825 protein-coding genes, 9 tRNA genes, 6 rRNA genes, 18 pseudogenes and 4 riboswitches (2 of these 862 only partly in view) are annotated in these 913,738 nt (G+C 70.7%); of the genes and pseudogenes, 324 read left to right on the top strand and 534 right to left on the bottom strand.

From position 1 onward, the window contains the following. The 4 genes from M2157_RS40475 to M2157_RS40460 all read left to right on the top strand — a co-directional run. Positions 1–966 carry the 3' portion of a SpoIIE family protein phosphatase gene (locus M2157_RS40475; protein ID WP_280867630.1) on the top strand. Its footprint begins 1,467 nt before the window's first position, so 966 of the gene's 2,433 nt are visible here — the last part of the coding sequence; its start codon lies beyond the left edge, outside the window; the stop codon is at positions 964–966. A 58-nt stretch (positions 967–1,024) separates the two neighbouring features. Then, positions 1,025–2,269 carry a SpoIIE family protein phosphatase gene (locus M2157_RS40470; protein ID WP_280867629.1) on the top strand — a complete coding sequence of 415 codons (1,245 nt, stop codon included), beginning with the start codon at positions 1,025–1,027 and terminating at the stop codon, positions 2,267–2,269. A 236-nt stretch (positions 2,270–2,505) separates the two neighbouring features. Beyond that, a complete protein-coding gene (locus M2157_RS40465; protein ID WP_280856175.1) occupies positions 2,506–3,231 on the top strand; it encodes a lysophospholipid acyltransferase family protein in 726 nt (241 codons plus the stop codon). 59 nt (positions 3,232–3,290) lie between these two features. Beyond that, positions 3,291–4,331 carry an NAD-dependent epimerase/dehydratase family protein gene (locus M2157_RS40460; RefSeq protein ID WP_280867628.1) on the top strand — a complete coding sequence of 347 codons (1,041 nt, stop codon included), beginning with the start codon at positions 3,291–3,293 and terminating at the stop codon, positions 4,329–4,331. Positions 4,332–4,390: 59 nt separating this feature from the next. Here the strand turns inward: M2157_RS40460 and M2157_RS40455 are convergent, their stop codons facing one another. The 8 genes from M2157_RS40455 to M2157_RS40420 form a co-directional block, all read right to left on the bottom strand. After that, a complete protein-coding gene (locus M2157_RS40455) occupies positions 4,391–6,004 on the bottom strand; it encodes an alpha/beta hydrolase (RefSeq protein ID WP_280856177.1) in 1,614 nt (537 codons plus the stop codon). A gap of 128 nt (positions 6,005–6,132) precedes the next feature. Further along, positions 6,133–6,900: an urease accessory protein UreD gene (locus M2157_RS40450; RefSeq protein ID WP_280867627.1), complete on the bottom strand. Its 768-nt coding sequence runs from the start codon at positions 6,898–6,900 to the stop codon at positions 6,133–6,135. Further along, complete coding sequence (gene ureG, locus M2157_RS40445; RefSeq protein WP_280867626.1) at positions 6,897–7,574, bottom strand: urease accessory protein UreG; 678 nt, start codon at positions 7,572–7,574, stop codon at positions 6,897–6,899. Before ureG ends, M2157_RS40450 begins: the two co-directional genes overlap by 4 nt. 92 nt (positions 7,575–7,666) lie before the next feature. Beyond that, positions 7,667–8,341, bottom strand: coding sequence for an urease accessory UreF family protein (locus M2157_RS40440; protein WP_280867625.1), 675 nt, complete (start codon positions 8,339–8,341; stop codon positions 7,667–7,669). After that, on the bottom strand, positions 8,341–10,062 hold the full coding sequence (locus M2157_RS40435; RefSeq protein WP_280867624.1) for an urease subunit alpha: 1,722 nt from the start codon (positions 10,060–10,062) through the stop codon (positions 8,341–8,343). Before M2157_RS40435 ends, M2157_RS40440 begins: the two co-directional genes overlap by 1 nt. Beyond that, positions 10,055–10,366 carry an urease subunit beta gene (locus M2157_RS40430; RefSeq protein ID WP_266524609.1) on the bottom strand — a complete coding sequence of 104 codons (312 nt, stop codon included), beginning with the start codon at positions 10,364–10,366 and terminating at the stop codon, positions 10,055–10,057. Before M2157_RS40430 ends, M2157_RS40435 begins: the two co-directional genes overlap by 8 nt. 8 nt (positions 10,367–10,374) lie before the next feature. Beyond that, on the bottom strand, positions 10,375–10,677 hold the full coding sequence (locus M2157_RS40425; protein WP_037782101.1) for an urease subunit gamma: 303 nt from the start codon (positions 10,675–10,677) through the stop codon (positions 10,375–10,377). A gap of 88 nt (positions 10,678–10,765) precedes the next feature. After that, positions 10,766–11,416 (bottom strand): TetR/AcrR family transcriptional regulator, encoded by a 651-nt coding sequence (locus M2157_RS40420; protein ID WP_280856183.1) that lies wholly within the window; start codon positions 11,414–11,416, stop codon positions 10,766–10,768. A 125-nt stretch (positions 11,417–11,541) separates the two neighbouring features. On the opposite strand from M2157_RS40420, the gene M2157_RS40415 reads away from it, so the two are divergent. After that, a complete protein-coding gene (locus M2157_RS40415; RefSeq protein ID WP_280856184.1) occupies positions 11,542–12,528 on the top strand; it encodes an ABC transporter permease in 987 nt (328 codons plus the stop codon). A 53-nt stretch (positions 12,529–12,581) separates the two neighbouring features. Here the strand turns inward: M2157_RS40415 and M2157_RS40410 are convergent, their stop codons facing one another. Beyond that, a complete protein-coding gene (locus M2157_RS40410) occupies positions 12,582–12,860 on the bottom strand; it encodes a type II toxin-antitoxin system Phd/YefM family antitoxin (protein ID WP_059207614.1) in 279 nt (92 codons plus the stop codon). A 70-nt stretch (positions 12,861–12,930) separates the two neighbouring features. On the opposite strand from M2157_RS40410, the gene M2157_RS40405 reads away from it, so the two are divergent. The 4 genes from M2157_RS40405 to M2157_RS40390 all read left to right on the top strand — a co-directional run bounded on the left by M2157_RS40405 (position 12,931) and on the right by M2157_RS40390 (position 15,602). Next, on the top strand, positions 12,931–13,566 hold the full coding sequence (locus M2157_RS40405) for an ATP-dependent Clp protease proteolytic subunit (protein ID WP_280856185.1): 636 nt from the start codon (positions 12,931–12,933) through the stop codon (positions 13,564–13,566). 7 nt (positions 13,567–13,573) lie between these two features. Further along, a complete protein-coding gene (locus M2157_RS40400) occupies positions 13,574–13,879 on the top strand; it encodes a hypothetical protein (RefSeq protein WP_059207616.1) in 306 nt (101 codons plus the stop codon). 337 nt (positions 13,880–14,216) lie between these two features. Next, positions 14,217–14,428, top strand: a riboswitch (cyclic di-AMP (ydaO/yuaA leader). A 3-nt stretch (positions 14,429–14,431) separates the two neighbouring features. Then, positions 14,432–14,905, top strand: a complete 474-nt coding sequence (locus M2157_RS40395; RefSeq protein ID WP_037710218.1) for a C40 family peptidase — start codon at positions 14,432–14,434, stop codon at positions 14,903–14,905. Positions 14,906–14,999: 94 nt separating this feature from the next. Beyond that, complete coding sequence (locus M2157_RS40390; RefSeq protein WP_280856187.1) at positions 15,000–15,602, top strand: DUF6328 family protein; 603 nt, start codon at positions 15,000–15,002, stop codon at positions 15,600–15,602. Here the strand turns inward: M2157_RS40390 and M2157_RS40385 are convergent. Further along, positions 15,538–15,735 (bottom strand): annotated as a pseudogene (locus M2157_RS40385) (LysE family transporter); the annotation flags it as partial. The gene M2157_RS40390 and the pseudogene M2157_RS40385 sit on opposite strands and share 65 nt — an antisense overlap. Positions 15,736–15,850: 115 nt before the next feature. Here M2157_RS40385 and M2157_RS40380 point away from each other — a divergent pair. Then, positions 15,851–16,806: pseudogene (locus M2157_RS40380) on the top strand (LysR family transcriptional regulator). Here the strand turns inward: M2157_RS40380 and M2157_RS40375 are convergent. Continuing rightward, entirely contained in the window at positions 16,778–17,236 is a 459-nt protein-coding gene (locus tag M2157_RS40375) for an ATP-binding protein (protein ID WP_266524626.1), read from the bottom strand. The pseudogene M2157_RS40380 and the gene M2157_RS40375 sit on opposite strands and share 29 nt — an antisense overlap. 213 nt (positions 17,237–17,449) lie before the next feature. Here M2157_RS40375 and M2157_RS40370 point away from each other — a divergent pair, with 213 nt between their 5' ends. After that, positions 17,450–18,310: a helix-turn-helix transcriptional regulator gene (locus M2157_RS40370; RefSeq protein ID WP_280856188.1), complete on the top strand. Its 861-nt coding sequence runs from the start codon at positions 17,450–17,452 to the stop codon at positions 18,308–18,310. A 9-nt stretch (positions 18,311–18,319) separates the two neighbouring features. Further along, positions 18,320–18,541, top strand: coding sequence for a DUF397 domain-containing protein (locus tag M2157_RS40365; protein WP_280856189.1), 222 nt, complete (start codon positions 18,320–18,322; stop codon positions 18,539–18,541). Between the two features lie 38 nt (positions 18,542–18,579). On the opposite strand, the gene M2157_RS40360 is transcribed toward M2157_RS40365, so the two are convergent. After that, a complete protein-coding gene (locus tag M2157_RS40360; RefSeq protein WP_280867623.1) occupies positions 18,580–19,707 on the bottom strand; it encodes an 8-amino-7-oxononanoate synthase in 1,128 nt (375 codons plus the stop codon). Between the two features lie 148 nt (positions 19,708–19,855). Here M2157_RS40360 and bioB point away from each other — a divergent pair, with 148 nt between their 5' ends. The 3 genes from bioB to bioD are packed head-to-tail and all read left to right on the top strand — an operon-like array spanning position 19,856 to position 23,064. Then, the gene (gene bioB, locus M2157_RS40355) at positions 19,856–21,055 is read left to right on the top strand and encodes a biotin synthase BioB (RefSeq protein ID WP_280867622.1); all 1,200 of its coding nucleotides are present in this window, start codon (positions 19,856–19,858) and stop codon (positions 21,053–21,055) included. Beyond that, positions 21,048–22,334, top strand: coding sequence for an adenosylmethionine--8-amino-7-oxononanoate transaminase (locus tag M2157_RS40350; protein WP_280867621.1), 1,287 nt, complete (start codon positions 21,048–21,050; stop codon positions 22,332–22,334). Before bioB ends, M2157_RS40350 begins: the two co-directional genes overlap by 8 nt. A 1-nt stretch (position 22,335) precedes the next feature. Then, positions 22,336–23,064, top strand: coding sequence for a dethiobiotin synthase (gene bioD / locus M2157_RS40345; RefSeq protein WP_280867620.1), 729 nt, complete (start codon positions 22,336–22,338; stop codon positions 23,062–23,064). 7 nt (positions 23,065–23,071) lie between these two features. Here the strand turns inward: bioD and M2157_RS40340 are convergent, their stop codons facing one another. Next, complete coding sequence (locus tag M2157_RS40340; RefSeq protein WP_280867619.1) at positions 23,072–25,285, bottom strand: helix-turn-helix transcriptional regulator; 2,214 nt, start codon at positions 25,283–25,285, stop codon at positions 23,072–23,074. 114 nt (positions 25,286–25,399) lie between these two features. Between M2157_RS40340 and M2157_RS40335 the strand changes: the two genes are divergently transcribed. Next, positions 25,400–26,086, top strand: coding sequence for a triacylglycerol lipase (locus tag M2157_RS40335; RefSeq protein WP_280867618.1), 687 nt, complete (start codon positions 25,400–25,402; stop codon positions 26,084–26,086). A 77-nt stretch (positions 26,087–26,163) separates the two neighbouring features. Continuing rightward, positions 26,164–26,853: a class I SAM-dependent methyltransferase gene (locus M2157_RS40330; protein WP_280867617.1), complete on the top strand. Its 690-nt coding sequence runs from the start codon at positions 26,164–26,166 to the stop codon at positions 26,851–26,853. A gap of 17 nt (positions 26,854–26,870) precedes the next feature. Here M2157_RS40330 and M2157_RS40325 read toward each other — a convergent pair whose 3' ends face one another. Further along, entirely contained in the window at positions 26,871–27,245 is a 375-nt protein-coding gene (locus M2157_RS40325; protein ID WP_057610595.1) for a hypothetical protein, read from the bottom strand. Further along, positions 27,242–27,466: a hypothetical protein gene (locus tag M2157_RS40320; RefSeq protein WP_007380443.1), complete on the bottom strand. Its 225-nt coding sequence runs from the start codon at positions 27,464–27,466 to the stop codon at positions 27,242–27,244. The genes M2157_RS40325 and M2157_RS40320 overlap by 4 nt, the downstream gene beginning before the upstream one ends. Positions 27,467–27,674: 208 nt before the next feature. Here M2157_RS40320 and M2157_RS40315 point away from each other — a divergent pair, with 208 nt between their 5' ends. The 11 genes from M2157_RS40315 to mug all read left to right on the top strand — a co-directional run bounded on the left by M2157_RS40315 (position 27,675) and on the right by mug (position 38,629). After that, a complete protein-coding gene (locus M2157_RS40315; protein WP_280867616.1) occupies positions 27,675–28,487 on the top strand; it encodes an ABC transporter ATP-binding protein in 813 nt (270 codons plus the stop codon). Positions 28,488–28,491: 4 nt separating this feature from the next. Further along, on the top strand, positions 28,492–31,053 hold the full coding sequence (locus tag M2157_RS40310; protein WP_280867615.1) for an ABC transporter permease: 2,562 nt from the start codon (positions 28,492–28,494) through the stop codon (positions 31,051–31,053). Positions 31,054–31,102: 49 nt separating this feature from the next. Beyond that, a complete protein-coding gene (locus M2157_RS40305) occupies positions 31,103–31,993 on the top strand; it encodes an LLM class F420-dependent oxidoreductase (protein ID WP_280867614.1) in 891 nt (296 codons plus the stop codon). 57 nt (positions 31,994–32,050) lie between these two features. Further along, positions 32,051–32,476, top strand: a complete 426-nt coding sequence (locus M2157_RS40300; RefSeq protein WP_280867613.1) for a GNAT family N-acetyltransferase — start codon at positions 32,051–32,053, stop codon at positions 32,474–32,476. Positions 32,477–32,525: 49 nt separating this feature from the next. Beyond that, positions 32,526–33,851: a hemolysin family protein gene (locus M2157_RS40295; RefSeq protein WP_280867612.1), complete on the top strand. Its 1,326-nt coding sequence runs from the start codon at positions 32,526–32,528 to the stop codon at positions 33,849–33,851. After that, complete coding sequence (locus tag M2157_RS40290) at positions 33,848–34,339, top strand: hypothetical protein (RefSeq protein ID WP_280867611.1); 492 nt, start codon at positions 33,848–33,850, stop codon at positions 34,337–34,339. Before M2157_RS40295 ends, M2157_RS40290 begins: the two co-directional genes overlap by 4 nt. Continuing rightward, entirely contained in the window at positions 34,336–35,349 is a 1,014-nt protein-coding gene (locus tag M2157_RS40285) for a hemolysin family protein (RefSeq protein WP_280856203.1), read from the top strand. The genes M2157_RS40290 and M2157_RS40285 overlap by 4 nt, the downstream gene beginning before the upstream one ends. Before the next feature lie 94 nt (positions 35,350–35,443). Beyond that, a complete protein-coding gene (locus M2157_RS40280) occupies positions 35,444–36,217 on the top strand; it encodes an SGNH/GDSL hydrolase family protein (RefSeq protein WP_280867610.1) in 774 nt (257 codons plus the stop codon). A 6-nt stretch (positions 36,218–36,223) separates the two neighbouring features. After that, entirely contained in the window at positions 36,224–36,565 is a 342-nt protein-coding gene (locus M2157_RS40275; RefSeq protein WP_280867609.1) for a DUF4326 domain-containing protein, read from the top strand. A gap of 59 nt (positions 36,566–36,624) precedes the next feature. Beyond that, the gene (gene purB, locus M2157_RS40270; RefSeq protein ID WP_280856225.1) at positions 36,625–38,067 is read left to right on the top strand and encodes an adenylosuccinate lyase; all 1,443 of its coding nucleotides are present in this window, start codon (positions 36,625–36,627) and stop codon (positions 38,065–38,067) included. 13 nt (positions 38,068–38,080) lie between these two features. Then, positions 38,081–38,629 (top strand): G/U mismatch-specific DNA glycosylase, encoded by a 549-nt coding sequence (gene mug, locus M2157_RS40265; protein ID WP_280856226.1) that lies wholly within the window; start codon positions 38,081–38,083, stop codon positions 38,627–38,629. 4 nt (positions 38,630–38,633) lie between these two features. Here mug and M2157_RS40260 read toward each other — a convergent pair whose 3' ends face one another. Genes M2157_RS40260 through M2157_RS40250 form a run of 3 tightly spaced genes read right to left on the bottom strand, consistent with a single transcriptional unit; the run spans position 38,634 to position 40,807 of the window. Beyond that, a complete protein-coding gene (locus tag M2157_RS40260; protein ID WP_280856228.1) occupies positions 38,634–39,080 on the bottom strand; it encodes a hypothetical protein in 447 nt (148 codons plus the stop codon). Between the two features lie 58 nt (positions 39,081–39,138). Next, positions 39,139–39,885, bottom strand: coding sequence for an ABC transporter permease (locus tag M2157_RS40255; protein ID WP_280867608.1), 747 nt, complete (start codon positions 39,883–39,885; stop codon positions 39,139–39,141). A 1-nt stretch (position 39,886) separates the two neighbouring features. Next, the gene (locus M2157_RS40250; RefSeq protein WP_280867607.1) at positions 39,887–40,807 is read right to left on the bottom strand and encodes an ABC transporter ATP-binding protein; all 921 of its coding nucleotides are present in this window, start codon (positions 40,805–40,807) and stop codon (positions 39,887–39,889) included. A gap of 108 nt (positions 40,808–40,915) precedes the next feature. Here M2157_RS40250 and M2157_RS40245 point away from each other — a divergent pair, with 108 nt between their 5' ends. From M2157_RS40245 to M2157_RS40235, 3 genes are all read left to right on the top strand, one after another. Next, a complete protein-coding gene (locus tag M2157_RS40245) occupies positions 40,916–42,085 on the top strand; it encodes a histidine kinase (protein ID WP_280867606.1) in 1,170 nt (389 codons plus the stop codon). Positions 42,086–42,099: 14 nt separating this feature from the next. Continuing rightward, complete coding sequence (locus M2157_RS40240) at positions 42,100–42,762, top strand: response regulator transcription factor (protein ID WP_062046925.1); 663 nt, start codon at positions 42,100–42,102, stop codon at positions 42,760–42,762. Between the two features lie 85 nt (positions 42,763–42,847). Next, positions 42,848–44,005 (top strand): ROK family transcriptional regulator, encoded by a 1,158-nt coding sequence (locus M2157_RS40235; protein ID WP_280867605.1) that lies wholly within the window; start codon positions 42,848–42,850, stop codon positions 44,003–44,005. A 76-nt stretch (positions 44,006–44,081) separates the two neighbouring features. Here the strand turns inward: M2157_RS40235 and M2157_RS40230 are convergent, their stop codons facing one another. Both M2157_RS40230 and M2157_RS40225 read right to left on the bottom strand, forming a co-directional pair. Next, entirely contained in the window at positions 44,082–44,846 is a 765-nt protein-coding gene (locus M2157_RS40230) for a GntR family transcriptional regulator (RefSeq protein ID WP_280856234.1), read from the bottom strand. Between the two features lie 122 nt (positions 44,847–44,968). Beyond that, positions 44,969–45,853 carry an RNA polymerase sigma-70 factor gene (locus tag M2157_RS40225; protein ID WP_280867604.1) on the bottom strand — a complete coding sequence of 295 codons (885 nt, stop codon included), beginning with the start codon at positions 45,851–45,853 and terminating at the stop codon, positions 44,969–44,971. A 166-nt stretch (positions 45,854–46,019) separates the two neighbouring features. Here M2157_RS40225 and M2157_RS40220 point away from each other — a divergent pair, with 166 nt between their 5' ends. Continuing rightward, the gene (locus M2157_RS40220) at positions 46,020–46,850 is read left to right on the top strand and encodes an alpha/beta fold hydrolase (protein ID WP_280856237.1); all 831 of its coding nucleotides are present in this window, start codon (positions 46,020–46,022) and stop codon (positions 46,848–46,850) included. Between the two features lie 45 nt (positions 46,851–46,895). Here the strand turns inward: M2157_RS40220 and M2157_RS40215 are convergent. Next, positions 46,896–47,729: pseudogene (locus tag M2157_RS40215) on the bottom strand (EamA family transporter); the annotation flags it as partial. Positions 47,730–47,776: 47 nt separating this feature from the next. On the opposite strand from M2157_RS40215, the gene M2157_RS40210 reads away from it, so the two are divergent. From M2157_RS40210 to M2157_RS40200, 3 genes are all read left to right on the top strand, one after another. Continuing rightward, positions 47,777–49,234 carry a PLP-dependent aminotransferase family protein gene (locus tag M2157_RS40210; protein WP_280856238.1) on the top strand — a complete coding sequence of 486 codons (1,458 nt, stop codon included), beginning with the start codon at positions 47,777–47,779 and terminating at the stop codon, positions 49,232–49,234. Between the two features lie 133 nt (positions 49,235–49,367). Then, positions 49,368–50,954 carry an alkaline phosphatase D family protein gene (locus M2157_RS40205; protein ID WP_280856239.1) on the top strand — a complete coding sequence of 529 codons (1,587 nt, stop codon included), beginning with the start codon at positions 49,368–49,370 and terminating at the stop codon, positions 50,952–50,954. Positions 50,955–51,121: 167 nt separating this feature from the next. Next, entirely contained in the window at positions 51,122–52,516 is a 1,395-nt protein-coding gene (locus tag M2157_RS40200) for a GNAT family N-acetyltransferase (protein ID WP_280867603.1), read from the top strand. Here M2157_RS40200 and M2157_RS40195 read toward each other — a convergent pair. Further along, positions 52,494–53,672, bottom strand: coding sequence for a PLP-dependent transferase (locus M2157_RS40195; protein WP_280856241.1), 1,179 nt, complete (start codon positions 53,670–53,672; stop codon positions 52,494–52,496). The two genes, M2157_RS40200 and M2157_RS40195, sit on opposite strands and share 23 nt — an antisense overlap. 60 nt (positions 53,673–53,732) lie before the next feature. On the opposite strand from M2157_RS40195, the gene M2157_RS40190 reads away from it, so the two are divergent. Further along, entirely contained in the window at positions 53,733–54,227 is a 495-nt protein-coding gene (locus tag M2157_RS40190) for an Lrp/AsnC family transcriptional regulator (RefSeq protein ID WP_057610572.1), read from the top strand. Between the two features lie 33 nt (positions 54,228–54,260). After that, positions 54,261–55,952 carry a DUF885 domain-containing protein gene (locus M2157_RS40185; protein WP_280867602.1) on the top strand — a complete coding sequence of 564 codons (1,692 nt, stop codon included), beginning with the start codon at positions 54,261–54,263 and terminating at the stop codon, positions 55,950–55,952. Between the two features lie 93 nt (positions 55,953–56,045). On the opposite strand, the gene M2157_RS40180 is transcribed toward M2157_RS40185, so the two are convergent. After that, positions 56,046–56,561 carry an immunity 21 family protein gene (locus M2157_RS40180; RefSeq protein WP_280856244.1) on the bottom strand — a complete coding sequence of 172 codons (516 nt, stop codon included), beginning with the start codon at positions 56,559–56,561 and terminating at the stop codon, positions 56,046–56,048. Positions 56,562–56,631: 70 nt separating this feature from the next. Further along, positions 56,632–57,117 (bottom strand): rhodanese-like domain-containing protein, encoded by a 486-nt coding sequence (locus M2157_RS40175; protein ID WP_280856245.1) that lies wholly within the window; start codon positions 57,115–57,117, stop codon positions 56,632–56,634. A gap of 94 nt (positions 57,118–57,211) precedes the next feature. Between M2157_RS40175 and M2157_RS40170 the strand changes: the two genes are divergently transcribed. Then, positions 57,212–57,658: an Lrp/AsnC family transcriptional regulator gene (locus M2157_RS40170; RefSeq protein WP_280856246.1), complete on the top strand. Its 447-nt coding sequence runs from the start codon at positions 57,212–57,214 to the stop codon at positions 57,656–57,658. Between the two features lie 2 nt (positions 57,659–57,660). On the opposite strand, the gene M2157_RS40165 is transcribed toward M2157_RS40170, so the two are convergent. Both M2157_RS40165 and M2157_RS40160 read right to left on the bottom strand, forming a co-directional pair. Next, positions 57,661–60,654, bottom strand: a complete 2,994-nt coding sequence (locus M2157_RS40165) for an SMC family ATPase (RefSeq protein ID WP_280867601.1) — start codon at positions 60,652–60,654, stop codon at positions 57,661–57,663. Further along, complete coding sequence (locus M2157_RS40160; RefSeq protein WP_280856248.1) at positions 60,651–61,814, bottom strand: exonuclease SbcCD subunit D; 1,164 nt, start codon at positions 61,812–61,814, stop codon at positions 60,651–60,653. The genes M2157_RS40165 and M2157_RS40160 overlap by 4 nt, the downstream gene beginning before the upstream one ends. 256 nt (positions 61,815–62,070) lie before the next feature. Here M2157_RS40160 and M2157_RS40155 point away from each other — a divergent pair, with 256 nt between their 5' ends. The 8 genes from M2157_RS40155 to M2157_RS40120 all read left to right on the top strand — a co-directional run bounded on the left by M2157_RS40155 (position 62,071) and on the right by M2157_RS40120 (position 71,636). Beyond that, entirely contained in the window at positions 62,071–62,469 is a 399-nt protein-coding gene (locus M2157_RS40155; RefSeq protein ID WP_280856249.1) for a hypothetical protein, read from the top strand. A 169-nt stretch (positions 62,470–62,638) separates the two neighbouring features. Further along, complete coding sequence (locus M2157_RS40150; protein ID WP_280867600.1) at positions 62,639–65,026, top strand: hypothetical protein; 2,388 nt, start codon at positions 62,639–62,641, stop codon at positions 65,024–65,026. Between the two features lie 52 nt (positions 65,027–65,078). Continuing rightward, positions 65,079–66,659: a hypothetical protein gene (locus tag M2157_RS40145; protein WP_280867599.1), complete on the top strand. Its 1,581-nt coding sequence runs from the start codon at positions 65,079–65,081 to the stop codon at positions 66,657–66,659. Further along, positions 66,656–67,945 carry a serine/threonine protein phosphatase gene (locus M2157_RS40140; RefSeq protein ID WP_280856252.1) on the top strand — a complete coding sequence of 430 codons (1,290 nt, stop codon included), beginning with the start codon at positions 66,656–66,658 and terminating at the stop codon, positions 67,943–67,945. The genes M2157_RS40145 and M2157_RS40140 overlap by 4 nt, the downstream gene beginning before the upstream one ends. Next, positions 67,942–69,171 carry a lipopolysaccharide kinase InaA family protein gene (locus tag M2157_RS40135; protein ID WP_280856253.1) on the top strand — a complete coding sequence of 410 codons (1,230 nt, stop codon included), beginning with the start codon at positions 67,942–67,944 and terminating at the stop codon, positions 69,169–69,171. The genes M2157_RS40140 and M2157_RS40135 overlap by 4 nt, the downstream gene beginning before the upstream one ends. A 55-nt stretch (positions 69,172–69,226) precedes the next feature. Continuing rightward, the gene (locus M2157_RS40130) at positions 69,227–69,931 is read left to right on the top strand and encodes a vWA domain-containing protein (protein WP_280856255.1); all 705 of its coding nucleotides are present in this window, start codon (positions 69,227–69,229) and stop codon (positions 69,929–69,931) included. A 32-nt stretch (positions 69,932–69,963) separates the two neighbouring features. Then, the gene (locus tag M2157_RS40125) at positions 69,964–70,407 is read left to right on the top strand and encodes a hypothetical protein (RefSeq protein WP_280856256.1); all 444 of its coding nucleotides are present in this window, start codon (positions 69,964–69,966) and stop codon (positions 70,405–70,407) included. 59 nt (positions 70,408–70,466) lie between these two features. After that, positions 70,467–71,636, top strand: a complete 1,170-nt coding sequence (locus tag M2157_RS40120; RefSeq protein WP_280867598.1) for a hypothetical protein — start codon at positions 70,467–70,469, stop codon at positions 71,634–71,636. Between the two features lies 1 nt (position 71,637). On the opposite strand, the gene M2157_RS40115 is transcribed toward M2157_RS40120, so the two are convergent. The 3 genes from M2157_RS40115 to M2157_RS40105 are packed head-to-tail and all read right to left on the bottom strand — an operon-like array spanning position 71,638 to position 73,564. Then, positions 71,638–72,264, bottom strand: a complete 627-nt coding sequence (locus M2157_RS40115; RefSeq protein ID WP_280867597.1) for a YigZ family protein — start codon at positions 72,262–72,264, stop codon at positions 71,638–71,640. Between the two features lie 44 nt (positions 72,265–72,308). Then, the gene (locus tag M2157_RS40110; protein ID WP_280867596.1) at positions 72,309–72,851 is read right to left on the bottom strand and encodes a histidine phosphatase family protein; all 543 of its coding nucleotides are present in this window, start codon (positions 72,849–72,851) and stop codon (positions 72,309–72,311) included. Next, the gene (locus tag M2157_RS40105; protein WP_280867595.1) at positions 72,848–73,564 is read right to left on the bottom strand and encodes a hypothetical protein; all 717 of its coding nucleotides are present in this window, start codon (positions 73,562–73,564) and stop codon (positions 72,848–72,850) included. Before M2157_RS40105 ends, M2157_RS40110 begins: the two co-directional genes overlap by 4 nt. 325 nt (positions 73,565–73,889) lie before the next feature. Here M2157_RS40105 and M2157_RS40100 point away from each other — a divergent pair, with 325 nt between their 5' ends. The 4 genes from M2157_RS40100 (at position 73,890) to M2157_RS40085 (ending at position 78,587) form a co-directional block, all read left to right on the top strand. After that, positions 73,890–74,297, top strand: a complete 408-nt coding sequence (locus M2157_RS40100) for a CoA-binding protein (protein WP_280856261.1) — start codon at positions 73,890–73,892, stop codon at positions 74,295–74,297. Between the two features lie 151 nt (positions 74,298–74,448). Then, entirely contained in the window at positions 74,449–76,086 is a 1,638-nt protein-coding gene (locus M2157_RS40095) for an APC family permease (protein ID WP_280856262.1), read from the top strand. A gap of 86 nt (positions 76,087–76,172) precedes the next feature. Next, positions 76,173–77,390 carry a 4-hydroxybenzoate 3-monooxygenase gene (locus M2157_RS40090; protein ID WP_280856263.1) on the top strand — a complete coding sequence of 406 codons (1,218 nt, stop codon included), beginning with the start codon at positions 76,173–76,175 and terminating at the stop codon, positions 77,388–77,390. A 144-nt stretch (positions 77,391–77,534) separates the two neighbouring features. Then, positions 77,535–78,587: a cation diffusion facilitator family transporter gene (locus tag M2157_RS40085; RefSeq protein ID WP_280867594.1), complete on the top strand. Its 1,053-nt coding sequence runs from the start codon at positions 77,535–77,537 to the stop codon at positions 78,585–78,587. 513 nt (positions 78,588–79,100) lie between these two features. On the opposite strand, the gene M2157_RS40080 is transcribed toward M2157_RS40085, so the two are convergent. Continuing rightward, complete coding sequence (locus M2157_RS40080; protein WP_280856265.1) at positions 79,101–79,658, bottom strand: YbaK/EbsC family protein; 558 nt, start codon at positions 79,656–79,658, stop codon at positions 79,101–79,103. Positions 79,659–79,678: 20 nt separating this feature from the next. Continuing rightward, a complete protein-coding gene (locus tag M2157_RS40075; RefSeq protein ID WP_266524729.1) occupies positions 79,679–80,251 on the bottom strand; it encodes an XRE family transcriptional regulator in 573 nt (190 codons plus the stop codon). Between the two features lie 93 nt (positions 80,252–80,344). On the opposite strand from M2157_RS40075, the gene M2157_RS40070 reads away from it, so the two are divergent. Further along, positions 80,345–81,202, top strand: a complete 858-nt coding sequence (locus tag M2157_RS40070) for an EamA family transporter (protein ID WP_280867593.1) — start codon at positions 80,345–80,347, stop codon at positions 81,200–81,202. 714 nt (positions 81,203–81,916) lie between these two features. On the opposite strand, the gene M2157_RS40065 is transcribed toward M2157_RS40070, so the two are convergent. Further along, positions 81,917–82,705 carry an acyltransferase gene (locus M2157_RS40065; RefSeq protein ID WP_280856267.1) on the bottom strand — a complete coding sequence of 263 codons (789 nt, stop codon included), beginning with the start codon at positions 82,703–82,705 and terminating at the stop codon, positions 81,917–81,919. 105 nt (positions 82,706–82,810) lie between these two features. On the opposite strand from M2157_RS40065, the gene M2157_RS40060 reads away from it, so the two are divergent. After that, positions 82,811–83,344: a gamma carbonic anhydrase family protein gene (locus M2157_RS40060; protein WP_280867592.1), complete on the top strand. Its 534-nt coding sequence runs from the start codon at positions 82,811–82,813 to the stop codon at positions 83,342–83,344. Between the two features lie 3 nt (positions 83,345–83,347). Here M2157_RS40060 and M2157_RS40055 read toward each other — a convergent pair whose 3' ends face one another. After that, complete coding sequence (locus M2157_RS40055; RefSeq protein ID WP_059207663.1) at positions 83,348–83,998, bottom strand: DedA family protein; 651 nt, start codon at positions 83,996–83,998, stop codon at positions 83,348–83,350. Positions 83,999–84,111: 113 nt separating this feature from the next. Next, entirely contained in the window at positions 84,112–85,860 is a 1,749-nt protein-coding gene (locus M2157_RS40050; protein ID WP_280868337.1) for an RICIN domain-containing protein, read from the bottom strand. Positions 85,861–86,355: 495 nt separating this feature from the next. Between M2157_RS40050 and galU the strand changes: the two genes are divergently transcribed. After that, entirely contained in the window at positions 86,356–87,306 is a 951-nt protein-coding gene (gene galU / locus M2157_RS40045; RefSeq protein ID WP_280856270.1) for a UTP--glucose-1-phosphate uridylyltransferase GalU, read from the top strand. A 38-nt stretch (positions 87,307–87,344) separates the two neighbouring features. On the opposite strand, the gene M2157_RS40040 is transcribed toward galU, so the two are convergent. After that, entirely contained in the window at positions 87,345–87,782 is a 438-nt protein-coding gene (locus M2157_RS40040) for a DUF4442 domain-containing protein (protein WP_280858944.1), read from the bottom strand. Between the two features lie 155 nt (positions 87,783–87,937). On the opposite strand from M2157_RS40040, the gene M2157_RS40035 reads away from it, so the two are divergent. After that, positions 87,938–89,236: an MFS transporter gene (locus M2157_RS40035; protein WP_280867591.1), complete on the top strand. Its 1,299-nt coding sequence runs from the start codon at positions 87,938–87,940 to the stop codon at positions 89,234–89,236. Here the strand turns inward: M2157_RS40035 and M2157_RS40030 are convergent. The 3 genes from M2157_RS40030 to M2157_RS40020 form a co-directional block, all read right to left on the bottom strand. Beyond that, positions 89,198–90,043, bottom strand: a complete 846-nt coding sequence (locus M2157_RS40030; RefSeq protein ID WP_280867590.1) for a fused MFS/spermidine synthase — start codon at positions 90,041–90,043, stop codon at positions 89,198–89,200. The two genes, M2157_RS40035 and M2157_RS40030, sit on opposite strands and share 39 nt — an antisense overlap. 102 nt (positions 90,044–90,145) lie before the next feature. After that, a complete protein-coding gene (tuf, locus tag M2157_RS40025) occupies positions 90,146–91,315 on the bottom strand; it encodes an elongation factor Tu (protein ID WP_280867589.1) in 1,170 nt (389 codons plus the stop codon). Between the two features lie 98 nt (positions 91,316–91,413). After that, positions 91,414–91,605, bottom strand: a complete 192-nt coding sequence (locus M2157_RS40020) for a hypothetical protein (RefSeq protein WP_280859081.1) — start codon at positions 91,603–91,605, stop codon at positions 91,414–91,416. Positions 91,606–91,631: 26 nt separating this feature from the next. On the opposite strand from M2157_RS40020, the gene M2157_RS40015 reads away from it, so the two are divergent. Next, positions 91,632–92,399 carry a VTT domain-containing protein gene (locus tag M2157_RS40015; RefSeq protein WP_280856274.1) on the top strand — a complete coding sequence of 256 codons (768 nt, stop codon included), beginning with the start codon at positions 91,632–91,634 and terminating at the stop codon, positions 92,397–92,399. A 44-nt stretch (positions 92,400–92,443) separates the two neighbouring features. Here the strand turns inward: M2157_RS40015 and M2157_RS40010 are convergent, their stop codons facing one another. Then, complete coding sequence (locus tag M2157_RS40010; protein ID WP_280867588.1) at positions 92,444–93,613, bottom strand: thiolase family protein; 1,170 nt, start codon at positions 93,611–93,613, stop codon at positions 92,444–92,446. Between the two features lie 125 nt (positions 93,614–93,738). Between M2157_RS40010 and M2157_RS40005 the strand changes: the two genes are divergently transcribed. From M2157_RS40005 to lnt, 7 genes are all read left to right on the top strand, one after another. Beyond that, positions 93,739–94,209, top strand: coding sequence for a helix-turn-helix domain-containing protein (locus M2157_RS40005; protein WP_280856276.1), 471 nt, complete (start codon positions 93,739–93,741; stop codon positions 94,207–94,209). Between the two features lie 166 nt (positions 94,210–94,375). Next, positions 94,376–95,251 (top strand): undecaprenyl-diphosphate phosphatase, encoded by an 876-nt coding sequence (locus M2157_RS40000; RefSeq protein ID WP_280856277.1) that lies wholly within the window; start codon positions 94,376–94,378, stop codon positions 95,249–95,251. A 5-nt stretch (positions 95,252–95,256) separates the two neighbouring features. Then, on the top strand, positions 95,257–95,775 hold the full coding sequence (locus tag M2157_RS39995) for a DUF1877 domain-containing protein (protein ID WP_280867587.1): 519 nt from the start codon (positions 95,257–95,259) through the stop codon (positions 95,773–95,775). 110 nt (positions 95,776–95,885) lie between these two features. Continuing rightward, positions 95,886–96,065: a hypothetical protein gene (locus M2157_RS39990; RefSeq protein ID WP_266524752.1), complete on the top strand. Its 180-nt coding sequence runs from the start codon at positions 95,886–95,888 to the stop codon at positions 96,063–96,065. 50 nt (positions 96,066–96,115) lie between these two features. Further along, a complete protein-coding gene (locus M2157_RS39985; RefSeq protein ID WP_280867586.1) occupies positions 96,116–97,288 on the top strand; it encodes an FAD-dependent monooxygenase in 1,173 nt (390 codons plus the stop codon). 152 nt (positions 97,289–97,440) lie between these two features. Beyond that, positions 97,441–97,926 carry a nuclear transport factor 2 family protein gene (locus M2157_RS39980; RefSeq protein ID WP_280856280.1) on the top strand — a complete coding sequence of 162 codons (486 nt, stop codon included), beginning with the start codon at positions 97,441–97,443 and terminating at the stop codon, positions 97,924–97,926. A gap of 65 nt (positions 97,927–97,991) precedes the next feature. Further along, complete coding sequence (lnt, locus tag M2157_RS39975) at positions 97,992–99,551, top strand: apolipoprotein N-acyltransferase (protein ID WP_280867585.1); 1,560 nt, start codon at positions 97,992–97,994, stop codon at positions 99,549–99,551. On the opposite strand, the gene M2157_RS39970 is transcribed toward lnt, so the two are convergent. Then, a complete protein-coding gene (locus tag M2157_RS39970) occupies positions 99,475–100,380 on the bottom strand; it encodes a Gfo/Idh/MocA family oxidoreductase (protein ID WP_280867584.1) in 906 nt (301 codons plus the stop codon). The genes lnt and M2157_RS39970 overlap by 77 nt on opposite strands. Positions 100,381–100,500: 120 nt before the next feature. Between M2157_RS39970 and M2157_RS39965 the strand changes: the two genes are divergently transcribed. Continuing rightward, positions 100,501–101,013 carry a DinB family protein gene (locus M2157_RS39965; RefSeq protein ID WP_280856283.1) on the top strand — a complete coding sequence of 171 codons (513 nt, stop codon included), beginning with the start codon at positions 100,501–100,503 and terminating at the stop codon, positions 101,011–101,013. Positions 101,014–101,212: 199 nt separating this feature from the next. Continuing rightward, positions 101,213–101,668, top strand: coding sequence for a hypothetical protein (locus M2157_RS39960; RefSeq protein WP_280867583.1), 456 nt, complete (start codon positions 101,213–101,215; stop codon positions 101,666–101,668). A 12-nt stretch (positions 101,669–101,680) separates the two neighbouring features. Here M2157_RS39960 and M2157_RS39955 read toward each other — a convergent pair whose 3' ends face one another. From M2157_RS39955 to M2157_RS39925, 7 genes are all read right to left on the bottom strand, one after another. After that, complete coding sequence (locus M2157_RS39955) at positions 101,681–102,202, bottom strand: hypothetical protein (protein ID WP_280867582.1); 522 nt, start codon at positions 102,200–102,202, stop codon at positions 101,681–101,683. A 122-nt stretch (positions 102,203–102,324) separates the two neighbouring features. Then, entirely contained in the window at positions 102,325–103,008 is a 684-nt protein-coding gene (ung, locus tag M2157_RS39950) for a uracil-DNA glycosylase (RefSeq protein ID WP_266524768.1), read from the bottom strand. 70 nt (positions 103,009–103,078) lie between these two features. Then, positions 103,079–104,659, bottom strand: a complete 1,581-nt coding sequence (locus M2157_RS39945; RefSeq protein ID WP_280856287.1) for an ABC transporter substrate-binding protein — start codon at positions 104,657–104,659, stop codon at positions 103,079–103,081. 190 nt (positions 104,660–104,849) lie between these two features. Then, positions 104,850–105,614, bottom strand: coding sequence for an SDR family oxidoreductase (locus tag M2157_RS39940; protein ID WP_280856288.1), 765 nt, complete (start codon positions 105,612–105,614; stop codon positions 104,850–104,852). A gap of 12 nt (positions 105,615–105,626) precedes the next feature. Continuing rightward, positions 105,627–106,388 carry a 3-oxoacyl-ACP reductase FabG gene (gene fabG, locus M2157_RS39935; protein WP_069766276.1) on the bottom strand — a complete coding sequence of 254 codons (762 nt, stop codon included), beginning with the start codon at positions 106,386–106,388 and terminating at the stop codon, positions 105,627–105,629. A gap of 154 nt (positions 106,389–106,542) precedes the next feature. Next, positions 106,543–106,959: a DUF3037 domain-containing protein gene (locus tag M2157_RS39930; RefSeq protein WP_280856290.1), complete on the bottom strand. Its 417-nt coding sequence runs from the start codon at positions 106,957–106,959 to the stop codon at positions 106,543–106,545. After that, positions 106,956–107,711, bottom strand: coding sequence for a HipA family kinase (locus M2157_RS39925; RefSeq protein WP_280856291.1), 756 nt, complete (start codon positions 107,709–107,711; stop codon positions 106,956–106,958). Before M2157_RS39925 ends, M2157_RS39930 begins: the two co-directional genes overlap by 4 nt. Positions 107,712–107,802: 91 nt before the next feature. On the opposite strand from M2157_RS39925, the gene M2157_RS39920 reads away from it, so the two are divergent. Then, entirely contained in the window at positions 107,803–108,252 is a 450-nt protein-coding gene (locus tag M2157_RS39920) for a Rieske (2Fe-2S) protein (RefSeq protein WP_280856292.1), read from the top strand. A gap of 4 nt (positions 108,253–108,256) precedes the next feature. On the opposite strand, the gene M2157_RS39915 is transcribed toward M2157_RS39920, so the two are convergent. Continuing rightward, a complete protein-coding gene (locus tag M2157_RS39915) occupies positions 108,257–108,907 on the bottom strand; it encodes a cysteine hydrolase (RefSeq protein WP_280856293.1) in 651 nt (216 codons plus the stop codon). Positions 108,908–109,046: 139 nt separating this feature from the next. On the opposite strand from M2157_RS39915, the gene M2157_RS39910 reads away from it, so the two are divergent. Further along, positions 109,047–109,514, top strand: coding sequence for a pyridoxamine 5'-phosphate oxidase family protein (locus M2157_RS39910; protein ID WP_057610529.1), 468 nt, complete (start codon positions 109,047–109,049; stop codon positions 109,512–109,514). Positions 109,515–109,559: 45 nt separating this feature from the next. Here the strand turns inward: M2157_RS39910 and M2157_RS39905 are convergent, their stop codons facing one another. Both M2157_RS39905 and M2157_RS39900 read right to left on the bottom strand, forming a co-directional pair. Further along, positions 109,560–110,462: a LysR family transcriptional regulator gene (locus M2157_RS39905; RefSeq protein ID WP_280856294.1), complete on the bottom strand. Its 903-nt coding sequence runs from the start codon at positions 110,460–110,462 to the stop codon at positions 109,560–109,562. Between the two features lie 43 nt (positions 110,463–110,505). Then, positions 110,506–110,652 carry a hypothetical protein gene (locus tag M2157_RS39900; RefSeq protein WP_280868383.1) on the bottom strand — a complete coding sequence of 49 codons (147 nt, stop codon included), beginning with the start codon at positions 110,650–110,652 and terminating at the stop codon, positions 110,506–110,508. Here M2157_RS39900 and M2157_RS39895 point away from each other — a divergent pair. After that, positions 110,603–111,491: pseudogene (locus M2157_RS39895) on the top strand (DMT family transporter). The gene M2157_RS39900 and the pseudogene M2157_RS39895 sit on opposite strands and share 50 nt — an antisense overlap. Here M2157_RS39895 and M2157_RS39890 read toward each other — a convergent pair. After that, complete coding sequence (locus tag M2157_RS39890) at positions 111,488–112,819, bottom strand: aminotransferase class I/II-fold pyridoxal phosphate-dependent enzyme (RefSeq protein WP_280867581.1); 1,332 nt, start codon at positions 112,817–112,819, stop codon at positions 111,488–111,490. The pseudogene M2157_RS39895 and the gene M2157_RS39890 overlap by 4 nt on opposite strands. A gap of 36 nt (positions 112,820–112,855) precedes the next feature. Here M2157_RS39890 and M2157_RS39885 point away from each other — a divergent pair, with 36 nt between their 5' ends. Together M2157_RS39885 and M2157_RS39880 are read left to right on the top strand one after the other, a co-directional pair. Continuing rightward, positions 112,856–113,539 carry a pyridoxamine 5'-phosphate oxidase family protein gene (locus M2157_RS39885; RefSeq protein ID WP_280856297.1) on the top strand — a complete coding sequence of 228 codons (684 nt, stop codon included), beginning with the start codon at positions 112,856–112,858 and terminating at the stop codon, positions 113,537–113,539. After that, a complete protein-coding gene (locus tag M2157_RS39880) occupies positions 113,539–114,171 on the top strand; it encodes an FMN-binding negative transcriptional regulator (RefSeq protein WP_280856298.1) in 633 nt (210 codons plus the stop codon). Before M2157_RS39885 ends, M2157_RS39880 begins: the two co-directional genes overlap by 1 nt. 39 nt (positions 114,172–114,210) lie before the next feature. Here the strand turns inward: M2157_RS39880 and M2157_RS39875 are convergent, their stop codons facing one another. The 3 genes from M2157_RS39875 to M2157_RS39865 form a co-directional block, all read right to left on the bottom strand. Then, entirely contained in the window at positions 114,211–115,122 is a 912-nt protein-coding gene (locus M2157_RS39875) for a DMT family transporter (protein ID WP_280856299.1), read from the bottom strand. Between the two features lie 192 nt (positions 115,123–115,314). Next, on the bottom strand, positions 115,315–116,310 hold the full coding sequence (locus M2157_RS39870) for a DMT family transporter (protein ID WP_280867579.1): 996 nt from the start codon (positions 116,308–116,310) through the stop codon (positions 115,315–115,317). Positions 116,311–116,362: 52 nt separating this feature from the next. Then, positions 116,363–116,929 carry a Clp protease N-terminal domain-containing protein gene (locus M2157_RS39865; RefSeq protein ID WP_280856301.1) on the bottom strand — a complete coding sequence of 189 codons (567 nt, stop codon included), beginning with the start codon at positions 116,927–116,929 and terminating at the stop codon, positions 116,363–116,365. Positions 116,930–117,211: 282 nt separating this feature from the next. Between M2157_RS39865 and M2157_RS39860 the strand changes: the two genes are divergently transcribed. After that, on the top strand, positions 117,212–117,640 hold the full coding sequence (locus M2157_RS39860; RefSeq protein WP_280856302.1) for an SRPBCC family protein: 429 nt from the start codon (positions 117,212–117,214) through the stop codon (positions 117,638–117,640). 93 nt (positions 117,641–117,733) lie between these two features. On the opposite strand, the gene M2157_RS39855 is transcribed toward M2157_RS39860, so the two are convergent. Both M2157_RS39855 and M2157_RS39850 read right to left on the bottom strand, forming a co-directional pair. Then, positions 117,734–118,357 (bottom strand): PadR family transcriptional regulator, encoded by a 624-nt coding sequence (locus tag M2157_RS39855; protein ID WP_280856303.1) that lies wholly within the window; start codon positions 118,355–118,357, stop codon positions 117,734–117,736. A 181-nt stretch (positions 118,358–118,538) separates the two neighbouring features. Continuing rightward, entirely contained in the window at positions 118,539–119,429 is an 891-nt protein-coding gene (locus M2157_RS39850) for an alpha/beta hydrolase (protein WP_280856304.1), read from the bottom strand. Between the two features lie 215 nt (positions 119,430–119,644). Between M2157_RS39850 and M2157_RS39845 the strand changes: the two genes are divergently transcribed. After that, entirely contained in the window at positions 119,645–120,457 is an 813-nt protein-coding gene (locus M2157_RS39845) for a PhzF family phenazine biosynthesis protein (RefSeq protein WP_280867578.1), read from the top strand. Here M2157_RS39845 and M2157_RS39840 read toward each other — a convergent pair whose 3' ends face one another. After that, on the bottom strand, positions 120,458–121,258 hold the full coding sequence (locus M2157_RS39840; RefSeq protein WP_057610517.1) for a type II CAAX endopeptidase family protein: 801 nt from the start codon (positions 121,256–121,258) through the stop codon (positions 120,458–120,460). Between the two features lie 187 nt (positions 121,259–121,445). Between M2157_RS39840 and M2157_RS39835 the strand changes: the two genes are divergently transcribed. Then, a complete protein-coding gene (locus tag M2157_RS39835; RefSeq protein ID WP_280867577.1) occupies positions 121,446–123,227 on the top strand; it encodes a substrate-binding and VWA domain-containing protein in 1,782 nt (593 codons plus the stop codon). Positions 123,228–123,248: 21 nt separating this feature from the next. Here the strand turns inward: M2157_RS39835 and M2157_RS39830 are convergent, their stop codons facing one another. Next, positions 123,249–124,766: a glutamate-cysteine ligase family protein gene (locus M2157_RS39830; protein ID WP_280856307.1), complete on the bottom strand. Its 1,518-nt coding sequence runs from the start codon at positions 124,764–124,766 to the stop codon at positions 123,249–123,251. A gap of 524 nt (positions 124,767–125,290) precedes the next feature. Here M2157_RS39830 and M2157_RS39825 point away from each other — a divergent pair. The 3 genes from M2157_RS39825 (at position 125,291) to M2157_RS39815 (ending at position 127,654) form a co-directional block, all read left to right on the top strand. Further along, entirely contained in the window at positions 125,291–125,857 is a 567-nt protein-coding gene (locus tag M2157_RS39825; protein WP_280856308.1) for a hypothetical protein, read from the top strand. A gap of 386 nt (positions 125,858–126,243) precedes the next feature. Further along, entirely contained in the window at positions 126,244–126,438 is a 195-nt protein-coding gene (locus M2157_RS39820; protein ID WP_057610513.1) for a DUF5999 family protein, read from the top strand. Between the two features lie 178 nt (positions 126,439–126,616). Continuing rightward, on the top strand, positions 126,617–127,654 hold the full coding sequence (locus tag M2157_RS39815) for a LacI family DNA-binding transcriptional regulator (protein ID WP_280856309.1): 1,038 nt from the start codon (positions 126,617–126,619) through the stop codon (positions 127,652–127,654). 399 nt (positions 127,655–128,053) lie between these two features. Here M2157_RS39815 and M2157_RS39810 read toward each other — a convergent pair whose 3' ends face one another. From M2157_RS39810 to M2157_RS39795, 4 genes are all read right to left on the bottom strand, one after another. Next, a complete protein-coding gene (locus tag M2157_RS39810; RefSeq protein WP_280867576.1) occupies positions 128,054–129,088 on the bottom strand; it encodes an endo-1,4-beta-xylanase in 1,035 nt (344 codons plus the stop codon). A 55-nt stretch (positions 129,089–129,143) separates the two neighbouring features. Further along, positions 129,144–129,908 (bottom strand): carbohydrate ABC transporter permease, encoded by a 765-nt coding sequence (locus M2157_RS39805; protein WP_280858945.1) that lies wholly within the window; start codon positions 129,906–129,908, stop codon positions 129,144–129,146. A gap of 68 nt (positions 129,909–129,976) precedes the next feature. Continuing rightward, on the bottom strand, positions 129,977–130,975 hold the full coding sequence (locus M2157_RS39800; protein ID WP_280867575.1) for a sugar ABC transporter permease: 999 nt from the start codon (positions 130,973–130,975) through the stop codon (positions 129,977–129,979). 6 nt (positions 130,976–130,981) lie between these two features. Further along, positions 130,982–132,277 (bottom strand): extracellular solute-binding protein, encoded by a 1,296-nt coding sequence (locus M2157_RS39795; protein ID WP_280856312.1) that lies wholly within the window; start codon positions 132,275–132,277, stop codon positions 130,982–130,984. A 1,207-nt stretch (positions 132,278–133,484) separates the two neighbouring features. On the opposite strand from M2157_RS39795, the gene M2157_RS39790 reads away from it, so the two are divergent. Together M2157_RS39790 and M2157_RS39785 are read left to right on the top strand one after the other, a co-directional pair. After that, a complete protein-coding gene (locus M2157_RS39790) occupies positions 133,485–135,437 on the top strand; it encodes an amino acid transporter (protein WP_280856313.1) in 1,953 nt (650 codons plus the stop codon). A gap of 96 nt (positions 135,438–135,533) precedes the next feature. Next, positions 135,534–135,953, top strand: coding sequence for a TOBE domain-containing protein (locus M2157_RS39785; RefSeq protein WP_280867574.1), 420 nt, complete (start codon positions 135,534–135,536; stop codon positions 135,951–135,953). 51 nt (positions 135,954–136,004) lie between these two features. Here the strand turns inward: M2157_RS39785 and gcvP are convergent, their stop codons facing one another. Next, entirely contained in the window at positions 136,005–138,890 is a 2,886-nt protein-coding gene (gene gcvP, locus M2157_RS39780; RefSeq protein ID WP_280867573.1) for an aminomethyl-transferring glycine dehydrogenase, read from the bottom strand. Between the two features lie 176 nt (positions 138,891–139,066). Beyond that, positions 139,067–139,162, bottom strand: a riboswitch (glycine riboswitch). Positions 139,163–139,285: 123 nt separating this feature from the next. On the opposite strand from gcvP, the gene M2157_RS39775 reads away from it, so the two are divergent. Next, positions 139,286–139,663 carry a PRC-barrel domain-containing protein gene (locus M2157_RS39775; protein WP_280856316.1) on the top strand — a complete coding sequence of 126 codons (378 nt, stop codon included), beginning with the start codon at positions 139,286–139,288 and terminating at the stop codon, positions 139,661–139,663. Here the strand turns inward: M2157_RS39775 and M2157_RS39770 are convergent. From M2157_RS39770 to M2157_RS39710, 13 genes are all read right to left on the bottom strand, one after another. Then, the gene (locus M2157_RS39770) at positions 139,579–141,042 is read right to left on the bottom strand and encodes a DNA polymerase IV (protein ID WP_280867572.1); all 1,464 of its coding nucleotides are present in this window, start codon (positions 141,040–141,042) and stop codon (positions 139,579–139,581) included. The two genes, M2157_RS39775 and M2157_RS39770, sit on opposite strands and share 85 nt — an antisense overlap. Positions 141,043–141,100: 58 nt before the next feature. Next, on the bottom strand, positions 141,101–141,760 hold the full coding sequence (locus M2157_RS39765; protein ID WP_280856318.1) for a MerR family transcriptional regulator: 660 nt from the start codon (positions 141,758–141,760) through the stop codon (positions 141,101–141,103). Between the two features lie 263 nt (positions 141,761–142,023). Beyond that, positions 142,024–142,497 carry a bifunctional nuclease family protein gene (locus M2157_RS39760; RefSeq protein ID WP_004002801.1) on the bottom strand — a complete coding sequence of 158 codons (474 nt, stop codon included), beginning with the start codon at positions 142,495–142,497 and terminating at the stop codon, positions 142,024–142,026. Between the two features lie 77 nt (positions 142,498–142,574). Further along, complete coding sequence (locus M2157_RS39755; RefSeq protein WP_280856319.1) at positions 142,575–143,312, bottom strand: MerR family transcriptional regulator; 738 nt, start codon at positions 143,310–143,312, stop codon at positions 142,575–142,577. 18 nt (positions 143,313–143,330) lie between these two features. Then, a complete protein-coding gene (locus tag M2157_RS39750; protein ID WP_280856320.1) occupies positions 143,331–144,236 on the bottom strand; it encodes an FHA domain-containing protein in 906 nt (301 codons plus the stop codon). A 61-nt stretch (positions 144,237–144,297) separates the two neighbouring features. Then, positions 144,298–145,128 carry a DUF881 domain-containing protein gene (locus tag M2157_RS39745; protein ID WP_280867571.1) on the bottom strand — a complete coding sequence of 277 codons (831 nt, stop codon included), beginning with the start codon at positions 145,126–145,128 and terminating at the stop codon, positions 144,298–144,300. A 5-nt stretch (positions 145,129–145,133) separates the two neighbouring features. After that, entirely contained in the window at positions 145,134–145,466 is a 333-nt protein-coding gene (locus tag M2157_RS39740) for a small basic family protein (protein WP_003988855.1), read from the bottom strand. Then, positions 145,463–146,368 (bottom strand): DUF881 domain-containing protein, encoded by a 906-nt coding sequence (locus M2157_RS39735; protein WP_266567477.1) that lies wholly within the window; start codon positions 146,366–146,368, stop codon positions 145,463–145,465. The genes M2157_RS39740 and M2157_RS39735 overlap by 4 nt, the downstream gene beginning before the upstream one ends. Positions 146,369–146,463: 95 nt before the next feature. Beyond that, positions 146,464–148,959, bottom strand: a complete 2,496-nt coding sequence (locus M2157_RS39730) for a mannose-1-phosphate guanyltransferase (protein WP_280858946.1) — start codon at positions 148,957–148,959, stop codon at positions 146,464–146,466. Positions 148,960–149,074: 115 nt separating this feature from the next. Continuing rightward, the gene (locus M2157_RS39725; RefSeq protein ID WP_266567473.1) at positions 149,075–149,683 is read right to left on the bottom strand and encodes a CDP-alcohol phosphatidyltransferase family protein; all 609 of its coding nucleotides are present in this window, start codon (positions 149,681–149,683) and stop codon (positions 149,075–149,077) included. A gap of 109 nt (positions 149,684–149,792) precedes the next feature. Beyond that, positions 149,793–149,909: ribosomal RNA gene (gene rrf / locus M2157_RS39720) — 5S ribosomal RNA — on the bottom strand. A gap of 71 nt (positions 149,910–149,980) precedes the next feature. Further along, positions 149,981–153,103: ribosomal RNA gene (locus M2157_RS39715) — 23S ribosomal RNA — on the bottom strand. Positions 153,104–153,408: 305 nt separating this feature from the next. Continuing rightward, positions 153,409–154,934: ribosomal RNA gene (locus tag M2157_RS39710) — 16S ribosomal RNA — on the bottom strand. Together the 16S, 23S and 5S rRNA genes form the textbook arrangement of a ribosomal RNA operon. A 553-nt stretch (positions 154,935–155,487) precedes the next feature. Between M2157_RS39710 and M2157_RS39705 the strand changes: the two genes are divergently transcribed. Both M2157_RS39705 and ptsP read left to right on the top strand, forming a co-directional pair. Next, entirely contained in the window at positions 155,488–155,937 is a 450-nt protein-coding gene (locus M2157_RS39705) for a PTS glucose transporter subunit IIA (protein ID WP_280856323.1), read from the top strand. Positions 155,938–156,019: 82 nt separating this feature from the next. After that, the gene (gene ptsP / locus M2157_RS39700; RefSeq protein ID WP_280856324.1) at positions 156,020–157,690 is read left to right on the top strand and encodes a phosphoenolpyruvate--protein phosphotransferase; all 1,671 of its coding nucleotides are present in this window, start codon (positions 156,020–156,022) and stop codon (positions 157,688–157,690) included. A gap of 69 nt (positions 157,691–157,759) precedes the next feature. Here the strand turns inward: ptsP and M2157_RS39695 are convergent, their stop codons facing one another. Next, positions 157,760–158,653: a hypothetical protein gene (locus M2157_RS39695; RefSeq protein ID WP_280856325.1), complete on the bottom strand. Its 894-nt coding sequence runs from the start codon at positions 158,651–158,653 to the stop codon at positions 157,760–157,762. Between the two features lie 22 nt (positions 158,654–158,675). Next, positions 158,676–159,884, bottom strand: a complete 1,209-nt coding sequence (locus M2157_RS39690; RefSeq protein ID WP_280867570.1) for an MFS transporter — start codon at positions 159,882–159,884, stop codon at positions 158,676–158,678. Between the two features lie 121 nt (positions 159,885–160,005). Here M2157_RS39690 and M2157_RS39685 point away from each other — a divergent pair, with 121 nt between their 5' ends. Beyond that, positions 160,006–161,325, top strand: coding sequence for an aminotransferase class I/II-fold pyridoxal phosphate-dependent enzyme (locus tag M2157_RS39685; RefSeq protein WP_280856327.1), 1,320 nt, complete (start codon positions 160,006–160,008; stop codon positions 161,323–161,325). Between the two features lie 9 nt (positions 161,326–161,334). Here M2157_RS39685 and M2157_RS39680 read toward each other — a convergent pair whose 3' ends face one another. Then, positions 161,335–163,302 carry an acetoacetate--CoA ligase gene (locus M2157_RS39680; protein ID WP_280867569.1) on the bottom strand — a complete coding sequence of 656 codons (1,968 nt, stop codon included), beginning with the start codon at positions 163,300–163,302 and terminating at the stop codon, positions 161,335–161,337. Between the two features lie 212 nt (positions 163,303–163,514). Here M2157_RS39680 and M2157_RS39675 point away from each other — a divergent pair, with 212 nt between their 5' ends. Further along, positions 163,515–165,881, top strand: coding sequence for a TIM-barrel domain-containing protein (locus M2157_RS39675; RefSeq protein ID WP_280856328.1), 2,367 nt, complete (start codon positions 163,515–163,517; stop codon positions 165,879–165,881). Between the two features lie 3 nt (positions 165,882–165,884). Here M2157_RS39675 and M2157_RS39670 read toward each other — a convergent pair whose 3' ends face one another. Further along, positions 165,885–166,421 (bottom strand): NUDIX domain-containing protein, encoded by a 537-nt coding sequence (locus tag M2157_RS39670; RefSeq protein ID WP_280856329.1) that lies wholly within the window; start codon positions 166,419–166,421, stop codon positions 165,885–165,887. A gap of 135 nt (positions 166,422–166,556) precedes the next feature. On the opposite strand from M2157_RS39670, the gene M2157_RS39665 reads away from it, so the two are divergent. From M2157_RS39665 to glpK (M2157_RS39645), 5 genes are all read left to right on the top strand, one after another. Further along, the gene (locus tag M2157_RS39665) at positions 166,557–166,982 is read left to right on the top strand and encodes a zinc ribbon domain-containing protein (RefSeq protein WP_280858947.1); all 426 of its coding nucleotides are present in this window, start codon (positions 166,557–166,559) and stop codon (positions 166,980–166,982) included. After that, positions 166,979–168,169, top strand: a complete 1,191-nt coding sequence (locus M2157_RS39660; protein WP_280856330.1) for a lipid-transfer protein — start codon at positions 166,979–166,981, stop codon at positions 168,167–168,169. The genes M2157_RS39665 and M2157_RS39660 overlap by 4 nt, the downstream gene beginning before the upstream one ends. A gap of 106 nt (positions 168,170–168,275) precedes the next feature. Further along, positions 168,276–169,928, top strand: coding sequence for a GGDEF domain-containing protein (locus M2157_RS39655; RefSeq protein ID WP_280856331.1), 1,653 nt, complete (start codon positions 168,276–168,278; stop codon positions 169,926–169,928). Between the two features lie 370 nt (positions 169,929–170,298). Further along, positions 170,299–171,024 (top strand): MIP/aquaporin family protein, encoded by a 726-nt coding sequence (locus M2157_RS39650; RefSeq protein ID WP_280856332.1) that lies wholly within the window; start codon positions 170,299–170,301, stop codon positions 171,022–171,024. A gap of 67 nt (positions 171,025–171,091) precedes the next feature. Then, on the top strand, positions 171,092–172,603 hold the full coding sequence (glpK, locus tag M2157_RS39645) for a glycerol kinase GlpK (protein WP_280856333.1): 1,512 nt from the start codon (positions 171,092–171,094) through the stop codon (positions 172,601–172,603). Between the two features lie 71 nt (positions 172,604–172,674). Here the strand turns inward: glpK (M2157_RS39645) and M2157_RS39640 are convergent, their stop codons facing one another. The 5 genes and pseudogenes from M2157_RS39640 to M2157_RS39620 all read right to left on the bottom strand — a co-directional run bounded on the left by M2157_RS39640 (position 172,675) and on the right by M2157_RS39620 (position 181,039). Next, the gene (locus M2157_RS39640; RefSeq protein WP_266525905.1) at positions 172,675–173,280 is read right to left on the bottom strand and encodes an ATP/GTP-binding protein; all 606 of its coding nucleotides are present in this window, start codon (positions 173,278–173,280) and stop codon (positions 172,675–172,677) included. After that, positions 173,261–176,900, bottom strand: a pseudogene (locus M2157_RS39635) (hydantoinase B/oxoprolinase family protein). Before M2157_RS39635 ends, M2157_RS39640 begins: the two are co-directional and overlap by 20 nt. A gap of 279 nt (positions 176,901–177,179) precedes the next feature. Continuing rightward, positions 177,180–177,575 (bottom strand): DUF742 domain-containing protein, encoded by a 396-nt coding sequence (locus M2157_RS39630; protein ID WP_266525907.1) that lies wholly within the window; start codon positions 177,573–177,575, stop codon positions 177,180–177,182. Positions 177,576–177,584: 9 nt separating this feature from the next. Continuing rightward, on the bottom strand, positions 177,585–178,007 hold the full coding sequence (locus M2157_RS39625) for a roadblock/LC7 domain-containing protein (RefSeq protein WP_280856335.1): 423 nt from the start codon (positions 178,005–178,007) through the stop codon (positions 177,585–177,587). Further along, a complete protein-coding gene (locus M2157_RS39620; RefSeq protein WP_280867568.1) occupies positions 178,004–181,039 on the bottom strand; it encodes a nitrate- and nitrite sensing domain-containing protein in 3,036 nt (1,011 codons plus the stop codon). The genes M2157_RS39625 and M2157_RS39620 overlap by 4 nt, the downstream gene beginning before the upstream one ends. Before the next feature lie 430 nt (positions 181,040–181,469). Between M2157_RS39620 and M2157_RS39615 the strand changes: the two genes are divergently transcribed. Next, the gene (locus tag M2157_RS39615; protein WP_280867567.1) at positions 181,470–182,006 is read left to right on the top strand and encodes a hypothetical protein; all 537 of its coding nucleotides are present in this window, start codon (positions 181,470–181,472) and stop codon (positions 182,004–182,006) included. A 12-nt stretch (positions 182,007–182,018) separates the two neighbouring features. Here M2157_RS39615 and M2157_RS39610 read toward each other — a convergent pair whose 3' ends face one another. The 4 genes from M2157_RS39610 to M2157_RS39595 form a co-directional block, all read right to left on the bottom strand. Next, positions 182,019–186,713, bottom strand: coding sequence for a hypothetical protein (locus tag M2157_RS39610; RefSeq protein WP_280856338.1), 4,695 nt, complete (start codon positions 186,711–186,713; stop codon positions 182,019–182,021). Between the two features lie 37 nt (positions 186,714–186,750). Continuing rightward, positions 186,751–187,629, bottom strand: a complete 879-nt coding sequence (locus M2157_RS39605) for a hypothetical protein (RefSeq protein WP_280856339.1) — start codon at positions 187,627–187,629, stop codon at positions 186,751–186,753. Positions 187,630–187,660: 31 nt separating this feature from the next. Further along, positions 187,661–189,190: a hypothetical protein gene (locus M2157_RS39600; RefSeq protein WP_280856340.1), complete on the bottom strand. Its 1,530-nt coding sequence runs from the start codon at positions 189,188–189,190 to the stop codon at positions 187,661–187,663. Positions 189,191–189,347: 157 nt separating this feature from the next. Then, positions 189,348–190,040 (bottom strand): GntR family transcriptional regulator, encoded by a 693-nt coding sequence (locus tag M2157_RS39595; protein ID WP_280856341.1) that lies wholly within the window; start codon positions 190,038–190,040, stop codon positions 189,348–189,350. A gap of 131 nt (positions 190,041–190,171) precedes the next feature. On the opposite strand from M2157_RS39595, the gene M2157_RS39590 reads away from it, so the two are divergent. From M2157_RS39590 to M2157_RS39570, 5 genes are read left to right on the top strand one after another with little or no spacing between them, the layout of a single operon-like run. After that, positions 190,172–191,467: an MFS transporter gene (locus tag M2157_RS39590; RefSeq protein ID WP_280856342.1), complete on the top strand. Its 1,296-nt coding sequence runs from the start codon at positions 190,172–190,174 to the stop codon at positions 191,465–191,467. Further along, positions 191,464–192,285: a putative hydro-lyase gene (locus M2157_RS39585; RefSeq protein ID WP_280856343.1), complete on the top strand. Its 822-nt coding sequence runs from the start codon at positions 191,464–191,466 to the stop codon at positions 192,283–192,285. The genes M2157_RS39590 and M2157_RS39585 overlap by 4 nt, the downstream gene beginning before the upstream one ends. 20 nt (positions 192,286–192,305) lie before the next feature. After that, positions 192,306–193,064 carry a 5-oxoprolinase subunit PxpA gene (locus tag M2157_RS39580; protein ID WP_280856344.1) on the top strand — a complete coding sequence of 253 codons (759 nt, stop codon included), beginning with the start codon at positions 192,306–192,308 and terminating at the stop codon, positions 193,062–193,064. Continuing rightward, positions 193,061–193,672, top strand: coding sequence for a 5-oxoprolinase subunit PxpB (gene pxpB, locus M2157_RS39575; protein ID WP_280856345.1), 612 nt, complete (start codon positions 193,061–193,063; stop codon positions 193,670–193,672). Before M2157_RS39580 ends, pxpB begins: the two co-directional genes overlap by 4 nt. After that, the gene (locus tag M2157_RS39570; protein ID WP_280856346.1) at positions 193,669–194,547 is read left to right on the top strand and encodes a biotin-dependent carboxyltransferase family protein; all 879 of its coding nucleotides are present in this window, start codon (positions 193,669–193,671) and stop codon (positions 194,545–194,547) included. Before pxpB ends, M2157_RS39570 begins: the two co-directional genes overlap by 4 nt. Positions 194,548–194,603: 56 nt before the next feature. Here the strand turns inward: M2157_RS39570 and M2157_RS39565 are convergent, their stop codons facing one another. The 5 genes and pseudogenes from M2157_RS39565 to M2157_RS39545 form a co-directional block, all read right to left on the bottom strand. Continuing rightward, positions 194,604–195,461, bottom strand: a complete 858-nt coding sequence (locus tag M2157_RS39565) for an SGNH/GDSL hydrolase family protein (protein ID WP_280856347.1) — start codon at positions 195,459–195,461, stop codon at positions 194,604–194,606. Positions 195,462–195,474: 13 nt separating this feature from the next. Continuing rightward, positions 195,475–196,638, bottom strand: coding sequence for a glycosyltransferase (locus M2157_RS39560; RefSeq protein ID WP_280856348.1), 1,164 nt, complete (start codon positions 196,636–196,638; stop codon positions 195,475–195,477). Beyond that, positions 196,635–197,768 (bottom strand): glycosyltransferase family 1 protein, encoded by a 1,134-nt coding sequence (locus M2157_RS39555; protein ID WP_280856349.1) that lies wholly within the window; start codon positions 197,766–197,768, stop codon positions 196,635–196,637. The genes M2157_RS39560 and M2157_RS39555 overlap by 4 nt, the downstream gene beginning before the upstream one ends. Before the next feature lie 188 nt (positions 197,769–197,956). Next, complete coding sequence (locus M2157_RS39550; protein ID WP_280856350.1) at positions 197,957–199,375, bottom strand: HEAT repeat domain-containing protein; 1,419 nt, start codon at positions 199,373–199,375, stop codon at positions 197,957–197,959. Positions 199,376–199,677: 302 nt separating this feature from the next. Beyond that, a pseudogene (locus M2157_RS39545) lies at positions 199,678–200,071 on the bottom strand (ankyrin repeat domain-containing protein). Positions 200,072–200,286: 215 nt separating this feature from the next. On the opposite strand from M2157_RS39545, the gene M2157_RS39540 reads away from it, so the two are divergent. Further along, positions 200,287–200,481, top strand: coding sequence for a hypothetical protein (locus M2157_RS39540; protein WP_007380617.1), 195 nt, complete (start codon positions 200,287–200,289; stop codon positions 200,479–200,481). A gap of 40 nt (positions 200,482–200,521) precedes the next feature. Beyond that, the gene (locus tag M2157_RS39535; RefSeq protein WP_280856351.1) at positions 200,522–202,165 is read left to right on the top strand and encodes a hypothetical protein; all 1,644 of its coding nucleotides are present in this window, start codon (positions 200,522–200,524) and stop codon (positions 202,163–202,165) included. Positions 202,166–202,318: 153 nt separating this feature from the next. On the opposite strand, the gene M2157_RS39530 is transcribed toward M2157_RS39535, so the two are convergent. Then, on the bottom strand, positions 202,319–203,818 hold the full coding sequence (locus tag M2157_RS39530) for a PLP-dependent aminotransferase family protein (RefSeq protein WP_057614102.1): 1,500 nt from the start codon (positions 203,816–203,818) through the stop codon (positions 202,319–202,321). A gap of 64 nt (positions 203,819–203,882) precedes the next feature. Between M2157_RS39530 and M2157_RS39525 the strand changes: the two genes are divergently transcribed. From M2157_RS39525 to M2157_RS39510, 4 genes are all read left to right on the top strand, one after another. Then, the gene (locus M2157_RS39525) at positions 203,883–204,572 is read left to right on the top strand and encodes a hypothetical protein (protein WP_280867566.1); all 690 of its coding nucleotides are present in this window, start codon (positions 203,883–203,885) and stop codon (positions 204,570–204,572) included. Further along, a complete protein-coding gene (locus M2157_RS39520; protein ID WP_266525940.1) occupies positions 204,569–205,336 on the top strand; it encodes a glycerophosphodiester phosphodiesterase in 768 nt (255 codons plus the stop codon). Before M2157_RS39525 ends, M2157_RS39520 begins: the two co-directional genes overlap by 4 nt. 54 nt (positions 205,337–205,390) lie before the next feature. Continuing rightward, positions 205,391–206,746: an MFS transporter gene (locus tag M2157_RS39515; protein ID WP_280856354.1), complete on the top strand. Its 1,356-nt coding sequence runs from the start codon at positions 205,391–205,393 to the stop codon at positions 206,744–206,746. A gap of 267 nt (positions 206,747–207,013) precedes the next feature. After that, positions 207,014–207,388: an RNA polymerase-binding protein RbpA gene (locus M2157_RS39510; protein WP_003977404.1), complete on the top strand. Its 375-nt coding sequence runs from the start codon at positions 207,014–207,016 to the stop codon at positions 207,386–207,388. A gap of 94 nt (positions 207,389–207,482) precedes the next feature. On the opposite strand, the gene fxsA is transcribed toward M2157_RS39510, so the two are convergent. The 4 genes from fxsA to M2157_RS39490 form a co-directional block, all read right to left on the bottom strand. After that, positions 207,483–208,049, bottom strand: a complete 567-nt coding sequence (gene fxsA / locus M2157_RS39505; RefSeq protein ID WP_280867565.1) for an FxsA family membrane protein — start codon at positions 208,047–208,049, stop codon at positions 207,483–207,485. 72 nt (positions 208,050–208,121) lie between these two features. After that, a complete protein-coding gene (locus tag M2157_RS39500) occupies positions 208,122–208,916 on the bottom strand; it encodes a polyprenol monophosphomannose synthase (RefSeq protein WP_280856356.1) in 795 nt (264 codons plus the stop codon). A gap of 551 nt (positions 208,917–209,467) precedes the next feature. Next, positions 209,468–211,063, bottom strand: coding sequence for an amidohydrolase (locus M2157_RS39495; RefSeq protein ID WP_280867564.1), 1,596 nt, complete (start codon positions 211,061–211,063; stop codon positions 209,468–209,470). Between the two features lie 62 nt (positions 211,064–211,125). Further along, positions 211,126–211,566, bottom strand: a complete 441-nt coding sequence (locus tag M2157_RS39490; RefSeq protein WP_150943808.1) for an Lrp/AsnC family transcriptional regulator — start codon at positions 211,564–211,566, stop codon at positions 211,126–211,128. A gap of 268 nt (positions 211,567–211,834) precedes the next feature. On the opposite strand from M2157_RS39490, the gene M2157_RS39485 reads away from it, so the two are divergent. After that, a complete protein-coding gene (locus M2157_RS39485) occupies positions 211,835–212,269 on the top strand; it encodes a hypothetical protein (protein WP_280867563.1) in 435 nt (144 codons plus the stop codon). 10 nt (positions 212,270–212,279) lie between these two features. Here M2157_RS39485 and M2157_RS39480 read toward each other — a convergent pair whose 3' ends face one another. Then, entirely contained in the window at positions 212,280–213,374 is a 1,095-nt protein-coding gene (locus M2157_RS39480) for a phosphotransferase family protein (RefSeq protein ID WP_280867562.1), read from the bottom strand. A gap of 30 nt (positions 213,375–213,404) precedes the next feature. Further along, positions 213,405–214,517 (bottom strand): hypothetical protein, encoded by a 1,113-nt coding sequence (locus M2157_RS39475; RefSeq protein ID WP_280867561.1) that lies wholly within the window; start codon positions 214,515–214,517, stop codon positions 213,405–213,407. 138 nt (positions 214,518–214,655) lie between these two features. On the opposite strand from M2157_RS39475, the gene M2157_RS39470 reads away from it, so the two are divergent. Next, positions 214,656–214,892 carry a hypothetical protein gene (locus M2157_RS39470; RefSeq protein WP_280856361.1) on the top strand — a complete coding sequence of 79 codons (237 nt, stop codon included), beginning with the start codon at positions 214,656–214,658 and terminating at the stop codon, positions 214,890–214,892. Here M2157_RS39470 and M2157_RS39465 read toward each other — a convergent pair. Then, on the bottom strand, positions 214,855–216,027 hold the full coding sequence (locus M2157_RS39465) for an acyl-CoA dehydrogenase (protein ID WP_280856362.1): 1,173 nt from the start codon (positions 216,025–216,027) through the stop codon (positions 214,855–214,857). The two genes, M2157_RS39470 and M2157_RS39465, sit on opposite strands and share 38 nt — an antisense overlap. 341 nt (positions 216,028–216,368) lie before the next feature. Here M2157_RS39465 and M2157_RS39460 point away from each other — a divergent pair, with 341 nt between their 5' ends. After that, positions 216,369–217,601 (top strand): glycoside hydrolase family 18 protein, encoded by a 1,233-nt coding sequence (locus M2157_RS39460; protein WP_280867560.1) that lies wholly within the window; start codon positions 216,369–216,371, stop codon positions 217,599–217,601. Between the two features lie 63 nt (positions 217,602–217,664). On the opposite strand, the gene M2157_RS39455 is transcribed toward M2157_RS39460, so the two are convergent. From M2157_RS39455 to M2157_RS39445, 3 genes are all read right to left on the bottom strand, one after another. Beyond that, positions 217,665–218,324: a TetR/AcrR family transcriptional regulator gene (locus M2157_RS39455; protein ID WP_079162921.1), complete on the bottom strand. Its 660-nt coding sequence runs from the start codon at positions 218,322–218,324 to the stop codon at positions 217,665–217,667. Between the two features lie 65 nt (positions 218,325–218,389). After that, positions 218,390–218,530 carry an SCO1431 family membrane protein gene (locus tag M2157_RS39450; protein WP_107104954.1) on the bottom strand — a complete coding sequence of 47 codons (141 nt, stop codon included), beginning with the start codon at positions 218,528–218,530 and terminating at the stop codon, positions 218,390–218,392. Positions 218,531–218,670: 140 nt separating this feature from the next. After that, positions 218,671–220,032, bottom strand: coding sequence for a peptidase C39 family protein (locus tag M2157_RS39445; protein WP_280867559.1), 1,362 nt, complete (start codon positions 220,030–220,032; stop codon positions 218,671–218,673). A 270-nt stretch (positions 220,033–220,302) separates the two neighbouring features. Here M2157_RS39445 and M2157_RS39440 point away from each other — a divergent pair, with 270 nt between their 5' ends. Both M2157_RS39440 and M2157_RS39435 read left to right on the top strand, forming a co-directional pair. Then, positions 220,303–220,923 (top strand): hypothetical protein, encoded by a 621-nt coding sequence (locus M2157_RS39440; RefSeq protein WP_280868336.1) that lies wholly within the window; start codon positions 220,303–220,305, stop codon positions 220,921–220,923. Between the two features lie 432 nt (positions 220,924–221,355). Beyond that, on the top strand, positions 221,356–223,218 hold the full coding sequence (locus M2157_RS39435; protein WP_069761502.1) for an AAA family ATPase: 1,863 nt from the start codon (positions 221,356–221,358) through the stop codon (positions 223,216–223,218). Between the two features lie 44 nt (positions 223,219–223,262). Here the strand turns inward: M2157_RS39435 and M2157_RS39430 are convergent, their stop codons facing one another. The 10 genes from M2157_RS39430 to M2157_RS39385 form a co-directional block, all read right to left on the bottom strand. Further along, positions 223,263–224,339 carry a hemolysin family protein gene (locus tag M2157_RS39430; RefSeq protein ID WP_280867558.1) on the bottom strand — a complete coding sequence of 359 codons (1,077 nt, stop codon included), beginning with the start codon at positions 224,337–224,339 and terminating at the stop codon, positions 223,263–223,265. Then, positions 224,336–225,676 carry a hemolysin family protein gene (locus tag M2157_RS39425; protein WP_280856366.1) on the bottom strand — a complete coding sequence of 447 codons (1,341 nt, stop codon included), beginning with the start codon at positions 225,674–225,676 and terminating at the stop codon, positions 224,336–224,338. Before M2157_RS39425 ends, M2157_RS39430 begins: the two co-directional genes overlap by 4 nt. 179 nt (positions 225,677–225,855) lie before the next feature. Next, positions 225,856–226,314 carry a PH domain-containing protein gene (locus M2157_RS39420; protein WP_280867557.1) on the bottom strand — a complete coding sequence of 153 codons (459 nt, stop codon included), beginning with the start codon at positions 226,312–226,314 and terminating at the stop codon, positions 225,856–225,858. A gap of 14 nt (positions 226,315–226,328) precedes the next feature. Beyond that, positions 226,329–227,186 (bottom strand): ATP phosphoribosyltransferase, encoded by an 858-nt coding sequence (gene hisG, locus M2157_RS39415; RefSeq protein WP_280856368.1) that lies wholly within the window; start codon positions 227,184–227,186, stop codon positions 226,329–226,331. A 44-nt stretch (positions 227,187–227,230) separates the two neighbouring features. After that, on the bottom strand, positions 227,231–227,503 hold the full coding sequence (locus M2157_RS39410; protein ID WP_020117406.1) for a phosphoribosyl-ATP diphosphatase: 273 nt from the start codon (positions 227,501–227,503) through the stop codon (positions 227,231–227,233). 34 nt (positions 227,504–227,537) lie between these two features. After that, on the bottom strand, positions 227,538–228,023 hold the full coding sequence (ribH, locus tag M2157_RS39405; protein WP_057614122.1) for a 6,7-dimethyl-8-ribityllumazine synthase: 486 nt from the start codon (positions 228,021–228,023) through the stop codon (positions 227,538–227,540). Between the two features lie 28 nt (positions 228,024–228,051). Further along, positions 228,052–229,341, bottom strand: a complete 1,290-nt coding sequence (locus tag M2157_RS39400; RefSeq protein ID WP_280867556.1) for a bifunctional 3,4-dihydroxy-2-butanone-4-phosphate synthase/GTP cyclohydrolase II — start codon at positions 229,339–229,341, stop codon at positions 228,052–228,054. Continuing rightward, the gene (locus M2157_RS39395) at positions 229,338–229,979 is read right to left on the bottom strand and encodes a nicotinamide mononucleotide transporter family protein (RefSeq protein WP_280856370.1); all 642 of its coding nucleotides are present in this window, start codon (positions 229,977–229,979) and stop codon (positions 229,338–229,340) included. The genes M2157_RS39400 and M2157_RS39395 overlap by 4 nt, the downstream gene beginning before the upstream one ends. After that, entirely contained in the window at positions 229,976–230,581 is a 606-nt protein-coding gene (locus M2157_RS39390) for a riboflavin synthase (RefSeq protein WP_280856371.1), read from the bottom strand. Before M2157_RS39390 ends, M2157_RS39395 begins: the two co-directional genes overlap by 4 nt. 146 nt (positions 230,582–230,727) lie before the next feature. Continuing rightward, positions 230,728–230,858, bottom strand: a riboswitch (FMN riboswitch). A 232-nt stretch (positions 230,859–231,090) separates the two neighbouring features. Next, entirely contained in the window at positions 231,091–232,263 is a 1,173-nt protein-coding gene (locus M2157_RS39385; RefSeq protein WP_280867555.1) for an ROK family transcriptional regulator, read from the bottom strand. 113 nt (positions 232,264–232,376) lie between these two features. Here M2157_RS39385 and M2157_RS39380 point away from each other — a divergent pair, with 113 nt between their 5' ends. Next, positions 232,377–233,588 carry an MFS transporter gene (locus tag M2157_RS39380; protein ID WP_280867554.1) on the top strand — a complete coding sequence of 404 codons (1,212 nt, stop codon included), beginning with the start codon at positions 232,377–232,379 and terminating at the stop codon, positions 233,586–233,588. A gap of 10 nt (positions 233,589–233,598) precedes the next feature. Here the strand turns inward: M2157_RS39380 and M2157_RS39375 are convergent, their stop codons facing one another. After that, positions 233,599–234,729 (bottom strand): glycoside hydrolase family 6 protein, encoded by a 1,131-nt coding sequence (locus M2157_RS39375; protein WP_280858949.1) that lies wholly within the window; start codon positions 234,727–234,729, stop codon positions 233,599–233,601. A gap of 170 nt (positions 234,730–234,899) precedes the next feature. Here M2157_RS39375 and M2157_RS39370 point away from each other — a divergent pair, with 170 nt between their 5' ends. Together M2157_RS39370 and M2157_RS39365 are read left to right on the top strand one after the other, a co-directional pair. Then, entirely contained in the window at positions 234,900–235,586 is a 687-nt protein-coding gene (locus M2157_RS39370; RefSeq protein WP_280856374.1) for a DUF5995 family protein, read from the top strand. A gap of 7 nt (positions 235,587–235,593) precedes the next feature. Beyond that, positions 235,594–235,767 (top strand): annotated as a pseudogene (locus M2157_RS39365) (LLM class F420-dependent oxidoreductase); the annotation flags it as partial. A gap of 140 nt (positions 235,768–235,907) precedes the next feature. Here M2157_RS39365 and M2157_RS39360 read toward each other — a convergent pair. From M2157_RS39360 to M2157_RS39325, 8 genes are all read right to left on the bottom strand, one after another. Next, positions 235,908–237,623: an NAD(P)/FAD-dependent oxidoreductase gene (locus M2157_RS39360; protein ID WP_280867553.1), complete on the bottom strand. Its 1,716-nt coding sequence runs from the start codon at positions 237,621–237,623 to the stop codon at positions 235,908–235,910. Between the two features lie 40 nt (positions 237,624–237,663). Next, positions 237,664–238,452, bottom strand: coding sequence for a carbon-nitrogen hydrolase family protein (locus M2157_RS39355; protein WP_280867552.1), 789 nt, complete (start codon positions 238,450–238,452; stop codon positions 237,664–237,666). 116 nt (positions 238,453–238,568) lie between these two features. Continuing rightward, positions 238,569–239,789 carry an MFS transporter gene (locus M2157_RS39350; RefSeq protein ID WP_280867551.1) on the bottom strand — a complete coding sequence of 407 codons (1,221 nt, stop codon included), beginning with the start codon at positions 239,787–239,789 and terminating at the stop codon, positions 238,569–238,571. Positions 239,790–239,894: 105 nt separating this feature from the next. Further along, on the bottom strand, positions 239,895–241,301 hold the full coding sequence (locus M2157_RS39345) for an HAD-IA family hydrolase (RefSeq protein WP_280856378.1): 1,407 nt from the start codon (positions 241,299–241,301) through the stop codon (positions 239,895–239,897). 20 nt (positions 241,302–241,321) lie between these two features. Further along, positions 241,322–242,371, bottom strand: a complete 1,050-nt coding sequence (locus tag M2157_RS39340; protein WP_280867550.1) for an ABC transporter ATP-binding protein — start codon at positions 242,369–242,371, stop codon at positions 241,322–241,324. A 3-nt stretch (positions 242,372–242,374) separates the two neighbouring features. After that, on the bottom strand, positions 242,375–243,187 hold the full coding sequence (locus M2157_RS39335; RefSeq protein ID WP_069761486.1) for an ABC transporter permease subunit: 813 nt from the start codon (positions 243,185–243,187) through the stop codon (positions 242,375–242,377). Beyond that, positions 243,175–244,071 carry an ABC transporter permease subunit gene (locus tag M2157_RS39330; RefSeq protein WP_280867549.1) on the bottom strand — a complete coding sequence of 299 codons (897 nt, stop codon included), beginning with the start codon at positions 244,069–244,071 and terminating at the stop codon, positions 243,175–243,177. The genes M2157_RS39335 and M2157_RS39330 overlap by 13 nt, the downstream gene beginning before the upstream one ends. Further along, positions 244,068–245,213 (bottom strand): extracellular solute-binding protein, encoded by a 1,146-nt coding sequence (locus tag M2157_RS39325; RefSeq protein ID WP_280856381.1) that lies wholly within the window; start codon positions 245,211–245,213, stop codon positions 244,068–244,070. The genes M2157_RS39330 and M2157_RS39325 overlap by 4 nt, the downstream gene beginning before the upstream one ends. Positions 245,214–245,427: 214 nt before the next feature. On the opposite strand from M2157_RS39325, the gene M2157_RS39320 reads away from it, so the two are divergent. Both M2157_RS39320 and M2157_RS39315 read left to right on the top strand, forming a co-directional pair. Further along, a complete protein-coding gene (locus M2157_RS39320) occupies positions 245,428–246,168 on the top strand; it encodes a GntR family transcriptional regulator (RefSeq protein ID WP_059207979.1) in 741 nt (246 codons plus the stop codon). Between the two features lie 25 nt (positions 246,169–246,193). Further along, positions 246,194–246,652: a hypothetical protein gene (locus M2157_RS39315; RefSeq protein ID WP_280867548.1), complete on the top strand. Its 459-nt coding sequence runs from the start codon at positions 246,194–246,196 to the stop codon at positions 246,650–246,652. On the opposite strand, the gene M2157_RS39310 is transcribed toward M2157_RS39315, so the two are convergent. The 9 genes from M2157_RS39310 to rpe all read right to left on the bottom strand — a co-directional run bounded on the left by M2157_RS39310 (position 246,645) and on the right by rpe (position 253,777). After that, a complete protein-coding gene (locus M2157_RS39310) occupies positions 246,645–247,097 on the bottom strand; it encodes an Lrp/AsnC family transcriptional regulator (protein ID WP_280856383.1) in 453 nt (150 codons plus the stop codon). The genes M2157_RS39315 and M2157_RS39310 overlap by 8 nt on opposite strands. Positions 247,098–247,107: 10 nt before the next feature. Next, a complete protein-coding gene (locus tag M2157_RS39305) occupies positions 247,108–248,571 on the bottom strand; it encodes an amino acid permease (RefSeq protein ID WP_280856384.1) in 1,464 nt (487 codons plus the stop codon). A 167-nt stretch (positions 248,572–248,738) separates the two neighbouring features. After that, positions 248,739–249,125 carry a hypothetical protein gene (locus M2157_RS39300; protein ID WP_280856385.1) on the bottom strand — a complete coding sequence of 129 codons (387 nt, stop codon included), beginning with the start codon at positions 249,123–249,125 and terminating at the stop codon, positions 248,739–248,741. 15 nt (positions 249,126–249,140) lie between these two features. After that, positions 249,141–249,554: a GNAT family N-acetyltransferase gene (locus tag M2157_RS39295; RefSeq protein ID WP_348541819.1), complete on the bottom strand. Its 414-nt coding sequence runs from the start codon at positions 249,552–249,554 to the stop codon at positions 249,141–249,143. Positions 249,555–249,672: 118 nt separating this feature from the next. Then, complete coding sequence (locus M2157_RS39290; RefSeq protein WP_280858950.1) at positions 249,673–251,115, bottom strand: GuaB1 family IMP dehydrogenase-related protein; 1,443 nt, start codon at positions 251,113–251,115, stop codon at positions 249,673–249,675. A 132-nt stretch (positions 251,116–251,247) separates the two neighbouring features. After that, on the bottom strand, positions 251,248–251,562 hold the full coding sequence (locus M2157_RS39285; RefSeq protein ID WP_280856386.1) for a barstar family protein: 315 nt from the start codon (positions 251,560–251,562) through the stop codon (positions 251,248–251,250). Then, entirely contained in the window at positions 251,559–251,927 is a 369-nt protein-coding gene (locus tag M2157_RS39280) for a ribonuclease domain-containing protein (protein WP_280856387.1), read from the bottom strand. The genes M2157_RS39285 and M2157_RS39280 overlap by 4 nt, the downstream gene beginning before the upstream one ends. A 41-nt stretch (positions 251,928–251,968) precedes the next feature. Next, positions 251,969–253,012 (bottom strand): sugar-binding domain-containing protein, encoded by a 1,044-nt coding sequence (locus M2157_RS39275; RefSeq protein WP_057614141.1) that lies wholly within the window; start codon positions 253,010–253,012, stop codon positions 251,969–251,971. 78 nt (positions 253,013–253,090) lie between these two features. Next, positions 253,091–253,777 (bottom strand): ribulose-phosphate 3-epimerase, encoded by a 687-nt coding sequence (rpe, locus tag M2157_RS39270; RefSeq protein WP_062045012.1) that lies wholly within the window; start codon positions 253,775–253,777, stop codon positions 253,091–253,093. Between the two features lie 134 nt (positions 253,778–253,911). Here rpe and M2157_RS39265 point away from each other — a divergent pair, with 134 nt between their 5' ends. Further along, a complete protein-coding gene (locus M2157_RS39265) occupies positions 253,912–256,068 on the top strand; it encodes an MMPL family transporter (protein ID WP_280856388.1) in 2,157 nt (718 codons plus the stop codon). Between the two features lies 1 nt (position 256,069). Here the strand turns inward: M2157_RS39265 and M2157_RS39260 are convergent, their stop codons facing one another. Both M2157_RS39260 and fmt read right to left on the bottom strand, forming a co-directional pair. Beyond that, positions 256,070–257,488 carry a transcription antitermination factor NusB gene (locus tag M2157_RS39260; RefSeq protein WP_280856389.1) on the bottom strand — a complete coding sequence of 473 codons (1,419 nt, stop codon included), beginning with the start codon at positions 257,486–257,488 and terminating at the stop codon, positions 256,070–256,072. Positions 257,489–258,234: 746 nt separating this feature from the next. Continuing rightward, positions 258,235–259,167, bottom strand: coding sequence for a methionyl-tRNA formyltransferase (gene fmt, locus M2157_RS39255; RefSeq protein WP_280856390.1), 933 nt, complete (start codon positions 259,165–259,167; stop codon positions 258,235–258,237). 281 nt (positions 259,168–259,448) lie between these two features. On the opposite strand from fmt, the gene M2157_RS39250 reads away from it, so the two are divergent. After that, positions 259,449–260,000, top strand: a complete 552-nt coding sequence (locus M2157_RS39250) for a hypothetical protein (protein WP_280856391.1) — start codon at positions 259,449–259,451, stop codon at positions 259,998–260,000. Between the two features lie 189 nt (positions 260,001–260,189). On the opposite strand, the gene M2157_RS39245 is transcribed toward M2157_RS39250, so the two are convergent. From M2157_RS39245 to pyrR, 14 genes are all read right to left on the bottom strand, one after another. After that, on the bottom strand, positions 260,190–262,349 hold the full coding sequence (locus tag M2157_RS39245) for a primosomal protein N' (RefSeq protein WP_280856392.1): 2,160 nt from the start codon (positions 262,347–262,349) through the stop codon (positions 260,190–260,192). Between the two features lie 158 nt (positions 262,350–262,507). After that, complete coding sequence (gene metK / locus M2157_RS39240) at positions 262,508–263,716, bottom strand: methionine adenosyltransferase (RefSeq protein ID WP_266526015.1); 1,209 nt, start codon at positions 263,714–263,716, stop codon at positions 262,508–262,510. 240 nt (positions 263,717–263,956) lie between these two features. Beyond that, on the bottom strand, positions 263,957–265,159 hold the full coding sequence (gene coaBC, locus M2157_RS39235) for a bifunctional phosphopantothenoylcysteine decarboxylase/phosphopantothenate--cysteine ligase CoaBC (RefSeq protein ID WP_280867547.1): 1,203 nt from the start codon (positions 265,157–265,159) through the stop codon (positions 263,957–263,959). A 116-nt stretch (positions 265,160–265,275) separates the two neighbouring features. Beyond that, positions 265,276–265,548, bottom strand: a complete 273-nt coding sequence (gene rpoZ / locus M2157_RS39230) for a DNA-directed RNA polymerase subunit omega (protein WP_003988945.1) — start codon at positions 265,546–265,548, stop codon at positions 265,276–265,278. A gap of 65 nt (positions 265,549–265,613) precedes the next feature. Beyond that, on the bottom strand, positions 265,614–266,171 hold the full coding sequence (gmk, locus tag M2157_RS39225) for a guanylate kinase (protein WP_280867546.1): 558 nt from the start codon (positions 266,169–266,171) through the stop codon (positions 265,614–265,616). A gap of 59 nt (positions 266,172–266,230) precedes the next feature. Next, positions 266,231–266,554 (bottom strand): integration host factor, encoded by a 324-nt coding sequence (locus M2157_RS39220; RefSeq protein WP_003977346.1) that lies wholly within the window; start codon positions 266,552–266,554, stop codon positions 266,231–266,233. A 324-nt stretch (positions 266,555–266,878) separates the two neighbouring features. Next, positions 266,879–267,718 carry an orotidine-5'-phosphate decarboxylase gene (gene pyrF / locus M2157_RS39215; RefSeq protein ID WP_280867545.1) on the bottom strand — a complete coding sequence of 280 codons (840 nt, stop codon included), beginning with the start codon at positions 267,716–267,718 and terminating at the stop codon, positions 266,879–266,881. After that, the gene (locus M2157_RS39210; RefSeq protein WP_280856396.1) at positions 267,715–268,824 is read right to left on the bottom strand and encodes a quinone-dependent dihydroorotate dehydrogenase; all 1,110 of its coding nucleotides are present in this window, start codon (positions 268,822–268,824) and stop codon (positions 267,715–267,717) included. The genes pyrF and M2157_RS39210 overlap by 4 nt, the downstream gene beginning before the upstream one ends. A gap of 51 nt (positions 268,825–268,875) precedes the next feature. Then, on the bottom strand, positions 268,876–272,184 hold the full coding sequence (gene carB, locus M2157_RS39205) for a carbamoyl-phosphate synthase large subunit (RefSeq protein WP_280856397.1): 3,309 nt from the start codon (positions 272,182–272,184) through the stop codon (positions 268,876–268,878). After that, complete coding sequence (gene carA / locus M2157_RS39200; RefSeq protein ID WP_280856398.1) at positions 272,177–273,319, bottom strand: glutamine-hydrolyzing carbamoyl-phosphate synthase small subunit; 1,143 nt, start codon at positions 273,317–273,319, stop codon at positions 272,177–272,179. The genes carB and carA overlap by 8 nt, the downstream gene beginning before the upstream one ends. Further along, positions 273,316–273,906, bottom strand: a complete 591-nt coding sequence (locus M2157_RS39195; protein ID WP_280856399.1) for a hypothetical protein — start codon at positions 273,904–273,906, stop codon at positions 273,316–273,318. Before M2157_RS39195 ends, carA begins: the two co-directional genes overlap by 4 nt. Then, positions 273,903–275,189: a dihydroorotase gene (locus M2157_RS39190; protein ID WP_280856400.1), complete on the bottom strand. Its 1,287-nt coding sequence runs from the start codon at positions 275,187–275,189 to the stop codon at positions 273,903–273,905. The genes M2157_RS39195 and M2157_RS39190 overlap by 4 nt, the downstream gene beginning before the upstream one ends. Before the next feature lie 5 nt (positions 275,190–275,194). Then, the gene (locus M2157_RS39185) at positions 275,195–276,172 is read right to left on the bottom strand and encodes an aspartate carbamoyltransferase catalytic subunit (protein WP_266567309.1); all 978 of its coding nucleotides are present in this window, start codon (positions 276,170–276,172) and stop codon (positions 275,195–275,197) included. A gap of 87 nt (positions 276,173–276,259) precedes the next feature. After that, positions 276,260–276,832, bottom strand: a complete 573-nt coding sequence (gene pyrR, locus M2157_RS39180) for a bifunctional pyr operon transcriptional regulator/uracil phosphoribosyltransferase PyrR (RefSeq protein WP_057614157.1) — start codon at positions 276,830–276,832, stop codon at positions 276,260–276,262. 253 nt (positions 276,833–277,085) lie between these two features. On the opposite strand from pyrR, the gene bldD reads away from it, so the two are divergent. Continuing rightward, the gene (bldD, locus tag M2157_RS39175) at positions 277,086–277,586 is read left to right on the top strand and encodes a transcriptional regulator BldD (RefSeq protein ID WP_007380685.1); all 501 of its coding nucleotides are present in this window, start codon (positions 277,086–277,088) and stop codon (positions 277,584–277,586) included. Positions 277,587–277,770: 184 nt separating this feature from the next. Here bldD and nusB read toward each other — a convergent pair whose 3' ends face one another. The 13 genes from nusB to M2157_RS39110 all read right to left on the bottom strand — a co-directional run bounded on the left by nusB (position 277,771) and on the right by M2157_RS39110 (position 290,737). Next, complete coding sequence (nusB, locus tag M2157_RS39170) at positions 277,771–278,205, bottom strand: transcription antitermination factor NusB (protein WP_057614158.1); 435 nt, start codon at positions 278,203–278,205, stop codon at positions 277,771–277,773. 2 nt (positions 278,206–278,207) lie between these two features. After that, complete coding sequence (gene efp / locus M2157_RS39165) at positions 278,208–278,774, bottom strand: elongation factor P (protein WP_057614159.1); 567 nt, start codon at positions 278,772–278,774, stop codon at positions 278,208–278,210. A 49-nt stretch (positions 278,775–278,823) separates the two neighbouring features. Then, positions 278,824–279,927 carry an aminopeptidase P family protein gene (locus M2157_RS39160; protein ID WP_280867544.1) on the bottom strand — a complete coding sequence of 368 codons (1,104 nt, stop codon included), beginning with the start codon at positions 279,925–279,927 and terminating at the stop codon, positions 278,824–278,826. A gap of 77 nt (positions 279,928–280,004) precedes the next feature. After that, positions 280,005–280,883 carry a Pro-rich N-terminal domain-containing protein gene (locus M2157_RS39155; protein ID WP_280856402.1) on the bottom strand — a complete coding sequence of 293 codons (879 nt, stop codon included), beginning with the start codon at positions 280,881–280,883 and terminating at the stop codon, positions 280,005–280,007. Positions 280,884–281,173: 290 nt separating this feature from the next. Continuing rightward, the gene (gene aroB, locus M2157_RS39150; protein ID WP_280867543.1) at positions 281,174–282,265 is read right to left on the bottom strand and encodes a 3-dehydroquinate synthase; all 1,092 of its coding nucleotides are present in this window, start codon (positions 282,263–282,265) and stop codon (positions 281,174–281,176) included. Continuing rightward, positions 282,262–282,777: a shikimate kinase gene (locus M2157_RS39145; RefSeq protein WP_266526038.1), complete on the bottom strand. Its 516-nt coding sequence runs from the start codon at positions 282,775–282,777 to the stop codon at positions 282,262–282,264. Before M2157_RS39145 ends, aroB begins: the two co-directional genes overlap by 4 nt. Beyond that, complete coding sequence (gene aroC / locus M2157_RS39140; RefSeq protein ID WP_069761458.1) at positions 282,774–283,958, bottom strand: chorismate synthase; 1,185 nt, start codon at positions 283,956–283,958, stop codon at positions 282,774–282,776. The genes M2157_RS39145 and aroC overlap by 4 nt, the downstream gene beginning before the upstream one ends. Positions 283,959–284,141: 183 nt before the next feature. Continuing rightward, the gene (locus M2157_RS39135) at positions 284,142–284,981 is read right to left on the bottom strand and encodes a shikimate dehydrogenase (protein ID WP_280856405.1); all 840 of its coding nucleotides are present in this window, start codon (positions 284,979–284,981) and stop codon (positions 284,142–284,144) included. Further along, positions 284,962–286,704: an endolytic transglycosylase MltG gene (mltG, locus tag M2157_RS39130; protein WP_280867542.1), complete on the bottom strand. Its 1,743-nt coding sequence runs from the start codon at positions 286,702–286,704 to the stop codon at positions 284,962–284,964. The genes M2157_RS39135 and mltG overlap by 20 nt, the downstream gene beginning before the upstream one ends. Positions 286,705–286,826: 122 nt before the next feature. After that, positions 286,827–287,291, bottom strand: coding sequence for a Holliday junction resolvase RuvX (ruvX, locus tag M2157_RS39125; RefSeq protein ID WP_280867541.1), 465 nt, complete (start codon positions 287,289–287,291; stop codon positions 286,827–286,829). Then, a complete protein-coding gene (gene alaS, locus M2157_RS39120; RefSeq protein WP_280867540.1) occupies positions 287,291–289,963 on the bottom strand; it encodes an alanine--tRNA ligase in 2,673 nt (890 codons plus the stop codon). The genes ruvX and alaS overlap by 1 nt, the downstream gene beginning before the upstream one ends. Continuing rightward, positions 289,963–290,289: a hypothetical protein gene (locus M2157_RS39115; RefSeq protein ID WP_280867539.1), complete on the bottom strand. Its 327-nt coding sequence runs from the start codon at positions 290,287–290,289 to the stop codon at positions 289,963–289,965. The genes alaS and M2157_RS39115 overlap by 1 nt, the downstream gene beginning before the upstream one ends. A 10-nt stretch (positions 290,290–290,299) precedes the next feature. After that, positions 290,300–290,737 (bottom strand): DUF948 domain-containing protein, encoded by a 438-nt coding sequence (locus tag M2157_RS39110; RefSeq protein WP_280867538.1) that lies wholly within the window; start codon positions 290,735–290,737, stop codon positions 290,300–290,302. Positions 290,738–290,888: 151 nt separating this feature from the next. Here M2157_RS39110 and M2157_RS39105 point away from each other — a divergent pair, with 151 nt between their 5' ends. After that, entirely contained in the window at positions 290,889–293,051 is a 2,163-nt protein-coding gene (locus M2157_RS39105; RefSeq protein WP_280867537.1) for an AAA family ATPase, read from the top strand. A 30-nt stretch (positions 293,052–293,081) separates the two neighbouring features. Here M2157_RS39105 and rpsD read toward each other — a convergent pair whose 3' ends face one another. The 3 genes from rpsD to M2157_RS39090 form a co-directional block, all read right to left on the bottom strand. Continuing rightward, positions 293,082–293,696 carry a 30S ribosomal protein S4 gene (gene rpsD / locus M2157_RS39100; RefSeq protein ID WP_037714931.1) on the bottom strand — a complete coding sequence of 205 codons (615 nt, stop codon included), beginning with the start codon at positions 293,694–293,696 and terminating at the stop codon, positions 293,082–293,084. 279 nt (positions 293,697–293,975) lie between these two features. Continuing rightward, positions 293,976–295,331 carry a replication-associated recombination protein A gene (locus M2157_RS39095; RefSeq protein ID WP_280856410.1) on the bottom strand — a complete coding sequence of 452 codons (1,356 nt, stop codon included), beginning with the start codon at positions 295,329–295,331 and terminating at the stop codon, positions 293,976–293,978. Positions 295,332–295,377: 46 nt separating this feature from the next. After that, positions 295,378–296,040, bottom strand: a complete 663-nt coding sequence (locus tag M2157_RS39090) for a vitamin K epoxide reductase family protein (RefSeq protein WP_280867536.1) — start codon at positions 296,038–296,040, stop codon at positions 295,378–295,380. A gap of 145 nt (positions 296,041–296,185) precedes the next feature. On the opposite strand from M2157_RS39090, the gene M2157_RS39085 reads away from it, so the two are divergent. The 4 genes from M2157_RS39085 to M2157_RS39070 are packed head-to-tail and all read left to right on the top strand — an operon-like array spanning position 296,186 to position 299,713. Next, complete coding sequence (locus tag M2157_RS39085) at positions 296,186–297,052, top strand: ABC transporter ATP-binding protein (RefSeq protein ID WP_280856412.1); 867 nt, start codon at positions 296,186–296,188, stop codon at positions 297,050–297,052. Then, positions 297,049–297,894, top strand: a complete 846-nt coding sequence (locus M2157_RS39080; protein WP_280856413.1) for an ABC transporter permease — start codon at positions 297,049–297,051, stop codon at positions 297,892–297,894. The genes M2157_RS39085 and M2157_RS39080 overlap by 4 nt, the downstream gene beginning before the upstream one ends. After that, positions 297,870–299,090, top strand: coding sequence for a sensor histidine kinase (locus tag M2157_RS39075; RefSeq protein WP_280858951.1), 1,221 nt, complete (start codon positions 297,870–297,872; stop codon positions 299,088–299,090). The genes M2157_RS39080 and M2157_RS39075 overlap by 25 nt, the downstream gene beginning before the upstream one ends. After that, positions 299,087–299,713 (top strand): response regulator transcription factor, encoded by a 627-nt coding sequence (locus M2157_RS39070; protein WP_280856414.1) that lies wholly within the window; start codon positions 299,087–299,089, stop codon positions 299,711–299,713. The genes M2157_RS39075 and M2157_RS39070 overlap by 4 nt, the downstream gene beginning before the upstream one ends. 75 nt (positions 299,714–299,788) lie before the next feature. Here M2157_RS39070 and hisS read toward each other — a convergent pair whose 3' ends face one another. Further along, on the bottom strand, positions 299,789–301,051 hold the full coding sequence (hisS, locus tag M2157_RS39065) for a histidine--tRNA ligase (RefSeq protein WP_280856415.1): 1,263 nt from the start codon (positions 301,049–301,051) through the stop codon (positions 299,789–299,791). A gap of 11 nt (positions 301,052–301,062) precedes the next feature. Further along, complete coding sequence (locus M2157_RS39060; protein ID WP_280867535.1) at positions 301,063–301,773, bottom strand: MBL fold metallo-hydrolase; 711 nt, start codon at positions 301,771–301,773, stop codon at positions 301,063–301,065. A 180-nt stretch (positions 301,774–301,953) separates the two neighbouring features. On the opposite strand from M2157_RS39060, the gene M2157_RS39055 reads away from it, so the two are divergent. Further along, positions 301,954–302,772 (top strand): peptidylprolyl isomerase, encoded by an 819-nt coding sequence (locus M2157_RS39055; protein WP_280856417.1) that lies wholly within the window; start codon positions 301,954–301,956, stop codon positions 302,770–302,772. Positions 302,773–302,907: 135 nt separating this feature from the next. Beyond that, a complete protein-coding gene (locus M2157_RS39050; RefSeq protein WP_280856418.1) occupies positions 302,908–304,137 on the top strand; it encodes a DUF349 domain-containing protein in 1,230 nt (409 codons plus the stop codon). Between the two features lie 54 nt (positions 304,138–304,191). On the opposite strand, the gene M2157_RS39045 is transcribed toward M2157_RS39050, so the two are convergent. From M2157_RS39045 to pgsA, 15 genes are all read right to left on the bottom strand, one after another. Further along, positions 304,192–306,726: a RelA/SpoT family protein gene (locus M2157_RS39045; protein WP_280856419.1), complete on the bottom strand. Its 2,535-nt coding sequence runs from the start codon at positions 306,724–306,726 to the stop codon at positions 304,192–304,194. Positions 306,727–306,961: 235 nt separating this feature from the next. Next, complete coding sequence (locus M2157_RS39040; protein ID WP_266526071.1) at positions 306,962–307,510, bottom strand: adenine phosphoribosyltransferase; 549 nt, start codon at positions 307,508–307,510, stop codon at positions 306,962–306,964. Beyond that, entirely contained in the window at positions 307,507–308,613 is a 1,107-nt protein-coding gene (gene secF / locus M2157_RS39035) for a protein translocase subunit SecF (protein ID WP_280867534.1), read from the bottom strand. The genes M2157_RS39040 and secF overlap by 4 nt, the downstream gene beginning before the upstream one ends. Before the next feature lie 2 nt (positions 308,614–308,615). Continuing rightward, complete coding sequence (gene secD, locus M2157_RS39030; protein ID WP_280856421.1) at positions 308,616–310,379, bottom strand: protein translocase subunit SecD; 1,764 nt, start codon at positions 310,377–310,379, stop codon at positions 308,616–308,618. A gap of 131 nt (positions 310,380–310,510) precedes the next feature. Next, positions 310,511–311,038, bottom strand: a complete 528-nt coding sequence (gene yajC, locus M2157_RS39025; protein WP_280856422.1) for a preprotein translocase subunit YajC — start codon at positions 311,036–311,038, stop codon at positions 310,511–310,513. Positions 311,039–311,212: 174 nt separating this feature from the next. Then, complete coding sequence (gene ruvB, locus M2157_RS39020) at positions 311,213–312,283, bottom strand: Holliday junction branch migration DNA helicase RuvB (RefSeq protein WP_266526079.1); 1,071 nt, start codon at positions 312,281–312,283, stop codon at positions 311,213–311,215. 25 nt (positions 312,284–312,308) lie between these two features. After that, positions 312,309–312,914, bottom strand: coding sequence for a Holliday junction branch migration protein RuvA (gene ruvA / locus M2157_RS39015; protein ID WP_280856423.1), 606 nt, complete (start codon positions 312,912–312,914; stop codon positions 312,309–312,311). Continuing rightward, the gene (gene ruvC / locus M2157_RS39010) at positions 312,911–313,450 is read right to left on the bottom strand and encodes a crossover junction endodeoxyribonuclease RuvC (protein WP_059207945.1); all 540 of its coding nucleotides are present in this window, start codon (positions 313,448–313,450) and stop codon (positions 312,911–312,913) included. Before ruvC ends, ruvA begins: the two co-directional genes overlap by 4 nt. A 131-nt stretch (positions 313,451–313,581) precedes the next feature. Then, positions 313,582–314,334, bottom strand: coding sequence for a YebC/PmpR family DNA-binding transcriptional regulator (locus M2157_RS39005; protein WP_057614183.1), 753 nt, complete (start codon positions 314,332–314,334; stop codon positions 313,582–313,584). A 49-nt stretch (positions 314,335–314,383) separates the two neighbouring features. Then, a complete protein-coding gene (gene pdxT, locus M2157_RS39000; protein ID WP_280856424.1) occupies positions 314,384–314,989 on the bottom strand; it encodes a pyridoxal 5'-phosphate synthase glutaminase subunit PdxT in 606 nt (201 codons plus the stop codon). A gap of 6 nt (positions 314,990–314,995) precedes the next feature. Then, positions 314,996–315,901, bottom strand: coding sequence for a pyridoxal 5'-phosphate synthase lyase subunit PdxS (gene pdxS, locus M2157_RS38995; RefSeq protein ID WP_280856425.1), 906 nt, complete (start codon positions 315,899–315,901; stop codon positions 314,996–314,998). A gap of 115 nt (positions 315,902–316,016) precedes the next feature. Then, entirely contained in the window at positions 316,017–316,559 is a 543-nt protein-coding gene (locus tag M2157_RS38990) for a hypothetical protein (protein ID WP_280856426.1), read from the bottom strand. 638 nt (positions 316,560–317,197) lie between these two features. Then, positions 317,198–318,367, bottom strand: coding sequence for a glycosyltransferase family 4 protein (locus tag M2157_RS38985; protein WP_280856427.1), 1,170 nt, complete (start codon positions 318,365–318,367; stop codon positions 317,198–317,200). Further along, entirely contained in the window at positions 318,364–319,281 is a 918-nt protein-coding gene (locus tag M2157_RS38980; RefSeq protein WP_280867533.1) for a phosphatidylinositol mannoside acyltransferase, read from the bottom strand. The genes M2157_RS38985 and M2157_RS38980 overlap by 4 nt, the downstream gene beginning before the upstream one ends. Then, on the bottom strand, positions 319,278–320,066 hold the full coding sequence (gene pgsA, locus M2157_RS38975) for a phosphatidylinositol phosphate synthase (RefSeq protein ID WP_280856429.1): 789 nt from the start codon (positions 320,064–320,066) through the stop codon (positions 319,278–319,280). The genes M2157_RS38980 and pgsA overlap by 4 nt, the downstream gene beginning before the upstream one ends. Positions 320,067–320,339: 273 nt before the next feature. Between pgsA and M2157_RS38970 the strand changes: the two genes are divergently transcribed. After that, entirely contained in the window at positions 320,340–322,538 is a 2,199-nt protein-coding gene (locus M2157_RS38970) for an elongation factor G-like protein EF-G2 (protein ID WP_280858953.1), read from the top strand. Between the two features lie 268 nt (positions 322,539–322,806). Further along, a complete protein-coding gene (locus M2157_RS38965) occupies positions 322,807–324,468 on the top strand; it encodes a hypothetical protein (protein ID WP_280856430.1) in 1,662 nt (553 codons plus the stop codon). A 41-nt stretch (positions 324,469–324,509) separates the two neighbouring features. Here M2157_RS38965 and M2157_RS38960 read toward each other — a convergent pair whose 3' ends face one another. Then, positions 324,510–325,070 (bottom strand): HIT domain-containing protein, encoded by a 561-nt coding sequence (locus M2157_RS38960; protein ID WP_266526096.1) that lies wholly within the window; start codon positions 325,068–325,070, stop codon positions 324,510–324,512. 403 nt (positions 325,071–325,473) lie between these two features. Here M2157_RS38960 and M2157_RS38955 point away from each other — a divergent pair, with 403 nt between their 5' ends. Continuing rightward, a complete protein-coding gene (locus M2157_RS38955) occupies positions 325,474–326,088 on the top strand; it encodes a potassium channel family protein (RefSeq protein WP_280858954.1) in 615 nt (204 codons plus the stop codon). 30 nt (positions 326,089–326,118) lie between these two features. Here the strand turns inward: M2157_RS38955 and thrS are convergent, their stop codons facing one another. The 3 genes from thrS to M2157_RS38940 all read right to left on the bottom strand — a co-directional run bounded on the left by thrS (position 326,119) and on the right by M2157_RS38940 (position 329,975). After that, entirely contained in the window at positions 326,119–328,095 is a 1,977-nt protein-coding gene (thrS, locus tag M2157_RS38950; protein ID WP_280867532.1) for a threonine--tRNA ligase, read from the bottom strand. 102 nt (positions 328,096–328,197) lie between these two features. Next, positions 328,198–329,412, bottom strand: coding sequence for a hypothetical protein (locus tag M2157_RS38945; RefSeq protein WP_280867531.1), 1,215 nt, complete (start codon positions 329,410–329,412; stop codon positions 328,198–328,200). Beyond that, complete coding sequence (locus M2157_RS38940; RefSeq protein WP_057614194.1) at positions 329,409–329,975, bottom strand: DUF4365 domain-containing protein; 567 nt, start codon at positions 329,973–329,975, stop codon at positions 329,409–329,411. Before M2157_RS38940 ends, M2157_RS38945 begins: the two co-directional genes overlap by 4 nt. 191 nt (positions 329,976–330,166) lie before the next feature. Here M2157_RS38940 and M2157_RS38935 point away from each other — a divergent pair, with 191 nt between their 5' ends. After that, complete coding sequence (locus M2157_RS38935; RefSeq protein WP_057614195.1) at positions 330,167–330,892, top strand: 3'-5' exonuclease; 726 nt, start codon at positions 330,167–330,169, stop codon at positions 330,890–330,892. A gap of 82 nt (positions 330,893–330,974) precedes the next feature. On the opposite strand, the gene M2157_RS38930 is transcribed toward M2157_RS38935, so the two are convergent. The 3 genes from M2157_RS38930 to M2157_RS38920 form a co-directional block, all read right to left on the bottom strand. Further along, positions 330,975–332,720, bottom strand: coding sequence for a DUF2207 domain-containing protein (locus tag M2157_RS38930; RefSeq protein ID WP_280867530.1), 1,746 nt, complete (start codon positions 332,718–332,720; stop codon positions 330,975–330,977). A 119-nt stretch (positions 332,721–332,839) separates the two neighbouring features. After that, positions 332,840–332,911, bottom strand: a tRNA-Val gene (locus M2157_RS38925). Positions 332,912–332,950: 39 nt separating this feature from the next. Further along, complete coding sequence (locus M2157_RS38920; protein ID WP_266526106.1) at positions 332,951–333,397, bottom strand: SRPBCC family protein; 447 nt, start codon at positions 333,395–333,397, stop codon at positions 332,951–332,953. Between the two features lie 84 nt (positions 333,398–333,481). Between M2157_RS38920 and M2157_RS38915 the strand changes: the two genes are divergently transcribed. Then, a complete protein-coding gene (locus M2157_RS38915; RefSeq protein WP_280867529.1) occupies positions 333,482–335,860 on the top strand; it encodes a hypothetical protein in 2,379 nt (792 codons plus the stop codon). A gap of 68 nt (positions 335,861–335,928) precedes the next feature. Here the strand turns inward: M2157_RS38915 and M2157_RS38910 are convergent, their stop codons facing one another. The 7 genes from M2157_RS38910 to M2157_RS38880 all read right to left on the bottom strand — a co-directional run bounded on the left by M2157_RS38910 (position 335,929) and on the right by M2157_RS38880 (position 343,481). Next, positions 335,929–338,664, bottom strand: a complete 2,736-nt coding sequence (locus M2157_RS38910) for a Tat pathway signal sequence domain protein (protein ID WP_280867528.1) — start codon at positions 338,662–338,664, stop codon at positions 335,929–335,931. A gap of 89 nt (positions 338,665–338,753) precedes the next feature. Then, complete coding sequence (locus M2157_RS38905) at positions 338,754–339,350, bottom strand: hypothetical protein (protein WP_280867527.1); 597 nt, start codon at positions 339,348–339,350, stop codon at positions 338,754–338,756. A gap of 10 nt (positions 339,351–339,360) precedes the next feature. Then, positions 339,361–340,233 (bottom strand): carbohydrate ABC transporter permease, encoded by an 873-nt coding sequence (locus M2157_RS38900; RefSeq protein ID WP_280856436.1) that lies wholly within the window; start codon positions 340,231–340,233, stop codon positions 339,361–339,363. Beyond that, positions 340,230–341,186 carry a sugar ABC transporter permease gene (locus M2157_RS38895; RefSeq protein ID WP_280856437.1) on the bottom strand — a complete coding sequence of 319 codons (957 nt, stop codon included), beginning with the start codon at positions 341,184–341,186 and terminating at the stop codon, positions 340,230–340,232. The genes M2157_RS38900 and M2157_RS38895 overlap by 4 nt, the downstream gene beginning before the upstream one ends. Before the next feature lie 14 nt (positions 341,187–341,200). Further along, positions 341,201–342,490, bottom strand: coding sequence for an extracellular solute-binding protein (locus M2157_RS38890; RefSeq protein ID WP_280856438.1), 1,290 nt, complete (start codon positions 342,488–342,490; stop codon positions 341,201–341,203). A 381-nt stretch (positions 342,491–342,871) separates the two neighbouring features. Continuing rightward, positions 342,872–342,943: transfer RNA gene (locus tag M2157_RS38885), tRNA-Val, on the bottom strand. Positions 342,944–343,019: 76 nt separating this feature from the next. Next, complete coding sequence (locus M2157_RS38880) at positions 343,020–343,481, bottom strand: TIGR02611 family protein (RefSeq protein ID WP_280856439.1); 462 nt, start codon at positions 343,479–343,481, stop codon at positions 343,020–343,022. 191 nt (positions 343,482–343,672) lie between these two features. On the opposite strand from M2157_RS38880, the gene M2157_RS38875 reads away from it, so the two are divergent. Further along, the gene (locus tag M2157_RS38875) at positions 343,673–344,086 is read left to right on the top strand and encodes an SsgA family sporulation/cell division regulator (RefSeq protein WP_004002642.1); all 414 of its coding nucleotides are present in this window, start codon (positions 343,673–343,675) and stop codon (positions 344,084–344,086) included. A gap of 210 nt (positions 344,087–344,296) precedes the next feature. Next, on the top strand, positions 344,297–344,857 hold the full coding sequence (locus tag M2157_RS38870; protein ID WP_280867526.1) for a CGNR zinc finger domain-containing protein: 561 nt from the start codon (positions 344,297–344,299) through the stop codon (positions 344,855–344,857). Between the two features lie 82 nt (positions 344,858–344,939). On the opposite strand, the gene M2157_RS38865 is transcribed toward M2157_RS38870, so the two are convergent. Together M2157_RS38865 and M2157_RS38860 are read right to left on the bottom strand one after the other, a co-directional pair. Next, positions 344,940–345,092, bottom strand: coding sequence for a hypothetical protein (locus M2157_RS38865; RefSeq protein WP_167363017.1), 153 nt, complete (start codon positions 345,090–345,092; stop codon positions 344,940–344,942). Between the two features lie 156 nt (positions 345,093–345,248). Then, complete coding sequence (locus M2157_RS38860) at positions 345,249–345,698, bottom strand: hypothetical protein (protein WP_280868335.1); 450 nt, start codon at positions 345,696–345,698, stop codon at positions 345,249–345,251. A 225-nt stretch (positions 345,699–345,923) separates the two neighbouring features. On the opposite strand from M2157_RS38860, the gene M2157_RS38855 reads away from it, so the two are divergent. Next, entirely contained in the window at positions 345,924–346,445 is a 522-nt protein-coding gene (locus M2157_RS38855) for a DsbA family protein (protein WP_280856441.1), read from the top strand. A gap of 7 nt (positions 346,446–346,452) precedes the next feature. Here the strand turns inward: M2157_RS38855 and M2157_RS38850 are convergent, their stop codons facing one another. Genes M2157_RS38850 through M2157_RS38840 form a run of 3 tightly spaced genes read right to left on the bottom strand, consistent with a single transcriptional unit; the run spans position 346,453 to position 349,191 of the window. Continuing rightward, complete coding sequence (locus tag M2157_RS38850) at positions 346,453–347,280, bottom strand: GNAT family N-acetyltransferase (protein WP_280867525.1); 828 nt, start codon at positions 347,278–347,280, stop codon at positions 346,453–346,455. 49 nt (positions 347,281–347,329) lie between these two features. Continuing rightward, positions 347,330–348,151, bottom strand: a complete 822-nt coding sequence (locus M2157_RS38845) for an aminodeoxychorismate lyase (protein ID WP_280867524.1) — start codon at positions 348,149–348,151, stop codon at positions 347,330–347,332. Then, positions 348,148–349,191, bottom strand: a complete 1,044-nt coding sequence (locus M2157_RS38840) for a chorismate-binding protein (protein ID WP_280856444.1) — start codon at positions 349,189–349,191, stop codon at positions 348,148–348,150. The genes M2157_RS38845 and M2157_RS38840 overlap by 4 nt, the downstream gene beginning before the upstream one ends. Positions 349,192–349,369: 178 nt before the next feature. Between M2157_RS38840 and M2157_RS38835 the strand changes: the two genes are divergently transcribed. The 5 genes from M2157_RS38835 (at position 349,370) to M2157_RS38815 (ending at position 349,837) form a co-directional block, all read left to right on the top strand. Beyond that, positions 349,370–349,442: transfer RNA gene (locus M2157_RS38835), tRNA-Gly, on the top strand. Between the two features lie 39 nt (positions 349,443–349,481). Continuing rightward, a tRNA-Cys gene (locus M2157_RS38830) sits at positions 349,482–349,555 on the top strand. Position 349,556: 1 nt separating this feature from the next. Beyond that, positions 349,557–349,628, top strand: a tRNA-Val gene (locus M2157_RS38825). 34 nt (positions 349,629–349,662) lie between these two features. Continuing rightward, positions 349,663–349,734, top strand: a tRNA-Val gene (locus tag M2157_RS38820). 31 nt (positions 349,735–349,765) lie between these two features. Then, positions 349,766–349,837, top strand: a tRNA-Val gene (locus M2157_RS38815). A 48-nt stretch (positions 349,838–349,885) separates the two neighbouring features. On the opposite strand, the gene M2157_RS38810 is transcribed toward M2157_RS38815, so the two are convergent. The 4 genes from M2157_RS38810 to M2157_RS38795 all read right to left on the bottom strand — a co-directional run bounded on the left by M2157_RS38810 (position 349,886) and on the right by M2157_RS38795 (position 352,653). After that, complete coding sequence (locus M2157_RS38810; RefSeq protein WP_280856445.1) at positions 349,886–350,194, bottom strand: zf-TFIIB domain-containing protein; 309 nt, start codon at positions 350,192–350,194, stop codon at positions 349,886–349,888. An 80-nt stretch (positions 350,195–350,274) separates the two neighbouring features. Further along, positions 350,275–351,213: an aminoglycoside phosphotransferase family protein gene (locus tag M2157_RS38805; RefSeq protein ID WP_280867523.1), complete on the bottom strand. Its 939-nt coding sequence runs from the start codon at positions 351,211–351,213 to the stop codon at positions 350,275–350,277. 785 nt (positions 351,214–351,998) lie between these two features. Beyond that, positions 351,999–352,181 carry a hypothetical protein gene (locus M2157_RS38800; protein ID WP_266526136.1) on the bottom strand — a complete coding sequence of 61 codons (183 nt, stop codon included), beginning with the start codon at positions 352,179–352,181 and terminating at the stop codon, positions 351,999–352,001. Between the two features lie 196 nt (positions 352,182–352,377). Then, positions 352,378–352,653: a hypothetical protein gene (locus tag M2157_RS38795; protein WP_007380750.1), complete on the bottom strand. Its 276-nt coding sequence runs from the start codon at positions 352,651–352,653 to the stop codon at positions 352,378–352,380. A gap of 196 nt (positions 352,654–352,849) precedes the next feature. Here M2157_RS38795 and M2157_RS38790 point away from each other — a divergent pair, with 196 nt between their 5' ends. Beyond that, positions 352,850–354,265, top strand: a complete 1,416-nt coding sequence (locus tag M2157_RS38790) for a serine/threonine-protein kinase (protein ID WP_280868334.1) — start codon at positions 352,850–352,852, stop codon at positions 354,263–354,265. 61 nt (positions 354,266–354,326) lie between these two features. On the opposite strand, the gene M2157_RS38785 is transcribed toward M2157_RS38790, so the two are convergent. From M2157_RS38785 to M2157_RS38745, 9 genes are all read right to left on the bottom strand, one after another. Further along, on the bottom strand, positions 354,327–355,145 hold the full coding sequence (locus M2157_RS38785; protein ID WP_069761407.1) for an RNA methyltransferase: 819 nt from the start codon (positions 355,143–355,145) through the stop codon (positions 354,327–354,329). 64 nt (positions 355,146–355,209) lie between these two features. Further along, positions 355,210–356,451: a uroporphyrinogen-III C-methyltransferase gene (cobA, locus tag M2157_RS38780; protein ID WP_280867522.1), complete on the bottom strand. Its 1,242-nt coding sequence runs from the start codon at positions 356,449–356,451 to the stop codon at positions 355,210–355,212. A 167-nt stretch (positions 356,452–356,618) separates the two neighbouring features. Then, positions 356,619–360,452 (bottom strand): nicotinate-nucleotide--dimethylbenzimidazole phosphoribosyltransferase, encoded by a 3,834-nt coding sequence (gene cobT, locus M2157_RS38775; protein WP_280867521.1) that lies wholly within the window; start codon positions 360,450–360,452, stop codon positions 356,619–356,621. A gap of 377 nt (positions 360,453–360,829) precedes the next feature. Beyond that, positions 360,830–362,041 carry a precorrin-6y C5,15-methyltransferase (decarboxylating) subunit CbiE gene (gene cbiE, locus M2157_RS38770; protein WP_266526142.1) on the bottom strand — a complete coding sequence of 404 codons (1,212 nt, stop codon included), beginning with the start codon at positions 362,039–362,041 and terminating at the stop codon, positions 360,830–360,832. 120 nt (positions 362,042–362,161) lie between these two features. Continuing rightward, on the bottom strand, positions 362,162–362,800 hold the full coding sequence (locus M2157_RS38765; RefSeq protein ID WP_280856449.1) for a GNAT family N-acetyltransferase: 639 nt from the start codon (positions 362,798–362,800) through the stop codon (positions 362,162–362,164). Between the two features lie 146 nt (positions 362,801–362,946). Further along, a complete protein-coding gene (locus tag M2157_RS38760; RefSeq protein ID WP_280856450.1) occupies positions 362,947–363,777 on the bottom strand; it encodes a MetQ/NlpA family ABC transporter substrate-binding protein in 831 nt (276 codons plus the stop codon). Positions 363,778–363,844: 67 nt separating this feature from the next. Then, on the bottom strand, positions 363,845–364,570 hold the full coding sequence (locus M2157_RS38755; RefSeq protein WP_266526148.1) for a methionine ABC transporter permease: 726 nt from the start codon (positions 364,568–364,570) through the stop codon (positions 363,845–363,847). Continuing rightward, the gene (locus M2157_RS38750) at positions 364,567–365,598 is read right to left on the bottom strand and encodes an ATP-binding cassette domain-containing protein (RefSeq protein ID WP_280867520.1); all 1,032 of its coding nucleotides are present in this window, start codon (positions 365,596–365,598) and stop codon (positions 364,567–364,569) included. Before M2157_RS38750 ends, M2157_RS38755 begins: the two co-directional genes overlap by 4 nt. Positions 365,599–365,918: 320 nt before the next feature. Further along, positions 365,919–366,569 (bottom strand): HAD family hydrolase, encoded by a 651-nt coding sequence (locus M2157_RS38745; protein ID WP_280867519.1) that lies wholly within the window; start codon positions 366,567–366,569, stop codon positions 365,919–365,921. A 69-nt stretch (positions 366,570–366,638) separates the two neighbouring features. On the opposite strand from M2157_RS38745, the gene M2157_RS38740 reads away from it, so the two are divergent. Further along, positions 366,639–366,998 carry a hypothetical protein gene (locus M2157_RS38740; RefSeq protein WP_057614223.1) on the top strand — a complete coding sequence of 120 codons (360 nt, stop codon included), beginning with the start codon at positions 366,639–366,641 and terminating at the stop codon, positions 366,996–366,998. Continuing rightward, positions 366,979–367,407 carry a hypothetical protein gene (locus M2157_RS38735; RefSeq protein ID WP_280867518.1) on the top strand — a complete coding sequence of 143 codons (429 nt, stop codon included), beginning with the start codon at positions 366,979–366,981 and terminating at the stop codon, positions 367,405–367,407. Before M2157_RS38740 ends, M2157_RS38735 begins: the two co-directional genes overlap by 20 nt. A gap of 61 nt (positions 367,408–367,468) precedes the next feature. Here M2157_RS38735 and M2157_RS38730 read toward each other — a convergent pair whose 3' ends face one another. The 3 genes from M2157_RS38730 to M2157_RS38720 form a co-directional block, all read right to left on the bottom strand. Continuing rightward, entirely contained in the window at positions 367,469–367,966 is a 498-nt protein-coding gene (locus M2157_RS38730; protein WP_280856454.1) for a GNAT family N-acetyltransferase, read from the bottom strand. A 45-nt stretch (positions 367,967–368,011) separates the two neighbouring features. Continuing rightward, positions 368,012–368,518 carry a sigma-70 family RNA polymerase sigma factor gene (locus tag M2157_RS38725; RefSeq protein ID WP_280856455.1) on the bottom strand — a complete coding sequence of 169 codons (507 nt, stop codon included), beginning with the start codon at positions 368,516–368,518 and terminating at the stop codon, positions 368,012–368,014. Positions 368,519–368,592: 74 nt separating this feature from the next. Beyond that, the gene (locus M2157_RS38720) at positions 368,593–369,759 is read right to left on the bottom strand and encodes a glycerophosphodiester phosphodiesterase (RefSeq protein WP_280856456.1); all 1,167 of its coding nucleotides are present in this window, start codon (positions 369,757–369,759) and stop codon (positions 368,593–368,595) included. Positions 369,760–370,130: 371 nt separating this feature from the next. On the opposite strand from M2157_RS38720, the gene M2157_RS38715 reads away from it, so the two are divergent. After that, positions 370,131–370,802, top strand: a complete 672-nt coding sequence (locus M2157_RS38715) for a lysophospholipid acyltransferase family protein (RefSeq protein WP_280856457.1) — start codon at positions 370,131–370,133, stop codon at positions 370,800–370,802. A gap of 80 nt (positions 370,803–370,882) precedes the next feature. Here M2157_RS38715 and M2157_RS38710 read toward each other — a convergent pair whose 3' ends face one another. The 4 genes from M2157_RS38710 to argH all read right to left on the bottom strand — a co-directional run bounded on the left by M2157_RS38710 (position 370,883) and on the right by argH (position 375,630). After that, complete coding sequence (locus tag M2157_RS38710) at positions 370,883–372,406, bottom strand: MFS transporter (RefSeq protein WP_280867516.1); 1,524 nt, start codon at positions 372,404–372,406, stop codon at positions 370,883–370,885. Further along, positions 372,403–372,969, bottom strand: coding sequence for a helix-turn-helix domain-containing protein (locus M2157_RS38705; RefSeq protein WP_280867515.1), 567 nt, complete (start codon positions 372,967–372,969; stop codon positions 372,403–372,405). Before M2157_RS38705 ends, M2157_RS38710 begins: the two co-directional genes overlap by 4 nt. An 83-nt stretch (positions 372,970–373,052) precedes the next feature. After that, entirely contained in the window at positions 373,053–374,024 is a 972-nt protein-coding gene (locus M2157_RS38700) for an aldo/keto reductase (RefSeq protein ID WP_280867513.1), read from the bottom strand. A 181-nt stretch (positions 374,025–374,205) separates the two neighbouring features. Beyond that, a complete protein-coding gene (gene argH, locus M2157_RS38695) occupies positions 374,206–375,630 on the bottom strand; it encodes an argininosuccinate lyase (protein ID WP_280867512.1) in 1,425 nt (474 codons plus the stop codon). Positions 375,631–375,827: 197 nt separating this feature from the next. Here argH and M2157_RS38690 point away from each other — a divergent pair, with 197 nt between their 5' ends. Both M2157_RS38690 and M2157_RS38685 read left to right on the top strand, forming a co-directional pair. Further along, positions 375,828–376,763 carry a hypothetical protein gene (locus M2157_RS38690; protein ID WP_280867511.1) on the top strand — a complete coding sequence of 312 codons (936 nt, stop codon included), beginning with the start codon at positions 375,828–375,830 and terminating at the stop codon, positions 376,761–376,763. Between the two features lie 122 nt (positions 376,764–376,885). Continuing rightward, on the top strand, positions 376,886–377,473 hold the full coding sequence (locus M2157_RS38685) for a pyridoxamine 5'-phosphate oxidase family protein (protein ID WP_280856463.1): 588 nt from the start codon (positions 376,886–376,888) through the stop codon (positions 377,471–377,473). Here M2157_RS38685 and M2157_RS38680 read toward each other — a convergent pair whose 3' ends face one another. After that, positions 377,474–378,916, bottom strand: coding sequence for a HAMP domain-containing sensor histidine kinase (locus M2157_RS38680; RefSeq protein WP_280867510.1), 1,443 nt, complete (start codon positions 378,914–378,916; stop codon positions 377,474–377,476). It lies immediately after the preceding gene. Continuing rightward, positions 378,913–379,653: a response regulator transcription factor gene (locus tag M2157_RS38675; protein ID WP_280856465.1), complete on the bottom strand. Its 741-nt coding sequence runs from the start codon at positions 379,651–379,653 to the stop codon at positions 378,913–378,915. Before M2157_RS38675 ends, M2157_RS38680 begins: the two co-directional genes overlap by 4 nt. A gap of 150 nt (positions 379,654–379,803) precedes the next feature. Here M2157_RS38675 and M2157_RS38670 point away from each other — a divergent pair, with 150 nt between their 5' ends. The 5 genes from M2157_RS38670 (at position 379,804) to M2157_RS38650 (ending at position 384,668) form a co-directional block, all read left to right on the top strand. Further along, positions 379,804–381,156 carry a ferredoxin reductase family protein gene (locus M2157_RS38670; RefSeq protein ID WP_280856466.1) on the top strand — a complete coding sequence of 451 codons (1,353 nt, stop codon included), beginning with the start codon at positions 379,804–379,806 and terminating at the stop codon, positions 381,154–381,156. A 10-nt stretch (positions 381,157–381,166) separates the two neighbouring features. Continuing rightward, positions 381,167–381,595, top strand: a complete 429-nt coding sequence (locus M2157_RS38665; protein WP_280868333.1) for an FMN-binding protein — start codon at positions 381,167–381,169, stop codon at positions 381,593–381,595. Positions 381,596–381,672: 77 nt separating this feature from the next. Beyond that, a complete protein-coding gene (locus tag M2157_RS38660) occupies positions 381,673–383,055 on the top strand; it encodes a ferredoxin reductase family protein (RefSeq protein ID WP_280856468.1) in 1,383 nt (460 codons plus the stop codon). Between the two features lie 28 nt (positions 383,056–383,083). After that, entirely contained in the window at positions 383,084–383,875 is a 792-nt protein-coding gene (locus M2157_RS38655; RefSeq protein ID WP_280856469.1) for an FMN-binding protein, read from the top strand. Continuing rightward, complete coding sequence (locus M2157_RS38650; RefSeq protein ID WP_280856470.1) at positions 383,868–384,668, top strand: FAD:protein FMN transferase; 801 nt, start codon at positions 383,868–383,870, stop codon at positions 384,666–384,668. Before M2157_RS38655 ends, M2157_RS38650 begins: the two co-directional genes overlap by 8 nt. A gap of 64 nt (positions 384,669–384,732) precedes the next feature. On the opposite strand, the gene M2157_RS38645 is transcribed toward M2157_RS38650, so the two are convergent. The 6 genes from M2157_RS38645 to M2157_RS38620 all read right to left on the bottom strand — a co-directional run bounded on the left by M2157_RS38645 (position 384,733) and on the right by M2157_RS38620 (position 392,211). Then, positions 384,733–385,278 (bottom strand): arginine repressor, encoded by a 546-nt coding sequence (locus M2157_RS38645; protein ID WP_266526190.1) that lies wholly within the window; start codon positions 385,276–385,278, stop codon positions 384,733–384,735. 19 nt (positions 385,279–385,297) lie between these two features. Beyond that, entirely contained in the window at positions 385,298–386,485 is a 1,188-nt protein-coding gene (locus M2157_RS38640; RefSeq protein WP_280856471.1) for an acetylornithine transaminase, read from the bottom strand. Next, positions 386,482–387,390 carry an acetylglutamate kinase gene (gene argB, locus M2157_RS38635; protein WP_280856472.1) on the bottom strand — a complete coding sequence of 303 codons (909 nt, stop codon included), beginning with the start codon at positions 387,388–387,390 and terminating at the stop codon, positions 386,482–386,484. Before argB ends, M2157_RS38640 begins: the two co-directional genes overlap by 4 nt. Continuing rightward, positions 387,387–388,538, bottom strand: a complete 1,152-nt coding sequence (argJ, locus tag M2157_RS38630; RefSeq protein ID WP_280856473.1) for a bifunctional glutamate N-acetyltransferase/amino-acid acetyltransferase ArgJ — start codon at positions 388,536–388,538, stop codon at positions 387,387–387,389. Before argJ ends, argB begins: the two co-directional genes overlap by 4 nt. Next, positions 388,535–389,563: an N-acetyl-gamma-glutamyl-phosphate reductase gene (gene argC, locus M2157_RS38625; protein WP_280867509.1), complete on the bottom strand. Its 1,029-nt coding sequence runs from the start codon at positions 389,561–389,563 to the stop codon at positions 388,535–388,537. The genes argJ and argC overlap by 4 nt, the downstream gene beginning before the upstream one ends. A gap of 65 nt (positions 389,564–389,628) precedes the next feature. Beyond that, positions 389,629–392,211, bottom strand: a complete 2,583-nt coding sequence (locus M2157_RS38620; RefSeq protein WP_280867508.1) for a YfhO family protein — start codon at positions 392,209–392,211, stop codon at positions 389,629–389,631. A 183-nt stretch (positions 392,212–392,394) separates the two neighbouring features. Between M2157_RS38620 and M2157_RS38615 the strand changes: the two genes are divergently transcribed. After that, positions 392,395–392,832: a carboxymuconolactone decarboxylase family protein gene (locus M2157_RS38615; RefSeq protein WP_280856476.1), complete on the top strand. Its 438-nt coding sequence runs from the start codon at positions 392,395–392,397 to the stop codon at positions 392,830–392,832. On the opposite strand, the gene M2157_RS38610 is transcribed toward M2157_RS38615, so the two are convergent. After that, a complete protein-coding gene (locus tag M2157_RS38610; RefSeq protein ID WP_280867507.1) occupies positions 392,819–395,296 on the bottom strand; it encodes an alpha-L-arabinofuranosidase C-terminal domain-containing protein in 2,478 nt (825 codons plus the stop codon). The two genes, M2157_RS38615 and M2157_RS38610, sit on opposite strands and share 14 nt — an antisense overlap. 138 nt (positions 395,297–395,434) lie before the next feature. Between M2157_RS38610 and M2157_RS38605 the strand changes: the two genes are divergently transcribed. Continuing rightward, positions 395,435–395,932, top strand: coding sequence for a DUF6314 family protein (locus tag M2157_RS38605; RefSeq protein WP_280867506.1), 498 nt, complete (start codon positions 395,435–395,437; stop codon positions 395,930–395,932). Between the two features lie 114 nt (positions 395,933–396,046). Here M2157_RS38605 and M2157_RS38600 read toward each other — a convergent pair whose 3' ends face one another. The 3 genes from M2157_RS38600 to M2157_RS38590 form a co-directional block, all read right to left on the bottom strand. Continuing rightward, positions 396,047–396,640, bottom strand: a complete 594-nt coding sequence (locus M2157_RS38600; RefSeq protein ID WP_280867505.1) for a histidine phosphatase family protein — start codon at positions 396,638–396,640, stop codon at positions 396,047–396,049. A 73-nt stretch (positions 396,641–396,713) separates the two neighbouring features. Beyond that, positions 396,714–397,154 (bottom strand): GNAT family N-acetyltransferase, encoded by a 441-nt coding sequence (locus tag M2157_RS38595; RefSeq protein ID WP_280856480.1) that lies wholly within the window; start codon positions 397,152–397,154, stop codon positions 396,714–396,716. 18 nt (positions 397,155–397,172) lie between these two features. Further along, positions 397,173–398,636, bottom strand: a complete 1,464-nt coding sequence (locus M2157_RS38590; RefSeq protein ID WP_280867504.1) for a PLP-dependent aminotransferase family protein — start codon at positions 398,634–398,636, stop codon at positions 397,173–397,175. Here M2157_RS38590 and M2157_RS38585 point away from each other — a divergent pair. After that, positions 398,635–399,546: a DMT family transporter gene (locus tag M2157_RS38585; RefSeq protein WP_280867503.1), complete on the top strand. Its 912-nt coding sequence runs from the start codon at positions 398,635–398,637 to the stop codon at positions 399,544–399,546. The two genes, M2157_RS38590 and M2157_RS38585, sit on opposite strands and share 2 nt — an antisense overlap. A 94-nt stretch (positions 399,547–399,640) precedes the next feature. Then, positions 399,641–399,841, top strand: coding sequence for a DUF1918 domain-containing protein (locus tag M2157_RS38580; protein WP_037715145.1), 201 nt, complete (start codon positions 399,641–399,643; stop codon positions 399,839–399,841). Here M2157_RS38580 and M2157_RS38575 read toward each other — a convergent pair. Beyond that, entirely contained in the window at positions 399,810–401,069 is a 1,260-nt protein-coding gene (locus M2157_RS38575; RefSeq protein ID WP_280867502.1) for a family 10 glycosylhydrolase, read from the bottom strand. The two genes, M2157_RS38580 and M2157_RS38575, sit on opposite strands and share 32 nt — an antisense overlap. A 158-nt stretch (positions 401,070–401,227) precedes the next feature. On the opposite strand from M2157_RS38575, the gene M2157_RS38570 reads away from it, so the two are divergent. Beyond that, the gene (locus M2157_RS38570) at positions 401,228–402,127 is read left to right on the top strand and encodes a 3-hydroxybutyryl-CoA dehydrogenase (RefSeq protein WP_280856484.1); all 900 of its coding nucleotides are present in this window, start codon (positions 401,228–401,230) and stop codon (positions 402,125–402,127) included. A 210-nt stretch (positions 402,128–402,337) separates the two neighbouring features. Then, positions 402,338–402,595, top strand: coding sequence for a hypothetical protein (locus tag M2157_RS38565; RefSeq protein ID WP_280856485.1), 258 nt, complete (start codon positions 402,338–402,340; stop codon positions 402,593–402,595). A gap of 25 nt (positions 402,596–402,620) precedes the next feature. Here the strand turns inward: M2157_RS38565 and M2157_RS38560 are convergent, their stop codons facing one another. The 10 genes from M2157_RS38560 to infC form a co-directional block, all read right to left on the bottom strand. Continuing rightward, positions 402,621–403,166 (bottom strand): NUDIX hydrolase, encoded by a 546-nt coding sequence (locus M2157_RS38560; RefSeq protein WP_280856486.1) that lies wholly within the window; start codon positions 403,164–403,166, stop codon positions 402,621–402,623. A gap of 74 nt (positions 403,167–403,240) precedes the next feature. Further along, positions 403,241–404,581, bottom strand: coding sequence for a transcriptional regulator (locus M2157_RS38555; protein WP_280856487.1), 1,341 nt, complete (start codon positions 404,579–404,581; stop codon positions 403,241–403,243). A gap of 194 nt (positions 404,582–404,775) precedes the next feature. After that, entirely contained in the window at positions 404,776–405,909 is a 1,134-nt protein-coding gene (locus M2157_RS38550) for a PP2C family protein-serine/threonine phosphatase (protein ID WP_280867501.1), read from the bottom strand. Between the two features lie 68 nt (positions 405,910–405,977). Beyond that, on the bottom strand, positions 405,978–408,488 hold the full coding sequence (gene pheT / locus M2157_RS38545; RefSeq protein WP_280856489.1) for a phenylalanine--tRNA ligase subunit beta: 2,511 nt from the start codon (positions 408,486–408,488) through the stop codon (positions 405,978–405,980). Further along, positions 408,488–409,609 carry a phenylalanine--tRNA ligase subunit alpha gene (pheS, locus tag M2157_RS38540; RefSeq protein ID WP_062045212.1) on the bottom strand — a complete coding sequence of 374 codons (1,122 nt, stop codon included), beginning with the start codon at positions 409,607–409,609 and terminating at the stop codon, positions 408,488–408,490. Before pheS ends, pheT begins: the two co-directional genes overlap by 1 nt. Positions 409,610–409,753: 144 nt before the next feature. Beyond that, positions 409,754–410,872, bottom strand: a complete 1,119-nt coding sequence (locus M2157_RS38535) for an ATP-binding protein (protein WP_280856490.1) — start codon at positions 410,870–410,872, stop codon at positions 409,754–409,756. A gap of 48 nt (positions 410,873–410,920) precedes the next feature. Then, positions 410,921–411,766, bottom strand: a complete 846-nt coding sequence (locus M2157_RS38530) for an RNA methyltransferase (protein ID WP_280856491.1) — start codon at positions 411,764–411,766, stop codon at positions 410,921–410,923. Positions 411,767–411,862: 96 nt separating this feature from the next. After that, the gene (gene rplT / locus M2157_RS38525) at positions 411,863–412,246 is read right to left on the bottom strand and encodes a 50S ribosomal protein L20 (RefSeq protein ID WP_020132316.1); all 384 of its coding nucleotides are present in this window, start codon (positions 412,244–412,246) and stop codon (positions 411,863–411,865) included. Positions 412,247–412,347: 101 nt separating this feature from the next. Beyond that, entirely contained in the window at positions 412,348–412,542 is a 195-nt protein-coding gene (rpmI, locus tag M2157_RS38520) for a 50S ribosomal protein L35 (RefSeq protein ID WP_057614273.1), read from the bottom strand. 110 nt (positions 412,543–412,652) lie between these two features. Beyond that, entirely contained in the window at positions 412,653–413,324 is a 672-nt protein-coding gene (infC, locus tag M2157_RS38515; protein ID WP_266526830.1) for a translation initiation factor IF-3, read from the bottom strand. 358 nt (positions 413,325–413,682) lie between these two features. On the opposite strand from infC, the gene M2157_RS38510 reads away from it, so the two are divergent. Beyond that, positions 413,683–414,057, top strand: a complete 375-nt coding sequence (locus M2157_RS38510; RefSeq protein ID WP_280867500.1) for a DUF1844 domain-containing protein — start codon at positions 413,683–413,685, stop codon at positions 414,055–414,057. 13 nt (positions 414,058–414,070) lie between these two features. Here M2157_RS38510 and M2157_RS38505 read toward each other — a convergent pair whose 3' ends face one another. Further along, complete coding sequence (locus tag M2157_RS38505) at positions 414,071–414,802, bottom strand: SseB family protein (RefSeq protein WP_280856492.1); 732 nt, start codon at positions 414,800–414,802, stop codon at positions 414,071–414,073. A gap of 150 nt (positions 414,803–414,952) precedes the next feature. Here M2157_RS38505 and M2157_RS38500 point away from each other — a divergent pair, with 150 nt between their 5' ends. Next, entirely contained in the window at positions 414,953–415,951 is a 999-nt protein-coding gene (locus M2157_RS38500) for a serine hydrolase (RefSeq protein WP_280856493.1), read from the top strand. Positions 415,952–415,964: 13 nt separating this feature from the next. Here M2157_RS38500 and mycP read toward each other — a convergent pair whose 3' ends face one another. After that, positions 415,965–417,149 (bottom strand): type VII secretion-associated serine protease mycosin, encoded by a 1,185-nt coding sequence (gene mycP / locus M2157_RS38495; protein ID WP_280867499.1) that lies wholly within the window; start codon positions 417,147–417,149, stop codon positions 415,965–415,967. After that, positions 417,146–417,949, bottom strand: coding sequence for a hypothetical protein (locus M2157_RS38490; protein WP_280868332.1), 804 nt, complete (start codon positions 417,947–417,949; stop codon positions 417,146–417,148). Before M2157_RS38490 ends, mycP begins: the two co-directional genes overlap by 4 nt. A gap of 1,428 nt (positions 417,950–419,377) precedes the next feature. Here M2157_RS38490 and M2157_RS38485 point away from each other — a divergent pair. Next, the gene (locus tag M2157_RS38485; RefSeq protein ID WP_280867498.1) at positions 419,378–420,580 is read left to right on the top strand and encodes an amino acid deaminase/aldolase; all 1,203 of its coding nucleotides are present in this window, start codon (positions 419,378–419,380) and stop codon (positions 420,578–420,580) included. A gap of 1 nt (position 420,581) precedes the next feature. On the opposite strand, the gene M2157_RS38480 is transcribed toward M2157_RS38485, so the two are convergent. Genes M2157_RS38480 through M2157_RS38465 form a run of 4 tightly spaced genes read right to left on the bottom strand, consistent with a single transcriptional unit; the run spans position 420,582 to position 424,893 of the window. Then, positions 420,582–421,340, bottom strand: a complete 759-nt coding sequence (locus M2157_RS38480) for a DUF2510 domain-containing protein (RefSeq protein ID WP_280856496.1) — start codon at positions 421,338–421,340, stop codon at positions 420,582–420,584. Positions 421,341–421,361: 21 nt separating this feature from the next. Then, positions 421,362–422,144: a 3-oxoacyl-ACP reductase gene (locus M2157_RS38475; protein WP_280856497.1), complete on the bottom strand. Its 783-nt coding sequence runs from the start codon at positions 422,142–422,144 to the stop codon at positions 421,362–421,364. Beyond that, positions 422,141–423,523: an aldehyde dehydrogenase family protein gene (locus M2157_RS38470; protein ID WP_280867497.1), complete on the bottom strand. Its 1,383-nt coding sequence runs from the start codon at positions 423,521–423,523 to the stop codon at positions 422,141–422,143. The genes M2157_RS38475 and M2157_RS38470 overlap by 4 nt, the downstream gene beginning before the upstream one ends. An 11-nt stretch (positions 423,524–423,534) precedes the next feature. Further along, complete coding sequence (locus M2157_RS38465) at positions 423,535–424,893, bottom strand: glutamine synthetase family protein (protein WP_266526246.1); 1,359 nt, start codon at positions 424,891–424,893, stop codon at positions 423,535–423,537. A gap of 95 nt (positions 424,894–424,988) precedes the next feature. Here M2157_RS38465 and M2157_RS38460 point away from each other — a divergent pair, with 95 nt between their 5' ends. Then, a complete protein-coding gene (locus M2157_RS38460; protein WP_266526248.1) occupies positions 424,989–425,726 on the top strand; it encodes an FCD domain-containing protein in 738 nt (245 codons plus the stop codon). 67 nt (positions 425,727–425,793) lie between these two features. Next, on the top strand, positions 425,794–426,483 hold the full coding sequence (locus M2157_RS38455; RefSeq protein WP_280867496.1) for a gamma-glutamyl-gamma-aminobutyrate hydrolase family protein: 690 nt from the start codon (positions 425,794–425,796) through the stop codon (positions 426,481–426,483). Here M2157_RS38455 and M2157_RS38450 read toward each other — a convergent pair. After that, a complete protein-coding gene (locus M2157_RS38450) occupies positions 426,470–427,432 on the bottom strand; it encodes a phosphotransferase (protein WP_280867495.1) in 963 nt (320 codons plus the stop codon). The two genes, M2157_RS38455 and M2157_RS38450, sit on opposite strands and share 14 nt — an antisense overlap. A gap of 65 nt (positions 427,433–427,497) precedes the next feature. Then, positions 427,498–428,424, bottom strand: coding sequence for a LysR family transcriptional regulator (locus M2157_RS38445; protein WP_280867494.1), 927 nt, complete (start codon positions 428,422–428,424; stop codon positions 427,498–427,500). Positions 428,425–428,494: 70 nt separating this feature from the next. Between M2157_RS38445 and M2157_RS38440 the strand changes: the two genes are divergently transcribed. Beyond that, positions 428,495–429,619, top strand: a complete 1,125-nt coding sequence (locus M2157_RS38440; protein WP_280856502.1) for a TDT family transporter — start codon at positions 428,495–428,497, stop codon at positions 429,617–429,619. On the opposite strand, the gene M2157_RS38435 is transcribed toward M2157_RS38440, so the two are convergent. The 4 genes from M2157_RS38435 to M2157_RS38420 form a co-directional block, all read right to left on the bottom strand. Beyond that, complete coding sequence (locus tag M2157_RS38435) at positions 429,531–430,247, bottom strand: helical backbone metal receptor (RefSeq protein ID WP_280856503.1); 717 nt, start codon at positions 430,245–430,247, stop codon at positions 429,531–429,533. The genes M2157_RS38440 and M2157_RS38435 overlap by 89 nt on opposite strands. Beyond that, positions 430,244–430,813, bottom strand: a complete 570-nt coding sequence (locus M2157_RS38430; RefSeq protein WP_266378847.1) for an XRE family transcriptional regulator — start codon at positions 430,811–430,813, stop codon at positions 430,244–430,246. Before M2157_RS38430 ends, M2157_RS38435 begins: the two co-directional genes overlap by 4 nt. A gap of 294 nt (positions 430,814–431,107) precedes the next feature. Then, complete coding sequence (locus M2157_RS38425; protein ID WP_280867493.1) at positions 431,108–433,714, bottom strand: ABC transporter permease/substrate binding protein; 2,607 nt, start codon at positions 433,712–433,714, stop codon at positions 431,108–431,110. Next, entirely contained in the window at positions 433,707–434,756 is a 1,050-nt protein-coding gene (locus M2157_RS38420; protein ID WP_280867492.1) for a betaine/proline/choline family ABC transporter ATP-binding protein, read from the bottom strand. The genes M2157_RS38425 and M2157_RS38420 overlap by 8 nt, the downstream gene beginning before the upstream one ends. Before the next feature lie 195 nt (positions 434,757–434,951). Here M2157_RS38420 and M2157_RS38415 point away from each other — a divergent pair, with 195 nt between their 5' ends. Beyond that, entirely contained in the window at positions 434,952–435,881 is a 930-nt protein-coding gene (locus M2157_RS38415; protein WP_266526833.1) for a 5'-3' exonuclease, read from the top strand. Between the two features lie 93 nt (positions 435,882–435,974). Continuing rightward, positions 435,975–436,820 carry a siderophore-interacting protein gene (locus tag M2157_RS38410; RefSeq protein WP_280867491.1) on the top strand — a complete coding sequence of 282 codons (846 nt, stop codon included), beginning with the start codon at positions 435,975–435,977 and terminating at the stop codon, positions 436,818–436,820. A 68-nt stretch (positions 436,821–436,888) separates the two neighbouring features. On the opposite strand, the gene M2157_RS38405 is transcribed toward M2157_RS38410, so the two are convergent. The 3 genes from M2157_RS38405 to M2157_RS38395 all read right to left on the bottom strand — a co-directional run bounded on the left by M2157_RS38405 (position 436,889) and on the right by M2157_RS38395 (position 439,428). Beyond that, the gene (locus tag M2157_RS38405; protein ID WP_280867490.1) at positions 436,889–437,665 is read right to left on the bottom strand and encodes an ABC transporter permease; all 777 of its coding nucleotides are present in this window, start codon (positions 437,663–437,665) and stop codon (positions 436,889–436,891) included. Continuing rightward, positions 437,662–438,651 (bottom strand): ATP-binding cassette domain-containing protein, encoded by a 990-nt coding sequence (locus M2157_RS38400; RefSeq protein ID WP_280856508.1) that lies wholly within the window; start codon positions 438,649–438,651, stop codon positions 437,662–437,664. Before M2157_RS38400 ends, M2157_RS38405 begins: the two co-directional genes overlap by 4 nt. 186 nt (positions 438,652–438,837) lie before the next feature. Further along, on the bottom strand, positions 438,838–439,428 hold the full coding sequence (locus M2157_RS38395) for a PadR family transcriptional regulator (protein ID WP_280856509.1): 591 nt from the start codon (positions 439,426–439,428) through the stop codon (positions 438,838–438,840). Positions 439,429–439,684: 256 nt separating this feature from the next. On the opposite strand from M2157_RS38395, the gene M2157_RS38390 reads away from it, so the two are divergent. Then, the gene (locus M2157_RS38390; protein WP_280856510.1) at positions 439,685–441,211 is read left to right on the top strand and encodes an amino acid permease; all 1,527 of its coding nucleotides are present in this window, start codon (positions 439,685–439,687) and stop codon (positions 441,209–441,211) included. A gap of 72 nt (positions 441,212–441,283) precedes the next feature. Here M2157_RS38390 and M2157_RS38385 read toward each other — a convergent pair whose 3' ends face one another. Then, positions 441,284–441,865 carry a GNAT family N-acetyltransferase gene (locus M2157_RS38385; RefSeq protein ID WP_280867489.1) on the bottom strand — a complete coding sequence of 194 codons (582 nt, stop codon included), beginning with the start codon at positions 441,863–441,865 and terminating at the stop codon, positions 441,284–441,286. A 1,463-nt stretch (positions 441,866–443,328) separates the two neighbouring features. Here M2157_RS38385 and M2157_RS38380 point away from each other — a divergent pair. Beyond that, complete coding sequence (locus tag M2157_RS38380) at positions 443,329–444,198, top strand: hypothetical protein (RefSeq protein ID WP_280867488.1); 870 nt, start codon at positions 443,329–443,331, stop codon at positions 444,196–444,198. Between the two features lie 164 nt (positions 444,199–444,362). After that, the gene (locus M2157_RS38375; RefSeq protein ID WP_280867487.1) at positions 444,363–445,307 is read left to right on the top strand and encodes an RluA family pseudouridine synthase; all 945 of its coding nucleotides are present in this window, start codon (positions 444,363–444,365) and stop codon (positions 445,305–445,307) included. Positions 445,308–445,323: 16 nt separating this feature from the next. Here M2157_RS38375 and M2157_RS38370 read toward each other — a convergent pair. The 6 genes and pseudogenes from M2157_RS38370 to M2157_RS38345 form a co-directional block, all read right to left on the bottom strand. Further along, a pseudogene (locus M2157_RS38370) lies at positions 445,324–446,807 on the bottom strand (cytochrome P450). A 129-nt stretch (positions 446,808–446,936) separates the two neighbouring features. Continuing rightward, entirely contained in the window at positions 446,937–447,557 is a 621-nt protein-coding gene (locus M2157_RS38365; RefSeq protein WP_280856515.1) for an ATP/GTP-binding protein, read from the bottom strand. Next, positions 447,538–447,960, bottom strand: a complete 423-nt coding sequence (locus tag M2157_RS38360) for a DUF742 domain-containing protein (RefSeq protein WP_280867486.1) — start codon at positions 447,958–447,960, stop codon at positions 447,538–447,540. The genes M2157_RS38365 and M2157_RS38360 overlap by 20 nt, the downstream gene beginning before the upstream one ends. Then, positions 447,957–448,364, bottom strand: coding sequence for a roadblock/LC7 domain-containing protein (locus M2157_RS38355; RefSeq protein WP_007380839.1), 408 nt, complete (start codon positions 448,362–448,364; stop codon positions 447,957–447,959). The genes M2157_RS38360 and M2157_RS38355 overlap by 4 nt, the downstream gene beginning before the upstream one ends. Beyond that, entirely contained in the window at positions 448,361–449,950 is a 1,590-nt protein-coding gene (locus tag M2157_RS38350) for an ATP-binding protein (protein ID WP_280856517.1), read from the bottom strand. The genes M2157_RS38355 and M2157_RS38350 overlap by 4 nt, the downstream gene beginning before the upstream one ends. 271 nt (positions 449,951–450,221) lie before the next feature. After that, complete coding sequence (locus M2157_RS38345; protein WP_280856518.1) at positions 450,222–450,863, bottom strand: TetR/AcrR family transcriptional regulator; 642 nt, start codon at positions 450,861–450,863, stop codon at positions 450,222–450,224. A 1,053-nt stretch (positions 450,864–451,916) separates the two neighbouring features. Here M2157_RS38345 and M2157_RS38340 point away from each other — a divergent pair. From M2157_RS38340 to atzF, 4 genes are read left to right on the top strand one after another with little or no spacing between them, the layout of a single operon-like run. Next, entirely contained in the window at positions 451,917–452,741 is an 825-nt protein-coding gene (locus M2157_RS38340; RefSeq protein WP_280856519.1) for an urea amidolyase associated protein UAAP1, read from the top strand. Beyond that, positions 452,738–453,376, top strand: a complete 639-nt coding sequence (locus M2157_RS38335; RefSeq protein WP_280856520.1) for an urea amidolyase associated protein UAAP2 — start codon at positions 452,738–452,740, stop codon at positions 453,374–453,376. Before M2157_RS38340 ends, M2157_RS38335 begins: the two co-directional genes overlap by 4 nt. Then, positions 453,373–456,966: a 5-oxoprolinase/urea amidolyase family protein gene (locus M2157_RS38330; protein WP_280867485.1), complete on the top strand. Its 3,594-nt coding sequence runs from the start codon at positions 453,373–453,375 to the stop codon at positions 456,964–456,966. The genes M2157_RS38335 and M2157_RS38330 overlap by 4 nt, the downstream gene beginning before the upstream one ends. Positions 456,967–456,998: 32 nt before the next feature. After that, positions 456,999–458,645 (top strand): allophanate hydrolase, encoded by a 1,647-nt coding sequence (atzF, locus tag M2157_RS38325; protein ID WP_280867484.1) that lies wholly within the window; start codon positions 456,999–457,001, stop codon positions 458,643–458,645. Positions 458,646–458,658: 13 nt separating this feature from the next. On the opposite strand, the gene M2157_RS38320 is transcribed toward atzF, so the two are convergent. The 12 genes from M2157_RS38320 to M2157_RS38265 form a co-directional block, all read right to left on the bottom strand. After that, the gene (locus M2157_RS38320) at positions 458,659–461,520 is read right to left on the bottom strand and encodes a DEAD/DEAH box helicase (RefSeq protein ID WP_280867483.1); all 2,862 of its coding nucleotides are present in this window, start codon (positions 461,518–461,520) and stop codon (positions 458,659–458,661) included. Between the two features lie 58 nt (positions 461,521–461,578). Next, positions 461,579–462,469 (bottom strand): diacylglycerol kinase, encoded by an 891-nt coding sequence (locus tag M2157_RS38315; protein WP_280856524.1) that lies wholly within the window; start codon positions 462,467–462,469, stop codon positions 461,579–461,581. A gap of 31 nt (positions 462,470–462,500) precedes the next feature. Further along, complete coding sequence (gene tatC / locus M2157_RS38310) at positions 462,501–463,451, bottom strand: twin-arginine translocase subunit TatC (RefSeq protein WP_280867482.1); 951 nt, start codon at positions 463,449–463,451, stop codon at positions 462,501–462,503. Between the two features lie 48 nt (positions 463,452–463,499). Continuing rightward, positions 463,500–463,787 carry a Sec-independent protein translocase subunit TatA gene (gene tatA / locus M2157_RS38305; RefSeq protein WP_280856525.1) on the bottom strand — a complete coding sequence of 96 codons (288 nt, stop codon included), beginning with the start codon at positions 463,785–463,787 and terminating at the stop codon, positions 463,500–463,502. Positions 463,788–464,045: 258 nt separating this feature from the next. Next, complete coding sequence (locus M2157_RS38300) at positions 464,046–464,240, bottom strand: hypothetical protein (RefSeq protein WP_164428310.1); 195 nt, start codon at positions 464,238–464,240, stop codon at positions 464,046–464,048. A 10-nt stretch (positions 464,241–464,250) separates the two neighbouring features. After that, positions 464,251–464,541, bottom strand: a complete 291-nt coding sequence (locus M2157_RS38295) for a hypothetical protein (protein WP_266526305.1) — start codon at positions 464,539–464,541, stop codon at positions 464,251–464,253. Beyond that, on the bottom strand, positions 464,538–465,575 hold the full coding sequence (locus M2157_RS38290) for a WYL domain-containing protein (protein WP_280856526.1): 1,038 nt from the start codon (positions 465,573–465,575) through the stop codon (positions 464,538–464,540). Before M2157_RS38290 ends, M2157_RS38295 begins: the two co-directional genes overlap by 4 nt. An 18-nt stretch (positions 465,576–465,593) precedes the next feature. After that, on the bottom strand, positions 465,594–466,547 hold the full coding sequence (locus tag M2157_RS38285) for a WYL domain-containing protein (protein WP_280856527.1): 954 nt from the start codon (positions 466,545–466,547) through the stop codon (positions 465,594–465,596). Positions 466,548–466,723: 176 nt separating this feature from the next. Beyond that, complete coding sequence (locus M2157_RS38280) at positions 466,724–467,095, bottom strand: FKBP-type peptidyl-prolyl cis-trans isomerase (RefSeq protein WP_020117713.1); 372 nt, start codon at positions 467,093–467,095, stop codon at positions 466,724–466,726. A gap of 88 nt (positions 467,096–467,183) precedes the next feature. Then, positions 467,184–468,188 carry an FKBP-type peptidyl-prolyl cis-trans isomerase gene (locus M2157_RS38275; RefSeq protein ID WP_280856528.1) on the bottom strand — a complete coding sequence of 335 codons (1,005 nt, stop codon included), beginning with the start codon at positions 468,186–468,188 and terminating at the stop codon, positions 467,184–467,186. A 127-nt stretch (positions 468,189–468,315) separates the two neighbouring features. Continuing rightward, positions 468,316–469,677, bottom strand: coding sequence for a Pup--protein ligase (gene pafA, locus M2157_RS38270; RefSeq protein ID WP_127181046.1), 1,362 nt, complete (start codon positions 469,675–469,677; stop codon positions 468,316–468,318). A gap of 9 nt (positions 469,678–469,686) precedes the next feature. Further along, positions 469,687–470,946, bottom strand: coding sequence for an MFS transporter (locus M2157_RS38265; protein ID WP_280858960.1), 1,260 nt, complete (start codon positions 470,944–470,946; stop codon positions 469,687–469,689). An 88-nt stretch (positions 470,947–471,034) separates the two neighbouring features. Here M2157_RS38265 and M2157_RS38260 point away from each other — a divergent pair, with 88 nt between their 5' ends. Then, positions 471,035–472,051, top strand: coding sequence for a LacI family DNA-binding transcriptional regulator (locus tag M2157_RS38260; protein WP_280856529.1), 1,017 nt, complete (start codon positions 471,035–471,037; stop codon positions 472,049–472,051). A 71-nt stretch (positions 472,052–472,122) separates the two neighbouring features. On the opposite strand, the gene prcA is transcribed toward M2157_RS38260, so the two are convergent. From prcA to arc, 6 genes are all read right to left on the bottom strand, one after another. Beyond that, positions 472,123–472,878 (bottom strand): proteasome subunit alpha, encoded by a 756-nt coding sequence (gene prcA / locus M2157_RS38255; RefSeq protein ID WP_059207842.1) that lies wholly within the window; start codon positions 472,876–472,878, stop codon positions 472,123–472,125. Between the two features lie 60 nt (positions 472,879–472,938). Further along, positions 472,939–473,784 (bottom strand): proteasome subunit beta, encoded by an 846-nt coding sequence (prcB, locus tag M2157_RS38250; RefSeq protein ID WP_059207841.1) that lies wholly within the window; start codon positions 473,782–473,784, stop codon positions 472,939–472,941. Beyond that, positions 473,736–474,341 (bottom strand): endonuclease VII domain-containing protein, encoded by a 606-nt coding sequence (locus M2157_RS38245; RefSeq protein ID WP_280856530.1) that lies wholly within the window; start codon positions 474,339–474,341, stop codon positions 473,736–473,738. The genes prcB and M2157_RS38245 overlap by 49 nt, the downstream gene beginning before the upstream one ends. Positions 474,342–474,390: 49 nt before the next feature. Then, a complete protein-coding gene (locus M2157_RS38240; RefSeq protein ID WP_007380863.1) occupies positions 474,391–474,609 on the bottom strand; it encodes a ubiquitin-like protein Pup in 219 nt (72 codons plus the stop codon). A gap of 155 nt (positions 474,610–474,764) precedes the next feature. Next, positions 474,765–476,276, bottom strand: a complete 1,512-nt coding sequence (gene dop / locus M2157_RS38235; protein ID WP_348541818.1) for a depupylase/deamidase Dop — start codon at positions 476,274–476,276, stop codon at positions 474,765–474,767. 245 nt (positions 476,277–476,521) lie between these two features. Next, entirely contained in the window at positions 476,522–478,288 is a 1,767-nt protein-coding gene (arc, locus tag M2157_RS38230) for a proteasome ATPase (protein WP_057614326.1), read from the bottom strand. Between the two features lie 244 nt (positions 478,289–478,532). Between arc and M2157_RS38225 the strand changes: the two genes are divergently transcribed. Beyond that, positions 478,533–478,838: a ferredoxin gene (locus tag M2157_RS38225; RefSeq protein WP_069761305.1), complete on the top strand. Its 306-nt coding sequence runs from the start codon at positions 478,533–478,535 to the stop codon at positions 478,836–478,838. A gap of 57 nt (positions 478,839–478,895) precedes the next feature. On the opposite strand, the gene M2157_RS38220 is transcribed toward M2157_RS38225, so the two are convergent. The 3 genes from M2157_RS38220 to M2157_RS38210 all read right to left on the bottom strand — a co-directional run bounded on the left by M2157_RS38220 (position 478,896) and on the right by M2157_RS38210 (position 482,593). Further along, positions 478,896–479,474 (bottom strand): hypothetical protein, encoded by a 579-nt coding sequence (locus M2157_RS38220; RefSeq protein ID WP_280867481.1) that lies wholly within the window; start codon positions 479,472–479,474, stop codon positions 478,896–478,898. Between the two features lie 216 nt (positions 479,475–479,690). Further along, on the bottom strand, positions 479,691–480,593 hold the full coding sequence (locus M2157_RS38215; protein ID WP_020117726.1) for a tRNA (adenine-N1)-methyltransferase: 903 nt from the start codon (positions 480,591–480,593) through the stop codon (positions 479,691–479,693). 38 nt (positions 480,594–480,631) lie between these two features. Then, the gene (locus M2157_RS38210; RefSeq protein WP_280867480.1) at positions 480,632–482,593 is read right to left on the bottom strand and encodes a site-2 protease family protein; all 1,962 of its coding nucleotides are present in this window, start codon (positions 482,591–482,593) and stop codon (positions 480,632–480,634) included. A gap of 175 nt (positions 482,594–482,768) precedes the next feature. Here M2157_RS38210 and M2157_RS38205 point away from each other — a divergent pair, with 175 nt between their 5' ends. Together M2157_RS38205 and M2157_RS38200 are read left to right on the top strand one after the other, a co-directional pair. Further along, entirely contained in the window at positions 482,769–483,740 is a 972-nt protein-coding gene (locus M2157_RS38205; protein ID WP_280856533.1) for a RecB family exonuclease, read from the top strand. A gap of 14 nt (positions 483,741–483,754) precedes the next feature. Continuing rightward, entirely contained in the window at positions 483,755–484,426 is a 672-nt protein-coding gene (locus tag M2157_RS38200; protein WP_020141342.1) for a response regulator transcription factor, read from the top strand. A 74-nt stretch (positions 484,427–484,500) separates the two neighbouring features. Here M2157_RS38200 and M2157_RS38195 read toward each other — a convergent pair whose 3' ends face one another. From M2157_RS38195 to metH, 4 genes are all read right to left on the bottom strand, one after another. Continuing rightward, positions 484,501–486,081 carry an ABC transporter substrate-binding protein gene (locus tag M2157_RS38195; protein ID WP_280867479.1) on the bottom strand — a complete coding sequence of 527 codons (1,581 nt, stop codon included), beginning with the start codon at positions 486,079–486,081 and terminating at the stop codon, positions 484,501–484,503. An 82-nt stretch (positions 486,082–486,163) separates the two neighbouring features. After that, the gene (locus M2157_RS38190) at positions 486,164–487,768 is read right to left on the bottom strand and encodes an ABC transporter substrate-binding protein (RefSeq protein WP_280867478.1); all 1,605 of its coding nucleotides are present in this window, start codon (positions 487,766–487,768) and stop codon (positions 486,164–486,166) included. 434 nt (positions 487,769–488,202) lie between these two features. Further along, entirely contained in the window at positions 488,203–488,901 is a 699-nt protein-coding gene (locus tag M2157_RS38185) for an HAD family phosphatase (RefSeq protein ID WP_280856536.1), read from the bottom strand. Between the two features lie 118 nt (positions 488,902–489,019). Continuing rightward, positions 489,020–492,541, bottom strand: a complete 3,522-nt coding sequence (gene metH / locus M2157_RS38180) for a methionine synthase (RefSeq protein WP_280867477.1) — start codon at positions 492,539–492,541, stop codon at positions 489,020–489,022. A 284-nt stretch (positions 492,542–492,825) separates the two neighbouring features. Between metH and M2157_RS38175 the strand changes: the two genes are divergently transcribed. From M2157_RS38175 to M2157_RS38160, 4 genes are all read left to right on the top strand, one after another. Next, entirely contained in the window at positions 492,826–493,599 is a 774-nt protein-coding gene (locus M2157_RS38175; RefSeq protein WP_280867476.1) for an IclR family transcriptional regulator, read from the top strand. A gap of 376 nt (positions 493,600–493,975) precedes the next feature. Beyond that, positions 493,976–494,776 (top strand): MIP/aquaporin family protein, encoded by an 801-nt coding sequence (locus M2157_RS38170; RefSeq protein ID WP_057614337.1) that lies wholly within the window; start codon positions 493,976–493,978, stop codon positions 494,774–494,776. Between the two features lie 83 nt (positions 494,777–494,859). Further along, complete coding sequence (gene glpK / locus M2157_RS38165) at positions 494,860–496,398, top strand: glycerol kinase GlpK (RefSeq protein ID WP_059207830.1); 1,539 nt, start codon at positions 494,860–494,862, stop codon at positions 496,396–496,398. Between the two features lie 55 nt (positions 496,399–496,453). Then, on the top strand, positions 496,454–498,070 hold the full coding sequence (locus M2157_RS38160; protein WP_280867475.1) for a glycerol-3-phosphate dehydrogenase/oxidase: 1,617 nt from the start codon (positions 496,454–496,456) through the stop codon (positions 498,068–498,070). Positions 498,071–498,146: 76 nt separating this feature from the next. On the opposite strand, the gene mtnK is transcribed toward M2157_RS38160, so the two are convergent. The 4 genes from mtnK to M2157_RS38140 are packed head-to-tail and all read right to left on the bottom strand — an operon-like array spanning position 498,147 to position 503,001. Beyond that, positions 498,147–499,316 (bottom strand): S-methyl-5-thioribose kinase, encoded by a 1,170-nt coding sequence (mtnK, locus tag M2157_RS38155; RefSeq protein WP_280867474.1) that lies wholly within the window; start codon positions 499,314–499,316, stop codon positions 498,147–498,149. An 8-nt stretch (positions 499,317–499,324) separates the two neighbouring features. Next, a complete protein-coding gene (locus tag M2157_RS38150) occupies positions 499,325–500,371 on the bottom strand; it encodes an ABC transporter permease (RefSeq protein WP_280867473.1) in 1,047 nt (348 codons plus the stop codon). Between the two features lie 25 nt (positions 500,372–500,396). Continuing rightward, on the bottom strand, positions 500,397–501,917 hold the full coding sequence (locus tag M2157_RS38145; protein WP_280867472.1) for a sugar ABC transporter ATP-binding protein: 1,521 nt from the start codon (positions 501,915–501,917) through the stop codon (positions 500,397–500,399). After that, positions 501,904–503,001, bottom strand: a complete 1,098-nt coding sequence (locus tag M2157_RS38140) for a substrate-binding domain-containing protein (RefSeq protein WP_280856543.1) — start codon at positions 502,999–503,001, stop codon at positions 501,904–501,906. The genes M2157_RS38145 and M2157_RS38140 overlap by 14 nt, the downstream gene beginning before the upstream one ends. 551 nt (positions 503,002–503,552) lie before the next feature. Here M2157_RS38140 and M2157_RS38135 point away from each other — a divergent pair. Genes M2157_RS38135 through mtnB form a run of 3 tightly spaced genes read left to right on the top strand, consistent with a single transcriptional unit; the run spans position 503,553 to position 505,473 of the window. Then, positions 503,553–504,152: a cupin domain-containing protein gene (locus M2157_RS38135; protein WP_280856544.1), complete on the top strand. Its 600-nt coding sequence runs from the start codon at positions 503,553–503,555 to the stop codon at positions 504,150–504,152. Beyond that, positions 504,149–504,868, top strand: coding sequence for an acireductone synthase (gene mtnC, locus M2157_RS38130; RefSeq protein ID WP_280867471.1), 720 nt, complete (start codon positions 504,149–504,151; stop codon positions 504,866–504,868). Before M2157_RS38135 ends, mtnC begins: the two co-directional genes overlap by 4 nt. Further along, complete coding sequence (gene mtnB / locus M2157_RS38125) at positions 504,865–505,473, top strand: methylthioribulose 1-phosphate dehydratase (RefSeq protein WP_280867470.1); 609 nt, start codon at positions 504,865–504,867, stop codon at positions 505,471–505,473. Before mtnC ends, mtnB begins: the two co-directional genes overlap by 4 nt. Before the next feature lie 55 nt (positions 505,474–505,528). On the opposite strand, the gene mtnA is transcribed toward mtnB, so the two are convergent. Next, positions 505,529–506,560, bottom strand: a complete 1,032-nt coding sequence (gene mtnA / locus M2157_RS38120) for an S-methyl-5-thioribose-1-phosphate isomerase (protein WP_280867469.1) — start codon at positions 506,558–506,560, stop codon at positions 505,529–505,531. 240 nt (positions 506,561–506,800) lie between these two features. On the opposite strand from mtnA, the gene M2157_RS38115 reads away from it, so the two are divergent. From M2157_RS38115 to M2157_RS38105, 3 genes are all read left to right on the top strand, one after another. Continuing rightward, the gene (locus M2157_RS38115) at positions 506,801–507,553 is read left to right on the top strand and encodes a nucleoside phosphorylase (RefSeq protein ID WP_280867468.1); all 753 of its coding nucleotides are present in this window, start codon (positions 506,801–506,803) and stop codon (positions 507,551–507,553) included. Between the two features lie 280 nt (positions 507,554–507,833). Then, complete coding sequence (locus M2157_RS38110) at positions 507,834–508,505, top strand: FadR/GntR family transcriptional regulator (RefSeq protein WP_037715364.1); 672 nt, start codon at positions 507,834–507,836, stop codon at positions 508,503–508,505. Positions 508,506–508,771: 266 nt separating this feature from the next. Next, complete coding sequence (locus tag M2157_RS38105; RefSeq protein WP_280856550.1) at positions 508,772–509,782, top strand: PAC2 family protein; 1,011 nt, start codon at positions 508,772–508,774, stop codon at positions 509,780–509,782. A gap of 56 nt (positions 509,783–509,838) precedes the next feature. On the opposite strand, the gene M2157_RS38100 is transcribed toward M2157_RS38105, so the two are convergent. Further along, positions 509,839–510,768: a superoxide dismutase gene (locus M2157_RS38100; protein WP_280867467.1), complete on the bottom strand. Its 930-nt coding sequence runs from the start codon at positions 510,766–510,768 to the stop codon at positions 509,839–509,841. 274 nt (positions 510,769–511,042) lie between these two features. On the opposite strand from M2157_RS38100, the gene M2157_RS38095 reads away from it, so the two are divergent. Both M2157_RS38095 and M2157_RS38090 read left to right on the top strand, forming a co-directional pair. Continuing rightward, entirely contained in the window at positions 511,043–512,761 is a 1,719-nt protein-coding gene (locus tag M2157_RS38095; protein ID WP_280856552.1) for a S8 family peptidase, read from the top strand. A gap of 49 nt (positions 512,762–512,810) precedes the next feature. Beyond that, entirely contained in the window at positions 512,811–513,380 is a 570-nt protein-coding gene (locus M2157_RS38090) for a hypothetical protein (protein WP_280867466.1), read from the top strand. A gap of 65 nt (positions 513,381–513,445) precedes the next feature. On the opposite strand, the gene mshC is transcribed toward M2157_RS38090, so the two are convergent. From mshC to M2157_RS38070, 4 genes are all read right to left on the bottom strand, one after another. Continuing rightward, positions 513,446–514,675 carry a cysteine--1-D-myo-inosityl 2-amino-2-deoxy-alpha-D-glucopyranoside ligase gene (mshC, locus tag M2157_RS38085; protein WP_280867465.1) on the bottom strand — a complete coding sequence of 410 codons (1,230 nt, stop codon included), beginning with the start codon at positions 514,673–514,675 and terminating at the stop codon, positions 513,446–513,448. Positions 514,676–514,776: 101 nt separating this feature from the next. After that, the gene (locus M2157_RS38080) at positions 514,777–515,595 is read right to left on the bottom strand and encodes an SCO1664 family protein (RefSeq protein ID WP_280856555.1); all 819 of its coding nucleotides are present in this window, start codon (positions 515,593–515,595) and stop codon (positions 514,777–514,779) included. Continuing rightward, positions 515,559–516,149, bottom strand: coding sequence for a DUF3090 domain-containing protein (locus M2157_RS38075; RefSeq protein ID WP_266526379.1), 591 nt, complete (start codon positions 516,147–516,149; stop codon positions 515,559–515,561). Before M2157_RS38075 ends, M2157_RS38080 begins: the two co-directional genes overlap by 37 nt. An 87-nt stretch (positions 516,150–516,236) precedes the next feature. Further along, positions 516,237–516,923 (bottom strand): histidine phosphatase family protein, encoded by a 687-nt coding sequence (locus tag M2157_RS38070; protein ID WP_266526381.1) that lies wholly within the window; start codon positions 516,921–516,923, stop codon positions 516,237–516,239. 62 nt (positions 516,924–516,985) lie between these two features. Between M2157_RS38070 and corA the strand changes: the two genes are divergently transcribed. Next, on the top strand, positions 516,986–517,981 hold the full coding sequence (gene corA / locus M2157_RS38065) for a magnesium/cobalt transporter CorA (protein ID WP_280867464.1): 996 nt from the start codon (positions 516,986–516,988) through the stop codon (positions 517,979–517,981). 8 nt (positions 517,982–517,989) lie between these two features. On the opposite strand, the gene M2157_RS38060 is transcribed toward corA, so the two are convergent. Both M2157_RS38060 and M2157_RS38055 read right to left on the bottom strand, forming a co-directional pair. Beyond that, positions 517,990–518,778, bottom strand: coding sequence for a ferritin-like domain-containing protein (locus tag M2157_RS38060; RefSeq protein ID WP_280856557.1), 789 nt, complete (start codon positions 518,776–518,778; stop codon positions 517,990–517,992). 250 nt (positions 518,779–519,028) lie between these two features. Further along, entirely contained in the window at positions 519,029–520,084 is a 1,056-nt protein-coding gene (locus M2157_RS38055; protein WP_266526387.1) for an LLM class F420-dependent oxidoreductase, read from the bottom strand. 176 nt (positions 520,085–520,260) lie between these two features. Here M2157_RS38055 and M2157_RS38050 point away from each other — a divergent pair, with 176 nt between their 5' ends. Further along, complete coding sequence (locus M2157_RS38050) at positions 520,261–521,244, top strand: aldo/keto reductase (protein WP_280856558.1); 984 nt, start codon at positions 520,261–520,263, stop codon at positions 521,242–521,244. Next, complete coding sequence (locus M2157_RS38045) at positions 521,241–523,655, top strand: helix-hairpin-helix domain-containing protein (RefSeq protein WP_280867463.1); 2,415 nt, start codon at positions 521,241–521,243, stop codon at positions 523,653–523,655. Before M2157_RS38050 ends, M2157_RS38045 begins: the two co-directional genes overlap by 4 nt. Positions 523,656–523,717: 62 nt before the next feature. Here M2157_RS38045 and M2157_RS38040 read toward each other — a convergent pair whose 3' ends face one another. After that, a complete protein-coding gene (locus M2157_RS38040) occupies positions 523,718–524,410 on the bottom strand; it encodes a hypothetical protein (protein ID WP_280856560.1) in 693 nt (230 codons plus the stop codon). Positions 524,411–524,457: 47 nt separating this feature from the next. On the opposite strand from M2157_RS38040, the gene M2157_RS38035 reads away from it, so the two are divergent. Continuing rightward, positions 524,458–524,646 carry a DUF5703 family protein gene (locus tag M2157_RS38035; RefSeq protein ID WP_007380901.1) on the top strand — a complete coding sequence of 63 codons (189 nt, stop codon included), beginning with the start codon at positions 524,458–524,460 and terminating at the stop codon, positions 524,644–524,646. Positions 524,647–524,707: 61 nt separating this feature from the next. On the opposite strand, the gene M2157_RS38030 is transcribed toward M2157_RS38035, so the two are convergent. The 3 genes from M2157_RS38030 to M2157_RS38020 form a co-directional block, all read right to left on the bottom strand. Then, a complete protein-coding gene (locus M2157_RS38030; protein WP_280867462.1) occupies positions 524,708–525,514 on the bottom strand; it encodes a chaplin in 807 nt (268 codons plus the stop codon). A 150-nt stretch (positions 525,515–525,664) separates the two neighbouring features. Further along, entirely contained in the window at positions 525,665–525,898 is a 234-nt protein-coding gene (gene chpH / locus M2157_RS38025; RefSeq protein WP_057614364.1) for a chaplin ChpH, read from the bottom strand. A gap of 146 nt (positions 525,899–526,044) precedes the next feature. Further along, on the bottom strand, positions 526,045–527,370 hold the full coding sequence (locus tag M2157_RS38020; RefSeq protein ID WP_266526397.1) for a M20/M25/M40 family metallo-hydrolase: 1,326 nt from the start codon (positions 527,368–527,370) through the stop codon (positions 526,045–526,047). 198 nt (positions 527,371–527,568) lie between these two features. On the opposite strand from M2157_RS38020, the gene M2157_RS38015 reads away from it, so the two are divergent. From M2157_RS38015 to M2157_RS38000, 4 genes and pseudogenes are all read left to right on the top strand, one after another. Continuing rightward, positions 527,569–527,656, top strand: a tRNA-Leu gene (locus M2157_RS38015). A 285-nt stretch (positions 527,657–527,941) separates the two neighbouring features. Then, positions 527,942–531,806 (top strand): annotated as a pseudogene (locus M2157_RS38010) (Pls/PosA family non-ribosomal peptide synthetase). A 77-nt stretch (positions 531,807–531,883) separates the two neighbouring features. After that, positions 531,884–533,260 (top strand): M1 family metallopeptidase, encoded by a 1,377-nt coding sequence (locus M2157_RS38005; protein WP_280867461.1) that lies wholly within the window; start codon positions 531,884–531,886, stop codon positions 533,258–533,260. Next, positions 533,257–533,649 carry a YchJ family metal-binding protein gene (locus M2157_RS38000; protein WP_280867460.1) on the top strand — a complete coding sequence of 131 codons (393 nt, stop codon included), beginning with the start codon at positions 533,257–533,259 and terminating at the stop codon, positions 533,647–533,649. The genes M2157_RS38005 and M2157_RS38000 overlap by 4 nt, the downstream gene beginning before the upstream one ends. Position 533,650: 1 nt before the next feature. On the opposite strand, the gene M2157_RS37995 is transcribed toward M2157_RS38000, so the two are convergent. Continuing rightward, the gene (locus tag M2157_RS37995) at positions 533,651–534,352 is read right to left on the bottom strand and encodes a FadR/GntR family transcriptional regulator (RefSeq protein WP_280867459.1); all 702 of its coding nucleotides are present in this window, start codon (positions 534,350–534,352) and stop codon (positions 533,651–533,653) included. Between the two features lie 158 nt (positions 534,353–534,510). Between M2157_RS37995 and M2157_RS37990 the strand changes: the two genes are divergently transcribed. Both M2157_RS37990 and M2157_RS37985 read left to right on the top strand, forming a co-directional pair. Beyond that, the gene (locus M2157_RS37990; protein WP_280867458.1) at positions 534,511–535,017 is read left to right on the top strand and encodes a gluconokinase; all 507 of its coding nucleotides are present in this window, start codon (positions 534,511–534,513) and stop codon (positions 535,015–535,017) included. A gap of 56 nt (positions 535,018–535,073) precedes the next feature. Beyond that, positions 535,074–536,471: a gluconate:H+ symporter gene (locus M2157_RS37985; RefSeq protein WP_266526436.1), complete on the top strand. Its 1,398-nt coding sequence runs from the start codon at positions 535,074–535,076 to the stop codon at positions 536,469–536,471. A gap of 218 nt (positions 536,472–536,689) precedes the next feature. Here the strand turns inward: M2157_RS37985 and M2157_RS37980 are convergent, their stop codons facing one another. The 4 genes from M2157_RS37980 to M2157_RS37965 all read right to left on the bottom strand — a co-directional run bounded on the left by M2157_RS37980 (position 536,690) and on the right by M2157_RS37965 (position 540,646). Continuing rightward, positions 536,690–537,310, bottom strand: coding sequence for a cytochrome b/b6 domain-containing protein (locus M2157_RS37980; RefSeq protein ID WP_280856567.1), 621 nt, complete (start codon positions 537,308–537,310; stop codon positions 536,690–536,692). After that, positions 537,294–538,022 (bottom strand): molybdopterin-dependent oxidoreductase, encoded by a 729-nt coding sequence (locus M2157_RS37975; RefSeq protein ID WP_266526440.1) that lies wholly within the window; start codon positions 538,020–538,022, stop codon positions 537,294–537,296. Before M2157_RS37975 ends, M2157_RS37980 begins: the two co-directional genes overlap by 17 nt. A gap of 111 nt (positions 538,023–538,133) precedes the next feature. Next, on the bottom strand, positions 538,134–539,666 hold the full coding sequence (locus M2157_RS37970) for an APC family permease (RefSeq protein WP_280867457.1): 1,533 nt from the start codon (positions 539,664–539,666) through the stop codon (positions 538,134–538,136). Positions 539,667–539,695: 29 nt separating this feature from the next. After that, positions 539,696–540,646, bottom strand: a complete 951-nt coding sequence (locus M2157_RS37965) for a hypothetical protein (protein ID WP_280867456.1) — start codon at positions 540,644–540,646, stop codon at positions 539,696–539,698. 471 nt (positions 540,647–541,117) lie between these two features. On the opposite strand from M2157_RS37965, the gene M2157_RS37960 reads away from it, so the two are divergent. The 7 genes from M2157_RS37960 to M2157_RS37930 all read left to right on the top strand — a co-directional run bounded on the left by M2157_RS37960 (position 541,118) and on the right by M2157_RS37930 (position 546,195). After that, positions 541,118–542,011 (top strand): DMT family transporter, encoded by an 894-nt coding sequence (locus M2157_RS37960; RefSeq protein ID WP_280867455.1) that lies wholly within the window; start codon positions 541,118–541,120, stop codon positions 542,009–542,011. Positions 542,012–542,061: 50 nt separating this feature from the next. Next, a complete protein-coding gene (locus tag M2157_RS37955; protein WP_280867454.1) occupies positions 542,062–542,577 on the top strand; it encodes an NUDIX domain-containing protein in 516 nt (171 codons plus the stop codon). A gap of 49 nt (positions 542,578–542,626) precedes the next feature. Beyond that, complete coding sequence (locus M2157_RS37950) at positions 542,627–543,019, top strand: DUF202 domain-containing protein (RefSeq protein ID WP_280867453.1); 393 nt, start codon at positions 542,627–542,629, stop codon at positions 543,017–543,019. Beyond that, the gene (locus M2157_RS37945; RefSeq protein ID WP_280867452.1) at positions 543,016–543,339 is read left to right on the top strand and encodes a DUF202 domain-containing protein; all 324 of its coding nucleotides are present in this window, start codon (positions 543,016–543,018) and stop codon (positions 543,337–543,339) included. Before M2157_RS37950 ends, M2157_RS37945 begins: the two co-directional genes overlap by 4 nt. 149 nt (positions 543,340–543,488) lie before the next feature. Further along, positions 543,489–543,785, top strand: a complete 297-nt coding sequence (locus M2157_RS37940) for a hypothetical protein (RefSeq protein WP_280856574.1) — start codon at positions 543,489–543,491, stop codon at positions 543,783–543,785. A 155-nt stretch (positions 543,786–543,940) separates the two neighbouring features. Further along, positions 543,941–544,975, top strand: a complete 1,035-nt coding sequence (locus tag M2157_RS37935) for a phosphotransferase family protein (protein WP_280867451.1) — start codon at positions 543,941–543,943, stop codon at positions 544,973–544,975. A gap of 5 nt (positions 544,976–544,980) precedes the next feature. Next, positions 544,981–546,195: an acyl-CoA dehydrogenase gene (locus tag M2157_RS37930; RefSeq protein WP_280867450.1), complete on the top strand. Its 1,215-nt coding sequence runs from the start codon at positions 544,981–544,983 to the stop codon at positions 546,193–546,195. An 8-nt stretch (positions 546,196–546,203) separates the two neighbouring features. Here the strand turns inward: M2157_RS37930 and M2157_RS37925 are convergent, their stop codons facing one another. From M2157_RS37925 to M2157_RS37915, 3 genes are read right to left on the bottom strand one after another with little or no spacing between them, the layout of a single operon-like run. After that, on the bottom strand, positions 546,204–546,797 hold the full coding sequence (locus M2157_RS37925) for a TetR/AcrR family transcriptional regulator (protein ID WP_266526460.1): 594 nt from the start codon (positions 546,795–546,797) through the stop codon (positions 546,204–546,206). Between the two features lie 26 nt (positions 546,798–546,823). Further along, positions 546,824–548,491: an AMP-binding protein gene (locus tag M2157_RS37920; protein WP_280867449.1), complete on the bottom strand. Its 1,668-nt coding sequence runs from the start codon at positions 548,489–548,491 to the stop codon at positions 546,824–546,826. Further along, a complete protein-coding gene (locus tag M2157_RS37915; RefSeq protein WP_266526464.1) occupies positions 548,488–549,261 on the bottom strand; it encodes an SDR family NAD(P)-dependent oxidoreductase in 774 nt (257 codons plus the stop codon). The genes M2157_RS37920 and M2157_RS37915 overlap by 4 nt, the downstream gene beginning before the upstream one ends. Positions 549,262–549,374: 113 nt before the next feature. Here M2157_RS37915 and M2157_RS37910 point away from each other — a divergent pair, with 113 nt between their 5' ends. Together M2157_RS37910 and M2157_RS37905 are read left to right on the top strand one after the other, a co-directional pair. Next, positions 549,375–550,607, top strand: a complete 1,233-nt coding sequence (locus M2157_RS37910) for a DUF1343 domain-containing protein (protein ID WP_280867448.1) — start codon at positions 549,375–549,377, stop codon at positions 550,605–550,607. Positions 550,608–550,679: 72 nt separating this feature from the next. Continuing rightward, positions 550,680–551,994 (top strand): annotated as a pseudogene (locus M2157_RS37905) (serine-threonine protein kinase). A gap of 19 nt (positions 551,995–552,013) precedes the next feature. Here the strand turns inward: M2157_RS37905 and M2157_RS37900 are convergent. Further along, positions 552,014–554,800, bottom strand: coding sequence for a penicillin acylase family protein (locus tag M2157_RS37900; protein WP_280867447.1), 2,787 nt, complete (start codon positions 554,798–554,800; stop codon positions 552,014–552,016). A 235-nt stretch (positions 554,801–555,035) separates the two neighbouring features. Between M2157_RS37900 and M2157_RS37895 the strand changes: the two genes are divergently transcribed. Continuing rightward, positions 555,036–555,638, top strand: a complete 603-nt coding sequence (locus M2157_RS37895) for a hypothetical protein (protein WP_280856581.1) — start codon at positions 555,036–555,038, stop codon at positions 555,636–555,638. A 91-nt stretch (positions 555,639–555,729) separates the two neighbouring features. After that, positions 555,730–556,452: a 3-keto-5-aminohexanoate cleavage protein gene (locus M2157_RS37890; RefSeq protein ID WP_280856582.1), complete on the top strand. Its 723-nt coding sequence runs from the start codon at positions 555,730–555,732 to the stop codon at positions 556,450–556,452. Positions 556,453–556,528: 76 nt separating this feature from the next. Here the strand turns inward: M2157_RS37890 and soxR are convergent, their stop codons facing one another. After that, the gene (gene soxR / locus M2157_RS37885; RefSeq protein WP_280856583.1) at positions 556,529–557,050 is read right to left on the bottom strand and encodes a redox-sensitive transcriptional activator SoxR; all 522 of its coding nucleotides are present in this window, start codon (positions 557,048–557,050) and stop codon (positions 556,529–556,531) included. A gap of 106 nt (positions 557,051–557,156) precedes the next feature. Between soxR and M2157_RS37880 the strand changes: the two genes are divergently transcribed. Then, a complete protein-coding gene (locus M2157_RS37880) occupies positions 557,157–557,618 on the top strand; it encodes a MaoC family dehydratase (protein ID WP_280856584.1) in 462 nt (153 codons plus the stop codon). A 4-nt stretch (positions 557,619–557,622) separates the two neighbouring features. Here the strand turns inward: M2157_RS37880 and M2157_RS37875 are convergent, their stop codons facing one another. The 3 genes from M2157_RS37875 to M2157_RS37865 all read right to left on the bottom strand — a co-directional run bounded on the left by M2157_RS37875 (position 557,623) and on the right by M2157_RS37865 (position 560,202). Continuing rightward, complete coding sequence (locus M2157_RS37875; RefSeq protein ID WP_280856585.1) at positions 557,623–558,249, bottom strand: TetR/AcrR family transcriptional regulator; 627 nt, start codon at positions 558,247–558,249, stop codon at positions 557,623–557,625. A 451-nt stretch (positions 558,250–558,700) separates the two neighbouring features. Next, the gene (locus tag M2157_RS37870) at positions 558,701–558,988 is read right to left on the bottom strand and encodes a YiaA/YiaB family inner membrane protein (protein ID WP_266526480.1); all 288 of its coding nucleotides are present in this window, start codon (positions 558,986–558,988) and stop codon (positions 558,701–558,703) included. A gap of 59 nt (positions 558,989–559,047) precedes the next feature. After that, on the bottom strand, positions 559,048–560,202 hold the full coding sequence (locus tag M2157_RS37865; protein WP_280867446.1) for an acyl-CoA dehydrogenase family protein: 1,155 nt from the start codon (positions 560,200–560,202) through the stop codon (positions 559,048–559,050). 76 nt (positions 560,203–560,278) lie between these two features. Here M2157_RS37865 and M2157_RS37860 point away from each other — a divergent pair, with 76 nt between their 5' ends. The 3 genes from M2157_RS37860 to M2157_RS37850 all read left to right on the top strand — a co-directional run bounded on the left by M2157_RS37860 (position 560,279) and on the right by M2157_RS37850 (position 562,695). Further along, entirely contained in the window at positions 560,279–560,920 is a 642-nt protein-coding gene (locus M2157_RS37860) for a TetR/AcrR family transcriptional regulator (RefSeq protein WP_266566870.1), read from the top strand. Positions 560,921–560,966: 46 nt separating this feature from the next. Next, complete coding sequence (locus tag M2157_RS37855; protein ID WP_280856587.1) at positions 560,967–561,674, top strand: winged helix-turn-helix domain-containing protein; 708 nt, start codon at positions 560,967–560,969, stop codon at positions 561,672–561,674. A 70-nt stretch (positions 561,675–561,744) separates the two neighbouring features. Then, positions 561,745–562,695, top strand: a complete 951-nt coding sequence (locus M2157_RS37850) for a DMT family transporter (RefSeq protein ID WP_280858962.1) — start codon at positions 561,745–561,747, stop codon at positions 562,693–562,695. Here the strand turns inward: M2157_RS37850 and M2157_RS37845 are convergent. The 12 genes and pseudogenes from M2157_RS37845 to M2157_RS37790 all read right to left on the bottom strand — a co-directional run bounded on the left by M2157_RS37845 (position 562,681) and on the right by M2157_RS37790 (position 577,258). Next, a complete protein-coding gene (locus M2157_RS37845) occupies positions 562,681–564,009 on the bottom strand; it encodes an MFS transporter (RefSeq protein ID WP_280856588.1) in 1,329 nt (442 codons plus the stop codon). The genes M2157_RS37850 and M2157_RS37845 overlap by 15 nt on opposite strands. 127 nt (positions 564,010–564,136) lie before the next feature. Then, entirely contained in the window at positions 564,137–565,216 is a 1,080-nt protein-coding gene (locus tag M2157_RS37840; protein ID WP_280867445.1) for a Zn-dependent alcohol dehydrogenase, read from the bottom strand. An 11-nt stretch (positions 565,217–565,227) separates the two neighbouring features. Beyond that, the gene (locus tag M2157_RS37835) at positions 565,228–566,616 is read right to left on the bottom strand and encodes an aldehyde dehydrogenase family protein (protein WP_280867444.1); all 1,389 of its coding nucleotides are present in this window, start codon (positions 566,614–566,616) and stop codon (positions 565,228–565,230) included. Between the two features lie 101 nt (positions 566,617–566,717). Further along, positions 566,718–566,948, bottom strand: a pseudogene (locus M2157_RS37830) (DUF3574 domain-containing protein); the annotation flags it as partial. A 275-nt stretch (positions 566,949–567,223) separates the two neighbouring features. After that, on the bottom strand, positions 567,224–568,561 hold the full coding sequence (locus M2157_RS37825; protein WP_280856591.1) for an ABC transporter ATP-binding protein: 1,338 nt from the start codon (positions 568,559–568,561) through the stop codon (positions 567,224–567,226). Between the two features lie 172 nt (positions 568,562–568,733). Further along, positions 568,734–569,237 (bottom strand): annotated as a pseudogene (locus tag M2157_RS37820) (class F sortase); the annotation flags it as partial. A 487-nt stretch (positions 569,238–569,724) separates the two neighbouring features. Next, entirely contained in the window at positions 569,725–570,384 is a 660-nt protein-coding gene (locus tag M2157_RS37815; RefSeq protein WP_280856592.1) for a hypothetical protein, read from the bottom strand. Between the two features lie 101 nt (positions 570,385–570,485). Further along, positions 570,486–571,724 carry an MFS transporter gene (locus tag M2157_RS37810; RefSeq protein WP_280856593.1) on the bottom strand — a complete coding sequence of 413 codons (1,239 nt, stop codon included), beginning with the start codon at positions 571,722–571,724 and terminating at the stop codon, positions 570,486–570,488. Between the two features lie 24 nt (positions 571,725–571,748). Further along, positions 571,749–573,188 carry a citrate:proton symporter gene (locus M2157_RS37805; protein WP_280856594.1) on the bottom strand — a complete coding sequence of 480 codons (1,440 nt, stop codon included), beginning with the start codon at positions 573,186–573,188 and terminating at the stop codon, positions 571,749–571,751. Between the two features lie 138 nt (positions 573,189–573,326). Beyond that, on the bottom strand, positions 573,327–575,564 hold the full coding sequence (locus tag M2157_RS37800) for a molybdopterin oxidoreductase family protein (RefSeq protein WP_280867443.1): 2,238 nt from the start codon (positions 575,562–575,564) through the stop codon (positions 573,327–573,329). Positions 575,565–575,641: 77 nt separating this feature from the next. After that, positions 575,642–576,262: a TetR/AcrR family transcriptional regulator gene (locus M2157_RS37795; RefSeq protein ID WP_280856596.1), complete on the bottom strand. Its 621-nt coding sequence runs from the start codon at positions 576,260–576,262 to the stop codon at positions 575,642–575,644. Positions 576,263–576,565: 303 nt separating this feature from the next. Further along, on the bottom strand, positions 576,566–577,258 hold the full coding sequence (locus tag M2157_RS37790) for a hypothetical protein (RefSeq protein ID WP_280867442.1): 693 nt from the start codon (positions 577,256–577,258) through the stop codon (positions 576,566–576,568). Positions 577,259–577,431: 173 nt separating this feature from the next. Between M2157_RS37790 and hmgA the strand changes: the two genes are divergently transcribed. From hmgA to M2157_RS37775, 3 genes are read left to right on the top strand one after another with little or no spacing between them, the layout of a single operon-like run. Continuing rightward, entirely contained in the window at positions 577,432–578,778 is a 1,347-nt protein-coding gene (gene hmgA / locus M2157_RS37785; protein WP_280856598.1) for a homogentisate 1,2-dioxygenase, read from the top strand. A 27-nt stretch (positions 578,779–578,805) separates the two neighbouring features. After that, positions 578,806–579,555: a GntR family transcriptional regulator gene (locus M2157_RS37780; protein ID WP_280856599.1), complete on the top strand. Its 750-nt coding sequence runs from the start codon at positions 578,806–578,808 to the stop codon at positions 579,553–579,555. A 26-nt stretch (positions 579,556–579,581) separates the two neighbouring features. After that, positions 579,582–580,736, top strand: coding sequence for a type ISP restriction/modification enzyme (locus M2157_RS37775; RefSeq protein ID WP_280856600.1), 1,155 nt, complete (start codon positions 579,582–579,584; stop codon positions 580,734–580,736). Here M2157_RS37775 and M2157_RS37770 read toward each other — a convergent pair. Then, positions 580,733–581,446 carry a TetR/AcrR family transcriptional regulator gene (locus M2157_RS37770; RefSeq protein ID WP_280867441.1) on the bottom strand — a complete coding sequence of 238 codons (714 nt, stop codon included), beginning with the start codon at positions 581,444–581,446 and terminating at the stop codon, positions 580,733–580,735. The genes M2157_RS37775 and M2157_RS37770 overlap by 4 nt on opposite strands. A 63-nt stretch (positions 581,447–581,509) precedes the next feature. On the opposite strand from M2157_RS37770, the gene M2157_RS37765 reads away from it, so the two are divergent. Together M2157_RS37765 and M2157_RS37760 are read left to right on the top strand one after the other, a co-directional pair. Then, entirely contained in the window at positions 581,510–582,448 is a 939-nt protein-coding gene (locus tag M2157_RS37765) for an ATP-binding cassette domain-containing protein (RefSeq protein ID WP_280856601.1), read from the top strand. Then, positions 582,445–583,227 (top strand): ABC transporter permease, encoded by a 783-nt coding sequence (locus M2157_RS37760; RefSeq protein WP_280867440.1) that lies wholly within the window; start codon positions 582,445–582,447, stop codon positions 583,225–583,227. Before M2157_RS37765 ends, M2157_RS37760 begins: the two co-directional genes overlap by 4 nt. 244 nt (positions 583,228–583,471) lie before the next feature. Here the strand turns inward: M2157_RS37760 and M2157_RS37755 are convergent, their stop codons facing one another. The 3 genes from M2157_RS37755 to M2157_RS37745 form a co-directional block, all read right to left on the bottom strand. Next, positions 583,472–583,741, bottom strand: a complete 270-nt coding sequence (locus M2157_RS37755) for a hypothetical protein (protein WP_280856603.1) — start codon at positions 583,739–583,741, stop codon at positions 583,472–583,474. Positions 583,742–583,867: 126 nt separating this feature from the next. After that, positions 583,868–584,692 carry an anti-sigma factor gene (locus M2157_RS37750; RefSeq protein ID WP_280867439.1) on the bottom strand — a complete coding sequence of 275 codons (825 nt, stop codon included), beginning with the start codon at positions 584,690–584,692 and terminating at the stop codon, positions 583,868–583,870. After that, entirely contained in the window at positions 584,689–585,231 is a 543-nt protein-coding gene (locus M2157_RS37745; protein ID WP_062045434.1) for a sigma-70 family RNA polymerase sigma factor, read from the bottom strand. Before M2157_RS37745 ends, M2157_RS37750 begins: the two co-directional genes overlap by 4 nt. A 207-nt stretch (positions 585,232–585,438) precedes the next feature. Between M2157_RS37745 and M2157_RS37740 the strand changes: the two genes are divergently transcribed. The 4 genes and pseudogenes from M2157_RS37740 (at position 585,439) to M2157_RS37725 (ending at position 592,020) form a co-directional block, all read left to right on the top strand. Continuing rightward, the gene (locus M2157_RS37740; protein WP_280856605.1) at positions 585,439–586,974 is read left to right on the top strand and encodes a DUF4331 domain-containing protein; all 1,536 of its coding nucleotides are present in this window, start codon (positions 585,439–585,441) and stop codon (positions 586,972–586,974) included. Between the two features lie 63 nt (positions 586,975–587,037). Then, positions 587,038–588,541: pseudogene (locus M2157_RS37735) on the top strand (tetratricopeptide repeat protein). Next, positions 588,538–590,370 carry a nickel transporter gene (locus tag M2157_RS37730; RefSeq protein ID WP_280867438.1) on the top strand — a complete coding sequence of 611 codons (1,833 nt, stop codon included), beginning with the start codon at positions 588,538–588,540 and terminating at the stop codon, positions 590,368–590,370. The pseudogene M2157_RS37735 and the gene M2157_RS37730 overlap by 4 nt, the downstream one beginning before the upstream one ends. Positions 590,371–590,442: 72 nt before the next feature. Beyond that, complete coding sequence (locus M2157_RS37725) at positions 590,443–592,020, top strand: serine/threonine-protein kinase (protein WP_280867437.1); 1,578 nt, start codon at positions 590,443–590,445, stop codon at positions 592,018–592,020. Positions 592,021–592,027: 7 nt separating this feature from the next. On the opposite strand, the gene M2157_RS37720 is transcribed toward M2157_RS37725, so the two are convergent. After that, positions 592,028–592,822 (bottom strand): SGNH/GDSL hydrolase family protein, encoded by a 795-nt coding sequence (locus M2157_RS37720; RefSeq protein WP_280867436.1) that lies wholly within the window; start codon positions 592,820–592,822, stop codon positions 592,028–592,030. 276 nt (positions 592,823–593,098) lie between these two features. Here M2157_RS37720 and M2157_RS37715 point away from each other — a divergent pair, with 276 nt between their 5' ends. From M2157_RS37715 to M2157_RS37685, 7 genes are all read left to right on the top strand, one after another. Beyond that, positions 593,099–594,307 carry a S8 family peptidase gene (locus M2157_RS37715; RefSeq protein ID WP_280867435.1) on the top strand — a complete coding sequence of 403 codons (1,209 nt, stop codon included), beginning with the start codon at positions 593,099–593,101 and terminating at the stop codon, positions 594,305–594,307. A 148-nt stretch (positions 594,308–594,455) separates the two neighbouring features. Next, positions 594,456–594,851: a hypothetical protein gene (locus M2157_RS37710; protein ID WP_280856610.1), complete on the top strand. Its 396-nt coding sequence runs from the start codon at positions 594,456–594,458 to the stop codon at positions 594,849–594,851. A 1-nt stretch (position 594,852) separates the two neighbouring features. After that, positions 594,853–595,974 carry a GNAT family N-acetyltransferase gene (locus M2157_RS37705; RefSeq protein WP_280867434.1) on the top strand — a complete coding sequence of 374 codons (1,122 nt, stop codon included), beginning with the start codon at positions 594,853–594,855 and terminating at the stop codon, positions 595,972–595,974. Positions 595,975–596,331: 357 nt separating this feature from the next. Next, positions 596,332–597,153: a glycosyltransferase family 2 protein gene (locus M2157_RS37700; RefSeq protein ID WP_280867433.1), complete on the top strand. Its 822-nt coding sequence runs from the start codon at positions 596,332–596,334 to the stop codon at positions 597,151–597,153. After that, a complete protein-coding gene (locus tag M2157_RS37695; RefSeq protein ID WP_280867432.1) occupies positions 597,150–598,139 on the top strand; it encodes a glycosyltransferase family 2 protein in 990 nt (329 codons plus the stop codon). Before M2157_RS37700 ends, M2157_RS37695 begins: the two co-directional genes overlap by 4 nt. Further along, positions 598,132–598,932, top strand: coding sequence for a polysaccharide deacetylase family protein (locus tag M2157_RS37690; RefSeq protein WP_280867431.1), 801 nt, complete (start codon positions 598,132–598,134; stop codon positions 598,930–598,932). Before M2157_RS37695 ends, M2157_RS37690 begins: the two co-directional genes overlap by 8 nt. Then, positions 598,925–602,737 (top strand): polysaccharide biosynthesis C-terminal domain-containing protein, encoded by a 3,813-nt coding sequence (locus M2157_RS37685; protein ID WP_280856615.1) that lies wholly within the window; start codon positions 598,925–598,927, stop codon positions 602,735–602,737. Before M2157_RS37690 ends, M2157_RS37685 begins: the two co-directional genes overlap by 8 nt. A 22-nt stretch (positions 602,738–602,759) precedes the next feature. Here the strand turns inward: M2157_RS37685 and M2157_RS37680 are convergent, their stop codons facing one another. Further along, on the bottom strand, positions 602,760–604,181 hold the full coding sequence (locus M2157_RS37680) for a xylan 1,4-beta-xylosidase (protein ID WP_280867430.1): 1,422 nt from the start codon (positions 604,179–604,181) through the stop codon (positions 602,760–602,762). Positions 604,182–604,348: 167 nt separating this feature from the next. Here M2157_RS37680 and M2157_RS37675 point away from each other — a divergent pair, with 167 nt between their 5' ends. Together M2157_RS37675 and M2157_RS37670 are read left to right on the top strand one after the other, a co-directional pair. Then, positions 604,349–605,443 carry a DUF5925 domain-containing protein gene (locus tag M2157_RS37675; RefSeq protein WP_266526539.1) on the top strand — a complete coding sequence of 365 codons (1,095 nt, stop codon included), beginning with the start codon at positions 604,349–604,351 and terminating at the stop codon, positions 605,441–605,443. A 15-nt stretch (positions 605,444–605,458) separates the two neighbouring features. Further along, a complete protein-coding gene (locus M2157_RS37670; RefSeq protein WP_280867429.1) occupies positions 605,459–606,190 on the top strand; it encodes a DUF72 domain-containing protein in 732 nt (243 codons plus the stop codon). Here the strand turns inward: M2157_RS37670 and M2157_RS37665 are convergent. Further along, positions 606,175–606,546, bottom strand: coding sequence for a GntR family transcriptional regulator (locus M2157_RS37665; protein WP_280856618.1), 372 nt, complete (start codon positions 606,544–606,546; stop codon positions 606,175–606,177). The two genes, M2157_RS37670 and M2157_RS37665, sit on opposite strands and share 16 nt — an antisense overlap. A gap of 71 nt (positions 606,547–606,617) precedes the next feature. Here M2157_RS37665 and M2157_RS37660 point away from each other — a divergent pair, with 71 nt between their 5' ends. Together M2157_RS37660 and M2157_RS37655 are read left to right on the top strand one after the other, a co-directional pair. Beyond that, the gene (locus M2157_RS37660) at positions 606,618–607,547 is read left to right on the top strand and encodes a GNAT family N-acetyltransferase (RefSeq protein WP_280867428.1); all 930 of its coding nucleotides are present in this window, start codon (positions 606,618–606,620) and stop codon (positions 607,545–607,547) included. Then, entirely contained in the window at positions 607,528–608,022 is a 495-nt protein-coding gene (locus M2157_RS37655; RefSeq protein WP_280867427.1) for a DUF402 domain-containing protein, read from the top strand. The genes M2157_RS37660 and M2157_RS37655 overlap by 20 nt, the downstream gene beginning before the upstream one ends. Here M2157_RS37655 and M2157_RS37650 read toward each other — a convergent pair. Beyond that, positions 608,019–608,631, bottom strand: a pseudogene (locus tag M2157_RS37650) (class I SAM-dependent methyltransferase). The gene M2157_RS37655 and the pseudogene M2157_RS37650 overlap by 4 nt on opposite strands. A 140-nt stretch (positions 608,632–608,771) precedes the next feature. Between M2157_RS37650 and M2157_RS37645 the strand changes: the two are divergent. Continuing rightward, entirely contained in the window at positions 608,772–608,906 is a 135-nt protein-coding gene (locus tag M2157_RS37645; protein ID WP_020117828.1) for a hypothetical protein, read from the top strand. Positions 608,907–608,927: 21 nt separating this feature from the next. On the opposite strand, the gene M2157_RS37640 is transcribed toward M2157_RS37645, so the two are convergent. Further along, positions 608,928–609,377, bottom strand: a complete 450-nt coding sequence (locus tag M2157_RS37640; RefSeq protein WP_280856622.1) for a GNAT family N-acetyltransferase — start codon at positions 609,375–609,377, stop codon at positions 608,928–608,930. Positions 609,378–609,517: 140 nt separating this feature from the next. On the opposite strand from M2157_RS37640, the gene M2157_RS37635 reads away from it, so the two are divergent. Next, positions 609,518–610,492, top strand: coding sequence for a lytic polysaccharide monooxygenase (locus M2157_RS37635; RefSeq protein WP_280856623.1), 975 nt, complete (start codon positions 609,518–609,520; stop codon positions 610,490–610,492). Between the two features lie 56 nt (positions 610,493–610,548). On the opposite strand, the gene M2157_RS37630 is transcribed toward M2157_RS37635, so the two are convergent. Continuing rightward, positions 610,549–611,412, bottom strand: coding sequence for an alpha/beta fold hydrolase (locus tag M2157_RS37630; RefSeq protein ID WP_280867426.1), 864 nt, complete (start codon positions 611,410–611,412; stop codon positions 610,549–610,551). Positions 611,413–611,583: 171 nt separating this feature from the next. After that, entirely contained in the window at positions 611,584–612,027 is a 444-nt protein-coding gene (locus M2157_RS37625) for a MarR family winged helix-turn-helix transcriptional regulator (RefSeq protein ID WP_280856625.1), read from the bottom strand. A gap of 97 nt (positions 612,028–612,124) precedes the next feature. Between M2157_RS37625 and M2157_RS37620 the strand changes: the two genes are divergently transcribed. Continuing rightward, complete coding sequence (locus M2157_RS37620) at positions 612,125–612,499, top strand: cupin domain-containing protein (RefSeq protein WP_280867425.1); 375 nt, start codon at positions 612,125–612,127, stop codon at positions 612,497–612,499. 1 nt (position 612,500) lies between these two features. On the opposite strand, the gene M2157_RS37615 is transcribed toward M2157_RS37620, so the two are convergent. The 16 genes from M2157_RS37615 to M2157_RS37540 all read right to left on the bottom strand — a co-directional run bounded on the left by M2157_RS37615 (position 612,501) and on the right by M2157_RS37540 (position 627,804). After that, positions 612,501–613,469 carry a hypothetical protein gene (locus M2157_RS37615; protein WP_280856627.1) on the bottom strand — a complete coding sequence of 323 codons (969 nt, stop codon included), beginning with the start codon at positions 613,467–613,469 and terminating at the stop codon, positions 612,501–612,503. After that, entirely contained in the window at positions 613,466–616,891 is a 3,426-nt protein-coding gene (dnaE, locus tag M2157_RS37610) for a DNA polymerase III subunit alpha (protein ID WP_280867424.1), read from the bottom strand. The genes M2157_RS37615 and dnaE overlap by 4 nt, the downstream gene beginning before the upstream one ends. A 111-nt stretch (positions 616,892–617,002) precedes the next feature. Then, entirely contained in the window at positions 617,003–617,176 is a 174-nt protein-coding gene (locus tag M2157_RS37605; protein WP_280867423.1) for a hypothetical protein, read from the bottom strand. A 16-nt stretch (positions 617,177–617,192) separates the two neighbouring features. Next, positions 617,193–618,320 carry a hypothetical protein gene (locus tag M2157_RS37600; protein ID WP_280856630.1) on the bottom strand — a complete coding sequence of 376 codons (1,128 nt, stop codon included), beginning with the start codon at positions 618,318–618,320 and terminating at the stop codon, positions 617,193–617,195. After that, positions 618,320–619,321 (bottom strand): hypothetical protein, encoded by a 1,002-nt coding sequence (locus tag M2157_RS37595; RefSeq protein WP_280856631.1) that lies wholly within the window; start codon positions 619,319–619,321, stop codon positions 618,320–618,322. The genes M2157_RS37600 and M2157_RS37595 overlap by 1 nt, the downstream gene beginning before the upstream one ends. 25 nt (positions 619,322–619,346) lie before the next feature. After that, entirely contained in the window at positions 619,347–620,429 is a 1,083-nt protein-coding gene (locus tag M2157_RS37590; protein WP_280856632.1) for a hypothetical protein, read from the bottom strand. Between the two features lie 36 nt (positions 620,430–620,465). Further along, positions 620,466–621,326: a phage tail domain-containing protein gene (locus M2157_RS37585; RefSeq protein WP_280856633.1), complete on the bottom strand. Its 861-nt coding sequence runs from the start codon at positions 621,324–621,326 to the stop codon at positions 620,466–620,468. After that, positions 621,323–622,522, bottom strand: a complete 1,200-nt coding sequence (locus M2157_RS37580; protein ID WP_280856634.1) for a hypothetical protein — start codon at positions 622,520–622,522, stop codon at positions 621,323–621,325. The genes M2157_RS37585 and M2157_RS37580 overlap by 4 nt, the downstream gene beginning before the upstream one ends. Before the next feature lie 39 nt (positions 622,523–622,561). Next, a complete protein-coding gene (locus tag M2157_RS37575) occupies positions 622,562–623,395 on the bottom strand; it encodes a hypothetical protein (RefSeq protein ID WP_280867422.1) in 834 nt (277 codons plus the stop codon). Between the two features lie 13 nt (positions 623,396–623,408). Continuing rightward, positions 623,409–623,774, bottom strand: a complete 366-nt coding sequence (locus tag M2157_RS37570; RefSeq protein WP_280858964.1) for a hypothetical protein — start codon at positions 623,772–623,774, stop codon at positions 623,409–623,411. 47 nt (positions 623,775–623,821) lie between these two features. Continuing rightward, positions 623,822–624,112: a hypothetical protein gene (locus M2157_RS37565; RefSeq protein WP_280856636.1), complete on the bottom strand. Its 291-nt coding sequence runs from the start codon at positions 624,110–624,112 to the stop codon at positions 623,822–623,824. Between the two features lie 37 nt (positions 624,113–624,149). Next, positions 624,150–624,725: a phage tail protein gene (locus M2157_RS37560; protein WP_280856637.1), complete on the bottom strand. Its 576-nt coding sequence runs from the start codon at positions 624,723–624,725 to the stop codon at positions 624,150–624,152. A 76-nt stretch (positions 624,726–624,801) separates the two neighbouring features. Then, on the bottom strand, positions 624,802–625,209 hold the full coding sequence (locus M2157_RS37555) for a hypothetical protein (RefSeq protein ID WP_280867421.1): 408 nt from the start codon (positions 625,207–625,209) through the stop codon (positions 624,802–624,804). Then, entirely contained in the window at positions 625,206–625,370 is a 165-nt protein-coding gene (locus tag M2157_RS37550; protein ID WP_280867420.1) for a hypothetical protein, read from the bottom strand. The genes M2157_RS37555 and M2157_RS37550 overlap by 4 nt, the downstream gene beginning before the upstream one ends. A 230-nt stretch (positions 625,371–625,600) precedes the next feature. Further along, positions 625,601–626,683 carry a S1 family peptidase gene (locus M2157_RS37545; protein ID WP_280856640.1) on the bottom strand — a complete coding sequence of 361 codons (1,083 nt, stop codon included), beginning with the start codon at positions 626,681–626,683 and terminating at the stop codon, positions 625,601–625,603. A gap of 233 nt (positions 626,684–626,916) precedes the next feature. Then, positions 626,917–627,804: a slipin family protein gene (locus tag M2157_RS37540; protein WP_280867419.1), complete on the bottom strand. Its 888-nt coding sequence runs from the start codon at positions 627,802–627,804 to the stop codon at positions 626,917–626,919. Positions 627,805–627,893: 89 nt separating this feature from the next. On the opposite strand from M2157_RS37540, the gene M2157_RS37535 reads away from it, so the two are divergent. Then, positions 627,894–628,793 (top strand): alpha/beta hydrolase, encoded by a 900-nt coding sequence (locus M2157_RS37535; RefSeq protein ID WP_280867418.1) that lies wholly within the window; start codon positions 627,894–627,896, stop codon positions 628,791–628,793. 75 nt (positions 628,794–628,868) lie between these two features. Here M2157_RS37535 and M2157_RS37530 read toward each other — a convergent pair whose 3' ends face one another. The 7 genes from M2157_RS37530 to M2157_RS37500 form a co-directional block, all read right to left on the bottom strand. After that, positions 628,869–629,777, bottom strand: a complete 909-nt coding sequence (locus M2157_RS37530) for a S1 family peptidase (protein WP_280856643.1) — start codon at positions 629,775–629,777, stop codon at positions 628,869–628,871. A 207-nt stretch (positions 629,778–629,984) separates the two neighbouring features. Then, positions 629,985–630,770 (bottom strand): DUF1684 domain-containing protein, encoded by a 786-nt coding sequence (locus M2157_RS37525; protein WP_280867417.1) that lies wholly within the window; start codon positions 630,768–630,770, stop codon positions 629,985–629,987. 4 nt (positions 630,771–630,774) lie between these two features. Then, positions 630,775–632,070 carry an NtaA/DmoA family FMN-dependent monooxygenase gene (locus tag M2157_RS37520; RefSeq protein WP_280867416.1) on the bottom strand — a complete coding sequence of 432 codons (1,296 nt, stop codon included), beginning with the start codon at positions 632,068–632,070 and terminating at the stop codon, positions 630,775–630,777. Then, a complete protein-coding gene (locus M2157_RS37515; RefSeq protein ID WP_280856646.1) occupies positions 632,060–633,121 on the bottom strand; it encodes an LLM class flavin-dependent oxidoreductase in 1,062 nt (353 codons plus the stop codon). Before M2157_RS37515 ends, M2157_RS37520 begins: the two co-directional genes overlap by 11 nt. After that, on the bottom strand, positions 633,121–633,882 hold the full coding sequence (locus M2157_RS37510) for an amino acid ABC transporter ATP-binding protein (protein ID WP_280856647.1): 762 nt from the start codon (positions 633,880–633,882) through the stop codon (positions 633,121–633,123). The genes M2157_RS37515 and M2157_RS37510 overlap by 1 nt, the downstream gene beginning before the upstream one ends. 28 nt (positions 633,883–633,910) lie before the next feature. Beyond that, positions 633,911–635,689: an FAD/NAD(P)-binding protein gene (locus M2157_RS37505; protein WP_280867415.1), complete on the bottom strand. Its 1,779-nt coding sequence runs from the start codon at positions 635,687–635,689 to the stop codon at positions 633,911–633,913. Next, a complete protein-coding gene (locus tag M2157_RS37500) occupies positions 635,686–636,543 on the bottom strand; it encodes an amino acid ABC transporter permease (RefSeq protein WP_280867414.1) in 858 nt (285 codons plus the stop codon). The genes M2157_RS37505 and M2157_RS37500 overlap by 4 nt, the downstream gene beginning before the upstream one ends. Positions 636,544–636,937: 394 nt before the next feature. Between M2157_RS37500 and M2157_RS37495 the strand changes: the two genes are divergently transcribed. Together M2157_RS37495 and M2157_RS37490 are read left to right on the top strand one after the other, a co-directional pair. Next, entirely contained in the window at positions 636,938–637,864 is a 927-nt protein-coding gene (locus tag M2157_RS37495; protein WP_280856650.1) for an ABC transporter substrate-binding protein, read from the top strand. A gap of 278 nt (positions 637,865–638,142) precedes the next feature. Further along, a complete protein-coding gene (locus M2157_RS37490; RefSeq protein ID WP_057614474.1) occupies positions 638,143–638,583 on the top strand; it encodes a cell division protein SepF in 441 nt (146 codons plus the stop codon). Between the two features lie 36 nt (positions 638,584–638,619). Here the strand turns inward: M2157_RS37490 and M2157_RS37485 are convergent, their stop codons facing one another. Both M2157_RS37485 and M2157_RS37480 read right to left on the bottom strand, forming a co-directional pair. Continuing rightward, positions 638,620–639,792 carry an acyl-CoA dehydrogenase family protein gene (locus M2157_RS37485; RefSeq protein ID WP_280867413.1) on the bottom strand — a complete coding sequence of 391 codons (1,173 nt, stop codon included), beginning with the start codon at positions 639,790–639,792 and terminating at the stop codon, positions 638,620–638,622. Positions 639,793–639,891: 99 nt separating this feature from the next. Then, positions 639,892–641,493, bottom strand: coding sequence for an MFS transporter (locus M2157_RS37480; protein ID WP_280867412.1), 1,602 nt, complete (start codon positions 641,491–641,493; stop codon positions 639,892–639,894). A gap of 260 nt (positions 641,494–641,753) precedes the next feature. Between M2157_RS37480 and M2157_RS37475 the strand changes: the two genes are divergently transcribed. After that, the gene (locus M2157_RS37475; protein ID WP_280867411.1) at positions 641,754–642,932 is read left to right on the top strand and encodes a mannosyltransferase family protein; all 1,179 of its coding nucleotides are present in this window, start codon (positions 641,754–641,756) and stop codon (positions 642,930–642,932) included. Between the two features lie 237 nt (positions 642,933–643,169). Beyond that, complete coding sequence (locus tag M2157_RS37470) at positions 643,170–644,201, top strand: phosphatase PAP2 family protein (RefSeq protein ID WP_280856654.1); 1,032 nt, start codon at positions 643,170–643,172, stop codon at positions 644,199–644,201. Positions 644,202–644,299: 98 nt separating this feature from the next. On the opposite strand, the gene M2157_RS37465 is transcribed toward M2157_RS37470, so the two are convergent. Beyond that, positions 644,300–644,515: an I78 family peptidase inhibitor gene (locus M2157_RS37465; protein ID WP_280856655.1), complete on the bottom strand. Its 216-nt coding sequence runs from the start codon at positions 644,513–644,515 to the stop codon at positions 644,300–644,302. A gap of 366 nt (positions 644,516–644,881) precedes the next feature. Here M2157_RS37465 and ctaD point away from each other — a divergent pair, with 366 nt between their 5' ends. Further along, positions 644,882–646,573 (top strand): cytochrome c oxidase subunit I, encoded by a 1,692-nt coding sequence (gene ctaD, locus M2157_RS37460; protein WP_280867410.1) that lies wholly within the window; start codon positions 644,882–644,884, stop codon positions 646,571–646,573. On the opposite strand, the gene M2157_RS37455 is transcribed toward ctaD, so the two are convergent. Next, positions 646,521–647,492 carry a YafY family protein gene (locus M2157_RS37455; protein ID WP_280856657.1) on the bottom strand — a complete coding sequence of 324 codons (972 nt, stop codon included), beginning with the start codon at positions 647,490–647,492 and terminating at the stop codon, positions 646,521–646,523. The two genes, ctaD and M2157_RS37455, sit on opposite strands and share 53 nt — an antisense overlap. A 62-nt stretch (positions 647,493–647,554) precedes the next feature. On the opposite strand from M2157_RS37455, the gene M2157_RS37450 reads away from it, so the two are divergent. After that, positions 647,555–648,709: an epoxide hydrolase gene (locus M2157_RS37450; protein ID WP_280867409.1), complete on the top strand. Its 1,155-nt coding sequence runs from the start codon at positions 647,555–647,557 to the stop codon at positions 648,707–648,709. Here the strand turns inward: M2157_RS37450 and M2157_RS37445 are convergent. The 3 genes from M2157_RS37445 to M2157_RS37435 all read right to left on the bottom strand — a co-directional run bounded on the left by M2157_RS37445 (position 648,698) and on the right by M2157_RS37435 (position 651,396). Beyond that, on the bottom strand, positions 648,698–649,501 hold the full coding sequence (locus M2157_RS37445) for a hypothetical protein (RefSeq protein ID WP_280867407.1): 804 nt from the start codon (positions 649,499–649,501) through the stop codon (positions 648,698–648,700). The genes M2157_RS37450 and M2157_RS37445 overlap by 12 nt on opposite strands. Positions 649,502–649,571: 70 nt before the next feature. Further along, positions 649,572–650,867, bottom strand: a complete 1,296-nt coding sequence (locus M2157_RS37440) for an ABC transporter substrate-binding protein (RefSeq protein ID WP_280867405.1) — start codon at positions 650,865–650,867, stop codon at positions 649,572–649,574. Beyond that, complete coding sequence (locus M2157_RS37435; RefSeq protein ID WP_280856661.1) at positions 650,836–651,396, bottom strand: hypothetical protein; 561 nt, start codon at positions 651,394–651,396, stop codon at positions 650,836–650,838. The genes M2157_RS37440 and M2157_RS37435 overlap by 32 nt, the downstream gene beginning before the upstream one ends. A 118-nt stretch (positions 651,397–651,514) precedes the next feature. Here M2157_RS37435 and M2157_RS37430 point away from each other — a divergent pair, with 118 nt between their 5' ends. Genes M2157_RS37430 through M2157_RS37420 form a run of 3 tightly spaced genes read left to right on the top strand, consistent with a single transcriptional unit; the run spans position 651,515 to position 655,442 of the window. After that, positions 651,515–652,000 carry a hypothetical protein gene (locus tag M2157_RS37430; protein WP_280867404.1) on the top strand — a complete coding sequence of 162 codons (486 nt, stop codon included), beginning with the start codon at positions 651,515–651,517 and terminating at the stop codon, positions 651,998–652,000. Then, on the top strand, positions 652,000–654,786 hold the full coding sequence (locus M2157_RS37425) for an ATP-binding cassette domain-containing protein (RefSeq protein ID WP_280867403.1): 2,787 nt from the start codon (positions 652,000–652,002) through the stop codon (positions 654,784–654,786). The genes M2157_RS37430 and M2157_RS37425 overlap by 1 nt, the downstream gene beginning before the upstream one ends. Next, complete coding sequence (locus M2157_RS37420) at positions 654,783–655,442, top strand: ATP-binding cassette domain-containing protein (RefSeq protein WP_280867402.1); 660 nt, start codon at positions 654,783–654,785, stop codon at positions 655,440–655,442. The genes M2157_RS37425 and M2157_RS37420 overlap by 4 nt, the downstream gene beginning before the upstream one ends. 29 nt (positions 655,443–655,471) lie before the next feature. On the opposite strand, the gene M2157_RS37415 is transcribed toward M2157_RS37420, so the two are convergent. Continuing rightward, positions 655,472–656,092, bottom strand: a complete 621-nt coding sequence (locus M2157_RS37415; RefSeq protein WP_280867401.1) for a transglycosylase family protein — start codon at positions 656,090–656,092, stop codon at positions 655,472–655,474. A 400-nt stretch (positions 656,093–656,492) separates the two neighbouring features. Here M2157_RS37415 and M2157_RS37410 point away from each other — a divergent pair, with 400 nt between their 5' ends. Together M2157_RS37410 and M2157_RS37405 are read left to right on the top strand one after the other, a co-directional pair. Beyond that, on the top strand, positions 656,493–657,275 hold the full coding sequence (locus M2157_RS37410; RefSeq protein ID WP_280856666.1) for a hypothetical protein: 783 nt from the start codon (positions 656,493–656,495) through the stop codon (positions 657,273–657,275). A gap of 61 nt (positions 657,276–657,336) precedes the next feature. Further along, the gene (locus M2157_RS37405) at positions 657,337–657,657 is read left to right on the top strand and encodes a hypothetical protein (RefSeq protein WP_280856667.1); all 321 of its coding nucleotides are present in this window, start codon (positions 657,337–657,339) and stop codon (positions 657,655–657,657) included. A gap of 50 nt (positions 657,658–657,707) precedes the next feature. Here the strand turns inward: M2157_RS37405 and der are convergent, their stop codons facing one another. The 5 genes from der to aroH all read right to left on the bottom strand — a co-directional run bounded on the left by der (position 657,708) and on the right by aroH (position 662,174). Beyond that, complete coding sequence (der, locus tag M2157_RS37400; RefSeq protein WP_280856668.1) at positions 657,708–659,186, bottom strand: ribosome biogenesis GTPase Der; 1,479 nt, start codon at positions 659,184–659,186, stop codon at positions 657,708–657,710. A gap of 78 nt (positions 659,187–659,264) precedes the next feature. Then, the gene (locus M2157_RS37395) at positions 659,265–659,966 is read right to left on the bottom strand and encodes a lysophospholipid acyltransferase family protein (RefSeq protein WP_280856669.1); all 702 of its coding nucleotides are present in this window, start codon (positions 659,964–659,966) and stop codon (positions 659,265–659,267) included. After that, positions 659,924–660,610 carry a (d)CMP kinase gene (gene cmk, locus M2157_RS37390; RefSeq protein WP_280856670.1) on the bottom strand — a complete coding sequence of 229 codons (687 nt, stop codon included), beginning with the start codon at positions 660,608–660,610 and terminating at the stop codon, positions 659,924–659,926. Before cmk ends, M2157_RS37395 begins: the two co-directional genes overlap by 43 nt. A gap of 113 nt (positions 660,611–660,723) precedes the next feature. After that, positions 660,724–661,809 (bottom strand): prephenate dehydrogenase, encoded by a 1,086-nt coding sequence (locus tag M2157_RS37385; RefSeq protein WP_280856671.1) that lies wholly within the window; start codon positions 661,807–661,809, stop codon positions 660,724–660,726. Further along, positions 661,806–662,174, bottom strand: a complete 369-nt coding sequence (gene aroH, locus M2157_RS37380) for a chorismate mutase (RefSeq protein WP_062052069.1) — start codon at positions 662,172–662,174, stop codon at positions 661,806–661,808. The genes M2157_RS37385 and aroH overlap by 4 nt, the downstream gene beginning before the upstream one ends. Before the next feature lie 230 nt (positions 662,175–662,404). Between aroH and M2157_RS37375 the strand changes: the two genes are divergently transcribed. The 3 genes from M2157_RS37375 to M2157_RS37365 are packed head-to-tail and all read left to right on the top strand — an operon-like array spanning position 662,405 to position 664,075. Further along, entirely contained in the window at positions 662,405–663,067 is a 663-nt protein-coding gene (locus M2157_RS37375) for a hypothetical protein (protein WP_280856672.1), read from the top strand. Positions 663,068–663,089: 22 nt separating this feature from the next. Then, positions 663,090–663,671, top strand: a complete 582-nt coding sequence (locus M2157_RS37370; RefSeq protein WP_280856673.1) for a DUF6529 family protein — start codon at positions 663,090–663,092, stop codon at positions 663,669–663,671. Beyond that, positions 663,668–664,075 carry a Rieske (2Fe-2S) protein gene (locus M2157_RS37365; RefSeq protein ID WP_280856674.1) on the top strand — a complete coding sequence of 136 codons (408 nt, stop codon included), beginning with the start codon at positions 663,668–663,670 and terminating at the stop codon, positions 664,073–664,075. The genes M2157_RS37370 and M2157_RS37365 overlap by 4 nt, the downstream gene beginning before the upstream one ends. Here the strand turns inward: M2157_RS37365 and M2157_RS37360 are convergent. From M2157_RS37360 to M2157_RS37305, 12 genes are all read right to left on the bottom strand, one after another. After that, complete coding sequence (locus tag M2157_RS37360; protein ID WP_280856675.1) at positions 664,072–665,088, bottom strand: ADP-ribosylglycohydrolase family protein; 1,017 nt, start codon at positions 665,086–665,088, stop codon at positions 664,072–664,074. The two genes, M2157_RS37365 and M2157_RS37360, sit on opposite strands and share 4 nt — an antisense overlap. Then, positions 665,085–665,801, bottom strand: a complete 717-nt coding sequence (locus tag M2157_RS37355) for an NUDIX domain-containing protein (RefSeq protein ID WP_280856676.1) — start codon at positions 665,799–665,801, stop codon at positions 665,085–665,087. Before M2157_RS37355 ends, M2157_RS37360 begins: the two co-directional genes overlap by 4 nt. A gap of 78 nt (positions 665,802–665,879) precedes the next feature. Further along, positions 665,880–666,413 (bottom strand): TIGR03086 family metal-binding protein, encoded by a 534-nt coding sequence (locus M2157_RS37350; protein ID WP_280856677.1) that lies wholly within the window; start codon positions 666,411–666,413, stop codon positions 665,880–665,882. Between the two features lie 273 nt (positions 666,414–666,686). Then, a complete protein-coding gene (locus M2157_RS37345; RefSeq protein ID WP_280856678.1) occupies positions 666,687–667,808 on the bottom strand; it encodes a pseudouridine synthase in 1,122 nt (373 codons plus the stop codon). Continuing rightward, entirely contained in the window at positions 667,808–668,461 is a 654-nt protein-coding gene (gene scpB / locus M2157_RS37340; RefSeq protein WP_280856679.1) for an SMC-Scp complex subunit ScpB, read from the bottom strand. Before scpB ends, M2157_RS37345 begins: the two co-directional genes overlap by 1 nt. Continuing rightward, positions 668,458–669,492, bottom strand: a complete 1,035-nt coding sequence (locus M2157_RS37335) for a segregation/condensation protein A (RefSeq protein ID WP_280867400.1) — start codon at positions 669,490–669,492, stop codon at positions 668,458–668,460. The genes scpB and M2157_RS37335 overlap by 4 nt, the downstream gene beginning before the upstream one ends. Positions 669,493–669,510: 18 nt before the next feature. Next, a complete protein-coding gene (locus tag M2157_RS37330; protein ID WP_280856681.1) occupies positions 669,511–670,074 on the bottom strand; it encodes a hypothetical protein in 564 nt (187 codons plus the stop codon). Then, complete coding sequence (locus M2157_RS37325) at positions 670,059–671,186, bottom strand: ParA family protein (RefSeq protein WP_266566697.1); 1,128 nt, start codon at positions 671,184–671,186, stop codon at positions 670,059–670,061. Before M2157_RS37325 ends, M2157_RS37330 begins: the two co-directional genes overlap by 16 nt. Before the next feature lie 413 nt (positions 671,187–671,599). Then, positions 671,600–672,715, bottom strand: a complete 1,116-nt coding sequence (gene ald, locus M2157_RS37320; protein WP_280858966.1) for an alanine dehydrogenase — start codon at positions 672,713–672,715, stop codon at positions 671,600–671,602. 144 nt (positions 672,716–672,859) lie between these two features. Beyond that, positions 672,860–674,923 (bottom strand): tetratricopeptide repeat protein, encoded by a 2,064-nt coding sequence (locus M2157_RS37315; protein ID WP_280867399.1) that lies wholly within the window; start codon positions 674,921–674,923, stop codon positions 672,860–672,862. Positions 674,924–675,212: 289 nt separating this feature from the next. Next, positions 675,213–675,839 (bottom strand): NUDIX hydrolase, encoded by a 627-nt coding sequence (locus tag M2157_RS37310; protein WP_280856683.1) that lies wholly within the window; start codon positions 675,837–675,839, stop codon positions 675,213–675,215. An 84-nt stretch (positions 675,840–675,923) separates the two neighbouring features. Then, positions 675,924–677,588, bottom strand: coding sequence for a CTP synthase (locus M2157_RS37305; protein WP_280856684.1), 1,665 nt, complete (start codon positions 677,586–677,588; stop codon positions 675,924–675,926). Positions 677,589–678,057: 469 nt separating this feature from the next. Here M2157_RS37305 and M2157_RS37300 point away from each other — a divergent pair, with 469 nt between their 5' ends. Continuing rightward, positions 678,058–679,860 carry a glycoside hydrolase family 15 protein gene (locus M2157_RS37300; protein ID WP_059211809.1) on the top strand — a complete coding sequence of 601 codons (1,803 nt, stop codon included), beginning with the start codon at positions 678,058–678,060 and terminating at the stop codon, positions 679,858–679,860. Between the two features lie 67 nt (positions 679,861–679,927). Further along, the gene (locus M2157_RS37295; protein ID WP_280856685.1) at positions 679,928–681,310 is read left to right on the top strand and encodes an FAD-binding oxidoreductase; all 1,383 of its coding nucleotides are present in this window, start codon (positions 679,928–679,930) and stop codon (positions 681,308–681,310) included. Here M2157_RS37295 and M2157_RS37290 read toward each other — a convergent pair. Then, positions 681,297–682,253 carry an LLM class F420-dependent oxidoreductase gene (locus M2157_RS37290; RefSeq protein WP_280867398.1) on the bottom strand — a complete coding sequence of 319 codons (957 nt, stop codon included), beginning with the start codon at positions 682,251–682,253 and terminating at the stop codon, positions 681,297–681,299. The genes M2157_RS37295 and M2157_RS37290 overlap by 14 nt on opposite strands. 55 nt (positions 682,254–682,308) lie before the next feature. Between M2157_RS37290 and M2157_RS37285 the strand changes: the two genes are divergently transcribed. Next, positions 682,309–683,952 carry a PucR family transcriptional regulator ligand-binding domain-containing protein gene (locus M2157_RS37285; RefSeq protein ID WP_280856687.1) on the top strand — a complete coding sequence of 548 codons (1,644 nt, stop codon included), beginning with the start codon at positions 682,309–682,311 and terminating at the stop codon, positions 683,950–683,952. Positions 683,953–683,970: 18 nt separating this feature from the next. Here the strand turns inward: M2157_RS37285 and M2157_RS37280 are convergent, their stop codons facing one another. The 6 genes from M2157_RS37280 to M2157_RS37255 all read right to left on the bottom strand — a co-directional run bounded on the left by M2157_RS37280 (position 683,971) and on the right by M2157_RS37255 (position 689,950). After that, positions 683,971–685,107, bottom strand: coding sequence for a glycosyltransferase family 4 protein (locus M2157_RS37280; RefSeq protein WP_280856688.1), 1,137 nt, complete (start codon positions 685,105–685,107; stop codon positions 683,971–683,973). Between the two features lie 177 nt (positions 685,108–685,284). After that, positions 685,285–685,998 carry a hypothetical protein gene (locus M2157_RS37275; RefSeq protein WP_280858967.1) on the bottom strand — a complete coding sequence of 238 codons (714 nt, stop codon included), beginning with the start codon at positions 685,996–685,998 and terminating at the stop codon, positions 685,285–685,287. Between the two features lie 44 nt (positions 685,999–686,042). Continuing rightward, positions 686,043–687,761, bottom strand: a complete 1,719-nt coding sequence (recN, locus tag M2157_RS37270; protein ID WP_280858968.1) for a DNA repair protein RecN — start codon at positions 687,759–687,761, stop codon at positions 686,043–686,045. Between the two features lie 161 nt (positions 687,762–687,922). Next, complete coding sequence (locus tag M2157_RS37265) at positions 687,923–688,828, bottom strand: NAD kinase (RefSeq protein WP_069761165.1); 906 nt, start codon at positions 688,826–688,828, stop codon at positions 687,923–687,925. Beyond that, positions 688,825–689,640, bottom strand: a complete 816-nt coding sequence (locus M2157_RS37260; protein WP_280856689.1) for a TlyA family RNA methyltransferase — start codon at positions 689,638–689,640, stop codon at positions 688,825–688,827. The genes M2157_RS37265 and M2157_RS37260 overlap by 4 nt, the downstream gene beginning before the upstream one ends. Positions 689,641–689,647: 7 nt before the next feature. Further along, positions 689,648–689,950, bottom strand: coding sequence for a hypothetical protein (locus M2157_RS37255; RefSeq protein WP_280856690.1), 303 nt, complete (start codon positions 689,948–689,950; stop codon positions 689,648–689,650). 45 nt (positions 689,951–689,995) lie between these two features. Between M2157_RS37255 and M2157_RS37250 the strand changes: the two genes are divergently transcribed. After that, positions 689,996–690,343, top strand: a complete 348-nt coding sequence (locus M2157_RS37250) for an SCP2 sterol-binding domain-containing protein (protein ID WP_280856691.1) — start codon at positions 689,996–689,998, stop codon at positions 690,341–690,343. Here the strand turns inward: M2157_RS37250 and M2157_RS37245 are convergent. The 4 genes from M2157_RS37245 to M2157_RS37230 all read right to left on the bottom strand — a co-directional run bounded on the left by M2157_RS37245 (position 690,327) and on the right by M2157_RS37230 (position 694,390). Next, positions 690,327–691,196, bottom strand: coding sequence for an ABC transporter ATP-binding protein (locus tag M2157_RS37245; RefSeq protein ID WP_280867397.1), 870 nt, complete (start codon positions 691,194–691,196; stop codon positions 690,327–690,329). The two genes, M2157_RS37250 and M2157_RS37245, sit on opposite strands and share 17 nt — an antisense overlap. Continuing rightward, a complete protein-coding gene (locus tag M2157_RS37240; protein WP_280856693.1) occupies positions 691,193–692,230 on the bottom strand; it encodes an iron chelate uptake ABC transporter family permease subunit in 1,038 nt (345 codons plus the stop codon). Before M2157_RS37240 ends, M2157_RS37245 begins: the two co-directional genes overlap by 4 nt. Further along, positions 692,227–693,270 (bottom strand): iron chelate uptake ABC transporter family permease subunit, encoded by a 1,044-nt coding sequence (locus tag M2157_RS37235; protein ID WP_280867396.1) that lies wholly within the window; start codon positions 693,268–693,270, stop codon positions 692,227–692,229. Before M2157_RS37235 ends, M2157_RS37240 begins: the two co-directional genes overlap by 4 nt. A gap of 91 nt (positions 693,271–693,361) precedes the next feature. Next, positions 693,362–694,390: an HAD hydrolase-like protein gene (locus tag M2157_RS37230; RefSeq protein WP_280867395.1), complete on the bottom strand. Its 1,029-nt coding sequence runs from the start codon at positions 694,388–694,390 to the stop codon at positions 693,362–693,364. Positions 694,391–694,462: 72 nt separating this feature from the next. Between M2157_RS37230 and M2157_RS37225 the strand changes: the two genes are divergently transcribed. Continuing rightward, positions 694,463–695,755: a DUF1015 domain-containing protein gene (locus tag M2157_RS37225; protein ID WP_280867394.1), complete on the top strand. Its 1,293-nt coding sequence runs from the start codon at positions 694,463–694,465 to the stop codon at positions 695,753–695,755. A gap of 62 nt (positions 695,756–695,817) precedes the next feature. Here the strand turns inward: M2157_RS37225 and M2157_RS37220 are convergent, their stop codons facing one another. From M2157_RS37220 to M2157_RS37190, 7 genes are all read right to left on the bottom strand, one after another. Then, on the bottom strand, positions 695,818–696,618 hold the full coding sequence (locus tag M2157_RS37220) for a tetratricopeptide repeat protein (protein WP_280868331.1): 801 nt from the start codon (positions 696,616–696,618) through the stop codon (positions 695,818–695,820). Positions 696,619–697,016: 398 nt separating this feature from the next. After that, a complete protein-coding gene (locus M2157_RS37215; protein WP_280868382.1) occupies positions 697,017–697,193 on the bottom strand; it encodes a hypothetical protein in 177 nt (58 codons plus the stop codon). A 195-nt stretch (positions 697,194–697,388) separates the two neighbouring features. Continuing rightward, positions 697,389–697,766, bottom strand: coding sequence for a hypothetical protein (locus M2157_RS37210; protein ID WP_280868381.1), 378 nt, complete (start codon positions 697,764–697,766; stop codon positions 697,389–697,391). A gap of 208 nt (positions 697,767–697,974) precedes the next feature. Further along, a 5S ribosomal RNA gene (gene rrf / locus M2157_RS37205) occupies positions 697,975–698,091 on the bottom strand. Between the two features lie 105 nt (positions 698,092–698,196). Then, positions 698,197–701,320: ribosomal RNA gene (locus M2157_RS37200) — 23S ribosomal RNA — on the bottom strand. A 299-nt stretch (positions 701,321–701,619) separates the two neighbouring features. Next, positions 701,620–703,145 (bottom strand): 16S ribosomal RNA (locus tag M2157_RS37195). Positions 703,146–703,634: 489 nt separating this feature from the next. Beyond that, positions 703,635–704,276, bottom strand: coding sequence for a DNA-3-methyladenine glycosylase (locus M2157_RS37190; protein WP_280856697.1), 642 nt, complete (start codon positions 704,274–704,276; stop codon positions 703,635–703,637). 141 nt (positions 704,277–704,417) lie between these two features. Between M2157_RS37190 and M2157_RS37185 the strand changes: the two genes are divergently transcribed. The 3 genes from M2157_RS37185 (at position 704,418) to M2157_RS37175 (ending at position 706,441) form a co-directional block, all read left to right on the top strand. Next, positions 704,418–705,200, top strand: a complete 783-nt coding sequence (locus tag M2157_RS37185; RefSeq protein WP_280856698.1) for a sporulation protein — start codon at positions 704,418–704,420, stop codon at positions 705,198–705,200. A 43-nt stretch (positions 705,201–705,243) separates the two neighbouring features. Beyond that, positions 705,244–705,783, top strand: a complete 540-nt coding sequence (locus M2157_RS37180) for a YbhB/YbcL family Raf kinase inhibitor-like protein (RefSeq protein WP_280856699.1) — start codon at positions 705,244–705,246, stop codon at positions 705,781–705,783. A gap of 151 nt (positions 705,784–705,934) precedes the next feature. Next, positions 705,935–706,441, top strand: coding sequence for an HNH endonuclease (locus M2157_RS37175; protein WP_123988264.1), 507 nt, complete (start codon positions 705,935–705,937; stop codon positions 706,439–706,441). Positions 706,442–706,506: 65 nt separating this feature from the next. Here the strand turns inward: M2157_RS37175 and M2157_RS37170 are convergent, their stop codons facing one another. From M2157_RS37170 to M2157_RS37160, 3 genes are all read right to left on the bottom strand, one after another. Further along, positions 706,507–707,442 (bottom strand): SPFH domain-containing protein, encoded by a 936-nt coding sequence (locus M2157_RS37170; RefSeq protein WP_266566657.1) that lies wholly within the window; start codon positions 707,440–707,442, stop codon positions 706,507–706,509. Between the two features lie 130 nt (positions 707,443–707,572). Continuing rightward, positions 707,573–708,004, bottom strand: a complete 432-nt coding sequence (locus M2157_RS37165) for an NfeD family protein (RefSeq protein WP_280856700.1) — start codon at positions 708,002–708,004, stop codon at positions 707,573–707,575. A 94-nt stretch (positions 708,005–708,098) separates the two neighbouring features. Then, positions 708,099–708,896 (bottom strand): ABC transporter ATP-binding protein, encoded by a 798-nt coding sequence (locus tag M2157_RS37160; protein ID WP_266524902.1) that lies wholly within the window; start codon positions 708,894–708,896, stop codon positions 708,099–708,101. A 139-nt stretch (positions 708,897–709,035) separates the two neighbouring features. Between M2157_RS37160 and M2157_RS37155 the strand changes: the two genes are divergently transcribed. Continuing rightward, positions 709,036–709,824, top strand: coding sequence for a hypothetical protein (locus M2157_RS37155; protein ID WP_280867393.1), 789 nt, complete (start codon positions 709,036–709,038; stop codon positions 709,822–709,824). 95 nt (positions 709,825–709,919) lie between these two features. Here the strand turns inward: M2157_RS37155 and M2157_RS37150 are convergent, their stop codons facing one another. The 4 genes from M2157_RS37150 to M2157_RS37135 form a co-directional block, all read right to left on the bottom strand. Next, complete coding sequence (locus M2157_RS37150) at positions 709,920–710,159, bottom strand: chaplin (RefSeq protein WP_266524906.1); 240 nt, start codon at positions 710,157–710,159, stop codon at positions 709,920–709,922. A gap of 192 nt (positions 710,160–710,351) precedes the next feature. Continuing rightward, the gene (gene chpE, locus M2157_RS37145; protein ID WP_280856702.1) at positions 710,352–710,597 is read right to left on the bottom strand and encodes a chaplin ChpE; all 246 of its coding nucleotides are present in this window, start codon (positions 710,595–710,597) and stop codon (positions 710,352–710,354) included. Positions 710,598–710,754: 157 nt separating this feature from the next. Further along, positions 710,755–711,396: a response regulator transcription factor gene (locus tag M2157_RS37140; RefSeq protein WP_280856703.1), complete on the bottom strand. Its 642-nt coding sequence runs from the start codon at positions 711,394–711,396 to the stop codon at positions 710,755–710,757. Continuing rightward, complete coding sequence (locus M2157_RS37135; RefSeq protein ID WP_280856704.1) at positions 711,389–712,534, bottom strand: GAF domain-containing sensor histidine kinase; 1,146 nt, start codon at positions 712,532–712,534, stop codon at positions 711,389–711,391. Before M2157_RS37135 ends, M2157_RS37140 begins: the two co-directional genes overlap by 8 nt. Positions 712,535–712,720: 186 nt before the next feature. Here M2157_RS37135 and M2157_RS37130 point away from each other — a divergent pair, with 186 nt between their 5' ends. The 3 genes from M2157_RS37130 (at position 712,721) to M2157_RS37120 (ending at position 715,545) form a co-directional block, all read left to right on the top strand. Continuing rightward, entirely contained in the window at positions 712,721–713,416 is a 696-nt protein-coding gene (locus tag M2157_RS37130) for an SDR family NAD(P)-dependent oxidoreductase (RefSeq protein WP_280856705.1), read from the top strand. Continuing rightward, the gene (locus tag M2157_RS37125; protein ID WP_280856706.1) at positions 713,413–714,489 is read left to right on the top strand and encodes an S-adenosylmethionine:tRNA ribosyltransferase-isomerase; all 1,077 of its coding nucleotides are present in this window, start codon (positions 713,413–713,415) and stop codon (positions 714,487–714,489) included. Before M2157_RS37130 ends, M2157_RS37125 begins: the two co-directional genes overlap by 4 nt. A gap of 300 nt (positions 714,490–714,789) precedes the next feature. After that, positions 714,790–715,545, top strand: a complete 756-nt coding sequence (locus tag M2157_RS37120; RefSeq protein WP_280856707.1) for a transglycosylase SLT domain-containing protein — start codon at positions 714,790–714,792, stop codon at positions 715,543–715,545. A 77-nt stretch (positions 715,546–715,622) separates the two neighbouring features. On the opposite strand, the gene M2157_RS37115 is transcribed toward M2157_RS37120, so the two are convergent. Then, a complete protein-coding gene (locus M2157_RS37115) occupies positions 715,623–718,187 on the bottom strand; it encodes an FHA domain-containing protein (RefSeq protein ID WP_280856708.1) in 2,565 nt (854 codons plus the stop codon). A 251-nt stretch (positions 718,188–718,438) separates the two neighbouring features. Between M2157_RS37115 and M2157_RS49180 the strand changes: the two genes are divergently transcribed. Continuing rightward, on the top strand, positions 718,439–721,522 hold the full coding sequence (locus M2157_RS49180; RefSeq protein WP_348541817.1) for a streptophobe family protein: 3,084 nt from the start codon (positions 718,439–718,441) through the stop codon (positions 721,520–721,522). Positions 721,523–721,817: 295 nt separating this feature from the next. After that, the gene (gene serB / locus M2157_RS37105; protein ID WP_062038830.1) at positions 721,818–723,032 is read left to right on the top strand and encodes a phosphoserine phosphatase SerB; all 1,215 of its coding nucleotides are present in this window, start codon (positions 721,818–721,820) and stop codon (positions 723,030–723,032) included. Positions 723,033–723,106: 74 nt separating this feature from the next. Here the strand turns inward: serB and M2157_RS37100 are convergent. From M2157_RS37100 to M2157_RS37085, 4 genes and pseudogenes are all read right to left on the bottom strand, one after another. Continuing rightward, positions 723,107–723,626: pseudogene (locus tag M2157_RS37100) on the bottom strand (histidine phosphatase family protein). Between the two features lie 65 nt (positions 723,627–723,691). Beyond that, a complete protein-coding gene (locus M2157_RS37095) occupies positions 723,692–723,898 on the bottom strand; it encodes a hypothetical protein (RefSeq protein WP_280856710.1) in 207 nt (68 codons plus the stop codon). A 181-nt stretch (positions 723,899–724,079) separates the two neighbouring features. Beyond that, positions 724,080–724,196, bottom strand: a complete 117-nt coding sequence (locus tag M2157_RS37090; protein WP_088245544.1) for an SGM_5486 family transporter-associated protein — start codon at positions 724,194–724,196, stop codon at positions 724,080–724,082. 48 nt (positions 724,197–724,244) lie between these two features. After that, entirely contained in the window at positions 724,245–725,630 is a 1,386-nt protein-coding gene (locus M2157_RS37085) for a CynX/NimT family MFS transporter (protein WP_280856711.1), read from the bottom strand. Positions 725,631–725,700: 70 nt separating this feature from the next. On the opposite strand from M2157_RS37085, the gene M2157_RS37080 reads away from it, so the two are divergent. Beyond that, a complete protein-coding gene (locus M2157_RS37080) occupies positions 725,701–726,396 on the top strand; it encodes a FadR/GntR family transcriptional regulator (RefSeq protein WP_280856712.1) in 696 nt (231 codons plus the stop codon). Here the strand turns inward: M2157_RS37080 and M2157_RS37075 are convergent. From M2157_RS37075 to fabG (M2157_RS37065), 3 genes are all read right to left on the bottom strand, one after another. Next, the gene (locus tag M2157_RS37075) at positions 726,371–726,724 is read right to left on the bottom strand and encodes a hypothetical protein (protein WP_280856713.1); all 354 of its coding nucleotides are present in this window, start codon (positions 726,722–726,724) and stop codon (positions 726,371–726,373) included. The genes M2157_RS37080 and M2157_RS37075 overlap by 26 nt on opposite strands. Before the next feature lie 153 nt (positions 726,725–726,877). Then, entirely contained in the window at positions 726,878–727,645 is a 768-nt protein-coding gene (gene fabI / locus M2157_RS37070; RefSeq protein ID WP_057618187.1) for an enoyl-ACP reductase FabI, read from the bottom strand. Between the two features lie 5 nt (positions 727,646–727,650). Then, a complete protein-coding gene (gene fabG, locus M2157_RS37065; protein WP_062038814.1) occupies positions 727,651–728,355 on the bottom strand; it encodes a 3-oxoacyl-[acyl-carrier-protein] reductase in 705 nt (234 codons plus the stop codon). Between the two features lie 251 nt (positions 728,356–728,606). Here fabG (M2157_RS37065) and M2157_RS37060 point away from each other — a divergent pair. From M2157_RS37060 to tyrS, 3 genes and pseudogenes are all read left to right on the top strand, one after another. Next, positions 728,607–730,131, top strand: a pseudogene (locus tag M2157_RS37060) (TldD/PmbA family protein). Then, a complete protein-coding gene (locus tag M2157_RS37055; RefSeq protein ID WP_280856715.1) occupies positions 730,128–731,522 on the top strand; it encodes a metallopeptidase TldD-related protein in 1,395 nt (464 codons plus the stop codon). Before M2157_RS37060 ends, M2157_RS37055 begins: the two are co-directional and overlap by 4 nt. A 57-nt stretch (positions 731,523–731,579) precedes the next feature. Beyond that, positions 731,580–732,848, top strand: coding sequence for a tyrosine--tRNA ligase (gene tyrS, locus M2157_RS37050; protein WP_280867392.1), 1,269 nt, complete (start codon positions 731,580–731,582; stop codon positions 732,846–732,848). A 63-nt stretch (positions 732,849–732,911) separates the two neighbouring features. Here tyrS and M2157_RS37045 read toward each other — a convergent pair whose 3' ends face one another. Then, positions 732,912–733,190: a GlsB/YeaQ/YmgE family stress response membrane protein gene (locus M2157_RS37045; RefSeq protein ID WP_266524939.1), complete on the bottom strand. Its 279-nt coding sequence runs from the start codon at positions 733,188–733,190 to the stop codon at positions 732,912–732,914. 246 nt (positions 733,191–733,436) lie between these two features. On the opposite strand from M2157_RS37045, the gene M2157_RS37040 reads away from it, so the two are divergent. Both M2157_RS37040 and M2157_RS37035 read left to right on the top strand, forming a co-directional pair. Further along, positions 733,437–733,835 (top strand): DUF3099 domain-containing protein, encoded by a 399-nt coding sequence (locus M2157_RS37040; protein ID WP_280856717.1) that lies wholly within the window; start codon positions 733,437–733,439, stop codon positions 733,833–733,835. Positions 733,836–734,038: 203 nt separating this feature from the next. Continuing rightward, entirely contained in the window at positions 734,039–734,257 is a 219-nt protein-coding gene (locus tag M2157_RS37035; RefSeq protein WP_057618194.1) for a hypothetical protein, read from the top strand. Here the strand turns inward: M2157_RS37035 and moaA are convergent. The 3 genes from moaA to M2157_RS37020 all read right to left on the bottom strand — a co-directional run bounded on the left by moaA (position 734,254) and on the right by M2157_RS37020 (position 737,373). Continuing rightward, positions 734,254–735,243, bottom strand: a complete 990-nt coding sequence (gene moaA, locus M2157_RS37030) for a GTP 3',8-cyclase MoaA (RefSeq protein WP_280856718.1) — start codon at positions 735,241–735,243, stop codon at positions 734,254–734,256. The genes M2157_RS37035 and moaA overlap by 4 nt on opposite strands. A 157-nt stretch (positions 735,244–735,400) precedes the next feature. After that, complete coding sequence (locus M2157_RS37025) at positions 735,401–737,020, bottom strand: cation acetate symporter (RefSeq protein ID WP_280856719.1); 1,620 nt, start codon at positions 737,018–737,020, stop codon at positions 735,401–735,403. After that, entirely contained in the window at positions 737,017–737,373 is a 357-nt protein-coding gene (locus M2157_RS37020; protein ID WP_266524949.1) for a DUF485 domain-containing protein, read from the bottom strand. Before M2157_RS37020 ends, M2157_RS37025 begins: the two co-directional genes overlap by 4 nt. A gap of 253 nt (positions 737,374–737,626) precedes the next feature. Between M2157_RS37020 and M2157_RS37015 the strand changes: the two genes are divergently transcribed. From M2157_RS37015 to M2157_RS37000, 4 genes are all read left to right on the top strand, one after another. Further along, positions 737,627–739,174 (top strand): S8 family serine peptidase, encoded by a 1,548-nt coding sequence (locus tag M2157_RS37015; RefSeq protein ID WP_280867391.1) that lies wholly within the window; start codon positions 737,627–737,629, stop codon positions 739,172–739,174. A gap of 47 nt (positions 739,175–739,221) precedes the next feature. Next, positions 739,222–740,787, top strand: a complete 1,566-nt coding sequence (locus M2157_RS37010; protein WP_280867390.1) for a S8 family serine peptidase — start codon at positions 739,222–739,224, stop codon at positions 740,785–740,787. A gap of 39 nt (positions 740,788–740,826) precedes the next feature. Then, the gene (locus tag M2157_RS37005; RefSeq protein WP_280867389.1) at positions 740,827–742,149 is read left to right on the top strand and encodes a CoA transferase; all 1,323 of its coding nucleotides are present in this window, start codon (positions 740,827–740,829) and stop codon (positions 742,147–742,149) included. Between the two features lie 111 nt (positions 742,150–742,260). After that, positions 742,261–743,268 carry a CopD family protein gene (locus M2157_RS37000; protein WP_280856723.1) on the top strand — a complete coding sequence of 336 codons (1,008 nt, stop codon included), beginning with the start codon at positions 742,261–742,263 and terminating at the stop codon, positions 743,266–743,268. Positions 743,269–743,285: 17 nt separating this feature from the next. Here the strand turns inward: M2157_RS37000 and M2157_RS36995 are convergent, their stop codons facing one another. The 4 genes from M2157_RS36995 to M2157_RS36980 all read right to left on the bottom strand — a co-directional run bounded on the left by M2157_RS36995 (position 743,286) and on the right by M2157_RS36980 (position 746,760). Next, positions 743,286–744,329 (bottom strand): zinc-dependent alcohol dehydrogenase family protein, encoded by a 1,044-nt coding sequence (locus tag M2157_RS36995; RefSeq protein ID WP_280867388.1) that lies wholly within the window; start codon positions 744,327–744,329, stop codon positions 743,286–743,288. Between the two features lie 36 nt (positions 744,330–744,365). Beyond that, positions 744,366–745,070 (bottom strand): lysoplasmalogenase, encoded by a 705-nt coding sequence (locus M2157_RS36990; protein ID WP_280868330.1) that lies wholly within the window; start codon positions 745,068–745,070, stop codon positions 744,366–744,368. 2 nt (positions 745,071–745,072) lie between these two features. Continuing rightward, on the bottom strand, positions 745,073–745,939 hold the full coding sequence (locus M2157_RS36985) for a sterol desaturase family protein (protein ID WP_280856725.1): 867 nt from the start codon (positions 745,937–745,939) through the stop codon (positions 745,073–745,075). A 107-nt stretch (positions 745,940–746,046) separates the two neighbouring features. Beyond that, positions 746,047–746,760, bottom strand: coding sequence for a VIT family protein (locus M2157_RS36980; protein WP_280867387.1), 714 nt, complete (start codon positions 746,758–746,760; stop codon positions 746,047–746,049). An 88-nt stretch (positions 746,761–746,848) separates the two neighbouring features. Here M2157_RS36980 and M2157_RS36975 point away from each other — a divergent pair, with 88 nt between their 5' ends. The 3 genes from M2157_RS36975 (at position 746,849) to M2157_RS36965 (ending at position 749,010) form a co-directional block, all read left to right on the top strand. Then, positions 746,849–747,832 carry a DEDDh family exonuclease gene (locus M2157_RS36975; protein ID WP_280856727.1) on the top strand — a complete coding sequence of 328 codons (984 nt, stop codon included), beginning with the start codon at positions 746,849–746,851 and terminating at the stop codon, positions 747,830–747,832. 98 nt (positions 747,833–747,930) lie between these two features. Next, the gene (locus tag M2157_RS36970) at positions 747,931–748,164 is read left to right on the top strand and encodes a hypothetical protein (RefSeq protein WP_266524968.1); all 234 of its coding nucleotides are present in this window, start codon (positions 747,931–747,933) and stop codon (positions 748,162–748,164) included. A gap of 48 nt (positions 748,165–748,212) precedes the next feature. Next, entirely contained in the window at positions 748,213–749,010 is a 798-nt protein-coding gene (locus tag M2157_RS36965; protein ID WP_280867386.1) for an SURF1 family protein, read from the top strand. Positions 749,011–749,139: 129 nt separating this feature from the next. Here the strand turns inward: M2157_RS36965 and M2157_RS36960 are convergent. From M2157_RS36960 to M2157_RS36940, 5 genes and pseudogenes are all read right to left on the bottom strand, one after another. Continuing rightward, a pseudogene (locus M2157_RS36960) lies at positions 749,140–749,271 on the bottom strand (helix-turn-helix transcriptional regulator); the annotation flags it as partial. Positions 749,272–749,606: 335 nt separating this feature from the next. After that, positions 749,607–750,554, bottom strand: coding sequence for a hypothetical protein (locus M2157_RS36955; protein ID WP_280856729.1), 948 nt, complete (start codon positions 750,552–750,554; stop codon positions 749,607–749,609). Between the two features lie 71 nt (positions 750,555–750,625). After that, positions 750,626–750,820 (bottom strand): YbdD/YjiX family protein, encoded by a 195-nt coding sequence (locus M2157_RS36950; RefSeq protein ID WP_280856730.1) that lies wholly within the window; start codon positions 750,818–750,820, stop codon positions 750,626–750,628. Positions 750,821–750,822: 2 nt separating this feature from the next. Further along, positions 750,823–752,922 carry a carbon starvation CstA family protein gene (locus M2157_RS36945; protein WP_280867385.1) on the bottom strand — a complete coding sequence of 700 codons (2,100 nt, stop codon included), beginning with the start codon at positions 752,920–752,922 and terminating at the stop codon, positions 750,823–750,825. A 98-nt stretch (positions 752,923–753,020) separates the two neighbouring features. Then, positions 753,021–753,236 (bottom strand): DUF3311 domain-containing protein, encoded by a 216-nt coding sequence (locus tag M2157_RS36940; RefSeq protein WP_280856731.1) that lies wholly within the window; start codon positions 753,234–753,236, stop codon positions 753,021–753,023. Positions 753,237–753,415: 179 nt separating this feature from the next. Between M2157_RS36940 and M2157_RS36935 the strand changes: the two genes are divergently transcribed. The 5 genes from M2157_RS36935 to M2157_RS36915 are packed head-to-tail and all read left to right on the top strand — an operon-like array spanning position 753,416 to position 758,359. Continuing rightward, positions 753,416–754,948, top strand: a complete 1,533-nt coding sequence (locus tag M2157_RS36935; RefSeq protein WP_280867384.1) for a sodium:solute symporter family protein — start codon at positions 753,416–753,418, stop codon at positions 754,946–754,948. Further along, positions 754,945–755,505 carry a sigma-70 family RNA polymerase sigma factor gene (locus M2157_RS36930; protein ID WP_280867383.1) on the top strand — a complete coding sequence of 187 codons (561 nt, stop codon included), beginning with the start codon at positions 754,945–754,947 and terminating at the stop codon, positions 755,503–755,505. The genes M2157_RS36935 and M2157_RS36930 overlap by 4 nt, the downstream gene beginning before the upstream one ends. After that, positions 755,505–755,780, top strand: a complete 276-nt coding sequence (locus tag M2157_RS36925; protein ID WP_057618567.1) for a hypothetical protein — start codon at positions 755,505–755,507, stop codon at positions 755,778–755,780. The genes M2157_RS36930 and M2157_RS36925 overlap by 1 nt, the downstream gene beginning before the upstream one ends. Positions 755,781–755,813: 33 nt before the next feature. Next, a complete protein-coding gene (locus M2157_RS36920) occupies positions 755,814–757,598 on the top strand; it encodes a glycoside hydrolase family 15 protein (protein WP_280867382.1) in 1,785 nt (594 codons plus the stop codon). Between the two features lie 5 nt (positions 757,599–757,603). Further along, positions 757,604–758,359, top strand: a complete 756-nt coding sequence (locus M2157_RS36915) for an SDR family oxidoreductase (RefSeq protein ID WP_280856735.1) — start codon at positions 757,604–757,606, stop codon at positions 758,357–758,359. Positions 758,360–758,365: 6 nt separating this feature from the next. Here M2157_RS36915 and amaP read toward each other — a convergent pair whose 3' ends face one another. Genes amaP through M2157_RS36890 form a run of 5 tightly spaced genes read right to left on the bottom strand, consistent with a single transcriptional unit; the run spans position 758,366 to position 760,717 of the window. Further along, positions 758,366–758,944 (bottom strand): alkaline shock response membrane anchor protein AmaP, encoded by a 579-nt coding sequence (gene amaP / locus M2157_RS36910; RefSeq protein ID WP_280856736.1) that lies wholly within the window; start codon positions 758,942–758,944, stop codon positions 758,366–758,368. 5 nt (positions 758,945–758,949) lie between these two features. Continuing rightward, positions 758,950–759,630 carry a DUF6286 domain-containing protein gene (locus M2157_RS36905; RefSeq protein ID WP_280856737.1) on the bottom strand — a complete coding sequence of 227 codons (681 nt, stop codon included), beginning with the start codon at positions 759,628–759,630 and terminating at the stop codon, positions 758,950–758,952. After that, positions 759,627–760,025 carry a hypothetical protein gene (locus M2157_RS36900; protein WP_280856738.1) on the bottom strand — a complete coding sequence of 133 codons (399 nt, stop codon included), beginning with the start codon at positions 760,023–760,025 and terminating at the stop codon, positions 759,627–759,629. The genes M2157_RS36905 and M2157_RS36900 overlap by 4 nt, the downstream gene beginning before the upstream one ends. Beyond that, entirely contained in the window at positions 760,022–760,216 is a 195-nt protein-coding gene (locus M2157_RS36895) for a hypothetical protein (protein ID WP_266525009.1), read from the bottom strand. Before M2157_RS36895 ends, M2157_RS36900 begins: the two co-directional genes overlap by 4 nt. Positions 760,217–760,252: 36 nt before the next feature. Continuing rightward, positions 760,253–760,717: an Asp23/Gls24 family envelope stress response protein gene (locus M2157_RS36890; RefSeq protein ID WP_280856739.1), complete on the bottom strand. Its 465-nt coding sequence runs from the start codon at positions 760,715–760,717 to the stop codon at positions 760,253–760,255. An 86-nt stretch (positions 760,718–760,803) separates the two neighbouring features. Between M2157_RS36890 and M2157_RS36885 the strand changes: the two genes are divergently transcribed. Then, a complete protein-coding gene (locus M2157_RS36885; protein WP_280867381.1) occupies positions 760,804–761,520 on the top strand; it encodes a nucleopolyhedrovirus P10 family protein in 717 nt (238 codons plus the stop codon). On the opposite strand, the gene M2157_RS36880 is transcribed toward M2157_RS36885, so the two are convergent. The 3 genes from M2157_RS36880 to M2157_RS36870 all read right to left on the bottom strand — a co-directional run bounded on the left by M2157_RS36880 (position 761,517) and on the right by M2157_RS36870 (position 764,642). After that, positions 761,517–762,329: an enoyl-CoA hydratase/isomerase family protein gene (locus M2157_RS36880; protein WP_280867380.1), complete on the bottom strand. Its 813-nt coding sequence runs from the start codon at positions 762,327–762,329 to the stop codon at positions 761,517–761,519. The two genes, M2157_RS36885 and M2157_RS36880, sit on opposite strands and share 4 nt — an antisense overlap. 130 nt (positions 762,330–762,459) lie before the next feature. After that, positions 762,460–762,681, bottom strand: coding sequence for a helix-turn-helix domain-containing protein (locus M2157_RS36875; protein WP_004002281.1), 222 nt, complete (start codon positions 762,679–762,681; stop codon positions 762,460–762,462). 362 nt (positions 762,682–763,043) lie between these two features. Beyond that, on the bottom strand, positions 763,044–764,642 hold the full coding sequence (locus tag M2157_RS36870) for an ABC-F family ATP-binding cassette domain-containing protein (protein ID WP_280856742.1): 1,599 nt from the start codon (positions 764,640–764,642) through the stop codon (positions 763,044–763,046). Between the two features lie 270 nt (positions 764,643–764,912). On the opposite strand from M2157_RS36870, the gene M2157_RS36865 reads away from it, so the two are divergent. Next, positions 764,913–765,326 (top strand): VOC family protein, encoded by a 414-nt coding sequence (locus tag M2157_RS36865; protein ID WP_280867379.1) that lies wholly within the window; start codon positions 764,913–764,915, stop codon positions 765,324–765,326. A 4-nt stretch (positions 765,327–765,330) separates the two neighbouring features. Here M2157_RS36865 and M2157_RS36860 read toward each other — a convergent pair whose 3' ends face one another. The 3 genes from M2157_RS36860 to M2157_RS36850 form a co-directional block, all read right to left on the bottom strand. Beyond that, a complete protein-coding gene (locus tag M2157_RS36860) occupies positions 765,331–766,728 on the bottom strand; it encodes a hypothetical protein (RefSeq protein ID WP_280867378.1) in 1,398 nt (465 codons plus the stop codon). Positions 766,729–766,885: 157 nt separating this feature from the next. Next, a complete protein-coding gene (locus tag M2157_RS36855; protein ID WP_280867377.1) occupies positions 766,886–768,061 on the bottom strand; it encodes an alpha/beta hydrolase in 1,176 nt (391 codons plus the stop codon). Positions 768,062–768,550: 489 nt separating this feature from the next. Next, a complete protein-coding gene (locus tag M2157_RS36850; RefSeq protein WP_280867376.1) occupies positions 768,551–769,240 on the bottom strand; it encodes a class II aldolase/adducin family protein in 690 nt (229 codons plus the stop codon). Positions 769,241–769,433: 193 nt separating this feature from the next. On the opposite strand from M2157_RS36850, the gene M2157_RS36845 reads away from it, so the two are divergent. The 10 genes from M2157_RS36845 (at position 769,434) to cobI (ending at position 783,153) form a co-directional block, all read left to right on the top strand. After that, positions 769,434–770,183: a lysozyme gene (locus M2157_RS36845; RefSeq protein ID WP_280856747.1), complete on the top strand. Its 750-nt coding sequence runs from the start codon at positions 769,434–769,436 to the stop codon at positions 770,181–770,183. A gap of 153 nt (positions 770,184–770,336) precedes the next feature. Then, positions 770,337–771,575 carry an inorganic phosphate transporter gene (locus M2157_RS36840; protein ID WP_280856748.1) on the top strand — a complete coding sequence of 413 codons (1,239 nt, stop codon included), beginning with the start codon at positions 770,337–770,339 and terminating at the stop codon, positions 771,573–771,575. Positions 771,576–771,601: 26 nt separating this feature from the next. Further along, positions 771,602–771,823 carry a hypothetical protein gene (locus M2157_RS36835; RefSeq protein ID WP_020121372.1) on the top strand — a complete coding sequence of 74 codons (222 nt, stop codon included), beginning with the start codon at positions 771,602–771,604 and terminating at the stop codon, positions 771,821–771,823. A gap of 130 nt (positions 771,824–771,953) precedes the next feature. Then, a riboswitch (cobalamin riboswitch) is annotated at positions 771,954–772,097 on the top strand. A 97-nt stretch (positions 772,098–772,194) separates the two neighbouring features. Further along, entirely contained in the window at positions 772,195–773,136 is a 942-nt protein-coding gene (locus tag M2157_RS36830; protein WP_280867375.1) for a cobalamin biosynthesis protein, read from the top strand. Continuing rightward, positions 773,133–774,668 carry a cobyric acid synthase gene (locus M2157_RS36825; protein ID WP_280867374.1) on the top strand — a complete coding sequence of 512 codons (1,536 nt, stop codon included), beginning with the start codon at positions 773,133–773,135 and terminating at the stop codon, positions 774,666–774,668. The genes M2157_RS36830 and M2157_RS36825 overlap by 4 nt, the downstream gene beginning before the upstream one ends. Then, on the top strand, positions 774,665–778,336 hold the full coding sequence (gene cobN / locus M2157_RS36820; RefSeq protein ID WP_280867373.1) for a cobaltochelatase subunit CobN: 3,672 nt from the start codon (positions 774,665–774,667) through the stop codon (positions 778,334–778,336). Before M2157_RS36825 ends, cobN begins: the two co-directional genes overlap by 4 nt. Further along, complete coding sequence (locus M2157_RS36815) at positions 778,333–780,333, top strand: putative cobaltochelatase (RefSeq protein ID WP_280867372.1); 2,001 nt, start codon at positions 778,333–778,335, stop codon at positions 780,331–780,333. The genes cobN and M2157_RS36815 overlap by 4 nt, the downstream gene beginning before the upstream one ends. Beyond that, on the top strand, positions 780,333–780,932 hold the full coding sequence (gene cobO, locus M2157_RS36810; protein ID WP_280867371.1) for a cob(I)yrinic acid a,c-diamide adenosyltransferase: 600 nt from the start codon (positions 780,333–780,335) through the stop codon (positions 780,930–780,932). Before M2157_RS36815 ends, cobO begins: the two co-directional genes overlap by 1 nt. Next, positions 780,926–782,422, top strand: a complete 1,497-nt coding sequence (locus M2157_RS36805; RefSeq protein ID WP_280867370.1) for a cobyrinate a,c-diamide synthase — start codon at positions 780,926–780,928, stop codon at positions 782,420–782,422. The genes cobO and M2157_RS36805 overlap by 7 nt, the downstream gene beginning before the upstream one ends. Continuing rightward, positions 782,407–783,153: a precorrin-2 C(20)-methyltransferase gene (gene cobI, locus M2157_RS36800; protein ID WP_280867369.1), complete on the top strand. Its 747-nt coding sequence runs from the start codon at positions 782,407–782,409 to the stop codon at positions 783,151–783,153. Before M2157_RS36805 ends, cobI begins: the two co-directional genes overlap by 16 nt. Positions 783,154–783,173: 20 nt before the next feature. Here cobI and M2157_RS36795 read toward each other — a convergent pair whose 3' ends face one another. After that, positions 783,174–783,902 carry a ZIP family metal transporter gene (locus tag M2157_RS36795; protein WP_280867368.1) on the bottom strand — a complete coding sequence of 243 codons (729 nt, stop codon included), beginning with the start codon at positions 783,900–783,902 and terminating at the stop codon, positions 783,174–783,176. 27 nt (positions 783,903–783,929) lie between these two features. Further along, entirely contained in the window at positions 783,930–785,552 is a 1,623-nt protein-coding gene (locus M2157_RS36790) for a transposase (protein ID WP_280867367.1), read from the bottom strand. Positions 785,553–785,869: 317 nt separating this feature from the next. On the opposite strand from M2157_RS36790, the gene cobM reads away from it, so the two are divergent. Genes cobM through cobC form a run of 6 tightly spaced genes read left to right on the top strand, consistent with a single transcriptional unit; the run spans position 785,870 to position 792,169 of the window. After that, positions 785,870–786,691 carry a precorrin-4 C(11)-methyltransferase gene (gene cobM, locus M2157_RS36785; protein ID WP_280856758.1) on the top strand — a complete coding sequence of 274 codons (822 nt, stop codon included), beginning with the start codon at positions 785,870–785,872 and terminating at the stop codon, positions 786,689–786,691. Next, entirely contained in the window at positions 786,688–787,917 is a 1,230-nt protein-coding gene (cbiE, locus tag M2157_RS36780; protein ID WP_280867366.1) for a precorrin-6y C5,15-methyltransferase (decarboxylating) subunit CbiE, read from the top strand. The genes cobM and cbiE (M2157_RS36780) overlap by 4 nt, the downstream gene beginning before the upstream one ends. Then, on the top strand, positions 787,914–789,596 hold the full coding sequence (gene cobJ, locus M2157_RS36775; RefSeq protein ID WP_280856760.1) for a precorrin-3B C(17)-methyltransferase: 1,683 nt from the start codon (positions 787,914–787,916) through the stop codon (positions 789,594–789,596). Before cbiE (M2157_RS36780) ends, cobJ begins: the two co-directional genes overlap by 4 nt. Then, positions 789,593–790,183 carry a precorrin-8X methylmutase gene (locus M2157_RS36770; protein ID WP_280856761.1) on the top strand — a complete coding sequence of 197 codons (591 nt, stop codon included), beginning with the start codon at positions 789,593–789,595 and terminating at the stop codon, positions 790,181–790,183. The genes cobJ and M2157_RS36770 overlap by 4 nt, the downstream gene beginning before the upstream one ends. Next, complete coding sequence (locus tag M2157_RS36765) at positions 790,180–791,109, top strand: sirohydrochlorin chelatase (RefSeq protein WP_280856762.1); 930 nt, start codon at positions 790,180–790,182, stop codon at positions 791,107–791,109. The genes M2157_RS36770 and M2157_RS36765 overlap by 4 nt, the downstream gene beginning before the upstream one ends. Beyond that, positions 791,099–792,169 (top strand): Rv2231c family pyridoxal phosphate-dependent protein CobC, encoded by a 1,071-nt coding sequence (gene cobC, locus M2157_RS36760; protein ID WP_280867365.1) that lies wholly within the window; start codon positions 791,099–791,101, stop codon positions 792,167–792,169. Before M2157_RS36765 ends, cobC begins: the two co-directional genes overlap by 11 nt. Here the strand turns inward: cobC and M2157_RS36755 are convergent. From M2157_RS36755 to M2157_RS36710, 10 genes and pseudogenes are all read right to left on the bottom strand, one after another. After that, positions 792,117–794,022: pseudogene (locus M2157_RS36755) on the bottom strand (DUF2264 domain-containing protein). The gene cobC and the pseudogene M2157_RS36755 sit on opposite strands and share 53 nt — an antisense overlap. Continuing rightward, positions 794,019–795,092, bottom strand: a complete 1,074-nt coding sequence (locus M2157_RS36750; RefSeq protein ID WP_280867364.1) for a LacI family DNA-binding transcriptional regulator — start codon at positions 795,090–795,092, stop codon at positions 794,019–794,021. Before M2157_RS36750 ends, M2157_RS36755 begins: the two are co-directional and overlap by 4 nt. 43 nt (positions 795,093–795,135) lie before the next feature. Then, positions 795,136–796,773, bottom strand: a complete 1,638-nt coding sequence (locus M2157_RS36745; RefSeq protein WP_280867363.1) for an extracellular solute-binding protein — start codon at positions 796,771–796,773, stop codon at positions 795,136–795,138. A 196-nt stretch (positions 796,774–796,969) separates the two neighbouring features. Further along, a complete protein-coding gene (locus M2157_RS36740; RefSeq protein WP_280856766.1) occupies positions 796,970–797,857 on the bottom strand; it encodes a carbohydrate ABC transporter permease in 888 nt (295 codons plus the stop codon). After that, the gene (locus M2157_RS36735) at positions 797,854–798,708 is read right to left on the bottom strand and encodes an ABC transporter permease subunit (protein WP_280858971.1); all 855 of its coding nucleotides are present in this window, start codon (positions 798,706–798,708) and stop codon (positions 797,854–797,856) included. The genes M2157_RS36740 and M2157_RS36735 overlap by 4 nt, the downstream gene beginning before the upstream one ends. A gap of 286 nt (positions 798,709–798,994) precedes the next feature. Then, complete coding sequence (locus M2157_RS36730) at positions 798,995–800,086, bottom strand: amidohydrolase family protein (protein ID WP_280867362.1); 1,092 nt, start codon at positions 800,084–800,086, stop codon at positions 798,995–798,997. A gap of 25 nt (positions 800,087–800,111) precedes the next feature. Beyond that, positions 800,112–800,903 carry a PIG-L family deacetylase gene (locus tag M2157_RS36725; RefSeq protein WP_280867361.1) on the bottom strand — a complete coding sequence of 264 codons (792 nt, stop codon included), beginning with the start codon at positions 800,901–800,903 and terminating at the stop codon, positions 800,112–800,114. Between the two features lie 55 nt (positions 800,904–800,958). Next, complete coding sequence (locus M2157_RS36720) at positions 800,959–801,741, bottom strand: amino acid ABC transporter ATP-binding protein (RefSeq protein ID WP_280856769.1); 783 nt, start codon at positions 801,739–801,741, stop codon at positions 800,959–800,961. Continuing rightward, positions 801,738–802,571, bottom strand: coding sequence for an amino acid ABC transporter permease (locus tag M2157_RS36715; RefSeq protein WP_280856770.1), 834 nt, complete (start codon positions 802,569–802,571; stop codon positions 801,738–801,740). The genes M2157_RS36720 and M2157_RS36715 overlap by 4 nt, the downstream gene beginning before the upstream one ends. After that, positions 802,568–803,419, bottom strand: a complete 852-nt coding sequence (locus M2157_RS36710; RefSeq protein WP_280856771.1) for a transporter substrate-binding domain-containing protein — start codon at positions 803,417–803,419, stop codon at positions 802,568–802,570. The genes M2157_RS36715 and M2157_RS36710 overlap by 4 nt, the downstream gene beginning before the upstream one ends. A 174-nt stretch (positions 803,420–803,593) precedes the next feature. Here M2157_RS36710 and M2157_RS36705 point away from each other — a divergent pair, with 174 nt between their 5' ends. The 5 genes from M2157_RS36705 to thpD all read left to right on the top strand — a co-directional run bounded on the left by M2157_RS36705 (position 803,594) and on the right by thpD (position 808,211). Continuing rightward, positions 803,594–804,694, top strand: a complete 1,101-nt coding sequence (locus tag M2157_RS36705; RefSeq protein WP_280858972.1) for an aminotransferase class V-fold PLP-dependent enzyme — start codon at positions 803,594–803,596, stop codon at positions 804,692–804,694. 340 nt (positions 804,695–805,034) lie between these two features. After that, positions 805,035–805,553 carry a diaminobutyrate acetyltransferase gene (gene ectA, locus M2157_RS36700; protein ID WP_280867360.1) on the top strand — a complete coding sequence of 173 codons (519 nt, stop codon included), beginning with the start codon at positions 805,035–805,037 and terminating at the stop codon, positions 805,551–805,553. Between the two features lie 29 nt (positions 805,554–805,582). Further along, positions 805,583–806,854 carry a diaminobutyrate--2-oxoglutarate transaminase gene (ectB, locus tag M2157_RS36695; RefSeq protein ID WP_280856773.1) on the top strand — a complete coding sequence of 424 codons (1,272 nt, stop codon included), beginning with the start codon at positions 805,583–805,585 and terminating at the stop codon, positions 806,852–806,854. Between the two features lie 44 nt (positions 806,855–806,898). Then, positions 806,899–807,309, top strand: a complete 411-nt coding sequence (locus M2157_RS36690; RefSeq protein ID WP_057618254.1) for an ectoine synthase — start codon at positions 806,899–806,901, stop codon at positions 807,307–807,309. 8 nt (positions 807,310–807,317) lie between these two features. After that, positions 807,318–808,211, top strand: a complete 894-nt coding sequence (gene thpD / locus M2157_RS36685) for an ectoine hydroxylase (RefSeq protein ID WP_280856774.1) — start codon at positions 807,318–807,320, stop codon at positions 808,209–808,211. A 37-nt stretch (positions 808,212–808,248) separates the two neighbouring features. Here the strand turns inward: thpD and M2157_RS36680 are convergent, their stop codons facing one another. The 6 genes from M2157_RS36680 to M2157_RS36655 all read right to left on the bottom strand — a co-directional run bounded on the left by M2157_RS36680 (position 808,249) and on the right by M2157_RS36655 (position 814,175). Beyond that, complete coding sequence (locus tag M2157_RS36680) at positions 808,249–809,247, bottom strand: maleylpyruvate isomerase family mycothiol-dependent enzyme (protein ID WP_280867359.1); 999 nt, start codon at positions 809,245–809,247, stop codon at positions 808,249–808,251. A 34-nt stretch (positions 809,248–809,281) separates the two neighbouring features. After that, positions 809,282–809,890, bottom strand: coding sequence for a sigma-70 family RNA polymerase sigma factor (locus M2157_RS36675; protein ID WP_280856776.1), 609 nt, complete (start codon positions 809,888–809,890; stop codon positions 809,282–809,284). Positions 809,891–809,948: 58 nt separating this feature from the next. Further along, positions 809,949–811,001 carry an aminotransferase class V-fold PLP-dependent enzyme gene (locus tag M2157_RS36670; protein ID WP_280856777.1) on the bottom strand — a complete coding sequence of 351 codons (1,053 nt, stop codon included), beginning with the start codon at positions 810,999–811,001 and terminating at the stop codon, positions 809,949–809,951. Between the two features lie 98 nt (positions 811,002–811,099). After that, entirely contained in the window at positions 811,100–811,825 is a 726-nt protein-coding gene (locus tag M2157_RS36665; protein ID WP_266525085.1) for a DsbA family oxidoreductase, read from the bottom strand. A gap of 229 nt (positions 811,826–812,054) precedes the next feature. Further along, positions 812,055–812,663, bottom strand: coding sequence for a DUF1349 domain-containing protein (locus M2157_RS36660; protein ID WP_280867358.1), 609 nt, complete (start codon positions 812,661–812,663; stop codon positions 812,055–812,057). A 45-nt stretch (positions 812,664–812,708) separates the two neighbouring features. Beyond that, complete coding sequence (locus tag M2157_RS36655; protein WP_280868329.1) at positions 812,709–814,175, bottom strand: aldehyde dehydrogenase (NADP(+)); 1,467 nt, start codon at positions 814,173–814,175, stop codon at positions 812,709–812,711. 183 nt (positions 814,176–814,358) lie between these two features. Between M2157_RS36655 and M2157_RS36650 the strand changes: the two genes are divergently transcribed. The 3 genes from M2157_RS36650 to M2157_RS36640 all read left to right on the top strand — a co-directional run bounded on the left by M2157_RS36650 (position 814,359) and on the right by M2157_RS36640 (position 817,161). Beyond that, positions 814,359–815,132 (top strand): IclR family transcriptional regulator, encoded by a 774-nt coding sequence (locus tag M2157_RS36650; RefSeq protein ID WP_007381154.1) that lies wholly within the window; start codon positions 814,359–814,361, stop codon positions 815,130–815,132. 3 nt (positions 815,133–815,135) lie between these two features. Beyond that, on the top strand, positions 815,136–815,606 hold the full coding sequence (locus M2157_RS36645) for a GNAT family N-acetyltransferase (RefSeq protein ID WP_280867357.1): 471 nt from the start codon (positions 815,136–815,138) through the stop codon (positions 815,604–815,606). A gap of 103 nt (positions 815,607–815,709) precedes the next feature. Then, positions 815,710–817,161, top strand: coding sequence for a penicillin-binding transpeptidase domain-containing protein (locus M2157_RS36640; RefSeq protein WP_280856780.1), 1,452 nt, complete (start codon positions 815,710–815,712; stop codon positions 817,159–817,161). A 13-nt stretch (positions 817,162–817,174) separates the two neighbouring features. Here M2157_RS36640 and M2157_RS36635 read toward each other — a convergent pair whose 3' ends face one another. Continuing rightward, complete coding sequence (locus M2157_RS36635; RefSeq protein WP_280867356.1) at positions 817,175–818,578, bottom strand: NCS2 family permease; 1,404 nt, start codon at positions 818,576–818,578, stop codon at positions 817,175–817,177. A gap of 236 nt (positions 818,579–818,814) precedes the next feature. Between M2157_RS36635 and M2157_RS36630 the strand changes: the two genes are divergently transcribed. From M2157_RS36630 to M2157_RS36620, 3 genes are all read left to right on the top strand, one after another. Continuing rightward, entirely contained in the window at positions 818,815–819,381 is a 567-nt protein-coding gene (locus M2157_RS36630; protein ID WP_280856782.1) for a SigE family RNA polymerase sigma factor, read from the top strand. Further along, positions 819,378–820,229, top strand: a complete 852-nt coding sequence (locus M2157_RS36625; protein WP_280867355.1) for a hypothetical protein — start codon at positions 819,378–819,380, stop codon at positions 820,227–820,229. Before M2157_RS36630 ends, M2157_RS36625 begins: the two co-directional genes overlap by 4 nt. A 100-nt stretch (positions 820,230–820,329) precedes the next feature. Beyond that, positions 820,330–822,030 (top strand): rhamnogalacturonan lyase B N-terminal domain-containing protein, encoded by a 1,701-nt coding sequence (locus M2157_RS36620; RefSeq protein ID WP_280867354.1) that lies wholly within the window; start codon positions 820,330–820,332, stop codon positions 822,028–822,030. Between the two features lie 99 nt (positions 822,031–822,129). On the opposite strand, the gene M2157_RS36615 is transcribed toward M2157_RS36620, so the two are convergent. After that, positions 822,130–823,284: a right-handed parallel beta-helix repeat-containing protein gene (locus M2157_RS36615; RefSeq protein WP_280856785.1), complete on the bottom strand. Its 1,155-nt coding sequence runs from the start codon at positions 823,282–823,284 to the stop codon at positions 822,130–822,132. 208 nt (positions 823,285–823,492) lie between these two features. On the opposite strand from M2157_RS36615, the gene M2157_RS36610 reads away from it, so the two are divergent. Further along, complete coding sequence (locus tag M2157_RS36610; protein WP_280867353.1) at positions 823,493–825,691, top strand: family 43 glycosylhydrolase; 2,199 nt, start codon at positions 823,493–823,495, stop codon at positions 825,689–825,691. Here M2157_RS36610 and M2157_RS36605 read toward each other — a convergent pair. The 20 genes from M2157_RS36605 to M2157_RS36510 all read right to left on the bottom strand — a co-directional run bounded on the left by M2157_RS36605 (position 825,688) and on the right by M2157_RS36510 (position 849,093). Beyond that, entirely contained in the window at positions 825,688–826,485 is a 798-nt protein-coding gene (locus tag M2157_RS36605; protein ID WP_280867352.1) for an HAD family acid phosphatase, read from the bottom strand. The genes M2157_RS36610 and M2157_RS36605 overlap by 4 nt on opposite strands. 89 nt (positions 826,486–826,574) lie before the next feature. Next, positions 826,575–827,687 carry a chondroitinase-B domain-containing protein gene (locus M2157_RS36600; protein WP_280856788.1) on the bottom strand — a complete coding sequence of 371 codons (1,113 nt, stop codon included), beginning with the start codon at positions 827,685–827,687 and terminating at the stop codon, positions 826,575–826,577. A 56-nt stretch (positions 827,688–827,743) separates the two neighbouring features. Further along, positions 827,744–828,895, bottom strand: coding sequence for a dienelactone hydrolase family protein (locus tag M2157_RS36595; RefSeq protein ID WP_280867351.1), 1,152 nt, complete (start codon positions 828,893–828,895; stop codon positions 827,744–827,746). Next, positions 828,882–829,910, bottom strand: coding sequence for a pectinesterase family protein (locus tag M2157_RS36590; protein WP_280867350.1), 1,029 nt, complete (start codon positions 829,908–829,910; stop codon positions 828,882–828,884). The genes M2157_RS36595 and M2157_RS36590 overlap by 14 nt, the downstream gene beginning before the upstream one ends. A gap of 1 nt (position 829,911) precedes the next feature. Continuing rightward, positions 829,912–831,039, bottom strand: coding sequence for a pectinesterase family protein (locus M2157_RS36585; protein WP_280867349.1), 1,128 nt, complete (start codon positions 831,037–831,039; stop codon positions 829,912–829,914). A 109-nt stretch (positions 831,040–831,148) separates the two neighbouring features. Then, positions 831,149–832,468, bottom strand: a complete 1,320-nt coding sequence (locus tag M2157_RS36580) for a pectate lyase (protein WP_280867348.1) — start codon at positions 832,466–832,468, stop codon at positions 831,149–831,151. Between the two features lie 35 nt (positions 832,469–832,503). Next, complete coding sequence (locus M2157_RS36575; RefSeq protein ID WP_280856793.1) at positions 832,504–833,298, bottom strand: rhamnogalacturonan acetylesterase; 795 nt, start codon at positions 833,296–833,298, stop codon at positions 832,504–832,506. 115 nt (positions 833,299–833,413) lie between these two features. Then, a complete protein-coding gene (locus tag M2157_RS36570; protein WP_280856794.1) occupies positions 833,414–834,757 on the bottom strand; it encodes a sugar ABC transporter substrate-binding protein in 1,344 nt (447 codons plus the stop codon). A gap of 73 nt (positions 834,758–834,830) precedes the next feature. Beyond that, positions 834,831–836,804, bottom strand: coding sequence for a pectinesterase family protein (locus tag M2157_RS36565; protein ID WP_280856795.1), 1,974 nt, complete (start codon positions 836,802–836,804; stop codon positions 834,831–834,833). 33 nt (positions 836,805–836,837) lie between these two features. After that, positions 836,838–838,337 (bottom strand): glycoside hydrolase 43 family protein, encoded by a 1,500-nt coding sequence (locus M2157_RS36560; RefSeq protein ID WP_280867347.1) that lies wholly within the window; start codon positions 838,335–838,337, stop codon positions 836,838–836,840. Next, the gene (locus M2157_RS36555) at positions 838,334–839,179 is read right to left on the bottom strand and encodes a PmoA family protein (RefSeq protein WP_280867346.1); all 846 of its coding nucleotides are present in this window, start codon (positions 839,177–839,179) and stop codon (positions 838,334–838,336) included. The genes M2157_RS36560 and M2157_RS36555 overlap by 4 nt, the downstream gene beginning before the upstream one ends. Next, entirely contained in the window at positions 839,176–840,330 is a 1,155-nt protein-coding gene (locus M2157_RS36550; RefSeq protein WP_280856797.1) for a Gfo/Idh/MocA family oxidoreductase, read from the bottom strand. The genes M2157_RS36555 and M2157_RS36550 overlap by 4 nt, the downstream gene beginning before the upstream one ends. Further along, positions 840,327–841,610 carry a pectate lyase gene (locus tag M2157_RS36545; protein WP_280856798.1) on the bottom strand — a complete coding sequence of 428 codons (1,284 nt, stop codon included), beginning with the start codon at positions 841,608–841,610 and terminating at the stop codon, positions 840,327–840,329. The genes M2157_RS36550 and M2157_RS36545 overlap by 4 nt, the downstream gene beginning before the upstream one ends. A 503-nt stretch (positions 841,611–842,113) precedes the next feature. After that, a complete protein-coding gene (locus M2157_RS36540; protein WP_280856799.1) occupies positions 842,114–843,010 on the bottom strand; it encodes a carbohydrate ABC transporter permease in 897 nt (298 codons plus the stop codon). After that, on the bottom strand, positions 843,007–843,942 hold the full coding sequence (locus M2157_RS36535) for a sugar ABC transporter permease (protein ID WP_280856800.1): 936 nt from the start codon (positions 843,940–843,942) through the stop codon (positions 843,007–843,009). The genes M2157_RS36540 and M2157_RS36535 overlap by 4 nt, the downstream gene beginning before the upstream one ends. Positions 843,943–844,070: 128 nt before the next feature. Continuing rightward, positions 844,071–845,801, bottom strand: coding sequence for an L-arabinonate dehydratase (gene araD / locus M2157_RS36530; RefSeq protein ID WP_280867345.1), 1,731 nt, complete (start codon positions 845,799–845,801; stop codon positions 844,071–844,073). Next, the gene (locus tag M2157_RS36525; RefSeq protein ID WP_280867344.1) at positions 845,798–846,709 is read right to left on the bottom strand and encodes a dihydrodipicolinate synthase family protein; all 912 of its coding nucleotides are present in this window, start codon (positions 846,707–846,709) and stop codon (positions 845,798–845,800) included. The genes araD and M2157_RS36525 overlap by 4 nt, the downstream gene beginning before the upstream one ends. Further along, positions 846,706–847,362 carry a GntR family transcriptional regulator gene (locus tag M2157_RS36520; RefSeq protein WP_062038543.1) on the bottom strand — a complete coding sequence of 219 codons (657 nt, stop codon included), beginning with the start codon at positions 847,360–847,362 and terminating at the stop codon, positions 846,706–846,708. Before M2157_RS36520 ends, M2157_RS36525 begins: the two co-directional genes overlap by 4 nt. A gap of 161 nt (positions 847,363–847,523) precedes the next feature. After that, the gene (locus tag M2157_RS36515; RefSeq protein ID WP_280856803.1) at positions 847,524–848,279 is read right to left on the bottom strand and encodes an MBL fold metallo-hydrolase; all 756 of its coding nucleotides are present in this window, start codon (positions 848,277–848,279) and stop codon (positions 847,524–847,526) included. A gap of 229 nt (positions 848,280–848,508) precedes the next feature. Then, on the bottom strand, positions 848,509–849,093 hold the full coding sequence (locus M2157_RS36510; protein ID WP_280867343.1) for a TIGR03086 family metal-binding protein: 585 nt from the start codon (positions 849,091–849,093) through the stop codon (positions 848,509–848,511). 133 nt (positions 849,094–849,226) lie between these two features. On the opposite strand from M2157_RS36510, the gene M2157_RS36505 reads away from it, so the two are divergent. Then, the gene (locus M2157_RS36505; RefSeq protein ID WP_280856805.1) at positions 849,227–850,825 is read left to right on the top strand and encodes an MFS transporter; all 1,599 of its coding nucleotides are present in this window, start codon (positions 849,227–849,229) and stop codon (positions 850,823–850,825) included. Here the strand turns inward: M2157_RS36505 and M2157_RS36500 are convergent. Both M2157_RS36500 and M2157_RS36495 read right to left on the bottom strand, forming a co-directional pair. Then, the gene (locus M2157_RS36500) at positions 850,762–851,922 is read right to left on the bottom strand and encodes a hypothetical protein (RefSeq protein ID WP_280856806.1); all 1,161 of its coding nucleotides are present in this window, start codon (positions 851,920–851,922) and stop codon (positions 850,762–850,764) included. The genes M2157_RS36505 and M2157_RS36500 overlap by 64 nt on opposite strands. Then, positions 851,919–852,860, bottom strand: a complete 942-nt coding sequence (locus M2157_RS36495; protein WP_280856807.1) for a 5-dehydro-4-deoxyglucarate dehydratase — start codon at positions 852,858–852,860, stop codon at positions 851,919–851,921. The genes M2157_RS36500 and M2157_RS36495 overlap by 4 nt, the downstream gene beginning before the upstream one ends. Positions 852,861–853,036: 176 nt before the next feature. Here M2157_RS36495 and M2157_RS36490 point away from each other — a divergent pair, with 176 nt between their 5' ends. From M2157_RS36490 to M2157_RS36455, 8 genes are all read left to right on the top strand, one after another. After that, positions 853,037–853,846 (top strand): NAD(P)-dependent oxidoreductase, encoded by an 810-nt coding sequence (locus M2157_RS36490; protein ID WP_280856808.1) that lies wholly within the window; start codon positions 853,037–853,039, stop codon positions 853,844–853,846. A 263-nt stretch (positions 853,847–854,109) separates the two neighbouring features. Continuing rightward, positions 854,110–854,880: a DeoR/GlpR family DNA-binding transcription regulator gene (locus tag M2157_RS36485; protein WP_280867342.1), complete on the top strand. Its 771-nt coding sequence runs from the start codon at positions 854,110–854,112 to the stop codon at positions 854,878–854,880. 119 nt (positions 854,881–854,999) lie between these two features. Then, positions 855,000–856,373: a sugar ABC transporter substrate-binding protein gene (locus M2157_RS36480; RefSeq protein ID WP_280867341.1), complete on the top strand. Its 1,374-nt coding sequence runs from the start codon at positions 855,000–855,002 to the stop codon at positions 856,371–856,373. Continuing rightward, positions 856,370–857,308 carry a sugar ABC transporter permease gene (locus M2157_RS36475; protein ID WP_280856811.1) on the top strand — a complete coding sequence of 313 codons (939 nt, stop codon included), beginning with the start codon at positions 856,370–856,372 and terminating at the stop codon, positions 857,306–857,308. The genes M2157_RS36480 and M2157_RS36475 overlap by 4 nt, the downstream gene beginning before the upstream one ends. Continuing rightward, positions 857,305–858,144: a carbohydrate ABC transporter permease gene (locus M2157_RS36470; RefSeq protein ID WP_020121437.1), complete on the top strand. Its 840-nt coding sequence runs from the start codon at positions 857,305–857,307 to the stop codon at positions 858,142–858,144. Before M2157_RS36475 ends, M2157_RS36470 begins: the two co-directional genes overlap by 4 nt. Then, positions 858,141–859,130 carry a zinc-dependent alcohol dehydrogenase family protein gene (locus M2157_RS36465; RefSeq protein ID WP_266525151.1) on the top strand — a complete coding sequence of 330 codons (990 nt, stop codon included), beginning with the start codon at positions 858,141–858,143 and terminating at the stop codon, positions 859,128–859,130. The genes M2157_RS36470 and M2157_RS36465 overlap by 4 nt, the downstream gene beginning before the upstream one ends. Positions 859,131–859,203: 73 nt before the next feature. Further along, positions 859,204–860,439: a TerD family protein gene (locus tag M2157_RS36460; protein ID WP_280858974.1), complete on the top strand. Its 1,236-nt coding sequence runs from the start codon at positions 859,204–859,206 to the stop codon at positions 860,437–860,439. A gap of 113 nt (positions 860,440–860,552) precedes the next feature. Beyond that, complete coding sequence (locus M2157_RS36455) at positions 860,553–861,314, top strand: class I SAM-dependent methyltransferase (RefSeq protein ID WP_280867340.1); 762 nt, start codon at positions 860,553–860,555, stop codon at positions 861,312–861,314. A gap of 11 nt (positions 861,315–861,325) precedes the next feature. Here M2157_RS36455 and M2157_RS36450 read toward each other — a convergent pair whose 3' ends face one another. The 14 genes from M2157_RS36450 to solA form a co-directional block, all read right to left on the bottom strand. After that, a complete protein-coding gene (locus M2157_RS36450) occupies positions 861,326–861,892 on the bottom strand; it encodes a TetR/AcrR family transcriptional regulator (protein WP_280856813.1) in 567 nt (188 codons plus the stop codon). A 60-nt stretch (positions 861,893–861,952) separates the two neighbouring features. Further along, positions 861,953–862,357, bottom strand: a complete 405-nt coding sequence (locus M2157_RS36445; protein WP_280867339.1) for an NUDIX domain-containing protein — start codon at positions 862,355–862,357, stop codon at positions 861,953–861,955. Positions 862,358–862,376: 19 nt separating this feature from the next. Beyond that, on the bottom strand, positions 862,377–863,246 hold the full coding sequence (locus tag M2157_RS36440; protein WP_280856815.1) for a carbohydrate ABC transporter permease: 870 nt from the start codon (positions 863,244–863,246) through the stop codon (positions 862,377–862,379). Then, positions 863,236–864,237, bottom strand: coding sequence for a sugar ABC transporter permease (locus tag M2157_RS36435; protein ID WP_280856816.1), 1,002 nt, complete (start codon positions 864,235–864,237; stop codon positions 863,236–863,238). The genes M2157_RS36440 and M2157_RS36435 overlap by 11 nt, the downstream gene beginning before the upstream one ends. Before the next feature lies 1 nt (position 864,238). After that, on the bottom strand, positions 864,239–865,540 hold the full coding sequence (locus tag M2157_RS36430) for an extracellular solute-binding protein (RefSeq protein WP_280867338.1): 1,302 nt from the start codon (positions 865,538–865,540) through the stop codon (positions 864,239–864,241). Between the two features lie 166 nt (positions 865,541–865,706). Continuing rightward, positions 865,707–866,690 (bottom strand): D-2-hydroxyacid dehydrogenase, encoded by a 984-nt coding sequence (locus tag M2157_RS36425; RefSeq protein ID WP_280867337.1) that lies wholly within the window; start codon positions 866,688–866,690, stop codon positions 865,707–865,709. 1 nt (position 866,691) lies between these two features. After that, positions 866,692–868,143, bottom strand: a complete 1,452-nt coding sequence (locus M2157_RS36420; protein ID WP_280867336.1) for an NAD-dependent succinate-semialdehyde dehydrogenase — start codon at positions 868,141–868,143, stop codon at positions 866,692–866,694. Between the two features lie 43 nt (positions 868,144–868,186). After that, entirely contained in the window at positions 868,187–869,467 is a 1,281-nt protein-coding gene (locus tag M2157_RS36415; protein WP_280867335.1) for an FAD-binding oxidoreductase, read from the bottom strand. Positions 869,468–869,499: 32 nt separating this feature from the next. Then, entirely contained in the window at positions 869,500–870,339 is an 840-nt protein-coding gene (locus M2157_RS36410; protein ID WP_280867334.1) for an ABC transporter permease, read from the bottom strand. Beyond that, positions 870,336–871,238: an ABC transporter permease gene (locus M2157_RS36405; RefSeq protein WP_280867333.1), complete on the bottom strand. Its 903-nt coding sequence runs from the start codon at positions 871,236–871,238 to the stop codon at positions 870,336–870,338. Before M2157_RS36405 ends, M2157_RS36410 begins: the two co-directional genes overlap by 4 nt. 3 nt (positions 871,239–871,241) lie before the next feature. Beyond that, positions 871,242–872,408 carry an ABC transporter ATP-binding protein gene (locus tag M2157_RS36400; protein WP_280867332.1) on the bottom strand — a complete coding sequence of 389 codons (1,167 nt, stop codon included), beginning with the start codon at positions 872,406–872,408 and terminating at the stop codon, positions 871,242–871,244. Then, positions 872,401–873,498 (bottom strand): polyamine ABC transporter substrate-binding protein, encoded by a 1,098-nt coding sequence (locus M2157_RS36395; protein ID WP_280856824.1) that lies wholly within the window; start codon positions 873,496–873,498, stop codon positions 872,401–872,403. The genes M2157_RS36400 and M2157_RS36395 overlap by 8 nt, the downstream gene beginning before the upstream one ends. A gap of 97 nt (positions 873,499–873,595) precedes the next feature. Then, complete coding sequence (locus tag M2157_RS36390) at positions 873,596–874,276, bottom strand: haloacid dehalogenase type II (protein WP_280867331.1); 681 nt, start codon at positions 874,274–874,276, stop codon at positions 873,596–873,598. A 112-nt stretch (positions 874,277–874,388) separates the two neighbouring features. Further along, a complete protein-coding gene (solA, locus tag M2157_RS36385) occupies positions 874,389–875,543 on the bottom strand; it encodes an N-methyl-L-tryptophan oxidase (RefSeq protein WP_280867330.1) in 1,155 nt (384 codons plus the stop codon). Between the two features lie 278 nt (positions 875,544–875,821). On the opposite strand from solA, the gene M2157_RS36380 reads away from it, so the two are divergent. Then, positions 875,822–877,444 carry a PucR family transcriptional regulator ligand-binding domain-containing protein gene (locus M2157_RS36380; protein ID WP_280867329.1) on the top strand — a complete coding sequence of 541 codons (1,623 nt, stop codon included), beginning with the start codon at positions 875,822–875,824 and terminating at the stop codon, positions 877,442–877,444. An 81-nt stretch (positions 877,445–877,525) separates the two neighbouring features. On the opposite strand, the gene M2157_RS36375 is transcribed toward M2157_RS36380, so the two are convergent. From M2157_RS36375 to M2157_RS36345, 7 genes are all read right to left on the bottom strand, one after another. Next, entirely contained in the window at positions 877,526–878,566 is a 1,041-nt protein-coding gene (locus tag M2157_RS36375) for a LacI family DNA-binding transcriptional regulator (RefSeq protein WP_280856828.1), read from the bottom strand. A gap of 45 nt (positions 878,567–878,611) precedes the next feature. Then, positions 878,612–879,628, bottom strand: a complete 1,017-nt coding sequence (locus tag M2157_RS36370; RefSeq protein WP_280867328.1) for a 1-aminocyclopropane-1-carboxylate deaminase — start codon at positions 879,626–879,628, stop codon at positions 878,612–878,614. Positions 879,629–879,657: 29 nt separating this feature from the next. After that, positions 879,658–880,305, bottom strand: coding sequence for a GntR family transcriptional regulator (locus M2157_RS36365; RefSeq protein ID WP_280867327.1), 648 nt, complete (start codon positions 880,303–880,305; stop codon positions 879,658–879,660). Between the two features lie 93 nt (positions 880,306–880,398). Continuing rightward, positions 880,399–881,979, bottom strand: coding sequence for a TROVE domain-containing protein (locus M2157_RS36360; protein WP_280867326.1), 1,581 nt, complete (start codon positions 881,977–881,979; stop codon positions 880,399–880,401). Between the two features lie 336 nt (positions 881,980–882,315). After that, positions 882,316–882,385: transfer RNA gene (locus M2157_RS36355), tRNA-Met, on the bottom strand. Between the two features lie 47 nt (positions 882,386–882,432). Next, positions 882,433–883,878 (bottom strand): alkaline phosphatase PhoX, encoded by a 1,446-nt coding sequence (locus M2157_RS36350; protein ID WP_280856832.1) that lies wholly within the window; start codon positions 883,876–883,878, stop codon positions 882,433–882,435. 194 nt (positions 883,879–884,072) lie between these two features. Continuing rightward, positions 884,073–885,497: a hypothetical protein gene (locus tag M2157_RS36345; RefSeq protein WP_280856833.1), complete on the bottom strand. Its 1,425-nt coding sequence runs from the start codon at positions 885,495–885,497 to the stop codon at positions 884,073–884,075. Positions 885,498–885,773: 276 nt separating this feature from the next. Here M2157_RS36345 and M2157_RS36340 point away from each other — a divergent pair, with 276 nt between their 5' ends. After that, positions 885,774–887,597, top strand: coding sequence for an endonuclease/exonuclease/phosphatase family protein (locus M2157_RS36340; protein ID WP_280867325.1), 1,824 nt, complete (start codon positions 885,774–885,776; stop codon positions 887,595–887,597). 11 nt (positions 887,598–887,608) lie between these two features. Here the strand turns inward: M2157_RS36340 and M2157_RS36335 are convergent, their stop codons facing one another. From M2157_RS36335 to M2157_RS36325, 3 genes are all read right to left on the bottom strand, one after another. Next, positions 887,609–888,343: an SRPBCC domain-containing protein gene (locus M2157_RS36335; protein ID WP_266525197.1), complete on the bottom strand. Its 735-nt coding sequence runs from the start codon at positions 888,341–888,343 to the stop codon at positions 887,609–887,611. A gap of 3 nt (positions 888,344–888,346) precedes the next feature. After that, positions 888,347–888,943 (bottom strand): helix-turn-helix domain-containing protein, encoded by a 597-nt coding sequence (locus M2157_RS36330; RefSeq protein WP_266525199.1) that lies wholly within the window; start codon positions 888,941–888,943, stop codon positions 888,347–888,349. Positions 888,944–889,005: 62 nt separating this feature from the next. After that, entirely contained in the window at positions 889,006–889,707 is a 702-nt protein-coding gene (locus M2157_RS36325) for an antibiotic biosynthesis monooxygenase (RefSeq protein ID WP_280867324.1), read from the bottom strand. 79 nt (positions 889,708–889,786) lie between these two features. Here M2157_RS36325 and M2157_RS36320 point away from each other — a divergent pair, with 79 nt between their 5' ends. Continuing rightward, positions 889,787–890,758, top strand: coding sequence for a YihY/virulence factor BrkB family protein (locus M2157_RS36320; RefSeq protein WP_280856836.1), 972 nt, complete (start codon positions 889,787–889,789; stop codon positions 890,756–890,758). Between the two features lie 55 nt (positions 890,759–890,813). Here the strand turns inward: M2157_RS36320 and M2157_RS36315 are convergent, their stop codons facing one another. The 4 genes from M2157_RS36315 to M2157_RS36300 are packed head-to-tail and all read right to left on the bottom strand — an operon-like array spanning position 890,814 to position 892,636. Then, positions 890,814–891,350 (bottom strand): DUF3618 domain-containing protein, encoded by a 537-nt coding sequence (locus M2157_RS36315; RefSeq protein WP_280867323.1) that lies wholly within the window; start codon positions 891,348–891,350, stop codon positions 890,814–890,816. After that, the gene (locus tag M2157_RS36310) at positions 891,347–891,766 is read right to left on the bottom strand and encodes a phage holin family protein (protein ID WP_057618328.1); all 420 of its coding nucleotides are present in this window, start codon (positions 891,764–891,766) and stop codon (positions 891,347–891,349) included. Before M2157_RS36310 ends, M2157_RS36315 begins: the two co-directional genes overlap by 4 nt. Before the next feature lie 52 nt (positions 891,767–891,818). After that, a complete protein-coding gene (locus M2157_RS36305) occupies positions 891,819–892,511 on the bottom strand; it encodes a hypothetical protein (protein ID WP_280856838.1) in 693 nt (230 codons plus the stop codon). Further along, positions 892,508–892,636: a hypothetical protein gene (locus tag M2157_RS36300; protein WP_263973619.1), complete on the bottom strand. Its 129-nt coding sequence runs from the start codon at positions 892,634–892,636 to the stop codon at positions 892,508–892,510. The genes M2157_RS36305 and M2157_RS36300 overlap by 4 nt, the downstream gene beginning before the upstream one ends. A 152-nt stretch (positions 892,637–892,788) precedes the next feature. Between M2157_RS36300 and dapA the strand changes: the two genes are divergently transcribed. Continuing rightward, a complete protein-coding gene (dapA, locus tag M2157_RS36295; RefSeq protein ID WP_280867322.1) occupies positions 892,789–893,682 on the top strand; it encodes a 4-hydroxy-tetrahydrodipicolinate synthase in 894 nt (297 codons plus the stop codon). Here the strand turns inward: dapA and M2157_RS36290 are convergent, their stop codons facing one another. The 6 genes from M2157_RS36290 to M2157_RS36265 form a co-directional block, all read right to left on the bottom strand. After that, complete coding sequence (locus tag M2157_RS36290) at positions 893,683–894,909, bottom strand: WD40 repeat domain-containing protein (RefSeq protein WP_280867321.1); 1,227 nt, start codon at positions 894,907–894,909, stop codon at positions 893,683–893,685. After that, on the bottom strand, positions 894,906–895,475 hold the full coding sequence (locus M2157_RS36285; protein ID WP_280856841.1) for a SigE family RNA polymerase sigma factor: 570 nt from the start codon (positions 895,473–895,475) through the stop codon (positions 894,906–894,908). The genes M2157_RS36290 and M2157_RS36285 overlap by 4 nt, the downstream gene beginning before the upstream one ends. A 148-nt stretch (positions 895,476–895,623) precedes the next feature. Next, the gene (locus M2157_RS36280) at positions 895,624–895,839 is read right to left on the bottom strand and encodes a hypothetical protein (protein WP_280856842.1); all 216 of its coding nucleotides are present in this window, start codon (positions 895,837–895,839) and stop codon (positions 895,624–895,626) included. Positions 895,840–895,965: 126 nt separating this feature from the next. Beyond that, positions 895,966–896,955 (bottom strand): 2,3,4,5-tetrahydropyridine-2,6-dicarboxylate N-succinyltransferase, encoded by a 990-nt coding sequence (gene dapD / locus M2157_RS36275; protein ID WP_280867320.1) that lies wholly within the window; start codon positions 896,953–896,955, stop codon positions 895,966–895,968. Between the two features lie 301 nt (positions 896,956–897,256). After that, a complete protein-coding gene (locus M2157_RS36270) occupies positions 897,257–897,805 on the bottom strand; it encodes a TetR family transcriptional regulator (RefSeq protein ID WP_280856843.1) in 549 nt (182 codons plus the stop codon). Continuing rightward, on the bottom strand, positions 897,805–898,125 hold the full coding sequence (locus tag M2157_RS36265; RefSeq protein ID WP_266525221.1) for a multidrug efflux SMR transporter: 321 nt from the start codon (positions 898,123–898,125) through the stop codon (positions 897,805–897,807). The genes M2157_RS36270 and M2157_RS36265 overlap by 1 nt, the downstream gene beginning before the upstream one ends. 271 nt (positions 898,126–898,396) lie before the next feature. On the opposite strand from M2157_RS36265, the gene M2157_RS36260 reads away from it, so the two are divergent. After that, positions 898,397–899,215 carry an AbfB domain-containing protein gene (locus M2157_RS36260; protein ID WP_280856844.1) on the top strand — a complete coding sequence of 273 codons (819 nt, stop codon included), beginning with the start codon at positions 898,397–898,399 and terminating at the stop codon, positions 899,213–899,215. 69 nt (positions 899,216–899,284) lie between these two features. Here the strand turns inward: M2157_RS36260 and M2157_RS36255 are convergent, their stop codons facing one another. From M2157_RS36255 to M2157_RS36220, 8 genes are all read right to left on the bottom strand, one after another. Then, positions 899,285–899,617 (bottom strand): metal-sulfur cluster assembly factor, encoded by a 333-nt coding sequence (locus M2157_RS36255; RefSeq protein WP_028809645.1) that lies wholly within the window; start codon positions 899,615–899,617, stop codon positions 899,285–899,287. Further along, the gene (sufU, locus tag M2157_RS36250) at positions 899,614–900,084 is read right to left on the bottom strand and encodes a Fe-S cluster assembly sulfur transfer protein SufU (RefSeq protein ID WP_280856845.1); all 471 of its coding nucleotides are present in this window, start codon (positions 900,082–900,084) and stop codon (positions 899,614–899,616) included. Before sufU ends, M2157_RS36255 begins: the two co-directional genes overlap by 4 nt. 16 nt (positions 900,085–900,100) lie before the next feature. Further along, positions 900,101–901,357, bottom strand: coding sequence for a cysteine desulfurase (locus M2157_RS36245; protein ID WP_266525226.1), 1,257 nt, complete (start codon positions 901,355–901,357; stop codon positions 900,101–900,103). Then, positions 901,354–902,118 carry a Fe-S cluster assembly ATPase SufC gene (gene sufC / locus M2157_RS36240; protein ID WP_059206187.1) on the bottom strand — a complete coding sequence of 255 codons (765 nt, stop codon included), beginning with the start codon at positions 902,116–902,118 and terminating at the stop codon, positions 901,354–901,356. Before sufC ends, M2157_RS36245 begins: the two co-directional genes overlap by 4 nt. Positions 902,119–902,125: 7 nt before the next feature. Further along, positions 902,126–902,443 (bottom strand): non-heme iron oxygenase ferredoxin subunit, encoded by a 318-nt coding sequence (locus M2157_RS36235; RefSeq protein ID WP_057618340.1) that lies wholly within the window; start codon positions 902,441–902,443, stop codon positions 902,126–902,128. Next, positions 902,443–903,624 carry a Fe-S cluster assembly protein SufD gene (sufD, locus tag M2157_RS36230; protein WP_266525228.1) on the bottom strand — a complete coding sequence of 394 codons (1,182 nt, stop codon included), beginning with the start codon at positions 903,622–903,624 and terminating at the stop codon, positions 902,443–902,445. The genes M2157_RS36235 and sufD overlap by 1 nt, the downstream gene beginning before the upstream one ends. A 61-nt stretch (positions 903,625–903,685) precedes the next feature. After that, positions 903,686–905,110 (bottom strand): Fe-S cluster assembly protein SufB, encoded by a 1,425-nt coding sequence (sufB, locus tag M2157_RS36225; RefSeq protein ID WP_266566365.1) that lies wholly within the window; start codon positions 905,108–905,110, stop codon positions 903,686–903,688. Then, positions 905,107–905,850: a metalloregulator ArsR/SmtB family transcription factor gene (locus M2157_RS36220; protein WP_266566363.1), complete on the bottom strand. Its 744-nt coding sequence runs from the start codon at positions 905,848–905,850 to the stop codon at positions 905,107–905,109. Before M2157_RS36220 ends, sufB begins: the two co-directional genes overlap by 4 nt. A gap of 161 nt (positions 905,851–906,011) precedes the next feature. Here M2157_RS36220 and M2157_RS36215 point away from each other — a divergent pair, with 161 nt between their 5' ends. From M2157_RS36215 to M2157_RS36205, 3 genes are read left to right on the top strand one after another with little or no spacing between them, the layout of a single operon-like run. Then, entirely contained in the window at positions 906,012–906,869 is an 858-nt protein-coding gene (locus M2157_RS36215; protein WP_280867319.1) for an AAC(3) family N-acetyltransferase, read from the top strand. A gap of 10 nt (positions 906,870–906,879) precedes the next feature. Next, positions 906,880–907,803: an ABC transporter ATP-binding protein gene (locus tag M2157_RS36210; protein WP_280856848.1), complete on the top strand. Its 924-nt coding sequence runs from the start codon at positions 906,880–906,882 to the stop codon at positions 907,801–907,803. Continuing rightward, positions 907,800–908,570 (top strand): ABC transporter permease, encoded by a 771-nt coding sequence (locus M2157_RS36205; RefSeq protein ID WP_280867318.1) that lies wholly within the window; start codon positions 907,800–907,802, stop codon positions 908,568–908,570. The genes M2157_RS36210 and M2157_RS36205 overlap by 4 nt, the downstream gene beginning before the upstream one ends. 7 nt (positions 908,571–908,577) lie before the next feature. Here M2157_RS36205 and M2157_RS36200 read toward each other — a convergent pair whose 3' ends face one another. After that, complete coding sequence (locus M2157_RS36200) at positions 908,578–911,922, bottom strand: ABC transporter substrate-binding protein (RefSeq protein WP_280867317.1); 3,345 nt, start codon at positions 911,920–911,922, stop codon at positions 908,578–908,580. 144 nt (positions 911,923–912,066) lie between these two features. On the opposite strand from M2157_RS36200, the gene M2157_RS36195 reads away from it, so the two are divergent. After that, complete coding sequence (locus tag M2157_RS36195; RefSeq protein WP_280856850.1) at positions 912,067–912,972, top strand: hypothetical protein; 906 nt, start codon at positions 912,067–912,069, stop codon at positions 912,970–912,972. Between the two features lie 101 nt (positions 912,973–913,073). Beyond that, on the top strand, positions 913,074–913,738 hold the 5' portion of the coding sequence (locus M2157_RS36190) for a COX15/CtaA family protein (RefSeq protein ID WP_280867316.1). 358 nt of this gene lie beyond the right edge of the window; the window shows 665 of its 1,023 coding nt (coding positions 1–665); it begins with the start codon at positions 913,074–913,076; its stop codon lies off the right edge, out of view.

Raw genomic sequence — 913,738 nt, 5'->3', positions numbered from 1 at the left:
GTCGGCGAGGTACCCGGGCACGGCATCGGCGCCGCCGCCTCGATGGGCCGGCTGCGGACCGCCGTACGGACGCTGGCGGCGCTGGATCTGCCGCCCGAGGAGGTGCTGGGTCACCTCGACGACCTGGTCGCCCGGGCGGCGCGCGAGGAGGGTGTGGGGCCGGAGACGGAGGACACCGACAGCGCCCAGGGCTCCGGATGTGTGTACGTCGTCTACGACCCGGTCGACGGGCAGTGCACGATGGCCGCCGCCGGCCATCCCGCGCCCGCCGTGATCCTTCCCGATGGCACGGTCGCCTTCGTGGACCTTCCGCAGGGGCCGTCGCTCGGCGTCGGCGGTCCCCCCTTCGAGTCGGTCGAGATGGCCCTGGCGGCGGGCAGCACGCTCGCACTGCACACCGACGGGCTGCTCGCCCACGGCCAGGAGTGGGCCGTGGACGCGGGCCGGGACCGGCTGCGCCAGGCCCTGGAGAGGCCCGCGCCCACGCTCGACCTGCGCTGCCGGGCCGTGGTCGACGCCCTGGCCCCCGACCGGCCGCACGACGACGTGGCCCTGCTCATGGCCCGCACCCGGCTGCTGGGGCCCGACCAGGTCGCGGACTGGGACGTGCCCGTCGACCCGTCCCTGGTCGCCGAGGCCCGCAAGACGGCGTCCCGGCAGCTGACGGACTGGGGCCTGGAGGAGTTCGCCTTCACCACGGAACTGGTCGTGAGCGAACTGGTCACCAACGCCATCCGGCACGCGGTCGGCCCGATCCGGCTCCGGCTGATCCGGGGGCGGTCCCTGGTCTGCGAGGTGTTCGACAGCGGCGACACCGCGCCCCATCTGCGCCACCCGCGTACCACGGACGAGGGCGGCCGGGGGCTGCTGCTGGTCTCCCAGTTCGCCCAGCGCTGGGGCACGCGGTTCGCGCCCGAAGGGAAGATCATCTGGGCCGAGCAGTCCCTCGAGGAGCCACCGGACTGACTCACGACCTGTACATACCGTGTGAAGATGGTGCGAACCCGGCGGCGAGGCGGCAGCCATGAGTGACAGATCCAGCGACACCGACTCCATCGACTACTCAGCCGTGTTCCAGGCACTGCCCGGCATGGTCGCGCTGCTCACGCCCGACCTGGTGTACGCGGACGTCAACGAGGAGTTCCTGCGCATGGCCGGGCGCAGGCGCGAGGAGCTCGTGGGCCGCTATCTCTTCGACGTCTTCCCGGACAACCCGAACGACCCCGCGGCGACCGGTATGCGCAATCTGGCCGCCTCCCTGCGCCGGGTGCTGGAGACCGGGGAGCGCGACTCCATGGCCCTTCAGCGGTACGACGTCGAGGCACCCGATCGGCCGGGGGAATGGGAGGAGCGGTACTGGAGTCCCTGCAACGCCCCCATCCTCGGCGCGGACGGCAAGGTCGAGCTGCTCGTGCACCGGGTCGAGGAGGTCACCGAGCTGATCCGGGCCCGCGGCGGCCCGAGCGCCGACCGGAACCGGGTCCTCGAGGCCGAGCTGTACACCCGCGCCCGTGAACTCCAGGAGGTCAACGAACGGTTGCGGCGGGCCCACGCCCGTGACCGCGAGGTCGCGTTGACACTCCAGGAGGCCATGCTGCCCGCCGGCCTGCAGACCTTGCACCACAGGGCCGCCGTGCGCTACCGGCCGGCGGTCGGCACGCTGAACGTTTGCGGTGACTGGTACGACCTCGTCGACCTGGTGGGCGGTCACCGCGTCGGGGTCTCGGTCGGTGACGTGGTGGGCCACGGGCTCGTGGCCGCCGGGGTGATGGGCCAGCTGCGCAGCGCCCTGAGCGCGGCCTCCCGGGTGGCCGGGGGCCCGGCCGAGGCCCTGGACGTGCTGGGCCGGTACGCCCACGTCGTGGACGGCGCCGAGTCGGCGACCGCGGTCACCACGTTCATCGACCTCGACCACGGCACCCTCACCTACAGCAGTGCCGGGCATCCACCGCCGATGCTGGTGCACCCGGACGGCCGGGTGGAGTGCCTGGACAAGGCGACCGACCCGCCGCTCGACGCCTTTCCCGACCCGATGCCCCGGGTGCAGGCCGCGACCACCTTCACCAGCGGCGCCACCCTCGCCCTGTACACCGACGGCCTGGTGGAGCGGCGCCGCGAGGACATCGACACCGGGCTCACCCGGCTCGCCGACTCCCTCGCCCGGCACCGCGAGGACGACCCCGAGACCCTCGCGGACGCGGTCCTGCTGGAGCTGCTGCCGCCCGGCGGCGCCACGGACGACACGGCGCTGGTCATCGTACGGCTGTGAACGCGACAGGATCCGTCCCGGGAATCAAGAGCGGCCCTTTGGCCGACCACCCCCGCGGTTCACGCCACAGCGCCTGGTCGGGTTGCCGTGCCCCGCCCGCCGGCACCAAGCTGGTCCGGCGTTCGGCCCTGTTCCAGCCGTCGGGCCCTGCGCCTACACTGACAGCCCCGCCTCACGCCGGTTGACCAGCCAGAACGCGGAGTTGAGCCGTCCGCCCGACCGAGGAGCGCCCCCTCTTGTTCTACTACCTGCTCAAATACGTGCTGTTGGGGCCGTTGCTGAGACTGGTCTTCCGGCCTCGAATAGAGGGTCTTGAGCACATCCCGGAGTCAGGTGCGGCCATCGTCGCCGGCAACCACCTGTCGTTCTCCGACCACTTCCTGATGCCCGCGGTGCTCAAGCGGCGCATCACCTTCCTGGCGAAGGCCGAGTACTTCACCGGCCCCGGCATCAGGGGCAGGCTGACCGCCTTCTTCTTCCGCAGCGCCGGGCAGATCCCGGTCGACCGCTCCGGCAAGGAAGCAGGCCAGGCCGCCATCCGCGAGGGTCTCGGCGTACTGCGCAAGGACGAACTGCTCGGCATCTACCCGGAGGGCACCCGATCGCACGACGGCCGCCTCTACAAGGGCAAGGTCGGCGTCGCGGTGATGGCGCTCAAGGCCCAGGTACCGGTCATCCCCTGCGCGATGATCGGCACCTTCGAGGCACAGCCGCCCGGCAAGGTCATCCCCAACGTCCACCCGGTGGTGATCCGCTTCGGCAAGCCCCTCGACTTCTCCCGCTACGCCGGGATGGAGAACGAGAAGGCGATCCTGCGGGCCATCACCGACGAGATCATGTACGCCATCCTGAAGCTGTCCGACCAGGAGTACGTCGACCAGTACGCGGCCGTGGTGAAGGCGGAGGAGACGGCCGCGCGCCGGGAGAAGGAGCGCAAGTTCCCCCGGATTCCGCTGAGCTGAGGTCTGCCGTCGGCAGAGCCCCCTGGAAGAACCGGAGTTGACCGCCGTACGGTCGCCGCATGACACGACGTGCAGTGGTGATCGGAGCGACGGGACAGATCGGGCGGGCGGCCGTGGGCGCGCTGGCCCGGGACGGCTGGGAGGTGACGGCCGTCTCCCGGGGCGGCGGACGGGACGAGAGCTGGCCCGCGCAGGTGCGTACCGCGCGGGCCGACCGGGCGGACGACTCGGCGCTGGCCGCAGCGGTCGGCGACGGCTGCGAGGTCCTGGTGGACATGGTCGCCTACGGACCCGCACACGCACGGCAGTTGGTGTCGCTGGCAGACCGGGTGGGCTCGGCCGTGGTGATCTCCAGCGTGTCGGTGTACGAGGACGACAAGGGCCGCAGCTTCGACACCCAGGGCGAGCCGGAGGGCTTCCCCGAGTTCCCGGTGCGGGCGACGGAGGACCAGCGGACGATCGCGCCCGGCGAGGCCTCGTACAGCACCCGCAAGGCCGGCCTGGAGCGTGAACTCCTCGCCGCGGGCGACCGGTTGCCCACGACTCTGCTGCGCGCCGGGGCGATCCACGGACCGCACTGCCGGACCCCGCGTGAGTTGTACTTCGTCAAGCGCAACCTGGACGGCCGGCCTCGGCGCCTCCTGCCGTACGGCGGAATGAGCCGATTCCACCCGGCGAACGTCCACAACATCGCCGAACTCGTCCGGCTGGCCGCCGCGAAGCCCGGCCGCAGGGCCCTGAACGCCGTGGACCCGGACGCCCCGACGGTGGCGGAGATCGCCGCCGCGATCGACTCTGTGATGGGCGTCGAGACGGAGAGCGTGCTGATCGACGGTCCTCCGCCCTCGCCGACGGTGGGGGACACGCCGTGGTCGGTGCCGGCGCCGGTCGTCTTCGACATGTCCGCCGCCGAACGGGAGTTGGGGTACCGCCCGGTGGTGGCGCGGTACGCGGACCGGCTGCCGGAGACCGTCGCCTGGATCGAGCGGCAACTTGCCGGACGGGACTGGCGGGAGGCGTACCCGAAGATGTTCCAGACCTACGGCGACCTCTTCGACTACGCGGCGGAGGACGCGTATCTCGACTCGCTCGGCGCGTGAGGATCGGCCTATGAGAAAAGGCGGCCGGTGGCTCCGGCCGCCTTTTCCCGTGGTGCGTGCTACGGCTTGGGCGTGGCGTGCGGGGTGCACGTCACGTCGGCCTTGTCCAGCTTGCCGGTGAGCAGGTAGGCGTCCACCCGCGAGTTGATGCACGGGTTGACCAGACCGGTCACGCCGTGGGAGCCCGCGTCCTTCTCGGTGATCAGGCGGGAGCCCTTGAAGCGCTTGTGCAGTTCGACGCCGCCCTCGTACGGGGTGGCCGCGTCACGCTCGGACTGCACGATCAGCACGCCCGGCAGGCCCTTGCCGGTCTTGACGTCGACCGGGGTCTGCTGCTTGACCGGCCAGGTGGCGCAGGGCAGGTTCAGCCAGGCGTTGGCCCACGTCATGAACGGGTACTTCTTGTTGAGCGCGGTGTTGTCCTTGTCCCACTTCGTCCAGCTGGTGGGCCACTTGGCGTCGGTGCACTCGACGGCCGTGTAGACGGCGTTGCCGTTCTCCGAGGAGATGTTGCCCGCGGTGTCCGACAGGTCCGGGGCGGCGGCGTCGACGAGCGCCTGGGTGTCACCGGCGACGTACTTGCTGAACACCGTCGCGACCGGCACCCATGAGGAGTCGTAGTACGGGGCGCTCTGGAAGAAGCCGATCAGTTCGGCCGGGCCGACGACCCCGCCGATGGGGTTCTTCTTGGCGGTGGCGCGCAGTTCGAGCCACTTCGCCTGGACCGCGGCACGGGTGGTGCCGAGGTGGAAGGCGGCGTCGTTGGCGGCGACCCAGTCTTCCCAGTCCTTCCAGCGGCCCTCGAAGGCGATGTCCTGGTCGAGATTGGCCTCGTACCAGATCTTCTCCCGGGACGGATTGACGACGCTGTCGACGACCATGCGGCGGACATGGCCGGGGAACATCGTGCCGTAGACGGCGCCGATGTAGGTGCCGTAGGAGACGCCCAGGAAGTTGAGCTTCTTCTCACCGAGCGCGGCGCGGATGACGTCCAGGTCGCGCACGGTGTTGGGCGTGGTCATCTGCGAGAGCATCGCCTTGCCGGTGCGCTCGGCGCAGCCCTCGGCGTACTCACGGGCCAGCTTGCGCTGGGCGCGCTTGTCGGCCTCGGAGTCCGGCACCGGGTCCATCTTGGGCGCCTTCACGAACTCCTGCGGGTCCATGCAGGAGATGGGCGCGGAGTGGCCGACACCGCGTGGGTCGAAGCCCACGAAGTCGTACGCCTTGGCCGCGTTGGCCCAGATCGGGTTCTTGTTCGTGACGCGGAGCGGGAAGCGCATGCCCGAGCCACCGGGTCCGCCCGGGTTGTAGACGAGGGCGCCCTGACGCTCCGCCTTGGTGCCGGTATTGCCGATGTGGTCGACGGCGAGCTTGATCTGCTTGCCGTTCGGCTTGGTGTAGTCCAGCGGCACGCTGACCCAGCCGCACTGGACCGGCTTCGCGATCCCCCAGTCGGCGGGGCAGTCGGCCCAGTCGATACCGGCCTTCGCGGCACGGGCGGCGGCGATCGCGGCACCGACGGACGCACGGTCCTGTCCGTGCCGGCTCGCACCCGCCTGCGTGTTGGCGCCGGACGCGGGTGCCGCGACGGCACCGGATATGAGTGTGGCCGTGATGAGTACTCCGGCCGAACCGAGTGCGGTCGTCCGCCACTTCGGTCTCGTCTCCCTCAAGAGGGACCCCTCCCCGTACGTCGTTTCGATTCGTACGGGGATCCTCCTGGCTATGGAGACTCTGTGAACAGGGGATGCGCCTCTTCTTTGCCAATCCGATAAACGGAAGGGGTCGTTCGCTGGGCGGACTAGGCGCTGAGAGCCGCCAGTGCCTCGTCCAGCACCCGGCGCAGCAACAGGGCGTCCGGGGCCACGGCGGTGACGAGCGCGGCGGGCCCTGCCAACGGTACGACGGCGGCGCCTTCACCGAGCACCCGTGCCGTCACCGGCTGGTCGGCGAACTCGGGCCGTACGACGAGAAGTTGACCGACGGCTCGATGTCCCGCGAGTACGGCCGGCCCGTCCCAGCCGCCCGGCGCGCCGGGACCGCAGGCCAGCTCCTGATCGAGCACGGTGCGTCCCGCGACGCGCAGCACGAGCCGGCTGCTGAGCCTCCCGGGCTCCTCCCCCGCCCGCCCGAGGACCTGCTCCTCGCGCAGCACGAGCCGACTCGTCGCCCCGAGGTCGATCCGCGTGGTGACAGACAGATCGCTGCCACCGGCGGAGATCAACTGCTCGGGCAGCCAGTGGAGTTCGCCCCCTTCGGCGACGGTGAGCCGGACGTCGTAGCGGGCCTCGCCCTTGGTCTGTCCCGGCAGGGCGATGGTGGCCGCGGCCGATCCGAGGCGCAGTCGAGCGCCTTCCCGGATGTCGGCCTCCACGGTGAAGTGGTCGCCGCCCAGGGGCCCGCTCATCGCGCCGACGAGCACGACCCGCGTCTCGGTCCCGCTCCCCCGGGTCCGCCGCAGTGCCAGCGGCCCGTCGCTCTCCAGCACGGGCAGGGCCGTACCGCCGCGTCCGTCGTCCCGCGCGACGATCCGCGCGGTGGCTCGTACCCCCGCCCCGAACGCGGTCATGCCGTCCACGCGGCGAGCTGCGCCCGGACCCAGTCGGCGACGTCCGTGACCCCGGCCTCGCCGCGCAGCGACTGGAGGACGACCGGCAGTTCGGCCCGCTGGGCCTTGGCGTCGGCGGCCATCCGTGCGAGGTCGGAGCCGACGTACGGGGCCAGGTCGGTCTTGTTGACGATGAGCAGGTCGGCGGTGGTGACGCCTGGGCCGCCCTTCCTCGGGATGTCGTCTCCGCCCGCCACATCGATGACGAAGATCTGCGCGTCGACGAGCCCCTTGGAGAAGGTGGCGGTGAGGTTGTCGCCGCCGCTCTCCACGAGGATGAGGTCCAGGGGGCCGACCTCGTCCTCCAGGTCCTCTACGGCTTCGAGGTTGGCGGAGATGTCGTCCCGGATCGCGGTGTGCGGACAGGCGCCGGTCTCCACCGCGGTGATCCGCTCGGGGGGCAGCACGGCTTCCCTGAGCAGGAACTCGGCGTCCTCACGGGTGTAGATGTCGTTGGTGACGACGGCGAGGGACAGTTCGTCGCGCAGGGCCCGGCAGAGGGCGGCGACGGTGGCGGTCTTGCCGGAGCCGACGGGGCCGCCGAGGCCGATACGGAGGGCTCTGCGGGTGCCGTCGGGTCGGTGGGCGTCCGCGCTGAGAGCGGCGGGGGTGTCGTGATGGTGGTCGAGATGCATGTACGGCTCCTGGGGGGGGTCATGGTCGGGTGCGGGTCCGTGGGGCTGGTCGCGCAGTTCCCCGCGCCCCTAAGCAGGCTGCTGTGGCCCTCTTATGATGCGAACAGGCGTACTGCCCATGCCGCGTGCGCCTCTGCTCCGATTTCCAGCAGCGGCGCCGACGCCGACGGCAATGCCTCGACCCCCTCGTCGGCAACCCTCCGCGCTGCCTCCAGCGCCCGATCCGCGACCCGGTCCAGCTCTGGCGCCAACCGGGCGAGTACGGCCGTGGCGTCAAAAGGATCGAGGCTCAGCAGCCGGACCGTCGCACTCGAAGGCCCGCTCACGCTCTCGTACACCGCGCAGTACGCCGCGTCCACGGCCTCGAGGCCCGCCGCGCGGGCCGCCAGCCCCAGGACCACCGGCTGGTGTGCTCCCTTGGGGAACTCCCTTGCCAGGGCGTCGAGTTCGGCCGACGGCCAGGTCGCACGGGCCGCCCGCATCAGCTGGCGGCCCAGCTTGCGTGCGGCCGTCCGCAGTGCGGGGGACGGGGTGCGGGCGTCCGCGGCCTCGTCCAACAGCCGCGGGGCGACGCCGAGCACGGCCGCCGCGGCCAGCGCAGCCGACACCAGGCCCGTCGTGTGCAGCCGCCCCCGGCAGAAGGACTCCAGGGTCTCCGCCCCGGTGACCCGCCCCGCCTTGACGGCCGCCTCGGCCCCGCCGGAGTGCGCGTGCCCTCCGGCGGGGAACCGGCCGTCGGCCAGGACCAGAAGTGCAGCCCTGGACATCAGAAGAGGAAGTAACGCTGGGCCATGGGCAGTTCGGCTGCCGGCGTGGCCTCCACCAGCTCCCCGTCGATGTGTACGGCGAAGCTGTCGGGGTCGACCCGTACGTCGGGCCGCGCGACGTTCTCCCGCATGTCGGCCTTGGTGACCCCGCGCGTCGACTCGATCGCCACGAACCGCTTCCCGAGCTGGAGCCGCTCCGGCAGCCCGTCCTCGATGGCGAGGGGCGCCACGAAGTTGAAGGAGTTGGACGCGGGCGCCCGTCCGATCGCCCCGTACATCGGCCGGGGAAGGATCGGCTGCGGGGTCGGAATCGAAGCGTTCGCGTCGCCCATCTGCGCGTAGGCGATCTGCCCGCCCTTGATCACCAGATGCGGCTTGACGCCGAAGAACGCGGGCTCCCACAGCACCAGGTCGGCCAGCTTGCCCGTCTCCACCGAGCCCACCTCGTGGGCGAGCCCCTGAGCGACGGCGGGGTTGATCGTGTACTTGGCGACATAGCGCCGTACACGATGGTTGTCGGCGCGCCCGTCCCCCGGCAGCGCACCCCGGCGCCGCTTCATGACGTGCGCGGTCTGCCAGGTCCGCATGATGACCTCGCCCACGCGCCCCATGGCCTGGGCGTCGGAGGAGATGATCGAGATGGCGCCCAGGTCGTGCAGGATGTCCTCGGCGCCGATGGTCGTGGGCCGGATGCGGGACTCGGCGAAGGCGAGGTCCTCGGGCACCGCCGCGTTGAGGTGGTGGCAGACCATCAGCATGTCGAGGTGTTCCTCGGCGGTGTTGACGGTGAACGGGCGGGTCGGGTTGGTCGAACTGGGCAGCACGTGCGGCTGGGAGACCACGGTCATGATGTCCGGAGCGTGCCCGCCGCCCGCGCCCTCGGTGTGGTAGGCGTGGATGCCCCGCCCGGCGATCGCGGCGAGTGTGTCGCCCACGAAACCGGCCTCGTTGAGAGTGTCCGTGTGGATGGCGACCTGGATGCCGGTCCGCTCGGCGACGGTCAGCGAGGCGTCGATGACGGCGGGGGTCGATCCCCAGTCCTCGTGCAGCTTCAGGCCGAGGGCGCCCCCGCGGATCTGCGACAGCATCGCCTCGTGCGAGACGGTGTTGCCCTTGCCGAGGAAGCCGATGTTGAGCGGGTACTGCTCCATCGCCTCCAGCATCCGGGCGAGGTGCCAGGGGCCGGGGGTGACGGTGGTGGCCTTGGAGCCCTCGGCGGGGCCGGTGCCGCCGCCGACCAGGGTGGTCACCCCGGACGCCAGCGCCTCGTCGGCGATCTGCGGGCAGATGAAGTGGACGTGCGCGTCGACTGCGCCGGCGGTCAGGATCCGGCCGTTGCCCGCGATGATCTCGGTCTCCGGGCCGATCACCAGGTCCGGGTGGACCCCGTCCATGGTGTCGGGGTTGCCCGCCTTGCCGATGCCGGTGATCCGGCCGTCGCGGATGCCGACGTCGGCCTTCACCACGCCCCAGTGGTCGATGATGACCGCGCCGGTGACGACGGTGTCCGGGGTGCCCTCGGCGCGCGTGGCACGCGACTGGCCCATCGACTCGCGGATGACCTTGCCGCCGCCGAACACGGCCTCGTCACCGGCGAGTCCGGGACCGCCGGAACGATCCTCCTCGACCTCGACCAGCAGATCGGTGTCGGCGAGCCGGATGCGGTCGCCGGTGGTCGGGCCGAACAGGTCGGCGTAGGCGGCACGAGAGATCTCAGGCATCGAGGGCACCTCCGGTCTCCCCGCGCAGCCCCGGCACCACGCGGGCGCCGGTGAGCGGGACGAGTTCCACCTCGACCGGGATGCCGGGCTCGAAGCGCACGGCGGTGCCGGCGGCGACGTTCAGCCGCCTGCCGTGCGCTGCCGCGCGGTCGAACTCCAGGCCCGGGTTGGTCTCGGCGAAGTGGTAGTGGGAGCCGACCTGGACGGGACGGTCGGCGGCGTTGAGGACGGTCAGCCGGGTGACCTCGCGGCCCTCGTTGTAGGCGATCGGCCCGTCGGCGAAGAGGATCTCTCCGGGAATCATGGGGCCCCTCAGACGATCGGGTCGTGGACGGTGACGAGCTTGGTGCCGTCCGGGAAGGTCGCCTCGACCTGGACGTCATGGATCATCTCGGGAATGCCCTCCATGACGTCGTCCCGGGTGAGCAGCTTGCGCCCGGAGGCCATGAGCTCGGCGACGGTACGGCCGTCACGCGCGCCTTCGAGGATGTGCGACGTGATGAGGGCGACCGCCTCGGGGTGGTTGAGCCTGAGCCCGCGGGCCCGGCGCTTCTCGGCCACGTCGGCCGCCACATGGATGAGCAGCCTCTCTTGTTCGTGCGGGGTCAGTTGCACGTCCCACCTCACAGTCCTCGCTCCGGACCGTGCGGGGTCCGGCTGCCGCAGCCCCGGGGCAAAGTCCCTGGTGGCGTGGATCCGCAGGCTAGTTGGATCCGGTTTCAGGCACGTTAACCAAGCTGTGATCCCGCATGCTCATCAACGCCCGTAGACCGTCCCCCAGGGCCTCGGCGGGCGTCGGTCCGAACAGGGCCTGCTGTGCGAGGAAGCCCATCGCGGCCGCCATCATCGTGCGGGCCACGTCCTCCGGGGGCACGTCCGACCGCATGATTCCGGCCTCCTGGTACGCCCCGACGATCCGCGTCCAGGTCTCGCGCACGGCGCCGTAGCCCTCGCGCAGGAGGGCCGCGAGCTCGTCGTTGCGGAGGGTCTCGGTCCACACCTGGACGACCAGCCGCGGGAACGCCGGACGCCCGTCCACGGTCAGGGACTCCTTGGTGGCGAGGACGCGGCTGAGCACGGACGCCACGAGGAGGTCCGGAGGCGGGGGCGGGCTGCTGCGCGTCGCCTCCTCGAAACCCTCGTGGACCTGGCCGAGCACCTCCCCGACGATCGCGGCGATGAGCTCCTCCTTGCCGCTGAAGTAGCGGTAGACGGCCCCGGCCGAGAGGTCGGCCTCCTTCAGGACGTCCTGCATGGACGTGGCGTGGAAGCCGTTGCGGGCGAAGCAGACCGCGGCGCCGTCGAGGATCTGCCGACGCCGGGCGTCGAGGTGTGCCTGGGATACGCGAGCCATGGTCCACAAACTAAAACGAACATTCCTTCTTGACAAGGCGCGGCGACGGCGGGACGGTGTGAACCGAAGCCAAAACGAACGATCCTTCTTTTTAACGGGACCACCAGACCCCGGAGAGGACCCTCATGTCCACCCGTCGCACGATCGCGGTCGTCGTCCTCGTGCCGCTGCTCGCCGCCCTGGCGCTGTGGGCCTTCGCCTGGCCCGCCGCCCGCACCGCCCCTCGCGACCTGCCGCTCGGCGTGGCCGGGCCTGCCTCCGCGACCGCACAGATGGAGAAACAGCTGCGGCGGCACGAGGGCGCCTTCGAGATCCATCGCTATGCCGACGAGGCGGCCGCGCGGGCGGCGATCGGGGACCGGACCGTATACGGCGCGGTCGTCGTGACCGCGCAGGGCCCGGAGCTGCTCACGGCATCGGCCGCGAGCCCGGTCGTGGCCCAGCTCCTCCAGCAGGCCGTGGGCCGGCAGGCGGCCGCGAGCGGCACGGAGGTGAGGACGGTGGACGTCGTCCCCGCCCCGGCGTCCGACCCGCGCGGGGCAGCCCTGAGCAGCTCCGTGCTGCCGCTGGCCCTCGCCGGGATCATCGCGGGCGCCATGGTGACGTTTCTCGGGCTGCGCGGATTCCGCGCGGTGACCGCGCTGGTCGTCAGCGCCGCACTGGTGGGCGTCCTCTCGGCCGCACTGGCCCACAGCTGGCTCGGCGTCCTGACCGGGAACTGGTGGGCGGAGGCCGGGACGTTCGCACTGTCGAGCCTGGCGGTGAGCGCGGCCGTGGCGGGACTCGCCGCCCTCGTCGGCCCCGCGGGGATCGGCGTGGTCGCGTTCCTGGTGATGTTCCTCGGCAACCCGTTCTCGGGTGCCGCCACGGCCCCGCAGTTGCTGCCCGACCCCGTCGGCACGATCGGCCAGTGGCTGCCGCCGGGCGCGAGCGCGAGCCTGCTGCGCTCGGTGTCGTTCTTCGACGGGGCGACGGCGCCCGGGCCCGTCCTGACCCTGACCTGGTGGGCCGCGCTGGGCCTGGGTGCCGTGATCCTCGGGAACGCGCTGAAGGTGCGGGCCAAGGGCTCCACGCGTGCCGCCACCGAGCGTGAACTCACCTCCGTCGGCTGACCGAACCCGCTCTTCCAGGCCCCCGGCCCCGACGGCCGGGGGCGCCCGCGTCGCTACGAGGCGCCGGTCCCCCGGTGATGCGCCGCGATGCCGAACCGCTGCTGTTCGCGGGGAGCGGACGCGACCTCCCGCACGGTCGAGACCGCGCTCACCACCTGCTCCTCGACGGGCTTCTGGAGCTCCTCCAGCTGTTCCAGGTCGGCCGCGGAGACCAGGGCGACCAGCGGCTTTCCATGCCGTGTGACGACGACGCGCTCACCGCCGTACACCACCCGGTTGATCAGGTCGGCGAGTTCAGCCCTGGCTTGCGTCACCGGAATCTCGTAGGCCATACCCCCATCATAACGTCACGTACGTCCTGTACATTTTTTACAGACAGCTTGCCGCGAGGAGGGGTACGCCATGGCCCGACCCACCGCCCGTTACGTCCTGCCCGAGTTCCACGAGCGCACGAGCTCCGGGCACAAGACGATGGATCCGTACTCGAAGCTGCTGGAGGAGCGGATCGTCTTCCTCGGGACCCAGATCGACGACATCTCGGCGAACGATCTGATGGCGCAGTTCATGTACCTCGAGTACCAGGACCCGGACCGGGACATCTCGCTGTACATCAACTCCCCCGGCGGCTCGTTCAGCGCGATGTCGGCGATCTACGACACGATGCAGTACGTCAGCTGTGACGTGGAGACGACGTGCCTCGGGCAGGCCGGCTCCTCCGCGGCCGTGCTGCTGGCCGCCGGCACCCCGGGCAAGCGCTCCGTGCTGCCGGGCGCGCGCGTGGTGATCCACCAGCCGGCGCTGAGCGAGCCGGTCCAGGGACAGGCAAGCGATCTGGCCATCCAGGCCGACGAACTGGTCCGGGTGCGGGCCCGCCTGGAGGAGATGCTCGTCCGGCACACCGGGCGCAGCCCCGAGCAGGTGAGCGTGGACATCGAGCGGGACAAGATCCTGGACGCGCAGGGCGCCCTGGACTACGGACTCGCGGACGCGATCGTCCCGAGCCGCAAGTCCTCGCGCCCCACGCCGGACGCGAGGTGAGCCGTAGATGGTGCCGGACCTTCCACCGCTGCCCGCGCTCACACGCGCCGAGGGCGAGCTGATCGACCGTTATCTCGACGTGGTCGACCTGCTGGGCCGGATCAACCCGGCCCGGCGCGAGGACACCTATGGCGGACTGCGCGCGGCGCAGGCGCTGGTGAGCAGGGCGGCCGAGCTGCGCGACGCGCTCGTGCTGATGCACGGCCGGGGCGAGCGCGAACTGCACGCCGCGACGCTGGCACGCGCGCTTCGGGTTCTGGACGGCGAGCGGCGCACGTCCCGGGTCACCGTGCCGCCGGAACCCGGCAATTGACGCACCGACAGCCTTTCCGGGCGTCCCGCGGTCTGACGGGGCGTCCGGAGGGCCTTTGAAACGGACCAAACGACGTACCACCATTTGCAGGAGGCGCGGCTCCTTTTTCGCGACCCCTCAAGTTGCGCAACGCGCGTAGTACGGGAGCGGAATGAGGAGTTTCTGTGCTGGTCCGGGGGGCCCCGGGGCCCTCGACACCCCTTCGTTCGAAGAGGTGTCCACCCGAACGGGTGAGTGGTGAGTAACAACACAAACCCCCGGTTCCGTTGGGTTTTTGGGACATCCGTGCGCCAAGATCCCTGTCTGACGACAAGCCCCCGCCACAGCGGCGGGGCGGTCCGGGCGGACGCCGAGTCCTGCCGCCGCCCGGATGACCGGTCGACAGAAGTGGATCGGCAGGAGTGGAGGACCCAGGCACGACGGGTCGCCGGGACGGTCACGCCATGACCGGGCCGAGCAGCCCTTGGGGTGAAGCCGCGTCAGCGGCCGGGCAACTTCGCCAGCCCGAATCCGACAGGTCATCCTTCACAGGCGGCTGACGAAGGGTTGCGCATGACTGCGCTCAATCGTGTCCCGTCGCTGATGGTCCGGGCCGGTACGGCCTCGGCCTTCGCCATCGCCGCCGTGGGCGGCTCCGTCGTGGTCCCGGGTGTCGCAGCCGACGCCGCCGCCGCGACGCCGGCGACGAAGGCACTCAAGGTCGCGGCCTCCAAGAAGGGCTCGCCGTACAAGTACGGCGCCACGGGACCCCGCCGCTTCGACTGCTCAGGGCTCACGCTGTACTCGTTCAAGAAGGCGGGCAAGAAGCTCCCTCGTACGGCGGCTCAGCAGTACAACAAGACCCGCCACATCGGCGCGGGCAGCCGCAAGGCCGGCGACCTGGTGTTCTTCCACTCGGGTTCGAACGTCTACCACGTCGGCATCTACGCCGGGAAGGGAAAGATCTGGCACGCCCCGAAGACCGGGGACGTGGTGAGGCTGCAGAAGATCTGGACCAAGAGCGTCTGGTACGGCCGGGTCAAGTGACGCCCCCGAGGGGGTGGCGGCGACCTGACCTCCCGCCGCCCCCTCGGGTCTCCCGGCACGCGTGACACGGGCTCAGGTGGTTACCCGTGGCGTCATGGCCGACCACCGCCCGTGCACCGCCCGCAACGAGACCCCGCTGGAGCGCGCCGACCGCAACTTCGGCGAGCTGCTCCAGGAACTGCGCGTCACCCAGACCGGGGTGCAGATCCTCTTCGCCTTCCTGCTGACCCTGGCCTTCACCCAGCGCTTCCCGTCCCTCGACACCTTCCAGCGCGCCACGTACGTCACCACACTGCTCCTCGCGGTACTCGCGGCGGCCCTGTTCACCGCGCCCGCCGCCCTGCACCGCTCGCTCTTCCAACGCGGTGCCAAGGCCCGCATCGTGCAGGTCTCCTCCCGGCTCGCCACGGTCGGCATGGGGGTTCTGGTGCTCGCGTTCACCGGGTCGGTGCTGCTCGTGGTGGACGTGACGACGGGCCGGGCCGGCGGAGTGGCCGCGGGCGCGGCGACCCTGCTGGTGTGCCTGGGCCTGTGGGGGCTGCTCCCCCGGCTGGTCCGGCGGGCGGGACTCGCCGAAGAACGCAGGACAGCACAGCCGCACCCGGCGCCTCCGTCGGCGAAGCGCGAGGTGGTCAGGCCGCGAGCAGCGGCTCGGCCAGGAGCATCACCCCGAGAACCGTCAGCGCGCCTGCGGTGACCCCGGCGACGGCCCGGGCCGCCCGCGGCCTGCGCAGCCACCTCCCCAGCCGGTCCACGAGCACGGCCACCCCCGGGAACCACACCAGCGCGAGAACGACCACGATCAGCGCGAGCAGCAGCGTCCTGGGCAGCGCCCGGAACAGCGCGGGCACGGCCGTGAGCACCGCGGCAACCCCGGCGAGGGCTACGATCCGTCCCTTTATGCGGGCCGGCCTGCCGCGAGAGAGCCGTCAGCAGGTATGTCGAATCACCTGGGTCTCCCTCAAGCACCCCTTTGGGCAGGCCTCGGTCCGGCTCGCCGCCCTGGATGCCGTCGCGGAGAAACGGGCTCGATCACCCGGGCCGCCGAGCGCCTCGGCTACAGAATGCGCCCACCCTCTCCCGACGGCCGACCAAGCTTCTCGTACGTCGCCACCGCGGCGCGCGGCTCACCGGTGCGGGTGAGTTGCTGGTGGCGCGGGCCCGCCGGGTGCTGGACGAGCTGGACCGGGCCCGGCATGAACTCGCCCGGCTGACCGGCCTGTCCGGTGGCACGCTGAGGCTGGGCACCTTCCAGACGGCGGGCATTCAGCTGCTGCCGCCGGTGCTGAGCACGTTCCGCCGGGCGTACCCGGACGTGGAGCTGTCGGTCGCCTTCCACGAACCCACGGCCGGGATCACCGCGGTGGCGGCCGGCGAGATCGACCTGGCGCTGACGCACGCCTACGAACCGGGCGAGCCCCCCTCCCTGCCGGCCACCCTGAGCGCGGAGCCTCTGATGACCGAGGAGCTGGTCCTCGTCACGGCCTCCGGGCATGCCCTCGCGGGCGGCTCGACGCGGCTGCCGCTGGCGGAACTCGCCGGTGAGCCGCTGATCAGCATGGCGCCGGATCATCCGGCCCGGCGGGAGGTGGAGGCGGTGCTGGCCCGGTCCGAGGCCACGCCGTCGGTGCTGGTGGCGACCCCGGGATACGCCCTGGTGTGCGCGCTGGCCAGCGCGGGGCTCGGGGTCGGGGTGGTGCCGGAGATGGTGGCTCTGACGGCGGCCACTCCGGTGGGAACGCGACTGCTGGCGGCCGGCGCGTCGCCGTACGATCTCGGTCGTCCACCGGACCGGTGAGGCGGCACCTGCGTCGGACGCCTTCCGGGCGCTGCTGCGGGGGGGTCGGCCGCGCGCGGCCGGTGTGAGCTCTGCTACGGCTCCTGCTGCCCCGCCGCCGTGACCGGCTGCACCGGTACCGTCCACGGGAGTTCGATGGAGACGGTCTTGCCGCCTTCCCTGGTGGGCCTGACTCTCAGCTTGCCGCCGCACTCGGCGGCGAGCCAGCGGATGATCACCATCCCCCGTCCGTTGTCCTGCTGGACCGCGGCCGGGAGGCGCTTGGGGAAGCGGGGGTGGCTGTCGGTCACCCCGATGCGCAGGTGTTCGTCACGGTCCAGCTCGATGTCCACCGTGAAGGTGGGTGACTGCCCGAAGGTGTGCTGTACGGCGTTGGTGGTGAGTTCGGAGACGATGAGCCGGACGGTCTCGGCGGCGTCCGTGGTGGACGGCAGCCCCCACTCCGCCAGTGTGCTCAGGACATAGGTGCGGGCCGCGGAGACCGAAGCGGGTTCGCTCGGCAGGGTGACGGATGCTTCCAGGTGGTCTGCCATGGCGACGTCGTCCCTTTCCCACGGGACCGAAGCCCGACACGGTGCGGAGGGTTCGAGTACGGTCCCGGACTGGTGGTTCTTCGTCAGAGTGCCATTACGGAGGCTGTGACGAGTGCCGATCCACCAAGATGTGCATATATCTGTCGCTCAAAGCGGTGAACTCTGCGACGCGAGACCGTATTTGGGCGGCTCGTAAGGAGTAAGGAGTAGCCCATGCAGCACGGTCCCGCGGTGCGCCGCCGGAAACTGGGCGCCGAACTGCGCGCGCTGCGCACGAGTGCGGGGCTCACCAGCGGTGAGGCGGCCCGGCTCGTGGGCTGGCACCAGTCGAAGGTGAGCCGCATCGAGACCGGTGCCAGCGGGGTGAAACCGGCCGATGTGCGGTTACTCCTCGACGCCTACCGCGTGGGGGACGCGAATCTGCGGGAGCTGCTGCTGGTATTGGCGGGCTCCGACGAGAGCGGTGGCCGGCATCACTGGTGGCACGCGTACCGTGGTGTCCTGCCGCCGACGTACCGGGACTTCATCAGTCTGGAGTCCCAGGCGAGCGCGATGCGCACACTGGAGACCTCGGTCGTGCCCGGGCTGCTGCAGACGCCCGAGTACGCCCGAGCGGTGACCCGGGCCGCGGTGGACGGCCTCGACGACGAACGTCTCGACGCGCTGGTCGAGGTCCGGCTGGCCCGGCAGGACATCCTCCGTGCGCAGCCGCCACTGGAGTTGAGCGCCGTGCTCGACGAGGCGGTGCTGCGGCGGGAGGTCGGCGGTCCCGAGGTGATGGCCCGTCAACTGATGAGGCTCGTGGAGGCGGCGCGGCTGCCTCAAGTGCGGCTGCAGGTGCTGCCGTTCACGGCCGGGGCGCATGTGGGGATCACCGGGCCTTTCGTAATCTTCTCATTTGCGCGCACTTCTGATCTGGATGTGGTTGTTCTCGACCACTTGACGAGTAGCCTCTATCTCGAGCGGAAAGAAGACCTCCAGGCCTACACCGAGGCCTTCAACACCCTTCAGGTCCGCGCCCTTTCGCCCGAGGACTCGTTGGATTACCTCGCCGGGATGGGTGCCGGCGCGTAAGGAGGCACCATGTCTGCACTGCCTCGGAACGTCATCTCCAGTACCGAACTGCCCGAGGTGCGCTGGCTGCGCAGCAGTTACAGCACCGGAGCGAACAACTGCGTCGAGACGGCGAGGCCGTGGGCCGGGCCATGTGCCGGGCTGCTCGCCGTGCGCGACTCCAAGAATCCGGACGGACCCGCGCTGCTCTTCTCCCCCGAGAGCTGGGCGGGCTTCACAGCCGCGTTCTGACCGTCAGTCCATCAGGAGCACGGCCGTGTCACGCCGACTCATGGTCGTGTTTCGCCGATCACACGCACAGCGCGTTCGATCTGCTCCTCGGAGAGGTCCGCGCGGGCGGTCAGCCTGAGCCGTGAGATGCCGTCGGGCACGGAAGGGGGCCGGAAACAGCCCACGAAGAGCCCGGCGGCACGGCAGTCGGCCGCCCACTGAACGGCCTCCTCCGGGGAGGGCGCGCGCACCGAGACCACCGCGGCGTCCGGACGTACCGCTTCCAGACCCGCGGCGGTCAGGCGTGCGTGCAGTCCGGTCGCCACTTCGCGCGCGCGTGCGGCCCGCTCGGGCTCACGGCCGAGCAGCCGCAGGGCCGCGAGGGCGGCTCCCGCCGACGCGGGGGCCAGACCGGTGTCGAAGATGAACGTCCGCGCCGCGTTGACCAGGTGCTCGACGACCCGTGCGGGGCCCAGGACAGCACCGCCCTGGCTGCCGAGCGACTTGGACAGCGTGACCGTGACGACCACGTCGTCGGCGCCCGCGAGTCCCGCGGCGTGCGGGGCCCCGCGGCCGCCGGCGCCGAGCACACCCAGGCCATGGGCGTCGTCGACGACCAGGCCCGCTCCGTGCTCCCGGCACGCCCCGGCGAGTCCGGCCAGGGGCGCCGCGTCGCCGTCGACCGAGAAGACCGTGTCGGACACGGCGACGGCGGGCCCGTCGTGCGTACCGAGCGCCTTGCGCACCGCGTCCGGGTCGGCGTGCGCGACGACCTGGGTCGTACCGCGGGCCAGCCGGCAGCCGTCGATGAGTGAGGCGTGGTTGCCCGCGTCGGAGACGATCAGCGAGCCGTGCGGCGCGAGCGCGGTGACGGCGGCCAGGTTCGCCGCGTATCCGGAGGAGAAGACGAGCGCCGCCTCGAAGCCGCAGAAGTCGGCCAGCTCGCGTTCGAGTTCGCCGTGCAGCTCGGTGGTGCCGGTGACGAGCCGGGACCCGGTCGCACCGCCGCCCCAGGTCCGCGCGGCCGCCGCGGCGCCTTCCACGACCTCGGGATGGCGGGCCAGGCCCAGGTAGTCGTTGCTCGCGAGGTCGAGCAGCGGCGAGTCGGCCGGACGCGGCCGCAGGGTCCGTACGAGTCCGGCCCGCCGGCGCGCCGCCGCCTGCTCGTCGATCCAGCCGAACGCCATGGGTCCTCCGGTGCTTTTGTAGACAACGGACAGACCCTAGCGGCAGCAAACGCTACCCACGGTGTGGCAATACCCACACGTCACAACGGGTGTGTTGTGCGATCCCTACCTTGGCCCGAGGCGGGTCCGTAGGACAGGATCGGCTCCCATGGACCTGTTGAACACGCTGGTGGACAAGGGGCTTCGGCGCGAGCTGCCGACCCGCGAGGAGGCGCTGGCCGTACTGGCCACGTCCGACGACGAGCTGCTCGATGTGGTGGCCGCGGCCGGGAAGGTGCGCCGGCACTGGTTCGGACGCCGGGTGAAACTCAACTATCTCGTCAACCTGAAGTCCGGCCTGTGCCCCGAGGACTGCTCGTACTGCTCCCAGCGGCTCGGCTCCTCGACCGGCATCCTGAAGTACACCTGGCTCAAGCCGGACGAGGCCTCCAAGGCCGCGGCGGCCGGCCTCGCGGGCGGCGCCAAGCGGGTCTGTCTGGTGGCCTCCGGGCGCGGTCCGACCGACCGCGACGTGGACCGGGTCGCGGGCACCATCAAGGCCATCAAGGACCAGAACGAGGGCGTCGAGGTGTGCGCCTGTCTCGGTCTGCTCTCCGACGGCCAGGCCGAGCGGCTGCGCGAGGCCGGCGCGGACGCCTACAACCACAACCTCAACACGTCCGAGTCGACCTACGGCGACATCACGACCACGCACACCTACGCCGACCGGGTCGACACCGTGACCAAGGCGCACGCGGCCGGTCTGTCCGCCTGCTCTGGCCTGATCGCCGGCATGGGCGAGAGCGACGAGGACCTGGTCGACGTCGTCTACTCGCTGCGCGAGCTGGACCCCGACTCCGTTCCGGTCAACTTCCTGATCCCCGTCGAGGGCACCCCGCTGGCCAAGGAGTGGAACCTCACCCCGCAGCGCTGCCTGCGCATCCTCGCGATGGTGCGCTTCGTCTGCCCGGACGTCGAGGTACGCATCGCGGGCGGCCGCGAGGTCCATCTGCGCACCATGCAGCCCCTCGCCCTCAACCTCGCCAACTCGATCTTCCTCGGCGACTACCTCACCACCGAGGGCCAGGCCGGCCAGGCCGACCTGGAGATGATCGCGGACGCCGGGTTCGAGGTGGAGGGCGCGGGCGAGGTGACGCTGCCGGAGCACCGGGCGGCGGGCGGCTGCGGGTCCCATGAGGCCGCGGGCTGCGGCTCTCACGAGGGCGCGGGGTGCGGATCGCACGAGAGCCACGAGAGCGGAGGCGTCTGCGGTACGGCGGTCCCGGCCACCGCCGCCAACGAGGCGCGGACCGATCTGGTCGCCGTACGCCGCCGGGGCGCCGGAACGGATCTCGCGCCCAATGCCTGATCTGCCCGGCCTGCCGGTGACGGAGCTGCTGGCGCTCGACCGGCGGCACGTGTGGCATCCGTACGGTCCGATGCCCGGCCGGGTCGACCCGCTCGTCGTGGAGTCGGCGAGCGGGGTGCGGCTGAAGCTCGCCGAGGGCCCGGAGCTGGTCGACGGAATGTCCTCCTGGTGGTCGGCCGTCCACGGCTACAACCACCCGGTGCTGAACGAGGCGGCGCGGGAGCAGCTCGGGCGGATGAGCCATGTGATGTTCGGCGGGCTCACCCACGAGCCCGCCGTCCGGCTCGCGAAGCTCCTTGTCGACATGTCTCCCGACGGCCTCGAGCATGTCTTCCTCGCCGACTCGGGGTCGGTGTCGGTCGAGGTCGCGGTGAAGATGTGTCTGCAGTACTGGCGCTCACTGGGCCGCACGCGCAAGCAGCGCCTGCTGACCTGGCGCGGCGGCTACCACGGTGACACCTGGCAGCCCATGTCGGTGTGCGACCCCGAGGGCGGGATGCACGAGCTGTGGTCCGGGGTCCTGCCCCGCCAGGTGTTCGTGGACGCCCCTCCCGCCGAGTACGAGGAGTCGTACGCCGACGAGCTGCGCGCGGCGATCGGGCGGCACGCCGACGAGCTGGCCGCGGTCGTCGTGGAGCCGGTGGTGCAGGGTGCGGGCGGGATGCGGTTCCACTCCCCCGCGTATCTGCGGGTGCTGCGCGAGGCGTGCGACGCGCACGACGTGCTCCTGGTGTTCGACGAGATCGCGACCGGATTCGGGCGCACGGGCGCCCTGTTCGCCGCGGAGCACGCCGCGGTCACGCCGGACGTGATGTGTGTCGGCAAGGCGCTGACCGGCGGCTATATGACGATGGCGGCGACCCTGTGCACGCCTCGCGTGGCCGATGGCATCTCGCGGGGCGAGGTGCCGGTACTGGCCCACGGCCCCACCTTCATGGGCAACCCGCTCGCGGCGTCGGTGGCCTGCGCCTCGATCGGGCTGCTGCTCGGGCAGGACTGGCTCGCGGAGGTCAAGCGGATCGAGGCGGGGCTGCGGGAAGGGCTGGAGCCGGCTCGTGAGCTGCCGGGCGTGCGGGACGTACGGGTCCTGGGCGCCATCGGGGTCGTCCAGCTGGACCACGAGGTCGACATGAAGGCGGCGACGGAGGCCGCCGTACGCGAGGGCGTGTGGCTGCGGCCGTTCCGCGACCTCGTCTACACGATGCCGCCGTACGTCACGGGAGACGAGGACGTGGCACGGATCGCGCGTGCGGTGTGCGCCGCCGCTCGGGAGGGATGACATGCCGGTACTGGTGATCACGGGGACGGGCACGGAGGTCGGCAAGACCGTCGCCACCGCCGCTGTCGCCGCCGCGGCGCTCGCCGCCGGACGGACGGTCGCCGTCCTGAAGGCCGCGCAGACCGGCGTACGGCCGGACGAGCCCGGGGACGCCGACGAGGTGGGGCGGCTCGCGGGTGCCGTGACAAAGGCCGAAGTCGCCCGCTATCCCGAGCCGTTGGCCCCGGCCACGGCCGCTCGGCGGGCGGGTCTGAAACCGGTGCGCCCTCATGAGATCGCCGAGGCCGCCGCCAAGCTGGCCACCGAGCACGACCTGGTGCTCGTGGAGGGGGCCGGCGGACTGCTCGTCCGCTTCGACCATGAGGGCGGGACACTGGCCCACGCGGCGGAGCTGCTGCGGGCGCCGGTCCTGGTCGTGGCGTCGGCGGGCCTGGGCACGCTGAACACCACGGAACTGACGGCCCGTGAACTGCGCCGCCGGAAGCTGGACCTGGCGGGCGTGGTGATCGGCAGCTGGCCCGACTCCCCCGATCTCGCCTCCCGTTGCAACCTCGCGGACCTGCCGGACGTCTCCGGGGCTCCGCTGCTCGGCGCCCTGCCGGCCGACGCCGGCCGGCTGGCCCCGGCCGACTTCCGTGCCGCGGCGCCGGGTTGGCTGGCACCGCGACTGGACGGGACGTGGGACGCGGAGGCGTTCGGGGTGCGCGAGGCTCCCCCCGGAGGCCTCTAGGAGGCCTTTAGGAGGCCTCGCTCTCCGCGAGGAGCCGTACCAGATCGATACGGGAGCGGATGCCCAACCGGGTGAAGACGCCCCGCAGATGGTGGTCGATCGTGCGCGGGCTGAGGGCCAGGCGGGCGGCGATCTCGCGGTTGGTGGCACCCTCGGCGACCATGCGGGCGACCAGCAACTGCTGGGCCGTGAGGCGTGCGGTGGGATTCACGGCGTGCGTCGGGGCGGCGGGTGCGCCCAGGGCGCGGAGTTCGGCGCGGGCCCGGGCCGCGCAGTGCGGGGCGCCGAAGTGTTCGAAGGCTGCCAGGGCGCTGTGCAGGCGGTCGCGTGCCTCCGTGCGGCGGCGCAGCCTGCGCAGGGCGCTGCCGAACAGCAGCTCGGTGCGGGCGCGTTCGAAGTCGCGGGTGCCGCGCGCGTGCAGGTCGAGGGCGGTGCGGTAGTGCTCGACCGCCTCCTCGCCGGGGGCCAGCAGGGCACGGCAGCGGGCGCTCAGGGCGAGGTCGTCGGGGCTGTGCACGGCCGTCGCCCAGCGGTGGTAGTCGGCATGGGCGCCGCGGGCGATCCTGGTGTCGTCGGTACGGACGGCGGCCTCGACGTAGTGCGGGGTGGCCAGGTGCCGGATGGCCCGGTGGCCGTGGCCGGGGCCGAATCCGGCGAGTGCACGCAGCCGGGCCGCCGCTCCCGCGAAGCGGCCGTCGGTGAGGTCGAGGAAGGCGAGTGCCCACTGGGCGAGGGCGGCGGGCAGGCCGAGGCCCCGGGCGAGGGCGTACGACCGTGCGGCTGCGGCGCGCTCGCGGCAGACGTCGGCGTCTCCCGTGATCGCCGCGAACATGGCGAGGGCGGCCTGGAGATGACAGGCGCCGTTGTCCTGCCCGGTGGCGTACGCCTGGTGCAGGGCCTCCGTCGCCGCGGCCTGTCCGGCTTGTGGACGGCCGGTCCAGAAGTCGGCGTAGGCGCGGAACTCCGTGGCCTGTGCCATGACGGCGGTCGCGCCCCGGGCGCGGGCGGAGTTGGCGGCGCGGAGGGTCGCGGTGGCGGCGCGGGTGTGGTCGCCGAGCATCAGGGCGGCGATGCCGGCGTGGACGAGGAAGGTGGGGTCGCCGCCGGGGCCGCAGCGCCCGGCCGCCGCCCGGAGGAGGTCGCGGGCATCCTCGTACCGCCCCTCGAAGGCGGCCGCGAGTCCGCCGAGCGTGCCGGGCGGCTCGATCCCCAGCCGCCCCGCCACCCTCGCGGCCTCCCGGCAGCGGCGCAGGTCGCCGGTGTAGATGGCGGCCTCGGTGACGCGGGCGAGGAGGTGGGGGGCGGTATCGGCCGGCTCACGTCCATCTGAAGAACCGTTCCCTCTCACCGGGTGGGTCGGTCTCGCCCGGTGCGTCACCGCCGTCAGCAACGCGTCGAACGCCTCCGTCGCGTTCCCCGCCCGCAGCGCGATCACCCCGCCGAGGGCGTCGTCGGCCGTGCCGCTCGCCGCGAGGCGGCGGGCCCGGTCGCCGTCACCGGCGTTCCAGGCGTCCACGGCGGCGCGCGTGAGGAGGCGGGAACGGTCCGAAGGGTCCGGGCTGAGGGCGGCAGAGCGCTCCAGCAGGGCCCACGCCAGGGCGAGTTGGCCGGTGCGACGGGCCTTCTCCGCGGATCCGCGCAGTTCCGCCGCGAGCCGTCCGCTCGGGCCGAGCGCGCCCGCGCCCCGGTGCCAGGACCGGCGAGCGGTCTCGCCGTCGCCGTGCAGCACACGGGCCAGCAGCCGGTGGACGTCACGGCGGTCGGCCGGGGAGCCGGACTCGTACGCGGCGATCCTCGTCCAGGCGTCCCGGAAGACGACCCCGCCCGGCCCCGAGTGCGCCACACCGACCGCTTCCGCGGTCTCCAGCGGGCGGGTGTCGAGGCGGGCGGCGGTGACGGCACGGAGGAAGGCGTGGGTGGCCACCGGGTACTGGTCGGCCGCCGCGAGGAGCAGCAGGAGCCGGGTGTCGTCGGGCAGGGCCCGGATCTGCGCGCGGAGCACGCGCAGCAGAGCCGGGGCGAGGTCGGCGGGTTCGGTCGGGAGCGGGTCCAGGCCGGCCGACTGACGGTCGGTCAGCAGCGTCACGAGTTCGGCGGCGGCGCGCGGATCGCCGTGAACGGAATGCAGCAGCCGTACCCTGACGCCCTCGGGAAGCGCCGAGATCACGTGCTGCGGTGGCGAAGTGCGGGTCTGATGCGGGGGGTTCACCGGAGTCACCACGCCATTCACGTTACTGGCGAGTTAATTGACCCGTAAAGACCGGCGATTTCGCCGATGCGGCGCGCGTAGACCCGCCCGACACTCCTGACAACCCCACCCGTTTCAGGAGGCATCATGCAGCGCTTCGGGCGTCGCATCGCCGCGGCCGCCACGGCCGTGGTCACTTCTCTCCTTCTGGCACTCTCCTTCGCCGCGGTCCCCGCACACGCGGCGACCCACAACCCCGTCGTCTTCGTGCACGGTCTCAGCAGCGACGCGAGCAGCTGGGACGACTGGATCGCCGACTTCGAGGCCGACGGCTACCGCGCCTCCGAGCTGGACGCCTGGTCGTACAGCTGGTCGCAGTCGAACGTGACCACCGCCCAGCAGCTGGCCACCGAGGTCAAGAGAGTGCTCGCCGCCACCGGCGCCTCGAAGGTCGACCTGGTCACCCACTCGATGGGCGCGCTCAGCGCCCGCTACTACCTGAAGAACCTCGGCGGTACGGCGTACGTGGACGACTTCGTCTCGGCCGCCGGCGTCAACCACGGGACCACGACGGCCTCTTGGTGCTCCTGGCTCTACACCTCGTGCGCCGAGATGTACACCGGCAGCTCCTTCCTCACCGCCCTCAACTCCGGTGACGAGACGCCGGGCAGCGTCGCGTACGCCAGTTACTGGTCCAACTGCGACGACGCGCTCACCCCGGACACCACGGCGATCCTGAGCGGCGCCACCAACGTCGAGGTCGGCTGCGTCTCGCACACCGACATGAACAACGACCACGGCGTCTACGAGCAGGTGCGCGACTTCGTGCAGTGAGCCTCCGCAGGGGTGCGACGGGGTTCCGCGGGGGACAATTGCGGTGAGGTCAGTCCTGTCCGGTGAGGGAGGCTGCCATGGCGCCGCGGTCCGCCGGTTCCGGCAAGGTGTCCCGGGACCCCGTCCACCATCCGCTGTTCGCCCGGTACTACGCCCGGGTCAGTGTCACCGCCGAGAGCAGGTGGGGCATGGCCGGGGTGCGTGAACGCCTGCTCAGCGGGCTGTCCGGGCGGGTGATCGAGATCGGCGCGGGCAACGGCCTGAACTTCTCGCACTATCCCGGCACGGTCTCCGAGGTCGTGGCGATCGAGCCGGAGCGCCGGCTCAGGCAGCTGGCGGTGGAGGCCGCCCTGCGCTGCGAGGTGCCGGTCGACGTGGTGCCCGGCGCCGCGGAGGCGCTGCCCGTCAAGAGCGAGGCCTTCGACGCGGTGGTGATCTCTCTGGTGCTGTGCAGTGTGCGCGATGTGCCGCGCGCGCTCGGCGAGGTGCGCCGGGTACTGCGGCCGGGCGGCACCGTACGGTTCTTCGAGCACGGCAGGGGTGGCGGCCCGGCGATGCGCTTCACCCAGCGCGCCCTGGACCGCACGGTGTGGCCCCCGCTGAACGGCGGCTGTCATCTGGCCCGCGACCCGGTCGCCGCGCTGCGGGACGCCGGGTTCGAACTCGGCCCCTACCGACGGGTGCTGATGCCGGAGAAGGGGCCCACGTTGCCCACGTCCTTCTGCGCGCTCGGCACCGCCTGGCGGCCACCGTCGGCGGAGCGCTGATCACAGGGTCCGCCTGATCACAGCGTCCACCTCTGCAACTCGCGCGCGATGTCGTGCAACGAGGCGTCGCCCTTCTTGGCCACCTTGGCGAGGTCACGGACGAGCTCGGGCGAGGTGACGACCCTGAGTCCGCTCGCGACGAGATAGGCGTAGCCGACCGCGCACGCGAAGAGCGCGTTGGTGCGCTCCAAGGCCGGGACGTGGATGAGGAGTTGCAGCAGTGCGGCGGCGCGCAGGTGCGGGCTGTCGTATACGGGGATGTCGAATATCTCGGCCTGGTGCCGTGCCACGGCGGCGACCAGGGCGCCCCAGTCGATGACCTGGGGATCGCCCGGGGTCTTCTGCTCGGCGAGCATCAGAAGCCAGGCGAGATCGATGTGCAGATCGCTCAACGAGTCTCGTGATCCTTGCCGAACTCCTCCGCGAAGACGGATTCGTACTGCTTCATGAAGTCGGCCGCGGCCTCCACGAAGGCCTGGCCCGCCTCACCGGTGTCCTTCATGACCAGCTCCTCGATGTAGCGGTTGACGCTCACGCCACGGGCGAGGGCACGTTCACGGGCGGCGCGGGCGGTGCCCTCGTCCACCCGCACGTTCAACTGAGTCTTCGCCATGCTTCGAAGCTAGCGCCGAACCGCTAGCACCCGCAAGAGGGTCCACCCCGGGGTGGAATGTGTCCCTTACATCGGTATCGGGGGCCCGACCTGGGGTGGAGACCGTCTCGATCGCACGGGGGATACCGGGTGTGGGGTGGATCACATTACGCTCGGCCGGATGGGGCCAGCCGGTCCGCGAGCGCCGTCCACGAGCGAGGAGAGAGCCTTGTCCACAGCTGCTGCCGAGCACGCTCCCGGTGCCGTTCCGGCCGACGGGATCGCGGCCCGCGCCCGCGGTCTGACCAAGGCGTACGGCTCGGGCGAGACGGCCGTGCTCGCCCTGGACTCGGTGGACGTGGACATCGCGCGCGGCCGCTTCACCGCGGTCATGGGGCCCTCGGGCTCGGGGAAGTCCACGTTGATGCACTGCCTGGCGGGGCTCGACACCGTGTCGGCCGGGCAGGTGTGGCTCGGCGACACCGAGATCACGGGGCTCAAGGAGCGCGAGCTGACCAGGCTGCGCCGGGACCGGATCGGGTTCATGTTCCAGTCGTTCAACCTGATCCCGACGCTGAACGCGGCGGAGAACATCACCCTGCCCATGGACATCGCGGGCAAGAAGCCCGACGAGAAGTGGCTGGACCAGGTCATCGACACCCTGGGTCTGCGGGACCGGCTGGGGCACCGGCCGTCGCAGCTCTCGGGTGGTCAGCAGCAGCGCGTCGCCTGTGCCCGCGCGCTCGCCTCCCGGCCCGAACTGATCTTCGCGGACGAGCCGACCGGCAACCTCGACTCACGGGCGGGACTGGAGGTCCTCGGGTTCCTGCGCGAGGCCGTCGACCAGCTCGGGCAGACGGTCGTCATGGTCACCCACGACCCGGGCGCCGCGGCCCACTCGGACGTGGTGCTGTTCCTGGGGGACGGGCGGGTCGTGGACCGCATGGAGCGGCCCACCGCGGAGGCCGTACTGGAACGCATGAAGCGATTCGACGTGATCCGGAGCCAGTCCCAAGGGGCCTCCGAGGCCGGGGAGGCCTGACGCCGTGCTGAAGGCGACGCTCCGCAGTTTCCTCGCGCACAAGGGACGGCTGGTGCTCTCCGCGCTGGCCGTGGTGCTGTCCGTGGCGTTCGTCTCGGGCAGCCTGATCTTCTCCGACACACTGAGCCGCACCTTCGACCGGCTCTTCGCCTCGACCGCGCCGGACCTCACGATCAGCCCCAGGGAGGACCTGAGCGAGGCCATCCCGTCCGGGACGACGGCCACCCTGCCGGCCGCGCTCGCGGACCGCGTGTCCCGGGTCGAGGGGGTCGCCGCCGCACGCTTCGACGCCGAGGACGACGGCATCACCGTCGCCGACTCCGAGAACGAGTCGGTGGGCTCGACCACCGGCGCCCCCACCATCGGCACCGACTGGAACCCCACCTCGCGCAGCCCCGTGAAGCTCACCTCCGGCCACGCCCCGCACGGCCCGTCCGAGGCGCTGCTCGACTCGGAGACCGCCGACCGCAAGGACCTGCGCATCGGCGACCCGCTCACCGTGATCGCGGCACCGGGCTCCTTCAAGGTCCGGATCGTCGGCATCGTCACCTTCACCACCACCAACCCGGGCGCCACGCTGCTGTTCCTCGATCCACCGACCGCGCAGGCCAAGCTGCTCGGTTCCTCGAAGGCCGCCACCGGCATCTCGATCGACGCAGCGGAGGGCGTCAGCAACGACCAGCTCAAGCAGCGCGTGGCCGCCGCGCTCGGGACGGGCAGGTACGAGTACCGGACCGCCGACGAGCAGGCGAAGTCGGACGTCGACCAACTGGGCGGATTCCTCGACGTCATCAAGTACGTCATGTTGGGATTCGCCGGGATCGCCGTCCTCGTCGGTGTCTTCCTCATCGTCAACACCTTCTCGATGCTGATCGCCCAGCGCACCCGTGAACTGGGTCTCTTGCGCGCACTGGGCGCCGACCGGCGCCAGGTCCGCCGCTCGGTGCTCACCGAGGCCACCCTGCTCGGCCTGGTCGGCTCCACGGTCGGGCTCGGCACGGGCATCGGGCTGGCCGTCGGGCTCATCTCGCTGATGAACGCCTTCGGCATGAACATCGAGACGAGCGAGATGGTCATCGGCTGGGGAACACCCGTAGCGGCATACGTCGTCGGGGTGGGCGTCACCTTCGTCGCCGCCTATCTCCCGGCCCGGCGCGCGGCCGGCGTCTCCCCCATGGCGGCCCTCGCGGACGCCGAGATCGCCGGGATCGGAAAGCCGCTGCGCATGCGGGCGATCGTGGGCGGGATCGTCGGCGCGGCGGGCGCGACCGCGCTGGTGGGCTGTGTCACCTCGTCGAAGACGGCGTCCGCGGCCTCCCTGCTGGGCCTCGGTGTCGTCCTGACGCTCCTCGCCACCGTCATCGCGGGCCCGCTGCTGGTGCGGCCGGTGATCCGGGTACTGGGCGGCGCCTTCCCCGCCCTCTTCGGCTCGGTCGGGCGGATGAGCCAGCGCAACGCCCTGCGCAATCCCCGCCGTACCGGCGCCACCGCGGCCGCCCTGATGGTCGGCCTCGCCCTGGTCGGCGGGATGTCCGTGGCCAGCGCCTCGATGTCCAAGTCCTTCGACGACCAGATCGACAAGACGCTGGGCGCCGACTTCGTCGTGCAGAACGGCAACTTCCTGCCGTTCCCGCAGGAGGTCACGGAGGCGGTGCGCAAGACCGAGGGCGCCGGGCTCGTCGTACGGTCGAGGTTCGCCCCCGTCGCCGTACGGCTGCCGGACGGCAAGCGCGTCGAAACCACCGCCGCGGGCTACGACCCGCAGCTCGACGAGGTCGCCCACATCACCTACGCGCAGGGCGACACCGCGGCAGCCGTCGCGTCCGGGCACCTGGCCATGGACCTGGACTTCGGGCGTGACCACGACGTGAAGGTCGGCAGCAGAATCCCGGTGGAGTTCCAGGGCGGGCGCCGGACCGAACTGACCGTGGGCGCCCTCACCGACCAGGACTCCGCGGACGGGTTCGGAACGCAGGGCGGCATCTACTTCGGCCTGTCCACGCTGGAGCGGTTCACGCCGGGCGGCCAGGACTCCGCGCTGTACGTGAACGCCGCCTCCGGCGCCGACCGGTTGCGCGCGGCCCTGGAGAAGACACTCGACCCGTATCCGCAGGTCCAGGTGCGCGACCTCGCCGACTACAAGGACCTGGTCCACAACCAGATCGCCGTCCTGCTGTACCTCGTGTACGCGCTGCTCGGGCTCGCGATCGTCATCGCCGTGCTCGGTGTGGTCAACACCCTCGCCCTGTCGGTCGTGGAGCGCACCCGGGAGATCGGGTTGCTGCGCGCCATCGGGCTCGCCCGGCGTCAGCTGCGCCGGATGATCCGGCTGGAGTCGGTGGTGATCGCCGTGTTCGGCGCGGTCCTCGGGCTCGCGCTCGGGCTGGTGTGGGGGGTGTGCACCCAGCAGGTGCTGGCGCTTCAGGGCATGAACGCGCTGGCCATCCCCTGGGGGACGATCGTGGCGGTGGTCGTCGGCTCGGCGGTGGTGGGCATCGTGGCGGCGCTGCTGCCGGCATTGCGTGCATCGCGCATGAACGTACTGGCGGCGATCGCGCACGAGTGATGGAATCGCGGGGCAGGAAACTCAAGTCGCTTATCGCTGAGGAGAGTTCATGCCCCGCCCGTTTCGCTTCGCCGTCAACCTGACCGCCGCCGCCACCGACGAGGACTGGCGCGCCAAGTGCCGGCAGGCCGAGGAACTCGGTTACGACGTGATCCTGGTCCCCGACCATCTCGGCAAGGTCGCGCCCTTCCCCGCGCTGGTCGCGGCGGCGCAGGTCACCGAGCGACCGCGTGTCGGCACGTTCGTCCTCAACGCGGGCTTCTGGAATCCGGCGCTGCTCGCCCGCGAGGTCGCCACGGTGGACGCCCTCACCGGCGGCCGCCTCGAACTCGGCCTGGGCACCGGCTATGTGCAGTCCGAGCACGACCAGGCGGGGCTGCCCTTCGGTTCGGCGGGCGAGCGGGTGGACCATCTCCGGCGCACGGTGGAGGAGTTGGAGCGGCTGCTGTCCTCGGAGGACCATGTGCCGCAGCCGGTGCAGCGGCCCCGGGTGCCCCTGCTGATCGGCGGCATAGGCAACCGGATGCTGCAACTGTCCGCCGAGCACGCCGACATCGCGGCCTTCACCGGGGCGACCCTGGTGCCGGGGAACACGACCGGCAAGCTGACCCCGACCACCGCCGAGCAGCTCGACGAGCGCGTCGGGCGCTATCTGCAACTGGCCGAGGGACGCAAGGAGCCGGCCGAACTGAACCTGCTCATCCAGATGGTGGTGGTCACCGGCGACCGCGAGGCGGCGGCCACGCCGTTCCTGCACCGCGTCCCGGACCTGACCCTGCAGCAGGCGCTGGATCTGCCCATCATGCTGATCGGCACGGTCGAGGAGATCGTCGCTCAGGTGCTGGCGCAGCGCGAGCGGTACGGTTTCACCTATCTGACGGTGCTGGAGGCCTCCATGGAGGCGTTCGCACCGGTGATGGCGCGGCTGCGCGGCCGGTAACCGTCCGGATCCTGGAATTTCCCGTCCCGGGCGAGGCCGGCGTGGTGGGATCACCGCATGACCGACCTGCGGATACGGGCCACGACGCCCGACGACCTCGACACCGTGCTGGCCTTCTGGAAGCAGGCCGCCGAGGGGACGAGCATCAGCGACGACCGGGACGGCGTGGAGCGGCTGGTCACCCGGGACCCCGAGGCGCTGATCCTCGCCGAGCTCGACGGCGAACTGGTCGGCACGGTGATCGCGGGCTTCGACGGCTGGCGGTGTCATCTGTACCGTCTCGCGGTGCACCCGGAGCGCCGGCGTCGGGGCATCGGGGCGGCGCTGCTCAAGGCCGCGGAGGAGCGGTTCGTACGGCTCGGCGGGCGGCGCGGGGACGCGATGGTGCTGGTGCGCAACGAAACCGCGCAGCACGCGTGGCGCGCGGCGGGGTATGCGCCCGAGGAAAAGTGGCGGCGCTGGGTGAAACCCTTCGCCGGGTAGGACGGGCGATCCTGGGGACCCTGTCCGATCATGGGACGGAGGTGACCCGATGACCGAAGTGCTCCTCCTGCTGGTGGCGATCCTGCTCTCGCTGGCCTGCGGTGCCTTCGTGGCGGCGGAGTTCTCGCTGACCACGGTGGAGCGCGGGCAGCTGGAGCGGGCGGCGGAGCGCGGCGAACGGGGCGCGTCCGGCGCCCTCAAGGCCGTACGACATCTGACGTTCCAGCTGTCCGGGGCGCAGCTCGGGATCACCGTCACCAACCTGGTCGTCGGCATGCTCGCCGAACCGTCGATCGCGGCGCTGATCGCCGAGCCCCTGGAGGCGCTCGGGATCTCGCCATCCACCTCCCGGTCGCTGGCGCTGGTGCTGGGCACCGCGCTGTCGACGGTGTTCCTGATGGTGGTCGGCGAACTCGTGCCCAAGAACTGGGCGATCTCCTCGCCGTTGGCCATGGCCAAGCGGGTGGGCACCGCGCAGAGCTGGTTCAGCGCGGCGTTCCGCCCCTTCATCACGCACCTCAACAACACGGCCAACCGGGTGGTGCGCCGCTTCGGTCTGGAGCCCGCCGAGGAGCTGGCCTCGGCGCGCGGGCCGCAGGAGCTGGCCGCGCTGGCACGGCACTCCGCCCGGGCGGGCGCGCTGGAGGCGGACACCGCCGAGCTGTTCGTGCGGACGCTCAATCTCGCCGACCTGACCGCGGAGAACGTGATGACCCCGAGGGTGCAGGTGATCGCCCTGGACGTCCAGGCGACCTGCGAGGACGTGGCGAACGCGACGCGCGCGACCGGGCTGTCCCGGTTCCCCGTCTACCGCGGCGGTCTCGACTCGGTGGTCGGGATCGCGCACATCAAGGACGTCCTGGCGGTACCGGCCGAGCGCCGGCCCCGCGCCTCGGTCGCCGAGCTGCTGCGCGAGCCGCTGCTGGTGCCCGAGTCGCTCACCGTGGACCGGCTCCTGGACCGGCTGTCCGGCAAGCGGACGATGGCGGTCGTCATCGACGAGTACGGCGGCACGGCGGGCGTGGCCACGCTGGAGGACATCGTCGAGGAGGTCGTCGGCGAGGTACGGGACGAGCACGATCCCCACGAGACGTCCGACCTGGCCGCCGCGGGCACCGACGAGGAGGGCCGGGAGCTCTTCCAGGCGGACGGTTCGGCGCGCACGGACCAGCTCGCGCGCGTGGGGCTGCGGGCGCCCGAGGGCCCGTACGAGACGCTGGCCGGACTACTGGCGACGGAGCTCGGCCGCATTCCGGCCGTCGGCGACTCGGTGCGGGTCGCCGGCTGGCAGCTCGACGTGCTGGACGCGCAGGGCCGCCGGGCGGCACGGGTACTGCTGCACGCACCCCTGACCGGGGAGGCGACCGAGTCATGACCGTCGTCCAGCCGCAGGGGGAGGGGGCCCGCGCGGTGGCCGCCGCCAGGCCGCCGGAGGGAGTCCGAGCGATGACCGCCGCCCAGTCGCCCGAGGGGACCCGCGCCACGACCATCCCCCGACCACCCGAGGCGCGGGTGCTGCTGCACGCGCCCCTCGGCAGGGAAGGCAACCGGATCATGACAGCCGTCCAGTCAGCGGAGGAGGGGGGCCGAGCGATGACCGCCGCCCGGCCGCCGGAGGGGGCCCGAGCCATGACCGCCGTCCAGCCGGCCGAGCAGGGGCCGCGCACCACGACCGCCGTCCAGTCACCGCCGGAGGGAACCCGCACCACGAACCCCGCCCAGCCACCGCCGGAGGCAACCCGCGCGATGACCGCCGCTCCGCTCCCGGAGGGAACCCGCGCCACGACCACCGCCCAGCCACCGCCCGAGGCAACCCGTGACACGCCCGCTCCCCGGCCGTCCGAGCGGAGGGCCGAGGGATGACCGTCGTCCAGTTGCTGATCGGGCTGGCGACTCTCGTCGTCAACGCCTTCTTCGTGGGGGCCGAGTTCGCGCTGATCTCGGTGCGGCGCAGCCAGATCGAGCCCTACGCCGATCAGGGCGACCGGCGGGCGAAGAGCGTGCTGTGGGGGCTGGAGCACGTCTCCGCGCTGATGGCGGCCGCACAGCTCGGGATCACGTTGTGCACGCTGGTCCTGGGTGTGGTCGCGGAGCCGGCGATCGCGCATCTGCTGGAGCCGGTGTTCCACGCGGTGGGGGTGCCGAAGGGCGCGGGGCACGCGGTGTCCTTCGTGATCGCGCTGACCGTGGCGACCTATCTGCACATGCTGCTCGGCGAAATGGTCCCGAAGAACATCGCCCTCGCGGAGCCGGTGCGCAGCGCGCTGCTGCTCGGGCCGCCGCTGGTCACGCTGGCGCGCGGGCTGCGTCCGGTGATCTTCGCGATCAACGCCTTCGCGAACGCCCTGCTGAAGCTGCTGCGCGTGGAGACCAAGGACGAGGTCACGGCGACCTTCTCGGACGCCGAGCTGGCCCGGATCGTGCGGGACTCCGGCGAGGCGGGCCTGATCGACGAGCGGGCGCGGGAGCGGCTGCACGACGCGCTGGAACTGGGGCGACGGCCCGTGCGGGACGTAGTGCTGCCCCTGGAAGGGGTCGTCTACGCGCGCGTGGGCGTCACGCCGGAGCAGCTGGAGGCGCTGTCGAACGAGTCCGGGTTCTCACGGTTCCCGGTGGTGGACGACGGGCGGCGGATCGTCGGCTACCTCCATGTCAAGGACGCGCTGGACGCCTCACCGCGGGACCTGCCGTTCCCGGTGCGGGACATGCGGCCGATCGCGCGGATCCGGGAGAGCACACCGCTGGACGACGTACTGACGGCGATGCGGCGCAGCCGTACCCATCTGGCTGCGGTGCTCGGCGAGGACGGGCGGCTGGCGGGGCTGGTGACGATGGAGGACGTGCTGCGGGAGTTGTTCGGACGGCAGGTGTGAGGGGCGGTTCGGGCGGGCGGCGGGCCTGACTGGCCTTTCAGGGCCCAGGGTGACCGACCGCCGGGTATGTGCACCGGTTACCATTTCTTCCGCCATGCAGACTAATCCCACTTACTCCAGCCTGGTCGCGGTCGGCGACTCCTTCACCGAAGGCATGTCGGACCTGCTGCCGGACGGCTCCTACCGGGGCTGGGCCGACCTCCTCGCCGGCCGGATGGCCGCGGTGACACCCGGCTTCCGGTACGCCAACCTCGCGGTGCGCGGCAAGCTGATCCAGCAGATCGTCGACGAGCAGGTCGACGTGGCGGCGGCGATGCAGGCGGACGTGATCACGCTGGTCGGCGGGCTCAACGACACCCTGCGGCCCAAGTGCGACATGGTCCGGGTCCGCGACCTGCTGACGGAGGCCGTGGAGCGGCTGGCGCCGTCCTGCAAGCAACTGGTGCTGATGCGCAGCCCCGGCCGCCAGGGCCCGGTCCTTCAGCGATTCCGGCCGCGCATGGAGGAACTGTTCACGGTCGTCGACGAGCTCGCCGCGCGCCACGACGCGGTGGTCGTGGACCTGTACGGCGCCCCCTCGCTCTCCGACCCGCGCCTGTGGGACGTGGACCGGCTCCATCTGACGGCCGAGGGCCACCGCCGCGTCGCGGAGGCCGTGTGGCAGACCCTCGGCTACGACCCCGAGGACACGGAGTGGCGTACGCCGATCCCGGCGACGGTCCCACCCAAGTGGGTCGCGCGTCGCGTCGCGGACGCCCGCTTCGCCAGGCAGCACCTGCTGCCGTGGATCGGCCGGCGGCTGACGGGGCGGTCCTCCGGCGACGGCCTGCCGCCCAAGCGGCCCGACCTCGGGCCCTACGAGCCGTAGGACGCCGTGCACACGCGCGTGGTCAACGTCAGGGGCCGTATCCACGAGTACGGCCCCCGTCTCGAACACGCGCCCGCCGACCTCGTCTACGTCGGCCGACGCTGGACCATGGGCGGCTGGGACCTGCCGAGGCACCCGCTGTACAACCCCTTCGCCTACGACACCCCCTCGCGCCGCCGGGACGGCACACGGGCCGAGGTCATGGCGAAGTACCGGGTGTATCTGCTGCAGCGGCCGGATCTGCTCGCTCTGCTGCCCGGCCTTCGCGGCAGGGCCCTGGCCTGCTGGTGCGCGCCCGAACCGTGTCACGCCGATGTGCTGGCGGAGCTCGCGGAAGACCTCTCGTAGGTTCCCACGAACGGGGCCCGGGCGCTGGCCTGCACGAATCGCCAGTAGAATCCGTACACGTGACTTCCGCTCCCGCCAAGCCCCGCATCCCCAACGTCCTCGCCGGACGCTACGCCTCCGCCGAGCTCGCCACGCTCTGGTCGCCCGAGCAGAAGGTGAGGCTCGAGCGTCAGCTCTGGCTCGCCGTGCTGCGGGCCCAGAAGGACCTCGGGATCGAGGTGCCCGAGGAGGCGCTCGCCGACTACGAGCGGGTCCTGGACACCGTCGACCTGGCCTCCATCGCCGAGCGCGAGAAGGTCACGCGGCACGACGTGAAGGCGCGGATCGAGGAGTTCAACGACCTCGCCGGGCACGAGCAGGTCCACAAGGGCATGACCTCCCGGGACCTCACGGAGAACGTCGAGCAGCTCCAGATCCGGCTCTCCCTGGAACTGATCCGCGACCGCAGCGTGGCCGTCCTGGCGCGTCTCGGCAAGCTGGCCGGCGAGTACGGCGAGCTGGTCATGGCGGGCCGCTCCCACAACGTGGCCGCGCAGGCCACCACCCTCGGCAAGCGTTTCGCGACCGCGGCGGACGAGCTGCTCGTGGCCTACGGCCGGGTCGAGGAGCTTCTCGCCCGCTACCCGCTGCGTGGCGTCAAGGGCCCGGTCGGTACCGCGCAGGACATGCTGGACCTGCTGGGCGGGGACGCCTCGAAGCTGGCGGAGCTGGAGCAGCGGATCGCCGGTCACCTGGGCTTCTCGCAGGCGTTCACCTCGGTCGGGCAGGTCTACCCGCGCTCCCTGGACTACGAGGTCGTCACCGCGCTGGTGCAGGTGGCGGCGGCCCCGTCGTCGCTGGCGAAGACGATCCGGCTGATGGCCGGGCACGAGCTGGTGACCGAGGGGTTCAAGCCGGGCCAGGTCGGCTCCTCCGCGATGCCGCACAAGATGAACACGCGGTCCTGCGAGCGCGTCAACGGCCTGATGGTCATCCTGCGTGGCTACGCCTCGATGACCGGCGAGCTGGCGGGCGACCAGTGGAACGAGGGCGACGTGTCCTGCTCGGTGGTGCGGCGGGTCGCGCTGCCGGACGCGTTCTTCGCTCTCGACGGTCTCCTGGAGACCTTCCTGACGGTCCTCGACGAGTTCGGCGCCTTCCCGGCTGTCGTCGCGCGCGAGCTGGACCGCTACCTGCCCTTCCTCGCCACGACCAAGGTGCTGATGGGCGCGGTGCGCGCGGGTGTCGGCCGTGAGGTCGCGCACGAGGCGATCAAGGAGAACGCCGTCGCCTCCGCCCTCGCGATGCGCGAGCAGGGTGCCGAGCGCAACGAACTCCTCGACAAGCTGGCCGCGGACGAGCGCATTCCGCTCGACCGGGCCGGGCTGGACGCGCTGATGGCCGACAAGCTGTCCTTCACGGGCGCCGCGGCCGACCAGGTCGCCGTCGTCGTCGGCCGGATCGAGGAGATCGTCAAGCAGCATCCGGCCGCCGCGGGTTACGCGCCCGGGGCGATCCTCTGACACTTCTCACGCGATGACGCGCTTCACCCCCGAGGAGTTGGAGGCCGCCCGCGACCGTCTCGTACCCGACGTGGTCGCGGACGGTCTCCATGTGCTGTTCTGCGGCATCAACCCCGGTCTGATGACGGCCGCGACGGGGCATCACTTCGCCCGGCCCGGCAACCGGTTCTGGCCGGTGCTCCATCTGTCCGGCTTCACCCCGAGGCTCTTGAAGCCGTCGGAGCAGCAGGAGTTGCTGTCGTACGGGCTCGGGATCACCAATGTCGTCGCCCGGGCGTCCGCGCGGGCGGACGAGCTGAGCGCCGAGGAGTACCGCGAGGGCGGGCGGCGGCTGGCGGAGAAGGTGGCGCGGCTCAGGCCCCGCTGGCTGGCCGTGGTGGGGGTCACCGCCTATCGCGCGGCCTTCGACGACAGGAAGGCGAAGGTCGGGCCGCAGGAGCGGAGGATCGGGGAGACGCGCGTGTGGGTGCTGCCGAATCCGAGTGGTCTCAACGCGCACTGGACGGCGGCGACGATGGCGGAGGAGTTCGCCCGGCTCCGGCTGGCGGCGGGGGACGGCTAGCGGGTCAGACCGGGTCGATGTCCGAGGCCACGGCCAGGACGTGGACCTCGTCGGTGTGGTCCCGGTAGCCCACGCCGAGGGCGATCCAGCGCTCCGAGCCCGGGGGCTGCCAGAGGTCGAGGTCGTCCGTCATGATGCTCGTCGTGATCCAGGGCTCCGGTATCTCCTCGCCCCGCTCGAAGCGCAGCCTGAGCGTGCCCATTCCCCAGGGCAGCTGCTGCCTGCCCCAGCGGTCGTCCAACTCCTGGGCTATACGGCCCTTGAGGGCGTAGAAGTCCCCCACGATCGCCATCCGCGGCGCCGCGTCGCCGTCCCGCATCCCATGGCTCACCTCTAGCGACTCGATGCGGTAGCCGGGCCCCGACAGGTAGGCGTCCGACGCGCCGTCCGCCGCGGCCAGGTCGCGGGCGCACAGCGCGTCGATCGCGGCGAGGTACTTCGCACCGTCCATGTGATCCAGTAAACCGGCCGCCACTGACATTTGGCGGAGCGTCAGGCGACTCGTGTGGTCAGGCGTCCCGGCGCCGCAGGCTCCAGGCCCCCGCGGCCAGGGCGGCGGCCGCCCAAGCCGCCGTCACGGCGAGTCCCGTCCACGGTCCCAGAGGTCCGTCATGCGTCTCGTACAGGACGATCTGTCCCGCCCGGTCCGGCATGAAGTCGGTGGCCCCACCGGCCACATCGCCGATCACGAAGGAGACGACCAGAATGAACGGGATCAGGAGCGAGAGCGCTGCCACCCCACTGCGCAACACTGCCGCGAGACCGGCCGCCAGCAACGCCATCAGGGTGAGGTAGATCGCGCAGCCGACGACACCGCGTACTTGTTCACCGGTGCTGAGACCGCTCGCCGCCTCACCCAGCCCGGCACGTGCCACGACGAGGGCGGCAAGGGCGGTCACCAGGCCGACCACGAGGGTGGGTACGGCGATGGCCGTCGCCTTCGCCGCGAACCACCGCCCCCGCCGCGGCACCGCGGCCAGCGACAGCCGGAGCCCACCCCCGTGGAACTCCGACGACACCGCCATCGCTCCGAAGGAGATGGCCGCGATCTGGCCCGGCCCGACCCCGGACAGCGCCATGAACAGCGGATCGAATTCGGGGTCCGAGGTCTCGGAGACCCCGGCGATCGCGGAGAACGCGGTGGTCGCCGCGAACAGGGCGAGCAGCGCGCCGAGGAGCGAGCGCAGCGTACGGATCTTCAGCCACTCGGAGCGGAGGACCGGGGCGAAGGAGCGCGGGATGGATGGGGACGACATGTCAGGCCTCCTGCGGCTGTGCGGTGAACTCTGTCTCGGTCGCGGTCAGATCCAGGTAGGCCTGTTCCAGAGTGGCTTCCTGTGTGGCCAGTTCGAGGATCGGCACGCGCGCGGCCGAGACGATGCCGCCGATCTCGTCCACCCGCGCGTGCTGCACCGTCCAGTGCCCGTCCTCGTGCTCCACGGCGTCGTGACCGTGCCGGGCGAGGGCGCTCTTGAGGGCGGTGGGATCCGTCGTGCGGATGCGGACGCCGGGCTTCACGCGTGCGTCGATGAACTCCCGCATCGGTGTGTCGGCGAGCAGGCGCCCCCGGCCCAGGACGACGAGGTGGTCGGCGAAGGACGCGGTCTCGTTCATGAGGTGGCTGGAGACCAGCACCGTGCGGCCCTCCCCGGCCAGCCGGCGCAGCAACTCGCGGATCCAGACGATGCCTTCGGGGTCGAGGCCGTTCGAGGGCTCGTCGAGCATGACCACGCCGGGGTCGCCGAGCAGGGCGGCCGCGATGCCGAGCCGCTGCCGCATGCCCAGGGAGTACGTCTTCACCCGGTGCCTCGCGACCGAGGCCAGCCCCGTCTGCTCCAGCACCTCCTCGACCCGGCGGTCGGGAATACGGTTGCTCGCCGCCAGCGTGCGCAGGTGGTCGCGGCCGGCGCGGGAGCCGTGCGCGGCCTGGGCGTCGAGCAGGGCGCCCACATGACGCAGGGGTTCGTCGAGTGTGACGTAGGCGCGGCCGCCGATCGTGGCCGTCCCGGAGGTCGGACGGTCGAGGCCGAGGACGAGCCGCATGGTGGTGGACTTTCCGGCGCCGTTGGGCCCGAGGAAGCCGGTGACACGGCCGGGGAGGACACGGAAGGTGACGTCGTCCACGGCTCGTCGGGTGCCGAACTCCTTGGTGAGGGCTTGGACTTCGATGCTGGTCATGGCAGCAGCCTGTCCGGTGCCGCGGGGGCGGGGCCTCCCCCACGTGTGGAGATCGTCTCCCCCGTGCGGGGGAGGCCCGTTGTCGGTGGCGGCTGGCACGATGACCAAATGGTCCGCTTGCTGCGCCCGTTCGGCCGGGCGGTGACGTACACCCGATGGCTGCATCTGTTCATCGCCGTCGTGTGGCCGGCCATGTGGATGTTCGTCGAGGAAGCGTGGTGGACCTGGCTGGTGGCGGCCGTGACGCTCGCGCCCGCAGGGCTGGTGCCCGCGATGCGCACCGTGGAGGGGCTGCAGGCGAGGCTGCTGCTGACAGGGCACCGGCACAACAGCGAGAGCAGCGACATCGTCGTCGCGCCGTCGGCGTCCTGGAGCGACCGGGGACGGCTGGTCGTGTGGCTGGAGGCGCGTCTGCTGCTCGGCTACGCGACGGCGATGCTCAGCATGCAACTGCTCATCAGCTCGGTGGACCTGGTGGCGTCGGCCTTCGGCCATGACGTCGACGAGGGCGTGCTGATCCTCCTCGACGGCCACCGGTGGTGGCACGTCCTGCTCGCGCCGCTGTCGCTGGCCGCGCTGGCGGGGACGGTGGTCGGCTCGGGCAGTCTGATCACCGCGCTCGCGCTGCGGCTGCTCGGCCCCTCCCCCGCCGAGCGCCTGGCCGCCATGGAGGAGCGCACCGAGCAGCTCCTGGAGCGCACCCGTATCGCGCGCGAGCTGCACGACTCCATCGGGCACGCCCTGACCGTCGCCGTCGTCCAGGCGGGCGCCGCGCGGGCGGCCGGCGATCCGGCCTTCACGGAGCGTGCCCTGGACGCCATCGAGGAGACCGGCCGGGCCGCGCTGGAGGACTTGGAGCGCGTCCTCGGCATCCTGCGCGAGTCCGACCGGCCGGTGAGCGGCCGCCCGACGCTGACGGACGCCGACCGGCTCCTGGAGTCCGCGCGCGCGTCCGGCGCCAAGGTGGACGCCGAGCTGACCGGCCCGGTGGACACCGTGCCCGGGCCGGTCTCCCGGGAGGGCTACCGGATCCTCCAGGAGTCGCTCACCAATGTGCTGCGGCACGCGGGGGCCGTCCCGGTCCGGATCCGTATCGAGGTCACGGACGAGGCCCTCGCCCTAGAGGTCCGCAATCCGCTGACGGCCGACATACCCGGCCCCGGTCGGGGCAGCGGGCTGCGCGGGATACGCGAGCGGGCGGCCCTGCTCGGCGGCCGCGCGCAGACCGGGCCCGACCGGGGTGACTGGCAGGTGCATGCCGAGCTGCCGCTCCGCTGATCTACGCTGACGGGATGCCGGTCACCGTTCTCCTCGTCGACGACGAGCCCCTCGTACGCGCCGGTCTGCGGGCGGTGCTCGAGGCGCAGCCCGACATCGAGGTCGTCGGCGAGGCGGCCGACGGGGCGGCGGTGATCCCCCTCGTGCGGCAGCTGCGGCCCGACGTGGTCGCCATGGACGTACGGATGCCTCTGCTGGACGGCATCGAGGCCACGCGCGCGGTGCTGCGGACGGTCGAGGAGCCGCCGAAGATCCTCGTGGTGACGACGTTCGAGAACGACGAGTACGTGTACGAGGCGCTGCGGGCCGGTGCCGACGGGTTTCTGCTGAAGCGGGCCCGGCCGGCCGAGATCGTGCACGCGGTGCGGCTGGTCGCCGAGGGTGAGTCCCTGCTGTTCCCGGCCTCGGTACGGCAGCTGGCCGCCCAGTACGGCGAGGAGGGCGGCAACCGTGCTGCGCGGGCCGCGATGGAGCGGGCCCAGCTGACCGAGCGGGAGGCCGAGGTGCTGCGGCTGATGGCGCGCGGTCTGTCCAACGCGGAGATCGCCGCGCGGTTGATCGTCGGCACGGAGACCGTGAAGTCGCACGTCAGCGCCGTCCTGGCGAAGCTGGGGGCGCGGGACCGAACGCAGGCGGTGATCGCGGCGTACGAGTCGGGGTTCGTGGCGCCGGGGTGAAAGGTGAATCGGCCGGCAGGGCGGCAGGGTGGCGGAGCGACCTGTACCATCCGCCCCACACGCGCGCGAGCTGGGAGGACGGACGTTGGGGCGACTGACCGGTGGGGATCCCTCGCTCCTGCGAAGAATCAATTCCGCGGTGGTGCTGCACGCGCTGCGCGCCACGGACTGCGCGACGCTGACCGAGATCACCCGGGTGACGGGCCTGTCCCGGCCGACGGTCGAGGGGGTCGTCGAGGGGCTCATCGAGAGCGGCCTGGTGGTCGAGAAGGCGGCGGACGAGAGCGTCGCCCGTCGGCAGGGGCGGCCCGCGCGGCGGTTCCGGTTCCGGGCCGAGGCCGGACACCTGCTGGGCCTGGACATCGGGCCCCACCGGGTCGCCGCGCTCCTGTCCGACCTGGACGGCCGGGTGCTCGGCGCCGTGGCCAAGGACGTCGACGAGGCGGCGTCCGCCGACGAACGTCTGGAACGGCTGCGCACCGCTGTCGCCGAACTGCTGCGCCGGGCCGGGGTCGCGCGCGACTCGCTGTGGGCCGTGGGGGTCGCCTCGCCGGGGATCGTGGAGGCGGACGGGACCATACGGCTGTGCGCGGCGCTGCCCGAGTGGACGGGGCTGCAGCTCGGCGAGCGGCTGAGCCGTTCCTTCAAGTGCCCGGTACTGGTGGAGAACGACGCCAACGCGGCCGCGGTCGCCGAGCACTGGAAGGGCTCCGCCACCGAGTCCGACGACGTGGTGTTCGTGCTGGCCGGGCTGAGCCCGGGGGCCGGTTCGCTGATCGGCGGGCGGTTGCACCGTGGGTACGGCGGGGCGGCCGGGGAGATCGGCGCGTTGCATCTGCTGGGCCGCGAGGTCACCCCCGAGACGCTGCTGTCGACCACGGACGAGCCCTTGCACCCGCTCGACGAGCAGGCGGTCGCCGCGGTGTTCGCACAGGCCCGTGAGGGCGACCAGCGGGCCCGGGCGGCCGTGGACCGGTTCATCCAGCGGCTCGTCCACGACGTGGCGGCGCTCGTCCTGGCCCTCGACCCGGAACTCGTCGTGGTCGGCGGCTGGGCGGCCGGCCTGGACGGCGTACTGGAGCCGCTGCGGCGCGAGTTGGACCGCTACTGTCTGCGGCCGCCGAAGGTCACCCTGTCGCTCCTGGGCGAGGCGGCCGTGGCGACGGGCGCGCTGCGACTGGCTCTCGACCACGTGGAGGAGCAGCTGTTCGCGGTGGAGGGCACGGTCACGGCGCGGCGGTGAGCCGTCCGGTCCCGTACGGCGGGCCGACGACAAGCGGCGGTGCCCAGGACCGAGGTCCGGGGCACCGCCGCAGTGCTCAGGAGGCCCGGCGTTCCGGGCCCTCGTGGATCTCCACCGCGCCGGAGTCCCCGAAGGTCAGCCGGCAGGTGTCCGCACGGTAGGTGGCCACCGAGACGGCCGCGGTGCGGCCCCCCGCCAGGTAGCGGGTGGTGACGACGAGGACCGGGGCTCCGGGCAGGCGGTCCAGCTCCTTCGCGTCGTCCGCGCGGGCCGAGCCGAGTTCGACGGCGTTCTCCCGGCTCTCCAGCTCCAGACGCTGCAGTTCGCGCAGCACGGCACGCGCGCGTGCCGCCCCGGACGGCGTGTCTATGGCGGAGAGCTCCGGCACCGACGCCTCGGGGATGTACAGCAGCTCGGCGGCGACGGGCTGACCGTGGGTCATACGGGAGCGGCGCACGGTGTGCACCGGCTGCTCGCGGTCGGTCCCGAGGGCGTCCGCGACGGCCGCGGGCGGCACCGCGGCGGCGCAGTCGACGGTCTGCCAGTCGTCTCCGGCCGCACCCGGCCAGGCGTGCTGCTCGGTGCCGACGGCCACGCCCACGCGCGGCGGTGCGACGGTCGTACCGACACCGCGGCGGCGCTGCAGCCTGCCTTCCAGTTCCAGCTGCTCCAGAGCCTGGCGGAGCGTGGCGCGGGCGACGCCGAAACGGGCGGCGAGATCGCGCTCGTTCGGCAGGATCTCGCCCACGGAGAATTCGGAGTCCAGTGCCTCACTGAGCACGGTCTTGAGATGCCAGTACTTCGGTTCCGGCACCGTTTCGAGCTGCGTGGTGGTCCCCACCCTGTCCTCCGCAATCGCCGTGGTCCCGCGGCGTTTTAGCGCCCTTGTTTATTAAAGGTTGTTGCACTTCTCTGCGACCATAGGGCGGCCCCCACCCTTGGTCAAGACCAATCCTCGATCCCTCAGGCAGCAGACAGGGCGCGCAGCTTGTCGGGGTTGCGGATGATGTAGACGGACTGGATGCGGCCGTCCAGGATGTCCAGCTGGAAGACGGAGTCGGGCTTTCCGGCCGACAGGACGAGCACCGCCGGTCCGCCGTTGAGCTCCAGGAAGCGCCATGTGATGTCCGTGACGCCCCGTTCGGCGATGCCGACGAGGAAGCGGCCCACGTGATCGGCCGACTCCAGGACCCGCAGCGGCGCCTTGGTCTTGCCTCCGCTGTCCCCGACGAGCCGGACGTCCGGGGCGAGCAGCGACATCAGCCCGTCCAGGTCGCCCCCGCCCGCGGCGGCGAGGAAACGCTCCGTCAGATCGCGGCGCCGGGCCGGGTCGACCTCGTAGCGCGGCCGCCGTTCCTCGACGTGCCTGCGGGCCCGCCCCGCGAGCTGCCGTACGGCGGGTTCGCCGCGGTCGAGCATGGCGGCGATGTCGGCGTACGGGTAGCCGAAGGCCTCCCTGAGGACGAACACCGCCCGCTCCAGCGGTGACAGCGACTCCATGACGACCAGGACCGCGAGGGAGACCGAGTCGGCGAGGACGGCCTGCTCGGCGGTGTCGGGCACGGTGTCCCCGAAGTCGGTCTCGTACGGCTCGGGCAGCCAGGGGCCCACATACGTCTCGCCGCGCGCCTTGACCTGGCGCAGCCGGTCGATCGCCAGGCGCGTGGTGACGCGGACCAGGTAGGCGCGCGGTTCGCGCACCTCGCTCCGGTCGGCCGCCGACCAGCGCAGCCAGGCTTCCTGCACCACGTCCTCGGCGTCGGTGACGCGTCCGAGCATGCGGTAGGCGACGCCCATGAGGACGGGACGGTGTTCTTCGAAGACATCGGTCTCGGTGTCAGTGGCCACGGGTTCATCCCAACCCAGACACCGGTTCGTGTCCAGGCGATATCGGCGAGCGGCGGGCCCCGAGGGATCCGAGGGTCTACCCGCCAGTAGCAATTGCTGACAAGCTGTCTACAGCGCGTCCGCCGTGTGCCCGCCTCAGCCCGTGAGCCGCCGTCAAGGAGCCCTCATGTCCACCACCGTCTCCTTCAAAGTCCCCTCCGCCGCCGGGCCGCAGCCCGTGACCGTCTCCTACGCGCGCGTGGGCCGCGGTGAGCCGCTGCTCCTGCTGCACGGCATAGGTCACCACCGGCAGGCCTGGGACCCGGTGGTGGACATCCTGGCGACCGAGCGCGACGTGATCGCCGTGGACCTGCCGGGGTTCGGCGCGTCGCCGGGGCTGCCCGAGGGGCTGTCGTACGACCTGACCACCACGACATCCGTGTTCGGGGCGTTCTGCGAGGCCCTGGAGCTGGACCGCCCGCACGTGGCGGGCAACTCCCTCGGCGGTCTGCTGGCCCTGGAACTGGGCCGCGAGCAGCTCGTACGGTCCGTCACCGCGCTGTCCCCCGCCGGGTTCTGGTCGCGGGCCGAACGGCGCTACGCGTTCGGGGTGCTGCTCGCGATGCGGCACATCTCGCGGCGGCTGCCGCTGCCGATGGTCGAGCAGCTGTCGCGCAGCGCGGCCGGCCGCACGGTGCTCACGAGCACCATCTATGCGCGCCCGGGCCTGCGTTCACCCGAGGCCGTGGTCGCCGAGACGCTCGCCCTGGCGCGGGCCACGGGGTTCGACGCGACCCTGCGGGCCGGTACCGCCGTCCAGTTCGGCGACGACGTCCCGGGGCTTCCGGTCACGGTGGCCTGGGGCACCAGGGACATGCTGCTCGTGCGCCGGCAGGGGGTGCGGGCCAAGCAGATCATTCCCCGGGCCCGTCTCGTGCGGCTGCCCGGCTGCGGCCACTGCCCGATGAACGACGACCCCGCTCTGGTCGCGCGCGTCATCCTCGACGGCAGCCGCTGAGTCCGTCCGCCGTCGGCTCAACGCGCCTGATCCGAGGGCGACTCCGGTGCCTACCAGAGCGCTGCCGACGGCCTGGGCGGCGCCGTAGGAGCCCGTTCCGACAAGGGGCGCGGTGAAGGCGGCCGCGACCGGGATGAGCCCGGAGAACAGCGTGGCGCGCTCCGCGCCGATCCGCTGCATGCCCATGTACCAGCACACGAACCCGACGACGGTGACGACCGCCGCCTGCCACAGCAGCGCGGCGGCCTCGGCGGTGTCGGGGCGGCGCAGCCACGCGGTGCCGTCCAGGAGCAGTCCGGCCACCGCGGCCTCGACGGCGGCGACCGCGCAGACGGAGGCGGACAACAGCCGTGGCCCCAGGGGCCGCAGCACGGGTACGGCGAGCACCGCGAAGCCGACCTCACCGGCCAGCGCGCACACGGAGAAGGCGATGCCCGCGCCGTCCGTACGGCCCCAGCCCTGCACGGCGAAGGCGCCCAGGGCGACGAGCGACGCGCCCCGCAGGACGCGGCGCCGGGGTCGGCGTCCGTCGAGCAGCGGCACGAGAACGGCCACCAGCACGGGCGCGCAGCCCACGAAGACGCCCGGGACGGCCGGTTCCGCGGTGCGTTCGGCGGCGATCACGGCGAGGTTGAAGCCGACCATGCCCACGGCGGCGAGAAGCGCGAGCCGAGCCCATTGACGGGGCCCGAGTGCCCGCAACCGTGACGCGGCGCCCCTCGCGGCCGGCGGAACGAGCAACAGCGCGGCAAGACCGTAGCGCAGGAACTGGCCGCCCGCGTACGGGTAGTCGCCGAGCAGGCTGTTGGCGGTGAAGGACGCTCCGACGAGGACGCAGGCGAACGCGGCGAGCAGGGAACCGCGCGTGGTGGTGTTCATGGGAGTGACGCTAGGAAGGGCGGCGGTCCGGTTTAAGGTCCATTCCCATGACGTCATCGCGGACCAATCCGCAGGGACGGCCGACCGTATCGGAATCCGCCGGGTCGCCCGCCTGGGAGCTGCTCCTGCCCGCCGTCTCCGCGCCGGCACGCACGCGTGGCCGTTCCCTGCAGGCGGCACTGCGGGAGGCGGTGCGGTCCGGACGGCTCGTGCCGGGGACGCGGCTGCCGTCGAGCCGGGATCTGGCGGCCGACCTCGGGGTGTCCCGTGGGCTGGTCACCGAGGCGTACGAGCAGCTGACGGCGGAGGGCTATCTGCGCAGCGGCCGGGGTGCGGGCACCTGGGTCGGCGGTGCCGTGCGGGCCGCCCACCCACGCGCGCGTGACCTGGCCCCGCGCACTCCGGGCAGCCGCGCCGACTTCGTGGCCGGGACGCCCGACCTGTCGTTGTTCCCCCGCACCGCCTGGGCCACGGCACACCGCGGTGTGCTGGCGGAACTGCCGCACCAGGACCTCGGTTATCCCGACCCGCGCGGGCTGCCCCGGCTGCGCGCCGCCCTGGCCGAGCTGCTGGCCCGCCGCCGGGGCGTGGTCGCGGATCCGGAGCGGCTCGTGGTCGTCTCCGGCGTGGCGCAGGCGACGACGCTGCTCGGATTCGCGCTCCACGCGCGCGGGTTGCCGACGGTCGGCGTGGAGGATCCCGGGAGCCCGCAGCACGACGACCTGTACGCGGCGGCGGGCGTCGCCACCGTTCCCGTACCGCTGGACGAGGACGGAATCTCCCTCGGCCACCTGTACGACTCGGGCGTGCGGGCCCTGGTGACGACGCCCTCCCACCAGTTCCCCACCGGCATCGCCTACTCCGCGCGGCGCCGTGCGGAACTGCTCGACTGGGCACGTTCGGTCGACGGCTTCGTCCTGGAGGACGACTACGACGGCGACTTCCGCTACGACCGGGCCCCCGTCGGCGCGCTCCAGGGGCTCGACCCGGATCGTGTGGCCTACGCGGGATCGGTCAGCAAGTCCCTCGCTCCCGGTCTGCGGCTGGGCTGGCTGCTGGTGCCGGAAGCGATGGCCGACGAGGTGGTCGAGCGGAAGCGGACCATGGACCTCGGTCATCCCACGATCGACCAGGCGCTGTTCGCCCGGTTCGTGGAGCGCGGCGACTACGACCGCCAACTGCGCCGCTGCCAGCGCGCCTACCGGGAGCGGCGCGACGCGCTGGTCGCCGCGCTGGACGAGCACCTCCCCGGCACGGAGGTGTCCGGCATCGCCGCCGGGCTGCACGTCATCGCCACGCTGCCGCCCCGGTACGGCCCCCAGGAGAGGTTCCTCGCGCGCCTGGCGGCGGCCGGTGTGACCGTCCGCCCGCTGACGGACTACGCACACGCGCGTGCCGAGCCCGACGAGAAGCGGGGTGTGCGCCTGGTCCTCGGCTACGCGCACCTGCCCGAGACGCGGATCCGGGACGGCGTACGCCTGATGGCCGAGGCCGCGCGCGACTGACCCGGGCCATTTCGCACACGGGTTCCCTTGTTCCCGCGGCCAGTTGTTCACTTGGGGTTTGCGTGTGCGCTGCGGTGTCCCAGTAGTTCTGGCATCGCACACCGGCCGGAATCCCGTCCTTGGAGGCGCATCCATGTCACACCGTCCGTTCCCCGGCCGCCGCAGCGTTCTGCGCGGCTCCCTGGCCGCGTCGGCCGCCCTCACCCTGCCCGCGGTGTCCGGAGCCGCACCGGCCTTCGCCCTCTCCGGGCGCCCCGGGGCGGGCTGGGGGGTGCAGACGGGAGACGTGACCTCCGACTCCGGCCTGGTGTGGGTGCGTTCCGACCGTCCGGCCCGGATGATCGTGGAGACGTCGGCGACCGAGTCGTTCCGCAACCCCCGCAGATGGCACGGCCCGCTGCTCGGCGCGGACACCGACTTCACCGGTACGACCCGGCTGCGCGGCCTGCCGCCGGGCGAGCAGATCCACTACCGCGTGCTGCTGGCCGACCCCAACGACCCGCGCCGCACCGGCGAGCCGGTCGCCGGCACCTTCCGCACGGTGTCCCACAAGCGCCGTGACGGGCTGCGGTTCCTGTGGTCCGGCGACCTTGCCGGGCAGGGCTGGGGCATCAACCCGGACTTCGGCGGCTACACGATCTACCGGGCGATGGCCAAGCTCGACCCGGACTTCTTCCTGTGCAGCGGCGACAACATCTACGCCGACGGCCCGATCTCGGCGACCGCCGCCCTGCCCGACGGCAGCACCTGGCGGAACATCACCACCGAGGAGAAGTCCAAGGTCGCCGAGACCCTGGCCGAGTTCCGCGGCAACTTCCGCTACAACCTGCTCGACCACAACCTCCGGGCCTTCAACGCCCAGGTGCCGTCCGTCATCCAGTGGGACGACCACGAGGTGCGCAACAACTGGTACCCGGGCCAGACGATCCTCGACTCCGACGCCCGCTACACCGAGAAGAGCGTCGACGTCCTCGCGGGCCGGGCCCGGCGCGCGTTCAGCGAGTACTTCCCGATCTCCACGCTGCGGCCGGGGGCCCGGGACGGCCGGGTGTACCGGGTGCTGCGCCAGGGTCCGCTGCTCGACGTGTTCGTGCTGGACATGCGGACGTATCGCAACGCCAACTCGCCCGACGACCAAACTGTGGACCCGCAGGGCATCCTCGGCCGGGAGCAGCTGGAGTGGCTCAAGCGGGAGCTGTCGCGCTCGAGGGCGGTGTGGAAGGTGATCGCCTCCGACATGCCGCTCGGCCTGGTCGTGCCCGACACCACGGAAGGCAAGGCGAACATCGAGGCGGTGGCGCAGGGCGACCCGGGTGCCCCGCTCGGACGCGAGCTGCAGATCGCCGAGCTGCTGCGGTACATCAAGCACCGGCGGATCACCGGCACGGTGTGGCTGACCGCCGACGTCCACCACACCTCGGCCCAGCACTACCAGCCGTCGCGGGCCGCGTTCACCGACTTCGAGCCGTTCTGGGAGTTCGTCTCGGGTCCGCTGAACGCGGGAGCCTTCCCGGCCAGCGCGCTCGACGGCACCTTCGGCCCGGAGCGGGTGTTCGTGAAGGCGCCGACCGCCGCCAACGTCTCCCCCGCGGGCGGCTACCAGTTCTTCGGCGAGGTCGACATCGACGGCCACAGCGGTGAGCTGACGGTACGTCTGCGCGAGCAGGACGGCACGGTGCTGTTCACGCAGGTGCTCCAGCCGGGCCAGGTGGGCCAGTAACCGCCGACGTCGCTCAAGACCGAACAGTTGAAAAAGGTACAAAAAGCGCAGAACCACGCTTTACCGATCAGTCACAATGCGTTCGTGATCACGCAACACCGTTCCTCCACAGTGGCTGCATGACTCGAGACATGACTGACGTGACCCGTGCAAAACACGGTCGCCCCGTGCACCACTGGCGGCGCGACGTGATCGAACTCGCGGCCCTGTTCACGGCCGTCGCGGTGGCCGACACCGTCGCGAACCTGATCGGGCACGGCCCCGACGGTTCCGCGCTGCTGGTGATCTCGGCGGTGACCCTGGCCGCCACGGCCGGATTCCACACATGGTGGGCACGCCGCCACGGTCACGCGCCCCCGACGGGTGATACCGGCACCCGGCCGCTGCCCCTGGGGGAGCAGGCCGGGCCGTCGGAGCAGCCGTCGCGCACCTCGGACCCCGTGGCCGCGGAGAGCACGCTGTGGCGGATGCGCACCACGGTGAAGGACGCACCGGGCTCGCTGGCCGCCCTCTGCACGGCTCTCGCCGCGCACCGGGTCGACATCCTCAGCCTGCAGACCCACCCGCTGGCCGAAGGCACGGTCGACGAGTTCCTGCTGCGTGCCCCCGGTGCGCTGGAGGGCTCCGAGATCACCCGGGCGGTCGCACTGGCCGGCGGCGCCGACACCTGGATCGAGCGGGCCGACACGCACGATCTGGTGGACGCCCCGACCCGGGTGCTGGGCCTGGCCACCCGGACCGCGCTGGACGCGGCGGAACTGCCGCTGGCGTTGCGGCAGTTGCTGGGCCGGTGCACGATCCGGTCCTTGCCGGCCGTTGCGGTGGGAGGCGGTCGCGGCTCGGAGAGCGTGCCCGTGGAAGGAGTTCTGGAGGACACCGTGATGCGGTTGCGGGCGCCGGAAGGCGGAGTGATCACCGTGGAGCGGCCGTATCTGCCGTTCACGCCGACGGAGTTCGCCCGGGCCCGGGCTCTGGTCGAGCTGGACGCCCGGCTGGGTCCGCGGGTGCCGCGCAGCCAGGACGTACTGACGCTGCCGGAAGGCCACGACATCACCGTGCGCCGTGCCGACACCGGGGACCTGGAAGCCGCGGTGGCGATGCACGAGCGGTGCTCGCCGCGGACGTTGACCATGCGCTACCACGGGCCCGTCGGTGACGCCGACCGCTATCTCAACCACCTGCTCAGTCCGCGGTTCGGCCGCACCCTCGCCGTGCAGACGGCGTCTGGGCGGATCGTGGGGCTCGGGCATCTGCTGTGGGACGGCGACGAGACCGAGGTGGCGCTGCTCGTCGAGGACGCGTGGCAGCGGCGTGGGATCGGCGCGGAGCTGCTGGAGCGGCTGGTGGCGCTGGCTGTCGAGGCCGGGTGCGAGAGTGTGTACGCCGTGACCCAGTCCTCCAACACGGGGATGGTCGCCGCGATGCGCGGGCTGGGGCTCCCCCTCGACTACCAGATCGAGGAGGGGACCCTGGTGATCACCGCGCGTATCGCTCCGCAGGGAGAGCCGGAGCCCGCCATGGGAGCCGCGGAGCCACAGGTCAATACAGGCCCGCGCCCCTGACCGGACGCTCCAGTGCTGTGTCCAGATCCGTCCACAGGTCCTCCACGTCCTCCAGGCCCACCGACAGACGGAGCAGTCGGTCACTCACGCCCGCGCCCCTGCGGTCCTGCGCGTCCACGATGCGGTGGCTGATCGACGCCGGGTGCTGGATGAGGGTGTCCACGCTGCCCAGGCTCACCGCCGGGGTGATCAGGCGGACCCGCTCGATCACCCCGTGCGGGTCGCCGTCGACCTCGAAGGCGATCATCGCGCCGCCGATGCGCGGGTAGTGGACTTTGGTGACGCGGGGGTCGGCTGCCAGGCGGTGGGCGAGTTCGGCGGCGTTCGCGGAGGCCGCCCGCACCCGTACGGGAAGCGTCGCCAGCCCTCGCAGCAGCAGGTAGCCGGCGAGGGGGTGCAGGACGCCGCCCGTCGCGAAGCGGACCTGGCGCAGGTGCCCGGCGAACTCCTCGTCGCAGGCCACCACGCCCGCCATCACGTCCCCGTGGCCGCCGAGGTACTTGGTGGCGCTGTGCAGCACCAGGCGGGCGCCTTGTTCCGCGGGGCGCTGGAGCACCGGCGTGGCGAAGGTGTTGTCCGCGAGGAGGGGCACGGAGCCGCAGGAGTGGGCCAGGGCCCGCAGGTCGATCTCGGCGAGGGTGGGGTTGGCCGGGGACTCGACCAGGACCAGGCCCGTGTCCGGGCGCAGGGCGTCGGCGACCCCCGCCGGGTCGGTCCAGGTGACCTCCGTGCCGAGGAGTCCCGCGGTCAGGAGGTGGTCACTGCAGCCGTACAGAGGGCGTACGGCGACGACGTGGCGCAGGCCCAGGGAACCCCGTACGAGAAGGACGGCCGTGAGCGCGGCCATGCCGCTGGCGAAGGCGACCGCGGCCTCGGTCTTCTCCAGCCGGGCCAGGGCGGTCTCGAAGCGGGCGACGGTGGGGTTGCCGAGGCGTCCGTAGACGGGCGGGCCGTCCGGCTCGGCGCCGGTCGCCGCGAAGGCGTCGATGCGGGCCGCCTCGCCGCGGCTGTCGTAGGACGGGTAGGTCGTCGACAGGTCGATGGGCGGGGCGTGCAGTCCCTGCCGGGCGAGGTCGTCGCGGCCGGCGTGGACGGCCTCGGTGGCCAGTGCTCTGAGCGGCGTACGGGAGGCGGTGGCGGTGCGCGCTGAGTCCATGCCCGCAAGGGTGAACACCGACCGGCGTTCTCGTGCCGCACCCCGTGCTACGTTCGGCCGATGGCCGAATCTGTCGTACTGGACCCGGTGGACCTGCATCTGCTGCGGCTGTTGCAGAACGACGCCCGGACCACCTACCGCGACCTCGCCGCGCAGGTCGGTGTCGCGCCGTCGACCTGTCTGGACCGGGTGACCCGGCTCCGCCGCTCGGGCGTCATCCTCGGTCATCAGCTGCGGCTGGATCCGGGAAAGCTCGGCCGGGGCCTCGAGGCGCTGCTGTCGGTGCAGGTCAGGCCGCATCGGCGGGAGCTGGTGGGACCGTTCGTGGAGCGCATCAGGGCGCTGCCCGAGTCGCGGACCGTCTTCCACCTGACCGGCCCCGACGACTATCTCGTGCATGTGGCCGTGGCGGACATGACGGATCTGCAGCGGCTGGTGCTGGACGAGTTCACGTCCCGGCGTGAGGTGGCCAGGGTGGAGACCCGGTTGATCTTCCAGCAGTGGGAGTGCGGACCCCTCCTGCCGCCTGCCACGCCGACAGCGGAATCGGGGTGACTCCCGCGAGGTCTCCGTATGAGGATGGACCGCATGTCTGAGATTCAGAGCCCGCTGCCCCGTCAGGTCGCCGACGCCTACGTCGACGAGCTCATCGCCCTCGATCCGATCACCGGCACCTATCTGGGTGTGAAGGAGAGTTCGAGCAAGCTTCCCGATACCTCGCCGGCGGGCCAGGAGGCGCTCGCGGAGCTTCAGCGGGCCACGCTCGCGAAGCTCGACGAGGCCGAGCGGCAGCCCGGCGCGGACACTGACATCGAGCGCCGGTGCGGCCGGCTGCTGCGGGAGCGCCTGACGGCCGAACTCGCCGTGCACGAGGCCGACGAGGGTCTGCGCGCGGTCGGCAACATGGCCACGCCCGCCCACTCGATCCGCGAGGTCTTCTCCGTCACCCCGACGGAGACGGAGGAGGACTGGGCGGCGATCGCGGAGCGGCTGCGGTCGGTACCGACGGCGTACGCGGGCTACCGCGAGTCCCTCGCGCTCGGTCTGGAGCGCAAGCTGTACGCGGCGCCGCGTCCGACCGCCACCTTCGTCGAGCAGCTCACCGAGTGGGCGGACACCGATGGCAACGGCCGTGGCTGGTTCGAGGACTTCGTCTCGGCGGGCCCCGAGGCGCTGCGGGCGGAGCTGGACGAGGCCGCCCGCGCCGCGACCGCCTCCGTGGTGGAGTTGCGCGACTGGATGCGGGAGGTGTACGCGCCGACGATCGAGGGCGCCTCGAACACGGTGGGCCGGGAGCGGTACGCCCGCTGGGCGCGCTACTTCAACGGCACGGACCTCGATCTGGACGAGGCGTACGCGTACGGCTGGTCCGAGTACCACCGGCTGCTCGCCGAGATGAAGCGGGAGGCGGAGAAGATCCTGCCCGGCGCCGGGACGCCCTGGGTGGCGCTCGCCCACCTCGACGAGCACGGCAAGCACATCGAGGGAGTCGACGAGGTCCGCGACTGGCTCCAGGGCCTGATGGACCAGGCGATCGACTCGCTCGACGGCACCCACTTCGAACTCGCCGAGCGGGTGCGGAAGGTGGAGTCCTGCATCGCTCCGCCCGGTGGTGCGGCGGCGCCGTACTACACGCCCCCGTCGGAGGACTTCTCGCGTCCCGGCCGCACCTGGCTGCCGACCATGGGCCAGACCCGTTTCCCGGTCTACGACCTCGTCTCCACCTGGTACCACGAGGGCGTCCCCGGCCATCACCTCCAGCTCGCCCAGTGGGCCCATGTCGCGGAGAACCTCTCCCGCTACCAGGCGGCGGTGGGCGGGGTCAGCGCCAACGCCGAGGGCTGGGCCCTGTACGCGGAGCGGCTGATGGACGAACTGGGCTTCCTCACGGACCCGGAGCAGCGGCTCGGCTATCTCGACGCGCAGATGATGCGGGCCGCCCGCGTCATCGTCGACATCGGCATGCATCTGGAACTGGAGATCCCGGCGGGCTCCCCCTTCCACCCGGGTGAGCGCTGGACCCCCGAGCTGGCGCAGGAGTTCTTCGGTGCGCACAGCAGCCGTCCGGCGGACTTCGTGGAGAGCGAGCTGACCCGTTATCTCACCATCCCCGGCCAGGCGATCGGCTACAAGCTGGGCGAGCGGGCCTGGCTGCTGGGCAGGGAGAAGGCCCGCGAACGGCACGGCGACGCCTTCGACCTGAAGGCCTGGCACATGGCGGCGCTGTCGCAGGGCTCTCTGGGCCTGGACGACCTGGTGGACGAACTGGCGCGGCTCTGACGCTCGGGATCAGGTGGCCGACTCGGACCCATGGTCCGAGTCGGCCACCGGCCGTAGCGGTTCACACGCCGGCGTCGCGCACGTGAAGGACGCTCAGTCCGGGAGCCGGCGCAGCTGGACGAGACCCAGCCAGGTCTCCGGCCCGGGCCGTACGTTGGCCGCGCGTACCGCGTACCGGCCGGGAGCGAGCGAGACCTTCAAGTGATCGGTGTTCACGCAGTCGTTGCCGGGCCAGGCCGCGTCGAAGAGGACGACCGGGCCGGGTACCGACCAGTTCACCTCGTCCTCCCAGACGGCCGTGGCGAGGGCGGCGGGGACTTCGGCGAGGAGTTCGTCCTCGGAGTCGGCGGCGCACCACCGTACGAAAGTGTCGTGGTCAGGGAGGTAGGAGGTCGAGGCGGGCTCGTCCCCGAGGACCAGGGCGGCGGCGTCGCCGACCGGCAACAGGCCCACGCAGCCGTCCACTTCACAGGCCCGGTCGTAGTCGGAGGCCGTCTCGTCGCCGTCGGCGCCCGCCCAGAACGGCAGCACCGTCTCCGGCACCGCTATCAGCGGGCCGCCGCCCGACTCCACCCACTCCACCGCGCCCGGCTCCGCGTATCGCACCATGCGCCAGAACCTACACGCACAGGAACCTCAGGGTTGCACCTGCACAGGAAGCCCACCGGAATCCCCAGGCTCAGCAACCGCAGTCCTCCGAGCCGGCCGGGGCGGTCAACGAGTCGGCCGCGCGCCGCTCCCGGCCCTCCCAGGTCTCGAACTCGAAGCCCTCGCGCACCCAGTACTCGAAGCCGCCGAGCATCTCCTTGACCTGGTAGCCGAGTTCGGCGAGGGCGAGCGCGGCGCGGGTGGCGCCGTTGCAGCCCGGGCCCCAGCAGTACGTCACGACGGGCACGGACCTGTCGAGAAGTTGTGCGGCCTGCTCGGGGACGAGGGCGGTGGGCAGGTGGAGCGCACCCGGGATGTGGCCCTGGTCCCAGGCGGCGGTGGAGCGGGAGTCGAGGACGACGAAGCCCGGGTCGCCGTCGGCGGCGAGCGCGGCGGCGACGTCGGACACGTCGGCGTGGAAGGCGAGGGCGGCCCGGAAGTGGGCGGCGGCCTCGGCCGGGGCGGCGGGGGCGACGCGCAGGACGGGGTTCAGGGTGAGCGAGTCGGTTGTCGTCATGGCCAGAAATCTACGGTTGGCGATCGACTACCTGAAGGGAGATTCCACGGCGTGCGCCTTGCTAGGCCGGGGATTCCCCTGGTATTCCTCGGGCATGACCACGTATTCCCCGGACGCCACCGACTGGCGCATCCTCGACGTCCTCCAGCGGGAGGGCCGGGCCAGTTTCACCGAGCTCGCCCGTGCCGTGTCGATGTCCGCGAGCGCGGTCACCGAGCGGGTGCGGCGTCTGGAGGAGGCGGGGGTCATCCAGGGGTACGCCGCGGTCGTCGACCCCGACCGGCTGGGCCTGCCGATCCTGGCGTTCGTCCGCCTGCGGTACCCCAACGGCAACTACAAGCCCTTTCACGACCTGGTCGCCGTGACGCCCGAGATCCTGGAGGCGCACCACGTGACCGGCGACGACTGCTTCGTCATCAAGGTGGCCGCCCGATCGATGCGTCATCTGGAGGAGGTGTCGGGCAAGATCGGCACGCTGGGCTCGGTGACCACGAGCGTCGTCTACTCCTCCCCGCTCCCCCGGCGGCCCCTGGGACGCTGACCTCAGCCGCCGCCCCGCTGCTTCAGCACCGACCCCGAGCGCCCCTTCACGACCTCCAGCTGAGCGTGGATCCGCCGGCGCAGGTCGGCCACATGGCTCACGATGCCCACGCTGCGGTCGCGTTCCCGCAGTGAGTCCAGGACGTCGAGGACCTCGTCCAGGGTCTGGTCGTCGAGGCTGCCGAAGCCCTCGTCGATGAAGAGGGTGTCGAGCCGGACCCCGCCGGCCTCGTCGGTGACGACGTCCGCGAGGCCCAGGGCCAGTGCGAGGGACGCGAAGAAGGTCTCTCCGCCCGACAGGGTCGCGGTGTCCCGCTCGCGTCCGGTCCAGGCGTCGACGACGTGCAGTCCCAGTCCGCTGCGGCCGCGTCCGGTGCGGTCGTCGGAGTGGACGAGGGTGTAGCGGCCGGAGGACATGCGCTGCAGGCGCGCGGTCGCGGCGGCCGCCACCTGCTCCAGGCGGGCCGCGAGCACATAGGCCTCCAGTCGCATCTTGCGTTCGTTGTCCGCGGAGGTGCCCGCGGCGAGCGCGGACAGCCGGGCCACCCGGTCGTACTCCTCGCGCAGCGGCGCCAGCCGCCTGAGGCCGGTGGCCGAGCGGGCGGAGAGCCGGTCGAGTTCGGCGCAGCGCCGGGCGGCCGCGTCGAGCGCTGAGGCGGCCTCGCGGACCCGGCGGCCCGCGTCGGCGGCGGCCCGCTCCGCCCGCGCCACGTCGGCGGGCGGCTGCCGGGCGGCGTCGGCGGTGTCGGTCTCGGCGAGTACGGCGCGTACGGCGGCCTCCTCGGCCTGCCAGGCGTCCAGCCGGTGCTGCAGGTCGCGGTGGGCCGTCTCGTCGAGGAGGGCGGCGGCCGCGGCCTGCGGGGTGTCGAAGCCGGCCCGGAAGGCGGCGTCGGCGAGCCGGGCGTCGGCGTCCTTGAGCCGCTGGGCGGTGTCCTCGGCGACGCGCGCGGTGTCGGCGGCGTCGGTGAGCAGTGCGGCCTGCCGCTCCAGCTGGGCGGCGCGGGCGGCCACGCTGTCGGCGGCGCCGCGCGCTTCGGTCAACTCCGCTTCCAGGGTGGTGCGTTCCCGGTCCAGGGCGTCCCTGCGGGCGCCGCGGGATGCGGTGCGCACGGCGGCGTCCTGCTGGGCCGACAGCCGCTGTTCGCGCTCCCGCTCGGCCTGCCGCAGCTGTTCCGTCGCGGTGTGCAGTGCCGAGGCGGCGGTGCGGGCCCGGGCGTACTCGTGCTCCAACTCGTCCGCCTGGACAGCGAGTTCCTCGGTGGAGGTGTCGCCGGCCTCACCCTGGGCGGCAGCCAGGGCCCGCTGGACGAAGGCGAGCCGGCGCTCGACCTCGGCACGCTGTTCGTCGGCGTGCTGCGAGGTGGCGAGAGCGCGCTCCTCGGTCTCCCGGTCGACGTGTCCGGCGTCCTTGCGAGCGGGGGCGGGGTGCTCGGTGGCGCCGCAGACCGCGCAGGGCTCGCCGGCGGTGAGCTGTGCGGCCAGCTCGGCGGCGATGCCGTTCAGCCGCTGCTCCTTGACGTCCAGCCAGTCGGCGCGGGCCTTGAGCGCGCGGTCCGTCGCGTCGATGACCTGCTGCTGGGCGTCGTCGGTGTCCCGGGCGAACTGGTCGCGCTGGCGTGCGGCGGCGAGCCGCTTGCGGGCGGGCTCCCGCTGCACGTCCAGCTGTTCGGCGCGGGTGGCCGCCTCCTGGGCGGACTCAACGCTGTGCAGAAGACCCGCGCGGGCCTCCTCCCATCCGGCCAGCCATGCCTCGGCCTCCTGGAGAACCTCCTCGTCGGAGCGCTCCTGGCGGTCCAGGTCGGCGCGTTCCGCGACGAGTTCGGCCAGGCGCTGTTCGGCGCGCCGGGACGAGTCCAGTCCGCCCAGCTCCTCGGCCGCGCGGCGTGCGGCGGCGGCGAGTCCGGCGGCGCCCGCCCCCGCGAAAGTGTCCGGCAGCAGCCCACGCGCGCGTGCCTCGGCGACGGCAGCCCGGCGGTGTTCCGCCTCTGCCTCTTCCCGCAGCTCCAGCGCGGGCGCCACCGCCTCCGCCTTGCGGGACCGCTCCATCCTGGCCTGCGCCTGGTGGTAGCCGTCGGCGCGCTCTTCGAGCAGCGCGGCCCGCTCTCGCGCCTGGGCGAAACGGCGTTGCAGCCGGTCGACTTCGCGTACGTCGGCCAGGGCGCGCTCGGCGGCGGCCTGGGCGGACTCCGCGGCACCGAGTCCGCAATGCGAGATCGTCAGCTGCTCACGGGCGGTGCTGCGGGCCACGGCCGCCGCGCTCAGGACGGCCTCGGCCAGCCCCGGCTCGCCGGGCGCCAGCTCGGGCAGCTCCATGGCGTCACCGGCCGCCTGCTGCATGCGGTGCGCGTCGGCCAGCAGTGCGGCATCCCCCTCACGCACCTGCGCCTCGGCGGCACGGCGCCGCTCGGCCAGCCGCTTCTCGACCTCGGCGAACCGATGGGTGTCGAAGAGCCGTCCCAGCAGCTTGCCGCGCGCTTCGGCGTCGGCCCGCAGGAAACGCGCGAAGTCGCCCTGGGGCAACAGCACGACCTGGCAGAACTGCTCGCGGCTCATGCCGAGCAGCTGGGTGATCTCCTCACCGATCTCCTGGTGGGACCGGCTCAGGTCCTTCCACGCCCCGGCGGCCCCGTCGTACTCGCGCAGCCAGCTCTGCGCCTTGTCGAGCGTCGTACCGGATCCGCGCTTCTTCGGCCGCTCCCAGGGCGGTTGCCGGGTGATCTCCAACCGGCGCCCGGCGACGGTGAGTTCGAGGCGGATCTCCGTGCGGCTGCTCGAAGCGGCGTGATCGCTTCGCAGAGTCATGCCCTGTCCGCTCTGCCGGGCCCCCGGAACGGCGCCGTACAGCGCGTAGCACACGGCGTCCAGCACCGACGTCTTGCCCGCCCCCGTCGGCCCGTGCAGCAGGAACAGCCCCGCGGCCGACAGCTCGTCGAAGTCGACCGTCTGGGAGCCGCCGAACGGCCCGAAGGCCGTGATGTCCAGCCGGTGCAGCCTCACCGCGCCACCTCCCGCACGGCCTCGTCCGTGCGCACGGCGTCGAACGCGTCCCGAAGCACGGTCTGTTCACGCTCGTCGGGACCGGCGCCGCGCACATGTGCCACGAAGTCCTCGGCGATCTCCTGGTCGCTGCGTCCGGCCAGCCGCCGGGCGTACGACACATCGGGGTCGTCCGGGGTCCGCTCGGGGTCGAACACGAGGCTGAGCGTGTGCGGGAAGCGCTCACAGAGCCGGGCCATGGGTTCCGCCGGGCGGACCGGGTCGGTGAGGGTCGCCTCGACCCAGGCCTCCTCCTGAGGCACGAGCCGCGGGTCGGCGAGGAGCTCCTCCAGCGTCCCCCGGATCCGGGCCAGCGCCCGCGGCACCGGGCAGTCGACGCGCTCGGCGGTGACCGCGCCCTCCGCGTCCAGGTCGACCAGCCACATGCTCTTGCGGTGGTCGCTCTCCGAGAAGGAGTACGGCAGCGGGGAGCCGGAGTAGCGCACGCGCTCGGTGATGGTCTGGCTGCCGTGCAGATGCCCGAGGGCCGCGTAGTCGACCCCGTCGAAGACCCCGGCGGGCACGGCGGCCACCCCACCGACGGTGATGTCCCGCTCGCTGTCGCTGGCCTCGCCGCCGGTGACGAAGGCATGGGCGAGGACGACGGACCGCGTCCCCCGCGCGCGCGTCGCGAGGTCGGCGCGGACGCGGTCCATGGCGGCGGCGAGCACCGCCTCGTGGCCCGCCTTCTCCACGCCGAACTCGTCCTTCACCAGGGCGGGTTCGAGATACGGCAGCCCGTAGAAGGCCACGTCACCATGGACATCGGGGAGGACCACGGGAGTCCCGCACGCCGCCGGTTCGGTCCGCAGATGGATGCCGGCGCGTCCGATCAGTCCCGCGCCGACACCCAGGCGGCGGGCGGAGTCGTGATTCCCGGAGATCATCACCGTCGGCACACCGAGGTCGGCGAGCCGGTGCAGGGCGGCGTCGAACAACTCGACCGCGGCGAGCGGCGGCACCGCCCGGTCGTACACGTCCCCCGACACGACCACCGCGTCCACCCCGTGCTCCCGCACGGTCGAGACGAGGTGACCGATGAACTCGGCCTGGGCCCCGAGCATGTTGACCCGGTGGAACGCCCGGCCGAGATGCCAGTCGGAAGTGTGCAGCAGCCTCATGATCCCCGAGACTAACGGCCGGGTCTGACATCACGGGCGGTTACTCCCGTAATCGTCCGCCACCGCGCTCTTTGTACCCGCCCACCGCATTCAGGCCAACTCGCCCGCCTGGGCAAACCCTTGGCGGAACGGGCTTCGCGTGCCGGACCGGGAGAGGGTTCAGCCACTTTCGGCCAATGTGAAAAGAAGCACCACCGGCCCCTCGCCGCTCCCCTACATTGACATGCCTGTTCAGCGGAAATTCGGGGGATATGCAATGGATCCGGTGACGGCCGTCGCGGCTGCGGGTGTGGCTCTCGTGGTGAAGGGAGCGCTGGAGACGGCGGGGCAGGAGGCGGGCAGGTCCGGCTGGGCCGGCGGTGCGCGCCTGATGGATCGGATCCGCGCGCGGTTCCGGGGCAACGCGGACGCCGAAGGCGCGCTCGACCGCGTCACCGGCTCCCCGGACGACGAGAACGCACAGCAGGAACTGGAGCGTCAGCTCGCCGCGCACATGCTGCTCGACTCCGGGTTCGAGACGGAGATCCGTCGGCTGGTCGACGAGGCCGTCGCAGCCCAGGGCCGGTCCGGCGCGCAGATCAGCGCCGCGTTGATCAAGAACGCCCAGGTGTTCAACGGCAAGGTCGAAGTACAGGGCGACTGGACGACGTCGTAACGCATGAGGCCCAGCGGGGCGCATCGGCCCCTGCCGTCATGCCCTTTCCGGTGGCCTCCTCTGCCCCGTCCGTCCTCCCGCGCGTCCGCGCGCGTACCGCGCCGCGGCCGTGCCCGGCGGGCGCGTCGAACGAGCCCAGCAGCGACCAGCCGAAAGCCGAAGAAACACCATGAGCGAGGACACCTCATCCGACAGCTCGCGGGCCGGAACCCGGGCCGCGGAGCGCAGGGAGGAAAGCGCCAGGCACGGCTCCCGGGAGCCGTCCGGAGCCGGCAGGGACCCCCGTCGCGAGAAGGCGGATGCCGGGGAGGCCGGCCGGGACTCCGGTGACGACAAGGGCGCGGCCGAGCCGAAGAAGGACGACAGGGCGGCCGAGCCCGAGCCGCGCACGGACGCCGAGCAGCACGACGGACCGGTCAGCGAGAAGGACGCCCTGCGGTCCCTGGTGGAGGGCGGCGGACACGCCGACGCCGAGCGGACCGAGGCACTGCGCGCGGGTGCGCTCGCCGACGAGATCGCCCGGCGGCTGAACGCCGACGCCTCCGGCACCCGTATCGGCACCCTCGCGCTGTTCAACGAGACCGTCAGCTTCGGCGGTGGTTTCCACACCGGCGGCGCCCGTACCGGCGGGGCGCGGCCCGGCGGGGTCTCCGTGCTGACCATGGACGCGGCCGAGATCACCGATCACACCGAGCTGTTCGTCGCGCCCGAGGACTACGGCGAGGCGCTGGACGCCCTGTGCGAGCGGCGGGTGCTGGTGCTCACCGGAGCGCCGGGCAGCGGCCGGGAGGCCGTGGCCGTGAACCTGCTCGAGGAGGCCCTCGCCATGGGCGGCGAGGGGGCGGGCTGCCGGCGGCTGCTGACGCCCGCGGCCGTCCTGGAGGCCGGCTGGGAACCGCCGGTGAAGCACTCGGGCTATGTCGCGGCACTCGACGACGGGTCGCCCGTGGTCGAGAAGTTCACGTCCGCCCTTCTCAGCGGGCACTCGCACGGGACGGCCCAGTGGGCCGCGGTCGTCGCCACCCTGCGTGCCTCCGGCTGCTACCTCGTACTGACCGGCGGACACGACCTGGAGGTCCTCGCCACCGGACCCGGCGGCGACCAGGTGGCCCGGCATCCCCTCGCCCCCGTCGACCCGCTGGCCGTCGTCGAACGCCGGGTCCTGGGCCACGGCGGCAGCCCGGACGCGTACGCCGACCTGCACGCGCTGCTGGAGCGCACCGGGACCGCGACGGCACTGCGGGAACAGCCCGCGGCCCGCAACGCGGCCCGGCTGGCCTCGGTGATCCGCGCGGACGGCGACGTGGCGGCCGCGGTGGCCCAGCTGCGGGATCCCAGCGAGCAGGTGCGCGCGTGGTTCAACCGCTACCGCGCGCCGGACGCGGTGGCCTTCGCACTTGCCGCGGCCGTCCTCGAGGAGTGCGGCTATCTCACCGTCGCGGACGCCGCGGTGAAGCTTCGCGCCGCTCTCACCGAGCCCGAACTAGCCCCGCCCGACCTGCGCTTCGGGGACCGGCTCGGCTACGAGCAGCAGTGGATCCGGCTCGACGTACCGGCGGAGGGCGGCTTCGGCGCGCCCCGGGTCCGCTTCCGCAACGTACTGCTGGGCCAGGTCATCCTCGCCTACGCCTGGAACCTCCTCGACGGCCGCCGGGACGCCGTACTCGACTGGTTGCGCCGCCTGTTGAGCCACCGTGACCTGGAGGTGCGCGCCCGGGCCTCGGTCGCGGCCGGGGTGCTGGCGCTGGCCGATCCGCACTATGCCGTGCACCGCTTCCTGACCGCGTGGGCCGGCAGCACGTCGTGGCCGCTGCGGCAGGCCGCCGCCACCGCGCTCGGCGTGGCGGGCAGCCGTCCGGAGACGGCGGAGCCGGTGTGGGAGCTGCTGCACCAGTGGGCGGGGGGCGACGCCTCCGCCTACCAGCGCCGCCTGGCCGGCACGGCGGCGAACGCGGTGGGCGGACTGCTCGGCCGTACGGCGCCCGACAAGGCCGTGGCCGTGCTGCGCAGCGCGCTGGACCGGGAGGACGACTGGGGCACGCTGCCGTCGGTGGCGTGGGGCGGGGTCCATCTCGTCCACCAGGGGCGGACCAGGGCGGTGCTCGACGCCTACCTGGAGTGGTCCGAGCCGCAGGACCTGTCCCCGATGGTCGTCAAGGCGCTGTCGGCGTTCGTGTTCGCGGTGTCCCAGCCGTACCAGGAGCCGGTCCTCGACTCCGCCGACGCACGCGGCCACGCGCGCGTGCCGGGCGTACCCGTGCTCCTGAGCGAACTGCCGCTGCATCGCGACCGGCTCACGGAGCTGTGGGCACGCGCCCTGGCGCGCAAGCCCGTGCAGGACTCGGCGCTGGAAGCGCTGCACGAATGGATCGACGACTACGCCGACAAGAGCCCCGGCTCCCTCGACGCCATCGGCACGCTGCTGGTGGCCGTCGCACGCCGGCCCGGACGGCACCGCGAACGGCTGACGTGGTGGCTGGAGAGATGGGCGCGCGACCGCGAGAAGCCGTCGGCCGGCGCCGGCCGGCTGCTCCGCACGCTCGAGCGCGCGCGGTGAACCGCACCGCACCGCCCACATGCCTGACAGCACTGGAAGGAGAGGGGGAGACATGGAGGAACAGACCTACGACCCGGTCCTGAGCGAGGACGACGTGCCCAAGTGGCGGCTGGTGAACCCGCTGCGGCCGCCAGTTCCCGGCCGGGCCCTGGTCCTCGTCCGGGAGAGCGGCCCCTCGCTGACGATCCGCAGTGGCGAGGAGATCCGTTCGTCGCGGTTCGGGGCGTACCGCAGTGTGTTCACCGTCGACATGACGGAGCACCGGCTGATCCTGGACATCCCGCTCCTCAGCCGTGACGCCACGTTCTCCTTCCGCAGCCGGGTGGACCTCGTGTGCCGGGTCGCCGACCCCGCCGAGGTCGTCTCGCGCGGGATCCGCGACATGAGCGGAGCGCTCTACGGCTATCTCCGCAAGACGCTGCGCTCGGTTGCCCGGGACTACGACATCGCCGAGTTCCACGAGGCCGAGATGGCGCTCAACGCCGCTCTGGCCGGGTTCAGCGGCGACGACGCGATACGGCTGCGCAACATCCAGGTCGAACTCCTCGTCGACGAGGACGAGATCGCCGCCAGCGGCCGGGAGTTCCGGGACGTGGTGCGCGAGACCCGGCTGGACGGCATGCGCCGCAGGCGGCACCTGGACATGATCCGCGAGGAGGGCGTCGACGGCCTGATCGCCGAGATCATGGAGAAGGAGGGTCCGCGGGCCGCGCTCGCCTGGATCGAGAAGGGCGAGGCGGAGAAGCGGGAGGTCCGCCGCGAGGTCATGCGCATGGTCCTGGAGCGCGGTGACGCCGACCGGGAGCCCTTCGAGCAGGCCGAGCTGGAACGCGCCGTCCTGGACGAGGTGCTCCGCGACGGCGACGGTCTGTTCGAGACCGCGACGCGGCGCGGACGCTTGCGCGGCAGCCTCACCCGCGCGCTGGAGCCCGGCCCCGACGCGCGGGACGACGACCTCGACCGGGGCGGGCGCGGTGGGGAGCGCGAGCCGCTCAAGGGCGAGGTGCTCAGGGAGCCGTACGACGACTCCGAACGCCGAGGCCGGGGCGCGGGGCCCGTCCGGGACGAGGGCGGCACACCGCGCTCGCGTCTGTCGGGCAGCGGCGGCCGTCGCACGGGTTCCTCTCCTTCCGCCGGTCCGCCCGAGGACGAACCGCTGCCGGCCGACCCCGACGGACGCCCCTGGGACGGGCCGCGCCGCTCGGGCGGGACGGAGGAGAGCGGGGGCACGGCACGGCCCTGGCGGGAGCGGGGCTCCACCGGGGCCGGGGACGACACCACCGGACGGGCGGAAGGCGCCCCGAGGCCCAAGGGCTTCGGCCGACGCGACGATGACCACGGCACCGGGGAAGGCGCCAGGAGCGACCACGGGTTCGGCCGCCCGGACGAGGACCGCGGCACCGGGGACGGCACCGCGGGCGACCGCGGCTTCCGCCGCCCGGACGAAGACCGCGGCACAACGGACCGCCGTGGCGATGGCGGTACCGGCAGCCGGGCCGACGGCAGCGGTGGCGGTGGCGGTGGCAGCCGTACGGATCCCGCCGCCCCGAGGGTGAGCCGGGTCCGTGGGACGGCCAAGCGGCCCCGCACCGACGGATCGGGCGGCGGAGCACACGACGGGGAGCGGCGATGACCGACCACCACGACCACTCGGCGCGGCACGCGGCCCCCACCGGGCTGCCACCGGGCCGTTCCTCGGCTCCGGCGACCCCGTGGCCCACCCCCTCCCGTCGGCCACCGCCTCCGCCCCCACCGCCGGCCCCGCTCGGGTCTCCCCTCGCGCCGGACCTGCCGCGCCCCGCGGACCACGAGGGCGCCGCGCCCAGGCCGCCCGTGCCGCAGCGGATCTGGTGTGTCGACCACGACCGCATGGGGCTGCTGGCGATGTCCGTGTGGACCGAGCGGGTGCCCGGCCGCGGCGAGGACGCGGATCCGTTCGTCGCCTACCACCAGGACAGCAAGCAGGGCATGCTCGCCGTCTTCGACGGATCGGGCGGCTCGGGGGCGGCACCCGTGTGGCAGGCGTCCGACGGCGAGTCCCGCACCGGCGCCTGGGTGGGCGCGCGGGTGGCGCGGCTGGCCACGGACGTCTGGTTCCACGCCGTGTCGGTGGAGGACGAACCGGCCGAGCCGGAGACCCTGCGCGAGTACCTCCGCTACTTCCTGGACCATGCCCCGCAGCGCCGCAGCAAGATCAGCGGCACCATGCGCCGTCAACTGCCCACCACGCTCGCCGCGCTGCACTACCGGGTGGTGCGCGTCCAGGGCGAAGTGGAGCTGGAGCTGCGTCCGTTGTGGGCCGGTGACTCGCGTGCCTACGTGCTGAGGCCGGCGGCCGGTCTCCAGGTGCTCACCCGCGACCACACCCGGGAGAGCGACGCGCTGGAGCTGCTGCGCTCGGACCCGCCCATGACCAACCTGGTGTGTGCGGACCGGGAGTTCGAGATCGACGGCCGGCGGCTGACGTATCCGCTGCCCTGTGTCCTGGTGACCGCGACCGACGGGTTCTTCGGCTATGTGCACACCCCGGCCGACTTCGAGGCGCTGCTGCTGCGCACCCTGATGGAGGCCGGCACCGCCGACGAGTGGGCCGACCGGATCCGGCGCGAGGTGCAGGCCTACACGGCGGACGACGCCTCGCTCGCCGTCGTGGCCCTCGGCTACCGCGGATTCGCTGATCTGCGGGACCGGTTCGCGGCCCGTCTGGACGACTTGACGGACCGTTACATCCGCACCCGGCCCCGCGGTCTGGACCGGCTCTCCCCCGCCCCGGGCGAGGCGGGACCCGGTCCGGCGCCCTCTGCGGAGGACGCCGCAGAGCTGCCGGCCAGGGTTCGCACCTGGCAGGACGCCACCTGGCACTCCTACCGCGCCGGCTACGAGACCCATCTGCCCCTGGCACCCGAGGAGCGCGCATGAAGAAGGGCGATGTCATCGGGGGCTACCGCCTGATCAGCGAGCCCACGAACGCCAACGGCGGCAAATGCATGTGGGCGTTCGCCGAGAAGGACGGCGACCAGTACTTCATCAAGCGGTTCCTGGAGCCCAAGCGCCCCCGCGACGACGCGGCCGACTCACCGAGTGTGCGCATCCGGCGCCAGCTGTCCCAGGAGTTCGAGGACCGGCACCGGACCATCATGAAGCGGCTGCGGCCGGACGCGCGGGGCGGCGGCAACCTGGTGCTGGCCACCGACTTCTTCCACCAGGGCAGCACCTACTACAAGGTCACCGAGCGGATAGACACCTCCAGTCTGGAGAAGCCGCAGGCCCTGGAGCCCCGCCACAAGATGGTGCTGCTCAAGACGCTCGGCAACAGCCTCAAGCAGCTGCACGACATCGAGATCGTGCACGGCGACCTCAAGCCGCTGAACGTGCTGGTGCAGAAGCGTGACGGCGCCGCCTTCCACACGGCGAAGCTGATCGACTTCGACGACTCCTACGTCTCCGGCAGCCCGCCCGAGCCCGACGACATCGCCGGCGACTCGGTGTACGGGGCGCCGGAGTGGCGCCGCTACATGCAGCGCGACGGCTCGGCCGGACCGGAGCATCTGACCTGCGCGGTCGACGTGTTCGCGCTCGGGCTGATGACCCACGTGTACCTGACGGGCGAGCTGCCGCACCACGACAAGCGGTACGGGTCACCGGCGGATGCCGTCAACGCGGGCGAGCACCTCGACCTGGACACACGGCTGTCGGACGAGATGCTCGGCCTGCTGCGCTCGATGACCGCCCGCGCGCCGGGCGGCCGGCCGCGGATGGACGGATTCCTCAAGGCGCTGTCCGACCCGAAGGTGTGCGCCCTCCAGCACCGGCGTCCCAGCACCGCCAAGCCCAAGTCCCCCTCGGCCAAGCCCGCTTCGGCCAAGCCCGGTTCGGCCAAGCCCGGTTCGGCGCCGGACACCGCGAAGCCGTCCGGCCCGCGCACCAGCCGGATCAAGACCAACCTCGCGTCGACCCCGCGCCCGCGCACCGCGACGCCCCCGCCCGAGCCGACCCGGCCGGCCGCCGGCGAAGCCAAGCCCGCCGCCAAGCCCGCCGCTCCCCCGACGGCCCCGGCACCGTCCGCTCCCGACACCGCCGCGGAACGCCCTTCCCGCGTCCGCATCAACCTCGGCGACCGGCGACCGCGCCCTGGCTCGTCATGACCCCCCGCCCACCGGCGACCGACGCACCCCGCCCGTACCACCCAGGAGACTCCGTATGAGCAACAACGAGCAGTACCAGGGGAATCTGCAGTACGCCGTCGACATCGTGCTGTGCATCGACGCGACGGGCAGCATGTACCCGGTCCTCGACAACGTGAAGTCGAGCGCGCTCCAGTTCCACGACCGGCTCAACGACGTGATGGCCAAGAAGGGCAAGGCGATCAGCCAGCTGCGGCTGAAGGTCATCGCCTTCCGGGACTTCGGCGACGATCCCTCGAACGCCATCGAGCAGACCGGCTTCCTGCGACTGCCCTCGCAGTCCGGGGACTTCGAGGACTTCGTCCGCGGTATCGACGCCGGCGGCGGCGGTGACTACCCGGAGTCGGGTCTGGAAGCGCTCGCCCTGGCGATCAACTCGCCCTGGGAGACAGGCCTGGACCGCAGGCGCCACGTCATCGTGATGTTCACCGACGCCCCGGCCCACCCGCTGGGCACGCACTCCTCCGTGCCCTCGTACCCGGCGGCCATTCCCAGCAGCCTCGACGACCTGTTCGAGCAGTGGGGGTACGCCCGCAGCCAGACCGCGGTGATGGAGCAGTCCGCGAAGCGGCTCGTGCTGTTCGCGCCGGACCAGGCGCCTTGGTCCGACCCGATCGCCGAGGAGTGGGACCTCACCCTGCACTTCGCCTCCAAGGCCGGTCAGGGGCTGGAGGAGTTCGAGATGGACGAGATCATCGAGACGATCGCGAACAGCCTGTGAAGCCCGACCGGTCTGTGCACCCCAACCGGCCCGTGAACTCCGGCCAGCCCGTGACGCTCGACTGGCCGGAGTTCCGGTTGGCATGCCACAGCGACGGCTTTCTGACCTTCGACTGGAGCCGGTACAGCTCCATCAAGTCGGAAGCGCGGCACTGCACACACGTACGGCTGCTTCCGCAGGGCCCCGACGGGCTGTCCCAGTGGGTCTTCCATCTGCGCTTCCCCGAGGGCCCGACGCCCGGGCTCCTGGTGGTCCGAGTGGATGTCGCGGCGGACCGGCTGGAGGAAGCGGAGCAGTACACCGACCTGCTGCGCCGGCGCTTCGGCATCCCGGAGCAGCCGCCCGACACCGCCGAGGAGGCCGGGTGGCAGCGGGTGCCGGTGGACTCGCCGGAGTGGATCGCCGCACCCGCGGGTGCGGCGTCGGAGGAGTTGTTCGCGGCCGTCTCGGCCCGCATCGACGCCGACACAGGATGACGGCACGGGACTGACCTGGGGCCCGAACCCCAAGATCCCCAGGACCGTGACGGACACGAGTGACGAGTGAGGAGGGCGGCGCGGAGGTGGTGGCATCGGCCAACTGGCGCTGCGCGGACTGCGACACGTTCAACGGGCCCGCGGAGGCGTCCTGCACCGTCTGCGGCGAGGCCCGGCGGGACTCCGCGGCGAGCGCGGCAACCAAGACGCCCAGGGCTTCCGAGGCAGCCAAGGCGCCCGCGGCGTCCAAGCCCGCCGCGAAGAAGGCGAGCGCGCCCCGGCCGCCGGCGAAGCGGCCCGGGAGTGCCGGGCGCCCGACCGCCGACTGGCGCTGTTCGGAGTGCGACACGTACAACGCGCGCACGGACGTGTCCTGCCTCACCTGCGGCACCTCCTGGAAGGCGGCGGCGAAGAAGGGCACCCCCAAGTCCCCGAAGTCCCCCAAACCGTCGCCCTCCGGGGACGCCTCCGCGAAGAAGACCGCGCCCCGCAAGCCACCGGCCAAGAAATCCCCGCCCCGCACCGGCACCGGGGGCGCGGGGGCCTCTTCGACGTCCCGGCCGAGGCCGGCGTCCTCGCGTCCCGGCACGTCCGGTGCGTCGACCCGGCGCACCGGTGCCGCGTCGAGCGGCACCCGGCCCCGTACCGAGGAAGGCGTGTTCTTCCCGTCCTCCCCCAGCACCGGGTACCGGCCGACCACCCCGACCACCACCCCCGTCCCGCCGCCGCGCCCGGCGCCGGTCTACGCGCCGCCTCCCCGGCCGGTCTACACCCCGCCGCGCAAGTCGAAGAGCGGCGGCTGCGTGGGCGGCTGCGTCGGCTTCGTGGTGCTGCTCTTCCTGCTGGGCCTGTTCGCGAAGGGCTGTGACGGCGCCTTCGACTCCTCGGACTCGGGCGGCACGAACGACACCACCGTGGCCGAGACCTGCCCGGCCCGCATCGCCGACCGACTCCCCGACGGCGACGGCGCCGAGCTGGTCGAGGCGTTCCGCACCTCGAACAAGCAGATCACCCTGTGCCGTACGACGTCCGGGACGCTGTACTACTACGGCGAGTTCAGCGACCGGCGGGAGGCGGGAATCGCCATGGAGGCGGAGCGGACGAGCGAGGGCTACGAGGCCCGCAACGGCCCCTACCGGTACGAGATACACGGCAATGTCGTGACCATCTACCAGTCGGGCACGCAGATCGGCGAGGAGGACCTGACGCCTGAGCCCTCGCCCACCTGACTCACGCGTCCCCGTAGGCCTCCCCGCCCAGCTCGAACCCGGCCGTCCCCGCGGTGGCGTCGGCGAGCCACCCCCGGAAGGCGTCCACGTCGGCGTCCGGCAGCCCGATCTCGATGGTGACGGCCTCGCCGTACCACACGTCCCGCACCTCGCGTCCGGTCGAGTGCAGGTCGTTCTGCACCTTGCCGGCGCGCTGGTGGTCGACGGTCACCGTGGCGAGGCGGAACCGGCGGCGGGTGAGGGTGCCGACCGCGTCCAGGGCCTCGCCGACCGCGCCGCCGTACGCCCTGATCAGGCCGCCCGCGCCGAGCTTGACGCCGCCGTAGTAGCGGGTGACGACGGCGACGACGTACCGCATGTCGCGGCGCAGCAGCATCTGGAGCATGGGAACGCCTGCGGTGCCGCCGGGTTCGCCGTCGTCGCTCGCCTTCTGGATCGCGGCGTCGGCGCCGATGACGTACGCGTAGCAGTTGTGGGTGGCGTCGGCGTGCTCCTTGCGGACGGACGCGATGAAGTCCTGGGCCTCCTTCTCGGTGGCCGCCGGGGCGAGGGCGCACAGGAAGCGGGAGCGGTTGACCTCGGTCTCGTGCACACCCGCGCGGGCCACTGTGCGGTACTCGTCCTGCATCCGGTCAGCCTAATCCGTCGGTGAGGGCGTCCCGACGGGCCGGCTCATGGCCTTCTGCCCCGCGGCACCATCACGGACGTGAGCAGTGCCGTCCCCGGCTCCAGGGTCCGCCAGGACGTGCCGTGCCAGGTCAGCACCGCGATCGCCGAGGTCGGGAACTTCACGCGCACCACGTCCAGAGCGTCGTCGAGGCTGTCCCCGGCCAGCGTGAGGACGAGTTCCTCCAGACCGGGGTTGTGTCCCACGAGGAGCAGCGTCACGACCTGGGGAGGTGCCTCGTGCACGGCCGCGAGCAGCTCCGGTACGTCGGCCCCGTACAGCTCCGGGTCGAGGCGTACCGGCGGTGGGGTGCCCCACTGGGCGGACGCCAGCTCCCAGGTCTGCCGGGCGCGTACGGCGGTGGAGCACAGGGCGAGGTCGGGGAGCAGGTCGGAGGCGGCGAGGGCGCGGCCCGCCTCGGGCGCGTCCCGGCGGCCGCGGGGTCCCAGTGGGCGGTCGTGGTCGGCGACGCCCTCGGGCCAGGCGGACTTGGCGTGTCTCAGCACGACCAGGCGGCGCAGCGGGCCCGCTCCGGTGCGCGCCGTCACGCCGGGGATCCCAGGTCGCGGGTGAGGTCGAGACCGAGCAGCCGGTCCGCGTGGGCGTACGTCTCGAACCGGGCGCCTTCCGGCAGGTCCGACTCCTCGACCCACCGCAGCACCTTCAACACCTCGGGTACGTCCAGGTCGTCCTCCCAGGCGGTACGGAGCCGTCCGCGCACCTCGTCGGGGACGGGCCGTGACGGATGCCGTGCCCAGGCGGCGACGGCCCGGCGCCAGCGTGCGAGGGTGTCGTGGGCCTCGCCCAGGATTTCCTCGTCGAGCCGTGCGGGCGTGCTCCGGGGCGGGACGAGCAGGGCGAGGCGGACCACGGCGGGGTCGGCGCCCTCCGGAATGTCCGGCGTCTCGACGGGCGCGACGGCGACCCGTACGCCGTCCGGAGCCGCGCCGCCCTCTGCCACCACATGGACGACCTGGGACTCGCCCCACCCGGGGCCGACGTCCCGGCGGTCCTCGAAGGGCCGGATGCCCAGGGCGGCGGCGCCCGCGTGCAGCTCCGCCTGTTCACGGTCGCCGCTGAGCAGCGCCCACACGGGCGTGCCGCCGATTTCCAGGGCCCTGACCAGGAGATCCGCGACGAGCAGGACTCGGAGAGCGGAGATGTCGTAGCCCCGTACATGGGCTTCGACCCGGGTCAGGCCCCTGCGGGCGACGACGGCGTCTACGGGCCGGCCGGTCCGGGCGTCGGTGATACGCAGCACGGGCCGAGCGTAGGCGGACGAAGGGCACCGCGCAGGTGACTGACCGGTATTCCGGACACGGGTACGGGATTCAACCACCCACAGCCACTCCCTCGGCCCATTCATCGACGTGCAGGGGGTGGAAGGTCTTCGGACTCGTGGCCCTGATCCAACGTCCATGAACCGGACTTCTCGCCCTGGCCGCAGACCGTGCGGGACTGGCCGAAAGCCCCCGCGACAGGCAGTCGATGGACCGGCGTCCAGACAGGACCGCCCGGAATCAAACCGCGCCCGCCGGCTGTTTCCCGATCACAACAGTCCTCGTATCCAGAGCAAGGAGCCGAGCGTGCACGGCGACTCAGCAACTGTCCGCAGGATCCTCACCGAGCTCGGCGACACCTGGGCGATCGTCGGCCTGTCGTCCAACCAGCGGCGCGCGGCCTACGGCGTCGCCGAAGTGCTCCAGCGCCACGGCAAGCGGATCGTGCCGGTCCACCCCAAGGCGGAGACGGTGCACGGCGAGCAGGGGTACGCCTCCCTCGCGGAGATCCCTTTCGACGTGGACGTCGTCGACGTGTTCGTGAACAGCGACCTCGCGGGAGCGGTCGCCGACGAGGCCGTGGCCAAGGGCGCGAAGGCCGTCTGGTTCCAGTTGGACGTCATCGACGAGGCGGCCTACGCCCGCACCCGCGCCGCCGGCCTCGACATGGTCATGGACCGGTGCCCGGCGATCGAGATCCCCCGCCTGCACTGATGTCCTTCCCGAATTCCTGAAACGCTCGCAAGGAATTCCCCGTAAAGAAGTCAAATATACGACAACCGCCTTTAAGCCAAAGGCGGTTGATTCGTAACCTGGGGCCGCTCACACAGTAAATGTATGTAATTCGTGAGAGGCCCCTTAATTTATGGTAAGCGTCGATTCAGCACCTGAGACAAAGGGGAAGCCGGGCGGCGGCCTGCGGCGGGACGTGGGACTGATCGGCCTCATGTGGGCCTCGGTGGGGTCCATCATCGGCTCGGGCTGGCTCTACGGCGCCGAAAAGGCGGTCGTCATGGCCGGCCCCGCGGCGATCATCTCGTGGATCATCGGCGCGGTCGCCATCGTCCTGCTGGCCCTGGTGCACGCAGAACTGGGCGGCATGTTCCCGGTGGCGGGCGGTACCGCACGCTATCCGCACTACGCTTTCGGCGGCCTGGCCGGAATGTCCTTCGGCTGGTTCTCCTGGCTCCAGGCGGCGACCGTGGCACCGATCGAGGTCGAGGCCATGATCGGGTATGCCGGGCACTGGAGTTGGGCGAAGGGCTTCCAGCACGCCGACGGCACGCTCACCGCCAGTGGTCTCGCGGTCGCCGTGTTCCTCATGGCCGTGTTCGTCGCCGTCAACTTCCTCGGCGTCCGAGTACTCGCGTTCACCAACAGCGCGGCCACCTGGTGGAAGATCGCGGTGCCGCTCGCCGCCATCTTCGTCATCGCGATCGGCAACTTCCATCCGGGCAACTTCACTTCGGAGGGATTCGCGCCGTTCGGCGCCAAGGGCGTGCTGAGCGCGATCAGTTCCAGCGGCATCATCTTCGCGCTACTGGGCTTCGAGCAGGCGATCCAGCTCGCCGGCGAGAGCCGTGACCCGAAGCGGGACCTGCCCCGGGCGACGCTCGGCTCGGTCGCGATCGGCGCCGTCATCTACGTCCTGCTCCAGCTGGTGTTCATCGTCGCCCTCCCGCATTCCGCCTTCGCCCACGGCTGGGCCAAGCTGAACTTCGAGGGCATCAGCGGACCCTGGGCCGGCCTTGCGACCCTGGTGGGCCTCGGCTGGCTGAGCGTGATTCTGTACCTCGACGCAGTGGTCTCCCCCGGCGGCACCGGCTTGATCTACACGACCGCGACCTCCCGCGTCTCCTTCGGTCTGGCCAAGAACGGCTACCTGCCGAAGGTGTTCGCCCGTACCGACCGGCGAGGCGTGCCGTGGTTCGGACTGATCATGTCCTTCGTGACGGGCGTGGTCTGCTTCCTGCCCTTCCCCAGCTGGCAGGAGCTGGTCGGCTTCATCACCTCGGCGAGTGTCCTCATGTACGCCGGCGCGCCGCTCGCATATGGCGTGTTCGCCGAGCGGATGCCTCACCTGGAGCGCCCGTACCGGCTCCCCGCCGGCAAGGTGCTCGCCCCGCTGTCGTTCGTGGTGGCCAACCTGATCATCTACTGGGCGGGTTGGGACACCCTGTGGCGGCTCGGGGTGGCCATCGTCCTCGGCTACCTCCTGCTCGGCGTCTACGCCTGGTACGCGGTGGCCAACGAACTGCCCGACGCTCCCCGGCTCGACTGGAAGGCCGCACAGTGGCTGCCGGTCTACCTGCTCGGTCTCGGCCTGATCTCCTGGCAGGGCGGCTTCGGCGGCCAGGGACACCTGGGCCTGTGGTGGGACATGCTGGTCGTCACCGCCTTCTCGCTGGTGATCTACTACTGGGCGAAGGCGACCGCCTCCCGACCCGAGGACATCGAGCGGAGCATCGCCGAGGTCGTCGTCACCGAGGCGCCCGCGCACTGAGGAGACACTCCGGACGGGGCGCCTCCGCGTGTGGAGGAGCCCCGGCACCGCTCCCGCCCTCCCCAGGGCACCGACATAATGTTCGGGTGACCTCCGCCTCCCACGCCAACTCCGGTGCTCCACAACGCTTTCCGGTCGTCATCGTCGGCGCCGGACCCGCCGGACTCACCATCGGCAACGTCCTGCGAGCCGAGGGTGTGGACTGCCTCGTGCTGGAGGTGGAGACCCGCGAGTTCATCGAGCAGCGGCCGCGGGCGGGCGTCATCGAGGAGTGGGCCGTTCGTGCTCTGCAGCGGCGCGGCCTCGCCGACGCCCTGCTGGAGCGCGCCCAGTTGCACACCGAGTGCGAGTTCCGCTTCGCGGGCGACCGCTTCCGCTTCGCCTACGGCGAGCTGACGGGACAGCACCACTTCGTGTATCCGCAGCCGCTGTTGGTGACGGACCTGGTGCGCGAGTACGCCGACGTACGGGGCGGCGAGATCCGCTTCGGCGTCCAGGACGTCCAGCTGCACGACCTGGAGACACCCCGGCCGTCGGTGTCGTACACCGATGCCGCCACGGGCGAACGGCAGCTGGTCGGTTGCGAGTTCGTGGCGGGCTGCGACGGGGCCCGCGGGGTGACCCGCACCGTCCTCCCGGAGACCGCGAGCATCGCCCGGCACGACTACGGCGTCGGCTGGCTGGCGCTGCTCGCCGAGGCGCCGCCGTCCTCGGACTGCGTCCTGTTCGGCATCCACCCGAACGGTTTCGCCGGGCACATGGCCCGCAGCCCCGAGGTCACCCGCTACTACCTGGAGTGCCCGCCCGGCGACGACCCCGAGAACTGGTCCCACGACCGCGTCTGGGCCGAACTCCAGCAGCGGCTGGGCGCGGACGGCACCCCGCCGCTCACCGAGGGCCGGCTGATCGAGAAGCGCGTCCTGGACATGCACAACTACGTGGTCGAGCCCATGACGTTCGGCAGGCTCTTCCTCGCCGGGGACTCCGCCCACCTCACCGCGCCCATAGCGGCGAAGGGCATGAACCTCGCCCTGCACGACGCCTTCCTGCTCGGCGACGCGCTCGTCGCCTACCTCGGCAAGGGCGACGGCAGCGGCCTCGACGCCTACTCGGAGGCCTGTCTGCGGCGCGTGTGGGACTACCAGGAGTTCTCGCAGTGGCTCTCCGAGGTCTACCACGGCACTTCGTCGGGCGACGAGTACCGAGCGGGCACCACCTTCGCCCGCCTCCGCCGCCTGTTCACCTCACCTGCCGCCGCGGCGGCCTTCGCGGAGCAGTATCTCGGTACGGCGGCCACGTACTGACCTCTCAGTCGTGCACCGGCCGGTCCCTGAGCCGGTGGTCGGCCACGTTGCCGGTACCCATAGATGCATGCGTGCGCGCATACGCACATAATGGCTTCGTGGGCGCGGTACGCCCACCTCGGCGCGCACCGGAAGGGGGCCCACGTGAGCAACCACGAGCACGGTCACGGTCCTGGTCACGGCCATCCGCATGGGCACGAGGGCGAACGCCACGGCCTCCGCCACCGCCTGGCGCACGTCCTCACCCCCCACTCCCACGAGACCGCCGACAAACTCGACTCCGCCCTGGAGTCCTCCGCCCGCGGCATGCGCGCCCTGTGGGTCTCGCTGGCGGTGCTGGGTGTCACGGCCCTGATGCAGGCGGTCGTCGTGGCCGTGTCCGGGTCCGTGGCGCTGCTCGGCGACACGGTGCACAACGCGGCGGACGCGCTGACCGCCGTACCGCTGGGCATCGCCTTCGTGCTGGGCCGGCGCGCGGCCACCCGCCGTTTCACGTACGGCTACGGCCGTGCCGAGGATCTCGCGGGCATCGTGATCGTGCTGACGATCGCCGCGAGCGCGGCCTTCGCGGCGTGGGCGGCGATCGACCGGCTGCTCGATCCGCGTCCCGTGGCGCACCTCCCGGCGGTCGCCGCGGCCGCGCTGGCGGGCTTCGCGGGCAACGAGTGGGTCGCCCGCTACCGCATCCGGGTGGGCCGGGACATCGGTTCGGCCGCACTGGTGGCGGACGGACTGCACGCCCGCACCGACGGGTTCACCTCACTGGCCGTGCTCATCGGGGCCGGCGGCTCGGCCCTGGGTTGGCAACTCGCCGACCCGATCGTGGGCTTGGCGATCACCGCCGCGATCGCGCTGGTGCTGCGGGACGCGGCACGTGAGGTGTTCCGGCGCGTGCTGGACGCCGTCGACCCGGAGCTGGTGGACCGGGCCGAGGGTGCGCTGCGGGAGGTCGAAGGTGTGTGCGGGGTGGGTGAGTTGAGGCTGCGCTGGATCGGGCACCGGCTGCGGGCGGAGGTGGCGGTCGTGGTGGACGGGGAGATGACGGTGCGTCAGTCGCACGCGGTCGCCGTCGAGGCCGAGCACGCCCTGCTGTACGCGGTGCCCCGCCTCACCGCAGCCCTGGTACACGCCGACCCGGCACCGGTCCCGGGCGAGGCGGACCCACATCACGCCCTGGCCCACCACGCGCCGGCCTGAGAGCAGGACCCTCCCGGCCGAGGCCAGGCCCTCCGCCCTCAGATCAGCCCCCCCCGATCCGAGGCCAGGACCCTCCGGCCCGACGCAAGCGACCCCGCCAGCCCGAGGTCAGCACCCCCGACCCGAGGCCAGGACCCTTCGGCCCGAGATGAGGACCCCACCGGCGTGGCCGCCGCCGAGCACCGCGTCGGGGCACGCGGCACGCACTTCGGGCAGGCACCCGAGGCCAGGGCCCTCCAATCCGAAATCAGGACCCCTCCAGCCAGAGGGCGTGCCCGCCGCCGAGCACTCCGCCGCGGTGCGCGGCACACACTCCGCGCAGGGCTGGAGAGTGCTGGATGCCAGCATCCCCGGCCTTGGACCAGGACCCCACCGGCGCCCGATGCCAGGACTCTCCGGTCCGACATCAGAACCCTCCAGCCCGAGACCAGGACCCCACCGGCCCGAGACCGGCACCCTCCAGCCCGAGGCCAGGACCGCACCGAGCCCGAGGTCTAGCCGTTACCCGTCTGATCAGGCGATGCCGAGTCCCTCCAGCACCACCGCGCCCGGCAGTTCCGCGAAGGCCTTCCCCGGTACCAGCAGCTTGCCCCGTCGGCGCCCGCTGCCGACCAGGACGTACGGCAGGTCGACCACGGCCGAGTCGACCAACAGCGGCCAGTCGGCCGGGAGTCCGATCGGGGTGATGCCTCCGTACTCCATGCCGGTCTCCCCCGTAGCCGTGTCCATCGAGGCGAACGAGGCCTTACGGGCGCCGAGTTGGCGGCGGACGACCCCGTTGACGTCGACCCGGGTGGTGGAGAGCACCACGCATGCGGCGAGCGTGGTCTCGCCACCGCGCTTGCCCGCGACGACCACGCAGTTCGCCGACTGCTCGAGGAGCTCCCGGCCGTAGTGCTCGACGAAGACCGCGGTGTCGGCCCACTGCGGGTCGGTCTCGACGTACACGATCTGCTCGGCGGGGACGCTGCCGCTCCAGTGGCGTACGGCGTCGGCGACCGGGCGGGTCAGCTCGTCGAGGGCGGCAGGGGCAGGGATGGCGTGGTCGAAGTGTCCGATGGGTGCGTCCATGGCGGCACGCTAACAGCCGCTCACGGCACGGCCGGCACCGAGACGGCCAGCATCCACTGCGCGGGAACCTCGCCCTGATTGGCGTACACATGCTCGGCGTTGGCCTCGAAGGTGACGCTCGCCCCGGCGGGTACCCGGTGCTCGACACCGTCGACCGTCAGAGTCATCTCGCCCTCCGTGACATGCAGGATCTCGACCGTCCCGGCGGGGTGCGGATCCGACCGGCTGCTCTCGCCCGGCATCATCCGCCACTCCCACATCTCCAGCGGGCCGGGGGCCTCCGCGCCCGCGAGCAGCCGGCTCCAGCTGCCCGCGTCCGTGCTCCACAGCCGCACGACCTGCTCCGGCGGGACGATCCGCACCTTGGGCCCCTGCTCGTAGTCGAGCAGCGTGGTGATGCTGATGCCGAGCGCGTCACCGATCTTCACGACCGTGCCGAGGCTGGGGTTGGTCCGGGCCTGCTCGATCTGGATCAGCATGCCGCGGCTGACCCCGGCTCGGGCGGCGAGCGCGTCCAGGGTGAAGCCGCGCTCGGTCCGCCAGCGCTTGACATTGCGCGCCAGGGACTGGGTCAGCAGGTCGAGGTCCGACACTTCACGTCCAATATTCTGTATGACACGGTGCAACTGAATGAACTACGGTGGGGTGCACCCGATCGTTCACCGAACTGTACTGCGAGGCGACCCGTGACAGCATTCTTCGCCCTGGCCACCAGCCTGTTGTGGGGCCTGGCCGACTTCGGCGGCGGGGTGCTGACCCGACGGCTCCCGGCGCTCACGGTGGTGGTGGTCTCGCAGGCGATCGCCGCGGCCGTGCTCGGCGGGATCGTGGTGGCGACCGGCGGCTGGAGCGAGGCGGGGCCCCGGCTGTGGTTCGCGTTCGCCGCCGGTCTGGCGGGACCGGTCGCCCTGATCTGCTTCTACAAGGCGCTCGCGCTGGGTCCGATGGGTGTCGTCTCTCCGCTGGGCACGCTGAGCGTGGCGGTCCCGGTCGGCGTGGGCCTCTTCCTCGGCGAGCGTCCCGGGCTCACGCAGGCCGCGGGCATCGCGGTGGCCGTCACCGGAGTGATCCTGGCGGGCGGCCCCCAGTTGCGCGGCGCCCCGGTGCAACGCCGGGCGATCGTCCTCACCCTGATCGCGGCTCTCGGCTTCGGTACGGTGTTCGCCCTGATCGCGGAGGCGTCCACGACCGTCACCGGCCTGTTCCTCGCCCTGTTCGTGCAACGCCTGGTCAACGTGGCGGTGGGCGGCGCGGCCCTGTACGTCTCGGTGAAACGGGGCACGCCCGCGCTCCCGACCACCGGCTTCCCCTGGTCCTCCCTCCCCGCGCTCGCCTTCATCGGCCTCGCGGACGTGGCGGCGAACGGCACGTACTCGGTGGCCGCCCAGCACGGCCCGGTCATGGTGGCCGCCGTCCTGGCCTCGCTTTACCCGGTGGTCACGGCCCTGGCCGCCCGCGGCTTCCTCAGCGAACGCCTCCGCACCCTCCAGGCAACGGGCGCGGGCCTGGCCCTGCTCGGCACCCTGCTCCTGGCGACTGGCTGACTCCGTCCTGACTACCCGGTGGTCACATCCCACACCGGACACAGCTCCCTCCCCAGCAAACGCCCCGCGTCCTCCCGGCAACGAGCGCAGCCCTGGCCCTGACCGGCACCGTGCTCCTCGCGACCGTCTGACCCCCAGCCCGGCGAGCGTCGCCACCGCCCCTGATCCAGGCCGCCCGGCACGTTGACCTGCTTCGCCGTGGCCCACTACCCGGTGGACCCGATAGACCTGAGGCCACATCCCACGCCGGGCACAGCTCTCCCGGCAGACGCCGAGCGCCCTCCAGGCAACGACGCGACCCTGGCCCCGGCCGACATCCTGCTCCTCTCAAAGGAACTGACCCGACGCCGGTCGGCCCAGCCGACAGAGCCCGCTCGCGGCACCCCTCACCCCACCCGACTCAGCGAGCTCCCCCGCCAATCGGCCCAGCCGAGTCCGAACGGGCAATCCGACCCACCGTCAACCCAACCGCCCACCAAGCCCGCGACGCCGCCCGGCCCGGCACTCAGGGCCCAACCCGCCCACCAGGCTCCCCCGACACCCGCCCCAGCCAACCCGCCGCCCCCACCGCAAGCAAACCCGGCACACCTTCAGCCCACCCGAGTCAACGCGCCCTCCTCCAGCCCGCCCCTCAGCGCACCCCACTCAACGCGTCCCCCGGCCACCCCGTCCCTCAGCCCACCCCACTCAACGCGTCCCCCGCCGCCCCATCCCTCAGTCCAGTCCGGCAAGTCGCCCCGCCGCGTCCTCGTCCAGTTGGGCGAGTTTCGCCGCCGTCTCCTCGTCCAGCCCGGCCAGCGCGTTGAGCTGTTCCGCCGTGGCTCCCTCGGGTATCGGTACCGGCGCCGGGGTCCTGAGCGGCGGCTGCCAGCCGTCCTCGGCGGTCCAGCGCCGTACGACACGAGCGGGCGCCCCCGCCACCACCGCGTGGTCCGGCACCACACCCCGCACCACGGCCCCGGCGGCCACGACGACGTTCCGCCCGATCCGCGCACCGGGCAGGATCACCGCCCCGGTCCCGATCCAGCACCCCGGCCCGATCTCCACCGGCTCCATCCGCGGCCACTGCTTGCCGATGGGCTCGTGGGGATCGTCGTACGAGTGATTGGTGGACGTGACATAGACGTACGGCCCGAAGTAGCAGTCGCTGCCGATGGTGACCGTGGTGTCGGCGATGACATGGCTGCCGCGCCCCAGCACGACCCCGTCGCCGATGCGCAGGATCGGCTCCGGACCGAGGTCCAGGTCGGGCATCAGGCCGGCGGTCAGAGTGACCTGCTCGCCGACGATGCAGTGGGAGCCGACATGGATCCACGGTTCACCGAAGACCGTGCCGAGCGGAAAGGCCAGCCGGGTGTGCACCCCCAGCGCGCCGAAGCGGAAGCGCCCCGGGCGCTCGGCGGTGACGGAGCCCGTGCGCTGCACCCAGGCCCAGCCCGCGTGGACAGCACGCTGGACCAGACGGCCCCGCCAGGATGAGAACGTGTTCTTGCTCTTCGGCACGAGCACACCGTACTGAGCGCACGGCGCACAGATGAGATGGAGGGCTTGTGATCTTCGCCCCACCCGGTGGCGTACGGTTCGGCATATCGCGAACCAGGAGGCGAAATGGCGCACAAGGCGTTGATCACGGGCATCGGCGGTAAGGAACCGAAGATCGACGGGCAGGCCTTCGTGGCGCCCACCGCGTCGGTGATCGGTGACGTGACGCTGCAGGCGGGGGCGAGCCTCTGGTACGGCGCGGTGGCCCGCGGCGATGTAGAACGCATCTCAGTCGGCGCCCAGAGCAACATCCAGGACAACTGCACCCTGCACGCCGACCCCGGCTTCCCGGTGACGATCGGCGAGCGCGTCTCGGTGGGACACAACGCGGTGGTCCACGGAGCGACGGTCGAGGACGACTGCCTGATCGGCATGGGCGCGACGGTGCTGAACGGCGCGGTGATCGGGGCGGGTTCCCTCGTGGCGGCCCAGGCACTGGTACCGCAGGGCATGCAGGTGCCACCCGGTTCGCTGGTGGCGGGCGTGCCGGCGAAGGTGCGGCGGGAGCTCACGGAGGAGGAGCGTGAGGGAGTCACCCTGAACGGAACGCTCTACGCGGATCTGGCCCAGGCGCACAGCGAGGTGCACGACAAGCCGTGAGCCTCAGTCGGCGGCCGGGACGGTCTCCGGTTCGGCCGCCTGCATCTGGGCCGTCGCCTTCGCCGCCCTGCGCTTGAGCACGAGCATCGAAGTGAGCCCGATCAGCACGGCCAGCACGAGTCCGAGCCACGAGAACCGCTTCAGCCACGACTCGGCGACGATCCCCACGTAATAGATGACCGCGGTCGTCCCGCCCGCCCAGATGATCCCGCCCAGCACGTTGGCGATCAGGAACTTCCAGTACGGCATCCGCAGCACACCGGCGAGCGGCCCGGCGAAGATCCTCAGCAGCGCGACGAAGCGGCCGAAGAACACCGCCCACATGCCCCACTTCTCGAAGGACCGCTCCGCCGTGGCGACATGGCCCTCGCTGAAGTGCCTCGGGAACTTGTTGCCGAGCCAGGTGAGCAGTGGCCGACCGCCCTTGCGCCCGATCGCATAGCCGATGGAGTCACCGACGACCGCCCCGACGCTGGCGCACGCACCGAGCACCACGGGATTGATCCCCGCGTGCTGCGAGGACAGCAGCGCGGCGGAGACCAGGATGATCTCGCCGGGCAGCGGAATGCCCAGGCTCTCCAGGCCGATGACCAGGCCCACCAGGGCGTAGACGGCGGCCGGGGGCACGGTGTCGAGCCATTCCTGGACGTGCAACGCCGGTTCCTCCTGAGTCGCGTTCCCGGCGTGCGCCAAGTACCGACGCACGCCGTGGCAGCCTACCGGGTCACGAGAACCGACGTACGGAGCAACAGCTCACCTTCGGTCTCCTACGGCAGTGCGTTCCCGAGCGTCGAGGTGAGAGGCGCCGTCACCGAGGTGGCGGTGTCGACGACCGCACCCACCACCGCCCCGGCCCGCTCGGCCGGCGCGGCCGGAGTGGCCGGCTCGGAGTCGCTGTCGTCGACCTGGGCGACCCGTGTCCCGTACTGCTGCGACGGGGTTCCGTGCTGGTCCGAGGGCCGGCCGGGGCTGTCTTCGGGACGGCTGTCGGGGTGGTCGTCGGAACCCGAGGGCGGGGCGGGGGCGAGGTGGGGTGCGACCGGATCCTCGTCCGGTCCCCCGGAGGGCCGGCCCGTCTCCGCGTCCTCGGGCGACCGCGTGCCCTGTTGTGCCGGCGCGCTCTCGTCGGCGAACTCCAGCGTCCACCTCTGCCCCTGCGAGCCGTTCCGCCCGGTGACGACGACGGTCTCCCCCTTGCCGGGCGCGACCAGGAGCCCCTTCCCGCGGCGCAGCAGCAGTTCGCCCCGCACGGTGAGGTCGTAGCGGACCTCACCGGCGTGGGTCAGGCAGTCGGCGACCACGACCGTCCGCTTCTCGGTGTCCGAGTCGAGGCAGAGCCTGGGATCGGCCGCGCTGCGCAGCAGTCCGTCCTCCTGGTACGACCACTGCTGGGATCCGGCGGAGGAACACTCCGTCAGCACGGCCTTCGTACCGGCCGCGGTCCGGGCTTGGTGGGCGTCCTGGGTGTCGAGGCACAGGCCGGCGTCGGCGTTGCGGAGCCTGCCGTGGCCGACCTCCACGGGGTTGCCCATCGAGGCCGTGGACGGGGACCCGGCGCCCTGGGAGACCGTCGACGGAGTCGGCCGTACGGTGTTCCCGCTCACCGCGCCCCAGGTGGCGCCGGGCGTGGGAACACTGCCGTCGTCCGACCAGCCCTTGGCCACGAGCACCGTGGCGAGCAGAACCAGGGAGGTAAGACCGGCGCCGACGAGAACGGCACGGGCGCTCTTGCGCGGCTGCGCGAGGAGGCCTGCGGGGACGGGGCGGTGGCGGCCGCCGGGCTTTGCGCGGGCCGCGCCGGGCGGGGCCGGGGCCGGACGCTCGGCGGAACGCGCGGGCCGCGAGTCGAGATAGCGGTGGGCGCCCCAGCCGAGCACCGTCTCGGCGAGCAGCACCTCCAGACCGCCCTCGAAATGGCTGAGCTGTTCCGCGGCGTGACGGCAATACCGGCAATCCGTCAGATGTTTACGGACATCGGGCAGAAGGCCCCCGCCCCGACGAATCGGTACATCCAGGAGACGATTGTAGAAGCGGCATTCACTGGTGGGCGCGAGTTCCCGGTGAGCACGGACACAGCCCGTTCGGAATTGCTCGCGCGCCTGATCGAGGGCGGCCGCCGCACGGGACGCGTCCACACCCAGCAGACCGGCCGGTACGGATATGGGTTCGGCCTCGACCTCACTGTGCCACAGCAGGCATTGAGATGCGCCGGGAAGGGCCCTGAATGCGCGCTCGGCGAGCTGCCTTCTTTCAGGGGTGGCGGACCTCGCCGCACGTAGACCGCGGCCGCCGATTGTCTTGCGAAGTTCCGGCAGTACGGCGGAGATTTCGTCGTCTGCGGCCCACTCCTTGACGAACTCCCTCACCGCAACAAGAAGTTGGGGGCGCAGCGCGCCGTCACCCGCCCGGCCGAGCACCCGGTGAAATGCCGCCGCGGCCGCCATCGACGCCGAACCCGACCAGGAGGCAAGGCAGATGACCGAGTATTCGTAGGTCGCCTGCCAGTGACGCGTCATCAACAGCGCGACGGCATGGCCGTCCACGCTGTTCTCTCCCAGCCGGGCCAGAAGATGGCGGTCGGACTCCGCCGGACTCGATCCGGGGCGTGGAGGGTAAGGGGGTCGTGGGGGGTAAGCGGATTGCACGGGACCAATTCCTTCCAAGCCGCAGGACGGCATGGGATATGCGCGTCCTCGGAAAGCAGGCGCCTGATTGGTGCATACCTATGCCGCATCAGATGCGACCCGGTTCATCCCGGGGGGCGCTCACCTTCGCACAATTGATGTACAGCAAACAAGAAGGTGGAGTGACCCATGTTCAAAAAGAGGACGGTTCAGAAATGTTACCGCCGGTATCCGCACCCGTATTCGAAAATTAAGCGGTGCGCGGGACTCAAGTTGTGAGCGCGGTCCGGTGCTTGGCACACGAAATCTCCCACTCCGGCCGGGTCCACAGCAGGCTCCCAGGCGTCTCCCGGTGGGTTCTCATCCGGGTGACGCAGCATGATCGGCATGATCGTCCCCCACACGACCGACACCACGGTCCCCACCCGCACGGTCCGCAAGGCAGTCGTCCCGGCTGCCGGGCTCGGCACCCGATTCCTGCCGGCGACCAAGGCGACGCCGAAGGAGATGCTCCCGGTCGTCGACAAGCCGGCCATCCAGTACGTCGTCGAGGAGGCCGCCGCGGCCGGGCTCGACGACGTCCTGATGGTCACCGGCCGCCACAAGCGGGCCATAGAGGACCACTTCGACAACGCCTTCGAACTGGAGCAGGCCCTCGCGGCCAAGGGCGACGCGGTACGCCTCGACGCCGTGCGCGATCCCGCGCGCCTGGCCAACATCCACCACATCCGCCAGGGCGAGCCGCTCGGCCTCGGCCACGCGGTGCTCTGTGCCCGCCGCCACGTCGGCGACCAGCCCTTCGCCGTCCTCCTCGGCGACGACCTGATCGACCCGCGCGAGACCCTGCTCAGCACGATGCTCGACGTCCGCGACCGGTACGCCGGGAGTGTGGTGGCCCTCATGGAGGTACCGCGCGAGCAGATCCACCTCTACGGCTGCGCGGCCGTGACGCCCACGGAGGAGAAGGGCCTGGTCCGCGTGACCGGCCTGGTCGAGAAGCCCTCGGCCGAGACCGCGCCGAGCGCCTACGCGGTCATCGGCCGCTATGTCCTCGACCCCGAGGTCTTCGACGTCCTGGACCGCACTCCGCCGGGCCGCGGCGGCGAGATCCAGCTCACCGACGCCCTCCAGAACCTCGCGGCCGACGGCACGGTCCACGGCGTCGTCTTCGACGGCCTCCGCTACGACACCGGCGACAAGGCGGACTACCTCCGCACGGTGGTACGCCTGGCCTGCGACCGCGACGACCTGGGCCCCGAGTTCATCGACTGGCTCAAGGGGTTCGTGGCGGAGTTCGAAAGCGGCGAGGGGGCGGGGCGGAGGCGGTTGGCGGCCTGAGGGACGGAAAGGCGCCCCTCAGGCCCCCGCTCAGCCGCTCAGCCGTTCGGTCGAAGCGTCCACACCACCGTCATCTCGCCCGTGACAGCCCCGTCCGCGCGGCGGATCTCGATCGTGACCGGGAACTCGGGGCGTTCCCCGGCGTCGAGTTGGGCGACGACCTCGGAGGCCGGGCGGCCCAGGGTGGCCGTGGCGGTCACCGGGCCCATCGCGAGCTTGCGGTAGGCGATCTCCGCGTTGACGGCGAGCGGCACCGCGCGCGAGAGCTGGTCCCCGAACGCGGCCAGGACGACCGCCCCGCTGGCCGACTCGGCGAGCGTGAACATCGCCCCGGCGTGCGGTCCGCCCACGTGGTTGTGGAACTCGCCCTGGTCGGGCAGGGCGACCACGACCTTCTCCGGGCCGGTCTCCAGGAACTCGATGTTCAGGGTCCGCACCATCGGCACGGTGGCGGCGAGCATCTCGCCGACGGACATCTGGTCTGCGCTCATGCCCGGGATGTTACCCACGAGTAAATCGCGCTGACCAGGCCCGGCACCAGTGATCGGCGTCTCCTTCCGGACATGGCCGCATCCCGATCTGTCCTGGAAAGGGTTTGGCAAGGCAGCCCCCCGGCGGCGATAGTCGGCCGGTGACCCCCACCGCCGCCTCCCGCCGTGCCCGCAGACCCGCCTGGGCGAGCCGCAACTACGGCCTTCTGACCGCCGCCGCGTTCGTGACCAACCTCGGCAGCAACGGCGCCCTGATCGCCGCCGCGTTCGCCGTACTGGAGGCGGGCGGCGACAGCGGCGACGTGGGCCTGGTGGCCGCCGCGCGCACCCTCCCGCTGGTGGTGTTCCTGCTGATCGGCGGCGCGGTGGCGGACCGCCTGCCCCGGCACCGGGTGATGGTCGCGGCCAACACCCTCAACTGCCTCTCCCAGGGCGCGTTCGCCGTCCTCGTCCTAGCCGGCGAGCCCCGGCTCTGGCAGATGATGCTGCTGACCGCGCTCGGCGGCACGGGCCACGCGTTCTTCAGCCCGGCGGCCGAGGGCATGCTGTTGTCCTCGGTGAGCGGCGAACAGGCCGGCCGTGCCTTCGCGGTGTTCCGGATGGCGATGCAGGGCGCGGCCCTGGGCGGTGCCGCGCTCGGCGGTGCGTTGGTCGCCGCGGTCGGCCCCGGCTGGGTGCTCGCGGCAGACGCGATGGCCTTCGCGGTCGCGGGTTCGCTCCGCGCCTTCCTCGACGTGAGCCACATCCCGGCGCGCGAACCGGGCGCCGGGATGCTCGCCGACCTGCGCGACGGCTGGCGGGAGGTCGCGGGTCGGCCGTGGCTGTGGGGCATCGTCGTCCAGTTCTCCGTGGCCAACGCGGTGCTCGGCGCCGCCGACGCGGTCTACGGCCCGCTCGTCGCCCGGGACGACCTGGGCGGGGCGGGCCCCTGGGGTGTCGCCCTCGGCTTCTTCGGCGCGGGCACGGTCGTCGGCGCCCTCCTCATGACCCGCTGGAAGCCGCACCGGCTGCTCTTCGTGGGCATCCTGTGCGTGTTCCCGATGGCGCTGCCGTCCGCCGCGCTGGCCGTACCGGTGTCGGTACCCCTCCTGTGCACGGCGATGTTCGTGGCCGGCGCGACCGTCGAGGTGTTCGGCGTCTCCTGGATGACCGCCCTGCACCAGGAGATACCCGAGGACAAGCTCTCCCGGGTCTCGGCCTACGACTGGTTCGGCTCGGTCGCCCTCATGCCGCTCGCGGCGGCGCTGGCGGGCCCGGCGGAGTCGGCGTTCGGACGCACCGCGGCCCTGTGGGGCTGCTCGGGCCTGATCGCGGCGGTCACGGCGGCCGTCCTGTGCGTCCCGGACGTCCGTGACCTGCGCCGGAGCACCAAGCAGGTCACCCAGGCCACCACGAACGACTCAGCCGATGCCGAACGCCCCGTCGGGGGGCTCGGGTGACGGCACCGCCTCCTCGTCCCGCACCGGCCGCGCCGCCCCCATGAACTTCCGCAGCCCGGCGCCGTGTTCGACCCGCGCGGGAAAGGCGTCGGCCGCGGTCCGCCGGGCCAGGGCCGGTGTGTCGAGGGGCAGGTGCGCGGCGACGAGCACCGCGTTCCCGAACCGCCGCCCCCGCAGTACCGCGGGCTCGGCGATCAGCACGAGCTCCTCGAAGACTTCGGCGAAGTTGGCGAGTTGGGACCGCAGAAACGCGAAGGGCGCGGCGTCGGCGAGATTCGCGAGATAGACCCCGCCGCTCCTGAGCACACGCGCCGCCTCACGGGCGTACTCCAAGGACGTCAGATGGGCGGGAACCCGCGACCCTCCGAAGACATCGGCGACCAGCACATCGGCGGAGCCCGCCGGGGCGCTTTCCAGCCATCGCCGCGCATCGGCCGCGTGCAACGCGATCCCCGCCCCCTCCGGAAGCGGCAGATGCTCGACGACCAGCTCCAGCAGAGCCCGGTCGGCCTCGACGACGTCCTGCCGGGAACCCGGCCGGGTGACCGCCAGATACCGCGGCAACGTCAGCGCACCCCCACCGAGATGTACGACGTCCAGCGGCCGCCCCGCCTCCCCGACGCCGTCCAGCACATGCCCGAGCCGCTGCGCGTACTCGAACTCCAGATGCGTCGGCTCGTCGAGATCGACGTACGACTGCGGAGCCCCGTCCACGGTCAACAACCAGGCCCGCTCCCGATCGACATCGGGCATCAGCTTGGCGAACCCGTGATCAACGGTACGGGCGACGGGCAGGGACTCGGTCATCTGCTCATTGTGCCTGTGCCACAGCGCCCCTTCAGGGGCGCGGGGAACTGCGCGACCAGCCACGACGGCCCCGCAGTCCCCCCCCACATACCGCAACCACCCTCACACGACGGCTGTCACAGTCCCCGCCCCCACGGTCCGCCCACCCTCACGGATGGCGAACCCGAGTCCCGCCTCGAGCGGCACGTCCCGTCCCAACTCCACGGACATGACGACCTTCTCTCCAGGCCGGGCGACAGCGACCTCACCGAGGTCGACATCCCCCACGACATCCGCCGTGCGGATGTAGAACTGCGGCCGGTACCCGGTGGCGACAGGCGTCGTACGCCCGCCCTCCCGCGCCGACAGCACATACACCTGCGCGATGAAGCGACGGCTCGGCACCACACTGCCGGGCGCGGCCACGACATGCCCCCGCCGGACCGCGTCCCGGGGAACGCCCCGCAGCAGCAACGCCACGTTGTCCCCGGCCTGCGCCTCCTCCATCGGCTTGCCGAAGGTCTCGACCCCGGTCACCACCGTCTCCACGGCGGCCCCGAGCACGTCGACCCGGTCACCCACCCGCACGGTGCCCCGCTCGACCGCGCCGGTCACCACGGTCCCCCGGCCGGTGATGGTCAGCACGTTCTCGACGGGCATCAGGAACGGCGCGTCCAGATACCGCTCGGGGATGGGCACATACGTGTCCACCGCGTCGAGCAGCGCCTCGATCGACGCCGTCCAACGCGGGTCCCCCTCCAGGGCCTTCAGCCCCGAGACCCGTACGACGGGCACCGCGTCGCCGCCGTAGCCGTGCGCGGTGAGCAGCTCACGGACCTCCAGCTCGACGAGCTCGACCAGCTCCTCGTCGGCCGCGTCCGCCTTGTTGAGGGCGACCACCACGTGGTCGACGCCCACCTGCCGCGCGAGCAGCACGTGCTCGGCGGTCTGCGGCATGATCCCGTCGAGCGCGGAGACGACGAGGATCGCCCCGTCGAGCTGCGCGGCCCCGGTGACCATGTTCTTGACGTAGTCGGCGTGGCCCGGCATGTCCACGTGGGCGTAGTGCCGGGTGTCGGTCTCGTACTCGACGTGCGCGATGTTGATGGTGATCCCGCGAGCGGCCTCCTCCGGGGCCCGGTCGATGCGGTCGAACGGCACGAAGGTGCCGCTGCCGCGCTCGGACAGGACCTTGGTGATGGCGGCGGTCAGGGTGGTCTTGCCGTGGTCGACGTGACCCATCGTGCCGATGTTCAGGTGCGGCTTGGTGCGCACGTAAGCGGTCTTGGACATGGCTGTACCTCGAAGCCTCTTCGTGTTCGTGGAAGAACGGGACCCCAAGGACTCGCCGACCCTCCCCCTGCGGGGTCCGCCGGACTGTCCGGGAAGGGTCAGCTTCGGGCGCCGTCTGCGGCGGCCAGGAACACGGGAACGGCAGCCTTCGGCGCATCCGCGACTGCGGATGCTGCGAGAGCGAAGGCGTACCGGAACATGACGCAGATCATGTCCCACGCGTCGTCCCACGTCGAACGGTTTTTGTCACCGCCCGTCAGCGCAACCGGCGGCACCCATACGGCGATCACACATCCATGTCGGTTACCGTCACTGGATGCTCGATGCCACCACCCGCTCTGGGGGCACCGCCACGGCCACTCCCCCGGCCACCGCCACGGAGCTCGCTCTCCCCGTCCCCGCTCCGGTGGGTCTCACCTCCCGTTGCACGAGAGTGCTGCTGTCGCCGTGGTCCCGGTTGTCCCTGCTCGTCGTGCTGCTCGCGGGCGCCGCGTCCACGGTCCTGCTCTTCGAGCCACAGAGACTGCTCTCCGACGGCTGGCCACCCCAGCTCGGCGGGGTCGCGGCCGCGGTCGTGTTCGGGGTGGCGTACGGGCTGTGCACCGTGGCGTTCGTGCCTCGGCCCCTGCTGAATCTTGCCGCCGGCGCTCTCTTCGGTTCGCAGCTCGGGCTCGCGTCGGCCCTCGCCGGCACGGTGCTCGGGGCGGGGATCGCCTTCGGCCTGGGCCGCATACTCGGGCAGGACGCCCTGCGGCCGCTGCTGCGGGGGCGGTGGCTGAAGGCGGCGGACGGACAGCTCAGTCGGCACGGGTTCCGGTCGATGCTGGCGGCCCGGCTGTTCCCCGGGGTGCCGTTCTGGGCGGCGAACTACTGCGCCGCGGTCTCCCGGATGGGGTACGTCCCGTTCCTCGTCGCGACGGCGCTCGGATCGATTCCGAACACCGCCGCGTACGTGGTCGCCGGGGCGCGGGCCTCGGCGCCGACTTCGCCCGCTTTTCTGATCGCCATGGCGGCGATCGCCCTGCCGGGGCTGGCGGGGGCGATCGTGGCGTGGCGCAAGCGGCATCATCTGCGACGCCCTTGAGCGCTTGACGGGGTGGGGCCGAGCGCGCCTCTGAAGGGCCCTCGTCACACCCTTTCCAAGATCATCGCATTGGCCAGTCCGCCTGCCTCGCACATCGTCTGCAGGGCGTAACGGGCCCCGCGTTCCCGCATCGCGTGCACCAGCGTCGTCGTCAGGCGGGTGCCACTCGCGCCCAGGGGGTGGCCCATGGCTATCGCGCCGCCGTGGACATTGACCTTGGACAGGTCCGCACCCGTCTCCTGCTGCCAGGCCAGGACCACGCTGGAGAACGCCTCGTTGACCTCGAAGAGGTCGATGTCGTCGAGGGTGAGGTGGGCTCGGCGCAGGACCTGCTCCGTGGCGGGGATGACTCCGGTGAGCATGAGGATCGGGTCGGAGCCGGTGACGGCGAAGCTGTGGAGGCGGGCCAGCGGGCGCAGGCCCAGCCGTTCGGCTGTCTCGCTCGACGTGATGAGGACGGCCGAGGCGCCGTCGTTGATCGGGCTGGCGTTGCCCGCGGTCACGTTCCACCCGATCTGCGGGAAGCGTTCGGCGAAGTTCGGGTCGTAGTAGGCGGGCCGCAGACCGGCGAGGATCTCGGGGGTGCTGCCCGGGCGTACGCACTCGTCGCGCGAGACACCGTCCATCGGCGCGACCTCGGCGTCGAAGAGGCCCTTCTCCCACGCTGCGGCCGCCTTCTGGTGCGAGGAGACGGCGAACGCGTCCATCCGCTCGCGCGTGATCGACCACTTGGCGGCGATGAGCTCGGCGCTGATGCCCTGCGGGACGAGGCCTTCCTTGTAGCGCTCGGCGACCCCGGGACCGAAGGGGTCCTTGCCCTCCGGAACGTTCGACCACATCGGCACCCGGCTCATCGACTCGACCCCGCAGGCGACGACGAGGTCGTACGCGCCCGCGATCACCCCCTGCGCGGCGAAGTGCACGGCCTGCTGGGAGGAGCCGCACTGGCGGTCCACGGTGGTCGCCGGGACCGTCTCCGGGAATCCGGCCGACAAGGCCGCGTACCGGGTGGTGTTCATGGCCTGCTCGCCGACCTGGTCGACGGTGCCGCCGATGACGTCGTCGATGAGCGCCGGGTCGACGCCGGAGCGCTCCACGAGGGTGCGCAGGGTGTGGGCGAGGAGTTCGACGGGGTGCACGTGCGCGAGGGTGCCGTTGGGCTTGCCCTTGCCTATGGGGGTGCGTACGGCTTCGACGATGACTGCGTCACGCATGGTGCGGGCCTCCATCAATGCGGGCGATTACCAGTGAGTAGGAAATCCAAACCCACCATAGCCTTGTGGGTTGGAAAATCAAACCCTTGAGTTGGAGAACCAAACCCTCCCCTAGACTGGGCATCATGGCCGCCACCCGAGACCCGCGCCCCTGCTCCATCGCCGATGCCCTGGCGCTCGTCGGCGAGAAGTACTCCCTGCTCGTGCTGCGGGAGGTCTGCCTGGGCAACGGCCGCTTCGACCAGCTCGTGCGCAACATCGGGGCGCCGCGGGACATCCTGGCCACCCGGCTGCGCCGGCTCGTCGACGCCGGGATCCTGACCAAGCGGGTCTACAGCGAGCGACCGCAGCGCTTCGAGTACCGGCCCACACAGGCGGGGCTCGAACTGGAGCCGGTGCTGCTGACGCTCATGGCGTGGGGTGACCGGCACCTGCGCGAGGACGACGACCGGCCCATGGTCCTGGAGCACAGCTGCGGCCATGAACTGACGCCCGTCGTCGCCTGCTCGGCCTGCGGCGGCACGGTGGTGCACGAGGACCTGACGTCCCATCCGCAGACCCCGGGCTGGACGGTGGCGGGCCCGACGGCCGCGTAAGCACTGGTCGGTCGCCCGCCCGGGGAGGCCGCCCGCCCCTGGCCCGCCCCTGTGGCCGGCCTGTCACCGCGGGGCGCTACGCTGCCCTCGCACCCCGATCACCGCGCCCGGTGATGTGGCGCGCCCGACTCCCCTCACACGACCAGCACTTGGACGCCGTAACTTCATGTCTTGGTTTGAATCACTCGTCCTCGGACTCGTCCAGGGGCTGACCGAGTTCCTTCCCGTCTCCTCCAGTGCGCATCTGCGCCTGACCGCGGCCTTCTCGGGCTGGAAGGACCCAGGGGCGGCCTTCACCGCGATCACCCAGATCGGCACCGAGGCCGCCGTACTGATCTACTTCCGCAAGGACATCGGGCGGATCATCTCGACGTGGAGCCGTTCGCTGGTCAAGAAGGAGCTGCGCAGCGACCACGACGCCCAGATGGGCTGGCTGGTGATCGTCGGCTCGATCCCCATCGGTGTGCTGGGACTGCTGTTCAAGGACCAGATCGAGGGACCGTTCCGCGACCTGCGCATCACCGCCACGATGTTGATCGTCGTCGGCATCGTCATAGGCGTCGCGGACCGGCTGGCGGCACGCGACGAGAACGGCGGGCGGCATCGCGCGCCCAAGCAGCGCAAGGGACTTGAGGACCTCGGCGTCAAGGACGGCCTGATCTTCGGCCTCTGCCAGTCCATGGCCCTCGTCCCCGGCGTCTCCCGCTCCGGCGCGACGATCAGTGGCGGTCTGTTCATGGGGTACAAGCGCGAGTCCGCCGCGCGCTACTCCTTCCTCCTCGCCATCCCCGCCGTACTGGCCTCCGGCCTCTTCGAGTTGAAGGACGCGATGGAGAGCGACCACGTCTCCTGGGGCCCCACGATCTTCGCCACGGTGATCGCCTTCGTCGTCGGTTACGCGGTCATCGCCTGGTTCATGAAGTTCATCTCGACCAAGAGCTTCATGCCCTTCGTCTGGTACCGCATCGCCCTGGGCATCGTCATCATCGCCCTCGTCACGATGGGCGCCCTGAGCCCCCATGCGGCGGAGTCCGCGGGCTGACAGGCATGGCCCTCACCCAGCAGTTCGCGAGGGTCGCACCGGACTACCTGGACCGCTGCCGCGCCTCGGCCCTGGACTCGGCGGGCGGGGTACCGAACTGGGACCCACCGGCCGAGGACCTTCTGGACGCGGGCTGGGGGGTGTGGGGCCTGATCCGCCACTGCCGCGCGTCAGGAGCCGCCCCCGGCACGGCGGCCCTGCTCGAACGCACGGTATCCGGCGATCCGGACGGCGATGTCGCATTCCTCGACCACGACGAGGTGTACGACGGCTTCGCGGATCCGCCGCGACTGCTCGGGCCCACTGCCGTCGCCGACATCGCCCACGGGCTCGACGCCATCGACGCGGCCGCCCTGCTCGCGGACCTGCCGGACTCCCCCGCCGAGGCGGCGGCCATGTGCGGCTTCGGCCCGGAGTTCGCCGGGGACATCCGCGCCCACCTGGCCGCACCCCTCGCAGCGGTGCGGCAGTTCTACCGCGAGGCCGCCCTTCGCGGATGGTGCGTGGTCGTCTGGGTCGACTGACCCCGGCACCGGCACCGGGGCGTGCGCCCCGAAAATCCGTGACCAATCACATATGTTCTGCGTAGCCGTCCGGTAGCGGACTGTCAGTGCTTGCGCCTAGGCTTGTGCGCATGTCCCCCGATTCCCTGACCCGTGGTTCCGCGCGGTCCGCTGCCGAGGTGAACGAGCAGATCCGGGCGCTCTGGATGCGCGCCGGCGGCACGCTGTCGGCACAGGAGCGCGCGGAGTACGAGCTGTTGGTGGTCGAGTGGGCGGCCGCGATCCGCAGTGCCGTCATCGAGGCGGCCTGAGCCCCCCTCCGCCGACACAGCCGGTACGACCGTCGAAGTGAGGTCATGCCATGAGAGCGATCGTCGTGGGCGCGGGCATCGGAGGACTGACCGCGACGCTGAGCCTGCGCCGGGCAGGCCATGAGGTGACGCTCGTCGAGCAGTCGCGGCAGCTCAGCGAGATCGGTGCCGGCATCCAGATCGCCCCCAACGCCACGCGCGTCCTACGCCGCTTGAACCTGCTCGACGCCGTCGCGGAGCCGTCCACGCGGCCGGCCCATGTGAGCTTCCGCACCTGGTCCGACGGCTCCGAGATCTGCCGCTATGTCATCGGCCGTGAGGCCGAGGAGGAGTTCGGGGCGCCGTACCTCCAGGTACACCGGGCCGATCTCCAACAGGCCCTCTCCGCCGCCGTACCGCCCGAGTCGCTGCGCCTGGCCACCCCCGTCGTGGGGATCGACCAGGACGACACCGCGGCCCACGTGACCACGGCGAGCGGTGAACGTCTGGACGCCGACCTCGTCGTGGCCGCCGACGGCATCCGCTCAGCCGCCCGCCAGTGGCTCTTCGGCGCGGACGAGGCGGTGTTCTCGCACACCGCCGCATACCGGGCCCTGCTCCCCGCCGCCGAGGTCACCGACCTGGACCTCCCGGAGTACGCGGGCTGGCTCGGCCCGGGCCGCCACGTCGTCCACTACTGGCTGCGCCGCGGCGAACTGCTCAACGTCGTCGCCGTGTTCGTGACGGACCACGCGGCCCAGGAGTCGTGGACCGCCCGGGCGGAACCCGGCGAACAGCTGCGCACCTTCTCCGGCTGGGACCCCCGGCTGCTGACCGTCCTCGACCGCGCGGGCCAGGTCCTGCGCTACGGCATCTACACGCGCGCCCCGCTCACCCGCTGGCACATCGGCCGAGTCACCCTGCTCGGCGACAGCGCGCACGCGATGGTGCCGTTCCAGGCCCAGGGCGCGGCCCAGGCCGTCATGGACGCGGCCGTGCTCGGCGACTGCCTCACCGGCACGGCACCCGACGAGGTGCCCGAAGCGCTCGACCGGTACGTCCGCAGGCGGGTCCCGGCCGCCACGTCCGTGCAGGCCGGTTCCGCCCGCGCGGGCCACGACTACCACCTGCCGGACGGCCCGGAGGCCGAGGCGCGCAACGCCCGCCTTGTCGCCCTCGCGGCCGAGAACAGGTTCGGCCCGCACTCGGCGGCCTGGCCGGTGGACGTCCTGGCCGACGGCTGACCACCCACCCTCGACCAATCCCGTCCCCCGATCACCCCGTCTCCCGATCACCCCATCCCTCGACCATCCCTCCCACCGACCACCCCGCCCCGCCGTCCGAATGTCACCGCACGCCCCTTGGCGCGGCCCGCCCCATGCCCAACACTGAGCCGATGACGCAGCGTGTGGAGCTCGCGACCGTGATGGACCGGCTGGCCGTGGACGCACTTGTCACCGACTACGCCGTGGCCGTGGACGACGGCGACTGGGAGGCGTACCGAGGACTGTTCACCTCCGACGGGCGGGCCGACTACCGCTCGGCGGGCGGGGTCGAGGGAGACGCGCGCAAGGTCGCCGCATGGCTCGCGGAGAGCCTGCGGCTGTTCTCGATGCGCCAGCATCTGATCGTCAACCGCCGCGTCCGGTTCGGCACCCTGGACCAGGACACCGGCGACACGGCCCGCGTCCAGGCCGACTACATCAACCCGATGCGCCTCGCCGACGACGGCACCGCCTCCACCGCCCCCGACTTCGTCTGCGGCGGCCGCTACGCCTTCACTGTGCTGCGCACGGACGACGGCTGGCGGGTGCGCGAGGTCGTCGTACAGGAGAAGTGGCGGCGACTGCCGGACCCGCGGCCCTCACCTGTGATCAACTGAGCCGACACCCTCGGGGTGGTCCACCACACGCACACTGGAGTCACCCACGGGGTAGGAGGCGCCGTATGAACACGTTCGGCCACTGGCTCGCCTCCCCGTGGCGGCGCTCGATCGTCGCCGCGGTGGCAGGCGCTCTCCCCGTACTCGCGTTCCCGGCACCGTCCCTGTGGTGGTTCGCCTACGTGGCCCTCGTCCCCTGGATCGCGCTGATCCGCTCGGCTCCCACGGCGAAACGGGCAGCGTACGACGGCTGGGCCGGCGGTTTCGGGTTCATGGTGGGGATGCACCACTGGCTGCTGCCGAGCCTGAGTGTGTTCATCTTCGTCATCGGCGCCCTGCTCGGCGCGCTGTGGGCGCCGTGGGGTGCGCTGGTGCGGCATTTCCTGGCCGGGACGGCCTCGCGCGGCCGGATCGCCGCGGCGCTCGCCGTGCTGCCGTCGGGCTGGCTCGGTATCGAGCTCGTCCGCTCGTGGCAGGGGCTCGGCGGCCCGTGGGGCGTGCTCGGCTCCAGCCAGTGGCAGGTGGAACCGGCACTGCGGCTGGCCTCGGTGGGCGGGGTGTGGCTGCTCAGCTTCCTGATCGTGGCCGTCAACGTGGCGGTCGCCGTGTTGGTGACGATCCGTGAGTCCAGGGTCCCCGCGGTGGCGGGTCTGGTCGCCACGGCCGCCGTGACCTCGGCGGCCTGGATGTGGTCACCGCGCCCCGACACCGCGGGGACGACACGGATCGCGGTCGTCCAGCCCGGTGTCATCGACGGCCCCGACCGGCGCTTCGCTCGCGAGGAACAGCTGACCCGCGACCTCGCCGGGCAGGACGTCGACCTGATCGTCTGGGGCGAGAGCAGTGTCGGCTTCGACCTCGGGGACCGGCCCGACCTGGCGAAGCGGATCGCGGCGCTCTCCGAGGAGACCGGCGCCGACATCCTCGTCAACGTGGACGCCCGCCGCTCCGACAAGCCCGGCATCTACAAGAGTTCGGTGCTGGTGGGCCCCGACGGACTCACCGGCGACCGCTACGACAAGATGCGGCTCGTCCCCTTCGGCGAGTACATCCCGGCCCGCTCGCTGCTCGGCTGGGCCACCTCGGTCGGCAAGGCGGCGGGCGAGAACCGCAGGCACGGTTCCGAGCAGGTCGTGATGGACGTCGGTCACGGGCTGAAGGTCGGGCCGATGGTGTGCTTCGAGTCGGCGTTCCCCGACATGAGCCGCCATCTCGCCGAGGCCGGCGCCCAGTTGCTGATCGCCCAGTCGGCGACCTCGTCCTTCCAGCAGAGCTGGGCCCCCGAGCAGCACGCCTCGCTCGCCGCCCTGCGCGCCGCCGAGACGGGCCGCCCGATGGTGCACTCGACCCTGACCGGCGTCTCCGCCGTCTACGACGCGAGCGGACAGCGCGTCGGCCGGTGGATCGGCACCGACTCCAGCACCTCGGGCGTGTACGACGTACCGCTGGCGACCGGGACGACGCCGTACGTCCGCTTCGGCGACTGGCCGGTGCACGCGGCCCTGCTGATCCTCGCCGTGTGGTGCGCCGCCCAGCTGGGCCGGCGGTTCAAGCGGAGCGCTCCTGAACCGCGTGTACCACCCGCTCGCACAGCTCATGGGTCGCCAGCGCGTCCCGGGCACTGAGCACCTTTCCCGCGCGCACGGCGTCCAGGAAGGCGAGCACCGCCTGCTCGATGCCGCGCTGCCGGGCCACCGGCACCCAGTCGCCGCGCCGCCGCACGGTCGGCTGGCCCTTGTGGTCGATCACCTCGGCCAGGTTGATCACCTGCCGCTTGGTGTCCTGTCCGGACACCTCCAGGATCTCCTCGGCCGAGCCGCTGAGCCGGTTCATCATCCCGAGCGCGGTGAAGCCGTCCCCGGCGAGCTGGAGCACGACGTGGTGCAGCAGTCCGTCCTCCACGCGCGCGCGTACCGTCACGTCGTCGACCGGCCCCGGCGCCAGGAACCGCAGGGTGTCGACGACGTGGATGAAGTCGTCGAGGATCATCGTGCGCGGCTCCTCCGGGAGCCCGATCCGGTTCTTCTGCATGAGGATCAGCTCGCGCGGATGGTCGGCGCACTGCGTGTACCCGGGGGCGAACCGCCGGTTGAACCCGACGGCCAGACTCACGTTCCGCTGCTCGGCGAGCGCCACCAGCCGTTCGGAGTCAGCGAGTTCGTAGGCGAGCGGCTTGTCGACGTACGTCGGTACGCCCGCCTCGAGCAGCCGCGCGACGATGTCGGGGTGCACGTCGGTCGGCGCGTGCACGAAGGCGGCGTCGAGGTCCTGGGCGAGCAGCGAGTCGAGGTCCTGGTGTCGTTGTCCGCCGGGAAGGTGGAGACCGTCGGCGACCCGGATCAGCGTCGCCGGCGTCCGCGTCTGCACGTGCAGTTCGACGCCGGGCCGGCCGCCGAGCACCGGCAGATACGCCTTCTGCGCGATGTCACCGAGTCCGATGCAGCCGACCTTCACGAGGACTCCTCCAGGTTGTCCGGCCAGGGCCTTGCCCGAAGCATACGGCGGCCGCGACGGCCCCGGCCGACGACCGGGAATTCGCTGGTGGTGAGGGGTGAGCTGGGTCAGGATGCCAGCATGACGACTCAGCGCGCCGAACCCGCGACCACCGCCGACGAACGCAGCATGCTGGAGGGCTGGCTGGACTACCACCGGCAGACCCTCGCCTGGAAGTGCGAAGGCCTGACCGACGCCCAGCTCAGGACCGCCTCGGTGGAGCCGTCCACGCTCTCCCTGATGGGCCTGGTGCGGCACATGGCGGAGGTGGAGCGCAGCTGGTTCCGCCGGGTCCTGACCGACGAGGACGCGGCGCCGATCTACTACACCGAGGCCGACCCGGACGGCGAGTTCCGTCTCACCGAGGCCGACACCTGGCAGGAGGCGCACGACACCTGGCAGGCCGAGATCGAGAAGAGCCGGCAGAACGCGTCCCGCTTCGGCCTGGACGACATCACCGTGGGCAAGCACCGCCGGACCGGAGAGCGGTTCAACCTGCGCTGGCTCTACACCCACATGATCGAGGAGTACGCCCGCCACAACGGCCACGCCGACCTGATCCGCGAGCGCATCGACGGCGTCACCGGCGATTGACGTCAGCACCGGGAGGCCTGAGCACACCGTACGGGGGCGGAGATCACCCGTGCGGGGCAACCTCCGCCGGTCCGCTGTCGCCGAGGTCGCCCGAACCAGCAGAGTGGCGCGAGTGCATCGAACCACGACTACCGCAACGCTCCTGGTCACCGTGGCTGTCTCGGCCCTCACCGGCTGTGTGACGGTCCAGCGTCCACCTGTGTCCGGGCCGCCGCCGACGACGGCACCGTCACGGCTGCCGGGACCGGGGGACGCCCACCCGGACGGTCAGGCGCAGCCGCAGATCGTGCAGGCCCCGGCCCAGGAGGCACTGTCCATGATCGACCCGTCCCGGTCCTCGAAGCCGCAGGGAACCGCGCCGCGCGACAGCGCCCCGGGGACCGCAGCGGCCTCCGCGCGGCCGCAGTCCCGACAGCCCGCACAGGGGCGTCCAGGACATCCACAGCATCCCGCCCGCCCGGCACATCCCGAACCCCGGCACCCGGACGCCGGGCACTACCGGCAGCCCCGGGTCGAGATTCCGGACGTGGCCAGGTCGGTCCCCAAGTCGGTCCCCAAGGGCCCGAAGGACGTCTGCGCTCTCGGCAGGAAGTACGGCGGCTGGCAGGAGGGCAGCCCCGAGTCGGTCATCTGCGACCAGGCGTACGGGCGTTGAGGCACGCCGGTCTCAGGGCCGCTGCCGCGGCGGACCCCACCCTCCGTCAGCGGCGGATCCGCCCTCGCCGAGCCGTAGCTCCAGCCTGCTGATCGCCGCCCGCACACCGTCGCTGTAGTTGTCCTCCCCCAGGGCGTCCGCCGCCCTGCGGGCCCGGCGCAGATGGGTGCGGGCGGCGTCCGTGCGGGCGAGCCGCACATAGTCGGCGGCCAGGTTGAGGTGCAGCGAGGGATACAGGGCGCGCACGGCGAGCGCGCCCTCGTGCCGGCTCAGCCGGTCCTCGGTGAGTTCCTCCGCGGCCGTCAAGGCCCGGAGGTCCCAGGCGAGTTCATCGCAGGGGTCGTCCTGGGCGTCGGCCATGTAGTGCGCCAGGGTGCAGCGGTGCAACGGGTCGCCGTCCTCGCCGATCTCCGTCCACAGGGCCAGGAAGCGGTGCCGGGCCTCCTCGCGGTCCCCCGCGTGACACAGCATGACGACCTGCCCGATCCGTGTCATCACGGTGTCCGGCGCCGCCTGCTCCTGTCGCTCCGTCAAAGCGTCCTCCGGGCCCTTGTCAGCTGTCGTCCCCTGTCCGTCCCGACGCTAGCCGCCGCATCTGACAATCGAGGTCAGGCGGGACCGGGCCGGGGCCGCGCGGCACCGGCCCGGCGGACGGGTCAGCCGAGGTTCGGGATCGTCCAGTCGATGGGCTCGTGGCCCTGCCGGGCGACCGCCTCGTCGATCTGTGTGAACGGGCGGGAGCCGAAGAACTTCTTCGCCGACAGCGGCGAGGGGTGCGCGCCCTTGACCACGACGTGCCGGCTCTCGTCGATCAGGGGGAGCTTCTTCTGCGCGTAGTTGCCCCACAGCACGAAGACGGCCGGGTCGGGCCGCTCGGCCACCGCGCGGATCACCGCGTCGGTGAACTTCTCCCAGCCCTTGCCCTTGTGAGAGTTGGCCTCGCCGGAGCGGACCGTGAGCACCGCGTTGAGCAGCAGGACGCCCTGCCGGGCCCACGGCATGAGGTAGCCGTTGTCCGGGATCTCCAGGCCCAGCTCCTCCTTCATCTCCTTGTAGATGTTCCGGAGGGAGGGCGGGGTCCTGACGCCCGGGCGGACCGAGAAGCACAGGCCGTGGCCCTGGCCCTCGCCGTGGTACGGGTCCTGGCCGAGGATCAGGACCTTCACCTGGTCGTAGGGCGTCGCGTCGAGGGCGGCGAAGACCTCCTCGCGCGGCGGGTAGACGGGACCCTTCGCCCGCTCGTCCTCGACGAACTCCGTCAGCTCCTTGAAGTACGGCTGCTGCAGTTCGTCGCCCAGAACCCCGCGCCAGGACTCGGGCAGCATGGCGGTGTCGGTCACGTCAACGTCCTTACGATGTGCGGTCACTTGCAGGCTTCAGAACCTACAGGCGACCACTGACAGCGCGCCGCTACCAGCTGGTCTTCCAGTACAGCTCCCACATCGTCATCATGGTCGCCGGGTCGATGACCTTCTCGAGACCGGAGATCTCCTCGTTCGCGGCCACGTACTGCTTGCCCTGCCACAGCGGCACCAGCCGGGTGTCGTCCACGAAGACCTGCTGGGCCTCCTCGATCTGCGGCCCCACGGCCCCGCGGTCGCTCTCCGCGCGCGACTCGGGCAGCAGCTTGCCGGTGATCTCGGGGGCGTCGTACGGGGTGCCGAGCGCGTTCTGCTCGCCCACGAAGGGCGCGATGAAGTTGTCGGCGTCGTGGAAGTCTGGGAACCAGCCGCGCCCGAACACCGGGTACTCACCCTTCTGGTAGCCCTCGACGTAGGTCTTCCAGGGGCGGCTCTTGAGGGTGATCTTGAAGAGACCGGAGGCCTCCAGCTGCCGCTTCAGCTCCTGGAAGGCGGGCTTGGTCGTCGAGCCGTAGCGGTCGCTGGTGTACCAGAGGGTCAGCGGGACGCGCTCGGTGATCCCCGCGTCCCTGAGGAACCGCTTGGCCTTGGCCACGCTGGGGTCTCCGAAGTCGTCGAAGAATCCCGTGGTGTGGCCGGTGAGTCCGGCCGGGACCATCGAGTACAGCGGCTCGACGGTGTCCTTGTAGACGAAGTGCACGAGTGCCGGGCGGTCGACGATCTGGGCGACGGCCTTGCGGACCGCGGGCTTCGCGGACCAGGGGTCGCTGGGGTTGAACACCAGGTAACTGATCTCGGTGGTGGGGTTCTCCAGGAGCTGGAGCCCCTCCTTCTGCTGGTTGGTCTCGATGTCCACGGTGTCGGAGGCCCCGAGACCGCGGTACACGACCGAGATCTCCTTGTCCTTGAGGGCCTTGACCATCTCGTCCGACTGCTTGAAGTAGCGGATGGTGACGGCGTCGTTCTTGAGGTCCGCTATGCCCTTGTAGTTGTCGTTGCGGACGAGCTCGGCCTTCTCGCCCTCCTGGTAGGAGTCGAGGCTGTAGGGCCCCGAGCCGCTGATCTTCCCGTCCTTGCGGATCGCGGTCGCGGAGTACTCCGCGGGGTCCACGATCGACATGGCCGGCGTGGTGAGGATCAGGGGGAAGGTGGCGTCGGGCTGGGTGAGGTGGAAGACGACCTCGCGGTCGCTCTTGACCTGCACCCGGGAGAGCGTTCCCAGCAGGCCGGCGGGCCCGCCGTTGAGGTTGATCTTCTTGATCCGGTCGATGGAGTACTTGACGGCCTTGGCGTCCAGCGTGTGTCCGTTGGAGAACTTCAGACCCTCGCGCAGCGTGCAGCTGTACTCGGTGCTCGACGGGTCCGTGAACTCACAGCTCTCGGCCGCGTCGGGTTCGGGGTCGGATCCACCGGGTGAGTAGTTCAGGAGCGTCTGATAGACGTTGCGGAACAGTTCCCAGGAGTTGTCCCAGGAGGCCGCGGGGTCCAGCGTGGCCGGGGCGCTGGTGGTCCCCACGATGATCGCCTTCCCGCCGTCGGAGGAGTCCGAGGAGAACACCCCGCATCCGGCCATCGTGGATATGGACACGAGGGCCGCGAGGGGCGGCAGGTATCGGTTCCGCATGAACACGCGCTTGCTCCTCGAAATGCCGTGCCGAGAGTCGGCAAAACATACCGCAGCGCCACGCACACTCAACCGGTTCGTTCACAGCGAGCTTGATCACCTCGGCGTGATGACCCTGTAAATCCCCTGTGAGGCTTTTGTGCGTTCGACACGGGCGCCCTCGGTGTCAACGGGCGCCCGTGCCGAGACGACGGGGTCAGCTCACTCCGGCGTTGAGGAAGATGCCGCCGTCGACGACGAGCGTCTGGCCGGTGACCCAGTCGGACTGCGCCGAGGTGAGGAAGGCCGCGGCGCCGCCGATGTCGGAGGGCACGCCGAGCCGGGCCAGCGGGTAGGACGCGGCGGCCTCCGCCTCCCGGCCCTCGTACAGGGCCGACGCGAACTTGGTCTTCACGACGGCGGGGGCGATCGCGTTGACCCGCACCCCCGGCGCGAACTCGTGCGCGAGCTGCTGGGTGAGGTTGATCAGCGCGGCCTTGCTGACGCCGTACGCGGCGATGAAGGGCGAGGGCGCGATGCCCGCGACGGAGGCGATGTTGACGATCGCGCCGCCGTTGTCCTTCTGCCAGGCGTGCCAGGTCTTCTGGGCGAAGCCGAGCGCGGAGATCACGTTGGTCTCGAAGACCTTGCGCGCCACACCCAGGTCGAGGTCGGCGATGGGCCCGAACACCGGGTTGGTACCGGCGTTGTTGATCAGATAGTCGACGCGCCCGAAGGCCTCCATGGCGCGCTCGACGGCGGCGGCCTGGTGCGCCTCGTCGTGCGCCTTGCCCGCCACGTGGACGGCACGCTCGGCGCCGAGCTGCTCGACGGCCTCCTTGAGGGAGTCCTCGGTGCGGCCGGTGATGACCACCCGGTCACCGCGTGCGACGAGCGCCTCGGCGATGCCGTAGCCGATGCCGCGGCTGGCGCCCGTGATGAGCGCGACCTTGCCCGAAAGCTCGGGGAGTTGCGAAGTCATGGTCCCGTTTCCCTAGTCGAGCGGTCCGCCGGCGACGTACAGCACCTGGCCGGAGACGAATCCGGCCGCCTCGCCCGTGAAGAAGGCGATGGCGTTGGCGATGTCGTCGGGCTCGCCCACGCGCGCGACCGGGATCTGGGTGGCGGCCGCGGCCTTGAACTCGTCGAAGCCCATGCCGACCCGCTCGGCGGTGGCGGCGGTCATGTCGGTGGCGATGAAGCCGGGGGCGACGGCGTTGGCGGTGATGCCGAACTTGCCGAGCTCGATGGCGAGGGTCTTGGTGAAGCCCTGGAGACCGGCCTTGGCGGCGGAGTAGTTGGCCTGACCGCGGTTGCCGAGGGCGGAGGACGAGGACAGGTTGACGATCCGGCCGAAGCCCGCGTCCACCATGTGCTTCTGAATGGCCTTGGTGACCAGGAACGAGCCCCTGAGGTGCACGTTCAGAACGGTGTCCCAGTCGGAGACGCTCATCTTGAACAGCAGGTTGTCGCGCAGCACGCCCGCGTTGTTGACGAGGATCGTCGGCGCGCCGAGCTCCTCGGCCACGCGCGCGATGGCGGCCTGCACCTGGGCCTCGTCGGAGACGTCCGCGCCGACCGCGATCGCCCGGCCGCCGGCCGCGGTGATCTTCTCCACGGTGTCCTTGCAGGCGGCCTCGTCGAGATCGATCACGGCGACCGCGCGACCCTCGGCCGCCAGTCGTACGGCGGTGGCGGCGCCGATGCCGCGCGCGGCACCCGTGACCACGGCTACCCGCTGCTCTGTGGTGGACATTGCTGGTTCTCCTCGCCCTTGAGAAATCGACCTGGGGAAATCGACCTGAGAATGTACGGCCCATTCGGTGAGCGACCGCTTAGTACCTTCAGCAGACGTGACGCTAGAAGCCATGGCACGCGGTGTCAACGTCCCACGTGCCGGGTGTGATCCATTACCTGACCAGCAGGTCGAGCAGACGCTCCGGTTCGGCGGCCGGATCGGTGGTGAGCCCGGTGTGCACGGGGCCCGGCTGGACGACGGTGGAGCGGGGCGCGATCAGCCAGCGGAAGCGCCGTCCGGCGTCGTCGCGAGCGGCCTGCCCGGCCCCCTCGCCGCCGCCGCAGACCCCCTCGACGGCGTGGAGCGCGGCCCGGACACCGGCCACGTCCGCGTCCGGGTCGAGCGCCCGCAGCCGGGCCTCGTCGAGGTGGGTGCGCACGCCGACGTAGGCCTTGGCGCGGCAGTACACGAGCACGCCCGCGTTGATGCACTCGCCGCGCTCGACGCGCGGCACGACCCGCAGCAGGGCGTACTCGAAGACCTCGCGGTCGTCGGTGCGGCCGCCCCTGATGATGTGGCGCTCGGTCACTGGATCCCCTCGATCCGCTCGTGGACGACGGCCGCGCGCGCGAGCAGCGGCCGTGCGTAGGTCCGCCGGAGTTCGTCCGGCGACTCGAAGCCGGGTTCGCCGGCCAGCCAGGCGTCCGGGATCTCGGCGGTGACCTCGGCGAGGAGGTCCTCGGTGACCCGGGGGGCCAGTTCGGCGGCGGCCGCGGCGACATCCGGTGCGAAGGACTTCAGGACGTGGTCCGAGGCGTCGTAGGGGCGGGCGGCGGACTTCTCGGCGCCGGGCCAGTTGTGCTGCCAGATCATGGTCGCGCCGTGGTCGATGAGCCACACCTCGCCCCGCCACCACAGCAGGTTGGGGTTGCGCCAGGAGCGGTCGACGTTGTTGACCAGCGCGTCGAACCAGACGATCCGGCCGGCCTCCTCCGGGCCGACCGGGAAGGCCAGCGGGTCGAAGCCGAGCGCTCCGGAGAGGAAGTCCATGCCGAGGTTGGTGCCGCCGCTGGACTTCAGCAGCTCCTGCACCCGCTCGTCGGGCTCGCCGAGCCCCAGGTCCGGGTCGAGGTCGAGCGTCACGAGCCGCGGGACCCGGAAGCCGAGCCTGCGGGCGAGCTCCCCTGCCACCACCTCGGCGACCAGCGTCTTACGGCCCTGACCTGCGCCGGTGAACTTGATGACGTACGTCCCGCGGTCGTCGGCCTCGACGAGCCCCGGCAGCGAGCCGCCCTCACGCAGGGGCGTGATGTAGCGGGTCGCGATGGCTTCCTTGAGCATCGCCCCAGGTTACTGGGGGGTGTCTGAACAACGGGCACTCCGGGGCCGTACCTCAGGGCAGTTCAAGGATTCCGTGGAAGGGGACGTCAGCATGGCCAGCGAATCGATTCATCCCGCATCGGCCCCCAGTCGCCGGGTCGTCGTGGCGGCGGTCGGCGCGGCAGGACTCGCCCTCACCCTGAACGCGTGCGGGTCGGAGGACGACTCTTCCTCGTCGTCGTCCTCCTCGTCGTCGTCGGACACTGCCGCCGGCGGCAGTGTCCTCGCGAAGACCTCGGACATCCCCGAGGGTGGCGGCAAGATCTTCAAGGACTCGGGTGTGGTGGTCACCCAGCCCACGGCGGGCGAGTTCAAGGCGTTCTCGTCGAAGTGCACCCACCAGGGGTGTGCGGTGACGGGCATCACCAACGGGGTCATCACCTGTCCGTGCCACAAGAGCGAGTTCTCGGTGACCGACGGCAGCGTGAAGAAGGGTCCGGCGACCCAGCCGCTGCCCGAGGAGAAGATCACCGTCAGCGGCGACTCGATCTCGCTCGCATGAGAGGTCAGACGCGCCCGGGGCGGCGGGGTCGTCCCAGACAGGTCAGCATCTCGTCCGTGGTGGCGAGGGTGGCCACGAGGGCGAGCGTGTGACGGATCATCGCCGGGGTGTAGTCGGAGGGCACCCCGGCGATGGCGTCCGTCACCACCACGACGGTGTAGCCGCGGTTCACGGCGTCGAACACGGCGCTCGGGACGGCCACGTTGGCGGAGACACCGGTCACCACCAGTGTGCGGCAGCCGAGGTTGCGCAGGAGCGCGTCGACCTCGGTGCCCTGGATCGGCGACAGGCCGTGCAGCCGTCGTACGACGAAGTCCTCCTCGCTCACCTCGATCGGGGCCGCCACCCGCACCGCGGTGGTCCCGGACAGCTGCTGGACGGGCAGGCGTTCGGCGGCACGGAAGAGCCGGGCGTTGCGGTTGGTGCCGCGTCCGTCCGGACGGCGTTCGGCGATCGCGTGGATCACCTGGACCCCGTTCCCGTGCGCGGCGGCGACCAGTCGGGCTACGTTGGCGAGGGCACCCGAGGTCCGTGCCTCACGGGCGAGTTCGGGCAGCGCGCTCTCCGGTCCGACGACGCCCTGCTGGCATTCGACGGTGAGCAGGACAGTGCTCTCGGGAGCGAGGAGTTCGCTGAGTTGTTCGTACGACGGCACGGTTCCCCCTGGTCGCCGACGGCCCGGAGCCGGTGACAGTAGCCACCATTGCGTCGGGACGGAAGACGACCCATCCTTTTCTGACGTGATGTCAGAGGATCTCTCCTCTGACACGACGTGAGAGAAAGAGGGGGGACGCATGACCGTCACTCAGCGCCGTGGCCGGAAGATCATGATGACGCCGGGCGAGCTGGACGAGTTCCTGACCAGCCAGCGCACCTGCCGGGTCGCCACGGTCTCCGCCGATGGCGCTCCGCATGTGAGCACGCTCTGGTTCGCCTGGGACGGCACCTCGTTGTGGCTGTACTCCGTCGTGCGCAGCAAGCGCTGGACCGATCTGCGCCGCGATCCACGGGTCGCGATCGTGGTCGACACGGGTGAGGAGTACGACGAGCTGCAGGGCGTGGAGTTGTCCGGGACCGTGGACTTCGTGGGCGAGGCTCCGCGCACCGGAGAGCTGCGCGCGGAACTAGACGTCCCGGAGACGCTGTTCGCCCGCAAGAACTTCCGCCTGGAGGAGATGCCGCACGACGGCCGGCACGCCTGGATACGGCTGACCCCCGAGAAGATCGTCTCCTGGGACTTCCGCAAGCTGGGCCCGGCGTAGGGCTGTCCGGCGGACGAGACCGAATACGGGGGGAGAAAAACGTGCTCAAACGGCCTCCCCCGCCGCCGACTTCAGCGCCTCGACCGCCGCCCGGATCGACGGGCGGCGGTCGGCGTCCGCGCGCCACACGGCGTAGATGTGCCGGCTGACCGACTGCCGTACGGGCACGGTCCGCACGCCCGCCGGGATCGGCCCGCGCCCGAGCCGGGGCGCCACGCACACGCCCAGACCGGCGTCGACCAGCGCGAGTTGGGTCGGATGCTCCTCCGCGCGGTGCGCGACGCGGGGTTCGATGCCCTTGGAGCGGAGGGTGTGCATCAGCCACTCGTGGCAGAACTCGCTCTCGCCCCAGGTGACCCAGTCGTCGTCGGCGAAGTCCTCCAGGTCGACCTCGTTCCGGTGCGCGTGGCGGTGGGTCGCGGGCATCGCCACGTCGGCCGTGTCGTCGACGATCGAGGCCTTCACCAGCCCGTCGGGCATGGGCAGCGGCTTGTTGTACCAGTCCAGGACGACCGCGAGGTCGTAGTCACCGCGGATCACTGCGAGGACCGCTGATTCCGGCTCCATCTCGCTCGAGCTGAGCCGCAGGCCCGGATGTGCGGAGCGCAGGCCCGCGATCGCGGCCGGGAACAGTCCGCGTGCGGCGGTCGGGAACGCGGCGAGTCTCAACTCCCCCACCACCTGGCCGCGTTGGGCCTCCAGGTCGGACTGGGCGAGTTCCACCTGGGACAGGATGCGTGCCGCGTGGTCGGCGAGGAGCCGGCCGGCGTCGGTGAGCCGCACCCCCCGGCCGTTCTTGGCGAGGAGCTGCTGCCCGACCTCGCGCTCCAGCTTGGACATCTGCTGCGAGACGGCCGAGGTCGTGATGTGCAGGCCCTCGGCGGCGCCGCTGACCGAGCCGTGCCGGGCGAGGGCGTCGAGGGTGCGCAGGCGCTCCAGGTTCAACATGTAAGCAATACTACGAGATATCTCGCTCGAAAACTCGCTTGTGCTACGAGATCATGTACCGGATCGTGGTCGGCATGACCACCGCGACCGTCACCGAAGCCCCGCCGCGGACCACCCGCCGCCCCGCCCTCGACTGGCGCCTGCGCTTCGGCGGGCTCTCGCTGATCTGGGGATTCAGCTTCCTGCTCATCAAGGTGGGCACCGAGGGGTACGCACCCTTCCAGGTCACGCTCGGGCGGCTGGTGTTCGGGACGCTGGTGCTCGCGGCGGCGATGGCGGTGCGGCGGGAGCGGCTCCCTCGCGGGGTACGGACGTGGGCTCACCTGGCGGTCGCGGGTTTCCTGCTCAACGCACTGCCGTTCTCGCTCTTCGCCTACGCGGAGCTGACGATCCCGTCCACGCTGGCGGGGATCTGCAACGCGACCTCGCCGCTGTGGGGGATGGTCCTGTCCGTCGTCGCACTGTCCGAGGACCGGCCCACGCGCGTGCGGGTCGCCGGGCTCGGGCTCGGATTTCTGGGGGTGGCTGACGGTTCTCGGGGCCTGGCAGGGGTTCAGCGGGCTGGACGGCAGGGGGACGGCGATGGCCCTGCTGGCCTCGCTCAGCTATCCGATCGGATGGATCTACGTGCGTCGGACGCTGGCCGGTGTGGGGTACTCCCATATATCCCTGATGGGGGCGCAGTTGCTGTTGGCCACGGTTCAACTGGCGGTTGCCACTTCGCTGTTCTCCGGGATTCCCACCCATGTCGATGTCCTGCCGCTGCTTGCGATCGCGGCGCTGGGCGCGCTGGGGACGGGGCTGGCCCTGCTGGTCCAGTACGGGCTGGTCGCCGAAGTGGGGCCGACCACCGCGCAGATGGTCACGTACTTCATTCCGGTCATCGCCACGGGAGCAGGGGTCGCGGTGCTCGGCGAGTCGTTGAGCTGGTCGACGCCCGTGGGTGCGGTGATCGTGCTCGCGGGGGCGGCGCTCACTCAGATGCGGTTCCCCGCGCACGCCCCTGAAGGCAGCTCACCTTCCCCTTAGACATGGCTCCGGGTCAACGACGGACCCAAGGCCCTCGCGATGGCGTCCGCCAGGTGGGGCACCTCCGCGGTCGTCAACGTCGATACGGTCACGCGGATCCCCTGCGGTGCGCTCATTCTGAAGCGGGCGCCCGGGGCCACGGCCCATCCCGCGTGCAGGAGGCGGGACACCGCACCCGTCTCGTCCGGGACCGGGATCCATACGTTGAGGCCGCTGCGGCCGTGGGCCTCGACTCCGCGTTCCGCGAGTGCGCCGATCAGCCGGTCGCGGCGCTCGCGGTACGCCGCCGCCACCTCCGCCGTGTCCAGTACGCCCTCGGACCACAGGTGCACCACCGCCCGCTGGGTGATGCGACTGACCCAGCCGGGACCCAGGCGGTGGCGGCCGTGGACGCGGTCGACGGTGACCTCGTCGCCGGTGAGGACGGCCAGGCGCAGATCGGGGCCGTAGGCCTTGGCCACCGAGCGGACGAAGGCCCAGTGGCGGGTGACTCCGGCCAGGGGGTACAGGGGCAGGTCGACGATGCCGTGGCCGTGGTCGTCCTCGATGAGGAGGATGTCCCGGTGATCCTCCAGGACGGCGCGCAGGGCACGCGCACGCGTGGCGGTCACCGAGGCGCCGGTCGGGTTCTGGGCCCGGTCGGTGATGATCAGGGCTCGGGCGCCCGACTCCAGGGCCCTGCGTACGTCGTCGGCGCGGGGCCCCTCGTCGTCCACACCCATCGGGGCGACGCGCAGGCCGAGTGCCGGGACCAGGTCGAGGAGGCTGCCCCAGCCGGGGTCCTCCACGGCGACCGTGTCGCCCGGCTTGAGGTGGGCGGCCAGGACGCGCTCGATCACGTCCAGGGAGCCGGAGGCGACGGCGAGAGGGCCCACCGGAACGCCGTCCGCGTCCAGCGCCTCTCGCGTCAGCCGCGACAGCTCCGGGTCGACGGTCGCCTCTCCGTACAGCACCGGCTCCCGGTCGCCCTGTTCGGCGGCGGCGGCGAAGGCCGGCGCCAGCGGGGGCAGCAGCGCCGGGTCCGGGTTGCCGTTCGCCACGTTCCGCACGCCCTCCGGGACCTCCACCCGGATGTACTCGCGTCCCGTGGTGGCCGGCTTCGACCGCACCCGGCTGCCCCTTCTCCCGGCGGTCTCGATGACCCCGCGCTCACGCAGGGTGCGGTAGGCGGCCGCGACCGTATTGGGATTCACTCCGAGCTCCACAGCCAACTCCCGCATGGGAGGCAGCAGTTGCCCGGGGGCCAGCTCTCCGGCACCCACCGCGCTCTCGACGCTCGCCGCAATCTCGGATGCACGTCGGCCTTCGATCCGATATTCTCCTAGCACAAAGCAGATTATGCACTAGTGCAATGGAGACCGCAAATGCAGGGGACCACCGCGACCACGCCGGAGCCGACCGCCTACGCGCCGACCGACCGCACCGTCCCGACACGCTCCCCCAACCGGGCCTCGTACGACAGGGAACTGGTGCACTCGATACTCGACGAGGGCTACGTCTGCCACCTCGGCTTCGTCCGGGACGGCGCCCCCGTGGTCCTGCCCACGCTGTACGGCCGGGTGGGCGAGCGGCTCTACGTCCACGGCTCGACGGGTTCGCGACCGCTGCGGATGACCGGCCAGGCCGACCCGGGGTTGCCGGTCTGCCTGACGGTCACGCACGTCGACGCGCTGATCCTGGCCCGCTCGGCCTTCCACCACTCGATCAACTACCGGTCCGTGGTGGTGCACGGACTCGCGTACGACGTCACGGACCCCGAGGAGAAGCGCCTCGCCCTCGACGCGCTGGTCGACCACGTGGTGCCGGGACGCGCACTCGACTCCCGCCCCGCCAACAAGAAGGAACTGGCCGCCACCGCCGTCATCCGCCTCGACCTGGACGAGGTCTCCGCCAAGCTCCGCACCGGCGGGGTCAACGACGAGCCCGAGGACCTCGCCCTCCCCCACTGGGCCGGTGTGGTCCCGCTGCGCAAGGGCTACGGCACCCCGGTCGCCGACGGCGGCCTGGCCCCCGGCACCGAGGTCCCGGACTACCTGGCGGTGCTGTGATGCTGATCCATCCCTGGGACGCGGTCCGCGACGACGCCGAGTGGCAGCAGTGGCTGTCCGTCCACGACTTCGGGCAGCTCGCCGTCAACGGCCCTGCGGGCGAGCCCCCGTTCGTCCAGCCGCTGCATTTCGCCTACGACCCCTCGCGGGGCGAGGCCCTGACGCACCTCGCGCGGCCCAACCCGATGTGGGGCGCACTGGAGGCGAGCCCGGACGTCGTACTGAGCGTGGTCGACGACTACGCGTACATCCCGGGCCCCTGGCAGGCCGATCCGGACGTGCCGTCCGAACACGGCACGCCCACGAGCCTCTACGCGGCGGTCCAACTGCGTTGCCGGGCCCACGTGGTGGACGACCCGGCCGAGAAGGCCGTACTCCTGAACCAGCAGGTCGGTCACTTCCAGCCGGAGGGCGGCACCGCGCGGGTGGCGGCGGACGAGGTGCCGTTCGGGAGGCAGCTGCCGGGGATTCGCGGGCTGCGGCTCGAAGTGACCGGTGTGCGGGCGAAGTTCAAGTACGCAGGCAAGCGGACGGCTCAGGTGCAGGACCGGATCGCGCAGGGGCTGGCGGACCGGGGCGGCCCCGGGGACGTGGCGGCGCGCGATCACCTGCTGCGGCGGCAGCGGGCCTGAGCGAGGGGGCCCTTCGGACGGAAGGGCCCCCTCGGTTCGTCATGCGGGCACACGCGCCTCCGTCACCGCGAGCCCCGCGACCGCGCCCAGCATCAGCAAGGTGCCGACGACGGTGGTCGCAGTGAGGCGCTCACCGAACAGCACGACGGCCAGCACCGCCGCGCTCACCGGTTCCAGCAGCATGATCACGGAGACGGTGGTGGAGCGGACGACCGCCGCGGCCGCGAAGTAGAGGGCGTAGGCGAGAGCCGTGGGGACGGTCGCCAAGTAGACCAGCAGGACCAGGAGCAGGGCCGGTCGGGACGTGTGCGGGACCAGGCCCTCGGCCGACGCGAGGGGCAGCAGGCAGAGGCCGGCCACCGCGAACACCCCCACGGACGTTCCGGAGGACTCCGCCCGGGCCGCGCGCGTGATCAGGGTCATCGCACAGCAGCCGGCCGCCGAGAGCAGTCCGAGCAGCACGCCCAGGGGACGCACGGAAGCCTCCGCGCCGCCCAGCATCAGCACCACGAGTCCGGCGAGGGCTCCGGTGACGGCGACGACTCCGCTGCGCCCGAGCCGCTCCCCCAGGGCGAGACGTGCCCCGAGCGCGATGATCACGGGGCCGGCGCCGAGGGTGACGACGGTGGCCACGGCGAGCCCGGTGGACCGTACGGCGGCGAAGTAGGCGGTCTGGAACACCGCGAGACCGACGCCCGACGCACCGACTCGCAGCGCTGTGCGGCCGAACGGTTCCGAGACGGCCGTACGCGCGCGTGGCCGTAGGAGACGGACGGCGAGCAGTACCGCCAGTCCGGCCGTGCAGCGCCAGAAGGACAGGGACACGGGGCCCAGGTCACTGGTCCGATAGGCCACCGAGGCGACCGCTCCCGCGGTGCCCCAGGTGGTACCGGCGACGATCAGATAGATGAGGCCTCGCCCGACGGGCAGGCCTGAAGAAGCATGCGACACGTGTTCTCTCCGCAGATGCGCCGAGGCGCGGAAGTTCGGAAGAGGACGCCCGCTCGGTGACGGGGTCCGCGGACTTCGTCTGCGGGCAGCACCGTTCAGCCCGGCGGCACGGCCGGGCGTGGTGTCCGGAGGGCCCGCCTCAGGCGGCCGGCGGAGAAACGATGAACGTCTGCGTGTGCATGAGCCGGGAGCCTAGGCGGCGTTCTCCCGGGTGGACAACCGACTTTCGGCGCCGCCGGCCGCTACCGGTTCCACGGAGCCCTTGGCCGGGGTCGAGGACTGCGCGATGAAGGCGCCGAGCAGGACGACGGCGCCGCCCACGATCTGCGGTGCCGAGAGGTGTTCGCCGAGCAGCACCCAGGCGAGGACGGTCGCGACGACCGCTTCGAGACAGGCCACGACCCCGGCTGTCGCCGGTGAGAGCCTGCGCACCGAGACCACGCCGGTGACGTAGGCGAGGACGGTGGCGATCAGCACGATCCAGCCGAGCAGCAGGCCGGCCGCGACCGGGGTGCCGTTCATGTCGGCGCGGTGCGCGAGGACGGAGAAGTCCATGGTCCAGGGGCGGGCCACGACGGTCAGGACGGCGGTCCCGACGAGAAGGCCGTACGCGATCACGCCGAGCGGGTCGGGGGCCTCGCCGGAGTCGCTGCCCTGGTCGGACAGGACGAAGTAGCCGACCTGGCAGCAGGCGGCGCCGAGCGCGAGGAGCAGTCCGAGGGCGTCGAAGCTCAGACCCGACCAGACCTCGACGACACACGCCAGCCCGCCGACCGCGAGGACCACGCCGAGCGCGGCGGCGCGGGTGACGGGCCGCCGCTGCACGAACCGCACCCAGCCGAGCACCAGGGCGGGGGCGAGGTACTCGACGAGCAGGGCGACACCGACGGGGATGCGGGAGATCGAAGCGAAGTAGAAGGCCTGCACACCGGCCACGCCGAGCAGCCCGAAGCCGGCGAGCAGAGCGGGACGGCTGCGCAGCAGCGCGCGGTGGCGGACGGCGAGCGGCAGCATCACCAGGGCGGCGCCCGCCACCCTCAGCCACACCACGTGCAGCGGATCGAGGCCCGCCTCGATCAACGGCTTGGCCGCCACCCCGGATCCGCCGAAGGCGAGAGCGGACACCAGCGCGAGACCGAGTCCGACGCCCTTGCCCTCACTGGCCCTGCTGCTCTCAGACGTATGCACCGCCCCATGATGACAGGGGACGACATGAGCGTCACCCCCGATGACTCCTGTCTCAGCGGCTGGACCTCGGCGGACCGCCCCACAGATCTCCGGGCAGACGGTCGTCGATCCGCGCGGACACCGCACGGGCGTCGATTCCCGCCCGGGTCAGCACCTCGACGGCCCGGGACTCGGGGTCCACCAGGATCGCCGCGAGCAGATCGATCCCGCGGGCGGGTCCGTCGGCGCGGTGGGCGGCCCGGGCGCAGGCGTATTCCATCGCGCCCGCGGCGAGCGGCGAGTAGCCCTCGGTCGTCGTCACGACGGGGACGGCGCCGGAGTCCTCGATGGTGCCCTGCCAGCGCAGTCCGTAGCCGATGCTGCGCTGCACGAGATAACCGAGGAGCCTCGGCAACTGGGGTTCCGCGTCGAAGACGGCGTACGCCTCGGCGTCGGCGTCCAGCAGTGAGTGCAGCAGATGGGCCGTGTCGATCTGCCGATCCCCGTCCCGCAGCGCGCGCCTGCGGGCACCGGACACCACCGCTGTCAGTTCCGCGCTGAGCCTGACATCGTCGTCCGGACTGACCGGCGGCAGGCCGCTCTGTTCGCGGGCCGACTGCCGGGGGATACGGGGGTGCACATCCCCCACCTCATCAGCCCCACCGCATCGGGTCATCCCCGAGGGGAAGCATCTTTGCGTCCCACGGAGAGCGGACCCCCGAGCCGGAATCTCCTCCTTACGGATGAGATCAAGCGTTTCCGCTCCGGTGGGCGTGCGCCGTTGTCGTGCGCTCCCTGCGCGCTCTCGTCGACAGGTGGGCCGAACGCACTCCACGCTTTCTGACGGTTCATCAGTATTGAATGTTGCGCCCCCTGCGGCTACTTTCCGCGACACCACAGCCCGACACGAAGAGGTGGCCGCATGGCGGAAATCAGCGCGGAGGCACGCATCCCGGCACCCGCGGAGAAGGTCTGGGCCCAGCTCACCGACTGGTCCGCGTACGGGGAGTGGAACGCGACGCACACCAGCTTCCCCAAGGGCGGCCCGACGGTTCTCGAACCGGGCGGAACCTTCCAGGAGAACATGAAGCTGATGGGCTTCCCCGCCGAGGTCGAGTGGACCATCGACCAGGTGGAGCCGGCCCGGCTGTTCGCCATCCGCGGCAAGGGCCCGATGGCGGTGAGCGTCGCCACGCGCTACACCCTGACCCCCGACGGCGACGCCACCACGGTCCGCATCGACGGCGAGTTCACGGGCGCCGCCGTCTCGCTGATGGCGGGCAAACTGAAGGACTCGGGGACGGCCGCACTGAACGAGTCGCTGCGGAAGCTGGCCGGACTGGTGCAGTGAGTGCCGCAGAAATGAATGCCGGACGCAGGAAGGCGCCCCGCGGATCGCTCCACGGGGCGCCTTCTGATCGCCCTACGACGGCCCGGCCTCGCCTCAGTCCTCGTCGGCGAGGATGAGGTACAGCTTCTTGCGGGCCTCGTTGATGACGGCCAGCGCCTTCTCGCGCTGCTCCTTGCTGCCGGTCTTCCAGACCTGGCCGAAGGCCTCCATGAGACCGAAGCCGGCCTGCCGGATCTCGCCGAGCGCCTCGAAGTCGATGCCACGGGAGGCTTCCTCCCACGGCGCGTCGGGGCCCTCGTCGGCCGCGGTACGGCCGGCCTCGGTGAGCGCGAACAGCTTCTTGCCGCCCTCGGTCTCACTGGCGATCAGCCCCTCGTCCTCCAGCAGCTGGAGGGTGGGGTACACCGAGCCGGGGCTGGGCTTCCACGCCCCGCCGCTGCGCTCGGCGATCTCCTGGATCATCTCGTAACCGTGCATGGGCCGGTCCTTGAGCAGGGCCAGGATCGAGGCCCGCACGTCACCGCGCCGCGCCCTCCCCCTGGGTCCGCCCCGACCCCTCGGCCCCCAGGGCCCGGGGCCGAAGCCCGGCCCTCCGAAGCCGGGGCCACCGGGGCCGCCCGGACCGAAGGGCCCGAAGGCACCTCGCAGGCTCTCGGGGCCACCACGGCCCCCACGACCGGCTCCACCATGTCCACGCTCGAATCCGTGGGAACGCATCGCAATCACTCCATTCCATCGTTGATCTGTCGCGATGCCTCAACGATATATCGGAACCGATCGCATGGCAAGGCCCACGGGTCGGCCTGGGGCCCCCGCCCCAGGCACACGAGGTCAGGAGGGTCGCGGCCCACAAGACCGCCGATCCGGAAGTGCTCCACGTCCTCGACGGACGGGAAGGTCACCTCAAGGCGTCGCGCAACGCGGTGGCCATCAGGTCGATGGCTTCCTTTCCGGCCGGCACCGGGCCGGTGTGGGTGAAGTAGTGGTCGACGCCCTCGAAGACGCGGTGGGTGACCGGGACGCCGGCGGCCTCCAGCGCCTTGGCGTAGGCGTCCCCCTCGTCGCGCAGGCGGTCGTTCTCCGCAGTGATGACCAGGGCGGGAGGAAGACCCGCGAGGTCGTCGGCGAGGCCGGGCGAGGCGAGAGGGCGGGCGCGGTCGGCGGGGTCGGGGACATAGGCGGCGGTGAAGATCCGCATGAGCTGCGGAGTGAGCAGCGGCTTGTCGATGAGGGACCGCTTGGTGGCCGGATCGGCGACCTGGTCCAGCGGTGCCGAGTCGAGGATCTGGAGCCGGGGCGAGAAGGTGCCTTTTTCCCTGGCCAGGCGGCAGACCGCGGCGGTCAGGTTGGCCCCGGCACTGTGTCCGCCCACGGCGAGCCGCGAACCGTCCCAGCCACCGGTGGCGCCGTTCTCGGCGACCCACGCGGTGACGTCGTAGGCCTGGGTGACGGGCGTGGGGAACGGCCGCTGCGGCGAGACCGCGTAGTCGACGTTGATCACGACGCAACCGGCCGTTGCGGCTATGTAGCGGCAGATGTGGTCGTCCTGCTCGGGCCGGGCGACCACGAACCCGCCGCCGTGGAAGTTGACGTACACGGGGGCGGGGGTGTCCGTGGTGGCCGGCGGACGGTAGACGGTGCACGTCACCGGTCCGGCACCGGTCTCCACGTGGAGGCTCTCGGTGCGCGCCGGGACGTCGGTGAAGCGCAGGTCCTTGTGTACGCGGGACATCACGCGACCGAGCAGGAGCTGGATCCCTCTGGCCTGGATTCGGGGGCTGAACGACATGACTGAACACCCATCGCTGCAAGGTTAAACTAACAGGATTCCTGATAATGGATGCTCGCCACCAAGAGCGCAATGGGTGGAGGGCCACTCCCCCGCCGCCCGGCCCGCGGACCCCGTGACGAAGCCAGGACGTGACCCGGATCGGCACGGAAATCGGTCCAGCGACCCCGGATTGGCCTTGTCCAGGCCTCAAGATCACCTCGTACCGTCGGGCCATGCGCATCCGAATCGTCGACGCCTTCACCGCCCGCCCCTTCACCGGAAACCCGGCCGGGGTCCTGCTCCTGGACGACGCCTTCCCGGACGACAACCGGCTCCAGAACATCGCCCTGGAGGTCAACCACGCCGAGACCGCCTTCGCCCACCGGCTCCCCGGGGACGACGAGGCCGACTGGGCGCTGCGTTGGTTCACGCCCGCCACCGAGGTGAACATGTGCGGCCACGCGACGCTCGCCACGGCCCACGTCCTGTACAGCACGGGCGCCCACGAGGGCCCCGTGCGGTTCGCCACCCGCAGCGGTGTGCTCATCGCGACACCGGGCGAGGACGGCTCGATCACCCTGGACTTCCCGACCGCCCCGCTGACGCCGGTCGAACTTCCCGAGGGGGTCGACGAGGCGCTGGGCGCCGAGCCGCTCACCGCCTTCGACACCGGCCCGAACATCGGCGACCTGCTGCTCGAACTGGCCGACGAGAAGACCGTCCACGCCCTGCGCCCCGACCTCAAGGCCCTGGCCGCCTATTCGGAGCGCGGCATCATCGCCACCGCCCGCGCCGAGAACCCGGACCTGGGCTACGACTTCGTCTCCCGCTGCTTCTTCCCGAACGTCGGCATCGACGAGGACCCGGTCACCGGCAGCGCCCACACCGCTCTGGCCCCCTACTGGTCGGAGCGTCTCGGCCGTAAGGATCTCACCGGGCTGCAGGCCTCGCCCCGCTCCGGCCGGGTCCGCACCGGGCTGCGCGGCGGGCGCACCCTGCTGACGGGCAGTGCGGTCACGGTCATCGAGGGCGAGCTGCTCGCCTGATCACGCGGTCGGCAGCCAGCCCACCTTGCCCGCGAGGAGCGCGTAGCCCACGAACGCCCCGATGTCGAGCAGGGAATGCGCCACCACCAGGGGGCCCACACGCCCCCACCTGCGGTACAGGTAGACGAACACCACGCCCATCACCATGTTGCCGATGAAGCCGCCGATGCCCTGGTAGAGGTGGTAGCTACCGCGCAGTACGGAACTGGCCACCAGCGCGGTGCCCGGGGTCCAGCCCAGCTGGTGGAGCCGGCGGAGCAGGTAGCCGACGACGATCACCTCTTCGAGGATCGCGTTCTGCATCGCCGAGAGGATCAGCACGGGGTACTTCCACCACACGTCGGGCAGCGCCTCGGGCACCACGGTGAGGTTGAAGCCCAGACCACGCGCGGCCAGGTAGAAGGCGATACCGGTACTGCCGATCACGGCCGCTATCCCGGCCCCGCGGGCAAGGTCGGGCCCGGGCCGGGTGCGGTCGAAGCCGAGGGTTCTCAGGCTCTGCCCCTCGCGCAGCAGGAGGTGCGCGACGAGCAGCACGGGCACCAGGGCCGACGCGATCCCGAAGAGCTGCCAGGCGAGATCCAGCCAGGGGCGGCCGGGTGCGGCCGAGGCGTTGAGGGTCGCCGCCTGGTCCTTGAGACCCCCTGGTTTGGTGACCGACCCGACAAAACTGATCAGCGCGGACACACCGCTCGCACCGAGCGAAAGCCCCAGAACGAGCAGCGTCTCGTCACGGAAAAATCTCCGTGAGAGCGCCCTCTGCGGAAAAGAATCGGCCACTGCCCCTTCCTCCGCCTGCACACCTGCCTCCAGTTGAGTAATCCAGCCTCATCCCCATCCCCGCCCCGCTAGGGTCCTTCGAAAGAAGTTACGAAGATCGTGCGCAAGGCCGTCGGGGGGACGGACGCCGTACGGGGGCGTGCCTCCCTCTTTCCTGCCGTACACGGCCGTGCCGGCACGGAGATCGACAGGGGAGGGCACCACCGTCATGGGACGTCACAGCTTGCCCGATCAGTATGGGGCGGGCGGCAGCGACCCCCGTCCACGCGCGCGCCGCCGTACCGTGGCCATCGCGACGGTCCTCGTCCTGACCGTCGCCGGCGGTACGGCCGCCGCCGTCCAGGGCGGCCTGCTCTCCTTCGGCTCCTCCTGCCGGGACGAGGCGGTACGGCTCAAACTCGCCGCCTCCCCCGATGTCGCCCCCGCCCTGCGCAGCGCTGCCGAGCGGGCCCACGACGAGAACCTCACCTCCGACGGGCGGTGCGTCGACATCACGGTGACCGCGCGCGAGTCGTACAAGGTCAGGGACACCCTCGCGGCCGGCAAGGACCCCGGCGTGCAGGTGTGGGTGCCGGACTCGGACGTGTGGGTGGAGCAGATCTCCGCGGACGGCGACGCGACGGAGGTGGCCCGGGTCGGCAACGTGGCCTCCAGCCCGGTGGGGATGGCGATGGTGCCGACCGCCGCGAAGTCGCTGGGCTGGCCGAAGAAGACGTACGACTGGCTCGGACTCGCGGGCGCCACCCTGCGGGACGACTCCCTCAAGCTGGGCGCCGCCGACCCCGCGCGCAGCGCGACCGGGCTGCTCGCCCTCACCCGGCTCACCAGTGCGGCGGGCCAGGCCGCGGGCGGGGAGACGCAGGCCGCGGCGATGATGAAGACGCTCTCGCAGCGCATCTCCGACAGCGACGGCCAGCTCGTGGAGACGCTGCCGCGAGACTCCTCGGGCACCGAGCAGGGCAATCCGAAGCGCAATCAGGCGCTGGTCCTGTCCGAGCAGGCGGCGTTCGCCCACAACTCCTCGGCGGAGGCCGGGGACGGGCTGGACTTCTTCTATCCCAAGGACGGTTCACCGCGGCTGAACTACCCCTACGCGCTGGTCGACGGGGCCCGACTGACCACCGACGAGAGCCGCGCGGCGATCCGCTTCATGACCTACCTGCGCAAGCCCGAGCAGGAACAGCTGCTGACGGACCGGGGGTTCCGCACCTCCGACGACCAGGTGTCGAAGACGCTGGTCGCGAAGGCCGGTGGCGAGGTGCCGCAGCCGTACACGGAACCCGCGGGCGAGCCCGCCTCGGCGGCGGCGCTCCAGGAGGCGCTCGGCACCTGGACGATCACCGTGCAGAGTGCGCGGATCACCACGGTCGTGGACGCCTCCTCCTCCATGTCGGAGGCCGTGCCGGGCACCGGCCGCTCCCGGATGGACGTCACCAAGGCGTCCCTCCTCCAGGCCCTCGCGACCTTCACCCAGGAGGACGAGATCGGCCTGTGGAAGTTCTCCACCAAGCTCGACGGCGACAAGGACTACAAGGTCCTGGTACCGACGGACCGTCTGGGCGCCAGCGCGGACGGGGCCGGCACCCAGAGAGAGCGGCTGTCGGCGGCGTTCGGCGGCCTGGAGCCGGTGCCGGGCGGAGCGACGGGGTTGTACGACACCACGCTCGCCGCGTACGAGGCGGCGACCTCCTCCTACGCCGAGGGCAAGTTCAACGCGCTGGTCGTGCTGACCGACGGGGTCAACCAGGACCCCGGCAGCATCTCGCGCGGAGCGCTGGTCTCCGAACTGGAGAAACTCTCCCGTCCCGAACGCCCGGTACCCCTGATCGTGATCGCGGTGGGACCCGACGCCGACCGCGCGGAGGCCGAGCAGCTCGCCGAGGCCACCGGCGGTTCCGGCCAGCAGGTCAACGACCCCGCCCAGATCCACACGGTGATCCTGAAGGCGATCGTGGCCGCGGGCGCCCAGGGCGGCAGCGCCGGCGACTGACTCGGCGCGTCACCCAGGCCCTCACCCCAGCGGCACCGGCTCCGGCAACCCCACCGGCCAGGTGTGCACCGGCTCTCCCTGGTGCATCAGCTCGCCGTACCGCCGTGTCGTGGCCGCCAGTGCCGCGTCCCGCGACAGTCCCGCCTCCAGTGCCCGGTGGAACGTCGCCGCCTGCCAGGACGCCCCGTTGGCCCGGCGCCGGCACCGCTCCTCGATCACCCCGAGGTAGAGGTCACGGTCGGCGGGCTCGACGCCCCACCCGGCGAGGCCCGCGTCGGCGAGCGGCAGCAGTTCGTCGCGTACAAGGGTCACCGCGTCGACCTCGACCGTGCCGCCGAGGCGACCGCGCCGGGGCCAGACCATGCGCGCGTCGATGCCGTACCGGCAGGCCGCGTCGAAGTTGGCCGCGGCCGCCTCGAAGGGCAGTCTGGTCCACACCGGCCGCGGCTCCTCGGCGAGGGCGCGGATGAGGCCGTAGTAGAAGGCCGCGTTGGCGATCACGTCCGTGATGGTGGGGCCGGCCGGCAGCACACGGTTCTCGACGCGCAGGTGCGGGACACCGTCGGCGATGCCGTATACGGGCCGGTTCCAGCGGTACACCGTGCCGTTGTGCAGGACGAGTTCGGCGAGCGAGGGCACCCCGCCCTGGTCGAGGACCTCCAGCGGGTCCTCCTCGTCGCAGATGGGCAGCAGGGCCGGGAAGTAGCGCAGGTTCTCCTCGAAGAGGTCGTGCGCCGAGGAGATCCACCGCTCCCCGAACCACGTACGCGGCCGCACCCCCTGGGCCTGCAGCTCCGGCGGACGGGTGTCCGTGGACTGCTGGAAGAGCGGCGGACGGGACTCGCACCACAGCTCACGCCCGAAGAGGAAGGGCGAGTTGGCGCCGACGGCTATCTGCACGCCGGCCACCGCCTGCGCGGCGTTCCACACGTCGGCGAAGCGTCCCGGCGTGACCTGGAGGTGCAGTTGCACGGAGGTGCAGGCGGCCTCCGGGGCGATCGACTTCGACGTGCAGGTGAGGCGTTCCACGCCGTCGATGTCGAGGACGAAGTCCTCACCGCGGGCGGCCACGATCTGGTCGTTGAGCAGCGTGTAGCGGTCGACGTCGGACAGGTTGGAGGAGACCAGGTCGTCGCGGTCGAGGGTGGGGAGAATGCCGATCATCACGATTCCCGCGTCGACCTCGCCCGCTTTACGGTCCGCATACGCCAGCGAGGTCCGGAGTTCCTCGGCGAGCCGGTCGAATACCCTGCCGCCCAGCCTGTGTGGGGCTATGTTGACTTCCAGGTTGAACATGGCGAGTTCTGTTTGGAAATCTCGGCTTGCGATGCGTTCGAGGACCTCTCCATTCAGCATTCTCGGCATACCGTCGGTGCCGACCAGATTCAATTCGATCTCCAGCCCCATCAGGTTCTGGGGACGATCGAACCGCTGCTCCGCCAGGAGCCGCTCCAGCCCCGTCAGGCACCTGCGGAGCTTGTCGCGGTAGCGCTGGCGATCGGACAGGTCGAACCGGCCTGCCACGACCTTCTCCCCCATCGAAGGGTCCCTCCTCGATGCGTCATGAGTCAGGTGGGATGATGCCCAGCCGGAACGATCGGTAACGTCCCGCGTCGGCCCCGAGCGCGCTACCCTGTCGGAAGTGACCGGTGGCACATTCACTCGGCATGGAGCACTCAGCAGTTTCGAGTGCCCCGAAGAACTCGTGAAAAACGCCGACGAGAATTGGCCGACCACTTCCCGAACATTTCCCGAGGTCACCGCCGCGAAGAGTCACGGTATCGGGATCATTCTCGCGTATCGCCGACCGAATGGCCCCTTGCCCCGCGCGATGGAAGCGGCTAGACGAAACACTGTCTGAACACATGTCGTATAAACTTCGCGAACAAGGCAGAGGGTTGGCACCCGCGGTCCTGGATCCTGCCGTCAGGTGACGCACAGCAGTCCCACCCGCACCCGCGTCACCGGACCCCGGCCCCCGCCTCTCTGACCTTCGTGAGCTGACAGCGCCGTCCGCCCCCGCCCTCGCGCCACCATGCCTGTCGAATGAGAGGCGACCCACCATGCCGCTGCATGTACCCCCGGCTCCCGCCCCAGCACTTCGCTCCGTCCTCACCGCACTCGCCTCGCCCACCGCGGTCCGCGAGGCCCGGACCCCCTCCCTGCTCCGCGCCCAGGGACCCGTCACACCCGAGCTCCCCCTACCCGTACACGTCCTGGACGGCACCGCCACCCGGCTGACCGGGTGGCGTTTCCTGATCCGCTGCGGCGATCGCTCGGTGGCCGCGGCCGAGACCATGCTGACCCCGGACGGCTGGGCCTTCTCGCACTTCTTCGAGGGCCCCTACATCGCGTCCACCGAGCGGGCACTGCGTCAGGCGGAGGTGATGCAGCAGCCGTACCAGCCGCGCCTGCTGTCGATCCCGGGCCTCTACATGCTCGCGCTGTGGCTGCACGGCGACTGCGCGGCGGACGCCGCCACGGGCCGCCTCGCCGCCACCGACCTGCTCGTCCCACTGGCGCCGGCCCCGCCCGGCATCGCCGCCCACCGCCCGCACCGGGCAGCCGAGCTGCTCCCGGTACTCGCCCATCGGGTGACTCCGGCCCCGCTCCTCGGCTCGCCCGCCTGAGTTCGTCCGCTCGAGTCGCCCACCACCTCGTGCCCCGCCCCGAATTCCGGGTAGCGGGGTACGACTCCGTTTCCGGTGCCATTAGGGTCGTACAAAATCCCCAGGGATCACACAGAAGACCATTTGCTCGTACGAGCGCACAATTGCTCGGACGAGCCCAACTCGGGTCTGACTCCAGGTGGACTAGCCCTATCCGGCCACTGCGAACCATCCGAAGGGACAGTGCAGTTGGGATGAACCGTCCGGCCGGGTGAAGCGTCTCCAACCTGTGAAGAAGTGGTGATGCGAAATACCTGCGGATTGACGCCCGTAGGGCAACACTGGGTTCCGACTGAGTTATCGCAACGGGGGACGTCATGACCACAACACAGCGAAAGATCCCACCAATGTGCCAGCACCAGCCACCGTGTCCCACCGCCGCCTCCGCCGACCGGGAGTCCGCCCGCCTCGTGGCGCACCACCCGGAGCAGGGCTGGAGCCTGCTGTGCAACGGCGTTCTGCTCTTCGAGGACACCGGTGAGCTCCTGCCCGACGGCCGGGTCATCGCCCCGCACCGCCCCCTCGCGGTGGCGGCCGCCTGAAAACGCCCGGGCGGCCGCCGTACCGCCCGGAGACCTGAGGGGCCGGCTCGCAGCGACTGTCTGCGCACCGGCCCCGACGCATGTCCAACGGCGATCACTCCCTGTGACGCCTTGTGCAGGAACCCGCTTTTCCGGAAGACTCCTGGAAGTTTCGAGACGTTGACGCGGAGGTGGGCAAGTGAGAGCAGGCGAGGCGGACGCCGGGCCCCGGGGCAGAATCACCATCACGGAGATCGCCCGACAGGCCGGGGTCTCGGTGCCGACGGTGTCCCGGGTGGTCAACGGCCGGTCGGACGTGTCCCCGCACACCCGCGCCCGCGTCGAGGAGCTGCTCCAGAAGTACGGCTACCGCAAGCGCCCCGCGGCCCCCGGCACCCGCGCCGCCCTGCTCGACCTGGTCTTCAACGACCTCGACAGCCCCTGGGCCGTGGAGATCATCCGGGGGGTCGAGGAGGTCGCCCACGCGGAGGGCGTCGGGACCGTCGTCTCCGCGATCCACGGCCGCTCGGGCGACGCACGCGAGTGGATGCGCAATCTGCGCGCTCGCGCCTCCGACGGGGTCGTCCTCGTCACCTCGGCGCTCGACACGGTCCTGCACGACGAGCTGCGCGCCCTGGGCGTCCCGCTCGTGGTCGTCGACCCGGCCGGCTCCCCCGCACTGGACGCCCCCACCATCGGCGCCGCCAACTGGTCGGGAGGGCTCGCGGCCACCGATCACCTGCTGTCATTGGGCCACCGCAGGATCGGCCTGATCGCGGGGCCGCCCCGGCTGCTGTGCTCGCGGGCCCGCTACGACGGCTACCGCGCCGCTCTCGAGGGCGCCGGGCTCACCCTCGACGAGTCCCTGGTCGTGCCCGGCGACTTCCACCCGGAGTCCGGCTTCGCCGGCTGCGAGAAGCTCCTCGACCTGCCCGAGCCGCCGACCGCCGTCTTCGCGGCCAGCGACCAGATGGCCCTCGGTGCGATCGAGGCGCTGCGGAGACGCGGGCTGAGGGTGCCGGAGGACATGAGCGTGGTGGGTTTCGACGACCTTCCGGAAGTCCGCTGGTCGTCGCCCCCACTGACCACCGTGCGCCAGCCACTCGCCGACATGGGCAAACTGGCCGTCCGCACGGTCCTCAAACTCGCCCGCGGCGAACGCCCGGACTCACCGCGCGTGGAGCTGGGCACGGAACTGGTGGTGCGCTCGAGCACCACACCACCGGCCATCCGCTGACGGGCGCCATCCCGGCAGACACCGACACGCCCGCCGCACCCCACACCACCAGCCATCCCCTGACGGACCACGGCCCATCCGGCGAACCGAGCCACCACCCCGACAGACACAAACACGCCTGCCGGACCGGCTGGGCAGACCCTCGGGCGGACCACCCGAGGCCACCCGCACCCTGCGAAGCGGCCCCGCTCGGAGAGAGGCCCCCCGGGAGGCGGGCCGGGACCTTGGCCCGCCGCCGCCCCCGTCGGCGACCCACCGCGGCCCCGGCAGGCGGCGGCCGAGCGGCCCGAGCCGGCCACCGGCGCGGCCGATCCGAGTCGCCCGGAGCGGGCTCTTGGGTCAGAGCCCGGCGGAAGCGCGTGGACGAACCGACGGGAGTCCTCGTAGCGCCGCCGTCCCCTACTTCAGCGCCGCCCGGATCGCGTAGTACGCCGGCTTCGGCTGGAGCTGCTCGTCCCAGGGCAGCGCGGCCCCCTGGCCCTCGAAGAAGGCGGGTATCCAGCTGTACTTGTCGGTGTAGTCCCAGATGGTGATCCCGACACACCGGCGCACCGCGAGACAGGCATCGGTCAAGTCGGCGTACCACTGGGCCTGTTGGGCCAGCTTCTCGTCGGTCGCCGGCAGGATCATCCGGATGTCGACCTCGGTGAGCGCGGTGTCGAGGCCCAGCTTGGAGAAGCGGCGGAGGTTGTCCTCCAGCGTGGTCGGATAGCCGTACTGGAGCGCCAGGTGGGCCTGGAGACCGATGCCGTCGAGCGGGACGCCCTGCGCCTTCAGCTCCTTGGCCAGGGTGTAGTAGGCGTCGCTCTTCGCCCCGATCCCCTCGATGTTGTAGTCGTTGAGGTAGAGCTTGACCTTGGGGTCGGCCTGGCGGGCCCAGCGCAGGGCGTCGGCGATGTAGCCGGGGCCGAGGGTCTTGTAGAAGACGGTCTCCCGGTAGGTGCCGTCCTCGTTGAAGGCCTCGTTGACGACGTCCCAGGCGAAGACCTTGCCCCGGTAGTGCCGCACCTCGGTCTGGATGTGCTTCTTCAGTACGGGCCTCAGCTCGGCCGCCGTCCACTCGCGCGAGGTGATCCAGTCGGGCAACTGGCTGTGCCACACGAGAGTGTGGCCGCGCACCTTCTGGTGGTTCGCGCGGGCGAGGTTCACGATCTCGTCGCCGTTGGTCCAGTCGAAGACCCCCTGCTCGGGTTCGGTGGCGTACCACTTCATGCCGTTGCCCGGCGTGATCTGGTCGAACTCGCTGCCGAGGATCTTCTTGTACGGCTCGTCGACGAGTTCGGGGTTGTCGGTGGCACTGCCGAAGTACCGGCCGTGGCGCTGGGCGAGGTCGGCGAGGGTGGACGGTTTGCCGTGGGCCTGGGCGGTGGGAGCGGCGGCCGCGACCACCACTGCGGCCAGGACTCCGGCGAGTCTGAGACGGTTCTTGCGCATGGTGCGACTCCTCACGTGCGGGGGTGGGTGAGCCGTGATCTTCGAAACGCCGGGGTCAGCCCTTCGTGGCACCGGCGGTGAGTCCGCCGACGAGCTGGCGCTCGGCGACGGAGTAGAAGGCGAGGGCGGGAACCATCGCCAGGACGAGATAGGCGAAGACGCGGGCGTACTCCGCGGAGTACTGGCCCTGGAACTGCTGCACACCGATGGGGAGCGTCCACCACGTGTTGTCGGTGAACACCAGCAGCGGCAGCATGAAGTTGTTCCAGCTGGTGACGACGGCGAGCACCGAGACGGTGCCGAGCGCGGGCCGTGCCATCGGCAGCAGGACGCGCCAGAAGAACCCGAACGGGCTGCACCCGTCGAGAGTGGCCGCCTCCTCCAGCTCACCGGGGATCTCCCGGAAGAAGGCGCGCAGGATGATGATCGTCATCGGCAGCCCGAAGGCGGCCTGCGGCAGGATCACGCCCAGCGGGTTGTCCAGCAGGCCGAGCGAGCGCAGCAACAGGAACAGCGGCAGCACCGCCACCGCGAAGGGGAACATCAGCCCCATGGTGAAGAGCGTGAACAGCGCCTCCCGTCCACGGAAGGCGAACCGCGCGAAGGAGAACGCGGCCAGCGCGGACGCGGCGACCACCAGCACCGTCGTACCGACCGCGATCAGCGTGCTGCTGCCGAGCAGCCGCCAGAAGTCGCCCCCGGCGAGGATGTCGGTGTAGTTGCTGGTCAGCCAGCGCTTCGGCAGCCCGAAGGGATTGCTGGAGAGCTCGTCGGTGGACTTGAACCCGGACAGGACGGCGTACACCAGGGGTACGACCATCACCGCGCCGACGGCGACGAGGATCACGTGCAGGGGCAGGGTCCGTGCGGTGGTGGTCTTGCGAGCGGTCACTTGCCGTCCCCCCTCATCGTCGTGGTGGCCCCTTCGAGGTCGCGGCGGAGCACGAACCGCTGGTAAGCGAGGGCGAAGACGAGGCAGATGCCGAACATGACCACGCTGATCGCGCTGGCGTAGCCGACCTGGTAGCGCTTGAAGCCGTACTGGAACATGGTCACGGCCATGGTTTCGGAGTGGTGGTCGGGGCCGCCCTGGGTGACCACCCACACGAGGTCGAAGAGCTGGATCGAGCCGATGACGGACAGGAAGATGCTGATCCGCAGAGTGGGCGCGAGGAGCGGCAGGGTGACGTTGCGGAACCGCTGCCAGGGGCTGGCGCCGTCGATGAGAGCGGCCTCGGTCAACTCCCGTGGGATGGACTGGAGTCCGGCCAGGTACAGCATCATGTGGAAGCCGAAGTACTTCCACATCATGACCAGGAAGAGCGTCGCCATGACGTAGGAGGGATCGGCGAACCACAGCCCGCCCACGCCGTCCAGGCCGACCGCTCCGAAGATGTGGTCGGCGAGTCCGGAGTCCGGGGCGAAGACCATGCTGAACAGCACGCCGGTGATCGCTTCTGACAGGACGTAGGGCGCGAAGAACAGCATCCGGTAGACGGCCCTGCCGCGCAGCTTCTGGTTGAGGAGGACCGCCATGACGAGCGCGAACGGCAGTTGGAACGCGAGGGACAGCACGACCAGGACCAGGCAGCGCCACAGGTCGCCCAGGAAGACCGGGTTGTCGAAGAGCTGGGTGAAGTTGTCCGTGCCGACGTAGTCGGAGGGCATGCCGAAGCCGCCCCAGCGGAAGAAGGCGGCGTACAGGGCGAACAGCATCGGCAGCAGGACCATGCCGATGAACAGCACCAGGGCGGGCAGTTGGAAGCCGACCGCGGTCAGCCAGTGCAGTACACGCCGCCGGCCCCGCCCCCGGGCCCTGACTGATTCCGGGGGCGGGAGATCGGTGCCCGGACCGCTCCGCTTGTCTGCGAGGAACGTGGAGGTCATCGCGGGCTACTGCTCTTCCTTCGCGGTCTGCGTGATCGACTGGGCGACCTGTTCCGGGGACTTGGAGCCGGCGATCAGCGCGGCCACGCTGTCGTTGACCTCCTGGCCCACGGCGGGCGCGTACGCCTGGTCGAGGTAGAGCTGGAAGCCGGTGGCGGCCTTCAACTGCGCCTGTACGAGCTTGAGGTTGGGGTCGGTCATGGCCTTCTCCGCGTTCGGGAGCACGGGAAGGACGCTGGTCTTCTTGACCAGTTCCAGCTCGGTGGCCTCGGAGGCGAAGAACTTCAGGAAGTCGACCGCCGCCTGCGGGGCACCCCGGCGCAGGGCGTGTCCGCCGCCTCCGCCGAACACCTCGGTGATGGCGCCCTTGCCGCCCTCGACCGCCGGGAACGGGAAGAAGCCAAGGTCGTTGCCGAGACCCTTGCCGGAGTCGGCCTGGACGGACGGGGCCCACTGGCCCATGAGTTCCATGGCCGCCTTGCCGTTGCCGACGGCCGCCGCCTGGCCGGTGGGGGTGGAGTAGGCGGCGTTGAGGAACCCCTTCTGGAAGGGCTGGAGGTCCACGAGTTCCTTGAGGTGCCGACCGGCCTCGACGAACCCCGCAGCGGTGAAGTCCTTGTCCTCGCTGGCCTTCTGGAGGGCGTCGATGCCGGCGGTGCGCATCGCGAGGTAGGCCCAGTAGTACATGCCGGGCCACTTCTCCTTGCCCGCGAGGGCGATGGGCGTGATGTTCCTGGACTTCAGCTTGCTCACGGCCTCCAGGAACCCGCCCCAGGTGGTGGGCGGCTCGCTGACACCGGCCTTCTTGAAGAGCGCCTTGTTGTACCAGAACCCGATCATGCCCATGTCGAACGGGATGCCGTAGACCTTGTCGTCGAGGATGTACGGCTCCTTGGTGACCTTCAGAAGACCGTCGGCCCACGGCTTGGTCCGGTCGGTCAGATCCTCGACGAGCCCCGCGTCGACCTGCTGCTTGAGGACGCCGCCGCCCCAGGTGTGGAAGATGTCGGGGAGCTTCCCGGAGGCGGTCAGCGCCGTCATCTTCGACTTGTAGGCGTCGTTCTCCAGCTGGACGATCTTTATCTTGACCTTGGGGTTCGCGGCCTCGAACTTCTTGGCGAGCGCCGCCCAGACACTCTTCGCCGGCTCGGTGGTGGAGATGTTCCACCACTCCACCGTGGTCGTCCCGTCGGACGATCCTCCGCCCGAGTCGCCGCCGCAGCCGGTCAGTGTCGTCATGCCCAGACCGGCCGCGGCGGATGCCGCCAGAAAGCCACGGCGGGACAGTGCCGGGTCGCCCATGATGCGCTCCTTGGGTACGGGACGGAGCCGTCCTTGTCCGTCCTGCGGTCCGAAAGTTTCGGAGTTGATCCAGAAAGCTTCGCTGCTGCCGCACCCTAGAGACAGCTGCCAAACGGTGGCAACCCCTTGTGCACAGGGAATGTTGAGGAGTCGAACCAGTCGAAGGCCACGGCACCCTCGCTGACGTACGTGCCGATGGTCCGGCCGGTGCAGCCCGTCGTCCGTCTGCGTGGGGCGACGGCGGCCGTCGCCTGCGAACGAAGGGGCACCGTCGATGCCGTGGGCGAGCACGTCGGGGCCCCAACGCACGGCCTTCGCAGACCTGTTGGGAGCAGCACGCGGTCGGTTCGGATCTCGGCGGACAGGGTGCGCGGTTCCGGGCGATCGGGCTCGCCTCTCCCCCAGCCACCTCGACATCGTGGTGCTGCGCCCTCATCCACGCGGGCGGACAGGCCGACGCCGCCGTCACGGCGTCCGGGCGGGCGTGCGGCGACAGGGCAGTTCGGGGCGCCTCTCAGGGCGACCGGGGAAGGAGGTCCGTGGCGTACAGGGTCAGGCGTCCGGGGCGGTTCGTAAGCTGGATCGGACGCCGGTGCGGGTTGGTACACCCCCTCGGCGACCAGGAGGCCCCAGCGACCCGTTGGCCCGAAACATTCGATCTATCCGGCGAACCTTACGGAAGGCGGCTGTGCGAGGATGTTCGGGCGGGAACAAGGCCACACCGGACCCCGCTCACCTGCTCTGTGCCGCACGGCTTCGTGACGTGGTCGTCGGCCCGCGGCTCCAGCGCAGCCGCCTCCCCGTGCAGTAGTCCTGCGAGGACCCGACGACCTCGCCGTCCCACCGGCCGCGGAGAAGGCGAGGGTTCGTCCGGACGCACCCAGCACACCTTTGACGGCTCCCTCACGGCCACGAAGACGGCCGTCACCTGAACTCCTACGTCGATACGGGCACGCTCGACACGCCCCTGCCCATAACGCTGCGTGTCCACCCTGCCCCACCTGTCCGTACGGGTCCACGGGGCAGATACGCCCCTCACAGCTGCACCGTCGCCCGTCACAGACCTTCGCAGACCGAGTCTTAACGGAAGCTTGACGCCCTGGCGCCCTCCATCCATGGGCCCAGGCATCACTCTCCGCTTACGCTGGTCCCCGCCGTCAGCCGGGCGGCCGGAACCCCGCTGAGCCGCACCGCAGGAGCGCCCCCGATGGCCACCACCGAACACCCTCCTTCCAGTCGCCTGCGCTCCTGGATGCTGGAGGGCCTGTCCGACATGGGCAGGGACGGCGGCCACACGGGCCCCCACGCCGCACCGGAACCGGCCCATCAGGGCCAGCGCTGGTGGCGGGTCATGTGCCTGACCGGCGTCGACTACTTCTCCACCCTCGGTTACCAGCCCGGCATCGCCGCCCTCGCGGCCGGCCTGCTCTCCCCCATCGCGACGATCGTCCTCGTGATCGTCACCCTCGCGGGCGCTCTGCCCGTGTACCGCCGGGTGGCCGAGGAGAGCCCCCGCGGCGAGGGTTCGATCTCGATGCTGGAACGGCTGCTGTCGTTCTGGCAGGGCAAGCTCTTCGTCCTGACCCTGCTCGGCTTCGCCGCCACCGACTTCCTGATCACCATCACTCTGTCCGCGGCTGACGCCTCCACCCACCTGATCGAGAACCCGCACCTGACCAGCACTCTGCACGACCACAAGATGCTGATCACACTGTTCCTGGTCGCCCTGCTCGGCGCGGTGTTCCTCAAGGGCTTTCTGGAGGCGATCGGCGTCGCGGTCGCCCTGGTGGGTATCTACCTCGCCCTCAACGTCGTCGTCGTGTTCGTCGGCCTGTGGCACGTCATCACCGCGGGCCATGTCGTCACCGACTGGTCCAGCGCCCTGACGGCCGAGCACGGCAACGTCTTCGTGATGATCGGCGTGGCCCTGATCGTCTTCCCCAAGCTCGCCCTCGGCCTCTCCGGCTTCGAGACCGGCGTCGCCGTCATGCCACACGTCAAGGGCGACGCGGACGACACCGAGGAGAACCCCAAGGGGCGGATCCGCGACACCAAGAAGCTGCTCACCACCGCCGCCATCGTGATGAGCTGCTTCCTGATCGCCACCAGCTTCATCACCACCCTCCTCATCCCCGAGAAGGACTTCGAGTCGGGCGGCCCGGCCAACGGCCGCGCCCTGGCCTACCTCGCCCACCACTACCTCGGTGGCGTCTTCGGCACGGTCTACGACGTCTCGACCATCGCCATCCTGTGGTTCGCCGGCGCCTCCGCGATGGCCGGCCTGCTCAACCTGATGCCGCGCTACCTGCCCCGCTACGGCATGGCCCCGCACTGGGCCCGTGCCGTGCGCCCCATGGTCGTCGTCTTCACCCTGATCGCCTTCCTGGTCACCTGGATCTTCGACGCCGACGTCGACGCCCAGGGCGGCGCATACGCCACCGGAGTGCTGGTGCTGATCAGCTCGGCGGCGATCGCGGTGACCATCGCCGCCCGCAAGGCCGGGCAGCGCAACTGGACCGTCGGCTTCGCCGTCATCTCCGCCGTGTTCCTCTACACGACCGTCGTCAACGTCATCGAACGCCCCGACGGCGTGAAGATCGGCGCCTGCTTCATCGCCGGCATCATCCTGGTCTCCCTCCTGTCCCGCCTGGCCCGCGCCTTCGAACTCCGCGTGACCGACGTGACGCTCGACGACATGGCGGAACGTTTCATCCGGGACATGGCCAGCCGCAAGATGCGCTTCATCGCCAACGAGCCCGACCAGCGCGACAAGGCCGAGTACCGCGACAAGATCGAGCAGATCCGCGAGGACAACGACATCCCCGGCGAGGACTTCGTGTTCGTGGAGGTCACGGTCCTGGACCCGTCGGAATTCGAGGCGAGCCTGACGGTCCGGGGCGAGGTTCTCCACAACCGCTACCGCGTCCTGACCCTGGAGTCCTCCTCCATCCCCAACGCCCTCGCCGCCCTCCTTCTCCACGTCCGCGACACCACCGGCTGCACTCCCCACATCTACTTCGAGTGGACCGAGGGCAACCCCTTCGCCAACTTCCTCCGCTTCTTCCTCTTCGGCCAGGGCGAGGTGGCCCCGGTCACCCGAGAGGTCCTCCGAGAAGCAGAACCGGACCGCCCGCGCCGCCCCCGAGTCCACACGGGCTGACGCCGTCGCACACCGGGGCGCGCCCGCGATCCGCCCCGAACGGCGCGACCGCACACCTCCCCGCCACGGCCCATCACACGCCCTACGTTGATGCCCATGACCCTGAGCATCCGCAACCAGCTCCCCGGCACCGTCACCACCGTCACCCCGGGCGAGGCCATGGCAACGGTCACGATCCGCCTCGACGGCGGCCAGGACCTCACGGCCGCGATCACCCTCGAGTCCGTCGCCGAACTCGGCCTCACCCAGGGCTCGCCCGTACGCGCCCTGGTGAAGTCGACGGAGGTCTCCCTCGCCTCCGCCCCGGTCCAGAACGTGTCCATCCGCAACCAGCTCCCCGGCACGGTCACCGCCGTCGTCACCGGAGCCGCCATGGCCACCGTCAAGATCGCTGTCGAGGGAGGCGTCATGACCTCCGCGATCACCGCGGACGCCGCGACCGACGTCGCCCTCGCCGCCGGCGCCCCGGTCGTCGCCCTGATCAAGTCGACAGAAGTATCACTGGCCACGGCGTAACGGACGTAGCGGAAAAGGGCCCCGCCGAAACGGGGCCCTCATCACCTCGGGTCAGTCCTCGTACGCGTCCAGCGGCGGGCACGAACACACCAGGTTCCGGTCGCCGAAGGCCTGGTCGATCCGCCGTACCGGCGGCCAGTACTTGTCCGCGACCGACACCCCGGCCGGGAAGACGGCATCCTCGCGCGAATATGCGTGCGCCCACTCACCGCCCAGCGCACCGGCGGTGTGCGGAGCGTTCCGCAGCGGGTTGTCCTCGGCGGCCCACTCCCCCGAACCGACCTTCTCGATCTCCGCGCGGATGGCGATCATCGCCTCGCAGAACCGGTCGAGTTCGGTCAGATCCTCGGACTCCGTAGGCTCGATCATCAGCGTCCCCGCCACCGGGAACGACATGGTGGGGGCGTGGAAGCCGTAGTCGATGAGCCGCTTGGCCACATCGTCGACACTCACCCCGGTCGCCTTGGTGAGCGGCCGCAGATCGATGATGCACTCGTGCGCGACCAGCCCGCCGGGGCCGGTGTAGAGCACCGGGTAGTGCGGCTCGAGCCGCTTGGCGATGTAGTTGGCGGAGAGCACCGCCACCTGCGTGGCCCGCTTCAGCCCCTCACCGCCCATGAGCCGGACGTACGCCCACGAGATCGGCAGGATGCCCGCGGAACCCCAGGGCGCGGCCGAGATCGGCCCCACGCCCGTCTCCGGGCCGGCCGCGGGCTGCATCGGGTGGTTCGGCAGATACGGCGCCAGGTGCGCCCGTACGCCGACAGGACCCACACCCGGGCCACCGCCGCCGTGCGGGATGCAGAACGTCTTGTGCAGATTCAGGTGGGAGACGTCACCGCCGAAGTGCCCCGGCTTGGCCAGCCCCACCAGCGCGTTGAGGTTGGCGCCGTCGACGTACACCTGCCCGCCGGCCTCGTGCACCTGCGCGCAGATGTCGGCGACGTGCTCCTCGAACACGCCGTGCGTCGAGGGGTACGTGATCATGAGCACGGACAGCTCGTCCCGGTGCTGCTCGATCTTCGCCCGCAGGTCGTCGACGTCGATCTCGCCGTCCCCGGCGGTCTTCACGACGACGACCTTCATCCCGGCCATGACGGCGCTCGCGGCGTTGGTCCCGTGCGCCGAGGACGGGATGAGACACACGGTCCGCTGCTCGTCACCGTTCGCCCGGTGATACCCGCGTACGGCGAGCAGCCCGGCCAGCTCGCCCTGCGACCCGGCGTTCGGCTGCAGCGACACGTTGTCGTACCCGGTGACCTCGGCGAGCCGCTCCTCCAGCTCCCGGATCAGCGTCAGATAGCCCTGCGCCTGCTCGGCGGGCGCGAAGGGGTGCAGCTGCCCGAACTCGGGCCAGGTGACCGGCTCCATCTCCGTGGTCGCGTTGAGCTTCATGGTGCAGGAGCCCAGCGGGATCATGCCGCGGTCGAGCGCGTAGTCGCGGTCGGCGAGCCGACGCAGGTAGCGCAGCATCGCGGTCTCGGAGCGGTACTGGTGGAAGACGGGGTGGGTGAGGAAGTCGTCGTCGCGCAGCAGCGCGTGCGGCAGCGCCTCCTCGGTGGCCGCGTCCAGCGCCTCGATGTCGGCATCGACGCCGAACGCGTTCCACACGGCACCCACCTGGGCCCGCGCGGTGGTCTCGTCGCACGCGACGGACACATGGTCGGCGTCGACGAGGTGCAGGTTGACGCCGTTGTGCCGCGCGGCGGAGACGACCTCGGCGGCCCTCGCGGGCACGCGCGCGGTGAGCGTGTCGAAGTACGAACCGTGCACGACCTCGACCCCACCGGCCGTCAGGCCCGCGGCAAGGATGGTCGCGTACCGGTGCGTCCGCCGCGCGATGCCCTTGAGCCCCTCGGGCCCGTGGTAGACGGCGTACATCCCGGCCATGACAGCGAGCAGCACCTGAGCGGTGCAGATGTTGCTCGTCGCCTTCTCCCGGCGGATGTGCTGCTCACGTGTCTGCAGCGCGAGCCTGTAGGCCTTGTTCCCGTCGGCGTCCACGGACACACCGACGAGCCGCCCGGGCAGGCTCCTCGCGAACTTCTCGTGCACGGCCATGTAGCCGGCGTGCGGCCCGCCGAACCCCATCGGCACACCGAACCGCTGCGTGGTACCGACCGCGATGTCCGCCCCGAGCTCACCCGGCGACTTCAGCAGGGTCAGCGCGAGCAGATCGGCGGCCACGGTCACGAGCGCGCCGAGCTCATGAGCCTGGTCGATGAGCGGCTTGATGTCGCGTACGGCCCCGGAGGCACCGGGGTACTGGACGAGCACCCCGTTGATCTCACGTCCGGCGACCTCGGCCGGGATCCCGTCGCTGAGGTCGGCGACCACGACCTCGACACCGGCCGGCTCGGCCCGGGTCTCGATCACGGCGATGGTCTGCGGCAGGGTGTCGGCGTCGACGAGGAAGAGCCCCTTCTTGTTCTTCCCCATCCGGCGGGACAGAGCCACGGCCTCGGCCGCCGCGGTCCCCTCGTCGAGCAGCGAGGCGCCGGAGGTCGGCAGCCCGGTGAGGTCGGCGACCATGGTCTGGAAGTTGAGCAGAGCCTCGAGGCGTCCCTGCGAGATCTCCGGCTGGTACGGCGTGTAGGCGGTGTACCAGGCCGGGTTCTCCATGACGTTGCGCAGGATGACGGGCGGAGTGAAGGTGCCGTAGTAGCCGAGTCCGATCATGGAATCGAGCACCTGGTTACGGTCGGCCAGCGACCGCAGCTCGGCCAGCACCTCGGCCTCGGTACGCCCGCCCGGCAGCTCCAGGGCATCGGCGTTCTTGATCACATCCGGCACCGCGGCGGCGGTGAGCTCGTCCAGCGAGCCGTAGCCGACCTGCGCGAGCATCTTGGCCCGCGCCTCGTGATCGGGGCCGATGTGACGCTGCTCGAACGGGATGCCCTGTTCGAGCTCGGAGAGCGGAATGCGATGGGCGGTCATTGCGGAGGCCTCCTGGTCTGACACGACCTGCGAGGGGTACCCCGGCGCGGGTACCCCGACGGCCTCCCCCTCTGTCATCTCAACCTGAGAGCTTCACCGGGCCGCCCGAGGGCCGCCGGCTTGCACCGTCGGTGAGAGCGGAAGCTGTCGACACCCGCCCTGCTTTCCAGAGTGACCTCGTCCGCGCGGTACGTGAGCCTGAGAGATTCCGGGGAGGATTTGCTCCTTCGGCGCCTCCGATGTTGTCTGGAGGACTCTCCCGCGCGGGGTCAGCAGCCGCTGGCAAGCCTACCAGCGAGGCCACCGCACGCGTCTTCGAGTGGCCGCACACCCCGATGTGCTCTTTCGTAGTGCTTACGACCGCTTCGGATGAGTTGCGACCAAGTGGAGGGCCCGTGCTGACCGACATCGATCCGCGCAACCTGATCGGCCGCAAGGCGTTCGACCGCAACGGCACCAAGATCGGCACCGTCGACGAGGTCTACCTCGACGACGCGACCGGCGTGCCGGAGTGGGCCGCCATACGCACCGGTCTCTTCTCCCGGGACGCCTTCGTCCCGCTGGGGCCGAGCCAACTGGTCGACGGAACCCTGCACGTCCCCTTCGACCGCGCCCTCATCAAGGACGCCCCCGACTTCGGCGTAGGCCGCCACCTCTCCCCCGACCAGGAACTCCAGCTCTACCACCACTACGGTCTCGACGTGGCCGCACCGCCCCCGTTCCCGGACCGGGACTTCGGCAAGCTGGCGGGCACGGAGGACGCGGAGGCCTGAGCGCCTGGCACATCCTCTGTCACGGGCGGTGAGGGGGAACCCGACGCCTCCACCAGCGGCAACGGCTCAGCGGGCTCCAGCGCGGGATCCTCGACGAGAAACGTCCGCACTCGCCCCGGCTCCGAATCCGGCGTCTCGAACCGCACGGTCACCCGCCCCAGCCCGCTCCCCTGCACCCACCCATGCCCGTACTCGGCATGCCGCACATCATGCCCGGCGACCCACCGCCGCTCGACAGCCGCCGCCTCCCGCTCCTGCACCGGCGCGTCGTCCGCCACCTCCTCCACGGACTGATCCACTCCCTCCCCCGCGGCCTGGGCGAACAGATCCTCCTGAGTGAAGTCGGCGAGTCCGCTCACCCCCACCCCCAGCAACCGCACACCCCCCGTGGAGTCCACGCCGTCCAGCAACCGAAGGGCCGCCTCCCGCACGACCGCCGGGTCATCGGTGGGCCCCCGCAAGGTCTCGGACCGCGTCAACGTCGAGAAGTCGTAGCGCCGCACCTTCAGCACGATGGTCCGCCCCGACAACCCGGCCCCCCGCAGCCTCCGCACACACCGGTCCGCCAGCCGCTGCACCTCCAGGCTCACCCGCACCCGGTCATGGATGTCCACGTCGTAGGTGTCCTCGACCGACACGGACTTGGTCTCCCGCTCAGCCACCACCGGCCGCTCGTCGTACGCCAGCGCCATCGCGTACAGCCCGTGCCCATGGGCCTTCCCGAGCAGTCGTACGAGCTCGTCCTCGCCCGCCTCCGCGATCTCGTCGACCGTATGGATCCCGGCCCGTCTCAGATGATCGCCGGTCGCCGGCCCCACTCCCGGCAGGATCCGCACCGACATCGGCCCGAGAAGCGCCCGCTCGGTCCCCGGCTCGATCACCACCAGCCCGTCCGGCTTGGCCTGCTCGGAAGCGATCTTCGCGAGCATCTTGGACGCGGCCAGCCCCACCGACCCCGTGAGCCCCGTGACGGCCCGTATGTCGGCCCGCAGCTTCGCCCCGGCCAGCCGCGCCGACCCCTCGTCCCAGGCCGCTCCCCCGGCCTCCAGATCCACGAACGCCTCGTCCAGGCTCAGTGGCTCCACCAGCGGCGACAGCTCCCGCAGCAGCCCCATCACCTGCTCGCTGATCGCCTTGTAGAACCCGAAGCGCGGCACCAGATACGCGGCGTTCGGCGCGAGCCGTCTCGCCTGGGCCATGGGCATCGCCGAGTGCACCCCGAACGCCCGGGCCTCGTAGGACGCGGTGGCCACCACACCCCGCGGCCCCAGCCCGCCCACGACGACGGCCTTCCCGCGCAGACTCGGCTTGGACGCCTGCTCCGCCGAGGCGTAGAAGGCATCCATGTCGAGATGCAGGATCGTGGGCGCTTTTCTCACATGTCCGATGCTGCCCTACGCCACTGACAATGCCCCGCCCGAGAGAGCGGGGCAGGCTTCAGACCGCCCGGTTGCGCCGCCGCGCCAACTCGTCCGCGGGGTTGTGCCCGATGAGTGTCTCCCCGGTGTCGATGCGCTCCCCGTGCAGCTGTGACAGGGCGCTCTCGACATCCCGCCACACGACACCCACGGCGATCCCGAAGATGCCCTGACCACCCTGGAGCAGTGCGTGGACCTCGTCGGGCGAGGTGCACTCGTAGACCGTGGCGCCGTCGCTCATGAGCGTCATCCGCTCCAGGTCCTGGAATCCCCGCTCACGCAGGTGCTGGACCGTGGTGCGGATGTTCTGCAGCGACACACCCGTGTCGAGGAACCGCTTGACGATCTTCAGGACGACGACGTCCCGGAAGCTGTAGAGCCGCTGCGTCCCCGAACCATGGGCGGGCCGCACGCTCGGCTCGACAAGGCCGGTGCGGGCCCAGTAGTCGAGTTGCCGGTAGGTGATGCCGGCCGCCGCGCACGCCGTTGGGCCGCGATAGCCGATCTGCTCGGACGCCATGGACGTCGCCCCTCCGCTGCTCGGCACGGCCGCCGGTCGCTGCGGAGCGTGATCGGCCGCGCTGCCCTGAAAAGGGCTGCTGTGAAGCGGGTACGGACCGCTCGCCCCGAGACTCCGTCCGGGGGCACCCCCAGCCGTACCGTCGCCGCTGCTTCTCACGCCGACCTCCGTCCTTGACCTGCCTTCTCGACGGTAGGCAGTCACCAGGGGTGCGTCAACGATCGCCACACTCGGCACGCCGAGTGATAATCACCCTAGGAGTGGTTTCCCGAACCCAACCGCGGGGAAAGGCTAGCCGAATGCGCTCCGGGCGGGCCGCAGGACGCTCTCACGCGCCGGTGGCAAATGCCGGCATTTCCGTGAGGAACGGACACGGCCGACCCGTCACGGACCACTGATCCGCCGGATCGGCCGCGGCCGCCTCACTGACTGCTGGTACCGAAGTCCTCCGGGGAGATCTGGTCGAGGAACTCGCGGAACTTCTCCACTTCGTCCTCCTGCTCGTCCGGAATCGCGATGCCGGCGTCGTCGAGCACTCCGTCGCTGCCGTAGATCGGCGTCCCGGTGCGCAGGGCCAGCGCTATGGCGTCCGACGGCCGCGCGCTCACCTCGACCCCGCTGGCGAACACCAGCTCCGCGTAGAAGACGCCCTCACGCAGGTCCGTGATGCGCACTTCGGTGAGCTCCTGACCGACCGCTTCCAGCACGTCCTTGAACAGGTCGTGGGTCAGCGGTCGTGCGGGGGCCATGCCCTGCTGCGCGAAGGCGATCGCAGTCGCCTCCCCCGGCCCGATCCAGATGGGGAGGTAGCGGTCGCCTCCCACTTCACGCAGGAGCACGATCGGTTGGTTGGAGGGCATTTCGACCCGGACACCTACGACATCGAGCTCGTTCACACAGCAACCCTAGGCCGTGCCCGGGACGTTTGGGTAGTCGGGCAGGAAACGGGGGACGATCCGATGCCCGGCCACCGTCAGGGCAGGCGTACCCCGAGCGCGGTCTGCACGAGCGTCGCGTGCAGCTTCACCGTTAGCCCCGCGAGTTCCTTGGCGCGCGCTTCCGCGTGTGCGCGGGTCTGCGGGTTGCGGTGGCGTTTCAACGGGGCCACGACCTGGTCGACCAGCCCGGCCTCACGATCGGCGGCGGCCTTCATCGCACGCAGATGCCGCGGCTCGATCCCGAACCGGCCGAGCTCGACGACGAGCGCGGCCACGGTGACCGCCTCGGCGTCGTAGGCACCGTCCGGAAAAGGCGTGATGAGTCCGTACGACTCCCACTCCGCCAGCTCCGACTCGCCGATCTCGGCGGCGGCGAGCAGCTCGGCCCGGCCGATCCGGGCCGCTGTGGGGCCTTCAGGGACCTCCAGGAGCGTTTCTCCGTCCCGCTGGCGGCCGACCGTGGGCAGCGCGACGGCCTCGCCTCGCTCCATGGCGTCCAGATGCTCTCTGATCACCTTGAGCGGCAGATAGTGGTCCCGCTGCATCCTCAGGACCTGACCGAGACGCTCGACGTCCCGCTCGCTGAACTTGCGGTACCCGGAGGGAGTCCGCTGCGGCTCTATGAGGCCCTCGGACTCCAGAAAACGGATCTTGGAGATCGTGACTTCGGGGAACTCGTCGCGCAGCACGTTCAGCACCGTGCCGATGCTCATCAGCCCACTGTCCGTCGCGGCGGTGCCGTGTCCGGCACCGCCGCTCGGTGTTTGAAGCATGGACCTTCCCTGGGAGGGTCAGTAGCCCTGCTGGCTCGCGTAGAAGACCAGCCGGTACTTGCCGATCTGCACCTCGTCGCCGTTGTTCAGAGCGACCGAGTCGATCCGCTCACGGTTGACGTACGTGCCGTTGAGACTGCCCACGTCGGACACCGTGAACGAGCCGTCCTGACCGCGGCGGAACTCCACATGCCGGCGCGAGACCGTGACGTCGTCGAGGAAGATGTCGCTCTGCGGGTGACGGCCGGCCGTGGTCAGCTCGCCGTCCAGCAGGAAGCGGCTGCCCGAGTTGGGTCCACGACGCACGACCAGGAGCGCCGAGCCCAGCGGCAGCGCGTCGACGGCAGCCTGCGCCTCCGGGGAGAGCGCCGGCATCTGCGTCTGGCCGGTGACCTCGGAGTCGTACGCCTCGAGTCCCGAGATGGAGATGGTGGAGGTCGTCTCCGAGGGACGCTCGGGCACGGCCCCGGCCCGCAGCGGGGCGCCGCAGTTGGAGCAGAAGCGGCTGTTCTCCGCGTTGCGGTTACCGCACCTCGTACACACCAGGGCCGACATAGGGGAAAACCCTCCACCCGTACTTGAGGTTGACGGCTGCCCGAAACCTATGCCGCCGGACTGGGCAGGGTCAACAGACGGCACGCCCTGACCTCCGGAAATGTCGCCACCCTGGCCGCCCACCTGGTCCCGGAACAGCGGGCGCTGGCCCTCGGCGTCGGGCTGTGCGCGGTGACGAGCGGTCGCGTTGTCGCTACCTTCTCGCGCGCTCTTGCCGAACAACTTCGCAAACAACTTCACGGGCGATTCCCCTTGACCGAAACAGACCCGCCCGTGGGGCAGGACGAACCCTGATTGAACACACCGGTCGACCCGGACATCCTCACAACGTCCGTTTCCACCAGACAGTTTCCACCACGCACCACCCATTCGGTGCGGCGACCCCCCGCAACCTCATGCCCTGGCCGGACGCCCCCCATGCACCCCCGGTTCACCGGGGGGACGACCGAGCGTAGTCAGGCCGCTTCGCCGCTCGCAAGGCGTCCACGACGATCTTGTCCGACTGCTCGACGCTCACGGTGGCCTGCTCCTTCTCAAGAGTCTGCACCACGCCTCCAGGGATGTTGAGCGCCGGTTCGAGGTCCTGCGGATTGCCGATGACCTTGAAACGAAAAGGCGCGGTGATCTTGTTCCCGTCGACACTCACGCTCTTGCCCGAGTCCGACAGAAAGGTGTTGGCGACGACCCGTACGCCATTCACCTGGATCGCCTCCGCGCCTGCCGCGCGCAACTCCTGGATCGCGTCGAGCAGCATGTCCGCCTCGACCGTCCCCTTGGTGTCGTCGATCGTCATCGTGATGCCCGGCCCCTGCGCGGCCACCGTGCCCGCGAGGATGCCGAGTTGCCGCTCCTTCTCAACCGTCTGCTTGCGGGCCTCCTCGGCCTGGTCGGAGCTGTTCTCCAGCTCGTCCCGCTGATTCTCGAGGCCCTGCTTCTCGTCTTGAAGACGCTGTGTACGGTCGCCCAGTTCATCGAGGATGCGTACGAGATCCTCCTGCCGCGCCCCCCGCAGCGCGCTGTCGCTGTCGCTGTTGGAGGCCACCTGGACGGCGAGGCCGAATCCGAGGCCGAACAACAGCACCGCGACGATGAGTTGGGCCCGGGTCACGCGCGGCGGCCACAACCCCTGCACCAGCCGCTGACGGCCGGTGAGCCCCGGCTCCGGCGCCGGGGTCTCCGCCTCCTCGGGAGGGGCCGCCGGGAGTTCCTCGGGCAGTTCCTTGCGCAGCTTGTTGCCGGGCGTCTCTTCCTGTTCGCTCATCGGCCTCACGCCCGGAAGACGTGTCGACGGATCGCCGCGGCGTTCGAGAAGATCCGGATGCCGAGCACGACGACGACACCGGTCGAGAGCTGGGCGCCCACGCCCAGCTTGTCGCCCAGGAACACGATCAACGCGGCCACGACCACGTTCGACAGGAACGACACGACGAAGACCTTGTCGTCGAAGATGCCGTCGAGCATGGCCCGCAGACCTCCGAAGACGGCGTCCAGCGCCGCCACCACGGCGATCGGAAGATAAGGCTCGACGACCGCCGGAACCTCAGGCCGGACCAAGAGGCCGGCCACGACTCCCACGACGAGGCCCAGTACGGCGATCACGATGTGCCCTTCTCAGTTCTCGGCTCTGCTGTACGTACGATCACACTCGGTGCGGCCGGCAGCCGGAGGTCGTCCTCCACGGAGATGGCGGTCCGGATGCCGTAGTTCTCCTGCAGGGCGTGCAGATACAGCCCGTCGGCACTGTCCTGGAACCTGGTGCTCAGCCGCTGCCCGTCCCCCACCGCAAGCACCGTATACGGCGGAACCAGCGGCTTGTTGTCGACCAGTATCGCGTCACCCGCGGCCCTGATCGCCGACAGCGCGGTCAGCCGCTGTCCGTTGATGGAGACGGCCTCGGCGCCCGACTCCCACAGCCCGTTCACCACTCGCTGCATGTCACGGTCGCGTACCCGCCCGGTGTCGGAGAACCCCGACGTCTCACGCGGATTCCCGTCGCCGCCCGTGCTGGCCTCCTTGGCGTCGTTCACGACCAGTTTGACGCCCGGGCCGTGCACCTCCACTGCGCCCGACAGGATGCCCACGAGGTCGGCCTGGCCGCTGTCGCCGCTCTGCTTGAGCGCCTCGCGCTGCCGCGTGCTCACGTCGTCACGCAGCTGGTCGACGCTCTCCTCGAGCTTGTCCGCCGTCTCGGTCTCGCGGTCGATACGGTCGATGAGCTCCTCGCGCTCCTTGGCCACGACCGGAGCCGCCACCCGCGCCTGCGCCGCCCCCACGGTGACCACGAGAGCGGCGAGGACCAGGCCGACGGCCAGCCCCAGCCTCGCCCGCAACGTCTTGGGCAGCCCGCCGTCACCGGCGGCCTTCTTGCGGGCCGCAGCCTCGGCGTACCCGTCGTCGAGGCTGTGGTCCATGACGTTGGTGAGCAGCGACATGGAGGCGTCCGGGCGCGTGGGGCGCGTAGGGGTGCTCCGAATGGGGGGCTGCTGCGGCATGCCGCACATCGTCGCACGTCGCGGCCCCTACCTCCGAATGGCCCCATCGGCGTGCCGGACAGGCCCCCTTGGGGACACCTGTCCGGCACGCACGCGTGCGTGTCTCAGCGGCCGGCGCTGTCCACGACCGCCGACCACTCGTCCAGCAGGGCCTGCGCGGACGCGTCATCGGGCCCCTCGGCCCACAGATGGGTGACCGCCTCCGCCGGGTCCGGCAGCACCATCACCCAGCGTCCGTCGGTTTCCACGACCCGGACACCGTCGGTCGTATCGACAAAGCGATCGCCCGCCGCCTCCACGACCCTGCGCATCACCAGTCCCTTGACGGCCCACGGGGTCGCCAGGTCCCGCTTGAGGACATGCGCCCGCGGAATCCGTGCGTCGATCTGGCTGAGCGTGAGCTGCGTCCGCGCCACCAGCCCGATCAGCCGTACGAAGGCCGCCGCACCGTCGAAGACACTGCTGAACTCCGGGATGATGAAGGCGCCCTTGCCGTCACCACCGAAGATCGTCGAGTCGTCGCGGCCGACCCGGGTGAGGTCGTCGGGCGAGGTGGTCGTCCACTCCACCTGCGTGCCGTGGTACGCCGCCACCTGCTCGGCGATCCGCGTGGTGGTCACCGGCAGCGCCACACGGCCGCTGCGCCGCTCCGCGGCGACCAGGTCGAGCATGACCAGCAGCGCCCGGTCGTCCTCGATGATCCGCCCCTTCTCGTCCACGAGGGACAGCCGCTCACCCACGGGGTCGAACCGCACCCCGAACGCGGCCCGCGCGGACGCCACGATCTCACCCAGCCGCACCAGACCCGACCGCCGAGCGTCCGCCGTCTCCGTCGGCCTGGACTCGTCGAGCCCAGGGTTGATCGTCAGCGAGTCCACGCCGAGCTTCCCGAGCAGACTGGGCAGCACCAGACCCGCGCTGCCGTTCGACGCGTCGACGACGACCTTCAGCCCGGACTCGGAAATCCCGGTGATGTCGACGTTCCGCAACAGTGAACCGGTGTACGAATCGAAGACACTGGCCGGGAAGTGCAGGTCTCCGATCTCACCCGGGAACGCGCGCCGGTACTCCTGCCGCGCGAACACCCGGTCCAGCTTTCGCTGACTGCCCTGCGAAAGGTCCGCGCCCCGCCCGTCGAAGAACATGATGTCCACGGAGTCCGGTACCCCGGGCGTGGTCCGGATCATGATTCCCCCGGCGCTACCGCGAGCGGTCTGCTGCCGCGCCACGGGCAGCGGTACGTTTTCCAGGTCGCGTACATCGATGGCGCTGGCCTGCAGAGCGGAGATGACCGCCCGCTTCAGTGCCCGCGCGCCACGGGAGTGGTCCCGGGCGGTCGTGACGGTCGACCCCTTCTTGAGGGTCGTCGCGTAGGCGCCGGCGAGCCGCACCGCGAGCTCCGGGGTGATCTCGACGTTCAGGATGCCGGAGACACCTCTGGCGCCGAAGAGATGCGCCTGGCCCCTGGACTCCCAGATGACCGAGGTGTTGACGAAGGCGCCGGCCTCGATGGTCTTGAACGGGTAGACCCGCACATTCCCCTGAATAATCGATTCCTCGCCGACGAGGCACTCGTCACCGATGACCGCGCCGTCCTCGATACGGGCGGCGCGCATGATGTCGGTGTTCTTCCCGACGACACAGCCACGAAGATTACTCTGCTGCCCGACATACACGTTGTCGTGCACGACGGCCTTGTGCAGAAACGCGCCGCTCTTCACGACAACGTTCGAGCCCACGACGGTGTGCTCGCGGATCTCGGCGCCGGCCTCCACCTTCGCGTAGTCCCCGATGAACAGCGGACCGCGGAGAACGGCATCGGGATGCACCTCTGCACCCTCGGCCACCCAGACGCCCGGGGAGAGCTCGAAGCCGTCGATCTCGACGTCGACCTTGCCTTCCAAGACGTCGGCCTGTGCCTTGACATAGCTCTCGTGCGTACCGACGTCCTCCCAGTAGCCCTCCGCGATGTAGCCGTAGATCGGCTTGCCTTCCTTCATCAGCTGCGGGAAGACATCACCGGACCAGTCCACGGGCACATCGGGCTCGACGTAGTCGAAGACCTCGGGCTCCATGACATATATGCCCGTGTTCACCGTGTCCGAGAAGACCTGCCCCCAGGTCGGCTTCTCCAGGAAGCGCTCGACCTTGCCTTCCTCGTCGACGATGGTGATGCCGAATTCGAGCGGATTGGGCACACGCGTCAGACAGACGGTGACCAGCGCACCCTTTTCCTTGTGGAAGTTGATGAGCTCGGTGAGGTCGAAGTCGGTCAGAGCATCACCGGAGATGACGAGGAATGCGTCGTCCTTCAACGCCTCTTCGGCGTTCTTGACGCTTCCGGCGGTACCGAGTGGCTTCTCCTCATTGGCATAGGAGAGCTCCATTCCGAGCTCTTCACCGTCACCGAAGTAGTTCTTGACCAGTGAGGCCAGGAACTGGACGGTGACGACGGTCTCGTTGAGCCCATGCCTTTTGAGCAGCCGCAGCACGTGCTCCATGATCGGCCGGTTTACCACCGGCAGGAGCGGCTTGGGCATGCTTGAGGTCATGGGACGAAGGCGTGTGCCTTCGCCTCCGGCCATCACGACGGCCTTCATGTCGGAAGCGTCCTCCTTAAGAGACGACGGTCTAGCCGACTTCACCCGTCCAGATTGTCCCGCACTTTTCTGCCGGGGGCCATCGAGCCGCCACGGCCGTGCCAATGGGCGGGGTTCAGTCGGCCTTGGCGTCCGCACGGACCAGGCGGCGGACTTGTACCACGTAGAGCACTCCTGCCCACCAGTACAGCGTTGTACCCCATCCTGCGAACGCCCATCCGAAAATAGCAGCGAGTGACGAGATCCATCCAGTTCCGTCACTGAGCAGGAGCAGCGGGAAGGCGTACATCAGGTTGAAGGTGGCAGCCTTGCCAAGGAAGTTCACCTGCGGCGGGGGATAACCGTGGCGCCTGAGGATGCCCACCATCACCAGGAGAACCAGCTCTCGCAAGAGCAGTGCAGCCGTCAACCAGATTGGCAGAATCTCGCGCCAGGTGAGACCGACCAGAGTCGAGAGAATGTAGAGCCGGTCAGCCGCGGGGTCGAGCAGCCGGCCAAGACTGCTGATCTGGTTCCACCGTCGGGCGAGCTTGCCGTCCAGGTAGTCGCTGATCCCGCTCAGAGCCAGTACCAGCAACGCCCAGGTGTCACTCTTAGGCCCTCCGAACTCGGGCCTGAGGATCAGCCACAGGAAGAGCGGCACCCCAACGAGCCTCGCCATGCTGAGGATGTTGGGGATGGTGAGGACCCGGTCCGTCTGGACGCGGGTCTCCTGGACCTCCACCCGGGGGCCTCCTGTGGGAAACGTGCCAACGATGCCCCCTGACCCTACCTCAACGCAAAAAAGCTCTGGCTCTTGGGCTGTGTGCCCAAGAGCCAGAGCTCTAAAAGGAGTTCGGCGGTGTCCTACTCTCCCACAGGGTCCCCCCTGCAGTACCATCGGCGCTGTAAGGCTTAGCTTCCGGGTTCGGAATGTAACCGGGCGTTTCCCTCACGCTATGACCACCGAAACACTATGAAGTTAGACCGGAAACACAACACGGTCGTTGCCTCAGAACTAACACAGTGGACGCGAGCAAATATGGACAAGCCCTCGGCCTATTAGTACCGGTCACCTCCACCCATTACTGGGCTTCCAGATCCGGCCTATCAACCCAGTCGTCTACTGGGAGCCTTAACCCCTCAAAGGGGGTGGGAATACTCATCTCGAAGCAGGCTTCCCGCTTAGATGCTTTCAGCGGTTATCCCTCCCGAACGTAGCCAACCAGCCATGCCCTTGGCAGAACAACTGGCACACCAGAGGTTCGTCCGTCCCGGTCCTCTCGTACTAGGGACAGCCCTTCTCAATATTCCTGCGCGCGCAGCGGATAGGGACCGAACTGTCTCACGACGTTCTAAACCCAGCTCGCGTACCGCTTTAATGGGCGAACAGCCCAACCCTTGGGACCGACTCCAGCCCCAGGATGCGACGAGCCGACATCGAGGTGCCAAACCATCCCGTCGATATGGACTCTTGGGGAAGATCAGCCTGTTATCCCCGGGGTACCTTTTATCCGTTGAGCGACGGCGCTTCCACAAGCCACCGCCGGATCACTAGTCCCGACTTTCGTCCCTGCTCGACCCGTCGGTCTCACAGTCAAGCTCCCTTGTGCACTTACACTCAACACCTGATTACCAACCAGGCTGAGGGAACCTTTGGGCGCCTCCGTTACTCTTTAGGAGGCAACCGCCCCAGTTAAACTACCCATCAGACACTGTCCCTGATCCGGATCACGGACCCAGGTTAGACATCCAGCACGACCAGACTGGTATTTCAACGACGACTCCCCCCGAACTGGCGTCCGGAGTTCAAAGTCTCCCAGCTATCCTACACAAGCCGAACCGAACACCAATATCAAACTGTAGTAAAGGTCCCGGGGTCTTTCCGTCCTGCTGCGCGAAACGAGCATCTTTACTCGTAGTGCAATTTCACCGGGCCTATGGTTGAGACAGTCGAGAAGTCGTTACGCCATTCGTGCAGGTCGGAACTTACCCGACAAGGAATTTCGCTACCTTAGGATGGTTATAGTTACCACCGCCGTTTACTGGCGCTTAAGTTCTCAGCTTCGCCACACCGAAATGTGACTAACCGGTCCCCTTAACGTTCCAGCACCGGGCAGGCGTCAGTCCGTATACATCGCCTTACGGCTTCGCACGGACCTGTGTTTTTAGTAAACAGTCGCTTCTCGCTGGTCTCTGCGGCCACCCCCAGCTCGAGGAGCAAGTCCTCTCACCAGTGATGGCCCCCCTTCTCCCGAAGTTACGGGGGCATTTTGCCGAGTTCCTTAACCATAGTTCACCCGAACGCCTCGGTATTCTCTACCTGACCACCTGAGTCGGTTTAGGGTACGGGCCGCCATGAAACTCGCTAGAGGCTTTTCTCGACAGCATAGGATCATCCACTTCACCACAATCGGCTCGGCATCAGGTCTCAGACTATTGCCAGGCGGATTTACCTACCTGACGTCCTACACCCTTACCCCGGGACAACCACCGCCCGGGCTGGACTACCTTCCTGCGTCACCCCATCACTCACCTACTACAAGTCTGGTTCGCCGGCTCCACCACTTTCCATTCCCCGAAGGGTCCGGAACGGCTTCACGGACTTAGCATCGCCTGGTTCGATGTTTGACGCTTCACAGCGGGTACCGGAATATCAACCGGTTATCCATCGACTACGCCTGTCGGCCTCGCCTTAGGTCCCGACTTACCCTGGGCAGATCAGCTTGACCCAGGAACCCTTAGTCAATCGGCGCACACGTTTCCCACGTGTGTATCGCTACTCATGCCTGCATTCTCACTCGTGAACCGTCCACCACTGCCTTCCGGCGCGGCTTCACCCGGCACACGACGCTCCCCTACCCATCCATACGGGCGTTGGCCCTATTGCATGAATGACACGACTTCGGCGGTACGCTTGAGCCCCGCTACATTGTCGGCGCGGAATCACTAGACCAGTGAGCTATTACGCACTCTTTCAAGGGTGGCTGCTTCTAAGCCAACCTCCTGGTTGTCTCTGCGACTCCACATCCTTTCCCACTTAGCGTACGCTTAGGGGCCTTAGTCGATGCTCTGGGCTGTTTCCCTCTCGACCATGGAGCTTATCCCCCACAGTCTCACTGCCGCGCTCTCACTTACCGGCATTCGGAGTTTGGCTAAGGTCAGTAACCCGGTAGGGCCCATCGCCTATCCAGTGCTCTACCTCCGGCAAGAAACACACGACGCTGCACCTAAATGCATTTCGGGGAGAACCAGCTATCACGGAGTTTGATTGGCCTTTCACCCCTAACCACAGGTCATCCCCCAGGTTTTCAACCCTGGTGGGTTCGGTCCTCCACGAAGTCTTACCTCCGCTTCAACCTGCCCATGGCTAGATCACTCCGCTTCGGGTCTTGAGCGTGCTACTCAAACGCCCTATTAGGACTCGCTTTCGCTACGGCTACCCCACCCGGGTTAACCTCGCAACACACCGCAAACTCGCAGGCTCATTCTTCAAAAGGCACGCAGTCACGACGCACAGAGTAAACTCTGCACGCGACGCTCCCACGGCTTGTAGGCACACGGTTTCAGGTACTATTTCACTCCGCTCCCGCGGTACTTTTCACCATTCCCTCACGGTACTATCCGCTATCGGTCACCAGGGAATATTTAGGCTTAGCGGGTGGTCCCGCCAGATTCACACGGGATTTCTCGGGCCCCGTGCTACTTGGGTGTCTCTCAAACGAGCCGCTGATGTTTCGACTACGGGGGTCTTACCCTCTACGCCGGACCTTTCGCATGTCCTTCGCCTACATCAACGGTTTCTGACTCGTCCTGTCGCCGGCAGACGACAGAAGAGAGATCCCACAACCCCGAATGCGCAACCCCTGCCGGGTCTCACACGCATACGGTTTGGCCTCATCCGGTTTCGCTCGCCACTACTCCCGGAATCACGGTTGTTTTCTCTTCCTGCGGGTACTGAGATGTTTCACTTCCCCGCGTTCCCTCCACATACCCTATGTGTTCAGGTATGGGTGACAGCCCATGACGACTGCCGGGTTTCCCCATTCGGAAACCCCCGGATCAAAGCCTGGTTGACGACTCCCCGGGGACTATCGTGGCCTCCCACGTCCTTCATCGGTTCCTGGTGCCAAGGCATCCACCGTGCGCCCTTAAAAACTTGGCCACAGATGCTCGCGTCCACTGTGCAGTTCTCAAACAACGACCAGCCACCCATCACCCCGCCCTCACAGGCGAGTTCACTGGGGCCGGCATCGAGGGAAATCATTCCCTCAGACACCCAACAGCGTGCCCGACACCCTCGCCACTCGTGATCAGCTTTCCACGCTCCGAAGAGCAGTACTGGCAGCCCGAGATGACTGAAAGTGCCGAATAATCAACGTTCCACCCATGAGCAACCACCGCAGAACGTGTGCCTGCGTAGTGGCCTCTGACCTCACCCCGAGGGGATCGGTGAGAAGTGCTCCTTAGAAAGGAGGTGATCCAGCCGCACCTTCCGGTACGGCTACCTTGTTACGACTTCGTCCCAATCGCCAGTCCCACCTTCGACAGCTCCCTCCCACAAGGGGTTGGGCCACCGGCTTCGGGTGTTACCGACTTTCGTGACGTGACGGGCGGTGTGTACAAGGCCCGGGAACGTATTCACCGCAGCAATGCTGATCTGCGATTACTAGCAACTCCGACTTCATGGGGTCGAGTTGCAGACCCCAATCCGAACTGAGACAGGCTTTTTGAGATTCGCTCCACCTCACGGTATCGCAGCTCATTGTACCTGCCATTGTAGCACGTGTGCAGCCCAAGACATAAGGGGCATGATGACTTGACGTCGTCCCCACCTTCCTCCGAGTTGACCCCGGCGGTCTCCTGTGAGTCCCCATCACCCCGAAGGGCATGCTGGCAACACAGGACAAGGGTTGCGCTCGTTGCGGGACTTAACCCAACATCTCACGACACGAGCTGACGACAGCCATGCACCACCTGTACACCGACCACAAGGGGGGCACCATCTCTGATGCTTTCCGGCGTATGTCAAGCCTTGGTAAGGTTCTTCGCGTTGCGTCGAATTAAGCCACATGCTCCGCTGCTTGTGCGGGCCCCCGTCAATTCCTTTGAGTTTTAGCCTTGCGGCCGTACTCCCCAGGCGGGGAACTTAATGCGTTAGCTGCGGCACCGACGACGTGGAATGTCGCCAACACCTAGTTCCCACCGTTTACGGCGTGGACTACCAGGGTATCTAATCCTGTTCGCTCCCCACGCTTTCGCTCCTCAGCGTCAGTAATGGCCCAGAGATCCGCCTTCGCCACCGGTGTTCCTCCTGATATCTGCGCATTTCACCGCTACACCAGGAATTCCGATCTCCCCTACCACACTCTAGCTAGCCCGTATCGAATGCAGACCCGGGGTTAAGCCCCGGGCTTTCACACCCGACGTGACAAGCCGCCTACGAGCTCTTTACGCCCAATAATTCCGGACAACGCTTGCGCCCTACGTATTACCGCGGCTGCTGGCACGTAGTTAGCCGGCGCTTCTTCTGCAGGTACCGTCACTTTCGCTTCTTCCCTGCTGAAAGAGGTTTACAACCCGAAGGCCGTCATCCCTCACGCGGCGTCGCTGCATCAGGCTTTCGCCCATTGTGCAATATTCCCCACTGCTGCCTCCCGTAGGAGTCTGGGCCGTGTCTCAGTCCCAGTGTGGCCGGTCGCCCTCTCAGGCCGGCTACCCGTCGTCGCCTTGGTGAGCCATTACCTCACCAACAAGCTGATAGGCCGCGGGCTCATCCTTCACCGCCGGAGCTTTCAACCACCACAGATGCCTGCGGTAGTGGTATCCGGTATTAGACCCCGTTTCCAGGGCTTGTCCCAGAGTGAAGGGCAGATTGCCCACGTGTTACTCACCCGTTCGCCACTAATCCCCACCGAAGTGGTTCATCGTTCGACTTGCATGTGTTAAGCACGCCGCCAGCGTTCGTCCTGAGCCAGGATCAAACTCTCCGTGAATGTTTACCGGTAATCCGGTCGACACACACGAGAGCGGAACAGTCAGGCGGAATAAGCCCGACCGTTCACAGCGTCCTCGCTGTGTTTTTTCAAAGGAACCTCGCCCCAGCAGATGCTGGAGACGGGGTATCAACATATCTGGCGTTGATTTTTGGCACGCTGTTGAGTTCTCAAGGAACGGACGCTTCCTTTGTACTCACCCTCTCGGGCTTTCCTCCAGGCGCTTCCCTTCGGTGTTTCCAAACTCTATCAGTGTTTTTCCGGCCCTCTGACCACCGTCCTGCAAGCATGCAGAAGATGATCCAGAGTTAGGATCTGACAAGTTGGGTGCTGCCAGGCTGGGACGCTCGGTGGCGCCGCTCGGCCTCAAGCAGGGGTACGACTGTACACGGGGCCGCGAAGAGGGTGCAAATCACTTGGGCTGGTGGTCTAGACCACTTAGCGCTATCTTCGAGCGGAACCCGTACTTCACATGCCATACGCTGCTGGACAGCGCCGTCCGGGACAGGCAGTGACGGTGCATATACGCAGCTCCACCCCTGGGAGGCTTCCCATGACCACCGTGACGTCCCCTCTTGCTGGACGCACCATCGGATTGGCCGCCGTGCCCGATCCGGTCTTCTCCGGGGCCATGGTCGGCCCGGGTACGGCGATCGATCCCGTGCGCGAACCGTCCGAGGCCGTCGCGCCCGTTGACGGTGTGATCGTCTCTCTCCACCCCCACGCGTTCGTCGTCGTGGACGAACAGGGGCACGGCGTGCTCGTCCACCTCGGCATCGACACCGTGCAGCTCAACGGTGAGGGTTTCGAGCTGCTGGTGAACAAGGGCGACACCGTCACGCGCGGTCAGGCGATCGTGCGCTGGAACCCGGCCGCCGTCGAGGCCGCCGGCAAGTCCGCGGTCTGCCCGGTGGTGGCTCTGGAGGCCACGGCCGAGGCCCTCTCCGAACTCCGTGAGGACGGCGACGTGAAGGCCGGCGACAGTCTCTTCGGCTGGAAGTGACGTCAGTGCCGTCCCGCGACGGCAAGTAGAGACGACAACCACCGCGGCGGCGGGACCCGCCGCACTATCGGAGACGGGTGAGATGGAGACAACGCTGCGAGGCGTCGGTGTGAGCCACGGTGTGGCGATCGGCGAGGTTCGGCACATGGGAACGGCGGTGCTGGAGCCGCCTGCCAAGCAGATTCCGGCGGAGGACGCGGAGCGTGAACAGGGGCGCGCCCGCAAGGCCGTGGAGGCTGTGGCCGCCGACCTGATGGCGCGCGGCAATCTGGCGGGGGGCGAAGCCCAGGCGGTGCTCGAAGCGCAGGCCATGATGGCCCAGGACCCCGAGCTGATGGCAGACGTGGACCGGCGTATCGCCGTCGGCAGCACGGCCGAGCGCGCCGTGTACGACGCGTTCGCCGCGTACCGCGAGCTGCTGGCGGGCGCGGGTGAGTACCTGGCCGGTCGCGTCGCCGACCTCGACGACGTGCGGAATCGTATCGTCGCCCGTCTGCTCGGGGTGCCCATGCCGGGCGTCCCGGACAGCGACGAGCCGTATGTCCTGGTGGCGCGTGATCTCGCGCCTGCCGACACCGCTCTGCTGGACCCGACGCTCGTTCTGGGTTTCGTCACCGAGGAGGGCGGGCCGACCAGCCACAGCGCGATTCTGGCGCGGGCGCTCGGTGTGCCGGCCGTTGTGGCTCTGCCGGGTGCCGGTGAGCTGGGCGAGGGCACGGTCATCGCTGTCGACGGCAGCACCGGTGACATCTTCGTGAACCCGAGCGAGGAGAAGAAGGCCGAGTTGGAGTCCGCTGCCGCCGAGCGGAAGGCCGCGCTCGCCGCGTCGACGGGTCCGGGTGCCACAGCCGACGGCCACAAGGTGCCGCTGCTGGCCAACGTCGGTGGTCCGGCGGACGTGCCCGCCGCGCTCGAAGCGGGAGCCGAGGGCGTCGGTCTCTTCCGTACTGAGTTCCTCTTCCTCGACGACAGCAAGAACGCTCCGTCCGAGGAGAAGCAGGTCGACGCGTATCGCCAGGTCCTCGAGGCGTTCCCCGAGGGGCGTGTGGTCGTCCGTGTGCTGGATGCGGGCGCGGACAAGCCGCTGGACTTTCTGACGCCGTCCGACGAGCCGAACCCGGCGCTGGGTGTGCGTGGACTGCGGACGCTGCTCGATCACCCTGACGTGCTGCGGACTCAGCTGACGGCGCTTGCGAAAGCCGCCGAGGGCCTGCCCGTCTACCTCGAGGTCATGGCCCCGATGGTGGCGGATCGCGCCGATGCCAGGGCGTTCGCCGACGCGTGCCGTGCGGCAGGGCTGCAGGCGAAGTTCGGCGCGATGGTGGAGATTCCCTCGGCCGCTCTGCGGGCGCGGTCGATTCTGCAGGAGGTCGAGTTCCTTTCGCTGGGGACCAACGATCTCGCGCAGTACACCTTCGCCGCCGACCGTCAGGTGGGTGCGGTGTCGCGTCTGCAGGATCCGTGGCAGCCTGCGCTGCTCGACCTGGTCGCGCTTTCCGCCGAAGGGGCGAAGGCCGAGGGCAAGAGCTGTGGCGTCTGTGGTGAGGCCGCGTCCGACCCGCTGCTCGCCTGTGTGCTGACCGGTCTGGGGGTCACCTCGCTTTCCATGGGTGCGGCGTCCATTCCTTATGTCCGGACGACGCTGGCGAAGTACACGCTGGCGCAGTGCGAGCGTGCTGCCGCAGCCGCACGGGCCGCCGACAGTGCCGAGGACGCGCGTGCCGCGGCTCAGGCGGTGCTGTCGGGCGAGTAGCCGGACCGAGATGTCGGCTGATGGTTCCTGGAGGGCGCTCCACCCGTGGGGGGAGCGCCCTCTTTGTGTTCAGTGACTGTGGCGCGACGTCTGTCCTTCCGGTCCGAGGTCGGGGGGCACGCAGTAGTCGACGTCCGATTCCGGGGAGATCAGGTCGCCGGAGTCGACATCAGTGCAGTAGGCGTCGAAGACTTCTCCGGCGGTGAGGGGTTCGAGTCCGTCGCCGCACAGACGCCAGCCGTAGATGCGGTCGGTTGTCCCGGGGGCGCTGGTGCGCATGACGAGTCCGCCGGGGCTCTGGGTGGCGATGCCGAGTGCGAGGACCGTGGTGAATTCGAGGGCTTCGGCCTCGTCGAGTTGGACGGCCCCCTCGGTGTTCTCGTCGGAGTGGAGGACGGCGACGAGGGTTTCCGGGGTGGCGGTGACGCTGCAGACGAGGTGGTGTTCGCCCGGCAGGGCTGTGTCGAGGATCCGGACGAGGAGGTGGGAGGCGCGGGTGAAGGCCGCGCGACCGATGTCCTCCCCGCAGGAACCGCAGGCGCCGAGGCGGGCGAGGAGGGTGGTCGCGTACTCCCAGGTGGCCTGGCGGACGGCTTCGTCCACGAGGGCGGGCACGAGGTCGGTGAGGGGCTGGCCCTCGTACGGGAGCGTCGGTCCGGTGTTGGCGAGTTCTGCCGTGAAGCGTGTTCGGCTCGACGGGATGTCCGGGTTGAGGCCGGTCTCCTCGCAGAACTCGGCGTACTCCTGGGGGTCGAAGAGGGCGACGGTGGTGTGGCTGCCCTGTGAGGCGCGGGTCCTCAGAAGGTCTTCGACCTGTTCCAGGTAGGTCGCGTGGTCGTCGAAGGTGAAGCTGCGGTAGCGCCGCATGGCGCGGAAGTCGTGTTCGTCGGTGAGCAGGCCGATGGTTCCGGCGATTTCGCGGCGCAGGACGCGTCGCATTGTCTGGTGGTCGGTGTGCGCCATGTTTCCCCCTGTGCGCAGTCGATCAATTCTCACTCACAGTAACCGGCGGCACTGACAATGAGGCCGGGGCGAGGCGCACCCGGACCAGCCGGTGCTGGATTGTGCAGGTCAGGGCTATGAATGTGCCGAAGGCGGCCCATCCTGCCGGGCCGGTGGCGATGGCCGCGGTGACTGCGAGTGGCCCGAAGGTGCGCTGCACGGCCTGGGCCAGGCCGTGGACGCCGAGGTAGGTGCCCTGGGCGGTCTCGGGGGCGAGGGCGACGGAAAGTTCCCAGGAGATGGTGGCGTGCAGCATCTCGGCCATGGTGAAAGCCGCTGCCGCGGCAGTGAGGAGCGCTGTGGCGGTGACGGCTCCGCCCGTGGCCGCGAGTGCCATGGCGATGCCGCCCAGGGCGAAGGTGGCGGAGAGCGGCAGGAGGAGGTTCCGGGCAGTTGCCGTGGTGGTGCCGAATCGGGCGAGGGGCACCTGGAGTGCCACGACCATGACGTTGTTGAGGACCATCAGGAGCGGTGCCAGTCCGTTCGGTGCGTTGCTCTCGTGTGCGATCCACAGGGGCAGGCCGACCTTGAACACCGCGTCGTCGAGGAAGAGGACGGTCTCGGTGGCGACGTAGGCGAGATAGGTGCGGTCCCGCCAGGGGGTGGCCGGCCTGGTCGTGGGGGCCGGGTGCTTCGAGGTGGTGACGGTGCGGGAGGAGGACGGGGGCTCGCCGCAGCGCAGGGTGAGGAGTGCTGAGGCGACGAAGGACAGGGCGTCTCCGGCGAGGAGCCATTGGTAGGCGGCCGTGGTGCCGAGCGCCAGTGCTGCGGCGGCGGCGAGGCCGCCCAGCGCCCAGCCCGCGTTGGCCACGGTTCGGTGGAACGCCTGGTAGCGGACGCGGTCCGGGCCGGCGACTCGGGTGGCGTAGAGCTTGGTGAGGATGCTCGCGGCGCGGTCGCCGAGGCCGCCCACCGCAGAGAAGGCGATGAGCAGGGCGTAGTTGTCGGTGGTGAGCAGTGCGCAGGAGGCCGCGGCACGTATGAGCTGGACGGTCAGCAGGACCCGGGTGATCGGGAATCGGTCGGCGAGCTTGCCGCCCATCGGTGCCCCTGCGATGCCGATGGCACCCGCGGCGGCGGCGAGCGTGCCGACCTGGGCCAGGGAGAGCTCGGAGACGTACGTGAAGTAGAGGACGGATACGGAAGCCCACAGTCCGCTGCCGATGCGGTCGACGAGCGCGATGGCGAGCATTCTGCGCCCGTCGCGACCTCCGGGAACGCTTTTCGACCATGCTGTCGCGCGCCGTACCCGATGCACTGCTCCCCCCTTGCCCGCTTGCTTTTCATTTACGTACTGATACATACTCTGCATCGTGGCAACACAATATGGGATCAGCGGGACGACGGCCAAGGGAATTGCGGCGTCCGCCGAACGAGCCGTGGCTGAGGGCTCCTTGGCCCCCGGAGCCGCACTGCCGCCGGTGCGGCGCCTCGCGGACGACCTCGGCGTGAGCCCGGGGACGGTCGCCACGGCGTACAAGGAACTGCGGCAGCGCGGGATCGTGGTCACCCGGGGGCGGGGTGGGACCGTGGTGGCACCGGCCCCGGCGGTGGCGTCCCGTCGGCCGCCCAAAGTGCCCGATGGCCTGCGGGACTTGGCGGGTGGTCACCCCGATCCGCGGCTGCTCCCCGGGCTGGTGCCCCCCTCCCGGCTGTCCCCCGGCGCTCGCTCGCACCGTTCGACGCCCCGGCTGGCACGGCTCGAGGACGCCGTACGCGCGTGGCTGCGGCCCGAGGGCGTACCCGTGGAGCACGTGACCTTCGCACATGGGGCGCTGGATCTGGTCGGACGGCTTCTCTCCGTGGAGCTACGGCCCGGTGATGCCGTGGCCATGGAGGATCCCGGGTATCACCACCTGCTGGATCTGGTCACGGCGCTGGGGATGCGCATGGTCCCTGTTGCCGTCGACGACGAGGGAGTGTTGCCCGAGGCCGTACGTGAAGCGCTGCGGGCCGGGGCGCGGGCGCTCGTGTGCAGTCCGCGGGCGCAGAATCCGTACGGCGGTCGCTTCTCCGCCGAGCGTCAGGAGGCACTGCTGGGTGTGCTCCGGGCACACCCTGAGGTGCTGGTCGTGGAGAACGATCACGCTTCCGCCGTCGCCGACGCCCCCCTGCGGACGCTGACCGGCGCGGGGCTGCCGCGCTGGGTGCATGTGCGGACGGTGAGCAAGTTCCTGGGGACGGACCTGAGGTGGGCGGCCGCCGCGTGTGATCCGACCACACTGGGTCGGCACGACGGGCGGCTGTTGCTGACGTCCGGCTGGGTCAGTCATCTGCTCCAGGAGACGGTGTACGGGCTTCTCACCGACGAAAGCACGCGCGCGTTGGTCTCTCGTGCCCGGGAGACCTATGCGCTGCGCCGGAACGCTCTTGTACGGGAGCTCGGTGACCGGGGCATCGAGGCGCACGGGTCGAGCGGGATGAATGTGTGGGTGCCCGTCCGGGACGAGTCGGCCGTGGTGAACGGGCTGAGGTCGTACGGCTGGTGGGTCGCGGCCGGGGCCCGGTTCCGGCTGTCGTCCGGTCCGGGTGTGCGGATCACGGCCGCTGAGCTGGAGCCGGCCGATGCGGCGCGGCTGGCCTCGGACTTCGCCGGCGTGCTGGGTGAGTCCGAGGCCACCTACGGTGGGTGACCCGCTCCGTCAGGCGCGTTTGCGGGCCAGGTCCTCGTAGAAGTGGAGCAGTTCGAGGTTGTCGATGGAGCCCGGGTTGACCGCCTTCTCCAGAGGGGTGCCTTGGAGGAGGCGCTTGACGGGGACCTCGATGCGCTTCCCGGTCAGGGTGTGCGGGATGCCGGGGACCTCGATGACCTCGTCCGGGATGTGGCGAGGTGAGAGGTTTTCGCGGATCGTCGCCTTGATGCGGTCGAGGAGTGCCTGGTCGAGGGCTGCTCCCGGAGCCAGTTGCACGAACAGCGGCATCCAGTAGCCGCCGTCGGGCTGCTCGATACCGATGACCAGGGACTCCTTGATCTCGGGGAGTCGTTCCACGGCCTCGTAGATGTCGGCCGAACCCATGCGGACGCCCTGGCGGTTGAGCGTCGAGTCGGAGCGGCCGTGGATGACGACCGAGCCGCGGGAGGTGACGGTGATCCAGTCGCCGTGTCGCCACACTCCGGGATAGGTGTCGAAGTAGCTGTCGTGATAGCGGCTTCCGTCGGGGTCGTTCCAGAAGTGGATCGGCATCGACGGCATGGGATTGGTGACGACGAGTTCGCCCACCTCGTCGATCACGGGCTTGCCGCTCGGGTCCCAGGACTGCAGGTCGGTGCCCAGGCTCGGTGCCTGGAGCTCGCCGATGTACACGGGCAGGGTCGGTACGGCGCCCGCGAAGCACGAGCACACGTCCGTGCCTCCGCTGACGGAGGCGATCCACAGGTCCTCACGGACCTCGTCGTGCAGCCAGCGGAAGCCGTCGGGCGGAAGCGGTGAGCCGGTGGTGGCCACGCACTGCACCTTGGAGAGGTCGAAGTCGCGGCCTGGGTGCACGTCGGCCTTGCGGCAGGCCATGACGTACGCGGCCGAGGTGCCGTAGAGGGTGGCGCCGGTGCGTTCGGCGACCCGCCACTGGGCTCCTGTGTCGGGGTAGCCGGGGCTTCCGTCGTACAGCACGACGGTCGTGCCCGTGAGGAGGCCGGAGACGAGGAAGTTCCACATCATCCAGCCCGTGGAGGTGTACCAGAAGAAACGGTCCTCAGGGCCGAGGTCGCAGTGCAGGCCGAGCTGCTTGAGGTGCTCGACGAGGATGCCGCCCTGGGACTGGACGATCGCCTTCGGCAGGCCTGTCGTGCCCGAGGAGTAGAGCACCCACAGGGGGTGCGCGAAGGGCACCTGTTCGAAGACCGGCTCCGTGTCCGCGCTCGTGAGGGCATCCCACTCCAGGGCGCCTTCGGGAGCCTCGGTGCCGAGGAGCGGGATGTGGACGACGGCGCGCAGGGAAGGCAGTTCGCGGCGGAGTTCGGCGACCGTCTCACGGCGGTCGTGCTCCTTGCCGCCGTAGCGGTAGCCGTCGACGGTGAACAGGACGACCGGTTCGACCTGTTGGAAGCGGTCCAGGACGCTGCGGGCGCCGAAGTCGGGGGCGCAGGACGTCCAGACGGCGCCCACCGCGGCCGTGGCGAGCAGGGCGACGACGGCCTGCGGAATGTTCGGGAGGTAGCCGCTGACGCGATCTCCGGGCCGGAGGCCGAGGGCGCGCAGCTCCGCGGCCAGGGAGCCGACCTGGCGGCGCAGCTCGGACCAGGTCACCGGGCGCGGCTCATGGGTCTCGTCGACGTACAGGAGGGCGGGTTCGTCCGCGCGGGGCTCGGCCGCGCGCAGGGCGTGCTCGGCGTAGTTGAGGGTGGCGCCGGGAAACCACTCGGCGCCGGGCATCGAGCGGTCGCCCAGCACGCGCGCGTACGGCGTCGAGAACCGTACGTCGAACCATTGGGTGACTGCTTCCCAGAACGGCTCCAGCTCGTCCACCGACCAGCGGTGGAGGGCCTCGTAGCCTCCGTCGGCCGGGGCGCCGTGGCGTTCGGCCGCCCATGCCTGGAACCTGGTGACCTGGGACCTGGCGATGCGCTGCGGATCTGGCTGCCAGAGCGGCTGGGGATTCACGGTCGACATGGGGGCTCCCGGACTGTGCGCGTCGTGTGCGTCTCCCGCGCACGGGCCAGGGGTGTGCGCGTGACGCGGCTGACAGGGACGATGCCATGTGATCAACTTCTACGCCAGGGTGCGCCCCACATAGTCCGTGTCGTGAAGATGTGGCCCCGGCACGGGTGAACGCCAGTTGAACGGCACGCGCAGGTGAGTCAGTGAGTGGCAGGGTGAGCAGCATGAACGGTCGTGACCTGGTGCGTTCGGTGAAGGCGGTTGGTTCGGCGGGGGCGCCCCAGGGGTTGCGCACCGTGCGCGCCGCGTGGCGCAGGAGGCGCACCGACGCCCTCGGGCTGCCGGCGCGGGGGGCCGAGCGGGCGCGGGTGCCGGGGCCGATGCGGGACGTCGAGCCGGGCCCCGGTGGGGGTGTCATACGGTTCAGCCGCTCCGAGCTGCGGATCGTCGTCGCGGTGAACGGGGTGGTCTTCTGGGGGTGGGACGGGGCCGAGCCGGAGCCGTCGTACGCGCTCGCGGGCCGCTGCCCGGAGCCGGATCCCCGGGCGGTGCTGGAGCCGGACAAGGACGGCGGCTGGCGGGTCGTGGCCGAGCGGGCGACGGTCGTGGTGTCGCGGCACGGAGCGGTCGAAGTGCGTACGCCCGGCGGGGTGATCCTGCGCCGGGATCTGCCGCCCCGCTGGTGGGAGCCGGTGGGCGGCGGCGAGGCGCGCTGGATGCAGCGGTCGGAGGTGGCCGCCGACGCTCGGTTCTTCGGGCTGGGGGGACGGGCGTCGGGGCCTCGGTTGCGGGACGGGACGTATCGGCTGTGGAACACCGACCCGGGCCGGGCGTTCGGGCCGGGAGACGATCCGCTGTACGTCACGATGCCGGTGCAGCTGGTGGTGGCCGATGCCGCCACCCATCTCGTGTTCCACGACACCTCGTGGGACGGCACCGTGACCCTGCGGGAGGGCGAGGAGGGCGCCGGTTCCGGGCACGACCAGGTGGGGATGTCCGAGCTGCGGATGGCCGGCGGTCCGCTGCGCTGCTGGGTGATGGTGGGCACTCCCGCGCGCGTGCTGCTCGCCTGGGCCTCGCTGAGCGGTGCGCCCGCGCTGCCGCCGTCCTGGGCGCTCGGCCATCATCACGCCCGCTGGGGCTTCGGCAGTGAGCAGGAGGTGCGGCGGATCGTCGCCGGGTACCAGGAGCGGGCGCTGCCGCTCGATGCCGTCCATCTGGACATCGACCACTACGACGAGCACCAGGTGTTCACGGTCGACCAGGAGCGGTTTCCCAAGCTGCCCCAACTGGCCGAGGAACTGCTGCGGGACGGGATCCGGCTGGTGTCGATCGTCAACCCGGCGGTCAAGGCCGCGCCCGGCAACGCCGTCCATGACGGCGGAACGGCCGAGGACGCCTTCGTGCGGGACGCGTCGGGGCGGCTCGTGGAAGGGGTCGTGTGGCCCGGTGAGGCGGTCTATCCGGACTTCACGCACGCACGCGTGCGTGCCTGGTGGGGTCGCCTCTACCAGGAGAGGCTCACGGCGGGGTTCACGGGCTTCTGGCACGACATGAACGAGCCCACGTCCTTCAACGCGTTCGGTGAGACCACCCTGCCGCGATCGGCCAGGCACTCCCTGGAGGGCCGCGGCGGTGACCACCAGGAGGCTCACAACGTCTACGCGCTGTGCATGGCCCAGGCCGGATACGAGGGTCTGCGCGACCTGGTGCCGGACGAGCGGCCCTTCCTGTTGTCGCGTTCCGGATGGGCCGGCATACAGCGATACGGCGGCACCTGGTCCGGTGACGTGGCCACCGGCTGGCCGGGCCTGCGGGCTTCGCTGTCGCTCGTGATGGGACTCGGGCTGTGCGGGGTGCCGTACTCGGGGCCCGACGTGGGCGGCTACGACGGGCACCCCTCGCCCGAGCTGTATCTGCGCTGGTTCCAACTCGGCGCCTACCTGCCGTTGTTCCGTACACACGCGAGTCTGCGGGCAGGGCGCAGGGAGCCGTGGGAGTTCGGGGCCGACGTGCTGGAGCACGCGCGCGTGGCGCTCGTGGAACGCCGGAGGCTGCTGCCGTACTTCATGACGCTCGCGCAGTTGGCCCGGCGTACCGGTGCGCCTTACGTCCGGCCCGTGTGGTGGTCCGCGCCCGAGGACCGTGTCCTGCGGGACTGCGAGGACGTCTTTCTGCTGGGTGACTGCCTGCTCGTGGCACCGGTGCTCGATCCGGGCAGCGACCGGCGTGCGGTTCAGCTGCCGCGGGGGCGCTGGTACGACACGGCTACGGAACAGGTCTACGAGGGGCCGGGACAGGTGCTCGTCGACGCCCCGCTGTCGCGGATCCCGGTACTCGCGCGCGCGGGCGCCGTCATTCCGGTGCGGGGGGACGACGGCGGTCTCGAACTGGAGGTGTGGGCGCCCGCCCGGGGGCGGAGCGGGGGCGGGCTGGTCGTTGCGGATGCGGGCGACGGTTGGGACGAACCGGAGATCGAACGCTACGTCGCCCGCTGGGAGGGCCGGAAGGTGGTCGTTCAGCGGGAGGGCGAGGACGGCGTGAGCGAGCCGCCCCACCCCGTGCGGCTGCGCGGGCTGGGCGCGCGCTGAGGATCAGACGTAACGGCCCTCGAACCAGGCCCGAACGACCAGTGTGTGCAGCGGGAAAGCGAGCTCCTCCGGCCTGCGCAGGAGGTGCCAGCCCTCCGTCTCGTCCGTGGCGGCGGGCTGCGGGAGGCCGTCGGCGGGACGCTCCGGCAACACCCCGAACAGCAGCAGGTGCCCGTCGGGCGAGCTCAGCGCGTCGACGAGCCGTACGTCGCGGCTGGCCGCGTCGATGCCGGTCTCTTCCTTGAGTTCGCGGACCAGGGCGTGCCGCCAGTCCTCACGGTCGTCGAGGTAACCGCCGGGCAGGGCTATACCGCCGCGCGCGGGGGCGATGGTGCGAGTGATGACGACCAGGGCGGTGCCCTGTGTGTCGTACACGGGCTGGAGTGCGACGGCGACCGGCAAGGGGTTGCGGTAGGCCACCGTGTTGCAGGCCGGACAGGTGCGGGGCCAGCCCGTGACGCCCTCTCCGTAGGGCGCTCCGCAGCTCGAACAGTGGGAGTCGGGCGCGAAGTTGGGGGTGGAGTGCTGAGTTTCGGACACGCGGCGGACTGTATCTGATCATCGCATGCTCCGGTTCCGTTGGGCCCTCTGCCTCTTTGCGGCCGCCCGTGCGACACTTCTGACGTTCCGTCAGATCCGGCCCGGGGAGGGGTCTTGCCGCGCACACGCACACCTGTGGTCACCGGGTGGTTCGCCGGTGAGGGGGACGACTTCACACTTCTCGGAACCCGCTGCTCCGCCTGCGCGTCGGTCTTCTTCCCGCGCGAGGACAGCCACTGCCGCAACCCCGGATGCGACAGTGGCGATCTGGCGGAGATTCCCCTGTCGCGGCGCGGTCGCGTCTGGTCGTACACGGACAGCCGGTACCGGCCTCCGTCACCGTATGTGACCGATCCGGAACTTCCGTGGGAGCCGTACACGTTGATCGCTGTGGAGCTGGCCGCTGAGCGGATCGTGGTACTGGGGCAGGCGGTTCCCGGGGTCACCGTCGCCGACCTGGCGGTGGGCGCGGAGGTGGAGGTCGTCCCCGGTGTGCTCCATGAGGACGGCGAGACGGTCTGGACGACGTGGCACTGGCGGCCGACGGGGGTGACGGCATGACGGAAGAGGTGGCGGTGCTCGGCGCGGGCATGCACCCGTGGGGCAAATGGGGGCGCGGGTTCGTCGAGTACGGCGTGGCGGCCGCCCGCGCGGCACTGGCCGACGCGGGCCTCGAGTGGCGGGACGTCGGCTCGATCGTCGGCGCGGACACCGTGCGGGGCGGTTACCCGGGTTATGTGGCAGGGGCGACCTTCGCCAAGGCGCTCGGCTGGCAGGGGGCCCGTGTCGCCAGCGTGTACGCGGCGTGCGCGTCCGGGGCGCAGGCGGTGGCCGCCGCGCGGGCACAGATCCTCGCGGGACTGGCCGACGTGGTGCTCGTGGTGGGTGCCGATGCCGCACCGAAGGGGTTCTTCCGCCCCGCGGGCGGCGACCGGCCCGACGATCCGGACTGGCTGCGGTTCCGGGTCCTCGGCGCGACCAATCCGACCTACTTCGGGCTGTACGCGCGGCGGCGCATGGCCGTGCACGGGGACACGGTGGAGGACTTCGCTCAGGTCAAGGTGAAGAACGCGGCCCTGGGGGCGCTGAATCCGTATGCGCGGTACCGCAAGCGGGTGAGCGCGGAAGAGGTGGCGGCCTCCGCCGTCGTGGCAGATCCGCTGCGGCTGCTCGACATATGCGCCACCTCGGACGGCGGTGCGGCGCTCGTGCTCTCCAGCATGGAGTTCGCGCGTCGTAGGGGTGTGGCCGAGCCCGTGCGGATCAGGGCGGTGTCGACGGTGACGCCGACGTATCCGAACACCGTGCTGGACCTGCCGGACATCGCGACGGACTCCGCCGCCGCGGTCGAGCCCGCCGCCGGGACGTTCCGTGCGTCGATCGCGCGCGCGGCCTACGAGGAGGCCGGTGTCGGGCCGGAGGATCTCTCCCTCGCCGAGGTCTACGACCTGTCGACGGCCCTGGAGTTGCAGTGGTACGAGGATCTCGGACTGTGCGGGGAGGGCGAGGGCGCGAAGCTTTTGCGCGAGGGGGCGACGGCGCCGGGCGGACGCATACCCGTCAACACGAGCGGCGGACTCGCCTCATTCGGCGAGGCGGTCCCGGCCCAGGCGATCGCCCAGGTGTGCGAACTCACCTGGCAGTTGCGGGGCGACGGGGGTGCCCGGCAGGTCGAGCACGCGCACGTGGGGATCACCGCCAACCAGGGCCTGTTCGGACACGGGTCGGCGGTGATCGCCATGAGGTGATCGGAGGGAAAGGGGTTTCTCATGCGCTGTGTGAGCGCCCCGGAATCCTGCGTGAACGTCTCATGAACTGCGCTTAAGCGTGCACGAATGACGCCATCATGCTCCCGTGCGCTCCTGGACGGACACTCTCCGCTTCGCCTTCCAACCGGTGGTCAATCTGGCCACCGGCGGAGTCGCAGGGCTGGAGATACTCGCCCGTCCGGAGACCGGCGACATCCTGGCGGAGGCCCGCCGCGACCCCGAACTCGACGGTCGGCTCGCCGTGTTGGCGCTACGGGCGGCAGTGCGCAGGGAAACCCTGCTGCCGCTGCACGTCAACGTGTTCGCGGGCACGCTCGCCGACCTCGGCGGCCTCACCCCGCTGCACCATGCCGTACGTGAGGCGGGGCGGCTGCCGTGGGAGGTCACGATCGACGTGGGTCCGCCGTACACGCATGTGCCGCATCAGGGGCTGCTGGAGGCACTCTCCGAACTGCGGGGACAGGGCTTCCGGATCAGCGCGGACGGTGTGGGGGACGGGGACGTACCGCTGAGACTGCTTGTCGACATGTCGCCCGATCTCGTGAAGCTCGACGCGTCGCTGCTGGTCCGGCCCTCGGCAGTACGGGCGATGCGGACCCTGTGCGACGAACTCGGGGCGCTCCTGTGTGTCGAGGGAGTGGAGACGGAACTGCAGTACGGGGCCGCGCTGTCGGCCGGCGCGCAGCTGGCGCAGGGCACGCTGTTCGCGCCGCCGTCCCGGCTTCCCGCGGCGGAGGTGTACGTTCCGCCCCGCTCCCCCACTGACGCGTCGCCACCGCGGTCCGGTCCTTCGGTACGGGAGTTCGTGCGCCCCGCCGCGCTGTTGCCGGCCACCGCCTCCGCGGGTCAGGTGCGGGCGCTGCTGACCGGGGCACCCGACGTGTCGGGGGTACTGCTCGTGGACAGGAACGGGGTGCCGTTCCGCTCGGTGCACCGGTCGCGTTTCCTGCTGTCGATGTCGGGCCGCTACGGACACGCCCTGTACGCCGAACGCCCCGCGGCGAAGCTCGGCGATCCACCACGGACGGTGGGGATCGACGCCACCGCGTGGGAGGTCCTGGACGTGGTCGCCGTGGGCGACCGGGACCGCACGTCGGACGACGTGGCCGTGGTCGACCGGCACGGCCGCTGCGTGGGTGTCGTACGGCTCGCGGATCTCGTACGGGCGCTGAGCGAGACCCGTGTGGAGGAGGCGGCCGGGCTCAATCCGCTGACGCGGCTGCCGGGTTCGGACGCGATCACGGGCGAGGTGGACCGGCGTATCGCGGCCGGGCGGACGTTCGCGCTGAGCTGGCTGGACGTCGACCACTTCAAGCAGGTCAACGACGGGGCCGGGTTCGCAGCGGGCGACGAGCTCATCCGCGCGGTGGGACGGTTGCTGCAGCACGCGGCGACCGGCACCGCGCGCGTGGGGCACATCGGCGGGGACGACTTCCTGGTGCTGGCGGCCCCGGAGGAGCTGGCTCCGCTGGCCGCCGCCGTGCTGGACGCTCCCTGGGCGGCGGGCGGGCGGCCCGTGACACTCTCCCTGGCCACCGTGGAATGCCTGCCCGGCAGTGTGGCGGACCACAGGGAGGCGGCCGCGTGTCTGGCGCCGCTGAAGAAGGCCGCGAAGGCGCTCAGCGGGGCCAGTTGGGTCGTGGGGCGGGCAGGGCTGCCCGGGCACGAGATCCGGCGCGCAGCGGGCGCGGAGGCCGCTTCGACGGGGTATGCGGTGGCGGAGCCGGGGAGGGGCTGAGGGCACAACCGGGAAGGCCCCTTTCGGCTCGTGCCCGTCTCAGCGGCCCAGCGCCCGTTGCTCGGGGCGGTTCGACAGCCCGTCCCAACCGTTGCCGTCGGCGACCTTGACGCCCCCCGGGGCCCGGTGAACACTTCCGGTGTCAGTCGACATCGCCGTACATTCTCGGCGTATCCAGGCACCACGCCGCGCGGGCCCCCACGAGCTCAGGCCCATTCCCCCACGGGCGATTCGGCTGCGACGGCACGCTCGTCGCGGACGCCGGGCGGGGCGCGGGATTCTCCCTGCCTTCGGCAGTTCGCCAAGGGAACCGCAACCCTGCACGGAGGACCGGGGCGGGAACGTCCCGGGCCAGGGCCTAGGAGCCGCCATGAGCAACGGAGACGTATTTCTCGGTGAGGTCATCGGTACGGCGATTCTGATTCTCTTCGGCGCCGGCGTGGTCGCTGCCGTCGTACTCAACTATTCCAAGGCGAAGGACTCCGGCTGGGTCGTCATCGCGTTCGGCTGGGGCTTCGGCGTGCTCGCCGGGGCGTACACCGCCGCACCGCTGTCCGGCGGACATCTCAACCCCGCCGTGACCCTCGGGATCGCCATCGACACCGGGGACTGGGACCAGGTTCCCCTCTACATCGCCGGTCAGATGGTCGGCGCGATGCTCGGGGCGGTCCTGTGCTGGCTGGTCTACTACGCGCAGTTCCAGGCCAACGCCGAGGAGGAGATCGCCCAGCCGACGCTCGGGATCTTCTCCACCGCGCCCGCGATCCGCAATCCCGTGGCGAACCTGGTCACCGAGATCATCGCGACGATCGGCCTGGTCCTGCCGATCCTGGCCTTCGGCCTCACCAAGGGACTCGGCGAGTCCGGTACCGCGGTCCTCGTCGTCGCCTTCCTGGTCGTCGGCATCGGTCTGTCGCTCGGCGGGCCCACCGGATACGCCATCAACCCGGCCCGTGACCTGGGCCCGCGCATCGTCCACGCCCTGCTGCCGATTCCCCACAAGGGCACCTCGGACTGGAGTTACGCGTGGATCCCGGTGGTGGGACCGCTGATCGGCGGGGCGCTGTCCGGGGTGATCTTCAACGCAGCCTTCTGAACACAGCTCGTGTGAACACAGCCCTCGTGAAACGCAGCCTTGTGCAGGAACCGACGAAGGGGACGTCATGACGGACAAGTTCGTCGCCGCTATCGACCAGGGCACCACCTCCAGCCGCTGCATCATCTTCAACCAGGACGGCGCGATCGTGGCCGTCGACCAGCGCGAGCACCGCCAGATCTTCCCCAAGCCCGGCTGGGTGGAGCACGACGCCACCGAGATCTGGTCCAAGGTGCAGGCCGTCGTCGCCGGGGCGATCGCCAAGGCCGGGCTGCGGGCCGACCAGCTCAGCGCGCTCGGCATCACCAACCAGCGCGAGACGACGCTCCTGTGGGACCGCGCGACGGGCAAGCCCGTGCACAACGCGATCGTGTGGCAGGACACCCGCACCGCGGCGCTGACCAGGCAGCTCGGCGGCCCCGACGGGCAGGACCGTTTCCGCGAGCAGACCGGACTGCCGCTGGCCACCTACTTCTCGGGACCGAAGGCGGCCTGGCTGCTGGACAACGTGCCGGGGCTGCGCGCACGCGCCGAGAACGGTGAGATCGCCTTCGGCACCATCGACTCCTGGCTGATCTGGAACCTCACCGGCGGCACGGACGGCGGGCAGCACGTCACCGACGTGACGAACGCCGGACGGACCATGCTGATGAACCTGGAGACCCTCCAGTGGGATCAGTCCATCCTGTCCGCGATGAACGTGCCCGACGCCGTGCTGCCCGAGATCAGGTCGTCCGCCGAGGTCTACGGCACCGCGGTCGGCCAACTGGCGGGCGTGCCCGTGGCGTCCGCGCTGGGCGACCAGCAGGCCGCCGTGTTCGGGCAGGCCTGCTACGACGTGGGCACGGCCAAGAACACCTACGGCACGGGCTCCTTCCTGCTGCTCAACACGGGCAATCGGCCGGTCCCTTCGAAGAACGGGCTGCTGACGACGATGGGCTACAAGATCGGCAGTGAGGCGCCGGTGTACTGCCTGGAGGGGTCGATCGCCATAACGGGCGCCCTGGTTCAGTGGTTCCGCGATCAGCTCGGCATCATCCGTACCGCCGACGAGATCGAACCCCTGGCGGCGAGCGTCGAGGACAACGGCGGCGCGTACATCGTGCCCGCCTTCTCCGGCCTGTTCGCGCCCTACTGGCGCTCCGACGCGCGCGGTGTCGTCACGGGTCTCACGCGGTACGTCACCAAGGCGCACCTCGCGCGCGCGGTGCTCGAAGCGACGAGCTGGCAGACGCGCGAGGTCGTGGACGCCATGTACCAGGACTCCGGGGTGCAGATCACCACCCTGAAGGTGGATGGCGGCATGACCAAGAACAACCTGCTCATGCAGCACCAGGCCGATGTGCTCGACGTGCCGGTGGTCCGGCCGAAGGTCTCCGAGACCACGTGCCTGGGTGCCGCGTACGCGGCCGGGCTCGCCACAGGCGTGTGGAACGACCTCGACGAGCTGAAGTCCCACTGGCAGAAGGACGTCGAGTGGACGCCGAACATGGAGGCGTCCGTCCGGGACCGTCAATACCACAACTGGCGCAAGGCCGTGGAGAAGAGCTTCGGCTGGGAGGACGACGGCGAGAACTAGGCACGCGCGCGTGGTGCCGAGAAGCCGCGGCCCGTACCCCTGTCGGCGGGGGTACGGGCCGCACCCGTGTCTCAGGTGGTGACGGTCTGGCGGCGCCGCGCCGAGTACGCCATGGCGTGCTGGACGACGCCTACCAAGACGTCCTTGACCGACTGCTTGTGCCGGGCGTCGCACAGCACGATCGGGACGTCCTCGTCGAGGTCGAGGGCCTGGCGTACGTCCTCCTCCGGGTAACGGATCGCTCCCTCGAAGCAGTTGACGCCGACGAGGAAGGGTATGGAACGCCGCTCGAAGTAGTCGACGGCCGCGAAGCAGTCCTCCAGGCGGCGGGTGTCGGCAAGCACGACGGCTCCGAGGGCACCTTCGGAGAGTTCGTCCCACATGAACCAGAACCGTTCCTGCCCGGGTGTACCGAACAGGTACAGCACCAGGTCTTCGCGCAGGGTGATGCGCCCGAAGTCCATGGCGACGGTCGTGGTGCGCTTGCCCTCGACGCCGCTCGTGTCGTCGACCGGGCGTCCTGCCTCGGTCAGCAGTTCCTCGGTGCGCAGCGGCCTGATCTCGCTGACCGCGCCCACGAACGTGGTCTTGCCCACGCCGAAGCCGCCGGCCACCAGGATCTTGAGCGTGACGGGCTCGACCGGGGGCTTGCCGCGCTCAGAACGCCCGAAGATCATTGGCCTCTTCTCCTGCTTGCTGGGGGGGGTGTTGGGGTCGACGGCGGGCCATAGCCTCCGCCGCCGGGGGTCTCGATGACGAGTACGTCGCCGGGGCCGACGTCCGCCGAGTCGCGACCGCCGAGTTCGGTGACCGTACCGTCCGCGTGTTCCACGCGGTTGGCGCCCAGCGCACCGGGCTCGCCGCCCGCCATGCCGTACGGGGGCACCCTACGGTGCTGGGACAGGGTGGAGACCTTCATGGGCTCGTGGAACCGGATGCGGCGCACGGCGCCGTCTCCGCCGTGCCACATTCCTGCGCCCCCGCTGCCGGGCCGCAGCGCGAACTCGTCGAGCCGTACGGGCAGTCGCCATTCCAGGACCTCGGGGTCCGTGAGCCGCGAGTTGGTCATGTGGGTCTGGACCACGGGCGCGCCGGGGAAGCCGTCGCCCGCGCCGGACCCCGAGGCCACGGTCTCGTAGTACTGGTGGCGTTCGTTGCCGAAGGTGACGTTGTTCATGGTGCCGGAGCCCTCGGCCTGAACACCGAGCGCGGCATACAGGGCGCCCGTGATGGCCTGCGAGGTCTCCACGTTGCCCGCGACGACGGCGGCCGGCGGTTCGGGCGCCAGCATGGAGCCGGGCGGTACGACGATGTCCAGCGGGCGCAGACAGCCGTCGTTGAGCGGGATGTCGTCGTCGACGAGCGTCCGGAACACGTACAGGACAGCCGCGTTGACCACCGCGAAGGGCGCGTTGAAGTTGGTGGTCAGCTGGGCGGACGTACCGGTGAAGTCGACGGTGGCGGAGCGGTTTTCGCGGTCCACGCGCACGCGGACGTGGATGACGGCGCCCGAGTCGGTCTCGTAGGCGTACTCGCCGTCGTCCAGGGCGTCGATCACCCGGCGCACGGCCTCTTCGGCGTTGTCCTGGACGTGCTTCATGTACGCCTGGACGACGTCGAGACCGAAGTTCTCGATCATGCGGCCGACTTCGTCGACGCCCTTGCGGTTGGCGGCGATCTGGGCGCGGAGGTCGGCGAGGTTGGTCTTCGGATTGCGGGAGGGGTACGGCGCCTCGGTGAGCAGGCGGAGGGTCTCCTCCTCGCGGAAGCGGCCGTTCTCCGCGAGCAGCCAGTTGTCGAAGAGGACGCCCTCCTCCTCGATGGTGCTGCTGTCGGCGGGCATGGAGCCGGGGGCGATGCCGCCGATCTCGGCGTGATGGCCGCGGGAAGCGACGTAGAAGAGGATCCTCTGATCACTCTCCGTGGTCCTCGCGTCGAACACCGGGGTGATCACGGTGACGTCGGGCAGGTGGGTGCCGCCGTGGTACGGGTCGTTGACCGCGTAGGTGTCCCCGGGGTTCATGGACGGGCCGCGCCTGCGGATGACCTCTTGGACGCTGGTGCCCATGGAGCCGAGGTGGACGGGGATGTGTGGGGCGTTGGCCACCAGGTTTCCGTCCGGGTCGAAGAGGGCGCAGGAGAAGTCGAGGCGTTCCTTGATGTTGACGGACTGGGCCGTGGACTCCAGCCGGGCGCCCATTTGTTCGGCGATGGACATGAAGAGGTTGTTGAAGACCTCGAGCAGAACCGGGTCGGCTTTTGTGTCGAGATCGGAACTCTCCGTAATCACCACGCGTTCCATGACCAGATGCCCGTCGTCGGTCGTCGCGGCCCGCCAGCCGTCGTCGACGACGGTCGTCGCACTGGTCTCGGTGATGATCGCGGGGCCGGTGACGGTCTCGCCGGGAGGCAGGTCCTCGCGGCGGTGGAGGGGGACGTCGCGCCAGGTGCCAGCCGTGTGGAGGCGGACGGTGTCGGGGGCGGTGGGATTGCCCTGGTAGACGGCCAGGGCGGAGAGATCGGGGGGTTCGGTGATGCCGGTGGCTTCGACGGAGAGGGCTTCGACGACGAGCGGGCGGTCGAGGGTGAAGGAGTACGTGGCGCGATGGCGTTCCTCGAAGGCGTGCCTCATCGCGGTCGGCTCGGTCAGCTCGACGGTGAGGGGGGTGTCGGTGCCGTCGTAGCGGAGCTGGGCGCGGCGGGTTACCTGGATCCGGTTCTCGGGGACGTCCTCGGCGCGGAGTTCGGCGCGGGCGGCGCTTTCCAGGTCGTCGGCGGTCTTGAGGACGCCGGACATGGCGGCGGGCTCCAGGGGTGCCTCGACGGACTGTTCACGCATGGCCGTGGTGTCGGCGAGTCCGATGCCGAGCGCGGAGAGGACACCGGCCATGGGCGGCACCAGGACCGTGCGCATGCCGAGCGAGTCGGCGACCATGCACGCGTGCTGGCCACCCGCCCCGCCGAAGGTGGTGAGGGCGTAGCGGGTGACGTCGTGGCCCTTCTGGACGGAGATCCGCTTGACGGCGTTGGCGATGTTGGCGACGGCGATCTGGAGGTATCCCTCGGCGACCTGTTCGGGAGTGCGGTCGTCACCGGTCCGCTCGCGGATCTCGCGGGCGAGGGCGGTGAAGCGGTCGCGGACGAGTTCGGCGTCGAGGGGCTGGTCGCCGTCCGGGCCGAACACCTTGGGGAAGTGGGCGGGTTGGATGCGGCCGAGCATCACGTTGGCGTCGGTGACGGCGAGCGGGCCGCCGCCCCGGTAGCAGGCGGGGCCCGGGTCCGCGCCCGCCGAGTCCGGCCCTACGCGGTAGCGGGAGCCGTCGAAGTGCAGGACCGAACCGCCGCCGGCCGCGACGGTGTGGATGTCCAGCATGGGGGCGCGCAGCCGGACACCGGCGATCTGGGTGGTGAAGACGCGCTCGTACTCGCCCGCGAAGTGCGAGACGTCGGTGGAGGTGCCGCCCATGTCGAAGCCGATGACCCGGTCGAAGCCGGCCAGTTGGGACATCCGGGCCATCCCGACGATGCCGCCGGCGGGGCCGGAGAGGATGGCGTCCTTGCCGCGGAACTGCCGCGCTTCGGCGAGGCCGCCGTTCGACTGCATGAACATCAGCCGCACGCCTTCGAGTTCGTCGGCGACGTGCCGGACGTATCGGCGCAGTACCGGCGACAGGTAGGCGTCGACGACGGCGGTGTCCCCGCGCGGGACGAGCTTCATCAGCGGGCTGACCTCGCTGGAGAGCGAGATCTGCGGAAAGCCGATACGGGCGGCGAGCCGGCCGATCGCCTGCTCATGGGCGGGGTGGAGGTGGCTGTGCATGCAGACCACGGCGACGGCCCGGATCCCGTCGTCGTACGCCTCCTGGAGGGAACCGGCGAGGGCGTCCAGGTCTGGGGCGCGCAGCACCGTGCCGTCGGCAGCGACGCGCTCGTCGGCCTCCACGACCCGCTCGTGGAGGAGTTCCGGCAGTTCGATGCGGCGGGCGAAGATGCGGGGGCGGTTCTGGTAGGCGATGCGCAGGGCGTCGCGGAAGCCGCGGGTGATGACGAGGAGGGTACGTTCCCCCTTGCGTTCCAGCAGGGCGTTGGTGGCGACGGTGGTGCCCATGCGGACGGCGTCGACGGGTTCCCCGGAGCCGTCCAGGAGCGTGCGGACCCCGGCGACCGCGGCGTCAGCGTAGCGGGCCGGGTTCTCCGAGAGCAGCTTGTGGGTGAGCAGGCGGCCGTCGGGGCGTCGCGCGACGATGTCGGTGAAGGTGCCGCCTCGGTCGACCCAGAACTGCCAGCCTGTCGTCACGTCCGTCTCCCCGATCGCACTGCTCGCAACCGTGTCCGCGGGCTGGTGGGCGGCCGTCCGCGGATGGTCGTCGACGATCAGTCAGATCATATCGGCAGGGGTGTTCCGGCGCCCGCCACGGACCGGTGGGGGCTCCCGGCGCGGGTCCGTGCCACGTCCTCGGTGTTCCCCGAGGTCAGGCGCGCGCGGTGGGCGCGCCGGGCCGCGCCGTGCCCGGACACCGTCCGGGCACGTCTCCCGGCACTGACGGCGCGGCCCCAGGGAGGGCCGGCCAGTCGGTCACAGGGCTCTGAGGCCGTTGATCACGTCGCGCAGGATGCTCTCGTCCGGGAGCTCGGCGGGCGGCACCGGCCGGTTCACGTGGACCCACTCCGAGGCCACGAGGTCGCCTATGAGGACCCGTACGACCCCGATCGGCAGGTCGAGTTCGGAGGACAGCTCGGCGACCGACTGGGGGGTGTCCCGACACAGGTCGACGATGTCCACGTGCTCGGGGGACAGCGAGTGGTCCCCTTCGGGATCGACCGTATGGGATTCGGCCACGACGACCGCGATGAGGTCGAGACGGTGCTGCCCGGCACTCGTGGTGCGGCCGCGTGTCATGGCATACGGACGGACCACCGGTCCGGCCTCGTCGTCGAACCAGTGGCTTCTTCCCTGACCGTCTGTGCTCATGCCATCTCACTACCCGCTCTGAGGCAGATCGGTGCGTGGGGCGGCCCCGAGATGCACACCGACCCGCTTGACCAGGAGCGTCATCTCGTACGCGACGAGGCCCACGTCCGAGTCGGCGTCCGAGAGGACGGCGAGGCAGCTGCCGTCGCCGGCGGCCGTCACGAACAGGAAGGCGTCGTCCAGTTCCACGACCGTCTGCCGGACGTTGCCCGCCTCGAAGTGCCGGCCCACGCCCTTGGCAAGGCTGTGGAACCCGGACGCCACGGCCGCGAGATGCTCGCTGTCCTCGCGGGTCAGGTCCTGGGACACGCCGGTCGGGAGGCCGTCGCTGGAGAGCACCAGGGCCTTGCGGATGCTCGCGACGCGGTCCACCAGGTCGTCGAGGAGCCAGTTCAGCTCGCCGGACTTGTCGGTCGCCTTTGGTGCGGTCATCGACCGTCCCCCTTAGTCGTTCGTTGTGGTGCTGTGCCGCCTGGCAGGTCGTCGCCCACGGCGTTCTCCTCACGGCCACGCTGCCAGCCGCGCTGGAGCGAGGCCATTCGGCTGCGTACCTCGTCGGCGTCCCGTTCGGCGGGCTCCGCCTGGTTCTGGGGGCGCCGCTCCGGGGCCTGTTTGAGCTGCGGGGCCAGATTGGCCTGACGTACCCGGCGGGGCAGCGGGGCGGTGCCGGGGGCACCGTCCTGGGACCCGCGTGCGGCGCCGAGGGGTGGTCTGCCCGCGCCGGATGCTCCGGAGGCGCCGCGGGCGGACTCACCCCAGCCGGGACGTACGACGCCGTCCGGGGCGGAGTCGGCCGGGCCGCCCCTGCCGAGGGCGCCCGGAGCGGGTGCGACGGGGCCGAGAGCGGGTGCGTCCGGCCTGCCGGTGGCACCGGTGGCGGAGTCACCCGAGTCCGGGCCCGTGCCGCTGGACGCGATCTCGGCACGCCGGGTGCGTCGGGGCAGGACCGGAGCGCCGGACGGTCCGCCGGGTTCGCGGCTCGGGGATGCGGAGGAGGTCGGTGTTTCCGTCAGCTCGTCGAGGCGGTCGGCCACGCCGGTGCCCCGGCGCAGGGCCGCGGCGCGGCGGCGGCTCGGCAGCGTGGGAGGTTCGGAGCGCGCGGGCCCCTGCCCCGCCGCGGGGGTCGCCGGCCGGGACGCGCCCGGGCCGATCGCCGGTGGCTCGTCCGTCTCCTCGCGTCCCGTCCGCTCGCCGGTGACCGGGCGTCCGTGGGAGGTGACCAGCTTGGGAGTGCGGCGGCGGGACAGTGACACCGGGGCGTCCGGGCCGCCGTCGCCGATGTCCGCCCCGTCGGTTCCCGGGGCTTCGTCGTCGACCTGGGCCAGGGAGCGGCGCGGGCGGAACAGTCCGCCACGCTCGCTGTCCTCGGAGTCGAGCACACCCGGGAAGTCGTTCAGGGCGTCCAGGTCGACAGGGGCTTCCAGTTCGACCGGGCCGTCCAGGATCGCGGGCGGCCTGCCCTCCAGTTGGGCCGGTCCCCGGGTGAGCGAGACGCGCTGGGCCTCCTCCAGTTCGGCCTCCTTCGACGGCCGGGGGCGGTCGAGACGGAAGCCGATGCCGTTGGTGTCCGGGACGTCGTCGGTCAGCAGCGCGTCGGGAATGAAGACGACGGCCGTCGTGCCGCCGTACGGCGAAGGCTGCAGCGAGACCCTGACGTTCTGCCGCTGGGCGAGCCGGCTGACCACGAACAGACCGAGCCGGTCGGTGTCGGAGAGCTCGAACTCCGGTGTCTCGGCGAGCCGGAGGTTGGCGTCGAGCAGTGCGTCGGCGGCCATGCCGAGTCCGCGGTCGTGGATCTCCAGGGTGAAGCCGTTGGCGACGCGCTCGCCCAGGACCTGGACGGCGGTGTGCGGCGGGGAGAACACCGTGGCGTTCTCCAGGAGTTCGGCCACGAGATGCGTGAGGTCCGCGACGGCCGGGCCGGTCACGGCCACCCGGGGCAGCCTGCGGACCTCGATGCGCTCGTAGTCCTCGACCTCTGCGACGGCGGCGCGGACGACGTCCATGAGCTGGACGGGTTTGCGCCACTGCCGGGAGGGCGCCGCGCCGGAGAGGATCACCAGGCCCTCGGCGTGCCGGCGCATACGGGTGGTCAGGTGGTCGAGGCGGAAGAGGTCGGCGAGTTCGTCGGTGTCCTCGGTGCGGCGCTCCATGGTGTCGAGCAGCGTGAGCTGCTTGTGCAGCAGGACCTGGCTGCGGCGGGCGAGGTTGACGAAGACCTCGGAGACCCCGGCGCGCAACTCCGCCTGCTTGACGGCGGCTTCGACGGCTGCGCGCTGCAGGGTGTTGAGGGCCTGGCCGACCTCACCCATCTCGTTCTTGTCGTACTCCAGGCGCGGGACCTCGGTCTCGACGTCGACCTGTTCGCCCACGGAGAGACGGCGCATCACGCTGGGCAGCCGTACGCCGGAGGCCTCGTGGGCCTCCAGGCGCAGTTGCCTCAGGTCGCGGATGAGTGTGCGGCCGACGCGCACGGACAGCACGAGCGAGAAGAGCAGGGCGACCAGGCCGAGGACGCCGACGACGGCCGCCTTGATGATCACGCCCATCGCGTCCGGCCGGACGCGGTCCTGGAGGCGGTCGCCCGCCTGGTCGTCGAGCTTGGCGAGTTCGTCGAGCACACTGCCCGCGGCGGCGTCCCAGCTCTTGGCGCTGACGTTGCCGTCGCTGCCGGGATCGGCACCGGCGACGGACTGCTCGGCGGAGCGCAGCGGGGCGGTGCCGGCGTTCTTCCAGAAACGCTCGTACCGCTCGCGTTCCGACGTCGGCAGCACTCCCAGGTTGATCTCGTACAGCAGGGTCCGCTGGGCGACGAGGTCGGAGACGTCACGGATCTCGTCGTGAGTGAGCTTGCCCACCACCAGGGCGGAGCCGAGCAGGGCGTCCTCGCGGGAGAGCAGTTCGCGGGCCCGGGTGATGTTGACCAGAGCCCGTGCCTGCTTGTCCAACTCGACGCTGTCGACGCCGTCGAGGGTGGCGAGCAGGTCGTAGGCGGGGTCGACGAGGCGGTTGTACTGGTAGAAGGCCTGGAGACGGGTGACCGTGCCCTCCTCGACGCTGCGGCGCAGTGAGTCGATGCCGTCGAACTCGTCCAGGACAGCGGTGAGGCGTTCGTCGTCGTCCTGGTCCAGTCCGTCGCGGACATCGGGGTCGCGCGAGTTCTGCCGGAACTTGGCGATGGCGTCATCGGAGGCGTTCCTCGTGCTGCGCAGCGCGGACAGGGCGTCCGACGCGCGCGGATCAGCCAGATAGACAAGCGTCTGGCGGCGTTCCTGCTGGAGCACGCGCACGGTGTCCTCGATGGGATAACCGAGCTTCTCCGTGACGGTCGACACCTGGAAGAGCTGGGCGACCTCACGTCCCGTCAGCACCGTGGCGAAGCCCCACACCGCGATCAGGGACACCAGCGGCACGAGAAGCAGTGCCACGATCTTCCGGCGGATCGACTTCCCGCGAAAGCGCATGGCCTCCCCCAGCTCGACCCCCGCCGGCCGGGGGTACATATGTACGTCAACAAACGGCGCGAGCCTACTACCGACGCACACGTAACTCGAAGTTGCATCCGGAACCCGAACTTCCGCTCCGGTATGGCGACATGTGGAGTTGTCCTCCCATTGCGGGAGATTGCCTCCTGCGTTCAGGTGGTACACGTCCGACCGGAACCGATCGGCCAGGACGGGTGGTTGGCTGGATTTTTTCGTTTCTTTGACGTGGTGCGGGAATCTTGAAGAGGTCTTGTTCGTCATTCTCTTCGGGAAATGGCGGTGGATTCGGCCACAGGAGCCGCATCTGCAACTGGGCGGCGTAAAGCAGCGCAAGCCGGGCAGCCACCTTGAAGCCCGGTCCACAGACACCGGGACGAGAGGTCTGCCGGCGGTGGGGAGTGACACGGTGATGGGCACGGCGGAACGGCAGGAGGCGCCGGGAAGCGGCGTGGAGACGGCGGGTCCGACGGCGCCCCGGCGCCGGGATGCGCGGCTTCACGACATACCGGCGGGGTCGGACATGCCGAGCGGGCGCGGCGCCGCCCGGGAGGAGCCGTACCAGCCATTGTGGGTCGAGGAACCCGCGCGCAGGCGTCGGCTGCCGGATCCGGTGCGGACCTCCGCGGTGCGGGCGGTGCTCATCATCGCCGTGACCCTGCTTCAGGCGATGGTGGCCTTCCTGTGCACCCTGGCCGGTTCCTGGCTGGCGTTCCCGATGGTGCTCAGCAGTGTGGCCAGCACCGTGGTGGCCACCTGGGGCGCCCTGGACGTCTGGGTGACGCGCCAGGTGTGGAGCCAGCGCAACGGCGTGGTGTCGACCCCGAGCAGCACGGCGCGCGCACTGCGGCGTGAGCGGCGCAAGGCCCGCCGGCAGGCGCGCCTTGCCGAGCGGGCGCAGGAGCGGATACGGCGACAAGGCGGCACAGGGCGGCTGTCCCACCCCTGAGCGGTTGCCTCCTCACGGAGTGACCGGCGCCGGACGCTTGAACATCCGGGTCGCCGTGATCTCGCTGCGTACCGCCTCGCCCGCCTGAGGCTGCTGAGGCAGGCCCGGACGGAGGTGTTCCTCGACGCTGATGTACTTCAGGCCGGCCCTGAGGTCCGCGTCGTTGCGCAAGCGGATGACCAGCGGGAACTCTGCGAGTGCCGTCGTGTCGAACAGGCCTGTGGTGTACAGGAGTTGGACACCCAGCGCGTCCGACACCGCCCGCTGGAGCTCCAGCAGATACGTCGCGTTGGCGCGACCGATCGGGTTGTCCAGGAACAGCGTGCCGGCGTGCCGGTGCTTGTCCCGGCCCCGGTCGTTGGAGCGCAGGGCCGCCATTGTGCAGTACAGCGCGATGGCCGCGGTGAGGAGCTGCCCGCCGGAGAACACGTCGCCCATCTGCCCGACGGGCACGCGCTCGGCGCGCAGCACGGCGTCCGGCTTGAGGATCTCCACGGCCACGCCCTTGGGCTGCAACGCCGCGGCAACTCCCCGCAGCAGCAGGGACATTCCGTCCCGCCGCAGGTCGGAGTTCTTCTTCACCGCGGCCCGGGTCGCCTCGTCGATGACCTCGCCGAGCCGCTCGGTCAGTGTCGCCTGGTCGGGCTCCTCGAAGCGGATCCGCAGGAACTCCTGCCCGGACCACTCGCCGAGCCCCTCGGGCAGCCGGGACAGCCGCTGGGCCGACCTGAGGGTGGCCAGGGCGGACTCCACGAGACCGCGCAACCGGTCCACGATCGAGTCCCGGTTCCGCTCCAGCTGGGCCAACTCGTCGGTCAATACCCGGAGTCGGGGCGCGAAGGCGTCCGCCCACTTCTGTGCGTGCTCGGGCAGCGCGGACGCGGGCAGCTCGCGGATCTGCTGCCGCGCGGGGGTGCGGACCTGCTCGTAGCGCGTGGAGTTGGCGTGCCGGACGAGTACGTCGCTTGCCTCGCGCACGGCGGCCTCGGCCGCGGAGAGGTCGGCGGCGCAGCCACGCAGCGACCGGCGGGCCTCGGCGGCGGCCTGACGGGCCTCCTCGGGGCTGCCCGGGTACGCCTCCGGCTCCTCCTGCTCGTCCTCCATGGGGTGCTCGCGCAGCAGGTCACGGAGCATCGCGGCGATCTCGTCGAAGCCGCCCGCCGCGTCCTCGGCGGCCCGGTGGGAGCCGAGCAGTTCCGCGTGTGCCTCCCGGGCCTGCGCCAACGCCTCGGTGCGGGAGGCGAGTTCGGCGGTGGCCGTGCGCAACAGCGCCTGAGCGTGCTCGGCGTCGCGCGGCTCCAGCTCCGGCGACAGCCCGGTGTGCGCTTCACCGTCCTCGGGAGCGTGCCGCTCGGCCTCGCCGCGCAGCCGCCCGAGTTGCTCGCTCGCGGTCGACACACGGGTCTCCAGGAGCTGCACCAGCTCCTCCGCACGGGCGGCGGCGGCCTGCCGGGAGGGCCCGTCGGATCCGTCGGGCGACTGGAGCAACTGCGCCGCGCGCGTGCGGACCTTGTTGCTCAGCCGGTCCAGTTCGGCCAGGGCCGCGCTCTCGTCGCTCTCCGCCCGCGCCTGTTCGGCCCGCAGGTCGGCACCCACACCCACCTTCTCGTACAGCTGGGAGGCGGCCCGATAGGCCTCGCGGAGCGCGGGCAGGGACGCCTTGGCGGCGTCCGGGTCACTGTCCGGTACGTCGTCGGGGGCACCCGCGATCTCGGCGCGCTCGGCGCGCAGCGCACGGGCGGTGCGACGGGCGTCGTCGGCGGCCCGCTGGGCGCCGCGCCGGTCCTCGTCGGCGGCGCGGGCGCGCTCCAGACAGGTCTGGGCGCGGGCCTCCGACTCGGTGGCCTCGTCGGCCAGTTCGCGCAGCTTGACCTGCCAGCCGGCCCGCTCGCGCAGGCGGTAGGCCAGCCCGGCGAGGGCGTCGGCGGCGCGCCGCGCCTTCTGTGCGGCCTCCTGCCGCTCGTCGCGCGTCTGCGCGGCCTCGGCGGCGGCTTCGTCGGCCTCGGCCCGCACGGTGCGCGCCTCGGCGAGTTCGGCCTCCGACTCCTCGGCGAACGCGCGTGTGTCCCGGGCGGCCTGCGCCAGCTCGACGAGGCGGCCGGCCGGACAGCCGGTACGCCAGGAGGCGAGCCGGGCGGACAGCTCGCGGTCCTTGGCGAGGCGGGCCGCGAGCGAGCGGATCTCCTCGTCCCGCTCGCCGGCCCGCGCGCGCAGCGTCTGGCGCTCCTCGTCGGCGGCGTGCTCGTCGTGCATGGCCGGGTTCGGCGGTACGAGGAAGACGTTCCCGCTGTCCGACTCGGGGGCCGGAGTGGGTGCGAGGAGGGCAGCCGCCGTACCCACGGCGACGGCGGACCGGGGAAGCAGTGCCGCGTCGTTCAGGACCTCGCGGGCGCGTGCGTGCGTTTCGGGGTCGGTGATGATCACGCCGTCGACCAGTTCGGGCCTGGCGGCCAGCACGCGCGCGTGGTCGGCGGGGTCGACGGCCTGGGCGAGATAGCGCCAGCCGGGCAGGGCGGGGATGCCGTTCTCACCGAGGAACTCGACCGTGGCCAGCACGTCCGGTCCCGGCGGCAGCAGCCCGCCGTCACCGAGCGCGCCGAGGATCCGTGCATCGTCGGCGGCGGCCGTACGCAGCTCGAAGAGCTGGCGTTCGGCGGAGGAGACGGAGTCGTCGAGCAGTTCACGCAGTTCGTCGGCGAAACGGTCGAGGTCCTCGGGGTTCAGACCGTCGTCGGCGAAAGCACCCGGGGAGCCGGCGTGCGGGTCGGTGCTCTGTCCGGCACCGGCACCCTCGCGCCCGGCCGCTCCGTTGGCCTTCGTGCCCTCGGCCGCCGTCCGCGGGCCGGGCACTCTCCCGAAGGCTCCGGTCAGGCTCAGGATCTCCGCCAGCCGCTCCTCGCCGGCCAGCCCCTCGGCGAGCCGCCGCTCGGCCTCGTAGGACCGCGCGGCCGCGGTGGCCGCGTCCTCCGCGCGGGCGGCCGTGAGCTCCGCGCGGGATTCGGCGGAGGCTGCCTCGCGCGCGTGCTCGGCGGCTCGGTGTGAGGCCTCGCGGGCGGTGTCCCAGGCGGCGACCGCGGTCTTCTCGGCGTCGCTCGCGGCGAGGGCCGCGCGCGCGGGGTCGGCGTCGGGCGCGCTGTCGTCGAGCCAGCCCGCGCGGACCGCCTCGGCGGTCTCCTGCTCGACCTCGCTCAGCCGCTGGCGCAGATGCCCGATCTCGCTGCGGGCACGCTGCGCCTCGGTCGCGGCCGAGGTGGAGTCCCGGTACGCGGACTCGCCGACCTCCTGGAGGGCGGCGGACCGCTCCTCCTCCTCGTTGGCGAGGGCCTCGGCACTCTCGGCGGCCGCGTGCAGGGCCCGGACGAGATCGACTGCGGCCTTGGCCCGGGCGGCGAGCGCGGGGGCCGCGTCCCGCTCGGCCTCCTGGATGGCGGCGGCCACGCGCGCGATCCGGTCGGCTGCGGCACGGTGGCGCAGGACGGCTTCCGCGGCCTGCCAGGCGGAGTGCAGCGTGCGCGCTTCGGCGAGTTCGCGCTTCTGGGCGGCGGCCGACTTCTCGGCGGCGGCGAGCGCCAGGGAGGCGTGCCGGTAGGCGAGTTCGGCGGCGATCAGCGCACTGCGCTCCCGGCCCGCCTCGGCGTGTGTGACGGCGTACGCGGCGGCGGTGACCCGCTGGGCGAGGTCGGCGGCCCGCACCCGCTCCTGGACGCCTCGTGCGGACAGCCGTCGGGCCAGTGTCCGGGTGCGGCGTTCGGCGCCCGCGTGGATGTCGCGCGCGCGTGAGCGCGCCTCGGCGGCCTCGACGATCCGGCCCAGCAGGTCCACGGACCCTGCGGTGAAGTCCCGTTCGGCGATCAGTTCGGCGCGTCGCCCGAGCTTGTTGCCGAATCCGCCGACCAGGTCGGCGAGCCCGTCGGTGTCGCGGGTGTCGGTCACGGCACGCAGCAGCAGGTCGGTGAAGTCGGAGTCCTTCTTCACGGCGAAGAGGCCGGCGGCCTCGCCCTCGTCGGCGTTCATCTCCCGCTGGTACCGGAAGAGTTCGGGGTCCAGGCCGAGGTCTCCCAGGTGCTCGATCCACCGGTCGTGGATCTCCTCCCAGTGCACCTCCAGATGCGGATACGCCTTGCCCGCCTCGGTGATGGCGTCCCGGAAGCCCTTCATGGTCCGGCGACGGCCCTGTGCGGCCGACTGGCCCTCGGCGGGCGGCCGTACGGCGGTGGACTCGGCGACGGGCAGGTTGTCGAGGCTGAGCCCCGGTCCGGGCCGGAACGAGTACCAGGCCTCGGCGAACTTCCGCGGGTCGTTGGAGACCTGGCGCCCCCGCCACTCGCTCACCTTGCCGACGACGACACACTCGCCGGTGAGGGTGTGCTGCCACTCCAGGGCCACATGCCCGCAGTCGTCCGCCAGCAGGAACTTCCGCAGGACACCGGAGCTGGCACCGCCGAGCGTGTTCCGGTGGCCCGGCAGCATCACCGAGAAGATCAGCTTGAGCAGCACCGACTTACCGCCGCCGTTCTCCAGGAAGAGCACCCCGGCCGGGGCGGGCCGGCGGGGCGGGCCGACGGGCTCCTCCTCGAAGAACTCCGCCTGGGTGGGCGCGGGGTCGGGCACTTCCGCGCCGACGCCGCGCAGGTCAAGCACGGTGTCGGCGTAGCGCGCACCGGCAGGACCGATGGAGTAGAGGCGGACCCGGGACAGCTCGTACATGGCGGACTCTCGTAAGTCTTCGGCAGGTCAGGGACGTTCAGGAGTGGAACGGCAGCCCGGCATCGGCCACCAGCTCCAGGTCGTCGCGGTCCTCGGCGGGCAGCAGGGTCGGCGTGCCGTCGGTGACCGGGACGACACCCAGCTCCAGGAGCTCGGCCATGGCGGCGCTTCCGGCCATGTCCCGCACCTGGAGCTGGTAACGAGCCGTGGTCCGGTAGGTACCGCCGTTGTCGTCCCCGGTGCGCTGCAGGAACCCGGAGTCGGTGAGGAAGGCGGCGGCCTTGCCCACGATGCCGGTCGTGGACCCGGCGAGCCGGCGCGCGTCCTTGGTCGCGCCGGCAGCGCTGCGTCTGGCCCAGATCCGCCAGGCCGCCTCGAGGCCCGGCGCGTCCGTGGCCGGGTCGGTGTTCTCGCCGATCTCCTCGGCCCGCTCCTCCAGCCGACGGCAGGCCTGCCGTACGAAGGCGTCGACGCCGTTGACCGAGACGCGCCCGATGTATCCGTCGTCGGCGAGGTCCTCGGGCCGGGGGAACGCCATGGCGGCCACGGCGAGATGGGCGAGGCCGTGCAGGAACCGGTCCCCGCCGTCGGCGGACGTACGACGCGCGTAGTCCCCCATCCGGACGGCGAACACGGAGTCCTCGGCGGCGGTCACGGCCATGCCCGCGCGTGGGGACACCTCGAGGACGACCAGCCCGAGTCCGGCGGCGACGGCGTCGGCGAGCCGTGCGAACGGGGGGTCCTCCCGGTAGCGACGCAGCAGTTCGGCGTACTCCTGATCCCGCGCGGGCTGCAGTTTGGGCTGCAGGCCGAAGGCGACGAGCCGAGCGGCGTCGGCGGCGTCGGCGGGGGTGACGGCGGCGGGCGCCGACGGGATCGGGGCCTCCGTGTCGCTCCACTCGACATGCTCACTCACGACTTGGGCTCCTTGTCACGCTCTTGCTCACTCATGCTGCCTCCGTCCGGTCCGCCGCCATCCCCACGGCGTCCAGCAGGGCTGTGCCGACGATGAGGTCGGCGCCACCGAAGTCCGGATCGTCCAGTTCCGTCCCGTCGTCCACCGCGAAGAGCAGCTTCTCCTCGCCCTGGCGGTAGGCGGTGCCGACGGCGGGGCTCGCCGCGTGGACCGCCAACAGGGCCACCAGGTAGGCCAGATCGAAGCCGCCGGTCCGGCGGGCCTCCGCGAGTAGTCCCGAGAGGCGTCGCGGGGCGTCGGCCGGCAGGTCCAGCAGCTCCTTCGCGGACGCCAGTTGCTCCTCGCTGAACCGGCTGTCGTCCGGCGTGGCGATGAGGTCCGGCTCCGGCATCTCCGCGCCCAGGTGCTCCCGCTCCATCGGCGGCGTCAGCAGTATGTCGACGAGATCACCCACCCGGACCGACACCGGCGTGCGCAGGCCGGTCCCGCGCGCGAAGAACGCGTCGGTGACCCGGGTGGCCTGCTCCAACGGCAGCGGCAGCACCGGCGCGACGAGATGGCCGTACAGATCGATCCCCGCCGTCGTCATCGGCGTGGCGAAGGCCTGCCGGTCCTGTTCGGCACGGAACAGTGGCCCCGCTTCGAGGAGCCGGGACTGGAGCTGGGTGTGGCGCCGGATGCAGTCCTTGACGATGTCCACGAGCTCGGCGGCCCGCCGCTTCTGCTCGGCGTCCTCGGACTCGTCCCGCGCCTTGCGGATGTTGGTCAGGATCGCGTTCTCGTGGCGGTACCGGTCGGCGACGTGGTCGAGGGCCTCGGCGATCATGTCGGGCACGGAGTTGAGCCAGTCGACGGCCCGGACATTGCGGCGGGTGGCGTCCAGTGCCCTGCGCAGGGTCTCGGAGTACTGCACGGTCCGGTACCGGGCCTGCTCGGCGGCGAGCTGGGCGTCGGCGAGGCGGCCGCGGCTGATCAGCACCTCCAGCTTGACCTCGGCGGCGATCTGGGCGCTGGTGACGTCGGTGTCGAGGGCACCGACGAGGACGTTGACCGCTTCGTCCGTGGTCCGGAGGTACACCGAGCCGCCGGGCCCCGGCACCTCCTCGATCAGCTTGAAGTCGTAGTCACGCCGGACATAGGTCCCGTCCGGTGCGAAAGTGCCGTAGACCGCGCGAAAACCGCGGTCGACGCTGCCGACGTTGATCAGGTTCTCCAGGACCCAGCGGGCCACGCGCTCATGCTCGGCGACGGGACGCTGCGGGGCCTGGGCGGCGATGCGAGGGATGAGGCGGGCGACTATCTGGTCGTGGTCGGCGCCGGTGTCGAAGTCCATGTTCAGGGTGACCAGGTCGATGGCGGAGAGGGCCACCTCCGCCATGCCGTACACCGAGTACTCCCCCGCGAGATTGGCCTTGCGGGTGTCGAGGTCGTGGAGCGGCGCGGTGCAGGCGAGCGCGCGCAGCCGTCGCGCCAGTCCCTCGTCGGCGGCCGGGCCCGGTGCGGGGCGCGGCCCCGCGCTGAACTGGGGCGGAACGCTGTCCGTCGTCGCAGGCGAAGTCACGGTGCACAGACTAGGTCCTCGGTCTGACAACTCCCCAAACCGTGCGGATCGCCTCCGGCGGTTGGACGGGGGACTACCGGTTGTGTTGCGTCGGCAGGCCGATGGGGGCTTGTCGCGCCCGCGCGGCGGAGCCGCATATCGATACAGCCCCGCGCCCCTACGGGGCGCTCACTCTGCGCAGGTAGACATCGACCACTCGTTCCAGCGAGTCGCGCAGATACACCGCCAGCAGCTTTTCGGCCTCACCCTTGTCGCCCGTCTGAAGTGCCCCGAGGATCTGCTGGTTGCGGGCCAGGTACGGCTCGTGGAGGGCCTTGGGGTCGTCCGCGACGTGGAAGGCGAGCCGCAGTTCGGCGAAGACACTGCGCATCAGTTCGTCGGTGCGGTCGCTGCCCGCGAGGGCGACGAGTTCCCGGTGGAAGTGGATGTTGGCCGTGCCCAGCGCTTTCCAGTCACCTTCGCGTACCGCTCGCTGCCCCTCCACGACAGCCTCGGCGAGCGCGTCCAGGGCATACGGAGGCTCGCCCAGCCCGCGGACGACGGCGCACTCCACGAGGGCGCGGGTCCGGTAGATGTCCTCCACGTCCTCGACGGCCAGGACCCGGACGAACACGCCTCGGTTCAACTCGTGGACGAGCAGGCGCTCATGGGTGAGCAGGCGGAACGCCTCGCGCAGTGTGTTGCGGGACACACCCAGAGCCCCTCCGATGCTGTCCTCCGACAGCCGGGTCCCTGGCGGGAAATACCCCTCGGCGATGCGACTTCTGAGGATGTCCGAGACCCGCTCGGCCGTGCTGGTGCGGCCCAGGAGGGCACGGTCGTCGGCCAGTCCGCTCAGCTGTTCTGCCATGCCCGGAATTCAATCGCAGTCACGAGAACGAAACAACACGGGTATTGAAGGATCGTTGAACGATCCTCTACGGTGCTCTACACCGCACGGCTCAGCTCCGCATCCTCCGTCCCCCCTCCTGCGAGGTGCCCATGAGCACGACCCCGCCCCCACAGACCCTGACCGATGACCCCACAGCGACCGAACGCCCCGCGGAAGACGGGGCGTTGGGCTGGTTCCGCGCTCTCGGTCCGCGCGGCCGCCGCGCCTTCGCCGGCGCGTTCGGCGGCTACGCCCTCGACTCCTACGACTACTTCACGCTCCCGCTGAGCATGGTCGCGCTGGCCGCCTACTTCGGCCTGGACAGCGGCCAGACCGGTCTGTTCACCACCGTCACCCTGCTGGCCTCCGGCATCGGCGGAGCCCTGGCAGGGGTGCTTGCCGACCGGGCCGGCCGGGTCCGGGCACTGATGATCACGGTGATCACGTACGCGATCTTCACCGTGGCCTGCGGTTTCGCGCCCAACTTCGAGTCACTGCTGGTCTTCCGCGCCCTCCAGGGCCTCGGGTTCGGCGGCGAATGGGCGGTAGGGGCGATCCTGGTCGCCGAGTACGCGAGCGCCAAGCACCGGGGCCGCACCCTGGGCGCGATCCAGAGCTCCTGGGCCGTGGGCTGGGCACTGGCCGCGATCGTGTACACGCTGGTCTTCTCGGTCTTCGACGCCGACACGGCCTGGCGCGTGATGTTCTGGACCGGCGCGCTGCCCGCGCTGCTGGTCGTCTGGATGCGGCGCCAGGTCCAGGACGCCCCCGAGGCGATCGCGGTGCGCGAGAAGAGCGCCGGGAAGGGCTCGTTCGCAGCGATCTTCAAACCGGACCTGCTGCGTACGACGATCTTCGCGGGGCTGCTGTCCACCGGAGTCCAGGGCGGCTACTACACGCTCGCCACCTGGGTACCGACGTACCTCAAGAGCGACCGCGGACTGTCGGTCGTCGGCACCGGCGGCTATCTCACGTTCCTGATCTCCGGCGCCTTCCTCGGCTATCTGACCGGCGGCTACCTCACCGACCGCCTGGGCCGGCGGCGCAACATCTGGCTCTTCGCCCTGCTGTCGGCCGTCTGCATCGTGGCGTACGGCAACATCCCCAGCGGAGCCGACACCTGGCTCCTGGTCCTCGGGTTCCCCCTCGGGTTCTGCATGTCGGCGATCTTCAGCGGCTTCGGGTCCTATCTGAGCGAGCTGTACCCGACGGCGGTGCGCGGTTCGGGACAGGGCTTCACGTACAACGCGGGCCGCGCGGTCGGCGCGGTCTTCCCCACCACCGTCGGCTTCCTCGCCGACAGCTGGGGCGTGGGCGGGGCGCTGGTCTTCGGCGCCATCGGCTACGGCATCGCGGCACTGGCCCTGCTCGGGCTGCCGGAGACCCGTGGAAAGGAACTCGCGTGAACCGTACGGAAGACCGCCCCCTGACCCTCGTGGACGAGCACGCGCACGCGTGGAGCCCGGCCCAGGCGCGGACCCGCTTCCGTGCGGGCCTGACGGGCCCCACCGCCGGAGTCGCGGCCGGACACACCCAGGTCAACCTGATCTCGGTACCCGCCGACTGGGCGTACGACATGCTGCTGTTCTGCCAGCGCAACCCCAAGCCGTGCCCGGTCCTCGACGTCACGGACGCCGGCGACTGGACCACCGTCCTCGCGGACGGCGCCGATCTGCGCACCGATCTCCCGCGCTACCGGGTGTGGGAGAACGGCGAGTTGGTGGACGAGCCGACGGACGTGCGCGCGCACTGGCGCGACGACCTGGTCTCGTTCCTGATCGGGTGCAGTTTCACCTTCGAGTGGGCACTTTCCGAGGCGGGCGTCCCGATCCGGCACATCGAGCAGGGCCGGAACGTTCCCATGTACGTGACCAGTCGACAGTGCCGTCCCGCGGGGCGGCTGCACGGACCCATGGTGGTGTCCATGCGTCCGGTGCCGCCGCAGCACCTGGCGGCCGCGCTGAGGGAGAGCAGTCTGCTCCCGGCGGTGCACGGAAGCCCCGTGCACTGCGGCGATCCCTCGGCGCTCGGCATCGACGACCTCGACCGCCCCGACTTCGGCGATCCGGTGGAGGCCGAACCGGACGACATCCCGGTGTTCTGGGCCTGCGGAGTGACCCCGCAGGCCGCGGTGATGGCCTCGCGCCCGCCGTTCGCCCTCACCCACGCACCCGGGCAGATGTTCCTGACGGACGCCCGCGACGAGCAGTACCGAGTGGCCTGAGTAGGAGACGCGAAGCTTCCATGACGACGATCGATCTCAACGCCGACCTCGGCGAGGGCTTCGGCCGCTGGCGGCTGACCGACGACGAGCAACTGCTGTCCGTCGTCACCAGCGCCAACGTGGCCTGCGGGTTCCACGCCGGGGACGCGGTCACCATGCGACGGGTGTGCGAGCTGGCGGCCGCGCGGGGGGTCCGGATCGGCGCCCAGGTCTCCTACCGGGACCTGGCAGGGTTCGGGCGGCGCGCGATGGACGTGCCGTCCGCCGAACTGACGGCCGAAGTGGCCTACCAGATCGGCGCCCTGGAGGTCTTCGCCCGGGCGGCGGGCACGCGCGTGTCGTACGTCAAGCCGCACGGCGCGCTCTACAACCGGGTCGTCCACGACGAGGAGCAGGCCGCCGCGGTCGTCGACGGCGTGCTCCTCGCGGACGCCACGCTGCCCGTGCTCGGCCTGCCCGGCTCGCGCCTGTTGGAGGCAGCCGCCAAGGCGGGCCTGGAGGGCGTCACGGAGGCCTTCGCGGACCGCGCGTACACCGAGGAGGGCACGCTGGTCCCGCGCGGCCAGGAGGGCGCGGTGGTCACCGATCCGGAGACGGTCGTGGCACGCTCGCTCGGCCTGGCCCGGGATCGCATGGTCACCACCCGCTCCGGCGCCCGCATCGAGGTCGAAGCCCGTTCCCTGTGCCTGCACGGGGACACGCCGGGCGCGGTGGAGCTGGCCCGCCGGGTCCGGGAGCGGCTGGAGACGTCGGGCGTGCGGGTGGAGGCCTTCGTATGAGGGCACTCCCAGTCGGAGACGCCGCCCTGCTCGTCGAGGTGTCCTCGGGCGACGAGGCCCAGGCGCTGCACGCGGAGCTGGTGCGGCGCCGCGCGGAGGGCTCGCTGTCCGTCCGCGAGATCGTCCCCGCGGCCCGCACGGTCCTCCTCGACGGCCTCACCGACCCGGCCCGCCTGGCCGCCGAACTCACCGCCTCCGAGGTACCGCCCGCTCCCCCGCGCGCGCGTGAAGTCGTCGAACTCCCCGTGCGCTACGACGGCCCCGACCTGGCCGACGTGGCCGCGCACTGGGGTGTGTCCCCCGAGGAGGTGGCCCGCATCCACGCCGGCACCGAATTCACCGTCGCCTTCTGCGGATTCGCTCCCGGTTTCGGCTACCTGACCGGCCTGCCCGCCCGCTACGACGTCCCACGCCGGGCCACCCCTCGTACGGCCGTCCCGGCGGGCTCGGTGGCGCTCGCGGGCCCGTACACCGGCGTCTACCCGCGGTCGTCGCCGGGTGGCTGGCAGCTCATCGGGACCACGGACGCCGTGCTGTGGGACCACGCGCGCGTGCCGGCCGCGCTGCTGTCGCCGGGTACGCGGGTGCGCTTCGTGGGTGCGGCATGACGGACCGCGCCCTCTCCGTCGTCCGGTCCGGAGCCCTGACCACGGTCCAGGACCGGGGCCGCCCGGGCCACGCCCACCTCGGCGTGCCCCGCTCGGGCGCCCTCGACGGCCCCGCCGCGGCGCTCGCCAACCGTCTGGTCGGCAACCGCCCTGAGGCAGCCGTCCTGGAGACCACCCTCAACGGCTGTGCGGTACGCCCCCGTTCGACGGTCACCGTGGCCGTCACGGGCGCCCCGTGCCGGGTATCGGTGGACGGCCGCCCGGCAGCCTGGGGCGCAGCCATACGCGTGCCGGCCGGAGCGCTGCTGACCGTCGGAACGGCCGTCTCGGGGCTGCGCAGCTATGTGGCCGTCTCCGGTGGAATCACCGTGGAGCCGGTCCTGGGCAGCCGCTCCACGGACCTCCTGTCGGGCCTGGGCCCGGCCCCCCTCACGGACGGCGCGGTACTGCCCCTGGGCACCCCGAACTCCCTCCACGCGCGCGTGGACACGGCGCCGCAGCCTGCACCCCCCGCGGAACTGGTCCTGCGCGTCACGCTGGGCCCGCGGGACGACTGGTTCCCCCCGGAAGCGGTACGGGCCTTCACCTCCCGCACGTTCCAGGTGTCCTCGGCGAGCAACCGCATCGGCCTGCGCACGGAGGGGCCCGCCCTGGAGCGGAGGCTCAATGGCGAACTCCCCAGCGAGGGCATGGTCCTGGGCGCTGTCCAGGTCCCACCCGACGGCAGACCGGTGGTCTTCCTGGCCGACCACCCGACCACCGGCGGCTACCCGGTGATCGGAGTGGTCCGCGAGACAGACCTGCCGGCGGTGGCTCAGGCGGTACCGGGGACTCCGGTGCGCTTCATAGAGGTACGTAGGCGCCAGATGTATTGACCCTCAGGAGGGAAGCTGCGCGACCGGCCACGACGCGCGCGCACCCACCGGACCGCTCAAGCCGCCTCCACCTGCTGCTCGCCCGACGCCACCGACAACGCGGCCAACGCCATGGAGACCGCGTGCGCGGCCCGCAGGTCGAGCCGCCCGCTCGTCCCCCGCGCGCGGTGCCGCAGCTCGTCCGCGGCCAACGTCACCAACTGCGGCAGCAGATCCGTGCACCGCCGCACCACCCACCCGGTCCCCGCCGTGGCCAGCCACCACAGACTCGCCGACTTGGTGGGCACGGGAAACTCCTGCTCGGCCGAGGGCGCCACTCCGGACGCGACCGCCCGCTCCACCAGCAATTCATGGAACCGCACGGCCAGTTGCCGGTGCCCTCGCTCGCTGGGGTGCAACCGGTCCGCGCTCCACATCGCACGCTCGGTGGTCCAGGCCCCCTCAGCGGCGTGCAGGTGCAGGGCTCCGTACCGCTCGGACAGGGCGTGGACCACGGCGTTCACCGCCCGCTGGCGCCGCGCCAGCGGCCGCGCCAACGCCCCGGGCAGACCCAGCATCGTGCCCGGGTCCGGCAGACACGCCGTGAGCAGCACCGCACCCTGTGCGCGAAAGGCCGCGTAGATCGTGTCGAGCCGGGCGGCCACCGCGTGGATGTCGAAGGTGCAGCGCAGCGTGTCGTTGACGCCGACGACCACGGACACGACGTCCGGCCGCAGGGCGAGCCCCGCGGGCAGTTGCCGTTCCAGCACGTCCCGGGTCTGCGCTCCGCTCACCGCGAGGTTGGTGAAGTCCACGTCCGCCTGGGAGAGCCCGTCGGCGAGCAGCGCGGCCCAGCCGCGCCACGCCTCCCCGACCGGGTCCCCCACGCCCTCGGTGAGCGAGTCACCGAGGGCGACGAAGCGCAGGCCTCTCATGACGCGCCCCCGTTCATGCCACGCCTCCGGGCACGGAGCGCCGTACGAGGACCTCCGCGTCGTGCGCGGCGAGGAACGCCCGCACCGCCGTGTCCCAGCTGAAGCACTCCGCACGCGCGCGTGCGACCCCGCGGCGTTCGGCCTCGGAACGTTCGAGCAGCATGTCCACGGCGTCCGCGAAGGCCTCCCCGCGGTCGGCGGCGACGGCCCCGGCCGATCCGACGACCTCCGGCAACGCGGAGGAGGCGCTCACCACCACCGGCGTACCGCACGCCATGGCCTCCAGCGCGGCGAGCCCGAAGGTCTCGGCCGGTCCGGGGGCCAGGCACACGTCGGCGGAGGCCTGGAGCGCGCCGAGCAGTCCGGGGTCGGAGACGTGCCCGAGGAAGGTGACCGGCAGCCCGCGCTCCCGGGCCCGCTGCTCCAGGCGCGACCGCAGCGGCCCGTCCCCGGCCACCACGAGCACCGCCCGCCGACCGCGCCGTACGAGCGCCTCCACGGCGTCCAGCGCGGTGCCGGGCCGCTTCTCCACGGACAGCCGGGTGCAGGTCACCAGGAGCGTCTCGTCCACGCGCGCGTAGCGGGCCCGCAGTCCCGCGTCGTGCAGCGCCGGGCGCCGCTCGACCAGATCGACGCCCAGGGGGGCCCGTACGACATTGCGCGCGCCGATCCGCACGAACTCCCGCTCGGCGAACTCCGTGGTGCACACCACGCGCGCGTACGTGTGCGCCGTACGGACATTGAGGGCGTCGGCGGCACGCCGGGCCGCTCCCTCCGACAGGCCCCAGGTACGGAGCACGCCGTCGGCGGTCTCGTGGGAGACCATCACGGCGGGGACCCGGGCGCGCCTGGCCCATTTGCCGGTCCACCTGAGGGTCGTACGGTCGCAGACCTCCAGGCGGTCGGGGGCGAGCTCCTCCAGGAGCCGGGCCACGCGCCGCTTGTCGGCGAGGACGCGGTAACCGCCGGTACCGGGCAGCAGCGGGCCGGGCAGGGTGATGATCCGTCCCTGCTCGGTACGGCGGTCGCTCGCGCGGTCGCCCGGCACGATGAGCACGGACTCATGTCCCGCCGCCCGGTAGCCCTTGCCGAGCTCGCGCAGGGCGGTGCGCAGACCGCCCGAGGCGGGAGCGACGAAGTTGGCGAGGCGGACGATCCGCAGCGACTGTCCGCTCATGCCGCCACCGCCGTCTTCCGGCCGGTGAGCACGGCGGCGTAGTGGCCGATCAGCTGGTCGCCGACGGCCGCCCAGGTGCGCCCCTCGACCATGGCCCGCGCGGCGACTCCGAACGAGGCGCGCATCTCGGGGTCGGCGGCCAGGGAGCACACCGCGTCCCGTACGGCGGCCGGGTCGCGCGGCGGGACGAGGAACCCGGTGCGCCCGTGGGCGACCAGGTCCAGCGGGCCGCCGGCGGCGGGCGCGACGACGGGCACACCGCTCGCCATGGCCTCCTGCACGGTCTGGCAGAAGGTCTCGAAGGGGCCGGTGTGTGCGAAGACGTCGAAGGAGGCGAAGATCCGGGCCAGTTCGTCACCCATACGGCGGCCCAGGAAGACCGCGCCGGGCAGGGCGTGCTCCAGGTTCGGCCGGGTCGGCCCGTCGCCGACCACGACGACCTTGACGCCCTCGAGACGGCACGCGTCGGCCAGCAGCTCGATGTGTTTCTCGGGCGCCAGCCGTCCGACGTAGCCGACGATCATCTCGCCGTTCGGGGCAAGCTGCCGACGCAGCGCCTCGTCACGCAGGTCGGGGCGGAAGCGGACGGTGTCCACGCCCCGCGGCCACAGCTTGACCCGGGGCACGCCGTGCGCCTCGAGGTCGTGCAGGGACGCGCTGGACGGGGCGAGGGTGAGGTCGGCGGCGGCGTGGACGGAGCGGATACGGCGCCAGGCGGCGGCTTCTCCCGCGTGCACGTAAGTGCGGGCGTATCCGGCGAGGTCGGTCTGGTAGACGGCCACGGCGGGGATGCTGAGCCGGGCGGCGGCGGCCATGCCGCGGACGCCGAGGACGAAGGGGCTGGCCAGGTGGACGACATCGGCACGGTGCTCGACGATCGCCGCGGCCACGCGCCGGCTGGGGAGGGCGACGCGGACCTGGGGATAGCCCGGGAGGGGGAGGGAGGGGACACGGACGACGGGGCACGGCGCGAGGGCGTCCCCGCCGTTCCCGGGGCCGGACGCGGTGGCCGGCGCGACGACGAGCGGAAGGTGACCGCGATCTACGAGGTGCCGGGCGGTCTGGAGCGCGCAGTGGGCCACGCCGTTCACATCGGGGGGAAAGGATTCGGTCACTATGACGACACGCATACGGGTGTTCTCGCCGCACTGGACGTGGCCGCGTCAACGTGGATCTTTGCGAGCGATGAACGTCCCGTGAGCGTTCCGCTGCACACCCGAGCAGGTCAGGCGGCGTCCATGCCGACCTGACCCGCGGGCCACCCCGAGTTCACCATGCGGGTGTGACAGGGCCCGGAGGTGCACACCCGAGGGTGGTTTCACATGGCCGCGGTGTCCGGTCCGATACGGCTGCGGACGGCCGTCTGGACCTCGGCCTCCTCGGCCGGGTCGGCGGCCAGCCGGCGCAGCCGCTCGACGACCCGGGCGTCTCCGGTCTCGGCGTGCCGGGCGGCGATCTCGCGGGTGGTCTCCTCGCAGTCCCAGAGGCATTCGACGGCGAAGCCGGTGGCGAAGGAGGGGTCGGTGGCTGCGAGCGCGCGCGCGGCGCGGCCACGGAGATGGGAGGAGGCCGTCTCCCGGTAGATGTGGCGCAGCACGGGCGCGGCGCAGGCGATGCCGAGGCGTCCGGTGCCGTCGACGAGGGTCCACAGGGTGGGGGCGTCGGGGCCCTCGCCCCGTACGGCCTCCCGGAGGGCCGCGAGCACCAGGTCCCGGTCCTGGGCGCCGCCCAGGCAGGCGAGCATGCGTCCGGCGGCGGCGCCCAGCGGATCGGGCCGTCGGGCCCAGCCACGGGCGCGGTCGACGGCGGCGATGCTGCGCATGCGTTCGAACGAGTCGAGGGCGGCCTCCACGACGACCGGTGAGCCGGTGACGACGGCCAACTCGATCAGATCGAAGGCGTCGGGATCATTGCTGTCGGCGAGATGGCGCAGAGCGGTGGACCGGGCGCCGTCGCTGCCGTCCTTGGCTGCCGCGAGGATCTCGGGCCGGTCCTCGGGGCCCGCGACGGCGGACAGACAGCGGGCGGCGGGCACATGCAGCGCGGCGCCCCGCTCGACGCCCTGCTGGGCCCACTCGAAGACGGCCTGCACGCTCCACCCCGGGCGGGGCCCGGCGGGTCGCATCTGGCGTTGCCAGCGGTCGAAACAGCCGGCCTCCTGAGCGGCACGCACACGCGTGGAGACGGATTCGCGGGGATCGTCGGCCCACAGCCGCCACGGCCTCGGCTCGAAGGCGTCGCGGACGACGGCGGCCAGCTCGGCCTCGCCCTCGGGATCGGTGGCGAAGCGCGCGAGCACGGGCGCGGCGAGGGCACGCAGACCGGCGTCGTCGTCCCGCAGCGCCAGTTCGTCCAGTGCCCAGGCCCAGTTGGAGCCCGAGGCGGCGTACCTGCGCAGCAGTTCGAGCGCGTCGCGCCTGCCGTAGGAGGCGAGGTGGCCGAGGACGGCCAGGGCGAGGCCGGTGCGTGACTCCTCGGTGTCGAAGACGTCGTCCACCTCGAAGAGGTGTGCCTCGATCTCGTCCAGCTCGCCATTGAGGTCGAGGAAAAGACGGGCGTAGTACAGCGAGCGGTTCTCCACCTGCCAGTCGTGGCGGGGATCGCGCAGCACGCAGTGGTTCAGGGCCGCGAGCGCCTCGGCGCGCGGGGCGGTGAGCGCGTGCAGTGTGCCGTCGCCGCGGCCCCGCTGGAGCAGGCCGAGCAGCGTACCGCTGGGCGCTATGACCGGATCGAACATGGGAAACAGCCTCACATCAAGCGTCGACGCAACCGGGGGACGTGCATTACCTGGCCGCGTGACAACACGTCGGGGCGCCCGCCGTTTCCTGCTTGCTGTAAGCCATCTTCCTCTGCCTCTCGTCGGTGGCCCATGCGGACCCGCATCACGGTCCGCGCGGTGCGGCATCACCTGCCCTGCCATCACGTCCGTGAACCACGACGTCATGATGACTCGGCACTTCCATCTGCCGCGACCGAAATTTCGGCGGCCCTGTACCGCCTCCCCCGTTATTAGTGTTTTCGCTGGTCAGAACATACGGATCAGTGTGCGCCGAACAATTCGAGCAGTTCCGCCCTGCCGAACATCCGGGCCGTGTCCAGGGCCGAGGGGGTGCCCTCGGCCGGATCGGCGCCGCCCTCCAACAGGGCCTTGATGACGTCCGTGGAGCCCTTGAAGACAGCCCCGGCGAGGGGCGTCTGCCCCCGGTCGTTGACGCCGCCGGCCGCCGCCCCCCGGGCGACTAGCGCACGCACCGCGTCCGCGTGACCGTGGTAGGCGGCGAGCATCACGAGTGAGTCCCCGCGGTCGTTGGTGAGGCCTGCCGGAACACCCGCGTCGACATACGGCCACGAGAGCCTCGGTCTGTCCCTGCCGGGCCAGATCGAAGATCTTGGTCGCCAGCTCCACGACCTCGGGGTCGGGGGCTTCAGTCATCGGCCGATCCGCCTCTCATGCAACCGTTCAGGTGAATCGCAAGGGTACTGGCTCGCGGGGCACATGACCCGAAGTGCCGGAGGTAAGGATCACACGACTCTGCCAACCAAGTGAAATCTCAGGAAATTCATCCGTTTGCACCTTTTGTCGTATGGATACATGCTGTGATCCTGGAAGTACTCATGGTGACTGTCCCCACGAACCAGGAGCACCAAATGATCCTCTCCATCTCGGGCGTCGTACTGCTCGGCATCGTCGTCTTCATCTTCTTCCGCAAGGACGGGCTCAAGGCCTCGCACGCCCTGATCTCGGCGTTGTTCGGCTTCTACCTGGCCAGCACCGCCATCGCCCCGAGCATCAAGGCCGGCGGCGAGAGCCTGGCGAGCCTCCTCGGCGGCATCAAGTTCTGACGCCGCCCCTCCCGTCCGTACGCACCTCCAGGAGACAGCAGTGGCCCGCCGCCCCCTCCCCCGCATCCTGAGCACAGGCAGCGCGCAGATCGCCCGGAGCCGGGAGCTGGCCCGGACGGCGGCCGACAGCGCCACCGATGTCCTCCACCCACTGATCACGATGACACGCGGTCTGCGCCGGCTGGCCTCCGCCGGGCGGCGCAAGTGGGCCGAAGCCCCCAAGGACAAGCGCGGGCCGCTGCTTTTCCTGGTGGCCTCGGTGGTCCTGGTGGTGGCGCTCGTTCCGTACGGTCCGCTGCTCGCCGTCATCAGCCTGATGGCGGCGGCGGCCTGGCAGGGCCGGGACCGCGAGCCGCGGGAACCGGAAGGACCCGACGAGTCGCAGACACAGCGCCTGCAGTCGCTGTACGAAGCGCTCGTCCCGTACTTCTCGGCGGCCGAGGACCCGGCCCCGCTGTACGCGCACGGCGGCGAGTGGGAGAAGGCCTTTCCCGCGTACGACTTCGACGGCACCGGTCGCATCACCCACCTGCTGATCAGCTACCCGGCGTACTTCGCCGACGGCGAGGCCGAGGCCCGGGCCCGCGTCGAGCAGCTGCTGCACGCCAAGTCGGGCCGCGGCCGCGAGTACCACTTCACCTGGGACGAGGAGGGCAACCAGCTCACGGTCAACGTCCTCGCCCCGCTGCCCACCGACATCGCCGCCCAGCGTTTCGTCACCGCCCCGGGTGAGACGGTCCTCGGCTTCACCGACCCCACCCAGGTCCAGCGCACCCTGCCGCTCGGCTACGGCGACGGACAGCGCGACGTCCCGCCCGTCGTCTGGCGCACCGGCATCCGCTCCACCGAGCCGCACCTGCTGGTCATGGGCCAGCCGGGCAGCGGCACCTCGACCCTGCTGCGCTCGATCGCGCTCCAGGCCCTTCAGTACGGCGATGTCGTCATCGTCGACGGCGGCGCCACCGGCGAGTACGCGTGCCTGACCGGGCGGGACGGGGTCCTCGCGGTCGAGTGCGGACTGGCGGGAGCACTGGCGAGCCTGGAGTGGGCGGCGACCGAGACGGAGCGCCGTCTCATCGCGACCAACCGAGCCCGTCAGGCCGGCCGGCCGTCGCCGGACGACACCAAGCGCCCGCTGTGGATCCTCCTCGACCGCCCGAGCGCCTTCGCCCACCTGGCCGCCGCGGACGGCCGCAAGGATCCGCAGTCCCTGCTCCAGGTCCCCCTTCGGCACGGCCGTGCGGCGAATGTCACGGTGGTGGTGGCCGATCAGTTCGACGGCGCGGAGGCGTTGAGCGATCCGGTACGGCAGCACACGCGCGCGCGTGTCGTGCTGGGCCCGGCGACGCCGGACCAGTTGGAGGCGTTCCTGGGGGCGCCCCCGCACACGACCCCGGCGGCGCAGGTCCCGCCCGGCCGCGGGTACGCCCGGCTGGGGACGGGACCGGTCCATCGTCTCCAGGTGCCGGCGACTCCGGACCCGTACGACGACGCGACGAGCGAGGCGGACCGGCAGGCGGTGCTGGCGTTGTTGCCGGCGCGGACGACTCCGGCCGATGCGGAGACGGTCCCCTTGGAAGGCGAGCCGGTCCCCTCGGAAGCGGAGCCTGAAGTCGCCCCATCGGAAGCAGCGCCGGTCCTCTCGAAAGCTGAGCCGGAAGCGGTGGCCGCGGAAGCACCGTGACCCTCAGCGGTTGCCCTGGCTCTCAGCGGTTGTCGGGCGGCTGCGGGTGCGTGGGGGCTGATCGCGCAGTTCCCCGCGCCCCTGGGCAGGTGCGGTTACCGTCACTCGCACAGTGCCGAGGCTGCGACCACCGCGACCAGCCGCCCGCTCCGTTCACGCAACGAACGTACGCGGCGCCTCCCCGCCCCCGGACCCGCCGCTCTCCACGACCCGCGCCGCCGCAGCCAGCCGCGCCGCGGCCTCGTCGGCCACCGCTCCCCCGACGGTGAACGGCAGCCGCACATAGCCCTCGAAGGCCCCGTCGACCCCGAACCGCGGTCCTGACGGCACCCTTACGCCCACCCGCTCGCCCACCTCCGCCAGGCGCGAGCCGGACAGCCCCCCGGCCCGCACCCACAGCGTCAGGCCACCCTGCGGCACCTCGAACTCCCATGACGGCAGCTCCCTGCGCATCGCCGCCACCAGCGCGTCCCGGTTCTCCCGGGCCTGTCCGCGCCGCAGTTCCACGGCCTGCTCCCACCCCCCGGTGCTGAACAGCCAGTTCACGGCCAGCTGCTCCAGCACCGGCGTGCCCAGGTCGGCATAGGCGCGCGCGGCGACCAGGCTGCGGATCACGTCCGGCGCCGCCCGCACCCACCCGATCCGCATCCCCGCCCAGAACGCCTTGCTGGCCGAGCCGACGGTGACCACGGTCGAGCCGGCCGGGTCGAACGCGCACACCTGCCGCGGCATCGAGACGTCCTCGTCCAGCCACAGCTCGGTCATCGTCTCGTCGGCCACCAGCACGGTCCCGGCGGACCTTGCCGCCTCCACCAGCCGCCGCCGCTGGTCCTCGTCGGCCAGCGCACCGGTCGGATTGTGGAAGTCGGCGACGACGTAGGCGATCCGCGGCGCCGCGTCCCGCAGCACCTGCCGCCAGCGGTCCACGTCCCAGCCGGTCAGCCCCTCCGCCATCGCGACGGGCACGAGCCGGGCGCCCGCCTCCCGCATCAGCTGAAGGATGTTCGCGTAGGAGGGGGACTCCACCGCGATGCGCTCACCCCGGCCGCCGAACAGATGGCAGATGGCGTCGATCGCGCCCATCGCCCCGGTCGTGACCATGATCTGCTCGGGCATCGTCGGGATTCCGCGCGCGGTGTACCGCTCGGCGATCATCGTCCGCAGGGCCGGAAGGCCCGCCGGGTAGTCGCCGTGCGTATGGGCGTACGGCGGCAGTTCCTCCAGGGCACCCTGCACCGCCCGCGTCAGCCACGGCTCCGGCGCGGGCAGTGCCGCGCAGCCAAGGTCGATCATCGAGCCGAGGGCCTCGGGCGGGAGGGGCTCGAGGCCGCGCGCCGGGAGGGGATTGCCGGCCGGGACCGCCGTCCAGCTGCCCGCGCCGCGCCGGGACTCCAGGAAACCCTCGGCCCGCAGCGCCTCGTAGGCCGCCGCCACGGTCGTACGGCTGACGGACAGGGAGAGGGCCAGTTCGCGTTCCGCGGGCAGGCGGGCGGCCACCGGGACACGGCCCTCCAGGACCAGCAGGCGGATGCCGTCGGCGAGCGCGCGGTAGGCCGGCGGGCGGCGCGTGCCGGGGCCCGCCGGACGGTCCTGCTGGGAGTTGAGCAGCCGGGCGAGCTGCGCCGCACCCACCGCCGAGGTCCACTGCGCCACTGAAATCAGTCCACCTTCCCCGAATTGGCCATGGATGGTGTGTCATCCCAAGCCACAGGGTGTCATGCATCAGGCCACTACCACCACAGGGGGACCCGCCTTGTCCACGCAGAGCCGTCTCGGACGACGGTTGATCCAGCTGTACGTCGGACTCGCCCTCTACGGGGCCAGCTCGGCGCTGCTCGTCGAGGCGGGCCTGGGCCTGGAGCCCTGGGGCGTGCTGCACCAGGGCCTCGCCGAGCTGACGGGCCTGTCCATCGGTGTCGTCTCGATCATCGTGGGCGCGGCGGTACTGCTCCTGTGGATCCCGCTGCGTCAGCGGCCGGGCCTCGGCACGGTCTCCAACGTCTTCGTGGTCGGCATCGCCATGGACGCCACCCTCGCCGCGGTCCCCGAGGCGCACGGTCTCGCCGTACGGATTCCTCTCCTGCTGGCCGGCATCGTCCTCAACGGCGTGGCCACCGGCCTCTATATCGCCGCCCGCTTCGGTCCGGGCCCCAGGGACGGTCTCATGACCGGGCTGCACCGGCGGACGGGACGCTCGATCCGGCTGATGCGGACCGCGATCGAAGTGGCTGTCGTGGTCACGGGATTCGTCCTCGGCGGCACCATCGGCATCGGGACCGTCCTCTACGCGGTGTCCATCGGCCCACTCGCCCAGCTCTTCCTCCGCATATTCGCCGTCCCCCCGGCATCCGACGGCAGCACGGTCGTTGCCACAGGGCAACCGCGGGGAGCGATACTGCGTCCGTGACCTCGCGGATACGGCACCCCTACCTCGACCATCCCGGCCCCATCCCCTTCGCCCACCGGGGCGGGGCGGCGGACGGTCTGGAGAACACCGCGTTCCAGTTCCGGCGGGCGGTCGAGGCGGGCTACCGGTATCTGGAGACCGACGTCCACTCCACCGCGGACGGCAAGCTGGTCGCCTTCCACGACGCGACCCTGGACCGGGTGACCGACGGGGCGGGCCGGATAGCCGACCTGCCCTGGGCGGACGTACGGCACGCGCGTGTGGCGGGCAAGGAACCGGTGCCGCTGTTCGAGGAGCTCCTGGAGACCTTCCCCGAGGCCCGCTGGAACATCGACATCAAGGCCGGGCCCGCCCTCCAGCCGCTTCTGGACCTCATCGAGCGCACCGGCACCTGGGACCGCGTCTGCGTCGGCTCCTTCTCCGAGGCGCGGGTGATGCGCGCCCAGCGGCTGGCCGGACCGCGCCTGGCGACGTCGTACGGCACCCGGGGTGTGCTGAACCTGCGGCTGCGCTCGTGGGGAGTTCCGGCGGCACTGCGCCGCTCGGCCGTCGCCGCGCAGGTGCCCGAGACCCAGTCCGGCATCCAGGTGGTCGACCACCGCTTCGTGCGCGCCGCCCACGCGCGCGGGCTGCAGGTGCACGTGTGGACCATCAACGAACCGGATCGCATGCACCGGCTTCTGGACCTGGGCGTCGATGGCATCATGACCGATCACATCGACACACTGCGCAAGGTCATGGAGGAGCGGGGCGTCTGGGTCTGACCCGTCCCGTCCCCGGGCCGCGTACGGCACCTTCACGGGGAAGCGAGGGCACGGGTGGGCACCGACACCGTGCGGGCGGGCTCGGCGGACGAGGCCGCCGACCGGCGGCGCGAGCAGCGCGGCTGGTACTTCTACGACTGGGCGTGCTCCGTCTACTCGACGAGCGTACTCACCGTGTTCCTCGGCCCCTATCTGACGTCGGTCGCCAAGAACGCGGCGGATCCGGACGGCTACGTCCATCCGCTGGGCGTCCCGGTGCGGGCCGGCTCCTTCTTCGCCTACTCGGTGTCCCTGTCGGTGATCGTGGCCGTGCTGGTGATGCCCCTGGTGGGGGCCGCCGCCGACCGCAGCGGCCGTAAGAAGCCGCTCCTGGCGGCCGCCGCCTACACCGGGGCCGCCGCGACGACGGGCATGTTCTTCCTCGGCGGCGACCGGTATCTCCTCGGCGGGGTCCTGCTGGTCGTCGCGAACGCCGCGGCGGCGGTCGGCACCATGCTCTACAACTCCTACCTCCCGCAGATCGCCCCGCCCGAGGAACGCGACGCCGTCTCCTCCAAGGGCTGGGCCTTCGGCTACGCGGCGGGCGCCCTGGTCCTGGTCGCGAACCTCGTTCTCTACACGGGCCACGACTCCTTCGGCCTCTCCGAGAGCGCCGCGGTCCGCATCTGTCTGGCCTCGGCCGGGCTGTGGTGGGGCGCCTTCGCGTTGATCCCGCTACGACGGCTGCGGGATCGCCGCTCCCTCGAAGAAGGACCGGCGGAAGCGACCGCACCCGGCTTCCGGCAGCTGGCGGCCACCGTCCGCGGCATGCGCCGCCACCCGCTCACCCTCGCCTTCCTGCTCGCGTACCTCGTCTACAACGACGGCATCCAGACCGTGATCTCCCAGGCGTCGATCTACGGCTCGGAAGAGCTGGGTCTCGGGCAGTCGACGCTCATCGCGGCCGTGCTCCTGGTCCAGGTGCTCGCCGTGGCGGGGGCGCTGGCGCTCGGCCGGCTCGCCCGGGTGTACGGGGCCAAGCGCACGATCCTCGGATCCCTGGTCGCCTGGGCGGTGATCCTGGGCGCGGGATACTTCCTGCCCGCCGGCGCACCCGTGTGGTTCTTCGTCCTGGCTTCCGGTATCGGACTCGTCCTCGGCGGCAGCCAGGCCCTGTCCCGCTCGCTGTTCTCGCATCTCGTCCCGCCCGGCAAAGAGGCCGAATACTTCTCGGCGTACGAGATGAGCGACCGCGGCATGAGCTGGCTGGGCCCGCTCCTGTTCGGGATCACCTACCAGCTGACCGGAAGTTATCGGGACGCGATCATCTCGCTGGTGGCCTTCTTCGTCATCGGATTCGCCCTGCTCGCACGGGTTCCGGTGCGGCGGGCGATCAGCGACGCGGGCAATCCCGTACCCGAAAGGATTTAGCGTTCAACACCAAAGCGCTGTAGTGTACGCGTTTGGCCTGCCAGGCGTACCGTTACTGCGCGTCAAAGATGCTGAAACGCTGGGTCACATCTGCCAGCAGATGTGACAAACCGGGCACTGGTGGGTACAACAAGGGGCGGCTACGACGGCGATGCATTGCCCGGGACGGGACCCGGAACGGGAATCTTTACCGCCGACCGGACGTTGACCGGATGACGACGACAGCGACACCTGTCCTGTGGGCGACAAGCCCGGGAGGCACGATTCATGAGTGAGCGAGCTCTTCGCGGCACGCGCCTCGTGGTGACCAGCTACGAGACGGACCGCGGCATCGACCTGGCCCCGCGCCAGGCCGTGGAGTACGCATGCGAGAAGGGCCATCGGTTTGAGATGCCCTTCTCGGTCGAGGCGGAGATCCCGCCGGAGTGGGAGTGCAAGGTCTGCGGGGCCCAGGCACTCCTCGTGGACGGCGACGGCCCTGAAGAGAAGAAGGCCAAGCCCGCGCGTACGCACTGGGACATGCTGATGGAACGACGCACACGAGAGGAACTCGAAGAGGTCCTCGAGGAGCGTCTGGCGGTTCTGCGTTCCGGCGCGATGAACATCGCTGTTCATCCCCGGGACAGCCGCAAGTCGGCCTGAGCGGGAACACAGCGCATACAAGTAACCGCGGGCGCGGTACGTGATTCACGTACCGCGCCCGCGGTTTGTGCTGCCCTCGGCTGCCCGCGACCGCTCAGCGCGTGAGCGGCGGTCGTGGCTCCTGCGGGGTGTCGTCGCCCGGCTCCTCCCGGACGATGACCTCGCCCTGGACCACCTTGCCGTCCGGGCGCTGCATACGGGCCTGCTGGAAGGCACCACCCAGAGTGCCCGGACCGGCCTCGCGCAGCTTGCGGTCGAAGGTGCGCTCGGCGTACCGGCCGATGGCCTTCTGGACCGGCGGGATCAGCAGGAGCAGGCCCACGGCGTCGGAGATCAGGCCGGGGATCATCAGGAGCAGGCCGCCCAGCATCATCAGGCCGTTGCCACTGCTGCCGGAGCTCGAGGGGGCCCCGCCCCGCTGGAGCGCCTCGTTCAGGTTCTGGAAGGCGCGGCGGCCGGCCCGCTTGATCACCACCGAGCCGACCACGAAGCCCGCGACCAGCAGCAGGAACACCGCGAATCCGCTCGCCGCGCCCGCGACCACGGTCAGCAGCCAGATCTCCAGCACCAGCCAGGCGGCGAGGCCCAGCGGCAGGAAGGTGCGCATTCGGGAGCGGCGGGGCCGGGCGGGGTACGTGGGAGTCGGAGCGCCTGTCGTCATACGTCCAGTGTGCCTGGGTGCGGCTCAGCACGGGATAAGGGGACGATCAGCCGCGGCTGTGAGGCCGTGGCACTACGGCTGTGCGCGCTTTCCCCGCGCCGTGATCCGGCCGACCCGCTCCCCCACACCCCAGGTGGTGACCCGCCACAGGGCCTCCACGAGGATGTCGCGGCTCATCTTGGAGTCGCCGAGTTCGCGCTCCACGAAGGTGATCGGCACCTCGACGACGTGGTAACCGGCCCTGACCGCGCGGCGGGCGAGGTCGACCTGGAAGCAGTAGCCCTGGGAGGCGACGTCGTCGAGGCCGAGGCCCTCGAGGGTCTCGCGGCGGAAGGCGCGGTAGCCGCCGGTGATGTCACGGAGCGGAAGGTCGAGGGCCACGCGTGAGTAGAGGCTGCCGCCGCGGGAGATGAACTCGCGGGACTTGGGCCAGTTCACGACCCGGCCGCCGGGCACCCAGCGGGAGCCGAGGACCAGGTCGGCGTTCTTGAGGGCGGTCAGCAGGCGGGGCAGTTCCTCGGGCTGGTGGGAGCCGTCGGCGTCCATCTCGACCAGGACGCCGTAGCCGTGCTCCAGGCCCCAGTGGAAGCCCGCGAGATAGGCCGCGCCGAGGCCCTCCTTGCCCTTGCGGTGCAGCACCTGGACCTGGTCGTCCTCGACGGCCAGTTCGTCGGCGAGCTTGCCGGTGCCGTCAGGGCTGTTGTCGTCGGCCACGAGGACGTGCGCCTCCGGGACGGCCTTGCGCACCCGGCCGACGATGGCCTTGATGTTCTCCGCCTCGTTGAAGGTCGGAATGATCACCAACGCCGTGCCGAGCGGGCCGAATCGCCTCTCCTGGCCCGTGAGGGTCCCGTCGCCGTCGTTCACTGCTGCCCCTTCGAGTCATTCCGCAGGCGTCCACCATAGTGCGCACGGCCTGCGATGACGTGACAAGGCGTTCGTATGCTGGTGTCGTTTTCTCAAGAGTGGGGTAAGGCTAATAGTTTCGGCCATTATGGCGGGATCGCAGCCCTCGCTGCGGATGGGGGCCCGGCGCTCTTCGGGCCGACCTGGGGCCCGCTGGCTGCGGGTCGACCGAAAGCCGTTGTCTACTGAGCGCCCGGGCCCCACCCGGGTCACACCTCCCCGGCCGGACGGAACGTCCCCTCGCCGTGGCGCGAGCGCTGGGCCTGGCTCCCAGTGACGGTGTTCCGGTGCGGTACACCGTCCCTGACCCAGCGGCGCTGCGACGACTGGGCGGAGATTCCCCGGTCGGGCGTCCGGTGGTGGACCCGGCCGAACCTACCGGCCCCCTGCCGTCGGCTGTCAACAGTCGTTTGACCTGCAGGTCTGTCGCCAACGCCCTGGTCAGAGCGGAGGATGCGCAGGTCGCGCGACAGCGCTGCGGCGGGCGATCCGTACCGCGCCACCCCCGGAGATCACTCGCCCGGCCGTACGAAGACCGTCCGTCCGCCGACCACGGTCCGCAGGCAGACGGGGAGGTCACGGCCCGGCGTCAGGTCGGGCAGGCCGGGGGTGCCGGAGCGAGGGTCGGTGGACCAGCGGGAGACCCGGTCGTCGGGGGCCTGCACGACCAGTTCGTCGGTGCGCCACACGGCGTAGTCCGCGGGGGCACCGGGCACCAGGACCCCCGCGTCGTCCCGGCCGATCGCCCGCCAGCCGCCGCGGGTGTGCGCGGTGAAGGCGGCGCGTACGGAGACGCGGTGCTCGGGGGTGTGGTGGAAGGCGGCCGCGCGGAGGGTGCCCCACGGGTCGAGGGGGGTGACAGGGCTGTCGGAGCCGAAGGCGAGCGGGACACCGGCGCGCAGGAGGGCCGCGAAGGGGTTCAGACGGCTCGCCCGCTCCCGGCCCAGGCGTCGGGCGTACATGCCGTCCTCGCCGCCCCACAGGGCGTCGAAGGCGGGCTGGACGGAGGCGGTGAGACCGAGCTCGGCGAAGGCGGCGACGGCCTCGGGGGTGAGCATCTCGACGTGCTCGACGCGGTGCCGGGCGGCACGGACGCGGGCGAGGCCGAGCTTCTCCGCGACGGCGCGGACGCCCTCGACCACGGCGCCCACCGCCGCGTCGCCGATCGCGTGGAAGCCGGCCTGCAGGCCCGCCTCGGTGCAGGCGGTGACATGGTCGGCCACGGCGGCGGCGTCCAGGTAGGCGATTCCGGTGTGGTCGGCGTCGGTGTACGGCTCGTGCAGGCAGGCCGTGTGGGAACCGAGGGCGCCGTCGACGAAGAGGTCTCCGGCGGCGCCGAGCGCACCGAGCTGCCGTGCCTTGGCAACGCCTTCCTCGGCCCGCTCGGCCCAGTAGCCGACCACCCGCGGGCCCGGCTCCTGGCTCGCGAGCCGCAGCAGCCCGGTGAAGTCGTCCTCGGAGGAGATCTCGGGGCCTGCGCATTCGTGAAGCGTGCCGATGCCGAGGGAAGCGGCGTGGGCGAGGGCGGCGCGCTGCGCCGCGGTGCGCTGGGCGGGCGTGACGGAGCCGAGTGCCGTGGCGCGCACGGCGTGGTGGGCGTCGGCCGTGAGAGGGCCGTCCAGGAGCCCCAGGGACGTCATGTCGAGGAGTGCCGTCGTCACGACCGCCGAGTGGACGTCGATGCGGCTCAGATACAGCGGGCGGCCATCTGTCGCCTCGTCGAGCTCCGCGCGCGTGGGCGGGCGTCCGCCGGGCCAGCGGGCGGCGTCCCAGCCGTGACCGAGCAGGACGCGGTCGTTCGGGCGGGCGGCCGCGAAGTCCCGTACGAGCGTCAGGGCCGCGTCCAGGGACGCGGCGCCGGTGAGGTCGAGGCCGGTCAGGGCGAGGCCCGTGGCCGTGATGTGGACGTGGGCGTCGGTGAACGCGGGGGTGACCAGGGCGCCGTCCAGGTCGACGATCTCGTCGACGCCGTCCGCGAAGGCGTCCGCGGCCCCTTCCGAACCCACCCAGGCGACCTGCCCCCGCTCCACGACCATCGCTGTCGCGAACGGGTCGGCGGGGCTGTGGACCTCGCCACGGCGGAGGAGGACGGTCTTCGGTTCACTCATGGGGACAGTTTCGCAGGGGGCCGCGCGCCGTCGGAGTGCGGGTGGACGCGGTACACCTTCGTTCAGATGCGCGGCGGGCGCGCCTCGTACGGGGTCGACAGGACCACCGTCGTACGCGTCGAGACCCCCGCCAGGCTCCTCAGCCTCGCCAGCAGCTCCTCCAGTTCGTGCGGGGTCGCCACGCGAACCTTCAGGATGTAGTTCTCGTCGCCCGCCACGCTGTGGCACGCCTCGATCTCGGGGACGTCGGCGAGGCGGTCCGCGATGTCGTCGGGGGCGCTGGGGTCGAACGGTTTCACCGAGATGAAGGCGGTCATGGGCAGGCCCACCGCCTCTGGGTCGACCACCGCGGCGTACCCGCGGATGACACCACGCTGCTCCAGCCGCCGCACCCGCTGGTGCACGGCCGAGGTGGACAGGCCCGTGGCCTTGCCCAGGTCCGTGTAACTCATCCGCCCGTCCTTGACGAGCAGCTGCACGATTTGTCGGTCCAGCTCCTCCATGGCGCAAGAACCTACAGTGCGCCTGATCTCCTCCGATACCTGAGCGCCCCAGGTCATGCCCGGTTCGTGATGTGACCGAGGGGCGCCTGTGAGTCGCCTGAGGGACAAAACGACCGCCACGGGCATCTGCGAGCGGCATGTGACGAAGGCCACACCCACCGAACGGCCTCCGTGATGTTCTCGTGATTACCGCGATGACGGGACGGGAAGTGCTTGCTGTGGTCGAGGCCGCAGTGCCTTCACGGCCCAGTCCGAGGGGGAGAACCCAATGCAGAGTCTTCAGCGTCCTGGTCGCGCCGCGCCCAAGCGCCTCCAGGCGGTTGTCCAGTCCGAGCCGGAGGGCGTCGAACCCGACGCTCTCGACGACGACTTCGACGCGTACGACACCTTCGAGATGTACCGGGTGATCTGCCCGGACTGCGCGCAGCCCATCGCCCTGCTGGCGGACGAGGAGGTACTGCCCGAGCACGCGCTCTGCGCCTCGCCGTGGAACCCCTTCGGCCTCACGGTCTGCACCGGTACGGGCCGCAAGGCCTCCGAGGCCCGGTCGGCGGACGAGTCGGCGGAACCCCAGGAGCAGGACACCGCCCTCCTGTTGACGCTCCCTCAGGGACTCGACTGGCGGACCCAGCCGTTCTCGCACGTCGGCGGCCCGGCTTCGCGCCCCATGCGCGTGCCGGTGATGCGCCGTCAGGCCGCCTGAGCGCTCTCGCTCAGTCCCAGTAGCTGCCCTGCACCATGGCTCGCAGGCTGCCGTGGTGCAGGATCAGTGTGTCCGGGTCCGCGGGGAGGTCCACCTCACCGAAGAACACCTGGCGGTGGGCGATGCGCAGCATGACGATCGCGTGCCGCAGCGCGGCGTACAGCGTGAAGAAGTCCATGTCGCGCGGTGCGTGGCCGGTGAGTCGGGCATAGCGGGCCTCGACCTGGTCGCGGCGCAGGAAGCCGGGCAGTCCGCGCTGGCCGAAGGCGACCGTCAGGTCCTGGAAGAAGCGGTGCAGATAGACGGTCCAGCCGAGGTCGACCTCGCGCGGGGCCAGGGCCGCCATCTCCCAGTCCAGGACGGCGACGGGGTCGAAGCCGTCGTAGATCACGTTCCCGATGCGTGCGTCGCCCCAGGTGAGGACGGGCGGGCCCGGGTCGGGCGGCCAGAGCTGCTCCAGCCGGTCGAAGGCCTGCTCGATGAGAGGTGAGCGGGCGAGTCCGTCCACCACCCAGTCGTAGTACGCGCGTTGGGCGGTGACATGGCGGCGCAGTGCGTCGCCCTCGCCGGGCAGTTCCAGGAACGCCGCTTCGTGCACGGGGACTTGATCGTGGAGGCGTGCCAACAGCCCGACCGTGGCGGCCTCGAGGTGTTCGCGCTCGGTGTCGCTCGCGACGTGCAGCCAGTTGCCCTCGTAGGTGTAGGGCATGACATCCGGCGGTACGCGCCCCTGCACGCGCTCCATGACGAAGAACGGTGCCCCGAGCGGGCCCGGATCTTCCTCCAGCCACTGCACCTTCGGGACGGGAAGGTCAGAGAAGCGGGCCACCACTTCCATCGTGCGGTACTGGCGGACCATGTCGTAGACCGGGAAGACCGTGTACGCCGACGGATCCGCGGCGAGCCGCAACGCGCAGGAACGCAGGGGTGTTTCGGGGTGCTCGATGTCGAAGAGCAGGGTCTCGCTGGACAGGCCGTTCGAGGCGGGCACCGTCACGCCGACGGCCTTCGCGCCGGGCAGGCGGGTGCCGAGCCAGGCGGTGAGTCGGTGGGCGAGCTCCTGCGGATCGCGGGTGGTGGTGCGGGGACGGGGTGCCGTGGCCACGTCGTCAACTCCCTGGTGTCCGGGACTGCCTCACGGAGCCACCGAGTCGAAGCCGGTGAAGCCGCTCGGGTCGTGCCGTCCGAATGATCCGTGCTCGAAGATGCCGTGGCCGGTCCGGCCGTCCAGCCGGAAGCGGGCCGCGTGGTCGGTGACGCCGAACGCGGCCAGGGGGTGCGGCTCGGCGAGGTCGTAGGTGCGGCGGTCGGTCCAGTCGCGGCCCTGCCAGGTGCCGTGCTGCCAGTCCTCGGCAGGCGGGTAGCCGGCGCCGAGCGCGAGCGGTGAGGAGGTGAGGACCTCCACCTCCAGCTCCATGGGTTTGCGGATGTCACCGAGGTGGACCAGGGCGCGTTCCGGGTGGCGGGTGCCGGGGCGGTAGGTGATCTCGGGCTGGGGCCAGCCGAGTTGGCGGTCGCGGTGACCCGGGCGGACCAGGGTCGCGTCGTTGAGCGAGCGGTGGCCGTCGGCGTCCTCCTGGACGATCACCATGAGGAAGCGGTCCTCGAAGCGGACCGGACACCAGATCCAGTGAAAGCCCGCGGTCGGATGCTCCTCGGCGAACCGGCCGCCCTCCTCCCCCGGCACCGGCCGCACACCCCAGCTGCGGTCCCGGGTCCCGGTCCAGCCCCGCACGCGCAGCTCGCGCCCGCCCACCCGGATCCAGCCGTCGCAGTGACCGGCCTGCACGAAACGCCTTCCCTCCAGAGTGAGCCGGCCGCCCCGCCGCTGGAGGTGGTGCGGTTCCCAGAGCGCCGGGAAGTCGGCACTCCAGTTGATCTCGTACGACAGCCCGTCCGGGTCGTCGGGGGCCGCCTCGCAGCTCAACACGAAGTCGCGCAGTGGGCGTTCGACGAGGATGCGCAGCGGGCCGACGGCCAGGTCCGTCCGCGAGTCGTCCCGCAGGGCGTCCGAGGCGCGCACCGCGTGCAAGGCCTCGCCGAGGCGCAGGGTGGCGTAGGCGTCGATCACCCCGAGATTGGGGTACACACCGAGTCCGAGGATCAGCAGGGCGCGTCCGTCGTGGTCGAGGACGTGGAAGATGCAGCGGTCGTAGGCGTTGCGGTCCCCCGTCGCGACGTACTTCATGGACAGGGGTACCTGGTGCACGGGGTACTCGTCCAGCGGTACGGGGCGGTCGTCGGCCATGGCCAACCTCCCTGTCGGCAGTTGGCTGACGGTATGTCAGACCGCTGTGACTGGCCAGATGTCCGGCCGGACGTCCGCGAACTCACTCTCGATTGCGGGGAGGGGTGACCCTGCCACCGGCTTCCGCGTTGCCCCGGTATGACCCGTACGTATGCACCGGTCGCAGAATCGGTTCCGTCGGCTCCGTCCGCCTTCCGCCCGGCCCCGCCGCCGCCCCAGGACCCGCCCATCTACCGAGACCTGATCCGCGCCTGGGCCAAACGCGGCCGCACCCTTCCGGGACGCCACGACCCCGAGTGGGTCCGGCTCGCGGCGCCGCAGGTCAGAACGGGTCAGTTCAGCGGGTCTCCGGACCCGCTAGGTGACGGGCGATGACCATCCGCTGGATCTGGTTGGTGCCCTCGACGATCTGCAGGACCTTGGCCTCGCGCATGTACCGCTCGGCCGGGAAGTCCGCGGTGTAGCCATAGCCGCCGAGGACCTGGACGGCGTCGATGGTGACCTTCATCGCGGTGTCGGTGCAGTGCAGTTTGGCCATGGCGGCCTGTTTGGCGAAGGGCCGTCCGGCGTCGCGCAGCCGCGCCGCCGCGAGGTACAGCGCCCGGCCCGCCTCGATCTGGGTCGCCATGTCGGCGAGCATGAAGCGCAGACCCTGGAAGTCGGCGATCGGCCGCCCGAACTGCTGACGCCCGGTGGCATAGCCCACCGCCTCGTCGAGGGCCGCCTGAGCCACTCCGATCGCGCAGGCCGCGATGCCGAGCCGACCCGAGTCGAGGGCGGACAGCGCGATCGCGAAGCCCTGCCCCTCGTCGCCGATGCGCCGGCCGTCCGGGACGCGCACACCGTCGAAGTGGACCTGGGCGGTGGGCGAGCCCTTCATGCCCATCTTCTTCTCCGGCGCCGCGGCGCTCACGCCCTCCGCGTCGGCGGGCACCAGGAAGGCGGTGATCCCGCGCGGTCCTTCCTCGCCGGTGCGCGCCATGACGGTGTAGAAGTCGGCGACGCCGCCGTGCGTGATCCACGCCTTGGTGCCGGTGATCACCCAGTCCTCGCCGTCCCGGACCGCTCGGGTGCGCAGCGAGGCCGCGTCCGAACCGGACGAGGGCTCGGAGAGGCAGTAGGCGCCGAGCAGTCCGCCGCCGAGCATCGCGGGCAGGTGCTCGACCTGCTGCTCCTTGGTGCCGTAGGTGGCGAGCGCGTAGGAGGCGAGGGTGTGCACGCTGACACCGAGGCCGACGGTGAGGCGGGCGGCGGCGAGTTCTTCGAGGACCTGGAGGTAGACCTCGTACGGCTGGTCGGCGCCGCCGTGTTCGGAGTCGTAGGGCAGACCGAGCAGGCCGGCCCGGGAGAGCAGGGTGAAGACCTCGCGCGGGAAGTGCCCGGCGCCTTCCTCCTCGGCCGCCTTCGGGGCGATCTCGTGCTGCGCGATGTCGCGGACGAGCGAGATCAGATCCCGGGCCTCGTCCGTGGGCAGTTGCCGGTCCACCGGCTGCGGGGCGCGGTCGGGCATGGCGACGCTCTCCTCCCTGTAGGGCGCTGACGGACGCACGCCGTGGGGTGGGGCGGCTCCGCCGGTCTCACTGGACGCCGGTCGCTGCTCGCGTCTCCCGGGTCACGGAAGCTGCTGACCAGCGGCTGCGTCCTGTGAGTATGCCCGATCGGAGACACCCGGTCACTGGTTAACGACCGCTTACTTCAAGATAGCCCAGGGCGCCGACAGTCGGCGAGGAATCGGCCCCGAATTGGTCCGAACCATTGACGCGGTGGTCTAGTCCTCCTACTGTTCCGGCAACGCTTTCCGCGTTCATGCCAATCGGCTGGCGTTCCCCTCTCCCCCACGAGGAGACACCGATGCACTTTCCCCACCGCGCCCGTTTCCGGGCGCTGATCTCCGCCGCGTGTTGCGCGGTCCTCGGCGCGGGCCTGCTGGCGGGCGCGGGCAGCGCCACCGCCGCCGCGCCCCAGGCGAGCCCGAAGGCCGCCGGCTCCAAGGTCGTCGGGTACTTCACGGAATGGGGTACCTACGACCGGAAGTACTTCGTCAAGAACATCGAGACCTCCGGCTCGGCGGCGAAGCTGACCCACATCAACTACGCCTTCGGCAACGTCACCGCAGGCAAGTGCGCGATGGGCGACGCCTACGCGGCGACCGACCGGACGTACACCGCGGCCGAGTCCGTGGACGGCGTGGCCGACACCTGGGACCAGCCGCTGCGGGGCAACTTCAACCAGTTGCGCGAGCTGAAGAAGAAACACCCCGGCCTCAAGGTCCTCTGGTCGTTCGGCGGTTGGACCTGGTCGAGCGGCTTCGGCGAGGCCGCCCGCAACCCGGCCGCGTTCGCGCAGTCCTGCTACGACCTGGTCGAGAACTCCAAGTGGGCCGACGTCTTCGACGGCATCGACATCGACTGGGAGTACCCGAACGCCTGCGGCAACACCTGTGACACCAGCGGCAGGGAGGCGTTCAAGAACCTGATGGCGGCGCTGCGTTCGAAGTTCGGGAGCGGGGCGCTGGTCACCGCCGCGATCACTGCGGACGCCACGGCCGGCGGCAAGATAGACGCGGCGAACTACGCGGGCGCGGCACAGTACGTCAATTGGTACAACCCGATGACGTACGACTACTTCGGCGCCTGGGACGCGACCGGCCCGACGGCTCCGCACTCCCCGCTGAACTCCTACTCCGGCATCCCGCGGGCGGGTTACTACACCTCGGCCACCATCGCCAAGCTCAAGGGGCTCGGCATCCCGGCCTCGAAGCTGCTGCTCGGCATCGGCTTCTACGGCCGCGGGTGGACCGGCGTGACCCAGTCGGCGCCGGGCGGCACCGCGACGGGCCCGGCGGCCGGCACCTACGAACAGGGCATAGACGACTACAAGGTGCTGAAGTCCAAGTGCCCGGCGACGGGAACGGTGGCCGGCACTGCGTACGCCAAGTGCGGCAACAACTGGTGGAGTTACGACACCCCCGCGACCATCGCGACGAAGATGACGTACAAGAACCAGCAGGGCCTGGGCGGCACGTTCTTCTGGGAGCTGAGCGGGGACACCTCGGGCGGCGAGCTGATCCGGGCGATCAACTAGCCAAATCCGTGCAGGACTTGGGGCGGGGGACCACGAGCCTCCGCCCCAACCGGTCGTCGGACGTCAGCCGTCGCGGCGAGCCGGTGCCGGAGCCGGATGGGTCGGATCCATCTCCTCGATGGCGCGCATCGAGGCGCCGAGCGTCTTCACCAGGAGGTCGCGCATGGTGTCGCGGGAGAGCTGGGGCGGACCGTCGATCCAGTCGAGGGTGGCGCCCTCGACGCTGCACACCCAGGCGAGCAGGCCCATGCGGGCCAGCGGAGAGATGTCGGTACGGCCGTACGCCCCGTCGGCGATGGTCGCGACGATCGCGTCGCGCACCCCGTCCCGGATGGCGTGCACCTCGGTGTCGAAACCGACACCGCCGCTGACGACGGTGCGGTAGGCCGCCTGGTTGTGCTCGGCGTAGCGCAGATAGCTGTCCAGAGTGCGCTGGACGCGATCCACCTGCTCCATTTCGAGGCCGCTCGCCGCATAGGTGACCAGGTCGGCGACGGAGTCCTGGATGATCGCCAGGTAGTAGCCCCGCTTGGACTGGAAGTAGTAGTAGATCAGCCCCTTGGCGACATGCGCCTGGCGGGCGATGTCGTCCATGGAGAGCGCGTCGTAGGACGTGTCCGCGAACAACTTGCGCCCGATGGCGATGAGTTCGGCGCGGCGAGCGACCGAGCGCTCGGTGCCGCGGGCCCGCGGCCGGGCTTCACGCTGATCACTGATATTCAAATTTCGACCCTGGTCTCGGGCTGGCGGCGGGACATCCGCAGTATGTCAGTCAACTGCGGATCCGGTCACAGCAGACCGAGCTGCGTGACCAGCATCGCGATCACCGCGACGAGGGTCCAGCCCGCGACATGCTCGAGGATCTTCGGACCGTCGTCCTTGGGGCCGCCGGTACGGGCGCGGGCGGCTGTGGCTGAGTGTGCGGTCATGGCGTCTCGCTGATCTCGGATGTACTGGTCGGAATCCCCCGCCGATTCGTCCACCTTGCCATTTCCGGTCGCTTTTGCGGCCGAGAGCTTGGTCACAGCGAACGGCCCCCGACAGGTGCCGGGGGCCGTGCCGAGGCAGCTCAGCGCACACCCACCGCCGCGAGCGCCTTGCGCTGGCGCGCGGTCGGACGGGCCGGGAAGTACAGATAGCAGACGCCTCCGGTCCCGGAGACGACCTTGCCACTGGCGTTGTACCGCTTGGTGCGCAGCCAGATGTTCTCCCACTCGCGCCGCTTGTAGACGCGCCGCACCGCCGCGTCACTGGGCGAGGCCGGGTCGTTGGCGATCACATCGCCCTCGGCGGTGAAGCCGATCACGGTCATCAGATGGCCGGAGGTGCCGTAACCCGCCCCCGTGAGCTCCTCCTTGAGGAACGACTGGGACGTTATGGCCGGAATGCCGGCAGCGATCAGCGTCTCCAGGTCGGTGAGTGAGCCGAGCCGGGTCACCACGCCCTGCAGGTCCTTGAAGGTGGCCGCGTAGGCCGCGTTGAAGGGCCAGTTGCCGCAGCCCGCGTACTGGTAGTCGTAGGTGTACCGGGCCGCGTGGCAGACCTGCGGGTCCGCGTACGACGGGTCGACCCAGGCCAGTTGCTCCTCGCTGAGCCGGCCGCCCCAGTACTCGATGATCATCTGCGAGGAGGTGGGGCTGCACCAGGCCTCGCCGCCGTTGTCGTACTCCGGGTACTGACCCGCGTGGATCTCCTGCGAGTAGCGCGGGACGATCAGCTCACGGGCGAGACCGGGCGCGGAGGCCGGGACGGTGAAGCGGTCGGGGACGTCCGAGCCCATCGCGCCCAGCCGCCAGACGGTCGGCGTGGTCTTCGTGCCGGGCTTGCGGTACAGGGTCAGCCGCAGCCGGTACGACGACAGGCGCAGCCCCGTCGACGGGTCGTCGATGGCGAAGGTGTCCGTCCAGACCGTGCTCTTGTCGTCGGTCTGGTCGTCGACCGAGGTGCGCTTGATGTCCCCGTCGCCGGCCGCCCAGCGCCCCATCACGTACCAGGGGGTGGCCGTGCCGTCGGAGTACGTCCCCTCGAGCTCGATCTGGATCCAGCTGCCGGCCGGGGTGCGGGCGTTCCAGGAGGCGATCACCTCGGTCGAGGGCACGGCGAGCTCGTGGACCGGGGAGGTCCAGGTCGCGTACTCCCAGGTGGCGGTGGTCCCGGTGTGCGGGTCGGTGTACTCGGTGGTGCCCGCGGGGGCGCCGATCACGACGCCGGGGCGGCTGCCGGCGACGGCACGGGTGCCCTTCGCGGTGCCACTGCGCCAGTCGCTGTACGTGGTCCAGGCGTGGTTGTCGACCAGGCGGGCGGCAGTCTCGTCGGGCGCCGCGTCGGCCGCGCTGCCGGCGGCGGCCGCGGGGCCCGCGCTGCCGGCCACCGCGGCGGCGACCGCGACGGCCAGAACGGTTCTGCGGGACGGCTGTTCGGCTCTGCTCATGGGTGGGAAGACCCCCAGGGTGTCCGAGTCGGGGCGGGTCCAATGCACGGTTGTGCGCCAACTATGGATGAGGCGGCATGCTCCTGCCAGCACTTCGGCCCATGCCACGCCCACGAATATTGGTCTCGTCCACTGGCATGACCTGGGAACCTGTGGTTCCGCCGCCGGGGTCGCGCCGTCATTAGACTGGCCGCGCCCAGCCATCCGCCCCTTCGCCCGCGCCTTCGTCCGTCCCTTGGCCCGTCCCTTCGCCCGCCACCAGGAACCGTCATCCACGACCTCGCCTCCCGGCTCCGCCGACTGTCCCCGTCCTGCGGTCCGGTCCGCCTGATCGCCGTCGACGGGCACGCCGGCTCCGGAAAGACCACGTTCGCCGGACAGCTGGCCGACGCCCTCGGCGGTGCGCCGGTGCTCCGCCTCGACGACATCGCCAGTCACGACGAACTGTTCGACTGGACCGGACGGCTGATGAGCGAGGTGATCATGCCGCTCGGCCGCGGCGAGACCGCGCACTACGCCATCTACGACTGGCACGCCCGCCGCTTCGGACCGTCCCGCGCCCTGCCGCCCGCGCCGGTGATCCTCCTGGAAGGGGTCGGCGCGGGCCGGCGCGCGCTGCGGCCGTACCTGGCGCGGCTGCTGTGGATGGAGCTGCCCCGCGAGGAGTCCTGGGCACGCGGCCGCTCCCGGGACGGGGCGGAGCTGCGGGAGTTCTGGGAGGGATGGGTCGCGGCGGAACAACGGCATTTCGCCGAAGACCCCTCCCGGCCCTTCGCCGACCTCCTGGTACGGCAGCGCCAGAAGGGATATGCCATCACCAAAGGGCCTGCGGGGACCGTTGGACCGGACCGCGGGATCACACACGGTGACGACCCATCGGCGATGTGTTGAAGCCGTGAAGACCCCTTGGCAGGAACTTGCCTGAGTCGCCCAACTCCGCTTGACCGAGGGGCCGTACAGGTCTTACGTTCTGAATGTGCGGCCGTTCGAGGCCGCCCGCAGTCGCGAAGCCCCCGGTTGTTCCCCCGTGATCGGGGGCTTCGTTCTGCCCTCACACGGATTTCCGGACGCCGTGAGGCGCGATTCGCTCACCCTCGGTCACCATCCGCCGTGCGCCTCATCTGCTCCCACCTCGTCAAACGGCCTGTGCGGCACCCTACGGCGGGCGACACCACCGCAGGTACGATGCCCTCGGTGCGACCTACGGACGACTGCTCTGCGCACCGTTGCAACTCCGGTCCGCGGCACAGCGGTTGAACGAAGGCGGCCACCGGGCGTCGGCCCGGTGGTGAAACCACGGGGGCACGGTTTGTGGGGGACGTGATGGATTTCGGCACGCAGGGCCCCGAGGCCCCGGCCGACCTCGCCTGGCTGCGAGGGGTGGACGCCTACACGATGGGCGCCTATCCGCAGGCCGAGGAGGAGTTCCGGGCCGCGGTGCGAATCGATCCGGGGATGGCCGACGGCTGGCTCGGACTGCACGCGCTGCGCGTCGACACGACGACCGCGCTGCTGCGGATGTTCCGGCACCGCGAGCGTTTCGGCGAACAGCGCGCCCGGCACCGGCGCACGCTCAACTCCTGGTACTGGCTGGGCTGGTGGGTGCAACCGGTGCTGGAGAGCCCGCGCGACCTGCTTCTCGCGCACGCCTCGCACTGGCTGGACGGCCGCCATGTCCCCGAACTGGACCGGGCCCTCGCGGGCCTGCCCCCGGTGGACACCGACCACCAGGTCCGCTTCCTGCACGCCTGCCGTGCCTATCTCGTCAAGGACTGGGAACAACTGGTCCGGCACACCGACCCGCTGATCGACGACGCCATGCTCGGCATCGAGGCCGGACTGTTCGGCGGCATGGCCCGGGTCCGCCTGGAGATGTACGGCCAGGCCGAACCGCTGCTCTCGGCGGCCCTGATGCGCTGCCGCAGCGAACAGCCCCAGCGCAAGGAACTGCGGTACTGGCTGGCCAGGGCGCACGAGGGCACGGGCCGGTCCGCGGCCGCCCTCCCCCTGTACCGGGCCGTGCACCGCGTCGACCCCGCCTTCATGGACACCTCGGCCCGGCTCGCCGCGATCGCCGAGGGCGACGGGTACGACGACTCCGCCGACCTCGCGGCGATCACGCTCACCGGGTTCGGGCAGGACATGCTGGAGGGGCCCGACGGGATGGATCCGCTGTTCGGCATCGAGGGGCGGGAGCTGAAGCTCTCCGATCCGGAGCCGCCGACCGGTCCCCTGCCCTCGATGACCGACCCGGCCGGACGCGAGAGGTCCGGCCCACCCGTGGGGCCGCTGCCCGCCGGGCCCACCGATCCCGTCTTACTGGAGGAGGCCCTCACCGAACTCGAGCGCATGGTGGGGCTCGAACCGGTGAAGCGCCAAGTCAAGGCGCTCTCCGCCCAGTTGAACATGGCCCGGCTGCGCACCGGGCAGGGCCTGCCCGTCCAGCCGCCCAAGCGTCACTTCGTCTTCTCCGGCCCCTCCGGAACGGGCAAGACGACGGTGGCCCGCATCCTGGGCCGCGTCTTCTACGCCCTCGGACTGCTCGGCGGTGATCATCTCGTCGAGGCGCAGCGGGCGGATCTGGTCGGGGAGTACCTCGGCCAGACGGCGGTGAAGGCCAACGAACTCATCGACTCGGCCCTCGGCGGGGTGCTCTTCGTCGACGAGGCGTACTCGCTCTCCAACTCCGGTTACGGCAAGGGGGACGCGTACGGCGACGAGGCGCTCCAGGTGCTGCTGAAGCGGGCCGAGGACAACCGGGACCACCTGGTCGTGATCCTGGCGGGCTATCCGGAGGGCATGGACCGCCTGCTGGCCGCGAACCCCGGACTGTCGTCCCGCTTCACGACCCGCGTCGACTTCCCCTCGTACCGTCCCCTCGAACTCACCTCCATCGGCGAGGTGCTGGCGGCGGAGAACGGCGACATCTGGGACGAGGAGGCGCTGGACGAGCTGCGCTCCATCGCCGGGCATGTGGTGGACCAGGGGTGGATCGACGAACTGGGCAACGGGCGGTTCCTGCGCACGCTGTACGAGAAGAGCTGCGCGTATCGGGATCTTCGGTTGTCGACGTATCCGGGGATGCTGAGCCGGGACGACTTGTCGACGTTGCGGTTGCCGGACTTGATGCAGGCGTACGGGGAGGTTCTGTCGGGGCGAGGGCCGCAGGATCCGTCGGCGATGTGAGTTGTGCGGCTGCGGGCCGGTGGGGGCTGGTCGCAGCCGAAGAACTACGACGCCAAAGCCTCCTCGCTGCTACGGGGCTCGGTCACCCGCACCTCCGGCACCTCCCGGTGCGCAGGGTCCCGTACCTCACCGACCAGCAGTTCCAGTACGTCCTCCAGCGCCACCAGACCCAGCACCTTCCCGGACCCGTCCGCCACCTGGGCCAGGTGCGTGGCCGCGCGCCGCATCACCGTGAGGGCGTCATCCAGCGGCAGGTCGGAGCGGAGCTTCGTCATCGGCCGCCAGATCTGCTGGGGCACCGCCCGCTGCGAGTCCTCCAGATCCAGTACGTCCTTCACATGCAGATACCCCATGAACGCGCCGTTCTCCGCGGCGACCGGGAAGCGTGAGTACCCGGTACGGCCGGTGAGTTCGATGATCTCGCCCGGGGTCACCGAGGGACGCACCGTCACCAGGGACTCGCGCTTCAGCAGGACATCCGTCACCGGGCGGGAGCCCAGTTCCAGCGCGTCCTCCAGGCGCTCCTGCTCCTCGGGGTCCAGCAGGCCCGCCTGGCCGGAGTCCTCGACCAGCCGGTTCAGCTGTTCGCTCGTGAAGACGGCCTCGACCTCGTCCTTGGGCTCGACGTGGAAGAGCCGCAGGATGGCCCGGGCGCAGGCGCCGAGGGCGATGGTGATCGGCCTGCAGAGGCGGGCGAAGTAGACCAGGCCGGGGCTGAGCCACAACGCGACCTTCTCCGGGGCCGCCATCGCGAGGTTCTTGGGGACCATCTCGCCGATGACGAGGTGGAAGAAGACCACCGCGGCCAGGGCGATGACGTACCCCAGCGGGTGGATCACGCCGTGCGGAAGGTGGATCCACTCGAAGACCGGCTCCAGCAGACTCGCGACCGTCGGTTCGGCGACCGCGCCGAGGGTCAGCGAGCACACCGTGATGCCGAACTGGGCCGCCGCCATCATCTGCGGGAGCCGCTCGAGGCCGTACAGCACCTGTCGGGCCCGCGCCGTGCCGAGCGGCTCGATCTGGCTGCGGCGCACGGAGACGAGGGCGAACTCGGCGCCGACGAAGAACCCGTTGGCGAGCACGAGCAGCGCCGCGAAGAGGAGTTGGAGCACGCTCATCGGGCGGCCTCCATGACGTTGACCGCGGGGACCAGACGGACCAGGCGGACCCGCTCGGCGCGGTAGTGCCCGACCTGGCGGACGGTGAGCCGCCAGCCGGGCAGCTCGGCCCGGTCGCCGACGGCGGGGATGCGGCCGAGCAGGTCGGCGACCAGCCCGGCGACGGTCTCGTACGGCCCCTCGGGCACGTCGAGGCCTATGCGCTGGAGGATGTCGACCCGGCAGCTGCCGTCCGCGTCCCAGGTGAGGCGGCCGTCCTCCGGCGGGGCGGGGGCCAGTTCGGGGCCTTCCTTGGACACGTCGTCGTGCTCGTCGCGGACCTCGCCGACGATCTCCTCGACGATGTCCTCCAGGGTGACCACGCCGGCCGTGCCGCCGTACTCGTCGACGACGACGGCGATGGGCTGCTCACTGCGCAGCTGGGCGAGGAGCGGCTGGACCGGGAGTGTCTCGGGCACCAGCAGCGCCGGGCGGGCGATGCGGGAGACGGGGGTGCGCAGACGGTCCTGGACGGGGACCGCCAGGGCGTCCTTGAGGTGGGCCATGCCGACGATCTCGTCGATCTTCTCGCGGTAGACCGGGAAGCGGGACAGGCCGGTGGCGCGGGTGAGGTTGACGACGTCCTCGGCGGTGGCCGAGTCCTGGAGCGAGCTGACCTTCACGCGCGGGGTCATGACGTGCTGGGCGGTCAGCTCGGCGAGCGACAGCGTGCGGACGAAGAGGTCCGCGGTGTCCTGTTCCAGGGCGCCGGCCTGGGCCGAGTGCCGGGCCAGGGAGACGAGCTCGCCGGGGGTGCGGGCGGAGGCCAGTCCCTCGGCGGGCTCGATGCCGAGCGCGCGGACGAGGCGGTTGGCGACCGCGTTCAGGCCGGCGATCACCGGCCGGAACAGCCGGGCGAAGGCATGCTGCGGGCCGGCGACGAAGCGGGCGACCTGCATCGGCTTGGACACCGCCCAGTTCTTGGGCACGAGTTCGCCGATCACCATCTGCACGGCGGAGGCCAGCAGCATGCCGACGACGACGGCCACGCCGGAGACCGCGCCCTCGGGGATGCCGATGGCCGTGAACGGGCCGTGCAGCAGTTCCGCGAGCGCCGGTTCGGCGAGCATGCCGACGACGAGCGAGGTGATGGTGATGCCGAGCTGGGTGCCGGAGAGCTGGAAGGACAGCTCCTTGAGCGAGTCGGCGACCCGACGGGCCCGCCGGTCGCCTTCCGCGGCGGCCCTTTCGGCGTCCGTGGCCTCGACGGTGACGAGGCCGAACTCGGCCGCCACGAAGAAGCCGTTGGCGAGAATCAGCAGAAACGCCGCTCCGAGGAGCAGCAAGGGGATGGTCATGCCGCCGCCTCGATATGCCGGGAGGGGGCGGCGCAGGTACTACAGGACGATCCGTCCATCGCTGGAGGGAGTCACTCCTCGGGTAGCAGGAACAACGAGAGGCGGAGGCGCAAGGAAAACGCCTCCGCCAACAGATTAATCAAGACATGGCCGACTGCGGCAGGGTGAAAGCCCTCGAGTCAGCCCTGATCTTCGTCGGAGCGGGCTGTGGAGCGGGCTTCGGCGAGCGCTCGCAGGGCCTTCGCGTCGGCGATGGCCTGCTGCTTCGCGATGCCCGGCTGGATGCCGAGGGCGGGCAGGCTGGTGCCGTCGCTGAGGTTGAGGAACACCCACGGGTCGCCCGGTCGGAGGTTCACCTGGATGATCTCGGCCCATTCCAGACGCCGCCTGCCGGCGATGTTCTGGACGGTGACACCGGACTCGTCGGCGACGACCTTGACCCTGGCCAGCAGGAACAGCACACCGGCGAGCAGGGCCGCCGTGAAGATGAAGCTCAGGCGCTCGCCGGGTCCCAGCTGCTCGAGAAGCAGCGCGATCACCGTGATCGTCACGAAGATCGCGACGCCCGCGGCGAGCAGCACCGCGCGCGTGCGGCTCGGCCGGAACGTGACGGGAAGGGTGGGCAGTTCGGAGGACATCTGCGGTGCGCCCCTCAGAGACGGCAGGCGTGGATGGCCGTCGTCAGGATGGCCCGCGCGCCGATGTCGTACAGGTCGTCCATGATCCGCTGCGCCTCCTTGGCGGGGACCATCGCGCGGACGGCGACCCAGCCCTCGTTGTGCAGCGGGGAGACGGTCGGGGACTCGAGGCCCGGCGTGAGCGCGACGGCCTTCTCGAGCTGCTCGACGCGGCAGTCGTAGTCCATCATCACGTACGTCCGGGCCACCAGGACGCCCTGGAGGCGGCGCAGGAACTGCTGAACCTTCGACTCGGCAGCCTCCTCGCCGTCGGCGCCGGTGCGGCGGATGACGACGGCCTCGGACTTCATGATGGGCTCGCCGAAGACCTCCAGGCCCGCGTTGCGCAGGCTGGTGCCGGTCTCGACGACGTCGGCGATGACCTCGGCGACCCCGAGCTCGATGGCGGTCTCGACGGCGCCGTCGAGGTGGACGACGGAGGCGTCGATGCCGTTGTCGGCGAGGTGTCCCGCGACGATCCCCTCGTACGAGGTGGCGACCGTCTTGCCCTTCAGGTCCTCGACGCCGTTCGCCTCACCGGGCTTGGACGCGAACCGGAAGGTGGAGCGGGCGAAGCCGAGCGGGAGGATCTCCTCGGCGTCGGCCCCGGAGTCGATCAGCAGGTCGCGGCCGGTGATGCCGATGTCGAGCTGGCCGGAGGAGACGTAGATCGCGATGTCCCGGGGGCGGAGGTAGAAGAACTCCACGTCGTTGACCGGGTCGACGATCCGCAGTTCCTTGGACTCGCGGCGCTGCTGGTAGCCGGCCTCATGCAGCATCTCCCCCGCGGGGCCTGACAGGGAACCCTTGTTGGGGACGGCGATGCGCAGCATGAGGTCGGCTTCCTTTGCTCTGAGGGGTTGATTCGGCGAGTGGCTTACAGGTGGGCGTAGACGTCGTCGAGGGAGATCCCGCGCGCGACCATCATCACCTGGACGTGGTACAGCAGCTGCGAGATCTCCTCGGCGGCCGCCTCCTTGCCCTCGTACTCGGCGGCCATCCAGACCTCGGCGGCCTCTTCGACGACCTTCTTGCCGATGGCATGGACGCCCTTGCCGACCAGTTCTGCGGTGCGGGAAGTGGCGGGATCGCCGTTGGCGGCCTTGTGCTGGAGCTCGGTGAAGAGCTCCTCGAACGTCTTATTGGACATGGTGGCGCCCACTTTACGCGTAAGCCCGCACCACCTAACGCCACGGTTCAGATACTGAGCGGAGGGTGGCCGCCGTGGCCACCGCGGCGGTCACCGCCTCGTGCCCCTTGTCCTCGTTGGAGCCCTCGATGCCCGCGCGGTCCAGGGCCTGCTCCTCGGTGTCGCAGGTGAGGACGCCCATGCCGACGGGGACGCCGGTGTCCACCGAGACCTGGGTGAGGCCCTGGGTGACGCCCTGGCACACGTACTCGAAGTGCGGGGTGCCGCCGCGGATGACGACGCCGAGGGCGACGATCGCGTCGTAGCCGCGGCCCGCGAGGACCTTGGCGACGACCGGGAGCTCCCAGCTGCCGGGGACCCGGAGCAGGGTCGGCTCGTCGATGCCCAGGTCGTGCAGGGCGCGCAGGGCGCCGTCCACCAGTCCGTCCATCACCTTCTCGTGCCACTGCGCCGCGATGACGGCGACCCGCAGGTCACCCACGTTGCGTACGGACAGCTCCGGTGCGCCCTTGCCGCTCACGTTCTTCAGTCTCCTCGAAGTGCTGGTGCTACTGGTTGCTGCAGGTGGACACGGGGGTGGTGTCCAGCCAGGGCAGGTCGTGGCCCATCCGGTCCCGCTTGGTGCGCAGGTAGCGGAGGTTGTGCTCGCCCGCCTGTACGGGCATCGGCTCCCGTCCCGTGACCTTGAGTCCGTGCCGCAGGAGGGCATCGGACTTGTCCGGGTTGTTGGTCATCAGGCGCAGGCTGTGGACGCCGAGGTCCTCCAGGATCTGCGCGCCGGCCCCGTAGTCGCGGGCGTCGGCGGGCAGGCCGAGTTCCAGGTTTGCGTCGAGGGTGTCGTGGCCCTGTTCCTGGAGTTCGTACGCCCGGAGCTTGGAGAGCAGGCCGATGCCGCGCCCCTCGTGGCCGCGCAGGTAGACCACCACTCCCCTGCCCTCGGCCTGGATGCGCTCCAGGGAGGCGTCGAGCTGGGGACCGCAGTCGCAGCGCAGGGAGCCGAAGATGTCGCCGGTGAGGCACTCGGAGTGGACGCGGACCAGGACGTCCTCGCCGTCGCCGATCTCGCCGTGCACCAGGGCGACGTGCTCGACGCCGTCGACGGTGGAGCGGTAGCCGTACGCCCTGAAGGTGCCGTGGGCGGTGGGCAGCCGGGTCTCGGCCTCGCGGCGGACCGTGGGCTCGCTGGTCCGGCGGTAGGCGATCAGGTCCTCGATGGAGATGATCGTCAGGCCGTGCTTGCGGGCGAAGGGGATCAGCTCGGGCAGCCGGAGCATGCGGCCGTCCTCGCCGGCGATCTCGACGATCGCTCCGGCCGGGCGCAGTCCCGCGAGCCGGGCGAGGTCGACGGCGGCCTCGGTGTGGCCGTTGCGGGTGAGGACGCCGCCGTCCTTGGCGCGCAGCGGGAAGATGTGGCCGGGCCGGACGAAGTCGGTGGGCTCGGCGGCGCCGCTCGCGAGGAGCTGGAGCGTGGTCGCGCGGTCGGAGGCCGAGATGCCCGTGGTGACACCGTGAGTGCCGGAGGCGTCCACGGAGACGGTGAACGCGGTCTTCATCGACTCGGTGTTGTCGTCGACCATCTGCGGCAGCTTGAGCCGGTCCAGTTCGTCGCCCTCCATGGGGGCGCAGATCAGGCCGCGGCACTCGCTCATCATGAAGGCGACGATCTCGGGGGTGACCTTCTCGGCGGCGACGACCAGGTCGCCCTCGTTCTCGCGGTCCTCGTCGTCGACGACCACGATGGGGCGGCCGGCCGCGATGTCGGCGATGGCCTGCTCGACCGGGTCCAGCGCGAAGTCCTCGAAGCCGTCGGTGCTGTACAGGACGGGTGCGGCGGTCATGCGGGCGCTCCTTCCAGGGCGGGCTTTGCGGACTCACGGGAGCGCAGCCACCAGTCGCGCATGCCCCACAGGACGAGCGCGCCGTAGATGACGTAGACGAAGCCGGAGAAGGCGTAGCCGTTGGCGAAGTTCAGCGGGACGCCGACGAGGTCGACGAGGAGCCAGGCGAACCAGAACTCGACCATGCCGCGAGCCTGGGCGTACATGGCGACGACGGTGCCGACGAAGATGTAGGCATCCGGCCAGGGGTCCCAGGACAGGGTCGGGTAGGCCTTGAAGAGCAGGGCGACCGCGACGGTGCCGACGGCGGCGGCGCCGATCATCGCCCCGCGCTCGGTCCAGGTGGCGAACCGGGGGGCGATGTGACCGTCCGCGGACCGGCCCCTGTGGCGGTTCCACTGCCACCAGCCGTACAGCGCGACGACCATGACGACGGCCTGCTTGCCGGCGCTGCCGGTGAGGTGCCCGTAGAAGGCGCCGAAGAGGATGAGGCCGGAGGCGAACTGCACCGGCCAGCTCCACAGGTTGCGCCGCCAGCCGAGGGCGAGGGCGATCAGGCCGAGGATGTTGCCGATCATGTCCGACCAGAGGATGTGCTGGCCGAACAGGGTGAAGGCCTCGGTGTTGAGGGAGTTCACTTCCCGGCCCCCTGACTGCTCGCGAGCAGGCGCTCGACGTACTTGGCGACGACGTCGACCTCGAGGTTGACCGGGGCGCCGGGCTGCTTGAGGCCGAGCGTGGTCAGGGCGAGGGTGGTGGGGATGAGACTGACGGTGAAGTAGTCCGGACCGGCGTCCACGACGGTGAGGCTGATGCCGTCGACCGTGATGGAGCCCTTCTCCACGACATAGCGCGTGAGGTCCGCGGGCAGGGAGATCTTGATGATCTCCCAGTGCTCGGAGGGCTTGCGCTCCAGGACCTCGCCGGTGCCGTCCACGTGCCCCTGCACGATGTGCCCGCCGAGGCGCGCGCCCACGGCGGTGGGACGCTCGAGGTTGACGCGGGAGCCGACGCCCAGGGCGCCGAGGCTCGATCGGTCGAGGGTCTCGGCCATGACGTCGGCGGTGAACTCGTCGCCCTCGTGGTCGACGACGGTGAGGCAGACGCCGTTGACGGCGATGGAGTCTCCGTGTTTCGCGCCCTCGGTGACGACGGGGCCGCGCAGTCGGAAGCGACAGGCGTCGCCGAGGTTCTCGACGGCGGTGATCTCGCCCAGCTCTTCGACGATTCCGGTGAACACTTCCCGGGTCCTCCCTGCCTCATGGGGCACGGACTCCGGGGCTGTCGATGACGACAGAATGAACGAGCCGAGGCACCGGGGGCGACGCCGGACGCACCCGTCCCGAAGGACGGACCGATACGGCGGCGCGCACGAATGCCCGCCCGCCGCGCACTGCCTCCCATCCGGACTTTAACCGTCGGTCCAGGAATTTCACCTGGTCAACCGGCCGCTGGAAGCGGCCGGGTCGCGGACTGTAACCGCCGGTTCGGACTTTCACCGACCCCGGAGTGCGCTGCTTCTGGTACAGAGCCAGTGTGCCACGCCTGATCGACGTCCATATGGGCGAAGAGTGTGGGGTGGCTCACAGACAGTACCGATGGACATCTCGGGCCCGGACTCCCAAGTGGCGGATGGCGCAGATCCATTGACTAATTGGTCTAGTCCTTTTTAGGGTCGTCCTGCGTGGACACCCGTAGAGACGGGCCCGGCGGCGGTGACGACGGCCCTTGCCCGCCGCCGGGTCTTCTTCAGCGGGGTGCGAACAACTCGTCCTGAGCCCTGTCTCTCGCCGTGAGCAGGGCTCCTCGCAGGACCGCTTCCCCGCCCAGCCTGCTCGCTCTCACCTCCGTGGCCAGAGGCGACATACGGCGGACCCGGCTCTCCACCCGTGCCGCGAGGTCCGCCCCGCCGGCCTGGCCCACCTCGCCGCCCAGGACCAGGCAGCCCGGGTCGAGAATGGCCACGACCGACGCGACTCCTATGGCCAGGCGGTCCGCGAGGGCGTCGAGGAAGTCCGCCGAGCCCCCGGTCACCGCCTCCCGCACCACCCGCGCGGCCGGCGGCTCATGCCCGTCCGCCCCGACCGCCGGCCCGTGCCGCTCCGCCAGTCGCACGATCGCCGCCGACCCCGCGAGGGAGTGGAAGCCCCCCTCGCAGTCCACCGCGGACGGCAGTCCCACGGTCCCCGGCACCGGCAGGAAACCGATCTCCCCGGTGCCGCCCGATGCTCCCCGGCGCAGGGTGCCGTCCAGGACGACCGCCGCGCCCGTGCCGTGGCCGAGCCACAGCAGGACGAAGGTGTCCCGGTCCCGGGCAGCCCCGTCCCGCTGTTCCGCCAGCGCCGCGAGGTTGGTCTCGTTCTCGACGTGGATGCGCGTCTTCGGGAGCCGCTCCTGCAACGCCAGCACCAGTCGCCGGTGCCATTCGGGCAGGCCGCCGGAGTCGCGGAGTTCGCCGGTGGCCGGGTCGATGAGGCCGGGGGCGCCGATGGCGACGGTGTGGAGCTCCTGCACCCCCGCCTCCTTGGCCGCGCGTTCGACCAGCGTGACCGCCCGCTCGACCGCGGGCCCGGTCCCCGTGTCCCCTCCGATGGGCACCGACGCCTCGGCCAGCACCCGGCCCAGCAGGTCGGAGACGACGACGGAGACACCCTCGGTGCGGACGTCGAGAGCCGCGAGGTGGGCCTGGTCGGCGACGATGCCGTACAGCCTGGCGTTGGGGCCGCGGCGTTGCTCCCCCGACTCCCCGACCACGTGGATCAGTCCGGCGGCGGCGAGGCGCTCGACGAGGTCGGCGACGCTCGGCCGGGACAGTCCGGTGAGCTGCTTCAACTGCCCTGCCGTCAACGGGCCCTCCTGCTGGAGCAGACGCAGGGCGAGCCGGTCGTTGATGGCCCGGGCGGTGCTCGGGGATGCGGGCATGCCGGGAATCCTCTCAGATCCGCAGTGCCGAAAGTGCGCTATCTATCAGGCAGGGTTCCTGATAGTTTACGGCGGCGGCACGGGACGACGAGGATCCGGGGAGGGGCCCGACAATGAGCGATGTGGTGCACGCGTCGGCAGAGGTACGGCGGGCCCGGTACGCCGTGGCCGCCGTGTTCGCCGTGCACGGGGCGGTGACCGGTTCGTTCGCGACGCGGGTGCCGTGGATCCAGGACCATGCCTCGGTGGGCGCGGGTCAACTGGGCTTCGCCCTGGCCTTCACTGCGTTCGGCGCGTCCTGCGCGATGCCGCTGGCCGCCCGGGTCAGCCACCGCTTCGGCAGCCGGGCGGCCCTGCGCGGCCTGATCGTGTTGTGGACGCTGTCCCTGGTTCTGCCCGCGCTCGCGCCCAACCTCTACACGTTGTGCCTGGCGATGTTCGTGTACGGCGCGAGCGCCGGTATGGCCGACGTGGTCATGAACGCGCTGGGCGTCGAGGTGGAGAACCTGCTGGGCAAGTCGATCATGTCCGGGTTGCACGGCATGTGGAGCGCGGGCGCGCTGCTCGGCTCGGCGGGCGGCACGCTCGCCGCGCATCTGGGCGCTGACGCACGTGTGCACTTCGCGCTGGCGACGGCCTGCCTCACCGTGCTCGGTGTGCTGGCCTGCCGGTGGGTCCTCGACGTGCAGGCCGGTGCGGACGAGGAGCCGCCGCCCCGGTTCGCGCTGCCCCCGAAGTCGGCCCTGTTGATCGGTACGGTCGGTTTCTGCGCGGTGTTCGCGGAGGGGGCGAGCCTGGACTGGTCGGCGGTCTATCTCAAGGACCGGCTGGACACCTCGGCGGGACTGGCCGCCGCCTGCACGACCGGCTTCATGCTCACCATGGCGGTGGCCCGGATCGCGGGCGACGCCGTGGTCAACCGCTTCGGGTCGGTCCGCACGGTCCGCCTGGGCGGTGTCCTGGCCGCGGGCGGCGGGCTGCTCATCGTCGTCGCGGACCATCCGGCGGTGGCGATGACCGGCTTCGCCCTGATGGGTCTCGGCATCGCGGTGGTCGTGCCGCTGTGCTTCGCGGCGGCGGGGCGCAGCGGGCCCAATCCGAGCCAGGCGATCGCGGGCGTCGCGACCATCACCTACACCTCGGGGCTCATCGCGCCGAGCCTGCTGGGCGGGGTGGCCCAGGCCACCAACCTGACGATCTCCTTCGTCCTGGTGACCGTCCTGGCCGGCGGCCTCGTCTCCTTCGCGGGCGTGCTGCGCGCCGGAGACCGCGACCGCCCGAAGCTGAGCCCCACGGCGGCGGCAGTTCCCGACCGACGGTCCTGAAGCCGTCGCTCTAGGGCGAGGCCAGGTCATAGGCGTACGACGGGCTGAACGTGCCCGGTGTCCCCTTGCAACCGTCCGATTCCCCCGGAAGCTTCACCCACAGGTAGGCGTCGATCCTCGGCTCACCGGTGTTCAGGGTCGGTGCCCGGCCGATCTTCCGGCCGGCCGGGTCGCACCACTCGCCGTCGGGCGGGGCACCGTTGCCGTTGCGGCTGGTGTCGATGACGGCGCCCAGGCCGGGCGGTCCGTCCAGGGCGTCGAGGATCTGCCGGTCGTAGGCGATCTCGGCAGCCGTGGTGTGGAAGTTGGAGACATTGCTGAAGATCCCGTCGGAGGAGGCGGCCGAGGCGGCGCCCGCCTGCTTCAGCAGGGCCGCCTGCTGGGCCGCCGGACGCCAGCCGGAGTGACCGGCGTCGTAGTAGACGCGTGCCTCGGGGTTCGCGGCCTTCAGGACCCGGCCCGCGCGGGCCAGCGAGGCGAAGCGGTCAGCCCTTCGAGCGGCCGGGAGGCACTCCGACTGGGCGATCGAGTCGGGCTCCAGGACCACGACGACCTCGCCTGAGCCGAGTCCGGCGGCGAACCTGTCGATCCAGGCGTCGTACGCCCCGAGGTCCGGCGCCCCGCCCTGGGAGGCGCCGCCGCAGTCACGGTCCGGGATCGCGTACGCCACGAGCACCGGGACCCGGCCCTGCGCGGCACCGCCCGAAGTGACCGCGCGGACCCTGGACGTGATGGTCGCCGGGGCGTAGTCGGCGAACCAGACCGCGGCCGGCCGGTCGGCGATGCGGGACTCTATGACAGCGGCACGCCGGTCGCGCGGGTTGTCCTGCACCCAGTCGAGCACCTGGGAGGAGGGGTGGCGGTAGAGGCGGGTGGCGGCGGTGGTCCGGGCCTTCGTGGAACCGGGGCTCGCCTTCCTGGGGGACGGGGACGCGCTCACCTTCGCCGAAGGCGAGGCGGACGCGGAGGCGGAGTGAGCGGCCGGCTCGGACGCCGGCGGTACGACGGGCAGCGAGTCCGGGCCCGGGGAGCCGCTGACGAGCCCCGGCCGCGCCTCGTCGGAGCCCCCGCGGTCGTCGAGCGCGGAGAGCATCCCGGTCGCGGTGCCGACGGCGACCACCACGGAGGCCGCCGCGACCATCGCGCCGCGACCCATGGCGCGCCTGCGCGCGGCCCGGCGCGCGGCCAGCCGCTGGGCACGTAGGCCTGACACCCTGTCGCCCCCCCCTCGCGGCGGGAACGTTCCCCCGTTCTGGGGAAGCGTCGGGCCCGCCGGTACCCCGGCCAGCCTAGGACTGGGACCCTGCCGCTATGGCGCAAATGGAACAGTTCACCACTTCCCTCGACGCGGTCGTCTCCCGTATGCGCGCCCTGGAGGAGGACCTTCCGGACCGGGACGGCGTAGCGGTCTTCAACCGCGTCTACCTCGCCGTCACCGAGGCGGTCGACCGGTGCGTCGACGGCGGCAGGTTCGCGGACGCCCGGGCCGCGATCACGCTGGACGTGCGGTTCGCCGAGCGTTATCTCGCGGCGGTGGACGCGGTCGCCCGCGAACGCCGTCCGCCGGCCTGCTGGCGGCCCCTGTTCCAGTTCCGCCGCCATCCCGGCGTACGACCACTGCAGTTCGCGCTGGCGGGCATCAACGCGCATATCGGCCACGACCTCGCGCTCGCCGTCGTGGACACCTGTCGTAGCCTCGACTGCGAACCGGCCGACGTGGAGGACGAGTTCGACCGCGTGGGTGATCTCCTCGTCTCGCTGGAGGAGCGCATCCGCGAAGATCTGATGCCGGGCCCCGACCTCCTGCAGATCGCCGACCCGCTCACCCATCTGCTCGGCGCCTGGAGCCTGGAGCGCGCCCGCGAGGCCACCTGGACCGCGGCACGGGCCCTGTGGGCGCTGCGCGGACTGCCCGACGTGGCCGAGGAGTTCACCGAGCGCCTGGACACGGCGGTGGGATTCGCGGGCCGCATGCTGCTCACTCCGCTGCGGGACTGAACGACTCGCGGCGACCGGGCGGGCCGAACTCGGCACCGGCGTCCTGGTGGCCCCGCCGCCCAGCCCGTCTCAATGGGCCGAGCCCCTCGCCACGTTGGACACGGCGGGCGGCGGCCGGGTCCCGGCCGAGATCATCGACGTCTGCCGGGCTGTGTGGTGCCCGGACCCGGTGCGGTACGAGGACCGCCAGACACGCACGCCGCCTCGGCCGCCGCCCGTCTGGTCCTTGTGGCAGCGCCGACTCCGGGGCTGGACGCAGGACGCCCAGGAACCCAGGGACGTCGCAGCCGAGCCGTACAAGAAGGCGCGCGCCGCCGGGTTCTAGTCGTCGGGGAGTTCGACCGGCGCGATCTCCTCGTACACGTCCCCCGGGCCCGGGTTGGTCGCGTCGGTCCCGCCGCCGAAGTGGTGCATGACGCCCCAGACCGCGTTCAGCGCGGTCTGGATCGCGCCCTCGGCCCAGCCGGCCGTCCAGGAGATGTCGTCGCCGGCGAGGAAGATGCCCCGCTTGTCCTCGGGCAGGCCGTCCTGCATGAAGTGCGTGAACAGGCGCCGCTGGTAGCGGTAGTGGCCGGGCAGGTTGGCCTTGAACGCGCCCATGAAGTAGGGCTCGTTCTCCCAGGAGACGGTGACCGGGTTGCCGATGACGTGCTTCCTGATGTCGACCTTGGGATAGATCTCGCCGAGCGACTTCAGCATGACCTCCATCCGCTCGTTGGCGGACAGCGGGAGCCACTTCAGGCTGTCGTCGCACCAGGTGTAGGAGAGGCAGATGACGGCGGGCCGGTCCGGGCCGTCGTCGAGGAGGTAGGTCCCGCGCGTCATACGGTCGGTGAGGGTCATCGACATGACGTCCCGGCCGGTCGGGTTTCCCCTGTCGTCGACGGCCTTGTCGAGCCAGAACGGCCGGTCGACCGGGACGAAGAGCTTGGAGGACTCCATGTAGTGGGTGCGCTCGATCGCCGTCCAGTGGTCGATCGGGAAGAGCGAGTCGTCGCAGGCGATCTTGGAGAGCAGCATCCAGGACTGGGCGGTGAAGATCGCCGCCGCATAGGTGCGGATGTCTCCTCGAGCGTCCGTCACGGTGATCCGGTTGCCGGCCGTGCGGTGCAGGCGGGTGACCGCCGGTCGGGGCTCGCCGCCCTGGTGCAGTGTCGCGAGCGAGGTGCCCTGCGCCCAGTGCACGATCTTCTCCGGCTCGCGCTCCCACAGCCTGAGCGGCAGCTGCTGCGAACCCCCCACGATCCCCCGGTGGTGGTCGTCGGCCTCGGTGTAGACGACGCGCAGGATCTCCAGGATGGAGTTGGGGAAGTCGGTGTCCCAGCCGCCGGTGCCGAAGCCGACCTGGCCGAAGATCTCCCGGTGCCGGAAGGACCTGAACGCCTCCGAGTCGCAGAGGAAGCCGTAGAAGGTCTGGTTGTCGAGCTTCTCGACCAGCCGTGCCCAGATCTCGCGGATGCGCGGCACGTCCCGCTCGCGCAGCGCCCGGTTCATGTCGGTGAAGTCGGCGCCCTCTTCGAGGCACCTGTTCCAGGCCTCGGCGACATCGCGGTAGACCTGCGGGAGATCGGCAATCGTCTCGGCGTAGTGGGACTCGCCCTTGAGGTCGACGACCGTCGAAGGGGTCGCCTCCGCGAGGGGGTTGGGGAAGGGGCGGGTCTCCAGGCCGACGAGGTCGATGTAGTGCTGGAGCGCCGTCGAGGAGGGCGGGAAGCGCATCGCGCCCATCTCGGCGGTGAGTCCCTGGGTGCCCTGGCCCTCGAAGCCCACGGTCCGCAGCCGCCCGCCGATCCGGTCGGCCTCGTACACCACCGGCTTGAGGCCCATCTTCATCAGCTCGTACGCGGCCACGATGCCGGAAAGACCGCCGCCGATCACCGCGACCTCGGTGCCGTGCTCGGTCGCCGGTATCTGACCGAGGCCCGCCGGGTGGGCGAGGAAGTCGTCGTAGGCGTACGGGAAGTCCGGCCCGAACATGGTGATCGGCGGCTGCTGCTCGTCTGCGTGCTCGACGGCGTTGGGCACGGTGGACGTCATGGGGTACGGACTCCTTGAAGCGATGAGGGTGGTTCGGACGTCAGACGAGGGACCCGTAGAGGTCGGGGCGGCGGTCCGTCAGATACGGGTTCGCCGCTCGGGAGGCGGCCAGCAGGGCGGGGTCGGCGTCGGCGAACACCAGCTCCTCGCCGCGTCCGGCGCGGGCACGGGCCACCCCGTCGGGGCCGGCCAGCGTGGAGAGCCCGACGAACTCGAACTCCCCTTCCTGGCCGACCCGGTTGACGTAGGCGACGTACATCTGGCTCTCCCAGGCCCGCACCGGCACGAGGGACTCGGCGACGAACTCGAACGGGTGCATCTGGGCCGTCGGCACGAGGAGCAGGTCGGTGCCGGCGAGGGCGTGGGCGCGGACGTTCTCCGGGAACTCGACGTCGTAGCAGATCATGAGGCCGACGGTGAGTCCGCCCAGCTCCGCCTGGATCACCGGCTGTTCACCGGGCTCGAAGTGGTCGCGCTCGAAGCAGCCGAAGAGGTGGGTCTTGCGGTAGTTCGCGAGACGGACACCGTCGGCGGAGATCAGCTGGGCGGAGTTGTGGACCGCGTCGGCGACGCGTTCGGGATAGCCGTACGCGATCGCGACCCCGTGCCGCTCGGCGATCTCCGCGACCGTGTCCGCCGAGTCGCCGTCGGCCGGTTCGGCGAGGCGGGCGATGTCGTCGCCGATCGCGTATCCGGTGAGGAACATCTCCGGCGCGGCCAGCAGCGCGGCGCCCGAGGCGGCGGCCCGGCCCGCGGCCTCGTCGAGGACCTTGAGGTTCCCCTCGACGGAGCCGGGGCGGCCGGAGCTCTGGAGCAGGGCGGTGCGCATGCGTGATCCTCACCGGGCGGAAGGTGGTCATGGGGGCCGCAGAGAGGGGCCACCTAGACGGTACGGGCGGCTCACCAGGGCGGACAAGGAGGAGCCGTTGCGCGCCGGTAAGCGTTTCATTGCGTGCGTGGGCGGTCCCCCGGCGATTCGTTGCGTGCGCCGCCGCCCCGGCCCAGCACCAGCGCCGTCACGAGGTACGGCACCGAGAGGATCACGAACACCGTGCTGTGTGCCAGGGACGCCCCGAGCAGGGTGTACACACCGAACACGGCGACCGTGACCAGTTCCGTGCCCAGGCTCGCCACCGAGGTCAGCGTGGCCCGGCGGGCGTCGTCGATGCGGTGCTGGAGCCTGACGTCGGCGAGCACCTCGGCCAGCTGGAAGCCCGCGAAGGCGAGGCCCACGAGGACGATGCCGGCGGGGGTGCGGACCCCGGCGCCCACGGCCAGGGCGAGTGCGGCGCCCGCGATCAGGGCGCCGAGGCCCCGGGTGCCCAGGCGTTCGGCCGGTCCGGCGAACAGGCTGCCGACCGTGACGAGCGCCCAGACCAGCAGGACCAGATAGGGCACGGTCGCGTCGGCCACACCGAGGTCGCGGATCAGCAGCGAGACGTACTCGTCGAGCGCGCCCCACACCGCGGCGACGGCCGGGACGAGCAGCAGGGCGCCCTGGACGGCCCGGTCCCCACGGGCCTCGGCAACCCCGGCCCGCAGGGTCGCCGCCCAGCGCGTGCTCCCCTTCTCGGCCGGCACCCGGTGTTCCGGCAGCCGGGTCGCCGTCACCGCGGCCAGCAGACAGGCCAGGACGCTCGCGGCGCCCACGGCCTCGTAACCGCCCAGCGCGAGGACCGGTCCGGCGAGACCCATCGCCACGACCGTGGCCAGCAGCCGGGCCGCCCGGGCCCGCCCCATCACGCGCGCGTACCGCTCGGCGGCCCCGAGCCGCTCCAGCTCGTCGTACACGAGGGCTTCCAGCGCACCGGACCCGAGCGCGCCTCCGGCGCCCCACAGAATGAAGCCCACCGCGAAGGCCCCGTACGACGGGACGCTCACCCACAGCGTGAAGCCGAGGGCCGTGAGCAGCGGGCCGATCCACAGCAGCCTGCGGCGCGAGACGGTGTCGGCCCAGGCGCCGGAGGGCACCTCGAGGACGACGGCCGTGAGCGACCACAGGGCGAACAGCGAGGAGATCTGCCAGAGGGGCAGGCCGGTGTCGGCGAACAGCAGCGCGTACACCGGGTAGAGCAGGACGAGGTCGTCGAGGAACGCGTAGCCGTACAGCGTGGTCGTCAGCCGGCGGGCGCCGGTCGCGGGCACACGTGCGGGTGAGAGTGTCATGAGGCCTTCCCGGAAGGGCGGTTCGGACGTCGTCGGAACGGTGTCCGAGGCGGCCCTCGGGAGGCACGGCTGGTGGATCAATGTCGCCAGGTCATGGCACCGATGTTAGACAGTCCCGGGCCCGCTGCCCAGCGAAAATGTGGTGATCACCGCGGCGTGGTCGGACGGCCAGTCGTTGTCCTCGACGTCCGGCCAGGTCCGCGGGGTGCCGCTGACGTACGTCCGGGAGTGGAGAACCCGCAGGCCGCGGTGGAGGACGTAGTCGATCCGGTCCTGCGGCTCCGGGTGAGCGTGCACCGGCGACCAGGTGTGGCCCGGGTCCCGTGCGGCATCGGGACGGGCCTGCCGGAAGGAGTCCCCGAAGCCCGCCTCCGCCGCCGCCCTGGTCACCGGCCACGCGACGTCCGGCCGGTCCAGGTGCGAGGGGCTGTTGAAGTCGCCGACGAGGACGACGGGCGCCGCGCCCGAGATCCGGCGCAGGGTGTCCCTCATCTGCCCGGTCCGCACCTGCTCATGGGCGAGCGGCTCGGACTCGTAGGGCCCGTAGTGGTCGGCGTCGAGGTGGGCCGTCCAGACCTCGACCTCCCGGTCTCCTACGGCGATCCGGGCCCCGGCGGCGCCGTAGAAACCGACGTCCGGGTCGCCCAGCACGGCCGTGATCGGGAGCCGGCTGATGATGCCGAGGTTCGGTCCCGCGCTGTGGTGGTGCCAGCCGAGCGCCTCGGCGAGTTCCCCGGCGGCGCCGCCGTACGTCTCCTGGAGCCCGACCACGTCCACGTCGGTCTCCGCGATGACCTTGAGCTGCTTGGCCCGGTGGTCGCGGACCTTCGTGCCGCCGTACCAGAGGTTCCAGGTCATCACGCGGAGCCGGTACGGCAACAGGGAGCGGAGCCCGTCGACGGTGACGCCCTCCAGGCTGGCCAGGACGGTCCGGCCGGGCGCGGCCTCTATGGGGGCGAGCGAGGGCACCGCGAGCACCGCGCAGCCCGCCGCTTCCGCCGAGGCGACGCCGGTCTCCGTGTCCTCCACCGCCACGCAGAGTGCCGGATCGACGCCGAGCGCGTCGCACGCGGCAAGGTAGGGGTCGGGCGCGGGCTTGGTGTGGGCCGTGTCGTCGGCGGTGACGGAGACCGCGAAGCGATCGGCGCCGAGCGCGTCGAGCACGGTGTCGGCGACGGCCCGGGGGGACGCGGTCACCAGAGCCGTGGGGACGCCCTCGCGGGCCAGGGCGTCGAGCAGGGCGAGGGCGCCGGGGCGGGGCACGATGCCGGTGCGGACGCGGTCCGCGAACTCCCGGTGGAGGGTCTCGGCGAGGTCCGCGGCGACTGCGCCCGTGATCGCGGCCAGCCAGGCGGCCGTGTACTCGACCGGGCGGCCGAGCACCTCGGGCCGGTCGGCCTCGGTCAAGGCCCGTCCGGCGACCTGCTCCACCGCCTCCCACCACAGCCGCTCGGTGTCGACGAGCGTGCCGTCCATGTCGAACAGGACGGCCTGGAGCGGGAGTCGGTTCACGGGTGCCTCTTTCTGGAAGATCAGGACGTACGTTCGGCCACGAGCACCGGCCGTTCCGGCAGCGACACGCTCACCGCGGCACCGGCTGTGAGCTCGGCGGCCTCGTGCGCGGGCAGATCGGCCTTCACGGCGGAGCCGTCGGCGAGCCGGACGGTGACGCGGACGGCCGCGCCCAGGAAGGAGGTCGCGACCACGCGGGACTTCCCGTCGGCCTCGGCCCGTACCCGCACGGCCTCCGGCCGCACCAGCACGTCGATCTCGGTCGCGGACGGCACCGGGCCGTCGACCGGCAGCCGCTGCCCGAGCACGTCGACCGTGCCGTCGGCGAGCCGTCCCGGGATCCGGCTCATCGTGCCGACGAACTCCGCGACGAAGGCGGTGGCGGGGCGGCCGTACAACTCGCTCGGCGTCGCGCACTGTTCGAGCTTCCCGGCGTGCATCACGGCGACCCGGTCCGCCATGGACAGGGCCTCCTCCTGGTCGTGGGTGACGAACAGTGTGGTGATGCCGAGCTCCTGCTGGAGCCGCCGGATCTCCTCGCGCAGGGTGAGCCGCACCTTGGCGTCCAGCGCCGACAACGGCTCGTCGAGCAGCAGCACGCGAGGGCGCAGCGCGAGCGCCCGGGCGAGCGCGACCCGCTGCTGCTGACCGCCGGAGAGCTGGTGCGGATATTGCCCGCCCTTCTCGGCGAGACCGACCAGGTCCAGCAACTCGGCGGCCCTGGAGCGCCGTTCGGCCGTCCGGACCTTGCGCATCCGCAGTCCGAAGGCCACGTTGTCGAGCGCGTCGAGATGCGGGAAGAGGCTGTACGACTGGAAGACCATCCCGGCGTCCCGGCGGTGGGCCGGGACCCGGGTGACGTCCTCGCCGTCCACGAGCACTTCGCCCGAGTCGGGGTGTTCGAAGCCGGCCAGCATCCTGAGCGCGGTGGTCTTGCCGCAGCCGGACGGGCCGAGCAGGGCGACGAGCTCACCGGGCTGGACGGTCAGGTCGAGGCCGTCGAGGGCGACGGTCGGGCCGAACTCCCGCCTGATCCCACGGAATTCGACGGTTGCCGCTGTATCAAGCATGGATCATCCCCGGGAAGTAGTACGGGTACGGCCGCCGAAGCCGGCCAGGACGAGGAGCAGCACCCACGTCACGAGCAGGCTGAGCACGGACACGGCGACGGACAACTGGGCCTGCGAGCCGCTGACGTTGACGATCCACACGGCGAAGGGCCTGAAGCCCAGGAGCTGGGCCACGGTGAACTCGCCGAGCACCAGGGCCAGCGTGAGGAAGGAGGCGTTGAGCAGGGCGCCGCGCAGATTGGGCAGTACGGCCCGGACGAGGGCCTGCGGCCAGCCGGCACCGCAGCTGCGGGCGGCCTCCACGAGGGTGCGGACGTCGACGGCGCGGAGCCCGGCGTCCAGTGCCCGGTAGACGAACGGCAGCGCCATCACGACGTAGGCCAGGACCAGGACGAAGGGGAAGTCGGGATTCTGGATCGCCACGAAGGTCTCGAACAGGGGGGTGCGGGAGAGGTGGTCGGGCCCCCACTTGAGGACCGTGCCGAGGCCGGCGACGAACGCGATCGGCGGGACGACGAGCGGCAGTGAGCACACCACCTCGACGAGCGGCCTGAGCCGGGGCGCGCCGAGCCGCAGCGCGACCATCGCGGGCACCATCAGCAGCAGGACGACGGCGATGGTGGCGAGGGCCAGCTCCAGCGAGAGCAGCAGGCTGGAGACGAAACCGTCGGTGGAGAAGATCTGTGTGTACGCGTCGAAGGTGATCCCCTGGCCGGGTACGTCGACGGTGAAGACGACGGACGCGGCGAGCGGCACCAGGAAGTACAGTCCGGCGAGGCCGAGCACGCCCCACCGCCACAGGTTCAGGCGAGCCATCGCGCACTCCTCCGCTGCAGGGGCAGGTACACGGCCATGACCAGGCCCGCGACCAGGACCATGTCGAGGCTGAGGGCGAGCGCCACGTTCTCCTGGCCGACGAGCACGTTGCCGGAGATCGCGTCGGCGATCTGGAGGGTGACCAGCGGGATGGAGCTGCCCACCATCGCGGCGGCGGTGGCGTACGCGGCGAAGGCGCTGCCGAAGAGCAGCACGAACCCGCCGAGAAGCGTGGGCAGCAGGACGGGCAGGGCGACGAAACGCCAGTACTGCACGCCCGTTGCCCCGTTGTTCTGCGCCGCCTCGCGCCACTGGCTGCGCAGCCCGTCCAGGGCGGGCGTGATCGTGAGCACCATGAGGGGGATCAGGAAGTACAGGTAGACGATGACGAGGCCCCAGAAGCTGTAGAGGTCCCAGCCCTTGTCGGTGAGGCCCAGCTGCCGGGTCAGCACGCCGGCGTTGCCGAGCGTGGCGACGAAGGCGAAGGCCAGTGGGACTCCGCCGAAGTTGGCGAGCACTCCGGACGCGGTGAGCACCGCCTCGCGCAGCCCGCGGAAGCGGGAGGACACCACGGCCTGGGCCAGCGGCAGACCGAAAAGAGTCGCCAGGGCGGCGGACACGGCCGACAGCTTCACGCTGCCGAGCAGCGCGGTGAGATACGCGCCCTTGAGTGAGGCCGTCAGGTTGTCGACGGTGTACGAAGTCGCCCCGGTGGCCGGGTCCTTGGCGGTGAACGCGCCGTCCAGCATGGCGATGGCGGGCAGCCCGAAGGCGACCGCGACGAACGCGAGCAGCGGGACGACGGCGATCCAGCCGAGGGACCGGCGCCGCCGCTTCACCTGAGCGGCGGGCGCCGTGTCCACCCGTACGGCGGTGGCCGTCATCCGGAGACGGCCTTCGCCCAGCCCTGTCCGAGGACCGTCTTGGCCTTGTCCTGCTGGGCCTCGGTCGGGAAGGACGGGGTGCCGGAGACCTGGGGCAGCTTGGCGGCGGCCGTCTTGTCGAGGGTGCCGGCCTTCTCCATTGCGGTCATCAGGGCCGGGCGGGCGTATCCCTTGAGCCACAGGTTCTGGCCCTCGGTGCTGTAGAGGTACTCCTGCCACAGGCGGGCGGCCGCGGGGTGCGGGGCGTCCTTGTTGACGGCCTGGGAGTAGTACTGCGAGAACTGGCCGTCTCTCGGCACCGACACCTTCCAGTCGACGCCCTTGGACTTGAACTCGTCGGCGTACCCGGCGTTCAGGTAGTCCCAGTCGATGCTGATCGGTGTCTCGCCCTTCTCGACGGTGGCCGGGGTCGACTCGACGGGCGTGTAGTTGCCGTTCTTCTTGATCTTGGCGAAGAAGTCGAGGCCGGGCTGGATGTCGTCGAAGGAGCCACCGCTGGCGAGCGAGGCCGCGTAGACGCCGCCGAAGGCCGAACCGGACTTGGTGGGGTTGCCGTTGAGGGCGACCTGGCCCTTGTACTGCGGCTTGAGCAGGTCGGCGAAGGTGGTGGGGCAGGTCTTGACCCGCTTCGCGTCGCAGCCGATGGAGATGTAGCCGCCGTAGTCGTTGTACCAGCGGGCCTGCGGGTCCTTCTGCCCGGTGGGGATGTCCCCGTACGACGCCACCTTGTACGGCGCGAGCAGGCCCTGCTGGGCGGCGCTGAGGGCGAAGGAGCTGCCGAGGTCGAGGACGTCGGGCGCCCGGGTCTGCCCCTTGCGCGAGGTCACGGCGTTGATCTCGTCCTGGCTGGAGCCGTCGGGGTTCTCGACGGAGATCTTGATGCCGTACTTCTTCTGGAAGCCGTCGATGAGGGCCCCGTAGTTGGCCCAGTCGCGGGGCAGCGCGATGGCGTTGAGCGTGCCCTCCTTCTTCGCCGCGGCGACCAGCTTGTCCATACCGCCGAAGTCGGCGGCTGAGGTGGCGGTGGCGGCGTTCTTGCCGTCGGCGGTGGTGGACGCGTTGTCGGGGGCGGCGCCGCACGCGCTCAGGGCGAGGGCGGCGAGGACGCCGAGGGCGGCTGTTCTCGGCAGGGACACGGTCACGGCTTCTCCAGGGGACGCGCGAGGGTGCAGGAGCCAAAGGGAGATAACTTGTCTGAACAAGTTGGCCTCAGTAAGGCTGCCGCTGGTGTCGCGCCGGTAAACACTGGCGAAACGCTGACCCCGAATTCCCGCACAATCTGAGCCCTCTCCATACCCTTCGGGATGTCGACTACCCTGGTCACGCTGTGCACAGAGACCGACTCAGAGGGGAAGCATGGGGGCGCGTCACGAGGAGATCGCCGACGAACTGCGTCGGGCGATCGACCGCGAGGAGTACACCGTCGGCAGTCTGCTGCCCGCCGAGACGGAGCTCGCGGCGCACTACGGCGTCTCGCGCGGGACGGTCCGCCAGGCGGTCGCGGCGCTGACCACCGAGGGCCTGATCGGCTCCCGGCAGGGTGCCCGCCGCGTGGTCCTGGCCAGCCGCCGCAGCCAGAGCTTCGCGGAACTCAGGAGTTTCGCCGAATGGGCCCGGGCGATGGGCCGTGCGGCGACCGGCCGGGTGGTGGCACAGGAGTACCGTCCGGCCACGAAGGAGGACTCGGTGCGCCTCCAACTGGCCATGGGCACACCGGTGTTGCATGTCCTGCGGGTGCGCGGACTCGATGGCGAACCGGTGTTGCTGGAGCGGACGGTGTACGCCGACTGGATCTCCCCGACCGTCGAGTCCATCGAGCCCGAGTGCCCCTCCGTCACCCAACGCCTGTACGACGACACGGGTCTGGTCTTCGCCTACGGGGAACACGTCATCGACGCGGTGGCGGCGGGAGCGCAGGACGCGGAGCTGCTGGAAGTCCGCCGCACGAGCCCGCTCCTGAGGGTCCGGCGGGTGACCACCACCCGTGAAGGACGCCCGGTCGAGTGGTCGGACGACCGCTACCGTTCGGACGCGGTGAGCTTCAGCGTGCACAACTCGATCGGCAACAACGCGCTGGCGCGGAAGACCGCGGAGTAGGGTTCCCGCCCGACAGGAGGTTCCGTTGGACATCGGTATGTTGCCTGCGGTCGACGAGCATGCGGTGATCGTCTCGGCGACGGCCGTCGAGGTCTGGCACGCGCTCGGCGAGACCCTGGAACAGTCCTTCGGCCGACCGCGCTCCGCCCGCTACGCCCGTCTCGTCGGAGTCGTCGACCGTACGGCGTCCGGACCCCGGCCCCTCGTCGAGGCGTCGGCCTTCCCCGGGTTCCGGGTGGCCCACGCGGTCCCGGGACAGGAGCTGGTCCTCGTCGGGCGGCACCACTTCTCGACGTACGCCCTGGTCTTCCGCCTGGAGGAGACCACCCCGGGACGCACCCGACTGCGGGCCGAGACCCGGGCCCGGTTTCCCGGACCCGGCGGTGCCCTCTACCGGCTGCTGGTCATCTCCTCCGGTGCGCACGCCCTGCTCACCGGGCGGCTGCTGGCGGCGGTCCGGCGCCGTGCCGAGCCGGTCAGGTAGGCGAGCCCGAGGAGAAGCGGCGCAGCAACGGGGAGAGGACCAGGACCGACTTGGTGCGCTCCACGAACGGCTCCCCCGCGATCCGCTCCAGGACCCGTTCGAAGTGCCGCATGTCGGATGCGAAGACCTGGACGACCGCGTCGGCCTCTCCGGTGACGGTGGAGGCGGCCACCACCTCCTGGTAGCGCTCCAGACCGCGCTGGATGGTCTCCGGGGAGGTGTTGCGCCGGCAGTAGACCTCGACGAACCCCTCGGTCTCCCAGCCGAGGGCCGCCGGGTCCACCCGTACGGTGAATCCGGTGATGGCCCCGGTGGCGCGCAGCCGGTCCACGCGGCGCTTCACGGCGGGCGCGGACAGGCCGACGATCTGCCCGATGTCCGCGTAGGAGCGGCGGGCGTCCTCGGCGAGGGCGTGCACGATGCGTTCGTCGAGTTCGTTCAGCACGGTGGGTGGATCAGCCTTCGGGTGTTGCGAGTCGGGAACGGCGGTGGCCGTATCCGAAGTAGAACACGAGCCCGGCGGCCATCCAGACCCCGAAGACCACCCAGGTGACGGTGGACAGGCTGCCCATCATCCAGACGCAGAAGCCGAAGCCGAGGGCCGGGAAGACCGGCGAGAGCGGGACGCGGAAGGTGCGGGGCATGTCGGGCCGGGTCCGGCGCAGCACCACGACGGCGATGTTGACCAGGGCGAAGGCGAAGAGCGTGCCGATACTGGTGGCGTCCGCGAGCTGGCCGAGCGGGATGGCCGCCGCCAGCACCCCGCAGAACAGGGACACGATCACCGTGTTCGCCCGGGGCGCGCCGGTCTTCGGGTGGACCCGGCCGAACACCTTCGGTACGAGTCCGTCCCTGGACATCGCGAAGAGGATGCGGGTCTGGCCGTAGAGCACGGTCAGGACGACGCTCGCGATGGCGATGACCGCGCAGAACGCCAGCAGGGTGCCCCAGAAGCTCTGCCCGGTGACCTCCCGCATGATCTGGGCGAGGGCGGCCTCGGAGTCGTTGAAGTGCTGCCAGGGCTTCGCGCCGACCGCGACGGCGGCGACCAGCACGTACAGCGCGGTCACGATGACCAGCGACAGCATGATCGCGCGGGGCAGGTCGCGCTGGGCGTTCTTCGCCTCCTCACCGGCCGTGGAGGCGGCGTCGAAGCCGATGTACGAGAAGAAGAGCGTGGCACCTGCCGCACTGACCCCGGCCATCCCGAGCGGCATGAAGTGCTCGTAGTTGCCGGAGCGGAAGCCCTGGATTCCGATCGCGCAGAACAGCGCCAGCGCGGCGATCTTCACGACGACCATCACGGTGTTGGCACGGGCCGACTCGCGGGCCCCGCCGAGCAGGAAGGCCATGGCGACGAGGACGACGATCAGCGCGGGGAGGTTGAAGACACCGCCGTCGCCGGGCGGGGCGGACAGCGCGTCCGGGATGGTGACGCCGATGGTCCCGTCGAGGAGCTCGTTCAGGTATTCGCCCCAGCCGACGGCCACGGCGGCGACCGAGACGCCGTACTCCAGGACCAGGCACCAGCCGCAGATCCAGGCGACCAGTTCGCCCATGGTTGCGTACGCGTACGAGTACGAGGACCCGGCGACCGGGATGGTGCCCGCGAGTTCGGCATAGGAGAGGGCCGAGAAGAGGGCGGTGAGGCCGGCGATCACGAAGGAGAGCGTGACGGCGGGACCTGCCTTCGGCACGGCCTCGCCCAGCACGACGAAAATGCCGGTGCCCAGGGTGGCGCCGATGCTGATCATCGTCAGCTGCCAGAGTCCGAGGGAGCGCCTGAGGGCCCCTCCCTCGCCCTGGCCGCCCTCCGCGACCAGGCGTTCCACGGGTTTGCGCCGCATGACGCGCGCGCCGAGCCCCGGGGTGGGGGCTTCTTGGGTGCGGTGGTGCGTGGGTGCACCTTGGTCGAGCACGCGCTGACTCCTTCGTCGCTGCAGGTGAGTACAGCGCAGCACCCTACGAGCCCGGACGTCACAGTCGTAATGCAGCAACCTTGCACGCACTCGCAAGATCGTTGCGTTCCGGGCCGATGGGCGGGCGTTCGTTGCGCGTGCCCCCGACCGGTGCCCGTCAGCCCTCGTCAGCGGTCCTCCGGCTCCCCCGCCACGGCCCGCGCCTCAGCCACATCCGCCTCGTCGAACCCCATCTGGCCGGGCTTGCCGTATGCCTCCCGCTGGGCGTCGATCCAGCGGGTGTGGGCCTCCCACGCGGCTTGTTTGCTGGTGCCCAGCGCGGCCCCGATCTGCGACCAGGAGGCGCCGGCCTCGCGGGCCGAGCGCACGGTCAGCTGACGGCCGTAGGAGGCCTTGCGGGCCACGACCTCGCTCAGCGCGAGGAGTTCGAGCAGTTCGGCCCGGTCGGGGGCGTCCGTGGCCCCGCCCAGCGCCTCCCGCATGCGCAGCTCGTCGAGCCGGGAGACGGCGGTCAGCAGGGTGTACTGCGGCTCGATGCTCTCGGGTGTCGTCATGCTCCCAGATTCGCGTCAGGCAGGCTTGACGTCAAGGTGGCCTGACGAAAGGTCTCGGACGAGAAACGTGCAGGCGTCCACACACTCACGGGTCGTGCCGCCGTGGTCCTGGTACGACCAGCGGTCCAGGTAGTCGGTCACCGGCCGGTAGCCGAGCCGCGCGTACAGGCCCGCCGCGCGCGGGTTGTCCTGCCCGACCCCGATGCCCACGGTCGTCAGACCCCGCGTCCGGGCCAGTTCCTCGGCGGCCCGGACCAGCTCGGTGCCGATCCCCCGTGAGCGCAGCTCCTCGGGCCGGACCGCGAGACCGCCGATCTCGGGGCAGTCCAGGGTGACCTCGGGGGCGGCGACGGCATCCGCACGGCGTCGGCGATCGCGCGCGAGCTGGGCCGCCCGGCGTGGAAGGACGTGGCCTCCGGGCGACCCCACCGGTCGAGCAGCGCGACATCGCCGCTCCGGCAGACACTGATCTCCCTACGACGACCGTAGGGACCGGGAAGGCGAACGGCCCCCGATTTTCCACGGGGGCCCTGCGCGACGGACGGACTCAGCTCCAGCTGGCGTGCAGCGGCTTGCCCTCGGCGTAGCCGGCCGCGCTCTGGATACCGACGACCGCCTTCTCGGCGAACTCCTCGAGGGAGCCCGCACCGGCGTAGGTGCAGGAGGAGCGGACGCCCGCGATGATCGAGTCGATCAGGTCCTCGACACCCGGGCGGGACGGGTCGAGGAACATCCGGGAGGTGGAGATGCCCTCCTCGAACAGCGCCTTGCGGGCGCGGTCGTAGGCCGACTCCTCCGACGTGCGGTTGGCCACGGCACGCGCGGACGCCATGCCGAACGACTCCTTGTAGAGGCGGCCGTTCGCGTCCTGCTGGAGGTCGCCCGGGGACTCGTAGGTGCCGGCGAACCAGGACCCGATCATCACGTTGGACGCACCGGCGGCCAGGGCCATGGCGACGTCGCGCGGGTGGCGGACCCCGCCGTCGGCCCACACGTGCTTGCCGTACTTCTTCGCCTCGGCGGCGCACTCCATGACCGCGGAGAACTGCGGCCGGCCCACGCCGGTCATCATGCGGGTGGTGCACATGGCGCCGGGGCCCACACCCACCTTGATGATGTCCGCGCCCGCCTCGACGAGGTCGCGCACACCCTCCGCGGCCACGATGTTGCCCGCGACGATCGGGACCTGCGGGTCGAGACCGCGCACCAGCCTGATCGTGTTGATCATCGACTCCTGGTGGCCGTGCGCCGTGTCGATGACGAGGGTGTCGACGCCCGCGTCCAGCAGCTGCTTGGCCTTGGCCGGTGCGTCGCCGTTGATGCCGACGGCGGCGGCGATGCGCAGCTTGCCGTTCGCGTCCACGGCAGGGGTGTACAGCGTGGCCCGCAGGGCGCCCTTGCGGGTGAGGATGCCGGCGAGGCGGCCGCCCTGGTCGACGGCGGGGGCGTAGCGGCGGTTGGCCGCGTCGAGGCGGTTGAAGGCCTCACGCGGGTCGATGTCGGCGTCCAGGAGCAGCAGATCCCGGGACATGACGACCTCGAGCTGCGTGAAACGGTCGACCCCGGTCAGGTCCTGGTCGGTGACGACACCGACGGGCCGGCCGTCCTGGTCGACGACCACACCGGCGTTGTGCGCGCGCTTGGGCAGCAGGGCCAGCGCGTCGGCGACGGTCTGGTGCGGGGCCAGCACGATCGGGGTGTCCAGGACGTGGTGGCGGCTCTTCACCCAGGAGACGACCTCGGTGACGACCTCGATCGGGATGTCCTGCGGGATGACCACGAGGCCACCGCGGCGGGCCATGGTCTCCGCCATGCGACGCCCGGCGATGGCGGTCATGTTGGCGACGACCAGCGGGATCGTGGTGCCCGTGCCGTCCGGGGAGCTGAGATCCACCCCCTGCCGCGAGCCGACGGCGCTGCGGCTCGGGACCATGAAGACGTCGTCGTACGTCAGGTCGTACGGGGGCTGGATGTCGTTGAGGAAACGCACGTGCTGCACATCCCAGTCGATCAGAGGTGGCCCCCGGACAGGTCAGCCAGGGGGAAAGAGCACGTACTTCATTCTCCCATGCCGGGCGGATCGCCACCCACGGGCGAATCGTCCAGACCAGACGGAGGGGCCTTAGGACGAACCTCCAAGGGCGAGTGCCACGGTGAGCGCGGACGCCTGCGAGAACACCTCGCGCGCGGTCGCCCACTCGTCCGGCCGCGCCCCGGCGTACCGGTCCCAGTTCCGTACGACGACGACGATCTCCTCTTCGGCAGCGTCGTCGGAGCCGTCCTCGGACCACAGGCCCGGGTCGGAGAGGACGTCGGCCAGCGCGTCCCAGTTGCGACCGAACCAGTCCGGCAGCCGCAGGTCCCGGACGCAGCGGTCCATCAGGCCCGCCTTGTCCGCGACCCCGTCGAGGTCCAGCGTGACCACGCGTGCCGTCATCTCAGTACCGCCCTGAACGAGTCGTAGTGATCATCGGTGTAGTAGATCTCCCCACCCTGCCCGGTGACGATGCGCCGGGCCCCACGATCGCGCGAGCCCGGCGTCGGGACGGTGTATTCGTGGTAGTAACCGCGCTGGTGCGCGGGCAGCAGCCGCTCGAAGTTCCCGAAGACGGAGCCGTCCTTGGCGTACGGGAACGGGCCGCCCCTGTCGATGAGTTCGAGGGTCTGCCGGGCCTCGGCCGGGAGCTTCGACTCCTGGACGGTGGCCGGGCCGCCGCCCCGCGGGGAATCATTCTCGGTGGCCGAACACCCCGTCAGGACCAGTACGCACAGAAGCATTCGGGAGACGAACCGCAGCAGCATGCGCTCGATGCTGCCACGGCCCGTCCCCTCATGACCTTCCGTCAGGGTCCGTCCGGATCCGACCTGTTGAGCGCCGGCTTAGGCGTCGTCCCCGCCGTCATCAGGTAGTCCGCGGCGGAGGTGTCCGTCACCAGGCTGGTGACGAGTCCCGACCGCAGCACCGCGTCGATCGCGGCCGCCTTGCGCTGTCCCCCGGCGATCGCGACGACCTCGGGGATACGGCGGAGCTGGTCGGCCTTGACGGTGATGCACCGCTCGCCCAGGTCACGCCCGACCCGGCGCCCTTCGGAGTCGAAGAGGTGCGCGGACATCTCGGCGGCGACCCCGAGCGAGGCGTAGTGGCCGCGCTCCTCGTCGCTGAGCATGTCGTGCACCGTCGAGATGCCCGGCTCCCAGGAGCCGATGGAGACACAGGCGACCGTGACCTTGTCGAAGTACTCGAAGGCCCGGGCGATGCCGGTCTGGTTGCGCAACGCGGCCGCGGTGGCCGCGTCCGGCAGCAGCATCGGCGCGTAGATGGGGTGGGCGTCCCCGCCGGACACCTGGGCGGCCCGCCGCACCGCCTCCACCGAACCGCGCTCGGCGGTCCCGGCGTCGTACACACCCGTCAACTGCACCACCGTGCACGGTGGCAGCCGGTCGAGGGCGGCCGCCATGTGGATGGTGGAACGACCCCAGGCCAGGCCCAGGATGTCGCCCTCGTCGACCAGTTCGCCGAGCAGGTCGGCGGCCACTTCTCCCAGGTTCTCGGGGTCCGGCGAGTCCTGGGCCTCGGCCGGGGACTCCACCACGACGGCGTGCCTGAGGCCGTAGCGGGCGCGGAGCGCGTCGGAGCGCTCGGCGTCCAGCTCGGCCGGCACGCGGATCTCGATGCGTACGAGATCCCGTTCGAGGGCGGTCTCCAGGACCCGGGCCACCTTGAAGCGGCTGACGCCGAACTCCTCCGCGATCTGGATCTTGGACTTGCCCTCGAGGTAGAAGCGGCGGGCCATGGCCGCCGCCTGCACCAGCTCAGCGGGTCCCATCCGCATGGCTGACCGGCCAGCCGACATACCCGACACGGCGATCTCCTCACTGCTGTTCACACTCTGGATTCGCCGTTCATCCTTGCAGATCCGGCGCACTTGATCAGCCCTGATCGAAGCCGTTCACGTTCCCTTGGCTCAGTGGTCGCACGCCCACGAAGCCTTAGCGGTCGCCCCCTCGGCCTGATTGCGCAATACACGTACCGCCTCGGCCGGGTCGGACGCCCCGTACACCGCGGACCCGGCGACGAAGACATCGGCGCCCGCGTCCGCGCAGCGCTCGATCGTGGACGCCGAGACGCCACCGTCGACCTGGAGCCACAGCTCAAGCCCGTGCTTGCTGATCAACTCGCGGGTGCGGCGAATCTTGGGGAGCATGATGTCGAGGAAGGCCTGTCCCCCGAAACCGGGTTCGACCGTCATGATCAGCAGCATGTCGAGCTCGGGGAGCAGGTCCTCGTACGGCTCGATGGGCGTCGCGGGCTTCAGCGCCATGGAGGCGCGGGCACCCTTGGCCCGGATCTCCCGGGCGAGCCTGACCGGAGCGGCGGCCGCCTCCACATGGAAGGTGACGGAGGAAGCCCCCGCCTCTACGTACTGGGGCGCCCAGCGATCGGGGGCCTCGATCATCAGATGGCAGTCCAGCGGGGTGTCCGTCGCACGGGCCAGAGACTCTACGACCGGCACACCGAGCGTGAGGTTCGGGACGAAATGGTTGTCCATGACGTCGACGTGGAGCCAGTCGGCTCCCTCGACCGCCTTCGCCTCGTCCGCAAGGCGGGCGAAGTCGGCGGACAGGATGCTGGGATTGATCTGCGCGGCCATGCCCCAAGCCTCCCATGCCGGGGCGCGAAGGAGCGCGCCGGTCCAGACCTAAGCCGTTCATCGGATGTTGTGGACGACCTGTGCGTGCCATGCTGGGCGGCTGATCGGCTCGACAGGTGGCGCCGGGGGTGGCCATGACCGGGAATCGGGGCATCGCGCACTTCGTCTGCGGACGGCGTGCCAAGTGGGCGGTACTGGCGCTGTGGTTGGTGGTGCTGTTCCTGACGGCGCCCCTGGCCTCCAAGCTCACCGACGCCCAGGACAACGACGCGGCCTCCTGGCTGCCCGGCTCCGCGGAGTCGACCCAGGTCCTCCAGATCTCCGAGGACTTCAGGCCGGAACAGATCCCCGCGGTCGTCGTCTACGCGCGCGACAGCGGCCTCACGCCGCAGGAGCGGGCCGCGATCGCCAAGGACACGGCCGAGATCAAACAGCTCACGGCACACGGCATCCGCGGCTCGGAGACCCGTGGCCCGATCTACGACCGGCAGAGCGACCCGCGCGCGGCCCAGATCCTCGTCCCGATCACCATGGACGAGAAGGGCTGGGAGGAGATCGCGCCCGCGGTCGACTCCATCCGTGACGTCGTGGGCGAGGGCGGTGACGGCCTCGCCGTGCACATCACCGGCCCCGGCGGCACGTCCGCGGACTTCTCCGAGGCCTTCGAGGGCATCGACTCGACTCTGCTGCTGTCGGCGATGGCCGTCGTCATCGTCATGCTGCTCATCACCTTCCGCAGCCCCACCCTGCTCCTGGTCCCGCTGCTCTCCGTGGTCGCCGCGCTGTTCACCGCGCAGGCCTTCATCTACCTGCTCGCCGAGCACGCGGGTCTGACGGTCAACGGCCAGAGCGCCGGCATTCTGACCGTGCTCGTCTTCGGCGCGGGGACCGACTATGCCCTGTTGCTGGTCGCCCGCTACCGGGAGGAACTGCACCACCACGAGGACCGCCACGAGGCGATGGCCCTCGCCCTGCACCGCGCGGGCCCGGCCGTGCTCGCCTCTGGCGCGACCGTCGTCCTGAGCATGCTGGTCCTGCTGACCGCCGAGATGAACTCGACCCGGGGTCTCGGCCCGGTCGCCGCGATCGGTGTCGCGGTCGCCCTGCTGGCGATGATGACCCTGTTCCCGGCCCTGCTGGTGATCTTCAGCCGCTGGATCTTCTGGCCGGCCATCCCGCACTTCGGCGACCCCGACCGCATCGAGACCGGCCTCTGGGCCCGCGCCGGCCGCCGTATGGCCCTCCGCCCCCGGATGGTCTGGAGCGCCACGGCAGCGGCCCTCGTGATCTGCTCGCTGGGCCTGATCCAGCTGCGCGCCGAAGGCATCAGCAACGCCGACGCGTTCACCGGGAAACCGGACTCGATCTCCGGCCAGGAGGTGTCCGCGAAGTACTTCCCGGCGGGCAGCGGCGATCCCCTGGTCGTCGTCAGCAACCAGGCCCAGGCCCAACAGGTCGGCGAGGCGGTCGCGGGAACCCGGGGAGTCGTGCCCACGTCCCTCGGCCTGCCACCGGGCACGAAACCGTCGTTCGAAGGCAAGGTCCTCTTCGAGGCGACGATGACCGCCCCGGCCGACAGCGAGGCCGCGAAACAGACGGTGGAGCGGGTCCGGGACGCCGTCCACGCGGTCCCGGACGCCGACGCCCAGGTCGGCGGCGGTACGGCCGCCCTGCTCGACATGGACAAGGCGACCACGCACGACAACATCCTGATCATCCCGCTGGTGCTCGTCGTGGTGATGCTGATCCTGTGCGCCCTGCTGCGTGCCCTGATCGCCCCGCTGCTGCTGATCGGAACGGTGATCCTTTCCTTCGCGGCGGCCCTGGGCATCAGCGCCCTGGCCTTCCGCCATCTCTTCGACTACGCGGGCGAGTCCACGGACTTCCCGCTGTTCGTCTTCGTCTTCCTGGTGGCCCTCGGCATCGACTACAACATCTTCCTGACCACCCGCATCCGCGAGGAGGCGGCCCACGGGGGCACCCGCGCGGGCGTGATCACGGGTCTGGCCGCGACCGGCGCGGTCATCACCTCCGCCGGTCTGGTCCTGGCCGGCACCTTCGCCGCCCTCGGCACCCTGCCGATGGTCGCCTTCGCGGAGATCGGCTTCACGGTGGCGCTGGGCGTCCTGCTGGACACGTTCATCGTGCGGTCGGTGCTGGTGACGTCGTTGTTCCTGGACGTGGGGGCAAAGGTGTGGTGGCCGCACAGCCTGAGCAAGGAGGAGCCGGCCGACCCAGGGGCGCGGGGAACCGAGCGACCGGCCACGACGGCGCCGCGGACACCCGACTAGATCACCCCGTCCTACGGATGACCGCCAGATACATCGCATCGGTCCCGTGCACATGCGGCCACAACTGAACGTCCGGGCCCTCCCCCAGCTCCGGCACACCGGGGAACAACGGCCGCGCATCGACGAGCTCGGCGGACGGCCACTGCTTGAGCACGTCATCCACCACGGCCCGAGTCTCCGCGAGGTGGGGCGAACAAGTGGCGTACCCGACGACCCCGCCGACCCTGACGGAGTCCAGCGCGGTGCTCAACAACCCCCGCTGCAACGGCCCGAACCCCTCCAGATCCTCGGGCCGACGCCGCCACCGAGCCTCCGGCCGCCGCCGCAACGCCCCGAGTCCCGTACACGGCACATCCATCAGCACCCGGTCGAAACTCCCCGGCCGCCACGGCGGCCGGGTCCCGTCCGCGGCGATGACCTGGTACGGCCCGGGATTCCCGGCGAGCGCCTTGGCGACGAGCCCGGCCCGGTGCGGCTGCTTCTCGGAGGCGAGCAGCATGGCCCCCCGCTCGGCGGCCAGTGCGGCCAGCAGCGCGGCCTTGCCGCCCGGCCCCGCGCACCCGTCGAGCCACTTCTCGTCCCGCCCCTCGACAGGCACGTTCGCGAGGGCCAGCGCGACGAGCTGACTCCCCTCGTCCTGCACCCCGGCCCGGCCTTCCCGCACGGCGTCGACGGCACCGGGCTCACCGCCCTCGGACAGCCGTACGGCATACGGCGACCAGCGCCCTGCCACGGCTGACTCCTCGCGAAGCAGTTCCTCGGCGGTGGACCGCCCCGGCCGGGCGACGAGGGTCACCTCGGGCCGCTCGTTGTCGGCCTCCAGCAGCCGCTCGATGCCGGCCCGCCCGCCGCCGAGGGAGTCCCACAGCGCGGAGACGACCCAGCGGGGGTGGGAGTGGACGACGGCGAGATGGTCCTCGGGATCGTCCTCGTAGGGCGGAGCCACTTTGGCGACCCACCCGTCGAGGTCGTGCTGCGCGACCTTGCGCAGCACGGCGTTGACGAACTTGGCCCGTCCGTCCCCGAGCACGACCCGCGCGAGCTCGACGGAGGCGGACACGGCGGCGTGCGTCGGGATGCGCGTCCCGAGCAGCTGGTGCGCCCCGAGGCTCAGCACGTCGAGCACCGGCGGATCGACCTCGCGGAGCGGCCGGTCGACACACTCGGCGATGATCGCGTCGTACGTCCCCTGCCGGCGCAGTGTCCCGTACACGAGCTCGGTGGCGAGCGCCGCGTCCCGCGTCTCGAAGCTGCCCTTCTCCCGCGCCTTCCGCAACAGCGGCGGCAGGACGAGGTTGGCGTACGCGTCCCGCTCGTCCACGGCCCGCAGCGCCTCGAAGGCGAGGATGCGGACGGGGTCCTTCTGGGGCCGACGGTAGGGCTTGCCGGCCTTGGCGGGCCGACGGGGCTGGTCGCTCACGAAAAAGGTGCTCCGGGTTCAAGGTCTGGTGACGCCCCAAGCGTACGTCCGCGGGAGGCGACGTCACCCTTCGAGGGCCCGGGTGACCGCGAGGCGGGACGTCACATGCCGGAGCCGAGTTCCCGCCCGATCCCACCGACCACCACCACGCGACGGAGCATGGCCCCGGGCATCCGACGCCACCGGCCTGAGCTGTTGCAACCCCATCAGGCGCCCCGAGGACTCACGCCACCGGCCACCGACCCAACCACGAAATCCGCCGACCACCGCCGCACGACGGGAGCTCGGCCCCCGACACTCCGACGCCACCGCTGTTGCAACCCCATCAGGCGCCCCGAGGACTCACGCCACCGGCCACCGACCCAGCCACGAAATCCGCCGACCACCGCCGCACGACGGGAGCTCGGCCCCCGACACTCCGACCACCGACGCCACCCATCGCGACTCCCGCCACCTGCCCGCACGACCCGCCAATGACACAGGCACCCCTGGGACCCACGCCACCGGCCACCGACGCACCCACCCCGAACCGCCAACCACCGCCGTACGACCGGAGCCCGGCCCTCGGCACCCCGACAACCGACGCCACCCGACCCGCAGGCGCGCCTTCGGCAGGCCTCCTTCACGCTCGCCGTCCTGACCACCGTCGGCAGCCTGGTCCGGCGCCATCGGACCGTGCTGGAGACCGGCGCCCTGCGGCCGGGCCGTCGCCGATCAGGCCAGCCGGCCACGCTGTCGTCGACGCGTCACCCGCCGACGGTCTCCCCGTCCGAGATCCTGACGCCCCGTGCCCAGTCCGCGGCCTTCATCGGCTTCTTCCCCTGTGCCTGCACCCACAGCAGCTCGACGCCGTACGACCCGGTACCGACGTGGACGCTGTTCTTGCCGACGGCTAGCGACCCGGCGGCCAGATCCGTCCGTTCGGGCACCGGCTGGACCTGGATGAGCTTGAGCCGCTCGCCGCGGAAGGTCGTCCAGGCACCGGGCGAGGGGTGACATCCCCGCACGAGCCGGTCCACCCGCAGGGCAGGCGCGGCCCAGTCGACCCGCGCGTCCTCGACGGTGATCTTCGGGGCGACGGTGATGCCCTCCGACGGCTGCGGCACCGCCTTCAGCGTGCCCTCGGCGATACCGTCCATGGTCGCGGCGAGCAGCCCGGCACCGGCGAAGGCGAGCCGGGTCAGCAGGTCACCGCTGGTGTCGGTGTGCCGGATCTCCTCGGTGACGGTGCCGTAGACGGGCCCGGAGTCGAGCCCTTCCTCGATGAGGAACGTCGAGGCGCCCGTGATCTCGTCCCCCGCCATGATGGAGTGCTGCACAGGAGCGGCCCCACGCCAGGCGGGCAGCAGCGAGAAGTGCAGGTTGACCCAGCCGTGGGCGGGGATGTCGAGGGCGACTCGGGGCAGAAGGGCGCCGTAGGCGACGACGGGGCAGCAGTCCGGGGCGATCTCACGAAGCCGCTCGAGGAATTCCGGATCCCGCGGCTTGACGGGCTTCAGCACCTCGATCCCCGCCTCCTCGGCCCGCTCCGCGACCGGGCTCGCGACCAGCCTGCGCCCCCGCCCGGCCGGCGCGTCCGGTCGTGTGACGACGGCGGCGACCTCATGCCGCCCGGAGGCGATGAGAGCGTCCAGAGCGGGAACGGCGACCTCGGGGGTACCGGCGAAGACGAGCTTCATGGGTGGACAGGGCCTCTCGGACGGGTGACTCGGACGGGTGACGACGGCAACACACAAGTCTATGGCGAGCTCCGGCCGCCGCACGGCCGGAGAGGGACCCCACAGGCGAGGCCCGTGTTCCCGATCAAGGCGCGAACTCCCCACCCCCGGCGCACGCATATGCCGGTACGCCCCCACTGCGTGACCAGCGGAGCGTAAACGCGTTGGTCAAGAAAGAGTTGACCACAACGGGCCGCGATCGCGGCCCCATCCTTTTCAACGCCGGTTCGAGAGGCTTGTTCATGGCCGACCACGCAACCCACGACGCCCAGGCTCGGGCCAGCCTGCACTTGCTGGTGCGGGACATCGAGCGGGTCCGCCGGCAGGTGGACGCACTGCGCACCCTGACTGCCCAGTTGGGCAACGTCTACCGCCCGCGCCGCTCCGGCCCCTCTACGGGCTTCGTCGTCTACGGACGCGCCCCCGCCCCCACGGTCCGTCTCGCGCAGGAACTGCGGGACAGCGTCGAGACCCTGGTGACGGCCGCGGTCGACTTCGACCGCTCGCTCGGCTTCTCGTGGGACGCGGTGGGCTCCGCCCTCGGCGTCACCAAGCAGGCGGTCCACCGTCGTTACGGCGCCCGCCGCGCCGCGGCCCAGGCGACAGCCGAGGCCGAGCGGGCCACGGAGACGTCGGCGACCCGCACGGTCAGTGTCAACACCGGTATCCCCACGGTGCCTGCGGTTCCGACGGTCCCCGCGGCCCGCTCGATGCCGACCCAGCCCACCGCGGGCAGCCCCACCCTCCGCGAAGAGGCAAGACCCACCGCCTTCCCCGGCCCGCGCAACGGCTGACCCGCTCCCCTTCTCTGCCCTCCCACCCCACGACAGGGAGGGCAGACGCATGTCCTCACGCCCCCGACGCACGCGCGCCCAGCGTCCACCGCGGATCGCCGAGGCCTTGCGGCTGCGACCACACGATCGCGTGGGCCCCTGCCCTCGTGTGCACATCGTCCGGTCCGTCTCCGCACCCGCCCCCGACCGTCACCCGATGTCGGGCGGATCAATCCGCACCCACACCGCCCCCTCAGCTCCATTCCCGCCCCGAGCCATCCGCGTGGCCTGCGCCGACTTGAGTGCGGACGCCAATGCCGCCCCCCTTCCCGGCGGCACCCGCACCAGCACCCGCTCCCACCGCTCCCCGACCGGTGGCGCCCCCACCCTCCGAGGTCCTCCCGCCACCGTCACCGGCAACGGCACGGGCCCCAACACCTCAGCCTCACCAGGCAGTTCCACGGCCGCCAGGAACTCGGAAAGCGCGTCCCCCGTCCCGGACACCGCAGCCATCCGCGACACCGGCGGAAACCCCAACTCGGCCCGCTCCCCCAACTCCCGGACCGCATGCCCCACGGGGTCCCACCGCACCAACGCCTGCACAGGCCGCTGCGTGGGCTCGGCGACTACCACCACCGTGCCCCCGGCCTCCTGCGGCCGCACCAGCGCCGACGCCCCGATCCACCGCCGTAGCGCGTCCTCCCCGGCTCGCAGATCCGGCCGCCCGAGCATGGCCCACCCGTCCAGCAACAGGGCTGCCGCATACCCGCCCTCGGCGACCGGCTCCGCCCCCGGCGTGCTCACCACCAGCGCCGGTGCCCCCGGCACGGTGTCCAGCACATGCTCACGCCCGGACGTCCGCACCGGAACAGCCGGAAACGCCCGCCCCAACTCCTCCGCGGTACGCCGTGCCCCCACCACCTGCGCCCGCAACCGGAAGCCCCCGCACTCCGGACAGTGCCAGGCCCCCTCCTCGCGCCCACACCACCCGCACCGCAGCGCCGCCCCGGACTCCTGCCCCTCCAACGGCCCGGCACAGTGCCGACACCGCGCGGGCTCCCTGCAGTTGGCGCAGGCCATCCGCGGCACGTAGCCCCGGCGCGGCACCTGCACGAGCACCGGCCCGTGCCGCAAGCCCTCCCTGACGGCCTGCCAGGCGAGCGTCGGCAGCCGGGCCGCCCGAGCCGCCTCGTCCCGCGCGAGATCCTGGTCCCCCACGGTCCGCACCAGCGGAGCGACGGCCCGCACCTGCTCCCGCGAGGCGACGAGCGGCCGCGCCCACCCGCTCTCCACGAGCTGCGCGGCCTCCACCGTGCAGCTCCAACTCCCCAGCAGAAAGCCGCACTTGTCCTGGGCGGCCCGCAACAGCAACACCTCACGCGCATGCGGCTGCGGGGCATGCGGCTCGCTGTGACTGTCGTCGCCGTCGTCCCAGAGAACGACGAGCCCCAGGTCCCGCACCGGGGCGAACATGGCGGCCCGTGTCCCGACCACGGCCCGCACGGACCCTCGCCGCACGGCCAGCCACTCCCGGTACCGCTTCTCGGGCCCGGCGTCGGCGGTCAGGACCGCATGCCGCCCCTCCCCCAGCACCGAGGTCAGAGCGGCGTCGACCCGCGCGACGGCTCGCCCGTCCGGCACGACGACCAGTGCGCCCCGCCCCGAGGCCAAGGCCGCGGCAACGGCCCGCGCCAGCTCCTCACTCCACTGCGGCCCGGGCAGGGCGTTCCACACCGCGCGCGGTGCACCCCCCGAGGCCAGCGACTCCAGAAACGCGTCCCCACGCTCGTAGCGCCCCCAGGTCCCCACCTCGGGCGCCGCGGGCGGCGGCAACGGCTCGGGCGAAGGCCGTTGCTCCGCCCGGGCGCTACGCGGCGGGACGGCAAGCTGCAGCACATCCGCCAGACTCCCCGCATACCGGTCGGCGACGGCCCGAGTGAGCCCCAGAAGCTCCTCACTGAGTACCGGCTCCGGCGAGACGACCTGAGCGAGCGCCGCCAGCGGCCCGGAGTAGTCCGACTCGGCAAGCCGCTCGACGAGAAACCCGTCGATCAGCCCCCCGCCCTCACGCCGCCCGTCCCGGACCCGCCCACGTCCGGCCCCGAACCGCACCCGCACCCGCACCCCCGGCTGTGCATCCGCGTCGAGCTCCTCGGGCACGGCGTAGTCGAAGTACCGGTCAAGATGCAGCACCCCCTTGTCCACCAGCACCCGCGCGACCGGCAGCTCCTTGGCCAACGCGGCCCCCCGCCACGTCCGCGGCTTGGCCCGCGGCACCTTGGCGTTCCTCACACTCTCCCGAATCAAGGCAAGCTGCTCGGGCTGCGCTCCTTCGGCGCCACCGTCCACGGACCCGTTCTCGCTGCTCACGCTTGCATTCTTACCAAACTGCACTGACAACTGACGCCGCCCGAACCCGGAGGGGCCCGTTTCCGCGGGCGCGCGCGTCCGGCCGGTGACGCGCCGAGGCCCGGCACCCCAAGGGGACACCGGGCCTCGCGGCAAACCGCAGGGGCTTACTTGTGGACTTACAGGCCCGCGGCCTTCTTCAGCGCCTCCACGCGGTCCGTCTTCTCCCACGTGAACTCGGGCAGCTCGCGGCCGAAGTGGCCGTACGCCGCCGTCAGGGAGTAGATCGGGCGCAGCAGGTCCAGGTCGCGGATGATGGCGGCCGGGCGGAGGTCGAAGACCTCGTCGATGGCCTTCTCGATCTTCTCGGTGTCGATCGTCGCGGTGCCGAAGGTCTCCACGAACAGGCCCACGGGCTCGGCCTTGCCGATGGCGTAGGCGACCTGGACCTCGCAGCGGGAGGCGAGACCCGCGGCGACGACGTTCTTGGCGACCCAGCGCATGGCGTACGCGGCCGAGCGGTCCACCTTGGACGGGTCCTTGCCGGAGAAGGCGCCGCCGCCGTGGCGGGCCATGCCGCCGTACGTGTCGATGATGATCTTGCGGCCGGTCAGGCCGGCGTCACCCATCGGGCCGCCGATCTCGAAGCGACCGGTGGGGTTGACCAGGAGACGGTAGCTCTCCGTGTCCAGCTTGATGCCGTCGTCCAGGAGCGCCTTCAGCTCCGGCTCCACGACGAACTCGCGGATGTCCGGGGCGAGCAGGGAGTCCAGGTCGATGTCGGAGGCATGCTGCGAGGAGACGACGACCGTGTCGAGACGGACGGCCTTGTCGCCGTCGTACTCGATGGTGACCTGCGTCTTGCCGTCGGGCCGCAGGTAGGGGATGGTGCCGTTCTTGCGGACCTCGGAGAGGCGCTTCGCCAGGCGGTGCGCCAGGAAGATCGGCAGCGGCATCAGGGTGGGGGTCTCGTCCGTCGCGTAGCCGAACATCAGACCCTGGTCGCCCGCGCCCTGGCGGTCGAGCTCGTCCTCGTCGCCCTCGACCCGGTTCTCGTACGCCGTGTCGACGCCCTGCGCGATGTCCGGGGACTGCGCGCCGATCGACACCGAGACACCGCAGGAGGCGCCGTCGAAGCCCTTCTTCGAGGAGTCGTAACCGATCTCCAGGATCTTGTCGCGCACCAGCTGGGCGATCGGCGCGTAGGTCTTGGTGGTGACCTCACCGGCCACGTGCACCAGGCCGGTCGTGATCAGGGTCTCGACCGCGACCCGGGACGACGGGTCCTCCTTGAGGAGCGCGTCGAGGATGGTGTCACTGATCTGGTCAGCGATCTTGTCGGGGTGGCCCTCGGTCACTGACTCCGAGGTGAACAGACGACGGGACACAACGCTCCCTGGGGTTGCAGCGGCTGCTGGCTGATCATTGGCGGACGGGCTCGGGGGCTGCGCCCGGCATCGTCCGAGAACAGTTTATCGGTCGTGCTCGGCCACCGGCTCCCCCGTCTCGCCACTCGGGAGTGCCGTGACCTGCGGCACGGGCATTGTGCCCAATTCCGAGCGGGCTTGACCAGGGGCGCCACACCCCTGTCGCAGAGGTTTGAGGGGACCGAGAAGCGAATGAAACATTCACACGAGGCGCTGTGCCACCAGGTCCCACACGGTTTCGGCCAGGAACTCCTTCGGACCGTGCGGTACCGGGGTCTCGCTGCCGTCGGCACCCAGCACCACCGCCTCGTTCTCCTCCGACCCGAAGGTCTTGCGCTCGCCCACCTCGTTGACGACGAGGAGGTCGCAGCCCTTGCGCCGCAGCTTCGTACGACCGTTGGCCAGGACGTCGTCGGTCTCGGCGGCGAAGCCGACTATCACCTGACCGGGACGGGCGCGCTCGGCCGAGATCTCGGCGAGGATGTCCGGATTCCGCACCAGGACGATCGGGTCGGGGTCCTGACCGTCCTTCTTCTTGATCTTTCCGGCCGCGTACGTCTGCGGGCGGAAGTCCGCGACCGCCGCCGCCATGACGACCGCGTCGGCGTCGGCCGCCGCCTTCAGGACCGCCTCGCGCAGCTGCACGGCCGTCCCCACGGGGACGACATCCACGCCCGCCGGGTCCGGCATACCGGTGTTCGCCGCGACCAGGGTGACCCGGGCGCCGCGCGCGGCCGCGGTGCGGGCGAGGGCGTAGCCCTGCTTGCCGGAGGAGCGGTTGCCGAGGAACCGGACGGGGTCGAGGGGCTCGCGCGTGCCGCCGGCGCTCACGACCACGTGCCGGCCCTTGAGGTCGGGCTCGGTGACGCCCCGGGCCAGCACCCGGCGGCAGACCTCGAAGATCTCGGCGGGTTCCGGCAGCCGGCCCTTGCCGGTGTCGACGCCGGTCAGCCGGCCGACGGCCGGCTCGATCACGATCGCACCGCGTCGGCGCAGTGTCTGCACGTTCTCCTGGGTGGCCGGGTGCTCCCACATCTCGGTGTGCATGGCGGGTGCGAAGACGACCGGGCAGCGGGCCGTCAGGAGGGTGTTGGTGAGGAGATCGTCCGCCAGGCCGTGCGCCGCCCTGGCGAGGGTGTCCGCGGTCGCCGGGGCCACGACCACAAGGTCGGCGTGCTGCCCGATGCGGACGTGCGGGACCTCGTGGACGTCGTCCCAGACCTCGGTCGAGACCGGTTTGCCGGAGAGGGCGGACCAGGTGGCGACGCCCACGAAGTGCAGTGCGGAGGCGGTGGGGACGACGCGGACGTCGTGGCCGGACTCCGTGAGCCTTCTCAGCAGCTCACAGGCCTTGTACGCGGCGATGCCGCCACTGACCCCCAGCACGACCTTCGGCTTGTCCACCGTCTCTCCCCGGCTCGGCAACGTACGAGTGCGACGTACGGGTCCATCACACACCACAGGCCCGACAGTCGCGCTGCCGGGCCTGTGGATAAGTCAGCGAAAAGCTGAAAGTACTACTACTGCGCCGGGCCTTCGACGGCCTCGGACGTCAGCAGACCCGCGTTGATCTCACGCAGGGCGATCGAGAGCGGCTTCTCGTGGACATGGGTGTCCACCAGCGGACCGACGTACTCAAGCAGGCCCTCACCGAGCTGCGAGTAGTACGCGTTGATCTGGCGGGCCCGCTTGGCCGCGTAGATCACGAGGCTGTACTTCGAGTCCGTGGCCTCGAGGAGCTCGTCGATCGGCGGGTTGATGATGCCCTCGGGCGCGGAGATGGAAGAGGACACGCTCTACCTTCCGATGGATGGGAAAGATTCAGTGCGAAGGATCAAGCCTCGATGAACAGGCGGGATCACACCACATCCATCAAGGCTAGCAGCTCGCGCGCCACTTCCTCGACGGAGGTGTTGACCAAGGTCACATCGAACTCGGGTTCAGCCGCCAGTTCGACCTTCGCCGCCTCAAGGCGGCGTTCGATCACCTCGGGCGGCTCGGTGCCACGTCCGGTGAGTCTGCGCACGAGCTCCTCCCAGGAGGGAGGAGCCAGGAACACCAGCTGGGCGTCCGGCATGGACTCACGGACCTGCCGGGCACCCTGGAGGTCGATCTCCAGCAGGACGGGCTCACCCGCCTCCAGCCGCTCCAGCACGGCCGCACGCGGCGTGCCGTAGCGGTTGCCGGCGAACTCCGCCCACTCCAGCAGCTCACCGTTGGCGATCAGCTTGTCCATCTCCTCGTCGGTGACGAAGAAGTACTGGACGCCGTGCTTCTCGCCGGGGCGGGGCTTGCGGGTCGTCGCCGACACCGAGAGCCAGACCTCGGGGTGTTCCTTGCGCATATGGGCGACGACCGTGCTCTTGCCGACCCCTGAGGGGCCGGAGAGCACGGTCAGCCGCGGACGTTCACTCATGCAGCGATTATTCCAGCAATCCCGGAGTGCCCGGGACTCCCTTCCCGGAGTGACCCGGTTCAGGAACCGGTGCTGCCGAACTCACGCTCCAGCGAAGCGATCTGGTTGGAGCCGAGGCCGCGTACACGACGGCTCTCGGAGATGCCGAGTCGCTCCATGATCTGCTTGGCGCGGACCTTGCCCACGCCGGGCAGGGACTCGAGCAGGGCGGAGACCTTCATCTTGCCGATGACGTCGTTCTCCTGGCCCTGCTTGATGACCTCGTGAAGGGAGGCGCCGGAGTGCTTGAGTCGATTCTTGACCTCGGCCCGCTCCCGGCGAGCCGCGGCGGCCTTTTCGAGCGCGGCTGCGCGCTGTTCAGGGGTAAGGGGCGGAAGAGCCACGCCTACGTCACCTCGGATGTCGAACTTGTCGGATACGGACCGGTGAGGAACCTAGTCGCCCCACACCTGGGGAGCCACGAGCAACACGCTTGCCCGTTCACTCTGCGTCGGAGACTAGCGGGCAAGTCCGCCAGAGTCAGCGAGAACAGCGGAAAAGTCCTGGTCAGCCTCCGTCAGGTCGGACATTTCTGACATAATGCCCCGGATTTGAGGATGTATTCAGACTCAAGCGGGCCTCGCACCACGCGTCGACGTACTCGAACGGGGGTGTCGAACATCCGCGACGACCGTCGCGTACGCCGCATCCGGTCCTCGACGGACGCCTCAACCCGTCGGCAACGCGGACCTGATCTCGTCCGCGAACCGCTCGGCGGACGCGCGCAGCGCACTGACGTCGGGACCGTGCCTCAGCACGCCCCTGCTGACGTTCGGGACGACATTGCGGATCGCCGTCCCGAAGACCCCGGGGAGATCGGCCGGAGTGGCCCCCTGGGCCCCGACGCCGGGAGCGAGGAGCGGACCGTTGATGTCCAGGTCGTAGGACGACAGATCGCCGAGCGTGGCTCCGACGACGGCGCCGAAGGACCCCAGGGGCTCCTCCCCCGTGTTCTCGGCGGCCAGATGGGCCAGCATGGTCGCGCCGACGTTCCGGCCGTCCGCGCGGACGGCGTGCTGGACCTCGGCGCCCTCCGGATTGGACGTCAGCGCGAGCACGAACAGTCCCGCGCCGCTCTCGCGCGCCAGCACGATGGCCGGCGAGAGCGAGCCGTAACCGAGGTACGGCGACACGGTCAGCGCGTCCGAGAACAGCGGGGAGTCCTTGCGCAGGAAGGCCTCGGCGTACGCGGCCATGGTCGAGCCGATGTCACCGCGCTTGGCGTCCATCAGGACCAGCGCGCCGGCCGCGCGGGCCTCCTGGACGGTCTTCTCCAGTACGGCGACGCCGCGTGAGCCGAAGCGCTCGAAGAACGCGCTCTGGGGCTTGAACACGGCGACCCGGTCGGACAGCGCCTCCACGACCGTGCGGCTGAACCGCTCCAGACCGGCCACGTCGTCCTTCAGACCCCACTCGGTGAGCAGGGAGGCGTGCGGGTCGATCCCCACGCACAGCGGGCCGCGCTCGTCCATGGCTCGGCGCAGGCGGGCGCCGAAGGGCTCGGTCATACCGTGGTCTTCCTCACGTCGGCGCCGACCGCGTCGGCGAGGGTGGCGTACGGGCTCGTGCGCAGGCGCGCGGCGAGCCCCTTGTGGAGGCCGCGAGCGTAAAACGGACCCTCGTAGATGAACGCGCTGTAGCCCTGGACCAGCGTGGCACCCGCCAGGATGCGCTGCCAGGCGTCCTCGGCGTCCTGGACGCCACCGACGCCCACCAGGGTGATCCGGTCGCCCACGCGCGCGTACAGGCGCCTCAGGACCTCCAGGGAGCGCGCCTTGAGGGGTGCTCCGGAGAGGCCGCCCGTCTCCTTCACCAGGGCGGGTCCGGATTTCAGGCCGAGTCCCTCGCGGGCGATGGTCGTGTTGGTGGCGATGATGCCGTCCAGGCCGAGTTCGACGGCCAGGTCGGCGACCGCGTCGACGTCCTCGTCCGCGAGGTCGGGCGCGATCTTCACCAGGAGCGGGACGCGACGGGAGGCCACCCTGCGGTCGGCGGCCTCACGGACAGCGGTCAGGAGCGGCCGCAGATGGTCGACCGCCTGGAGGTTGCGCAGGCCGGGCGTGTTGGGTGACGACACGTTCACGACCAGGTAGTCGGCGTACGGCGCCAGCCGCTCCGCCGACTTCACGTAGTCGCCGATCGCCTCGGTCTCCGGGACGGCCTTGGTCTTGCCGATGTTGACGCCCACCACGGTCTTGAAAACAGGCTCACGGGAGGCCAGGCGGGCCGCCACGGCCAGCGAGCCCTCGTTGTTGAAGCCCATGCGGTTGATGAGCGCGCGGTCCTGCACGAGGCGGAACAGCCGCTTCTTGGGATTGCCCGGCTGGGCCTCCCCCGTCACCGTGCCGATCTCGATGTGGTCGAAGCCCAGCATCGCCATGCCGTCGATGGCGACCGCGTTCTTGTCGAAGCCCGCTGCGAGGCCGAAGGGTCCGTGCATGCGCAGCCCGAAGGCCTCGGTGCGCAGCTCCTTGTAGCGGGGTGCGAGGGCGGCCGCGACGAACGTGCGCAGGACGGGGACGCGGGCGGCGAGGCGGATCCACCGGAAGGCCAGGTGATGGGCCTTCTCGGGGTCCAGGCGTTTGAAGACGAGGTTGAAGAAGATCTTGTACATGGTGTCCTCACCAAGAGGGGGACACCGTTTCCGGTGTCCCCCTCAGGGCTGCTAGTCGCGGGCCGCGGTCAGGTGTTGCGCGTGTTCCTGGAGCGAACGGACGCCCACATCACCGTGGTTGAGGGCGTCGATGCCCTGAACGGCGGCGGCGAGCGCCTGAACCGTCGTCAGACACGGGACCGAGCGCGCCACGGCCGCCGTACGGATCTCGTAGCCGTCGAGGCGGCCGCCGGTGCCGTACGGGGTGTTGACGATCAGGTCGACCTCGCCGTCGTGGATGAGCTGGACGATGGTCTTCTCGCCGTTCGGGCCGGTGCCCTCGGACTGCTTGCGCACGACGGTGGCGTTGATGCCGTTGCGCTTGAGGACCTCGGCGGTGCCGGAGGTGGCGAGCAGTTCGAAGCCGTGGGCGACCAGCTCGCGCGCCGGGAAGATCATCGAGCGCTTGTCGCGGTTGGCGACCGAGATGAACGCACGCCCCTTGGTCGGCAGCGGACCATAGGCGCCCGCCTGCGACTTGGCGTACGCCGTGCCGAAGACGGAGTCGATACCCATGACTTCGCCGGTGGAGCGCATCTCCGGGCCGAGGACCGTGTCGACGCCGCGGCCGTGGATGTCACGGAAGCGCGACCACGGCATGACGGCCTCCTTCACGGAGATCGGCGCGTCCAGGGGGAGTTCGCCGCCGTCGCCGTGGGCCGGCAGCAGGCCCTCGGCGCGCAGTTCGGCGACGGTCGCACCCAGCGAGATCCGGGCGGCGGCCTTGGCGAGCGGCACGGCGGTCGCCTTCGAGGTGAAGGGGACGGTGCGGGACGCGCGCGGGTTGGCCTCAAGGACGTAGAGGATGTCACCGGCCATGGCGAACTGGATGTTGATCAGGCCCCGGACGCCCACCCCGCGCGCGATGGCCTCCGTGGAGGCCCGCAGGCGCTTGATGTCGAAGCCGCCCAGCGTGATCGGCGGCAGTGCGCACGCCGAGTCGCCGGAGTGGATGCCGGCCTCCTCGATGTGCTCCATCACGCCGCCCAGGTAGAGCTCCTGGCCGTCGTAGAGGGCGTCGACATCGATCTCGATGGCGTCGTCGAGGAAGCGGTCGACCAGGACCGGGCGCGAGGGGCTGATCTCGGTCGACTCGGCGATGTAGGCCTCGAGGCGGGTCTCGTCGTAGACGATCTCCATGCCGCGGCCGCCGAGGACGTAGGAGGGCCGTACGAGGACCGGGTAGCCGATCTCGTCCGCGATGGCCTTGGCGCCGGTGAAGGTGGTGGCGGTGCCGTGCTTGGGGGCCGGCAGGCCCGCCTCTGCGAGGACACGGCCGAAGGCGCCGCGGTCCTCCGCTGCGTGGATCGCCTCGGGCGGGGTGCCCACGATGGGCACGCCGTTGTCCTTGAGCGCCTGCGCCAGACCCAGCGGGGTCTGCCCGCCCAGCTGCACGATCACGCCCGCGACCGGGCCGGCCTGCTGCTCCGCGTGGACGATCTCCAGGACGTCCTCGAGCGTGAGCGGCTCGAAGTACAGCCGGTCGGAGGTGTCGTAGTCGGTGGAGACGGTCTCGGGGTTGCAGTTGACCATCACCGTCTCGTACCCGGCGTCGGACAGCGCGAAGGAGGCGTGCACGCAGGAGTAGTCGAACTCGATGCCCTGGCCGATGCGGTTCGGGCCGGAGCCCAGGATGATCACCGCGGGCTTGGTCCGGGACGCGACCTCGCTCTCCTCGTCGTAGGAGGAGTAGAAGTACGGCGTTTTGGCGGCGAACTCGGCCGCGCAGGTGTCGACGGTCTTGTACACCGGGCGCACACCGAGTGCGTGCCGCACCTCGCGCACCACGTCCTCGCGCAGGCCCCGGATCTCGCCGATCTGCTGGTCGGAGAAGCCGTGCCGCTTGGCCTCGGCGAGAAGATCGGCGTCCAGACGCTCAGCGGAGGCCAGCTCGTCCGCGGTCTCCTTGATCAGGAACAGCTGGTCCACGAACCAGGGGTCGATCTTCGTGTACTCGAAGACCTCCTCCGGCGTGGCACCCGCGCGGATGGCCTGCATGACGGTGTTGACCCGGCCGTCGGTGGGCCGTACGGACTCCTCCAGGAGGGCGGTCTTGTCGCCGGGCTCGCCCACGAAGGTGAACTGGCTGCCCTTCTTCTCCAGCGAGCGCAGTGCCTTCTGGAAGGCCTCGGTGAAGTTGCGGCCGATCGCCATGGCCTCGCCGACCGACTTCATGGTGGTCGTCAGCGTCGAATCCGCGGACGGGAACTTCTCGAAGGCGAACCGGGGGGCCTTGACCACCACGTAGTCGAGCGTCGGCTCGAAGGAGGCCGGGGTCTGCTCGGTGATGTCGTTCGGGATCTCGTCCAGCGTGTAGCCGACGGCGAGCTTCGCGGCGATCTTGGCGATCGGGAAGCCGGTCGCCTTGGACGCGAGCGCCGAGGAGCGGGACACGCGCGGGTTCATCTCGATGACGATGACGCGGCCGTCCTCGGGGTCCACCGCGAACTGGATGTTGCAGCCGCCGGTGTCGACGCCGACCTCGCGGATGATCGCGATGCCGACGTCGCGCAGCACCTGGTACTCGCGGTCGGTCAGCGTCATCGCGGGGGCCACCGTGATCGAGTCGCCGGTGTGCACGCCCATGGGGTCGAAGTTCTCGATGGAGCAGACGACCACGACGTTGTCGTGCTTGTCGCGCATCAGCTCCAGTTCGTACTCCTTCCAGCCGAGGATGGACTCCTCCAGGAGCACCTCGGTGGTCGGCGAGAGCGTGAGGCCCTGTCCGGCGATGCGGCGCAGCTCCTCCTCGTTGTGCGCGAAGCCGGAACCGGCACCGCCCATGGTGAAGGACGGCCGGACGACGACGGGGTAGCCGCCGAGCGTCTCGACACCCTGCAGGACGTCGTCCATGGAGTGGCAGATGACCGAGCGAGCGGACTCGCCGTGCCCGATCTTCTTGCGGACCTCCTCCACGACGTCCTTGAACAGGTCGCGGTCCTCGCCCTTGTTGATCGCCTCGACGTTGGCGCCGATCAGCTCGACGCCGTACTTGTCGAGGGTCCCGGCGTCATGCAGCGAGATCGCCGTGTTGAGGGCCGTCTGGCCGCCCAGGGTGGGCAGCAGGGCGTCGGGGCGCTCCTTGGCGATGATCTTCTCGACGAACTCCGGGGTGATCGGCTCGACGTAGGTGGCGTCGGCGATCTCCGGGTCGGTCATGATCGTCGCCGGGTTGGAGTTGACCAGGATCACCCTGAGGCCCTCGGCCTTGAGGACCCGGCACGCCTGCGTGCCGGAGTAGTCGAACTCGGCGGCCTGGCCGATGACGATCGGGCCGGAGCCGATGACCAGGACGGACTGGATATCGGTGCGCTTAGGCACGCTGGCCCTCCATCAATGATACGAACCGGTCGAACAGGTAGGCGGCGTCGTGCGGGCCCGCTGCCGCTTCGGGGTGGTACTGGACGGAGAAGGCCGGCTGGTCGAGCAGCTGGAGCCCCTCCACGACGTCGTCGTTCAGGCAGACGTGGGAGACCTCGGCACGGCCGAACGTGGTCTCGCTGACCTTGTCGAGCGGCGCGTCCACGGCGAATCCGTGGTTGTGCGCGGTGACCTCGACCTTGCCGGTGGTCCGGTCCTGCACGGGCTGGTTGATGCCCCGGTGGCCGTACTTCAGCTTGTAGGTGCCGAAGCCGAGCGCGCGGCCGAGGATCTGGTTGCCGAAGCAGATGCCGAACAGGGGCGTCCTGCGCTCCAGGACGGCGGTCATCAGCGCGACCGGGCCGTCGGCCGTGGCCGGGTCGCCGGGCCCGTTGGAGAAGAAGACTCCGTCGGGGGCGACGGCGTAGACGTCCTCCGCGGTGGCCGTGGCCGGCAGGACGTGCACCTCGATGCCGCGCTCGGCCATGCGGTGCGGGGTCATGCCCTTGATGCCGAGGTCGATCGCGGCGACCGTGAACTTCTTCTCACCGACCGCGGGGACGACGTACGCCTCCTTGGTGGCGACCTCCTCGTAGAGCGAGGCGCCCTTCATGTGCGGCTGGGCCTGAACGCGGGCGACGAGCTCGGGTTCGGCGGCGATCGCCTCGCCGGAGAAGATCCCGGCGCGCATCGAGCCGCGCTCGCGCAGGTGGCGGGTGAGCGCGCGGGTGTCGATGCCGGAGATCCCGACGATGTCCTGCGCGACCAGTTCGTCGTCCAGGGAGCGCTTGGCGCGCCAGTTGGACGGCACGCGCGCGGGGTCGCGCACGACGTAGCCGGAGACCCAGATGCGGCTCGACTCGTCGTCCTCGTCGTTCCAGCCGGTGTTGCCGATCTGCGGGGCGGTCGCGACGACGATCTGGCGGTCGTACGACGGGTCGGTCAGGGTCTCCTGGTAGCCGGTCATGCCGGTGGAGAAGACGGCCTCGCCGAAGGTCTCCCCCACGGCCCCGTAGGAGCGGCCGCGGAAGATCCGGCCGTCCTCCAGGACGAGTACCGCGGGAGCCTTCGAGGCCCCCCTTGTGGAGGTGGTCATCGTGCGCCTTCCGTTTCCGTCTTGTTGATCATGGAGTTAATGGCGTCGACCCAGTCGGTGTGCTCGGCCGCGTGGTCGGAGCGGAACCCCGAGTCGATCAGACGCTCGCCGTGGGCCCAGGTCACCACGAGGAGCCCGCCCTCGGTCAGGACCTTGCCCGCGATGCCCTTGCCGAGCACCGCCTCCCGCAGGGCCTCGCGCGGGATGAAGAAGTCGGTCGCGCCGGGGCGCACGACGTCCAGTCCCGCGTCCGTCAGCGTGAGCTCGACCCGGCTGCGGGCGCCCAGGCCGTGCGCCACGATCCGGTCGAGCCACTGCCCCGCGGTGGTGGAGCCGTGGTAGCGGCCGCTCATGCCCAGTCTCGCCGGGCCGGGGTCGTCCGGCGCGGTGGGGAGTTCGGGGAGGTCGCCCTGGAGCGTGCCGCGCCACTTCCAGCCCTCGCGCATCAGCCAGTAGACGAGCGCGACGAAGAGGGCCAGGCCGACGAGCCAGCCGACGCGGGCCGCCCAGTCGGTGACCTCGGCCGACTTCTTCTCGGCGGCAAGGCCGGTGGCGAGTCCGGTGGCGAGCAGAGTTGCAGGTGTCACGTGAGCTTCCCGTCGACGAGCGTGGCCTTGCCCCGGAGCCACGTGTGCGTGACACGGCCCGGCAGCTCACGCCCCTCGTACGGAGTGTTGCGGCTGCGCGAGGCGAAGCCCGCGGGGTCCACGGACCCACGGTATTCCGTGTCGACGAGCATGAGGTTGGCGGGCTCACCAGCCGAGACGGGACGCCCGTGCCCCTTCGCCTGACCGATCTCGGCGGGCTTGAAGGACATGCGCTCGGCGACCCCGGCCCAGTCGAGGAGCCCGGTGTCCACCATGGTCTCCTGCACCACTGACAACGCGGTCTCCAGGCCGACCATGCCCATGGCGGCCGCGGCCCACTCGCAGTCCTTGTCCTCGTGCGGGTGCGGGGCGTGGTCGGTGGCGACGATGTCGATGGTGCCGTCGGCCAGGGCCTCGCGCAGGGCGAGCACGTCCCGCTCGGTGCGCAGCGGCGGGTTCACCTTGTAGACCGGGTTGTACGACCGGACCAGCTCGTCGGTGAGGAGCAGGTGGTGCGGGGTGACCTCGGCGGTGACGTCGATGCCGCGGGACTTGGCCCAGCGGACGATCTCGACGGACCCGGCGGTCGAGAGGTGGCAGATGTGGACGCGGGAGCCGACGTGCTCGGCGAGCAGGACGTCCCGGGCGATGATCGATTCTTCGGCCACCGCGGGCCAGCCCCCGAGCCCCAGCTCGGCGGAGACGACGCCCTCGTTCATCTGGGCGCCCTCGGTCAGCCGCGGCTCCTGGGCGTGCTGGGCGACGACCCCGCCGAAGGCCTTCACGTACTCCAGCGCGCGCCGCATGATCACGGCGTCGTCGACGCACTTGCCGTCGTCGGAGAAGACGGTCACACCGGCGGCCGACTCGTGCATGGCACCGAGCTCGGCGAGCTTGCGGCCCTCCAGGCCGACGGTGACGGCGCCGATGGGCTGCACGTCGCAGTAGCCGTGCTGCTGGCCGAGCCGGTAGACCTGCTCGACCACACCGGCGGTGTCGGCGACCGGGAAGGTGTTGGCCATGGCGAACACGGCGGTGTAACCGCCGGAGGCCGCCGCGCGCGTGCCCGTCAGCACGGTCTCGGAGTCCTCGCGGCCCGGTTCGCGCAGATGGGTGTGCAGGTCGACGAGGCCCGGCAGGAGCACCTTCCCGGCCGCGTCGACGACCTCGGCGCCCTCGTCCGAAAGCCCCGTGCCGACCGCCTCGATGACATCGCCGTCGATCAGCACGTCCTGCGGCTCGCCGCCGAGGACCTTCGCACCACGGATCAGGATCTTGCTCATGTGACTTACTTCTCCTCGATACGGGTGTGGGAGACGGCGGGCTCATTGCCACCGAGCAGCAGATACAGAACTGCCATCCGGATGGAGACTCCGTTTGCGACCTGCTCGACGACGGTGCAGCGGTCGGAGTCGGCGACCTCGGCGGTGATCTCCATGCCGCGGACCATGGGGCCGGGGTGCATCACGATGGCGTGCTCCGGCATCCGCGCCATGCGGTCGCCGTCCAGGCCGTAGCGCCGCGAGTACTCGCGCTCGGTGGGGAAGAAGGCGGCGTTCATCCGCTCGCGCTGCACGCGCAGCATCATCACCGCGTCGGACTTGGCGAGGGTGCTGTCGAGGTCGTACGCGACCTCGCACGGCCAGGTCTCGACACCGACCGGCACCAGGGTGGGCGGGGCGACGAGGGTGACCTCGGCGCCGAGGGTGTGCAGCAGGTCGACGTTGGATCGGGCGACCCGGCTGTGCAGGATGTCGCCGACGATCGTGATGCGCTTGCCGGAGAGGTCCTGGCCGATCCCCGCGTCCCGTCCGACGAGCCGCCGGCGCATGGTGAACGCGTCCAGCAGGGCCTGGGTGGGGTGCTGGTGGGTGCCGTCACCGGCGTTGATGACGGCCGCGTCGATCCAGCCGGAGGTGGCAAGGCGGTACGGCGCCCCCGAGGCGCCGTGGCGGATGACGACGGCGTCGACACCCATGGCCTCCAGGGTCTGGGCGGTGTCCTTGAGGGACTCGCCCTTGGACACGCTGGAGCCCTTGGCGGTGAAGTTGATGACGTCCGCCGAGAGACGCTTCTCGGCGGCTTCGAAGGAGATACGCGTGCGTGTGGAGTCCTCGAAGAAGAGGTTGACGATCGTGCGGCCGCGCAGGGTCGGCAGCTTCTTGATCGGCCGGTCGGCGACCCGGGCCATCTCCTCGGCGGTGTCGAGGATCAGGACGGCGTCGTCGCGGGTGAGGTCGGCGGCCGAGATGAGATGACGCTGCATCTTTCAGGCTCCGTAAGGCAGTTCAGGATCGGGAGATTCCGGGCAGGCGAGGGCACGCCGGAAGGGGCGTACCCGGTCCGTCTGCTGCTAGGTCTGCTTCACACCGAGCAGCACGGTGTCGCGACCGTCCTCCTCGGCGAGCTGGACCTTGACCGTCTCCCGCAGCGACGTGGGGAGGTTCTTGCCGACGTAGTCGGCGCGGATGGGCAGTTCGCGGTGGCCTCTGTCGACGAGGACCGCGAGCTGCACCGCGCGTGGGCGCCCGATGTCGTTCAGGGCGTCCAGGGCGGCGCGGATGGTGCGGCCGGAGAAGAGCACGTCGTCGACGAGGACGACCAGGCGGCCGTCGATGCCGTCACCGGGAATCTCGGTGCGGGCCAGCGCACGCGGCGGGTGCATGCGCAGATCGTCGCGGTACATGGTGATGTCGAGCGAACCGACCGGAATCCTGCGGTCGGTGATCTCCTCGAGCTTGACGGCGAGCCGCTGGGCGAGGAAGACGCCTCGGGTGGGGATACCGAGGAGCACCACGTCGTCGGCGCCCTTGGCGCGTTCGACGATCTCGTGGGCGATACGGGTCAGCACGCGCGCGATGTCGGGGCCTTCGAGAACGGGCCGGGCATCGGACGCCTGGTGGTCGGAAGTGTCCTGCTTGTCCATAAGAAACGGACCTCCTTCTCCGCCTCACGGGACGGACCTTAAAGGACGTCGGATTTGCGCCATCCACGGTAGCAGGCCGGAACGACCTCCCTGATCACCCCCTTGGCCCAATCAGCCACCACTCTCCCGGAAGAGTCGGTGTGGACCATTCGGCTTGACGCAGAAGAGTCACGCTGCGTAACCTCACAGTGAGTTACCAGACGCGCGGCTCGAAACCACTGCGGCCGCGTCGATCCAGTGTCCGGGGAGCCATATGTCCAGCGAATACGCCAAACAGCTCGGGGCCAAGCTTCGGGCCATCCGCACCCAGCAGGGCCTTTCCCTCCACGGTGTCGAGGAGAAGTCCCAGGGACGCTGGAAGGCGGTCGTGGTCGGTTCGTACGAGCGCGGCGACCGCGCGGTGACGGTCCAGCGTCTTGCCGAGTTGGCGGATTTCTACGGCGTTCCGGTGCAGGAGCTGCTGCCCGGCACCACTCCGGGCGGGGCCGCCGAGCCGCCGCCGAAGCTGGTCCTGGACCTGGAGCGGCTGGCCCACGTCCCGGCCGAGAAGGCCGGCCCCCTCCAGCGGTATGCGGCGACCATCCAGTCCCAGCGCGGTGACTACAACGGCAAGGTGCTCTCGATCCGCCAGGACGACCTGCGCACACTCGCCGTCATCTACGACCAGTCCCCCTCGGTCCTCACCGAGCAGCTGATCAGCTGGGGCGTGCTGGACGCGGACGCGCGTCGCGCGGTGTCCCACGAGGACAGCTGAGCCGCTCCCAGCCTCAGCAGAAACGTGCCGCCGGGGTGGCCGGAACTTCACGGTTCCGGCCACCCCGGCGGCTTTCTGCGCGCCTGGTGGGCTCTGCGCGCACGGATACGCCTGAGGGCCCGCAGCGGTCTCGCTGCGGGCCCTCAGGCGTATCGCGCCTCTTACGCCTCGTTCCGACGCAGTTCTACGCCTCGTCCCGGCGCAGCGAGGGCTTCAGGTCCTTGAGCCGGCCCAGCAGGCCGTTCACGAACGAGGGCGACTCGTCCGTGGAGAACTCCTTCGCCAGCTGCACCATCTCGTCGAGCACCACCGCGTCCGGAGTCTCGTCGGCCCAGATCAGCTCATGGGCGCCCAGACGCAGGATGTTGCGGTCGACGACCGGCATCCGGTCCAGCGTCCAGCCGACCGAGTACTGCGCGATCAGCTCGTCGATGCGCTTCGCGTGCTCCGCGTAGCCCTCGACCAGCTGCATCGTGTACTCGCTCACCGGCGGCTGCCGGGTGTCTTCCCGGGAAAGCCGGATCCAGTCCGCGAGGACCGTCAGGACGTCGACTCCGCGCTGGTCGCCCTCGAAGAGGATCTGGAAGGCGCGCTTGCGGGCCGTGTTGCGGGCAGCCACGGTTAGCTGTTCACCCGGCCGAGGTAGTCGCTCGTGCGGGTGTCGACCTTGATCTTCTCACCGGTGGTGATGAAGAGCGGGACCTGGATCTGGTGACCGGTCTCCAGGGTGGCGGGCTTGGTGCCGCCGGTGGAACGGTCGCCCTGCAGGCCCGGCTCGGTCTCCTGGACGACGAGCTCGACGGCGGCCGGCAGCTCGACGAAGAGCACCTCGCCCTCGTGCTGCGCGACGGTGGCGGTGAAGCCCTCGATCAGGAAGTTGGCGGCGTCGCCGACGGCCTTGCGGTCGATCATCAGCTGGTCGTAGGTCTCCATGTCCATGAAGACGAAGTACTCGCCGTCCATGTACGAGAACTGCATGTCGCGCTTGTCGACAGTGGCCGTCTCGACCTTGACGCCGGCGTTGAACGTCTTGTCGACGACCTTGCCGGACAGCACGTTCTTGAGCTTGGTGCGCACGAATGCGGGGCCCTTGCCGGGCTTGACGTGCTGGAACTCGACGACGGACCAGAGCTGGCCGCCTTCGAGCTTGAGCACCAGGCCGTTCTTGAGGTCGTTCGTGGAAGCCACGGTTGCGGAATCTCCTGGACTGACGTGGACGACCCCGGCGCACGCACTCCTACAGCGCGAGCAGCTCCTTGGTCGTGATGGTGAGTAGCTCGGGTCCGCCGTCCGCCTCGGGGCGTACGACGAGCGTGTCATCGATCCGGACGCCGCCCCGTCCCAGGAGGTGGACTCCCGGTTCGACGGTGACCGGCACGCAAGCGTCCAGTTTACCCATGGCCGCGGGGCCCAGCTGCGGGTCCTCGTCGATTTCCAGTCCCACACCGTGTCCGGTGAGGGTCGGGATGCCTTCGTGGTGGCCCCCGGACTCCAGTACCTGACGGGCCGCACGGTCCACGTCGCGGTAGGCCGCACCGGGTGCCAGCGACTCGCGTCCGGCCCGCTGAGCGGCGAAGACGAGGTCGTACAGCTCGATCTGCCAGTCGGCGGGGGACGTACCGATGACGAAGGTACGGCCGATCTCGCAGCGGTATCCGCGGTAGTTCGCGCCCAGGCAGACGGAGAGGAAATCGCCCTCCTCGACACGGCGGTCGGTGGGACGGTGGCCGGGGCGGCCGGCGTTCGGGCCGGTACCCACGGACGTGGCGAAGGCCGGGCCGTCGGCGCCGTGATCGACCAGACGGCGCTCCAGTTCGAGGGCGAGGTGCCGCTCGGTGCGGCCGACGAGGATGGACTCCAGGAGTTCTCCCAGTGCCTGGTCGGCGATCTCGGCGCCGATACGCAGGCAGGAGATCTCCTCCTCGTCCTTGATGACGCGGAGCTGTTCGACCGCGCCCGCGAGGTCTGCGAGGCGCAATCGCGGGACGACCGAGCGGATGGCTCGGTGGCGGCCGACGGTGAGGTGGTGTTCCTCGACGGCGAGGGAGCCGGCGTGCTGCCCCGCCGCGAGGTCGGCCGCGGCGACGGCCGGGTCGCCGGCGGCGCCGGGGAGGGTGTGGATCCGCAGGGCCTCGTCGGGACGGCCGTCCATGCGGTCGTCCAGCGGACCGGGGCAGAGCAGGACGTCCTCACCGGCGCCGAGCAGGAGGACGGCGCCGCGGGGGGCGGTGCCCGCGAGGTAGCGGACGTTGGCGGGGCGGGAGATCAGCGCGGTGGCGCTGCCGCTGGCTTGGCAGCGGGCCCTGAGCTTCGTTCTGCGGGTGACGTACACCTCTGACATGACACGAGCGTAGGAGTCATACGAGTGCGGCGCCGTTCGGGAGAGGCCGAGTGGGGGTTCGTCGCCGGCTCCTGCGATCACCAGCTCGGTGGGCTCGCGATCGACCGCGCCAGCACGTCGTCCAGGACCCTCGCCGTCTGGGCCACGTCCATCTGACTGTTGTCGATGATCGGCAGGCCCGAGCCGTACCACCCGGCCATCCGGCCGTGGATCCGGGCGACCTCTTCGTCGGTCAGGCGGCGGTTGCCCGACCGTTCGGCGTTGCGCTCCAGGACGATCTCCAGGCCGGGCAGCAGGACCACCGGCAGCAGCCCCGGACCGACGTGCCGCTTCCAGCCGCCGAGGCCGACCACCGGACGGTCGGGGAAGACGGCGTCGTCGAGGATGCAGGAGATGCCGTTGGCCAGGAAGTTGCGGGCGGCGAAGCCGCAGGTGCGGCGGGCTAGGCGGTACTGGGCCTCGGAGTGGTCGTTCCAGCCGGACTGGGGGTCGGCGAAGCCCGAGCGGACCCACTCGCGCACGTCGTCGAGGCTGATGTGGGCGGTGGGGACCCTGCGATGGTCGGCCCAGTACTTGGCGACGCTCGTCTTGCCGGCGCCCGCCGGGCCGATGAGCAGCACGGCGAGGGTGGTGCCCGCGGGATCGGGCACGGCGGCGGGCGAGGTGCTGGGGGCGCCCACGGGGGCGCCGGGAGGCAGCGGCACATGGCCGGTGGTGTCCGGAACCGGCGCGGGTGAGTGCTGCGGTGCGGGCGGGACCGGAGAGTGCTGCGGCGTCGGCGGAACCGGGGCCGGGCTGAAGCCGGGTGCCGGGGGCGGTGGGGGCACCGGGGCGGAACCCTGGTGCGTACCCGGGTGATGCGGTCCCGGGTGGTGTGCGGCCGGCGACCAGCCGGCGGCGGGTCCGTGCCCCGGCTGATGGGGCGGCGGCAGCGGAGAACCCACTGCGTGCTGCATCCGGTGCCACTCCGTCTCGTCTTTTCGGCTTGCTCGCCTCCGGGGCGCTCGCGTCGGTGCCGGGAGCCCGACCGTGCTCGGCCCGAAGGCCTGTGCTCGCTCGTCCTCTCGTCTCCGACGCGCCCCTCCGGCTCACTCGCGGCAGGCTGATCGGCGCTGGTTACGGGGTGGTACATACCCCGCTCGTCACCGAACGGTACCGCCCCCGGCCCTCGTTTGGTGAAACGGCCGGGGGCGCCCCGAAGTGCCCCTGTCGCAAGGCGAATCAGGCGGAACGCCCGTCGCGGGACTTACTGGCCGACCTCGCCGTACGCGGCGAGCAGGACCGCCGGGTCGGGGCCCTCCAGGACCGTGGGCTTGCCCAGTCCGTCGAGGACGATGAACCGCAGCAGATTGCCGCGGGACTTCTTGTCGACCTTCATGGTCTCCAGCAACTTGGGCCACTGGTCGTAGCGGTAGTGCAGCGGCAGGCCGACCGATTCGAGCACCGTGCGGTGGCGGTCGGCCGTCGCGTCGTCCAACCGGCCCGCCAGACGGCCCAGTTCGGCGGCGAAGTGCATGCCTACGGCGACCGCGGCGCCGTGCCGCCACTTGTACCGCTCGTTCTTCTCGATGGCGTGGGCGAGCGTGTGGCCGTAGTTGAGGATCTCCCGGAGGCCCGACTCCTTGAGGTCGGAGGAGACGACCTCGGCCTTGACCCGGATCGAGCGCTGGATGAGCTCGGCGGTGTGCGGGCCGGCCGGGGTGCGCGCGGCCTGCGGGTCGGACTCGATGAGCTCCAGGATCACCGGGTCGGCGATGAAACCCGCCTTGATGATCTCGGCGAGTCCGGAGACGTAGTCGTTGACGGGCAGGGAGTCCAGCGCGGCCAGGTCGCACAGGACGCCGGCGGGCGGGTGGAAGGCGCCGACGAGGTTCTTGCCCTCGGCGGTGTTGATGCCGGTCTTGCCGCCGACGGCCGCGTCGACCATGGCGAGCACGGTGGTCGGGATGGCGATCCAGCGCACCCCGCGCAGCCAGGTCGCGGCCACGAACCCGGCGAGGTCGGTGGTGGCGCCGCCGCCGACGCCGACCACGACGTCGGTGCGGGTGAAGCCGGACTGTCCGAGCGCCTTCCAGCAGTAGGCGGCGACCTCGGCGGTCTTGGCCTCCTCCGCGTTCGGGACCTGGATGGCGACGGCCTCGAACCCCTGTCCGGCGAGGTCGGCGCGCAGCGCGTCACCGGTGTCGGCGAGCGCCTCGGGGTGGACGATCGCGACCCGCTGCGCCTTCTCCCCGATCAACGCGCCGAGTTCACCCAGGAGTTGACGTCCCACCAGGACCTCGTACGGCTCGCTGCCCGCGGTGCCGCCGACCTGGATGCGCGTCACTGCCTCGCTCATGCTTCCTTCAACTCCAGTGCGTCCAGCGCGTTTTGGGTGACTTCTTCGGGGCTGCGGCCGTCGGTGGCCACGACCGCCGTGGCGATCGACTCGTACAGGTGACGGCGCGCCTCCATCAGCTCGCGCCACTGCTTGCGCGGGTTGACCGCGAGCAGCGGACGCGCGGCGTTCAGGCCGGTGCGCTTGACCGCCTCCTCGACGTCCATCGAGAGATACACCACTTGCTGCCCGGCCAGCAGCGCGCGCGTGTCGGCGTCCAGGATCGAGCCGCCGCCCAGCGCGAGGACACCGTCGTGCTCGGCGAGCGCCCGCCGCACGGCGGCCTTCTCGATCGCCCGGAAAGCCGGCTCGCCCTCGTCGACGAAGATCTCCGCGATCGTGCGGCCCTGCTCGGCGACGATGTCGTCGTCGGTGTCCCGGTAGCCGACGCCGAGCCGCTCGGCCAGCAGCTGCCCGACGGTGGACTTGCCCACGCCCATCGGACCGACGAGCACCACCTGGGGACCGGTCATCGGATGGCCAGGTTCTCGAGGTAGGACCGCACATTGCGGCGGGTCTCGGGCACGCTGTCGCCGCCGAACTTCTCCGCCACCGCGTCCGCCAGGACCAGGGCGACCATGGCCTCGGCGACGATGCCGGCGGCCGGGACCGCGGACACGTCGGAGCGCTGGTGGTGGGCCTGCGCGGCCTCGCCGGTGGTCACGTCGACGGTCTGCAGGGCGCGCGGCACGGTGGCGATCGGCTTCATCGCGGCCCGCACCCGCAGCAGCTCACCCGTGCTCAGTCCGCCCTCGGTCCCGCCCGAGCGGCCGGAGACGCGCCGGATGCCCTCGGGCGAGTTCACGATCTCGTCGTGCGCCTTCGAGCCCGGCACCCGCGCCAGCTCGAAGCCGTCGCCGAGCTCGACACCCTTGATCGCCTGGATGCCCATCAGCGCACCCGCCAGGCGGGCGTCCAGCTTGCGGTCCCAGTGCACGTGCGAGCCGAGGCCCACGGGGACGCCGTACGCCAGGATCTCGACGACTCCGCCGAGGGTGTCGCCGTCCTTGTGGGCCTGGTCGATCTCCGCGACCATCGCCTTCGACGCGTCCGCGTCCAGGCAGCGCACCGGGTCCGCGTCGAGCTTCTCCACGTCGGCCGGGGTGGGGTACACGCCCTGCGGGGCCCTGGCCGAGGCCAGCTCCACGACATGGCTGACGATCTCGATGCCGGCCGTCTCCTTCAGGTACGACCGGGCCACCGCGCCCAGCGCCACCCGGGCCGCCGTCTCCCGGGCGGAGGCCCGCTCCAGGATCGGCCGGGCCTCGTCGAAGCCGTACTTCTGCATGCCCGCGAGGTCGGCGTGGCCGGGCCGCGGGCGGGTCAGCGGCGCGTTGCGCGCGAGGCCCGCCAGGATCTCCGGGTCGATGGGGTCGGCCGACATGACCTGCTCCCACTTGGGCCACTCGGTGTTGCCCACCATGATCGCGACCGGGGAACCGAGGCTGAGGCCGTGCCGGACACCGCCGAGGAAGGTGACCTCGTCACGCTCGAACTTCATCCGGGCACCGCGGCCATAGCCCAGCCGCCGCCTCGCCAGGTGGTCCGCCACCATCTCCGTGGTGATCGGCACGCCGGCGGGAAGGCCCTCCAGCGTCGCGACGAGTGCGGGACCGTGGGACTCCCCCGCGGTCAGCCAGCGCAACCTGCTCAACGGTGCTCCTCAGTGCTCGCGCCCTGGTACTGCTCTGCTTACGCGCGTCCTCGCGTACGGCAACGGCGCGACCAGGTGCGCGGCCCCGGCCCGCCACCTCCGATCCTCCCACGTTCGGCGCCGGGAGCCGGTCACAGGTCCAGCAGACGGACGTGGACACACGTACAGCTGCACCGAAGGAGCTCAGCGAGCCGCCGACGCATGTTCGCCCGCCTTGCGCATGGCCTCCACCGGCGCGGGCCTGAGACCCGTCATCTGCTCGACCTGGAGCACCGCCTGGTGCACGAGCAGGTCGAGGCCGCTGACCACGGCCCCGCCGATCATCGACCAGCGGGCCGCCAGCTCGGTCGGCCACGGGTCGTAGAGCACGTCGAAGAGGGCCGCGGGGCGCTCCGGTACGGCGTGGGCGAGAGCGTCCGTCGCCCCGGCGGGGGTGGTCGCGATCACCAGGGGAGCGTCCAGGGCCTCGGCCGCGTCCGCCCAGTCCGCCGTGCGCACGTCGACGTCGAGACGCTCGCCCCACTGCCGCATCTCGGCGGCCCGGGCCTCGCTGCGGACATAGGCCACGACCTGGCCGGTGCAGATCCGGGCGAGCGCGGCGAGCGCGGAGGAGGCGGTGGCGCCGGCGCCGAGGATCGCCGCCGATTCGACCTGTTCGATGCCCCGCTCGCGCAGGGCGGCGACCATCCCCGGGATGTCGGTGTTGTCGCCGAGGCGGCGGCCGTCCTCGGTGAACACGACGGTGTTGACCGCCTCCACCGAGGCGGCGGTCTCACTGATCTCGTCGAGCAGCGGAATGACCGCCCGCTTGAGCGGCATGGTCACCGACAGCCCGGCCCACTCGGGCCCGAGCTGCTCGACGAACCCGGGCAGTGCGGCCTCGTCGAGTTCGAACCGGTCGTACGACCAGCCCGTGAGCCCCAGCTCCTCGTAGGCGGCCCGGTGCAGGACCGGCGAGAGGGAGTGGGCGATGGGCTTTCCGAGGACGGCGGCCCGGCGGGCGTCAACTGCCCGTGCTTGCATCGAACTTGTCCTTGAGCCTCAGGAATTCAGCGTGGGTCTTGGCGAATTCGGTGGTCTTCAAGCCGTCGGTCGCGACGAAGTAGTACCAGCCGTCGTCGGTCGGATTCAGCGCGGCCTTCAGCGCGACGTCGCCCGGATTGTCGATCGGGCCGGGCGGCAGACCCTTGTTCGTGTACGTGTTGTACGGGTCCTTGTTGCTCTTGATCTCCGACTCGGAGATGCGGATGTCGCTCTCGTTCTTCAGGTAATTGAAGGTCGAGTCGAACTGCAACAGACCGTAGGTCTCGGGGTTCGCGAGGTTGAGCCGGTTGTAGACCACTTCCGCCATCTTGCGGTAGTCGTCCTCCGTCTTTCCCTCGGCCTGGACGAGGCTCGCGACCGTGATGACCTGCAGGGGATTGTCCAGCTTGAGCGCCTTGGCCTTCGCCTCCAGGTCGTACTTGCCGTATGTCTCGGCGGCCTGGGTGACCATTTCCTTCAGCACCGTCTCGGGCTTCATGCCCTTCGCGGCGGGATAGGTACCCGGATAGAGGAAGCCCTCCAGCGGGTCCTTGATGTCCTCGTTGTCGTTCGCCCAGCTCGGCAGCCCGAGGCTCTTGTATTTCTTTTCGGCGATCTTCTTCGTGGTGCCGGAAGCAAGATCGAGTTTCTCGTCGATCCTCGTGTAGACGGTGAGGTTGCGCAGTCCCGGAGCGACCAGCACGTTGTTCTGGCTCTTCCGGTCGAGCATCATCACGACGGCGCTCTCGGCGGACATCTCCTTCTTCAGCAGATAGGCGCCGGCCTGGATCGCCTTCCCCTTGGGGTTCTGCTCCTGGGCGGACACGAAGGCGTCGACGCTCTTCACGACACCCGCGTCCTTCAGCAGTCGGCCGATCGCGTACCCGCCCGCGCCCTTGGGGACCTGGACGGTGACCATCTCGCTCGTCCCGTCCCCGGCGTAGTCCGGGGCCGCGCCGAAACGATTTTGGTAGAATTGGTACCCGAAGTAGCCGACGCCTGCCGTGCCGCCGCCGAACACCAGCAGGACCACCAGACAGGCGCACCCGCTCTTGCGCTTCTTGCCGCCCTTGCCGCCGCGCCCGCGCCGGTCGCCGCGGCCGTCCTTCGGGTCGTCGGAGTCGTCCGCGCTGTCGTCGTCGCCCGCGAAGAAGGCGTGTTCTCCCTGGTCCGGGCCCGGATCCCAGTCGATCTGCGGCTCCGGCTCGGCCCGCCGACGGCTCGGCGGCTCCGGCGGCGGATACGCGTCCGGGCTGCCGTAGTAGTCCTGCTGCTCAGCGCCGTACGCGGCGGCGGCCTGCTGTCCGTACGGGTCCGAGGGATCGGCGGGGTACGGCACCTGCGCCTGCGTGCCGGTCGCCCAGCCGTTGCCGTTCTGGTCGTACGACTGCTGCGGCCCGCCCTGGTACGCCTGCTGGTCGTACTGCTGCTGGCCGTACTGCTGCTGTTGGCCGTACTGCTGGTTGTACTGCTGGTGCTGGTCGTACTGGCCGTCGTGCTGCTGCGGGTACTGCTGCTGCGCCTGACCATAGGCGGGCTGCCGGCCGTCGCCCCAGCCACCGTTGTCGTACTGCGGCTGCTGCTGCGGATAGTGCTGCGGCTGGCCGCCGTAGGGGGACTGCTGACCCGCATGGGTCTGCTGCCCTTCCCATCCACCGTCCCCGTTCAACGGGTCCTCGGGATGCCACGGTTCGGAGCCTTCGCCCCGGCCATACTCAGTCATCGATCCCCTAGAGCCGCGAGGCGGCGGTCTCCTTCTCTCACCATCCGGCTACCGTTTCGCCTCTTTCTGTGCGGTGACTGTTCGAATGTCGCCGCATCGCGCGGAACGTTACCGTACCGCGATCAGATGACCACTTCGACGCCCTCGCCGGGTGCTTTACCTGACACCCGTTCGGATTCCAGCGCCTGCTGAAGGATGATCACGGCTGCTGCCTGGTCGATGACCGATCTGCCCTTTTTGGATTTCACTCCGGATGCGCGCAGTCCCTGACTGGCCGTCACCGTGGTCATCCGCTCGTCGACGAGCCTGACCGGGACGGGCGCGATCCCCCGGGCGAGCTCCTGGACGAAGCCGCGGACCTTGACCGCGGCCGGGCCCTCGCCCCCCTTGAGGGAGCGAGGGAGGCCGACGACCACCTCGATCGGTTCGTACTCCTCGACCAGCTGCTTCAGCCGACGATGAGCTGCCGGGACGTCCCGGCCCGGGACCGTCTCCACCGGAGTGGCGAGGATCCCGTCGGGGTCGCACGAGGCGACCCCGACGCGGGCGTCCCCGACGTCGATCGCGAGTCTGCGGCCCGTGCGCATTACTTGGCCGACTCCCCGACCATGCGCTCCACGGCGTCCACGGCCTCACCGATCGCGGCCGGGTTCTGGCCACCGCCCTGGGCGACGTCCGGCTTGCCGCCACCACCGCCGCCGAGGGTCTTGGCGGCCGTCCGGACCAGGTCACCGGCCTTGAGCCCGCGCTCACGGGCGGCCTCGTTGGTGGCGATGACCGTGAGCGGCTTGCCGTTGTTCACCGTGAAGAGGGCGACCACCGCGGCCCGGCCGCCCTGGATGCGCCCACGCACGTCGAGGACCAGCTTGCGCAGGTCGTCGGGGGTCGTGCCGTCGGGGAGCTGACCGGTGACGACGGCGATCCCGCGGACGTCCTTGGCGGATTCGGCGAGTCCGGCGGCGGCCTGGAGCACCTTCTCCGCGCGGAACTTCTCGATCTCCTTCTCGGCGTCCTTCAGCTTGCCGAGCATGGCGGAGACCTTCTCCGGGAGCTCCTCCGGACGGCCCTTGATCAGCTCCTGGAGCTGGGCGACGACGGTGTGTTCACGGGCGAGGAAGTTGTACGCGTCGACACCGACGAGCGCCTCGATACGGCGTACCCCGGAACCGATGGACGACTCGCCGAGCAGCTTCACCAGGCCCAGCTGGGCGGTGTTGTGCACGTGGGTGCCGCCGCACAGTTCCTTGGAGAAGTCGCCGATGGTCACCACGCGGACCCGCTCGCCGTACTTCTCGCCGAACTCGGCGATGGCCCCCTGCTTCTTGGCCTCGTCGATGCCCATCACGTCGGCGCGGACGTCGAGCTCGCGGGCGAGCACCTCGTTGATCTTCTGCTCGACGTCGGTCATCACAGCCGTCGGAACGGCGGACGGGGAACCGAAGTCGAAGCGGAAGCGGCCGGGCTGGTTCTCGGAACCGGCCTGGGCGGCCGTCGGGCCGAGCGCGTCGCGCAGGGCCTGGTGGGTGAGGTGGGTGGCCGAGTGGGCGCGGGCGATGGCCGTACGGCGGCGGTTGTCGATCGAGGCGTGGGCCTTGGCCCCGACGGTCACCTCACCGAACTGCACGACGCCCTTGTGGACGTAGACGCCCGGAACGGGCTTCTGGCAGTCGCGGATCTCGATGACGGCGCCGGAGTCGACCTTGATCTTGCCGGTGTCGCCGATCTGGCCGCCGCCCTCGGCGTAGAACGGGGTGCGGTCCAGGACGATCTCGACCTCGTCGCCCTCGGTGGCGGCCGGGGAGGAGGTTCCGTCGACGAGGATGCCGACGATGGTGGACTCGCCCTCGGTGTCGCTGTAGCCGATGAAGTCGGTCTCGCCGACCTTGTCCGCGATCTCGCGGTAGGCGCCCGCGCCGGCGTGACCGGTCTTCTTGGCCTGGGCGTCGGCCTTGGCGCGCTCCCGCTGCTCCTTCATCAGGCGGCGGAAGCCGTCCTCGTCCACGGACAGGCCCTGCTCGGCGGCCATCTCCAGGGTGAGGTCGATCGGGAAGCCCCAGGTGTCGTGGAGCAGGAACGCCTTGTCGCCGGACAGGACCGTGCCACCGGCCTGCTTGGTCTCGGTGACGGCGGTGTCGAGGATGTTCGTGCCGCCCTTGAGGGCCTTGAGGAACGCGTTCTCCTCGGCGACGGCGACCTTCTCGATCCGCTCGCGGTCGGTGACGAGCTCGGGGTACTGCTGGCCCATCATGGCGATCACGGTGTCGATCAGGTCGAGCACGACCGGGCCGGTGGCACCGAGCAGACGCATGTTGCGGATGGCGCGGCGCATGATGCGGCGCAGGACGTAACCGCGGCCCTCGTTGCCGGGGGTGACACCGTCTCCGATGAGCATCACGGACGTGCGCATGTGGTCGGTGACCACGCGCAGGGAGACGTCCGAGTCGTGGGCGTCGCCGTAGGCCACGCCGGTCAGCTCGGTGGCCTTCTTGATGACGGCCATGGAGGTGTCGATCTCGTACATGTTCTGCACGCCCTGCAGGATCATCGCGAGGCGCTCGAGTCCGAGGCCGGTGTCGATGTTCTTGCTGGGGAGCTCGCCGAGGATCTCGAAGTTGTCCTTGCCGATGCCCTCGCCGCGCTCGTACTGCATGAAGACGAGGTTCCAGATCTCCACGTACCGCTCGTCGTTGACGGCGGGGCCGCCCTCGACGCCGAACTCGGGGCCGCGGTCGTAGTTGATCTCGGAACAGGGGCCGCAGGGTCCGGGGACGCCCATGGACCAGTAGTTGTCCTTCATGCCGAGGCGCTGGATGCGCTCCTTGGGCACGCCGATGAGCTCGTGCCAGATGCGCTCGGCCTCGTCGTCGTCCTTGTAGACGGTGATCCAGAGCCTCTCCGGCTCCAGGCCGTAACCACCCTTGTCCTGGGGGCTGGTGAGGAGCTCCCAGGCGTACTTGATGGCGCCTTCCTTGAAGTAGTCGCCGAAGGAGAAGTTGCCGCACATCTGGAAGAACGTGCCGTGCCGGGTGGTCTTGCCGACCTCTTCGATGTCGGGCGTGCGCACGCACTTCTGCACACTGGTGGCGCGCGCCCACGGCGGCTTGACCTCACCGAGGAAGTACGGCTTGAAGGGCACCATGCCGGCCGGGACCAGGAGCAGAGTCGGGTCGTCCGCGATGAGCGACGCCGAAGGGACGACGGTGTGCCCGCGCTCCTCGTAGAAGCTCAGCCAGCGGCGGCGAATCTCGGCCGACTCCATCAGTGGTCCTCATTCCGGTTGTACGAATGCGTTGTGTACGTCGAGTTCTCGATGGCGGCGACCCGCCTGGGTGCCGGGAGTTCGGGACTGTCGCGGATACCGAGGGCATCCGTCAGCTCGGCCTCCCGCTGGGCCATGTTGTCCCGGACGTCGAGCGCGAAGCCGACCGCGCGGTCCTTGAGACGGGCACCCGTCTCGATCGCCTTGTTGGCCGCTGTCACGGCAAGGTTCTCGGGGGTCAGATGCTTCAGCTTGCGATTCACCTTGGTGGTGGCCCAGACACCGGTGGCCACGCCCGTGGAGAACCAGAAAGTACGGCGGAACATCTCTTGAGCCTCAGTCCTTCTTCCCGCGGCCCCGGGAAACCGCCCGGCCCACGATCACGGTACGCCGGGGCGTCTTGGCGGGCATGTCGTCGTCCTTGCGGCCGCTGATCGCGCGGCGCACGCCGTAGCCGAAGGCCGCGACCTTGACCAGGGGGCCGCCGAAGGTGGAGGCGACGGTGGTGGACAGCGCGGAGGCGTTCGACGTGACCTCCTGGACGTCGGAGGCGATCGCGTCGACCCGCTCGATCTGGGTCTGCGCGGAGCGCACCGCGGTGGAGGCATCGGCCAGCAACGGGACGGCCTGGTCGGTCACGTCCGCCACGAGCTTGGTGGTCGCCTTGAGCGTCTGGGCCAGCCTCGCCAGCGCGACGGCGAGGAAGGAGACCAGAATCGCCCAGAAGACGGCCACCAGGATCCCGGCAACCTCTCCACCGGACACTGTGTGCACCCGCTCCCTGAAACGTGCTGTCTATGAAAAAAGTCTCCGCCGAGCCTATCGCGCCGGGGACGGCGCTCCGCACCGGATCACCCCTCGCCCGCACGCGGGCCGTCCACGGTGGTTGTACGGAGTGAACACGCTTGAGTACGCTCCGTGTTCCATGCGCAGTCATCAGCCGGACGGCACCGAGGTGAACGGCAATCTCCCCCTGGAGCTCGACGCCTTCGTCGGCCGGCGCGCGGAACTCCCGGCGCTGGCACGGGCGCTCGACACCTCGCGGCTGGTGACGGTGACGGGCCCCGGCGGTATCGGCAAGTCCCGGCTCGCGGCGCGGGTGGCGGGCGGGCGGTGCGCGCCGCCCGACGGGGTGTGGCGCGTCGAGCTGGCCGCCGTACGCGATCCGGAGTTCGTCGACTACGCCGTCGTGGAGACGCTGGGTCTGACGGACCACACCACGAGGCTGCCGCGCGAGACGCTCCTCGAGCACCTCGCCGGGCGTCGGCTCCTGCTGGTCCTCGACGGTTTCGAGCATCTGGTGGACGCGTGCGCGGCTCTGGTGGTCGACCTTCTGGGGCAGGTGCCGGGCCTGGCCGTCCTCGCCGTGGGACGCCGACCGCTGGCCGTGGCCGGCGAGCAGGTGTTCGCGCTGGGACCGCTGAGCGAGGACGAGGCCGTGGAGCTGTTCGGGGAGCGGGCCGGGCGGCAGGGGGCGACGACCGGCGACGATCCGCACGTACGGCAGCTGTGCCGGCGTCTGGACGGCATCCCGCTGGCGATCGAGCTGGCCGCGGGCCGGCTGGGAGCGCTGTCCCCTGAGCAGTTGCTGGAGCGGCTCGACGACCGGTTCCGGCTGCTGACGGGCGGTGGCCGGGACGCCCTCCCCCGCCATCGGACACTGCGCACGGCGATCGGCTGGAGCCATGAACTGTGCACGCCCGAGGAGCGGTTGCTGTGGTCGCGGCTCTCGGTGTTCGCCGGGCAGTTCGATCTGGAGGCCGCCGAGTACGTGTGCAGCGGCGACGGTCTGCACTCCGACGACGTCCTCGACGTCCTGTCCGCGCTGCTCGCCCAGTCGGTGGTGGCCCGTGAGGAGACCGCGACCGGCGTGCGCTACCGCATGTTCGACACGGTTCGTGCGTACGGCGCCGAGTGGCTGGAGGCGATGGGTGACGCGGTCCGGCTGCGCAGGCGGCACCGCGACTGGTACGTGGGCCTGGCGACCTGGTGCGAGCTGGAGTGGTTCTCCCCGCGGCAGAACGAGGTGGCCGCACGGATCGAGGCGGAACTGCCGAACCTTCGCTGCGCCCTTGAGTACTGCCTGACCGAGCCGGACGGGGCGGAGCTGAGCCGGCATCTCGCGGGCTCCCTCTGGTTCTGCTGGGTCGGCTGCGGCCGGATGTCCGAGGGGCGGCACTGGCTGGAGCGCAGCGTCGAACTGGAGCCCGGCCATGAGCCCGCCCGCCTGAAGGCCCTGTGGGTCCTCGGCCATGTGGCGATCCTCCAGGGCGACACCGTGCCGGCGCTGGCGGCGCTCCAGGAGTGCCGGGAGGAGGCGGAGCTCTCCGCGAGTGCGACGGCGGCGGCGTACGCCGAACACCGCACCGGCTGTCTGGCGCTCGTCTCGGACGACATGCCCCGCGCGGACGGGCTGCTGCGCTCGTCGCTGGAGCACTACCAGGAGCTCGGCGAGCTCAACAGCAATGTGCTGATGGCGCAGGTCGAGCTGGCGATGGCGCGCGCCTTCCTGGGCGATCTGCCGGACGCGGTGCGGCTGTGCGAGGACGTCCGTCAGGTGTGCGAGGACCACGGCGAGCGGTGGGCCCGGTCGTACGCGCTGTACGTCCTGGCGTACGCGGCCTGGAGCGAGGGGGATGCGGCACGCGCGCGTGAGCTGCTCACCGACTGCCTGGCCTGCGCGCACGCCTTCCACGACCTGCTCGGCTCGGTCCTGTCCATCGAGCTGCTCGCTCTGGTCACCGTGACCGAGGGCGATCCGGCCGAGGCCGCGGTGCTGCAGGGCGCGGCGGCCTCGCTGTGGCCGTCGGTGGGCCTGCCCCTGTTCGGCTCGGCCTACTACAACGCCCCGCACGGGCTGTGCGAGACGACGGCGCGGGAGCGGCTGGGCGACGAACGGTACGAGGAGTGCGTACGACAGGGCCGGGCGCTCGGCCGGGACGCCGTAGTGTCCCGGGCGCTGGGCCGCGCCCGCCCGCTCGGGGGACTGCCGGCGCCGCGGGGTTCCGTGCCGCACGCGCGAGCGGCCCTCGACATGCAGCAACCCGCCGCCTCGCCCACCCGGAAGGGCGGGGAGACGGCGGGCTGAAGTGGTGCGTGTCCTACGGCCTGCCGGTGATCAGCGGGCGTAGTACTCGACGACGAGCTGCTCGTCGCAGATCACCGGGATCTCCTTGCGGTTCGGCTCACGGTCCAGGCGGAAGGCCAGGGCGCGGAGGTTCACCTGGAGGTAGCGCGGGGTCTCGCCGTCGGGGGCGAAGCCGCCCTCACGGGCGATCGAGAAGAGGGTCTTCTCGCGGCTGCGCTCGCGAACCATCACGACGTCGTCGGGACGGACACGGAAGGACGGCTTGTCGACCTTCTGACCGTTGACCTCGATGTGGCCGTGAACGACCATCTGGCGGGCCTGGTAGATCGTGCGGGCGATGCCCGAACGCAGGACCAGCGCGTCGAGACGGCGCTCGAGCTCGATGACCAGGGCCTCACCGGTCTTGCCCTGGGTCTTGGCGGCACGCTCGTAGGCGCGGACGAGCTGACGCTCGGACACGTCGTACTGCGCGCGCAGACGCTGCTTCTCGAGCAGACGGACCTTGTAGTCCGAGTTCTGCTTGCGGCCACGGCCGTGCTCACCCGGCGGGTAGGGGCGGGCCTCGAAGTACTTGACGGCCTTCGGGGTCAGCGCGATGCCGAGGGCACGCGACTTCTTGACCTTGGGGCGGGGCTGGTTCGCCACTGTCTCTCATTTCCTGGTTTTCGGCTTGTCAGGGTTGAGGGAGGTCGCATCCGCAGCCGGGGAAACCCGCCGGGTCCTGGAAGAACCTGGTGGGCAGCCGCTCCCTGGTCTGGGCACAAACGTGCAGCACGCGAGTGGCCCACCTACCGCTGGCGGTGGTGGGCTGCCCGCGACACCATTCGAACGGTGCGCGACGCTCCTGGAACCCGCTGGGGGTTCCGGCTGACCGTCCCGTTCTGACTGCACGGGACACAGCGCTTCGAGGATTCTACAGGGTGCTCACGGCCGCTTGCGACCGAGGTGCTTGCGGGTCCACTCCACGGCGTCCGCGTACCGGGCCTCGGCGCCGTGCCGGGTGGGTTCGTAGTACTCGCGGTCCTTGATGGCGTCCGGGGCGTACTGCTGCTCGGCGATCCCCTCGGGCAGGTCGTGCGGGTAGACGTACCCCTGCGCGTGCCCGAGCTTGGCGGCGCCCTTGTAGTGCCCGTCGCGCAGATGCGGCGGCACCGGCCCGGCCAGCCCCTTGCGTACGTCCTCCATGGCCGCGCCGATCGCCGTCGTCGCGGCGTTGGACTTCGGGGCCAGGGCGAGGGCGATGGTGGCGTGGCTCAAGGTCAGCGCGGCCTCGGGGAAGCCGATCATGGCGACGGCCTGAGCTGCGGCGACCGCTATGGGCAGGGCGTTCGGGTCGGCGAGGCCGATGTCCTCGCTGGCGGAGATCATCAGCCGGCGGGCGATGAAGCGGGGGTCCTCACCGGCCTCGATCATGCGGGCCAGATAGTGCAGCGCCGCGTCGACGTCGGAGCCCCTGATGGACTTGATGAGGGCGCTGGCCACGTCGTAGTGCTGGTCGCCGTCGCGGTCGTACTTCACGGCCGCGCGGTCGACCGTCTCCTCCAGCGTGGTGAGGGTGATCTCCGGCTCGCCCTTGTCGAGGGCGGCCCCGGCCGCGGCCTCCAGGGCGGTCAGGGCACGCCGGGCGTCGCCGCCGGCGATCCGCAGGAGGTGATCCTCGGTGTCCTCGGGAAGGGTGACGGCGTCCTTCAGACCCCGCTCGGCGCTCAGCGCCCGCTTCAGCAGTCCTCTGACGTCGTCGTCGGTGAGGGGTTCGAGGGTCAGCAGCAGGGACCTGGACAGCAGCGGGGAGATGATCGAGAAGTACGGGTTCTCGGTGGTCGCCGCGATCAGGGTCACCCAGCGGTTCTCGACCGCGGGGAGCAGGGAGTCCTGCTGGGCCTTGCTGAAGCGGTGGATCTCGTCGAGGAAGAGGACGGTCTCCTTGCCGAAGCCGCCGGTGGCCCGGCGGGCGCCCTCGATGACCGCGCGGACCTCCTTGACGCCGGCGGTGATCGCGGAGAGCTCCACGAAGCGCTTGTTGGTGGCCTTGGAGACGACGTACGCCAAGGTCGTCTTGCCGGTGCCGGGCGGGCCCCAGAGGATCACCGAGGACGGTCCGGCGGGACCGCCACTGCCCTCGCCGACCAGTCGGCGCAGCGGCGAACCCGGCTTGAGCAGGTGCTGCTGGCCCACCACCTCATCGAGGGTGCGCGGGCGCATCCGGACCGCCAGGGGGCTGCCGGCCGGGTCCTTCTCCTGGCGTTCTTCTGCCGCGGCGGTGAACAGATCGGGCTCCACGTTCAAAACCCTATGTCACGCCACTGACAACGCCGTCGGCCGTCGGTCAGGCCCAGAGCCTGTCGCCCCAGCGGGTCAGGATCAGCATGGCGATGATGCCGCAGTGGGTGACCGGCAGGACCCAGGTGAACTCGGCCAGGAAGCGCTTGAGCCAGCCCGGGGACGGCAGCAGGTCGTTGCGGATGTTGAACGAGGTCACGTACCAGAACATCGTGATCGTCGCGACCCAGGCCAGCGAGCACCACAGGCACAGCGCGTTGATGCGGTACAGCGACTGGAACTGCAGCCAGGTGCAGAAGACCACGCCGAAGAGCGTGCCGAAGTTGAAGGTGAGCCAGTACCAGCGCGGGAAGGTGGCGCGGGTGAGCAGGCTCATGCCGACACAGATGACGATGCCGTAGCAGACGAGGCCGAGCATCGGGTTGGGGAACCCGAAGGCGGCGGCCTGCTTGCTCTCCATCACGCTGCCGCAGGAGACGATCGGGTTGAGGGAGCAGCTCGGCGTGAACGTCTTGCCGCTGACCTTGCCCTCGAGGATCTTGAACTTGTCGATCGTGATGACCCACGCGGCGAGCAGACCGGCGGCGCCGGTGATCACCAGCAGCAGCGCGAAGGCGCGGCTGCCGCCCACCGTCCGGGGCGCGGCGTCGGCGCTCGCCGACGAGGGCTCGGGCTCCGTGGAGACGTCTTTCACTGTGGTCTTGCTCATCACGCCGATCCGTCTGCTTGAGAGTTGGACCTTCTTCGGGCAGGGGCCATTGTGCCGCACCTGGAGGCTTGTCCACCGTTCGGTGGACATAAGGAAGTACGCACGGTCGTCCCTGAGCGTTCGGTTCCGGCCGATGCTCACCGGCATGACCACACACGCGAACGAACTCGCGGTGGACGTTCGAGGGCTGCGCAAGCAGTACGGCGACGTGACCGCGGTCGACGGGATCGATCTCGGCATCCGCAGGGGCGAGGTGTTCGGCCTGCTCGGGCCCAATGGCGCGGGCAAGAGCACCACGGTGGAGATCCTCCAGGGCAACCGGGACCGGGACGCGGGTGAGGTGTCCGTGCTCGGCTCGGACCCGGCGCACGGCACGCGCGCGTGGCGTTCACGTGTCGGAATCGTCTGGCAGGACGAATCCGCGCCCGCCGAGTTGACGGTCGCGGAAACCGTCCGGCATTTCGCCCGCTACTACCCGCGGCCGCGGGACCCGGAGGAGGTCATCGGTCTGGTGGGTCTGGAGGCCAAGGCCGGCAGCCGGATCAAGGCCCTGTCGGGCGGGCAGCGGCGGCGGCTCGACGTGGCGCTGGGTGTGATCGGCGGCCCCGAACTGCTGCTCCTGGACGAGCCGACGACCGGTTTCGACCCGGCGGCCCGGCGCCAGTTCTGGGACCTGATCCGCAAACTGTCCGACGAAGGCACGACGATCCTGCTCACCACGCACTACCTGGAGGAGGCCGAGTCGCTCGCCGACCGGCTGGCCGTGATCTCCCGGGGCAAGGTGGTCGCCGAGGACGAGCCCGCCGCTCTGCGGGAGCGGTACGGCACCGGCGCCACCGTCGAGTGGACCGAGCCGGACGGCGCTCCGCGCGCGGAGCACACCGACACCCCGACCAGGACGGTCGCCGCGCTGATGCGCCGCTTCGACGGCGAGATCCCGGGACTCCAGGTCAGCCGCCCCACGCTGGAGGACGTCTACCTCCGGCTCACCGGACAGGAGGACGCGCGATGACCACGACCGCCGTACGGTCCCGGACCCATGCTCGTGCCGGGAGGCTGCCCGGAGTCTGGGGGCTCGGGCTCCGGCGGGGCGCCCTGGAGATCAGGCAGTTCTTCCGCCAGCGCGACCACGTGGTGTTCACCTTCGCCTTCCCGGTGGTCTTCCTGTTCCTGTTCGCGTCGATCTTCAGCGACGACGTGGAGGGGGCGGGCATCAAGGCCTCGCAGCTGTACGTGCCGGCGATGATGGCCGCCGGCATCATGTCGACGAGCTTCCAGTCGCTCGGCATCTCGATCGCCGTCGAGCGGGACGAGAAGGTGCTGCGCAGGCTGCGTGGTACCCCGATGCCGCCGGCGGCGTACTTCCTGGGCAAGATCTGGCTGGTTCTGGTCACCGGCGTCCTGGAGACGGCGATCCTGCTGCTCGTCGGCACGACGCTGTACGACATCGATCTGCCGTCGGACGCCGGCAAATGGTTCGCGTTCGCCTGGATCTTCGTGCTCGGCCTCACGGGGTGCGCGCTGCTCGGCATCGCGATCAGTTCGGTGCCCGACTCCAGCAAGAGCGCGAGCTCGGTGGTCGTCCTGCCCTTCCTGGTCCTCCAGTTCATCTCCGGGGTGTACATCACGATCGACACGATCCCCGACTGGATGCTGAACATCGGCGCGCTGTTCCCCCTGAAGTGGATGTGCCAGGGGCTGCGCGGGGTGTTCCTGCCGGACTCCGCGCAGGTCCTGGAGCAGGCCGGCGGCTGGGAGTTCGGGCGCACCGCCCTGGTGCTGGGGGCGTGGTGCGTCGGAGGATTGCTGCTGTGTCTGCTGACCTTCCGGTGGAAGAACCGGCGCGACGGGTGAACGGTCCGGCGGACGCCGGGGGCGCGTACTCGTGGGAGCGTTCCTTCCGGCTCTGGGACACCTACTTCGCGCTGATCTGGCTGGCCACCCTGGTGTTCGTGCTGGGTGCGGGACACCCCGGGTGGCCGGTCCGCGTCACGGCGGCGGCGCTGCTGTTGCCGCTGGTCCCGATTTTCGTACGGGTCGGTCGCCCCCTGCTCCGGCAGGATCCGCCCGACGCGCGCAAGGCCCTCACCTACCTCGGCGCGATGATGGCGCTGTTCCTTCCCTCGGCGATCCTGGTCGGCGAGACCCGGCTGATGACCTTCGCTCTCGTCCCCCAGTGCTTCATGACGCTGCGCACGCGGTGGGCTCTGACCGCCGTGGCGGTGATCAATCTCGCCCCCGTGGCGGGCTGGGCGCTGCTGTGGTGGCCGAGCGACCAGGACGTCTTCTTCAACGGGCTGTTCGCCGTCGTCACCCTGGTCTTCTCGGTGGCCGTCGGCAGTTATGTCATCCGGATCATCGAGCAGAGCCAGGAACGAGCGGCTCTGATCGCCGAGTTGGACACGAGCCGGCACGAGGTCTCGCGGCTGTCCGCGGCGCACGGGGCACTGACCGAGCGACAGCGGATGGCCCGGGAGATCCACGACACCCTCGCGCAGGGCTTCACCAGCCTGCTGATGCTGATCCAGGCCGTCGAGGCCGAGCTCGACCACGACGTGCCGCAGGCCCGCCGTCATCTGGCCCTGATGGACGAGACGGCCCGGCAGAACCTCGCCGAGGCGCGGGCCCTGGTCGCCGACGGCACCCCCGCCGACCTGGACGGCGCGACGCTGCCGGACGCCCTGTTCCGGCTGGCGGCCCGGCACTCCGCGAAGCTCGCCGTGACCGGCCGGGTCCGTCCGCTGCCCGCGGGCGCCGAGGTCGTCGCCCTGCGCTCCTGCCAGGAGGCGCTCACGAACTGCCGTAAACACGCGGGGAGTTCGGCGACCGTGACCATCGACCTCGGCTATGCCGACGAGAGCCTCACCCTGTCCGTAAGGGACGACGGTCACGGCTTCGACCCGGGGGCCGCCCGCGACGGCTACGGTCTGGCGGGGCTCCGGGCCCGGACCACCGAGGTCGGCGGGACGGTGCGGGTGCGCAGCGCGCCCGGCGGCGGCACCACGGTCACCGTTCGTCTGCCCGTACCGCCCCCGAGGAGCTGTTCATGATCCGGATCATCCTGGCCGACGACCACCCGGTCGTCCGGGAGGGCCTGCGGGCGATGCTGAGCGCGGAACCGGACCTGGAGGTGATCGCCGACGCGTCCAGCGGGCCGCAGGCGGAGGCGCTGGCGGCGGAACTACGGCCCGACATCGTGCTGATGGACCTGCGGATGCCGGGCGGCCCGGGCGTGGAGTCGATCGTACGGATGACGGAGGCGGGGCTGCCCTGCCGGGTGATCGTCCTGACGACGTACGAGACGGACCGGGACATCCTGCGGGCCGTTGAGGCGGGGGCGGCCGGCTATCTGCTCAAGGACCTGCCGCGGGGCGAACTGGCGGAGTCCGTACGGGCCGCCGCCCGCGGCGAGACGGTCCTGGCGCCGACCGTCGCCGCCCGACTGGTCGACCAGCTGCGCACCAGGCCGGAACGGCCCCGGCTCTCGGAGCGCGAGACAGCGGTGCTGCGTCTGGTGGCGGAGGGCTGCACGAACGCGGAGATCGGGCGCAGGCTGTTCATCGGCGAGTCGACGGTCAAGACCCATCTCCTGCGCGTCTTCGGCAAGTTGGGAGTCGACGACCGCACCGCCGCGGTCACCAGCGCCCTGCGGTACGGGCTGCTCGACCAGTAAGCCGCAGGCGTCGCGGGCGCGGCGAGACGAGAAGGGCGCCGGCCTTTTGACCGGCGCCCTTCTCCCGTGGGCCTGTCAACCGAGCCTGGACTCCAGCTCCGCCACGATCTCGTTGACCCCGATCGCCGACTGCTCCCCGGACTCCATGTCCTTGAGCTGTACGACGCCCTCGGCGAGGTCGCGTTCACCGGCGACGATCGTGTAGCGGGCGCCGCTGCGGTTGGCGTTCTTCATGGCGCCCTTGAGGCCCTTGGCGCCGTAGGAGAAGTCCGCCGCGATGCCCACCTTGCGGAGCTCGGTGACCTTGGCGAACAGGATCCGCCGGGCTTCCTCCCCCAGCGGGACCGCGAACACACTGGTCGTCGAGGGGAGTTCGAGCTCGACGCCCTCCGCCTCCAGGGCGAGGACCGTGCGGTCGACGCCCAGCGCCCAGCCCACGGACGGCAGGGCCGGGCCGCCGATCATCTCCGACAGGCCGTCGTAGCGGCCACCGCCGCCCACCGCGGACTGGGAGCCCAGACCGTCGTGGACGAACTCGAAGGTCGTACGGGTGTAGTAGTCGAGGCCGCGCACCAGCTTCGGGTCGTCCTCGAAGGACACGCCCGCCGCCGTGATCAGCTCACGGACCTCCTCGTGGTACGCCTTGCAGGCGTCGCAGAGGTAGTCGCGCAGCAGCGGGGCGTCCCCGAGCTGCTTCTGGACCGACTCCCGCTTGTCGTCGAGGACGCGCAGGGGGTTGATCTCGGCGCGGCGGAGCGTGTCCTCGTCGAGGTCCAGGCCGCGCAGGAAGTCCTGGAGTGCGGCCCGGTACACCGGACGGCACTCCTTGTCGCCCAGGCTGTTGAGCAGGATGCGGAAGTTGCGCAGCCCCAGCGAGCGGTACGCCTGGTCGGCCAGGATGATCAGCTCGGCGTCGAGCGCCGGGTCCTCCGCGCCGATCGCCTCGGCGCCGACCTGCGAGAAGTGCCGGTAGCGGCCCTTCTGCGGACGCTCGTAGCGGTAGTACGAGCCGGAGTACCAGAGCTTGACCGGCAGGTTGCCCGTCTTGTGCAGGTTGGCCTCCAGCGCCGCGCGCAGCACGGAGGCCGTGCCCTCGGGGCGCAGGGCCAGCTTGTCGCCGCCCTTGGTCTCGAAGGCGTACATCTCCTTGGTCACGATGTCGGTGGACTCACCGACCCCGCGCGCGAACAGCTCGACGCTCTCGAAGCCGGGCGTCTCGATGTAGCCGTAACCGGACGAGCGCAGCGGCGCGGCGATCGCCTCACGGACCGCCAGGAACTTGGCGCTGTCCGGCGGGATCAGGTCGTACGTGCCCTTGGGGGCCTGAAAGGTGCTCACGAAGTCTCTCGTCACATTCCTCGTCGGGGAGCCTCGGAGGAGGCTCCCTGGCCGGCGGCCACCTCCCGCAGATACGGGTTGGTGGCGCGCTCCTGGCCGATGGTCGTCTGGGGGCCGTGGCCGGACAGCACCACGGTCGAGTCGTCGAGCGGCAGGCACACGCGGGCCAGCGAGTCGAGCATCTCGGCCATGTCACCGCCGGGCAGGTCGGTGCGTCCGATGGAGCCGGCGAAGAGCAGATCCCCCGAGAAGAAGACCGAGGGAATCTCGGCCGTCTCGGGCATCCGGAAGGTCACCGACCCCTTGGTATGGCCCGGCGCGTGCGCGACGGACAGCTCCAGGCCCGCGAGCTCCAGCCGCACACCGTCGGTCAGTTCCTTGACGTCGTCCGGCTCCCCCACGGTGATCTCGCCCATGAGCGGCATCCCGATGGAACGCCCCAGACCCATCGACGGGTCCTTCATCATGTAGCGGTCCTCGGGGTGGATCCACGCGGGCACTCCGTGCGCGCCGCACACGGGGACGACCGAGGCAACATGGTCGATGTGGCCGTGGGTGAGGACGACGGCGACGGGCTTGAGCCGATGCTTCGTCAGCGCTTCCTCGACTCCCTCGGCGGCCTGGTGGCCCGGGTCGATGATCACGCACTCCTCACCGGCGGCGGGGGCGACGAGATAACAGTTCGTCCCCCAGGCCCCGGCGGGGAACCCGGCAATGAGCACGATCGTCCTCGGTTTGTCTAGGTACGGGCGGTCTTCCGGGCGGCTGCCCCACTGGTCAGAGCCTACCGGCGCTGCCGATTCCTCAGCGAACCCATATACGGTACGGGGCACACGCAGGCGGTCGGTTGACAGGACGCGTGCGTACCGGTCGGCGTACGAGACGCATGAGGAGAGAACCCCGTGGTCACCCAGGAACAGCGGAAGCGGCAGCTCGCGCGGGAGAAGTTCTTGCGGCAGCAGCAGCGGCGCACGGCCGCGCGCCGCAAGGCCCGTGTACGCAACTCTGTGATCGGGTCGGTGCTCGGCGTGATCCTGGTGGGCAGCCTGGCGCTCTACACGTCCGGGGTCATGAAGGACGACGACAAGGCCAGCGCGAGCGCGGAGACGACTCCCAGCGCGGCGCCGACCAGCAAGGCGCCGGACCCGTGCGAGAAGGCGGCCCCCGGCAAGGTCGAGACGCAGACCTGGAAGAAGGAGCCGGCGATGTCCATCGACAAGTCGGCGAAGTACACCCTCGGCCTCGCGACGACCTGCGGTGAGATAGACATCGCGCTGAAGGCGTCGGCGGCCCCGCACACCGTGAACTCGTTCGACTTCCTGGCGAACAAGGGCTTCTTCGACCACACCAAGTGCCACCGGCTCACCACCAACGGCATCTACGTCCTGCAGTGCGGCGACCCGACGGGCTCCGGCAGCGGCGGACCGGGCTACACCATCCCGGACGAGAACCTGAAGGACAAGAGCCTCAAGAGCAACGTCTACCCGGCGGGCACCGTCGCGATGGCGAACACCGGGCAGGCGCACACCGGCGGGAGCCAGTTCTTCCTCGTCTACCAGGACAGCCAGCTCCCTCCGAGCTACACCCCGTTCGGCACCATCTCGGAATCCGGTATGAAGGTGCTGAAGAAGATCGCCGCGGCCGGTGAGAGCACCGGCGCGGGCGACGGCGCGCCGAACGCGACCGTCGTGATCAACAAGGCGACGGTCACCAAATCCTGACCGCCAAGTGCGGAATTTCGGTCGCGCGGGATGCGGACAGGCAACCCGCCGGTCGCCTATGTTGGCCGTGACGAAACTGTGGACGATGCCCGGGGGCGCTGAAGCCTCTCGCAGGCATCATGTGGAGGAGGCGCTGTGAGCAGCGACCCGTGGGGCCGCGTCGACGAGACGGGGACCGTGTACGTGCGTACGGCCGACGGCGAGCAGGTCGTCGGTTCCTGGCAGGCCGGCTCCCCCGAGGAAGCCCTGGCCTACTTCGAGCGCAAGTACGAGGGCCTGGTTGTCGAGATCGGCCTCCTCGAGAAGCGAGTCAAGACCACCGACCTGTCGGCGAAGGACGCTCAGGCGGCCATCGACCACATCCGCGAGCAGGTCGACGCGCATCACGCGGTCGGCGACCTGGACGCGCTCAAGGTGCGGTTGGACAAGCTCGTGGAGACCGTCGACAAGCGCCGCGAGGAGCGCAAGCAGCAGCGCGCGAAGCAGTCCGACGAGGCCCGGCACGCCAAGGAGGCGCTGGTCGTCGAGGCGGAGGAGCTGGCCCAGTCCGACCAGTGGCGGGCCGCCGGTGAGCGGCTGCGCGCGCTGGTGGACACCTGGAAGGGTCTGCCCCGCCTGGACCGCAAGTCGGACGACGAGCTGTGGCACCGCTTCTCGCACGCGCGCTCGGCGTTCTCCAAGCGCCGCAAGGCCCACTTCGCGTCGCTGGACGCGCAGCGCGAGGACGCCCGCAGGACCAAGGAGCGCCTGGTCGGCGAGGCCGAGGCACTGTCCGGGTCGACGGACTGGGGTCCGACGGCGGCGCGCTACCGCGAGCTGATGGCCGAGTGGAAGGCGGCCGGCCGCGCCCAGCGCGAGCACGAGGACGACCTGTGGAACCGCTTCCGCGGCGCCCAGGACGTGTTCTTCGCGGCCCGCAGCTCGGTCTTCGCCGAGCGGGACGCGGAGCAGACCGAGAACCTCAAGCTGAAGGAGGAGCTGGCCGAGGAGGCCGAGAAGCTCCTGCCGATCGACGACCTGAAGAGCGCCCGCGCCGCCTTCCGCGCGATCAACGAGCGCTGGGAGGCCATCGGTCACGTACCGCGGGACGCCCGGCCGAAGGTCGAAGGCCGGATGCACGCCGTCGAGCGCGCCCTCCAGGAGGCCGAGGAGACCGAGTGGCGCCGGACCAACCCGGAGGCACGCGCACGTGCCGCGGGTCTGACCGGCCAGCTCCAGGCCGCCGTGGACAAGCTCAGGGGTCAGATCGACCAGGCACGCGCCCAGGGCAACAACGCCAGGGCCGACAAGCTGGAGCGTGAGCTGGAGGGCCGCCAGGCGCTCCTGGACCAGGCGCTCAAGGGTCTCCAGGAGTTCGGCGGCTGAGGCCGTACGGCAAAGGGCCCCGCACCTTGGGTGCGGGGCCCTTTCACGTGTCTGCTACGACCGGTTCCGCGCCGAGGTCACGCGGTACACGTCGTACACGCCCTCGACTCCCCTGACCGCCTTCAGGACGTGCCCGAGGTGCTTCGGGTCGCCCATCTCGAAGGTGAAGCGGGAGGTGGCGACGCGGTCGCGGGAGGTCTGGACGGCCGCGGAGAGGATGTTGACGTGCTGGTCGGACAGGACGCGGGTGACGTCGGAGAGGAGCCGGGAGCGGTCCAGGGCCTCGACCTGGATGGCGACCAGGAAGACCGAGGACTGCGTGGGCGCCCACTCGACCTCGAGTATGCGCTCGGGCTCGCGGGACAGTGACTCCACGTTGACGCAGTCGCTGCGGTGAACCGATACGCCACTACCGCGGGTGACGAAGCCGATGATCGGGTCGCCCGGGACGGGGGTGCAACAGCGGGCCAGCTTGACCCACACGTCCTCGACGCCCTTGACGACGACGCCCGGGTCGGTGTTGGAGCGCCGCTTGCGACGGCCGCGGCTCGGCGGGACCGCCTCGTCGATCTCCTCGGTGGCCGCTTCCTCGCCGCCGAGCGCGGAGACGAGTTTCTGCACGATGTTCTGCGCGGAGACGTGCCCCTCGCCGATCGCCGCGTACAGCGCGGAGATGTCGGAGTACCGCATCTCGTGCGCGAGCGTGACGAGCGAGTCGCCGGTGAGGATGCGCTGGATCGGCAGGTTCTGTTTGCGCATCGCCCGGACGATGGCGTCCTTGCCCTGCTCGATCGCCTCGTCGCGGCGCTCCTTGGAGAACCAGGCGCGGATCTTGTTGCGCGCCCGCGGCGACTTCACGAAGTTCAGCCAGTCCCGGGACGGACCGGCCCCGGGTGCCTTGGACGTGAAGACCTCGACGAGGTCGCCGTTGTCCAGGGTCGATTCCAGCGGTACGAGGCGGCCGTTGACCCGGGCCCCTATGGTGCGGTGGCCCACCTCGGTGTGCACCGCGTAGGAGAAGTCCACCGGTGTGGCACCGGCCGGCAGCGCTATGACGTCGCCCTTGGGGGTGAAGACGAAGACCTCGTTGCGTGACAGGTCGAAGCGCAGGGACTCCAGGAACTCGCCGGGGTCCTCGGTCTCCTTCTGCCAGTCGAGGAGCTGGCGCAGCCACGCCATGTCGTTGAGGTGGTCGTCCTTGCCGGTGGTCCGCGGCTGGTCCGAGCGCACCTTGGAGGTACCGGCGACGGCCTCCTGCTTGTACTTCCAGTGCGCGGCGATGCCGTACTCGGCGCGGCGGTGCATGTCGAACGTACGGATCTGGAGTTCGACCGGCTTGCCGTTGGGCCCGATGACCGTGGTGTGCAGCGACTGGTACATGTTGAACTTGGGCATCGCGATGTAGTCCTTGAACCGGCCGGGGACCGGGTTCCATCGCGCGTGCACGGTGCCGAGGGCGGCGTAGCAGTCGCGGACGGTGTCGACGAGGACTCGGATGCCGACCAGGTCGTAGATCTCCGCGAAGTCGCGGCCGCGGACGATCATCTTCTGGTAGACGCTGTAGTAGTGCTTCGGTCGCCCGGTGACGGTGGCCTTGATCCGGGCCGCGCGCAGGTCGGACTGCACCTCGTCGGTCACTATGGCCAGGTACTCGTCGCGCTTGGGTGCCCGCTCGGCCACCAGCCGTACGATCTCGTCGTACATCTTGGGGTAGAGGATCGCGAAGGCGAGGTCCTCCAGCTCCCACTTGATGGTGTTCATGCCGAGGCGGTGGGCGAGCGGAGCGTAGATCTCCAGCGTCTCGCGCGCCTTCTTCTCCTGCTTCTCGCGCTTGAGGTAGCGCATGGTGCGCATGTTGTGCAGGCGGTCGGCGAGCTTGATGACCAGGACGCGGGGGTCCTTGGCCATCGCCACGACCATCTTGCGCACGGTCTCGGCCTGCGCGGCCTCGCCGAACTTGACCTTGTCCAGCTTGGTGACGCCGTCGACGAGCAGGGCCACGGAGTCGCCGAAGTCGCGGCGGAGCTGGTCGAGGCCGTACTCGGTGTCCTCGACGGTGTCGTGCAGCAGGCCCGCCATGAGGGTGGCCGGGTCCATGCCGAGCTCGGCGAGGATCGTGGTCACCGCGAGGGGGTGGGTGATGTACGGGTCGCCGCTCTTGCGCTTCTGGCCGCGGTGCCAGCGCTCGGCGACCTGGTAGGCCTTCTCGATCTGGCGGAGTGTCGACGTCTCGATCTTCGGGTCGTTGCTGCGCACTATCCGCAGCAGGGGCTCCAGAACCGGGTTGTACGGGTTGGAACGCTGGACGCCGAGGCGGGCGAGACGGGCACGGACGCGGTTGGAGGAGCCGGTACGGGCGGGCTGGCCCGCGTTCGGACGGGCCGCGGGGGTGGCCGACGTGGAGCGCTCGGGAGTGGCGGGCTTGGGCCGGGGCGGTTCGGCCGGCTTGTCGACGGGCGCCGACTGGGCGTGCTCGACCGGCCCGCGGGCGTCGTTCGTCGCGCTCTTCGCGTCCAGCGCGGGCTTGGCCGCGGGCGCCGAGGCGGGCTCGGGCTTGGCGGCGGTGAGTGGCTGGGCCTCGTCTGGCAAGAGGACTCCTCGTGCGCGATCCGGGTCCCCCGGTCAGGCTCCGGAGACCCCATGGTAGCGATCCTGCGCCCCGGGATCGCCTTCAGCCCGATGTGAGAGACGTCTACACGTGCAACAAGAGGGGCTCTCGCATGATTCCTGAGGGTGGCCCGGGTGCCGTGGCGGACAGTGCCCGGCTCACATGCGAACGGCCGCCCCGAAGAGGGACGGCCGTTCGTGCGGGGCTCGCTGTGGGTCAGACCTTGAGGAGTGACTCCAGCGGGGCTCCGGCCAGGGCGGGCTCCAGGCGGGCGCGGCCGCCCAGGAAGCCCAGTTCCATCAGGACCGCGAGGCCGGCGACCTCGGCGCCCGCTCGGCGGATCAGCTCGATCGAGGCCTCGGCGGTGCCGCCGGTGGCCAGGACGTCGTCGACGATCAGGATGCGGTCGTCGGCGGACAGGTCCTCCGCGTGCACCTCGATCTCCGCCGAGCCGTACTCCAGGTCGTACGCCTGGCTGAGGGTCGCCCCGGGGAGCTTGCCCGCCTTCCGCACGGGGATGAAGCCGAGGCCCGCGCGGATCGCGACCGGGGCGCCGAGGATGAATCCCCGGGCCTCCAGGCCGACGACCTTCGTGGCACCGGTGTCCGCCGCGACCGCCGCCAGCGCGTCGGTGAGCGCCGAGAACGCCGCCGGGTCCGCCAGGAGCGGGGTGATGTCCTTGAACATCACTCCCGGCTCCGGATAGTCGGCCACATCACGGATACGGCTGAGCAGCAGCGCCGTGATGTCGGTGAGTTCGGTCATCGGCGCTTCCCCGACGGACGGCCACGGCCCCGGCCCCGGGACGCGGGCTGGGTGCGCGGACCGACGACCGCGTGGGCGGCGTCGTCGTCCGGCTCGTCGGAGACGGGACGCGCGTCGGCCATCTCCTCCTCGACGGACGCCTGGGCACGCTTGGCCAGGACCCGCTTCCTGAGGGCCTTCATCGCCGGCTCGCGCTCCTTGAGGTCGGCGACGAGCGGCGTGGCGATGAAGATCGAGGAGTACGCACCGGCGGCGAGACCGACGAACAGCGACAGCGAGATGTCGTTGAGCGTGCCCGCGCCGAGGAAGCCGCCACCGATGAACAGCAGGCCCGCCACCGGCAGCAGCGCGACCACCGTGGTGTTGATCGAGCGGACCAGGGTGCTGTTGATCGAGCGGTTGGCGATGTCGCTGTAGGTCCAGCGGTTCTGCTTGGTGATGTCCTTCGTCTGCTCCTTGAGGGAGTCGAAGACGACCACGGTGTCGTAGAGCGAGTAACCGAGGATGGTCAGCAGACCGATCACCGTGCCCGGCGTGACCTCGAAGCCGACGAGGGCGTAGATGCCCACGGTGATGGTGATGTCGTGGATCAGGGCGACGAGCGCCGCGATGGCCATGCGCCATTCGAAGGCGATCGCCAGATAGATCACGACGAGGACCATGAAGATCGCCAGACCCTGCCAGGCCTTGTTGGCGATCTGGTCACCCCAGCTGGGTCCGACCAGGTCGGCGGCGATGGTCTCCGGGTCGACCTTGAAGTCCTTCGCGAGGTCGTTCTTGATCTGGTCGGACTGCTTGGTGTCCATGCCGGCGATCTGGATGCGCAGCGTGCCGTTGCCGAGCTTCTGCACGACGGCGTCGTGGCCGGAGGCCTCCTTCGCGTAGTCCTCGGCCTGGGAGACCGAGACGCTGGTCTTCTCGGTGGTGAAGACCGCGCCGCCCTGGAAGTCGATGCCCATGTTGAGGCCGCGTACCGCGAGGCCCACGATCGCCGTGATGGTGATCAGGATCGAGATGCCGTACCAGAGCTTGCGGTGACCGATGAAGTCGTAGCTGATCTCGCCGCGGTGCAGTCGGGCGCCGAGGTTGCCGAGTTTCGACATGCTCACGCCTCCTTCGTCTCAACGGGGGCGGAACGGCGGGTGCGGCGCAGCGGCGGCTTGGCACCCAGACTCTTCGGGTCGAGGCCGGACCACTTGCTGCCGCTCGCGAAGAACTTCCGACGGGCCAGCAGCGTCATCAGCGGCTTGGTGAAGAAGAAGACCACGACGACGTCGAGCACGGTGGTCAGACCGAGCGTGAACGCGAAGCCCTGGACCTTGCCGACCGTCACGATGAACAGCACCGCGGCGGCGAGGAACGACACGAAGTCGGAGACCAGGATGGTGCGCCGGGCACGCGGCCAGGCCCGCTCCACGGCGGGGCGCAGCGAGCGTCCCTCGCGGATCTCGTCCCTTATGCGTTCGAAGTACACGATGAACGAGTCCGCGGTGATACCGATGGCGACGATGGCACCGCACACGGCCGGCAGGTTCAGTGCGAAGCCGATGGCCGGACCGAGCAGCGCCATGAGCACGTAGGTGAGGATGCCGGAGACGAGCAGCGAGGCCATCGCGACGAGGGACAGGCCCCGGTAGTAGGCCACCAGGTAGATGACGACCAGGAGGAGGCCGATGGCACCGGCGAGGAGACCGGCGTGCAGCTGGTCACCGCCGAGCGCCGCGGTCACCGTGGTCACGCTCTGCTCCTGGAAGGAGAGCGGGAGGGCGCCGTACGACAGCATGTTGGCGAGGTTCTGGGCCTCGTCCTGCGTGAAGCTGCCGGAGATCTGGGCGTTGCCGCCGGTGATCGAGGAGCTGACGTAGGGGCTGGAGACGACCTCGCCGTCGAGGACGATGCCGAACTCGTTCTGCGGCTGGGTGTTCTTCGCGAGCTGGGCCGTGATGTCCGCGAACTTCTTGGAGCCCTTGCCGTTGAAGGTCATGGTGACCTGCCAGCCGGCGGCGGTCTGGGTGTCGAAGACCGCCTGGGCCTTCTTGACCTCGGTGCCGTCGACGGCGGCGGGGCCGAGCAGGTACTTGTACCAGACGCCGGAGATCTCGCCGCAGCCCACAGTGGTGTCGGCGGGCTTGGCGCCGTCGCCGGCGGTGTTTCGCTGCGCCTTCTTGGAGCAGTCCAGAGCCGTGTACTGGGCCTGGAGCTTGGCGTCGGCGGAGGAGGTGTCGGTGCCGCCGCTCGCGGGGGCCGACGGGGACGCGGAGCTCGACGCGCTCGCGGACGCCGACGGCGTGGAGTCCGCCTTCAGCGCGTCGGTGACGGCGCGGCCCTGCGAGGTGGCGGAGGCCGACGGGGAGGACGACGAGGTCGCCTTCTCGCCCGTGGAGCCGGACTTGCTCGCGGAGGGGCTCGGCGACGCGGTCGAGGAGCCGCTCGCGGACGGGCTCGGCGAGGTGGCCGCGGCGCTGCCGGTGGCCTCCTGGGCCAGGACCGGACGGAAGTACAGCTTGGCGGTGGTGCCGACCTGGTCGCGGGCCTCCTTGGAGTTGGTGCCCTTGGGGATGTTCACGATGATGTTGCGATCACCCTGGGTCTGCACCTCCGCCTCGGAGACGCCCAGGCCGTTGACACGACGGTTCATGATGTCGACCGCGGTGTCCATGTTGGCCTTGTTGATCGCGGACCCCTGGTCGGCCTTGGCCTCCAGCGTGATGCTGGTGCCACCGGCAAGGTCGATGCCGAGGCGCGGGGTGGTGTGCCCGGAGAGGAACATTCCACCGGTGAGCGCCACGATGGCGATCAGGATCAGGGCCAGCGCGCGCCCTGGCTTGCTCTGGGCACTCGCGCTCCGGCCCCTTTTGGGTGCTGCCACCTTCTCGTACTCCCTCTCGGGCCGCTCTCGCGCCGGATCGGCGGGCGGGCGGCCATGACTGGTGTCGGGATCCCGTGCGAGCCGCGCAGATCCGGGGCGCGCGGAGCTGGTCCACGCGCCCCGGAGTGCGACTACTTCGCGTCGGAGTCGCCGTCGGTCTTCTTCGGCTCGTCGTCCGACTTCGCCTCGACTGCCTCGGTCTCGGCGTCGGCCTTGGCGGGCGCGTCGTCGGCGGGCTCCTCGGCCGTGTCCTTCTTACCGAGGTCGACGGACTTCTCGTCGGAGGCGGCGGCAGCTTCGTCGGCGGACTCGTCGGTCTCGGTGAGGGAGGAGGCGTCGTCCGGGACGACGTCGGAGTCGGACTTCAGGTCGTGCTCGATGCCGTGGACGATGCGGTTGTACTCGTCGTCGGTCAGGACGGCACCGATGGCGTTCTTCGCGAAGAGAAGATCGATGCCGGGACCGGCGTCGAGGAGGACCGTGTCCTCGTTGACCTCCTTGACCGTGGCGTACATGCCCCCGATGGTGCGGACGCCGCTGCCGGGCTGCATGTCGTTCCGCATGCTCGCGGCCTGCTGCTGCTTCTTCTTGGCCGAGCGGGTCATCAGGAACATGGCCCCGATGAGCACGATGAACGGGAGGAGGGTCACGAGACTCACGGGTCGGTACTTCCTTCACGCGACCGCGATGTGAGCGGCCTGATGGTTGGGGGTATGTCTGCCGCCGACAAAGGCGGCATCGGCGGAGTCTAAGCGAGTCCGCGCGCAGTGAACAACGCTCAGCATGGCACCAGGGTTCCTGACCCGGCCAATGCCCTCGCTGTCACGATCGCGTCACGTCCCGAACAGGTCCTGTTGTCCGTTTCCTGTGGACGCCGAGCCAGGCGGGGTGAGGCCGAGATGTGCCCATGCGGCGGGAGTGGCGACCCGGCCGCGGGGCGTGCGGGCGAGGAGCCCCTCGCGCACGAGGAAGGGTTCGGCGACCTCCTCGACGGTCTCGCGCTCCTCCCCCACCGCGACCGCGAGGGTGGACAGGCCGACCGGGCCGCCGCCGAAGAGCTTGAGCAGGGCCACCAGGACTCCGCGGTCGAGGCGGTCGAGGCCGCGGGCGTCGACCTCGTACACCTTGAGCGCTGCCGCGGCGATGTCGCGCGTGATGACTCCGTCGGCCTTGACCTGGGCGTAGTCCCGGACGCGGCGCAGCAGACGGTTGGCGATACGGGGCGTGCCGCGGGAGCGGCCCGCGATCTCGGCGGCGCCGTCGGAACCGATCTCGACGTCGAGCAGGTTGGCCGAACGGTGGATGACGCGCTCCAGCTCGGCGGGTTCGTAGAACTCCATGTGCGCGGTGAAGCCGAAGCGGTCGCGCAGCGGAGGCGGCAGCAGGCCCGCGCGCGTGGTGGCGCCGACCAGGGTGAACGGGGGCAGCTCCAGCGGGATGGCGGTGGCGCCGGGGCCCTTGCCGACGATGACGTCGACGCGGAAGTCCTCCATCGCCATGTAGAGCATCTCCTCGGCGGGCCGCGACATGCGGTGGATCTCGTCGAGGAAGAGGACCTCGCCCTCCTGGAGGGAGGAGAGGATCGCCGCGAGGTCGCCGGCGTGCTGGATGGCGGGGCCGCTGGTGATCCGGATCGGGGCGTTCATCTCGGCCGCGATGATCATCGACAGGGTGGTCTTGCCGAGGCCGGGGGCGCCGGAGAGCAGCACGTGGTCGGCGGTGGCCCCCCGCGCGCGTGCCGCCCTGAGCACCAGGTCGAGCTGTTCGCGCACCTTCTCCTGGCCGATGAACTCGTCCAGGTCCTTGGGGCGCAGGGCGGCCTCCACCGCCTGGTCCTCACCGTCGGCGGACGCACCGACGAGCCGCTCGGAGGCGGTCGCGTCGGTGGTGTCGTCCCAGTTCATGTCGTGTGCCTCTGTGTCGGGTGGGTCAGCGGGCGCGGTTCAGGGTCTGGAGGGCCGCCTTCAGCAGCCGGCCGACCTGCGGTGTGCCCTCGGCCGCCTCTGCCTGCGGGGTGACGGCGGTGACGGCCTCGTCGGCCTCGCGCGTGGCGTATCCGAGGCCGATCAGGGCGGCGTGCAGCTGGTCGCGCCAGCCCTGGGTGACCGGAGCGCCGATCGCGGGCGCGCCGATCGGCTCGCCCAGCCGGTCCTTCAGCTCAAGGAGCAGCTTCTGGGCGCCCTTCTTGCCGATGCCGGGCACGGCGATGAGCGCCTTTTCATCGCCCGTGGCCACCGCTCGGCGCAGCGCGTCGGGCGAGTGCACCGCCAGCATGGACTGGGCCAGCCGCGGGCCGACTCCGCTCGCGGTCTGGAGCAGTTCGAAGACCTGGCGCTCGTCGTCGTCGACGAAGCCGTAGAGAGTGAGGGAGTCCTCTCGTACGACCAGGGAGGTGGCGAGCTTGGCGGGCTTGCCGAGGCGGAGCGTCGAGAGCGTGTTCGGCGTGCACTGCACCGCCATGCCGACACCGCCGACCTCGACCACCGCGGCGTCGGGAGCGAGTGCGGCGACCGTGCCGCTCACAAAGGCGATCATGCCGTACGGCCTTTCCGTGCTGTGGCTGCGTGCAGGGCGACGGCCTGCTGGAGTCGGTTCTGGGCGGGCGCGCGCCAGATGTGACAGATGGCGAGCGCGAGGGCGTCGGCGGCGTCGGCCGGCTTGGGCGGCGCGTCGAGCCGCAGCAGGCGGGTGACCATGGCGCCGACCTGGGCCTTGTCGGCGCGTCCGCTGCCGGTGACGGCGGCCTTGACCTCGCTCGGGGTGTGCAGGGCGACGGGGATGCCGCGGCGGGCGGCGCACAGCATCGCGACGGCGCTGGCCTGAGCGGTGCCCATCACCGTACGGACGTTGTGCTGGCTGAACACCCGCTCCACGGCGACGCATTCGGGCCGGTGCTCGTCCAGCCACTGCTCGATGCCCTGCTCGATCGCGACGAGGCGCTGCCCCAACTCGGCGTCGGCGGGCGTGCGTACGACCCCGACGCCGATCATCGTGAGCGGCCTGCCGGCAACGCCTTCAACCACACCGACACCGCACCGCGTCAGTCCGGGGTCCACCCCGAGTACGCGCACGCTCACCCCGCCCTTCGATCTCCTGTTTGTGCAGGCTATCGGGTGCCACCGACAACGGGTGCCGGCAACGCCCGGCAACGCGACGGGCCGACGGGGGTGTCCCGTCGGCCCGTTCGAAGCTGAGCGTCGGCTCAGGCGTCGACCTTCTCCATGACCTCGTCGCTCACGTCGAAGTTGGCGAAGACGTTCTGGACGTCGTCGCTGTCCTCGAGGGCGTCGATCAGCTTGAAGATCTTCTTGGCGCCTTCCTCGTCCAGCTCGACCTGCATGGTCGGGACGAAGTTGGCGTCGGCGGAGTCGTAGTCGATGCCGGCGTCCTGAAGGGCGGTGCGGACCGCGACCAGGTCGGTGGCCTCGCTGATGACCTCGAAGGACTCACCGAGGTCGTTGACCTCCTCGGCGCCCGCGTCCAGGACGGCGCCGAGCACGTCGTCCTCGCCCAGCTCGCCCTTGGGGACGATGACGACGCCCTTGCGGTTGAAGAGGTACGACACCGAGCCCGGGTCGGCCATGGAGCCGCCGTTGCGGGTCATGGCGACGCGGACGTCGGAGGCGGCGCGGTTGCGGTTGTCGGTGAGGCACTCGATGAGCACCGCGACACCGTTCGGGCCGTAGCCCTCGTACATGATCGTCTCGTAGTCGGCGCCGCCGGCCTCGAGACCGCCGCCGCGCTTGACCGCGGAGTCGATGTTCTTGTTCGGGACCGACGACTTCTTCGCCTTCTGGATGGCGTCATAGAGAGTCGGGTTGCCCTCGATGTCGACGCCGCCCATCCGGGCCGCGACCTCGATGTTCTTGATCAACTTCGCGAAGAGCTTGCCGCGCTTGGCATCGATCACGGCCTTCTTGTGCTTCGTCGTAGCCCATTTAGAGTGGCCGGACATCTGCCTGTCTCCTTCGCGTAACCCATACACACAACGAACGCCAGAGATCCTACAAGGACTCCGCCGTCCGGTTCGCGCGCACCATGTCGACGAACAGGGAGTGCACGCGGTGGTCGCCGGTCAGTTCCGGGTGGAACGACGTGGCGAGCGCGTTGCCCTGGCGGACCGCGACGATGTGGCCCTCGTGCTCGGCGAGCACTTCGGTCTCGGCGCCGACGGACTCGACCCAGGGGGCGCGGATGAAGACGCCCTCTACAGGATCGCCCTCGACGCCCTTCACGTCGACCGCCGCTTCGAAGGACTCGTTCTGACGTCCGAAGGCGTTGCGGCGCACGATCATGTCGATGCCGCCGATCGTCTCCTGGCCCGAGCGCGGGTCGAGGATCTTGTCGGCCAGCATGATCAGGCCCGCGCAGGTGCCGTAGACAGGCATTCCGGCACGCACACGCGCGCGTAGCGGCTCCATCACTCCGAAGAGGACGGCCAGCTTGGAGATGGTCGTGGACTCGCCGCCGGGGAGGACGAGGCCGTCGACCTCGGCGAGTTCGTCGGGGCGCCGCACCGGCCTGGCCACGGCGTCGGCCGCGGCCAGGGCCACGAGGTGCTCCCGGACGTCGCCCTGGAGGGCCAGGACGCCTATGACAGGAGTGCTCATGAGTGGTTACCAGCCGCGGTTGGCGTAGCGCTCGGTCTCGGGGAGGGTGTCGCAGTTGATGCCGACCATGGCCTCGCCGAGGTTGCGGGACGCGTCCGCGATGATCTTCGGGTCGTCGTAGAAGGTGGTGGCCTTCACGATGGCGGCCGCGCGCTTGGCCGGGTCGCCGGACTTGAAGATGCCGGAACCGACGAAGACGCCCTCGGCGCCGAGCTGGCGCATCAGTGCGGCGTCGGCCGGGGTGGCCACGCCACCGGCGGAGAACAGCACGACCGGGAGCTTGCCGAGTTCGGCGACTTCCTTGACGAGCTCGTACGGGGCGCGCAGCTCCTTGGCGGCGGCGTACAGCTCGTGGTTGTCGTAGCCGCGCAGGCGGGCGATCTCGTTCTTGATCTGGCGCAGGTGGCGGACGGCCTCGACGACGTTGCCGGTGCCGGCCTCGCCCTTGGAGCGGATCATGGCCGCGCCCTCGGCGATGCGGCGCAGGGCCTCGCCCAGGTTGGTGGCGCCGCAGACGAAGGGCGTCGTGAAGGACCACTTGTCGGAGTGGTTGACCTCGTCGGCCGGGGTGAGGACCTCGGACTCGTCGATGTAGTCGACACCGAGGGACTGCAGGACCTGGGCCTCGACGAAGTGGCCGATGCGGGACTTGGCCATGACCGGGATCGAGACGGCCTCGATGATCTCCTCGATCATTGTCGGGTCCGACATACGGGCCACGCCGCCGTCCTTGCGGATGTCGGCCGGAACCCGCTCCAGGGCCATGACGGCCACGGCGCCCGCGTCCTCGGCGATCTTCGCCTGCTCGGCGTTGACGACGTCCATGATCACGCCGCCCTTGAGCTGTTCGGCCATGCCGCGCTTCACGCGCGCGGTGCCGGTCTCGGGGGCCTGGTTCTCGGTGCTGGACACGGGTTGACCTCGCAGAAGTGAAAGGGATTACTGCAGCACCGAGGAAACGTCACCGGACCAGGCCACAGCAAGGGCCAATGGAGAGGCGGTGGATCGTTTTGGTGCAGCCCTGGTCCTAGGCTGCCCGGTCGACCAGGGCCGCGGGCGGCTCGTCGTCCATCTCGAAGGCCATCGGGAAGGGGGCGTGACCGGCCAGGCGGAACCAGCGGACCTTGCGGTGCTGGCGAAGGCGGCGGGCGGCGCCGACCGCGTCGTTGTGGAAGCGGCGAGCCATCGGGACCCGTCGTACGGCCTCGGTGAGTTCGTGGGCCGCCGCCTCTCCCCCGGGCGCCTCGCGGACCGCCTCCACCTGGGCCGGGTCCGCGAACACGGCCCGCAAGGCCTGGCTCAGGTCGCTCTCGGCGACCTCCCGCTGCTCCTCCTCGGCCTGCCGGGCGGCGTGCGCGGCCTCGTACAGGACGATCGACGCGGCCGGGTCGAGCACGCCCGCGGTGGCCAGTTCCTGGGCCACGGAGGCGCGGCGGAGCAACTGCGCGTCCAGGCCCGCGCGCGTGGCGTCGATCCTGGCGTGCAGCCGGTCGAGACGGCCTGCGGTCCAGCTCAGATACAGGCCGATCGCGACGAGCGCGACGAGAATCCAGATGAGGGTGGGAGTCACGGGCAGCAAGGCTATCGGGGCGGGTTCGGGCGATGCGGGTCAGGCACGGGACGGACACACCCGGCCGGTATGAGGGCCCGCCGGAGGGTATGCCTCACCGGCGCGAGATCGGTCGGCAGAGAGGTGGGGCCCGGCGCGGCACGGGCTGAGCCGGGCACGCCGGGCCCGGCGCGGCACCCGTCGTCGGCGAGCCCGGCCCGGGTCGTCGGCCACGACGTCGTGGCCGACGATAGGGACCCCGCACGGCACGAGGCCGTCCGCGGCGGGACGGGACCGACACGGGGAGGGGTCGGTCTCGGCGGAAGGGCCCCGACGCTGCACCAACCGACCGGGCGAGACCGGACCACCCTCCCAGAACAGCCCCCTGCCCGTATCCGGTCATCGGCGTTCCGGCCCCGCACGACGGCCCCGGCCGAGCCCGCAATCCCATGCGTCGTCGTCGGTGAACCGGGCAGTCCCGCACGCCGGCCCTGCCCGCGTCAGCGGCCTTGCCGGGCGACCGCGGGCGAACCCGCGCCCCGTGCCCCACCGGTCCACGTCAGGCGAGTCGCCGGTCGCGGGCAGCCGCGCCGCGTCGGTCGTACCGTCGCCCCTAAAGCCCCCGCCAACCCCAGCCGCGCAACACGCCCGCGCGGCGGTCAGTCTCGGGCGAGTCCGAGTCGGGCCCGCAATCCCGGGCCCCGGTCGACGTCCGCCGCGGCCACCGCCGCGGCGCCCGACGTGACCGTCTCGTAGACCGACAGGATGTCCGCCCCGACGGTCGACCAGTCGAAGCGCCGGACGTGCGCGCGGCCGCGCTCTCGCAGTTCGGTCAGCCTCGCCGGATCCCCGAGGAGCCGTAGCGCCGCCGCCGCCAGCGCGTCCGCGTCCTCGTTGGCGAAGAGTTCGCCCGCCGCGCCCTGGTCGAGGACCTGGGTGAAGGCGTCGAGGTCGGAGGCGAGCACCGGGGCGCCCGCCGACATGGCCTCGACGAGGATGATCCCGAAGCTCTCGCCGCCGGTGTTGGGGGCGACGTACAGGTCGACGCTGCGCAGGAAGCGGGCCTTGTCCTCGTCGCTGATCATGCCGAGGAACTCGACGCGCGGGCGGAGTTCGGCGGGCAGCGACTCGACCGCCTCCTCCTCGTCGCCGCGCCCGGCCACCAGCAGCCGGGTCCCCGGACGCTCGGCGAGGATCTTCGGCAGCGCCTTCATCAGCACCGGCAGGCCCTTGCGTGGCTCGTCGATGCGCCCCATGAAGCCGATCGTCTCGCCCTGCCACTCGGGCTTCGGCTCGGCCTTGGCGAAGAAGTCGACGTCGACGCCGTTCGGGATCACCACGGCGTCGCCGCCGAGGTGCTCGACGAGCGTGCGGCGGGCGTACTCGCTCACGGCGATCCGGGCGCTGATCTTCTCCAGGGCGGCCTGGAGGATCGAGTACGCGGCGACCATGACCCGGGAGCGCGGGTTCGAGGTGTGGAAGGTGGCGACGATCGGGCCCTGCGCGGCCCAGCAGGTCAGCAGGCCGAGCGACGGCGAGGACGGCTCATGGATGTGGACCACGTCGAACTCGCCGTCGTGCAGCCAGCGGCGCACCCGTGCCGCCGACAGGAAGCCGAAGCTCAGTCGGGCCACCGAGCCGTTGTACGGCACCGGAACCGCGCGGCCGGCCGAGACGACGTACGGCGGCAGCGGGGTTTCGTCGTCGGCCGGGGCGAGGACGGACACCTCGTGGCCGAGACGGATGAAGTACTCGGCGAGATCGCGGATGTGGAACTGGACGCCACCGGGCACATCCCAGGAGTACGGGCAGACGATGCCGATTCTCACGGTCGGGCCCCGTCCGACGGTCGGGGCTCGAGGTCCTTCAGCCACAAGCGCTGCAGCATGTGCCAGTCCTCCGGGTGATCGGCGATCCCTGTGGCGAAGGCATCGGCCAGCGCCTGTGCCATGACAGACGTCTTTTCGGCTCGCGTACCTGTCTCGGGCACCTCGACCGGGGGATGCACCCTTCCCCGCATGACGGGCGAGTCGTCGTACCAGAGTGTCACCGGCAGCAGCAGCGCGCCCGTCTGCTGGGCCAGCAGGGCCGGGCCCGCGGGGATGCGGGTCGCCTCGCCGAAGAACCGCACCTCGACTCCGGACGACGACAGGTCGCGCTCGGCGACCAGACAGACCAGGCCGCCGTCGCGCAGCCGCCGGGCCAGCGTGCCGAAGGCGGTGCCGCCGCTGTGCGGGAGCACCTCCATCCCGAGGCCCTCGCGGTAGGCGACGAAACGGTCGTACAGCGTCTCCGGCTTGAGCCGCTCGGCGACCGTCGTGAACGGGGTCTCCAGCTTGGTGGTGACCCAGGCGCCGGCGAGGTCCCAGTTGGCCATGTGCGGCAGCGCGAGAATGACGCCCTTGCCGGCCGCGAGCCCCTCGGTCAGATGATGGAGGTCCTTCGCGTCGAAGGCGCCCTTGATGCGTTCCCTGCTCCAGGCGGGCAGCCGGAAGGACTCCATCCAGTAGCGCAGATACGAGCGCATGCCCGCGCGCGAGAGCTCGGCGAGGCGCTCGGGGCTCGCGTCGGGCACCACGCGCGCGTAGTTGCTCTCCAGTCGGAGCACGCCCTTGCCGCGCCGTTTCCAGGCGAGGTCGGCGATGCTCCGGCCGAGGCGCACGGCGACCGGCTCGGGGAGTTTCTTGACCACGCCCCAGCCGAGGCCGTACAGCGAGTCCGTCAGCCGCTCCTGGGCGCTCACTTCGCGGCCTCGCTCCCTTGCTCCTGCGTCTTCTGCTTCTCCTCGACGGCGGGCGGCTCTCCGCCCCCCGCACCGACTCCGTCCGAACCCACGCCACCCCCGGCGGTGTCCGACTCCGCCGCTCCCGACTCGACGGCACCCGGCTCGTCGGCGGCGGCCTCGGCCTCCGCCGACTCCCGGCGGACCGTGACGACCCGCTGGATCAGCGTGACCAGGCTGCCGACGGCGACGATCCACAGCGCGACCGGCAGCAGGTACTGGATTCCCGGCACACCGAACTTGTGCAGGCCCGCCAATCCGGCCGCGACCAGTGAGATGACCAGCCGCTCGGCGCGCTCGACGAGGCCGTTGACGGCGACCGGCAGCCCGATCGACTCGCCACGGGCCTTCGTGTACGACACCACCTGGCCGCTGGCCAGGCAGAAGATGGAGACCGCGCACAGCGCGATGTCGTCGCCGCCCCCGGCGTACCAGAGGGCGAAGCCGCCGAAGATCGCGCCGTCGGCGACGCGGTCGAGGGTGGAGTCGAGGAAGGCGCCCCAGCGGCTGGAGCGGCCGAGCTGGCGGGCCATGTTGCCGTCGACGAGGTCGGAGAACACGAACAGCGTGATCACGACCGTGCCCCAGAAGAACTCGCCCATGGGGTAGAAGACCAGCGCGCCCGCGACCACTCCGGCGGTACCGAGGAGCGTGACCGTGTCGGGGCTGACGCCCCTTCTGATCAGAAATGTGGCGAACGGCGTGAGAACACGCGTGAAGAATGCACGCGCGTACTTGTTCAGCATGGCCTTCCCGACGGTCGGTGTGGCCGGCTCGGCCCCTGCTGGCCACCGGCTGGCCCATCGTAGCCACGCGCGCGTGTGGGCGACGGCCGGGCACCCGGAGCCCGTGTCACGGGCCCGCGGCATCCGGGGCGCGGCGCGATCGCGTCCTTCGTATGGACGCACCGTGACGGGAGTGGAAAGCTCGAAGGACCGCGGGCGTCACCGGAGCCGCACCGCACGCGGGTCCGCATGTCCGCGCCCACAGAGACCTCACCGTGCACGGGAGGCAAGGCCATGGGCGACAAGGCGAACGCACACCCCGGAGCCGCCGGCAGGGCAACAGCGGCCGACCACCCCGCGTCCGTACGGAATGTGGTGCTGGTCGGCCACTCCGGTTCGGGCAAGACGACATTGGTGGAAGCTCTCGCACTGACGGCGGGAGCAGTGAACCGGGCGGGCCGCGTGGAGGACGGCGGCACCGTTTCCGACTACGACGAGATCGAGCACCGGCAGCAACGCTCGGTGCAGCTCTCCCTGGTGCCCGTCGACTGGGACGGGTACAAGATCAATCTTCTGGACACCCCCGGATACGCCGACTTCGTCGGGGAACTCAGGGCCGGTCTGCGAGCGGCGGACGCGGCCCTTTTCGTCGTCTCGGCCTCGGACGGGGTGGACGGCTCCACACGCATGGTGTGGGAGGAGTGCGCGGCAGTCGGCATGCCCCGGGCGATCGTCGTCACGCATCTGGAGGCCGCCCGGGCGGACTTCGAGGAGATGACGCGGATCTGCGCGGAGGCCTTCGGCGGCGACGACCCCGACGCCGTACTCCCGCTCTATCTGCCGTTGCACGGCCCGCAGGGGCCCGACGGGCACGCGCCGGTGACCGGCCTGACCGGTCTGCTGTCGCAGAAGGTGTTCGACTACTCGTCCGGGGAACGCAAGGAGACAGAGCCGGGCGAGGACCTGCTGCCGGGCATCGAGGAGGCCCGCAACCGGCTGATCGAGGGGATCATCTCGGAGAGCGAGGACGAGACCCTCATGGACCGCTACCTCGGCGGCGAGGAGATCGACTTCAAGACGCTCGTGGAGGACCTGGAGCGGGCCGTCGCGCGCGGGGTGTTCCACCCTGTCCTGGCCGCCGCTCCGGCTGCCGAGGGCGCCCGGCAGGGGCTCGGCACGGTCGAACTCCTGGAGCTGGTCACCGGCGGTTTCCCGACGCCGTTCGAGCACCCCACGCCGGGCGTCACGACGATCGACGGCAAGCCGCGCGAGATCAAGGCGTGCGACACCGAGGGGCCGCTGGTCGCGGAGGTCGTGAAGACCGCGTCCGATCCGTACGTCGGCCGGATCTCGCTGGTGCGGGTCTTCTCCGGCACCCTGCGCCCGGACGCGACGGTCCATGTCTCCGGCCATGGGCTGGCCGACCGCGGGCACGAGGACCACGACGTCGACGAACGCATCGGCGCGCTGTCCGCCCCCTTCGGCAAACAGCAGCGCTCCCTCTCGCACTGCATCGCGGGCGACCTGGCGTGCGTGGCGAAGCTGAGCCGCGCGGAGACCGGCGACACCCTCTCGGCCAAGGACGACCCGCTGCTCATGGAGCCGTGGGAGATGCCCGACCCGCTGTTGCCGCTCGCCATCCAGGCGCACAGCAAGGCGGACGAGGACAAGCTCTCGCAGGGCCTCTCCCGGCTGGTCGCCGAGGACCCGACCATGCGTCTCGAACAGAACCAGGACACTCACCAGGTCGTCCTGTGGTGCCTGGGCGAGGCGCACGCCGACGTGGCACTGGAGCGACTGCGCAGCCGCTACGGCGTGCAGGTGGACGTCGTACCGCACCGGGTCTCCCTGCGCGAGACGTTCGCCGACAAGTCGAGCGGGCGCGGGCGCCATGTGAAGCAGTCCGGTGGGCACGGGCAGTTCGCCATCTGCGAGATCGAGGTGGAGCCGCTGCCCGGCGGCTCGGGCATCGAGTTCGTGGACAAGGTCGTCGGTGGCGCGGTGCCACGGCAGTTCATCCCGTCCGTGGAGAAGGGGGTACGGGCGCAGGCGGCCAAGGGGGTCGCCAGCGGCCATCAGCTCATCGACGTACGGGTGACGCTGCTGGACGGCAAGGCGCACTCCGTGGACTCCTCGGACGCCGCGTTCCAGACGGCCGGGGCACTGGCCCTCAGGGAGGCCGCGGCCGACGCGAGGATCCATCTGCTGGAGCCGGTCGCCGAGGTGTCCGTCCTGGTCGGCGACGACTACGTGGGTCCCGTGATGAGCGACCTGTCCGGTCGGCGCGGCCGGGTGCTCGGCACCGAGCAGACCAACGGCGGGCGCACGCTGATCAAGGCCGAGGTGCCCGAGATCGAGATCGGGCGGTACGCGGTGGACCTCAGGTCGCTGTCGCACGGTACCGCGCGCTTCAGCCGGTCCTACGCGCGGCACGAGCCCATGCCGCCGCAGATCGCAGAGAGGATCCGTGAAGAGGCGCGCGCCGCCTCCTAGTTGGCACCGGGCCACGACAAGTGGCCGTCCACGCCGCACACGCGGTCGTCGGCGCCGCACAAGTGGCCTCCAGGGCCGCACACATGGCGTTCCGCGCCCCACAAGTGACGTTTGTGGAACGCTCCCCTCCGAATCGGCGGGCGGCTTCGGCCGTCCGCCGACGGATGTCAGCACGTACAGATACGCTGATGACCTGATCAACAGGTGTGCGAAGCAAGGAAGTCGGGAAGGCCGCAGTGGGTGACACCAGCGGCGATCGGGGGCGGGAATGACCGTTGACAGCGGTTACGCGGACTTCTTCGGTCCGCAGGTGCCGCGCACGGGCGACGAGGCGCAGACGGCGACGTTCGCCCTGGCCTCGGCGGCCTATCGGGACAATCCGGTGGAGGAGATCCTCAAAGCCAACAACGAATGGCACGAGTCGGCCGTCAAGGGCGGTCGCAGCTGGGCGAAGATCTTCCGTCCCAACCTGGGCGAGGCCTTCTCCACGGCGGTGATCACCCGCATGCTCGGCAAGGGCCGCAAGCCCCTCATCCAGTCCTTCGGCGCCGAGCCGCAGGTCGTGGTCGAGCACTGCCTCGCGGCGAACAACATCCGCCGGGACCGGGACAACTGGCTGACCGCAGTGATGGTGCTGTGCGGTGTGCTCTTCCTGCCGGGGCTTCTCGTCTGGCTGCTGGTCTTCACGCTGCGCACCACCATCGCCAAGCGCGAGGACAAGCAGGCCGGAGCGCTCGGCACCGCGCTGCTCGTCGCGATGGGCGCGCTCGCCGTGCTCTTCCTGATCAAGATGCCGTTCGGAGGGTTCTGGGGCTGGTACGCACGCGCGTGCGTGGCCCTCCCCGTGGTCGGCTGGTTCTGGGCCAAGCAGATCTGCGAGCGCACCGCGAGGGATCTGCGGGAGCGCTGGGCCAGTCTGCTGGCAGGCAGCAGCGTCGGCGCCAAGGTGCCCGAAGCGGTGCCGAGCAACCCCGGCGAGACCGCGGCCGAGCAGCTGCGCCAGTCCCTGGCGATGCTCAGCGCCGAGCAGCAGTCCAACTCCGTCTTCTACGCCGGTCCCAAGGGAATACTCGGCATGGGCACCCGGTGGGGCAGCTGGCAGCTGGCCGAGGACCTGGTGTCCGCCGACCCGACCCGGGAGATCCACCCCTTCCGCAGCTGGGACGTCATCCGCTCCATCCACGACCAACTGCGCATGCTGGAACGCAACACCATCAACACCGGAGGCTTCCCGAAGCCGTCCGTACGCCACTGGGTCGTCACCCCTGTCGCTGAGGGCGCGAAGGAGGTGTCCCGGCCCGGGGGCACGGACGTGGACGCCTACCAGGTCAAGACCCACGCGATACAGGACATCTGCAACAAGCAGCAGTTCGGCGGCGGCGACCGGCACTACCTGGGGGTCCAGTGGACGCTCTGGGAGGGGCAGCTGGTCCTCACCATGCTGATCACGGTGACCGTGCTGCACGAGACGCTGCGCATCGAGGTCACCGGACACGCCCTGGGGCCCGTGCACGGGCTGTTCACCTCGAAGCCGGCGGCCAAGGAGAAGGAAGTCGCCAAGCAGCTCAGGTTCTGGGAGACCAAGAAGATCAAGCTCCCGCTGGTCGACGCGGACGAGGTGGTCCGCCTCACCGCCCGGGCGCCCCTGACCCGCTACCCCCCGCTGCTCAACTGGCTCGGCGGCTCGCTCACCCTTCCCGAGCCCTTCGGCCTGCGGCACGCCTGGGCGGACCGGCCGTGGCGGCACCGCTTCATGGCCGACGACGCGCTGCGCGCCGCGACACCGGTACTGAGGGTCGTGCACTCCGCGGCGCTCCGGGTCCTGTCGGACAACGGCGTGGACACGGAGAAGTTCGGCACGCGGGCGGGCTTCCTGAGCACGCAGGTCCAGGACGTGTCACCGCGAAAGGCGGACGTGTACGACGCGTAGGTGCGAGGACGGGGGCCGCGCGTTCGCCGGCCCCCCGTGCGTCACTCGCTGGGCCAGGCCTCCGCCAGCATCTTGCGGGTGTCGCCCAGCAGCTGCGGCAGCACCTTCGTGTGGCCGACGACCGGCATGAAGTTCGTGTCGCCGCCCCAGCGCGGGACGATGTGCTGGTGGAGGTGGGCGGCGATGCCGGCCCCGGCGACCGTCCCCTGGTTCATGCCGATGTTGAAGCCGTGCGCCCCGGAGGCCGTCCGCAGGGCCGTCATCGCCTGCTTGGTCAGCGCGGCCAGCTCAGCGGTCTCCGGCTCGGTGAGATCGGTGTAGTCGGCCACATGACGGTAGGGCACGACCATCAGGTGGCCGCCGGTGTAGGGGTAGAGGTTGAGCACCGCGTACACCAGCCGACCGCGCCGGACGATCAGGCCGTCCTCGTCGGATTTGGCCGGAATCGAGCAGAAGGGGCAGCCGTCGTCGGCACCCGGGCCGGTCGGCTTGTTCTCGCCCTGGATGTAGGCCATCCGGTGGGGTGTCCACAGTCGCTGGAACGCGTCCTGCGTCCCGACTCCCAACTGCTGCTCCGGCTCACTCGTCATGCAGTGCAGCATATGACTTCGCCCGTTCGCGCCGTGTCGGCGGGGTTGTGGGAAAAGCGGCCCGGGCCAAGCTGGACGGGTGGACGACGAAAGCCGCGGAGCCGGCAGCGCGGACTCCGGCGGGAGCGACGGCACCGACGGCACCGAGGCTCAGGAGACGCGCAGCGCCGGCCTCCGCGAGCCTCGCCCGCCCGACGCGCACAAGACCCCCCGCGAGCCTCACGACGCCCACCAGGCCGACACCGACGCCAACAGGACCGGCACCGACGCCAACGACCCCGACAGCGCCCACACCCGCGCGCCGGACAGCACCGAGCGCCGCTCGGCTCGCCACGCCGATCCCCGCACCACCCACCCCTCCGGTCCCAGCAGTCCCCACGACCCCGACACCCGCCAGGCCCGCTGGGAAGCCCGCATGGAGGTCCCCCTCGCCCTCGCCTCACTGGGCTTTCTCTCGGCGTACGCGCTCCGCGTCCTGGCCCACCTCCAGACAACCGCGCTAGACCTCTGCCTGGCGGTGACTCTGGCCGCCTGGGCGCTGTTCGCCGTCGACTACGCGGTGCGCTGGCGCCTGAGCGGGCAGCGCCTGCGCTTCGTACGGACCCATGTGCTGGACACCGTGGTCCTGATTCTGCCGCTGCTGCGCCCGCTCAGGGTCGTGAAGATGTACGAGACCGTGCAGCGCCGGCACGGACGGCCCCGGCTCGCGCTGCACGCGCGGGTGATCGCGTACGCCGGTCTGGCGGCCCTGCTGCTGGGCTTCACCGGTGCCCTCGCCGTCTACCAGCAGGAGCACGACGCGCCCGGTGCGAGCATCCGCACCTTCGGGGACTCCGTCTGGTGGACCTGCGCCACCCTCGCCACCGTCGGCTACGGCGACGTGGTCCCGGTCACCCCGCTCGGACGCCTGATCGCGGTCGGTGTGATGGCCATCGGGCTGGCCCTGCTCGGCGCGGTGACGGGGACCTTCGCCTCCTGGCTGCTCCAGGTGTTCGCGCGGGAGGACGACGAAAGGCCCCCGGGAAGCTGAACCTCCCGAGGGCCTCGCGCGAAACGGGCGTCAGACCTGCGCCCGCTCCTCCACGACCTTGACGATCTTCGCGATGGCCTCGTCGAACGGGATGCCGTTCTCCTGCGAGCCGTCGCGGTAGCGGAAGGACACCGAGCCGCCCGACATGTCCTCGTCGCCCGCGATGACCATGAAGGGCACCTTCTGCTTCTGGGCGTTGCGGATCTTCTTCTGCATCCGGTCCGAGGAGGAGTCGACGTCGACCCGCAGCCCCTGCTTCTTGGCGGCCGCGGCGAACTTCTCCAGGTACTCGACGTGCGCGTCGCCGATCGGGATGCCGACCGCCTGGACCGGGGCCAGCCACGCCGGGAAGGCGCCCGCGTAGTGCTCCAGGAGCACGGCGAAGAACCGCTCGATGGAGCCGAACAGCGCACGGTGGATCATGACCGGACGCTGCTTGGAGCCGTCCGGCGAGGTGTACTCCAGCTCGAACCGCTCCGGCAGGTTGAAGTCCAGCTGGATGGTCGACATCTGCCAGGTACGGCCGATGGCGTCCTTGGTCTGGACGGAGATCTTCGGGCCGTAGAAGGCGGCGCCGCCCGGGTCCGGGACCAGGGGCAGGCCCTGCTTCTCGGCGACCTGGCGCAGCGTCTCCGTGGCTTCTTCCCAGACCTCGTCCGAGCCGACGAACTTCTCCGGGTCCTTGGTGGACAGCTCCAGGTAGAAGTCGGTCAGGCCGTAGTCGCGCAGCAGGCCGAGGACGAAGGTGAGCGTCTTGTCGAGCTCCTCCGACATCTGCTCACGGGTGCAGTAGATGTGCGCGTCGTCCTGCGTGAAGCCACGCGCACGCGTGAGGCCGTGCACGACGCCCGACTTCTCGTACCGGTACACGGTCCCGAACTCGAAGAGGCGCAGCGGCAGTTCGCGGTACGAGCGGCCGCGCGCGTCGAAGATCAGGTTGTGCATCGGGCAGTTCATGGGCTTGAGGTAATAGTCCACGCCCTCGTCGAGCTGCATGGGCGGGTACATGCCGTCGGCGTACCAGTCCAGGTGCCCGGACTGCTCGAAGAGCTTTCCCTTCGTCGCGTGCGGGGTGTAGACGAACTCGTAGCCCTCCTCCTCGTGGCGGCGGCGCGAGTAGTCCTCCATGACCCGGCGGATGATGCCGCCCTTGGGGTGGAAGACGGCGAGGCCGGAGCCGATCTGCTCCGGGATGGAGAACAGGTCGAGCTCGGAGCCCAGCTTGCGGTGGTCGCGCTTCTCGGCCTCGGCGAGGAAGTCGAGGTGCGCCTTCAGCTCGTCCTTGGTCGGCCAGGCCGTGCCGTAGATGCGCTGGAGCATGGGGTTCTTCTCGCTGCCGCGCCAGTAGGCGGCCGCGTTGCGCATCAGTTTGAACGCCGGAATGTTCCGGGTGGAGGGCAGGTGGGGACCGCGGCACAGGTCCTTCCAGCACAGGTCGCCGGTCTTGGCGTCCAGGTTGTCGTAGATCGTCAGCTCGCCGGCGCCGACCTCGACGTCGGCGCCGTCGTCGGAGGACGCGGAGCCCTTGAGGCCGATCAGCTCCAGCTTGTAGGGCTCGTCGGCCAGTTCCTCGCGAGCGGACTCGTCGGTCACCACCCTGCGGGAGAACTTCTGTCCCCGCTTCTGGATCTCCTGCATCTTCTTCTCGATGGCCTTGAGATCCTCGGGCGTGAACGGCTTCTCGACGTCGAAGTCGTAGTAGAAGCCGTCCTTGACCGGCGGGCCGATGCCCAGCTTGGCCTCGGGGAAGAGCTCCTGCACGGCCTGCGCCATCACGTGCGCGGTGGAGTGGCGCAGGATGTTGAGCCCGTCCTCGGAGGAGATCTCGACGCCCTCGACCTCCTCGCCCTCGGACAGGACGTACGCGAGGTCCTTGAGCTCGCCTCCCACGCGCGCGGCGACGATCGAGCGCTCGCCGGCGAAGAGCTCGGCGGCCGTAGTGCCCGTCGTCACCACGCGTTCTTCCCGCTCGGAATCGCGTTGGATGATCACACGGACGTCTGACACCGGTCTCTCCTGACTGAAGGTGGGTGCGGCGCCATACCGGGAGCGCGCGCAATAGGGGATCGTACCGACCCCGCCCCCACCTCCGCGAAATCAGTCCCGGTCTCAGTCCCCTCCGCAGGCCTCCTCGAAGAAGTCGAGATTCTCCTGGAGGGACTTCATCAGCCGGTCCCGCTCGGCCTCGTCCACCTGCACGGGCACGACCCCGGTGGCCCCGGTGAGCCTGCGGAAGCCACCGCGGCTCTCCAGTCTGCCGTGCACCCTGACCGGCAGCCCGACGAGGTGGGCGTGCCCGGCGATCCGGTACGCCTCCTCGTCCAGGGTCAGCCTGAGGTGCGGGATCTCGGCGCCGGCGATCACCCGCAGCCGTACCGACCCGTCCCCGCGCGGCCCCGACCTCTGCATCCGCACCACCGTGCCGGTGATCCGCACCGGGACGGAGGGCTCCTCGCGCAGGAAGCGGGCCCCGGCCTCGCGCAGCACGGGCAGATCGCCGGGCGAGAACTCCACGGCCTCACCGGACGCCGCGCATCCTTCGGGGACGCCGGCCGCGGGCGCCCACTCGACGGCGATCCGCGCGCCCTCCGTGCCGCGTACCAGGGCGATCAGGGCCTCGGTGAGCTCACGGCTGACGCCTGCCTCGACGGCGCTGTCGAAGGCGTCCATGCCACCGGCGGCCCGCTGGTAGTCGATGGCCTCGCGGGTGGCGTAGAGGGCCTGGTGGAGGCGGACGGCGAGGGGGCGGGTGGTGCCGACGGGCACGAAGGCGGTGAGTCGGCGGCCACCGGCAGCCGAGCCGACCAGGACGTTCTCCAAGGACGCGGCTGCCGTACGGCGGTAACGGGCGCCGTAGTAGCCGGCACGCGCGCGTGTGGCGAGCGCTCCGGCCAGCAGGGTCTGGCGGGCGGCGGCGCGCAGTTGCTCCTCGACGGTCCAGGACGTGGCGTCGGCGGGGCCGGTCGGGACGTCCCGCCACCAGCGGATCTCGTCGCTGGGCACGGCGAGGCCGACGAGCACCTCGCGCGCGGAGGGCGTGCCGCTGCGGGAGAGGGCGACGAGGGCCTCGCCGAGGAGGTCCTCGCTGTCGGGGAAGGCGCGGCTCTCGGGCACGAGCAGGCTGGTCCCGCTCGCACCCGGCCCTGGTGGTGTCCAGCGGCCGTAGCGGCCGGGGGCGCCGCCGCGCCGCTGCCAGCCGTGCCGGTGCAGCAGGGCGCTCAGGACGGCCGGGTCGACTTCCTCGGGGGTCGGCGAACGGTCCCAGTGGGCCTCCGGGTGGGGCCGTACCGCACGCAGTGGTTCCTCCAGCGGGCGGTGGGTCATGGTCTGCCTCCCGTCCCGACCCGCGTCATGATCTCGCACAGCGCCCGGTCGTCGAAGATGCGGTTGGTGGGGATCCGCACGGTGGTCCGGGTCCGGCCGGTGATCGCGTGGCCGGCCAGGTTGACCCAGTAGCAGCAGTGTCTGAGGTCCAGGCGGTCGTGGCCGGCGCGCAGCCAGTCGTCCTGGGTGCGCGGCACGAGCATGACCACCAGGATCTTGTGGACCGACACCGGCGTGCGGGCGAGTTTGCGCAGATGGTCGTTGTCGAGTGTGAAGGAGAAGAAGCGGCCCGGTGGGTTGGGCGCGACCTGGTAGGTGCACTTGAGCTGCACCTTGATGGTGACCTCGTCGTCGACGGTGTGTCCGGGCGAGCCGTGGCTGACGTGCCAGTCGATGCCGTTGTCCGGGAAGGGTTGCGACAACGAGCAGCCGGCCGCCGCCGCGACGGCGTGCAGATAGCCCACCTGCAGTGTCTCCATGCAGGCGGTGGTGGCGAGCGTGCCGCGAAGAGGGCCCGTGCGTTCGGGCAGCAGCCCGCCCCGCTCGGGCTGCGCTATCGCCATGACCAACAGCCTTCCAAGCCAAGTGACATGCCCACACATGGGCCACATGAATCCCGCGCCGAGCCGCTGAACTGCAAAGACCCGTACTCCTGTTGTGTCCTTCCGGCGTACGGCGCAAACAGCCCGGGTATCACCAAACGGGCAGAAGACGGGGCGTCAGCTGCCGTGGGTGAACGAGGGGTTGTGAAGCTATGACGTGCTGGTACGAAGGGCCCCTGGCCGCTTTCGACACCGAGACCACCGGCGTGGACGTCGAGACCGACCGGATCGTGTCGGCCGCCGTCGTCGTCCAGGACGCGGCGGGCACCCGGCCGCGGGTGAGCCGGTGGCTGGTCAATCCGGGTGTGCCGGTGCCCGCCGGGGCGACGGCGGTGCACGGGCTGACGGACGAACATCTCCAGCTCAACGGCCGTTGGCCGGCGCCGGTGATGTTCGAGATAGCCGAGACGCTGGCCGAGCAGGCGGCGGCGGGCCGTCCGCTGGTGGTGATGAACGCTCCGTTCGATCTGACGCTGCTGGACCGGGAGTTGCGCCGCCACCGCGCCTCGTCCCTGGACCGCTGGCTCGATTCCGCACCGCTGCTGGTGCTGGATCCGCGGGTTCTCGACAAGCATCTGGACCGCTACCGCAAGGGCCGCCGCACCCTCACGGACCTGTGTGAGCACTACGGCGTCGAACTGGCGGGCGCGCACGACGCGGCGGCCGACGCGCAGGCCTCGCTGGATGTCGTACGGGCGCTGGGGCGCCGCTTCGCCGCCCGGCTGGAGCGGCTGGCACCACCGGAGCTGCACAACCTGCAGGCGGTGTGGCACGCGGCCCAGGCGCGGGGCCTGCAGGCGTGGTTCGCGCGCAGCGGGTCGGAGGAGTCGGTGGATCCGGCGTGGCCGCTGCGCCCGGATCTGCCGGCGGCGGCGTGACGGAACCGGCGGCGGAACAAGGCGGGGCGTGGCACGGGACCCTGCGTGACATGGCAGGGCCCCGCTCCGGGCACCCAGGCACTCACCAGGAGCCGCCACCTCCGCCGCCGGCGCCACCGCCGACGTCTCCGGAGGAGGAACCCCCGCCGCTCGAGCCGCTGGATCCACCGGAGCTGGAGGGCGGGCTGGCCGCGGACAGGACGACGGCGACGAGCAGGACGTCGGTGAGGTCGAGCGAGAAGCGCCGCCCCGCGGTCGGTCTCGACGTGGCAGCGTCGACGGCCTGTTCCCAGGCGGACTCGACGCCCAGCGCCACCGCCCAGGCCGCGTAGCGATCCGCCCGCTCTCCGACGGGCAGTTCGCCGGGGCAGCTGCTCGGGTCGGCCAAGTAGCGCCGGAACGCCTCGACCTGGAGCCAGAGGGCGGTGCCGCGGGGGGTGCGCCGGTCCAGCTCCCAGGAGCGTGCCGCGACGGCGATGCCGAGGCCGGCGACGACGGCACCCGCCAGCAGGACGGGCGTTCCGGCCGCGATCCGACGGCCGTTCAGGATGCCGCCGGTGATCACGAGGGCGAAGCCCAGGAGCAGCGCCACCACATCGAGCGCGCCCCATCCGAGGACGCGCTTCTTGGCCGCCATGTCCCACAGGCCACTCGCTGTGCGCCAGTTCTCCAGCTTTCCCGAGAGGTCGTCCCAGCCCTGTCTGAACCAGTGGTCGCGAGATCCGAGGGCCAGACTGCTGCGGCCGGAGAACATCTTGCTCAGGACGTCCTTCACCTCCCGGTCCATCCGCTCCCCGGAGTCGCGCCGCCGCAGGACCGGGTGCTTCTCGTCCCCCTGGATGGTGAGGTGCCCGTCAGCCGCGGCGGTGAGCAGCCAGGCCACCTTGTGCCGTTTGTCGACGCTCTCGGTGAGCAGGAGCCCGCCCTGCGCCGGAGTCAGCTCCTCGGGTGGTGTGGCGGACGGGATGACAGTGCGGGCGAGCCGTTCGACCTCGACCCGGCGTACTCGCCCGCCGTCCTCCGCCAGACGGTCGCGCCCCACGATCCGCAGCGCACAGATGGTCAGCGCGGCGCAGGCCAGCGCGACGGCGAGGAAGAGACCTCCGTTGCGCATCGGATGCGGAAGGGTCGTGCCCACGGCCTTGCCGGAAGGCGCCGCGGGCAGGGCAGCCGCACCGGTGAGCCTGGTCTTCGCGGGGGTGGCGTACAGGGTGAGGCCCTCGCTGCCCTTGAGTTCGTCGAGCCGGACGACGAGGTGCCCCGGTTCACTCTGCAGTGCCGTGCAGGGCCTGCCCTTGTCCCAACTGCCGTGCCGGCAGCGCAGACCGCTGAACCCGTGGGCGTCCACGACGTGGATCTCCACCCGGGATCGGTCGACCTTCCAGCCCGTGCCGACCGCGTCCCACGCGAGTCTGCCGCCCTTGACCACCTCGGGGAGCGTGTACTGGATGCGGTAGCGGTGCACGCCGCTGACCAGGCGGTCGGGGTCGCCCACCTTGAGCCGGTCGGCGAGTTGCTCCTCGCCCGTCACGTCCCGGTAGTAGTCGCCGTACGTGTCCTCCCAGGGGACCTTGTGACCGTCCAGGCTGACGCTCACGTCGTCCCCCTCGAAGGGTGAACCCGGCACGTCCCGGTAGATGCCGTGCGAGTCCCCCGAGTGCCCGAAGTCGTAGTCGATGACCTCGGTGATCCGGGCACTGCCGTCGGCACGTATCTCGGCGCCGACCCACATGGAGTTGACCCGCTCCCTGTTCGCGAGGGTCTGCGCCAGAGCGGCGACCCCACCGAACACCGCCAGGACGACAAGCATGACGACCAGAGACCGCACCCTGCGCCGTCGTATCGAGACCGCCTTCCGCGGTCTCCGTCTAACTGTCCCACCACTCATGCCGCCCCCCAACTGGACACAAAAAACCGGCCTGCGAATGCAGACCGGTCTTTTCCGGGTGGGCGATACTGGGTTCGAACCAGTGACCTCTTCGGTGTGAACGAAGCGCTCTCCCACTGAGCTAATCGCCCGGGAACGCACTGAACAATACAGGTCCCCGCGGGTTTCCTTCAAACCGCTTCCAGGTAGGCGACGAGCCCCCGCCGTCCGGCGCGCATCATCAATCGGTGGTTGGCCAGGAAGACCGGCCGTCCGGGCACGGCGAAGCGCCGGAGCAGCGGTTTGTTCACCTCGGTGACCTGGTCGTAGTGGGCGAGGCTGCCGTCCCCGTCCGCGGTGATCGTCCAGCGCGCCCAGCCGTCGAGATCGCCGTCCATCGCGATCTCCAGCACCCCGGCCTCAGGATCGCGGCGCACCTCGCGCGCGGTGAAGACCAGGTCGTACGGCAGCACGGCCCGGATCGTGATCACGCCGCTGGTGTCGTCGAGCCGTCGCACCTCGCGCACCTGGGGCCACCAGCGCGGATACTCCTCGGCACGCTCCAGCACGTCGTAGACGACGGCGGGCTTCGCGGGCAGGGACCACTGGCTGCGGAAGCGGTATCGGGTCCAGTCCATGGAGAGAGTCTGGCATCGGATCCGAGTAGGTTTTGAGTACGCGTACTCATGTCGCGCCGCGTGACCCAGCCCACACTTCAGGGCATGACGCACATCCCGCCCCCGGCCGAGGAGCTCCGCCTCCTCGACGCCGAGCTGTGGCAACTGGACGCTCGCCGGGCCCAGTTGCTGGCCCGCCGGGCCTGGCTGGTCGCGGCGCTCCAGCCGAACTGGCAGGCGCCGCAGCCGACCGGGCCGAGGCCCGCCGCATCCCCTCGCCCCGAGGCGAGCGCACCGAGCGTGCAGAACGTGCTCCTGCTGCTCGGCGGTGTCCTGCTCACGATCGCCGCGATGGTGTTCACCCTGGTCAGCTGGGGTCACCTGGGGATCACCGGCCGGACCCTGGTCCTCGGGGCGGTCACGATGGCCGCGCTCGCCGCACCGCTCCCGCTGCTGAAGCGCGGGCTGCGCTCGACGGCCGAGTCCGTGGCGGGCCTGGGGCTGGCACTGACGGTCCTGGACGCGGTCGCGCTGCACGGGGCCGTCTTCCCGGAGACCTCCGGGGCGCCGTACACGGCGGTCGCCTCGGCCCTCCTCGCGGCGCTCTGGACGGCGTACGGCCTCCTGCCGGGCGCCACGGACCTGCGCCTGCCCCGCCCGGCCGCCCTGGTCGCGGCCCAACTCCCGCTGTTCTTCTGGGCGATCGCGGCCGACGCAGGCTCCTACGGTCTCACGGCCGCGCTCCTGGTGACGGCCGGTTTCGACGCGGTTGTGGCGCTCCGGACGACGCCCCGTTCCGTACGCGTGGTCGCCGCGATCGGCGCGTACGGAGTGGGCGCCTGGGGCGCACTGGCGGCCGGCTTGCTGACCTGGACAGCCTCCGGCCCGAGCGCCGCCGCCCGTGCGGCGGCGCTCCTTCTCCTCGCGAGCGCGATCGCGCTGGCCGCCGCGTGGCAGGGCGGTCGCACGGCAGCGCGGGCGAACGGGCAGGCCCTCGGGCTCGCCACCGTTTCCGGGCTCCTCGCGGTGGTCGCGCTCGGCGGCACGGCACGGTCCCTGCTGCCCGAACTGTGGACCGTTCCGGCCCATCTGGCCTTCGGAATCGCCCTGTTGGCGGCGCTCAGGCTCGACCGGCTGCCGGACGCGGTACGGCGGGGTCTGGCCTGGGCCGCCGGAGCCGTACAGGCGCTGTCCCTGCTGTGGGCCCTGCCGGCCGTCGGCGTCGTCGTGCTGGGCCCGCTCGCCTGGACCTCGCGGGCGTGGACCGGTGCCCCGTCGGACGCTCGCAGCGCGGTGACCGTCGACGTGACCTGGCCGCCGCACGCGGAGGCGGCACCGCTCGTCCTGGCGGCCGTCGCGGCCGTACTGGCCCTGGCGGTACGGGACACGGCCTGGCGGCCAAAGGCGACGGCAGGCGCGCTGGGCCTGGCCTGGGCCACCGCGATCACCCTCCCTGCCGTGCTCGAACTCCCCTACGTCGCGGGCCTGTTGATCGAAGGCGCCACGACGGCCGGAATCCTCACGGCAGCCGTGTTCCCACGGCAGCGCCTCACCGCCCTGGTCCTGGCACTGGGCACTTCCGCGAGCCTCGCCTGCCTCGCCCTCGCCTCCCAGACGGCGACGCTCACTGTGCTCAGTGGCCTGGTCGCGCTGTTCACGGCGGCCTCATGGCGCCTGGCGCCCTTCACCGCCCCCACCGCTCTCGCCTACGGTGCCGCGCTGGCCGTCGCGATCGGATCCGCCGCGGACTGGTCGCCGCCGCACACCGCCCTGCTGGTCCTGGTGGTCCCCGCGGCCGCGGCCCTCCTCACCGGGCGCCTCGGCGACTCGAAGGCCACCGTGCCGGCCGAGGCGGCCGGAGCAACGGCGGGAGTCCTCGCCATCGCACTGGCGGCGACGGACCTGCCCCTGCTCGCCACGGTCCTGGCCCTGTGCGGAGTGATCACCGCGGGCACGGCGATCCGTAGCGACCGCCGCCCCGTCGGCTACGCGGCCGCGGCCCTGTTCCTCGCGGCCACCTGGGTCCGTCTGGCGGCCTGGGAGGTGGACACCCCGGAGGCCTACACCCTCCCGGTCACGATTCCCGCGCTGCTGGTCGGTGCCCTGCGCCACCGCCGCGACCCGCAGACCTCGTCCTGGACGGCGTACGCCCCAGGTCTGGCCGCCACTCTCGTACCGAGCCTCTTCGCGGCCTGGGGCGACCCGCACTGGACGCGCCCTCTGCTGCTCGGTGTGGCGGCCCTGCTGGTCACCCTGGCAGGCGCCCGCCACCACCTCCAGGCCCCGCTCCTGCTGGGCGGCGCGGTACTGCTCCTGGACGCCCTGCACGAACTGGCCCCGTACATCGTCCAGGTGACCGACGCCCTCCCCCGCTGGGTGCCCCCGGCCCTGGCCGGCCTCCTACTCCTGGCCCTGGGAGCGACGTACGAACAACGCCTGAGGGATGCCCGACGAGTGCGGAGCATCCTGACCAAGATGCACTGAAGCGCCCCTTCAGGGGCGCGGGGAACTGCGCGACCAGCCACAACGGGCCCGCAGTTCCCCACGAACCGTTACGGCATCCTGTCCCCGAGCAACGCCAGGTTCTCGATGGCGGCGAGCCCGTACAACGCGGTGTCATTCGTCGACACCCAGGCCGCCTCACTACCCGACACCAGGGAGGCCGGACCGCTCAACGCCTCCGTCTTCCAGGGCGCGGACTCCTTGTACCCGTCGGAGTTGTAGAACTTCTCCCACGCGCGCGTGGCCAGCTTCGCGTCCCCGGTCTTCACAGCCGCGTACGCGTCCAGCCGCGAGTGCCCCTGGAACAGCAGCAGTGACCCGAAGTTGGACCCGTAACGTGCCGCCTGCTCGGCCTTGGTCGCGTTGAAGTAGCGGCAGTAGTCGAAGTACGCCTCGTTGAACTTCGGCATGTCGACGAGGTCGATGAGCTCGGCGCACAGCTCGTTGAGCCCGAACACGGCGGAGAGGTGCGAGACGCCGACGACGGGCGCCGAGGCCACCGCGAACTTGCCCGTGTCGAGGTCGTACAGTCCGCTTCCCTGCACAAAGCCGTTGGGCTGGGCGGCGATGCCCTCCATCGTCGACAGCACGCGGGCCTTGGCCTTCTCCCACTTGGGGCCCTTGCGCTCCCACTCGGTGAGCCAGGCGGAGACCAGCCCGCTCCAGTCCGTGCCGAAACCGACCGACAGGGCGTGCCGGTCGGGCGTGTAGGGGTCGGTGCGGACCTTGCGCAGCGGGTCGAGCACGAGGAACGTCTCGTCGGAGTCCACGTTGGCGTGCATGAGGTCGCCGACGCGCTCGTCCGCGGTGAGGAAGTAGTAGTAGCGCCGGTACGTCGTGTTGGCGATGCGCTGCTGCTTGGCGCTGTCGGCGTAGTGCTGCACACCGTGCCGGGTGCCGAGTCCTGCCCACTGCCCCAGGTGGTACACGTCCACTTCACCGGTGTGCCGCGTCATGGCCTCGGCGAACCGGAAGATGTCCGCGCGACCCGACCTGATGTACGCGAACCAGAGCCAGAGGTCCGGCGACAGCTCGGAGTTGTCCCAGGCGTAGCCACCGATGTCGTACCGCCACTGGTGCCTGACGGTGTCATAGGTGTGCATGATGTCGCCGTAGTCCCAGAAGCCGTACCAACGGCGCTGCTCCACCTGGTCCTTGTAGTAGGTGAAGAGGAAGTCGAGGTGGTCCTCGATCTTCGCCTTGGCCGGGGTCGAGCGGTCGGGCTCGGAGTACAGGCCCGGCCCGAAGACCTTCGCCTTGATGAGCTGCTTGGGCGGTGCGGCGAGCTGGGGCAACACCCTGACGGCCTCGACCTGTCGGGCCAGGGCCTGCGGCGACGGCGTCGACTCGTTGGCCCAGAACAGCAGTTCCGACGTGCGGGCGATGCCGTAGGGCGTGCCGAACTCCGGCTCGTAGTCCTCGTAGGTGATGTTGAGGCCTTCGAGCTGCTCCGCGAAGGTGTCCTGGCCCATGCCGTCGTGGTAGAAGCGCAGGTCCATGGGCTGCGCCTCGGGCGACCAGAGCCAGAGGGTGACCTCGGCCTCGTCGGTCTGGGCGTCGCGGATGTCGAGCTGGGCGGGGTGCTTCTCCCAGAAGTCCCTGAGGCCGAAGGAGAGTCCACCGCTGACGCCACCGACGTATCCGAAGCCGGAGGCGCGCCTGCCGCCGCCGGCGCCGACCCAGCCGTGTCCCTTCTTGGTGCGCTTGCGCAGGGTGAAGCCGTCGGCGGAGAGCTGGGAGAGGGTGTAGTCGCCCCACTCCGGGATGTACTGGAGCCGGGTGGTGACCCGCTGGTCCCAGGTCGCCGGGTCAGGCAGCTTCTCGCCCGCGTACTGGGCGGCCTGGACGGCGGCACCGGGGTCACGGCGCAGACCGGTGATGCCCTTGACGGCCTCGCGCAGCAGACCGGTGCCCTCACCGCCGATGCGGATGTGCCGGTCGTAGGACTGGTCGCGCATCGGCACGGTGAAGCGGACGCCGAGGCCGCGGATGAAGTCGCCGCTCGCCTTGCCGGGTTCCTGGGTGCCGTCGTAGGTGATGGTGTGCACCATGCGGAAGGAGTCGGCGCCCGCGTAGAAGTAGAGCCGGATCGAGAACGGCAGCCAGCTCCGGCTGCCCTTGCGGTGCTTGCCGTCGATCTTGACGACCGCGCGGACCGGGCCCGACTGCTCGACGGTGACCTCGGAGACGGCCCCCTCGAAGCGCTCGGTCTTGACCGTGCCCTGGTCCTCGTCCTCGATCTCGGGCTGGCGGATCAGCACGAGCCGCCCGTTCCTGGCGATCTCCGTCGAGCCGCGGGTGACCGACTTGATGAGGGTGGCGCCCGACTTGCCGATCCTGGCGGTGATGACCCCGGTGGAGACGGTGATCGTGCCGCCGCTCTTGTCGACGGTGACCTTCTTGTCGGGTACGGCGGCGTCACCGGCGCTCAACGACAGCTTGCCGTTGCCCGAACTGACCGCGTGGGCGGTCCACTTGAGCGAGCCGTCGGGCCAGTAGGCGATCGGCCAGGACTGAACCGGCACGGCCTTGCCGTCGGCGTCCGTGACCGCGAACTTCTGGTCCTCCTGATAGACACCCTTCGGCCAGGGGACACCGACGGTGGAGCCGGGCGCGGCACCGAGGCCGCCGTCCTCCAGCCAGTCCAGGGTCACGGGAGAGTCGTCGGCCTCGGCGGCTCTCGGCGCGGCCTGCGCGTCCTTGGCTCCCAACGCCCAGCTGAACTGCGCGGCGGCACCGGCGACGGCGGCGGCTTTGAGGATGGACCTGCGGGGGATGGGGGACATGGCCATTCCTTCCATGTGCGGCTGGTCAGGGGCATGACAGAGAGAGGTACGGCGCCCGGGGCGCCGACCTGGATCGGGGGCACCGCGCGTCAGCGGCGCCGGTAGCGCTCCTCCACGGCGACGGCCGCCGCCGCGACGGCCCCCAGGACCGGGACCGCCAGCGGCGCGACGAACCCTGCGGACAGGGCCACGACGGCCAGACCGGCGACGATCAGGAAGGACCCGGCGGGGTCGCGCAGGGTCCGGCGTACGGCGTCCGCCAGCAGCGCCCGCCAGGAGGCGCCCGGCGCCCAGACCGCCGCCGCGCGCAGCCCGGCCACCGCGAGGCCGATCAGCGCGAACAGTCCGACTGCCCCGACGAGAGGGCCACCGGGGATGCCGGCCCGCGCGGCCTGGACGTCCACCCAGACCGCGGCCGCCGCGACCCACCCGGCGACCCCGACGAGCCACCCGCGCCGTACCGCCGTACGGAAGTCCGCGACGAACTCCCGCCAGCCACCGCCCTCATGGCCCGTACGACGCCGCAGATGCCGTGCCCCGGCGGCGAAGGCCGCCGGGTAGGTGACGAGTCCGAGACAGGCCACCGCGATCCACACGCCGGTGAGCAGGGTCTCGGCGAAGAGAGCGAAGCGCTCGCCGCCGAACACGGATGCCCTGCGACGCGCCTTCACACGCGCTTGCGCCATGCTGACCGCCTCACTTCAGTCCGGACGTCGCCATGCCGTCGATGAGGTAGCGCTGGAAGGCCATGAAGAAGGCGATGACCGGCACCAGCGCCACCAGGGACATCGCGATCATGCTGCCGTAGTTGGAGATGCCCTCCTGGTCGCGGAACATCATCAGACCGAGCGAGACGGTGTACTTTTCGGGGGTGTTGAGGTAGATCAAGGGCCCCATGAAGTCGTTCCACGCGTTGATGAAGGTGAAGATGGCGCTGGTGATGAGGGCCGGGCGGCACAGCGGCAGCACGATCGACCAGTAGGTCCTCAGGTGCCCGCAGCCGTCGAGCTTGGCGGCCTCGTCCAGCTCGCGCGGCAGTCCGCGCATGAACTGCACCATCAGGAAGACGAAGAAGGCCTCCGTCGCCAGGAACTTGCCTGCCACGAGCGGCACCAGCGTGTCGACGAGCTCCAGCTTGCGGAACATCACGTACTGCGGGATGAGCAGCACGTGATACGGCAGCAGCAGCGTGCCGATCATCAGCGTGAACAGCAGGTTCCGCCCGGCGAACCGGATCTTGGCGAAGGCGTACGCGGTCAGTGAGCTGGAGATCACGACACCGGCCACGGCCAGGCCCGCGTACATCAGCGAGTTCGTGAAGAAGCTGCCGATGGAGATGCCGGAGATGCCGTCGGCGAGACCGGAGAAGTTCGCCCAGACCGGCTTGGACGGCAGCAGGTCGATGCTGGCGATGATGTCCTTGCTCGGCTTGAACGAGGCGCCGAGCACCCAGATCACGGGGTACAGGACGACCGCGAGGACGGCGAGCGCGCCCACGTGCCAGGCGATCGATCCGGTGCGCCGCCGCTCGTTCGCGGTGCGCACGACGGGGGTGCTGACAGTGGTCACTTGGCGGCCTCCTCGTAGTGCACCCACTTCTTCTGCGACCAGAACAGGACCGCCGTGACCAGCGCCACCGCGACCACCAGCGACCAGGCCATCGCGGAGGCGAAGCCCATCTGGGCCTCCTTGAAGCCCTTCTGGTAGAGGTAGCAGGTGTAGACGAGCGTGGCGTCGGCGGGCCCGCACCGGGTGTCGGAGACGACATAGGCGGAGCCGAACACCTGGAACGCGTGGATGGACTCCAGCAGCACGTTGAAGAAGAGCACCGGGGAGATCATCGGCAGCGTGATGTTCCAGAACCGGCGCAAGGGGCCGGCCCCGTCCACCTCGGCGGCCTCGTACAGCTCCCGCGGGACCTGCTTGAGACCGGCCAGGAAGATGACCATCGGCGCACCGAACTGCCAGATGCTCAGGGCCACCAGGGAGTAGAGGACGTAGTCCGGGTTGCCGATCCAGCCGCCCACCTCGACGCCGAAGATCTTCTGGGTACGGTCCACGATCGCGTCGTCGGAGAACAGCGCCCGCCACACGAAGCCGACGGAGACGCTGGCGCCGATGAGCGAGGGCATGTAGAACGCGGCCCGGTACAGGCCCTGCCCGCGCCGGCTCTGCGCGAGCAGCAGAGCGACGCCGAGCGCGAGCAGCAGCTTGAGCGGAGTGGCCACGACGACGTACTTGAGTGTGACCTCCACCGACTTCTGCCAGCGCGGGTCCTGGAACATCGTCGTGAAGTTGTCGAAGCCCACCCATTCGGGCGGTGTGAACAGGTTGTACCGGGTGAACGCGTAGTACAGCGACGCGATCATCGGCCCCGCCGTGAGCAACAGGAATCCCGCGATCCACGGCGACATGAAGAGGTAGCCGGCGAGGTTCTCGCGGCGCCGCCCGCGCCGCCCGGCGGCGGGAGCGGCGGGCCGCTTCCCGGCCGGGCGCACGGGCGCTTCCTTGACGAGCGTCATGGTGGTACGTCCCCTCAGCCCGCGAACGCGGCCTTGGCCTCACTGAACAGCGACTTGGCGGCGTCGGCCGGCTTGGACTTGCCCTGGGCCACCTCACCGCCCAGACGCAGGAACGCCGCCTCGATGACGTCGGCGCCGGACGGGTGCGGGGTGATCTTCCCGAGCACACCGGCCTTGGCGACCTCGTCCTCATAAGCCGCGACACCCTTGTTGTTGGGGTCGGTGGGCTTGAACGCGTCGTACTGCTCGGTGGTGGCGAGGATCCCGCGGTCGTAGCCCATGATCTTGCCGACCTCGGGGTCGTGGACCATGAAGGAGATGAACTGCGCCGCCTCCTTGGGGTGCTTGGTCCCGGCGAAGGCGCTGAGCATCAGCGAACCGAGGTACTGGCCGGTGTCCTTGCCGTCCGTGGTGGGGATCGGCGCGAGCCCGTAGTCCGACTCGCCCTCGCCCTCGTAGCGGATGGAGAAGTTGTCCCAGGTGAACTCGGACGCGGCGAGGCCCGCCGAGAGACCCGACTTGGGCTTGACCTGCTCGATCTTCTTCGGGTCGGCGACCAGCCCGGACTTCACGCGCTTGTAGCCGTCCGTCCACCACTGCGTCAGGTCGTCCTCGGTGAAGCCGAGGTCGGAGTCGGTGAAGAATGCCTTGCCGTTCTGGCGCAGATACAGGTCGTAGAGGTACATGATGCCGAAATAGCCGGTGTCGCCGGCGATCTTCAGCTTGTCCTGGATGGTCTGGAGCGCGGCGAAGTACTCGTCCCAGGTCCAGCCCATTTTCGCCTCTACGCCGGCCTTCTCGAAGGCCTTGAGGTCGATGACGAGTGCCATGGTGTTGGCGCCGACGGGGATGCCGAGCTGCTTGCCGTCGACCTGACCGTTCGCCAGAACGCCGTTGCGGAAGTTGTCCAGGCTCAGATTCCCGGAGTCCGCCTGCGACTTGAGATCGAGCAGAACACCGCGCTTGTCGTACTTGCGGAGGAAACCGACCGCGTTCTGGAAAACGTCCGGCGGATTTCCACCGGAGGCCTGGGTCTGGAACTTCTCCCAGAACGCTTCGTAGTCGGTGAATTCAGGCTTGATCTTGATCTTCGGATACTTCTTCTCGAAGAGCGCGATGGTCTTCTTGATGGCGATGGTGCGCGGCTCGCCACCCCACCACGCATAACGCAGTGTCACCGTTCCGTCTCCGGAACTGCCGCTGTCACCTCCGCACCCGGTCGTCGCGGCCAGCCCCAGCGTCGCCGCCGTAGCCCCGGCCGCCTTCAGGATCGTTCGCCTCTCAACATTCCTGCTGGTTCCCACAGTCGAGCCCCTCCCCGCAGCGTCGCCGCCTGCATGAATCGTTTCAAGTAAGCGCTTGCTGGCACAAGCTACGGAGGGCCCGGGAATGCGTCAATGATTCGGACAGGAATTTCTTCTGAGTCTGGTGAGACGTCGGCGCGCCTCCAACAGCCGGGCGGCGCCAGGGAACTGACGACTGCCCAGGTGAGAGACATGGGATCGACCCGTCGAACGGAACGCAGGCTGCCGTACGGGATCGTCGGGCGGCCGAAAAAGTACGGGCGGCGGGGAGGCGTCGCTGCGGACGGTCACGCGGGCGAGCCGGCGACCCCGGCCTTCACATCGGTCCCCGCACACGCCGACGGCCCGTCTGCGCTCTCACAGACGGGCCGTCGGTCCGGGTGGGCGATACTGGGTTCGAACCAGTGACCTCTTCGGTGTGAACGAAGCGCTCTCCCACTGAGCTAATCGCCCGGACGCAGGAAGAAGATTACCCCATGTCAGGGGGTGCCCGTGACCAGCGGTGACAGCCCGGGCACCGCCGCGCGGCTCACTGGTTCTTGATGTTCCAGGGCATCTCGAGGCCGAACTTCCAGAGGTAGACCCCGAGGATCGCGGCCACGATCACGAGGCCGATCACCGTCAGGATGATGTTGCGCCGCCGCACCTTGGGATCGAGGGCGCGCTGCGCCGCCTCGGTCACCTTGCGCTTGGTCCAGCGGAGCACGAGCTGGGCCCAGACGAACTCGGTCGCCCAGATCGCCATACCGCCGAAGATCACGACCCACCCGGGTCCGGGCAGCGGCAGCATGATGATGCCCGCCACCACGACCGCCAGGCCGATGACGAAGATCAGGACCTGCCAGCTCAGATGCAACAGGCGACGCGCCTTGATGAAATCCGGCGCCCGCGAGCCGAGCCCCTGCCCGTCCTTCGTCTCGTCCGTCTTCTCGCCGGTCTCCTTGTCCGCTGACACGGCAACCTCGCCCGGCTCGTCACTCCCCGTATTCATACAGCCAAACCCTACCCGAGAGAAACCAGTCACCGGAATGGTCGTACCTCTCGAAGAGGCGCTCGGCCGGAAGAGTTACGTAAACGCACGCAAAACACTCAGAGGGGTTTACAACGGCACCGTAGGTGGCATGTCGATTTCGCCGACGTGCGAATCCCCGAGCGCACACTGAGCGAAAGGCCCTGGCGCTTATGAACACCACGGTCAGCTGCGAGCTGCACCTGCGCCTCGTTGTGTCGAGCGAGTCCTCCCTGCCTGTCCCCGCAGGCCTGCGGTACGACACGGCCGACCCCTACGCCGTGCACGCCACCTTCCACACCGGAGCCGAGGAAACCGTCGAGTGGGTGTTCGCCCGCGATCTTCTCGCGGAGGGCCTCCACCGGCCCACCGGAACCGGCGACGTCCGAGTCTGGCCGTCGCGCAGTCACGGTCAGGGCGTCGTCTGCATCGCCCTGAGCTCCCCTGAGGGCGAGGCATTGCTCGAGGCCCCGGCGCGGGCCCTGGAGTCGTTCCTGAAGCGAACGGACGCCGCCGTGCCCCCCGGCACGGAACACCGCCACTTCGACCTGGATCAGGAGCTCTCGCACATCCTGGCGGAAAGCTAGGGGTGAGGCCCCACAGAGCCGCCCGGCGCCGTCCACTCGGGGAGACGGCTCGGGCAGGTACAACCGCATAGGGAACGACAGGTGCCGTGGCTGCGGAGCGCTCCGCAGCCACGGCACCTGTCGTGCTACCCGTCACCGAGGCCCGGCGAGCCACTACCATCGGCCAGCATCGGCGGGCGTTCGCCCGACCCCCAGGCCAGGGAGCGAATCGTGCTGATCACCCACGACACCCGGTGCGCCCTCGACACCGTGGTCGATCTGGTGAACACCGCACCGGAGGACGACGCGGCGCCGGACGGACTGCCGGATGTCGCGGCGCTCGAGGATTTCGTACAAAACCACGAGATCAGTGATGTCGGGGTGCTCTCGGAGTTCGATCTGTCCGCCGTGCGCAAGATCCGCGGCCGGTTCGCCTCGGTCTTCGCCGCCCCGGACGCCCGGGCCGCCGCCGCGCTGATCAACGATCTGGTCGCCGCCGCGGGCACCACTCCCCAGCTCACGGATCACGACGGCTACGACTGGCATGTGCACTACTTCGCGCCGGGCGCCTCCGTCGCCGACCATCTGGCGGCCGACTGCGGGATGGCACTGGCGTTCTTCGTGGTGGCCGGCGAGCAGGAGCGGCTCCGGCGCTGTGAGGCGCCCGACTGCCGACGGGCCTTCGTCGACCTGTCCCGCAACCGCTCGCGGCGCTACTGCGACAGCCGGACCTGCGGGAACCGTCTGCATGTGGCCGCGTACCGGGCGCGCCGCAAGGAGGCCGCGGGCTGAGGTCCCGGCGGCGGGGCCGGCGCCCTGGCGGGGTGGTCGACGTGGTCCCCGGCGGGTGGCGCCGGGGACCCACGGGTACGGCTCAGAGCAGCAGCAGGTCGTGCAGCGCAGCCATGAGCAGCAGACACCCGATCACCGCAAGGAAGATCATCAGCGGTGGCTGGGAGAGGGCGAAAAGGCATCCACGCGGCTCGTCCTGAGGCGGCGCGGTGTCGCTCTGTTCGGTGTCCAGCATCTCGCGGCGATGATGGCGCAGTCGACGCCTCCGGCGCGATCAACACGCCCGGAATGGGCGGGAGTTCGCCGGATTCCGTGATGTCCGTTTCGAGTCGTGATCGCTTACGGACGGGTACGGATCCCACTGCGAACGTTTCAGTTCACCACGCGACCGTCATATGCCGTGCTTCTTCAGGATGGCCTCGATGTCACTGAAGTCGTCCGCGGCGGACCCGGTGGCCCGGGGCTTGTCCGCGGGGCGGGTCGCCGGGGTGCGGACGGCCGGGCCGAGCGAGGGTGCCGAGGCCGCGGGAGCCACCGCCTCCTGCTGGGCGCCGCGGGCCGCCTTGCGCTCCTTGCGGGTGCCGCCGCGGCGGCGCTCCACCGCACGCGTGGTCGAGAACAGCACCCATGACAGGCCGAGCACGCCGAAGCCCGCCCAGGCCGTCGGGCTGAAGGCGGTGTCCGCGAGCCAGTCGACGACGCCGGTCATGACCAGGCCGAGCGGGAGTAGCGAGTAGGCGGCGATACGGGTGGCCGCGAGGAAACGCTTCCGGTACGCGGTGACCGCCGCGATGCCCAGGCCGGCCGCGGCGACGGCGGAACAGACGGTCTCGGCAATCATCCGGTCCTCCAGGCGGTGCTCGATCGGCAACGTGCCGCTTCGTCCCTATCCATCCTGCACCTCCCGACCCCCGCCGGGCCATGCTCCGGCAGGACATCAGGGACATCTCCGGGTCACCTCCTCCCGAGGTGCCGGTCAAGGTCGTACCGACGAAGCAGGCGGACGCCGTCGTGGACGACCGGGGCCGATTCGGAAGGGTGGCCCGGAGCTGGGAGACTGGTGCCCATGAGCGACCCCTCCCCCGCCCGTCCCGCCGTGCCCGTTCTCGATGTCTGGTGCGAGCTGCAGTGCCCGGACTGCCGTGGCGCGCTGGACGATGTCCGGGCCCTGCGTGCCCGTTACGGCGACCGGCTGGAGCTGCGGCTGCGGCACTTCCCGCTGGAGAAGCACAAGCACTCCTTCGCCGCCGCGCAGGCCGCCGAGGAGGCGCTGGAGCAGGGCAGGGGCTGGGAGTTCGTCGAGGCCGTGCTGGGGCGGGTGGCGGAGCTGGACCGTGCGGGAGAACCCTTCCTGGTCGAGGTCGCCCGTGAACTGGGGCTCGACGCCGAGGAGTTCGACACCGCGCTGATCGACGGCCGGCACATCCTGATCGTGGACGCCGACCAGGCCGAGGGCAAGGCGATCGGCGTGAGCGGGACCCCGACGTACGTCATCGACGGCGAGCGTCTCGACGGCGGCAAGAGCCAGGACGGGCTGCGCGAGCGGATCGAACAGATCGTGGACCGGCTGCTCGCCGGGCAGGAGTGAGCCGGCCTCAGAGCAGGCTCTTGTACATCGAGTAACCCACCGTCTCGTAGCCCAGCGACTCGTACAGCCCCTCTGCCGGTGTGTTGCCCGCGAAGACGTTGAGGGCCAGGACCGTTCTGCCGGAGGCGATCGCCTGGGCCTCGGCCAGCAGCATCAGCGAACGGCCGTGCCCACGGCCGCGGAAGGCCTCCTCGGTCTCGACGTCGTAGACGAACGCCTTGTCGCCGATGAACTCCACCCACAGGACGCCGACCCGGACCCCGTCGTGCTCCAGCACGCTGAACAGCGCGTTCTCGGTGGCGAGGCCGCGCTCCGTCAACCGTTCGTTGTCCCTCTCCGACCGCGCCCTCGCCTCGGTCTCGGGCACCCCGCGGTCGGCCCAGTCCCGGGTGTACTCCGCGATGCCGCGCTCCGCCCACAGCCCGAACTCGGCCTCCGTCATGGGTCTGCCGCGACTGCCCGCGGGCAGTTCGGGCGCGGTGGCGCCGAGCCGCTTCTCCATGCCGCGGTTGCGATGGACGTACCCGAGCATGGTGGCGAGCCGCAGCGCGGGCTCGGCGTCGGCGGGGACCCTGATCTCCAGCTGCCCGCAGCCCCAGCCCCGCGCCACCTCCTCGGCGGCGAGCGCGGCGACCGTGCCCCGGCCGCGCCGGCGGTCCGGTTCCTCGATCCGCAGATCGCGGATCTGGGCCACGGCCGGCCCGAAGGACGGATGGGTCGCGAGGTGTATCGCCCCGACGGGACGGCTGTTCACGCACACCGTGTAGTGGCGGGACAGCGCCCCGTCGGAGCCGCGCTGGAGCGGCTCGACCGGCCGCAGGGTGGTGGTCATCACCGGAGTTCTACCCGCTGCAGCGCGCCAGGTCAGCTCAATATCCCGGGCTTTACGGATCGAGGTCGTCCCCGGCCCGCTCCTCGAAGATCCGCAGGGCCTTCGCGGTCACCGGACCGGGCGCACCCGGCAGTTCGCGCCCATCTACGCGATGGACGGCCTGGACGTCCCGCAGAGTCGAGGTGAGGAAGACCTCGTCGGCCCGCTCCAGGACGTCGAGCGGCAGCTCGGTCTCCTTGGCTCCGGTCCATTGCACGGTCAACGCGCGCGTGATGCCCGCGAGACAGCCGGAGGCGAGCGGCGGGGTGTGGATCTCGCCGTCGAGCACGACGAAGACGTTCGACCCGGTGCCTTCGCACAGCTGTCCGACCGTGTTGGCGAACAGCGCCTCGGAAGCGCCGTCCGCACGCGCGCGTGCGAGTGCGACCACGTTCTCGGCGTACGAGGTGGTCTTGAGTCCGGTGAGAGCGCCGCGCTCGTTACGGGTCCACGGGACGGTGATCACGGCGGTGGAGTCGGGTCGCCGGGCGGACTCGCCGAGGGCGACCACGAGGGTCGGCCCGTGCTCTCCCCGGTCGGAGCCAAGTGGTCCATAGCCACCGGTGTAGGTGATGCGCAGCCGCCCGAGCGGCATGGGATTCGCTTCGAGTACGGCGGCACAGGCGCGGCGGACTTCGTCGTGATCGGGGTCGGGCAGCCCCAGGCCCCGCGCCGACAGCGTCAGCCGGTCGAGATGCCGGGTGAGGGCGAAGGGACGGCCGTCCACCGCCTTCAGCGTCTCGAAGATGCCGTCGCCCACGGTCAGCCCGTGATCGAAGACGGAGACGCGGGCGGTCTCGGTGTCCTGCAGTCCGCCGTCGAGCCAGATCTTCACGTAAAGGTCCCTCCACTCACCTCGTACGTCCCCGACGCTACCGTGAGCAGCCGGGACGCCTTCAGCTCGGTCTCCCGCCACTCCCCCTCGGGGTCGGACCCCCAGGTGATACCGGCGCCGGTACCGAAGCGCAGCACTCCTTCGGCACGGTCGATCCAGAAGGTACGGATGCCGACGGCCAGCTCCCCGGTACCCCGGTCGGCGTCGACCCAGCCGACGCCTCCGCAGTACGGCCCCCTGGGCGCGGTCTCCAGGGCGTCGATGATCCGCAGGGCGCTGGACTTGGGTGCGCCGGTGACCGAGCCGGGCGGGAAGGCGGCGTCGAGGAGTTCGGCCCAGCCGGCGCCCTCGCGCAGCTCGCCCCGCACGGTCGACACGAGGTGGACGAGACCGGGGTGCTTCTCCACGGCGCACAGGTCGGGAACGGTGACGCTGCCCGTGGCGCACACCCGCCCCAGATCATTGCGGACCAGGTCCACGATCATCACGTTCTCGGCGTAGTCCTTGGCCAGCAGGTCGTCCTCGGTCCGCCCGGTCCCCTTGATCGGCCCCGACTCCACGATCCGGCCCTCCCGGCGCAGGAACAGCTCGGGGGAGGCGGTGGCGATCTCGACCCCGTGTCCGGGCAGCCGGATCGTTCCTGCATAGGGCGCCGGGTTGCCGCGGGCCAGCAGCGCGGTCAGCGCGTCCACGTCGGCGCCGGGTGCGAGGGGCGCGGTCAGTACACGGCAGAGGTTGGCCTGGTAGACCTCGCCGGTGGCGATGTGCGCGCGGATCCGCCGGACACCCTCCATGTACGCCGTGCGGTCCAGCGATGACGTCCAGTCACCGGCCAGGGGCCCCGGCCACGCTCCGGTCCGCGGCGCGGGCACCGGCTCCAGGCGTACGTCGGCGAAGCGGGCGCAGGTCAGACCGCCCTCGAAGTCCGCGGCGACGGCCCAGAAGCCTGTGGAGTCCAGAGCGGCGGGATCGCTGGTGACATCGAGGAGACCGGTGGCGACGCGGTCACCGAAACGGGCGAGAGGAGCGAGGTCGAGCACGGTGTCGAGTCTATGGCGGGTGTCCTGCGGGTGACCCGGCCGTGTCCCTCAGACCACCCTGACCAGGTACGTCGACATGCGCACCGCAGCACGCTGCGCAAACGCGTTTTTGTACTGGCCCCGGAATCCGCTAGAGTTCAACTCGTCGCCGGGCCGCGAGAGCGGAACGAAACGACAAGCGGACGTAGCTCAGTTGGTAGAGCGCAACCTTGCCAAGGTTGAGGTCGCGAGTTCGAGCCTCGTCGTCCGCTCGATGGAAACAGGGGATCTTCCCGAGCCCCTGCACTCCTGGTGGAGTGGCCGAGAGGCGAGGCAACGGCCTGCAAAGCCGTCTACACGGGTTCAAATCCCGTCTCCACCTCCAAGGACGATTAGCTCAGCGGGAGAGCGCTTCCCTGACACGGAAGAGGTCACTGGTTCAATCCCAGTATCGTCCACTGGATCTTCGGCAGATCATCGAAGGTCTGACCCGCGCGATTAGCTCAGCGGGAGAGCGCTTCCCTGACACGGAAGAGGTCACTGGTTCAATCCCAGTATCGCGCACGCAGTGTTCACGATCTTGATCGTGGTTCCCGCGCGATTAGCTCAGCGGGAGAGCGCTTCCCTGACACGGAAGAGGTCACTGGTTCAATCCCAGTATCGCGCACACACCGAAGCCCCCGGCCCTGCGGCCGGGGGCTTCCTCGTTGCTCGGTCAGCTGGAGAACAGCATGTGGCCGAAGCCGCGGTTGCGGTGGCCGCCGTGATGCCCACCGTGGCCGCCGTAGTGACCGCCTCCGTGCTGCGGCGCGCCCCAGGCCGGTGCGCCGGGCTGGGCCGGGTACTGCGGAGCGGCCGGCGGTGGCGGAACGGCGGGGCCGCCGCCCCACTGGCCCTCCAGACGGGTCAGCGCCTCCAGCTCGCCGTAGTCGAGAAAGATCCCGCGGCAACCGCTGCACTGCTCGATCTGGACACCGTTGCGGTTGTAGGTGTGCATCGGTGCGTGACACTTCGGACACTGCATCGTCGGCTCAACTCCTCGCCCGTTGGTCCTGCTTCGCGTTACGCCAGGACAGACTCCGTCCGGCCCTGGTCGGTTGCACCCTACTTCGCGACACCGCCCGCCAACTGCGGCGGGGCAGAACCCATTCGGTCACAGGCGTCGACGACCGCCTGCTCCACGTCGTCCAGCGCACGGTCCGCCTGGGCCGCCTTGGCGATCGCCCGGGCCGCCGTCTGCACGGTGAGGGCACGGGCGGCGACGTCCAGGGCCGGCCACGGGTCGCCGTCGGCGGGGACGGCGGGGCCGCCTGCCGCTCGGTAGGCGCCGAGGAAGCGGGACCAGTCGTCGGGCGACAGCAGGCCGCAGGCGTACCAGGCGGCGGGGCGGGCGAGGTCCCAGGCGGGTTCCCCTACACCGAGATCGTCGACGTCGATGAGGTGCCAGGGGCCGTCGGGGGCGGGGTGGCGGACGAGTTGACCGAGGTGGAGGTCACCGTGGCAGAGGGTCGTCGTGTCGGACATGGGGGTCTCGGCGCGGGCCCAGGCCGGGAGGGTGCGCCAGGCGCGGAGGACGGGGACGGTGTGCCTTCGGTGGGGGGCGGCGAGGAGGCGGGCGACAGCGAGGGCGGCTTTGGCGGGGCCGCGCATGGGGGGCAGGCCGGGTGGGGCGGGGGTCCGGTGGAGCTGGGCGAGGAGGGTGGCGGCGGACTCCCAGGGGGCGGCGTCGGGGTTCTCGGGGTCCACGGGTTCGCCGTACGGCCAGAAGGTGACGAGTCTGCCGTGCAGGTCGACGGGGGTCCTGCCGAGTGGGGGCAGGAGTATGCCGGGGAGATGGGCGGCTGTGGCGAGGCGGGGGGTCAGGTCGGCGGGGGCGGTGTCGGGGGCGTGGGCCTTCGCGACGGTGTCCGCGTGCCGGACGACTGTGGCGTCGGGGCGGTCGGCGAGGGTTACCGCTCCGCAGGGGCACGCCGACTGCTCGCGGGAGTGAGCCTCGGTCCTGGCCCTGAGGGTCAACTCGGTGAGCAGGGGGTGGGTGGTCACGGGGCTCCCTGGGCGGCGGGTGGTCTGTTCGCGAGCGTAGCCGCTGCGCTGGGCTTGAGCTGGGCGCCTACGGGGGTGCCTCGCTGGGTCCTTGGGCGGGTGCGGGCAGCTGCGCTGGGCTTGGGCGGGGCGCCTGCGGGGGTGCCACGCCGGGTTCTTGCGCGGGTGCATGCCGGTGGGAGCTGGTCGCGCAATTCCCCGCGGGCAGCTGCACTGGGCTTGGACCGGGCGCCTACGGGAGTGCCACGCCGGGTCCCTACGCGGGTACAGGCCGGTGCGGGCTGGTCACGCAATCCCCCGCGAGCAGCTGCACTGAGCTTGGACCGGGCGCCTACGGGAGTGCCACGCCGGGTCCCTACGCGGGTACAGGCCGGTGCGGGCTGGTCACGCAATCCCCCGCGAGCAGCTGCACTGAGCTTGGACCGGGCGCCTACGGGAGTGCCACGCCGGGTCCCTACGCGGGTACAGGCCGGTGCGGGCTGGTCACGCAATCCCCCGCGGGCAGCTGCACTGGGCTTGGACCGGGCGCCTACGGGAGTGCCACGCCGGGTCCTTGCGCAAGTGCAGGCCGGTGGGGGCTGGTCGCGCAGTTGCCCGCGCCCCTGGGGAGTTGCAGTCATCCACGTCAAGACGGGCCGTTCGCCACCCCGGCCGCCGGGCAAAGCAATGCCGGCGCAGCTCCCCAGCTGCGCCGGCATTTTGCCGTCCGCCGCACCCCCGTCCCCACGGGGTTTCATGGGTTGATGTCCCCGCCCGGACCGCTCTTCCGGGCCTGGGGTCGCCGCTCAGCGCCCCAGCATCACTCCCACGGACGACGCCTGTGTGGCCACTGTCTCCCAGCCGTCGAAGACGACGAGGAGCAGGACCGCCAGAGGAAGGGCCATGAGCGTCGCCACCAGCGGGTGACGGCGGCCCGTACGGCGGGGTTTGGATGTGCGGGACAGTGTCCGCGGTGCCGTAAGAGCCATGGTCCCTCTCCTGACCGTTCTGTTGTCGTTGGCAGCGGCGGGTGTCTGACCTCGGGGGACGAGTGCTGCACCCGCCGCTTGACCTCAAATCTAGGCGTCAGGGGCTCTCCGCACGTCATGCCCTCGTACCGATTGCCGGGCCTCCCCGAGGATGAGCCGTGACCAGCGGAGTACTCCCGTGGGTGGAGACGGGGACCTAGGTCTCCGGGTCTTCCCGGAGGGGTCGTCCGGTCTGCCCGGCTTTCTCCGAGCTGTCCTCACGCGGCACCGGCTGCTCCACGAGAGCGAGCACCCGGGTCGCCATGAACCGGGCCGTCCGCACCACCGATCCGTTCCTCGTGACTTCGCTCACTTCCACGACGCCTCGTCGGACCGCCGTCTCCACCCGGCGGCCTGCCCTGCTCGCCACCACCTCGTATGTGCGCGTCGTGTCCCCTGCGTCCACGACTATCTCCACGCGATCACCCTTCACGGGTTCAATCCCCCTTCTGCGACAGGTGGTTGGGATCACACTGCCACCGAAGTCCGCCCGTCCTCCGGCTCCCTGACCACCCCTCAAGTCTCCCACCCGGCACTGACAATCCATCGGGACGAGAGGGCGCGGCCTCTGCGCGCGGCGGCCCGCGGAAACGTAAGCTGTGGCTCGTCACACGGACCGGGCAGCGGGGATGAACATGGCGATGATGCGCCTGAGGCGCGAGGACCCGCGCGTCGTCGGCTCGTTCAAGCTTCACAGACGGCTCGGCGCGGGCGGAATGGGCGTCGTCTACCTGGGCTCCGACCGCAAGGGGCAGCGGGTCGCACTGAAGGTCATCCGGCCCGATCTCGCGGAGGACCAGGAGTTCCGGTCGCGCTTCGCGCGCGAGGTCTCCGCCGCGCGACGGATCCGCGGCGGCTGCACCGCCCGGCTCGTGGCGGCGGACCTGGAAGCGGACCGTCCGTGGTTCGCCACCCAGTACGTCCCCGGCCCCTCCCTCCACGACAAGGTCGCCGACGAGGGGTCCCTGGGCGCGGCCGAGGTCGCCGCCATCGGGGCCGCCCTCTCGGAGGGGCTCGTCGCCGTGCACGAGGCGGGGGTGGTGCACCGTGACCTCAAGCCGTCGAACATCCTCCTGTCCCCCAAGGGCCCGCGGATCATCGACTTCGGTATCGCCTGGGCGACCGGGGCCTCCACCCTCACCCATGTCGGCACCGCCGTCGGCTCCCCCGGCTTCCTCGCGCCCGAGCAGGTGCGCGGCGCCGCGGTGACGCCGGCCACGGACGTGTTCTCCCTGGGCGCGACCCTGGCGTACGCCTCGATGGGCGACTCGCCCTTCGGGCACGGCAGTTCCGAGGTGATGCTGTACCGCGTGGTGCACGAGGAGGCGCAGCTGCACGGCGTGCCCGACGCGGTGGCCCCTCTCATCCGCGCCTGTCTGGCGAAGGACCCCGAGGAGCGGCCGAGCACCCTCCAACTGTCGCTGCGGCTCAAGGAGATCGCGGCCCGCGAGGGACAGGGCCTGCCGGATCTGCGGCCGCCCGCCCCGCGCGCGGGCGAGGCGGACCGGCCCACCGGACGCATCGCCGACACCTACCCGGAGCGGGCCGCCCAACGTCGCCCCCAGGGTCAGCCGGGCAGTCCCAGCTCCCAGGGCACCCCTCCGGCCCGCGGTTCCGGGCAGGCCCGGGGCCAGGCCCCCGCGCGCGGAGGGGTCCCGTCACGCGGCGGCAGCACCCCGCGCGGCAACGGCGTGCCCTCCTCCCGCCCGGGCCCCCGGTCCACCCCTGCCTCCTCGCGGAACACCACCCGGTCCGGCAGCGGAAGCCGCCCCGCGCCGCGCAACGGTACCGGTCGGCCCTCTCCCAGGAACAGCAAGACGGGACTGCGCCCCGCGAACCCGCGTCTCCTGCGTCAGCGGCTGTTCGTGTTCGTCGTCGTGACGCTGCTCGTGGCCCTGGGCATCGCCGCGGCTCAGGGCTGCCAGGGGCCGCCGCGCGGACTCGGCGGCGACAGCGGTGTCGTACGGGAACAGCGGCAGGGACAGGTGCACACGCCGCCGGCCCAGGAACCGCCGCTGCGGTCGGCCGGTGACGGGACGGACTGAGTCTTCGCCGGGATCGCCGTCACGGGAAAGCACCCCGGGCGGAGCCGGCCCGAGCTGCCGCTCAGCCCTGTGGGCGCCCCGTGGCCACGGCGTAGAAGGCGACCGCGGCCGCCGCGCCCACGTTGAGGGAGTCGACGCCGTGGGCCATCGGGATGCGGACCCATTCGTCGGCGGCGACCAGGGCCTGGGTGGTCAGTCCGTCGCCCTCGGCGCCGAGCATCAGCGCGACCCGGTCCATCCTGTGCGGGGCGGCCTCGTCCAGGGTCTTGGCCTTGGCGTCCGGGGTGAGGGCGAGGAGGGTGAAGCCGGCCTCGCGGACCGACTCCAGGCCCTTGGGCCAGGAGTCGAGGCGGGCGTAGGGGACGGAGAAGACCGCGCCCATCGAGACCTTGACGCTGCGGCGGTACAGAGGGTCGGCGCAGTCGGGCGACAGCAAGACCGCGTCCATGCCCAGTGCCGCCGCCGAGCGGAAGATCGCGCCGATGTTGGTGTGGTCGTTGACCGACTCCATGACCACCACCCGGCGGGCGGTCTGGAGCAACTCGGCCGCCGTGGGCAGGGGTTTGCGCTGCATGGAGGCGAGCGCGCCGCGGTGCACGTGGTAGCCGGTGACCTGTTCGGCGAGCTCCGGGCTGACGGCGTAGACCGGGGCCGGGAGTTCGTCGATGACGTCACGCATGACATCGACCCACTTCGCGGAGAGCAGCATGGAGCGCATCTCGTAGCCCGCGTCCTTCGCCCGGCGGATGACCTTCTCGCCCTCGGCGATGAACAGGCCCTCGGCCGGCTCGCGTTTGCGCCGCAGTTCGACGTCGGTCAGGCCCGTGTAGTCGTGCAGGCGCGGGTCGTCGGGGTCCTCGACGGTGATGAGATCGGCCACAGGGTGATACTGCCTTGTCCGGGGAGCGGTGCCAACGGCTGGGAACAGGTTGTGTTACCCCGGGTTACTCCGAGGGCTCCGACATCCGCGGTCCCACGGCGACGACCTCGCCTACGACGATGACGGCCGGAGGCTTCACGTCCTCGGCGACCACCACCTCACCGACCGTCGCCAGGGTGGCGTCGACCCGGCGCTGGGCGGCCGTCGTGCCCTCCTGGACCAGGGCGACCGGGGTGTCCGGCGACTTGCCGTGGGCCACCAGGGTCTCGGCGATCCGGCCGATCTTGTCGACGCCCATGAGGATCACGAGGGTGCCGGTGAGCTTGGCGAGGGACGCCCAGTCGACGAGGGATCGCTCGTCGTCGGGGGCGACATGGCCGCTGACCACGGTGAACTCGTGGGCGACCCCGCGGTGGGTGACCGGGATGCCGGCCGCGCCCGGGACCGAGATCGAGCTGGAGATGCCGGGGACGACGGTGCAGGGGATGCCGGCCTCGGCGAGGGCGTGCAGTTCCTCCATGCCCCGGCCGAAGACATAGGGGTCCCCGCCCTTCAGCCGTACGACCGACCTGCCCTGCTTGGCGTGCTCGATCAGGGCGTTGTTGATGGCCTCCTGGGCCATGAAACGGCCGTACGGGATCTTCGCCGCGTCGATGACCTCCACGTGCGGCGGGAGCTCGGCGAGGAGGTCGCGGGGGCCTAGGCGGTCGGCGATGACGACGTCGGCCTCGGCGAGGAGGCGGCGGCCCCGGACCGTGATCAGGTCCGGGTCGCCGGGACCGCCGCCGACGAGGGCGACGCCGGGGGTGCGGGTGCGGTGGTGCGGGGCGACGAGGGTGCCGTCGCGGAGGCCCTCGACCACCGCGTCCCGGATGGCCGCGGTGTGGCGGGGGTCCCGGCCCTTGGCGTTCGTCGTGAGCACGGCGACCGTGACGCCCTCGCTGTGGCCCGTCGCCGGGGTCCAGGCGGTGGCGGCGTCGGCGTCGTCGGAACGGACGCACCAGACGCGGTGGCGCTCCGCTTCGGCTGAGGCCCGCGCGTTCGCTTCCGTGTCGCCGGTGGCGATCAGGGCGTACCAGGCGTCTTCCAGGTCGCCTTCCTGGTAAGGCCGCCGGGCCCAGGTGATCTCGCCCGCGTCCGCCATCGCCTCTACGGAGGGGGTCGCCGAGGGGGATACCAGGAGGATGTCCGCGCCCGCTGCGATCAGGGCCGGGAGGCGGCGCTGGGCCACCTGGCCGCCGCCGAGGACGACGACCTTGCGGCCGGTGAGGCGGAGGCCTACGGGGTAGGCGGGGTTTTCGGCCATGAGGGTGCGGCTCCTCTTTACGGCGGTGCAGTGGCCCTGACGTGCGGATTTTACGGGGTGCGCGGGGCGGGCGGCTCAGGTGTCCGTTGGCTGGGCGTCGTTGCCGGGCGCGGACCCACGTGCGAGGGGGACCCGGGGACCTGGTCCCCGGGTCCCCCTCGCAGCGCCTACTTCTCGGTCACCCCTGCGGAATCGAAGGTCGCCACCTCATGCATCGCCCGCGCCGTGCTCTGGACCAGGGGGAGGGCCAGCAGGGCGCCCGTGCCCTCGCCGAGGCGGAGGTCGAGGTCGACCAGGGGGCGCAGGCCGAGCTTGTTCAGGGCGGCCACGTGGCCGGGTTCCGCGCTGCGGTGGCCCGCGATGCAGGCCGCGAGGACCTCCGGGGCGATCGCGCGGGCCACCAGGGCGGCGGCGCCCGCACTGACGCCGTCCAGGATGACCGGCGTGCGGAGGGAGGCGCCGCCCAGCAGCAGGCCCACCATGGCCGCGTGTTCGAAGCCGCCGATGGCCGCCAGGACGCCGATCGGGTCCGCGGGGTCCGGCTGGTGGAGTTCGATCGCGCGGCGGACGACCTCGGTCTTGCGGGCCAGGGTCTCGTCGTTGATGCCGGTGCCGCGACCGGTCACGTCGGCGGGGTCGGTTCCCGTGAAGACCGAGATCAGGGCGGCGGACGCGGTGGTGTTCGCGATGCCCATCTCGCCCGTGAGGAGGGCCTTGTTGCCGGCGGCCACCAGGTCACGCGCGGTCTCGATGCCGACCTCGATGGCCTGCTTGGCCTCCTCGCGGGTCATCGCAAGGCCGGTGGTCATGTCGGACGTGCCGGCACGGACCTTGCGGGGCAACAGGCCTGGCGTGGCCGGGAGTTCGGACGCCACGCCGACGTCCACCACACACACCTCGGCGCCCACCTGAGCGGCGAAGGCGTTGCAGACCGCGCCGCCACCGAGGAAGTTGGCGACCATCTGGGCCGTCACCTCCTGCGGCCAGGGGGTGACGCCCTGGGCGTGCACGCCGTGGTCACCGGCGAAGATCGCGACAGCCGCGGGCTCCGGAATGGGCGGCGGGCACTGCCGCGAAAGCCCGGACAGCTGGGCGGAGATGATCTCCAGCATGCCGAGCGCGCCGGCCGGCTTGGTCATCCGCTTCTGCCGCTCCCAGGCCTCGCCGAGCGCCTTGGCGTCCAGCGGGCGGATCTGGGCGACGGTCTCGCCGAGCAGGTCGTGCGGCTCCTCGCCGGGCAGGGCGCGGCGGCCGTACGTCTCCTCGTGCACGACCCACGACAGCGGGCGGCGCTTGGACCAGCCGGCCTGCATCAGCTCGGGCTCGTCCGGGAACTCGTCGACGTACCCGACGCACAGGTAGGCGATGACCTCCAGGTGCTCGGGGAGCCCCAGCGCTCGGACCATCTCGCGCTCGTCGAAGAAGCTGACCCAGCCGACGCCGAGGCCCTCGGCGCGGGCCGCGAGCCAGAGGTTCTCCACGGCGAGCGCGGCGGAGTACGGGGCCATCTGCGGCTGGGTGTGCCGGCCGAGGGTGTGGCGGCCGCCGCGGGTCGGGTCGGCGGTGACGACGATGTTCACCGGGGTCTCGAGGATGGCCTCGATCTTCAGTTCCTTGAACTGCTTGGCCCGGCCCTTGGGCAGCGACTTGGCGTACGCGTCACGCTGGCGCTGGGCCAGGTCCTGCATCGCGGCGCGCGTCTCGGCGGAGCGGATGACGACGAAGTCCCAGGGCTGCGAGTGGCCGACGGAGGGCGCGGTGTGGGCGGCCTCCAGGACTCGGAGCAGCACCTCGTGCGGGATGGGGTCGCCGCGGAAGCCGTTGCGGATGTCGCGGCGCTCACGCATGACCTTGAGGACGGCCTCGCGCTCGGCGTCGTCGTAGGCGGGGGCGGCGGGGCCCGTGGACTGTCGAACTTCTTCCACGGCGGCCGTGCTCACTTCTTCCTGGACTTCCTGGACTTCGTGGTCTTCCTGATCGGCCGCCCGGGTGTCCAGGTCGTCCGCCTGCTGTGCGGGTTCGGGGTCGCCGACCGCCTCACGCGGGGCCGGGACCACGGGTTGCTGTGCGTCGTCCGTGGGGAGCGACAGGGGGTGCGGCGGGGTCGGCGCGAGGTGCGGGGTGGTCGGCACCGAACCGTCCACCGGCACGAACTCGCCCAAGGGCTCGCCCGTTCGGGGCTCCAAGGGGACTTGGGCGGGCAGCACGGCGGGGGCCTCGGCAGCGGCGGGGTACGCGAACTGGGTCTGCGCATCGGCGAGTTCCGCCGCGAGCGGCTGGGCTGCCGGCGTCTGCGGGCCCTGCGGCGCCTGGTCCGGGGCGGCCGGGAAGCCCTCCTGCGCGACCGGGTCCGACGGCTGGAGCTCGTCGGCCGGAGCCGCCGGCTCCATCGCCTGTACGTCGATGTCGGCCACGTCCGCCGCGAGGGGCTCCGGCGCTTCCTGGGCGGAGGTGTCGGCCGGCCCTCCGACGGGGCCCTGCGGGGCGGGCTGGACGGGGTCCGGGGCCGGGACGAGGTGAGGAGCCTGCGGGACCTCGGCGGGCAGAGCGGCCGGGACGGGTTCCTGGGTCCACTCCGGCGCCGGTGCCGCCTGTTCGGCGGGCGCCGCCTCCTCGACGGCGAGCGGCTCGGGAATCTCGGCCGCGGGGTCGTCCTCCGCGGGCGGGGAGGGGACTTCGTCGGGTGCGGTGACGGCATCCATCGGCTGCGGGACCTGCTCGGCCTCCACGGGTGCCTGGAGCACTACGTCTTCACCGACGAGGGGTGCGGCTTCCTCCAGTACGGCCTCGACTTCCGGAGCTACGACAGCTTCCTGGGAAGCGTCCGCCTCCTGAGCCGTGCCGGTTTCGGCGTCCTCGGCAGTCACCGCTTCCGAAGCGACCGCTTCCTGAACGGCGACGGCCTCCGGCTCGGCCACTACTTCCTCGGCGACCGGCGTGGTGGCGTCGGCGTCAGCCGCAGCAGCGGACGCCTCCACGACAGGCACGGGCACGGGCACCGGCTCGGCTTCAGCGGCGTCGACCGCGTCCGCCACGGCCACCGCGTCCTCCGTGGCACCGACGACGAGGCCATTGGCCAGCGCCTGCTCGGCCTCGGCACCGGCATCCTGGACCGCCTCGGCCACCGGCCCGTCGGCCAGGACCTGTTCCGCGGGCATCTCCGCACTGGCAGGAGCGAGCTGAACGCCGTCAGGCAGAGAGCCGTCTGCCGGCAGCTGCCCCTCGCCCCCGTCGGGCTGAACTCCGTCAGCACCGGAACCGTCGGCCAGGACCTGACCCGCCTCGGCGACCGGGGTCTGCACGGGCTCCGGCGCGTACACGGCCTCAGGGGCCTCAGGGGCCTCCACGGCATCCGGCGCCGGGGTCTCGGGAACCTCGTACCCCACGGCCTCCGCCTCGGAAGCAAGAGGGGGCACCGCGGCCTGGGCGGAGCCCACCGGCTCCTGGGCCGGAACAACCGTTTCGGCAGCCGGGGCCACCGTGCTCACCGGCGTCTGGACGGCGGCCTGGGCCGGGGCGCCCCACGGGACCGCGCCCTGCGGCTGCGGCACGTCGAAGTACTCGGGGCCGGGCATGGCCGCGGCCGGCTGCCGTACCGGTGCGCCCGCGGGGCCGCGGTCGGCGAGGGAGCGGACCGGGCTCGCGGAGGCGTCGGGGATCGGCGGACCGAGGTGCAGCGGCCGACGGGGCGTGATGGGCGGGATCGGCGTCGAGGGAGCCTGCTGCTGGGGCGTGCGGACGGCACTCAGATCGTGCGCTCCGCTGTCGCGGCCGGACATCTCGTGCGGGCCCGGCTCGTGGACGGTCTCGACGACCGGCTCCGGAGCGGGCGGGGCGACCTCGTTGCCCCACGGGCTCTGGGCGCCCGGCAGCAACAACAGGTCTTCGTCCTCGGCGGTGGTCTCGGAGAGGTAGGTGTACGCACCAGGGACGCCCGGCTGTTCCACCGTGCCTGCGTTCTCCGCCAGCCCGTCGCCCGGGACCTGGCCGGTGTCGGTCATGCGTACCCCTCGCCCATCGGTTAGTGCTTCTACGACCAGCTCGCCGGGGACGGCGCACCGACCGCCCCCGCAGTGAAGAACGAGCGTGCGTGCCCAGCGGCACGAACGGCCCGCCGAGAAAGACGACAAAGCCATTAACTGGCATTGTCCCGGCCGTTCCTCCGTCGCGACAGGTTGATCCGCGACAGCCCGCTGTGGACTGCGCCACGTTGCGCGTCCTCCGGTTCTGCCGTACCACACCCACCCCAAAACGGGCGCGCTTTCCGGACATTGACGAACGAATGCCGGTCGGCCAGGAGCGGTACAACAGTCGGCCAGCCTACCGCGCGCAGTACGACAACCGGATCACGGGGACGGCGAAGCAACGACCGGCGGCGTCAGGCCGTACGGTCCGGGAGAACCCCGCTGAGCAGGAACGCGACACTCCGTTCCGTCTCCGTCCAGGCCCGGGTGTCGAGTTCGACGGACTGGAGGAGGGCGCACTCGACGCGGTAGCCGTGTTCGGTGAGGTCCCGGCCGACGAGTTCGGCCTCGTCACGGGTGGCCGCGTGGGCGACGATGCGCTGCGGGCGCCGGTCGGCGACCGCGGAGACCACGGCCACTCCCCCGCCACCGACGCGGACGACGTCCGGTTCGGGCAGGTTCTCCAGGACGTGCGGGGCGGTGCCGGGGACGATCTGGACCTGGAGTCCGAAGGCGCGGGCGTTGGCCTCGGTGCGCTCGCAGGCCCTGAGATCGCGGTCGACGGCGATGACGGCCGCCCCGGCCCGGGCCGCCTCGATGGCGAAGGCGCCGCTGCCGCAGCCGATGTCCCACACGAGGTCGCCGACGCGCGGTCCCAGCCGGGCGAGTTGGGCCGCGCGGAGCGGCTCCAGTTCGCCTTCGCCCATGAGGCCGCCGTAGGACTCGGCGGGCAGGGTCCAGCCGCGCGGCGCGGCGGACGGGTCGCGCCCTGCGATCCATCCGCCGCCTTCCGTCACGGCGGCCGTGCCGCCGATGACGATGACGAGGTTGGGGTCGCGCCAGGTGTGGTCGGCGGCCTTGTCGGAGGTGACGACGGTGACCTGTTCGCGGTCGGTGCCGAGCTCCTCGCAGATGACGAAGGTGCGGTGGACGCCCTCCATCAGCAGGCCGAGCTCGGCGGGTCCGGCGCCGGGCGAGGTGAGGACGGCGACCTTGGTGTGGGCTCGGCACACGTTCACCGCGCGTCGCAGGGTGCGCCGGTGGGCGACGACCACCTGGGCGTCGTCCCAGGGCATACCGGCTCGCGCGAAGGCGGCGGCGACCGAGGAGACGCCGGGGACGACCTCGACCTCCAGGCCGAACTCGGGTGCGCGCAGCGTCCGTACGACTCCGAAGAACCCGGGATCGCCGTCGGCGAGCACGACCGCGGTGCCGCGGTGGCCGGTGATGCGGCGGGCGGCGAGGGCGACGCTGCCGAGGCGGATGCGCTCGGCGGCGGGCGGCACCTCGGGAAGTGCCAGATGGTGGGCGGCACCCGCGACCAGCGTGGCGGCGCCGAGGGCGGAGCGTGCCGCGGCGGTCAGCGGCGAGCCGTCCCAGCCGATCACCGTGACCCGGTCGGCCATCGTCTCTCAGTCTCCAGGGGGGTGTGCGCAGGCCGTCGTCGGTGGGCAGCCCGCGGGCTGCTCCGTGAGGGTACCCGCTGCGCCTCGGAAGCGCTTTCGCCGGCCTGAGCGCGAATCCGGTCAGTTCCAGTCGGAGTACGTCGTGAAGCCGTCCGAGTCGGCCAGCTGATCGCCCGCTCCGTCGAGGTCCTCGGGCAGCAGGCTCCACACGATGAAGTCGGTGCGGACGTCGCTCCAGGTGCCGTCCTCGGCGCGGACGTGCGCTATGCAGGCGTTTCTCAGGACGCCCTCGCTGATACAGCCGATCTTCTGGGCGACCTGCTGGGAGGCGGTGTTGTCGGCCGCCGTGCGCAGCTCGATCCGCTCGAACTTCTGGTCGGTGAACAGCCAGTGGGCGGTGGCGAGCGCGGCCTCGGAGGCGTAGCCCTCGCCGCGGGCCCACGGGGCGATGATGTACGACAACTCCGTGGAGCGCACGTGCCAGTTGGTCTTGGCGAGCTGGACGATGCCGACCAGGCGCTGGGTGAGGAATTCGGTGACGGCGAAGTCGAGTCCGCGGCCGGCCTCCCGCTCGGACGGCGCGTACTGCGTGATCCAGCCGCGCGCCTGTTCCTCGCTGTAGGGCTGGGGCACGTCGGTCCAGGCTCCGACCTGCTCGTCGTTCATCATCTCGGCCAGTGCGGGCACGTCGTCCTCGTCGAGAGGGCGCAGCACCAACCGCTCCGTGCTGATGGAGATGTTGGGGAAGGTGCCAGTCATGCGCCACTCCGTAACCGTCGGAAAACCTGCAGGGCCTGCTGAACTGCCCAGCATGCAGCATGAAAGCACCGAACCGCATCACGGGGCCCACACCTGGTGACGGAGTGGACCCCGTGCGTGGCGATACGTCGTATACGCGCCGGTGATCAGAAGGAGGCGAGGACGGAACCGGCGTACTTGTCCTCGATGAACTTCTTGACCTCGGCGGAGGTGAGCAGCTCGGCGAGCTTCTTCACGCGCGGGTCGTCCTCGTTGCCGTCCTTCACCGCGAGGAAGTTGCCGTACGGATTCTCCTTGGCGGACTCCAGCACGAGGGCGTCCGATGCGGGCTTGAGGTCGGCCTCGATGGCGTAGTTGCCGTTGACGACGGCCGCGTCGACGTCGTCCAGGGAGCGCGGGGTCTGGGCCGCCTCCAGCTCCTTGAACGTGAGGTTCTTCGGGTTCTTCGCGATGTCGGAGGGGGTCGCCTCGTTGCCGACGCCGTCCTTGAGCGTGATGATCCCGTTGGCGTCGAGCAGCTTGAGGGCACGGGCCTCGTTCACGCTGTCGTTGGGGACGGCGATCGTCGCACCGCTCTTCAGGGCGTCGGCGCTCTTGACCTTGTGGGAGTAGAGGCCGAGCGGCTCCAGGTGGACCGTGACGACGGGCACGATGTGGGTGCCGCGCTTCTTGTTGAAGTCGTCGAGGTACGGCTGGTTCTGGAAGTAGTTGGCGCCGACCGAGCCGTCCTCCGTCGCCGTGTTCGGGGTCACGTAGTCCGTGAACTCCTTGACCTCGAGGTCGAGGCCCGCCTTCTTCGCCAGGTTCTCCTTGACGTAGTTCAGGATCTCGGCGTGCGGGGTGGGGCTCGCGGCGACGACCAGCGGTCCGCTGGTGTCGGAGGCGGAGTCCGCACCGGACGAACCGCAGGCGCTGAGCCCGAAGGTGAGGGCTCCGGCGGCGAGGACGGCGGTGGAGAGCTTTGTGGCGTTACGCACGAAAAGTGCCTTTCCTTTTGGGTGCAGCGAACCCCGCGTACGGGTGCACGGGGAAATCGGGGGTGTCTCAGACGGTCTTGGTGTCCGCCGTGGAGGCCTTCAGCAGCCGCAGCTTCGGCGCCGGGCCGGAGCGTCCGCCGCGACTGTGCAGCGAGCGGGCGGCGTAGTCGCCGGCGAACTGGATGAGCGAGATGACGACGGCGAGGATCGCGACGGTGATCCACATGAGCTGGGTCTCGAAGCGCTGGTAGCCGTAGCGGATGGCGATGTCGCCGAGGCCGCCGGCACCGACCGTGCCGGCCATCGCGGAGTAGCCGATCAGGGCGACGACCGTGGTCGTGGTGCTGGCGATCAGCGAGGGCAGCGCCTCTGGTACGAGGACCTTGCGGACGATCGTCCAGGTGTTGCCGCCCATCGACTGCACGGCCTCCACGAGCCCGCCGTCCACTTCGCGGACAGCCGTCTCGACGAGGCGCGCGAAGAAGGGGATCGCTCCGATGGCGAGCGGCACGATGGCTGCCTCGCGGCCGATGGTCGTCCCGGTGATCGAGCGGGTGAAGCCCATCAGCGCGACCATCAGGATGATGAACGGCATCGAGCGGGCGACGTTCACGACCTGCCCGATGACCTTGTTCGCGACGACGTTCTGGAGGAGTCCGCCGCGGTCGGTGAGGACGAGGAGGACACCGAGCGGAAGGCCGCCCACGACGGCGATGAGCGTGGACCAGCCGACCATGTAGAGGGTGTCCCAACACGCCTGCTCCAGCAGGGGCTGCATCTCGGACCAGGTCACTCGACACCTTCCTTCACCAGCTGGGGCGCGCCGACGACGTCGATCTGAAGTCCCTGTTCGCGCAGGAAGCCGACCGGCACGACGTTGTCCTCGTAGCGGCCGGGCAGTTCGATCCGCATCCGGCCGACCTGGAGGCCGCCGACGGTGTCGATGGCGGCGCCGAGGATCGATATGTCGATGTTGTAGGTGCGGGAGAGCTGGGAGATGACCGGCTGGGTGGCGGCCTCGCCATGGAAGGTGACGTCGATGACGGTCCGGTCCTCGCCGGTGGCCTCGCCGCCGACGGGGAAGAGCGCGGAGGCCAGCTCGGAGCCGGGGGTCGCGAGCAACTCGCCGACCGTGCCGGACTCGACGATGCGGCCGTTCTCCATCAGGGCGGCCGAGTCGCAGACCGACTTCACGACGTCCATCTCGTGGGTGATGAGCAGGACGGTGAGGCCCAACTGCCGGTTCAGGTCGCGCAGCAGCTGGAGGATCGAGCGGGTGGTCTCCGGGTCGAGGGCGCTGGTGGCCTCGTCGGACAGAAGCACCTTGGGATCGCCGGCCAGGGCACGGGCGATGCCTACGCGCTGCTTCTGGCCGCCGGAGAGCTGGGCCGGGTAGGCGCCCGCCCTGTCGGCGAGTCCGACGAGGTCCAGCAGCTCAAGTGCCTTGCGGGAGCGCTCCTTGCCGGACTTGCCGAGGATCTCCAGCGGCAGCTCGACGTTGTCCTGGACCGTCCGGGTGGACAGCAGGTTGAAGTGCTGGAAGACCATGCCGATACGGCTGCGCGCCTGCCGCAGCTCCCTGCCGGCACGGGGTCCGCGGCCCGCGAGGGCGGTGAGGTCCTGTCCGGCGACGGTCACCGTGCCGGCGGTGGGGCGCTCCAGCAGGTTGACGCAGCGGATGAGCGAGGACTTGCCGGCGCCGGACTGGCCGATGACGCCGTACACCTCGCCTTCGCGGACATGGAGATCGACGCCGTCGAGGGCGGTGATCTCTCGCCCGCGTGAGCGGTAGACCTTCGTGAGGCCTGTTGTCGTGATCACTGGGGTTTCCGTCACTGTCGAGTACGCGGGCGTGGGTGTGCCCCGGTACGGGAGAGAAGTCGTGCGCGGGCACATGGGTCACGTACGGCGTTCACGGCGTACGGACGTGCCGGGGCGGCTCGCTTCGGGGCGCGAGCTCAGGGGGTGGTGCGGGGGCCCTCTAACAGGCGCACATTCGACACATACAACGAGCACCGGGCGTCATGGTCGCCTCGGTCGCAAGGGTGCGGCAGCTCGTCGTGGTCATGCGATCAGTAAAGCAGACGTATGGGAGCGACCAAGAACCCCTTGTCCGAATGACGGACAACGGTGGACACGTTTCAGGACAGGACGGAGATCTCCACGCTTCCGCCGGTGACCAGTGCCGACAAGGCCGACAGATTCTCGACCACCAAGTCGGCATCGAGCTCATGGGCCTGATGAGTTGTGGTCAAGGCCACGGTGGTCATTCCGGCGGCCCGGCCGGCGCGCAGGCCCGCGGGGGCGTCCTCGAAGACGACACAACGGGCCGGGTCGACGCCGAGGTCACGCGCGGCGAGCAGATAGGGCTCGGGGTCCGGCTTGCCGCGGGTGACGTCGTCGGCGGCGACCAGTGTCTTGGGGAGGATGCCGACCGCTTCGAGACGGGCCTCGGCGAGCCGGCGGGTGGCGGAGGTGACGACGGCCCAGCGGTCGGCGGGCAGGGCGTCGAGGAAGACCCTGGTGCCGGGGAGCAGATGGACACCGCCGTTGGGTACGTCCTCCACCTCCAGCTGTTCGATCCGCGCGAGGGCCTGCGGCACGACGTCGGCGGGGAGCAGGTCGGCGGCTATCTCGACGGCCGGCCGTCCATGCAGTTCGACACGGGCGAACTCCTCGGCGGTGATGCCGAACTCCTCGGCCCAGCGCGTCCAGCAGCGGTGGACCGATTCCAGGGAGGAGACGAGGGTTCCGTCGTTGTCGAACAGGAGGGCTTCGGCATGGATCTTCATGCCGTCGACCCTACGGTGCCGTGCGGGGGCGGCCGCATCAGGCCTTTTGGACCGTAATAGGCTCGCCGCATGTTTGATGCCCTGACGCTGGTGACCGGCGTCGCCGCGCTGCTGCTGGCCGCCTGGTGCGGCTGGGCCGCGTACCGTGATCAGCCGACCAAGGACTGGCACTTCATCGGGATGGCCGTGGTGTCGGTGCTGGCGCTGGTCCAGCTGGTGATCGGGATCGTGCAGCTCGCGCGGGGCGAGAAGCCGGAGCAGGGGACGACGATCTTCGTCGCCTATCTGCTGGGGGCGTTCGCGTGTGTGCCGGCAGCGGGGATCATGTCGCTCACGGAGCGGACGCGGTGGGGATCGGTGACGGTTGCCGCCGGCGGTGTGGTGCTGGCCGTTCTGGAGGTGCGGCTCTATGACATCTGGGGAGGCTGACGTGAGTCGGCGACGGCTGACGAGTGGGCCGGGGACGCTGCTCGTCTGGCTGTACGGGGTGATGGTCGTCGGGGCGGTGTCTCGGTCCGCCGTGCAGATCTCCACGGAGTTCGACCGGGCGCCGCTGGCGTATTCGCTGTCCGCGGTGGCGGGTGTCGTCTACGGCTTCATCACGTACTCACTGGTGCGCGGCGGTGAGACTGCCCGTAAGGCGGCGCTGGTGTGCTGTGTCGTGGAGCTGCTGGGGGTGCTGACCGTGGGCACCTGGACGTTGGTGGAGCCGTCTGCGTTTCCGGATGCGACCGTGTGGTCGGACTTCGGGATCGGGTATCTGTTCATCCCCGTGCTCTTGCCGCTTTCCGCCATTTACTGGTTGCGGAAGGCTGCGCCCAAGGGGGATGCCGCCTGAGGTCTTCGGGCGGCATCCGGTCAGCCGTGGCTGGTCGCGCAGTTCCCCGCGCCCCTAAAAACTATGCAGTTGCTGCATATGTGCCTGCGGGTTTCTCCAGGACGATCATCGGGACCCCGTCCGCGCCCTCCGACGTGCCCACCGTCTGGTAGCCGACCTTGCGGTAGAGGCGGAGGTTGCCCTCGCTGCGGTGGCCCGTGAAGAGGCGGAAGCTGGTGGCGCCGCGCTCCTCCGCCAGGGCGGATTCGGCCGCCCGGAGAAGGCGGGCGCCGATGCCGTGGCCCTGGAGGCGGGGGTGGACGCAGAGTTTGCCGATGGCGGCCGAGCCGTCCTCGGTGACGCGGCCGCGGACCGAGCCGACCACCTCATCGCCCAGGCGGGCCACGAAGACGCAGTCCGCGGCCACCTCCGCGCGGACCGAGTCCAGGCTCTGGACCAGCGGATCGATGCGGTAGTTGCCGTACAGCGCCGCCTCACTCTGGAAGCACAGGTACTGCAGCCTGAAGATCTGCTCCGCGTCCTGCTCGGCCGCCGCAGAGATGGTCACGCTCATGCCCATGTGCGCACGCCTCCCGCTCACCTGATCGCCTGTCGTCCCCCACTCCTATCCCCGCCCCCGGCGTGTCGCAACCTCCGGTGTGAGCAATCTGCGAAGACATCCCAGGCATCTGGAACGTTCCGGACCAAGACTGCCCTGTGAGATACCCAACTCCCCCGCGATCTCCCGGTAAGTGAGGTCCCGCGGGGAGAGGAGGGCCGCCATGAGCGAGGGGCAGCGGCCGGGCAGTCGGCGCACCGCGTCGTGCAGGGCCCTGCGGCGGGCCGCCGCGAGGGTGAGCTGTTCGGGGGTGCGCTCGTCGTCGGCCACGGGTTCGGTGTCGTACGGCCGTTCCAGGCGGGTCGTACGACGGCTGCGGCGGGACTCGGAACGGACGGCGCGGCGGAGCCAGCCGGGCGGGTCGAGGGGCGGGCCCTGGGTCTCCAGATGCTCCAGGAGGCGGAGCCACACCGCCTGCTCCAGGTCGGCCGGTTCCGTACCGGTGGCATGTGCCTCCGCGGAGGCCTCGGCGGTCAGCAGCGGGCGCAGGGTCGTGACCAAGTCGTGCGTCATATGCGGTACGACCCGGCCGCCCGGGCCGGGGTTGCCCGGGCGGCGGTAAGTCACCCCGATCGGGGCACGGTGGCTCAGCCGTTGACGAAGTCCGCGCGGGCGAGGACGCCCGTGTCCGCGTTGTCGGTGAAGACGCCGTCGATGCCGGTGGCGAAGTACCTCTTGAAGGCGCCGAAGGCGTCTCCGTAGGCGTCCGCGTCCGTGCCCCTGCGGTACTCCGCCGGCAGGAAGGGGTTCTCGTTGCGCATGGTGTAGGGGTGCAGGATCAGTCCGACCTTGTGGGCGTCGGCCACGAGGGTCGTCTCCTTGTCGAGACTGCCGTCCGCCTTCTTCGTGATGACCAGGTCGAGGGTCGGGCCGATGCCCTGGGCGTAGCCCGCGATCTCCCTGAGGCCCTTGGGGGTGATCAGGTCGGCGACGGTGCGCGGGTCGCCCGTCGCGACGAAGTCCCAGGGGCGGGTGGTCGCGGCGGACAGGAGCACGACGAGGGGGTTGTCGACCAGCTTGTTCAGGCGCTGGATGCTGGTCGGCTCGAAGGACTGCAGGATGACCGGGGAGTTCCGCTTGTCCTTGCCGTGCTGGTGCAGGAGCTTCGCGACCCGCTCCTCGAGCCCTAGGCCGAGGCCCCGGAAGTAGGTGGGGTGCTTGGTCTCGGGGTAGATCCAGACCTGCTTGCCGCGCTTGCGGGTCTGCTCGTCCTGCCACTTCAGGACTTCCTCGAAGGTGGGGATGGACCAGCGGCCGTTGTAGAGCGTGTTGTGCGGGCGGTTGGCCGGGATGCGCTCGATCGCGCGGAGCGTCTTGAGCTCGGCGAGCGTGAAGTCCTCGGTGAACCAGCCCGTCGTGGAGACGCCGTCGAGGACCTTGGTGGTCCTGCGGCCGGCGAACTCGGGGTGGTCGGCGACGTTCGTGGTGCCGCCGATCTCCGGCTCGTGGCGGCAGACCAGGTGCCCGTCCCTGGTGGGGACGAGGTCGCCGGCCTCGACGATGTCGGCGCCCAGGTCGAGGGCCAGCTGGTAGGAGCCGAAGGTGTGCTCGGGGCGGTAGCCGCTGGCGCCCCGGTGGCCTATGACCGTCGGCACGGGCAGGCTCTTCAACCCGCCGGCGTGCCCCGTGGACCCGGCTCCGGCGGCTCTCGCCGTACCGGACAGGCCCAGGACCGCTCCCCCGGCGCCGAACATCGCGGCCCCGAGAAGTGCCCGCCGTCCGGTGCCGTCCGTGTGCTCGTCCTGCGATCCCATGTGGACCCCTCCTGCCGTCGCCTCTTCGATGCGGGCCGATCGTAGGTGCGTGTCCATGACGGACGGGAGACCTCCGGCGGAACACGCGGGTGACGCGGGATGTCGCATGGGAACAGATGTCTGACGATTCGTCGGCTTCGGGACCGGACGGCGGGGTACGCGTCGATCGGGGCGACCTCCGTCACATCGTTCCGCCCTGGTTTCCGGGAGGCAACGGGGTCCATCCGCAGGTAAACGAGTGTCAACAGTGCGTAAGACATCGGTGAACCGCGGGCGGTCGATGTGCGCGATCCCCCGAGCCGCGAGTAATGTCCTCACCTGCACAGACTCATACAGTTTCCCTGGCCGTTCTCTTGACACCGGAGGGCCCGTTGTCCCGCTTCGCGCTCATCAAGGCAGTGCTCGGACCGATCATGCGCCTGATGTTCCGCCCACAGGTGGAGGGCGTGGAGCACATCCCGGGCGACGGTCCCGTCATCCTGGCCGGCAACCACCTCACCTTCATCGACTCGATGATCCTTCCGCTGGTGTGCGACCGGCAGGTGTTCTTCATCGGCAAGGACGAGTACGTCACCGGCAAGACCCTCAAGGGCCGGCTCATGGCCTGGTTCTTCACCGGCGTCGGCATGATCCCGGTGGACCGCGACGGCGGTCGCGGCGGAGTCGCCGCGCTGATGACCGGCCGGCGGGTGCTGGAGGAGGGGAAGGTCTTCGGGATCTACCCCGAGGGAACGCGGTCGCCCGACGGCCGGCTCTACCGGGGGCGCACCGGTATCGCCCGTCTGACGCTCATGACGGGGGCACCGGTGGTTCCCTTCGCGATGATCGGCACGGACAAGTTGCAGCCGGGGGGTGCGGGGATGCCCCGCCCGGGGCGGGTCACGGTCCGCTTCGGTGAGGCGATGGAGTTCTCGCGCTACGACGGCATGGACCGGGACCGGTATGTGCTGCGGGCCGTGACGGACTCCGTGATGACCGAGGTCATGCGGTTGTCCGGGCAGGAGTACGTGGACATGTACGCCACCAAGGCGAAGGCCGCGTAAGGGTTCGTTGCCGGGTGCGGCGCCGTCGGGGCTGGTCGCGCTCACGCGGCGGAGCCGCAGATCGATACAGCCCCGCGCCCCTAAGGGCGGCTGTCGAGCCGTTGGTCCTTCAGCATGAACCACGCGGCCACTGCCGTCGCGAGCAGGACCGCTGCTCCGGCGCCGGCGGCGAGGGCGAGGCCGTCGACGAAAGCCTCTCGGGCCGACGCCAGAAGGTCCTGAGCCGAGTTCGCCGGCATGCCGGACGCTGCCTCCACGGCGCCGCCGAGTGACTCGTGTGCGCCTTCCGGTGTGCCTGCCGGAGACGCGAACTCCCGGTACACGCCCGTCACGATCGAGCCCAGTACCGCGATGCCCAGGGCCGCGCCCAGTTCGTACGCCGTCTCCGAGACCGCCGACGCCGCTCCCGCCTGTTCCTTCGGGACGCTCGACAGGATGACGTCCGCCGTCACCGTGAACGAGAAGCCCGCGCCCACGCCGACCACCAGCAGGGCGGCGCCCAGCATGGGGTAGCCCGTGGACTGGTCGAGCAGGGTCAGTGACGCCAGGGCCAGACCGATGGCCGCGAGGCCGCCCGCGACCACCGCGCGTACCGAGTAGCGGCGCGCCACCGTGCCCGCGACCAGGCCCGCCGCCACCGCGCCCACCGCTGCGGGGAGTTCGGCCAGCCCCGCCTCCAACGGGCCTCTGCCCTGGACGAGTTGCAGGTACTGGGAGAGGAAGAAGACCAGCCCGGAGAGGCCGAGGATGGTCAGGAGGTCGGCCAGGACGGCGCCGCTGAAGCCGTGGTTGCGGAAGAGGCGCATGTCCAGCAGGGGCGCGGGGAGGGTGAGCTGGCGGCGGACGAAGGCGTACAGGGCCGCCGCTCCGAGGGCTCCGGCGGCGACCGGCTCCCACGTGATGCCGTGCGCGGCGGTCTCCTTGACGGCGTAGACCACTCCGATCATGCCGACCAGGGACAGCGCGACGCCGGCCATGTCCCAGGGGCCCGGGTTCGGGTCGCGGGACTCGGGCAGGAACCTGATGCCGACGACGACCAGGACCGCCATCACGGGCAGGTTGATCAGGAAGACCGAGCCCCACCAGAAGTGCTCGAGGAGGAAGCCGCCGACGATGGGGCCGATCGCCGTACCGGCGGAGGCGGCCGCGCCCCAGATGCCGACGGCGAGGCTGCGTTCGCGCGGGTCGTGGAAGAGGTTGCGGATCAGGGCCAGGGTCGCGGGCATCAGGGTCGCGCCGGCGACGCCGAGCAGCGCCCGCGCCAGGATCAGCAACTCCGGTGTCGTCGCATAGGCGTTGAGGACCGATATCGCGCCGAACGCCGTCGCGCCCAGCAGCAGGATCCGCTTGCGGCCGATGCGGTCGCCGAGGCTGCCCATCGACACCAGCAGGCCCGCGATGACGAAGGAGTAGACGTCACCGATCCACAGGAGCTGGGTGCCGGTGGGCTCGAGGTCCTCGCTGATGTACGGGGTCGCGAGGCCGAGGACGGTCGCGTCGACGGCCACCAGCAGCACGGCGAGCACCAGGACGGACAGCGCGAGCCAACGGCCGGGACGCTTCACCGCCTCGGTCGCGGTCGCCGGCTGCAGGGTGCTGGTCATGATTCCTCTATCGGTCGTGCGGAATGACGTAGTGCGCCACCGAGCAGCAGCTCGACGGTCATGTGGTGGAAGTCCTTGGGGGCGCCCTTGCCGCTCTGGAGCAGCCAGACGGCGGAGGCGAGCAGGCCGAACAGGGCCTCGGTGAGCCAGACGGGCGTGAGGTCGATCCGGAACTCGCCGCTCTGCTGGCCGCGCCGGAACAGGGCGGAGATGCGGGCGTCGATCCGGGCCCAGCCGTCGTGCTGCTCCTCGCCCTCGAAGAGCTGGTTCTCCGTGTAGAGGAAGGCGAGAAGTCCGGCCGCGGGTTCGGCCTCGCGGACCAGGCGCCGTACGGCTTCGCTCGCCGGCCCCTCGTCCAGGCGCGCGGCGTCGAGCGCTTTCTCGCACTCCTCGATGCCGAGCGATTCCAGTGCCCGTACGAGCGCGTCGCGTCCGGCGAAGTGGCGGTGCAGCGTGGCCCGGCTGATCCCGGCGGACTTGGCGACCTCGTCCATGGTCGCGGTGGATCGGCGCGTCAGCAGGGCCGCGGCACTGCGCAGCACGTGGTCACGGTCGACAGCCATGAGACAACCATAACCCATATGAGACATTGATGTCTCACCACGGGCACGGCTGTCTCATGCGCGACCGCTGATCAGAGGTCTCGTCAGTGCCAGGGCAGCCCGCGGCGGCGCTCCCAGTACGCGCCCGGCTCCTCCGCCAGCCCCGCCAGCCGGGACAGCTGCTCGTCGTCGAGGTCCACGACGGCCGCGTGCAGGTTGGACGCGAGCTGGACGGTGGTGGCGGCCCCCGAGAGGACGACTCCGGCCCAGGGCTGACGGAGGACGAGCGCGAGGGCCACGGCGTCGCAGCCCAGGGAGGTTTCCGCCGCTACGGCCTTCAGGGCGTCCGGGGCGTGCGGCTCGGCGAGCCTGCCGTTGGCCATGCCCTCCTTGACGATCACCGTGAGGCCCGCGTCGTGGGCTTCGGCGAGGGCGGGGGCGGCCGAGGTCTCCAGGGCGTTGTAGGTCGACTGGACGGTACGGAAGAGCGGCTCGCCGTCGACCGTCACGGCGAGGGCGGCGCGGATCGTGTCCGCCTGGGCGGGGCCGCTGGTGGAGAAGCCGATCGAGATGCCCTGGGCGGCCGTCTCGGCGAGCCTCGCGTGGAGTTCCTTGTCGGTGAGGGCCGGGCTGTCCGGGGTCACCGAGTGGATCTGGTAGAGGTCGAGGCGGTCGCCGAGCAGTTCGGCGGATTCGGCGCGCTGGCGGTCGTAGGTCTGGACGCTGTGGTCCTTGACCTCGTGGTGTTCGGCGTCGGTGGTCCAGTCGGCGGTGTAGGTGTAGCCCCACTTGCTGCCGACGACCACGTCGTCGATGCCGGGGTTCTTGTCGAGCCAGTCCGCGAGGAACTCCTCGGAGCGGCCGTAGGAGCGGGCCACGTCGAAGTAGCGGACGCCCTGGAAGTAGGCGGCGTCGAGGAGTTCGTGGGTGCGGGTGCGGAGGGTCTCCACGCTGCGGTCGTCTCCGAGGTCTTCGTCCCGGCCGAGGTTGATGTAGCCGGGGCGTCCGACGGCGGCGAGGCCGAGTCCGATGTGGCAGGTGGGGGTTGTCGCTGCGGCCAGTCGGGCGAAGGGCATCGCGGGCTCCGTTCGGTCGGGTCCGGTACGGCTGTCCGACCAACGTAACCCGCGATGACCTTCGGTGACGGAACCGCGCGCCCAAGAGCTCGGTGGGTACCGGCTTGTGGGCGGGCGCGGGTCCGTCGTGGCTTGTCGCGCTCACGCGGCGGAGCCGCACATCGATACAGCCCCGCGCCCCTTAACTGCGTTCTGCCCACCGGTGCTGAGCGGCCACGTCCGCCTTCACTTCCGCCAGCTGGACCGCCACCGCGCTCGGGGCCGTGCCGCCCCTGGCGTTGCGGGAGGCCAGGGCGCCGGGGACGTTGAGCACCGAGCGCACCTCCGGGGTCAGGTGGGCGGAGATCTTGGCGAACTGGTCGTCCGTCAGATCGCTCAGTTCCTTGCCCTCGGCCTCCGCCGCCTTGACGCACTCGCCGGCCACCTCGTGGGCCACCCGGAAGGGGACGCCCTGCCTGACCAGCCACTCGGCGATGTCGGTGGCGAGGGAGAAGCCGGCCGGAGCCAGTTCCTCCATGCGCTCGCGGTTGACCGTGAGGGTCGCCATCATGCCGGTGAAGGCGGGGAGCAGGACCTCCAGCTGGTCGCAGGAGTCGAAGACCGGCTCCTTGTCCTCCTGGAGGTCGCGGTTGTAGGCGAGGGGCAGGGCCTTGAGCGTGGCCATCAGGCCCGTCAGGTTGCCGATCAGGCGGCCGGACTTGCCGCGCGCCAGCTCCGCGATGTCCGGGTTCTTCTTCTGCGGCATGATCGACGAGCCCGTGGAGAACGCGTCGTGCAGGGTCACGAAGGAGAACTCCTTCGTGTTCCAGATGATGATCTCCTCGGCGATCCGGGAGAGGTTGACGCCGATCATCGCGGTGATGAAGGCGAACTCGGCGACGAAGTCACGGGAGGCCGTGCCGTCGATGGAGTTGCCGACGCTGCCGCGCTCGAAGCCGAGGTCCTTCGCGACCGCCTCCGGGTCCAGGCCCAGGGAGGAACCGGCCAGGGCGCCCGAGCCGTACGGAGAGACGGCCGTGCGCTCGTCCCACTGGCGCAGCCGCTCCGCGTCCCGGGACAGGGACTGGGCATGGGCCAGGACGTGGTGGGCGAACAGGACCGGCTGGGCGTGCTGGAGGTGGGTGCGGCCGGGCATCGCCACGTCCGGGTGGGCCTCCGCCAGGCCGATCAGCGCGTCCTGGAGCTCGGCGATCAGGCCGCCGATGATGCGGGCGTGGTCCCGCAGGTACATGCGGAAGAGGGTCGCGATCTGGTCGTTGCGCGAGCGGCCCGCGCGCAGCTTGCCGCCGAGGTCGGGGCCGACACGCTCCAAGAGGCCCCGCTCCAGGGCCGTGTGGCAGTCCTCGTCGGCGATCGTGCCCACGAAGGAACCGTCGGCCACGTCGGCTTCGAGCTGGTCGAGCCCCGCCTGCATGCGCTGGAGCTCGTCCTCGCTCAGCAGTCCCGCCTTGTGCAGCACGCGCGCGTGGGCACGCGAACCGGCGATGTCGTAGGGCGCCAGCCGCCAGTCGAAGTGGACGGACGCGGACAGCTTGGCCAGGGCCTCGGCGGGACCGTCGGCGAAACGGCCGCCCCAGAGCCGGACGTCACCGCTGTTGCTGCTCACTTGCGTTGCTCCTCACGGCTGCACTCAACGTTATGCATGATTATGCAGAGTCCTGCATGATTCGTCAATCCGAGGTCCGGTCGGCGAGGAATTTGCGCTCCCTTTGAACACGGGAAACCGCTTGCCCGTACTTCCCGCCGAACGCAGGCGCCGCGTTTGTCAACGAAGACCACCCCGACCCCGAGTGAGGCATCCGCATGTCCAGGGCTCTTCCTAAGTACAACAAGCGCCGCGTGGCGATCATTGGCGGCGCCGCCGCCGTGGCACTGACCGGGGCGATCGTCGCCGGTTCCGCCCTCGCCGGGGAGACCTCCAAGAGCGGCACCGCCACCGCCCGCACGCTGGCCGACGCCGGCAGCATCACGTGCCCGGACGTGGCCTCCCAGCTGCCGGAGATCCCGGCCACCGCGCAGGCCGAGGTCGACCGCAACCTGACCCTGCTCCAGACCCAGATCGACGAGGCCAACAAGCGGCTCGTCGACACCGTCGGCCAGGGCGGACCCAACTTCGTCCAGAACGCCATCCTCGGCCCGCTGGAGGACAAGCGGATCGCCACGGTCAACCGCATCGCCACCGCCATCGGCCGTACGGCCGACAAGCCGCAGGGCCTCGACGCCCTGGCTCCCTGCGCCCTCAACGGCGGCGGTGCCGCCGGCGCGGGTGAGGAGGCGGGCGCGGGTGCGGAGGCCGGGGCCGGCGCGGAGGCGGGCGCGGGTGCGGAGGCCGGGGCCGGCGCGGAGGCGGAGGCCACGCCGAGCGAGGCGGCCTCGGAGGCGGCAGGCGGCGCCGAGGACACCGGGAACGCGGAGGGTGCGGGCGACGCGGGTGAGGCCGCCGGCGCGGGCGCCATCTCCTGCCCGGACGTGGCCTCGCAGCTTCCCGCGATCCCCGCCACCGCGCAGGCCGAGGTGGACCGCAACCTGGCGCTGCTCGACACGCAGCTCGCCGAGGCGAACAAGCGGCTCGTCGACACCGTCGGCCAGGGCGGTCCGAACTTCGTCCAGAACGCGATCCTCGGCCCGCTGGCCGACAAGCGGAACTCGACCATCGACCGCATCGCGATCTCCATCGGCCGTACCGCGGAGAAGCCGCAGGGCCTCGGCTCCCTGGCCGCCTGCACGCTCACCCAGTGAGGTGACAGGCGCTGTGGCCGCCCCGCGTGAGCGCCGGCCGGGGCGGCCACGGGCGTCCTCCCGCGAGGGGAACGCCCGAATTCCTTAGACAGGCGAAAGATCTGCGCCCATAATGCGTGGACATGGGAAAGACCTATGAGCGCATAGACGGCCGGCTCCGCTCGTTCATCGAGGCGCAGCCCCTCTTCTTCACCGCGACCGCGCCCCTGTCCGGCGACGGCACGGTCAACCTCTCCCCCAAGGGACTGCGCGGCTCCTTCGCGATCCTCGACGAACTCACCGTGGCCTACCTCGACTTCGCGGGCTCCAACGCCGAGACGGTCGCGCATCTGCGGGAGAACGGCCGGATCACCCTCATGTGGTGCGCGTTCCAGGGGCCGCCGAACATCGTCCGGGTGCACGGGCGCGGTGAGCCGGTCTTCCGGGACGACCCGCGCTTCGAGGAACTGCTCTCCCACTTCCCGGACATCGACCCGACGGCGCACGGTCTGCGGGCGATCGTCGTCGTGACGGCCGAACTGGTCCGCGACTCCTGCGGTTACGCGGTGCCGTACATGGCGTACGAGGGCGACCGCGAGCTGCACGGCAAGCGGTTCGCGCGCGAGGACGACGCCTCGCTCAGCGAGTACTTCAGCAAGAAGGAGCACATCGCCACGAGCCTGGACGGCCTGCCGGGGCTGCCGTTGCCGTTGCCGCCGTCCACGATCTGATCACGCGTCACCGATCCGGACGGTGAACGTCGTCGATCCCGGCCCGCTCTCCAACGTCACGCTACCCCCGTGCGCCTCCACCACCGCCGCCACGATCGACAGCCCCAGGCCCGCGCCGCCGGTCTCCGCCTTGGTGCTGCGGTCGGCTCGGGTGAAGCGTTCGAAGACGCCTGGCTGGATGTCCTCGGGAATGCCGGGGCCGTCGTCGTGGACCTTCAACGACGCCGTGGTGCCGTCGGTCTCCAGGGTCACCGTCACCTTGGTGCCGGCGGGGGTGTGCAGCCGGGCGTTGGACAGCAGGTTGGCCAGGACCTGCTGGAGGCGGTGTGCGTCGCCCGTCACCGTGACCGGGTCCTCGGGGAGGTCCAGTTCCCAGCGATGACCGGAACCCGTGGCCCGCGCGTCCGTGAGGGCGTCGAGGACCAGACGGGTGAGGTCGACGGGGGCTCTCTCCAGGGGGCGGCCCGCGTCCAGACGGGCCAGCAGGAGCAGGTCGTCGACCATCGCGCCCATGCGGGTCGACTCGGCGGCGATGCGTTGCAGGGCCCGGGTGATCTCCGGCGGCAGCGGGCCGGGGTGCAGCAGGGCGAGTTCGGCGTGGCCGCGCACCGAGGCGACCGGGGTGCGCAGTTCGTGGCTGGCGTCGGCGGCGAAGCTGCGCAGCCGTTCCTCGCTGGCGTGGCGTTTGGTGAGGGCGTCCTCGACATGGCCGAGCATGCGGTTGAAGGCGCCTGCGACCCGGCCCACCTCGCCGCGCGGGTCGGACTCGGGGGCGCGGGGCGGAAGGGCCACCTCCCCGCTGGCCAGCGGGAGTTCGCTGACCCGGGTGGCGGTGGCGGCGACCCGGCTGAGCGGGCGCAGGGACCAGCGCACCCACAGGGCGCCCGCGACACCGGCGGCGGTGAGGGCGGCGCCGAAGACGATCCCGGCGACCAGCTCCAGGCGGTGCACGGCGGCCTCGACGGGCTCCAGGGGCATCCCCGTGATCAGGACATCGCCGTCCAGTCCCCGGGTGGCGATCACCCGGTAGTCGTCCAGGGCGGAGAGGCCGACGCTGTGGCCCCGGCCGTCGGCCGGGACGGCCGCGAGCCGCTGCCGGTCGGCGGCGGTCAGGGCGACGTTCAGGGTGCCGGTGGGGCGGACCACCGCGGCATTGGTGACCGTGCCGTCCACCAGCCGGGCGCCGAACGTGCCCGTGGCCTGTCGGCGGGTGTCGGCGTGCTCGTCGCCGTCGTGGTCGTCCTTCTTCGGCTCCTCCTTATGCTCCAGGCTGACCGCGAACCTGTTCCCGGCCTCGGTCAGCTGCTCGTCGAGCCTGCTGGTGAGAAAGCCGTTCAGCTCCACGACGGCGGCCAGCCCGACGGCGGCACAGCTCACCGCTAGGAGCACCAGGAGCCCGAGGGTGAGCCGGGCCCGCAGCGTGTGCGGCCGCAGGCTTCTCATGGCGTCACCGGTTTGATCACGTACCCCGCTCCGCGCACGGTGTGGATCATCGGCTCGCGGCCGGCGTCCACCTTCTTGCGCAGATACGAGATGTACAGCTCGACGACATGGGCGCGGCCGCCGAAGTCGTAGGACCACACCCGGTCGAGGATCTGCGCCTTGCTGAGCACGCGGCGCGGGTTGCGCATGAGGAAGCGCAGCAGCTCGAACTCGGTCGGGGACAGTTCGATCAACTCGCCGCCGCGGGTGACCTCGCGGGCCTCCTCGTCCATGACCAGGTCGCCGACGGTCAGCCGGGGGCCCTCGTCGAGCTGCCGGGCCATGCCCGCGCGGCGCAGCAGTCCGCGCAGCCGGGCGACGACCTCCTCCAGGCTGAAGGGCTTGGTGACGTAGTCGTCGCCGCCCGCCGTGATGCCCTTGATGCGGTCCTCGACCGCGTCCCGGGCGGTCAGGAAGAGCACGCACACGTCCGCCTTCACGGTGTGCAGGGCGCGCAGGACCGCGAAGCCGTCGGTGTCCGGGAGCATCACGTCCAGGACGACGGCGTCGGGCAGCAGCTCCCGGGCCGCGGCCACCGCCGAGGCGCCGTCGCCGGCCGTGCGGACCTGCCAGCCCTCGTAGCGCAGGGCGCCGGAGAGGACCTCGGCGAGGTCCGGGTCGTCGTCGACGACGAGGACCCGCAGCGGGGTGCCGTCGGGGCGGGTGAGAGCGGGGCGGCCGGAGCGTGCGGTGTTCATGACCTCTCCAGGATCACCCCTGGCCGGGGCGGCGGGGGTCCCGGGAAGCTCTGAGTTTCCTCTGAGTGCGCTCTGCGGGGTGCCCGTTCAGAGGGTCCTGAGAGGTTCCCCTCGCACAGTGGTGTCCCGGACAGGCGAAAGGACGCACCTATGACCACCGTGTACGAGCGGCGGGCCGCACCGGCCGTGGCGCCGCCCGCGCGCCGCTCCCCCGCGGGTGCCGTGCTCGCCCTGCTGTGGGCCGGGGCGGCGGCCGTGATCGCCCTGTGGTGGGCGGACACCGGTTCCGTGGTCGGTACGGCCGGGTGGCTGACCGGCGCCGGGCGGATCGCCGGGCTGCTGTGCGGGTACGCCTGCGCGGTGCTGGTGGGTCTGATGGCGCGGGTGCCGGTGCTGGAGCGGCAGGTGGGTTCGGACCGGGTGGCCCGCTGGCACGCGATGGCCGGGCGCTACACGGTCTGCCTGCTGCTCGCGCACATCGGGCTGATCCTCTCCGGGTACGCGGCTCAGGACGGCGCCTCGCTGTGGCACGAGACCGTCACGGTGGTCCTGGACTATCCGGAGATGCTCAAGGCGACCGCCGGCACGGTGATCCTGATCGCGGTCGGTGTCACCTCCGCGCGAGCGGTGCGCCGCCGTACCGGCCACGAGTTCTGGTACTACGTCCATCTCCTCACCTACGCCGCCGTGTTCCTCGCCTTCGGCCACCAGCTGGCCCTCGGGAACGACTTCAACGGCAACACCGCGGCCACGGCGGCCTGGTACGCGCTCTACCTCGGTGTCGCGGCCCTGGTGCTGTGGTTCCGGATCCTCGCGCCGGTGCGGCTGAACCTGCGGCACCGGCTGCGGGTGGAGTCCGTGCACCAGGAGGCACGGGGCGTGTGGTCCGTCGTCGTACACGGCCGGGAGCTGGACCGACTCGGCGCGCGGGCGGGGCAGTTCTTCCGCTGGCGGTTCCTCGCCGCGGGGCTGCGGTGGACCTCGACGCCGTACTCTCTGTCGGCACCGCCCCGGCCCGACCGCATGCGGATCACGGTCAAGGCGCTCGGCGACCACAGTACGGCCCTGGCCATGCTGCGGCCGGGCACGCGGGTGTGGGCGGAGGGGCCGTACGGATCACTGACCGCCGAGCGGCAGACCTCGTCCAGGACTCTGCTGATCGGGGGCGGGGTCGGCATCACCCCGCTGCGGGCGCTGTTCGAGACGCTGCCGGGCGAGGTCACCCTCCTGTACCGGGCGCGCACGGTCGAGGACCTCGCGCTGGGCGGGGAGTTGGAGGCCGTGGCGCGGTGGCGCGGGGCGAAGGTGCACTACCTGCTCAACGGGCCGGAGGGGCAACGTCCGCGTATCACCGCCGAGTCGCTGCGGGCGGCCTTCCCCGGCCTGGCCGGTCACGACGTCTACCTCTGCGGCCCGCACGGGTTCGCCCGGGAGGTGTACGAGGAGCTGCGCGCCGCGGGAGTTCCCGATGGCCGTATCCACCACGAATCCTTCGAGCTGTGAGGCCTCACCCGTGCACGCGTTGAAGAAGAACCGCCCGCTGCGCCGGATCCTGCTGGCGAGCGCCGCCACCGTCTCCGGCATGGTGATGCTGCTGTCGCTGAAGCCGCACACCTCGCCCGCTCTCGCGGTGACGTCCGGGTCAACGGCCCCCGCGGTCAAGGGAACCCGCACCGTCACCGGCGACTCCGTCCAGACCCGCTGGGGTCCCGTACAGGTCCGCGTCACCGTGAAGAACGGCAAGCTCACCGACGTGACCGCCGTCGCCTATCCCACGGACAATCCCCGGGACCAGGAGATCAACAGCTACGCGCTTCCGCGGCTGCGGACCGAAGCGCTGCAAGCCCAGAGCGCCGACATCGACACGGTCTCCGGGGCCACCTACACGAGCGACGGTTACCGCCAGTCACTCCAGTCCGCACTGGACTCCGCGGGCAGCTGAACACACCGGCGTCACGGCACGTATCTGAGGACCAAGGGAACACGCCCACCCCCCTTGCCCCCGTCCCCGGAGGAAACGTGACCACGACGCTCGCAGGCGGCCGCGCCGCCCGCCGCCAGACGATGCGCCGCATCCGCCCGCGCCGTTCCCCGGCGACCGTCCTGCTGCTCGCCGTATGGGCGGGCGCGGTTGGTGTGCTGTGGCTGTGGTGGCACAACACACCGTCCGTCGCCGACGACAACAGCAAGATCCTCAACGCGGGCCGGATCACCGGTCTGCTGGCCGGCTATCTGATGGCGCTCGTGGTGCTGCAGATGGCCCGGGTGCCCGCGCTGGAACGCCGGGTGGGCTCCGACCGGGTCGCCCGCTGGCACGCGATGACCGGCCGCTACACCCTCTGCCTGGTCGTCGCCCACGTCTTCCTGATCATGTGGGGTTACGCCCTGCAGGCGGGCAAGGGGCTCGGCGACATCGTCCAGCAGACGATGGACTCCATCAACCAGCTGCCGGACATGGGCAAGGCGGCCATCGGCACCGGTCTGCTGTTCCTCATCGGCCTGATGTCGATCGGCGGGGTGCGCCGCAGGATCCCGTACGACACCTGGTACCACGTGCACCTGCTGACGTACGCGGCGGTCTTCCTGACCTTCTGGCACCAGCTGACCACCGGCAACGACTTCGCGGTCGAGCCGGTCGCCAAGACCGTCTGGTACGCGCTGTACGGCACGGTCACCGCGCTGGTCGTCTGGTACCGGATCCTCACGCCGATCAGGCTGAACCTGCGCCACCGGATGTATGTCGAGGCGGTCGTCGAGGAGACGCCGGGTGTCGTGTCCGTGCTGATCGGCGGGCGCAAGCTGCACCGGATGGGCGCGGAGGCGGGCCAGTTCTTCCGCTGGCGCTTCCTCGCGCCGGGCATGCGGTTCAGCTCCCACCCGTACTCGCTGTCGGCGGCGCCCCGGCCGGGCATGCTGCGGATCACGGTGAAGGCGATCGGCGACCACAGCGAGCGGCTGCGCGAGCTGGTGCCCGGCACCAAGGTGTGGGCCGAGGGACCGTACGGCGCGCTCACCGCCCAGCGCCGCAGCCGGGGCAAGGTGCTGCTGGTGGCCGGCGGGGTCGGCATCACGCCGATGCGGGCCCTGTTCGAGACGCTGCCGGGCGCGGCCGGTGACATCACCCTGCTGTACCGGGCCAACACCACCCAGGACCTGGCCCTGTGGGACGAGCTCGCCGCCATCGCGGACGAGCGCGGCGCCCGGCTGATGTACGCGGTCAACAGTCCGGACGGGGAGCGCCCGGACATCTCCGCGGAGTCCCTCCAGCGCAAGCTCCCCGACATCGACAAGCACGACGTGTTCATGTGCGGGCCGAACGGTTTCGCGCAGTCCGTGTACGAAGCACTGCGCGGCGCGGGTGTGCCCGCCCGCCGCATCCATCACGAGTCGTTCGAGATGTGACGACGGTAATTCAGGAGCTGTTGAAGCGATGAGGAAGTCTCACCCCGTCCGTCGAGTCGTGCTCGCGACCGCCGCCACCGTCTCCGGTGTCGTGCTGATGCTGTCGCTGAAGCCGTCCTCGGACCCGGCGTCCGCCCAGGCGGGCGGAACGATCCCGCAGCAGACGGCGGCAGCGCAGGAGTCGGCCCAGGGCGGCGCCGGGGCGGCCGCCGGCGGCGCGGTCACCGGGGACGTGGTCCAGACCCAGTACGGTCCCGTCCAGGTCCGTATCACCGTCAGTGGCAACAAGATCACCAAGGCCGAGGCGGTCCAGGCGCCCAAGGGCGGGGAGAGCGACGCGAAGACCGCTCTGTCCATTCCGAAGCTCACCCAGGACACGCTCGCCAAGCAGTCCTCGCAGGTCGACACGGTCTCCGGGGCGACCTATACGAGCGAGGGCTACAAGAAGGCGCTCCAGTCGGCGATCGACAAGGCGAACGAGGCGGCCTCACAGGCGCAGCCGTCGGCTCAGCCGTCCCAGACCGCGGGCGGCAGCGCCGGGGCGGCCGCCAAGACGGTGACCGGTGCCGTGTCGCAGACCCAGTACGGCCCGGTCCAGGTCCGGATCACGGTCAGCGGCGGCAAGATCACCAACGCCGAGGCGGTGCAGGCGCCCAAGGGCGGGGAGAGCGACCAGAAGACGGCGCTGTCCATTCCGAAGCTCAACCAGGAGGCCGTGGCGGCCGGCAGCGCGGACATCGACTCGGTCTCCGGGGCCACCTACACCAGCGAGGGCTACAAGAAGTCGCTGCAGTCGGCGCTGGACCAGGCCGGTGGCTGACACGGTGGCCGAGTCGGCACAAGCTCCCGCCGCGGTGCGTCACGCGGAGGAGGTCATGGGGACGGTCTTCTCCTTCGACGTCCGCGGCGGGGAACCCCTTGCCGTGCAGACGGCACTGCGGGAGGCGGTGGCGGAACTGCACCGCGTGAACGAGGTGTTCAGCACCTACCGCGACGACAGCCAGGTCTCCCGCCTGGCCCGCGGCGAGCTGACGGTCGCCGAGTGCGACCCGGACGTGGCCGAGGTGCTCGAACTCGGCGCCGAGGCCGAGCGGTTGAGCGACGGCTGGTTCAGCCTGCGCTACGAGGGCCGCCTCGACCCCACCGGCATCGTCAAGGGCTGGGCGGTGGAACGCGCGGCCCGTCGTATGGCTCTCGCGGGGGCGACCGGGGTGAGCGTCAACGGCGGCGGAGACGTCCAGCTGCTGGGCGTACCGGGCCCGGAACGCCCGTGGCGCGTCGGCGTCTCGGACCCCCTGCGCCCAGGGGGCCTCGCGGCAGTGGTCTCGGCGGCGGGCGCGGCCGAGCTGGCCGTGGCGACTTCCGGCACGGCGGAACGCGGCGCCCACATAGTCGACCCCCGCACGGGCCACTCCGCGGTGACCGACCTGGTGGCGGTGACGGTGGTGGCCCCCACAGTGACCTGGGCGGACTGCTGGGCAACAGCAGCTTTCGCGATGGGTTCGAGAGAGGGCCTGGCGTGGCTGGAGAGCCTGCCGGACGTGGAGGCGCTGCTGATCACGGCGGGCGATGAGGTGAGGTGTACCGGGGGCCTCGCAGCCAGGCTCGGGTGATTTTATTAGGGGCGCGGGGAACGGCGCGACCAGCCCCCACTCACCCGCACCCGACGAACAACCTTCAGTGCCCGTTCTGAGCCAACCGCAACAAATGCTCAGCCAGCGCCTGACCCCCCGTAGGGTTCCGGCTGATCAACATCAACGTGTCGTCACCGGCAATGGTGCCCAGAATGTCGTGCAGCTCGGCCTGATCAATCGCCGACGCCAGGAACTGCGCAGCCCCCGGAGGAGTCCGCAGCACCACGAGATTCGCCGAAGCCTCCGCGGAGATCAGCAGCTCCTGAGAGAGCCGCCGCATCCGCTCCTCCTTGGCGGACTCCCCCAACGGCGCCCGAGGGGTCCGAAAACCCCCCTCACTGGGCACCGCGTAGATGAGATCCCCGTCGTTGTTACGGATCTTCACCGCGTTCAGCTCGTCGAGGTCCCGGGAGAGCGTCGCCTGCGTGACGCTCAGCCCGTCGTCGGACAGCAGCTTGGCCAACTGGCTCTGTGACCGAACCGGTTGCCGGTTGAGGATGTCCACGATCCGGCGGTGGCGCGCGGTACGCGTCTGCGGCACGGCAGGCCCCGCGGCGCCGTTGTGCTCGTGATCCTGCGCATGACTCATCGTCGTCTCATTCTCCGGATCATCCGTCTCCCTCGGCGACACCCAGGATGCCGGGGAGAGCCTGAACAAGCGCGTCCACTTCGTCGTCGCCGAGGTTCAGCGGCGGCATCAGCCGTACGACATCGGGGGCGGGCGCGTTCACCAGGAATCCGGCCTCCTGAGCCGCCTGCTGCACCTTCGGCGCGAGCGGCTCGGTGAGCACGATACCCAGGAGGAGCCCCGCACCCCGGACATGGGAGATCAAGGGGTGTCCGAGTGACTCGATTCCGTCCCGCAGCCTCTCGCTCTGCTGCTTGACGTTCTCCAGCAACCCGTCGCTCGCGATGGTGTCGAGGACGGCGAGACCGGCGGCACACGCGACCGGGTTCCCGCCGAACGTCGTCCCGTGCTGCCCCGGCTGCAGCAGTTCCGCGGCCCGCCCGAAGGCGACGGTCGCGCCGAGCGGCAGTCCGCCGCCGAGCTGCTTGGCGAGGGTGACGACGTCCGGGAGGACGCCCTCGTGGGCCTGGTACTCGAACCAGTGTCCGGTACGGCCGATGCCGGTCTGCACCTCGTCGAGGACCAGCAGCGCGCCCTTGGCCGCCGTGATCGCCCGGGCCGCCTTGAGGTAGCCGGCCGGGGGCACCACGACGCCGTTCTCGCCCTGGATCGGCTCGATGACGACGAGCGCGGTGTCCTCGGTGACCGCGGCGGCCAGCGCCTGCGGGTCGCCGTACGGCACATGCGTGACGTCGCCCGGCAGCGGCAGGAAGGGGGTCTGCTTGGCGGGCTGGCCGGTGAGCGCGAGGGCGCCCATGGTCCGGCCGTGGAAGCCGCCCTCGGTCGCGACCATGTGGGTGCGCCCGGTCAGCCGGCCGATCTTGAAGGCCGCCTCGAGGGACTCGGCGCCGGAGTTGCAGAAGAAGACCTTGCCCTCCCGGCCGAAGAGCTGGAGCAGCCGTTCGGCGAGGGTGACGGTCGGCTCGGCCATGAAGAAGTTGGAGATGTGGCCGAGGGAGGCGATCTGCCTGCTGACCGCCTCGACGATCGCCGGGTGGGCATGGCCCAGCGCGTTGGTGGCGATGCCGCCGACGAAGTCGAGGTACTGCTTGCCCTCGGCGTCCCAGACCTTGAGTCCCGCACCGCGGACGAGTGGGAGGCGCGGGGTGCCGTAGTTGTTCATGAGCGAGCCCTGCCAGCGCTGGGTCAGCTCCTGATTGTCGGTCATACGGCATCCCCCTCTTGTGCGTCCGGCACGACCATCGTGCCGATCCCCTCGTCGGTGAAGATCTCCAGCAGGATCGAGTGCTGGACCCGCCCGTCGATGACCCGGGCCGTGGTCACGCCGTTGCGCACGGCGTGCAGACAGCCCTCCATCTTCGGGACCATGCCGGAGCTCAACTCCGGCAGCAGCTTCTCCAGTTGGGAAGCCGTGAGGCGGCTGATCACCTCGTCGCTGTGCGGCCAGTCCTCGTAGAGGCCCTCGACGTCCGTGAGGACCATGAGGGTTTCGGCGTCAAGAGCAGCAGCGAGTGCCGCAGCCGCCGTATCAGCATTGACGTTGTAGACATGTCCGTCGTCCTGGCTACGGGCGATCGACGAGACGACCGGGATACGGCCGTCGGCGAGCAGTGCCTCGATGGCGCCCGTGTCGATCGCGGTGATCTCGCCCACCCGCCCGATGTCGACCAACTCTCCGTCGATCTCGGGCCGGTGCTTGGTGGCGCTGATGGTGTGCGCGTCCTCGCCGGTCAAGCCGACGGCGAGGGGCCCGTGTTCGTTGAGCAGATTGACCAGCTCGCGCTGCACCTGCCCGGCCAGCACCATCCGTACGACGTCCATGGCGTCCTCGGTGGTGACCCGCAGGCCGGCCTTGAACTCGCTGACGATGCCGTGCCTGTCGAGTGCGGCGCTGATCTGCGGGCCGCCGCCGTGCACGACGACCGGCTTGAGCCCGGCGTGGTGCAGGAAGACGACGTCCTGGGCGAAGGCGGCCTTCAGGTCCTCGTCGATCATGGCGTTGCCGCCGAACTTGATGACCACGGTCTTGCCGTTGTGGCGGACCAGCCAGGGCAGCGCCTCGATGAGGATCTGGGCCTTGGGCAGTGCGGTGTGCTTTCGAGTAGTGCTCATGACGAGTACGCGCTGTTCTCGTGGACGTAGTCGGCGGTGAGGTCGTTGGTCCAGATCGTGGCGGTCTCGGACCCGGCGGCGAGGTCCGCCACGATGTGCACCTCGCGGTAGCGCATGTCGACCTTGTCGCGGTCCTCGCCGACGCCGCCGTTCTTGCACACCCAGACGCCGTTGATGGCGACGTTGAGCCGGTCGGGCTCGAAAGCGGCCTTCGTGGTGCCGATCGCGGAGAGCACGCGGCCCCAGTTGGGGTCCTCACCGTGGATCGCGCACTTGAGGAGGTTGTTGCGGGCGATGGAGCGGCCGACCTCGACGGCGTCGTCCTCGGTGGCCGCGTTCACGACCTCGACCTTGATGTCCTTGCTGGCGCCCTCGGCGTCCCGGATCAGCTGCTGGCCGAGGTCGTCGCAGACGGTCCGTACGGCCTCGGCGAACTCCGCGTATTCCGGGGTGACTTCGGAGGCACCGGAGGCGAGCAGCAGCACGGTGTCGTTGGTGGACATGCAGCCGTCGGAGTCGACGCGGTCGAAGGTGGTCCGGGTGGCGGCCCGCAGGGCCCTGTCCAGGGCCCCGCTCTCCAGGTCCGCGTCGGTGGTGAGGACGACCAGCATGGTGGCGAGGCCGGGGGCGAGCATGCCCGCACCCTTGGCCATGCCGCCGACGGTCCAGCCGTCCTTGGTCACGACGGACGTCTTGTGGACGGAGTCGGTGGTCTTGATGGCGATGGCGGCCTTCTCACCGCCGTGCTCGGACAGTTGAGCCGCGGCGGCCTCGACTCCCGGCAGGAGCTTGTCCATCGGGAGCAGGAGGCCGATGAGCCCGGTGGAGGCGACGGCCACCTCACCCGCGCCGATGTCCAGCACCTCGGCGACCTTCTCGGCGGTGGCGTGTGTGTCCTGGAAGCCCTTGGGGCCGGTACAGGCGTTGGCGCCACCGGAGTTGAGGACCACGGCCGACAGCCGGCCGCTCTTGAGGACCTGCTCGGACCACAGCACCGGCGCGGCCTTCACACGGTTGGAGGTGAAGACGCCGGCGGCGGCGCGGCGGGGCCCGGTGTTGACCACGAGGGCCAGGTCCGGGTTGCCGTTCTCCTTGATTCCGGCGGCGATGCCCGCCGCCTGGAATCCCTTGGCTGCCGTGACGCTCACGGTGCGACTCCGATCGTGGAAAGACCGAGCTCCTCGGGGACACCGAGGGCGATGTTCATGCTCTGGACGGCACCGCCCGCGGTGCCCTTGGCCAGGTTGTCGATGGCGCTGATCGCGATGATGCGGCCCACGGACTCGTCGAGGGCGACCTGGATCTGAACGCCGTTCGAACCGTAGACGGACGCCGTGGCGGGCCACTGGCCCTCGGGGAGCAGATGGACGAAGGGCTCGTCGGCGAAGGCCTTCTCGTACGCGGCGCGGACGGACTCGGCGGTGACGCCGGGCTTCGCGGAGGCGCTGCACGTGGCGAGGATGCCGCGGGGCATCGGCGCGAGGGTCGGTGTGAAGGAGACCCTCACCCTGGAGCCGGCGGCCGCGCTGAGGTTCTGGACGATCTCGGGCGTGTGCCGGTGGCCGCCGCCGACGCCGTACGGCGACATCGAGCCCATGACCTCGCTGCCCAGCAGGTTCGGCTTGGGTGCCTTGCCCGCGCCGGAGGTGCCGGAGGCGGCGACGATCACGGCCTCGTTCTCGGCGATGCCGGCGGCGTAGGCCGGGAAGAGGGCGAGCGTGACGGCGGTCGGGTAGCAGCCGGGCACCGCGATGCGCCTGGTCCCGGTGAGCCGGGCGCGGGCACCCGGCAGTTCGGGAAGGCCGTAGGGCCAGGTGCCGGCGTGCGCGGAGCCGTAGAACTTCTCCCAGTCGGCCGCGTCCTCGAGCCGGAAGTCGGCGCCCATGTCGACGACGAGGACGTCCGGGCCGAGCTGTTCGGCGACGGCGGCGGACTGTCCGTGGGGCAGAGCCAGGAAGACGACGTCGTGTCCGGCGAGGACATCCGCCGTGGTCTCCTGGAGTACCCGGTCGGCCAGCGGCAGCAGGTGCGGCTGCAGGGTGCCGAGCCGCTGTCCGGCGTTGGAGTTGCCGGTCAGGGCGCCGATCTCGACCTCGGGGTGCGCCAGGAGCAGCCGCAGGACCTCACCGCCCGCGTATCCGCTCGCTCCGGCCACCGCCGCACGTACCGCCATGTCATCCTCCTCCTGGATGGCATGACTATACGTTTCGCTGCACGTTTATGCAACCACATGCATACTCACGCCCTCCGCCGACGCAGGGCCCCGAACGCGCCGAGCCCGGCGAGAGCGACGAGCGCACCGCCCCCGACCGCCGTCCCCAGCCGCAGACCGGGCGGATGGAAACTGCAGGTGACACTCGACGAGGTGCCGTCGAGCGGCACGGCGATCAGCCCGTGGTACTCCTGCGCGGGTACGGCGGCCGCGTCACCGGCGGCGCAGCGCCAGCCGGCGATCCGGGGCGCGGCCACGACGGCGACGCCCTCGCTGCCCGCCGGGAGCTGGGCCCTGATGGTGCCGCCGGAGCCGGAGACGGTCACCTTGGTGGCGCCGGTGGCCTTGAGCTGTCGTACGACGGTGTGCAGGCGGCCGGTGTCCAGGCAGCCGACCGCCTGGTCCGGCACGACGCCCATCCGGTTCGGGGACAGCTCGATCGTCAGGCGCCCGGAGTCCGGGACCGTGCCGAGCCGCTGCATGGCGGCGATCTTGGTGAGGGGATGGTAGTCGGCCCTGAACCGTCCCGTCAGGCCGTGGGCAAAGGGGCCGGTGAGCCGCGCGGTGCCCGCGAAGTACGGCGCCCAGAGGTAGACCTCGCTGCCCGCCCGGCACCGGGCGGTGATCGTCGCCCTGCCGCCGATGCGCACCCCCTGCCGCTGGTCTGTGCTGCGGTCCGGCCGCTTCCCGGCGCCGTTGAGGACGGTGATGCGGGGCAGGGTGTAGACGCGGGCGCCCAGCAGCAGCTCCTGGTTGCGGTACGGCGACGGCCCGAAGGCACCGGTCGCGGCGGACGGCCGTACCGTCACCACGGGCGGGACGTCCTCGCGGGTCACGGTCTCCCCGGTGCCGTCCTGCGGGAACCAGTTCTGGTGCGGGTCCGGCGGGGAGTGCACCCGGGCGCCGACGGAGAAGAGGACGTCCGTCACCGCGTTGTCGAGGCTCTGGAGGCTGCGGCCGCCGGAGGTCCAGCCGCCGCCGAGGGCGGTGAGCGTGCTGCTGAGCACGGCGGAGGTGTGGCTGCTGTAGTACTGGGCGCCCTGCCCGCCGACCTCCAGCGGGTCGTTGCCGACGGTCTGTTCCCGGCCAGGGTCGGTGCGGTAGTGGGGCCAGCCGTCGGCCTGCGCGACCGCGTCGGCCTGGTCCTGCTGCCGGGCGCCCCAGGGGGCGTAGTCGTCCATGTGCCCGAACCGCATCCGGGTGGCCACGGCGTCGGTGGCGGTGGCCTCGCCCAGCTGCGCCCCGACGAGCAGTACGGCGGCGAGCGCCGCCGGGGCCATGCGCAGTACCGGTCGCTTGCGGCCCAGCAGGATCAGCCCGAGCAGCGCGCCCAGGGCCGCCATCAGGAACACCGGCCAGGCGAAGGAACGGACCAGCTGACTCCCGCTCGCGACGACCGCGATCAGCGCGAGCAGTCCGGCCGCCGCGCCCAGGGCCCGCCGGTCGAGGGGGCCGTAGGAGAGCGTGTGCCAGGCGGCGATCACCAGCAGCGCGCACACCACGAAGGTCTGGCGGTACGAACTGCCCTGCGGTTCGGCGAAGGCGTGCCAGAGCAGATGGGTCGGGCCCCACTGCATCGACACGGTCACGACGAGCACCAGCAGCGTCCACCCCGCGCGCACCCGGCGGGGTGCCGCACGGTGGAAGGGCAGGGCGAGGGCGAGCAGCAGGGCCGTGGTGCCGACGAAGAGGGCCGGGGAGCCGAAGCTGTACGTCGTCGGCAGCAGTCGCGCCAGCAGGTCCTCCGCGCCCACCGGAGCGAACCGGGTGAAGCGGCCCTCGGAGGCGTGCGCGCTGCCGAAGTACACGACCGTCACCAGGGGTGCGGCCAGGCCCATGCCGAGCGCGAAGGTCGAGGCGGCCCGGCCCGCGGCGGTGAGCCTGCGGCGGCGGGGCAGGTCGGCCAGCCACAGGCGCAGCAGGAACACGAGAGCGGCGGCGAGGGTGGCCATGTACGCCGTGTAGAAGTTGGCGATCCAGGCGGCCGTCACGACCAGCACCCCGACGAGCGGGCGCCTGCCGCTCAGGACCCACTCGCCGACCAGGCACAGCAGCGGCAGGGCGATCAGCCCGTCGAGCCACATGAGGTTGTACGAGGCGGTCGCCACGGTCCATCCGCACAGGGCGTAGGACGAGCCCAGCAGGCCTGCCCCCCACCAGCGCCCGGGGCGCAGCCTCAGCAGCAGCCAGGCCATGGCGGCACCGGCGCACGCGATCTTCAGCACCGTGATCACGTACACCGCGAGGTCGATCTCGTCCCTCGGGAACACCGCCACGAGCAGGGCGAACGGGCTGGTGAGGTAGGTGCCGAGGTCGGGCAGGAAGCTGGTGCCGAATCCCGACTGCCAGTTGACGAGGAGCCCGCCGGTGCCGCGCCCGTGCAGCAGGTCCCACAGGTGCGCGTGGAACGGCACGTACTGGTTTCCCAAGTCGTTGACGTTCCGGGTGCGCGGCCCGAAGGGATAGCTGCGGGCTACGGCGTCGGCCGCGCAGAGCACGACGACGGTGATCGTCGCCGCCAGCAGAGCGGCCTGCCCCGGTCCGGGCGGAGGCCGCTCACCTATGTGGTCGTCCGCGGTCTTCGGTTCGGGCGGGATGGTCAGTCGCACGCCCTGTTTGCTGGTCAATTCAGGCCCCCGTCCGGGGCGTTCACCCCGTGCGTTGTTGCTGCGCCGATTTAGACGAGGGGTGCATACGGTTGGTTGTCCGACCGCCGATGGCGGTGAAGTGAACTCCGTACGACCCGGAAGCCAACGGCGGCCGAGGGGGATGTACGGGCGGAGGGAGCTGACATGAGCGAGAGCACCACCCGCGAGGAGCGTTTCGCGCGCGGCCTGGAGATGCTGGGGAGCGTCAATCCCGAGGTGGGACAGCTGGTCGTCGACTCACTGGCCGACATCAGCCCGGAGATGGGCCACCAGGTCATCGCCTGGGGGTTCGGCGAGATCTACGCCCGTCCACAACTCGCGCCCCGTGACCGCCAGTTGGTCACGCTGGGCATGCTCACCGCGCTCGGCGGCTGTGAGACCCAGCTGGAGGTGCACATCAACACGGCCCTCAACGTGGGCCTCACGCCCGAGCAGATCGTCGAGGCGCTGTTGCAGTCGGCCGGCTACTGCGGCTTCCCCAGGGCCCTCAACGCCACGGCCGTGGCGAAGAAGGTGTTCGGCGAGCGGGGGCTGCTGCCCGTCGGACAGCAGCCCGCCGACCCGTCGGCTACCTCTGCCTGATCCTCAGGAAGGTGATCGAGTTCGCCGGGAAGGTGTACGAGAACTTCCCGGCGACCCCGTCGAAGGTGGACTTCACCGGGGCGACCGCGGTCGCCGTCTCACTGTTCACGGCGTCCGGGCCGGCCGCCAGCGTGGTCACCCGGGCCTTGGAGGCGACCTTGGCGCCGCCCAGGTCGATCGCCGTGCGGGCCGCCGTGTTCTGGGCGTTGACGACCTTGACGATCAGGTCACCGGTCTTCTGGTCCTTGGTCACGACCTGGCGGAACGGCTCGGCCGGCTTGTCGTCGGTGAAGCTGCCCCACTCCTGACCGTCGAGGTAGAGGGTCACCTGACGGCCGCGCACCTTGACGTCGATGTCGTAGGTACGGCCGGTCTCGACCGACCCGGCCTTGGAGATCAGCGTCGACTTGCCGCCGTCCACGGCCTGTTCGACGGCGGACTGGGTGTTGTTCCAGCCGCCGATGTTCCACCAGTAGTAGTTGCCGGTGTCCTTGACGCCGAAGGCGACGAGGAAGCCCTCCTTGCCGGCCTTCTTGGTGGCCTTCACCTTCAGGTCGTAGTCGTGCCAGGACGGGTCACCAGCCGAGACCATGGTGTTCTCGGCGTTCACGTCCGTCTGCACGTACTGCCCGTCCTGGACGCTCCAGCTGCCGCCGCCGGTGTGGGTCCACCGCGAGGCGTCACCGCTGAAGTCGTCGGTGAGCAGGGTGTTCCCGTCGGCACCGGTGACCCGGACATCGTCGTACGCCGCCGTCGTCGCCCACGTCGAGAGGCCCACGGCCCCGGTGATCGGGGCGAGCAGTGAGGGCGTGCCGGTGGCCGTCGAGGGCACCACGCGGTCGCCGACGTTGGTCATGAACAGCTTCTGGACCTCGTAGTTGGCGGAGTTCCAGGAGGCGTGGTTGTTGAACCAGATCAGGTCCGGGCGCCACTGGACGTAGTCCTCGTTGGCGAACAGCGGGGCGTAGGAGGCGAGTTTGACGACGTCGGCGTTGCGCTCCAGGCCGGTCATGAACGCCGCCTCGGTGAGGCCGTTCTTGAAGGTGTTGCCCTGGGAGGCGTACTCGCCGAGGAAGACCTTCGGGCCGTTCCTGTCGTAGGAGTCGTAGCGCTCGTTGTTCTGCAGGAACCACTGCGGGCTGTTGTAGTAGTGCTCGTCGACCATGTCGACCTTGGCGTCCTTGTTGAGCTGCCAGGCCGTGTCGAAGGTCGTACCCGAGTCGTCCGGGCCGGAGTTGGAGATGACCTGGATGTCCGGGTGCTTCGCCTGGATGGCGGCGCGGAACTCCTTGAACCGGGCGAAGAACTCGTTCGGCAGGTTCTCCTCGTTGCCGACCTCGATGTGGGTGAGGTGGAAGGGCTTGGGGTGGCCCATCTTCGCCCGCACCTTGCCCCATGTGGAGCTCGCCGGTCCGTTGGCGAACTCGATGAGGTCGAGGGTGTCCTGGATGTGTCGCTTGAGCAGTGCCTCGTCGACGACGGCCTTGTTCTGACCGCAGCCGGTCACCAGCGCGGGGACCACGGGCAGCGGCATGGCGCCGATGTCCTCGGAGAGACGGAAGTACTCGTAGTAGCCGAGGCCGTAACTCTGGTTGTAGCCCCAGACGTTGGCGTTGGTCGCGCGCTGCTCGACCGGGCCGATGGTGTCCTTCCACTGGTACGAGCGCTGGCGCTGCCAGCCGGAGGCCGCGCTGTAGTCCTCCATGGACCCCGTGTTCACCAGACAGCCGCCGGGGAAGCGCACGAAGCCCGGCTGGAGGGCGGCGATCTTCTCGGCGAGGTCCTTGCGCAGCCCGTTGGGTTCACCGCGGTAGGTGTCGCGCGGGAAGAGGGACACCATGTCGAGGGCGGCCGCGGCGGAGGAGGCCACGGTGAGGCGGCCGTCGGAGCTGGTCCCGGTCGCGGTGAAGGTGGCCCTGTACTGGGCCCAGCCGTCCTTCGTCACGGTCACCTTGCGGGCGGTGGCGAGCGTCCCGTCGGCGTCCTGCAACGAGACCGTGAGAACCGTGCCGGCGTCCGCGCGGGCCCACACCGAGAAGTCGTACTTCTTGCCCTCGTCCACGTGGATGCCGGTGTTGTATCCGGCGTTGGTGACGGACGAACCGGCGCCCAGGGAGAGGTAGTTGCGGTTGCGCTCGCCCAGCCGTCCGTCGTCGTTCACCACCTGCCCGGCGCCGGAGACCGTCCACGAGGTCAGCGGAGTGTACGAGGAGTTGTCGGCGGTGGAGTACTCGAAGGACCGGTTCTGCACGAGCTCGGCATACAGACCGCCGTCGGCGGCCCGGTTGATGTCCTCGAAGAAGACGCCGTACATCGTGTCGTCGATCTTCGGGCCCCGGGCGGCCGGGTCGACGGTGATCGCGTAGTCGGTGACGTCCTCGGCATGGGCGGGGGCGGGGACCAGACCGGCGGCCACCAGGAAGGCGGTGGCTCCGAGACCGAGTCTCCAGCGGGTGCGTGACATGAATACTCCGCGGCTCTCTGTCGAAGGTGACGTTCGAAATACCAAACGATGATCAGCACTTCGAACGGCAAGATAGGGAGGGTGCCGGGGAGCGTCAACGGGTCGCGCGGGACCGAAAGTGTCGGAAGTGAGGGACGGATGGGCGAGTTCTGGCCAGTGGCGGATGTGCTGGCGTATCTGTCCGGGAACTGGCGGACCGAGCGAACCGTGCGGGATCTGGCGAGCGGAGACGAAGGGGAGTTCTCCGGTACGACCGCTTTCGGCCGACTGGAAGACGGCGGACCGCTGTCCGAAGACGGTGGCCTGCTGTCCCAGGAGTCGGGCATCTTCGTCTGGCAGGGCGTCCCGCGCCCCGCGGAACGCACACTCCGCTACCTGCCGGGCGGGACACCGGGCGCGGCCGACGTCCGCTTCTCCGACGGGCGGCCCTTCCACGACCTGGACCTGACGACCGGCCACCATGTCGCCGACCACCCCTGCGCGGCTGACCTCTACCGCGGCGAGTTCAGCGTCCTGGACGTGGACCACTGGCGCACGGTGTGGCGGGTCGGCGGCCCGGCGAAGGACCTGGTCCTGACGACCGACTACAAGCGCGAGCCCACCGGCGGCCACGCGGGCGGCATGCCCGACCACTGACCGCGCAAGCTCACCGGCGGCCACCCGCACACGACGGCCGACGACTCGACGCACGGGACCGCCCGGCGGCCACCCGCACACGACGGCCGGCGGCCTACGCCGCCAAGCCCCTGGCTACGCCCGCGCGGGGTGAGCCGGGGCACCCTCGAAACGGAGGTTCCACCGGCCGGCCCTGCCGGTCACGGTGGTCGCCGACAGCGGACGCACGTCGATGTTCCAGTAGGTCGACGGCGGGGCCTTCAGCGCGTAGACCAGGGCGGCACGGATCACCGCCGGTTCGGCGACGGCGACGATACGGCCGCCGTCGCCGACGGGCCGGGTGTCGAGCCAGCCGCCGACGCGGGTGATGAAGTCGAGCAGTGACTCGCCGCCGTGCGGGGTCGCCCGCGGGTCGGCGAGCCAGGCGTCCACGGACTCCGGTTCGCGGGCCATCGCCTCGCCGAGGGTCAGCCCGCGCCAGCGCCCCATGTCACAGTCGCGCAGGGCGAGTTGCACCAGAGGGGAGTAACCGAGGGCGTCCCCGGTGGCGCGGCTGCGCGGAGTGGGCGAGCAGTACCGCAGCTCGGCCGCCGCGAGCGGCAGCAGGTCGGGCGCCACCCCCAGCACCTCGTCCCAGCCCGCCTGGTCGAGCGGACGGTCGTCCTGGAACCGCTCGGCGAGCAGCGAGGAGCTGCGCGCGGCGGCGACGAACGTGACCCGAAGTTGCATGCGGCGATCGTGAGCCGCGGAAGTGCGCAGGTCAAGAGGCGTTACCGGGGAGTTACCCTGGGTGCGCCGGGGCTCACTGCCCGAAGACGAGTGCCATCCAGTGATCCGGCTTGGCGAGCGGCGCGAACCCCAGCTTCTCGTACACCCCTTGGGCGTCGTGGGTGGCGAGCAGAATGCGTTTGAGGCCGTAGGGCCGCAGGTGCTCGCGCACGGCACCGACCAACGCCGTACCGATCCCCTCGCCCCGCACGGACCGGTCCACGTACACATCGCACAGCCAGGCGAAAGTGGCCAGATCGGTGATCACCCGGGCATAAGCCACCTGATCCCCCGATTCCACCGAGTACACCCCGAAGTTGAGCGACCCGGCGATCGCCCGGTCCTGCTTCTCCCGCGGTCGGCCGATCGCCCAGTACGCGTCGGTCGACAGCCAGTGGTGCACCCGCCCGGCGTCGATGCGGTCGGGGTCGGTGGAGATCTCGTAGCCCTCGGCGAGGGGCGGGGTGTCGGTCATGGGCGTGACGTTGGCAGGTCACGGAAGCCGGAGTCGAGCACTTTTCGCCGGGAGCACCTCCTCACAGGCCGTGCGGAGGCGCCGTACCCCTTCCGCGATCTCCCCCACCCCGGCCACCGCCGCAAAGCTCAACCGGACGTGGCCCGCCGGGGGTTCAGCGCTGAAGTACGGGCGGCCGGGGGTGATCGCGACGCCCGCGCGCAGGGCCGCGGAGGTCAGGGCGGTCTCGTCCGTGCCGTCCGGGAGGCGGAGCCAGAGGTGGTAGCCGCCCGACGGGATGTGCGGGAGGGCGAGTTCGGGCAGGTCGAGACGGAGGGTGGCGGTCATGGTGTCCCGGCGGGCCTTCAACTCCGCCGAGATCGTGCGCAGGTGACGGGGCCAGGCCGGGGAGCCGACGAGTTCCAGGGCCGCTTCCTGGAGCGGGCGGGGAACGAAGAAGGTGTCGACGATCTGGATCGCGCGGAGCCGCTCCAGTACCGGACCACGGGCGGCGAGGGCGCTCACCCGGAAGCTGGGCGAGGTCGCCTTGGTCAGCGAGCCGACATGCACGACGACTCCGTCGGGATCGTCGGCGGCCAGCGGACGCGGCAGCGGGCCGGCGTCCTCGTGCACGAGCCGTCGTACGAAATCGTCCTCGACGACGAAGGCGCCGGCCTCGCGGGCGATGCGCAGCACCTCGCCCCGGCGCTCGGGGGCCAGCACCGCGCCGGTCGGATTCTGGAACAGCGGCTGGCAGACGAACACCCGTGCGCCGGTCGCCCGGAAGGCGTCGGCGAGCAGGGCCGGTTTCACGCCGTCCGCGTCCACCGGGACGGGGACGGGGCGAAGGCCGGCGGAGCGCGCGATCGCCAGCATGCCGGGATAGGTGGGCGACTCGACGAGCACGGGTGCGCCGGGCGGGGCGAGCGCGCGCAACGCCGTCGTGAGCGCCGACTGGCCGCCCGCGGTGATCAGCACCTCCGCGGCCGTGACCGCGCCGCCGATGTTCCGCGCGAACCACTCGCGCAGTTCGTGCAGACCCTCCGTCGGCGGTCGGCCCCAGGCTCCGGGGCGGCGGCCGGCGCGGGCCAGGGCCGCGGACATCGCGCGCTCCGGCTGCAGGGAGGGGTGCAGATAGCCGCCGTTGAACTCGACCACCCCGGGCGGCGGGGCGGCCAGCGAGACCAGGACACCGGACGCGTCCACCGAGCGCGGTACGAGGTCGGCGGAGCCGTCCGCGCTGAGCGCGACCTCCTGCCAGGAGGTGTCCCCGGCCGGAGCGGCGGAGGTGCGCGCCGCCGCCCGGAAGGCACCCGCGCCCGGCCGGGTGACCACCAGCCCCTCGGCGGCGAGCTGGGCCAGGGCACGCGAGACGGTCACCGGGCTGACCCTGAACCGGTCGACCAGTGCCCGGCTCGACGGGAGCTTTCCACCCGGAGGGTAGCGGTCAAGCTCTCTCCGCAGCTGTTCTGCCAGTTCGGTGACGCTGCTACGCTCTTGCATGAGAGTACAGAGTAGCGCTATCACACCGACAGGGATAGCGGTCCCCGCTCCCACCAAGAGCTTCGGCACCCTCCAGGCCGCCCTCGGCGTCGCCGCCTTCTCCCTCACCTTCCCCGCCACTGCGTGGGGCCTCGAGGGCTTCGGTCCCTGGTCCCTCGTCGCCGTGCGCAGCGTCCTCGCGGCCCTCATCGCCGGGGGCTGTCTGGCGGCGCTGCGCGTCCCGATGCCGAGCCGCCGCGACCGGCCGGGGCTCGCCGTCGTCGCCGCCGGGGTGGTGGTCGGCTTCCCGCTGCTGACCACCCTGGCCCTGCAGACGTCGACCACCGCGCACGCCGCCGTCGTGGTGGGTCTGCTCCCGCTGACGACCGCGCTGCTGTCGGCCCTGCGCATGGGCACCCGCCCCTCGCGCACGTTCTGGACGGCCGCCCTCGTGGGCGCGCCCGCAGTGGTCGCCTTCACGGTGCAGCAGAGCGGAGGCGCCCTGACCACCGCCGACCTGTATCTCTTCGCCGCGCTCCTGGTGTGCGCCGCCGGCTACACCGAGGGCGGCCGGCTGGCCCGGGTCATGCCCGGCTGGCAGGTCATCGCCTGGGCGCTGGTGCTGTGCCTGCCGATCGGCGTGCCCGCGGCGGCGCTCGCGCTGTCGTACGAACCGGTGCACCTCACCGCGCACAGCGTCGCCGGGCTGCTGTGGGTGGCGGCGGGCTCGCAGTTCCTCGGCCTGGTGGTCTGGTACCGGGGCATGGCGGCGATCGGGATCCCCAAGGCCAGCCAGTTGCAGTTGGCCCAGCCCCTGCTCACACTGGTGTGGTCGGTGCTGCTGCTCGGCGAGCACCTGACGGTGGCCGCCCCGCTGACGGCCGCGGCGGTGCTCGTGTGCATCGCCGTCACCCAGCGGGCGCGGGGCTGAAGGGCGCGCACGCGCCGGTCCCAACCGCGTCCCCGCGCCGTAAAATCGGGGCCACGGACCGCTGCTCCCGCACTTGGTGAGGAGGCCCCAGACGATGCGTGCAACCGTGGGCGACCAGCTTGTCCAGCACGGCAGGGTGGTCGGACAGCAGGACAAGGTCGGCGAGATCGTCGAAGTGATGGGTCAGGAGGGCAACCCCCCGTACCGCGTCCGCTTCGAGGACGGGCACGAGGGCGTGTGCTCACCCGGCCCCGACACCGAGATCAGGCACCGGTTCCAGCAGATGGGCCGGTGACACGGCGCGGGGAAGCCGCCGGCACCTGGTAGTGGTCGGCGACCACCCGCGCCATCGCCCCGATCGGGTCGGAGGAAACCTCCCGCGCGGCGAAGAAGACGTGTCCGCGCACCTGCTTGCAGTCGCGCGCGAGCGTGAGGTGCCGGGACAGTTCCGCGGGGTCCTGCCAGGCGGCGGGCTGCGCCGGATCCCCCGCCTTGTAGAGGGCCTCGCCCAGGTACAGCTTCGTCCTGCTCCCCTGCGCCTGCTTCGCCCACCAGGGCACCAGCTTCGCGTAGTCGGCGGCGGCGAAACCGATGTTCCAGTAGAGCTGCGGCACGAGGTAGTCGATCCAGCCCTCGCGCACCCACTTGCGGGTGTCCGCGAAGTTGTCGTCGTACGACTGCACGCCCGCGCGCGTGTCCGAGCCGAGCGGGTCCGTGGCGGCGTTGCGCCACACCCCGAAGGGGCTGATGCCGAACTGTGCGGTGGGCCGGATCCGCTTGATGCGGGCCGCGGTCTCCAGGACCAGCCTGTCGATGTTGTCCCGCCGCCAGTCGGCCCGGTTCGGGAAGGCGCCGCCGTACGCGTCGTAGGCGGCGTCGTCGTCGAAGGTCTGGCCGGCCACCGGGTACGGGTAGAAGTAGTCGTCGAAGTGGACCGCGTCCACCGGGTACCGGTGCACCGCGTCGAGGATCGCGTCCTGGACGAAGGCGCGGACCTCGGGAAGCCCGGGGTTGTAGTAGAGCTTCCCGCCGTACGTCACCACCCAGTCCGGGTGCCGGCGGGCGGGGTGGGAGGCGGCCAGCCGGGTCGGGTCGCTGTGGTTGGCGATGCGGTACGGGTTGAACCAGGCGTGCAGTTGCAGGCCCCGCCGGTGCGCCTCGGCCACGGCGGTGCCGAGCGGGTCCCAGCCGGGGTTCTTGCCCTGGGTCCCGGTGAGGTACTGCGACCAGGGCTCGTACGGCGAGGGCCACAGGGCGTCGGCGGTGGGCCGTACCTGGAACATCACCGCGTTCAGGCGGTCCGCCGCCGCCCGGTCGAGGTGGGCGATCAGCTCCGCGCGCTGCTGTGCGGCGGTCAGCCCCGGCTTCGACGGCCAGTCCCGGTTGGACACGGTGGCGAGCCACACGCCCCGCATCCCGGTCGCCGCCCGCCTCGGATGCCGCGGTGCCGCCGCCGCTCCCGAGGCCGAGGTCATGGTCGACAGCGCGGCCAACGCGAAGGCCCGGCGCGACAGACGCCCCATGTGCACACTCCCCCAACACCATGGATCCGCTCGGTCACGGATCGTCTCCGCGCCCCAGAATGCCCGACGGATGTCGGACCCCGACGATCGATCATCGATACTTGGGAGTAACGTGCACGAACGGAGCAGGAACCGGACAACGGCCGACCTGCCACCAGGTGAAGATCAGCGAAAGGGACGAAGTGACGGACTTCCCGGCGGGAGACATCGCGCGCGTCGGAGTGGTGGGCTGCGGCCAGATGGGGGCGGGCATCGCCGAGGTGTGCGCCCGCGCCGGCCTGGACGTGAAGGTCGCCGAGACCACCGGCGAGGCCCTGGAGATCGGCCGCACCCGGCTGTTCAACTCCCTGACCAAGGCCGCCGAACGCGGCAAGATCACGGCGGACGAGCTGGCGGAGACGCAGGCACGTCTGAGCTTCACCACCGACCTCGGCGAGTTCGCGGACCGCGACCTGGTCATCGAGGCCGTCGTGGAGAACGAGCAGGTCAAGACCGAGATCTTCCAGGTGCTCGACCAGGTGGTGACCCGCCCGGACGCGATCCTGGCCTCCAACACCTCGTCCATCCCGCTGGTGAGGCTGGCGGTCGCCACCTCGCGGCCCGACCAGGTCGTCGGCATCCACTTCTTCAACCCGGCCCCGGTGCAGAAGCTCGTCGAGCTGATCCCGGCGCTCACGACGTCCGAGGGCACGCTGGCCCGCGCCCAGCAGTTCGCCGAGAAGCTGCTCGGCAAGCACGCGATCCGCGCCCAGGACCGCTCCGGTTTCGTGGTCAACGCGCTGCTGATCCCGTATCTCCTGTCCGCTATCCGGATGTTCGAGTCGGGCATCGCGAGCCGTGAGGACATCGACAACGGCATGGAGCTGGGCTGTGCCCACCCGATGGGCCCGCTGAAGCTGTCCGACCTGATCGGGCTGGACACCGTCGCCTCGGTCGCCTTCTCGATGTACGAGGAGTACAAGGAGCCGCTGTACGCCGCTCCCCCGCTGCTCCAGCGCATGGTCGACGCGGGCCGGCTCGGCCGGAAGTCCGGCTCGGGCTTCTACACCTACGACTGACCCGCACCCTGTCCGTTCCAGGGTGCTGATGACACAGTGCTACGAACACGGGCCCGGCACTCCTCCGAGTGCCGGGCCCGTGTCATTCACACACCGTGTGCGCTCCGGGCCCGCATATGCCCGTCGCACACTCTCCCCACGCGCCCACCAGGCGAGTTGACTCTTCATGCGCATGCAAGGGATGTGACGACTACGGAAAGGAGCGGACTTGTGACCGCCGAACCGGAGCATCCCGTGATCCATGGAGAACTCGCAGAGTTACGACGCCGCCTCGATGTCGCGTACGCACGCGTCGAGGGAGGCCTCGCTCTGCTCAGTCACCGTACGGAGGAGACGGACAAGGAGATCGACGATCTGAGCGCACGGATCATCGCCCTGGAGCACGCCCGCTGGCCGCTTCCCGCGGTTGCGGCGATCACCGCCGTGGGCGCGCTCGTCGTGGCGATCTGGCAGGCCGTCGGCCACTGAGGCTTCGGGACGCTCGGGTGGGGGATCAGGGCTGAGAGTCCTGACCGAGCCTCAGATGGTGCAACAGGAGTAACGCGGCCGCCATGTTGGCGGCCGGGACCTCCCCACGGGCGACCATGTCGGGAACGAGCTTCAGGGGGACCCATTCCCGGCGGTCCGACTCGAAGTCGTCCACGGGGTGCCCGATGTACTCGCCCTCGTCGGCCCAGTAGATGTGGTGCCGGGCGTCGGTGAGCCCGTTGGAGGGCTCCACGCTCATGAGGTGCTGGAGCGGGCCCGGTCGCCAGCCGGTCTCTTCCTCGAGTTCCCTGGCGGCCGCGACGGCGATGTCCTCGCCGTCCTCGACCACACCCGCGGCGAGCTCCCAGCCCCAGCTGTCGGTGATGAAACGGTGGCGCCACAGCAGGAGGACCTCGTTGGCCTCGTTCACCACCGTGGCGACGGCTACGGGACGCAGTCGTATCAGGAAGTGGTCGAGATGCCGGCCGTCCGGCAGCTCGACATCGGCGAGATTGACGCTGAACCAGCGGTTTTCATACACAGTTTGTTCGTTCTGTTTCGTCCACTGCACGGTTCTGCCACCTTCCGTCGAGTAAGTGGCAATATCGCAGCAGGGACTGTGGCTGTCGGCGTACGCGTGCCCTCCTACAGCGGTACGCGCAGTGCGCCGTCGATCAGTTCGGCTGCCTCGGCGGTGCCCGCGCAGCCGCTGCGGACCAGATGTTCGCGGACCGCTCTGAGTCTGTCGCGCAGGCGCTGGGACTCCATTCCCCGGGCCTGTTCCGCCATCTGTACGGCGGTGGCCACCGCCTTGTCGGTGTTGCCCTGACGCAGTTCGATCGTGCTGAGCATGGCGAGGCGGTGCACCCGGCCCCGGTCGTGGGCCGGGTTGTCGACGGCGGCCGCGGCGTGCGCGGCCGCCGCCGCGAGCTCGCCGAGGCTGAGAAGCGCCTCCGCCACCTGGACGTTGACGAGGCCCGGCTGGACATAGCCGGTCTCGTCGGGCTCGTATCCCCGCCGGATGCGTTCGGCGGCCTGCTCGGCCCGCCGGATGCAGGACAGCGCGGTCGTGCCGTCGCCGAGGTGGGCGTACGCCTTGGCCTGCATCGCGTAGAGATCGCAGGCGAGTGCCGGGGTGATGTGCTTGCCGGCGGCCCGCAGCGCGGCCTCCGCGAAGGCGACGGCCTGGCGGTACTCCCGCATGAACAGGGCCTGGTTGACCAGCAGCGCGATGACATACGCGCCGAGTCCGCGGTCGCCGCTGGCCTTGGCGAGCCTGAGGGCCTGGTGGAAGTAGCGCTGGGCGAGGCCGTGGGCGTCGGAGTCGTAGGCGCAGATCCCGGCGACGGCGACCAAACCGCCGGTGGCGCGGTGCAGTTGACGGCCCGTCTCGTCGGTGTAGCTGCCGCGCAGCAGCGGGGCGGCCTCGGCGTTGAGGAAGCCGACGATCCGGGTGCGGGTCGCTATACCGCCGGCCTTGCGGTACATCTGCTCGTAGTGGGTGCGGGCCGCGCGGAGCATCGCGATGTCGGAGTGGGTGACCCGGTGCCGGCCGCCTCGGGAGACGTCGACGTCCTCGGGCGGGTTCTCCCACTCCCACACGGGCATGACGGCGGGGGTGCCGGTGACCGCGGGGGCACCGAGGATGTGCGGGCGCTGCTGTTCGTCGGAGCGCCACAGGGCGGTGGCCCGCTCGACGAAACCGGACAGCGAGGTGCCGTGCGGGGCGGAGGGTTCGCCCGGCACGCCGAGGCCGATGTCGTCGAGGGTGACGGGGCGTTGGAGCCGGCCCGCGAGCACCTCGCAGATCAGGTCGGGCACCTGACCGCGCGGGCGCTGGCCCTTCAACCACCGTGCCACGGCGGTGTGTTCGTACCTGAGCGCGAGGCCGCGTGCCCTCCCGGCCTGATTCACATGTGCGGCAAGCCCCGCGTGCGAGATCCCGGCTTCGTCGAGGATCGCGTCGAGCAGAGTGTTGGGCTGCATATATGCCCCCCGGGTGGCTCGGTTCCGTCAGATTAGTGGGTTCGTCTTCACACGGGGTGTGAACGGAGTGCTCGAATCCGCAGGGTGTGCGCACTGTCGCGGAGAGTTTCCACCCGGTTGACTGAAATACCTCGCAAGAGGCCGGCCGGGCCGCCGGCTCCCCCTCGTACAGTGCGGTGGCCCGGCCGTGGGCTTCAAAGGTGCGTCGTGGCTGGTCGCACGGTTCCCGAGGTAGCTGAGTGTTGCCGTTCGTTTCTCAGCACGAGGAGGGCGACGTCGTCCGTCGGGGTGCCGCCCGTGTGGTTCAGGAGAGCGGTGAATACAGCACCCAGGACGACATCGGGAGCACCCCGCGCAGCCTCACGAAGTACCTCCGGCAAGGAAAAGAACCGGCCATGAGCGTCCCTCGCATCCTCCGCACCGTCCGTGTGCAGGACCAAAGTCTCGCCCGGTAACAGGTGGCCGCACTCCAGGGGCTGAAGGTCCCACGGCAGCCGAAAAGGGCCGAGGGGCGGCAAGGGATCCGCACACGACAGAGGCTCGACCCTGGTGCCACTCAACAGGTACGGCCACAGGTGGCCGCAGTTGAGGGCATTGAGCCCACCGTCCCTGCCGATCTCCAGCAGCAGTACGGTGACGAACTCCTCGGCGACCGTGCCGTCACGTTCGGCGCGCTCCCTCAGGTGCCGGGCGAGCGCGCGGTCCAGTCTGCGCAGCACCCCGGCGAGTTCGGGCTCGTCGTGGACGGCCTCGCGGAAGCTGCCGAGGACCGCGGCGGCCGTACCGATGGCGGCGAGGCCGTGGCCGCGGACGTCGCCCATCACGACCCGTACCCCGTGTTCCGTGGCGACGGCCTCGTACAGGTCGCCGCCGATGGTGGCGCCGCGGTCGGCGGACATCTGGGCCGCGGCCACCGTGAGCCCGTCGATGCGCGGGGGCAACGGCCGCAGCAGCACGCTCTGCGCGGCGCCCGCGACCTGGCGGGCCTGTCTGAGCTCACGCAGCAGGGCACGCCGGACATGGACGATCAGTCCGGTGCCCACCGCGAAGAACACGGCGCTGCTGGCGACCCGCGCGCCCAGGCCGTTCTGCTCCGCAAGCGGGCAGGTCAGCTTGTACGTGATCGCGACGGCACCCCACACGGTGGGCAGCCCGAGCGTCAGCACACGGCGCGACTTCCGGTGACCACTGCGGACCACGAGGCGAGCGGCACGCCCCACACGAGGCACCGCAGCCCTCAAGCACATCATGCCGATGGCCCCCCAACTAGGCCCTGCACACGCAATCGGACCGGCCTCGAAAGGCCGGTCCGATTCTGTCGACCGCATGGGCCGAAAGGGCCAGATCACCGGGGGAACTCACCCTATCGAGTGAGGTGACCGCACTCCCCGGAGACTCAGCCCCGGAGCACGGCTCCCGTACGCTCGCCGGCGAGGGCAACCGCCGCGTCCCGGGCCGCGGAAGCCTCGTCCACGGTCAGGGTCCGGTCCCCCGCACGGAATCGCAGCGCATAGGCCAGCGACTTCTTGCCGTCCCCCAGCTGCTCCTCGTTCTCGTACACGTCGAACAGCCGGATCCCTTCGAGGAGTTCACCCGCACCCTCACGCAGCGCGGTCTCGACCTCGGCGTGCGGCACGAACTTGTCGACGACCAGGGCGACATCCTGCGTGGCCACCGGGAACGTGGAGATGGCCGGCGCCTGCGGGGTGTCGTCGCCGACCGCCTCGAGGACATCCAGGTCCAGCTCCATCGCGGAGCTGCGCGCCGGCAGGCCGAACGCCTTGACCACCCGCGGATGAAGCTCACCGGCGTGACCGACGACCGTCTCGGCCCCGTCCACGACGACCACGAACTCGGCACAGCGCCCCGGGTGCCACGGCCCGTACTGACCGCCTCGCACGACCAGTTCGACGCCTGCCTCACGCGCGACCAGACGCCCGGCCTCGACCGCGTCGGCCCAGTCGGCCGGACGGCCCCTGCCCCACCAGCCGGCCTGCTCCCGCGCACCGGCGAGCACCACGGCCACGTGCCGCGGCTGTTCCGGCAACGCGGCGTCCAGTTCGGCGATCTCGGAGTCCGTGGGACGCCGGTCCACCGGCAGCACCGCGGCGACCCGCTGCTCCGAGCGCGGCAGGAAGACCAGCCCGGTCTCGAACAGCGCGAGGTCGTGCGAACCCCGCCCGTCGTTGCGCCGCAGGGCACCGAGCAGCCCCGGCAGCAGCGACGTCCGCAGCGCGGGCTCCTCGTCGTTCAGCGGGTTGGTCAGCCTGACGACACGGCGAGCCGGGTCGTCGGCCTCCAGGCCCAGCTGGTCGAAGACCTGCTCGGAGACGAAGGGGTAGTTCGGCGCCTCGACGTACCCGGCACCTGCCAGCGCCCGCCCGGCCCTGCGGTGCAGCCGCTGGCGGTGGGTCAGGCCACGGCCGGCCGGCGGCCTGGGCAGCGTGGAGGGCAGGTTCTCGTAGCCCTCCAGCCGGATGACCTCTTCGGCCAGGTCGTTGATCTCCTGGAGGTCGGGACGCCAGGACGGCACGGTGACGATCAGCTCGTCCTGCCCGTACACGTCGCAGCCGACCTCCTGGAGACGGCGTACGACGGTCTCGCGGCCGTAGGAGACACCCGCGACCTTGTCCGGGTGGTCCGCCGGGACGCTGATGGTGTGCGGGGCCGACGGGGCGACGACCTCGGTGACACCGGCCTCGGCGGTGCCGCCCGCGAGCAGCACCAGCAGGTCGACCGTGCGCTGTGCGGCAGCGGCGGCGGCCTGCGGGTCGACACCACGCTCGAAGCGCCGGGACGCCTCGGAGGACAGCTTGTGGCGACGGGCCGTACGCGCGATGGAGACCGCGTCGAAGTGGGCGGCCTCGATGACGACGTCGGTGGTGCCCTGAGCCTCGGAGTGGTCGGCGATCTCGGTGTTGGCGCCGCCCATCACGCCGGCGAGGCCGATCGGACCGCGCTCGTCCGTGATGACCAGGTCCTCGGCGTGCAGCTTGCGCTCGACGCCGTCGAGGGTGACGATCTGCTCGCCCTCCTCGGCCCGGCGGACGCCGATGGTGCCCCGGACCAGGGTGCGGTCGTAGGCGTGCAGCGGCTGGCCGAGCTCCATCATCACGTAGTTGGTGACGTCGACGGCGAGCGAGATCGGACGCATGCCGACCTTCTGCAGACGGCGCTGGAGCCAGAGCGGGGAGCGCGCCTCGGGGCTGAGGCCGGTCACCGTACGGGCCGTGAAGCGGTCGCAGCCGAGCGGGTCGGAGACCTGCACCGGGTAGCCGAAGGCGTTCGGGCCCGGGACGTCGAGCAGGGCCGGGTCGCGCAGCGGCAGGCCGTAGGCGATCGCGGCCTCGCGGGCCACGCCCCGGATGGACAGGCAGTCGCCGCGGTTGGCGGTGACGGCGATGTCCAGGACCTCGTCGACCAGTTCCAGGAGCTCGATGGCGTCCTTGCCGACCTCGGTCTCCGGCGGCAGCACGATGATGCCGTGGCTGCCGTCGTCGCCCATGCCCAGCTCGTCGCCGGAGCAGATCATGCCGTGCGAGGTCTTGCCGTAGGTCTTGCGGGCGGAGATCGAGAAACCGCCGGGCAGGGTCGCGCCGGGCAGCACGACGACGACCTTGTCACCGACCTGGAAGTTCCGCGCACCGCAGACGATCTCCTGCGGCTCGCCGGTTCCGTTGGCCTGGCCGACGTCGACCGTGCAGAAGCGGATCGGCTTCTTGAAGCCCTCCAGCTCCTCGATGGTCAGCACCTGGCCGACGACCAGGGGGCCCTTGAGGTCAGCGCCGAGGTGCTCGACGGTCTCGACCTCGAGCCCTGCGGAAACGAGCTTGGCCTGGACGTCACGGCCGGTTTCGGTCGCCGGCAGGTCGACGTACTCCCGCAGCCAAGAAAGCGGGACCCGCATCAGATCTCCATCCCGAACGGCCGGGTGAACCGGACGTCACCCTCGACCATGTCTCGCATGTCCTCGACGTTGTGGCGGAACATCAGCATCCGCTCGATGCCGAACCCGAAGGCGAAGCCGCTGTACTTCTGCGGGTCGACGCCACAGGCGGTCAGCACCTTGGGGTTGACCATTCCGCAGCCGCCCAGCTCGATCCAGCCCTCCGAGGAGCAGGTACGGCAGGGGCGGTCGGGGTTGCCGACGGACTCGCCGCGGCAGACGTAGCACACCATGTCCATCTCGGCGGACGGCTCGGTGAAGGGGAAGAAGTTCGGGCGCAGCCGGGTCTTCATGCCCTCGCCGAACAGGGCCTGGACCATGTGGTCCATGGTGCCCTTGAGGTCGGCCATGGTCAGGCCCTCGTCGACGGCCAGCAGCTCGACCTGGCGGAAGACCGGGGTGTGCGTGGCGTCCAGCTCGTCGGTGCGGTAGACGACGCCGGGACAGATCACGTACACGGGCAGCTCACGGCTCAGCAGCGAGCGGATCTGCACGGGCGAGGTGTGGGTGCGCAGCACGACGCCGGACTCGGTGCCCCCTTCGGGGCCTTCGACGAAGAAGGTGTCCTGCTCGCCGCGGGCCGGGTGGTCCGGGCCGATGTTGAGCGCGTCGAAGTTGAACCACTCGGCCTCGACCTGCGGGCCCTCGGCGACCTCGTAGCCCATGGCCACGAAGACGTCCTCGATCCGCTCGGAGAGCGTGGTGAGCGGGTGGCGGGCGCCGGCCGGTACGCGGTCGTACGGCAGCGTGACGTCCACCGCCTCCTCGACCAGCACGCGCTGGTCGCGCTCGGCCTCCAGCTCGGTCTGACGGCCGGCGAGGGCCTTGTTCACCGCGCCCCGGGCCTGGCCGACGAGCTTGCCGGCGGCGGCCTTGGCGTGCGGGGGCAGGGCGCCGATCTCGCGGTTGGCGAGGGCCAGCGGGGAGGTGCCCCCGGTGTGGGCGACCTTGGCCTCCTGGAGCGCGTCGAGGGAGTCCGCGGCGGCGAAGGCGGCGAGCGCCTCGTCCCGCATGCGCTCGATCTCTTCCGGTTTCAGGGCCTCGACCTCTACAGGGTCGTACGACTTGTTCGGTGCCGACATCTCTTCCCGTGCTTCCGATTGGCTGGCTGAAGGTCCCCGTCACCGATTCACTCGGAGGGCCGTCCATGGGACACAAAGGTGCCAAAGGCCGAGTCTAACGGGGTGGAGGAATGCGAATGCGCCCGCGGGCGGCTCGGGCGGATCTCAGGTGAGATAGGCCGGAGCGCTCACGGGCAACGTAAATCGGAACTCGGCGCCGCCCTGGGGGGCGCGGCCGACCGTGATGGTGCCGCCGTGGGCTTCGACGATGCCCTTGACGATGTAGAGCCCGAGGCCGGTGCCACCGCGCTTGCTGCCCCGCCAGAAGCGGGTGAAGACGCGGTTCATGGACTCCTCCGGGATGCCGGCGCCCTCGTCGCTCACGGTGACCGACGTGCCGGTGTCCTCCCCTTCGCGGGGGGACGCCGAGGGCGTGATGTCAATCGTGACGGTTCCCTCGCCGTGCCGCACCGCATTTTCCAGCAGGTTGCTGAGCACCTGGTCGATCTTGTCGGGATCTGCCCACAGGGCGGGCAGCGGCTGTTCGAGGCGGAGCAGGAACCGGTCGGCGGCGAGGCCCGCGGCGACGTAGGCCTGGATGTGGCGTCCGACGGCGGCGCCGATGTCGACGGGCTGGCGCCTGACCTCCAGGCGCCCGGAGTCGATGCGGGAGATGTCGAGGAGCTCGGCGATGAGCCGGGTGACCCGGTCGGCGTCCGCGTCGACGGTCTCCAGCATCAGCCGTTTCTGGTCGTCGGTGAACCTCTCCCACTTGGCGAGGAGGGTCGCGGTGAAGCCCTTGACGGAGGTGAGCGGGGACCTGAGTTCATGGGCCACGGTGGCGATCAGCTCGGCGTGGCTGCGCTCGGTGCGGCGGCGGGCCTCGGTGTCCCGGAGGGCGACGACGACCCGGTGGACGGGCCCGGTCGGCCGGGTGCGCACGTACTGCGCGGAGACGAGGACCTCACGGCCGCCCGGCAACAGCAGATTCCGTTCGGGCTGCCGCCTGCGGATGGCGAGGCCGCCGTACGGATCGGTCAGCTGCCACCAGCGTCGTCCCTCGAGGTCCTCTAACGGAAGGGCCTTCTCCAGCCGCTGTCCGAGGGCGTCCTCGGCGGGGAGGGCGGTGATCCGGGCGGCGGCGGCGTTGAAGCAGATCACTCGGCCCTGCTCGTCCGCGACGACGAGACCGTCGGGCAGCTGGTCGGGATCGATGCCGAGTTCGGCGGCACCACCGGCACAGGCTCCGGACACGTCCTGGGCGCTCCTCGTGCCGACACTCATCCCCGTACCCCACCTCTCCGACGGCGCAGGGCCCCCGAGCTGGTCACCCTACTGGTTCTCGGTGACGGAGCGGCACCCTCCGGGGGCGCGCTGTGCACGGGCTGACGCATAGAGACATACGGCGGCCGCGGTGGCGAGGTTCAGGCTCTCGGCCTTCCCGTGGATCGGGACGCGCACCACGGCGTCCGCGAGTGCGCGGGTCTCCTCCGGGAGCCCCCAGGCCTCGTTGCCGAACACCCAGGCGGTCGGCCCGCCCATGGTGCCCTGGTCGAGCTCGGCGTCGAGGTCGTCGGTCCCGGCCCCGTCGGCGGCGAGGATCCGCACACCGGCCCGCCGGAGCCCCTCGACGGCCTCCTCCACGGGCACCCCGACCGCGACGGGCAGGTGGAAGAGGGAGCCCACGGAGGCCCGTACGGCCTTGGGGTTGTAGAGATCGACGGACGCGTCGGTCAGTACGACGGCCTCGGCACCGGCCGCGTCGGCGCACCGCAGCACGGTGCCGGCGTTCCCGGGGTCCCGCACGTTCGCGAGCACGGCGACGAGTCGGGGCCGGGCGGCGAGGATCTCCTCGAAGGGGGTGTCGAGGAACCGGCAGATCCCGACGAGCCCCTGCGGGGTGACGGTCGTCGAGATGTCGGCGATGACGTCGTCGGCGGCGAGGTGCACCCGGGCTCCGACGGCCCGGGCCTCTCCGATGATGTCGGCGTACCGTTCCGCCGCCTCCACGGTGGCGAACAGCTCCACCAGACCGTGGCCGGCGGCCTCCCGCACCGCCTGCGGCCCCTCGGCCAGGAACAGCCGCTCCTTCCCCCGGAAGTTCCGCCTGGCGAGCCGCCGTGCGGCGGAGACCCGGGGGGAACGGGGGGAGATCAGCTCGGGGGTGACGGGGGGCATGCTCTTCACCTTCGGAAGTGTCCGGGAAACAGCGGACCCGCAGGCATCACAGCCTGCGGGTCCACACAGTCACGTCGGCCTAGGGCCGGCGCAGCGTCACGCGGCCTTGGGCGCGTTCACGTCCGCCGGCAGAGCCTTCTGCGCGACCTCGACGAGCGCGGCGAACGCCGTCGCGTCGTTGACCGCCAGCTCGGCCAGGATCTTGCGGTCGACCTCGATGTTCGCCGCGTTCAGGCCCTGGATGAAGCGGTTGTACGTGATGCCGTTGGCGCGGGCAGCGGCGTTGATGCGCTGGATCCACAGCCGACGGAAGTCACCCTTGCGCTTCTTGCGGTCGTTGTAGTTGTAGACCAGCGAGTGGGTGACCTGCTCCTTGGCCTTGCGGTACAGGCGCGAACGCTGACCGCGGTAGCCGGAGGCCGCCTCGAGGATCGCCCGGCGCTTCTTGTGGGCGTTGACTGCCCGCTTGACGCGTGCCACTTGTTAACTCCTTGTAGCGGGGCCGTGGTTGGACTCACACGGCCCGGTATCGATGGGGTCCCGGTCCAGACGTACGGCGCTCAGTGAAGGCGCCGCGTACGTCACTTGCCGAGAAGCTTCTTGATCTTCTTGGCGTCGCCCGGGGCCATCTCGGCGTTGCCGGTGAGGCGCCGCGTCAGGCGCGACGTCTTGTGCTCGAGGTAGTGGCGCTTGCCGGCGCGCTCGCGGAGCACCTTGCCGGAGCCGGTGATCTTGAAGCGCTTGCTGGAACCGCTGTGCGTCTTGTTCTTCGGCATAGCGCCGTTCTCTCCTCGTCGGTGGCGCTCCGGTGCCCGGTCCTGAAACCGGGCACGGTGAGCGTCGCTCTTGTATCGGTTTGTGTCCTGGGGACTCGCGTCCCCCGGGGTCACGCCTCGGCGGAAGCCTCTGCCGGGGCCTCGGCCTCGACCTCGGCCTCGTCCTCGACGTGCTCGCCCTCCGCGGCGTTCTGCGACTTGCCGGGGTTGGCCTTCGCGTCTGCCTTGCGGGCTTCCTGCGCCTGGCGGGCCTCGGCCATCGCCTCGGTCTTCTTCTTGTGCGGACCGAGAACCATGATCATGTTTCGGCCGTCCTGCTTCGGATTCGACTCGATGAAGCCGAGGTCCTGGACGTCCTCCGCGAGACGCTGCAGCAGTCGGTAGCCCAGCTCGGGCCGGGACTGCTCGCGACCACGGAACATGATCGTGATCTTGACCTTGTCGCCCTGCTTGAGGAACCGGACGACGTGACCCTTCTTGGTGTCATAGTCGTGCGGGTCGATCTTCGGCCGGAGCTTCATCTCCTTGATGACCGTGTGCGCCTGGTTCTTGCGCGCCTCACGGGCCTTCATGGCCGACTCGTACTTGAACTTCCCGTAGTCCATGAGCTTGCACACGGGCGGACGGGCGTTCGCCGCGACCTCGACCAGGTCCAGGTCGTACTCCTGCGCAAGCTCCAGTGCCTTGGCCAGGGGGACGATGCCCACCTGCTCGCCACTGGGACCGACAAGTCGCACCTCGGGAACGCGAATCCGGTCGTTGATGCGGGGCTCGGCGCTGATGGATCCTCCTCGGTTAGCACCACACGGCGGTCTGGCGGACAGCCGCGTATGTCTTTTCGTCTGACCTAACCGCACCGAGGAACAAAAAATGCCCCGGCGGATCACAGACGGGGCTCCAACACTGCCGGAGCACCGCCGCGATGACGCGGGGCGCACTTTCGGGCGACTCCATCGTCCGTACGGAACGATGGTGGCCGCCTGACCGGGGTGACCCGCCGTCCCTGGGGATGGCCGGGTGGGAGATCGGAGCCTCCACTTGTGGGCCGGACACGCGAATGTCCAGCCGGTCGTTACACAAGGTTAGCAGCAACCCGGGGGTGGTGCGAACCGCCGTGCGCCGGGCCCTATCGTGGGGGCCATGAGTGACACCCCTCCCGCGTCTGCCGGCTCTCCCGGCTCCCCCGACTTCGACGAGATGACCCGCGACATCGCCGAGGTCCCCGCCGTCGAGGTGATCGTGACGGTCGCCGTCAACCTGATGAGCGCCGCCGCGGTGAAGCTCGGTCTGACCGAGGAGGGCGACAAGTACAAGGACCTGGACGAGGCCCGCAAGCTGGTGGCGGCCCTGGCCGGCCTCCTGGACGCGAGCGCGACCGAGATCAGCTCCTTCCACGCGGCCCCGCTCCGCGACGGTCTGAAGTCCCTCCAGCTGGCCTTCCGCGAGGCGTCCCTCGTCCCGGACGAACCGGGCCAGGGCCCGGGCGAGAAGTACACGGGCCCGACCTACGGCTAGCTCACCCTCACGCTCACCCTCGTACGTACAAGGGCTCGCCCGGAGGCGTGGCACCGGCCGGCAGGACTGCCAGGTCGAGGCCGCGCACCAGGCGGGCCCTCAGTGTTTCGTCGGCGGCGAGGCGCCGCGCGACGGCGTGGACGCCGGCGTCGTGCGGCACGGTCGGCTCGAAGACCAGGGCGAGGGTGCCGTCGGCCCGGCCCGGGCCGAGATAGGCACGCAGCACCGCGCCCACGTCGGCGACCGCGGCGCGCACCGCGTCCACGACCGCCGGGTCGGCGAGCGGGTCCGTGGTGGTCCGCCCCTCGGCAAGGGCGAGCAACGCGGAGCCGGTCAGCTCGAAGGGCACCGGCCCCGCCAGATCCAGTACGACCGTGTCGGCATTCTCGTGCGCGGCGGCCTGCAGCGCCTGGTGCAGGGGTACGGCGACGGGGCGGGCCTCGGGGTCCCAGCGGGCCAGCGACGCGGTGGAGGTGAAGGCCGGCAGGGCGGTCCGGGATCCGGCCTTGAGGGTGGGGACGGCCATGTCGCTGGTCTTCTCGCGGCGCAGCCCGTTCTCGTCCTTTTCGACCTCCCCGAGCACGGCCACCACGGGGACGAGCAGCCGGGCGCCCTTGAGGGCGTCCAGGACCGGGCCCACGGCGGCGCGGTCCTCGGCCCAGGCCGCGAGCGCCGTGCTCAGCCGGGGATCGGCGGAGCCGTCGTCGTCGGAGAAGCCGGGGTCGGGAATGTTCTTGTTCGCCACGGTCACCGACCCTATAGGGGGCTTGCTGCTGCGGTTGTGCGGGCCCGGAAACCCGCCCGTGACCGATTTCACGGGTTTCTCAGAGTTCGCTGACACAGCTCTAACGTCCGTCTAACGGCCCGCACAGTCGGCGGCCCGACGATCGGCGGCATGGAGTCCTCAAGAGCCGACGGCCGCCGCGCCCGCAGGTTCCCCCTGCGGCCTTTGCTGTACACCGCGCTCGCCTGCGTCGCCGTCGCCGGCGTCTCGGCCGGGGGGACCGTGTACGTGAAGGCGCAGGCGCACTCCGGGGGCGGCACCGTATCGTCGGCGCCGACGCCGTCGTTCTCGTCCTCCCCGGCGGCCACGACTGAGGAGGCGGCGGCTGTGGCGGAGCCGGTGGTTGATTTCGACGAGCGGCTGTCCGACGCCATGAAGGCGGTGAGCGTGACGGGCGACGAGAAGGTCTCGACGGCGGTCCTCGACCTGGAGTCGGGCGACAGCGCGGTTTACGGCGACGGGGCCTTCGACACGGCGAGCATCGTGAAGGTCGACATCCTGGCGGCGCTGCTGCTCCGGCACCAGGAGGCGGGCACACGGCTCAGGGCGCGGGAGAAGGCGTACGCCACCACGATGATCGAGAACAGCGACAACGCCTCGGCGTCGGCGCTGTGGGACATCATCGGGCAGGCATCCGGGCTCGACGCCGCCAACAAGAAGTTCGGGCTGACCGGCACGGAGGGCGGCGACGGGGCGCTGTGGGGACTGACCCAGACCACGGCGGCCGATCAGCTCACCCTGCTCCAGCAGGTGTTCGGAGACGACTCGGAGCTGAGCGAGACCTCGCGGTCGTACCTTCAGGGGCTCATGGGCCGGATAGCGGCCGACCAGCAGTGGGGGGTGTCGGCCGCGGCCGACGGCTCCAGGTGGGCGCTGAAGAACGGATGGCTGCCGCGCAGCACGACCGGGCTGTGGGACGTCAACAGCATCGGGCGGGTGACGGTGGACGGCCACGCGTATCTGGTGGCCGTGCTCTCGAAGGGGAGCTCCACCCAGGCAAAGGGGATTTCGCTGGTGGAGGCGGCGGCGAAGGCGGCGGTGTCGGTGTTCACGGGAGAGGACGCCCCGGCGTCCGCGTCGGCGAACGCCACGAGTGCGGCGGCCCGCTGAGGCGTCGCCCCGCTCAGAAACCCTCGTAGGACCGGCGAGGGCCCCGGCGGCCGCGCCACAGGACCACCCCGGTGATCAGCAGGGCCACGCCCAGGCCGCCCGCGAGCGGGGCCGCCCAAGTGGCCGTGTCACTGTCCGACTTGGCTGCATCCGGGCCGGAGCCGAAGTACTTCTCGCCGTAGGACGCCGGCTGCAGGCCCTCCGGCTTCAGGCGGGCCGCGGCCTTCAATGCTGCCGCGGGGTCGACGAAGCCGAAGCCGCGGGAGTCGTCGCGGCCGCCCGAGGGGGCGTTGCGGGCCGTGTCCTCCAGGAGCTTCTTTATCTGTGCGGGCGTCAGGTCCGGGTGGGCGGCCTTGACGAGGGCGACCGCGCCCGAGACGAACGCGGAGGCGGCGCTGGTTCCCCAGCCCTCGTAGTACTTGTGGTCGGGGTCGGCGATGACGACGTCGTCACCGGGGGCCGCGACCGTGGCGTACCAGCGGCGGGTGGAGAACGAGGCGCGGGTGCCGAACTTGTCGACGGCGGTGGCGGCGATCACGCCCGGATAGGCGGCCGGGTAGGAGATGTGGTCGCCCTTCTCGCCGCCGTTGCCCGCCGAGGCGACGACGACGGCGCCCTTCCCCAGCGCGTACTGGACGGCGTCGTCCTCCCCGGCCTCGGGGTGCGCGGAGGCGGAGTCGTCGCCCAGGGAGAGGTTGATGACGTCGGCGCCGTGGTCGGCGGCCCAGCGGATGCCCTCGGCCAGGGCGTTGCCGCGGGTGTTGCGGGCCCTGGAGCGGGCCGGGTCGCCGTCCTCCAGGATCACGCGGACAGGGAGGATCTTGGCCTCGGGGGCGATGCCCATGACACCGTCGCCGTTGGCCACGCCGTGTCCGTGACCGGCGATGATGCCGGCCATGGCGGTGCCGTGCCGCGCCCAGGGCCGCTGCCCTCGCACGGCTCCGAATCCGATCATGTCCTTGCCGGTGAGGACGTTGCCGACGAGGTCGGGGTGGTCGTTCTCGACGCCGGTGTCCAGGACGGCGACGGTGACGCCCGCGCCCTTGGTGGTCTGCCAGGCCTCCTGGGTGTGCATGGCCTCCAGGGCCCACTGCTTGGCGCGGATTCCGTCGGCGTGCGCGGCGGTGGGCGGGACGAGGGCGACGGAGGCGGCGAGGAGGACGCTCAGGAGACCTGCCCGGCGGGTCGTGACGCTCATGAGGACTGCTCCGGGGGCGAGGTGACGGTCTTGCGCAGGGCGCGTTCGACACGGTCGGCCAGCCCCTGGGCCTCGTTGCCGAGACCGGCCTGGGCGGCGGGGGTGGTGTCGCCGGACTCCATGGCCTTCTCGGCGGGCTCCGGGGTGTCGACCGTACGGCCGTCCGCCCAGCCGGAGACGGCGAACGCGACCACGGGGGCGTCGGTGAGGACGGAGATCGTCCAGGAGGCCCGCTGCGCCGCACCGAAGTCCGCGGCGAGGGTGTTCTTCGCGGCGTACGGGAGGGGCATCAGGTCGGTGCGGTCGGCCAGGCCCTCTCGGGTGAAGCGGGTGTCGAGTTCGCGCATGGCGGTGGCGTCGGCGTCGGTGAAGAGGAGGCCGACGGTGGTGACGTAGCTCTGGGTGGCGTCCGTGTAGGTGGCGCGCAGGAGGCGTTCGCAGCCGACGGGGGCGAGAGCCTTGCGCAGCAGGGGGTCGAAGGCGTTCGTGCAGCCGCTGTCGGGGGCGACGGCGATCCGCGTCCAGGTGCGGTCGGCTCCGCCGGGCCCGGCGCCCTGGCCGTCCACGATCGGCGGGAACAGCTGGTCGACGGGCACGCTGTGCCACAGCTCACCGGCCTGGGCGAACCTGTCGCCGCCGCCTTCGTCCCCGGAGTCCCCGATCAGCCAACTCCCGGTCACGGCACCGCCGATGAGCCCGAGCCCGAGCACGGCGCACGCGGCCACGGCGGCGATCCGGGGAGGAATCCGCACCGCCCACGACCGCTCCTTGTAGCCGACCTCGGGCTCCCCGAACGACACGACCGGCCGCCCGTCGCCGGGCGTTCCGGCAGGCGGGGGCAGGGGAGCGCTCCAGGAGAGGGCGGGGTCGGGCGCGAGGGAGGTGGCCGACGATTCTGTGGACGTCGGGGGCGTGGAAGGCCGGCTGGTGGGCGCCGGGGGCGTCGGCGGACCCGCGGGCGGGGGAGGCACGGTCGGCGGACCCGCGGGCGCCGAGGGCGTGCGCATGGCACCGGCGCCCGACGCCTCACGCGTGGGGCGCGGCGGGAATCCGGGGCGGGCGGGCGCACCCGGCCGTGCGGCGGCCTGCGGCCCTGCGGCGGCACCGGGACGGTTCGGATCGGCTCCGGGACGACCGGGACCGGAGCCTGGGCGGGCGTCGGGCACGGGCGGTACGGCGGTGCCGCCGGAAGCCCCCCTCGACGCGGAGGACGCGGACGCCGAGCCGGTCCGCCCGTCACGAGCCGCCGGCACCGGCCGCATCCGGAAGGTCGTCTCGGACGCGCTCTCGGCGGGGGCGGCGGTACGACGCGGGGGCACGGGGGGCTGAGAACCGGGCCGGGGCGGCACGACACCGGACACCGACGGCGAACCCGCCGGAGGGGTGTCCGGGAAGCGGGCCGAGGCCGGGGGCGGGGGCGGGGTGCTGCCGGGGAACGGGGTGCCCGAGTTCCGGGTGTCGGAGGGGGCGCCGGTGGGGTGCGGTGGCGTGGCGCCGGAGCCCGTGTCGTCGGTCGTTCGTATCGGTGGCCGACCGGTGGCACCCGTTGCCTGGGACCGCTCCCCGCCCGGCACGTCGGTCTCCCGTCGCGCCGCAGCGGTGGCGTCCTGTCGGCCCGGGTCACCGGATGCCTGGCGACCCGAGGTGTCCGGACCGCCGGACATCCGTGCGCCGCTCTCCCCGGACCCCTGCCAGTCGAACCCGCCGAACGTCGCCCGACCCTGCGCTGCCGGGCCTCGTCGGCTCCGCTCGCCGAACGCCTGCCAGTCGCTGTCCTCGTTCATCCGCCCGCCCGGCTCGACGATCTCCCGCCGGCCCGGCTCGACGGCTTCCGGGCGCCCCGACTCCTCGGACGGCTCCGAGCCCGGCCCGTCCTCGCCCGCCGTCGGCGGCTGGGCCGGCCTCGGTGGGGTCGTCGGGCGTGGAGGAATCGAGGCGCGACGTGCTTCGGTGCTCATGCACCCCCCGTTTCCTCATGTCCGGGCCGATCGGTCGTGCGCGGGCCCTCGTCGGAGTCGCCGGCAGGGAAGACAGCCGTCCGGGCACGCATACCCGCACGGAAGGGCCGGCATCCCGGCGCGGCGGCGACGGGGGGCGTACAGCCCTGCGTGCGTGCGCGTCACTCTACGGGTTGTTCCTGGGCGAACGGGAACCAGTCCGCCAGGCCGGGGGCATCTGCCCGGAACGTCCCCCTACCCTGCGGTAATCCTGTCTGGCAGGCTGCGTTCATGACTGCGCGCGCCGCCGACCGGGCCCGTTACGACCAGGCCACCGCCCATATCGACGCCCCACTCGCGATCGTGGACCTGGACGCCTTCGACGCCAACGCGGACGATCTCGTCCGCCGGGCGGCGGGGAAACCCATCCGCGTCGCCAGCAAGTCCGTGCGGTGCCGGGCGCTGCTCGAACGCGTCCTGGCCAAGGACGGCTTCGCGGGGATCATGTCGTTCACCCTCGCCGAGTCCCTGTGGCTGGCCCGGGGCGGCTTCGACGACATCCTGCTCGCCTACCCCTCCGCCGACCGCGCCGGATACGCCGAACTCGCCGCCGATCCCAAGCTCGCCGCCGCCGTGACGGTGATGGTCGACGACCCGGCGCAGCTCGCCTTCATCGACGGGGCCCGCGCGGGCGGCTCCGAAGTCATCCGGGTCTGCCTGGAGTTGGACACCTCGCTGAAGCTGCTCGGCGGCAAGGTGCGGGTCGGTGCCCGGCGTTCGCCGCTGCACTCCCCCGCCCAGGTCGCCGACATGGCACGCGCGGTGGCCCGGCGGCCCGGGTTCAAGGTCGTGGGGATCATGGCCTACGAGGGGCACATCGCCGGTGTCGGGGACTCGGTGGCCGGACGGCCGTTGCGTTCCCGGGCCGTCCGGCTGATGCAGGCCACCGCCCGCCGGGAGCTCGCCGAGCGGCGCGCCGCGGTCGTGCGCGCGGTGCGGGCCGTCGTACCGGACCTGGAGTTCGTCAACGGCGGGGGCACGGGCAGTGTGCAGCACACCGCCACCGAGGACGCCGTCACGGAGATCGGCGCCGGGTCGGGGCTGTACGTCCCGAGGCTGTTCGACAACTACACGTCCTTCAGCGGGCGTCCGGCCGCGCTCTTCGCCCAGCCCGTCGTGCGCAGGCCGGGGGTCGGCGTCGTGACCGTCCTCGGCGGTGGCTACCCGGCCTCCGGCGCGGCCGGACCCGACCGGCTGCCGGTGCCGTATCTGCCGGAGGGGCTGAAGTACGACCCGCAGGAGGGGCCCGGCGAGGTGCAGACCCCGCTGCTCGGCGCGCCCGCGGACGATCTGTTGCTCGGCGACAAGGTGTGGTTCCGGCACGCCAAGGCCGGTGAGCTGTGCGAGCGGTTCGAGAGGCTGCACCTGATCGAGGGGGACGCGGTGACGGCGACCGTTCCGACGTACCGCGGGGAAGGTCACACGTTCCTCTAGGTCAACGGCCGAGCGACCGGATCCCGTTGGTGATCCGGTCCATGTCGGCGAGCGGCGGCCCGTCAGGACCCGCGTCGAAGGCGAAGCGGACGACGACGGCGTTCCGGGGTCCGCCGGGGGCGGGCGTGAAGGCCAGCGACTGGACGTAACCCTCGGCCCCCTGGGCCGTCTTCACCCGCCAGCGCACCTGGTATCCGGTGCATCCGGCGACGGCGACGGGCTCCGATCCGACGACCCGGTGGGTGCGGATGCCGGCGTAGGAACTGTCGGCGGCCTGCCGTATGTCCTTCTTCGCGAGGGATGCCGGGGACACCCCGGGGGTCGCGGGCAGAGTGCGTGTGAAGACCCTGCCGCCGTCGGTGGTCATCACGACGTTGTCGCGGGTGACGTACTTCGCGGGGACCCAGCCCTCGGGCAACGGCAGGCTGATGCCGTCGAGTTCGTCGTCCAGGCGGGACGGGGCCGGGGAGGCCGTGGAAGGCGGGGGCGTCGCGACCGTCGGTGCCGTGTCCGCCACGACGTCGTCCCCGTCGCCCCGGGCGAGGGCGAAGGCCCCGCTGACGATCGCGGCCACGAGGACGACTCCCGAGGTCGTCAGGGCCACGGCCTTCGCGCGCCCCGAGGCCCCGCCGGCCGGCCGCGGCGGGCCGGGGCCCGCCGGGGCGCGCCGGTGGTCCGTCCAGGCCGTCCCGTCCCACCAGCGCTCCAGGTGCGGAGCGTCGGGGTCCGGGTACCAGCCGGGCGGGAGCGTCCTGCTCATGGGGGCACTGTAGGGCGAGACCTACAGCGGTGTGACGTACGCCCCCGAGATGCCGCCGTCCACGAGGAAGTCGCTGGCGTTGACGAAGGAGGAGTCGTCGCTGGCCAGGAAGGCGACGGCGGCGGCGATCTCCTCGGCCTCGGCGAACCTGCCGACCGGAATGTGCACGAGCCGGCGCGCGGCCCGCTCGGGGTCCTTGGCGAACAGCTCCTGGAGCAGCGGGGTGTTGACCGGGCCCGGGCAGAGAGCGTTCACGCGGATGCCCTCCCTCGCGAACTGCACGCCCAGTTCGCGGGACATGGCGAGCACGCCGCCCTTCGAGGCGGTGTAGGAGATCTGCGAGGTCGCCGCGCCCATCCGGGCCACGAAGGACGCCGTGTTGATGATGGAGCCCTTGCCCTGGCGCCGCATGTAGGGGATCGCGGCCTTGCAGCACAGGTAGACCGAGGTCAGGTTGACCTCCTGGACGCGCTTCCAGGCCTCGAGGCCGGTCTCCAGGATGGAGTCGTCGTCGGGCGGGGAGATGCCCGCGTTGTTGAAGGCGACGTCGACGCTGCCGTAGGTGTCGTACGCCGTCTTGAACAGGGCCTCGACCTGCTCCGGGTCGGTCACGTCGACCTTGACGAAGAGCCCGCCGACCTCGTCGGCGGCGGCCTTGCCGCGGGGCTCGTCGACGTCGGCGCAGACGACGTTGGCGCCCTCGGAGGCGAGCCGGCGGGCGGTGGCGAGACCGATGCCGCTGCCGGCTCCGGTGATGACGGCGGTGCGGCCGACGAGACGACGGCACACGATCTGATCGGTCACTGTGCGGGGCCCTCCGTGCTGATGAAGACGTTCTTGGTTTCGGTGAAGGCGGTCAGGGCGTCCGGGCCGAGCTCGCGGCCGAGTCCGGACTGCTTGTAGCCGCCGAAGGGGGTCCAGTAGCGGACGCTGGAGTGGGAGTTGACGGACAGGTTGCCCGCCTTGACCGCCCGGGAGACGCGCAGGGCGCGGCCGAGGTCGCGGGTCCACAGGGAACCGGAGAGGCCGTACGGGGTGTCGTTGGCGAGCCGGATCGCGTCCTCCTCGTCGGTGAAGGGCAGCAGGACGGCGACCGGGCCGAAGATCTCCTCGCGGGCGGCCTCGGAGTCGGGCGCCTCGCCGGTGAGGACGGTCGGCGCGAACCAGAAGCCGGGCCCGTCGGGCGCGCTGCCGCGCAGGCCGGGGGCGTCGGCGGGGACCAGTGCGCGTACGCGCTCCAGCTGCCGGCGGGAGATCAGCGGGCCCATCTGGGTCTTCTCGTCGGCGGGGTCGCCCACGACCACGGCGTTCACCGCCTCGGCGAGCAGTTCGAGGACCTCGTCGTAGACCGACTCCTGGACCAGGATCCGGGTGCGGGCGCAGCAGTCCTGGCCGGAGTTGTCGAGGAAGGAGAAGGGGTCGACGGCCGTGCGCAGGTCCGCGTCCGCGAAGACGATGTTGGGGCTCTTGCCGCCGAGTTCGAGGGTGACCGGCTTGACCTGGCGGGCGCAGCCCTCCATGACGGCACGGCCGGTGGCGGTGGAGCCGGTGAACACGATCTTCGCGACTCCGGGGTGCTCGACGAGGGCGGTGCCCGCGACCGGGCCGTGGCCCGGCAGCACCTGGAACAGGCCCTCCGGGAGCCCTGCCGCCAGGGCGAGTTCGGCGAGCCGCAGGGCGGTGAGCGGGGTCGTCTCGGCGGGCTTGAGGACGACGGCGTTGCCGGCGGCGAGCGCGGGCGCCGTACCCCAGGCCGCGATGGGCAGGGGGAAGTTCCAGGGCGCGATGACCCCGACGACACCGAGCGGTTCGAGGATCGTGACGTCGAGTCCGCCGGGGACCGGGATCTGGCGGCCGTTCAGCCGCTCCACTCCCCCGGCCGCATAGGCCAGCAGATCACGGACGTTGCCCGCCTCCCAGCGGGCGTTGCCGAGGAGGTGACCGGCCTCGCGGACCTCCAACCGGGCCAGTTCCTCGACGTGCTGGTCGACGACGTCGGCGAACCGGCGCAGCAGCCGGGCCCGGTCGGCGGGCGCGAGCGCGGCCCACTTCGCCTGCGCCTTCGCGGCGCTGGCGACGGCCGCGTCCACGTCGGCCGCGGTGGCGGCGGGGACGGTGGCGACGACCTCCTCGGTGGCCGGGTTGAGGACGGTCAGCTCGTGCTCGTAGGACGACGGGGACAACGAAGTACCTTTCACAGACGTTCGAAGGAGCGGCGCAGCTCCCAGTCGGTGACCGCCGCGTCGAAGGCTTCGAGCTCGACGCGGGCCATGTTGCGGTAGTGCGCGACGACCTCGTCGCCGAAGGCGGCCTTGGCGATCGGGCTGTTCTCCCAGAGCTCGGCGGCCTCGCGCAGGGTGGTGGGGACGTGGGCGTAGTCGGCGGTGTAGGCGTTGCCGGTGCAGACCTCCGGCAGCTCCAGCTTCTGCTCGATGCCGTACAGCCCGGCCGCGACCAGCCCGGCGACCGCGAGGTACGGGTTGACGTCACCGCCGGGCAGCCGGTTCTCGAAGCGCAGGGAGCGGCCGTGTCCCACGACCCGCAGGGCGCAGGTGCGGTTGTCGTGGCCCCACGCCACGGCCGTGGGGGCGAAGGAGCCCGGCTGGAACCGCTTGTAGGAGTTGATGTTGGGAGCGTAGAGGAGCGAGAAGTCCCTGAGGGCCGCCAGCTGCCCCGCGAGGAAGTACCGCATCACGTCCGACATCCCGTCCGGGCCGGCCATCGCGTTGTTTCCGGCGGCGTCGGCGAGCGAGAGGTGGATGTGGCAGGAGTTGCCCTCGCGCTCGTTGTACTTGGCCATGAAGGTGAGCGACATGCCCTCCTGGGCGGCGATCTCCTTGGCACCGGTCTTGTAGACGGCGTGCTGGTCGCAGGTGACGACGGCCTCGTCGTAGCGGAAGGCGATCTCGTGCTGGCCGGGGTTGCACTCACCCTTGGCGGACTCGACGGTGAGCCCGGCGGCCGCCATTTCGTTGCGGATACGGCGGAGCAGGGGCTCGATGCGGCCGGTGCCCAGCACCGAGTAGTCGATGTTGTACTGGTTCGCCGGCGTCAGCCCTCGGTAGTTGGCGTCCCAGGCCTGCTCGTAGGTGTCCTTGAAGACGATGAACTCCAGCTCGGTGCCGACCTGGGCGGTGTAGCCGAGTTCGGCGAGCCGCTCCAGCTGGCGGCGCAGGATCTGGCGGGGCGCGGCGACGACCGGGGAACCGTCCTCCCAGGCGAGATCGGCGACCAGCAGGGCCGTACCGGCGTTCCACGGCACGCGGCGCAGGGTGCTCAGGTCGGGGCGCATGGCGAAGTCGCCGTACCCCCGGTCCCAGGACGACATCGCGTAGCCGTCGACAGTGTTCATCTCGGTGTCGACGGCGAGGAGGTAGTTGCAGCCCTCGGTGCCGTGGTGGAGTACCTCGTCGAGGAAGAAGCGGGCGGCGAACCGCTTGCCCTGGAGCCGGCCCTGCATGTCGGGGAAGGCCAGGACGACGGTGTCGATCTCACCGCTCGCGACGAGGGCGTGCAGCTCCTCGACGCCGAGCGGGGGTGTGCGTTCTGCCACGGGAGAGCTCCTTCGGCTGCTGCGCGTTTTTCCGACCGGGCCGGGAGCCATAAGGTATTGCTCTGAACCATTGCTTGGGAAGGGGGCTCGGCCATATGTCGGTGGACGCTGACGGCGGCCCGGACGACCGGTTGACGCCGGTGCTGCGGCCGGTCAGGGCGGGCAACGGCTTCGAGGAGGCGCTGGAGCAGATCCTCCAGGTCGTGCGGCTCGGCCTGGTACCGGGGGGCGGGCGGCTGCCGGCCGAGCGGGAGCTCGCGGAGCGGCTCGGGATCAGCCGGGTGACGCTGCGCGAGGTGCTGAAGGTGCTCCAGGACCAGGGGCTGGTGGAGTCGCGGCGCGGGCGGTACGGCGGCACGTTCGTCCTGCCCCGGGCGCAGGACGCGGTCGGCGAGGAGGAGCTGCGGCGCCGGATCGCCGAGGCGGACATCGAGGACGTGCTGCGCTTCCGGGAGGTCCTGGAGGTGGGCGCGGCGGGTCTGTGCGCGACGCACGGCCTCACCGACCAGCAGGCGCAGCGGCTGCGCGAGGCCCTGGCGGCCACCCAGGAGGCCCCGCTGGCGGACTACCGGCGCCTGGACACGCTGCTGCACCTCACGCTGGCGGAACTGTGCGGCTCACCCACGCTGACCGCCCAGTACGCGGCGGTACGGGCCTCGGTGAACGACCTCCTGGACTGCATCCCGCTCCTGGTCCGCAACCTGGAGCACTCCCAGCGGCAGCACGCGGCGCTGGTGGAGGCGGTGCTGGACGGGGACGCCGACGGGGCCCGGGAGATGATGCGCGAGCACTGCGCGGGCACGGCGGCGCTGCTGCGCGGTTTCCTGGCATGACCTTGATTCTTGACACCACCAGGCGCAAAGGTATGGGCGTGGGCCATTGCAAGCCTGGGAGGGCCGTGTGACCGTACGACCGCTGATCGGTGTCAGCACGTATCTGGAGGCCGGCGCGCGCTGGGGCGTCTGGGAGCTGGAGGCGGCACTGCTGCCGGCGGGCTATCCGCGACTCGTCCAACGCGCGGGCGGTCTCGCGGCGATGCTCCCGCCGGACGCCCCGGAGCACGCGGCCGCGACGGTGGCCCGCCTCGACGGTCTGGTCGTCGCGGGCGGCCCGGACGTCGAGCCGGTCCATTACGGCGCCGCCCCCGACCCCCGCACGGGCCCGCCCGCTCGCGCCCGGGACACCTGGGAGCTGGCCCTGATCGAGGCGGCGTTGTCGGCCGGCGTCCCCCTCCTGGGCATCTGCCGCGGCATGCAGCTGCTGAACGTCGCCCTCGGCGGCACGCTCGTCCAGCACATCGACGGCCACGCGGAGGTGCCGGGAGTCTTCGGCCGGCACCCGGTCAAGCCCGTACCGGGCACGGTGTACGGCGATCTCGCCCCGGAGGAGACCTCCGTGCCGACCTACCACCACCAGGCGGTGGACCGTCTCGGGGAGGGCCTCCTGGCGTCGGCGTACGCGCCGGACGGCACGGTGGAGGCCGTCGAACTCCCCGGCCCGCCCTGGGTGCTGGGTGTGCAGTGGCATCCGGAGATGGGCACGGACCTGCGGGTGATGCGGGGGCTGGTGGCGGCCTCTAGCGCCCGGTGAGCCGACGCCGGAGCCAGGCCAGGGCCGTGTCGCCCTGTGCCCGCTGGAAGGCCCGGACGGTGGGAATGCCGGGCGGCGGGGGCAGCAGGGAGTGGTACAGGAAGTAACCGGTCACGGCCGCGAGGGCGGTGGTGACGGCGTCCGGGTCGGCGGTCGCGCCCAGCGGATGTGCCGTGAACAGCTCCTCCGGGTCCGGGCCGCCCTGGGCGCGGACGCACGGCAGCATCACCAGCAGGTCGAACCAGGCAGTGGCACGCAGGGCGTGCGGCCAGTCGACGAACACGGTACGGCCGGCGTCGGTGAGCAGGATGTTGTCCGCCCGCAGGTCCCCGTGGGCGAGGGTGTCGCCGGTGACCGCGTCGGGCCAGGGGGCGGCGAGTTCGGCGAGACGGGGCAGATGGGTGGCGGTCCAGGGGCCGAGGCGTTCCGCGAGGCCCTCGTGCTCACCGTCCAGGAGTCGCTGCCAGCCGTCGAAGGCGCGGACGAGGGCCGTGGCGGCGGGCGGGGCGTCGAGCGGGGACGGGGTGAGGGTGCGGCTCAGTTCCGCCACCGCGTCCAGGACGCGCTCCAACTCGGCCTTCTGCCACGGGATGTGGGGCTGGCGGCCGGGGACGTCCTCGTACACGAGGGCCACCCAGGTGCCGTCGTCATAGGTGCCGAGCAGGCGGGGCGCCGGGACCGTCGCGGGGAGCGCGGCGGCGTTGCGTGCCTCGGCGCGGTGCAGTTCCGGGCTGTGGGGGTTGGTGTCGCCGCTGACGGCCTTGACGAAGGCCCGGTGGCCGGTGGCGGAGCGGACGCGGGTGGCGGCGCCCGGGGAGAATCCGCCGGGCTGGGTGGTGGCGTGGGTGACCCGTCCGCCGAGCACGTCCGCGACGGCGTCGCGTACGGCCCGGGGGAGGTCCTCCCAGGGGGTGCGGACGCCGGTGGCGGGCGGGGCGGTGGCGGTCATGCGGTTCATGGTGCGGGTCCGCTGTGCCGGCTCGCCAAGGGTTTTCGCCCCCGTGAGGAGACGTCCTACGCCCGCGTCAGCGACAGCAGGTCCCTCGCCGGCCCCACCGGCCGGTGCCCCGTGGGCCACACCGCCCGCAGGTCCCGCGCCAGGGACACCCCCTCCACCGGCACCCGCACCAGTCGGCGCATCGTCAGCTCCTCCCCCACCGCGAGCTCGCTCAGGACCGCAGGACCCGCTCCGCTCACCACCGCCGCCTTCACCGCCGTGGTGGAGGAGAGTTCGATCAGCGGGCGGGCCAGGCCGCCCAGGGCCGCGTCCAGCACCTGCCGCGTGCCCGAGCCCTTCTCGCGGAGGATCAGCGGGGTCGCCGCCAGTTCGGTGGAGGCCACAGGGCATCGGCGGCGGGCCCACGCGTGTCCCGGGGCGGTCACCACGATGAGGTGGTCGTGGGCTATCACCACCGAGTCGAGGCCGGGAGGGACCGTCAGGCCCTCCACGAAGCCCAGGTCCGCCTCGTCCGACAGCAACCGCTCCGCCACCGTCGCCGAGTTCCCCGCATGCAGGGACACCGCCGTGTCCGGCCGCCCGGCACGCAGCGCCAGCAGCCACCCCGGCAGCAGATACTCCGCGATCGTCATGCTCGCCGCCACCCGCAGCCGGGAGTCGCGCCGGACCCGCAGCGCCTGCGCCCCCGCGTCGAAGGCCTCCGCCGCCGCCACGATCCGCCGCGCCCAGTCCGTCACCAGCGCCCCGGCGTCCGTGAGCCGGGAGCCGCGGGGCGAGCGGTCGACCAGGGCCACTCCCAACTGCCGTTCCATCGAGCGGATCCGGCTGCTCGCCGCCGGCTGGGTGATGCCGACCTCCCGCGCCGCCCCGCCGAGGCTCCCGAGCCGCGCCACGGCCAGCAGCAGCTCCAGCGCCCCGAGATCCGGTACCCGGTGGGCCAGCCCGCCGCCCACCGCCGCCCCTTGCTGATCCACACCGCTCATAAAGACAGCTTATGCCCTCATAGAGCCATACTCCCTGGTCGCGGCCCGTCCCGAACGACACCGTGGAGACATGGTCACCGCCGTCCGTCATCTCGGGCCGAACTGGTACGCCTCCGTCATGGGCACCGCGATCGTCGCCACCGCCGGCATCGCGCTCCCCGTGCACCTCCCCGGCCTGCGCACGATCTGCGCGGCCGTCTGGCTCCTGTCCCTCGCCCTGCTGGTCACCCTTCTCTGCGCCCGCGCCCTGCACTGGCGCCACCACCGCGACCAGGCCCGCGCCCACCTCCTCGACCCTGCCATGGCCCCCTTCTACGGCTGCCTCGCCATGGCCCTGCTGGCCGTCGGCGGCGGTGCCCTCACCGTCGGCCGGTACTGGATCGGGACGACGGCCGCGGTCGCCCTGGACGCCGTGCTGTTCACCGCGGGTACGGCCGTGGGGCTGGCCGCCGCGGTCACCGTGCCGTACCTCATGGCCGTACGGCAGAAAGCCGACCCGCGGCAGGCCACGCCCGTGTGGCTGCTCCCACTCGTCGCGCCCATGGTGTCCGCCGCGCTCGGGCCGCTCCTCGTGCCGTATCTCCCGGCCGGTCAGCCGCGCGAGACCCTGCTCCTCGCCTGCTTCGCGATGTTCGGGCTCAGCCTTCTCGCGACCCTGGCCATGCTGCCGCTCGTCTTCGCCCGGATCGTCACCGGCGGGCCGCTCCCCCTCGCCCTCACCCCGACCCTCTTCCTGGTCCTCGGCCCGCTCGGCCAGTCCACCACCGCCGTCGGCAAGTTCGCGGACGTGGCCCCCGGTGTCGTGGCGGCCCCCTACAGCCAGGGTTTCGGCGTCCTCGCGGTGCTGTACGGCGTTCCCGTCATGGGGTTCGCGCTGCTGTGGCTGGGGCTCGCCACCGCGCATGTCGTCCGTGCGCACCGGCACGGGATGCGGTTCGCGATGACCTGGTGGGCCTTCACCTTCCCGGTGGGCACCTGTGTCACGGGGGCCGAGGCACTGGCCCGGCACACCGGACTCGTCGTGTACGACTGGCTCGCCACCGGTCTCTTCGTCGCTCTCGTCGCCGCCTGGGCCACCGCCGCCCTGCACACCGCGCGCGGAGTCGTCAGCGGCGCGCTGCTCTCAGGGCCTCGCCCAGCGCCCGTGGCGCCTCTGCCAGTGAGGGTCCGTACCACGTCAGGTGCCGTCCGCTGACGAGTGCGCAGGGCAGGCCGGGGAAGGCCTCCGGGCCGTCCTCGGGGGTGAAGCGGTACGGCTCGTCGGGGAGGACGACCACGTCCGGTGCCGCCGCCCGCAACTCCTCCAGCGGGACACGTGGATAGCGGTCCTCGTGGCCGGCGTACACGTGGTCCACGCCCAGGCGGGACAGCACGTCGCCCGCGAACGTGTCCCGGCCCAGCACCATCCACGGCCGCCGCCAGATCGGTACGACGGCGGTCCTGCGGCGCACGGGGGGCGCGAGCGCCGACCAGGACTCCTCGGCCTCGTCCAGCCAGCGCGGCCGTACGACGCCACACGCCTCGGTCACCCGGGCCAGCTCCCGGAAGGCCTGCGGGACGTCCCGGACCTCGGTGACCAGGACCTCCAGACCCGCCTCCCGCAGAGCGGCCAGATCCGGCTCCCGGTTCTCCTCCTCGTTCGCGATCACCAGGTCGGGGGCGAGGGCGGTGATCCGGTCGAGCTTCGGGTTCTTGGTGCCGCCGACGCGGGTGACGGCGAGGTCCGCCGGATGGGTGCACCAGTCGGTGGCGCCGACCAGGGCGCCCGGTGCCGAGCGGGCGATCGCCTCGGTCAGCGAGGGGACCAGCGAGACGACTCTCACCGCCGGGGCCGGTCCCGGACCGCCTCGATGTGTTCGGCCACGGCGACGACGACCACACGGGTGTCCGCCACGGTCGCCCGCCAGCGGTGCCGCACCCCGCCGGTGAGGTACAGGGTGTCGCCGCGGCCCAGCCGGTAGGCGCGCCCCTCCGCCTCGACATCCACCGCGCCGTCGGCGACGTACATCAACTGGTCGTTGCGGTACTGGAATTCACGCCCCGCGTCATGGTCGCCGGTGAACTCCTGGGCGTGCATCTGGTGGTGACCGCGCACCAGGGAACGCATCCGGGGTGCGTAGTCCGGCTCCGGCCCCTCGGCGTGCACGACGTCGACGCTGCACGCCGGGTCGGCGGCGGCGAGGAGTTCGACGGCCGTGGTGCGCAGGGCGTCGGCGACCTTCTCCAGGGAGCTGCGGCTGGGACGGGCGCGTTCGTTCTCGATCTGGCTCAGGAAGGGGACCGAGAGGCCGCTGCGCTCGGCCACGACGGCGAGGGTGAGCTCCAGCGCGCGGCGCCTGCGGCGCACGGCCGCGCCGACCCGAAGGGGCTGTTCTTTGTGGTCGCCCATGGCTCCGGCTCCCTCCTACGCTCGTCGGTCCTGTGACACGTCCCCTGATGAGTTGTCTGCACCCTACGCATGTTCGGCAAACCGTTTCATGCGGCCGTCACATCGATGTCACACGGCGTGCGACCGTACCTCACACTTCACGCCAGCCGAACGGCCCCCCGGTGGATCACCAGGGGGCCGGAAGCCGGGCCCTCACCCGTTGGCCGCCGCTCAAGTCCCCTTGTCGGTGGCGAAGTTCGGGCGATGGCGTAGCTCTATGTGGTTGGCCGGATCCTTACCGTGCTTCCGGAGCGGTTATGACGGTGTCATCCGCCCGACCATCCCAGGGTGCTCCTTGAGCCAGGCGGCGACCGCCTGCTCCTCGTGACCCTGGCCGTACTTGTTGATCTCACCCTCCAGGGTACCGAGCTCGTCCTCGCTCATATGGAAGCCCTTGATCCACTTGGTGAGCTGCGGATACTGCGAGGGGAACTTCTCGTTGGCGATGGTGCGGATCGTGTTGCCCTCGCCGAAGAGCTTCTTGTCGTCCTTCAGCTTGGTGAGGTCGTACTGGCTGTAGGCCCAGTGCGGGGACCACAGGACGACGGCGACGGGCTGCTTCTTGGCGTAGGCGCGCTTGAGCTCGGCCAGCATCGCGGGCGTGGAGCCGTCGACGACGTCGTACTCCTTGTCGAGGCCGTAGCCGGGCAGGACCTTGTTCTTGAGGAGGTTCATCTCGCCGGTGCCCGGCTCGATGCCGATGATCTTCCCGTCGAACTGGGAGGCCTTGCCCTTCAGGTCCTCGTAGGACTTCACACCCTTGACGTACGACGGCACCGCGACCTCCAGCGAGGTCGGCTCGTACCAGGTGCCGAGGTCGGTGAGTCTGTCCTTGCTCTTGTCCCAGTAGTTCTTCTGGGCGTACGGCAGCCAGGCGTCGAAGTTGAGGTCCAGGTCTCCGGAGGCGAGACCCGTGTAGACCGGGCCGACGTCCATCTGCTTGAGGTTGAGCCGGTAGCCGCGCTTTTCGAGAACGTTCTTCCAGAGGTACGTGACGGCGATGTCCTCGTCCCAGGGGAACCATGCCACGTTCACCGGGCGCTTGGTCTCGGCCGCCGTCTTCTGGACGGGGGCCAGCTTGTCGACCAGGCCGGGGTGCTGCTTCAGCCAGGTGCGCACGGCGTCCTGCTGCTTGCCCTTGCCCGCCTTGTTGATCTCGGCCTCCAGGCTGGTGAGCTGCTTCTCGTCCAGCTTGAAGCCCTTCAGCCACTGTCCGACGACCGGGTTCTCCTGCGCGAAGCCCTTGCGAGCCACCGTGTGGATGCCGTCGCCCGAGCCCCAGGCACCCTTGGGGTCCTTGAGCTTCTTCAGGTCGTAGTCGTTGTACGCCCAGTGCGGCGACCAGAGCGTGACGACGATCGGGTCCTTCTGCGCGTACGCCCGCTTGAGCTCGGCCAGCATGGCGGGCGTGGAGCTGTCGACGACCTTGTACTCCTTGTCGAGGCCGTACGCCCCCAGGACCTTGCTCTTCAGCAGGGCCATCTCACCGGCGCTCGACTCGATGCCGGTGATGTTCCCGCCGAACTGGGAGGCCTTGCCCTTGAGGTCGGCCAGGGAGTTGATGTCCTTCATGTACGACGGCACGCTCAGCTCGAGAGACGTCTTGTCGTACCAGGCCCCGAGGTCGTCGAGCTTGCTGCCGTACTTCTTCCAGTACTGCTCGTGGGTGGTCGGCAGCCAGGCGCCGGTCATGAAGTCGGCGTTGCCGGAGGCGAGGGAGGTGTAGAGCGGCCCGGCGTCGAACTGCTTGGCGTCCACCTGGTAGCCGCGTTCCTCCAGGATCTCCTTCCAGAGGAAGGTGGAGGCGACGCCGTCGTCCCAGGGGACGTAGCCGATGCTGATCTTCTTGCCCTGGCCGACGTCCTTGCTGCCGGAGACGGCCGTGGCCTCGCCCGAGGTGCCGCCGAAGATCCCCATGCCGCCCGCGACGAGGGCGAGGACGACGACGCCGATCACGGCGACCTGCGGACGGGGGCGGTAGGACCAGATCCTGAGCCCCTGGGTCGTGCGCGCCTTGGCGGCGGCGCGGCGGCCCAGCGGGGAGACCTGGGTGCCGAGCGCGCTGGTCATGCGGTCGAGGTAGATCGCCAGGATCACGATGGCGACACCGGCCTCGGAGCCGAGGCCCACGTTGAGCTGGCCGATGGCCTCGTTGACGTCGCCGCCGAGGCCGCCGGTGCCGACCATGCCGGCGATCGCGGCCATCGACAGGCCCAGCATGATGACCTGGTTGACGCCCGCCATCACGGTGGGCAGCGCGAGCGGCAGCTGGACGCGCAGGAGGGTGTCGCGGGGGCTGGTGCCGAACGCCTCGGCGGCCTCGACGAGCTCCTTGTCGACCTGGCGGATGCCGAGTTCGGTCATGCGGACGCCGGGGGCGAGCGCGAAGATCAGGGTGGCGACGATGCCCGCGGAGGCGCCGGTGCCGAAGAACAGGATCGCCGGGATGAGGTAGATCATCGCGGGCAGCGTCTGCATGAAGTCCAGGACGGGCCGGACGAGTCCGCTGACCCGGTTCGAGCGGGCCGCCCAGATGCCCACGGGGACGGCTATCACCAGCGCGATGATCGTGGCGACGAGGACCAGCGAGAGGGTCGTCATCGCGTCCTCCCACAGTTCGAGGGAGTCGATGAAGGCGAATCCCGCGAAGGTGAGGAGGCCGGCCAGGGTGCCGCGCAGCCAGAAGGCGATCACGGCGAAGATGCCCGCGAGCAGGAGGGGCTGGGGCGCCTGGAGGACGGCGTCGATACCGTCGTAGGTGCCGGTGAAGACGGTCTTGAGGAAGTCGAAGAGCCAGGACACGTGGTCCAGCAGCCAGTCGACGGTGTCGTTGACCCAGTCGCCGAGCGGGATCCTAGGCATGGGCCACCTCCGCGTCGCCGAGGAAGCCGAGCAGGCGCTGCTGCGGCACCACGCCGACGAGTTTGCGGTGCTCGTCGAGGACGGCCACCGGATGCGCCGACCGGGCGCTCATCGCGCAGAGCTCGGTGAACGGCGTGTCGGGCGTCGCGGTCTCACAGTCGCTCGCGCAGCCGCAGTCCGCCTCGTCGCCACGCACGTCCGTGTCCATGACGGCGGACGCGGTCAGGACGCGGGAGCGGTCTACGTCCTTGGTGAAGGAGGCGACGTAGTCGTCGGCGGGCCGCACGAGGATGTCCTCCGCGCTGCCGATCTGGACGATCCGGCCGTCGCGCATGACGGCGATCCGGTCGCCCAGGCGCATGGCCTCGTTGAGGTCGTGGGTGATGAAGACGATCGTCTTCTTCAGGGTCTGCTGGAGCTGCAGGAGCTGGTCCTGCATGTCCCGGCGGATCAGCGGGTCGAGCGCGCTGAAGGACTCGTCCATGAGGAGCAGGTCGGCGTCGGTGGCGAGGGCGCGGGCCAGGCCCACGCGCTGCTGCATGCCGCCGGACAGCTCGTCGGGCCAGGACTTCTCCCAGCCGTTGAGGCCGCACAGCTCCAGGGCCTCGGTGGCCCGCTCGATGCGCTCGGCCTTGGCGACGCCCTGGACGGCGAGGCCGTAGGCGGCGTTCTCCAGGACGCTGCGGTGCGGGAAGAGCGCGAAGTGCTGGAAGACCATGCTGATCTTCTTCGCGCGTACGGCGCGCAGTTCGCGGTCGGTGAGCGCGGTGAGGTCCTGGCCGTCGAAGCGGACATGGCCCGCGGTCGGCTCCAGGAGGCCGTTGAGCATGCGCAGCAGCGTGGACTTGCCGGAGCCGGACAGACCCATGACGACGAAGATCTCGCCCGGCTCCACGGTGAAGGAGGCGTCGATCACCGCGGCGGTGGTGCCCTCGGCGCGCAGTCCCTCCCGGTCGGCGCCCTCACGCAGCCGCTCGACGGCCTCGCCCGCACGTCTTCCGAACACCTTGTACAACTGCTCTGCCTCAAGCCTTGATGACACGCGTGCCTCTCGTCTCTTCGACCACTGGGGGGGAGACGAAGGGCCGCGACAGTTGAAGGTGCAACCTGCCTCGCTCCGAGGCGGCGCCTGCCCCGATGCCTTTCGGCCAAACGCACCGGTGGTCCAGTTCACAGGACGCTCACACGCGCCGGACGAGGCGAGGGACGGCGGCCGGTGTCGGTGCCGTACGGCATGATGCGAAGCGTGACCGGACGACTGATGCTCCTCGACACCGCCTCTCTCTACTTCCGTGCCTACTTCGGCGTGCCGGAGTCGGTGAAGGCACCGGACGGCACACCGGTGAACGCCGTGCGCGGCCTCCTCGAATTCATCGACCGCCTGGTCAAGGACCACCGGCCCGACCTGCTGGTGGCCTGCATGGACGCGGACTGGCGCCCCCAGTGGCGGGTCGACCTCATCCCCTCCTACAAGGCACACCGCGTCGCCGAGGAGCACGAGAGCGGTCCGGACGAGGAGGAGGTGCCGGACACGCTGTCGCCGCAGGTGCCGGTCATCGAGGCCGTCCTGGACGCGCTCGGCATCGCGCGTGTGGGCGTGGCCGGTTATGAGGCGGACGACGTGATCGGCACGTTCACCGCGCGGGCGACGGGCCCGGTCGACATCGTCACCGGCGACCGCGACCTGTACCAGCTGGTGGACGACGAGCGCGGGGTGCGCGTGCTGTATCCCCTCAAGGGCGTCGGCACGCTGCAGCTGACCGACGAGGCCTGGCTGCGCGAGAAGTATGGCGTCGACGGCCGTGGGTACGCGGATCTGGCGACACTGCGCGGCGACCCGAGCGACGGCCTGCCGGGTGTCCCCGGGATCGGCGAGAAGACGGCTGCCAAGCTGCTCGCCGAGTTCGGCGACCTGGCCGGCATCATGGCCGCGGTCGACGACCCGAAGGCGAAGCTCACACCGTCGCAGCGCAAGCGGCTCGACGAGTCACGGCCGTACGTCGCCGTGGCACCGAAGGTGGTGCTGGTGGCAGGTGACGTCCCGCTGCCGCAGGTGGAGACCGCGGTTCCGCGCACACCGCGCGATCCCGCGGCGCTGGAGAAGCTGGCTGACCGGTGGGGGCTGGGTGGATCATTGCAGCGGTTGCTGGCGACGCTCAGCGCATAAATATTGCCCACCCTTTCCACGAGTGGCATGCCATCACCAGGGGGGTTGATGCTAACTTAGGTAAGCCTAAGCGTAGGGAACTTGGAGGCCGCCATGGCAGAAGGACCGGGACGCAAGCCGCGGAAACCTCACTCCGCACAGGTCGTCCGCACCGAACGCCTCACCCCGCACATGCAGCGCGTGGTGCTCGGCGGCGACGGACTCGCCGAGTTCGCGGCGGACACCTGCACCGACCACTACGTCAAGATCCTGTTCCCGGCCGAGGGCGCGACCTACCCCGAACCCTTCGACATGCAGCGGATCCGCGAGGAGTTCCCGCGCGAGCAGTGGCCCGTGACCCGCACCTACACCGTGCGCCACTGGGACGCCGAACACCGCGAGCTCACCCTGGACTTCGTGATCCACGGCGACGAGGGCCTCGCCGGCCCCTGGGCGGTGCGCGTCCAGCCCGGCGAGACCGTGCGCTTCATGGGCCCGGGCGGCGCCTACGCTCCCGCCGCGGACGCCGACTGGCATCTCCTCGTCGGTGACGAGAGCGCGCTGCCCGCGATCGCCCGTTCCCTGGAGTCGCTGCCCGACGGCTCTCGGACGCACGCCTTCATCGAGGTCTCCGGGCCCGAGGAGGAGCAGAAGATCGACTCCGACGTGGAGGTCGTGTGGCTGCACCGCGGCTCCCGCCCGGTCGGGGAGTCGCTGGTCGAGGCCGTGCGCGCGCTGGAGTTCCCGGAGGGCCGGCTGTGCGCGTTCGTGCACGGCGAGGCGCACTTCGTGAAGCAGCTGCGCCATCTGCTGCGCGTCGAGCGCGGCGTCCCGCGCGAGGACCTGTCGATCTCCGGCTACTGGCGCTTGGGCCACAACGAGGACGGCTGGCAGGCCTCCAAGCGGGACTGGAACGCGCGCATCGAGGCGGAGCAGGAGGGGGCGGCGCCGGCCGCTTAGGCTTACGGCCGCTTGGGCTCGGTCGTGAAAGGGGCGGCGCCTTCGAAGGTGCCGCCCCTTTCACGCGTTCACACCGACCGCTGGTACGACCGGAAGGTCCGGATCGACAGCCACACCGCCACGACCGCCAGCCCGATCAGCGCTCCCCCGCGGCTCAGCACGACGCCCCAGTCGGGGTCCGCGGACAGGGCCGAACGGCCCGCCACCATCGCCCAGTTCAACGGGTTGAAGTCGGCGATGTGCCGCATCCAGGCGGGCATCTGCGAGGGCGCCATGAAGGCGCTGGACAGGAAGGTGAGCGGGAGCAGCAGGAAGGTGTTGATCCCGATGATCGACTCCCGTTCCCGCACCAGCATGCCGAGCGCGTTGGACAGCGCCCCGAAGACGGTGCCCAGCAGGACCGAGGCGAGGACCAGGACGGCGATCCCGGCGATCCCGCCCGGGTAGTCGGCCCCGCCCAGCAGTCCGAGCAGCACGATGACCACCGACTGGAAGGCGGTGACGAGGCCGTTGTTGACGACGTTGCCGTTCATCAGCGCGGCCCGGCTGATCGGAGTGGTCAGGAAGCGGTTGAGGGTGCCGCGCTGGATCTCGTCCAGGGTGGTCATCCCCGCCCACATGTTGGAGCCGAGCGCGCTCATCACCACCACACCGGGGACCAGGTAGTCCAGGTAGGACGTGGTGCCGAAACCGCCGAGCTCGACGACCTTCCTGAAGAGGCTGCCGAACAGGAACAGCCAGATCACCGGCTGGACCAGGGTGATGATCGCGTAGGCGGGCTGCCGTACGAACACCATGAGTTGACGCTGCGTCATGTACCAGGTCTGGGAGACGGCCATGCTCATCGGGCACCCACCAGGTCTTCGGTCTCCGAGTAACGGCGGCCCGCGTAGCGCAGGTAGACGTCGTCGAGCGAGGGACGGGCGACGGTCGCGGTGGCGACCCTGACCCCGGCCCGCTCGAGGGCGGCGAGCAGGGCGGGTACGGCGGCGGCCCCGTCGTCGGCGCGGACGCTGACGCGGTGCCCGTCGGCCAGCACCTCGTGCACACCCGGCACCCCGCGCAGGGCGCCGGTCAGCAGTGTGCGGCCCGCGTCGCCGAGCGGCTCGCCCAGCTCCAAGTGCACCGCGTCACCGCGCAGTTCGCCCTTCAGCGCGTCCGGAGTGCCCTCGACGACGATCCGGCCCCGGTCGACGACGGCGACGCGCTCGGCGAGCCGGTCCGCCTCTTCGAGGTAGTGCGTGGTGAGCAGGATCGTCAGCCCCTCCTCACCGGCGAGCCGGCCGATCTCGTCCCACATCGCGCTGCGCGCCTCGGGGTCGAGTCCGGTGGTCGGCTCGTCGAGGAAGAGCACCTCGGGGCGGTGCACCAGGCCGAGGGCGACGTCGAGTCGGCGTCGCATGCCACCGGAGTAGCCCTTGACCGGGCGCCGGGCGGCGTCGGTGAGGGTGAAGCGGTCGAGGAGCTCCTCCACCCGGCGTTCGAGCGCGGCGCCCCTCAAGCCGTAGAGCCTGCCCTGGAGTCGGAGGTTCTCGTGGCCGGTGGCGACCGGGTCGGCGCCGGAGCCCTGGGCGACCACGCCGATGGCCCGGCGGACCCGGTCCGGGTGGCGCAGCACGTCGTGGCCCGCGACGGTGGCCGAGCCGGAGTCGGGGCGGGCCAGGGTGGTGAGGATCTTGACGGTGGTGGACTTGCCGGCGCCGTTCGGGCCGAGCAGGCCGAAGACGCTGCCCCGCTCGACGACCACGTCGATGCCGTCGAGGGCGGTGACCTCACCGCCGTAGGTCTTGATCAGTTGACGCGCCTCGATCGCGGGCGCACGGGTGTTCATGACAGGTGCTCTCCTGGGTGAGCGGATCCGGTGAAGGGATGACAACTGATCCGCGTGAGGAGCACCGGGCTATCCTGGGCATGCCGCACCTCGATCGCCTGGATGTGCCTCACGGCGGATTCAGTTCGGGGTTCGAGGCCCCGGCGGGCTGCTGCAACAGCCGTGCCGGGGCCTGTTCTCGTCAGGTCATGGTGCGTGGAACGCCTTCCACTCCTCGATGCCGGGCAGCGTGCCCTTTCTGAGTTCGTCGAGGAAGCCGCGGACCCACGCCGCCTCCGCCTCGACCATGTGGAGCTGGTACTCGTTCTCCACGAGGAAGAGCCGGGGCAGCGTCTCGTACAGCTTCTCCAGAGCGCCCCGGCTGCTCGCGATCTGCACCTCCAGGGCGTCGAGCCGTTGCTCCAGCAGCGGCACCACCTCGTCGGGGTGCAGCACACCGAGCAGCGAGAGCGCGGTCTCGAAGATCGGGTACTCCTTGGCCGGGAAGGCGACCAGGTCCGACATCCACTCGGTCATCTCCTGGCGTCCGGCCGCGGTGATGCCGTAGACGGTCCGCTCGGGCCGGTTGCCCTGCCGCTCCACGTCCGTGACCTCGACGTACTCATATTTCTCGAGGCTCTGGACGACGGTGTAGAGCGAGCCGTAGTTGATCTTCGTGCTGGCGTCCTTGCCCTGCCGGCGCAGGGTCTGGGCGATCTCGTAAGGATGCATCGGCTTCTGCCACAGCGTCGCCAGCACGGCGAGCGCCAGGGGGTTGCGGAGCTTGCGACGCCCCATGACTCCACCTCGCATCCGAACCTCGTATCCGAATATCCGCGACCGAACATATCGCGACCCACAAGGGCAGTCAATAGACACGATGTATCGCGTATGGAGGGCCCGCGCAAGGGCGTGAGGACTTGGGAGCTGCTTCGACATGGCTGCGTCACGCACCCGAAACAGCGCCTCCTTAATTTCTGTCACCCGACAGGAATTCAGCTCCCGCACCGCTGTTCCGCTCTCCGCCCTCATGCCGCCGAAGGCAGGTGCCGCCGTGACGACAGCCAGCCCCTCCGACGTCCGTCCCGATCCCCCGCACTCCTCCTCCCCCGACGACCGCTCCCTCACCGAGTTCGGCTACCACCAGGAACTGCACCGGAGCCTGGGCCGGTACGCGTCCTTCGCGGCGGGGTTCTCCTTCATCTCGGTCCTGACGACCGTCTTCCAGTTCTTCGCCTTCGGGTACGCGTTCGGCGGCCCCGTCTTCTTCTGGGCCTGGCCGGTGGTACTGGTCGGGCAGTTCCTGGTGGCGGCCTGCTTCGCGGAACTGGCGGCGCGCTACCCGCTGTCCGGCGCGATCTACCAGTGGTCGTCCCGCCTCGCCACCCCGGCCTTCGGCTGGTTCGCCGGCTGGATCATGGTGATCGGGCAGATCGTCGTGGTCGCGGCGGCGGCACTCGCCCTGCAGATGGTGCTCCCGGCGATCTGGTCCGGCTTCCAGCTGGTCGGCACCGACCCGGCGCCGACCTCGGCGGACGGGGCGGCCAACGCGGCACTCCTCGGCGTGATCCTGCTGGTCCTGACGACCGTCGTGAACATCCTCGACAACCGCGTGCTGTCCCTGGTCAACCGGGTCGGCGTCACCGCCGAGATCATCGGCGCGGTCCTGATCATCGTGCTCCTGCTGACCCACTCCGAGCGCACGCCGAGCATCACCTTCCACACCACGGGCGCCGCGCAGAGCGGCCTGCTCGGGGCCCTGCTGGTGGGCTCGTTCGCGGCGGCGTACGTGATGATCGGCTTCGACAGCGCGGGCGAGATGAGCGAGGAGACACACGCCCCGCGCCGCACCGCGCCCCGCACGATCCTCACGGCCCTCGGCGCGGCCGGCGTGCTCGGCGGCCTGCTCGTCCTGGGCGGCCTGCTAGCCGCCCCCAGCCTCACCGACGGGCACCTGTCGGTCGACGGCCTCAGCTACGTCCTCACCAGCAGCCTGGGCGACGGTGTCGGCAAGGCCCTGCTGGCCGACGTGGTGGTCGCGATCGCGGTGGCCACCCTCGCCATCCAGACAGCGGCCTGCCGCATGCTCTTCTCCATGGCCCGCGACGGCCAACTGCCCTTCGCGGGCCGCCTCGCGCGGGTGAACCCCCGCACGGGCATGCCCACCGCCCCCGCTCTGGTCGTCGGCATCCTGGCCGCCGCACTGCTGCTCCTCAACTTCGCTTCCCCGGAGGCGTTCCTGGCGATCGGCACGACCTGCATCGTGATGCTCTACCTGGCGTACGCGATGGTCACGGGCCCGCTGCTGATCCGGCGCGTGCGAGGGGAGTTCACGTCGGAGGGCACGGACGAGACGGGCGCCCGCCTGTTCTCCCTGGGCCGCTGGGGCGTCCCGGTCAACGCCCTGGCCCTCCTCTACGGCCTCCTGATGACCGTCAACCTGGCCTGGCCCCGGGCAGAGGTGTACGACCCGGCGGGCGGGCACTGGTACTTCCAGTGGTTCACGGTGCTGTTCCTGGCCGCGACGCTGGCAGTGGGCGTGGCGTGGCGGGCGGTTCGCGGGCGTACGCCGACGGGGTAGGGGGCGGCCCCTTGGCGGACCCCCATCGGTCCCACTTGGCAGCCCCTCTTGGAAGCCCCTCTTGGAAGCCCCTCAGTCGCCCCGGACACGCGCATGCAGATGCATGTCGTGCCAACCGTCCGGATGCAGAACGGCACTTCGCTTGGTCCCTTCCAGAACGAAGCCCGTCTTGGTCGCGACACGACACGAGGCCTCATTACGGACGGCGTGCAGGAGCTCGAGACGGTGGAACCCGATGTCGTCGAGGGCCCAGCGCGACAGGACGACCGTGGCACGCGCCGCTACACCCCGCCCACGCGCCACCACGGTCGTCCAGTACGCCATCTCGGCCTGCCCGTCGACGAGATTGATCTCGCGCAGCGCCACCCGGCCGAGCAGCAGCTCGGTGTCCGCCTCCACCACGGCCCACTGAGCGGTCCTCTCCTGGGCCCAGGCCTCCCGCCACTCCTCGATCCAGCCGCCGACCTCGTCCACGGAGTCGGCGGCACGGGCGTGCCACTGTTGCATCACCGGGTCCTGGAACGCGGCGTGGACCGCGGGCGCGTCCTCGGCCCGCCAGGGACGCAGGAGCAGGCCGTCGCCGGTGGAGAGGGTGGGCTGGGCGGTGCTGGAGAGGATGCCTGGTGCGAGGACCGGGCCGGTGAGGAACGGCATGAGCCGCATCCTGCCAACCGCACGGAGTCCGTCCCAACGAGTTTTTACCCTCGACGCCGATCAGACACGGGCCCGGCGCCCACCCTCGCGCCGAACCCCTGTCACGTCCTGGGCGCTCGAGCCGGACAGCCCGCCCCCGGACGAACTTGCTCCCCAACAGCCGCAAACGAGGGTGGTACCCGCGGCGCACCGACAGGCTGGAATGCGCGGCCGTGCATCCGGCGGCCAGGGGATCCGCTCCGTGCGCCGGGGCTGCGCCCCCTTTCCCACGGCCGGAAATCGTCGCATGGTGCGAAGTGGTGGGCTGTCAGGTGAATCGCCGGCAAGAGCGGCGTCGCACCCCGGGCCCGTGAGGATGGTGGCCGGATGCCTGCGAGGGTCGGCGGTGCGGCTCGGGTGCGTGCTCCGCGCAACGCACCGATGTGGTCGGCGCGATGGACGCGGTCGTACGCTAGTGCGAATCAACTCGGGGCGACGGCCCACCTCCTGCCGACCCGGCTGTCCGGAATGTCACCGAGAACCGTGAACCGGCTCCCACCCGACATGCCCCGCGCGGCGGCCCGCCACGGCACCTCACACCAGCGCCAACTCGCCCCGCACAGTTGACGAAACCCAGGGCGGCACTGGAAGGTAGGGATGATCCACGACCTCGCCTGCGACAACGCTGTCGTGGCGGTGGTGGCCACGGATTGTCTGCGCCGTCGCGCGGTCTCCTCGAAGGTCACGCCAGCGAACTGCCCGGCATGCCGTTGACGAGGCTCCGCTCGACCGATGGCCGGCCCAGGACGTGCACGAGTCAGCAACGCCGCAGTCGCAGCGTGTGGAGCACAACGCACAGTTCATGAACTTGGTCGACTCCGCCACCCGGAGGGCATCATGAAAGACTCTGCTCGTGCCCAGTTGCCTCGGTCCGCTCCCTTGACCGAGCAGACGCCGCAGGTGGTGCTCGCGCCTCTGGCCAGCACGTCGGTCCGCTGGCCCAGCCCGACCGGGACCATGGTCGGCTGGCAGCCACCGGGTCCGCCCGAGCAGAGGCGCCACCCGCCGACCCGCATCAATCCTGCAGCGAGATTGACCGGGAGGAGGGGCCCTCAGGACCGTGGCAGCCCCCCTGACGGCGCCGAAGGTCGCGGGGCCCCCACTGGACTCGCCTGAGGCGCTTCATCTCGTCCGGCTCGCCGTATACATCAATTCGGTTGGTCTCCGGACAAGAATCCTGAGGCAGCGACACCCGCGGGCACCAGGCATCGACGACCACTCGCCCGTCTGGGCCGATAAGCATGCCGAGGCAGAACTGGGAGAGAATAATGCCCCAGAACGTAACCATCAACTTGCCCATTCCTCCCCGACTGAACACCGGTTTGGTAGCCGCCAGGGACCGCAATCTGGAATGGATGCGTCACCAGAAACTAGTGCTGGGACATAGGGCCACTCAGCGCTACATATTCTCAGCAGTAGCGGACTTGGCCGCCTACAGCTACCCGGACGCCGAAGGTGATGACCTCGACCTGGCCTTTGACACCATGGGCTGGTTCTTCCTTTTCGATGATCTGTTTGATGTGCCCGAGGGATGCAAAGCCGATGCGGCCGTCGACGTGTGCCAGCAACTCATCACGCTCATCACCCGTCCCTCGCAGCGGGAAACCAACCACGATGCGCCTCTCGTGAGCGCCTTCGCGGACATCTGGCGTCGAGCCAAGATGGGGATGTCCGAGGAATGGCAGCAGCGGGCCGCTCACAATTGGATGGATTACCTGACAGGAAACCTCACTGAGGAAGTCGATCGCCGCACATGGATCCCCGAGGACTTCGCCACCCGGATGAGGGTCGGGCACCGCACACTGGGGCTCATTCCCTCGCTCGACATGGCCGAAAGGGTGGGACACTTCGAGATCCCACAGATCATTTGGCATAGCAGTCATTTGGAGTCGATGCGACGAGCAGCTGTCGATGCCGTCAAACTCATCAACGAGGTGATGTCCCTCGAGAACGACGACGCACGAGGCGATCCCAACCTGGTGCACTGCCTCATGCGGCAACGCAATTGTTCCCGGGCGGAAGCCATCAGGCTGGCCATCACCCTCGTTCAGACAACAGTCAGTCAGCTCTTTGAGCAGATGAAGCTGGTCCCCCTGTTCTGCGCCCGGCTCGGCCTCACGAGCACGGAGTCAGAGAAGGTCCAACGTTATGCGACCGCGCTGTTCACATGGATACGCGGCAGCTACGACTGGAGTCGCAGCAATGGTCGTTATTCCCCACGCACGGCCGGCGCGCTGAGCCCGAACATGACCGGCCAGCTTCACCCCGCAAACCTCACAACGGTGTCTCGATAACTTCCCATTACCGGCGATCGGGGTTCACAGGCGATCTTCGAAACAGCACCCATCAGACGCGTGCCACGCTCGGCACCAGCCAAGGGACGCAGGGAAGGCGCAACCTTCTGCTGGGAGCCCCACCTCGACCTCACTGTCAGAGGCCCCTCGTAGGCTTGGTCCTGATGAGACGCCGTACTCCGCCCCCGCCCTCTCCCCTGCCGCAGCGCGACGGGGTCGATCCGGTGCGGGTGCGGTTGCCGATCGGTGAGGGTTGGGCGACCGTGCGGGATCATCTCGTGGCGCGGCTCGCGGCAGGGGCCGAGGTGATCGACGGACTGCTGGAGGCGGGGCGGGTCGTGGATGCCGCCGGGCATCCGGTGACGCGCGACATGGCGTACGTGCCGGGGATGTTCGTGTGGTTCCACCGGGAGCTGCCCGACGAGGAGCGGGTCCCCTACCCGATCGACGTCATCTACCGGGACGAACACGTAGTCGTGGCCGACAAGCCGCACTTCCTGGCCACCACCCCGCGCGGCAGCCATGTCGCCGAGACGGCCCTGGCGCGGCTGCGCCGGCAGCTGGGCATCCCCACATTGGGCGCCGCGCACCGGCTGGACCGACTGACAGCCGGCCTGGTGATGTTCACCGTGCGGCCCGAGGAGCGCGGCGCCTATCAGTCGCTGTTCCGGGACAGACGGGTGGCGAAGGAGTACGAAGCCGTGGCCCCGTACGACCCGGCGCTGCCCCTGCCGCGCACCGTGCGCAGCCGGATCGTCAAGGAACGCGGAGTCCTGGCGGCCCGGGAGATCGAGGGCGAGCCCAACGCCGTCAGCCGGATCGAGTTGCTGGAGCACCGGGGCGAGCGCGCCCGGTACCGGCTGACGCCGAGTACCGGGCAGACGCATCAGTTGCGGGTGCACATGAGCGCTCTGGGCGTGCCGATCCTCGGCGACCCCCTCTATCCAGTGGTCACCGACCCCATTGCGTCCGGCGACTTCCGGCGTCCGCTCCAACTGCTGGCACGGGTGCTGGAGTTCACCGATCCGATCACGGGACGCGAGCACCGGTTCGTCAGCCCTCGCGTGCTGCGGGCGTGGTCGTCGTACGACGAATGGGCTGCCGGATAGCCTCAGGCCGGTCGGCTCACTCGCCGCGCCACCAGCGCAGGAAGCGCCGGAACACACCAGGCCGACCAGCCGGTTCGGGCGTCGGCATCGGCGTCGGCTTCGGGGCGGTGGTGGGAGAGGTAGCCTCCAAAGGCGCCGTCTTCGGCTGGGGCGTGCTGACCAGCCAGTCGCTGGAACGCTGCAACGCCAACGGGTGCGCGGGCCGCGCCATGACGTCCTGCTGGGGCTTGGCCTCGAACTTCACCGGCAGTTCCACCAAGTGCCGGTTCGAGATGGATGCCCACCAGCCCAGCTCGTCCTCGTCGCAGGCGAGTTGAACGTCAGGCAGGCGGGTCAGCAGTGCGTCGACGCCGACCTCGGCGATGACACGGCCGATGTCCTGACCCGGGCACTCATGAGGGCCGCCACCGAAGGCCAGGTGGGAGCGGTTGCCCTGCATGTGGGCCTTGGGGTCGGGCCGGACTCGTGGGTCTACATTGCCCGGCGCGATGCCGAGGATGAGGGCGTCACCCTTACGAATGCGCTGGCCGCCCAGCTCAGTGTCCTGCTTGGCGACGTAGGGAAGGACGGTGCTGAACGGCGGCTCGTCCCAAAGGGACTGCTCGACGGCTTGGGGCACCGTCATCTGGCCGCCGTTGAGTTGGGCGCGGAACCGCGGGTCGGTCAGCACCACACACGCATCACGTTGGCGATCAGGTTGGCGGTGGCTTCGTAGGCTGCCACCAGGATGATGCGCAGGTGCTGGCCGACCTCGTCGTCGGTGAGATTCGCCGGGTGGTTGATCAGGTGGCTGGTGAAGTCGTCCCTCGGTTCGGCCCGGCGGCGGGCGGTGAGCCGCATCAGGACGTCCATGAGGTATGCGTTGCTGGCGATCGCGGTCTCGCTGCCCTTGGGCATGTCACGAGCGGCCTGCACGATCTGATCGTTGTACTCCTCGGGCATACCGAGGATCTCGCACATCACCACCATCGGCAGGTGCTCGGCGAACTGGCCGACCAGGTCGGCCCTACCCTCCCGGCAGAACTTGTTGACGAGTTGCTGGGTCGCTCGGTTGATGTAACGGCGGATGCCTCGGTGATCGATGGTCGACATGGCACCGGTGACCGCACCGCGCAACCGCAGGTGCTCGTCGCCCTCGGCGTGACTGCAGATGGGTTGCCAGGCGAAGTGCGGCATGAGCGGATGGTCGGGCTTGACCGTGCCGTCCTGCAGGGCTGACCACAATCGGGTGTTTCGGCAGAACTGAGAGGGGTTGCGCACCATGTGCAGGTTCTCGGAGTGACCGAGCACCATCCAGATCGGCACATCAGCGTGAAGCAGCGCAGGAGCCACAGGTCCGTGCTCCGCGCGGAGCTCCTCGTACACGGACTCCAGGTCCTCCGCCCCAGGGCCGTACAGCCGACGCAGTCCGCCGATGCCGATGCCGTGTGCGGGGCAGCCGGGGGGAGGGGCGGCCATGGGGTCGTCCGTACCGGTCGGGGAAAGGGATTCAGGCGTCACGATGGTCGCTCCGAAGCTGAGATCGATCTGGTGTACAGGAAGTGATGGGCTGCCCCGGTCCGAGTGGTTCGAGTGAAGCCGGGAGCGTGGCAGAGGGCGGCCGGCGGTACGACACTGCCGGGCCACCCGTCACACAGGAGCCTTCTCCAAAGCCAGCGAATGAAGGAACTGCAACAACGTCATCAGCACGTCCCGGCTGGACGCCCGCCGGCGTGCGTCGCACTCGACGATGGGGATGTCCTCGCTGAGGTCGAGCGCGGTGCGCAGGTCGTCGAGCGGGTGGCGGGGGCCGTCGGGGAAGGTGTTGACGGCGACGACGAAGGGCACGCCGCGCTCCTCCAGGCGGTCCATGACGTCGAAGCTGACTTCGAGGCGCCGGGTGTCCACCAGGACCACCGCGCCGAGTGCGCCTTCGAACAGGCCGTTCCACAGGAACCAGAAGCGCTCCTGGCCCGGGGTGCCGAAGAGGTAGAGGACCAGCTGGTCGGTGATGCTGATACGGCCGAAGTCCATGGCCACGGTGGTGGCCGTCTTGGTCTCGGAGCCGTAGTTGTCGTCGACCCCGATGCCGGCCTGGGTCATGGTCTCCTCGGTGGTCAGCGGTTTGATCTCGCTGACCGAGCCGACCATGGTCGTCTTGCCCACGCCGAAGCCGCCCACGATGACGATCTTCACCGCGGCTTCGGCGGTCTGGGGGAGGTGGTCCTCTGTTCGCGGACCGGGGATGGTGTCAGAGCCTTTGAAGTCCATGCATCACCGCTTCGAGGAGGGAACGGTCGGCCAGCGCCTGGCGGATGACCGGGGCGCGGGCCGTCACCAGTTCGGCCGTCAGCAGCTCGGTGAGCAGGACGGTCACCACGCTGAACGGCAGGCTGAGATAGGCGGACAGCTCGGCCACGGACAGGGGGGCCGTGCAGAGCCTGAGCAGCGCCGCCTGCTCAGGCGTGGCGGAGGGCGGCGGATCGGCGTGCGCCACGATTAAGGTGACCAGGTCGAGTTCCGAGCGCTCGGTTCCGTCGGGGCCGGTGATGACGTACAGCCGCTCGGGGTTCTTCTTCGGTCCCTCGGGTGGGTCCTGGCCCTCCTGCGGGGGTTGCGGCGTCGGTTCTTGACTGGCCTTGGGGAATCGCCGTCGGCGTTGTGGAGGAGTCATACGGTCTGCCCGTTGCGCCGGGGCGGACTGGTGAGGTGCGCGCCGATGCGGACGACCAGGTCGCTCATGCGGGCGCTCATGTGGCCGGGCTCGGTGATGATGTCGGAGAGCACCGCGAGATAGGCGTTGGGGCCGGCGGCCATCAGATAGAAGTAGCCCCCGTGGATCTCGATGAGGACCATCTTCATCTTGCCGTCGCTGCCGGGGATCTCCCCGGCCACGGCGCCCGCCAGGCTCTGCAGGCCCGCACAGGCGGCGGCGACGCGGTCGGCGGTGTCCGGGTCTCCGCCGTGCCGGGCGATGCGCAGGCCGTCGGCGGAGAGCACCACGATCATCTGGATGCCCGGTACGCCTTTGGCGAGGTCCTGGAGCATCCAGTCGAAGTTGCCTCGCTGCTGGATCACTTGAGGTTCCCCTCGTCTTCGGCCTCGGTACGGGCCGGTTCGTCGGTCGGCTGGGTGACTGTGGAAGAGGTGGGCCGCTTGAGGCCGTCCATGAACGCCTGGACCCACAGGCCGGGTGGGGTGTCGTCCGGCTTCTGCTCCGGCTCCGGCTCGCGCTGGGCCGTCGACCAGATCGTCGGGCGCCCTTCCCGCTCGGCGCGTTCGATCTCGGCCTGCTCGGCGTAGCGCTGGGTGAGCGAGGTCTTGACCCGGCTGCGGCGCTGCGGCAGCCCGTTGGCCGTCCACTCGGTGACCTCCGGGACGTCGTCCTCCATGGAGACCGGTGTCGTGAACTTGGGGCTGGTGGGGCGGCGCTTCTTGATCGTGCGCTTGGGGCCGGGCAGGGCGCCCAGTTCGGCCTTGGGCACGGCGGTGGCGCCGATGCCGTGGGCGAGCCCGACGCCGGGCTCGTCGGTGAGCATGTCGCTGGGCACGACGAGGATGGCGCGTACGCCGCCGTACGCGGAGGCACGCAGGGAGACCTGCATGTCGTACGCCTGGCAGAGCCGGCCCACGACGGCGAGGCCGAGTCGCGGCGACTCACCCAGATCCTGGAGGTCCACACCGGCCTTGGCCCGCTCCAGCATGCCCTCGGCCCTCAGCCGGGCCTCCTCGCTGAGGCTGACGCCGGCGTCCTCGATCTCGATGCAGACGCCGGTCTGCACCTCGGTGGCGGTGACATGCACCTTGCTCTGCGGCGGGGAGTACCGCGTGGCGTTGTCGAGGAGTTCGGCCGCGGCGTGGATGACCGGTTCGACGGCGGTGCCCTTGACGTTGACCTTGGCGATCGAGGACAGGTCGATGCGCCGGTACTCCAGGATCCGGGACATGGCGCCGCGCAGCACGCTGTACAGCGCGACGGGCTCCGGCCACTGACGTCCGGGGCGGCCGCCGCCGAGGACGGAGATGGAGTCGGCGAGGCGGCCGATCAGCGCGGTGCCGTGGTCGATGCGCAGGAGGTCGTCGAAGACCTCGGGATTGCGGCCGTGGTCCTCCTCCATCTCCCGCAGTTCGTTGGCCTGTTGGTGGACGATGGCCTGGACGCGACGCGCGATGTTCACGAAGGAGCGCTGCGCGGCGTCACGCATGATCTCCTCGGTGTCGACGATGGTGAGCACCGTCTTGAGCAGGCGGATCTGCGCCTCGGGAAGGTTCGCCCACGCGGGGTCGACATCGCCGAGTTGGCGAATCACCTCTCCGGGGGAAATTCCGCGGCGCAGCCAGTCCAGCGCTGTGGGCGCGATCTCCTTCGCGAACCGGGTCAGGTCCTGGTCCTGGTCAGCGATGCGCCGCTGCAGATCCGCGGTCTGACGGGCGTGTTCGAGACGCTGGTCCCGCAGTTCGCGACCGCGCCGGACGGCTTCGGCCGCCACCGCGATCACCAGCAGTGTGGCGATGGCGCCGCACCAGCCGACAGCGGCCCGGGCGGGCTGCTGCACTGCCGCGACGGCGGCCCCGGTCGCCGCGGCCATGACTATGGCGGGGAGCAACAGTACGCGCGCATACGGCAGTTCACGGCGTCCTGGGGGGGATTGAACACTCACCATGTGGGCCCTCTGAGACGTATCGACGGGGAGTCGCACATATAGGGAACAAGCGCACGAATACACATCAACTCGGTGCGCTGCGGGCGAGCTTAGTCCGACCGGATCATCGCCGTGTCATATTCAGCAAGCACCTGAAACGGGCATTACGACTGGAGTACCCTCGGCCCATTTAAACGCTCTGGCACCATTCGAACACGGCCAGTTATGTCGTACGTGCGTACGAGACCCGCTCACCGCGACGGGTGAAGATCGGCTTCCGGTCGGGCCGGACTCAGATTCCGGCGATGCGCAGGGCCGCGTCCGCGGTGGCCTCCGCGAAGACCGAGACAGGGCGCTCGGGGTCGGAGCGGTGGATGAGGATCACGCTCTCGATCAGGCCGAACAACAGGTCCGTGCGCAGGTCGAGCTCGTTCTTGGCGAGGGCGCCGCCCGTCGGCGTGGCGGCGAGCAACTGCCGGTAGGCGTCCTTGAGTTCGGCGCGCACGGCATGGAAACCGGCGAACCGCTCGGCACGCACCTCGGGCAGCAGATAGAGCCCGCCGAGATTGTGCGGCCCGCCGCACAGCACCTCGGTGTCCGCGCGGCACAGCTCCCACAGCCGGTTCTCTGCCGGGACCGTGTCGTCGGCGAGCAGCTCGCGGGCGTACGCCAACGAGGGCGTGACGGTGGACTCCAGGAGCTCGGCGAGGAGCTCCTCCTTGCCGGAGACGTAGTGGTACATGGACGCCTGCCGCATGCCCGCGCGCTCGGCGACCGCCCGGGTGCTGGTGGCGGCGTAGCCCAGGGAGGTGAACAACTCGGCTGCGGCGACGAGGAGTTCGTCACGCGGCGCCAGCCCGCTGTCCGGCCGCCGAGCGGCCCGCGGCCTGCCGACCCGTCGCCCGGACTCCGCCGCACCGCTTGTCGTACCCATGCGTTCGATCCTCGCACACGGGGCGCGGGGATCCGCAGGTGATCCACAGGCGCCGGCCGGCCGCCGGCATCCCGGCACGCTCCAGCCCCCAGGGCGCGAGGCTCTCCGCGTGACCCACAGAAGCCGGCCCGGCCACCCAAACCCCGGCACGCTCCCCCTGGGCCGCGAGGATCGCCGCGAGATCTACGAGCATCGAGCCGGCCACCAACACCCCGGCACACCCCAGCCCCCATGATCCCGGGGATCGCCGCGGGACCCCACAGGCACCCTCCGGCCGCCCACACCCCGGCACGCTCCCCCTGGGCCGCGAGGATCGCCGCGTGATCTACGAGCGTCGAGCCGGCCACCAACACCCCGGCACACCCCAGCCCCCATGATCCCGGGGATCGCCGCGGGACCCCACAGGCACCCTCCGGCCGCCCACACCCCAGCCCTCATGGTCCCGGGGATCGCCGCGTGCTCCAACGGGCGCTGACCGGCGGTCGGCACCCCAGCACGCTCCACCCCAGGGGCGCGAGGACCTCCGCGTAACGACGGACGCCGACTGGCCGCCGGCCCACCGGCACGCTCCACCCCAGGGGCGCGAGGACCTCCGCATAACGACGGACGCCGACTGGCCGCCGGCCCACCGGCACGCTCCACCCCAGGGGCGCGAGGACCTCCGCGTAACCACGGACGCCGACTGGCCGCCGCTTCACCGGCACGCCCCAGGGCCCGGGGATCTCCGCGTAACCCACCGGCGCAGTCCAGCCACCAACACCCCGGCACACCCCATCCCCCAGGGGCCCAGGGATCTCCGCGTGACCCACACGCGCCGACCGGCCACCAACGCCCCGTCACGCCCCACCCCCCTCCAGGGCCGCGAGGCCGTATCGACTTCCCGCTCCGCCGTGCGGCCGCACCCCGCCCCACCGCCCCACCGCCCCGCCCCCCCACGACGCCCCTGTGAGCCCCCGGTAACCCGCTGGCAACGCCCGAGCAACCCCTCCGACCCGCTCCGCCCCTAATTTCTGTCGAACGACAGAAATAACCCCCGCAGCCGGAGGTCCCGCCATGGCCACGCAGACCACGTACGGAGCCCGAGACCACGCCCGCGCCCAGGAGGGCACCCGCGCCGAGGCCATGCCCGTCGTCCCGGCCGGCGACTGGCCGGACCCACCCTGCGAGGCGGGCCACCTGGTGTGGGCGGAGACCGTCGCGGGCGGCAACTACACCCACCGCGTCCTCGGCCGCGGCACCGAACTGCGCCTCACCGACCCGCACGGAGACGCCTGCGCCCACCTCCTCCTGTACGCGGAGGGCCGCCCCTGGGAGCGTCTGAACGTCGCCGACACGGTCAAGGTCCAGTGGAACGCCTACCTCGGCGAGGGCCAACTGCTCCTGTCCGACCAGGGCCGCGTCCTCGCGAGCGTCGTCTCCGACACCTCCGGCCGCCACGACGCCCTCTGCGGCACCTCCACCCTGGTCCGCAACACCGGGCGCTACGGCGACGGCACCCCCCAGAGTCCCTCCCCCGCCGGCCGTGAGCTCTTCAAGCTGGCAGCCGCGAAGAACGGCCTCGAACCCCGCGATCTGCCCCCGTCCCTCTCCTTCTTCCAGGGCGTCCGGATCCGCGAGGACGGCACCCTCGACTTCACCGGCTCAGTGGGTCCCGGCGGCAGCGTCACCCTTCGCGCCGAACAGGACCTGACGGTGCTGATCGCGAACGTCCCGCACCCCGCCGACCCACGGCCCGACTACACATGCACCCCCCTGGAAGTCCTCGCCTGGCGCGCCGAACCCACCCGTGCCGGCCACGCCCTCTGGGACGCCACTCCCGAAGGCCGCCGCGCCTTCCTCAACACCGCCGAATTCCTCGCCTCGAAGGGACACGCATGAAGACCGTGGTTCCGGCCCGCGCCGCCTGGTCCCGCGTCATCCGCGAGGGCGAGACGCTCACCATCACCGACCTGCACGGCAACCAGGCCGTCGACTTCCTCGTCTACGACGCCCACGACACGTCGGTCCGCTACAGCGCCCCCGACACCATCCAGGCGCAGGGCGGCATCTTCCTCACCACGGGCAGCGTGCTGATGTCCGGAGAGCACACCCCGCTGATGACGGTCACCGCAGACGACGTGGGCCGCCACGACACCGTCGGCGGCGCCTGCTCCAAGGAGTCGAACACCCTGCGCTACGGCCATCACACCTGGTCGCAGCACGCCTGCGTGGACAACTTCCTCGCCGAGGGCGCGAAGCACGGTCTCGGCAAGCGCGACCTCGTCTCCAACATCAACTGGTACATGAACGTGCCGGTCGAGAAGGACGGCACTCTCGGCATCGTCGACGGCATCTCCGCGCCGGGCCTCTCGCTCACGCTGCGCGCCGAGCGCGACGTCCTCGTCCTGGTCTCCAACTGCCCCCAGATCAACAACCCTTGCAACGGCTTCGACCCGACACCCGTGGAGATGACGATCGAGGCCGCGGAGACGACGATCGGGGCCGCTGAGAAGACGATCGGGGCCGCACGATGACCTTCGACACCCTCCTCGTCGCCAACCGGGGCGAGATAGCCGTCCGGATCATCCGCACGGCCCGTGAGCTGGGCCTGCGGACGGTCGCGGTGTACTCCGACGCCGACCGCGCCGCACCTCACGTCCGGCTCGCCGACCAGGCCGTACGCCTCGGCCCCGCACCCGCGAAGGAGTCGTACCTCGACACCGACCTGGTGCTGAAGGCGGCCAAGGACTCGGGCGCGGGCGCGATCCATCCCGGTTACGGCTTCCTGTCCGAGGACGCCGCCTTCGCCCGCCGCTGCGCGGACGCGGGGATCGTGTTCGTCGGTCCCACGCCCGAGCAGTTGGAGCTCTTCGGCGCGAAGCACACGGCACGGGCGGCGGCGGAGGCGGCCGGGGTGCCGCTGGCACCGGGCACGGGGCTGCTGCCCTCGCTCGAGGAGGCCCTCGAATCCGCGGCGGCCATCGGCTATCCCGTCATGCTCAAGGCCACCGGCGGTGGCGGCGGCATCGGCATGTCGGCCTGCCACTCCGCCGACGAACTGACCGACGCCTGGGACCGGGTGCAGCGCGTCGCCGCCGCCTCCTTCTCCTCCGCCGGTGTCTTCCTGGAACGGCTCGTGGAGCAGGCCCGCCATGTCGAGGTGCAGGTCTTCGGCGACGGCGAGGGCAGGGTCGTCACCTTCGGCGACCGCGACTGTTCCCTCCAGCGCCGCAACCAGAAAGTCCTGGAGGAGGCGCCGGCACCGGGTCTCCCCTCGCACGTCCGCGCACAACTCGCGGACAGCGCTCGTGAGTTGTGCGCCGCGGTCGGCTACCGCTCCGCGGGAACCGTCGAGTTCGTCTACGACGCCGCCCGCGAGGAGGCCTACTTCCTCGAGGTCAACACCCGCCTCCAGGTGGAGCATCCGGTCACCGAGGAGATCTACGGCGTCGACCTGGTCGCCTGGATGCTCCGCCTGGCCCGCGGCGAGCGGGACGTCGTACGCGAACCGGACCCGCCGCACGGCCACGCCGTCGAGGCACGCATCTACGCCGAGGACCCCTCGCGTGAACACCGGCCCAGCGCGGGGCTGTTGACGCGGGTCGAGTTCCCCACCGGGGTCCGTGTCGACGGCTGGGTGGAGACCGGCACCGAGGTGACGACGTCGTACGACCCGATGCTCGCGAAGATCATCGCGTACGGCCCCGACCGCGCCCACGCCCTCCGGCGGCTGGACGAAGCCCTGGAACGCACCCGCGTCGACGGCATCGAGACCAACCTGGGCCTGGTCCGGGCCGCGCTCGCGGACCATAGCCTCGCCAGGGCGACCCACTCGACGGCGACCCTGTCCCAGGTCCAGGACCCGACCCCGCGCATCGAGGTCATGGCCGCCGGCACCCTCACCACCGTGCAGGACTGGCCGGGCCGTACCGGCTACTGGCAGGTCGGCGTACCCCCGTGCGGCCCGATGGACGACCGTTCCTTCCGGCTCGGCAACACAGCGCTGGGCAACCCGGAAGGTGCCCCCGGCCTCGAATGCACCTTGCAGGGCCCGTCGTTGAGGTTCACCCATGCCACGACCGTCTGCGTGACGGGCGCTCCGGCCACGGTCGCCGTCGACGGCACCCCGGTCGCCCAGTGGGTGCCGGTGACCGTGCCCGCGGGCGGTGTCCTGGAGGTCGGCACACCCACCGAACACGGTCTGCGGACGTACGTCCTCTTCACGGGCGGCCTCGACGTCCCGGCCTTCCTCGGCAGCGCGAGCACCTTCACGCTGGGTCGCTTCGGCGGTCACGGCGGACGGGCGCTGCGGACGGGTGACGTCCTGCACGCGGGCCGCCAGGCCGAGGACGTACAGGCCGCTCTCGGCGTCCACGGGACATCGGGCGCGGAGACTCCGCCCGAGGGGACGCTGCTCGCAGAGGCCCAGGCCGAGGGGACACCGGTCGAGGACCGCCCCTCCTACACCTCCACCTGGCACATCGGCGCCGTGGAAGGTCCGCACGCCGCCCCGGAGTTCTTCACCGAGGACGACATCCGCGACTTCTACGCCGCCGACTGGAAGGTCCACTTCAACTCGGCCCGCACCGGTGTCCGCCTGGTCGGGCCCAAGCCCCGCTGGGCCCGCAGCGACGGCGGCGAGGCCGGCCTGCACCCCTCCAACATCCACGACACCCCCTACTCGGTCGGCGCGGTCGACTACACGGGTGACATGCCGGTGCTGCTGGGCCCGGACGGGCCCTCCCTCGGCGGGTTCGTGTGCCCGGCGACCGTCATCAGCACCGAGCGCTGGAAGCTGGGCCAGCTGCGCCCGGGCGACACCGTGCGCTTCATGCCGGTGGACGTCTCGGGCGAGCCCCGCCCGGCGATCGTGGACGGCGGTGTCCTCGCCCGCGACGGTGATGTGACGTACCGTCGCAGCGGCGACGACAATCTGCTGGTCGAATTCGGCCCCATGCACCTGGACCTGGCTCTGCGCATGCGTGTCCACGCGCTGATGGACGCGGTCGCCGAGCAGGGCCCCGACGGCATCACCGACCTCACCCCCGGCATCCGCTCCCTGCAGATCCAGACGGACCCCAGCCGCATCGCCCAGGACGAACTCCTCGCCGTCGTACGGGAGATCACCGCGTCCCTCCCCCCGTCCGACGAACTGGTCGTCCGCTCCCGCACGGTCCACCTCCCCCTCTCCTGGGACGACCCCGCCACCCGCGAGGCGATCGCCCGCTACATGGCCGGCGTTCGCGACGACGCGCCCTGGTGCCCCTGGAACATCGAGTTCATCCGCCGCGTCAACGGCCTGGAGTCGGTGGACGACGTCTACCGCACCGTCTTCGACGCGGAGTACCTGGTCCTGGGCCTGGGCGACGTGTACCTGGGCGCCCCGGTGGCCACCCCGCTCGACCCGCGACACCGCCTGGTGACCACGAAGTACAACCCGGCGCGCACCTGGACGGCCGAGAACTCGGTCGGGATCGGCGGAGCGTATCTCTGCATCTACGGCATGGAGGGCCCCGGTGGCTACCAGTTCGTGGGCCGTACGACCCAGGTGTGGTCGCCCTGGCAGCAGCGCGGCGCGTTCGAGCCGGGCTCGCCCTGGCTGCTGCGCTTCTTCGACCGCATCAGGTGGTATCCGGTGGACGCGGACGAACTCCTGGAGCTGCGGGCCGACATCACGTCCGGACGTTTCGTTCCCCGCATCGAGGAGGGCACCTTCTCGCTCGCCGCGTACCAGTCCTTCCTCGCCGAACACGCCGAGTCCATAGCGGAGTTCAGGTCCCATCAGCAGGAGGCCTTCTCCGCGGAGCGGGACGCGTGGGAGGCGGCGGGCGAGTTCGCGCGGGCAGCGGAGACGTCCGCACCGGCCGCCCCCTCTGCCGCGGTGACGGTCCCCCCGGGCGGGCGTCTCATCGAGGCCGAATTCGCCGCCTCCGTATGGCAGTTGAACGTCCAGCCGGGCGACCAGGTGGCCGCCGGACAGCCGCTCCTCGCCTTGGAGGCGATGAAGATGGAGTCCAGGGTGCACGCGCCGACCGATGGCGTGGTCGCGGAGATCCTGGCCAGGCCGGGCGACCAGGTGGAGGCGGGGACGGCACTGCTCGTCCTGGCCCCGCCCGCACAGTGAAACGCGGTCGCACAGTGAAAGAGGAGCGAGCCATGTCCACCACCGTCACCCGGGTCCGTGCCGCCTACGACCGCATCGAGGCCGTGGACCGCCCCGAGGTCTGGATCGACCTGCGCCCGCGGGAGGAGGTCAAGCGGGAAGCCCGGACGATCGACGAACGGCTCGCGAAGGGTGAGCAACTCCCCCTCGCGGGACGCCTGTTCGCGGCCAAGGGCAACATCGACGTGGCCGGCCTGCCCACCACGGCGGGCTGTCCGTCGTACGCCTACCGTCCGGAGGCCGATGCCCCGGTCGTCGCCGGTCTCCGCGCGGCGGGCGCGATCGTGCTCGGCACCACGAACCTGGACCAGTTCGCGACGGGCCTGGTCGGCACCCGTTCCCCGCACGGCGCGGTCCGCAACGCGTACGACCCCGCCAGGGTGAGCGGCGGCTCCAGCTCCGGCTCGGCCGTCGCGGTGGCCCTGGGCATCGTCGACTTCGCCCTCGGCACCGACACGGCGGGCTCGGGCCGGGTCCCGGCCGCCTTCAACGGCATCGTCGGCCTCAAACCCACCCGCGGTCTGGTCCCCACGGCCGGAGTCGTCCCGGCCTGCGCCTCGATCGACTGCGTGACGGTGTTCGCCCGCACCCTGCGGGAGGCCGAGCAGGCCTTGTCCCACATGGCGACCGGCACGGTCCCGTCCCTCCCCGGGCGCCGCCCCGGCCCGTGGCGGATCGCTGTTCCCGCGCGCGAGCAGCTCGGCGAACTGGACGAGGGCTGGGCTCAGGCGTACGAGGCAGCGGTGGCGCAGCTCGCGGCGGCGGGCGCGACGCTCCGCGAGCTGGATCTGTCGCCCTTCACCGAGGCTGCGGCGATGCTCTACGAGGGCGCCTTCGTGGCCGAGCGCTACACAGCGGTAGGAGCCTTTGTCGACAAGGCGATAGAGGCGGACGACGACTCCCTGGACCCCACGGTCGCCGGCATCATCACCCGGGCCCGCGACCTCCCGGCCCACCGGCTCTACGCCGACTTGGACCGCCTGGCCGCGCTCCGCACGCGCGCGCTGGCCGAACTGGCCGACGCGGACGCCCTCCTCCTGCCCACCACCCCCGGCCACCCCACGCTCGCCGAGGTGGCCGCCGATCCCCTGGGTGCCAACGCCCGCCTGGGCCGCTTCACCAACTCCACGAACCTCTTCGACCTGGCCGCGGCCGCCGTACCGGCGGGCGAGGTGAACGGCCTGCCGTTCGGCGTGATGCTGATCGGCCCGGCGTACACCGATGAGCGGTTGGCGAGGATCGCGAGCCTGCTCCAGCCGGAGACCCGGCTCGCGGTGATCGGCGCGCACCTGACGGGCCAGCCGCTGAACCCCCAGCTCCTGGCGCTGGGCGCCCGCCTGGACCGTACGACCACAACGGCGCCGGTCTACCGCCTGCACGCCCTGCGGACGACGCCACCCAAGCCGGGCCTTGTCCACGTGGGCGAGGGCGGCGCGGAGATCGAGACGGAGGTCTGGAAGATGCCTGCGGCGGGCCTCGGCCGACTCCTCTCCACACTCCCCCGCCCCATGGCCCTGGGCAGCGTGCGACTGGCCGACGGCACTGATGTCCCCGGCTTCCTCTGCGAGCCGTCCGCTCTCACGGACGCCGAGGACATCACGTCATTCGGAGGCTGGCGGTCCTATCTGAACGCCGAGTAGGCCGACCGATCCGTCACCCCACCGACGAGTAGGCCACAACCCCCCGCAGCAACAGATCAACAGCCTTCCGCGCGTTCTTCGCGACGGTGGAAGACCCACCCCCCGACACCGGAGCCGCAGCCGAGATCTGTCCCAGCACATCGATCACCTGCTTGCACCACCGCACGAAGTCCCCGGCAGGCATCTCCGCCTCCCGCAGCACCTCGTCGAGCCCCTTCCCGCTGGCCCACATGTACGCGGACCAGGCGAACCCGAGATCCGGCTCACGCTGCCCGACCCCCTCGGTCTGGTTGATCCGGAAGTCCTCCTCGAGGGCGTCGAGCCGCCCCCAGATCCGCACCATCTCACCGAGCGCCGCCTTGGCCTTGCCGGACGGCACCTTGGGCGCCATGGCGTCGTCGCCGACCCGGGACTCGTACACCAACGCCGAGACGCACGCGGCCAGTTCGGCAGGGGCGAGCCCCTCCCAGACCCCTTCCCGCAGGCACTCACTGGCCAGGAGATCGAGCTCGCCGTACAACCGGGCCAGCCGCTTGCCGTGCTCGGTGACCTCGTCGGCCCGCAGATAGTCCAGCTCGGTCAGCAGTGCCACGATCCGGTCGAAGGTGCGGGCGATCGTGTTCGTACGCCCCTCGATGCGCCGCTCCAGCTGCGAGGTGTCCCGCAGCAGCCGGTGATACCGCTCGGCCCAACGGGCGTGGTCCTCACGGTCGTTGCACCCGTGGCAGGGATGCGCCCGGATCGCCGTCCGCAGCCGCGCGATCTCACGGTCGTCGGCCGCCTGGGAACGCTGCTTGCGGGCCCGCTCCGGCGGAATGTGCCCCGCCTTGGTACGCAGCGCGGACGCCAGGTCCCGACGGGACTGCGGTGAGCGCGGGTTGAAGGACTTCGGGATCCGCATCCGCTCCAACGCCTCGACCGGCACCGGGAAGTCCATCGACGCGAGCCGCTTGACCTGCCGCTCGGCGGTCAGCACGAGCGGGCGCGGGCCGTCGTGGTGCTCGAAGCCCCGGTGGCCGTTGGACCGCCCGGCGGGCAGGCCCGGATCCAGCACGAGCGCGAGACCGGCGTACTTGCCCGTCGGCACATGGATGACGTCGCCCGGCTTGAGCTTCTCCAGCGCCACGGCAGCCTCGGCGCGCCGCTGTGCGACTCCCTGTCGGGCCAGCTCGGTCTCGCGGTCCTTGAGTTCGCGGCGCAGTAGCGCGTACTCCTCGAAGTCGCCGAGGTGGCAGGTCATGGAGGCCTTGTAGCCGTCGAGGCCCTCCTCGTTGCGCTGCACCTGGCGCGAGATCCCGACGACCGACTTGTCGGCCTGGAACTGCGCGAACGACGTCTCGAGCAGCTCACGCGAGCGGTGCCGGCCGAACTGCTCGACGAGGTTGACCGCCATGTTGTACGACGGCTTGAAGCTGGAGCGCAGCGGGTAGGTGCGCGTGCCGGCCAGTCCCGCCAGGTGCTCCGGGCTGCTCCCGCGCTGCCACAGCACCACCGCGTGACCCTCGACGTCGATGCCGCGCCGCCCCGCACGCCCCGTCAACTGGGTGTACTCGCCGGGAGTGATGTCGGCGTGCTGCTCGCCGTTCCACTTGACGAGCTTCTCCAGCACCACCGAACGCGCGGGCATGTTGATGCCGAGCGCGAGTGTCTCGGTCGCGAACACGGCCTTGACCAGGCCGCGCACGAACAGCTCCTCGACGACCTCCTTGAAGGTTGGCAGCATGCCCGCGTGATGGGCCGCGATGCCGCGCTCCAGGCCCTCGAGCCACTCGTAGTAGCCGAGGACATGGAGGTCCTCGGTCGGGATGGACGCCGTGCGCTCCTCGACAAGGGCGCGCACCTTCCCGCGTGCCTCGTCGTCGTTGAGCCGCAGCCCCGCGTACATGCACTGCTGTACGGCCGCCTCGCACGCGGCGCGGCTGAAGATGAACGTGATGGCCGGCAGCAGGCCCTCGGCGTCCAGCCGCTCGATGACCTCGGGCCGGCTCGGCGTCCACACCTTCGACCGCTGCCGCCGCTCGCGCTCCCGGTCGGCCTCGCGCATCGCCCGGCCGCGTCTGCGGTCCTGGTACGACGGCCGCTGGGCCTCCATGCGGGCCAGCCTCGCGAGGTCGGGGTTGACGGCCTTCTTGCTGCCCTCGCCCTCCTCGAACAGGTCGTACATCCGGCGCCCGGCGAGCACGTGCTGGAACAGCGGCACGGGCCGGTGCTCGGAGACGATCACCTGGGTGTCGCCGCGGACGGTGTCGAGCCAGTCGCCGAACTCCTCGGCGTTGGACACGGTCGCCGACAACGACACCAGGGTCACCGACTCGGGGAGATGGATGATCACCTCTTCCCATACGGCGCCCCGGAAGCGGTCGGAGAGGTAATGCACCTCGTCCATCACCACGTACCCGAGGCCGAGGAGCGTCTGTGAGCCCGCGTACAGCATGTTCCGCAGTACCTCGGTGGTCATCACGACCACGGGGGCGTCGGAGTTGACGCTGTTGTCGCCGGTGAGCAGGCCGACCTTGTCGGCGCCGTAACGGCGGCTCAGGTCCGCGTACTTCTGGTTGGACAGTGCCTTGATGGGGGTCGTGTAGAAGCACTTCTTGCCCTGCTGGAGGGCGAGGTGGACGGCGAACTCGCCGACGATCGTCTTGCCGGAGCCGGTGGGGGCGGCGACCAGCACGCCCTTGCCCGCTTCGAGAGCCTGGCAGGCCTCGATCTGGAAGGGGTCGAGACCGAAGTCGTACATCTCGCGGAAGCCCGCGAGCGCGGTGGCCTGCTCGGCTGCCCGCAGGCGGGCTGCCGCGTACCGCTCGGCCGGTGAGAGGTCCTCTGTCATCGTGCTTTCGAGCGTACCCGGCGGCACTGACAACAGGACGATCATTATCCGGATCGGAGTCCGCGAAACCTGCTCTTCACGCAGTTCACGGGCCCTCCGCAGTTCACGGGCCCACCACGGACACCGCGCCGCGGACACAGCGCGCGCTCAGCGGCAGCGGCCCGAGCGGCTCGCCGTCCGCGTAGCCCGTGACGTCCTCGGCGGCGATCTCGACCCGCGCGGCTCTCAGCACGGTCACCTTGGGGTGGTCGACGTGGGTGCCCCGGTACACGCTCGGGAACACCCGCAGCAGGGTCGTACGGCTGCAGTCCCCGACCACGGTGATGTCGAAGAGCCCGTCGGTGAGGTCCGCGCCCGGGCAGATCCGCATGCCACCGCCGTACGACGATCCGTTGCCGACGGCCACCAGGGTCGCCTCGATCTCCCGGACGTCGCCGTCGTCGAGCGTGATCCGGTACGGGACGGGCCGGAAGCCGGCCAGTTCGGCGAGCATCGCGAGGTCGTACTTGAGGCGGCCCGTGGGCCATCTCATGCGGTTGCCGCGGTCGTTGACCCGGGAGTCGAAGCCGGAGGCGAGGACGGTGCCGAACCAGTGGTCACCGACCCGGCCCAGGTCGGTGTCGTGGACCCGGCCCTCCTTGAGGGCGTCGGCGATCAGCCGGCCCGCGGCGGCGGGATCGCGCACCGGCAGGCCCAGGGTGCGGGCGAAGTCGTTGCCGGTACCGACGGCGACCAGACCGAACGGGGTGCGGGTGCCTGCCACGGCCTGGAGGGCGAGGTTCGCCATTCCGTCGCCGCCCACGGCCACGAGTGCCCCCGTGCCCTCGTCCACGGCGGCACGCACGCGTACGAGGGCGTCGGCGGCGTCCTCCCCGAGCACCGTCCGCACCGCGAAGCCGGCCGCCCGCAAAGCGGAAGCGGCCGGCTGCGCCGCGTGGGCGCCCCGGCCGCGGCCCGCGGTGGGGTTGACGAAGAGGGTGATCTCGCTGGTCACGGAAGTGACCTTACGAGCCGCTTCTCGCTCGTCAGGTCACGTCGTCATAACCGTTGACCCGGTCCGCGCCCGACTGCTCGGGCAGCGCCCGGCTCGCGGAGACGGTCTCGACCTCGCCGACGTCCTCGGGGGTGAGATCCAGGTCGGAGGCCTCGTCGTCGGCGGGGCCCTCGGCCTCGCGACGGCGCTTGCGCCGGTCGTTGAGCAGGGAGAAGGCGGTCGCCCCGAAGTACAGGACCCAGATCGGCGCGGCGAGCGCCAGCATCGTCAGCGGGTCGGTGCTCGGTGTGGCGATGGCCGCGAACACGGTGATGGCCATGATCATGCCGCGCCACCAGCCGAGCATCCGCTTGCCGGTGATCAACCCGGTGAGGTTGAGGAAGACCAGCAGCAGGGGCAGCTCGAAGGAGAGGCCGAAGACCAGCACCATGCGCAGGACGAGGTCGAGCAGGTCGTCCAGCGGCAGCAGGTTGGAGGTGCCGCCCGGGGTGAAGCCGATCAGCACCTGCGCCGTGGTCGGCAGGACCGAGTAGGCGAAGTAGGCGCCGACGAGGAACAGCGGGGCGCCCGTGCCGACGAACGCGTAGGCGTACTTCTTCTCGTGCCGGTGCAGGCCGGGTGCGACGAAGGCCCACAGCTGGTAGAGCCAGACCGGCGAGGCCGCGACGACACCGGCCATCAGCGACACCTTCAGGGCCAGCGTGAAGGGCGCGAGCAGACCGTTGATCGTGATCTCGGCGCACGGCTTGGTCGACTGTGTCGACTTGGCCAGTTCCGCGAAGGACTTGTCACAGCCGACCGAGTCGAGGATCGGCTTGGTGATCAAGTTGATGATGTCGTTGTAGAAGAAGGCGGCGACCACCGTGACGATGACGATGGCCAGTATCGCCTTCGCGAGCCGGTTGCGGAGCTCACGAAGGTGATCCGCGAGAGGCATCCGCCCCTCGGGATCCCTCTCCTCTTTGCGGGCAGACTTCAGCAACCCACGTTCCCATCTCGTGCGGGCGGGCCGGAGGTCACCGGCCCCGCGTCAGCGCTTGGTCGTGTCCGTCGGCTCGGTGACCGGGCGCGAGCTCGTCACGTCGCCGGGCGCGGCCTGGATGGTGCGCTGCGCAGGGGTCTGCTCGTCGTTGTTGGGCGGGCCGGCCGGAGTGGCCGTGCTGTTGCCCTCGTCCTTCATCGCCTTGGCCTCGCTCTTGAGGATGCGGGCGGACTTGCCGAGCGAGCGCGCCATGTCGGGAAGCTTCTTCGCGCCGAACAGAAGGATGATGACGACGAGGATGAGAATGATCTCGGGGGCGCCGAGCCTTCCGAACATAAGTCTTTACCTTCTCACCGAGGCGGCTTGTGGGGTGCTGTCCGACCGGTCGGACATGTGTCCGATCAGTCGTGCTGACAGCGATCGTAACGCTCAGGGGTGAACGCCTGGCAATCCCTGTGCGTACTCCCGGTTCGCGGCCGAGCCTCGTTATCCGGACCGCGACCAGCAGCGTACCTGCCGACCCGGCCAAGGTGACAGGGCGAAGTGGCCCAAAACGCATGCGCCGCTCGGCTCACACCCAACTCTCAGCCGTACTCACAGTGAGTCCACAGAACGGGCCGTGCTCACCGCCGCCCGCTCCAGGTCCTCCGCGGCACGGTTGATACGCCGCGCGGAGTCCGTGACCTGGCGCCCCAGACGCTGCGCCTCCAGAAAGACCCGGACGGCGAGCACACCCAGGACGGCGAGACCCACGAAACCCACTGCTACCGCGAACATCGGCCAGAACATGGCACCGAGCCTAGAGGGTGGAGTGCAGCCGCAGCGTCCGGACCCCGCCGCCGGTCAGCAGTTCCACGATCCGCTCGCCGGCGGGCTTGCGTACGGCCGCGCCGCACTCGGGGCAGGTGAAGGAGTAGAAGGTGGCGCGGCTGGTCGCGCCGATGGCGAGGCGCAGGGCGGCGGCGGCCAGCTCGAACCGCTCCCGGCAGTCCGGGCAGCTCGCCCTGAAGGTCACCGGAGCCGCGCTTCTCATCCCCGCGAAGGCGGCAGCCACCGTCATGCCCGCACCGGACGTCGCCGACTCGCTCAAAGCCCCTGCTCCTGCCTGTCGTACCGACCGTCGCGCACCCGCGCCCCCGGGGTGTCCTGCGCCTCGACCCCGTCATAGGCCGCCAGCGCCTCGCGGGCCGCCTCGCGGGCGCTGTCGGCGAGGTCGCGCGGCGAGACGATCCGGCCGTCGCGGCCGAGCCGGAGCGCCAGCCTCCGAAGCGATGCCGGGTCGGGGGTGCGCAGGGTAATACGCAGCCCGCCGTCGGAAAGCTCATCCGCACTGTCGTGCGGGTAGTACTCGGCGACCCAGCGGCCGCCGGGGCCCACCTCGACGACCACCTCGGGGTCCTCGGCCGCGGGCTGCACGAGCCCCTCGGACAGGTCCCTGAGCTCGACCTCGGGCGGCGCGGACGTCTCGTCGAGGATCTTGATCTCGGCGACCCGGTCGAGCCGGAAGGTGCGCCGCGCCTCGGAGCGACGGCACCACGCCTCGACATAGGTGTGGCCGACGCTGACCAGGCGGATCGGGTCGATCTCGCGCTCGGTGAGCTCGTCGCGGGCGGGCGAGTAGTAGCGGATCCACAGGCGCCGGCGCTCGGAGATGGCCCGGTCGACGTCCGCGAAGACCCCGCCCTCGGACTCGAAGGTCACCGACAGCCGCGCGCTGGCACCGGCCGTCTCACCGGCCGCGGTCTCCACCTTGGCGGTCGCCCGCAGCAGCGCCTGCCGGTCGCTCTCCCTGAGGCCGGGCAGCGTGGACACCGCGCGGGCGGCCACCAGCAGCGCGGTCGCCTCGTCGGCGGCGAGCCTGAGCGGCTCGGCCACGTCATCGGGGTTGTGCCACCAGATCCGCTCCCCGTCGGTGTCGATGTCGAGCAGATCTCCGCCGCGGAAGCTGGTGCCGCACATGGGCAGCACATCGAGGTCGGAGACCAGCTCGTCCTCGGTGATCCCGAAGGCGCGGGCGACGTCCTCGACCCGGGCGCCGGGGCGCTCCCTGAGATAGGTCACCAGGGAGAGCATCCGCCGGGTCTGGTCGATGGCGTTCGCCGGCCTGACCGGTTTGCCTGCCATGATCTCTTCCGCTCCCCCTCAGCCCTTGGCCACGGCACGCAGCCGGTCCACCACGTCGGCCCGCAACTCGGCGGGCTCCAGGACCACCACGTCCGGACCGAACTCCACCAGCCAGGCGTCCAGACCGTGGCCGTACGGAATCTCCAACTCGTCCCAGCCGTCGCCCAGTTCCCGCACCGAGGTGGCCTTCGCCCGCAAGGGGTACCCGGCACCCGTGCGCAGCCGGATCAGCGCGCTGCGGTCGGCGGTCTCCCCCGCCCAGCTCGCGACGGTCTCGCGGACGGTCACGACGTCGGGGACCGGGGCCGTGTAACGCGTGCCGCGTGAGCGCACCTTGCCGGTGATGCGGGAGAGCCGGAAGACCCGCTCGGCACCCCGGTCCCGGTCGAATCCGGCCAGGTACCAGTGGCCGCGCCAGCACTCCAGCGCCCAGGGTTCGACATGGCGGGGCTCGGGGCGGGCGGCGGTGGCCTTGCGGTAGTCGAAGACGACCGGGCGGCGGTCCCGGCAGGCGAGCATCAGCGGCTCGAAGGAGGCCTCGTGCACCGGGATGCGCGGCTCCAGGGCGCCGTGCGCCTCGTACGGGTCGAAGTCCTCGGGCAGCCCCGCCGCGCGCAGTTTCTGCAGGGCACCGCTGGCCGCGCCGGCGAGCCGGGCCTGCTGCCACACCTTGGCGGCCAGCCCCAGGGCGGCGGCCTCCTCGGCGTCGAGGGTGACGGGCGGCAGCCGGTTGCTGTCGCGGCGCGCGAGGTAGCCGACTTCGCCGTCCAGGTTCTCAACGGTCTCGATCACGAGCCCGAGTTCACGCAGATCGTCCTTGTCGCGCTCGAACATCCGGTTGAAGGAGTCGTCGGAATTCGCCTCCAGGTAGGCCTCGATGGACTCCCGAAGCTCACGCTTGCTGAGCGGCCGTCGCGTCCCGAGCAGACACAGCGCCAGGTTCATCAGCCGCTCGGCCTTGGCAATGGCCATCGACGCCCTTCGCCTCCCTATGGTGCTTACGGACGATGACCGTACCGCCCCGAAGGAGCAGGGCAAAAGCCGAGGGCCCATGCCCGGACAGGCATGGACCCCGGTTGATCAGGTCCGGTCGGAAGTCGTACGACGATCCGACCGCGACGCGATCCCTTATGACTCCGGTACGACGATCAGACGCCGAGCAGGTCGACCACGAAGATCAAGGTCTCACCGGGCTTGATCGCCGGGGTCGGGCTCTGGTTGCCGTAGGCGAGGTGGGCGGGGATGGTCAGCTGGCGGCGGCCGCCGACCTTCATGCCCTGCACGCCCTGGTCCCAGCCCTTGATGACCCGCCCGCCGCCCAGCGGGAAGCGGAACGGCTGACCACGGTTCCAGCTGGCGTCGAACTCCTCGCCGGTGCTGAAGGCGACGCCCACGTAGTGGACGGTGACGGTCTGGCCGGCCTGCGCAACCTCGCCGTCGCCCTCCCAGATGTCCTTGATCTCCAGGTCCGCCGGGGGCTCGCCGCCCGGGAAGTCGATCTCGGGCTTGTCGATGCTCACGTCACTCGCTCCTGCTGGTTCACGGAAAGGCAACAGGGACCAGTCTTACATCCCCGCGGCCGGGACCTTCGCGCATGTCCCCCGTGCGTCACATCTTCGCCAGGATGTCCACGGTGAAGACCAGCGTGGAGTCCTTCTCGATACCGCTGCCGGCCGGCGGCTTGTCGCCGTAGCCCAGCTTCGGCGGAATGGAGATCAGCACCCGGCTGCCGACCTTCTTGCCGGTCAGGCCCTGCGCCCAGCCCTTGACGACCTGCTGGAGCGAGAACGACGCCAACTGCTTGCGGCTGTACGTCGAGTCGAACTCCTTGCCGGTGTCCCACACCACGCCCTTGTACTGCACGAGCAGGGTGCTGTCGGCCGCCACCTCGTCGCCGTCGCCCTCGATGACGTACTCCGACACCAGTTTGGTGGGCGCGTCCGCCTTGGGGATCTCGATGGAGGGGGCCTTGCCGTCGGTGTTGGTGCCCACCTTGGGCAGGTCCGCGTCGCTCTGCGCGACGTTCTTGCCCTTGGCGGAGCTCTTCGCGTTGAACGTGTCCTGGACGTCGACGACGAACACCAGCGTGTCGGTGCCCTTGATACCCGCCTGCGCGTTGCCCTCCTTGCCGTACCCCCAGGTGGGCGGGATGGAGAACTGGACCCGGCTGCCGGCCTTCTTGCCCGTCAGGGCGTACCGCCAGCCGTCGATGATGCTGTTCTGCGCGAGCTGGATGACCAGCGCCGTCTTACGGTCGTAGGAGTTGTCGAAGACCTTGGCCGTGCTCCAGACCTGTCCGAGGTAGTGGGCCTGGATGTAGTCGCCCTCGGCGATGGTGGTGCCGCCGCCCGCGATGACCGTCTTGACCGCGAGATCCTTCGACGGATCGCCGCTGCCCTTGGCGACCGTCGGCTTCTCACCGAACTTCGTGCCCGCCGTGATCGCCGGCAGCGGACCGTCGACGATCTTCGGCGGCGGCGCCTGCGAGGCCGAGGACGACGCCGAGGGTGACGCGCTGTCGCTCGCCTTGCTCGAGTCGGACTTGTCATCACCGCATGCGGCGAGTGTGGCCAGTCCTGCGGGAACGGCAATGAGGAGTGAGCGTCGGCGCACGGTGGGGGCCTCGTAATCGGTCGATCTTGTTGATGGCGTCCGCGCAACTCTACGGCGTGAGAAGGGCGCCGTACGTGAAACGTACGGCGCCCGTGTTGCGTTCCGACACTGATGTGGAACGCGTCGATCACATTCCGGCGATCAGTTTCTCGACCCGGTCGTCGACCGAACGGAACGGGTCCTTGCACAACACAGTGCGCTGCGCCTGGTCGTTGAGCTTGAGGTGAACCCAGTCGACGGTGAAGTCCCGGCGCTGTTCCTGGGCCCTGCGGATGAAGTCACCGCGCAGCCGGGCCCGAGTGGTCTGCGGCGGAACCGACTTGCCCTCGAAGATCTTCAAGTCGTTGCAGATACGGGCGGCTTGGCCCTTCCTCTCCAGAAGGTAGTAGAGGCCACGACGGCGGTGAATGTCGTGATACGCGAGATCTATCTGCGCGACCCGCGGGTGGGACATGGTCATGTTGTGCTTGGCCCGGTACCGCTCGATGAGCTTGTACTTCATGACCCAGTCGATCTCGGTGCCGATCCGGTCGAGGTCCTCGGCCTCGATCGAGTCCAGCGTGCGGCCCCACAGCTCCAGGACCTGCTCGACGGTGCCGGTACGGATGCCCCGGCGCTCACAGAAGTCCACGGCCTTCTCGTAGTACTCGCGCTGCACCTCCAGCGCGGAGGCCTCCCGGCCGCTGGCCAGACGCACCTTGCGCCGACCGGTGATGTCGTGGCTGACCTCGCGGATCGCCCGGATCGGGTTCTCCAGGGTCAGGTCACGCATCACGGTGCCCGCCTCGATCATGCGCAGCACCAGGTCGGTCGCACCGACCTTCAGCAGCATGGTCGTCTCGGACATGTTCGAGTCGCCCACGATGACGTGCAGGCGGCGGTAGCGCTCGGCGTCGGCGTGCGGTTCGTCGCGGGTGTTGATGATCGGCCGGGAACGGGTCGTCGCCGAGGAGACGCCCTCCCAGATGTGCTCGGCCCGCTGGCTGACGCAGTACACGGCGCCCCGCGGGGTCTGCAGAACCTTGCCCGCGCCGCACAGCAGCTGGCGGGTGACAAGGAAGGGAATGAGGATGTCCGCGAGCCGGGAGAACTCCCCGTGGCGTGCGACGAGATAGTTCTCGTGGCAGCCGTAGGAGTTGCCGGCCGAGTCCGTGTTGTTCTTGAAGAGGTAGACGTCGCCCGCGATTCCTTCCTCGTGCAGGCGTCGTTCGGCGTCCACCAGGAGTCCTTCGAGAATGCGCTCGCCCGCTTTGTCGTGCGTGACCAGTTCGGTCACGTTGTCACATTCGGGTGTCGCGTATTCCGGATGTGACCCGACATCGAGATAGAGGCGGGCGCCGTTTCGCAGAAAGACATTGCTGCTGCGGCCCCATGACACGACACGGCGGAAGAGGTACCGCGCCACCTCGTCGGGAGACAGGCGTCGCTGTCCCCTGAACGTACACGTGACGCCGTACTCGTTCTCCAGCCCGAAAATGCGGCGGTCCATGAGTGAACATTACGCCCGATCCCCCGAGCTGAAACGGGGTTCGGCAGCACGGTTTGGATCATTTTCCGATGAAGACGCAACCACCGCCCGCCCCGCGGGAGCTGTGAGGACGCCTCCCGTGACCAGCAGAACCAGCAGCGACACACCCCCTGCGACACCCGGCACGGCGAAGCCCCACAGGGCCCCGCCCCGCTCGACGACCGGGCCCGCGAGTCCCGTTCCGACCGAGGCACCGACCGTGAACGTCGTCACGAGCCAGGAGAATGCCTCGGTGACCGTCCCGGCAGGCGCGTGCCGGTCGACGAGGACGAAGGCACAGGCGATGACGGGCGCCAGGAACACACCCGCGAGCACCACCAGCAGCGTCATGGCGACCGCTCCCGGCATCAGAGTGAGCGGCAGGTAACACACCGCCAGGAAGCCCACCAGGACCTGGAGTCGCCGCGCGGGCTCACCGGCCCACTGCCGCGCGCCGTACGCCATGCCGCCCACAAGGGCGCCCAGACCGATCCCGGCCATCAGCCAGCCGTACACCGCGTCCCCGCCGTGCTCGTCCGCGTACGGCACGGAGGCGACCGTGATGGACCCGAGCGCGACGCCGACGAACAGGAACGCGCCGAGCATCGCCAGGAGTCCCGGCGAGCGCAGCGCGCCGAGCCAGTGCGCCTCCCGCGGTGCGGAGCGCCACGCGCGCGAAGGCGGCGACACGACGACCGAGAGAGCGCCCAGCACCCCGATGACGTTCAGCACCAGCAGTGCCGCCTGCGCCGACCACAGCGACGCGCACAACGTCACCAGCAAGGGCCCCACGGTGAACATGACTTCCTGCGCCACGGCGTCCATGGCGTACGCCGTGTGCACCTGGTCCTCCTTGCGCAGCACGCTCGGCCACAGGGCCCGCAGGCCGCCCTCCAGGGGCGGTGTGAAGAGCCCGGCGGCGGCCACAGCCGCGTAGGCGAGCGGGAGCGGGTCGGTGCCGTTGAAGGCGAAGAGAGCCATCGCGAGGGCCGACAGCACGGCAGCAGGGAGCTGGACACGGGGCTGGCCGTGAAGGTCGACGAGCCGCCCGAGCAGCGGCTGCCCCACGGCGTTGGCCACGCCGTACACGGCCGCGAGACCGCCGGCGAGGCTGTACGTGCCGCCCTGCGCCCGGACGAACAGCACGATCGCGATCGCAGCGGTGGCGTTCGGCAGCCGGCCCACCAGGGTTCCCGCCAGCAGGCGCGCCGCGTGCCTCGCCCTGAGGATCTCCAGGTATCCCGCGGCCATGTCCCGCCTCCAAGTCATACGTATAACGCTGACTCCCATACGTACCATGTGCGCTGTTCGGACGTCCAGACGAAGGAGCGGACCCACGGTGGCACGCAGCAGTACGCGCCCGACCAGCCGTGACGTCGCACAGGCGGCCGGGGTGTCCCAGGCGGCCGTCTCGCTCGTGCTCGGCGACAAGTGGCGCGGCCGGGTCTCCGAGGCCACCGCCGAGCGGGTCAGGGAAGCCGCCCGCGACCTCGGCTACCGGCCCAACCTGGCCGCCCGCAACCTCCGCCTCGGCCACACCCGCACGGTCCTGCTCGTCGTCCCGGCCCTGACCACGGAGTTCTTCGCCGGCGTCTACACCGGCGCCGCCCGCGTGGCCGCCGACCACGGCTTCGGCGTCGTCCTGTACCCCTCCCCCGAAGGCATCGGCCCCGCCCGCGACCCCTTCGCCTCCGCCCAGGCCGCCCTGGACGGCGTCATCGCCTCCTCCATGGCCGCCGACGCCCTCACCGCCATCCGCGGCGACCAGCTCCCGCTCGTCATGCTCGACAGCGACCCCTCGGGCAGCCTCGGCGCCGCCACCGTCAACCTCGACATCACCGACGGCATCCGCCAGGTCGCCGCCCACCTCCTGGACCTCGGCCACCGCCGCTTCCTGCACCTCGCGGCCGACGTGCCCTCCTGGACCTTCGAGATCCGCGCGCGCGAACTGGCCGCACGGCTCGACACGGTCCCCGGCACCTCCGTCCGCACCGCCCACGCACCCATCTCGATCGACGGCGCCCTGACCGCCACAGAGGCCGCCCTCGCCACCCCGGGCCCCCGGCCCACCGCCCTCGTCTGCGACGACGACAAACTCGCCGCCGGCGCCTACAAGGCCGTACGACGACTCGGCCTGCGCATCCCCGACGACATCTCCGTCACCGGCCTGGACGACCTCGGCCTCGCCACCGCCATCGACCCGGAGCTGACGACCGTACGACTGGACGCCGAGCTGTTCGGCGAACGCGGCATGGAAGCCCTCCTGGCCGTCCTGGAAGGCCGCACACCGCAGGCGGGGGACATCCCCGTCGAGTTGGTCGTACGAGGCTCCACGGCCCCGCCCAGCACCCCCTGAACGCCCTGTGCCCCGGCCTGGTGATCGGCCGGGGCACAGAAGGGGTGATCGTCGGGCGGGACGCCCCGGGACTACTCGTCCTCGGAACCCTCCGCCTCATCCGCGCTCTCCGCCTCGGTGGACGCACCGCCGGCCTCCAGCAACCGACCGAGCTGACGCCCCACGATGCGCTTGAACTTGCGCTGCTGGGGACGCGTACGGTCCAGCACCGCGACCTCCAGCCGCTCCGCGGGGATCTCCCGCTCACTGCCGTTCGTGTCACGGGACAGCGCCTGCACGGCCAGCTTCAGCGCCTCCGCCAGGCTCATGCCGTCCTGGTGACGCTGGTCCAGATAGCTGCTGATCGTCTCGGCGTTGCCGCCCACCGCGACCGAGCCGTGCTCGTCCACGATGGAACCGTCGTGCGGCAGCCGGTAGATCTGGTCGCCGTCCGGCGTCTCACCGACCTCGGCCACGACCAGCTCCACCTCGTACGGCTTCTCACCGGCCGAGGAGAAGATCGTGCCCAGCGTCTGGGCGTACACGTTGGCGAGACCACGGGCGGTCACGTCGTCACGGTCATAGGTGTAACCACGCAGGTCGGCATACCGGACGCCGCCGATCCGCAGGTTCTCGTACTCGTTGTACTTGCCGGCGGCCGCGAAGCCGATCCGGTCGTAGATCTCACTGAACTTGTGCAGCGCGCGGGACGGATTCTCGCCGACGAACACGATGCCGTCGGCATACTGCAGCACGACCAGGCTGCGACCACGGGCGATGCCCTTACGGGCATACTCCGCCCGGTCGGCCATGGCCTGCTGGGGGGAGACATAGAACGGCGTCGACACCGGTTATCCGTCCCTTTCTGTGGAAGTCACTGCGATCACCTTGAACAAGACGGGTGGCGCCTAGAGCAACGCGGCCCGCGGGCCGTCGGGCTGCTCCAGCCGCCGCTCGAGAATCGAACGGGCGATCTCGGAGGACTCGTCGTCGGTGAGCCGGCGGAAGCCGTCCTCGGTGATCACGGTGACGATCGGGTAGATCCGGCGCGCGACATCGGGACCACCGGTCGCCGAGTCGTCGTCGGCCGCGTCGTACAGGGCCTGCACCACCAGCATCGTGGCCTCGGCCTCGCTCAGACCGTCGTGGAAGAACTTCTTCATGGCACCGCGCGCGAAGATCGAGCCGGAACCGGTGGCGGCGAAGTGGTGCTCCTCGGAACGGCCGCCGGTGACGTCGTAGGAGAAGATCCGCCCCCTGCCGCGGTCCACGTCGTACCCCGCGAACAGCGGCACCACGGCCAGCCCCTGCATCGCCATACCGAGGTTGGAACGGATCATGGTGGACAGCCGGTTCGCCTTGCCCTCGAGCGACAGCTGGGCGCCCTCGACCTTCTCGAAGTGCTCCAGCTCCAGCTGGAACAGCTTCACCATCTCGACGGCGAGACCGGCGGTGCCGGCGATCCCGACGGCGGAGTACTCGTCGGCGGGGAACACCTTCTCGATGTCGCGCTGAGCGATGACGTTGCCCATCGTGGCGCGACGGTCACCGGCGAGCACGACACCACCGGGGAAGGTGACCGCCACGATCGTGGTGCCGTGCGGCGCCTCGATCACACCCTGCATGGGCGGCAGCTGCCGGTTGCCCGGCAGCATCTCCGGCTGGTGCTCGGACAGGAAGTCCATGAAGGACGACGACCCAGGCGTCAGGAAGGCAGCTGGTAGACGCCCGGTGCTACGAGTGTTGGCTTCCACGCGATTCCTTCCACGTAAGCAGCAGCCCGCCTTATGGCATCGGGCCGATCCTTGAACTGCCCCAGTGCGGCATTGCAGCTGAAGCACAGTACGCCTCGGACCCTACCCGTCTTGTGGCAGTGATCCACATGCTCGGGCACAGCCGCCAAACATATGCAGCAGACGCCCCCTTGAGAGGCGATCAACTCGTCACGCTCGGCTTCGGTGAGGCCGTACTGACGCTTCAAATGGTCTCGCCGACCCCGAGCTGCGCGGCACGCCTTGCAGCGCGTCGACAACCCGTCCGAGGCCGTCGCGTTGCGATGCCATTCGCTCCACGGCTTGATGTCTCCACACGTGCGGCAGAGCTTGTGCCCGTCCGGGACGTCAACATGCTCCCGGACCGACTTACCCATGGCCTCCCGGCGCCGCCGGTAGTGCGTGGCGCTGTACTCCGCCACGCACTCCCGGCAGTGCACCTGGAGGCCGTCACGCCGATTCCTGTCACGCGCAAAGGCCGCAAGAGGTAGATCCCGCCCGCACTTCCTGCATTCCTTGGCGTCGAGCTCTTCAGCCACTCAATTCCCCCGCAACCTTCACTTCGAAGGCAAAGTGACTTATCAGCCTCTACTCTCCACCTTTTTGCACGAAGCTCCGCACGAAATCCTCGGCATTTTCCTCGAGTACGTCGTCGATCTCGTCCAGGACGGAGTCCACGTCGTCGCTGAGCTTCTCCTGGCGCTCCTTGAGGTCCTCGGAACCCTGCGTCTCCGCAGTCTGCTCCTCGACCTCCTCGGTGTTGCGCGTGGCCTTCTGCTGTCCGCCGCCGGTGTCCTTGGTCGCCATAACCCCTCACCCCGCTCGGTTCGACGTTCTTGATCAGACCCTACAAGCAGGGTCTGACATCGGCCCCGCAGTTCCTACAACGTACGGGGGCCATCTCGATGATTCCCTCTGGCCGGGCTTTCCACCCTGTCGGACTGCTCGGCCCGAGGACCCGCTCAGCCGCCCGACAGCACCCTGACCAGGTCTTCTGCCGTGCGACAGCGGTCCAGGAGCTCCTTGACGTGATTTCGCGTTCCGCGAAGCGGTTCGAGGGTTGGGACCCGTTGGAGCGAGTCCCGGCCCGGGAGGTCGAAGATCACCGAGTCCCAGGAGGCCGCGGCGACGTCGTCGGCGTACTGCTCCAGGCAGCGGCCGCGGAAGTACGCGCGGGTGTCCTCCGGGGGCTTGGTGCGGGCTCGCTCGACCTCGTTCTCGTCCAGCAGGCGCTTGATGCGGCCGCGGGCCGCCAGTCGGTTGTAGAGGCCCTTGTCGGCGCGCACGTCGGCGTACTGGAGGTCCAGCAGGTGCAGTTTCGCGGCGTCCCAGTCGAGGTCGTCGCGGCGCCGGTAGCCCTCCATGAGTTCGCGCTTGGCGACCCAGTCGAGCTCGCCGGCGAGGCTCATGGGGTTGTTCTCGAGGCGGTTGAGGGTGTCCTCCCAGCGGGCCAGGATGTCCTTGGTCTGGTCGTCCGCGTCGGCGCCGAAGCGTTCTTCGACGTATTTGCGGGAGAGCTCGTAGTACTCCATCTGGAGCTGGACCGCGGTGAGTGTGCGGCCGCTGCGGAGGGTGACCAGGCGCTGGAGGGTGGGGTCGTGCGACACCTGGTGCAGGGTCCGTACCGGCTGGTCGACCGCGAGGTCCACCGCGATGAAGCCGTCCTCGATCATGGACAGGACGAGGGCCGTGGTGCCGAGCTTGAGGTAGGTCGAGATCTCCGAGAGGTTCGCGTCGCCGATGATCACGTGGAGGCGGCGGTACTTCTCGGCGTCGGCGTGGGGTTCGTCGCGGGTGTTGATGATCGGCCGCTTGAGGGTGGTCTCGAGGCCGACCTCGACCTCGAAGTAGTCGGCGCGCTGGCTGAGCTGGAAGCCGTGTTCGTGTCCGTCCTGGCCGATGCCGACGCGGCCGGCGCCTGCGAAGACCTGGCGGGAGACGAAGAAGGGCGTGAGGTGGCGCACGATGTCCGAGAAGGGGGTTTCCCGCTTCATCAGGTAGTTCTCGTGCGTGCCGTAGGAGGCGCCCTTGTTGTCGGTGTTGTTCTTGTAGAGGTGGATCGGTTGTGCGCCCGGGAGCTGGGCGGCACGCTCGGCGGCCTCGGCCATGATCCGCTCGCCGGCCTTGTCCCACAGGACGGCGTCCCAGGGGTTGGTGACCTCGGGAGAGCTGTATTCGGGGTGCGCGTGGTCGACGTAGAGCCGTGCGCCGTTGGTGAGGATGACGTTGGCCAGGCCGATGTCCTCGTCGGTGAGCTGGCTGGAGTCGGCGGCCTCGCGGGCGAGGTCGAAGCCCCGTGCGTCCCGCAGCGGATTCTCCTCCTCGAAGTCCCAGCGGGCCCGGCGGGCCCGGTGCATCGCCGCCGCGTAGGCGTTGACGATCTGGGATGAGGTGAGCATGGCATTGGCGTTGGGGTGGCCGGGGACGGAGATCCCGTACTCCGTCTCGATGCCCATTACTCGCCGTACGGTCATGCGGCCCTCCTTGCCCGGCGGCGCCCTCGGTCGGGGGCGCCGCTCAAGTACCGCTGGCGCTCCGGTGCGTGTGCGGTGCCCGTCCCCGCACTGCGCGACTCGGCGGTACCGAAGAGCCTAGAACGGCTCTGCGCTGGTGGGGAGATCATTTGCGTCATTGCCTTGCTCGCCTTTGGTCCGGTTAGTTGCCTGAAAAACAGTCGGCTGCGGGTACCCCGGTGAGGGCACCCGCAGCCGCCCTGTCTTTACAGGTACTGACCGGTGTTCGCCACCGTGTCGATGGAGCGCCCGGTGTCGGCGCCCTGCTTTCCGGTGATGAGCGTACGGATGTAGACGATCCGCTCGCCCTTCTTGCCGGAGATGCGGGCCCAGTCGTCGGGGTTGGTGGTGTTGGGCAGGTCCTCGTTCTCCTTGAACTCGTCCACGCAGGCCTGGAGGAGGTGGGAGACGCGGAGACCCTTGGCGTTGTGATCGAGGAAGTCCTTGATCGCCATCTTCTTGGCGCGGCCCACGATGTTCTCGATCATGGCGCCGGAGTTGAAGTCCTTGAAGTAGAGGACTTCCTTGTCGCCGTTGGCGTAGGTGACTTCCAGGAAGCGGTTTTCCTCGGATTCGGCGTACATGTGTTCCACGGCCGTCTGGATCATGCTCTGGACGGTGGTGGCCTTGCTGCCGCCGTGCTCGCCGACGTCGTCGGAGTGCAGCGGGAGGCGCTCGGTGAGGTACTTGGCGAAGATGTCCTTGGCGGCCTCGGCGTCGGGACGCTCGATCTTGATCTTCACGTCCAGGCGGCCGGGGCGCAGGATGGCGGGGTCGATCATGTCCTCACGGTTGGAGGCGCCGATCACGACCACGTTCTGCAGGCCTTCCACGCCGTCGATCTCGGCGAGCAGCTGGGGGACGATGGTGTTCTCCACGTCCGAGCTGACACCGGAGCCGCGGGTGCGGAAGAGGGATTCCATCTCGTCGAAGAAGACGATGACGGGTGTGCCCTCGCTGGCCTTCTCCCTCGCACGCTGGAAGACGAGGCGGATCTGCCGCTCGGTCTCACCGACGTACTTGTTGAGGAGCTCGGGGCCCTTGATGTTGAGGAAGAAGCTCTTGCCGGTGGCCTGGCCGGTGACCTCGGCGACCTTCTTGGCCAGCGAGTTGGCGACGGCCTTGGCGATGAGCGTCTTGCCGCATCCGGGGGGTCCGTAGAGCAGGACGCCCTTGGGCGGGCGCAGTTCGTGCTCCTTGAACAGGTCCGGGTAGAGGTACGGGAGCTCGACGGCGTCTCGGATGGCCTCGATCTGGCCGCCGAGTCCGCCGATCTGTTCGTAGCCGATGTCGGGGACTTCTTCGAGGACGAGTTCCTCGACCTCGCTCTTGGGCACGACCTCGTAGACGTAGCCGGAGCGCGGTTCGAGGAGCAAGGCGTCGCCGGGGCGGATGGTCACGTCGAGCAGCGGTTCGGCGAGCCGCACCACCCGCTCCTCGTCCGTGTGGCCCTGCACCAGGGCGCGCTCGCCGTCCTCGAGGATCTCCTTGAGGGTGACGATGTCGCCGACGCTCTCGTACTCCATGGCCTCGACCACGTTGAGAGCTTCGTTGAGCATCACTTCCTGGCCGCGCCGGAGCTCTTCGAGTTCGACGCTGGGGCTGACGTTCACCCGCAGTTTGCGGCCGCCGGTGAAGATGTCGGCGGTGCCGTCCTCGTTCGCTTCGAGGAAGACGCCGAAGCCGGCCGGCGGCTGTGCGAGCCGGTCGACCTCCTCCTTGAGGGCCACGATCTGGTCGCGGGCCTCACGGAGCGTGTTGGCGAGTCGCTCGTTCTGGGCGGACACGCCGGCCAGGTTGGTCTGCAGCTCGACGATCCGCTCTTCGAGAATCCTCGTGTGTCGCGGAGAGTCGGCGAGCTTGCGTCGCAGGACGGCGATCTCCTGCTCAAGGTAGGCAATCTGCCCGGACGGGTCGTCGGACCCTCGTCCCGGGCGGATGCCGCGGTTCATGTCGTCGTCGTGGGCTGCCACGGTCCTCACCTCCTCCAAGGGGAGCTGGACGCTTCCAGACCCTACCTGGGTGGGTGTCGATTGAAACCCCTAGATCACAAAGACTGTCGAGGTGTGTCCGATCTTCACCCTTGCGCTCTCCCTCACGCCAGGGGAATACCCACCGAACAAGATTGGAAAGCTGCCGAAGGTAGGGTCGAAGTGTTCAACACCCGTCAGAGCTGGCCGGATTCCCGTTCGGCCCGGCGCATAAACGGCAGGAGAGATGAGAGTGCAGCAGGAGGTCGGGGCCGACGGCGAGACCCTGGAGGTCTGGATCGACCAGGATCTCTGTACCGGTGACGGCATCTGTGCCCAGTACGCGCCCGAGGTGTTCGAGCTGGACATCGACGGTCTGGCCTATGTGAAGGGCTCGGACGACGAGCTTCTGCAGGACAGGGGCGCCACAACGCCCGTACCGCTGCCGCTTCTCAACGATGTGGTCGACTCGGCGAAGGAGTGTCCTGGCGACTGCATCCATGTACGTCGAGTTTCGGACAGGGTCGAGATCTACGGACCGGACGCAGAGTGACGACAAAGCCACCGTGCGTGACCGCTGTCTGATTTCTCACAGATGTGATCGCTTCGGTCAGACGGTGTGCGTGCCCGCGGGGGTCGAGCGGACGAACGCGCCGTCCTTCCACTGCCACTTCGCCTTGTCCTTCACGTCCGGACAGCAACTGGGTACGTCGGACGTGGAGTAGCCGAGCAGGGTCGCGAGGACGCTGCCGTCGCTCACCGTGAAGTCGGTGACGGTGTTGCGGGTCTTCGGGCTCAGCAGGGTGGCGACGACACGGGGTTCACCGGTGTCCTTCGCGCGTGTGATGACGTAGACGGCGTCGGGCGGGGTGCCCATGGGGGCGTCGCAGTGCACCACGACGACTGTTTCCGGCCGTCCGTCGCCGTCGAGGTCTCCGGAGACCTGTTTCTGGATCTTCGCCTTGACGGGTCCGCAGTCGATCGGGAAGTGGACGTCCGCGGGATCGGGGGCGGTCGCGACCACGGGGGCGGTTCTGGCCTCGTGGCCGGCCGCCTGGGCCGCCGTTGCCGGGTTGGGCTGCAGGACCGAGGAGAAGGCCACGACGCCTGCCACGGCGGTGGCGGTGGCGACCCAGTGGATCGGGCGGGTGTGCGTGTGTGCCAGTTCCGGGACGGCGGATTGCTGCACTAGGAGCGTCTCCTGTGAGGGCGTGCCGGTGGGGGTGGGGTGGCCAGCATGGTGCCACACGTCACAGGTCGGGGAAACGGCGGGGTGGGTACTTGTCCGGGTTGCCGTACGGCGGTTTCCGTCGCTCCCTCAACACGAAGGCGCCGGGGTGGAGTTCCCCTGGTCTGCGGGAACTCCACCCCGGCGCCTGTACGTTGACTGCGGCACGGGGCCGCCCTAGCGGCCGGAGCCCCCGTCGGCGTTGGGGCCGGTGTAGTCCTCGCCGTAGGCGCCCTTGGCGGGGCGGCGTCGGCGCATGGGGGGCTCGACGCCGTCGGCGAGGCGGCGGGCGGTGAGCAGGAAGCCGGTGTGGCCGATCATGCGGTGGTCCGGGCGGACGGCCAGGCCTTCCACGTGCCAGTTGCGGATCATCGACTCCCAGGAGGTCGGCTCGTTGAAGGAGCCGATCTCGCGGATGGACTCGACGGTCCGGGCGAGCTGGGTGGTGGTGGCGACGTAGCAGCACAGGATGCCGCCGGGGACGAGCGCCTTGGAGACGGCCTCGAGGCACTCCCAGGGGGCGAGCATGTCGAGGATGACGCGGTCGACGTCGGCGTCGGAGAGGTTGTCCTGGAGGTCGCCTACGGTGAGCTGCCAGGCGGGGTGCGGGCCGCCGAAGTAGCGCTCCACGTTCTGCTGGGCGATCTCGGCGAAGTCCTCGCGGCGCTCGTAGCTGTGCAGCATGCCCTGGTCGCCGATGGCGCGCAGCAGGAAGCTGCTGAGCGAGCCGGAGCCGACGCCGGCTTCCACGACGCGGGCGCCGGGGAAGATGTCGGCGAAGGCGAGGATCTGCCCCGCGTCCTTGGGGTAGACCACGGCGGCGCCGCGGGGCATGGACAGGACGTAGTCGGGGAGCAGGGGGCGCAGCGCGAGGTAGGCGACGTTACCGGTGGTGCGGACAACGCTGCCCTCGGGTGCGCCGATCAGCTCGTCGTGCGGGAAGGAACCCTTGTGGGTGTGGAAGTTCTTTCCCTCTTCGAGCGTGAACGTGTAGTGGCGGCCCTTGGGGTCGGTCAGCTGAACCTGGTCCCCGACCTTGAAGGGCCCGCGCCTGCGGGCGGCACCGGTCGGTTCGGACATGTGAACAGCCTACCGGTCCCCGGAGGGGCCGCCGACCACTAGGACGGTCTGGCCATGGCCTTCACGAAGGCGCGTTCCACGTCGGCCGCGGACAGGACGCCGTAGATCTCGCCGGTCTGCTCGACCACGAGGTATTCGGTGGCGGGGGTCGCGCGCAGGGTGTCCAGCAGGTCCTCGCCCGCGAGCTCCGCGGAGACGCGCATGCCGTCGGTGAGGTCCTGGGCGAGGCCGCTGACGGCGACCCAGGGTCGGCGGTGTTCGGGTACGCCGACGATGGCGGCCTCGCGGACGAGGGAGAGCGGGGTGCCCTCGGCGTCGACGACGACCAGGGCGCGGGCACCGGCGGCGTTGGCGCGGCGCAGGGCCTCGGAGAGGGGGGTGTCGGTCTCCACGGGGACGGCGCGGCGGGTGAGGGTGCGGGCGCGCAGGTCGGGGAGGTGTTCGCGCAGGCGTGCCATGCGCAGGCTGTTGCCGGCGCCGGTCCAGATGATCGCGGCGAGGATCGCGGCGAGCAGGGCGTCCATGACCGTGTCCATGCCGACGTTGTCCTCGGCGGAGGAGCCGAGCGCTCCGGACTGGGTGAGCAGGGGGAGGCCGATGAGGACGCAGACGGCGAGGGCGCGGCCGACCCAGGCGGCGGCGATGGTGCCGCTCATGGGCCTGCCGGTGATCTTCCAGACGACGGCGCGGAGCATGCGGCCGCCGTCGAGGGGGAGGCCGGGCAGGAGGTTGAAGGCGGCCACGATGAGGTTGGAGACCATCAGGCCGGCGAGCAGGACGCCCGGGACGGTGCCGGGTTCGACGGGCTGCATGGCGAGGTAGAAGAGGCCGGCGAGGATCAGGGAGAGCAGCGGGCCGACGAAGGCCAGTACGAACTCCCGGCCGGGGGTCTCGGCCTCTTTCTCGATCTCGGAGACGCCGCCGAAGAACTGGAGCTGGATGCGGCGGACGGGGAGCTTGAAGCGCAGTGCGGCGACGGTGTGCGCCAGTTCGTGGATGAGGACGGAGGCGTAGAAGGCGACCGCGAAGAAGAGGGAGACGAGGTAGCGGGCGGCGCCGAGCTCCGGCAGCACGCGGTCCAGCTGGCCGCCGAACACCCAGGTGATGAGCGCGGCGACGAGGAACCAGCTGGGGGCGACGTAGACGGGCACACCGAAGGGGCGTCCCATCAGCAGGCCGCCGCGGGGCTGGGGGGACGGGGGCGGGGGGTTCTTGGGGGCGCCGGAGTGGGCGAGGGTGCGGTGCTCGTCGTGGAAGGCCGCAGGGGTGTGGCCTGCGTCCGGCCCTTCGGGTTTGTGCGGGTCGGCGGGGGGTGAGGGCTGTCGGTGACCGCCCTGGGTGCGGTCGTGCCCATCAGCCGCACTCGCGCCCTCGCTTGCCGACGCGTCGGCCTCCGGGGCGGGTACGGGGGCGTCGGACGGGCGCCGACTCTCCCCGGGCTCAGCGCCCGTCTCCGGGAGACCGCCCGCCGCGTGAACTGCGTCGGCTTCAACGGGGCCGCCGCCGGCCTCGGAAGGGTCGTCGGCCGCTCGTGCCACGGGGCCGGTGTCGTCGGCCGTTGACGGTTCCGACGGGCGCCGACTCCCCTCGGGCTCGGTGGCGGTCTCCGGGCCGCCCGCCGCGGAGGCAGCGTCGGCTTCGACCGGGTCGTCGGCCGCTCGTGGCGAAGGGCCGGTGTCGTCGGACATCGGCGGTTCCGACGGGCGGCGGCTCCCCTCGGGCCCGGCGCCGGCCTCGGAGGTGGTCGCTGGCGGTTCCTGGGCGGGGTTGTCATCCGCGGTGGGTCGGTCGGCCGGGGCGGCGTCAGTGGCCCCGCCGGGTCGGGGTGTGTCGGCGTCCTGTGCGGAAGCACCGGCGGGGTTCGTGGTGGACGCCCCGGTTCCGTTCTCGTGCGGGTCGGGGGTCGTGGGGTCGGTGGTGTGGGCCGTGTGCCCTGCGTGGGGCTTGGCCGGCCGGTCCTTGCCGGACCGCGGCTGCCCGCTCCCGCCGCTCTCGTCCACGATGTCCCCTCGTTCGAAGCGTCTTCCGCGCCTGCCGTGCGGAAGGGTCTCGGGTCGATGGTATGCGGCGGTCGCGACGCGTTCCGCCCCGGCACCCCCCGTGTTTCCTCAGGGGGCACGGCGGTCACGGCCGCGAGTGGGTCACTGTCAGTGGCGGGCCGTATGGTCTGTGGTCATGGAGACGAGCACCGAGGACACGGCGGAAGCCGCGAGCGGCGACCCGGGGGCGGCGGTGGAGCCGGTCACGGCCGAACCGACGGCAGAGGGTACGGCGGAGGGGGCTGTAGAGGTATCGCGGCCTGCCGCCATAGCGCCGGCCTCCCTCTCCCCCTCTCGTGCCAATGACTTCATGCAGTGTCCGCTGCTCTACCGGTTCCGGGTGATCGACCGGCTTCCGGAGAAGCCGAGCGAGGCGGCGACCCGGGGGACCCTGGTGCACTCGGTCCTGGAGCGGCTCTTCGACGCCCCGGCCACCGAGCGCACCGCGCCCCGGGCCAAGTCGCTCGTCCCCGGCCAGTGGGACCGGCTCAGGGAGAGCCGGCCCGAGGTGGTGGAGCTGTTCGCCGACGATCCGGACGGCGAGCGGCTGGCGCTGTGGCTCGGTGAGGCGGAGCGGCTGGTCGAGCGGTGGTTCACGCTGGAGGATCCGACACGCCTGGAGCCCGCGGAGCGGGAGCTGTTCGTCGAGGCGGAGCTGGACTCGGGGCTGAGGCTGCGCGGGATCATCGACCGGGTCGACGTGGCGCCGACCGGTGAGGTGCGGATCGTCGACTACAAGACCGGCAAGGCGCCCCGGCCCGAGTACGCCGAGGGCGCGCTGTTCCAGATGAAGTTCTACGCCCTGGTGGTGTGGCGGCTGAAGAACGTGATCCCGCGCCGGCTCCAGCTCGTCTACCTCGGCAGCGGTGACGTGCTGACGTACGACCCCGTCCTCGCCGACCTGGAGCGCGTCGAGCGCAAGCTGCTGGCGCTGTGGGAGGCGATCCGGCAGGCGACGGAGACGGGCGACTGGCGGCCGCGCCCGACCAAGCTGTGCGGCTGGTGCGACCACCAGGAGCACTGCCCGGAGTTCGGCGGCACTCCCCCGCCCTACCCACTGCCGGTGACGTCCGAGATCGGTGAGCAGGGCAGAATGGGGCCGGACTAGCGAAGGAGACTTACGTGGCCATCCGCGTCCTACTGGTCGACGACCAGCCGCTGCTGCGCACCGGCTTCCGGATGATCCTGGAGGCCGAGCAGGACATCGCGGTCGTGGGCGAGGCCGGAGACGGCCTTCAGGCTCTCGACCAGGTACGGGCCCTCCAGCCCGACGTGGTCCTCATGGACATCCGTATGCCTCGGATGGACGGTGTCGAGGCGACTCGGCAGATCACCGGGCCCGGGCGGGACGGCCCGGCCAAGGTGCTCGTGCTGACCACCTTCGACCTCGACGAGTACGTGGTGGAGGCGCTGCGGGCGGGGGCCAGCGGCTTCCTGCTCAAGGACGCCCCGGCCAACGAGCTCGTGCAGGCGATCCGGGTGGTGGCCGCGGGTGAGGCGATGCTCGCGCCGAGCATCACGCGTCGGCTCCTCGACAAGTACGCCACGCATCTGCCGTCCGGCGACGAGCCGGTGCCGGACACGCTGCACACGCTCACCGACCGCGAGGTCGAGGTGCTGAAGCTGGTGGCGCGCGGGCTGTCCAACGCGGAGATCGCCGCGGATCTGTTCGTCAGTGAGACCACCGTGAAGACGCATGTCGGTCACGTCCTGACCAAGCTGGGGCTCAGGGACCGGGTGCAGGCCGCGGTGTACGCGTACGAGAGCGGGCTGGTGCGTCCCGGCGCGCAGTAGCGGGAGCGGTACGAGCGAAGAGGGCGTCCCCTGCCTGACTGGGGGCGCCCTCTTCGTGTCTGCCGGCCGTCGGATCAGCCCTTGCTGAGCTCCCAGAAGCGGAACACCGTGGAGGCGTCGAGGCAGTACTCCAGGCCGTAGACGTCGTCACGGACGACGGCGTACTGCTTGGCCTGCCAGACCGGCAGGACGGGGACGTCCTCGGCGACGATGTCCTGGAGCGTGCCGAAGGGGTCGTCCGTCGCGGAGCGGTCCGGCTGGGCAGCGGTCTCCGGGATGAGCGAGCCGGTGATCTCGTTGTTGCTGTAGTTGTTGTCCAGCACGTTGCCCTTGCCGAAGAAGGGGGCCGTGAAGTTGTCGGCGTCCGGGTAGTCGGGCACCCAGCCCTTGACGTAGACGCCGTACTTTCCGGCGGCGATGTCCTTCTCGTACTGGTCGAAGGCCACGGACTTCACGTCGGCGTCGAACAGGCCGCTGGCGTTGAGCTGCCGGGCGATCGTCTTGAGTTCCTGGTCGGTGGCCGGGCCGTAGCGGGACGGCGTCGACCACAGGGTCAGCTTCACCTTGCCGGTGATGTTGTCGTCGGCGAGGGCGGCGGCCGCCTTGGACTTGGAGGGCTGGGCGCCGTAGGTGTCGAAGAAGGCCGTGTTGTGGCCCGCGACACCGGCCGGGATGATCGAGTAGAGCGGGGTCGCCGTGCCCTGGTAGACGTCGTGGATGAGGGCTTCACGGTCGATCAGGTAGGCGATCGCCTTGCGGACGCCGAGCCGGCCCGCGACCGGGTCGTCCATGTTGAAGACGAGGTGCTGGACCTCGGCGCTGGTGCCCTCGACGACCTCGACACCGGAGTCGGGCGAGGCGTTCTCGATGTCGGTGATGTCCCCCGCGGTCAGGCCGCGGTAGGCGATGTCGACCTTCTTGTCGGTCAGGGCGGTCTTCAGGGCGCTCTGGTCGCCGTGGAAGAACTTCAGCGTGACGCCGGAGTTCTGGGGGTCGGCGGTGCCCTTGTAGTTCTCGTTGACGGAGAACACGGCCTGGTCGTCGTCGAACGAGTCGAGCTGGTAGGGGCCGGAACCGACCGCCTTGCCGTCCTTGCGGAGGCTGTCGGCGTCGTACTGCGTGTGGTCGACGATCGCCCCGGCGCCGGAGGCGATCTTGCTCGGGAAGGTGGCGTCCGGGGTGTTGAGCTTGAAGACGACCGTCTTCTCGTCCGGTGTCTCGACCTTGTCGAGCATCGGGAACATGATCGCGGGACCGGCGTCGTCGTTGATCTTCAACGTGCGGTCGAAGGAGAACTTGACGTCCTCGGAGGTCAGCGGGTCGCCGTTGCTGAACTTGAGGCCGCCCTTGAGCGTGCACTCGTACACCTGGGTCTTGGTGTCGGTGAACTCGCAGCTCTGGGCGGCGTCGGGCTCCGGTTCCGTGCCGCCCTTGGGGAAGCTGAGCAGCGACTGGAAGACGTTGTTGAACAACAGCCAGGAGCCGGGGTCGTAGCCGGAGGCCGGGTCGGTGGCGAGGACGTCGTCGGACATCCCCATGACCACGGAGGAGCCGCCCGAGCCGGAGTCCCCCGACTCCGTGCCGCAGCCGGTCAGCAGACCGGCGCCCAGGCCCGCCACGATGGGCAGGACCTGCCACTGGATGCGCTTGTTCACGTGCGAGTGCCTTGTCGTCGATTCTTGTGGAATCCCCGGGCCTGTCCGCCGAGACCCGGGGTGCTGGAGGCGTCGCGGACGGTCAGCCGCTCACGCCTCGGCCGAGTTCCCACAGCTGCAGCGTCGACGAGGAGTTGAGCGCGTAGGCGGTGCCCGTGACGTCGTCGCGTGCGGCGACGTACTGGTTGCCCTGCCACAGCGGGAGCACGGGGACGTCGTCGGCGACGATGTCCTGGATCTTGGTCAGGCTTCCGGACGCGGCGATGCGGTCGGCCTCGCGGCGGGAGTCCGGGATCAGGGTGTTGCGGATCTCGCTGTTGTCGTACGGCGATCCGAGGAAGTTGTCCTTGTCGAGGAACGGGGCGAGGTAGTTGTCGGCGTCGGGGAAGTCCGGGAACCAGCCCATGCCGTAGACGTCGTACTTGCCCTTCTGCTCGGCCGGGCGGAAGGTGGCCCAGGGCGCGCCCTGGATGCTGACATCGAAGAGCCCGCTGTCGTTGAGCTGCTTCTGCAGGTCCTCGAACTCCTCCTTGGTGGCCGAGCCGTAGTGGTCGGTCGTGTAATGGAGGGTCAGCTTCACCGGGGTGGTGATGTCGGCCTGGGCCAGCAGGGACTTGGCCTTGGTGACGCTCGGGTCGCCGTACTTGTTGAAGAACGCGTTGGAGTGGCCGGTGATGGTGGCCGGGACCAGCGAGAAGAGCGGCTGGGCCTGGGTGCCGTAGACCTTGGAGACGAGTTCGCTGCGGTTGATGAGCTGAGCCATCGCCTGGCGCACGGCACGGGACTTCACGGCCGGGGCGTTGGTGTTGAAGGCGAGGTAGCGGATCTCCAGGCCGGCCATTTCGACGAGGTCGACGTCGCCGCCGGACTCGTCCGAGAGCTTGTTGATCTGCTGCGGCGACATGGTGCGGGTGATGAGGTCGATGTCGCCCTTTTCGAGGGCGGTGCCCATGTCGTCGGCGTCCGGGTAGGAGCGCAGTTCGACCTTGTCGTTGTTCACCGTCAACGACCCCTTGTAGTTGGGGTTCTTGGTGAACACGGCGTCGACGAGCTCGTCGTTCTTGACGTCGGGCTTCATGGTGTAGGGGCCGGAGCCGTCGACGTCGAAGCCGTCGCGGAGCTTGTCCTTCGCGTAGTCGTCGGGGTTGACGATGCCGGCGACCGGGGTCGACAGCTTGTACGGGAAGGTGGCGTCGGCGGTCTTGAGGTGGAAGATGACCTCGCGGTCGCCCTTGGTCTCCACGGTGTCGATGGTGGACAGCAGGGCGAAGACGCCGGAGTCCGCCTTGAGGGCGCGGGCGCGGTCGATGGAGTACTTCACGTCCGCCGCGGTGATGGCATCGCCGCTCGCGAACTTCAGGCCGTCGCGCAGGGTGCAGACGTAGCGTTCGTTGCCGCTGTCGCTGAAGCCGCAGGACTGGGCCGCCTCGGGCACGGGGTCGCCGTCGCCCTTGGGCTGGATCATCAGGGTCTGCACGGTCTGGCGCAGGACGTTCCAGGTGCCGACGTCGTAGGCGTAGGCGGGGTCGAGCGGCGCAGGAGCTTCCTTCGTGGCGGTGAACCGGTCCGTGGTGCCGACAGCTATCGCGTCACTTGCGCCGCTGCCGCTGTCGGAGCCGCCGCAGGCGGCGAGCACCGGCGCGAGCAGACCGATGACGGCCGGCAGCACCAAAGTCTTGCGGTTCATGCTCGAGTTTCTCCACAGCTGTTCAGTCCGTGTACCCGGCATGCATGGGTGGTGCGGCGGATCACGGGGTTAGGGCGATGTTCTCACCAGGAGATTAGTCCGCACCTGCAGGAGGGTTCGCAGCCACCGGAGTTGGGCTTCCATCACACAGCGGAACCGGGTGTGGACGCACCGAAAACCCGTCAGGGGAAGGATTGGTGCAGGGTTTCACCAATCGGGACACATGGGCGCGTCCGCACCCCTCGAAACGGGGCGTCCGGCACAGCCTCGGTCACCTGTCGAGACCCCGCCGAGTGGGGAACCTCACACCCGTAACAGGACGGCGGCGGACCGGAATTCGGCCATCCGGCGTGCTTCGAATTATTGCGACAGGGACCTCGGGAATTACCGCGTTATCCGCGCTGCACGCTGGGTGAACAGCTGAGGCATTTCCGTCATCGAAGGGTGATCAGGCCGCGCAGAAATGTCAGGTCGACCTCTTCGAGGGAGCCGACGACGGTGCGTCCGGGGGCCTGGGCGATGGGAGCGACCGAGGGCACGACCACGACCTGGCAGCCGGCGGCCTCGGCCGCTGCGACACCGGTGGCGGTGTCCTCGACCACCGCGCATCTGGCCGGATCGGCGCCGAGTCCGGCGGCGGCGAACAGGTAGGGGTCCGGGTGCGGCTTGGTGCGCGGCACCTCGTCCCCGGCGACCGTGAGGGCGAAGTGCTGGGGGCCCAGGGAGGTGAGGACCCGGTCGATGATGCGCCGGTGCGAGGCGGAGACCAGGGCGGTGGGGATCCGGTGCGCGGACAGCTCGGCCAGCAGCCGGGTGGCCCCGGGCATCAGGGGCAGGGCGTGGCCGATACGGTCCTCGAAGCCCTGGTTGAGCAGGACGGTGAGCTCGGCGAGCGTGATGTCGGCGCCGGTGGCCTCGATCAGGAAGCCCGCGCTGCGGGTCATGGGGCCGCCGACCACGACATGGCGCCAGGAGTCGTCGAGGGTGTGGCCGAGGCGCGCGAAGATCTCGACTTCGACGTCCCACCAGAAGCCCTCGGTGTCCACCAGGGTGCCGTCCATGTCGAGGAGTACGGCCTGGAGGGCGGAGCCGTCTGCCGTACGGGTCAATGGCGCGGGGACCGTGCTGGTCATCCACGTACCTCCTTGAGGGACGAGCAGGCCGGTTCCCACGAAGGGAACCGGCCTGCTGTGGACCGACCAGTGTACGACTTATCCGATCAGTGTGCTCGGCGAGCCGGGATGCGGCGGCTCAGCGGGCGTTGAAGTACTTCGCCTCCGGGTGGTGGATGACGATCGCGTCGGTGGACTGCTCGGGGTGGAGCTGGAACTCCTCGCTCAGGTGGACGCCGATGCGCTCGGGCTGGAGCAGGTCGGCGATCTTGGCGCGGTCCTCCAGGTTGGGGCAGGCGCCGTAGCCGAGGGAGAAGCGGGCGCCCCGGTACTTGAGGGCGAACATGTCCTCTACGTCGGCGGGGTCCTCGCCGGAGAAGCCGAGTTCCGAACGCACGCGCGCGTGCCAGTACTCGGCGAGCGCCTCGGCCAACTGGACGGACAGGCCGTGCAGTTCGAGGTAGTCGCGGTAGGCGTTGGCCTCGAAGAGCTTGGCGGTCTGCTCGCCGATCCGCGAGCCGACGGTGACGACCTGGAGGCCGACCACGTCGGTCTCCCCCGACTCCTCCGGGCGGAAGAAGTCGGCGAGGCAGAGCCGGCGGCCGCGGCGCTGGCGCGGGAAGGTGAAGCGGGTGCGCTCGTTGCCCTCCTGGTCCAGGATGATCAGGTCGTCGTCCTTGGACACGCACGGGAAGTAGCCGTAGACGACGGCGGCTTCCAGCAGGTTGTCGGTCTGCAGCCGGTCCAGCAGACCGCGCAGCCGGGGCCGCCCGTCGGTCTCGACGAGCTCCTCGTACGTCGGTCCCTCGCCGGTGCGGGCCTGCTTGAGCCCCCACTGGCCCTTGAACAGGGCACCTTCGTCGAGCCAGGAGGCGTACTCCTTGAGCTGGATGCCCTTGATGACACGGGTGTCCCAGAACGGCGGGGTGGGCACCGGGTTGTCGGTGGCCACGTCGGAGCGGACATGCCCCTCTTCGGGCCGCTCCTCCTCGACGGTCACGGCACTCGCGCGCACCCGGCGCTGCTTGAGCTCGGGCAGCTTGGCGCCGGGCACGCCCCGCTTGACGCCGATGAGGGCGTCCATGAGGCGCAGGCCCTCGAACGCGTCGCGGGCGTAGCGGACCTCGCCCTGGTAGATCTCGTGCAGGTCCTGTTCGACGTACGCCCGGGTCAGCGCGGCTCCGCCCAGGATGACCGGGAAGTCGGCGGCCATGCCGCGCTGGTTGAGCTCCTCCAGGTTCTCCTTCATGATCACCGTTGACTTGACCAGCAGGCCGGACATGCCGATGACGTCGGCGCGGTGCTCGGCGGCGGCCTCCAGGATCGCGGAGACCGGCTGCTTGATGCCGAGGTTGACGACGTTGTAGCCGTTGTTGGACAGGATGATGTCGACGAGGTTCTTGCCGATGTCGTGGACGTCGCCGCGGACGGTGGCGAGCACGATGGTGCCCTTGCCGGCCTCGTCGCCCTCGACCTTCTCCATGTGCGGTTCCAGGTAGGCCACCGCGGTCTTCATCACCTCGGCGGACTGGAGGACGAACGGCAGCTGCATCTGGCCGGAGCCGAACAGCTCGCCGACGACCTTCATGCCGTCCAGGAGGGTGTCGTTGACGATGTCGAGGGCGGGGCGGGACTGGAGGGCCTCGTCGAGGTCGGCCTCCAGGCCGTTCTTCTCGCCGTCGATGATGCGGCGCTTGAGGCGCTCGTCCAGGGGCAGGGCGGCCAGTTCCTCGGCGCGGCCCGCCTTCAGGGACTTGGTGGTGGCGCCCTCGAACAGGGCCATCAGCTTCTGGAGGGGGTCGTAGCCCTCGGCGCGGCGGTCGTAGATGAGGTCGAGGGCCGTCTGGACCTCTTCCTCGCTGAAGCGGGCGATGGGCAGGATCTTCGACGCGTGGACGATCGCCGAGTCCAGGCCCGCCTTGACGCACTCGTCGAGGAAGACCGAGTTGAGCAGGACGCGGGCGGCCGGGTTGAGGCCGAAGGAGATGTTGGACAGACCCAGCGTGGTCTGGACGTCCGGGTGGCGGCGCTTGAGTTCGCGGATCGCCTCGATGGTGGCGAGGCCGTCCTTGCGGGACTCCTCCTGACCGGTGCAGATGGTGAAGGTCAGGGTGTCGATGAGGATGTCCGACTCGTGGATGCCCCAGTTGCCGGTCAGGTCCTCGATGAGCCGTTCGGCGATGGCGACCTTGTGCTCGGGGGTGCGGGCCTGGCCCTCCTCGTCGATCGTGAGGGCGATCAGCGCGGCGCCGTGCTCCTGGGCGAGCTTGGTGACCTTCGCGAAGCGGGACTCCGGGCCGTCGCCGTCCTCGTAGTTGACGGAGTTGATGACCGCGCGGCCGCCGAGCTTCTCCAGACCGGCCCGGATGACGGGGACCTCGGTGGAGTCCAGGACGATCGGCAGGGTGGAGGCGGTGGCGAAACGGCCGGCCAGCTCCTTCATGTCCGCCACACCGTCGCGGCCGACGTAGTCCACGCAGAGGTCCAGCATGTGGGCGCCCTCGCGGATCTGCTCGCGGGCCATCTCCACACAGTCGTCCCAGCGGGCCTCCAGCATGGCCTCGCGGAACTTCTTCGAGCCGTTGGCGTTGGTGCGCTCGCCGATGGCCAGGTAGGAGGTGTCCTGACGGAACGGGACCGTCTGGTAGAGGGAGGCGGCGCCGGGCTCGGGCTGTGGGGTGCGCTCGGAGGGCGTGAGGTCGCGGACGCGTTCGACGACCTGGCGCAGGTGCTCGGGGGTGGTGCCGCAGCAGCCGCCGATCAGGGAGAGGCCGTAGTCGCGGACGAAGTTCTCCTGGGCGTCGGCCAGGCCCTCGGGATCGAGCGGGAAGTGCGCGCCGTCCTTCGTGAGGATCGGCAGGCCCGCGTTCGGCATGCACAGCAGCGGGATGCGGGAGTGCCGGGCGAGGTACCGCAGGTGCTCGCTCATCTCGGCCGGGCCGGTCGAGCAGTTCAGGCCGATCATGTCGATGCCGAGCGGCTCCAGCGCGGTCAGCGCGGCGCCGATCTCGGAGCCGAGCAGCATGGTGCCGGTGGTCTCGAACGCCATGGAGACCACCAGGGGCACATCGGCGCCGGTCGCCTCCAGTGCGCGGCGGGCGCCCAGTACGGAGGCCTTCGTCTGGAGCAGGTCCTGCGTGGTCTCGACGATCAGGGCGTCGGCGCCGCCGGCGAGCAGTCCCTCGACGTTGGCCTGGTAGCCGTCGCGGATCGTGGCGTAGTCGATGTGGCCGAGGGTGGGCAGCTTGGTGCCCGGCCCGACCGAACCCAGGACCCAGCGCGGGCGGCCGTCGCGGGCGGCGTACTCGTCGGCCGCCTCGCGGGCGATCCGGGCACCCGCCTCGGACAGCTCGTGCACGCGGTCGGCGATGTCGTACTCCGACGCGGCCGTGTGGTTGGACCCGAAGGTGTTGGTCTCGACGCAGTCGACGCCCACCGCGAAGTACGCGTCGTGGACGGAGCGGACGATGTCCGGGCGGGTCACGTTGAGGATCTCGTTGCAGCCCTCGAGATTCTCGAAGTCCTCAAGAGTGGGGTCCTGGGCCTGCAGCATGGTGCCCATCGCTCCGTCGGCGACCACCACTCTGGTGGCGAGTGCCTCACGGAGCGCGGACACACGGGTCCGGCTGTCGGCGGAAGGGGTCAGTGGCGACGAGGCCATGAAGGGGCTCCCTCAGTTGCGACGGCTGTCGGCTTCAGGCGCCCGCGAGACGTCCCACGCCGGGCGCACCACGCCAGGGTAGCCGGGTCCCCGCCGGGATGTTCGGCACGTCCACGGGACGGACGAGGTTGGCGGCCAGGTCACCAACGGGATACCAGTGACACAACAGTTGCCGACCGACCATTAGCGGGAGGTCGGCATGGACCGGTAGTGTTCGACATTGCCGAACAGCGGCAGCGGCGCCGTAACACTCGGGTGTCGAAGCGGACGGAGGCAGGACGGCGATGGCACGGAACATCCAGTCGCTCGAACGGGCGGCCGCGATGCTGCGGCTCCTCGCGGGCGGCGAGCGGAGACTCGGCCTGTCGGACATCGCCTCGTCCCTGGGCCTCGCCAAGGGCACCGCGCACGGCATCCTGCGCACCCTCCAGCAGGAGGGGTTCGTGGAACAGGACGAGGCCTCCGGGCGGTATCAGCTGGGCGCCGAGCTGCTGCGCCTGGGCACCACCTATCTGGACGTGCACGAGCTGCGCGCGCGGGCGCTCGTCTGGACGGACGACCTGGCCCGCTCCAGCGGCGAGAGCGTCCATCTGGGCGTGCTGCACCAGCACGGCGTGCTCATCGTGCACCACGTCTTCCGGCCCGACGACAGCCGGCAGGTGCTGGAGATCGGGGCCATGCAGCCCCTGCACTGCACGGCGCTGGGCAAGGTGCTCTCGGCGTACGACCCGGTCGCGCACAGCGAGGCGCTGGAGAGCGACCGCAAGGCGTTCACCGACCGGACGGTGTGCGAGCTGGAGGAGTTCGAGCAGATCCTCGACGTCACGCGCGCGCGTGGGTACGCGGCGGACGTGGAGGAGACCTGGGAGGGTGTCGCGTCCATCGCCGCGCCCATCCACGACCGGCGGCGCATGCCGGTCGGCGCGGTCGGCATCACGGGCGCCGTGGAGCGGCTGTGCCGGCCCGAGGAAGAGGGCGCGCTGCGCCCGGAGCTGATCGCGGCCGTGCGGGACTGCGCCCGCGCGGTCTCGCGGGACCTGGGCGCCGGGCGGTTCTGAGAGGTACGTGGGAGTCAGCGGGCGAGGGCCGGGCGTCGGGCGACGTCCCGGCCCTCGCCGTACGCTGACACAACGGGCATACCGTCCGGTCGGCACACAGCGTGTCCGGCGTCGCGCCCTGCGCAGTCACCCCACAAGATCGACAGCTCACAGCGATCAATAACGATCGCGTTTTCGATAACAGAACCCTTGACGTGCGCGTAACGCCGGAGCAAGACTCCCGTCCATCGGTCGGCATTGTCGAACACCTACCGGCAATACGCGCTAGAGTGTGACAACGCCAAGGGCCGGCATCGCTCTCACCCCCGAGGGCAAGCTCGAACCTCCGGAGGGACCCGGGGTTCGGTCCCCTGGACGAAGGACAAAGGAGTCGCGGGTGTCCAGCTCCGACATCTTCATCGGCGAGACCATCGGTACCGCCATACTCATCCTGCTCGGTGGCGGCGTGTGCGCCGCCGTCACGCTGAAGGCCTCCAAGGCGCGCAACGCCGGCTGGCTCGCCATCACCTTCGGGTGGGGCTTCGCCGTTCTGACGGCCGTCTACACCTCGGCGCCGCTCTCCGGCGCCCACCTCAACCCGGCCGTCACGCTGGCGCTCGCGCTCAAGAAGGACGGCATCCCCTGGAGTGACGTCCCGATCTACTGGGGCGGGCAGCTGCTCGGCGCCATGATCGGTGCGGCGCTGGTCTGGATCGCCTACTACGGCCAGTTCCACGCTCACCTGACCGACAAGGAGATCGTCGGCGCTCCGGGCGCGCAGGCCACGACCGCCAAGGCCGTCGAGGCACAGGAGAAGGGCGCCGGCCCGGTGCTGGGCATCTTCTCCACCGGCCCCGAGGTCCGGGTCGCCTGGCAGAACGTCGCCACCGAGGTCATCGGCACGATCGTGCTGGTGCTCGCCGTTCTCACGCAGGGTCTCAACGGTGACGGCAAGGGCCTGGGCACCCTGGGCGCCCTGATCACCGCGCTCGTCGTCGTCTCCATCGGTCTGTCCCTCGGCGGCCCGACCGGGTACGCGATCAACCCGGCCCGTGACCTCGGTCCGCGTGTCGTGCACGCCCTCCTGCCCCTGCCCAACAAGGGCGGCTCCGACTGGAGCTACGCCTGGGTCCCGGTCGTCGGTCCGCTGATCGGCGGCGCGATCGCTGCAGGCATCTACAACATCGCTTTCGCTTAGACCATCTGACGCAGTCGCAGAGCAAAGCCGTAGTAGATCAGTCGTAACCAGTCCCCTTACTCACGGAACCCCGGGAGCACACAGTGACCGACGCCCACACCGCCGGCCCCTTCATCGCCGCCATCGACCAGGGCACCACCTCCAGCCGCTGCATCGTCTTCGACAGGGACGGCCGTATCGTCTCGGTCGACCAGAAGGAGCACGAGCAGATCTTCCCGAAGCCGGGCTGGGTCGAGCACAACGCCACCGAGATCTGGACCAACGTCGAGGAAGTCGTCGCCGGAGCCATCCAGAAGGCCGGCATCACCCGCGACGACATCAAGGCCATCGGCATCACCAACCAGCGCGAGACCACTCTCCTCTGGGACAAGAACACCGGTGAGCCCGTCCACAACGCCATCGTCTGGCAGGACACCCGCACCGACGCCCTGTGCCGGGAGCTCGGCCGCAACGTCGGTCAGGACCGCTTCCGCCGCGAGACCGGTCTTCCCCTCGCCTCGTACTTCGCCGGCCCGAAGGCCCGCTGGCTGCTCGACAACGTCGAGGGGCTGCGTGAGCGCGCCGAGCGCGGCGAGATCCTCTTCGGCACCATGGACAGCTGGGTCATCTGGAACCTGACGGGCGGTGTGAACGGCGGTCACCACGTCACCGACGTCACCAACGCCTCCCGCACCATGCTGATGAACCTCCACACGCTGGAGTGGGACGAGAAGATCGCCGAGTCCATCGGTGTGCCGCTGTCGATGCTCCCCGAGATCCGCTCCTCCGCCGAGGTCTACGGCGAGGTCACCGGCGGCAAGCTGGGCGACCTGCTCGGCGGCATCCCGGTCGCCTCGGCGCTCGGTGACCAGCAGGCGGCCCTGTTCGGCCAGACCTGTTTCGCCGAGGGCGAGGCCAAGTCGACGTACGGCACCGGCACGTTCATGCTGATGAACACCGGTGACAAGATCATCAACTCGTACTCGGGACTGCTGACCACGGTCGGCTACCGCATCGGCGACGAGGCACCGGTCTACGCCCTGGAGGGCTCGATCGCCGTCACCGGTTCGCTGGTGCAGTGGATGCGCGACCAGATGGGCCTGATCTCCACCGCCGCCGAGATCGAGACGCTCGCGCTCTCGGTCGAGGACAACGGCGGCGCGTACTTCGTGCCGGCGTTCTCCGGGCTCTTCGCCCCGTACTGGCGCCCGGACGCCCGCGGTGTGATCGCCGGCCTCACCCGGTACGTCACCAAGGCGCACATCGCCCGTGCCGTCCTGGAGGCCACCGCCTGGCAGACCCGTGAGATCAGCGACGCCATGACCAAGGACTCCGGTGTCGAGCTGGCAGCTCTCAAGGTCGACGGCGGCATGACCTCCAACAACCTGCTGATGCAGACGCTCTCGGACTTCCTGGACGCCCCCGTGGTGCGCCCGATGGTCGCCGAGACCACCTGCCTCGGCGCCGCCTACGCCGCCGGTCTCGCCGTCGGCTTCTGGACCAGCACCGACGACCTGCGCGCCAACTGGCGCCGGGCCGCCGAGTGGACCCCCAACATGGCCGCGGAGAAGCGCGACCGTGAGTACAAGAGCTGGCTCAAGGCCGTCGAGCGGACCATGGGCTGGCTCGAGGACGAGAACTGACGAGAGCGCTCACCCAAGCTCATCTCGAAGTTCTGATGAGGAGTAAGAACCCCACATGACCAGTCAGTCCACCCTGCAGTCCGTGCCTGCCCTCGGTACGCGCCCGGCCTCCGGCTCCCACCCGAGCCGCGCCGAGACCCGGGAGCAGCTCTCCAAGGCGTCGTACGACCTTCTCGTGATCGGCGGCGGCATCCTGGGCATCTCCACCGCCTGGCACGCCGCGCAGTCCGGCCTCAGGGTGGCACTGGTCGACGCCGGCGACTTCGCCGGCGCCACCTCCTCCGCCTCCTCCAAGCTGCTCCACGGCGGTCTGCGCTATCTGCAGACCGGCGCGGTGAAGCTGGTGGCGGAGAACCACTTCGAGCGCCGTGCGGTCTCCCGCCAGGTGGCTCCCCACCTGGCGAACCCGCTCACCTTCTACCTCCCCGTGTACAAGGGCGGGCCGCACGGCGCCGCGAAGCTCGGGGCGGGCGTCTTCGCCTACTCCGCGCTCTCGGCGTTCGGTGACGGCGTCGGTCACCTCCTGTCCCCCGCCAAGGCGGCGCAGGACGTGCCCGAGCTGCGCACCGAGAATCTCAAGGCCGTGGCCGTGTACGGCGACGACCAGATGAACGACGCGCGCATGGCGCTGATGACGGTCCGCGCGGCCGTCGAGGCGGGCGCGGTCGTGCTCAACCACGCCGAGGTGACCGGCCTCAGGTTCACCAAGGGCCGGGTGACGGGCGCGGATCTGCGCGACCGGCAGTCCGGTGACGAGTTCGGCGTGAACGCACGGCTCGTGCTGAACGCGACCGGGCCGTGGGTGGACCACCTGCGCAAGATGGAGGACCCGAACGCGGCTCCGTCCATCCGCCTGTCCAAGGGCGCGCACCTGGTCCTGAAGCGGACGTCTCCGTGGAGGGCCGCGCTGGCCACCCCGATCGACAAGTACCGGATCACCTTCGCCCTCCCGTGGGAGGACATGCTCCTGCTCGGCACGACCGACGAGGAGTTCGAGGGCGACCCGGCCGAGGTCGCGGTCACCGAGAAGGACACGGCCCAGATACTCGACGAGGCCGCGTTCTCCGTCCGCGACCAGCAGCTGTCCCGCGATCTGATCACGTACTCCTTCGCCGGTCTGCGTGTGCTGCCGGGCGGCCCCGGCAGCACGGCCAAGGCCAAGCGCGAGACCGTGGTCACGGAGGGCCGTGGCGGCATGCTGTCCGTCGCGGGCGGCAAGTGGACGACCTTCCGGCACATCGGCCGTACGGTCATGCAGAAGCTGGAGGCGCTGCCGGGCGCTCCGCTCGGCGACGACTACGAGCCCATCGCGTCCCTGCCGAAGAAGCTTCCGCTGCCCGGTGTCGCCAACCCGCGCGCGATCGCGCACCGCCTGCTGGTGGACAACCCGGCACCGGGTCCGCGCATGGCCGCCGACACGGCGAAGCATCTGGCCACGCATTACGGGTCGTTGGCCTTCGACATCGCCCGACTGGCCAACGAGAGCCCCGAACTGGGTCAGCGGGTGCATCCGGACGCGCCGGAGATCTGGGCGCAGGTCGTCTACGCGCGGGACAACGAATGGGCCGAGACCGCGGATGACGTGCTGCGGCGCAGGACCACGTTGACGATTCGCGGGCTTGCCACGGACGACGTCCGGGCGAAGGTGCAGGATCTGCTCGACAAGAAGTGAGCGGTGACACGGAAAGGGCGGCCCCTCGACGAGGGGCCGCCCTTTTCTCGGAAGCCGCAAGTCGATGCGGCCCCGCCTACATGGCCTCTACGACCGCCCGCACTGACTCCACCACGGTCAACTCCCGGCGCTTCACGATCAGTTCGCGGCCGATGAGCAGAGCCCTGCGTGACGCCTGGACCGGGTCCTCCAGCGTCGTCAGGTCGGTCAGGTGGGCGAAGCCGATGATCCTGCGGATGATTTCCGTGCCCGCGTAGCCGAGGGACTCCGTCCAGACCTTCCCCAGGAAGCGGTCCAGGTAGGCGTCGTCGAAGAACGTGTCCACCCGGGTCGGCCACAGGCGGCGGAACTCCGTCTCGAACGCCTCCCAGGACAGCCGGAGTTGGTCGGCGTGGTCGGTCAAGCCGCCCAGCGCGCGGGCCCGTTCCTCCGAGACCAGGGCGTTGGCCCAGTACAGGCCCAGGTCGAAGCCGATGGGGCCCACGAAGGAGAACTCGGGGTCGAAGACCCGTACCACGGGGGCGCCGTCACGGGTGCCGACCATGACGCTGCCGGTGTGGAGGTCACCGTGGAGGAGGGCCTGGGCGCCGGTCATGAACAGGTGCCTGAGCTCGGCCACCTCCGTGCGGAGCTCCGCGTCCGCCCGGAAGGACAGCGCCAGGTCGGCCACGCCCTCGTGCCAGTGGTTGTGTTCGTGTTCGATGTACGGCTCCGACAACACCACGTCTTCCGTGATCTTGCAGAGCTCCGGGCTCACCGAGGCCGCGATCTGCGCCTTGCGCTCCGCCGACGGCATGCCGAAGTCGCTCGTGGCGAAGGAGAGCCGGGCGACCAGTTCGCCGATGCGGGCCGAGGTGTGGGGGCCGTACGACGCTCCCTCGTTCAGGAGGGTGCGCAGGACCTCCAGGTCCGACATGTCCTCCATGACGAGTGCGTAGTTCTCGGAGTCGTAGCCGTGAATCGACGGGATCTCGTCGGGGGCGACCTTCGCGATCTGCTCGTAGGCGCGGGCCTCGGCGTCGGCGCGGTCGGGGTTCATCGGCCAGGACGGGCCCGCCACCCGCACCCAGGGCAGGGCCTGCTTCACGGCGAGGCTGCGGGTGCCGTCCGCCGAGGAGGCGAGGAAGACCCGGTTCATGTTGCCGTCGGAGACCTCCCGTACGGCGATGTCGCCCAGGTCCTCCCAGTGCCCGCGCTCGCTCAGGTACGCCGGGATGTCGTCGGTCTCCAGGATGCGGTAGCCCATGTGTCTCCTCAGGACGAACGGCGCTTGGACAGAGTGAAGCTGAACACCAGGGCGAGGATGAGGACCGCGCCCTCGACGACGTCCTGGGTGTAGTACGGCAGGCCCTTGATGGTCAGACCGGTGGTGATGATGCCGATGAGCACCGCGCCCAGGGCCGTGCCCCAGACGTTCGGGCGGCCCCGCCCGAGCACGGAGGTGCCGACCAGCGCCACGGCCACCGCCTCGAGCAGCTGGGAGGTTCCGGCGGAGACGTCGCCCTGGCCGATGCGGGCGGCCAGGATCAGGCCGCCGATCGAGGCGAGGACGCCGGAGAGGACGTAGGCCAGGGCCCGGTACGCGCCGACGCGGATGCCGGCCAGGCGGGAGGCCTCGGGGTTGGCGCCGATGGCGTACAGCACGCGGCCCCAGCGGGTGCGGGCGAGGAAGACCCAGGCGGCGACCGTCAGGCCGCCGAAGACGAGGACCGAGATGGGGATGCCGAGGACCGTGCCGCGGTCGATCTTCAGGAAGCCGGCGGTGAATTTGCCGGGGGCCGTGGTGCCGTCGTCCAGGGTCATGCCGGGGGTGATGGACTGGCCGTCGACCAGGATGAGCTTGCTGCCCTGGATCACGAACATGGTGCCGAGGGTGGCGAGCATGTCGGGGATCTTCAGTACGACGATCAGCAGGGCGTTGAGGAGGCCGGCGAGGGCGCCCGCCGCCAGCACCGCGATGATGGCGACCGCGCCGACCTGGTTGAAGACGACCATCGTCTGGGCGGCGACCGAGACGCCGAGGCCCGCGACCGCGCCGACGGACATGTCCATTCCGCCGACGGCCATGGTGAGGGTGACGCCGAGGCCGAGGATCGCGGCGACGGAGACGTAGCGGAGGGTGTCGAGGAGGGTCGCCGACTCGCGGAAGGAGCCCTCGCTCAGCGCGAAGTACAGGAACAGCGCGACCGTGACGAAGATGAAGCCGTACTTGATGACGGCGTTCTGGACGCGTACGGCGGTCGAGCTCGCCGGGGCGGTCGCCGACTTCGTGGGGACCTCGGTGCTCTGGGTGGTGGTCATGGCGTAGTTCCTCAGGGAGCCGGGGTCACACGGACGCGGAGATGGTCTGGATGACGCGGTCGCGTTCCGCGTCCTCGCCGTACGCGTCGAGGTGGATCTCTCCGGCGGCGAGCACGACGACCCGGTCGGCGATCTCGAGGACCTCGTCGACGTCGGCGGACAGCACGAGTACGGCGGCGCCCTCGGCGGCGAGGGCCCTGGCACGGCGGCCGATGTCCCGGCGGGCACCGATGTCCACGCCTCGGAACGGCTCGTCCAGGATCAGGACACGGGGTGTCTCGGCGAGCCAGCGGCCCACGACGACCTTCTGCTGGTTGCCGCCGGAGAGTTCCTCCACGGTGCTGTGCTCGTCGCGGGCGACGACGCCGAGTGCCTCGATGGTCTCGCGGCCGAGGGCGTCCTCCCTCGACCGCTGGACGAGACCGGCCCGGGACAGCGACTTCAGGAACGGCAGCGAGATGTTCTGGGCCAGCGACCAGCCGGGGACGAGCGCGTCGGCGTGCCGGTCCTCGGGGACCAGGTGAATGCCCGCGCGGATCGCGTCGGAGGGCCTTTTCGGCTCGTACGGCCTGCCGTCCAGTTCGGCGGAACCGGTCGCGAAGGGCTCGGCGCCGAACAGGCCGCGGGCCAGCTCGGTCTTGCCGGCGCCCAACAGTCCGACCACACCGGTGACTTCGCCCGCGCGGAGGTCGAGGTCGAGAGGTGCCCGGCCCGCGAGGAGTCGGACTCCTCGCAGGGACAGGGCGACATCGCCGAGAGCCGCTTCCCGCACCGGCCGTGCCGTCGTCACCTCCTGCGCCTGGGCCAGCATCGCGCGCAGGGCGCTGTCCCAGTCGAAGGGTTTGGTCTGGTCCTCGGTGAGACGGCCGTCCCGCAGGACGACCAGGCGGTCGGCGAGCGCGTCGATCTCGCCGAGGCGGTGGGAGACGTAGAGGACCGCTATGCCGTCGTCCCGCATCTTCTCGACGAGTGCGAAAAGGCGTTGGGCCTCGGCGGCGGACAGGGCGGAGGTCGGTTCGTCGAGGATCAGCAGCCGGGGGCGGGTCGCGAGGGCGCGGGCGAGGATCAGCAACTGGCGGTCGGAGATGCCGAGTTCGCCGACCTCGCGGCGCAGCACGGAGTCGCTCCAGCCGAGATCGAGACCTGCCTGGATCTCGCGGGCGCGCGCCAGGACCCGGCGCCCGTTCAGGAACGGGTTCCCGCGCTTCTGCGCCAGCTCCTCGAAGACCAGGTTCTCGGCGACCGAGAGGCCCGGCACGATGCCCTCGCCGATGCGCTGGTGCACGGTCTGGATGCCCAACTGCCGGGCGGCGAGCGGGGACTGGAGGGCCGCGGTCTCCCCCGCGACCCGTACCTGGCCCCCGTGGCCGGTGTGCACGCCCGACAGGATCTTGATCAGCGTGGACTTTCCGGCGCCGTTCGCGCCGAGCAGCGCGACCACACTGCCCGGGGCGATGTCGAGGGTGACGGAGGCGAGCACGGTCTTGCCGCCGAAGGCCATGCTGACGTCGGTGAGACCGACCGCGGGCGTCTCAGTGGGCGACATTCGAGATCCAGTCGGCGGTCGAGACCTGCGACAGGTTCAGCGCGGGCAGCGCCTGACGCAGCTGGTCCATGTTCTCGATCTTCTTCTCGCGCAGGAAGTCCTGGGTGATGGCGACGGCCGGGAACTCCACCGAGCTCTTGTGGAGTTGACCGGCCAGCTCCAGGGCGGCCGTACGGACGACGGCGGCGCCGACCGCGGACGGATCGGTGCCCGCCGTGGCGACCCACGGGCTGTCGGCGGCGGTCATCTGCTGGATGTCGGCGTTGGAGACGTCCGCGCCGAAGACCTTCACCTTGTCCTGGAGCTTCTTGTTCTGGACGGCGAGGACCGTGCCCTTGGCGAGTTCGTCGTAGGGGGCGAAGACGCCGGTCACGTCCGAGTGCTGGGTGAGCGCGGCGGAGACCAGGGGAACGTTGTCGGTGGCGGTGGAGTCGGTGACCTTGCCGACCTTGAACTGCTGCTTCCAGCCCTGCGCGGCGAGTTCCTTCGCCCAGACGGTGTTCCGCTTGTCCAGGGCCGCGTAGCCGGCGACGTTGACGTACCCGACCTTGGCGTTCTTGCCGAGGTCCTTCGTCATCACGTCGAGGACGGCCTGGGCCATGCTCGCGTCGTCCTGCTCGGTGCTCACCACGCCCTTGGTGGGGGTCTCGACGTCGTAGACGACGACCTTGATGCCCTTCTTCACGGCCTTGTCGATCTCCGGCTGGATCGTCGCCGGGAAGCCGTGGTCGATGATGATCGCCTGGGCGCCGGAGTTGATCGCCGAGGACAGGTCGGTGGCCTGCTTGGCGTTGTCCGCCTGGGCGTCGTACACGGTCAGGTCGATACCGAGGGCCTTGGCCTGGGCCTTGGCGCCGTTGCCCCACTGCTCGAAGTAGTCGCCGGCGCCGCTCTGCCGGACCAGGGCCACCTTGACCGCGCCCGCGCTGAAGGGGGCGGGCTTCTTGCCGGTGGCCGCCGAGGCCGAGGCGGCGGTGTCGTCGGTGTTCGTCGACGCGTCCGTGGACTGCGAGCAGCCGGAGAGCACGAGGGCGGAGACGGAGGCCAGCGAGAGCGCGGCGAGCGGGAGGCGGGCACGGGACACGAGGGGCTCCAGGTACGAGGTGGGAAGACAGAGGGAGTGCGGGTCCCGGAGCGAGGGAAAGGAATGCGCCACCGATGTCAGGGGTGGCGAGGGCGCGCGAGGGCTCCGGGAGGGGTCAGCGACAGCTGGCTGTGGTCGACCGGAGCAAGTCCACGTACAGCCGCCGCACGAGCAGCAGCGTCTTCATACGCTGATCATGAGAACGTTTTCAGCCACACGTCAAAGATATGGAACCGCTTTCTCACCAGGTGAGACAACGACTACGTCACACCGGACCGCCTTCCTGCCTGGAGTTACCATCGCAGGACCGGCACCCGACCCGGCACCGTGAGGCCCGATGACGACTCCCCCACTCTCGACTCCGCTCGAGCGGGGGCACCCCCATGGCGCGAAAGCGACGTGTATGCCCCGCATGCACCGCTGTCCCTGCGCGCCGTGTCGCGGCTGACCGACCGCCGCCGACCGTCCTCCGCCGCCCCTCTTCCTGCCCCGCCCGTCCGGTGCTTGTCTCGGTATCCGGACTTTCCTTCCAGACTCCTGGAGTTGCTCCCATGACGCTGCTGACCACCTGGTCCGAGTCCGGCCCCGAGACCCTGGTCCGCCGCACCTCGGACCCCGCCGAGATCGCGGAGGCGCTGAAGCCGATCGGTGTGCGCTACGAGCAGTGGCCGGTCCGCGAGGACGTTCCGTTCGACGCCGGCAGCGAGACGGTGTTCGCCGCCTACGGCCCCGAGATCGACAAGCTGAACGCCGAGGAGGGCTTCACCACCGTCGATGTCCTCGGTCTGCATCCGAGCGAGGACCCGGAGTTCCCGGCGAAGGCCAAGGCGGCCCGCGAGAAGTTCCTCCAGGAGCACACGCACGACGACGATGACGAGGTCCGCTTCTTCGTCTCCGGCTCGGGCATCTTCTACCTGCACGTCAACGGCGAGGTGCACGCGGTCTTCTGCGAGAAGGGCGATCTCCTCGGCGTCCCGCGCGGGACCACCCACTGGTTCGACATGGGCACCAACCCGTCCTTCACCGCGATCCGCTTCTTCCACGAGGAGGACGGCTGGATCGGCAACTTCACCGGCTCCACCATCGCCTCCCGTTTCCCGGACTACGACACCATCGCGGCGGGCTACGAGGCCGACAGGGCCGCCGCATGACGTTGCGCCACGCCGTCGACGCCGTGGTGCTCGACATCGAGGGCACCACGAGCGCCACGGGGTTCGTCGTCGACGTGCTCTACCCGTACGCGCGCTCACGGTTCGCGGCACTGCTCTCCGAGCGGTCCGGCGACCCCGAGGTGGCGCGGGCCGTCGCCCAGGTACGCGAGGCGATCGGCGAACCCGGGGCCGACGCCGTGCGGGTCGAGAAGGCGCTGAACGCCTGGCTCGACGAGGACCGCAAGGCGACCCCGCTCAAGACCCTGCAGGGCGTCATCTGGGCCGAGGGCTTCGCCCGCGGCGACCTCGTCTCGCACTTCTACGACGACGTCGTACCGGAGTTGCGCGCCTGGCACTCCTCGGGCGTGCGGCTCTACGTGTACTCGTCCGGGTCCGTCGCGGCGCAGCGGGCCTGGTTCACCAACAGCCCTGCGGGCGACCTCACTTGGCTGCTCTCCGGTCTCTATGACACCGAGAACGCCGGGCCCAAGCAGGAGGCGGAGTCGTACCGCCGCATCTCCGCTTCGACCGGCATCGCGCCCGCGAAGCTCCTCTTCCTCTCCGACCGCCCCGGCGAGTTGGACGCGGCCCGTGCGGCGGGCTGGCATGCCGTCGGGATACGTCGGCCCGGGGAGCCGTACTTCGAGCAAGGCGTCGGCGACCACGCTGCGGCGGGGACGTTCGACGAGATCACCGTTTCAAGGAGCACTTCGTGACCGCCGACATCAGCGCACTCGACCTCGAGGAGGCGGGGGCGGTCCTCGCCGCCGAGTCCGCCCGTTTCGCCTCTTTCGGCTGGATGCGGGGGACGTCCGGGAACCTGTCCGTGGTGCTCTCCCGTGATCCGCTGCGGCTCGCCGTCACCGCCAGCGGCCACGACAAGGGTGAACTGACGCCCGCGGACGTGGTGCTGGTGGACGGCCGGGGCGCCGCGGTGAACGGCGGCAAGCCGTCGGCGGAGGCCGAACTGCACGCGCGGGTCGCCACGTTGACGGGGGCGGGCGCCGTGGTGCACGTCCACACGGTCGCCTCCGTCGCGATGGGGCACCGGCACCCGGGCGGGATCGTCTTCAAGGACCTGGAGATGCTGAAGGGCGTCGGCCAGCCGGCCCACGACGTCGAGGTGCCCCTGCCGGTCATCGCCAACAGCCAGGACATGAAGGTGCTCGGGGACCGCCTGGAGGCGGCGCGGGACCCGCGGATGCCGGCGGTGGTGGTGGCCGGGCACGGGCTGTACGTGTGGGGTTCGGATCCCCGGCAGGCCCGGCATCACACCGAAGTGGTGGAGTGGCTGCTGGAGTTGGAGCTGACTGCCCGCTGACCCGACGGAAGGGATCCCCGGTGCCGGGGATCCCTTGCGCTGTTTCGGGGGGGGGCTACTTCAGTCGGTCGCCCGGGAGTTCGCCCGCCGAGACCTCCAGCACGCCCCGCTCGGTCACCAGGCCGGTCACCAGGCGCCCCGGGGTCACGTCGAAGGCCGGATTGTGGCCGCGGGACTGTGCTGGTGCCGTCCGTATCCCACCCCACTCCAGCACCTCAGTCTCGCCGCGGAGCTCGATGTGGATCTCGTCGCCGGTCGCGGTGGAGCGGTCCACCGTGGTCGTCGGTGCCGCCACCAGGAACGGGATGCCCGCGTCGGCGCAGGCCAGGGCGACGCCCACGGTGCCCACCTTGTTCGCCGTGTCGCCGTTCGCCGCGATGCGGTCCGCGCCGACGATCGCCGCGTCGACCTCCCCGCGCAGAATCGTTCCTGCGGCGGCCCCGTCCACCTGGACGTAGTGCGGGATGCCCTCCTGGACCAGCTCCCAGGCGGTCAGCCGGGATCCCTGCAGCAGGGGACGCGTCTCGTCGGCGTAGACGACCTCCAGGCGTCCGCGCGCGTGCAGTTCACGGATGACGCCGAGCGCCGTCCCCCATCCGGCCGTCGCGAGCGCGCCCGTGTTGCAGTGCGTCAGGATCCTCAACGGCCGGTCCACACCGACCCGTTCGAGCAGCCAGTCGGCGCCGAACACGCCCATCGCGCGGTTCGCCGAGACGTCCTCGCGCTGGACGGCCGCGGCCTCCTCGAGCACCGCGCCGAGCCCCTCGCCGAACCGGGTCATGACCCGGTCCACGCACACCATGAGGTTGACGGCGGTGGGCCGGGCCTCCCGGACGCGGGCGACGGCCGCCCGCACCTCGGCCTCCGACCATCCCTCCCGCTTCCCCTGCAGGAGAGCCAGCGCGACGCCGTAGGCCCCCGCCGCCCCGATCGCGGGCGCGCCCCGCACCACGAGGCGCTGGATCGCGTCGACCAAGGTGTCCACATCGCGGACATCCCTCGTCTCGGCGCGGTGCGGCAGCAGCGTCTGGTCGATGAGCGCGAGGCCGGATCCGGTCCATTCGACAGCGCGCAGTTCCTGGGGCATTTCGGGGCACTCCTGATGTTCCGGTGGGTCTCGCCACCGTACATGACCTGGGGGAACCACAGTTCGAGACAGTCGTACAGATGTACGAAAAGCGGGGGTGGCACTCGGACTGGCCATGAATCTGCTCGCCGTGGGCCTCACCGGCTTCCTCTTGCGTACGGTCTTCGGTGTGCAGGCACTCTTTTGACGATCCGTCACCGGCCCGCCGCCTCGCCGTGTCCGCCCTTCCGGAGCCACCTCATGAGCCAGGACCTGCTGCCCGTCACCCGCATACCCCGCACCGGGCTCCCGGCGCGCGCGGTCGTCGTCGGTGACCCCGCCCGCGCGGCCACCGTCGCCGCCCTCCTCGACGGCGCCGAGGAGGTGTCGTTCCACCGCGAATACCGCGTGTTCAGCGGCAGTTGGAAGGGCGTGCCGGTCACGGTCGCCTCGCACGGGGTGGGCGGCCCCGGTGCGATGCTGCTGTTCCAGGAGCTGGCCGACGCGGGGGCCGGCACGATCCTGCGGTTCGGCACGGCGGGCGCGATCAAGCCCGGGATCTGCGACGGCGATCTCGTCATCGCGGAGGCGGCCGTACGGGACGACGGGGTCACCCAGCAGCTGATGCCGCCCGAGTACCCGGCCGTCTCGGCACCCGAGGCGGTCCTCGCACTCCAGCGCGCGGCCCGTGAGACCGGGGCACCGCACCACCGGGGCATCGTCTGGACACGGGCGGCCTTCCAGCCCGGGCTCCTCCCCCTCTTCTCCTACGACGGCGCCGGGCTCGCGGCGATCGAGATGGAGCTGTCGGCGCTGCTGGTCGCCGCCTCGCTGCGAGGGCTCGTCGCCGGTGGTGTGCTCGTGATCGACGGGGCGAACGCGGACGAGCTGGTGGACCAGGAGGGCACCAGCGTCTACGACCCGCACCGGGAGGTCGTCGCGGCCGGTGTCGAGCGGGGTGCGGTGGTCTCCCTGGAGGCACTGCGGCTGCTCGCCGAGGGGGACACGCTGTGAACATCGACCCGTGCTGCACGGCGACCTGATCGTCCTGGACCTGGACGCGCCGCATCTGCGGCCACTGCACGACCCCTGGTCGACACGGCGCACGCGGCGCACTCGGCGGACGTCCGTGACACCGTCGTGGACGGGCGGATGCTGATGCGGGACCGGGAGCCGCGCACGCTCGACGAGCGGGCCGTGATCGCCGATCTGGAGGCGCTCGTCTGAGCAGACCTCATAATGAGCTGAGACATCCGACGTCTCAGCGCAATGCGGGGCGAGAAGGAGGCCGGACATGGCTGTCACCGACGAGGCGATCGAGAAGATCAAGGGCATGATCGTCTCTGGCGCGCTGCGCCCCGGCGACCGGCTCCCCAAGGAGAGCGAGCTCGCCTCCGAGCTGGGGCTGTCCCGCAACTCGCTGCGCGAGGCCGTGCGGGCGCTGTCGCTGATCCGCATCCTGGACGTACGGCAGGGCGACGGCACGTATGTGACCAGCCTGGATCCGCAACTCCTGCTGGAGGCGATGAGCTTCGTCGTCGACTTCCACCGCGACGACACGGTCCTGGAGTTCCTGGCCGTGCGCCGCATCCTGGAGCCGGCCGCCACGGCGATGGCCGCCTCCCGGATCAGCGAGCAGCAACTGGACGCGCTCTCCGCCCAGTTGGACAAGCTCGGCGACAGCCCGTCGGTGGAGGAGCTGGTGGCCTGCGACCTGGACTTCCACCGCGGGATCGTGCAGAGCTCCGGAAACTCCGTACTGTGCTCGCTGCTTGACGGACTGTCAGGTCCCACCACCCGGGCCCGGATCTGGCGCGGACTGACCCAGGAGGACGCGGTCAGCCGCACCCTTCACGAGCACCGCGCGATCCTCGCCGCCCTGCGCGACCGGGACGGCGAGGCGGCCCGGTCGTGGGCGACGGTGCACATCGCGAGCGTGGAGCAGTGGCTGCGATCCACTCTGTGAGTTTCGCGGCGGGGACCGTGGGGGTGGGTGTCCTTTTGCGGGTGCCGGCTCGTTGTGGCTGGTCGCGCCCACGCGGCGGAGCGGCATATCGACACGGCCCTCGCCCCTGAGGTCGGGACAACCCCCGGGTGAGAGGCCCGGGTGTTTCAGGGCGGCGAACGGGGCAGTGATCCGTTCACTCCCCCGTGCGAGGGGGCTGCGGGCGCCCCCGCCGGACGCCGTAAGGTTGGTGCGTTAAGCGAGGGCACGTCGGAAGGAGGCGCTGGGTGATCGAGCTCGAGGGGGTTCCCGAGCTGATCGACCCGGTCATGGTGGCCGCGTTCGAGGGCTGGAACGACGCCGGCGACGCCGCCTCCACCGCGGTCGCACATCTGGACAAGGAGTGGAAGGGCGAGGTGTTCGCGGCGCTCGACGCCGAGGACTACTACGACTTCCAGGTGAACCGCCCCACCGTGTGGCTGGACGGCGGAGTGCGCAAGATCACGTGGCCGACGACAAGGTTGTCGGTGGTCCGCGTCGGCGGCGACAAGCCGCGCGATCTGGTACTCGTCCGAGGCATCGAACCGTCGATGCGATGGCGCTCGTTCTGCAACGAGCTGCTGGGCTTCGCCCACGAACTGGGCGTGGAGCTGGTGGTGATCCTGGGCGCGCTGCTCGGCGACACCCCGCACACCCGTCCGGTTCCGATCAGCGGGACCACGTCCGACGCGGACCTGGCCCAGCGGATGGACCTGGAGGAGACCAAGTACGAGGGCCCGACGGGCATCGTCGGCATCCTCCAGGAGGCCTGCACCCACGCGGGCGTGCCCGCGGTGTCCTTGTGGGCGGCCGTACCGCACTACGTGTCGCAGCCGCCGAACCCGAAGGCGACGCTGGCCCTCCTGAACCGTCTGGAGGACCTGATCGACGTACGGATCCCGCTGGGCGAGCTGGCCGAGGACGCGCGCGCCTGGCAGGTGGGCGTGGACCAGCTGGCCGCCGAGGACACCGAGGTCGCGGAGTACGTCCAGACGCTGGAGGAGGCCCGGGACACCGCGGAGCTGCCGGAGGCCTCGGGCGAGGCGATCGCCCGGGAGTTCGAGCGGTATCTACGGCGCCGGGACGGCGGCCAGCCGGGGCAGCCGGGCGGTCACGCGACCGCGGACGGCAGTGACAGCGCGGCCTATCTGCGGGACAGCCCCAGCGGTCGAGCGAAGCCTCCCAAGCCGCCGAAGCCGGAGGCAGAGGCCGAGACGGAACCGGAGACGGACGACGAGGACTCGTCGTCGGAGGACTGAGCCGAGGACCGGGCCGGTGAGGGCGGTGCGCGGGACGCGCACCGCCCTCGGCCGTGTCAGACCTGCCGCACCGCCACCGCGTCGTACTCGGTGGTGGGCGTCGGCTCCACGTCGAAGCGCGCGTTGGGCAGATACAGGCGACTGCCCCAGGCCGCCACCGTCGTCGGGATGCGGAAGCGCGGGTCGGTGATCCGGGTGATCGCGGTGCCCCGGGTGCCGGCGTCGTTCAGCCGGAACACGTCGATCGCGTTCTGCTGCTGCTGGACGGCGTAGAGGATCCGGCCGAGCAGGAGCAGGCCGTCGCCGTTGGGCAGTTTCGCTGCGCCCAGGTCGACGGCGCGGGCGGCGCCGGTGCGCGGGTCGACCCGCATGAGGCCGCCGCCGTTCGCGAAGGCGTTCACCACGAGCAGGGCGCGGCCGTCGGGGGTGCGCTCGATGCCGTTGGCCGTGAAGTCGGGGCCCTGCTGCCATTCCCCGGTCAGCGGTACGGTCGCCACCGCTCCCTTGGCCAGCTTGTAGAGCACCGGCTTGAAGGAGTCGGTGAACCAGGCGGCGCCCGGGGTGAGGATCACGTCGTTCACGAAGGTGCCGCCGGTGGCGTACACCTGTTCGGTCTCGCCGGAGCGGGCGTCGACGGTCCGTATCTCGCCGCTGTCGCCGCCGGCGAGGAAGAGTCTGCCGTGCCGGTCGATCTTCAGGCCGACCGTCGGACGTCCGGCGCCCTTGGCGACGATCCTGCCGCGGCCGGTGGCGAGGCTGGCCCGGTAGATGTCTCCGTTCGCGAGGGAGCCGAAGTAGGCATACGGCTCGGAGCCGATGGTGATGCCCTCGGGCTGGAAGCCGTCGGGGAGGGGGAACTGCGCGGGCCACGCGGCCTGCCGGGTCTCGGCCGCGTGCGCGGTGCCGCCGAGCACGGCTGCTCCGGTCAGCGCGGCGGTCGTGGTCAGGAGTGTGCGACGTGCGAAGGAACGGTCTGCGGGTGCCACGGTGCGTCCTTCCGCGAGGGGGCCGGCGCACGGCCGGCCGAACAGACGAGCGAAGCTCCCACCCCATCACATGACGGCTGTCTCCACAGCCTTTGGCCGGATTGTGACGGGACATCGGTTTCCGGACGGATTGCACCCGTTACCCAATTCAACTTGTTTCCAAACCGAGTTGGTGAAACAGGGCTGGACGAGCCGCCGTTGCGGTGCTTGGTTGTCCCCCGGAAGGCACTGAAGGCACCCGCAGAACCCGCACGGACGAAGGGAGCGGTACCCGATGACCGAGCAGGTACAGCCGCCACAGGGCCCGGGAGCCTCCGGGCCGGGCCCCGACGGAGCGGGATTCACCTACCGGGGAGCCGAACAGGAACTGATCGTCGTCGCCCGCCCCGAGGCCCGGCTGCGTGCCGGGGCCGAGGGCGTCCGCTCCGCGGCGGGCGCGGACGTGTCGGCCCTCAACATGTTCCTCAGCGACGAACAGCTCGCCCTGGAGCCGCTGTTCGGCAGCGAGGAGCGACTCCAGCAGTCGGCCGTCCCGGGCGCCGAGGACGTGTCCGATCTCGCGCGGTTCTACCGGGTGCGCGGCGGACAGGACCGGGCGCAGGAACTGCGGGCGCGGATCGCCGCGCTGCCGGGCATCGACACGGCGTACGTCAAACCGCCCGCCGTGCCCGCGACGGTGGACGACGACCGCCGGCTGAAGGAGGGCGCGCCCGTCACGCCCGACTTCACCGGCCGGCAGGGCTATCTGCGCCCCGCGCCCGAGGGGATCGACGCCCACTGGGCCTGGCAGCGCCCCGGTGGAACGGGTCAGGGGGTGACCGTGATCGACGTCGAGGGCGCCTGGCAGCTGGGCCACGAGGACCTGGCGGCCAAGCTCGCCGGCGTGGTCGTCGGCACCCCGCTGACCGATCTGGCCTGGCGCAACCACGGCACCGCCGTGATCGGCGTCATCGGCGGTGATCAGGGCGAGCGCGGAGTGACCGGGATCGTTCCGGAAGCGGTGACGGCGGCCGCGTCCTTCCAGGGGATCGGCACCGCCGCCGCGATCCAGGCGGCGGCCGACCGGCTCGGCCCCGGTGACGTCGTCCTGGTCGAACTGCACCGTCCGGGACCGCGGTTCGACCACGAGATCCGTGACGATCAGAAGGGCTACATCGCGATCGAGTGGTGGCCGGACGACTACGCGGCCATCCGGTACGCGACCGGCAAAGGCGTTCTCGTCGTGGCGGCCGCGGGCAACGGCGGCGAGTCCCTCGACGACGCCGTCTACGAGCGCCGCCCCGACGAGTTCCCCGAGTGGTGGCGCAACCCGTTCAACCCCTCCAACCAGTCCTCCGGTGCCGTCCTGGTCGGCGCGGGCGCCCCGCCGCCCGGCACGCACGGCCGCGACCACGGCCCGGACCGCTCACGCCTGGCGTTCTCCAACTACGGCGCGCGCGTGGACGCGCAGGGCTGGGGACGCGAGGTCACGACCACCGGCGGCTTCTGGGACAAGCCCGGCGACCTTCAGGGCGGGCCCGAGGAGATCGCCTGGTACACGGACACGTTCTCCGGGACGTCCTCCGCCTCCCCGGTGGTGGTCGGCGCGCTGGCCGCGCTGCAGGGCATGCTCAAAGCGGCCGGCCAGCCGCCGATGTCCCCGGAACGCGCCCGTGCGGTGCTGCGCGCCACGGGCTCCCCGCAGCAGGACGCACCGGGCCGTCCCGCCTCACAGCGGATCGGCAACCGTCCCGACATCAAGGCGGCGGTCACCCGGCTGCTGCCGGAGGCGGTCGGCTCGGGCCAGGCCGAGAGGTACTGGGACGAGCTCCTGCCCTATCCCCGTGAACTCCCGCCGCGTCTGAGGCTGTTCGTGGCCGGCGCCTGGCGCAACCTCAACCACCCGTCCCCCGAGATCCGGCAGGCGGTGCACACCGCCTTCGCGAGCGGACGGCCCGACGTCCGGGTGTGGTTCTCGGACGACGAGATCGTCGGCCTGGTGATCACCGGCTGACGGTCCGGCACGGCACGTCCCGTCACATCAAACGGAAGGTGACACACGCATGAGCATCACCCCGCAGATGGGCCAGCACGGACAGCAACAGGGTCAGCAGTTCCCGACGACCTCGCCCTACCAGCAGCAGGGCTTCGGACAGCAGGGCGGCCAGCAGGGCTTCGGCATGGGCGCCGGCTCCATGGAGCAGCTCCAGCAGCTCGGTCAGCAGCAGCCGTTCCAGCAGCTGTTGCAGCAGCTGGGCGGCCAGCAGCAACAGCAGCAGCCCTTCGGGCAGGCACAGCAGCAGGACCAGCAGGCGCAGCAGCAGGAGCGTCAGGTGCAGCAGGAGCTGACGCAGCTCGCGCAGCAGGTGGTCCAGCAGATCGTCCAGCAGGTGCAGGCGCAGGCCCTCGCCTCCGGTGTGGCGAACGGCTTCATCGACATCGTGCACCCGCTCCAGGGCCAGCCCCAGCAGGTCTTCCTGCGGATCAACGGCCAGTTCCGGGTCCTGAACAACCCGGGCCCGCAGATCCACCAGCAGATGCAGGAGGCCTTCGCGTTCGGCCACCAGGTGATCGGCATCTGGGACTCCCAGTCCCCGAACGTCCTGCGCAGCGTGCGGATCCAGCGGATCTGACCGGCGGCTGAAAGACAAAGGGGCGCTTCCTCACCGCGGAGGGAAGCGCCCCTTTGCGTACGGCCTTACAGCGCGACGCCGAGCAGCGCGTCCACCGCACGTGTCACCACGCCCGGCGCGCCCATGTCGGCTCCGCCCCGCTCCTCCTGCGCGACGGCCCAACGGTCGACGGCGGCCAGCGCGGTGGGGGCGTCCAGGTCGTTCGCGAGGGCCTCGCGGATCTCCTCGACCAGCGTCTCGGCGGACGGCCCGTCGGGCCGGGAGACGGCGGCACGCCAGCGGCCCAGCCGGTCCACGGCGTCCTGGAGGACCTGGTCGGTCCACTCCCAGTCGGCCCGGTAGTGGTGGGCGAGCAGCGCCAGCCGGATGGCGGCGGGGTCGACGCCCTCGCGCCGCAGCCGCGACACGAAGACGAGGTTGCCCTTCGACTTGGACATCTTCTCGCCGTCGAGGGCGACCATGCCGGCATGGACGTACGCCTTGGCCATGGGGAACTCGCCGGTCAGCACCTGGGCGTGGGAGGCGCCCATCTCGTGGTGCGGGAAGGCGAGATCGGAGCCGCCGCCCTGGACGTCGAAGGTCATGCCCAGGTGGTCGAGAGCGATCGCGACGCACTCGATGTGCCAGCCGGGGCGTCCCCGGCCGAGCGAGGCGCCGTCCCAGCTGGGCTCGCCCTTCCGGGCGGCCATCCACAGCATCGGGTCCAGCGGGTTCTTCTTGCCCGGACGGTCCGGGTCGCCGCCGCGCTCGGCGGACAGCAGCCGCATGGCGGCCGCGTCGAGGTTCGAGACCTTGCCGAAGTTCGGGTCGGACTCGACGGAGAAGTAGACGTCCCCTTCGAGCTCGTACGCGGCACCGGCGTCCCGCAGCCGCTCGACGAGCGGCACGATCCCGGGTATCGCCTCGACCGCGCCGATGTAGTGCTGCGGGGGCAGCATCCGCAGGGCGGTCATGTCCTCGCGGAAGAGGGCCGTCTCCTTCTCGGCGAGGGCGGCCCAGTCGAGGCTGTCCCGCTCGGCGCGCTCGAGGAGCGGGTCGTCGATGTCGGTGACGTTCTGGACGTAGTGAACCTGGCGCTTGGTGTCGAGCCACACGCGCTGCACGAGGTCGAACGCGTTGTAGGTCGCCGCGTGCCCTATGTGGGTGGCGTCGTACGGCGTGATGCCGCAGACGTAGAGACGGGCGACAGGACCGGGGTCGAGGGAGACCAAGCCACCGGTCGCGGTGTCGTGGATCCTCAGGTCGCGGCCCTGACCAGGCAGGGCGGGGACCTCGGAAGCGGGCCAGGCATGCATGTCATGAGCCTAACCGGACGGATGTTCCGTATACGAACCGGACCGGGCCGGATGGCCGGTAAGGCCTTCTTGCGCGGTACGGGCCTGTGTGCAGTGTGCTGCTAAACGGGCGGCCAGGGAATGGCCGGCCACTCACCGCTCGGTTCCGGGTGCTTCCCGGAGTCCAGCAGCGCGTCGACACGCGCGCGCGTGGCGTCGAGTTCGGCGGCGGTGATCAGTACGGCGAGACGCCGGGCGAGCGCTCCCGAGGGGCCGAGCGTCTCCTTGAGGCTCTTGAGGACGTCGACCGCCTCTCCCGTCAGGGGTTCCCCGGCCCAGCCCCACAGGAGCGTGCGGAGCTTGTTCTCGGTGTTGAAGGTCACTCCGTGGTCGATGCCGTAGAGGTGACCGCCCTCGGCCGGCAGCAGATGGCCGCCCTTGCGGTCCGCGTTGTTGATCACCGCGTCGAGGACCGCGAGCCGGCGCAGCCGCTCGTCGTCCGCGTGCACCAGGAGCGCGGTCCTGCCTTCGTCGACCTCGGCGAAGCCGATGGCCTTCCAGCCGGGCTCGGGTTCCTCGGCGTCGACCAGGGCGAGCAGTTCGCTGCCCGGCACGCCCTCGATCCACAACTGGCACATGCCCTCGCCGTAGGGTCCGTCCCGCAGCACGGTGGGCGGCACCAGGCCCCAGCCGGTCGCCTCGGACACCTCGTACGCGGCGACCTCGCGCTGGGCGAGGGTGCCGTCCGGGAAGTCCCAGAGGGGCCTCTCGCCGCGGACCGGCTTGTAGACGCAGAGGGCCTCCTGGCCGTCGTGGGAGACGGAGCAGTGCAGCACCGCGTTGGACGCGTCCCGGATCTGGCCGCGAACCGTCAGCTCACCCCTGGCGAGCAGCTCTGCCGTGGTCACGCTCCGCGGCGGTATCCGTTCTGGCGCGGACATACGTGTCCTTCCGGGTCGAGCGGGAGGCTGCACAGCGGGCACGGCGGCCGCCCGGCGTTGACGACGTCCAGGGCACGCTTGGCGAAGGCCCTGGCCTGCGCGCCGGTGAGCCGGACCCGCAGCATCGGGGGTCCGTTCTCCTCGTCCTGGAGGAGCTTCTCCTCGGCCTCGGCGAGGTCCTCCTCGGACTCGGCCTCCAGCTCCACGAGGGCCTGCGCCTCGACGATCATGCGCTGCTCCTCGCCGTCCCAGGCGAGGGCCATGGTGCCGACCCGGAACTCCTCCTCGATGGGGGTGTCGAGGGGGGCGGTGTCGGCGACCTCGGTGGGCGACACCGCCGGCACCGGGGCGCTGCCGCCGCTGCGCCGCACGACCTCGTCGAGGAGTTCTTCCATCCGCTCGGCGAGAGCGGCCACCTGCGTCTTCTCCAGGGCCACGCTGGTCACTCGGGGGCCGGCCGTGGCCTGGAGGAAGAACGTACGGCGCCCGGGCAGTCCGACCGTGCCGGCCACGAAGCGGTCCGGCGGGTCATAGAGGAACACCTGACGGGACACGTCCTGTCTCCATTGGATTCGTGAGTACGGGAACGTCCATGCGTGAACGCGCTTGCGTGAACCGCTTCACCCTACTGCGCCCGACGATCACGGTGCGCCCGCACCACCACCGACCGGGGCGTCACCGCCCGCGGCCTCCTCGCGCGGCACCAGGGACGCGAAGTCACCGGTGTCGCCGAGGCGGACGAGAAACGGCCGCAGACGTGTGTACCGGATGACAGTGATGGAACACGGTTCGACAGAGATCCTCTGGAAGAGGTCGAGATGAAGTCCCAGTGCGTCCGCGACGAGCGACTTGATGATGTCGCCGTGCGAGCACATCAGATAGACGGCGTCGGCTCCGTGATCGCGCTCCACGCGCGCGTTCCACTCGCGTACGGCCTCCGCCGCGCGCGTCTGCATCGCTCGCATGGACTCGCCGCCGGGAAACGCGGCCGCCGACGGATGCGCCTGGACGACCTCCATGAGCGGCTCGTCCCCCAGCTCCGCGAGCTTGCGGCCGGACCAGTCGCCGTAGTGGCACTCCCCGATGCGTTCCTCGCTGTGCGCCGGGAGGCCGGGCCGGGCGTCGAGCAGCGGCTGAATCGTTTCCTGACAGCGCTGGAGGGGGCTGGCGACGACTTCGGAGATCGGCACTCCTTCGAGCCGTCCGGGCAGCGAGGCGGCCTGTGCGGTGCCGCGCTCGTCGAGGGCCACCCCGGGCGTCCACCCGGCGAGCAGCCCCTCGGTGTTCGCGGTGGATCGTCCGTGCCTGACAAGGATCAACGTGGGCATGCGGCCCAGAGTAGGCGTACGCCGGACCGCGGCGTCCTTCGAGCGACGGGAGAACACACTCCGTGATCGTTGACTGTGCCATTTACCGGGAAGGGCATCGCTCGGAGGGGCCCGAGGACCTGTCCGACGCGCTGGACGAGGCGCGATCGGCGGGCGGGTTCGTCTGGATCGGCCTGCACGAGCCGACGGAGAAGGAGTTCGACCTGGTCACCCGGGAGTTCGGACTGCACCCACTGGCGGTGGAGGACGCTCTCAAGGCACATCAGCGGCCCAAGCTGGAGGTGTACGACGACTCGCTGTTCGTGGTCCTCAAGCCGGTGCTGTACGAGCCGGAGAGCGACACCGTCTCCACCGGCGAGGTCATGCTCTTCCTCGGCGACGCCTTCGTGGTGACGGTCCGTCATGGCGTGGGCTCACCGCTGAAGGCCGTGCGGGAGCGCCTCGAGCAGGAGCCGCAGTTGCTCGGCAAGGGGCCCACCTCGGTGTTGTACGCGGTCGCCGACGCCGTCGTGGACCACTACCTGGAGGTGGCGACGGAGCTGGCGAACGACCTGGAGGAGCTGGAGGCGGAGGTCTTCTCGCCGGACGGCGGCGGCTCACGGCACACCGCGTCCCGGATCTACACCTTCAAGCGGCAGATCCTGGAGTTCCGCCGCGCCACCGTCCCGCTCTCGATGCCCCTGACCCGGCTCGCGGGCGTGGGGGCGTACGGCGGGACGGTGCCGTTCGTGAACGACAGGGCGCAGCCCTTCTTCCGTGACGTCAACGACCACCTCGCGCGCGTGAACGAGTCGGTGGAGGGCCTGGACCGGCTGGTGTCGGACGTCCTGTCGGCGCATCTCGCGCAGATGAGCGTCCGGCAGAACGACGACATGCGGAAGATCTCCGCGTGGGCGGCCATGGCGGCGGTCCCCACGATGATCGCGGGGATCTACGGCATGAACTTCGACCACATGCCGGAGCTGCACTGGGTGTGGGCGTATCCGGCGGTGATCGCGCTGATGGGCGTTCTGGAAGTGCTGTTGTACCGGACGTTCAAGCGCCGGGGCTGGCTGTAGGGGGGTCCTCAGGCGAACTCGGGGGCCGAGGTGGCGGGTCCGCCGAGGGCGTCTCGGCGCTCCGGCGGCTTCAGGGAGACCATGCGGCGCCAGCCCGCGGCACGTTCGTAGACGTAGACGCCGTGGATGCCCGCCGCGAGGACGGCGGACTTCGCCCGGGACCAGCCGAGGATCCTTCCCATGTGGGCCATCACCGCGAGGCTGACATCCCGGTAGACGCGGATCTCGGCCAGCGCGCACTCCCTGAGCGTGTGCCGGATGGCGTGGCCGTGGCCGGCGTGGGTGAAGCGCAGCAGTTCCTCGTGGCAGTACGCGAGGTGGTTGTCCTCGTCGCCCGAGATCATCTTCACCGCCCGGCCGAGCTCGGGGTGGTCGGCGAAGTGCTTGCGCAGCAGCTCCATCTGCTCGGAGGCCCGCTGTTCGGTGACCCTGCTGTGGGCGAGGTAGGTGACGATGTCCTGCACGGTCAGCGGCTCGTCGCTCTTGAGCTTCTCGTGGGCGAGGCCGATGCCGTGCTTCTCCAGAAGCATCGTGTAGTCCGTCTCGGGCGGTACGGGCACGGGTTCGAGACCGCGTTTCCTCATCAGGGCGTTGAAGATCCGCCCGTGCTTGTCCTCATCGGCGCCGTGCCGGGTGATCTTGGGGGCGAGCGCGCGCTCGCTCGACGGCACCAGCGCTGCGATGCGGGCGTTCTCCCAGCCGCCCTGCGACTCCCCGCTGGCCGCGATGGAGCAGAACAGCCGGAAGGACTCGTCGTTGTCGAGGATCTCCTGGAACAGACTCTTGGCCGAAAGCATCGTGGGGCACCTCTCTGCCGGACTCGCGGCAATCCGCAAAGAAAGAGTCAAATGCGGCGCGAGGGGTGCTGCAACAGCTGTGTCGGACAACTCCGCCGAAAGGATGACGTCCGGGGTCGCGAGGGGCGTAACCGCGAAGGGCACGCGCGCGTTGAAGCACATGACGGCCGTGGCGGGGAAGACCCCCGAGCCCCCACCACGGCCGCGGAAACCTCACGCGGTCGAACCGTGTGTCCGTGCGCAGGCGCCGTTATGCGAGCCCGGCCCGCTCCAGGGCCTCGGTGCCGGCCCTGAGTGAGGCGAGCCGCTCGTCGAGCGTGAAGCCGGCGGGGGCCAGGGTGAGCGTGGTGACGCCGGCCGCCGCGTACTCCCTCATCCGGTCCGCGATGCGGTCCACGGAGCCGAGCAGCGTCGTCTTGTCGATCAGGTCGTGCGGGATGGCGGCGGCGGCGCCGTCCTTGTCGCCGCCCAGGTACTTGTCCTGGATCTCGGCGGCCGCCGCCTCGAAGCCCATGCGCTGGGCGAGCTGGTTGTAGAAGTTCTGCTTGCGGCTGCCCATGCCGCCCACGTACAGCGCGGTGTAGGGGCGGAAGGTGTCGGCGAGCGTGGTCACGTCCTTGTCCTCGCCGAGGGCGAGCGGGAGGGTCGGGGCGATGTCGAACCCGTCGAGGGTCTTGCCGGCCTTCTCCCGCCCGGCGCGCAGATGCCGGATCGCGGTGTCCTCCAGGTGCTCGGCGGAGGGGAAGATCAGCAGGGCGCCGTCGGCGATCTCGCCGGTCTGCTCCAGGTTCTTCGGGCCGATCGCGGCGATGTACAGCGGGATGTGCTCGCGCTCGGGGTGCACGGTCAGCTTGAGCGGCTTGCCGGGGCCGCCGGGCAGGGGCAGTGTCCAGTGCTGTCCCTCGTAGGAGAGGCGCTCGCGCGACATGGCCTTGCGCACGATCTCGACGTACTCACGCGTGCGTGCCAGCGGCTTGTCGAACTTGACGCCGTACCAGCCCTCGGAGACCTGCGGTCCCGAGACGCCGAGGCCGAGCCGGAAGCGGCCGCCGGAGAGGGAGTCGAGGGTGGCGGCGGTCATCGCGGTCATCGCCGGCTGGCGGGCCGGGATCTGGAAGATGGCCGAGCCGACGTCGATGCGCTCGGTCTGTGCGGCGACCCAGGTGAGCACGGTGGCCGCGTCCGAGCCGTAGGCCTCGGCGGCCCAGCAGACGGCGTATCCGAGCCGGTCGGCCTCCTGGGCGACGGCGAGATTGTCCGCGTCCATTCCGGCGCCCCAGTAGCCGAGGTTGATCCCGAGCTGCATGGCCGATTCCCCTTACCGATCAGTAACGTCCTTGTCGGCAGACCTTAGCGCGGCAAGGCGCGCCGGGGCAGGTCGCGGCCCGTGCCGATGAGTGGACGGCGATCACCGCGCACCTGTCGCAATCCGTTGTCCACAGGCCCCCACGCGACAGGTTCTGGCCAGTAATCTCGGCGTTCATGGAGCAGAGGCATCTCGGCCGTACCGGCCTGCGCGTGTCCCGCATCGGACTCGGCACCCTCACCTGGGGCAGGGACACCGACGAACACGACGCGGCGGACCTCCTGAAAACCTTCTGGGAGGCGGGCGGGACGCTGGTCGACACGGCGGACGTGTACGGCGACGGGGAGGCCGAGTATCTGCTCGGACGTCTCATAGAAGGCCTGGTCCCGCGCCGGGACCTGATCATCTCCACCAAGGCCGGCAGCGTGCCCGACCCGGACATCCGCGTCGACTGCTCGCGCGGGCACCTGCTCTCCGCGCTGGACGACTCACTGGCCCGGCTCGGCACGGACTACGTCGACATCTGGAACATCCACTCCTACGACCCCTGCACCCCGCTGGAGGAGACGCTCCAGGCCCTCGACCTGGCCGTCAGCAGCGGCCGCGCCCGCTATGCCGGGGTGTCCAACTTCTGCGGCTGGCAGCTCGCCAAGGCGGGCACCTGGCAGCTGGCGGCCCCCGGGACGCGCACTCGGCTGGCCGCCACGCAGCTGGAGTACTCGCTGCTGCAGCGCGGGATCGAGCGGGAGGTACTGCCGGCCGCGCTCGATCTGGGCATCGGGCTGCTGCCCTCCTCGCCGCTGGGCCGCGGTGTCCTGACGGGCAAGTACCGCAACTCCACTCCGCCCGACTCGCGGGGTGCCTCGGAGCATCTCGCGCCGTTCGTCGCGCCCTACCTCGACGACACCGCGAGCCGCATCGTGGACGCGGTGACCACGGCGGCCGACGGGCTCGCGGTGACGCCGCTCCAGGTGGCCCTCGCATGGGTCCGGGACCGGCCGGGAGTGGCCGCGCCGATCGTCGGCGCGCGCAACTCGCAGCAGCTCACGGCGGCATTGTCAGTGGAGGCCCTTAGTCTTCCTGACGAGATCTGCCGGGCGCTCGACGATGTGTCGGTGCCCGTGCACCGCTATCCCGATCACGACTGGAGCACGCTGTGAGCACGGAGCCGGAGCCCACGGAGAAGACCGAGCCGGGGACGCGGGGCGCCGCGCCGGAGCCGGAGGGCGCGGGGGAAGCGCCGGGCCGGGCGACGGACGATGTCGCGGCGAGCTCCGGGGGCGGCGAGGCGGGGGCGGGCGACAGCGCCGGGGCCGGTGAGGGCGGCGGTGGGACGGGGGCGGCCGGGGGCGAGGCCGGTGAAGGTGTGAGTGACGGGCCTGCCGGCGGCGAGGAAGCGAAGGCCGACGCGGGCGAAGGCGGTGACTCCGCCGACGGTGACGCGGACGGCGCGGACAAGGCGCAGTTGTCCGAGGCCGAGGCCGAGTTGGCGGCCCAGCGGCTCGAGCGGGAGCGGATCGCACGGCGGAAGGCCGAGAAACAGCAGCCCGTCGAGAGCGGAGCCAAACTCAGCGGGAAGGCGGCCGATCTCCTCGCGGCCGTACGGGCGGTGGAGAGCGGGGCGAAGCCCGTGGCCGCCGTCTTCAGGGAGCCGGAGCCGCCGCGCCGGCCCGCCCAGGAGCCGGTGCGGCCCCGGCCGGTGTCGGCGCAGGCGACGGGGGCCGGCGGTGCGGTCGGTGTCACCGGTTCCGTCGGCGGGGCCGCGCCGGAGACCGTGGAGGCCGTACAGCGTGTGCTGGCCGAGGGCGGGGCGCCCACGGCCCTCGCGTCGCAGGTCGCCGGGGTCCTCGGGGAAGGGGCCGACGAGGAGTTGCGGGCGGATCCCTGGCAGTTGCTGCGGGTGACGGGCGTACGGCCCGAGCAGGCCGACGGGTTCGCGCGGGAGCTGCTCGGCGCGGAGTGCGCGCCGGACGACGAGCGGCGGGGGCGGGCGGTCACCGTCTGGCTCCTGGAGCAGGCGGCGCTCGCCGGGCACACCGCGCTGGAGATGCCGGCGCTCACCGCCGCGCTGGCCCAGCGGGGCGTGCCGGACGCCGAAGCGGCCGTACAGAGCACGATCGCCGAGGCCGAGGCACTGGTCTTCCAGGACGCCCTCGACCCGGCGGCCCCGGAACCCGCCGAAGAGGCCGAGGACACCGAGGAGGGTGCGGAGCGGCCGGTCCGGATCCTGGTCGGGCTCGAGCGCTACGCCCTCGCGGAGGAGAGCCTCGCCGACGGTCTGGCCCGGCTGATCAACTCCGTGCCCAAGGAGGACGGTTCGGCCGAGGACTGGGAGCGTGCCGCCGCGTCGGCCAGCGGTTCGGCCGCCGAGCTGATCCGTGCGGTGGCGGCGGGCGGCCTGGTCCTGCACACCGGCGGCCAGGCGTCCCTGGCGGAACCCGCGGCGCTGCTGACAGCGGCGCGAGGGCTGGGGCTGCGGGCGTGGGCGGCCACGCACAGCCCACTGGGCCGGGACCGCTTCAGCGACCTGCTCCGAGCCGACCGGCCGAGCGACGACCTAGGCTCGGACGGGGCCGCGCACGAAGAACCCCGCACCGGCACCCCGGCCGGCACCCGGCCCGTCGCGACCGTCGCCGGGCTTCTCTCCGGTGCTGAAGGGCCCGGTCGGGATGGAGACGGGGCGTTCGATCTCGACCTGCTCGTGGTGCTCGACGCGCCTCAGCTGGACGTCGAGACGGCCGCGCTGCTCGTGGAGTCGCTGCCGGACGGGGCGCGGCTGGTGCTGGGCGGAGATCCGGCGGTGCTGTGGTCAGCGGGGCCGGGACGGGTGTTCGCGGATCTGCTCGCCGCGCGGATCTGTCCGCAGGTCGCCTCGCGAAGGCCGGACCCCGGCCCCCTGGGCGAGCTGGTCTCCGGTATCGGCATCGGTGAGCTGAACCAGGTCGAGGCCCCCGGCAAGGAGGTCGTGATCGTGCCGGTGCGGGACGCGGGCGAGGCCGTGCACCGGACCGTGCAACTGGTCGCGGACTCGGTGCCACGGGCGCTCGGGGTGCCCGCCGAGGAGACCCAGGTGATCACACCGGGCCACGGCGGCGCTGCCGGCACCCGTGCCCTCAACGCGGCCCTGAAGGAGCGCCTCAACCCCGGCCCGGGCCGCTTCGGCGGATTCGACCCCGGTGACCGCGTCGCCTACTCCCCCGCACCTGGCCGTACGCTCCCGGGCCGTGTGGTCGGGGCCGACGCGGACGGCCTGCACCTGACCTGCGCCGGCGAGCCCGTGGTCGTGCCGAAGGAGCGCGTGGAGCAGTCCGTGCGCCACGGCTGGGCCCTGACCGCCCACCAGGCGGTGGGTTGCCGCTGGCCCGCGGTGGTCGCGGTACTGCCCGGCGACGCCACCCAGGCCCTGTCCCGCCCCTGGGTCTACACGGCGTTCGGCAGGGCGGACCGCCATCTGTCCGTGGTCCAGGGCGCGGAACAGGCCCTGCCGAGGGCGGTGGCCGAGATCCCGGCCAAGCCGCGAACGACTCGGCTGCCCGTCCTCCTCAGGACACAGACACCGACAGCCGGCTGACTCCGCCCGAAAACGGAGCGCGGCCCCGGAGATCATTCCTCCGGGGCCGCGCCTCATGCGTCTCAGCGACGATCCACGTCCAGCGGTTCCAGGTCCTCGTCCTCGAGATCGGCCCCGTCGGCCTCGTCGTCGACGTCGTCCTCAAGGTCGTCCTCAAGGTCGTCGTCGAAGACCGCGCTGACGTCGAACCGGCACACCACCCGCTCCACGTCGACCTGCTCGAACGGAGCCTCCAGCCACTCCCCCGGCTCGGCCGGTTCGTCCGCCGCGGTGACCCACAGCGTGGAGTCGCCCTCCTCGAGACCGAACTCCTTGTGACGGGATGCGATCTCGTCGGGCTCGAACTCGCCGAACAGCACCCCCAGCGCGCCGTGCACCGTGCCGGAGGCCTCCGCACGGACAGCGTCGTCGGCCGCCTCGACCCGCTGGGCCTGCGCCAGCAACCGCTGCGGCTCCGCCACGGCGTAGTCACGGCGGATCAGCACGCTCAGCGCGTTCGGCTCCTCCGGGCCCGTGTACGCCGGGGCGTCCTCCGCGCCGGGAATCTCGAAGGGGGTGACCTCGTCGTAACGGTCGTAGAGCAGCTCGTCGTACACCTCGGCGGCCGCGGCCAGTTCGTTGAAGGCCTCGTAGACGCCGGGGTCGTCCTCCCCCGACCTCCGTTCGACCGCGGCCAGGTGGCGGTCGAGCGCGGTCTTGACCGCCTCGGCGGCGGCACGTACCTCGGCAGCGGTGGGCTGCACAGCATCAGACATAGGGCAGACGCTATCCGTACCGGGCCCCGGCCCGCACAATAGATGCGATGCCGGAATACGAATTTGTCGACGTGTACGTACCGCGGGGGGTCTCCCGCAAGGACGCCACACGTCTGCTGACGGACCATGCCGAGTACGGACACTGGGAGTTGGACCGACTGAGCCTGATGCGCGATGGCAGCCGCAGGGTGCGGTTGCGCCGGCGGATCATCCGCCAGGTGCGTGCCACGTGGTGAGACAGGACGAACGGAGCGGGCCCCGCCGCGGCGGGGCCCGCTCCGTTTCACACGGTGCGCCCTAGGCCGAGGCCCGTGCCCTGCGGTACAGCACCGTGCCCGCCAGGAGCGCCCCGGCGCCCACCGGGAGGGCCAGGCCGATCGGCAGGTCGCTGCCGGTCCGGGCGAGCTGCGCGCTGCCCAGGGGCTGGGTGACCGTCTGGGTACCGGGGTGGTTGCCGCCGCCCGGCGTCTGGTGACCGCCGCCGGGTGGGGTGGCCGGGTTTCCGGGGTTTCCGGGCTCCACCGGATTGCCGGGGTCGCCCGGGTTGCCGGGCTGTTCCGGCGATCCGGGCGGAGTCTGGTGGCCGCCGCCGGGCGGGGTGTGCCGCCCGCCGCCGGAGCCGTTTCCGGAGCTGTTTCCGGAGCCGTTTGCGCAGTCGTTGTCCATGGCGGGGTTGCCGATGCCGATGAGGTCCACGCTGTTGCCGCAGGCGTTCACCGGAACGTGGATCGGCGCCTCCACGTGGTTGCCCGAGCCCACGCCGGGTGAGCCACCGGTGTGTCCGCCGGCGTGCGAACCCCCGGAGCCGCCGGAACCGGAACCACCGTGCCCGCCGTGTCCGTGACCCCCACGACCGCCGCCGCCCTTGTTGGCGCAGCTGTTGCCCATCGCGGGGTTGAGGACCCCGACGACGTCCACGGTGTTGCCGCACACGTTCACCGGCACGTGCACCGGCACCGACACGGTGTTGCCCGACAGCACGCCGGGAGAGTTCGTGCTTGATCCGCTCGCGCCCGAGTCGGCGTGGGCGGCGCCTCCTGCCGCGGCGATCACGCCGGTCGCGGCCGCCACTGTCATCAGGCCCTTGCGGGTGACTTGTCGCATCTGCTGAATTCCTGCTTTCGACCTTTGTCTCGAAATGCCGCCGCATCGCGGTTCTGTTTCTTTTCGAAAAGGCCGGTCGGCCCCGGAACGCATGGCGCGCGCTCCGGGGCCGACGGGCTCACCCCTCTTTACCGAGGGCGAGGCACGACGTCACTTGTTGATGCAGGTGTTGCCGAAGGCGGGGTTCAGCAGGCCGATCACGGAGACCGTATTGCCGCAGACGTTCACCGGCACGTGCACGGGAACCTGGACGACGTTGCCGGACAGAACACCCGGGGAGCCCACAGCGGCACCCTGAGCACCCGCATCGGCGACGGCAAGGCCCGCGCCCGCGAGAATCAGGCCACCAGTGGCAGCCGCAGCGGCGACGACCTTCTTGATCATTATTCCTCCTTGTTGGCAAAGCGACCCCAAGTAGCGGATCGCATCACCTGTAACGAGGAGGGAGTAATGGGGATACGAGCTTATGAGCACATTCACTCTTCCCGACCGATGTCGCACGAGCGGCCGAATTGCCGCGTCAACTCGCGTCAACTTGCGTCGATGAACCGGTCGAGCACCCGCACGCCGAACTTCAGCCCGTCCACGGGCACCCGCTCGTCGACTCCGTGGAACATCCCGGCGAAGTCCAGCTCCGGGGGCAGCTTCAGCGGCGCGAATCCGAAGCCGCGGATGCCGAGCTCGTCGAAGGACTTGGCGTCGGTGCCGCCGGAGAGCATGTAGGGGATCGCCTTGGCGGCGGGGTCCTCGGCGACCAGCGCGGACTGCATGGCGTCCACCAGCGCGCCGTCGAAGGTGGTCTCGACGGCCTTGTCGGAGTGCACGTCCTCCCGCTTGACCTTGGGCCCGAGGATCTTGTCGAGGTCGGTGAGGAACTCCTCCTCGAAGCCGGGCAGGAAGCGCCCGTCGACGTGCGCGGTGGCCTCGCCCGGGATGACGTTGACCTTGTAGCCGGCGCCGAGCTGGGTGGGATTGGCGGTGTTGCTGAGGGTGGCGCCGATGAGCTTGGCGATGCCGCCGAGCCTGGCGAGCGTGCCCTCCATGTCCTCCGGGTCCAGCTCGGTGCCGAGCGCGTCGCCGAGCTCGTCGAGGAAGGCGCGGGTGGTCTTGGTGACCCGGACCGGGAACGTGTGCCGTCCGAGCCGCGCGACCGCCTCCGACAGTTCGGTGATGGCGTTGTCCCGGTGGATCATCGAGCCGTGCCCGGCGGTGCCGGCCACCGTCAGCTTCATCCAGTGCATGCCCTTCTCGGCCGTCTGGATCAGGTAGAGCCGCCGCTGCTCGCTCACCGTGAAGGAGAAGCCGCCGACCTCGCTGATCGCCTCGGTCACGCCCTCGAAGAGCTCCGGGTGGTGGTCGACGAGGTACCGGGCGCCGAACTTGCCGCCCGCCTCCTCGTCGGCGAGGAACGCGAGGACGATGTCCCGGGGCGGCCTGCGCCCACTGCGCAGGCGGTCACGGACGACCGCCAGGGTCATCGCGTCCATGTCCTTCATGTCGACGGCGCCCCGCCCCCACACGCACCCGTCGGCGACCTCGCCGGAGAAGGGGTGGTGGGTCCAGTCCTGCGCGTTGGCCGGGACCACGTCGGTGTGTCCGTGGATCAGCAGCGCGGGCCTGGACGGGTCCTCGCCCGCGATCCTGGCGACCGTGGAGGCGCGGCCGGGGTGCGACTCGAAGATCTGCGGTTCGAGGCCCACCTCGGCGAGCTTCTCCGCGACGTACTCGGCCGCCTTGCGCTCACCCGGGCCCGAGTGGTCGCCGTAGTTGCTGGTGTCGATCCGGATCAGCTCGCGGCAGAGGTCCACGACCTCGTCCTCGCCGGTGACGCCCCTGGCCGTGTCCGTGTCGCTCACGCTGTTCCTCCCGCTGTCACTGCTGGTGGTTCCCCTCATCCTCCCCCCGCGGACCGGTCCTCCCCAAGACCGGACCCGGCCCGTCACACGCCGTTCACGCGGGGCCGGGGAAGGCGACGGGGGGTGATCGGGGTCCTTCGAAAGCCTGGTAATGTTTCCTTCGTCGCCGCGAGGGGAACCCCGCGCGACAGACACCTTGTCCGGGTGGCGGAATGGCAGACGCGCTAGCTTGAGGTGCTAGTGCCCTTTATCGGGCGTGGGGGTTCAAGTCCCCCCTCGGACACCAGCCGAATCCCCCCGGCCGCTCAGCGGCCGGGGGGATTCGTCGTATACGACCCCTCGTTCGCTGTATGTGGGGCATCTCTCGCTCGGTGTAAAGATCACCAGGTCAGAGGCGCGCGGCGGAGCTGCCGCACCCCTCGAACAGCCGTCCCCAGTGGCCGTTTCGGGGGGTCGAACCTAGCGTCGTACTAAAATTTCCGGCTTGTTACGAGCTGGAGCCGGACAACCCCAGGCAGACCTGCGGCCCGCCAGCGCCCCGGAGGGCTCCGGGATCGAGACGCGAGGACCGATGGCAGCGATACACGAGAGCAGTGCTCTCGGCCTGCTCAACGAAGAGCTCAGCGCAGAGATCCGCGAACAGTTCGGCGACACCGCCCGTTTTTCCGGGGGCCCGGCCGCCTCCCCACGCACGCTCGTCGACGTCTTCGACGCGTCCGTGCGGTCCTACCCCGACGAGCTCGCCCTGGACGACGGGACCACCCGGCTCACCTACCGTGCGCTGGCCGTCGAGGTGGAGCGGCTGCGGCGGCGGCTCGCCGGGGCCGGGGTCGGACTCGGCGACCGGGTCGGCATCCGGGTCCCGTCCGGCACCAATGACCTGTACGTCGCGATCCTCGCCGTGCTGGCGGCGGGCGCCGCGTACGTCCCCGTCGACGCCGAGGACCCCGACGAGCGGGCCGAGCTGGTGTTCGGGGAGGCGGAGGTCCGGGCCGTGGTCGGCGCCGGGCACGAGCTGACCGTCCACGGGCGCTGCGACTCCCCCGCCGCCCGGCCCGGCATCGAGCACGACGCGTGGATCATCTTCACCTCCGGCTCCACCGGCAAGCCCAAGGGCGTCGCCGTCTCGCACCGCAGCGCGGCCGCCTTCGTGGACGCCGAGGCCGCCCTGTTCCTCACCGACGATCCCATCGGTCCCGCTGACAGGGTCATGGCGGGGCTGTCGGTCGCCTTCGACGCGTCCTGCGAGGAGATGTGGCTGGCCTGGCGGTACGGGGCCTGTCTGGTGCCGGTGCCGCGTTCGCAGGTCAGGAGCGGGGCCGATCTCGGGCCCTGGCTGGTCGAGCAGGAGATCACCGTCGTCTCCACGGTGCCGACGCTCGCCGCGCTGTGGGAGCCCGAGACCCTCAACGACGTACGGCTGCTGATCTTCGGCGGTGAGGCCTGTCCGCCCGAGCTGACGCAGCGGCTGGTGACGGAGGGGCGCGAGGTGTGGAACACCTACGGGCCCACCGAGGCGACCGTGGTGGCCTGTGCCTCGTTGATGAGCGGCGAGGAGCCGATCCGGATCGGGCTGCCGCTGGACGGCTGGGAGCTGGCCGTCGTCGACGAGGCCGGCGAGCCCGTGCCGATGGGCGCGAGCGGGCAGCTGGTGATCGGCGGGGTCGGCCTGGCCCGGTACCTGGACGCCGACAAGGACGCGGAGAAGTACGCGCCGCTGAAGTCGCTGGGCTGGGAGCGGGCGTACCGCAGCGGTGACCTCGTGAAGGCGGAGCCCGAGGGGCTCGTCTTCCTCGGCCGGGCCGACGAGCAGATCAAGCTCGGGGGCCGGCGGATCGAGCTGGGTGAGGTCGACGCGGCTCTCCAGGCGCTGCCCGGGGTCGCGGGAGCGGCCGCCGCCGTCCGCACCGCCCGCAGCGGCAACCAGCTTCTCGTCGGGTACGTCGTCACGCAGGACGGCTGGGACCACGCCGCGGCCGTGGAGAAGCTGCGGGCCGAACTGCCCGCCGCGCTCGTGCCGTTGATCGCTCCCGTCGGCGACCTGCCGACGCGGACCTCCGGCAAGGTGGACCGCAACGCGCTGCCCTGGCCGCTCGAGGGGCTCGAAACCGGCGGCCCCGCGGAGGAGTTGTACGGCACCGAGGCCTGGCTCGCCGAGCAGTGGGCGGAAGTCCTCGGCATCCCGGTCTCCAGTGCCCGCGACGACTTCTTCGCGATCGGCGGCAGCAGCCTGGCCGCCGCCCAGTTGACCACCCGGCTGCGCACCCGCTACCCGAGCGCGGCCGTCCTCGACATCTACCAGCAGCCCACGCTGCGGAAGTTGGCCCGCCACCTGGAGAAGTCCGCGCAGGACGACGGGTCCGCGCGGGTCATCGCACCGGTGCCGCTCAAGGCCCAGGTGATCCAAACCCTCGTCCTGCTCCCCCTGTTCACGCTGCTCGGACTGCGCTGGCTGGTGCCGCTCGCCGCGCTCGGGAACGTCCTGCCGTACTCCTGGCTGCCGAGCACCTCGTGGTGGCTGGTCGGGGCCGGTGCCCTGCTGCTGTTCAGCCCGCCCGGACGGCTGGCGATCGCTGCGGGCGGGGCGCGCGTGCTGCTGCGCACGGTGCAGCCCGGCCGCTATCCGCGCGGTGGCGGCGTCCACCTGCGGCTGTGGACGGCCGAGCGACTCGCCGAGTTCACCGGAGCGACCTCGCTGACCGGCTCCTGGCTGGAGCGGTACGCGCGGGCGCTGGGCGCCAGGATCGGCCCGGACGTGGACCTGCACTCGCTGCCGCCGGTCACCGGCATGCTCAAGCTGGGCCGGGGCGCCGCCGTCGAGTCCGAGGTGGACCTGTCCGGCTGGTGGCTGGACGGCGACCGGCTGGAGATCGGCCAGGTCAAGGTCGGTGCGCACGCCGTCGTCGGCACGCGCAGCATCCTCTTCCCCGGCGCCCGGGTCGGCAAGCGGGCCGAGGTGGCGCCGGGTTCGGCGGTCACCGGGCAGATCCCGACCGGTCAGCGCTGGGCGGGCGCGCCCGCGGTCAAGCTGGGCAAGGCCAAGCGCAACTGGCCGAAGGAGCGGCCGGCGCGGGGGACGTACTGGCGGGTGATGTACGGCCTGGCCGGTCTCTTCCATGAGCATGCTCCCGGTACTGGCGGGTGGCGCGGCCTTCCTCGTCGCCCGTCCGTTCCTCGCCGCCTACGCGCCCCTGAAGGGCGCCGCCCTGGCCCTCGTCCCGGCCACGCTCGCCTTCGGGCTGGCGTACGCGCTGCTGATCCTGGTCGCCGTACGACTGCTGAGCCTGGGGCTGCGCGAGGGGACGTATCCGACGCACAGCCGGGTCGGGTGGCAGGCGTGGACCGTCACCCAGCTGATGGACCGCTCGCGCGAGACGCTGTTCCCGCTGTACGCCGGGCTGGTCACCCCGGTGTGGCTGCGGCTGCTCGGGATGCGGATCGGGCGCGGTGCGGAGGTGTCGACGGTGCTCGCGCTGCCGAGCCTGACGACGGTCGGCGAGGGCGCGTTCCTGGCCGACGACACGCTGACCGCGCCGTACGAGCTGGGTGGCGGCTGGGTCAGGGTCGGGCGCGCGGAGATCGGGCGGCGGGCGTTCCTCGGGAACTCCGGGATGACCGCGCCGGGGCGCACCGTGCCGGACGGCGGGCTGGTGGGCGTGCTGTCGGCCACGCCGAAGAAGGCGAAGAAGGACACGTCGTATCTGGGCCTGCCGCCGGTGAAGCTGCCGCGCAGTGCGGCCGACAGCGACCAGAGCCGGACGTACGAGCCCTCGGCGGGGCTGCTGTGGGCGCGCGGTCTGGTGGAGCTGTGCCGGATCGTGCCCGTGTTCTGCTCGGCCTGGCTGGCCGTGCTGACGGTGGCCGCGCTGTGTGTGCTCGGGCCGTGGGCCTGGCTGCTGGCGGGAGCGGTGCTGCTCGCGGCCGGTGCGGCGGCGGGGCTGGTGTCGATGGTCGCGAAGTGGCTGCTCGTGGGGCGGCACCGCAGGGGGGAGCACCCGCTGTGGAGCGGCTTCGTGTGGCGCAACGAGCTCGCGGACACCTTCGTCGAGGTGCTCGCGGTGCCGTGGCTGGCGGGCTCCGTGCCCGGAACGCCGGTGCTGACGGCGTGGCTCAGGGGGCTCGGCGCGCGGATCGGCAAGGGCGTCTGGGTGGAGAGCTACTGGCTGCCGGAGACCGATCTGGTGACGCTGGAGGACGCGGCGACCGTGAACCGCGGCTGTGTGCTCCAGACCCACCTCTTCCACGACCGGATCTTGCGGACGGATACTGTGGTGCTCCGTGAGGGTGCCACGCTGGGCCCTGGCGGGATCGTGCTGCCCGGCAGCACGATCGGGGCCCGCACCACGCTGGGCCCCGCGTCGCTCGTCATGGCCGCGGAGTCCGTCCCGGACGACACCCGCTGGCTCGGCAACCCGATCGAGGCATGGCGGCCCTGAACGCGGGCCACTCGGAGACGGTGAGCGGTGTACCGGTGGATCCGAGTGGGAACGCAGCGCAGGGAGCAGAAGCGGCAGTGGCAGTTCAGCAGGCGGCGGGTTCGGACCCGTACTTCCCGGACCACGGTGACGCCCGGTACCGGGTGCACCGCTACGAGCTCGCCCTGGACTACCGCCCGGGCCCGAACCGCCTGGCCGGGAGCGCCCGGATCAACGCCATAGCGGGGCGCTCGCCGCTCGCCGAGTTCATGCTCAACCTGTCCGACTTCAAGATCGGCCGGGTGCGGGTGGACGGCCGGCAGGCGCACTACACGCACCGGGGCGGGAAGCTGCGGGTCCGGCCGGCGAAGCCGGTGCGGCCCGGGGCCGCGTTCACCGTCGAGGTGCACTGGTCGGGCAATCCCAAGCCGGTCGGCAGCCCCTGGGGCGGGCTCGGCTGGGAGGAACTGGAGGACGGTGCGCTGGTCGCGAGCCAGCCGATCGGGGCGCCGTCCTGGTACCCGTGCAACGACCGGCCCGCGGACAAGGCGTCGTACCAGATCTCGGTCACCACGCCGTCCGCGTACGCGGTGGTGGCGGGCGGCAGGCTGCTGACCCGTACGACCAAGGCGTCCACGACGACCTGGGTGTACGAGCAGGCCGCGCCCACGTCCAGCTATCTCGTCGGGCTGTCGATCGGCAAGTACCAGACGGTGCTGCTCGGTGACCCGGGGCCGGGCGGGGTGCCGCAGCACGGGCACATCCCGGCGCATCTGCTGCCGGAGTTCTCCCGGGACTTCGCGCGGCAGCCGCAGATGATGGAGCTGTTCCAGGAGCTGTTCGGGCCGTATCCGTTCGACGAGTACGCGGTCGTCGTCACGGAGGAGGAGCTCGATGTGCCCGTGGAGGCCCAGGGGTTGTCGCTGTTCGGCGCCAACCACGTGGACGGCGCCCGGGGTTGGGAGCGGCTGGTCGCGCACGAGCTGGCGCACCAGTGGTTCGGCAACAGTGTCTCCATCGCGGACTGGCGGCACATCTGGCTGAACGAGGGGTTCGCCAAGTACGCCGAGTGGCTGTGGTCGGAGCGCTCGGGGGGCCGCACGGCCCAGCAACTGGCCGCCGCGGCACACCGGTTGCTGTCCTCGCTCCCCCAGGACCTGCGCCTGGCCGACCCGGGCCGCAAGTCGATGTTCGACGACCGGCTCTACGAACGCGGCGGGCTCACCGTGCACGCGGTGCGCTGCGCGATGGGTGACGAGGCGTTCTTCCGGATGCTGCGCGGCTGGGCCGGGCTGCACCGGGGCGGGGCCGTGACCACGGCGACGTTCACAGCCCATGTCAACCGGTTCGCGGACGAGCCGCTGAACGGCCTGTTCGAGGCGTGGGTGCACGGGACGGCGCTGCCGTCGTTGCCGACGGTGATTCCGGCCCGGCCGGCGCATCCGCCCACCAACACCGGCACGGTGCAGCCGTGACCCGGCGTGTCTCCCGGCAACGGCCCCCCTGTCCTTGCGGCCTCGAGGAGACGTACGACAACTGCTGCGGGCGCTACCACCGGGGTGAGTCGGCTGCGCCCACCGCCGAAGCGCTGATGCGTTCGCGCTACTGCGCTTTCGTGAAGCGCGACGAGGCGTATCTGTTGCGCACGTGGCACCCGCGGACCCGGCCGCCGGGCGTCGATCTCGATCCCGGCATGCGCTGGACGGGCCTGGAGATCCTCGGCACGACCGACGGCTCGGCGTTCCACGGCACGGGCACGGTGACGTTCCGCGCCTCGTTCAAGGGTGGCTCCCTGCACGAGCGCAGCCGTTTCGAGCGCGTCGGGGGAGCCTGGGTGTACGTCGACGGGGAGTTCCTCGACTGACCTACGGCGCGAGGATGTCGAGTTCCTGGAGGGCGCCCTCGGCGATCTCGCGGGTCAGCTCCTCCGCGTGACCCGCGTCGCCCTCGCGGATCGCCTCGGCGAGCCGGACATGGAGGGTGACGGCGGCCGGGTCGGGGTCCTCGAACATGACCTCGTGGCGGGTGCGGCCGGTGAGGACCTCGGCGACCACGTCACCGAGGCGGGCGAACATCTCGTTGCCGGAGGCGTTGAGGATGACGCGGTGGAAGGCGATGTCGTGGAGGAGGTAGCCCTCGAGGCGGTGGCCCTTGGAGTTGGCGACCATGCCGAGGGCGCGCTCGGTGAGTTCGGCGCACTGCTCGGCGGTCGCGTGCTTCGCGGCCAGGCCCGCCGCCACCGGCTCGATCGCCGAGCGCAGCACGGTCAGTGAGCGCAGTTGGTGCGGCCGGTCGGCGCCGGCCAGCCGCCAGCGGATGACCTGGGGGTCGTAGACGTTCCACTCGGCCTTGGGGCGGACCGTCACGCCCACGCGACGGCGGGACTCGACCAGGTGCATCGACTCCAGGACCCGGACCGCCTCGCGCATCACCGAGCGTGAGACGTCGAAACGCTGCGCCAGTTCGTCCGTGCGCAAAACGCTGCCCGGCGGGTAGTCGCCCGCTGTGATGGCGGGGCCGAGGGTTTCCAGTACGCGGCCGTGCAGCCCCCTGCCCGGTGTGCTCATGCACTCAGAGTACGGGGCGTGTCACACCAAGAAAAAGTCAGACTTATTCATCACAGACTCTTGAATTCGTCGTACCTAATCGGTTTCAGTTGCGTGTGCATCAGTCGGCATGAGTCGGCATCAGATGTCGTGGACGACACGCAGACAGTGAGGCAGCGATGAGTACCCCGAAGGTCGTCGTGGTCATGGGCGTCGCGGGCACCGGGAAGACCACCATCGGTCCCCTGCTCGCGGCCCGGCTCGGCGTTCCCTACGCCGAGGGCGACGACTTCCACCCGCCGGCCAACATCGCCAAGATGTCGGCCGGCACCCCGCTCACCGACGAGGACCGGTGGCCCTGGCTGGACGCCATCGGCTCCTGGGCGCACGGGCGGGCGGCGCTCGGCGGGGTGGTCAGCTGCTCGGCGCTGAAGCGGTCGTACCGCGACCGGCTGCGGGCCGAGGCGCCCGGGGTCGTCTTCGTGCACCTGGCGGGCGACCGTTCCCTCATCGAGGACCGGATGTCGCACCGGCAGGGCCACTTCATGCCCACCGCGCTGCTGGACTCGCAGTTCGCCACGCTCCAGCCCCTCCAGGAGGACGAGGCCGGGGTCGTGGTGAACGTGTCCGGCAGCCCGGAGGAGATCACCGGGCGGGCCGCGAAGGCGCTCGCCGAACTCCCGTAACACCCCTTTTTCATCCTCTTTCCGAAGAACATCCCCCGTACCTGCAAGGGACCCCCGTGACCAGACTCAGCGTCGAGATGCTGGCAGCGGACGCACCGGAGCCGATCACCTCGGCCGGTCACGCTCAGCTGGGCATCGCCGTACTGGCGGGCATCGCCGTCATCGTTCTGCTCATCACCAAGTTCAGGCTCCACGCCTTCCTGGCGCTGACCCTGGGCACGCTCGTGCTCGGCGCGGTCGCCGGAGCGCCGCTCGACAAGGCCATCACCAGCTTCACCACCGGTCTCGGCACCACGGTCGCCGGCGTCGGTGTACTGATCGCCCTCGGTGCGATCCTCGGCAAGATGCTCGCCGACTCGGGCGGGGCCGACCAGATAGTCGACACGATCCTCGCGAAGGCGGGCGGCCGTTCGATGCCGTGGGCGATGGTTCTGATCGCCTCCGTCATCGGTCTGCCGCTGTTCTTCGAGGTCGGCGTCGTGCTGCTGATCCCGGTCGTGCTGATGGTCGCCAAGCGCGGCAACTACTCCCTGATGCGCATCGGCATCCCGGCCCTCGCCGGTCTCTCCGTGATGCACGGCCTGGTCCCGCCGCACCCCGGCCCCCTGGTCGCGATCGACGCGGTGAAGGCCAACCTCGGTGTGACGCTCGCGCTCGGCGTGCTGGTGGCCATACCGACGGTGATCGTCGCCGGTCCGCTGTTCTCGAAGGTCGCGGCCCGCTGGGTGGACGTCCCGGCGCCCGACCGGATGATCCCGCAGCGTGCCTCGGAGGACTTGGAGAAGCGCCCGGGCTTCGGTGCCACCCTGGCCACGATCCTCCTTCCGGTCGTCCTGATGCTCTCCAAGGCGCTGGTCGACATCGTGATCGACGACCCCGACCACTCCGTGCAGCGCGTCTTCGACGTCGTCGGCTCCCCGTTGATCGCTCTGCTGGCCTCGGTGCTCGTGGGCATCTTCACGCTGCTTCGCCCGGCCGGCTTCGGCAAGGAGCGCCTCACCCCGCTCATCGAGAAGGGCCTCGCGCCCATCGCCGGCATCCTGCTGATCGTCGGCGCCGGCGGCGGCTTCAAGCAGACCCTGATCGACTCCGGTGTGGGTCAGATGATCCTGGAGATCTCCGAGGACTGGTCCATCCCGGCCCTGCTCCTCGCCTGGCTGATCGCGGTCGCGATCCGTCTGGCGACCGGCTCCGCGACGGTGGCCACGGTCTCCGCGGCCGGCCTGGTCGCGCCGCTCGCCGCGAACATGTCGACGACCCACACGGCCCTGCTCGTCCTCGCCATCGGCGCCGGCTCCCTCTTCTTCAGCCATGTCAACGACGCCGGGTTCTGGCTGGTCAAGGAGTACTTCGGCCTGGACGTCGGCCAGACCATCAAGACCTGGTCGATCATGGAGACGATCATCTCGGTGGTCGCGGGCGGCCTGGTCCTGCTGCTCTCGCTGGTCATCTAGGCGTACGGCGGCTGCGGCGCCCCCTGTCGGCCTAGGGCCTGTCCGGCGGATCAGGCCGACTTTAAGCAAGGGTGCCTGATCAGTGCGGGTGAGCGGGGTCTGGTGCGTGCAGCTGCAAGGCGGAGGAGGGAGTCGACGCGGAGCGTCGGCGAGTGACGACAACGCCGCAGATGCGCGCACCAGACCCCGCGACGTCGGCATGATCCGCCGGACAGGCCCTAAGGCCGCCACAGGGGGTGTTCGCGTTCCGCCCACTCCCGGCTCACGTCCCCGGTCCTGAGGCCTCTCCTCGCCTCCGGGTCGCCCAGCGCCATGCCGATGTGGCCCGCGAGGACGATGCCGATCGTGAGGGCCAGCCAGTCGTGGACGAAGGTCGCGCTGGTGCGCCACTGGATCGGAGTGAGGTGGGTGAACCACATCAGCAGGCCCGTGCCGAGCATGACGAGGCTCGCGCCCGCGATCCAGGCGGCGTAGACCTTCTGACCCGCGTTGAACTTGCCCGCGGGACGGGACGCGCGGCGCTTGTCGCGGTGCCACGCGGCACGCAGCCAGACCCGGTCGTGCGGGCCGAAGCGGTTCAGGAAGCCCAGGTCGGCGCGGAAGGCACGGGAGACCAGGCCCACCAGGGCCGGTACCGGCAGGGCCAGGCCCGCCCATTCGTGGACGCGGACCACCAGCTCACGGCGGCCGACGAGTTCGGCGAGCTGGGGGAGGTAGAGACAGGCGGCCGTCACCACGCAGATACCCATCAGTGCGGCGGTCGCGCGGTGGACCCACTTCTGGCTGCGGCCGAAACGCCGGACACGTGCCTGCGGTGGGGCGTCAACTCGTAGGCTCATCGTCCCGCCCGTTCGATCGGCCCACCCAGGCGTCCACGTCGTAGCCCCGGTCCTCCCAGTAACCCGGCTCCACGTCCTCGGTGACGGTGATGCCGGACAGCCACTTGGCCGACTTGTAGAAGTACATGGGGGCCACGTAGAGGCGGACCGGGCCCCCGTGGGAGTGGCCGATGTCCTTGTCCTGCATGCGCAGGGCCACCAGGACGTCCGAGCGGCGGGCCTGGTCGAGGGTGAGGCTCTCGGAGTACGCCCCGTCGAAGCAGGTGAAGCGGACGGCGCCCGCCTTCGCGGTCACCCCGGCGGCGTCCAGCAGCCGGGACAGCCGTACGCCTTCGAACGGCGTGTCCGGGACCCGCCAGCCCGTCACGCACTGCACGTCCTTGACCATCCGGGTCTGGGGCATCGCCCGCAGGTCGGCCAGGGTGTACGTCCGCGGGCGCGAGACCAGACCGTCGATCTTGAGCTGGTAGTTCTCGGCGTTCTTGTGCGGCACGGACGAGGTCACCGAGTAGTAGCGGAAGCCGCCGCCGTTGGGGAGCAGGCCCGTCAGGCCGGTGGGGTCCTTGTCGGCGGCGCTGCCGAGGAAGGCCTCCATGCCGCGTTGCAGGGTGGGCGCGGCGACCACGCCGAGCGCGCCCAGGCCGAGGGTGCCGAGGAGGACACGGCGGCCGATCGGCGTACCGCGCTGCTCCTCGGGCTGTTCGGAGTTCACGTACTCATTCGAACACCCGCGAGGCCTGCGGGACCAGGAATCGCGGGTGCTCGTCAGACTTCCGTAACCACTTCTCACCCGCATCTCAGCGAGCCCCCGGTTCGCGGAGGGCTACGACGCCTCCTCCGCCGCCTTCTCCAGCTGGAACGCCTCGTTGCCGAGCCCGATCCGGGCGTGCGCCTCGGGCCTGCGGGCCCGCAGGATCAGTCCCTGCGCCAGGCCCACCACCACGGCGAGCCCGATGATGCCGGGCAGCAGCCAGCTCAACGAGGAACCGGGGCCCGCCCCGACCAGGACGTCGAAGTCCTTGACCGTGTAGACGGCGATCACCAGCAGGGCGATGCCCGCGAGGGCAGAGGTGACCAGCCGCCAGGCCTGGGCGCCCACCGCGCCGCGCCGGACGAAGAAGGCGATCACGGAGGCGGAAGCGGCCGCCATCAGCAGGATCACGCCGAGGGAGCCGATGTTGCCGAACCAGGTGAACAGGTGCAGGACCGGCACGGTCGGGTCGCCGGTGGGCTTGTCGTCGGCGATCGCGAAGACGACCACGACCACCACGGACACGGCGGTCTGGAGCAGCGAGCCGGTGCCGGGCGCGCCGCTCGCGCTGTTCGTGCGGCCGAAGGCGGCGGGCAGCAGGCCCTCGCGGCCCATCGCGAAGGCGTAGCGGGCGACCACGTTGTGGAAGCTGAGCATGGCCGCGAACATGCCGGTCACGAACAGCACGTGCAGGACGTCGGTGAACGTGCCGCCGAGGCGGGACTCGGTGAGCCCGAAGAGCAGTCCGGCGCTCTGCTTCTGCGACTCGGCGACGACCGCCGAGGGCCCGGTGGCGACGGTGAGGGCCCAGCTGCTGAGCGCGAAGAACACGGCGACGCCACCGACGGCCAGGAACATCACGCGCGGCACCAGGATGTGCGGCCGGCTGGTCTCCTCGGCGTACACGGGCGCCTGCTCGAAGCCGAGGAAGGCGGCGATGCAGAAGCACAGGGCGGTGCCGACACCGGCGCCGCTGAGGGTGTCCGGGTTGAAGGCGTGCAGGGACAGGCCCTGGGCCGCGGGGTCGGCGACCGCGGCGACGTCGAAGATGACGACCAGGGCGACCTCGACGATGAGCAGGACACCGAGCACGCGCGCGTTGACGTCGATCTTCAGCCAGCCCAGCGCGCCCACGACCAGCGCGGCCACCAGCGCCGGTATCCACCAGGCCACCGACAGGTCGGCGTAGGTGGCGAACAGCCCGGAGACCTCGAACCCGAAGATGCCGTAGATGCCGACCTGGAGGGCGTTGTAGGCGACCAGGGCGACGAGGGCCGCGCTCGCCCCGGCCGTGCCACCGAGTCCGCGCGAGATGTAGGCGTAGAAGGCGCCCGCGTTGTGGACGTGCCGGCTCATCTCGGCGTAGCCGACGCTGAACAGGACGAGGACCAGGCCGAGGACGACGTAGAGGAGGGGCTGGCCGACGATCCCCATCACCGCGAATGTGGTGGGCATGACACCCGCGACGACCATGAGGGGGGCGGTCGCGGCGAGGACGGAGAGCAGCAGGCCTCCGGTGCCGAGGCGGCCGGCGCGCAGCGCGCGGTCCTGCCCCTTGAACGTACTGATCTCTGGTCTGCTCTTGCTGGAACTCTCGGTGGCCATGGGGACCGTCCTTCTGGGGTTCGGGGGTGCTACACCGTGCCGAGCGCGCTGTCGCGGGCGGCAAGGAAGGCGGAGTACGGCTCGTGGTCCGGATAGGACCAGGGGGCCGGGGTGGGGCGTTCGCCGATGCGGTGGAAGAGGGCGGCGGCCTCGGCGCCGCGGCCCTCGCAGACCTTCGCGTGGGCGAGGAAGTTGAGGTCGACCAGGCGGCGGGGGTGGCCCTCGTGCTCCCATTCCAGCCACCAGTCGAAGGCCGACTTCATCACCTGCCGGGCCCGGCGTCCGGTCCAGTGGCCGGAGGCGGCGGGGTCGCGCGGCTCATGCCCGGCGCCGGCCAGGGCCCGGTAGCGCTCGGCGTGCGCGATGACCGGCAGGATCGCGAGCGGGGAGTCGGCGGGGGCCTGCTCGGCGGCCCAGTTCGCGAAGTCGTAGACCTCGTGCAGCGGGTCGGGGCCCGTGTCGGCCCGGCGCTCGGCGAGCCGGGCGACCATCAGATGGTGGGCGTGGTGGTGGTCGGCGTGCCGCTGCCGGATCTCGCCGAAGACGTCGGCCACCTCGTCCGCCGCCCCGAGGTCGCGCTCCAGCAGGAGCAGGCCGAGCCAGGGGGTGGGGTCGGCGGGCGCGCGGCGGGCCGCTTCCCGGCAGGCCGCGCGGGCCTCGGCGGGCTTTCCCTTGCCCCGCCGCACCCGCTGGACCAGAGCGAGGGCGAGCAGTACAGCGGCGTCCGCGGAGTCCGGCTCGGCCACCAGCCAGTCCCTGGCCCAGGCGTCGCTGTACGGCTCGGCCGCGAGAACCGTGATCCGGTGGCCGCGCCGGTCCCACTCGTCACCCGTCCGGGCAAGCAGCGCCCGCGCCGCCTGCCACCTGCCCTGCGCCAACGAGGCGCGCGCGTCGATGAGTTCGGCGTCGTCGAGGGCCGCGTCGAAGGCCTGGGCGGCGCGTTTTCGACTGCGGCCGAAGGATGGCGGTGGCGGGGACACCGTGTGGGTTTTCCTCACGGAACATGACGCGTGACGGGTGGGGCGGAAGGGTGAGACGAAGGGGGTGGGGCGGAAGGGGCGCCTGGGCGGGTGCGGGCAGGCCGACCGTCGATGTGGGCAGGTCGGCGGGCCGATTCGCACCGCCATCGACTGATCACGGACAGCCAACCGCCCGCCAATGGTTTGCGTCAAGGGCCGAAGGCGCGTTACACGCGTCAACTCTCCATACCTGAGAGGAAGTTGTGGCGAAGCGGTGCTGGTGGGACCGGGTCAAGGGCCCGCGTCTGTGGCGTACGCCATGGCGCCGCGCTTCCTCGCACCGCACCATGGCAGGAACCCCCGCCGCCGAGAAGAGTTCGGCGGCCGAGTCGACAGCCCGGATACGGGCACTCCCAGGAGCAAGCCGGACGCTGGGACGCTACAGTCGGCGACAACCACCCCGCCGCCGGCCGGACGATCGAGGTACCCAGCGTGTCGGTTCTGGTTCTGATTCTCGCCGTGAGTGCTGCCTGCTGCCTGGGCTTCGGCTTTGTGCTGCAGCAGAACGCGGCCCGTCAGGCCCCGCTGAGCGACTTCCTCTCGCCCCGGCTCCTCCTCGACCTGGTGAAGGTGCCGCGCTGGCTCGGCGGCATCGGCCTGATGGTGGCCGGCATGGCCCTCGGCGCGATCGCGCTGGGCCACGGCGAGGTCTCCCTGGTCGAACCCCTCCTCGCCACGAACCTCCTCTTCGCCCTGGCCCTCTCCCGCAAGCAGACGAAGCAGCCGCTGGGCCGCCAGGGCTGGGCGGGGCTCGCACTGCTCGCGGGCGGGGTGACCGCGTTCATCGTGGCGGGCGAGCCAAGCGGCGGTACGGCGGTCACCGACCCCTTCCGCCACTGGCTGATCATCGGCGCCATGATCGGCCTCGCCCTGCTGCTCACGACCTACGCCAAACGCTCCCGCCTCAGCTCGGGCCCGGTCCTGCTCTCCCTGGCCGCCGGTCTGCTGTACGGCGTCCAGGACGCCCTCACCCGGGTCAGCGGCCAGCGCTTCTCCGAGGGCGGCCTCGCCGAGCTGCTGACCGCCTGGCAGCCGTACGCCGTGCTGGCCCTGGGGGTCACCGGGCTGATCCTGGTGCAGAGCGCGTTCGAGACCGCGCCCCTGCGGATGTCACTGCCCGCACTGACCGCGGCCCAGCCGCTCGCCGGGATCATCTGCGGGGTGGGCTTCCTGGGAGACCGACTGCGCACCGACACCGCCGCGCTGACCTGGGAGGCGCTGGGGCTCGCGGCCGTCGTCGCGGGCATCGTGCTGCTGGGGATGCACCCGGCGATGCCGCGCGGGGCCGCCCGGCCGGAACCCGCGCGCGACCTCCAGCCGAGCTGACCCGCGCCCGCCGGGCCGGACGGCCCGGGCGCTGCTGCTTGGATGGGGGCATGAGCGCTGCTGACGAGATCCTCGACATCGTCGACGAGAACGACAACGTCGTCGCCCAGTCCCCCCGCGGCGAGGCCTACGCCGAGGGGCTGCGCCACCGCTGCGTCTTCATCCGGGCCACGGACGCCCAGGGCCGCCTCTTCGTCCACCGCCGCACCCCGACCAAACTGGTCTTCCCGTCGCTCTACGACATGTTCGTCGGCGGCGTGGTCGGCGCGGGCGAGTCCTACGACGACGCGGCCCTGCGCGAGGCCGAGGAGGAACTCGGCGTGAGCGGGCTGCCCCGCCCGGAGTTCCTCTTCAAGTTCCTGTACGACGACGGGGCCGGCCGGACCTGGTGGTCCGCGGTCTACGAGGTCCGCTGCGAGCTCCCGGTCAGCCCCCAGGCCGAGGAGGTCGCCTGGCACGACTTCCTGCCGGAGGACGAGGTGGAGCTGCGCCTGCGGGACTGGGAGTGGGTGCCGGACGGGCTGGCCGCCCACGAGCGGCTCAAGGCGTACCGGTCGATGGGTTGAGCGGGCCCTCACCACGTCGTTCGGGAACCCGGCGGATAGGCTCGTGCGCGTGATCGATTTCGCACGGAACGTCCGCGTCTGGTTCGCCCCCGAGGAGGTCCGGCAGGACGGCCGCACCCCCGACTACCGGTTCTCGCTGGCCAATGAACGCACCTTCCTGGCCTGGCTGCGTACCGCGCTCGCACTGATCGGCGGCGGCTTCGCCGTGGACCAGTTCCTGCCGGATCTGCGCTGGGGCTGGCGGGTGGGCCTGGCACTCGTGCTGCTCGCGGCCGGCGTGCTGTGCTCGTTGCGGGCGGTCAATCACTGGGTGCGGTGCGAGCGGGCGATGCGGCGGGGCGAGGATCTGCCGGTGTCCCGGTTCCCGGCACTGCTGAGCCTGGTGGTCGCGGTGGTGGCCGTGGCCATGGTCGTCGTGGTGCTCGTCGGGTGGGAGGGGTGAGCGAGGCCGCCGCCGCGGAGCGGGACCCGGGGCTCCAGCCCGAACGCACCCGGCTCGCCTGGCGCCGTACCACCCTCTCGGGCACCGTCTCCGCGGTACTCGCCGTGAAGACGGCCCTGCACGGCGGCCCGTCCCCCGGCACACTCCTCGCCTGCGCCCTGTGCTGCGCCCTCTGGCTGGGCTTCCTCTACCTCGCCCACCACCGCATCCGCACCCTGACGTCGTCGGACACCCCGAGGGCCCTCACTCCGCGGCACGCGACGGCGGCGGTCCTGTGCACGGTGGCGCTGGCGGCGTGCGGGGCGGCGCTGGTGTTCTGAGCGGCTCGGCGCCCCACACCCGGGCCCGGCCGTGCCCACCCCCGCCTTACGGGGTACCCGTACGCCACGCAGGCCCGAATATCCGGATACGCACCTTTCGCGTGACAGCCTGTCCGACGTCATCGCCCGTCGCTTCGAAGGTGAGCACCATGACCACCCTCCACCATGAACACGCCTCGCACGCGCACACCCACGGACCGGACTGCGGACACACCGAGGTGCCGCACGAGGACCACGTCGATTACGCGCACGACGGGCATCTGCACCGCGAGCACGAGGGCCACTGGGACGAGTGCGAACCCGGCGGACATGTCTCGCACGACGGTCACGAGCACCGGCACGGCCAGGACTGCGGACACGAGAGCGTCCTGCACGGCGACCACGTCGACTACGTCCACGACGGCCACCGGCACGCCGCCCACGAGGGCCACTGGGACGACCACTGACCCGACCGGAAAGCACCGCCGACAGCTCCCCGACGCACCACGCGGGGAGCTGTCGGCCTATCGTGGTCCGGATCACGTTCCCCTCCCCCTCTGGACGACATACCGACCAGTCGGCATGATGGTCGGGACCGTTCACGCGCGCGTAAGGAGCACAGATGAGCCCCGACCATCCACCAGGACTCGATCTCGACCGGCTGCGCGGCCTGCTCGACCGTGAGCGGCCCGGCCTGGTGCACGGCCCCCTGACCGGCCGGCTGATCGAGGGCGGACGGTCGAATCTCACCTACGCGGTGTCGGACGGCACGTCGAAGTGGGTCGTACGACGGCCCCCGCTGGGCCATGTCCTGGCCACCGCGCACGACATGAAGCGCGAACACCGGGTCATCAGCGCCCTGCACCCCACGGAGGTGCCGGTGCCGAAGCCGGTCCTGCTGTGCGAGGACGAGGAGGTGCTCGGATCGCCCTTCTACGTCATGGAGTTCGTCGAGGGCACCCCGTACCGCACCGCCGACCAGCTCGCCCCCCTCGGGCCCGAGCGCACCCGCGACGCCGTGCTGTCCCTCGTCGACACCCTGGTCGAGCTGCACGCGGTGGACCCCGCCGAGGTGGGCCTCGCGGACTTCGGCCGCCCGGAGGGCTTCCTGGACCGCCAGCTGCGCCGCTGGGGCAAGCAGCTGGACGCCTCCCGCAACCGCGACCTGGCCGGCATCGACGAGCTGCACGCGACCCTCGGCCGCCGTCTCCCGCAGTCCCCCGCGGCCACGGTCGTCCACGGCGACTACCGCCTCGACAACGTCCTGATGGGCGACGACGACGAGATCCGGGCGATCCTCGACTGGGAGATGTCGACCCTCGGCGACCCGCTCACCGACCTCGGCCTCCTGGTCATGTACAGCATGCCGCTGGGCGCGCCCGACTCCCCCGTCTCCACGACCGCCGAGGCCCCGGGCCACCCGGATCCGGCCGAACTGGTCGCGCGGTACGCCGAGCGCTCCGGACGGGACGTCTCCGCGGTGTCCTGGTACACCGCGTTCGCCTGGTTCAAGCTCGCCGTGATCCTGGAGGGCATCCACTACCGCTACACCCTGGGCCAGACGGTCGGCCGCGGTTTCGACCGCATCGGCGACCTCGTCCCGGTCTTCATCCAGCACGGTCTGACCACGCTTCAAGACGGCATCCAGGAAGGCTGATCCGCATGGACTTCGCGTTCGACGCACGCACCGAGGAGCTGCGCGCCAAGCTGCTCGCCTTCATGGACGAGTACGTCTACCCCGCCGAGGCCGTCGCCGAGGAGCAGCGCGAGCGGCTGGCATCGCCGTGGGACACCCCGGCCGTGGTCGAGGAGCTCAAGGCGGAGGCGCGCGGGCAGGGCCTGTGGAACCTCTTCCTGCCCGACGCCGAGTACGGCGCCGGCCTCACCAACCTCCAGTACGCCCCGCTCGCCGAGATCACCGGCCGCTCCCCGCAGCTCGCGCCCACCGCGCTGAACTGCGCGGCGCCCGACACCGGCAACATGGAGGTGCTCTCGCAGTTCGGCGACGAGCAGCAGAAGAAGCAGTGGCTGGAGCCGCTGCTGGCCGGTGAGATCCGCTCGGCGTTCGCGATGACCGAGCCGGAGGTCGCGTCCTCCGATGCCACGAACATCACCACCCACATCGAACGGGACGGCGACGAGTACGTCGTCACGGGCCGCAAGTGGTACATCTCCGGGGCGATGAACCCCGACTGCAAGATCTTCATCGTGATGGGCAAGACGGACCCGGACGGCGAGGACATCCGCCGCCAGCAGTCCATGATCCTGGTCCCCCGGGACACACCGGGCGTCACGGTGAAGCGGGCGATGCAGGTCTTCGGCTACGAGGACCACTCCCACGGCGGCCACGCCGAGGTGATCTTCGACCACGCGCGCGTGCCGGCCTCGAACCTCATCGGCGAGGAGGGCGGCGGCTTCGCCATCGCCCAGGCCCGCCTCGGCCCCGGCCGGATCCACCACTGCATGCGGCTGATCGGCATGGCCGAGCGGGCGATCGAGCTGATGTGCCGCCGCGCGGTCTCCCGCGACGCCTTCGGCAAGGCGCTGGCCCAGCAGGGCGTGGTCCACAACTGGATCGCCGACGCGCGCGTGACCGTCGAGCAGCTCCGCCTGCTGGTCCTGAAGACGGCCTGGCTGATGGACACGGTCGGCAACAGGGGCGCCCACACCGAGATCCAGTCCATCAAGATCGCCACGCCCCGCGCGGTCGTCGACATCATCGACCGGGCGATCCAGCTGCACGGCGCGGGCGGAGTCAGCCAGGACTTCCCGCTGGCCGAGCTGTACGCCGGCGCCCGCACCCTGATGATCGCGGACGGCCCGGACGAGGTGCACCAGCGCTCGCTCGCGCGACGGGAGCTGAAGAAATACCTCTAGGAGGCGCTCTACGGGCGCAGGGACCGCAGGAGGAGGTCGGCCAGGTGGTCGGCGACCTCCTGCGGGCCCATCGGGCCGTCCGGGCGGTACCAGGTCGACAGGTGGTGGACGGACCCGAAGTGGTAGTCCACGACGAGATCGGCCGGGGTCGCCTTCGAGAAGACGCCCGCTTCCTGGCCCTCCTCGATGAGCGCGCGGAAGCGTTCGTGGTACTTCCGCCGCTCGGCGCGCACCTGCTTGTTCTTCTCGGGGCTCAGGTGGTGCATCGAGCGGAAGAAGATCATCGCGTCGTCGAGGTTCTCGATCGTGGTGACGACGACGTCGGCGGCTGCCGCCCGCAGCCGCTTCTCGATCGGCTCGTCGGCGTTGGCGAGCGCGTCCAGGCGTTCCTGCTGGACGCGCAGCACGCGCGCGTACACCTCGTGCAGGAGGTCGTCCTTGGAGCCGAAGTAGTGGTACAGCGCCCCCTTGGTGACGCCGGCCGCCTCGACGATCTCCTGCACGGAGGTGCGGTCGTAGCCCTGCTCCGCGAAGAGCCGGGTGGCGGCGGCCAGCAGCCGCTGCGGGACGGGCGTACCGTCTCCGTCCGTCGTCCTGGGCACTGTGCCGCCACCTGCCTTCCGAGAGGTCATGCGCTGTTGTGCGGTGGGGAACGGAGTTCCCGCCGGAGGATCTTCCCACTGGCCGTCTTCGGCAAGTCGGGCAGGATCTCCACCTGCCGCGGGTATTTGTAGGCCGCCAGTCTCTCCTTGCAGTACGCGGCGAGCGCATCGGGGTCGGTTTCCGCACCCGGACGGAGGCTGATGTACGCCTTGACGGTCTCCCCGCGGTACCCGTCGGGCACCCCGACGACGGCCGCCTCGCGCACCGCCGGATGCGTGTACAGCACGTCCTCGACCTCGCGCGGCCACACCTTGAAGCCGGACGCGTTGATCATGTCCTTCTTGCGGTCCACGACGTACAGCCAGCCCTCGGGGTCCATGAACCCGATGTCACCCGTGCGCAGCTCGCCGTCCGGGAAGGTCTCGGCGGTCGCCTCCGGCCGCCGCCAGTAGCCTGGCACCACCTGCGGCCCGCGCACGACGATCTCGCCCTGCTCCCCGAAGGGCACCTCGACGCCGCTGTCGTCGACGATCCGTACGACCGTCTCGGGCCCCGGCACGCCCACGGCGAGCGTCCCGGACACCGGGTCGACGGGCGCCTCCCGCTCCGGCGGCACGGAGGCGCAGGGCGCGGAGCACTCGGTCAGCCCGTAGCCGTTGCGGATGTACGGCCCGAAGCCGGCCCGGAACTTCTCCACCAGGGCGGGCGGCAGCGGCGCCCCGCCCGAGGAGATGTTGACGAAGGACGAGAAGTGCTCACGGGTGACGTCCGGGTGGGCGGCCAGGGCCATGAAGGCGGTCGACGGGCCGACCGTGTAGTGCGGCCGGTGCTCGGCGAAGGCCTCCAGGACGACACCCGCCTCGAAGCGGTACGCCAGCACGAGCGTGCCCACGCTGTTCAGACACGCCCCGAGCTGGCAGACCATCCCGGTGATGTGGAACAGGGGCGCCAGCGCGAAGTACACGGGCGCCTCGGGCAGGCCGAGCCCGGTGCGCTGCCGCTCGGCGTTGTACATGATGTTGCCGTGGGTGTTGGTGGCGCCCTTGGGCGTGCCGCTCGTCCCCGAGGTGTAGCTGATGAGCGCGATGTCGGAGGGTGTGACGTCCCGTCCTTCGGGCGCCTTGTGCCCGGCCCCGGCGACGGCGACCAGGTCGTCGGCGTCCTCGGCCTGCGGCAACCGCTCGAAGGTGAGCACGCGCGCGTCCCCGCGGGTCTGGAAATCCAACTCGCACCCGGTCAGCACGATCCGCACCGCCGAGCCGGCCGCCGTCTCGCGCAGATACGACTCCCAGGCCCGGTCGGAGCAGATCAGCGCGGTCACCTCACCGTCCCGCAGGACATGGCCGACCTCCCCCGACTTGTACATGGGGTTGACGGGCACGACGACCGCGCCCGCCTTCCAGGCACCGAGCAGCGCGAGCACGAACAGCGGGGAGTTCTGGAGCAGGACCGCCACCCGGTCCCCGCGCTCCAGACCGCGCGCGGCGAGGTGCCCGGCGACGGAGTCGCTCAGCTCGTCGACCTCGCGATAGCTGAGCCGTCCGTCGAAGTAGGCGAGGAAGGGCCGCTCCGGTGCCTCGGCGACGGCCCGCCGCAGGGTGTGCACGAGCGAGTCGTCGGGCTCGATCGGCCCGCGCTGGGCCTCGCTGAGCAGCGCCAGCCAGGGCTTGGCGGCGTAACGGGACTCGCTCATCGGACCTCCTCCCACTTGCGCTGGAGGTGGTTCATGCCGGCCAGCCAGCGATCGGGCTCGGCGGCCCGCGCCTGGTAGTACTCGGCGACCTCCGGGTGCGGCAGGATCAGGAACCGGTCCTCCTCGATCCCCCGGAACAGCGCCTCGGCCACATCCTCCGGTTCGACGGCGGTCGGCTGGAGCACCAGGTCCCCGGCGGTGCCGGTGGCCGCGAGCATGTCGGTCCGCACGCCCTGCGGACAGATCGCGTGCACCTTGATCCCCCGGTGCCGGTACGTCAGCGACAGGTACTCGGCGAAGGCGTACGCCCCGTGCTTGGTGACGGCGTAGGGAGCGGCCCCGATCATGGTCAGCAGCCCCGCGGCGGAGACGGTCGACACGAACCGCCCGCTCCCCCGCTCCAGCCACCCCGGAAGCAGCGCGTGGGCGGCCCGCACGTGCGCCATGACGTTCACGTCCCAGGAAGTGGCCCAGCCGGTCTCGTCGAGCGGCTCGTCGGCATTCCCTCCGCCGAAGGCGACACCGGCGTTGGCGCAGTACACGTCGACGTTGCCGCCGAGCGCGTCGCGGGCGTCGGAGACGACGGCGGAGGCGTCCCCGGCGACGGCGATGCCCCCGATCTCCTCGGCCACGGCCTTCGCGCGGCCGGCGTCGAGGTCATTGACGACGACCCGGGCCCCTTCCGCAGCAAACCGCCGGGCCAGCGCGGCCCCGATGCCACCTCCCGCTCCGGTCACAACCACTCCGGCACCCTGCAGGGCTTCCACCATCGGTCTCCTTCGACTGCGGCTCGACTGCGGGCCCAGACTAACCGGTCGGTATGTTGAAGGAAAGGGTGAGGGAAACCTCCCCACAACGCGCGGCAGCGCCTACCGTGCACCTCATGCGCCTATCCAGACGAGCTCTCCTCGCAGCGACAACGGCAGCAGCCTCACTCACCTCAGCGCCACCCGCCTCCGCGGCCAAGCCCCGAAGGCGAACCGGCTTCGAGAACCTCGCCGCATCCGGCTACGAACAGCTCAGCGGCGAGCGTATCGGCATCGTCACCAACCCCACCGGCGTCACCCGGGACGTCCAGCACATCGTCGACGTGATGCACGCCGACCCCCGCGTCGACCTGACCGCCGTCTTCGGCCCCGAACACGGCTTCCGGGGCACCGCGCAGGCGGGCGGCTCCGAGGGCCGCTACGACGACCCGGCGACCGGGCTCCCCGTCTACGACACGTACCTCAAGAGCGGCAGGCCCCTCGCCGACATCTTCACCGCCTCCGGCGTGGACACGATCGTCTTCGACATCCAGGACGTGGGCGCGCGCTTCTACACGTACATCTGGACCCTGTACGACTGCATGGAGGCGGCACAGCTCGCGGGGAAGCGCTTCGTCGTCCTGGACCGCCCGAACCCGGTCACCGGCCGTGCGGCCCAGGGCCCGGTCCTGCACAAGGAGTTCGCGACCTTCGTGGGCAGACAGCCCATCTCCCAGGCACACGGAATGACCGTGGCGGAGCTGGCCCGTCTCTTCAACGGTGAGTTCCTCACCTCGCCCGTCGCCCTGGACACGGTCCTGATGACGGGCTGGAAGCGCTCGGAGTTCTACGACGCCTGGAACCTCCCCTGGGTCCCCCCGAGCCCGAACATGCCGACCCCCGACACCGCCCTGGTGTACTCCGGCACCTGTCTCTTCGAGGGCACGAACCTCTCGGAGGGCCGCGGCACCACCCGCCCCTTCGAACTGCTGGGCGCGGAAGGCCTGGACGGCCGCTGGGCCGCCGCCGCCAACGAACTCGGCCTGCCCGGCGTGCACTTCCGGGAGGCCTACTTCGCCCCCACCTTCTCCAAGTTCCAGGGCAAGACGGTCGGCGGCGTACAGATCCACGTCCACGACCAGCCCGCCTACGACCCCGTCCGCACCGGCATCGCCCTGCTCGTGACCGCCAAGAAGGCCTGGTCCGGCTTCGGTTGGCGGGCGGACAACTGGATCGACAAGCTCACCGGCTCCACCCGGGTCCGCACGATGATCGACGCCGGCGCCGGTGCCGACGAGGTCGTGGCGGGCTGGCGGGAGGAGCTGACGGCTTTCCGACGGATTCGAAAAAATTACCTCCTCTACGGATGAGCCGTGGAGTATGGCCAACTTCGCCCGGTAGTAGGACGATGCGCACCACTACGGGGGACGAGGGGGTCGGCGATGGCGGATCCGGCGATGAGTGTGACGCCGTACTGGGAGCTGACGTTCGACGCGGACGGCGACCCGGACACCGGCCGGCGGGACCGGCTGCTCGCGGAGGTGGTGGACCGGGGCGTCAAGGACGTGGTCGTCTTCTCGCACGGCTGGAACAGCGACCGCTCGGGGGCGACCCGGCTCTACAGCCGCTTCTTCGCCCCGTTCCCGCAGCTCGCGCCGGCGGCGAGGCTCGGGTACGTGGGGGTCGTATGGCCGTCGATGCGGTTCTCCGACGAGCCGATCCCGGACTTCCCGCGGTCCGTGGCCGCGCGAGATGCCGCCGCGTCCGGTGCTCGACAAGGACACCCGGCACGCACTGCTCGAGACCTTCCCGGGCCGGGCCACCGTCATCGACCAGTTGTCCCGGCTCCTCGATCAGCAACCTCCTGAGGAGGCCGAGCTGGAGGAGTTCGGGCGGCTGGTGCGGATGCTGGTGGACGTCGTGCCCCCTGGGCCGCAGGCGTTGTTCGCGGCGGACACGCTGGCCGAGGGGGTGCCGCAGGACGAGCCGGTGATCTTCGCCGGGTCCGCGGCGACGGTGTGCGAGGAGTTCGCGCGAGCCCTCGCCCATCTCGAATCCCCGGACGGAGTAGAGGGGTTCACGATTCCCAACCCGTGGGACGGGGCGCACGAACTGCTGCGGCAGGGCACGTACTACGCGATGAAGCGGCGCGCGGGCACGGTGGGCGAGCGCGGGCTCGGCCGGGTGATCGGGCAGCTCGCGAAGGCGGCGCCCGGGGTGCGGGTGCACCTGGTGGGGCACAGCTTCGGGGGCCGGCTGGTGTCGTTCGCACTGCGCGGGCTCCCGGAGGGGGTGCGGACGGTCAAGTCCGTCACGCTGCTCCAAGGGGCCTTCTCGCACTACGCGTTCGCGACCCGGCTGCCGCACGACACGCGCGCGGGAGGTGTGCTCCAGGGACAGCAGAACCGCGTCGACGGACCGCTCGTGTGCTGTTTCTCCGGCCATGACTCGGCGCTCGGCACCCTGTATCCGCTGGCCTCGCGCATGGCGGGTGACGCCCAGGGCGTGGCGGCCTTCGACCTCGGCCGGACCCTGGGCGCCAAGTGGGGGGCGATGGGCCACGACGGCGTGCAGGCGGTGCCGGACACACCGTCCGTCAAGCTGGCCGACGCCCTCAGGAAGCTCCCCGCGAAGGGCTGCGTGAACGTCGACGCGGCGGCCGTCGTGAGGCGCGGCGGTCCGCCCTCGGGCGCGCACAGCGACATCTGCCACCGCGAACTGGCCCAACTGGTGCTGGCGGCGGGCCGTATCCGCTGACCCGCCGCCGGCCGTCGGCCTAACGGTGCGAAGTGAACTCCACCACCTGCTGGAAGGTCGGACGGTTCTGCCAGCTGATGTTGTAGTGCTTGATGCCTCCCAGGGTGCGCTGCACGATCGAGTCGGCGCACCACTGGTCGCCCGCCGAGCACAGGTCGTCGCCGGGGTAGACCTGGGCCGCGGTCTTGCCGGCCGCGGTCTTCAGGGTGCTGATCAGGATGTCCCGGCAGGCGCCGAGGCTGCCGCCGCCGCAGTACTTGTCGGCCAGCGGACCCCGCACGCTCTCACCGAGCACCGCGCGGACGTCCTTGTCGACGTAGCTCCACCAGCCGTACTGGAAGGAGCTGCCCGCGTGTGCGCCGGTGGGTCCGTGCGCGGCCGAAGGGGATTCGTCGACGGGCAGGTTGGCCTGGAAGGCGGTGTACAGGCCGGTGCCGAGGCCCGGTTCGAAGATGCCCTGTGCCAGCAGCGGCCACCATGCGTCCAGGATGCGGATCGCGTCGGCGTCGGAGTACTTCTTCGAACCCGCCGACGTCTCGGTGCGCTTGCCGCCGGCCGTCAGCCACGCCTGGAGCTTGCTCACCGCGGCCGCGGCCGTGGAGTCGGTGACCGTCGAGCTGTTGATCACCTTGAGCAGATCCGGGAGGACGTCCTCCGCGCGCAGGTCGGCGAGGGACGCGTCCGCCATGGCCTTCACCAGCGAGGCCCGGGTGACCCCGCCCGCGGCGACCAGCTTCTTCACGCGGTCTTCCAGCAGATTGCCGCGATGCACGGACCCGTCGCCCCAGGAGGCCGTCGCGTAGTCGAGCGCCTGCTTGTTGTTCCAGGAGATGTAGTAGTCCTGGTCGAGCGAGTTGGGGTGCGCGGAGGCAGGCGTGTAGTCGGCGGTGTTCGTCGTCGGGTTCCAGTTCCTCCACTCGTACGCCGCCTGCGCCCACACCGGGAACTCGGCGTCGACGCCGGACGCGCGCACCGGGTTGTTCCCGCTGTTGTAGTACGCGGTGTGCGTGGAGTCGGCGTAGAACCAGTTGAAGGTGTAGTTGATGTGCTGCACCGCGCTCTGGAAGGTCTGCGGGCTCTTGACGTAGTCCGGGTCGTTCAGCATCTGGAAGCCGATGATCGAGTCGGCCTCGTGGAGGTAGGAGGAGCGCAGGGTGGTGTAGGCGACCTTCTTGCCGCCGACGGTCGCCCGGTACTCGACAGGACCGTACTTCGTGCGCCAGACCCTCATGGTGTACGAGCCCGCGGCGGTGCCGTCGGCCGTGGTCGGGGCCCAGGAGTTCTTCTGCTCGATCTTCTCCATGGCGGTGCAGGTGCCGTGGTAGAGGTAGTGGTAGTCGTCCTGGCACAGCTCGACGGCGTAGGTGTCGATGATGTCCTGGCCGGAGGTCGTGGCGGACCACGAGTAGTCCTGGCCGCGGCCGAGTTCGACGTACATGCTCAGGCCCGCGAAGGAGGCGCCGCGGGCGCTGATGCCGGGGCCCTGGATCTCCTGGAGCATGAGGAGCTGGGGCGCGAAGTAGCCGGTCTGCGGTCCGAAGACGGCGACCGGGTGGCCGCTGGCCGTGTACTTGCCGCTGACGACAAGGGCGTTGGACATGCCGCGCTTGGCCGAGGTGAGCGCGTTCGCGGTCGCCGTGGCGGAGGCCGCGCTCGCGCTCTGGTCGCCTCCGGTGCCCGTGGCGTCGTAGACCAGTGGTTGGGTGGTCACCGAACCGGCGTCGGGCAGCGCCTCGCCCTGCGCGTTCGCGGGCTTGGCGGCGTACGGGAAGCTCTCGCCGTTGTGGACGGTGAGGACGGCCTCGGGGTCGTTGCGCTCGCGGAAGGACTCCCAGACCTCGGTGCCCTTCGTCACGCCGTAGTGCTCCTGGGCGGCCAGCAGCGAGATCGCGTTGTTGACCTCGCCGCCGCCCCCGGAACCGAACAGGGCGCCGATGACGGAGGCCAGCGCGACCAGGTCGGTGATCTTGAAGTGGTCGATGGTGCCGGCGTTGGTGACGGAGTCCTTGTGGCCGGTCAGGACGTACTCGCCGGGGAAGTAACGGCCGCTGTCGGAGGCGTCGATGTAGGAGTTGATGCCGGCGAGGTAGGCGTTGGCGTCGGCGAGGGCCTGCTGGCCGCGGGCTCCGTTGTTCGCGACGGCGTTGTCGATCTGCGCCTGGAGGTCGGCCTCGCTGTAGGGGGCGTTGCGCCAGAACTGTTGTTCCAGGCCCTGGTTGGAGGGGTCACCGCCGGCGAAGGCGGTGAGCCGGCCGCGGCCGACGTGCCGGAAGACGTCCATGAGCCACAGCCGGTCCTGGGCCGCCGCATAGCCGGCGCCGAACTCGGTGCCGTATCTGGTGGTACCGGTGATGTGCGGCACACCCGTCTTCTTGTCACGGACGATCTTCACGTCGGTGCGGCCCGCGGGACTGAGAGTGGAGGCGACTTGGTCGGAGGGGACCCCGAACGAGGCGTCGTTGAAGAACGTGTTGATCGTGGAGTTGGTGAGCGTCGGGTAGCCCTTGGCCAGGTTGGCGTAGGGACCGAGCTGGTCCTCGGCGTGGTCGGGCTGGGTACCGAAGGCCTGGTTGAGGAGGACCTGCGCGAGGGTCGCGTTGCCGTTCTCGCCGGGCGGCAGGATGTCGGAACACTGGCCGCCGCAGTAGTCGTTCGCCGCCGCGGCCTCGGCGGCCGACGCCGTCTGGGCGAGCGGGGACAAAAGACCGGCAATCAGGACGCATATGGATGCGGTCTTCAGGAACCCGGTGAGTCTGCCGGGAGTTCTCAGTCTGTCGAGTGCGGTGCGTGAGGTGCGCCGTGGCATGGCAGCTCCAACCGACGGGGGGTGTGGCCGGACGTTACCGCCGGTATCCCCGAGATTGAAGATGAACATGTGTCAAGTTTTGGCAGGGGTTCTCGAGCTTATGGGGGGCATCGGAAATCGGATGGAGCCAAATCGCTTGTCGATACGTCTATTCGGCAACGTCGTGCGAAGTCCGCACGGCGACGACGCCGAAGTGACCGAAGTACAGGTGCAGGTGTGACGGAGGTGCAGGGCGATGGCCGGTTTCCGGAGTCTGGCGAGACAGGTGCGAGACCCGCGGTGCGATCTGGCGCTTCGGCGCTACTCGCTGCGCAAGTGCCTTGAGCGGTTCGCTCCTTACGGGCACAGGGCGACCTGGGACCACTTGTGCTCCCGGGCGGGATTCGGTCCCGAGGACCGCTCCCCCGACCCAGTGCGGCTCGTGGCCGCACTGGAGGAGTTGGAGGAGGCGCGTTCGGTCTGGCTGGCCTACGAGGTCGAGTTCGCCGAGCGGCGCAAGAAGGAGAAGCACGACGGGTTGCGCAGGCCGGGCAGTGTGGACGACTGGCACCGGCTGACCTGGGGCGGTTTCGGAGTCGCATGGTGCGACGATCCCCGGGTGCATCCCGATGACTCGCTGGCCGAGGTGCTGCGCAGGCTGATCTCCGCGCTGGAGCGCGAACCGGGCGCGGTGTGCCCGGTGTGCGACGGAGAGCGGCTCGTCTGGAAGTACGAACTGGACCACGAGCCCTCGACCGGACCGGTCTGCACGGACTGCGGGATCCTGGTGCCGCGGCCCGTGCTCACACCCGACGCCCTGGCGGACGCCAGGCGCGGACGGTTGCTGATGTCGGCCTAGAGCGTGTGAGCGCACCGGGGGTGCGCCGGGGATGCCGCACCCCCTGTTCTGACGGGCTTGAACCGTCGGTGCCGCCTGGCACCATCGAGGAATGGTGCAGGTGTGTCTCAACGGCCCGCGCGGGGCCGCCGACGGAACGGCGGTGCCGCTCACCCCCGAGTCCATGGCGCAGGCGGCGGCCGAGGCCGTCGCTGCGGGCGCCACGGACATCCATGTCCACCCCAAGACGCCTTGCGGGCGGGACAGTCTGTCGCCGCGGGTGGTCGCGGCGACACTTGAGGCGATCCGTGCACGGGTGTCGGTCCCGGTCGGAGTGACCACCGGCGCCTGGGCGGAACCGGACCCCGCGGCCCGGCTCGCCCGGGTCCGGGACTGGACGGTGCTGCCCGACCACGCCTCGGTGAACTGGCACGAGCCGGGTGCCGAGGAGATCGTCGCCGCGCTGATCGACCTGGGGGTCGGCGTGGAGGCCGGTATCTGGTCGGCGACGGAGGCGGCGGCGAGGTTCACGGTGTCGCCGCTCGGGCCGAAGGTGCTGCGGGTCCTCGCGGAGGTGACGGACACGCAGGCGGCGGAGGCGTCCGCGCGCACGCTCCTGGCCGAGCTCGGGCCGTCGCACGGCCGCCCCGTGCTGCTGCACGGCGAGGGCGCCGGCGCCTGGCCGGTGCTGCGGTTGGCAGGCCGGCTGGGCCTCGCGACCCGAGTGGGCCTGGAGGACACACTGGTCCTGCCGGACGGCCGACCAGCCCTGTCCAACGCTCAGTTGGTGGCCGAGGGACTGGTCCAGTACGAGTGGGCCCAGCGCTCGTCGTAGGGCAGGCCGAGGAGTTCGGCATGCCGGGATGCCGGTGCCGTGTGCCGGGCGGGTGGCCCACTGCCCGTACGACGGCTCAGCAGCGCTTGTCCGTCGTCTCCTGCGGCTCCGGCTCCCGGCGCCCGTTGTTCCGTCGGCCACCGCCCTGCTCCACCAACAGCCGTGACCCCGTCAGCCGGTCGCCGAACACATCGTCCGGGTTGGACAGCACACAGGTGTCGAGGGAGAGACAGCCGCAGCCGATACAGTCCGTGAGGTGGTCGCGGAGGCGGTTCAACTGCTTGATGCGTTCGTCGAGTTCGGAGCGCCAGGCCTCGGAGAGGCGGGCCCAGTCCTCGCGTGTGGGGGTGCGTTCCTCGGGGAGTTCGGAGAGGGCGTCGCGGATCGTGGCCAGCGGGATGCCGACGCGTTGGGCGGCCCGGACGAACGCGACACGGCGCAGCGCGTCACGGGAGTAGCGGCGCTGGTTGCCCGTGGTGCGGCGGCTGTGGATCAGGCCCTTGGACTCGTAGAAGTGCAGGGCGGAGACGGCGGCACCGCTGCGGGCGGCGAGCTGGCCGACCGTGAGTTCATGGATCTTCTCGGGAATCTGGGGCACCCCTCGAACCCTACCCATGCCGTGACCCTCGCGGTCCGTTGACAGGGGGTCCTCGGGCGACCATGCTAAGCAGTCGCTTAGACATTTGTGGCGAGGAGGCCGGGACATGGCAGAGCCGAGGATCTTCACGGGCGCGGACGACCTGAGGGGGGCGGTGGGCGAGCAGTTGGGGTACACCGACTGGCTGGAGGTCGACCAGAAGCGCATCGATCTGTTCGCGGGGGCCACCGGCGACCACCAGTGGATCCATGTCGACCCGGAGAAGGCCGCCGCGGGTCCCTTCGGCACCACGATCGCGCACGGCTATCTCACCCTCTCCCTGCTGCCGCTGTTCGGACCGCAGCTGATCAAGGTCGAGGGCGTGAGGATGGGCGTCAACTACGGGACGAACAAGGTGCGTTTCCCCGCACCGGTACCCGTGGGCTCCCGCCTGCGCGCCACGGCGCAGATCACCGGCGTCGACGACGTGGCGGGCGGTGTCCAGGTCACCGTCGCGTTCAGCGTGGAGCGCGAGGGCGGCGACAAGCCGGTGTGCGTCGCGGAGTCGGTGTCCCGGTACTACCTGTAGGCGGCTACTTGGTCGCGCCCACCATCCGCAGGACGAGGTCGGCGTCGAGCGCGCCGACCTCGTCGGGCGTCCAGGGGCCGTCGACGTTGAACCAGCGGGCCACGTCGATGCAGAGCGACATGACGGCGAGGGTGGTGCCCCGCACGTCGAGCACGTCGAACTCGCCGGAGGCCACGCCGTCCTCGATGATCCCGCGGATCTCGGCGTCACACTGCCGGCGCAGCGCGAGGATCTCGGCGCGGGCGTCAGGGCCGAGCGAGTCCAGTTCGTACTGGACGACCCGGGCGGTGGTGCGGCCGCCGGCGTGCCAGCGGACGAAGGAGCTCACGGCGTCCGTGAGCCGCTCGGTGGCGCTGGCTTCGCGGCGGGCGGCGACCTGGAGGATCTCCAGTGCCTTCGCGTGGCCGATCCTGCTGATGCGGTGGAGCAGCTCTTCCTTGGTCTTGTAGTGGATGTAGAGCGCGGCGGGGCTCATGCCGGCCCGGCCCGCGATGTCCCGGGTCGTGGTGGCGTGGTAGCCGCGCTCGGCGAACGCCTCCACCGCGGCAATGAGCAGCCGCCGCGCCGCGTCGGGCGTGACCTCGCCCCACGCCGACGTCTCGCCGCCGGCCGTCTCCTCCGCCGTAGTCATCGCACGCCCCTCTCCACTGTCAGAACCCCCACCATACCGCCGAACCTGAGCGAGCGCTTAGCCACCCCGCGCTGCGCGGGCTGGAGCGGAGGGATACGGGCGTGCTTGAGCAGCGGGGCGGGGGGCCGGAGCAGCGGGGGTGCGGGGCGGGCACGAGCGGGGGCGCAGGACATGAGCCGTAGCAGCAGGGGTTGGTGTGCGGGGCCGGGACAGAGGGGTGTCGGGCGGGCTGGAGCAGCACGGGTTGGTGCGCGGAGCCGGGACAGGGGGGTGCTGGGCGGGCCGAACAGCGGGGCACAAGGCGGGGGCCGGAACAGCGGACGCAGGGCGCGAGCCGGACCGCGCGGCGCAAGCCGCAAGCCGGAGCAGCTAAGCGTGGGCCCCGGACCGCCCCCACCCTCGGCCACTCGAAGCCGACCCCCAGGTCAAACCCCCTCCCGGCCCGCCCCCGTCACAGCTTCTCGAAGGGGTCGTGTTCGGCGAGTAGTTTTTCCAGGCGGGCCTGGTCGACGCGGCTGACGATCTGGCCGGCCTCCTGGCGGTCGCGGATCACCTTGGCCAGGGTGAAGGCCGAGGTGACGAGGTACAGGACGGCGATCGCGAGGAAGCCGCGCACCCAGGAGTCGGCGTTCAGGCGGAAGATTCCGACGGCCGTGGCGGCCATGGCCACGGCGAAGGAGGCGACGGCCTGGCCGTAGAAGGCGGCCGTGTTCTGCTGCTTGACCGGTGTGTCACTCATGGCCAGAGTCTCGGCCGTCCGTGACCCCGGCCACATCCGCTCAGGTACTCAGACGGTACTCAGAACGCCGAGACGCCCGTCAGCGCCCGCCCGATGACCAGCTTCTGGATCTGGCTGGTGCCCTCGTAGAGGGTCATCACGCGGGCGTCGCGCAGCAGTTTGCCCGCCGGGTACTCGTCGATGTAGCCGTAACCCCCGAAGACCTGGAGGGCGTTGTTCGCGGCCCGCACGGCGGCTTCCGAGGCGAAGAGCTTGGCCTTGGAGGACTCGACGACGAAGGGCAGCCCGCGGTCTATCAGGTCGGCCACCCGCCAGGTCAGCAGCCGGGCCGCGTCCACGTCGACGGCGATGTCACTGATCAGCTCCTGGACGAGCTGGTGCCCGGCGATCGGCTTGCCGAACTGCTCGCGTTCACCGGCGTACCGGACCGCCGCGTCCAGCGCGGCCTGGGCGATCCCCACACAGCCCGCCGCCACCGACATCCGCCCCTTGGCCAGCGCGGACATGGCGACGGAGAAGCCCTTGCCCTCCTCACCGACCATCGCGGAGGCGGGCACCCGCACGCCCTCAAGCACCAGTTCGGCGGTGGCCTGTCCCCGCAGGCCGAGCTTGCCGTGGATGGTGCGGCGGGTCAGACCCGGCGTGTCGGTGGGCACGAGGAAGGCGGAGACACCCTTGTGCCCCGGAGCCTCGGTCGACCGGGCGAACAGCAGCACCACGTCGGCCCACGTCCCGTTCGTGATGAACATCTTGGTGCCGTCGATGACGTAGTCGTCACCGTCCCGCACCGCGCGCGTGGTGAGGTTTCCCGCGTCGGACCCGGTACCGGGCTCGGTGAGGCCGAAGCAACCGACGTACTCGCCGGAGGTGAGGCCCGGCAGCCACCGCCGCTTCTGCTCCTCGCTCCCCCGTGCGGCGATCGTCTTGGCCACCAGCCCCAGCGAGACGGAGACGATGCCCCGCACGGACGAATCACCGCGCCCGAGCTCCTCGGTGACCAGGCAGTACGCGAGATGGTCGCCGCCCGAGCCGCCGTACTCCTCGTCGATCGTCAGCCCCAGGAACCCGACCCCGCCGAGCTTCTTGACGATGGCCCGGTCGACCTCCTCGGCGCGATCCCAGGCGATGACGTGGGGGGCGATCTCACGGTCCACGAACTCCCGCGCCAGCCGCCGGACGGCAGCCTGCTCCGCACTCAACCCCAGGTCGACCACGAGATCACCTCACTTGAGAACCGCGCCTTTAAATTAGCACTGCTAGTTTCTGGTCCGCAGCCCTACTATGTGCGCCATGGCCCGACCGCGCAAGCCCCTCCTCAGCACCGACCGGATCGTCGAGACGGCCCGCGCGCTCGTGGACGCGGAAGGCCTCGCGGCACTGTCCACGCGCCGGCTGGCGGCGGAACTCGGCGTCAGCGGCCCGTCGCTCTACAACCACTTCCGCACCAAGGACGAGATCCTGGAGGCGGTCGCCGACTCGGTGAGCGCGCAGGTCGACCTGTCGATGTTCGAGGACGGCCGCGCGTGGCGGACCGCGCTGCACGACTGGGCCGTCTCCTACCGCACCGCCCTGCGCGACCACCCCAACATCGTCCCGGTCCTGGCCCGGGGCCCCGGCCGCCGCCCCGCGGGCCTCCGGCTCGCCGACGCGGTCTACGGCGCGATGGTCGACGCGGGCTGGCCGCCGGCGCAGGCCACGTCCATCGGCGCGCTGATGCGGTACTTCATCATGGGCTCGGCGCTCGGCTCCTTCGCGGGCGGATTCGTCGACGACAAGAGCGCCTACGACCCCGCGGACTATCCCCATCTCGGCCAGGCGCACCTTCTCGCCGAACAGCAGGAGAAGATCGACGAGCGGGCGTTCGAGACGGGGCTCAGGGCACTGCTGGACGGCCTTGCCCAGCAGTACGAGCAGGTCGGACCGACCGCGTAGGCATATTTCGGTGGGCGCCGAAGTATCCGTCCACGATGCTGGACCCATGACCAAGGACCCGCAGGCACCTCAGTTGGCGAGGCTCGCCGCACTGATCGCCGACGAGACCCGGGCGGCCTGTCTCCTGGCCCTGCTCGACGGCCGGGCCTGGACCGCGGGCGAGCTGGCCCGCCACGCGGGTGTGGCAGCCTCCACCCTGAGTGAACACCTGGGCAAGCTGGTCGCGGGCGGGCTGCTGACGGAGGAGCGGCAGGGGCGCCACCGGTATGTGCGGCTGGCCGACGCGAGGGTGGCCCACCTGGTGGAGGACCTGGCGGCACAGGTCTCCCCGGACGCGGTCCCACGCCCGCGGAACCTGCGGGAGTCGAGCGCGGGCTCGGCGATGGCCCGGGGACGCACGTGCTACGACCACTTGGCGGGGCGACTGGGCATCGCGGTGACGGATGCGCTGACGTCCCGTCAACTCCTGCGCCAGGACACGGGTTTCGCCCTCACGGACGCGGGGCTGGCGTGGTTCGGGGCCACGGGCATCCCTCTCGACCGAAAAGGCCGGCGCCCCCTGGCCCGAGCCTGCCTGGACTGGACCGAACGACGCCCGCACCTGGCAGGGGTGGCGGGCGCGGCCCTGTGCCGGCACGCCCTGGCCGAGGGCTGGTGCGTACGCATCGGCTCGGAGCGAGCGGTGAAGGTGACAACGACAGGAGAACGGGCGCTGACCGATCTCCTGGGAATCGACGCGGAGACGCTGCGCTGAGGCCACCAGGGACAACCCGTCCGAAATCCGCGAGCCCCCGCACCCTCCCCTACCTAACCTCAGGAGCATGATGAACCACCGCCGCACCGAACTCCTCGCAGCCGGCGCAGCCACCGTCACCGTCATCCTGTGGGCCTCCGCCTTCGTCTCGATTCGCAGCGCGGGCGCCGCCTACTCCCCCGGCGCCCTGGCCCTGGGCCGACTCCTCTCCGGCGCGCTCGCTCTGGGCGTGATCTGCCTGATACGCCGGGAGGGTCTCCCCCCACGCTCCGCCTGGCGCGGCATCGCCGTCTCCGGCGTCCTGTGGTTCGGCTTCTACATGGTCGTCCTGAACTGGGGCGAGCAGCAGGTGGACGCGGGCACCGCGGCCCTGGTCGTGAACATCGGCCCGATCCTGATCGCCCTGCTCGGCGCCCGGCTGCTCGGAGACGCGATGCCGCCCCGCCTGCTGGCAGGAATGGCGGTCTCCTTCGCCGGCGCGGTCACCGTGGGCCTGTCGATGTCGGACGACGGCGGCGCCTCGGTACTCGGTGTGATCCTGTGCCTGCTCGCGGCGATCGCCTACGCCGGCGGAGTCGTCGCGCAGAAGCCGGCACTGGGCTCCGCCACCCCGCTGCAGGTGACGACGTTCGGCTGCTTCACCGGCGCCGTCGTCTGCCTCCCGTTCGCCGGCCAACTGGTGTCGGAGGCGGCCGACGCCCCGGCCTCGGCGACCCTCAACATGGTCTACCTGGGCGTCTTCCCGACCGCCCTGGCCTTCACCACCTGGGCCTACGCGCTCGCCCGTACGACCGCCAGCCGCATGGGCGCGACCACCTACGCGGTTCCCGCCCTGGTCGTCCTGATGTCCTGGCTGGCCCTCGGCGAGGTCCCGGGTCTGCTCACGCTCGCGGGCGGGACACTGTGCCTCGCAGGCGTGGCGGTGTCCCGCTCCCGAGCGCGGCGGACGGCCGCGGCCCCGGTGACCGCACCGGAGCCGCAGCCGCAGCCGCAGCCCGAGAGCGCCTCAGACCCCGCGTGAACGCGCCCTGCTCGCAAGCACCTTGATGCAGAGCAGCGCGATCACCGAGAGACCGATGATGTACCCGGACACCGCCATCGACGTGCCCGTGGTCTCCAGCAGCAGCACCATCAGGAAGGGCGCGAGCCCACCGCCGAGCACCGCGGCGATCTGGTAGCCGAGGGAGGCGCCGGTGTACCGCATCTCCGGCGTGAACAGCTCGGCGAACAGGGCGGCTTGAGGGCCGTACATGATGCTGAGGAAGCATCCGGCGACGAATGTGGAGACCGCCAGCCACAGCAGCGACCCGGTGTCGATGAGCAGGAACATCGGTATCGCCCACAGGGCGATGCCGACCGCGCCGAGGCCGTAGATCCGGATCCGGCCGAGGCGGTCGGAGAGCGCCGCGGCGGCCGGGATCAGCACCAGCTGGGTGAGACTGATGCAGAGCGAGACGGTGAGAACGGCACTGCGCTGCATGCCGAGTTCGCGGGTGGTGTAGTCGAGGACGCCCGTGATCATGATGTAGAAGGTCGCGGTGTTCACGGCGAAGGAGCCGCCCGCGAGCAGCACCGTGCCGAGGTGGTGGCGCAGGATCGTGCGCAGCGGGGAGTTCTGCCCGCTCTTCTCCTTCGCGGCCAACTCCCGTTCCGCCTGCCGGAATTCGGGGGTCTCCTCGACCTTGGCGTGGATGTACCAGGCGAGTGCGAGGACGAACAGGCCGATGAGGAACGGGACGCGCCAGCCCCAGGCCGCGAACCCGGCGTCCGTGGTGAACGCCCCGGCCAGCAGGAACACCGTGTTGGCGGTCACCACGCCGATGGGGACGCCGAGCTGGACGACGCTGCCGTAGAGCCCGCGCTTGCCCTCGGGGGCGTACTCGGTGGCCAGCAGCATCGCGCCGCCCCACTGCGCGCCGACCGCGACGCCCTGTACGACGCGGAGGAGGACGAGCAGGATCGGGGCGGCGACGCCGATCGTGTCGTACGTCGGCAGCAGGCCGATGCCGGTGGTGGCGACGCCCATGAGGGTGAGCGCGAGGACCAGCATCGGCTTGCGGCCGCGCTTGTCGCCGAGCTGGCCGGCGACGATGCCGCCGATCGGGCGGGCGAGGAAGCCGACGGCGAAGGTGGCGAAGGCGGCGAGGACGCCGGCGGTGGAGCTGCCCGCCGGGAAGTACAGATCGCCGAGAACGAGGGCGGCGGCTATGCCGAAGACGAAGTAGTCGTACCACTCGACGGCGGAGGCCAGGGCGGCCGCGGTCGCGACGCGACGGCGGTGGGGAGTCGCCGGCGCTGCTACGGAAGTGGGGTGAGCGGAAGGGGCCGTGTCCATGCTGTGCACACTCCGGTGGGTGCGTGGGGACGTTGGCGGCTGAACATACTGACCGGACGGTATGGGGTCAACGGTTGTGCGGGAAGGTTGCCCGGAGCACCCGAGGTGGGGTCCGGGCAACCCTCGGTCAGAACACCACCAGCGCCCGGCCGCCCTTGCCCGCCAGCATGTTGTCGAACGCCGCCGGAATCCCGTCCAGCGCGATCCGTTCCGTCACCAGGGCGCCGAGGTCCAGGCGGCCCGCCCGTACGTGCTCGGCGAGCACGGGGAGGTCCTCGGCCGGGTTCGAGTTGCCGTAGACACAGCCCGCGAGGGTGCGGCCCCAGTGGAAGATCTCCAGGGCGTTGAAGCTGACCTGCTGGTCCTTTCCGCCGATGCCGACGACCGTCGTACGGCCGCCGCGGCGGGTGGAGTCCCAGGCCGTGCGGATGGTCGTCGCGCGGCCCACGCACTCCACGGCGACGTCGACGCCCTGCTTGCCGGTGAGACCCCTGATCTCCCGGGCGGTGTTGTCGGAGGCGATCACGTAGTCGGTGGCCCCGGCCGCGCGTGCCAACTCCTCCTTCTCCGGGGAGACATCGACGGCGACGATCCGCGAGGCGCCCGCGATCCGGGCCGCCTGGAGCGCGGCCAGGCCCACTCCTCCGACTCCGTACACCGCGACCGTCTCGCCCTCCCGGACCCGGGCCGCGTGGTGGACGGCTCCGTAGCCGGTGAGGACCGCGCAGCCCAGCAGAGCCGCGTCGGTGAGCGGGATGCCCTCGGGGAGGGGCAGGAGGCAGGACTCGGAGACGACCGTCTCCTCGGCGAACGCGGCGACGTTCAGGCCGGGGTGGAGGTCGGCGCCGTCCGCGGTGTGGGCGTAGACGTCGGCGGCGCCGTTGAGCGCGTTGGCGCACAGCCAGACCTCGCCGAGCGAGCAGGCGTGACAACTACCGCAGGAAGGAGCCCAGTTGAGGACGACCCCGGCGCCGGGCACCACCCCGGTGACCCCCTCCCCCACGGCGACGACCGTGCCCGCGCCCTCGTGGCCGAGGACGGCCGGGACGGGGACGCGCATGGTGCCGTTGGACAGGGACAGGTCGGAGTGGCAGACCCCGGCCGCGGCGAGCCGGACCCGGACCCGGCCGGGGCCGGGGTCCGGCAGGTCGATGTCGGTGACCTCGAGGGGAGCGCCCACGGCGGGAAGAACGGCGGCACGAACCACGGGAAGGCTCCTCAGAACTGGAGGGACTTGGTCTGGAGGTACTCGGAGAGACCGTGCGAGCCGAGCTCGCGGCCCACCCCGGACTGCTTGTAACCGCCGAAGGGGGCAAGGGGGTTGAAGCGGCCGCCGTTGATGTCGACCTGGCCGGTGTCCATCCGCCGGGCGAAGGCCACCGCCTCCGACTCGTCGCCGGCCCAGACGGCGCCCGCGAGGCCGTAGACCGTGCCGTTGGCGATGCGCAGGGCGTCCTCCTCGTCCTCGTAGCGCAGGACGGACAGGACCGGGCCGAAGATCTCCTCCTGCGCGATCGTCATGTCGGGGGTGACGTCGGCGAAGACGGTCGGGCTGACGAAGTAGCCCTGTTCGCGCGGGGATTCGGCGCCGCCGGCGACCAGCCGGGCGCCCTCGGCCACGCCCTTCTCGATGTAACCGCGCACCCGTGCCTGCTGCTTGGCGCTGACGACGGGACCGATGCGCTCGCCGTACTTCGCGGCGGCCGCGGCGGCGAGTTCGACGGCCTCGTCGTACTGCTCGGTGTGCACCAGCATCCGGGTCCAGGCACTGCAGGTCTGGCCGGAGTTGGACATCACGTTGGCGACGCCGACGTTGACCGCCTTGGCGAGGTCGGCGCTCGGCAGGATGACATTGGCGGACTTGCCGCCGAGTTCCAGGGCGACCTTCTTCAGGGCGGCTCCGGCGGTCGCGCCGATCTGCCGTCCGACCGCGGTGGAGCCGGTGAAGGAGATGAGGTCCACGTCCGGGTGCTCGGCGAGCGCCTGCCCCGCGACCGGGCCGAGGCCGGTGACCAGGTTGAAGACGCCGGCCGGGACGCCGGCCTCGTGGACCGCCTCGGCGAAGAGCTGGGCGACCAGCGGGGTGTCCTCGGCGGGCTTGAGCACGACCGTGCAGCCCGCGGCGAGGGCGGGGGCGACCTTGGCGACGATCTGGTGCAGCGGGTAGTTCCAGGGCGTGATCGCGCCGACCACGCCGATCGGCTCCTGGTGGACGGTGGAGTTGCCGACCTTCTCCTCGAAGGGGTGCGTGGCCGCGAGCTCCGCGTAGGAGGCGGCGACCGCGACGGGGACGGCGGCGTGGACGTTCTGCGAGAACTTCAGGGGCGAGCCGAGCTCGGCGGTGACGGTCTCGGCGATCTCGTCCTTGCGGGCGGCCAGGACGTCCCGGAGGGCGGCCAGGCGGGCGGCCCGCGCGACGGGAGCGGTCGCGGCCCAGGCCGGGAGGGCGGCGCGGGCGGCCCGTACGGCGAGGTCGACGTCCTCGGCGGTACCGGCCGGGACCCTGCCGACGACCTGCTCGTCGGCCGGGTTCACGACCTCGATCAGGTCCGGGCCGGTGGCCGGGCGCCACCCGCCGTCGATGTACATGCCGTCGTGCGCCTTCATGGTGCGTCCTCCCGGGCTGGGCCGTGCGTGTTGTCGTCCGGCTCATAAACTAGCGACGATAGTTTTTTCGCGCCAGAGCGGGACCGGACCGTCCACGGACATCAGAAGTCGGCGCGGGCCCGGTCGTCCACCCGACCCACGGATTCCTGCCCGAACGTCTTCTCGTACGCCCGCCGGATCTCCTCGATCCTCCGGTCGCTCGCGGCGGCCTGTCCCACCGGATACAGCAGGATCAGCTCGTACGACCGCTCCGTCTCGATCCTCCCGCTCACGTCCCGCCACTGCCCACGCCCGGCCTGCACGGTCAGACCGTCCGGGAAGCCGGGCGTGACACACGGGCGGGCAGACCCACCTCAGCCAAAGCCCGGGCGCACGGAGGCGGGACCAGGAGACGGCGGCCGGACGGCAGAGCGACGACAGGCAGGGCCGCGGCGGACGGACGCGGCACGGCAGACGACGACCAGGGCCCGGGCACGGTGGCCGGGTGACAGAGCGGCGACGGTCAAGGCCGCGGCGGACGGACGCGGGGCGGCGGCGCGACGGCGGGCGGAGGCGGAGCGGCTGTGGGCCGTATGTCGAGCCGCACCAGCCCCCCCCATCCGGCCCCTCACTCGTCCAGGTCCGGAAGGTGGTCCGGGGACGGGCAGATTCGTTCTCCGTGCTGGTCGAAGACGAAGAGGTGGGAGATGTCGACGAGGAGGGGGACCTGCATGCCGCGGCGGAGGTCGAGGTCCGGGGTGGTGCGGACCACCAGGTCGCCGGGGAGGCGGGCGTCGGACGGGGTGGGTTCGGGGCCGGCGTCCGGCGGGTCCTCCAGGACCACCACCGGGCCCGCCCGCAGGGAGCCCGCGCGGTCCCGCAGACGCTCCAGGACCGTGCCGTCGCGGCGGCGGCGCCGGGGCGGCCGTGGAGCGGGTCGCGGGGCCTCCAGGTCCGGGACGAGGGCCGGGCGGGAGCCGGTGTTGAAGTGGACGAGGACCTCGTGGCCCTGGAACTCCACGTGCTCCACCAGGCCGGTGATCGGCATCTCGCCCGGACGCGCGGAGGTCCGCTTGGCGATGCGGATCGCCTCCGAGCGCAGGCCCACGATCACCTCGCGGCCCTGCTGGACGCGGAGCAACTGGTGGTCCAGGGAGAGGGGTTCCGGCAGCCGCAGGTACTGCTTGCCGAGGCTGATGGTCATCGCGCCGTCCAGCGGAGCCCGGACCAGGCCGCGCAGCAGGTTGATGCGCGGGGTGCCGATGAAGGCGGCGACGAAGACGTTGCGCGGCAGCGCGTACACCGAGCGCGGGGTGCCGACCTGCTGGAGAACTCCGCCGCGCAGCACGGCGACCCGGTCGCCGAGCGACATGGCCTCGGCCTGGTCGTGCGTGACGTAGACCGTGGTGACGCCCAACTCCCGGGTGAGGCCGGCTATTTCGGCGCGCAGGTGGTTGCGGAGCTTGGCGTCCAGGTTGGACAGCGGCTCGTCCATCAGGAAGGCGGAGGGGTGGCGGGAGATGGCCCGGCCCATTGCCACCCGCTGGCGTTCGCCGCCGGAGAGCTGGCCCGGGTAGCGGTCGAGGAGGTCCTCGATGCCCAGCATGCGGGCGGTGGCGTCCACGCGTGCGCGGGGATCCTCGTTGGGGGCCTCGATGCGCAGCGGGAAGCCGATGTTCCCCCGGCTGGTCATATTGGGGTAGAGGGCGAAGTTCTGGAACACCATCGCCATCCGCCGCTCGGCGGGCAGCAGGTCGTTGGCGTACTCGCCGTCGAGTCGGAGCTCGCCCCCGGTGATCTCCTCCAGACCGGCGATCATCCTGAGCACGGTGGATTTTCCGCAGCCGGAGGGGCCGAGCAGGACGAGGAACTCGCCGGGCGCGATGTCCAGCGAGAGCCGGTCCACCACCCGGATTCCTCGGGTGTAGGTCTTGCTCACGTCGTGCAAGGAGATGGCGCGTGTCATGACGGTGCCCCCGAGGGCTGAATCAGGCGCTGGTGCTCCGCGGTCGAGAGGCCCCGGGCGGGTCGTACGGGGCTGTGAGTCACGGAAGTTAACGGAATGCGCCCGGTCGGGGGAAGAGACTGGGCGGGATCGGGCGCTCCGGTCCAGCCAGTGAGAAAACGGACGGCCGGATTCAGCGGGCCGTCGCGCTCTTCGTCGGCCGCGGCTCACGGGTCTGGGTGAGATGGGCGAACACGACGACGTTGCTGGTGTAGCCCGTCCGCCACTTGAAGAGTCCACCGCAGGTGATCACGCGGAGCTCCGGGCGCCGGGCCGGGCCGTAGACCTCCTTGTCGGGGAAGCCCTCCTTGTCGAAGACCTTCACCCGGTCCACGGTGTAGACGGCGGTACGGCCGTCCGCTCGCCCCGCCTCGATCACTTTGCCGGGCTTCACCTGGGCGAGCGCGGCGAAGACGGCGGGGCCGGTCCTGGTGTCGCGGTGGCCGACGGCGATCGCCGTGCCGGGCTCGCCGGGCGTGGGGCCGCCCTGGTACCAGCCCACGAGTTTCGGTTTGTCCACCGGCGGTGTCGCCAACTCCCGTCCTCTGTTGAGCCCGAGGCCCGTGATGGGGGCGTCGATGCCCAGGGACGGGATACGGAAGGACGTCGGCCGGGACCGGGGCAACTGGCGGAGCGGGGACGTGCGGGTGGACGTGGGACGGGCGGAGGGGGCCGGCCCACGAGTCACCTCGACGCCCGGCCCACGGGTCACCTCAGCGCCCGGCCCACGGGCCACATCGGTGTCCGGACCGCGGGTCACCTCGGCGTCCGACCCACGGGCCACCTCAGCGCCCGGCCCACGAGTACCCTCGGCGTCCGACCCACGGGCCACATCGGCGCCCGGCCCACGAGTACCCTCGGCGTCCGACCCACGGGTCGCATCGGCGCCCGGCCCACGAGTGCCCTCGGCGTCCGACCCACGGGTCGCATCGGCGTCCGGACCGGCAGCCACATCGGCGTCCGGCCCGGCGGCCGCCACGGTGTCCGGACCGTAGGGCCCGCCCGGCGCGGTCGGGTTGTGGTCACCCGTGCACCGGACCCCCACCGTCACCAGGACGACCGTGAGCAGGGCCGTCCTGGTGAGGCGGTAGGCGCGGGTCCGGTACCAGGGCCTGCGTCTGCGCCTACGCGGCGCCATTGGGCCGACGGCGGTTCATCCGGAAGTACGCGACACCGCCGACCGCCACCAGGCCGACGGCTCCCGCGGCGGTCACCGGCGCGAACGCGGCCGCGGTGTCGACGAGACCGCCGCCGCCCGCGTGCACACCGCCCTTCGGGCCGTTGGGGTCGTTCCTGCCCCAGCCCGCGCCGTCGCTCTGCCGGTCCTCGATCTGGTCACCCGCCCGGCGCTCCCCGCCGTGCCTGCCGTCGTGGCAGTTGACGCGGAAGACCTTCTCCTTGGGGACGCCCGCCACGATCCAGGTGATCTTGTACTGCCCGTCCGCCATCCCCAGCGGGTCGGTGTGCCCGGCGCCCCCCGCGAGCTGGATTGCGCCGGTGACGGTGGCGGCGCTGGGCAGCGGAGGCTGGGGCGTGATGGTGTAGGCGATGGTGGTGAGGATGTCGAAGTTGACGGCATCCAGGTAGAACTTGCAGACCTTGGGATCATCCTTCGAGACGCCGAAAGGCACGCCCACGCGGTGGATCCTGATGTCGCCGTTCTCGCCCACGGCGGACGCGGTCGGCGCCGCCACCCAGGACGCGCCGGCCGCGGCGAGGGCGGTGAGGACGACAGTGGCGCCCGCGCGAACGCGGAAGGTACGTGGGAGTGTCAGGGTGGGCATGCGCGCTCCTCCGATTCAGACGATTTACATACAAATCGCTCTTTCGGCAGGACTCTCCTTTATGCGCGCAGCGGTCGGGCGCATCGACGCCCGGCGCGCCGTCAGATATCACTCGTGCGGCGCAATCCCGGGCGTTTCGGCCGCTTTCCCGCGTCCGGTCCGGTCTTTTCGGGCCGTCCCGGCGACCGCAGCGCCACCCCCGCCGACAGCAGCAGCAACGTCCCGAGCATCACGAACGGCGCCGCCACGCCCGCGACCCCCGCGACCAGGCCCGCGGTGGCCGGTGCGGCGACCTGACCGAGGCGGTTGCCGGTCAGCCGCAGGGCGAGCGCGGTGGAGCGGGCGCCGTCGGGGGCGGCCTGGACGACCGTCGTCATGGACAGCGGCTGTCCGACGCCGAGGCAGAAGCCGAGCACGGCGAGCAGGACGGCCAGCGCCCACACCGGGACCGGCAGCGCGATGCCCGCGCACAGCAGGGCCGCCAGCAGACACGTCACGGTGAGGAGCAACGCGCGCCCCAGCAGCCGTAGCAGAGGAGTCAGCACCAGACGGCAGGCGATGGTGGCGGCCGCGCGCAGGCTGAGCAGCAGGCCGATCACCGAGGGGGCGATGCCCCGGTGTTCGCCGACCACCGGAAGGTACGCGGTGAGGATGTCCGTGGCGGACAGCACGGACAGGCTCACGAAGATGCCCCCGGGCACGCCCCGGGACCGCAGGATGTGCCCGACGGGAACCCGGTCGCCTTGTCCGGTACGGGACTTGGCCGCCGTGTCACGGTGCTCGATGCGCCACAACGACGTGCACGCGACCGCCGCCCCGGCGCCCGCGACGAGCAGCGCCAGCGCACTCGTGCCCGCCATGTCGGAGCCGCCGATCAGCGCGCCCGCCGCGATCGGGCCGACCAGCTGGCCGAGGGAGGCGCCGATGGTGAAGTGGCCGAAGTTGCGGTCCTGTTCGTGCGGGGCGGACTGGCGGGCGACGAGCGACTGGGCGCCGATGACGAAGCAGAGGTGGCCGAGGCCCATCACCCCGCTCCAGACCGCCATCGCCCAGAGCGAGTCGGCGAGGCCGCTGAGCGCGCAGCCGCCGGATATCAGGACCACGCCGACGGGCAGCAGCGGCGCACAACGCCCGTGATCCGTACGGCGGCCCAGCGGGACCGCCGCGAACAGCGGGAGCAGCGCGTACACACCGGCGATGACACCGACCGCCCGCTCGTCCGCGCCCAGCGCGAGAGCCCGGTAGGAGACGGCGGGCCGGGCCATCGACACCGCCCCCTGCGCGAAGCTGAAGGCGATGACGAGGCGGAGCAGCCAGCCGCGGTTCCCACCGGGCGTCATGGTTCAAGTCCTCCGTGAAGTAGGTCAGATGATCCCGAAGAGGATGCCTGCCCCGAGGATGATCAGACATGTGAGCGCCGCCCACTTGACCACGAACCTGGTGTGGTCGCCGAACTCCACCTTGGCCATGCCGACCAGGACGTACACGGCCGGGACGAGCGGGCTCGACATGTGCAGCGGCTGGCCGACGAGGGAGGCGCGGGCCATCTCCAGCGGGGTCACACCGTGCGCCGCGCCGGCTTCGGCGAGGACCGGGAGGACGCCGAAGTAGAAACCGTCGTTCGACATGAAGTAGGTGAGCGGGAGGCTCAGGATGCCGGTGACGAGGGCCATGTGCGGGCCCATGCCGTCGGGGATGACGTCCACCATCCAGCGGGCCATGTGGTCGACCATGCCGGTGCCCTGGAGGACGCCGGTGAAAACGGCGGCGGCGAAGACCATGCCGGAGACGTTGAGGACGTTGTCGGCGTGGGCGGCCAGGCGGGCCTTCTGGTCCGGGATGTGCGGGAAGTTCACGGTGAGCGCGAGCGCGGCGCCGATCAGGAACAGCACCGGGATCGGCAGCCACTCCATGATCATGGCGGTGAGCAGGGTGAGCGTGAGCAGCGCGTTGAACCAGTAGAGCTTGGGCCGCAGGGTGGCCCGGTTCGGGTCGAGGACCTGGAAGCGCTCCGCGTCGCCGGCCTCGTCCTCGGCGTCGGTGCCGGAGCCACCGGTGGCCACGGGGGTCTTCGAGCCGGAGCCGGAGCCCGAGCCGCCGGCACCCACGAGTACCGTCTCGGTCTCCTCGACCTTCGTCTCGACCTTCTCCCCGGCCTTCTCGTCCACCAGGATCTCGTCCAGGGTGAGCACGCCCAGCCGCTTGCGCTCACGCTTGCCGAGCACGTACGAGAGGATGAAGACGCCCAGCAGGCCGACGGCCAGGGCCGGGATCATCGGGACGAAGATGTCGCTGGCGTCGAGCTTCAGCGCGGTGGCGGCGCGGGCCGTCGGGCCGCCCCACGGCAGGGTGTTCATCACGCCGTTGGCCATGGCGGCGACACCGGTCATCACGACCAGACTCATCTTCAGGCGCTTGTACAGCGGGTACATCGCCGAGACGGTGATCATGAAGGTGGTCGAGCCGTCGCCGTCGAGGGAGACGATCGCGGCGAGGATCGCCGTGCCGACGACGATCCGCATCGGGTCGGCCTTCGCGAATTTCAGGATTCCGCGGACGACCGGATCGAAGAGGCCGACGTCGATCATCACGCCGAAGTAGACGATCGCGAACATGAGCATCGCCGCGGTGGGGGCGAGGCTGGTGACGCCGTCGATGACGTAGTCACCGAGCTTGGCGCCCTTCCCGACGAAGACGCAGAACAGTGCCGGGATCAGTACGAGCGCCGCGATCGGCGACATCTTTTTCATCATGATCAGGACCAGGAAGGTCGCGATCATGGCGAAGCCGAGGATGGTCAGCATGAGTGGATACCTAACGTTCGCCCTTGAACTCCCACCGGAGTCGGCAGTGCGATGACGTTAGGACCCGTCAAGCAGCGTTAACAAGACGTTGACATGCGAGCAATAAGCGCAAAACTGCTGGTCACAGCTTTGCGCTGCTCACAGGGCCGCTACAGGGGCCAGTTTTATCGGTACGCCGTTGAGGACCGCGTTGCCCGAGAGCGGGTCGAGCAGGCTGCCGTCGAGGAGCTGGTTGACGTTGACGCCGGGGTCCTTGAGGGCGTGGCTTAGCCGGGTGCCGGGCCGGTTGTGGCCCCAGCCGTGCGGCAGGCTGACCACGCCGGGGCGCACGCCGTCGGTGACCTCGGCCTCGGTGACCACCTCTCCCCCGGCGCCCTTGACCCGCACCGCGGCACCGTCCTTCAGCCCGAGCCGCTCGGCGTCCTCGGGGTGGATGTGCAGGGTGCAGCGGTTGGTGCCGCCGGTGAGGGCGGGGACGTTGTGCATCCAGCTGTTGTTGGAGCGCAGGTGCCGGCGGCCGACGAGGACGAGCCCGTCGGGCTGGTGCCGCAGGGCCTCGCGCAGCCTGGGCAGGTCGTCCGCGATGGGCTGCGGCAGCAGTTCGACCTTGCCGCTCCTGGTCTTCAGCGGCTGCGGCAGCCGGGAACGCAGCGGTCCGAGGTCGATGCCGTGCGGATGCGCGAGCAGCTTGGTGAGGCTCAGCCCGTCGGGTCGTACGCCGAAGCCGTCGCCGTAGGGGCCGAGGCGCAGCATCATGTCGAGCCGCCGCTCGGGGCCGGTGTCGCCGGCGAGTTCGGCGCTGAGTTCGCCCGGCTCGCGGCCGTGCACGGGCGAGTGGGCGTCCTTGACGGCCTTGCCGAGGGTCTGGCCGATGACCAGGTCGTCCACGGCGGACGGGTCGGCGCCGTGCATGCCGGTCGCGGCGAGGATCAGCCGGGCGAGGATCTCGGTCTCCGCCATCCGGCCGGGCTCCAGCGGGACGGCGGGGCGGGTGTAGCGGACCTGGTTGCGCACGGCGAGGGTGTTGAACGCGAAGTCGTGGTGCGGGCTCTGGGAGGGCGGGGGCGGCGGCAGCACGACGTGGGCGTGGCGCGAGGTCTCGTTCAGGTAGGGGTCCACGCTGACCATGAAGTCGAGCGAGCCGAGGGCCTTGTCGAGCCGGTCGCCGTCGGGGGCGGACAGCACGGGGTTGGCGGCGACGGCGATCAGCGCGCGGACCGGCTCGCCCTCCGCGGTCGCGGTGTCGATCTCCTCGGCGAGCGCGGAGAGCGGCAACTCGCCCTTGGCCTCGGGGTGCCGGCTCACCCGGGAGTGCCAGCGCCCGAGCGCGAATCCGTGGCTGGGGCCCGCGGGCCGGGGCGTGCGGTCGGTGGCCGCCTGCGGGAAGAGCGCGCCGCCGGGCTGGTCGAGGTTGCCGGTGAGGATGTTCAGCACGTCGACGAGCCAGCTGGCCAGGGTGCCGTGCGGGACGGTGCAGCTGCCGATGCGGCCGTATACGGCGGCCGTCGGGGCTTCGGCCAGTTCACGGGCGAGGGCACGCGTCACCCCGGCGTCCACGTCACAGGCGTCGGCGACGGCTTCGGGAGTGAAGTCGTGTACGGCTTCCCGGAGTTCGTCGAGCCCTTGGAGGTGTGAGGTCAACTGCCCCGTGTCCACGAGGCCTTCCTCGAAGAGCACGTGCGCCACGGCGGCGAGAAGCAGCGCATCCGCACCGGGCCGGATGGCGATGTGCCGGTCGGCGAGCCTGGCGGTGCGGGTGCGGCGGGGGTCGATGACGGTGAGGGTGCCGCCGCGGGCCTTGAGCGCCTTGAGCTTGCCGGGGAAGTCGGGGGCGGTGCACAGACTGCCGTTGGACTCCAGTGGGTTGGCGCCGATCAGCAGCAGATGGTCGGTGTGGTCGAGGTCGGGCACGGGGATGGCGTTGGCGTCGCCGTACAGCAGCCCGCTGGAGACGTGCTTGGGCATCTGGTCGACCGTGGACGCGGTGAAGACGCCCCGGGTGCCGAGCCCGGCGAGCAGCACCGGCGGGTAGAGGGCGCCGGCCATGGTGTGCACGTTGGGGTTGCCGAGGACGACCGCGACGGAGTTCGCCCCGTGCCGGTCGACGACGCCCCGGATGCCGGCGGCGACCGCGTCGAAGGCCTCCTCCCAGGTGGCCTCGCGCAGCTCGCCGTCCCGTCGGACGAGGGGCGTGCGCAGCCGGTCGGGGTCCCCGTCGACGGCCCCGAAGGACGCCCCCTTCGGGCAGATGAACCCCTTGCTGAACACGTCGTCACGGTCGCCGCGGGCGCCGGTGACCCGGGTCCCCTCGACGGTGAGCGTCAGACCACAGGTGGCCTCGCACAGGGGGCAGATACGCAGAGCGGTGCGGGACACGGGTCCTCCCGGGGCAGCGGTGCCTGTCCAGGTGAGCATACCGACCGGTAGGGATGGAGGGGAGGGGTTGTGGACGGTCAGTCCAGAACCCGCGCCAGATAGGCGCGCAGCAGCTCCCGGGCCTCCTGGATGATCCGCTCGTCCCCCTCGGGGGCCATCCGGAAGGCCAGGTGGACCAGGGTGTCGGCGGTCTCCACGGCGATGAGGAAGGTGCGGCGCAGGTCGTCGTCCGGTTCCCGGGAGAGGTAGCCGGAGAGGAGCTCGGTGAGGCGGTCGGCGACCCGGTGGTTGGGTTCCGCGTGGCGGGCGCCGACGGGGATCTGGTTGCCGAAGTCGACGAGGGAGAAGCCGGGGGCGGTGCGTTTCATGGCGAGGTACTCGTCGAGGACGACGTCCATCGCGGTACGCCAGCCTCCTTCCTCGCCCGACTCCTTGAGGCGGTCGGTGACGCCCTCCGTGAAACGCTCCAGGTTGCGCTGGGCCAGCGCGTCGACCATCTGCCGCTTGTTGCCGAAGAAGCGGTAGACGGAGCCGATGGGCACGCCGGCGCGCTGGGCGACGGCACGCGTGCTCAGGGCGTCGTAGCCGACCTCGTCGAGCAGGTCGGCACAGGCGTCGAGGATTCTGGTCAGCCGTTCGGCGCTGCGCCGCTGCACGGGGGCGCGGCGAAGCGAGGTCGCTTGGGGCACGGGCTTCATGATGCCTTTCCGCCGTGGTCCGGTGAACCCTGCCACCTGGTACGGGGCCGGGGGCCTGCGGCACTCATCGGCCGCCGCCGACGCTCGTCGCGAGCCGCGCGTGGGAGGCCGCGCCGCCCTCCGGTCCCGGGACACCGCCGGCCGCAGTAGCCATGGCCTGCACGTCCCAGGCACCTCCACTCGTACCCGTGACGAGGCGCGAGTCCGAAGCCGCACCACCAGCCCTCACACCACCCTCCGGTCCCAAGACACCGCCGACCACACTCGCCACGACCCGCACCCCCCAGGCACCCTCACTTGCACTCATGGCCGCCACCAACCCGAAGCCGCACCACCAGCCCTCACACCACCCTCCGGTCCCGGGGCACCGCCGGCCATGCTCATGATCGGTCGCGAACCGGAAGCACCGCCGCCCGCACTCGTACCGGCCCCTGATTCCGAGCCGCCGTCCGTGCCCCTCCCGGCCTGCGGGCTCGACGCGCCGTTCCCCGTCGGTCGTGGTTTCGAGGCCGTGACGTCCGCCGTGCTCTCCACCGGGTCGCCGTCCACGGCCCACACGGTGCCGTCGTCGGCGTACAGCCGGGCGGTGACCTTGTGGGTGCCCTGGGGGACGTACGCGGCCGCGAGGCGGCAGGACGGGGCACGGAGGGTGGTGACGGGACGGTCGTCCACGAAGACGACGGCGACGCCGCGACCGGAGACCGCCTTCGCCCTCGTCCCGGCGGGCGAGAAGGTGAAGTTCTCGACGGTCAGGCGCACCGACCAGCTGTCGTCGCTGTTCGGCTGCACCTCTATGCCCACGTCGGGGGCGTTGTCCTTGTCCACCTCGCGGTAGTGCCGCCCCTCCTCATCGGTGTCGTCGAGGACCTTGCCCACCGGTGAGACCGACTGTCCGTCCTTGCGCTCCTGCGCCCCACTGGCGCCACAGCTCACGGATCCGGTCATCAGCACGACACAGACCGCGAGCAGGGCGATGAGTCCCCGCGTCCACGACATGCCGGGGAGCGTAGAACACAGGTCCGACACCGCGAATCCCCCTGGGGTCTGGTTCTCGCTCTCCTCCCTGAGGAGGTCACGGCGGGGAAATCGGTTCCACGGAACGGCCTCTTGCGCCGACGAAAACGCAATCCTACGGTGTTCCATAGGAATCAGAGCGCAAGGGAGCGATCATGAGCGGGGACACAGCGATCACGCGCGGCGACGCACGCAAGGCCGCCGAGGGCCTGGCCCACCTCTCCGGATTCGGCAACGAGCACGCGTCGGAGGCCGTCCCGGGCGCCCTGCCCGAGGGCCGCAACGCCCCGCAGCGCGCCCCCCTCGGCCTGTACGCGGAGCAGCTCAGCGGTACGGCGTTCACCGAGCCCCGCGCCCACAACCGCCGCTCCTGGCTGTACCGGATCCGCCCGTCCGCCGCGCACCCGGCGTTCACCCACACCCACAACGGCCGGATCCGTACGGCCCCCTTCACCGAGTCGGTCCCGGACCCGAACCGGCTGCGCTGGGACCCCCTGCCGGAGCCGGCCGAAGGCACCGACTTCCTCGCCGGTCTGTGGACCCTCGGCGGCAACGGCGACGTCACCCAGCGCGCCGGTATGGCCGTGCACCTCTACCACGCCACCGATTCCATGGACCGCGTCTTCAGCGACGCCGACGGCGAGCTGCTGATCGTCCCGGAGCGCGGAGGGCTGTTGCTGCGCACGGAGTTCGGACTGCTGCATGTGGAGCCGGGCCATGTGGCGCTGATCCCTCGTGGGGTGCGCTTCCGTGTGGAGCTGCTGGACGAGTCAGCCCGGGGTTATGTGTGCGAGAACTATGGGGCGCCCTTCCAGCTCCCCGACCTCGGCCCGATCGGCGCCAACGGGCTGGCCAACCCCCGCGACTTCCGGGCCCCCGTCGCCGCCTACGAGGACGTCGAGGGGCCGGTCGAGGTGGTCAACAAGTTCTGCGGCAACCTCTGGACCGCGACCTACGACCACTCCCCGCTCGACGTGGTCGCCTGGCACGGCAACCATGTGCCGTACGTCTACGACCTGCGCCGCTTCAATGTCATCGGCAGCATCTCCTACGACCACCCCGACCCGTCGATCTTCACCGTGCTGACGTCCCCGTCGGACACCCCCGGGCTGGCCGGCGTCGACTTCGTCGTGTTCGCACCGCGCTGGCTGGTCGGCGAGGACACCTTCCGGCCGCCGTACTTCCACCGGAACGTGATGAGCGAGTACATGGGCCTGATCGAGGGCGCCTACGACGCGAAGGCCTCAGGAGAAGGGGGCTTCGTGCCCGGCGGCGGCTCACTGCACAACATGATGTCGGCGCACGGGCCGGACCGGGAGACGTTCGACCGGGCGAGCGCGGCCGAGCTGAGGCCGCAGAAGGTCGACGACGGGCTCGCGTTCATGTTCGAGACGCGCTGGCCGGTGACGCTCACCGCGCACGCGGCCCGTGCGGATCACCTCCAGCCGCACTACGACGACGTGTGGCGCGGCCTCGAACGTCACTTCCGCCCGTTGCACTGACCGATCCGCGGAAGGTACGGATAGCCCGTGACCTCCTTCGCCCCGGACTCGATCGTCCTGAACCGCAAGCTGCCGCTCTGGTACCAGGTGTCGCAGTCCCTGCGCGCCTCGATACTCGGCCGCTCACCGCAGGACCCGCTCCGCCTGCCCACCGAGGAACAGCTGGCCGGCCACTACGGCGTGAGCGTGCTGACCATGCGGCAGGCGCTGAAGGAGCTGGAGGACGAGGGGCTGATCAGCCGCCACCGCCGCCGGGGCACCTTCATCGAGCCGGACGCCCGCCGGGGCACCCCGGTCCGGCTGCTCGGCTCGGTGGACGCGATCGTAGCCCAGCAGTCCGGCATGACGACCGAGCTGCTGGAGCACGGCAAGTCGCCCGTGCCGCCCGAACTCGCCGAGTACTTCCCGGACTTGGACGAGGTGGCGGCATACCACCGACTGCGCAGCGACGAGCAGACGGGCGAGCCGACCAACCACGCCCGCAACTACGTCCGCCCCGAACTGGCCGCGCGCATCGACCCGTCGGACCTGGCGCGCCGGCCGATGACCAAGGTGCTGCGAGACGTCGTCGGGGCGGACATCAGCCGCATCACGGACACCGTGGAGGCGCGGCTCGCGGACCCGGAGACCGCCCGGCTGCTCCAAGTCCCGCTGCTCAGCCCGATCCTGCACTACACGGGGGTCACCTACGACACGGACGGCCGGGTGCTGGACGCGGCGGTGATCCACTACCGGGGCGACCGGTTCTCGTTCACCGTCACCCTGGACGCCACGTGACCGCACTGTCTGTCACAGGTCGTACGATGCCCAGCGTGACGCACGACGACGCTCCGCCGCTGGCGGACCTCATGCCGTGGTCCGTCGCACCGCCGCGGCTCGGCCGGGGGTGGCCGACGGGTCCCGACGCGGCATCCCTGAAAGCCCGCTGGGACGCCCTGCTGAAGGCTCAGGGACCCGACCGGGAAGCCCTGTTCGAGCCCACCCGCTCCCGCACCCTGCGCTCGGCGGTCGGGCAGCTGCCGGGGCGGACGGGCGGCACGGAGAGGCTCGCGCGCGCCACCGGTCCCTGCCCGGAGCCGGTACGGGTCCTGCACGCGCCCTTCGACGAGCAGTGGCTGATCCCGGACCACCGGCTGATCGACGCGGCCCGGCCCGAGCTCTGGCGGGTGGCGGACGAGGCCCAGGTGTTCGTGGTGGAGACACCCACGGACGGTCACGGCCCCCAGCTCCTGGCCACCTCCCTCCTGCCCCTGCTCCGCCCCGGCCGGATCCGCCCCCTGTACCGCCGCCCGGGCGGCACGGAGCCGAACCTGACCCCGGGGCTCCTGAAGCACCTGCGGTCGCGCCTGGGGATCGCGGTGGAACCCCTGGACGTCCTCGCCTGGATCCTGGCGGCGGTCCGCCCGGACCTCACCGTCCCGCTCACCGACGACCCCGAACTGTGGTCCCGCGGTGTGGAGTCGGGCCACCGCGTCCTCTGGCTGATGCGCCGCGACGGCGACCGCCCGAAGCTGCCCGGAGGCCGCCGCCCCTACGTCCGCGCCCCCCTGCCGTCCCGCCCCCTGACCCTGGACTACGACCGCGACGAGGAGGCCCTGCTGCTGGACGAGGGCCGCATCTCCCCGGTACCGCCGAAGGCCTGGGACTTCGAGGCGGGCGGAGTGCGGGTCCTGGAGCAGTGGTTCACGGCCCGGGTCACGGAACCGGAGCCGGGCACGCTGTCCGCGATCCGTCCGGCGACGTGGCCGCAGCCGTGGACATCGGAGCTCCTCGAACTGATCACCGTGCTGGCCCTGCTGGCGGATCTCCAGCCTTTCCAGGACGAGCCGACGCCCCGGATCACGGCGAGCGACCTGCGCGCGGCGGGGGTACTGCCCGTCCCGGACTCGGCACGAAGGCCTGCCTCGGTCCTGGACGGGCACGAGGAGGGGCCGGAGGGGCAGCTCGCCCTGCTCTAGGTTCTGGGTGCGAAGCCGTCCAGGACCCGCTCCAGCATCCGCTCGAACACCGCGTCCAGATCGATCGGCCCCGCGTCCTCCATGAAGGACGCCGCCAGCCGCGGATACGCCCCCGAGGCGACCTGACTGCCGAGATACGCGATCCGCACCGCGTTCTCCTGCTCCTGCGACCATGGCAGCGACCGCACCCGCTCGGCCGTGGACAGCTCGTTCGCGACGTACGTCGTCACACACCCGTTGAGCATCGCGACCAGCTCGATCTTCGTGCCGTTCGGGGCGTCCAGCGGGTCGAGGCAGGCGAGGCAGTGCTCCAGGTAGCGCAGGGCGTTGGGGCTGAAGCCGTACACCCCTGACATCAGCCGCACCATCCAGGCGTGCCGGTGCATGAGCGCCTTGGTCTGGCGCGCGTTGCGGAGCATGTCGGCCCGCCAGTCACCGGTCGGCTCGAACAGCTCGTGCTCTCCGCTGACCGCGTCCACCATCAGCTCGTACAGGTCCTCCTTACGGGGGACGTAGTTGTACAGCGACATCGTCCCGCAGCCCAGTTCGGCCGCCACATGCCGCATGGACACCGCGTCCAGACCCCCGGCATCCGCGAGCCGCACCGCCGCGGCAGCGATGTCCGCCCTGGTGAACGCGGGTTTGGGCCCACGCCCCGTCCGCTCAGGGCGCGCCCAGATCACTTCGGGTACGGCCGCTCGGCCCGCCATCGATCATCACCTCGGCCACCATCCTAGTTACGTACAGCGTACGTAGTGCGCTATGGTCCTGCCATGACTTCTACGTACGCTGTACTTAGTGAAGGTCTGGAAAAGCGGTTCGGGGAGGTCCATGCCCTGCGCGGTCTCGATCTCGCGGTCGCTCCGGGCACGGTCTGCGGCATCCTCGGCAGCAACGGCGCGGGCAAGACCACGGCCGTACGACTGCTGACCACGCTGCTGCGGCCGGACGCCGGCTCCGCGCGGGTCGCCGGACACGACCTCGTCCGGGAACCGGAGGCCGTACGGCGCGCCATCGCCGTCACCGGGCAGTACGCCTCGGTCGACGGGGACCTCACCGGGCGGCAGAACCTCCGGCTGTTCGCCCGGCTGCACCGGGTGCGGGGACCGGCCGAGCGGGCCGCCGAGCTGCTCGACCGCTTCGGGCTGACCGAGTCCGCCGACCGGGCCGCGTCCACCTACTCCGGGGGTATGCGCCGCCGTCTGGACCTGGCGGCGAGCCTGATCCGCCGCCCCGAGATCCTCTTCCTCGACGAACCGACGACCGGCCTCGACCCGGCCAGCCGCAACCTCATCTGGGACGCCGTGCGCGACCTCACGGCGGACGGCACGACCGTGCTGCTGACCACGCAGTACCTGGAGGAGGCCGACCAACTCGCCCATGACATCGCCCTGGTGGACAAGGGGCGGGTCGCGCACACGGGTTCGCCGTCCCAGCTCAAGGCGTTGATCGGGGCACACGTCGAGATCGTCGTCGCGGACGCGGGCGTCCTGGCGAAGGCGGCCGGTGTGCTCGACCAACTCACCGGTGGGGAGCCGTCGTTCGACCTCGTCCGGAACTCGGTCGGAGCGGTCACCCGGGACACCACGCTCACGCTGCCGAGGCTGGTGCGTGAACTGGACGCGGCGGGCGTGCCGTTGCTCGACGCGAGCATCCGGCCGCCGACCCTCGACGACGTCTTCCTGCGACTCACCAAGGAGGTTGCGGCATGAGCACGTTGGCCCACGACGGCACCGCGATGCTGGGCCGTCAGCTGCAACGGGTCCGGAACACCCCGGGGCTGCTGATCCTGACCCAGACCATGCCGATCACCATGCTGCTGTTCTTCGGCTACGTCTTCGGCAGCGCGCTGGCGATGCCGGGCGAGGAGTACCGGTCCTTCCTGGTGCCGGGCCTGCTGGTGGCGACGGCGGCGAACGGCATCATGACCGGGATGTTCCAGGCGGCCCAGGACGTCCATAGGGGCGTGACGGACCGGCTGCGCACCCTGCCGATCAGCCGGGCGGCCGTACCGCTGGGGCAGTCGGTCGCGGACGTGATGGTCACCGCCGCCGGCATGGTGCCGTTCCTGCTGGTGGGGCTCGCGGTGGGCTGGCGCGTCGAGAAGTCCCCGCTGCAAGCGGTGGGCGCCATGGGGCTGTTGCTGCTGTTCCGGTTCGCGACCACCTGGATCGGCATCTTCCTCGGCCTGCTCACCCGCAACGAGGAGGCCGCCGGCCAGCTGGGCGGTGCGACGTTCGTCCTGCCCCTGCTGTCCAACGCGTACATCCCCACCGAGGGGCTGCCCGGCTGGCTGCGCACCCTCGCCGAGTGGAACCCGATCAGTGCGGTGACCACGGCTTTGCGGGACCTGTTCGGCAACGCCCCGGTGCCGGAGGGCGCCGCCTGGCCGGTGGCCCATCCGATCGCCGGGTCACTGATGTGGTGTGCGGTCCTGCTCGCGGTCTTCGCGCCGCTTGCCGTACGGCGCTACGCCCACGGCGAGGGCTGAACGCCTCTTGCCGGGAGGGGAGTTCGGGCCCTGCCGGGGCCCGGGCCGACCTCGGAGTGCATGACACGTCTGGTGTGCTTGTGGACTGAGGTGGGGACGTACCCCGCGCTCGACCGAACTCACCTGGATCGTGCTGCATGCCGTGGGGATGACGGACGGGAGGGCAGCACGACGCCGGGGTGGTGCGACCGGCCGAGCGCGGGTCGGGACGTCCGAGCCCAGGGGGCCCGGCGAGCCGTACGGCTCAGCGCCCGCCGAACAGCGAACGGCGCAGTCGGCGCAGAGGCGCGAACAGCGAGACGCGGCGCACCCGCGCACCCCTGTCACTGCGCTCCTGCTTGGCGGTGTCACGCGCGGTCAGCTCGCGCATCAGTGACGTCGCCTCGGCCGCCTCTCGCTGTGGGACGGCAGGTCCCGACAGCACCGAGAGATGGCGGTCGAGGCGCGAACTGGTCGCGCTGCTCCCGCAGGTGATCGCAGGGACCCTCGCCCTGCGCACTGTTATCTGTTCCATGTCACTCCCCACCCGTACGAGTCCACCCGGCCCGGGCAGGGTAACCCTATCGCCCCGTCGGGGCACACGTGTATCGGCGTCACAGGATTCACCTTCCCCGTAAGGGTGTTGACGACCCCTCCATGATTACTCTCCGAATCCAACCGATTTCAGGGCGAGTTGGACAACTGGCTGGGTAGTGGGCTGCGGGGAGCCCCCGTCGGGCTCGACGGTCACAGCGAGTGATGTCGCGGACTTGTCGAGTCCGGTCGCGACCAAGGGCGTGTCGGCGGCGAAGAGCCCGAGGGAGCGCGGTTGCTCGTTGGGGCGCATGAGCCATAGCTGGCGCACGCGGCCGCTCGGGGGCGCGCTGTATCCGCTCAGGGTGACGACCGCGCGCCCCTCCGATACGGAAGCGATCACTCCGATCGTTCGGCCCTGTGCGTCCTGCCCCCGGGTCGCCGCTGCGTCCGCGGCCTGGAGAACGTGGGCGATCTCACTGGCCTGGGCCTTCTGCGCGTCCAGTTCGTCCTGTGTCCGGTTGGCCTGGACGGCGAACAGCGAGGCGACGACGAGAGCCGCGGCCGCGGTGGCCGTCGCGAACGGTACGAACAGGGGACGCCTCTGACGCTTCCTGGGCGGCGGCTGGGCGCCCCAGACATGGGGCGGCAGCTGCGACTTGCGGGCCCGCACCGGCTCCGGCCGCGCTCGGGCCGGCTCCGGCTGTACGGCGGGCTCCTGCGGGATGGTGCGTACGGCGGCCAGCACCCGGTCGCGCATCGCCATCGGCGGCGGAGCGGCGGCCGACCACGCGAGCCGTACCGCGTCCTCGGACAGCGCACGCACTTCCGCCGCACAGCTGTCGCAGTCCTTGAGGTGCCTCTCGAAGCGGGCCCGCTCGGCGGGCTCCAGCGCGTCGAGGGCGTACGGGGCCGCGAGGGAGTGCAGATCTTCCCGGCGGAAGAGGCTCATGCCACACCTCCCAGGCACTCCCGCAAGCGGGTCAGTCCGTCACGCATCCGCGTCTTCACCGTTCCCAGCGGCAGTGACAGCCGCTCGGCCACTTCACGGTACGTGTAGCCGTCGTAGTAGGCGAGGGTGACGGACTGGCGCTGGAGTTCGGTCAGCCGCTCCAGGCACCGGCGCACCCACTCGCGTTCGAGGCCCGCCTCGACCTCCTCGGTCACCTGGTCGAAGGCGGGGTGGTGGGACCGGCGTGCCTCGCGCTGCTCGCGCTCACCGGCCGCGCGGGCGCTGCGCACCCGGTCGACGGCGCGGCGGTGCGCGAGGGTGAGGACCCAGGACAGCGCGCTGCCCCGGCGCGGGTCGAAGCGTGCGGCGGACCGCCAGAGTTCGAGCAGCACCTCCTGCGACACCTCCTCCGACTGCGCCGGATCACGCACCACACGCCGTACGAGCCCGAACACCGGCCCCGCCACGAGCCCGTAGAGCTCCTCGAATGCCTTCTGGTCCCCGCCCGCCACGAGCATCAGAAGCTCGTCCGCTTCCAACTCGTCGCCCCCTCCCGCAAAGCCGCACCTGGGCCGTCCCGTCCCACGAGGTATTCGCAACGAACACACCTCCGGATGGGGTTACGGATCAGAACGCCGAAAACGCGGGTCGAGCAGCAGAAAAGAAGTTTTGAGATTCGACCAATCCGACCCGACCACCACTCCGAATCACCGGACGTCAGGCAAGTTGGACTGAGGACGGACGGCATGACACCTATCTCCAGGAGTGGCTCGGGACGCAGGAGTCTCGCGACCCTCGTATGTGCTGCGCTGGCCGCCGGAGGGCTCGCAGCCGCCGGTGTGGCCACGCTGGAACCGGGGGCGGCCTCCGCCTCCAGTCACCGGGAGGCCCCGCTGATCTCGGGCGACCCCCAGTACGACAACACGGACGTCTACGCGTTCGTCAGCCCCGACAAGCCCGACTCGACGACGATCGTCGCCAACTGGATCCCCTTCGAGGAGCCCGGCGGCGGCCCGAACTTCTACCAGTTCGCCGAGGACGCGCAGTACGACCTCCACATCGACAACAACGGTGACGGTCAGGGCGAGCTGCTGTACCGGTTCACCTTCAAGACGCACGTCAAGAACAAGAAGTCGTTCCTGTACAACACGGGCGCGGTCGAGAGCCTCGACGACCCCGACCTGAACGTCACGCAGACGTACGACATCGAGCTGTTCCAGCTGAAGAACCAGAAGGTCAAGTACAAGACGAAGATCGCCGACGACATCCCGGTGGCGCCGTCGAACGTCGGCAAGGCCTCCATGCCGAACTACGAGAAGCTGCGCGACCAGGCGGTCTACAAGCTCCCCAACGACTCGACGTCGTTCGCCGGCCAGGCCGACGACCCGTTCTTCGCCGACCTGCGCGTCTTCGACCTGCTGTACGGCGGGAACCTCACCGAGGTCGGCAACGACACGCTCAAGGGCTACAACGTCAACTCGATCGCCCTGCAGGTCCCGACGGACATGATCACCGAGTCCTCGCACCAGCCGGTCGTGGGCATCTGGTCGACGACCCAGCGCAAGAACGCGCAGGGGTACTACTCCCAGGTCTCGCGTCTGGGCAACCCGCTCGTCAACGAGGTCGTCAACCCGCTGAAGGACAAGGACAAGTTCAACGCGTCCGCGCCGTGGGACGACGCCCAGTTCCTGAAGAACGTGACCAACCCCGAACTGCCGAAGCTCATCGAGGCGATCTACAAGATCCCCGCCCCGAAGGAGCCGCGCAACGACCTCGTGGACGTGTTCCTCAAGGGTGTGAAGGGGCTGAACCAGCCGCCCCACGTGCGCCCCGCGGAGGAACTGCGCCTCAACACGTCCATCAAGCCCACCGATTCTCCGAAGCGGCTCGGTGTGCTTGATGGCGACAACGCCGGATTCCCGAACGGACGGCGGCTGACGGACGACGTGATCGACGCGTCGCTCCAGGTCGTCGAGGGTGAGCTGGTCGGGTCCAAGAACGACCTCGGTGACGCCGTCGACAAGAACGACAAGGACTTCGAGAAGTCCTTCCCGTACGTCGCCCTGCCGACCGAGGGCTCCCGGGGGCCGCTCGCCAAGGGGACGACCTCGGGCAACGACGTCCGCAACCAGCTCGGGGACGCGCTGTCCCCGGCGGGTGCCGCCGGCTCCGGGGACGACATGACCCTGATCGCGGGCTCCGCGGGCGCCGGTGCGGCCGGGATCCTGCTCATCGGGGCCGCGCTGATGTGGTGGCGCCGGATGCGGCGACGGGCGTACTAGGCGCCTCCCTGAAAAGCCTGCAAGTCCCCTTCACTGGCGCGGCCCGCACGCTCATCCCCCACGGTGCGGGCCGCGCCGCACCACACGATCACGAGCCAATCAGGAGAGGGCATGTCCGGGTCTACGACCGACAGCGCACCCGAGAACGAGCACAGCGGATCGCCGGAGACCGTGGAGCCCTCTGCCGACTCCGAGGATCAAAGGGTCGCCGCCGTGCGGCGGGTCTCGGAGGCCGGGCGGCGCTGGCGGGCCGTTCAACTCGCCGGGTGTGCGGCTCTGTTGGCGGTCGCGCTGACCGGTGGGTCGATCGCCTTCGGGGCGCTGCGGGACGGTGGCACCGCCACCGTGGCCAGTTCGTCGTCGGCGGTCTCGCCCGGACTCATGGCCGGTGGGGACCTCGACGCGGCCATCGGGGCCGTTCAGGCCCATCTGCGCGGTCAGCCCAAGGACTTCGGCAGCTGGGCCACCCTCGGACTCGCCTATGTCGAGCAGGCGCGGACCAAGGGTGATCCCTCCCGGTATCCGCAGGCCCAGCAGGCGCTCAAGAAGTCCCTCGAGTTGAAGGCCGACAACGAGCAGGGGCTCGCCGGCCTCGCCGCACTCGCCGCCGCCCGGCACGACTTCAAGGATGCCCTGGCCTACGCCGACCGGGTGCTGAAGCAGAACCCCTACAGCGAGCGCGCCCTGTCCTCCCGGATCGACGCCCTCGTCGAACTCGGCCGCTACGACGAGGCGTCGAAGGCCGCCGACCTCGCCGACGAACGACGGCCCGGCATCCCGGTGTTCACCCGCTACGCGTACGTCCACGAGCTCCGCGGCGACGTCCGTACCGCCCGCACGGTCCTGGAGCGGGCCCTGTCCACCGCGACCACTCCGGGAGACATCGCCTACGTGGCCACCGCGCTGGGCCAGCTCGCCTGGAACCAGGGCGACTACGACACCGCCCTGACCGACTACGCGCGCGCCCTCGCCGCCGACGACGCCTACCTTCCCGCTCTGGAGGGCCGGGCCCGTGCCCAGGCCGCGAGCGGGGACCGCAGCGCCGCGATCAAGGGCATGGAGGCCGTCGTGGCCCGGTATCCGCTGCCCGGGCCGCTCGTCGGGCTCGGGGAACTGTACGAGGACCGGGGCGCCGACGGCGACGAGGCGAAGGCCAAGGACCAGTACGCGCTCGTGGACGCCTGGACGGCCCTCGCCCGGGCCAACGGCGTCAACGCCGACCTCGACACCGCGCTCGCCGCCGCCGACCACGGCGACAAGGCCTCCGCCCTGCGCGCCGCCCGCGCCGAGTGGGCGCGCCGGCACACCGTGCACACCGCGGACGCGCTCGCCTGGGCCCTGCACGTGAACGGGCGCGACAAGGAGGCCCTGCCGTACGCCCGGCAGGCCACCGCCACCGGCTACCGCAACGCCTCCTTCCTCTACCACCGCGGGATCATCGAACTCGCCGCGGGCGACCGGAAGGAAGGCAGGAGTCATCTCGGCTCCGCCCTGAAGCTCAACCCCGGTTTTCTCTCCCCTCGGCGCCCGCGAGGCCCGCAAGGTTCTCAAGGAGGCGTCCAAGTGAGGCCCCGCCGTCTCTTCGCGTCCGTCACGGCCGTCCTGACGGCGGCTTGTGCGCTCGCGCTGCTCCCTTCCAGCAGCGCGAGCGCCCACCCCCTCGGCAACTTCACCGTCAATCGGTACGACGGTCTCGTCGCCGGCCCCGGGGTACTCCACGTCGACCATGTCGAGGACCTCGCCGAGATCCCGGCCACCCAGGCCAAGCCGGACATCGAGAGGCTCGGCATGACCGAGTGGGCCGCTCAGCGCTGCCGGAAGGCGGCGGAGGGCGGCAAGGTCACCGTCGACGGCCGTACGGTCGCCCTGACCGTGCGGGCCGGCCACGCGCGCGTGCGTCCCGGTCAGGCCGGCCTCGACACCCTCCGCGTGGAGTGCCGGCTGACCGCCCCGCTGCCCGAGGACGCCACCGTCTCTCTCGGCTTCCACAGCGCGGGCACCGACTCCGGCCCCGGCTGGCGCGAGATCACCGCGCGCGGCGACCGGACGACGCTCACGAAGTCGGACGTGCCCACGAAGTCGGTCTCGGACGAACTGACCACCTACCCGCAGGAGTTGCTCTCCTCCCCCGCCGACACCGTGACCGCCTCGCTGCGCGTGCGGCCCGGCGGTCCCGCCCTCACGGAAGAGCAGTCGGACGCCCCCGCCGCCTCCGTGCTGCCCCGCGGCGCCGACCGCTGGACCCGCGCCCTGGACTCCCTGGTCGCCCGGCACGACCTCACCGTCGGCTTCGCGGCGCTCGCCCTGCTCATCGCGGTCGTCCTCGGCGCGATGCACGCACTGGCCCCGGGGCACGGCAAGACCCTGATGGCCGCGGTGGCGGCGGCTCGCGGTGGCAAGGCCCGGATGAAGGACGTCCTGCCGCTGGCCGCCTCCGTGACCGTCACCCACACCCTGGGCGTGGTCGCGCTGGGTCTCCTCGTCACGGCCGGCTCGGCGGCGGCCCCCTCGGTGATCGCCTGGCTGGGCATCGCGAGCGGGGTGCTGGTGACCGCGGCGGGCATCACGCTCCTGCGCCGGGCCCTGCGCACCCGCGCCCACCAGCACGGGCACACTCACGACCACTCGCACGAGGCCGGGAAGCCCGAGGAGCGCTCCTTGGTCCTGGTCGCCGCCCACACGGAGACCGCCCCGGCGACGGCAGGGGCCCAGCCCCGGACGCACGCACCCGCACCCGCCCACACCCACGACCACCCGCACGGGCACGGGCACACTCACGAACACACCCACACGCACGACGCCGGGAAGCCCGAAGAGCGCTCCCTGGTCCTGGTCGCCGCCCACACGGAGACCGCCCCGGCGACGGCAGTCCCGGCGACGGCAGGGGCTCAGCCCCGGACGCACGCCCCCGTGCCCGCCCACACCCACGACCACCCGCACGGGCACGGTCACACCCACGCTCACGACCACCACGACCACCCGCACCCCCATCCCCACCCCCACACCGTCGAACACACGCACGGCGGCTTCACCCACACCCACGCCGTCGCCCCCACCCTCCGCGGCACGATCCTCCTCGGCTTCGCCGGTGGTCTCGTGCCCAGCCCCTCCGCCGTCGTCGTGCTCGTCGGTGCCGCCGCGCTCGGACAGGCCTGGTTCGGTCTGCTGCTGGTCGTGGCGTACGGCGTCGGACTGGCCCTGACCCTGACCGCGGCCGGATTCGCCGTCGTCAGGCTGGGCAGTGGAGTCACACGGCTGCTGGACAGGCGCCCCCGCCTGGCCGCGAGCCCGATGACCGCCCTGGTGCGCAGGACCGCGCCCCTGATGTCGGCGTTCGTCGTGGTGGCTCTCGGGGCAGGATTGGTGCTCAAGGGGGCGGCATCCGCACTCGGCTGAGCTACTTTTGTACAGAATCGTGCAACATCACGCGGAGCGGAGATTTCGCCCGGATGCGAATGGGGGACGCCCGTGTCCGAAGAACCGGGCAGTGAACGACTGATCGCGGGCCGCTACCGACTCCTGTCCCCGCTCGGCGAGGGCGGCATGGGAACCGTGTGGCGCGCCCGTGACGAGGTGCTGCACCGCGAGGTCGCCGTCAAGGAGGTGCGCGCGCCGCACGGACTGGCGACGTCCGAGGTCGAGCGGCTGTACGCCCGCCTCGAGCGCGAGGCGTGGGCGGCTGCGCGGGTCGCCAACCGCAACGTGGTGACGGTGTACGACGTGGCCACCCAGGACGGCCGCCCGTGGATCGTCATGGAGCTGGTGCGCGGCATCTCGCTCGCCGAGCTCCTGGACGCGGAGGGCCCCCTCAGCCCGCAGCGGACGGCGCACATCGGCGCCGAGGTGCTCTCCGCGCTGCGGGCCGCGCACGAGGCCGGGGTGCTGCACCGGGATGTGAAGCCCGCCAACGTACTGCTGTCGAACGACGGCCGCGTGGTGCTCACCGACTTCGGCATCGCCCAGGTCGAGGGCAGTTCGGCGCTGACGATGACCGGCGAGGTCATCGGCTCGCCCGAGTTCCTCGCCCCGGAGCGGGCGCTGGGGCGCACTCCGGGGCCGGAGTCCGACCTGTGGTCGCTGGGCGTGCTGCTGTACGCCGCCGTCGAGGGCAACTCCCCCTTCCGGCAGACCACCCCGCTCAGCACCCTGCGCGCGATCGTGGACGAGGAGCTGCCGCCGCCGTACCGGGCCGGCCCGCTCACCCCGGTGATCGAGGGGCTGCTGCGCAAGGATCCGGCGGAGCGCCTGCCGGCCGACCGGGCCGAGCAGGAGCTGCGGATCATCGGGGCCGGGGGCACGCCCCGGGCGGACGCCGTGCAGGGGGCGCCGTACGCACCGACCATGGCGGCGCCCTTCCCGCAGGAGCCGCCGACGAGCCCATACCGTCCCGCGCCCACGCCGGCCTCCACCCCCGTCACGACCTCCGGGCCCCCGGAACGCAACCGCCGCACGGCCGCCGTCCTGATCGCGGGGTTGGTGGTCCTCGCGCTGGCGATCGCGGGGCTGACGTACGGGCTGCTGAACCGTGACAACGGCGACAAGGGCGGGGAGACCGCCAAGGACACCGGTCCGGCGGTGAGTTCACCCGCGCAGACCAAGACGGACGAACCCAGCGACACCCCGTCCCCGAGCCGGAGCGAGAGCACCACGAGCGCGCCGCCGCCGCAGTCGGTGAACGTCTCGCTGTCCGGTTCGAACACCGACTACACGGGCAGCTGTCCGCCGGACAAGTCGGCGGCGCCCAACTTCACGGCCACCTTGACGGTCGGCCGGCTCCCGGCGACGGTGACCTACCGCTGGGTGTCGAAGAACGGCTCGGTGAACGGCAACTGGAAGACGCTCACGTTCCCGGCCGGTGGCGGCAGGACGCAGGAGGACAGACGGTTCGTCACCACCGAGGACGACAGCGGGACGTTCGAGGACACCATCAGCGTGGAGGTCCGCGACCCCGTCGAGGAGACGTCCAACTCGGTCCCGTTCTCGCTGACCTGCGTGACGGAGACCCCGTCCGACACGGACGAGGCCTCCCCCACCGCATCCCCGTGAGGGGCGGTCAGGCCGCGCTGTTCAGCACCGGAAGGTAGCCGCCGGACTGGCCGGCCGCCGTCGGGTGGTAGGACTCGCCGATGTTGAGCAGGTTGAGGCTGTGCAGCCAGGCGCTGCCGGAGCAGAGTTCATGGCCGGTGAAGGTGGGGCGGACGTCTGCCCAGGCGAAGCCGTGGTTCGCGGCCCGCTTGGAGATCGCGGTGTCGAGGTAGTCGGCGGCGTCGTTGATCGCCTTCCGCTTGGTCTCGGAGAGGCCGAGGCAGGTGACGCCGAGCTTGTAGAAGCGGGGGTAGCCGAGGACGACCACACGCGCGTTCGGGGCCCGGCTGCTGATCGCCGAGTAGACGTTGTCCAGTTGGCCCGGGAGCGTCGAGTCGACGTACGCCTTCGCGGTGTTGATCCGGGAGAGGCAGGAGCTGTCGGACTGGAGCACACAGGTCGTCATGACGTCGGCGAAGCCGGCGTCGTTGCCGCCGATGGTGATCGAGACCAGGGCGGTGGCCGAGGTGAGCGGGGTCAGCTGACTCGCCAGAACATCACCCGTTCGGGCGCCCGAGCAAGCCGTGAAAGCGAAGGACGAGGGTGAGTTGGCGGCCGCCCAGAGGTAGGGGTAGGCCTTCGTGCTGCGCTTGCACTCGCCGCTTGAACTGATGTAGCCGCCCGCGCCGACACCCGAGGAATAGGAGTCGCCCAGGGCCACATAGGGGCCTTCGGCGGCGTGGGCGGTGCCTGTCCCGGTGAGGACGGCGGCGAGGGCGAGGAGGAGCGAGCCGACGTACGCGGCAAATCGGGAACGTCTCATGGAACCTCCCTTTAGCAGGATCTCTGCCACATCTGTCGTAGCAACGACGCGAATCAACGGGAAGTGTCCATGCCAAAATCGGCAATGATTTCGTGGACATGACAGGTTTGTTGACTCCTCCTCAACTCCCTTGTTCTACCCCCGTAGATGGCCCAGCCTTTACCCCAGCCCGGAGCGGAACGCGACGCTCCTGGTCGTGTGCGCAAGCACGCGCACACCCCCCACGGACGCGCGCCCCACCCAGGCGCGCGTCGCCCATGAGGAGGACTCCCTCGTATGGCACAACTGCGCGCAAAGAAGTTCCGGTTCGCCGCGATAACCACCCTGGCGACCACCGCCCTCGTCGGCGGGCTCACCGCCCTGCCCGCCGAGGCCGCACCGGCCGAGGGCAGGGTCCTCGCCTCCGGCTCCCCCACGGCCGTCAAGGACAGCTACATCGTCACGCTCAAGAAGCAGGCGGGCTTCAAGTCCTCGTCCGGTGAGGGCAAGGGGCTCATCAAGGAGTACGGCGGGACGGTCGGGAAGACCTTCGGTTCCGCGCTCAACGGCTACACCGCCACGCTTTCCGCGACCGAGGCGAAGAGACTCGCCGCGGACCCGTCGGTGGCCTCCGTGGAGCAGAACCAGACCGTCCACCTGGCCGACACCACGCAGTCCTCCGCCCCGTGGGGCCTGGACCGCATCGACCAGTCCGCGCTCCCGCTCTCCGGCACGTACACCTACCCGGACACCGCGGGCAGCGGAGTCACGGCGTACGTCATCGACACCGGCGTCCGCATCACCCACAGCCAGATCAGCGGCCGCGCCTCCTACGGCTACGACGCCGTCGACGGCGACACCACCGCCTCCGACGGCAACGGCCACGGCACCCATGTGGCCACCACGATCGCGGGCTCCACCTACGGCGTCGCCAAGAAGGCGAAGATCGTGGCGGTGCGCGTGCTCGACAACGCCGGTTCCGGCACCACCGCCGGCGTCATCGCGGGCATCGACTGGGTCACCGCCAACCACTCGGGCCCCTCGGTCGCCAACATGTCGCTCGGCGGCGGCGCCTCCAGCACCCTGGACACCGCGGTCAGGAACTCCATCGCGAGCGGCGTCACCTACGCCATCGCGGCCGGCAACAGCAGCGCCAACGCCTCCTCGTACTCCCCGGCCCGCGTCACCGAGGCGATCACGGTCGGCGCCACCACCAGCACCGACGCCCGGGCCAGTTACTCCAACTACGGCTCGGTCCTGGACGTCTTCGCCCCCGGCTCCTCCATCACGGCGGGCTGGTACACCAGCGACACCGCGACCAACACCATCTCCGGTACGTCGATGGCGACCCCGCACGTCGCGGGCGCGGCCGCGGTCTACCTCGCCGGCCACACCTCGGCCACTCCGGCCCAGGTCGCCACGGCCCTGGCCAACGGTGCCACGTCCAACGTGGTCACCAGCCCCGGCACCGGCTCGCCGAACAAGCTCCTGAAGCTCGTGCCGTAGTACCCGAACAGGTGGCCCCCGCAGGTGTCTCTCACCTCCGGGGGCCACACCCGTGTCCAAGTCCGTACCAGTCGGCCTTGACGGCTCCCACGGCACTGCGCGACATTGAAGCCCGGCATCCGGCGCTTTCTGGGGGGAAACGTCGCCCATGCACACGACACGTATCGGAACATCCTCGAAGGCGTCGGGCAGAGACCTGACGCCGTTGCTCGCGGGCGCCGCGACCGCCGTGGGGGGATTCGGCGCACTGCTCGCGTTCTCCGGCTCCGACTCGCCGCTGCGCGCCCCGCTCACGCTCTTCTTCCTGCTCGCGGCACCCGCCGCCGGCATTGCCGCCGCACTGCGCGGCTTCGATCCGTTCGCCCGGGTACTGGCCTCGCTGGCCGGCTCGGTCGTCCTCAACATGCTGGTGGCCCAGGGCATGCTGGCCACGCACCGCTGGTCGGCGCGCGGCGGCGTCATGGCGATGGCCGTGATCAGTGCCCTCATCCTGCTGCTGGTACTGATGCGGCGGCGCCGTACGGCGAAGGGTCAGGAAGCCTGACGTGGACATCAGCGTGTACCGCCCCGGCGAGCTGAGCGCCGCCGACCGGGCGGCATGGAGCGCGATGCAGTCCAAGGCCCATCTGCACGATTCGCCAGGGCTGGCGAACCCGTTCCTGTCCCCCGAGTTCGCGCTCGCGGTGGGCCGGTGCAGGCGGGGCGTGCGGATCGCCGTCGTACGGGAGCAGGGCGAGCCCGCCGCGTTCTTCCCGTTCCAGAGAACCGCCGCCGGTGTCGGCCGGGCCGTGGGCCTCGGCATCTCGGACGCCCAGGGGCTGGTGCACCGGCCCGGATTCACCTGGGAGGCCCGGGAGTTACTGCGTGCCTGCGGGCTCGCCGTCTGGGAGTTCGACCATCTGGTGGAGGGCCAGGGGCCGTTCGAGGCGGAAGCCTCCGGCAGGTTCCCCTCTCCGGTCATGGACGTCGACCAGGGGTACGAGACGTATCTGGCCGGGCTGCGGGAACGCTCACCGAAGTTCACCCGCACCACACTCGCCAAGGAACGCCGGCTGGCCCGCACGGCGAGCGACGTGCGCTACGTCCATGACGAGCACGACCCGGCCGCCCTGCGCGTCCTGATGGGCTGGAAGTCCGCGCAGTACCGCAGGACCGGCCGCAGCGACCGGTTCGCGCACGAGTGGATCGCCCGGCTGGTGGAGCAGTTGTTCCACACCCGGTCCGAGCCGTTCGCGGGGATCCTGTCGGTGCTGTACGCCGACAGGAAGCCGGTCGCCGCCCACTTCGGGCTGCGCACCGAGCGCGTCCTCGCGTGCTGGTTCCCGGCGTACGACCCGGAGTACGCGAAGTACTCCCCGGGCCTGATCCTGCATCTGCGCATGGCCGAGGCGGCCGCCGCCGACGGCGTCGCGTACCTCGATCTGGGCCGGGGTCAGAAGGAGTACAAGGACTCCCTGAAGACACGGGAACTGACCGTGTCGGAGGGGTGGGTGACCCGTCGGCACCCGGTCGCGGTCGGACACCGCGTCCGCCGGGTTCCGGCGCGGGCACTGCGCAACGCCGTGGTGGCGCGGCCGGAGCTGTTCGAACCCGCCGACAGGCTGCTGAAGAAAGTGGGAAAGATCCGCTCCGGTGCGACTGTAACGGTCAAACCAACAAAAACGTGAGGCCTCGTTCCAGGTCTTGCCATACGGGTTCAATCGTCAATACCGTCATACATCACACCCGCACCGTCCCGTCATCGAGCGGCTCTAGGGGAGGGCTCAAGGACCGCGACGGGGGCGCGGGGCGCGGTAGGGGGGTGCCGTGCTCGGTGACCGTACTGGTGACCGAGTCGTGCCGCGCGACCGGCTGTCGTTGCAACAAGCACAGCACGACGGCGGTCGGCCAGCTTTGCCAGCTCACCCGGCAGGTACGGAGATTCCTTCCGGCATGCCGTGAGTGAGAACCCCCCTTTCGAACCGGAGCAACAAGCCGGACCGCCCAGGGGCGGGCGGTCCACCGGACGAGAGGGAACCAGACTCATGAGTTCAGTTCTGCGCCCGGCGACTGCGGGCCAGGATGTGCCGACAGCCAGCCAGTACCGGCCCATCTCCACTCACCTGGCCATCACGCCACCCGTGAGTGTCGTCATACCCGCCATGAACGAGGCGGAGAACCTTCCGTACGTCTTCAAGACGCTGCCCGACTGGATCCACGAAGTGGTTCTGGTGGACGGCAACTCCACGGACGACACCGTCGCGGTGGCCCGCGAGCTGTGGCCCGAGGTGAAGGTCGTGAAGCAGCACGGCAAGGGCAAGGGGGACGCCCTGATCACCGGGTTCGAAGCCTGCACCGGTGACATCGTCGTCATGATCGACGCGGACGGCTCGGCCGACGGCAACGAGATCGTCTCCTATGTGTCCGCCCTCGTCTCGGGCGCGGACTTCGCCAAGGGGTCCCGCTTCGCCAACGGCGGCGGCACCGACGACATGACCTTCATCCGCAAACTCGGCAACTGGGCGCTGTGCACCATCGTCAACCGTAAGTTCGGCGCCCGCTACACGGATCTCTGCTACGGGTACAACGCCTTCTGGCGGCACTGCCTCGACAAGATCGACCTCGACTGCACAGGCTTCGAGGTGGAGACCCTGATGAACATCCGGGTGGTCAAGGCGGGACTCAAGGTGCAGGAGATACCGAGCTACGAGTACCTCCGCATCCACGGCGCGAGCAATCTGCGGGCCGTCCGGGACGGGTTCCGGGTGCTCAAGGTGATCCTCGGGGAGCGGTCGAACCGGCGTGCGCTGCGCCGCCGCGCCCACTACTCGCCGATGCTCGACTCGCGCCGGGGAGAGGTGTCTTGAGCGATCCCGACATCTCCGTCGTGATCTGCGTGTACACCGAGGACCGCTGGGAGGACATCCTCGCGGCGGTCGCCTCGGTGCGTACGCAGTCGTACCCGGCCCTGGAGACACTGCTGATCGTCGACCACAATCCGGTGCTCCTGGACCGCCTGACCAAGGAGTACAAGGAAGCCCAGGAGGTCCGCGTGTTCGCCAACGCGGGCCCCCGGGGCCTGTCCGCGGGCCGCAACACCGGGATCGCCGCCTCGCGCGGCGAGGTGATCGCCTTCCTGGACGACGACGCCGTCGCCGAGCGGGACTGGCTGCGCCACTTCGCCTCCGGATACGCGGACCCGCGGGTCATGGCCGTCGGCGGCCGTACGATGCCGATCTGGGCGTCGGGACGCCGGCCCGCCTGGTTCCCCAAGGAGTTCGACTGGGTGGTCGGCTGCACCTACAAGGGCATCCCGTCCGGCCTGGTCCGTGTGCGCAACGTCCTGGGCGGCAACGCCTCCTTCCGCCGCACCGCCTTCGACGCCGCGGGCGGCTTCGCCACCGGCATCGGGCGGGACGGCGACAAACGCCCGCTGGGCTGCGAGGAGACGGAGCTGTGCATCCGGCTGAGCCGGGCCAGACCGGACGCGGTCCTGCTGATCGACGACCGGGCGGTGATCCACCACCGGGTGCCCGAGGCGCGCGAGCACTTCGGGTACTTCCGCACGCGCGCGTACGCGGAGGGCCTGTCGAAGGCGCTCGTGGCCCGAAGTGTCGGCGCGGACAAGGGACTTGAGTCCGAGCGCCGGTACGCCACCCGGGTGCTGCCGGCCGGGGTGGTGCGCGGGCTGCGGGATGCCGCGCTGTCCCGGCCGGGCGGCGCGGGGAGGGCGGGCGCGATCGTCGCCGGGGTGCTCACCGCGGCCGGCGGGTATGTGGTCGGCACCGTCCGGGCGCGGCGGGGCGGAGCCACGTTCACGGTCGCGGACATCGAGGGGGAGAGAGATGGCTGAGCGGCCCGTACCGATCCTCATGTACCACGCGGTCGCCACCGACCCGAACGCCGCCACCCGCGTGCTGTCGGTGTCCCCGGAGGCCTTCGCCCGGCAGATGGAGATCCTCGCCGAGTCGGGGCTCACGCCGGTCAGGACCGCCGATCTCGCCGCCCGTTGGCGCGAGGGACGGCCGCTGCCCGAGCGGCCCGTCCTGATCACCTTCGACGACGGCTACGAAGGCGTCCACCGCCACGCCCTGCCCGTGCTCGCCAAGCACGGCTTCACGGCCACGGTGTTCGTCTCCACCGGCTGGATCCGCGGTGCGTACGACACGGGCGGCGGCCTGGACACCATGCTGGACTGGGACCAGGTCCGCGAACTCGCCGCGGCGGACGTCGAGATCGGCGGCCACACCCACACGCACCCGCAGCTCGACCAGCTCGAGGACGGCGCGCTGCGCCACGAGCTGATCCACTCCCGGGAGATCGTCACCGACGAACTCGGCACCGCGCCGGCCTCGCTCGCCTACCCGTACGGCTACTCCAGCCGCCGGGTGCGCGAGGCGGTACGCGAGACGGGGTACGGCCAGGCGCTCGCCGTGAACAACGGCCTGGCGCGCCGGCGCCAGGGGCCGTACGCGCTCACCCGCCTCACCGTGCGCCGCAGCACCACGGCCGAGGAGTTCGAGCGGCTCGTCCAGGGCCGTGCGATCGCCCGGGACTTCGCCAGGGACCGTGCCCTCACCAAGGGGTACGCGTTGGTCCGAAGAGCACGACAGGTCCGCCGGAAGGTCTCCCGTTCCCGTGTCTGACACGACGACCACGACCGAGCCCGAGTCGACCGCGGCGAAGGCGCCCGAGCAGTCGGGGCGCCGTCTTCGGCTGCCCGGCCTCGGCAGGGGCGCTGGGGGCGGCAACCAGCTGTTCCGCAACGCCTACGCCCTGATGCTCAACACCGGTATCTCGGCGGTGCTGGGCCTCGGCTTCTGGCTGGCGGCCGCCCGCTACTACTCCGAGGCGGCGGTCGGCCAGGGATCCGCCGCGATCGCCGCGATGAAGCTCCTCGCGGGACTGACCGCGGTGACCCTGACCGGGGCGCTGGCCCGCTTCATTCCGGTCGCGGGCCGCGCGACCGTGCGCCTCATCGCCCGTACCTACGCGGGCAGTTCGGTGATCGTGGCGATCGCCGCGGCCGTCTTCCTGCTCACCCTGGACATGTGGGGGCCGTCGTACCGCTTCCTGCACGGGACGGTGAACGGCCTCGGCTTCATCGCCGCCGTCGTCGCCTGGAACGTGCTCACCCTGCAGGACGGGGTGCTGACCGGGCTGCGCAGCGCGCTGTGGGTGCCGGTCGGCAACACCGTGTTCTCGGCGGTGAAGCTGGGACTCCTGGTCGCGTTCGCGGTGGCGATCCCGACGGCCGGTGTCTTCGTGTCGTGGGTCGCGGCGATCGCCGTCTCGGTGCTGCCGCTGGGCTGGATGGTGTTCCGGCGTCTGGCGCCGCGCCATGTGAAGGCCACCGAGGACCACGCGAAGCCGCCCTCCCTCAGGGAGATCGGGCGGTTCCTCGCGGGCGACTACACCGGCTCGCTGTTCTCGCTCGCCGTGGTCTATCTGGTCCCGGTGATCGTGGCCTCCCAGGTCAGCTCCCAGGACAACGCGTACTTCTACATCACCACGACGATCGGCGGCACCTGCAACCTGCTCGCCATCAACATGGGCGCCTCCCTGACCGTCGAGGGCTCGCACGATCCCTCCCGCCTGGCCGCCAACACCCGTGCCGCGCTGAAGCGGATGGCGCGGATCATGCTGCCGGTGGCCGGCGTCCTGTTCTTCGGGGCGCCCTGGATCCTCGGCGTCTTCGGATCGGGCTACGCGGACGCGGCCACCCCGCTGCTGCGCTGGTTCGCCGTCGGCGCGGTGCTCCGGGTCGTCATGGAGACGTACTTCGCGGTGCTGCGCGCGCAGAGCCGCACCTCCGGACTCGCCTGGCTGCAGGGCCTGTTGTGCTTGCTGGTGCTCGGTCTGACGTTGCTGCTCCTGCCCCGCATGGGGCTGACCGGAGCGGGCGTCGCCGAGATCTCCGCGCTCGCGGTGATCGTCGCGATCGCCGCGCCCAAGCTGTACCGGACGATCCGGCACGCACCGGCCGCCGAGGTCCCCGCGAGCGCGGCTCCCGACGGGGACCTCGCCGACCTCGGGGCGCGTGAGGTAACGGCCGCCGGCCGCACCCGCCGCCCCGGCTGGGCGCTCGACCAGGACACCCTCGCGCTGGGCATCCACGTCGACTTCGACCACCAGGAACGCCGTCCCGACGTACGCCCGGGTCCCGGTACCCCGCCCACGGGCACGCCGGTGCGGGGCGTGACGCGCGACCGGCCGACATGGGCGCTGCAGAAGCCGCCCGATCTGGGGCTGCCGGTGGAGGAGAGGGAGCCGGGCTCCGAGTCCTCCCTCGGGCCGTCCGAGGCGGAGGTGGACGCGCCGTTCGAGGTGTCCTTCGACGCCGGCGAGGAGGTCGACGTACCGCAAGAGCCCGCCGTACCGCAGGAGGCGCCGCAGTCCGGGGAGCCGCCGCGGCCCCTGTCCTGGCGGGAGCGGCTGCAGCCCACCTGGATCGGTGTGTTCCTCGGTTGCCTGCTGGCCGTCGCGCTGCTCCTGTACTGGGTGCCGGCCGTCGGCCTGGGCGAGGCCGACCTGGACCGGATGGGCGGGCTCGGGCTGATCTCGATCCTGCCGATGCCCACGCTGGCCGGCGCGGCGCTCCTGGTCGTGGTGTTCGCCTCGCTGCTCTGGCTGGGCCGTGAGCACAAGGCGCTGCTGCTGGTCACGCTGGTGGCGACCGTGTTCTCGCTGCACGCGCTGCCCGCGGTGATCGAGGTCGAGCCGCGGTTCGCGACGGCCTGGCAGCACCTGGGGTTCATCGACTACATCGACCGGACCGGCTCCGCGGTGCCCGACCTGGACGCCCGCTGGAGCTGGCCGGGCTTCTTCGCGGTGGCCGCTTTCGTGGCGCAGGCCTGCGGGGTCACGGACTTCACCGAGGTCATCCGCTGGTGGCCGACGGCGATCCAACTCCTCTATCTGGTACCGATGTTCCTGCTCGTACGGCACATGCGGGCGAGCTGGCGGGCCAAGTGGACCGGCATCTGGATCTTCGTGCTCAGCGGCTGGGTCGGCCAGGACTACTTCTCCCCGCAGGGCTTCACCTATCTGCTGTACCTGGTGTTCGTGGCGGTCCTGCTCGTCTGGTTCCGCGCCCCGCGCGTGATCTGGACGAAGCGGCGGCCCGGCGAGGCCGAGGTCGAACCCACGAACCACCGCCAACGGGCCGTCCTGCTCGCGGTGTTGATCGGTCTGTTCGCGGCGAGCGTGCCCGCCCACCAGCTCACCCCGTTCGTGATGCTCGGCGTGCTGACGGCGCTCGTCCTGATCGGCCGCAGCGAACTGCGCGGTCTGCCCATCCTGTTCGCCGTCATGGTGACCGCCTGGATCGGCTGGATGGCCGAGCCGTACTGGTCGGGTCACTTCGACGACCTGTTCGGCGGGGTCGGCGGGGTCGGCGGCAATGTGTCCTCGTCGGTCTCCGGCCGTATCGACGGCGGCAGTTCGACCCACAAGCTGGTCCTGTACGTGCGCGTGCTGCTGGCGGGCGGGGTCATGGCTCTGGCCTGTTACGGCTGGTGGCGGCGGCGCGACCACAAGTACCGGGAAGCCGCGCTGCTCGTCCTCACCTTCGTGCCGTTCCTCGGCTTCGGCATGCAGTCGTACGGCGGCGAAATGGCCCTGCGGGTCTTCATGTTCGCCCTGCCGGGCGCCGGTCTGCTGGCCGCACTGGCGCTCTTCCCGCGCACCGGGGTCACCGCGAAGGAGCGCGAGAAGGACCGGGTCAGCCTCGCCCCGGTGGCCGCGCTCATGGCGGGTCTGCTGCTCATCGGCGGCTTCCTGGTCGCCCGTTGGGGCAACGAGCCGTTCGAGCGGATCCAGCCCGGCGAGGTCGCCGCCATGGACTACGTCTACGCGCACGACGATCCGACGGTCCGGGTGCTGTGGCTGTCCAACGACACGATCAACAATGTGACGCCGGCGATGCCGTGGGGCGCGAAGGACATGGAGAAGGTGTCCTATGTGCCGACCCTGGCGCCGACCGACCCGGTGCTGGTGTCCGGGCTGGTGAAGTCGCTGAAGGACGCGGGACCGAACTCGTATCTGATGGTCAACGTCAGCCAGGTCACGTATCTGCGTCTGGACGTGGGCTATTCGAGGACGTGGGAGCCGAGGCTGCTGGACAACCTCGACAACCGCAAAGAGCTCAAGCGGGTCTTCACCAACGACGACGTGACCATGTACGCACTGCGGGACCAGCCCGCGGGCAAGGTCCCGAAGGCCGATCCCGGGCCGATCGGGCCGCAGGTGACCTGGACGCCCTGGTCGGTGGTGGGGGCGCTGGCGGCGCTGGCGCTGATCCTGCTGCTCTCGGCCCGTGAGGTGGTGCGGGTCGCGGTGCGGCCGGGCGTGCGGCAGCTGCGGTGGCTGCAGAGCAGCTTCTGGTTCGCGCTGCCGCTGCTCGCGGTGTTCCTGGCGGCGCTGGTGCAGCGGTTCCTGACGATGAAGTGACGCCTTTCGGAGGTCAAGTGGCTCAGCGGGTGAGCCACTTGACTTCATACGCCTGCATGTCGAACTTCTTCCCGTCGATCTCAGCGCTGATCTGCCGATTCAAGGTGTTCACCACCAGGACGGTCTTGTCGGTGGCGAGGACGCGGACGTTGGGCACGTCGCCGGCGGCGACGGAGACGTTCTCGTAGGCGCTCCCCGGCGGGAAGGCCTTGCCGAACCGGCTGACGAGGTCGAACATCGGCAGCTTTTGACCGCCACCGCTGCCGCTGGTCGGTGTCCAGAGACAGCCCGCGCAGTCCGTGCCCTTCTCGTTCTCCGGGTTCCAGTAGAAGGCGGACGTGGTGCCGCCCCTGGCCAGCGCGATCATTCCGGCGGCCTGCACCGCGACCCGGCGGTTCTCGGACCAGCCCTCGCGTTCGTCCCGGCTGTCGGCGGGCTCGACGTAGTACTCGGCCCACCACAGCGGCAGGTTGCCGGTCTGCTGCCGCACCCACCGGCTCACCGCGGTGAACTTGTCGGTGGCCGCGAACTCGTTCGGCAGCAGCTCGTCGTCGTTGGTGTAGCTGGAGCCGTCCACGACCACGAAGTCGGCGCCGGCCTTGTTCCTGTTCCAGTAGTCGAAGGCGTCGAGGATCCGCTGGTCCATGGCGCCCCAGGCCCCCTTGAGACCGGCGGAGGCGTCCTCGGAGCGCGGGTCGACGCTGTCCATCACGAGATACGGTCCGCCCACCATGATCTTGGGGTTGACCTTCTTCAGCGCCTTGTAGACCAGGTTGTAGAGCTGGGTGTAACCCTCGTAGTCCCAGCGGGCCTTCGCGTCGTTCCAGAAGCCCTTGAACTCGTTCCAGACGATGAAGTGGCGTACGTCCGGGTAGCGCTTGGCGACGGTCGCGGCGAGCGCGGCGTAGTCCTTGAAGTGCTCGGGATCCGGCGCGGTCTCCAGTGCCGCCTTGCTCCAGTCGGTCTTGCCGACGCCCGCCTCGCCGCCCTTCATCCAGTCCGGAGCGCAGCACAGGGTCACGATCGGTGTGGAGCCCGAGGCACGGATGAAGTCGATGCGCCGGTCCAGGTCCTCGAAGTCGTAACGCCCCTTGACCGGCTCGGGGTTGTCGGCGCCCCAGCCCATGATGTGCTGGTTCTGCGGGACTCCGCCGGCGTCGGCCAGCAGGCCCTCGACGCGCTCGGTGGCGGCGGAGCCGCCCTCGTCGGCGCTGAACTGGGTGTGTGTGAACCCCCAGCCCACCTCCGGGGTGTCCGCGTCCGGTGTGCTCGTCGGAGTGCCGTGGACCTTGTCGCCGTTGCGCGAGGTGCCGTCGGTGCCCGCGCCACTGCCAGGAAGCGTGTTGAGGAGGGTCACGACCAGCGCCAGAGCCACCGCGCCCACACCGAGCAGAGCGGTGAGCCGCCACCGCCGTGCCCCCGAATTCCACCCATGACGTCCCATTGAGGGCAACGGTATCCGCGAACACGCCTGTGCGGGCAGATGTCGGAGATGCACAGCTCCGTAACAGGAGGTTGAGGACAGACCGGAAACACGGGACAGCCGCGACACAACCGGCGCACCACGGAAACCGGGTGCGTATGGGGGTTCTGTGCCGGATCATGGGCGCCATGTCTGCCAACCCACACGACGCTCTGCCGATCCGGCTCAACGTCGACGACAGCGACTCACCGTCCGACGTCGTCGACGCGCTGTTCCTCGGCCGCTTCGCGACGGGCGAGCAGCCGTACTCCCACGCGGCCAACATCGACCGGGTCCGCACCGGGGCCACGCTCCTGCCGGCGGGCGCCCGGGTGCTGCGCGTCGCCCGCGACGACGACCGCAGCGCGACGCTCGCCGAGGGGGACGGCTGGACCCTGCTGATCTCCCGCTGGAACCGCGGTGCCGACGTCACCGTCACCGCCACCGACCCCGAGCTGGCCAAGAAGGTCCTCGACCAGGCCACCGACGGCGCGGCGGACGAGCCCGAGCCCCAGCCGGAGAACGTGACGATGGGCTTCTGGTACGTCTCCCCCAGGCGCGGCCCGCACCGCACGACCCGCCAGATCTCCGCGGGCACCTGGGACGAGGTCCGGGACAACTACACGGCACCGGTCGCGGACGCGATGGACAGCCTGATGAAGACGACCCCGGAGGACATCGCGGGCCGTCTGCTCCTGCTCCACGGCCCGCCCGGCACCGGCAAGACCTCCGCCCTGCGTACGCTGGCCCGCTCCTGGCGGGACTGGTGCCAGGTGGACTGCGTCCTGGACCCCGAGCGGCTGTTCAACGACGTCGGCTATCTGATGGACATCGCGATCGGCGAGGACGACTCGACGGGCAAGGGCCGCTGGCGGCTCCTGCTCCTGGAGGACTGCGACGAACTGATCCGCGGCGAGGCGAAGCACACGGCGGGCCAGGCCCTGTCCCGTCTGCTGAACCTCACCGACGGCCTGCTGGGCCAGGGCCGCAACGTCCTGGTGGGCGTCACGACCAACGAGGACCTGGAGCGCCTGCACCCCGCCGTGGTCCGCCCCGGCCGCTGTCTGGCCCGCATCGAGGTGGGCCCGCTGACCCGCCGGGAGGCGGTGAGCTGGCTCGGCGCCGAGGAGGGCGTGGGCCGGGAGGGGGCCACGCTGGCGGAGCTGTACGCACTGCGCCGGGGGACGTCACCGACGGCGGTGCCGGAGCCGCGGCCGGGGGCGGACGCGGGCCTGTACCTGTAGTGCTTTGATGGGTGTATGACCCTGTTCGTCGGCACGTCGGGGTGGCAGTACAAGGACTGGCGGGGCGTCCTCTACCCCGCCGACGCCCCCATGCGGCTCTGGCTGGAGCGATACACGGAACACTTCCCGACGGTCGAGATCAACAACGCGTTCTACCGGCTGCCGGCCCGGGAGACCTTCGAGGCGTGGCGGAAGCGGGTGCCGGGGGACTTCGTGGTCGCGGTGAAGGCGAGCCGGTACCTGACCCACATCAAGCGGCTGAAGGACCCGGAGGAGCCGGTGCACCGCCTGATGAGCCACGCGGAGGGGCTGGGCCCGCGTCTGGGCCCGGTGCTGCTCCAGCTTCCCCCGACCCTGCGGTCCGACCCGGAGCTGCTGGACGCCTGCCTGGCCTGTTTCCCGACGTCGACCCGGGTCGCGGTGGAACCCCGCCACGAATCCTGGTGGACACCGGAGACCCGAAAGGTCCTGGAGACCCGCGGCGCGGCCCTGTGCTGGGCCGATGTCCGCGCCCGCCCGGTGACCCCGCTCTGGCGCACCGCCGACTGGGGATACGTCCGCTTCCACGAAGGCCGGGCACAGGCATGGCCGCACTACGGCAGACGGTCCCTGGAGACCTGGGCCGAGCGGATCGAGAAGACCTGGTCCGGGAACGAGGACGTGTACGTGTACTTCAACAACGACCCGAACGGTGCCGCCGTGCGGAACGCGCAGCTGTTCACCTCGCTGTCTCAGCCCGCCCCGTAAGCCGCCCGCAGCGCATCCCGTACGGCCGCCAGCGCGTCGCTCTCCGTAAGCCCGAGTCGCCTGGCCCGCTCGACGTACGCCTGGGCGGCCGACGCCAGCTCCCGTTCCGCGGCCGAGCCGGCGGCGGCCACGAACGTGCCGTTGCGCCCCCGTGTCTCGATCACCCCGTCACTCTCCAGCGCCCGATACGCCTTGGCGACGGTGTTCGCGGCGAGCCCGAGCGACTCGGCGAGCCCGCGCACGGTCGGCAGCCGGTACCCCACCGGCAGCACCCCCGCCCGCGCCTGCTCGGAGATCTGCACCCGCACCTGCTCGTACGGCGGCGCACTGTCGTCAATGTGGATCTTCAAGGTCACGAGCCGATTGTCCCGCACCCTCCGGAAAATGAGAGGCACTCGTGCGACGCCCCCACGTAACGTGCGCCTTCATGACCGTGATCGTGCGCGATCTGCGCCCCCAGGACCCGGCCGACGTGGAGAACTTCGCGCACGCGCGGCATGTGTCCCTTCCCCACGTGCTGTGGACCCCGGCCGGCGTCGTTCACCGTACGATCCACACCCACCCGGACGCCCACTACCGCTCCCTCGTCGCGGAGGAGGGCGGCGAGGTGATCGGCACGGCCCAGGTCGGCCTCGCCCACGACAGCCCGGAGCCGGGCCACGGCTACCTCAACGTCTACGTACGCCCGGACCGCACCCGGCGCGGTGCCGGCGCCCTCCTCGTCCGCACCGCGGAGGAGCATCTGGTGGCGCACGGCGCGACCAGGCTGTACTCCTGGGTGCTGGACGAGCCGCAGAACCGCACGTTCGCCGAGCGGCACGGCTACCGGGCCAGCCGCTCCGCGCACTTCCTGCGCCTGGACCTGACGAACGGCACGCTGCCCCCGCTGGGGACCCCTCCCCCGGGCGTCGAAGTGCGCACCGCCGCCGACTTCGCCGCCGACCCGCGCCCCTTCTTCGAGCTGGACGCGGAGACGGTGGGAGACGAACCGAGCGACGTGGACACCGAGTTCACGGACTACGACATGTGGATCGAGGAGAACTGGAAACATCCGCTCCTCGACCATGCCCTGACCACGATCGCCTTGGTCGACGGCCGCCCCGCCGCCTTCAGCGTCGCCCACACCGACGGCGCCGGCCGTTATGCCACGGCCATGACGGGAACCGCCCGCGCCTTCCGTGGCCGGGGCCTCGCCAAGCTCGCCAAGAACGCCTCCCTGCACCGCGCCCGCGCCGCCGGCTGCACGGAGGCACTCACCGGCAACGACGCCGGCAACGAACCCATGCTCGCGATCAACAAGTGGTTCGGATACGAGATCTGCGCCACGGAGGTACGTCATGTCCGTGAACTCACCTGAGGCCCGGCAGCGTGTGGAGGTCGTCCTGCTCAAGGCGGGCCGCACGAAGATCCGTTACGAGGCCGAGCTCCTCACCGACGACGGCACCCGCATCACCGTCCGGGCTCCCTGGGCGGGCGAGGGCGTCCGCGACTTCGGCTTCGTCCGCTTCGAGCCCGGCGACGTCTTCACCGAGCACTACTGGCGGGACCGCTGGTACGCCGTCAAGGAGGTCCGCTCCTCGGACGGCACCCTGAAGGGCTGGTACTGCGACATCACCCGCCCTGCGTCACCGAACGGCGCCGAGTTGGTCGTGGAGGACCTGGACCTGGACCTGTGGGTCTCGGCCGACGGGACGGACGTGCTGCGCCTGGACGAGGACGAGTTCGAGGAGAGCGGTCTGGCGGAGACGGACCCGGAGGCGGCGTCAGCGGCACTGGCAGCTCTGGACGACTTGGAGGCCATGGCCCACGCGGCGAACTTCCCACCCCTTTAGTCGCTCCTCACCACCACCGCATACCGCTCGTCATGCACGTCCTTCCCCCACAGCAGAGGGTCCCCCGACAGCCGTTCCACCTGTACATGACCGCCCAGCGGAGCCGCCAACCCGCTCACCACCTCGGCCGGTATCCCGGCCTCCCCCCACACTCCCTCCACCAGTACCAACCGCCCACCCGGCCGCAGCAACCCCCACCACCGCAGCAGCACCCGCCCCGGATCCGGCAACGCCCACAGCACATGTCGGCCAAGGACCACATCGAATCGCTGCTCCCCCACCGGGGGATGCGCGGCGTCACCGATCAGGAACACCGCGTCACGTCCGGCGAGCTTGGCGCGCGCCAGCTCCACCATGGCCGGAGAGAGATCCACCCCCGTCACCCGATGCCCCTGCTCGGCCGCGAGGAGTGACAGGCTCCCGGTCCCGCACCCGAGATCGAGGACGTCGGACGCCCCTCCCGCGCAGCCACCCCCGCAGCCGCTCGGCCCAAGCGCCCCTTACCTCGGGGTCCCGCAACCCGTGATCCGGCTCCTCGTCGAAGGACCCCGCTTCGGCGTCCCAGTCCACGTCCGCCGCCCCACCCCTGCCGTCACTGTTCTCCGTCATGCGCCCAAGAGTGACACCCGCCACTGACACTCGAATCGTGACAGCCGCCACTGACAGACCGGCAACCGATGAGGAACTCTCCACAAAAGGGTCTACCTCCGTGAGAACGCGGAACTCGGTAGGCACTGAAGGAGGCAGTCATGCGCCGTACCACCGTGCAGAAGCCCCTGAAGAGGACGGACGCCCGGCGACTCCCCGAGGAGGCCGACGAGCGCCCCGCGGGACGACCCGAGGTCCGCAAGGACATCGCGCGGACCTGGTGGCCCGACGGCTGACGGCGGCAGGCGTGCCCCGTATCAGACCAGTCGCTTGCGGTAGTGGACGCGGTCATAAGGCCCGTCCACTCGCCGTTCCACGACCTCATAACCGAACTTCGGATAGATCTCCTGGTTCTCCCACATCATCGCGTTCGTGTAGAGCCTGACCTCGGGCAGCCCCAGCGCACGCGCGTGTGCCTCGACGAACCGCAGCAGCCGTCCTCCCACGCCCTGACCCTGGGCGTCGGGGCGGACGGCGATGTTGTCGAGGTAGAGGTGGTCGGGGTGCTCCTCGACCACCACGAGTCCGACCACCGGGTCGCCGGTGACGAACACCTGCCCCGCGGCCACGTTCGCCGCGTGGTCCCGCTCCATGGGCTGCGGTACGCGTCCGATGCGCTCGATGTAGTGCTCGTACGCCGCGTCGGTCAGGGCTTTCACGGTCGGTACGTCGGCCGCGACGGCGGGTCGGATCTCCTCGTTCGTCATGGGCGCACGCTAACTGTCTGATCTCCGTCTCAGCACTCCCTTAAGAGGGCCATAAAGATCGCCACGGCCCGTCACAAGCTGGGGATTTCACGGTTTCTTTGATCCGGCACCCATCAGTACCGGTTCCGAGGAGATCCCCCATGCCCGCACGCCGCAAGGTCGCAGCCGTCGCCGTCGGCCTGACCCCGCTCGCCCTGACCGCACTGGCCGCCGGGCCCGCGTCCGCGCACGGCTCGATGAGCGGCCCGGTCAGCCGGGTCGCGCAGTGCTACGCGGAGGGCCCCGAGAGCCCGACGTCGGACGCGTGCGGGGCGGCGGTCGCGGCGGGCGGCACGCAGGCGCTCTACGACTGGAACGGCGTCCGCATCGGCGACGCGAACGGGCGCCACCAGGAGCTGATCCCGGACGGCAGGCTGTGCAGCGCGAACAACGACGAGTTCAAGGGGCTCGACCTGGCCCGCGCCGACTGGCCGGCGACGAGCGTGAGCAGTGGGTCGTACACCTTCAAGTACCGCGTGACCGCTCCGCACAAGGGCACCTTCAAGGTGTACCTCACCAAGCCGGGCTACGACCCGGCGCAGCCGCTGGGCTGGGACGACCTGGACCTGTCGAACCCGGTCGCGACGGCCACCGACCCGGTCGCCTCGGGCGGTTTCTACACGTTCTCCGGCACGCTCCCGGAGCGCTCCGGGAAGCAGCTCCTGTATACGGTCTGGCAGCGCTCGGACAGCCCGGAGGCGTTCTACTCCTGCTCGGACGTGACGTTCGGCGGCGACTTGGGTGGCACGGCGAGCAGTCCGACCCCGGCCCCGAGCGCCTCCGCTCCCTCCGAGGAGCAGATCCAGGACGGCACCGGCAAGTCGACGGTGGAGCACGGCGGGCACGGTGACGACGACGCCAGTACGCCGGCGGAGCCGGTGGCCGAAACGGCGAGCGTTCCGGCCAACGACGTGAAGGCGGCGAGCACTTCGCAGAACCTCGCCGAGACGGGTGGGGACGGCAGCACGTCGTATCTGGCGATGGGCGGTGCTGCCACGCTCGCGGCCGGCGCGGCGATCCTGTTCGGTTCGGTGCGGCGGCGCGCGGCGAACGGCGGTGCACGGCAGGGCCGTTGACCGAACGATCTCCGGGGCCTGACCGGCGGCTCAGGCCGGACAGGCCCCGGCATCGGTCAACTGAACGCCGACGCGCAGGTGGTGGGGGTGGCGTGGGTGGGATCGAGGGCGTTGGCCACCTCGTGGAAGGCGATCCGGTCGAACAGCCCGATGGCCACGTGCTCGGAGAGATCGAGCGCGCACAGGTCCTGCAGCAGGACGTTGTGGACGCCGGATCCGCTGAGGAACTGGCTCCGGTACGGCGTGACGACCTCGTCGTACTTGGTGGCGAGGACGGTGTACTTGACGCCGGGGACGGTGTCGCCGCCTTCGTTGAGTCTGGTGAGGAAGGGGGAGCCGACGACCTGGTCGGCGAGGGCCGGGGTGTGGGTGGTGAGCAGGTCCTGGATGCCCGGGAAGTACGGCATCAGGTTGGCGATGCCGGACAGGGTGGTTCCGTGGTTGTCGGGGGCGATACCGACGAGGGCGTTCACCTTGGCGGCTCCGCCGAGGAACTTGAGGTAGTAGCGGGGCATCAGGCCGCCCTGCGAGTGACCGACGAGGTCGGTCTCGGGGGCGCCGGTGGCGGCGAGCACCTTGTCGACGAAGGTCTTCAGCTGCTCCGCCGACTTGTCGATGGGGCCCAGGCCGTGGAAGAGGGGTACTCCGGAGAGTTGGCCGTAGTCGAAGGAGAAGACGCAGTAGTCGCGGTTCTCCAGGTAGGGGGCGAGGGCCAGCCAGTTGTCCACGGAGTTGGCGAAGGTGCCGTGGACGAGGACGACGGGGCGGGGGTGCGCGGCGGAGGGCTTGCAGGTGTAGTCGTTCCAGCCGCTGCTGGGGGCGGCGGCCGCCTGGGCGACTCCGGCGGCGGGGACGAGGGCGACCGCGGCGGTCAGGAGCAGGGCGGCCAGGGGTCTGAGGGCTCGTTTCCAGGGCAGCATCGTGTGATCTCCTTGCGGCTCAAGGGAGTTGCGATGGCCTTACGCCCTGTGATCCGGATCACGAGGATGCTGTTCAATTCGAAAGTTACGGACGAGTAGTGCACTTGTGAAGTTACGCGTCAGTAAAAACTTGCAGTGTTAACCGCGCCGCCTGCATCTACTGATGAACCGTCACCAGGTGGGCCTGATGGGACCATGGGGAGCAATGCGCCCCAATCGGTCGCACAGCGCGCGCACATCACTCTCACCGAGTACATCGGTCCACGACCGCACGGCCTCCGCTGCGGCCTCCTCTGCCGCACGCGTGCAGGCCCATCCCCGCTCGGTCAGCACGACCAGCCGGGCCCGCGCGTCCCCGGGATGCGGCCGCCGCTCGGCGTACCCCTTGCGCACGATCTCGTCGACCAGCTGGCTCGCGGCCTGCTTGGTCACGCCGAGATGCCCGGCCAGCTCCGTGACCGTGGCCCCGTCCGGCGCGAGCCGCGCGAACGCGAAGCCCCAGGCGGGCCGCGCCTCGAACCCCCGGGCGACGACCCCCTCGTTGATGCGCTGGGTCAGGTCACCGGCGGCGGCGAGCAGGGCGGCGGCCAGGGCGAGGGCTTCGGAGTTCTGCACCCAGGCATTGAAACACCCTTGACGAATTGGTCAAGCAGCTTGACCATGGAGACATATAGTCAACCTGCTTGACCATCTCTGGACCCGGAGGTCCCGCATGCCCGTAGTCCGCTCGTCCGATGCCGTCACCCACGAGATCCACGGCGCCCGTTTCGTCTCGTACGCCACTCCCCTCAGCGGCGCCAAGGAGCTCTGCGCCTGGCGCGGCGAGATTCCCGCGGGGACGAAGGCGCCGGCTCACACCGTCAACCGCGAGGAGATCTTCCACCTGCTCATCGGCGAACTCCTGATCACTCTCGACGGCACCACCCATCGGATCACCGCGGGCGACACGGTGATCGTCAACCCCGGCGCGATTTTCGCCGTCGAGAACCGGACCGATCACACGGCCCTCACCTGGGTCACCACCTCCATCGGCCTGGAGGCGACACTGGCCGACGGCACCCGTATCACTCCGCCGTGGGCCAACTGACCTACGCGGCCAGGGTTCCCGGGAGTACCGCCAGCGGCCCGAACCTCGCCCGGGCCCGGTCCGCGGCCTCCTCGATACGGCGGAGCTTGTCGTCCGTGGGGTCGAAGGTGAGCTGGTGAGAGGCCTGTTCGGCGGGGTCGAGGCCCTCGGCGCGCAGGGAGATGGAGCGGACTCGGGCGCGCTGGAGACCGAGGGCCTCGTACATGTCGTACGCCGCCCTGGTCAGGGCCACCGAGTGGGCGGTGGGTTCACCGAGGGTGCGGCTGCGGGTGGTCGCGGTGCGGTCGGCGTAGCGCACGGTGAGGGTCAGGGTGCGGCAGACCTTGTCGAGGGCGCGCAGCCGGGCACCCAGTTCCTCGGCGGCGGAGAGCAGGGCGCGGCGGTGCCGGTCGGGGTCCAACTCGTCGCGGGTGAAGGGGCGTTCGGTGGCCAGGGAGCGTGAGACGCCGTTCGGGACCACCCGGCCGCGGTCCACGCCGTTCGCCTTCTCGTGCAGTTCGCGGCCGGCCTTGGCGCCGACCAGGCGCTGGAGCGTGGACAGGGGTGCGGCGGCGACCCGGCCCAGGGTGTCGAGGCCGTACTCGCACAGGACGCGGGCGGTGGCGCCGCCGACGCCGGGGAGCGCGGCGACGGGCCGGCCGGCGAGGAAGTCCGCCACCGCGTCCCCGGGGACCGCACAGGTCACCCCGGGCCGGGCGTCCTTCAGCGCCATGCGGGCCAGCATCGGCCCGGGTCCGGCGCCGATCGCGCAGTCGACGCCGTGCAGGGCGAGGGCGCGGACCCGGATCACCGAGGCCAGTTCGACGGCGTCCCGTTTGAAGTACCGTTCGGCGCCCCGCAGATCGGCCAGTGCCCGGTCCGGCGGCAGCGCCTCGACGACCGGCGTGAACTCCTCGAGGAGGCCGAGCAGTTCGGGCAGGGCCGCCTCCCGCGTCGGCGGCAGCTGGAAACGTACGCAGAGGATGGTCATCCCGCACTCCCCGGGCTCTGGTGCCACAACTTCCGTATCTGTGAGGGCTCTTGACCCGCCGGTCGCAGATCGGCCCATGGATGCAGTTCGTATCCCGTCGGCATTTGGATTCGCCTGCCGCCGGTCGGATCCGCGGCCGCGTCTCCGTCCGGGACCGGCACCGGCTCCGCCAGCCGTGCCGCCACCGCGTCCAGGCCTTCGCTGTCCCGCAGTTCGACCAGTTCGGCGAGGTTCCAGGCGGCCGCGCCCACCACGCTGAGGCTGCGCGGGCCGCGCCGCTGCACCACCCCGCGCACCAGCAGCAGCCAGGAGTGGAAGACGGTGTGGGCGCAGGCGTCGTGGGAGTCGTCGAAGAAGGCGAGGTCGACCAGGCCGGTGCCGTCGTCCAGGGTGCTGAAGATGACCCGCTTGCCGGACCGGATCGGCGGTGTCTGGGTGGCCGCCTTGGCCCCCGCGACCAGTACGGCCTCACCGTGCCGCGCCTCCCGCAGCCGGCGCGCGCTGACCACGCCCAACTCCGTCAGGAACTTCTGGTGGTCGTCCATCAGATTGCGTGAGACGTCCATCGACAGCACTCCCAGCTCGGCGCTGAGTTTCTCCACGGAGGAGAGATCCGGCAGCCCGACCGAGGCCGTCTTCCGACCGCCGGACAAGGGGAGTTGGGCCCCACGGCCGCCGCGTGCGCCCCGGTGCAGCTCGGTCAGGTGCAGTTGCAGATCACGCCGGTTGGCGCCGAAGGCATCCAACGCCCCTACTTGCGCAAGGCGTTGAGCCACCGGACGGCTCGGACGCGCCCGCTCCCAGAAGTCCAGCAGTGAGGCGTACGGCTGCCCCTCGGCGATCCGTGCCGCCTCGGCCTCGCTGATGCCGTGCACGTCGGAGAGGGCCAGCCGAAGCCCCCACACGACAGAGGATTCAGACACCAGTTCGATCCGATGTGCGACTCCCGACTCGTTCACGTCCAACGGCAGGATCGGCACCCCGCGCCGCCGCGCGTCCGCCAGCAGCAGCCGCTTCGGATACATCCCGGGGTCGTGCGTGAGCAGCCCGGCGTAGAAGGCCGCCGGGTGGTGCGCCTTCAGCCACGCCGACTGGTACGTCGGTACGGCGAAGGCGACCGCGTGCGCCTTGCAGAAGCCGTACGACCCGAAGGCCTCGACGATCTCCCAGGTCCGCTGAATCGTTTCCGCGCTGTATCCGTTCGCCGCCGCGTGCTGCGCGAACCAGAACCGGATCCGCCCCTGCGACTCCGGGTCGGACAGCCCGCGCCGCACCCGGTCCGCCTCGCCGCGCCCGCACCCGGTCATGATGTCGACGATGTCGATGATCTGCTCGTGGAAGACGACGACCCCGTACGTCTCCTTCAGCGGCCGCTCCAGATCCGGGTGCGGATACCGGACGGGCGCCCGCCCGTGCCGTGCCTCGATGAACGGCCGCACCATGTCGGCGGCGACCGGACCGGGCCGGAAGAGCGAGATGTCGACGACGAGATCGTGGAAGGTGGCCGGCTGCAACCGCCCGACCAGGTCCCGCTGCCCCGGCGACTCGATCTGGAAGCAGCCCAACGTCTCGGTGGACCGGACGAGTTGATACGTCGCCGGGTCACCCGGCGGCACGGCGTCCAGGTCGATCCGCTCCCCCGTCGCCCGCTCCACCTCCGCGACCGCGTGCGCCATCGCCGACTGCATCCGCACGCCCAGCACATCGAGCTTGAGCAGCCCGAGATCCTCGACGTCCTCCTTGTCGAACTGCGACATGGGAAACCCCTCGCCGCTGGTCGGCATGACCGGCGTACGGCGGAGCAGGGTCGCGTCGGAGAGCAGCACCCCGCACGGATGCATGGCGATCCCCCGGGGGAGAGCGTCGAGCGCCTCGACCAGCTCCCACATCCGGCCGTATCTCTCCTTCTCGGCTGCCAGTTCCTTGAGTTCGGGCAGTTCCGCCAGGGCCGCGCGGGCGTCGCGCGCCCGGATGTGCGGGAAGGACTTGGCGATGCGGTCGATGTCGGCGGGGTCCATGGACAGGGCCGCCCCCACGTCCCGGATCGCGTGCCGCACCCGGTACGTCTCCGGCATCGCGACGGTGGCGACCCGCTCGGTCCCGAACCGGCCGATGATCGCCCGGTAGACCTCGAGGCGGCGCGCGGACTCCACATCGATGTCGATGTCGGGCAGAACGAGCCGCCGGGTGGACAGGAACCGCTCCATCAGCAGCCCGTGCTCGACGGGATCGGCGTGGGCGATCCCGAGAAGGTGATTGACCAGGGAACCGGCGCCCGAGCCACGGGCGGCCACCCGAATCCCCATGTCCCGCACGTCGTCCACGACCTGAGCGACCGTCAGGAAGTAGGAGGCGAAGCCGTGGTGGGCGATGATGTCCAGTTCCTCGTGCATCCGCTCCCAGTACGCGGGCTTGCCCGCGTACCCCTTCAGCACCATCCCGGCCGCCGCCCGCGAGGCCAGGGCCCGCTGGGCGGTGCGGCGGCCCGCGCCGACGAGGTGCGGCTCGGGGAAGTGGACGGTGCCGATCCCGAGGTCGTCCTCGGGGTCGACCAGGCACTCGGCGGCCGTCGCCTGTGTCTGCTCCAGCAGCCGGTGAGCGGTGTCGCGCCGGAAACCCGCGGCCTCGACGATCCGTTCGGCGGCCGCCAGCATGGCCCCCACGTCCTTGAGCCAGGCCTCGCCGGAGTCCAGTTCCTTGACGGCGCCGACGGGGACAAGGCGGCGGGCGGAGTCCAGGACGTCGGCGACCGGGCCCAGGCCGGCGTCGGCGTACCGTACGGCATTGCTGAGCACGGGGCGGATCCGCTGCTCGGCGGCGAAGCCGACCGTACGGGCGGCCAGCCGCAGGGAGCCCGGTCCCGTGCCCTTGCGCCCGTGCCAGACGGCTTCGAGCCGCAGGGCGTCGCCGTAGGTCTCCCGCCAGGGAACGAGCAGCCGGGCGGCCCGGTCGGGGCGGCCGGCGGCGAGGGCCCGGCCGACATCGGAGGCGGGCCCGAGCAGCACGGTCAGCCCGTCCCCCCGGTTCTCGGCCCGGGGCAGCAGTGGCGTGCCCTTGTCCGAGTGCGCCACCGTGACGAGCCGGCACAGGTCGGCCCAGCCGCGGGCACCGTCCCGGGCGAGAAAGGTGACACGGGGAGCCGACTCGTCGACGAAGGCACCTCCGCGCACGGGAGCACGGCGCCGTTCCTGTCGTACGGGCTCGGCCTCCTCCACGGCCAGCCCCACCCCGAACAACGGCCGCACCCCCGCCTTCGCACAGGCCTTGGCGAACCGGACCGCACCCGCGAGGGTGTCCCGGTCGGTGAGGGCGAGGGCGTCCATCCCCCGCTCGGAGGCGCGCTCGGCGAGGCGCTCCGGGTGCGAGGCGCCGTAGCGCAGGGAGAACCCGGAGACGGTGTGCAGATGAGTGAAGCCAGGCATCCGCACCTCCCGCTGTCGAACATCAGTTCCCTATCGCCTCACCTCCACCATAGACCAAAAACCGAACGTGTGTACGACGACGATCCGATCACCTCTCACCTGCGGAAACGGCTATTCGGACCCGGATGTGCCGGTCTCGGTGGATTCCTCGGCGAGGTGCTCGGCTGCGGCCGTCGACTGGCCGCCTGCGGACGTCGCGCGCTGCGCGGTCTCCAGGGCGTGGAGGCGGCGTTTGATGTCGCGCAGCTCGGTGAGGAGGGTGTCGGGGCGGTTGATCCTGGTCACGGGGTACTCCTCCGGTTCATGGGGTGCTGGTGGCGGGGGTGACGGTCAGCTGGACCTGTTCCTCGCCCGCGTCGTTGCCCGGGGTGACCTCGATCCCGGTGATCCGCACGCCGAACCGGGTGCCCTCGGGAAAGAACACGTCCTTGATGACGACCAGGGCGTCGTCGCCGACCTGATAGGAGCCGAGTACGGGATCCAGGTCGGCGCGCACGGTCAGCTCGGGCAGGACGACGGGGGCGGAGACGGCGGCGAGGGCCGACCGGGCCTGGGAGCGCAGAAGGTCCGCGTCGGTGAGATGGACGTAGGAGACCTCGGTCTCGGTCAGCGGGCGCCCGGTGCCGGGGTCCTCGGCGACCGCGACGAGCTGGTCGCTCTCGCCCTGCTCCCCGAGGGCGAAGATCCGGTTCGCGGTGGAGGCGCCGTCGGCCGGCCAGGTGTAGCCGATGAGGTTGGCGCCGTACTCCCACACGTGCGGGGTGCCCTGCTGGCCGAGGTGCGGGGTCCCGACGCGGAGTCTGCGCACGGGACGGCCGTCGCTGCCGTACGCCATGTCGAACAGGAAGTCGGGGCCGTCCTCCAGGCTGGCCAGTTCACGCAGCGCCTCACCGGTGCTCTTGAGGTCGCTGCCGGGGTAGAGGAGGGTGCGGGTGATCCCGGAGCGGGCCGTGGACTCGGGGCGGACCCGGATGTCGCCGCCGGGGTGCGCCTGGGCGATGGCGACGAGGTCGCGGGCGATGTCGCACTGGTCGCGGTCGGTGAAGGGGACGTTGACCGAGGCCAGGTCGGGGGCGGCCGGGTCGAAGTCGGCGGGCAGGACCCGGCGGTGGTCGAAGTAGGACAGGAAACCGGCCGCCCCGATCTCCAGGTGCTGGTCGGCGGAGGTGTACTTGACGGTCCAGATCACCCCGCCCCAGACGAGCACGCCGCCCCGCTCGACGTAGAGGGCGGCGCGGCCGGGCTCGGTGAGTTCACGGGGGCGGTGGACACCGATCCGCGGGTCACCCAGCGGCAAGCGGGCGCGGAACTCGCCGGCTTCGTTGAGCTCGGTGCTGAACGTGGCGTCGTACAGGGGGAGTTCGTCGGTGATGGCACCGGTGGCGAGGTCGGCGGTGTAGTAGGTGTAGCGGGTCGGGGTGCGGGTCACTAGCCCACCAGCCAGGTGGTGTTGAGGTAGATCAGCTGGTTGGCCGGAAGCGGGGAGTCCTGGGGATACAACGCGATGCCGCCGTCCGGACGGAGCATGAGTTCGAGGCCTCGCGTGGTGCCACCGATCACCGTGTACCAGTGGTGCCTCACCGCCGGGCGGAAACCGGCCGGGACGGCGATGAGGGAGGTGCCGTTGGTCGAGAGGGCGATGGAGGTCTGCAGGGCGCCGCGCAGGTGGACGGTGGAGCCGACACGGCGGACGGCCGGAGTCTCGTTGTTGTACACGTTCCAGTTGGGAAGGAGGGGAAGGGTGACCCAGCCGGTGTCGTCGTTAACCGCCCGCCAGCCCGCCGAACTGTCGTACCACTCCAGGTGGTTGGTGTCCCAGCGGTGGATGTACATACCGGTGTAGGGGTACGTGGGGCGCCCGCTCTCGCCCCAGACCCGCAGGATGCCGCCGGCCGCGGAGGTCCAGGGGCGCAGGTCGTCGATGTCGGCGGCGGCGATGGACGTGGCGTTCTTCGGGACCCTGATCCGGGCGAGTGGGATGAAGTCGCCGTTCACCGGGGGGTCGGTGGGGGTGGCGGCGGCCGTTCCCTTGACGAGTTCGACGGTCATGGCGGTGGCGGTGTCGCCGTACTGCGTGTCGCGCTGCCGGGCGACGACCAGGTCGTTGCGCGGGTTGGCGGTGTCGGCGGGGTTCGTGCCGAGGACGTCGAGGGTCTTCTGCTGGCCGAGGGTGACGAGGTAGGCGCCGGTCGCGGTGGCCCGGGTCCCCTGGATCACCCCTTGGAAGGGAGCGACGGTGACCTTGCCGGAGACGGTGGCGGTGGCCTGGACCCGGCCGGGGTCTCCGGTGGCCGGCCGGATGCCGCTGCGGGCCTGGACCGGCCCGGCCCCGGGCGCGGCGAACACGCCCGTGGCGAGGCGGGCGTCCTCGGCGTCGACGACCCCGCCGGAGATCCAGCCGGAGTCGCGTTCTGGGGTGGGCGTGCTCATGGGGATGCCTCTTCCGGTCGGGGAGTCACGGGACGGGGAACGCCATCACGCGCAGGCCGGTGTAGTGCGCGGCGGGTGAGAACACACTGGCGGTACCGGTCGTCATCCCACCGCCCCGGGCGACGTACTGCGTCAGCACCAGCGGTGTCGCCGCGGGCAGCAGCCGGTGGCCCTGAGCGACGCTGGTGGTGATCCCCGTGGGGCCGCCGTGGAAGCAGGCGAGGGACACCGGCGTGCCGTCCTGCACGCGCACGACATGGTCCCAGCGCTCGTTGGCGCCCGAGGTCTGCGCGGTCAACTGCCCGGTGACCAGGAGCATTCGGGGGTATGGCGCCGCCGGCACGGTCACCTGGTTGAAGGTGTACCCGGTGGCCCCGGCCGAGCCGGTGGTCAGCGGCCAGCCCGTGTCCGCCGGCCCGAAGAGCTCCACCGCCCCCGTGACCGCGGGACGCCATGCCGTGCCGGTGCGGACCAGGTCGAGGCCGCTCTCCAGGTCGTACAGCCGCTGTCCGGAGTAGCCGTCGGCCGGGAGCGACTCGTAGGACTGCAGCGGCAGTACTCCGCCCGCGGCCACGGTGAACACCCGCAGGTCCTTGATGTCCGCCTGGGTGATGGAGCCCGCGTTCGCCCGCACGGTGATCTGCGCGAGAGGCAGGTAGTCGTCGGTGAGCGCCGGCGCGACCGGGGTCGCCGCGGGCGCCCCGGCCTCCACCTGCACCACCATGCCGTCGCTCTCGTCGCCGTACTGCCGGTCGGTCTGCCGGGCCACGACGAGGGCGATCCGGGCGTACGACGAATGGGCCGGGGCGGCGGTGAGCACGTCGAGGGTCTTCTGCTGGGCGAGCGTGATCAGATAGGCACCCGCGGCGGTCCTACGGGTGCCCTGGACGACCCCCTGGAAGTGCCGGACCGTCACATGACGCGAGGGCGTGGCGGTCGCCTCGACGTTGCCGGGCCTGCCGGGGCCGGGTCTGATGCCCGTGCGGGCGGCGATCGGGTTGCCGGGGTCGGCCGCCGCCGAGGCGAGCACGCCGGTGGCGAGCCGGGCGTCCTCGGCGTCCACGACACTTCCGGAGAGCCATCCGGAGTCGCGCTCGAACTCATCCATGCGGGTGGTTCCTTCTCATAGCTGAGGCGGGCGGGGTCAGAGCCAGGCGTCGCGCCACTCGGCGGTCAGCCGGGCGGCCGGGGCGTAGTCGCGGGCGCGGAAGAGCACGGGCGTCGCGCCCGGCCGCAGCGGGAACCAGTCCGAACCGGGCAGCAGCGTCGCCCGCCGGGAGGCCGTGCCCTGGAGCAGGACCGAGCGCGCGTCGGTGTCGACGACCAGGAACTCGCCGTCCTGGAGGGTGAGTTCGAAGGCGAGTTCCTCTCCGGTCTCGGTGTTGCTGATCACCGGCTGCACGCAGGGCCCGGCGATCCGCCAGACGGGCCAGGTCGGGACGGTGCCCTTGTTCTCGAGGAGCAGCCGGCCGCCGGAGGAGCCGCTGCCGAAGTCCAGGGGAAAGGTGAGGGGGAAGGCGACACCGCCGCTGGAGGAGGGCAGTGGGCAGGTGCTGACATTCAGGCCGTGGGAGTACCGCAACGGGTCCGGCGCGGTCATGGTCAGGGAGAACTCGAAGGCTCCGGACTTGCGGTCGACGATCTTCGTCTCGGCGGTGAGGCGGACCAACGCCCGCCGGACGCGGTGCGGTTCGGTGACGACGAGCGGCAACAGCGTGCTGCCGTCGGCGAGTACGGCGGCCAGCCGGTCCTTGGCCGCTTCCCGTACGGCGCGTTCGGGCGCGATGGCCATGCCCTCCAGGGTGACCACGCGAGGGCCCCGGTAGGAGGGGGCGTCGAACGCGCCGTGCCGCTCGGGGCGGTCGGTCAGGGTGAGCCGGACGGGCGGGGTGGCGGCCCAGCCCTGCTCGCTGGTGACCCACCACTCGACGCCGTCGTCGTCGACGGTGTTCCCGGCCCAGCCGTCCACCTCGAACACCGGCTGCTGGAGCTGCCGTTCGGTCATCGTTTGGCCGCCCAGGCGAGTTCGCGGGCGGTGATCCGGCCGATCTCGTACTCGGACTGTCCGGGGCGGGGGTGGACGTTGACGGTGACGGGCCCGCTCGCCGGGGCGACCCCGGTCCGGGCCGACGCCCCGCCGACGACTCCGGCGAGGCTGTAACCGGGGCCGATCACGCTGCGCGCGGTCGCGGTGGCAAGCCGACCGGCGGCCCCCGCCACTCGGTTTCCGGCGCCCTCCATGCCGAGGGCGAGCCCTTCACCGACATCCCCGCCGAAACCCATCATCACTTTGGACGGGGACGAGATCCCGAGAATGCTGCGAATGGGCCCGGGAATGGTGTTGATGATGAAGTTCTTCACCGTGTTGAGAAGGGCCGAGGCCGAGTTCTTGATGCCGTTGATGAGCCCCATGACGAGGTCGCCGCCCAAGCCCATGAGCTTGCCCGGCAATTCGGCGAAGAAACCCCAGATCTTCCCAGGAACCCCCCGTAGAAAATCAACAACGGCGTTCCACTTGTCGACGATCCAGTCCCGCACCGTCCCGACCGCCTCCTTGATCCGGTCCCAGTGCTTGACGATCGCCAGGACGGCGATCCCCACGGGCCCGGTGAGGATGGCGACCAGCAGGGGCCAGTTGGCCTTCAGCCAGTTGACGACGTTCTTCCCGGCGTCGATCAGCCAGTTGATCGCGACCGACGCCCCCTTCATGACCGTCCCCACCACCTGCCCGATCACCTTGAACGCCGCCTGCATGACGGCCTGCACGGTCTTGGACTGCATCGCCATGTCGATGAGCTTGGTGATGAGCGGCATGACGAGCGCGAGAATGGCACCGAGGATGTTGGCCTTCATGGCGGTGTTGAGCCCGCGCTGGGCGGTGGTGGCGGTACGCAGCCCTTGGCTGAACCGGGAGAAGAGCCCACCACCCGACGCGGCACTCCGCCCCGCCCGCTGCACGTCGCTCGCGGCCCTGGTGGCGGCGGTCCGCACCTGGTTGAGACCGGCGCTCGCCTGCCCGGCCCCGGTCCGCAGCCGCCCGGTGGCGGTACTCGCCTGGGTCGCCGCGCTCCGCAGCCGGTCGACCGAACCGCTGGCCCCGGTCACGGCGGTCCGCATCCGCGTGACGGCACCGCCGGTGCTGGTGGCCGCGGTGCGCATCTGGTTCAGCGCCCGGGTGACCGATACGAGTGACGTCTGCATGGTGGGTTGGCTCCGTCGCTGTCGCTGTCGTGCGGGTCGTCATCGCCGCAGGGTCTGTTCGAGGGAGTTGAGGTCGTTGCGCAGCCCTTGGATCGACCGCCCCGCACCCCGCGCACTGCCCTCCAGCTCACGAACCCGCTGCAGGCCTGCCCTGACCTGCCGGTCCAGATTGTTGGCCTTGAGCCGTAGGGACTTGCTGCGCTGGTCCGCGTCGTTGGCGACCTGACTGATCCTGCTGATCCTGGTCTTGAGAGCGGTGATCTGGCCGCGTACCCGTTGATCGTCGGTGTGCTGGGTCCGGAGGATGCCGTTGACCGCGTTCCGGAGCGCAGTGACATGGGTGTTCAGTTCCTGGGTCTTGGTCCGCCCGGATTTGCTGCGCTGATCACCGTCGTTGGCGACCTGGCTGACCCTGCCGAGCTTGGTCTTGAGGGAGGAGAGCTGTTCGCGCAACTGCCGGTCGGCGGAGGTCAGGCCGGCGAGCTGCCTGTCCACTTCTTGCTCCCGCTTGTGCTGGGCGCGGTCCTCCAGGAACTTGGTCAGACTGTATTCGTGCTTGAAGAGGCCGTACTCGAACTGTCCGACGAACACGTCGGCCTTCAGACCGGTAGCCTCCACCTTGGCGCCGGTGACCGGCACGTTGTCGGCATGCCATTTGGGGTCCAAAAGCTTCTTCTGTGCGGCGTCCTGCTGCTCTTTCCAGGCGGCGATCTCGCCTTGTACGGCCTTCTTGAACCCTTCCGGAACACTCGAATCCTTCGCGAACTGTTGCGCGAACTGTTCTTTGAACCGCGCAGTGAAATTCTCCGTGCCCTCCAGGATCCCGACCCGAGTGGTCAGCCTCTCGACCAGGACCCTGATGTCCTCAGCCACGCACCGCTTCCTCTCAACTCGGTGAACTCAGGAAGGCCATGATCTGGGCTGCCGACGCCCCTTGCTCCACGGTCGGCCCAGCCTCCTGCTCAGGGCTCCCGGTACCGCCCTCCCCCGGCCGCGGCACCGCCTCCGGATAAGCCGCCGGCTCCGTGTCCTCGTCACGATGGACCGTCGCGAACATCCAGTTGGCGACCGCCAGATGGTCCACGACCGCCGCGAGCAGATGATCCGTGACCGTCCAGTCCGCCTGTTCGCCGTGGACCGCTCGGGCGAAGGACGAGTCGGCCGGGAGGTGTTCGGTCAGGACGCGCAGGCGGCGGGAGGAGAGTCGGCCCCGGTACCAGTCGAGGAGGTCGACTCCGTAGTGGCGGAGCAGGTCCGCCTCCAGCGCCTCGGCGTGCTCGTCGACCAGCGCACCGAGGCTCAGCCTTCCCCCAGCGTCATGCCCGTCTCGTTGCCGTACGCCTCCAGGATCGCGGAGACGTCCTGAACACTGGTGTCGTACTTGCAGAAGCGCTCGAACTGCTCCTCTCCGAGCAGCAGCGCCAGCAGTCCGTCGATGTCGTTGTCCTCCAGCGCGGCGATCTGCTTCGCGATGCTGCGCGGGAACTCGGTGGGCAGCCGGAACACATCCCCGTCCACCTCGAACTCCCAGTTCTTTCCGACCGCCTCGAGGCGCTGGGCGCGGGCGGCGTTGACGTTGAAGGGTGCCATGTCGGTGGAGCTCCTTGCTGCGTGAGGAACGAAGGGGTCAGGCCGCGCTGAAGCTCGGGTCCTTCATCAGGAAGGTCGCCAGCGGGGCACCGTCCACCGTGGCCAGCGCGGTGAAGGTGACGCCGAGCTTCACGGGGGCGGTACGGACGAGGGCGAGTTCCTCCGTCTCGGTCACCTGGCCGCGGGCGACGATCATGCGGTACTTGACCTCGTCGCCGTCGGTGAACTCCAGCCCGAGCATCCGCTCGTCGAACTTCGGCTCGGCCGCCAGCTCGTACTTGTAGAGGCCGGACCCGGTCGCCGTCTCCTTCACCTGCCCGCCGCCGAAGAAGAACGGCAGGGTGTCCTCGTTCAGCTGGAGGAGCTGGAACTTGAAGCTGAGATCGCGGTCGGAGTAGACGAACCGCGCCGAGCTGACGCTCTGCCAGGTGTCCACGGGGTCCAGCTTGTCCTTCTTGGAGATCTTGACCCCGTCGGTGGTGGTGTAGCCGAGGTCCTTCCAGGCGGCGCCCCAGGCCGCACTGGTGTCGGCGGGAGGTGCGGTGGCGAGCGGGGCGATGAGAACACGGCCACTGCCCGCGACCCGGATCTCCTTGGCGTTCGTTCCGGCCATCACTGCTCCTTGCTGGGAGATGGACATGACGTGCTGCTGTGGGAGTACGGCGAAGACATGCCGGCGATACGGCCCTTCAGGCCGGGCGGACCACCAGCCGGGTGGTCGAGACGTAACGGTTGGCGGCGGCGTGCCGGTAGTCGGGCAGCCAACGCGGACCGTCCTCCTCGACGACGTCCACGACGGTCGCCCCGCCGTACTGCGCCCCCCGGAGCTGGAGCATCAGGGAACGTGCCACCAGGGAGACGGTGTGGGCCGCCGCCTTGGAGGGGCCGTACACCTCCAGGTCGACCAGCGGATTGTCGAGTCGCGGGTCCTCCGCCCAGGCGCCGCCCATCCGGGAGACCAGTACGGCGCGCTGCGAGCCGTCGAACCCGGAGGGCGGCGCGACGTCGACGACGACACCCGCCAGCTCGCTACGGTCCTTGAGCAGGTCGACGACCAGTTGCTCCACGTCCGGAAAGGTGATGTACGGCTCGCTCATCGCCCGGACCCCGGCTCCTCGCCGCCGCCCTCGGAATCCTCTGAGTCCTCCGCGGGCCGCGCGATGACGCCGAGCAGTCCCCGCGCGGTGGGTTCGTCGACGTCCACGACGTCACCCGGCCCGTGCCCGTTCCACCAATAGGTCAACTGGATCTTCTGCACAGCGTTTCCCCCGAAACGATCGGCTGTGAAGGGACCTGACGGAAGATCAACTTCCGTCGGTCAAAAGGAAGTTGACGCCCCAGGAACCGCAAATGTAACGGCCGCCCCAAGCGCAGCGTGAGCAACTTGCGGTCTCGAACAGGTAACGATGACAGGGGGCTCGCGCGCACACCACACACGCGAAAGTCCCGCCCCCACACAGGGACGGGACTCCACGCACCACCGAACCGTCAGCCGATCGACGCCCCGGTCGCCGACAGCGCCTCCGTCACCGGCTGGAAGAACGTCTCCCCGCCGGAGGTGCAGTCACCACTGCCACCGGACGTCAGCCCGATCGCGCTGCTCCCCGAGAACAGCGACCCTCCGCTGTCCCCCGGCTCCGCGCACACGTCGGTCTGGATCAGCCCGTTCACGATGTCGCCGTTGCCGTAGTTCACCGTCGCGTCCAGCCCGGTGACCTTGCCGGAGTGCACCTGGGTCGTGGACCCGCTGCGCGTCACCGACTGACCGACCGTCGCGGCCGCCGCACCCGTGATCGCCTGCGAGGACCCGTTGTAGAGGTCCACCTCGCTGGGGTGATCGACCTCCGCCGTGTACTTCACCAGCCCGTAGTCGTTGTCCGGGAAGCTGGACAGCGAGTTGGTGCCGATCTCTTTTCCGCTCGAGTCCGACCACGTCGAGATCGCCTCGGTGCAGTGCCCGGCGGTGAGGAAGAACGGCTCTCCGCCCTTGACCACGTTGAACCCCAGCGAGCACCGCCCGCCGGAACCGCTGATCGCGTCACCACCCGCGATGAAGGGCTTGAACTCCCCCTTCGTGCGCTGGAGTTCGGCCACCGATCCCAGCCCGTCGACCACCTTCGTGAGCTTGGTCCACTCGGCGGCGGAGACCGTGCGGTCGGCGGTGACGACGACCTTGTTGGTCGTGGGATCCGTCACCCAGGACGTTCCGGGGATGGTCGCGTCGCTCGACAGCGTCGTACGCGCGCTCTTCAGCTCGGCGAGGGAGTTCGAGACGATTCTCGCCGAGGCGCCGGCCGCCGACACGGTCCGTGCCGCGTCCTCGTCGAGCACGTTCACCACGAGACTCTTGGTCTTCGCGTCGTAGAACGTCCCGGCCGCGTCCGCGCCGAGATCCGCCCCGAGCGTCGAGGCGAGCTTTCCGGCCGCGAGGGCCGAGAGGGTCTTGACTTCGGGCGAGGCCGGCGACTCGCTGGCGTTCGCAGTCTGCAAGGTGACTCCCGCGGCGACCAGCGCGGTGATGCCCGCACCTGCCACGACGATCCGGCGCCTGGGTATGCGTCGATGCTTCAACTCGCGTCCTCCTGTGGGGGGTCGGCCCGGGAGATTGTGGGGACCTCGCGGGCCGGAAGGCTGGTTGACGAGCCCTTACTCTTCCGAACCCCACAGGGAGCGCACAAGGGTGACTTCCGGACGCGCGTAGAACGCGGTTGTGCGCCCCTGCCATTTTTGACAGTCCACGGTCACCCCAGGCCATTCACGCTGCAAACACTACGAGCGAGTAACCCTCCATCAGCCTGTGAGGTCTAGTCCTGTCCTGAATTCGCCCCTGCGGGGCCCGGATCCGGCCGGGATTCAAGAGACGCACGTTGCTCCTGCAGCGATTGCTCCACTGGCTGCCGCACCGGTTGCTGCGGAGCCGGCGCAGCGCCCCCCTGCTGCGCCCTCTCCAGAAACCGCAGCAGCTCGACGGGGAACGGCAGCACCAGCGTCGAGTTCTTCTCCGCCGCCACCGCCACCACCGTCTGCAGCAACCGCAGTTGCAGCGCGGCAGGCTGCTCGGACATCTCCTTGGCCGCCTCGGCCAGCTTCTTCGACGCCTGGAGCTCCGCGTCCGCGTTGATGACCCGGGCCCGCCGCTCCCGGTCCGCCTCGGCCTGCCGGGCCATGGACCGCTTCATGGTCTCGGGCAGCGAGACGTCCTTGATCTCGACCCGGTCGATCGTGACCCCCCACTCCACCGCCGGGCTGTCGATCATCAACTCCAACCCCTGGTTGAGCTTTTCGCGGTTGGACAGCAGATCGTCCAGCTCGCTCTTGCCGATGATCGACCGCAGCGAGGTCTGCGCCATCTGCGCGACCGCGAACCGGTAGTCCTCGACCCGGACGACCGCCTCGGCCGGCGAGGTCACCTTGAAGTAGACGACGGCGTCCACCCGCACCGTGACGTTGTCCCGGGTGATGCCCTCCTGACCGGGCACCGGCATGGTCACGATCTGCATGTTGACCTTCCGGAGCTTGTCCACGCCCGGAACGATCATCGTGAACCCCGGCCCGCGCACTTCCGACCTGAGCTTTCCGAGGCGGAAGACCACGCCCCGTTCGTACTGCTTGACGACCCGCGCGGCCGCCATCACGTACACCGCTCCGGCGGACACGAGCGTCACGCCCGCTGCCACCAGCTCCTCGACCATCGCGACCCCCAGGGTCCGAACCAGGCGCTCAAGGTGTGTACTTCGACGGTAACTCCGCTGTGTACACGAAGGGGAGACGGAGGACACAGGTGGTCCACGGCATCAGGACACAGGACGGCCGCCGGCTGACGGTCGAGGAATACGGCGACCCGGACGGCACACCGGTGGTACTGCTGCACGACACCCCGGGCTGCCGCTTCGGCGTCGTACCCCGGGACGTCGTCGCCGCGCACCCGCACATCCGGTTCATCGCCTACGACCGCCCCGGCTACGGCGACTCGGACCGGCTGCCCGGACGCCGCGTGGCCGACGCCGCCCGGGACGTGGCGGAGCTGGCCGGCGCCCTCGGTCTCGGCCGCTTCTCGGTGCTCGGCCACTCCGGCGGCGCCCCGCACGCCCTGGCCTGCGCCGCGCTGCTGCCCTCCCGGGTACGGCGGGCGGCGGCGCTGGCGTCACCCGCACCGCCGGACGCACGGGATCTGAGCTGGTTCGACGGCATGGCCGAGTCCCACGTCGAGGAGTTCACCCGGGCGCTCACCGACCCGCTCGCCTTCGCCGGCCGCCTCGCCGCCCGCGCCGCCGACATCCGCCGCGACCCGGCGCAGCTGCTCGTCTCCCTGCGCGACGGGCTCACGGACTCCGACCGGCGGATCGTCTCCGACCGGGCGGTCGGCGAGATGCTGCTGCGCACCTACCGGGAGGCGGTGCGCGGTTCGTCGTACGGCTGGCTCGACGACGACCTCGCCCTGCTCAGCGACTGGGGTTTCGACCCGGCGGCCGTCATCCGGCCCGTGCTGCTGTGGCACGGCGCCCAGGACAGGTTCTCCCCGGTCGGCCACTTCACGTGGCTGGCGGACCGCATCCCCCGCGCCCGTCCCGTCCTCCAGCAGGACACCGGCCGTTTCGGAGCGCTGGAGGCCCTGCCTGCCGTACTGGACTGGCTCTGCGCACCACCAAAGAAGACCACGTCGAAACGGACCACGTCGTGATCGCAGCGAACCCCCGTACGGCAGATGCGTACGGGGGTCCACCGGGTGCCGGCTGCGACGCGGGCCCTTGCGGGCCTAGAAGACGCTGACGCCGTAGGCGCTCAGGGCCTCGGTGACCGGCTGGAAGAAGGTCGTGCCGCCGGAGGAGCAGTTGCCGCTGCCGCCGGAGGTGAGACCGTAGGCGACGCCGTTGGTGCCGTACAGCGGGCCGCCGGAGTCGCCGGGCTCGGCGCAGACCGTGGTCTGGATCATGCCGTAGACGACGTCACCGCCACCGTAGTTGACGGTCGCGTTGAGCGCGGTGACCCGCCCGCTGTGGATGCCGGTGGTGGAGCCGCGGCGGGTGACCGTGGTGCCCACGGTCGGGGTGGCGGCCCTGGTGATGTCGACGCTGCCGACGGTGCCGGAGATCGACGAGGTCGGGTAGCTGGACGAGTAGCGGACGAGGCCGTAGTCGTTGGTCGGGAAGCTGGACCCGGCCGTCGAACCGAGCGTGGTCGTGTGCCCGGAGTTCGACCACCAGGTGCCCGCGCCGTCGGTGCAGTGACCGGCGGTCAGGAAGTAGTAGGTGCTGCCGCTGCGGACGTTGAAGCCGAGGGAGCAGCGCCAGCTACTCGCATAGATGGCGTCGCCGCCGGAGATCAGCTTGTTGAACTTGCCCGGGGTCCGCTTGATCGTGAGCGCGTCGGCGTTGCTGCCCGCCTGCTCCTTGATCTTGGAGATCTCGGCCTGCGAGACCGTGCTGTCGACGGTGACGACCACACGGTTGGTCTTGCTGTCGACGGCCCAGGCGGTGCCCGGGATGTCGGCCTTGAGCACCGAGCTGCTGGCGCTCTTGAGTTCGGCGGTGCTGAACGGGGTCGCAGCGGTCGCGTTCGCGCTGGGGACCGCGATGGCGGCCGCGGCCACGAGGCCGGTGGTACCGGCGATCAGCCGGGTCCGTCTCGCAATGCCACTGCGGGGGGTGGTGCGCCTGATCCTCACGTTTCGTTCCCTCCCAGGGGAAGTCGGGGGCCCGCGTGGGGTCGGGGCCCGTGAGGCGCAGTCAGCGGTTCGGCCGTCCGGATTTCGAACACGCCGTGCCCCTGACAAGCGCTGAGGGGGAGTATTCGGCCGAACGGACGGTAGGCGCAAGGGCGCCTTTCGGCCGTCAACCTTTGAACCACCTTTGCGGTCCGGTGAACCGGCCGCTCACCGGGCCGGGTTGCGCTCCCCCGCGGCGACGGCGACCGCCAGGGTGTTCCCGGGCGGCGGGAACGGGCAGATGAAGTGGTCGGCGAAGGCGCAGGGCGGCAGGAGCGCCCGGTTGAAGTCGACCGTCGTACGGCCTTCGGGGTCGGGCGCGGAGGGGTACAGGAACCGGAACCGGTAGCTGCCGTCGCCGCTCGTCGTATCGCCGAAAACCGCCCACAGCGAGCCGTCGTCCCGGACCGCGGCCTTCAGCGTCAGTTCCTGTCCGTCGAGCACGAACGTCACTTCGCCGCCGAGCCCCAGCCCGCGCTCGACCCCGTCCGCGCTCGGCACGCGCACGGTCCGCCGCGCGTCGTACGGCGTGAAGCGCCCCGGCACCGACCAGCGCGGATCGTACGGTGTCGCCTCGATGCCGCGGAACGCCCGCCGGGCCGGGGCGGCGGGGTCGAAGTCCCGTACGCCCCATACGCCTTCGCGAACCAGCACGACCAGCCGGCGCTCGCCGTACGCCACCCGGGCGGTCTCGGTCGGACCGAGGTCGGCGCTCAGCCGTACCTGGCCGTCGTAGGGCCGCCCGTCGACGGTCAGGCCGTCCGCCCCGGTCGCGGTCAGCGTCACGCCGTCGTCCGCGGGGGCCCAGGTGCCGGGGAGGCCCGGGAGCCGGCCGTCCGGATGGTCGTCCAACCAGTGGGTGCCGATGAGCGCGAGCGGCCCATAGGGCTCGGCCACCGCTTCGACGCGGTGCTCGTGCCACAGCTTCCAGGCGTCGGACGCGTCGGTGGTCATGTGATCAGCCTTTCCGTACGGGGTCGGGGAGCCCGAGGTGCGAGCGCAGGGTGGTGCCCTGGTATCCGGTGCGGAACGCGCCACGCTCCTGGAGCAGCGGGACCACTTCGTCGACGAACGCGTCGAGGCCGCCCGGGGTGAGATGGGGTACGAGGACGAAGCCGTCGGCGGCCTCGCGCTGCACGAACTCGTCGAGCTCGGTGGCCACCGCGTCCGGGGTGCCGATGAGGAGCTGCCGGCCGCCCGCCTCGATCACGGTCTGCCGGATCGACAGGCCCTTCTCCCGGGACAGGGCCGCCCACTTCTCGGCGATCGCGACCGTGTCGCCGCGCCGGGTCCGCCCCTGGGTGAGGGAGGTATCGGCCACCGGGTCGATGTCGGGCAGCGGGCCGTCCGGGTCGTAGGAGGACAGATCGACGCCCCAGATCTGCTCCAGCGTGAGGAGCGCGGTCTGCGGGGAGGTCTGCTGCCGTCGGATCTCGGCGGCCTTCTCCTGGGCCTCGGCGGCGGTGTCGCCGAGCACGACGCCGATCCCGGGCATGATCTTCAGGTCGTCGGGCGTACGGCCGTACCTGGCCAGGCGGCGCTTCACATCGGCGTAGAAGACCCGGCCCTCCTCCAGCGAACTGTGCCGTGCGAAGACCACGTCGGCGGCGGAGGCGGCGAACTCCCGTCCCTCGTCGGAGTCCCCGGCCTGGATGACCACCGGGTTCCCCTGCGGGGAGCGCGGCACGGTGAACTCGCCTGCGATGTCGAAGTGCCGCCAGCGGTGCGCGAACGGCCGCGGGAGCCCGTCCGGTGTCCAGGAGTCCCACAACTCCCTTGCCGTTTCGAGGAATTCGGCGGCCCGCGCATAGCGTTCGGCCCGGTCGAGGAAGCCACCGCGCCGAAAGTTCTCCCCGGTGAAGGCGTCGGAGGAGGTCACCACGTTCCAGGCAGCCCGGCCTCCGCTCAGGTGGTCCAGGGTCGCGAACCTGCGGGCGAGTTCGAACGGCTCGTTGAAGGTCGTGTTGACCGTGGCGGCGAGCCCCAGGTGTTCGGTGACGCCCGCCAGCGCGCTGAGCACGGTGATCGACTCGGGGCGCCCGACGACGTCCAAGTCGTGGATACGGCCCTTGTGTTCGCGCAGCCGCAGGCCCTCGGCGAGGAAGAAGAAGTCGAACAGTCCGCGTTCGGCGGTGCGGGCCAGGTGCTCGAAGGACGAGAACTCGATCTGGGACCTCGACTCCGGATCGGCCCAGACGGTGGTGTTGTTGACGCCCGGGAAGTGCGCGGCCAGATGCATCCGCCTACGGCTCATGACGCACTCCCGTTGTGGCGTACTGGTTGGCGGGCCTGGCGAGGCCGAGGTGCTCCCTGAGCGAACTGCCCGGGTAGAAGGTGCGGAACAGTCCGCGGTGCTGGAGCAGTGCCACCGTGCCGTTGACGAGCCGTTCCAGGTCGCGCAGTGGTTCGACGGGCGTGAGGTGGAAGCCGTCGACGACGCCCTCGCCGTGCCAGGTGGCGATCAGTTCCGCGAGGTCCACGGGGCCGCCGCGGTAGAGCGGCCCCTGCGGGGTCTGCCGGGGGCCGCCCCCGCCGTGCCCCGGCTCGGCCGCGTGCTCGCCGTCGCCGAGGTCGACGAGGAGGCCGGCGAGGATCCGCAGCTGGTCGGGGTGCCGCCCGAAATCCACTGCCATGGAACGGAGTTGGTCCCGTGCAGCGGCGGCCTGCATGGCACTCGAGGCGCGGACGAGGGCCACGTCGGCGTACCGGGCGGCGGTCCTGCGGGCGGGAGCGTCGGTGGCGTCGACCACGCGGACCGGGTGGCCCTGCGGGGGCCGCGGCACGATCGAGGGTCCCTTGACGGAGAAGGACGTGCCCCGGAAGTCGACGTGGTGCAGCTTGTCCCGGTCGATGAAACGGCCGGTCGGCACGTCCCGTATCTCGGCGTCGTCCTCCCAGCTGTCCCACAACCTTGCGGCCACGTCGGCGACTTCACCGGCCTCCTGCCACAGCTCGCCGGCGGGCGCCGCGTGCCGGCGGCCGAAGAGGCGGGCCTCGCCCTCGGTGGTCGACACGTCGATCCGCCAGCCGGCCCGGCCCCGGCTGACCCAGTCGAGGGTGGCGACGGCGGCCTGGACGTGGAAGGGCTCGGTGTGCGTGGTCGTGACGGTGGGCACCAGGCCGATCCGGCTGGTGGCGGGCGCGAGACGGGCCAGCACGGCGAGCGCGTCGGGACCGGGCCGGGCGAAGCTGTCCTCGAGCGTCACGAAGTCGAGCCCGCCGCGCTCGGCGAGCCGGGCGAGGGTGAGGTAGGAGGCGGCGTCGTAGGCAGACGGCTGGTCAACGGCGGCGGACAGATGCAGCATCACAGCACCTTCGAGAGAAAGGAGCGTGTGCGTTCGTGCTGCGGGGTGTCCAGCACGTCGGCCGGCGGGCCCTGTTCGACGATGCGTCCGTCGTCCATGAACACGACGGTGTCGGCGACCTCGCGGGCGAAGCCGATCTCGTGGGTGACGACGATCATCGTGGTGCCCTGGCGGGCCAGGTCCTTGATGACGTCGAGGACTTCGCCGACCAGTTCGGGGTCGAGCGCGGAGGTCGGTTCGTCGAACAGCAGCAGCCGGGGTTCCAGCGCCAACGCCCGTGCGATCGCGACCCGTTGCTGCTGTCCGCCGGACAGATGTCTCGGGTAGGAGTCGGCCTTGTCGGCGAGCCCGACCCGGTCCAGCAGCCGCCGCGCCGCCTCCACGGCCTCCTTCCGTGGCCTCTTCAGGGCGGCCACCGGGGCCTCGACGACGTTGTCCAGCACGGTCAGATGCGGGAACAGGTTGAAGTTCTGGAAGACGAAGCCGATCCGGGTGCGCTGTCTGAGCACCTCGCGCTCGGGCAGCTCGTACAGCTTGTCGCCGCTGCGCCGGTATCCGACCAGCACCCCGTCCACGCTGATCGCGCCCCGGTCCACCTTCTCCAGGTGGTTGACGGTGCGCAGCAGCGTCGACTTGCCGGAGCCGGACGGGCCGAGGATCACGGTGACCTCGCCGGTGTGCACGGCGAGGTCGATGCCCTTGAGCACCTCCAGTGATCCGAAGCTCTTGTGGACGGACCTGATGTCGACCATGACACTCATCGCTGAACTTCCCTGTCTTCCAGGTGGCTTAGGCGGCAGCACGACCGGCGAGCTCGCCGAGGAACAGCAGCGCGGCCCGCGCGGTCGCGTCGTTCTGCCGGAACGCGGGCCCGCCGGTGCGCGGCCGGGTGAAGGCGCCGGGAGTACGGCCGTCGGTGTGCGGGCCGAGCGCGAAGCGCCGTGGGTGGGGCCGTCCGGACCGGTCCAGGACCCGCCCGTCGGCACGGTCCACGCGCAGCAGCCCGTCCGGGCTCTCGGCGGCCCCCTCGGCGTGCAGCTCGCGCAGCAGCGGATCGAGGGCCCGCCGCACGGTCGGCTCGGGCAGCCGCGCCTCGACCAGCGCCCGCGCCTCCACCGAGAAGCCCGGCACAGTGGGGCTCGACGCCCGGAACACCCCGTCCCCGGCGTGGACTTCCATGTCGGCCCCGACGAACCTGAGCACTCCCGCCCGGGACAGCGCGAGCAACTGCCGCAGCCGGGGCCCGGGCGGTCCGGAGGCCAGATAGCTGAAGAACCCGTGCCACCATCCGCCGATGTCCCCGAGCCGGACCAGCTGGCCGTAGACCGAGAGCAGCCCCAGGAAGACGGCCAGGTCCGGGCTGTACGAAGGGTCATGCCGTCGGCTCAGGTCGGCCTCGACATACTCCCGCAGCCCGTCCTGGAACTCCTCGTGCGTCGCGTACCGCACGCCCTCCAGCGGCCGGTCGAGCGCCGCGAGGTCGAGCCGGTCACGGGGGTCGGGCACGGCGGAGGCGACGAGAGCCTGGATGTCCGTCCTGCTCCCGGCCGCGTACTTCTCCTCGAAGTCGGTCCAGGACATCGCGGTCCGCTCCGGATGCACGGTGAACAGCCGGTGGTAGTGCGCGAACCCGAGCTCCTTCTCCACCAGCGGCCACACGTCCCGCTCGCTGTATCCATCAGCGGCCCCGCCGCGGGCGAAGCCCTCCGGCCGGGCGAGCAGCCCGTCGATCTCGGCGGGCCCCAGGAAGCGGGGCAGTGGAGGCCGCTCGCCGGTCCAGTCGTAGCCGATCTTCGAGTGGTACGGCACTCCGCGCCGCGATCCGACGTAGAGGACCGGCTCGCGCCCGGACGGGACGTAGGTGTCCCCTTCGTGCCGTCCGCCGCGTCCCTCGGTCAGCAGCACCATCAGGTCGACGAAGGCGAGCCCGAAGCCGCGGACCAGGACCGGTTCCCCGGGCGCGAGGGCGGACAGATCGCTGTCGGCGGTGAAGTCGGGCGGGAGGTGGACGAGACCGTGCTCCTCGGCGTACGCGGACAACGCGCTCTGCTCCTCGTCCAGTTCGGCGTCCAGATGGCCGAGGGCCAGGACGACGAGGTCGGCGAGGAGAGGATGCGGCCGGCCCTCCAGCCAGACCTGCTGCCGGCCCTCGCGCGGACCGCTGACCCGCACGGCACGCCTCGGGTGGTGATGGACGACGACGCCCTCCGGCAGCGCGGCCACCGCCTGCTCGTGCACCCAGCGCAGATAGGCACCCTGGAGCGGCCGGTCGGCGAAGACGCGGCCGTCGATGGCGGCCCACTCGTGCAGGGTGGGGCCGGGACGCACGGGCCCCGCCATCTGCACGGTCTCGTCGGTGAACATGGTGACGTCCTCGGCGTGCGAGTTCATCCACAGCAGAGGTGACTGGGCGGCCCGCCAGATCCGTCCGGCGCCCGGCGGATGCGGGTCCACCAGATGCACGTCGAACCCCGGACCGTCGTACAGCTCGGGCGCGTTGGCGGCGATCCGCTCGATCAGACCGGTCCCCCGCGGCCCGGCTCCGACGATCACCAGCGAGCGCCTCATCGGGTGCGCTCCGAGCCTCGGGCGTAGTGCTTCTCCAGGTGGTGCTGACCGACGCCGAGCACCGAGGTGACGACGGTGTACCAGACGGTGGCGACCATCAGCAGGGGGATGACCTGGTAGGTGCGGTGGTAGACGAGCTGCACGGAGTAGAGCAGGTCCTGCACGGCGATCACGCTGACGATGGAGGTGCCCTTGAGGGTGCCGATCAGCATGTTCCCGGCCGGCGGCACGATGGAGCGCATCGCCTGCGGCAGCACGATCCGCCGCCAGCGCCGCCAGCGGCTGAGCCCGAGCGCCTGCGCGGCCTCGATCTGCCCGCGGTCGACGGAGAGGATCCCGCCGCGCACGACCTCGGCGGCGTAGGCGGCCTCGTGCAGGGTCAGGCCGATGACCGCGACGGTGACCGGGCCGAGCAGGTCGACCGTCCGTACTCCGAGGATGTGCGGGTACAGCGCCCCGATGTTGAACCAGAGCAGCAGCTGCACCAGGATCGGGATCGACCGGAACAGCCAGACGTAGCCCCAACTCACGCTTCTGAGCACCGGGTTGGCGGAAAGCCGGGCCGCCGCGAGCAGCGCGCCCAGCACGAAGCCGAGCGTCATCACCACCGCGGTCAGCCAGAGCGTGAGCCACAGCCCGCGCAGCACCGCGTCGGTGGTGAAGTAGTCCGCGACGACGTCCCACTGGAAGGCGTCGTTGCGCAGAACGGAGTTGACGGCGAGCGCGAGCAGTACGAGAACGGCGACGGCGGCCGTCCACTGGCCGAGGCGGCGGCGCGGGACGATCCGCAGGGAATCCGCGTGCTCCGGTATGCCGGGCGCGGCGGAGGCTTTGGCGAGGGTGTCGGAGGACATGCGAGGGCTCCGTGGCATCGAGTTGGTAGAACTCGGACGGTTGCCTTCACACGGGTGCGGCCTAGCCCCTCAGCACGGCCGCCCTTCGAGACTACGGGTGCGTTTCCCCTCGCTGTCAAGGCTGTCCACACTGTGAGCCGTACGTCTCAAGTCAGTTGACGGCAAACCGGATGCCTGTTCCACTTACCCCATGCATCCACAGCAGTGGCTGGTCAAGCGCTCCCACATCGACTTCGGTCGCGTGTGGTCCTCTTCCTGTTGAGCTGACCCACTGCGCGCCCTGATTCCTCAGGGCGCCTTTCGCGTTCTCCTTCCTCGCTTTGCGCATCCTCCTCGCCTTCACACGCGCCCTCCCCTCACCCCGCGTTTCTCGCTTCCAGGAGACCGCCCCACCGTGCGCCCACTCACGCATGCCCGAAACAGACTGCTCATCCCCTTCGCCCTCATCACCGCGGGCACCCTGCTCCTGACCGCGTGCGGTTCCGGCGCGGACGACACCGCCACGGCCTCGGCCCGGGCCGACGCGATCCCCACCACCGACGTCGTCTCCGCGGTCAAGAAGAACGACGCGGCTGCCGGGCTGCTGCCGTCCGGCACCACGAGCCTGACCCTCGCCGTCAGCGTCTCCGGCCAGCCGCCGGGCACCTCGATCCTGGACGACGGCAAGACCCTGGCCGGCCAGGACGTCGACTTCGCGAACGCGGTCGCCAAGGTCCTCGGCATCAGGCTGAAGACCGAGCAGGCGAGCTTCGAGGCGATCCTGCCGGCCCTCGACAGCGGCAAGTACGACCTAGGCGTCGGCAACTTCGGCGTGACCGACGAGCGCCGCAGGACGATCGACTTCGTCACCTACATCAACGACGGCCAGGGCTTCGCCACCCGCAGCGACAGCAAGCTCACCAGGATCACCGACCTGACCCAGCTGTGCGGTCTGAACGTGGCGACCGGCGCGGGCACGACGTTCGAAGCCACGCTGGAGGACAACAAGCACCTCTGCAAAAAGCCCTACAAGGTGCAGACCTACAACGAGCAGGGCGCGATCTGGTCCTCACTCCAACAGGGCCGCAGCGACGTCGTGATGTCCACGATCAACGGCCTGCGTTACGCGGTGGCCCACCAGCAGGGCGTGAAGTTCCTCAACGAGTACCACCGCCTCGACGTCGGTTTCGCCTTCAAGAAGGGCACGCCCCTGGCCAAGGCGTTCCAGGCGGCGGTGAATGTCCTCATCAAAAACGGCACCTACGCCAGGATCCTCAAGAAATGGGGCACCGAAGGCTCGGCGACGACCGCCTCCCGCATCTCCCCACCCGAACTGAAGTAACGCCCTGACCTGAGGCTTCGTCAAAGCCAAGGGCTGCCGACCCCGTTCACCCGTACGTCCCACCTCTCACCCGTACGCCGTGAAGAATCATATTTCACTCACAGTCAGCAGCCGTATGGGACACGACCCTTGGGGTACCTGGCCTCTCGACGTATTCGCTGTGCACCAGTACCGTCACAAACCCCCCGCGCGGCGGCTATCCACTTGGCGCGCGATCCGCATCATGGATGACCATAGGGATACAGAAGCAAGAGAGACCGCTGTGAGAGGAGGCGTCCATGGGATCGGTGCGCAAAGCGAGTGCCTGGCTGGGCCTCGTTGACGACAACGATGACGAGCGTTACTACGACGACGACGGATACTCCGAAGGGACCGAGCCCGGGGATGCCTGGGTCACCGACCCGCGGGTCAAGGTGGCTTCGGACGTCGCCGAGGAGAAAGGCCGCCGGATCGGCACGGTGACCCCGGACAGCTTCCGGGACGCCCGTGCCATCGGCGAACTGTTCCGCGAAGGCGTTCCCGTCATCATGAACCTCACCGCGATGGAGGCCTCCGACGCCAAGCGCGTCGTCGACTTCGCGGCCGGGCTGATCTTCGGACTGCGTGGTTCCATCGAGCGCGTGTCCACCCGGGTGTTCCTGCTGTCCCCCGCCAACACGGAGATCGTGAACGGCGACCCGGCCGCGCACCGCACGGACGGCTTCTTCAACCAGAGCTGAGGCAGGGCCGCTCGCCGGCCCTGCCCCGCGCAGGGTCTACCGGAAGGCATCCAGTCCGGTGAGCGCCTTGCCCAGCACCAGCTGGTGCATCTCCACGGTGCCTTCGTACGTCAGCACCGACTCGAGGTTCGTCGCGTGCCGCATGACGGGGTACTCGAGGGAGATCCCGTTGGCCCCGAGGATCGTCCGCGCCGTACGGCAGATCTCGATCGCCTCGCGGACGTTGTTGAGCTTGCCGAAGCTGACCTGCTCGGGACGCAGGCGGCCGGCGTCCATGCGCCGCCCCAGATGGTGGGCGAGCAGAATCCCCTTGTGCAGTTCGACCGCCATGTCGGCGAGTTTGGCCTGAGTGAGCTGGAAGCCCCCGATCGGCCGCCCGAACTGCTCCCGCGTCTTCGCGTAGTCGACGGCGGTCTCGAAACACGACCGCGCCGCCCCCATGGCCCCCCACACGATCCCGTACCGGGCGTGCGACAGACAGCTGAGCGGCCCCTTGAGCCCGGCGACCTCGGGCAGCACCGCGTCGCCGGGCAGCCGTACGTCGTCGAGGACGAGCTCACTGGTGACGCTGGCCCGCAGCGACCACTTGTGCTTGATCTCGGGCGCCGAGAAGCCCGGTGTGTCAGTCGGCACCACAAAGCCGCGGATCGCGTCGTCGGTCTGCGCCCATACGACGGCCACCCCGGCGACCGACCCGTTGGTGATCCACATCTTGCGCCCGTTCAGCACCCAGTCCGTGCCGTCCTTCTTGGCGTACGTCCGCATGGATCCGGGGTCGGAGCCGTGATCGGGTTCGGTGAGCCCGAAGCAGCCGATGACCTCACCGGCGGCCATCCGCGGCAGCCAGGTCCGCTTCTGCTCCTCGCTGCCGAACCGGTGGATGGCGTACATGGCGAGAGAGCCCTGCACCGAGACGAGGGACCGGATCCCGGAGTCGGCGGCCTCCAGCTCCAGACAGGCGAGCCCGTACTGCACGGCGGAGGCACCCGCGCACCCGTAGCCGCTCAGGGACATCCCGAGGGCGCCGATCTCCCCGAGCTCACGGGCGAGGTCCCTGATCCCCGGCAGCTCGCCCCGCTCGTACCAGTCCGCGACATACGGCAGGACACGGTCGGCGGCCCAGGTCCGCACGGTCTCGCGGATCGCCAGGTCCTCCGGCTCCAGCAGGTCGTCGATACCGAGGGGGTCGGCGGGGTCGAACGGGGCCATGAGCACATCCTCCGGGAGCCAGCTCAAAACTAGCAGCGCTAGTTACGCTTCGCGGCTGACGTTACGACGCGATGTCCCGCACGTCCAGATGCCGCGGTGTCAGGCCGAGACGCGGGACTCGGCGACCTCCCGCGGCGCCGGGAGCTCCACCGCCGTCGGGGTCTCGCCGCACTGCATCGCACGCGGCAACCGCAGCGCCATCACCGCGCCCAGCAGCAACAACCCCGCGCTCACCAGCAAGGTCACGTGCAGCCCGTGCACGAAGGAGTCCCGGGCGGCCCGGCGCAGGGCCACGCCCGCGGGTCCACCGAGGTGTCCGGCGACCTCGTAGGCTTCGCCCAGGGAGTGCCCGGCCGACTTGGACGCCGCCTCCGGGACACCCGGCACGCCCGAGAGGCCGGGCGTGTACGCCGCGTTCATCACACTGCCGAGCAGCGCTATGCCGATGCCCGCACCGAGCTGGTACGAGGTCTCGCCGATCGCCGCCGCCCCGCCCGCCTGCTCCGGGGGCGCCTCGCTGAGCATCGACTCGTACGCCCCGAAAAGCGTCGTCTCCAGACCGAACCCGAGCAGGACGAACCCGAGCAGCAGCAGGCCCGTGTTGTCCGCGTCGCCCATCGCGGTCAGCAGCAGGACGGCCACGGCCGTGAGGCAGAACCCGGCACTGACCATCCGGCGCGGCCCGAACCTCCGCAGCAGACGCGCTCCGGCCAGCCCCGCCGCCATCGCGGCGATCGTCAGCGGCAGCAGCCGTAGACCGGTCTCCAGCGGGGACAGGTCAAGGACCAGTTGGAGATACTGCGCCGCGATCAGTTCGAGCCCGACGAGGGCGAGCATCGCCAGGACGATGCAGCCGACCGAGGTGCTGAACGCCGGGCGCGCGAACATCCGCAGGTCCACCAGGGGATGCGTGAGCCGCTTCTGGCGCCGTACGAACGCGACGAGCAGCACCGCGCCCACGACCAGCGGCACCGCGGTGAACACGTCGAGCTCCCCGCCGCCGAGCTGCTTCACGCCGAGGACGAGACCGAACAGCCCGGCGGCAGCCATCAGGGCGCCGACGACGTCCCAGGGACCGTGTGCGCCGCCCTTCGACTCGGGCAGCAGCAGGCGGCCCACCGGCAGGCTGACCAGCATCAGCGGGATGTTGACGAGGAAGACCGACCCCCACCAGAAGTGCTCCAGGAGGAAGCCGCCGAGCAGTGGTCCGACGGCCGCGCCGACGGCGGCGACCGCGCTCCAGATGCCGATCGCGAGCGCCCGCTCGCGCCGGTCGGGGAAGACCTGGCGAAGGATCGAGAGGGTGGCGGGCATGATCATCGCGCCGCCGACGCCGAGCAGCGCCCGCGCGAGGATCAGCACCTGAGCGGTGTCCGCGAGGGCGGCGACACCGGAGGCGACGCCGAAGAGGGCGTAGCCGAGGAGGAGGACCCTCCTGCGGCCCACGCGGTCGCCGAGCGTGCCGAAGAGGATCAGCAGCGAGGCGCAGACGAGGGGATAGACGTCGACGATCCAGAGCAGCTCTATCCCGCCGGGCTTGAGGTCCTCGGTGACAGCGGGCACCGCCACGTGCAGCACGGTCGCGTCGAGGGCGACCAGGAGCAGGCTGACGCAGAGGACGACGAGGACGACCCAGCGGTTTGCACCGGCCCCGGCCGCCCGACGGCGCAGCGCTTCGGCGGCCGTGGTCGTCCTGGACATGTACGTACCTCCCAGATGTTCCCTGGCGTTCGGCGGGCACACGGGGTGGGGACTCCCCATGATCTCGGCCGGAGAGGAGCGGTGTCTCCGGCCCGCGCAGCGAACGGCGGGTGACACGTCAGAGTACGCGAGTTCGTTCGTCGGCCCAGTGGCGGACCTCTCAGACTTCACGTGGAACACGTGTGGCGTACACCACGTTCTCATCCGGTCCCATGCCCCGGCGGGCGTGCCGGTCCGGCGCGCGGTCGATAATCGGGCCCGTGACCGATCTTGGAACGCGCACCGAACCGGCCCTGCGCCGAGCCGCCCCGGCGCTGCTCGGCTATGCGGCCGTACGCGCTCTGGGCCTCGTCACCCTGGCCGTGTGGAGCGCGGCCCGCGACAAGAGCGCGTACACCCTGCTGACGGCCCGCTGGGACGCCCTCTGGTACACGAGGGTCGCCGAACTCGGTTACGGCTACGAGGTGCGGCTGCCGAACGGCGACGTGCACTCGAACCTGGCGTTCTTCCCGCTCCTGCCCTGGCTGGAGCGGCTGCTGTCCGCCGTGACACCGCTGTCGCACGCCGACGCGGGCTTCGCGGTCTCCTTGCTCGCCTCCCTGTTCGCGGCCTGGGGCGTCTTCGCAGTGACGGATCACGTGTACGGCGGCCGGGCCGGCGTCTGCGCGGTCCTGCTCTGGGCCGTCCTGCCCGTCGGGATCGTCCAGTCGATGGCGTACAGCGAGTCCCTGTTCACCGCGCTGGCCGCCTGGTCGCTCTACGCCCTGCTGACCGGCCGCTGGCTGATCGCGGGCCTGCTGGCCTCACTGGCCGGCCTGACGCGTCCGGTGGGCCTCGCAGTGGTCGCGGCGGTGTGGGCGGCGGGGATCGCCGCCTTCCTGCGGGACCGACGGGACCGCGCCGCGTCCGGGTCGGAGCGGGTCACACCGGCCGGGGCGACCACGGCCACGCAGGCCGCGGGCATGGCCCTCGCGCCCCTGGGCGCGGCCGCCTACGTCCTGTGGGTCGGTCACCGCACCGGCAGAGGGCCGCTCGGCTATCTCGACGTGCAGGCGGGGTGGCGCAACGGATTCGACGGCGGATACGCCTTCGCCCGGTTTGTCGCCGACAAGTTCACGTCGTTCCCGTCGGCCCTCGCCGGCGTGGGGCTGATCGTCGGGGTGGGGCTGGTCGGGTGGCTGTACGTCACCTGTGTGCGGCAGGGCCAGCCGCTGCCCCTGCTGGTGTACGCCGGGGTCGTCACCGCGCTCGCCCTGTGCGCGTCGAGCTACTTCGGCTCGAAACCGCGCCTGCTGATGCCCGCCTTCCCCCTGTTGCTCCCCCTCGCCCTGGCCCTCGCGCGGGCAAGGACCCGCAGGTCAGCCGTGATCGTGGCGGTGATCGCCGCCGCGTCCGCCCTGTACGGCGCCTTCTGGCTGAACGGCTCCGGTCCGCCATGATCGACTCCGGAGCGTCGTGAGCACCCGGAGAATTCCGTCCCATGATTCGGTGAACTAATTCATAAGGGCCAATAAACCCGACCCCGGAATGATCAAAGGAATTGAAGGACGCAGCCGCCCGCTTTTGCGGAATCCCTGGAAATAAACCCCCGGCTGAGAGGAATCCCACATCACATCGTCATCACAAAGCCGCTGATTCGACAGGGAACAGAGCTCACTCGCTGTAACGTCGATTGGGTGCGTACCGAACGAAACCTCACCCGTCTGGACCGGGTGTTCGCCAGGCTGGACCGTGAGCCGGAACGACCGGCCCACCTCAGCGTGCCCAGGGCGAGCCGGCACCGGACCGTCCTGGTGATCGCCGCCCTGGCCTTCTACCTGGCGATCGTGTGGCTCGTGGTGACCACCTCGTGGCTGGTCCGCCTCGACTGGCAGGTCATGTTCTTCCGGCCCTACCAGCAGTGGGCGTCCATCCACTGGTTCGTCGACTACTACGTGGTGCTGGGCCAGCGCGGCCCGACCGCGGTCATGGTCGCGGCCTGGCTGGGCTGGCGTTCCTGGCGGCAGCACACCGTGCGCCCGCTGCTGACCCTGGGTGCCTCGCTGCTGCTGCTGAACATCACGGTCGGCGCCGCCAAGTACGGCATGGGAAGACTCGGACCGCACTACGCGACCGTCATCGGCTCGAACGAGATGGGCCTGGGCGGCGATATATTTCCCAGCGGCCACACCGCCAACGCCGTGGTGACCTGGGGGATCCTGGCGTATCTGGCCTCCACCCCGAGGGCCCGCCGCTGGCTTTCCGCCATCTCCGCGGTGACCTCGCTGGGCGTCGGCATGGCCACCGTCTACCTCGGTACGCACTGGCTGAGCGATGTCCTGCTGGGCTGGGTCGCCGGTCTGCTGATCCTGCTCGCACTGCCCTGGTTCGAGCCGCTGATCGCCCGCGCCGAGACCTACGCCTTCGACCTGCGCGACCGCTGGCGGGCCCGCGGCGGCGCGAAGACCCCGGCCCCGGTCACCCCCGTCACTGCGCCCGCTCCGGCCCGCCTCAAGCCGCTCACGGCCCCCCAGAACGAGACGGCGGCCCGCGAGGCCACCACCCCGGCGCGTGCCCCCAGGTCACCCGTCTACCTGGCCCCGGGCCCGCACACCAGCCGCTCGGAACGCACCCCGGTCACGCCGGTCGGCAGCCGCCGCCCGCCGCAGTCGGACCGGATCGTGCGCGGCACGCCCTCCCCGGCCACCCGGCCGGTGACCGGCGGCTGATCCCGCCCCGGACACGGCGGGGCCGGTACGCACCACCACCCAGCGCATGACGCAGGCCCCGGTTCCGCGCGAGGGAACCGGGGCCTGCGTCATGCGGTTCAGCCCTTCCAGGCCCGCGCCACGCGGCCGTCCTTCACCTCGAAGTTGAGCCGGCCCTGGCGGTACTCCATCGTGATGATCGCCCCCGGCGGCAGTGATCTGACCGTCGGCCAGCCCCGCTCACGCGCGATCCGCTCGGCGGAGGCGGAGTCGAGGCCGACGTAGGTGTCCGGGCTGTCCTGGGGTTCGGCGGGCGGTGTCGGAATGGGTGCCATACCGCCACGCTAGGCCCTGCCCGGCGGCCGCGGAAGTCCGGATCCCGCACGCCTCCTGTCACGCTTCTGTCACAGGCTCCCGACACGCGTTTCCCTCGCGCTGCGTCACCCGGACGGACGTTTCCCTCGCCCTTCCGCAGGTATTCGAACGCAATTCCCGCGTGTCGTACGACTTACCGGAATGAGCCATGAGAAGGCTTGTCCGAGAACCGGCCCGGGCCCCTTTGCCCACTGAATCCGGACAGGGCCACGGAAGCTGACTCCGCATAGGAAATACACGGTTCCGGCACAGAACCCCCTTACGCCCTCTGTCGCCGCGCACGACCGCGCGAGCATCATGGCGTGAGCCGAGCGAAGGGGCGAGCGATGGGGACGCAGACCGTGCACGCGACGGCACGACCCGTGCGGACCAAGGGGCGCGGGCGGGTGGTCGTCGACTGGTTGACCACCACCGACCACAAGAAGATCGGTCACCTCTATCTGATCACGTCGTTCGTGTTCTTCCTGGTCGGCGGCGTGATGGCCCTGCTGATGCGGGCCGAGCTCGCCCGGCCGGGACTGCAGATCATGGACAACCAGCAGTACAACCAGTTGTTCACGATGCACGGCACGATCATGCTGCTGCTGTTCGCGACCCCGAGCTTCGCCGGCTTCGCCAACGAGCTGATGCCGCTCCAGATCGGCGCCCCGGACGTGGCCTTCCCGCGGCTGAACATGCTGTCCTACTGGTTCTTCCTGTTCGGTGGCCTGATCGTGCTGGGTTCGCTGCTCGTGCCGTCCGGGCCGGCCGCCTTCGGCTGGTTCGCCTACGCGCCGCTGAACGACTCCGCGCACTCCCCCGGCATCGGTCCCGACCTGTGGATCATGGGCCTGGCGCTGGCCGGCTTCGGCACGATCCTCGGCGCGGTCAACTTCATCACCACGATCATCGGGATGCGCGCGCCCGGCATGACCATGTTCCGGATGCCGATCTTCACCTGGAACACGCTGTTCACGTCGATCCTGATCCTGATGGCGTTCCCGGTGCTGGCGGCCGCGCTGCTGGTCCTGGAGGCGGACCGGCGCTTCGGCTCGCAGGTCTTCGAGGCGGGCAACGGCGGGGCGCTGCTGTGGCAGCACCTGTTCTGGTTCTTCGGGCATCCCGAGGTGTACATCATCGCGCTGCCGTTCTTCGGCATCATCACGGAGATCATCCCGGTCTTCAGCCGCAAGCCGATGTTCGGCTATCTGACGCTGGTCGCGGCGACGATGTCGATCACCGGTCTGTCGATCGTGGTGTGGGCGCACCACATGTTCGTCACCGGCGCGGTGCTGCTGCCGTTCTTCTCCTTCATGAGCTTCCTGATCGCGGTCCCGACGGGCGTGAAGTTCTTCAACTGGACCGGGACGATGATCAAGGGCTCGCTGTCCTTCGAGACGCCGATGCTGTGGGCGACGGGCTTCCTGGTGACGTTCCTGTTCGGCGGCCTGACCGGGGTACTGCTGGCCTCGCCACCGCTGGACTTCCATGTGTCGGACACCTACTTCGTCGTGGCGCACTTCCACTACGTCGTGTTCGGCACGGTCGTCTTCGCGATCTTCGGCGGGCTGCACTTCTGGTGGCCGAAGTTCACCGGGAAGATGCTCGACGAGCGGCTCGGCAAGATCCAGTTCTGGACGCTGTTCGTCGGTTTCCACACCACGTTCCTGGTGCAGCACTGGCTGGGCGCGGAGGGCATGCCCCGCCGGTACGCGGACTATCTCGCCGCGGACGGCTTCACCGCGCTCAACACGATCTCGACGATCGGGGCGTTCCTGCTGGGCGCCTCGACGCTGCCGTTCCTCTACAACGTCTGGAAGACCGCCAAGTACGGCGTGAAGGTGGAGACCGACGATCCCTGGGGCTACGGCCGTTCCCTGGAGTGGGCCACCTCCTGCCCGCCGCCGCGGCACAACTTCACGGCGCTGCCCCGGATCCGCTCCGAGTCCCCGGCGTTCGACCTGCACCATCCGGAGTACGCGGCCCTTACTCCGCAGCCCGAGCCAAAGAGCGAGCAAGCCGGTCGTGAGCCGTCCTGATCGCCTCGGTCAGCTCGGCCGGCTCCAGCACCTCGAACTCGAAGCCCGTCATCATCACGTGGATCACCATCACGTCGAGACTCGAGGCCCCGGTGTGCAGGAGGCAGCTGTCGGGCCCCTCCGCCTCCAGCACCCCGGCACTCGGCGAGATCCGCTCGGCGGCCCGTTCCTTGGGCACCAGCAGCCGCACGACCGCGTGTGAGGCGTACACGCGCGTGGAGACGCCTCGCGAGACGTAGGCGGCGAGGTCCTCGGCGGGCGGGGTGCGCGGAGCGAACCGGGGACCGTGCGGCGGCCTGGGGGTGATCCGGTCGACCCGGAAGGTCCGCCAGTCGTCACGGTCGACGTCCCAGGCGACCAGATACCAGCGCCGCTCGCTGCACACCAGGCGGTGCGGTTCGACGGTACGGCGGCTGGAGGCGCCCCCGTGATCGCTGTACTCGAAGCGCAGCCGCTCGGCGTCCCGGCAGAGGTTGGCGAGCTCGGTGAGGACGCCCGGGTCGACGGCGGAGGGCTGGGGGCCGCGCAGCATCGGCACCGTGAAGGCGTTCAGGGCACCCACCCGGCGGCGCAGCCGGCTCGGCAGGACCTGCTCCAGCTTGGCGAGGGCCCGTACGGAGGTCTCCCCGATCCCCTCGATGCCCTGCCCCGCGGCCGTGCGCAGGCCGACGGCGACCGCGACGGCCTCGTCGTCGTCCAGGAGCAGCGGCGGCAGCTCGGCGCCCGCGCCCAGCTGGTAGCCGCCGCCGGTGCCCGGGCTGGCGTTGACGGGGTAGCCCAGCTCGCGCAGCCGGTCCACGTCCCGGCGCACGGTGCGCGGGGTGACGCCGAGGCGGTCGGCCAGGTCGGCGCCCGACCATTCGCGGTGGGCCTGCAGGAGCGAGAGCAGGCGCAGGAGTCGTGCCGAGGTCTCCAACATGAAATCGAGTCTGCCAGCCATTGCGGACAGTTGTTGTCCGCAAGCCTTCCTACCTTGGACTCATGGCAGACAACAGCGCGACCACAGAGACCCGTGAGATCCGCCCCTTCCGGATCGACATCCCTCAGGCGCAGCTCGACGACCTGCACACCCGCCTGGATCTCACCCGCTGGCCGGACGAGCTGCCGGACGCCGGCTGGGAGTACGGCGCCTCCCTGCCGTATCTCCGCGATCTCGCCGCGTACTGGCGCGGTGCCTACGACTGGCGCAAGCACGAGGCCGCCCTCAACGAGCTCCCGCAGTTCGTCACCGAGATCGACGGTGCCCAGGTGCACTTCCTGCACGTCCGCTCCTCCCGGCCGGACGCGCTCCCGCTGATCCTGACGCACGGCTGGCCGGGTTCGATCGTCGAGTTCCTCGGTGTGATCGGCTCGCTGAGCGAGGACTTCCATCTGGTGATCCCGTCCATCCCCGGCTTCGGCTTCTCCGGGCCGACGCGCGACAAGGGCTGGAACGTCAACCGGGTCGCCCGCGCGTGGGCGGAGCTGATGCGCAGGCTCGGCTACGAGCGCTACGGCGCCCAGGGCGGCGACCTGGGCGCGCTGATCTCCCCCGCGCTCGCCCGGGTCGCTCCCGAGTCCGTGGTCGGTGTCCATGTGAACGCCGCCTCGGTCGGGTTCATCCCGCTCGGCCCGGTCGACGAGGAGGCGCAGCAGGGGCTGACCGACCGCGAGCGGCACAGCCTTGCGAGCATCGCCGAGTTCACCACGGACGGCTTCGGCTACAACGCCCTGCAGTCGACCCGTCCGCAGACCCTCTCCTACGCCCTCACCGACTCGCCGGTCGGCCAACTGGCGTGGATCATGGAGAAGTTCCAGGCATGGACGCATTCCTCGGCCACGCTGCCCGAGGACGCGATCGACCGGGACACCCTGCTCACCAACGTGATGCTGTACTGGCTGACCGGCACCGCCGGTTCCGCGGCCCGCATGTACTACGAGAACAGCCATGTGCCGGACTGGTTCCCGACGGCGACCTCCGGAGTGCCGACCGCGGTGGCCAACTTCGGCGAGGACGTGGCGATCCGCCGCTGGGCCGAGCAGGCCAACACCCTCGTCCGCTGGACGGAGTTCGACCGCGGCGGCCACTTCGCGGCCCTGGAGGTCCCCGAGCTGCTGGCCGGTGACGTCAGGGAGTTCTTCGGCTCACTGCGGTGAAGGGCACGCGGTGACGGACACCGACAGGTCGTTGTCCCGCGTGTAGTACGGCCCGGCCTCCACCGGGCCGTACGCCGTCTCCACGCGTGCGCGTGGATAGGTGAACACGGGCTTCTTGTCGGCGACGTCGTCGAGCAGCCGCGCGATCCGCACCCGCGGCCCGCTCTCGCCGTGCGGCCGCAGCCACAGGTCCCAGACTCCGGGCCCGAGCTCCGCGTACGTCACCGGGAAGCCGAACCGAGCCTCGTCGGCGGCGACGTCGCAGCGGCGGGCGGGACCCGGGGAGTGCCGGGGGCGCACCTCGGCGTGGGCGTCGGGGGTGAACCAGGTGCCGTACAGCCGCCCCCGTACGGTCAGTCCGGCGCCCTCGACGCGCAGCTCGCCCGCCTCCGCGTGCGGGGCGCGCAGCCAGCTGCGGACGGTGAGGTTGCCCTGCCGCGTCGCATAGGGGATGCGGACGGCGACATGGCCGCGGGAGCCGCTCGGGGTGCGGGCGGTGAGCGCGCGCAGGTCGGTGGCGCCGGGCGCGAGGCGCAGGGGCTCGTCGTCGGCCACGCGCGCGTACGCGTCCCAGCGGCCCTCGGGCAGGGCGACGGTGCTGGGCAGGGCGGCGCGCAGCCTTCCGTCGGCGGTCGGGGCCAGCGGCAGACCGACCTCCTCGTGTCCGTCGCGTCGGCGCAGCACCAGATGGGCCGTACTGCTCGCCCCGCCGGCGGTGACGTCGAAGGTCAGTCCGCCCGCGGAGTCGGCGACACAGTCGGCCCGCAGCGATACGCCCCGTCCGGCGGGCATGGTCCTCCCGTGGTTCATGGTGTCCGGTCAGACCGTCGTGGGCGCCCTTTGGTTGCGTGCGGCCGGTGACTCATTGTCGATAGGCCAGTTGCGGAACGTCGAAGCAGGTGCGGTCCATGTCGCCCTGGGAGACCCAGCCCCGGCCGTCCACCCAGCGGGCCACCGACAGGCAGGTCCGGCGGGACTCCGGCGGCTCGGCGAGGCGCTCGAAGGTGACGGGGACGAGGAGGCCGTCCGCCGTGTGGTCCCGGCTGCGGTTCATGTAGGCGTCGACACACGCGCGCGTGATGCCTTGTGCCGCTGCGCATGCTTTCGCGGCGTCCGTGAACCACATCGCGGCCGCCCAGCCCTCCAGCTGCCACTGGGAGTGCGTCTCGAGGCTCTTCGTGGCCTCCCTGAACTCCCGTACGGCCGCATGGTCCGTGTCCTCGTAGTTGCGGCTGGATCCGGTCGCCCACAGGGCGTTGCGGCAGCGCGGGGCGTCCTTGTAGTCGTCCGGGACGGTGGAGGTCCAGTTCTGCACATTGGTGACCTTGGCGGTGACCTCGACGCCGGCGGCGTCCATCGCCTCGCACAGCTGGGCGTTGCCATGGCTGTCGACGGCGTCGAAGACCAGGTCGGCGCCCTGCTCCTTCAGGTCGGCCGCCACGGCACGGAAGTTGGGCAGCGCGAAGTCGACCTGCTCGGTGACGACCTTGTACCCCTCGGCCTTCAGGCCCTGCTCGACGAGCCGGGCGTAGGCGGCGGACGCGGCCTGGTTGTACGACACGACCGCCGCGGTACGGGCCCCGTGCTCGCGCTTGAAATAGCGGTAGACCTCGGTGCCGCCGTACTGCCTTCCGCCCCAGCCGGTCGTGCCGCGCCGGGGCGCGAGACTGCCGTAGATGCCGTAGAGGTGCGGCCAGGTGTCGTAGGCGGCGCCGATGGGCTGGCCTCCGATGTCGGGCACGCTCGCGTGGGAGACGCCGGAGGCGCCGGCGTAGTCGAGGGCGGTGGTCGCGACCAGGGCGACCACCTTGTCCTCGTCGATCAACCGGTGCACACAGGTGTTGTTGCCGACTCCGCTGCCGCCGTCGTCGCACTCGCGCACCTCGATCCGGCGGCCGTCGACGCCCCCGCGCGCGTTGAGGCGCTCGAAGTACGCCTTGGCGCCGTCGCGCGGACCGGTGAAGGCGCTGCCGCCGACCGGGCTGGTGGCGCTGGTGACGATGCCGACCCGGATCGGGGTGTCGTCCCGGGCGGGGGTCGCCCGCTCCCGGTGCTCGAAGTCGCTCTCCGGCAGCCGGCTGCCGCACGCCGTGCCCACCGTGAGCAGCAGGACCGCGAGCGCGGCCTCAGCAGCCCGGAAGAGCCGACGCCGTGGCATTGCCGCTCAACTGGACCAGCGCGCACAGGGTGTTGACCGACACCTTCCAGGTGCCGTCCTGTTCGACCGCCGTTCCGGAGGCGTCCGGCAGGGCGGTGGCGCCGTTCAGCATCAGGGTGTACGTCACGTCGGCCGCGGTCGGCTTGGTGAACCCGACCTTCGTGACCTTCGCCTGCACCTGTCCGCCACGCTGGTCACCGCTGAATGCCTGGAGCACCGGGCCCATCTCGTCGCCGTTCTCCAGGACGGCCTGTTTGTCCTTGGTGGGGGTCTTCGGGTCGAAGAACTTCTCCCAGTTCGCCTTGATCTCCCGCTGGGCGGCGGCCGCGTCGGCGGGTCCGCTCGGCGAGGGGGGCGCGGACGGTGTGGTCCGCTCCACGGAAGGCGTCGGCGGCGGGCTCTCGCTGCCGCCGCCGCTGTCGTCGCTGCACGCCGTGAGGGCCACGGCGAGGGCGAACCCCACCGCCATCAGCCCCCGGCTGCCGTTCCCCCACTTGCGGTCGCTCCCGAGAACCATCTGGCTCACCACCGGGTGTCGGTCCGGGCCAAGTGCGCCCGGTGCTTTCAGGGTCAGCTTCCAGAAGGCATAGTGCAAGCGATTGGCGGACTTGGACAGCGGCCAGGCACGCGACATGTGGGAGCCAGAGATGCGGACAGCCCGACTGCGGACCGTGCACCCCGTCCTGTGGGCCGGCTGGGCCGCGCTCGCCGCGGGCGCGGTGCTGTGCGTCGTCGGCTGGTACGGCGTCTCGGGCGAGCGTTGGGCCGAGCGGCAGCTGCCCTACCTCGCCTCCTGCACGGTGCCCGGCGCCGCGCTGATCGTCGCCGGGGCGGTGCTCCTCACCCACGGCCGGGGCGCGCTCGCCGCCGCGCGTGTGGAGGAGCTGTACGGCCTCCTGGTCGCCGCAGAGCCCGCGGAGCCCGCTGAGGCCGACGAGTCCGGCACGGCGGCCGGCGCGCCCCTGGCGGTCAGCGGGGACCTGCTGATGGTGCCCGGTGGCACGCTCTGGCACCGCGCGGACTGCCCGCTGGTCGCCGGGAAGGTGGAGTCGGTCCCGGTGGACGCCAAGCTCCTGGCGAGCGGGGAGCTGGGTCCCTGTCCGATCTGCGAGCCGGTCGAGGAAACCGACTGATGTCGTCGCTGACCTACGACCTCACTCTCGCCGGGTTGTCGGTCGGCAGCGCGGCCGCGCTCACGGGAGTCGGCCTGATCGTGACGTACCGCGCGACCGGGGTGCTGAACTTCGCGCACGGGGCGATCGCGATGGTGTGCGCGTACGCGCTGCGGCAGTGCGTGGTGGAGTGGGGCTGGCCGCTGTGGGCCGGGGCGGTGGTGACCCTGCTGATCCTGGCGCCGGTGATGGGCGTGGTGCTGGAGCGTTTCGTCTTCCGGCCGCTGTCCGTCCTGGGCGGCGATCCGGCCCAGACGCTGGTGGCCTCCATCGGGGTCTTCGTGCTGCTGGTGGGCGGGGCCGCGCTGCTGTGGGGCCAGGGCGCTCGGGACGACGCTCCGGAGTTGGTGTCCGCGGATCCCTGGGGGCAGCTGGCGGTCGTCCTGGTCCTGGCGGCCGGCGTGGGCGCGGTGATCCGGTGGACGCGCTTCGGACGGGAGCTGCGGGCCGTCGTGGACGACCGCGGGCTGGCCGTGCTCGGCGGGATCGACGCCGACCGGGTGGCGGCGGCCGGCTGGGCGTTCGGAGCGTTCACCGCGGGCCTGACGGGCGTCCTGCTGGCCCCGTACGTCCGCCTGGACCCGTACGGGCTGCCCCTGCTCGTCATGGAGGTGGTGGCGGTGGCGGTGGCCGCGCGGATGCGCAGCCTGCCGGTGGCCGTGGTGGTGGCGCTGGGCATCGGGGTGGCCCAGAGCCAGCTGACCCGGCTGCACCCCTCGGGCCGGGCCGAACCGTTGCTCCAGGCGGTGGGGGCGAACCTGTTCGTCGTGGCCCTCCTCGTCGCGTGCCTGGCACTCCCCCGCATCGGCGCCCGGGACGCGCTCCCCCGGACGGCCACCGCGCGCGTGCCGACGCCTCAGGGCGCATGGATCGTCGCCGTGATCCTCTTCCTGATCCCGCTGGGTTTCGCGGGCTCGGACCTGCACACCTCGGTGCAGGTCCCGGCGCTGGGCGTCGTACTGCTCTCCCTGGTGGTCGTGACGGGCCGGGGCGGCCAGATCTCCCTCGGGCAAGCGGCCTACGCGGGCCTGGGTGCCCTGTTCACAGCCCTGCTGGCGGCGGGGCGCTTCCCGGGCCTTCCCCGGCTGCCGGAACTGGCGGCGCTGGCGCTGGCGGTGGTCCTGGTGGCCCCCCTGGGCCTCCTGACCGGCTGGCCGGCGATCACCCGCCGGGGGCTGGCGCTGGCCCTCGCGACCTTCGCGGTCGGCGTCGGCGTGAGCCGCTTCGTCTTCGCCCAGCCGTACGCCACGTCCGGCCTGTCCCTGGACCGCCCGGCGGGCTTCGGGGGCGACCGCGCTTACTACGTCCTGGAGTTGGCCCTGCTGACGCTCGCCCTCCTGACGACCCACGCGTTGCGCCGAGGCCGTACGGGCAGGGCGCTGGCCGCCATGCGCGACCACGAGTCCGGAGCGTCGGCGGCAGGCGTCCGGGTCCCCGCGCTGAAGCTGCTCGCCTTCGTGGCGGGCGCCGCCCTGGCCGCCCTGGGCGGCGGAATGCTCGGCATGGGCCTGCGCGCCTTCGACCCCACCGCCTACGACCCCGTCCGCGGCCTTCTTTGGTTCGCGGCGGTGGTCGTCCTGGGCGCCGACAGCACCCTGGGCGCCCTGGCCGCGGCGGCTCTCCTGGTCGGCCTGGACGCGGGGGCACGGGGAGGGGTGGCGGCGGCACTGATCGGGGTACTGGCGGTGCTGGTGGGGCGGATTCCCGGGGGGCCGTACGAGGCGGTGCGCAGGCTGCGGCCACGACGGGAGGCAAGACTGACGGCGACGGGCCTCCAGGCACGGAGACGACTGCAACGGGTGCTGCGGACCGCGGCGCCCCCGACGGCGGCATCGGGCACTGGCGCGACGCACGGCCAGGAGCCGAGCACCGCTCTCCCCGCCGCTACGGCGAACACCCCGACGGCGGGTCCCGGCACCGCCCGACCCGGCATGCCCCGCCGAGCGGATCCCGACGGTGCCGGACAAGGCACGCCCCGTCGGAGCCAACCCCCTCCACCGCACGCCGCCGACGGCGCTTCACGCCCACCAGGGCCACCGGCCGAGGGCCGGGCGGTTCTCACCACGCACAACCTCCAGGCCCGCTACGACGGCTTCACCGCCCTCGACGGCGTCGACCTCACCGTCCCACCCGGCAGAATCACCGCGCTCATCGGCCCCAACGGCGCCGGAAAGACCACTCTCTTCCACTGCCTGGCAGGCACGGTCCGCCCCTCCCACGGCCGGGTCCGCTTCGGCAACCGCGACATCACGCGCCTGCCCGCCCACGCCCGGACCCGCCTGGGTATCGCCCGCACCTTCCAACAACTCGCGGTCTTCCCCACATTGACCGTGGCCGAGAACGTCCGGGTGGGCGCCGAGCAGGGCAGGACGACGGACCCGGCCGCAGTGGACCGCGCCCTGAGGCTGTTCGGCCTCGACGGCCCCCTCAGCGACGCCCGCGCGGCCGACCTCCCCACCGGCACCCTCCGCCGGGTGGAACTCGCCAGGGCCCTCGCCGGCACCCCGAGCGTCCTCCTCCTCGACGAACCCGCCGCCGGCCTCGACACCGCCGAGGTGACCGCCCTGGCCCGCGTCCTCAGGGCCCTCGCAGCCGACGGTACCGCCCTCCTCGTCGTCGAACACGACCTCGACCTGGTCGCCGGCCTCGCGGACGTCGTGCACGTCATGGCCGCGGGCCGCATCATCGCCTCCGGCCCTCCGGCCCACGTGCTGGACACCCTCGACGCCCGGGAGACCGCCGTATGACAGCCGTCACGGCCATCTCCCTGCGCCACGCGCGCGTGCGCTACGGCCCCCTGGAGGCCCTGCACGGCATCACCCTCACCGCCCCGGGCCCCGGCCTCACCGTCCTGCTGGGCCGCAACGGCTCCGGCCGTACGACGACTCTGCGCGCCCTGGCCGGAACAGTGCCGCTCACCGACGGCAGCGTCGTGTGGGACGGCACCGACGTGACCCGCCTACCGGCGTACGAGCGGGCCCGCCGCGGTCTGTGCCTGGTCCCCGAACGCCAGTCGGTGTTCGGCTCCCTCACGGTCCGCGAGAACCTCGAACTGGCCGGCCCCGCCCACGACCTGGCCCTGGACGCCTACCCCCAGCTCGCCCACCTGCTCCCCCGCCGTGCCGGCACCCTCTCGGGCGGCGAACAACGCATGCTCGCGGTCTCCCGGGCCCTCCTGGCACGCGCACGCGTGGTCCTCGTCGACGAACCCGCGCAAGGCATGTCCCCCGCGGTCGCGGCCCGCACGTACGAACTGCTGGCCGCACTGGACGCGTGCGTGGTCGTGGCCGAGCAACGGCTCCCACCCGCGCTGCACGGCAGGACGGCGATCGTGTACGAACTGCGGCGCGGTGTGGTCGTGTTCAGCGGAGAGGCGGCGGAGCTGCGGCGCGAACGGGGCTGACCACCCCGTTCGCGCCCACGGGGGAGCTCTCAGATCGCGAGGCGCTGGCCGGGCACGATCAGGTCGGGATCGGCGCCGATGACCGCCTTGTTGGCGGCGTAGACCTTCTGCCAGGTGGTCCCGTGCCGGGCGGCGACCTTGCCGAGCGTGTCGCCCGAGCGGACGGTGTAGTCGCCACGGGACGCGTTGCGGTTGGTGTGGCTCTCCGAACGGGTCGGCGTCTTCGCCGGCTTGGAAGGAGCGGCCTTGGTCTCGGACGAGGCGGCGGGCGCGCTGCCGTACGCCCCGGCGCGTGCCGAGCAGGTCGGCCAGGCGCCCCACCCCTGGGCGCGCTGCACCTTGGTGGCCACCGCGATCTGCTGCGCCTCGGTGGCCTGGTCGGCGGTGGGCGCGTAGGCCGTACCGCCGTAGGCGCGCCAGGTGCCGGCGGAGAACTGGAGTCCTCCGTAGTAGCCGTTTCCGGTGTTGATGTGCCAGTTCCCGCCGCTCTCGCACTGGGCGATGCGGTCCCATACTCCGCCGTCCGCCGCCGCGGAGTTGCCGGCCGCGGCCAGCAGTCCGAGCGGGGCGAGCAGGGCGGCCCCGGCCAGGGCCGCGGTGGTTCGGGTCTTACGAGCGTTGTCGCGCGTGGTATCAGCACATTCGGACATGAATTTCCCTCTCGAAGGACTCGGGGTCCCGAGCGGTGCTCGTTGCACACGGCGGAGAAATGTAGAGAGCCTGTGGAGGCGTCAGCAACCAACGCCCTGTCCTTCCAGGCCGGTTGGCCGTTACCGCGAGTATCAGCATTTTTCGGCCACCCACTTCATTCGCTGATTTCCTGATTTGTCGACCAGTCACCCAGTCGATCTGTGACCCACTTCACGCAACCAACTTCCTTGCGTTTCCAACGACTTGACACTGAGTGCCCGATTCCGTGGCCGAGGTGACCCTGCGCGGTGGATGGTTCGATTCCGTTCGCCCTGGGGCGTGACTCCCGCCACAGATCGCCCGTTGTCTTCTTCATGAGCCCGGGACCCACCCGGGCACCGCTTCCCGAGGGAGTCACCCGTGCCGCGCATGCTCGACGTCAGCGACGAGGTTCGCGCCGAGATCGGCGACGAAGAAGCCGACCGGCTGCTCGCCGGAGAGAACGCCCCCGGCAGCTACGACTGCACGTCCTGCCGCACCCAGGGCGACTCCGCGCAGGAGCGCACCAGCACCGTCCTGTTCATCGGCGACGAGACCGCCGTCCTGGCCTTCGCCCACGCCAGCTGCCTGCCCTCACAGGTCGTCCAGGTCACCGAGGAGCAGCTCCGGGGCGCGGTGAAGTCCATCACCGGCGACACGGTCGATCTGGACCCGGACAAGGTCGTACCCGAGCAGGCGGTGCTCGGGGTGACCAGCGGGCTGATCCTGATCGCCGGGGAGCTGCACCCGGCGCTGGTCGTGGAGCCGACCGGGCCGATCGTGCGGCCGGGCGCGACGGGGCTCGGCGACGACTTCCTGCCGCTGCTGATCGAGCAGGGGTTCATGCCGCTGACGGCGATCGAGTCGGTGCCGTCCGTTCTGCACGGGTGGTCGGTACTGCTTGCGGTGGGCCAGCTGCACGCCGTGCTCCAGCCGTCGCCGAACGGCGGGCAGCCGGTGGCCTGGTGGCAGGCGCACCAGCCGCTCCAGGTCACCGAGACCTGGCGGGCCGCCGCCAACAAGCACCAGCAGGTGCTGATGTTCGCGGCCCCGGTGGGCTCCATCGGACGCCAGCCCCGGGAGGACCTGCTGCGGGACGCGCTCGACAAGGCGGCGGCGAACGGCAAGCTGGTCGCGGCCGCGATGCCGCTCGCCGGGACCTGACAACCGGCTGAAGGATCACGCCGGACCGCATCCCCGAGGTCCCGGTGTCGTTTGGACATACGTGCACCCATACGACGCTCCGCGCCGGTTTCCCGGCGGACCATCGGCCACGCCGATCTACGACGCGCTCTACTCCGAGTACGTCAAGACCTTCCGTACGCTGCCGGGTGACCGCAGCGGCGAGGAGGAGCTGGGCTTCACCGCGTTCGGGAACACCCCGCACGCCTCGGGCTCGTTCAGCAGCTCGTACAGCGCCTACAGCACGGGTGCGTTCAGTGCCCGCCAGCAGTCGCAGTGGCAGCGGGTGGGACACCTCGGGCAGCAGCACACCGGGATGCGCCACGTCCCGGCGGCGCTGCCACCTCCGCGCAGAGGGGTCTGACGCATGAGGAAGGGCGGCCCCGATCGGGGCCGCCCTTCCTCATGCGTCCGTCACTTCTTCTTCGCGCCGCGCTTCTCGCGCACCCGCACCGAGATGTGGATCGGGGTGCCCTCGAAGCCGAACTCCTCACGCAGCCGGCGCTCGATGAAACGCCGGTAGCCCGCCTCGATGAACCCGGAGGCGAAGAGCACGAACCGCGGCGGCTTGGTGCCGGCCTGGGTGCCGAAGAGGATGCGCGGCTGCTTGCCGCCCCGGATCGGGTGCGGGTGGGCGGCCACCAGCTCGCCGAGGAAGGCGTTGAGGCGGCCGGTCGGGACCCGCGTCTCCCAGCCCGCCAGAGCCGTCTCGATCGCGGGGACCAGCTTTTCCATGTGGCGGCCGGTGCGCGCCGAGACGTTGACCCGCGGCGCCCAGGCGACCTGGCCGAGCTCGGTCTCGATCTCCCGCTCCAGGTAGTAGCGGCGCTCCTCGTCGAGGGTGTCCCACTTGTTGTAGGCGAGGACGATCGCGCGGCCCGCGTCGACGGCCATGGTGACGATCCGCTGGTCCTGGACAGAGATGGACTCGGAGCCGTCGATCAGGATGACCGCCACCTCGGCCTTCTCGACCGCGGCGGCGGTGCGCAGCGAGGCGTAGTAGTCGGCGCCCTGCTGGAGGTGGACCCGCTTGCGGATACCGGCCGTGTCGACGAACTTCCAGGTGACACCGCCGAGCTCGATGAGTTCGTCGACCGGGTCACGGGTGGTGCCGGCGATCTCGTTGACGACGACCCGCTCCTCGCCGGCCACCTTGTTCAGCAGCGAGGACTTGCCGACGTTCGGGCGGCCGATCAGGGCGATGCGGCGCGGCCCGCCGATCGCGGTGCCGAAGCTCTGCTCGGGGGCCTCCGGCAGCGCCTCCAGAACGGAGTCGAGCATGTCGCCGGTGCCCCGGCCGTGCAGCGCCGAGACCGGATGCGGCTCACCGAGCCCGAGGGACCAGAGGTAGGACGCGTCGGCCTCGCCGCTCGGCCCGTCGACCTTGTTGGCGCACAGCACCACGGGCTTGCCGGCCTTGCGCAGCAGTCGTACGACCGCCTCGTCGGTGTCGGTCGCGCCGACCTTGGCGTCGACGACGAACACGACGGCGTCGGCGGCCTCGATCGCGTACTCGGCCTGGGCGGCCACGGAGGCGTCGATGCCGAGGACGTCCTGCTCCCAGCCGCCGGTGTCGACGACCTTGAAGCGGCGCCCCGCCCACTCGGCCTCGTAGGTGACACGGTCGCGGGTGACGCCGGGCTTGTCCTCCACGACGGCCTCGCGGCGGCCGATGATGCGGTTCACCAGAGTCGACTTGCCGACATTGGGGCGGCCTACGACGGCGAGCACGGGCAGCGGACCGTGCCCGGCCGCCTCGATGGCCCCCTCGACGTCCTCGAGGTCGAAGCCCTCTTCCGCGGCGAGCTCCATGAACTCCGCGTACTCGGCATCGCCAAGCGCTCCGTGGTCGTGCTCTTCGGAAGAGCCCTCGGAGTGGATGTGGTCGTTCATGAAGTCCGTACCTCGTTCATCGTGGTGATCGGTGGACCCCCGGTTGTTCCGCCGGATTGATCCACTACTCAGTGTCGCCTAGCGCCCGGTCAGGCGCCTGGCGTTTTCCAGGTGGGCGCTGAGCTGCTTCTGGATGCGCTCGGTCGCCTCGTCGAGCGCCTTGCGCGTACGCAGTCCGCTGCCGTCGCCCGCCTCGAAGGGGTCGCCGAAGACGACGTCGACCCGGCTGCGCAGCGGAGGCAGCCCCCTTATCAACCGTCCCGGCTTCTCGGAGCTTCCCAGCACGGCGACCGGAACGACCGGTGCCCCGCTGCGCACCGCGAAGTACGCGAGCCCGGCCCGCAGGGAGGCGAAATCGCCCTCGCCCCGGGTGCCCTCCGGGAAGATACCGAGCACCCCGCCGGCCTTGAGGACATCGAGGGCTCGGGTGATCGCCCCGCGGTCGGCCACCGAGCGGTCCACCTTGACCTGCCCGATGGCCGTCAGGAAGGGATCCAGCGGGCCGATGAACGCTTCCTTCTTGATCAGGAAGTGCGTCGGCCGGGGTGACACGCCCATGACCATCGGGCCGTCGATGTTGTGGGAGTGATTGACGGCGAGGATCGCGGGCCCGGTCGCGGGCATCCTCCAGGCGCCGAGCACACGCGGCTTCCACAGCCCGTACATCAGCCCGACGCCGATCCGCCGCCCGACCTCGGCGCCCTTCCGCGAAGCCACCCTGCCGGAGGAGTCCGTACTCACTTCCCGGCCCGCTTCTCCTCGACGAGGGTGACGACACACTCGATGACCTGCGCGAGGGTGAGCTCGGTGGTGTCCACCTCGACCGCGTCGTCCGCCTTGGCGAGCGGCGAGGTCTTCCGGCTGGAGTCGGCCGCGTCCCGCTTGATCAGGGCCTCGCGAGTGGCGTTGACGTCGGCACCCTTGAGCTCCCCGCTGCGGCGCGCGGCGCGGGCCTCGGGCGAGGCGGTGAGGAAGACCTTGAGGTCGGCGTCGGGCAGCACGGTCGTGCCGATGTCCCGCCCCTCGACGACCATGCCCTTCTCCGCCGAGGTCGCCAGCGACCGCTGCAGCTCGGTGATCCGGGCCCGCACCTCGGGCACGGCGCTCACCGCGCTGACCTTGGAGGTGACCTCCTGGGTCCGGATCGGACCGGCCACGTCGGTGCCGTCCACCGTGATCGTCGGGTTCTCCGGGTCGGTGCCGGAGACGATCTCCGCCTTGCCCGCCACGGCGGCGATCGCGGAGGGGTCGTCGATGTCGATCCCGTTGGTCACCATCCACCAGGTGATCGCCCGGTACTGGGCCCCGGTGTCCAGGTAGCTCAGACCCAGCTGCGCGGCGACAGCCTTCGAGGTGCTCGACTTGCCCGTGCCGGAGGGGCCGTCTATGGCGACAATCACGGGCTGGGCGGCGCCGTTTTCCACGGGGGGACACCTTTCGGGTGCGGTCTGGCGAGTGGTGTGGGGACGCGACGGTGCCCCGCACAAGGTTACTGGGTGCGCGTCACTCGTCCGGACGCCCTCGTCTCGAGGCCGGCCTACTGCCGGATGGCCCAGCCCCGCTCCCGCAACGACGCCGCCAGCACCGGCGCCGCCGACGGCTCGACCATCAGCTGCACCAGCCCCGCCTGCTGCCCGGTCGCATGCTCGATCCGCACATCCTCGATATTGACCCCCGCCCGCCCGGCATCCGCGAAGATGCGGGCCAGCTGCCCCGGCTGGTCGTCGATGAGCACGGCCACGACCTCGTACACCCGAGGAGCGGACCCGTGTTTGCCGGGCACCCGGACCTGCCCGGCGTTCCCCCGCCGCAGCATGTCCTCGATCCCGGACGTGCCCTCGAGCCGCTTCGCCTCGTCCGCGGACTGCAACGCCCGCAGCGCCCGCACCGTCTCCTCCAGATCCCCGGCGACATCGGAGAGCAGATCGGCCACCGGCCCCGGGTTCGCGGAGAGGATGTCGATCCACATCCCGGGATCCGACGCGGCGATCCGGGTCACATCCCGGATCCCCTGCCCACACAGGCGTACGGCGGCCTCCTCGGCGTGCTCGAGCCGCGCGGCGACCATGCTGGACACCAGGTGAGGCATGTGCGAGACAAGCGCCACAGCACGGTCGTGGGCGTCGGCGTCCATGACCACCGGCACGGCACGACAGTGCGAGACCAGCTCCAGCGCGAGATTGAGCACCTCGGTGTCGGTGTCCCGGGTGGGGGTCAGCACCCAGGGTCGCCCCTCGAAGAGATCGCCGGAGGCGGCCAGCGGTCCGGACTTCTCCCGCCCGGACATCGGATGCGTACCGATGTACGAGGAGAGGTCGAGCCCCAGCCCTTCCAGCTCCCGCCGCGGCCCGCCCTTCACGCTGGCCACGTCGATGTATCCGCGAGCCACCCCGCGCCGCATCGCGTCGGCGAGCACCCCGGCCACATGCGCGGGCGGTGCGGCGACGATCGCGAGGTCGACGGGCCCCGCGGGCGCCTCGTCCGTACCCGCTCCGAGCGCGGCGGCCGTACGGGCCTGCTCGGGATCGTGGTCGGCGAGGTGGACGGTGACGCCCCGCCCCGCCAACGCCAGCGCGGCGGACGTCCCGATCAGTCCGGTCCCGACGACGAGTGCGGTCCTCACTGGGCGATGTCCTTGCGCAGGGCGGCCGCGGCGCCGAGGTAGACGTGCGCGATGTCGGCGCGGGGCCGGTCGGACTCTATGTGCGCGAGAACACGGACGACGCGGGGCATGGCTCCCTCGATGTCGAGTTCCTGGGCGCAGATCAGCGGCACATCGGCGAAGCCGGTGCCCAGCTTGCGGGCCGCGGCCGCGGGAAAGTCGCTGTGCAGATCGGGCGTGGCCGTGAACCAGATGCTGATCAGGTCGTCCGCGGTCAGCTCGTTCCGCTCCATGATGGCGGTGAGCAGCGCCCCGACCTGCTCGTCCATGTGGCCGGCCTCGTCCTTTTCGAGTTGGACGGCGCCCCGGACCGCTCGTACCGCCACGGCGTTGCTCCTTGCTGATGTTCGTTCGGCTCCTGGCCATCCAGCCTAGTCAGCCCGCGAGGGGCGGGTGCGCGGCGCCCGCACCCTGAGATGGCTTCCCGGACCGTGCCAATGTCACCCGAATGTCCCAGTTCCGCTACTTGGGGTGAGAACACCCCTGTGCGCCTCTGGACTCGGGGCCCCGGGTCCGCTCTGATGGCAGGAAACTCGCCTCGGGGGAGGCCCCATACATGAAGCGTTCCGGACCGTTGCTGACACTGCTCACGGGATTGCTGGTCGGCCTGTTCATGCTCTCGCTCAACGCCACGACGGGAGAGAAGCCCACGTCGGCGTCCGTGAAGCCGTCACCGAGCACCAAGGCGTCACCGAGCACCGCACCGGCACAGACGTCCGCGCCGCCCAGCCCGTCCCCGTCACGGACCCCCGTGCCCGAGGGCGTCTACACGGGCCGTACCGACGACGACTCGTCCGCGGTCGCGATCACCGTGCGCGACGACAAGGCGATCGCGTACGTCTGCGACGGCCACAACATCGAGTCGTGGCTGCAGGGTGAGGTGAAGGACGACGGCAGTCTGCGGCTCACCGGCAAGGGCGGCGCGAGCCTGGACGGCACGGTGAAGGGGACCAAGGAGATCCGCGGCACGGCCAATGTCGGCAGCGGGAGCTACGCCTTCACCATCGGCAAGGCGAAGAAGTCGTCCGGGCTCTACCGGGCGAACAGCACGGTGGCCGGCGCGAAGATCGAAGGCGGCTGGATCGTTCTTCCGGACGGCGAGCAGGTCGGCATCCTCAAGCGCGACGGCAAGCCCTCCCCGGCACCGAAGATCGACCCGGAGACCGGTGCGGTGACGGTCGACGGACAGCAGCTCACGGCCCGTCCGGTAACCCCCTGACCTCCGCCCGAGGGAGCCGATCATGACCGTCGACCCTAACGCGGCCACCCAGAGCTGGCCCTCGCCCGAACCCGAGCGCCGTCCCGGCCCGGCCCGCTATCTGATCCCCGCCCTCGTGGCCGCCGCGGTGGCCGTCGCCCTGGGCGCGTACGGCAAGGTCCACGACCCGACGGGGACGGCCTTCAACCTCGCCGGCTTCAGCAGCACGGGCGCGGTGAAGTCGTGGCTCGCGACGGTCGCGTTCTTCTTCGCGCTCGTGCAGCTCGTCTCGGCCCTGATGGTGTACGGCAAGCTGCCGGGCCCGAGCTGGTCCGCCACCCTGCACCGCTGGTCCGGCCGCGTGGCCTTCCTGGTCGCGGTGCCGGTCGCGGTGCACTGTCTGTACGCGCTGGGCTTCCAGTCGTACGAATCACGCGTTCTGTGGCACTCCCTCCTGGGTTGCTTCTTCTTCGGTGTGTTCAGTGCCAAGATGCTGCTGCTCCGCTCGGAGCGACTTCCCGGCTGGCTGCTGCCGATCGTGGGCGGGCTCGTCTTCACCGCGCTCACGATCCTCTGGCTGACCTCGGCCCTCTGGTTCTTCCGCACCTTCGGAGTCACGACATGACGCACAGCCCGACGCGGCGCACGATCCTTCTCACGACGGGCGCGGCCGCGCTGACCGTCGGCTGCGGCGAGTACGGCAACGAGAACAGCGACTCCGGGTCCAGTTCGGTGGAGGCCGGCACCGAACTGGCGAAGACCAGCGAGATCCCGGTCGGCGGCGGGAAGATCTTCAAGGACGAGAAGGTCGTCGTCACCCAGCCGAAGGAGGGCGAGTTCAAGGCCTTCTCGGACATCTGCACCCACCAGGGCTGCCAGGTGACCAGCGTGTCCGGCGGCACGATCAACTGCCCCTGCCACGGCAGCAAGTTCAACATCACGGACGGCTCGGTGGCCAACCCGCCGGCCAACAAGCCGCTGCCCGAGAAGCAGATCAAGGTCAGCGGGGACTCGATCCAGCTCGCCTAGGCGTCCCAGAGCGCCCCGAGTGTCACCAGCTCGCTGCCGTACTCGATGCGGTCGGCCCACTCGGCCGGCCAGGCGTCCGCCCCCAGGTGGGCGCCTGCGAAGGCGCCCGTCAGGCAGGCGATCGAGTCGGAGTCGCCGGAGCTGCACGCGGCCCGCCGCAGGGCCGTCAGCGGCGCGTCGGGGAACTGCAGGAAGCACAACAGCCCGGTCGCCAGGGCTTCTTCGGCGATCCAGCCCGCCCCGGTGGCCAGACACGGGTCCTCCTCGGGCGAGGCGGTGCGCACGGCGTCGTCGAGCCGGTCGAGGATCGCCAGGCACTCGTCCCAGCCCCGGGCCATGAACTGCCCGGGCGTCGCATCGTGGCTGTGAGTCCACAGGTCGCCGAGCCAACGCTCGTGGTACTGCCCCCGGTTCACCAGGGCGTACGTCCGCAGCAGCCCGACCAGTTCGCCCGGCTCGGCTCCCTGCAGGAGCAGCCGCACGCCACGCGCGGTGAGGTCGGAGGCGGCGAGCGCGGTCGGGTGGCCGTGGGTGAGCGCGGACTGCAACTGGGCGGCGCCCGCGCGCTGTTCCTCACTGAGGCCGGGGACGAGTCCGACGGGTGCCACGCGCATGTTGGCGCCGCAGCCCTTGGAGCCGATCTGGCTGGCGTGCTGCCAGGGCAGATCGGTGCGCTCCAGCAGGTCGCAGGCCCTGAGACAGGTGTTGCCGGGGGCGCGGTTGTTCTCCGGGGAGCGGTTCCACGCGATGAACTCCCGACGGACCGGTTCCGCCATCTCGGGCCCGAGCACACCCCGGTCCATCGCCGCGCGCAGCCCCCTTCCCACCGCGAGCGTCATCTGGGTGTCGTCGCTGACGACGGCCGGCGTGCACAGCTCCATCTCCCGCCACGGCCCGCACTTGGCGAGGATCGACCGCACGTCGTTGAACTCGGTCGGGAAGCCGAGGGCGTCCCCGAGGGCGAGGCCGACGAGTGTTCCGGTGGCGGCGCGTTTGGTCAGGATCGTGGTCATGCGGGGCGTCCTTCCGGGGACGGTCGGAGGAGAGGGGGGTGCAGGGCGGTGGCCGGTCCCGCGCGGTAGAGCGCGGCCGGTTTGCCGCGGCCGCCGGTCAGACGTGCGGCGCCGGGGACGGCCTCGACGAAGCCGGGCGTGGCGAGCACCTTGCGGCGGAAGTTGGGCCGGTCGAGGGTGGTGCCCCACACGGTCTCGTACACCTGCTGGAGCTCGCCGAGGGTGAACTCGGGCGGGCAGAAGGCGGTGGCGAGGCAGGTGTACTCGAGCTTGGCTCCCACGAGTTCATGGGCGTCGGCCAGGATGCGGTCGTGGTCGAAGGCGAGCGGCCCCGCCTTGTCGTACGGCACCCAGCGGGCCTCGGCCGCGTCGCTGCCGCCGTGCGGCTCGGGCGGGTCGGGGAGCAGCGCGGCGAACGCGACGGAGACGACCCGCATCCGGGGGTCGCGGTCGGGCTCGCTGTAGGTCCGCAGCTGTTCCAGATGCAGCCCGGAGACGTCCGACAGCCCGGTCTCCTCGGCGAGTTCGCGCCGGGCCGCCGTCTCCGCGGACTCGTCCGGGTGCACGAACCCGCCGGGCAGCGCCCAGTGTCCGGCGTACGGCTCCTGCCCCCGCTCGACGAGCAGCGCGTGCAGGGCGCCTTCCGCGACGGTGAGGACGGCGAGGTCGACGGTGACGGCGAAGGGTTCGTGGGCGTACTTGTCGTAGTCCACTCGCGCCCGCCCCCTTTATGGTCATCATGACTAATAGTCCTTACGACTATAAAGAGCGCGAGCGTGTTCCACAAGCCCCTAGAGGCGCCGCCCCAGGAAGGCGAGAAGCCGTGTCTCAGGCCGCGCGCGGGACGGCACGGCGACCGGTTCGGCGAACCGCACGCCCCGGTCCTCCTCCCCCACCACGCACTGGGCGACGGAGAGCAGTTCGGCCGCGAGGCCCTCCGGAATGGGCCACTGCTGTCCGCAGGCCCGGGCCACGTCCCACCCGTGCACGGTGATCTCGACGGCGCCGACGGCGGCCATCACCCGCACGTCCAGCGGCCGTTCACCCACCAGCACGTCCTCCGGCGGGCCGGCGGCCCAGGCGCCGAGCACGGCACACGCGCGCGTGCGGAAGCCGCAGACCCGGTCGGCGTGCGGGAGCAGGCCGATCCGCCCGCCGGTCAGCCCCTCGTACAGCGCGTCCAGGGAGTCGTCGAGATGGCCCAGCAACTCCTCGAGATTCCACTCGGCACACGGCGTGGCCCTGCCGAGGCTCACGGCCTTCGTCCCCGCCACGCTGCCCAGCGAATAGGCCAGCGAGCGCTCCAGCAGTTCCCCGGCGCTCATGACAGCGCCTCCGCCGGACTGCCGCAGCAGCCCCTCAGCGGCCCCACAGGGCTCTCCTGGGCCCGCGGGGATCTGCCGGACCGGGAAGGCCGCTCAGGGCCCTCCAGCACTGCCTGACACGCCTCGTCACGGATCCCGGTCCTCGCGTCCATCCCCACTCCGTCCATCCCCGCTCCTTCCGTCACGGATACAGACCGCGGGGAGGGCGAAAACGCATCGGCCGGCCCCGGAGACTTCCGGAACCGGCCGCACGCGCGTGTGTGTCCGTGGGGACTACAGGTCGACTTCCTTCATCAGCATGCCGACCTCGGTGTTGGACAGCCGCCGCAGCCAGCCCGACTTCTGGTCGCCCAGGGTGATGGGCCCGAAGGCGACCCGCACCAGCTTGTCGACCGGGAAGCCCGCCTCGGCGAGCATGCGGCGGACGATGTGCTTGCGGCCCTCGTGCAGGGTGACCTCGACGAGGTAGTTCTTGCCGGTCTGCTCGACGACCCGGAAGTGGTCCGCCTTCGCGTACCCGTCCTCCAGCTGGATGCCGTCCTTGAGCTGCTTGCCCAGGTCGCGCGGGATCGGGCCCACGATGTGCGCGAGGTAGACCTTCTTCACGCCGTACTTGGGGTGGGTCAGCCGGTGGGCCAGCTCGCCGTGGTTGGTGAGCAGGATGACGCCCTCGGTCTCGGTGTCGAGCCGCCCCACGTGGAAGAGCCGCGTCTCACGGTTGGTGACGTAGTCCCCGAGGCACTGCCGGCCCTCGTTGTCCTCCATCGTCGAGACGACACCGGCGGGCTTGTTCAGCGAGAAGAACTGGTACGACTGCGTCGCCACGGTCAGGCCGTCGACCCTGACCTCGTCCTTCTCGGGGTCGACCCGCTTGCCCTGCTCCAGGACGATCTCGCCGTTGACCTCGACCCGCGCCTGCTCGATGAGCTCCTCGCAGGCCCGGCGCGAGCCGTAGCCCGCGCGCGCGAGGATCTTCTGCAGCCGCTCGCCCTCCTGCTCGGCGCCCGGGAAGGTCTTCGGCGGCTTCACGTCCTTCTTGCCGGCGTACCGCTCACGGTTGCGCTCCTCGGCCCGCGCCTCGTACTCGCGGGAGGTCGCCGGCACCGAACGGCCGCGCCCGGTGCTCTGGCCCTGCTTCGGCCCGCCCTTGGCACCGCCGCGCGCGGAGGCACCGCGCCCGGACTTCGGTCCCTCGTGGGTGGCGTCGGGGCCCACGTCGTAGCGACGCTCCTCGGGACGGGGCCTCTTCGGCCGGCCCCCCTGCTTGTCGTCGCGGTCGTTCCCGGCCCCGCGGTAGTTACCGCGGCCACCGCTGCTCCCGCCGCGGCCGCCGCTGTTGCCACCACGGCTCCCGCCGTTGTTTCCGCTGCTGTTCCTGCCGCTGCTGCTTCGCATCAAAGTTCCGTCTTGTCGTCTGCGTCCTCGGAATCCGGGGCGTCCGGATCGAACGACGGTACGGCTTCCTGGGTCTCGGCCTCGATCGCCTCCGCCTCCGGGAGGAAGGGCGCGAGCTCCGGGAGCTCGTCCAGACCGCGCAGGCCCATCCGCTCCAGAAAGTAGTTCGTCGTCACGTACAGGATCGCACCTGTTTCGGGTTCCGTGCCCGCCTCCGCGACCAGACCCCGCTGGAGAAGGGTGCGCATCACACCGTCACAGTTCACTCCGCGCACCGCGGAGACCCGGCTGCGGCTGACCGGCTGGCGGTACGCGACCACCGCCAGCGTCTCCAGCGCCGCCTGGGTGAGCCGGGCCTGCTGGCCGTCCAGGACGAACCGCTCCACGGCCGGGGCGTACTCGGCGCGGGTGTAGAAACGCCAGCCACCTGCGACGTACCGCAACTCGAAACCGCGCCGCTGCACGGTGTAGTCGTCGGCCAGTTCCCTGAGCGCCCTGGCGATCTGCCGCTTGGGCCGCTCCAGGATCTTCGACAGGTGCTCCTCGGTCGCGGGCTCGTCCACGACCATCAGGACGGCCTCCAGGGCCGGCTTCAGATCGAGGTCGGCGACGCCCGGCGGCCCCGCCGGCACCTCGTAGGTGTCCTCGCTCACGCCTTGTCCTCCTTGGGCGGCTCGGGCGGTCGGTCGAACTCGTCGGTCACCACCGGCTCGGCCTCCCCCGTACCGCCGGTCCACCGCACGACCAGCTCCCCGAGCGCGGTCTCCTGGTCCAGCGCCACGGCCTTCTCCCGATACAGCTCCAGCAGCGCCAGAAAGCGCGCCACGACGGTCAGGGTGCCGTCGGCATCCTCCACCAGCAGACGGAAGCTGGCCTCACCGAGCTCCCGGAGCCGCGCGACCACGATCCCCGCCTGCTCCTGGACGCTCACCAGCGGCGCGTGGATGTGATCGACGTACACCTGCGGCTTGGGCTTCGGCTGCATCGCCTTCACGGCGAGCTTCGCGAATCCCTCCGCCCCGATGCTGATGACGACCTCGGGCAGCAGCTCGGCGTGGTGCGGTTCCAGTCCGACGGTACGGGGGTAGCGCCGGGCCTCCTCGTCGAGACGCCGGTTGAAGATGTCGGCGATCTGTTTGTAGGCGCGGTACTGCAGCAGCCGTGCGAAGAGCAGGTCCCGCGCTTCGAGGAGTGCCAGGTCGGCCTCGTCCTCCACCTGCGCGGCCGGCAGCAGCCGAGCCGCCTTGAGGTCGAGGAGAGTGGCGGCGACGACGAGGAACTCGGTCGTCTCGTCGAGATCCCAGTCCGGGCCCATGGCGCGGATGTACGCCATGAACTCGTCGGTGACCTTGGAGAGCGCCACCTCGGTGACGTCGAGCTTGTGCTTCGAGATCAGCTGGAGCAGCAGATCGAAGGGTCCCTCGAAGTTGGCCAGCCGAACCTTGAAGACACCGTCGGAGGCTTCCCCCCGCTCGCCGGTCCCGGCGGGAGCCTCTGCTTCGGCGACCGGCTCGCTCTCGGCCTCGGCCAGGTCGCTCTCCGCCTCGGCCAGGTCGCTCTCCGCCTCGACCGGCTCGCTCTCCACCTCGACCGATGAGGCGACCGGCTCGGCCCCCGGCCCCCGGCCGAGCACACGCCGACGGCCGGCGGAGCCGCCGGGCACGGGAACGTCGTTCGAGGTCATAGCCCCCGCAGGCTACCGCTACCGCCCACGCAGCCGGCGGACGAGAATGCTCGCGTCCCCGCGGGACTCCAGATCCGCCAGCACCACGGCGACCGCCTCGCGCACGATCCGACCGCGGTCCACCGCGAGCCCGTGCTCACCCCGGAGCACCAGACGCGCGTGCTCCAGATCCATGAGTTCCTCGGCGGAGACGTACACGGTGATCTTCTCGTCGTGCCGCTCCCGCCCGCTGGGCCGTCGTGAGGGAGAGCGACCGCGCTTGCCGCGCTGCTGACCGGAGGCCTGGGCAGAACCTTCCTGCGCCTCCTGACGTGGCCCGGAGCGCTCCGCGGTGACGGCCCGGCTGCGGGACTCGCCCGCCTCGGCGTCGGCCGCGACATGCTCCGCCCCGTCACCGTCCCCGCCCTGCGCGGGCACGGAGTGCGGCGCGTCCTCGGCCGCCGACCCGTCCGGCTCCCCCGCGGGAGCCGGCACCCTGGCCTCGCCGTTGGTCCCCCGCCGGGGAGTGGACGCCTGGAGCGCCATCCCCCCTGTCGTACGGAACAGTTCGTCGGCCCCCGGCAGACTCACTCGGCGTGACACCGGGCGAGCACCTCCCTGGCGAGCTGGCGATAGGCGGCGGCACCGACGGAGTTGGAGGCGTAGGTGGTGATCGGCTCACCGGCGACCGTGGTCTCCGGGAAGCGGACCGTGCGCCCGATGACCGTGTGGTAGACGTGATCGTCGAACGCCTCGACGACGCGCGCGAGCACCTCACGGCTGTGCACGGTGCGCGAGTCGTACATCGTGGCGAGGATCCCGTCGAGCTCCAGGTCCGGGTTGAGCCGCTCCTGGACCTTCTCGATGGTCTCCGTCAGCAGTGCGACACCACGCAGGGCGAAGAACTCGCACTCCAGAGGCACTATCACCTTGTGCGCGGCCGTCAGGGCGTTGACCGTGAGGAGGCCGAGCGAGGGCTGACAGTCGATCACGATGTAGTCGTAGTCGGCCATGAGCGGCTTCAGGGCCCGCTGCAATGTCGACTCGCGGGCGACCTCGGAGACCAGTTGGACCTCCGCCGCCGACAAGTCGATATTGCTCGGCAGCAGGTCCATGTTGGGGACCGCGGTCTTCAGCAGGACCTCGTCGGCCGCCATGCCCCGCTCCATGAGCAGGTTGTAGACCGTGAGGTCGAGCTCCATCGGGTTGACACCGAGACCCACCGACAGCGCGCCCTGCGGGTCGAAGTCCACGAGCAGCACGCGCCGGCCGTACTCCGCGAGCGCGGCACCCAGGTTGATGGTCGACGTCGTCTTGCCCACGCCGCCCTTCTGGTTGCACATCGCGATGATCTTCGCGGGGCCGTGGTCGGTCAGCGGGCCCGGGATCGGGAAGTACGGCAGCGGGCGCCCGGTCGGGCCGACGCGCTCACGGCGCTGGCGGGCCGCATCGGGCGCGAGCGTGGCCGCGTACTCCGGATCGGGCTCGTACTCGGCGTCGGGGTCGTAGAAGTGCCCCTCGGGCAGTTCGTCGTAGTCGGCGAAGTGGTTGTGGGGCGCGCCACTTCCGTCGCCGGCCATGGCGTTCACGTGATGGCCATCCATGCTCTGGTGTGCTGTCCGCACGGTCTGCGGACTCTGACGGGCTGCGAAGGTGCGCACCGCGACGGAGCCGACAGCCTCGAACCCCGCGGGGCTCTGGGCCCCGGCAGGCATTCCTGGTTGACCACCCCCGGGAGAAAATGTCGACTCATTCACAAGTCGTCTTACCTCCTTGGAGACCAGGAAACTTCTAGACAAGGTCAGCGTGGCACCATGCCGACGGTTGGCGACTCTATGGCGTGTCGGGTGTTCACAGCAACACAATCCGCCGGACCCGGCAGGATGTGTCGGCAATGAAACATCCCGCTGTCAAGGGCGTACGGCAGTCGCACGGCAGGTTTCGCCGGTGTACGAATCGGTTCAAGGGTTACGTTCGACGCGAGTTGACCGAGAGTCGCAAAGTGACCATACACACATCCGGCCGGACCTTGTGGGGCAAGGTCCGGCCGCATGTGACTCGTTGACGCGCCTTGTTGACGTATCGCCTTTACGAAAAGGTGACTTAGCCATCCGAGCAGGTCACGGCTTTAGCCGAGCAGCGTCTCGAGCTCCACGTGCTCCAGGCCGTGCGCCTCCGCGACCTCGCGGTAAACGACCTTGCCGTCATGGGTGTTGAGCCCCTTGGCCAACGCCGGGTCGCGGCGCAGCGCCTCCACCCAGCCCCGGTCGGCGAGTTCGACGATGAAGGGCAGCGTCGCGTTGGTGAGCGCGTAGGTGGAGGTGTTGGGCACCGCGCCGGGCATGTTGGCGACGCAGTAGAAGACCGAGTCGTGCACCTGGAAGGTCGGCTCGGCGTGGGTGGTCGGACGCGAGTCCTCGAAGCAGCCGCCCTGGTCGATCGCGATGTCGACAAGGACACTTCCGGGCTTCATCCGCGAGACGAGCTCGTTGGTGACCAGCTTCGGGGCCTTGGCGCCCGGGATGAGGACGGCGCCGATGACGAGGTCGGCGTCCAGGACGGCCTTCTCCAGTTCGAAGGCGTTGGACATGATCGCCCGGACCTTGGTGCCGAACACCTTGTCGGCCTCGCGGAGCTTGTTGATGTCGCGGTCGAGCAGCGTGACGTGGAAGCCCATCCCGACGGCGATCTGCGTGGCGTTCCAGCCGGAGACCCCGCCGCCGATGACGACGGCCCGCGCGGGCTGGGTGCCGGGGACACCGCCGGGGAGGACACCGCGGCCGCCGACCGAGCGCATGAGGTGGTAGGCACCGACCTGAGGGGCGAGCCGGCCCGCGACCTCGGACATCGGGGCGAGCAGCGGGAGCGCACGCGAGGGCAGCTCGACGGTCTCGTAGGCGATCGCCGTGGTGCCGGACTCGATCAGCGCGTCGGTGCACTCCTTGGAGGCGGCCAGGTGCAGGTAGGTGAAGAGCGTCTGGTCCTTGCGGAGGTGGTGGTACTCCTCGGCGACGGGCTCCTTGACCTTCAGCAGCAGGTCGGCGGTGGCCCACACCTCGTCGGCGGTGTCCAGGATCCGGGCGCCCTCGGCGACGTACTCCTCGTCCGGGATGGAGGAGCCGACGCCGGCGCCCCGCTCGATGACGACCTGGTGGCCGTGGCGCACCAGCTCGTGCACGCCGGCGGGGGTGATGGCCACCCGGAACTCGTTGTTCTTGACCTCGCGGGGGATGCCGACCTTCACGTGGATCACGGTCCTTGGCTCAGAGTGTGTGGGGCAATACAACACATACCCGGGCATGCATGAGCACACCAGGAGACACCGCAGGAGAAGGTGCGGCAGAGCCAGTCTAATGAAGGTGTTCCCGCTGTCTAGCCTTTCATTGCATCAATCTTCCGCGGATGTACTACGGATTTCGCAGGCGTCAGCGTCGTGTTTCGGCTCGTCGACCTGCTGAGACCCGGGTTCCTCCTCGGAAACCTCCTCGTCCAGCAGCCGCTCGGCGGCGCCGCGGTGCAGCTGGGCGGAGGCGGGATCGCCGAGACGGTCCAGCGTGTCGGCGAGCCGCAGCTGGAGCGCGGCCTGCAGCCGGACGTCCTCTGCGCGCCGCGCCCACTCCACTGCCTCCTGGCAGGTACGCAGGCACTCCTCGGGGTGTCCGGCGTACTCCTGGACGCGGGCGAGTTCGCTCAACGCCCGTGCGTGTGCGGCCACATCGCCGTTCTTGCGGTGTCCGGCGAGCGCGGCCCGCCAGTTCCGGACCGCCTCGCCGTAGCGGCCCGCGTAGGTGTGCGCGGCGGCGATACGGCCGTACAGCCGGGCGGCCTCCGCGCGCTCGTCCCGGGCCAGCCGCTGGGCCAGGGCCCGGCCGAACCAGTCGGCGGCCCGGTCGTAGTCCCCGAGTTCCAGATGCGCGCCGCCTACGGATTCCATCGCGCGGCCGGTCGCGTACGGGTCATTCGCTTCCCGTCCGGCGTCCAGGGCCGCCCGGTAGCGCGCCAGTGCCTCCCGGGTCCGGCCGGTCTGGGCGTCCAGGTCGGCGAGGTTCAGCAGGGCGGCGGCCTTCTCGCGCGGCAGAGCACGCCGCTCGGCCACGTCGAGGACGAGGCCGTGGACGTCGTAGAGGTCGGGGGCGGCGGCCTTCATGCCGAAGTGGGCCACCATCGCGCGCACGAGCTGGGACATCAGGCGCCGGGCCAGGGTGTCGAGCTCCCCGTCGGCGACCGCGTGGCGGGCCGCGGCGAGCAGGGCCGGCCTGCGGACGCGCAGCCAGTCCTCGGCCGCCCTGGGGTGCGGGAAACGCACCGAGGGCGGCATCCCCTGGAGCTTCTCGCGGGCGTCGGGGCTGTCGGTCTCGGTGATCGCGCGGGAGGACTGGAGCAGCCGTACGGTCCGCTCCAGCATGCGAGCCCGGGCCAGCTGCAGCTCGGCCGGGCGGTCCTGGGTGTCGGCGAGGGCCTTGAGCAGGGGATACAGGCAGCCGGGGACCTCGTACTGCGGCAGCGGTGACTCCACGGCGTGCAGCAGACCGAGGGAGACGAAGTCGTCCAGGGTGGAGCGGGCGCCGCCCACCGAGCAGCCGGCGAGCGCGGAGGCGGTGTGCGGATCGACGAGGCCCGCCGGGGCCAGGGAGAGCAGTCGCAGTATCCGGGCGGCCGGTTCGGGAAGGGACGTGTAGACGAGCTTGAAGACCCGGCTGAGGGGACTCCCTTCGTCACCCTCCGTGTGCAGATGCTTGGCCAGATCGGCGACGGCCGCCTTGGGGCGGGCGGCGAGCCAGCCGCCCGCCAGCATCAGTGCGGCGGGGTGGCCCTGGCACTCCTCGACCAGGCCCTCGGCGGCGCGCGGGTCGACGGTGATGCGGACCGACCCGGTGTGCCGGGACAGCAGCTCCAGCGCGGTCTTGGTGTCGAGGCCGCCGAGGGTGCACGGGCGAACGTCCGCGATCCCGGTCAGCGGACCTCCCGAAACGGCCACGACCAGGCATTCCGGAGCGTCCGGAAGCAGGGCGTCCACCTGTTCCGCGGCCACCGCGTCGTCGAGCAGGAGCAGCGAGCGACGGTCGGCGAGCGCCTCGCGCAGCACCGCCGTGAGGTCGTCCTCGGCGGCCCCGGCGGGCGCCGCCACGTCGAGCGCGGTGAGCAGTTCACGGGCGGTGTTCCCGACCGGCACGGGGGTGCCGTCGGGCTCGCTCAGCCGGGCACGCAGCAACCCGTCGTCGTAACGGTCAGCTACCGCCCGGACGAGTTCCTCGGCGAGTGCGGTACGGCCGGATCCGGGGCGCCCCGCGATGAGCAGCACCCGCGCGCGGGGTGCTTTCCTGCCGGAGAGCGTGTCGAGCCCCGCCCGCTCGATGTCGGCGAGCAGCTCCTTCAACTCCCGCGTCCGCCCCAGGAATTGACCCTCGTCCGACAGCCGTACGCCGCCTGTGTCCACCGCCTGATCCGTCACGGGCCACACTCCCGTCCCACCGCACGCGCAAAAGCCCGCCGGTGACCCCGGTTCGGGCTTTTCAGAGCCTAGTTCACCCTGTGCAACGGTCCTGGCAGAGCGCGGCGGTGGGGCCGCGAGAGTCCCTCAATCGGATCAACGGTTCATATGATCACCGGGTTCAGCAGTTCCGGTAGTAGGGGCGCGGGGCTGTATCGACATGCGGCTCCGCCGCGTGGGCGCGATCAGCCACAACGAACCCGCACCCCGCAACGGACCGCTACGACAACGGCGCGACCCGAAATGACCGTCACGCCTCGAACGGCCGCGCAGCCCACTCCGCCTCAGCCACCCGCAACCCGTCCACCCCGCCGGAGGCCCGCGCGGCGACGAGCGAGAGCACCCCCACCACCAGGCAGTTGTTGTGCAACTCCCCGGCAAGCACCCCCCGCACCAGCTCGGACACCGGCACGCGCGCGTACTCCAGATCGATCTCCTCGTCCTCGACCGCGAACCGCTCCTCCTCGGCCTCGGACAGCCCCCGGGCCAGGAAGATCCGGATCGCCTCGTCGCACCCCCCGGGCGAGGTGTAGACATCCGTCAGCACCCGCCAGTCCTCCGCCTTGACGTGCGCCTCCTCGTACAGCTCCCGCTGGGCCGCGTGCAGCGGATTCTCACCGGGCACGTCCAGCAGCCCGGCAGGGATCTCCCACAGCTTCTGCCGTACGGGATGCCGGTACTGCCGGATGAGCAGCACCCGGTCCTCGTCGTCGAGGGCGAGGACGGCCACGGAACCCGGGTGGACCTGGTAGTCGCGGCGGACCACCGAACCGTCGGGCATGACCACCTCGTCCGTGCGGACGGAGGTCTTGTTGCCCACGAAGGGGGTCTCCGTCGCCCGGATCTCCCACTCCTCCGGGGCATCCTTGATCGTCATTCCCTGTCCTTCCCCACGTGCGCAAAAGAAGCCGGGGCACTCGCCTTTGAATGCGTGTGCCCCGGCCACCGTACAACTGTCGTGCTAGTTGGAACTCTGCCGCTCGACCGCGGCCTTCACCAGGCCGGCGAACAGCGGGTGCGGCCTGGTCGGACGCGAGCGCAGCTCGGGGTGGGCCTGCGTGGCGACCAGATACGGGTGGACGTCGCGCGGGTACTCGACGTACTCGACGAGCTTGCCGTCCGGCGAGGTGCCGGAAAACAGGATGCCCGCCTTCTTCTCGAGCTCGGCGCGGTAGGCGTTGTTCACCTCGTAACGGTGACGGTGCCGCTCCTCGACGTACTCCTTGCCGTCGTACACCTCACGGACGATGGAGCCCTCGGCGAGCTTGGCCGGGTACATGCCGAGTCGCATGGTGCCGCCCATGTCGCCCTCACCGGCGACGATGTCGAGCTGCTCGGCCATGGTGGAGATGACCGGGTGGCCGGTGGCCGAGTCGAACTCGGTGGAGTTGGCGTCCGGGATGTCGGCGAGGTTGCGCGCGGCCTCGATCACGATGCACTGCAGGCCCAGACAGAGACCGAGCAGCGGGATCCGGTTCTCGCGGGCGTACTGGATCGCGCCGACCTTGCCGAGCACACCGCGGTCGCCGAAGCCGCCCGGGATGCAGATGCCGTCGACGTCACCGAGCTGCGCCGCGGCACCGGCCGGGGTCTTGCAGTCGTCCGAGGTGACCCACTTGATCTTCACGCGGGCCTTGTTGGCGAAACCGCCGGCGCGCAGGGCCTCGGTGACCGAGAGGTAGGCGTCGGGCAGGTCGATGTACTTGCCGACCAGGGCGAGGGTGATCTCGTGGTCGGGGTTGTGGACGCGGTCGAGCAGGTCGTCCCAGGTCGTCCAGTCCACGTCGCGGAACGGCAGGTCCAGCTTGCGGACGACATAGGCGTCCAGGCCCTCGCTGTGCACGGTCTTCGGGATGTCGTAGATCGAACGGGCGTCCGGGCAGGCGACCACGGCGGCCTCGTCGACGTCGCACATCAGCGAGATCTTGCGCTTGATGGCGGTCGGCACCTCGCGGTCGGACCGCAGCACGATGGCGTCCGGCTGGATACCGATGTTGCGCAGGGCCGCAACCGAGTGCTGGGTGGGCTTCGTCTTCAGCTCTCCCGACGGGCCGATGTACGGCAGGAGGGAAATGTGGACGACGAAGACGTTGTCACGGCCGACCTCGTGCCTCACCTGGCGGACCGTCTCCAGGAACGGCAGCGACTCGATGTCGCCGACCGTGCCGCCGACCTCCGTGATCACGACGTCCACCTCGTCCGTCGCCATGCGGCGGATGCGGTGCTTGATCTCGTTGGTGATGTGCGGGATGACCTGCACGGTGTCGCCCAGGTACTCACCGCGCCGCTCCTTGGCGATCACCGTGTTGTACACCTGGCCGGTGGTGACGTTGGCGGAGCCGTCGAGGTCACGGTCGAGGAAGCGCTCGTAGTGGCCGATGTCCAGGTCGGTCTCGGCGCCGTCGTTGGTGACGAACACCTCACCGTGCTGGAAGGGGTTCATCGTGCCGGGGTCGACGTTGAGGTACGGGTCGAGCTTCTGCATCACGACGCGCAGGCCCCGCGCCTTGAGCAGCATGCCAAGGCTGGAGGCCGTCAGACCCTTGCCGAGCGAGGAGGCGACACCCCCAGTGACGAAGATGTGCTTGGTCGTCGTGGCTGTGCTGTTTCGAAAAGCAGCGGTCATGGCCAAGAGGGGGCTCCCGTGGTCGCGATCTTGAGGTGCGGTTCGGGGGTCAGACGCCCACCGGTCCACGGGCTACCAGGGTATCAGCGCCTCGGGGAGATGGCTTCCGGCCACGCTCCGCGCACACGCCGACACGGACCCGCACCACCACACCCGTTTCTCACCCGTTGCTCACCCGTTCGGCGCACCCGCGTTGCCCGGAGCGGCACGCAGATCATCTACGTGCGTCGTATCCTGCTCGGACACTCGCTGCCGAGCCCGGCCGGAAACTCGGGACCACCCCCACCCGTAAGCGCCGGAACAACGAGAGCTCGTCAGTTCGTTGAGCAACAGTTGTCGTTTTGCCTCACAGCGGCAGGACTGTTTTGCTTCACCGCTCAACGACGCATTACAACGACCCCCTTGACCGCACCAAGCGACAGCCCCCTTTCCTGCAGGGGGTGACGTGGCCGTTCGACTGGAGTTGCACGTGGCCGGGCGCATCGAAGATTACGCACTCATCGGAGACATGCAGACCGCAGCCCTGGTCTGCCGGGACGGCACGGTGGACTGGCTGTGCCTGCCCCGCTTCGACTCGCATGCCATCTTCGCCGGCCTGCTGGGCACCGAGGAACATGGATTCTGGCGGCTCGGACCCGCCCACGCGGCCGACGCGGCGCCCCCCACGGCGGCCCGGCGCAGCTACCGCGGCGACTCCCTCATCCTCGAATCCGAGTGGGACACCCCGCGCGGCACGGTCAGAGTGACCGATTTCATGCCCCCGCGTGACGGCGCCCCGCAGCTCATCCGGATCGTGGAAGGCGTCTCGGGCCGCGTCCCGATGCGCTCGGCCCTGCGGATGCGGTTCTCCTACGGCCGTGTCGTCCCGTGGGTCCACAAGCACGAGGGGCGCACGGTCGCCGTGGCGGGCCCGGACTCGGTGTGGTTCGACACCGACTGCGAGACCTACGGCAAGTCCCTGACGACGTACTCGGACTTCACGGTCGCCCCGGGTGACCGGATCGCGTTCACCATCTCCTGGGAGCCCTCGCACAAGCAGCCGCCCCCGCTGCCCGAGCCGGAGCAGTCGCTGGAGGCCACCGAGGACTTCTGGCGTGAGTGGGTCGAGCACTGCACGTACCACGGCCCCTACCGCGAGGCCGTCATCCGCTCGCTGATCACCCTCAAGGCGCTGACGTACGCCCCCACCGGCGGCATCGTGGCCGCGCCGACGACCTCGCTGCCCGAGGACGTCGGCGGCGTCCGCAACTGGGACTACCGCTACACCTGGCTGCGCGACGCGGCCATCACCCTCTCCTCGCTGCTGCGCACCGGCTACCGCGAGGAGGCCCGCGCCTGGCGCGAGTGGCTCCTCAGGGCAGTCGCCGGCGACCCCGAGAACCTGCAGATCATGTACGGCATCGCGGGCGAACGGGAGCTGGGCGAGGCCGAGCTCGACTGGCTGCCCGGCTACGAGAACTCCGCCCCGGTCCGGGTCGGCAACGGCGCCGCGCACCAGCTCCAGCTCGACGTGTACGGCGAGGTCACCGAGGCCCTGCATCTCGGTCACATGACGGGCCTGGCCCGCAACGACTACGCCTCCCTGCTCCAGCTCAAGCTGATCCGCTACCTGGAGCAGCACTGGGACGAGCCGGACGAGGGCATCTGGGAGGTGCGCGGCCCGCGCCGGCACTTCGTGCACTCCAAGGTGATGGCCTGGGTCGCCGTGGACCGCACCATCAAGCTCATCGAGTCCGGTGACGCGGACGGCCCGCTGGAGAAGTGGCGCGAACTGCGCGACGACATCCACCGGGACGTGTGCGAGAAGGGCTACGACAAGGAGCGCAACACCTTCACCCAGTCCTATGGCTCCAAGGAGCTGGACGCGAGCCTGCTCCTCATCCCGCAGATGGGCTTCCTGCCTCCGGACGACAAGCGCGTGATCGGCACCATCGAGGCGATCCAGCGCGAGCTGTCCACGCCGGACGGCTTCATCCTGCGCTACCCGACCTCGAGCGGCGACGAGAACGTCGACGGCCTCCCCGGCGACGAAGGGGCCTTCCTGGCCTGCTCGTTCTGGATGGCGGACGACCTCGCGATGATCGGCCGCGTGGACGAGGCGAGGAAGCTCTTCGAAAAGCTGCTCTCGCTCCGCAACGACCTCGGTCTGCTCGCCGAGGAGTGGGACCCGCGGCAGAAGCGCCAGGTGGGCAACTTCCCCCAGGCCTTCAGTCACGTCCCGCTCATCGACACGGCCCTGCGCCTGACGGCGTCGGGCGCGTACGGCGGCTGAACAGGACCTGAGCGCCGGGCCCGCCTAGGCTGGGATCCATCAGCCCCTGCACGGAAGGGGGCGCCTCATGGCATCCCCGTCGAAGGCGGGCGCGGCACTCTCCGCGCTGCGCGAGGATCTGGCCGGCGACGTGTTCGCCCCGGAGGATCCGGGCTACGACGAGGCCCGGGCCGTCTTCAACGCGATGATCGACCGCCGGCCCGCGGTGATCGCGCAGTGCGTGAACGAGGACGACGTCGTACGGGCCGTCCGCTTCGCCCGTGACCTCGACCTGCCGGTCGCGGTGCGCGGCGGCGGTCACAGTGTGGCGGGCATGGCGGTCAACGACGGCGGACTGGTCGTCGACCTGCGCCACATGCGGGCGGTCACCATCGATCCCGCGGCCGAGGCGGTACGCGTCGCCGGCGGTGCCACGATGAGCGACCTGGACCGCGCCTGCCAGCCGCACGGCCTCGCCACCACCGGCGGCCGGGCCTCGACCACCGGTGTCGGCGGTTTCGTCCTGGGCGGCGGCAGCGGCTGGCTCGACCGGTGGTGCGGACTCGCCGTCGACAATCTGCTCGGGGTGGAACTGGTCACCGCGGACGGCGAGCGCGTCTACGCGAGCGCCGACGACCACCCGGACCTGTTCTGGGCCCTGCACGGCGGTGGCGGCAACTTCGGCATCGCCACCGCGCTGACGCTGAAGCTGCACGAACTGCCCGAGTTCTCCATCGCCCTGCTGCTGTACCTCCCGGAGTTCGGCCCCGAGGTCACGCGCACCTTCCGCGACGTCATCGCGGCAGGACCGGACGAGGCGTCCGGCGGCGTGCTCTATTTCACCGCCCCGCCCGAGGAGTTCGTACCGCCGCACCTGGTCGGCACCCTCGTGTGCGGCGCCCTGCTGACGTACGCCGGCGGGGAGGCGGATCTGCGCAAGACGGCCGAGCCGCTGCTGGCGCTGCCGCATGTGACGGAGATCGTCGGGGCGATGCCGTACGCCGATGTCCAGTGCATGATCGACGATCCGCCCGGGATGCGGAACTACTGGTCGGCGGAGTACCTCACCGGCGCGCCGGACGACTTCGTGGACGCGTTCTGCGCCCGCGCGGACGCCCTGCCGGTGCCGACCGGCACCCAGCACGTCCTCTTCCCGCTCGGTGGGGCGATCGGGAACGGGCCACGCGAGTTCCCGGTGCCGTACCGGGACGCGCAGTGGGTCGTGCACCCCTTCGGGATCTGGGAGGACCCGGCGGACGACGAGCGCTGCGTCCAGTGGGTCCGGGACGTACGCACCGAGGTCCAGCCGTGGAGCACCGGCGCGGTCTACCTCAACTTCATCGGCGACGAGGGCGCGGACCGGGTGGTGGCCGGTGTCGGCACCGAGAACACCCGGCGGTTGTCCGAGGTGAAGCGCCGGTACGACCCGGACAATGTGTTCCGCTTCAACCACAACATCAGTCCGGCCTGAGCGCCGTCAGCGTGCGCTCGCCGCCAGGGTCGCCCGCCGTGGCCGGCACCAGCGCTATCTCGTCGAGCCCGGCCTGCGTATAGGCGTCGACACGGGCCCGTACGGCGTCCAGGTCGCCCACCAGTCCGACCGTGCCCGCGGCCGCCGCGGGCAGGGCCCGCACCAGGGTCTCCCGGTCCGCCCCGTTCGCGGCGAGCTCCACCGCCTCCCCGAACCCCGCCTCGGCGAACACGTCGCTGTAGCCCGGCACGGTGAGGTATCCGGCGATGCTGCCCAGCACCTGCGTGAGCGACTCCGGGTCGGGGTCGACGGCCGCGGGCAGCCAGGCGGCGAGCGTGGGCGGCGTACGGCCCGCCTTCCGGGCCGCCGCGTCCAGCGCCGCGCGCAACGCCCGCACCTGCTCCGGGGAGACCACGTCCAGCAGCATGCGGTCGGCGTGCGCGGCGGCCGTGGCGATCGCGCGGGGCCCGAACGCGGCCACCGTCAGCGGCCCGCCGGGCGGCGGCAGCCGCCTGCGGAAGGTGCTGCCGGGCACGACCGGTTCGCCCGGAGAAGCGTGCAGAAACCGTCGTACGGCTGCCGCCTGCTCCTCCAGTACGGCGGCGGGCCGCACCCGGGGCCGGTCGTGCACGCCCTCGACCACCCGCTTGCTGGACGTGCCCAGCGCCACCCCGACCGGCCGGCCGACGAGTGCCGCGACCGAGGCGGCGCCCCGGGCCGAGGTGTACGGGTCGCGCACCGACACCGGGACCGGGCCCGCGGTCAGCGCGACCCGCTCGGTGGCCCGCCCGATCGCCGCGGCGAGCACGAACGCATCCCACGTCGGCCCTTCCCCGGCCCACACCTCCCGGAATCCGAGCCGGTCGGCGGCCCTCGCCACCCTGAGCGGCTCCTCGACCGGACTGTCGTCCTCCCGTGCCACGGCAACCACGCTGATGTCCATGCACCGGCCGCTACCCCGCCGCGGCGCCGGGCACGCCTCGGGTAGCGTCCGGCTCATGGACAGCGCTACGAACAGCGGTTTCGACACCCAGGGCGCCGGGATCACCGTGCAGCGCGCCCTGGAGCTGCCCGGTCTGCGCAGCGGGCTCCCGGAGATTCTCGCGGGCGCGGACCGGCTGCACCGGACCGTGCGCTGGGTGCACGCGGGCGAGGTCCCGCACATCGCTTCGCTGCTGAAGGGCGGCGAGCTGCTGCTGACCACGGGTTACGGTCTCGGCACCCGTCCGGCCGAACAGCGCGCGTTCGTCCGCACCCTGGCCGAGCGTGGCATCGCGGCCCTGGTCGTCGAGCTGGGCCCGCGTTTCACCCGTCTCCCCGCCGCCCTGGTCGACACCGCCCGCGCGACCGGACTTCCGCTCGTCCAGCTGCACCGCGAGGTGCCGTTCGTGGCGGTCACCGAGGAGATCCACACCGAGATCGTCAACGGCCACTACGCGCTGCTCCAGCGCGCGGAGGAGGTGCACCGCCGCTGCACGGAGGCCCTGCTGGGCGGCGGCGGTGTCCCGCAGGTCCTCGGCATCCTGGCCGACTTCAGCGGCAACCCGGTCTTCCTGGAGACGCCGGACGGCAGGCTCCTGTACGCCGCCGGGGAGGGCCCCGAGGGCGCCGACCCGCTCCAGGTCTGGGAGGGGCTGCGCGGCCAGCACCAGGACACACCGACGTCCGGCTCGGTCCTCGTGGACGTGCCCGGGGGCGGGCCCGGCGCGGGTTCGGTACGGGCGCGGCTGGTCCTGCTTCCCGTACGGGCACCGCTGGCACCCGTGCACCGCATGGCGGCCGAGCGCGCGGCGGGCATCCTGGCCGTCGTCCTGATGCAGGCCCGCCAGGAGGAGGAGCTCGCGGCACGCGGACGCGGCGACTTCCTGACCGACCTCGCCGAGGGCCGCATCACCTCGCAGGACGCGCCGGCACAGGCGCGCGTGCTGGGCTTCAGGCCGGGCACCGGCCCGCTGCTGCCCGTGGTGATGCGACTGGGCGACACGCTCTCCACCGCTGGGGGAGGCTGGGCGGTCCTTGCCCGGGCCGTCTCCGAGGAGCTGGCCTCGCTCGGCGTGCCGGTCCTGCTCGGCGTACGGCCCGTCGAGGGCCGGGTGCTCGTCCTGCTCGGTCTGCGCGCGGAGGCGGAGCGGTCGGCGGTGGCGGACCGGGTCGCGGCGGCGCTGCGGGCGGGCGTGGAGCGGGCCGGGATGCAACGCCCGGGCACCCAGCCGCCGATCGTGGTCGTCGGAGTCGCCGGTGGCTGGGCGGCGGCCTCCGCGGGCCTGCGGCACGCGGCCGAGACGGCGACCGCGGCGCAGGGCCTGCCGGACCGCCCCTGGTACGACGCCCGCCGTCTCGACATCGACCTGCTCCTGTGGCGGCTGCGCGACCACCCGGACCTGGCGGCCTTCGTGGACCGCGCCATCGGCCCGCTGCGCGCCCACGACAACCGCTCCAAGCCGCCGCTGCTGCCCACCCTGCAGACCTATCTCGCGCACGCGGGCCGCAAGGCGGAGACGGCCCGCGAACTCCACCTCAACCGGCAGACGCTCTACAACCGCCTCGCCCGCATCGGGGAGTTGCTCGGCACGGATCTCGACGACCCGCAGACGGTACTGGCGTTGAGCCTGGCGCTACGGGCACGCCGGCACGTGCCCTAGCCCGGGTCGGGCGGGCTGTCAGATGAGCGGCCGGGGCTGGGTCAACTCGTCGTAGACACTGAGCACTTGCGCGACGGTCTCGTCCTCGGTCGGCCAGGTCGCCGCCTGCCGCGCCCCCCGCTCCTTCAGCAGCTCCCGGTGCTCGGGATCCCCGAGCAGCCGTACGACGGCCTCGGCGAGGGCCTCCGGGTCGCCGTACGGGACGAGTTCGGCCGCGTCGCCGACGAGTTCGGGGATGCCGCCCACCTCGGTCGCGACGAGCGGCACGCGCGCGTGGAAGGCCTCCTGGGCCAGGAGCGAGCGCGCCTCCCAGCGGCTGGGCAGGAGCGCGAGATCGGCGGCGGCGAGCAGTTCGAAGATGTCGTCGCGCCGCCCGATCAGCCGGACGGGCAGCCCCTCGTCCTCGATACGGCCCTGAAGGACCGCCCGCAGCGGTCCCTCCCCCGCGATGACGACCAGCGGCACGGGGTCGAGAAGGCGCCACGCGCGTGTGGCGTCCAGCAGGGTCTCGTAGCCCCGATGCCGGTCCAGGGAGCCGACCGCCATCAGCAACGGTCGTCCGGTGGCGCCGAGTTCGGCCCGCACCTTGGGCCGCAGCCGGTCGGGATCCTCCTGCTCGACGACTGCGCGCGGTCCGGGCAGGGCGACGGCGGCGAGTCGCGCGTCCCGGGCACCGGTCCTGCGCGCCCGGTCCACGAGCGCCGAGGTGGACCCGAGCACCACGGAAGCGGCCTTCACGACCCGGCGTTCGAGAAGGCGCACGAAATGGGCCCGCGCGCCCTCGGCGTACGCCCGGTCGTGCCAGGTGACGACGAGCGGAGTGCGCCGCCCGCTGAGCGCCAGCACCGCGCGGAACGAGGCGTGCAGCCCGTGCGCGTGCACCAGATCGGCGTCCGCGCACGCCGCCCGCAGCACGGCCACGGAGGTGGGGTCGCTGCTGCGCGGTACGTGCACGTGCTCGGCACCGGCCCCGGAGAAGTCGTAGGCCCGATCCGCCTCGGCGGGGGCGCACACCGTGACCCGCACGCCCCGCGCGACAAGCCCCGAGGTCAGGGAGCGCACATGCGCGCTGCTGCCGGCATTGCCGCCGCCCAGCACCTGCACGGTGCGCAGCGGCGACTGGCCGTGCGGTGAGTGGCTGCTCACGGGGGTCACGTGGCCGGGGCTCCTGGTTCGGGTCGGACGGTCACGAGGAAACGTACAGAAGGTGTCGAGCGGAGGGGTGTACCGCGCGCTTCCTACGCGTGATGGCTTCTCTGCCAAGGATGCCAGGACGTACGGGTGTTCCGTGAATGCGGAGAACGGGGGAACGGCGTGTGCGGCGAGTCGGGGTCACTCACAAGAGTGACGGGACGCCTGTTCCGGCTTGAAGGTGCCCGCAGCCGACACACGACTCACCGCACCCCCACATGCAGCGGCAGCGACAACCGCGGCCGCATGCGCAACCAACCCCGCCCGCCCGTTGCCCTCGACCACCGCGGCCCCCAGGGCCGCTCCCAGCGCATGCGCCCCCGCATCCCCGATCATCACGCGCTCACCGAGGTCGTCCGGCAGTACAGCCCCCGCCGCTCCCACGGCGACGGCGGCCAACTCCGACCGCACCATCCCCGGCACCCCGAGTGCCACCACCGCGCCGGCCGCCCGACCCGGCCGTACATCCACGAGGTTGACGAAATGCGCGGCCCCGGCGATCACCACACCCGCGAGCACCTTGTCGGCGAACCGCTCCTTCATCAGCGCCCCCGCGACCAGCCCAGCCGCCGATATCCCGAACAACTTGACGGCCCCGCTGGTCACCTCACCGTCCCGCAGCGCGGCCAGATGCGCCCGGAACCCCCGCCGATGGTCCCCCGCGACGTCGTCGTACGCCCCACAGAGCCCCGCGACGGCCACCGCCACCCCCGCGGCGGGCCGCACCCGCCCGGCCCCGATCGCCGCGGCCAGCGCGGTCGCAGGCCCGGCGTACAACTCGACCGTCCGACCGGCGTAGTTCGTCCGCTCCCACCGCTCGCGCCCGCCCGGCGCCGTCGCCCGGAGGGCGGCCATCCCGACGCGGGTCAGGGCGGCGGTGATTCCCAGGGACGTACCCCTCACGCGTCCGCCCGAGCTGTGGCCAGCAACTCCTCCGCATGCGCGCGGGCCGTCTCCGAGTCCTCCTGTCCGGCGAGCATCCGGGACAGCTCCCGGACCCGTTCCTCGCCCTCCAGGACCTTCACACCGGACCGGGTGACAGACCCGTCGTTCGTCTTCTCCACCAGCAGCTGCCGATCGGCGAAGGCGGCGACCTGAGGCAGATGGGTCACGACCACGACCTGCGCGGTCTTCGCGAGCCGCGCGAGCCGCCGCCCGATCTCGACCGCCGCCTTGCCGCCGACCCCGGCGTCTACCTCGTCGAAGAGATATGTCGGCACAGGGTCCGTCCCCGCGAACACGACCTCGACGGCCAGCATCACGCGCGAGAGCTCACCGCCGGACGCGCCCTTGGCGATGGGCCGCGCCGGCGCACCCGGATGCGGGGCGAGCAGCAGCTCGACCTCGTCCACACCGGCCGGCCCGTACGCGACCGCGCGCCCGCCGACCTCGACGCCCTCAGGGTCCTCGGTCTGCCGGATGGCGAAGGACACGCGCGCGTGGGGCATCGCCAGCGAGGCCAGCTCTGCGGTCACCGCGGCTGCAAACCTCTCCGCGGCCTCCGTACGCGCATCCGTCAGCGCCTGCGCCAACCCGCCCAGTTCGGTCCTGAGCGCGTCCCGCTCGGCGGTCAGCTCGTCGATCCGCTCGTCGTCGCCGTCCAGTTCGGTGAGCCTCGCGGCACTCTGCTCGGCCCAGGTGAGCACGGTGGCGACGTCCTCGCCGTACTTCCGCGTCAGCGCGGTGAGGGCGGCCCGCCGTTCCTCGACGGCCGACAGCCGCAGCGGATCGGCGTCCAGGTCGTCGGCGTACCCCGCCAGCTCCCCGGCCACATCGCCCAGCAGGATCCCGATCTCCCCGATCCGGTCGGCGAGCGCCGCCAGGGCCGGATCGTGCGACCGTACGGCTTCCAGAGCCCGCTGAGCGCCCGCCACGAGCGTCGCCGCATCGATGCCCTCGGGGTCTTCGGGGTTCCCGGCGAGGGCGGCATGAGCAGCCGTGGCAGCCGACGACAGAGCCTCGGCGTGCCCGAGCCGCTCGGCCTCCTCGGCCAGCTCGACGTCCTCCCCTGACCGAGGCTCCACGCCGGCGATCTCGTCGAGCCCGTACCGCAGCATGTCGGCTTCCTGGGCCCGCTCACGCGCGCGCGTGACGATCTCGTCCAGTTCGACGGAGACGGCCCGCAGCCGCCGGTAGGCCTCGGTGTACTTGGCCAGCGGCACGGCGACGGCATCACCCGCGTACCGGTCGAGCGCCTGCCGCTGCCGGGTCAGCTTGAGCAGCCCCTGCTGATCGGTCTGGCCGTGCACGGCGACCAGCTCGTCGGCGAGCTCGGCGAGCACCCCCACGGGCACGGACCGCCCGCCCAGGTGCGCCCGGGACCGTCCTTCGGCGGAAACGGTACGGCTGATCAACAGCGCCCCGTCGTCGAGCTCCGCCCCGGCCTCCTCGGCCCGTACGACGACGGAGTCGCCGGCGGACACCGTGATCCGCCCCTCCACCACCGCCTTCTCGGCCCCGATCCGCACGAGCGCCGCGTCAGCCCGCCCACCTAGCAGCAGCCCCAGGCTGGTGACCACCATGGTCTTGCCCGCACCCGTCTCACCGGTGACAGCGGTGAACCCGGGCGACAACTCGACGACGGCGTCATCGATGACTCCGAGCGACCGTATCCGCATCTCTTCCAGCACGGTGAAGACCTTACGAGGTCGGGGCGGGCGAGTGCGAGGTGCCCTTGTCACCCGGGGGAGTGTCAGGCCTTCAGGGGCGCGGGGAACTGCGCGAGCGACCACAAACAACCCGCACCCGCACACGCTCCGCCACCACCCCCAACAGCCGGTTAGTGCGGCGCCCCCCGCCACCCGGAAACGGGCAACGCGAACTTGGCCACAAGCCGGTCGGTGAAGGACGCATGGTGCAGCCGAGCCAGCCGCACCGGCACAGCCCCCCGCCGCACCTCGACCCGCGCCCCCGGCGGCAACTCGAACGTCCGCCGCCCGTCGCACCACAACACACCCGGCGGAATGTGAGGCAGCAACTCCACGGCCAGCACCGAGTTCGGCGAGGTCACCAACGGCTTCGCGAACAACGCGTGCGCGGAGATCGGCACCATCAGCAGCGCCTCCACCTCGGGCCACACCACCGGCCCACCCGCGGAGAACGCATAGGCCGTGGACCCTGTAGGCGTGGACAGCACGATCCCGTCACACCCGAAGCCCGTCACCGGCCGCCCGTCGATCTCCAGCACGACCTCGAGCAACTTCTCCGCGCCGGCCTTCTGCACGGCCGCCTCGTTCAGCGCCCAGTCCGTGTGAACGATGTCCCCGTTCCGGTGAACCACGACATCGACGGTCATCCGCTCCTCGACCTCGTACGCCTTGGTCACCACCCGGTCGACAACCTTGTCGAGATCGTCCCGCTCGGCCTCCGCGAGGAACCCGACACTGCCCAGGTTGACGCCCAGCATCGGCACCCCGGACGCCCGGGCGAACTCGGCGCCGCGCAGCAGCGTCCCGTCGCCGCCGAGCACGATGAGCAACTCGCACCCTTCGAGGCACTGCGGAGTCGCCTCCTTGACGAGCTGCACCTCGGGCGGCAGCGGCAGGTCGGCCGCCTCGTACTCCAGGACGCGCACGCCGATCCCCGACTGCATCAGCCCCTTGACGACCAGCTCGGCACTGCGAATGGCCGCGGGCCGCCCGGTGTGGGCGAGCAGGAAAACAGTACGAGCTCGGTTCTGGCTCAACGCGGCCCCTCCGCAACTGCACGGTCGACATCGGCCGGGTCCAGGGCGGGCGCCCCGGCACGCAGCCACAGAAAGTATTCGACATTTCCCGAGGGTCCGGGCAACGGACTGGCCGTGACCCCGTTCACCCCGAGCCCGAGTTCCGCCGCCTTCGCGGCGACACCGCGCACGGCCTCGGCCCGCAGCTGCGTACTGCGTACGACTCCCCCACTGCCCAGCCGCTCCTTACCCACCTCGAACTGCGGCTTCACCATCATCACCAGATCGGAGTCCGGCTTCACGCACCGCACCAGGGCGGGCAGTACCAGTCCGAGCGGGATGAAGGACAGATCCCCCACGACAAGATCCACTGGTTCCCCATCGATCGCTTCGAGCGTCAACTCGCGTACGTTCGTACGGTCCTTGACGGTGACGCGTTCATCGCTTCGGAGAGACCACGCGAGTTGTCCGTAGCCGACGTCGACGGCGACCACGTGCGCGGCACCCGCGCGCAGCAGCACATCGGTGAAACCGCCGGTGGAGGCCCCGGCGTCCAGCGCCCGCCGCCCCTCCACGACGAGCCCCCGCGGCACGAACACCTGAAGGGCGCCCGCGAGCTTGTGCCCACCCCGGGACACGTAGCCGGGATCGCTGTCGTCGCTCTGCACCACGATCGCGGCCGCGGTCTCCACCTGGGTGGCGGACTTGGTCGCGACGGTCTTGCCGACGGTGACCCGCCCGGCCGCGATCAGCTGGCCGGCATGCTCGCGCGAGCGCGCCAGCTTCCGGCGGACCAGCTCCGCGTCCAGACGGTTGCGTGCGACTCCTGCCACGTTCGGTTCAGCTCCTAGTGCCATACGAGGGCGAGGGCGCCCTCTGGTCATACGACGGTGAGGGCGCCGGAGGTCCCGGGCGGGCGTCGAGCGCGGTGAGCGCGTCGCGCAGCCCCCGGTGTACATCCTCGTACACCTCGATGTGTCCGTCCGTGGCGAGGTGGTCGGCGTCGCCCAGCCGCTCGAGCTGAGCGTCCACCTCGGCGTTGCCGGTCGGGGTGCGGGGCACGTTCAGAGGGGCGGGGGCAGCCGGGTCGTACCCGGGTTCGACCGGGCCCTCTTGTGAAGGCTCTGGAACTGCGTCGCTCATGCCCAGACGCTACCCCGAACCGCTGGGGTACCGTCGTCGATCGCGATGGCCACGATCGAGGAGTGCCGCGCCGCACTCGAGAAGCTCTCCGACAACATGCGGAACGCCGAGGGGGACGCCGCCACGGCGGCGTCCATGGACCGCTCGGTCAGCTGCCGTATCACCGATCTCGACGTCACCTTCGTCGGCCGCATGACCGGCGGCCGGATCGTGGTGCACGACACCCTGCAGGGCCCTCCGAAGGAGAAGGCCGAGATCAGGCTCACCATGTCCGGTGACGACCTGGTGGCCCTGGTGAACGGCGAGCTGAACTTCGCCAAGGCCTGGGGCTCGGGCCGGGTGAAGCTGGAGGCGGGCCTCAGGGACCTGTTCCAGCTCAGGAAGCTTCTGTAGCGGCCTCCACGCGCACGCGTGCCTTGCGCGCCGCCGGCACCACCAGCGGCGTCCCCGTCTCCGGGTCGTCGATCACCTGGCACCGCAGCCCGAAGACCTCCTCGACCAGCTCGGCCGTGACGATGTCGTTCGGGCGCCCCTCGGCTATGATCTTCCCGCTCTTCAGCGCGATGAGATGCGTGGCGTACCGGGCGGCGTGGTTGAGGTCGTGCAGGACGGCCACCAGCGTGCGGCCCTGCTCCTCGTGCAGCTCGGCGCAGAGGTCGAGGACGTCGATCTGGTGCTGGATGTCGAGGTAGGTCGTCGGCTCGTCGAGGAGCAGCAGCGGGGTCTGCTGGGCGAGCGCCATCGCGATCCACACCCTCTGCCGCTGACCGCCGGACAGCTCGTCGACGTACCGCTCGGCGAGTTCCGCGACCCCGGTCTGCCGCATGGACTCCTGTACGACCCGCTCGTCCTCGGTGGACCACTGGCGCAGGATGCCCTGGTGGGGGTAGCGGCCGCGGCCGACCAGGTCGGCGACGGTGATCCCGTCGGGCGCGATCGACGACTGCGGGAGCAGACCCAGAGTGCGGGCGACCTTCTTCGCCGGCATGGACTGGATGACCTGCCCGTCGAGCAGCACCTTGCCCCGGCTGGGCCTCAGCATGCGCGACAGGGCCCGCAGGAGCGTGGACTTGCCGCACGCGTTGGGGCCGACGATCACCGTGAAGGAGTTGTCGGGTATCTCCACCGACAGCTGCTCGGCGATGACCCGCTGGTCGTAGGCGAGGGTGACGGTGTCGGCGGACAGGCGGTTCACGGTGCTCCTTGGGTTGTTCAGTCCGCTGGTGAGGACGGTCTCGGTGCTCATATCCGGCCCGCCCTGCGCTCGGTGACCAGGAGCCAGAGCAGATAGACGCCGCCGAGGACTCCGGTGACCACGCCGACGGGCAGCTGGTCCGCGCCGAAGACCTTCTGCGAGACCCAGTCGGCGGTGACCAGGAGGGTGGCGCCCATGCACAGGGACGGCACCAGGTTGGGGCCGGGCGAGCGGGTGAGGCGGCGGGCCAGCTGGGGTGCGGTGAGCGCGACGAAGCTGACCGGTCCGGCGGCCGCGGTGGCGGCGGCGGTGAGCAGGACGGCGGCGACTAACAGCAACAGCCGTACGCGCTCGACACGCACCCCCAGGGCGTTCGACACGTCGTCGCCCATCTCCATCATCCTCAGGCCGCGCGCGTTGGCCAGGACGAGCGGGACGAGGACGGCGCACAGCCACAGCAGCGGCCAGACCTGCGTCCAGTCCCGGCCGCTGAGCGAGCCGGTCATCCAGACGACCGCCTGGGCCGCCTCGGTGAGGGTGGACCTGGTCAGCAGATAGCCGTTGACCGCCGTGACGATCGCCGAGATCCCGATGCCGACCAGGACCAGGCGGTAGCCGTGCACGCCCTGCTTCCAGGCCAGCAGATAGATGGCGAGTCCGGTCGCGAGTCCGCCCACGAGCGCGCCCACGGTGACCTGGGTCGCGCTCCCGGAGAACAGCACGATCATCGTGAGCGCCCCGGCCGTCGCCCCCTGGCTGAGCCCGAGCACGTCCGGACTGCCCAGCGGATTGCGGGAGATGGCCTGGAACAGCGCGCCCCCGAGCCCGAGCGAGGCGCCGACCAGGAGCCCGACGAGGACCCGCGGCAGCCGCAGCTCGTTGATGATGAACTCCTGCCCGGCGTTACCGTTCCCGAACAGCGTCTTCAGCACGTCCCCGGCGGGGATCGGGAAGTCGCCGGTGCCGATCAGCACGACGCTCGCGGTGAGCGCGGCAAGGAGTATCAGGCCGACGACGACGGTGGCCCGGACGTCCAGCCGCAGGGAAAGCCCGCCGGGGGTCCTGATGGCACGGTTGGTCCTCACAGCTGTGCCGTCCTCCGCCGTCGTACGAGAAAGATGAAGACCGGCCCGCCGATGAGCGCGGTGACGATGCCGACCTGGAGCTCCGCGGGCCGGGCCACGACCCGGCCGATGACGTCGGAGCCCAGCAGCAGCACAGGCGACAGGATGGTCGCGTACGGCAGGATCCAGCGCAGGTCGGGGCCGGTGAAGGAGCGCACGATGTGCGGCACCATCAGGCCGACGAACACGATCGGTCCGCAGGCGGCGGTCGCGGCCCCGCACAGCACGGTCGCGGAGAGCATCGCCAGGGCCCGGGTGCGGTTGAGGTTGGCGCCGAGCGCCTTGGCGGTGTCGTCGCCCATCTCCATCGCGTTGAGCGGGCGGGCCAGCGCGAGGGCGAGGAGCGAGCCGACCGCGAGGAACGGCAGCACCTGCAGGATGGTCGAGTTGTTCGCCGAGGACAGCGAACCGACCGTCCAGAAACGCATCTTGTTGAGTGCCTGGTCGTCGGTGATCATCACGGCCTGGAGATAGCCGTACAGCGCCGCGCTGATCGCCGTACCGGCCAGCGCGAGCCTGACCGGGGTGGCACCGCGGCTCCCACCCAGGAACCAGACCAGGGCGCCCACCGCGGCCGCACCGAGAAAGGCGAACCAGACATAGCCGCTGAGCGAGGTGACCCCGAAGAAGGTGATCGCGGTGACGACCGCGGCGGACGCGCCCGCGTTGATGCCGAGCAGCCCGGGGTCGGCCAGCGGATTGCGGGTGAGCGCCTGCAGCACCGCTCCGGACAGACCGAGCGCGGCACCGGCGAGCAGACCGAGGACGGTCCGCGACAGCCGGTCGGCCACCACGACGTCGCCATAGGTCCCCGTGTCCTGGAACAGGCCGTGCCAGACCTGTTCCACGGACAGCCCCTTCGCCCCGACCGCGATGCTCGCCGTCGCGACGAACACCAGGATCACGACGGACACGAGGAGCCCAAGGACTCGTATCGCCCGGCGGGTTGGGGGCGCGGGGGCGGTCTCCGCGCGCTGTTCGGGGGGACTGTCGACCAACACGCAGTTAGGTTAGCCTACCCTGCCAACCGGCCACGATCCCGAGGTCCGGAACGTCCCCGGACCCACAGGATCGCCTGCCCGCCCCTACGACTCACAACCCCAGCCTGGCGAGCGCCTTCCCTCCGTCCAGCTCGCACACACCGTCTCCGGCCGCCGTCCAGGCCGCCGCGCACAGCGCCCGCAGCCCGTCCAGGGTCTCGCCGTCACCGTCGAGTTCGAATCGCTCCTCGCCGGCCCACGCACTCCAGCCACCGCACCGGAAGCCTTCTCCCGCCTGGGTGACCTCGGGCTGCCCGGTGAGCATCCCCCGCAGATCGGCGTCCACATAGGTCGGCCGGTGCTGCGGCGGCGCGGCCAGCAGCTGGGCGCCGTCGGTGACGCCGGTGAGCACGAGCAGCGAGTCCACCTCGCCGTTGAACGCGCCCTCGATGTCCGTGTCCAGCCGGTCCCCGACCACCAACGGCCGCTTCGCACCGGTCCGCAGGATCGTCTCGCGGTGCATGGGAGGCAACGGCTTGCCGGCGACCTGTGGCTCGGCACCGGTCGCTATCCGCACGACCTCCACCGCGGCTCCGTTGCCCGGTGCGATCCCGCGCCCGCTCGGAATCGTCAGGTCGGTGTTGGACGCGAACCAGGGCACTCCCCGCGCCACGGCGTAACTGGCCTCTGCGAACCGCCCCCAGGGCAGGTCCGGCCCGCCGAAGCCCTGCACGACCGCCGCCGGATCGTCGTCCGCCGACTCCACGGGCTCGAGCCCCCGCTCGCGCAGCGCGACCCGCAGCCCCTCGCCACCGATCACGAGGACCCGGGAACCGGCCGGCACCTGCTCGCTGATCAGCCGCGCGACCGCCTGGGCGGAGGTGATGACGTCATCGGCGCCCGTCGGTATCCCCAGCTCGGTGAGGTGCTCGGCCACGGCGTCGGGCGTACGCAGCGCGTTGTTGGTGACGTAGGCGAGGTGCATACCCCCCTCGCGCGCGGTGGCGAGCGAGTCGACGGCGTGCGCGATCGCGTTGCCACCCGCGTACACCACCCCGTCGAGGTCGAGCAGTGCGGTGTCGTACGCCTTGCTCAGGGCCTGCCCATTGCCCTCGGGCCTCGTCCTCACGCCCTGGCTCATTCCGCATCGCTCCTCGTTCGACGGCTTTCCCCCGATCATCCCCCATGCCACTGACACCCGTACGATGCCGGGATGAACACAGCAGGTCACCCGGAAGCAACGGCGCGCCGAGGCCTGGAACTCACCCCGTTCCGAGGCCTGCGCTACGACCCCGACCGGGTCGGCAGCCTGGCCGCCGTGACATCCCCGCCGTACGACGTCGTGGTCCGCCCCGACGGCCTGCACCAACTCCAGTCCAACGACCCGTACAACATCGTCCGCCTGATCCTCCCGCAGGCGACGACACCGGCCGAACGCAACGAGCAGGCGGCCCGCACCCTGCGCGGCTGGCTCTCCGAGGGCATCCTGACGGCCGACCCCGAGCCCGGCCTGTACGTGTACGAACAGCGCGACGGAGCCGGCCTGCTCCAGCGCGGGATCATCGGCACCCTGCGCCTGTCGGAGCCGTCGGAGGGCGTGGTCCTGCCGCACGAGGACGTCATGCCGCACGTCGTCGCCGACCGCGCGGCCCTGATGCGCGCCACCTCGGCGAATCTGGAGCCCCTCCTCCTCACCTACCGCGGCAACGGCTCGGAGTCCGTCACGACGACCGCGATAGAACGCATGGCCGTGCGGCCTCCGCTCCTGGCCACCACCACCGAGGACGGCTACCGCCACCGCCTGTGGTCGATCACCGACCCGGCCGAAGTGGCCCGCATCCGGTCGGACCTGGCCCAGCACCAGGCCCTCATCGCCGACGGCCACCACCGCTGGGCGACCTACCGCCGTCTACGCGCGGAGCACCCGTCCCCCAGCCCCTGGGACCACGGCCTGGTCCTCCTCGTCGACACGGCCCGCTACCCGCTTCGCGTCCGAGCCATCCACCGCCTGCTGCACGGCGTCCCGGTGGCCCGGTCCCTGGCGCTCCTCGACGGCCTCTTCCGCGTCCAGCGCCTCGACGTGCCCCTGGCCGAGGCCCTGGACACCCTCGCCGACTCGGCCTGCGTGGGCAACGCCTTCCTGCTCGCCGGAGACGGCGCCTTCCACCTCGTGGACCGCCCCGACCCGGACCTCCTGTCCCGCACGGTCCCCTCGGACCGCCCCACCGCCTGGCGCACCCTGGACGCCACGGTCCTGCACGCCACACTCCTCGCCCACGTCTGGCACATCCCCGAGGACGACCCCACCCGCATCGCCTACATCCACGACACCGCCGCCACGGTCGAGAAGGCGGAACGCGACGGCGGAACGGCCGTCCTGATGCACCCGGTACGCGAGGAGGTCGTACGCGACCTCGCCCGCCAGGGCGTCACGATGCCCCGGAAGTCGACGTCGTTCGGCCCGAAGCCGGCGTCGGGGCTGGTCCTGCGCGCACTGGACGTATGACGCACGAAGGGGCGGGATCCCGGGATCCCGCCCCTTCTTCACTGCTTCACTGACCGCGTGTGTCAGTCCTTGAGGTCGCCGTCTTCGACGTCGTCACCCTCTGCGCCGTCTTCGTCCTCGTCTTCCACTTCTACGACTTCTACGACCTTCTCGGCGGCCTCGCTGTCGGCCTGCTCCTCAGCCTCGTCGAAGGCGTCGACGAACTCGACCCCGTCCATCTCGGCGAGCCGGTCGGAGGCGTCCGTGCTGCCGTCCTTGTCGGACTCCACGGCCTTGGCGAACCACTCCCGCGCCTCACCATCCCGACCGGCCGCGAGCAGCGCGTCGGCGTACGCGTACCGCAGCCGCGCGGTCCACGGCTGCACCGAGTTGGAGGCCAGCTCGGGACTCTGCAGCGTCACGATGGCCGCGTCCAGCTGCCCCATGTCACGCCGGGCACCGGCGGCGACGAGCCGCATCTCCACCTGCCCGGCCTTGTCGAGCTTGTGCACCTCGGGCGCCCCGGCCATGTCCAGCGCCTTCTCCGGCCGCCCGAGCCCACGCTCGCAGTCGGCCATGACCGGCCACAGCTCCACGTTCCCCGTCATCCGCCGCGCGGCCCGGAACTCGGCGAGCGCCTCGCTGTACTTCTGGCTGGCGTACGCCGCGAACCCGGCCGCCTCTCGTACGGCGGCGACACGCGACGCCAGCCGCAGGGCCACCTTGGAGTAGCCGTAGGCACCCTCGGGGTCTTCGTCGATGAGCCGGGCGACCATCACCAGGTTCTTGGCGACATCCTCCGCGAGCCCCTTCGGCAGGCTCTGGAGCTCCTGCCGTACGTCCTTGTCGATCTCGTCGCCCGTGACGTCCTCGGGGATCGGCAGACGCTTGATCGGCTCACGATCGCGGTCCCGCTCGTCGCGGAAACGCCCGCCGCCACGACGGTCGTCGCCACCGCGCCGGTCGTCCCGTCCACGGAACCCACCGGGCCGCCCACCACGGTCGTCCCTACGGGGCCCACCGCGCCCGCCACGGTCGTCACGCCGGTCGCTGTCCCGACGGAAGCCGCCACGGTCGTCCCGGTTGTCGTCCCGACGGAAGCCACCGCGGTCGCCTCGGTTGTCGTCACGCCGGTTGTCGTCGCGCCGGTCGTCGCGTCGGAAGCCACCACGATCGCCGCCGCGGTCATCGCTCCGACGGTCATCCCGCCGATCGTCACGGCGCTCGTAACTGCCGCGGTTGTCGTCACGGCGGAAGCCACCGCGGTCGTTGTCGCGACGCTCTACCCGCTCACCCCGGTCGCCTCGGTCGTCACGGCGGAAGGCAGGCCGGTCACCATCGCGACGGAACCCACGGTCGCGGTCCCGATCGTCACGGCGGGGACCAGTCGGCCGGTCGTCGCGCCGGAACGCGGGGCGAGGCCCACGGTCGTCCCCACGAGGGCCACGGTCGCGGTCATCACGCCGGCCATAACCACCGCCACGATTGTCCCCACCACGGCTGTCACCACCGCGGTTGTCGCCACTGCGGTTGTCGCCACTGCGGTTGTCGTCGCGACGGAAACCACCACGATCACCGCGGTCGTCTCGGCCCCGGTACCCACCGCCGCGGTTGTCGTCACGGCGGAAGCCACCGCGGTCGTTGTCGCGACGCTCTACCCGCTCGCCCCGGTCGCCTCGGTCGTCACGGCGGAAGGCAGGCCGGTCACCATCGCGACGGAACCCACGGTCGCGGTCCCGATCGTCACGGCGGGGACCAGTCGGCCGGTCGTCGCGCCGGAACGCGGGGCGAGGCCCACGGTCGTCCCCACGAGGGCCACGGTCGCGGTCATCACGCCGCCCGTAGCCACCGCCACGATTGTCGCCACCACGGCTGTCGCCACTGCGGTTGTCGTCACGACGGAAACCACCACGATCGCCGCCGCGGTCATCGCTCCGGCGGTCGTCACGGCGGTCATCCCGCCGGACGAAGCCGCCACCGCGGTTGTCGTCACGGCGGCCGTAGCCGCCACCGCGATTACCGCCGCGCTCATTGCCGCCACGGTCGCCGGCACCGCGGTTGTCGTCGCGGCGGAAACCGCCACGGTCACCACTGTCCCGTCGCCGCTGGTCGCGCTCCGGTCGGTCGTCGGGAGAGTTGGTGGACATGGTGACTCCTGTCTTCGGTACTGCAAGCATTCTAAAAACAAAAGGACCCCTGGTCCCAGCGTGAACGCTGGGACCAGGGGTCCTCCAAATATTGTTCGGCGGCGTCCTACTCTCCCACAGGGTCCCCCCTGCAGTACCATCGGCGCTGTAAGGCTTAGCTTCCGGGTTCGAAATGTAACCGGGCGTTTCCCTCACGCTATGGCCACCGAAACCCTAATGGTTTCGAGCGAACAAGCACACTTTTCTGTTATGCGTTCTAGCTCAAAGCCGACAACGGTCGTTGCCTCAGAACTAACACAGTGGACGCGAGCAAATATGGACAAGCCCTCGGCCTATTAGTACCGGTCACCTCCACCCATTACTGGGCTTCCAGATCCGGCCTATCAACCCAGTCGTCTACTGGGAGCCTTAACCCCTCAAAGGGGGTGGGAATACTCATCTCGAAGCAGGCTTCCCGCTTAGATGCTTTCAGCGGTTATCCCTCCCGAACGTAGCCAACCAGCCATGCCCTTGGCAGAACAACTGGCACACCAGAGGTTCGTCCGTCCCGGTCCTCTCGTACTAGGGACAGCCCTTCTCAATATTCCTGCGCGCGCAGCGGATAGGGGACCGAACTGTCTCACGACGTTCTAAACCCAGCTCGCGTACCGCTTTAATGGGCGAACAGCCCAACCCTTGGGACCGACTCCAGCCCCAGGATGCGACGAGCCGACATCGAGGTGCCAAACCATCCCGTCGATATGGACTCTTGGGGAAGATCAGCCTGTTATCCCCGGGGTACCTTTTATCCGTTGAGCGACGGCGCTTCCACAAGCCACCGCCGGATCACTAGTCCCGACTTTCGTCCCTGCTCGACCCGTCGGTCTCACAGTCAAGCTCCCTTGTGCACTTACACTCAACACCTGATTACCAACCAGGCTGAGGGAACCTTTGGGCGCCTCCGTTACTCTTTAGGAGGCAACCGCCCCAGTTAAACTACCCATCAGACACTGTCCCTGATCCGGATCACGGACCCAGGTTAGACATCCAGCACGACCAGACTGGTATTTCAACGACGACTCCCCCCGAACTGGCGTCCGGAGTTCAAAGTCTCCCAGCTATCCTACACAAGCCGAACCGAACACCAATATCAAACTGTAGTAAAGGTCCCGGGGTCTTTCCGTCCTGCTGCGCGAAACGAGCATCTTTACTCGTAGTGCAATTTCACCGGGCCTATGGTTGAGACAGTCGAGAAGTCGTTACGCCATTCGTGCAGGTCGGAACTTACCCGACAAGGAATTTCGCTACCTTAGGATGGTTATAGTTACCACCGCCGTTTACTGGCGCTTAAGTTCTCAGCTTCGCCACACCGAAATGTGACTAACCGGTCCCCTTAACGTTCCAGCACCGGGCAGGCGTCAGTCCGTATACATCGCCTTACGGCTTCGCACGGACCTGTGTTTTTAGTAAACAGTCGCTTCTCGCTGGTCTCTGCGGCCACCCCCAGCTCGAGGAGCAAGTCCTCTCACCAGTGATGGCCCCCCTTCTCCCGAAGTTACGGGGGCATTTTGCCGAGTTCCTTAACCATAGTTCACCCGAACGCCTCGGTATTCTCTACCTGACCACCTGAGTCGGTTTAGGGTACGGGCCGCCATGAAACTCGCTAGAGGCTTTTCTCGACAGCATAGGATCATCCACTTCACCACAATCGGCTCGGCATCAGGTCTCAGACTATTGCCAGGCGGATTTACCTACCTGACGTCCTACACCCTTACCCCGGGACAACCACCGCCCGGGCTGGACTACCTTCCTGCGTCACCCCATCACTCACCTACTACAAGTCTGGTTCGCCGGCTCCACCACTTTCCATTCCCCGAAGGGTCCGGAACGGCTTCACGGACTTAGCATCGCCTGGTTCGATGTTTGACGCTTCACAGCGGGTACCGGAATATCAACCGGTTATCCATCGACTACGCCTGTCGGCCTCGCCTTAGGTCCCGACTTACCCTGGGCAGATCAGCTTGACCCAGGAACCCTTAGTCAATCGGCGCACACGTTTCCCACGTGTGTATCGCTACTCATGCCTGCATTCTCACTCGTGAACCGTCCACCACTGCCTTCCGGCGCGGCTTCACCCGGCACACGACGCTCCCCTACCCATCACAGCCGCCGTTGGGCGTATTGCTGCAATGACACGACTTCGGCGGTACGCTTGAGCCCCGCTACATTGTCGGCGCGGAATCACTAGACCAGTGAGCTATTACGCACTCTTTCAAGGGTGGCTGCTTCTAAGCCAACCTCCTGGTTGTCTCTGCGACTCCACATCCTTTCCCACTTAGCGTACGCTTAGGGGCCTTAGTCGATGCTCTGGGCTGTTTCCCTCTCGACCATGGAGCTTATCCCCCACAGTCTCACTGCCGCGCTCTCACTTACCGGCATTCGGAGTTTGGCTAAGGTCAGTAACCCGGTAGGGCCCATCGCCTATCCAGTGCTCTACCTCCGGCAAGAAACACACGACGCTGCACCTAAATGCATTTCGGGGAGAACCAGCTATCACGGAGTTTGATTGGCCTTTCACCCCTAACCACAGGTCATCCCCCAGGTTTTCAACCCTGGTGGGTTCGGTCCTCCACGAAGTCTTACCTCCGCTTCAACCTGCCCATGGCTAGATCACTCCGCTTCGGGTCTTGAGCGTGCTACTCAAACGCCCTATTAGGACTCGCTTTCGCTACGGCTACCCCACCCGGGTTAACCTCGCAACACACCGCAAACTCGCAGGCTCATTCTTCAAAAGGCACGCAGTCACGACGCACAGAGTAAACTCTGCACGCGACGCTCCCACGGCTTGTAGGCACACGGTTTCAGGTACTATTTCACTCCGCTCCCGCGGTACTTTTCACCATTCCCTCACGGTACTATCCGCTATCGGTCACCAGGGAATATTTAGGCTTAGCGGGTGGTCCCGCCAGATTCACACGGGATTTCTCGGGCCCCGTGCTACTTGGGTGTCTCTCAAACGAGCCGCTGATGTTTCGACTACGGGGGTCTTACCCTCTACGCCGGACCTTTCGCATGTCCTTCGCCTACATCAACGGTTTCTGACTCGTCCTGTCGCCGGCAGACGACAGAAGAGAGATCCCACAACCCCGAATGCGCAACCCCTGCCGGGTCTCACACGCATACGGTTTGGCCTCATCCGGTTTCGCTCGCCACTACTCCCGGAATCACGGTTGTTTTCTCTTCCTGCGGGTACTGAGATGTTTCACTTCCCCGCGTTCCCTCCACATACCCTATGTGTTCAGGTATGGGTGACAGCCCATGACGACTGCCGGGTTTCCCCATTCGGAAACCCCCGGATCAAAGCCTGGTTGACGACTCCCCGGGGACTATCGTGGCCTCCCACGTCCTTCATCGGTTCCTGGTGCCAAGGCATCCACCGTGCGCCCTTAAAAACTTGGCCACAGATGCTCGCGTCCACTGTGCAGTTCTCAAACAACGACCAGCCACCCATCACCCCGCCCTCACAGGCGAGTTCACTGGGGCCGGCATCGAGGGAAATCATTCCCTCAGACACCCAACAGCGTGCCCGACACCCTCGCCACTCGTGATCAGCTTTCCACGCTCCGAAGAGCAGTACTGGCAGCCCGAGATGACTGAAAGTGCCGAATAATCAACGTTCCACCCATGAGCAACCAGCATCAGACAGTCGCTGATGTACTGGCCTCTGACCGAGCGAACTCGGTAAGAAGTGCTCCTTAGAAAGGAGGTGATCCAGCCGCACCTTCCGGTACGGCTACCTTGTTACGACTTCGTCCCAATCGCCAGTCCCACCTTCGACAGCTCCCTCCCACAAGGGGTTGGGCCACCGGCTTCGGGTGTTACCGACTTTCGTGACGTGACGGGCGGTGTGTACAAGGCCCGGGAACGTATTCACCGCAGCAATGCTGATCTGCGATTACTAGCAACTCCGACTTCATGGGGTCGAGTTGCAGACCCCAATCCGAACTGAGACAGGCTTTTTGAGATTCGCTCCACCTCACGGTATCGCAGCTCATTGTACCTGCCATTGTAGCACGTGTGCAGCCCAAGACATAAGGGGCATGATGACTTGACGTCGTCCCCACCTTCCTCCGAGTTGACCCCGGCGGTCTCCTGTGAGTCCCCATCACCCCGAAGGGCATGCTGGCAACACAGGACAAGGGTTGCGCTCGTTGCGGGACTTAACCCAACATCTCACGACACGAGCTGACGACAGCCATGCACCACCTGTACACCGACCACAAGGGGGGCACCATCTCTGATGCTTTCCGGCGTATGTCAAGCCTTGGTAAGGTTCTTCGCGTTGCGTCGAATTAAGCCACATGCTCCGCTGCTTGTGCGGGCCCCCGTCAATTCCTTTGAGTTTTAGCCTTGCGGCCGTACTCCCCAGGCGGGGAACTTAATGCGTTAGCTGCGGCACCGACGACGTGGAATGTCGCCAACACCTAGTTCCCACCGTTTACGGCGTGGACTACCAGGGTATCTAATCCTGTTCGCTCCCCACGCTTTCGCTCCTCAGCGTCAGTAATGGCCCAGAGATCCGCCTTCGCCACCGGTGTTCCTCCTGATATCTGCGCATTTCACCGCTACACCAGGAATTCCGATCTCCCCTACCACACTCTAGCTAGCCCGTATCGAATGCAGACCCGGGGTTAAGCCCCGGGCTTTCACACCCGACGTGACAAGCCGCCTACGAGCTCTTTACGCCCAATAATTCCGGACAACGCTTGCGCCCTACGTATTACCGCGGCTGCTGGCACGTAGTTAGCCGGCGCTTCTTCTGCAGGTACCGTCACTTTCGCTTCTTCCCTGCTGAAAGAGGTTTACAACCCGAAGGCCGTCATCCCTCACGCGGCGTCGCTGCATCAGGCTTTCGCCCATTGTGCAATATTCCCCACTGCTGCCTCCCGTAGGAGTCTGGGCCGTGTCTCAGTCCCAGTGTGGCCGGTCGCCCTCTCAGGCCGGCTACCCGTCGTCGCCTTGGTGAGCAATTACCTCACCAACAAGCTGATAGGCCGCGGGCTCATCCTTCACCGCCGGAGCTTTCAACCACCACAGATGCCTGCGGTAGTGGTATCCGGTATTAGACCCCGTTTCCAGGGCTTGTCCCAGAGTGAAGGGCAGATTGCCCACGTGTTACTCACCCGTTCGCCACTAATCCCCACCGAAGTGGTTCATCGTTCGACTTGCATGTGTTAAGCACGCCGCCAGCGTTCGTCCTGAGCCAGGATCAAACTCTCCGTGAATGTTTACCGGTAATCCGGTCGACACACACGAGAGCGGAGCGACCACCGGAATAAGGCGGTCGCTCACAGCGTCCTCGCTGTGTTTTTTCAAAGGAACCTCGCCCCAGCAGATGCTGGAGACGGGGTATCAACATATCTGGCGTTGATTTTTGGCACGCTGTTGAGTTCTCAAGGAACGGACGCTTCCTTTGTACTCACCCTCTCGGGCTTTCCTCCGGGCTTTTCCCTTCGGTCTTGCGTTTCCGACTCTATCAGATCCTTTCGGGCCTGATTCCCTGTCGGCGGGGCCTTTCGACATTCACTACGTTAGCCGATTCCCTCGGCAACTCATAATCGAGTCCGCGAGTTCGAATTCAAGCGTGCGAGCACGCCGAAATCGCCCCCGCTGAGGGGATGTCGTAGGTAGTGGTTTGGCCGCTCTCGGCTGCTGGCGATCGCCGTAACCGGTTCAAGCGGCTCGTGCCACGTTACGCATCTTCCAAGAGCGAGTCAACTTGAGCGGCGCCTCGGCACATGCGCCCGATAAGGGCTCACCGTCGGGTCGTTGTCGATCCAGAACCGCCAGGGGTGCACGCCCCCGTCGCCGGCCACTCCGGTCCGCGGACCGCTGAGTACCTGGTCGGAGGCGACCGGGGTGCCGGCGAGCACCCTCAGCGGGGTCTCCGTCGACTCGCAGGCATCCGTGCCGTCCAGGGCCCGGTCCACGCCCAGGGCCGTGGCCAGGCGGGCCGGTCCTTTGGCCAGTTCCTTGTCATTTCGGGCCGAGAGTCGACGTTTGCGGGCCAGATCCGCCCCTTCAAGGACCTCGCCGGCGCGGAGCAGGACGGCGCTCGCCCGGCCCTCCGGTCCGCACACCAGGTTCATGCAGAACCACATGCCGTAGGTGAAGTAGACGTACACATGCCCAGGCGGACCGAACATCACGCCGTTGCGGGCCGTGCGGCCGCGATAGGCGTGGGAGCCCGGGTCGTTCGGACCGTCGTAGGCCTCGACCTCCGTGAGGCGCACCGTGATCGGACCGTCCGAGGTCGTGCGGACGAGGGTGCGGCCGAGGAGGTCGGGGGCGACTTCCAGTACGGGGCGGTCGAAGAACTCTCGTGGCAGTGGCGTACGGTCCGGGGGCGTGATCATGGCGTACGAGCGTAGTCCAGACGGGTGTGTGCCAAGGGTGGCCAAGGGTCCGTCCGCTTGCCAGGGTGAGGGCCCGGAACCGACTGCGGCCGGTTCGCGTTTGTAGGGATCAGGAATCCGCGCGTTCTTAAGAGGAGAGACATGGCGTTCAAGAAGCTGCTCGCGAGCCTGGGGGCCGGCGGGGCTTCGGTGGAGACGGTGCTGACCGAGGTCAACGTCGTCCCGGGTGGTGTCGTCCAGGGCGAGGTGCGGATCCAGGGTGGGTCCGTCGACCAGGAGATCGAGGGGCTGTCGGTCGGGCTCCAGGCCAAGGTCGAGGTCGAGAGCGGCGACCAGGAGTACAAGCAGGACGTCGAGTTCACCAAGGTCCCGCTCGGCGGTGCCTTCACGCTTCAGGCGAACGCGGTGCACGCGGTGCCGTTCGGTCTGGAGATCCCCTGGGAGACGCCGATCACGGTGATCGACGGCCAGCCGCTGCGCGGCATGAACGTCGGTGTGACCACCGAGCTGGCGATCGCGCGTGCCGTGGACTCCGGTGACCTGGACCCGGTCAGCGTTCACCCCCTGCCCGCGCAGAAGGCGATCCTGGACGCGTTCGTCCAGCTCGGCTTCCGTTTCAAGAACGCGGACCTGGAGCGCGGCCACATCCGTGGGACGCGGCAGCAGCTGCCGTTCTACCAGGAGATCGAGTTCTTCCCGCCGCAGCAGTACCGCGGGCTCAACCAGGTCGAGTTGAGCTTCGTCGCGGACGGCAACGCTATGGACGTCGTGCTGGAGATGGACAAGAAGCCGGGGCTGTTCAGCGAGGGCAGTGACACCTTCCGGTCCTTCCAGGTGGGTCTGCACGACTACCAGAGCACCGACTGGGCCGCCTACCTCAACCAGTGGCTGTCCGAGGTCGGCAGCAAGCGCAACTGGTTCTAGGCTCGGAACCACTGACTCCAGTACTCGATCAGGAGGTACCGAGGTGACCGAGCTCAAGCGGCGGCCGCTCCCCCACGACTTCCACCCGCCCGTGCCGTCGTTCACGGTCACGAGCGAGGACGTCGCCGAGGGGGCGACGCTCAAGGACGCTCAGGTCTACGCGGCCGGCAACACCTCTCCGCAGCTGCGCTGGGAGGGCTTCCCGCCGGAGACCAAGAGTTTCGCCGTGACCTGCTACGACCCCGACGCGCCCACGGGCAGCGGGTTCTGGCACTGGGTCGTGTTCGACATCCCGGCCTCGGTGACCGAGTTGCCGGTGGGTGCGGGCAGCGGCAAGTTCGAAGGGCTGCCGGAGGGTGCCGTACAGGTGCGGAACGACTACGGGTCCAAGGACTTCGGTGGGGCCGCGCCGCCGGCCGGGGACGGACCGCACCGGTACGTCTTCACCGTGTACGCCGTGGACCAGGAGAAGCTCGGGCCCGATTCCGATGCCTCTCCCGCCGTCGTGGGCTTCAACCTGCGATTCCACGCGATCGCGCGTGCTCAGCTCATCGGTGAGTACGAGGTGCCCGCCGAAGACTGACGTTCATTGAGCGTTTGCCCGCCTCTGGTCTTGGAATTGATCAGAGGCGGGCACTTTTTATTGCGTTGTCCATCTCGGCGTGCCCGGCCAGAGTTGATCCAAGCCCAAGCCCGCCAAGGGGTGGGACGGTGCGCACGGGAGGTGGGCTGGTATGCGGGACACGCTGGTACTCAACGCGAGCTTCGAGCCGCTGTCGACGGTGACGTTGAACCGAGCCGTCGTTCTGGTGCTCCAGGACAAGGCCGTCGTCGAGCAGTCCCACCCCGAACTGCGCATGCGCGGAGCCGCGGTCGACATACCGGCGCCCCGGGTGATCAGGCTCTGCAGGTATGTACGGGTGCCCTTCCGAAGACAAGCTCCATGGTCTCGGCGGGGTGTTCTGGTGCGTGACCGGCACAGGTGCGCGTACTGCGGGCGGCGGGCGACGACCGTGGACCACGTGGTGCCGCGGTCTCAGGGTGGTCAGGACACTTGGCTGAACACGGTGGCATCCTGCGCGGAGGACAACCACCGCAAGGCGAACCGGACTCCGGCGGAGGCGGGGATGCCTTTGCTGCGGGAGCCGTTCGAGCCGACTCCGGCTGACGCGATGCTGTTGTCCCTGGGCCACGAGGACTTCTCGGCTCTGCCTGACTGGTTGGCGCGGGACGCCGCATAGTCCGTACGGCAGTGGGGGCCCCTTCGCCACGAAGGGGCCCCCACTGCCGTACGGACATCTGTGTGTCAGTCGATCTTCGGGGTCTCCCGGCGGTCCGAGCCGGAGTTGCCGCCGTTGGAGCCGCCGCCCATACCGAAGTTGCCCATGGCTCCGGAGAGGCCCTTGAGGGCGTCGCCGATTTCGCTGGGGACGATCCAGAGCTTGTTGGCGTCGCCCTCGGCGATCTTGGGGAGCATCTGGAGGTACTGGTACGACAGGAGCTTCTGGTCGGGGTCTCCGGCGTGAATCGCTTCGAAGACCGTGCGGACCGCCTGGGCCTCGCCCTCGGCGCGCAGGGCCGCGGCCTTGGCCTCACCCTCGGCGCGCAGGATCTGGGACTGCTTCTCACCCTCGGCGGTGAGGATCGCGGCCTGGCGCGTACCTTCCGCGGTGAGGATCGCGGCGCGCTTGTCACGGTCGGCGCGCATCTGCTTCTCCATCGAGTCCTGGATGGAGGTCGGGGGCTCGATGGCCTTCAGTTCCACGCGGTTGACACGGATGCCCCATTTGCCGGTGGCCTCGTCGAGAACGCCGCGCAGGGCCGCGTTGATCTCCTCGCGGGAGGTCAGGGTCCGTTCCAGGTCCATGCCGCCGATGATGTTGCGGAGCGTGGTGACGGTGAGCTGCTCGATGGCCTGGATGTAGCTGGCGACCTCATAGGTCGCGGCCCGGGCGTCGGTCACCTGGTAGTAGATGACCGTGTCGATGTTGACGACCAGGTTGTCCTGGGTGATCACCGGCTGCGGCGGGAACGGCACGACCTGTTCACGCAGGTCGATGCGGTTGCGGATGGTGTCTATGAACGGGACGACGATGTTGAGGCCCGCGTTGAGTGTCCGTGTGTAGCGGCCGAACCGCTCCACGATCGCGGCACTCGCCTGCGGGATGACCTGGATCGTCTTGATGAGGGCGATGAAGACCAACACCACCAGGATGATCAAGACGATGATGACCGGTTCCATCGTGCTCCCCGTGCCCTTCTCTGCCTCGGCGTTCTCGGAAGATCTTATGGTTGTTGAAGATCTTGCTGGTCGAGTCTGACAGACCGTCGTACAACTCGTGGTGCGTTCGGTTCAGTTGCATCCTGCGAGGTCACATGACGATCGCCGTGGCTCCCTCGATGTCCACGACATCCACTTCCTGGCCCACTTCGTAGGCCCGGCCGGTGTCGAGAGAGCGGGCCGACCAGACCTCGCCGGCGAGCTTGATCCGGCCGCCCGCGTTGTCGACGCGTTCCAGGACGACGGCCTGTTTCCCCTTCAACGCGTCGACGCCCGTGACGAGTTGGGGTCGCTGAGAGCGGTGCCGGGTCGCGATGGGCCGTACGACGGCGATGAGGGCCACCGAGACGACGGCGAAGACGAGCACCTGGACGACGATGTCACCGCCGAGTCCGGCCGCGATCGCGGCGGCGATGGCGCCCGCCGCGAGCATGCCGAACTCCGGCATCGCGGTCACCACGAGCGGGATTCCGAGCGCAGCCGCGCCGACGAGCCACCACACCCATGCGTCGATGTCGTTCACATGGGTCATGGTAGGTGCGGGGGACCGCCGCGGACAGGGCGCGATGGAGCGGGAACGGGCTTCTTACCCGTGTTTTTGCGGGGACTTCACGTGATCACGACAGAGGCAGGCCCTGCGCGGTCCAGCGGTCGCCGACCTGCTCGACGACGAGGGGGAGGCCGAAGCAGAGGGAGAGGTTGCGGGAGGTGAGTTCGAGCTCCAGGGGACCCGCGGCGAGCACCTTGCCCTGGCGGATCATGAGGACGTGGGTGAAACCGGGGGCGATCTCCTCGACGTGGTGGGTGACCATGAGCATCGAGGGGGCGATCGGGTCGCGGGCGAGTCGGCCGAGGCGGCGGACCAGGTCCTCGCGGCCGCCGAGGTCGAGGCCGGCGGCGGGTTCGTCGAGGAGGAGGAGCTCGGGGTCGGTCATCAGGGCGCGGGCGATGAGGGTGCGCTTGCGCTCGCCCTCGGAGAGGGTGCCGAACTTCCGGTCCAGGTAGTCGGTCATGCCGAGGCGGTCGAGGAAGGCGCGGGCGCGCTGCTCGTCGATGTCCTCGTACTCCTCCTGCCAGCCCGCGGTCATGCCGTACGCCGCCGTCAGCACGGTCTCCAGGACGGTCTGGCGCTTGGGGAGCTTGTCGGCCATGGCGATGCCGGCCATGCCGATGCGGGGGCGCAGTTCGAAGACGTCGGTGCCGGGCTTGCCGAGGGTCTCGCCGAGGATGGTGGCGGTGCCCTTGCTGGGGTAGAGGTAGCTGGAGGCGAGGTTCAGGAGCGTGGTCTTGCCGGCGCCGTTGGGGCCGAGGATGACCCAGCGCTCGCCCTCCTTGACCGACCAGGAGACCTGGTCCACCAGAGCCCGGTCCTCACGGACCACGGATACGTCCTGAAGCTCCAGAACATCGCTCATGAGCGCGTTGTCTCCCCTTGCAGTGTGACCGGTGTCGGCGTCTCGGCTGTCGCGTGCGCGTTTTGGGCGCAGCCCTCGAAGAAATCTACGCCACTGGTCGGCCGCTCCCATCCATCGGTCCGGTCCTTAGGCTGGGGGCATGCTCTCGGAACCGCGCTCTGGACGCCTTGCCGCTTGGGGAAACGGCCTTTTGGCCGGACTTGTCTCGCCGGACGACGCCGTGCTGGCGATCGTCGGTGACGATGCCGTGCACCGGGTCGAAGGGCTGCCGGGTGAGACGGCGGCCGTCGGTCTGACGCTGGCGCTGGGGCGGCTGCGGTCGCTCGGCGTGACGGGACTGCGGGTCGCGCTGCCCGCGCCCGGGCATCCGCTGGGGTTGAGCGGGCCGCCGGAGTTCAATGCGCGGGCGTTGGACGCGGAGGAGGCGGTGGTCTGTCACGGCGCCGCGCTGGGGCTGGTGCCGGAGGTGTACGAGGCCGGGCCGTCGGGTGATGTGCATGTCGAGGTGGTGTGGCAGGTGCTGCCGGTGCGGGAGGCTCCGCCGGCGGATGTTCCCTCGCTGGGCGAGGCCGAGCGGGAGCTCGCGGAGGCGCTCCGGGAGGCGACCGAGGTGTTGTCGGGACTGGATCTGGCCGGCTCGGGGCCGGTGGCGGAGGCGGCGATCGATGCGTACCGTGCCCGGGCCGAGCGGGGGCGGGAGGTTCTGGCGCCGGGGTATCCGCCTCGGGCGGTACGCGTGTTGGAGCTTGCTCAGCGAGTGGGGTTGCTGGTGTCGCTGGCCTATGAGAACGGGCACGGCGGTGCGGTCAGCTCCGCCGAGATGCGGGCTCGGGGGGAGGCGTTGCGGCCGGTCGAACGGACGGGGCGGCGGGCGCAGGTTGCGGCTTACAACGCATATGTGGAGGAGTTGGAGCGAGGGGTGCGGTGAGCGGGTGTGCGCGGCCAACCCCCACCTGCAGAGGAAACACCAAGGGCCCCACAAGTCGCCGTTGACTTGTGAGGCCCCTCGGTTCAGACCCGACGTCAGTCGTTCGCACCCGCGTTGCCGAAGGCCGGGTTCAGCAGGGCGATGAGGTTGGCGGTGTTGCCGACCACGTTCACCGGGACGTGCACCGGGGCCTGGACGAGGTTGCCCGAGCCGACGCCCGGCGACTTCACGGCCGCGCCGTCGGCACCCGCGTCGGCGACAGCGGCACCGGCAGCGGCACCCGTGGCGATACCGGCGACGGTCAGGGCCACGGCAGCCTTCTTGGCGATGTTCATGAGAAGCGTTCCTCCTGCGTTTGCGAGTCCGACCCGGCCGCGGGTCGTGCGCTGATCAACGCAGAAGAGAGAAGGGACGGTACGGAGATACGAGCAGGAGTGCCCGTTCGGATCATTCGCACGACAAACGGACCGGCCTCCCGGGTGCGGGGCGCACCCGGAAGGCCGAAGTCACTGCCCGCTCGGGGGAAGTCAGCGGTTGACGCCGAGGTTGCCGAAGGCGGGGTTCAGCGCGCCGATGACGTTCACGCTGTTGCCGACCACGTTCACCGGGACGTGCACCGGGGCCTGGATGAGGTTGCCCGAGACGACGCCGGGCGAGCCCACGGCCTTGCCGTCGGCGTGCGCGCCGTCGGTGGCGGAGGCCATACCGGCACCGGCTGCGACCAGTCCGCCGGCCACCATCGTCACGGCCGCTACCTTCTTCAGGTTCTTCACTTCTAAGCCCTCCCTAGCGATTGCCGCGGCAGTCGCCGCAGCACGCACTGGAGAACGGCGGAGACCCACGAAGGATGCGCCATCCGGGGGACATTCCCACGACGGTATGAATCTCAGTCCGGAGTGGAACCCTCCGTATTGCCATGTGTCTCGTGGATCAACCGGCCACTCCGTGACGAACCGCCCACAAGGCCGCCTGTGTCCGGTCCGCCAGGTCGAGTTTCATCAGGATGTTCGAGACGTGTGTCTTGACGGTCTTCTCGGAGAGGACCAGCGCCCGGGCGATCTCCCGGTTGGAGCGGCCGTCCGCGATCAGCCCGAGCACCTCGCGCTCCCGCTCGGTGAGCGAACCACCTCTTCCCTGGCCGGAGTTGTTCTCCTCCTGGGACAACAGGGCGCCCGCGACCTCGGGTTGGAGCAGGATGTGGCCGGCGTGGACGGAGCGGATGGCTCCGGCGAGGGCGTCGGGGTCGACGTCCTTGTAGACGTATCCGGCGGCGCCGGCGCGCAGGGCCGGGACCACGGTGCGCTGTTCGGTGAAACTGGTGACGATCAGCACGCGCGCGGGGTTGTTCAGTTCGCGGAGTTTGCGCAGGGCCTCGATGCCGTCCATGCCCGGCATCTTGACGTCCATGAGGACGATGTCGGGCTTCAGTTCCTCCGCGCGCTGGACGCCCTCGGCGCCGTCGGCCGCCTCGCCCACGACCTCTATGTCGTCCTGCACTTCGAGGAAGGTGCGCAGACCCCGGCGGACGACCTGGTGGTCGTCGACGAGCAGGACCTTGATCGCGTCAGCCACCGGGTACCTCCATCTCGATCGTGGTGCCCTTGCCGGGCGCCGATTCCACGGTCAGCGTGCCGCCGACCCCGCTGGTGCGGTCCCGCATGGAGACCAGACCGAGGTGGCGTCCGGCTCGGCGTATCGACTGCGGGTCGAAGCCGCTGCCGTCGTCCGTCACGCGCAGGACGGCTCCGCCGCCGCGCCGGTCCACGGTCACGTCGACGTGGGCCGCGCCCGAGTGCCGCAGTGCGTTGTGCAGGGCCTCCTGGGCCACGCGGAGCATGGCCTCCTCCTGGGCCGCGGGCAGCGCGCGGAAGCTGCGGGCGGCGAAGGTCACGCGCGCGGTGTGAGCGCGGTCCAGGACCTGGACGTGGGTACGGAGGGTGGCGGTCAGGCCGTCCTCGTCCAGGGCCGCGGGGCGCAACTCGACCACGGCGGCGCGCAGTTCGTCGGTGGCCTCGGCGGCGAGCGTGGCCACCTGCTGCATCTCGTCCTTGGCCCGGGTGGGGTCGCGGTCGACGAGGGCGGCGGCGGCCTGGGCGGTCAGGCGCAGGGAGAAGAGCTTCTGGCTGACCGCGTCGTGCAGTTCGTGGGCCAGCCGGGAGCGCTCCTCGGCGATCGTGAGCTCCCGGCTGCGTTCGTACAGGCGGGCGTTGGTCAGGGCGATCGCGGCGTGCTGGGCGAGGATCGAGAGCAGTTCCTCGTCCTCCTCGGTGAAGCCGCAGCTGCCTTCCTGCCTGGGACAGTTCTTGTTGGCGAGGAAGAGCGCGCCGATGACCTCGTCGCCGTCGCGGATCGGCAGGCCCAGAAAGTCGATCAGGTCGGGGTGGGCGGACGGCCAGCCCTCGAAGCGGGGGTCCTTGCGGACGTCGGCGAGGCGCTCGGGGGTGGCCTCGTGCAGCATCGCGGCGAGGATGCCGTGCTGGCGCGGGAGGGGGCCGATGGCCTTCCACTGGGCGTCGCTGACACCGTCGACCACGAACTGGGCGAAGCCGCCGTGGTCGTCGGGGACGCCGAGGGCGGCGTACTGCGCGTCGAGCAGCTCGCGGGCCGAGGCCACGATCGTCTTGAGGACGTCGCGCACCTCGAGGTGTCTGCTCATGGCCAGCAGCGCGGAGCTCACCGCGGCGAGGCCGGACCGGGGGCCTTGACTCATGCCCTCAGAGTACGGGCGGGGTGTGACAGCGCGGATCGGACCTGTGACGGCCCCCGACTAGGGCGAACGACCTAGGGCGAAGGGCCTCGCCGCTTTGCGGCCCGCGTCCGAGGCGGCCGGGACGGCCCCGTTCCTACGTTGGGAGCACGCCGATCAGGAGGCGTGGAGGACGAGGGGACGTGTGTCATGCCGGTAGCGATCATCACGGGGGCCTCGAAGGGGCTGGGACGGGCGCTCGCCGAGGCCCTGGCGGCGCGGGGCTGGGACCTGGTGCTCGACGCGAGGACGGCGGAGGTCCTGCAGGAGACGGCGGCCGCTGTCGCCGGGCGCGGCACCCGGGTGACGGCTCTGCCCGGGGACGTGACGGACCCGGCGCACCGCTCGGAGCTGGTGGCCGCGGCCTGGCGGCTCGGTGGTGTGGATCTGCTGGTGAGCAATGCGAGCGCGCTGGGTGCCGAGCCGCTGGCCCGGCTCGAGGAACTGTCCCTGGACGGGCTGCGCCGCGCGCTGGAGGTGAATGTGGTGGCCGCGCTGGGGCTGGTCCAGGAGGCGCTGCCGCTGTTGCGGGCGTCGGAGTCCGGCACGGTGGTCACGGTGAGTTCGGACGCCGCCGCCGAGGCGTATGAGACGTGGGGCGGCTACGGGGCGTCGAAGGCCGCCCTGGACCACCTCGCGGCGGTGCTGGGCGAGGAGGAGCCGCGGCTGCGGGTGTGGGCCGTCGATCCCGGGGACATGGCGACGGACCTGTACACAGCGGCCGTACCGGACGACGGGGATCCGCGGCCGGAGCCGGCGAGCGTGGTGCCGGCCTTTCTGCGGTTGCTGGACGAGCGGCCGGCGAGCGGCCGCTACGGGGCGCCCTCGCTGCTGGAGGGGCGATGACACTCGCGGTGGCCGTACCGGAGGAGCTGTCGGCGCGGTTGCCCGCCGAGCAGCGCGGGCCGGGGCTCGACCGGGACGCCGTACGGCTGCTGGTGTCGCGGGGTACGGCGGTGTCGCACCACTCGTTCGGGGAGCTTCCGCGGCTGTTGCGGGCCGGGGACCTGCTCGTCGTGAACACCTCTCCCACGCTGGCCGCGGCCGTCGACGGGCGGATCGGGCACGCGCGTGTGGTGGTGCACTTCTCCACGCGCGGGGACGACGGTCGGTGGGCGGTCGAGCTGCGGGATCCAGACGGGAGGGGGACCACGCGTGCGCGTGCGGGAGGGCCCGCGGGGACGGAGGTGCGGCTGCCCGGGGGCGGACGGCTGGTCCTGGAGGAGGCGGTGAGCGAGCGTCTGTGGTGGGCGCGGGTGTGCGGCGGGGAGGTTCCCGGGCTGCTGCGGGAGCACGGGCGGCCCATTCGTTACTCCTATACGGAGCGGGACCAGCCCTTGTCCGTCTATCAGACGGTGTTCGCGCTGCCGTCGCCCGACGGGTCGGGCAGTGCGGAGATGCCCAGTGCGGCACGGCCCTTCACCGCGCGGCTGGTGGCGGAGCTGGTGAGCCGGGGTGTGCAGTTCGCGCCGGTCACGCTGCACACGGGGGTGGCCTCGGCGGAGGCGCACGAGCCGCCGTATCCGGAGCGGTTCTCGGTGCCGGAGGCCTCCGCGCGGCTGATCAACGCGGTGCGGGCCGGGGACGGCAGGGTCGTCGCCGTCGGGACGACCGCTGTACGGGCCGTGGAGTCGGCCGCCGGGGCCGACGGGGTCGTACGCGCGCGTGCGGGATGGACGGATCTCGTCGTGACCCCGGAGCGCGGGGTGCGGGTGGTGGACGGGCTGCTGACCGGGCTGCACGAGCCGGAGGCCTCGCATCTGCTGATGCTGGAGGCGGTCGCGGGGCGGGCGGCGATCGACCGCGGTTACGAGGAGGCGCTGCGCCGGCTCTACCTGTGGCACGAGTTCGGGGACGTGCATCTCCTCCTCCCGGACGGGGACCCTCACGCAGAGCATTGCTCCAGCAACTGCCAGTGAGAGTACTGTGCGGGCGATGTGAGCCCGCACATAGGGCCCAGATCACGTACGAAGCGACATAGGAGACAAAGGCTTCCCCGGTGAACGGGACAGACGTTCCAGTCTGTCCCGTTTTGTCATCCCCAGGTCCACTATCCAGGGTCGTACGTCACACCTTTGCCCGGGTGTTTTGCGCCAGCTAAGAATGGCCAACGTCGCTCAGCGCCGCGGGTTCCGTCCGCGGCGTTCGTGCCGGAAGCACCCGTGTCCTTCGTCGGACAGCGAGCGACCTCCCGCGCTATTCGAAGAGGTCCATTCCGCATGCCCAAGAACCCTTTCACCCGTGGTCATAGTCGCGCGCTGACCAAGCGCCACAAGATCGCCGTCGCCGGCGTCGCCACGCTCGGTGCCGCCGCCGTCGTGTTCAGCGCGGTTCCGGGCAACGCGGACACCACGACGTCCGAGGCCACCGTCTCCTCGGCCCCGGTGAAGTACTCCTCCGAGCAGCTCAAGAGCCGCCAGGCCGACGTCAGCGAGCAGCTCGCCGCCAAGGCCCTGCAGAGCAAGGCCGCCGCCGAGGCGAAGGCAGCGAAGGCGCACGCCGACGCGAAGGCCAAGGCCGCCGCGGCCGCCGCGAAGAAGAAGGCCGCGCAGGCCGCCGCCGCCAAGAAGGCCGCGCAGGCGCGCAAGGCCAAGGAGGCCGCGAGCCGGGCCGCGCAGCGCGCCAAGCTCAAGGCCGCGACGCACAAGAGCTACGCCAACAACCTTGACGGCTGGATCAAGGAGTCCCTGGACATCATGAAGGCCAAGGGCATCCCGGGCAGCTACAACGGCCTGCACCGCAACATCATCCGGGAGTCCTCGGGCAACCCGAACGCGATCAACAACTGGGACATCAACGCCATCAACGGCATCCCGTCGAAGGGGCTGCTCCAGGTCATCCCGCCGACCTTCAAGGCGTACCACGTCCCGGGCACGTCCTGGAACATCTACGACCCGGTCGCCAACATCACCGCCGCCGCGAACTACGCGGCCGACAGGTACGGCTCGATGGACAACGTGAACAGCGCGTACTGAGGCCGCGCGGACCTCTCGTAACGCACAAGGGCGGCACCCTCTCGGGGGTGCCGCCCTTCACCGTCGTACGACAGTGATCACTTGCGCATGACCTCGGGCTCGTGGCGGCGCAGGAAGCGGGCCACGAAGAAGCCGCAGATCACGCCGATGGCGATGAGGGCGATCATGTCGAGGCCCCAGACGCCGACGGTGTGGTTCCACAGCGGGTCGGTCGAGTCGCCCGGTTTGACGGGCGGGTTGACCTGATTGAAGTCCAGCGTGGCGCCCGCGGCGGCGACCGCCCAGCGGGACGGCATGAGGTAGGAGAGCTCGTTGACGCCGATCGTGCCGTGCAGGGTGAACAGACAGCCGGTGAAGACAACCTGGATGATCGCGAACATGACCAGCAGCGGCATGGTCTTCTCGGACGTCTTCACGAGCGCGGAGATGATCAGGCCGAACATCATCGAGGTGAACCCGAGGCCCATGATCGGCAGGCACAGCTCCGCGAGGGTGGCGCTGCCGAGGACCAGGCCCTCCTTCGGGAGATCGCGGCTGGCGAAGCCGATGAGGCCGACCATCAGTCCTTGCAGGATGGTGATCACGCCGAGCACGAACACCTTGGACATCAGGTACGCCGATCGGGACAGGCCGGTGGCGCGCTCCCGTTCGTAGATGACCCGTTCCTTGATCAGTTCACGGACGGAGTTGGCGGCGCCGGCGAAGCAGGCGCCGACCGCCAGGATCAGCAGGACGGTGGTGGCCGTGCTGTTGGGCTCGGGGAGTTTGGTCCTGGGGTCGACCGGCTTGGGCAGCAGCGGGTCGCCGAAGTCGATGAGCAGGCTCACCGCGCCGAGGACGAGCGGCAGGATCACCGTCAGGGCCAGGAAGCCCTTGTCGGACGCTATGACCGAGACATAGCGGCGCACGAGTGTCCCGAACTGGCCCATCCAGCCCTGCGGCTTCGGCGGTTTCATCGCCTGCATCGGTGGCAGCTGTACGGACTGTGCGGCGACGGCGTCGATGTCCGCGGCGTACATCTGGTAGTGCTGTGAGCCCTTCCAGCGTCCGGCCCAGTCGTAGTCGCGGTAGTTCTCGAAGGCGGAGAAGACGTCGGCCCAGGTGTCGTAGCCGAAGAAGTTCAGCGCCTCCTCGGGTGGGCCGAAGTAGGCGACGGCGCCGCCGGGCGCCATCACGAGGAGCTTGTCGCACAGGGCCAGCTCGGCCACGGAGTGGGTGACGACGAGGACCGTACGGCCGTCGTCGGCGAGGCCGCGCAGCAGTTGCATGACATCGCGGTCCATGCCCGGGTCGAGGCCGGAGGTCGGCTCGTCCAGGAAGATCAGGGACGGCTTGGTGAGCAGCTCCAGGGCCACGGAGACGCGCTTGCGCTGGCCGCCGGAGAGGGAGGTGACCTTCTTCTCCTTGTGGATGTCGAGCTTCAGCTCGCGCAGCACCTCGTCTATGCGTGATTCGCGCTCGGCGCCGGTGGTGTCGGCCGGGAAGCGGAGTTTGGCCGCGTACTTGAGGGCCTTCTTGACGGTCAGCTCCTTGTGCAGGATGTCGTCCTGCGGGACCAGACCGATGCGCTGGCGCAGCTCGGCGAACTGCTTGTAGAGGTTGCGGTTGTCGTAGAGGACGTCGCCCTGGTTGGCGGGCCGGTAGCCGGTGAGTGCCTTGAGCAGCGTCGACTTGCCGGAACCGGACGGTCCGATGACCGCGATCAGGGACTTCTCCGGGACGCCGAAGGAGACGTCCTTGAGGATCTGCTTGCCGCCGTCGACCGTGACGGTCAGATGGCGGGCGGAGAACGTCACCTCACCGGTGTCGACGAACTCCTCGAGGCGGTCACCGACGATCCGGAACGTGGAGTGGCCGACGCCGACGATGTCGCTCGGGCCGAGCATCGTCGAGCCGCCCTTGGGGATCGGCTGGCCGTTGACGTACGTGCCGTTGTGGGAGCCGAGGTCGCGGATCTCCATGCGGCCGTCGGGCGTCGAGTGGAACTCCGCGTGGTTGCGGGAGACCTGCAGGTCGGAGACGACCAGGTCGTTCTCCAGGGCACGGCCGATGCGCATGATGCGGCCGATGGTGAACTGGTGGAACGTGGTCGGGCTGCGGTCGCCGTAGACCGGCGGCGCGCCCGCGCCCGCGCCGGGGCCCTGCTGCTGCGGGATCTTCTGCGGCGGCTGGTGCGAGTACGGCTGCGGCTGCTGCTGGGGCTGTGGCCAGCCGGACTGCGAGGCCTGCTGCGGGGGCTGGTGAGGGGCCTGGTGTGGGGACTGCTGTGGTGTCTGCTGGGCCCAGCCGGGGTTCGCGCTCTGCGCGACGTACGGCTGCTGCCGGGGCTGGGGCTCGGCGACCGGGGCCGCGGTGCCGGACAGGCTCAGCAGCGGGCCGTCGCTCGCGTTGCCGAGGTGGACCGCCGTGCCGGGGCCGATCTCCGTCTGATGGATCCGCTGACCCTGCATGAACGTGCCGTTGGTGCTGCTGTGGTCCTCGATGACCCAACCGCGCCCGCTCCAGCTGATCGTGGCGTGACGCCAGGAGACCCTGGCGTCGTCGAACACGATGTCCCCCTGCGGATCGCGTCCAAGGCTGTACGACCTGGACGGATCGAGCGTCCAGGTACGTCCGTTCGCTTCCAGTACGAGTTCCGGCACTCCAAGCCCCACTGAGTAGTCCCCCGCATTGCCCCCGTCACAGGGAGTGTAGGGATGTCGAACATCGTCGGGAACTATTTCAGGATCCCCCTCCTGACCGAAAGTTGAGCCCCGAGAACACCACGTTCGCGCGCTTCGGCCGGTTCCGTTGACGGGGTTGAAAGCGACCCGGAGAGTGGGTAATCCACGCGAGGGGGACAAGCGCGGCCTCGGCCGCGCCGCGGATCGGGGGGTCTGCCATGAGTGCGTCCATGAGCGCCGAGACCACGCAGCACCGCGTCAGGCTGCCGTGGGGCGACATCCTGCTGTCCGCCATAGCCGCCGTGAGCTGGGCGTTGATCGGGATGGCGGGTGCGGCCGCGCTCGGTCTGCATCTGCTGGAGGCCGATTCCGCGGCCTCGCTGGGCCCGATGACCGCGGCGGTTGTGGCCCTTGCGGCGGGTGGTTCGGTGACACCCTCCGGCGACGTGTCCGCGTTCGGGCTGACGGGAGCGGAGGCGGCCACCGCCATCGAGATCACGCCATTGGGCGTCAGCCTGGTCGGCGCGGCGCTTTTGTCATGGTTCTTCCTCCGGTCCCTGCGGGGCGCCGGGGCGGTGATCGCGCCGTCGGAACTCCTCGCGCGCGCGGGCTCGGTGGTCGCGCTGTTCACGGCGATGATGGGCGGGCTGGCCTGGGCGGGGCACGACGTCATCACGATCGACGGGGGCGCGCTGGGGCTCGACAAGCTGCCCGGTGCGGGCGGGGGCGGGGGCCTCGACATCCCCGGGCTGGGGGACGTCGGGGACATCGGCGGACTGCTGCCCGACCAGATCGGCGACCTCGTCGACGCGAAGGCCGCGGTCGGCTTCACGGTGGACGCCGTGCCGACGCTGCTCGGCGGGCTCGGCTGGTCGGCCGGGATCCTGCTGGTCGCGTTGCTGGCGTCCCGCCGCACGCCGCTGCCGCGCGGCTGGGAGGCCGTGCACCGCGTGGTACGGCCGGCCGTGTCCGCCCTCGTGACGGTGCTGATGGTCGCGGTGGCCGCGGGGCTCTCGGCGGCGGCGTACGCGGCGATCGGCGACGACCACCCCAAGCGGATCGCGGGAGCGGCGCTGCTCGGGGCGCCGAACGGGGTGTGGCTGGGCATCCCCATCGGCCTGTTCGTCCCCTTCGACGGCAGGGCGACGGGGGTGCTGACGAACTTCCTCCCGGACCCCCTGGACCGACTCCTCACCTCGGACTCCGACCAGTCGGTGTCCCTGGGGCGCTTGGCGGAACTGGACGGGCGGGTGTGGCTCCTGGGGGTGGGGGCGGCGCTGATGATGCTGCTGGCGGGGGTGCTTACCGCTGTGCGGACGCCGGTGGGGGTTTGGGGCGGCCGGGCGGATGGGGCGGCGGGGGCGGTTGGTGCTGGGGCGGGTGGAATGGCGGGGCCGGTTGGTGGGGCTGCTGGGTCGAGTGTGGTTGGTGGGGCGGGTGCCGGGCGGGGGTGGGGTTCCGGTTCTGCGGGGGCGGCTGGGGCGGGCTCTGAGGTCGTACGGGATCCGGGGGCCCTTGGTTTCGCGGGGCGGTGTGCGGTACGGCTGGGGATCGCCACGGCTTTGGCACTGCCGTTGCTCGCCTGGCTGACGGAGGTGTCGGTGGACGCCTCGCTGTCGGTACTGGGGTTCGACGCGTTCGGCGCCGGCGTCCGACTGCGGGGGCAGCTCGGTATGGCGCTGCTGCTCGGGGCGCTGTGGGGCGCGGCGGCGGGGGCCGCGGGGGCGTTGCTGGCCCGCGCCACGGGGGCGGCGGGGTCCCGGGCGGCAGGCCTGGCACTGGGTGACTTGGCGGGGGGCGGTGCGGGGGCGGGGGCTGTGGGGGTGCAGGCGGCTGGGCCTGGCGGGGGTTCGCGGTATGGCGGTGCGGGTGGGGCGTATCAGCGGACGGATGGGCCGTATGGGAGTGGGGGCGGGCCGGGTGGGAGTGGGGGTGCGGCTTACGGGAGCGGGGCCGGGCCATATGCGAGCGGGGGCACGGCTTACGGGAGCGGGGCCGAGCCGTATGCGAGCGGGGACACGGCTTACGGGAGCGGGGCCGGGCCGCGTCGAGGTAGGGGTGGGGCCAGGGAGTACGAGGAGGGCGGGTCCGGGGCGTACGACAGCGGGTCGACGTCGCACGAAGGCGGGATGGGGTCGTACCGGGGCGGGGTGGGGCCGTCCTACGACGACGGTGGGTCCGAGGCCTATGAGGGCGGGCCTGGGTCGTATGGCGGTGGGGCGGAGCGGTACGGCGGTGAGGCGGGGGGCCACGGCGGTGAGGCGGGGGGCCACGGCGGTGCGGCGGGGCCGCATGGCCGGGAAGCGGACCCGCATGGCCGGGAGCCGGGGCCCCACGGCCGGGAGCCGGGGCCCCACGGCCGGGAGCCGGGGCCCCACGGCCGGGAGCCGGGGCCCCACGGCCGGGAGCCGGGGCCCCACGGCCGGGAGCCGGGGCCCCACGGCCGGGAGCCGGGGCCCCACGGCCGGGAGCCGGGGCCCCATGGCCGGGAGCCGGGGCCCCATGGCGGAGACGCAGGGCCCTACGAGGGTGGACCGGGGCCTTATGGCGGTGAGCCGGGGCCCTACGTCCCGGGTACGCCTCATCGGCCTCCGAACCCCGCGACGAACCCGTATCTGCGGGTGCCGGATGAGTTGCAGGGGCCTGAGGATGCGCGGCCCGGTGGCGAGGGTTGGCGAGGACAAGGGCCTGAGAACGGTCGGCGAGAACCGGGCGGTGAAGGCGGCGGGCAGGCGCCTGGGTCGGAGGACGGTTGGCGGACACCGGGCCGTCAGGGCAGTGGGCGCACGCCGCGGCGTGCGGGTAGTCGGGAGGAACCGGGGCGAGGGGGGCCGGGAGCGTCGGGCATGGGGTGGTCTGGTGGTGGGGCGCCGACCGCCCCGGGTCCGCAAGGGGCCGGTGGGTACGGGCGCACCGCGAGGGCGGACGGGCCGGGCAGCAGCTCTCGACCACAAGACGGGCCCAGCAGCAGCCCTCGACGACAGGACGGGCCCGGCGGCAGGCCTTCGCAGGACAGGCCGGGCGGCAGCCCTCGGCCGCCGCAGGATGAGGGGCCGCCTTCCGAGGAGAGCTCTCGGCCGTCCGACGAACCGCCTCGGCCAGGCGGATCGCCCCCGCCCGACAACGTCTACGGCGCCCCCACTATGGCCCGCCCGATCGATCAGCCCCCTCGTTCACCGCAACGGCCTCCCAGGCAGCGCCCGGGTGGCCGTCGATCGTCCTCCGGCGACGAGGGCCGTCAGTCGCCACCACCGCCTCCTCCCCCTCCCCCACCACCGCCGCCGCCGCCGGGGAAGCCGAAAGGGCGGCGCTGACCGGGCGCCTGTCTCAGGAGCCTGGTCAGAGTGCAGGGCTGTGCAGTGAGAGGGCGTGGTCGACGACCGGGCACTCCCGGCGAGAGCCGGCCGTTCCCGCCGTGCGGTGAGGTCGTTCGAAGCCGGCGGGGCCAAGTCGCTTCTGCCCTTGTCCACCTCGGTCCCTCAAGCCCCCGCAGCGAAGCCTTGTCCCGTATGTAAGGATCTCGCCACCTGCCCGACACCGACTGTTCCGTGTCCGTCAGACGGACCGCAGGAGCAGAAGGCACTGGGTGCCGGATACGGTGGGAACACCATGAGCGCTTCGCAGACCTCGTCCTCCGACGTCCCCACCCTTCTCGTCAAGATCTTCGGGAAGGACAGGCCGGGCATCACGGCCGGCCTCTTCGACACCCTCGCCGCGTACTCGGTCGACGTGGTCGACATCGAGCAGGTCGTCACGCGTGGCCGAATGGTGCTGTGCGCGCTCGTGACCGCGCCGCCGCGCGCGCTGGAGGGCGACCTGCGGGCGACCGTCCACAGCTGGGCCGAGTCGATCAAGATGCAGGCGGAGATCATCTCCGGTCTCGGCGACAACCGGCCGCGAGGGCTGGGGCGTTCCCTGGTCACCGTGCTCGGCCACCCGCTCACCGCGGAGGCCACCGCCGCGATCGCCGCGAAGATCGCCAAGGCGGGCGGCAACATCGACCGTATCTTCCGGCTGGCCAAGTACCCGGTCACGGCCGTCGAGTTCGCGGTGTCCGGCGTGGCGACCGAAGCGCTGCGCACCGCGCTCGTCACGGACGCCGCCAAGCTCGGCGTCGACGTGGCCGTCGTCGCGGCCGGTCTGCACCGCCGGGCCCAGCGGCTCGTCGTCATGGACGTGGACTCCACGCTCATCCAGGACGAGGTGATCGAGCTCTTCGCCGCGCACGCCGGCTGCGAGGACGAGGTCGCCGAGGTGACCGCGGCCGCGATGCGCGGCGAGCTGGACTTCGAGCAGTCGCTGCACGCGCGCGTGGCGCTGTTGGAGGGGTTGGACGCCTCGGTCGTCGACAAGGTGCGCTCCGAGGTACGGCTGACGCCGGGCGCCCGCACCCTCATCCGTACACTGAAACGGCTCGGCTTCCAAGTCGGTGTCGTCTCGGGCGGATTCACCCAGGTCACCGACGATCTGAAGGACCGGCTGGGGCTGGACTTCGCCCAGGCCAACACGCTGGAGATCGTCGACGGGAAGCTGACGGGCAAGGTCACCGGAGAGATCGTGGACCGCGCGGGCAAGGCGCGGCTGCTGCGCCGGTTCGCCGCCGAGGCGGGAGTACCGCTGTCCCAGACGGTGGCGATCGGCGACGGCGCCAATGACCTGGACATGCTCAACGCGGCCGGACTCGGGGTCGCCTTCAACGCCAAGCCTGTGGTGCGGGAGGCCGCGCACACCGCGGTGAACGTGCCCTTCCTGGACACGGTGCTGTACCTGCTGGGCGTCACCCGCGAAGAGGTCGAGGCGGCGGACGCGCACGAGGAGGACTGACCCGGCGCATCGGCAGGGCCCGGCACCGTGACGGTGCCGGGCCCTGCCGTGTCACGTGCCGATGGGGGTCGCCGTCAGTCGGACGGTGCCCAGTAGTCGGCGAGGGTGGCCACGCCCGGCTCCAGGGTCTTCCAGGGGCCGCTGAACGACAGCACGGCGAACGCGGCGGCCGGGAAGCCGCGTGCGCTCATCCGCTGGCGGGTGTCACCCTCGGCGGCGCCGGCGAGGACGTCGGCGAGACCCTGCACACCCGGGTTGTGGCCGATCAGGACGACGTTCTGCACGTCGTCCGGGGTTTCGTTCAGCACGGCGATCAGCTCGCCGGGAGAGGCCTCGTAGATCCGCTCCTCGTAGACCGTTTTCGGCCGGTGCGGGAACTCCTGCACGGCGAGCTTCCAGGTCTCACGGGTCCGGGTCGCGGTGGAGCAGAGGGCCAGGTCGAAGGGGATGCCGGAAGTCGACCAGTCGTCGTCCGGCCTCCGCTGATTCTTTGCGGCCACGGTCGGCGAGCGGCCGCTCATGATCGGTCACCTGCGGCCAGTCGGCTTTCGCATGCCGGAAAAGGACAATCCTGCGGGGTTCTGCGACGCTCATGGGATCCAGCTTCGCATGAAACAGGCCATGGGGCGCAGGGAGTTGACGGGCGGCTTTATGGGTGCTCAGCGGGCTATCAGCTGCTGTACGCGCTCCAGGAACCGGGTGACGACCGGGTCGCCGGAGGCCGCGTGCGCGTCGGCGGGGTTGAGGATGAGGGCCAGGAGCACCACGAAGGCGAGCGTCGGCAGGGCGAGGGCCCACCAGGGCAGCCGGATGTCGACGCCGCCCCGGGACGCCGGGTGGGGCGGGGTGTGCGTTGGGGCCGACATGAGTGCCTCCGCTGTCTTCGAGTGGCCGGTGGGCGGTGACCGGTGCGGTGCGGTCACATCTCGAAGTTACGGAACCGGGGGCCGTCAACCCATCCGGAGATCCACCCAGTTGACCCTGACACTCACCCCCTAGGGGACCGGGGGTTAACCCCACCGTCGAATCAGGGAACGGGTGCCCGGATCAGGGCGAGGCGATCGTCGCGATGATCGCGATGACGATGAAGATGGCGAAGAACGAGCCGAAGACCAGCAGCATCTTCTTCTGGCCGTTCTGGGGATTCGGATCGAGCACTGGCATACGGCCAGTCTCGCACCCCGGTCTCTTACCAAGGCTGCGGGGGTGACCTCAGCGGGCCGCCTCGTCCTCCACGGTGCGGTCGCGGCCCGCGAGCACCCCGACCGCCATCTGCGGGACCATCAGGCCGACCATGAGCGCGATCGGCAGGCCCCAGCCGCCGCTGTGCTGGTACAGCACGCCCACCAGGAGCGGTCCGGGGATGGAGATCAGATAGCCGGTGCTCTGTGCGAAGGCGGACAGCTGGGCCACGCCCGCGCCGCTCCTGGCCCGCATCCCGACCATGGTGAGGGCCAGCGGGAAGGCGCAGTTGGAGACGCCGAGCAGGACGGCCCAGGCCCAGGCGCCTTCGGCCGGGGCGAGGTACAGGCCCGCGTATCCGGCGAGACCGCAGGCGCCGAGCGCGATCACGATCGGGCCCTGGTGCCGCAGCCGCGTGGCCACGCGCGGGATGACGAAGGCCAGCGGGACGCCCATCACCATCGTGACCGCCAGCAGCAGCCCTGCCGTGCCGGCGGACACGCCCGCGTCCCGGAAGATCTGCGCCATCCAGCCCATGGTGATGTAGGCGGCGGTGGCCTGGAGCCCGAAGAACACGGCGAGCGCCCAGGCGGTCCGGCTCCGGGTGATCCGCAGCGTGGGCGGCTCCACGCGCGCGTGCACCTGCCGGACCGGCCCCGCCCCGTCCACGCGCGCGTGGACATGCCCGGAGACCCCTTGCGCGGCCTCCCGCTCCGCCGGGGCGGCTGCCCGGTCCCGTACGAGCGGGATCCACGGCAGTACGGCCGCCGCGGCCAGGCCCGCCCACACCGTGAGCCCGGACTGCCAGCTCCCGCCCAGTGCCTCGGTCACCGGCACGGTCACGGCGGCCGCGGCCGCGGTGCCGAGGGCGAGGGCCATCGAGTACAGGCCGGTCATGGAGCCGACGCGGTCGGGGAACCAGCGCTTGACGATGACCGGCATCAGGACGTTGCTGACGGCGATGCCCATGAGGGCGAGGGCGCTGGCGGCCAGGAAGCCCGCCGTGGAGCCCGTGTACGGCCGTATGAGCAGACCTGCCGTGATGGCGACCATGCCCGCGCACACCACGGCAGCCGCGCCGAAACGGCGGGCCAGACGCGGGGCCATGACGCCGAAGACGGCGAAGCACAGTGGGGGCACCGAGGTGAGCAGGCCGGCCACGCTGCCGCTCATACCGAGTCCGTCGCGCACCTCTTCGAGGAGGGCGCCGAGGCTGGTGATGGCGGGGCGGAGGTTGAGGGCGGACAGCACGATGCCGACGACGACCAGGCGCGCCGCCCACGCGCGCGTGGCGGGCACCGCGGGTCCCTCCTCCGGCGCGGCAACGGAATCGCGTGAACCGCCTGTGTTCGCGGGGCCGGGTGCGGTCGTGGACTTCAGTGTCCGGGTTTCCTCGCTTGCCATGCCACCCATCATAGAATCATGGGATGATTGGTTGTCCATCCCCGGGGCGTCCTCGTTCGTCCCGCCCGTGCGAAGGTGTGCCATGCCCCTGAGCCATCCCCGCCGCTCGGCGCTGTCCGAGCAGGTCATCGCCGCGCTGCGCAACCAGATCACCTCGGGCGAGTGGCCGGTCGGCTCCCGGATCCCGACGGAGCCCGAACTGGTCGAGCAGCTGGGGGTCGCCCGCAACACGGTCCGCGAGGCGGTCCGCGCGCTCGCGCACAACGGTTTGCTGGACATCCGGCAGGGCTCGGGGACGTACGTCGTGGCTACCAGTGAGCTGGCCGGCGTGATGCACCGCCGGTTCGCCGACGCGGACCCGCGGCACATCGCCGAGCTGCGTTCCACCCTGGAGTCGTCCGCGGCGCGGCTGGCGGCCGAGCGGCGCACCGAGAAGGATCTCAAGCAGCTCGACGCGCTTCTCGTCCGGCGCGATGAGGCCTGGGCGTCGGGCGACACGGAGGCCTTCGTGACCGCGGACGCCACCTTCCACCTGGCCGTGGTGGCCGCCTCCCACAACGACGTGATGACCGAGATGTACGCGGATCTCGGCGAGGTGCTGCGGGACTGGCTCCGTGAGGACGTGGGCGAGGAGCTGACGCCGGAGACGTACATGGACCACGCCCGGCTCGTCGACGCGATCCGCGCGGGCGACGCGGCGGCGGCCGCCGAGGAGGCGGCCGGTTACCCCTTCCTGTGCCGTCCGGGACGGTTCAGCGCGCCAGCTTCCGGTGGCTGACCCACACCGAGCGGACCTCTTTCCAGCACCGGCCGGTCAGCCGCACGGTCTGCGCGGGCCCGGCCTCGACCTCGGCGCCGTCGCTGTCGAGGTCCCACCAGCGCTCGCACTCGATGTGCAGGCGGACGCCGTCGGGGCGCGGATAGGGGTTGTGGCAGTAGGTGGTCACACGGGAGCCGGTGACCCTGCTGCGGCAGGAGGCGCCGAACAGCTCCGAAGCCGCGGCGCCGGGCGCTTCCGCGCGTGCGTGCGACATCGCTTCGTACGACAAGGAGATCACGAGACAGACGGCTGCGGTCACTGAGGCCAGACTGCGGGACAGGCGCACAAGGGGACCTCCTCGGCCGTGCTGGGGAGGGAATCGCGAGGTGAACGCGTAATCCAGGGTGCCCAGTTGCAGGCCGTGCGCGCCCGGCCTGGTAGGCCGAACGGGGGACGCCCCGCTCCCTGGGGGAACGGGGCGTCGACGACGTATGGGAGATCAGGCTCCGATGGCGTGCAAGCCGCCGTCCACGTGGATGATCTCGCCGGTGGTCTTCGGGAACCAGTCGCTCAGCAGGGCGACGATGCCCTTGCCGGCCGGCTCCGGGTCCTTGAGGTCCCACTCCAGCGGGGAGCGGTTGTCCCACACGGCGGCCAGGTCGCTGAAGCCCGGGATGGACTTGGCGGCCATCGAGGCGAGCGGGCCCGCGGAGATGAGGTTGCAGCGGATGTTCTGCTTGCCCAGGTCGCGCGCGACGTAGCGGCTGGTGGCCTCCAGGGCGGCCTTGGCCGGGCCCATCCAGTCGTACTGCGGCCAGGCGTACTGCGCGTCGAAGGTGAGGCCGACGACCGAGCCGCCGTTCTGCATCAGCGGCAGGCAGGCCATGGTGAGCGACTTCAGGGAGTACGCCGAGACGTGCATGGCCGTGGCCACGGACTCGAACGGCGTGTTCAGGAAGTTGCCGCCGAGCGCGTCCTGCGGCGCGAAGCCGATGGAGTGCACGACGCCGTCGAGGCCGCCGAGCTCCTCGCCGACGATGTCGGCCAGCCGGCCGAGGTGCTCGTCGTTGGTCACGTCGAGCTCGATGACCTTGGTGGGCTTGGGGAGCTTCCTGGCGATGCGCTCGGTCAGCGTGGGCCGCGGGAACGCGGTCAGGATGATCTCGGCGCCCTGCTCCTGGGCCAGCTTGGCGGCGTGGAAGGCGATGGAGGACTCCATCAGCACACCGGTGATCAGGACGCGCTTGCCCTCGAGAATTCCGCTCATGGTGTTCAGTGACCCATTCCCAGTCCGCCGTCAACGGGAATGACGGCTCCAGTGATGTACGAGGCGTCGTCCGAGGCCAGGAACCGCACCGTCGCGGCGACCTCCTCGGGCTGCGCGTAACGACCGAGCGGCACCTGCTTCACGATGCCCTCACGCTGCTCGTCGGTGAGCACCTTGGTCATGTCGGTGTCGACGAAGCCGGGCGCGACGACGTTGAAGGTGATGTTGCGCGAGCCCAGCTCACGGGCGAGGGAGCGCGCGAAGCCGACCAGGGCGGCCTTGGAGGCGGCGTAGTTGGCCTGGCCGGGGCCGCCGTAGAGACCGACGACCGAGGAGATCAGGACGACCCGGCCCTTCTTGGCGCGCAGCATGGCGCGGTTGGCGCGCTTGACCACGCGGAAGGTGCCGGTGAGGTTGGTGTCGACGACGGAGGTGAAGTCCTCCTCGGACATCCGCATCAGGAGCTGGTCCTTGGTGATGCCGGCGTTGGCGATCAGCACCTCGACGGGGCCGTGCTCGGCCTCGATCTCCTTGTAGGCCTGCTCCACCTGCTCGGTGTCGGTGATGTCGCACTTGACGGCAAGGAAGCCGGCCGGCGGCTCACCCGAGCGGTACGTGATCGCGACCTTGTCGCCGGCGTCGGCGAATGCGCGGGCGATGGCGAGGCCGATGCCCCGGTTGCCTCCGGTGACGAGAACCGAGCGGCTCAACGGATCACCCTTTCCATAGGGGTCTGACACACCCGCCCGAACACGTGGATGGCAGGCGGCTTCCCCGAAAACCTATCGGGCCGGTCGCCGTCAGGGACATTCGGGCACCGACAGTGGCTTACGGGACTCGCTGTCGGGTCCCTACAGAAAGTTGCCGGCAGCGGTCACAAACGTGTGGTCCGGGCACCGGTCGCCGCGACATGATCGGGGCAGCCCCTCGCCCACCCTCATGCCGACAGGAAGAGACCCAGGTGCCTCATACCATCGACGAAGCCTTCACAGCGCTTCCCCTACGTGCCCTCGCCGACGCCGCGCTGGCACGCGCGCGTGCGCTCGGCGCCGAGCACGCGGACTTCCGGTTCGAGCGGGTGCGCAGCGCGTCCTGGCGCCTCAGGGACGCCAAGCCCTCCGGGACCTCGGACACCACCGACCTCGGGTACGCGGTGCGGGTCGTCCACGGCGGCACCTGGGGCTTCGCGTCCGGTGTGGACCTGACGCTGGACGCCGCCGCCAAGGTCGCCTCGCAGGCCGTGGCCATGGCGAAGCTCTCCGCCCAGGTGATCCGCGCGGCCGGGTCCGACGAGCGCGTCGAGCTGGCCGATGAGCCCGTGCACGCCGACCGTACGTGGATCTCGTCGTACGAGATCGATCCGTTCTCCGTGCCCGACGAGGAGAAGGCGGCACTGCTCGCGGACTGGAGCGCGCGGCTGCTGGCGGCGGACGGGGTCAACCACGTCGACGCCTCGCTGCTCACCGTGCACGAGAACAAGTTCTACGCCGACACCGCCGGCACGGTGACCACACAGCAGCGGGTCCGGCTGCACCCGCAGCTGACGGCGGTGTCGGTCGACGAGTCCAGTGGCGAGTTCGACTCGATGCGGACCATCGCGCCGCCGGTCGGCCGCGGCTGGGAGTACCTCACGGGCACCGGCTGGGACTGGGAGAGCGAGCTGGAGCAGATCCCGGAGCTGCTCGCCGAGAAGATGCGGGCGCCCAGTGTCGAGGCGGGCCTGTACGACCTCGTCGTCGACCCGTCCAACCTGTGGCTGACCATCCACGAGTCCATCGGCCACGCCACCGAGCTGGACCGCGCGCTCGGCTACGAGGCGGCCTACGCCGGCACCTCCTTCGCCACCTTCGACCAGCTCGGCAAGCTCAGGTACGGCTCCGAGCTGATGAACGTCACCGGTGACCGCACCGCCGAGCACGGCCTCGCGACCATCGGCTACGACGACGAGGGTGTCGAGGGCCAGTCCTGGGACCTGGTGAAGGACGGCACCCTCGTCGGCTACCAGCTGGACCGGCGGATCGCGAAGCTGACCGGGTTCGAGCGCTCCAACGGGTGCGCCTACGCCGACTCCCCCGGGCACGTGCCGGTGCAGCGCATGGCCAACGTGTCGCTCCAGCCCGACCCGGCCGGGATGTCGACCGAGGACCTGATCGGGAGCGTGGACCGCGGCATCTATGTCGTCGGCGACCGGTCCTGGTCGATCGACATGCAGCGCTACAACTTCCAGTTCACCGGCCAGCGGTTCTTCAGGATCGAGAACGGCCGGATCACCGGGCAGCTGCGAGACGTCGCCTATCAGGCGACCACCACCGACTTCTGGGGCTCGATGGCCGCGGTGGGCGGGCCCGCAGACCTATGTCCTCGGCGGCGCCTTCAACTGCGGCAAGGCCCAGCCCGGCCAGGTCGCCTCCGTCTCGCACGGCTGCCCGTCGGCCCTCTTCAAGGGCGTCAACATTCTGAACACCACGCAGGAGGCCGGTCGATGAGCGCCCGCACCAGCAAGCCGCACGAAATCGTCGAGCGGGCCCTCGCGCTGTCCCGGGCCGACGGCTGTGTCGTGATCGCCGACGAGCAGTCGACCGCCAACCTGCGCTGGGCGGGCAACGCACTCACCACGAACGGCGTCACGCGCGGGCGCACGCTCACGGTCGTCTCGACCGTCGACGGCAAGGAAGGCACCGCCTCCGGCGTGGTCTCCCGGTCCGCGGTGACCGCGGACGAGCTGGAGCCGCTGGTGCGGGCCGCGGAGGCCGCCGCGCGCGGTGCCGCGCCCGCCGAGGACGCCCAGCCGCTGGTCACGGGCGTACCGGAGTCCCCGGACTTCACGGACGCGCCCGCCGAGACCTCCTCGGCCGTCTTCGCCGACTTCGCACCGGCGCTCGGCGAGTCCTTCGCACGCGCGCGTGCGGGCGGCCGCGAACTCTACGGCTTCGCCAACCATGAACTCGTGTCGACCTATGTGGGCACGTCCACGGGGCTGCGACTGCGCCACGACCAGCCCAACGGCACGCTGGAGCTCAACGCCAAGTCGCCGGACCGGACCCGCTCGGCCTGGGCCGGACGCTCCACCCGGGACTTCAAGGACGTCGACCCGGCGGCGCTGGACGCCGAGCTCGCCGTACGCCTGGGATGGGCCGAGCGGCGCCACCAGCTGCCGGCAGGACGGTACGAGACGCTGCTGCCGCCGACCGCGGTCGCCGACCTGCTGATCTACCAGCTGTGGTCGGCGTCGGGCCGGGACGCGGCCGAGGGGCGGACGGTGTTCTCCAAGCCGGGCGGCGGCACCCGGGTCGGCGAGAGGCTGACCGAGCTGCCGCTGACCCTGCGCAGCGACCCGAACGAGCCGGGCCTGGAATCAGCGCCCTTCGTGGTCGCGCACTCCTCCGGGGGCGATCAGTCGGTGTTCGACAACGGTCTGCCGGTCGCCGCCACCGACTGGATCCGACAGGGCGAGCTGGCGCATCTGATGACGACCCGGCACAGCGCCGGCCTGACCGGGCTGCCCGTCGCCCCGGCGGCCGGCAGCCTCGTCCTCGACGGAGGCTCGGAGCTGTCGCTGGAGGAGATGGTCGCGAACACCACGCGCGGGCTGCTGCTGACCTGCCTCTGGTACATCCGCGAGGTCGACCCGGCCACCCTGCTGCTCACCGGGCTGACCCGGGACGGCGTCTACCTCGTCGAGAACGGCGAGGTGACCGGCGAGGTCAACAACTTCCGGTTCAACGAGTCGCCGGTCGGCCTGCTGGGCCGGGCGACGGAGGCGGGGCGGACGGAGAAGACGCTGCCGAGGGAGTGGAGCGACTACTTCACCAGGGCCGCGATGCCCGCGCTGCGGGTGCCGGATTTCAATATGAGTTCTGTCAGTCAGGGCGTATAACCTCGTAGCCGGTAGTCACTCGACTGCCCGAGGACCTTTCGAGGAGATACGAGAACCGTGACGGACATCGTCGACGAGCTGAAGTGGCGTGGGCTGTGGGCCCTGTCCACTGACGAGGACGCTTTGCGCAAGGCGCTCGCGGACGGTCCCGTCACGTTCTATTGCGGTTTCGACCCCACGGCGGCCAGCCTGCACGTCGGTCACCTGGTGCAGGTCCTCACCATGCGCCGGCTCCAGCAGGCGGGCCTGCGCCCGCTGGCGCTGGTGGGCGGGGCGACCGGTCAGATCGGCGACCCCCGCCCTACGGCCGAGCGCACGCTGAACGACCCGGAGACGGTCGCGAACTGGGTGTCCCGGCTGCGCGCGCAGATCGAGCCGTTCCTGTCCTTCGAGGGCGAGAACGCCGCGGTCATGGTGAACAACCTGGACTGGACGGCCGGCCTGTCGGCCATCGAGTTCCTGCGGGACATCGGCAAGCACTTCCGTGTCAACAAGATGCTCACCAAGGACTCGGTCGCGCGCCGGCTGGAGTCCCAGGAGGGCATCAGTTACACGGAGTTCAGCTACCAACTGCTCCAGGGCATGGACTTCCTCGAGCTGTACCGGCGGTACGGCTGCACGCTGCAGCAGGGTGGCAGCGACCAGTGGGGCAACCTCACGGCGGGGCTCGACCTGATCCACAAGCTGGAGCCCGAGGCCGAGGCGCACTGTCTCGCGACGCCGCTGATGGTCAAGGCGGACGGCACCAAGTTCGGCAAGACCGAGGGCGGCGCCGTCTGGCTCGACCCGGAGATGACGACGCCGTACGCGTTCTACCAGTTCTGGCTGAACGTGGACGACCGGGACATCTCGACGTACCGGCGCATCCTGTCCTTCAGGTCCCGTGAGGAACTCGAGGAGCTGGAGAAGCAGACCGAGGAGCGTCCGCAGGCCCGGGCCGCGCAGCGGGCGCTGGCGGAGGAGCTGACGACGCTGGTGCACGGCGCCGACCAGACGGCCGCCGTGATCGCCGCGAGCCGTGCCCTCTTCGGGCAGGGGGAGCTGGCGGAGCTGGACGAGAAGACGCTGGCCGCGGCGCTCTCGGAGGTGCCGCACATCCGGGTCGCCGAGCTGGGTGCCGTCGTGGATCTGTTCGCCGAGGTGGGACTCGTGGCCAGCAAGTCGGCCGCGCGGCGGACGGTGAAGGAGGGCGGGGCCTACGTGAACAACGTCAAGGTCTCGGCCGAGGACGCGGTTGCCGCCAAGGAGGACCTGCTCCACGGTCGCTGGCTGGTGCTGCGCCGGGGCAAGAAGAACCTGGCCGCGGTCGAGGTCACCTCGGCCTAGGTCCTGAGCACGGCAGAAGGGGGCGCCTCTCCCGTTGGAGGGCGTCCCTTCGTCGTACGGCTCTCAGGTCCGGTGTTTCCTCTTGCCCAGCGTCGCCATGTAGAGCATGTCACCGAAGCCGACGATGATGATCGCGGCGATGAGCTGGAAGACGTGGCGGCTCCAGTCGATGCCGGGAGTCTCGTCCACGCCGAACCCACGTGCCATGGCATTGCCGGCGACGGCGCCGAGCATGCCGAAGATGGTGGTCAGCCAGAGGGGACTGTGCTGTTTCCCGGGGATGATGGCCTTGGCGATCAGGCCCAGCACGAATCCCACGATGATCGCCCACAACCAGCCCATGGCTGCCTCCTCGTACGGCTCGACATGAGCACTACGGTCAGTGTCGGTCCGCTCGGGCTACGCCGCACGCCGGGTGCGGCCGTACGTGCCGGGAGCGAGCCCGTTCGCCCAGGCGGGAGGTGCCCCGGTCTCGTAGGCGGCGCAGACGCGGCGTAACGTGGGAGTTGTCCGGGCCCGGTACCTCCACCGGGTACGGAGCGGATGCGGGGACGGGGAGAGTCCGATGCGGGCGGATGGTGGAATGTGATGCGGAAGCAGCATGGCGGCGGCAGCGCCCAGGTGTTCCGGATCACCGGAGCCAGGACGAGCCTTCAGGAGGACGTGCGCGGACGTCAGCGCCGGTACGTCATCTCGATGACGGTCCGTACGATTTCCGTGGTGCTCGCGGCCACGCTCTGGAACGTCGAACGGCACGTCGCGATCGTCGCGCTGGTGCTCGGGGCGGTTCTGCCCTATATCGCCGTCGTCATCGCCAACGCGGGGCGGGAGAACGCGCCCTCATTGCCGTCGACCTTCGTGACCGCTCCCACGCCGCCGATGATCATGCCGCCACGAGCCGAGGACGACTTCGCGGAACCCGTGCCGGAAGCTGGTGCGGGCGGGGCCGCGTCGGGTGCGCGCGGCGAACCGCGCGAGCGGAACTGAAACACCAAGCTCAAGGAAAGCTCAGATCAATCATGTTGTTCCAGTGCCGTACGACGGGTTACCCGTGACATACTTCGTACGCGCTCCGCATCCCCCGTCGGAGCGACAGACCGACGCCGGGCAGCTCCCCCCGTGGCTGCTCGGCGTCGCCTTTTCTCCGCTTGTTTTCCCCGCTCGCTTTCCCCGCTTGTGAGACGAATTCCGTGAGTGACGAGACCCCGATCTGCTCCGCGAAGGGCTGCCGCGCCGACGCCGTGTGGGTGCTCGCGTGGAACAACCCGAAGATCCACACGCCGGAGCGGCGCAAGACGTGGCTGGCCTGTGAGGAGCACCGGGAGCATCTGTCGCAGTTCCTCGGGGTGCGGGGCTTCCTCAAGGATGTCGTGAAGTTCGAGGACTGGCAGGCGCCCGAAGGGGCCTAGCCGCCGATCGCCGACATCGGCCGGTCCGGCTGGACGAACGACGGGTCGTCCAGGCCCGCTCCCGCCTTCTTGCCCCACATCGCCTCGCGCCAGATGCGGGCGATCTCCTCGTCCGGGGCGTCGGAGCGCAGTGCTGCCCGGAGGTCTGTCTCCTCGCGGGCGAAGAGGCAGGTGCGGACCTGACCGTCGGCCGTGAGGCGGGTGCGGTCGCAGGCCGCGCAGAACGGGCGGGTGACCGAGGCGATGACGCCCACTACGTGTGGACCGCCGTCCACGATCCAGCGTTCCGCGGGGGCCGAGCCGCGCTTCTCCGAGCCCTCCTCGGTGAGGTCGAATCGGGTGCGCAGGGAGGTCAGGATGTCCCCGGCGGTGATCATGCCGTCGCGCTTCCAGCCGTGCTGGGCGTCCAGGGGCATCTGCTCGATGAAGCGCAGTTCGTAGTCGTGCTCCACCGCCCAGGCGAGAAGGTCGGGGGCCTCGTCGTCGTTCAGTCCGGGCATCAGGACGGAGTTCACCTTGACCGGGGTCAGGCCCGCCTCGCGGGCCGCGTCCAGGCCCTCCAGGACGTCCTGGTGGCGGTTGCGGCGGGTGAGGGTCTTGAAGACGTCCGGACGCAGGGTGTCGAGGGAGACGTTGACCCGGTCCAGGCCGGCGGCCTTGAGGGCGGCGGCCGTGCGCTTGAGGCCGATGCCGTTGGTGGTGAGGGACATCTGGGGGCGCGGCTCCAGGGCCGCGACGCGCTCGACGATGCCGACCAGGCCGGGGCGCAGCAGAGGCTCACCGCCGGTGAAGCGGACCTCCTCGATACCGAGGGAGGTGACGGCGATGTCGATCAGGCGGACGATCTCGTCGTCGGTGAGCAGATCGGGCTTGGCCAGCCACTGCAGGCCCTCTTCCGGCATGCAGTACGTGCACCGCAGATTGCAGCGGTCGGTCAGTGAGACTCTCAGGTCGGTGGCCACCCGGCCGTAGGTGTCGATGAGCACGTGGGCCCCCTCCCTCGTCGCGGATCAGTGCCGACTCCATCGGTTTCCGTCACTTGCGAGCCTACGTGACGTCGCTGACAACGACAGTGCCCGATCCCACGACGTACGAAGCGGCCGTGTCGTAGAGATCTACGACACGGCCGCTTCAGGGGGCGTGTCAGTGGGCGCCGGTACCGGTCAGCGACCGGACCTCCAGCTCCGCGAACTTGCCCTTGTCCGGCTCCTCCTTGGAGAGGTAGGTGCCGATGATGCCGAGCAGGAAACCGACCGGGATCGAGATGAGGCCCGGGTTCTCCAGCGGGAACCAGTGGAAGTCGACGTCCGGGAACATCGAGGTGGGCTTGCCGGAGACGACCGGCGAGAACAGCACCAGGCCGACCGCCGTGACGAGGCCGCCGTAGATCGACCACAGGGCGCCGGAGGTGGTGAACCGCTTCCAGAAGAGGCTGTAGATGATCGTCGGCAGGTTTGCCGAGGCGGCGACCGCGAAGGCGAGCGCGACCAGGCCTGCGACGTTGAGGTCGCGGGCGAGGGCGCCCAGCAGGATGGAGACCGCGCCGATGCCGACGGTCGCCCAGCGGGCCGCACTCATCTCCTGCTTCTCGGTGGCCTGACCGCGCTTGATGACGTTCGCGTAGATGTCGTGCGCGAAGGACGACGAGGAGGCCAGGGTGAGGCCGGCGACGACCGCGAGGATCGTGGCGAAGGCGACCGCCGAGATGGTGGCCAGCAGGATCGCGCCCCAGTTGGAGTCGACGCCGCCCAGATGCAGTGCCAGGAGTGGCGCCGCCGTGTTGCCCGCCTTGTTGGAGGCGATGATCTCGTCCGGCTTGATCAGGGCCGCGGCGCCGAAGCCGAGGGCGAGGGTCATCAGGTAGAAGGCGCCGATGAGGCCGATGGCCCAGATGACCGACTTACGGGCGGCCTTGGCGGTCGGCACCGTGTAGAAGCGGATCAGGATGTGCGGCAGGCCGGCGGTGCCGAGGACCAGGGCGATGCCGAGCGAGATGAAGTCCAGCTTGGTGGTGCTGGTCGCGCCGTACTTCAGACCGGGCTCCAGGAAGGCCGAGCCCTTGGCGCTGTTGTCGGCGGCCGAGCCCAGCAGGTCGGAGATGTTGAAGTTGAACTTCAGCAGGACCAGGAAGGTCAGCAGCAGGGCGCCGGCGATCAGCAGGACCGCCTTGACCATCTGGACCCAGGTGGTGCCTTTCATGCCGCCGATGGTGACGTACACGATCATCAGGACGCCGACCAGGGCGACGATGCCGATCTTGCCGCCGTCGCTGGTGATGCCGAGCAGCAGGGAGACCAGGACGCCCGCGCCCGCCATCTGGGCAAGCAGGTAGAAGATCGACACCACGATGGTGGAGGTGCCGGCCGCCGTGCGGACCGGGCGCTGGCGCATCCGGTACGCGAGGACGTCGCCCATCGTGTAGCGGCCGGAGTTGCGCAGCGGTTCGGCGACCAGGAGCAGGGCGACGAGCCAGGCGACCAGGAAGCCGATGGAGTACAGGAAGCCGTCGTAGCCGAAGAGGGCGATGGCGCCCGCGATGCCGAGGAAGGACGCGGCGGACATGTAGTCGCCGGAGACGGCGAGGCCGTTCTGGAAGCCGGTGAACTGGCGGCCGCCCGCGTAGAAGTCGGAGGCGTCCTTGGTCTGGCGTCCGGCCCAGACCGTGATGACGAGGGTCGCGAGGACGAAGACCGCGAACAGGCTGATGATCAGCCCTCGGTGCTCGCTGGCCTCGCCGGCCGCCAGGGTGATCGCGGGGCTCATGCGCCGCCCTCCATCCGGGACTTGATCGCCTCGGCCTTGGGGTCGAAGCGTGCGGCAGCGGTGCGCGCGTACCACCAGGCGATGAGGAACGTGGTGAGGAACTGGGCGAGGCCCAGGACCAGGGCGATGTTGATGTTGCCGACGACCTTGGTGCCCATGAAGTCGCCCGCGTAGTTGGACAGCAGGACGTACAGCAGGTACCAGGCGATGAAGCCGACGGTCAGCGGAAAGGCGAAGGAGCGGTAGGAGCGGCGCAGTTCACCGAACTCCGCGCTCTCCTGCACCTCGGTGAACTCCTCGGTGGTGGGGAGTTTATGGGTCTCTTTCGAGGGTGGCGGTGCGTCGGTGGACACGGAGTCTCCTCGCGTTGCGGGTGCGGTTGTGACGGGGACCGGGGGCGAGTGTCCTCGCGTTCCCTGCCCAAGGTCACGGCGGCACGCTCGGACCGGTTCAACTCGCTTTGCTTCTTTCCGAACTCACCTTGGGGAAGTCATTGCTGGCCAGCGACTTCGGGAGATAGCTTCGGCCTGCACCACCCGTCATGTACCTGCCCGAGCGACACCTGTGTCTCGGGCCGGTTTCGTTTCCGGATGATGTGGAGACCCCATGTCCCAGCCGCGTTCCAGACGTTCCATACGTTCGAGGAACCGTCTCGCGCTCGCCGTGCCCGTCGTGCTGTCCCTCACGGCCTCGCTCGGCTTCCTGCCCTCGGCGGCCTCGGCCGCCCCTGCCACGGAGTCCGTGGCACCGGCAGCGGACGCGACGAACCTGTCGTACGTCGTCAACACCAAGGTGGACCACCGCACGATCGCGTCGGTGAAGAAGGCGATACCGACGGCCGGCGGCACCGTCGTGATCGCGTACGAGAAGATCGGCGTGATCGTCGTCCACTCCTCCGCGCCGGACTTCGCCCAGAAGATCCGCAAGGTGCGCGGGGTGCAGTCGGCCGGCGCCACCCGCACCTCGCCGCTGACCCCGGCGGGCACGACGGACGAGGGCGCGGTCCAGGTGCTGTCGGACGCGCAGGCCGCGAAGGTCGCGAAGAGCTCGGCCGCCACGCCGGACAGCGAGCCTCTCGAGGCCGATCAGTGGGACCTGCGCGCGATAGGCGCCGACAAGGCCGCCAAGATCAACCCGGGCAGCCGCAAGGTGACCGTCGCCGTGATCGACACCGGCGTCGACGACACCCACCCCGACATCGCGCCCAACTTCTCCGCCGGACAGTCGGCCAACTGCGACGGCGGTGTCCCGGACACCACTGCGGGCGCCTGGCGGCCGTACACCGCGGACGACTACCACGGCACGCACGTGGCCGGTGAGATCGCCGCGGCACGCAACGGTGTCGGCGTGGCCGGGGTCGCGCCCGGCGTGAAGGTCTCGGCCATCAATGTGACCGACCGGAGCAACGGGCTCTTCTACCCGGAGAGCGTCGTGTGCGCGTTCGTGTTCGCCGCCGATCACGGCGTCGAGATCACGAACAACAGCTACTACGTTGATCCCTGGCTGTACAACTGCATGGACGATCCCGATCAGCGGGCCATCGTTGATTCGGTCAACAGGGCGCAGCTGTACGCGCAGCACAAGGGCACGCTCAGCCTGGCGTCGGCGGGCAACTCCAACCACGACCTGGACTCCGACGCGATCGTCGACGCCTCCAGCCCCGACGACTCCACTCCGGTGGAGCGCACCGTCGATCCGCACGAGTGCTTCGACGTGCCGACGCAGCTGCCCGGTGTCGTCACGGTCAGCGCGACGGGCGTCAAGAACCTCAAGTCGTACTACTCCTCGTACGGCAAGGGGGTCATCGACGTCGCGGCACCCGGTGGCGACCGGCTCTACCAGATCCCGGACACGCCGTCGCAGAACGGCCGCATCCTGTCCACCCTGCCGAACGGTGAGTACGGCTTCCTGCAGGGCACTTCGATGGCCTCGCCGCACGCCGCGGGCGTCGCCGCGCTGCTGAAGTCGACGCATCCCAAGGCGAGCCCGGCCCAACTGCAGGCACTGCTCAAGGCGCAGGCGGACGCCACGAGCTGCCCGGCCTCCTACGACCAGAACGGCGACGGCACACAGGACGCGGTGTGCGAGGGCGGCACCCGGGCCAACGGGTTCTACGGCTTCGGCATCGTCAACGCGCTGCGCGCGGTCAAGTGACCCGCGCGCCCCGCTTGTCCCGCATACGAACTGGAGAGACTCTCATCATGTCAGCGCCCCACTCGCGCCATCGTCGCGCGCTCGCGATCCCGCTCGGTATGGCCATGGCGACGGCCATGGCGTTCCTGCCGGGCGCCACGGCGTCCGCGGCCGGCCTGCCCGGCACCGCGGCCGGTGTCACCGGTGCCGTCAGCGACGTCCTCGCCGCCGCCGACGCGGACGGGACGGCGCTCAGCTACGTCGTCAACGTCCGCCCGGGGCACGGTCCTTCCGCCCAGGTGAAGAAGGCCATCGCCGCGGCGGGCGGCACGATCGTGACGTCGTACGACCAGATCGGCGTGATCGTCGTCCACTCGTCGAACGCCGACTTCGCCAAGACGATCCGCAAGGTCCGCGGGGTCGAGTCGGCGGGCAACACGCGCAACGCGCCGCTGCCCGCGCAGTCGACGACCGACGAGGGGACGCCGAAGGCGCTCGACTCGGCGCAGCTGGCCGCCGCGCAGGCCGCCGCCGACGCCGGCCAGGACCCGCTGGAGTCGTTGCAGTGGGACCTGCCCGCCATCAAGGCGGACAAGGCGCACGAGAAGTCGCTCGGCAGCAGCAAGGTGACCGTCGCCGTGATCGACACCGGCGTGGACGACACCCACCCGGACCTGGCGCCGAACTTCGACCGTGCCGCGTCGGTCAACTGCGTGACGGGAAAGCCGGACACCGCCGACGGGGCGTGGCGGCCGAGCGCCGCGGAGAGCCCGCACGGCACGCACGTGGCGGGGGAGATCGCGGCCGCCAAGAACGGCGTCGGTATGACGGGGGTCGCGCCCGGCGTGAAGGTGGCGGGCATCAAGGTGTCCACGACCGCCGGCTACTTCTACACGGAGGCCGTGGTCTGCGGCTTCGTGTGGGCGGCCACCCATGGGGTCGACGTCACCAACAACAGCTATTACACCGACCCTTGGTACTTCAACTGCACCGACGACCCGGACCAGAAGGCCCTCGTGGACGCCATCACCCGGGCCACGCGGTACGCGGAGAAGAAGGGCGTCGTCAATGTCGCGGCGGCCGGCAACGAGAACTACGACCTCGCGGCCGACGAGATCACCGACCCGGTCTCGCCGAACGACGGCACGCCCTCGGACCGGGTGATCGACCCGTCGAAGTGCTTCGACATACCGACCCAGCTGCCGGGTGTGGTGACGGTCGCGTCGACCGGCGCCAAGGGCATCAAGTCGTCGTTCTCCAACCACGGCCTGGGTGTCATCGACGTCGCCGCGCCCGGCGGTGACTCGACGGCCTACCAGACGCCCCAGCCGCCCGCGACCAGCGGGCTCATCCTGGGCACGCTGCCCGGCGGCAAGTGGGGCTACATGGCCGGTACGTCGATGGCCTCGCCGCACGCCGCGGCCGTGGCCGCCCTGATCAAGTCGACGCACCCGTACGCTCCGCCGGCCCTGGTGAAGGCGCTGCTGTACGCAGAGGCCGACGCCACGCCGTGCACGGATCCCTACGACATCAACGGCGACGGCAAGGTCGACGCGGTGTGCGAGGGGTCCACGAACCGCAACGGCTTCTACGGCTGGGGCACGGTGGACGCACTGGACGCGGTGACGAAGTAGATCCATATATTGATTCCGTCAATACTGCATAGTGCAGTCATGACAGGAATCAAGTTTGTGGTGCGGGAGGGCGCTCTTCAGGGGCGCCTTCCCGCACAGCAGTTGGCGCGGACCTGTGTGGGTGAGTGCGCGCTGGCCGCCGCCGAACTGGGGGCGCGGCGGGCCGGGCTCGCCGAGGTGCCGACGGTGCGGGTGGACGACGGGGCGGTCGCCACCGCCTTCCTGAGCGAGCGTCACCTGTTGATCAATGGGCGCGCTCCGGTCAACTTCGCACCAATGTCCCGGTTCTGGCGGACGGCGGACGGGTGGGTCCGCACGCACGCGAACTATCCGCACCACCGCGCGCGACTGCTCCAGGCACTGGGGGTGCCGGAGGACCCGGCGGCTGTGGAGGCGGCGCTGGCCGAGCGGTCCGCCCTGGACGTCGAGGACGCCGTGCACGCGGCCGGAGGTCTCGCCGTCGCCCTGCGCTCTCCCGAGGAGTGGGCCGCGCACCCGCAGGCGGCCGAGGTGGCGAAACGGCCGCTGGTCGAGCGGGGGCGGCTGGACACGGCACGCGTGCGTGCGTTCGCGCCGATCGGCACCACTCCCCTGCTGCCGGCCGCGGGCCTGCGCGTCCTGGACCTGACGCGGGTTCTCGCGGGACCGGTCGCCACCCGGACCCTCGCCCTGTTCGGCGCGGACGTGCTGCGCCTGGACTCGCCCCGGCTGCCCGAACTGGCCGACCAGCACGCCGACACGGGTTTCGGGAAGCGGTCGGCGACGCTCGACCTGGCCGCCGACCGGCAGACGTTCGAGGAACTGCTCGCGGCGGCGGACGTGGTCGTCACCGGATACCGGCCGGGCGCGCTGGACCGGTTCGGGCTGTCACCCGAAGCGCTGGCGGAGCGGCGGCCCGGGGTGGTCGTGGCGCAGTTGTCGGCGTGGGGCGGGTACGGGCCATGGCGTGAACGGCGGGGCTTCGACAGCCTCGTGCAGGCGGCCACCGGGATCGCGGTGCTGGAGGGTTCGCCGGACCGGCCGGGCGCGCTGCCCGCGCAGGCCCTCGACCACGGGACGGGTTATCTGCTGGCGGCGGCCGTGCTGCGGGCGCTGACCGAGCAGTCGTACGAGGGCGGGAGCCGGTTCGTGCGGCTGGCGCTGGCACGGACGGCCAAGTGGATGACCGACGGCATGGACGGCACCGCGGCGCGCGACGCCGTGAGCGAGCCGTACGACGGACCTGAGCCCTGGTTGGCGGAGACGGACAGCGCGCTCGGGCGGCTGCGATACGCCCTGTCGCCGGTGTCCTTCGACGGCGGTCCGCAGGACTGGGCGCGGCCACCGGTGCCGTGGGGAACGGATGCCGCGCGCCTGCGCTGAGCGGGCCGGAACCGACCGTGGCACCGGAAACGTATGTATGGGTGGAATGCCTCACCACCACTTGTTTCACTGCAGTTGCCCGGTTCTGTCCGTTGTGGTCAAGATCGTGGGGTGACCTTGATAAGACCCACCTCGGAGGCGACCGACGCGAGCGGCCCCACCGGGCGTCCCGGCACCGGCCGGGCGGTCGCCGTCCTCGTCCTGGCGGTACTGGCCGTAGCGATACCGCTGTTCGGGCCGTCCGCCGCGCTGCACGGCACCGGGGAGGCCGCAGCGCCCGGGGCCGGCGGGGTGGCCCTGTTGCGGGCGGTGCTGTTCGCGGCGCTGTGTGTGCCGCTGGGCGAGCTGTTCGTGGGCCTGCTGGCCCGCTCCGTGCCCGCTGCTCCGCCGGACGCGCCGCGCTCCTGGGCACCTGGTGCGGCCGCCGCGGGTTTCCTCGCCGCGCTGGGTCTGGCGTCGGTCGTGGCGACCGGCAATCTGGTGCCGCACAGCCTTTCCGAGATCAATGTCGGCGGTCTGTACGAGTCGCGGGACGGCAAGTTGGCGCTCCTGGAGGTCAACGCGTTCCTGGTGGCCGGCCTGTGCGCCCGTTCGACCCGCCCGGCCGCCCAGGTGTGGCCGCTGGCGGCCGTGGTGGTGGCGGAGGCCCTGCGCGCGCATCCCCCGACCCAGCACAGTCCGTTGACCGGCTCCGGGCTGACGCTGGTTCATCTGACGTGCGCGGCGCTGTGGGCGGGCGGACTGCTGCAGGTGCTGCGGACGCTGCGCCGCTGGGGCCCCGCGGAGCCGGGCGCGGCGCTGCTCGGGCTCTACGCGCGTGTGGCGGCCGTTCTGCTCGCCGCCATCACCGCGACGGGTGTGTGGAGTTCGCTGCGCCGGATGCCGCCCGGCACGATTCTGGAGCAGCTGACGGACACGGCTTACGGGCGCACGCTGCTCGCCAAGGTGCTCCTCGTGGCGGTCGTCGCCGCTCTCGCCCTGTGGGCCCGGATCCGGCTGCACCGCGCCCCCGCGTCGCTGACCGCCTGTGCCCCCGCACGTGCGGAGGTCGTCGCCCTGGGACTCGTGGTCGTGGTGTCGGGGCTGCTGACGGCCCTGCCGCTGCCGATCCGCTGGTGAAAGCTGCTCGGGGGGCGCTAGTTGGTGACGAGGACCTTGAGCGCGGTGCGCTCGTCCATCGCCTTGTAGCCGGCGGGGACGCCCTCCAGGTCGACGGTCATGTCGAAGACGGGTGACGCGTCGACGGTGCCGTCCAGGACGTCGGGGAGCAGCTCGGGGATGTAGGCACGGACCGGCGCGACCCCGCCGCGCAGGGCGATGTTCCGGTCGAACAAGACGCCGAGGTCGACGCCGGTGCCGCTGCCGTGCGGCACACCGACGAAGCCGATGGCACCGCCGTCGCGGGTGATGCCGACAGCCGTACGCATGGACTGTTCGGTGCCGACGGCCTCGACGACGGCGTGCGCGCCCTGGCCGCGGGTGAGTGCGCGGACGGCCTCGACGGCCGCGTCCCCGCGCTCCGCGACGACGTCCGTGGCACCGAAGCGGCGCGCGATGTCGGTGCGGACCTGGTGACGGCCCAGGGCGATGATCCGTTCGGCGCCGAGCCGCTTGGCGGCGAGCACCGCGCACAGGCCGACGGCTCCGTCGCCGACGACGGCGACCGTGGCGCCCGGGCGGGCCCCGGCGCCGAAGGCCGCGTGGTGACCGGTGCCCAGGACGTCGGAGAGGGTCAGCAGGGAGGACAGCAGGTGGTCGTCGGAAGCCGCCTCCTTGGGCAGCCGTACGAGGGTGCCGTCGGCGAAGGGGACGCGCACGGCCTCGCCCTGGCCGCCGTCGTAGCCGACGGAACCCCAGAATCCGCCGTGCTCGCAGGAGGTGGTCAGGCCTTCGCGGCAGTAGTCGCAGACGCCGTCGGACCACATGAAGGGCGCGACGACGAGGTCACCGCGGCTGAGGGTGCCGACCTCGGAGCCGATCTCCTCCACCAGGCCGAGGAACTCGTGGCCGATCCTTTGGCCCGGCTGCCGGGCCGCCTCGCCGCGGTAGGCCCACAGGTCGCTGCCGCAGATGCAGGCGCGCAGCACCCGGAGCACGGCGTCGGTGGGCAGTTGCACCACGGGCTCGGGCACGTCCTCCACGCGCATGTCGTACGGGGCGTGGATGGTGGTGGCGCGCATGGCGAGGATCCTTCTCGTGCGAGGTCGTGAGGGCGCTCAGGGGGTGGTCGAGCGCATCTCACCGTACGTCGCCAGGGGTCCCGGGCGCGCTTCGAGGGCTCGTAGCGTGCCACTGGCCAGTAGGAACTGCGCGGCAAGATAAGTGAGCATGATCCAGAACTCGGGCCGTGGCAGCTGGGGCCAGTCGGCGACGCCGGTCGCGATGAGGGTGTCCGAGAGGAGGAAGAGCGCGCCGCCGAAGCCGGTGAGCGCGCCGAACCGCACGGCCGACGCGCACGCCATGGTCGTGAGCAGAACGCTGTAGCCGGCGACGGGCAATCGCAGTCCTGCGGGCAGGTCCGGCCACAGGGCCACGACGGTGACGACGAGCGCGGTGGCGTAGGCGGGCGCGAGGCGGCCGACACGCGCGCGTGGGCTGCCGTACGCCTGGAAGAGCGCGAGGTAGCAGACGTGGCCCGCCGCGAAGGAGGCCATGCCGGCGAGGAAGGCGGGGTCGGCGTCGGACAGCAGCAGGACGTCGCCGCCCCAGCCGCACAGGAGGGCGGCGACCAGGAGCCGGGGCGCCGCGGACGCGACGGAGTAGGCGGCCAGGAGGGGCATCAGGAGGGGCTTGGCGACGGTGTGCCCGGGAGCGAAGCCGGTGGCCAGGGAGGTGAGGTCGACGGTGGCGGCGAGGGCGAAGACCGCGAGGAGTGCACGGCGGGTGCGGTGGGTGCCGTGGGTCCCGTGGGCGCTCGGGATTCTCACGCGGGCACGGTCTCCTCGGCCGTCTCCGGTATCGGTGCCGGTGCCCAGCCCGGCCCCCTGAAGACCCGTCCCGCCCGCTCGCGCCAACTCCGTGCTTTCTTGACGTCCTTGATGATCGCCACGTACTCATGTGTGGCCACCTTGATCGGGTTGAACGTGTTGATGTTCTTGGTCAACCCGTAGACGGGCCGTTCGGTCTCGGCGACGAACGAGCCGAAGAGCCGGTCCCAGACGATGAGGATCCCGCCGAAATTGCGGTCCAGGTAGCCGCCCTGGGAGGCGTGGTGGACGCGGTGGTGGGACGGGGTGTTGAAGACGAACTCGAACCAGCGGGGCATCTTGTCGATGCGTTCGGTGTGGATCCAGAACTGGTAGACGAGGTTCGCCGAGGAGCAGAAGGCGAGCGCGGCCGGGTGGACGCCGGCGGCGACGAGGGGGACGTAGAACGGCCAGACGGTCAGCGTGGTCCAGGGCTGGCGCAGCGCGGTGGTGAGGTTGAACTTCCGGCTGGAGTGGTGGACGACGTGGCAGGCCCACAGGATGCGGATGACGTGGTGGCCGCGGTGGGACCAGTAGTAGAAGAAGTCCTGCCCGAGCAGCATCAGGGGGACCGTCCACCACAGGACGGGGACGCGGAGCGGGGTGAGTTCGTACAGGGCCGTGTAGAGGGCCACGATCGGGATCTTCCACAGGAAGTCGAAGCCGAGGCTGCCGAGTCCCATGCCGATGCTGGTGGCGGCGTCCTTGGTCTCGTAGCCGGCCGCGTCCTCGTCGGGATGGACGCGGACGCTGATCATCTCGATGACGGTGAGCAGCACGAAGGCGGGTATGGACCAGACCACGACGTCGGGGAGGTTCGGCATGCGTGCACCGTAGAACCGCCGGTCGGGCGCGGCTAGACGTTGTTACCCACAAGTATTACCGGTGGTACGCGCTTGCTTATTGGCGATCTCCACCAAGCGCCTCCGCGTCAACTGACCCCCGCCGCCCCCAACGACATCCCCACCCCGTACGTGACCGCCATCGCCAACACCCCGCCCCCCACGTTCCGCACCACCGCCCGCCCAGGAGCCGCCGCCCCCAACCGTGCGCTGCTCCAGCCGGTCAGTACCAGCGCCGCCACCACGGACACCACGGTCACCGGCACCCGCCATCCCGACGGTGGCAGCACGATGGCGAGCAGGGGCAGCAACGCCCCCGCCGTGAACGCCAGGAAGCTCGCCCAGGCCGCATGCCAGGGGTTCGTCAGTTCGTCCGGATCGATGCCGAGCTCCACGCGCGCGTGAGCCCGCAGTGCGTCCCGTTCCGTCAGTTGTTCCGCCGCCTCACGGGCCACGTCGCGCGACAGACCCCGTTCCTCCAGAAGGTCCGTCAACTCCTCCAGCTCCGCCTCCGGCTGCTCCCTCAACTCCCTTTTCTCCACGGCCAGCGCGGCCATCTCGGAGTCGCGCTGGGTCGACACGGACACGTACTCCCCGGCCGCCATGGACATCGAGCCCGCCAGCAGGCCCGCCAGACCCGCCGTCAGCAACGCCGCGCGGTCGCTCGTCGCACCGGCCACGCCGACGACCAGTCCCGCCGTGGAGACGATGCCGTCGTTGGCGCCGAGGACGGCCGCGCGCAGCCAGTTGAGGCGGGCGCCGAGCGTGCCGCCGTGGGCCTCGTCGTGCGTCGGTTCGGTCATCTCCGGAGGATGGCACCCCGGTCGTCTCGAGCCGGGCACCGACGCCACCGTGAGGGACTGTCAGTCGCGGCCCGTATCCTCATGAACCATGCTCGAAGACCAGACGACCGCAGCGTCCTCCCCCACGACGTGGCCGTCCGTGTATCCGCAGGGATACGCGGTCGTCGACGTGGAGACCACCGGCCTGGCCCGGGACGACCGGATAATCTCCGCCGCCGTCTACCGGCTGGACGCGCGCGGCGAGGTCGAGGACCACTGGTACACGCTGGTCAATCCGGAGCGCGATCCCGGCCCGGTGTGGATCCACGGGCTGACGAGCGAGGCACTCGAAGGCGCGCCTCTCTTCCCGGACGTCGCCGACGAGTTCTCGGCCCGTCTCGACGGTCGCGTGCTCGTCGCGCACAACGCCGTCTTCGACTGGCAGATGATCGCCCGTGAGTACGCGCGCGCCGGACGGGTGCCGCCGGTGAGTCAGCGGCTGTGCACCATCGTCCTGTCCAAGGAGCTGGGGCTGCCGCTGCCCAACCACAAGCTGGAGTCGCTGGCGGCGCACTTCGGCGTCGTACAGCAGCGGGCGCACCATGCCCTCGACGACGCGCGCGTGCTCGCGGAGGCGTTCCGGCCGAGTCTGCGGGCGGCGGCCGCACGAAGTGTGCGGCTGCCCCTGCACGAGTGCCGGCCGCTGACGGAGTGGACGGACCGGGCGGTGCCCAGGCAGTCGGCAGGCTACGGCAGTTACGGGCCGACGAGTTGGCGGCCCGCGCGCAAGCGCCCCGCGTGTCCCTACCCCAACCCGGGGCGCTACGAGGACGGCAAGCCGCTCAGGCAGGGCATGCGGATCGCGTTCTCCGGGGACACCTCGATCGAGCGCGACCTCCTGGAGGACCGGGCGGTCGAGGCCGGACTGCATGTCGCCACCAGCATCTCCCGGCTGACCAGTCTGCTCGTCACGAACGACCCGGACTCGGGCACGTCCAAGGTGGTCAAGGCCCGGCAGTTCGGCACACCGGTCGTCGACGAGGCGGCCTTCGGGCAGCTTCTCAGGGATGTGGAGCCGGCGTCGGAGGGATGACCGTACGGAAGGGCCGGACCGTACGGACGGGTGATTTGCCGTACGACTCGCCCCGCGCCGACTCGCCCGCGCGGCGAGGACGGCCCACCCTGTGGCGCATGGCGACTTGCGAAGTTTGCGGCAATAACTACGGCATGACCTTCGAGGTGCACGCACAGGGGGCGGTGCATGTCTTCGACTGCTTCTCCTGTGCGATCCACCGGATGGCACCGATCTGCGAGCACTGTCGTGTGCAGATCATCGGGCAGGGTGTGGAGGTCGAGGGCCACTGGTTCTGCGGTGCGCACTGCGCCCGCGCGGAGGGAAGGGTGGGCATCGTCGACCGGGTCTGACCACACCCCTGTGCGAACACCCCGCGGTCCGAGTTGTACGGTCGTGGGGTGTACCGCTTCCTGTTGTCCCGGCAGTGGGTGATCCTCATGCTGGTCGCCCTGCTTCTCATCCCCACGATGATCAGGCTGGGCATCTGGCAGATGCACCGCTACGAGGAGCGCACCGCCCGCAACCAGCTGGTCTCCGACGCGATGTCCGCGAAGCCGGTGCCGGTGGAGCGGATGACCTCGCCGGGACACACCGTCACCACCCACGACCGGTATCGCAGCGTGACCGCGAAGGGTCACTTCGACACCGACGACGAGGTCGTGGTCCGGCGCCGCACCAACTCCGACGACGAGGTCGGGTACCACGTCCTGACCCCCTTCGTCCTGGACGACGGCAAGGTGCTGCTGGTCAACCGGGGGTGGATCCCCTCGGACGGGCCGAGCCAGACCGCGTTCCCGAAGATCCCCGCTCCCCCGAAGGGTGAGATCACCGTCACGGGGCGGCTGATGCCCGACGAGACGACCGCGGCGAGCGGAATCAAGAACCTCAAGGGGCTGCCCGACCGGCAGGTCATGCTGATCAACAGCGAGCAGGAGGCCGAGCGGCTGGGCGCCACGGTGCTCGGCGGCTACATCGCCCAGACGGCACCCGAGCCGAAGGGCGACATCCCGGAACTGATCGGCGGCGACCCCGGCAAGGAGGACGCCGCGCTGAACTACGCCTACGCCATCCAGTGGTGGCTGTTCTCCGTCGGCGTTCCGATCGGCTGGGTGGTCCTGGTGCGGCGGGAACTCCGCGACCGGCGGGAGAAGGCGGAGCAGGAGAGCACGACCAAGGCGGAGCCGGCCGCGGTGTGACCCACCGGCCCGCCCCCACGCCGGCGGCAGTGTGGCCAACCGGCCCTGCCCCGCGCCGCCCGCAGTGATCGTCGGTCGGCCCGGCCCCAGGTCAGCCACGGCGTGATGCACCCGATCGCGGTCGCACCCCAGGACCTGCGCGGACGCGTTGATCGGCCGGCCCTGCTCCAGCCACGTGTACCAGGTCACACCGACGCCGGAAAGCTGGGCGACCTCCTCGCGGCGCAGTCCGGGGGTGCGGCGCCTGAGCCCAGGCGCCATGCCCACGCCCGCCGGAGTCACCCGGGCCCGCCTGCCGTCAGCCGCAGGTGACGCACCGGCCGGACCCGACGGCGCTGACCGCACGTGATCCACCAGGCCATCCCCGCGTCAGCCACGGCGTGATGCACCCACCCGGGCGCGCGCCACAGCGCCGACAGCGGCGTGACGCACCGGCTCGCCCCGCACGCAGCGCCGGCCACCACGTGACACCCCCGCGCACCCCCGCAACGCCGGCCACGATGCCACCGGCCCCGTACCCCGGACCGCCGATCACGGCGTGACCAGTCGGCCCGACGTCAGCACACGGGCCACGTGCCCCCACCGCAGTGCCCCCCTCACCGTTCCGGACGGGCGGGGTCCCGGTCCCGCCAATAGAGAAACGTGCGCTCCGGCTCGGGCAGGAGCTCCCACGGATGTGGGGTCATATGGCGGCCGATCCGGCGGAACACGGGTGCCGTGTCGGACGGGCGGTGTGCGCGGACGAGGGCGAAGGCCAGGATGTTGAGGTCGGCGACGGCCTCGGCGTGCGGTGCGGTGGCGGTGTGGAACCAGTCGGTCAGGGCCGACTCGATCTCGGCGCGGGACAGGGGTTCGTTCCAGTGGCTGTCGGCCCCGAGGGACGTCTGCCGCTGCCGGTGGGCGACGAGTTCGACGCGGGCCGCCACGGGGAGCAGGGCGAGGGGTGATCCGTGCGGGGCGCGGGCGGCACCTTGCCGGGCGAAGTCCATCATGTCGGCGACCGAGCCGTGTCCGCGAGGGGACAGATAGCTCAGCAACCGGTGGTAGGCGCCCCGGTGCCACGGGGCACGGGTGACGGCCTCGGTCCAGACGGGCACGGCGTCCCGGGTCGGCACGGCGAGGGAGTGCATCAGGCCGAGGAGGGCCAGCCAGGGTGTCGGGTCCTCGGGGCAGACCTCGGCCGCACGCAGACACGTCCGCTCGGCGTCCCGGACGGCGGTCCACCCGTCGGCCGGGGCTCGCCGTACACACCGGACACAGGCCCACAACGCCAGCGCGTTCCCGTCACCGGGCCGTTCGGTGAGCCACCGCTCGGACACCGAGACCGGCAACAGGTCCGCCAGTACGGACATCCGGTGCCACCGGCGATCCCAGTCCCTGCCCGTGTCCCGCAGCAGGTCGGCGACCGGCTGCCAGAGCGGCCGGCTGGAACCCGCGCCGAGGCCGTGCAGCTGAGGGGTGGGCCGGAGTTCGGTCAGTGTCGCGTGCAGCGCGGCGTCGTCGAGGGCGGGGTGGACCAGCAGGGCGGTGCGGCGTCTGAACATCTCGGTCCCGAAAGGTGAGTGGGGCGTACGGGGCGGGCGGTGCGCCCGCCCCGTGGTCCACGACAGCTACGTCAGCAGCACCGCCCCTGCGGGTGAGCCTCCCGGTGCCGGGCGCGCAGCACCTCGTACTCCCGTCGGGTCGGTACCGGCGCGAGCGGATGGTGGCGCAGATGCCGCTCGCGGTAGCGGTCGTACTCCGCCTCCCCGGTCAGCTCCCGCAGGTACCACCGGAGCGCCCGCGCCCACCGCCGCGCTGTCGCGGTCACCGTCACGAGCGCACTCCCACGAGCTCCTCACGGCCCTGCGCGGGCACATCGATCCGCGACTCGACGTACGGCGCCTCGGTGGTCGGCGACGCCCCCGGGGCCCGGACGGCCCGTGTGCACACCACCGCCGCGTTGACGAGCACGACCGCGACCAGCAGCAGGAACAAGGCGATGAGCACTCCGTCGACCGTGGAGTTGGTGACCACCGTGTGCATGTCGTCGAGGGTCTTGGCGGGCGCGAGCACCTGGCCCGCGTCGATGCCGTCCGCGTACTTGGCCCGCTGGGCGAAGAACCCGACCCGCGGGTCGTCGGAGAAGATCTTCTGCCAGCCCGCGGTGAACGTGATCGCGACCACCCAGGCCAGCGGGATCCCGGTGACCCACGCCCAGCGCAGCTTCCCGGACTTGACGAGGACGGTGGTGCACACGGCCAGCGCGATCGCGGCCAGCAACTGGTTCGCGATGCCGAACAGCGGGAAGAGCTGGTTGATCCCGCCCAGGGGGTCGGTGGCGCCGGTGTAGAGGAAGTAGCCCCAGGCCGCCACCACCAGAGCACTGCACAGCCAGATGCCCGGCTTCCAGTTGACCCGGCCGACCGGCTTCCACACGTTGCCGAGCATGTCCTGGAGCATGAAGCGGCCGACGCGCGTACCCGCGTCCACCGTCGTCAGGATGAACAGCGCCTCGAACATGATCGCGAAGTGGTACCAGAAGGCCTTCATGGCGGTACCGCCGAACACCCCGGAGAAGATCTCCGACATGCCGACCGCGAGGGTCGGGGCGCCTCCGGACCGGGCGATCAGCGACTGTTCCTCGACCGCCTTGGCGGCCTGGGTCAGCTGGTCGGGCGTGATGGTGAAGCCGAGGCCCGCCACCGCGTGCGCGGCCGACTCGGCTGTCGTGCCCAGCAGTCCCGCCGGGCCGTTCATCGCGTAGTACAGGCCGGGCTCAAGGGTCGCCGCCGCGATCAGCGCCATGATCGCGACGAACGACTCCATCAGCATGGCGCCGTAACCGATGAGACGGACCTGCGACTCCTTCTCGATCAGCTTCGGCGTCGTACCGGAGGAGACCAGCGCGTGGAAGCCGGACAACGCGCCACAGGCGATGGTGATGAACAGGAACGGGAACAGCGAGCCCGCGAACACCGGCCCCGCGCCCGATGTGGCGAAGTCGCTCACCGCGTCCGCGCGCAGCACCGGGGCGGCGACCACGACACCCACGGCCAGCAGCGCGATCGTGCCGATCTTCATGAAGGTGGAGAGGTAGTCGCGGGGGGCCAGGAGCATCCAGACCGGGAGGACCGACGCCACGAAGCCGTAGCCGACCAGGCAGAAGACCAGGGTCGTCGGGCTCAGGGTGAAGGTGGAGGCCAGCGAGGAGTTCTGGACCCAGCTGCCGCCGGCGATCGCGAGCAGCAGCAGCGCGACGCCGATGAAGCTGGTCTCCACGACCCGGCCGGGGCGGATGCGGTGCATCCAGAAGCCCATGAACAGGGCGATCGGGACGGTCATCGCGACGGAGAAGGTGCCCCACGGGGAGTGCGCGAGGGCGTTGACCACGACCAGGGCCAGCACGCCCAGCAGGATGATCATGATGGCGAAGACCGCGACCAGCGCGGCCGCGCCGCCCGCCCGGCCGATCTCGTCCCGGGCCATCTGCCCGAGCGACTTGCCGTCCCGCCGCATGGACAGGAACAGCACGACCATGTCCTGTACGGCCCCCGCGAAGATCACTCCGGCGACGATCCACAGCGTGCCCGGCAGATATCCCATCTGGGCCGCCAGCACCGGGCCGACCAGCGGTCCGGCGCCCGCGATGGCCGCGAAGTGGTGGCCGAGGAGCACCCGCTTGTCGGTGGGGTGGAAGTCGACGCCGTCCTCCAGGCGTTCGGCCGGAGTGGCGCGGCGGTCGTCCGGCTTCAGGACGCGGCGGGCGATGAACCGGGAGTAGAAGCGGTAGGCGATCGCGTACGAGCCGAGCGCGGCGACGACCAGCCAGACCGCGGAGATCTTCTCGCCCCGGGCCAGCGCGAGCACGCCCCAGGCGACCGCGCCGAGCAGCGCGACGACGGCCCACAGCAGGATCGACCGAGGTGACATACATGATTTTTCAGGCGCCTTGAGGGCAGGCTGAAGGACGGTCTCGGGCATGGCGGCTCCTCACCGGAAACGGTGGAACGGGAAAGGCAGACAGAGACTCAGCGGCGATGTCGGTCCGTCAGCGCATACGCGGCCAGCAGGCACAGACCGCACCCCGGCACCCAGGCGAGCTGGTACCAGTAGAAGAACGGCGTGCCCGCCAGGCGCGGCTCCGCACCGGCGTACATCGGGACCCACAGCAGTCCCGCGGTGGGTGCGAGAAGCAGTACGGCGATCGCGACGCGCCGTAGCCGGTGCTGACCGGTCCGTGCCATGACCTGCGCTCCTCTCCCCATCGCTGTGGGTCTGTGCAAGAGTTGCCCACCTGTCGCAGACGGTTGACAGCGAATGTCCAGAAGATTTCCCGCCGGTTCCCTGTCCTCCGAACCGGCCGCCCGCGCAACTCTTGCGCGAGGGTCCAGCCATACCTGCGGGCACACCAAGGACGGTGACCATGGCCGACAGCGCCATGACCGCGACGTTCCTCGCCGTGATCGGCGGAGCGTCGCTGCTCGCCGTGACCGCGCGCCGCCTGCACCCCAGCGACCGGCTGCCGTCCCTGGAGGGCTGGGCGCTGGCCGACCGCAGTCTCGGGCCGGTGTGGACCTGGCTGCTGCTCGGCGGCACGATCTTCACCGCGTACACCTTCACCGCCGTACCGGGACTGGCGTACGGCAACGGCGCGGCCGCCTTCTTCGCGGTGCCGTACACGGTGATCGTGTGCCCGATCGCCTTCGTGCTGCTCAGCCGGCTGGGCGAGGTGGCCCGCCGGCACGGATACATCACCGCCGCCGACTTCGTGCGCGGCCGCTACGGTTCGGCGCCGCTGGCCCTGGTGGTCGCGCTGACCGGGATCCTCGCGACGATGCCGTATCTGGCGCTGCAACTGCTCGGGATACGGGCGGTGCTGACCGCGGGGGGCGTGTATCCGCGGGGCGCGACCGGTGACCTGGTGATGGTGGCGCTGTTCGCGGGCCTCGCGGTGGCCACCTACCGGCACGGGCTGCGGGCACCCACCGTGATATCCGCCCTCAAGGCGGTCGCCGTCTTCGTCTCGCTCACCGCCGTCACCTGGCTGGTCCTGGAACGGCTCGGCGGACCGGGCGCGGTGTTCGACGGGGCCGCAGACCGTCTGGGCGGACCGGCCCTGCTCCTCTCCCCCGAACAGCAGCCCGCCTACGCCACCCTCGCCCTCGGCTCCGCCCTCGCCCTGCTGATGTACCCGCACGTCCTGACCGCGGGTTTCGCCGCCGACAGCCCCCGCACCCTGCGCAAGGTCGTCGTGGCCCTGCCCGCCTGGACCGGGCTGCTCGCGCTCTTCGGGTTCCTGGGCATCGCGGCACTCGCGGCCGGGGTGCGGGCGCCGGAGGGCGGCGCCGAGACGGCCGTACCGATGCTGGTGGACCGGTTGATGCCGGGGCCGCTGGCCGGGCTGGTGTTCGGCGCGATCACCGTGGGGGCGCTGGTCCCGGCAGCGGTCATGTCGATCGCGGCGGCCACCAGTTTCGTGCGCAACGTCTACGTCGAGTACGTGCACCCGACGGCCACGCCCAAACGGCAGGTGCGGATCGCCAAGGCGGTGTCGCTGACGGCGAAGGTGGGCGCGGTGGCGTTCGTGTTCGGGCTGCGCGACCAGGACGCCGTCAACCTCCAGCTCCTCGGCGGGGTCTGGATCCTGCAGATCTTCCCGGCCGTCGCCGTGGGCCTGTTCACCGGGCGGCTGCATCCGCGGGCGCTGCTCGCCGGGTGGGGCGCGGGCATGCTGGCCGGCACCTTCCTCGTCGTCCGCGAGGGCTTCTCGTCGCTCGGCGGCGGGCCCTTCCAGATCTACGCCGGTCTCGTCGCCCTCCTGATCAACCTGACCGTCGCCCTGGCCGGAACCGCGGCCCTCGAACGGCTCGGTGTCCCGCGCGGCGCCGACCTGACCGACCTACCGTCGCGCCTGACCGTCAGGCGGCGCCCCGAGACGGGAGCGAACAACCCGTGAGACAGCACCTGAGACACGGCACCCCCGGGCCCGTCCCGCTCGCCCCCGCGGCGGCCGACCCGGCCGAGCTGGAGCGCGAGGCCGGTGTGGCCCGCCTTTTCGAGCTGCACTACGCCTCGATGCTCCGCCTCGCCGTCCTGCTCGGCGCCGACGACCCGGAGAACGTGGTCGCCGAGGCCTACTACCAGATCTACCGGAAGTGGCGGCGGCTGAGGGACACCGAGGCCGCGGAGGCCTATCTGCGCTCCACGGTCTGCAATCTGACGCGGATGCGGATACGCCACCTCCAGGTCGCCCGCCGACACGTCGAGGCCCCGGCCACGGAACTCGTCGCCTCCGCCGAGAGCACCGCGCTCCTCCACGACGACCAGCGCGTCCTCATCGACGCGCTCCAGCAACTGCCCGCCCGGCAGCGCGAGGCGCTGGTGCTCAGGCACTGGCTCGGGCTGAAGGAGAGCGAGATCGCCTCGGCGATGGGCATCTCCTGCGGCTCCGTCAAAACCCACACGGCACGCGGCCTGGCCGCCCTGACCCAGGCGATGGAGGCCCGGCGATGATGAACGACGCGAGTCCGGACCGCACCGAGCGGGAACTCCAGGAGGCCCTGGCCGCGCTGGCGGGCGGCGTGCACGCGGCACCCGACGCCTACCGCACGGCTCGCGGCGAGTGGCTGCGCCGCGAGCGCCGCCGCCGGCTCGTCCTCGCCGTCCTCATCGCGGTCGTGTTCGCGCTGGCGACGCTGATCGGTCTGTGGGTGCTGAACCAGACTCCGGCCCACCCGGGTGTGATCTTCTCCGGCACGACGGCGTCACTCCCCCGGCCCCACCCCTGATTGCCGCCTCGACCAGTCGGGAACCCGCTCTCCGTGCACCCCCGTATCGAGGACTACGCCCTTATCGGCGACGAACAGACCGCCGCCCTGGTCGGCACGGACGGCTCGGTGGACTGGCTGTGCCTGCCCCGGTTCGACTCGGGGGCCTGCTTCGCGAGGCTGCTCGGCGACGAGGAGAACGGGCACTGGCGGATCGCTCCGGAGAACGCCGACCGGTGCACGAGGCGCGCCTACCGCCCCGGCACCCTCGTCCTGGACACCGAGTGGGAGACCGACGAGGGCGCGGTGCGCGTCACCGACCTGATGCCGCAGCGCCACCTGGCCCCCGACGTCGTACGCGTCGTGGAGGGGCTCCGCGGCCGGGTCACCGTGCGCAGCACGCTCCGGCTGCGCTTCGAGTACGGCTCGATCGTGCCCTGGATGCGCAGATCCAACGGGCATCGGGTGGCCGTCGCGGGACCCGACGCGGCCTGGCTGCGCAGCAAGCCCCCGGTACGCACCTGGGGCGAGCACTTCGGGACGCACTCGGAGTTCACCGTCGAGAAGGGCGAGAAGGTCGCCTTCGTGCTCACCTGGCACCCCTCGCACGAGCCGCGTCCCCCGCTGACCGACCCCTTCGAGGCGCTGGAGAGCAGCGTGGCCGACTGGCGGGCGTGGGCGGCGCGCTGCCGCTACGACGGTCCGCACCGGGACGCCGTGGTGCGTTCCCTGATCACGCTGAAGGCGCTCACCTACCGGCCGACCGGCGGCATCGTGGCCGCGGCCACGACCTCGCTGCCGGAGGAGATGGGCGGGGTGCGCAACTGGGACTACCGCTACTGCTGGCTGCGCGACTCCACCCTCACGCTGGGCGCCCTGGTGCAGTGCGGTTACCTGGAGGAGGCGGAGGCCTGGCGGGACTGGCTGCTGCGCGCGGTGGCAGGCGACCCGGCGGACCTCCAGATCATGTACGGCGTCGCGGGAGAACGGCGGCTGCCGGAGTTCGAGCTGCCGTGGCTGTCCGGGTTCGGCGGCTCCCGGCCGGTACGCATCGGCAACGAGGCCGTGAAACAGCTCCAGCTGGACGTGTACGGCGAGGTCATGGACTCGCTGTCGCTGGCCCGGCGTGCGGGCCTGCCCGCCAAACCGCACATGTGGTCCCTGCAGAGCGTCCTGCTGGACTTTCTCCGGTCCTCCTGGCGGCAGCCGGACGAGGGACTGTGGGAGGTGCGGGGCGGGCGCCGCGACTTCGTCCACTCGAAGGTCATGGTGTGGGTCGCCGCCGACCGCGCCGTGCGCGCCCTGGAGGCCTTCCCGGATCTGAGCGGCGACCTGGACGGCTGGCGCGCGCTGCGCGACGAGGTGCACCGCGAGGTCTGCGAGAAGGGCTACGACGCCGAACGCAACACCTTCACCCAGTACTACGGCTCGCGCGCACTCGACGCGTCCCTGCTGCTGATCCCGCGCGTCGGCTTTCTGCCGCCCGACGACCCCCGTGTCGTCGGCACGGTCGACGCGGTCCGCACGGAGCTGGACCACGGCGGATTCGTACGGCGGTACAGCGCCGAGGAGACGACGGTGGACGGGCTGCCGGGCGGCGAGGGCATCTTCCTGGTGTGCTCGTTCTGGCTCGCCGACGCGCTCCACATGACGGGCCGTACGCAGGAGGCACGGGAGCTCTTCGAACGGCTGCTGGGACTGGCCAACGACGTGGGGCTGCTGTCGGAGGAGTACGACCCCGTGGCCGGCGCCCAGCTCGGCAACTTCCCGCAGGCGTTCAGCCACATCGGACTGGTGAACACCGCCCTCACTCTCCACGGGAACGAGGAGGCAGGATAGGGACCATGGATCTTGGACTGAAGGACCGTGTGTACGTCGTCACCGGAGCGACCAGGGGGCTCGGCAACGCGGCCGCGCGCGAGCTGGTCGCCGACGGGGCTAAGGTCGTCGTGACCGGGCGGGACGAGGCGCGTGTGCTCGCCGCGGCGGCGGAGTTGGGGCCGAACGCCTTCGGGGTGGCCGTCGACAATGCCGATCCGTCGGCGGCCGAGCGGCTGATCGCCGCCGCGCGGGAGAACTTCGGCGGCTTCGACGGGGTGCTGATCAGCGTGGGCGGGCCTGCGCCGGGCTTTGTCGCCGACAACACGGACGAGCAGTGGCAGTCCGCGTTCGAGTCGGTGTTTCTGGGAGCGGTTCGGCTGGCACGGGCGGCTGCGGCCGAGCTGGAAGCCGGGGGTGTCATCGGGTTCGTGCTCTCCGGGTCCGTGCATGAACCGATTCCGGGACTGACGATCTCGAACGGGCTGCGGCCCGGTCTCGCCGGGTTCGCGAAGTCGCTCTCGGACGAGCTGGGGCCGCGGGGGATTCGGGTCGTCGGGCTCCTGCCGTCCCGTATCGACACGGATCGCGTGCGCGAGCTGGATGCGTTGTCGGCGGATCCGGAGGCCACCCGGGCCGCGAACGAGTCCCGGATTCCCTTGCGGCGGTATGGGACGCCGGAGGAGTTCGGGCGGGCCGCTGCGTTCTTGCTGTCGCCGGCTGCTTCGTATCTGACCGGGGTCATGCTGCCTGTCGACGGGGGCATGAGGCACGGCTTCTGAAGGCTCTCAACTGACCCTCTCCGCTTTGTGCTTGACGCCGGTCATGCGGACCTCGGCCGGAAGGGTCTCCAGCCCCGCCGAATTGCGGGCGTGGGTCAGGGCCCCTGTCGTCAGGACGTGAAGGGCCGTTCCCGGGTCCACGTGGGGTTCCAGCAGGAGCCGTACGCGGGTCCGGGGCGCGTCCGGACGGCCGGTCAGATGGGCGTGGGCCCGGTGGACGCCGTCCAACTCGGCCGCCTCGCCTTCGAGTACGCCCTCCAGGGCCCGGCCCCGCAGGAGCGCGCCCTCGCCGTCGCCGGTGTTGACGCGTACCTCCGTGAGCCGGCGCCTGCGCAGGACCGCGGTCAGCCACCACAGGGTCAGAAGCACCACGAGTGCCAGTGCGGCGATGACCGTCGGCCACCACCAGCCCTCGCCGTCCCAGCGGGTGCGCTCCGCGTCGCTCAGCAGGACGTCCTTCTTGCCGTCGTGGATCCACCAGGAGGGTGGGTCGAGGCCGAGGCCCACGGCGAGTACCGAGCCGCCGACGACGAGCAGCACCAGCCCGACCAGGCCGATCAGTACGCGGTTGACGGTCCTGAGCATCGGCCTCAGCCCTTCTTCCTGGTCGTCCGCGCCACGTGCACCGAGAGGGCGGGTGGCCGGGCCAGGCCCAGCGCCCTGATCGCCTCGGTGAGGGTCACGTCCAAGTCGGCGCGTACGTCGTCCAGTTCGCGGAAGTGGGAGACCGCGCGGACGTCGGCCTTCTTCCGGCGCATCCGTACGCGTGCGGACTGGACGCCGGCCACCTCCATGGCCCGGTCCCGCAGGACCATGGCGGCCGCGTCCCGGTGGAGGCCGGCCCGGACGTCCGGATGGGTGCGGCTCATCGGGAGGACGCCGCGCAGACCCGGTGTGGTGGCCAGGACGATCAGCCACAGGCCCAGGGCCGCGGCGACGCCCGCGCCGATCAGGACCCAGATGTCGTCGAGGGGGCGTTCGGCGAGCTGCCGGGCGAGTTCGCGGCGCCAGCGCATGGGGGGCCGGTCGGCGCGGACGGCTGCGATGTCGTACAGGAAGAACCCCGCGACGAGCAGGAGCAGCAGTGCCACGATGCCCGCCGGGATCCTGCGCGCCGACCAGAAACGGCGTTCGCCGCCGCCCGCCCCGTCCTCCGGGACGGGTGGTGGTCCGTACGCGGCCGCCGACGCGGACTGGTCGCGCTGGTCCGGTGCCTTCTCGAGGACCGGCAGTCGTTGTGTGGTGCCCTCGGAGCCCTGGGGCTCGCTCATCGCGTCCTCCCCTGTGCCACGCCGTGCGTCTGTGCCGGATACAGCCGCTCCACCTGGACGGCCACCTCCGACACCTCCATGCCCACCAACGCGACTACCCGCTCGACCACGTGCTGACGCACCTTCCGGCAACGCGCGCCGATGTCGCAGGGGTAGTCGAGTTCGAGGTGCATGCGGATCCGGGCGACCTCGCGGTGGACGGCGACGGTGGCGTGCGGGGGCTGGGCCTCGGCGGGGAGCCGTCCGAGCGCCTCGCGGGCCGCCTGTCCCGCGACCTTCGCGACCACCCGGTCGGCGATCCTCGTCGCCCCTCGGTCACCGGGCGGAACGGCGGTCGGGGTCAGGGGTCTGCGGAGCTCGTCCGCCGCGCCTGCCTCACTGCTCACGGACGTCATCGCCGCCGGTCACGCCGGTCGTCACGGCTGCGGAAGAGGTCGCCGATCTCCAGGTCCCCCTCCAGGAACCGGCCGACGACGAAGCCGATGGCGCCCAGCGCCGCCACCAGCAGGAAGGCGCCGAATCCGCCGAAATACCCTGCGAAGCCCAGCGCCATGCCGGCGATCATGCCGACCACGGCCATGCTCATCGTGCGCTCCCTAAGGTCCCTGAAGGTGTGGTCCGGCTACTGGAGCCGGGTCTCCGGCTCCTCGTCCTCTTCGTCGGGCAGCTTCACGTCGCTCACCGCGATGTTGACCTCGACGACTTCCAGGCCGGTCATCCGCTCCACCGCGGACACGACGTTCTCCCGCACGGCCCTGGCCACGTCGGAGATCGAGACGCCGTAGTCGACGACGATCTCCAGGTCGAGCGCGGTCTGCACCTCGCCGACCTCCACCTTGACCCCGCGTGTGGCGGACTTCGAACCGCCGGGCACCCGGTCCCGTACCGCCCCGAAGGTGCGGCTCAGCCCGCTGCCCATGGCGTGGACGCCGAGGACGTCCCGTGCCGCGAGTCCGGCGATCTTCTCCACGACACCGTCGGCGATGGTGGTCCGCCCACGTGTCGCCGCGTCGCCGCCGCCGCGCTTGGTGGTCTTCCGCGGCTGCACCGACGACTCCACCTCGGTGTTCTGCGTCATGTCGGTCATCGCCATCACCCCTTTCGGTCGTCCTCCTTCGACCACCGTAAGCGCGGTTGCGCGATCGCGCGCCAGAGATGCGGCAGGCTGGAGTAATGACGGCGGAGCAGTGGGCACGGACGGTGCGGCATCAGCTGGGGCTGGGGCGGCTGCTGCCCCTGGGCGGGCCGCGCGACGGAGCGTGGATCTCCGAGGAAGCGGCTCAGGGGGTGCTGCGGGCCGCCGTGCGAGACCTACCGGATGTACGGCTCGGCGGCGTGCGCATCGGCCTCGCCGATCCGGAGGACACGCACGAGCCCGCCGTACCGCCGCCTCCGAGCGCGCTGCCGCCCGGCCCGCTGCGGGTGACGGCGGAGTTCGAGGCCACCCCCGCACAGCCGCTGCCGGTCACGGCGGAGCGGCTGCGCACGGCGCTCGCCGGGGCGGCGGCGCAGCGGCTGGGGCTGGAGCTCGGCGAGGTGGACCTGCGGGTGACGGCCCTCGTGGACGAGGACGCGGAACCGTCTCCCGTACGACAGCCCGAGCCGCCGCGTGCCGTGGAGGCGGGGCCGGGCGACGAGGCTCTCGCGGCCGGCGCCGCTCTGTCGGTGCCCGGTGTGTACCGGCTGACCGGTCTGCTCGGGCGGCCGGTGCACATCGGGGACCGGGAGACCGGGGACGGCTCGCTTCCGCGCCGCCATGTCCGCGTCGAACTGGCGGTGGGCGCGGACCGCCGGGCCCTGGACGTGGCCCGGGAGGTCCGCGCCGCCGTGGGAGAGGTGCTGGCGGACCGTCCGACGGTGGCCGTGCTGGTGACGGGCGTGCCGGCCTAGTCGCCGACTCCGGCGAGATCCCGCAGTCGTCGGGTCTGGGCTGCCCGCTCGGCGGCGCGCTGCTCGTCGTAGGTGCGGTCCTGGGCGCCCCGCAGCAGCGCCTTGGTCTCGATGACCGCGTCGCGGGGGGCGGACAGGAGTGCGGCCGCCAGGTCCTGCACGGCGCCGTCGAGCTGGTCGAGCGGTACGGCGAGGTTGGCGAGGCCGGTGTTCACCGCCTCCTCGGCCGTGACGAAGCGCCCGGTGGCGCAGATCTCCAGCGCCCGGGCGTATCCGACGAGGCCCACCAGGGGGTGGGTGCCGGTGAGGTCGGGGACCAGGCCCAGGCTGGTCTCGCGCATGGCGAACTGCACGTCGTCGGCGACGACGCGCAGGTCACAGGCGAGGGCCAGCTGGAATCCCGCCCCGATGGCATGCCCCTGCACGGCGGCGATGGACACGACGTCACTGCGCCGCCACCAGGTGAAGCCTTCCTGGAACTGAGCGATGGCGGCGTCGAGTTCGGCGTCACCACTGCGGGCGAGGTCGATGAACGACCGCTCGCCCTCGATCCCCTCGGGAGTGAACATCTGCCGGTCGAGCCCGGCGGAGAAGGACTTGCCTTCGCCACGCAGCACCACGACCCGGACGGAGCCCGGCACCAGCCGGCCCGCCTCGGCGAGCGCCCGCCACAGAGCGGGGCTCTGGGCGTTGCGCTTGGCCGGGTTGGTCAGCGTCACCCTGGCGAGGGTCTCCTCGACGGTGAGCCGTACGCCGTCCTTGTCGAGCAGGGGAACGAGTTCCTGGCCATCCTGGCTGGACGTCGCCATGGGGTGCCTCCGATGAGTGCGGTCATCCTCCGTGCCGCAGGACGGCACAGCTAAGTGACTGCACAGTAACCACCCGGTCAGTCAGCCGACCGACCGGGTGGTCACCATCGAAGCCGATGGGCCGCCCGGATCAGGACGATGCGGCCTTCTTGCCCCGCGTCGCTCCGCCACGCCCACGAAGCGTGACGCCCGATTCGCTGAGCATCCGGTGCACGAAGCCATACGAGCGGCCGGTTTCCTCGGCCAGTGCCCGAATGCTCGCACCGGAGTCGTACTTCTTCTTCAGGTCTGCCGCGAGCTTGTCGCGCGCGGCGCCGGTTACCCGGCTGCCCTTCTTCAGAGTCTCGGCCACCCGTGCCTCCTCATGGGAAGTGCGCTCTGGTCCCCTCATGATCACCCCTCCGGGGCGCGATGGCCACCCATTCGGCAAGGTCCGTAAGACAGGGTTTTGACGACAGGAGCGCATCCCCACAAGCGGAATCTGTAATTCCACCCAGAGCCGTTCGTACCGCCGAACGGGTTCTTTTGTGAAGTGCCAGGTCAGCGACGTACGACGGCCGAGCCCTTGTCGATAAAGGGCTCGGCCGTGAAATCGATGTAGGACACACCTCGGTACGAGGAGATCTCACACAGATGATGGATCACCGGTGGGCCGAATGATCCATACGCCGTGGATCACGCCGTGGATCACGCTTTCGATCAAGCGGTGCCCACTCAGGCGAGGGCGACGAGATCCGCGTAGTCGGCGCCCCACAGGTCCTCGACGCCGTCCGGCAGCAGGATGATCCGCTCCGGCTGGAGCGCCTCGACGGCGCCCTCGTCGTGGGTCACCAGGACGACCGCGCCCTTGTAGGTGCGCAGCGCGCCGAGGATCTCCTCGCGGCTGGCCGGGTCGAGGTTGTTGGTGGGCTCGTCGAGCAGGAGGACGTTCGCCGAGGAGACGACCAGGGTGGCGAGCGCGAGGCGGGTCTTCTCGCCGCCGGAGAGGACGCCGGCCGGCTTGTCGACGTCGTCGCCGGAGAACAGGAACGAACCGAGCGTCTTGCGCACCTCGACGAGGTCGAGGTCGGGGGCCGCCGAGCGCATGTTCTCCAGGACCGTGCGCTCGGGGTCGAGGGTCTCGTGCTCCTGGGCGTAGTAGCCGAGCTTGAGGCCGTGGCCGGGCACGACCGCGCCGGTGTCGGGCTGCTCGGTCCCGGCCAGCAGACGCAGCAGGGTGGTCTTGCCCGCGCCGTTCAGGCCCAGGATGACCACGCGGGAGCCCTTGTCGATGGCCAGGTCGACGTCGGTGAAGATCTCCAGCGAGCCGTACGACTTCGACAGGCCCTCCGCCATCAGCGGGGTCTTGCCGCAGGGCGCGGGCTCGGGGAAGCGCAGCTTGGCGACCTTGTCCTGCTGGCGCACCGCGTCGAGGCCGGCGAGCAGCCGGTCGGCGCGCTTGGCCATGTTCTGCGCGGCGACCGTCTTGGTGGCCTTGGCGCGCATCTTGTCGGCCTGCGAGTGCAGGGCCGCGGCCTTCTTCTCGGCGTTCTGCCGCTCGCGCTTGCGGCGCTTCTCGTCGGCCTCGCGCTGCTGCTGGTAGAGCTTCCAGCCCATGTTGTAGACGTCGATCTGGGCGCGGTTGGCGTCCAGGTAGAACACCTTGTTGACGACCGTCTCGACCAGATCGACGTCGTGGGAGATCACGATGAAGCCGCCGCGGTAGGTCTTGAGGTAGTCGCGCAGCCAGATGATCGAGTCGGCGTCGAGGTGGTTGGTCGGCTCGTCGAGGAGCAGGGTGTCGGCGTCGGAGAAGAGGATCCGGGCCAGTTCGATACGGCGGCGCTGGCCACCGGAGAGGGTGTGCAGCGGCTGGCCCAGCACCCGGTCGGGCAGGTTGAGCGCGGCGGCGATCGTGGAGGCCTCTGCTTCGGCGGAATACCCGCCCTTGGTGAGGAACTCCGTCTCCTGGCGCTCGTACTGCCTGAGTGCCTTCTCCCGGGTGGCGCCCTGGCCGTTGGCGATGCGCTGTTCGTTGTCGCGCATCTTCTTCAGCAGGACGTCGAGGCCGCGCGCGGAGAGGATGCGGTCGCGGGCGAGCACGTCGAGGTCGCCGGTGCGGGGGTCCTGGGGGAGGTAGCCGACCTCGCCGGAGCGGGTGATCTGACCCGCGGCGGGGATGCCCTCGCCGGCCAGGCACTTGGTGAGGGTGGTCTTCCCCGCGCCGTTGCGGCCGACCAGGCCGATGCGGTCGCCCTTGGCGACACGGAAGGTGGCGGACTCGATGAGGACTCGGGCGCCGGCGCGCAGCTCGATACCGGAGGCGGAGATCACGGACAGACTCCAGGGCGGATTCGGGATTGACGGGTGGGCGGCTGAGGACGTTCCCGCCGTCTAATGCGCGAGGAGAATGGCCATGGGCCAAGTCTAACGGGGGCGTGCAAGCACTTTTCCTGGGTTCGGTGTTGGGTTGGTCTCGCTACGGGGCGGTCGTGGCTGCCGTCGGGCCGTTGTCAGTGGTCGCTGCGAGACTGGTCGGCAGGGGGAATTCCCGGCGTTCGCCCGGGTTCCGTTCCGTCGTTTGATCACAAGGGAGTGATCGGCATGGCAGGTACGAGCGGTGGGCGTCCGAGCATCTACCCGACGCTGCTGTACACCGACGCGAAGGCGGCGATCAGGCAGCTGACGGAGGCCTTCGGATTCACCGAGCTGTCGGTGTACGAGGGCGAGGACGGCTCCGTACTGCACGCCGAGCTGGTGCAGGGCAACGGCGCGGTGATGCTCGGCTCGAAAGGCCGCGGCGGTGTCTTCGACGCGGCGATGAAGGACGCGGGCACGACCGGGGTGTACGTCGTCGTGGACGACGTCGACGCACACCACCGCCGCGCCGTGGAGCACGGCGCGGAGATCCTGATGCCCCCGACGGACCAGGAGTACGGCTCCCGGGACTACATGGCCCGGGACGCCGAGGGCAATGTGTGGAGCTTCGGAACGTACGCCCCCGAGATCGGGGGCTGAGCCCTCAGCCCCCGGTGTGCACCTGGAAGGCGGCGCGGCGTACGGCCTTGGCGAGGGCCGGGTCGGGGTGGGCGGCGGCGAGGGCGACCAGGACCTGCACGGTGCGCGGGTGACCGACGGCCCGGACCTCGTCGAGCAGTCGGGGGACGGTCGGCTGGAGGGCGGACTCCAGGTGCCGCACCAGCATCGGGGCCTCGCCGTGGTCGGCGACGGCGGCCGCGGTGTCGACCCACAGCCAGGTGGCCTCTTCCCGGGTGAGCACCTCGTGGGCGTCCTCCGGGTCGATCCCGTCGTGCTCGGCCAGCCACAGCAGGGCGTACGGCCGCAGGGTGGGCTCGTCGGCCACGGAGCGGACGTCGGGCTCGGCCGGGGCACCGACGACGCGCAGGGCCTCGAAGGCGAGGCCGCGCAGCAGGGCGTCGTCGCCGCGGGCTGCGCCGAGCAGCTCGGTGACGGCGCTGCCGACGGGACGGGCCGCGAGCCAGGCGCGGTACTCGGCGCGGGCCGCGTTGGGGCGCAGCTGGGCGCAGCCGCGCAGCATCTCCTCGGCGGCGACCTCGATGTTGCCGGCCGGGCTCTGCGCGGCGACGCAGATCTGCTCCAGCTTGACCCACACCGCCCAGCTGCCGAGCGGGGTGAGGGTGGCCTGGCCGTCGCCGTAGGTCAGGGCGCCGACGGAGGCGAGGGCGCGCAGGGCCCAGTCGAGGAGGGGGGCGAGAGGGGCGTCGGCCGTCTCGGGCTCCTCCACGGGCTCCGGCTGGGGGCCGTAGGGGATCTCGCAGCGCTCGGTGCGCAGTTCGGTGACGCGCTGCTCCAGGAGGTCCAGGAGCTGCTCGACCGGGACGGGGCCGGCCGACAGCTGGAGGAAGGAGAGCACCTGGGGCATGGCCGAGACGACCTCGGCGACGGCGGCGGGCTCGCGGTCGGTGGGTTCCGGGGAGGCGAGGGACCAGGCGTCGAAGAGGGCGACCCAGCCGCGCAGTACGGCGCTGTCGTCGCGGTTCCAGGCGCGCAGCCGCCAGCCCGGGCGCGCGCTGTCGCCGTGCACCTCGATCAGACCGGCGAGGCGGGCGGTGTCCCAGGCGGCGCGGACCTGAGCCGGGGTCAGGCCGAGGTCCCGGGCCGCACGCCCGGCTGTCTCGTCGGAGAGGGTGCCCTTGCCGTCGGAGCCCGCGCCGTCCCTGCCGGGGCCCAGGGCGCCGTCGGCCCAGTGCGCGACGCGGGCCGCGTCGGCGAGACCGGAGCGCGCCATTCTGGCCAGTTCCGCGGGGGCCGGTGTGCCTTCCGGCGGGCGGGGCGCGGGGCGGCGTGGGCGCCGTTGGTTCACGGCTGAGGGGGCGGCGGCCAGGGGTCGCGGGCGGACGAGTCGAAGCCTGGAGTCGCGCGGGATACGGGACGTCACGGGTGCAGTCTTCCGGTTGACGGTCCGAAAACCCAAACGGAATGCCACCGCGCGCGACGGGGCGAGCCGGCGCCGGGGCCGCGCGGAGGGGCATACGCCGTGATCAGGCCAGTAGTACGGGCTTAAACGGAACCTGTGGGACCGGGGCGCACGGAGGTCACATCAGGGGGGTGAGGAAACGGCGCAGTGCCTCTTCGTAGCCGCTCGGGTCGGCGTTCCACATCGCCGCGTGGGGGGCCTGGCGGACCGTGTGGAGGGCGATCCGGTCGGGGTGGGTACCGGCGAGACGGCGGGAGAGGTCCCAGGGGGCGATCGTGTCGTCCGGGCCGTGGAAGATCAGGGTCGGCGGCGGGGGCCGGTCGGGGCCCGGGTCGTCGGTCCGGTCCTCGTGGTCGGCGTAGGGGACGGTGCGGTCCGCGTACAGGCCGGAGTGGGCGCTGGGCAGTCCGGTGCGGCCCTGTGCCGCGCGCACCGCGAGCGGCAGGAGGACGCCGGGGGTGTGGCGGGCCGCGGCGAGGGCGCGCAGGGTCCGCTCCCAGCTGAGGACCGGCGAATCCAGGACCAGCCCCCTGACGCGGTCGCGCAGGCCCGAGTGGGCGGCGGCGCGCAGGGCCATCGTGGCGCCGGTGGACCAGCCGAGCAGGACGAGTTGACGGGCGCCGTGGCTGACGGCGAAGCGCATGACCGCGTCCAGGTCGCGCCACTCGGTGTCGCCGAAGTGGTTCAGGCCGTCGGGCGGGCGGGGGGCGCCCGCGTCGCCGCGGTGGGCGGGGGCGAGGACCGGGAAGCGGAGCCCGTGCAGGAACTCCATGACGTTCATGGCGTGTTCGCGGGTCGTGCCGAGGCCGTGGACCGCGATGACCCAGGTGTCGCGTATGCCGGGGACGAACCAGGCGGGCAGGGTGCCGAGTTCGCCCGGGATCTCGACGTCGGTGTGGTCGAGGCCGAGGACCGACTTCGGGTTGCCGACGTACACGTTCGGGGTGAGCCAGACCTTGTCGCCGGGTTCCAGGGTGCCGTGGGTGACGCGTTCCAGGCGGCGGACGACGGTGTCGGCGGAGTGCGGTTCCGCGGTGAGGACGGGGCCCACGACGGCGTGGGAGGCGTCGCCCGCGAGGCCGTAGATGCCGGGGCGCAGCGCGGCGAGGTCGCGGGTGAGGGCGATGCGGCCGGCGGCGGTGGAGTGGACGGTGAGCCGGGGTTCACCGGGCAGCGGGCGGCCCGGTGACGCCTTCAGTCCGGCGTCGCTGGCGATCCTCCCGGCGACGATTCCGGCGGTGCCGGCCGCCAGGGCTGCGGTGACGGCAGCGGCCGTCGCTTTGACAGTACGCACGCCTTCAGTGTCCTGTCGGACTCGGTGTACGGCCAGTGGGCGGGTGCCTCCGGCGGTTGGGCGGGTGGGTGCGGGTTCGGTGGGGGCGGGCGTTGTGCGCAGTTCCCCGCGCCCCTGGGTGCCTGCGGCGGCCTGTGCGGGTTCGGTGGGGGCGGGTGTAGCGCGTGCGGGTGTGTTGTGGGTCGGGGCCGGGGTGGGGGGTGTCCGTCCTCGGTCCGGCGGTTGCTGTCGATTGAGCAGTACTGGGCAACGGACGCCGGCCGCTGCGGGTGGACACCCCCCACCCCGTCCCCGGCGCGCCGTACGCGGCTACCGGCCCGTCGGGGCGCGCGGTGCGGCTAACGGTCCGTCGGGGCGCGTGAGGTGGGGATCGGTCCGTCGTGGCGCGGGTGACTGCAACTCCCCAGGGGCGCGGGGAACTGCGCGACCAGCCCCCACCGGCCTGCAGACGCGCAAAGACCCGACGCGGCACCCCCGTAGGCGCCCTGTTCAAGCCCCGCGCTGGCCGTACCCCCGCAACCGCTCCCCCGCCTCCGCCACCTGTTCCTCCGTCAGCAGGTTCGGGGTCAGGCCCGGTACCGCGCGGGCCGTCAGCCACAGGTGGCACATCCATTCCAGTTGGGCTGTGCGGTCGTAGGCCTGGGCGAGGGTGCTGCCGTAGGCGATCGTGCCGTGGTTCTGGAGAAGGCAGGCGGAGCGGTCGGCGAGGGCGTGGAGCATGTTCTCGGCCAACTCGTCGGTGCCGTAGGTGGCGTAGGGCGCAACCCGGACGGCGCCGCCGAGCGCGCCGGTCATGTAGTGGATCGCGGGGAGCTCGGACACGAGCGTGGAGACGGCCGTGGCGTGCACGGCGTGGGTGTGGACGACCGCACGGGCGTCCGTGCTGCGGTAGACGGCGAGATGCATGGGGAGTTCGCTCGTCGGGACCAGGCTGCCGAGGACCTGTCGGCCGTCGAGGTCGACGCCCGTGACGTCGTCCGGCGTGAGGCGGTCGTAGGGGACGCCCGAGGGCGTGACCAGGACCGTGTCCGCGACGCGCACCGAGACGTTGCCGGAGGTTCCGACGACCAGTCCGTGGGACACCGTCCTGCGGGCGGTGTCGACCAACTCCCCCCAGGCGTCCGCCTCCTCGGCACCGACATCCCGTACGTCCCGTGGATCCCGCCGTTCCTCAGCCATGCCGCGATCCTGCCAGCCGTGGCGCCGGATCGCCTCCGGGCGGGGCACTGTAGGGCGCGCGCCCGAGCTACGAAAGGGCGCATTTCCGTATACGCGCCCCTCTCTCACAGCTTGGCCGGAGATCGCCCGCAATTCGATTATCTTCCAGTAATCTCTGGGCTTTGTTGTGCACGACGCCATTCCGGGGGGACACATGGCCCGTGATCGCAAGCCTGCCCGTCGCCGAACCCGCGCCCTGGCCGTGTCCGTGGCCACGCTCACCGTGGGAGGCATGGCACTCGCCGAGACACCCGCCTCGGCGGCGAGCCTGCCCAAGGGGCACGACGTCTCTTCGCACCAGAAGGACGTCGACTGGCGGAAGGCCAGGGCCAAGGGCGCCACGTTCGTCTACGTCAAGGCGACCGAGTCCACCAACTACCGCAATCCGCACTTCGGTCAGCAGTACAACGGCGCGCGCGACGCGGGCATAGTCCGCGGGGCGTACCACTTCGCACTGCCGGACAAGTCGTCGGGCAGGACACAGGCCGCGCACTTCGTACGCAACGGCGGCGCCTGGACCGCGGACGGCTGGACCCTGCCGCCCGCGCTCGACATCGAGTACAACCCGTACGACAAGAAGCACAAGTGCTACCGCATGACCAAGGCGCAGCTGGTCGGCTGGATCAAGTCGTTCAGCGATGAAGTGAAACGGCTCACCGGGCGCCGTCCGGTGATCTACACGACCGCCCACTGGTGGAACACGTGCACGGGCGGCAGCGGCGCCTTCGCCTCCGACCACGCGCTGTGGGTGGCCCGCTACAACTCGGCGGACACGGGAGCGCTGCCCGCCGGATGGTCGTACTGGACGATCTGGCAGTACGACAACAGCGGCAGCCTGCCGGGTGACCAGAATCTCTTCAACGGGTCGGCGAATCAGCTGAGGAGGTTCGCCAGGGGGTCGTAGCCGTGGGGCGCACGGGTCGCGCGGGGGCCGAGAGGTCCGGCACAGCCGTAGCGGAAGATTCCGGTCACCGCACGGCCCGCCTCAGTTCACCTTCCGTTCATCCAGGTTACCTACGTTCAACGCGCCAATGACCTCGAACGATTGCCTGGGTAAATGGAAAACTTCTCGCTGATCCTCGCGATTGTGGTGGTAACCGCACTCGCGTTCGATTTCACGAACGGTTTTCACGACACCGCCAACGCGATGGCCACCACCATCTCGACCGGTGCACTCAAGCCCAAGGTCGCGGTGGCCATGTCCGCCGTGCTCAACCTTGTGGGCGCTTTCCTCTCGGTGGAGGTCGCCAACACGATCTCCAAGGGTCTCGTCGACGAGACCGGCATCCGTCCCGAGGTCATCTTCGCCGCCCTGGTCGGCGCGATCCTCTGGAACCTGCTGACCTGGCTGGTGGGCCTGCCCTCCAGTTCCTCGCACGCCCTCATGGGCGGTCTGATCGGCGCCACCATCGCCTCGGCGGGCATGGGCGCGGTCCACGGCGACGCGCTCATCACCAAGGTCCTGATCCCGGCGATCGCCGCGCCGATCGTCGCGGGCATCGCCGCCATGCTGGCCACCCGGCTCTCCTACACCCTGGGCAAGAAGGCCGACGGCAAGGCCGCCGCGAAGGGCTACCGCACCGGCCAGATCGCCTCGGCCGGCCTGGTCTCGCTGGCCCACGGCACCAACGACGCGCAGAAGACGATGGGCATCATCACCCTCGCCCTGGTCGCCGGCGGTGTCGTCGCGCCCGACTCCGACCCGCCCACCTGGGTCATCCTCTCGGCGGGCCTCGCCATCGCGCTCGGCACCTACCTCGGCGGCTGGCGCATCATCCGCACCATGGGCAAGGGCCTGACCGACCTCCAGCCGCAGCAGGGCTTCGCCGCCCAGACCAGCGCGGCCACCGTCATCCTGGCCTCGTCCCACCTCGGCTTCTCCCTGTCCACCACGCACTCCGTCTCCGGTTCGGTGATGGGCGCCGGCCTCGGCCGCAAGGGCGGCGTCGTCCGCTGGTCCACGGCCACCCGCATGTTCGTCGCCTGGGGCCTGACGCTCCCGGCGGCGGCCCTGGTGGGCGCCCTGGCCGAGTCGGTCACCGACCTCGGCGACTGGGGTACGGCGGTCGTGGCGGTCTTCCTCGTCGCCTCCAGCGCGGCGATCTGGAAGATCTCGCGGCGCGAGGTCGTGGACGCGTCCAACGTCAACCACACCGACGAGCCGGCCGGCGTGGTGACCACGGCGATCGCCGCCGTGACCCCGCCGCCCGCGGGCACGGTGACCGAGGTCCTCACCGCCACGATCCCGGCCCCGCCCGCCACGACGGAACCGGCCGCCCCGCCGGCCGCCGTCTGAGCCCGCAGTACTAAGGAAGCCTCACCATGAAGATCGACTGGGAAGCACTCGGCTCCGTCTTCGGCGTCAGCCTCGTCGTCACCGTGGGCCTCGTGGCCCTGTTCACCCTCGGCATCATGGGCCTGTCCCGCCAGGAACGGGCCACCGCCCAGGGCGACTCGGCCGCCCTCGCGGTCACCGGCGCCTACGCCTGCTTCGCGGCGTGCGCGGCGGCGGTGGCATACGGGATCTATCTGATCGTGGCCTGACGGCACCCCGTCACTCGACGGCCGGGCGGGCACGGAACCTTCGGGTTCCGTGCCCGCCCGGCCGTCTTCCATGACCGGCGATGTGGGGTTCTGCACACTCCCCCGCCGCAGGTCAGAAGCAAGTTGACGGCTCTCGAAGGGCCGTGGTGGACTGCCGGAGCCATATACGGCGGCAGAAGAGGAAGCCGGTGCGAATCCGGCGCGGTCCCGCCACTGTCACCGGGGTGGGTAGCCCCGGGAGCCAGGAACTCTCGCCGCCGGTCTCGTCGAACCAGGGCGTGGACACCCTGAGTGAGGACATGACGCGATGCTCGCCTGCCGATCCACCTGCAGTTCCAGGCACTTGAACGACCCCGCGATCGGCTGAGCCGGTGCGTGCCGATCGCGTCTTCGCGTACGGCTCCGCCGCCGGTCTGATCGGTGACCTTCTGCTCGGTGACCCCCGTCGTGGGCATCCGGTCGCCGCGTTCGGACGGGCCGCGGGCGCCGTGGAGCGGGTGTTGTGGCGGGACCACCGGGGGTGGGGCACGCTGCACACCGCCGTGTGCGTGGGCGGTGCGGTGGGACTCGGTGCCGTGGCGGAGAACGTCGTACGTCCGTCCCGTACCGCTTCCGTCGCGCTCACCGCAGCCGCCACCTGGGCCGTCGTGGGCGGGACTTCACTCGTGCGGGAGGCCCGGGTCATCGGGCGGGCGCTGGAGGCCGGAGACGTCGAGGCGGCCCGGGACCGGCTGCCGCATCTGTGTGGGCGCGATCCTCAGGCACTCGATGCCGACGGGATCGCGCGGGCCGTCGTGGAGTCCGTCGCCGAGAACACCTCCGACGCCGTGGTGGGGGCGCTCATGTGGGGAGCCGCCGCCGGAGTGCCGGGGCTGCTCGGGTTCCGGGCCGTGAACACGCTCGACGCCATGGTGGGACACAAGTCGGTCGAATACCGCCGCTTCGGGTGGGCTTCGGCCCGGCTCGACGACCTCGCCGGGTGGCCGGGGGCGCGGCTGACCGCCGTACTCGCCGCCCTGGCCGGTGACAGTCCGCGGGGTGCCGTGCGGGCCTGGCGGGAGGACGCACCCCAGCATCCGAGCCCCAACGCCGGGCCCGTCGAAGCCTCGTTCGCGGGGGCGCTGGGTGTCCGGCTCGGCGGGACCCTCTCGTACGCGGGGCGGGTCGAGCATCGGCCGGTGCTGAATCAGCGAGGGCGCGCCGTCGCCACGTACGACATCGAGCGCGCCGTACGGCTGTCACGGCGCGTCGGGCTGCTCGCGCTCAGCGTCGGTGTCGCCGCGCGGGCCTTCGTGAAGGGGCGTACGGCATGAGTGGCGGGGGTCTTCTCGTCGCCGGAACCACCTCGGACGCCGGCAAGAGTGTCGTCACCGCCGGGATCTGCCGATGGCTGGTGCGGCAGGGGGTGAAGGTCGCGCCGTTCAAGGCGCAGAACATGTCCCTCAACTCGTTCGTCACGCGCGAGGGCGCCGAGATCGGGCGGGCCCAGGCCATGCAGGCGCAGGCCTGCCGCATCGAGCCCACCGCGCTCATGAACCCCGTGCTGCTCAAGCCCGGTGGTGAGCAGAGCAGTCAGGTCGTGCTGCTCGGGAAGCCCGTCGGGGAGTTGAGCGCACGCGGCTATCACGGCGGGCGGCAGCAGCAGCTTCTCGGGACCGTGCTCGACTGTCTCGGCGAGTTGCGGGGCACGTATGACGCGGTGATCTGTGAGGGGGCGGGCAGCCCGGCCGAGATCAACCTGCGGCGTACCGACATCGTCAACATGGGGATCGCCCGGAACGCCGGGCTGCCCGTGCTGGTCGTGGGCGACATCGACCGCGGGGGCGTCTTCGCCTCCTTCTTCGGGACCGTCGCGCTGCTCTCCCCCGAGGACCAGGCGCTCGTCGCCGGGTTCCTCGTCAACAAGTTCCGGGGGGACGTCTCGCTGCTGGAGCCGGGGCTGGACATGCTGCACGGGCTCACCGGGCGCCACACCTACGGCGTTCTGCCCTTCCGGCACGGGCTCGGGATCGACGAGGAGGACGGGCTGCGGGTGTCACTGCGGGGGACCGTCCGGGAGTCCGCGGTGAGCCCTCCGGTGGGCGAGGACGTGCTGCGGGTCGCCGTCTGTGCGATTCCGCTGATGTCCAACTTCACCGACGTGGACGCCCTGGCCGCCGAACCCGGTGTGGTGGTGCGGTTCGTGGACCGGGCGGAGGAGCTGGCGGACGCCGACCTCGTCGTGATCCCGGGAACCCGTGGGACCGTACGGGCACTTGAGTGGCTGCGGGAGCGCGGGCTGGCCGACGCCCTCGTCACCAGGGCCGCGCAGGGACGCCCGGTGCTCGGCATCTGCGGCGGCTTCCAGATCCTCGGCGAGCACATCGAGGACGAGGTCGAGAGCCGGCAGGGGCACGTCGAGGGGCTCGGAGTCCTTCCCGTGCGGGTGCGGTTCGCGCGGGAGAAGACCCTGACCCGGCCGGAGGGCGAAGCCCTCGGCGAGCACGTCGCGGGGTACGAGATCCATCACGGGGTCGCCGACATCCACGGGGGCGAAGCGTTCATCTCTGATGACAAAGGACACAGCCTGGACGGCTGCCGCGTCGGCCAGACCTGGGGGACCCACTGGCACGGCTCGCTGGAGTCGGACGGGTTCCGGCGGGCCTTCCTGCGGGAGGTGGCGGCCGCCGCGGGCCGCCGGTTCGTGCCGGCCCCCCACACCTCGTTCGCCGCGCTGCGCGAGGAGCAGCTCGACCGGCTCGGCGACCTGATCGAACAGCACGCGGACACGGACGCGCTGTGGCGGCTCATCGAGTCCGGTGCGCCGCAAGGACTGCCTTTCATTCCACCGGGAGCGCCCGCATGAGCACAGTGTTGTTGTTGTCCACCGCCGACACGGATCTGCTGGCGGCCCGGGCCGCTTCCGGTGCCGAGTACCGGATCGGCAACCCGACCCGGATCGACGTCACGGACGAGCTGCCCGCGCTCCTCGACGGCGCGGACATCGCCGTCGTACGGCTGCTCGGCGGCAAGCGGGCCTGGGAGGACGGGCTCGCCGCGCTGAAGGCTTCCGGCGTCCCGACCGTGCTGCTCGGCGGAGAGAGCGTGCCGGACGCCGAGTTGATGGCCGAGTCGTCCGTACCGGCCGGTGTCGTGGCCGAGGCGCTCAGGTACCTCGTCGAGGGCGGTCCCGCGAACCTGGAGGAACTCGCCCGTTTCCTGTCCGACACCGTGCTGCTGACCGGCGAGGGGTTCGCCGAGCCGCAGAAGATGCCGGAGTACGGCGTCCATGGCCCGCTCGCGCCGGACAACGGCCGCCCGACCGTCGGGGTGCTCTTCTACCGGGCCCATGAACTCAGCGGCAACACCGCCTTCGTGGACACCCTGTGCGAGGCCATCGAGGCGCGGGGCGCCAACGCCCTTCCCGTGTACTGCGGTTCACTGCGCGGTGCCGACGCCGGACTCTACGAGCTCCTCGCCCGGGCCGACTCCCTCGTCGCCACCGTCCTCGCCGCCGGCGGCACCCACGCCTCGCAGGCCTCGGCGGGCGGTGACGAGGAAGCGTGGGACATCGGGGCGCTGGCCGACCTCGACGTGCCTGTGCTGCAAGGGCTCTGCCTCACGTCGTCCAGGGCCGCGTGGGACGAGTCGGACGCCGCCCTCTCCCCCATGGACGCGGCCATGCAGGTCGCGATCCCGGAGTTCGACGGACGGCTGATCACCGTGCCGTTCTCCTTCAAGGAGCAGGGGCCCGACGACGTCCCGGTGTACGTGGCGGACCCCGAGCGGGCCGCGCGGGTCGCCGGGATCGCCGTACGGCACGCGGAGTTGAGGCACAAGCCGAACGCCGAGAAGAAGCTCGCGCTGGTCTTCACCGCGTATCCGACCAAGCACTCACGGGTCGGCAACGCCGTGGGCCTGGACACGCCCGCTTCGGCGGTGCGGGTGCTGGACTCGCTCAGGGATGCCGGGTACGTCGTCGAGGGGTACCCCGACAACGGCGACGAGCTCATCCACCGGCTGATCGAGGCCGGCGGACACGACGTCGAGTGGCTGACCGAGGACCAGCTGGCGTCGGCTCCCGCGCGGGTGCCGCTCGCCGACTACCGGGCCTGGTTCGACAAGCTGGAGCCGGGGCTTCGTCAGGCCATGGTGGACGCGTGGGGTGAGCCGCCGGGCTCGCTGTACGTCGACGGGGACGACATCGTGCTGGCCTCGCTCCAGTTCGGGAACGTCGTCGTGATGATCCAGCCGCCGCGCGGCTTCGGGGAGAACCCGATCGCGATCTACCACGACCCGGACATGCCGCCGTCCCACCACTACATGGCCGCGTACCGGTGGCTCGAGGCTGCGACATCGGAAGGCGGTTTCGGCGCCGACGCGGTCGTCCACATGGGCAAGCACGGCACGATGGAGTGGCTTCCGGGCAAGGGCCTCGGCCTCAGCGGGGGTTGTGCGCCGGACGCCGTGCTCGGTGAACTGCCGCTGATCTATCCCTTCATCGTCAACGACCCCGGTGAGGGCACCCAGGCCAAGCGGCGCGGACACGCCACCGTGGTCGACCACCTGGTGCCGCCGATGGCGCGGGCCGACACCTATGGCGACCTCGCCAAGCTGGAGCAGCTCCTCGACGAGTACGCCCTCGTCTCCGACCTGGACCCGACCAAGGCTCCGGCCGTGCGCGCCCAGATCTGGACGCTGGTCAAGGCGGCCGAGCTCCACCACGACCTGCATGTGGACGAGCAGCCGGACGACGCGGCGTTCGACGAGTTCGTCATGCACATCGACGGCTATCTGTGCGAGATCAAGGACGTGCAGATCCGGGACGGGCTGCACATCCTCGGCGGCGGTCCGGTCGACGAGGCCCGGGTCAACCTGGTGCTCGCCGTGCTGCGCGCCTCGCAGGTGTGGGGCGGGCAGGCGAACGCCCTGCCGGGGCTGCGGGCTTCGCTGGCGGAGCATTTCGGGCTGGTCGAGAAGGAGCTGCTGGCCGAGCCCGGTGCGCCGGTGAAGGTTCCGGTCGAGCTCTCCGACCTCGTCGAAGGCCCTGCGCGCAGTGCCGCCGACGCGATCGATCTGCTGGAGCAGCTGTGCCGTCGGGTCGCGGAGGGCATGGAGGCCGTGTCCTGGGACGTGACGGCCGTCCCCGGTCTCGTGCGTGACGTCCTCGGGACCGAACTCCCCGAGGCCGTCGCCGTGCTGGAGTTCGCCTGCACCGAGGTCGTGCCCCGGCTGGCCCGTACGACGGACGAGATCGCACACATCCTCAAGGCCCTGGACGGCGGTTACGTCCCGGCGGGGCCTTCCGGCTCGCCGACCCGCGGTCTCGTCAACGTCCTGCCGACCGGCCGGAACTTCTACTCCGTCGACCCCAAGGCCATTCCGTCCAGGCTGAGCTGGGAGGTCGGCCAGTCGCTCGCCGACTCGCTCGTGCAGCGGTACCTGGCCGACACCGGCGAGTACCCGAAGTCCGTGGGGCTCACGGTCTGGGGTACGTCCGCGATGCGTACGCAGGGCGACGACATCGCCGAGATCCTCGCGCTGCTGGGCTGCCGTCCGGTGTGGGACGAGGCCTCGCGGCGGGTCACCGGCTTCGAGGTCGTTCCCCTGACCGAGCTCGGCCGTCCGCGCATCGACGTCACGGTCCGCATCTCCGGCTTCTTCCGGGACGCGTTCCCGCATGTCGTCGGCCTGATCGACGACGCCGTCCGCACGGTCGCCGACCTGGACGAGCCGGCCGACCAGAACTTCGTGAAGGCGCACGCCGACGAGGACACCGTCGAGCACGGTGACCGGCGGCGCGCGACGGCCCGGATCTTCGGGTCCAAGCCGGGCGCGTACGGCGCCGGTCTGCTGCCGCTGATCGACGCCCGCAACTGGCGCTCGGACGCAGACCTCGCCGAGGTGTACGCGGTGTGGGGCGGCTACGCCTACGGGCGCGGGCTGGACGGGCGGGCGGCGCGCGGGGACATGGAGACGGCGTTCAAGCGGATCAATGTGGCCGCGAAGAACGTCGACACCCGCGAGCACGACCTGGTCGACGCCGACGACTACTTCCAGTACCACGGCGGCATGGTCGCCATGGTGCGCCACCTCACGGGCGTCAACCCCGAGGCGTACGTGGGCGATTCCGCGACGCCCGACCAGGTGAAGACGCGGACGCTCGGCGAGGAGACCCACCGGGTCTTCCGGGCCCGGGTCGTCAACCCGCGCTGGATGGCGGCCATGCGCCGGCACGGCTACAAGGGCGCCTTCGAGATGGCGGCGACCGTCGACTACCTCTTCGGCTACGACGCCACGGCGGGCGTGGTCGACGACTGGATGTACGAGAAGCTCAGCGCGGAGTACGTCTTCGACGCGGAGAACCGGGACTTCATGAAGAAGTCCAACCCGTGGGCGCTGCGGGGCATCACGGAGCGGCTCCTGGAGGCCGCCGACCGTGGACTGTGGGCCGAGCCGGACGCGGACACGCTGGAGCGGCTGCGGGCCACGTACCTGGAGCTCGAGGGCGACTTGGAGGGTGACGAGAAGTGAGTACCCCGTTTCCGTTCACGGCCGTCGTCGGCCAGGAGGACCTGCGGCTCGCGCTGCTGCTGAACGCCGTGTCGCCGGCGGTCGGCGGTGTGCTGGTGCGCGGCGAGAAGGGCACCGCCAAGTCGACGGCGGTGCGCGCGCTCTCGGTGCTGCTGCCCGAGGTCGCGGTCGTCCCCGGCTGCCGTTTCTCCTGTGACCCCGCCGCGCCGGACCCGTCCTGCCCGGACGGTCCGCACGAGGCGGGCAACGGCGGCATGCGCCCCTCCCGCATGGTCGAACTCCCCGTCGGCGCCTCCGAGGACCGGCTCGTCGGCGCCCTCGACATCGAGCGGGCGCTCGCGGAGGGCGTGAAGGCCTTCGAGCCGGGACTCCTCGCCGACGCGCACCGCGGGATCCTCTACGTCGACGAGGTCAACCTCCTCCACGACCATCTGGTCGACCTGCTCCTCGACGCCGCCGCGATGGGGGCGTCGTACGTCGAGCGGGAGGGCGTCTCGGTACGGCACGCCTCGAAGTTCCTGCTCGTCGGCACCATGAACCCCGAAGAGGGCGAGCTGCGGCCGCAGTTGCTCGACCGGTTCGGGCTGACCGTCGAGGTCGCGGCCTCGCGGGAGCCGGACCAGCGGGTGGAGGTCGTACGGCGCAGGCTGGCTTACGACGACGATCCGGCCGGGTTCGCCGCGCGTTGGGCGGACGAGGAGCGTGCCGTACGGCAACGGATCGTCGCCGCACGGGAGTTGCTGCCGTCGGTGCGACTGGGCGACGGGGCGCTCCGGCAGATCGCGGCGACCTGTGCCGCGTTCGAGGTGGACGGCATGCGGGCCGACATCGTGATGGCGCGCACCGCGACCGCGCTGGCGGCGTGGGCCGGGCGGACCGATGTGCTCGCGGAGGACGTGCGGCAGGCCGCGCTCCTCGCGCTGCCGCACCGCCGACGCCGTAATCCCTTTGACGCGCCGGGACTCGACGAGGACAAGCTCGACGAGACGCTGGAGGAGTTCAGCGGGGAGGGCGACGAGGATCCCGACCCGGACGGGCCCGGTGGGGGTGGCGGGCAGCCGCCGTCCGGGACACAGGACGACGGGCCGCAGGCCGACGGGGATTCCGGCGCGCAGCCGGAGGCGGGGGACGGTGGCGAGCCGCAGGTCTCCGGTGCCGGTGCCGGGGAGCAGCCGGCCGCACGGGCTTCCGAGCCCTTCCGTACCAAGGTGCTCAGCGTGCCCGGGCTGGGCGACGGCGCTGCCGGGCGGCGGTCCCGTGCGCGGACCGAGCACGGGCGGACGACCGGTGCCCGGCGGCCCCGAGGGGCCTTGACCAAGCTGCACCTGGCGGCCACCGTGCAGGCGGCCGCCCCGCATCAGCGGGCGCGGGGGCGGACGGGGCGGGGGCTCGTCGTCCGGCGTGACGACCTGCGGCAGGCCACGCGGGAGGGGCGCGAGGGGAATCTCGTGCTGTTCGTGGTCGACGCCTCGGGGTCGATGGCGGCGCGGCAGCGGATGAGTGCGGTGAAGGGGGCCGTGCTGTCGCTGCTCCTCGACGCGTATCAGCGGCGGGACAAAGTGGGGCTGGTGACGTTCCGCGGGTCGGCGGCGGAGGTCGCCCTGCCGCCCACGTCCTCGGTGGACGCCGCGGCCGCCCGGCTTGAGACCTTGCCGACCGGTGGGCGTACTCCGCTCGCGGCCGGGCTGCTGCGGGCGCACGAGGTGCTGCGGGTGGAGCGGCTGCGGGATCCCGCGCGGCGGGCGCTGGTCGTCGTGGTGACGGACGGGCGGGCCACCGGTGGGCCCGAGCCGGTCGCGCTCGCGGGGCGTGCGGCTCGGCTGTTCGCCGCGGACGGTGTCGCCTCCGTCGTCGTCGACTGTGAGTCCGGGCCGGTGCGGCTGGGGCTCGCGGGGCAGCTCGCGGGTGAACTGGACGGTACGGCGGTGACCTTGGACGAGTTGCGGGCCGACTCGATCGCCGGACTGGTGAAGGACGTACAGAGGAGGGCCGCGTAATGCCTCAGGGACAGCCGAGTGTGGTGCCGGAGGACGGGCTGACGACTCGTCAGCGTCGCAACCGGCCGTTGGTGGTGGTGCACACGGGCATCGGCAAGGGGAAGTCGACCGCCGCATTCGGGCTTGCCCTGCGGGCCTGGAATCAGGGGTGGCCCATCGGAGTGTTCCAGTTCGTCAAGTCGGCGAAGTGGAAGGTCGGCGAGGAGAACGCGCTGCGGGTGCTGGGGGCGTCCGGGGAGGGCGGGTCGGTCGACTGGCACAAGATGGGCGAGGGCTGGTCCTGGGTGCAGCGCGATGCCCAGATGGACAACGAGGAGAAGGCCCGGGAGGGCTGGGAGCAGGTCAAGCGGGATCTCGCCGCCGAGACGTACAAGCTGTATGTGCTCGATGAGTTCGCCTACCCGATGCACTGGGGGTGGGTGGACACGGATGAGGTTCTTGACGTGCTCAGGAATCGGCCCGGGACCCAGCACGTGGTCATCACCGGCCGCAACGCGCCCGACAAGCTGGTCGACTTCGCCGATCTCGTGACCGACATGTCCAAGGTGAAGCACCCCATGGACGCCGGGCAGAAGGGGCAGAGGGGCATCGAGTGGTGACGTCTTCCGTCCCTCGGCTGGTCATCGCCGCGCCGTCGTCCGGCAGCGGCAAGACCACCGTTGCCACGGGGTTGATGGCCGCGTTCGCCGCGCGGGGGCTCGCCGTGTCTCCGCACAAGGTGGGGCCGGACTACATCGATCCCGGGTATCACGCGCTCGCGAGCGGGCGGGTGGGGCGGAATCTCGACGCGTATCTGTGTGGGCCGGAGCTGGTGGCTCCGCTGTTCCTGCACGGGGCGCGCGGGTGTGACATCGCCGTCGTGGAGGGGGTGATGGGGATGTTCGACGGGGCCGCGGGGGAAGGGGAGCTGGCGTCCACTGCTCATGTGGCGAAGCTGTTGCGGGCGCCCGTGGTGCTGGTCGTCGATGCCTCGTCGCAGTCCCGGTCCGTTGCCGCGCTGGTGCACGGGTTCGCGTCGTGGGATCCCGAGGTGCGGGTGGGGGGCGTGATCCTCAACAAGGTCGCCTCCGATCGGCATGAGGCGTTGTTGCGGGAGGCGTTGGAGTCTGCCGGGGTGCCGGTGTTCGGGGTGCTGCGGCGGGTGGCCCAAGTGGATACGCCTTCCCGGCATCTGGGGTTGGTGCCGGTCGCCGAGCGGCGGGGGGCGGCGGTGGATGCCGTCGCGGCGATGGCGCAACAGGTCCGTACCGGGTGCGATCTCGATGGGCTGGTTTCGCTGGCGCGGGGTGCGGGGGCGTTGTCGTGTGCGGCTTGGGATGCGGCTGAGGTCTTGAGTTCCTCGCCCCCGCCGCCCCTACCCGTCCCGTCCCCAGGGGCTGCCGCCCCTTCGACCCCGCTCCCAGGGGGCTCTGCCCCCTGGACCCCCGCTCCTCAAACGCCGGAGGGGCTGAATTTCCCATCCGTATCCGGCTACGAACCGCCGCATGGGCAGGTGATCGCCATAGCCGGTGGTCCCGCGTTCACCTTCTCCTATGCCGAGCACGCCGAACTGCTCACCGCCGCCGGTGCCGAAGTCGTCCCCTTCGATCCGCTGCGGGACGAGCATCTGCCCGACGGGACCGCCGGCCTGGTCATCGGGGGCGGATTCCCCGAGGTCTACGCCGCCGAGCTCTCCGCCAACGAACCGCTGCGCAAGGCCGTTTCAGCCCTCGCAGAGACCGGCGCTCCCGTCGCCGCCGAGTGTGCCGGCCTGCTCTATCTGTGCCGTGAGCTCGACGGGCAGCCCATGTGCGGGGTGCTCGATGCCTCGGCCCGGATGGAGGACACGCTCACCCTCGGGTATCGGGACGCCGTCGCCGTCAGCGACAGTTCGCTGGCTGTCGCCGGGACGCGGATGCGGGGACACGAGTTCCACCGGACCGTGGTGGAGCCGGAGGTGGGGGACGCCGCGGCCTGGGGTGTGCGGGTGCCCCGGCGGCGGCTCGAAGGTTTTGTACAGCGTGGTGTGCACGCGAGTTATCTGCACACGCACTGGGCCTCGGTGCCCGGTGTCGCCCGTCGGTTCGTGGAGAGGTGCCGGACGTCATGAGCAGCAGCAGGTTGATCGGGGTCGGGGTCGGGCCCGGGGATCCGGAGCTGGTGACCGTCAAGGGCGTCAACGCCCTGCGCGCCGCCGACGTGGTCGTCGTGCCGGTCATGGACACGGGTGAGAAGGGGCGGGCCGAGGCCACCGTTCTGCACTACGTGCCCCAGGACAGGATCGTCCGGGTCGTCTTCGCTCTCAACGAGCGCAGTGACCACGCCCGGCGCGAGGCCGCCTGGGACGCGGCCGGGGAGCGGGTCGCCGGGTTGCTCGCCGCCCACGCGTGCGTCGCCTTCGCCACCATCGGCGACCCCAACGTCTATTCCACCTTCACCTATCTCGCCCAGACCATCGGCGAACTCGTGCCCGACGCCGTCGTCGAGACCGTGCCCGGCATCACCGCCATGCAGGACCTCGCGGCGCGTTCCGGGGCCGTACTGACCGAGGGCACCGAGCCGCTCACGCTGGTGCCCGTCACCGCCGGTTCCGCCGTCCTCAAGGACGCGCTCAACGGGCCCGGGACCGTCGTCGCCTACAAGTTCGGGCGGCTGGCCGGTGAGGTGGCCGAGGCGCTCAGGGAGACCGGGCGGATCGAGGACGCCGTATGGGGATCGGCGCTGGGCATGGAGGGCGAGTCCATCCGGCCCGCCGGTGAGCTCGACGGGGCTCCCCTGCCGTATCTCTCCACCCTCATCGCGCCCGCGCGGCGGGACGGCACCCGCGGTGGCAAGTTGTGAACCCTTCCAGAGCCGCCGGATCAGCCGGACAGGCCCACCACCAGCCAGATGAAACCCACGCCCGCGACGGTGCACAGCAGGGTCGAGCGGGCGGGGTGTTCGTGGTGGGCCTCGGGGAGGATCTCGGCCGCCGCGAGATAGAGGAGCGCGCCGCCGAAGAGACCGAGGTAGCCGCCGAGCAGACCCTCCGGGATGGTCACGAACGACGTGGAGGCGGCGCCCACCACCGGGGCCGCCGCGTCCGCGAAGAGCATCCCCAGCGCTCTGCGGCGGGCGTTCCCGTACAGGCTCGTGATCGTGTACGTGTTGAAGCCGTCCGCGAAGTCGTGGGCCACGACGGCGAGCGCGACCGCGGTGCCCATGCCGCCGCCCACCTGGAAGGCCGCGCCGATCGCCACGCCGTCCATGGCGCTGTGGCCGACCATCGCGGCCGCCGCGGTGAGGCCGACCTCGGGCGCCCGGCCGTTCCTCTCCTCGCCGCCGTGCGCCGCCTGACGGGCGGCCAGCAGACGTTCCACCAGATGGGCCAGCAGGAAGCCGGCCACGAAGAGGAGCAGGGCCGCGGGGACGCCGAAGACCTCGTCGCCGGCCGCGTGCAGCGCCTCCGGCAGCAGGTCCAGGCCGACCACGCCGAGCATCAGGCCGCCGGCCAGTCCGAGGACCAGATGCCGGCGGTCGGTCACCCGCTGCGCCGTCCAGCCGCCGGCCAGCGTCATCAGGAACGCGCCGAGCGCGACGAAGACCGCCATAGAGCCTTGGTATCCGATCAACCGTTCCTAAAAACTGAGCGGGAGTGAGTCCTGTTGCCAGAACGCATGCTCAGCCGGGTGCTCCGAACGGCGTTGGGCACCCTGGTCGCCCGCTTTCGCTCCACGGCCCGGCGGCGCGCATCCGGTGCGCGGTCCGAGAACGTGGGGGCGGGTTCCCTCGCGCCGCCGGGTGTCCGGTCGGGCCTGGACGGTCCGATGCCCCGCACCATCACTCTGGTGGGGCGGGGGCGGTGTCGTCCGTCGCCGGATCGGATGCCCGAGGGCGCGTCGCCCGATCGCGATGCTCGCCGCATCGTGCCGGGAAATCTTGCGGGTTGTCGTGGTGAGAGGCTGCTGCCAGTGCTGCGCGCCCCAGCGGCTGGTGTAGGCGGGGTCGACCGCGACGACGGCGATGTCCTGCTCGGCGGCCATCGACACCAGCCGGGCCCTGAGCTTCGCGGTCGGGAAGCGGGAGATGAGGCGGCGGAATCGCTTGTTGCGGCCGTGCTTCTCGCGGCTGGTGCCGTCGGTGAAGTCGAGGTCCTCGATGGCGATCGCGGCAGCCCCGCAGCGGCGGGCGTGGTGCAGCAGCCTGCTCAGCGCGTGCCGGATCTGCGCGTCCCGGTGCTGGGTACTGCCGGTGAGGTCGTAGAAGTAGCGCTGCGGTTCGCCGACCGGGTTGCCGTGCACATCGAGGTGCCAGGCGGCGAGGTGGTCGTCGTTCATGTCCACTCCCACCACCCCCCGCGCCAGGGCCGCTTCCAACGGCAGGACGGGAGCGGCGGCCCGCTGCCAGGACGCGGTGATGTACCAGCGCCCCCGTGCCGGATCGTGGTGGATGCGGTAGGCGACCGCCCGGTTGACAGTGATCCGATCCAGCCACTCCTGACCCCGGTGCTTGAACACCACGGCCGCGTCCAGCACATACCGACCGTGCGCCGCGTTCGCCAGATGGGCCAGCGGAGCGGGGAGCTTGAGGGAGAGCTGTCCGGTGTCGGTGACGCGGATCGTCTCGTTGCCGAAGCGTTTGCCGGACTCCCCGTCGGCGGCCAGGAACATCCGCTCGGCCGGCCACCGTTCCCGCCAGGCCTGCTCGTCCAGTCCGGCCGCCGCAAGGTGGTGGCGGGTGTTGGCGAGGCGTTTGCCGCCGCGCACCACACGCACCCGGTCCGCCTCCACCACCGCCAGCCGGTCCTTCAGCGTCTGCAGGCGGCGGGACTTGGCATGCCACTCGCCCCGCCAGGCATACCCGCGCACCAACCCCGCGCGCTTGTCGGCGTTCGCACCGAGCGGCCGGGCCAGCCGCGCCTCGATGGAGGCGATCTGCCCCCGCAGCCAGGCCATGTGGGCGGCCTGCCCACGCCGGGCCAGCGCCCACTGGTCATGGCTGGCCTTGGTGATACTGCCCGCCCAGCGCCCCGACGACCTCCCCGTCAGCTCTCGCTTGCGCACCGCCCAGGAGGCCGCATCATGCGCCAGCCCCTGCCGGGAGCGCTCCGCGAGATCCCCGGCCGCCAGCGACCCCAAGTAGACACCGACCTCGGTGAGCACCGCCGCATCCGCCTCAGACGCCCGCAGCCGGTCCCGGACAGCCACCCCGGCCGGAGCGGGCACCACAAACGACGCCGCCGGCTCCCGCAGCCCGCTCACCCCTTCACCCCCGCCCGCGGTTCGAGCCCCCCGTCACCGCAGTCAACGAGCACCACCCGCAAAGGTCACCCATTCGCCCCAAGAACACTCGTTCCCCCCAGGGCCTCGACCGCAGACACCCCCCTTGGCAGCAGCGAAAACCTCCGGCACACCACGGACGACCGGCCCCGCACATCCGGCCCCGGCGCTCCCTCACACTCACCCGAACCCACTCCTGCTCACTACGTCGCCAGCTGTTCCGAACCCCCGTCCGCGCACATCCGGCCATCGCACCGGCGACACCCTTGACACCTTTTGCAACGAGAGGACCGATTCCCATGGCCGATGCCCCCACCGGCAAGGTGACCTTCGTCGGTGCCGGCCCCGGCGCCGCCGATCTGCTGACGTTCCGGGCCGCGCGCGCCATCGCCGAGGCCGACGTCGTGATCTGGGCCGCGAGCCTGGTGCAGGCGGAGGTCCTCGAGCACGCGCGCGAGGACGCGGAGATCCTCGACTCGGCGACGATGTCGCTCGAGGACGTCGTCGCGGTGTACGGGCGGGCGCGCGAAGAGGGCCTCAAGGTCGCCCGGATCCACTCCGGGGACCCCGCCCTGTGGGGCGGCACGCAGGAGCAGCTCGACCGGTGTGCGCGGATCGGCATCGAGACCGAGGTCGTGCCCGGTGTCTCGGCGTTCTCCGCGGTCGCCGCGCTCGCGCAGCGCGAGCTGACCATCCCCGAGGTCGCGCAGTCCGTCGTGCTCACCCGGCTCGGCGGCGGCAAGACGCCCATGCCGCCCGGCGAGGAGGTGCGGGAGTTCGCCAAGCACGGCACCACCATGGCGATCTTCCTGTCGGCGGCGCGCAGCGGGCAGCTGGTGCGGGAGCTGCTAGAGGGCGGCTATCCGACCTCCACGCCGGTCGTCGTCGCCTACCAGGCGACCTGGCCGGAGGAGCTGGTCGTGCGGTGCACGATCGAGACGCTGGAGGAGACCGTCAAGGAGCACAAGCTCTGGAAGCACACGCTCTTCCTGGTCGGCCCGGCGCTGGACTCCGAGGGCACGCGGTCGCACCTCTACCACCCCGGTCACTTCCACGGGTACCGCAAGGCCGACCCGGAGGCCCGGCGGGCCCTGCGCGCGGCGCGGGGTGCCGGCACGTGATCACGGTCGTGGGTACGGGGACGGGGGCGCCGCCCCAGGAGTTCCTGGCCGGCGCCGAACTGGTGGTGGGCGGGCGGCGGCACCTGGATGCCGTACGGCTGCCGGAGGCCGCGGAGCGGATCGTGCTCGGGCCGCTGGCTCCCGCCCTCGACGCCATGGCGGAGTACCTGGAGAAGGAACGGCGGGTGGTCGTGCTGGCCTCCGGTGACCCCGGGTTCTTCGGGATCGTGCGGGTGCTGGCCGAGCGGTTCGGGCCCGCCGCGCTGGACGTGCGGCCCGGGGTCTCCTCCGTCGCCGCCGCCTTCGCGCGGGTCGGACTGACGTGGGACGACGCGGTGGTGGTCAGCGCGCACGGGCGTGATCTCCGTACGGCGGTGAACGTGTGCCGTGCCCGACCGAAGGTGGCGGTGCTGACGGGGCCGGGGGCGGGCCCCGCCGAGCTGGGAGCCGCGCTCACGGCTCACACCCGCGTGCTCGTCGTCGCCTCCGCCCTGGGTACCGACGACGAACGCGTCGAGCGTGTCACCCCCGCCGAGGCCGCCGCCCGGGACTGGGGTACGGCGGTCAGTGTCGTGCTGTGTCTCGACGGGTCGCGGGCGCTCGGTGCCGTGCGCACGGTGGCCGGGCCCGCGGCCCCGCCCGTCCGATGGGCCCTGGAGGAGGGCGAGTTCACCCACCGGGACTCGATGATCACCAAGTTCGAGGTGCGGGCGCTGGCGCTGGCGCGGCTCGGGCCGCGGCTCGGGGATCTGGTGTGGGACGTCGGCGCGGGCTCCGGGTCCGTGGCCGTGGAGTGCGCGCGGCTCGGCGCCGCCGTCGTCGCGGTCGAGAAGGCGCCCGACGGCGTCGAACGGATCCGCGCCAACGCGGCCGCCCACGCGGTCGACGTACGGATCGTGCAGGGGTCCGCGCCGGACGCGCTCGCGGAACTCGACGACCCGGACGCCGTGTTCGTCGGCGGTGGTGGACGCGAACTGCCCGACATCGTCGCCGTGTGCGCGCGGCGGGCCCGGCGGAGCGTCGTCGTCGCCATGGCCGCGCTCGACCGGGTGCCGGCCGTACGCGCGGCACTCACCGACGCCGGGTTCGACTGCGACGGCGTACTGCTCCAGTCGTCCCGCCTCGCACCGCTGCCCGGGGATGTGACCCGGCTCGCGGCGACCAATCCGGTCTTTCTGCTGTGGGGTGCCAGAAACCCCGTCTCTCATGAAGGAGTTGCTCAGTGATCGGCCTCATTTCCGCCACCGCGGCGGGGGCGGCGGCACGCGACCGGCTGGCCGCTGCATGGCCGGACCGTACGCGCGTGTACGACGGGCCCGTGGGCGACGCCGTACGGCGGGCGTTCGCGGAGTGCGAGCAGCTCGTGTGTTTCCTGGCCACGGGGGCGGTCGTACGGCTGATCGCGCCGCTGCTCGGCGACAAGGCCCGCGACCCGGGTGTGGTGTGTGTCGACGAGGGCGGGCGGTTCGCCGTGTCCCTGGTCGGCGGACACGGCGGCGGCGCCAATGAACTCGCCCGGGAGGCCGGGGAGTTGCTGGGTGCCGAGCCCGTGGTGACGACGGCGACCGACGCGGTGGGGGTGCCCGGGCTCGACATGCTCGGGCTGCCGGTGGAGGGGGCGGTGGCCGCCGTCTCACGGGCGCTGCTGGACGGGGAACCCGTCGCCCTGCACAACGAGTCGGGCTGGCCGCTGCCGCCGCTGCCGGTCGCCGGGGAGGGGGCGTACGGCATCCGGGTCACGGACCGGCTCGTCGAGCTCTCCGGGCAGGAGGTCGTGCTGCGCCCGCCCACCGTCGTCGTCGGCGTGGGCGCCTCCAGGGGCGCGCCCACCGAGGAGATCGTGGAGTTGATCGAGGACTCGTTGCGCCGGGCAGGGCTGTCCGCCCGCAGCGTCACCGAACTCGCCACCGTGGACGCCAAGGCTCAGGAGCCGGGGATCGTGGCGGCGGCCGAGCGGCTCGGCGTGCCCCTGGTCACCCACTCCGCCGAGGAGTTGGCCGCCGTCGAGGTGCCCAACCCGTCGGACGCGCCCCTCGCCGCCGTGGGCACCCCTTCCGTCGCCGAGGCCGCCGCGCTGATCGGCGGCGGTGAACTCCTCGTCCCCAAGCGGAAATCGGCCGCGCGGCCCGCCATGGCGACCTGCGCTGTCGTACGGCGTCCCGCGCGCGGCCGGCTCGCGGTCGTCGGACTCGGTCCCGGCGCCCGGGACCTGCTCACGCCCCGCGCGAAGGCGGAGTTGCGGCGGGCTTCGGTGCTGGTCGGGCTCGACCAGTACGTCGACCAGATCCGTGATCTGCTCCGGCCCGGGACCCGGGTCCTGGAGTCGGGCCTGGGGGCCGAGGAGGAGCGGGCGCGCACGGCCGTCGAAGAGGCCCGCAAGGGCCAGGCCGTCGCGCTCATCGGCAGCGGGGACGCCGGCGTGTACGCGATGGCCTCCCCCGCGCTCGCCGAGGCCTCCGACGACATCGACGTGATCGGGGTGCCGGGGGTCACGGCCGCGCTCGCGGCGGCCGCGATCCTCGGTGCCCCGCTGGGCCACGACCACGTGTCCATCAGCCTGTCCGACCTGCACACGCCGTGGGAGGTCATCGAGCGGCGGGTGCGGGCCGCGGCCGAGGCGGACATCGTGGTCACCTTCTACAACCCCCGCTCCCGGGGCCGGGACTGGCAGCTGCCCAAGGCGCTGGCCATCCTCGCCGGGCACCGGGAGCCGGCGACGCCGGTCGGTGTCGTACGGAACGCGTCGCGGCCGGACGAGTCCGCCCGGCTGACGACCCTGGCCGCTCTCGACCCGGCCACGGTCGACATGATGACGGTCGTGACCGTGGGCAACACGGCGACCCGCGACATCGCGGGGCGCATGGTGACGCCGCGCGGCTACCGCTGGCAGGAGGGCGCCAAGTGAACCGTGTCGTCCACCCGATCGAGGTGGAGTCCTACCGGCGGCTGCGTGCCCGCCTGGACACCTCGCACTTCCCGCCGCTGACCCGGGCGGTGGTGGAGAGGGTCATCCACTCCGCCGCCGATCTGGAGTACGCCACCGATCTGGTCATGGACGAGAGCGACCTGGAGAAGGCGCACGCCGCGCTGCACTCCGGCGCGCCCGTCGTCACGGACGTGGAGATGGTCGCGGCCGGCATCACCCGGCGGGAGACCGTCTGCCGGCTGCGGGACGCGAAGTCGGGGCCCGGTCTGACCCGTTCGGCCCACGCCATCCGCCTCGCCCACGAGCAGGTCGGCCCCGGGGCGATCTGGGTGATCGGCAACGCGCCCACCGCGCTGGAGGAGTTGCTGACCCTGGGCGCGGCCCCGGCGCTCGTCATCGGGCTGCCCGTCGGCTTCGTCGGCGCCGTGGAGTCCAAGGCCGCGTTGCGCGAGAGTGGGCTGCCCGCCGTGAGCAACGTGTCCGAGAAGGGCGGTTCGGCGGTCGCCTCCGCGGCGCTCAACGCCCTGCTGTACCACCCCACCCACCCTTCCGAGGAGACATCGTGACCACCCCGCCGCCCGCCCTGCTCATCGCCGGTCATGGCACCCGGGACGAGGCCGGAGCCGAGGCGTTCCGTGACTTCGTCCGGGAGCTGGGGGCCCGCCACCCCGAACTGCCCGTCGCGGGCGGCTTCATCGAGCTCTCCCCGCCGCCGCTGGGCGACGCGGTGACCGAGCTGGTGGAACGGGGCGTCCGCCGGTTCGCCGCCGTACCGCTGATGCTGGTGTCCGCCGGGCACGCCAAGGGCGACATCCCGGCGGCGCTGTCCCGCGAGCAGGAGCGTCACCCGGGGATCTCGTACACCTACGGGCGTCCGCTGGGCCCGCACCCGGCGCTGCTGAACGTCCTGGAGCGGCGTCTCGACGAGTCGCTGGGCGCGACCGGGGGGCGCACCCCGATGGACCGGGCGGACGTGACCGTGCTGCTCGTCGGGCGGGGTTCCACCGATCCCGACGCCAACGCCGAGGTGTACAAGGCGGCCCGGCTGCTGTGGGAGGGGCGCGGATACGCGGGCGTGGAGACGGCGTTCGTGTCGCTGGCCGCGCCGGACGTGCCGAGCGGGCTCGACCGGTGTGTGGCGCTGGGGGCGCGCAGGATCGTCGTGCTGCCCTACTTCCTGTTCACCGGGATCCTGCCGGACCGGGTGAAGCAGCAGACCGAGGGCTGGGCGGCCGCGCATCCGGAGGTCGAGGTGCGCTCGGCGGAGGTCATCGGTCCGGAGCCGGAGCTGCTCGACCTGGTGATGGAGCGGTACGAGGAGGCCGTCAAGGGCGACCTGCGGATGAACTGCGACTCGTGCGTGTATCGCATCGCGCTGCCGGGCTTCGAGGACAAGGTGGGGCTGCCCCAGCAGCCGCACTTCCACCCGGACGACGACGGCCACCATCACCACCACGGCCACCACGCCGGCGCCCACACCCATGCGCACTGACCGAGCCGGCGGCCACGACCTGCGGCACCACGGCGACGCCGAGGTGCGGGACGACGGGGCGCGGCTCACCGACCTCGCCGTGAACGTCCGCGCGGACACTCCCCCGGTCTGGCTGCGGGAGCGGATCGCCGGATCGCTGGCCGGGCTCGCCGCCTATCCCGACGGGCGTGCGGCGCGGGCGGCGGTGGCGGCCCGGCACGAGGTGCCCGTGGAGCGGGTGCTGCTGACGGCGGGGGCCGCCGAGGCGTTCGTGCTGCTCGCCCGGGGTCTGACGATTCGTCATGCGGTGGTGGTGCACCCGCAGTTCACCGAGCCGGAGGCGGCGCTGCGGGATGCCGGGCACACGGTCGACCGGGTGCTGTTGCGGGAGGAGGACGGCTTCCGGCTCGACCCGGCGGCGATCCCCGAGGACGCCGACCTGGTGGTCGTCGGCAATCCGACCAACCCCACCTCGGTCCTGCATCCGGCCGCCACGATCGCCGAACTGGCCCGTCCTGGGCGGACATTGGTGGTGGACGAGGCGTTCCTGGACGCGGTGCCGGGCGAGCGCGAGGCGCTGGCCGGGCGGACGGACGTGCCCGGACTCGTCGTCCTGCGCAGCCTGACGAAGACCTGGGGCCTGGCCGGGCTCCGGATCGGCTATGTCCTGGCCGCCCCGGAGACGATCGCCGCCCTGGAGCGGGCCCAGCCGCTGTGGCCGGTCTCCACACCGGCCCTCGCGGCGGCCCTGGCGTGCATGGAGCCACGTGCTCTGGCGGAGGCCGCCCACGCGGCCCACCGCGTGGCCACCGACCGGGCCCATCTCGTCGCCGGGCTGCGGGAGTTCGCCTCGGACGGGCTCCGGGTGGTCGAGCCGGCACAGGGCCCCTTCGTTCTCGTACGACTGCCGAAGGGGGCTGTCGTACGACGGCATCTGCGCGACCTCGGTTTCGCGGTGCGGCGCGGGGACACGTTCCCGGGACTCGGCGAGGAGTGGCTGCGGCTCGCGGTGCGGGACCGGGCGACGGTCAACTCCTTTCTGCAGGCCCTGGATCAGGCGGTGACGCTGGCCCAGTACTGAGGCGGGTGCCGTCGGGGAAACGGATCTCGACGGTGCCGCCCGGGGTGAGCGTGGCGGCCGCGCCCGTGACCGGTACGTCGGTGCCGAGTGCCACGAGGGTGACCAGGAGGGCGCCGGTGCCTTCGAGGACGGGGGTCGCCGAGTACCGACCGCAGGCGTTGGTGTCCTCGGCCGCCACGACCGTGCCGTCGGCCTCGCCCCAGCCGTACAGGCCGACGACGGTGCTCGTCAGTCCGTCCGCGGCCCGGCGGACCCGCGCCCAGCCGGGCCCGGACTCGGCGATCGGCGGCCCGCTGTCGTCGGCGAGGGCCCACCCCCCCTTCCCGCACCGGGACGTCGTTCACCGGGATGCGGTGCACGCGTACCTCCCACGGCCCGTGCACCACGCTCACCGTCTCGACACGGTGCCCGAGTGCGAGGTGCCAAGAGGCGGCCCTGCGGCCTTCGCAGTGCAGCGGGTGGATACGGCCGCGGGGGGACGGGGTGCCGTCGGGGGCGAGCAGGGCGAGGTGGTTGTCGGGGCCGAGGGGGGTCTCGGGGGCGGTGGCGGTGGAGTAGGCGAGCTTGGCGTAGTGCGGGCTGTCGTCGTCGGCCGCGGGCGGGGGCGGCAGGCGGTCGGTGCCGTGGTTGACGAGGCGGACGATGCCGTCGGAAGCGGTCGAGTGGAGCAGCCAGCCGGGGGCGGGCAGGGCGAGGACGGTGTCGCTGGTGTCGACGGGGCCGGGCTCCTCGGGGGCCGTCCACACGGGGTGGTCCGCGGGCAGCAGCAGGCCGAGGAACGCCTTGCTCGCCCAGTACGGGGAGGCGGGGCCCGAGTAGCGCTGGAGCACTCCCCCGAACGGCCGGTACCAGCCGAGGGTGAGCAGGCCGCGCTCGTCGGGGGCGCCCCGCTCGGCGAAGTGCTTCAGAGTGCCGGAGGCCAGGCGGCGGGTGACGCCGGGCGGCAGCGGGGTGGCGTCGGCGAGGGCTCCCGCCCAGAGCGGGGCGGCGGCCGCGAACCGGTAGGTGAGGGAGCGGCCCTGGTGGACGGGGGCGCCGTCGGAGCCGAAGAAGTACTGGTGGACGCCGAGGAACTCCCGCAGCCGGTCGCGGTGACGGGACACGGTCCCCGGGTCGGCGCGCGGTCCCGCGATCCGGGCCCACAGCACCGGGTACAGGTGCAGCGCCCAGGCGTTGTAGTAGTCGAACTTCTTCCCGTCGCCGTCGGTGTACCAGCCGCCGCCCCGGTACCAGTCGTCCAGCCGGGCGAGGCCCGCGTCGATCTCCTCCCGGCTGTGCGGGGCGCCGACGGAGGCCAGGAACTCCTCCGTGATCACCTGGAAGAGCCGCCAGTTGGAGTCGTTGGCGGTCGCCCCGACGAACCGGCCGAGCCACTCGGTCACCCGGGCCCGCACCTTGTCGTCGAGCCGGTCCCACAGCCAGGGCCGGGACTCGTGCAGGGCGAGGGCGATCGAGGCCGCCTCCACCATCGGCTGGGCACGGTCGGTGATCGCCGGCCAGTGCTCGGGGTGGTGCGGGTCGGTGCCGGCGGCGAGTCCGGCGGCGTACCGCTCGACGAGCGCGGGGCCGACCCGCCCCGCCGACCCGGCGATCCGGAAGGCCGCGAGCAGGAAGGACCGCGCGAACCCCTCGAGGCCGTCGGACCAGGCCCCGGAGTGACTGGGCGGGCCGGGCAGCCGGTACTGGGCGAACCCCGGGGTGGCGTAGGGCAGGAGCCCGTCGAGCAGCCGGTCGGCGACGGCTTCCCAGTGGGCCCGGGTCCAGCCGGTGAGGGGGGACAGGAGGGGGTCGGTGGGCGGGAGATGGGGGTGGTGCGTCGGGTCGTCGGGGGGCGACACATGCGGCGCGGTCATACGGGGGTGAGTCCTCCGTCGGTCGGTGGTGGGGCGACGCTTTTGCGTACGACGATGTGGGTGCCCAGCAGATGACGGCTCCCGGCGGCGTGTTCGGGGTCGCGCAGGGCGATGCGTACGGCGGCGCGGCCGAGTTCCTCGGCGGGCGTCCGGACCGTCGTCAACGGCGGGTTGAAGTCCTCGGCGAGCGGGATGTCGTTGTAGCCGACGACGGAGATGTCCGCCGGCACCCCGAGCCCGGCGTCGGCGATGGCACGCAACGCCCCCGCCGCGACCATGTCGTCCCCGGCGACCACCGCCGTGAACTCCCTGGTCTCCTTGAGCAGTTCGGCCATCGCCCGCAACCCCGCCGCCCGCCCGAGGCCGCAGTCGACGACCCGCGCGGCGGCCGGGGGCAGTCCGTGCTCGGCGAGCGCGGCCCGGTATCCCGCGACGCGCGCGTCGAGGGCGGTGTTCCCGGGCAGCCCGCCGAGAAAGACGATCCGCCGGTGCCCCGCGGACAGCAGGTGCCCGGTGATCGCCCGGGCCCCCGCCTCGTTGTCGAACTCGACGACCAGCGCCGGGATGTCGGGATCCGGGGCCGGACGGCCGCACAGCACCAGCCGCGCCCCGGAGGAGTCGAGGGCCTGCGCGTAGTGGGTCACGCGCGAGCGATACGCCTCGTCCTCGACGACCCCGCCGACGAGGATCACCAGCCGGGCCCCCTCCTCCCGCATCAGTTGCACGAACTCCATCTCCCGCTGCGGATCCCCGCCGGTCGCCCCGACCACGCACAGCCACCCGCGGTCGGCGGCCTCTGCCTCCACTCCCTCGGCGACCTGGGCGTAGAACGGGCTGGTGACCTGCCGGACCACGACGGCGGCCATCTTGCGGCCCCCGCCGACCAGCGCCCGGGCGTGCGCGTTGGCGACGTAGTCGAGATCGCGGGCGGCACGCAGGACACGGGCCCGGGTCGCGGCCGGCACCGGATGGTTGCCGCTGAGCGCGCGCGAGGCCGTCGCCATCGACACCCCCGCGCGCTCGGCGACCTCACGGATCGTGACCCGCCGCCTGGACCCCGTGTCCGTCATGTCGTTCTCCATCCCCCGCGTCTCCTGTTCCTCGGGCGGCGCCTCACGTATTGGCCGCGTAGTCCTTCGCGAACTCCCCGGCCATTCTGTCGCCGCCCTGGGCACGCCACTTCTTGACCACCGCGTCCCACTCCGACAGCGGCAGCCGCCCGGCCACGATCCCGGTGACGGCGTCGTCGAGCAGCGCCTTGAGCGTGGTGCCCTGGGCGTTCTTGGTGCGGGACTGCAGGCCGTTGGAGGCGTTGCGGATGGCGTACGGCACGACCTTCTGCTGCCAGGAGTGCAGGGCCCGTACGGCATCCGGCATGCCCGGCACGAACAGCACCTGCGGGCCTTCGGCGAGGTACTTCAGCGGCAGGTTGGTGTTGTTCTCGACCTCGCCGAGCTCGGTGGGCTCGGGGGAGCCGTCCTTGCCGCGGGTGAAGTGGGTGCCCTCGACGCCGTAGTGGACGAGCTCCCACTCCTGGCTGCCGAAGGGGGCGGCGAGGTAGTCGAGGATGCGCAGGAGGAGCTCGACGCGCTCCTTCTTGGCCTTCTTCAGGACGGTGTAGCCGAAGGAGCGGCGGGCGGCGACGATTCCGCCGGGCTTGCCGTCCACGCTGTACGGGAGGGCCGCGGCCGGGGTCAGCTTGCCCTGGGACTCACGGTACTTGGGGAGGTAGGCGCCGAAGCCGTCCTGCATGGAGCCGACGGTGCCGTTGTAGTAGAGCGTGGTGAGGTCGATCTGGGAGACGGACGTCGAGTCCGGGTAGTAGGAGCCGCTCTTGCGGAGCCTGGCCTGGTAGGCGATGGCCGCCTTGTAGCGTTCGTCCGCGGCACAGTGCTGGAAGGTGCCGTCCTTGGTGACGGCCCACTCGTTGGGCGCGTGGTGGGCGGCGGCGTGCACGGCGTTGCCGAACAGGGAGCCGTTGGCGGCCCCGAGGGCGTAGGTGCGGCCGCTGGTGGCCCGCTGGGCGACGGCGGCGAAGTCCTCGGAGGTCCAGCCCTCCTTCATGCCGGCGTCGGTGAACATGCCCTGGTTGAGCCAGAGGGTGGAGCCGGGCAGCGGGCGTTCGAGCGGGATGCCGTAGATGCGGCCGCCGACGCGGCCCATGTCCTGCCAGGCGTGGGTGGGGATCCCGGCGAGGTTCGGGTATGCGGTGACCGCCTCGCCGGAGAGGTACGGCGTGAGGTCCTCGGCCCGTCGCTGTACGAACTCCGCCTCGCGGGGCAGGACGAAGCCGGAGAACAGGTTGATGATGTCGGGCAGGGTGTCGGGGTCGCCCGCCATGACGGTGGCCATCTTCTTCTGGTAGTCGGCCTGGGAGACGATCGTGTACTCGATCTTCACGCCCAGCGCCTTCTCGACGGCCGCCCAGAACCGGTTCGCGGAGGCCGGCTTGGGCGGGGTGCCGAAGGACACCGACATGACCTTGACGGTCGAGCCGTCGCCGGGCGTACGGGACACGGACCTGACGAGGTCGGCGGGGTAGGCGGTGTATCCGGCCTGGACGCCCGCCTCGGTGGGGGCGAGGTCCGGCTTGGGCCCGCTCGCGGCCTTGTACGCGGGCCAGGGGGCCAGCTTCTTGCCCGCGTTGGAGACATCGCTGTCGCCGGAGCCGGTGGAGCAGGCGGTCAGCGCACCGGAGACGGAGGCCGCCGCCGCGGACAGCAGCAGGGTGCGTCGGGACAGGCTGGGCATGGGTGAATCACCTCGTGTCGGCTTGGGCGTGTCATGTGGATCAGGTCGGCTGTGCGGAACGGTGCTTGTTGGCTGACCCGACCGGGGCCATGGGGTCCCCCCGCTCGAGCGAAGCCGAGAGTGGGGAGCGTGCAGCTGCAAGGCGGAGGAAGGGGCCGATGACCACGACGAGCTGATCAAAATGACACCCCCGACGTCAGCTCTTGATGGCGCCGGTGAGCACGCCCTTGGTGAAGTACTTCTGGAGGAAGGGGTAGATCAGAAGGATCGGCACGGTGGCGATCACGAGGACCGCCATCTGCACGGTCTGCGGGGCGGTGACGGTGCCCTCGCCGGTGGTGGCGTCGGTGAGCCCGGATCCGGCCACCACGTAGGTGCGCAGCACCTGTTGGAGGGGCCAGTGGTCGCTCTCCAGGTAGAGGGAGGCGTAGAACCAGGAGTTCCAGTAGGCCACCGCGTAGAAGAGCCCCACGACGGCCAACGCGGCCTTGGACAGTGGCAGTACGACGGAGACCAGCACCCGCAGGTCCCCCGCCCCGTCGAGGCGCGCGGCCTCGTAGAGCTCGTCGGGGATGCCCTGGAAGAACCCGCGCAGGACGACCAGGTTGAAGACGTTGACCAGGACGGGCAGGACCAGCGAGGCGTAACTGTCCAGCAGGCCGAGCTCCTTGACCAGCAGGAAGCTCGGGATCATGCCGGGCGGGAAGAGGAAGGTGAACAGGACCAGGAGGAGTACCGGCCGGCCGCCGAAGACCCCGGGGCGGGCGAGGGCGTAGGCGAGGGTGACCGTGCACAGGAGGCTCAGCAGGGTCCCCACGACCGTGACGCCGACGCTGACGCCCAGTGCGTGGGTGACGATGCCGCCGTCGAGGATGTCGCGATAGGCCTTGAGCGAGGGTTCGGTGGGCCACAGCACCCAGCCCCCGTTGTCGACGACCTCCTCGGTGGAGGCGAGCGAGGTCGACACGATGACGAGGAACGGCACACAGACCAGCAGCACGACGGCAACCAGGGCCACCGCCTTCGCGGCCTGCGTGACCGGCTTCGGTTTCTCCATCCATCCCGGACGGGCCTGGGCACTCACTTGTAGACCCCCTGTTCGCCGAGGCGGTGGGCGACCTTGTTGGCGGCGTAGACGAGAAGGGCGCCGACGACGCCCTTGAACAGGCCCGCGGCGGCGGCGAATCCGTAGTCGCCGCCGACGATGCCCTGGTAGTAGACGAAGGTGTCGATGATCTCGGAGGCCTCGGGGCCCACCGCGTCGCGCTGGAGCAGCATCTGCTCGAAACCGACCGAGAGGATGTCGCCGAGCCGCATGATCAGCAGCAGCACGATCACCGGGCGGATGGCGGGCAGGGTGACGTGCCAGAAGCGCCGCCAGGGGCCCGCTCCGTCGATCGCGGCGGCCTCGTACTGCTGCTCGTCGACCTGGGCGAGGGCGGCGAGGAAGATGATCGTGCCCCACCCGGCGTCCTTCCAGATGACCTGGGCGACGACGAGCGGCTTGAAGGCGTCGGGGTTGCCGATGATGTCGACGGTGTGCAACCCCATGCCGTCCAGGCCGGAGTTGAGCAGTCCGGTGTCGCCGAGCAGCTGCTGGAAGAGGGCGACGACGATCACCCATGAGATGAAGTGCGGGAGATAGGCGACCGACTGCACGAACCGGCGGACGCTGCTCCGGGTGAGGCTGTGCAGCAGCAGGGCGAGGCCGAGCGGGACCGGGAAGTAGAAGACGAGTTGGAGGACGGCGATCCAGACGGTGTTGAGCACCGAGTCCCAGAACGCGGTGTCCTCGAACATCCGCCGGAAGTTGCCGAGTCCGGTCCAGGGGCTGCCCCACAGGCCGTCGAAGGGGACGTACTCCTTGAACGCGATGACGTTGCCGACCAGCGCGCCGTAGTGGAAGAGCAGGAAGTAGGCGAGGCCGGGCAGCATCAGCAGGAAAAGAGCTCTGCTCTGGAAGCGTTTTCGTCGTACGACTGCCAAGGCTCTCCCTCTTCCTGGTGGGTCAGACCGAAGAGGAAGTTAAAGCGCTTTCATGCATGGGTCAACAGTTCTGACAAAGCTGGTGAGTTGACGCAGGTCAGGTGGGTACTCTCACGCGTGAACGCGAGTGAAAGCGCTCTCAGTCAGCCGTTGGGGCGGCGCGCCAGGAGGACGCTCACCACGGCCACTACCGCCGCTGTGCCATCCGGGAGAATGCCGCGCGGCGGCCCGGGGCCTACTGCACCACCCGGCCGTTCAGCACGATCCGGAGCGGGTTCGCCAGGACGCGTACGTCCGTGCGCGGGTCCCGTTCGTACACCACCAGGTCCGCGGCGGCGCCCTCTTCAAGGCCGGGGCGTCCCAGCCACTTCCGGGCACCCCATGCCGTCGCCGACAGGGCCTGAAGCGGGGGGATGCCGGCCGTCACCAGTTCCGCGACCTCCGCCGCGACCAGGCCGTGCGGGAGGGTGCCGCCCGCGTCCGTGCCGACGTAGACCGGGATGCCGGCGTCGTAGGCGTTCCGTACGGTGTCGTAGCGGCGTTCGTGGAGCCGGCGCATATGGGCGGACCAGCGGGGGAACCTGGACTCGCCGCCGTCCGCGAGCTTCGGGAAGGTCGCGATGTTGACCAGGGTCGGCACGATCGCGACGCCCCGGGAGACGAACAGCGGGATCAGGTCCTCCGTGAGGCCCGTCGCGTGTTCGACGCAGTCGATGCCGGACTCGACCAGGTCCTTCAGGGAGTTCTCGGCGAAGCAGTGCGCGGTGACCCGGGCGCCCAGGCGGTGGGCCTCCGCGATCGCCGCCTCGATGGCGTCCCGGGGCCAGTTGGGGGCCAGGTCGCCCACCTCGCGGTCGATCCAGTCGCCGACCAGCTTGACCCAGCCGTCACCCCGCCGGGCCTCCTGCGCGACGTACGCGACGAGGTCCGCGGGCTCGATCTCCCAGGCGTAGTCGCGGATGTAGCGGCGGGTGCGGGCGATGTGCCGACCGGCCCTGATGATCTTCGGCAGGTCCTCGCGGTCGTCCACCCACCGCGTGTCGGAGGGTGACCCGGCGTCGCGGATCAGCAGGGTGCCGGCCTCCCGGTCGGCCAGGGCCTGCTTCTCGGCCACGTCCTGGTCGACCGGGCCGTGCGGGCCCAGACCCACATGGCAGTGCGCGTCCACCAGACCGGGCAGCGCCCAGCCCGACACCGTGCGGATGTCACGGGCGGCGACGGGGCGGTCGTAGGAGATCCGCCCGTCGACCACCCACAGCTCGTCCCGGACGTCCTCGGGGCCGGCCAGGATCCGGCCCTTCACGTGCAGCACCGTGCGATCGTTCATGCACCGCACCCTAGCCAGGGGAAGGTCACTGCTCCCAGGGCGGTGGTCCCTCGAAGGCGAGCTGGTGGACGTCGAAGAGGACCGCCGCCTCGACGCCGAGGGCGGGTCCGCCCTGCCGGGCCGCCCAGGTCAGGAAGGGGCGCGGCTCGAAGGCTCCGGTCCCCAGGCCCTTGGTGTACTCGGCGTGCGCCGACAGGGAGGCGATGCCCCGCTCCAGGGGTTCGCCGGAGACGTCCACGCCGTGGGTGGGGCGGTCGGTGCCGGCGACGGCCACGAAGCGGACGCCGCCCCAGGGCTCGAGGCCCTCGTCGGCGAGTTCCGGGAAGATCCACCGGTTGCCGGCGTCGCGTGCCGCGTCGAGCGCGGCCAGGCCCACCACGCGGTGGTCGGCCTGGTTGACCACCCCGGCGACCATCCGCACGGTGTACGCCCCCGTCACCACGACCTCGGGCCGGTGCCGGCGGATGATCCGCACGATGTCGCGGCGCAGGAGCGGGCCCTCCTCGATCATCCCGTCGCGGTGGTCGAGGAACTCCACGGTGTCCACGCCCACTTCACGCGCGCCCGCCCGCTCCTCGGCCTCGCGCAGGGGGGCCGCCCGGTCCGGGTGCAGCCCGTCGATGCCCGCCTCGCCGCGGGTGGCCAGCAGATACGTGACCCGCTTGCCCTGCGCTGTCCAGCGGGCCACCGCGGACGCCGTCCCGTACTCGATGTCGTCCGGGTGCGCCGCCACAGCGAGGCAGCGCTCCCAGTCCTCCGGCAGCGGGGCCAGGGTGCCGCCCGCTCCGAAGCCGCCCGTGTCGTCGAGAGTCGTCATGCCCGAATGATGGCGGTTGTCCGGCGTCGAGCGACAGGGGAACGTACGTCCCTTTTCAGGCGCCGTCCTCCTCCACGTCGGCCATCGCCGGGTCGAGGAGCCGGGAGAGGAAGTGGCGGGTGCGTTCGTGGCGCGGGGCGCCGATCACCTGGGCCGGGGTGCCGTCCTCGACGATCGTTCCGTCGTCCATGAAGACGACCCGGTCGGCGACCTCGCGGGCGAAGGTCATCTCGTGGGTGACGACCATCATCGTCATGCCCTCCCGGGCGAGCATCCGCATGACCGCGAGGACGTCGCCCACCAGCTCCGGGTCCAGGGCCGAGGTCGGCTCGTCGAAGAGCATCACCTCGGGGCCCATGGACAGCGAGCGGGCGATCGCGACCCGCTGCTGCTGTCCGCCGGAGAGGGAGGCGGGGTAGGCGTTGGCCTTCTCCGACAGGCCCACGCGCTCCAGGTTCTCGGCGGCCACCTGGGCCGCCTGTGCCTTGTCCCGCCTCAGGACCCTGCGCTGCGGCAGTGTGAGGTTCTCGGTCACCGTGAGGTGGGGGAACAGGTTGAACTGCTGGAAGACCATGCCGATACGGCGGCGTACGGCGTCGATGTCGACGTCGGGGTCGGTGAGTTCGGTGCCGCCGACGAAGACCTGGCCCTTCGTGGGCTCCTCCAGGAGGTTCACGCACCGCAGCAGCGTCGACTTGCCCGAGCCGGAGGGCCCGATCACACAGACGACCTCGCCCTGGCCGATCTCCAGGTCGATGCCCTTGAGGACCTCGTTGGTGCCGAACGACTTGTGCAGGCCCCGTACTTCGATCTCCGGCCGGCTCGTCTCAACGGTCATTTCACGGCCTCCTGGGCCTTGGCCTCCATGCGGCGGACCACGAACCCGAGCGGGATCGTCACCAGCAGATAGCACAGCCCCGCGACGAGGATCGGCGTGGAGTTGGCGGTCGTACTGGCCAGGTCGCGGCCGTACTTGGACAGTTCGCGCTCCTCCAGGGTGACGCCGAGGAACAGCACGAGGGAGGAGTCCTTGAACAGGAGCACCAACTCGTTGGTCAGCGGCGGGAGGATGATCCGGAACGCCTGCGGGATGATGATCGAGGCCATCGCGCGGGCCGGTGAGAAGCCCAGCGAACGGGCCGCCTCCATCTGCCCCTTGGGCACCGCCTGGATGCCCGCGCGGATCGTCTCCGCCATGTACGCCGCCGCGACCAGACCGAGCGCGAGGGCGACCTTGCCGTACGTGCCGCCGATGATCTCCGTACCGGGAAACGCGAGCGGTACGGCCACGCCGATGAAGATGAAGATCAGCAGCGCGGGCAGACCGCGGAAGATCTCGATGTAGACGCCGGCGAACCAGCGGTACGGGCCCACCGAGGACAGCCGCATCAGCGCGATGACCATGCCGAGGACGAGTCCGACGACGAAGCCGGACAGCGTGTAGAGCACGGTGTTCTTCAGCGCCAGGGTGATGACGTCGGGGAACATCTGGTCGGCGATGTCCGCCTGCGCGAACTGGTTCTTCAGCCGCCCCCAGTCCGCCGAGACCGCGAAGGCGATCACGACGCCGACGAAGACGACGTACTGGACGCCACGGGACAGGCTGCGCTTCTGACGTCGGGTCAGGCCCTTTTTGCGAGGCTGGAGTTGCGTGTCCGTCGCGGTCATGAGGCGGAGGGAGACGCGGCCGACTCGTCGTACGGACCGATCCACTTCTCGTAGAGCTTCTTGTACGTGCCGTCGGCCTTGGCGTCCGCGAGCGCCTTGTTGACGGCGGCCAGCAGCTTGGTGTTGCCCTTCTTCACCGTGAAGCCGTACTGCTCACCGGTGTTGATGTTGTCGGCGACCTGGAAGGCGTCGGCGTTGGCCTTGTCCTTGAGCCAGCCCTGGACGACGGGGTAGTCGATGACGACGGCCTTGACCTGGCCGGAGCGCAGGCCGTTGAGGACGGCGTCGGAGGACTCGAAGGAGACCGGGTCGAAGCCCTGGCTCTTGACGTAGTCCTCGCCGGTGGTCTGCGCCTGGGCGCCGAGCTTGACCTTCTTCGCCTTGGCGTCGGCGAGCGAGGAGATCCCGCTGCCCTTGGCGACCAGGAGTGCCTGGGTGGCGTCGAAGTAGGGGTCCGAGAAGTCGACGTTCTTCTTGCGCTCCTCGGTGATGGTCATGCCGGCCGCGGCCAGGTCGCAATCGCCCGAGTTGAGGAAGGCGCCGGTCTTGAAGTTCTCGAAGGGGGTGTCGAGGACCTTCTGCTTCACGCCCAGGTCCTTGGCGACCAGGTCGATGAGCGAGACGTCGAAGCCCTGGACCTTGCCGTCGATCTCCGACTGGAAGGGCGGGTACGGCAGGTGGGTACAGGTGGTGAGCTGTCCGCCCTTGGCCAGTTCGACCCCGCCCGCGGCGGTCTTCGAACCGCTGCCGCCGTCGTCACTGGAGGTACAGGCAGCGACGAGCAGGAGCCCGGCCGTCGCGGTGGTGGCGGCCAGGACGCGGGTCCGGCGCCCGGAGAGGGTGTTCACGGAAGGCCTCCTGTGGGGGAACTGTGGGTTCCGATTATAAGGAGAAGTTTGAGTCTCTCAAACCAAACCGATGGTTGCGAGGCCGTTCAGCCTAGGAAGTCGCCGGTCGTCGGGGGTGGAGGAGGAACGGTTACGCTCGTCACGTCTACCCCAGTGAGCGAAGAGAGCACCGTCGTGACGCACCCCTTCCTGGATCTGGCGCCGCTCGGCGCGGCACAGTTCGCCTCGATCGAGGACCGCGTGGCGCGGCTGCTGCGGACCGAGCAGGACGTCGTGATCATGCAGGGCGAGGCGCTGCTGCCGCTGGAGGGGGCGATCCGCTCCACCGCCGGTCCGGATACGACCGCGCTGAACGTCATCACCGGTCCGTACGGGCAGACCTTCGGGAACTGGCTGAGGGACTGCGGTGCGACGGTGATCGACCTCGCGGTGCCGTTCCACACGGCGGTGACGGCCGAGCAGATCTCCGCGGCCTTCGAGGAGCACCCGTCGATCGACTTCGTGTCGCTGGTGCACGCGGAGGCGGCGACCGGCAACACCAATCCGGTCGCGGAGATCGGTGAGGTCGTACGGCGGCAGGGGGCGCTGTTCTATCTGGACGCGGTCGCCTCCGTGGGGGCGGAGCCGGTGCTGCCGGACGCGTGGGGCGTGGACCTGTGTGTGATCGGGGCACAGAAGGCGATGGGCGGGCCGGCCGGTGTGTCGGCGGTGTCGGTGAGCGAGCGGGCGTGGGCCCGGATGGCCGCGAATCCGGCGGCGCCGCGGCGGTCGTATCTCTCGCTGCTCGACTGGAAGGAGCGCTGGATCGACGGCGGCCGGAAGGCCCTGCTGCACGCTCCGGCACAGCTGGAGATGCTGGCGCTGGAGGCGTGCGTCGAGCGGATCGAGGCGGACGGACTGGATGCGGTGATGGGCCGGCACCGGGCCGCCGCCGCGGCGACCCGGGCGGGGGCGCGGGTGCTGGGCGCCGGTCTGGAGCCCTATGTGTACGAGGACCGCGAGGCCGCACCGGTCGCCACGACGCTGCGCTCCCCCTCCGGCCTGGTGGCGTCCGAACTCGTCGCCCGGGCGCTGGCCTCCGACCCCGCGCTGCCGCTGGCCGCGGGCGGGGGCGCGCTGGCCAAGGAGATGATCCGGGTCAACCACTACGGGGTGGACGCGACGCGGGGTGCCGTGCGGGCGAGCCTGGCGGCACTGGGCGCGGCGCTGCGGGAGAAGGGACTCGCGGTCGACGTGGAAGGCGCGCTGCGCGCCGCGGAGGACGCGTGGCGGTAGCCCGCGGCCGGCATTTTCATTAACCGGGACATAATTGTCAGAGTAATTCCGGTGTTTATCAGAGAACAGCTTCCCGTATTCTTCTGCCCGCTTTCCCTGGACCTAAACGCAAAGATTCTGCGAACGCGAAGCGGTTGAATTCGGGTAGATCTCGTGGGGGTTACATGCTTGTGACGCGTTACACATCGTGATCCATTTGCCCCTTATTTGCTGGGCTTAACGGTACATAACGGTCACTTCTTGCGCGTCGGCGCGCGCCCGCGTGATAACACATGGAGCGCCCGCATGTAACCCCACCCGACGATGCAATTTTGAATCTCCCTCGGTAAATTCAATTCGCATGACTGCCGCACAAGCAGACCTGCAAATCGACCGGCCGACGGTCGCGGACGGAGCCGCACTGTGGCGGATCGCCCGTGACTCCGAGGTCCTCGACCTGAACTCGTCGTACAGCTATCTGCTGTGGTGCCGCGACTTCGCCGCCACGTCGGCCGTCGCACGGAACGACAGCGGGGAACCGATCGGCTTCGTCACCGGGTACGTCCGCCCGGACCGACCCGGCACCCTGCTCGTCTGGCAGGTGGCGGTGGACTCGGCGTACCGCGGCCGCGGACTCGCCGCCGCCCTGCTCGACGGACTGACCGCGCGGCTCGCCGCCGAGCGCGGGCTGACCACCGTCGAGACCACCATCACGCCGGGCAACACCGCCTCCAAGCGGCTGTTCACGGCGTTCGCCGAACGCCGTGGCGCCGGCCTGGAGCGCGAGGTGCTGTTCGACACCAGCCTGTTCCCCGACGGGCCGCACGACCCCGAGGTCCTCTACCGCATCGGGCCCCTCTCCCCCACTCCCTCCGCCTGACCCCCCACGCACCCGAGGAGCGATTCTTCGTGACCATCACCCAGCCCGACCTCAGCGTCTTCGAGACCCTCGAGTCCGAGGTGCGCAGCTACTGCCGCGGCTGGCCCACCGTCTTCGACCGCGCGCAGGGCAGCCGCATGTACGACGAGGACGGCCACGCGTACCTGGACTTCTTCGCCGGCGCCGGTTCACTGAACTACGGCCACAACAACCCCGTGCTGAAACGGGCGTTGATCGACTACCTGGAGCGCGACGGCGTCACGCACGGGCTCGACATGTCGACCACCGCCAAGCGCGCCTTCCTCCAGACCTTCCAGGACCTCGTGCTGCGGCCGCGCGACCTGCCGTACAAGGTCATGTTCCCGGGGCCGACGGGGACCAACGCCGTGGAGTCGGCGCTCAAGCTCGCCCGGAAGGTCAAGGGCCGCGAGGCCATCGTGTCCTTCACCAACGCCTTCCACGGGATGTCGCTGGGCTCCCTGGCCGTCACCGGCAACGCCTTCAAGCGGGCCGGCGCCGGTATCCCGCTGGTGCACGGCACGCCGATGCCGTTCGACAACTACTTCGACGGCACCGTCGAGGACTTCCTGTGGTTCGAGCGGCTCCTGGAGGACCAGGGCTCGGGCCTGAACAAGCCGGCCGCCGTGATCGTCGAGACCGTGCAGGGCGAGGGCGGCATCAACGTCGCCCGGCGGGAGTGGCTGCAGGCGCTCGCCGCGCTGTGCGAGCGGCAGGACATGCTGCTCATCGTCGACGACATCCAGATGGGCTGCGGGCGTACCGGTGCCTTCTTCTCCTTCGAGGAGGCGGGCATCACGCCGGACATCGTCACCGTGTCCAAGTCCATCAGCGGCTACGGCCTTCCGATGTCGCTCTGCCTGTTCAAGCCGGAGCTGGACATCTGGGAGCCGGGCGAGCACAACGGCACCTTCCGCGGCAACAACCCCGCCTTCGTCACGGCCACCGCCACCCTGGAGCAGTACTGGGCGGACGGGTCCGCGATGGAGAAGCAGACCCGCAAGCGCGGCGAGCAGGTCGAGCAGGGGCTCATCTCCATCACCGAGGAGAACCTGGCCGACGTGAAGGAGTACCGCGGCCGCGGGCTCGTGTGGGGCATGGAGTTCCACGACAAGGAGCGCGCCGGGCGAGTGGCGCACCGCGCCTTCGAACTCGGGCTGCTCATCGAGACGTCGGGCCCCGAGAGCGAGGTCGTGAAGCTGCTTCCGGCACTCACGATCACCCCCGAGGAACTGGACGAGGGACTCAGCATCCTCGCCCGTTCCGTACGCGAGACCGTCTGAATCACTGTCTGAACAACTGTCTACGTAGGAGGCATCGCAGCACCGTGATCGTCCGTTCTTTCAAGGACATCGAAGGCACCGACCGGCATGTGAGGGCCGCGTCCGGCACCTGGGAGAGCAAACGCATCGTGCTCGCCAAGGAGCGGGTCGGCTTCTCGCTGCACGAGACGATCCTGTACGCGGGTACGGAGACGTCGATGTGGTATGCGAACCACATCGAGGCCGTCGTCTGCGTCGAGGGCGAGGCCGAGCTGACCGACCACGAGAGCGGGCAGACGCACTCGATCACGCCCGGGACCATGTACCTGCTGGACGGTCACGAGCGGCACACGCTGCGGATCAAGGAGGACTTCCGCTGCATCTGTGTGTTCAACCCGCCCGTGACCGGCCGGGAGGACCACGACGAGAACGGCGTCTACCCGCTGCTCACCGAACCCGAATCCGAGGAGGTGTGACCGCACCCATGACCACCACCACCGTCACCGACCTCTATCCCAGCCGCGGCGCCACCGAGGTGTCGACGCCCCGCAAGGACCCGGTCGTCTGGTCCGCCCCCGGCGCGCCGGGACCGATCGCCACGGGCGACCTGGAGGCGTTCGAGCGCGACGGCTTCCTCGCCGTCGACCAGATCATCGGGCCCGACGAAGTCCCCGTCTACCAGCGTGAGTTGGAGCGGCTCGTCACCGACCCGGACATCCGCGCGGACGAACGCTCGATCATCGAGCCGAAGTCCAAGGAGATCCGCTCGGTCTTCGAGGTGCACAAGATCAGCGAGGTGTTCGCGAAGCTGGTGCGCGACGAGCGGGTCGTGGGCCGGGCCCGGCAGATTCTCGGCTCGGACGTCTACGTCCACCAGTCGCGGATCAACGTCAAGCCCGGTTTCGGGGCCAGCGGCTTCTACTGGCACTCCGACTTCGAGACCTGGCACGCCGAGGACGGCCTGCCGAACATGCGGACGGTGTCCGTCTCGATCGCGCTGACCGAGAACTACGACACCAACGGCGGCCTCATGATCATGCCGGGGTCCCACCGCACCTTCCTCGGGTGCGCGGGGGCCACCCCGAAGGACAACTACAAGCAGTCGCTGCAGATGCAGGACGCGGGCACGCCGTCGGACGAGGCGCTGACGGCGATGGCCTCGGAGTACGGCATCAAGCTGTTCACGGGCAAGGCCGGTTCGGCGACCTGGTTCGACTGCAACTGCATGCACGGCTCCGGCGACAACATCACGCCGTTCCCGCGCAGCAACGTGTTCATCGTGTTCAACAGCGTGGAGAACCAGGCCGTGGAGCCGTTCGCGGCGCCCATCCGGCGGCCGGAGTTCATTGGCGCGAGGGACTTCACGCCGGTGAAGTGACCCGCGGTGACCCCGCGGTGACCCCCGGGGGTGACCCTCACAGCCACGACAGCGACGCGGCCCGCTCCAGTACGTTCCGTACGGCGGCCGCGTCGCCCGTGGTGTCCCGGGGAACCGTGTCCGGCGCGTGCCGCCCGCCGACGAGCAGGCAGAAGTCCACGGGATCCAGGGTGAGTTCGGCGGCCACGGGATCGCTCTGCGAACCCAGGACCCACTCCTCGCCGCCCCTGACCGCGAACAGCACCGGCGGCGCCCCGGCTCCCAGGACGGTGCCGAGAACGCGGACGGCCAGCCCGACCAGCTGCCCCAGGTGCGCCTCGGGCGGCGGCGGCACGGCCAGGCCCAGGGCGCGGCCGATGTCGTCGGTGTGGATCCACGCCTCGAAGGCCCGCGCCAGGAAGTGCTCGGTGACGGGCAGCCTGAGGCCCATCAACAGGGTTGTCCCGGCGGCGAGTTCGGGGTCGCGGGCATGCGGGGTGCCGAGGAGCGCGGCCGCCTGCGCGGACCAGTCGGCGACGGTCTCCTCGGGCGTACGGCCGTGCTCATGGGCGATCACCTCGGCGGTACGCCTCTCCCAGGCGTCCGCCCAGTCCGCGTCCTCGTCGATCCGCGCGCCCGGCACCCGGGCGTCGATCCCGAGCCGCAGGGCCAGATGTTCGTCGGCGGCCAGCAGATGGGCGACCGTGGCGTGCACGTCCCAGTCGTGCACGACCGGCGTCGACCAGCGCCCCGCCAGCTCGGGCAGCAGCGCCTCGAGACCGGCGACGGCGGCCGCGTAGGGGGCGGCGTGCCGGGCCACGCGGGGCGGCGCGGGGCGGGCGCGGAGGGCTCCGGCGAGAAGAGTGTCGAGGGCGGGCGGCGGCTCGTCGAGCGGCGGGCCGTCCAGCAGCCGTACGGTCGCGCGCAGCCGTTCCGCCTCCGCCGCACAGCTCTCGCACGCGGCCAGGTGCGGTGGGACCAGCCGCTCCTCGGCCGGTTCCAGGGCGCCGAAGGCCCAGGCGGCCAGCAGATCGCGTACGTCGTCGTGATCGGTCACCGCTCGCCCCCTTCCCTGTGTTCCCCTGCCGCCATCATGCGCCCTCTTCCCACGCCGGGTCGGGCGGGTCGGCCAAAGTCTCCGCGAGGGCGCGCAGTGCGGTGCGCAGCCGGGTCTTCGCGGTGCCCTCGGGGATGCCGAGCTCGACGGCGGCCTGCCGGTAGGTGCGGCCCGCGAAGTAGGCGAGGTGCACCACTTCCCTCTGCGGCTGCGGGAGTTCGGCGAGGGCGGTGTGCAGCAGGAGGGACCGCTCCCGGTCGACGACCGCCTCGGCGGGGCCGGGAGAGGCGTCCGGGATGCCGTGCAGCGCCAAGTCGTCGGCGCGGGCGTCCTTGCGGTGCCGGGCCTCGCTGCGCACCCAGTCCACGGCCCGCCGGTGGGCCAGCACCGACAGCCAGGTCCGCAGGCTGCCCCGGCGCGCGTCGAAGGCGTACGGCCTGCTCCACAGCTGCGCGAAGACCTCCTGCGCCACGTCCTCGGCCGCGGCCCCGCTGCGGGTCACGCGCATCGCGACCGCCCGGACCAGCCCGCCGTACGCCCCGTACGCCTCGGCCAGCGCGGACTCGTCGCCGTACACCAGCCGCCGGTGCAGCTCCGCGTCTGCGGGTTGCTGTACGGACGTCGTCCCGTCCGTGGACTCCACGGCACCACCACCCCTTGATGCCCCTTCCTAGCGTCCCGGGCGGCGCCGCGCCAGCGGTTCAGGCAGACAGGGCGTCCAGGAGCCGGTCGACATCGGCGGCGGTGTTGTAGAGGTGGAAGGAGGCGCGCAGGTTGCCCGCGCGGTCGGAGACCTCGATGCCGGCGGCGCTCAACTCGCGCTGCCGGTGGCCGAGTCCGGGCACGGACACGATCGGCGAGCCGGGGGCCGGCAGCGGTGCGTGGCCGAGGTCGGCGAGTCCCGTACGGAAGCGGTCCGCGAGGGCGAGGTCGTGGGCGCGCACGGCGTCCACGCCGAGCTCCTCCAGGAGTTCGAGGGAGTGGCGGGTGCCCGTGTAGGTGAACAGGGCCGGGCTGACGTCGAACCGCCTGGCGGAGTGGGCCAGTTCGGCGACGGGGCCGTAGCAGCTGTCCCACGGGATCTCCCCCGCGACCCAGCCGGCGAGCACCGGCTTCAGGTCGCCGAAGTCCTCCGGCACGGCGAGGAAGGCCGCGCCGTGCGGGCCGAGCAGCCACTTGAAGGTGGTGGAGACGGTGTAGTCGTACGACCGCGCGTCCACCGGGAGCCAGCCGGCGGCCTGCGAGAAGTCGACGTAGGTCCGGGCTCCGTGGTCCCTGGCCGCTTCCCGCAGGGCGGGCAGGTCGGCGATCCGGCCGTCGGCGGACTGGGCGGCGCTGACCGCGACGAGGGCGGTGCCGGGGCGGACGGAGTCGGCGAGCCGCTCCAGCGGCACGATGCGCACCTTCAGGTCGCCGCGGGTGTGGAAGGGGTTCACGACCGAGGTGAAGTCGTCCTCGGCGGTGAGGACTTCGGCGCCCGGCGGCAGGGAGGCGGCGACCAGGCCCGAGTGGGTGGACACGGACGCTCCCGCCGCGATCCGGGTGACCGGGACGCCGGCGAGCCTGGCGAACGCGGCGCGGGACATCTCCACGTCCTGGAACAGCGGGTCCAGCGGCCTGCCCTCGGCACGGATCAGCGCGGCCTCCTGGAGGGCGGTCACGGTGCGTGCGGGGAGCAGGCCGCTGCTCGCGGTGTTGAGGAAGGTGTTCTTCGGGGCGAACTCGGCGCGGACGAGGCTCTCGAAGGTCTCCATGGCTCCACTGTGGGGCCGGAAGACCTCTCGGTCCATTGCGATTTTCTACGTGGTTTCGCCAAGGAACGCTTATACGTCCGCGCCGACCTGCGTGTTTGTCAGCCCTGCTGGGGTACGGCGCACCCGTCGGGCCCGCAGGCCTCGGCGGAGGTGTCGCCCTGGTCGATCAGCTTCAGCGGGGAGCGGTTGCCCCAGGCCTGGGTGAGGGCCTGGGTGAAGACCTCGGCGGGCTGGGCTCCGGAGACGCCGTACGTGCGGTCCAGGACGAAGAAGGGGACTCCATTGGCGCCGAGCTCGGCGGCCTCGCGCTCGTCGGCGCGGACGTCGTCGGCGTAGGCGGTGGGGTCGGCGAGGACCTTGCGGACCTCGTCGGCGTCCAGGCCGGCCTCCACGGCGAGCTCCACGAGGCGCTCGTCGCCCTCGGTGAACAGGGACCTCTCCTCGGCGAAGTTGGCCCGGTAGAAGATCTGGACGAGCTCGTCCTGCCTGCCCTGTTCCTTGGCGAGGTGGAGGAGGCGGTGCAGGTCGAAGGTGTTGCCGTGGTCGCGGTCCCGGGTCCGGTAGGCGAGCCCTTCGGCGGCGGCCTGGGCGCCGAGGTTCTCCTCGCCGGCCTGGGCCTGGGCCTCGCTCATGCCGTACTTCTTGCTGAGCATCGCGAGGACGGGCTGCACGTCGCTCTTGTCCCGCCCCGGATCCAGCTCGAACGACCGGTGGACGACCTCGACCCCGTCACGGTGCGGGAAGGCCTCCAGCGCCTTCTCGAAGCGGGCCTTGCCCACGTAGCACCAGGGGCAGGCGATGTCGCTCCAGATCTCGACGCGCATGTCTACGGCTCTCTCCAGGTCGGACGGCTGCGGAGACTCCCTCCGCTCAGTGGGTGAACATTCAAGCAGCGGGTCTCATTCCCCGGGTGCCTGCACCTGCTCAGGGGCGCGGGGCCATATCGATGTGCGGCTCCGCCGCGTGGGCGCGACCAGCCCCCTCCCACCCGCAACCGCCCGGCAAGCGAACCCGGCACCCCGGATGGCGCTTGGCTCAGGCCCAGCGCAGCGCTCAGGTTCCGTCGCGCAGGTCGGCCGGCCACTCGGGCCTGAACTCGAGGTGGTCGTACGTCACCACACACCCCTCCCCCATCGGCGACTGCGCCATGAAGCCGATCAGGGCGGCGCCGGTCTCCTTCTCGTCGCCCAGGGTGAAGAGGCGGACGAAGGTCCAGCGCTTGCCGTCGCGGGAGGCGTGGAAGGCGAAGGCGCGGCCGGTGCGGCTGACCCGCAGCCACACCGAACTGCCGTCCACGGTGAAGGAGTTGCAGTCGTCGGAGTGCCCCCGGGTGACGACCGTGCAGACGGTGGGCACGTCCGGGGAGTTCTCCAGGCAGAGTTTGGCCCAGGCCCGCTCGCCGACATGGACGTAGAGCACGCCCGCGTCGAACGATCCGTTGAAGCCCACGGTGACGCGGGCTATCAGCTGGAAGTCCCCCTCGGGGGCACCGAGCAGACGCGGCGCGTCGGCGGCGGGGTCCAGGGACTCCCCGGTGGGCGGCACGAACCGGTCCTGCCGGGGACCGGCCCACCCGGAGAGGATGCCGTCCTCATGGGCCCAGTGCCCGTCGGGGCCATAGGTGCGGAGACGGAAAGGGAGCTCGGGAAGTTCGACGTCCATCCTCAGAGTTTTCCAGCTCCCTCTCCGCGCACGGCCCTCGGGTGTCTAGCGCTCCAGTTGGTTGTTGAAGCGGCGGGGCAGGCCCAGGGGGTTGTCGTCCCTCAGTTCCGGCGGGAGCAGGGCCTCCGGGGCGTTCTGGTACGCCACCGGCCGCAGCCAGCGCTCGATCGCCGTACCGCCCACCGATGTCGACGTGGACGTCGTCGCCGGGTACGGGCCGCCGTGCTGCTGGGCCGGGGCCACGGCCACGCCCGTCGGCCAGCCGTTCACCAGGACCCGGCCGGCCAGCGGCGTCAGCTCCGCCAGGATCTCGGCGCCACGCCCCTCGCCCGCGGCCTCCTGCGCCGACAGGTGAACCGTCGCGGTGAGGTTGCCCGGGAGCCGGGACAGCACGGCCCGCGCCTCGTCGTCGTCCTCGTAGCGGGCCACCACGGTGACCGGGCCGAAGCACTCCTCCAGGAGCAGGTCGTACGCCCCCTCGCTGGTCAGCTTCTCCGCCGCCACCGTGAGGAAGCCCGCGCTCACCGTGTGCTCACCGCCCGCTCCGGGCGTCACCGGCGACTCGACCTCGGGAAGCTCCACGCGCTCGGCGACCCCGGCGACGAAGTTGTCCCGCATGCGGTGGTCGAGCAGGACACCCGCGTCGGTGTCGCTGACGGCGTCGGTCAGGGACTTCAGCAGGCCGTCGCCCGCCGCGCCGGACGGCACCAGGACCAGACCCGGCTTCACGCAGAACTGGCCGACACCGAGGGTCATGGAACCCGCGAGCCCGGCGCCGATCGCCTCCGCGCGCTCGGCCGCCGCCTCCTCGGTGATCACGACGGGGTTCAGGGAGCCCAGCTCGCCGTGGAACGGGATCGGCACCGGCCGCGCGGCCGCCGCGTCGAACAGGGCACGGCCGCCCTTCACGGAACCGGTGAAGCCCGCCGCCGCGACCAGCGGGTGCTTGATCAGCTCGATGCCGGCCTCGAAGCCGTGGACGAGACCGACCACGCCCGCGGGGATGCCGTGCTCGGCGGCGGCCCGGCGCAGCACGGACGCGACCAGCTCGGACAGGGCCGGGTGGTCGGGGTGGGCCTTGACGACGACGGGGTTGCCGGCCGCGAGCGCGCTCGCGGTGTCGCCGCCGGCGACCGAGAAGGCGAAGGGGAAGTTGGAGGCCGAGTAGACGGCGACGACGCCGAGAGGGACCTTGTAGCGGCGCAGGTCCGGGATCGGCGGGGTGGCTGTGTCGTCGGGGTGGTTGATCACCACGCCGAGGAACTCGCCCTCGTCGACGATGTCGGCGAAGGCCCGCAGCTGGTAGCTGGTGCGGGCGAGCTCGCCGGTCAGCCGGACCGGGCCGAGCGCGGTCTCGGCGTCGGCGGCTTCGACGAGGTGGTCCTTGGAGTCCTGGAGCCGGTCGGCGGCGGTGCGCAGGAAGGCCGCGCGGACGGCGCGGTCGGCGAGGGACGCGCGCGCGTCGTGCGCGGCGCGGACGGCGGCGTCCACCTCCTGGGCTGTGGCCTCCACCGCAACCTGCTCGCGCTGCTTCCCGGTTCGGGGGTCGACACTCCAGACTGGTCCTGCTGCCACCGCGGTCCCTCCACGTGTATCTGGGTCAGCCACCAGGACCGTTCGATATGCTGAACGCTGTCTCTGATGGTGAATATGCTGTTGGAGACTATTTCCCGTCGAACGAAGGGGTCAAGGGCGATGTCGGCTGGCGAGACGGGCGGCGGGTCACAGGTCAAGTCCGCGGTACGGACGGTTGAACTGCTCGAATACTTCGCCGGACGTCCCGGCATGCACTCCCTCGCGGCGGTCCAGGAGGCCGTCGGATACCCCAAGTCAAGTCTCTACATGCTGCTGCGCACGCTTGTCGAGCTGGGCTGGGTGGAGACCGACGCGACGGGCACGCGGTACGGCATCGGGGTGCGGGCGCTGCTCGTCGGCACCTCCTACATCGACGGCGACGAGGTGGTCGCGGCGGCCCGGCCGACGCTGGACCGGCTCTCCGACGACACCACCGAGACCATCCACCTCGCGCGTCTGGACGGCACGAACGTCGTCTACCTCGCCACCCGGCAGTCGCAGCACTATCTGCGGCCCTTCACGAGAGTGGGCCGCCGGCTCCCGGCGCACTCCACCTCCCTCGGCAAGGCACTGCTGAGCACGTACTCCGACGAGCAGGTCCGCAAGATGCTGCCGGAGACCCTGCCCGCGCTCACCGAGCACACGATCACCGACCGCGAGAAGCTCATCGAGGAGCTGCACCAGATCCGGGAGCAGGGCTTCTCCGTGGACCGCGAGGAGAACACGCTGGGGCTGCGCTGCTTCGGCGTCGCGATCCCGTACCGCACGCCCGCGCGTGACGCGATCAGCTGCTCGGTGCCGGTGGCGCGGCTGACCCCGGCCCACGAGCAGATGGTGAAGGACGCGCTGTTCGACGCGCGGGACCGGCTGACACTGGCCACCCGTAGGCTCTGAGGCATGCAGATCGCGCTTCGAGAGGTTCATGACAGCGATCTGCCGGTCTTCTTCCGGCAGATGAACGATCCCGAGTCCCTGCGGATGGCCGCGTTCACCCCGAAGGACCCGGCCGACCGGGACGCGTTCGACGCCCACTGGAAACGCATCCGGGCCTCGGACGCCGTGCACCGCACGATCCTGGTGGACGGTGACGTGGTGGGCAGCGCGTCGGTGTACGGCGAGCCGGGCGAGCGCGAGGTGACCTACTGGGTCGACCGGGCCTACTGGGGGCGCGGCATCGCCACGGAGGCGCTGCGGGAACTGGTCCGGCAGGTGCCCGAGCGCCCCCTGTACGCCCGCGCGGCCACCGACAACACCGGCTCCCTGCGCGTCCTGGAGAAGTGCGGATTCCGGGTGACCGCTCAGGCGTCGGGGTACGCCCACGCGCGCGGGGCGGAGATCGACGAGACCGTGCTCATGCTGGACAAGTGAGACCGCCGTAGAAAAGCCGCGCAAGAAGCCTCAGATGAACGTCCGATGAGAAAAGCGGACGCAAGGGAACGATCCGCTTCCGCCTGATCGTCTTCTCGGTGGGATGAACAAGACGATCAGGCGCGCATCGGTCTTCGCGCTGCTCCTGGTGTTCGCTCTGCTGATCCGAGCGACCTGGGTGCAGTTCTACGAGGGCCAGGCACTCGCCGACGACAATGACAACCGGCGGAACGCGATCGAGACGTACTCCTCGCCGCTCGGGAACATCATCGTGGCCGGAAAAGCGGTCACGGGTTCCGAGAAGGTGACGGACAGCGACCTCGCGTACAAACGGACGTACACGAACGGCAAGCTGTACGCGGCGGTGACGGGCTACGCCTCGCAGGCCTACGCCCCGACCCAGCTCGAGGGCATCTACGCCGACCTCCTCAACGGCACCGACAGCCGGCTGAAGACCGTCATGGACACCATCACCAATCAGCGGGCCGAGCCCGGTGATGTGATCACGACGATCGACCCCGCCGTGCAGAAGGCGGCGTACGACGCGCTCGGCGACAAGAAGGGCGCCGCCGTCGCGATCGACCCGGCGACCGGCAAGATCCTGGCGGTCGTGTCGACGCCGTCGTACGACCCGTCCTCGCTGACGGACGCCAACACCGCGGGCAGTGCCTGGAAGCAGCTCAACGCGGACTCCGACAAGCCGCTCACCAACCGCGCGCTGCGCCAGCCGCTGCCGCCCGGCTCGACGTTCAAGCTGGTCGTGGCCTCGGCCGCGCTGGAGGACGGCCTCTACTCCTCGGTGGACGAGAAGACCCAGAGCCCGGACCCGTACACCCTTCCTGGCACGACCACGGAACTCGCCAACGAGAACACCTCCGCGCCCTGCGAGAACGCCACGATCCGCACCGCGCTGCAGTACTCCTGCAACAACGTCTTCGCGAAGATGGCCGTCGACCTCGGCCAGGACAAGGTGAGGGCGATGGCCGAGAAGTTCGGCTTCAACGACGCCGCACAGGATGTCCCGGTGCGGGCCTACGAGAGCGTCTACCCGTCCGGCATGGACAAGTCCTCGACGGCGCTGACCGGTATCGGCCAGTACGACGTCACCGCCACCCCGCTCCAGATGGCCATGGTCTCCGCGGCCATAGCCAACGGCGGCAAGTTGGTGACGCCCCACATGGTGTCGACGATCACCGACAACGGCGGCGACGTCCTGAAGAACTACGACGACGAGGCGAGCACCGAACAGGTCGTCAGCTCCGGCACGGCGGAACAACTCCAGTCGGCGATGCAGACGGTGGTGGAGAAGGGCACCGGCACGAACGCCCTGATCGACGGCGTCACCGTGGGCGGCAAGACGGGCACGGCCCAGCACGGCGAGAACAACAGCCAGACGCCTTACGCCTGGTTCACGTCCTACGGAAAGGCCGACGGGAAGGAGGTCGCCGTGGCGGTGGTCGTGGAGCAGTCGAACGCGGCCCGCTCGGAGGTGAGCGGCAACGGGCTGGCCGCCCCCGTGGCCAAGGCCATGATGGAGGCGGCCCTAAGGAACTGAGGCGTCCCGGTGACTACTTGGCGCCGAGGATCTGCTCGATCGGGTCGATCGCGAAGTACACGAGGAACAGCGCCGAGGCCGCCCACAGCAGCCAATGGATCTCCTTGGCCTTCCCCAGCACCACCTTGATCACGACGTACGCCAGGAAGCCGGCTCCGATTCCGTTCGTGATCGAGTAGGTGAACGGCATCACGGCGATCGTCAGGAACGCCGGGATCGCGATGTCGTACCTGTCCCAGTCGATGTGCTTGACCTGCGTCATCATCAGGAAGCCCACGGCGACCAGGGCGGGAGCGGCGGCCTGGAGCGGGACGATGGTCAGCAGCGGGGTCAGGAACAGCGCCAGGCCGAACAGCCCACCGGTGACCAGGTTCGAGAACCCGGTGCGCGAGCCCTCACCGACGCCCGCCGCCGACTCGATGTACGACGTGGCGGAGGACGCGGAGGCCGCACCACCGGCCACCGCCGCCGCTCCGTCGATCAGCAGGACCCGGCCGAGGTTGGGCACCTTGCCCTCCTCGTCCAGCAGCCCCGCCTCGGCGGTGATCCCGACGACCGTGCCCATCGTGTCGAAGAAGTCGGACAGGATCAGCGTGAAGATCAGCAGGACGACCGTGACGATCCCCACGCCGGGCGCGCTGAAGGAACCGAACAGGCTGAAGTGACCGATCAGCCCGAAGTCGGGAGTGTCGACGACCTTGTCGGGCCACGAGGGTGTCGTCAGCCCCCAGGCCTTGATGTCGGCGACGGAGTTGATGATCATGGCGAGGACCGTCATGGTCACGATGCTGATCAGGATCGCGCCCTTGACCTTGCGCGCGAGCAGCCCGATCGTCAGCAGCACCCCGAGACAGAAGACGAGGATCGGCCAGCCGGTCAGGGCGCCGGTGCCTCCGAGCTGAACCGGCACGGTGGTGTTGGCGGCGTCGGGGATACGGCTCACGAACCCGGCGTCCACGAAGCCGATGAACGCGATGAACAGCCCGATCCCGACGCTGATCGCCTGCTTGAGCGGTTGCGGAATGGCGTGCATGACGGCCTCCCGCAGTCCGGTGACCACCAGCACACAGATGAGCAGACCTTCCAGGACGACAAGGCCCATCGCGTCGTCCCAGCTCATCAGCGGGGCGATCTGGAAGGCGACGACCGCGTTCAGCCCGAGCCCGGCGGCGAGCGCGAGCGGCAGGTTGCCGCCCACACCCATGATGATCGTCATGACCGCGGCCACCAGAGCCGTCGCGGTGGTCAACTGCACCGCATCCAGCTGGTGTCCGAACTTGTCCTTCGCGCTGCCGAGGATGATGGGATTCAGGACAAGGATGTAGGCCATCGTGAAGAACGTGGCGAAGCCGCCGCGTATCTCACGGGCGAAGGTGGATCCCCTCTCGGAGATCCTGAAGTACCGGTCGACGGACATGGTCGATGCTCCCTGGTGCCTGAATGATCGGTGTGCGGATGCTGGCTGGATTGTTCCTGCGTTGAACGCGCCTCAGGTTTTCCCCGTGTTACGGATTCGGGGGCCGCCCCGTCATGCATCGTTCGAAGGACCGTACGAAAACCCTTACTGGATCACTGCTACGCTTCCGGATCTCCGCCCGGCCACCCCCGGACGATCACATGTCATTCACATGACACGCAAAGGAGAGGGAGCCCGTGGGCACAGTCGTCGACGACGCCGCCTCCGTGGAGTTCCACGCCTTCTTCGAACGCCACTACGCCGAACTGTCCCGCCTGGCCCATCTGTTGACCGGCGAGTCGGACGCCGCCGACGATCTGGCCGCGGACGCCCTGCTGGCGCTGTGGCACCGCTGGGACCGGGTGCGCGCGGCCGACCATCCGGCGGCGTACGCGCGCGGAGTGGTCGCCAATCTGGCCCGCACCCGCATCCGCAGCGCGGTCCGGGAGCGCCGGCGCATCGCCCTGTTCTGGTCCCAGCGCGAGGAGAAGGTCGAGAACCCCGACGTGGCGGGCGTGGTCGACGTCCAGGAGGCGCTGCGCAGGCTGCCGTTCCGCAAGCGGGCATGTGTCGTGCTGCGGCACGCGTTCGATCTCTCGGAGAAGGACACCGCGCTGGCCCTGGGTGTGTCGGTCGGTACGGTTAAGAGCCAGACCTCGAAGGGGATGGCCGAGTTGCAGCGGATGCTCGGCCCTCAGAACGCTCCGCTGAAGGTGCACGCCGCGATGGCGCGCACCGGTGACGCCGGAGGAAGGGACCGATGACCATGCGGCGGGACGTGCACGGCGAACTGCGCGCCCGGCTGCAGGACGCGGCCGAGGCGCATGAGCCGAACCGTGAGCAGATCCTCGCCCGGATCGAGCGCGGCATGTCGGAACAGACCCGCCCCGACCACCGGGCGACGCGGCCACCGGTCTACGGCTGGGTGCGGGTGGTGAGCGCCACGGCCGCGGTCGCCTGTGTGCTGGGCCTCGGCGGTTACGCGGTGGCGTCCGCGGTCAAGGACGAGACACCCGCGCAGACGTCGGTCGCGGCCACGGGCACGCCCACTCCGTCGCCCGACGCGACCAGCCGGCCGCCCGCCCCGCCGGCGGATCCGACGCCGAGCACCACCCCCAGGCAGGAGGCCGAGAAGCCGAGCGGTATGCCCTCGCGCACGCCGAGCGCCTCCACCGAGGTGCAGGCCTCCGGCGTCGAGGACGGCCCGCTGTGGTCGGACGGCTCGGTGGACCCGCACAGCAACGAGTTCTGGGCGCAGAGCGATGTGACCTTCAAGACCTCCGAGCAACTGACCGCGCTCACAGTCGAGTTGAGGATCGAACAGACCGGCGGTGTCACCAACACCGGCGCCTGGCGCTCGCTGCCCGAGGGCGACTTCACGCTGACGGTCACCGAGAAGGACGGCTTCCTCGTCTACACCTGGGTGCTCAAGGACGGCCGTACGGTCCCCAAGGGCGAGTGGGTGTTCGCCGGGCAGTACAACCACGAGCGCGGCGGCCGGGACGCGCGGGGCGACGGCTACACCGCGACGGCGACCGCGAAGTCCGGGGACCTCGCCGTGAAGGGCGGCTTCGCGGCCCAGGACGACAGCTCGGACGAAGGGGACTCCTAGGCCTCTTGCAGGTCTCTTGCCGGAGTCTTACCAAAAACCTCCGCCGGCGCGGCAACCGATTCCTCATCAGCGGCCACTTAATGGGTGCACGGTCCCCCTGATGACGGAGCACCTCCCCTTGAGCACGCACAAGAGACCTCTCACCCGCCGGCGGGTACTCGGCGCCTCGGCGCTCGGCGTGGCCGCCACCGGTGCCGCCGTCGCGGGAGGCACCGGCCTCCTCTCCGCCGCCTCCGCGGCGGCCTTCGGCTACTCGGACGACGGCAGGAACTACGTCGTCGACACCGGATCCTCCCTGGTCTTCAAGGTCTCGAAGACGACCGGCGACCTGACGTCCCTGGTCTACAAAGGCAAGGAGTACCAGGGCTACGGCGGCAAGAACTCGCATGTCGAGTCGGGGCTCGGCGCTTCCACGGTCACCGTCAGGCGGTCCGGACCGGTCGTCCTGATCAAGGTCGTGCACGGCGCGATCACCCAGTGGTACGCGGCCCGCAGCGGCCAGAACAACGTCTACCTCTGGACGGACAAGAAGGACGCCTCCTTCACCGCGACCCGCTACATCGTCCGCCTCAAGCCCGGGATGTTCCCCAACACGGGCCCGGACAGCTGGATCGAGACCTCGGACAAGATCATCGAGGCCGGTGACGTCTGGAAGCGTGCCGACGGCACGACCCACTCCAAGCACTACTCGGGCAAGCGGACCATCGACTACGACCACGTCGGCTTCACCACCGGCTCGGTGGGTCTCTGGCTGGTGCGCTCCAACCACGAGAAGGCCTCCGGCGGTCCCTTCTACCGCTCGCTCCTGCGGCACTCGAACGACAAGGGCGCCGGGCTCTACGAGATCCTGCACTACAACGAGGCGCAGACCGAGGCGGAACGTTTCGGCCTCCAGGGTCCGTATGTCCTCTCCTTCACCGACGGTGGCGCTCCGTCGTCCGCGCTCTTCCACGACAGACTCGACACCGGCTGGGTCGACGGTCTCGGCATCACCGGCTGGGTCGGCGCGGCAGGCCGGGGCAAGGTGGCCGGGGTCGGCCTGAAGGGCATGGACGCCGCGTACCCGTACACGGTGGGCTTCGCCAACGCGGACGCCCAGTACTGGGCGAAGGCCGCGGCCGGAACCGGCGCCTTCTCCTGCAAGGAGATGCTGCCGGGGACGTACACCATGACCGTCCACAAGGGCGAACTCGCCGTGCACACCGGGTCGGTGAAGGTCACGGCGGGCGCGGTGACCTCCCTGCACAGCCTCACGATCACCGGCGATCCGTCCACCGCGAAGGCCGTCTGGCGGCTCGGCGACTGGGACGGTACGCCCGGCGAGTTCAAGAACGCCGAGCTGATGACGTACGCCCATCCCTCCGACGGCCGCGCGGCCAAGTGGACCGGCAACGTCACGATCGGCGGCGGGGGCGAGGCGGCGTCCTTCCCGGCGTACATGTGGAAGGACGTCAACAACGGCATCCTGATCTACTTCAAGCTGACCAGGGCCCAGGCGGCCGCCGCGCACACGCTGCGGGTCGGGGTGACCGACGCCTTCGCGGGCGGCCGTCCCCGCGTCAGCGTCAACGACTGGGTTTCGGCCATTCCCACGGCCCCCACGCAGCCCGGCACGCGCTCCCTCACCACGGGTTCGTACCGGGGGAACAACCATTCGTTCATCTTCAACGTCCCTAGTAGTGCCTGGAAGACGGACCCCACGCAGTACAACGTCCTGAAGCTCGACATCGTGAGCGGCTCGGGCGGCAGTGCCTATCTCAGCGCGGGCACGTCGTTCGACTGCATGGACCTGCTGGCCTGAGCCCCCCTCGGCCAGCAGCTGCCGGCTGGAGCCCCCCTCGGGCCGGCACGAGGAACGCCCCGCCTGTGACGACAGGCGGGGCGTTTCGTCGTTCTCCGCTCAGTTCATCGTGGTGCCGATGCTGGTGGAGCCGGTGGTCAGGAAGGCCGTCGAGGGCAGCGAACCGCCCGGCTCGCGGGTGCCGTGTGCCGTGGTGGCATCCGTCGACCTGAATGCCGGGGTCGGTACCCCGCTGTCCCAGTTGTTCGCCGCGGACACCGTGGACGAACTCCGCTTCGCCGACCCGCCCTTGTTGCCCACCGCCAGATTCCGCGCCAACCGGGCCCTGCCCGCGGCGAAGTAGAACCCGGCCTCGGCGTTGGAGTACGCCGTGTTGCGGTTCAGCACGATCGCCCCGGTGTTGGAGTTCTCGGTGAACCCGTTCAGCGTGTTGCCCCAGGCCGCGTTGTTGTTGACGATGTGCGCCACCGTGACGCCCCCGCCGCCCAGCTTGAAGCCGTTGCCGTTGCCCTCGAAGGCGCTGTCCCCCCACCGGTTCCTGCCGTTCCCGAAGGCCCAGCTGTGCTCGACGGTGACCGGCGAGGAGAACTGCCACAGGTCGAGCCCGTCGTCGGAGTTGTCGTAGAGGCGCGCGCCCGTGATCCGGTTGCCGGTGCCGGACCCGAACTTCACGGCGATCCCGTCGGCGTTCTGCCCGTGCCCGGACGGGTCGTAGTTGCCGTGACTGTCCAGGTTCTGCACGAGGTTGTCGCTGGTCCCGTCTCCGCGCAGGGTGAACCCGGAGTCCCCGTTGTTCGCGGTGACGAGGTTCTTGAAGATGCCGCCGACGGAGGAGGTCACGACGAAGCCCTGGGCCGGGGAGTTCTGGAAGGTGAGGTTCTGGACGGTCCAGTAGTCGCCGTATATCCCGGCCAGCCAGGCCCCCGCGGGCAGCCTGGACCCGTCGATCCGCACCTTCTCGCTGCCGTACGCCCGCAAGGTGATCCGTGCCGAACTCGTGCCGTCGGCCGTGGACTTGAGGGTGGCCGACGGAGTGTACGTACCGGCGCGGACCTGAATGACCGTACCCGCGGTGGCGTTCTTCACAGCCGCTTCCAGCTGAGCCGTGCCGGACACGGTGACCGTCGTCGACGCGGCCTCCGCCCCGCCACCCGACAGGCCGAGATGGACGCCGCCCGCGCCCGCGGCGACGGCGACCGCCGCGGCGATGGAGAGCGTGCGGGTCCGGCGGTGGCGTCCGGTGCTGTGACGCACGGGGGCGTTCCTTTCCTCGGCAATGGGGACGCCCTGAAGTCGCCACCAGGGCCGACGAAGTTGCCGCGCCTCGACGAAAACAACCGAAACTTTCGCTGCTTCTCCTCGCGCACTCATCGATTGACGTGCTGTTTCCCACTGGTAACACTCCGAAGGCGCGCACAGCCCCCAACAGAAACCCCCACACCCCCACACTCACAGGAGCGACATGCGCCCTCGTATCCTCCTCGTCGCCTGTCTCTCGCTACTGCTGGCCCTTCTCACCGCACCGCCCGGTTCCGCCCACTCAGGAGCACCACCCGTGAGCCACCCCAAGTACGCCGGCTATCTCTTCGCCTACTTCACCGGCGAGGGCACCGCCGACGGCGAGCAGATCCGCTACGCCCTCAGCCGCGGCAACGACCCCCTGCACTGGCGCGAGCTGAACCAGGGCAAGCCGGTGCTGACGTCGACGATCGGCGAGAAGGGCCTGCGCGACCCCTTCGTGATCCGCTCCCCCAAGGGCGACAAGTTCTTTCTGATCGCGACCGACCTGCGCATGTACAAGAACAGCAGCGGCAGTTGGGACGACGTCCAGCGGCACGGCAGCAAGTCGGTCATGATCTGGGAGTCCACCGACCTGGTCCACTGGACCGACCAGCGCCTGGTGAAGGTCGCCCCGGACAACGCGGGCAACACCTGGGCGCCGGAGGCCTATTGGGACGACAGCCTCGGTGAGTACGTCGTCTTCTGGGCGTCGAAGCTGTACGCCGACGACGACCCCGAGCACACGGGATCGACGTACAACAAGATGCTGTACGCGACCACGAAGGACTTCCGCACCTTCAGCGCGCCCAAGGTCTGGGACGACCCCGGCTACTCGGTGATCGACTCGACGGTCGTGAAGTACAAGGACACCTACTACCGCTACACCAAGGACGAGCGGGACCCCACCTCCAGCTCGCCCTGTGCCAAGTTCATCACCGGCGAGAAGTCGACGAGTCTGACCTCGGCCAAGTACGACCTGGTCGCGGACTGCATCGGCAGCGGTGCGATGGACCGCGGTGAGGGCCCGACGGTGTTCAAGTCGAACACCGAGAAGAAGTGGTACCTGTTCATCGACGAGTACGGCGGTCGCGGGTACGTCCCCTTCGAGACCACCGACCTCGACTCGGGCCAGTGGACCCCGTCCACGAACTACCAACTGCCCGCGAGTCCCCGGCACGGCACGGTACTTCCGGTGACGCAGCAGGAGTACGACCGGCTGCTGGCCGCGTATCCGTCGACGCCCGCCTCTGTGGTGGACGCGACGGCCAAGGGTCAGAAGGGGTACGCGATCGTCACGGAGGCCGCGTCGAAGGTCGTGCTGCCGATGCGGCCGGGCACCGATCTCGTCCGTCTCGCACCGGAGTTGGCGGTCGGTGCGGGAGCCACGGTCACTCCCCGATCCGGCACCCGGCGTGACTTCCGCACACCGCTGACGTACACCGTTACGGCGGCGGACGGCACGGCCCGCAGATGGACCGTCGAGGCCGTGCCGACCGGCAGCCCCGTCCTCCCCGGCCTCAACGCCGACCCCGACGTGCACTATCTGAACGGCGAGTACTGGATCTACCCGACCACCGACGGCTTCAACGGCTGGAGCGGGACGCGGTTCAAGGCGTACTCGTCGAAGGACCTGGTCCACTGGAAGGACCACGGGGTCATCCTCGACCTCGGTGCGGACGTGTCGTGGGCCGACAAGTACGCATGGGCGCCGGCCATCGCGGAGAAGAACGGCAAGTACTACTTCTACTTCTGCGCCGAGCAGCAGATCGGCGTGGCGGTGGCGGACTCCCCCGCCGGTCCCTTCAAGGACGCGCTGGGCAAGCCGCTGGTGGCGAAGGGCGGCTCGCTGCAGGGCCAGATGATCGACCCGGCCGTCTTCACGGACGACGACGGAACGTCGTACCTCTACTGGGGCAACGGGCACGGCTATGTCGTCGCGCTGAACGACGACATGACGTCCTATGACGCCGCCGCGGTGAAGGACATCACCCCGGACAACTTCCGCGAGGGTTCCTTCGTGATCAAGCGGAACGGCACGTACTACTTCATGTGGTCCGAGGACGACACCCGCAGCGAGAACTACCACGTCGCCTATGCGACGGGACCGTCCCCGCTCGGCCCGTGGACCAAGAAGGGGACGATCCTGTCCAAGCGTCCCGAGTACGGCATCCTCGCCACCGGCCACCACTCCGTGGTGAACGTCCCCGGCACCGACGACTGGTACATCGTCTATCACCGGTTCGCCCTGAACGGGCCGGGGAAGCCCGGCGGCGACGGTATGCACCGCGAAACCACCGTCGACCGGCTGGAGTTCGCGGCGGACGGCACGATCAAGCCCGTGGTGCCGACCCTCGAGGGGATCCGGCCGGTGAAGAACTAGCTCACGAAGTACGTCGGGTTCGGGAGCTTGTACGTCTTGTCGGCGTAGCCGCCCTCGAGGTCGGAGTACTGGTCGCCGAAGTTGGCGATGATCTCGTACCCGAGGTCCTTCTCGATGTGCGCGCGGGTGCCGGACTTGTACTGCACGGTGGTGCAGGTCCAGGTGCCCGGCGTGGCGCAGGCGCTCAGGTAGGACGGCGGGTTCGCCTTGTCCTTGAGGAACACGTGGTCGGCGTCGAGGTTCACATCGGCGCCGATCTTCTTCAGGTTCTCGACCGCGGCCGAGCGCTGCGCCTCGCTGAGGCCCGAGTTGTAGAAGACCTCGACGCCCTTCTTCTCGGCGTACTGCACGAGCTCGGGGCTGCCGAAGACAGCCGGGCGGTCGGCCCGGTTCACGTAGTCGGCCCACGTGGTCGCGTTGTACGTGTAGTTGTAGCGCTTCTCGTAGTCGAGGCTGAGCAGCAGCGTGTCGTCGATGTCGAAGACGACGGCGGGCTTCTCGCCCTTGTGGTGCGCCTTGCGGGCGGCCTGGTCGATGTACTTCCGGGCCGCCTTGTCGAGGGAGGCGAGGTCCTTGGCGTACGGGCTGGTGGGGGACGCCTGGTAGACACCGTTCGCGTCGGCCGCGGTGCCGTAGTAGGTGTCGATGTCCTTGACCAGGAGCCCGATGTTGTAGGGCTCGTGCGTGGAGTTCGCCGTGGACTGGCCGGCGGTGGCCGCGCCGGCGCCGTACAGGGCGACGCCGGCGACCGCACAGGTGGTGGCGACGGCTGCGATACGCAGTGACTTATGCATGACAGAGGTTCTACGCGCGTCACCCCGGTGGGCGCGAGACCCGCCCGGTAAAAAACGGGTCAAGCGCCCCGAGCCGGGGTTTTCAGACGTCAGTTCATGGTCGCGCCGATGGTGGTGCTGCCCGTCGTCAGGAACGTGGTGGCGGGCAGGGTGCCGCTGGAACTGCGGGCGTTGTACGTCGTCGAGGCGTCCGTCGACTTGAAGGCCGGGGTGCTGATCCCGCTGTCCCAGTTGTTGCCTGACGAGGTGACCTTGGAGCCCTTGTTGACCGAGCCGCCGCCGTTGCTCACCGCGAGGTTCTTGCCGAGCTTGGCGGAGCCGGTGGCGAAGTAGTAGCCCCACTTGCTGTTGGCGTAGGCGGTGGTGCGGTTGATGACGATGGCGCCGGTGTTGGAGTTCTCGGTGAATCCGTTGCCGGCGTTGCCCCAGGCGGCGGAGTTGTTGATGACGTGCGCGACGACCTCGCCGTCGCCGCCCAGCTTGTAGCCGTTGCCGTCGCCCGCGAAGGCGGAGTCGGACCAGCGGTTGGCGCCGTTGCCCATGGACCAGGTGTGTTCGACGGTGACGGGCGAGGAGAAGGACCAGAAGTCCAGACCGTCGTCCGAGTTGTTGTAGAGGCGGGCGCCGGTGATGAGGTTGCCGGTGCCGGAGCCGAACTTCACGGCGATGCCGTCGGCGTTCTCGCCGTGGTTCGCGGCGTCGTAGTTGCCGTAGGAGTCGATGTTCTTGACCGTGTTGTTGACGGTCCCGTCGCCGGTGAGCGTGAAGCCGGAGTCGCCGCCGTTGATGGTCTTGATGTTGTTCCAGACCGTCCCGGTGCAGGACTGGCAGACGACCGCGCTGTCCGGGGAGTTCTGGAAGGTGATGTTGGAGACGTTCCAGTAGTCGGCGGTCAGTTTGAAGATCCAGTCGCCGTCGGGGAGCGACGAGCCGTCGATCTTCACGGTCTCCGAGCCGTACGCGGTGAGGGTGACCGGCGCGGAGGAGCTGCCGTTGGCCGTGGACTGGAGGGTGGCCGTCGGGTAGTAGGTGCCGCCTCGGACCTGGATGACGGTGCCGGCGGTGGCGTTCTTGATGGCGTTGGACAGGTCGGTCGAGTTGCTGACGACGACCGTCGCAGCCTGGGCCTGGGTGGGGAGAACGGCGATGCCGGAGCCGAGGGCGAGGGCAGCCGTGGCGATGAGAGCGGTACGACGAGACATGGAGTGCGGGTCCTTTCGCCGTGCTTTCGGGGGGTCGTGCCTTTTCGGGGACGGGGTTACAGGACGGCGTCGAGCCAGCCGAAGACCTCGTCCTGCATGCGGTCGACGAAGACATGGCCGAGGTCGGGCCAGGTCTTCAGGTGCAACCGCTCCTCGGCGTGGCGGGAGTGCCAGACGGCGCGCAGCTTGTCGTACGCGACCTGTACGCCGTCGGCGGGGAACAGCGGGTCGAGCCCGCCGTTGAAGAAGAGCATCGGCCTGGGGGCGGCGATGCTCGCCACGTCGGGGAAGTCGAGGAACCGGGGCAGCCCCGGGTGGAGCATGTAGTAACTGGACTGCCCGCGCAGGGTGTTGTTGCCGGGCACCATCATTTCCTTGAGGCCGGTCATCCAGCAGACGGCGGCGGTGGCGGCGACGGCCTCGGTGAGCGCGGCGGTCTGCCAGGCGCGGTAGGCGCCCATGGAGAAGCCCACGGCGGCGACCTCGCGCACCCGTCCCAGCCCCGCCAGGAACCGCGCGGCCCGGGCGTCCTCCCGGGCCATGAGTCCGGCGAGGGAGGAGCCGAGGTTGTAGAAGTTGCTTGCCAGGGCCTGCTGCTGTTCGTAGGCGATCGGTCCGCGGTCGCCCCAGCCGAGCGCGTCCGCGCACAGGACGACATAGCCGCGCCGGGCCAGCTCGTCGCCGACGAACCGGCCGCTGAAGTACTTGTCCGCCCAGGTCTGCGCGGAGGCGAGCCGGGCGTCGTCGTACCAGGGCCGGACCAGTTTCTCCTTGCCGATGTCGAACTTCGCCCCGTGATCGTGGAGAAGCAGCACGGCGGGGAACGGCCCGGGACCGTGCGGGGTGAGCAGTGCGGCGCGGACGCGTTCGTGACGGGTGAGGGAGAGGGTCACCAACTCCCGCGTGTAGCCGTCGCCCTGTGGGCCCCGGACGTATTCGGCGTCGTACGGCGTCCCGTCCTCGCGGTCGACGAGGAGGTGCTCCTCGACCTTGGCGCGGGCCGCCCGCCGCCAGGCGCGGAAATCGCGGACCGGCGAAGTCCCCCAGGCCAGCGGGAAGTCCAGCTCGGCCTTGAGCGCCGGGTGGAAGTCGGGCAGCGGACCGTCCACGACCCCGGCTTCAGCGGGGCTCACCGCTCCCCCGGCCAGCATGGCCGCTCCGGCGCCCACCACGAACGCCCGTCGGCCCACCGGGTCACCGGCGCTCATAGGGCCTCCAGTCCCCGAGATACGTCCGCCGGGTGTGCATGGCGGCCTCTTCGGCGGCCAGCTGGGGCCGGTTCCCGGGGACGGAGATCACCGCGCCGGGGCCGGAGTTGGCGTACTCCCGAAAACGCATGGCCTGCCAGGGATAGGCCTCGCGCATGTTGGTGTAGGGCGCGACCGGGTCGATCCCGGGCCCGATCCGGCTGTTCCGCACCACGAGGGACGGCCAGGCGGTCGTCTCGTACGACGGCACCCAGGGCCGTGCCAGCTTGTACGCCGCGTCTTCTGCCCCCGAGGTGATGCGGGAGCGGACGGCGAGGACGCCGTAGGGGTTGGCGCGGGCGGTGGAGGGGGCGAAGACCATGCCCTTGGGGGTGAAGCCGACGTCCCGCTGGAGTGTGTGGAAGTGGCACTCCTCGAAGACGGCGGTGGCCCGGCCGAAGACGAAGTCGACGTCGCCCTCGATGTAGCAGCGGCGGAAGTACTGCCGGTCGAAGGCGGTGAGCGCGGTGGTCTCGACGAAGAGGGTGTCCTGGTGGGCCAGGAGGCGGACGTTCTCGAAGTGGGTGCGGTCGCCGTAGGTGTAGGCGGCGACCGCCTGGGTGCCGGTGATGTCGGGGTGGTCGGCGCGCAGCCAGTCGTTGGCGAGGGTGAGGTCGCGGACGGTGAGGCCGGGGGCCGCGGAGGAGAAGGTGGCGGAGCCCGCGGTGCCGTAGGTGCCCGAACCGTCGGGCTTCTGGGTGCCGTTGGCGTTGTCGTAGATGATGACGGCGGCGTGGGGGTCGCGGACGGCGCCGCGTACAGTCAACTCCGCTTTGCCCGCCGGGATGTTGACGACCTCGCGGTAGGTGCCCGGGTGCACGACGATCGTCCAGCCGGGGCCGGTGACCGCGTCGACGGCCGCCTGGACGGAATCGCCGGGGCGGACGTGGAGGACGCGGCGCGTTCCCGCGCGGGCCGGGGCGGCCACCGCCACGACGAGGCCGACACCGGCGCTGATCAGTGCTCGTCGCCGCATGTCAGCACTCCTCCCGCCACGGCTTCCAGTCACCGAGGTAGGCCTCCCGGGTGGCCGATTCGGCTTGCTCGGCGGTGAGTTGGGGCCGGCTCTCCGGGACGGTGATCCTGGCGCCGGGGCCGGTGTCGCGGTACTCGGCGAAGCGCTGGTTCTGCCAGGGGAAGGCGTCCGACATGTTGGTGTAGGGGGCGGCCGCGTCGATACCGGGGCCCAGCCAGGTGTCCCGCACCACCAGCGAGGGCCGGGCGGTGGTGTCGGAGCTCGGCACCCACGGGCGGGCCAGCTTGTAGAAGGCGTCCGGCGCCTCGCTGCTGACGCGGCTCCTGGTGACGAGGTAGCCGCGCGGGTTGGCACCCGCCGTGGAGGGCGCGAAGACGAAGCCGTACGGCGCCGCCGCCAGGTCGGTCCGGTTCAGGGTCCGGAAGTGGCAGTGCTCGTAGACGGCCGTGGCCCGCCCGAAGACGAAGTCGACGTCTCCTTCGGCATAGCAGTGCGCGAAGTACTGGCGGGCGAAGGAGGTGAGGGCGATCGAGTCGGCGTAGAGGGTGTCCTGGTGGCCGAGGAAGCGGCAGTGGTGGAAGGCGGAGCGGTCGCCCTGGACCTTGATGGCGACGGCCTGGGTGCCGGTGACGCCGGGGTGGTCGGCGCGCAGCCAGTCGTTGGCGAAGGTGATCCAGCGGGCGGTGAAGCCGTCGGCCTGCACGGTCGTGGTGGCCGACCCGGTGGTGCCGTAGGTGCCGCCGCCGGGCTTGGGGGTGCCGGCCGCGTTGTCGTACACGATCACGACGTCGCGGGGGTCCTCGGAGGCGCCGATCCAGGTCGCCTCGGTGCGGGTGACGTCGACGGCGACGGTCTCCCGGTAGGTGCCGGGTGCCAGGACCAGGGTCCAGCCGCTGCCGGTGGCGGCGGTGACGGCGTCCTTGACGGTGGTGTGGTCGCCGCGGCCCTTCGGGTCGATGTAGAGGGTCTGCGGGGTGAGCCGGGCGGCCGGTGATCCGAAGCGGCCGAACGGGCGCCGGGCGCCGGCCTGCGCGGGGGCCGGCGCGAGGGCGAGCGCGGCCGCCGCTCCGGTGCTCGCGAGCAGGAATCCCCTTCTGGACAGGGGGAGTCGGGTGTCGTGCGAGGGCATGCGGGTGCTCCTTGGACATGCGGCTCAGGGGTGGGGTGCCTCGCGTGAGGGGTGAGGTGGGTGGCCGGGGCGGCCGCTGGATTCCGCCCCGGCCGGTCAGGGGGGCGTGTCAGCAGACGCGCCCGGCGCCCGCGCCGCGGTCGACGATCCCGGGCACCTTCTTGGCCGGGTCGACCTTCGTGCGCAGGGTGGGTGTCCAGCCCGCGCCGGACTGCAGGGTCTCGGCGGGGATCTCGGCGTTGTGGACGGCGATCAGGTCGGTGAGCCTGCCGTTGACGTAGTTGTCGGCGGCGGTCAGCGGTGAGACGTTCCACCGCTTGAGCACCTTGGCCGCGCTGATCCCCGCCGGAAGCGTGAACGCGTTGTGCTCGGCGACGAGTTGGGACTCCTTGCCGATGCCGAAGCTGTAGGCGTAGTCGTCGTTCGCCACGAAGTGGTTGTTGTAGGAGTCGACCTGGCCGAAGCGGACGCGGGGCGCGCGCTCGACGAGGTCGGAGAACAGGTTGTGGTGGAAGGTGACCTTGAGCTTGCCCCGGTCCCCCGCCGCCGTGGACTCGCTGTCGCTGTTGCCGATCAGGATCGTCTTGTCGTGCTCGGTGAAGACGTTCCAGGAGGCGGTGACGTAGTTCGCGCCGCGGACGATGTCCAGCTCGCCGTCGTGCTGCTGGTAGAGCATGCCGAAGTGGGTCGGCGCGGCACTGTCGGGGTGACTGCCGTCGGTGAAGGTGTTGTGGTCCAGCCACACATGGGTGGCCCCGTAGACGACGGCGGTGTCGTACTCGGAGTTCCAGTTGCCCTTGGCACCGTCGGTCGGGTCCCACTGCGGGAAGCAGTCGATCGGGCTCTCGAAGGTGAGGTTACGGACGATGACGTTGTCGACGGCCTTGATCTGCAGGCTCGCGCCCTTGAACCCGGCGTTCTTCCCGATCCCGACGATCGTGGTGTTGGCGGGCACGTTCGCCTTGATGGTCTGGTCCTGGTTGGCGGCGGAGACGCGGCGCAGCCCCTCGGGGCTGTCGGCGGGCTCGGCGCTCAGGTCGGTGTCCAGGCCCCAGGCCTCGGGCGAGTACTTCGCCAGGTAGGCGTCGAAGTCGTACCCGGGCGCGGCGAGGGAGTCGCAGCCCTCGGAGACGGCGTCGATCGTCCCCTTCACCTTGATGATCTTCGGGGCGCTGCCACCGGCGGCGAGGGCGGCCTTGAAGCCGGCCCAGTCGGTGACGGTGTGGACGTGGGCGGCGTCGGCGGCCGCGCCTCCGGTGGTGCCGGTGCCGTCGGAGGCCCAGCCGTCGCCGGTGGCGAGGGTCTCGCGGGCGACGTCTTGGCCCTTGGCCTGAGCGGTGGGGCCGGTGACCGCGAGGACCAGGGCGGCACAACCTGCCACGGCCATCGCCTTTGTAATGACATGCCCATGCCATGTTTGTGCGTTCATTGTGCGGCTCTCTTTCGGCAACGAAGAAGGAGTGGTCAGGCGGTGGCCGACGACGGCCAGGTGATCCAGGACTCCGGGATCTCGGCGTCGAGCCGGCGCACGTCCCGGGGCGCCAGCACGCGGTGCCGCAGCAGCTCACGGGCGACCAGTCGCGCTATGGCAATGGCACCGGGCGGGTTGAAATGCGTGTTGTCCTGCTCGGTGTCGGTCCAGTTGAAGTACTTCTTGGTCTCCTCGACACCGAGCTTCTGCCACAGCGCGAGCGACAGCGCCTGGATGTCGAGCAGCGCGACACCCTCCTCGGTGGCGAGCGCCCGCATCGCCGCCGGATAGTCGCCGTGGGTCGGCACGGCGTTGCCGGAGGTGTCGAACTTCCGGCGCTCGACCGAGGTGGCCAGCACGGGCCGGGCACCACGGGCGCGGGCCCCGTCGATGTACAGGCGCAGATAGTCCTGGTACGTGGTCCAGGGTTCCGTGTAACGGGCGGGGTCCGCGGTCTTCTCGTCGTTGTGCGCGAACTGGATCAGCAGGAAGTCGCCCGGCTGAATGGCGCCGAGAATGACATCGAGCCGTCCCTCGTCGACGAAGGACTTCGAACTCCGCCCGTTCACCGCGTGATTGGCGACACGCCGATCCTTGTGCAGAAAGAAGGGGAGCGCCATGCCCCACCCGGTCTCGGGCGCGGCGTCGGCGTATTTCTGGGCGGCGGTGGAGTCACCGGCGATGTAGAGGGTGCGCTGTTCCTTGGCTTGAGCAGTACCGGTTGCGCTGAAAGCGACGGGCACGGCGGCGATCGCCGCCACGGTGACCTGTCTGCGTGTGAGTGACAACTTGGGCAGCCTCTCTTCCCTGAGGGGCGCGGGGCTCTATCGATATGCGGCTCCGCCGCGGGGCGCGACCGGCCACGACGAACCGCGGCCGGCCGCACAGCGAACTCGCGAGCCGTCAGCCGTTCTGTTCCTTCCACTCGGTCTGAGCCTTGTTCAGCTGGTCGGCCATGGTGTCCAGGAAGTCCTTCGCACTCATGTCACCCAGCAGCACCTTCTGGAAGTTCGGCTCGTTGTCCGCCTTGGAGATCGTGTTCCAGTCGGGCAGGTAGTACGGCAGCTGAACGATGGTCGTGGACCCGTCGGTCAGCGCGGCGGCGGCCAGCTTCGTGGGCTCCGCCTTCGAGATCCAGGCGTCCTTGGCGGCGTCGTTGTTCGACGGCACCTGCCCGGCGTTCTGGTTGAACTTGGAGTTCTCCGCGGCCGACGTCGCGAACTCGATGAACTTCCAGGCCGCGTCCTTGTTCTTCGAGCTCTTGAACACCCCGAGCCCGTCGACGGGGTTGGACACCTGCACCCGCTTGCCGGAGGTGCCGATCGGCTGCGGAACGCCCCGGAACTTGTCGACCCCGAGAGCCTTCACGTGGTCCTGGTACGAACCCAGGTTGTGGTTCAGCATCCCGATGGTGCCGGAGTCCCACTGGGCGACCATCTTGGTGAAGTCGTTGTTGAGGTCGGCCGCCGGAGTGACCTTCTTGTACAGCGCCGCGTACTTCTCCAGCGCAGCCACGTTCTTCGGGTCGTTGACCGTGGTCTTGTCGCCGTTCCAGAACGAGGTGATCCCGCTCTGCCCGTACATCGCGTCCAGGGCCTGCGCGATGGACCCGGCGCCACCGCGGATGGTGTAGCCGAACTCGTTCTTCTTGGCGTCGGTGAGCTTGTCCGCGGCCGCGTAGAACTTGTCCCAGGTGGTCGGCTCGTCGAGACCCGCCTTCTTGAACAGGTCGGTCCGGTAGTACAGCACGCCGTTGTTGGCGGAGGTCGGGATCGAGTACAGCGTCCCGTCCCCGCCCCCCGCCGCCTTCAGCACGCCGACCATGTCCTCGTTGAGCTTGCCGTTCAGGGAGGACTTGGAGAGCCGGCTGTCCAGCGGCTCCAGCGCGTTCTGCGCGGAGAAGCCGGCGAGCATGGCCGCGCCGACACCGCCGACGTCCGGCAGGCCGCCGCCCTGGATGGCGGTGTCGACCTTGGACTGGTACTCGGTGGACGCGATGCCGACGTACTCGACCTTGATGTCCGGGTTCGCCTTCTGGAAGTCGGCGATGATCTCCTTCCAGATGTCGGTGCGCACACCGCCGTTGTTGTCCCAGAAGACGATCTTGCCCTTGCCGCTGCCCTCGTCTCCCTTGTCACCGCCGGACCCGCTGCCGTCGTCACCGCAGGCGGTGGCGGTCAGCGCCAGGACGGACCCGAGGGCGACGGCTATGGCAGCGCGCCTGCTTCTGCGGATACTGATCTTCATTGATCGGCTCTCTTCTTCTTCTGATTCCAGCGGAGATATGAAGCTGTGGGGGGAAGTCGGTGGCGCCCGGAGGTCAGTGGCGGGCGTACGGCGCCCAGCCGTCCGTGCCCTTGAGGTAGTTCGCGACGGTGTAGGTCCTCGCGTCGGCGGCATCGAGCTGCGGCCGGTCCGCGCTCGGGGCGGCGCCCGGTCCGGAGTTGCGGTATTCGGCGAACCGCGCGTCCTTCCACGAGAACCCGCTCATGTCGGTCCACGGCGAGGACTTCACGGCGGCCGGCAGCTCGGTGTCGCGGATCAGCACCTGGGCCACGGCGGCGGGTTCACCGCCCGGATGCCACGGCCGTCCCAGATGGAAGGACTGGTCCGGCGCGTCGCTCACGACCTTCGACCGGGTGATCAGGAACCCGTACGGGTTGCCCGTCCAGGTCGAAGCGGCCGTGATGTAGCCGTTGTTGGTGTCCGAGCCCCGGCTCAGCGCCCGGATCACGGACCGCTCGATCACCGTGGTCGCCCGGCCGTAGACGAAGTCGACATCGCCCTCGATGTACGAGTCGTGGATGTAGACCCGGCTGATCACGTCCAGCTTGGGGCTGTCGGTCATCAGGGTGTCCTGGTTGCCCAGGAAGGCGGTGTCCTCGAAGACGATCCGGTCACCGGTCGTCTTCATCGCGAGGGCCTGCTCGCCCTTCAGCTCGACCGCGGCCTCGTCGAAGTCGTTGCTGAAGGTGAGGTGGCGGGCGGTGACGTCGTTCGCGGCGATCCGGACTGTCGCGCTGCCCGTCGAACCTCCGTACTCGGCGGGGGTGTCGTAGACGATGACGGTGTCGGACCGGTCGTGTCCAGTCCCCTGGAGCACAATCCTGGGCTTGCTCGCCGGGATGTACACCTTGGCACGGTAGGTACCCGGCGCGACGGCGATCGTCACCGGCACGGCGTTGCCGTCGGGCACGGCGTCCACCGCGGCCTGCACGGTCGGGTAGTCACCGGGGACGTGCAGGGTCACCCCGATCCGCTTCTGCGGTCCGGAGAACCTCGCCACCAGCGAAGGCACGGCGGCGGCCGGGTCCAGCCGGTAGTCGTAGAAGGACCGCGGATCGAATGCCGTACCCCACGCGTCCGTTCGCCCGGTCGTGTTCCTCAGGATCGACCCGCGCTGCACCAACTCGGCGGTGGCGTCGGCCTGGTAGGGATGCTGGACCCCGTCGTAGTAACTGTTCTCGATGACCATCCTGGTCTTGCCGCGCGCCCAGTTCCCGTACGTCCACACCGGGTCGCCGTCGGCGACCTGCGAGGACAGGTAGTTGTTGTACAGGTGGGCGTAGGCGAGGTTGTCCGCCGAGGGGTTGCGCTGCTTCGTGCCGCGGAACCAGTTGTGGTCGATCGTCATCTCGGTGAGGACATTGGTGGTCCAGCCGATCCCGAACGCCTTGTTGTGGTTCGTGAACTGGTTGTAGGAGACGGTGATGTACCGGCTGTCCTTGCGGATGTCGAGCAGCCCGTCGCCCATGTGCTCGAAGCGGTTGTGGTCGATCCAGACATGGTCGACGGTGTCCATCTGGATCGCGTCGAAGTCGGTGGTCTTGCCGTCCCAGTCACCCTCGACGTACGAGTCCCGGATCGTCAGGTTGCGGATGATCACGTTGTGCGTGCCGGGGTTGAGATGGAGCTCGCCGTGGACGATCTCGCCGGTGTCGCCGACGCCGATGATCGTCTTGTTCGAGGCCACGACGATGTCCGAGCCGAAGGGCTCGACGGCTATCGCGCCCGAGACCCGTATGACGTACGGCTCCTCGGCCGCCGCGTAGGTAGCCAGCGCGGCCTGGTCGGTGACGGTGACGACCTTGCCGCCGGCTCCTCCGGTGGTACCGCCGGCGAGGGAGGCGAAGCCGTGGGCCCGGTCGCTCCAGCGGTCGACCGGAGTCTTCTCGGCAGCCTTGGCCTGCCCGATCGCCCCGAGGCTCAGCGCGGCCACGAGGCCGAGGACAGCGGCCAGGACCGTGCCGTATCCCGGTCTCTGCAAGCGCTTGCTATGAAGGTGCTGCGTCATTGCGGCTCCCAACAGGCTTACGGGTCAGATGCGTTACAGGTGGTCGATCCTGAAGTGCGAGAAGGTTGCCGCCCCGGCGTGTCCTCCTCCGACGGGCGCGAGGGCGAACAGTCCGAGCAGCGCCCCGACCCAGCGCCAGGGGGTGGCGGCGAAGACGGGCCCGCTGGGGCGCAGGCCGTCGCCGACGTCAAAGAAGAACCGGCAGCGCGCCCCCGCGCCGATCTCGATCCGCAACCGTGCCCGTCCCGTGGGTGACAGCCGCGGATGGTCGGCGTCCCGCTCCTGCTCGGCGACGCCCTCGGCGAACCGGTGCACGAGATGGACGCTCCCGTCGGCCCCGCGCTGGAGCCCGATCCAGCTGAAGGCATCACCCAGGACGGCGAGTCCGGCGCGTGCCCCCGGCTCCTCGCTGTGCAGGTGCAGTTCCACCTCGACCGCCGAGGGTGTGCCGGGCAGCCGCTGGGTGAGGACGTTCGGCATTTTGCGCAGGTCGTGCGCGTCGGCCGAACGGACGCAGGTGAGCCGTAGTCCGTCGCCCGAGTGGTGGGTGGCCCAGCCGGGCTGCGGGTTCGCGGTCCACTGCCACTGGCGGCCGAAGCGTCCGCCGGGGAAGTCGTCGTCGGTGGCGGGCGCCGCGTCCGGCTGCGGCGGCAGGTCGGGCTTCTCGTGTACGGCGACGGGGGCGCCGTCGTCGCCGAGCACCGGCCAGCCGTCGTCTCCCCAGCGCATCGGCTGGAGGTGGACGACCCGGCCGTATGCGCCCTTCTGCTGGAAGTGCAGGAACCAGTCCTGGCCGGACGGGGTGCGCACCCAGCCGCCCTGGTGGGGCCCGTTGACGTCGGTGTCCCGCTGCTCCAGGACGACCCTCTCCTCGTACGGGCCGAAGAACCCGCGCGAGCGGAAGGCACCCTGCCAGCCGGTCTCGACTCCCCCCGTGGGGGCGAGAATCCAGAACCAGCCGTCGTGCCGGTAGAGCTTGGGGCCCTCGAGGGTGAACCAGCCGGGGATCCGGTCGCCGTCGACGATCACCTTGCCCTCGTCGAGGAGTTCACGGCCGTCGAGGTCCATGCGGTGTCCGGTGAGACGGTTCTTGACGCCGGAGCGGGACTTGGCCCAGGCGTGCACCAGGTAGGCCTCGCCGGTCTCCTCGTCCCACAGGGGGCAGGGGTCGATCAGGCCCTTGCCCGACTTGACGAGGTGCGGGCGGGTCCAAGGGCCCCTGATCTCAGGGGCGTTGATCTGGAAGATGCCCTGGTCCGGGTCGCCCCAGAAGATCCAGAACCGTTCGTCGTGGTGGCGCAGCGAGGGGGCCCAGACCCCGCAGTCGTGCCGGGGTTTTGTGAACTCCCCCGCAGGTTCCAGGCGTGGGAGGGCATGGCCGATCAGCGTCCAGTTGACCAGATCGCGGGAGTGCAGCAGCGGCAGACCGGGAACCCGGCCGAAGCTGGAGGCGGTGAGGTAGAAGTCGTCGCCGACGCGGAGAACGTCCGGGTCGGACCAGTCGGCGTTCAGGATCGGATTCGTGTACGTCACTGGCTGACCGCCTTCCGTACCAGGGCCGCCACTTCGAGCCGGGGCAGACGCCCGTCGGCCACGACGGTGACGATCCGGCGTACGACGGTCTCGCCGGGCGGCACGGCCAGCCGCTCCTCGGACGCCAACGAGGAGCCCACGCCCGGGTATTCGCCGGCGCGCACGAACCACGGGTCGCGGCGGGTCCGGTCGGTGGCCCCGGCGAAGACGAGCGTCCAGGTGGCGCCGGTGAGGGCGACCCAGTCGGCGCGGGTGCCGTGGATCGCGTCCTCGCCCTCCCGGTCCACGGTGAAGACGTCCGGCGCGTCCTCCTCCTTGCGGGCCCGCCAGAAGAACCCGCCGTAGGCCGCGCCCGGGCGGCCGTTGGTCGCGGGGCTGCCGATCGACAGGGGGTCCGAGGTGACGTTGGTGAGGGAGAAGGTGAAGTCCAACGCCCAGGCCGCACCCGTCAGTTCGGTGGCCGCGACGGTACGGCGCTCGCGCAGCAGCTCGGTTCCGGAGGCGACCCAGCGCAGCTCCTCCACGAAGCCGTCCGGGTCGCGGAGCTGGAAGGAGTTGTGGCGCTGGGCGCCGTGGTTGTCGAGCTCGGTCGGGCCCTGGTCGCGGACGTAGGTGCGCCCGCCCCAGAAGTTGTGCCCCTCGACGTCGGGAACGGCGACACCGACGCCGAGGTGGTGGATGTGGTCGGCGGGGCTGAGTTCGGTGACAGCCGTGCCGGCCAGGGTGGTGACGGGGTGCAGGTAGGGGCGCGGGGAGAGCCGGGCGGGCAGCTCGGGCCGGGTGACGTAGCGGCCGACCGGGCGGCCCGCGACACGCAGGACCGGGGAATCGGGGGTCGTCATGTGCTCACCTCGTTCGCGACGTGTGGCCGGGCCCAGTCGGCACCCAGCTCGGAGTACAGGGCGAGGCTGTCGGCGGCGGCCGCGACGAGTCCGTCGATGCCCGGGACGACCCGGCGGTCCTCGTCGGGGAGCAGGTGCCAGGCCGTCGCCGGGAGCGGGGCCGGGTCGGGTGCCAGCCGAATGGCTTCGACGACCTTCATGAAGGCACCGGTCGCGTCCGGGACGACCAGCAGGTCGTCGCCGTCGGTGACGTGGTCGACCAGGTTCTCCAGCAGGTCGGTGCGGCCGTACTCGTACTCCTCGGGGCCGTGGCCGGCCCGCTGGAGCAGCACGCGGTCCTGCTTGTACCAGTAGGTGATCCGGCCGCGGTCGCCGTGCACGACGACGTACGGCTCGTCGGGGTCCTCCGCGCACAGGGTCACGGCGACGGTCACCTGGAGGCCGTTCGCGGTGGTGACGCGGACGCAGGAGGTGTCGTCGGACTCGATGTCGTTCGCGCGCTGCAGCTCGGTCTCGATGCGGGTGACGTCCTCGGCGCGGCTCGCGTCGCCCAGGGCGAGGGCGGTGGCGACGGCGTGCGCGAGCGGGTTGGTCAGTGCTCCGTCGATCACGTCGACGCCGTTCATCCGCCGCTTGCCCGCCCAGGGCGCACGCCGGTAGTACGCCTCGGCACGCGCCCAGGCACCGGCCCCGCCGATCCCGGTCACCGCGCCGATCGCTCCCTCCTCGACCAGCTCTCGGATCGCGGGCACGGCGTGCGAGCCCAGCGACTGGAAGCCGATCTGGCAGGCGACACCGGCCGCGGCGACTCCGTCGGCCATGCGGCGGAACTCGGCGTACGAGGGGGCGGGGGGCTTCTCCAGGAGGATGTGCACTCCTCGGGAGGCCGCCGCGAGCGCCAGGTCCGTGTGGGTCGGGATCGGCGTGCAGATCACCGCGATCCGGGCGCCGGTCGAGTCGAGGAGCGCGCCGAAGTCGGCGGACTGCTCGGGCGTCCCCAGGCCCTCGGGGAGCTCGTCGCCGGTCAGCGGGGTCAGCTCGCAGATCCCCGCCAGTCGTACGATCCCCTTGTCCTGCAGCCGGCGGATGTTCTCCAGGTGCCAGCGGCCGTGGCCGCGCGCGCCCGCCAGGACGATGTCTACGGTGCTCATGGGATCCTCCCTGCGCCCGCGCCGCGGGCCACCTCTCGGTCGGCCGCCTCGGCACTGTCGATCTTTGTGTGCAGGGTAGGCGTCCAGCCGACGTCCGCCGTGAGGTCACGCTCGCTGCCCGAGTTGTAGGCGTTGTGGATGGCGAGCAGATCCACCGGATAGCCGTTGAAGAGGGTGCCGGTCTGGTGCAGCGCGCTGCCGTTCCAGCTCTTGACGAGGTCGGCCGCCTCGATGTGGCCGGGGGTGTGGAAGGCGTTGTTCTCGGCGTGGACGGCGGACTCGGTGGAGATGCCGAGGGAGTAGCGGTAGTCGTCGCCCGGCACGACGTACCGGTTGTTGTAGAGGTGCACCTGTCCGAAGCGGACACGGGGCGCGCGCTGTACGACGGACTCGAACTGGTTGTGGTGCAGGGTGACCCGGAGTCTGCCGCGGTCGCCGGTGGCCGAGTCGCTGTTGCCGATGAGCATCGCCTTGTCGTGGTCGGCGAACCGGCTCCAGGAGACGGTGACCAGGTCCGAGCCGTTGGTGATGTCCAGCAGGCCGTCGTGGCGGAGGTAGTTGCGGGCGAAGTAGGTGGGCTCGTCGGCGTCCAGGTGGCCCTTGTCGCTCAGGGTCACGTGGTCGACCCACACATGCGTGGAGCCGGCCAGCCAGATGTTGTCGTACGCCGTCTTCCAGTCGCCGAGGCCGCCGGTGTTGGGCTGCCAGACGGGGAAGCAGTCGTAGGCGTCGCGGAGGTCGAGGTTGCGGATGATGACGTTGGTGGCGTTCCTGACCTGCAGGCTGCCGCCTTTCAGGACCGCTCCCTTGAGGCCGACGATCGTCGTGTTGGACCCGACGAGCAGCTCGACCCGCTCGGCCTGCTTCTTCGCGGACGCCTGGCGGGCCTCCTCCTGCGGTCCGCTCGGCTTGGCGGCGCCCCAGGTGCGGGGGTCGTAGGCGGCGAGGTACTTCTTCAGCCGGTAGCCGTCGGTGGCGTAGTCGGCGCAGTCCAGGTGGTCGCCGTCGTCGTCGGTGTTGGCGTCGACGGTCCCGGCGATCCTGATGATCTTCGGCGTGGCGCTGCCGCCGTCGAGAGCACGGACCAGTCCGGCCCGGTCGGTGACAGTGTGGACGTGCGCCGCGTCGGCGGCGGAGCCTCCGGTGGTGCCTTCTCCCTCGGAAGCCCAGCCGTCGTTCGCAGGCAGGGTGTCCCGGCTGATGTCGCGGCCGTCGGCGTGGGCGGGGAGGCAGAGGAGACCCACCATGCCTGCGGCGACCGCGATATGACGGAACCTCATGCCCTCACCCCCCTGCCAGAACCACCGACCGACCGCAGCCACACACCCGCGGCCACCCCGGCCCGACCGCGACCAACGGCACACCCCCCGGCCCCGGCGGGCAGGCACCGCCCCACCACGCCCGCGGTGACCGCGATACGACGCACCCTCATGCCCTCACCCCCCTGCCAGAACCACACACCGACCGCAGCCACACACCCGCGGCCACCCCGGCCCCACCACGACCAACGGCACACCCCCCGGCCCCGGCGGGCAGGCACCACCCCACCACGCCCGCGGCAACCGCGATACGACGCACCCTCATGCCCTCACCCCCCTGCCAGAACCACACACCGACCGCAGCCACACACCCGCGGCCACCCCGGCCCGACCGCGACCAACCGCCTCGGACACCCCGACGTCACTCACACCGAGGAGAACCCGGCCGACGGCACGGCCCTCGGCCCGGACGACGACTCCCATCAGGCCCAGCACCACGCCCCCCACCGCGATCCGACGGAGTCTCATCCCTTCACCGCCCCCGCGCTGAAGCCCGTGATCAGCCACTTCTGGATGAAGGCGAACACGATCACCACGGGTACGGCCGCGATGATGCCGCCGGCGGCCAGCGCGCCGAGGTCGACGCTGTCCGCGCTCATCAGGGTGTTGAGGCCGACCGGGATCGTCTGCTTGTCCTGGTTGTTGAGGAACATCAGGGCGAACAGGAAGTGGTTCCAGGAGTGCACGAAGGCGAAGGATCCGACGGCGATCAAGCCGGGGCGAAGGAGCGGCAGGACGACGATCCGGAAGGCCGTCATCCTGTTGCAGCCGTCGACCCAGGCCGCCTCCTCGAGGGAGTACGGCACGTTCTTGATGAAGTTGCTGATCAGGATCATCGACAGCGGCAGCTGGAACACCGTCTCGGCGATGATGACACTGCCCAGCGAGTTGATCATCTTCAGCTCGGCGAAGATCTCGAACAGCGGCACCAGGAGCAGCGCACCCGGCACGAACTGGGAGCACAGCAGGGCCAGCATGAACGCGTTCTTGACCTTGAAGTCGAACCGGGCGAGGGCGTATCCGCCGGCCAGGGCGACGAGTGTCGTCATCACCAGGGTGGCGAGGCCGACGTACACGCTGTTCTCGAAGTACGTACCGAAGGCCCGCTCCGTCCACACCTTCTCGAAGTGGTCGAAGGTGATCGGCCAGGGCACGAGCGAGGTCGAGCCGGCCGGGCGCAGCGCGAAGAGCAGGATCCAGTAGAACGGGATGAGCGTGAAGACGAGGTAGATCGACAGCGGTGTGTAGATCTGCCAGCGCGGGACCTCGTCCCAGGAACGGCGGTGCTTCACCGAGCGCGGCGGTTCGGGTGTCTCGCGCACGGGCGCGGGTGCGACCTCCGTGGCCTCCTTGGTGATCACTTGGAACCGCCTCCGAACTTGCTCAGCCGCAGATAGACCATCGAGCAGAAGAGCAGGATCACGAACGCGACCGTGGTCAGGGCGGACGCGTAGCCGAAGTTGTGGGCGTCGACCGAGGTGTTGGCGATGTAGAGGGGCAAGGTGGTGGTCTCGCCCGCCGGGCCGCCGCCGGTCAACGTGTAGAGCAGGTCGACGTTGTTGAACTCCCACACCGCGCGCAGCAGCGTGGACAGGATGATCGCGTCCTTCAGATGCGGCAGCGTGATGTGCCAGAACTGCTTGAAGCGGCTGGCCCCGTCGACCTCGGCGGCCTCGTACAGGTCCTTCGAGACGGACTGGAGGTCGGCGAGGATCAGGATCGCGAAGAAGGGCACACCGCGCCACAGGTCGGCGACGACCGCCGCCGAGAAGACGGTGGAGGTGTCCGAGAGCCAGCTGGTGCCGTAGGAGCCGATGCCCATGTCGGCGAGGTAACGGGTGATGCCCGTCTGGGAGTTGTAGAGCAGCACCCAGATCGCGGAGGTCAGCACTCCGGAGACGGCCCATGGTGAGAAGACCATCGCGCGCCCCAGGCCCCGGCCCACGAAGGTCTGGTTGACGATCAGAGCGAGCGCCAGGCCGAACAGCAACTGGAGTCCGACCTCGACGAAGACCCACTTGGCGCTGAAGGTCAGCGTGTCCCAGAAGATCGGGTCCTTGGTGAAGATCTGGACGAAGTTGTCGAAGCCCGCGTACCCGTTCCGCCACGGCTTGGTGGGGTTGTAGTTCTGCAGGCTGTAGTAGAAGACGCTGATGACCGGGTAGGCGATGAAGCCCAGCATCAGCAGGGCCGCCGGCGCGATCAGCAGGTACGGCAACCTGCGTGGCGTGGCGGAGACACGGCGCCGCCGGGGTGGCGCCGGCGGTTTCGCCACGGCTGCGGCTTGGGCCATGACTGTTCTCCGTTCTCAGAACGTCGGACGTGCGACGTGCGTTGTCGTGCGGGAAGCGCTTTCTCTCTGCACAGGGTTGTGCCAGGTCGTGCTGTGCGATGGTGCCGCCCGCGCAAACGGGTCGTGGTTCAGCTCGCGTACGGGTCGGCGACCTTGCCCGGGCGGGCGAGGAACTCGAAGTCGCATCCGGTGTCGGCCTGGGTGATCTGTTCGTTGTAGAGCGCGCCGTAGCCACGCTCGTAACGCGCGGGCGGCGGTGTCCACTCCGCCCGTCGGCGCTCCAACTCCACGTCGTCCACGTTGAGTTGGAGGACGCGCGCCTCGACGTCGAGGGTGATGTCGTCCCCCGACCGCACCAGGCCGAGCGGTCCGCCGACGTACGACTCGGGCGCCACGTGCAGCACACACGCGCCGTAACTCGTCCCGCTCATCCGGGCGTCGGAGATCCGGACCATGTCCCGCACGCCCTGCTTGAGCAGATGGTCCGGGATCGGCAGCATGCCGTACTCGGGCATGCCCGGGCCGCCCTTGGGACCGGCGTTGCGCAGCACCAGCACGCTGTCGGCGGTGATGTTCAGCGCCGGGTCGTTGATGGTGCGTTGCATGGTCCTGTAGTCGTCGAAGACGACCGCGGTGCCGGTGTGCTTGAGCAGGTGCTGCTCGGCGGAGATGTGCTTGATGACGGCGCCGTCCGGGCAGAGGTTGCCGCGCAGGACGGCCACCCCGCCCTCGCTCGCGACCGGGTTGTCCCGGGTGCGGATGACGTCGTCGTTGTGGACTTCGGCACCCTCGATCTGCTCCCCGAGCGTGCCGTTCACGGTCGGCCGGTCCAGGTGGAGCAGGTCGGTGATCCGGGAGAGGAAGGCGGGCAGGCCGCCGGCGAAGTAGAAGTCCTCCATGAGGTACGTCTGTCCGCCGGGCCGGACGTTCGCCAGCACCGGCACGGTACGCGCGATGCGGTCGAAGTCGTCCAGGGTGAGCTTGATGCCCGCCCGGCCGGCCATGGCGATCAGATGGATGACCGCGTTGGTGGAGCCACCGAGCCCGAGCACCGTGGTGACGGCGTCCTCGAAGGCCTCGCGGGTGAGGATCTCGGACGGCCTGAGGCCGGTCCAGGCGAGTTCCACGGCGCGCCGCCCGGAGGCCGCGGCCATCCGCTCGTGCGCGGAGTCGACGGCCGGGATCGAGGACGCACCCGGCAGGGTCATGCCAAGGGTTTCCGCCGCCGCGGTCATCGTGGACGCGGTCCCCATGGTCATGCAGTGCCCGGGAGAACGCGCCAACCCGCCCTGCAGCTCCCGTAGTTCACAGTCCGTCAGATTGCCCGCGCGGTGCTCGTCCCAGTACTTCCACATGTCGGTGCCGGACCCGAGGGTCTCGCCCCGCCAGTGCCCCGGCAGCATCGGCCCCGCGGGCACGAAGATCGAGGTGACATCGGCCGAGGCGGCGCCCATGAGCAGCGCCGGTGTCGACTTGTCGCAGCCGCCGAGCAGCACCGCCGCGTCGATCGGATACGACCGCAGCAGCTCCTCCGTCTCCATCGCGAGGAGGTTGCGGTAGAGCATCGGGGTGGGCTTCTGGTACGTCTCCGAGAGCGTGGAGACCGGGAATTCGAGCGGGAAGCCCCCGGCCTGCCACACCCCCCGCTTGACCGCCTCGGCGCGCTCGCGCAGGTGGACGTGGCAGGGGTTGATGTCCGACCAGGTGTTGAGGACGGCGATCACCGGGCGGCCGCGGTACTCCTCGGCCTCGTAACCGAGCTGGCGCATCCGGGCGTTGTGCGACCAGGTCCGCAGCTGGCCCTCGCTGCCGTACCACTGATGGCTTCTGAGCTCTTCGGGACGCTTCCTGTCGGTCATATCGACCACCCGGCGGCTATCGCGGCGACCTCGGCGCGCTCGGCCTCGGGCAGCTCGCGGCTCGGCGGGCGCACCTCACGGCGGCACAGGCCGAGGGAGGCGAGGGCCTCCTTGACGACGGTGACGTTGTTGGCGGAGCCGTTCGCCGCGCGGAGTTCCTCGAAGCGGCGGATCTGCTCCCAGACCTTCATGGCGGCCGGATAGTCACCGGACCGGAGCGCCTCGATCATGTTGAGCGAGACGGCGGGGGCGACGTTCACCAGCCCCGAGGTGAAACCGGTGGCACCCGCCGAGAAGTAGGAGGGCGCGTAGGGCTCGGCGAGCCCGGCGACCCACACGAAGCGTTCGAGTCCCGCGTCCCGTGCGAAGGCGCCGAACCTGGCCGCGTCCGGGACGGCGTACTTCACGCCGATCACGTTCGGGCAGGCGTCGGCGAGCTCGGCCAGGCGGTCGCCGCCGAGCTGGGCGTTGCGGATGTACGGAACGACTCCCAGCTCCGGGACGGCCGAGGCGATCGCGCGGTGGTAGTCGACCCAGCCGCCCTGCGAGACGTAGGGGTGGACGGGCTGGTGGACCATGACCATCCCGGCACCGAGCTCGCGGGCGTGGCGGGCGGAGGCCACGGCGGTCGGGACGTCGTGACCGACGCCGACGAGGATGTGCGCCCGGTCCCCGGCCTCCTCGACGGTCAACTCGGTGACCAGGCGGCGCTCCTCGGGGGTGAGGGCGTAGAACTCGCCGGTGTTCCCGTTGGGGGTAAGGGTGGTGATCCCTCCGTCGAGCAGCCGACGCAGCAGGGCCCGGTGGGTGTCCTGGTCGACGGTGCCGTCCTCGGCGAACGGGGTCACCGGGATCGCCACCACGTCGGCCAGGGCCGTCCGCCGGGTCTCGAACGTCTCGCTGCTCATTCCTGACCTTCCTCGTCCAGCACTCCGGGGAACGCTCGTTCCACGAAGGACGCGATGTGGGCGTGCAGGGCGCGGGCCGCTCCGTCCGCGTCGCCCTCCAGGGCGAGCCGCAGGATCTCCCGGTGCTCACCTGCCTCCCGCTCCCAGGAGGGCGAGGCCGCCCAGGCGACGGCGGAGACGAGGGCGGCCTGGTCGCGGACCTCGTCGAGCATCCGGCCGAGCAGCGGGTTGCCGCAGGGCAGGTAGAGGGAGCGGTGGAACTCCCGGTTGGCGAGGGAACGTTCGGCGGTGTCGGTGGCGTCGTCGGCCCGGGTCAGCGCGTCCCGTGCGGCGTCGAGGGAGGCCCCGCGCCGTACGGCCCGCTTCAGCGCCTCGGGTTCGAGGAGCAGCCGGACGTCGTAGACCTCGCGCGCCATGTCCGCGTCCACCATGCGCACCGTGACGCCCTTGTACTGGTTCATCACGACGAGCCCGGTCCCGGCCAGGGTCTTGAGCGCCTCGCGCACCGGGGTCTTGGACACCCCGAACTGTGCGGCGAGTTCGGTCTCCACCAGGGCCTGACCAGGCGTCAGACGCCCGGTGAGGATGCGGCGTTTGATCTCCTCCAGCACGTACTGCGTGCGGGAGGGGATCGGCGTGGGCACAGAGGTCATGCGCGCCTCTCGGATCTCGCGTATCGGATCTTGCGTATCTGATCTCGCGTATCGCGTCTCATATATGACGTACGAAGTACGACGCGTTGAAGGTAGGGAGGGGCGTGATGTTTCGTCAATGCTTCTGGCAAAGGAAGTTGAAGTTGCGGTGAAGACCAGGGTCAGATGAGCCGGGTGGCGCCCTCGAACGCCGTACTGGTGCGCCCGGCGAAGGCGACGGCCGCGCGCGTGGTGGCGGCCTCCCTGGTGAGCGTGGGTCCGACGTGGGTGACGATCAGTTCGCGCACCCCGGCCTTGCGGGCGATGTCGCCGGCGTCCTCGGGGGTCAGGTGGACCTGTTCGCCTTCGCGATGACGGTCGAGGTCCGCCTCACACAGGAACACGTCCGATTCCGCGGCGAGTTCGACCAGGGCGGCGCAGGGCCCGCTGTCCCCGGAGTACGCGAAGACGCGTCCGGCGCACTCGGCGCGCAGCCCGTACGCCTCGGCGTCGTGCGCGACGGCCCGAGCGGCGATCCGGAGGTTCCAGTGCCGGACGGCGTGGCCGTCGTACAGGGGATGGAAGTCGAGGATGCCCTCGAGGAAGCGCACGTCGGACCGCCCGAAGAACCCGGCGAGCCGATGGGCGCAGCCGGGTGGCGCGTACACCGGGATCGGGGCGGGCGGGGTGAGCCCGCCGTACGCGAAGGCGTAGACGGCGGACAGCAGATCGGCGCTGTGGTCGGCGTGCAGGTGGGAGATCCAGATCGCCGTCAGCCGGGAGGGATCCGTGTGCCGCTGCAACTCCGCGAAGGTGCCGGGCCCGGCGTCCACCCACACCTCGGCGCCCCCGCCGCGCAGCAGATAGCCGGAGCAGGGGCGGCCCGGCGCCGGGTGCGGGGAGGCGGTACCGAGGACGGTGAGGCTGAGGGGCGGCATGGTGGGGAGCGTACGGTCCGGGACTGCCGCCCGCCGCCCGTTTCCGTTCCTCTACGGCAGGGTCGTACCGGTGTCTACGGCAGCCGGGCACGGCGCGTCGGACGCGGGGGCGGTCCTGGCCCGATGGGCGCCCGGGCTCCGGCCAGGTGGACAGGCCCGGTGTCGAGGGCGACGAGGGGGACGCCGACCGGGACGCCCCCGTGACGGCGTACACGAGAGCCGGTCCCTGTTACGGCGTCCAGCCCGGGTTCCGCCCGCTGAGCCCGATCGCCCGGTCCAGCAGCGACGCGTCCTGGGGTACGGGGACGATCGGGCCGAAGATGGCGTCCCGGCTCGGATCCTCCGCGGACGCCTGAAGGAAGTCGTAGCAGGCCTGGAGCGCGGCGGGGTCCGGGTCGTACGCCTGGCCGGTGGCGCGGGCCAGATCCCAGCCGTGGACGACCAGTTCGTCGACGGCGACGGCGGCGGCGATCTCTCCGGGCAGGTCGACGCCGCCCGCGCGGGTCATTCCGGTCCAGGCGGCCGGGTCGCGCCAGGCCTCGGCGAGTTCGTCGAGGACTTTGGGGAGTTCCTCGCGCCAGCCGGGGCCGATGTCCGGAACGGAGTCGGTCGGCGGGGTGTCGGTCGTGGAGCCGATGTCCTTGCGGGCGGCGTCCCGGAAGGCCGCGGAGAGGCCGAGCAGGTGGCCGAGCATGTGGTGCACGGCGTACTTCGGACACGGCGTGCCGTTCCCCAGCTGATCATCGGTGACGCCCTCGGCCAGCAGGGCGATGACGCGTGTCTGTGGTCCGAAGTCCAGGGGCGGGACAGTCATTCGGTACTCCTCGTGTTCACGGTGTCGTAAGGGGTAGACCGCCCTCGCGCCGAGAACTCATCGCTCGCGCAGCCAGGATCTAAGGCACCTCCCCCATCCCGACGCCGGGGCCTTAGACCCACGATGTCCAGGCATGACGAAGACATGGGCGGTGCTCCACGACCGCGACGCCAGGCTCTTTCTCACCGCGGTGACCGTCTCGGGCTTCGGCACCTCGGCCCTGTGGCTGGTGTCCGGCGTCTGGGTCAAGGACCTCACCGGCTCGGACCGCCTGGCCGCGCTGTGCATGCTCGCGATATGGGCACCGACCCTGGCGGGCCCGCTGCTCGGCGCACTGGCCGACCGGGTCCCCCGCAAACCCCTGCTGATCGCCGGCAGTCTCCTTCTGGCGGCGCTGCTCCCGGTTCTCTTCGCCGTCGACGGCCCCGACCGGGTGTGGCTCGTCCTCACGGTCCTTTTCGTGTACGGCGCCGCGGGCGTCGTCCATGACGCGGCGGAGTCGGCCCTGGTCGCCGGCGCCGTCGCCCCGCCCCTGCTCGGCGGCTTCAACGGGCTGCGGATGGCGGTCACGGAGGGCATGAAGCTGGTGGCTCCGCTGGCGGGAGCAGGGCTCTACGCGGTCCAGGGCGGACCGGGCGTGGCGCTCCTGGACGCCATCACGTTCGTACTGGCCGCCCTGCTGTACGCCGGACTGCGGGTCCACCAGAGCCGACCGGCTCCGCTCGCGCCGCCGACGAGCACTGACAGCGGGGACGAGCCGTCCGGGCGAACGGCGACCGCACCAAGGTCACCAAGGCGCGGCCCGCCCGCCACCGACCGCCGCACACTGTTCAAGCGCACGCCAACCGCACCCGAAGCACCCGTCCTCAGCCAGACCACCCCCAGCCGCCCCACCCTGTTCAGACACACGGCAGCCGCCCCCAAAACCCCCGGCCTCAGCCCGCCCGCCACCCACCGCCGCACGCTGTTCAAGCGCACGCCAACCGCACCCGAAGCACCCGACCTCAGCCAGACCACCCCCAGCCGCCCCACCCTGTTCAGACACACGGCAGCCGCCCCCAAAACCCCCGGCCTCAGCCCGCCCGCCACCCACCGCCGCCGGCCGTCCAGGCGCACCCCCTCCGGCGCCGGAGCCCGCCACATATGGGCCCACCCCATACTCCGTCCCCTGATCCTGGCCGGCGGCACCACCATGTTCTTCGCCGGGCTCAACGGCGCGCTGATCTACGCCGTGATCGACGGGCTCGGCCACTCCCCCGCGTACGCCGGCGCGCTGTACGCCGCCCAGGGCGCCGGCTCCGTGGCGGTGGGGCTGGTCTCCGGGCCCGCCCTGCGCCGGCTGGGCGAGCGCCGGTTCGCCGCGTACGGCATCGCCCTGACCGCCGTTGCCGCCGGCCTGCGGGCGATCCCGTCCGACCCGCTGGCCCTGGCGTGCAGCGCGGCCATCGGCGCGGGTCTGCCCTGCGTGCTGATCGCCGCGCTCACCGCCGTACAGCGCGAGACCCCGGACGCACTCCTGGGCCGTGCCGTCGCCACGGCGCACACGCTGGTGTACACCCCGAACGTGCTCGGTCTCGCGGCCGGCGCGGCCCTGGTCGAACTGGTCGACCAGCGGCCGCTGTCCGCCCTCCTGGGCGTGGCCTGGCTGGCCACGGCGGTGCCGTTGTTTCAGAGGCCGGCCAGTGCCCCACGGATCGCGTCCAGGTCGCCGTCCGACGCCAACCCCGCGTGATACAGCCGGATCTCGGTCGCGCCCAGCTCCCGAGCCCGCGCCACGTCCGCCGCAAGCGTGCTCGGGCTGCCGCCCATCTGCGAGACGACGGGGAAGTTGGCTGCGATCACCGCGTCCTCGCGGGCCCGGGCGAACGGCGTGAGCAGGCCCGGTCCGCCCGCGCAGGGCACGACGACACCGTCCGCGACGGACAGGATGTGCTCGGGGTCGACACCCGGGTTGGCACCGACGTGGTACGTCACGGGGTCGGCGTGCAGCAGGATCTGGAAGCCCTCGGGAGCGGCCGCGCGGACCGCCCGGACCGCCGTCTCCTGGAGCGTGCGGGCGGTTTCGTCACGCCACGCGCGTGTGGCCGCCGCCGTACCGGCGCCGAGCAGCTTCTCGACCCCGGCCCAGCCCCCGTCGTCCGGCGCGCCCTGCCACAGCGGCTCCAGGGCGGCCCGTACGGCGGCGGCCAGTGAGTCGGCGTCCAGCCCCTGCTCGCCGTACCCCTCGCGGCACGTCCCGCAGAAGCAGAGCGCCATGAGGTACATCCCGGCGTCGCCGAGCGGCACTCCGCCGGTCTTGTCGTGCGCGTGCAGGTGCTGGAGGCCGTACCAGCCGAGGGACTCCAGTTCGGTGCCGGCCGCGCCCGGGCGCAGCGCCGCCTCCACGGCGAGGTCGGTCAGGTACGCGCGCGTGGCGGGCTGTGCGATGCACGGGGCCCACGGGTAGCGGTCGCCGTAGGCGTTGACGACCGAGGTGTCCGGATGTTCGGCGCCCAGGCGGGAGTTGTGCGCGAGGACGACCCAGGTGTGCACGTCGAGGCCCGCCTCGGAGAGCTGCACGGCGGCCTCGCCGAAGGCGTCGCCGGGGGCCCAGTCGCCGGCCGCGTACGGACGCAGGTCACGCCCTTCCCAGCGTGCGTCCGTCGGGTACAGCACGGACGCGTGCTCGGCGGTGACGATGCGGTGGCGCGGGTGGCGGGGGGTCAGGGCGCGCGTGGAGTGGTAGGCGGCGGCGAGGGTCGCCTGCTGTACGCCGAGCCCGGCGATACGGGTCGCGGCCTCCGGGTCCCCGTTGACGTCCCAGGGGTAGACAAACGTCGACGCCTTCACTGTGCCTCCTCCAGAAGCGCGTATCCGCGCTCGATGATCTCCGCGAGCTGCTTCACATGATCCTCGCCCGGCTCGTGCAGCGGCGGGCGGACCTCCCCCACGTCGAGGCCCCGCATCCGGACCCCGGCCTTCACCAGGGAGACCGCGTATCCGCGGCCACGCGCGCGTAGTTCGACGAAGGGGCGGTAGAAGCCGTCGAGGAGGCGTTCGGCGGTGGCCCGGTCGCCGTCGATGAGCGCGCGGTGGAAGGCGAGGGCGATCTCGGGGGCGAAGCAGAAGACGGCCGAGGAGTACAGGGGGACGCCGATGGCCCGGTAGGCGAGCTGGGTCTGCTCGGCGGTCGGCAGTCCGTTGAAGTAGAGGAAGTCGCCGGGTACCTCGGTGCGCACCGCGCTGACGATCCGCTGCATCAGGTCGAGGTCGCCGAGGCCGTCCTTGAGGCCGATGATCCCCTCGGTACGGGCCAGTTCGACGACGGTCTCCGGGGTGAAGACGGCGTTGTCGCGCTGGTAGACGATCACCGGGAGCGCGGTCGCGGCGGCCACCTCCCGGTAGTGCCGCAGCAGTCCCTCCTGCCCGGCGACGACGAGGTAGGGCGGCATGGCGAGCAGCCCGTCGGCCCCGGCCGCTTCGGCGAGCCGCGCGTACCGTACGGCGAGCGCGGTGCCGTATCCGGCGCCCGCCACCACCGGCACCCGCCCCGCCGTCTCCTCGACGGCCGTGCGGACGCACGCCTCGAACTCCTCGGGCGTGAGTGCGTGGAACTCCCCGGTGCCACAGCAGGCGAACACGGCCGCGGCCCCCGCCGCCACACCCTGGCGCACATGCGCGCGGTAGGTGTCGAGATCGACGGAGCCGTCGGCGCCGTACGCCGTGACGGGGAAGAACAGCGGCCCGCTGGGGATGCCGAGTCGATGGACGAGGTCGGCAGACGTCACAGGCTCTCCCTAGAACGAGTGGACGAGAAGAAACGGGCGTACGGGATTCTGATCGAAGTTTATATTTATGAACAGGGGTCGCGCCACCCTTGACGGAGTAGGCCGATGATCCTTAACTTGTCCACGAATGTGAATACCGTGCACTCATACGGCCGTCGCCCCAAGGAGACCCGAGGATGCCCGCTCCCCGTACCGTTCTGCTCACCGGTGCCGCCGGCGGGCTCGGCACCCTGATGCGGGAACTGCTCCCGGACTACGGCTACGACCTGCGCCTGCTCGATCTGCGGCCCATCGAGGGCGAGCCGGACGCGGTCGTCGCCGACCTCGCCGACAAGGACGCGGTGCGCGAAGCCGTACGGGGCGTCGACGCGATCATCCACCTCGCGGGCATCTCCCTGGAAGCCCCTTTCGAGAAGATCCTCAAGGCGAACATCGAGGGCACCTACAACCTGTACGAGGCCGCTCACGCGCAGGGCGTCGGACGGATCGTCTTCGCCTCCTCCAACCACGCCGTCGGCTTCACCCCCCGCCCCCGGGGCGCCGACCCGCTCATCCCGATCGACACCCCGCGCCGCCCTGACACCTTCTACGGCCTGTCCAAGTCCTTCGGTGAGGACCTCGCGCAGTTCTACTGGGACAAGCACGGCCTGGAGACCGTCTCCGTGCGCATCGGCTCCTGCTTCCCCGAGCCGACCAGCGTGCGCATGCTCTCGGTGTGGATGAGCCCGGCCGACGGCGCCCGCCTCTTCCACGCGGCCCTGACCGCCGAGCAGGTCGGCCACAGCGTGGTCTACGGCTCCTCCGCCAACACCCGCCTGTGGTGGGACCTCACCACCGCGCGGGCGCTCGGCTACGACCCGCAGGACGACTCCGAGCCGTACGCGGAGAAACTGATCGCCGAGCAGGGCGAGCTCCAGGACGGCAACGAGGGGCACGCCTACCTGGGCGGCCAGTTCGTGACGGACCCGCCGATCTGGCCGTACTGACACCCCCTAGACGGACGGGCGGGCGGGCACCGAACGGGCCCGCCCGCAGCCGTGTTCGGGCACCTGCGGTGCCCGATCTCACGTCTTTTCGGACGCCCTCGCAGGTCCGAGGCGGTCACTCCGCTCAGCAAACGGGCACACACGGGCAGCATCGGACCCGCAACAGGCCTGGTCAGTCCCCCTTACCCGCTGTAGAACTTCCCCCAAGGGCCACACCGGGCCCGAACGGGCAGAGCAGCGCGTGCGAGAGGCGGGTGTCGGCCATGGACGCGAGAACCGCGGAGGAACGCCAGCGCGAGATCGTACGGGCCGCACGCGCCACCGGCTCGGTCGACGTCAACGCGCTCGCCGCCGCACTGGGCGTGGCCAAGGAGACCGTACGACGGGATCTGCGCGCCCTGGAGGACCACGGACTGGTGCGCCGTACGCACGGCGGGGCCTATCCCGTGGAGAGCGCCGGGTTCGAGACCACGCTCGCGTTCCGGGCCACCAGCCATGTGCCCGAGAAGCGCCGGGTCGCGGCCGCCGCGGCCGAGCTGCTCGGGGACGCCGAGACGGTCTTCGTCGACGAGGGCTTCACCCCGCAGCTCATCGCCGAGGCGCTGCCCAGGGACCGGGCACTGACCGTGGTCACCGCCTCCCTGCCGGTCGCGGGAGCCCTCGCCGAGGCCGAGAACACCTCCGTCCTGCTGCTCGGCGGCCGGGTCCGCCCCGGCACCCTGGCGACCGTCGACCACTGGACGACCAAGATGCTGGCCGGCTTCGTCCTCGACCTGGCCTTCATCGGCGCCAACGGCATCTCCCGCGAGCACGGCCTCACCACCCCCGACCCCGCGGTCAGCGAGGTCAAGGCACAGGCGATCCGGGCCGCGCGCCGCACGGTGTTCGCCGGCGTGCACACCAAGTTCGGCGCGGTCAGCTTCTGCCGCTTCGCGGAGATCGGCGCACTGGAGGCGATCGTGACGAGCACGCTGCTGCCCTCGTCCGAGGCCCATCGGTACTCACTGCTGGGACCACAGGTCATCCGGGTCTGAAGGTCGAAGCCTGAAGGCCGAAGTCTGAAGGCCGAAGTCTGAAAGTCCGACTGACGTGATCAGCGGGCCTACTGCGCCACGAAATGCCCCATATATCCCTCTATGTCCAGGAGCGATCCATGCGAACCCAGAGCCGACGACGGCCGCCGCGAGCCACGCTCGCCATGGCCGCCGCAGGGACGCTGCTCGCCCCGCTGCTCTCCGGCTGCTGGGTCGGAGCCGGCGGGGCGGGGTCGGGCGGCGACGCCATCAACGTCCTGATGGTCAACAACCCCCAGATGACCGAGCTGCAGAAGCTGACCCGGGCCCACTTCAGCAAGGAGACCGGGATCAAGGTCAACTTCACCGTCCTGCCCGAGAACGACGTCCGCGACAAGATCAGCCAGGACTTCGCCAACCAGGCCGGCCAGTACGACGTGGCGACCCTGTCCAACTACGAGATCCCGATCTACGCCCGCAACGGCTGGCTGCACGAGATGAACTCGTACGTCGCCAGGGACCCGTCGTACGACGAGAGGGACGTCCTCGCGCCGATGCGCCAGTCACTGACCGGCGACGACGGCAAGCTCTACGGCCAGCCCTTCTACGGCGAGTCGTCGTTCCTGATGTACCGCAAGGACGTCTTCGAGCAGAAGGGGCTGACGATGCCGGCCCGTCCCACCTGGACGCAGGTGGCCGACCTGGCCGCGAAGGTGGACGGCGCCGAGTCCGGCATGAAGGGCATCTGTCTGCGCGGCCTGCCCGGCTGGGGCGAGGTGATGGCCCCGCTCACCACGGTCGTGAACACCTTCGGCGGCACCTGGTTCGACAAGGGCTGGAAGGCCCGCCTCGACTCCCCCGAGTTCGAGAAGGCGGTGAAGTTCTATGTCGACCTGGTCCGCGACCACGGCGAGTCCGGCGCCGCCCAGTCCGGCTTCGCCGAGTGCCTCAACAACATGACCCAGGGCAAGGTCGCCATGTGGTACGACGCCACCTCCGCGGCGGGTTCCCTGGAGGCGAAGGGCTCCCCGGTCAAGGGCAAGGTGGGGTACGCCCCCGCCCCCGTCGAGGAGACGAAGTCCTCCGGCTGGCTCTACACCTGGGCCTGGGGCATCCAGGACGCCTCACGCAACCCCGACAAGGCCTGGAAGTTCGTCTCCTGGGCCTCCAGCAAGCAGTACGAACAGCTGGTCGGCGACGAGATCGGCTGGTCCAACGTGCCGGCCGGCAAACGCGCGTCGACGTACACCAACCCCGCCTACGTCAAAGAGGCCGCCGCCTTCCAGGAGATGACCAAGGAGGCCATCGAGCAGGCCCGGCCGAACGACCCGGGGGTGCAGCCGCGCCCCGCGCCCGGCATCCAGTTCGTCGGCATCCCCGAGTTCACCGATCTCGGCACCAGGGTCTCCCAGGAGATCAGCGCGGCCATCGCCGGACGCCAGTCCGTCGAGTCGGCCCTGAAGAAGTCCCAGCAGCTCGCCGAGAAGATCTCCGAGGAGTACGAGGGACGATGACCGCGACAACCATGGCCCCACCGGCCACCGAGACCGTACGCACCGCGGACCCGTCCAAGGCCCGCCTCCGCGCCTGGGCCACCCGCGCCCCGCTGCTCCCCGCCCTGATCTTCATGATCGTGGTCACCCAACTGCCGTTCGTGGCCACGGTGGTGATCTCGTTCTTCGACTGGAACTCCCTCTATCCCAAGGCCCGTCACTTCACCGGCGTCGACAACTACAAGGACGTCCTCACCGACGCGGACCTGCGCCACTCCGTGTGGACGACGGTCCTGCTGACGGTGACGGTGGTCCTGGTCAGCCTCGTCCTAGGACTGCTCCTGGCCCTGCTCCTGGACCGTCGCTTCAAAGGCCGGGGTGTGGTCCGCACCCTGCTGATCGCGCCGTTCCTGGTGGTGCCGGTCGCAGCCGCACTCCTCTGGAAGCACGTGCTCTACAACCCCGAATACGGCCTGCTCAATGGGTTGTTGCACTATGTGGGCGGCCCACAGCCGGACTGGATCTCCAACACCCCGCTGCTCGCCGTCGAGGCCTCCCTGGTCTGGCAGTGGACGCCGTTCATGATGCTCATCCTGCTGGCCGGCCTCCAGAGCCGCGACCAGCAGCAGATGGAGGCCGCGCGGGTGGACGGCGCGAGCGACTGGCAGATCTTCCGCTATCTGACCCTGCCGCATCTGCGCAGGTATCTGGAGCTGGGCGCCCTGCTGGGCTCGATCTACATCGTCCAGAACTTCGACGCGGTCTTCACGATCACCTCCGGCGGCCTCGGGACCGCCAACCTCCCCTACACCGTCTACCAGAGCTTCTACCAGGCCCACGAGAACGGCCTCGCCTCGGCCGCCGGCGTCCTGGTCGTCATCGGCTCGATCGTCATCGCGACCTTCGCCCTGCGCGTGGTGTCGTCCCTGTTCCGTGAGGAGGTAGGCCGGGCATGAGCAGCACAATCGCCGTGAAACGCAAGGGGCTTGGGCTGGGTCTGGTGGCCTGGCTGCTGGGGATCGTGTTCTTCCTGCCGATCGCGTGGATGGCCCTGACGTCCTTCCACTCCGAGACGGACGCGGCCACCAACCCGCCCTCCTTCGGCGCCGCCCTCACCCTGGACGGCTACCGCGAGTTCTTCGGCACCGGCGGTGGCGCGAGCCCCTGGCCGGCGCTGATCAACTCGACGGTCGCCTCGCTGGCCTCGACGCTCTTCGTCCTGCTCCTGGCCCTCCCGGCGGCGTACGCGCTGTCGATCCGCCCGGTGAAGAAGTGGACGGACGTCCTGTTCTTCTTCCTGTCTACGAAGATGCTCCCGGTGGTGGCGGGCCTGCTCCCGATCTACCTGTTCGCGAAGAACACCGACATGCTCGACAACATCTGGCTGCTGGTCATCCTCTACACGTCGATGAACCTGCCGATCGCCGTCTGGATGATGCAGTCCTTCCTCGCCGAGGTCCCGGTGGCCGTGATCGAGGCCGCCCGCGTGGACGGCGCCCGCCTTCCGACGATCCTCGCGCGCGTGGTGGCCCCGATCGCCCTGCCCGGCATCGCGGCGACAGCCCTGATCTGCTTCATCTTCAGCTGGAACGAACTGCTGTTCGCGAGGGTGCTCACCGGCGTGGTGGCCGAGACCGCCCCCGTCTTCCTGACCGGCTTCATCACCAGCCAGGGCCTGTTCCTGGCCAAGGTGTGCGCCGCATCGCTCGTCATCTCCCTGCCGGTACTCGCCGCGGGGTTCGCCGCCCAGGACAAACTGGTCCAGGGCCTGTCGCTGGGAGCCGTGAAATGAAGGCCGCCGTCATCGAGTCCGTGGGCCGTGCCGTCGTCGCCGAGGTCCCGGACCCGACGCCGGGCCCGCGCGAGGTCGTCGTCGAGGTCGCCGCGTGCGGCCTGTGCGGCACCGACCTGCACATCCTCCAGGGCGAGTTCGCCCCCAAGCTGCCGATCGTGCCGGGCCACGAGTTCGCCGGCCAGGTGGTCGGCGTCGGCACCCAGGTCACCGAGCTCGCGGTCGGCGACCGGGTGGCGGTGGACCCGTCCCTGTACTGCTACGAGTGCCGGTACTGCCGTACGGGCCACAACAACCTCTGCGAACGCTGGGCCGCGATCGGCGTCACGACGGCGGGTGGCGCGGCGCAGTACGCGGTCGCGCCGGTGGCCAATTGCGTACGGCTGCCCGAACACGTCCGCACCCAGGACGCGGCGCTGGTGGAGCCGTTGTCCTGTGCGGTCCGGGGTTACGACGTCCTGCAGTCCCGCCTGGGCGCCCATGTCCTGATCTACGGCTCGGGGACCATGGGCCTGATGATGCTGGAGCTGGCCAAGCGGACCGGCGCGGCGAGCGTGGACATGGTGGACGTGAACCCGACCCGCCTGGAGACGGCCCGCCGGCTCGGCGTCTCGGCGTCCGCCGCGAACCCGGACGAGCTGGACCGTCCGCAGGGCTGGGACCTCGTGGTCGACGCGACGGGCAACGCGGCGGCGATCCAGGACGGCCTGGAGCGGGTGGCCAAGGCGGGCACCTTCCTCCAGTTCGGGGTGGCCGACTACGCGACACGGGTGACGATCGACCCGTACCGCATCTACAACCAGGAGATCACCATCACCGGCTCCATGGCCGTCCTGCACAGCTTCGAACGGGCGGCGGAACTCTTCGCGACCGGTGTCCTGGACCCGGAGATCTTCATCAGCGACCGGCTGCCTCTGGACCGGTATCCGGAGGCGCTGGAGCAGTTCGCGGCGGGGGTGGGCCGGAAGATCGTGGTGGTGCCGTAACCCCGCTCGGCCATTTGGCCCTCGGGTAAGGGAACGGCAAAGTGGGCCCGATCGTTCACGGGGCATGACAGCTATGACCCCCGGCTCGAACATCCCCCTGTCCGCCGCCCGCGTGACGGTGGACGTCGCCGCGCCCGTGCGGCTCGACGTATCGGGCCTGCTGCTCACCGCCGACGGCAAGGTGCGCTCCGACGACGACTTCATCTTCTACAACCAGCCCTCCGGCCCGGGGGTGACGTACCGCTCGGGCGGCGGTACGGCCCCCGACGCGATCACCGTCGACACGTCGGCCGTACCGCCCGGCATCGAGAAGATCGTCGTCACCGCCAGCCCGGACGCCGCGGGCCAGACCTTCCAGGGCATCGAACCGACGGCCACGATCCGCAACGCGGACGACAACAGCGTGCTGGCCACCTTCACGCCGCCGCAGCTCGGCAGCGAGACGGCGCTGGTGATCGTGGAGGTCTACCTGCGCAACGGCGCCTGGAAGGCCCGGGCGGTGGGCCAGGGGTACGCCAACGGGCTGGCCGGGATCGCGACGGACTTCGGCGTGACGGTGGAGGAACCCGCCCCGACACCCGCCGCGGCCCCCGTCGCCCCGCCGCAGCCGGTGACTCCGCCGCCCGCGCCGACCGTGCAGACCCCGGTCGCCCCGCCGGCCCCGGCCATGGACCCGCGGCTCGCCGCGCCGGCGCCCGCCGCTCCCCCGGCCCCACCCGCTCCCGGCGCCGGGAAGATCAACCTCGACAAGGGCCGGGTCAGCCTCCAGAAGAACCAGACGGTGTCCCTGGTCAAGGGCGGGCAGCCGCTTCTCTCCCAGGTCAAGATGGGTCTCGGCTGGGAGCCTGCCTACCGGGGCAAGGACATCGACCTCGACGCGTCCGTCATCGCCTACGGGCCGCAGCGCAACCACATCGACAGCTGCTACTTCGGCAAGCTGTCCATCGTCGGCGGCGCGATCAAGCACTCCGGTGACAACCTCACGGGTGAGGGCGGCGGTGACGACGAGGTGATCGTCGTCGACCTCGGCCGACTCCCCCAGGAGGTCACCGGACTCGTCTTCACGGTCAACTCCTTCTCCGGCCAGAAGTTCACGGAGGTCGCCAAGGCGTACTGCCGCCTCATCGACGCCGCGAGCGGAGAGGAACTGGTCCGCTTCGACCTCACGAACGCCGAGGCGCAGACGGGCGTGATGATGGCCAAGCTGATCAAGCAGTTCTCCGGCGAGTGGGAGATGACGGCGATCGGCGACTTCGTGAAGTCCCGCACGGTACGGGGGATGGTGAAGCCGGCGGCACAGGCGCTCTAGTGCGCGGTGCGGTCCATGGCCGGGCGGTCAGTGGTGGGGGCCTGCGCGAGTCGGCCCCCGCCGACTGTGTAATTCCGTTGCCGCAGCACCGGCATCTTCGATCGAATGCCTTCATGACTCATGACGGCCCTGCGGACCATCTGGAGCAGAACCGACGCTTCTGGGATGAGGAGGCGGCCGCGTGGCACGGGCCGCTCGCCCGTGATCACTGGGCGCAGGCGGAACCGTCCTGGGGACTGTGGGCCACGCCCGAGTCGCAGGTCCGCGTGCTTACCGACGGCATCGCCGGGATGCGCGCCATCGAGCTGGGCTGCGGTACCGCCTACGTTTCCGCCTGGCTCGCCAGAGCGGGCGCCCACCCGGTCGGGATCGACCTCTCGGAGAAGCAGCTCACCACCGCTCGCGCGATGCAGGCGGAGTTCGGCATCGACTTCCCCCTTGTCCTGGGCAATGCCGAGAGAGTGCCCTACGAGGACGACACCTTCGACTTGGCGATCAGCGAATTCGGCGCCTCGTTGTGGTGCGACCCCTACCAGTGGATCCCGGAGGCGGCCCGGATCCTCGTGCCCGGCGGGCGGCTGGTATTCATGCGCTACTCACCCCTGTTCGCGCTGTGCGTGCCGTCCGAGGGACCGGTGTCCACCACGCTGTCCCGCGGGCAGTTCGGCCTGACGCGGCTGCACCGGGAAACCCACGTGGAGTTCATCCTGCCGCACGGTGAGATGCTCCGTCTGCTTCGATCCTGCGGCTTCGTCGTCGAAGATCTGATCGAGATTCAGGCACCCCGGTCTGCGCGGGACTACGAAGAGGTTTCCGCCGACTGGGCCCGGCAATGGCCCAGCGAGGAGATCTGGAAAGCCCGGCTGGCAGGCTGACCCGCGACCGACTACGCCCGCAGCCCCTCCGTGAGCAGTGACAGGTACCGCCGGATGGACTCGCCCCCGCCGTCCGCCAACTCCGCCGCGCCGACGACCCCGTGCGCCAGCCGAAGCAACTCGATCGGCTCGACATCTGCCCGCAGCGTCCCCTCCGCCCGCGCCGCCTCCACGAGCCGCGTCGCCGCGCCCCGCACATGCGTCCCGCACACCGTGAGCATCGCCTTGCTCCTGTCCGCCACCGCCGACCCCAGCAGCGTCTTCAGCCCCCGCACCTGGATCGTTCCGACGCACAGCTCGTAGAGCCACTCCGCCAGCGCCTCCCCCGGCGGCAGCGTCTCCGCGAGTTCGTCGGCCCGGCGCGCGAATCCCTCGACGCGGTCCAGGTACGCCGCCTCCAGCAGGGCCTGCCGGGTCGGAAAATGGCGGTACAGCGTCCCGGACCCCACCCCGGCCCGCTTGGCGATGTCGTCCAGTGACGCGCCCTCCCCATGCTCGGCGAAGGCCTCAGCCGCCACCTTCAGCAACCGCTCGTAGTTGCGCCGAGCGTCCGCGCGCATGGGTCTGACCTGCGTCATCCAGATACTCCTCGCGAACCGGAGACTCTCCCCGCATGGTACCGAACGCCGGCCTGTCCCTCAGGGCAGTCGGCCGGAGGCGTGCAGCGCCTCGAACACCATCCGGTCCACGGCCGAGACCCGCTCACGATCGCCGTAGCCGAACCAGTCCGACTCCTCGATCTCGCTCGAGGCGATCAGCGGACCCGTGTACTCGGCGGTGTAACAGATCATCCGGAACTCGGTGCGTCCGTCGTCCCTCAACGTCTCGAAGGTGCCGACGTGCACCATCGTGGCCGTGTCGACCCGGGACCGGAGTTCTTCGTCGATCTCGCGCGCCAAGGTCTCGGCATCGGACTCGCCCGGCTCCCGCTTCCCGCCCGGGAAGTAGAAGACATCCAGACCGCGGCAGCGGGTCACCAGCACCCGCCCGTCCCGCACCAGAACCCAGGCCACCTTCTCCGGAACGCCCTCGCTCTTCCCCATCCCCGGGACCCTACGCATTTCACATCTTCGTGGCCCCCGCCGCCAGGTCCCGCAGAAAGTGCCGCGCGCCGATCAGGAAGACGACGATCAGCGGCAGGACGCTCATCAGCGCGCCGGCCATCACCACCGCGTAGTCGGTGTTGTAGGCGATGTTGAGGTTGGCGAGGGCGACCTGGAGGGTCACCTTGTCGGGGTTGACCATCACCACCAGGGGCCAGATGTAGTCGTTCCAGAGGCTGATGAAGGTGAAGATGCCGAGGAAGGCGAGCGCGGGCCGGAACAGCGGAAGCGCGACCTGCGCGTAGAGCCGGAAGAAGCCGGCGCCGTCGATCCGGCCGGCGTCGAGGAGTTCGTCCGGCAGCGAGTTCTGGGCGTACTGACGCATCCAGAAGATGCCGAACGCGTTGGCCGCCCCCGGGATGATCAGCGCCTTCAGCGTGCCCGCCCAGCCGAACTCGGCCATGGTGACGAACTGCGGCACGAGCGCCAGCTGCGACGGGATCATGTACGTCGCCATCAGGACGCCGAAGAGAATCCTCTTGCCCGGGAACTCGTACTTGGCGAAGGCGAAGGCCGCCAGGGAGTCGAAGAACAGCACCAGCAGCGTGCCGACCGTGGCCACCACGACCGTGTTGAAGAGAGAGGTGAAGAAATCGATCCGGTCGATCACCTCCCGCATGTTGTGCAGGAGTTGGGTGCCCGGTACCAGCCGGGGCGGGTAGGCCAGGATGTCCTGGGTGGTGACGGAGGCCATCACCACCAGCCAGTAGAACGGGAAGAGGGAGACCAGCACCCCCAGAAGCAGGGCAGCCCGTACCAGGACCCGGGTCCGCTTGCTGCCGGCGCCGATCGCGAGACCCGCGTGGGAGTTCGTGTGCTCAGCGGCCATTGCGGCCTCCCTTGCGCAGCAGCGGGATGCCGCGGCGGTCGTCGCGGTCGCCCCCGGACACCAGCCGCCAGTTGATGACGGCGAAGACCGCGATCAGCGCGAAGAGGATCCAGCCCATCGCGGCGCCGTAGCCGAACTGGAGGTCGTTGAAGGACTTCTGCCACAGATAGAGCACGATCGTCATGCCTTCCTGGCCGGGACCGCCCGCGGTGCCCGGGTCGTCCGAGTAGAACAGCACCTGCGACTCGGTGAAGATCTGGAGGCCGCCGATGGTGGACGTGATGATGGCGAACAGGATCACCGGCCTGAGCTGCGGCACGACGACCCGGAACAGCACTTGGCGGCTGCTCGCCCCGTCGACCCTGGCAGCCTCGAAGAGCTCGTTCGGGATGGCCTGGAGACCGGCCAGGAAGATCAGGGCGTTGTAGCCGACCCACCGCCAGATGACCATGAGGGAGATCGCCGACTTGATCCCGAGGGAGGAGGTCAGCCAGCCGATGCCGTCCACGCCGACCGCCTTGAGCAGCGAGTTGGCGAGCCCCGCCTGCGCGAAGACCGACCCGAACACGATGGTCATGGCGACCATGGAGGTGACGTTCGGAATGAAGTACGCCACCCGCCAGGCGGCCGAGTACCGCACCTGCGAGTGCAGCAGGAACGCCAGCACCAGCGCCAGGAACAGCATCGGCACCGTGGACATGAACCAGATCTCGAAGGTGTTGACGATCGAGTGCCAGAACACCGAGTCGTGCAGCAGCCAGTAGTACTGCCTGAGCCCGACGAACTTCATGCTCCCGATGCCGTCCCAGTCGTGGAAGGACAGGTAGAAGGAGAAGAACACCGGGAAGGCGCCGAAGACGGCGAAGAGGATGTAGTACGGCGAGATGGCGACGTACGGCGGAAGATGGCGCCGCCACCTGCCCCGCGGAGCCTCCGTACGGGCCGGCTCCTCGGTGCTGTCGGACGCGGGTGCCTGTGCCAGGGTGGCCATGTCAGCTCACCCCCCGCTGGGCGAGCGCCCGTTCGGCGGCGTTCATGGCGTCGCGCCAGGCCTTGTCGGGATTCTTGCCGAGCGTCTCCACGTTCGTCAGCTCCTGGTAGACCGGGGTGTTCGCGGTGTTCTCGTAGGCGCTGAAGAAGATCACCGGGGCCTGCTTCGCCGCCGGTCCGAAGACGTCGACGGGGATCTGCCCGCCGAAGAACGGGTCCGGTTCGCGCATCGCCGGCCGGGAGTAGACGGCCGGGGTGGTGGGGAACAGCGACATCTCCTGATAGCTCTTCAGCTGGTTCGCAGGCCCGAGCATCCACTTCAGGAAGGCGAACGCCCCTTCCGGATCACGGCAGTAGCGGGTGATGCCGACGTAGGACCCGCCGTAGTTCGCCGGGCCGTCCGGCATGGTGGTCAGCCGCCACTTCCCCGACGTCCTGGGCGCGGTGTCCTTGAGGCCGCCGATGTACCAGACCGCGTTGTTGATCGTGCCGATACGGCCGCCGCTGAGCGCCGAGTTGAAGTCGGGCGTGCCGTCCAGGGTCCGGGCGCTCAGCCCCTGCCGGTAGGTCTCCACGGCCAGGTCCCAGGCGCGCTTCACGTGTTCCTGGTCGCCGATGAAGCGGTTGTCGGCGTCGACGAACTGCTTGGGGCTCTGGTAGAGCGCCATCCGGAACACATAGGCGATCTGCGAGACCAGGTACGGGTGGTTCGGCGCCTTCGCCTTGAGGGTCTTGCCTACCTGGAGGTACTTCTCCCAGGTCGAGGCGGCCTCGGCGACCTCCTCCGGTTCGGTGGGCAGACCGGCCTGCTCGAACAGGTCACGGCGGTAGAAGAGCGCGGTGGGACCGGCGTCCAGCGGGAAGCCGATCATCCGGCCGGCTGGGCTGACGCAGCTCTTCCACTTCCAGCCGAGGTACTCGTCCTCGACGGCGTCCGCGCCCAGGTCCTTCAGGTCGACGAACTCGTTCTCGTCCGGGAAGTAGTCCCCGATCGGGGAGTTGAGACAGGCCAGGTCCGGCACATAGGCGCGGGCCGCCATGACGGTCCGCAGCTTGCCCCGGTAATCGCCCGCGATCGAGGCGCCCTTGACCTTCAGCCCGCTCGCTCCCGGCACGCCACGTGCGGAGGTGGCGAGCAGCTTGTCGCTCAGCGAGCCGTTCCAGTACCAGATCGTCAGGTGGTCGGTGCCCGCGGAGATCGAGCCGCTCGCGCTTCCGCACCCCGACAGGCCCAGCAGAGCGGCACCCGCCCCGCCGAGAGAGGCACCGAGCAGGCGCCTGCGGGACATCGTTCGGTGTGGCATGGGCGCGCACTCGCTTTCCGGGGCAGGGGTGGACAACGATGTCAAGCTCCCGTGAACGTTCACGTGAACGTTGCCGACGAGTATTGGGGTGGCTGAAAAGAGGAGTCAAGACGTGTGCGGGCGCGATGTGTTGAGTGCCTGTAATTTGCTGCCGACGGTGCCGACCTCAGGCGAGGTGCGTCTCGTCGACCACGTATCCGCGCCGCTTGTCCACCACGTTGCGCAGCGGTCGGCCCTCGATGTGCCGGGTGAGGTTGTCGAGGAACACCTCGACGAGCGCCTCCCGTTCGCTGGTGGTCTCGCCCGCCGTGTGCGGGGAGATCATCACGCCGGGCATGTCCCACAGGGGTGATTCGGCAGGCAGCGGTTCCTGGGCGAACACGTCCAGGGCTGCGCCGCCGAGCCGTCCGGCGGCGAGGTGGTCGACGAGCGCCTCCTCGTCGACGAGTCCGCCCCGGCCCACGTTGATCAGCCGTGCCCCCGGCTTCATGGCGGCGAGCACGGGGGCGTCGACCATGCCCCGGGTGCCCTGGGTGAGGGGTGCGGCCAGGACGACGTAGTCCGCTTCCGTCAGGGCGGAGCGCAGGGTCGACGCACCGTGGACCGTGCCGAAGTCGGGGTCGTCCGTGCGGGCCTTGCGGCCCGCGCCGGACACCCGCATCCCGACGGCGCGCAGCAGCCGGGCGATGGCCCGGCCGATCGGGCCCGTCCCCCAGACCAGCACGGTGCGTCCGGTGATGCCGTCGCTGGGGCGCGGACGCCACTCACGGCGCCGCTGGTGCTCCCAGGTGCCGGGGAAGTCCTTGGCGAGGGCGAGGATCAGCCCGAGGACGTACTCGGCGGTCGGCTGGTCGTAGACCCCGCGGGCGTTGGTCAGGACAACGCCCGGATCGTCCACCAGGGCGGGGAACAGGAAGGAGTCCACGCCCGCGGAGGCCGCGTGAACCCAGCGGGGTGCCTTGTCCGGGTTGTCGGGCCAGGCCTCGCGGATGGCCGGGGTGATGGTGACCCAGGCCAGGAGGGCGTCGGCGCCAGGGAGGAGGTAGGGCAGTTCCTCCTCGGTGGCGTAGACGGTGTCCGTGAGGCGTTCGATGAGTGCGGTGGCGGGGGGCCGGTTGCCGCGGTAGAGGACGACGAGTCGCTCGGGCATGTCAGGCTCCGACGGGGACGGCTATGTACTTGTACTCCAGGAACTCGTCGATGCCGACGCGTCCGCCTTCGCGGCCCAGACCGGACTGCTTGACGCCGCCGAAGGGCGCGGCCGGATTGGAGACCAGTCCGGTGTTCAGGCCGATCATGCCGCTTTCGAGGCGTTCGCTGACGCGCAGGGCGCGGTCGAGGTTCTGGGTGAACAGGTAGGCGGCCAAGCCGAATTCGGTGTCGTTGGCGGCGGTGACGGCCTCGTCCTCGGTCTCGAAGGTACGGATCGCGGCGACGGGGCCGAAGATCTCGGTGTCGGTGATCGCGGAGTCGGGGGCGATGCCGGTGAGGACGGTGGGCGGGTAGAAGCAGCCCGGCCCCTCGGGGAGTTCGCCGCCGGTCAGGACGGTGGCGCCGCGCTTGACGGCGTCCCGCACCAGGTCGTGGGCCTTGCTGCGGCCGGCGTTGTCGATGAGGGGGCCGACGTCGGTGCCGGGCTCGGTGCCGTCGCCGACGGTCAGGGCGGCCATGCGGGCGGCGAGGCGGGTGGCGAACTCCTCGGCGACGGAGGTGTGGACGTAGATGCGGTTGGCGGCGCAGCAGGACTCGCCCATGTTGCGCATCTTGGCGACCATGGTGCCTTCGACGGCGACATCGAGGTCGGCGTCGTCGAAGACGATGAGGGGGGCGTTGCCGCCCAGTTCCATCGACGTACGGATGACGGTGTCGGCGCACTGGGCCAGCAGGATCCGGCCGACCTGGGTGGAGCCGGTGAAGGAGAGTTTGCGGATCTTCCCGCCGCGCAGGAGGGGTTCGACGACGCCGGCGGCGTCGGTGGTGACGACGATGTTGAGGACCCCGTCGGGCAGACCGGCTTCCTTCAGGATCGCGGCGAGGGCGAGGCTGGTCAGGGGGGTCTGGGGGGCGGGTTTGAGGACGATGGTGCAGCCGGCGGCGAGGGCGGGGCCGATCTTGCGGGTGCCCATGGCGAGGGGGAAGTTCCAGGGGGTGATGAGCAGGCAGGGGCCGACGGGCTGGCGGGTGACCAGCAGGCGGTTCCTGCCGTCGGGGGCGGTGGTCAGCCCGCCGTCGATACGGACGGCCTCCTCGGAGAACCAGCGGAAGAACTCCGCGCCGTAGGCGACTTCGGCACGCGCCTCGGCCAGCGGCTTGCCCATCTCCAGGGTCATCAGCAGCGCGAGGTCCTCGGTGCGCGTGATGATGATGTCGTAGGCGCGGCGCAGGATCTCGCTGCGCACCCGGGGCGGAGTGGCGGCCCAGGCGGCCTGCGCCGCGACCGCCGCCTCGACGGCACGCCGGCCGTCCGCGGGAGAGGCGTCGGCGACCTGACACAGCTCCTCGCCGGTGGCCGGGTTGTCGACGGACAGGGTCCGGCCGGACTCGGCGTCCTGCCAGCCACCGCCGATGAACAGCTGCTTGGGAACATCACGGACGACAGTCATCGTGGGTATCTCCTTGGATGTGTGGTGAGGGGCTGCCGACCGGTCAGCGGATGCGGTCCAGCGTCTTGTAGTAGGCGCCCGCGAAGGGCAGGAACCAGGCGGTGCCGTTGTAGAGGGGGATACGGGGCGGGGCCAGGTCGCGGACCGGGCTGGCCTCGGGGTGGCCGTCCAGCACCTCTGCCATGACCTGTCCCATGTGCGTGGCCATCTGCACGCCGTGGCCCGCGTATCCCATGGAGTAGTGGACGCCGTCCTCGGTCTGCCCGGCGTGCACGATGCGGTCCATCGCGAATCCGACGGAGCCGCCCCACACGTACTCGACCTTCGTGCGGGCGAGTTGGGGGAAGATCTCGCACATCTCACGGAACAGGACGGCCCCGCTCTTCTTGTCCGAGGTGGGGTCGGAGGGTGCGAAGCGGGCACGGCCGCCGAACAGCAGCCGGTTGTCCGGGGTGAGCCGGAAGTAGTGGCACACCTGGTTGGAATCGACGATGAGGCGGGCCTTGGGGATGATGTCCCGGGCGAGGTCCTCGCCGAGCGGCTCGGTCACGATGATGAAGCTGCCCAGGCAGACCTGCCGGCGGCGCAGCCACGGGAAGTTCTTGTCGGTGTAGGCGTCGGTGGCCATCATGACCTGCCCGGCGCGGATCACACCGCGCTCGGTGCTGACCTCGAACCGACCGCCGGCAGTACGCCGTACACCGATGGCCGCGTTGCGCTCGTGGATCTCGACACCGGTGCGCTCGCACGCCTCGGCCATGCCGCGCACGAAGCGGCCGACGTGCAGTGCGGCGCTGAACGGGTCGAGCAGGCCGCCGTGGTAGGCGTCGGAGCCGATCTCGGAACGCAGCTCGGCCTTGCCGACCAGAGTGGTCTCGTGTCCGAAGTACTTGGCCAGGTCGCGCTGTTGGGCCTTCTTGTTCTCGAAGTGCGCGGGTCGGGACGCGACGCCCAGGCGTCCGACGCGGCGGAACTGGCAGTCGATGGACTCCTCTTTCACGAGCCGCTCGACGGTGTCCACGGCCTCGCCGTAGGAGGTGTAGATCTCGCGGGCCCGCTCCAGTCCGTACCGGCGGATGGCCTGGCCCACGCCGATCGTGAAGCCCAGGTTGGCCATTCCGCCGTTGCGCGCGGAGGCACCGGAGCCGATCTGGCCCTTCTCGACGAGAGTGACGCGGGCGCCCTTGCGGGCGGAGTGGAGGGCGGTGGACAGACCCGTCAGGCCGGCGCCGACGACCACCAGGTCGGCGTCCTCGGAGAGGGGCTTGCCCGAGCGGTCGGGAAACGGACCGGCGGTTTCTATCCAGTAGGGGATCGTCTTCATTTCGGGTCCTCTGCGGGGAGTTTCGACGTGGCTCAGGTGAGCGGTTCGACGGGGAGGGCGTTCTGGCCGCCTCGGTGGCCGCCGAGTTTGCGGACGAGGGCGACCAGGGCGAGGGCCAGGACGGCCAGGGCGATGAGAACGGCGCTGACGGCGGTGACGGTCGGGTCGACGTCGAACTGCAGGGCGTTGAAGACCAGGACCGGCAGGGTGCGGGTGTCGGGGGTCGACATGAACTGGGCGATGAAGAACTCGTCGAAGCTGGTGATGAACGAGAACACCGCGGCGGCGATCAACCCGGGTGTGGCCAGGGGGAAGGTGATGCGCCGGGCAATGGTCATCCGGTTGGCGCCCATGCTGGCGGCGGCGTCCTCGAGCCGTTCGTCGATGCCCCTCAGCGTGGAGATCATGATGAGGATCGCGATGGGAGCGGCGAGCACGGTGTGGCCGAGGGCGATGGCCAGGGGGCTGCCGAGCATGCCGGCCGGTTCGAAGAACAGGAACAGGCCGAGCGCGATGACCACTTGGGGGATGAGCAGCGGAGCCAGGACCAGCCCGTAGACCGCCGTGTGCAGGGGCAGCCGGCCGCGGGCCAGGGCGGTGGCTGCAGTGGCCCCCAGGACGAGGGAGAACACGGTGGTCAGGGAGGCGATGAGGCTGGACAGGGCGATGGAGGTGGCCCAGTTGCCGCCGGGCGCGGCCATCTGCTCGTACCAGTGGGTGCTGTACTCCTTGGGCGGGAAGGTGCCGATGCCGTCGGCGCCGAAGGAGGTGACCAGGATGATGACGATGGGCATCGCCAGGAACAGCAGGATCGCGGTGGCGCTCAGGGCGCGGCCGATGTGTCCGGCCCGGGTGGCGGGCAGTTCCATCATGAGCTGCTCCTTCGTGCGGCCGCCTTCTTGCGGCGGAGCTTGGCCAGTCCGAGCACGCCCAGTCCGGCGAAGGTGAGCAGGAGCAGGATCACGCCGAAGGCGGCGGCGGAGTTCCACTGGTCCTGCTTCATCACCTGCTGGTCGATGAGCGCGGCGACGACGGTCTGCTTGTCGCCGCCCATCAGGGCCGGGGTGATGTAGTAGCCCAGGCACAGGATGAAGCTGAGCAGGCCCGCGGTGCCGATACCGGGCGCCACCAGCGGCAGGTAGATCCTGCGGAAGATCGTCAGCCGGCTCGCCCCGAAGCCGGCCGCCGCGGCCAGGAGCCGGCCGTCGACACCGCGCATCACGCCCTGCAGGACCAGGACCGTGTAGGGCAGCATCACCGAGGTGGTGCCGATGACCACACCGGTCTCGTTGTAGAGCAGCGGGAACGGGGCCCCGGGCACGTGCAGGGAAGTCAGCAGTGTGTTGATCAGGCCGTGGTCACCGAGCATGATGATCCAGCCGTAGGTGCGCACCAGGGCACTGATGAAGTGCGGCACCACCACGACCAGCATGGCCAGCGCGGCGAAGACGGGCCGCATCCGGGCGATGGCGTGCGCCAGGACGAAACCCACCAGGAGACTGAGCACCGCGGTCTCCGCGGAGATCCGCAGGGTGGAGAGCAGCACGGACAGGTTCACACCGCTGAGGGCGTCGGCGTACCAGTGCAGGGTGAACCCGCCGGTGTCGCCCTTGAGGCTCAGCGAGAGCACCCCGATGATCGGGTACACGAACAGCACCAGCAGGAACACCGTGACGGGGACGGCGTTGACCAGGGCGATCCGGGAGCGGTGCCCGCGCATCGCGGACGTCTTCACACGCACCTTGCCGGGTGCGAGAGAGGTGCCGGCCACGGTTCACCCCCCGTCCGTCGCGTCGAAGACGCTGACGTCGTCCCGGTCGGCGGTGACACACACCCGCTCGCCGGGACGCGGCGGGACGGCGGCGGTCTCGATCCGCAGCGGCTGCGCTCCCGGAGCGGCACCGTCCAGGCGGACGGTGATCCGGGTGAGCGAGCCGACGTAGACGGCCGCCTCGACCGTGCCGGAACAGCAGCCCTCCTCGGCACCGACCAGGCGCAGCTTGCCCGGCCGCACCGCGGCGCGCACGCTCTGTCCGGGCACGCAGGGGTGGGCGCGGGCCGTGAGGACGCCGCCGGTGTCGAGGCGCACGCGGGTGCAGTCGTCGCCCCCGCCGTCCTCCGCCTTGCCGGTGAGGAAGTTGGCGGCGCCCAGGAAGTCCGCGACGAACGGGGTGCGGGGGCGTTCGAACAGGCCGCGGGGGGTGTCGAACTGCTCGATGCGGCCGTCCTTCATGATGGCGATCCGGTCCGACAGGACCAGCGCCTCCTCCTGATCGTGCGTCACATAGATGACGGTCAGGCCGAGTTCGCGCTGGATGGACTTGATCTCGGTCTGCATCTGGTCGCGGAGCCTCTTGTCCAGCGCGCCCAGCGGTTCGTCCATCAGCACGATCGGCGGACGGTAGACCAGGACCCGGCACAGGGCGACCCGCTGCTGCTGACCACCGGAGAGCTCACGGGGCTTGCGGCCGGCGAACTTCGACAGGCCCGCCGCCTCCAGCGTCTCCCCCACCCGGCGGCGGATCTCCGCCTTCGGCACACCACGCAGGGTGAGCGGGAAGGCGACGTTCTCGGCGACTGTCATGTGCGGGAAGAGCAGGTACTGCTGGAAGACGAAACCGAAGTCCCGCTTGCCCGGGTTGAGTTCGGTGATGTCCCGGCCGTCGACGGTGACGCTGCCGGAGTCGGGCTCGGTGAACCCGGCCAGCATCATCAGCGTGGTCGTCTTGCCGGAGCCGGACGAGCCGAGGAAGGTGACGAACTCCCCCGCCGCGATCTCCATGTCCACGCCGTCGACCACCGTCGTCCGGCCGTAGGACTTGGACAGCCCCGTCACCGACAACGACTTGCCCGTCGGTGCGGAGGAGTGAGGGGCCAGGGCGGCGGCGAGGTCGTCGGCGGACAGCTTTGCGGCGGTCAGACTCCGGGTCCGCTCAGGCATCGGCCCACTCCTGCCAGCGCTTGGTGACGGCGTCACGGTTCTTGTCCCACCAGGCGGCATCCGCGTCGAACCCGATCTTGAGGTTCTGCGGCGAGGTCGGCAGCGTGGCCAGGACGTCCTCCGCGAGCAGCTTGGTCGCCGCCGGGACGACCGGGCCGCCGGTGGGGCTGAGCTTGGCGAACGCCGCCTGCACCTCGGGACGCAGCGAGAAGTCGATCAGCTGGTAGGCCGCGTCCGTGTTGTCCGCGCCCTTCGGGATGCCCCAGCCGTTGGTCATTCTGCGGGCGCCGTTCCACTGGTAGGCGACCGGCTGCCCCTGCTTGATCAGTTCATCCGCGCGGCCGCCCCACAGGGAGGTCATGACGACCTCCTTGCGGCCGAGCAGGACGGCCGGCAGGGCTCCGGTGTTCCAGAACTTCTTCACATCGCCGCGGATCCGCGACATCGACGCGAACGCCCGGTCCACATTCAGCGGGTACAGGCTGTCCAGCGGCACGCCGTCGGCCAGCAGCGCGAACTCCAGCTCCGGCAGGTCGGCCTCCGCGCTCTGCAGCGAGCGGGGGCCGCTGAAGGAGTGCGTGTTCCAGAAGTCGGCCCAGCTCTTCGGGACCCGCTTGAGGCTGTCCGTGCGGTAGGCCATCACGCTCGCCCACACGTTCTTGCCGACCGCGTGCTCCGGCAGGTTGTGCTCCGCGATCCCGGCGCCCTTCACACTCTTGAGCCGGTCATGGTCCACCGGCTCCAGGCACTCCAGCCCTGCCATCTTCTGGAAGTTCAGCAGGGTGTTGTCCATCAGGTCCACCTGCGGACGGCCCTGCTTGACCTGGGCGATGATCTGCGCCGACTGGTAGTTGACCGTCGTGACCGTGATGCCGGTCTCCTTGGCGAACGGCTCGTAGATCGCCTCGGTCAGAGCGTCGTTGTAGGCGCCACCGCTGTTGCTGACGACGAGCCTCTTCTTACCGCCGCCCGACGAACCGCGGCTTTCGCTGCTGCCCATGAGGGTGCCGCAGCCGGTCACCACGGTGGCGGCGGCCAGCGCGCCTGCGGTGCTGAGTACGGTTCTGCGGCCTATCCGGTTGGCTTCCATCGGGCGCCTCCTGGTGAGGGTCTGGATTCGGGGAAACGGAAAACGCTGGGGTGGGGGTCCTTCTGGGCTGTCCGTGCGGGACGGTGTGCGTGGATATTCAGATGCCGAGCATGGTGTTGAGCTCGTCCAGGGACTTCACCGGCACGTAGTCGTAGCCGTGGGTGACCGGGTCGTAGCCCCGGTCCAGGAGGATCAGGTTGCGGAAGCCCAAGTCGTGCATCGGCATCAGGTCGTAGCGGGTGTGCGAGGAGACGTGCACGAAGTCCTCGGGGGACGCGTCGAGCTGGTCGAGCATGTACTCGAACGCTGCGTACCGGGGCTTGTAGTAGCCGGCCTGCTCCGCGGTGAAGACCGCGTGGAAGTCCGCCCCGAGCCGGGGCACGCTCTCCTCCAGGAAAGAGTCCTCAGCGTTGGAGAAGATCACCAGCTTGTAGTGCTCGCCCATCTTCTTCAGCGGCTCGGGCACGTCGGCGTGCGGGCCCCAGCCGCGCACGCCGTCGGCGAACCGCTTGCCCGCGTCCGGCGCCGCCTTCACACCCCACTTGCGGCAGACCCGCTCGAAGGAGTCCTGCAGCACCTGCTCGTAGGGGTAGTACTCGCCGCGGACCTGGTCGTAGCGGTAGCCGCGGAACTCCCGGACGAACTGATCCCAGTGCTCCGCGGGGATCCGGTCGCCGACGAGCTCACGCGTGATGGGGGTCATGGGCCACTCGATCAACGTGCCGTAGCAGTCGAACGAGACGTACTTCGGCCGGAACTGAAACGACGGAATGGGCATGGAAGAACTCCAGTTCTTTGCTGCAGGAACAGGCTGTGATTCAGCATTTGTCGCTACTTTTCCGGCACGCCTGTGACGGACTTCCCCATGAGGGAGGCGGGGTGACTTCGGGTCAGACAGCGCCGGCTGCGGCCGGTGCCAGGAAGTCGACGGGATGGTCGGTGGTGCCGTCCAGGGCGAGGTCGGCGGCGATCTCGCCCATGGCGGGTGACAGTTTGAAGCCGCTGCCGGAGAAGCCGGCCATGACGATGATGTCGTCCTCGCCGGGGAGGCGGCCGACGAGCGGGTCGCCGGAGTCGGTGTAGCCCTCCATGTAGGCCGACATCCTGATGGGGTCGGGGTTCAGGTCGGGCATCAGCTCGCTGATGAACTCCCGCATGGTGGCGAGTTCCTCCGGGCGGACCGTGCGGTCGAGCCGTTCGGGGTCGGCCACCGGCAGATGGCGCGCGGAGTGCAGACCCAGCTTGAAGGAGAGGCCGAGCTTGACGGACATGCCGTCGGGCGACGGGAGCCCGTAGCAGTCGTGGGGTGTGCTGCGTACGAAGGCGGGGGCGCCGCCCGTGAACCAGTCGTGGCGGGTGGGGATGTGCCAGGAGCTGATCAGCCGGCGGACATCGACCGCCCGCGGCAGGTCCGGGAGCAGGGTGTTGATCCAGGGGCCCACGGTGACCACCGCGGTGTCCACGTGGTCCGTGCCCCGGTCGGTGACGATGTGCACCCCGCCGCCCGCCGCGGGCGCGATCTCCCGCACCGGGGTGTAGCGGTGCAGTCGGGCGCCCAGTTGCTCGGCACGGGCGGCGGCGGCCTGGATCGACGCCTCGGGCCTGAGGACGGCGCCCATCCGGTCGAGGACGGCGGTGTGCCCGTCCGGCAGGCGGTGCTGCGGGTAGCGGCGGGCGAGTTCCTCCCGGTCCAGTACTTCGTGATCCAGCCGGTGGGTGGAACCGGCGCCGAGCAGGAGACTCATGGAGGGCGACGCGGTTTCGCCCATCACCAGGCATCCGCTGCGGCGTCGCAGCGCGAAGCCGGTCTCGCCCTGGAGGTGGTCCCACATCCGGTCGGCGAGCCGCAGCAGCGGAATGTAGCGGGGTTCACCGAGGTGTGCGGCTCGGAAGATGCGGGTCTCGCCCCCGGCCGCACCGCGGTCGTGACCCGGCGCGTACCGGTCGTAGCCGATGACCTCGGCTCCCCGGGCGGCCAGCCGCCACATGGCCTGGCTGCCCATGCTGCCGGCACCGATCACGGCGACGCGCTTCGGGATGCGCATGAGGTCGCTCCTTTCGATGGTGTGGTCCGGTGGCAGTCGGGCCCCAGCACGGTGCGGACATCGTGGGGACTCATCCGGTTCGGGTCCCACTGGGGATGGCGTTCACTTTCGGCCCGGGGGAACCTGCAGGTCAACCCACACTGTGTTCCACCTGGAGGCCTTCTCGAGACGGTCTGTCACTGCGGGCGGCCGGGCCGCACAAAATGCCGGCCCCCTCTTGTCACGGTGAGTGGCCGGTGCGAGGGTGACCCCGATCCCCTCGGATGAAAGCACCCCCTATGCCGCCCAGACGTCCCGCAAACGGGCACTTCCCCACGATCACGGAGGTACTTCGCCTGCCCGTGCTCGCCGAAGGGATGCCGCGCGTGCTGGCCGGTGAGTCGCAGCTGGACAGGGCGGTGCGCTGGGTGCATGTCACCGAGCTGCTCAATCCCGCCGATTTCCTGGAGGGCGGCGAGCTGGTGCTGACGACCGGCATGCCGTATCCCGAGGACGCCTCCGAGCTGCGGGACTACGTCGACCAGCTCGCCGACGTCGGCGCGGCCGGTCTGATCGTGGAGCTCGGTTACCGGTACCGGAAGGTGCCCGGCGAGCTGGTGGCGGCGTGCCGTGCCCGTGACGTGCCGCTGGTCGAGCTGGCCCGGGGCGTCCGGTTCATCGACGTCACGCAGACGGTGCACGCGCTCATCCTTGACGCCCAGGGAGCCCTGCTGCGGCGCGGGAGGGACATCCAGGACGTCTTCACCGCCCTGACCCTGCGGGGCGCGGACCCCGAGGAACTGGTGCACACCACCGCGGAGCTCACCGGAGCCCCGGTGGTGCTGGAGGATCTCAACCACCGGGTCCTGATGTGCGAACTGCTCGGCCGGCCGTACGAGCCGGTGGTGTCGGCCTGGTCGCGGCGTTCGCGGGCCGCCCCGACGCCGGAGAGGATCACGCCGAGCGGCCCGGAGGGGTGGCTGATCGCGCCGGTGCAGGACCACCGGGGGCTGTGGGGGCGGCTGGTCCTGCTGGAGGGCCGGCTGAACGCGGAGCCCGACCCGGAACACGTCCTGGTGCTGGAGCGTGCGGCGGTCGCGCTGACCATGGCGCGCCTGGCCGGGCCGGCCTGGTGGGAGCGCCGGGCCCACCGCTCCGTACTGCGGGACCTGTACGAACGGCGTTTCCGCTCCCCCGCGGACGCGCGCGCCCGCGCCGAGGCACTGGGGCTCCCGACCCTCGGGCACCGGCTCTTCGCCGTGGTCATCCGCCACACCTGCACCGGCAGCGAGGGTGAGCACCTCGACGAACGGATCGCGAAGGCGCTGGCGCAGACCGGCGTCCGCGCCCTGGTCGGCGAGACGGCCCCGGGCCGGATCGGTGTGCTTCTGGCACTGGCACAGGCGAGCGCCTGGCAGCCGGTCGCCGAGCGGATCGGCCGTCTGACCCGGGAGGAGCTGGGACCGGAGGCCGTCGTCGCCGTCGGCCCCGGGGTGACCGACCTCGCCGGGATCGCCCGGTCGTGGCAGGAGGCGGAGCAGACGGCCGAGGCCATCACACCGGCCTCCCCGGAGCGCTGGTTCTACGTCCCCGCCGACGTCCGGCTGCCGGAGTTGCTGGGCGTCCTGCGCCAGGACACCCGTCTTCAGCGGTACGCGGAACGGCAACTGACCCGCCTCATCGAGCACGACGACCGCAACGGCGGCGATCTGCTCCCGGCACTGCGCGCCTATCTGGCGGCGGCCGGGAACAAGTCGGTCGCGGCGAAACGCGCCGGCATGTCCCGGCAGGCCTACTACCAGCGCCTCCACACCATCGAACGGCTCCTCGGCTGCGACCTGGAATCAGGCCTGCAGTGCACGTCCCTGCATGTCGCGGTGCTGGTCCTGGACGCCGGGGAGGCAGCTGTTCCCGGCGCGTGACGGGCACGCCCGCGTCGTCCCCGGACTCCGTACAACCTGCCGGGCAGGGGAAATCAACCGACGCCTCGGATACATCAGGTCTCAGGCCGAGGCGCGTACCACCAGCTCAGGTGCCACCCAGGCATCCGCGCCGGTCAGCGGCTTCTCGCCGGCCCGCAGCCGTGCGACCTGTTCGACGGCCAGCCGCCCGAGCCGGCGCTTGTCGAGCCGCAGAGTGGTGAGGGCGGGTTCCACCAGTTCGCCCAGGGAGAGCCCGTCGAAGCCCAGCACGGCCAGGTCCTCCGGTACCCGCCGGCCCCGGCGCCGGGCGGCCCGTACCGCGCCGACGGCGATCAGGTCGTTGAAGCCGAACACCGCGGTCAACTGGGGCCGGGCGTCGAGGAGTTGCTCCATCGCCGCCTCGCCGCCCGCGACCCCGTGGCCGTTGGACATCGCGATCCACCCGTCGTCGACCGGCAACCCGTGCCGCCGTACCTCGGCCAGGAACGCCTCCCGTCGGGGCCCGGGGGCGAGCCGGTCCCCGTCCAGCATGCCGATCCGCCGGTGACCTGCCCGGACCAGGTGGGCGATGCCCTGTTCGAGGCCCGCGGCGGCGTCGATCCCGACGGCCGCGAACCGGGTCTGCTGCGGGCCGCGTTCCAGCAGGACGAGCGGCAGACCGCCGAGGTACCGGGCGAGGACCTCGTCGTCGTTCTTGAAGTAGCCCATCACGGCGTCCGCCTGGTGGGACAGCACGCCGAGCGCCTCCCGCTCCTTGGCACCGTCGGTGCGGGTGTCCCACACCACCACCTGCCAGCCACGCTCCTCGGCGGCCTCCAGCACCCCGGCCGCGACCTCGGGAAAGAACGGGTTCATCAGATCCGGAATGACCAGTCCCGCGGTCACCGTCCCCTTCCGCACCAGCCCGCGCGCGAACCGGCTGGGCCGGTAGTCCAGCATCCGCACGGCTTCGAGCACCCGCGCCTTGGTGTCCGGGTCGATCTCACCCTTGTCGTTCACCGCCCGGGAGACCGTCTGCCGTGACACTCCCGCGAGCTTCGCCACGTCGTGAATCGTGGCCCGGCGACGAGGACCGTCGGACGCCTGGCCACCGGGCTCCCGCTGCTGCTCGTCGGTCCACATGCAGTGCACTGTATCCAGCCGTCGCGGGAACGGGCCCGGCCCGGGCTAGAACAGCGCGCTGTACCCGTTGAGAGCCGGCTGCCCTCCGAGGTGGGCGTAGAGCACGGTGGAGTCCGCGCCGATCTCGCCACGCCGGACCAGGTCGATCATCCCGGCCATCGACTTGCCCTCGTACACGGGGTCGGTGACCATCCCCTCGGTGCGGGCGGCGAGGCGCATCGCCTCCAGCGTGGTGTCGTCGGGGATGCCGTAGACACCCGCGTGGTACCGCTCGTCCAGCTCCACGTCCTCCTCGGTCAACTCCTTGTGTACGCCGATGAGTTGACCGGTGCCGTGGGCGATCCGCGCGATCTGTTCCCGGGTGGCGACGGGCTTGGCGGAGGCGTCGATGCCGAGCACGCGCCGGGGCCGGCCGCCCGCCTCCTCCAGCGCCCGGAACCCGGCGACCATGCCGGCCTGGGTGGAGCCGGTCACCGAGCAGACCACGACCGTGTCGAAGAAGACGCCCCACTCGCGTTCCTGGTCCACGACTTCGTAGGCCCACGCGGCGAAGCCGAGGCCGCCGAGCGGGTGGTCGGAGGCGCCGGCGGGGATGGCGTACGGCTTGCCGCCCCCTTCCTCGACATCCCTGAGCGCCTGCTCCCAGCTCTCCTTGAACCCGATCCCGAACCCGGCCTTCACCAGCCGTACGTCGGCCCCGGCGAGCCGGCTGATCAGGATGTTGCCGACCTTGTCGTAGACGGCGTCCGGCCAGTCCACCCAACTCTCCTGCACCAGCACGCACTTGAGCCCGGCGCGGGCGGCGCAGGCGGCGACCTGACGGGTGTGGTTGGACTGAACGCCACCGATCGAGACGAGGGTGTCGCAGCCCTTGGCGAGGGCGTCCGCGACCAGGTACTCCAGCTTGCGGGTCTTGTTGCCGCCGTACGCGATCCCGGAGTTGCAGTCCTCGCGCTTGGCCCACAGCGCGGCGCCGCCGAGGTGCGCGGTGAGGCGCTCCAGGCGGTGGACGGGGGACGGCCCGAAGAGGAGGGGGTAACGGCCGTAGGACGAAAGGGGCATGGGGACCTCCCGGGTCGGTCGCTGTGGGCTCAGTCGCTGTCGGCCAGCTCGGCCAGGCCCCGCCAGATCTCGGCCGTGACCCGGACCGCCTCGTCCACGTCACCGGCCGCGCAGGCCTCGATCAGCCGGTCGTGCAGGCCCGCCGAGCGGCAGTTGCCGCCCTCGCCGAAGCGCCGGCGCTCCAGCCGGCGGATGAGCGGGGTGTAGCGGGCGGTGGTGGCGGCGGCCGCGCGGTTGCCGCTGACGCGGACGAGGACGTCGTGCAGGGCGTCGTCGGCGTGCAGGGCTTCGTCCACGTCACCGGCGGTGACGGCGGCCGAGAACCGTTCGTTGGCCGCGCGCATCGTCTCGATGTCGGCGGCGAACAGCCGGGGCACCGCGACCCGCGTGACCAGTTCGTGCATGGCCCCGACCACCGCGGCGGCGTCCCGCACCTCGGCGGCGACGACCTGGGTCACCCGCGTGTAGCTCTGCGGCTTGCTCTCCAGCAGCCCGTCGTCGACCAGCCGGGCGAAGGCCTCCCGCACGGGCGCCCGCGACAGCCCGAGCCGCTCGGCGAGCTCGGCGTCCCGCACCACCGCCCCGGGCTCGATCTCCCCGGCCACGATGGCGTCCCGGATGGATGCGTAGGCACGGTCCCGGAGAAGGGTGCGGGCGAGTGGTCGTATGGCCTCCATGAACTGAAATGTTAGATGTCAGCCAGCGCCGCGCACAAGAGTGGACATGCGAGTGGCCCGCACCCCCCGTGAGGTGCGGGCCACGTTCGGGGCTCAGGCAGCCCAGGGCCAGTCGGCGTCCTGGGCCGCCTCGAGCAGCGGAACCATCCGGAAGGCCGCGTCCGTGAGGCCTCCGAAGGTGTGGCGGTTGCCGGTGCCGGAGGGGCCGTGGCCCGCCCGGTACCCGGCGAGGTTCCAGGTGTAGACCGGTACGTCGGCCGGGATCTGCTCGGTCGGGCCGCCGTGCCGGTTGTACGTGTACTGCTCGTCGGTGACGATCAGCACCCGGTCCTGTCCCCGGTAGTGCGCGCGCACGGCCGAGGTGGTGTCGGTGCCGCCCAGGTCGCCGAAGCGGCCGAGGATCTTCAGCACCGACTCGCCCTCGCCGAAGGTCAGACGCCGGCTCTTGGTGCCGAACTCGACGAGATCCGCGTCGGCCGCCCGCAGCGCGAGCGCCGTGCCGAAGATCGCCGCCGCGTCGGCCCGGTTGAGCCGCGAGCGGTCGGACAGCCGCGTCCACATCGAGCCGGAGCGGTCGACGAGCACCAGGGTCCGGCCGGGCAGCGCGGGCACGTTGGCCAGCGAGTGGCCGAGCGCCTGCTCCAGCGGGTAGGACCAGCGCAGCGACGGCGCGTGCTGGTACGCGGCGAGGTACCGGAAGGGGAACTGCCGCGACCGTACGACCTCCGCTGGGTCGCTGATCCGGGCCGCCACCTGGGCCGCGACCTCGTCGGAGACTCCGGCCTCGTCGAAGTTGCGCAGGTTACGAAGCAGTGCCATCGCACCCATGGACGGGATCACGGCCTCCCAGGCCGCCCTGTCCATCGGCCCCTGCAGCCAGCCGGCCAGCGCCTCCCACGTCATCCCGGCCGCGGCCAGCCGCTCGGCCCCGCCCTCGGACGTGACCACCGCACGCCGTCGGCCGGGCGGCACCGCCATGAGCTCGCGGTGCGCGGTCAGGACCCGGCTCGACTCGGGCGGCACGGCCGTGTCCGGGTTGTGCCGCCGGTCGAGGGCGTACTGGAACAGCTCGCCCTGCCACGGCTTGTCCGGGTCCGGGGCCGCGTGCACGAGGTTGAGGATGTCGCCGAAACGGTAGCCCTTGGACGCGGTGTCGTACTTCAGCAGCGACTTGCCGCTGTACAGACGGCGTACGGCGTCGGCGATCCCGCGCTTGACGGGCTTCGGGACGTTGCGGCCGTACTGCGCCGTCCAGTATCCGAGGAACTCGCCGGGCTCGTCGGGCCGCCGGAGTACGGAGGCCACGACCTGGCGGTTCGAGGGGCCGTCGGTGGCGCCCGCGTCGAGGCGCGCCTTGACGTACTCGGCGGCGCCCACGATCGAGGCGGTACGGAGGTTGCCCTCGCCGCGCAGCCAGCCGAGCAGGCCTGCGGTCCAGGCCGGGTCGGTGACGGCGAGCTGCCGTACGAGCGTGGCGAACCGGTCGTCGCGGTCCGCGCCGGACTCGTAAGGGGTCTGCTGGGAGACGAAGTTGGCGACCGCGAGCAGAAACAGCTCGGAGCGTGCGTCACGCTCACGGCCCCGGCCGCCTTCGTACGTCCGCAGGATGCGTCCCGTCGACGTCACTCGCGAGGTGGGGTGGGCCCGCGCGGCCTTCTTGTTGAATCGCGCCATGGTGAATTCCCCCGAATTCGTTACCGTTTCGGAGGGAGACGCGGCAAATGGAGGGTGCCCGAGGTCGAAGTCGACTGCGGTGCTTATAAACTGGCGCGTCTTCCGTTCCGCCACACCGACCCTGAGTCGATGACGGGATTCGAACCCGCACGAGGGTTTCCCCCCACCAGTTCCCGAAGTATCCGCTGCCTGCGCACCGGGCACCCACCATGAGCTGCGCCTCCCGAGATCAGAATGCTCGCACCGGGAGGTGCGTGAAGTTGTGGTGTCCAGAGTTCAGATCGGCGGAACCGACATTAGGTGCTCTAACCCCTGAGCTACACCGGCTCGTTGTGCCGGTGGCGGGACTCGAACCCGCGGCCGCCCCATTATGAGTGGAAGTAGGTCCTGCCTTCGCACCTGGACGTTCATCACTTTAGGAGGCGTGCCGCGGGCCGGGCGAGCGAATTAAATTCAGCCGCGCTTCTGCCGCTTCCAGGGCCCCGTGATCGCCAGCATGATCCCCGGAGTCTGGATGTTGGCGTACAGCGTCCGGCCGTCGGGCGAGAAGGTGACGCCGGTGAACTCGCTGTACTCGGGCTCCTCTTCGGTGCCGAGGTTCAGTTCGTTGCGGGCGATGGGGTACGTGCGGCCGCTGTCGGTCGCGCCGAACAGATGCTGGACGCCCTCGCCGTCCTCGGCGATGACGAGGCCGCCGTACGGGGAGACGGTGATGTTGTCGGGGCCGTCGAAGGCGCCGTCCTTGGACGGGTCGGGGTTCACACCGAGGAGGACCTTGAGCGTGAGGGTGCGGCGCTTGGGGTCGTAGAACCAGACCTGGCCGTCGTGCTGGACGGGGCTCTCCTCACGGGCGTACGAGGAGACGATGTACGCGCCGCCGTCGCCCCACCACATGCCCTCGAGCTTGCGGGCGCGGGTGACCTGGCCGTCGGTGAACTGCTTGCGGACGGAGACCGTCTTGGCGTCGCGGTCGGGGACGTCGACCCAGTCGACGCCGTACACCGTACCGATCCTGGTGGCGCGGGAGAGGTCGTCGACGAACTTGCCGCCGGAGTCGAAGCACTTGAAAGCCTGCAGGACCCCCGCGTTGTCGGCGAGGGTGCGCAGCTTGCCGCGGCCGTGGTGGAAGCCCGCCGGCGGGGTCCAGCGGAAGAGCAGACCGTTGGGGCCGGAGGCGTCCTCGGTCAGGTAGGCGTGGCCGCGCTTGGGGTCGATGACGACCGCCTCGTGGGCGTACCGGCCGAACGCCTTGACGGGCTTGGGGTCGCGGTTGGCGCGGCGGTCCTCGGGGTCGACCTCGAAGATGTAGCCGTGGTCCTTGGTCATGCCGTTCTGGCCGGCCTTGTCCTCGGTCTCCTCGCCGGTGAGCCAGGTGCCCCAAGGGGTGGTACCGCCCGCGCAGTTGGTGGAGGTGCCGGCGATGCCGACCCACTCGGCGACATGCCCGTGGCGGACCTCGACGACCGTGCAGCCACCGGAGGCGGCGGGATCGTAGACGAGGCCCTCGGTGAGCGGCACGGGGTGCGGCCAGTTGGCACGCGGGCCCTTGAGCTCGTGGTTGTTGACCAGGAGGGTCGCGCCGCGGGGGCCGCAGAAGGTGGCCGTACCGTCGTGGTTGGACGGGGTGAACTCGCCGGACTCCAGCTTGGTCCTGCCGCTGTAGGTGATGACCTTGTACGTGAACCCGGCGGGCAGCGCGAGCAGGCCCTCGGGGTCGGCGATCAGCGGCCCGTAGCCGACACCGCCGTGGGCGCCCGCGATCTCCGCGCCCTCGCTCTCGACGTCGGTGGCCGCGAGCGCGTTGGGTGCGGTGGCGAGGGCGCCGACAGTGCCCGCCAGCGCGACACCGGCTCCGGTGAGCGCGGATTTCGCGGCAAAGTCCCTGCGGGTGAGCGACATGGTGTCTCCTGAGACGGTGGGTATGCCGTGGAGGGTGGGGGACCTCGGGTCGGCGCTACGGTCCCGCCCATGCCTGAACACCAGCTGAACAGCGAGAGGACTCCGTGGAGTGGCTTGAATGAATCAACACAGAGTGATGGGGAGTCCTTTGGCGGCGCGACCGGCCACAGCGAGCCCGCACTCGCAAGCCGCCCTCACCCCCCTTGCTGCGACCGCGCCTTGAACGCGGCCTTCCGCGCCTCCTTCGCCACCCGCTTGTCCGGATGCAACCGCCCCATCGCCTCCAGCACATCCGCGGTGGCCGGGTGGTCGACCCGCCAGGCCGCCGCGAAGAACCCACCGTGCTGCTGGGCCAGTCCTTCCACCAGCGCCTGAAGCTCCTCGGAGTTCCCCTCCGCGGCGAGCTGCGCGGCAATCGTGTCGACGGTCAGCCAGAACACCATGTCCTGGGACGGCGGGGGCACATCCCCGAACCCCCGCTCGGTCAGCCAGACCCGGGCCAGCCCGCCCAGCTCGGCGTCGTCGAGGACCTCCCGCAACGCGGGTTCGGCGACCGCACCGACCAAGGACAACGCCTGCTGACACCGCAGCCGGCGCAAGGGCGCGCCCGAGTCGCTCCCCCGGGCCGCCGTCAGCAGCTCCCGGGCCGCCGCGAGAGGATCCCGCCGGTCCAGCCACTGCTCGGTCTCGGCCTGCGCGGCGGAGGGCGGGAACGTCGAGGTCCCGTCGAGCAGCGCGTCCGCTCCCTTGTCGGCGAGGTCCCCGACGGCCGGCGCCGGGATGCCCGCCTCCAGCAGCCGCGACCGCAGCCCGTACAGCCCGAGCGGGGTCAGCCGGACCATGCCGTACCGGGAGACGTCGGTCTCGTCGACGACCGCGGCGGGCTCCTCGTCGGTGTCCGCCATCAGCGCCTCGTCGACGGGCTGGTACTCGACGATCCCCACCGGCTCCAGGACCCGGAACTGGTCGTCCAGCCGCATCATCGCGTCGGACACCTGCTCCAGGACGTCGTTGGTCGGCTCGCCCATGTCGCTCGGCACGATCATCGACGCGGCGAGGGCGGGCAGCGGCACGGGTCCGTCGCCGGGACCGTCCTCGCTGACCGTGAGCAGGTAGAGGTTCCCGAGCACACCGTCGAGGAACTCCTGCTCGGCCTGCGGGTCCCAGTCCAGGGAGGCGAAGTCGACCTCGCCGCCGTCGTCCATCGCGGCGACCAGATCGTCCAGATCGGGCACGCTCGCGTCGGCCAGCGCCGTCTCCAGCGCCGTCAGCCACACGCCGAGCACGTCCTGCGGGGAGCCGGACAGCAGAGCCAGGTCCTCGCCCGTGGCGACCGTGCCCTCCTCCTCGTCGGCGATCTCGACGAGCCCGGTGTCGACGGCCACCCGCCAGGCCTCGCTCGCGTGCGCCGCCGCCTCGTCCCCGGTCAGTCCGAGGTGCGCGGCCGCCGCGGGCAGCTGCTCCTCGACGAGTCCGCCCCCGGCGTCGACCCGCGTGTCCTCGCCGGCCCAGCGGGCGAGCCGGGCCGCCCGGGCGAGCAGCGGCGTGGACAGGGCGTCACGCGCCAGCTCCGCTTCGGGGTGCAGCCGCACCGGCGGCAGGGGGGAGCTGTCTGACATCGGCTGGTTCTCCTAGGACGCGTCGTGCCACTCAGCCGCTCAGCGTAGACGGATATCCACCTATGCCGCCCGGTTCATGTCCCCGACAGGGTCCGTACATGGCTGAAACCTTGACAACTGGACTGACCAGGCAGGAGATTGACGCGCGTAGAAATCCGGCGGACATCTGTTCACTGTATTTTCTACGCGCGTCGCCACCGCCCCACAGGTCGCGGCTCCCACCGTTCCACGTTCACCCTCGTCCCGGCGCCTACGTTCGTCCCCGGAGGGATCCCGTTGCCGAGCAAGAAGTCCGCGCGTCTCGCCGCGCTCACCGTCGCCGCCCTGTCGGCGGCCTCCACCGTCGTTCTCGTCTCGCCCGCCCACGCGGCCGGCGTGAGCATCCATGACATCCAGGGCGCGACCCGGATATCCCCGTACGCCGGTCAGAAGGTCGCGGATGTGGCCGGAATCGTCACCGGTGTGCGCACCTACGGCTCCTCCAAGGGTTTCTGGATCCAGGATCCGAATCCCGACGCCGACCCGGCCACCAGTGAGGGCGTGTTCGTCTTCACCAGCTCCGCCCCGAAGGTCGCCGTCGGCGACGCCGTCACGGTGACCGGCACGGTCTCGGAGTACGTCCCGGGCGGCACGTCGACCGGGAACCAGTCGCTGACCGAGATCACCAAGCCGACCGTCACGGTCGTATCCAGCGGCAACGCGGTCCCCGCCGCCACCGTGATCGACGCGAAGTCGGTGCCGGCCGCCTACGCCCCGGCGGGCGACCCCGCCGCGGGCAACTCGATCAACGGCCTGACGCTGGAGCCGAAGAAGTACGCCCTGGACTTCTACGAGTCCCTGGAGGGCATGAACGTCAAGGTCGCCGACACCCGCGTGACCGGCGCGACCGACCCGTACACCGAGCTGTGGGTGACGGTGAAGCCGCGCGAGAACGCCACGAAGCGCGGCGGCACGCTCTACGGCTCCTACGACTCGCAGAACACCGGACGGCTCCAGATCCAGTCCCTGGGCTCGACCTCCGCCTTCCCCGTCGCGAACGTCGGTGACGTCCTCACCGGCTCCACCGCGGGCCCGCTGGACTACAACCAGTTCGGCGGCTACACCCTGGTGGCGAACGAGATCGGCACGCTGAAGAGCGCCGGTCTCGAGCGGGAGACCACGCAGCGGCAGAAGAACGGCGAGCTGGCGGTCGCGACGTACAACGTCGAGAACCTCGACCCGTCCGACGCCACCTTCGAGGAGCACGCCTCCGCGATCGTGAACAATCTGAAGTCGCCCGACATCGTGTCCCTTGAGGAGATCCAGGACAACAACGGCGCGAAGGACGACGGCACGACCGCCGCCGACGTGACGGTGAACAAGCTGATCGACGCGATCGTCGCGGCGGGCGGCCCGAGGTACGAGTCGCGCTCGATCGACCCGGCCAACGACACCGACGGCGGCGAGCCGGGCGGCAACATCCGCCAGGTGTTCCTCTTCAACCCGCAGCGGGTCTCCTTCACGGACCGCGCGGGCGGCGACGCCACGACGGCCGTCGGCGTGACGAAGACCCACGGGAAGGCCGCGCTGACGGTCTCCCCGGGCCGTATCGACCCGACGAACACGGCCTGGAAGAGCAGCCGCAAGCCGCTGGCCGGCGAGTTCGTCTTCCGTGGCCGCACGGTCTTCGTGATCGCCAACCACTTCAACTCCAAGGGGGGCGACTTCGGTCTGACCTCGGCGACCCAGCCGGTGCCGCGCAGCTCGGAGATTCAGCGCCACCAGCAGGCGACGCTGGTCAACGCCTTCGTCAAGGACATCCTCGACACCCAGAAGAACGCGGACGTCATCGCCCTCGGTGACATCAACGACTTCGAGTTCTCCGACACCGCGAAGATCCTGGAGGGTGACGGCGAGCTCTGGTCGGCGATCAAGTCGCTGCCCAGGAGCGAGCGTTACACGTACGACTACCAGGGCAACCAGCAGGTCCTGGACCAGATCCTGGTCAGCCCGTCGATCCGGCGCGGCTGCGACTTCGAGTACGACAGCGTGCACGTCAACTCGGAGTTCAACGACCAGATCAGCGACCACGACCCGCAGGTGCTGCGCTTCAAGCCGTAACCCATAAGGGGTCAGGCCTGGTTGAACACTCCGTTCAGCCAGGCCTGCCACTCGCTCTCGCACTCCTTGATGTCGGAGTCGGATGCGAAGTCGTGCAGGGAGATCCCGACCGGGTGGCCCCAGTGGTTGCGGCCGAAGACGCGGGTGAGGCTCCGCTCGGTGCGCAGTCCGATGAAGTACGGGTTGCGGAAGTCGACCACGGCGTCGAAGGTGTCCGGCCCGTGGACCGTCACGCGCGTACCGGCGGCCACGTCCTCGCCGACGCCGAGCGCCCGCCCCACGACGGCGAGGGCGTCGGGGGCCTTGGACGCCTCGGGTCCGTCGAAGGTCGCGAAGGCGGCCGGGCGGGGCGCGAAGTGGGTCAGGTACTCGCGCAGGGTGTGCAGATAGAAGTCGGTGTGCTTGGCGGCGCCGTCGTACTGGTTGTCCCAGTCGTCGACGAAGATCCCGCTGTGGACGTACCGCACCCAGGCCCGCCGGCCCTCGTCACGGGGTTCGACGGTGTAGTCGAGCTGGTTGAGGCTCTGCTCGGAGATGCCGTCGACGTCCTCGACCCGGTTGGTGTAGCGGTGCGGCGGGTCCCAGGCGGTGATCGTGGACCCGAAGGGCCCCTTTCCGCCGACGCGGGGCTCGGGCGGCTCCATCGGCCACAGGTAGCCGCCGGTTCCGGTGGTGATCGCCTCCCACACCTGCTCGGGGGTGGCGTCGACCTCGAACTCGCGGGCGATCTCGAACTCTTTGGACATGATCTACTCCAACTCGGTCTGTTTCAGCGTGGGATGGACGGCCACCACGATCCGGTGGTCACGGCCCCCCTCGGCGTCCGGCGCGTCGTACTTGCGGATCAGGCCGGTGACTCCGACCGTCAACTCCTCGATGAACGCGGCCCGTTCGGCGGCCGAGGCGAAGCGCACCTCGCCGTCCAGCGCGTACGTCGCCAGCCGCTTGCGGGCCTTGGCCGCACCGGTGATCAGCGAACCGACATCCCGCACCAGCCGGGCACCCAGCGCCAGCAGCCAGCGCGCGGAGAGCTGGTCGCGGAAGCGGTCCGGGTCGGGCTGCACGGCGGCGAGGGCGAGCGGTGAGATCACGTACGACGCCGCGGTCGCCCGCATCAGCCGCTCGGTGACGTTGCCCTTGCGGCGCTCCCCGGCGAGCTCGACGAGGCCGTGCCGCTCCAGCGCCTTCAGGTGGTAGTTCACCTTCTGTCTGGGCAGCCCGACCTTGCCGGCCAGCATGGCGGCCGACGCGGGGCCGGCCGCCAGCTCGGCGAGCAGCCGCGCCCGTATGGGGTCCAGGGAGACGGCTGCGGCCTCGGGGTCCTCGATCACGGTGACGTCCAGCATGGGTCCACCGTCTCACCGAACACTTTTTTTGTCCAGACGGTTCGAGTGTTCGGTGGGGGCCCCTAGCCGGGAATCAGCCCGAGAGCGTGGTCGTACCTGCTGACCGTGGTGCTCTTCAGCCCCGGCCAGGTCTGCACGCGCTCCCAGCGCTGTGAGGCCGAGCCGATCCCCTCCCCCGGCGCGGTGAGCGCGTCGAGATGGGCCTGGGCGCTCTCCCACTCGGCGTAGTTGAGGACGCGGGTGCCGTCGGCACTGAGGTGGAAGTGGGCGCTGATACCGCCGGGGTGCGGATTCGGCTCGTTCTCCAGGGCGTCGAGGACGGAGTCGACCCAGGCCCGCTGCCGGTCGGGGTCGGGTCCGTCGAACTCGATGTCGACGATCACGATGCAGCCGGGGACGCGCGGGTCACCGTCCCGGGCGGCGCTGCGGTAGTGCCGGTAGCGGCCGAGGCCCTGCCGCTCGATACCCGGAACGACGGTGTCGATCTCGTCCACACGCTCCTGCCGGTGAGTCTTGGCGAAGGCCTCGTAGGCCTGCTCGCTCGCCCACTGCGAGAAGTGCATCAGGGTGGCGGTGTCGTGCCCGCGGTAGAGGTGGTAGCCGAGCAGGTCGTCGGCGGGCCAGGGCCGCCGCTCCCAGGCGGCGGCGACGGCCTCGACGGTCTGCCGCTGGCGCAGGGGGGTGCCCACACGCCAGTGACTGAAGAAGGGGGCGCCGGCGCGAGGGTCGGTCAGGTCGGGGTGAGTGTCGGTACGACGTGTCATAGCCACCACCCTTCAACCTCAACCAAGATTCAGGTCAAGTCGGCGGTTCGGCGGGGGGTTTCGGGAGACCCGCCACGGCATGGACGAGCAGGCCGACGACCAGCCGAACAGCCCCTCCAAGTTGCCCGCGCGATCCTGGCGTGCGGTGCTGCGGCGCACGGGGAAGGAGTTGCTGGACGACGAACTCGCCGACCGTGCGGCGGCGTTGACGTACTACGGCGTCCTGTCGCTGTTCCCCGCCCTGCTGGTGATGGTCTCCCTGCTGGGCGTGGTGGGACAGCGCGCCACGGACAAGATCCTGGACAACATCGGGGACCTCGCGCCGGGACCGGCCCGGGACATCCTGCGGGACGCGGTGGTCCAGCTCGGCGACAGCGGCGGCACGGGCAGCGTGCTCGCGATCGTCGGCCTGCTCGCCGCGCTGTGGTCGGCGTCCGGGTACGTCGCAGCGTTCATCCGTACGTCCAACGCGGTGTACGACCTGCCCGAGGGGCGTCCGGTGTGGAAGCTGACGCCGCTGCGGCTGGCGCTGACCGTGACCTTGATGCTGATGCTGGCGGCGAGCGCGCTGATCGTGGTGTTCACGGGCCCGCTGGCCGAACGGGCGGGCAGGGCGGTGGGGTTCGGCGACGCGGCGATCGCGCTCTGGGGCGTGGCCAAGTGGCCGGTGCTGCTGCTCCTGGTCGTCCTGATGATCGCGCTGCTGTACTGGGCGGCGCCCAACGTCCGGGGCCGCGGCTTCCACTGGATCTCCCCGGGCAGTGTCCTCGCCACCCTGGTCTGGCTCGCCGCCTCCGCGGGCTTCGCTCTCTACGCCGCCAACTTCGGCTCCTACAACAAGACGTACGGCACCCTCGCCGGCGCCATCGTCTTCCTGGTGTGGCTCTGGCTGACGAACCTGGCGATCCTGCTGGGCCTGGAGTTCGACGCGGAACTGGCCCGGGAGCGGGCGATCGCCTCCGGCGAGGCCGAGTCGACGGAGGAGCCGTACGTGGAGCCCCGGGACACCCGGAAGTGGCCGCCGAGGCTGCGGGCGAGCCGCGGGCGGTGAGGGTACGCACAAGGCTGGGCGCGGGCCACCGCCCGCGCCCAGCCGTACCAACCGCTCACTTCTTGGGGTACCGCCACGACACCACGACGACCGTGGCCACTGCCGCGCCGACGATCAGCGTCGGCCGCGGATGCCGTATCGCGGCCAGGACCAGGGGCCGGGCCGGCCTGGGCACGCTGTGTTCCGCCCTCCGCTCCAGCGCCGCACTCGTCTGCGAAGCCTTGCCCTGGGTGACATGGCCGGCCTGCAGCGTCCGGTCCTGGACCTTGTGACCGGCCTGCAGCGTCCGGTCCTGGACCTTGTGACCGGTCTTCGCCGCCCTGTCCTGGACCATGTGTCCGGCTTGCGTGGCCCGGTCGTGCACGGTATGACCGGCCTGTGCGGCGCTGCTGCGCAGCTGCACGGTCATCGCGCCCGCCTTGTCCCTGAGGTCTGCCGCACGGGCCCGTGCGCGGCCCTTCACGTCCATTTTTCCTGCCAACTCCTCTACCGTGTCGCCGAGTTCGCTGCGGGTGCGCTGGATCTGGCGCCGCAGTTCATCGGGTCCCTTGGCCCCCGTCACGGGGGGCTCGCCGCTCGTCCTGTCCGTCATCGGTGCGCCCTTTCCCTGATCTCCTCGACGTCCGCCTTGACGCTGCCGAGGGCCTCCTCGGGCGTCGGGGGTGTGGCACGGCGCAGCTGGGCGCGGCCGGTGGCGGCGAGCACCCCTGCGATCACGAACAGCACGGCCGTCACGATCAGTGCCGAGGCCCACACCGACAGCACCAGGGAGAGGGCGGCGGTGGCCGTTCCGGCCAGGGCGAGCAGCCCCGCGTAGGCGAAGGCGCCGGCGGCACCGAGCAGCCCGCCGCCCTTACCGGCCCGCCGGCCCTTCTCGGCCAGCTCCTCCTTCGCGAGGGCGACTTCCTGCCGCACCAGCCGCGAGACCTGTTCGGTGGCCTGTCCGACGAGTTCGCCCACCGAGTGATGTTCGTCGTGCACCGGCCTGGGGGCCGTGGTTCCGGTCACGGTGTTCCGCCTCCTCTCGGTCGGAACTCCCGGGTACCCGGCCCGGCCCCCGCTACCCCTGCGGGCCGCCGTCCGGGCCGCGCTGTCCGAGCCGGGCCAGCTGGCTCTGGAACCAGTCGAGCCTGGCCTGCAACAGAGCCGCCTCGGCGGCCAGTTCGGGCACCCCGAGACCCTCGGGCATCCCGATGTCACCATGCGTGAGCACCGTGGCGGGCCGTGCCACCACCCGCAGCCCCTCTCCGGCCAGCCGCGCGAACCCGGCGAGCGAGACGGCCGTACGACCGCGCAGGCAGCCCGCGCACGAGGGCGCCAGGGCCCGCCAGCCGGGTCTGCCCCAGTCTGCGTCGGCGAGGGCCGCCGCGACCGTGCCGCAGGCGCAGGGCCCGACGGTGGCGGTCCGCACCCGCTGGCGGGCGTAGCGGAAGCCGCGCTCGAAGCGGAGGTAGCGGCCGAGGACCAGGACGTCGAGGAGGACGGCCGTACGGTGCTCGGCCGTGCACAGCAGTGCCTCGGCCGCCGCGCGGTCGTGCACGCAGTGGAAGCCGCAGTCGCAGCGGCGGTTCGGCGCCCGGTGCCGCAGGCCGTAGACGCAGGACGCGTCGGCCAGGACTCCGTACGGCAGCGCGCCGCCGAGCGACACACCGGTGAACCCGGCCCGGGTGCCGTCCTGGGACAGCACCGGGTGGGCGATCTTGCATCCGGTCGGCGGCTCCGTCGGGCGTTCCTCCGGAAGCCGCAGCCTCATCGGGCCGCCGGAACCTCTTCGGGAGCCTTCAGCTCCTTGATCTCCTCGGGGAGCTCGAGCTCCTCGTCGTGGATCTCCGGCCGCTCCTCCGCGACTCCGGTGGCGAGTGCCTTGCCGAGCTTCATGACGCCTCCAGGACCAGGGGTCGTGCACCGTCCTGACCATGGTGACCCATCCGGGCCCGGTTTGGACATAGGGCCTTTTCGCAGCATCACTTACCGGTACACCGTAGAAGAATTAAGTGGAGCTTTACAGTCGATGTGCCGAGACTACGCGTATGACGACCACCGCCCCGCCCTTCGGCCGCGCCCTCTGCGCCATGATCACGCCCTTCGACGAGGCCGGCGCCCTCGATCTCGACGGCGCGCAGGCGCTCGCCGACCACCTGGTGAGGGAGGGCTGTGACGGTCTCGTCCTCTCCGGCACCACGGGCGAGTCGCCGACCACGACGGACGCGGAGAAGGCCGCGCTCGTCACGGCGGTACGGGAGGCGGTGGGCGAGCGGGCGTCGGTCGTGGCGGGCGTGGGCACCTTCGACACCCGGCACACCGTGGAGCTGACCCTCGCGGCCGAAAAGGCGGGCGCGGAAGGGGTGTTGGTGGTCAGCCCCTACTACAGCAGGCCGCCGCAGGACGCGCTGGAGGCGCACTTCCGGGAGATCGCGGACGCCTCCGGACTGCCCGTCATGCTCTACGACATCCCGGGCCGCACCGGCACCCGCATCGAACCGGAGACGATGATCCGGCTCGCCGAGCACCCCCGGATCGTCGCGGTCAAGGACTGTTCCTACGACCTCCTCGGCGCCCAGAAGGTCCTGAACCGCACGGAGTTGGCGTACTACGCGGGCTGCGACGAGCACATCCTCGCCCTGTACGCGGTGGGCGCGGCGGGCTACGTCAGCACGGTGGCCAACGTGGTCCCGGCCCGACTCCGCGCGATCCTGGACACGTTCGAGGCGGGCGACACCCCCGTGTCCGCCCGCCTCCAACAACGGGCCACGCCGCTGATCGAGGCGATGATGTCGGCGGGCCTGCCCGGCACGGTCACTGCCAAGGCCCTCCTCCACGCACTCGGTCTGCCCGCGGGCCCGGTCCGCGCCCCGCTGCGGCCCGCCGGCCGAGAGACGGCCGACGGGCTGCTGGCGGAGTACGAACGGCTCGTGGCCGCCTGATCAGGGCTGGGCGAAGACCGGCTCCCAGCGTCCGGCGTCCCCGTCGTTCCCCTCCCGGAAGCCGCTGAGCGGAACCTCCTTGTCGCTGCCGATGGTGATCAGCACGAGCCGCTGATGGAACTCGCTCTTGTCGTTCCTGCCGATGTCCCAGGCGATGAGCTGCTTGTTGCCCACCCAGGCGAGCAGCTGCTGCCCGCGCACCTCGGTCTTCGCGCCGGTCGCGGCATCGACGATCCAGGAGGAGGTCTTCCACTTCTCGCCCGCGAAGTCACCGGCGACGAGGCTGCCGTCCGGCGACTTCCCCGCGTCCACGAACCACTCCAGGTACTTGTCGTTCGCCGGCGCGGGGACCTTGTTGCCCTTGAGATCCCAGAACTCCTTGCCGATGTCCCCCATGGGGTTCCCGGACCAGACGTGCAGGCCGTCGTCGGTGATGGCGAAGTCCTGGCGGGAGTTGATGAAGGTGCCCGCGAGCTCGCCGTCGTCGTCGGCGAGCTTCACCTCGCTCCAGGCGCCCTTCCCGGAGGCCACGTCGAGGACGTAGAAGCCGGTGCGGCTCGACGTCCAGTCCTGGCCCCAGCCGTCGCCGCCGTTCGACTTGACCCGCAGATCGGGATTCTTGGTGTACGTCGTCGCGACCAGCTTGCGGCCGTCGCGGGAGAAGGCGAGCCCGCCGACCCCGCGTTCGACCGGGAGCCACCGCTCGACCTTGCCGGTGGTCAGATCGAGCAGGCCGATCCGCGAGGCGGGCAGGTCCTGTTCGAGGACGGCGGCGGTCTTCCCGCCGGGCGCGACGGCGACCCAGGACCAGTCCACGGTCTTGGCGTACTTGCCGGTCCTCGGGTTCAGCAGGTGGTAGGTGCGCTGGTAGACGGCGGTCTCCGCGGTCTTCTTGACCGTCTCCGGGATGAAGTAGCCGGCCAGGGTCGTGCCCCCGACGGAGATCTCCTCGCGCGGTGGCGACTGGTCGGGGTGGGCCTTCGTCTTCTTCTCCACCACGACGCCACCGCCACCCGAGGGCCGTACGTCGTGCTTGCCGGAGTCCAGCAGCGGCACCCCGACCCCGACGGCGACCACGGCCACCGTGACGACCGCGGCGGCCGCGATCCTGTGGTTACGGCGGCGGCGCCGGACGGCGAGCACCCGGTCGGCGAACCCCACTGCCGCCGGGGGCTGTTCGGCGGCCTGCTCGCGCAGGGCGTCGCGCACGATGTCGTCGACGTTCACTGACGCACCTCCACGGGCGAGTAGTCACGGGACTCGAGCCGCTCGGCCTGGGCGGGCCCGAGGGCGGCCAGTTCGGGCGCGAGCTGCCGCAGCCGGTCCAGCGAACGGTGGGTGGTGGACCGTACGGTGCCGACGGAGCAGCCGAGCAGCCGCGCCACGTCGGCCTCCGGCAGGTCCTCGAAGTAGCGCAGCACCAGGACGGTGCGCTGGCGTGCGGTGAGCCGGGAGAGGGCCTGGCGCATCACCAGGCGCAGTTCGGCCGCGGCGGCGGTGTCGGCGCCGGGCTCGCCGCTGCCCGGAGGTTCGGGCGGCTCGGCGACACTGACCTCGCGGCGGGGCCACTTCAGCCGCCAGCGGCTGACCTGCTGGCGGTAGAGGACCTGCCGCACATAGGCCTCGGGCTCGTCGATCTTCTGCCACCGCCCGGCCGTCTTGACCAGGGCGTTCTGCAACAGGTCCTCACCGGCGTGCTGGTCTCCCCCGCACAGCAGCACAGCGGTCTTCAGCAGGGCGGACGACCTGCTGTCCACGAAGTCCCGGAAACTCTCCAGCCCTTCGGCATTCATCGTCACCTTCTCTTCCCCGGCGACGCCTGTGCGCCGCCCCTCCGACCCTTGTGACGCGTGCCGTGGCCCGCCGCTATGCCACCGCCACGAAAAAAGTCGCCGTAGCGGAATGCGATCCGCTACGGCGACTTCCCCACGGGGTCGCGGGTCAGTTCCAGGAGTACCCGTCGCCGATCAGCAGCAGGTGCTCCAGCACATCCTCCATCGGGTCGTCGACCTGGCCGACGTTGACCAGGCCGACCCGGGGCCCGTTGTGCGAGGCGGTGTTGGTCTCGTCGGCGTGCGCGCTGCCGGCGGGCACGAGACACACCGTCGCCAGCACCGTCAGCCCGCCCCTCACGGCCCTCTTCCGCACATTCCTCATCGCTCGACCCCTCGTTCGTCGTTTCGGCTTCTGATCGGACTCTGCGTCCACCCGTTCATCTGCTGAAACACCTCCGAGGTCACGCCGGGTAACCCGTAAGTGATCTTCTCTGGCGCCGGGAGCGGCTCAGTTGTGGCTGTGCAGGATGTCGTTGAGGCCGCCCCAGACCGCGTTGTTCGGGCGGGCCTCGACCGTGCCGGTGACCGAGTTGCGGCGGAAGAGGATGTTCGAGGCGCCGCTCAGCTCACGGGCCTTGACGATCTGGCCGTCGGGCATGGTGACCCGGGTGCCCGCGGTGACGTAGAGACCGGCCTCGACGACGCACTCGTCGCCGAGCGCGATGCCGACGCCCGCCTCGGCGCCGATCAGGCAGCGCTCGCCGATGGTGATGCGGACGTTGCCGCCACCGGAGAGCGTGCCCATCGTCGACGCGCCGCCACCGATGTCGGAGCCGTCGCCGACCACGACGCCGGCGGAGATACGGCCCTCGACCATCGACGTGCCGAGCGTGCCGGCGTTGAAGTTGACGAAGCCCTCGTGCATGACGGTGGTGCCGGCGGCGAGGTGCGCGCCGAGGCGGACCCGGTCGGCGTCGGCGATCCGGACGCCCTTGGGGGCCACGTAGTCCGTCATGCGCGGGAACTTGTCGACCGAGGTGACGGTGAGGTACAGGCCCTCGGCGCGGGCGTTGAGCCGCACCGTCTCGATCTCGTCCACGGCGACCGGGCCGAGCGAGGTCCAGGCGACGTTGGGGAGGAGGCCGAAGATGCCGTCCAGGCTCTGGCCGTGCGGCTGGACCAGACGGTGCGAGAGCAGGTGCAGACGCAGGTAGGCGTCGTGCGTGTCGAGCGGCTTCTCGTCGAGGGAGGCGATGACCGTGCGGACCGCGATCACCTCGACGCCACGGCGGGCGTCCGGGCCGATCGCCTTGGCGGCACCTTCGCCGAGCAGTTCGACGGCCTTCTCGGCCGACAGCCGCTCGGTACCGGCGGGGCCGGGCTCGTTCGAGAGTTCGGGGGCGGGGAACCAGGTGTCGAGAACAGTGCCGTCGGCGGCGACGGTGGCGAGGCCTGCGGCGATGGCGCCGGTGGTGCGCGGAGCAGTCGTGTCGGTCATGAGGGAAACCTAACCGGCACAGGCCACACGATGCGAACCCTGCGCGGGACGTCTCAGGAGTCGAGCACCCCGACCCCCCGGACGCCCTCACGCGACACCCAGAAGAAGATCACCTGGCCCGGCACGGATCACCCGGACCGACGGGGGTCACCGGCGGTCGGTGCGGACCCCCGGGCCGAGGGGGACCACCCTCGGTCGGCGGAAACCGCCCGGGCCGAGGGGGGACCACCCCGGCCAGCCGGCATCACCCCGGCCAACGGCAACCACCCGCTGTCGGCGGGGACCACCCGGCCGGCGGCGATCACCCGCGGCCGGCGGGGATCACCCGTCCCAGCACCTCGCGTGCGTACCCCTCGTCGTACGGCGCCCCGGTCAGCAGGACCTGTAGGCAGATCCCGTCGGCCAGGGCGACCAGGGCCCGTGCCGTGACCGGGTCCGTGCGGCGGGTGAGGCGTTCGGCGAAGTCGTCGGCCCATTCGGCGGCGACGGGGCGCAGGGCGGGGCGGCGCAGGGCGGCGAGGTAGAGCTCGTACTCCAGCTCGACGCCGGTGCGGTCGCCGCCGAGCCAGTCGCCGAGCACCCGGGCGAGGTCGGTGGCCAGGTCACCGCCGGGGTCGTCCAGGGCGCCGTGCGCGGCGACCACCTTGGCGAAGCCCTCGCCGGCCTGGCGCAGCGCGGCGACCATCAGCTCGTCGAGGCTCTTGAAGTGGTACGTCGTCGAACCGAGCGGCACATCGGCCTCGGCGGCGGCGCTGCGGTGACTGAGCCCCGCGAGCCCCTTCTCCCCCACGACCCGGATGGCCGCGTCGATGATCCGCTGCCGGCGCTCGGGGTCGTGCCGCCGGGCCATCAGTGCGCCCCGCCCAGGTTCAGCACCACGACCCCCACGATGATCAGCGCGATCCCGGCGGCCTTGGTGGCCGTCATCCCCTCCCCGAGGAAGAGCATCCCGATGCCGGCGATGGCCGCGGTGCCCACCCCGGCCCAGATCGCGTAGGCGGTGCCGACCGACACCGACTTGAGCGTCTGGGCCAGCAGCGCGAAGGAGAGGACGTACCCCAGCACGGTCAGCAGCGAGGGCCCGAGCCGGCTGAAGCCCTCGGTGTACTTCATGGCCGTGGTCGCTCCGACCTCGGCGGCGATGGCTCCGGCGAGCAGCAGGTATCCCATGTGTACAAGCGTACATAACGGAGCCCGGAACCGGGTCCGCAGCCACCGCTCAGCAGCCGTTCCCCCAACATGGCGGCGCAGCGTCGTATCTGATCGACCATCAGCCGAGAGCCCACTGAGAGAGGAATGTGGAAACCAGCCGGTTCAAAGGGCTGCTCGGGACCGCCGGTAACCACTAGTGTTCCCCCGGAACCACTTGTGTTTCACCATTCACATACCGCGCCACCACAGCAGCGGCACGTCGCCTCGCGCCGCGCCGGAGGAACAGCGCATGCCCGAAGACAAGTCCCGGCCGCCCCAGGACCGCCCCTGGGAGAACGGCTGGACGTTGGACACCTCCCGCACGCCCGGCACCCGACGGCTCTATCTCGCCGGAGCGTTGGCGGTGGCCACGATCGTCGCCTGTGTGGCGGCGATAGCCGCCACGGACAACGAAACCGGCGGACCGTCGAAAACCGCGCGGGACGAGGGATCCGGCCTGATCTCCTTCTCCTCGCAGCCCCCCGCGGTCACCACGCCTCCGCCGGGCGACAGCGGCCTCTCGTCGGTGTCCCCCACGCCCCGGAGTCCCCGGCAGCAGGGATCCGAACCCACCGCCACGGTCACGGCCAACCCGAAGCCGCCCAAGTCCACGGCGTCCAAGGGCAGTTCGTCGAAGCCGCGCCCTTCCGTGACCTACCGCTCGGTCCGCTCGGTCAACTACCCCGCCCGGTACTGGCACGTGGACGACGGCTATGTGGGCCTGGACCCGGTCGGCGGCTCGGAATTCCGCGAGGACGCCACCTTCACCCAGGTCAAGGGCCTGGCGAACAGCTCCTGTTACTCCTTCACCACCCACGACGGCAAGTACCTGCGCCACCGCGACTTCGTCCTGCGGGCCGACCGCAACGACGGCTCCTCCCTCTTCAGGCAGGACGCCACGTTCTGCCCCCGGGACTCCTCCTACTCCGGCGCGAAAATGCTGGAGTCGGTCAACTACCCCGGCTACTTCCTCCGCCACCAGAACTTCGTGGTCCGCCTCGAACGCTTCGAGTACAGCTCCCAGTACCTGGCGGACTCCTCGTTCCAGCTGGTGGGCGGGCTGGCCTGAGTCGGCGTATGAGCACAGGAAAGCGGCGGCACCCGGCAGGTGCCGCCGCTTTCCCACGAACGGGGTCGCTCAGACGTTGAAGCCGAGCGCCCGAAGCTGCTCCCGGCCGTCGTCCGTGATCTTGTCCGGCCCCCACGGCGGCATCCACACCCAGTTGATGCGGAGTTCGCTCACGAGGCCGTCCGTGGCGGACTTGGCCTGGTCCTCGATGACGTCCGTCAGCGGGCAGGCCGCCGAGGTCAGGGTCATGTCGAGGGTCGCGATGTTCGCGTCGTCGATGTGGATGCCGTAGATCAGGCCGAGGTTGACGACGTCGATGCCCAGCTCGGGGTCGACGACGTCGTACAGCGCCTCGCGGACCTCTTCCTCCGAGGCCGGCTTCATCTCAACGGTCTCGCTCATGCCGTTTTCCTTTCGGCGTCGGCGTCGGCGCCCAGCGCCTGGGCCGTCGCGTCCTTCCAGGCCATCCAGCTGAGGAGGGCGCACTTGACCCGGGCCGGGTACTTGGAGACACCGGCGAACGCGACCGCGTCCTCCAGCACCTCTTCCATCGCGTCGTCGGGCTCGATCCTGCCCTTCGACTGCATCAGTTCCAGGAAGGTCTCCTGGATCTTCTGCGCCTCCGCCAGGTCCTTGCCGACCAGCAGATCGTTCAGGACGGACGCGCTGGCCTGGCTGATCGAGCAGCCCTGGCCCTCGTACGAGACGTCCTCGATCGTCGTGCCGTCGTACTTCACACGGAGGGTGATCTCGTCGCCGCACGTCGGGTTCACATGGTGCACCTCGGCGTCGCCATCCCTCAGACCACGCCCGTGCGGGTGCTTGTAGTGGTCCAGGATGACTTCCTGGTACATCGAGTCCAGCTTCACGGTTTCAGCACGCCCTTCAGCCGAAGAAGTTCCGTACGTGCTCCAGCCCCTCGACCAGTGCGTCGATCTCGGCCGGCGTGGAGTACAGATAGAACGACGCTCGCGTGGTCGCGGGAATTCCGTACCGGAGGCAGACCGGCCGCGCGCAGTGGTGACCGACCCGGACCGCGATGCCCTGCTCGTCGAGGACCTGGCCCACGTCGTGCGGGTGGATGTCGCCGAGCGTGAAGGAGATCGCCGCGCCCCGGTCCTCGGCGGTGGCGGGACCGATGATCCTGAGGTCCGGGACCTCCGTGAGGCGCTTCACCGCGTACTCGGTGATCGCGTGCTCATGGGCGAGGATCTTGTCCATGCCGATCGAGTTCAGATAGTCGATCGCGGCGCCCAGACCGACCGCCTGCGCGATCGGAGGCGTGCCCGCCTCGAACTTGTGCGGCGCCGGGGCGTACGTCGACGAGTGCATCGACACGGTCTCGATCATCTCGCCGCCGCCCAGGAACGGCGGCAGGTCCTCCAGGAGCTCCTGGCGGCCCCAGAGCACGCCGATGCCCGTCGGGCCGCACATCTTGTGACCGGTGAAGGCCACGAAGTCGGCCTGGAGGGCCTGTACGTCCAGCGGCATGTGCGGCGCGGCCTGCGAGGCATCGATGCAGACCAGCGCGCCGACCTCCTGCGCGCGGCGGACTATCGCCTCGACCGGGTTGACCGTGCCCAGGATGTTGGAGACCAGCACGAAGGAGACGATCTTCGTCTTCTCGGTGATGATCTCGTCGATGTTGGACAGGTCGAGCCGGCCGTCGTCGGTCAGGCCGAACCACTTCAGCTTCGCGCCCGTGCGCTGCGCGAGCAGCTGCCACGGCACGATGTTGGAGTGGTGCTCCATCTCCGTGATGACGATCTCGGTCTCGTGGTCCACGCGGTAGGGCTCGTCGGCCCAGCCCAGCATGTTCGCCACGAGGTTGAGCGACTCGGAGGCGTTCTTGGTGAAGATCACCTCGTCGCGGCTCGGCGCGTTGATGAAGGCGGCGACCTTGTCGCGCGCGCCCTCGTACAGCGCCGTGGCCTCCTCGGCGAGCACATGCACACCGCGGTGGACGTTGGCGTTGTAGCGCTCGTAGTACTCGTTCAGGGCGTCGAGCACCTGGCGCGGCTTCTGCGAGGTCGCCGCGTTGTCCAGGTACACGAGCTTCCGGCCGTCGTGGACCTGACGGTCCAGGATGGGGAAGTCCTTGCGGATCGCCTCGGTGTCGAGGAGGCCCGGCAGCTGCGTCACGCGGATACGCCACCCTTCGTGTATGCCTCGTAGCCCTCGTTCTCCAGCTTGTCGGCGAGCTCGGCGCCGCCGGACTCGACGATGCGACCGCCGGAGAAGACGTGGACGAAGTCGGGCTTGATGTAGCGCAGGATGCGCGTGTAGTGCGTGATCAGCAGGGTGCCGACCTCGCCGGTCTCACGGACGCGGTTGACGCCCTCGGAGACGACCCGCAGGGCGTCGACGTCGAGGCCGGAGTCCGTCTCGTCGAGGATCGCGACCTTCGGCTTGAGCAGCTCGAGCTGGAGGATCTCGTGGCGCTTCTTCTCACCGCCGGAGAAGCCCTCGTTCACGTTGCGCTCGGCGAAGGCCGGGTCCATGTTGAGACGCTCCATGGTCTCCCTGACCTCCTTCACCCACGTCCGCAGCTTGGGGGCCTCGCCGCGGATGGCGGTGGCGGACGTACGGAGGAAGTTGGAGACCGAGACGCCGGGGACCTCGACCGGGTACTGCATCGCCAGGAACAGGCCCGCGCGGGCGCGCTCGTCGACGGACATCTCCAGGACGTCCTCGCCGTCGAGAGTGACGGTGCCGCCGGTGATGGTGTACTTCGGGTGACCCGCGAGCGAGTAGGCGAGCGTCGACTTGCCGGAGCCGTTGGGGCCCATGATGGCGTGCGTCTCGCCCTGCTTCACGGTCAGGTCGACACCCTTGAGGATCTCCTTCGTGGCGTTGTCGGCCTCGACGGTGACGTGCAGGTCTCGGATTTCAAGCGTTGCCATGGGTGCCTCAGGACTCCTGGGAAAGGGAGACGAGCACATCGTCCCCTTCGATCTTTACGGGGTATACGGGGACGGGGCGCGTCGCGGGAAGGCCGGACGGTTTGCCGGTGCGCAGGTCGAAGCTGGAGCCGTGCAGCCAGCACTCGATCTGGCAGTCCTCCACCTCGCCCTCGGAGAGCGAGACGTTCGCGTGCGAGCAGATGTCGTGAATCGCGAACACCTCCCCCTCGGTCTGCACGACCGAGACCGGCGTGCCGTCGAGTTCCACCCGCTTCGGGGTGTCCTCCTCCAGCTCGCTCAGCCCACAGGCGCGTACGAAAGCCATCAGACAGTGGCCTCCAGCTCCTCGTCGATCTTCACGAGAAGGCGCTCTTCGATGTCGTCGACGCCGATCTGCTGGACCAGCTCGGCGAAGAAGCCACGGACGACGAGGCGCCGGGCCTCGTCGGCCGGGATGCCGCGGGCCATCAGATAGAAGAGCTGCTCGTCGTCGAAGCGGCCGGTCGCACTCGCGTGGCCGGCTCCGACGATCTCGCCGGTCTCGATCTCCAGGTTCGGCACGGAGTCGACCCGGGCGCCGTCGGTGAGGACGAGGTTGCGGTTCATCTCGTACGTGTCCGTGCCCTCGGCCTTGGCCTCGATGAGCACGTCACCGATCCACACCGCGTGGGCGCCCTCGCCCTGGAGCGCGCCCTTGTAGGCGACGTTCGACTTGCAGTGCGGGGTGTTGTGGTCGACCAGGAGGCGGTGCTCCTGGTGCTGGCCGGCGTCCGTGAAGTACAGACCGAACAGCTCGGCCTCGCCGCCGGTGCCGGCGTAGGCGACGCGCGGGTGCAGCCGGACGAGGTCGCCGCCGAAGGTGACCACGAACGACTTGAAGGTGGCGTCCCGGCCGATCAGCGCGTTGTGCTGGGCCACGTGCACGGCCTTGTCGTCCCAGTCCTGGACGGAGACGACGGTCAGCTTGGCGCCGTCACCCAGGACGTAGTCGACGTTGGCGGCGAGTACGGCGTCACCGGTGTGGTCGATGACGACGACGGCCTCGGCGAAGGCACCCAGCTCGATGACCTGGTGGCCGTAGGAGACACCGCCCTCGCCGTGCACGGCGATACGGATCGGCTCGGTGAGGACCGTCTCCTTGGGGACGGTGATCACGCCGGCCTTCTCGAACGCCGAGTACGCCTGGGCGGCGATGCGGTCCACCGGGGTGCCGGCCCTGCCGAGCCGGGCGTCGTCGCGGCCGACGGTCTCGATCACGACCCCCTCGGGCGCCGCGATGTCGACCTTCACGCCGTCGCCGGTGGCGACCGCGGTGCCGTCGTGCAGCCCGCGCAGCCGCTCCAGCGGGGTGAACCGCCACTCCTCCTCGCGGCCGTGGGGGACCGGGAAGTCCGCCACGTCGAAGGACGGGGGCGCACTCATGCGCGTGGCGACGGTCGACTCGGCGGCCACCGCGATCTGGCCCGCGGTGGTGGAGCCCACGGGGATGTTCTGAGCCTCAGCCATGGCTGTCGGTCTGCTCTCTTCCTACGTCAGATTTCGCTGGCTGCTGTTGGGGAGACCGGTCTTAACCGACCGCGCCTTCCATCTGCAGCTCGATCAGCCGGTTGAGCTCGAGGGCGTACTCCATGGGGAGTTCCTTCGCGATGGGCTCGACGAAGCCGCGCACGATCATGGCCATCGCCTCGAACTCGCTCAGACCACGGCTCATCAGGTAGAAGAGCTGGTCCTCGGAGACCTTGGAGACGGTCGCCTCGTGGCCCATGGACACGTCGTCCTCGCGGACGTCCACGTAGGGGTACGTGTCGGAGCGGGAGATGGTGTCGACGAGCAGCGCGTCGCACAGCACGTTGGACTTCGAGCCGTGCGCGCCCTCGCCGATCTCGACGAGACCGCGGTAGGACGTACGGCCGCCACCGCGCGCCACCGACTTGGAGACGATGTTGGAGGAGGTGTTCGGCGCCATGTGGACCATCTTGGAGCCGGCGTCCTGGTGCTGCCCCTCGCCCGCGAAGGCGATGGACAGGGTCTCGCCCTTGGCGTGCTCGCCCATCAGGTAGACGGCCGGGTACTTCATCGTCACCTTGGAGCCGATGTTGCCGTCGATCCACTCCATGGTCGCGCCCTCGTACGCCACGGCGCGCTTGGTGACCAGGTTGTAGACGTTGTTCGACCAGTTCTGGATGGTCGTGTAACGGCAGCGGGCGCCCTTCTTGACGATGATCTCGACGACCGCGGAGTGCAGGGAGTCCGACTTGTAGATCGGCGCCGTACAGCCCTCGACGTAGTGGACGTAGGCGTCCTCGTCGACGATGATCAGCGTCCGCTCGAACTGGCCCATGTTCTCCGTGTTGATACGGAAGTAGGCCTGGAGCGGGATCTCGACGTGCACGCCCTTCGGCACGTAGATGAAGGAGCCGCCGGACCACACCGCGGTGTTCAGCGACGCGAACTTGTTGTCGCCGACCGGGATGACGGTGCCGAAGTACTCCTTGAAGAGCTCCGGGTGCTCCTTCAGCGCGGTGTCGGTGTCCAGGAAGATGACGCCCTGCTCCTCCAGATCCTCACGGATCTGGTGGTAGACGACCTCGGACTCGTACTGGGCCGCGACACCGGCGACGAGGCGCTGCTTCTCCGCCTCGGGGATGCCGAGCTTGTCGTACGTGTTCTTGATGTCCTCGGGCAGGTCCTCCCAGGACTCCGCCTGCTTCTCCGTGGAGCGCACGAAGTACTTGATGTTGTCGAAGTCGATGCCGGAGAGGTCCGAGCCCCAGTTCGGCATGGGCTTCTTGCCGAACAGGCGCAGACCCTTGAGGCGGAGCTTGGTCATCCACTCCGGCTCGTTCTTCTTGGCGGAGATGTCCCGGACGACGTCCTCGTTGATACCGCGCTTGGCAGAGGCACCAGCCACGTCGGAGTCGGCCCAGCCGTATTCGTAGTTGCCCAGACCCTCGAGCTCAGGGTGGGCGGTCTCCTCGATGGGGAGTGTCATGCGGGGTTCCTCCCGGCGGTACTTGCGGATGCGTTATCAGTGGTCTGGGAAATCTTGGGGATGAACGTCGTGCAGACGCCGTCGCCGTGCGCGATGGTCGCCAGTCGCTGGACGTGCGTTCCGAGCAGCTGGGAGAAGATCTCGGTCTCCGCATCACACAGCTGGGGGAACTTCTCAGCGACATGGGCCACCGGGCAGTGGTGCTGGCAGAGCTGCTCGCCGACCGGTGCGCTCCGCGCCGTAGCAGCGTACCCGTCCGCGCTCAGGGCCTTGGCCAGGGCTTCGGTGCGCTCCTCGGGGGCGGCGGACTCGACGGCCTTGCGGTACTCCTCGGCCTGCGCGGCGATCCTCGCGCGGGCGAAGGCGACGACCGCCTCGTCCCCGCCGAATCGCTCCTGAATCCAGCTCAGGGCGTCCGCGGCGAGCTTGTCGTAGGACTGGTCGAAGGCGTCCCGGCCGCAGTCGGTGAGCGCGAAGACCTTGGCGGGGCGGCCGCGCGTCCGCGCGCCGTACACCCGCTGCTCCCGCGCCTCCACGACCTCGTCGGCCGCCAGGGCGTCCAGATGACGCCGTACGGCCGCATGGGTGAGGCCCAGTCGTCCGGCCAGCTCGGCGACGGTCGACGGGCCGTGGTCCAGGATGGATCGCGCGACGCGGTTGCGGGTGGACCGCTCACCGGTCGCGAGCTCCTCCTGAGGGGCCCCCGTGGGGGTCTCCCGAGCCTCGCCGACGTTTTTCACAACGCCATTGTTGCGTAATTCCTCAGGACCGGGCAACCCGCGTCCCACCCGATGGACGGTGCCCTGCATCACTTAGGCATCCCTAACCTGACCTGGGAGAACGATCTTTGATCGATCAAACCGGTGGCATATCGCGGCCATGTCAGGGACACTCGCGAACCATGCCGAAACCACCTCCCACCGGCCCACTTGTCACCCGCGACAGCCTCGCGGGGGAGCTGCACGCGCTGGGTGTCCGCAGCGGCGAGATCCTCCTCGTGCACTCCTCCCTGAGCGCCCTCGGCTGGGTCTGCGGAGGCCCCGTCGCGGTGGTCCAGGGACTGCTCGACGCCCTCGGCCCGGACGGCACCCTCGTGGTCCCCACCCAGACCGGCGACCTTTCCGACCCGGCGGTGTGGAGCAACCCGCCGGTGCCGGAGGAGTGGTGGGACACGATCCGGGCGACCATGCCCGCCTACGACCCCCTCGTCACGCCCTCGCGCGGGGTCGGCGTGATACCGGAGACGGTGCGCACCTGGCCCGGCGCCCGGCGCAGCGTGCACCCGCAGACCTCCTTCGCGGCGACAGGCCCCCGCGCGCACGCGGTGCTGGACGGCCACGCCCCCGACTGCCGCCTCGGTGAGCACAGCCCGCTGGCCCGCCTCGAGGCCCTCCACGCGCGCGTGCTGCTCCTCGGCGCGGGCTACGACACCTGCACGAGCTTCCATCTCGCCGAATACCGCGTCCCGAGCCCGCTCGTCAGGGTCGGCCGCCCGGGACCGAACGGGTGGGAGGTGGTGACGGAGGTCTCGATCACCTCCGACCGCTTCGACGAACTGGGCTACGACTTCGAGCGCGACGAGGCCATCGTGATACGCGGAAAGGTGGGCGCGGCCGACGCACGGCTGTTCCCGGTGGCGGACGCCGTACGGTACGCGCAGCGGTGGCTGACGCTGCACCGCTCACGGGAGGACGCCCCTCAGAACGCGCTGGGTGGAGATCCTGCACCCGCCCGTCTGCGGCGCGGGCCGCGAACCTAGACTCGGGCCCATGCGAAGTGAGCCCGTGGTCCAGGTCCACGCCCTGGTGAAGCGGTACGGCACGAAGACCGCCGTGGACGGCCTCGACCTGGTGGCCCGGGCGGGCGTGACCGCCGTACTCGGGCCCAACGGCGCGGGCAAGACGACGACGGTCGAGATCTGCGAGGGATACCGGCAGGCGGACTCCGGCACGGTACGGGTCCTGGGCCTCGACCCGGTGCGGCAGGCCCGTGAGCTGCACCCGAGGATCGGCGTGATGCTGCAGTCCGGGGGCGTGTACTCGGGCGCCCGGGCCGACGAGATGCTGCGGCACGTGGCCAAGCTCCACGCACACCCGCTCGACGTGGACGCGCTGATCGACCGCCTGGGCCTCGGCAGTTGCGGCCGGACGACGTACCGGCGCCTGTCCGGCGGCCAGCAGCAGCGGCTGGCGCTCGCCATGGCCGTGGTCGGCCGCCCGGAGCTGGTGTTCCTGGACGAGCCGACCGCCGGCCTGGACCCACAGGCCCGCCGCGGGACCTGGGACCTGGTCCGCGACCTGCGCGCGGACGGCGTCTCGGTCATCCTCACCACGCACTACATGGACGAGGCCGAGCAGCTCGCCGACGACGTGGCGATCATCGACGGCGGCCGGGTCATCGCCCAGGGCACCCCGGAGGAGCTGTGCCGGGGCGGCGCCGAGAACACCCTGCGCTTCATGGGCCGCCCCGGGCTCGACGTGGGCTCGCTCCTCAAGGCCCTCCCCGCCGACTGCTCGGCGGCGGAGCTGACCCCCGGCTCCTACCGGGTGGTCGGCAAGGTCAACCCGCAACTGCTGGCGACGGTGACGTCCTGGTGCGCCCAGCACGGCGTGATGCCGGAGAAGATCTCGGTGGAACGGCACACCCTGGAAGACGTTTTTCTGGAGCTCACGGGCAAGGAGCTGCGCGCGTGACGGCCACCGGTATGTACACCCCGAAGCCGGGCGCGGCACCGCTGGGACGCATGATCGCGACCCAGGCCGTCCTGGAGACGAAGATGCTCCTGCGCAACGGCGAACAGCTCCTGCTGACGGTGGTGATCCCGACCCTCGTTCTGGTCCTGTTCAGCTCCGTGGACATCATCGACACGGACGAGGGCAAGGCGGTGGACTTCCTCACTCCCGGCGTCCTGGCCCTCGCGGTCATGTCGACGGCCTTCACGGGCCAGGCGATCGCGACCGGCTTCGAACGCCGATACGGCGTCCTGAAGCGTCTGGCCTCCTCCCCGCTCCCCCGCTGGGGCCTGATGACGGCGAAAACGGCATCGGTCCTGGTGACGGAGATCCTCCAGGTGATCCTGCTGACGGTGATCGCCTTCGCGCTGGGCTGGTCCCCGCACGGCAACCCCTTCTCCGTCCTCCTGCTCCTGATCCTCGGCACGGCGGCCTTCTCCGGCCTCGGCCTCCTCATGGCCGGCACCCTGAAAGCGGAGGCGACCCTGGCGGCGGCGAACCTGGTCTTCCTCCTGCTGCTGGTGGGCGGCGGCGTGATGGTCCCCCTGTCCAAGTTCCCTTCAGGCGCCCAGGACGTATTGGGTCTGCTGCCGATCACGGCCCTCTCGGACGGCCTGCGGGACGTACTGCAGCACGGTGCCGGGGTGCCGTGGGGCGACCTGGGGATTCTGGCGGTATGGGCCGTGGCGGGTCTGGCCGCGGCGGGGCGCTTCTTCCGCTGGGAGTGAGTAGGGGTCAGCGGACCCACATCTGGGACACGATCGGGCCGAAGGCCGGCGTCGCCTGGTAGTTGCCGAGGCGGGTGGACGTGAAGGCCACCTGCTTGAAGTTCACCACGGGCAGCCAGAGCGCCTCGTCGATGACCCTCCGGTCGATCCGGGCCCACAGCTGCCGCGCCCTGCCGGGATCGACGCGCTCGGCGGCCTGCGCCGTGTCGACGAGCCGGTCGAAGGACGGAGAGCAGTACTCGGCGTAGTTCAGGGTGCCGGGGCCGTCGGCCGGCCTGAAGCCGTCACAGGTGAGGAGGGGGGTGAAGTAGGTGCCCGAGGACGGATAGTCGGGCACCCACCCCTGGAACACCAGCTGGGCCCGTGTCCGTGAGTCCCCCACCGTGTTCCAGTAGCGGTCGTCAGGCAGAACGTGCAGGGTCGCCCGGTAGCCGAGTTCGTCCAGGAGGTCCACGAGGTACGCGGCGGCGCGGCGGGCGGACTCCATGCTCCAGGTCCACACCCCCACCTCCATGCCCCGGGTGCCCGACTCCGCGATCAGCTTCCTGGCCCTGGCGAGATCGGGCCCCTGCCACACGCCGTCCGCGCCCGGTTGCCGCGTGTACGGACAGTAGGGCCGATAGCCGGGAAAGCCCTTGGGCAGGGACTGGCAGGTGGAAGACACGATCTGGGAACCGCCCATCAGGTCCACCAGCCGGTCGCGGTCCACGGCGTAGGACAGTGCTCGCCTGACCCGCCGGTCGTCGAAGGGCGGCACCCTCGTGTTGAACGTCTCGTACACCGTGAAGAACGAGGAGCTGGTGTGCAGCCGCGTCGGATACCGCACGGCGAGCTGCCGGAGGTAGGACGGTTCGGGGTGGGTGTTCAGCTGGATCGCCAGGTCGGCCCGCCCGGCGTTCACCTCTGCCACCTGTTGCTGCGTCGATTCGAACGTCCGCCAGCGGATGACGTCGGGATATCCGGCCGGCTGGGCCACATGGGACCACTCCCGGAAAAACGGGTTCCGCTTCAGCGTGAGCTGCTTGCCCTTCCGGTAGTCGGCCACCTGGTACGGGCCGGTCGCGGGCAGTGGACGGAAGCCGACGTTCGGGTCCTGGACACCTGGAGGCGTCGGCACGACGAACATCGTGAGCTTGTACAGAAACGCCGGGTCCGCAGCGGTGAGGTGGAAGGTCACCGTGTTCGTGTCGTCGTCGGTGCTGATCCCGCGCGAGAGGTCGCACCGCTGCGGACGGGCCACACACGCGGCGCCGCCGACGATCCTCGTGAAGTACCCGGGATTGCCTTCGTGGGCGGTCAGAGCCCGCAGGGCGCCCCGCAGGAAGTCAGCCGGTGCGACCCGGCGGCCGTCGGAGTACCGCAGCCCCCGGCGCAGCGCGAACGTGTAGGTGCGCCCGCCGTCGGTGGGCCGCGGGAGTTCGTCGGCCAGGTCCGGAACCAGGGTGAGCTCCGATCCGCCGGGCGACTGGCGCCAGCCCACGAGGTGGTCGTAGGCGACGCTGAGGGCCAGGCCGGCCTCCGCGTTGTAGACGCTCGCCGGATCGATGCCGTAGTCGGTGGCACCACCCCAGCCCAGCACGGTCAGCGTGCCGCCCCGGTGCCCCGGCGCCGCGAGGGCGCGTCCCGCCGCCCACACCGTCCCCCCGGCCAGGGCGAGCCCCCGCGGCGCGCTGCCCGTGGGAATCGTGCGCAACGGCCGGCCCGTACGGGGATCGAGCCGGACGACGGTGGCGTCGTACTCGTTGCTCACCCAGACGCCGTCCGGTCCCGCCACCACGGCACGAGGACCGTCCCCCACCTCCTGAGTGGTGGTCACGCCGGTGCGGGTGTCGATGCGGGAGACGGTGAGCGAGAGCCCGTTGGCGACCCACACCGCCTCCTGGGTGACGGCGACTCCCTGTGGTCCCGCGCCCACCGGGACGGGCCCGCGAGCCTGGGCCGTGCCGGCGTCGATCGGGGTCACCGTGCCGTCGAGACTGTTGGCGACCCACACGGTCCGCTCACCCACACCGATACCGGCGGGCCCGCCGCCCACCGCGACGGCCTTTCCGGCCCGTCCGGTCTCCGTGTCGATCCGTCGGACGGCGTTGTCCCCGCCGAGCGCGACCCACACCCCGGCGGGGCCGGCCGATATGGCCGAGGGAAGGTTGCCCACCGGCACCGTGTCGACGACCCTGTCGGCCGAGGCGTTGATCCGCGAGACCGTGCCGTCGCCGCTGTTGGCCACCCACACGTCGTCGCCGCTCACCGCGACGGCGACCGGATCGGAGCCGACGGGGATGAGCTGCACGGCATGGCTATGCGGATCGATACGGCTGACGGAGTCGTCACCGTTGTTCGCCACCCACACCGACCCGGCCCCGTACGCGAGCCCGTCCGGGCTCTGCCCCACCGGCACCGGCGCACCGACGTCGCCTGACAGCGCGCCGACGGTGTTGGCCGACAGCACCCGGGCGGCCGGGCGGGGCGCGCCGGCCCCGGAGACGAGGCCGGCGCACAGAGCGGCGATCGCCGTGAGGGCGACGCCCGGGGCCGCGAGGCGTCGGCGCCGCTGTCCCGGCACGGTTCGCGGTGGTGGAGACCCGGCGGCCGGGTCGTGCGCCAGGATCGCCTGGTGCACCCGCCGCACCGACTCGTCCGGGTCCAGGCCCAGTTCCTCCCGCAGCCGTTCCCGTAGGCGCTGGTAGCAGGTCAGCGCCTCGGCCTGCCGGCCGCACCGGTAGAGGGCCAGCATCAGCTGCGCCGAGAGCCGTTCCCGCAGCGGATGCCCGGCGGCCAGCTGCTCCAGTTCGCCCACGACGGTCGTGTGTCGCCCCAGCGCCAGGTCCGCCTCGATCCGGGCTTCGAGCGCCGACAGGCGCAGTTCCTCCAGTCGGGCGGCCTCCCGCCGTACGAATCCGTGGTCGCCCAGGTCCTCCAGCACCGCGCCCCGCCACAGTGCGAGGGCGCGCCGAAGTGTCGTGCCCGCCTCGGCGTACCGGCCGGCGTCCAGCGCCTCCCGCCCCTCCCGCAGCCCGGCCTCGAAGCGGCCGGCGTCGGTGGCCAGGGGCCCGGCCCTCAGCAGGTAGCCGTGATTCCGGCTCTCGAGCACCTCGCCCGGGGCACCGCGGGCCCGATCCGGCTCCAGCGCCCTGCGCAGATGGAAGACGTACGTCTGCACCGAGGTGACCGCCCCGTCCGGCGGGTCCCCGTCCCACACCTCGTCGATCAGGCGGTCCGTCGGGACCGTCCGGTTCAGCTCGACGAGCAGGAGGGCCAGCACGGCACGTTGTCGCGGCCCGCCCAGCGGGAGAGCGGCTCCGGAACGCACGACTCGCAAGGGGCCGAGGAGGGCGAACTCCGTGGCCGCCATGGCGCACCGCCCCCGTTCCAAGCCGGTGCCAAGGCCCTCCAAGCACCTGCCAAGGAGCCTAGCGACGCGAGGCGCTGAAGTGTGTCCCAGTTCACACAAATGTCGCTCGTCGAGGGATGTTGCGGCCGGAGAGAAAGAAGTGCCATGAACACACGACAGCGCCGTACGCTGCTGGGGCTCACCGCTGTGGCGACGGGGATGGGCATGTTCACCACGGCAGCGAACGCGGCGGTGCCTCCGCCGGAGGCACCACAGGCGCCGGTGTCCGGGTACACGTTCGTCGAACGGTTCAGCCGGCTCAGCTCCGACTCCGCGCGCTCCGTCAGCGCCGCCTGCCCGAGCGGCAAGGTGGTCCTGGCCGGCGGCGTGCGGATCGTGGGCGGCGGCGGTCGCGTGCTCCTGCGCGGCTCGTATCCGGGCCGCTCGGCGTCCGGGCACAAGTGGCTCGCGACAGCGGAGGAGATCAGTGGCGGGACCCCGGCCAGGTGGTACCTGCGGGCCTACGCGGTGTGCGCCGACAAGCCCGCGGGTCTGACGTATCGCACGGTCCCGTCGGCGTTCAACTCGAACAGGCCCGACAAAACCGTCACCGGCACCTGCCCCGCCGGTACCCGGCTCGTCGGCGCCGGTGCCCGGCTGAGGGGCGCGAGTCACCGGGTCGGCATCAACTCCGTGACCATGAGCAACCTCATCCATCGCTCGGCCTCGGCCCGGGCGGCGGAGGCGGTGGCCACGAACCTGCCCTGGTCCGTCGCGGTCCACCTCGTGTGCGCCGGGCCGCTCGCCGGCCAGACGTTCCACGAGAGCGGCTGGAAGGCGGCCGTCGGCCCGGCCCAGTCCCGGACGGCGGTGGTCGACTGCCCGCGGGGCACCCGGGCGTTCGGCGCGGGCATGCGGCTGTTCGGAGCTTCGTCCACGCTCAACCGTCTTGTCCCCGTTGAACTGCGCCCGACGCGGTCACCGGCCGGTGCTCGGGTGACCGTGTCCGAACTGGCACCCGGACAAGCCGCCACCTGGTACGTCAAGGCCCAGGTGATCTGCGCCCGCTGACCGTCCGGCACGGGGTGCGGAGGAAACGGGCGGGGTGCCCGGAATGGCGCCCCGCTCCCCCATCGCCCCCTCGTGAACGCGTGCACAAGCGGCCCCCTACGATGGAACGCGTGCCGAACCTGACCCGCGCCGACGCCGTAGCGGCCGTCCGCAACCCGCTCGCCTTCATCGCCGCACGCTGGACCCCGACTCCCCGGACGGTTCAGCGGGCGGCTCTCGCCGCGCTCGTCATGGCGGTGGTCATCGTGGTCACCGGCGGGGCGGTGCGGCTGACCGGGTCGGGGCTCGGGTGCCCGACCTGGCCCACGTGCACGGACGACTCGCTGACCGCGACTCGCGCGATGGGGGTGCACGGTGCCATCGAGTTCGGCAACCGGATGCTCACCTATGTGCTGTGCGCTGCCGTCGGGTGGGCGATCATCGCCGCGCGCTCCGAGAAGCCGTACCGGCGCAGCCTGACCCGGCTGGGCTGGGCGCAGTTCTGGATCGTGATGAGCAATGCGATCCTCGGCGGCATCGTCGTCCTCGTGGGGCTCAACCCGTACACCGTCGCGGCCCACTTCGTGGCGGCGACGGCCCTGATCACGGTCGCCGCGGTGATGTGGCAGCGCACCCGCGAGGGTGACTCGGCGCCCCGTCCGCTGGTGGGCAGGCCGGTGCAGCAGTTGGTGTGGTTCATGGTCGCGGCCGCCGCCCTGCTGATCCTCGTCGGCACCGTCGTGACCGGCGCCGGACCGCACGCCGGTGACTCCAGCGAGGTCGAGCG

The organism is Streptomyces sp. SAI-127, assembly GCF_029894425.1.
Taxonomy (GTDB): Bacteria; Actinomycetota; Actinomycetes; order Streptomycetales; family Streptomycetaceae; genus Streptomyces.
The sequence above is the reverse complement of the archived record's forward strand: the minus strand, read 5'-3'. Positions and strand labels throughout refer to the sequence as shown.

Coding starts and splice junctions, on each gene's coding strand:
- M2157_RS40470 (WP_280867629.1), top strand. CDS start 1,025: ATGAGTGACAGATCCAGCGACACCGACTCCATCGACTACTCAGCCGTG.
- M2157_RS40460 (WP_280867628.1), top strand. CDS start 3,291: ATGACACGACGTGCAGTGGTGATCGGAGCGACGGGACAGATCGGGCGG.
- M2157_RS40450 (WP_280867627.1), bottom strand. CDS start 6,900: ATGACCGCGTTCGGGGCGGGGGTACGAGCCACCGCGCGGATCGTCGCG.
- ureG (WP_280867626.1), bottom strand. CDS start 7,574: ATGCATCTCGACCACCATCACGACACCCCCGCCGCTCTCAGCGCGGAC.
- M2157_RS40440 (WP_280867625.1), bottom strand. CDS start 8,341: ATGTCCAGGGCTGCACTTCTGGTCCTGGCCGACGGCCGGTTCCCCGCC.
- M2157_RS40435 (WP_280867624.1), bottom strand. CDS start 10,062: ATGCCTGAGATCTCTCGTGCCGCCTACGCCGACCTGTTCGGCCCGACC.
- M2157_RS40430 (WP_266524609.1), bottom strand. CDS start 10,366: ATGATTCCCGGAGAGATCCTCTTCGCCGACGGGCCGATCGCCTACAAC.
- M2157_RS40420 (WP_280856183.1), bottom strand. CDS start 11,416: ATGGCTCGCGTATCCCAGGCACACCTCGACGCCCGGCGTCGGCAGATC.
- M2157_RS40415 (WP_280856184.1), top strand. CDS start 11,542: ATGTCCACCCGTCGCACGATCGCGGTCGTCGTCCTCGTGCCGCTGCTC.
- M2157_RS40410 (WP_059207614.1), bottom strand. CDS start 12,860: ATGGCCTACGAGATTCCGGTGACGCAAGCCAGGGCTGAACTCGCCGAC.
- M2157_RS40405 (WP_280856185.1), top strand. CDS start 12,931: ATGGCCCGACCCACCGCCCGTTACGTCCTGCCCGAGTTCCACGAGCGC.
- M2157_RS40400 (WP_059207616.1), top strand. CDS start 13,574: ATGGTGCCGGACCTTCCACCGCTGCCCGCGCTCACACGCGCCGAGGGC.
- M2157_RS40395 (WP_037710218.1), top strand. CDS start 14,432: ATGACTGCGCTCAATCGTGTCCCGTCGCTGATGGTCCGGGCCGGTACG.
- M2157_RS40390 (WP_280856187.1), top strand. CDS start 15,000: ATGGCCGACCACCGCCCGTGCACCGCCCGCAACGAGACCCCGCTGGAG.
- M2157_RS40375 (WP_266524626.1), bottom strand. CDS start 17,236: ATGGCAGACCACCTGGAAGCATCCGTCACCCTGCCGAGCGAACCCGCT.
- M2157_RS40370 (WP_280856188.1), top strand. CDS start 17,450: ATGCAGCACGGTCCCGCGGTGCGCCGCCGGAAACTGGGCGCCGAACTG.
- M2157_RS40365 (WP_280856189.1), top strand. CDS start 18,320: ATGTCTGCACTGCCTCGGAACGTCATCTCCAGTACCGAACTGCCCGAG.
- M2157_RS40360 (WP_280867623.1), bottom strand. CDS start 19,707: ATGGCGTTCGGCTGGATCGACGAGCAGGCGGCGGCGCGCCGGCGGGCC.
- bioB (WP_280867622.1), top strand. CDS start 19,856: ATGGACCTGTTGAACACGCTGGTGGACAAGGGGCTTCGGCGCGAGCTG.
- M2157_RS40350 (WP_280867621.1), top strand. CDS start 21,048: ATGCCTGATCTGCCCGGCCTGCCGGTGACGGAGCTGCTGGCGCTCGAC.
- bioD (WP_280867620.1), top strand. CDS start 22,336: ATGCCGGTACTGGTGATCACGGGGACGGGCACGGAGGTCGGCAAGACC.
- M2157_RS40335 (WP_280867618.1), top strand. CDS start 25,400: ATGCAGCGCTTCGGGCGTCGCATCGCCGCGGCCGCCACGGCCGTGGTC.
- M2157_RS40330 (WP_280867617.1), top strand. CDS start 26,164: ATGGCGCCGCGGTCCGCCGGTTCCGGCAAGGTGTCCCGGGACCCCGTC.
- M2157_RS40320 (WP_007380443.1), bottom strand. CDS start 27,466: ATGGCGAAGACTCAGTTGAACGTGCGGGTGGACGAGGGCACCGCCCGC.
- M2157_RS40305 (WP_280867614.1), top strand. CDS start 31,103: ATGCCCCGCCCGTTTCGCTTCGCCGTCAACCTGACCGCCGCCGCCACC.
- M2157_RS40300 (WP_280867613.1), top strand. CDS start 32,051: ATGACCGACCTGCGGATACGGGCCACGACGCCCGACGACCTCGACACC.
- M2157_RS40295 (WP_280867612.1), top strand. CDS start 32,526: ATGACCGAAGTGCTCCTCCTGCTGGTGGCGATCCTGCTCTCGCTGGCC.
- M2157_RS40290 (WP_280867611.1), top strand. CDS start 33,848: ATGACCGTCGTCCAGCCGCAGGGGGAGGGGGCCCGCGCGGTGGCCGCC.
- M2157_RS40285 (WP_280856203.1), top strand. CDS start 34,336: ATGACCGTCGTCCAGTTGCTGATCGGGCTGGCGACTCTCGTCGTCAAC.
- M2157_RS40280 (WP_280867610.1), top strand. CDS start 35,444: ATGCAGACTAATCCCACTTACTCCAGCCTGGTCGCGGTCGGCGACTCC.
- mug (WP_280856226.1), top strand. CDS start 38,081: ATGACGCGCTTCACCCCCGAGGAGTTGGAGGCCGCCCGCGACCGTCTC.
- M2157_RS40260 (WP_280856228.1), bottom strand. CDS start 39,080: ATGGACGGTGCGAAGTACCTCGCCGCGATCGACGCGCTGTGCGCCCGC.
- M2157_RS40255 (WP_280867608.1), bottom strand. CDS start 39,885: ATGTCGTCCCCATCCATCCCGCGCTCCTTCGCCCCGGTCCTCCGCTCC.
- M2157_RS40250 (WP_280867607.1), bottom strand. CDS start 40,807: ATGACCAGCATCGAAGTCCAAGCCCTCACCAAGGAGTTCGGCACCCGA.
- M2157_RS40245 (WP_280867606.1), top strand. CDS start 40,916: ATGGTCCGCTTGCTGCGCCCGTTCGGCCGGGCGGTGACGTACACCCGA.
- M2157_RS40240 (WP_062046925.1), top strand. CDS start 42,100: ATGCCGGTCACCGTTCTCCTCGTCGACGACGAGCCCCTCGTACGCGCC.
- M2157_RS40220 (WP_280856237.1), top strand. CDS start 46,020: ATGTCCACCACCGTCTCCTTCAAAGTCCCCTCCGCCGCCGGGCCGCAG.
- M2157_RS40210 (WP_280856238.1), top strand. CDS start 47,777: ATGACGTCATCGCGGACCAATCCGCAGGGACGGCCGACCGTATCGGAA.
- M2157_RS40205 (WP_280856239.1), top strand. CDS start 49,368: ATGTCACACCGTCCGTTCCCCGGCCGCCGCAGCGTTCTGCGCGGCTCC.
- M2157_RS40195 (WP_280856241.1), bottom strand. CDS start 53,672: ATGGACTCAGCGCGCACCGCCACCGCCTCCCGTACGCCGCTCAGAGCA.
- M2157_RS40190 (WP_057610572.1), top strand. CDS start 53,733: ATGGCCGAATCTGTCGTACTGGACCCGGTGGACCTGCATCTGCTGCGG.
- M2157_RS40185 (WP_280867602.1), top strand. CDS start 54,261: ATGTCTGAGATTCAGAGCCCGCTGCCCCGTCAGGTCGCCGACGCCTAC.
- M2157_RS40180 (WP_280856244.1), bottom strand. CDS start 56,561: ATGGTGCGATACGCGGAGCCGGGCGCGGTGGAGTGGGTGGAGTCGGGC.
- M2157_RS40175 (WP_280856245.1), bottom strand. CDS start 57,117: ATGACGACAACCGACTCGCTCACCCTGAACCCCGTCCTGCGCGTCGCC.
- M2157_RS40170 (WP_280856246.1), top strand. CDS start 57,212: ATGACCACGTATTCCCCGGACGCCACCGACTGGCGCATCCTCGACGTC.
- M2157_RS40160 (WP_280856248.1), bottom strand. CDS start 61,814: ATGAGGCTGCTGCACACTTCCGACTGGCATCTCGGCCGGGCGTTCCAC.
- M2157_RS40155 (WP_280856249.1), top strand. CDS start 62,071: ATGGATCCGGTGACGGCCGTCGCGGCTGCGGGTGTGGCTCTCGTGGTG.
- M2157_RS40150 (WP_280867600.1), top strand. CDS start 62,639: ATGAGCGAGGACACCTCATCCGACAGCTCGCGGGCCGGAACCCGGGCC.
- M2157_RS40145 (WP_280867599.1), top strand. CDS start 65,079: ATGGAGGAACAGACCTACGACCCGGTCCTGAGCGAGGACGACGTGCCC.
- M2157_RS40140 (WP_280856252.1), top strand. CDS start 66,656: ATGACCGACCACCACGACCACTCGGCGCGGCACGCGGCCCCCACCGGG.
- M2157_RS40135 (WP_280856253.1), top strand. CDS start 67,942: ATGAAGAAGGGCGATGTCATCGGGGGCTACCGCCTGATCAGCGAGCCC.
- M2157_RS40130 (WP_280856255.1), top strand. CDS start 69,227: ATGAGCAACAACGAGCAGTACCAGGGGAATCTGCAGTACGCCGTCGAC.
- M2157_RS40115 (WP_280867597.1), bottom strand. CDS start 72,264: ATGCAGGACGAGTACCGCACAGTGGCCCGCGCGGGTGTGCACGAGACC.
- M2157_RS40095 (WP_280856262.1), top strand. CDS start 74,449: ATGGTAAGCGTCGATTCAGCACCTGAGACAAAGGGGAAGCCGGGCGGC.
- M2157_RS40080 (WP_280856265.1), bottom strand. CDS start 79,658: ATGGACGCACCCATCGGACACTTCGACCACGCCATCCCTGCCCCTGCC.
- M2157_RS40060 (WP_280867592.1), top strand. CDS start 82,811: ATGGCGCACAAGGCGTTGATCACGGGCATCGGCGGTAAGGAACCGAAG.
- M2157_RS40050 (WP_280868337.1), bottom strand. CDS start 85,860: ATGACGCGTCACTGGCAGGCGACCTACGAATACTCGGTCATCTGCCTT.
- galU (WP_280856270.1), top strand. CDS start 86,356: ATGATCGTCCCCCACACGACCGACACCACGGTCCCCACCCGCACGGTC.
- M2157_RS40040 (WP_280858944.1), bottom strand. CDS start 87,782: ATGTCCGTCGGCGAGATGCTCGCCGCCACCGTGCCGATGGTGCGGACC.
- M2157_RS40030 (WP_280867590.1), bottom strand. CDS start 90,043: ATGACCGAGTCCCTGCCCGTCGCCCGTACCGTTGATCACGGGTTCGCC.
- tuf (WP_280867589.1), bottom strand. CDS start 91,315: ATGTCCAAGACCGCTTACGTGCGCACCAAGCCGCACCTGAACATCGGC.
- M2157_RS40015 (WP_280856274.1), top strand. CDS start 91,632: ATGCTCGATGCCACCACCCGCTCTGGGGGCACCGCCACGGCCACTCCC.
- M2157_RS40010 (WP_280867588.1), bottom strand. CDS start 93,613: ATGCGTGACGCAGTCATCGTCGAAGCCGTACGCACCCCCATAGGCAAG.
- M2157_RS40005 (WP_280856276.1), top strand. CDS start 93,739: ATGGCCGCCACCCGAGACCCGCGCCCCTGCTCCATCGCCGATGCCCTG.
- M2157_RS40000 (WP_280856277.1), top strand. CDS start 94,376: ATGTCTTGGTTTGAATCACTCGTCCTCGGACTCGTCCAGGGGCTGACC.
- M2157_RS39995 (WP_280867587.1), top strand. CDS start 95,257: ATGGCCCTCACCCAGCAGTTCGCGAGGGTCGCACCGGACTACCTGGAC.
- M2157_RS39990 (WP_266524752.1), top strand. CDS start 95,886: ATGTCCCCCGATTCCCTGACCCGTGGTTCCGCGCGGTCCGCTGCCGAG.
- M2157_RS39985 (WP_280867586.1), top strand. CDS start 96,116: ATGAGAGCGATCGTCGTGGGCGCGGGCATCGGAGGACTGACCGCGACG.
- M2157_RS39980 (WP_280856280.1), top strand. CDS start 97,441: ATGACGCAGCGTGTGGAGCTCGCGACCGTGATGGACCGGCTGGCCGTG.
- lnt (WP_280867585.1), top strand. CDS start 97,992: ATGAACACGTTCGGCCACTGGCTCGCCTCCCCGTGGCGGCGCTCGATC.
- M2157_RS39965 (WP_280856283.1), top strand. CDS start 100,501: ATGACGACTCAGCGCGCCGAACCCGCGACCACCGCCGACGAACGCAGC.
- M2157_RS39940 (WP_280856288.1), bottom strand. CDS start 105,614: ATGACTTCGCAACTCCCCGAGCTTTCGGGCAAGGTCGCGCTCATCACG.
- fabG (WP_069766276.1), bottom strand. CDS start 106,388: ATGTCCACCACAGAGCAGCGGGTAGCCGTGGTCACGGGTGCCGCGCGC.
- M2157_RS39925 (WP_280856291.1), bottom strand. CDS start 107,711: ATGCTCAAGGAAGCCATCGCGACCCGCTACATCACGCCCCTGCGTGAG.
- M2157_RS39920 (WP_280856292.1), top strand. CDS start 107,803: ATGGCCAGCGAATCGATTCATCCCGCATCGGCCCCCAGTCGCCGGGTC.
- M2157_RS39910 (WP_057610529.1), top strand. CDS start 109,047: ATGACCGTCACTCAGCGCCGTGGCCGGAAGATCATGATGACGCCGGGC.
- M2157_RS39905 (WP_280856294.1), bottom strand. CDS start 110,462: ATGTTGAACCTGGAGCGCCTGCGCACCCTCGACGCCCTCGCCCGGCAC.
- M2157_RS39900 (WP_280868383.1), bottom strand. CDS start 110,652: ATGAGCAGGAAGCTGAATCCCCAGATCAGCGAGAGCCCGCCGAAGCGC.
- M2157_RS39885 (WP_280856297.1), top strand. CDS start 112,856: ATGCAGGGGACCACCGCGACCACGCCGGAGCCGACCGCCTACGCGCCG.
- M2157_RS39880 (WP_280856298.1), top strand. CDS start 113,539: ATGCTGATCCATCCCTGGGACGCGGTCCGCGACGACGCCGAGTGGCAG.
- M2157_RS39860 (WP_280856302.1), top strand. CDS start 117,212: ATGGCGGAAATCAGCGCGGAGGCACGCATCCCGGCACCCGCGGAGAAG.
- M2157_RS39855 (WP_280856303.1), bottom strand. CDS start 118,357: ATGCGTTCCCACGGATTCGAGCGTGGACATGGTGGAGCCGGTCGTGGG.
- M2157_RS39850 (WP_280856304.1), bottom strand. CDS start 119,429: ATGTCGTTCAGCCCCCGAATCCAGGCCAGAGGGATCCAGCTCCTGCTC.
- M2157_RS39845 (WP_280867578.1), top strand. CDS start 119,645: ATGCGCATCCGAATCGTCGACGCCTTCACCGCCCGCCCCTTCACCGGA.
- M2157_RS39835 (WP_280867577.1), top strand. CDS start 121,446: ATGGGACGTCACAGCTTGCCCGATCAGTATGGGGCGGGCGGCAGCGAC.
- M2157_RS39830 (WP_280856307.1), bottom strand. CDS start 124,766: ATGGGGGAGAAGGTCGTGGCAGGCCGGTTCGACCTGTCCGATCGCCAG.
- M2157_RS39825 (WP_280856308.1), top strand. CDS start 125,291: ATGCCGCTGCATGTACCCCCGGCTCCCGCCCCAGCACTTCGCTCCGTC.
- M2157_RS39820 (WP_057610513.1), top strand. CDS start 126,244: ATGTGCCAGCACCAGCCACCGTGTCCCACCGCCGCCTCCGCCGACCGG.
- M2157_RS39810 (WP_280867576.1), bottom strand. CDS start 129,088: ATGCGCAAGAACCGTCTCAGACTCGCCGGAGTCCTGGCCGCAGTGGTG.
- M2157_RS39805 (WP_280858945.1), bottom strand. CDS start 129,908: ATGGTCGTACCCCTGGTGTACGCCGTCCTGTCCGGGTTCAAGTCCACC.
- M2157_RS39800 (WP_280867575.1), bottom strand. CDS start 130,975: ATGACCTCCACGTTCCTCGCAGACAAGCGGAGCGGTCCGGGCACCGAT.
- M2157_RS39795 (WP_280856312.1), bottom strand. CDS start 132,277: ATGGGCGACCCGGCACTGTCCCGCCGTGGCTTTCTGGCGGCATCCGCC.
- M2157_RS39790 (WP_280856313.1), top strand. CDS start 133,485: ATGGCCACCACCGAACACCCTCCTTCCAGTCGCCTGCGCTCCTGGATG.
- M2157_RS39785 (WP_280867574.1), top strand. CDS start 135,534: ATGACCCTGAGCATCCGCAACCAGCTCCCCGGCACCGTCACCACCGTC.
- gcvP (WP_280867573.1), bottom strand. CDS start 138,890: ATGACCGCCCATCGCATTCCGCTCTCCGAGCTCGAACAGGGCATCCCG.
- M2157_RS39755 (WP_280856319.1), bottom strand. CDS start 143,312: ATGCTTCAAACACCGAGCGGCGGTGCCGGACACGGCACCGCCGCGACG.
- M2157_RS39750 (WP_280856320.1), bottom strand. CDS start 144,236: ATGGGTGGTGCGTGGTGGAAACTGTCTGGTGGAAACGGACGTTGTGAG.
- M2157_RS39745 (WP_280867571.1), bottom strand. CDS start 145,128: ATGAGCGAACAGGAAGAGACGCCCGGCAACAAGCTGCGCAAGGAACTG.
- M2157_RS39735 (WP_266567477.1), bottom strand. CDS start 146,368: ATGTGCGGCATGCCGCAGCAGCCCCCCATTCGGAGCACCCCTACGCGC.
- M2157_RS39730 (WP_280858946.1), bottom strand. CDS start 148,959: ATGAAGGCCGTCGTGATGGCCGGAGGCGAAGGCACACGCCTTCGTCCC.
- M2157_RS39705 (WP_280856323.1), top strand. CDS start 155,488: ATGACCACCGTGACGTCCCCTCTTGCTGGACGCACCATCGGATTGGCC.
- ptsP (WP_280856324.1), top strand. CDS start 156,020: ATGGAGACAACGCTGCGAGGCGTCGGTGTGAGCCACGGTGTGGCGATC.
- M2157_RS39695 (WP_280856325.1), bottom strand. CDS start 158,653: ATGGCGCACACCGACCACCAGACAATGCGACGCGTCCTGCGCCGCGAA.
- M2157_RS39690 (WP_280867570.1), bottom strand. CDS start 159,884: ATGCTCGCCATCGCGCTCGTCGACCGCATCGGCAGCGGACTGTGGGCT.
- M2157_RS39680 (WP_280867569.1), bottom strand. CDS start 163,302: ATGTCGACCGTGAATCCCCAGCCGCTCTGGCAGCCAGATCCGCAGCGC.
- M2157_RS39675 (WP_280856328.1), top strand. CDS start 163,515: ATGAACGGTCGTGACCTGGTGCGTTCGGTGAAGGCGGTTGGTTCGGCG.
- M2157_RS39660 (WP_280856330.1), top strand. CDS start 166,979: ATGACGGAAGAGGTGGCGGTGCTCGGCGCGGGCATGCACCCGTGGGGC.
- M2157_RS39650 (WP_280856332.1), top strand. CDS start 170,299: ATGAGCAACGGAGACGTATTTCTCGGTGAGGTCATCGGTACGGCGATT.
- glpK (WP_280856333.1), top strand. CDS start 171,092: ATGACGGACAAGTTCGTCGCCGCTATCGACCAGGGCACCACCTCCAGC.
- M2157_RS39640 (WP_266525905.1), bottom strand. CDS start 173,280: ATGATCTTCGGGCGTTCTGAGCGCGGCAAGCCCCCGGTCGAGCCCGTC.
- M2157_RS39630 (WP_266525907.1), bottom strand. CDS start 177,575: ATGAGCACAGACGGTCAGGGAAGAAGCCACTGGTTCGACGACGAGGCC.
- M2157_RS39625 (WP_280856335.1), bottom strand. CDS start 178,007: ATGACCGCACCAAAGGCGACCGACAAGTCCGGCGAGCTGAACTGGCTC.
- M2157_RS39620 (WP_280867568.1), bottom strand. CDS start 181,039: ATGCGCTTTCGCGGGAAGTCGATCCGCCGGAAGATCGTGGCACTGCTT.
- M2157_RS39615 (WP_280867567.1), top strand. CDS start 181,470: ATGGGCACGGCGGAACGGCAGGAGGCGCCGGGAAGCGGCGTGGAGACG.
- M2157_RS39610 (WP_280856338.1), bottom strand. CDS start 186,713: ATGTACGAGCTGTCCCGGGTCCGCCTCTACTCCATCGGTCCTGCCGGT.
- M2157_RS39595 (WP_280856341.1), bottom strand. CDS start 190,040: ATGGCAGAACAGCTGAGCGGACTGGCCGACGACCGTGCCCTCCTGGGC.
- M2157_RS39590 (WP_280856342.1), top strand. CDS start 190,172: ATGAGCACGACCCCGCCCCCACAGACCCTGACCGATGACCCCACAGCG.
- M2157_RS39580 (WP_280856344.1), top strand. CDS start 192,306: ATGACGACGATCGATCTCAACGCCGACCTCGGCGAGGGCTTCGGCCGC.
- pxpB (WP_280856345.1), top strand. CDS start 193,061: ATGAGGGCACTCCCAGTCGGAGACGCCGCCCTGCTCGTCGAGGTGTCC.
- M2157_RS39570 (WP_280856346.1), top strand. CDS start 193,669: ATGACGGACCGCGCCCTCTCCGTCGTCCGGTCCGGAGCCCTGACCACG.
- M2157_RS39565 (WP_280856347.1), bottom strand. CDS start 195,461: ATGAGAGGCCTGCGCTTCGTCGCCCTCGGTGACTCGCTCACCGAGGGC.
- M2157_RS39560 (WP_280856348.1), bottom strand. CDS start 196,638: ATGAGCGGACAGTCGCTGCGGATCGTCCGCCTCGCCAACTTCGTCGCT.
- M2157_RS39555 (WP_280856349.1), bottom strand. CDS start 197,768: ATGCGTGTCGTCATAGTGACCGAATCCTTTCCCCCCGATGTGAACGGC.
- M2157_RS39550 (WP_280856350.1), bottom strand. CDS start 199,375: ATGTTCGATCCGGTCATAGCGCCCAGCGGTACGCTGCTCGGCCTGCTC.
- M2157_RS39540 (WP_007380617.1), top strand. CDS start 200,287: ATGATCCTCTCCATCTCGGGCGTCGTACTGCTCGGCATCGTCGTCTTC.
- M2157_RS39525 (WP_280867566.1), top strand. CDS start 203,883: ATGCATCAGGCCACTACCACCACAGGGGGACCCGCCTTGTCCACGCAG.
- M2157_RS39510 (WP_003977404.1), top strand. CDS start 207,014: ATGAGTGAGCGAGCTCTTCGCGGCACGCGCCTCGTGGTGACCAGCTAC.
- fxsA (WP_280867565.1), bottom strand. CDS start 208,049: ATGACGACAGGCGCTCCGACTCCCACGTACCCCGCCCGGCCCCGCCGC.
- M2157_RS39495 (WP_280867564.1), bottom strand. CDS start 211,063: ATGAGTGAACCGAAGACCGTCCTCCTCCGCCGTGGCGAGGTCCACAGC.
- M2157_RS39490 (WP_150943808.1), bottom strand. CDS start 211,566: ATGGAGGAGCTGGACCGACAAATCGTGCAGCTGCTCGTCAAGGACGGG.
- M2157_RS39485 (WP_280867563.1), top strand. CDS start 211,835: ATGCAGAGTCTTCAGCGTCCTGGTCGCGCCGCGCCCAAGCGCCTCCAG.
- M2157_RS39475 (WP_280867561.1), bottom strand. CDS start 214,517: ATGGCCGACGACCGCCCCGTACCGCTGGACGAGTACCCCGTGCACCAG.
- M2157_RS39470 (WP_280856361.1), top strand. CDS start 214,656: ATGACCCGTACGTATGCACCGGTCGCAGAATCGGTTCCGTCGGCTCCG.
- M2157_RS39465 (WP_280856362.1), bottom strand. CDS start 216,027: ATGCCCGACCGCGCCCCGCAGCCGGTGGACCGGCAACTGCCCACGGAC.
- M2157_RS39460 (WP_280867560.1), top strand. CDS start 216,369: ATGCACTTTCCCCACCGCGCCCGTTTCCGGGCGCTGATCTCCGCCGCG.
- M2157_RS39450 (WP_107104954.1), bottom strand. CDS start 218,530: ATGACCGCACACTCAGCCACAGCCGCCCGCGCCCGTACCGGCGGCCCC.
- M2157_RS39445 (WP_280867559.1), bottom strand. CDS start 220,032: ATGAGCAGAGCCGAACAGCCGTCCCGCAGAACCGTTCTGGCCGTCGCG.
- M2157_RS39435 (WP_069761502.1), top strand. CDS start 221,356: ATGGATTTCGGCACGCAGGGCCCCGAGGCCCCGGCCGACCTCGCCTGG.
- M2157_RS39430 (WP_280867558.1), bottom strand. CDS start 224,339: ATGAGCGTGCTCCAACTCCTCTTCGCGGCGCTGCTCGTGCTCGCCAAC.
- M2157_RS39425 (WP_280856366.1), bottom strand. CDS start 225,676: ATGACCATCCCCTTGCTGCTCCTCGGAGCGGCGTTTCTGCTGATTCTC.
- M2157_RS39420 (WP_280867557.1), bottom strand. CDS start 226,314: ATGTCCTCCGAACTGCCCACCCTTCCCGTCACGTTCCGGCCGAGCCGC.
- hisG (WP_280856368.1), bottom strand. CDS start 227,186: ATGCTGCGCATCGCCGTCCCCAACAAGGGTTCCCTGTCAGGCCCCGCG.
- M2157_RS39410 (WP_020117406.1), bottom strand. CDS start 227,503: ATGTCCAATAAGACGTTCGAGGAGCTCTTCACCGAGCTCCAGCACAAG.
- M2157_RS39400 (WP_280867556.1), bottom strand. CDS start 229,341: ATGACCGCCGCACCCGTCCTGTACAGCACCGACGGCTTCGAGGACTTC.
- M2157_RS39385 (WP_280867555.1), bottom strand. CDS start 232,263: ATGCCCGCATCCCCGAGCACCGCCCGGGCCATCAACGACCGGCTCGCC.
- M2157_RS39380 (WP_280867554.1), top strand. CDS start 232,377: ATGAGCGATGTGGTGCACGCGTCGGCAGAGGTACGGCGGGCCCGGTAC.
- M2157_RS39375 (WP_280858949.1), bottom strand. CDS start 234,729: ATGGTCGCGGCGGCCTCCGTGGTGGTCGCCGTCGGCACCGCGACCGGG.
- M2157_RS39370 (WP_280856374.1), top strand. CDS start 234,900: ATGGCGCAAATGGAACAGTTCACCACTTCCCTCGACGCGGTCGTCTCC.
- M2157_RS39360 (WP_280867553.1), bottom strand. CDS start 237,623: ATGACGTCCACCGTGCCCAACGCCGTCGAGCACGCAGACGAGCAGCAG.
- M2157_RS39355 (WP_280867552.1), bottom strand. CDS start 238,452: ATGCGCACCGCCCTGCTCCAGAGCTCCGGCCGCCCCGGCTCCGTCGAG.
- M2157_RS39350 (WP_280867551.1), bottom strand. CDS start 239,789: ATGACACTCTCACCCGCACGTGTGCCCGCGACCGGCGCCCGCCGGCTG.
- M2157_RS39340 (WP_280867550.1), bottom strand. CDS start 242,371: ATGCTTGATACAGCGGCAACCGTCGAATTCCGTGGGATCAGGCGGGAG.
- M2157_RS39335 (WP_069761486.1), bottom strand. CDS start 243,187: ATGGCTCGCCTGAACCTGTGGCGGTGGGGCGTGCTCGGCCTCGCCGGA.
- M2157_RS39330 (WP_280867549.1), bottom strand. CDS start 244,071: ATGACGGCCACCGCCGTACGGGTGGACACGGCGCCCGCCGCTCAGGTG.
- M2157_RS39320 (WP_059207979.1), top strand. CDS start 245,428: ATGGGGGCGCGTCACGAGGAGATCGCCGACGAACTGCGTCGGGCGATC.
- M2157_RS39300 (WP_280856385.1), bottom strand. CDS start 249,125: ATGACGACACCCGAGAGCATCGAGCCGCAGTACACCCTGCTGACCGCC.
- M2157_RS39285 (WP_280856386.1), bottom strand. CDS start 251,562: ATGACGGCACGCGTGGTCACGCTGGACCTCGACGGGGTCGCGGACAAG.
- M2157_RS39280 (WP_280856387.1), bottom strand. CDS start 251,927: ATGCTGCTGCGGTTCGTCTCCCGAATGCTTCTGTGCGTACTGGTCCTG.
- rpe (WP_062045012.1), bottom strand. CDS start 253,777: ATGGCCGCGCAGATCAATCCCAGCATCCTGTCCGCCGACTTCGCCCGC.
- M2157_RS39265 (WP_280856388.1), top strand. CDS start 253,912: ATGACCGGGAATCGGGGCATCGCGCACTTCGTCTGCGGACGGCGTGCC.
- fmt (WP_280856390.1), bottom strand. CDS start 259,167: ATGAAGCTCGTCTTCGCCGGTACCCCCGAGGTCGCCGTTCCCGCTCTG.
- M2157_RS39250 (WP_280856391.1), top strand. CDS start 259,449: ATGGCCGACCACGCAACCCACGACGCCCAGGCTCGGGCCAGCCTGCAC.
- gmk (WP_280867546.1), bottom strand. CDS start 266,171: ATGAGTGAACGTCCGCGGCTGACCGTGCTCTCCGGCCCCTCAGGGGTC.
- pyrF (WP_280867545.1), bottom strand. CDS start 267,718: ATGACCGAGCCCTTCGGCGCCCGCCTGCGCCGAGCCATGGACGAGCGC.
- M2157_RS39210 (WP_280856396.1), bottom strand. CDS start 268,824: ATGTACAAGATCTTCTTCAACCTCGTCTTCAAACGCCTGGACCCCGAG.
- carA (WP_280856398.1), bottom strand. CDS start 273,319: ATGACCACCTCCACAAGGGGGGCCTCGAAGGCTCCCGCGGTACTCGTC.
- M2157_RS39190 (WP_280856400.1), bottom strand. CDS start 275,189: ATGAGCAAGATCCTGATCCGTGGTGCGAAGGTCCTCGGCGGCGAGCCG.
- M2157_RS39185 (WP_266567309.1), bottom strand. CDS start 276,172: ATGCAGCGTCATCTCATCTCGGCCGCCGACCTCACCCGCGACGACGCC.
- pyrR (WP_057614157.1), bottom strand. CDS start 276,832: ATGGACAAGCAGGACACTTCCGACCACCAGGCGTCCGATGCCCGGCCC.
- bldD (WP_007380685.1), top strand. CDS start 277,086: ATGTCCAGCGAATACGCCAAACAGCTCGGGGCCAAGCTTCGGGCCATC.
- M2157_RS39160 (WP_280867544.1), bottom strand. CDS start 279,927: ATGTCAGAGGTGTACGTCACCCGCAGAACGAAGCTCAGGGCCCGCTGC.
- M2157_RS39155 (WP_280856402.1), bottom strand. CDS start 280,883: ATGCAGCACGCAGTGGGTTCTCCGCTGCCGCCGCCCCATCAGCCGGGG.
- aroB (WP_280867543.1), bottom strand. CDS start 282,265: ATGAGCGAGGCAGTGACGCGCATCCAGGTCGGCGGCACCGCGGGCAGC.
- M2157_RS39145 (WP_266526038.1), bottom strand. CDS start 282,777: ATGACCGGTCCCCAGGTGGTGCTCGTCGGTCCGATGGGCGTGGGCAAG.
- M2157_RS39135 (WP_280856405.1), bottom strand. CDS start 284,981: ATGCAAGCACGGGCAGTTGACGCCCGCCGGGCCGCCGTCCTCGGAAAG.
- mltG (WP_280867542.1), bottom strand. CDS start 286,704: ATGACTGAGTATGGCCGGGGCGAAGGCTCCGAACCGTGGCATCCCGAG.
- ruvX (WP_280867541.1), bottom strand. CDS start 287,291: ATGCGCACGGGCCGCAGACTCGCGATCGACGTCGGGGACGCCCGCGTC.
- alaS (WP_280867540.1), bottom strand. CDS start 289,963: ATGGAGTCGGCCGAGATTCGCCGCCGCTGGCTGAGCTTCTACGAGGAG.
- M2157_RS39115 (WP_280867539.1), bottom strand. CDS start 290,289: ATGTTCCGCCGTACTTTCTGGTTCTCCACGGGCGTGGCCACCGGTGTC.
- M2157_RS39105 (WP_280867537.1), top strand. CDS start 290,889: ATGCGCAGTCATCAGCCGGACGGCACCGAGGTGAACGGCAATCTCCCC.
- M2157_RS39090 (WP_280867536.1), bottom strand. CDS start 296,040: ATGAGCAAGACCACAGTGAAAGACGTCTCCACGGAGCCCGAGCCCTCG.
- M2157_RS39085 (WP_280856412.1), top strand. CDS start 296,186: ATGACCACACACGCGAACGAACTCGCGGTGGACGTTCGAGGGCTGCGC.
- M2157_RS39080 (WP_280856413.1), top strand. CDS start 297,049: ATGACCACGACCGCCGTACGGTCCCGGACCCATGCTCGTGCCGGGAGG.
- M2157_RS39070 (WP_280856414.1), top strand. CDS start 299,087: ATGATCCGGATCATCCTGGCCGACGACCACCCGGTCGTCCGGGAGGGC.
- M2157_RS39040 (WP_266526071.1), bottom strand. CDS start 307,510: ATGACCGAACTCACCGACATCACGGCGCTGCTGCTCAGCCGTATCCGT.
- secF (WP_280867534.1), bottom strand. CDS start 308,613: ATGTCGAAACTCGGCAACCTCGGCGCCCGACTGCACCGCGGCGAGATC.
- ruvB (WP_266526079.1), bottom strand. CDS start 312,283: ATGAACTGGGACGACACCACCGACGCGACCGCCTCCGAGCGGCTCGTC.
- ruvA (WP_280856423.1), bottom strand. CDS start 312,914: ATGATCGCCTTTGTGAGCGGCACGGTCGCCGCACTCGCTCCCGACGCC.
- M2157_RS39005 (WP_057614183.1), bottom strand. CDS start 314,334: ATGTCCGGCCACTCTAAATGGGCTACGACGAAGCACAAGAAGGCCGTG.
- pdxT (WP_280856424.1), bottom strand. CDS start 314,989: ATGAGCACTCCTGTCATAGGCGTCCTGGCCCTCCAGGGCGACGTCCGG.
- pgsA (WP_280856429.1), bottom strand. CDS start 320,066: ATGCTGAACAAGTACGCGCGTGCATTCTTCACGCGTGTTCTCACGCCG.
- M2157_RS38970 (WP_280858953.1), top strand. CDS start 320,340: ATGGGCGACAAGGCGAACGCACACCCCGGAGCCGCCGGCAGGGCAACA.
- M2157_RS38965 (WP_280856430.1), top strand. CDS start 322,807: ATGACCGTTGACAGCGGTTACGCGGACTTCTTCGGTCCGCAGGTGCCG.
- M2157_RS38960 (WP_266526096.1), bottom strand. CDS start 325,070: ATGCTGCACTGCATGACGAGTGAGCCGGAGCAGCAGTTGGGAGTCGGG.
- M2157_RS38955 (WP_280858954.1), top strand. CDS start 325,474: ATGGAGGTCCCCCTCGCCCTCGCCTCACTGGGCTTTCTCTCGGCGTAC.
- M2157_RS38945 (WP_280867531.1), bottom strand. CDS start 329,412: ATGACCCACCGCCCGCTGGAGGAACCACTGCGTGCGGTACGGCCCCAC.
- M2157_RS38940 (WP_057614194.1), bottom strand. CDS start 329,975: ATGGCGATAGCGCAGCCCGAGCGGGGCGGGCTGCTGCCCGAACGCACG.
- M2157_RS38935 (WP_057614195.1), top strand. CDS start 330,167: ATGACGTGCTGGTACGAAGGGCCCCTGGCCGCTTTCGACACCGAGACC.
- M2157_RS38920 (WP_266526106.1), bottom strand. CDS start 333,397: ATGGACTGGACCCGATACCGCTTCCGCAGCCAGTGGTCCCTGCCCGCG.
- M2157_RS38915 (WP_280867529.1), top strand. CDS start 333,482: ATGACGCACATCCCGCCCCCGGCCGAGGAGCTCCGCCTCCTCGACGCC.
- M2157_RS38910 (WP_280867528.1), bottom strand. CDS start 338,664: ATGTCCCCCATCCCCCGCAGGTCCATCCTCAAAGCCGCCGCCGTCGCC.
- M2157_RS38905 (WP_280867527.1), bottom strand. CDS start 339,350: ATGGCGCAAGCGCGTGTGAAGGCGCGTCGCAGGGCATCCGTGTTCGGC.
- M2157_RS38895 (WP_280856437.1), bottom strand. CDS start 341,186: ATGACGCTCGTCAAGGAAGCGCCCGTGCGCCCGGCCGGGAAGCGGCCC.
- M2157_RS38880 (WP_280856439.1), bottom strand. CDS start 343,481: ATGAATACGGGGAGTGACGAGCCGGGCGAGGTTGCCGTGTCAGCGGAC.
- M2157_RS38875 (WP_004002642.1), top strand. CDS start 343,673: ATGAACACCACGGTCAGCTGCGAGCTGCACCTGCGCCTCGTTGTGTCG.
- M2157_RS38865 (WP_167363017.1), bottom strand. CDS start 345,092: ATGCTGGACACCGAACAGAGCGACACCGCGCCGCCTCAGGACGAGCCG.
- M2157_RS38860 (WP_280868335.1), bottom strand. CDS start 345,698: ATGATTGCCGAGACCGTCTGTTCCGCCGTCGCCGCGGCCGGCCTGGGC.
- M2157_RS38855 (WP_280856441.1), top strand. CDS start 345,924: ATGAGCGACCCCTCCCCCGCCCGTCCCGCCGTGCCCGTTCTCGATGTC.
- M2157_RS38810 (WP_280856445.1), bottom strand. CDS start 350,194: ATGCAGTGTCCGAAGTGTCACGCACCGATGCACACCTACAACCGCAAC.
- M2157_RS38800 (WP_266526136.1), bottom strand. CDS start 352,181: ATGGCTCTTACGGCACCGCGGACACTGTCCCGCACATCCAAACCCCGC.
- M2157_RS38790 (WP_280868334.1), top strand. CDS start 352,850: ATGAACATGGCGATGATGCGCCTGAGGCGCGAGGACCCGCGCGTCGTC.
- cobA (WP_280867522.1), bottom strand. CDS start 356,451: ATGGCCGAAAACCCCGCCTACCCCGTAGGCCTCCGCCTCACCGGCCGC.
- cobT (WP_280867521.1), bottom strand. CDS start 360,452: ATGACCGACACCGGCCAGGTCCCGGGCGACGGGCTGGCGGAGAACGCA.
- cbiE (WP_266526142.1), bottom strand. CDS start 362,041: ATGGCCGACCGGGTCACGGTGATCGGCTGGGACGGCTCGCCGCTGACC.
- M2157_RS38765 (WP_280856449.1), bottom strand. CDS start 362,800: ATGACTGGCACCTTCCCCAACATCTCCATCAGCACGGAGCGGTTGGTG.
- M2157_RS38745 (WP_280867519.1), bottom strand. CDS start 366,569: ATGAAGATCCATGCCGAAGCCCTCCTGTTCGACAACGACGGAACCCTC.
- M2157_RS38740 (WP_057614223.1), top strand. CDS start 366,639: ATGTTTGATGCCCTGACGCTGGTGACCGGCGTCGCCGCGCTGCTGCTG.
- M2157_RS38735 (WP_280867518.1), top strand. CDS start 366,979: ATGACATCTGGGGAGGCTGACGTGAGTCGGCGACGGCTGACGAGTGGG.
- M2157_RS38730 (WP_280856454.1), bottom strand. CDS start 367,966: ATGGGCATGAGCGTGACCATCTCTGCGGCGGCCGAGCAGGACGCGGAG.
- M2157_RS38725 (WP_280856455.1), bottom strand. CDS start 368,518: ATGACGCACGACTTGGTCACGACCCTGCGCCCGCTGCTGACCGCCGAG.
- M2157_RS38720 (WP_280856456.1), bottom strand. CDS start 369,759: ATGGGATCGCAGGACGAGCACACGGACGGCACCGGACGGCGGGCACTT.
- M2157_RS38710 (WP_280867516.1), bottom strand. CDS start 372,406: ATGACCAGCACCCTGCAGCCGGCGACCGCGACCGAGGCGGTGAAGCGT.
- M2157_RS38705 (WP_280867515.1), bottom strand. CDS start 372,969: ATGGCTGTCGACCGTGACCACGTGCTGCGCAGTGCCGCGGCCCTGCTG.
- M2157_RS38700 (WP_280867513.1), bottom strand. CDS start 374,024: ATGCCCTTCGCCCGACTGGCCGCAGCGACAACCCCCACCTGCCACATC.
- M2157_RS38690 (WP_280867511.1), top strand. CDS start 375,828: ATGTCCAGGGCTCTTCCTAAGTACAACAAGCGCCGCGTGGCGATCATT.
- M2157_RS38685 (WP_280856463.1), top strand. CDS start 376,886: ATGGGAAAGACCTATGAGCGCATAGACGGCCGGCTCCGCTCGTTCATC.
- M2157_RS38680 (WP_280867510.1), bottom strand. CDS start 378,916: ATGAGAAGCCTGCGGCCGCACACGCTGCGGGCCCGGCTCACCCTCGGG.
- M2157_RS38675 (WP_280856465.1), bottom strand. CDS start 379,653: ATGAACACCGCACGCTCCGGCCGCCCCGCTCTCACCCGCCCCGACGGC.
- M2157_RS38670 (WP_280856466.1), top strand. CDS start 379,804: ATGACCACCGTGTACGAGCGGCGGGCCGCACCGGCCGTGGCGCCGCCC.
- M2157_RS38655 (WP_280856469.1), top strand. CDS start 383,084: ATGAGGAAGTCTCACCCCGTCCGTCGAGTCGTGCTCGCGACCGCCGCC.
- M2157_RS38645 (WP_266526190.1), bottom strand. CDS start 385,278: ATGAGTCATGCGCAGGATCACGAGCACAACGGCGCCGCGGGGCCTGCC.
- M2157_RS38640 (WP_280856471.1), bottom strand. CDS start 386,485: ATGACCGACAATCAGGAGCTGACCCAGCGCTGGCAGGGCTCGCTCATG.
- argB (WP_280856472.1), bottom strand. CDS start 387,390: ATGAGCACTACTCGAAAGCACACCGCACTGCCCAAGGCCCAGATCCTC.
- argC (WP_280867509.1), bottom strand. CDS start 389,563: ATGGCGGTACGTGCGGCGGTGGCCGGAGCGAGCGGATACGCGGGCGGT.
- M2157_RS38615 (WP_280856476.1), top strand. CDS start 392,395: ATGAGCGAGAGCACCACCCGCGAGGAGCGTTTCGCGCGCGGCCTGGAG.
- M2157_RS38610 (WP_280867507.1), bottom strand. CDS start 395,296: ATGTCACGCACCCGCTGGAGACTCGGTCTCGGAGCCACCGCCTTCCTG.
- M2157_RS38605 (WP_280867506.1), top strand. CDS start 395,435: ATGGGCGAGTTCTGGCCAGTGGCGGATGTGCTGGCGTATCTGTCCGGG.
- M2157_RS38600 (WP_280867505.1), bottom strand. CDS start 396,640: ATGCAACTTCGGGTCACGTTCGTCGCCGCCGCGCGCAGCTCCTCGCTG.
- M2157_RS38595 (WP_280856480.1), bottom strand. CDS start 397,154: ATGACCGACACCCCGCCCCTCGCCGAGGGCTACGAGATCTCCACCGAC.
- M2157_RS38585 (WP_280867503.1), top strand. CDS start 398,635: ATGAGAGTACAGAGTAGCGCTATCACACCGACAGGGATAGCGGTCCCC.
- M2157_RS38590 (WP_280867504.1), bottom strand. CDS start 398,636: ATGCAAGAGCGTAGCAGCGTCACCGAACTGGCAGAACAGCTGCGGAGA.
- M2157_RS38580 (WP_037715145.1), top strand. CDS start 399,641: ATGCGTGCAACCGTGGGCGACCAGCTTGTCCAGCACGGCAGGGTGGTC.
- M2157_RS38575 (WP_280867502.1), bottom strand. CDS start 401,069: ATGGGGCGTCTGTCGCGCCGGGCCTTCGCGTTGGCCGCGCTGTCGACC.
- M2157_RS38555 (WP_280856487.1), bottom strand. CDS start 404,581: ATGCAGCCCAACACTCTGCTCGACGCGATCCTCGACGAAGCCGGGATC.
- M2157_RS38550 (WP_280867501.1), bottom strand. CDS start 405,909: ATGCGGTCGACAGAATCGGACCGGCCTTTCGAGGCCGGTCCGATTGCG.
- pheT (WP_280856489.1), bottom strand. CDS start 408,488: ATGCGGGTCCCGCTTTCTTGGCTGCGGGAGTACGTCGACCTGCCGGCG.
- pheS (WP_062045212.1), bottom strand. CDS start 409,609: ATGTCGGCACCGAACAAGTCGTACGACCCTGTAGAGGTCGAGGCCCTG.
- M2157_RS38535 (WP_280856490.1), bottom strand. CDS start 410,872: ATGAGTGTCGGCACGAGGAGCGCCCAGGACGTGTCCGGAGCCTGTGCC.
- M2157_RS38530 (WP_280856491.1), bottom strand. CDS start 411,766: ATGCCCCCCGTCACCCCCGAGCTGATCTCCCCCCGTTCCCCCCGGGTC.
- rpmI (WP_057614273.1), bottom strand. CDS start 412,542: ATGCCGAAGAACAAGACGCACAGCGGTTCCAGCAAGCGCTTCAAGATC.
- M2157_RS38510 (WP_280867500.1), top strand. CDS start 413,683: ATGAGTGACACCCCTCCCGCGTCTGCCGGCTCTCCCGGCTCCCCCGAC.
- M2157_RS38500 (WP_280856493.1), top strand. CDS start 414,953: ATGGAGTCCTCAAGAGCCGACGGCCGCCGCGCCCGCAGGTTCCCCCTG.
- mycP (WP_280867499.1), bottom strand. CDS start 417,149: ATGAGCGTCACGACCCGCCGGGCAGGTCTCCTGAGCGTCCTCCTCGCC.
- M2157_RS38485 (WP_280867498.1), top strand. CDS start 419,378: ATGACTGCGCGCGCCGCCGACCGGGCCCGTTACGACCAGGCCACCGCC.
- M2157_RS38480 (WP_280856496.1), bottom strand. CDS start 421,340: ATGAGCAGGACGCTCCCGCCCGGCTGGTACCCGGACCCCGACGCTCCG.
- M2157_RS38460 (WP_266526248.1), top strand. CDS start 424,989: ATGTCGGTGGACGCTGACGGCGGCCCGGACGACCGGTTGACGCCGGTG.
- M2157_RS38450 (WP_280867495.1), bottom strand. CDS start 427,432: ATGACCGCCACCGCCCCGCCCGCCACCGGCGTCCGCACCCCCTGGGAG.
- M2157_RS38445 (WP_280867494.1), bottom strand. CDS start 428,424: ATGAGCGGTGTGGATCAGCAAGGGGCGGCGGTGGGCGGCGGGCTGGCC.
- M2157_RS38440 (WP_280856502.1), top strand. CDS start 428,495: ATGGTCACCGCCGTCCGTCATCTCGGGCCGAACTGGTACGCCTCCGTC.
- M2157_RS38430 (WP_266378847.1), bottom strand. CDS start 430,813: ATGGGCGACCACAAAGAACAGCCCCTTCGGGTCGGCGCGGCCGTGCGC.
- M2157_RS38425 (WP_280867493.1), bottom strand. CDS start 433,714: ATGCCTAGGATCCCGCTCGGCGACTGGGTCAACGACACCGTCGACTGG.
- M2157_RS38415 (WP_266526833.1), top strand. CDS start 434,952: ATGCGAAGCGTGACCGGACGACTGATGCTCCTCGACACCGCCTCTCTC.
- M2157_RS38410 (WP_280867491.1), top strand. CDS start 435,975: ATGGCAGAAGGACCGGGACGCAAGCCGCGGAAACCTCACTCCGCACAG.
- M2157_RS38405 (WP_280867490.1), bottom strand. CDS start 437,665: ATGAGCATGGCCGTCTCCCAGACCTGGTACATGACGCAGCGTCAACTC.
- M2157_RS38400 (WP_280856508.1), bottom strand. CDS start 438,651: ATGAACACCCGTGCGCCCGCGATCGAGGCGCGTCAACTGATCAAGACC.
- M2157_RS38395 (WP_280856509.1), bottom strand. CDS start 439,428: ATGGGGCGTCGCAAGCTCCGCAACCCCCTGGCGCTCGCCGTGCTGGCG.
- M2157_RS38385 (WP_280867489.1), bottom strand. CDS start 441,865: ATGCCGTTCCTCACCGGCCCGGTCCTCGCACCAGGCATCCTCTCCAGC.
- M2157_RS38375 (WP_280867487.1), top strand. CDS start 444,363: ATGAGACGCCGTACTCCGCCCCCGCCCTCTCCCCTGCCGCAGCGCGAC.
- M2157_RS38365 (WP_280856515.1), bottom strand. CDS start 447,557: ATGGACTTCAAAGGCTCTGACACCATCCCCGGTCCGCGAACAGAGGAC.
- M2157_RS38360 (WP_280867486.1), bottom strand. CDS start 447,960: ATGACTCCTCCACAACGCCGACGGCGATTCCCCAAGGCCAGTCAAGAA.
- M2157_RS38350 (WP_280856517.1), bottom strand. CDS start 449,950: ATGGTGAGTGTTCAATCCCCCCCAGGACGCCGTGAACTGCCGTATGCG.
- M2157_RS38345 (WP_280856518.1), bottom strand. CDS start 450,863: ATGGGTACGACAAGCGGTGCGGCGGAGTCCGGGCGACGGGTCGGCAGG.
- M2157_RS38340 (WP_280856519.1), top strand. CDS start 451,917: ATGGCCACGCAGACCACGTACGGAGCCCGAGACCACGCCCGCGCCCAG.
- M2157_RS38335 (WP_280856520.1), top strand. CDS start 452,738: ATGAAGACCGTGGTTCCGGCCCGCGCCGCCTGGTCCCGCGTCATCCGC.
- M2157_RS38330 (WP_280867485.1), top strand. CDS start 453,373: ATGACCTTCGACACCCTCCTCGTCGCCAACCGGGGCGAGATAGCCGTC.
- atzF (WP_280867484.1), top strand. CDS start 456,999: ATGTCCACCACCGTCACCCGGGTCCGTGCCGCCTACGACCGCATCGAG.
- M2157_RS38320 (WP_280867483.1), bottom strand. CDS start 461,520: ATGATCGTCCTGTTGTCAGTGCCGCCGGGTACGCTCGAAAGCACGATG.
- tatA (WP_280856525.1), bottom strand. CDS start 463,787: ATGTTCGGAAGGCTCGGCGCCCCCGAGATCATTCTCATCCTCGTCGTC.
- M2157_RS38300 (WP_164428310.1), bottom strand. CDS start 464,240: ATGTTCTGGCCGATGTTCGCGGTAGCAGTGGGTTTCGTGGGTCTCGCC.
- M2157_RS38290 (WP_280856526.1), bottom strand. CDS start 465,575: ATGGCAGGCAAACCGGTCAGGCCGGCGAACGCCATCGACCAGACCCGG.
- M2157_RS38285 (WP_280856527.1), bottom strand. CDS start 466,547: ATGGCCATTGCCAAGGCCGAGCGGCTGATGAACCTGGCGCTGTGTCTG.
- pafA (WP_127181046.1), bottom strand. CDS start 469,677: ATGGACCGCCGCATTTTCGGGCTGGAGAACGAGTACGGCGTCACGTGT.
- M2157_RS38265 (WP_280858960.1), bottom strand. CDS start 470,946: ATGGCCGCGGGATACCTGGAGATCCTCAGGGCGAGGCACGCGGCGCGC.
- M2157_RS38240 (WP_007380863.1), bottom strand. CDS start 474,609: ATGGCGACCAAGGACACCGGCGGCGGACAGCAGAAGGCCACGCGCAAC.
- dop (WP_348541818.1), bottom strand. CDS start 476,276: ATGACCGTACGGCGAGTAATGGGCATCGAGACGGAGTACGGGATCTCC.
- M2157_RS38225 (WP_069761305.1), top strand. CDS start 478,533: ATGAGAGTGCAGCAGGAGGTCGGGGCCGACGGCGAGACCCTGGAGGTC.
- M2157_RS38215 (WP_020117726.1), bottom strand. CDS start 480,593: ATGTCCGAACCGACCGGTGCCGCCCGCAGGCGCGGGCCCTTCAAGGTC.
- M2157_RS38205 (WP_280856533.1), top strand. CDS start 482,769: ATGGAGACGAGCACCGAGGACACGGCGGAAGCCGCGAGCGGCGACCCG.
- M2157_RS38190 (WP_280867478.1), bottom strand. CDS start 487,768: ATGAACCGCAAGACTTTGGTGCTGCCGGCCGTCATCGGTCTGCTCGCG.
- M2157_RS38185 (WP_280856536.1), bottom strand. CDS start 488,901: ATGACCAGCACGGTCCCCGCGCCATTGACCCGTACGGCAGACGGCTCC.
- metH (WP_280867477.1), bottom strand. CDS start 492,541: ATGGCCTCGTCGCCACTGACCCCTTCCGCCGACAGCCGGACCCGTGTG.
- M2157_RS38175 (WP_280867476.1), top strand. CDS start 492,826: ATGGCACGGAACATCCAGTCGCTCGAACGGGCGGCCGCGATGCTGCGG.
- M2157_RS38160 (WP_280867475.1), top strand. CDS start 496,454: ATGACCAGTCAGTCCACCCTGCAGTCCGTGCCTGCCCTCGGTACGCGC.
- mtnK (WP_280867474.1), bottom strand. CDS start 499,316: ATGGGCTACCGCATCCTGGAGACCGACGACATCCCGGCGTACCTGAGC.
- M2157_RS38150 (WP_280867473.1), bottom strand. CDS start 500,371: ATGACCACCACCCAGAGCACCGAGGTCCCCACGAAGTCGGCGACCGCC.
- M2157_RS38145 (WP_280867472.1), bottom strand. CDS start 501,917: ATGTCGCCCACTGAGACGCCCGCGGTCGGTCTCACCGACGTCAGCATG.
- M2157_RS38135 (WP_280856544.1), top strand. CDS start 503,553: ATGACGCTGCTGACCACCTGGTCCGAGTCCGGCCCCGAGACCCTGGTC.
- mtnC (WP_280867471.1), top strand. CDS start 504,149: ATGACGTTGCGCCACGCCGTCGACGCCGTGGTGCTCGACATCGAGGGC.
- mtnA (WP_280867469.1), bottom strand. CDS start 506,560: ATGCCCCAGGAACTGCGCGCTGTCGAATGGACCGGATCCGGCCTCGCG.
- M2157_RS38115 (WP_280867468.1), top strand. CDS start 506,801: ATGAGCCAGGACCTGCTGCCCGTCACCCGCATACCCCGCACCGGGCTC.
- M2157_RS38110 (WP_037715364.1), top strand. CDS start 507,834: ATGGCTGTCACCGACGAGGCGATCGAGAAGATCAAGGGCATGATCGTC.
- M2157_RS38095 (WP_280856552.1), top strand. CDS start 511,043: ATGACCGAGCAGGTACAGCCGCCACAGGGCCCGGGAGCCTCCGGGCCG.
- M2157_RS38090 (WP_280867466.1), top strand. CDS start 512,811: ATGAGCATCACCCCGCAGATGGGCCAGCACGGACAGCAACAGGGTCAG.
- mshC (WP_280867465.1), bottom strand. CDS start 514,675: ATGCATGCCTGGCCCGCTTCCGAGGTCCCCGCCCTGCCTGGTCAGGGC.
- M2157_RS38080 (WP_280856555.1), bottom strand. CDS start 515,595: ATGTCCGCGCCAGAACGGATACCGCCGCGGAGCGTGACCACGGCAGAG.
- M2157_RS38070 (WP_266526381.1), bottom strand. CDS start 516,923: ATGCCCACGTTGATCCTTGTCAGGCACGGACGATCCACCGCGAACACC.
- M2157_RS38060 (WP_280856557.1), bottom strand. CDS start 518,778: ATGCTTTCGGCCAAGAGTCTGTTCCAGGAGATCCTCGACAACGACGAG.
- M2157_RS38055 (WP_266526387.1), bottom strand. CDS start 520,084: ATGCAGCTCGGGATCAACCTCGGCTACTGGGGCGCCGGAATGGACGCG.
- M2157_RS38050 (WP_280856558.1), top strand. CDS start 520,261: ATGGAGCAGAGGCATCTCGGCCGTACCGGCCTGCGCGTGTCCCGCATC.
- M2157_RS38040 (WP_280856560.1), bottom strand. CDS start 524,410: ATGTCTGATGCTGTGCAGCCCACCGCTGCCGAGGTACGTGCCGCCGCC.
- M2157_RS38035 (WP_007380901.1), top strand. CDS start 524,458: ATGCCGGAATACGAATTTGTCGACGTGTACGTACCGCGGGGGGTCTCC.
- M2157_RS38030 (WP_280867462.1), bottom strand. CDS start 525,514: ATGCGACAAGTCACCCGCAAGGGCCTGATGACAGTGGCGGCCGCGACC.
- chpH (WP_057614364.1), bottom strand. CDS start 525,898: ATGATCAAGAAGGTCGTCGCCGCTGCGGCTGCCACTGGTGGCCTGATT.
- M2157_RS37995 (WP_280867459.1), bottom strand. CDS start 534,352: ATGAGCACACCGGGCAGGGGGCTGCACGGCCGCGTACTGGAAACCCTC.
- M2157_RS37990 (WP_280867458.1), top strand. CDS start 534,511: ATGAGTACCCCGAAGGTCGTCGTGGTCATGGGCGTCGCGGGCACCGGG.
- M2157_RS37980 (WP_280856567.1), bottom strand. CDS start 537,310: ATGAGCCTACGAGTTGACGCCCCACCGCAGGCACGTGTCCGGCGTTTC.
- M2157_RS37970 (WP_280867457.1), bottom strand. CDS start 539,666: ATGGCCACCGAGAGTTCCAGCAAGAGCAGACCAGAGATCAGTACGTTC.
- M2157_RS37955 (WP_280867454.1), top strand. CDS start 542,062: ATGAGCGCTGCTGACGAGATCCTCGACATCGTCGACGAGAACGACAAC.
- M2157_RS37940 (WP_280856574.1), top strand. CDS start 543,489: ATGACCACCCTCCACCATGAACACGCCTCGCACGCGCACACCCACGGA.
- M2157_RS37935 (WP_280867451.1), top strand. CDS start 543,941: ATGAGCCCCGACCATCCACCAGGACTCGATCTCGACCGGCTGCGCGGC.
- M2157_RS37930 (WP_280867450.1), top strand. CDS start 544,981: ATGGACTTCGCGTTCGACGCACGCACCGAGGAGCTGCGCGCCAAGCTG.
- M2157_RS37920 (WP_280867449.1), bottom strand. CDS start 548,491: ATGAGCGAGTCCCGTTACGCCGCCAAGCCCTGGCTGGCGCTGCTCAGC.
- M2157_RS37915 (WP_266526464.1), bottom strand. CDS start 549,261: ATGGTGGAAGCCCTGCAGGGTGCCGGAGTGGTTGTGACCGGAGCGGGA.
- M2157_RS37910 (WP_280867448.1), top strand. CDS start 549,375: ATGCGCCTATCCAGACGAGCTCTCCTCGCAGCGACAACGGCAGCAGCC.
- M2157_RS37900 (WP_280867447.1), bottom strand. CDS start 554,800: ATGCCACGGCGCACCTCACGCACCGCACTCGACAGACTGAGAACTCCC.
- M2157_RS37895 (WP_280856581.1), top strand. CDS start 555,036: ATGGCCGGTTTCCGGAGTCTGGCGAGACAGGTGCGAGACCCGCGGTGC.
- M2157_RS37890 (WP_280856582.1), top strand. CDS start 555,730: ATGGTGCAGGTGTGTCTCAACGGCCCGCGCGGGGCCGCCGACGGAACG.
- M2157_RS37880 (WP_280856584.1), top strand. CDS start 557,157: ATGGCAGAGCCGAGGATCTTCACGGGCGCGGACGACCTGAGGGGGGCG.
- M2157_RS37875 (WP_280856585.1), bottom strand. CDS start 558,249: ATGACTACGGCGGAGGAGACGGCCGGCGGCGAGACGTCGGCGTGGGGC.
- M2157_RS37870 (WP_266526480.1), bottom strand. CDS start 558,988: ATGAGTGACACACCGGTCAAGCAGCAGAACACGGCCGCCTTCTACGGC.
- M2157_RS37860 (WP_266566870.1), top strand. CDS start 560,279: ATGGCCCGACCGCGCAAGCCCCTCCTCAGCACCGACCGGATCGTCGAG.
- M2157_RS37855 (WP_280856587.1), top strand. CDS start 560,967: ATGACCAAGGACCCGCAGGCACCTCAGTTGGCGAGGCTCGCCGCACTG.
- M2157_RS37850 (WP_280858962.1), top strand. CDS start 561,745: ATGAACCACCGCCGCACCGAACTCCTCGCAGCCGGCGCAGCCACCGTC.
- M2157_RS37845 (WP_280856588.1), bottom strand. CDS start 564,009: ATGGACACGGCCCCTTCCGCTCACCCCACTTCCGTAGCAGCGCCGGCG.
- M2157_RS37835 (WP_280867444.1), bottom strand. CDS start 566,616: ATGAAGGCGCACGACGGCATGTACATCGACGGCGGGTGGCGCCCGGCC.
- M2157_RS37825 (WP_280856591.1), bottom strand. CDS start 568,561: ATGACACGCGCCATCTCCTTGCACGACGTGAGCAAGACCTACACCCGA.
- M2157_RS37815 (WP_280856592.1), bottom strand. CDS start 570,384: ATGCCCACCCTGACACTCCCACGTACCTTCCGCGTTCGCGCGGGCGCC.
- M2157_RS37810 (WP_280856593.1), bottom strand. CDS start 571,724: ATGACGCCCGGTGGGAACCGCGGCTGGCTGCTCCGCCTCGTCATCGCC.
- M2157_RS37805 (WP_280856594.1), bottom strand. CDS start 573,188: ATGCTGACCATCCTCGGCTTCGCCATGATCGCGACCTTCCTGGTCCTG.
- M2157_RS37795 (WP_280856596.1), bottom strand. CDS start 576,262: ATGAAGCCCGTGCCCCAAGCGACCTCGCTTCGCCGCGCCCCCGTGCAG.
- M2157_RS37790 (WP_280867442.1), bottom strand. CDS start 577,258: ATGTCGTGGACGCGGGGACTCATCGCCCTGCTCGCGGTCTGTGTCGTG.
- hmgA (WP_280856598.1), top strand. CDS start 577,432: ATGAGCGGGGACACAGCGATCACGCGCGGCGACGCACGCAAGGCCGCC.
- M2157_RS37775 (WP_280856600.1), top strand. CDS start 579,582: ATGCCCAGCGTGACGCACGACGACGCTCCGCCGCTGGCGGACCTCATG.
- M2157_RS37770 (WP_280867441.1), bottom strand. CDS start 581,446: ATGGCGGGCCGAGCGGCCGTACCCGAAGTGATCTGGGCGCGCCCTGAG.
- M2157_RS37765 (WP_280856601.1), top strand. CDS start 581,510: ATGACTTCTACGTACGCTGTACTTAGTGAAGGTCTGGAAAAGCGGTTC.
- M2157_RS37760 (WP_280867440.1), top strand. CDS start 582,445: ATGAGCACGTTGGCCCACGACGGCACCGCGATGCTGGGCCGTCAGCTG.
- M2157_RS37755 (WP_280856603.1), bottom strand. CDS start 583,741: ATGGAACAGATAACAGTGCGCAGGGCGAGGGTCCCTGCGATCACCTGC.
- M2157_RS37750 (WP_280867439.1), bottom strand. CDS start 584,692: ATGAGCCTCTTCCGCCGGGAAGATCTGCACTCCCTCGCGGCCCCGTAC.
- M2157_RS37740 (WP_280856605.1), top strand. CDS start 585,439: ATGACACCTATCTCCAGGAGTGGCTCGGGACGCAGGAGTCTCGCGACC.
- M2157_RS37720 (WP_280867436.1), bottom strand. CDS start 592,822: ATGAGACGTTCCCGATTTGCCGCGTACGTCGGCTCGCTCCTCCTCGCC.
- M2157_RS37715 (WP_280867435.1), top strand. CDS start 593,099: ATGGCACAACTGCGCGCAAAGAAGTTCCGGTTCGCCGCGATAACCACC.
- M2157_RS37710 (WP_280856610.1), top strand. CDS start 594,456: ATGCACACGACACGTATCGGAACATCCTCGAAGGCGTCGGGCAGAGAC.
- M2157_RS37700 (WP_280867433.1), top strand. CDS start 596,332: ATGAGTTCAGTTCTGCGCCCGGCGACTGCGGGCCAGGATGTGCCGACA.
- M2157_RS37690 (WP_280867431.1), top strand. CDS start 598,132: ATGGCTGAGCGGCCCGTACCGATCCTCATGTACCACGCGGTCGCCACC.
- M2157_RS37680 (WP_280867430.1), bottom strand. CDS start 604,181: ATGGGACGTCATGGGTGGAATTCGGGGGCACGGCGGTGGCGGCTCACC.
- M2157_RS37675 (WP_266526539.1), top strand. CDS start 604,349: ATGTCTGCCAACCCACACGACGCTCTGCCGATCCGGCTCAACGTCGAC.
- M2157_RS37670 (WP_280867429.1), top strand. CDS start 605,459: ATGACCCTGTTCGTCGGCACGTCGGGGTGGCAGTACAAGGACTGGCGG.
- M2157_RS37660 (WP_280867428.1), top strand. CDS start 606,618: ATGACCGTGATCGTGCGCGATCTGCGCCCCCAGGACCCGGCCGACGTG.
- M2157_RS37655 (WP_280867427.1), top strand. CDS start 607,528: ATGTCCGTGAACTCACCTGAGGCCCGGCAGCGTGTGGAGGTCGTCCTG.
- M2157_RS37645 (WP_020117828.1), top strand. CDS start 608,772: ATGCGCCGTACCACCGTGCAGAAGCCCCTGAAGAGGACGGACGCCCGG.
- M2157_RS37640 (WP_280856622.1), bottom strand. CDS start 609,377: ATGACGAACGAGGAGATCCGACCCGCCGTCGCGGCCGACGTACCGACC.
- M2157_RS37635 (WP_280856623.1), top strand. CDS start 609,518: ATGCCCGCACGCCGCAAGGTCGCAGCCGTCGCCGTCGGCCTGACCCCG.
- M2157_RS37630 (WP_280867426.1), bottom strand. CDS start 611,412: ATGCTGCCCTGGAAACGAGCCCTCAGACCCCTGGCCGCCCTGCTCCTG.
- M2157_RS37620 (WP_280867425.1), top strand. CDS start 612,125: ATGCCCGTAGTCCGCTCGTCCGATGCCGTCACCCACGAGATCCACGGC.
- M2157_RS37615 (WP_280856627.1), bottom strand. CDS start 613,469: ATGACCATCCTCTGCGTACGTTTCCAGCTGCCGCCGACGCGGGAGGCG.
- dnaE (WP_280867424.1), bottom strand. CDS start 616,891: ATGCCTGGCTTCACTCATCTGCACACCGTCTCCGGGTTCTCCCTGCGC.
- M2157_RS37595 (WP_280856631.1), bottom strand. CDS start 619,321: ATGAGCACGCCCACCCCAGAACGCGACTCCGGCTGGATCTCCGGCGGG.
- M2157_RS37590 (WP_280856632.1), bottom strand. CDS start 620,429: ATGGATGAGTTCGAGCGCGACTCCGGATGGCTCTCCGGAAGTGTCGTG.
- M2157_RS37585 (WP_280856633.1), bottom strand. CDS start 621,326: ATGACCGAACGGCAGCTCCAGCAGCCGGTGTTCGAGGTGGACGGCTGG.
- M2157_RS37580 (WP_280856634.1), bottom strand. CDS start 622,522: ATGCAGACGTCACTCGTATCGGTCACCCGGGCGCTGAACCAGATGCGC.
- M2157_RS37565 (WP_280856636.1), bottom strand. CDS start 624,112: ATGGCACCCTTCAACGTCAACGCCGCCCGCGCCCAGCGCCTCGAGGCG.
- M2157_RS37560 (WP_280856637.1), bottom strand. CDS start 624,725: ATGGCCGGAACGAACGCCAAGGAGATCCGGGTCGCGGGCAGTGGCCGT.
- M2157_RS37555 (WP_280867421.1), bottom strand. CDS start 625,209: ATGAGCGAGCCGTACATCACCTTTCCGGACGTGGAGCAACTGGTCGTC.
- M2157_RS37540 (WP_280867419.1), bottom strand. CDS start 627,804: ATGGTCGAGGAGCTGGTGGCAGCGGGCGTGACGCTCGTGTCCGCCGGA.
- M2157_RS37525 (WP_280867417.1), bottom strand. CDS start 630,770: ATGACCACCGACGCGTCCGACGCCTGGAAGCTGTGGCACGAGCACCGC.
- M2157_RS37520 (WP_280867416.1), bottom strand. CDS start 632,070: ATGAGCCGTAGGCGGATGCATCTGGCCGCGCACTTCCCGGGCGTCAAC.
- M2157_RS37515 (WP_280856646.1), bottom strand. CDS start 633,121: ATGCTGCATCTGTCCGCCGCCGTTGACCAGCCGTCTGCCTACGACGCC.
- M2157_RS37510 (WP_280856647.1), bottom strand. CDS start 633,882: ATGAGTGTCATGGTCGACATCAGGTCCGTCCACAAGAGCTTCGGATCA.
- M2157_RS37505 (WP_280867415.1), bottom strand. CDS start 635,689: ATGAGGCGCTCGCTGGTGATCGTCGGAGCCGGGCCGCGGGGGACCGGT.
- M2157_RS37500 (WP_280867414.1), bottom strand. CDS start 636,543: ATGTCCTCCGACACCCTCGCCAAAGCCTCCGCCGCGCCCGGCATACCG.
- M2157_RS37490 (WP_057614474.1), top strand. CDS start 638,143: ATGGGATCGGTGCGCAAAGCGAGTGCCTGGCTGGGCCTCGTTGACGAC.
- M2157_RS37485 (WP_280867413.1), bottom strand. CDS start 639,792: ATGGCCCCGTTCGACCCCGCCGACCCCCTCGGTATCGACGACCTGCTG.
- M2157_RS37480 (WP_280867412.1), bottom strand. CDS start 641,493: ATGTCCAGGACGACCACGGCCGCCGAAGCGCTGCGCCGTCGGGCGGCC.
- M2157_RS37465 (WP_280856655.1), bottom strand. CDS start 644,515: ATGGCACCCATTCCGACACCGCCCGCCGAACCCCAGGACAGCCCGGAC.
- ctaD (WP_280867410.1), top strand. CDS start 644,882: ATGGGGACGCAGACCGTGCACGCGACGGCACGACCCGTGCGGACCAAG.
- M2157_RS37455 (WP_280856657.1), bottom strand. CDS start 647,492: ATGTTGGAGACCTCGGCACGACTCCTGCGCCTGCTCTCGCTCCTGCAG.
- M2157_RS37450 (WP_280867409.1), top strand. CDS start 647,555: ATGGCAGACAACAGCGCGACCACAGAGACCCGTGAGATCCGCCCCTTC.
- M2157_RS37445 (WP_280867407.1), bottom strand. CDS start 649,501: ATGCCCGCCGGACGGGGCGTATCGCTGCGGGCCGACTGTGTCGCCGAC.
- M2157_RS37440 (WP_280867405.1), bottom strand. CDS start 650,867: ATGCCACGGCGTCGGCTCTTCCGGGCTGCTGAGGCCGCGCTCGCGGTC.
- M2157_RS37430 (WP_280867404.1), top strand. CDS start 651,515: ATGCGGACAGCCCGACTGCGGACCGTGCACCCCGTCCTGTGGGCCGGC.
- M2157_RS37425 (WP_280867403.1), top strand. CDS start 652,000: ATGTCGTCGCTGACCTACGACCTCACTCTCGCCGGGTTGTCGGTCGGC.
- M2157_RS37420 (WP_280867402.1), top strand. CDS start 654,783: ATGACAGCCGTCACGGCCATCTCCCTGCGCCACGCGCGCGTGCGCTAC.
- M2157_RS37415 (WP_280867401.1), bottom strand. CDS start 656,092: ATGTCCGAATGTGCTGATACCACGCGCGACAACGCTCGTAAGACCCGA.
- der (WP_280856668.1), bottom strand. CDS start 659,186: ATGAACGACCACATCCACTCCGAGGGCTCTTCCGAAGAGCACGACCAC.
- M2157_RS37375 (WP_280856672.1), top strand. CDS start 662,405: ATGAAGCGTTCCGGACCGTTGCTGACACTGCTCACGGGATTGCTGGTC.
- M2157_RS37370 (WP_280856673.1), top strand. CDS start 663,090: ATGACCGTCGACCCTAACGCGGCCACCCAGAGCTGGCCCTCGCCCGAA.
- M2157_RS37365 (WP_280856674.1), top strand. CDS start 663,668: ATGACGCACAGCCCGACGCGGCGCACGATCCTTCTCACGACGGGCGCG.
- M2157_RS37360 (WP_280856675.1), bottom strand. CDS start 665,088: ATGACCACGATCCTGACCAAACGCGCCGCCACCGGAACACTCGTCGGC.
- M2157_RS37350 (WP_280856677.1), bottom strand. CDS start 666,413: ATGAGCGCCGGGGAACTGCTGGAGCGCTCGCTGGCCTATTCGCTGGGC.
- M2157_RS37345 (WP_280856678.1), bottom strand. CDS start 667,808: ATGCGAAGCAGCAGCGGCAGGAACAGCAGCGGAAACAACGGCGGGAGC.
- M2157_RS37335 (WP_280867400.1), bottom strand. CDS start 669,492: ATGACCTCGAACGACGTTCCCGTGCCCGGCGGCTCCGCCGGCCGTCGG.
- M2157_RS37325 (WP_266566697.1), bottom strand. CDS start 671,186: ATGCCTGCCGGGGCCCAGAGCCCCGCGGGGTTCGAGGCTGTCGGCTCC.
- M2157_RS37310 (WP_280856683.1), bottom strand. CDS start 675,839: ATGACGATCAAGGATGCCCCGGAGGAGTGGGAGATCCGGGCGACGGAG.
- M2157_RS37305 (WP_280856684.1), bottom strand. CDS start 677,588: ATGACCGCTGCTTTTCGAAACAGCACAGCCACGACGACCAAGCACATC.
- M2157_RS37295 (WP_280856685.1), top strand. CDS start 679,928: ATGGCATCCCCGTCGAAGGCGGGCGCGGCACTCTCCGCGCTGCGCGAG.
- M2157_RS37290 (WP_280867398.1), bottom strand. CDS start 682,253: ATGGACATCAGCGTGGTTGCCGTGGCACGGGAGGACGACAGTCCGGTC.
- M2157_RS37285 (WP_280856687.1), top strand. CDS start 682,309: ATGGACAGCGCTACGAACAGCGGTTTCGACACCCAGGGCGCCGGGATC.
- M2157_RS37275 (WP_280858967.1), bottom strand. CDS start 685,998: ATGGCCGCCCTCCGGGCGACGGCGCCGGGCGGGCGCGAGCGGTGGGAG.
- recN (WP_280858968.1), bottom strand. CDS start 687,761: ATGCGGATACGGTCGCTCGGAGTCATCGATGACGCCGTCGTCGAGTTG.
- M2157_RS37255 (WP_280856690.1), bottom strand. CDS start 689,950: ATGAGCGACGCAGTTCCAGAGCCTTCACAAGAGGGCCCGGTCGAACCC.
- M2157_RS37250 (WP_280856691.1), top strand. CDS start 689,996: ATGGCCACGATCGAGGAGTGCCGCGCCGCACTCGAGAAGCTCTCCGAC.
- M2157_RS37245 (WP_280867397.1), bottom strand. CDS start 691,196: ATGAGCACCGAGACCGTCCTCACCAGCGGACTGAACAACCCAAGGAGC.
- M2157_RS37230 (WP_280867395.1), bottom strand. CDS start 694,390: ATGAGCCAGGGCGTGAGGACGAGGCCCGAGGGCAATGGGCAGGCCCTG.
- M2157_RS37225 (WP_280867394.1), top strand. CDS start 694,463: ATGAACACAGCAGGTCACCCGGAAGCAACGGCGCGCCGAGGCCTGGAA.
- M2157_RS37215 (WP_280868382.1), bottom strand. CDS start 697,193: ATGACCGCGACCGTGGCCCTCGTGGGGACGACCGTGGGCCTCGCCCCG.
- M2157_RS37210 (WP_280868381.1), bottom strand. CDS start 697,766: ATGAGCGCGGCGGTAATCGCGGTGGCGGCTACGGCCGCCGTGACGACA.
- M2157_RS37190 (WP_280856697.1), bottom strand. CDS start 704,276: ATGATCACGCCCCCGGACCGTACGCCACTGCCACGAGAGTTCTTCGAC.
- M2157_RS37185 (WP_280856698.1), top strand. CDS start 704,418: ATGGCGTTCAAGAAGCTGCTCGCGAGCCTGGGGGCCGGCGGGGCTTCG.
- M2157_RS37175 (WP_123988264.1), top strand. CDS start 705,935: ATGCGGGACACGCTGGTACTCAACGCGAGCTTCGAGCCGCTGTCGACG.
- M2157_RS37170 (WP_266566657.1), bottom strand. CDS start 707,442: ATGGAACCGGTCATCATCGTCTTGATCATCCTGGTGGTGTTGGTCTTC.
- M2157_RS37160 (WP_266524902.1), bottom strand. CDS start 708,896: ATGAGCGATGTTCTGGAGCTTCAGGACGTATCCGTGGTCCGTGAGGAC.
- M2157_RS37155 (WP_280867393.1), top strand. CDS start 709,036: ATGCTCTCGGAACCGCGCTCTGGACGCCTTGCCGCTTGGGGAAACGGC.
- M2157_RS37150 (WP_266524906.1), bottom strand. CDS start 710,159: ATGAACATCGCCAAGAAGGCTGCCGTGGCCCTGACCGTCGCCGGTATC.
- M2157_RS37135 (WP_280856704.1), bottom strand. CDS start 712,534: ATGAGTCAAGGCCCCCGGTCCGGCCTCGCCGCGGTGAGCTCCGCGCTG.
- M2157_RS37130 (WP_280856705.1), top strand. CDS start 712,721: ATGCCGGTAGCGATCATCACGGGGGCCTCGAAGGGGCTGGGACGGGCG.
- M2157_RS37125 (WP_280856706.1), top strand. CDS start 713,413: ATGACACTCGCGGTGGCCGTACCGGAGGAGCTGTCGGCGCGGTTGCCC.
- M2157_RS37120 (WP_280856707.1), top strand. CDS start 714,790: ATGCCCAAGAACCCTTTCACCCGTGGTCATAGTCGCGCGCTGACCAAG.
- M2157_RS49180 (WP_348541817.1), top strand. CDS start 718,439: ATGAGCGCCGAGACCACGCAGCACCGCGTCAGGCTGCCGTGGGGCGAC.
- serB (WP_062038830.1), top strand. CDS start 721,818: ATGAGCGCTTCGCAGACCTCGTCCTCCGACGTCCCCACCCTTCTCGTC.
- M2157_RS37095 (WP_280856710.1), bottom strand. CDS start 723,898: ATGTCGGCCCCAACGCACACCCCGCCCCACCCGGCGTCCCGGGGCGGC.
- M2157_RS37090 (WP_088245544.1), bottom strand. CDS start 724,196: ATGCCAGTGCTCGATCCGAATCCCCAGAACGGCCAGAAGAAGATGCTG.
- M2157_RS37085 (WP_280856711.1), bottom strand. CDS start 725,630: ATGATGGGTGGCATGGCAAGCGAGGAAACCCGGACACTGAAGTCCACG.
- M2157_RS37080 (WP_280856712.1), top strand. CDS start 725,701: ATGCCCCTGAGCCATCCCCGCCGCTCGGCGCTGTCCGAGCAGGTCATC.
- fabI (WP_057618187.1), bottom strand. CDS start 727,645: ATGAGCGGAATTCTCGAGGGCAAGCGCGTCCTGATCACCGGTGTGCTG.
- M2157_RS37055 (WP_280856715.1), top strand. CDS start 730,128: ATGAGCGCCCGCACCAGCAAGCCGCACGAAATCGTCGAGCGGGCCCTC.
- M2157_RS37045 (WP_266524939.1), bottom strand. CDS start 733,190: ATGGGCTGGTTGTGGGCGATCATCGTGGGATTCGTGCTGGGCCTGATC.
- M2157_RS37040 (WP_280856717.1), top strand. CDS start 733,437: ATGCGGAAGCAGCATGGCGGCGGCAGCGCCCAGGTGTTCCGGATCACC.
- M2157_RS37025 (WP_280856719.1), bottom strand. CDS start 737,020: ATGAGCCCCGCGATCACCCTGGCGGCCGGCGAGGCCAGCGAGCACCGA.
- M2157_RS37015 (WP_280867391.1), top strand. CDS start 737,627: ATGTCCCAGCCGCGTTCCAGACGTTCCATACGTTCGAGGAACCGTCTC.
- M2157_RS37010 (WP_280867390.1), top strand. CDS start 739,222: ATGTCAGCGCCCCACTCGCGCCATCGTCGCGCGCTCGCGATCCCGCTC.
- M2157_RS37005 (WP_280867389.1), top strand. CDS start 740,827: ATGACAGGAATCAAGTTTGTGGTGCGGGAGGGCGCTCTTCAGGGGCGC.
- M2157_RS36995 (WP_280867388.1), bottom strand. CDS start 744,329: ATGCGCGCCACCACCATCCACGCCCCGTACGACATGCGCGTGGAGGAC.
- M2157_RS36985 (WP_280856725.1), bottom strand. CDS start 745,939: ATGCCGAACCTCCCCGACGTCGTGGTCTGGTCCATACCCGCCTTCGTG.
- M2157_RS36980 (WP_280867387.1), bottom strand. CDS start 746,760: ATGACCGAACCGACGCACGACGAGGCCCACGGCGGCACGCTCGGCGCC.
- M2157_RS36975 (WP_280856727.1), top strand. CDS start 746,849: ATGCTCGAAGACCAGACGACCGCAGCGTCCTCCCCCACGACGTGGCCG.
- M2157_RS36970 (WP_266524968.1), top strand. CDS start 747,931: ATGGCGACTTGCGAAGTTTGCGGCAATAACTACGGCATGACCTTCGAG.
- M2157_RS36955 (WP_280856729.1), bottom strand. CDS start 750,554: ATGTTCAGACGCCGCACCGCCCTGCTGGTCCACCCCGCCCTCGACGAC.
- M2157_RS36945 (WP_280867385.1), bottom strand. CDS start 752,922: ATGTCACCTCGGTCGATCCTGCTGTGGGCCGTCGTCGCGCTGCTCGGC.
- M2157_RS36940 (WP_280856731.1), bottom strand. CDS start 753,236: ATGGCACGGACCGGTCAGCACCGGCTACGGCGCGTCGCGATCGCCGTA.
- M2157_RS36935 (WP_280867384.1), top strand. CDS start 753,416: ATGGCCGACAGCGCCATGACCGCGACGTTCCTCGCCGTGATCGGCGGA.
- M2157_RS36925 (WP_057618567.1), top strand. CDS start 755,505: ATGAACGACGCGAGTCCGGACCGCACCGAGCGGGAACTCCAGGAGGCC.
- M2157_RS36915 (WP_280856735.1), top strand. CDS start 757,604: ATGGATCTTGGACTGAAGGACCGTGTGTACGTCGTCACCGGAGCGACC.
- amaP (WP_280856736.1), bottom strand. CDS start 758,944: ATGCTCAGGACCGTCAACCGCGTACTGATCGGCCTGGTCGGGCTGGTG.
- M2157_RS36905 (WP_280856737.1), bottom strand. CDS start 759,630: ATGAGCGAGCCCCAGGGCTCCGAGGGCACCACACAACGACTGCCGGTC.
- M2157_RS36900 (WP_280856738.1), bottom strand. CDS start 760,025: ATGACGTCCGTGAGCAGTGAGGCAGGCGCGGCGGACGAGCTCCGCAGA.
- M2157_RS36895 (WP_266525009.1), bottom strand. CDS start 760,216: ATGAGCATGGCCGTGGTCGGCATGATCGCCGGCATGGCGCTGGGCTTC.
- M2157_RS36890 (WP_280856739.1), bottom strand. CDS start 760,717: ATGACCGACATGACGCAGAACACCGAGGTGGAGTCGTCGGTGCAGCCG.
- M2157_RS36885 (WP_280867381.1), top strand. CDS start 760,804: ATGACGGCGGAGCAGTGGGCACGGACGGTGCGGCATCAGCTGGGGCTG.
- M2157_RS36880 (WP_280867380.1), bottom strand. CDS start 762,329: ATGGCGACGTCCAGCCAGGATGGCCAGGAACTCGTTCCCCTGCTCGAC.
- M2157_RS36865 (WP_280867379.1), top strand. CDS start 764,913: ATGGCAGGTACGAGCGGTGGGCGTCCGAGCATCTACCCGACGCTGCTG.
- M2157_RS36850 (WP_280867376.1), bottom strand. CDS start 769,240: ATGGCTGAGGAACGGCGGGATCCACGGGACGTACGGGATGTCGGTGCC.
- M2157_RS36845 (WP_280856747.1), top strand. CDS start 769,434: ATGGCCCGTGATCGCAAGCCTGCCCGTCGCCGAACCCGCGCCCTGGCC.
- M2157_RS36840 (WP_280856748.1), top strand. CDS start 770,337: ATGGAAAACTTCTCGCTGATCCTCGCGATTGTGGTGGTAACCGCACTC.
- M2157_RS36835 (WP_020121372.1), top strand. CDS start 771,602: ATGAAGATCGACTGGGAAGCACTCGGCTCCGTCTTCGGCGTCAGCCTC.
- M2157_RS36825 (WP_280867374.1), top strand. CDS start 773,133: ATGAGTGGCGGGGGTCTTCTCGTCGCCGGAACCACCTCGGACGCCGGC.
- cobN (WP_280867373.1), top strand. CDS start 774,665: ATGAGCACAGTGTTGTTGTTGTCCACCGCCGACACGGATCTGCTGGCG.
- cobO (WP_280867371.1), top strand. CDS start 780,333: ATGCCTCAGGGACAGCCGAGTGTGGTGCCGGAGGACGGGCTGACGACT.
- M2157_RS36795 (WP_280867368.1), bottom strand. CDS start 783,902: ATGGCGGTCTTCGTCGCGCTCGGCGCGTTCCTGATGACGCTGGCCGGC.
- cobM (WP_280856758.1), top strand. CDS start 785,870: ATGGCCGATGCCCCCACCGGCAAGGTGACCTTCGTCGGTGCCGGCCCC.
- cobC (WP_280867365.1), top strand. CDS start 791,099: ATGCGCACTGACCGAGCCGGCGGCCACGACCTGCGGCACCACGGCGAC.
- M2157_RS36750 (WP_280867364.1), bottom strand. CDS start 795,092: ATGACGGACACGGGGTCCAGGCGGCGGGTCACGATCCGTGAGGTCGCC.
- M2157_RS36745 (WP_280867363.1), bottom strand. CDS start 796,773: ATGCCCAGCCTGTCCCGACGCACCCTGCTGCTGTCCGCGGCGGCGGCC.
- M2157_RS36735 (WP_280858971.1), bottom strand. CDS start 798,708: ATGCTGCCCGGCCTCGCCTACTTCCTGCTCTTCCACTACGGCGCGCTG.
- M2157_RS36730 (WP_280867362.1), bottom strand. CDS start 800,086: ATGAACGATCGCACGGTGCTGCACGTGAAGGGCCGGATCCTGGCCGGC.
- M2157_RS36725 (WP_280867361.1), bottom strand. CDS start 800,903: ATGACGACTCTCGACGACACGGGCGGCTTCGGAGCGGGCGGCACCCTG.
- M2157_RS36720 (WP_280856769.1), bottom strand. CDS start 801,741: ATGACCGTTGAGACGAGCCGGCCGGAGATCGAAGTACGGGGCCTGCAC.
- M2157_RS36715 (WP_280856770.1), bottom strand. CDS start 802,571: ATGACCGCGACGGACACGCAACTCCAGCCTCGCAAAAAGGGCCTGACC.
- ectA (WP_280867360.1), top strand. CDS start 805,035: ATGACTGCCGCACAAGCAGACCTGCAAATCGACCGGCCGACGGTCGCG.
- thpD (WP_280856774.1), top strand. CDS start 807,318: ATGACCACCACCACCGTCACCGACCTCTATCCCAGCCGCGGCGCCACC.
- M2157_RS36670 (WP_280856777.1), bottom strand. CDS start 811,001: ATGGAGACCTTCGAGAGCCTCGTCCGCGCCGAGTTCGCCCCGAAGAAC.
- M2157_RS36665 (WP_266525085.1), bottom strand. CDS start 811,825: ATGCGCGTCGAGATCTGGAGCGACATCGCCTGCCCCTGGTGCTACGTG.
- M2157_RS36660 (WP_280867358.1), bottom strand. CDS start 812,663: ATGGACGTCGAACTTCCCGAGCTCCCTTTCCGTCTCCGCACCTATGGC.
- M2157_RS36650 (WP_007381154.1), top strand. CDS start 814,359: ATGTCGGCTGGCGAGACGGGCGGCGGGTCACAGGTCAAGTCCGCGGTA.
- M2157_RS36645 (WP_280867357.1), top strand. CDS start 815,136: ATGCAGATCGCGCTTCGAGAGGTTCATGACAGCGATCTGCCGGTCTTC.
- M2157_RS36640 (WP_280856780.1), top strand. CDS start 815,710: ATGAACAAGACGATCAGGCGCGCATCGGTCTTCGCGCTGCTCCTGGTG.
- M2157_RS36635 (WP_280867356.1), bottom strand. CDS start 818,578: ATGTCCGTCGACCGGTACTTCAGGATCTCCGAGAGGGGATCCACCTTC.
- M2157_RS36625 (WP_280867355.1), top strand. CDS start 819,378: ATGACCATGCGGCGGGACGTGCACGGCGAACTGCGCGCCCGGCTGCAG.
- M2157_RS36620 (WP_280867354.1), top strand. CDS start 820,330: ATGACGGAGCACCTCCCCTTGAGCACGCACAAGAGACCTCTCACCCGC.
- M2157_RS36610 (WP_280867353.1), top strand. CDS start 823,493: ATGCGCCCTCGTATCCTCCTCGTCGCCTGTCTCTCGCTACTGCTGGCC.
- M2157_RS36605 (WP_280867352.1), bottom strand. CDS start 826,485: ATGCATAAGTCACTGCGTATCGCAGCCGTCGCCACCACCTGTGCGGTC.
- M2157_RS36600 (WP_280856788.1), bottom strand. CDS start 827,687: ATGTCTCGTCGTACCGCTCTCATCGCCACGGCTGCCCTCGCCCTCGGC.
- M2157_RS36595 (WP_280867351.1), bottom strand. CDS start 828,895: ATGAGCGCCGGTGACCCGGTGGGCCGACGGGCGTTCGTGGTGGGCGCC.
- M2157_RS36590 (WP_280867350.1), bottom strand. CDS start 829,910: ATGCGGCGACGAGCACTGATCAGCGCCGGTGTCGGCCTCGTCGTGGCG.
- M2157_RS36585 (WP_280867349.1), bottom strand. CDS start 831,039: ATGCCCTCGCACGACACCCGACTCCCCCTGTCCAGAAGGGGATTCCTG.
- M2157_RS36580 (WP_280867348.1), bottom strand. CDS start 832,468: ATGAACGCACAAACATGGCATGGGCATGTCATTACAAAGGCGATGGCC.
- M2157_RS36570 (WP_280856794.1), bottom strand. CDS start 834,757: ATGAAGATCAGTATCCGCAGAAGCAGGCGCGCTGCCATAGCCGTCGCC.
- M2157_RS36565 (WP_280856795.1), bottom strand. CDS start 836,804: ATGACGCAGCACCTTCATAGCAAGCGCTTGCAGAGACCGGGATACGGC.
- M2157_RS36555 (WP_280867346.1), bottom strand. CDS start 839,179: ATGACGACCCCCGATTCCCCGGTCCTGCGTGTCGCGGGCCGCCCGGTC.
- M2157_RS36550 (WP_280856797.1), bottom strand. CDS start 840,330: ATGAGCACCGTAGACATCGTCCTGGCGGGCGCGCGCGGCCACGGCCGC.
- M2157_RS36545 (WP_280856798.1), bottom strand. CDS start 841,610: ATGAGGTTCCGTCATATCGCGGTCGCCGCAGGCATGGTGGGTCTCCTC.
- M2157_RS36535 (WP_280856800.1), bottom strand. CDS start 843,942: ATGGCCCAAGCCGCAGCCGTGGCGAAACCGCCGGCGCCACCCCGGCGG.
- araD (WP_280867345.1), bottom strand. CDS start 845,801: ATGACCGACAGGAAGCGTCCCGAAGAGCTCAGAAGCCATCAGTGGTAC.
- M2157_RS36525 (WP_280867344.1), bottom strand. CDS start 846,709: ATGAGCAGCGAGACGTTCGAGACCCGGCGGACGGCCCTGGCCGACGTG.
- M2157_RS36520 (WP_062038543.1), bottom strand. CDS start 847,362: ATGACCTCTGTGCCCACGCCGATCCCCTCCCGCACGCAGTACGTGCTG.
- M2157_RS36515 (WP_280856803.1), bottom strand. CDS start 848,279: ATGCCGCCCCTCAGCCTCACCGTCCTCGGTACCGCCTCCCCGCACCCG.
- M2157_RS36510 (WP_280867343.1), bottom strand. CDS start 849,093: ATGACTGTCCCGCCCCTGGACTTCGGACCACAGACACGCGTCATCGCC.
- M2157_RS36505 (WP_280856805.1), top strand. CDS start 849,227: ATGACGAAGACATGGGCGGTGCTCCACGACCGCGACGCCAGGCTCTTT.
- M2157_RS36490 (WP_280856808.1), top strand. CDS start 853,037: ATGCCCGCTCCCCGTACCGTTCTGCTCACCGGTGCCGCCGGCGGGCTC.
- M2157_RS36485 (WP_280867342.1), top strand. CDS start 854,110: ATGGACGCGAGAACCGCGGAGGAACGCCAGCGCGAGATCGTACGGGCC.
- M2157_RS36480 (WP_280867341.1), top strand. CDS start 855,000: ATGCGAACCCAGAGCCGACGACGGCCGCCGCGAGCCACGCTCGCCATG.
- M2157_RS36475 (WP_280856811.1), top strand. CDS start 856,370: ATGACCGCGACAACCATGGCCCCACCGGCCACCGAGACCGTACGCACC.
- M2157_RS36470 (WP_020121437.1), top strand. CDS start 857,305: ATGAGCAGCACAATCGCCGTGAAACGCAAGGGGCTTGGGCTGGGTCTG.
- M2157_RS36465 (WP_266525151.1), top strand. CDS start 858,141: ATGAAGGCCGCCGTCATCGAGTCCGTGGGCCGTGCCGTCGTCGCCGAG.
- M2157_RS36460 (WP_280858974.1), top strand. CDS start 859,204: ATGACCCCCGGCTCGAACATCCCCCTGTCCGCCGCCCGCGTGACGGTG.
- M2157_RS36455 (WP_280867340.1), top strand. CDS start 860,553: ATGACTCATGACGGCCCTGCGGACCATCTGGAGCAGAACCGACGCTTC.
- M2157_RS36450 (WP_280856813.1), bottom strand. CDS start 861,892: ATGACGCAGGTCAGACCCATGCGCGCGGACGCTCGGCGCAACTACGAG.
- M2157_RS36445 (WP_280867339.1), bottom strand. CDS start 862,357: ATGGGGAAGAGCGAGGGCGTTCCGGAGAAGGTGGCCTGGGTTCTGGTG.
- M2157_RS36440 (WP_280856815.1), bottom strand. CDS start 863,246: ATGGCCGCTGAGCACACGAACTCCCACGCGGGTCTCGCGATCGGCGCC.
- M2157_RS36435 (WP_280856816.1), bottom strand. CDS start 864,237: ATGGCCACCCTGGCACAGGCACCCGCGTCCGACAGCACCGAGGAGCCG.
- M2157_RS36430 (WP_280867338.1), bottom strand. CDS start 865,540: ATGCCACACCGAACGATGTCCCGCAGGCGCCTGCTCGGTGCCTCTCTC.
- M2157_RS36425 (WP_280867337.1), bottom strand. CDS start 866,690: ATGCCCGAGCGACTCGTCGTCCTCTACCGCGGCAACCGGCCCCCCGCC.
- M2157_RS36420 (WP_280867336.1), bottom strand. CDS start 868,143: ATGACTGTCGTCCGTGATGTTCCCAAGCAGCTGTTCATCGGCGGTGGC.
- M2157_RS36415 (WP_280867335.1), bottom strand. CDS start 869,467: ATGAAGACGATCCCCTACTGGATAGAAACCGCCGGTCCGTTTCCCGAC.
- M2157_RS36410 (WP_280867334.1), bottom strand. CDS start 870,339: ATGATGGAACTGCCCGCCACCCGGGCCGGACACATCGGCCGCGCCCTG.
- M2157_RS36400 (WP_280867332.1), bottom strand. CDS start 872,408: ATGCCTGAGCGGACCCGGAGTCTGACCGCCGCAAAGCTGTCCGCCGAC.
- M2157_RS36395 (WP_280856824.1), bottom strand. CDS start 873,498: ATGGAAGCCAACCGGATAGGCCGCAGAACCGTACTCAGCACCGCAGGC.
- M2157_RS36390 (WP_280867331.1), bottom strand. CDS start 874,276: ATGCCCATTCCGTCGTTTCAGTTCCGGCCGAAGTACGTCTCGTTCGAC.
- solA (WP_280867330.1), bottom strand. CDS start 875,543: ATGCGCATCCCGAAGCGCGTCGCCGTGATCGGTGCCGGCAGCATGGGC.
- M2157_RS36380 (WP_280867329.1), top strand. CDS start 875,822: ATGCCGCCCAGACGTCCCGCAAACGGGCACTTCCCCACGATCACGGAG.
- M2157_RS36375 (WP_280856828.1), bottom strand. CDS start 878,566: ATGTGGACCGACGAGCAGCAGCGGGAGCCCGGTGGCCAGGCGTCCGAC.
- M2157_RS36370 (WP_280867328.1), bottom strand. CDS start 879,628: ATGCCCCTTTCGTCCTACGGCCGTTACCCCCTCCTCTTCGGGCCGTCC.
- M2157_RS36365 (WP_280867327.1), bottom strand. CDS start 880,305: ATGGAGGCCATACGACCACTCGCCCGCACCCTTCTCCGGGACCGTGCC.
- M2157_RS36360 (WP_280867326.1), bottom strand. CDS start 881,979: ATGGCGCGATTCAACAAGAAGGCCGCGCGGGCCCACCCCACCTCGCGA.
- M2157_RS36350 (WP_280856832.1), bottom strand. CDS start 883,878: ATGTCGCTCACCCGCAGGGACTTTGCCGCGAAATCCGCGCTCACCGGA.
- M2157_RS36345 (WP_280856833.1), bottom strand. CDS start 885,497: ATGTCAGACAGCTCCCCCCTGCCGCCGGTGCGGCTGCACCCCGAAGCG.
- M2157_RS36335 (WP_266525197.1), bottom strand. CDS start 888,343: ATGTCCAAAGAGTTCGAGATCGCCCGCGAGTTCGAGGTCGACGCCACC.
- M2157_RS36330 (WP_266525199.1), bottom strand. CDS start 888,943: ATGCTGGACGTCACCGTGATCGAGGACCCCGAGGCCGCAGCCGTCTCC.
- M2157_RS36325 (WP_280867324.1), bottom strand. CDS start 889,707: ATGACACGTCGTACCGACACTCACCCCGACCTGACCGACCCTCGCGCC.
- M2157_RS36320 (WP_280856836.1), top strand. CDS start 889,787: ATGGACGAGCAGGCCGACGACCAGCCGAACAGCCCCTCCAAGTTGCCC.
- M2157_RS36315 (WP_280867323.1), bottom strand. CDS start 891,350: ATGACGGACAGGACGAGCGGCGAGCCCCCCGTGACGGGGGCCAAGGGA.
- M2157_RS36305 (WP_280856838.1), bottom strand. CDS start 892,511: ATGAGGCTGCGGCTTCCGGAGGAACGCCCGACGGAGCCGCCGACCGGA.
- M2157_RS36300 (WP_263973619.1), bottom strand. CDS start 892,636: ATGAAGCTCGGCAAGGCACTCGCCACCGGAGTCGCGGAGGAGCGGCCG.
- dapA (WP_280867322.1), top strand. CDS start 892,789: ATGACGACCACCGCCCCGCCCTTCGGCCGCGCCCTCTGCGCCATGATC.
- M2157_RS36285 (WP_280856841.1), bottom strand. CDS start 895,475: ATGAATGCCGAAGGGCTGGAGAGTTTCCGGGACTTCGTGGACAGCAGG.
- M2157_RS36280 (WP_280856842.1), bottom strand. CDS start 895,839: ATGAGGAATGTGCGGAAGAGGGCCGTGAGGGGCGGGCTGACGGTGCTG.
- dapD (WP_280867320.1), bottom strand. CDS start 896,955: ATGACCGACACGACTGCTCCGCGCACCACCGGCGCCATCGCCGCAGGC.
- M2157_RS36270 (WP_280856843.1), bottom strand. CDS start 897,805: ATGGCCCGGCGGCACGACCCCGAGCGCCGGCAGCGGATCATCGACGCG.
- M2157_RS36265 (WP_266525221.1), bottom strand. CDS start 898,125: ATGGGATACCTGCTGCTCGCCGGAGCCATCGCCGCCGAGGTCGGAGCG.
- M2157_RS36260 (WP_280856844.1), top strand. CDS start 898,397: ATGCCCGAAGACAAGTCCCGGCCGCCCCAGGACCGCCCCTGGGAGAAC.
- M2157_RS36255 (WP_028809645.1), bottom strand. CDS start 899,617: ATGAGCGAGACCGTTGAGATGAAGCCGGCCTCGGAGGAAGAGGTCCGC.
- sufC (WP_059206187.1), bottom strand. CDS start 902,118: ATGGCAACGCTTGAAATCCGAGACCTGCACGTCACCGTCGAGGCCGAC.
- M2157_RS36235 (WP_057618340.1), bottom strand. CDS start 902,443: ATGGCTTTCGTACGCGCCTGTGGGCTGAGCGAGCTGGAGGAGGACACC.
- sufD (WP_266525228.1), bottom strand. CDS start 903,624: ATGGCTGAGGCTCAGAACATCCCCGTGGGCTCCACCACCGCGGGCCAG.
- sufB (WP_266566365.1), bottom strand. CDS start 905,110: ATGACACTCCCCATCGAGGAGACCGCCCACCCTGAGCTCGAGGGTCTG.
- M2157_RS36215 (WP_280867319.1), top strand. CDS start 906,012: ATGCCGAAACCACCTCCCACCGGCCCACTTGTCACCCGCGACAGCCTC.
- M2157_RS36210 (WP_280856848.1), top strand. CDS start 906,880: ATGCGAAGTGAGCCCGTGGTCCAGGTCCACGCCCTGGTGAAGCGGTAC.
- M2157_RS36200 (WP_280867317.1), bottom strand. CDS start 911,922: ATGGCGGCCACGGAGTTCGCCCTCCTCGGCCCCTTGCGAGTCGTGCGT.
- M2157_RS36195 (WP_280856850.1), top strand. CDS start 912,067: ATGAACACACGACAGCGCCGTACGCTGCTGGGGCTCACCGCTGTGGCG.